Source organism: Mycobacterium sp. BK086 (genome assembly GCA_004362315.1).
Taxonomy (GTDB): Bacteria; Actinomycetota; Actinomycetes; order Mycobacteriales; family Mycobacteriaceae; genus Mycobacterium.
The window spans coordinates 168,395-1,081,037 of record SNWL01000004.1 but is presented as its reverse complement, the minus strand read 5'-3'; the positions used below and the strand labels follow the sequence as shown (position 1 = coordinate 1,081,037).

The window sequence follows — 912,643 nt, the reverse complement described above, 5'->3', positions numbered from 1 at the left end:
TTCGGCACACCGAGCATCTCGGAGATCGTCATCATCGGCAGCCGCGCGGAGCAGGCGGCGACGAAGTCCACCTCCCCGGCACCGACGAGTTCGTCGACCACGGTGGCGGCGTTCTTGCGGACCTGCTCGTCGATCTGGGCGACGTGACGCGGGGTGAACGCCGAGCTGATCAGCCTGCGATACCGCGTGTGCTGCGGCGGGTCCATCATCAGGAAGAACGTCGCGATTCGCTGGATGTCCGCAGGCATCGGGTCCAGCGCGATGCCTTCGGCCGAGCTGAACAGCTCCGGATGCAGGCTGGCGTGGACGATGTCGGCCCGGCGGGTCAGCGCCCAATAACCCGGCTCTTCCATCGGAAACAGCGAGGGAAACGGCTCGTGCCAGGTGAGGCCGTCGGTAGCTCGCAACGCGGCGAAGGTCTGGTCGCGGACGTCAAAGGGCTGGCCCCAGAATCGACGCGACGTGATGTCGTGAGGGCTGTACTCACGCTGGTCCCCGGACACGTGCCCAGCGTGACACTTTGCCTAGAATTTGTAAAGACAGTGTTTTGAGTCTCGGATGTGCGAACGGACGTGACACATAGGCTTCGACCTGTAATCCTGTACACGTGAGCCAGGCGCCGGCAGGTAGCACCGCGATACCCGACGAGGACGAGTCCTCCTCGCGGCGCCGCATCCTCAACGCCACCGCCGAAGTGATGGCCCGTAACGGCCAGACCAAGCTCAGCCTGTCCGAGGTGGCGCTGCAGGCCGGCGTCTCCCGGCCCACGCTCTACCGCTGGTTCGCCTCCAAGACCGACTTGCTGGACGCGTTCGGCGCCTACGAGCGCGAGATGTTCGACACCGGGATCAGCCGCGCCACGGCGGGGCTGCGCGGAACCGACAAGCTCGACGCGGCGCTGCAGTTCATCGTGTCCTACCAGCAGACCTACTCCGGGGTGCGGCTCATCGACATCGAGCCCGAGGTGGTCGTCGCCCAACTGTCCCGCATTCTGCCGCTCATGCGATCCCGGCTGGAGCGGTTGTTGACCGGCCCGAACGCCGAGATCAAAGCGGCCACCGCGATTCGTATCGCGGTCTCGCACTACGTGGTTCGCAGTGACGACGCCGAGCAGTTCCTGGCCCAGTTGCGCCACGCCGTCGGCATCAAACAGTGACCCTTCCGCTCGACGTCGGGATCTACGTCCCGCAGATGGGCTTCACCTTCGACGAGGTGCTCCATCGCGCGCAGCGCTGCGAGGAGCTCGGCATCGGTTCACTATGGCTCTATGACCACATGTACGGCCCCGGTGTCCCCGGTATCGACTCGCTTGAGGCGTGGACGCTCGCTACCGCGCTGCTGAGCCGAACCGAACGGCTGCGGGTCGGACATATGGTGCTGTGCAACCAATTCCGGCACCCCGCCGTGCTGGCCAAGATGGCGACCACACTGGATCAGATTTGCGGCGGCCGGCTGGAACTGGGCATCGGCAGCGGCTCGATCGAGGATGAACACACCCGGCTGGGGCTGGAGTGGGGATCGTTCGCCGAGCGCTCCGGGCGGCTGCGGGAAACGCTGGAGATCCTCACCCAGGCGTTCGCCGAGCAGCGGATCGACTTCGCCGGAACGCATTACACGGTTCGGGATATGCCCATCAAACCCGGACCCGCACGGCAGCCGCGGCCGCCCATCGTGGTCGGCGGTGTCGGCGAGAAGTACACCCTGCCGCTGGTGGCCCGCTACGCCGACGTGTGGAACGTGCCCACCTATGCCCTCGGTGAGATGGAACACAAGGTGGCTGTTCTGCGCTCGCTGTGCGAGGACATCGGGCGTGATCCGGCCACGATCGTGATGTCGGTGGAGGCCGTGATGGCCATCGCCCCCGACGATGCCACGCTGGTGGATGTCACCCGGCTCGCCGAAAAGCGGTTCGGCGGAGAGGGTTTCGGGCTGCACGACGGCGGGCTCATCGGCACCCCGCAGGCGATCGTCGACCGGCTCGGTCAGCTGCGCGAGATGGGCTTCGGCCAGGTGGTGCTGTTCACCCACGACCGCGCCTCCGACACAACGCTGGAACTGCTGGCCGGCGAGGTGCTCCCCCAGCTCTGAGCCCCACTCGCGCACAAAGCTTTTCGAATATTCGACGGTTGACACTGCTGATAGCGCGTCCTAGCGTGACCGTCATGAGCCACCCTCTGCAAGGACGCCGCGCAGTGGTCACCGGAGCGGCCAGCGGCCTGGGCGCGGCGGCGGTGCGGGCACTGTCCGACGCCGGCGCGCAGGTCGTTGCGACCTATCACCAGACCGAGCCGACCGGTGAGTCGGATGCCACCTGGGTGCAGTGCGACGCGCGGGACGCGGCGTCCGTCGACGCGCTGTTCGACACCGCGGTGGCGGCCATGGGCGGGGTGGACGTGCTGGTCAACGCCGCCGGGCTCTGGCAGCAGGGCGTCCCGGGAAGCATCAGCGCCGACGAGATCGACTTCCTACTGGCCACCAACATCAAGGCGACGATCCTGACCAACCAGGCCGCGCACGCGGCGATGCGCACGACGGGTGGCCGGATCATCAACTTCGGCTCCGCCGAGGCGGTGATGGGCAGTCCGATCTCCGCGGTCTACGCCGCGACCAAGGGTGCGGTGCAGGCCTGGACCCGGTCGGCGGCCAAGGCGTGGGCGTCGGACAACGTGACGGTGAACGCGCTGGCGCCCGCGATGCAGACCCGCGGCGCGGACCGGTTGCGCGAATTCCTCGGGCCCGAGGCGGCGCCGTTCATCGATCAGCAGATCAAGGCCACCATCCCGCTGGGCGGGGCGCTCGGCGATCCCGACCGCGACCTCGCCCCGGTGCTGGTCTTCCTGGCCGGGGAGGGCTCCCACTTCATCACCGGCCAGCTGCTCGCCGTGGACGGCGGGCTGGTCATGCTCGGCGGCTAGCGGGACGGCAGGACTGGTCCGTCGTCGAGCTTCTCCGCCACCCCGAGCTCGGCCAACCCGAGCTGCGTCAGCAGTGAGATGCCGTGCGCGTTCAACAAGAACCGCTCGTCGTCGCTGTCCCCGCTGTCGTAGAGCATCGAGCCGATCAGGCAGATCACCGCCATCTTGAAGGCGTTCAGCGCCCGGTACCACGGCCGGTTGCGCGGGGTGATGCCGCTGGCCGCCTGGTAGTGCGCCAGGAACTCGTCGAAGCCGATCGCCGCGGGGTGGCTGGTGATCCCGACCGGCTGCATCCACAGCAGTTCCATCCAGCCGAGGTCGGTCAGCGGGTCCCCGGTGCCGGTCAGTTCCCAGTCGAATACCGCGCTGACCTCGTCGCCGACGAATGCGAAGTTGCCGGGCTTCGCATCGCCGTGCACGAGAGTGACAGCCGGATACCGCTCGGGCGTGCTGACCCGTAGCTCCGCGAGCAGGCGTTCCAGCGCGGGCAGCGGACCGCGCTGCACCCGGCGCATCTCGTCGGCCCAGTGCGCGATCTCGCGGTCGAGGTGATCGCGACCATCGCCCAGCCAGTCCAGTCCGGTGGCCGTCAGATCGACGGTGTGCACGGCGGCGAGCTGCTCGGCCATGCCTTCGCACATCCGCCGGATCCCGGCGTCGCCGGCACCCTCGGGTGCCTGCATCTCGTAGACATCGCCTGCCACCCGCTCCATGACCAGAAAAGGCCGGCCCAGCACGTCGCCGGAGTCCTCCAGCCACAACACCTTTGGGGCGCGAACGGCGGTGTCGCTCAACGCGGAGAGAATCCGGAACTGGCGCGGCAGATCGTAGGGTTCCAGCAGCGCCGGCGGGCGGGGGCGTAGCCGCAGCACCACGTCGGTGCGCTCGGCCGCCACGATCGTGAACGTCAGCATCTCGGCCGAATGGCCGAAGTCGACCCGGTCGAGTCCCTCCACCCGAACGTCGTCGGCAATCTGTTTGCGCAGCCACGAGGTGAGACGCTGCGCCAGCTCCGGGATTTCGGTCATCAGTTGTAGGACACCTTGTGATCGGATTCCGCGGTCAGACCCAGCTCGGGCCACACCCCGCCGATGAGGCTCTCCATGATTCCGTAGCCGACGGCGTCACCGTCGCGGACCCGAATCGGGGTATCCCGGAATTGGCCGAGCGCGCGCAGGTTTTCATCGGACCAGCAGTCGGCGAGGTATTCGCCGTCAAGGTGCAGCGGCCCCTTCCACGACCCGTGCTTGTGGTCCTTCCACGGGCCGTATCCGCCGGTCTTCAGGAAGAAGCCCGACTCGCCGAGCGCCTCGACCTCGATGACGCGTTCCTCGCCGGATTCCATGGTCATCAGCAATTCGCCACCTTTGACGAAGCGAGTCCTGTTGTCGTAGTGGATTTTCGGAGTCACGCTACGCACCCGGGCCTGGGTGCCGTCGGCGTCGTTGAGATAGGCCGAGCTGTACTCCCACGGCCCTTCGACGATGAAAATCGCCGTCTCGTAGTAGGTTCCGTCGGGGCGTTGAAAGAAGGCCGGCGACCATTTCATCCCGCCCCGCACGCCGACGGGCGGCTTCGGTGCCGGGATCAGGTCGTCGGGCGGGGAACCGATGGCCTGTCGTACGCCCCAGGAGTGGTCCCGCATACCGAACCATTCGTCGGGCCGCATCTCATGGGTCACCCCGTCGACGGTGACGGTGCCCGTCGCCCACCCGCCCTGGTGGTAGCGGATCACGTCGACGTCGACACGGCCGGTGTTCCGGTTGCGCACCAGGTTGCGCTCCTCGAAGAACGGCGGTGTCACACCGGAGAGCACCACGTCGAAGGAGATCGGTTGCACGTCGTTGGGTTCGAGCCGGAACCGCATCTGGCGCAACGGCTCGACGATCTCCATCTGGATCGGGCCGACGCTGAGTGCCTCTGGTGCGGAGCGCAATTCGCGACTGCCCCGCACTGTCCACTGCTCACGTTCACGGGAGATCCCGGCGAAGCCGTCGATGATTCCCCGGTTCTGATACTTGCCGAGCCCGAAGTCCAGTTGCAGCGAACCGTCGGTGCGAGCGATCGACGCCCAGATCTTCTCGGTCCAGGCCAGGTCGGCCTGCGACAGCGTCGCAAAGGTGTCGACGATCTGGTGATTGAGTCCCTCGTCGGCTCCCAAGAGCGGGCCGATGTCCTTGATTGACACTGATTTACCTTCCTTGCGCCGGGCCGTACCATCTGCCGGATGGGGACAATGACTCGTCGGTGGGGCGACGACCGGGCGCTGCTCGACGACGCCGAGGCGCGGCATCGCCTCCTCGAGTCGGCGAGTCGCTGCATCGTGCGTCGTGGCAACACCCAGATCCGGATGGCCGAGGTCGCTGAAGAGGCCGGGGTGGTCCGCTCCACGGTTTACCGCTACTTCGCGTCGCGCGACGACCTTCTGCTGGCGCTGCTCCTGCAGCGGATCGACACTGCGCTATCCGACCACGTCGGTGCGCTGCAGCGCCCCGAAGACGCCACCGCGTCGATTCAAGAGTTGGTGCTCGCTCCGGTCCAGTCGGTGGTCGGTGATCCGCTGAACGAGGCGTTGATGTCCGGCGAGAGCACGGCCCTGACGACAGCTCTCGAGATCGGCTCGGAGCAGATCGTGGATGTGATCCTGCGGCACTACGGTCCGCTGTTCGAGCGGTGGCAGGGCGACGGGCAGCTGCACACCGATCTCGATACCCGCGAGACCGCTCGCTGGCTGCATACGACGGCGTTGTTCCTGGTCGCACCGGCTTGGCGGCACCGGCCCGCGGACGCCAAACGGCGATTCGTCGAGCAGTACCTGCTCCGCGCCCTCGTGCCACAGATCGGACAATAGTCGGGCATTGTCCGATCTGTGTCCGATGCGCTAACTTTCTCCCGATGAGCACCGGTGCCCTGAACATCCCCGCCGCCGTCGACGACCTGACCCCGTCCTGGTTCAGTCAGGCCCTCGGCGAAACGGTGACCGCGGTCGAGGTGCTCGATGCCCATTCCGGCACCACAGGCCGCGCCCGGGTTCGGATCCACAGCGACGCCCTGCCACCGACACTGTTCGTCAAATTGCAGCCCTTCACCCCCGAGCAGCAGACCTTCCTGCGCCAGGTCGGCCTGGGTGTCGCGGAAGCACGTCTGTACGCGAACCTCGGAAGCGAACTGCCGGTGCGGATTCCGCGAGTGTGGCATTCCGCGTACGAAACCGGCGGTTCGTTCGTGATGGTGCTCGAGGACCTTGAAGCTGCCGGCTGCCGGTTCCCTACTCTCGGCGACGACGGCATGCTCGATGTCGCGCGGTCGGCCATGACCGAGCTGGCCGTACTGCACGCCACCTACCGGGGACGCGAAATCCCTTGGCTGGCAACACCTGAAGGGATGCGGCGCAAGCCCGACGATCCCAAGACCGCGGCCCGGCGCACACATTTCATCCGGTTGGCACTCGACCAGTTCGGCGAGGAGATGGGACCGGCCTTCCGGCGGCTGGCGCAGCTCTACATCGAGCGCTCCGGTGACATCGTCGGACTGTTCGGCGGGGGCGAGCTGACGCTGATCCACGGCGACACCCACAGCGGCAATCTGTTCGTCGACGGCGAACGCACCGGCTTCTACGACTGGGCGGTGGTCGGCCGCGGTCCCGGCATGCGGGATGTCGCGTACTTCCTGTGCAATTCGCTGTCGACTTCAGCTCGCCGGGCCGAGCAGGACGCGCTCGTGGCACGCTATCGATCAGGGCTCGCCGAACGCGGAGTCGGCCTCGACGAGCGCACGGCCGCCGATCAGTACCGGCTGTTCTCGGTGTACTCCTGGATCGCCGCGGTATCCACTGCCGCGATGGGTTCGCAGTGGCAGCCGATCGAGATCGCGCGTGCGGCAATGATTCTCACGACGACCGCGATCGAAGATCTCGGTGCGGTCGACCTGCTGGAGGAGCGGCTCTAGTTTCCCGTCGACTGTGCACTGAGGGATTCGAGTGTGCGTCCAGGGCGAGGTTATGCCGATTTTTCCGCCCTGAGCGCACACTCGCCGCCGTGAGCGCACACTCGGCGGAATCACCTAGCGGCGGGCGCTGCGGCCGTTGCCCGCCTTGCGTTCGCTGGCAGCGCCGGCCTTCGCCGTCTTGGACGCGGGTGCGGCAGACCGCTTGGCGTCCTGCTTATTTCGTGCGCCGAAACCGGCCCTGGCCGGCGTCCGGTCTACCGCCTTGGCCGCGGGCTCCGCGGCAGGCAGGGGTCCGTCGATATTGCGTGGCGTGACCTTTGCACCCCACGGCGTGAAGAGGCCCGGCGGCGCGATCACGGTGCCCGCGCCGTCGAAGCCCTCCCCCAGTAGCGGGCCGAGGTCACCGTAACCGCCGTTCAGCAGCCCGTCGATGACATAGATGGGCGCCTTCACCACCGCGACGACGAAGCCGGGGATATCCCACGTGGTCATCGGGCGAAAGATCCCGGCGTGGGCCTCACCGGCTCCGGCGAACGCACTCAGCAGCGGTCCCACCACTCTGATGGCCGCGTACTGGACAGCCTCGAACAGCTGCCCGATTTCGTCGGCGTAGTCAGGGAATTGCTCGGTCAGCGCACCGGCCAGCGCCTGGGTGAACGGACCCGACACGAACGGCACTGCAGGGAGCAGAAACAACTCGGCGACGCGCCCGTAATTGCGTCCGGTCAGCCGCTCGTCGATCCAGTCGTCCTGCACCGTGCGCCACAGCTCGGGCACCTCGACAGTCAGCGCATGAACGCTAGCTTCGACGGTCTCCACCGCGGCGCCGGCGAGCAGCTGGGCATAGTTGGCCGTCGGTACGACATCGGCCGAAACGATCCGCGGTGTGGCTGGCGCGATCTGGTCGTCGATCAATGCCCGTACCGGACCCCACGCGAGCGCTCCGACAGCGGCCAGTGCCACCACGCCGTTGATGGACCGCCGGAATACGTTGTGCCCCATAGCGCGCTGACCGTAGTCGAAGCCCACCGAAAAGGGTGGCGCCCCTCCTCGACGAAATCTGTGCTAGCGGCGCGCGAAATCCGGCGCATGCTCAGGGCGGACGCCGACGCCGACGAGGTAGGCCGGGACCACCGACAGTGCCGGCAGTCGCTTGATTAATGCCGTCGCAATCGCGGGCGGATCGGCGACCTCGCCGCGCAGGATCGGTTCCACCAGTTGGCGGTGCAGTACTCGCTGAACCGCTTGGGTGATCGCTGCCGGCGGCAGTCTGCGCTTGCGCACCGCAGCGAGTTCCCGATCGGTGACGGCCCCGCGCCGCAACGGCCCGGCCAACAACGTCGCTGCGCCGACCGCGTCCTGCACGGCGACGTTGATACCCACCCCGCCGACCGGCGACATGGCGTGCGCGGCGTCGCCGATGCACAGCAGCCCGTCGGAGTGCCAGCGCTTGAGCCGGTTCAGCTTCACATCGAGGAACTTCACATCGTCGAACGAGGTGAGACTGCCGGTGTCAGCCTCCGGAATCAGCTCGGCGAGTTCGGCTTTCAGCGCATCGAGCCCGCGGTCTCGCAGCTGCTGGTCGACCCCCTTCGGAATCAGGTAGGCGATCTGGAAATAGCCCTCCCGAGGAATCATGATCAGCAACCGCCCCGCGCCGATCCGCGGGATCAGGGTGTACTGCCCGCCGGCGTCTCGTGGGAGCCGGAACCACCACACGTCGAACGGCACCGGGAACTCCCGCGCCGTCAGTCCTGCGCTCTGCCGCACGATCGAGGTGCGCCCGTCGCAGGCCACCGTCAGGTCGGCGCGCAGCTCGCCGTCCCCGTCTGGCGAGGTGTAGGTGACCCCGGTCGTCCGAGCGCCGCTGCGCAGCAGGCCGGTGACCTCGTGGCACATCCGCAGCGTGTACGTCGGCTCGGCCTGGCCGGCCTCGGCGAGCAGATTCAGCAGATCCCATTGCGGCACCATCGCCACATATGGATGCGGTTGACGCAGCCGGCGGAAGTCCACCATGGTCAGTGCCTTGCCCTCGACAGTCATCTCGGCGTGGTCGACCTTGCTTTGCGGCAGCGCGGCGAACCGCTGTCCCAGGCCGAGTTCGTCGAGCAACCGCAGTGTCGTGGGATGCACTGTGTCACCGCGGAAGTCGCGCAGGAAGTCGGCGTGCTTCTCCAACACGGTGACCTCGATGCCTGCCCTGGCCAACAGCAATCCGAGCACCATGCCGGCGGGGCCGCCGCCGACTATCGCACAGGTCGTGGAGTCGGTCATCGCCTCACTTTAAACCTGGATCCGCGATCCGATGAGTACCGTCTGATCACCCGGCAGCCCGAAATATCCCACCGAGTCAGCGGCCATGAACGACGTCGCGATGAAGATGCGCTTGCGCCACGGTGCCATCGTCGGCTGATCGCCGGGGATCAGCTCGATCTTGGACAGGAAGTACGACAAGGCAGCACAGTCGATCGGACCGCCGATCAGCTCCGGGTCCACCATCCGCAGCGCAGCCGGCACGTCCGGGCGTTCCATGTACCCGAATTGGGCGGCCACGTAATAGATGCCGTCGTCGGGGTCGCCGAGATCGTCGACGGTGATGCGCTCCTCGTCGGGCACCCGGGGCAGTGGCGGCACCACGATCGACAGGATGATCACCCGCTCGTGGACGACGTGGTTGTAGTCGACATTGGCGCGCATCGACAGCGGCGCGGTCTCGCTCTCCCGGTTGAGGAACACCGCGGTGCCAGGCACTCGGGCATACGGCGGCTTGTGCTCGGCGATCTCGGTGATGAACGGTTGCAACGGTCCCTCGGCCCGCTCCCTCGCCACCGACACGATGATGCTGCCCCGCTGCCAGGTGATCAGCACCGTGAAGGCCACCAGTCCGATCAACAGCGGCAACCACGCGCCGTGAACGAGCTTGGTCAGGTTCGCGGCCAGGAACATCAGGTCCACGGTCAGCAGCGCTCCGCCGCCGACGATCACCATCCACAGCGGCCACCGCCATCGGGTGTGCGCGATGTAGAGGAACAACAGGGTGGTGATGGTGATGGTCCCGGTGACCGCCATGCCGTAGGCATAACCCAGCGCCGCCGAGCTGCGGAAGGCGAACACCAGGATCAGCACGGCCACCATCAACATGCCGTTGATCCACGGCACGTAGATCTGCCCGATCGACGACGCCGAGGTGTGCGCAATCCGCAGGCGGGGCAGGTACCCGAGCTGGGCGGCCTGGGAGGCGACCGAGTACGCCCCGGTGATCACCGCCTGGGAGGCGATGACCGTCGCCGCCATGGCCAGGATCGCCATCGGCAGCTCCCAACCATCGGGCACCAGCAGGAAGAACGGCGCGTTGACCACGCTCTGGTCACCGAGCAGCAGGGCGCCCTGGCCGAGGTAGTTGAGCACCAGCGCGGGCAGCACCAGTCCGAGCCAGCCGACGGTGATCGCCTTGCGGCCGAAGTGACCCATATCCGCGTAGAGCGCCTCGGCACCGGTGACCGACAGGACGACGGCGGCAAGCGCGAAGAACGCGATGTGAAAGTGGCTGAAGATGAACTCCAGCGCATAGCTCGGGGACAGCGCCAGCAGGATCCGCGGGTGGCCGATGATGCCCCGTATCCCGCAGGCGCCGATCACCACGAACCAGACGATCATCACCGGGCCGAAGAATTTCCCGACCGCGGCGGTGCCCCTGCGCTGGACGGCGAACAACCCGACGATGATGACCGCGGTGATCGGCACCACCAATTCCGAGAGCTTCGGATCGACGACTTTCAGGCCTTCCACCGCGGAGAGCACCGAGATCGCCGGTGTGATCATGCTGTCCCCGAAAAACAGTGCGGCACCCAGGATTCCGAGTGCCGACAGCGCGCTGATGACCTCCGGGCTGGACCGGCGGCCGAGCCTGCGCACGAGGGTGATGAGCGCCATGACGCCGCCCTCACCTTCGTTGTCGGCACGCATGACCAGCGTGACGTAGGTGAGGGTGACGATGATCATCACCGACCAGAAGATCAGCGACACCACCCCGTAGACGTTGGCGCGACTGATCGGCACGGGGTGCGGATCGCCGGGGTTGAACAGTGTCTGCACGGTGTAGATCGGGCTGGTACCGATATCGCCGAACACCACTCCGAGCGCGCCCACGATGATCCCGGTCCGGGCCTTGGTCGCCGTGCTCACCGGTCACCCCCTTGTCGGTCCGCCCGGCGTCGTTCCCTGGCGACGTGCAGTGAATGGTAGCTGCCCGCACGATGTTCGGACGTACGGTAGACCGGATGCGTATTGCCCTGTTCGCGACCTGTCTGGCCGACGCGATGTTTCCCGCGGCCGCTATCGCGACCGTCGAACTGCTGGAGCGGTTGGGCCATCAGGTGGTCTTTCCGGACGGGCAGACCTGTTGCGGCCAGATGCACGTCAACACCGGCTATCTCGGGCAGGCCACCGATCTCGTACGCCACCACGTCGACGTCTTCGAAGGCAGCGGTTGCGATGCGGTGGTGGCGCCGTCGGGCTCGTGCGTGGGCTCAGTGCGGCACCAACATGCGATGGTGGCCCGCCGTGCCGGCGACAGCGCGCTCGCCACCCGCGCCGAGGCACTGGCGGCGCGCACTTACGAGCTGTCCGAACTGCTGGTGGACGTGCTCGGGGTGAGCGACGTAGGTGCCTACTATCCGCACCGCGTCACCTATCACCCCACCTGCCATTCGCTGCGTCTGCTGCGCGTCGGCGACAAGCCCCTGCACTTGTTGCGCCACGTGCGGGGCCTGACATTGGTGGAGTTGCCCGGGGCCGAAACCTGCTGCGGCTTCGGCGGCACCTTCGCGATCAAGAACGCCGACACCTCGACGGCGATGCTGGCCGACAAGATGTCGGCGGTCATCGCGTCGGCGGCCGAAGTGTGCACCGCCGGCGACAGTTCGTGCCTCATGCACATCGGCGGCGGCCTCAGCCGGATGCGTTCACCGGTGCGCACCGTGCATCTGGCCGAGATCCTCGCCTCGACCGAGGCTGGCTGATGGTATTCCTCGGCGTGCCCGGCATCGGCAATCTCCGTGGCACCCAACCGTTTCCGCAGGCCGCCAAGCGCGAACTGGCGAACACCCAGATGCGCCGCAACGTCGGGCATGCGACGGCAACCATCCGCACCAAACGTCTTGCGGCGGTGGCGGAATGCGCGGACTGGGAAGAGCTGCGTGCCGCGGGCAGCGCGCTCAAACAGGATGTGATGGCCCGGCTGCCCGAGTTGCTCGAAGAGCTGGAAGCCAATGTGATGGCCCACGGCGGGGTGGTGCACTGGGCGCGGGATGCCACCGAGGCCAACCGGATCGTGGCCCGCTTGATCCGGGACACCGGCGCCGACGAAGTCGTGAAGGTCAAGTCGATGGCCACCCAGGAGATCGGGCTCAACGAGCACCTCGAGGCCGAGGGCATCGCGGCGATCGAAACCGACCTGGCCGAGTTGATCGTCCAGCTTGGCCACGACAAACCCAGCCACATCCTCGTGCCCGCCATCCACCGCAACCGCGCCGAGATCCGCGAGATCTTCCTACGCGAGATGCCCGACGCCGGCGAGCTGACCGATGAGCCGCGGGTGCTGGCGATGGCGGCGCGGGCACACCTGCGCCGAAAGTTCCTCTCCGCCAAGGTCGCTGTCAGTGGCGCCAATTTCGGTATCGCCGAGACCGGCACCCTGGCCGTCGTCGAGTCCGAGGGCAACGGCCGGATGTGCGTGACCCTGCCGCAGACGCTGATCACCGTGATGGGTATCGAGAAGGTGGTGCCGCGGTTCACCGATCTCGAGGTGTTCATGCAGCTGCTGCCGCGCTCGTCGACGGCCGAGCGGATGAATCCGTACACCTCGATGTGGACCGGTGTGCACCCCGGTGATGGCCCGCAGGCGTTTCATCTGGTGCTGCTGGACAACGGGCGCACCGCGGTGCTCGGCGACGCGGTGGGCCGGGCTGCGCTGCACTGCATCCGCTGTAGCGCGTGCCTCAATGTCTGCCCGGTGTACGAACGCACCGGCGGCCACGCCTACGGCTCGACCTACCCGGGCCCGATCGGCGCGATCCTGAGCCCTCAGCTGACCGGGACGCACGGGCACGACGACCCCAACGCCTCACTGCCGTATGCCTCGTCGCTGTGCGGCGCATGCTTCGACGCGTGCCCGGTGCGCATCGACATCCCGTCGATCCTGGTGCATCTGCGCGCGGCCGAGGTCGACGCTCATCGGGCGCCCGGACAGGATCTGGCGATGCGGGCGGCCGCATGGGCGATGGCATCGCCTGGACGATTCGCCGCCGCGGAGAAACTGCTGTCGGCCGGACGGCTGGTGGCCGGCGCCGACCGGCGGATCACGGCGCTGCCCTGGCCTGCCTCCCGGTGGACCACCAGTCGCGACATCCCCGCCCCGCCCGCGGAGACTTTTCGGCAGTGGTGGGCGCGCACCCGCGGCGGGCGTCCCGATGACTGAGACCCGGCGGATCGTTCTGGACCGGATCCGCGGCGCCCTTGCGGCGGCGCCGCCTGAACCTGTCCAGATCCCCCGCGACTACGAACGGCAACCGGCACGCGGGCCCGGTGATCCCCAGCGGTTCGCCGAGACGGTGGCCGAATACCGGGCCCAGGTGTTGCGCCTCGACGACGTCGGCGCGATCGCCCCCACCATCGCCTCGCTCGTCGGCCCGGACGGACGAGTGGCGGTCCCGACCGACCTGCCACCCGAGTGGGTGATGGGAATCCGTACCGTCGCCGACGACCCCGAAAACCCGTTGCCGGTAACCGAACTCGACCAGGCCGACGCCGTCGTCACCGGCTGTGCACTGGGCATCGCGGTCACCGGAACGATCGTGCTCGATGCTGGGCCCGCGCAGGGCCGGCGGGCACTCACACTGATCCCCGACCACCACATCTGCGTGGTCTTCACCGACCAGATCGTCGACACCGTCCCGCAGGCCTTCGCCGCCCTGGACCCACGTCGCCCGCTGACCTTCATCTCCGGACCCAGCGCCACGAGCGACATCGAGCTGAACCGGGTCGAAGGTGTGCACGGCCCGCGGACACTCGACGTGCTGCTCGTCAGCGCAGCGACATTGCAGATTCCGCTCGATTCGGGTGACCACACCGCTTAGATTTTTACTCAGACCACAGACGAAGGGAGCCCCCGTGCGGACGTTGGCGATAGGCGTTGCGCTCACGGCAGTGGCGTCAGCATTGACACTGGCTCCGCCCGCTTCGGCTGAGCTCTGGCCGGGCAACTACAACTTCATCATCCCGGACCGGCGCGACTTCCACACCTGGGCCTGGGCCGCCAACCCGTGCCCAGGCGAGATCGTTTTCAACCCGACGTGCGTGCGTGTTTCGGCCAATCCGATGCCGATCGCCAAGGCCTATCCCTGGTACGGCATCGCGACGCTGAACAACGGGCAGTACACGATGACGGTCGACAATCCCGATGGACTGCGCTGCGGCGATATCTACTACGGCCCGGTCATCCCCACCCGCGACGTGTTCACCTGGGATGCCAAGACGCTGTCGGGCACGATGCAATCGTCATTCGACGCAGGTTGTGACGGAGCGCCCGGCGGGACGTTCACCTACCCGTTCTGGCTGACCCGGCTCTAACCGGTGATGAGCGCCCCGTACTGGGACACCAACTCGGCTGTGCGCCAATAGATCAGCCCGGCGAACACCACGAGCACGGCAGCACAGACCCCACCCTGCACCCAATTGCGGTGACGTTCGCGCGGCGTGTAGACGAACAGCGCGGCGATCGCCGCCCCGGTGACCAGGCCGCCGATGTGGCCCTGCCAACTGATCGTCGGCATGCTGAACGTCAGGACCAGGTTGATGACGATGATCGCGATCAACCACTTCATGTCGAGTCTGAGGTGCTTGGCCAACACAAACGTCGCCCCGAACAAGCCGAAGATCGCGCCCGAGGCACCGGCGGTGGCCGCACCGATCGGGGCCAGCAGGTACACCAGCACCGACCCGCCCAGCGCGCTGAGCCCGTAGAGCGCGCCGAATCGCAGCCGACCCAGCCAGGCCTCCAGCGGAGGTCCGATCACGTACAGCGCCCACATGTTGAACAGCAGATGCAGCACGCCGTAGTGCATGAAGGCCGACGTCACCAGGCGGTAGTACTCGCCGCCGGCGACGCCGGGAGCCCACAGCACGAGCCCGCGCTCGAAATCCTTCGACATCATCTGCAGCACGTACATCACCACGTTGATCGCGATCAGCCCGTAGGTGACCACCGGCTGCCCGGACCGGCTGATGCCGCCGGCGCCGGTGCGGATCGGCTTCACGCTCTGCGCGCCCTGGGCCACGCAGTCGACGCACTGATGGCCGACCGCCGCGCTGCGCATGCACTCGGGGCAGACGGGTCGCTGGCATCGAGCGCACGAGACGTACGTCGGGCGGTCGGGATGGCGGTAGCAGGTCGGCGTGCCGGCCGGAGTTTGCGGTGTATAGGGAATGCTCATAGTCCTGCCACCGAAGATACTGTGCCGCGCAAGCGGCACGGCGTTCAGCGCACGCCGCGCAGTACTTTGCCCGGCCGTGCCCCGGTGTCCGCGCCGTGGCGGCGGGTGACGACGCCGCTGACGACGGTCGCGTCGTACCCGCTCGCGCCCTGCATCAACCGGTTGCCGCCGGCCGGCAGGTCGTACGCCATCAGCGGCACGCCCAGCGTCAGCGCGTCCATGTCGATGACATTGACGTCGGCCTTCTTGCCAACCGTCAACACTCCCCGGTCGGTGAGCCCGAACAGGCTGGCGGTGTCGAGGGTCTGCTTACGCACCACGTATTCGATCGGGAACTTCGGACCGCGGTGGCGGTCACGGGCCCAGTGCGTCAGCATGAACGTCGGATACGACGCGTCGCAGATCAGCCCGCAGTGCGCGCCGCCGTCGGACAGCCCGGACACCGCGGCGCGGTGCGTCATCATCTCGTAGATCGCGTCGTGGTTGCCCTCGACGTAGTTGAAGAACGGCATCATCAGCATCGCCGTGCCGCTCGACTCCAGCATCAGGTCGTACATCGTCGACAGCGGATCCTCGCCACGGGCCCGGGCGATGGCGCCGACGGTCCTGTCCGGGGTCGGTTCGTAATCCGGCGGGTCGCCGATGGCGTAGATGCTGTCAGCGCTGTGCTGGATCATCGCGTAGAGCGCGTCGAACAACGGAAGCGGTTGCGGCGGGAGATCGGTGTCGGCCAGGATCGCGGCCCGCACACCTGGATCGGCCAGCCGGGCAAGCAGCTCCTGCGGATTCAGTTGCGCCTTCAACTTCCGGAAAGTCGGCCGGTGGGTGAAGGCGTGGTAGCCAGAAAACCCGAACAACATGCCGAATGGGCGGGCCGCGAATTGGGGGTGCACACGGATTCCGTCGTCGAGGGCATGGCCGGCGACATCGAGCTGCTTTTTCCACAGGTCCGGAGCGGACTGCGTCTGCACCATCGCGAACGACAGCGGCCGGTCGATCTCGGCCGCCAGCCGGACCATCCAGTCCAGCTCGCGCATCGGGCCGTCGAGGCTCTCGCCCGCGGTCCCGGCCGGGGCCACCTCGAAAACGGCTTGCCCGCCGCGGGCCATCGCCCGGCCGAGCGCGAACAGTTCATCCTCGGCGGCGTAGGTGCCCGGGACCGGTTCGCCGTCGATCGCCCGGTGGGCCTCGGTCCGTGACGTCGAGAAGCCCAGCGCCCCGGCTTCGATGGCCTCCTGGACGATGCGCGCCATGGCCTTGATGTCGTCCTCGGTAGCGGCCTCGTTGCGGGCGCCGCGCTCCCCCATCGCATATCCGCGAACGGCACCGTGGGCGATCTGGGTTCCGAAATCGACTGCGAGCGATTGCTTTTCGACCTCGTCCAGATACTGTGGGAAGCTCTCCCAACCCCACTTGATGCCTTCGGTCAAGGCCGTGCCGGGGATGTCCTCGACACCCTCCATCAGCTCGATGAGCCACTGCTCGCGGCCGGGCTGTACCGGGGCGAAACCGACGCCGCAGTTGCCGCTGACCACGGTGGTCACCCCATGCAGGCTGCTCGGTTCGAGCAGGCCGTCCCAGCTGATCTGGCCGTCGTAGTGGGTGTGGATGTCCACGAAACCGGGAGTGACGAACTTGCCCGTCGCATCGATGCTCTCGGCCGACTCACCCGAAAGCCCGCTGTCGTCGCCGTCGCGGCGACGGACTTCGACAACCTTGCCGTCCTTGATACCGAGATCGGCCCGGAAGGGCTTGTCGCCGGTGCCGTCCACGACGGTGCCACCAGTGATCGTCAGGTCATACATCTGTGCCTCCTCGACGGTTCGCCGATGGCCAGAGTAATCCTGGTCACAGGCGATGGGTAGACACAATTCAAAAACTGTCATCACGCTGTGCGAGGGCCTCGCCTACGGAATCAATTGTTCATGCCGTAAATATTTGCCAAATCTGCACGCCCGTGTCCCATTTCCGGGACAAATGAATCGGGTTTGAAGTGCGAATATAGGTCTTAGAAACATCTAATGGCTCGGCAACGAAATCCGTAGTACATTTCCACCAGGTTGAGTTCACAGCCGCCCGGAGATGCCAATGCGCGAGGGCCAACGAACTCTCGCAGCGAAGTCTCGACTCGAGCTTCAGCTTTGCACCCCGGCAGCATTGCGGAACACACAAATTTGGAGGCGTGATGTCTGTTGCCACCGCCGCGGCGCCCTTGGCGATTACCCGCCTGGGCCGTGACCGCGCAGATCAGGGGCTCTTCCGAGCCCGAGAGCTCAGTGCAACGACCGTGCTCATCGCCGCAGTCGGCGAGGTCGACGCAGCCAACTCCGGCGAGCTGCTCAGCTACGTCGAGAAGCTCCTGCCGAGCTACGACCAGCTGGTCCTGGACCTGTCGCGACTCAGCTTCTTCGGAACCGACGGCTACTCGGCCCTGCACACCATCGCTGCGCGCTGCTCACGACTCGGAATCGACTGGGTGCTGGTTCCCGGTCCGGAAGTTACCCGAGTGCTTCGGGTGTGCGATCCCGACGAGCAGTTCAAGACCGAGAGCAACATCGTCTCGGCGACGGCCGCACTCGCCCGCGGACCGCACACCCACCTGCAGCTCGCCCCGGCCCCGAAGTAGCCACAACGCCGCTTCCTAGACTGGCCGGTATCGGTCGGTTCAATCGGAAGCGGGCAGCCCATGGCGACACACGGTCGCAATCTGAACGATCTCGTGACGCGGTTCTGGACGATCGCCGCGCCGCTCTACGACCACCCCGGGCTTCAGCAGTGGGTCTACCGCCCCGCCCAGGACGAGGTGATCGACGAGCTGCGCGCGCACGGTGCCCGCAAGATCGCTGATATCGCCTGTGGCACAGGCATTCTCGCTGCACGTATCGCCGAAGAGTTGGAACCCGACGAAATCTATGGCGTCGACATGTCCGACGGCATGCTGCGGCAGGCCAAGGCGCGCTCAGCGCAGGTGCAGTGGCGCAAGGGCCCGGCCGAACAGCTGCCTTTCGACGACGACGCGCTGGATGCCGTCGTCTCGACGTCGGCCTTCCATTTCTTCGACCAGCCGGCGGCGATGCGCGAATTCCACCGGGTGCTGCGCCCGGGCGGCCTGGCGGCGGTCGCGACCATCAGCCCGCCGCAGCTTCCGCTGCTCGGACGGCTGACCAGCTCGCCATCCAGCGCCGCGCACAACCCGTCGCCGCAGGAGATGCGCACCCTGTTCGCCGACGCCGGGTTCACGCTGACCGACCAGCGCCGGGTCGACCGGCCGCTGTGGACCAAGGGCGTCTGGGACCTGATCACCATCGGGACAAAGCCCTAACCGGTCCGACGAGCGCCGATAGTCTTGGCCACCATGGCCATCGAGCTGCTCGCCCCAAGTGTCGAAATCGGTCTGGTCACCACCAACCTGGAACCGATGGTCGAGTTCTACGAGACGTTCCTCGGACTCCCGTTCCAGCTCGACCTCGACTTCCCCGGCGGCACGATGAAGCGCTACCTGATCGGAGACAACACCCTCAAGCTGGTCACTTACGACCAGCCCCCACCCGCGCAGCTGACCCCTGGCGGCGGGCGGGCGCAGACGGGGGTGCGGTATCTGTCCCTGGTGGTCGCGAACGTCACCGCCGCCGCCGCACAGGTGCAAGCCGCCGGCTATGAGATCACCGAACCGCTCGTCGAATTCGCCGCGATGCCGGGGATCGGCTACTTCTTCGTCGCCGACCCAGACGGCAACTGGGTGGAACTCGCCGGACCGATCTGACCGACTAGTCTTCGGTCGTCAGCCGAACTCAGCGTGGAGGAGCCCCATGGCCATCGATCTACTCGCCAAGAACATCGAAGTCGGGTTGGTCACCACCAACCTCGAGGCCATGGTCGAGTTCTACGAGAACTTCCTCGGCCTGCCCTATACCGGCGATCTCGATTTTCCCGGCGGCACGATGAAGCGCTACGCGATCGGTGACAACGTGCTCAAGCTGATCACCCTCGACCAGCCGCCGGCCGCGCCCGCGACACCCGGCGGCGGCCCTGCCGCGGCAGGCATCCGTTACTACACCGTGGTGGTGGCCAGCACGACAACGGCCGCCGAGAAGGTCAAGGCCGCCGGCTACGAAATCGCGCAGGAACTGGCCGAGTTCGCCCCGGTGCCCGGCATGGGGTGGATGTTCGTCGCCGACCCGGACGGCAACTGGGTCGAGCTCGTCGGGCCGCTCTGATCCCCGCGGGTCGTACGCTGGGCTAGTGCCCGAGCTTCATCCCGACGTCGCCGTCCTGGCTCCACTCCTGGGCACCTGGGTGGGGGCCGGCGCCGGCGAGTACCCCACGATCGACTCGTTCGGCTACCGCGAGGAGATCACGATCGGCCACGTCGGCAAGCCGTTCCTGACCTACTCCCAACGGACCCAGGCCAGCGACGACGGCCGTCCCCTGCACGCCGAAACCGGCTACTTCCGGGTGCCTTCGCCCGGCCGGATCGAACTGGTGGTGGTCCATCCCACCGGCGTCACCGAGATCGACGAGGGCACGGTGGCCGTCGAGCGCGACAGCCTGGCCATCGACGTGGCTTCGACGTCGATCGGGCTGACCGGATCAGCGAAAAGCGTTACAGCCCTGAGTCGTTCGATTCGCCTCGCCGGAGATCAGCTGACCTACCGGATCTCGATGGCCGCGGTCGGCGTACCCCTCACCCACCATCTGGCCGCGACACTGCGCAGGCAGCTCGGGTGAACTACGCCCCCGCCCGCGAAGGACGCATCCCCGTTCCGACCGACCTCGACGCCGTCACCGATGTCGGAACCGAGGACCACAGCGATTTCTCACCGGCCACCGCCGAGAAGATCTGGCAGTCGGTGCGGCACTGGTACGGCGCGGGCATGCACCCGGCCATCCAGCTGTGCCTGCGGCACAACGGAAAAGTGGTGCTCAACCGCGCGATCGGGCACGGCTGGGGCAACGGGCCCGACGATCCGCCCGACACCGAGAAAGTGCCGGTCAGTATCGCGACCCCGTTCTGCGTCTACTCGGCGGCCAAGGCGATCAGCACGACGGTGGTACACATGCTCGTCGAGCAGGGCCACTTCTCCCTCGACGACCGGGTGTGCGACTACCTGCCGAACTACACCAGCCACGGTAAGGGCCGCACCACCATCCGCCACGTGATCACCCACAGCGCCGGGGTGCCGTTTGCGACGGGCCCGCGCCCGAATCTCAAGCGGATGAACGAAAGTGATTACGCCCGCGAAAAGCTGGGTGAGCTCAAGCCCATCCACCGACCCGGGTTGATGCACATCTACCACGGCCTGACCTGGGGACCGCTGGTGCGCGAGATCGTCTCGGCGGCCACCGGGCGCAACATCCGCGACATCCTGGCTGACGAGATCCTGGACCCGCTGGGATTCCGGTGGACGAATTACGGTGTGGCCGAGGACGATGTCCCGCTGGTCGCGCCGAGCCACGTGACCGGCAAGCCGCTGCCGGGTCCGCTGGCGAAGGCCTTCAAGACCGCCGTCGGCGGCACCCCACAACAGATCATCCCGTTCTCCAACACCCCACTGTTCCTCACCGGCGTCATCCCCTCGTCCAGCACCATCTCGACCGCCGACGAGCTGTCCCGGTTCGCCGAAATCCTCCGCCGCGGTGGGGAACTCGACGGAGTGCGGGTCGTGCGGGAGGAGACCTTGCGGGCCGCGGTGGCACCGGCCCGGCGGCTGCGTCCCGACATCGCGACCGGCCTGGCACCGATCCGCTGGGGCACGGGTTACATGCTGGGCTCCACCAGGTTTGGGCCGTTCGGCCGCGACGCGCCGGGCGCATTCGGCCACACCGGGCTGACGAACGTGGCGGTCTGGGCGGACCCGGAGCGCGCGCTGTCGGTCGGATTGATCAGCAGCGGCAAGCCCGGACAGCACCGCGAAGCCGGCCGGTACACCGCGCTGCTCGACCGCATCAACGCCGAAATCCCCCGGGCCGGGTGAATTGTGCCCACCGGTGACGGCGGATAACGTACCGGCCATGGGTGACTCGCTGCTTCAGCAGCAGCTCGACGAGGTGCGCGCCCTGCTGGTGCGGGCGCGGGAACTGTTCGGCACCAATCCTGTTGCGCCACCGGAGGTCATCGCCCCCGACGCGCAATCTCCGCGAGACAGCTAGTTAGGCGCTCTCGGGCCGCAGCCGATGCTGCGCCAGCGCCTCGGTGGCGAGCGTGAGCTCGCGGCTGCCCGCGATGTCGTCGGACGGGGTATGACCGGCGGCCACGATTTCGGCGTGCACCTGCATCACCGCCTTCAGATAGGACACCTCAGCGGTCAGCAGGATCGCTTGCGCCAGCGTCTGCGCATCGGCGTCCATGGCCGGTTCGGCGAGCGTCACGCTGTGCAGGTATCCGCCCCGGCACGACCGGAACAGGATGTGCCCGCTGGGATGGACCGCGTCGAACTCTGGATTCGGTGTGGTCATGCACCGTCCTCGGTGATGCGGCCGAGCTCGGCGGCAGCCGCAGCGTCCTGGTGCTCCCATACGTCGGCGGCGTGCCGCAGGTTCGTGGCGAGCTCGGCGTGCGCGGCCGCCTGCTGTTCGTAGCAGGCTCGTCGCTGGTCCAGCAGCTCGCGGCCGGCGTCACGCAGCTCACCGAAGATCGGGCCGAGCGAGTCGAGGCTGGCCAGGATGTCCGCGTGCGCCGACGGCACCGTGCCGAGTTGCTCGGCGGTGTCCTGGTGGTCGCGGGCCGCCCGGCGCAGTTCGTCGGGTACCACGTGGATGCGCTCGGCCATGTCACTCTCCTATCGGCGGGTCGGCCGTTATCGCGGGCCGGGTCGGTGTCGGTTGGTCTGCATTCGGCAATGTGGTCGTGCTGCCCGGTTCCGGCGGATGCTCCCACCCTAGAAAGCTCGGCCCGGTGACGCTGGCAATGGGCTGGATCTGATTGTTGAACACGGCCTTCCCGTTGCCCAGGGCCAGTGCGTGCCGATCGGTCAGCATCCCGATATCGCCGGGGATGAGCCGTGCGGATTCGATCGGATGGGGCACGGCGGTGCCGGGCGCCGGAAGCGTGATGCCCTGCTGCCGGAAGGCTTCAGGGATAGGCGTGCCCGCGACGGCCGCGGTGATCGCGGCGGCCAGCTGAGGACTGGGCGCGGTCACGGTTTCGCCGTTCGGAAGTTGCACGACGGTCGCATCGTCCGGGGTCGGCGCGGGGGGCTCTTCCTCCCCCGCGTCGTCGTTTTCGGGCGCCGTCTCGTCCTGGACCTCGTCGAGCGGCTCATCGAGCGCCGGGTCGTCGAGCAGGTCGTCGTCAGCGGGTAGTCGCGGCGGTGGCAGGTTGTCGAGCGCGGTCGGCATCGGCGCCGGCCCCGTGAGCGGGCCGGCGCTCCCACCTGCAGGTGCGGGCATCGCCGCCATCGGCGGGATCATCGGTGCGGGCATCGGCTGGCCGCCCGCACTCGGGTCGGGCGGGATGAGATCGTCGGGCGGCAGCTCGTCGCCGAAGGGGTCGATCCCGACGTCGGCCGGGATGTCGGCGGCAGGCGGTGCCGCTGGGGCGGCCTGCGCCTGGGTCTTCTCCCCGGAGTCATCGGCGGCGGCACCACCGTAGAGCGACGCCAGAGCGGCGGCCAGCGACGCCTTGGAGGTGTCGTCGAGGCCCGCGGTTTCCACCACCGTCTTGATATCGCGCAGCTTGCCGATGAGATAGCGCTGGAACGCACGGGCACCCGCCGGGGTGTCGAGATCGGTGCGGGTGGCCACCGCTGTCTCAATATCGTCCTGCAGGCCGTCGAGTGCCTCGGCGCCGGCGGTGTGGGTGGCGTGTGCGTTGAGCACCGCCGTGATGACCTGCAGGTCGAGGTGTGCGCTCACCGAATTCTGCAGGGCCAGTGAGGTTTCCGCGGTCCGGATGGCCTCGGCTGCGCGACCCTCCCCCACCGGCGGAGGCGGGGTGGGCTCGAAGGCCTGGCTGTGTTGAGCGCGAATCTTGGCCACTACGTTGTCGATTGCACTCGTCGAGATCACGCTGACCGGACTGGTGACCAGGGCCAGATCCGCGTCCGACAGCCCCGCCATCCAGGCCCGGTTGTCGCCGGTAGCGGCGCCGACGCGCGCTATGACGTCGAGCAAGTCTTGATAGCTTGCCACCGGTACCCTCTCATGCCGGCGACTGTAACCAGCCTGCTGGAGGGTGACAATTCACCCGCTCACGCCGTTGTGGACGGAACCTGGTAGCGGTCTTGAAGTTGCTGAAGCACAGCCACTTTGGCGTCGGCATCGGCGCGAGCCGCGGTCAGAATGTCGCTGATCTCGTGTTGCTTGGCCAGCAGGAAGCGGGCGAACTCGCGGCCCTCCGACGGGGCTGTCACGGCACGCTGGGCGACAGCCGATTCGATCTCCGCGTGCACGGCGTCGAGCTTGCGGATCGCCTCCGCCGCGGCGGCGTGCGCGCTCGAGACGACCTCGGCCAGTTCGGCGTCGGCATCGGCCAGATCGCGGTCACGGGCAGCCAGCACGGTGCGGGCTGCCCCAAGGGCCTCCCCCGCCGCGCCCACGTGCTCTGCCATGCGTCGACGGTACTCAGCGGGAATTCGCTGAACAACTCACTACCCGGGGCGCCGGATGGCGACGTTCTCCCCCATCCGGCTGATCTGCACATTGGCCCCGGCGTGCGGGGCCTCCACGACCATGCCGTTACCGATCGCCATCTGGACGTGCCCGGCGTGCGGGAACACCAGATCGCCGGGCCGGACCTGCGAGCGGGACACCGGAACACCGTCGTTGATCTGGTCATAGGTGGTGCGATCCAGGTGCACGCCGGCCTGGGCGTAGGCCCACTGCACCAGGCCTGAGCAGTCGAAACGATCCGGTCCGGTCGCGCCCCACACGTAGGGGCGCCCCAGCCGGGACAGCGCCGCCCGCACGGCCAGCGCCGCACGCGAATTCGGCGCAGGCGACCGACGGCGGCGGCGGTGCCGATACCGCAGCGCCCGCATCAGTGCCGCCCGGCGCCGGGCTCGCCGGCGGGCGGCGAGGACGTGTGCGTGCTGCGCCCGCAACCGGGCGGCCCGGCGGCGCATCAGCTCGCGCTGCGCGATCGGATTGTCCGGAGTCGACGCGGCGTCGGCGCGGGCGGCCTCCAGCACCGCGCGGGTCTGCTCGTGCGCATCGCGGTGATCGCGCTGTGCGCGAACCAAGACGGCGGACAGTTCGGCATCGACGCTGCGCGCGGCCCCCAGATCGGCGCCGCGCCGCTCGGCGGCCCGGTGGTAGGCCACCGGCAGTCCGTCACGCAACACCTGTGGCTCGGAAGTTGGCTCAATAAGCGGTATTTCGCGCCCAACGGCGAACAGCGCATGGGCGCGGCTCAGGATGTCGAGGTCGGCGACGGTCACGAGTGCTCCTCGACGAAGGCCCGCACCCTCGGCAGCGCGCCCGGTGGGATGGCCCCCCGATTGCGGATATCCCACACCTGCTCGACGCCCACACCCAGCAGGGTCGCGATCACCGGTTCTGGAAGGTCCGAGCGGGTACACGCCTGGTCGAAGCGGGCGCTGATACTGCCGGGCATGCGGGCCAGCAGACCCGTCCGGATCGTTTCCAGGGACTTCAGGTGGGTCATCAGGCGCTCGGCGGATTGGGCGCCGGCGTTGACCGCCACGCGCCACGAGTTGGCGGCCAGCAGTTCCGCCTTCACGCATTGCTCGATCACGGATTGAATATACGTTTCATATTCGTTTGACGTCTCCGCTGGCAGACGGGCTATCAACGAGTTGAGCGAATCCAGGTGCGCCTCGGCGTGCGCTTCGAGGACGTCGGCGTCGCTGTGGCGGTTGACGACGATCCCCGTAGTGGCTCGCGGCCGGGCTGAATCGGCGGGCGAGGCGGCCAGGATTTGCGCGATCTCGGCGTCCGGATCGTCGGAGACGACGAGCCGCGAATACGTTCCCGGCGGCAGACCGAGTCCGTTCTCAACCTTCTGAACTGTGCCTTTGTGGGGTTTGCGGGCGCCGCGCTCCAAAAAGCTCAAACCCATGATGCTGACGCCGGTGGCCGCGGCCAGATCTGCCAGCGACCAGTCTCGAGCCTCGCGCAATGTCCGGATGGCCGCACCTGCTGCCTCTCGGCTCACCATCGGCCCCCAGCCATATACGGAGCGTACACAGCATCGTTGTTGTATACGTTTTTTTCTACGTTTCTCTTGCCATGTCGGTTCGTCGCATATACGCTTTCGTCATTGAATCCCGCCAAGGAGGCACCATGAACCACCGCCCGTGCTCGCTCGAGCCTGATCTCTGGTTCGGCTACGCAGACGACGACGCCAGTGACGGCGCGGCCAAGGCCCGCGTCTACGAGCAGTCCGCCACCCGCGCGAGAACGATCTGCCTGCGCCGGTGCCCGTTGGCCCAGCAGCGCGCCTGCGCTCGGGCCGCGGTCGAGGGCGGCGAGGAGTACGGCGTGTGGGCGGGAGTGAAACTGCCCGGCGGGCAGTACCGCAAGCGCCACCAACTGGCGCACGCCCACGATGTTCTCCAGCAGATAGCCGACGGCCGGCTCAACCCGCGTGAGCTACCCGAGAGCGCGGAGCTGCTGGCCCGCAGCGAGGAACTGCCGGCCCAGGTGGCAACCGTCGTCCACCTACCGCTGGGCCGGCCCAGGTCGACTGCGGCCTAAGTGCTTGCCGCAGCTCGTTTTTGGAGGTTCTCGTCCACCTCACGCTGCCAGATGTCGTAGGCGTGTGTGGTGTCGACCTCGAGCTCGAACCGGTTGGTCATATCCGGAGTGACATCGGCGACGTCGACATAGAACTGCTCGTACCACCGGCGGTACTGATAGAGCGCACCGTCTTCCTCGCACAGCAGCGGGTTTTCGATCCGCGTCTTGTGCTTCCAGATCTCGACGTCCTGCAGGAAGCCGACTTCGTAGATCTTCGAATAGGACCGGGCGAGCTTGGCCGCCTTCTCTTCCGACAGTCCCGGAATGTTCTGCACCGAGACGCCGAACTGCAGCATGAACGAGTTCTGGCTGATCGGGTAGTGGCAATTGATCAGCACCGACTCGACCGTGAAATCCGGTCCGAGGTCGTTGTGCAGCCAGTTGATCATGTACGACGGGCCGAAGTAGGTGGCCTCGGAGCGCAGCTTGGTGCCCTCCCAGAGTTTTTCGGGATTCTCGGTGAAGTCTTGGCGGCCTTTGGATTCCATGAACTGGCTGGCGGTGTGGCCTTCGAAGACGTTCTTGAAGTAGGTGGGGTAGGCGTAGTGGATGTAGAAGAAGTGCGCCATGTCGACGTTGTTGTCGACGATCTCGCGGCAGTTCGCCCCTTCGATGATCATCGAGTTCCACGCCCACTTGGACCACTGGCCCTCGTCATAGCCTTCGATCGTCGGCGGGGTGAGTTCCGGTGTCGGCTCGCCCCGTTCCGGATCGTGCCATACCAGCAGCTGCCCGTTGACCTCGATGGTCTGCCACTTGCGGGTGCGCGCCAGCTTGGGAACCCGTCGGGCATAGGGGATTTCGACGCAACGGCCGGTCGCGCCGTTCCAGCGCCAGTCGTGGAACGCACAGGCGAGGTTGTCGCCCTTGATGGTGCCCATCGCCAGGTCGGCGCCCAGGTGCCGGCAGTAGCCGTCGAGCACCTGGATGTCGCCGTTCGAATCGGCGTAGACGACGAGCTTGGTGTCGAACGCCTCGATACCGTGCGGCTTGCCGTCGCGGAAATCGTCGGCCAGACCCAGGCAATGCCAGCCGCGAGCGAACCGCGTCATCGGCGTGCCGGGGTCGATCTCCCGGATATCGGTCATCTGGCGCATCCTTTTCACTCTGGCTGAGGGGCACCCGGCTCTAATTTAAGCACGAGTGCTTAAATCTGCCTAGCATGCATTTAGACTGCTCGACGTGGACCGCGGCGCTCGTTCTCGAGAAGAGCTGCTCGATGCCGCCGAACGGCTGATCGCCGAACACGGCTTCGAGGTGCCGCTGCGCGAGATCGCCAAGGCCGCGGGGCAGCGCAACAACTCCGCCGTGAACTATTACTTCCGCACCCGCCAGGACCTCATCGATGCGGTGGTCGCCCGGCGCCTGGTCCCGATGGAAGTCGAGCGGCAGGCGCTGCTGGACCGCATGTCCGATGACGAGATGGCCGACGCGCACGCGGTGCTGCGGATCCTGGTCGAACCGTTCTTCCACAGCGAGGGCACCCACTACGCCCGGTTCCTCGAGGTGGTGCGAATCCGGCTGAACCGGGAGCCGCAGAGCCCCGAGGAGTCGGCCTGGCCGCGGATCCTCGACGCCCTGGCCAGGCTGGTTCCGCTCAAGGAGCGCAGTGCTCGGGAGAGCCGGGTCAGCGCCGTGGCCACCACGATGTTCGCGCTGCTGGCCGACCATGAGCGGCGGGTCGAGGCTGAGAGCGAGGGCTCGGACAGCCTCGAGGAGATCGTGACGATGCTGGCCGCGATGCTGACCGCCGCACCGGTGCCCGCCGTCGCGACTCGCTGACTGCGGCAATTGCCCTCGGGGGACCGGCTGCCGGGATAGAACTGTGTCCGTGAAGGTCGTCGTCGTGGTCGCCATTGCCGGGCTGATCACGCTCCTGGTGGCGATCCTGACCGACAACACCTTCGTGGCGGTCGGTGTCATCGTGCTGGCCGTCCTCGGCATCCTGTTACTGGCGCGGGACTGGCGTGCCGACCGCCGGCCAACCGAGGCGCCGGTAGAGCTGGTCGAGTCCGACGAGCCCGAGGCGGAGACGGTCGCCATCCCGATCGCTCCGGAGATGTTCGCCCCGGACATCTCCACCGACGGCCGCGGCCCATCCTCGGACGCGCGCGCGGACCAGCCCGAGGAGTAGCCCGCCCGCCGAACGTCACCTCAGTGTGACGCTGGGCGTCGAACGTGACTCTGGTGTGACGCTCGCGAGGCGTCGGGGGAGCCTGTCGTACCCCCGGCCTAGCGTGGGTCCATGACGACATATTGGATCAATACCGTCAGCGCCGATCACGTGCAGCGTGGCGTCGCCGGCGGTTTCACTCAGGCCAATCACGGTAAGCCGCACATGCTGCGCAAGATGGCCCGTGGCGACTGGATCATCTTCTATTCGCCGAAAACCGCACTGGAACAAGGGGAGTCGCTGCAGGCGTTCACCGCGATCGGGCGGGTCGCCGACGACGAGCCGTATCAGGAACAGGACTCCGCGCCGTGGCGGCGCAGGATGGAGTTCCTGCCCTGCACGGCGACACCCATCCGGCCGCTGCTGGATCGGCTGGAGTTCATCGTCGACCCGCAGCGGTGGGGCTACAAGTTCCGGTTCGGGGTGTTCAGGATCGAAGAGCCGGACTTCCTGCTCATCCGCACAGCGATGACTCAGCAGCTCGCAGCCTGAGCCACACGCGGGAGCGAGTATGCTCGGGGATGGTGAGTAACCTCGAAACCTCCCCACGTGAAGTTGCCTGTGGTGCAACGGGATTCGATGGTGTCGAAGTACTCTCGCCGCGGGAGGTGCCGCTGGGTGGCCCGCGGGCCCTTCCAGTCCGGCGTACCCTGCCGCAGCACCAACGTTCGCTGATCGGGGCCTGGTGCTTCGCCGATCACTACGGTCCGCAGGATGTGCGCGAGTCCGAGGGCATGGATGTGCCTCCGCACCCGCACACCGGTCTGCAAACCGTCAGCTGGCTGTTCCGTGGGCACATCGAGCATCGCGACAGCGCCGGCGTGCACCAGGTCGTCAACCCCGGTGAGCTGAACCTGATGACCGCCGGAGCGGGGATCTGCCACTCCGAGGTGTCGACGGCGTCAACCACGGTCTTGCACGGTGTGCAGCTGTGGGTCGCCTTGCCCGACGCCGACCGCAATGCGGCTCGCGACTTCGATCACTATGTGCCGGAGCCGATTTCGCATGGCCAAGCGTCCGTGCGGCTATTTCTCGGCGAGCTGGCCGGTGACCGGTCACCGGTGCACACCTTCTCCCCGCTGCTCGGGGCTCAGGTCGACCTGCCCGCCGGGTGCACGCTGGACCTCGACATCAACCCCGGCTTCGAGCACGGGGTGCTGCTGGACCTGGGCCACGTCGACGTGGCCGGCCGCACGCTGACGCCGGGGGAGTTGGCCTATCTGGGCCCCGGGTCGACGGCGGTGTGTCTACGCAACCCGACCGGGATGGCGGCACGGATGCTGCTGCTCGGCGGCGCTCCGTTCACCGAAGAATTGCTCATGTGGTGGAACTTCGTCGGCCGCAGTCACGACGAGATCGTCGCCTATCGCCAGTTTTGGCAAGACGGCGACGATCGGTTCGGGAGCGTCAGCGGGTACACCGGGTCCATCGCCCGACTGCCCGCCCCCGAAATGCCCGCCACCCGATTGCGGCCACGCCGCCGAACCTGAAGGAGTTCCATGACCACCGACAAGACCGGCGCACCCACCACCGTCGCAGCAAGCACCGATCAGTTCACCATCTCCGTCGACGACCAGCAGGTGGGCCTGATTGATTTCGTCGATCACGACGGCCAGCGGATTTTCCTGCACACCGAGGTCGACGACGCGTTCGGGGGGCGTGGGTTGGCCACCATTCTGGTGTCGGAAGCCCTGACGGCCACCCGGGCTGCCGGGCTGCGGATCGTGGCTGTCTGCGAGATGGTCGCCGGTTACCTCGACAAGCATCACGACTTCGACGACATCGTCGATCCGCTCACCACCGACACCAAGCGTTTCTTGCAACGGACGCAAAGCAGATAGCTCGACTAACGGCCGCTATCGTGTGAGCTCGTGACACGTCCGGCGTATCTCGTCCCCGACGGCGACGTGCTGTTGCCCAGCGCGACATGTAAAGGGCCGTGGGGCCAGACGATCAGCGGGCACGTCGTCGGCGGCATCCTCGCGCGCTCACTGGAACAGGCGGGCAGCGGCCCGGACCTGGTGCCCGCGCGGTTGACCGTCGACCTGCTGCGGCCCACCTTCATCGAACCGCTCTCGGTCCGCACCACCGTGCGCCGCGATGGCAAGCGCATCCGGCTGGTCGACGCCGACCTCGTCCAGAACGACGTCGTGGTGTCCCGGGCCAGCGCTGTGTTCCTGCGCCGCGGTGAGCACCCGGCAGGAGACATCTGGTCCTCACCGGTCACCATGCCCCCGCTGCCACCGGATCCCGGTCCGTTGCCCGACGACCTGATGATGTTCGTCTGGGGATACGGGGGAGACGGCCCATCCACCGGCGCGATGGCCTTCACCGAATGGGGTGACGCCACCGGCCCCAAGTACGCGTGGATCCGGCAGGTCCGCCCACTGGTCGAGGGCGAGGTCACCAGCCCGTTCGTCACCGTGGCGATGGCCGCGGACGCGGCCAGTGCGACATCCCATTGGGGCACAGGCGGTTTGCGTTACATCAACGCCGACTACACGCTCACGCTGGCCCGCGAACCGGTGGGGGAGTACATCGGTCTGGCGGCCACGTCGCACAACAGCACCCACGGCATCGCGTCCGGTGCGGTCGCGGTGTTCGACGTCGGAGGACAGATCGGCAACGCGGTCACGGTGGGCTTGGTCAACCCCGTGGAGTCGTTCCATCCCAGGGCGTAGAAAGATGCGATGAGAAGGTTCGTCGACATCTCCGTCCCGCTGCAGGCCGGCATCGCCTCAGACCCGCCCGGTCATCTGCCGGAGATCGACTACTACGACCACAAACAGACCGCCGCCGACGTGGTGTCGTTCTTCCCCGGCGCCACCGTGGACGACCTTCCGGACGGCGAAGGCTGGGCCATCGAGCGGGTGCGGATCACCACCCATAACGGAACGCATCTCGACGCCCCGTACCACTACGCGTCGACGATGGACGGCGGCAAGCGCGCGATCACCATCGACGAGGTTCCGCTGGAGTGGTGCCTGCAGCCCGCCGTCAAACTCGACTTCCGCCACTTTCCGGACGGTTACGTGGTGGCCGCGGCCGACGTCGAGGCCGAACTCGATCGCATCGGACATACGTTGTCCCCCTTGGAGATCGTGCTCGTCAACACCAGTGCGGGCGCGCGGTACGGGGAGCCCGACTACGTCGGGACCGGGTGCGGCATGGGCCGCGACGCGACGTTGTACCTGCTCGAGCGGGGTGTACGGCTCACCGGGACCGACGCCTGGAGCTGGGACGCGCCATTCTCGTACACCGCGCAGCGATACGCCGAGGACCACGACCCGTCGATCATCTGGGAAGGCCACCGCGCCGGCCGCACCATCGGCTACTCCCATATCGAGAAGCTGCACAATCTGGAGTCGTTGCCGCCCAACGGCTTTGAGGTGTCGTGCTTCCCGGTGAAGGTTCACGCCGCATCGGCGGGGTGGACCAGAGCCGTCGCGATCTTCGACGACTGATAATCGACATTGCCCAATAGTGACATTGACAAATGTCACTATTGGGCGTTGTATCCATCAAATGTTCAGCGGATCGATATCCGAGTGGCGAAGTCGAAGCGCGAACGTCGCGAGCAGCCTGACCCTGCGACAGCTCAGCGCCGTGCTGCCGCCCGACCAGGCGTGGGGTCTCTGGGCTTCGCGCCAGATCGTGGCTCGCATCATGGACACCTTCGGACCGACCTTGTCCGGGACCACGACCGTTCCGGTGGACACTCGGACGTCGGACGGGCGTCGGGTCGTCGGCGAATGGGTGTGCGGCCGAGGTGTCGCCCCGGACGTGACGGCTCGGCGGGGGATCTACTTCGTGCACGGCAGCGGATACGCGCTCTGCTCACCACGCACCCACCGCCGCCTTACCTCATGGTTGTCGCAGTTGACGGGTCTGCCCGTGTTCAGCATCGACTATCGGCTGGCACCGCGGCACCGGTTCCCGACCGCCGCGGACGATGTGCGCGCCGGCTGGGACTGGCTGACCGGCGACCGCGGGATGTCGCCCGAACACTTGGTGATCGCCGGCGACTCCGCGGGCGGCCATCTCGCGGTCGATCTGCTGCTGCAACCTGAGGTTTCGCATCCCGCCGCCCTCGTGCTGCTGTCACCGCTGCTTGACCTGACGTTCGGGCTCGCCCGAACGTGGGAGCGCACCGGCCGTGACCCCGCCATCCGCTCCCGGGACGCCGCACGGTTGGTCGAGTTGTACTGTGCCGGTGTCGATCCCGTGCACCCGAGACTAGCGCTCGACGTCGCCGGTGGGCGGCTGCTGCCGGCCACTCTGATCCATGCCGGTGGCGCGGAGATGCTCGCGGCCGACGCCGTCGCCCTCGCCGACGACCTGCGCCGTGCCGGCGGCGAATGCGATCTGCGCATCTGGCCCGACCAAGTGCACGTCTTCCAGGCCCTACCTCGCCTGACTCCCTCGGCCGCGCGGTCAATGCGTGAGATTACCGCGTTCATCACAAATGCGTTGTGCGACACCAGTGTCGGCCAGGTGGGTTAAGCATGGGCATTTTCGGTACAAAACGCAGTCACAACGCCGACGCCGTCATCACCGGTGCGGGCAGCGGTATCGGCGCCGCCTTCGCGACCGAGCTGGCCGCGCGGGGCGGGCGGGTGGTGTGCAGCGACATCGACGAGGGTGCCGCGCGCAAGACCGCCGGCGCGATCGGCGACCGCGCGCTGGCGGTCGCGTGTGATGTCACCCAGATCGACGACGTGTATCGCCTTGCCGAGCAGGCACAGTCGTGGTTCGGCGGCCCACCGACGCTGGTCGTCAACAACGCCGGTGTGGGTGCCGGCGGGAAGCCGATCGGCGACGTCGACCTCGCCGACTGGACGTGGGTACTCAACGTCAACCTGTGGGGACCGATCCACGGCTGCCACGTCTTCGCCCCGATCCTGCGCGACGCCGGCCGTCCGGCAGGGATCATCAACGTGGCCTCGGCCGCGGCGTTCGGCGCCGCACCCGGGATGGCCGCCTACAACGTCAGTAAGGCGGGCACCCTGTCGCTGTCGGAGACCCTTGCCGCCGAAATGTCCGGCACCGCGGTGAATGTCACGGTGCTGTGCCCCACCTTCGTCAAGACCAACATCCTCGAATCCGGCCGCATCCCGACCGAGACGACACACCGTGCCGAGCAGCTGATGCGGTGGACCGGATTCTCCGCCGACCGGGTCGCCCGCATGTGCCTGGACACCCTCGACCGCGGCGGTCTCTACTGCATGCCCCAGCCTGAAGCCCGAATCGGCTGGGGTATCAAACGTTTCACTCCGACGGTGTACACCCGCGCCGCCGGATTCGTCACCCGCGTCACCACCTAGGAGAATCGATGGCGATCGACATGGACGTCATGCTGGCCAAGATCAAGGACCGGCAGTGGGCGCTGGCCGACATCGACTGGAACGCGCCAGGTGCCGAACGCATCACCGACGAGCAACGCCCGAAGCTCAAGGCGTTCATGGCGGATCTGTGCTGGATCGAGAACATCGGCGCCCGCGGATTCGCCGCGCTGGCCAAGAAGGCACCCAACCCGACGATCGCCGAGATCTACCGCTATTTCCACGCCGAGGAACAGCGGCATGCCAATGCCGAACTCGCGCTGATGAAGCGCTGGGGCATGCTCGACGACGGCGAGATGCCCGAACCCAACGTCAACATCCGTCTGTCGATGGACTGGCTGGACACCTACGCCGACTCCATGTCGCTGTCGATCCTGGGCACCGTCATCCCGATGCTCGAGGTGGCGCTCGACGGTGCCCTGCTCAAGTTCCTGCTCGAGGAGGTCGACGACCCCGTCTGCCATCAGGTCTTCGAGAAGATCAACAACGACGAATCCCGGCACCTCGCCGTCGATTTCGAGGTGCTGAACATGATCGGACAGGCCGATCTGCGGCGGTTGGCGATCGAGTTCGTCGGCAGTGTCGCCACCCCCGGGCTGATCATCGGCGCGATCATGTACATTCCGCTGCTCAATCGGATCCGCAACGAGATCGTCGGGATGGGACTGGAGCCCGAGCGGCTCTACAACGCCGTCAAGCGGTTCCGCACCCTCGGCGAGCGCGGCGAGTACACACACCGCGTCCCGACCTATCAGATCCTCAAACTGCACGCCCGCATGGTGATCAAACCCAACAACCCCTACCACTGGGTCGCCAACCCGATGGTGTGGGCGTCCGACCGGATACCGCGCAGACTGCTCAGTCCGATTCCGAGCTGGTTCAAGGAACTGACCCACGAGCCGGCGGCCTGAAACATGGCCGCCGTCAAGCACATCCACGACACTCTCATCGTCGGCGCGGGCTTCACCGGACTGGGCACCGCCATCAAGCTCAGACAGGCCGGCGTCGACGACATCGTCATCGTCGAACGCAACGGCCGGGTCGGTGGCACCTGGCGGGACAACACCTACCCCGGGGTGGCCTGCGACATCCCGTCACTTCTGTACTCGTTCTCGTTCGTCAAGAACCCGAGCTGGTCGCGCGCCTACCCGTCGGGTGCCGAGATCTGCGGCCACATCGAGGATCTGACCGACCAGCACGGGCTGCGACCGCTGATCCGATTCGACACCGAGGTCACCGGGTTGAGCTTTGATGAGCAGGCCGGAGTTTGGACCGTGACGGCGAAGGGCCGCAAACAGATTCAGGCCCGTACCGTGATCCTGGCGTCCGGTCCGCTGGCCGACCACAAATTCCCCGACATCCGCGGTATCGACAGCTACCGCGGGCACAAGATCCACAGCGCGGCCTGGGATCACGACTACGATTTCGCCGGGAAACGGGTCGGGGTGATCGGAACCGGCGCCAGTGCGGTACAGATCGTTCCCGAACTGGTCAAGACCGCCGCGGCCGTCAAGGTTTTCCAGCGCACTCCCGGCTGGGTACTGCCCCGGCTGGACGTGTCGATGCCCGACGCCGTGCAGGAACTGTTCGCGAAAGTGCCTGCCGCCCAGGCATTTGCACGCCAGGCACTGTACTGGGGTCACGAGGCGAGCGCGGCGGCGCTGGTCTGGGACACCCCCGCCAGCCGGCTGGTCGCCCGGCTCGGAAAGGCGCATCTGCGACGCTCGGTGGCCGACCCGTGGCTGCGCCGCCAGCTCACCCCGGACTTCACCCCGGGCTGCAAACGCATGCTGGTCTCCAGTGACTACTACCCGGCGCTGCAGCGCGACAACTGCAAGCTGATCGACTGGCCCATCGCCACCCTGAGCCCGGTCGGCATCCGCACCAGTGATGGCATCGAGCATCACCTCGATGCCATTGTGTTCGCCACCGGATACGACGTGCACCTGTCGGGTCCGCCGTTCTCGATCACCGGGCTCGATGGCCGCTGCCTGCAACAGGAATGGGCCGAACATGCCGAGGCCTACAAGAGCTCCAGCGCACACGGCTACCCGAACCTGTTCTTCATGACCGGCCCGAATTCCGGGCCCGGCCACAATTCGCTGCTGGTCTACGTCGAGGGGCAGATCGACTACGCCGTCACCGGAGTCACCACGATCCTGCGCCAAAACCTGCGGTACCTCGACGTGCGTGCCGACGTGCAACGCCGCTACAACGACCGCATGCAGAGGCGCCTGACCAAGACCACGTGGATGTCGGGCTGCAACAGCTGGTATCTGACAGCCGACGGGTTCAACGCCTCGATGTATCCGGGCTTCGCGACACAGTATCTTCGACAGATGCGACAGTTCCGGTTCGAGGACTACGAGGCGGTGGCAGTGGATGCCGGGCCGCGTGTGGTCGTCTCGACGGCATGAGATGACGGGTCCGATCCCGAGCATTCTGCGGCGGCTGCGCCGCGGATCCCGCGACGTCGTGGAAGCAGCGGTGTCCCAGCTGTTCGACGCCGCTGTGCAGCCGCACGAGGTGGCGGCCTCGGGGGAGTACCGCATCGACGAGCTGGCCCGGCTCGCCGGGACCACGACTCGCAACATCCGCGTCTATCGCGACCGCGGGCTGCTGCACCCACCGCTGCGGGTCGGGCGGATCGCGCTGTTCAACGACACCCATCTGACCCGGCTGCGGATGATCACCTCCCTGCTGGACCGGGGCTACAACATCGCCCACGTCAACGAGATGCTGTCGGCCTGGGAGCAGGGCAAGAACGTCGGGGACATGCTGGGGCTGGAATCGGCGATCGCCGGAAGCTGGGCCACCGAGAAGCCCGAGCGGATGCCGGTCGCCGAGGCACGCAGACTCGTCGACGACGACGCCGGATTCGACCGGCTGGTCGGGCTCGGGGTGATCAAGCTCGAGGACGACGGACACGACGTGACTCTGGTGCGCCCCAAGCTGATCGAGGCGTTCAACGAGATCCGCCAGTACGGCGTGACCGTTGCAACGCTCATCGACATCTACGAGAAGACCACCCCGCTGGTCGACCAGATCAGTGGGATCCTGGTGCAGGCGGGTGTGGAGCACATCGGCGAACGGCTCAACCCGGGGTCGCCACTGCCGCCGGACACCGAAGTGGCCGAGATGATCACGATGCTGGTGCGCTTCCGCACTCAGGCGGTGTCCTCCGTCACGGCTTCCCTCGCGTTCTCGATCGAGTCGCGGGTCGAGTCGGTGGTGGCCAGCATTTTGGCGCAAGCCGTCGAGACAACCAGGGGCAACACCCCAGACGACCCGGCCTAGGGCCAGGGCCCGCCCACCGGCGGGCCGCCGCCGCGCGGCGACTGATTCTGCAGGATGCCCAGGCAGGTGCCCAGCGATTTGCCTGGGATACACGGGATTCCGCCGACGGTCGGCACACCGCTGTTGGCCACATAGCACTGACCGGTGATGGGGTCGGACAGATGCCCGATCGGGCAGGCGCCGGCGGGGGCGGCGACGACGACGGGCGCGGCCACGAAGAGCGCTCCGCACGCGGCAGCCAGCAGCGCCCGAGAGATCCCCACCCGTGAAACCATGCTGTGAGCTTACTGCGAGAGTCGTCCACCGGCGATCACGATCGGCCGTCCGAATCTGGTCCGCATGCCGGGGGAGTACAACGCCCGCAGCCGTTCACCCGCGGTGCGCACACCGCCTGCCGCCACCAGCTCGTCGTCGAGACCCAACAGATCCGCGGCCTGCAGCGGCCAGGGATCGTGCTCGTTGGGCACCCACCAGGTACGCCCGGCCTTGCGGGTGTGGGCGCCCCAGCGCGCGGTCAGCCAGATCTCCAACGGGGTCGCCACGACGGACTCACCGAGCCCGACCGTGACACGGCTACGCAATCCGCGCCGCGGCCAGCGCCGCACGCTGTCGTAGCGGATCACGTTCGCCGAGCGGGTCACCCGCATCCGCGCCCACGTGTAGGGCACCCCCATCGTCAGGCGGACGGCCGGCACCACCGCCAGGCGCGCGGTTTCCAGCGACCGGAACAGCACACCGTGCCGTCCCGCATCATCCACGGAGTACAGCCGCACGTTGGTTTCGGCGAAGGCGCCGAAATAGGGCACGGCGGGGCTCGCGCCCACCTTCGTGTAGCCCATCCGGAACGGGATCAGCCCGACGTAGGTCACGCCGTCGAACACATCCGGGCGGGTACCCGGCGGGTACAGGTGCGCCACGTCGTCGGGGCGAACCGGCCAGTGCAGGAACGTCAGGTCCAACCAGCTCTGGTCGAACCACACCGGGCCGTCCAGCGCAGGGGCGGCGACCGGATAGCCCTGCAGGCTCACTCGTAGTCCAGATCCAGCACCGGTGTGGGCCGGCTGAATCCCCGGGTGACGACCAGTAGCCACACGAATCCGATTGCCAGCCAGATCAATCCGATCGTCAACGCGGTGCCCGACAGGCTGGTCCACAACCAGGCGGTGAGCAGGAAGCCGATCACCGGCGCGATCAGGTTGAGCAGGATGTTTCGTTGCTTCATGTCGACGAAGTAGTGCTTGATGACCGACAGGTTCACCACCGAGAAGGCCACCAGCGCACCGAAACTGACGACCGACGCGAGAATCGCCAGATCGATCCAGATGGCGGCGAGCGAGATGACGCTGACCGTGAGGATGGCGTATACCGGTGTGCTGTATTTGGCGGACACGTGCCCGAACACCTTGCGGGGCAGGATGCCGTCGCGGCCCATCGCGTAGAGGATGCGGGCTACCGAGGCCTGGGAGGTCAGTGCCGAACCCAGCGCACCGGCCACGTAGGCCGCGGTGAAGAACGTGTTGACGAACGCCCCGCCCGTGGCCAGCATCACGTCGGTCGATCCGGTGTCCACGTCGGCGAACTTGTTGGACGGGAACACCAGCTGCGACGCGTAGGACAGCACGATGAAGATGATCCCCGAGACAATGGTCGCGATCATGATCGCCTGCGGCACTGTACGTTTGGCGTCGCGCGCCTCTTCGGACAGTGTGGAGACCGCGTCGAAGCCGAGGAAGGACAGACACAGGATGGCCGCGCCGGCCAGGATGGGGCTCATCCCGCCCGCGGTGCCGTCGCCGGTGAAGGGCGCCATCAGGTCGACGGTTCCGTAGCCGGTGGTCTTGGCGACTGCGAGGGCGACGAACACCACGATGAAGATCGCCTGGATGGCGATGATCAGGAAGTTGGCCCGCGCGACGGACACGATGCCGACGATGTTGAGCACCGTGACGATCGCTATCGAGACCAGGACGATGACCCACGCGGGGAGCGCGGGCAGCGCCGCGTTCAGGTAGAGCCCGATGACCAGATAGTTCAGCATCGGCAGGAACAGGTAGTCCAGCAGCAGCGACCACCCGGCGAGGAAGCCGACGGGTGCTCCGAAGGTGCGCTGTGTGTAGGTGTACGCCGATCCGGCAACCGGGATCGCCGCCGCCATCCGCGCGTAGGACAGCGCGGTGAACACCATGGTGATGAGCGTGACGATGTATGCCAATGGCAGTCGGCCACCGGAGGTTTCGGTGACGATGCCGTAGGTGGTGAACACGGTCAGCGGGACCATGTACACCAGCCCGAACAGCACCAGCGACGGCAGACCGAGCGCCCGTTTCAGGTGCCCCTCGTGGGGGCCGGTGATGTATTCAGCGGTCATGCTCGTACCTTTCCGTCGTCGGCCCGGTAGGCCTGCGCACCGCGCACGTAGGTGGCGCGGATGCCCACGCCGGGCAGATCCAGCGGCGGTGTGTTCCGCGGATCGTGGTCGAGCCACACCAGATCGGCGCTTGCTCCGGGAGTGATTACTCCCCAACTGTTTTCGGCGAACGCCTGGTAGGCGACGGCGTGGGTGTAGGCGGACAGTGCGCGCTCGATCGGCACGATCTCGTGTGGGGTCCACCCGCCGTCGGGCTGCCCCTCGGAGGTCCGGCGCGAGGTCGCGACCGCGATGCCGTCCAGGGGCGCGCCCGAGGACACCGGCCAGTCCGACCCGAACGCGAGCGCGGCGCCGGAGCGGTTGAGGGTTTGCATCTGGTACTGCCGGTCGGCGCGCTCGGCCCCGAGCCGGGGGATGGTCAGCACTGTCATGAGCGCATCCATCTGCGCCCACAGCGGTTGCATGTTGGGGATCACGTCGAGCGCGGCGAACCGACCGATGTCGGCCTCATCCACCAGCTGTACGTGGGCGATCACCGGCCTACGGTCACGACTCCCGTTGCGCTGCTGGGCATATGCGATCGCATCAAGCGCCTGGCGGACGGCGGCGTCACCGATGGCATGGATGTGGATCTGCAGCCCGAGCTCGTCGACACGACGGACCGCCTCGGCCAGTGAATCGCCTTCCCAGTTCGTCATGCCGTGGCTGTGCAGCCCGGAACAATAGGGCGCCAGCAGTGCCCCGGTCTCGTTCTCGACGACGCCGTCGGCGAAGAACTTCACCGTCTGCGCGGTGAGCAGGGGCGATCCCACGTCCTCGACTGCGCTGCGGGATGCGGCGAATTGTTCTATCTGCGAATCGAAATGGCGTGGATCGGCGTACAGCGCCAGATTGAACCGCATGCGCAGGGCGCCCTGACGAGCCGCCGCGATGTACGTGGCGACGTCGCCGGGCTCGACCCACGCATCCTGGACCCAGGTGACCCCGCGAGCCAGGTAGTAGTCAGCCGCCGTCCCGAGGGCGGCGATGCGCTGCCCCTCATCACGAGGGGGCATCACCGCCATCACCAAATCCGTTGCGCCCCATTCCCGCAATGTGCCCAACACGGACCCGTCGGCGCGGTGCGGGATCTCCCCGAGCACCGGATCGGGGGTCTCGGCGGTGATACCCGCGCGCTCGATGGCCGCGGTGTTGCACCAGATCGTGTGGTAATCCCAGGCCCGCAGCACCACGGGCCGATCCGGTACCGCGGCGTCCAGCCAACGGGCGTCGAACAGGCCGCCTTCAGCAAGACTGCCGTCGTAGGATGCGCCGACGATCCATTCCTCGTCGGCATGCTCCTCGGCGTAAACCTTGACCGCGGTGACGATTTCGTCGATCGTGCCGCAGCCCCGGACCGCGGGCCCAACGGCTTCGAGACCGCCGTACAGCGGGTGGGCGTGGCCGTCACCGAAGGAGGGCATCAGGAATCCGCCGTCGAGATCGACGTGTTCACAGTCGATTTCACCGGCGAGTTCGCGGGCTTGCGCACCTACAGCGCGGACCACCCCGTCGGTCACCAGAACCGCGTCCACGTCGCTGCCGGTCCCGGTCCACACCACCCCACCGGAGAACAGCGTCGAACTCACTTGACCACCGCCGTCGCCGCATGGCCTGCGCCGTAGGGCTCACTGGTGACGACCGGACGTGTCAGGCTCGCGTAGGTGTCGGGGCGGCGGGTGAGCAGGAACGGGAACAGCTCCAGCCAGTCCCGGCGCTGGTCGAGGTCGAGATCGGTGACCAGCACTGCCTCCTCGTCGCGGGGCGCCTGCACCAGGACGCGGCCGTAGGGGTCGGAGATGAACGAGGAACCGTAGAACGTCACCGCGCCCTCGTCGCCAACTCGGTTGGGCACCACCATGAACAGGCCGCTGTTGATGCCGTTGGCGACGATCACCTGTTGCCACAGCGGGCGAGTGTCGAAGTCGGGGAAGACCGGTTCGGACCCGATGGCGGTGGGGTAGACGACGACCTCCGCGCCCGCGAGGGAGTAATTGCGCGCGACTTCGGGGAACCACTCGTCCCAGCAGGTCGGCATGCCGAGACGGACGTCGAGACCGTCGGGGGCATAGACGGGGTACGGATCGGTGTCCGGCCCGGGCCGGAAGTAGGTGTCCTCGTAGTAACCCGCCGAGATCGGGATGTGCAGCTTGCGGGTTCGGCCCACCAGCTCGCCGCCGGGGGAGACCAGGATCGCCGTGTTGTAGCCCAGGCCGTCGGACTCGTCGGGTGTCTTCTCGTAGAGCGAGGCGTGCACGAAGATCCCGTTGTCCCGCGCGGCGCCGGCCGCCAGATCAAAGGTGGGGCCGTTCTCCAGATCCTCGGCCAGGGCGGCGGGATGAGCGCCCGCCGGGGTGTCGGCGGGGTAGCGCAGCAGGGTGATCTCGGGCAGGAACACCACCGACGCGCCCTCGCCGGCCGCGCTGTCGATCCCGGCCCGCACCGTGGCGACGAGTTCGTCGCGGTCGGGGCGCCACCGGTGCTGGACCAGTCCCACCCGCAGTGGCGGGCGATCCGACGGGCCCGAGCGAGACAGCGGCTCGGGCGCGGGCGCGGTGAGGGTGATCATCGAACTCCTAAAACGAATCTGTTTCGTTTTAGTGTGAACTGGCTCATACTTCTTCGCAAGAGGAGAGAGGGCCGAGAAAAGGGGATCGCGATGGGCCGGCCGCCTACACCGCTGCTGTCCACCGACCGGATCGCGTCTGCGGCCATGGACCTGGTCAGTGCCACCGGCGGTTTCACGATGCCGGATCTGGCGAAGAAATTGCAGGTCAGCCCGTCTTCGCTATACAACCACGTGACTGGGCGCGATCAGATCGTCGAGCTGCTGCGCGAGCGGGCGATGTCAGAAGTCGAGCTGCCCGACGACGAACCCGACCGCCCGTGGACCGATGTGGTCGCCGACATCCTGCGGTCCTACCGGCGCAGCTACGCCCGCTATCCCCGGCTGATCCCGCTGCTGACCGCCTACGCCGTCAACAGCAGTCATGCCATCCGGATGTACAACGTGCTGGCCGTGACGCTCCGCCGCGCCGGTTTCGATCCGGCCGACACCTTGCGGGCGATCACCCTGATGGACTGTTTCGTGCTGGGGTCGGCATTGGATCTGGCCGCGCCGGAGGAGCCGTGGGAGTCGGGCGCCGAAGTGGGACAAGAGCTTTCGGCGGCGCTGGCGACCGGCGGACCCAAGCCTAGACGCGCCGACGACCATTTCGAGTTCGGGCTGGCGGTGCTGCTGCGCGGCCTCAGCTAGGCCTTGCCGGTGCGCTCCCGGTGCTTGCATCCCGGCCAGCAGCACGGCCGACGCATGCCTTCCTCGAGTTCTTCCTGCGTACGGCGGATGCGGCGCTCGCGGGTCTTGTCCTGCTTGGCGTCCTCGACCCAGCAGATGAACTCGTTGCGGGCCAGGGGAGTGATGTCGCGCCAGGCCGCAAGTGCGGTGTCGTTGCCGAGCAGTGCCGTGCGCAGATCGGCGGGAAGCGTGTGCACCACCCCACCGGGAACCGATTGCGTGCTCATTTAGCCAGGTTAACCAAGCTTGTGCGCCGTGCCGCACTCCGATGCCCAATTTTCCGCCGACGTTGATGTTTCGCCTCGCTACCGATTTGCTCCCGCTACCGTGAACCGGGTGCGGGGAGGGACGGCACAGTGAGCGCGGAACGGGCGTCCGGGCTGGGCAACCAGGCCGGGGGACCGTTCGCGCGATGGTGGGGTCTGCCCGACCAGTTCGACTGGCTTTCCGGGTATCTGCGGGCACGGGGACTGGCGTGGCCCACCAAGATTCTGATGGCCCTGATCTCGGCGGCCTTGATCTTCATGGGTGCCGCGACGCCGACGATGCGCAACGTGCCACCGGTGTGGGCATGGACCTTCGGCATGGCGGCGGTGCTCACCGGCATCACCTACAGCACGCTGTGGCTGCGGGGCTGGCCGACTCGCGCGCGATCGTTGCGAATGGCCTTCCTCGGCAGCACCCTGATCGCCGTGGGCTGCGTGATGCAGACCTACCCGATGGTCGCGCTGATGGGCTGCACCGGTCTGGCCGTCGTCGGCGGCTACGCCGCGTTCTTCCACAACTCGAAGGCGATCACGTTCATCGTCGTTCTCGGGATCGCAGTCGGCGCGCTATGCGCAACCCGGGTAGTCCCGATCTACGGCTGGGCGGTGGCCGGTGCGGGTTGGTGGTTGGTGGTCGAGCTCAATGTCGCTGTCCCGCTGGCGATTCAAGCGGTGATGCGCACGATGGGCGCCGATGTCGTGCGCTCGGATCAGGACCCGCTCACCGGCGTGCTGAACCGACGCGCCTTTTACGAGCGGGCCACCACGCTGCTCACCTCGCCCGGCGAGGATCTGCACCTGGTAGTCGTGATGATCGATCTGGACGAGTTCAAGAAACTCAACGACGCCTATGGTCACCTCGCCGGCGACCAGGCGCTGACCGCGGTCGGCTGGGTGTTGCGCGAGACCAGCACCACCTCGGCCATCATCGGACGGTTCGGCGGCGAGGAGTTCATCGTGATCGACGCGGTGCCCGCCGAGGTCGCCGAACAGCTGCCGGCGCAACTGTGTGCAGCCATCGCCGCGCTGCCTCAGCCGGTGACCGCCAGCGTCGGAGCAGCCATCGTGCGCTGGGACGGCAGTTCCGCAATGGACGATTTGATCCAGTCGGCCGACGCCGCCATGTACGCGGCCAAGCGCGCCGGCGGCAACCAGACGCGGATCTGCCGGCCCGCCCGCGTCGAACGCTGATCTTGGGATCGGTAGTCGAGGATGACGACTGGACTTGGGCGCATGACAAAGATTTCGCGGCTCACAGGCTCGGCGGTGCTGGCCGGCGCGCTCACACTGGCCGGGTGGACGCTGGGTGCCGGCGCGGCACAGGCCGAAGGCCCCAGCTACCAGGGCGGCAACTGCCCACAGGGACTGACCTGCACACACTGGTGTCCCGGTGATCCCGCCATTCCCGGAAGCCAGGTCCTGAGCTGGGACTGGAACGTCTGCCACGACTGGTTCTGGAACTCGTACGGCATCGTCGATGTGAACAGCAGCACGCTCTACCCCTGGCGCGGCGCGCCGCTGCAGGTGGTGCTGCGCTGACACAGCGCGGTCGTGCTTGCCTTATCGTCAACCTGTGGCTGGTTCGGGGACACGGCGGCTCTCCCTGCGGACGCTGATTTTTTGTTGCGTCGGGATCATCGCCCTGGTTTTCGTCGTCACGATGGGCGCCTCGATCGCGGGCCGGGTTTCCGTCGCGAACGCCGTCCACACCCTCGGCGATCGACTCATTCCCATCCGGTCCCAGACCTCGGAGTTGAGTCGCGCCTATGTCGACCAAGAGACCGGGCAACGCGCATACATGTTGACCGGCAACCCGATTGCCCTCGAACTGTATGAAGCCGGCGTCGCCACCGCCAATCGCCTTGCACCCGAACTACATCGGGAGCTTGCCGGGATGACCTACGCCGACGAGCTCCTCACTCTCTACGAGCAGGAGCTGACCGCCGCCGCGACCTGGAACGGACAGGCGGCGGCGCCCCAGATCGCCGCGCTCCGCACCGGGCCGGTTCCGCGCGCCCAGCTCGACCAGATGGTGCTCGAGGGCAAGCTTCTGTTCGACAAACTGCGAGAACGGTTCCGCGCGCTCAATGCTCAGATCGACACGCTGATCGCCCAGGAGATCGAACACATCCGCTCGGTGCTGCGCCAGGCGAACATCAGCCAATACGTCGCGCTTGCGCTCTTGGTCGCCAGCGTCATCGGCTGCATCGCGACGGTGCGGCGGATGCTCACCCAACCGGTATCCCAGTTGGTGAGCACTGTCCGCGCGGTGGCTGACGGCGACTACGACCAACCCATCGGCCGCGGCGGGCCCCGCGAGATCGCCGAGATTTCGGCGGCCGTCGACGATATGCGTAACCGGCTGCGGGAACTGGCCCGGTTCGACAGCGTCACCGGCCTGGTCAACCGTGCCGAAACGATGGCCCGCTTGGACGCCGCGCTGAAGTGCCGTCGCTCCCCCGGGGCACTGGTTGGCCTGTTGTATTGCGATATCGATCACTTCAAACAGATCAACGACACCTGGGGCCATGCCGTCGGCGACGCCGTGCTGTCGACGATCGCCACCCGGATGCGCGAGTGCGTCCACCTGGACGACACGGTCGGCCGCATCGGCGGTGACGAGCTGCTCATCCTGTTGACGAACGTCGGCAGCGCAGAAGAGGTGGTGGAGATCGGCGAACGGATCCGCGCGCTGGCCGCCGAACCGATCCATCAGTTCGGTCTGACGATCCAGACGACGCTGAGCATCGGCGCCGCCTCGTCGCCCGATCCTGACGAGGATGCCGCCGCGGTCACGGCCCGGGCCGATGCCGCCATGTACCGCGCGAAGCAAGCCGGCCGGAACACCGTCGCCATCGACGCGTAGGCACAACGAAAAACCCCGGCCAGAAGCCGGGGTTTTTCTCCAATTGTGGGCGAAGGGGGACTTGAACCCCCACGTCCCGAAGGACACTGGCACCTGAAGCCAGCGCGTCTGCCATTCCGCCACTCGCCCAAAATGACCGGGGGAGCGTATCACGCTTGAGGGGGTGCACCTCAACTCGCGCCCACGGCTCCAGCCAGCCTACCGACGGCCGTCACACCCCGGCCCCCAAGGCCCTGACCAGGTGTAACGGGATTCTCAGAATTCTCATGGTGACGGGGCGTCGACCTGGGCCGATACCATCAGGGGAAGGCATGCGCCGCCGCGACACGCGGCGGTCTCGAGGTAGGCGGTGAGATGAGTAACCAGAGAGGTCTGGTTCAACGCATCGAGCGCAGACTCGAAAACACCGTCGGTGATGCCTTCGCCCGAGTATTCGGCGGATCAATTGCGCCAGCCGAGGTAGAAGCGGCGCTGCGGCGGGAAGCCTCCGCTGGTGTGCAGGAACTCTCGGGCGAACGCTTTTTGGCCCCCAATGAATACGTCATTACTCTCAGTGCATCCGACTTCGAGAAGGTCAGCGCCGATCGCGATCTCACCACGGACACTTTTGCCAAACACTTGGGCGGATACATCCGAGATCAGGGGTGGCAAACGTATGGTGATGTGGTTGTCAGGTTCGAGCAGTCGCCGGGCCTGCATACCGGCCAATACCGTGCGCGCGGCGTCGTCAATCCTGACGCCGACCCCCACCCGTCCAAAGCTAGTACCGCCCCACCACAATCGAACAAGGCGTACACCGCAGAACCAGGAGTACCAGCGATGAGCGACAACCCCACCTACCGCGGCGACCAGGGTCAGGGGCGGCCCGGCGACGACTATTACGACGACCGGTACCCGCGCCCCGACGAGCAGCGCCCCGCCGCCCCCGAGCAGCGCGGCCCGTACCCGCCCGAGCAGGGCGGCTACGCACCTCAGGGTGAGCAGGGCTACGGCCAGCGTCAGGGTTACCCCGACCAGGGGGGCTACGCCTACGGCGCCGGCTACGAACAGCGCCCGCCTGCCGACCGCGGATACGGCCAACCTCCCGGCGGCCAGGGTCAGGGCTATGACCAGGGTTACCGCCAGGGCCCGCCCCCCGGGTACGGCGGTCAGTCCTACGGCCCGCCGCAGGGCGGCGGGTACGGGCAGCAGGCTCCGCCCGCCAGTGACTACGACTACGGCCGCGGACCGGGCCGGCACGAGGACGCCGGTTACGGCCGTCCCGAGCCTCGCCCGGCCTACCCCGACCAGGGCGGCTACCCCGAGCAGGGCGGCTACGGCGGCGGCTACGGCCGTCAGGAATACGGCCAGCCGGACTACGGCCGCGGCTACGAGCAGGGCGGCTACGCCGAGCCCGCCGGGCGCGACTACGACTACGGCCAGCCCGCCGGCGGTGGCTACGGCGGTTACGCCCAGCCGCCCGCCCAGGGCGACTACCCCTCCACCGGGCACGCCGTCACCCTGCAGCTCGACGACGGCAGCGGACGCACCTACCAGCTGCGGGAGGGCGCCAACGTCATCGGCCGCGGGCAGGACGCCCAGTTCCGGCTGCCCGACACCGGAGTCTCCCGCCGGCATCTGGAAATCCGGTGGGACGGCCAGGTCGCGCTGCTGTCCGATCTGAATTCGACCAACGGAACCACGGTGAACAACGCACCCGTACAGGAGTGGCAGCTTGCCGATGGGGACGTCATCCGGCTCGGTCATTCCGAGATCATCGTCCGCGTTCACTGAGGTCGCCGGGGGCCGCAGCTTGGTTGACGCGGGAGTGGCTTCACCCGCGCACCCACCGGCGTCCAAGTATCGTGACGGTGCCGAAGTCGGCCCGGTGCCTGCTGGTATCGCGGGAACGGCAAGCGGGGCACGAGGACGGAGAGGACGCCGGATGCAGGGACTAGTACTGCAGCTGACGCGCGCCGGCTTCCTGCTGTTGCTGTGGCTGTTCATCTGGTCGGTGCTGCGCATTCTGCGCAACGACATCTATGCGCCCACCGGTGCGGTGATGGTGCGCCGGGGCCTGGCCCTGCGCGGCACGCTGCTGCCGTCGCGTCAGCAGCGCTCCGCCGCTCGCTATCTGGTGGTGACCGACGGAGCCCTGGCCGGCACCCGGATCACGCTGGGCACCCAGCCGGTGCTGATCGGCCGCGCGGATGACTCGACGCTGGTGCTGACCGACGATTACTCCTCCACCCGGCACGCCCGGCTGTCGCAGCGCGGTTCCGACTGGTACGTGGAAGACCTAGGATCGACCAACGGCACATACCTCGACAGGGCGAAGGTGACAACGGCAGTACGCGTTCCGATCGGCACGCCGATTCACATCGGCAAGACGGTAATCGAGCTGCGCCCGTGACCCTCGTCCTCCGCTATGCCGCCCGCAGCGACCGCGGCCTGGTGCGCGCCAACAACGAAGACTCCGTCTACGCCGGCGCGCGGCTGCTCGCTCTCGCCGACGGTATGGGCGGGCACGCCGCCGGTGAGGTGGCCTCCCAGCTCGTCATCGCCGCGCTGGCCCACCTCGATGACGACGAACCCGGCGGCGATCTGCTGAGCAAGCTCGACGGGGCGGTCCGCGAAGGCAACTCCGCGATCGCCGCGCACGTCGAACTCGAGCCCGAACTCGAGGGCATGGGCACCACCCTGACCGCAATCCTGTTCGCGGGCAACCGACTTGGGCTCGTCCATATCGGCGACTCCCGTGGCTACCTGTTGCGCGACGGGGAGCTGGCACAGATCACGAAGGACGACACCTTTGTGCAGACCCTCGTCGACGAGGGCCGCATCACCGCCGAGGAGGCGCACAGCCACCCGCAACGCTCGCTGATCATGCGGGCGCTGACCGGCCACGAGGTCGAGCCGACGCTGATCATGCGGGAAGCCAAAGAGGGCGACCGCTATCTGCTGTGCTCCGACGGTCTGTCCGATCCGGTCAGCCAGGAGACCATCCTGGAGGCCCTGCAGATCCCCGACGTCGCCGAGAGTGCCGACCGGCTGATCGAGCTGGCGCTGCGTGGCGGCGGTCCGGACAACGTGACCGTCGTGGTCGCCGACGTCGTGGACCACGATTACGGCGGGCAGACCCAGCCGATCCTCGCCGGTGCTGTCTCCGGGGACGACGACAACGCCGCGCCGCCGAACACCGCCGCCGGCCGCGCCTCGGCCATCACGGCACGCCCCCCGGCCGCCAAGCGGGTGGTGGCCGAACCCGAACCGCCGCCCAAGCCACGCTCGCGGCGGCGGATGATCATCGCCGCCGCGGTCATCCTGCTGCTGGCCTTGGCCGGCCTCGCCGTGGGCCGCCAGATCATCCGCAGTAACTATTACGTCAGCGCCCACGACGGCACGGTCGCGATCATGCGCGGTATCGAGGGGTCGATCCTGACCTTCCCGCTGCAGGAGCCCTATCTGTTGGGCTGTCTCAACGACCGCAACGAGCTGTCCCAGATCAGCTACGGCCAGCCCACCGATTCGCTGGGCTGCCAGCTCATGCGGCTGCAGGACCTGCGCCCCTCCGAGCGCGCGCAGGTCTCGGCCGGGCTTCCGGCAGGCAGCCTCGACGATGCGATCGGTCAGCTGCGCGAACTCGCGCACAGTTCACTGCTGCCGCCGTGCGCACCGCCGCCGACGAGCACACCCACCACCACCCCGGCACCCCCGCCAACCCCGACCCCGGCTCCGAGCGCATCTCCCGCGCCGGGGCCGTCGCCGACCTCGGCCCCAACGCCGGCCCCCATCTCATCCCCGCCGCCGGCGCCCACGTCGACCCCGCCGCTCGTGAGTGCCAGACCTTCACTGGGACCTGCCCCGACGCCGAGTGAAAGTGACACCGCCACAACCGGTTCCGTCGCACCGGCACCCCCGACGAGCCCCGCGCCGACGGTGACGCAATTGCCCGCAGCGCCGCAGAAGCCGGGCACCGACTGCCGGGCGGCGGCATGAGCACCCAACCGCAAGCTCCGGTCACGCTGGCTCCGGTCATGCCGACCCGCCGCAATTCCGAGCTGCTGTTGCTGTGCTTCGCCACGCTGATCACCGTCGTCGCGCTGCTGATCGTCGAGGCCAACCAAGAGCAGGGCATCAGCTGGGACCTGGCCAGCTCCACACTGGCGTACCTCACCTTGTTCGTCTGCGCGCACCTGGCCATCCGGCGCTTCGCGCCCTATGCCGACCCGGTGCTGCTGCCGGTCGTCGCGCTGCTGAACGGCCTTGGCCTGGTGATGATCCACCGCCTCGACCTGATCGGCGGCGCATTGACCACCCAGCGCGGTCCCAGCGAGGAACAGCAGATGCTGTGGACCCTCGTCGGTGTCGTCGGCTTCTCACTCGTGGTCGTGTTCCTCAAGGACCACCGCATCCTGGCCCGCTACGGATACACCTTCGGACTGATCGGCCTTGTGCTGCTTGCCATTCCGGCTGTCCTGCCCGCGCACTTCTCCGAGACCAACGGCGCCAAGATCTGGATTCGCTTCCCGGGCTTCAGTATTCAGCCCGCCGAGTTCTCCAAGATTCTGCTGCTGATCTTCTTCGCTGCCGTGCTGGTGGCCAAGCGCGATGTGTTCACCAGCGCGGGCAAGCACATCCTGGGCACCGATCTGCCGCGGCCGCGCGACCTGGCACCGCTGCTGGCCGCCTGGATCGTCTCGGTCGGCGTCATGGTCTTCGAGAAAGACCTGGGCACCTCGCTGCTGCTGTACGCCTCGTTCCTGGTGATGGTTTACATCGCCACCGAGCGGTTCAGCTGGGTGGTGATCGGTCTGAGCCTGTTCGCCGCCGGCAGCGTGGTGGCCTACTACTTGTTCGGCCATGTGCGGGTGCGGGTGCAGACCTGGCTCGACCCGTTCGGCGATCCCGAGGGTGCCGGCTATCAAATGGTCCAGTCGCAGTTCAGCTTTGCTACCGGCGGCATCTTCGGCACGGGTCTTGGCAACGGCCAGCCGGGCACCGTGCCCGCCGCCTCCACCGACTTCATCACCGCCGCGATCGGTGAGGAGCTGGGCCTGGTCGGGCTGGCCGGTGTGCTGATGCTGTACACGATCGTGATCGTGCGGGGGCTGCGCACCGCGATCGCGGTGCGGGACAGCTTCGGCAAGCTGCTGGCCGCCGGGCTGGCCTCGACGCTGGCGATCCAGCTGTTCATCGTCGTCGGCGGCGTCACCGGACTGATCCCGCTGACCGGGCTGACCACCCCGTGGATGTCCTACGGCGGCTCGTCACTGGTCGCCAACTATGTGCTGCTGGCCATCCTGGTCAAGATCTCGCATGCCGCCCGGCGCCCGATCATCACCAACCCGCACACGTCCATCGCGGCCTCCAGTACCGAGGTGATCGAGCGGGTATGAACACCTCACTGCGCCGCATATCGGTGATGATCATGGCGCTGATCGTGCTGCTGTTGCTCAATGCGACGGTCACCCAGGTCTTCAAGGCGGACGGCCTGCGCGCCGATCCGCGCAACCAGCGGGTGCTGCTCGACGAATACTCCCGCCAGCGCGGCCAGATCACCGCGGGCGGGCAGCTGCTTGCCTACTCGGTATCCACCAACGGGCACTACCGATTCCTGCGCGTGTACCCGAATCCCTATGTGTACGCACCGATTACGGGCTTCTACTCACTGCGCTACTCGAGCACCGGGCTGGAGCGTGCCGAGGACGGCATCCTCAACGGCTCGGATCAACGGCTCTTCGGGCGCCGGCTGGCCGACTTCTTCACCGGCCGCGACCCGCGCGGCGGCAACGTCGACACCACGATCGTCCCGCGCATTCAGCAGGCGGCCTGGGAGGCGATGCAGCAGGGCTGCACCGGCGGTTGCCGCGGCTCCGTGGTGGCGCTGGAACCGTCGACCGGCAAGGTCCTGGCGATGGTGTCCTCCCCGTCCTACGACCCCAACCTGCTGGCCACCCACGACACCGAGGAACAGGGCACGGCGTGGCAGCAGCTGCGCGACGACCCCGCCTCGCCACTGACCAACCGGGCGATCGCCGAGACGTTCCCGCCTGGGTCCACGTTCAAGGTGATCACCACCGCGGCGGCACTGCAGGCCGGGATGAGCGATACCGATCAGCTCACCAGCTCACCGCAGATCCAGCTGCCCAACAGCACGGCCACCTTGGAGAACTACGGCGGTACGCCGTGCGGCAGCGGCCCGACCGCCTCGCTGCGGGAGGCCTTCGCCCGATCCTGCAATACAGCTTTCGTCGAACTGGGTATCCGAGTGGGTGCCGACGCCCTGCGCAGCGCCGCGCAGGCGTTCGGGTTCGACAGCCCGCCAGCGCCGATTCCGCTGGAAGTGGCGGAGTCGACGATCGGCCCGATGTCCGACGCCGCCGCGCTGGGTATGTCGAGCATGGGTCAGAAAGACGTGGCGGTGACACCCTTGCAGAACGCGTTGGTAGCGGCGACGATCGCCAACTCCGGTGTGATGATGCAGCCGTATCTGGTGGACAGCCTCAAGGGACCGGACTTGTCCAACATCGCTACCGCGGCTCCGCAGGAGCAGCGCCGCGCCGTCTCGCAGCAGGTCGCGGCTAAGCTAACAGATTTGATGATCGGCGCCGAGCAGATGACCCAGCAGAAAGGGGCGATTCCCGGCGTGCAGATCGCATCCAAGACGGGTACCGCAGAGCACGGTACCGACCCACGAAACACTCCTCCACATGCCTGGTACATCGCATTCGCGCCCGCACAGAGCCCCAAGGTGGCGGTGTCGGTGCTGATCGAGAACGGCGGCGACCGGCTCTCGGCGACCGGCGGTGCGCTGGCCGCGCCAGTCGGGCGAGCAACCATCGCCGCTGCGCTACAGGGGGCCGCATGAGTCCCCGCGTAGGAGTGACGCTGTCGGGCCGCTATCGCCTGCAGCGCCTGATCGCCACCGGCGGTATGGGCCAGGTGTGGGAGGCCGTCGACAGCCGGCTGGGACGCCGGGTCGCGGTCAAGGTACTCAAGCAGGAATTCACGTCCGACCCCGAGTTCGTCGAACGGTTCCGGGCCGAGGCGCGCACGGTCGCCATGCTCAACCACCCCGGCATCGCCGCGGTGCACGACTACGGCGAGACCGACATGGACGGCGAGGGCCGCACTGCGTACCTGGTGATGGAACTCATCAACGGTGAACCGCTGAACTCGGTGATCAAACGCACCGGCCGACTGTCGCTGCGCCATGCGCTGGACATGCTGGAGCAGACCGGCCGCGCCCTTCAGGTCGCGCACGCCGCCGGCCTGGTGCACCGCGACGTCAAGCCCGGCAACATCCTCATCACGCCGACCGGCCAGGTGAAGCTCACCGACTTCGGTATCGCCAAGGCCGTCGACGCCGCCCCGGTCACCCAGACCGGCATGGTGATGGGCACCGCGCAGTACATCGCCCCCGAACAGGCCCTCGGCCACGATGCCACCGCGGCCAGTGACGTGTACTCGCTGGGAGTCGTTGGCTACGAAGCGGTTTCGGGCAAGCGCCCGTTCATCGGTGATGGCGCGCTGACGGTCGCGATGAAGCACATCAAGGAGACGCCGGCACCGCTGCCCGCCGATCTGCCGCCCAACGTGCGCGAGCTGATCGAGATCACCCTGGTGAAGAACCCGGGCATGCGCTACCGCAACGGCGGACAGTTCGCCGACGCCACGGCCGCGGTGCGCGCCGGACGCCGGCCCCCGCGGCCCAACTCGGCACCGACCATCCGCGCCACCCCGGCGTCGATTCCCGGCAGCTCGCCCCGCATGCCTGCCGCGCCCGCGACCGGCACGCGCCCTCGCGCCAACACCGGCAGCCACCGCCCACCGGCCCCGCGGCGCACGTTCTCCTCGGGTCAGCGGGCTCTGCTCTGGGCCGCGGGTGTGCTGGGTGCACTGGCGATCATCAGCGCCATCCTGATCGTGCTGGCCGACCGCGACCGCAAGGACAACAAGCCGGTGGAGCAGACCGTCACCGATACGGTCACCCCGACGGCCGCCCCGAGCGGTTGGACGGAAGGCCCGGTCACGGGTAATTCTGGAGGGCAGATCGGGCCAATCCGATTCACCGCTGCCAGTGTGGCTATAGCTGCTCTGTGCGAACCGGATCGACACGACGAGAAACCGCGATGACCACCCCACAGCATCTGTCGGACCGCTACGAGCTGGGCGAGATCCTCGGCTTCGGTGGCATGTCCGAGGTACATCTGGCGCGCGACACCCGGCTGCACCGGGACGTGGCGGTCAAGGTGCTGCGCGCCGACCTGGCCCGCGATCCCAGCTTCTATCTGCGGTTCCGCCGCGAAGCGCAGAACGCCGCCGCGCTGAACCATCCCGCGATTGTCGCGGTCTATGACACCGGTGAGGCCGAGACGCCGAACGGGCCGCTGCCCTACATCGTCATGGAGTACGTCGACGGCGTCACGCTGCGCGACATCGTGCACACCGATGGCCCGATGCCCTACAAGCGGGCCATCGAGGTGATCGCCGACGCCTGCCAGGCACTGAACTTTAGCCACCAGCACGGCATCATCCACCGCGATGTCAAACCGGCGAACATCATGATCTCCAAGGCCGGCGCGGTGAAGGTGATGGACTTCGGCATCGCCCGCGCCCTGGCCGACGCCAACAACGTCACACAGACCGCGGCCGTGATCGGCACCGCGCAATATCTTTCCCCTGAGCAGGCGCGCGGCGAGAAGGTCGACGCCCGCTCCGACGTCTACTCGCTGGGCTGCGTGCTCTACGAAATCCTGACCGGAGAGCCGCCGTTCGTCGGCGATTCGCCGGTGGCGGTGGCCTACCAGCATGTCCGCGAGGATCCGGTGGCACCGTCGCAGAAGCATTCGGGCATTTCTCCCGAGCTGGATGCCGTCGTGCTCAAGGCGCTGGCCAAGAATCCGGACAACCGCTACCAGACCGCCGCCGAGATGCGCACGGATCTGGTGCGCGTGCACAACGGGGAATCGCCCGAGGCGCCCAAGGTGTTCAGCGCCGCCGAGCGGACGTCCATGCTCAACGCGCCGGCGGTCCCCTCCCGGGGTGACGACACCGACGAGATCCCGCGGTCAGCGGCCTTTGTGGAGAACGATCGCGCCGCCGGGGGATCGATCGGGCGCTGGCTGATCGTGGTCGCGATCCTGGCCATCCTGACCGTCGTCGTGACGATCGGCATCAACATGGTCAGCGGAAGCCCCCGCGATGTTCAGATTCCCGACGTGCGCGGCCAGTCATCGGCCGACGCGATCGCGGCTTTGCAGAACAAGGGCTTCAAGATCCACACCGAGACCAAGCAGGACAACACCGTTCTGCCGGAAAAAGTCATTGACACCGATCCGCCGGCGGGCTCGATGGCCAGCGCCGGTGACGATATCGCGATCAACGTGTCGATCGGCCCGAAGCAGGTAGAGGTCCCCGACTGCACGACGATGTCTGCCGCTGACTGCACGCAGAAGCTCAAGGATGCCGGGTTCACCAAGTTCAAGCCGACTAACTCGCCGTCGACCCCGGACCAGAAGGACAAAGTTCTGTCCACTGTTCCACCGGCCAACCAGCTCTCGGCGATCACCAACGAGATCACGATCGTCGTCGGCAACGGTCCACAGAACGCCGAGGTTCCGGTGGTCGCCGGGCAGAACACCGACGTGGCCAAGCAGATTCTCACCGCGTCGGGCTTCCTGAACACCGTGCCGGTACCCACTGACAGCTCCGAGCCGGCCGGCAACGTGGTCGGGACCGATCCGGCCAACGGACAGACCGTGCCTCAGGACACCCCGATCCAGATCAAGGTGTCCAAGGGCAATCAGTTCGTCATGCCCAACCTCGTCGGGCAATTCTGGACCGACGCCCAGCAACGGCTGGCAGCACTGGGGTGGACCGGGATTCTCGACAAAGGCGCCGACGTCCAGAACAGCGGTCAGCGCTCCAACGCCGTCGTGACCCAAAGCCCCCCGGCGGGCACCGGGGTGAACTTCAACGCGACGATCACCCTCAGCTTCGCGTCGTAAGGGCGGGCTCACCGCCGCCGAGCGCGTGCCGCACGGTGTCGGCAACCTCCTGCTCGAGGCGGCGCACCAGCGTCTCCTCCGGGGCCTGCCCGCAGTAGCCGAGCCAGTTGGCCAACATCCGGTGGCCGCCCTCGGTCAGGATCGACTCGGGGTGGAACTGCACACCGTGGATGGGCAGCTCCACGTGGCGCACGGCCATGATCACGCCGCTCTTCGTCCGCCCGGTGACCTCCAGCTCGGCCGGGACGGTGTCGGGCAGGATGGTCAGCGAGTGGTACCGCGTCGCCGTGAAGGGATTCGAAAGTCCTTGCAGCACACCTTCATTGGTGTGATAGACGGTGCTGGTCTTGCCGTGCAGGAGCTCGGGCGCCCGATCGACCGTTCCCCCGAATGCCACGCCGATCGCCTGGTGTCCCAGGCACACGCCGAGCAGCGGGGTGGCCGCGGCAGCGCAGGCGCGCACCAGCGGGATCGACGCGCCGGCCCGTTCCGGGGTACCGGGCCCCGGGCTCAGCAGCACTCCGTCGAATTCGGCGGCGACGGCGGCCTCGTCAGCCAGGCGGGCGTCGTCGTTACGCCAGACCTGCGCGTCCACACCGAGCTGGCCCAAATACTGGACCAGGTTGAACACGAAGCTGTCGTAATTGTCGACGACCAAGACCTGCACCCGGCCAGATTACCTGGGCGGATCCACTCAATATCCGACTGGACCGATCGGCTGGGCGTAGCGCATCCGGACCGGTCCGGTATAGCCGGCGACCGTGATGTCGTCGCGGGTCTGCTCGCTGTAGCCCAGCCCGAATCGCACGACGTACTGCTTGTAAAGGGTCACCAGGGGAGCGGCGGCCAGGGCCGCCCGCATGGCATCGGCATCGCCGATCGCGGTGATGGTGTACGGCGGGCTGTAGGTGCGCCCGTTCAGCAGCAGAGTGTTGCCGACACAGCGCGGTGCCGAGGTGCCGATGATGCGTTGGTCCTGCATCTGGATCGCCTCGGCGCCTGCGCTCCACAGCGCGTTGAGCACCGCCTGGATGTCCTGCTGATGGACCACCAGATCGTCGGGGGACGCGTCGCGGGGGAAGCGCCCGTTGGCGTCGCGCTGGGCGTCGGACAGCGTGACGATCAGCCCGGCGCCATGCACCGGATCCAGTCCGGCCTCACCGGCCAGTTCGTCGGCACGCGCCAGCATGGCGGCCAGCGCGGTACCCGCCGATGCCCCGTGGGTCGAGTCGACCTGCGCGGCAAGCCCGTCGCGCTGGGCGTTCAGCCGGTCGACCGAGTTCTGCGCGTCGTGGACCAGGTCGACCAGTCGCGGTGAATCGGCCCGGCGGATCTCGCTACCACCGGAAACACCGTGGGTGGCGGCCAGCAGAACACCGGCGAGCAGGCACACGATCGGGACGCCGAACCGCCACGGCGAGCGCCTGGCACCCGTCGTCGCTGGTGCCGGAGTTGTCGGGTCGCGGCGCCGCTGCGTTAATCTCATAGTCGATCTGCGCACCATCGTCGCAGAAGATCCCGGCCCGAAGGTACCCATGCCCAAGTCCAAGGTTCGCAAGAAGACCGACTTCACCGTCAAACCGGTGAGCCGCACTCCGGTCAAGGTGAAGGCCGGGCCGTCGAGCGTGTGGTTCGTCGTGCTGTTCATCAGCCTGATGCTGATCGGGCTGGCCTGGTTGCTGGTGTTCCAGCTCGCGGCCTCCGGTCTGGACGTTCCGACCGCGCTCGAGTGGATGGCCAAACTCGGCCCGTGGAACTACGCGATCGCCTTCGCATTCATGATCACCGGATTGTTGCTGACAATGCGGTGGCGTTGATCGCGGCGTACACCTTAGAGGATTCGTGCTGTGCGTTCACCGTTTTGAGGCTGGCAACCTTCTGGTCACCCAATCACACGCGTGTGATTCATCCCCATTGTTGATAGCACTTGTGGATAACTGCATCACCCACGGTAGACGCACTCGAGAGCGCCATGCAGCAAACTAGTTGGGGCCCGAAAATCGGGGCCGTCGCAGGTCTTGGCATCGCGGGTATCGTGATGGCTATCGGTTGTGTGACCGTGGTCACAGATCCCCCCGGCCGGATCCTCACCGCGATTGCTGCGGTGGGGCTACTCGGGTTCGCATTCGGATCATGGCGAGCCAGACCCAAGCTGGCTATCACCGGTGACGCGCTGGTGTACCGCGGGTGGTTTCGCGAGCTGACGCTGCGGCGTCCCGACATCACCCTGATCCGGATCACGGAGTTCCGCCGCATCGGCCGCAAGACACGGCTGCTGGAGATCGAGACGACCGCCGACAGGCTGCTCGTGCTCAGCCGATGGGACCTCGGCACCGACCCGCTGAGCGTGCTGGACGCGCTGACCGACGCGGGCTTCGCGGGTCGCTAGCGCCCGTTGAGTCAGAACTGGGAGCGAGATTCCGGCGAGGAATTTCGCTCCCAGTTCTGACTTAACGCTAGGAGATGGTGACGGACTCGATCACGACGGCGTCGTTGGGCCGATCGTTGCGATCGGTGGCCGTCGTGGCGATCGCGTCGACGACCTTCTGCGACTCCGGGTCGACGACCTCACCGAAGATGGTGTGGCGACGGTTGAGGTGCGGGGTCTTGCCGACGGTGATGAAGAACTGGGAGCCGTTGGTGCCGGGCCCGGCGTTGGCCATCGCCAGCAGGTAAGGCTTGTCGAACTGCAGCTCGGGGTGGAACTCGTCGGCGAACTTGTAGCCGGGTCCACCGCGGCCGGTGCCGGTCGGGTCACCGCCCTGGATCATGAAGCCGTCGATGACGCGGTGGAAGACCGCGCCGTCGTAGAACGGCCCGGACGTGCTGCCCGATGCGTTCTGCGTCGAGTACTCCTTGGTGCCCTGAGCCAGTCCAACGAAGTTGGCGACGGTCTTGGGGGCGTGGTTACCGAACAGCGCGATCTTGATGTCGCCGCGGTTGGTGTGCAGGGTCGCGGTCGCGGTTGCAATGGAGCTAGTCACGGGATCTGAGTCTGCCACTACCGCCGAGTGCCCCAACTCGCGGCCACCCCCCGGGTGGCTGTGGCAGTGTTGAGACCACCAATCAGCTGCCAGTGTCGGGAGACTTCGATGGGCCGCAAGACTGAAGCCAAACTCACCTCGCGCGAGCGGCTCAACCGCGGACTGCACTACACCGCAGTCGGTCCGGTGGACATCACCCGCGGCGTGGTCGGTGTCAGCGCCCATGGCGTCGAATCGGCCGCGAGCGCCATCAAGCGACGGGCCCGGGAAGCGCGCGCCGTGCGCGACGAGGTCGCCGGCGAGGCCGAGGCCGTCAAGCAGGTCGTCGCGGAGTTGCCGCACCTGCTGCAGGAGGCCCGTAAGTCGCAGCACCGCAGGCGCCGGCGGCTGTTTCTGTTCGGGTTCCTGGGGCTCGCATTGGCCGGCGGCGGGGTGGCGTTCGCCATTGCGCGTCGCTCCGCGACACCAGAGCCATCGCCGCTGCCGCCGAGCGTGGACGTGGCGCCGAAAATCTGACGCGGTAGCCGGCGCGGACGGGCAGGTTCACAAAGCTGTGAACTCGCTGAGTTCAGTTGCGTGCCAAGAGCATCAGCGAACGGTCCTCCGCCCGTTTGCGGGCGAGTCAATTTCGCGTTTGCTGAATGTTCAAATATCTAGGAAGCGGAGCGCTCATTTGGTCATGGGACGCCCTGCGCGGGGTGCACAATTTCGTCATGGGTTGGGGGATCCTGTCTCGCAGGAAAGCCAGGTGCGGGATATGCAATTGCCCGCAGACGGTGTTCGTTGGCCGGGACACATTCACGTGCCGCCAATGCAAGAAGACGCTGCCGATACGGCTGGCGATCCCGGTGGACAAGCTCACACACGCCTGACCCTGTTTGATTGTGGAGCCTAGGAGATTCGAACTCCTGACATCTGCCTTGCAAAGGCGAATCACCCTGCAGTTCGGGGGGTTCCACGTTGGCCGACGTGCCGAAATACGCGACTGTAGTTAACAGCAGTTATCTGTAACTGTGGGCAGATTGTGGTCACCGTGTGGGCGTCACGCTCACATCAGGGTTAATTGTTCGAACGATTTACCCCTGTCGAGGTAATCGAGCGCGGCTTCGAGATGCTGCCGGCTACGAATGACCTTCGCGCCGTTGGCTATCAAGAGCTTGTTGCCGGGGGCTGCGTCGAACAGCTGCAGTGCTAGCACTAGCTGGTTCCGTTGCAACGCATATTCGCCGGCGGCCAGTGTGCCACCCTTCTCGCCTGCTTCTACGACGACGAGTGCCCGACTCAACTCCGAGATAACCGCATTACGAGTCATCGCACCCGATGCAAACCACTTTTGGTCTGGTGCGAACTGCGATACGACCAGCGCACGCGCGGGGTCCCACAAGTCACTGAACTCGCCGCGCCGGACTCTGAAGTGGTTGATCCCTTCGGCGAGCACGATGACAGTCGTGCCCCCGGCTGCGAGGGCAGCTGAATGTGCAGCGAGGTCGACCCCTTTCGCGTAGCCAGACACCACGCAGTAGCCGCGCCTGGCGGCTGCGTCAGAGCATGCATGCGCCGCACGCAGCCCCTCGGCACTCGCCTGACGTGAACCGCACACGCCTATTGCGCGCCGCCTAAGCAGCTCGATGGGACCTTTGGAGAAGACCGCTGCGGGGGCCTGCCTGGATGCAGCCAAGGCGTCCGGGTAGTTCTCCTGACCAAGGAGGACCGCGTCGACCCCGCTGTCGAAAAGTTCCTCAGCTTGATCCTCGACAAGCTGGCGCTCTGCGGGCTGTAGCACATCAACAACTTGTTCGAATGCGCGGAGGCCGCCAGTTCTAGCTTTCGCAGAGATAGTCCTTTGTCCCCCGCCGAACTTTGTGGCCGCAATCGCGTACTGAAGCCGCATAAGCGAGTCGGTGCCCATCGCTCACCTCCTTGGCACGCGGGCGAGAGTCTACGTCCTATTCGAACATACTTTCGAGTACCGACAAATCCGCGTGTCGGGACTGAGGTATGCCGGGCTCCCGAGCGACGATATAGGACGACAAACCCACCTAGCAGGCTTCATGGTCATCAGAGACTTATCCCAGAGCGGCCCCACCAACGGCGGTGGTGCATATGTCACCGAGTACCGCCACGAACCGGGATCAACCGGTGGACACGTACTGCACGTTGTCGGGCCGCAGGGCGCCATCGACCAGGTCAAGCTAACCGACTCCAGCTACACGCCTAGAAGGGCGTTTATCGATCACCATTCGCTAGACGGCGCTGGAGCTCAGCCGACCGCCGCCACATCCACCCTTCTGCAACTCCTGCAGGGCGTTGTCATTCTCCCCTGCAGGAATTCGGTCGATTACGCGATCGCACTTGATTGGTACAACAAGATCGTCGACGAACGCCTTGGCGGCCACACAGACCTTGCGGACTTGGTCCATCGTGGCAAGTACTGGTACAAGGCCGATGCCGAGAACCAGGGCAACGTCGGCAGAGCCGTCTCCGGCGAGTTAACTGAGTTCATCGCACAGCACCCTCTCCTGAAAGGCGTTGACGCGATTGGATCGGTTCCGGGTCACGACTCGCGTGTGCCGAGTTTTGGCGCGCGCGTTGCTGCGACTGTGGCCCGCGACCTCGGTAACGTTCCTGTCGTCCGCTGCGAATCGACACAGGTGTTCCGCGCGCCCGCGAAAAGTTTGGAACCTGCGCAACGCGCCGACGCGCTCCATGAGCAGTTTCATTGCCCCGTTGATGTTTCCGGTCAATACATATTGATCGTCGATGATGTGTACGGCAGCGGTGCCACGGCAGAGGAGACCGCGCGTGCTCTTCGCGCCGCCGGCGCCATCCGCGTGGCCGCCATAGCGGCCGTCAGGACAATGAAGTTTCGTTAGAACGCCCAGTCCTCGTCTTCAGGCCGAGGTACGCCGGGGGCGCGCACCTGTTCAAGCAATCTAGCCACGTTGTCTGCCGCTGTCCGGACTAGCGCGGTGTCGACGACGAGGGACGTGCCGGCAAGCTGCCCGGTGATGTTCGCGAGGTCAAGCAGGTCTTGGTCAGACCACGCCTGCGCCAGGTTTGAAATCCGGACTGCCGCCGACGTCAAGGTCGCCTGCCAGTCAGCCAGAAGGACGGCGTCCACTAGGAAAGATTCCAGTACGTCTCGGATATCCACGACGGGCTCGAACAACTGAGCTGACTCACGCATACTGATCCTAAGAATATTCTGGATACGTATTTGAAGACTACTGCCTAAATACATAGAGCCAACAAAGACGCGCCGGGATGGTGGTGGCAGTGACAGATGAGTCGGGGGTCAAACTCGACGCGAACTTGGTCGCGGCGAAGGCGATCAAAAAACCTGCCGCGCTGAGTTGGCCGCTACCGGTCGATCGACGGCTTGATCAGTTGGTCGAGATCGCCAACAGCGCAGGGGCAAACGTGCGGCGCAATGAGCTGGCCGCGGCGCTAGTCGTCGCGGCGTCAACCGACCCGGAGCAGCTGCTGCAGTTGGTTCTACAGTGGCGCAAGCGCCTGGTCCGGGACGTCGTCATCGGGGTCGACGCGGCCGCGCAAGTTCTCGATCTACCCCGGCACGGCCCGGGGCGCCGATCCGCAGCGGGCTGACGGGTAGCACCGGGCCAGATGCCGAACGAGTGTACGAAGACACCGGCCGCGACACGCCGAATGCTGTCGGTACCCACCGCTAAGCTGTCAGTTGGCGGGAAGACTGTCCCGCCCATGGAAATGCCGAGGCCCTGCCGAAGCGGACTCCAGCAGGGCTCGGGGATGTCTTGGTAGGACAATCACGAGTCTAAGCGAAACGCCGACAAATGGCAGCATCCCGGCGGAATCGTGGCTGTGGATCCGGGTCGCTCAGCGGCCTCGACACTTCCTTGTCCAACAACAGGAAGGTCGACAATTGAGCGACGCCGACGACAACAACCACAACCTGCCCACCGGGACGGGTGAGTTCATCGTGTACAAGACCACCGACGGTCACACGCAGATCCAACTGCGGGCGGTCGAGGGCACCGTCTGGCTGACGCAACGCGACATGTCCGAACTCTTCGACAAGAGTGTTTCGACGATCAGCGAACACATCAAGAACGTCTACGATGACGATGAGTGCAGGCCGGAGGCAACTTTTCGGAAATTCCGGACAGTTCAGAGCGAAGGTGGCCGTGAGGTCACGAGGTACATCGAGGCGTACAGTCTTGAGCTGATCCTGGCTGTCGGCTACCGGGTCCGTTCAGTGCGTGGTGTCCAATTCCGCCAGTGGGCGACCACGGTGTTGCGGGAATACCTCGTCAAGGGGTTCGCCATGAACGACGCCAAGCTCAAGGACCCCGCCGGCCTGGACTACTTCGACGAACTGCTCGAACGGATCCGCGACATCCGGGCATCCGAGAAGCGGTTCTACCAGAAGATCCGGGACATCTTCGCTCAAACCAGCGTGGACTACGACTCCACCAGCCCCGCCGCCACACGGTTCTTCGCGACGATCCAGAACAAGCTGCTGTATTCCGTCACCCGCCATACCGCAGCCGAACTGGTGTGTGCCCGGGCGAAGGTCGACGAGCCCAATATGGGGTTGACCACGTGGAAGGGGGCCGTTGTCCGCAAGAGCGACGTGACCATCGCGAAGAACTACCTCACAGAATCCGAGGTCGCCCAGCTCAACAGGATCACCACGATGTTCTTGGACTACGCAGATGAACGTGCTCGCCGGCGGCAGCAGGTCACGATGGACGAATGGGCCACCAAGACCGACGAGTTCCTCGCGTTCAACGAGCACGACGTGCTGACCAACAACGGCAAGATCTCGTCGGACAAGATGAAGGCCATCGCCGAGGACCGTTACGCCACTTTCGACAACAACCGCAAAGCCGCGGAACTGGAAGCGGCCGAGCGTGAGCACATCGAAGAACTGGAGTCCGTGATGAAAGACGTCGCACCGCTCAAGTAGGCAGAGTTCTTCGCCGCCAACAACGTAACTGCTGCTCAGGGTGGCGGGTGCCGCTAACAACGGTCCCGCTGCCCGTGGACAGGAGATCGCCCGCCGTCGATGTTCGCACTGGTGCTTTTGTCTCGACACCACGTTTCGCGGCCCGTTTACGGCTCGGTGCCGACGTCCTCGGCCATGCGGTGCTCGACCAACTTGAGGACCGCTCCACCGGAGGCGGCCGTGCCGCGCACCGGGCCCCCGCAGCCGGATTGATGAGACGACGGGTCACGGCGAATCCTTCAGCCAGACAGCGAAGCGGCAGACGTATCCGTTCTCGTTCCTGTTGCGCACGTGGTGCACTTCGGAAGCAGTGAGGACGTGCGGGTGCGGATCAGGAATTGCGGCCGTGCCAATCGTCGAGTTCGGCACGTTCCCGGCGCCGCTCCATCCGCGCTTCGATCTGCCGCTGATATTCAGGCTCGTCGTCCATCAACAGCCCACACAACCGAAGGCAGTCCGGGCAGGCGTCGTCTTCGTCGGTATCGAATTGCATCGAGAAGATGACGCGCACCCGCCGACCACACACGACTTCCGGTGCAGCCCAGGCGTATTCGATGAAGGCAGTTTCCTTGCTGTCTGGGTTGAATCTGATCAGCGGCAGGTGTTGCCGTTCCTGATCGGCCAGCAGCACCGCGTGCACCACGCCGTAATCGTCGGGAACCTCTGGGTATAGCCGGTGGTCCTCACTATCTCGCCGCATCTCGAACCGTTTCACCGCCGCGCGGGAATTCGGGACCTTCACAGGGGTCACCGTAAACCCCGAATCAGATATCGTCGTCGACGGCGCGGCCGAGATACCCGAACCTGAGGTAGATCCGCGCACTCACGCCGGCGGTTCGGTCGCTGACTCCGTGCCGGGTTCCAATGGTCCGCTGACGGTGTACTTGCCGAATTCGACATCGCGGCTCATCTGTCCATACTCCGCGACGGTCCTCCCCGTCCGCAGGAACGCCGGATTCACCTCGACGGCGAGCACCTCGTCCGCGGTGACTGGGTTTTCGGCGTAGTCCTTGGCCATTTCGGCGTATTCAGCGTCGGTAAATCGCTCGCGGGCCATATCGCCATGATTCCCGTCCATCGGCGGAATAGCCAAGGCATTTCGAGGCAAAGGAATCAGCTCTTCCAAGCCTGTCGGATATGCCGATGTGGGACGGTGCGCGACTATTGCCCGGGGAGGTGACCCCTTCACCTCTAGCCGCTACGTTGTCTAGGTGAGATCCCGCCGCGAGGTAGCAACGCCGTGGATGAACTCATCTGAAGCGGCCACCTACGCCCAATCCCGCGGATTCCCCACAGTCACGGCCGACACCATTCGACGCCACGCGGGAACCACAACACGCCTGCTGACCGCCTACACGGCCGGGAGGCACCGCATTCGCGTGCGCAGGGAAGACGTTGATCGCTGGCTGGAGACGCGTCCATGGAATCAGTACGGCCCGTACCGTGACGCGCCCCCGTGAGCTGAGCTGACTAGGTTTGGTTCCATGACGACATGGCTCACCAAACGGGAGGCCGGCGACTACGCCCGCGTGTCGGAGTCCACGATTACGCAAGCGGTAAAAAAGGGCGAGCTCCCCGCATACACGATGCGCTCGGGAACGCAGTACCGATTCCGGGCGGAAGACATAGACAAATGGCTGATGTCTAAACCGTGGCAACCGAAGTACTACGGTCCACACCTGCTCGACTGAGTGCGGTTCAGCTCAGGTCTTCGGGGCAGACGGATGCGAGTCTGGCGCGCGCCATCCGCTCAACGGCGGCAAAGGTCTGCGGATGAAGCGCCGGTATGACGGCCATCCCGTACCGCTTCTGCATGGCGACTTGGAGTCGTTGGTGGGTAGCCGGGATGCAAATAGTCATCGGAAAGTTGCGTTGGCAGCGGCGTAGGTCGGCGAAGGGATCGGCGTTCTTGACGATGTGGCCGTTAGCGATGCCGAACGTCGCGGCGAACGTCCACGACGGGTGCTCGACCATCAAGTTGGCCAAGACGTGGGTGCAGTAGAAGCCACTCGGGGTATAGGAAATGCCGCACATACAGGTTGGGTCGTCCGCGGTGTGAAAGCACTTGGCCTCGAACCACACTGCCCCCTTGGAGGTTCGGTTGTGTTCGATCGATCGGGCTGCCGCGATGGGATTGGAGAGCAGGCCGATGTCACCGCCGTACTTGTCGAGATGCCACACGCTCCAGCCGAACAGCTGGGGAAGCTGGTCCATGACGTGGCCGCCGTCAGGCAGTAACGGTTCTGCGCGTAGGTCGTCGAGGAACTGTGCGCTCGGGGTGTTCCGCAGATCGGTACGAATGACATCGTGGACGCCTTGCAGCGTCGCTTCGGTCACCTCCGACATCGTGACGTTGACGCCGTAGCGAGAACGCAGCTCGCCAGCGATCGAGGATCCCGGCATGACGACAATTGCCAAGATCGCGTATCTAGCTGCTCGCATGGCGGTGTCCGGCAAGATCGGATCGGGCGCGGCGTCGCCGACCGCGACTCCGAACGTCATCGCCATGCGCTCGGCCCCGAAATCATCCGTGCCCCAACGCCATCGCTCTACGGCCTCAGCAGGGTTCGAATCGAAATAGACACCGCAATCACAAATGTGCGAGAGCTCGAGCGCATCTTGGCGATGCGAGCACACCGATTCGACGATCCGGCCGCCACCTCGGACCGGGGTTCCCTTGTGGTACGGACTCAGAAGTCGCGTTGTCGCGTCGAGATGCCATAAGCGCCAGCCGAACCGCTTCGGATACTTGTCCATCACATGGCAGCGGCTCACGAGCGGGTTGACCTTCGCCCGTATGCATTCAGCCGCACGGTGTCGTCCGCCGACACGGTGACGAACGGTGCGACGCGCTCATCCCACGGCAGGCTGAATTCTGGCCCGGACCACCCGTCGGGGCCTCGCCAACGCCGGCCTGATGCGATCCAATGCGAGACGCGTACGGGCCAGCCCGCGGTGAGCGCCTCAAGCCGCAAGCGTTTGGAAGACTTCGGGTTTGGCGGCGGATCACCGTGGACGCAGTCAGCGTCACCTCGACACGTTCCGCCGGCGCCGTCGTCGTGAGAATACCGCCACCGCGGGTCACCACTCCTGGCGTACTCGGACTCGGCCCAGGGCAGCAACGACGCATAGATCCCGGGGACCGAGGCGACGAACTCGGCACCACCTTCGGCGTCGTCGACATATCGGGGCATCAGGCGTTCTCCCAGCGCACACTCGCTGCGGCCGCCGCCTTCGCTGACTTCCGCGACTGAACCGGAGGCATGTCGGTCTTCACCTGCTTGAGCAGTCGCGCGATCGACGCGTCCACCAGCCGTAGTTCGGCTGAGAACTTCAACGCCGTCTTGTCGTCGGAGCTGGTCTCATACCGGCGGCGCAAGTCGACCTTTCGGTCGATCGCCTCTGCGATCAATTCGCGCACCGCAACCTCTGCCGTCGACCACCGCAGCGGCTTGCCCAGCCTGCTAGCGTTCGACGCCAGCTCCTGATCGAGACCACTCAGGACCGCAAGCGCTTCCGCGCAGTGGCCGGCCTGAGTCGCGCGCTCGACCGTAACGTTACGGTCCGCGTTACTCTTCGCGCCCCGACGCCGATGCGCCTTCTGCTTGCACGCCGGCGTGCAGTACTTCGACCGCGGCGTCCCGAGAAACCCATCCCCGCAGGTGGAGCACTTCACGACATCGGTAGCCATCAAGACCGCCTCGAGGATTCCGGCGCGGGCGCACCGGCCGAAAAGCATCGACCCCGGGGCCCCGAAACTCTCCGATTATGCGTGCGGGGAGCATTTTTCACAGGGCGATGCGGCAGGGGCTGGGCACCCCCGGGGGGAGGGGGTGCCCCTGGCCTTGTTGCATGAAGATCGGCGCGGCGGCGGCCGCGGTGCCGTCGGCGGTGGCGGTCAGGATTGCGCCGTAGAGGCAGACGGGGCGCCAGAGTTTGCGCCAATCGGTCGCTGGTCCGATGACGGGATATAGCCCTGGCCGGCCAGGCCGAGGCGCACCAATCGCGTAGTCGCGGGCCGGAGCTCGGTCGAGGCCGATGAAGAACAGCGCGCTGACGATGAGCAGCACGATGGTGGTGGTGATGACTGCGTGTGTGTTCATGGTCGGGGACTGAATCAGAGGGGCGTGCAGACGCGGTTCGTGATGTTTGTCGGTTCCAGAGTCTGCACTGCCTCCGCGCGCGTTCACCTCTCACACCAACCCGTGTAGCAGTTGGGTGTACAATCTGTAATGCAAGCAGGAAAGCCTGCTTGTGGGCGCGCAGCCGATCTGCGTGGCCCATTGAAGTGCAGACGGGAACGTCCCGTCTGGCGCCGGCGGGATCGACCCGCCTGAAAGTGAAGGAAGTGACAAGTGTCATCACACCTGACCAGCGCGCCCGTGGCCATGGGCAGCGCCGCAAGCATTTGGCCAGATAGGAGGTGGTCGAACAAATGACCGTTTCGTCGCTCGAGTCCTTCCGGCACGGATACGAAAAGCGTGAAGAACGCCAATCCGAAGTCGTGCAGGTGAAGTTCACGCCAAGCGAGCTGGCCGAACTCGACCGCCTGCTGCACTGGATGAAGGCCAACGGGTCGAACCCGACGCGTTCCGGCATCGTCCGAGCTCTGGTCGTCGACGGTCTCACTGCTTTCCGGGAGGAAATCGGCGAGGCATAGGACCACACCGGGGCGGCCGCCCCCGATGGGATCGCGCAGCACTTCAGCTGATCGGTCTGCCGAAGCGGTTCAAGGAGGTAGCCGTGGACACGGCCGCCGAAAAAGTAAGCGATGAAGATCCACATCCGAAAGACGAGGTAGCGGAGAAGCCCGGGAACGACCGGGTGGATGGCGACACGGGTGACGTCGTCGAGCAGTTCTTCAGCAAGCACAAAGAACACAAGAAGTCTCTGTTCGGGCACGTGGGCCGCATGGCGGCCGGGGGCTTGGTTCTCGGATCGACCAAGGCGTTGGGTCAGGCAGTCACGGGCCGCGTCATCGAGAATCCACCCGATTGGGTCCAGCATTTCATCGACATGCTGCACTAGCGGTCGACCTCGGCAGAGACCTTCAGCACGTCTGGAGCCGCCCCGCGGAAGCGCGGGGCGGCTCAGTGTGTTGTCCGGAGAGTTCACTCGTCTGCATCCGAACCGTTTTCAAGATCGCTAGCGGGTGTGTCCCAGCGGCTCGAATGTGTCGTTACCGATCCGGCGAATGTTGGAGTCGGCGGTGCCGGGAGTGGCGACGGTGCCGCCTGTACCGGCACGCCTAGGCGGTGGCCGGAGTCGTCGACGTCGCGGTATCGGCCCCTCGGGTTGACCTTGCGCGAGACGGTGTTCCTGCCCGTGCCGGTGGTCGCCGGGGCTGGTTCCGGGCCTTCTGCGAGGAGCCTGTTGATTTGTGCCGTTGTGGGACACCACATTCCGGAGTCGTGCCGGATGAGCCACACAAGCCGCTCCGCGGGGTCGTTGGGCCACGGATATGTGGGCTGCGAGGAGCGCCAATCTGGCGCAACCAACTCGAGCCGACGGTGGAAGAACAGCCGCGCCTCGGCGTCCTTCACAACGTTATCGTCGCCACAACGCCGGCGGTCGAACTCCTGGCGCCGGTACAACACCAGCTGGACTTCACGGATCTCGTTGTATGCCTGCGCCGAGGCGTTGATGGACCGCCAGGCATCCGTGGTGCCTGCCTCGATCGCCTCTGCCGCCGTATTGACATCCGCGCCAAGCTGTTCGACATATGTCGTCAAGTGGAGAAGAAGCGTGGAGAGTCGGGATGCCAGCTCGGTTATCAAGTTCTCGGCTCGTTCGTCGACGAGCTCGATGATCTCGGTTCGGGCCCCGAACTCCAACTCCCGCAGCACCTGGATCCGCACTTCGTGATCAGACTTCCCGAGGCGGCGACTGACTTCGTTGTCCAGCCATTCGTCGGTGACGTCGCTCGGTGTCGACGGCCACGCCAGGACGGATTCGGCCTCGGCCCGGAGGTCGAGGGCGAGTTTCACGGCGCGGTCCGCGGTTGCTTCCAATGCGTCCCATTCTGGAATGACGGTGTCGATCAGATTTCGAAGCAGGACTGCGGATCCGACAAGTGCACCCGACGGCGGCATGGTCGCAGCACTGATGATCGGATGGCGCGGAGCCACCCACGCCGCGGTCATCGGGCATTTCCTTCGTCGTCGATGTACCCGCGCCGGTGCGCCTCCGCAAGGCCTTCGTTGGTGGCCGGTCCCGTGGCCTGAGGGAACCGCTTCTGCGGTGGCTGATCGTCGACGCGCTCGCCCGATATCGGCGGTGCCGGCGGTGACTTGGGTGGTCGAACGCGCGTCACCAAAGCGGCCCAGTCCTCGTCAGACAGGGCCTTGAGATGCTCCTCGAAGACTTCAGCTAGTTCGATCATTTTCCCGTTCCTTCACGTATCGGACCACTGCCGTGAGCCTGAAAAGGAGTCGTCCGCCTATCAATTCACCACCAAGGTCAGAGCGGTACCGACGCACGTTCCTCGGCGAGCACTCCAGGATCTCTGCCACCTCCCGGGTTCCGATCAGGATCCCGTCCCCCAATGATCCACTCTCAGCATGATTTTCATGTCCCCCCGGGGACAAAGTGCTGGCCAGGTCAAGTTTCCTAGCCAGCGGCTTCATCCAGAGCGGCACTCGCCAACCCACTCGATTGCGCAGGCTGATCGCGTCAATCACTGCGAATAGCGCCATTTCCACCTCGTCGTCCGAGAGTTTCATCAGTGCGTCTCGTGTCTGGTCATTTGTCTTGTTCGGTGAGGGGATTGGCGCACTTAGGTTCGGTGAAGTCGGCGTACACCGTCGTGTCGTCGATGATCTGGATCGCTCCGGGATGGATTCGCGCAACGCACGGAATGGCGCGTGTGACACGCGCTTTAGTGCGCTCGTCGATCCGGCAGCAAGGCTCACCGCTCCGGGCGCCGCACGTGGAGCAATGCTCGTCGAGAGCGCCGCCGGCGTACGCGGCCGCGACGGGTCGACGGCCGGTCATGACGCGACCCCGGTGGTCTGGCATTCGAGGCACTGGTCGACGTGGAGAGACTTGTTCCTGATCAGTGCCGCTCCGCATGCGCAGCGGCGATGGCTGCAGCGAGTGGCAGGTTCGATCGGCTTGCCGTCAGGCCCGACGACCCACCCCTCGTCGCACATCAAGCAGTCCTTGAGCGCGTTCGCTTCCGTCTCCGCCCTTAGCCTCTTGTCTTCGCGCTGTTCGGCGGCGAATGCCTTGCTAGCGTCGCGACAGCCACCGCACGGCGGCACGTCCTCGTCCCGGACGATGTGGCGGTGCCGGGGGCAACGTCGGCGGGATCTGTTGCTGTTTGCTGTTTCTGGCGAGATGGGCCGCGGTTCGGGCGGCCGGGGAACGCCGCCGCCTTCTCCCCCTTCTTCAGGATTCTTACCAAAAGGAACAGGCGCCATTTTCGGCGAGGTACCGTGCCCGTTCTGGCGAGGTACCTCGCCCGTTGCGGCGACTGATACGCCGATTTCGGCGAGTGGCAGGTCAGCGCGGTTCGAGACCTCGCCCGTATCGGCGACTGGCAGGTCAGTGCTGTTGTCGGTGTAGGCCGGTCGATAAGCCAGTGACTGGTCGGTCAGCGGCGGGAAATGCTTTGCTGCAACGGCTTCGCCCAATGTCCGCAGGGCGGTTCTGACACCCTTCACTGATAGGCCAACCTCACAGGCAATGCCGCTCTGCGATGTACGCCACCACCGCTGCCCATCTCGTGCTACGCGCCCCGGGCCGTCGGTCGAGCACCTGTATCGGATGTGAGCGAGCACGATCGCCGCGGCCGCACCGTGCTGCTTGACTTCATCCGGTACGACCCTGATGAACGTCAGAGACCCGGCGCGCTGCTGTTCCGGCGTCAACTTTTGTCACCACCGTCCTTGCCAACGAGGTCGGGAGAGGCTGCCGATGATTCGCGCCGGATGGGCCAGGGCACGCCGAAGCGGCTTACCGGTTACGAGGTTGCGGCACCGCTCGCCGGCGACGGCGCTGCAGTACGCGCAGGGCACCCCGAACGGGGTCAGTAGAGCGCCGGCCCGCGCGGGCAGGCCGGTCTCCTCCTCGTCTGCCGGCGTCACGTTAGCCAAGGATCTCGCTGCGCTGGTTGATGGCGATATCGAGCAGATCCCGCAGTGCCAGCGCTTGTTCAACCGTGAGAAACCCTCCTGCTTCCTGTCCGGTGAGGACCGATCGCGCGTGAACACAAATCTCATCGGGCATTCGGTCAGATGTGTCGACGACGACGTAACAGGTCAGCTCCGTCTGATCAGTCGCCATGATCGAGTGCTCGCAAGCGGTCGAGAAGTGCTCGGTCTCGCCAGCACTGTCGTGGCCCCGGCACCACGACGGGCATCCATCCTGCGGCGTTTCGACCGCGGTACAGGATGATGTCGCTTGGCTCATCGCGCCACCGCCTGGGCGTCGGCGAGGCAATCCAATGCGGCCTTCAAGTAATCGCCGGCGTTCCCTGGTGCTGTTCGGAACGCCGCATACGCCTCCCGCACAGCAGCTTCCGCGATTGCCAGCCAACTACTCGGAGTGGTTTTGCCGGCCCATTGATCGGCTAGATCGGCGGGAGTCAACAACGCTGTGGCGACCGTGCGGGCGTCATCGGAGCTGTACTCGTTGCCGTCGCCGAGGTGCACGAACGGGCCTTCGGCTGAATTCACGATGATGGCGCCGTCTGGCGACTGGCTGGCGACGACGACGCGAACGTCGTAGTCGATCTCCTCGGGGAGCGACATGAGTGTCGACCACACAAGCCGACACGCGCTCCCTTCGTAGGTTTCCCATTCCTCGAGGCGCGCCGGGTCTGCGCCGGGAGGCAGCGCCACGTCGGGGGTGTGGGTTATCGTCATGGTCGGGACTTCCTCTCAAATGCGGGTTGGGTGTTCTGCAAGCCCTCGGACGCGGTGGCAGCCGCGCCGGGGGCATTTTCTTGTCCGGGCCGAAGATCCGCGCGGTCACGGTCGGGCAACAGGCCTAAATCGGCGTGATCCCTCTGGGGAAGCATCAGGCCGCGTCACCACCAATCCTGTTGTCGGCCAGAAACTTCAGGACGTCGGCTCTGAGGTAGCGAACTCTGCCTCCAATCTTCACGTAGGGGATGCCGCGACGGCGGTATCGGTCCTGGGCCAGGGCGTCGGCTGTCGTTTGTACGACCCTGGCGACCTGGTTCGACGTGGCGATCGCCGGCAGGGTCTCCTCGTCTACGAGATTCACCATTGGATGTCCTTTCCATCTCAAATGAGATCCAAATGATCTCTCTAGAGTTAGAGATGCATCACAATTTATGGTGAGGTCAAGTGAATCGCGCAAGCGATCCAAATGATCGCTTATCGTTTGAAGCGTGGATCCTGAAGAATCGGAAGCGCCGAAGGCGCTCACTAAGAACCCGCTCGGCGCGACGGGCGACATTGTCGCGGCCAACGTCGATCGGCTACGCAACGAACAGAACCTCACGTTCGCTGCCCTCGCTGAACGACTCATCGACATCCAGCGCCCGATACCCACGCTTGGGCTGAGAAAGATTGTCGCGAAGACCCGGCGCGTAGATGCTGATGATCTGGTGGCTTTAGCTGTGGCTCTTGGTGTTTCGGTGCCAACACTGATGATGCCGGCCCATGTGGACGAGAGCACAAGGGTGTCCATCACGGGCTCCACGAGCCCCGTTACCGCGCGATCGGCATGGTATTGGTTGGCGGGTCATGACCCGCTGCCGTCAATGATGACCCCTGAGTGGGGTTTGCAGAAGTTTCGAGCATTCGCCTGGCCCACATTCGTGGAAGCTGACCACGACCGCGACATGCTGAGACAGACCGATCTAGAGTTGCGCGCTCAGGGGGTGCAGAACCTTGGCGACGATTGACAAGTACCAAACGGCCACTGGCACAACTCGTTACCGAGTTAGGTACCGGACCCCGGATCGCCGGCAGACTGACAAGCGGGGCTTTAAGACGAAACGGGACGCGGAGGCTTGGGCCAATCAGCTCGAGGTCGACAAGCGGCGCGGGGCGTACGTTGCGCCGGCGGCGGGCCGCGTGCAGCTGGGAGAGTACGCGCGTGAATGGCTGGGCTCGAAGCACAAGCTGAAGCCGTCGACCACGGCTCGGTATCAGGTGGTGCTGGACACGTTCATCGCCGACCACGCAGCGGTGGCGATCGCTGACGTCAGCCGGCAACTCGTGCGGGAATGGGCCGCCGATTTGAACCGCACCCACGCGCCAGCGTCGGTCCACAAGACGATCGGGGTGCTGCGCCAGGTGCTCGCGATGGCGGTAGCCGAGAACCGGTTGGTGGTGAATCCGGTTGATGGGGTGGAGCTGCCTGCGGTGGAGTCGGTCGAACAGCGGTTCCTGACTTTGGAGCAGCTGCACTCGCTAGCGGCGGCGGCCGAGGGGAATCGGCCGCTGGTATACGTGCTGGGGACGTGTGGACTGCGGTTCGGAGAAGTGGCGGAGCTTCGTTGGCGCGATGTTGATCTGGACCGGTTGGCGATCAGGGTGGCACGCTCGGTGACTCTTGTCGATGGCGTGTTCGAGGTCGGCACTCCGAAGAACGGGAAGGGTCGCACGGTGAGCCTGCCGGCGTTCGTCGCCGACCTCCTGGCGGCGGGGGAGGCCGACGCGTTGGTGTTTCCCGACAGCCTGGGTCGCCACATGCGCGGGACGAACGTGCGCCGGCGGTGGTGGTCAGACGCCGTCGCTGCGGCCCGGCTGTTTCCCCGCAGCGAGAAGAACGCGGCCGGGGAGCCCGTCACCGTGTACGACTTCAAGCTCCACGAGCTGCGGCACACCGCGGCGTCGCTGGCGATCCAGGCCGGGGCCAACATCAAGAGCCTGCAAAACATGCTCGGACACGAGTCCGCGGCCCTGACGCTGGACCGCTATGGCCACCTGTACGACTCGGACATCGAGGCGGTCGGCGTCGCCATGAATGCCCTTTTAACTCGAAAGTGTGGGCAAGATGTGGGCACAGACGCCGCCTAAATGCAGAACAGGCCAGACGATTGCCGCCTGACCCTGTTTGATTGTGGAGCCTAGGAGATTCGAACTCCTGACATCTGCCTTGCAAAGGCAGCGCTCTACCAACTGAGCTAAGGCCCCTCGAGTGCCTCAGTCGTCGAGGGTGTGCCACACCTCGCCGCGCCGGCGCTGAATGACCGCGGCGCCCGCGACCAACACCGCCAACAGCAGTGCAATCCGCACGGGCGCCCTTCCCGTCGACCAGGACATCGTGGGCCTAGGAGGACTCGAACCTCCGACCTCTTCGTTATCAGCGAAGCGCTCTAACCGCCTGAGCTATAGGCCCGTATTTCACATACGACCGAGCGACGAGATTACCGCACCACCAGCACTGCAACCAAAACCGGTGAACGGGGCTAGTCCCGGTCGGCCAGCGTGACCTCGATACCGCCGACGATGTCGGTGGACAGGTTGTAGATGAACGCACCGACCGTGGCCATCGCCGTCAGCAGCACGATGTTCACCAGACCGATCAGCGCCGCGCCGCCGAAGATCGTTCCGCTGGACACCAACTCGCCGCCGCCCCCGCTGGTAGCCGTCAGCAGGTCGCCCACATTGCTGTTGAGCTTGCTCCACACACCCATGCCGCCCAGCACGAGATACAGAAACGCCACGGCGATCATCCACACGAAGAACAGCGCCACCGACAGCAGCAGCGACACCTTCAGAGCGCTCCACGGATCGATGCGCCGGATCTGCATGCTGGCGCGCACCGGACCGCGAGATCGGTTGGCGGCCACCTGAACTCGGCCAGCCGGGGTGGCCGGACGAGCCGGCTGCTCGGGTGCCGGTTTGCGTGGCTGCTGCTGCGTCGCCGGCTTCGGCGGGGTCGACCCCGACAGGTCCGGCAGCTCGCTGGCGTAGGCCTCGGTGCGCTCACCCCGCGGTTCGGGCCGGGGTTCTGGACGCGGTTCGGGCCGGGGCTCAGGTCGATTCTGCGGAGCCTCGCTGTCCTGCCGCGGGGGCGGAGGCGGGCCGCTTACACCCGACATGTCCGGTGCGGCGGAACCGGTGATGAACCGGTTGACCCGTTGTTCGATGCTCGACGGCGGACCTGCGGGCGGGGCCGCCGGCCGGGGCTGGCCCTCGGCGGCCGGTCGCTGCTGCGGAGCACCGCCTTGTCGCGCCCGTGCCGCACCACGCTGCCAGGGTGGAACCTCGCCGGATCCACCGTTAGCACCCGGTCCGGGTTGGCCCGGCTCGTTCGGTGCGCTCACCGCCACTCCTTAACTGTCCGCGTCGCCGCTCGACTCGTCGGTCCCAGGCTCGAGCTCGGCCCCTTCGACCGCCTCGTCCGAGCTGTCCTGCTCCTCGGCATTGCGGGCAATGGCTAACAGTGTGTCGCCCTCACCCAGGTTCATCAAGCGAACGCCCTTTGTCTGGCGCCCGGCCTTGCGGACCTGTCGAGCTGCGGTGCGGATGACGCCGCCGCCCGAGGTGATGGCATACAACTCACTGTCTTCATCGACCACCAATGCGCCCACCAGACTGCCACGGCGCCGGTCGTATTGAATGGTCAGGATGCCTTTACCGCCGCGGCCCTGCACCGTGTACTCGTCGATGGCCGTCCGCTTGGCATAACCACCGGCGGTGGCGACCAGCAGGTACGTCCCCTCGACCACGACATTCAGCGATAGCAGCTGGTCATCCTCGTTGAACCGCATGCCCTGCACGCCGGAGGTGGCCCGACCCATCGGGCGAAGCGCCTCGTCGGTGGCCGAGAACCGGATCGACTGGCCGTTGGCACTCACCAGCAGCAGGTCGTCCTCGGCGGAGCACAGCACCGCACCGACGAGTTCGTCGCCTTCGCGCAGATTCACCGCCACGATGCCGCCGGAACGGTTGGAGTCGAAGTCCGTCAGTTTGGACTTCTTCACCAGACCCTTCTTGGTGGCCAGCACCAGATACGGCGCGTCCTCGTAGCTCTTGATCTGAATGACCTGGGCGATGCGCTCTTCGGGCTGGAACGCCAGCAGGTTGGCCACATGCTGACCGCGTGCGGTGCGCGATGCCTCCGGCAGTTCGTAGGCCTTGGCCCGGTACACCCGGCCCTGCGTGGTGAAGAACAGGATCCAGTCGTGGGTGGACGACACGAAGAAGTGCCGCACGATGTCGTCCTGTTTGAGGCCCGCGCCCTGCACGCCCTTGCCGCCGCGCTTCTGGCTGCGGTAGAGGTCGGTCTTGGTCCGCTTGGCGTAGCCGGTCTCGGTGATGGTGACGACGACGTCCTCGCGGGCGATCAGGTCCTCGTCGGACACCTCGCCATCGGAGGCGACGATCCGCGTGCGCCGGTCGTCGCCGTACTTCTCGGCGATCTCCGCGAGCTCGTCGCGCACGATCGCGCGCTGGCGCTCCGGCTTGGCCAGAATGTCTTCGAGGTCCGCGATCTCGGCCTCGATCTTGGCCAGATCGTCGACGATGCGCTGACGCTCCAGGGCCGCCAGACGGCGCAGCTGCATATCGAGGATGGCCTGGGCCTGAATCTCGTCGACGTCGAGCAGCTCCATCAAGCCGACCCGCGCCACGTCGGCGCTCTCCGACGCCCGGATCAACGCGATGACCTCATCGAGAGCATCGAGCGCTTTGACCAGACCGCGCAGGATGTGGGCCCGCTCGTTGGCCTTGCGCAACCGGTAGCGGGTGCGCCGGATGATCACGTCGAGTTGGTGGGCGACGTAGTAGCGGATCATCTGGTCCAGGCGCAATGTCCTTGGCACGCCGTCGACGATCGACAGCATGTTGGCGCCGAAGCTGGTCTGCAGCTGGGTGTGCTTGTAGAGGTTGTTCAGCACCACCTTGGCCACGGCGTCGCGCTTGATCTCGACGACGATCCGCAGACCGACCCGGTCACTGGACTGGTCTTCGATATTGGAGATGCCGCCGAGCTTGCCGTCGCGCACCTGCTCGGCGATCGAGGTGATGAAGTTGTCGTGATTCACCTGGTAGGGCAGCTCGGTGATGACGATCGAGGTGCGGCCGCGCGAATCCTCTTCGATCTCAACGACACCGCGCATCCGGATCGAGCCGCGGCCCGTGGTGTACGCGTCGTGGATGCCCGAGGATCCGACGATCAGGCCCGAGGTGGGGAAGTCCGGACCCTTGACCCGTTCGCAGACGGCGGCCAGCGTGGTCTCTTCGTCGGCCTCGTGGTTCTCCAGGCACCAGTAGACGGCCTCGGCCAGCTCCCGCAGGTTGTGCGGCGGGATGTTGGTGGCCATACCGACGGCGATACCGCCCGACCCATTGGCCAGCAGGTTGGGGAACCGGCTCGGCAGCACCGTCGGCTCTTGCACACGGCCGTCGTAGTTCGGGATGAAATCGACTGTTTCCTCGTCGATTTCACGCAGCATCTCCATGGCCAGCGGGGTCAGCCGCGCCTCGGTGTACCGCATGGCGGCTGCCGGGTCGTTACCCGGCGAGCCGAAGTTGCCCTGACCGTCGACCAGCGGGTAGCGCAGCGACCACGGCTGCGCCATGCGCACCAGGGTGTCGTAGATCGACGAATCGCCGTGCGGGTGATAGTTACCCATCGTCTCGGCAACGGAGCGCGCGGATTTCGCGTGGCCGCGGTCGGGCCGGAAGCCGGAGTCGAACATCGCGTAGAGCACGCGACGGTGCACCGGCTTGAGACCGTCGCGCACCTCGGGCAGTGCACGCCCGACGATGACGCTCATCGCGTAGTCGATGTAGCTGCGCTGCATCTCCTGCTGGATGTCGACCGGTTCGATGCGGTCGCCGGCTTCGTCGCCCGGGGGCAGCGTGGTATCAGTCATGTGATTTCAGTCCTAGTTAAACGTCAAGGAAGCGAACGTCTTTGGCATTACGCGTGATGAAGCTGCGACGAGCTTCGACGTCCTCGCCCATCAGGATCGAGAACAGTTCGTCGGCCGCGGCGGCGTCGTCGAGGGTGACCTGACGCAGCACCCGGACCGACGGATCCATCGTGGTCTCCCACAGCTCCTTGGCGTCCATCTCGCCAAGACCCTTGTAGCGCTGGATGCCGTCGTCGACGTTGATTCGCTTGCCCGCGGCCTTGCCCGCTTCGAGCAGACCGTCGCGCTCCCGATCGGAGTAAGCGAACTCCGGCTCGGAGCGCTGCCACTTCAGCTTGTACAGCGGTGGCTGCGCCAAGAAGATGTGCCCGTTCTCCACCAGCGGCTTCATGAACCGGAACAGCAGGGTCAGCAGCAACGTCGAAATGTGTTGTCCGTCAACGTCGGCGTCGGCCATCAGGACGATCTTGTGATAGCGCAGTTTCTCGATGTCGAACTCGTCGTGGATGCCGGTGCCCAGCGCGGTGATGATCGCCTGGACTTCGGTGTTCTTCAGCACCCGATCGATGCGGGCCTTCTCGACGTTGATGATCTTGCCGCGCAACGGAAGGATGGCCTGGAACATCGAGTCGCGACCACTCTTGGCCGAACCACCGGCCGAATCACCCTCCACCACATACAGTTCCGACAGTCGTGGATCCGTCGATCGGCAGTCGGCGAGCTTGCCGGGCAGGCCGCCGATATCGGTCGCGCTCTTGCGCCGCACGAGTTCGCGCGCCTTGCGCGCGGCGATGCGGGCCTGCGCCGAGGACACCGCCTTGTTGACGACGGTCTTGGCCTCGCTCGGATTCGCCTCGAACCAGTGTGTGAGCTGTTCGTTGCAGATCTTCTGTACGAACGACTTCACTTCGGTATTACCGAGTTTCGTCTTGGTCTGACCCTCGAACTGCGGCTGGGACACCTTCACCGAGATCACCGCCGCGAGACCCTCGCGGATGTCGTCACCGGTGAGGTTGGCGTCTTTTTCCTTGAGGAGCTTCTTGTCCTTGGCGTACTTGTTGACCACCGTGGTCAGCGCGGCACGGAAGCCTTCTTCGTGCGTACCGCCCTCGTGGGTGTTGATCGTGTTCGCGAAGGTGTGCACCGACTCCGAATAGCCGGCGTTCCACTGCATCGCGATCTCGACCTCATGGCCCTCGCCCTTGCCGTCGAAGTCGATGACGCTGGGCTGAATCGCGTTCTTCGTGCGGTTGATGTGCTTGACGAAATCGACCAGACCGCCGGGGTAGTGGAACACCCGGTGCTTGACCTTGTGGGGAGCCGAGGCCTCGGCGGCCTTCTCCTCCGCGGTCTTCGGCGCTTCGGCGGTATCACTGACCACCTCGTCGACCACCTGCTCGGCGGTGACGCGTTCGTCGGTCAGCTCGATCGTCAGGCCCTTGTTCAGGAAGGCCATCTCCTGCAGGCGCCGCGCAATGGTCTCGAAGTCATATGTCGTGGTCTCGAAGATGTCCGGGTCAGCCCAGAACCGAATGGTGGTGCCGGTCTGCTTCGTCTTCTCGCCCTGGCGCAGGGTGCCGGGCTCCGACCGGTCATAGGTCTGGAACCACTCGTAGCCGTCGGTGCGGACGTCCGCCTCCAGCCGGCTCGAGAGTGCGTTCACGACCGAAACACCGACGCCGTGCAGACCACCGGACACCTGGTAGGCGCCCTCTTCGAACTTGCCGCCGGCGTGCAGAACCGTCATGACGACGTCGATGGTCGGGATTCCGGTGGCGTGCATCGCGACCGGGATACCGCGGCCGTCGTCGGTGACCTCGACGCCGCCGTCTTCGAGGATGCGCACCGAGACCTTGCTGGCGAATCCCGCCATCGCCTCGTCGACGGAGTTGTCGACGACCTCCCAGACCAGGTGGTGGAGTCCTCGTTCACCGGTCGAGCCGATATACATACCCGGGCGTTTGCGAACCGCCTCCAGGCCTTCGAGGACTTTGATCGAGTCGGCACCGTACTGTTCGTTCGCAGCCACTAGCGGCACGCTCTCCTTGGGGTTCGCAAGCGCGCGATTCTCAGACCGCGCGCGGGGTTCGATTCAGTCTACCGGTTAGTGCCTTCCGGACTGATGCTGCGGCGGCGTTTCTACACAGCTAGTTGCGCCGTGCACGGAATTTTTCGGATCGACATAAGTCTCGACGCTTGACGCGCAATTCGGCGAGCGTCTCGTGGCTGTCAGCCGACTGTGGTAAAGAGCCTCAGCCGTAGGTGTCGCGCGGACCGCGCCCCGATATATGGAGCGGCCCCTTGCGCCATGACGGCGCCACCGGGCCGGTGATCTTCAGAGACTTCACCACACCATCGCCGACCGCCGCCGCGATCTTGGCCAGCAGCTGGGACTGCACCATCCGCAGCTGCGTCGCCCATGCCGTCGACTCTGCCGCCACACTGAGCACACCGTCGCGCAGCGCGGTCGGCTCGGCGTGCTCGGCGATCTGCTCGCCGACCACTGTCGCCCACTGCGCGAACACCGCGCCCTCGGCTACCTTGCCCGTCCAGCCGCGGGACTTCGCCAACTCGTTGGCCGCCGTCGCGAAGGTCTGCGGGTCACGACGATCCGGTCCCGGTCCCGACCAGGTCCGGCGGTTGCCGCGCTCGGCACCGCGGCGAGCGCCGGGGGAGCGGCCACCGCGGCCGACCTCTTTACCCTGACTGCGCGCCGCGCCGCGGGCTTCCTCCAAAGTGCGGCGCACCAAATCCATGCCGGCCAGCCCGGCCAGGTGCTCGGGCGGCCCGACCGGCTGGTCGTCGTCGTTGTCCTCGGGCTCGGTCACGCCGTCACCTCCGACATTCGTCCTCCGTCGTCGTCGCGCAACGTGATCCCGATCCGGGTGGCGTCCCAATCGGCCGGGATGTCCTCGCCGACCGCCGCGGTGATCAGTACCTGCTCGGCGTCAGCGGCCACGCCCGCCAACGCACGACGGCGGGCATTGTCCAATTCGGCGAACACGTCGTCGAGAATCAACACCGGTTCGCTGCCTTCGGTGCGCAGCAGTTCATAGGACGCGAGCCGCAATGCCAGTGCCATAGACCAGGATTCGCCATGACTGGCAAAACCCTTGGCGGGCTGATCGCCCAGCCGCAGCTCCAGATCGTCGCGGTGCGGGCCGACCAGGCACACCCCTCGTTCCAGTTCGGCACCGCGCTTCGCCGCGAGCCCGGCCAGCAGCGCGGCCTCCAGGTACTCGACGTCCTGGCCGGCATCATCGCTCAATTCCACACTGCTGCGATAGGCGATCGCCGCCGGCCGCGATGCCGGGGCCAGCAGCTGGTAGGCCTTCTCCACCTCCGGCGCCAGCAGGTTCGTGAGCTCGATCCGGGCCGCCATCAACTGCGCGCCGTGCGCGGCCAGGTGACCGTCCCACACGTCGAGTGTCTCGAGCGCGCCGACATCACCCCGAAACCGTGCTCCCGCAGCGGATTTCAGCAACGCGGTACGTTGTTTGAGCACCTTCTCGTAATCCGCCCGGATCCCCGCCACCCGCGGCCGACGTACCGAAGCGAGCTCGTCGAGATACCGTCGGCGTTCCCCTGGGTCGCCACGCACGAGCGCAAGATCCTCCGGCGCGAACAACACCGCGCGTACCGCGCCCAGGACCTCCCGAGTGCTGCGGACCGGAGAACGGTTCAGCCGTGCCTTGTTCGCCCGTCCCGCCGCGATCTCGATATCGACCGCGAGTTCCCGCCCCTCATTGACGACGATCGTGGAGACCACCGCACGTTCGGCGCCGGCGCGGATCAGCGGCGCATCCGTGGCCACCCGATGCGATCCGAGAGTTGCGCAATACCACAGTGCTTCAACGAGATTCGTCTTCCCGAACCCGTTGGGTCCGACGAATACGGTCCGGCCCGGCGCCAACTCGAGCTCGACGTTCTGCCACGACCGAAAGTCGCGTAGCGCCAGGTGCCGGACGTACATCGGGCCTCGTTATCCCGACACCGAGACCCGCTTGACCGCGTGTCCACCGAACTGGTTGCGCAATGCCGAGACTGCTTTCATGGTCGGTGAATCCTCTTGGCGCGAAGCGAACCTGGCGAACAGCGACGCCGCGATGACCGGCATGGGCACCCGGTGGCGGATCGCCTCTTCGACGGTCCAGCGGCCTTCGCCGGAGTCCTCGGTGTAGCCGGAAATCGCGTCGAACGACGGGTCTTCCGCGAGCGCCTTGGCCAGCAGCTGTTGCAGCCAGGACCGCACGACGGTGCCGTTGGTCCACGCCTGGATCACAGCTTGGGTGTCCTTGATCAACGGTTCGGCGGCCAGCAGCTCGTAACCTTCGGCATAGGCCATCATCAGCCCGTACTCGATGCCGTTGTGCACCATCTTGGCGTAATGACCGGCACCGACCGGGCCGGCGTGAACGAAACCGTCGGCAAGATCACCGGGCGGGCGCAGAGTTTCGAAGATCGGCATCACCCGCGCCACATCTTCGTCGCTACCGCCGACCATCAGGCCGTAGCCTTCGGCCAAACCCCAGATTCCGCCGGACACACCGGCGTCGACGAATGAAATCCCTTTGGTGGCAAGCAGTTCCGCATGCTTACCGTCTTCGGTGTATTTGGAGTTACCGCCGTCGACCACCAGATCGCCCGGGCTGAGCACCGCGGCGAGTTCGGTGATGGTGTCATCGGTGATCGGCCCGGACGGCACCATCACCCAGACCACGCGGGGAGCGCTGAGTGCTTCGGCCAGCCCAGCCAAGCTGGGCACATCCGTCACCTCTGGTCTGGGGTCGTATCCGACGACTTCGTGTCCGCCCTCGCGCAAGCGCTGACGCATGTTGAAGCCCATTTTCCCAAGACCGACCAAACCCAACTGCATGTGTGCCTCTCTAGGTCAGGGGTCCGGATTAACCGGGAAGCCGGACCGGCATCAACAGATATACGTAGTCGGTCTGAACGGCGGGGAACGGCCCGGTGCCTTCTACCTGTTCTTCACCATTCGCCGGCCGCAGCACCGCGGGCCGGCTCGGGGTGGTGAAGCCGAATGTCACCCGATCGGAATGCAACGAGCCCAGACCGTCGGTCAGATAGGTGGGGTTGAACGCGATCGTGAGGGGCTCGCCGGCGAATTCGACAGCCAGATCTTCCTCGGCACGGCCCACATCGTCGGCGCCGGCCGATAGATGCAGCACGCCGTCGCCGAATTCCATCCGCACCTGCGCGCCGCGATCGGCGACCAGCGCGACACGTTTGATCGCATCGGTCAGCTCGCCGACACCGATGGTGGCCACCGCGGTGTGCTCGGCGGGCAGCAGCTGGCGGAATTTCGGGAACTCCGCGTCGAGCAGCCGGGTCGTGCTGCGCTTACCGCCGCTGCGGATACCCAGCAGGCCCTCTTTACCCACGGTGGATCCGGCGCCGAGCGCTAGATGCACCTCGGCACCGGACGTTCCCGCCTTCGCCGCCTCGGACAATGTCTTGGCCGGCACCAGTACCGCGGCTTCCAGGCTCGGCGATGAGGTCGCCCACGTCAGCTCGCGCACGGCCAGCCGGAACCGGTCGGTGGCGGCCAAAACCACTGTCTCACCGGAAATCTCGACGCGGATACCGGTCAGCATCGGCAGCGTGTCGTCACGACCGGCCGCGACGGCGACCTGACCGATGGCCTCGGCGAACAGATCGGCCGAGATGACACCGGTTTCCTCGGGCAGCTCTGGCAACGCCGGGTAATCCTCGACCGCCATGGTCGGCAGCGAGAATCGCGCGCTTCCGCACGTCAGCGCCACCCGGGTGCCCTCGACGGTCACATCGACGGGCTTGGCAGGCAGTGCTCGGGTGATATCGGATAACAGCCGGCCGGAGACCAAAACACTTCCAGGAGAAGCGATTTCGGCGGGCACGCGCACTTCGGCCGAGACTTCGTAATCGAAGCCGGAGATGGTCAGACCCTCATCGGAGCCGGTGAGCAACACCCCGGCCAGCACCGGCACGGTCGGACGGGTGGGGAGATTACGTGCAACCCAGGCCACCGCATCGGCGAAGTCCTCCCGCACCAGGCGGAACTTCAAGTCGGAGCCAACCGTCGTAGTTGCCACGTGCACACAGTCCCTTCATCACCCAATAACCCCGACCAGCGTCCACCCATGCCGAAGCACTGGCGAGCGTGATCTGTGAGCGACAGCCGCAGAACGGCAGTCAGAAGAACAACCGTAGAGCGTCGGGCGCCATCTTGAAAGCTAATCGATCGGGGTGACAAGAGCACCACGGCACGGTGCGAGGCGCCCTGTGAACCGGCTGTTCCCCAACCCTGTCTTCAAAGAAGGAAATGGAAGAGAGATAACGGCAACAGTAATAGGGCCTGTGCAACCTGTGGACCAAGCGGTCGAGCGCCTGCTCCGATGCGGTGACGGCATGTGCATCAGTTGTGTATGACTGCCGGCGAATCACAGGGCGCGTGTGCACAGCCACGGGTTGTTCATTGTCATTCGGGTACTTCGACGGAGTTGTGAGGTGTTGTCCACAGCCGTGTGCACAAGGCAGGAGTGTGACCACTGGTACGACAGTGACCAAAGTTTTTATGACGAGATGACAGAAAAAGTGGGATTTCAGCGCTTGGAACGCTGACGAATCCGTGTGGTGAGTTCCTTGACGTGATCGAACACCTCACGCCGATGGGCCATTTCACCGCGAATCTTCTTCTCGGCGTACATGACTGTGGTGTGGTCACGGCCGAACGCCTGGCCGATCTTGGGCAGCGACAGATCGGTGAGTTCTCGGCACAGATACATCGCGATCTGCCGGGATTGCGCCAGTGCTCTGGTCTTGCCGGGGCCGCGCAATTCCTCGACGGTGGTGTCGAAGTACTCGGCGGTGGCCGCCATGATGGCCGCCGTGCTGATCTGCATGGTGCCGGCGTCGGCGATCAGATCCCGCAAGACGATCTCGGCCAGGGCCTTGTCGATCGGTGTCTTGTTCAGCGAGGCGAAGGCCGTGACCCGGATCAGCGCACCCTCGAGCTCCCGGATGTTGCGCTCGATGCTGCTGGCGATGAGTTCCAGGACGTCATCGGGCACATCGAGCCGCTCCATCTGAGCCTTCTTGCGAAGGATGGCGATGCGGGTTTCCAACTCGGGCGGCTGAACATCGGTGATCAGACCCCACTCGAACCTGGTGCGCAGCCGGTCTTCGAGAGTGGCCAGCTGTTTCGGCGGCCGGTCTGAGGAGATGACGATCTGTTTGTTGGCGTTGTGCAACGTGTTGAAGGTATGGAAGAACTCTTCCTGGATACCTTCCTTGCCTTCGATGAACTGGATGTCGTCGACCAGCAGCACGTCGATATCGCGGTAACTGCGCTTGAAGGCGACCTTGCGGTCGTCGCGCAGCGAGTTGATGAAGTCGTTGGTGAACTCTTCGGTCGAGACGTACTTCACCCGCATGCCGGGGAACAGCCGCTGGGCGTAGTTGCCTGCCGCATGCAGCAGGTGGGTCTTGCCCAGTCCGGACTCGCCCCAGATGAACAACGGGTTGTACGCGCGGGCCGGTGCTTCGGCGATCGCCAGTGCGGCGGCGTGCGCGAATCGATTCGACGCTCCGATGACGAACGTGTCGAAGGTGTAGCGCCGGTTGAGGCTGATGGCCGGAGTCTCCGCGGCGGTATTGCTGCGCGGGCGTTCGATGAAATAACTCGGCCAGGTTTCGTGGGCGCTGGCCAAGGCTTCGCGATCCTCGTCGACTTCGTCGAGTTCGGGATCGGCCGCCTGGACGTCCGGGGTAGCGGGGTCCTCGTCGGCTTCCAGATCCGGCGGGGCGATGCGCACGCCGAGCTCGACCCGCTGTCCGAGCCGGCGACTGAGGGCGTCGACGATCTGGGTCCGCAGATGACGCTCGATCTCGTTCTGGACGAAACTGCTCGGCACTGACAGGAGCGCGAACCCCTCGGCGATGGTCAGCGGCTGGACCAACTTGAGCCACGCCCGCTGTTGCGGGGTCAGCGGAGCGTCGCCGCCAGTGCCATTACTGAGGCGTGGGTCCGCAGTTCCGTCGCCGTTGAGCTCAGCAACGACCGAGCTCCACACTGTGGCGAACGCTGAACCGGGATCTTCGGTCAACGACAGATCCCCCTGGTCCGATCGGCAAATTCCATAGAACACACAAAAGCAAAGGAGACGACGACAAATCTGTCCACATAGTTATCCACAGGTGTGGACAGGACAGTCGTCCTCGTCTCGCAGCATATCGGCGCAGGAACTCGGGCCGGCAGTTAATCCGAGCAATTCGGTGTCGTCTGGACTTACGCCGGCCTGTGCCCCCGCTAGTTGATTGGCGCGCCGCCCCGTGCTGAAGCGGCTTTGGCAGAAGCTAACAGTTTTCGGGGCGGGTGCCAACCGTTCTGCAACATTCTGATCACGTTGGTATAACGGCGCGCGGGAGGCTCGTGACGGCTGTGACGGTTGTTCATCCCTGCGGCGATGAACGGTCCGACAAGGCGGTTTGACCAGGGGAAGCTCGGTCAGTACCCTCGAACAGTCGCCCGTACGTGGCGATACGGCTGCGACCGGGATTCGGGACCGCGCCGGTTTCGAGCGAGACCAGAGCTTATAACGAGCAGTGGCGTTCGTCTGGGTACACGCGTAAGCGTGTCCACCGGATAGCGACTGCCATACGACGAGGAGATATAGCCGTGGCCAAGGGCAAGCGGACCTTCCAGCCGAACAACCGGCGCCGGGCGCGGGTTCACGGCTTCCGTCTGCGTATGCGCACCCGTGCCGGGCGCGCCATCGTGACGGGCCGGCGCCGCAAGGGGCGTCGTTCACTGACTGCCTGATCCACGAGATCAGGCGGCGTGCTCCCGGCTCAGTTCCGGATGACACGGTCTGCGGAGTTCGGCGCCACCATCAAGCACGGGGTGCGAGCGGCGCAGCCGGACATCGTCGTGCACGCACGACGTGAGTCCCAGACCGACGGCGGACCCCGAATCGGTCTGGTGGTCGCCAAATCCGTGGGCAATGCCGTCCAGCGGCATCAAGTGTCCCGCCGGCTGCGGCATGTAGCCAGAGCGGTCCTCCCGGATCTCACGCCAGACGAGCGCATCGTGATCCGTGCGCTGCCCACCAGCCGCCACGCGATGTCGGCTCGGTTGGAACAGCAGCTGCGCACCGGCATCCGTCGCACCCACGATCTGATGGAGAAGGCGCGGTGACCCACCTTCCGGTCCGAGCGCTGGTCTTCCTCATCGAGCTGTACCGCCACACCATCTCGCCACTGCGCCTGCCGACATGCCGGTTCACGCCGACATGTAGTCAGTACGCCGTGGACGCGCTGACCGAATACGGGTTGATCCGGGGGAGTTGGCTCACCCTGATCCGGCTGGGGAAGTGCGGACCGTGGCATCGGGGAGGATGGGACCCAATACCCGAGCGGTGCCCGCAGGCGCCCGGGGCCGATGTCGACAGCGACAGCAGGAGCATGCATGTTTAATTGGTTCAGCCTGGACGTCATCTATTACCCGGTGTCGGGGATTATGTGGCTCTGGTACAAGCTGTTCGCCTCTTTCCTCGGGCCGGCCAACTTCTTCGCCTGGGCGCTGTCGGTGATGTTCCTGGTGTTCACCCTTCGCGCGCTGCTGTACAAGCCGTTCGTCCGCCAGATCCGTACCACCCGGCAGATGCAGGAGTTGCAGCCGCAGATCAAGGCGCTGCAGAAGAAGTACGGCAAGGACCGCCAGCGGATGGCGCTGGAGATGCAGAAGCTACAGCGGGAGCACGGGTTCAACCCGATCCTGGGCTGTCTGCCGATGCTGGCTCAGATCCCGGTGTTCCTCGGGCTGTATCACGTGCTGCGGTCGTTCAACCGGACGCAGCACGGCTTCGGCCAACTCGGCCTTTCGGTGGAGGAGAACCGCGCCACCGGTAACTACTTCTTCAGTGCCACCGACGTCGGGCACTTCCTCGACGCGAATCTGTTCGGAGCTCCGCTGAGCGCGAGCATGACCCAGACCTCGGGCCTGGAGGCCTTCAAGAACTTCGACTTCAGCCGACCGGCGGTCATCGCCGTCGGCATCCCGCTGATGCTGCTCGCCGGTATCGCCACCTACTTCAACAGCCGGGCCTCGGTCGCGCGCCAGAGTCCGGAGGCTGCGGCCAACCCGCAGACCGCGATGATGAACAAGCTCGCGCTGTACGTGTTCCCGCTCGGCGTCGTCGTCGGCGGACCCTTCCTGCCGATCGCCATCATCATCTACTGGGTGTCCAACAACATCTGGACGTTCGGTCAGCAGCACTACGTCTTCGGCAAGATCGAGAAGGAAGAAGAGGCGAAGAAGGAGGAGGCGCTGGCTCGCCGTTCGGCGAACGCGCCGGCGCCCGGCGCCAAGCCGACCAAGCCGAAGAAGGGCGTTGCGGCGACCAACGGTGCTGCCACTGAATCTGCCGATACCGAGGACGCGGCCGAAGCGGTTGAGATCGACACCGACACGGGCACCGAACTGGGATCGGACAAACCAGCGGCGGGTGGCGCGGCCAACCGCACACCGCGCCCGGGGACGCGGCCCAAGAAACGTAAGCGTTGACCGGAGATAGCTCCGGCTAAAGAGGGAGAGACACATGACTGAAGCGGAAATCACCGACGTGACCGAGACCGATGCAGCGGTGGATGAAGTCGCGGAGCAGGGTGCCGAAAAGGGCGAGGACTTGGAAGAGCGCCTCGTCGCCGAGGGCGAGATCGCGGGCGACTACTTGGAAGAGCTCCTCGACCTGTTGGACTTCGACGGCGACATTGATCTCGACGTCGAAGGCAACCGCGCGATCGTGAGCATCGACGGCGGCGAGGACCTGTCGAAGTTGGTCGGGCGCAAGGGCGAGGTTCTCGATGCATTGCAGGAGCTGACCCGGTTGGCCGTGCACCAGAAGACGGGGGAGCGCAGCCGGCTCATGCTGGACATCGCGAACTGGCGCCGTCGCCGCCGGGAAGAGCTGAGCGCCCTGGGCGATAAGGTGGCCCGCCGCGTGCTGGACAGTGGCGAGCGTGAAGAGTTGGCACCGATGACGCCGTTCGAGCGCAAGATCGTGCACGATGCCGTTGCGGGTGTCGATGGTGTGCACAGCGAGAGCGAGGGCGTGGAGCCGTCGCGCCGCGTCGTCGTCCTTAAGGGCTGAAGTTACATCGGTGTAGTTCTAGCTTCGGCGGCCGAGAAGACCGGAGGATGTTTCACGTGAAACATGGCGTTGCGCCCCCACCTCCGACGGCCGCCGAAGTCGTTTTCGGAGACCGGGTCGGCCTGGCCCATCGCTATGCAGATCTGCTCGCCGGGCCCGGTGTCGAGCGCGGGTTGATCGGTCCCCGGGAAGTCGAACGGCTGTGGGAACGGCACATCCTCAACAGCGCCGCGGTCGCCGAGTTGGTTCAACCGGGTGAGCGGGTTCTCGATATCGGCAGCGGCGCCGGCCTGCCCGGTCTGCCGATCGCTATCGCGCGGCCCGATGTTCACGTCGCTCTGATCGAGCCGATGTTGCGGCGGACGGAGTTTCTGGACGAGACCATCGCAGCGCTGGGTCTCCCGGTCGAGATCGTGCGCGGGCGAGCGGAGGAACCCGGCGTGCGCACTCGGGCCGGGGGAGCGGATGTCGTTGTCTCCCGGGCGGTCGCGTCTCTCGAGAAGCTGACCCGCTGGAGCCTGCCGTTGTTGCGCCCAGGCGGTCGCATGCTGGCGATGAAGGGCGAGCGCGCCGAGGAGGAAGTCGTCGAGGGACGGCGCGGAATGGCTTCGTTAGGCGCAACCGATGTGAGGGTGATGAGATGTGGCGAGAGCTATTCGGATCCACCCGTGACCGTGGTGATCGCGGTGCGGGGGGAGCGAGCGTCGGGCGGGAAGCGGCCAACACGATCGTCGGAAAGAAAGGGATCATGACTGTCCCATCCAACCCGAATCCAGCGGGGGCATCCGGTACCGATGTTTCACGTGAAACATGGAACCCGGCCGACAACTACGAGACGCCCATCGGCGCGGCTGCCGAGCGCGCGATGCAGGTTCTTCACACGGTGGCCGGCCAGCTGCCACGTCCTCGTCGGCGCCGTGTCTTCACCGTCGCCAATCAGAAGGGCGGCGTCGGCAAGACCACGACAGCGGTGAATCTGGCCGCCGCCCTCGCGGTCCAAGGACTCAAGACCCTGGTGATCGATCTCGACCCGCAGGGCAACGCGAGCACCGCGCTGGGGATCGCCGAACGGCAGTCCGGCACGCCGTCGTCGTACGAGGTGCTCCTTGGGGAGATCCCACTGCAGGCGGCGGTCCGGCAGAGCCCGCACAGCCCGCGACTGTTCTGTGTGCCGGCGACCATCGACCTGGCCGGTGCGGAAATCGAACTCGTCAGCATGGTCGCTCGCGAGAACCGGTTGCGCAACGCGCTGGCCGCACTCGACGATTCCGACTTCGATTACGTCTTCATCGACTGCCCGCCGTCGCTCGGGTTGCTGACCATCAACGCGCTCGTCGCGGCACCCGAGGTGCTGATCCCGATCCAGTGCGAGTACTACGCACTGGAAGGTGTCTCGCAGTTGATGCGGAACATCGAAATGGTCCGGGCGCACCTCAACCCGCAGCTGACCGTCTCCACTGTCGTCCTCACGATGTACGACGGCCGTACCAAGTTGGCCGACCAGGTCGCCTCCGAAGTCCGCAACTACTTCGGCGACAAGGTCCTGGGAACGGTGATCCCGCGAAGCGTCAAGGTGTCCGAGGCACCCGGATACAGCATGACGATCATCGATTATGACCCCGGCTCACGCGGTGCGATGAGTTACCTTGACGCCAGTAAAGAGCTCGCGCAACGGGCGACCCCGGCATAAGTGGAGGCACACATGTCATCGAAGAGCAAAGGCGGCCTGGGCCGTGGTCTCGCCTCGCTTATCCCGACCGGACCGGCCGACGGCGGTCCGCGCCTGGGCGCGGCGGCGGCCGATGTCGTGATCGGCGGCGGGGCCCCACTGAATGTGGACAGCGTCGGGGCGGTCTACCGCGAGATCGACCCTTCGGCCATCGAGCCCAATCCGCGCCAGCCGCGCCACGTCTTCGACGAGGAAGCGCTCGCCGAACTCGTCCACTCGATCCGCGAGTTCGGTCTCATGCAACCGATCGTGGTGCGCGCGGTTCCCGATGCCGCACCCGGAGCACCCAGTCGCTACCAATTGGTAATGGGGGAGCGGCGGTGGCGCGCGGCCCAAGAGGCCGGACTGGCGACCATTCCGGCGATCGTGCGGGAGACCGCCGAAGACAATCTGTTGCGCGACGCACTGCTCGAGAACATCCACCGCGTTCAGCTGAACCCGTTGGAAGAGGCGGCGGCCTACCAACAATTGCTCGAAGAGTTCGAAGTCACCCACGATGAACTCGCCGCCCGTATCGGCCGATCGCGTCCGGTCATCACCAACATGATCCGGTTGCTCCGGTTGCCGATCGCCGTCCAGCGACGGGTCGCCGCCGGCGTGCTCTCGGCCGGGCATGCGCGGGCGCTGCTGTCCCTGGAGGCCGGCCCGGAGGCTCAGGAAGAGCTCGCTGCCCGCATCATCGCCGAGGGTTTGTCGGTGCGGGCCACCGAGGAGGCGGTGACTCTGGCCAATCGGTCGGAGGCGAAGGCGCCGACCGCGCCCCGTCGCAAGCCGATCCAGATGCCGGGGCTCCAAGATGTCGCCGAGCGGCTGTCGAGTACCTTCGACACTCGGGTGACGGTGAGCCTGGGGAAGCGCAAGGGCAAGATCGTCGTCGAATTCGGCTCGGTGGACGATCTGCAGCGCATTGTCGACATGATGAACCGGCCCGGAGCCTGAAAAAACAGGTACGGCGATACCGGGTAGTTACGTCACTGTGACGCCAGCATCGGCCAGCGTTCGCTGCCTGCCCCGTGGATCGAGGAATCGTACAGTGCCCCAACATCTTTCGCCCCAAAGGAACTTTCGGCAGAGTTGCCGGGCCACTACTGGCACGTTCGGTATCGGCTCTCCTATTCTGAAGGGGCGCATGCGCGCATTTGCACCGCGTGAAAGCCGGGGAGGCTAGTGTCCGTTCGCATCATGCCGCTGCGACTCGAGGCGTTCGAGCAATTGCCGAAGCATGCCCGCCGGTGTGTGTTCTGGGAGCTCGACCCCGCGACCCTCAGCGCCGGTGACTATCTCCCCGACCCCGAGTTCGAGAAGGAAGCATGGCTGTCGATGGTCATGCTGGAGTGGGGGTCATGCGGTCAGGTCGCGACGAAGGCGCCGGCCGAGGGCTCGGAGTCCGACGATGAAGAACCGTGCCTGGGCTACGTCTTGTACGCGCCCCCGCGTGCGGTCCCGCGCGCGGCGCGATTCCCGAGCGGACCGGTGAGCGCCGATGCCGTCTTGCTGACGTCGATGGGAATCGAGCCCGGGCAGACCGACGGGCTGACGCACTCGTTGATCAGTCAGGTGGTCACCGAACTCGTCCGCCGCGGCGTGCGGGCACTGGAGGCGTTCGGTCGCACCGCCGACGCCGACGAACTGCTCGTCGATGCGGCGGATCCCGAGCTGCGCACGGCCATCGAAGCGTTGGGGGACTGCTCGTTCGACCAGTGCATGATCGGTGCCGATTTTCTGCTCGATGCCGGCTTCACCGTCGTCGCGCCGCACCGGTACTTCCCGCGGCTGCGGCTGGAACTCGACAAGGGGCTGGGCTGGAAGGCCGAAGTCGAGGCAGCGCTGGAGCGGTTGCTCACGAGTGCCCAACTGCAGCAGCCGGTCGGCGCCGGTGCGGAGATTCGCGGCTAGCGGTCTAGAGCGATCAGAGGGCGGGCCGGGCCTGCTCGACCGACAGCTCGTGGGCGAGAAGTTCGGCGAACGTGAAAGTGCCTGTGGGCCGGTCGTTCTTGCCCAACAGGTAGAGCCGCTTGACGGCGGCCAGGATGCCCTCGGCGATCGAATCGCGGGACTGGTTGGTCACCAGCATCGAGCGGTCACGCGGGTTGGTGATGTAGCCGACGTCGACCTGGACAGTAGGCATTCTGGTGAGCCGCAACAGATCCCAGGTCCGACCGTGGGTCCGGCAATCACGTAAACCGGTGCGCGCCACAACTTCTCGCTGAATGAAGTCGGCGAGGTTGCGGCCGATCGTCGAGACCGAGCCGTGCGAGCTGCCGAAGTAGAACGAGGCCACTCCATTGGCTGACGGGGTGGGCTGGGTCTCGCAGCGCAGGCTGATCATCAGGTCGGCCCCGACGGTATTGGCGGTAGCGGCCCGCTCGGCATCCAGCGGACTGCGGCTGGCCGGCCGGGAGATAAAGGTCTCCATGCCGATCGCCGTCATCCGGCCTTCGAGCCGACTTGCCAAGTCCCACAGGATGTCTGCTTCGCTGATCGGCCCGTCGGGACCGTTGGTGATCACTCCGTGGTCGTTACCGCCGCGGCCCGGATCGATGATGATCCGCTTGCCCGACAGCCTGGGTCCCGAGCGGCGGACCAGCTCCTCCTCACGGATGGCGTGCAGCGAACCACCGGTGACTCGCGAACCCAGAAAGTACAAGGAGCGCAACGTCTCCGGGCCGCAGATGCCGTCGGCGGCCATGCCGTACTCACGCTGGTAGGACATCAGCGCGTTGTGCGTCTGCAACCCGAAGTAGCCGTCCACCAGCGCGGTGTAGAAACCGAGTTCCTGCAGCTTGGACTGCAAGGTGGCGACGTCGTCGCCGTACATCGGGGCGCCGAACTGGTGCACCAGGGTGCGGGCGCCGAGCCGGTAGGAGGCTTCCTTGAGGGCGCGGTAGGTCGCTTCGCCGACGATGCCGTCGACGAGCAGGCCGCGCCGCTGCTGGAAATCGCGCACCGCGTGGTCGAGATCGGCGTCGAAGACGTCGGCGGCCACGTGCCGTCCGGTGGTGAGGTTCTCGTCGAGCCCGTCGACCAGACCCAGTGCCGCCAACGCCGTGCGGATCTCGACGACGGCGGCGCTGCGGTCACCGCGGCGCAAGACATCATCTCGGCCGCTCCGGTTCCAGGAGGCGTCGCCCCCAGAACCGTGGCGAAGACTCGACATACAGGGCCCCTCGGTCACCGTTGTCAGCTGGCTATTCAAGCCCTGACGATTGCACACAGGCTAGGAGGCATTCTCTCAGAAGCCTGCCGCATTCCGGAAAACGGCAGGCGAAGCCGCCTGTAACGGAATCGTCTCGGTCTTGAAGGTGATCTAGACGACGTCGGCGATCTCGCGCAGCAGGGCAGCCTTGCCCTTGGCGCCGACGATCCGCTTCACCGGCTCGCCGTCCTTGAACAGGATCAGCGTCGGGATCGAGACCACCTGGAAGTCGCGTGCGGTCGCCGGGTTGGCGTCGACATCGAGCTTGGCGACCTTCAGCGAACCGGCCTTCTCGGTGGCGATCTCCTCGAGCACCGGGGCGACCATGCGGCACGGGCCGCACCAGGTGGCCCAAAAGTCAACGAGCACAGGGGTATTGCTGGAAAGGACGTCCTGGCTGAAGGAGTCGTCGGAAACCGTTACGGTCGCGCCGCCGTCGCTCATTGGTGTGCTCCAATCATCTCGGTGTGTGCAGTGTCGTCGGCATCTGCCAGCCAGCGCTCGGCATCGATCGCGGCCGAACAGCCCATCCCCGCGGCGGTGATGGCCTGCCGGTAGGTGTGGTCGACCAGATCGCCGGCGGCGAACACGCCGTCCAGCGAGGTCGCGGTGGTCCGGTCGCGGACCAGCACGTAGCCCTCCTGGTCGAGGTCGACGGCGCCGCGCACCAGCTCGGAGCGGGGATCGTGGCCGATCGCCACAAACACGCCCGTCACCGGCAGGGTGGACTCCTCGCCGGTGAGCACGTTGTGCACGCGCAGGCCGGAGACCGTGGTGTCGCCCTCGACGGCATCCACCGCGGTGTTGGTCAGGAAGGTGATCTTCTCGTTCTCGCGGGCACGCTCGAGCATGATCCGGGAGGCCCGGAACTCGTCGCGCCGGTGCACCAGGGTGACGCTGCGGGCGAAGCGGGTGAGGAACGTGGCCTCTTCCATCGCCGAGTCGCCGCCGCCGATGACGGCGATGTCCTGGTCCTTGAAGAAGAACCCGTCACAGGTCGCACAGGCGCTGACGCCGCGGCCGAGCAGTTCCTGCTCGCCGGGCACGCCCAGATACCGGGCGGCCGCACCCATCGCGAGGATGACCGACCGGGCCAGGAAGGTCTCGCCTTCGCCGGTCACGACCTTCTTGACGGGTCCGTCCAGCTCGACGGATTCGACATCTTCCATCCGCAGGTCGGCACCGAAGCGCAGCGCCTGCTCGCGCATCTCGTCCATCAGCTCCGGACCTTGGATGCCCGAACGGAAGCCGGGAAAGTTCTCCACCTCGGTGGTGGTCATCAATGCGCCGCCGAAGGAGGTGCCTTCGAACACGACGGGCTGCAGCTGCGCACGGGCGGCGTAGATCGCCGCGGTGTAGCCGGCGGGGCCCGATCCGATCACGATGACGTCATGAACGTTGTTGGCGCTCATACCAGCCTTTCTGCCCGGTCCCGGGCTGCAGGCGAATCGCCTGCGCGTCGGGTGCCTTATGGGCACCTGGTCAAACAACAGGGTAGGCCGCGCTGTTCCCGGCCGTGCACTATGGGCGGCGCACGGTCGTGTCGGCGATGAGTCCGGTGTCGACCGCGCTGCAATTCGCCGAGACCGTCACCCCGATGATCACGTCCGGCTGGTCGCCCGGCAACACCAAGATGATCGCGGGGCGGCCGTCGACCTGCAGGGTCTTCGCGCCCAGGACCTGCACCGAACCGGAGTAGCCCAGTGCGCTCAGGCACGCCGCCCGGCGCTTGGGGTCGGCCAGCGGACCGAAGTCGGGGCTGCGGGCGATCAGTCCGTTCAGCTCACGACTGGAGATCGGCATCTTGGGCGTGACGGTGATCATGCTGGCACTGGTCACGGTGCTGGCGGTGGGACCGGTGGACTGAAGAAGCGCCGCGGTGCCGAGACCCACTGCGGCCAGCACGGCGACGACACCGGCACCGGCCGCGATCAACCGGCCGTTGCGGATGGCCGGTCGCCGGGCGTGGGCGGCCGGGCCGGTGGACGCCGGGGTGACGGTATGCGTTGGCTCCACCCGACCAGTGTGCCGGGTCGGATCCGGCGCACGGCCATGTCAGCCCAGCAGCCCGGTCAGTCGTGCCCGCGCGCGGGCACGACGGCTCTTCACGGTGCCCTCGGCCACCCCCAGCAGCGCCGCCGCATCGGCAACCGAATACCCATGCATATCGACCGCCAGTACGGCCGCCCGCTGGTCGGCAGGCAGGCGCATCAAAGCGCGACGCACCACCAGCACGGTGTCCAGCTCGGCTGTGCGGTCCATGCTCGGCCCGTCATCGGTCAGCGCGATCGTCGGGTGCGTGACGGCCCGGCGCAACCGGTCCAGACATGCATTGAGCACGATGCGGTGCAACCAGCTGCCGACGGCGGCGTCGTGACGAAATGAGGCAGCACCGCGGTGCGCGGCCAGCATGGCGTCCTGCATCGCATCCGCGGCGTCCTCGGGGCTGCGGGTGGTGCGGCGGGCGAGGTTGTACAGCCGGCGTTGGTGGCGACCCAGGAGCTCCTCGAATGCGTAGCGGTCGCCGGCCACGTGGGCGGCCAGCAGTTCGGCGTCGCTGCGAACGACGACCGGGCCGAGAGAGCTGAGCATGGCCGGACGGTATGTGCGCCGGCGCGGGCGGGCACTTCACCCAAGGCACAGCCTGTTAGGAACTAGGACGCGGCTTTGACCGTCAGCCCGGAGATCTCGGTCTTGTTCTTGCCGTCGGTGGTGCCCATCGTCGAGATCCACACCACGAGGTAGGTCGTCGGATCCTTGGCGTTGACCTGAATCGTGTTGGCGCCCGGCTGCAATGCAGTCGGCTGGCTCAGCACGGTGGTGTCGTCGAGGGTGGTCGGGTTGGCCGAGGAGGCCGCCCGGATCTGCACCTGGGTGCCGGTGCTGGGCACCGTCAACGACACGCTGCCGACGGTGGTCGCCTGCGGTAGCTGCAACAGCAGCCCGACGCCGTTCTTGAAGTTGGGGAACGGATTCGGATCGGTGTAGGTGTCGGTCGGCCAGCCCGGGCCGCTGGATAGAGCGAGGTCGGCCTTGTCCGGATTGTCGGCACCGCCGCCCGGTGAAAAGACGGTCACCTTGACGGGTTTGACGGTGCTGCCGCTGGCGGTCTCGCTCTGGCTCTGCGATGTCGAGGGGTTCAGGCCGAGCTGATCGCCCTTGAGCCCACCACCCACGTCACCGAAGATGCTGGACAGCACCGAAGCCAACACGATCAGGGCGATCACCAGGATCGCGGCGCCGACCCCGACCCCGATCAGCAGATTGCGCTTGCGCCGGGCCTGGGCCTCGGCGTCGGGTGCGGCATCGGGCCGCGAGGGTACCGGTCCGACGGGTTCGACCGGCTCGATCAGGTCGGTGCGATCGGCCAGCGCGGTGGCCTGTTGCAAGAGATTCAAAAGTGTTGGGGCTGAACGGATACCGCCACCGACCTGGACCGAGCGAGCTGCTGCCGCCGAGATCTGGAAGGGGATGGCACCGTCGATCGCCCGGGGCTCGAGGGCCTCACCGGCAGGGTCGGTCTCGGCGGGCTGCAAACCACTGGGCACGCCCTTCTCCGGCAGCGGCCAGCGATCGACCAGCAGGGCATACAGCGCGGCGCCGATCCCGCGGATGTCGTCCTCGGGGGTGGCGCCGGGCATCGTCGCGGGAAATGCCAGCGCGACATCGCCTTCGATGCTGACCCGGACCCGGCTGGGATGGTCGATGGACAGTGCCACACCTTGACCGTGGGCGGCATCTGCCGCGGCGGCCAGGGACTGCACGGCCCGTGCGCCGCCGATGGCCGACGGCGAGGTGTCGGCGACTTCCTTCAGCGAGCCGCCCCGGATCCATTCGGAAACCACCAGACCGCCGGTCCCGGTGTTGGCGACGTCGAGCACCCGGGCGATGCCAGGCCGTTCGACGCGGCTGAGTTTGAGTGTGCGGGAAAGGATTTCCTCGACCTGTGCGTCGGTCATCGTCCGGTCGGGGTCGACGAACGTCAGGGCCACCTGCCGGTCGAGGGCGGTGTCCAGCGCCTGCCAGAACTGCAAGCCCGGTGGGCCGCCGTGGGAGACCAGCAGGCGGTAGCGGCCGCCGGCAATGCTCGCCCCGGGAATGAGGTGGGACTCGTCATCGTCGGGCGTGGCGGTGGGTTCCATCGCGGGTTCGCGTGGCGGATCGAAGGCGAGCGGTTCGCGCGTGGGATCGCCGGCGAAGTCGGCGTTCGGCTGTTTCGGCGGCACCGACGGCGGCACCGTCCCGACCTGTACCTCGGCATCAGGTACGTCGGGCTGGAAGTCGTCGGCGGCCTGGCGCGGAATCTTCGTGGTCGCGTCGCCCGTGGAATCGGCGGGAGGCATACCCGAGGGTTGGTCGTTCACCTCCGGTCCTTTCCGCGTCGCGTCCGAGATTCCGGACGAATTGCTGTGCTCAGGGTACGTGACCGGGGTGCGGACCTGCGCCCGGTCGAGCGCAGCAAGGGGAGTCACCACGACCGGCGGGGTCCGGGTGATCCGCCGTTTGACCGCGCTCCAGGCGGCGACCGCGTCCGGAACCCGCGCGGCCAGCATCACCGCGCCGAGGATCGGCAGCATGATCAGACTGAGCACCACCAGCCGCAGCAGCGACCCGACGCCGCCGGCGTGCTCGGTGAGCGCCTGCAGGCCCAGCAGCCGGTCGATGACGTAGGCGATCAATCCGGCCAGCAGCGACGCGGCCGTGGTGACCAGGATCGTGCGGACCACATCGAGGTCCAGCAGCTTGCCGCGCGGCGGCTTGAGAGCGCGGTTCAGCAGCAGGTAGCCCAGGACGGCGCCGGCCAGGAAACCGATGCCGTTGGCCAGGCCCAGATAACCGGCGACCATCTCCTTGTCATTGGTCAGATGCGGAGCAACCACCGATGCCGCGATCTTGACCACGGTGATCGCAACGATGATCAGGATCGGCGTCCACGGTTGTTCGCGGGCGTAGAACACCCGCAGCTGCAGCAGCACCAGCGCGTAGGGAATGAGCGTGAACGCCGACAGGCTGATCGCCATGCCGAGGTAGTTCGCGTCGACTTCGCCGAACTTGCCGTAGGCGAACAGCGCGCTGCCCATCGCCGGGCCGCCGACGGTCATCAACGCCACGATCGGGATGAGGGTCACCATCGTCAGTCGGGTCGCCAGCGACAGGTCGGCCAGCACCGCGGTGGTGTTGTCGGCGGCGGCGTTGCGGCTGAGCCTCGGCATCACCACGGTCAGCACGGTGACGCCGATGATGCCGAACGGCAGCATCAGCACCAGCCAGGTGTAGTTGTAGATCGCCGGGCCCGATGCCGCGGCGGTGCTGGCGATCTGGTTGACGACCACCAGACCGACCTGGCTGATCAAGACGTAGAGCACCATGGCGCCGGCCATCGTGCCGAACCGCTTGAGCCGATCGTCGATTCCCCACAGCGGGCGCAGGCTGATCCGCTCGGCGCGGATCGCCAGCCACAGCACCATGGTCTGGGCCACCACGCCCAGCGTCGTGCCGATACCGAGCACCAGCAGCTTGGCGTTGCCCATCTCGACGGGATCGACCGACAGCGGGCCCGGCACAAGGAGATACAGGCCGAGGGTGGCGATCGCGACGACGTTGTTGACCACCGGAGCCCACGCCGGCGGCCCGAACACGTTGCGGTTGTTCAGGATCGCCATGAACACCGACGACAGTCCGTAGAAGATCACTTGCGGCAGAAGCAGATACGCGAACGCGGTGGTCAACGGCTGGTTGACCTGCGGGTCGTGGCCGAGCATCAGGCGCACCAGCAGCGGGGCCGCGGCCACCGACAGGATGGTGGCGACCAGCAGCAGTGTGGTGGCCAGCGTGACGAGCCGGCGGACGAAGGCCTCGCCACCGTCGGGGTCGTCGCGTTCGGCGCGCGCCAGCACGGGCACGAAAATCGCGGTGAACGTGGCCTCCAGCACCAGCGCGGCGATCAGGTTGGGAAGCTGATTGGCGACGGTGAACGCACTGGACAGCGCGGCGCCGAGGATGGCGGCCAGCAGCACGATGCGGATGAACCCGGTGATGCGGCTGATCAGGGTGGCCAGCGCCATCCCCCAGGAGCGCGATACCACCGCGGCGTCGGAGAGCTCGGCGCGTACCGCGCGGGTGCGGGGGCCGGGCCGCACGTAGGCGACCGGCCGGCGGGGCGGCGGCGTCATTCGCGGCCCTCGGCCGCGGCCCGCCGGGGGCGATCCAGGTCGGCGGGATCGGGTTCGCCGCGGAACCGGTGGTAGAGCCGGCGTCCGACGAGCAGCGCCAGCACCGTGCCACCGATCAACGTGATCGCGAACAGCACCTTGCCGTAGGCATTGGAATGCACCGAAAGGCGTACTGGCTCACCGAGTTGCAGCCCGTCGGGGGTACGTAGCGCGACGTCGACGGCGACCCGCTGGGTGAAGTGCACCTCGATCGGAACCCGCAGCGGGAGATAGCCGGGCGGCACTTCCTGCTCGCCGAGATCGGTGACGGTCATTCCCGGGGGTGCGTCGACCTGTAGGCGCACCCGGATCGGCACGGCCAGGTCGTTGCGCACCGCCAGCGGCAGCGGGCTGTGCTCGGTGGCCAGCGTGTACGACCCGCCGGGGTTGACGATCGTGACCGCGCCGAACAAGTCGTTGATCGTGGTGCCGACCGCGCCCAGCCGGCGCCGGGCCAGGTCGTTGCGCTCGTCGGCCGGCTCGGTCTGGCTCAGCGCGCGCAGCATGTCCTCGCGCAGTGGCGCGGTGTACTGCGGCCCGGTCAGCCCGGTCCGCGGATCGGTGGTCAGCGCGGCGGTCAGGCCCCACAGCCGGCCGACCTGGCCGGTGATCGTCGAGACGACGTCGTCGTCGAACTGGCCACGGCTGGCGCCCGGGAGCTCGGCGCCGGGGCTGGCGGCGTCGGCCAGCGTCGGCGACTGGGTGATCACCGCATCCAGCGGCCGGGCGACGGCCAGCCCCGAATGGATCGTGGTGGCCAGTGCGGTCAACATCGACTGGGCGTCGCTGGGCTGCGGGCTCCACTTCAACGGCGGCAGCAGGATCTGGGTGCGGGGTTCCGCCGCCGGCTGCAGCGACCGCCAGAGCATCGACGCGACGGCGTCCTGGCGCCGGGCGACCGTGGAGTCGTGGTCGAGTGGGACGTTCAGCGACGAGTCGAGGTAGGTAGGGAGATCGGGGTCGGTCCCGACGGCGGCCAACGCGGCGCCCACGGCCGGATCGAACGGCGCCATCACCACCTGAGGGGACAACCGGCGGGGGGTCACGTCGGCGATCATCGGTTCCCCGGTCGAGGAATCCTGGGCCGAGCAGTCCGCGGCGGCGATCGCGACCGTCGACCCCTGGCCGCTGAGCAGGTCGACCGCGGGCCGGGTCAGCGGACCGTCACCCAGGATCGTGGCGCCGCGCACGGAGGTCACGCCCAGGATCTGATCGATGATGTCGCCGGCCGCGCCGGTCGCCGCGGACTTGAGTCCCGCATCGCCGACGCGTTCCAGAGCGCCGAGATCGGCCTGCGCATACGGGGTGGGGGCGACGCACATCCGTTTGGCCAGTCCGCGCAGCTTGTCCAGCCAGGCCACCGCGGCGGCCTGCCCGGTGCCCGGATGGGCCGCGGCGCCGAGCCCGTCGGGCGCGTCGGCCACGACGTAGCCGGAGGTCATCGCGTTGACCGTCACCAACAGGTCGGGGTCGACAGCCAGGCAGAGCGCGCGGGCGGTGTCACCGCCGGGATCCACGGCCGGGCTGGTGGCGAACTCCACCGCGGACAGCAAGGTGTCCAGCCGGCCTCCTGCGGCCAAGGACACGGCCAGGTCGTCGTTCATCAGCCGTACCGGTGTGGTGCCGCCGGGCACCCCGGGCGCCAGCCGCGGCTTGTCGGCCAGCGGCCAGAACATCGTCACCGCGACGGGCTTGGTGGTGTCGGGGGGCACGACGTCGGCGACGGTGTCGGTTGCGGGGTCGGCCGCCTCGGGCGGAACGCCGAGGACCGGCAGCAGGAACCGGGCGTCGTCGAGCCGGGCCGCGTCGCCGTAGTCCGGTGTGCCGTTGATGTTCACCAGCAGCGGGTACACCCCGGGCTTGTCGATGCCTAGCGACGGCGCGGTGCGCGACCGGATCGGGTAACTGAAGGTGAACCCGACGGCCTGACCGCGCTGCATCTCGGGAGCGACGGTGGTGAATTCGCCGACCGGCTGGAACTGGTCGTTGGCGCCGTCGAGGTTGGTGCGCAGGCCGGCCGAGGAGGTCACTGCACCCGCGTGTTCCAGACGGGCGACGACGTCGCGTACGGGTCGGTCGCCCACGTTGGTGACGGTGCCGGTGACGGTGACCATCGGCTCACTGGTGGTGGTGATCAGATCCGGCGACACGCTGTCGATGCGAACCTGGAGGAACGGCGTCGATCCGGGTTCGCCTGCGGCGGCAGGCGCGGTCGTTGGCATCGCGAGCAAGGCAAGTACACCGAGGATCACCACGATCCGGGGCAGAATGCCGACCCGCCTCGGCGTGGTCACGTTCCCGGTCCGCAGCCGTTCGTCCGCGGGCCGGATTGACGCGGCCCGGCGTCGTCGGAGCGACGGTTGCGGGTGTGTGAATGCGTTTGGGGGCGTCGGCGCGGGCTGGTGCGCGGCAGCGGGGGCAGTGCGGCGACACCGTCGGACTGCAGCAGCTGGATCAGTTCGCCGGCGATCTCGGCGAGCTTGCGCTCATCGGCGTAGGCCAGCCGCTTGGGAAGTTCCCCGACGGGCACCCAGGCCACCTCGGTGACTTCGACGTCTTCGTCGCACAGTTCACCACCGGAGAACTGCATGAGGTAGTGGTGCACGGTCTTGTGGACGCGGCGGCCCTCGGTGACGAACCAGTAGTCGATGCTGCCGAGCGCGGCCAGCACCTGACCGCGGATCCCGGTTTCCTCGGCGACCTCGCGAATGGCGGTTTCTTCCGCGGTCTCGCCCTGTTCGATGTGGCCCTTGGGCAGTGACCACAACATCCGCCCGCGCCGGTCGACGCGGCCGATGAGTGCGGCGACCTGAGCTTCGGGTGGGCCGTCGATGCCGTCGATGACGAGTCCGCCCGCCGACGTCTCGTGGACGGTGCGCAGCCGGGCGGGCGCGCGTCGTGATGCGCGGGGCCGCCCCGGTTTGCCCGGCGGGGGCTGGCCGTTGCCGTTGTTGGGGGTGGGCGCGGGCACTGCGGCGCCGGAGGATTCAGTGGTGGCGGTGTCCGCTGCGGTGGGATTTGCCGGACCAGCCGCGCGACGGCCGCGGCGCCGACCCCGGCGCCGTCGTGGTTTGGCCTGTTCGCCGTCCGACACCCAAGCGATAGTAGCTGGCACGGCATGGCCGCCCGTCCGCACTCGCCGGTAGTGACTCACCCATCTGCCGCTGGGTCCGATGGTCGTCCTCCTCCTCAGGCGCCGGGGCGCCTGCATCGTCGGACGACTAGGCTCACGCCACGTGTCCGAAGCCACCCACGACGTCGAGCTGCTCGCCCGAGCCCTCGTCGCGCTCAACCAACACGGTGAGGTGCTGCGCGGAATCGGCGCGCGGTTCGCCGAGGCGGGACACGAGCTCTACCTCGTCGGCGGCAGTGTGCGCGACGCTTTTCTGGGCCGGCTGACCGCGGACCTGGATTTCACCACCGACGCGCGGCCCGATGTCATTCAGAAGATCGTCCGGCCGTGGGCCGACGCGCTGTGGGACACCGGCATCGAGTTCGGCACCGTCGGGGTGGGCAAGGGCCTGGGTCCGGACATGGACCGCCTCGAGATCACCACCTTCCGCGCTGACAGCTACGACCAGGTGTCGCGCAACCCCGAGGTGAAATTCGGCGACCGGCTCGAAGACGATCTGGTGCGCCGCGATTTCACCGTCAACGCGATGGCGGTGCGCATCACCGCCGACGGGCCCGGCGATTTCATCGACCCGCTCGGCGGCCTCAGCGCGTTGCGTCAGCGCGTCCTCGACACCCCGTCGGCCCCCGAGATCTCCTTCGGCGACGACCCGTTGCGGATGTTGCGCGCGGCGCGGTTCGTCTCGCAGCTGCGCTTCGACGTGTCCGACCGGGTGCGGCAGGCGATCGGGGAGATGGCACCGCAACTCGGCCGCATCACCGTCGAGCGGGTGGCCGTCGAACTGGACAAGCTGCTGCTGGGAGCCGACCCCGTCGCCGGGCTCGACCTCATGGTGCAGACCGGGATGGGCGATGTGGTGCTGCCCGAGATCGGCGGCATGCAGATGGCCATCGACGAACACCATCAGCACAAGGACGTCTATCAGCATTCACTGACGGTCTTGCGCCAAGCCATGGAGCTGGAGGAGCAGCCGGATCTGGTGTTGCGCTGGGCGGCGCTGCTGCACGACATCGGCAAGCCGGCGACGCGCCGCCACGAGGCCGACGGCGGCGTGAGCTTTCACCACCACGAGGTGGTCGGCGCGAAGATGGTCCGCAAGCGGATGCGGGCGCTGAAGTACTCCAAGCAGATGGTCGACGACGTCTCGCAGCTGGTCTATCTGCATCTGCGGTTCCACGGGTACGGCGACGGCAAGTGGACCGACTCGGCGGTGCGGCGCTACGTCGCCGATGCCGGACCGCTACTTCCCAAGCTGCACAAGCTCGTTCGGGCCGATTGCACCACCCGCAACAAGCGGCGCGCGGCCCGGCTTCAGGCCAATTACGACCAGCTCGAGACCCGCATCGCCGAGCTGGCCGCCAAGGAGGATCTGGCACGGGTGCGCCCGGATCTGGACGGCAACGAGATCATGCGGCTGCTCGACATTCCGGCCGGCCCACAGGTCGGGCAGGCGTGGAACTTCCTCAAGGAGCTCCGCCTGGACCGCGGCCCGCTGTCCCACGACGAGGCCGTCGCCGAGTTGCTCGCCTGGTGGAACGCGAAGGACGATCCCGGCGTCTAAGCCGGGTATGGATTACTGCCTGGGATCTGGCGACGGATCGGCGACGATGTTCAGCGGACAGCCCGCGGTGGATATCGACGGCGACGGTGAGCTCGACGGGGTGCGCCTCGATATCGACGGTGATGGGCTCTACGACGACGCACTCGCCGATTTGGACGATGACGGCCTGGCCGACCACGCCGCGTTCGACCTCGACGACGACGGCAGCAGCCAAACCCTGTACACCGACGACGGATCCGGCACCTGGGCACTGACTCCGGCGGGCCCGGGTGGTCCGCTGCGCTGGTTCGGCCTCGACGGTGTCGAGCACACCGCAAGTGGCACAGTCGATTTCGACGGTGATGGCCGGCCTGATCGGCTACTGGACGTCGATCGGGACGGGTTGGCCGATCGGGTGCTGAGGGCCGGCTCCGACGGCGGTTTCGATACCGGTTACGTCGACACCGACGGCGATGGCCGCTGGGATCTCACGTTGGTCGACACCGACGGTGACGGTGCGTCCGACGACGCCAGTCAGCTGTAGGCGCTCTCCGCGGGCACCGTGCAGATCCCACCCGACTCCAGGAGCTCACGCGCGGCATCCCATTGCAGCGGTTGGTGATAGAGGAAGCCCTGGCCCGTTCGCGCCCCCAGATCCAGCAGGGTGTCGCGCTCGGCGATCGTCTCGATTCCCTCCACCACGAGGTCGAGGGTCAGCGCGCTGGCCAATGACACCACCGACTGCACCACGGCCCGCTGCTTGGCGTCACCCTCGTCGAGGGCGGCCGCGAATGACCGGTCGAGCTTGATCTGATCCACCGGTAGCGTGCGCAGCTGGGTCAACGACGAATAGCCGGTGCCGAAGTCGTCGAGGGAGACGCTCACCCCGGCATCGCGTAACCGGGCAAGGGTGGGGTGAGCGACCCGCAGGTCGACCAGGGCGTGTTCGGTGAGCTCGATGATCAGCGATTCCGGTGGCAGCCCGGCGGTTTCGAGCAGGTGCAGGACCTCCTCGGCGAAGCCGGGCTCCCGGACCTGGCGGGGCGACACGTTGACGGCCATCGTCAGATCGAGCGCCAGTCCGTCGGCCCGCCACTGGGCCAGGGTGCGGATCGTCTCGCGTAGCACCCAGCGGCCGATCTCGACGATCATGCCGTTGTCCTCGGCCAGCGGAATGAACGCACCGGGGGTCAGCAGCGGCAGCCCGGGCCGGTGCCACTGCAACAGCATCTCGAAGCCGATCACGACACCGCTGTCGAGCATGACGATCGGCTGGGCGCGCAACCGCAGTTGGTCGCGTTCCACCGCGTGCCGCAGCGCGGAGTCGAGGTCGAGGCGTTGGGCGACTTCGGCTTCGAGAAGGGAATCGAAGACGTTGATGTGGCTGCCGTCGGTGAGCTTGGCCCGGTACATGGCGACGTCGGCTTCGCGCATCAGTTCGGCCCCCGACACCGTGGATTCGTCGGCGAAGGTGATCCCGATGCTGGCGTCGACGAACGCCTCCTTGCCGTCGATCGTGTACGGCGCGCTCAGCGTGGCGCGGATCCGCTCGGCCAGCGCGATGGCCTGGGCCCGGTCGGGCAGTTCCGGGCACAGCACGACGAATTCGTCGCCGCCGAGGCGAGCCACCGTGTCGGTGTCGCGGATCGTTCCGGACAGCCGTCGCGCGGCCTCGATCAGCAGCTCGTCACCGCCGGCGTGGCCGATGGAGTCGTTGACCATCTTGAAGCGGTCCAGGTCGCAGAACAGCAGTGCCAGTGGGGTTCCGCGGCGGCGGGCCAACAGCAGACTCTGCGACAGCCGGGCCAACAGCAGGCTGCGGTTGGCCAGCCCGGTCAGAGCGTCGTGGCTGGCCTGGTAGGACAGCCGCCGCGCCGACGCGTCGCGCTCGAGCGCCAGGGTGATGAGGTCGCGGCAGCGCACCAACGCGGTGTGGGCCAGGTCGTCCAGAGCTTGCGGGTCGCCGAACACCTCGAGCATCCCGGCGGCGTCGGCGGTGTCGTTGACCGCGCCGGTCCACGCCGGCGTCGCCGACACGTCCGCGCCGATCGGGTAGACCACCGAGCGCGGACCCATCGCGATGCGGACCGCCGGAGCCCCCGACACTTCGGCGGCCAACTGCACGATCTGGCGCAGCACCGACGGCACCGGGTCCGCGGTGGCGATCCGTTCGAGAATGCGCGCCTGTCCGCGTTCGAGTGCGGAGACCCGGTCGAGGCGGTCCTCGGTTTTGCGCAACGCCTCCCGCTCGTCGTCGAAAGCCCTTCGGGCCGAGCGGTACTGGCGCACCACGTTGGCGGCGACCCACCACAGCAGCGCCGCGGCGAGCACCAGAGCGGCGATCAGCATGGTCAGCTGGATCACCCCGCCGCGCAGCAGGCCCTGTTCGGCGAGCCGATCGACGCGGTGCAGGCCGGACGGGCTGCCGGCAGCCAGCGCATGGGTCGCCTCGGAGAGCACCTCGGCGCGGGGCAGGATGGTGTCGGCCCACTCGGCACGCTCGTCGGGCGGCAGCACCCCGGGCGGCGCCTCGGCGATCACACTGTCCAATGAGGTTAAGGCCCAACGGTATTCGGGCGTGGTCGACTCGGCAGCGCTCACCCCGTTGGCGGCGATCACGCCGAGCCGCTGGGCGAGGAGCGCCCGCGAGATCTGAACCTCACGCCGTGGCACGACGCCGAGCAGGTATTGCTGCGCTTGCTCGATGTAGGTGAGTGAGTCGCGCACGGTGAAGAAGGTGTTGGTGCTGACGGCTTCGCTGCGGGCGTTGTGGTTGGTGAAAGCGCGCTGCTGAGCCGAGGATTGGACGCCGACCACGACCAGCGCGATGAGCAGTAGCACCAGCACGCCCGCCACCACCTGCTGGCCGCGGTTGAGCGTGAGTCGTGGGCCCGGTGGGGTGAGCCAGTGATCGCTGATCATGAGCCGGGCCCGCTCGGCGTCTTGACGATGATCGCGGCCAGGCTCCAATTCCAGGCGTCGAGCACCGACGACAACGGGGTTCCGTCCGGGAAGACGATTCGGATCGGCCCGCCCTGGTCATACGGGATGGGCGTGCCGTCGCGATCGGTCGCGATCAGCGCGTCCGACTCGATCATGGGTTTGGCGGCGCTGATGTAGTGGTAGTCGTCGAGCCCGATCGTGTCGATCGTGGCCGAGTCGGGGATGCCGGCCTTGCCGAGGACCGCGGCCAGCGGAACGCCGCTGTAGGTTTCCCGCCGTTTGACGAAGGGTTCATCGAGGGTGACCGTCGTGTTGCCCAGGGCGTTGAGCTTGTCCAGGGTCAGCGACAGCGGCGCGCTACCGCCCTTGACGGTCAGTACGGGCTCGGTCGCGGCGGGCGCGTCGATCGTGCCGCCGCCGTAGGGGTTGGTCGTCGGCGCTGCTGCCGGAGTGGGGGAGGCCGCGGCGGTGTGTTGGGGAGTGGGGGTGGTGGTCGCGCAGGCGGCCGCTCCCATGATGCTGACCACCCCCGCCGCGACGGCGGCAGGGAGGCGGATACGCATGAACGGCGATGATACTGCCCCGGGCAACCTTTTTCCGTCTTCGTCAAAATGCGCTGGGCATGCGCAACGACGCAGAAAACAAACAGAGAGCAAATCGATAAGTAAATCTAGGCGTTCAGCCTGTGGTGCGTTATCTGCCCCTACCCGGTGGCCCGGCGAAAGCCTGGGCGATTTCCAGCCACTTCGTGGCGTCAGCGCCTTCGCCGACAACGTCGAGTTCAGCAAGGGGTCGGCGCTGGGTGACCAGGAAGCAGAAGTCGAGCGCGGAACCGGTGACCCGCTGGCCGGCGTCTTGCGGACCCCACGTCCAATGGCTGCCGTCGGGGGCGGCGAGGTCGACGTGGAACGGCTCGGCGGGCGGGGTCAGCTCGTGCACGGTGAACGCGAAGTCGCGGGTGCGCACACCGAGGTGGGCGATCGACTTCAGCCGTGCCGACGGCACCACCGGCGCACCGAGGGCGTCGGCCACATCGAGGCCGTGCGCCCAGGTCTCCATCAAGCGCGCGGTGGCCATGGACGCCGCACTCATCGGCGGCCCGAACCAGACCAGCTTGCGGCCTTCGGCCACTGCCCGAAGCGCGGTGTGCAGCTGCGTCCGGGTCTCGCGCCACTGCGCCAGCAGCTGGTCGGGCGGGGTGAGCGCTAACTCGTCGGCAGCCTTGTCGACGAAGCCCAGCGGATCGGCCGCCGCCGCGGTGAGCACCTCACCGAATGCGGGCTCGTCGGTGATCGATATCAGCGAGGCCCGGTCCGTCCACATCAGATGGGCGATCTGGTGGGCGATGGTCCAGCCGGGCGCCGGGGTGAGCTGGGCCCAGCCCGTGGGGTCCAGCGGTGCGACCAAGTTGTCGAGGGCATCGCTTTCGTCGCGCAGGTCGTCGACGATCGGGTCTGCGGCAGCCATGGTCTCAACCTAGAGCCCGAGTTGCCGCCGCCGTCCGACAATCGCGTGTACGGCCAGCCCGACCAGATAGATCGCCGAGCCGGCCAGCGCCAGCCCGGGTGAACGGCCATCGGCGGGAATCACTTCGGCCGCGAGCATGGTCGCCACGATGAACGACACCCAGAACACCGAATCCTGGACGGCGAAGACATGCCCGCGCAGGGCGTCGTCGACGTCGATCTGCATGGCGACGTCGGCGCAGAGCTTGACCATCTGGCCGGCCAGCCCCAGCAAGAAACCGCACACGATCATCACCACCAACTGCAGTGTGGCGCCTGCCAATTGGATGATCGCGGCGAAGACCAGTGCGCCATTGGCGGTCGTGTAGCGACCCCACCGTTTGATCGACATCGGAGTGAAGATATTCGCCAGGAAGGCCCCGGAGCCGGTGGCCGCGACGAAGATGACGGCGGTGCCCAGGCTGCCGACGGCCGGGGTGCCGCTGTGCCGCACGATCACCAGAACCAACAGCGTGTTGATCCCGAACACCATGCGGTGGCTGGCCAGACCCGACAACGTCGCCGCGACCGATGATGTGGTCAGGACGGTGCGAGCGCCGTACAGCCAGCCGGTGGCCACCGCGTAGACCACCGATCCGTGGACGGCGCGCGCGGTGTCGTCGGGCCCCAACTGGTGGCGGGGAAACCGCAACGACAGCACGAATGAGATCGCGACGGGCACGGCCACCAGCAGCATGACCGTGGCGGCGCCGGTGTCGCCGGAGCCGAACAGCCACCGGGGCAGCAGCATGAAGTTCGCGCCGAGGAAGGTGGCGGTGGCCCCGGTCGCGGTGGCGACCGAGTTCATCGTGACGACCTGGTGCCGTGGGACCACGTGGGGCAGTGCGGCCGACAGCCCGGAGGTGACGAACCGGCTGAAGCCGTTGACGATCAGCGCACCGCACAGCACGGTCAGGTCGGTCGCCCCGACGGCGAGCAGCACCGCGACTCCGATCACCAGCATCAGCCGCGCGAGGTTGGCCGCGACCAGTACCGCCCGGCGGTCCCAGCGGTCCAGCAGCGCGCCCGCGAACGGGCCGACGAGTGAGTACGGCAGGAACAGCACAGCGAACGACGCGGCCACGGCCCACGGGCTCGCCGCCCGCTCCGGATTGAACAACAACCCGCCGGCGAGGCCGGCCTGAAACAGCCCGTCACCGAACTGACTGGCGGTCCGCAGCTCCAGCAGCCGCCAGAACTCGGGCAGGCTGCGCACCGATCGCCATAGCGAACCGGATGCGCGCCTGTCGACCATCGGACCAACAGTACAAATATCCACACGCGCCCGTTACCGCAGCAATACCTCCGTGATGCCATGATGGTTGGGTGGCGCAGCCGGAAGACCCCGAAGACTTCGTCGCACCCGCGGCGAACCGGGTGCGGCCGGGGACGCTGCTGCTGGCCAACACCGACCTGCTGGAGCCGACGTTTCGGCGCAGCGTGATCTACGTCGTCGAGCACAACGACGGCGGCACGCTGGGTGTCGTGCTCAACCGCCCCAGCGAAACCGCCGTCTACAACGTGTTGCCGCAGTGGGCGAAGCTCGCGGCCAAGCCCAAGACCATGTTCATCGGCGGCCCGGTCAAGCGCGATGCCGCGCTGTGCCTGGGCACGCTGCGGGTCGGCACCGACCCCCAGGGCATGCCCGGCCTGCGTCATGTCGCGGGCCGGATGGTGATGGTGGACCTCGACGCCGATCCCGATCTGATCGCCCCTGCCGTCGAGGGTGTGCGGATCTTCGCCGGTTACTCGGGGTGGACCATCGGCCAGCTGGAGGGCGAGATCGAGCGCGACGACTGGATCGTCTTGTCCGCGTTACCTTCTGACGTACTGGTTGAGCAGCGAGTGGACCTGTGGTCGCGGGTGTTACGTCGCCAGCCGCTGCCGCTGTCTCTGCTCGCCACGCATCCGATCGACGTCAGCCGGAACTGACCGGCGGCGCGCTGCGCCCCAGCCGGCTGGCGATCACCGCGCACACGAACAGCTGGATCTGATGAAAGAGCATCAGCGGCAACATGATCAGGCCGACGGTGGCGGGCGGGAACAGCACCAGCGCCATCGGTAGCCCCGACGCCAGGCTCTTCTTCGACCCGCAGAACAGCAGCACGATCGCGTCACCGCGGTCCAGCCGGGCGACGCGCGCGGTGATCCAGGTCAGCGCCAGCACGATCGCCAGCAGCGCGGTGCTGACCAGCGCGACGGCCACCACCCGCCACGGCCGCACACTGCTCCAGATGTGCTCGGCCATCCCCTCGGAGAACGCGGCATAGACGACCAGCAGCACCGACCCGCGGTCGACGACTTTCGTCAGCACCGCGTGCCGGGTCACCACCGGTGCCAGCCACGGTCGCAACAGCTGCCCGACGGCGAAGGGCACCAACAGTTGCAGGACGATGTCGAGCACCGCCGACCCGTCGACGCGGGGCGCCCCGCCGATCGGCATGAGCACCAGGACGAGCAGCGGGGTCAGCAGCACGCCGACGATATTCGACAGCGAGGCGCTGACGATCGCGGCCGACACGTGCCCGCGCGCCATCGAGGTGAAGGCGATCGAGGACTGCACGGTCGATGGCACCAGGCACAGGAACAGCAGCCCGGCGTAGAGATCCTCGGTCAGGATCGACGGGACGAGCGCACGGGCGGCCAGCCCGAGCAGTGGGAACGCCACGAACGTGGTGGCCAGCACCAGCAGGTGCAGTTTCCATTGCCGAACGCCGTGCCACGCCTCTTGGGGCGACAACCGGGTGCCGTACAGCAGAAACAGCAGGGCGATGACGATCTTGGTGACCACCGAGAGAACGCCGGAGGCCGCGCCTTGGGCGGGCAGCACCGTGGCCAGCGCGACAACGGCGACGAGCAGCAGCAGGAAGGTGTCGACCGGAAGCCGTGAGAGCCAAGCCCTCATCGTGTGGTCGCGGGGCTTACTTGCAGGACAGCGTGCAGCTGGCGCAGCTGCCCGCGCAGCTGGCTTCGGCTTCGCGGCGCGCGGCGTAGCGAGCGCCCTGCCAGGAGCCGGCCGCGACGGTTCCCACCGCGCCGAGCACGCAGACGATCACCACGGTCAGTGCGGTCTGCGGCGGTGCCGCCAAGGCGGCCGACCCACCCGCGGCCAGCATCACGGCCGCGGCGAGTTGGGTCGGCGCGACCGCGCGAAGTACCTGTCCGGTGACGTCAGCAGCGGGCGGCCGGGTCAACGTCCAGACACCCGAGCCACCGATCAGGACGGCCATACAGAGGCACACCACGCCGACGACGAGCATGGGGCCACAATACGAGCCCCGGTTCAGCGCTGCTGACCGGGCACCACGCCCAGCGGGCTGACGGCGGGAACCGCGGCGGGCGCGGGCGCCGGTGGCGCCGCGGGCGGCGCGGTCGGCGACGTCACCTTGAAGCCGTTGACGATGGCATCGGTCGCGTCGGCGGTGGCGACCACCTGGTTGGCGGCGGTGGTCACGTACAGCGAGACCAAGTAGCGGTCGGGTCCGGACTGAACGATGACGTGGCGGCGCGAGGTGTTCAGCGTCATGTCGTTCTCGCGGTAGGTGCCTTCGATGATCGAGGACGGGAAACCGCCGAAGTCGGCCATCGAGGCGTCGGTCGCCTGCCAGTTGAAGAGCTCCTGGCTGTCCAGGTAGCCGTGCGTGATGGCTTCCTTCGGGTCGAATTCGCCGACCAGTTTGTAGACCTTCAGTTGGGCGTTGGAGGTGTACAGCCCGTCACCGCCGAGGCGGTCGGCCAGCACGGTGAAGGCGTCGGGGACGTTCGGGTCGGGGACGACGCTCCAGCCGCGCGGCATCGGCAGCACGAGGTTGAGCGCGGTGAAGCCGGCCGCTTTCTGCGGCTCCATCTTCACGCCCTTGTCCTTGAAGTAGTCGGCGAGCGTGCCGGATGCGGCGGGGACCAGGGTCTCCGGGGCGGCGACCGGGAGCGCGGGCGTGGCGGCCTGCGGCACGGCGGCAACCTGGCCGGGGACCGGTGCGGAGGCGGGCTGGGCGGCCGGGACGGCGTTGGCCGCGGCGGCATCGGGAGCGACGGTGACGGTCTGGGTGACGGTGACGGGAGCCGGCGGCAGCGGAACGACCGGGTCGGCGGACGCACTGGCGCCGGTCAGGCCGGTGAACCCGAGTACGGCCGCCGTACCTGCGGCCACACCACCAATTAGCACCCGCCAGTTACGGGCAATCGTCATCATCGCAGCTGTCCTTCTCCACACGGTCGGGCCAGGTGAGACCCCTCGTTAGGCGCCGACTGTATCCACGGGCCCGGGCGCCCGGATAGGTCTGGAACCGACCTGGAACCAACCTTCGACAGGACTGCAATCCAACCGAGATCGGGCCGTTGCCTGGGGTGCGACCGGGGTCACACAGCCCCATCGCCGGGGCGGTGCCGCGCGGCGCCCTTATACCCTGTGTGACGTGACCGAATCGCCGACCGCCGCAGCTGCGGGCCCCGACGGCTCCGACAGCGACGTGCCGCGGTACCGCTACACCGCCGAGCTGGCGGGGCGGATCGAGCGGGACTGGCAGGAGAACTGGCAGTCGTGGGGCACCTTCAACGTGCCCAACCCGGTCGGCTCGCTGGCGCCCACCGACGGCGCCACTCTTCCCGATGACAAGATGTTCGTCCAGGACATGTTCCCCTACCCCTCGGGTGAGGGCCTGCATGTCGGGCACCCGCTGGGCTACATCGCCACGGACGTCTACGCCCGCTACTTCCGGATGACCGGCCGCAATGTGCTGCACGCGTTGGGATTCGACGCCTTCGGCCTGCCCGCCGAGCAGTACGCCATCCAGACCGGCACGCATCCGCGCATCCGCACCGAAGCCAATATCGTCAACTTCCGCCGCCAGCTGGGCCGGCTGGGCCTCGGACACGACCAGCGGCGAAGCTTCTCGACCACCGACACCGACTTCTACAAGTGGACGCAGTGGATCTTCCTGCAGATCTACAACGCCTGGTTCGACACCGACCAGAACAAGGCGAGGCCGATCGTCGACCTGGTGGCCGAATTCGCCAGTGGCGCACGCAGTCTGGATGACGGCCGGGATTGGTCGGCACTGTCCGCGCAGGAGCGGGCCGACGTCGTCGACGGCTACCGGCTGGTGTACCTGTCCGATTCGCTGGTGAACTGGTGCCCGGGCCTGGGCACCGTGCTGGCCAACGAGGAGGTCACCTCCGAGGGCCGCAGCGAGCGCGGTAACTTCCCGGTGTTCCGGAAACGGTTGCGGCAGTGGATGATGCGCATCACCGCCTACTCCGATCGGCTGCTCGACGATCTCGAGGTGCTGGATTGGCCGGAGAAGGTCAAGGCCATGCAGCGCAACTGGATCGGCCGGTCCACCGGGGCGTCGGCGCTGTTCGGCGTGGACGGCACCGATATCGAGGTGTTCACCACCCGGCCCGACACTCTGTTCGGGGCCACCTATCTGGTGCTGGCCCCCGAGCACGAGCTGGTCGATTCCCTGGCCGCCGCGCAGTGGCCCGGCGCGGTGGATGACCGCTGGACCTACGGTGCCGCCGACCCGGCCGAGGCGGTGGCCGCCTACCGGCGAGCGATCGCGGCGAAGTCCGATCTGGAGCGCCAGGAGAACAAGACCAAGACCGGGGTGTTCCTGGGCGCCTACGCCACCAATCCGGCCAACGGCCAACAGGTTCCGATCTTCATCGCCGACTACGTCCTGGCCGGCTACGGCACCGGCGCGATCATGGCGGTGCCGGGTCACGACCAACGTGACTGGGAGTTTGCCTCGGCCTTCGGCCTGCCGATCCTGGAGGTGATCTCCGGTGGCGATGTCTCGGAGGCGGCCTATACCGGTGACGGCACCCTAGTGAATTCGGGCTACCTCGACGGGCTGAATGTGGCCGACGCCAAGGCCGCGATCACGCAGCGACTGGAGGCCGACGGCCGCGGCGCCGCGCGCGTCGAATACAAGCTTCGCGACTGGCTTTTCGCGCGGCAGCGGTACTGGGGCGAGCCGTTCCCGATTGTCTACGACGCCGACGGGCGCGCGCACCCACTGCCCGAATCCGCGCTGCCGGTGGAATTGCCCGATGTCGCCGACTACGCGCCGGTGATGTTCGACCCCGACGATGCCGACAGCGAGCCGTCGCCGCCGTTGAACAAGGCGACGGAGTGGGTGCATGTCGAGCTGGATCTGGGTGATGGCCTGCAGCCCTACAGCCGCGACACCAACGTGATGCCGCAGTGGGCGGGCAGCTCCTGGTACGAGCTGCGCTATGCCGATCCGCACAACTCAGAAGAGTTCTGCGCCAAGGAGAACGAGGCCTACTGGATGGGTCCGCGCCCGGCCGAGCATGGCGCGGCCGATCCCGGCGGAGTGGATCTCTACGTCGGTGGCGTCGAGCACGCGGTGCTGCACCTGCTGTACTGCCGGTTCTGGCACAAGGTTCTTCACGACCTGGGCCATGTCTCGTCGCGGGAACCGTACCGCCGCTTGGTGAATCAGGGCTATATCCAGGCGTTCGCCTACACCGATTCCCGTGGCGCCTACGTGCCTGCCGCCGATGTCGTCGAGCGCGGCGGGAAGTTCTTCCTGCCAGGGGACGACGGCGAGATAGAGGTCTTCCAGGAGTTCGGCAAGATCGGCAAGAGCCTGAAGAACTCGATATCCCCGGACGAGATCTGCGACGGCTACGGCGCCGACACGCTGCGGGTGTACGAGATGTCGATGGGCCCGCTGGATGCGTCGCGGCCATGGGCGACCAAGGACGTCGTCGGCGCGCATCGGTTCCTGCAGCGGGTATGGCGTCTCGTCGTCGACGAATCTACCGGCGAGGCAAGGGTTTCCGAGCACGAAGCGCTGGACGACGACACCCTGCGGTTGCTGCACCGCACGATCGCGGGAGTGTCGGAGGACTATGCGGGCCTGCGCAACAACACGGCCGCGGCCAAGCTGATCGAGTACACCAACCACCTGACCAAGGAAGGCATCAACGCCCGCGCGGCGCTGGAGCCGCTGGTGTTGATGGTGGCCCCGCTGTCGCCGCACCTGGCCGAGGAGCTGTGGCTACGGCTTGGTCACCCGAAGTCGTTGGCGCACGGCCCCTTCCCGGTGGCCGACCCGCAGTATCTGGTGACCGACACCGTCGAGTACCCGGTGCAGGTCAACGGCAAGGTGCGCGGCAAGATCACGGTCGCGGCCGACGCCGACAAGGCGACGCTGGAAGCGAGCGCGCTGGCCGACGAGAAGGTGCAGGCGTTCCTGGCCGGTGCCACCCCGAAGAAGGTCATCGTGGTGCCGGGCCGGCTGGTCAACCTCGTCGTCTAGCTCTGCCCGCGCGGCCGGACGATCACCTGATGGGTGTGTGCGTCCGGCGGAGTGGCGATCACGTCGGCGACGACCTGCGCCACGGTCGAGGCCTTGAGGTATTTCGACGGGTCGTACTCGCCGCCCTCGTAGGCGACCAGATCTTCCTGCATCTCGGTGGCGACCCGGCCGGGGTGCACGCTGGTGACCCGCAGGCTGGGCTCGTCGGCGCGCAGTGAGTCGGCGAAGGCCCGCTGGGCGAACTTGCTCGCCGAGTAGGCGGCCAGGCCGGGCGACGCGTTGAGCCCCGCCCCGGAGTTGATGAAGACGACGTGCCCGCGGGCCGCGCGCAGCGCCGGGAGCAACGCGAGGGTGAGCGCGACCGGACCGGTCACGTTCACCTCGAAGCAGGCCCGCCACTGCTCGGGGATGGACTCGTCGAACCGACCGGGGTGCGAGACGCCGGCGTTGTGGACCAGCACGTCCAGCTCGGCCAGCGGTTCGGCGGCGGCCTCGATGCTGTCCGGGTCGGCGAGATCCAATGGCCAGGTGGGAGCCCCGAGGCGGGCGGCGACGGCATCGAGGCGGGCGGACGGGCGGCCCGCCAACAGCAGGGTGTGGGTGGGTGCCAGCGCCTCGGCGATCGCCGAGCCGATCCCACCCCCGGCCCCGGTGATCAACGCAGTCGGCATAGACACCAACCCTACCGACCTGCGATTCCCGCCTCCGCGTCGCAGAATGAACGCGTGGCATTCGACCCGAGTTTCGGCCCGACGCAGCTGGCGGCCCGCGCGGCCTACCTGCTGCGCGGCAACGACCTGGGTGTGATGACCTCCGCGGCGCCGCTGCTCTACCCGCACATGTGGAGCTGGGACGCCGCGTTCGTGGCCGTCGGGTTGGCCCCGCTGAGCGTCGAGCGCGCTGTCGTCGAACTGGACACGCTGCTGTCGGCGCAGTGGGCCAACGGGATGATCCCGCACATCGTCTTCGCCAACGGGGTCGATGGGTATTTCCCCGGCCCGGCCCGCTGGGCCACCTCGGCGCTGGCGGCCAACGCCCCGCGCACTCGGCACACGTCGGGAATCACCCAGCCGCCGGTGCACGCGATCGCGGTGCAGCGCATCCTCGATCGCGCGCGCACCCGGGGCCGCTCGACAAGGGCTGTCGCCGAGGCGTTTCTGGATCGCCGGTGGGCCGATCTGGTGCGCTGGCACCGCTGGCTGGCCGAGGCCCGCGATCAGGACGAGCAGGGCCGCATCACGCTGTATCACGGCTGGGAGTCCGGAATGGACAACTCGCCGCGATGGGATTCGGCCTACGCCAACGTGATTCCCGGCAATGTGCCGGAGTACCAGCGCGAGGACAACAAGATCAACACCGACGCCAGCCAGCGTCCTTCCGACACCGAGTACGACCGCTACCTGTGGCTGCTCGAGGAGATGAAATCGGTTCGCTACGACGACGATCTGCTGCCCAAGGTGATGAGCTTCGCTGTCCAGGACGTCTTCGTCTCGGCGATCTTCTCGGTGGCATGTGATGTGCTGGCCAATATCGGCGAGGACTACAAGCGGCCGAATGCCGATGTGCGCGACCTGTATTCGTGGGCCGAGCGGTTCCGCACCGGTGTCGTCGAGACGGCGGACGGAAGGACCGGTGCGGCAAAGGATTTCGACGTCAGGTCGGGCAAGTGGATCGCGACGGAGACCGCCGCTCAGTTCGCCCCGCTGCTGTGCGGCGGGTTGCCGCACGACCGCGAGCGCGCGCTGCTGCGGATCCTGGAGGGTCCCCGGTTCTGCGGTCACCCCGACCTCAAGTACGCGGTGATTCCTTCGACCTCACCGGTTTCCAAGGACTTCCGGCCCCGTGAGTACTGGCGCGGTCCGGTGTGGCCGGTGCTGACGTGGTTGTTCTCCTGGGCGTTCGCCCGCCGCGGCTGGTCGGAACGGTCGCTGCTGCTGCGTCAAGAAGGCCTCCGGCAGGCCAGCGACGGCACGTTCGCCGAGTACTACGAACCGTTCACCGGGGAGCCGCTCGGCAGCATGCAGCAGTCCTGGACCGCGGCCGCGGTCCTCGACTGGTTGGGGTGATTACGTCTCGGCCTGCTCGGCCAACCGCTCCAGGGGACGCAGCGCCGTGGCCAGGGTCTCGCGCTCCTCGTCGGTCAACTTCGACAGCAGCGCCGCGAGATTCGCCCGCCGCACGGCCAGCGCTTCGCGATGCTGAACCAGCCCCTGCGGGGTGACCTCCACCAGAACCGCGCGCAGGTCCGAAGGGTCCCGGGAACGCTTGACGAGCCCCAGCTTTTCCAGGCGACGGATCGCCACGGTGGTGGTGGGCGTGCGTACCCGCTCACGGGCCGCCAGCTCGGTCATCCGGATGGGCCCCTGATCCAGCAGGGTCAGCAGGATGGACAGCTGAGCAAGGGTGAGGTCGGCGCCCTGGGTGCTGGACTTCGTATCGGCGCGACGCAAGACCGAAAACAGCTTCGAGAGAACCCGCTGCAGGTCACCGGACAGGTCGGCGACCTGCGACTCGGCCTCAATCATAGTTCGCTAGTCTAACCTGTGCGTGCCTGTCAACCGCGCGATACGCCGTTTTCGCACATGCAATTACAAAACTTGCGACAGGAACCGCTGCAGTCGGTCGGTTTCGGCGGCCGTGAAGATCTGCTCGGGCGGTCCGGATTCGACGACCTTGCCGTGGTCCATGAACACCACCGAGTCCGCCGTCGAGCGGGCGAAGCCCATCTCATGGGTCACAACCACCATCGTCATGCCGTCGGAACCGAGTTCGGCGATGAGGGCCAAGATCCCCTTGACCAGTTCGGGATCCAGCGCCGAGGTGGCCTCGTCGAAGAACATCACCTGCGGTGCCATGGCCAACGCCCGGGCGATTGCAACGCGCTGCTGCTGCCCGCCGGACAAGGTGGCAGGCCGCACGTCGGCCTTGTGCCGCAAGCCCACCCGCTCGAGCTGAGTCAGCGCCAGGTCCCGGGACTCGTCTGCGCCCAGTCCTTTGAGCTTGCGCGGGGCCAATGCCACGTTGTCCACCACACTGCGATGCGGAAAGAGGTTGAACTGCTGGAACACCATCCCGATGCGTTGGCGCAGCTTGTCAGGATCGTCGCGCAGCACCGACTGACCGTCGAGCAGGATGTCACCGCGGTCGGGCTCGTAGAGCCGATTCAGCGTGCGCAACAGTGTCGACTTGCCCGATCCCGACGGCCCGATCACCGCGGACGTACTGCCGGCGGGCACCTCAAGGTCCACCCCGCGCAGCACCGCATTGCCGCCGAGGGTGAGATGAATGTCGTTGGCCGCCAACGAAACCGGTTCTATTGCCGGTCTAGATCCGATGGCCATCACACCATCTCCTGGCTCGTGGTGGTCGGTTCCAGCGGATCCTCGTCGGCCACCACCCGCCCGCGACGCAGCCGGGCGTCGATGAAGTTGACCAGATGCGTCAGCGGAATCGTCAGCAGCAGGTAGAACAGGCCGGCCGCCACCAACGGCGACAGGTTTCCGGTCTGGGCGTTGAGATCCCGGCCCACCTGGAAGAGCTCACGCTGGCTGGCCACCAGGCCCAGGAAGTACACCAGCGACGAGGCTTTCAGCAGCGAGATGAATTGATTCACCAAGGCGGGCAGCACGCGTCGCACACCCTGCGGCACGATCACCAACCGCATCGAGGAGGTGTAGCTGAACCCCAGGGCGCGGGAGGCCTCCATCTGCCCGGCGTCGACACTCTGGATGCCGGAGCGGAAGATCTCGCCGATGTAGGCCGCGGCCATCAGCCCGAGCGCCGCGATGCCGAGCGGGTAGGGGTCATTGCCGGTCAGCTGGCCCACCACCGGCCCGATGCCGAGACCGATCAGCAGGATGATCACCACTTCCGGCAGGCCGCGGAAGATGTCGGTGTAGACCCGGGCCGGCCACCGCAGCCAGCGGGAACGCGAGATTCCGGCCACCGCAAGTCCCATGCCGAGCACCAGACCGATCACGGCGGCACTGACCGTGAGCAGCAGTGTGTTGGGCAGCCCCGTCGTCAACAGGTCCGGGATGGCCTTCTTGTAGAGGGCCCAATCCAGGAACGACTCGCGCAGTTGCGTCAGCACCGACTTCGGCGCACCGGCCGCTTCGGCCGGTTTCTCATGGGCGGCGGCGATCGCGGCGAAGTCGGGGAGCTGCGGCAGCGGCGCGGCCTTGGACCCCGGCTTCCAGCCAGGCGGCAACGCGCGCGGTACCCAGTCGGAGTACAGCTTGGACCAGGTGCCGTCGGCAATGACGGCGTCGAGCCCGGCGTTGAGCGCATTGATCAACGGCTTGTTCTCATTCGCCACCGCGTAAGCGACGAAATTGTCCAAGCTGAAAGTGTTTTCGACGATCTGGGCGGGATCACCCGGGCGCACGGTGCCCAGCGCCTGTTGCGACGGCGCCACCCACGCGTCGATCTGGCGCGTCTTCAAGCTGGCGTAGACGGTGTTGTAATCGGGGAACTTCACCGGCTGCAGGTGCAGGGTGTCGATCAGGTAGGCCTCTTGCACGGTGCCCTGCACGACGCCGATGCGCTGGCCGGGCCCGAGCTTCCCGAACCCGGTGATCGGGGAGCCCGACGGAACGACCAGTGAGAAGTAGCCGAAGTCATAGCCGTTCGTGAAGCCGACCGTCTTTCGGCGCGCATCGGTGGTGGTGATCGACGACGATCCGACATCGAAGCGACGGGAGGCCACCTGGGCGAGCAGTCCGGAGAATTCGGTCCCCACGAACGTGATCTTGAGTCCGAGCTTGTCGGCGATCGCGCGAAGGAGTTCGTTGTCGAATCCGGTGAATTGACCGTTGGAGTCGATGCAGATGCTCGGTGGCGCATCCGACAGCGTGCCCACGGTCAGCGTGCCCGGGGTGATCAGTCCGAGTGCGTCACGGTTGATCGCGCTCAGTGGCTCGGCGGTCGCGGTGGTGTACTTGTCCTCGCTCGGCCCCTTGGCGGCGGCCGCCAGGTTGGTCGGCAGGGCGCTGGCCGACTCCACACCCGGTGGTGCGCACTGGTCAGCACCCGCGGGCGCTGCACCCACCAGTCCCACGATCATCAGCAGCACCGTGAGCATGGCTGCCAGCCGGCTCGAATGAAAAGTCATCACTAGCAAGGTACTGCGGGCGGCAGCCCGAGCACGGCTTGCGATCAAACGGAATCCAAGTCGGCGAACACCCCGCGGCGGCACAACTCGACAGTCAGCACGTCAGCCATCAGGTCGGTGCGGTCCAGGCAGGATTGGCGCGCGGCGCCCGGATGGCCGCCGCGGATCGCCGCGAATTCGGTTTCGGCGAGCGGCATCAGTTGGGCCGGCGCGTCGGGGTGGGTGGCCCAGAACTCCTGCGGCATGAAGCTGCGCGACGCGCTGACCGCCGCTTTCAGGCGTGGGCCGGCGTATTCGTCGACGACGACGTCCCGAAACAGGTTGGCGGCGTCGAGGTACTCGCGGGGGTCGCCCGCATTGCGCATCAAGACCATCGCCCGGTCGAGCGCCTCGAGAGCGGGTCCGCGGGGATTGGTCGCGGCACGCGCGGACACGGCGCCGGTCAGCAGGCCGTGCACCTCGTGGTGTTCGCGCAGTACGTCGGCGTCGAAGCGGTGGACGAACGCGCCGCGGTGATAGCGCGTCTCCAGGATCCCGTCGTGTTCGAGCTGAACCAGGGCTTCCTGTACGGGCACCCGGCTCAGGCCGAGCGCCGCGGCGATCTCGTTGCGGTCCACTCGATCACCGGACCGCAGTCGGCCGGTGAGCAGGAGGTCGAGGACATGCGCGACGACCAGATCCTTCTCTTTGACCCCATAGCGTTTGGGCATCGTTCTCTCCGCGCCGTCTCGGACACGTACTTGGTCGTCATACTCCATGGTTTCCGGGCCGGATCTCGCCGAATCTCCCGTAACGAGACTGTGAGTCTCGTTACGCTCCGGAGATGACGACGACGGAACTGCCCGAGACGTACTACGCGGACACCCCGATGTTGAACGGGCGTACCGCGGCCGTGGAATATCTGCGCAGGCCCGGGCCGGTTTACCGGGCCGGCCGGATGTGGATCATCACCAGCTACGAGGGCGTCCGCTACGCCCAGAAGCATCCCGAGCTGTTCTCGTCGGCCAAGGCCTTCGACGGCATCGCGAACGCCATCAAGATGATCCCGATCGCCATCGACCCACCCAAGCACGCGGACTACCGCCGGGTGCTCGATCCGATGTTCGGGCCCAAACGTATGGCGGCGATGGACGCCGATCTGCGGGCACAGTTGCGCGGGCACATCGATGCCTTCGCGCCACTCGGCCGGTGCGATGTGGTCGCGGACCTGTCCTACAAGTTCCCGACCCAGGCGATCCTGACCCTGTTCGGGTTGCCGCTGGAACATCTGCCCAAGTTCCTGGAATGGGTGACCGGCATCATCAAGGGCGCCGACATCGCGTCGCTCGGGCAGGACCAGCCGCAGCACGTGATCGACTGTGCCATGGGCCTTTTCGGCTTCCTTGCCGAGCAGCTCGAGATCAAACGCACCCATCGCGGCGAAGACATGCTCAGCAGCATCCTGTCGCTCGAGGGTGACGACGCCTGGACCGACGCCGAGATTCTGGGCTTGTGCTTCCTGATCATCTTGGCCGGGCTCGACACCGTCACCGGCGCGATCGGCTTCTCGTTGCTCACCCTCGCCAACGATCCCGCGTTGCGCCACAGGCTGATCGACGATCAGGCGCTGATCGCACCGTTCGTCGAAGAGATGCTGCGCCTGGAAGGCCCGGTGCCCGGGGTGCCGCGTGTCACGACCGCCGATGTCGAGGTCGAGGGCGTGATGATCCCGGCCAACTCGTCAGTGATGCTGATGCTGTTCACGGCGAATCGCGAAGGCCCGCATGCCCACGAGATGGACTTGACCGCCAAGGCCACCCACCTCGGCTTCGGCGGCGGCATCCACCGATGCTTGGGCTCGCACCTGGCGCGGCGCGAATTGCGGCTGACCATCGAGGAATTCCACGCCCGCATCCCGGACTACCGGTTGGCCGGCGAGGCCACCGTGCTGTGGCCCGCCGGTACCTTCGGCCTGGAGTCGCTGCCGCTCGAATTCGACCCCTGTTAGCTCAGCGGTTGTCGCGCCAGCGGATCAGTGTCTCCGCCGCGCTGAGGTCGAAGTCGGGGCCGTCGGTGCCGACGGTCAGCAGCGTCACGCCGAGCCCGGCCAGCGCCTCGGCGTTGGCGGTGATGGTGTCGGCATCGCGCCCCTCCACACCTGACGAACGCTCGACGGTGGCCGGATCGCGGGCCACGTCGAAGCAGTGCCGCTCGAGCACCTCGGCCTTGACCGGGTAGGTCTCGGCGTTGGTGAACCCGTGCCAGATATCGCCGTGCTCGGCGACCAGGCGCAGGGTCTTTCGCTCACCCTGACCACCGATCAGGATCGGGATCTCCCGCGTCGGCGCGGGGTTCAGCTTGGCGAGGCGGGACTTGATGCTCGGCAACGCTCCGGCGAGGTCGTTGAGGCGGCTGCCCACGGTGCCGAAGTCGTAGCCGTACTCGTCGTAATCCTTCTGCTTCCAGCCCGAGCCGATGCCCAGGATCAGCCGGCCCCCCGAGATGTGGTCGACGGTGCGGGCCATATCGGCCAGCAGTTCGGGGTTGCGGTAGGAGTTACATGAGACCAGGGCGCCGATCTCGACCCGAGAAGTCTGCTCGGCCCAGGCGCCGAGCATCGTCCAGCACTCGTAGTGCGCACCCTCGGGATCGCCGTAGAGCGGAAAGAAGTGGTCCCAGTTGAAGACCACGTCGACGCCGATGTCCTCACAGCGGCGCACGGCATCGCGCATCTGGTTGTAGTCGGTGGAATGTTGCGGCTGCAGTTGCACGCCGATGCGAATCGGAAAGGTCACGCCTCAACCGTACGTTTGGTCAGAGCCCGATATTCCCGTTCGGCTTCCACACCGCCACGATCGACGGCTTCGCGGTCCCGTTGCCACCCGAAGGCCAGTTCGACAGCGGGTCGTCGATGCTGTTGTCGTCGTGCTCGCCGGGGTGCTGCACCGAGACGGTGACAAGGTCGTCGAGCACGATCGGCCCGCAGGTCTCCGCTCCGATCGGGACGGTCAGAAACTGCCGTGTCTCACCGCGATTCGGACCGTCCAGCGCGACGGCGAACAGTCCGTCGTTGGAACCCAGGGCATTGCCGTCGGTGGAGATCCACAGATTGCCGTGCTTGTCGAAGGCCAGGTTGTCCGGGCAGGAGATCGGACTGACCTTCGACTTGTCGAAGCCGCCGAAGTAGGTGTCGGCGGCGGCGGGATCCCCGCACACCAGCAACAGGTCCCAGGTGAAAGTGGTGCCGGCGTGGTCATCGGTGATCTCGAGGATCTGCCCGTTCTTGTTGTCGTTGCGGGGATTGGACGCATCGGCGGCGGGCTTGCCGGATGCTCCGCGCTCGTTGTTGTTGGTCAGCGCGACGTAGAGCTTGCCGCTGCGCGGGTTGGCTTCGAAGTCTTCGGGCCGGTCCATCTTGGTGGCGCCGGCCTTGTCGGCGGCGAACCGGGTGAACACCGCGACCTCCTGTGGCGTCATCCCGGCGACCAACGACTCCGCCGCCCCGCCCGGTCCCGAGCGCAGCAGTGGCAGCCAGGTGCCCGATCCCCGGAATCCGCCGTCGGGTAGCGTGCCGGAGCCGTCGATCGTGCCGGCCGGGATGTCGGTGGTGAGCTTGGCGACGTATAGCGTTCCCTCGTCGAGGATCGTCAGGTTGGCGGCCATCGCGGCGGTGTCACGGCCGGGCTGAATCTTCTTGGCCGACACGAATTTGTACATGTAGTCGAAGCGTTCGTCGTCACCGCTGTAGGCCACGACGGTGCCGTCGGGGGTGACGTGGATGTTGGCGGCCTCGTGTTTGAAGCGGCCCATCGCCGTGTGCTTCACGGGCGTCGATTGGGGATCCCACGGGTTGACTTCGACGACGTAGCCGAACCGGTTGACCTCGTTGGGGGACTTGGTGGGATCGAATCGGGGATCGAACGTTTCCCACAGTCGTTCGCTGGGCTTGGTTTTGATGCCGTAGCGCTTCCACCGGTCGGCGTCGATCGGGGTGGGCGGCTGCGCGCCCTCGGCTGAGCCGAAGTAGGAGTTGAAGTTCTCCTCCCCGGAAAGCACTGTGCCCCAAGGGGTGACACCGCCCGAGCAGTTGTTCATGGTGCCGCTGACGGTGCGGCCGCCCGCGTCGGCGGCGGTCTTGACGAACTCGCTGCCCGCTGCGGGGCCGACGAGGGTGAAGGGGGAGTCGGCGGTGAGCCTGCGGTTGTAGCGGCCCAGCACGGGTTTGAGTCCATCGGCGGTGCGCTCGACCTCGACGACGGTCAGGCCATGGGCGGCGACGGCGGTGTCGAATTGCTCACGGGTGGGCTTCTTTTCGTCGTAGCCGGGGAACATGAACCGCTCGGTGGTGTACTCGTGGTTGACGACGAGCAGATAGTGGTTCGGGGTGCCGTCGATCGGCAGCAGGCCGGCGAAGTCGTTGTTGAAGCCGAATTGTTGACGCTGTGCGGCGCCAGTTTGCTTGGCGAGGTCGAAGGCCGGCGCGCCAGGCAGCACCGGATCGCCCCAGCTGATCACCACGGCCTGCTGGTAGCCCTGCGGGATCACAACGGCGTCTTCGCTGTTGGGTGCCACCGCGGTGAAGTTCATCCCCGCGGGCGGTGCGGTCGGCGCCGGGGACGGTGCGGCGGGCTTGGGGTCACCGGCACATGCCGCCAGCGTGGAGCCCGCGCCGACTGCCAGCACCGCGACACCGGCGGCCTTGAGGGCTGAACGCCGCGTCACCGCTTCGCGCACGAGGTCGCCGAAGTATTCGTTGTCGCTGGTGTTGGGCGCTGGGTGCGCGCAGGCGTCGCCGCAGCGGTAGCGGCAGGTCACGCGTTGCCGCGCGGAGCGCCCGTCGTGATCGATCAGCAGGTTCAGCGGCACCAGAGCCATGTCGCGAAACTAGGGCACGGCTGTGAATCTGCTGGCAATGAACCGGTGAACAACAGGCAAACTCAGCCGAGCACGTCGCCCAGGATCTGGACCAGCGCCCGGGGCTGATCACCCTGAACCGAGTGGCCGGAGTCGGGCACCACGATCACGCGCTGGAAACCTGGTGCGGTACGGGCGAATTCGTCGGCGTCCTCGTCGTTGACGAAGAACGAGTTGGCCCCGCGGACCAGCGTGGTGGGCATGGTGATCGACGGGACGTCGTCCCACAGGCCGGCGAATGACTCGGGCAGCCCCCCGCCGGGGTTCGCACCCTTGCGGAACGAGTCGTAGCGCCAGGTCCAGGTGCCGTCGTCCAATTGCTTCGAGTTGTGAAAGACCCCACGGCGCAAGGATTCTCGGCTTCGTGTGGGGGAGGCAGCGATGGTGACGTCCAGCATCGCTGCGAAACTCGGGAATGAGCGTTCGCCTTGCGTCAGGGCGACCGCGCCCAACTGCGCCTGGCTCATCTGTTCATGACGTTCGGGCGCTGACGGGGTGACGTCGACGAGAACCAGCTCAGGAACGAGTTCCGGCTCGACGGTCGCGATACGCAGGGCGGTGAGCCCGCCCAGCGACATGCCGACCACGAGTCGCGGATTGGGCGCCCATTCGGGCAGCACGGCCCGCACCGTTTCGGCGTTCAACTTCGGGCCGTAGTCGCCGTCTTCGCGCCAGGCCGAGCGCCCGTGGCCGGGCAGGTCGATCGCCAAGGCGGGAACGCCAAGACCGAGGATCACGGTGTCCCAGGTGTGGGCGTTCTGCCCGCCGCCGTGCAGGAATACGACCTGCGGGGGCTCGGCGCCCCACTTGAGAGCGCTGATCGGCCCCGATTCGATCCTGGACACCGGCGGCAGCGGAGTGCTCACGCCCGCCTGCGCGGCGTTCTCGGACAGCAGGGCGAACTCGTCGAGTCCGATCAGCTGGTCATCGGAGATCTCGGTCATGTGACGACTGTAGGACTCGCCGATTCGAAACGACCAGGCCTGTCCCACCCACGCCGGCCATAAATAAAGTGGTTGATTTAACTCGGTGAGTCGGGTTCACTCGGGCAGGTGACCGACACACTGGGGGAACACGACGAGGTGTTCCACGCGCCGACCGACAACCCGCACTGGGGCGAAAGCGGCTGGTTCGGATTCAACATCCCCGAACGCAATCTCAACGGGTTCGTCTACTACTTCCACGACGCCCGAACCGGCACGTCCGGCGGCGGGCCCGCGCTCTGGGATCCCAGCGGCGAAGAGATCTACGACTGCCTGTTCTACGACTGGCGCTGGCACCAGCCGCCCACCGGACCATTGGAGTTCAGCGACTTCACCCTGCCCAACTCGTTGCGCCATGAGGTCGTGGAGCCGCTGCACCGCTACCGGTTGTCGTACTCCCAGCCCGGTCTGGAATTCGAGCTCGACTGGACGGGACTCATGCCGCCGCACGAGTTCGGCACCGTGCGGGACCCGGCGATTCCCACCCACTTCGACCAACCGGGCCACATGCAGGGCACCCTCGTGCTCAATGGTGAGCAGCTGACCGTCGACTGCCTGGCGATGCGCGACCGGACCTGGGGACCGCATGTCCACGAGCAGCCCCGATCCGGTGACTACCTATGGGCCATCGCCTCGCCCGAATCACATTGGCACTCAATCGCGATCAATGTGGGCGAGCCGGGTGTCGACATCGCGGTCGGTGGCTACCTCGCCCGCGACGGCAAGGTCGGTGAAATCGTCAAAGGCGAGCGGCGCGTGACGCAGCGCAGCGACGGCGCGCCGGTACGGGTGACGTTCGACGCGCAAGACGATCTGGGACGCGAACTGCACGCCGTCGGTCAGGTCCGCACCGCGCTGCGGTGGATGGGCTGGCCCGGCCGGCTGACCTACTGGACTCTCACCGAATGGACCTGGGACAACCAGACCGGGTTCGGTGAGAACCAGGAGTTCATCGCACGCGATGACGTGCGCGCGTTGCTCGCGACGTAACTACTCGCCGGCGATGAACTCTTCGAGCTGAATCCGGGCGATGTCGTCGGCCAGCTGCTTGGGCGGGCTCTTCATCAGGTAAGCCGACGCCGGGATGATCGGGCCGCCGATACCGCGGTCCTTGGCGATCTTCGCGGCGCGCACGGCATCGATGATGATGCCGGCCGAGTTCGGCGAATCCCACACCTCGAGCTTGTACTCCAGGTTCAGCGGCACGTCGCCGAAGGCGCGGCCTTCGAGGCGGACGTAGGCCCACTTGCGGTCGTCGAGCCACGCCACGTGATCCGACGGGCCGATGTGGACGTTCTTGTCCTCGACCTTGCCGGCCAGCGAGCCGGTGAGGTTGGAGGTGACGGCCTGGGTCTTGGAGACCTTCTTGGACTCCAGACGCTCGCGCTCGAGCATGTTCTTGAAGTCCATATTGCCGCCGACGTTGAGCTGGTAGGTGCGGTCCAGCGTGACGCCACGGTCCTCGAACAGCTTGGCCATCACGCGGTGGGTGATGGTCGCGCCGACCTGACTCTTGATGTCGTCGCCGACGATCGGCACACCGGCGTCCTCGAACTTCTTGGCCCAGACCGGATCCGAGGCGATGAACACCGGCAGCGCGTTGACGAACGCGACCTTGGCGTCGATGGCGCACTGCGCGTAGAACTTGTCGGCCTCGTCCGAGCCCACCGGCAGGTAGGACACGAGCACGTCGACCTTGTTGTCCTTGAGGACCTTGACCACGTCGACCGGCTGCTCGTCGGAGATCTCGATGGTCTCGGCGTAGTACTTGCCGATACCGTCCAGCGTCGGGCCGCGGTGCACGACGACGTCGGTCGGCGGCACGTCAGCGATCTTGATGGTGTTGTTCTCGGAGGCGAAGATCGCCTCGGAGAGGTCGAAGCCGACCTTCTTGGCGTCCACGTCGAACGCGGCGACGAACTTCACGTCGCGCACGTGGTACGGGCCCAGCTTGACGTGCATCAAGCCCGGGACGGTGGCGTTCGCGTCGGCGTCCTTGTAGTACTGCACGCCCTGGACCAGCGAGGATGCGCAGTTGCCGACGCCGACAATGGCGACCCGCACATCTGTCGACGCTCCGTTGTGCTCCGTCATGGACGTTCTCCTAACTCGGTACTTCTGCTGGCTGCTGTTCAGGTACTTCGATGGCCGCGTCAGGCCTGGTCTGGATGACTCTGGGCCACCCGCTCAGCGGCGATGAGCTCGTTGAGCCACTTGACTTCCCGCTCGCTGGACTCGAGGCCCAGCTGATGCAGTTGTTTGGTGTAGCGGTCGAACGAGTTGCTCGCTCGGGCGATGGCCTCCCGCAGACCCTCGCGACGTTCCTCGACCTGGCGGCGCCGGCCTTCCAGGATTCGCATCCGCGCCTCGGCCGGTGTGCGGTTGAAGAACGCAAGGTGCACACCGAAGCCGTCGTCGGTGTAGTTCTGCGGACCGGTGTCGGCGACCAGCTCAGCGAACCGCTGGCGTCCGGCGTCGGTCAGTTGGTACACCCGGCGGGCACGGCGCAACACCGTTGTTCCCGCCGGTGCGGTGTCCTCGACGATCAACCCGTCGGTCTGCATCCGGCGCAGGGCCGGGTACAGCGAGCCGTAAGAGAACGCCCGGAAGGCGCCCAACAGACCCGTCAGCCGTTTACGCAGTTCGTAGCCGTGCATGGGGGACTCGAGGAGAAGACCCAAGATGGCAAGCTCCAGCACCGGGTCACCTCCTTTGCTCGACCGTCACAGCGCTTCGACACCTCCGGCGATAGTATCGGAGCGATATATTTACCGCTACTTGGACGGCGTCGATCCAGGTGATTGCCGGGCAGTGTCGCGCCGTTGAACGAGCTACGGGTAGTTGATGTTCTTGATCGAGCCGTCTGGATAGAGCTGGATGTAGCCGCTGCCGTAGTCACTGGAGACGTAGATCGAGATCGAGACCGTGTCCGGCGCGGTGATGTCCCGGCTCGGTTCGACGATCAGGTAGGTGCTCTTGACGTCTCCCGGCTTCATGTTCAGCGACTCGGGCGCGCCGCGCAGGATTCCGACGACGGCCTTGGTGTCGAACTTGCCGAGGTCCACCACCTTGGCGTCATTGCCGGCCGCCGAACTGCTCGGGTCGCCCCAGCCGCCGCGGTAGGTGTAGTTCAGCTCGCGACGCTCGTCGCTGGGGTCGGGACGGGTCAGCGATGCGTAGTCGGGGTAGATCACCAGCCGGTTGCCGGTGGTGTCGCCGAACTTCTTCTTCATCTGCTCGAGCAATCCGGTCAGTCCGCCCAGTGACTGCAGCTGGCGCGGCGGGGTCAGCACGACGGGAGCGACGCCGTCGGGCTTCGCGCCGGGGTCGGACGTGAAGTTCAGCGGCGACGGAGTGTTGCCGTAGAGACCCCAGCCGATGCCGATCCCGAGCACGACCAGCACACCCATGATGGCCAGGCGGATGCCCCAGCTGCCGCCGGCGGCGGCCGACTGCAAGCGTGGCTTCTTCAATGTGGGCAGCTGCACCGGAGCGTTGGCGGTCTGCAGATCTCCCACCAGGGAGCGCAGATCTCCGAGGGTTGTGGCGTTGGTCGCGGCCTTCACCCGCTGCTGGTGCTCGCTCATCGACAGCTGCCCCTCGGACAGGGCGGTGTCCAGGATCTGGCAGGTGTCGTTGCGGTCAGTGTCCTTGGCTCGGGTACTGGCCGTTTGGGAAGTCGCCACGGGTGTGATCGTAAGAGTTCGCCGGCCAAGAGCGCAGACCAGGCGCACATTCCGGGCCACTCGCCAGGCGGTTGCATGTCGATGCCGAGATCCCCGACGTACTCTGGTGATCGTGCGATTGCAGCGACAGGTGGTGGACTACGCCCTTCGGCGACGCTCCCTGCTGGCCGAGGTGTACTCCGGCCGGACCGGCGTCAGCGAGGTCTGCGATGCCAATCCCTACCTGTTGCGCGCCGCGAAATTTCACGGCAAACCCAGCTCGGTGATGTGCCCGATCTGCCGCAAGGAACCACTGACGTTGGTGTCCTGGGTATTCGGCGATCACCTGGGCGCGGTGTCGGGGTCGGCCCGCACCGCAGAGGAGCTGGTGTTGCTCGCAACCAAATTCGACGAATTCTCGGTACACGTGGTGGAGGTATGTCGCACCTGCGAATGGAATCACCTGGTCAAGTCCTATGTGCTCGGAACGCCGCGCCCCGCCGACGGGACGCGTGGACGCCGGCGCACCCAGACGGCGCGTTCCGACGCGCGTACGGCCAGTGAATAGCGAAGGGCGTCACGACCGGTCTGGCACTGACAACCGCACGGGTTCAGGGTCCGATGATGCGTCCGGTCAGCACGAGTCGCCGACCACCAAGATCCCGGTAGCAGGCGCGGCCGATTCGCCCGGGCCGGCCCGCACCGCGCCGAGGCGCCAGGTGCCGCCCGATGACCGGTTGACGTCGATCATCCAACCGATCCGCGACGACACCGTGCCACTGCGCGATCCGATCGACGTCGTCAAGGCCGCCTTGGACGGCACACCGCCGCCGAAGCTACCCCCGCCGCCACCGCCGCGCAGCGGGGGTCCGGCAGGCCCGCCGCCGTCGAAACCACCGAGCTTCTCCCAGCAGATCAGCTGGAAGTGGGTGCGGCGCTCGCTGTACATCGCGGCCGGGCTGCTGGTCGTGTTGCCGATGATCACCTTCGGTATGGCCTACATGATCGTCAAGGTGCCGCAACCCGGTGACCTCCGGACCAGCCAGGTGTCGACGATCCTCGCGAGCGACGGCTCGGAGCTGGCGAAAATTGTTCCGCCGGAAGGCAACCGGGTGGACGTCAACATCGACCAGATTCCGGTGTCGGTGCGTAACTCGGTGATGGCCGCCGAAGACCGGGATTTCTACAGCAATCCGGGGTTTTCGCTCTCGGGCTTCGCTCGGGCGCTCAAGAACAATCTCACCGGGGGCGACCTGCAGGGCGCCTCGACGATCACCCAGCAGTACGTGAAGAACGCTTTGGTGGGCGATGCCCGCTCGGGTATCGGCGGCGTGGTGCGCAAGGCCAAGGAACTCGTCATCTCGACGAAGATGTCGAGCGAGTGGTCCAAAGACCAAGTGCTGCAGGCCTATCTGAACATCATCTATTTTGGCCGCGGTGCGTACGGCATCTCGGCGGCCTCGAAGGCCTACTTCGACAAACCGGTCGAACAGCTGACCGTCGCCGAGGGTGCCCTGCTGGCGGCGCTGATCCAGCGGCCGTCGACGCTGGATCCGGCGGTCGACCCCGACGGCGCGGCCCGGCGCTGGAACTGGGTGCTCGACGGCATGGTGTCGATGGGTGCGCTGTCCAAAGAGGAACGCGCCCAACAGGTCTTCCCGCCGACGGTGCCGCCGGATCAGGCTCGCGCCGCCAGCGTCACCACCGGCCCGAACGGCCTGATCGAACGCCAGGTCACCAAGGAACTTCTCGACCTGTTCAACATCGACGAGCAGACCCTGAACACGCAGGGACTGCAGATCACCACCACGATCGACCCGCAGGCGCAGCAGGCGGCCGAGAACGCGGTGACGAAGTATCTCGACGGGCAGATGCCCGACATGCGCTCGGCGGTCGTGTCGGTGGATCCGAAAACCGGTGGGGTGAAGGCCTATTACGGTGGCTCGGACGCCCAGGGCTTCGACTTCGCCCAGGCCGGGTTGCCGACGGGGTCGTCGTTCAAGGTGTTCGCCTTGGTGGCGGCCCTGGAGCAGGGCATCGGGCTGGGCTATCAGGTCGACAGCTCGCCGGTGACACTCAACGGCATCACGATCACCAACGTCGAGGGTGAGGGCTGCGGTGTCTGCAATATCGCCGAAGCGCTCAAGCGTTCGCTGAACACGTCGTACTACCGGCTGATGCTCAAGCTGAAGAACGGACCCAGCGACGTCGCCGACGCCGCGCACAGCGCCGGGGTCGCGGAGAGCTTCCCGGGTGTCGACCACACGCTGTCCGAGGACGGCAAGGGTGGACCGCCCAACAACGGTGTTGTGCTGGGGCAGTACCAGACTCGCGTGCTGGACATGGCGTCGGCGTACGCGACGCTGGCCGACTCCGGCGTCTACCACAAGCCGCACTTCGTGCAGAAGGTCGTCAACTCCCGCGGCGAGGTGCTCTTCGATGCCAGTACCGCCGACAACAATGGTGAGCAGCGCATCCCGAAAGCCGTGGCCGACAATGTGACCGCGGCCATGCAGCCGATCGCGGGCTGGTCCAACGGGCACAATCTGGCCGGCGGGCGCGCCTCTGCCGCCAAGACCGGAACCAATCAGCTCGGTGATACCGACGCCAACCGGGACGCGTGGATGGTCGGCTACACCCCGTCGCTGGCGACGGCGGTGTGGGTGGGCACCACCGACGGCACCCAGGCTTTGGTGAACAAGAACGGTGGCCAGGTCTACGGTTCGGGTATCCCGTCGGACATCTGGAAGGCGACGATGGACGGCGCCCTGAAGGGCACCGACAACGAGACGTTCCCGAAGCCGACCGAGATCGGCGGCTACGCCGGTGTCCCGGCCGCTCCGCCGCCGCCACCTCCGCCGCCGTCCATACAGGTCATCCAGCCGAGTATCGAAGTGGCGCCGGGCATCACGATCCCGCTCGGCCCGCCGACCACCATCACGGTGCCCGCCGGTCCGCCGGGTGCGCCGGTGCCGCCGGGCGTGCCCGGGGCGCCGGAGCCCGCGCCGGTCGGCGGCGGTGACCCGAACGTACCTCTGCCGCCTCCGCCGCCGTGATCGAGGGCGAGAGCCACGGCCGCGCCACGGTGTCGCCGCAACCGCTGGCGGCCGACCTGCGCAGTGCGGACGACCGCGACAAGCCCAGCCGCAATGACACCTTGGGCGCTGCGCTCTCGGAAGTGGTCGGCGGCCCGGTGGGTCGGCACGCCCTGATCGGCCGGACGCGGGTGTTCACCCCGCTGCGCGTGATGTTCATGATGGCGCTGGTGGTACTGGCCCTGGGCTGGTCCACCAAGTCGCCCTGTCTACAAACGGTCGGGACGGGGCCGCCCGATCAACGGGTGGCGAACTGGCAGAACCAGCGCGCCTATTTCGAGCTGTGCTACTCCGACACGGTGCCGCTCTACGGCGCGGAGTTGTTGAGCCAGGGGCGTTTTCCGTACAAGTCGAGCTGGATCGAGACGGACTCCAGCGGCCGGCCGCAGTTCCAATACGACGGCAAGGCCGCCGTGCGCTACATGGAGTATCCGGTGCTGACCGGGGTGTATCAGTACGTGTCGATGGCGTTGGCCAAGACCTACACCGCGGTGGCCAAGATGATCTCGCTGCCGGTGATCGCCGAAGTGGTGATGTTCTTCAACTTCGCGGCATTCGGCCTGGCGCTGGCGTGGTTGACGACGGTATGGGCGTCGTCGTGGCTGGCGGGCCGACGGGTCTGGGACGCCGCGCTGGTCGCGGCCTCACCGGTGCTGGTGTTCCAGGTGTTCACCAATTTCGATGCGCTGGCAACGGCTTTGGCGATCGGCGGGCTGCTGGCATGGGCCCGGCGAAGGCCGGTGCTGGCCGGGATCTTGATCGGGCTCGGGGTTGCCGCCAAGTTGTATCCGGCGCTGCTGTTGCTGCCGCTGGTGGTCCTGGCGATCCGCAGTGACCGGATGCCGGATGCCGCCAAGACGGTGGTGGCGGCGGTCGGCGCCTGGTTCGTCGTCAATCTGCCTGTGATGGTGCTGTTTCCGCGCGGCTGGTCGGAGTTCTTCCGGCTCAACTCGCGCCGCGGTGACGATATGGATTCGCTGTACAACGTGGTGAAGTCGTTCACCGACTGGGGTGGCTTCGATTCGAACCTCGGGTTCTGGGAGCCACCGGTGATCCTCAACACCGTTGTCGCGGTGTTGTTCCTGTTGTGTTGTGCGGCCATCGCCTACATCGGGCTGACCGCGCCACAGCGGCCGCGGGTGGCGCAGCTGGCGTTCCTGACGGTGGCGGCGTTCCTGTTGGTGAACAAGGTGTGGAGCCCGCAGTTCTCGCTGTGGCTGGTGCCGCTGGCGGTGTTGGCTCTGCCGCACCGGCGAATCCTGTTGGCGTGGATGACCATTGACATGCTGGTGTGGGTGCCGCGGATGTTCTACCTGTACGGCGAAGGTAACAAGGGCCTTCCTGAGCAATGGTTCACCGCGACGGTGCTGCTGCGCGATCTGGCGGTGATCGGGCTGATGGTGTTGGTGGTCCGCCAGATCTACCGGCCCGAGCTGGATCTGGTGCGCTGGAACGGCCGGGTCGACGATCCGGCCGGGGGAGTGTTCGACGGCGCCGAAGATGCGCTCCCGCAACGGTTTCCGCGGTGGCTGCGCCCGCGTGTGACGGCTGTGGATCCGCCCGAAGAGCAAGAAGAGGCACCGGATGCAAGTCGCGATAGCACTGTTCCCGCGTAATACCGCGCTGGACGCGATCGGCCCCTACGAGGTGCTGCAGCGGATCCCGTCGATCGACGTCGTCTTCGTCGGGCAGCAGCGCGGCGAGGTGCGCAGCGACAACGGCATGCTGGGGCTGACCTGCGATGCCACCTTCGACGAGGTCACCAAGCCCGACGTCCTGGTGTTCCCCGGCGGTATCGGCACCCGCACGCTGATCGAGGACGTCGCGGTGCTCGACTGGATCCGCGAGGTGCATCGGCACACGGTGTTGACCACCTCGGTGTGCACCGGCAGCCTCATGCTCGGCGCGGCCGGCCTGCTGACCGGGCTGACCGCGGCCACCCACTGGCGGGCCACCGAACTGCTGGAGTCGTTCGGGGCGATCTACACCCCGGAGCGCGTCGTCGAGCATCTGCCGGAGCGCATCGTCACCGCGGCGGGGGTGTCCAGTGGCATCGACATGGCGTTACGTCTGGTCGAACTGCTGGTCGGACCGGACGCCGCACGGGCCAGCCAGCTGATGATCGAGTACGACCCGCGGCCGCCGTTCGACGCCGGCTCGCTGGGCAAAGCGTCGGATGCCACGGTGCAGCTGGCCTTGGAGTACTACGGCCGGCGGAGCTGATTTCGCTGATCAGCCTGTGCTCCGGTAACCTGTCCAGGTTGCCGACGCAGGCGACCCTTCTGCCACGGATTCACCGTGGCCGCTACGACCATAGGAGGTGATGAGGTTCCCATGCGTCCATACGAAATCATGGTCATCCTTGACCCCACTCTCGACGAGCGCACCGTTGCCCCGTCTCTGGAGACGTTCCTGAACGTCATCCGCAGTGACGGCGGTTCGGTCGACAAGGTCGACATCTGGGGCCGGCGCCGCTTGGCCTACGAGATCGCCAAGCACGCCGAGGGCATTTATGCCGTCGTTGATGTAAAGGCCGAACCGGCCACCGTGTCCGAGCTCGACCGTCAGCTCAACCTGAACGAGTCGGTGCTGCGGACCAAGGTGATGCGGACCGACAAGCACTAGTCACTCAGTGGATAAAGCTCGCCGCGCGTCGGAGCTAGTAACTAGGCTCGCGGTGAATCCATCCGCCTATGCCAGGAGGACCTTGTGGCCGGTGACACGACCATCACCGTCGTCGGAAATCTGACCGCCGACCCCGAACTTCGGTTCACCCCGTCCGGTGCAGCCGTCGCCAACTTCACGGTGGCGTCCACACCGCGCACGTTCGACCGTCAGACCAACGAATGGAAAGACGGCGAGGCGCTGTTCCTGCGCTGCAATATCTGGCGTGAGGCGGCCGAGAACGTGGCGGAGAGCCTCACCCGCGGCTCGCGGGTGATCGTTCAGGGCCGGCTCAAGCAGCGGTCCTTCGAAACTCGTGAGGGTGAGAAGCGCACCGTCGTCGAGCTCGAGGTCGACGAGATCGGTCCGTCGCTGCGCTACGCCACCGCCAAGGTCAACAAGGCCTCGCGCAGTGGTGGCGGGGGCGGCGGCTTCGGCGGAGGCAGTGGCGGCGGCGGGGGATCCCGTCCGGCGGCGGCCAGCGAGTCCGGGAATGACGATCCGTGGGGCAGTGCCCCGGCGTCGGGTTCGTTCGCCGGCGGCGACGACGAACCGCCTTTCTGACACCTAGCGAAAACCTTTGCGCGCCACGGGCGCGCCACCTGAAGAACGAAAGAGATTGACCCATGGCCAAGACCAACAAGCGGCGTCCGGCACCGGAAAAGCCGGTCAAGACCCGCAAGTGCGTGTTCTGCTCGAAGAAGGGGCAGGACATCGACTACAAGGACACCCAGCTGCTGCGTACCTACATCAGCGAGCGCGGCAAGATCCGCGCCCGCCGGGTGACCGGTAACTGCGTGCAGCATCAGCGCGACATCGCGATCGCGGTCAAGAACGCGCGTGAGGTTGCCCTGCTGCCGTTCACGTCGGCGGCACGGTAAAGAACGGAAGTATCGAGATGAAGCTGATCCTGACCGCTGAGGTCGACCACCTCGGCGCTGCCGGTGACACCGTCGAGGTGAAGGACGGGTACGGCCGCAACTACCTGCTGCCGCGCGGCCTGGCCATCGTGGCCTCGCGTGGTGCGCAGAAGCAGGCCGACGAGATCCGTCGTGCCCGCGAGACCAAGACCGTTCGCGACCGCGAGCACGCCGATGAGATCAAGGCCGCGATCGCAGCCCTGGGCTCCGTCCAGCTGCCGGTGAAGTCCTCCGCGGAGGGCAAGCTGTTCGGCTCGGTGACCGCCAACGACATCGTCACGGCGATCAAGAAGGCCGGCGGCCCCAACTTGGACAAGCGCACCGTGCAGCTGCCCAAGGCTCACATCAAGGCGACTGGCGCCCACACCGTCGGTGTGCATCTGCACCCCGAGGTGAACGTCGATCTGACCGTCGACGTCGTCGCACAAAGTTAGCCATACACGTCAATTCCCCGGGTGGCGGCCGTTCGCGGTCGCTCTCGGGGAATTGCTGTATTTCTGGCGAACACATTCGGCCAAGGCTCGCTCAGCTAATCTAACCGGCCGTTAACCTTGTGCATAACCTCCGGCAACACAACACGCCCGAGATCGCAACCGGGGCCGACACGCCGGTCAACTTGCCATCCACAACGCCCACCAGGGCCTATCCTGCTCTCAGCTGGGCAAACAACCCGAAATTGGTCAGTGATCCACAGGTTCTCCCCAACCCCTCAACACGACTTTCCCCAGCTATCCACAAACCACTAACAGGTTGATGAACAGGCCCGGTTTGCGAGGGCTCCAGCAACGTCTAGCGTGAGCCGTCGGCGGTGCCGGTCATCATCGTCGCGACGCGTACTTGTCGGGGGTATGGGGTAGACCTCCGACTACGTATCGAACATGCGTTCGGTCGATCTAGGCGGAGGTGGGGATTACCTAATGGCGGTCGTTGACGATCTCGGGCAGCCCGGGATGGACAGTCCTCCTCCGTCGGAGGACTTCGGTCGCCAGCCTCCCCAAGACATTGCCGCCGAGCAGTCGGTGCTGGGCGGCATGCTGCTGTCCAAGGACGCGATCGCCGACGTGCTTGAGCGGCTCCGCCCGGGCGATTTCTACCGGCCCGCACACCAGAACGTCTACGACTCGATCCTGGACCTCTACGGGCGCGGTGAGCCCGCGGACGCGGTCACCGTGGCGGCCGAGCTGGATCGCCGGGGACTGCTGCGGCGCATCGGCGGGGCGCCCTATCTGCACACCCTGATCTCCACGGTGCCGACGGCCGCCAACGCCGGGTACTACGCGGGCATCGTGGCCGAGAAAGCGCTCCTGCGGCGCCTCGTGGAGGCCGGCACCCGGGTCGTGCAGTACGGCTATGCCGGCGCCGAGGGTGCCGACGTCAACGAGATCGTGGACCGCGCGCAGGCGGAGATCTACGACGTCACCGAGCGGCGGACCGCCGAGGACTTCCTCCCGCTGGAAGACCTGTTGCAGCCGACGATGGACGAGATCGACGCCATCGCCTCGCAGGGCGGTATCTCCAAGGGTGTGCCGACGGGCTTCACCGAACTCGACGAGCTGACCAACGGGCTGCATCCGGGCCAGATGATCGTGGTCGCGGCGCGGCCCGGTATGGGGAAATCGACTCTGGGACTGGATTTTATGAGGTCCTGCTCGATCAAGAACCGGCTGCCCAGCATCGTGTTCTCGCTGGAAATGAGCAAGTCCGAGATCGTCATGCGACTGCTCTCGGCCGAGGCGAAGATCAAACTTGCCGACATGCGATCGGGCCGGATGACCGACGACGACTGGACCCGTTTGGCGCGGCGCATGAGCGAAATCAGTGAAGCACCTTTGTATATCGACGATTCGCCGAACCTGACGATGATGGAGATCCGCGCGAAAGCCCGTCGGTTGCACCAGAAAGCCGGCCTGCGGCTGATCGTTCTCGACTACCTGCAGCTGATGACGTCCGGCAAGAAGGTCGAGTCGCGGCAGCAGGAAGTCTCGGAATTCTCAAGGCAGATCAAGCTTTTGGCGAAAGAGCTGGAAGTCCCGGTAGTCGCGATGAGCCAGCTGAACCGCGGTCCAGAGCAGCGGACCGACAAGAAACCAATGTTAGCTGATCTACGTGAATCGGGTAGTATTGAACAGGATGCGGACATGGTGATTTTGCTGCACCGTCCCGATGCCTTCGAAACTGACGACCCGCGCGGCGGTGAAGCCGACTTGATTGTCGCGAAACACCGTGCAGGACCGACCCGTACAGTCACCGTCGCGCATCAGCTGCATCTGTCGCGGTTCACAAACATGGCCAGGTAACCGACCGTGCCTTTCGCCGCCGAATCACGAATTCTACGTGCCGACAACGGCGGTCAGGTGTTGTTTGGCGAGCTATTGCAGAGCGGTGAGCACCCGTTGGTGTGGACTCTCGATCAGCGAAAGCGACTCGTGGCGCAACCGATGTCGGAGATGCTGCTGAGCGGTCGCAGAGAGGTGTTCCGCCTGCGACTCGCGTCGGGGCGTGAAATCGCGTCGACGAGCGCGCAGCAGTTCATGACGTTGGACGGTTGGTTGCCGTTGGGGGAGTTGGCCATTGGGGATCGGGCCGCTGTAGCGCGGCGGGCACCTGAACCACGCGGTGGGCCTCGAATGCCCGACGCAGAGGTAATTCTGCTTGCGCACATGATCGGTGACGGATCCTGCGTCAAGCGGCAACCTATCCGCTACGCGAGCATTGATGAGGAGAACCTGGCAGCGGTCGCTACGGCCGCGCGGCACTTCGGCATCACCGCGATTCGTGATGACTATCCAGCAGCTCGGGTGACCACGCTCCGCTTGCCTGCTCCTTTTCATTTGACGCACGGCAAGCGCAATCCCATCGCAGCGTGGCTGGATGAGCTCGGCCTGTTCGGAAAACGGAGCTACGAGAAGTTTGTTCCAACCGAGATATTCGCGCAATTTCACACCCAGATCGGCCTGTTCTTACGGCACCTCTGGGCGACAGACGGACACGTCAGCTGGGACGCGAGATCGAAGATCGGCCGGTTGTACTACGCCTCTACCAGTCGACGACTGATCGACGACGTTGCGCAACTGCTGCTTCGCGTGGGGGTGTTCTCGCGGATCAAGTGTGTGCAGAAGGCAGGCTATCGAGATTTATGGCACCTGCACGTCTATGGCGCGGAGAATCAGCTGCAATTTTTGCGTCATGTCGGTGTACATGGGGCGAAGGACGCGGCAGCCGAGGTATTAGCCGCCAAGCTCGAAGGTGTACGACGAAATACGAATTTGGATACCATCCCGAAATCGGTATGGACTGGCGTCCAGAGCAGGTTGGCTGACAAGCACCTGACCCACCGGGACTTCGCCGCCGCTGTGAATACCAAGTACTGCGGCTCGACGCTGTGGAAGCACGCGCCGAGTCGTGGTCGGCTGCACAACACCGCGATCGTCCTCGAAGACCGCCAACTCCACGACCTCGCCACCAGCGACGTGTTCTGGGATGAAATCGTGGAGATCACGAGCATCGGACACCAAGATGTCTACGACTTAGCAGTCGACGGCGCCGACAGCATCGTCGTCCAGGGCATCTTCGCGCGTTCTGGCTGAAGTCGGACGCGCGGATGAGGCTGCGCGAACCCTATGGGCCTCACTTGGGCGAAAAAGCGCGAAAAGCGTCGTACTCCGGGGCCATTATCGATTCTCCAGACCGCAGATGCAGCGACCGCGGGTAGCGATATTAAAGCATCATCGTGCAGCGCGGTTACGGTCTCCCAAGATCCGCTCCCGAGGGAATCTAGTGTGCCGCTGGGCGATCCAGCCCGACTACGCCTCACCCAAACTAGGCCGGTAATCAGCCGCCTCGGCCTCGGCAGCAAGCAATGCGCCCAGCTCACCCTCCTGCTGGGAAACAAACACGCCGATCACCTGCCGGCATACCTCCGGCACGCTCACCCCACGCATATCCGCAATACGTTTGAGCCCGAGCAGCATTGACGTAGACACGTGAAATTGCACAGCGAACTGACCGCACGAACCATCGTCGGGTGGCAACCCCGGTCCCACGACCACGGGTTCATCCACCCCGTACTCGTCTACCTCGGCACGCCGAGCTCGCTCAACAGCCCCACCACCACCAACGCCGTCGCCCGGATCCGGGAACTCCGCATGACTGAACAAACTCATTCCGCCCACGCTAGACCTCGCAGAATGCCAAGTTCGCCAACCAAGCGGCGCCGTTCGCATGACCAGAAAGAAACGGCGGGATCATCGGACCCGTGGGCAGTCGAGTTGAGGAATCTGCCGGCGCATAGCCTTTATCGATGCCACGCAAACTCAGTGACGAAGAAGTTGAGGCGTATCTGGATAGCCGCCCGGGCTGGGCGATACTGACCACCATCGAAAAGGATGGCTTCCCGCACTCCGTACCCCTCGGGTACTTCCGCCTCGGCCGCGACATCGTCTTGGGTGTGCGAGATGGCACGCGCAAAATCGCCAACATCGAACGCAACCCGAACGTGAGTATCTTGCTCGAAGATGGCTCCACCATGGCAGACATCCGCGGCGTGATGCTCCAGGGCCGGGCCCGCATCGTCCGCGAACCGGGCGAGGCACTCGAGCTCGCGAGAGAAGGTGCGCGGGCGCGCGGGGTGCCAGAGTCCGATTGGCCCGCCGCTGCAAGACCGGGCGCCGCCTACATCCGCATGACACCCGTTCGAACTGTGTCTTGGGATTATGGAGATTCGACGTCGGACCACGCTTCGTCCGGCGGCTGAATCGTCGACCAACCGGTCCGCCGAACTTGTCGGAGGGTGCGCGCATGCTGAGGGCATCCACGACGAAGGGGACCGCGATGTGCTGGCACTGCGACAATCCGCACGGCTCCATCGAGGAGTACCTGGAGGAGCTCCGAGCGACGATTCAGGACCACGGCTGGGCGGTTCAGTACGTGGAGAGCGACAAGCGACCGTTGGCGTACACCGTCGGCTTGCACCGTCGGGGTCTCCCCGAACTGTTGATGACCGGCCTGACTGCCGATGTCTCCTGTCGAGTGCTCAACTCGATCGCGCACATGATCGTCGACGACGGCGTCGAGCTTGCGCCGGCGATGCATATCGACTTCCAAGATCGGTTCGTCATGGAGGTGGCTGAGGTGGAGCACCCCGATGTCCACATGAGATTCGCCGTCGACCTCTTCGGACCGAAATTTGCTGCGCTGCAATTGGTATGGGCCGACGACCGGGGGCGCTTTCCGTGGGAGGCGGGGTGGGGCCATGGCCGTCGTCGTCAGCCCGTCTTGGGACCGCGTGCGGACTGGCCGAACTCAGCTGCCTGAACCATGGAGAGATCAGGTCTGTGGTTGTCCGCCGACATGTGGGAGCGCACGCCGGGCATTCTCGGACGTCACGCGACGCCAATCGGTACTGGGATCCGCGTCCAAAGCGGCGACCTGCTTGCCGACCCCGAATTCCGGCGTCCAACAGAAGTCGCTCCCGTAGAGGATGCGGTCACTGCCAACCACGTCCCGTAATACCGCCGCTTGCGTCGGCATCGGATTCCCGGCGAGGTCGAACCAGAAGCGGCGCAACTGGTCCTCAGTCCTCAAGGGCCCCGGCGGATCGCCGTTCGGCGCCGGCCACACGCTGCGGAACTGCTCGATGCGCGCCGCGAAGAGGGGTAGGGCGGCGCCGCAGTGGGGTATCAAGAACCTGATGTCGGGGTAGCGGTCGATAACGCCCGCAAAGATCAAATCGGTGATCGTGCGCGTGGTTTCGAACATGAACTCGATCATCGGACGCGGCCGGCCGAGCGAGACGGCATCGGCGTCAGGTGGCGACGTCGGATGAACGAAGACGATCGAACGGCGCTGGTTCAGACATTCCCACAGCGGGTCGAGCGCGGCATCGCCGAGGTATTGCCCGCTGTGATTGCTCATGAGGATGACCCCGGCCGCCGCATGAGAATCAATCACCCGGGCGGCCTCGACGATCGCAGCGTCAACGTCGGGTAGCGGGAGGGATGCGAAGAAGGAGAAGCGCTCGGGATGCCCGGCGACGGTCTTGGCGGCGAAGTCGTTGACGTGTCGCGCCAGTGCGGGTGCGTCCGCTTGGCCTGCGAAAGACACCCCCGGTGAGGACAGTGATAAGACTGCGTGGCGAATCCGGTTGTCGTGCATCACGGCCAGTTGCTTGTCGATACTCCAGGAGGGCCACAGGGGCATGCCGTCGGGATGCTCGATCCCCGACGTAATGGCGGCGGCGACATACTCGTCGGTCAGAAAGTGCGCGTGGACGTCAACCAGCTCAGAACTGCGCGATGCATTCACCATTTCTCCCAACCAGGATTTCGCAGCCGACCACGGATTCACGACGAACGTGGTGAAGGCCCCAGTATCGTCGCGCGAACCCAGGCCTATGACTACCACCTGGTGGAGGACCAATCCGCGCAAACTGACAACGGGCGTTGCCAGAAGGGCGCGCCCGCGATAGCGTCAATTTCATGACGGTGACTGGCGAGCGCCCGGAGATCCTCCTCGAGGACGTCGACTTCAACCGACGCGACCACCCTGACCGCCCGCTACGGCCCATCCCGCCCGGTCGTGACCACTTCGCCGATCAATGGCGTGACATGCGCCAGTTCATCTTCGGTGAGTGGATCGACATCGAAAAAGAACTCGAACCCAGCGACCTCACCCGCATCCGCGACGACTACTTCTGGCAGCGCGACGACCTCATGGACGGCGCCGTCGACGTCTTCGAGCGCGTCGGCTATGAGCAGGGCCGCGCATTGTTCGAGCAGGCGCTGACCAAGGGCATCGATACGCTCGACGATCCGCCACAGGAGTTGGTCGACCTCTTCGAGCATTTGGACAACCTGCCCGCCCAGTTCGATCTCGTCTCCGCCGAACGAGGCCGGATGCTCGCAATGTCGAGCACGTTCTCCGCCACGACGATCATTCGTGGATGGGCGTTCTACGAGACGGCGATGACCGGAGACATCTCCGCAGCCACCGGCGCCACCGGCCGATTCGCCGACGACGGTCCGCGCCGCTTCATCGAAACCGCAAGGGTATTCGCCGAATTCACGCTCCCGGACATCTTCGACCGCCAGTCGGAGGCGTTCCAGGACGTCGTGCGGGTGCGGTTGATGCACGCATTGGCCAGTAAGGGATTGCGCCAGAAGTGGGGTGACGACGTCTACCTCAAATTCGGCGAACCGATCCCCGTGACATCGCTGCTGGGGTTCGGCAGCGGCATGCTGCTCGGCCGCCTCGTCGACCACGCGTTCGGCCGCAAGCTCACCCCGCAGCAGCTCGAAGACCTCACCGAGTACTCGTCGTTCTCCGGCCGGCTCTGGGGCGCACCCGAAGCGCTCCACTCCAACAACGGCCTCGAACTGATCAAATCGCTGAATTACGTTCTCGCCCGGGGCGGTAACCCGTCACCGTGGCGGGCGCAGCTCGTCGATGCCATCGCCGGTCCTGTACATCTGACGACCTTGACGGATGCGCTTCCCGACCTCGTGAAGAAAGTCGTAGCCCGGCATGTCAACCAGATCACGGCGACCGTCGCGTTGGCGCCGGCAGGAGTCGTCTTCGGGTACAAGCAGATCGAGGCGATGGTGGCCGGCACCCTCTTCGAGCCTCTCGGCTACAACTTCGAACGACGGATCCGCTACCTGACGGCCTTCACCAGGCTCAACGTCGGCATCGCCATGGTGGCCGACCGAGTCCCGTGGTCGAACCCGATCCGTGAGGGCAGGAAGAAGAGCGGCGCGGCAGCCCGCGAGCGGATCGCCATGCTGAACAAGATCGCCCGCGGCAAGCACATCCCGCTGACCTTCAGCCACCATGACCGTTCGACCGCAGGTGAGGGCTTCACCGGCTAGTCCCCGGGACAGATGCGGGCCACGCCCGTACTACGATCGAAGTTCATGACGGAAGAAGCACCCCAACCTGGGCAGACGGGCGAGATCCCTCCGCTCGATCCCGTTGGCTCTGGAATTCTTCCCCCCGTCGAGGACCGGGTGCGTAAACGGTTTGGGCTCCTCGAACGGTTGGCACCTTGGGTGGGATCACGGTGGGCTGTCGAATTGTGGTGCACCCCACCGATTCTCGAGTCTGCACTGCGCATGCCTCCGGGTGTGCCCCCGGGTAAGCCAGTAGAAGCGTTCTGGGATGGTCATCGGGTCGTCGGTGAGGAGTGGGGCGACGGGCCGGCGATATACCTGGTGCACGGCTGGGGCGGACAGCGTCCGCATCTGGCCATGTTCGTCAAACCGCTGGTCGAGGCCGGGTATCGGGTCATTGCGTTCGACCTGCCCAGCCATAACGAATCCGATCCAGGTGCGCTCGCTCCCGGGCGCACCACAGCCACCGAGTGCGCCGACGCGATTGCGGCCATGATCGAGACTCACGGGCCCGCCCACGCGGTCGTCGCTCACTCGCTGGGCGCGAACGCGACCGCATTGGCGGCGGCCGACGGCGCTCCGGTCGGACGTCTGGTGTTCTTCGCCCCGATGGCTGATTTTCCGCTCTACCTCGACCTGTTCGCCGCACGCCATGGCTTCGGCCGCCGTATCCGCGCGGGCCTACACCGTCGGCTGGAAAAGCGCATCGACATGCAACTGCACGAAACGAACATGACGAACGTCGGTCGACGAGCCAACTATCCGCCGCTGCTGCTCATCCACGACCCCGACGACCCGGACAGCCCCTATGCCGCTACGGAGCGGCTGGCCGCGTCATGGCAGGGTGCGCGACTTCTGACGACCAAAGGACTCGGCCGACTGGCCCACTACCGAGTCCTGCGCCACCGCCCCGCGATCAACGCCGGCGTGGAGTTCATCGGCGACCGACCTGGCCAACTAGACAACCCAGGAGCCAGTTCGTAGCCTGTCGAAGGCCTGTATGGCCACAACAGACCCCGACAGCGAAGGATCGCGGTGCGCCCCACACCTCGGCGAGCAGCGGTCAGTGTGGCGGCTGGTGTCGCGGTGCTCGCTGCGTCGGTGGTGCAGAGCGTCCGGGCCGACCCGGCGACCGACGCGCTGGCCCAGCTCAACGAGCTGTCCCGTCAGGCGGTGCAGACGCGCGAGGCCGTCACCGCTGCGCAGCGAGAAGTCGACACAAGACTGGCCGAGCAGGCCGCGGCCGAGCAGCGACATGTCGCGGACCTGGTCGCCATCGGCACCGCGAACACGGAGCTCGTGTCGTATCAAGCCGCGGTTGATCGCCTCGCCGCGACGACGTACATGAGTGGAGGTACCGGCCAGTTCGTGGCAGTGCTGACCGCAACCTCCACCCAAGATCTGATCGACCGGCTGTCCATACAGAAAGGGATCGCCGGTATGACGGCCGATCAGATGAAGGCTCTCAACGCAGCAAGGGATCGTGCTGCTGCCGCCGCCGACGCTTCAGCGGCATCGGCTGCCGAGGCTCGTATCGCAGCCGCGCGGGCGGCATCGGTGCGCTCAGATCTGCAGACCAAGTGGAGCGACCTGCAGCGGCAGATCCTCGCCGCCGAGGCGCACTATGCGGCGCTGACACCACAGCAGCAGGCGATGGTCGATACCGCCGCGGCAGCCCCGCCGGCGGCGCAACCGCCCGCCGACGCAGCCCCCTCTCTTCTCGCCGCGATGCCCGTCGACATCCCGGAGGCTTTGCCGGTCGGAGTCGCGAATGAGGCTGGGCTGCAGGCCAATACCGTCACTGCGGCCCGCGCCATCAGTGCGCAGTTCCCCCAGATCGCCGAGATCGATGGAGTCCGGCCCGATCCGAAGCCATGGCATCCGCGCGGCTTGGCGATCGATGTGATGATCCCCAACTCCGGGACCCCCGAAGGCATCGCGCTCGGGGATGCGATTCTGGGGTTCGTTCTGAGCAACGCGGGCAGGTTCGGCTTGCAGGACGCGATCTGGCGCGGCACGTATTACACGCCGGGCGGACCCGCGGGATCGGGCTACGGTCACTTCGACCACGTTCACGTCACCACGACGCCACGCGGCTGACCGCCAACCGGCTACTCCGCCGGTGCCGGCGTCACGTCCGTCCCGGCCCCCTTGATCGAGGCCTTCGCGCGGTTCTCGGCGCGCACGCCCTTCTTGCCGCGCACATAGCCGGTGGCGGAGATCGCCGCCGACAGCAGCGCGTCCTCGCCCTTCACGAACGGATGGAAGCCGACTCCGGCGCCGCCCCGACCCTTGACCGGGATATCGGCGACTTCGGTTACCTTCCAAGCTTTTTCCGACGTCGACAGGATGGCCTCGCCGTTGCCGCACGATACCGGCAATGCGGCGATCACCTCATCGCCGTCACCAGCCAGTTTCACCCCTGCCACACCGTTGCCGGCAGCGCCCTGCGGGTTCACCGCGGCCGGATCGATCCGCAGAATCTTGCCGCGGCGCGTGACCAGCGCCAGGTGGTAGCCGAGCGGGAGCACCCCCGAGCTCAGCAATCCGGTGATGTCCGGCGCCACCGGGATGTCACGAGTCTTGTACGGCAGACCACTTCCGGTGGTGAACTTCACCCGCCCGTCGGTCCACACCGCCCACCCGAGACCCGAGGTGAGCAGCTCGCCGTGACTGTCGGAGAACACCCCGCGATCGTCCAGACGCCAGGACGCGTTGACCTTCTTTTCCCGCGGGCCGTCCTCGTCGGCACCTGACGTCACCGGGACACCCTCGGCATCCAGCACCGTCCGCCGGTCGAATTCCGGACCCTTGAACAGTTTCGCGGTCTCGACGAGCTCCTCGTCGATCACTTTGCGGCGCGCGTCGGGATTGGTCACCAGCTCGGTCAATGCGGCGAACTCGGCATCGAGTTTCTCCGCCTCGGCCTGCAGCTCAATGACGTCGAGCTTGGTGAGCCGCCGAAGCTGCAGTCCCAGCACGTAATCGGCCTGTTCGGCGTCGATATCGAACCGGTCCTGCAAGCCTTGACGCGCATCGTCGACGGTGTCGGATCCGCGGATCACCGCGACCGCTGCATCGATGTCCAGATGGATCGTCATCAGGCCGGCAACCAGGTGGCGCCGCGCGGTCACCTTCTCCAGCCGGTATTCGCTGCGGCGCAACACGACTGAATCGCGCAGGTGCAGGAAGGCGGCGATCAGCTCTCGCACCGACCACCAGCGTGGCACCCGGTCCTCGTCCAGAGCCACCAGGCTGGCGGCGAAGGTCGACTCCAGCGGCGTCAACGCGAGGAGCTGATCGCGGATGGCCTCGGCGCTGTGGCCGCGTTTGGCGGTGACGACGATGCGCAGCCCGTTGCGGCGGTCGGTGAGGTCGGACATGTCGGCCACACCGGACATCTCACCGGATTCGACCAGTGCCCGAATCCGTTCCTGCACAGTGTTACTCGCGACACCGGGCGGCAGCTCGGTGATGACGCAGTTCTTCCCGTCGATACTCACTGTTCCGCGCACGGTGAACGCACCGCGGCCGGTGGTGATGTACTCCCGCAGCCCGGCGGTGCCGACCACGGTCGCTCCGCTGCCCCAGTCGGGGCCGGGGATCATCTTCACCAACCGGTCGTCGGTCATGTTCGGGGTCTTCAGCAGCGCGCGACAGGCCGCCATGATCTCGCGGGGATTGTGCGCGGGCACCTTGGTGGCCCAGCCTTCGGCGATGCCGACGGCCCCGTTGCACAACAGCACCGGCCACTGGGCCGGGAGCACGGTCGGTTCGACCCATTCACCGTCGAAGGTCGCCACCATGGGCACCGCGTGGTCGGCGAGTTCGGCGGTCAGCGCCGCGCCGGGTGCGGACAATCGCATCTCGGTGTAGCGGTCCGCGGCCGGGATGTCACCCTGGATGCGCGGGAAAGCACCTTGTCCGTCAATGACTTTCACGCGCTGGAACTCGGCAGCCATCAGCGCCGCCGCACCGTACATCGACGCGCCGCCGTGCGGGTGCAGGTTGCCGGTGACGGCCGAACAGACCTTGGAGGATTTCTGCGGCTTGTTCCCGGGCAGAAGCCGCGAGTCATACATCTGGTAGAGCAGCCGCCGTTGGCCGGGCTTGAGCCCGTCGAACGCCGACGGGATCGCGCGGTCGCTGACGCTGTAGAGCGCGAAGGTCAGCTGGTAGTGGTTCCAGTAGTCGTCGGCGCTCTGTTCCAGGACCAGGTCGGGGTTCTGCTCCTGATGGTCCAAGGTCAAGGTCACAATGATTCCTTAGTCGAGGTCGAGAGCCGCGGTGTCGACGCGGGAGGCGACATCGGCCATCCACGTGCGCCGGCCCTCAGGCGGCCCGCCGAACAGAGTGTGGTGCAACTTCGGATCACCGTCGTCGAGGTGTACCCGAATCACGGTGCGGCGCTGCGGGTCCAGCACGGTGTTCCAGAAGTCGTCGGCGTCCATCTCGCCGAGACCCTTGTTGCGCTGCACCTCCACCTTGCGTTTCGAGGTGGCCTTCATCTGGGCCACGGCGGCATCGCGTTCGGATTCGTCTTGGCAGTAGATCCGCTGCTGACCGTCTTTGACCACGAACAGCGGCGGCAACGTCACGTACACCATGCCCGCCTTGACGAGCGGCCGGTAGAAGTCCAGGAACATCGAGATGAGGCTGGAGTTGATGTTGCCGCCGTCGGGGTCGGCGTCGGAGGCGAACAGGATCCTGTCGTACCGGCACGATTCCGGATCGCAGTTGTCCCGCACTCCGCACCCCAGGATGCGTTCGATCGAATCGAACTCGTCCTTGGCCCGGGCTTTGCTCACGGTGAAGCCATAGACGTTGGGCGGCTTGCCTTTCAGCGGGAAGGCCGCCTGGAAGGTGGCGTCGCGCGCCGCCTTGATGGTGCCGAGCGCCGAGTCGCCCTCGCACAGGAACAGCTCGGCGCCCGAGCCGCGACCACTCTCCCGGCTGGGCAGCAGCTTGGGCGGCAACGACAGGTTGGTGCCCAGCCCCTTGGCTTTGGACGCGGCACGCGAGCGCGCCTTGGCGCCCTCCGCGCTGCGCCGCGCCCTGGCGGCCTCGAGTGCCAGCGTGGTCCACAGCGACACCGCCTCGCTGTTGCCGGGATTGGCTGCCCAGATCGTGACGCTGCGGGCGACATCGGGAACCATTGCCACGTTCAACGAGCGCGATGACACGGCGGTCTTGGCCTGCGAGTCCCAGGCCACATCGGGTGCGCGGGTATCCACGGCGAGTGAGGTGACGGCGGCGAAATCCTGTGCCTCCGGGCCGTCTTCGCCCTTGGCCAGGCCCAAGTCCCGGATGCGGGAGGCTCGGTCGGCCAGTGCCTCGGACAGACCTTTGACCGCAGCGGTCAGATGGGATCCGCCGCCGGGGGTGCGCACCGTGTTGCAGAACGCGGCGACCGTGGCCGGTTCGGCGGGCCCGGCAGTCAACGACCACCGGAACGGTGTGGGACCGCGGCCGGTGGTGTACTCGCCGCGGCCCTCCACCACGGCACGCACGCCGGGCGCCGGGGTACCTGCGGCGGCGCACATGAGATCCAGCAGGGTATCGCTGCCCCACGGACCCTTGAACGGTTCGAGCAGTTCGGGCCGAACCTCGTCGCCCGGCCACCCCTCGTCAATGACGATCAGGTGGACGCCGGGGGACATCCGCGCAGCGGCATGTGCCCGCAGCAGCACCTCGTTGATGTCCACGCTGGAATCAGGCACCACGGCCGGGTCGAACAGGATGCGCACTTCTGTGCCGTGTGTGTCCTGTTTCCGGTTGCCAACGCCGCGCAGCTTCTGCGTGTCGTTCCTGGTGAACGCAGCGTCCGGGTCGAACTCCTTGCCGTCGAACGTGCCCGGATAGCCGCGGCCGAAACTCTGCAGGTAGGTCTTTCCGTCCCGGCGGACCGACACGTCGGTACGGGCGGAGATGAAGACCGCTGCGGCGGCGCCGATTCCGTTCAGGCCGGCACCCGTGCTGGTGGCGTCGGCGTGCGCGTCGAACTTGCCGCCTGCTCGCGCCGTACCCAGCGTCTTGACGATGCCGTTCTTCCCGGTCGTCGCATCGGTGTCGACGGGCAATCCGCGTCCGTCGTCCGCGACGCTGACCGATCCGTCGGCGTGCAGTGTGATCGTGACTGTCGACCCGCCGTGGCTGGGATCGGCCACTTCCTCCACCGCGTTGTCGATCAGCTCGCGCAATGCGGTGTTGAGCACGTCCAGGCCGAGGTTGACCGCCGGCCGCAGGCGTGTGTGCTGGACATCGTCGAGCTCGGTGATGTCAGCGGCGGTGTAACTCACGTCTGGTCCCTTTCCATCGGTGCCGTGCGGGGCGCCGATGGAATGGTAAACGGCTGGTGTGACTTTCTTGTGTACCTGCAGGTGGCGCTCGTTATACCTGAACGCCGTGTCGCGCTGGCGCGACACGATCTGAATGCTGTTTCCTGCCAATGGCTACGACCCGTGTCGTATCGCGTACCTCACCGGTAGCGCAGCGCGTATCGGAGTACTCGACTACGTGCGAACCCAGGCACCGTCGGATTTAGCCTCGAATCAGCCTGTCACGAACGGACAGCACCGTCGCCGTTCAGCAAAGCCGAAATCATCTCTGGCGCGCACCGTGCTGCCCCAAGCTTGTCGGCCTCAGACGTTGGTTGGAAAAGATATAACGCGCGCCACGCCGAATGACGTGATATTTCCCGTCCGCGAGACGTCGACGGAGGAAGACCGCAAACCCGAGCAGGGCATAGCGCTCTGTCTTTCGGGCGGTGGCTATCGAGCGATGATCCTCCACGTCGACGTGCTCTTGCGGCTCAACGAACTCGGGATGTGGGCCTGGCGGGACCGTGTCTCCGCCGTCTCCGGCGGGTCGATCACCGCGGGCGTGCTCGCGACGACCTGGAACAAGTTGACGTGGAAGGACAACATCACCACCAACTTCGACGAACTGATGGACAAACCGGTTCGACGCATGAGCAAGACCGGCGTCGATGTCAAAGCGGTTCTGTTGGGAAGCCTGCCTTTTGGCCCGTCGGTCTCAGATCGCGTCGCTGCCGCATACCGCAAACATCTCTTCGGTGACGCGATGCTGCAGCACCTGCCGCACAAACCGCGATTCATCTTCAACTCGACCAACCTGGAATCCGGCGTCCTGTTGCGGTTCAGCAAGCCCTATCTCGGCGACGACCGCGCGGGCCGCGTCATGAACCCCGACCTCCGGCTGGCGGTCGACACGGTCCGACCCAACGATCTTGACCGCGCTGACCCCTGTAACGGCTGGACTCTCGCAGCCCCGCTCTCGCACAGGACCGTTCAGCATCGCGAGTTCGCCGCCGCCGCAAGAGGGCAAGGTTCCGACCTCGCCAACTGGCAGGTCGAATCGGTACACGATGCGGTGCGCGCAGACCCGGCAGGCGCCTACTCGCAAGCGGTATCGGATGTGCTGGAGGCGTTCTGGGCCGACGGAAAGGATGACGCCCCGCTCGTACTGTCCGAGTTCGGTGGGAACGCCGTGTTCCCCGGATCGATCGGGATGGGCTTCCACTTCGTGGACTACGTCGTGCACCGGTGGGATGTCGATGCGTCCCGGGGCGTGGACTACGAACTGCCCGCCGACGTGCTCGCTGCCGCATTGCCGTTGGTGCTCGCGGTGCCCGACCGTGACGCCCGAAACCTGGACAGCGTGCTGTTCGACCGCAATCGAATCGACCGACGGTGCAAGTGATTTCGACCGACTCCTACGTTACTTGGGGCGACGACCCGAGTCCAAAGCTAGCGAAAGTCGAGGTGGTTCTACCGTAATGTGTTGCAGAGCAAGATAACTAGAGTTGAATGCGCGAGTGGCGTCACGGATGCGCTCGCAATATTGGCCCGGCGATAGATCGAGAAGTGGCCACGTCGATCTCGATCGGTGGCCGGGCTTTGTGTGCCTTGCACGTGCCTAGGCGCGGGACGGAGATGGATTGCCGATGCCATTTGAGCACGGGGTCACGGGGTGATATTTCGTGCGATTGAGCATTCTTGGACGCGAGCCGAGATGGCTGGGGATTGGGAGTAAGGCCCAGGCCGGTCCGTTGACTCGCGAGCAGAGGCGAAAGGCGCGCCGCAGGCTGTCGGGTGTGTAAGAATTCGGCGGAGCGTAAGGGGGACTGCTGTGGCAGTGGCATCGCGGTCCGCGCTCCAGCAGGGCGTTAAGCCCATGCGCCATCGAGGTTGCCAATGAGCGAACCCATCTCCGCATCTTCTTCATTTGAGTATCTGTCGGTGGCGCATGAGATGCTCGTCGTCGACGAGAGCTCGATGACGATTATCACGAACCACACAGTGCACGTACGTGCCTTGCGTGCGGAGCGGTTCTTTGAGCGCATCTATTGTTGGACCGGGTCCGGTGTTGAGAAGGACCCAAAGGTGCTCTCGAAGCTCGATGATCTTGGCCACGTACACAAGCTTCATGGTCCAGTGATCCGCAATGGGTCGGAGCGGATCTACCTGATCGACCTGGGTAGGCGGTTGGCGGAGGGAGAGGAGGAGATCATCGAGTTTGAACATACGTTCGTTGATGTGGGCAGGACTTTTGTCCCATTTCTGGGTCACCGCGCAAAGCCTGGGCTACGTGATCTGCAACTGCGGGTGCTGTTGCCTGACAAGGACCGCCGCTCGGTGCGTAAGGAGTGCTGGCGCGAAGGCAGCCAACACCCGTATCAGATCGAAATGGCGGATCCGTCGCCGTGCGAACGCAATGGCGTGACATACCACGCTTACGAGTTCCGCCGTGACCGGCCTGAGCCCGGCGACCGTTACCGCCTCACTTGGTTGTGACAGTGCCGTAATCAGATACTCGGCACGAATCGGGTATTCCCATGAAACTATTGCGCGACGAAAGGATGTTCTGATGGACAACGACACCCACTAGGACGGCACCTGCATGGCCGCAGCCTCCACCAATGCCGCTGTTGCGGACTTTGAGGACGCTCGTATCGATGCCTACTTCTATCACTTGTCTGCGAGGCTGGGCACACACCGGCCGGATGTCAAAGCGGTGTGCGTGGCACACATGGTGCCTAATTCACTCCACTTTCTGCCGGCGATCACCAACCTAGTCGATGTTGCTCTTGTGCTTGCCAAACCGAAGTCGTTTGATCGGGCCGAGACCGAGGCGCTAGTCAGCAAAGGTTTCGACGTAGTCCGTTTGCAGCGGGAGTGGTCGGAGAGTCCACAGCAGGTCGTCGAATTCCTTCGCAGTCGTGCGCTCGACCAGCAAAATCTCGTCATCGTCGACATCGGCGGATACTTTGCGGAATCATTAAATTCGATCGCGGCAGCACTGCCTGGCCGGATCTTGGGGGTTATGGAAGGCACGGAGAACGGTGCACGCCGCTATGAAGAGTGCGGCCCCCACGATGTGCCAGTGGTGACTGTGGCGAGGAGCCCACTTAAACTTCCTGAGGACTATTTGGTGGGTTCCAGCATCGTGTTTTCCGTCGAAGCGGTGCTGCGTGAGCAAGCGCAGATTCTGCAAACCCGCACGGCGTGTGTAATCGGGTACGGGAGGGTGGGGCGCAGTGTGGCCGATATCTTGCGGGGGCGCGGCATCGCCACCGTGGTCCACGATGTAGATCCTGTCGCGATGGCGGAGGCCGCCGCTCGTGGATTCCAGGTATTCCGGCGCCTCGACTCCGCACTGCTGCGTGCCACGCTGGTGATTTGTGCAACCGGCGACAAGGCGCTCGACAAGTTCGGTTTCGCTGCCCTCCAGTCTGGTACGGCCGTGGCGACCGTGACCTCTGGTGACGACGAGTTGGTAACCGTGGACTTGCAGAATGCGTATCAGCCGACGAAGGTCTCGGCGCACGTCACTCGCTATGACGAGATCGGAAGCTCGCACCGCTACTTCTGGTTGATTAATGATGGCAATGCCCCGAACTTCATCCACGGCGCTGTGATCGGCCCTGCAATCCAGTTAATAGAGGGCGAGAAGTTGGCGGCTGTTTATGGCCTGATCAGTGGTGCTTTCCCTTCCAACACCTCCAGTCTGTCGGAGGTAGCTGCGGGCGTACGCACGACAGTTGCTGAGGTTTGGAATGAGCACTTTCTGAATGATTGACGTGATCTGCGCAGAACTGGTCGCCGAGCCACAGATCGAACGATGTCAGCGAGCGTGAAGACGAGGCAAGGGTCGGCGGGTTTGTGTACGGCTACCCTCGAGTCGGTCCCGAAGAACACAAGCCTGCCGTAACCCGATGTTGGCACAGTGGGTGTGACACCCTCGTGAAATGGATTGGCCGGTCGCTATCGACAGGGCGTTGACGCCGCGCGATGTGAATTGTGGGCCGTGGGTAACGGTTCCATCGGGTGCGTATGCGGCAGGGCAGAGAGCTCAAGCGGTAGTGGCGTTTCATCACGATGAGATCGGCCGACGTGCTGCCGTGGGACTGGAAGCCGTCACCGACAAAGCACTTCTGCACGCGCTCGTGCAGTTGCCCTGGTGCATTGCCGTGCATACCTCAGAGATGCCGCCGGGCTTGCTTACAGTGGTCGACGCCGCACCCCCTGGTGTCGTCGACCGCGACGGCTCATGGCGCATCCGTCGACTGCGCCCACCGCTCACGGTCGATGCCGTGTTGGTTGGTGGCTCTGCATGGAGATCGGTGATGGGCCGCGTCGCGCACTTTGCTCCGTTTTGTCAGATGATCGCGGTGTTCCCGATCGCTCCGCCAGCGTTCCGTGATGTTGCTTGGGAAGCAGCCTTCGACGGAATCGGAGTATGGACTGGACTGCAGCCCGATTGGACCGAGGCGATCGCACCGAGGCCGTTTCGGCGCCGCGCCTGGAAAGCCGCCGGCTGGTCGTTCCATGAGTACGCCTACAAGGTTGCTACGTCCATGCGCCGCGTGGCGTCATCCGTCGGCCCCGTCGATCATCGAGCTCACATAACGCACGCAGTGTCGGGTCTACCGCTAGCGTGGCCGACAGCGGCGCCAAACTGAGGTGAGCCTCCACTCCGGACAGAAGGCGCTGGGATAGGTAGTGGCGCTGCGTGGCTGGCGGGCGAAGTAGGAGATCCCCGATGAAGTCGTGGGTCGCGTGGAGGTTGTGTGCAATCACCGCTTGGCGGTGGGCATCAACACCCACTAGTCCGTCGGGGTCAAGGCCGCACCGCGCGCAGGCGCCACTGTGGCTATTGGCATACCAATCCGCGTAGATGCGCGGGCTTCGGTGCTCGAGCAAGGTCGGCTCGAACATCCCTGGCAGCCAGCCAACCGAAAAGCCGCCTGCGCGCGAGTCCCCAGGTGCCGCAGGATGCCGTCGACTCGCGCTGCACCCCACACCCACAACCGCCGCGCCATGGGCGAGCGCGTCTGCAGCCGTTAGGGGATCGACCCCGAGGATCCAGCAGTCAGGCAGCGCGCCGACAAGCACGCGCAACCCGCGAAGACGGTCCTTGTGCGCCAAGGGAAGTCGGCTACCAGTGAACGTGAAGGCGACGCGGGTGAATCCGATTTCACGGATCGCGGTGATCAAGCTCTCAACATTGGGCGGATCGAGAAAGCTGGCATGGATTGGCAGCAGCGCGACGACGTGGGCCGGTAGGACGGCCGGATTGGCTCGAATGACGGCCGTGAGCACGTCCCATCGGCCCGCGTCGACATGCAGGCTTGGGGTCAGTACCGCTTGTGCCCCACAGGAGTCCCCGACAGCGTCGGCCCACTGTTCGACGTCCAGGATGGGCAAACCACCAGCGAGATCGGTTGGTTCCTGTGTGGTAGCCGACTGGGTCCGCCAGCAGCCAGCGTCGACGATGAGAACGTAGCCACTGGAATGTGGGAGCTTTGCGACACCGGTGCGCGGCGCGGCGACGACTGCGTCGCCGTGAGTTCCCGCAAAGCCGGCGATCATCGGCTCGATGTCCAAACCAGGGATCGCTGCAGACACGAAGGCCAGTCGAGGCATCGCGTTGTCTGTCGCCACCGTGTCTACTCCTCTGCCCGCTGACGAGGCCGTCTCTGGTGGTTTCAGTGTGAACTATCCCCATGACACACGATTTACTCGTGCATAACTCGGCGCGTTAACCTGCCCTCAACGCCACGAAATGCGCCTAAATAACCAGGTAATATGGTATTTTAGATCCAATTTTTATCCACGATTTATACGGATCACGATGAGCAGTCGGGTAGTGTCCTTTCCCGCGACGGGATCGCCCCGCCGCGGGAGGCCGCCGTCGCGTGCCGAAACCGTCACCGCGGTCTGTCTTCGCCCACAGTGCCGGGCAGAGTTCCAACGAAGGCTTGCGCGGGGCCGCCGGCAGGATTACTGCTCTCCCCAATGCCGTCAGCTCGCGGACTCCGAACGCCGGCGTTCCCGGGCGAGGCTGAAGCACTACGAACAGAACGCTCATCTTTTACGGACGGACGTCCTTGCACATCAAGCGGCAGGCGATGATCCCGAGAACGCTTCGGAAGCGGTGTCGACCGGCTGTTCTGACTTCGAGCTCGCAAGAGCGGTGGGTCGCGCCGAAGCCATCCTGTCGATTTGCGACCGGATTCCCGATGCCCGTGATGCACTCATCGACGAGTTGCAGGCACTTGTTGGGGCAGTAAATCAGCATCTCGATGTTGGTTCACCGCGCACCTAGATCTAGCCTGCCGACGCCCCATTTCGTCTGGTAGCAAGCACTTCATGGGCGCCGACGTAGATGCCTGTGGCCCATAGAGCCTCAACGGCGGACCATGTGTGATTGTGTCCATCTGTCGGCAGTGAAGCGACCCTAGTCCGGTCTCCTGTAGTGCTTCTTATCCGACCCCACGATCACCGGCACAGTGCCGTCGTCCGCGTCGTCAGTCGTACTGGTCACCGCGAAGGCAAACCCAATACCCGCTGCGCGATGATGTTCCGCTGAATCTCCGACGTCCCGCCGGCGATCGTCCCCGAGTAGCTGGTGATGTACCGCGCGAACCAGCTCGATGTGAAAAGCTCTGGGCCGTAAGCGTTATACGGCGCAGTCAGGGCGGGATCGACAAGGCCAGAAGAACCCGCCGCCTCAAGTGCATACCGCGCGGCGTTCTGCTCGGCCTCCGATCCCAGCACCTTGAGCGCCGACACCGCCGGCACGTCGCGTTCGCCGCGAGACGCCTGGCTCACCGCCGCCGAACCCAGCAGCCGCAGCGCGTAATAGTCCATCACCATCGACGCGTAGTGATCGCGATTCAGATCGCCCACCGGCCTGAAGTCCTCCAGCAGCTGTTCCAGCCGATTCGCGAACGCCATCCACATCATCGTCCGCTCGTGCCCCAGCGAGCCGTTCGCCACTTTCCAGCCCTCGTTCAACGGGCCCGCCAGATTCGATGCGGGTACTCGCGCATCGGTGAAGAACACCTCGTTGAAGTCCAGCACCGTCCGGTCGTGCACCGACGGGAACGGCCGGCACACCACACCGGGAGTCGACGTGGGAATCAACAGCGCGCTGATTCCCTTGTGCCGCGGCGCATCCGGATCCGTGCGAACGAACGTGAGGATCACGTCGGCGTCGTGCGCCCCGGAGGTCCACACCTTCTGCCCGTTCACCACGAAGTGATCGCCGTCCAGCGAAGCTCGCGTCGACAGCCCCGCCAGGTCCGAACCCGCACCCGGCTCGCTCATGCCGAGCGATGCGGTCATCTCCGCCCGCAGAATCGGTACCGCCCACCGCTGCTTCTGCTCGTCGGTGCCGAAGGACAGCAGCGACGCCGCGATGATTCCGACGCCCTGGGGGTTGAACACGTGATAGATCCGCCGCCGCGCCAACTCCTCGCGATGCACGAATTGCTGCAGCACGCTCGCGTTGCGTCCGCCGAACTTCGGCGGGTTGCCCGGCAACAACCAACCGTGGTCGAACTGCAGCTGCTGCCAGCGCCGTGCCCACTCCGGAACGTGCGACGTCGACCGGGACCGCTCGACGGTGTCGGCCTCCGCTGGCAGATTCCGGTCCACAAACTCGACGAACTCCGCGCGAAACGCCTCGACATCGGGGTCGAAGGTCAGCTGCACCGACCCAACATATCAAGTACTTAACATTCATGGCGCGGTGCGCTATGACTGAGGGGATGCTCGACGCAGAGAAGATCCTCATCACCGGCGCCACCGGCAAGATCGCCTTTCCGATCGCCCGTGCGCTGGCCCGCAACAACGAGGTGTGGGGTGCTGCCCGGCTGCGTGAGGACAAGGATCGTGACCGCCTGACCGCCGCAGGCATCACGCCGCTGGCCCTGGACATCAGCGCGGGCGACTTCGCGGGGCTGCCCGACGATTTCACCTATGTCTTCCACGCCGCCGTCGACCCGGGCACCGAGAGCTGGCCCAACGCCGTCGACACCAACGCCCAGAAATCTGGCGACCTGCTCTACCACTGCCGTACGGCCAAAGGTTTCGTCTTCTGCTCGACCGGCTCCATCTATGCCTACCAAGGCCAACGCCCACTCAGAGAAGACGACCCGCCCGGTGTGCCACTGCGGGCCAACTACAGCTTCTCCAAGGTCGCCGCCGAGCAGCTCTGCACCTGGATCGCCACGCACTACGGCATCCCGCTGACGATCATCCGGATCTGCTCCACCTACGGCCCCGAAGGTGGCGCTCCCGCCGATCGGCTGCAGATGATGCTGGCGGGCAAGCCCATCCGGCTGTATCCCGACAAGCCCAACAACTACAACCCGATCTACGAAGACGACTACGTCGAGCTCGGGATTCGGGCCATGGAGGTCGCCGGCACCCCGCCGGTCGTCGTCAACTGGGCCGGCAGCGAGACTGTTAGCGTCGAGGACTACTGCGCCTACCTGGGGGAGCTCGTGGGCGTCGAGCCCGTCTTCGAGTACACGACGGACGCCCACACCCCACTGTGGCCTGACGTCAGCTACATGCACCAAGTGCTGGGCGCGACGAAAGTGCCCTGGCGAGAAGGATTCCGGCGCATGATCGAAGCCCGCCACCCGGATCTGACGTTGGGAGCCGAATGACCCTGCCCGGCAATCCCTCCGATGAGACGCCCGGCGTCCTGAAAACCGGGAACGGAGACATCACCACGCTGTTCGTGTCGATGGCCCGTCGCCATCCCGATGGCGCTGACGCGGACTACCTGCGCTGGCACACCCTCGACCACCGCCCCGAACAACATCGGCTCCACGAGGTGCGCGCCTCACTGCGTCTGGTGTCCACACCGGAATGCCGTGCGGCGCGTGCGGCAAGCCACGAGAAATACGACGAGATCGACCACGTCATGACGTATTTCTTCAGTGCGCCAAGCGGACTCGACGGATTCCTCGAGCTCTCCCACGCGCTCGGCGACGCCGGCCGCAAGATGCCGCTGCTGCCGCCCGTCGAGCGCGGTGTCTACGACGTCGCGACCCGCTCCGCCGCCCGACGAGTCAAAGTCGGCGCCGACATCCTGCCGTGGTGGCCGATCAAGGGCGTGTACCTGCTACTCGAAAGAGACGAACCAATAGATCTGCGCGATGTCGACGGCGTCGCCGGCGTGTGGACCACCACGACACGGGACGTCGATCCGACGCTGGCCAATGCGCCGGTCGGTCACTACCTCACCTACTGCTTCCTCGACGACGACCCGGTCGCCGTCGGCCACCGCATGAAATCCCTACTGCACGAGAGGGAACCGTTGCTGGCTGCGCCGTTCCATCCCATCGTCCCGCACGAGTGGGACCGCTATGTGCCGTAAGGAAAGCATCTGATGCGCATCGGATTGATGGTCGGCTCGGACAAGGAACGTGCGCGAGCAGACCGGCTCGACGGCCTACTCGACGACGGAAAGACCGCTGAAGCACAGGGTTTCGCGTCCTTCTGGATTCCGCAGGTGCCCGGTTACCTCGACGCGATGACCGCCGTCGCACTGCTCGGCCACACCACCGACCGCATCGAGATCGGCACGGCGGTCGTCCCCATACAGACCCGCCACCCGCTCATCATGGCCCAGCAGGCACTCACCACCCAGGCGGCCTGCGGCGGACGGTTCACTCTCGGTCTGGGCCCGTCGCATCACTGGATCATCAGCGATCAGCTGGGGCTGCCCTACGACAAACCCGCCAAGCTCGTCCGCGACTACCTCGACGTCCTCGCCGCCGCCTTCCACGGCCCGGGCACAGTCGACACCGACAACGACTCCTACCGCGTCCACAGTCCGATCGACGTCAGCGATGAAACGGTGCCGGTCCTGGTGGCGGCCCTCGGACCCGCGATGCTCAAGATCGCCGGCGAACGCGCCGGCGGCACGATCTTGTGGATGGCCGACGAACGGGCCATCGGCGATTACGTCGCGCCCACGCTGGCCGCCGCCGCGGGAAACGAGACCGCCCGCGTCGTGGCCGGCGTCCCGGTCGCGTTGTGCAACGAACGCGACATCGACGACGCCAAGGCCTACGCCAGTGAGGTGCTCGGGCACGCCGACTTCTCACCCAACTACGTCCGCCTCCTCGAACACGGCGACGCCGAAGACGTCGGCGACACCATGGCCGCCGGCGACGAAGCGACGGTGCGGGCCCGGCTGCGGAGCTACCGCGATGCCGGGGTCACCGACCTCGCTGCCCGCGTGGTGCCCCTGGGCCGAGACTCCGAAGAACGCAGGAGGAGCAAGGAGCGGACTCAGGCCTTCGTCGCCTCGTTGGTCGACGACTTCGCGTCGTGACCCAACCGGTAGGTTGGTCGGGTGGCATTCGTGCACCGTGGCGCAACCCTTCGCCCGACAAAGCCGGAGATCGTCAGTCAGTGGCTCGCGGCGGCCGACTGGTTCGACGCCGATCCTGAGACGGGCTCGACGGCCCCGCTGTCCTACAGATTCGACGACCCCGCTGGAAAAGTCGGTATCGAGGCGCTGATCGTCCCGCATGCAGGCCGATGCATCCAACTGCCGCTGACCTACCGGGAAGCGCCGCTGGAGGGCGCCGAGGACTGGCTGCTCACCACGATGGACCACTCGGCGCTGGGCCGCCGGTGGGTCTACGACGGTGTGGGCGATCCGGTACTGGTCGCCGCGTTCGTCAGTGCAATCGTCGGCGGCACAGCGTCCGCAGCGCTGGAATTCGATGCCGACGACGAAAGGCACACCGCCGCGACATCCGTTCAGGCGCGGGGAACGGGATCCGGGCCGCTACCAACGCCTTTGGGCGTGGTCTCCGTCGAGCGGTCCGAATCCCTCTCGACGGTGCACACCACTGCGGGCGCTCTGCGCATCCCCCATCTTCTTGACCCAGCCGCGGGGGCATCGCCGCTGTCTCTCGTGGGAGAGGGCGACGCGGTGGGCAGCAACCTGCTGCTGGCTGAATTCGTTCCAGTCTGAGGAGACCGATGAACGCGACAACCCAGGTACGGCAGAAGCTGCAACGGGTCGGTGAGGCCGGCCGCGCGGTCAAGCGGCTGATGGAAACCGGGTTCCTCGATCTGACCGACCTGAAATCCACCGTCGAGGTCGCCAAGTACTCGCGGATCTACGGTCCCCAGGCCACCATGGCGATCCTGGGTGGTCGCCGGTATGCGGATCTGCCGGCGATCGTGGACGAGCGCGGAACGCTGAGCTACCAGCAGATCGACGACCAGTCGTGGGCGCTGGCGCACGGGCTGCAGAAGTTGGGTGTCTCCGAAGGCGCAGTGGTCGGTGTGCTGTGCCGTGACCACCGCGGCCTGGTCCTGGCGATGGCGGCCTGCGGCAAGCTCGGCGCGCGCATGGTGCTGATGAACACCGGCTTCGCCAAGCCGCAGTTCGCCGAGGTCTGCGAGCGCGAGAAGGTCACCGTCGTCCTCCACGACAGCGAGTTCCTCGGTCTGCTCGACGCCCTGCCCGCTGAGCTTCCCCGCGTGCTGACCTGGGTCGACGACAACGCCGAATTGCCCGCCCAGGCGCAAACCCTGGACGACATTCTGGCGGCGAATTCCTCTGAGCCGCTGCCGCCGCCGAGCAAATCGGGCGGATCGGTCATCCTGACCAGCGGGACCACCGGTCTGCCGAAGGGCGCTCCGCGCGACTCGGTGAAACCACTGGCGACGGCGCAGATTATCGATCGAATTCCGTTCCCGCGCAAGGGAACGATGGCCATCATGTCGCCGATCTTCCACAGCACCGGCTGGGCCACGTACACCGTCGGCGCCGCCCTGGGCAACCAGATCGTCACCACCCGCCGGTTCAACGCGGAGCGCACGCTGGCGCTGATCGCCGACTACCGGGCCGACATGCTCGTCGCCGTCCCGACGATGCTGCACCGCATCGTCGAACTCGGTGCCGATGTGATCGCCAAGTACGACACGTCCTCCCTCAAGGTGATCCTGGTCGCCGGGTCGGCGCTGAGCCCCGATCTCTCCGAAAAAGTGCAGGATCTGTTCGGCGACGTGCTCTACAACATGTACGGCTCCACCGAGTGCGCGATCGCCTCGGTGGCCACCCCACAGGAACTGAGGGCAGCCCCGGGCACCGCGGGCCGTGCCCCGGTGACCTGTGAGGTGGTGCTCTACGACGAACACGATCAACGGGTGATGGGCAGTAACCGGCGCGGGCGGATCTTCGTGCGCAACGGCGCACCGTTCTCCGGCTACACCGACGGCCGGCACAAGCAGGTCATCGACGGCTACATGTCGACCGGCGACATGGGCCATTTCACCGCCGAGGGGTTGTTGTTCGTCGACGGCCGCGACGACGACATGATCGTCTCCGGAGGCGAGAACGTGTTCCCCCAAGAAGTGGAGAACCTGCTCGAGTCGCGGGACGACGTCGCCGAGGTCGCGGTGGTCGGTGTCGACGACACCGAGTTCGGAAAACGACTGCGCGCCTTCATCGTTCCCGAGCCGGGGTTTGAGCTGGACACCGCGGAGATCAAGCAGTTCGTCAAGGACAACCTGGCTCGCCACAAGGTGCCTCGTGACGTGGTCTTCGTCGACGATCTGCCCCGCAATGCGACCGGCAAGCTGCTCCGGCGGGTGCTGGTGGAGATGAACGTCGAACCCTGAGCCACCGACAGTGGCAATGTGGTCCACATGAAATTCGGCATCTCCACCTTCGTCAACGACGACACGATCGATACGGTGTCGTTGGCTCGCGCCATTGAAGAACGCGGCTTGGGATCGCTGACGATCGCCGAGCACACCCATATCCCCGCCAGCCGGGAATCCCCATACCCGATGGGTGGGGAACTGCCGTCGATCTACTACCGCACCTTGGATCCGTTCGTCACGCTCGCCGCCGCCGCGGCCGTCACCACCAGCATCGAGTTGATCACCGGCATCGCGCTGCTGATTCAGCGTGACCCGATCATCACGGCCAAGGAGGCGGCCAGCATCGACCTGATCTCGGGCGGCCGGTTCGCGCTCGGGGTGGGTGCGGGCTGGAATCTCGAGGAGATGCGGGATCACGGCACCGATCCCAAGACGCGCGGCGCGTTGATGGATGAGCGCATCGAGGCCATCAAGGCGTTGTGGACCGACGAACCCGCCGAGTACCACGGCAAGTACGTCGACTTCGACGCGTCGTATGCGCGGCCCAAGCCAGTCCAGAATCCACTGCCGATATACATCGGCGGCGATTCCGATGCCACCGTCCGGCGGGTGATCCAGCACCAGGCCGGCTGGATCTCCAATCCGGCTCCGATCGAGCATCTGGGCCGGCGCATCGAGCAGATGCGCGAAGGCGCAACCCACGACGTGCGGCTGACGACCTTCGGCACACCGATCGACCTGGATTACTGGCGCGGACTCGACGGCCTGGGATACGGCCTGGTCAACCTGCTGCTGCCGACGAAGCCGCGCGACGAGACGCTGCGACTGCTCGACGACTACACCGCGAAGGTCGCTGACTACCAGGGCTAGATCGCGACGCAACGGGCCGCCCAGATCCGATTTCTGACGGTGTCGGGGGCGGTGATGCCCGCATTCCCAGTGTTGTGGAGTACGGTCCCGTGTCGTACTGTCAACTAAGTTGATTAGCCACCCTATAGAAGTTTCGTCGCCGTCAGCGCCTGTCGCCGCTCACGAAAGGGTCACGGATGCAGCGGGTTTCGATCGGACGCCGATTGAGCAGGCGCTGGATGGTGCTCGTGGCCGTTGTGGTTGTCGCGGTGGCGGGCTTCGCGGTCTATCGCCTGCACGGCATCTTCGGCTCCCACGACGTCACGTCCACGCCCAGCGGTGCGGGCAACGACATCGTCCCGTTCAACCCGAAGCACGTGGTCATGGAGGTTTTCGGGCCGCCGGGGACGGTTGCCACGATCACCTACACCGACGTCAACGCGCAGCCTCAGCGAGCCGACAACGTGACGCTGCCCTGGACCTACGACACCACCACCACCCAGCCCGCGGTCTTCGTCAACGTCTCCGCCCAGGGTGACAGCGATTCGCTGGGCTGCCGCATCAAGATCGACGACGTCGTGAAAGACGAAAGAACGGTCAACACCCTGAACGCCTTCACCTACTGCCTGGACAAGTCCGGATGACCCAGCGCGTAGCCGACTTCATCCGGCGGTTCTCGGTCCTCATCGCCATGTTCTGGCTGGCCCTGGCCGTCGTCACCAACGTCTTCGTGCCGCAGCTGGAGACCGTGGCCGAATCGCACAACGTGTCGTTGAGTCCCCAGGACTCGCCATCGCTGCAGGCGGCCAAACGTATCGGCAAGGTCTTCGGCGAGTTCGACTCCGACAGCTCGGCGATGATCGTGCTGGAAGGCGATCAGCCGCTGGGTGCCGAGGCGCACCACTACTACGACGGTCTGATCAAGAAGCTGCAGCAGGACACCAAACACGTCCAGCACATCCAGGACTTCTGGGGTGACCCGCTGACGGCGGCCGGGTCGCAGAGCGCCGACGGCAAGGCGGCCCTGGTGCAGCTGTACCTGGCCGGCAACCAAGGTGAATCGCTGGCGAACGAGTCCGTCGACTCGGTACGCAACATCGTCAACAACACCCCGCCACCGCCTGGCCTGAAGGCCTATGTCACCGGTGCCGCGCCCCTGGTCACCGACCAGTTCGAAGTCGGCCGCCACGGCACGCTGAAAACCACCCTGATCACCATCGGCGTGATCGCGGTCATGCTGTTCTTCCTCTACCGCCGCCTCACCACGGTGTTCTTCGTCATCTTCACGGTGATGATCGAACTGACCGCATCCCGCGGATCGGTTGCCGTGCTTGCCAATGCCGGCATCATCCAGCTGTCGACCTACTCGACAAATCTGTTGACGCTCTTGGTGATTGCCGCCGGAACCGACTATGCGATCTTCCTTCTTGGCCGCTTCCATGAAGCGCGCTATGCCGGTGAGGACCGGGTCACGGCCTACAACACGATGTATCACGGCACCTCGCACATCATCTTGGGTTCGGGCCTGACCATCGCCGGTGCGGTGCTGTGTCTGATGTTCACCCGGCTGCCGTACTTCAACAGCCTCGGCGTGCCCGCCGGCATCGGTGTCATGGTCGCGGTCATCGCCGCGCTGAGCCTCGCCCCGGCCCTGCTGATCATCGGCCGCCATTTCGGCCTGTTCGAGCCCGCCCGCCCGATGCGCACCCAGGGCTGGCGACGGATCGGCACCGCGATCGTCCGCTGGCCCGGGCCCATCCTGGTGGTGACTGTCGCGATCGCGCTGATCGGCCTGATCGCCCTGCCGAACTACAAGACCAGTTACGACGCACGCGGATACATGCCGGCCGATGCCCCGGCCAACGTCGGCTACACCGCCGCCGAACGGCACTTCACCCAGGCCCGCCTGAATCCCGAACTGCTGATGATCGAAGCCGACCACGATCTGCGCAATTCCACCGACATGATCCTGCTGGAGCGCGTCGCCAAGGCGGTCTTCCACAGTGACGGCATCGCGCAGGTCCAGGCGATCACCCGCCCGCTCGGCACGCCGCTGGACCACACGTCGATCCCGTTCCAGGTGAGCGCGGGCAGCCTCGGCCAGATCAACAACCTGCCCTTCCAACAGGCCAGGTCCGACGATCTGCTCAAACAGGTGGGTGTGATCAACAATTCGATCGACATTCTGCGCCAGCAGTATTCGCTGCAGCAGCAGTCGAAGGATGTCACCGACGAACAGACCAAGGCATTCCAGGACACCGTCACGACCGCCCAGGATCTCCGCAACAAGATCGCGAACTTCGACGACTTCTTCCGGCCCATGCGCAACTACTTCTATTGGGAACCGCACTGTTACGACATCCCGGTCTGCGCGGCGCTGCGCTCGCTGTTCGACGCACTCGACGGCATTGACGCGCTGACCGATCAACTGGGGAATGTTGCGGGCAGCATCGCGAAACTCGATGCGCTGCAACCGAAACTGCTGGCGCTGATCCCGCCGCAGATCGACAGCCAGCAGACCAATCGCGATCTGACCCTGACCAACTACGCCACCAACTCGGGTATCAACGCCCAGGCTCAGGCGGCGCTACAGAATTCCACAGCGCTGGGCCAGGCCTACGACGCGTCGAAAACCGACGACACGTTCTACCTTCCGCCCGAGGCGTTCACCAACCCCGAATTCCAGCGCGGCATGAAGCTGTTCATGTCCCCGGACGGCAAGGCCGCCCGGATGATCATCACCCACGACGGCGATCCCGCTACGCCTGAGGGTATTTCGCACATCGACACGATCCGGCACGCGGCCCAGGAAGCGGTCAAGGGCACGCCGCTGGCCGGATCCAAGATCTACCTTGCCGGCACCGCGGCCACCTACAAAGACATCCAGGACGGTGCGAAATACGACCTGATGATCGCCGGGATCGCGGCGCTGAGCCTGATCCTGCTGGTGATGATGTTCATCACCCGCAGCATCGTCGCGGCCTTCGTCATCGTGGGAACGGTGGCGCTGTCGCTGGGCGCGTCGTTCGGGCTGTCCGTCCTGATCTGGCAGGACATCTTCGGCATCCACCTGTTCTGGATCGTGTTGGCACTGGCCATCATCCTGCTGCTGGCGGTGGGCTCGGACTACAACCTGCTGTTGATATCCCGGTTCCAGGAAGAGATTCATGCCGGGTTGAACACCGGCATCATCCGGGCGATGGCGGGCTCCGGCGCGGTGGTGACGGCGGCCGGTCTGGTGTTCGCGGCGACGATGGCGTCGTTCATTTTCGCCGACTTGCGAATTCTCGGGCAGATCGGAACGACGATCGCCCTGGGCCTGCTGTTCGACACCCTGATCGTGCGGTCGTTCATGACCCCGGCCGTCGCGGCGCTGCTGGGCCGGTGGTTCTGGTGGCCGCTGAAGGTGCGGCCCCGCCCCGCCAGCTCGATGCTTCGCCCGTATGGAACACGCGAATCGGTTCGTCAGTTACTGCTCTGGGAAGACGATGACGGGATAGCCCGAACGCAGACGAGAGGAGAAAGCACGTGAACCTCGGCCCGTGGGGTGATCTGACCATTCTCGCCGCCGTCTTGGCGGTCGTCTTTGCCACGTGCGTCTTCGTCTACATCACCCGGTTGGAACGGCGGACCTCGCATCCGATGGGTGACCAGATAGGCGCCCACAAGGCGGTGCTGGCCAAAGTCCGTAAACGCGAACCACTTACGCGCGACGAATTCGACTACGCGTCCGAACTGGTCGCCGACGCTCGTTCGCCGCTGGCCTACGCGATCCCTGCCGCGCTGTTCACCATGGGCTTCTTCTACGTGGTGGGGTGCCTGTTCATGCTGCACCTCGACGGTGGCCATCCGTCGTTCCGGACCTTCATCGGCGGCATCCCGATGCTTACCTCGATGAACATGGCCGCTCAGCTGCGTCGTGTCGCGGGCATGAAGGGCAAGCTGCGGGATATCGCCGTGCTGGACGACGAGTCGACCGACGAGTTCACTGCCGTTGGCAGCAAATGACTTTGGTCGTCACCGCCGGTTAGCGCCCGCCGTTTCGGTGCTGCCGCTTCTCGTACATGGCGCGGTCAGCCAAATCGAGCACGGTGTCGATCGAGCGCCCGTCGCCCGCAACGTGGGCCGCGCTTCCGATCGTCACGCCAACCGGGATCTGCGTGCCGTCGCCGAGGGTGACCGGCATGCTGTCCAATTCGCCGGTGATCTGGTCGGCCATCCGGGCGAGCTCGTTTTCGTCGACGGTGTCGGTGATGACCAAGAATTCGTCGCCACCCCAACGGGCGACGATGTCGTTGTCACTGGCGGCATCGCGCAGGCGGCAGGCCACCTCCACCAGTAGCCGGTCACCGGCGCGGTGTCCGCACTGATCGTTCACTGCTTTGAACCGCTCGATATCGCAGAACAGAACGCCGTACCCCGCCCCACTGGCTTCGAGCTGTTCGAGGCGGTTCCAGCCGGCCGACCGGTTGGCGATCGCGGTGAGGGGGTCGGTGGCGGCCTGACGGGCCAGGTCCGCCTCGCGGATGCGGTCGGCTGTCACATCGACGATCTGAGATACGAAGTAACGCGGGCGATCTCGGGGCGCGTGCACGATGACGACGGTCAGTGCCCCCCACACGATGCTCCCGTCCGCCGCGATGTAGCGCTTGTCGATCCGGTAGGAGCGCCGACGGCCGTCCAGACATTCCTTGAGCAAGGTCACATCGGCATCGAGGTCATCGGGGTGGGTGATCTCCTGGAACGTGAGTTCGGCCAGCTCCCACTTGCTGTATCCGAGCATCGCGCGCAATGCACGATTGGTACGCAGGAACGTGCCGTCCAGCCCGACGACGGCCATGCCGATCGGTGAATGCGCAAGCGCCAGTTCGAATCGACGCTCGCCGAGCAGGTCGACTTCCGTGTGAAGCAGGTCGGCGGGCTCCGCGGTGACCTCGGCGGGCTCGAAGCCGTGCCCGAGCGGCCGTGGCCGGCTGAGGTAGAACCCCTGAACCGCCCCGATCCCGACCGCGGCCACGGTGTCGAGTTCGCCTTGGCTCTCAACACCTTCGGCGATCACGGTCGCGCCCATCTGCCCGGCGAGTTCGGCGATTGCGTGGGCGAGTCGCCGCCGGGCGTCGTCGACGTCGATATGTCGGGTGATCGACTGGTCGATCTTGACGAACTCCGGACTCAACTCCAGCACGTGCGAGAAGGAGGAGAACCCGGCGCCAACGTCGTCGACCGCGATCCGGACGCCCCGTGACCGGCACGGTTCGAGGGCTTCGTCCAGCGCACCGTAGTCCAGGACGGCGTCATGTTCGGTGAGTTCCAGCACAATTCGCGAGGGGTCGACGTCGGCGAGCATCTGTGCCCACGGAGCGACCAGCGCCGCTCCCGGCGAGAGGTTCATCGCGACGAAGATCTCTTCCGGCAGCCGCGGCACCAGGGAGATGACTCGCGCCAGAATGGCCGTCTCCAATTCGATTCCCAGACCCAGCAGTGCTGCCTGGGCCAGAAAGGCATCGGGGCGGAACGGTGCGCGTGGGAACCGGGCGAGCGCCTCGACACCCATCACCTTTCCCGACGTCACATCATGGACAGGTTGGAATACCACCTCGAAGTCTCGCTGGTACACCACTTTTCGGATGGCTGCGCGCTGCGCGGCGGTGGTATCCGGTCCCTTGTTCGGGGACTCGATCAGCGTCCCGATGAGCTCGGCGACCTGTCTGACGACGCGCAGGTCGATATCGGCAAGGTATGGCTTGGCGTGACGGCTGACCGCGCACACCATCCCGACCGTCGCGCCGGCAGGGCTGAGCACCGGCACACCCACGTAGGCGCCGAGATTCCAGTCGCCGGTGACCGGCAGTGCGGCGGTCGTCTGATTGGCGGCGGTGTCCGGAATGATCGCGGGCAACCGTCCGTCGATAACCCGCACGCAATACGAATCGGACAGTGACGCTCGGTCACCCGCCGAGAGATTCACCGCCGCGGTATCGCCGTCGAGCACCTCCATCGTTTGCATTCCGTCGCGAAAGGAGGAAAGCCAGGCGGTGTCAAGACCGAGCCGGCTCCGCAGCAGGCTCAACAGGGTACGGACAAGTTCGACGGGAATCTCTGGCCCGTCGTCTGAGAGAGGCTCGCCGTCCCCCTCGAACCGCATAGCCACTAGTAGACCGCACTGCCAGCTAATCTGCACCGGAATGCCAGGGTCGATACCGCTGTTGCGCGAGAAGCGACTTTCACGGACCTGGAGGCGGCGAACGATGGGGCAGGCACACGATCAGCCCGCGACACGGGAGCGTGCCGTCTTGCCTGCGGTGTTGGCGGTGCTGTTCGTCACGGGTTGGGCGGCGAACCACTTCACCGCATTGCTGCCGGTGCTGGCTCGCAGCGAGGGACTTGGCCGGGCAACGCTTGACGGCGCATTCGGCATTTATGCGGTCGGCTTGCTGCCCGGTTTGCTCGGTGGCGGAACACTGTCCGACCGGTGGGGCCGTAGGCCTCTGTTGCTGTCCGGTGCCGTCGTCGCAGGCCTGGGAAATCTCACGTTGCTCTGCTGGCACGACCAAACAGGAGTGTTCGTTGGCAGGCTCATCGTCGGCGTGGGTGTCGGGGTGGCGATGAGCGCAGGCACCGCGTGGAGCGCAGATCTCGGCGGCGGTGCGGGTTCGGTGCTCGCCGGTGTGTCGCTGAGCGCCGGATTCGGTTGCGGTCCCGTCATTTCCGCGCTGCTCGCCCAATTCACGACTGCGCCGGCCGATGTCCCGTTCGCGGTCTCGGTCGGTTTGTCTGTCAGTGCGGTGCTGGCCGGCGTCGTCCTGACGCACGCAGCCGAGGCGTCTGCCCCGTTCGTGTCCGGGCCGCATGTTCCCGCGGAGGCGGGTACCGGACAAGGGGTGGCGGCCGCACTCGGTGCGGCATTGCCGTTGGCGGTGTGGGTTTTCGCCAGCGCGACAGTGGCAATGGTGACAATGGTCGAGCGGATGCACTACCTCGTCAACGGTCCGTTGCTGCCAGGGATGGCCGCGGCGCTGACGCTGACGTCAGGTGTCGTCATCCAGATGATCGCCCGGCGCCGGGCCTGGGGTCCGCGGGCCGGGGCAGTCGGAGCGCTGGCCGCCGCAATCGGATTCGGCGCCGTCGCCGCGGCGGGACCAAGGCCGGCACTGGCCGTCTTCGTCGCCGTCGCGCTCGTGCTCGGCATCGCCTACGGCTTGTGCCTGCGGCAGGGCCTGGTCGATGTGGAAACCCGGTCACCACCGCGGCTGCGCGGAACGTTGACCGGCATCTTCTGGGCGGTCACCTACCTGGGCTTCGGTCTGCCGGTGCTGCTGGTCGCGATCGAGCCTGTCGTCGGGGCCACCGCTCCGATGATCGTGCTCAGCGCCGCTGCGGCCGTCGTCGCCGGCCTGCGCGGCATCCGGGGTCTATCCTCGAAACGTGTTGCCGTACCAGCTGTTTCGGATCATGCGGAGAGCAACACGTCAAACTTCTGAATAAAGTCCGGACTTCAGCTAATTTGACCCGGTGAGACTGCTCATCGGATACCTCGCCACCCCTGGCGGTGCCGACGCACTGGCACTTGGTGTGCGGCTGGCCAGATCGTTCGATGCCGAACTTGACATCTGCGCGGTGCTGCCGGTTCCCGTTCCCCTGAACATGGAATACCAGGGCGAGCTCGGCGACCAGGCCGAGCAATGGCTCGACGACGCATTGAAATCGGTGCCCGACGACATCACCGCGCACACCCACGTGAGCTTCCACGAATCCTTCGCCGAGGGCATCAGCCACGAAGCCGAGCGCCTGGGCGCGGCGGCGATCGTCGTCGGCGGATCGGGTGGCGGCCTGGCGGGGGGATTCTCCCTCGGCTCCGTCGTCAACGAACTCCTGCACTCGGCGCCGGTCCCCGTCGTCGTCGCACCGCGGGGCCTGCGGCACTCGGACGTCGAACGAATCCGCAGCGTCACCTGCGCGGTGGGCACGCGACCGGGCGCCGAGCATCTGCTCGATCTCGCCGTGCGCGTCAGTACCGCAGCGGGGACTCCGTTGCGGCTGGTCTCGCTTGTCCCGCAGGACCAGTACGGCTCGAGGAACGAGACCGGCCCGCAGGCGATTCGGCAACAGGCGATCGACCACGCGGCGGCAACGCTGGCCGCCGCCAGGTCCTCGCTGCCGCAGGGATTCCCGGTCTCGGTGGTGGTCGCCGATGGTGCCACGGTGGAGGCGGCGGTCGAGAAGCTCGACTGGCGCGACGGCGATCTCATCATGGTCGGCTCCAGCCGGCTGGCTCAACCCAGACGGCTGTTCCTCGGCTCGACGGCGGCGAAGATGCTGCGGGTCTTGCATGTCCCACTGGTCGTCGTCCCCCGTCAAGAAGGGTAAAAGCCTTGTCTGCGAGCATATCTGCGCCCAAGTCGCATCTGTCGAGGTCGCTCGGCTTGTGGGCCATCGTCGGCCTGGGCCTGGGCTACATGACGCCCATGACGGTCTTTGACACCTTCGGGATCGTCTCGGGTGAGACGAACGGGGTGGTGCCGCTGGCCTATATCGTCGCGCTGGTCGCGATGGTGTTCACCGCCATCAGCTACGGCCGGATGACCCGCGTCTATCCGTCGGCCGGCTCGGCCTACACCTACGCGTCGGAAACCATCCATCCGAACTTCGGATTCGTGGTCGGCTGGTCCTCGCTGCTGGACTACTTGTTGCTGCCGATGGTGAACGCGGTCATCGCGCGGATCTACTTCGAATCGTTCTTCCCGTCGGCTCCGTCATGGCTTTTCGTCATCGCCTACGTCGGCGGCATCACCGCACTGAACTACCTGAGCATGAAAGGCACGTCGCGGGTCAACGGCATCCTGGTGGTGTTCCAGGTGGTGCTCATCGGTGCCTTCCTCGTCTTGGCGTCGGTGGCGCTGAGCAAGGGGGTCGGCCACGGCACGATCTTCACCCTCGACCCGCTCGTGCATGAGGGCGTGGAGATGCAGGCGGTGATCGCCGGCGCGACCGTCGTGTGCTTCTCGTTCATCGGCTTCGACGCGATCACGATGTACGCCGAGGAAGCCAAGTCCCCGGATGTCGTGCCCAGGGCGATCGTGCTGGCGCTGCTCATCGGCGGTGCCATCTTCTTCGCGGCGGCGTGGTTCGCCCAGTCGGTGTTCCCGACGCTCGACGGCTTCGAGGTCACCGACGACACGCTGCCCGAAATGGCGTTGAAGGTCGGCGGCATGCTGTTCAAGGTCTTCTTCGTGTCAGCGGCCCTCGCTGCGGTGGTCGCCTCGAGCCTCGCCTCGCACGCGAGCGTCGCGCGGATGATCTACGTGATGGGCCGTAACGGCAAGGGTCGATTCGGCCGGTTCCTGTCCTACATCCACCCGAGCTTCCTCACGCCGACACACGCGGTGATCATCGTCGGGATCGTGTCATTGCTGGCGGTGAAGTTCACCCTCGAATTCGCCTCCTCGATGATCAACTTCGGGGCGCTCATCGCCTTCACCGTGGTGAACCTGACCATCATCGTGTTCTTCGCTTTCCGCATGAAGAAGCGGCGCACACCGAAGGAGATTTTCACCAATATCGTCCTGCCGGCGATCGGCATGTTGCTCACCGGGGCGCTGTGGATCAACCTGCATTTCGATGCGCTGCTGTACGGCGGGATCTGGCTGGCGATCGGGATCGTCGTACTGCTCGTCCTGACCAAGGGATTCACCGAGCAGCTGACGATGCGTATCGAAGAAGAGACGCTGGCCGAGGAGGGCACACCCGTCGAACACATCAAGCACGGGAAAGAATGACGCCGCTGTCTTCGATTTGCTGAATCACTGAACTTCGCAATCGGCGTCCTGGGAAGGGCTGACCGAGCGCACAATTGTGTACGAAACGTCGTGTAGAGGTCTTGGGGGAGGACGTCGGGGTGCTTGTTCCGGACGAGGCGCGGGAGGGATCACCGGTCCCCGTGCTGACGGATGGCGTCGCCCCCATGCCCGCGGCAATCGAGAGCAAACAAACAGTTTTGGTGGTCGACGACGACGCCCGACTGCGCGACCTGCTGTGCACAGTCCTGACCCCGCTGGATTGCGAGCTCGTACAAGCGGGTTCGGGTGAAGAGGCACTCACGGCGCTGCTGCAGCGCAAAGTCGCGGTCATCGTTCTGGACATCAACATGCCCGGTATGGGCGGATTCGAGACCGCCCAACTCATCCGGGAAGCCGACGAGCTGGCGTCGACGCCGATCATCTTTCTGACCGGTCAGGCCGACGACAAAGATCTGAACCGCGGCTACGACCTCGGAGCCGTCGACTATCTGCTCAAGCCGGTTTCCTCGGCGGTGCTGTACGCGAAGGTCAAGGCCCTCCTGGAGCTGGACCGGTCCTTCGCCCGGCTCCGGATCGAGGCCGCGCGGCTGCACGAACAGCAGCTGCAGATCGCCCGTGCTGCCGAGAGCAGGCAGCGGGAGGAATTGGCCCTGGCGCGACGCCGGGCGCGGCTGGCCACCATCTTCACCGAAGGCAGCCTGGATCTGGCCTCCCTGGAGAAGACCATCGTCATCGAGTTGAGCAGGATTTTCGGGGCCGAATGCCTCCTGCGCCTCCCGGTCCGAGACAACGAGTGGCACGACTCGTTCTCGGATCCGGACTCGGATCGGACGCCGGAAGCCGTGCAGGCGTGGCTTGCCGAGCAGGTGGCCGGTGTGGCCAAGGGCGTGACACCGCATGCGGCGGTGTTGGTCGAGGAGTTGATGGCCCGCGGTGAGCACGTGGGCTATGTCTGTGTCGGTCGAACCGATGGGCCCCCGTTCTCGGAGGTCGAAGCCGCGTTGTTCCGCGGCGTTTCGGCCGCCGCCGCATTGGCGATATCCAACGCGACCCTGTTTCGGGTGCAAGCCGAGTACGCCGCGGTCATGCAGGCAACCGCTGACGCGATCCTCGCCGTCGACGCCACCGGTGCCATTCGTAGCTGCAACAAGGCTGCCACCGCGCTGTTCGGTGGCAACTCCGACTCGTTGATCGGCCAGTCCATTGTGGAGCTCGCTGTCGATCATGATCGGGACCGGTTGCGTGAGCAGTTGGACCTCACCCTTGCGGCGCACCAAGAGATTTCGATGGAGATGACGTTTGCGCCCAACGCTCGGCGCCCCGTCGATGTCCTGATCACGCTGTCGCCCATCGGCGACTCGGTCGACCTGCACGTGGCGGTCGTGGTCCACGATCTGACCGAGATCAAGCAGGCGCAGCTGGTGATCAGCCATCTGGCAAGCCACGACCCCCTGACGGATCTGGCCAATCGCCGACAGCTGAATGAGCGACTTGCGGTGCTTGCCCGCCAGCGGGGCGAGGGAAAACTCGCGGCGCTGCTGTACATGGACGTGAACAGGTTCAAGGCGGTCAACGACACCTACGGTCACGACACGGGCGACGAGTTGCTTGTCGAGATCGCCGCGCGACTGCGGGCTGCGGCGCGCAGCGATGCCCTGGTCTGCCGAATCGGCGGCGACGAATTCATCGTTCTGTTCGAAGAGGTGCCATCGACCAGCGCGGCCGTGTCGGCGGGGAACCGCATCTTGCAACGGGTCCAGGAAGAGCCCGTGCGGTGTAAGAATGTGACTCTGAATCCCTCACTGAGCATGGGCATTTCGTGTCTCGGCGGGAGTGCGCACACGCCTGAGGAGCTGCTGTCCCAGGCCGACATGGCCATGTTCGAATCGAAGAAGAACCGGCTGGACGAATGTGTGCTTTACACCGACCTGATCGGGTCGCGGCACCAGGGAAAGGTAGACCTGCGAGCCGAGGTGGCCGGCGCCATCGCGCGGTCCGAGTTCCGGATGGCCTATCAGCCGATCATAAACTCGGCCACCGGAGCGCTTTTCGGGCTCGAGGCCCTGGTCCGCTGGCGGGTCGGCGACGAAGAGATGCCTGCTACGGACATCATCGCCTTGGCCGAGAGCGCGGGACAGATCCGTCCGTTGAGCCGCTGGATCGTCGCGCGTAGCTTCGCGGACTTTGCATCGCTAGGGCGAAGCGATTTGAAACTGCATGTCAACCTGTCGCCGGATCACGTTCTCGACGGCAGCCTCCTCGACGATCTGATCGCCGCGCAGCAAGACAACCGGATACCTCCGGATACGATCTGTCTGGAACTCACCGAGCGGACGTTCTACGGTGATCCCGCGCCAGCGCGTCTGGCCCTGCGGCGTGCCCGCAACGCCGGATTCAATTTGGCGATAGACGATTTCGGCATCGACCACGCGAGCATGACCAACCTGCTGCACATCCCCGTCGATTGGCTGAAGATCGATCGCACGTTCGTCGCGCAGCTCGATGACAACCCTGGCGTGCAACGGTTGGTGCGCAGTCAGATTGCGCTGGCCGCCTGTATGCAGGTCGATCTGATCGCCGAGGGTGTCGAGAATCAGAAGCAGGCCGACTGGCTTCGGGAGGCAGGATGTGTTCTGCAGCAAGGATTCTCGTATGCACATCCGATCGAGGCGGATGACCTTGCCACAGGGTTGAAGCACTGGGCAGTGGGACGGACAGATCAGAGTACCGGCGAAGGCTAGGGTGATATGAAGCTTGTGACGCGATTGGCGGCCGGGGGCGGGGTCGCGATCCTTGCAGTCATCTTGGCGAATACCCTCTACACAGTCCAGCTCGCGCGGATCACCTCGCTCTACGAAGAGCGTGCCGACGCGCGAAATGCGCAAGTCGCCGCACTGGACACCCAGCGGGATCTTCAGGCATTGCTGGTCGCACACGATCGGCTGCTGTTCTCCACCGATCCCTCTCAGCGGGCCGAGCTCAAAGCGGTACTGGACGAACGTGATAAAGCTGTCGATGCCGAACTTCGGGCCGGCGCCCAGGCCGACGGTGACAGCACCGTCCGCATGCAGTATCAGCAGGCGTTGGGGACGTGGACCACCTTCCAGTCGAACTATCGAGCTGAACTGCAGAACGTCCAGAACACCGCGCAGGCAGCAGCTTCCGCACGGGATCTCGGGGGCCAGGTGGCGGTGTTGGAGAACCAGCTGCGCCAGGTCGAGGAGCAGACAGTCAAGGCGGTCAACGTTGCCAACGAAAGAGCCGGGGCAGCAATTCGATTCACCCGTGGGATCCTCTGGATCTTCGCCAGCGCCATCGTCTTGATCCTGGGCATCGTGATGTTCTTCATGGCCCGCAACATCCACCGCGCCGTGACATCCGCGGCCGAACAGACGGAAAGGTCGCGTCGCTCCAAGGAAATTCAGGCGGACCTGATGACCGAAGTGCAGGTTGCCACTGATCTATCCACCGCCGGCGCGACGATCGTCACACGCACCGCGGAGGCCCTCGGTGCCAAACACGGCGCACTCTATCTACGCCAGCCCAACGACGACAGGTTCGCGCTGACCGCGTCGTATGCCTTCCACCGCCGCAAGGATCTGCCCAACTCCTTCGGACTGGGCGACGGTCTGGTCGGTCAATGTGCGTTGGAAGGCAACCGGATCGAGGTGAGCGCTCCGGGCGACTACGTCGAGATCGTCTCCGGACTGGGCAAGACCGTCCCGGTGTCGTTGATGCTGATCCCCATCAAATTCGAGTCCGAAGTGCATGGTGTGCTGGAGCTGGCCAGCCTCCGTGAGTTCACCGCAGATGACGTCGAGTTGCTGGAGAGCATCGCGATCGGCGCCGGGGTGGCCATCAGCGCCATCGAATCAGCCCAGAAGACCCGGGACCTGCTGCACCTGTCGCAGGCCCAGACCGAAGAACTTCAGGCGCAGGAAGAAGAGCTCAGGACGGCCAACGAACAGCTGCAGCGCCGCGAAGATCAATTGTCCTCGCAGAACGCCGAATTGGAAGAGACGACGGAGGAACTGCGCTCCCAGCAAGAGGAGCTCCGGGCGAGTTCGGAGCGGCTCGAGACCCAGGCCCACACGCTGGAGAGCAAGAACTCCGAACTGCATCGCCTCAGCCAGACGTTGGAAGCCAAGGCCGAGGAACTCGCGGTCTCGTCGCGGTACAAGTCGGAATTCCTGGCCAACATGTCGCACGAGCTGCGGACACCGCTGAACAGCATCTTGATCCTGGCGGGGCTGCTGGCCGATTCCGACGACCAGCTCACCCCCAAGCAGCAGGAATTCGCCGAGACGATCCAGCAATCCGGCAAGGATCTGCTCAATCTCATCGACGAAGTCCTTGACCTCGCGAAGGTGGAATCCGGCTCGCTTCGCCTTGAGCGCGAAGTGATCGACGTCGGCGAGCTGGTCGAATTCCTGGAGCGCACGTTCCGCCCCATCGCGGAGCACAAGGGCATCGGCTTTCACGTTGCGTTGGGAGACGACGCCCCACACCGACTCACCAGTGACTACACCCGGGTGAAGCAGATCGCGAAGAATCTGGTCGCCAACGCCATCAAGTTCACCGATTCGGGATCGGTGACCGTCGAGCTCTCCGCAGCGGGCGACGCGTACGGCGCTGCGGGCGACGGCTTTCTGTCACTGGCTGTTGTCGACACCGGAATCGGCATCGACCCTGAAGACCACCACCTGATCTTCGAGTCGTTCCAGCAGGCGGGCAAGGGCTCGGCCAGGCAGTATGGCGGCACCGGCCTGGGACTGGCGATCAGTCGTGAACTCGCGCGCAATCTCGGGGGTGAGATCACGCTTCGGAGTGCCCTTGGTGAGGGATCGACGTTCACCTGCTATCTCCCCGTCGATATCCCGCAGGCAGACGGAGCCGAGCAGCCCAAGCCGGAAGGCGCTCCAGTGGCGCCGGCCCGCGCGGTGTCGTCGAACGGCGAAAGGGTAAGCGCGGAGCGGTCTTCGGAGAACGCGGCCGCACTGGGCCGGATCGAGGACGTGGATACCTCCGCGGTCGACTGGCCACAGGGCACCAAGCCCGTGTTGTTGGTCGTCGAGGACGACCCGACCTTCGCGAGCATGCTGGCCGAGCTGGCCAAGGAGGCCGGATTCGATGCCGTCATCACGCCGAGCGGCCGGATGGCGTTGGCGTTGGCGAAGGAACGCAAACCCGCCGCCATCACCTTGGACATCGGGCTGCCCGATATGGCCGGCTGGGTTGTCCTCGACGTCCTCAAGCACGATCTCGCGACGCGCCACATCCCGGTCAACGTTGTTTCCGGGACGAACGACGACGGCCGTGGACGCCGGATGGGTGCCATCCAGACTCTGAACAAGCCCGCCGATATCGCCGCGCTCCGTTCGATGTTCGCGTCGGTGGCGGATTTTCTGAAGCCCGGACCACGGCACGTGCTGGTAGCCGAGGACGACGCCAGCCAGCGCCAGGTCGTCAAGCACATGATCGAAAGTGACGACATCGCGATCACCTGTGTCGGTACCGGGGCACAGGTGTTGGCGGAACTCGCCGGCGAAACTTCTTACGATTGCCTCGTGTTGGATCTCGGCCTGCCTGATATCGACGGGATCGACCTCATCGAGCGGATCAAGAGCCAGCTGCAGGAGAAGAGCCTGCCGGTGATCGTGCACACCGGGCGCGAGCTGACCGCAACGGAAACGCAGCGTCTGGAGGTCCTGGCATCGGCCATCGTGTTGAAGAACGCGAAATCGCCCGAGCGGCTGTTGGACGAGACTGCCCTGTTCCTGCATCGCGTCGCCAACGACATGCCCGACTCGGCACGTCAAATCCTGTCCAACCCGCGGCGTATCGACGAATCGCTCGAGGGCAACACGGTTCTTTTGGTCGACGACGATGTCCGCAACGTCTTTTCGCTCGGCAGCGCGTTGAAGCGCTACGGCATCACGGTGATACCCGCGAGCAACGGGCAAGAGGGGATCGACAGCCTGGCCGCCCATCCCGAGGTCGGATTGGTGCTGATGGACATCATGATGCCCGTCATGGACGGTTATGAAGCGATGCGCCGGATCCGGTCGGAGGTCCGGTGGCGAAGCTTGCCCATCGTCGCGCTCACCGCGAAGGCGATGAAGGGTGATCGCCAGAAGTGTCTGGACGCGGGCGCATCGGACTATGTCACCAAGCCTGTCGACATGGACCAACTCACGTCGGTGCTGCGGGTCTGGCTGGCCAGCCGGCCACGCGGAGAGCAGAAGTCACCAAGTGTCAGTGAGTAATTCGGCCGAGGCAGCCGACCCCGATCGATCCCGAGAGCTCACGGCGATCGAGGCCGAAGCGTTCTTCTACACGGTGTTCGAGCATCTCGGCTACGACTTCCGGCACTACAGCGATGCCTCGAGAAACCGACGGTTGCTGGCCTTCGTCGACAAGCACGCTTTGGGCACGATCTCCGAGGCGCAGGGTCGGATCCTGCGTGATCCCACACTGTTGGCCTCATTCCTTTCCACGATGACGGTCAACGTCACGGAGATGTTCCGGGATCCACTGGTGTTCGCCAAGATTCGGACGGAATTGCTGCCCAGGCTGGCAACCTATCCGAGCATCCGGATCTGGATCGCCGGCTGCGCGACGGGCGAAGAAGCGTATTCGATGGCGATCCTGCTCGACGAGGCCGGTCTGCTGGACCGGACGACCATCTACGCCACCGATATCGACAGTGACTCGTTGCGAATCGCCGCGTCGGCGATCTACCCGGCGGATGCGATGGTCGGTGCCACCCGCAACTACCAGGTCAGCGGTGGCGAAAGACCGTTCTCGGACTGGTACATCGCGAAATACGATCGGTGCATCCTGAGCCCGGCGCTGCGATCGCATCTTGAGTTCTTTTCGCATAATCTCGCCACCGACAGCGCATTTGGTGAGTTCCATTTGATCATGTGCCGAAATGTCTTCATCTATTTCGAAGAGGCGTTGCAGCAGAGGGTCGAGCGGATCTTCGCCGAAAGTCTCACGCCCTTCGGCAATCTCGCCATCGGCCCGCGTGAAGGTCTGACCGCTGACGGCGCACGCCTGTTCAAACCACTGGACCGCCGCCTGGGGATCTATGTGAAGAGCCAGAACCAGCATGCCCGGGTCTGATGTCGTCGTCATCGGCGGCAGCGCAGGCGGAATAACCGCCCTGCGTGGCATTTTCGAGACATTTCACGACATCCGCGACAGGTTCGTCTTCGTGGTCCTACATCGCGCACCGCAGTATGGCGGGCTTGCCGAAGTGCTACAGGGGTTCACCACCATTCCGATCCACGAGCCGAGCACCAGCCCGTGGAAATGCACCTCAGGCGAAGTGACCTTGGCTCCGGCCGGCTACCACTTGCTGGCGGGCAATGAGCGACGGCGTGCCAGGGAGCCGCACACTCCTATCGAGCAATACGACACCGGCCCGGGCGTGCGCGCACACCTGACCTTGGACGGGCCGGTCCTGTGCTCACGTCCGTCGCTGGACGTGTTGTTCGCAAGTGCGGCCCAGCTCGTCAATTCGGTTACGGCCGTGCTACTTTCCTGTGCAAGCGAGGACGGTGCCGACGGCTGCCAGATCGTGAAAGCGGCCGGCGGCCGGGTGGTTCTTCAAGATCCGGCGAGCTGCGAGGCCGCGATCGCCGTCAACGCGGCATTGCGCAAGGTGGAACCGGATCACGTCGCCGACCCGCAAGGGATCGGGCGCTGGCTCTCAGCGGAACCGGACGCTCATCGTCGCTAGGCCGAAGATCTTGCGGCCGTCGGACTTTGCCGCCACAAGGACGACACCGGAGCGGGACTCCGGATCCAGCGATTTGATCTTGCCGCTGAATTCGATGTCCGCGCCCTCCTTGGCCGACACCACCGCGGGCTGGGACAGCCGCACGGCGAAGCGGGTCACCGCTCCGGGGTCGCCGGACCAGGTGGAGTGAAAGCCGGCGCCCAATCCCATGGTCAGCATCCCGTGCGCGATCACGTCGGGCAGCCCCGCCAGCTTGGCGATGTCCTCGTCCCAGTGGATGGGATTGGCGTCACCAGCCACCCCGGCATAGTTCACCAGGTCGCCGCGCGAGAGCCGCGTGTGGTGCACTGCCAGTTCGTCGCCGGCCTTCACGTCGTCGAACGACGGCGTGCCCGGCGTACGGGTCAGCCCGCCCTGGGAGATCCGGATCTCACCGGCCGGACGGACCTCCTTCTCGTACGCCCCATCCGATCCGGGGATGTCGAGGATGTTCATGTCGTGCATCATGGCCTTCTGCACGGCTGCCTTGACTCCGGCGTCGATGTCCTCGCCGGTCACCCCGACGACGGTGGTGTGCAGGGTGTGCACCCGCTCGCCGTCGGTGTCGGTGAAGGTATTGGTGACGGTGATGAAGTCCCGGCCTGCCGTCCGGCGGACCGATGTCAGCTCGACGTCGATCACCAGTTCGTCGCCGGCGACGATCGGGCGGTGCTGCTCGAAAACCTCTTCGGTCTGTAGGTAGGTGTCGTAGCCGACGACGATCTCTTCGAACATGCGCCGATTGCACTGCATGCCCGGCGCCGAGGTGAACGTCAACGGTGCGATCACGTCCGAATAGCCCAGTTCGGCCGCGGCGGCGACGTCCCAGTGCGCCGGGTGGTAGTCCTGCACCGCCCGCGCGTATTCGCGCAGCTTCTCGCGGCCGACGAGGTAGGTGCCGTCCATCTGGTAGTAGTGGCCGACACGCGCCTCGAGCGGCGACGTTTCTGCTGGTGCGGTCATGAATTGCTCAACTTTTCTTTTCGCGAGTTCGCTGAAGCCGACCAAAGCACACTAACGCGCGCACACCGGGGCAATACACGCCGATACGATTCGGCTGTCTAGGAGATCCGAACGTACCGCGGTTGGGGTGAGCCATGACCGGAGCGCCGACGGCCTGCCCCTATTGCGGGGCTGACCTCGACGGCACTGGAACGTGCGCGCGCTGCGGAGGGGTGACGACACCGACCTCGCCGACCGGGTGGCGCCCCGACCCGACTGCCCGCCACGAGGGCCGCTACTACGTCGCGGGCCGGCCGACCCAGCGGGTGCGCAACGGCAGGGCCGAATCCACCGATCCCACCGGTGGTCGGATGCTGCCCGCCTACGTCGAGGTGCCCGCCGCGCGATCCAGTATCCGATCGACGTGGCTGGCGACCGGTGTGACGACCGCGGTCATCGTCATGGTCGGTGCGGTGATCGGTGCGCTGCTGTGGGCGCGCCACCGGCCTTCGCAGCCGCCGGAGATCGACTACGTCCAGGCGCTCGAGACCGCGGGATTGATGAACCAGTTCAATTCCGAGGCCAATGCCGTCGCGCATGGCCATGACGTCTGCACACAGCTGGAACACGGGGGTCCGCAACAGGGACTGCTGGCCGACAAGATCGCGGTCGACTCGTTCTGCCCGCAGTTCAACGAAGGTTTCCGCATCCTCGAATCTGCAAAGATCTCAGGGGTTTTCGTGCTCACCGACAGCCTGGGCACAGGATCGATCGAAGCCGACGGGCAGACCTGTCACGGCATAGACGGCTACGCCGACGTCGGCCGCAGCACGCCGGTGACCGTGAAGAACGGGAAGGGCGAAATCCTCACGTCGACATCGCTGGGTCCTGGGACGGGAAACAGTGCGACCTGCACTTTCTCGTTCACCTTCCCCATCACCGAGGGGCAGGACCGTTACGTCGTATCCGTCGGCCGCCGAGGCGAATTCAGCTACAGCTTCGACCAACTCCGCGGTCACGGCGTGCAGATCAAGCTCGGGCGCTGAGTTCATCGGAATATACTCAGCGCGCGCGGGTGTTGTGGACGACAAGACTTGGGAAAAGGAGAACGTCGATGACAGAGCAGATCACCGCACTGGTAACCGGTGCCAATCGCGGTTTGGGAAAGCAGCTGGCGGCCGAGCTGGTCTCGCGCGGGGCCAAGGTCTACGCCGCCGCGCGACGGCCGGAGACCGTCGACCTGCCCGGTGTGGTGCCGATCCAGCTCGACATCACCGACCCGGCATCGGTACGTGCGGCGGCCGCGATCGCCGGCGACGTCACCGTGTTGGTGAACAACGCCGGTGTCTCGACCCAGGCCGACCTACTCACCGGACCGATCGAGGACATCCGGTTGGAGATGGAGACGCACTACTTCGGCACGCTGAACGTCAGCCGTGAGTTCGTACCGGTCATCGAAAAGAACGGCGGGGGCGCCGTCCTCAACGTGCTGTCAGTCCTCGCCTGGTATCACCCGCCCACCTCGGGCGCCTACTCGGCGGCGAAGGCCGCCGCCTGGGCATTGACCGATGCGTTGCGAACTGAGCTCGCGCCGAAGGGAATTCACGTCTCCGCCCTGCATGTCGGTTATATGGACACCGACATGGTGAAGTACATCCCGGCCGAGCAGAAGATCGATCCCGCACTGGTCGCGAAGCAGGCCATCGACGGGCTGCTGGGCGGTCAGGCCGAGATCATCGCCGACGATCTGTCCCGGCAGGTGAAGGCCGGCTTGTCGACCGCGAACGCCTAGCGATTTCGGCGCGTTTTCGTTCGCTCAGCGGCGGTTTACGCGCCGAAACCGCGGATCAGTCGTCGCCGGCGGCGACCAGTGGACGAAGCCGCACGGCGGGGTTGTCCTCTTGGAAGCCCTGCAGCCGCCACTTGGTGGTGAACAACGCGAGCATCACGCCATCGGTCCGGGTGAGGACTTCCATCGACACTTGCTTTTCGGCGACCGCCGCGTCGTCGGGCTCGATGGCGCGGGCCACGGTGTACGGCAGCCCCTCGAGCGAGATCGGCGCATTGAATTCGGTGGCCATCCGGTGGCTGGCGACCTCGAACTGCAGCGGTCCGACGGCGGCGAGCACGGGTGACTGGTCGCCGCGCCGGTCGGATCGCAGAACCTGCACCACGCCTTCCTGCTCCAGCTGCTCGATACCTTTCCGGAATTGCTTGTGCTTACTCGGATCGGTGCCTCGGGCAACGGAGAAGTGCTCGGGGGAGAAGCTCGGGATCGGCGGGAACTGTACGGGCACGTCGCGGTAGAGGGTGTCGCCCGGCCGGAGCACGTTGGCGTTGGCCAGACCGATCACGTCGCCGGGCCAGGCGTCGTCCAGCGTGGAGCGCTGCTGGCCGAACACCGACTGTGCGTACTTGGTCACGAACGGCTTGCCGGTCGCGGCGTGGGTGAGCACGTCACCGCGCTCGAAGGTGCCCGAGCAGACCCGCGCGTAGGCGATGCGGTCGCGGTGCGCGGAGTCCATGCCCGCCTGAACTTTGAAGACGAACGCGCTGAACGGCGCGTCGACCGGTCGCACCATGCCGTCGACGTCGGCCTGGCCGCTGGGCGCGGGTGCGAGTCGGGTGAGGTTGTCCAGGAGCTGGTTGACGCCGAAGTTCAGTGCGGCCGAGGTGAACAGCACGGGCGTCGTGATGCCTTGCAGGAAGAGGTCCTGGTCGTGGTCGCCGTCGTCGGCCGACAGCAGTTCGCACTCCTCGACCGCGTTGTCCCAGTCGATCCCGGCGGAGTCGTGGGCCCGCTCGGGCGCGATGTGTTCCTCGGGCGCCGCGGTGGCACCGCCGGCGGTGCGGGTGAAGCGGATGAAGTTGCCGGTGCGACGGTCCAGAACGCCCTTGAAGTCGCCCGCGATGCCGACCGGCCATGTCAACGGGGTGGGCTTGAGCCCGATGCGCGCGTGGATCTCGTCGAGCAGCTCGAGTGCGTGGCGCCCGGGGCGGTCCCACTTGTTGATCACGGTGAGGATCGGCAGGCCGCGAGCCTTGCACACCTGAAACAGCTTGAGCGTCTGCGGTTCCAGGCCCTTGGCCGCGTCGATCAGCATGACGGCGCAGTCGACCGCGCTGAGCACCCGGTAGGTGTCTTCGGAGAAGTCGGCGTGCCCGGGGGTGTCGAGCAGGTTGATGACGCAGTCCTGCCCCTCGGGTGAGTGGTAGGGGAACTGCAGTGCCGTCGAGGTGATCGAGATACCTCTGGCCTGCTCCATCTCCATCCAGTCCGAGACCGTGGCACGTCGTCCGGCCTTGCCGTGGATGGCGCCGGCCTGGGTGATGATCCGCGCGTGGAGGACCAGCGCCTCGGTGAGCGTCGATTTACCGGCGTCGGGGTGGCTGATCACGGCGAAGGTCCGCCGCCGGGCGGCTTCGGTCGCCAGCCGGTTAGCCGCGGCCGCCCCGCCCGGGGTGCTCCGTATATCCAGGTCTTGATCGCTCATTGCGTGGTCGATGGTATTTGCCGACGACGCAAAACCTCTAATCGTGGCGGTGTGCTGCTCAGGCCGCGATCGTGGATTGCTGCGCCGGAGTGACGTAGGCGGTGATGGTCTGGTAATCGTTGGCCGCCCAGGAGCTCATGAACACGTCCATCTTCATGGCGATCCCCGGGTTGTTGAATGCGCTGTCGTTGACGTACACGATGTTCTTGATCGTGTCGATGCCCAGCACGGTGATCGCGTGATTGGCGGTGACGGCGTCGCCGGGTGCGGCTCGGCCCCAGGCGATACTGGCGTTGACCGTCACGATCACCGACTCGCCTGACGTCAGCGCGGCCTTCACGTTGTTGATCGCGTTGGTGCCCTGCCCCTTGGAGTACTGGGTCGATGTCGCGGTGATGCCGTGATTCTCCAGCAGTTGCAGAGCGTCGGCGTACGCGACGTACGTGTCCGCGACCGGGTCGTAGATGTACTTGTCGGGGTAGACGGTGCTCGGTGTGGTGGCGGCCTCGTCGGTGATCTGCTGTGCGGTGGGCATCTTGTCGGCACCGAGCAGTTGCCCGATCACCATGCCTGTCGACATCAGGACACACCTGTTGGTCTGGCCCTGGTAGAGGAACAGTCCTTCTTTGGCGGCCGGATTGCCGATCAGCCCCGGCGTATCGTCTGCCGGGATGTCCGGGGTCACCGGGGGCCGGTACGGGCCGACGATGGCCTCGAGGTCGTAGCGCAGCGTGGTCAGGTTGTCCCGGATGCCCTCGATCTGGTGCTTGACCAGAAGTTCGATATTCGTGCGCAGGGTGTCCAGATTGCGTCGGGCGGCGTCCAGACCGGCCACGATCGCCTGTTGGACCTCCGCCGGGGTGGGAAGGCGTTGGGCGCGTGACTGTTTGGCGGCCGTAGTGGGAGTGGCGGCGGCGCTGGACGGCGTGCTCACTGCGCTCACCGAGGCGGCGCTGACCGCGGTCGTCGTGCGCTTTGTGGGCAGCTGCATCACCGCCGCCGAGGCGGGCTTGGGCTTCGCCGATGTGCGGGCGGCGGCCGGCTTGTGCGTGCGGGCGCTCGAGGCCGAGGAACTACTCGTCGCGCTGTGCCCGGAGTCATCCGGGGCCGCCGCGGCAACCGCAGCGCCGGCACCCGACGCGATCAGCAAGCCCGCTCCGATCGCGAAGCCGAATGTCGCGATTCGCCCGGCTCGTTTCCTGGAAGTCATGCTCATGCTGCGATCGCCTCCCGGGTGGCTTGTGCTGTGGCGGGTGCCGGTTCGGCGAGGATCGCGGTGTAGCGGCTGGCCTGCCAGGCGTCCAGGAAGTCTTCGATCGACATCGTGAGGTTCTGGCCCTGCGGGTTCGCGCCGTCGTTGAGGTAGACCAGATTCTTCGTGATGTTGATGCCGAGAAGCACCGCCTGGTGTTCGGTCGTCCACTGTTCCTGACTGCTGGTGTTGCTCGAGACGACCGTGCCGTTGATGCTCACGATCACCGATTTGCCTTGTGAGAGTGCGGTTTCAACCGTGTTCAGGGCCCGCTGCTCCTGGGACTTGGTGTAGTAGACGGTGGTCACCTTGACACCGTGGTTCTCCATGAGCTGGACGGCGTCGGTCGCCCACACCCAGTCGTAGGTGTTGGTGCCCAGGTACATCGCTCGGCCGGGTCTCGCGACGCTGTCGGTGTTCATCGCTTCGTCGATGATGTTCTGCGCGGTGACGGTCTGACCGGTGATCGCGCTGATCACCATGGCCGCCGCCATCAGATTCGAGGTCTGGGCACCCCCGGCCGCCCAGTACTGGGCGTTGGCGAGGTTGCCGTAGATGATCTGCCTGTTGGGGTTGAAGACCCGCTCCAGGTCGATGCGCAGCGTGACCAGATTGTCCTGGAAGCCGATGATCTGATTCTGTACGAGCGTCTCGATCTTCTGGCGCAGGTCGTCGAGCCTGCGACGAGCCGAATCAAGCCCCGCGACGATGGTCTGCTGGACCTGGTCCGGAGTCGGTAGTGCGGCAGCGCGTTTGACAGTTGCTTGCTTGGTGGACGTGGCCGGTGTGGCGGTGATGTCGTCGGTCGCTGCCGACGTGCTGGCCGCGGGTTGCGAGTGCTTGGTGTGCAGGTGTATGACCGGTGCCGAGACGTCACTGCTGCTGACCGTGCGGGCCGGTTTCGGTTTGGCTGTCTTGCCGGTGGCGGGCCGAGCCGAGCGTGCCGATGACGATGCACTGTTCGATGCCGAGGCGCTGGTGGTCGACCCGTGGCTCGCGTCATCCGGCGCGGCCGCGGCTACCGCGGCGCCCGCACCCGAAGCAACCAGCAGGCCGGCGCCCACTGCGAAGCCGAATGTCGTAAGTCGTCCAGCACGCTTGATGGAAGTCATTCGGCCCCCGCTCCGTCCATTCTGGTTAACACCCTCAGGCTGCGAGTGTGGTTTGCGAGGATGCCGCGGCGACGGCGGTGATGGTCGTGTAGGAGTCCGCCGCCCAACCGCTCAGGAACACCTTCATCGGCAGTGCCATGCCCATACCCTTGCTCTGCTCCCAGGCGCTGTCGTTGACGTAGACGACGTTCTTGTTCATGTCGATTCCCAGCACGGTGATCAGATGGTCACCCGTGTATGCGGTGTCAGGCGCGTCGTTGCCCCAGATGATGTCGGCTTTGACCGACACGGCGATCGCGTCACCTCGAGTAAGCGCCGCCTTGAGATTGGTCAGCGCGAGATCTCCTTGGCCCCTGGTGTATTCGGTCGACTTCGGGGTGACCCCGTGGGTCTGCAACAGCTGGAGTACATCGGTGGTGCTCACGAAGGTGTCGTTCACGCGGTCGTAGATCGGCTGGCCCGGCTTCGTGTAGCTCGGCGTGGTCGCCGCCTCGTTGACGATCTGCTCCCAGGTCGGCATCGCGTCTCGACCATAGATCTGCCCGATGAGCATCGCGGCCGTGGACAGAGCGCACGTGTTGGTCTGCCCCTGATAGATGAAGTAGCCCTCCCGGCTGCGCGGTGTGCCGATGACGCCCGGCGTTTCATCCGCCGGGATGTCGGGGTTGGTCGGGCGCCGGGCCGGAGCGAAAATCGCGGCGAGATCGGACCGAAGAGCGGTCAGGTTTTGGCGCAAGTCGTCGATTTGGTGCCGGATCAACAGCTCGATATTGCGGCGCAGGGTGTTGAGATCCCTTGCGATGTCCAGGGCCGCCCGCGGCGCCCGGGCGGTGGTCGGAACCCGTTCCGCCGCTGCTTGTTTGACTACGGGAGCGGACGCCGAGGTGAGCTCGCCCGACGCCGGAGCCGGCTTCGTGCTCACCGCCGTGGCGGCCGACGCGGGCTTGGTCTGCAGCTTCACCACCGGTGCCGCCGTGTCGCTACCGGTTGTCACTATGCGCGTTGGCTTGGGCTTGCCGGCTGCGCCGGTCGCGGGCCGAGCTGATCGCGCCGAGGACGCTGAGCTACTCGACGCCGCGGAGCTGGTTGCGGTGTGCCCGGAGTCTTCGGGCGCCGCGCTGGCGACCGCGGCACCGGCACCCGCTGCGATCAGCAGACCTGCTCCGACCGCGAACCCGAATGTCGTGATCCGCCCGGCACGCTTGCTGGATTTCATGTTGACCCCCGCCAAATCACCTTCAATGAGAACTGTTGAGGCCGCCCGGTCGGTGATCATGCGGCGATGGCTTCGGTCGCAGGCGACACCGTCTGTGGCGTGACTGGTGCCGCCACCGCGAAGGTTGCGTTGTAGAACGAGGTGCGCCAGGTGTCGATGAACTTGTCGAGTGGCATCGTGCGTTGTTGGCCGCCCTGCGGCAGTGCGCCATCGTTGAAATAGACCACGTCGTTGGTGATGTCGATCGCGAGCACCACCACGGGATGCTCTCCGATCTCCTCTTGTCCGGGATCTGCGAGCGAGACGGCCGGACCGTTGACGGTCACGATGACCGACTTGCCCTCAGCCAACGCGGTTTCCAGGGCCGCGAGTGCGCGGCGCCCCTGGGTGCGGCTGTACGACGTCGTGGTCACGCTGACGCCGTGGTTCTCCATCAGCTGGTATGCGTCGGCCGGCCAAACATAGTCCGGTGTGGTCGGACCGAGGTACATCTTGCGGTTCGGCCGAGTGGTGCTGTTGGTCGCCATCGCCTCCGTCACGAGGGAATCCGCAGTCACCGTCGCACCGGTGAGCCGGTTGATCACCATTGCCGCGGCCATCAGATAGGCGGTCTCGTCCGCCTGCGCCACCCAATATTGGGAGTTGGCGGGGTTGCCGTAGATGAGCGGCTTGTTGCTGAAGACGCGCCGGAGGTCGATCTGAAGGTCCAGCAGGCTGTTCTGGAATCCGACGATCTGGTTCTGAACCAGCGTCTCGATCTTTCCGCGCAGGTCGTCGAGGCTCCGCCGCACGGAGCCGAGACCGTCGGTGATGGTCTGCTGGAACTCGGCCGGAGTCGGTAGTCCGGGAACACGTCGAGGCGCGGCCCGTTTGGCCGCCGCGGGAACAGAGATCGTGTTCTCAGTGGTCGGCGAAGCTGCGGCCGCATTGGCCGGAGCCGGTGAGCGCTTCGTCTGCAGCTGGACGACCGGTGCCGAAAAATCGGTGCGCGTGCTCGCGGTGCGCGGCGGTTTGGGCTTGCTCGCTGTGCTCGTCGACGTACGGGCCGAGCGGGCAGATGACGCCGAACTGCTCGACACCGAGGAAGCCCCGCTCGACGCGTGGCCCGAATCATCCGGTGCGGCGGCGGCCACCGCGGCACCAGCCCCAGAAGCGATCAGCAAACCACTGCCGATTGCGAATCCGAATGTCGTCAGTCGCCCAGCCCGCTTGATGGAAGTCACGTCGGCCCCCGCCCACATCACTGCGAATGAATTTATCGGCGCTGACAATAGCGGCATTCCTGGACGGCCGTCCAGGGTTTCGCCTTTGCTACCCACCCCGACTACCCGCCGCTAGTTAACATTTCAACGACGTCGACGTGTCCTGGCGTCAACGTGATGGTGGCAATGGAGTGGGGGCGCGACGCCGATCCCGCTACGCTGACGCGCGTGGACGGGCAGACCGGAATCGAGATCCAGGTCGGACTGACGCCGGGCCAGAAGGTCATCGGCAAGCTGCTGCATGCCGCCCACCTCGACGTGATCGGTGAGTGGGTCGCGCGGGGGAGTACCGCCGTCATCGAGGTCGATGGACAGCGCACCGAGGAACCGTTCTACGAAGCGCATTTCGTGGCCTGTGCACCTGGCGAACACGCAGTAGAGATGTTCATGCAGGGCAGGGGCCCCGCGTCGGACACCGTCGCGGACAAGATCTACGGCACAAGCCTTTCGACGAACGTCGAGGACGGCCGCGTCACCGTGCTGCTGTACACGCCCGAGGACGGAATGGGTGCGACGCTCACGTTTGTGGAGACCCGGCCTGCCTGATTCGTGGCCGCCGGAAAAGCGCACGGGCTCAAGACATCTCGGAGAGCACCGATAGCCGGGCTGTGACCGCCGACACGCTGACTCGACACTCGCCTCATTCCGCCGTCCAATGTAGGGAGCGGAATACGAGGAAAGTCGAGACGAAGTGCCGAATACGCGGCTGCTGGTGCCGGGCCAGACATGCTGGCGGAGCGCTGTCGCGACCAAGTTCGCCCCGGTCATCGACGGTGCGGATTACCTAGCCCACGTCAAAACCGCGATGCTGCAAGCCCGGCGGCGGGTGATGATCATCGGCTGGGATCTCGATTCCCGGATGACGTTCGAGGCCGGCGAATCGACCCTGCCAGGGCCCAATCACCTAGGGCTGTTCCTGCACTGGCTGTTATGGGGCCGTCCCGAGTTGAAGGTGTACCTGCTGAAGTCCAACCTGCGTCTCCTTCCGGCGTTCGACGGCTTCTGGTTCGGCGTCACGCCGGTCGAGCTGGTCAACCAAATAACCTCGCGGAGACTGCGTTTGGCCGTCGACGGGGCCCACCCGACCGGTGCGGTGCACCACCAGAAGATCGTGGTGGTCGACGATACGGTCGCCTTCTGCGGCGGCATCGATCTCACGCTCGGGCGCTGGGATACTCGCGCGCACCTTCCCGACGACGAGCGCAGGCAGGCGGCCGGACAGCCCTACGGACCGCGGCACGAGGTGGCCGCGGTGGTCGAGGGTGCGGCCGCGGAATTGCTTGCCGAGCAGGCGCGCGACCGATGGCATGCCGCGACCGGTGAAGCATTGCCCCCGCTCACGGGCGAGGAGCCGGCCTGGCCGCGGGAACTGCAACCCGCGCTGCGCCACGTCGAGGTGGGGGTCGCCCGTACGTTGCCGACGCTGCCCGACCGTCAAGAAGTCCGCGAGGTCGAGGCCCTGAACCTGGCCGCGATCGCGGCCGCCCGCGACGTCATCTACCTGGAGAACCAGTACCTAGCGGCCCGCAGTCTGGCAGAGGCGCTCGCGGCGCGGCTGCGAGAGCCGGACGGTCCCGAGGTGGTGATCGTGCTGCCGCGCAGCTCCGAAAGCCGCCTCGAACAGCAGTCGATGGACAGCGCCCGCGAGCGTCTCATCCGCGTGTTGTGGGACGCCGACGAGCACGGCAGGCTCGGCGTCTTCTGGCCCGCGGTCAAGGGCGGAACCTCGGTGTACGTGCATGCCAAGGTCATGGTCATCGACGACCGGTTACTGCGGATCGGTTCGTCCAACCTCAACAACCGGTCCCTGGGCTTTGACAGCGAGTGCGACATCGCCCTGGAAGCGGTCGGCACGGACCGCGACGACGTGCGGCAGCTCATCCTCGCGACCCGCGACGGCCTGGTTGCCGAGCACCTGGGTGTGCCAGTCGACACCTTTCAGCGGGAGATGTTGCGGCACAACTCATTCCTGCAAGCCACCAACTCGCTACGGGGAACCGGCCGGTCCTTGAGAAAATTCACCGAGTTCATGGTGTCGGCCGACGCGAGCCCGTTGGCCGAGAACGAACTGATGGACCCCGATCAGGTGCCACCGTCGATCGGTCAGAGTGTGTGGAATCTGGTCAGTGGTGTGGCCACGTGGCCATTGGAACGCGCTTCCACACTCTGGGGCCTCCGCAGAATTCCCGACGAGCCGACACCGACCCGCACAGAATGAACTGACTAGCCCTTGGCCGCGACCGCGACGCGGGGCTTGACCTGCGGTGCGGGAGCGGCTGGCGCACTGCGCAAATGACGTGCCAAACGACGATCGTGACGGGCAATCCTGCGGTCGAGCACCCGCAGTTCACGGTCGCTCAGTGAGCGATTCTTGCGGACCAGCAGGTCGAGCTGTTCCCAGCTCAGCCCGTCGAGGTCACCGTCGGCATCATGGGTGGCGACCACGATGGACCCCGGCAGCAGGGGTACCGACTTCGCGGTGAATTTCGTTGTTGCCAGGAGCAATTCAGTGGCGCGCGCGTTCACCCGGCTCTGGCAGCGGGCGGTAGACGGGCTGAACCAGAAGTCGAACTGGCGGTCGGTGCTGGTCAGGCAGTGAAGCTGATGGTTCTGAACGAGACGATCGATATCGGCCTTGGTGTAGGCGCGGGTTTCATAAACGGGGCCGCGGGTGCTGAAGTAAAGGACTGTATTCATAGCGGTAATCCATTCGGCTCTTTCTTCGCTGGTCAGGGCGGCGCCGAAGCATCGGCACCTGTGACTAAAGTTACCCATGTTGCATATGGGATAAACCGTGATATCGATATGGAAACGATGTGTTTTAGCTGACAGTTACTTGAGCCGGGCGTCGTCGTCTTCCCAGAGCAACAGTTGGCGCACGGATTCGCGGGTTCCATAGGGTCGCAGCATCGAGCTTGCCGGGCGTTGACGCACGCGCAGCGGCCACCAGAACCAGCGCCCCAACAGCGCGGCGATCGACGGGGTCATGAACGACCGCACGATCAGTGTGTCGAACAGCAGGCCCAGGCCGATCGTGGTGCCGATCTGGCCGAGCACGAGCAGGTCGCTGAAGACGAACGACGCCATCGTGAACGCGAACACCAGGCCCGCGGCGGTGACAACGCCACCGGTACTGGCCATCGCGCGGATGATGCCGGTGTTGAGCCCGGCGCCGATCTCCTCTTTGAACCGCGATATCAACAGCAGGTTGTAGTCCGATCCCACGGCCAGAAGCAGAATCACGGCCAACGCCAACACGACCCAGTACAGCGGCATGCCGAACAGGTACTGCCACACCAGAACTGAGAGCCCGAATGAGGCACCCAGGGACAGCGCCACCGTACCGACGATCACCAGCGCGGCGACGATGCTCCTGGTGATGAACATCATGATGAGCAGGATCAGGGACAGCGCGGCGATCCCGGCGATCACCAAGTCGTACTTGGCCATCTCGGAGATGTCTTTATAGGTCGCCGCGGTGCCGCCGATGTAGATGCTGGATCCGGCCAGCGGGGTCCCCTTGATCGCTTCCTGCGCGGAGTGCCTGATCGCTGCGATATGCGAAAGACCTTCCGGGGTGGCGGGATCCACGTCGTGGGTGACGATCATCCGGGCCGCTTTGCCGTCAGGAGAGAGGAACAGCTTGAGCCCACGCTGGAACTCGGCGTTGCCGAACGCTTCCGGCGGAATGTAGAAGGAGTCGTCGGTCTTGGCGGCGTCGAACGCCGCGCCCAGGGCGGTCGAGTTCTGCAGCGCCGCCGCGGCCTGGTCGTAGAGGCCGGACTGAGTAGCGTAGTTGGTCATCGTCAGGTCGCGGTTGGCCTGCTGGGTGTCGATGTTCTGCGGGATCAGGGCCAGCAATTTCGGTTGCAGCGCATTCAGCTTGTCCAAACTCGCTGTGACATTGGCCAATTGGTCAGTGAGCGCGTCGATGCCGTCCAGCGCGTCGAAGACCGACCGGAACGCGGCACAGATCGGGATGTCGAAACAGTGTGGTTCCCAATAGAAGTAGTTGCGAAGCGGCCGGAAGAAGTCGTCGAAGTTGGCGATCTTGTTGCGCAGATCCTGGGCCACTTCGACGGTCTTGTGGAACGCCTCCACCTGTTCGTTGGTGGCTTCGGAGCTCTGCTGCTGCAGGGTGTACTGCTGACGTAGGATGTTGATCGACGTGTCGATCTCGCTCACCTGCTTGACGAGGTCGGCGGCGCGCGCCTGCTGGAACGGCAGATTGTTGATCTGGCTGAGGCTGCCGGCGCTGATCTGGAATGCCAGTGAGGTGTGGTCCAGCGGCGTTCCCAGCGGCCGCGTGATGGACTGGACCATCGCGATACCGGGGGTATGGAAGACAGCCTTGGCGACCCTCTCCAACAGGATCATGTCGGTGGGGTTGCGCAGATCGTGATCGGTCTCGATCATCAGCAGCTCGGGGTTGAGCCGGGCTTTGGAGAAGTGCCGTTCGGCGGCCGTGTAGCCGACGTTGGATGGGGCATCGTCGGGCATGTAGGCGCCGACGTCGTAGCTGGTCTTGTAGCCGGGCAGCGCGAGCAGGCCGATCAGCGCGATGGCCAGGGAGACAACGAGAATCGGGCCGGGCCAGCGCACGATGGCCGTACCGATCCGCCGCCAGCCACGGGTCTTCGCCCGCCGCTTGGGGTCCATCAGCCCGAAGTGACTGCCAATGGTCAGTACGGCGGGGGCCAGGGTCACCGCGGCGATCAGCGCGATGAAGACACCGATGGCAGCGGGGATGCCGAGACTCTGGAAGTAGGGGTTTCGGGTGAAGTTCAAGCAGTAGACCGCACCGACGATCGTCAGGCCCGAGCCCACGATGACGTGCGAGGTGCCGCGGTAGGTGTCGTAGAAGGCGGTCTGCCGGTCAACACCCGCCGAGCGCTCTTCGTGGTAGCGGCCGACGAGGAAGATCGCATAGTCCGTGCCGGCGGCGATCACCAACAGCGTGAGAATGTTCGTCGAATACGTCGAGAGGCCGATGAATCCGGAGTTGGCCAGCCACGCCACTATCCCTCGGGCAGCGGACATTTCGATGAGGACGGTGATCAGCATCAGCAGCATGGTGACCACTGAGCGGTAGACGATCAGCAGCATGATCGCGATCACGCCGATGGTCAGCAGGGTCACCTTCGTCGTGCCCTTGTCACCGGTCTCGAATTGGTCGGCCACCTGTGCTGCCGCGCCGGTGACGTACGCCTTGACGCCGGGCGGCGCCGGCGTGTGGTCAACGATGTCGCGGACGGCGTCGACGGAGGCCAGCGACAGCGCTTCGCCCTGGTTGCCGGACAGGAACACCTGAACGTAGGCGGCCTTGCCGTCGGGGCTTTGCGCTCCCGCGGCTGTCAGCGGATCACCCCAGAAATCCTGGACGTGCTGGACATGCTTGTGGTCGGCCTCGACGCGCCGGACCAGCTCGTCGTAGTACGCGTGCGCGTCGGCCCCCAGCGGTTGGTCGCCCTCGAGCACGATCATTGCCGCGCTGTCGGAGTCGAACTCGCCGAACACTTTTCCGATTTGTTTGAACGCCTGCAGTGACGGTGCGTCAGCCGGGCTCAACGCCACGTTGTGCTCTTCGCCGACGACCTCGAGCTGCGGCACGAGCGCGTTGGACACCGCGGCGATGACGAGCCAGACCAAGAGGATCGGCGCGGCCAGCATCCGGCACGCGCGCGCCGCCCTGTGCGTGAACGAGCGATCGGCGACCTGCTGTTCGCTCATCCGGATTTGTCCAGGCAGTAGGTGAACGCGTTCAACGTGTTGACCGTTCTTTCGTCTTTCACTACGTCGTCGATCTTGATGCGGCAGCCGAGCGAGTCACCGTCGCCCTGGGCGGAGACGTTGACGAAGACCGCCGGCTGGGTGGTGGTGGTGTCGTACGACCACGGCAGCGACACCGAGTCGGCACGCTGTGGTTGCGCGTTGACGTCGGTGTAGGTGATGGTCGCGACGGTGCCCGGTGGACCGAAGACTTCCATGACCACGCGCTTGGGATTGAACGGCACGATGTCGTTGCCGGAACCGCTGGGGGTGGAGGTCACGTCGTGCGCACCGAAGAGTCCGTGCAGCCGAGAGACGGCGAATCCCGCCGTGACGACCACGGCTATCGCGACGAGCAGCATCCAGCTCCGCCGGGCCAGCGCTCCGATCGGAAACCTCTGCACCCGTAGGCCTTTCAATATCCGGTGACACGAACACTGGGCGGGGAGGCAACAGGTCCCGGGCCACCCAGGATCGATTGCTCTAGACGGTACGGTACGGTACTGGATCTAGTCGGGCAAGACTTCCCCTCATGCCAGTGGTCTGGTCAGGCTGGGGATCAGCACGTTGTCGACGAGGGTCTGCACGGTCTTCTGAGTCAGCGGACGATTCGGGACGATCGACCGGAAGATCAGGTAGCCGGGCAACAGATCCCAGAGTTCCTCGGTGATCGCGTCTGGGTCGATCTCGCCCCGGTCGACGGCATGCTGCAGCACTTCTTCGATCAGCGCCTTGCGGCCGTCGAGGAATTGGTGCTGCATCGCCTCGCGCAACGCCGGGTCGCGGGACACCTCGACCATCACCGCGCGAATGGTCGCGGAGTGCTCGGTGGCATGTGCGGTGATCGCTTCGCCGAGGAGCAGCAGGTCGCCGCGCAGGCTGCCGGTGTCGGGGAGGACCGCCCGCTGGCGGCAGCCTTCGATGAAGGCCGCGAGCACCAGTTCGCCTTTCGACGGCCAGCGCCGGTACACGGTCGCCTTGCTGGCCTTCGCCGTGGCCGCGACGGCATCCACGGTCAGGCGCTCGTACCCGTGCTGCTGCAACAGCTGCAGCGTGGCAGCCAGCAATTCGGCTTCACGCGGCGACCACGGAGAAGACTCCGTGATGCTGTCGGCGATCGGGCTCACAGGGCCACCATAAAGCCGAAGTGGCGGTACGGTCCAGGACAGTACCGATATGCGTGCCCGGTCACGCCCTGCGATCCGGTGGTCGACCGGTCTGGCCGCGCCGCAGGACGGCGAAGGCCTCCCTGATCAGATCGACCTCGCCGGCGCGACCGGCCGGGCTGTTGCCGAGTTGCCAGTACCTGATTCCCGCGCTGCGCAGAGCGGCAACCGCGCAGCGGGCCAGGACCTGGGTTGCGAACTGCTCGCCAGGATCGAGCTCCCCGGATCGCGCGATCCGATCGGTCAGTGCGTCGACGATCTCCTGCTCGAACTGCAACAACAGCCCGGGCGTCGACTTCGCCAGTTTGGGGCCCGGGGGGCCGTCGTGGAACAGCCACGAGAGGTTGGGGCGGGACTCGCGCATCCGGTCGAACAAGCTCACGAACGCGTTCTCGACCGCCTCCAGTGGATCTTCGGAGGCCGGGCGTTGCCTGATCGCTGCACCCAGAATCGGCAGCATTTCCTCGATGTCGCGCACCAGCAGGGCTTCCTTGCCGGAGAAGTAGCGGAAGAAGGTCCGCTCGGTCACGCCCGCGGCTTCGGTGATGTCCCTGATCGTGGTGTCCGCATAGCCGCGTGAGTCGAAGAGGGCATCGGCCGCGGATTGGATGGCGCGCCGGGTCGCGAGTTTGTGTTCCTCACGCTTGCCCAGGCCAGTCGTCATCCAAGAACTATGGCACCACCCGTCGGGAAAACTTGTCAGGACTGACACTTTTCTTTAATCTGTCAGTTATGACAGTTTGCGGTGTGCGGATTCCGCGGCACGCACTCATCCGCGGTGCGTACCTGGTGGTCGGTATCAAGTTCGGCGCGATCTGGCTCGCTCAGGGGGACAGCTCGCCATGGGAGCACGCGGTGAGGCTGATCGTGCTGATGGGCATCGTCATGACCGTGGCCTCGGTCGTACGGTGGTGGGCGGCGCGTCGGGGCCGACACGTCGCACACCATCCGATCGGCAGGTTCCTGATGGCGAAGGTGGCACTCGTGGCCATGGCCGTGGCGGCCGGCCTCGCACTGGAGAACTCTGTCTCGAACGCCGATCTCTGGGTCGGCCTAGGCATCGCCGCCGTGGTGGGACTGGCCGGCCCGGCCATCCACCCCTGGTTGACCAAAGCGAACCCAGCCCAACTCGAACCCACCAACGCCGCGGTCGCGGGCGTCTAGATCAGGAGAACATCGCCGTGGAATTCCAGGGGAAGATCGCCGAGGACATCCGAGATTCGATTCCGGATTGGCGGCCGTACCGGGGGGCGTCGGCGCCCGACGGCGCACCGAACGTCCTCTACCTGTTGTGGGACGACACCGGCATCGCGACCTGGGATTGCTTTGGCGGCCTGGTCGACATGCCCAACATGAAGCGCATTGCCGACCGCGGCATCCGGCTGACCCAATTTCATACGACGGCGCTGTGTTCGCCGACCCGGGCTGCCCTGCTGACCGGGCGCAATCCCACCACCGTCGGCGTGTCCTCCGTGGTGAACCTGGCCGAGGGGTATCCCGGCCAGAACGGTCGGATTCCGGCACAGACCGCACTGATGTCGGAAGTCCTCGCCGAAAAGGGATGGTCGACGTACGCCGTGGGCAAGTGGCATCTGGCTCCCCCCGAGGATTGCCATGCCGCGGGGTCGAGACGGTACTGGCCGCTGAGTCGGGGGTTCGACCGTTACTACGGATTCCTGGACGGGATGACCGACCAGTGGTACCCCAGTCTGGTCAGCGACAGCCGCCCGATCGACCCTCCTGCGACGCCGGAGCAGGGATATCACCTGTCAAAAGACCTCGCCGACAACGCAATCGAGTTTCTGCACGACCACCGGGCGTTTGCCCCTGACAAGCCGTGGTTCATGTACCTGTGCCCCGGCGCCGGCCACTCACCCCATCAGGTCGCCACCGAATGGGCCGACAGGTACCGGGGTCGGTTCGACATGGGATACGAGCGCTACCGCGAGATCGCCCTGGCCAACCAGAAGGCGCTCGGGCTGCTCCCGGAGGACACCGAATTGTCGCCGATGAACCCCTACGTCGAGTGCACCAGCGCCGACGGACTGCCCTGGCCCGAACACGACACCGTCACACCCTGGGATTCCCTGTCCGAGGAGCAAAGGCGGGTGTCCTGCCGGATGGCTGAGGTGTTCGCCGGATTCCTCAGCTACACCGACGCGCAAATCGGCCGGATTCTGGACTATCTGGAGGCCAGCGGGCAGCTGGACAACACGATCATCATCGCGATGTCCGACAACGGCGCCAGCGGTGAGGGCGGACCGTCGGGAACTCTCGACGAGTTCACTCCGATGCGCGGCGGCGTGGATGCTCCCCCGTCGGCGGACCGGTACGCCGAATTCGGCGGCCCGGGAACGAAGATGAATTATTCCAACGGCTGGGCGATGGCGTTCAACACGCCCTACAAACTGTTCAAGCGATACGCCTCCCACGAGGGCGGCATCGCCGACCCGTGCGTGCTGTCCTGGCCGCGGGGGCTGAGCTCGCGTGGCGAGGTGCGCGACCATTATGTTCACGTCAGCGATATCACGCCGACGGTTTACGACCTATTGGGCATCGACCCGCCCGAACTCGTCAAGGGTATCGCGCAGAAACCGCTAGACGGAACGAGTTGTGCTGCCGCCCTGCGGGATTCAGGAGCGCAGACGGCAAAGCGGACCCAGTTCTATACCATGATGGGCACCCGCGGCATCTGGCATGAGGGTTGGTTCGCCAGTGCCGTGCACCCCCCGACCTCGGCGTCGTTGGGCCGCCCGGGCTGGTCCAGGTTCGGTGAGGATCGGTGGGAGTTGTTCCGCATCGACGACGACCGCAGCCAGATCCGTGACCTTTCCGCTGACCATCCCGACAAGCTCGACGAACTCAAGGCCTTATGGCACGACCAGGCCCTGCGCTACAACGGTTATCCGCTCAACGATCTGAGTGTGGCCGAGCTTGTGACCCGGGGGCTGGCGAAGGCGGCGGATGCGCCGCAGCGCGTTCACCTCTACCCCGACACGCCCGCCGGTCGCACCCCGATGAGCGGACTGTTCGGCGGCCGCAGCTTCACGCTGCGCGCGCCGGTGACGATCGAGAGCGCCGCCGCCGAGGGGGTGATCTTCTCGCAGGGCGACCGATCGGGCGGGCATGCGCTCTACATCGCCGACGGCCGCCTTTGCTACGTGGGCAACATCGGGGGTGAGGAGCAGAACGTCCGATCGGGTCAACCGATCCCGCTGGGGCACAGTGTGTTCGGCGTCGATTTCACCACCACCGGGCCCGGGTCGGAACCGCTGCAAGTCGTCGGTGACGTCGTGTTGACGGTCGACGATCGTCCAATCGCACGGTATTCCGGAATGCGGATGCCAAGCCTCGACCCGCTCCAGGCGCTGTCGGCGGGGCGTGGTGTCTCACACTCGGTGTCTGCGGACTATGCCTCGCCCTACCCCCTGCGCGCCGCCGTCCTCGAGCAGGTGACGATCGACTTCTCCGATGCCGCCGCACACCATGGCGAAGCCATCGTCGAACTGGGCTACACGCACGATTGAGGCACTTTCGCTACCCGATCTGTCTGCTCGGTCCGGTTACCATGAACCTGCTTTCAGCCGAGTCCGACACCTGGGGTGCGCGTGAAATCGTTCAAGACACTGGCCGGCATCGGTGCGGTTCTGGTGAGCGTGCCGCTGGCCGCGCCGGCTGCCGCCGAGCCCGCGGTGGCGACCTCCCAGTGGATCGTCGTCGGCGTTCCCGCCGCCAACGCCACCACCGGTACCCTCACGGCCTTCCAGAAGGTGGGCCAAGACTGGAAGGTGGTGCTGGGCCCCGTACCGGCGAAGGTCGGTGAGCTCGGTGTCGGCGCACCCGCCGACGGGGTCTACCGCACGCCGGCCGGCACGTTCGGCTTCGACCAGGCCTTCGGCCGGGAACCCAATCCAGGCACCAAGATGCCGTACTTCCAGGCCACCGATCAGGATTGGTGGGACGAGGACGGTAAGTCGCCGACCTACAACACCCACGTGCGCAGCTCGGGACAGCCATCGGGGATCGCCGAGAACCTCTACGACTCCGGACCGGTCTACGACTACGCGGTGAACATCACGTCCAATCCCCAACGCATTCCGGGCAAGGTGGCCGGCATCTTCCTGCACGTGACGAACGGCAGCCCGACCTGGGGCTGTGTCGCGATCGGGCGCGAGGAGATGAAGTCGGTCCTGAATTGGCTTGACCCCGCGGCGAATCCACAGATCACCATCGGCGTCGGCGACCCGTCGCTGATCCCGTCGTGACACCGGCAGCGTCACGGCGCGACGTCTTCAAATTCGCCCTCGGCGCTGTCGCCGGCGCCGCGGTACTCGGAACCCCGAAAGCGTCCGCGGATGCATTGCAGCTCATCGACTTCGCCACGGTCCTGGTCTCACCGGAGCAGATCAAAGCCGCCGGTTACAACGGGGCGCTGGTGTACGTCTCGGAGTTGCGTCCCGGCGCCACTTTCGATTTCAAGCCGGTCACCCGCGAGTACACCGACGGACTGATCGCGGCGGGGCTGCACGTCGTCAGCTGCTATCAATACGGAAAACCCGGCTGGCCGAACGCACCGTCGGACTTCACTCGCGGGTACGACGGCGGGGTGGCCGACGCGCAGACCGCACTGCGGCTTCACGGCGCAGCAGGCGGCCCGGATTCCGCACCGATCTTCTTCAGCGTCGATGAGGACATCAACGCCGACACGTGGAAAAGCACTGCAATCCAGTGGTTTCGCGGCATCAACTCGGTGCTCGGCGTCGCGCGCACCGGCATGTATGGCGGTGCCCGTCAGCTCTCGTGGGCGATCGGCGACGGCGTCGTCGGGCATTCCACCACGCCGGGGTTCCGGTGGGCATGGCAGACCAGGGCGTGGTCGGGCGGTGCGCGAGAGCCCGCCGCTGTGCTGTTTCAGCGAGAAGTGGTCACCCCGTCGGACCCCGGCGCGATCATCGACGGCGTCAGCGTCGACGTCGACGACGTGCTCGCGCCCGACTTCGGCCAGTGGGACCTGGCCCGCTGATCAGCTCTCCTTGAAGACGACGTTGGCCTCGAGCGGATTACGCGGCACGGTCAACTGATTGCAGGCGAACTCGGGGTCGGGGTAGCCGATGGAGACACCGCAGAGTATGCGCATGTCCTCGCCGATGCCCAGGTGCTCGCGCAGCACGTCGGGATACCCGGCCACCGACACCTGCACGCAGCTGCCGAGCCCACGCGCGGTGAGCGCGAGCAAGAAGGTCTGCAGGAACATGCCCACGCCGACGGCGTCGACGTAGTCCAGGTCGCGGTGCATGCACACGATGCCGGTCAGTGGAGCGCGGAAGAACTCCCAGTTACGTAGCACCGCAAGGCGTCTGGCCTCGGCGTCGTCACGCGCGATACCCATCGTCCCGTACACCAGCGCACCGAGCTCGCGCCGCAGATGAGCGAACGACTTCGGCAGTTCGGGTACGTTCGGTGCGGCGATGTCGGCTTGTTCGAGCAGAGCCTCGGCCAACCGGTCGCGAGCGGGTCCGGATGCGAAGACCACATGCCACGGCTGCACGTTGGAGTTCGACGGGGCACGGATGGCCAATTGGAGCGACTCCGTCACCAGCTCCCTGGGGACGGGCCTGTCCCGCAGGAACAACCGGATGGACCGACGCCCGGTGATCGCCTCTTCGAGGTCGTGCACTGCTGCCTCCTGTCGTCAGAACCCCTTGCGCGCCAGCCACTCCAGGGCGACGTCGGCGACCTCACGCCAGCCGCTGTCGATGGTCAGCGAGTGACCCTTGCCCGCGAACTCGTGGAACTCGGTGTCCGAGCCGCCCTTTTCGTACATCCCGAACACCTCTTTGGTGACTTTCAGCGGCACCGTGTGGTCGTCGCTGCCCGACGTCAGCAGCAGCGGTCCCCGGTCGACAAGGTGGGTGTCGACCTTCGCCGGCGAGTTCTTGTGGAAGTTGGCGGTCGCGTCCTCGAACAGCGGCAGGCCTGGCCCGGGGATCGTCCACTTGTCATGCAGATCGGCGGATTCCTCCTCGGTCAACATGTTGCCGAAGGCGTACTTGAACTGCTTGTCGTTGAGTGAGACCGTCCGATGCTTGTTGGCGGGGTTACCCAGAACGGGGAACGCCGAACGTAATTGCGCAAGGGGAAGTGCTTTGACGCCCTTGATTGGGGCGGGGTCGATCGCGACCGCGGCGGCCGCGTGGCCACCGGCCAGGAGCTCCTGGGCGATGAGACCGCCGAACGAGTGCCCGATGACGACCGGCTTCACCTCGTGCTTGCCGCCCGCATCGATGATCCCGACGTAGTGGTCGACGATCTCGGCGATACCGATGTCGTTGAGCGCGTCGGCGTTCTCCCGGGTCGCCGTGACGGAGTCGGAGTCGCCCGGCCAGCCGGGAGCCGAGACCGCGTAGCCCTGTTCGGTGAACAGCTCCTCCCACGGCTGCCAGGCGCTGGCGTGGATCCATAGGCCGTGGATGAAGATGACGGGGTTGGGCTTGATGCTCAAATCGATCGTTCCCTTTCTAGAGAGTGGTGACGTAGCCGCCGTCGATGCGGATGTCCGAGCCGGTGATGTTGGCCGAGTGCGCGCCGGCGAGGAACAGCGCGAGGTCGGCGACCTCTTCGGGAGTGGTGAAGCGCCCCGTCGCCGAACCCGCGACGACGGAGTCCACCACCTGGTCGGCGGTGGCTCCGCTGGCGGCGGCGAACTGCTGGGCGATACCGTCTTCGGCCAGCCACAGCGGGGTGGCCACTGGACCGGGGCTGATCGTGTTGACGCGGATCCCCTTGCCGCCGAATTCCTTCGACACACTCTTGGCGAAGTTGGCCAGGGCGGCTTTGGTGGCGCTGTAGTCGACGATATTCCACTCCGGCAGGGCGGCGTTGACCGAACCGATCATCACGATCGATCCGCCGCCGCGGGTGAGCATCTGCGGAATGGCTTCGCGTGTGGTCCGCACGGCGGACAGGAAATTCACCGCGATCGATGCCAGCCACTCGTCGTCGGACACGGACAGGACGCCGTCGAAGCGAGGCGTCACCGATCCGGCGTTGTTCACCAGGATGTCGATGCCGCCCCGCTGCGCGGCGGCGGCGACTACGGCCTTGGGCCCGTCGGCGGTCGAGACATCGGCGGCGACGAAGGTGGCCGAGCCGGCCGCTTCCAGGGCCTCCACTTCGGCGCTGTTGTGTCGCGCGGCCGCGATCACGTGCGCGCCTGCGGCGGCCAAGGCCTGGCTGGTGGCCAGTCCGATTCCTTTGCTTGCGCCGGTGACGACGGCGATCTTTCCGGTGAGGTTGGTATCCACAACCGATACCTTGCCTCACCGTCCCGTGATCAGCGCTCCAATGTGTAGACCACGTCGTAAAGTCCCGGATGCGCCTGGCCGTACTGGGCGCCCCGATCCAAGAACCCCGCTGCCCGCAATCGTTCGATCACTCGCAGCGCCGCCTCGAGACTGTCGCTCTGTGCGTAGTTCACCACCCGGGTGCCGTCCTGGCTGCGATGCAGGCTGGCCGAGCGCCAGCCCGGCGTGGTGCTCGCGAATCGTGCTGCCTCCTCGAGCAATTCGATGAGCGGTTGCTGACCACCTTCCGGCACCGTGAAGGTGTTGATCTGCGTGACGATTCCGGCGTCGGTTCGGATGAACGGCATGGTGACCTCCTGGTGAGAGGCGCTGCTGAACCGGAGGGTCGACGCGACTTCGTGAACACCCGCGCCAAGCCGCCGACGCGTCAGCGCCAGTTGCTTGTCGGGGGTCCGCTGGGCGGTACGGAGCTTCCTGCCGGAAGTGAGCGGGCTTACCGGGTGCCGCTCCTGGTCCTTTTCGACGTGGTCGACGATACGCCCGATCAGACGGTGTGGCTCGGCGCCGGCGGCGCAGTGGCGATGGCGTTGACGACGAAGTCCGCCGCCTGGTCTGCCATGCCGTTGGTCTTATAGGCACTGTGCGCGGCGCGGTCCAGGCCGCCGGGGGAACACACCGGATCACCGGGGGCGCACAACTCGAGGGTCTTAGGCTCGTACAGCTGCCCGATGGTGATCGGTGGCGCACTGTGGTCGGCCAGACCGACGACCCAGTCCGATGGTGTACCGAACAACACCACCGCCGCGACGTGCGTGGCGACGGCCGGTGGCATCGGGCCGCTGATACCGGTCGGCAAGACGAAACCGGCAGGCACCGTCTCGGTGGTGGTGTAGCCCGCCACCGCAGCGCCCTGCGAATAGCCGCCCAGCACGATCTTGGTCGCGGGGCAACTCGCCGTCAGGGATTCGATCTCGGTGCTCGCATCGGCGACACCCGCGGCGGCCTGCGAGAAGTCCAGTGACGCAGGGTAGTTGACCGGATAGACGCCGATGGTGTCCGTGCCCTGCAGCCGAGCGGTCAGGGCGTCGACGAAGGCCTGGCCGGTGGCGCCGATCCCGGGTGCTTCGAAGGTCCCGCGGGCGAACACGACCTCGACATCCGGGCATGAATTGGCCGCGGCGGCAACAGCTGTCGCCTGCGGGCCCATGATCGCGGCGACGGAGATACCTGCGGCGGCCAGACTGGTGAGCTTCATGATCGGTCCTCCCGAGAGACGTCTTGTGGTGTTGTCACACAGAGTCCCGCGGCGCGGTGGGCCGGCACATCGACGCTGCCCGCCAATCGGTGTACCGGCTAGCCGGTAGTGCTCAGACGAACTGCTGTCCGCCGTCGATGTCATAGGTGGCGCCGGTGAGCGCGCCATTGACCATGAGATGCACGGCAAGAGCCGCGACGTCTTGCGGGCCGACGACCCGCCCGATCGGCAGCGTGCTGCGCAGCTCGTCGCGACGGTTCTCGAGTTGGTCGCCGAGCAGCGCGGCCGACAAGGGGGTGTCGACGAATCCTGCCGCGATCAGGTTGACGCGGATCGGGGCGAGTTCGAGCGCCAGGGCGGCGGTGAACGGTGGCAAGGCTGCCGTGGCGGCCGGGACGATACCCAGTCGATGGTCGATACGTCGTCCGCCGGTGCCACCCATCAGCACCAGTGAACCGCCCGCTCTCATCTTGGGTTGCGCGTTGCGCGCCACGTCGAGGCCGAGGACGACGTGGGAGCTGAGCGCATCGCGGATGTCATCGGCAGTCATCTCGAGCATCGGCCGGTAGCTGGGCCCGCCGGCGGTGACCAGCACGTGGTCGATCCGGCCGGGTAAGCCGCCGAAAAACTGTGCCAGCGAGTCGGAGTCGGTCGCGTCGAAGGCCGCGGTGCGTGTGGCGCCGACGTCGGCAGCTGCGGCCTGCAGGCGTTCCGGGTTGCGTCCGGTGAGGATGACGTCGGCGCCCTCGGCGCGCGCCTTGCGTGCCGTCTCCAGTCCGATGCCGGCGCTGCCACCGATGAGTACGACCGTTTGTCCGCGGAGCTCCATGGCTGTCAGCCTGCGCCGAGCGTGGGGGCCGGCGTCGAGAATCTTCGAAAATTCACCGTCAACACCCACCCTCGGCACGCCGGTCTAGTCGACCTAGGTGAGCCAGCGGTCGACCAGGTCGGCCCAGCGCCGCGAAATGGCTTTGTCCATCTCGTCGCGGCGACGTCGGGTGTTGACGTCCTCGGGTTCGATCGCGCCGATCGTCATCCGCGCCACCTCGTCGACCTGCTCGCGTTCCAGTCCGAACGTCAGCAGGACGTCGAGATCGGTGTCGGTGTCGAGTTCGTCGGCCAGGGTCGAGCGAGCGAGCAGGACGGCGGCGTTCTCCTCACCGGCCTCCAACAGCATGGCGACCAGGCTGGTCTTGGCGACTTTCACGAAGCGGAGCTACACCGGCCGGCGGACCGACAACTCAATACCGTTGTCACGCATGACCTTGCGGCACTGCTCGGGTGTGTAGTCGAAGTTCTCCAGGTCCTTGATGTAGGAGGCCGGCTCGGCAAGGCCCTCGACGTGCGGGTAGTCCGAACCCATGAGGATGTGATCGTCACCCATCAGTTTCAGCAGACTGGCCAGTTCGTCCTCGTAGAACGGCGAGACCCAGACGTGCCGCCGGAAGGTCTCGCGCGGATCTTCCTGGTAGATGAACGGGATCTGACCCCACGACTTGGTCAGCTTCTCGAACAGGTGGAACACCCACGTCGAACCGCTCTCGATGCACGCCATCCGCAGATTCGGGAATCGCAGGAACAGCCCGTTGTGCAGGTGGTTGGCGAAGGTGTCCTGGATCGCGTCACCGCTGAACAAGCTCCGGAAGCCCAGCAGCGCGTTGAACGACATCATGTAGTCCGACTCGCCCCAGGCCGGCATGAACTTCGAGTAGTAAGTCTCGCCTGAGTGATAGCACACGGTGATGCCGGAATCGTTGGCCAGCTGCCAGAATTCGTCGAACATCGGGTCGCCGGGCGGGCGCATGCCGACCTCGGTGGTGATCGGGCCCGGGATCATCACGATGAAGCGGGCGTCGTGCTCCAGCGCCCACTCCAGCTCGCGCACGGCGTTGTCTGGCCGGCACATCGTGATGTACGGAGCGGTGAAAATCCGCTCCTGATAGGCGAATCCCCAGTCGTCGTCCAGCCAGCGGTTGAACGCTTTGAACGTCGCGATCGTCGCGTCGAAGTCGGGCAGCAGTGCCTGCTCCATCCCGACCCCGAGCGTCGGCAGCATGATGCAGCCCTGCATGCCCTGGGCATCCATGGTCGCCAGCCGGGCATCTCTGTTGCGGTACTCGGCCCGGATCGGCTCCAGCTCGCCGAACAGCGAATTCAAGTCGGCACCATGGGGATTCCGGCCGCGGAAGTACTCGTCGAGCGCGCCGGGCTTGCCCACCGGGTCGAACGTCGGATTCGGAATGAACCGGTTGACCCGGCCGCCGACCATCAAGCGCTGGCGGCCGTCGAGCTGCGCCCACTGGATGGCACGCTTCTTGAACTGCGGTTCCATGTAGCGGGTGAAGGCGTCCTCGGCCTCGTAATAGTGGTTGTCACAGTCGAAGAACGTGAACGGGAGTTCGGTGCTTGTCATCGGTGCTGTGTCCTTTCCGGCTACTTCCGCGGCAGGCCCAGAATCATCGACGCGATGATCGTCAACTGGATCTCTGCCGTCCCACCGCCGATGAGCTCGGACGGCATGTCGAAATACGGTGCGATCACCGCGGGGTCCGAATCCTCCAGCATGGCAAGGCGTCCGGTGAGTCCCAGTGTCGCGGTCGAGGCACGGCGCAACAGCAGCACCATCGCGTACTTGGCGATGCTCGACGTCGGGCCGGGGCCTTGTCCCTGCACCAGGCGAAGGGTCTCGCGCAGCACCATCGCCTTGATGGCCGTGGTGTGCGCTTCGATCTCGCCGAGCGCCTGCAGGGTGGAGTCGTGATCGGGTCCGTCGACATCAGCCATGCGGCGAAGCGCCTCGGACCGATCGATGTTGACGTAGTTGCCGATCGCCGTCCGCTCGACGGCCATGGTCGCCACAGCCAGATCCCAGCCGTGTCCGGGCTCACCGACCAGCATCTCGTCCGGGACAAACACGTCGGTGAGGAAGACCTCGTTGAAATCGAAGTGGCCACTGGCCTGCTTGATCGGGCTGATCTCGATGCCCGGCGAGGACATGTCGACCAGAAAGTAGCTGATCCCACGGTGTTTCGGTGCGTCGGGGTCAGTACGTGCCAGCATGGCGCCGAACTGGGCGACGTGGGCCGACGACGTCCAGATCTTGTGACCGTTGACCAGCCAGCCGCCGTCCACCTTCTGGGCGCGGGTGACCAACGAGGCCAGATCCGAACCCGCGCCCGGCTCGCTGAACAACTGGCACCAGCGCTGCGTGCCGCGCATGATCGGTTCGGCGAAACGCTCACGCTGTTCGTCGGTTCCGCTGTTGAGGATCGTCGGCAGGATCCATTCGGCGATGCTGAGTGACGGCCGGATCATCCCGCGTTTGTCGAACTCCTCGGTGATGATCACCTGCTGCACCGGGGTGGCGTCCAGACCCCACGGCGCGGGTAGGTGCGGAGCGACCAGACCCGCGTCGGCCAACAGGTTGCGCCGCGACCCGAAGGCAAGACCGGGCGCGCGGACGTCGTCGGTGGGTGTCTCGTCCTGGAGTGCGGCCGCTTCGTCGAGCGTCTTCGCGATACCCGCCCGGAACTCCGATTCGATGTCACCGAGATTGACGGCGGTGGAACGCTTCAGCGTCCTGGCCAGCTCGCCGGCTTCTCGTGCCCACCGGGTGGTGGTGCCCAGGGACGCGGCCAGGCTGGTGGCGCGCCGCCAGTACAGGTGGGTGTCGTGTTCCCAGGTATAGCCGATCGCGCCGAACATCAGCAGCGCGTCGAGCATCAGATCGGGTCCGGCGCACACGGCCATCAGGGCGGCCGACGAGGCGGCAAGCCGATGCTGCTCGATGCTTTCGTCGATGGCGCGCACCGCATCCCAGGCTGTCGCCGATGCCAGCTCGGCGTTGACCAGAAGGATCGCGGCCTTGTGCTGCAACGCCTGGAAAGATCCGACCGGCTTGCCGAACTGCTCACGGGTACGGATGTAGTTCACCGCGGTCTCGACACCCTTGCGGACCGTGCCGGCCGAGGCACAGGCGGTCAGCCCTGCGACCACGCAGCGCGCCCGCTCGGTGTCGATCCCGGTCACCGGGGTGGCAGCGGGGTAATCGTCGAGGCCGAGGATGCCGACGTCGGTGCTCAGATCGGTGCCGCGCTGCTGCTCCACCGCGATATTCGAGCCGGCGTCCAGGGCGAACCACAGAACAGTGTCGCCCTCGTGTGCTGCCAGCAGGATCCGTTGTGCTGCAACCAAACCCAACGTGCTGCCGATCGATCCACTCAGCCGCCAACCCTCGTCGTCGCGCACTGCCCGCACCGTGGAGTCCTCGGGCAATACGACGGCCGCAGTGGCTCCACCCGCGAGGTCGGCGACCAACGCCGCAGCGGAATCATCGGCCAGGGCGGCAACGGCGCTGGCGGCCGCGGTGCTCAACAGCGGACCGGGCAGCAATGCCGCCGCGGCGGCTTCGATGACACAGGCCATATCGGCCAGGGTGCCGCCCTGACCGCCGGCCGCTTCGGGAAGGTGCACCGCGTGGAAGCCGTTGGCGGTGAATTCCTCCCACCAGGTGGGCAATTCGCCGGCGGCGATCGAGTCCAGAGCAGCCCGGGTTTTGTCGATCGGGGCGTGCCGAGCCGCGAACTGGGTCACAGCCTCAGCGAGCTGCTCCTGCTCGATCGTGATAGCTAACGCCATGGGGTGTTAGTTCTCCAGTCCTAGAATCCGGGCGGCATTGCCGTACAGGAACTTCGGCCACACCTCATCCCTGAACGGCACCTTGGGCATGTCGCTGAAGATGCGTTCCAATGACAGGCCCATCGGGAAATAGCCGGCGTAGATGATCTTGTCGGCGCCACGGGTGTTGGCGTAGTCGATGATTTCTTTGGGGTAGTACTTGGGCGCGAAGGCCGACGTCGAGTAGTACAGGTTGGGCCATTTGAGCATCAGCTTGACCGCGAGGTCCTGCCACGGCTCGCAGCCGTGCCGGGTGACGAACACCAGGTCGGGGAAGTCGAACATCACGATGTCGATCCGCGAAACCTCCTGCGGCGCCATCGGAATCCGCGGTCCGGGGACACCGGCGCAGCAGAAGATCGGGAGGCCGAGGTCGACACAGGTCGCGTATACCGGGTACATCTTCGGATCGTCGATCGGAACCTGCGGGAAGGTGCCCGACGGGAAGCATGACACCGCACGGATGCCGTAGGTCTCGTACTCGCGGCGAATGGCGTTGACCGTGCCCATCACGTCATTGGGGTCCGAGACGTTGCCCGACGGGATGAAGCGGTCGGGGAACATCTTGAGCGCCAGCTCCGCAGAGGAGCCCTCGCTGACGCCGATCATCGACTTCTCGATACCGAACCGATCCATCTGCTGCAGCAGCAGTGAGACCGGGTCGTCGGTGGGCAGGCCCTTGGGGACGTCCTTGAACATGTACTCGACCGGGAAGTCGAAGTCCTCTTTGGACTCGCGGTCCTTCGTCTGCTTGCGGATGAAGTCGTACTGAGCGGTGCCCTCGTGGGGAAATCCGATCATCGTGTCGATCACCGGCAGGCCAACCGGTCCGGCCATCGTGTCCTCCCATCGCTACGACGGACACCGTCGCGGACTCCATACTGAAACACGGTTCTACTTGATGTCAAGATTCGAAGGGCCTTCTAGCTGGTGTAACTACCCGGTAGTGGTGCAAGATGTCGTAACATCGCAGAAGATTGTTCTTGCTAGGGAGGTGGCACCGTCAACACGCCAGTCCCCGATCTGGCCTCGTCGGCCGGGCGCGTCTTCTCGCTGTCGGACATGACCAGCGGCCAATTGGCCCGTCGCGCCAAGATCATCGAAGAAGTGATCGGCCTGATCGGCGAGGTCGGCGCCGACGCCGTGCAGATGCGTGATGTGGCGCAGCGCTCGGAGGTGGCGCTGGCCACGCTCTACCGGTACTTCAGTTCGAAGGAGAACCTGCTGGCCGCCGCATTGGCCGATTGGCAGAAGCGGCTGACGCGACGGATCCTGGCCGGCGGCGGCGTGGCAGATGCTGACCCGTTGCCGGGGGTCTTGGACTACCTGAGGCGGGCGCAGCGTGCGTTCAATCGCAACCCCGAGATGACCGTGCTGATGCTGCAGATGATGGCGTCGACCGATCCCGAGGTGCGGTCGTCGATCGACCAGATGGAACGCACCAACGTCGAGCTGTTCAATCGCCTGCTGGCAGGTGTTGCGCCCGAGGTGATTCCACAGGTGACGTTCGGACTCAACGCCGCGCTCAGTGCCGCGCTCGCGGGTCTTCGGGCGGGACGGCTGACATTGGACGAATCGCTGAATCATGTTGAGTGGGTAGCCCGAATGCTGCTCGCCGAGGCGCAGCGGTGAGCCTGTCCGCCCACCTGTGGTCGGACAATGCCGATGTGGCCTCCGAGATACTGGCGCACCCGTTCGTGCGCGGCATCGCTGACGGCACCCTGCCCAGAGCGCGGTTCGCGACCTACATCGCCCAGGACGCCTTCTTCCTGGAATCCTTCGCTCGCGCATACGCATTGGCGTTGGCGCGGAGCCCGGATACCGCGACGCTGCTCGCGCTCGCCGACCTGATCACCGGTGTTCGGGAAGAGCTGGCGCTGCACGCCTCCTATGCCGAGTCGTGGGGTATCGACATGGCGGGTGTGGAACCACTCGACGCCACCTCGGCGTACACCGAGTTCCTCCTTGCGACCGCGGGCACCCAAGACGTCGGTGTGATCTACGCGGCCATGACACCGTGTATGCGGTTGTATGCGTGGCTCGGTCAATCGATCGACCCCGATCGGGCGGGGCCCTACGCGCAATGGGTGCAGACCTACGCCGATCCCGAATTCGAGAAGATCGCCCGGGTGTTGGAAGGACTGCTCGACGATCAGGCGGCCGCCAGCCCGGCCGTGCGCAGAGCCTATCGCCGCGCCATGCACCTCGAACTCGCCTTCTTCGACGCCGCCTAGAAGTCGGCGGTATCCGGCCGGACGATCGAGCGGGGATCGAGCCCCAAACCCCGGATATGCAGGGCGATTTCACGCAGCGGCGCTACCCAGACGTCCGAGCAGGACGCCACGTGTTCGACGAGTTCTTCCAGGGCGGCCGTCCGAGACGGCCGGCCCGAGAGGAACGGATGGTTCGTCAGCACGAAACAGCCGCCGACCGAACGCAATCCCTCGAACTCCAGTCGCCAGATCTCGGCGGCCTTGCGTGGGCTTTCGATCAGACCGCTGCCGGAAATCTCTGGGAGATAACAGTATTGCTCCCAGTCGTCCAGCGCCCACTGCACGGGGATCTCGACGATCTGGCCGCCGTCGGCTACCCCGAGTTCGTAGGGGTGATCGGCGTCCATCAGGCTGGTGTCGTAGAGGAATCCGCGATCGGCCAGCAGCGCGGGGGAGTGCCAGTTGAGTTCCCACATCGGTGCGCGGAAGCCGACGGGCGCCTCGCCGGTGAGCGCGGCCAGCACCTCGCTGCCCCGATCCAGGATCGCCGCCTCCTGCTCGGGCGACTTGCCGGTGAGAACCTCGTGCAGATAGCCGTGGTGGGCCACCTCATGTCCGCCGTCGACGATGGCTCGGACGACATCGGGATAGCGAACCGCGGTATAGCCGGGGACGAAGAACGTCGACCGGACGTCGTGGCGGGCCAGCATCGCCAACAACCGCGGCACGCCCACGAGTGGACCGTATGCCTGATGAGACATCACCGACATCCGATCAGCATGTGCCGCATCGACATTCAGGACCGCCGACTCGGCGTCGACGTCAAAGGTGAAGCTGGCGGCAGCCCGCTTGCCTGACGGCCAGGCGACCGGATCGGCCGGCCGCGTGTTCATACTCGGCACCGCGTTGTCCCTCCGTTGATCTGAATGGTCTGGCCGATGAGGGCTCCGACTCGCATCGACGCCAAAAATGCCACCGTGTCGGCGATTTCGTCAGGCCTGCCGATCCGTCCTACTGGGATGCCCTCGGCGTAGCGCCGGTGCATCTCGGTGAGGCTGATGCCCGCGTCCGCGGCGTCCACCTCGAGCTGAGGGGTGTCGATCACACCGGGGGCCACCGCGTTGACGATGATGTTGTCTCGGGCCAGTTCACGGCCGAGGGTCTTGGTCAGCGCGATCAGGCCCGCCTTGGACGCCGCATAGGCGGTTGCGCGCGACCATCCGGTGACACCCCATTCCGAGGCGATGATCACGATCCGGCCCCCGCCGATCCGTCGCATCCCGGGTAGGGCCGACTGGACGGTGTGAAACGTCCCACTGAGGTTGGTATCGACCACTTTCCACCAGTCGGCCTCGTCATGGTCGGTGAGCGTTGCCATCGACATGTAGGCGGCATTGCACACCAGGACGGAGATCGGGCCCCAGTGCGCTTCCACACCGGTAACCGCGGTGGCGATGGCCTCGGGATCCGAGATATCCGCCGGCACACCGAAGCCGTCGACCGCGTCAACCGCCTCAGCCATCTGCGTGTTCTCGGTCGGGCCGTTGACGCCGACGAGATACCCGTCGGCGGCCAGCCGCTCGGCGATCGCCCTGCCGATTCCCTGGGTGGCTCCGGTGACCAGCGCGATCTGGCGGGTACTCATCAGATCACCGCTCCGCTGTTGGGGGACAGAACTTCTCCCGTGCAATAGCCGGGCCCATCGATCAAAAAGTGCACCGTGTGGGCGACCTCTTCCGGACTGCACAGTCGGCCTGCGGGCAGCGTGGCCAGGTAGTCGGGATCGCGCCATGGCGAGTCCGCGGAGAGCAGGGGCGTGTCGGTGGGGCCGGGTGCCACCGAATTGACCCGTACCCCCTGGGCCGCGACCTCGACGGCCAGGCTGCGAACGAAGCCGATGATGGCGCCTTTCGCGGCGGCGTAGTGCGCGTCGCCGTCGCCACCACCGATCGCCAATTCCGAGGCGATCGCCACGATCGCACCACGCCGGCGCTCGATCATGTCGGGCAGCACCGCATGCACGGTGTTGCGCAGCCCGCCCAGGTGCACGCGCAGCATTCGTCTCCAGGCCTCGGTGCTGATCTGCGAGACCGGGGTCATCTCGTAGTGACCGGCGGCGTTCACCAGCGCGTCGATCGGCCCGAGTTGATCGCGGATGGAGCCGACGGCGTCATGGACCGCGCTGCTATCAGAGATGTCAACCGCTGCCGAGGCCGCCAGGTGTGGGACCGGCCGCAGATCCAGCCCGGCCACCTGCCAGCCGTGGCCGGCGAGCTCGGTACTGACGGCGGCGCCGATTCCGGAGGCCGCCCCCGTCACCAGCACAACTCGAGTCATGCACCAGATGATGAACCACGGGGAGCGCCGTCGCATGTCGGGAGCCGGCGGGAAAACGAACTCCCCGCCACTTTCAACATATAGCGGACAGGGGGGCTTGCGGCAAGCCCCCCGTCGTACCGCAAAATCGCTGCCCTGAACCAAAACTCACTGCACAGGGGGCATCTGGATGCGAGAACATGCCGTGGTCATTGCCGGGGGTGGGCCGACCGGTTTGATGCTGGCGGGCGAGCTGGCGTTGGCCGGAGTGGACGTCGCCATCGTCGAGCGCCGGTCCACCCAGGACGTGGTGGGGCAGCGGGCAGGCGGTCTGCACAGCAGGACCATCGAGGTCCTCGACCAGCGGGGGATCGCCGACCGCTTCCTGGCGGCCGGGCAAGCGTTGCAGGTCGCCGGGTTCGCTCAGATCCGGCTGGACATCAGCGACTTTCCCAGCCCGCATCCCTACGGTCTTGCGTTGTGGCAGAACGATATCGAACGCCTTCTGGCGGACTGGGTGGGCGAGCTCCAGGTGCCGATCCATCGCGGCCTCGAGGTGGTCGGCTTCACTCAGGACGACGACGGCGTCGACGCCGAGATTTCCGACGGGGGATCCGTAAGGGCCCGGTATCTGGTCGGCTGTGACGGTGGGCGCAGCCGAGTGCGCAAGGCCGCGGGCATCGACTTTCCCGGCTGGGACCCCACCACGAGCTACCTGATCGCCCAGGTCGAAGTGCGCGACGAGCCGCCCTTCGGCATCCACCGGGACGCGATCGGCATTCACGGGCTGGACCGGCAGAATGAGGGCGAACCGGTCCGGGTGATGGTCACCGAACGGGAGCTCGGGTCGTCCAGCGACCCCACGCTGGCGGATCTGAGCGCGGCCCTCGTCGAGGTGTATGGCACCGACTTCGGAATCCACAGTCCCACTTCGATTGCCAGGTTCACCGATGTGACCCGGCAGGCTGCGGCCTACCGCGACCGGCGGATCCTGCTGGCCGGCGACGCAGCCCACATCCACCATCCGGCCGGCGGGCAGGGTCTCAACACCGGTGTCCAGGATGCGGTGAATCTGGGATGGAAGCTGGCCCAGGTGGTCAATGGCACGGCTCCCGATACTGTGCTGGACACCTACCACGCCGAACGACACCCGGTAGCCGCCCGTGTTCTGCAGACCACGATGGCGCAGATCGCCCTACTACGCACCGACGTCCGCACCAAAGCATTGCACGACAACATCTCCGAGCTCCTGAGCCTGGATGAGCCGCGCAAACGATATGCCGCGCGCATGTCCGGCCTGGACATCCGCTACGACGTGGGCGACGGACATCCGATGCTCGGCAGGCGGATGCCCGATCTCGAATTGCGCACCGCCACCGGACCGGTCCGCGTCTTCACGCTCCTGCACGATGCCCGCCCGGTGCTGCTCGATCTGGGGCAGCCGGGCGGAGCCGACATCGGCGGCTGGTGGGATCGGGTCAACGTGGTGCGGGCCAGGTACGACGGCATGTGGGAGCTTCCGGTGATCGGTGCGGTGAGCGCCCCAACCGCGGTGTTGATCCGCCCCGACGGGCATGTCGTCTGGGTTGGTCAGGGCTCTTCTGCCGAACTCACCGCCGCGCTCACCACCTGGTTTGGGCCATAGCGGCTGAGCAGGAGGAACATGGCGCCGCCAACCAATGCCGAACCGCCCGCGAGTACCAGGAAACCGTTGAAACTCTGGGATTCTCGCAACATCCGGCTGAGGATGACGGCGCCGAGGGCCGACGAGACGCCGATGGCAGCCGACAGGATGCCCAGCACCGAGCTGTAGATGGAAAGGTCGAATCGTCGTGACACCAGGTAGGCGATCACATCGCCTTCGGCGCCCCATGCCGCTCCCAGGCAGCAGACCCCGGCGATCACCACCGCATAGCTGTCCCACGGCGAGGCGATGAGCAGGCAACCGATCCCAGGCAGTCCCATGGCGATCGCGGCGACGATGTGAGCTGGAAAGCGGTCCAGCGCAAGGCCACACGCGAAGCGCCCGGCGATGACCGCCACCGCGAAGATCGAAACGAGTGCGGCCACGGAATCCCCGGCTCCGACGGAATCCCCGAGCATCACACCGAGCTGTGACGTCGTCACCGAGTGGTAGACGTTGCACAACAGCACACCCGCCAGCAGCATCCAGAACACCGGGTTGCGGGCGATGCGGCGATAGTCGGTGCGGTTCTTGGCTTTTCCGGCCGGGCGCAGGGTGCCTGGCCGTTCGCGGGGGATCAGGATGAGCGCGACGACGCCGAGGACGGCGGTGGTGACAGCGATCGTCACGCAGCCCGCGCGCCACCCGTAGGCGGCATTGATCGCCGACAGCGCGGGCACCCCGATGGCTCCCAGCAGTGGCGGGCCGGAGATCGCGACGGCCAAGGCCAGACCGCGCGCCTTGTCGAACCACGTTGCGACAACCCGGCTGTAGATCGCCGGTGTCGTCGTCACCCCGAGGGCCACGAGTGCCACGCTGATCGCGAAGTACTGCCAGATCGGTCCCGACATCATCGCGAATGCGATCCAGCAGGCCGGAACGCCGATGACGCCGATGGTCGCGACGCGGCGCACGCCTGCGAGATCGGTGAGGCGGCCGTACACCGGCAGGAACACGAACGTGAGCAACGCGATCGCGCCGCCGAGGGCGAAGTCCGAGCGCGACCAGCCGAACGCCGCCAGGAAATGCGGTGCCATCGCGGCATTGGTGTAGGCACTCAGGCTCAGCCCGGCGCTCAGTCCCGCGGTCGCCGCGGCAAGCTGCCGCCAGTTGGCCCTGACCTCGCCGAAGTAGCTCATCGCGGGGCAGCTTAGCCATCCGGCGGTAACACATCGAGGCTCTCCGGACGATCAACGTCGTGACAAGCGTGAAGGGAAATCATTGTGATTGGGCGTCTGGGATCGGTCGTGCTCGCAGCGGGAATCGGGCTGGCCGGGCTGGCCACCGGCACCGCATCGGCCGCGTCTGAGTGCGCAGACTTTCACTGGATCGGCGCCGCCGGATCTGGTCAACGCGATGCGGCGGGCCTGACCGCGAACGGCGGTATGGGCTCGGTGGTGTATCAGTCCTACCAGCAGCTGAAGGCACAGCTGGCCGCCGACGGCCACACGATCGACGCCGAAGCCGTGCAGTACCCCGCGGCACCCGTGCCGTTGGACGGCGGGGTGGGCGGCTGGCTGGGCTTCCTCGGCAGTGTTGGTGACGGCACGGACGCGACCGCCGATCAGTACACGGCGTACACCGAGCGCTGCCCCGGCAGCAAGGTCGTCCTGGCCGGTTACTCGCAGGGTGCGATGGTCGTCCACCGCAATCTGTACAAGCTCGCCGACGATCCCAACTTCGCGGCGGCACTGCTGATCGCCGACGGCGACCGGCTGCCGATCGACACCACGATCAAGCTGGGGTCGACCGCCGTCAGCCAGGGCCGCGGCGAGGGCGTCGCCCAGGAGCACTCGTTCCTCGCGAAGACCAACACCTCAGCGCTCCCGCCGGTGATCGGGACGCGCACCATCAGCGTCTGCGACGTCGGCGATCCGGTCTGCGACTACGACCCCGACGCCAAGGTCACCGATTCGGCCATCGCCATCCACACCGCGTACGCCCCGGCCCTCGGTGGTCCGCACGCCTGGGGCACGCCGCTGTACAGCCTCGTGACTGCCGCCGAGACCGCACCGTCGACGGAGCTGACCGCCCACACCGCCTAATTCCGGGATGAGTTTCTGAGCACCCGTCCGTTCTGGCCGTCAGGGAGCTGTCCGGCCCCCGCAGACGCCAGAAGGGGCTCATCATGAAAATCGTCGTAATCGGTGGCACCGGCCTGATCGGGTCGAAACTGGTGCAGGCGTTGTCCAGTCGGGGTCACGACGCCATTCCCGCCGCACCCTCTACCGGAGTGAACACCCTCACCGGCGAAGGGCTGGCCGACGTGATGGCCGGCGCATCCGTCGTCGTCGACGTCTCCAACTCGCCGGCGCTCGACGACTCGGCGCTCGAGTTCTTCCGCACCGCCACCACCAACCTGCTCACCGCCGAGGCGAATGCCGGGGTCGGCCACCACGTCGCGCTGTCCGTGGTCGGCACCGCCGAACTGGCCCCCCACAGCGGCTATTTCCAGGCCAAGCTCCTGCAGGAGCAGCTGATCAGCGAGGGCCCGATTCCGTTTTCGATCGTGCATGCCACCCAGTTCTTCGAGTTCATGAACACCTTGGCTGATTCGGCGACCGTCGGTGACACCGTGACGTTTCCGCCGGCGTACTTCCAGCCGATGGCCGCCGCGGACGTGGCCGAGGGCGTCGCCATCGCCGCCGTCAATGCGCCGGTGAACGGCATCGTCGAAATCGGCGGTCCGGACATGGTGTTGCTTCCCGACCTCATCCGGACGGCCCTGACCGCGCGCGGCGATGCCCGTACCGTCGTCGCCGATCCCGCGGCCCAGTACTGGGGCATCGACATCGGCGAGCGCACCCTGGTCCCCGGCGCGGGCGCCACCCTGTTCGACACCCGGTTCGAGGATTGGCTGCTCGAGGCGGCCGCCAAGTCCTAGCCCCGGAACAGGGATTTCGGCGCGAAAACGTTCGCTCAGCGGCGGTTTTCGCGCCGAAATCGCTAGGGGGCTACGGGTCCGAGGACTACGGACTACGGGTTTTCCAGGGTCCGGTGGGGCGGCGTGACGGCAAGGCTGAATGCATGACCGCCGAACAATTCGCCCGCGACGCGCAACCCCTCTACGACGCCCTGCTTCGCCGGGCCCGCGGACTGACCAAGACCAACGCCGACGCCGAGGACCTGGTGCAGGACACGCTGCTGAACGCATTCGTCGGATATCACACCTTCCGCGAGGGCACCGACTTCAAGGCCTGGATGTTCCGGATTCTCTACAACCGCTGGGTGAGCACGTACCGCGCCAAGCAGCGTCGGCCCGCGGAGGTGCCTGTCGACGACGTCGCCGAGCGCGACCTCGCCCGCAGCGTGACCCACTCCGCCGAGGCTGAGGCGCTGACCCGGCTGCCCGACCACGAGATCCGCTCGGCGATGGCCACACTGCCCGCGGACTTCCGCACCGCGCTGTTCTACGCCGAGGTTCAGGGACACACCTTCGCCGAGACCGCCACGATCCTGAACATCCCGCGCGGGACCGTCATGTCGCGGGTCTCCCGGGGCAGGCAGCGGCTGCGGGTCGCCCTGGCCGATTCCGCCCACGCACCTGTCGCCCGGATCGCGTGATGGACACCGAACTGACTGGCCAGACGGCCTTGGTCACCGGCGGCACCGCCGGTATCGGACTGGCGTGCGCGCGCCTGCTCGCTGGTGCCGGCGCAGCCGTGACCGTCACCGGCCGAGACCGCCGGCGAGGTGGGGCCGCGATCGAACGGATTCCCGGCAGCCGGTTCATCCCGGCGGACCTTGCGGACCTGGCATCGGTGAGCTCGCTGATCGATCAGGCGGGCGACGTCGACATCCTGGTCAACAACGCCGCGAGCTTTCCCGGGGCGCTCACCGTCGACCAGGACGTCGCGACCTTCGAGACGACGTTCGACACCAACGTGCGGGGCACGTATTTCCTGACCGCCGGCCTGGTGCCGGGCATGCTGCGTCGGCGCCGGGGCAGCATTGTCAACGTCACGTCGATGGTCGCGTCCAAGGGTGTTGGCGGGGCGTCGACGTACGGCGCCTCCAAGGCCGCTGTCGAATCACTGACCCGCTCGTGGGCAGCCGAATTCGGCTCTCATGGGGTCCGCGTCAACAGTGTCGCGCCCGGACCCACCAAAACCGAAGGCGTTGAGGCGCAATGGGGCGACACCAACGACGAACTCGGTCGCGCACTGCCACTGGGCCGCACGGCAACGCCTGAGGAGATCGCCCAGGCGGTGCTCTTCCTCGCCTCACCACGTTCGAGCTTCATCACCGGCTCGACCCTGCACGCCGACGGCGGCGGAACCGCCGTCTGAATCCGAAGGAGAACCACAATGTCGAAAACCCATGACCCGCAGTGGGAGAACGCCCTGACCGTCGTGCAGGAAGTGCATCCGCCGTTCATCCCCGAGGGTGCCGACGTGATGACAGTCGTCATCGAATACCCGCCCGGCAGCGCCGGCGCCCCACCCCACCGCCACCCCAGCGGTCCCGCGTTCGGCTACATGCTGGAAGGCGAGATGCTCTTTGAACTCGAAGGGCAGCCACCTCGTGTCATCCGCGCGGGCGAAGCGTTCTGGGAGCCCGGTGGTGATGTCATCCATTACTCGGACGCCAACAACCGAGACGACGTCAAGAGCCGGTTTCTCGTCACGATGGTGTGCGTTCCGGGACGACCGATGCTCGAACTGGTCAACGACGACGAACTGGCCGCCCGCGCTCATCTGCGCGTGTCGGCTTCCGGAAGGGAGTGAAATCCGATGTCACGCATCCTGCTTCAGACGACGATCACCGCGAACCCCGATGATTGGGATATCGCCCGCTTCTCGCTGCTGGCCGCCGAACTGCGGGCAGCCGGCCACGATGTGATCGCCCGCAACCGTGCCCGCCGCGGCGACGATCCGGTGCTCAGCCACGTCGATGATTGGGGCTTCGACCTACTGTGGCTGATGGCCGTCGACACCGGTGACGGCCTGACCGACGCCGAAGCCGATGCCGTCACACGTTTTCGGCGCAACGGGTGTGGCGTGCTCACCGCTCGCGACCACCAGAACCTGGGCTGCTGCCTGGCCCGGTTGGGATCGCTGGGGCAGATCAACGAGTTTCAGGACATCACCGTCGACCAGAGCCACCTCTGCGACGACCAGGACACCCCGACGATCTCCTGGCCCAACTATCACTCCGGGGCCAATGGCGACTACCAGCCGGTGTCGGTTGACGAGCCGGTGCACCCACTGTTGCGCACCACCCGGACGGTGAGCGGGCGGATCGAATGGTTCCCGGCCCACCCCCACGAGGGGGCCGTGGTGGCCGACGGACCGTGCGCCACGGTGGTGGCCCGGGGCCGAAGCAGCGCCAGTGGCCGCCACTTCAACCTCGCGGTCGCGCTCGACGGTGAGACGCCAGACGGCATACCGATCGGGCGGGCGGTGGCCGAGTCGACCTTCCACCATTTCGCCGACTACAACTGGGATTTGGACTCCGGCGCGCCGTCATTCGTCAGCGAGTCACCCGGCACCCAGATCCGCGAGGACCCGACCCGGTTGGTGATCTTCAAGGATTACGTCCGCAACCTCGCCGACTGGTTGCATCCGAACACCGCAGCCGGCGCTGAGGTGGGCCGCGTGACCCAAGCCGCCTTGTCGTAGTCTGACGGCCGGGTGCGTGAAACACAGGAGGCAGCAGTGGCCGACCACGAAGTCAAGATGATCATCCTGTCGACCGACAATCTGGATGAGTCGATCACGTTCTACCGCGACACCCTGGGCATGGGCGTGAAATTCAGCGACGGCACCCATTTCGCCGCGCTCGACGGCGGTCCGATCACCCTCGCGCTGGCCACGGAGATCGACCACCCGATCCCCGGGCAGGTCGTGGTGGGGATCAAGACCGCCGACGTCGACGCCGCGGCCAAGGCCGTCGAGGCCGCCGGCGGGGGCATCGTCAAGGGCCCGTACGACGACGCGCACGAGCGGCGCGCGGTGGTCTACGACCCCAAGGGCAACGGACTGGTCTTCTACAGCCCGCTGGCACCCAAGTAATTCGCCACCTCGACGAGGCGCGTTCCCAACGCGGTGACGCGGCGCATGGGCAGCGGCACGAACGGGTGCACCGCCAGGATCAGCGCCACCCGCCCGCCGTCGCCGAACACGGGTGCGCAGATCGAGGCGATGGGTTGCGGCCTTGGCGCCGAGTCGTTTTCGGGTAGCAGGCCGATGGTGGCGCACTCGACCAGAAGTTGGTCGAGCATGGCCCCGACATGGGCGGGCACATCGTCGCGAAGGGCGCCGACCAGCTGGGTCATCTGACCGAGCGCCTGGGTGGTCCAGTCGACGTCGAATCCGCGTTCGCGGGTGCGGATCAAGACCCGTTCCAGCCGTTCGGCCAGCTCGGGATTCGCTGAGCCGGAGCGGGCGATCCATGCGGTTTGTTCCGCGGGGGTGTCCCAGGCCGCGAAGGCGACCCCGAACGGCGGGGCGTAAGCGATCCGCTCACCGGGCGGGGGATGAGAACCGGTGTCGCCCCCTTCGAACGCGGTGATCACCAGACTGTCACCCACGCGTTCGACAACCGAAGCTGCATAACCCAATTCAGCGGACAGCTCGACGACGGCGGCGTGTGCGGCGTGCGCCAGCGGCCGCACCGCATCGGTGCGCGCGGCCACGACGGCCAGGGCGGGACCGAGGCGAAACGCCTTACCCGCGGGATCGCGGGTGACCCACCCGCGGTCGCTGAGCGTCTTGAGAATCGAATGCGCGGTGGCCTGGGTCAGGTCGAGCTCGCGGACGATGTCCGAGAAGCGCAGCTGCTCGTTACCCGGCCTCGCGAGCAGCTCGACGACATCGAGGACACGTTCGGTGGGCGCGGACGTCGTGCCTTTCATCCTTGACTCCGGCGGTCGCTGTTCCTACTGTCATTTTGAATGGTCGAGATCCTATCTCGAATATACGAGAAAATGAAGTGAGGTGCGCGGTGCGCGCAGCGGTGTTGCGAGGCGGCAAGCTCGAGGTCCGGGAGACCGACGATCCGCAGCCCGGGCCCGGCGAACTGCTGCTGCGCACGTTGAGCACCGCGATCTGCGCATCAGACGTGCACTTCATGGACCACCCCCAACTCAGCGTGGACGACCCCACCGGGCGGTCGCTGTATGACGCCGAGCGGGACATCGTGCTCGGCCACGAGTTCGTCGGCGAGGTCATCGCCCGCGGGCCCGGATGTAGCGACCAGTTCCCGATCGGCGCGCGAGTGACATCGATCCCGATCCGGCTGGTGAACGGCGGAGCCGACGGCGCCCGCATCATCGGCCAGCACCCTGAGGCGCAGGGCAGCTTCGCCGAGCTCGTCGTAGTCGCCGAGGCGATCGCCCGGGTTGTGGATGGCGACGTGTCCAGTGACGCCGCCGCTCTGGTCGATGCCTTCGCGGTCGGCGAGTTCTATGTGCGGGCGGCACGGGTGGAGCCCGGTGAGATCCCGATCGTCATCGGGGCGGGTGCGATCGGCCTGTCGGCGGTAGCCGCGCTCGCTGCGCGTGGGATCGACCCGATCGTCGTGTCCGACTATCAGCAGGACCGCCGCGAGCTGGCTCGCGATGCTTTCGGTGCCCATGTCGTCGTCGACCCCGCGCAGACGTCCCCGTTCGACGTCTGGCGTGAGCTGCGCGCCGAACGCAACCTGTGGGGACCGGCCGTCGTCTTCGAATGCGTCGGCGCCGCCGGGCTGATCCAAAAGCTCGTGGAATCCTCGGACATGGGCACCCGGATCTACTGTGCCGGTGGCTGGTACACCGGCGACACCCTCGACATCACGTCCGCTACCCGGCAAGGCGTGACCATTCAATTCGGTGGCGGGCCCATGCCACAGGACTGGTACGGGACGCTGGATGCGATTGCCGCCAAGCGCCTCGACCCCCTGCCCAGCGTGGGTACGATCGTGACCCTCGACGAGGTACCCGACGCCATCGACCTGGCCCGGCGCTCTGAAGGTCCGCCGCGCATCATCGTGCACCCGAACGGAGAAACCGCATGAGCGAACTGCAAGACCGCCAGGACATCTCGGATCTGCTGATCCGTTACGCCACCGGGATCGACCGCCGCGACTGGGACTTGTTCCGGACGGTTTTCACCCCCGACTGCCAACTCGACTATGGCGTGATCGGGGTGTGGGACGGGGTCGAGGCGGTCACCGAATTCATGGACGTCGCTCACCGCGAGGCCGGATATCTCATGCATCGGATCAGCAACATCGTGATCGATGTGCAGGGCGATCGTGCGGCGACCCGCTGCTACGTCGATGCCTGGATCATGGCTGCTGACAACAATTCTGGTGTGAACGCCAAGGGCTTCTACGACGACGAGATTGTGCGTACCGATGCCGGCTGGCGCATCGCGCGACGTACGTTCACCACGGTGCAGGTGGTGTACTGATGACGGACTTCTCGGAGAAGTACGGACCTTGGGCGCTGGTCGCGGGAGCCTCCGACGGCGTGGGTGCGGCCTTCGCCGAGGAGTTGGCCGCGCGCGGGCTCAACGTGGTGCTGCTGGCCCGGCGACAGGCGGTGCTCGACGAGGTCGCCGCAGGTATCCGTGACCGGCACGGTGTCCAAACCAGAACGCTGGCAGTCGATCTCGCCGCCCCAGGGGCCGCGGCAACCGTCGCGGACGGCACCGGGGATCTCGACGTGGGGTTCCTGGTGTACTGCGCGGGCGCCGACCCGGACTTCCGGCATTTCCTGTCCAATTCGATCGAGGCGGCCGAAGCGATGGTCCAACGCAATTGCGTTGTACCCATGCAGCTTTGCCATCATTTCGCCGCCGGAATGGTGGAGCGGGGCCGGGGCGGCATCGTGGTATTCGGTTCCGGGGCGGGCTTCATCGGCGGCCCGAACATGGTGGCGTACGGGGCATCGAAGGCCTTCGACATGGTCTTCGCCGAAGCCCTGTGGAGTGAACTGCGCGACAAGGGCGTCGACGTGATCGGCCTGATCCTCGGCAAAACCGACACGCCCGCGCTGCGCAAGCTCGAACACCAACGGGGCACGCTCGCGTCCGAAGACGAGTCCCCGGCCGACGCGGTGCCCGTGAGCGATGTGGTCGAGGAAGCGTTCGCCAATCTGACGAACGGGCCGACAGTCCTTGTCGGCGAGCAGATGCGTGGTGTCGGGCAACTGTTGGCTTCGATGAACCGCAACGACGCCGCGCGAATGATGGCGGAGATGATCTCCACGGCAATGGGTGCGGACTGAGCCAGTCCCACCACGGGGATGTTTACCGATCGCGGATCTGGATAGCTAATAGCGGTACCAGGCACGTCGCTATCAACGCACGATTGGAGCACACGCCATGAGGTTGACCCATATTGTCGCCGGAGCCGCTGTGGCCGGTGGATTGGCTGCCAGCGCACTGGGATTGAGCGCCGCCACCGCAGGCGCCGACCCGGGATGGACGCCCCCGCCGGGGCCGGTTCAGCCCGCACTGCCGCCTGCTGGTCCGGATGCGGGTAGCCCGCCGGCCTGGGCGCCGCCGAAGCCAGTCGACCCCACTTGGGCCGCCGGAAACAAGCAGGTGTGGGACGAGGGCTGGAATCACTGGGGCGTGTGGGTGAACAACGTCTTCATTCCCACCTACTGATCTGCGCCTGACGCCGCGGGGTGCCATCTGATCGCCTGGATGGTGGCACCCCGCGGCGTCGTCGTGTGACTGCTGCTTATGGTGCAACGGTGACGATCACTTACGACGAGGCACTGCGGGATCAGGTTCGCGGTCATCTGGCCGGTCATGACCGCCGCGCGGCGACCGACCCCACCAAGCGGCATGCCGCCGTCGCGATCGTGCTCGTCGACTCCGATACCGGCGAAGACCGGGTGGATCCGGCGCCCGTCGACGATTGGATCGCGGGCAGGCCGATGGAGCCCGGTCTTGACGGGCGGATGGTCGGGGTATCCGGTGGCGCGGCATTCTTTCTGTGCCGCAGGGCATCTCGGCTCAATGCTCACGCAGCGCAGTGGGCGTTGCCCGGCGGCCGGCTGGATCCGGGTGAAACCGTCGTGGAGGCGGCGCTGCGGGAACTCGACGAAGAGGTCGGTGTGCGGCTGTCGGAATCGTCGGTGCTGGGGCTGCTCGACGACTATCCGACCCGGTCGGGCTACATCATCACGCCGGTGGTGATCTGGGGCGGTGGGCGACTGGATCCGCGGCCGGCGCCCGACGAGGTCGTCGCGGTCTACCGCGTGGGGCTGCACCAGCTGCAGCGGCCGGATTCGCCGCGTTTCATCACCATCCCCGAAAGCCCCCGTCCGGTGGTTCAGATGCCGCTGGGCAACGACCTCATTCACGCGCCGACCGGGGCGGTCCTGCTGCAACTGCGATGGCTGTGTCTGGAAGGCCGCCACGACCCGGTCGACGAGCTCGAGCAGCCGCTGTTCGCCTGGAAGTGACTTGCCCCTGAAACGCAAGTACCGCGCGGCCAGGGCGACCGCGCGGTACTTGGAAACGAGTTGTCAGGAGGGCGGGTAAACGCCCATGTCCTTGGCCTTTTCGGTCTTCCAGAAGATCTCTGAGATCTTGTCGATGGTCGCGAGCAGCTTCTCGGCCTCGGCGACGTCGGTCGACTTCTTGACCTCACCGGCACCGTGGATGCCGTCCCAGAACAGCTGGTGCAGCTCGGGGAATTCCTTGAAGTGAGCCGGACCGAAGAAGTCGGCCCACAGCACCATCAGGTGATGCTTGACCTCTTCGGCGCGCTGCTCCTTGATGATGATCGCGCGCGTGCGGAAGTGGTCGTCGTCGGAGTCGTTGTACTTCTTCAGCGTCTTGAGGCAGGACAGGGCCTCGATCTTGGCCTGAGCGGGGTCGTAGACGCCGCAATACAGGTCGCAGTGGGCATGGGCAGGGGTGGCGTTGGCGAAGAGTCTCTGCAGCATGGGCCCTAACTTACCCTTTCAAGATGGGCGAAAACCATGGGTACCGTCACTGGCCGCTGCGCCGGTTTCTGGTGGTCGAGGACTCGATGCGCCCGACGCTATCCCCAGGTGACGGTGTGTTGTCGGTTCGGGGCGGCACGCCCAGGCCGGGCCAGTTGCGGGTGTTCCCCGATCCGACGTCGACGCGGTGGCTCATCAAGCGCGTCGGTGAGGTGCAGGGGCGCGGCAGGGCGGCGACTTTCCAAGCGTGCTCGGACAACCCGCATGCCACCGATGTCGTCGACTCGCGCCAATTGGGCTGGGTGCCTGCCGCCGGTTCGTATCGGGTGGTGTGGACGGTGCGCGGTCGCGATCGCTGAGTGCGAGTTTCGCTGGCGCGCTTTGGAGGTACCCGTGCGCCATGGGTATCTCAGACAAGATCAGCAACAAGGTCGACGACGTCGCGGGTAAGGCCAAGGAAGGCCTCGGCAAGGCCGCCGGCGACAAGAGCACCGAGAACGAGGGCAAGATCGACCAGGCCAAGGCGAGCCTGAAGGACGCCGGCGAGAAGGTCAAAGACGCCTTCAAGAATTAAGCATGGAACTGCGCAACGAACCACCACCCACACCGGTCGACGCGACGAAGGCGACCGAGGAACAGCGCGTTCTGCAGGAACAGCTGGATCACCGGAACGACGATCCCGATGCACCGGGTCGGCACGAAAGCAGACACCAGGTCGCCGACGAGACGTAGTCCGTCGGCCAGACTGGACCAGTGCCCATTGGACTGATCTGCGCCATCCCCCAGGAACTCGACCACCTACGCGCGCTGCTGATTGAAGTGGTCCCTGTTCAGGTGGCCCATACCGAATTCATCAGCGGGACATTGGACGGGTGTGATGTCGTGCTGGCCGGCTCGGGTATGGGGAAGGTGAACAGCGCGCTCGTCGCGACCGTTCTCGCCGACCGGTTCGGTTGCGGCGCAATCGTTTTCTCGGGCGTCGCCGGTGGTCTCGATCCGCAGCTGCACGTCGGTGATGTGGTGATCGCCGACCAGGTGATCCAGCACGACGCCGGGCTGATCGAGGACGACGGGCTGCAGACCTACCAGGCCGGGCACGTGCCGTTCATCAACCCGACCGACCGGCTCGGCTACCGGGTCGACGAGAATCTGCTGGCACAACTTCGCGAGCGGCTCGCAGACTTCACGCTGCCGGCGGCGGCAATCTGGTTCGGCACCGTGCTCTCCGGTGATCAGTATCTGCACAGCGATGCGACCAGAGAACAGTTACAGCGCGATTTCGGCGGGCTTGCGGTGGAGATGGAAGGCGGCGCCGTCGCCCAGGTTGCCGAGGCGTTCGGGGTGCCCTGGCTGGTCATCCGGGCGCTGTCAGATCTCGCCGGGCATGACTCTCGCTTCGACTTCCTCGCGTTCGTCGACGAAGTCGCCGCCTCCTCCGTCGCCATTCTGCGGCACTTGTTGCCGGTGCTCAGTCCATTCGCCCGGCGTCGACCAGCCGGATAACCGCGACGCCCTCCTCGTCGGAGGCGTCCAGATCGACCTCGGCGTCGAAACCCCAGTCGTGATCGCCGGCCGGGTCGTCGAGAATCTGCCGTACCCGCCACACCCCGGGTTGCCGGTCGATGATCAGCAGGGCAGGACCGCGGGCGTCGGCACCGGTGCCGACATCGTCGTGCTCGGCGAAATAGTCGTCGACGACCTGTTCCCATCGCTCGCTCGTCCACCCGGAGGCGCGATCCAGCTCCCCGAGGTCATCTGCGCGCCGCCGCGCGAAGAGCTCCACCCGCCGGAACAGCGCATTGCGGACCATCGCGGTGAATGCCCGCTCGTTACCGGTCAGCGGACGCGGGCGGGTCGGCACCGCGACCGGAACGTCGTGCGGCTGGTCGGGGTTGGTGAGCTGCTCCCACTCGTCGAGCAGGCTCGAATCCACCTGGCGGACAAGCTCTCCGAGCCATTCGACGATATCGGTGACCTCATCGGTCCGGGCGGCGGCGGGCACACCTGACCGCAGCGCCTTGAAGGCGTCGGAAAGATAGCGCAGCACAGCGCCTTCGGATCGGGTCAGGCCGTACACGCTGACGAACTCGCGGAAGGTGAACGCGCGCTTCCACATCTCGCGTACGACGGCCTTCGGAGACGGCGTGGCGTCGGCGGCCCAGGGGTTGGTCTGCAAATACACCTCATAGGTGTGCCGCAGCAGGTCGTCGAGCGGCTTGGGGTAGGTGACGTCGTCGAGCAGTTCGATGCGTTCGTCGTACTCGATGCCCTCGGCCTTCATCGCGGCAACAGCCTCGCCCCTGGCCTTTTTCAGCTGTGCGGCCAGGATCGGACGCGGGTCCTCCAGGGTCGCCTCGATCACCGAAACAACATCCAGCGCATACGTTTCCGATGCCGCGTCGAGCACATCGACCGCAGCGAGGGCGAACGTCGACAGCGGTTGGTTGAGGGCGAAGTCGGGAGGGAGGTCGACGGTGAGCCGATACCGCCGCCCGTCGGGTTCGGGTTCGGGTAGCCGTTCCAGCACGCCGGCCTGCAGCAGGGAGCGTGCAATGCCGACCGCCTCGCGGATGTGCTGGAGCTGGCGCTTGCGTGGCTCGTGGTTGTCGGTGAGCAGCCGCCGCATCGCCAGAAACGGGTCACCGGGACGGTCGACGACGTCGAGGATCATCGCTGTCGACACCCGCATATTGCTCGTCAACGGCTCAGGGGCGGCGTCGATCAAGCGGGTCATCGTCGACTCGCTCCACGGCACCATGCCCTCAGGAGCTTTACGGCGCACCAGCTTTCGTCGCTTCTTCGGATCGTCGGCGACCTTGGCGAACTGTTTGAGGTTCTCCACCTCGTGGTCGGGTGCCTGCACGACGACGGTTCCGGCGGTGTCGTATCCCGCCCGGCCGGCTCGACCGGCGATCTGGTGGAACTCGCGGGCGTTGAGCAGCCGGGTCCGGGTGCCGTCGTACTTGGACAACGCCGAGAACACCACAGTTCGGATCGGCACGTTGATCCCGACACCCAGGGTGTCGGTGCCGCAGATGACCTTCAGCAGTCCCGCTTGCGCCAGCTGTTCCACCAGCCGCCGGTATTTGGGCAGCATGCCCGCGTGGTGGACGCCGATCCCGTGCCGGACCAGTCGCGACAACGTCGACCCGAACGTCGTGGAGAACCGGAAGCCACCGATGAGATCGGCGATCGCGGCCTTCTCCTCCTTCGCGCTCACGTTGACGCTCATCAACGCTTGCGCCCGTTCCAGTGCCGAGGCCTGGGTGAAGTGGACGACGTAGATCGGCGCCTGCTTGGTGTCGAGCAGGTCGCCGATCGTCTCGTGCATCGGTGTGGTCGCGTAGCTGTAGTACAGCGGGACCGGCCGCTCGGCATCGGCCACGAGCGCCGTCGGCCTGCCGGTGCGGCGGGTCAGATCCTCGCGCAGGAACGTGACGTCACCGAGCGTGGCCGACATCAGCAGGAACTGGGCGTGGGGGAGCTCGAGCAGCGGCACCTGCCAGGCCCAGCCGCGGTCGGGATCGCCGTAGAAATGGAACTCGTCCATCACCACCAGGCCGATATCCGCAGCGGCGCCCTCGCGCAGCGCGATGTTGGCCAGGATTTCGGCGGTGCAGGCGATGACCGGGGCATCGGAGTTCACCGCGGCGTCGCCGGTCAGCATGCCAACGTTCGCCGCGCCGAACACGTCGCAGAGCGCGAAGAACTTCTCGCTGACCAGTGCCTTGATCGGGGCGGTGTAGTAACTGCGATCGCTCGCTGCCAGCGCCGCGTAGATGGCACCGGTGGCCACCAGCGACTTGCCCGAGCCGGTCGGCGTCGCCAGCACCACATTCGCGCCGCTGACCAGTTCGATCAGTGCTTCCTCTTGCGCCGGGTACAGCGTGGTGCCGCGAGATTGCGCCCATGCGGCGAAGGAGGCGAACACCTCGTCGGGGTCGTCACGCAATGCGCGCAGTGCCGACAGATCGCTCGGGCTGATGGGCGTAGATATGCCCGTCAGGCTACCGGCGCGTCAGCGCCGGATTCCGGCGCACAGCCGTTCCCAGTTGCTCGACGCGATGCTGTCCCGGTCCTCATCGCTGAGGTCGGCGTGCTCCAGGAACAGCCGCGCACCCGAGTCGCCGGCGAATTGATACGGATAGTCGGTGGCGAACATGACCCGTTCGGCGCCCACGACGTCCACCGCCCAGCGCAGATAACGCTGACTGAACACCCCGCCCGGCGTGACGAACACATTGGTGCGGAAGTAGTCGGAAATGGGCCGGCTCAGTCTCGCGGCCGCCGAGAGGTTGTCGATCCGGTCGAGATAGAACAGCACCATCTCGCCCCAATGTCCAAGGATCACTTGAAGATTGGGGAAGCGGTCGAATACCCCGGCAAGGATCAGCCGCAGGATCTGAACCCCGGTGTCGAAATGCCAGCCAACACCAAACCTGGCGAAGGCGTCGTCGACGGTGTCGGTGAATCCGCTGTAGTACGCCGCGCGCACACCCGGTACGGGTTCCTGCGGGTGCAGGTAGAGCGGCGCGTTGAGGGCGGCGGCGGCCTCGAAGATCGGCCAGAAGCGGGACTCGTCCAGGGTGTGGTCGCCGCTGCGCGGAAACACCATCGCACCGTTGAGCCCGAGCTCGGTGACCGCACGTTCCAGCTCGCGGGCAGCCCGGGTCGGTGCCGATGCCGCCAGCGTGGCAAAACCCTGGAACCGGTCGGGGTGCTCACGAACCACCTCGGCGATCGTGTCGTTGGTGGTGCCCTGCAGCAGCGTGGCGGCATCGGGTTGCAGGTCTTGCACACCCGGTGTCGACAACGACAGCACCTGTACGTCGAGACCGGTCGCGTTCATCGCGTCGAGGCGGTGATCACCCAGTTCGGTGAGGTGGCGTTTCAGGTCGCTGGGTGTCGCGGCATCCCAGCGTTGCAGCACCTCCGTGGTGGCGAAGTGCTCCTCAAGTCCGATCGTTCTCATGGTTTCGGGTGTACGCCCGGTTTCTGGGAGGACTCCCAGCGAGGCCGAACGGTTCACAGATCGTCTTGGCCCAGCCCTACGCGCCCGTCGATGAGTTCCCGGGCCGCGTCCAGATGTCCGAGATGACGGGCGGTCTCCTCGATCATGTGGAGCACGATGAACCGCACGTCGACGATCAGTTCGTCGTGGTATCCGTGACGTCCGCGGGGCGGGGCCGACAGCGGCGTACTGCGCAGCGCCCGGTTGGCCGCGTCGACGGTTGTCCGATAGAAGGCCAGCACCGTACCGGCTGACCGGTCGCTGACGAACGGCCCTTGGGGCTCTTCACTTTCCGGCCACGGCAGTGGCTCGGCGGTTCCGAGCGCGACCTCCTGAAACCAATGCCGCTCGGCCCGCCCGAGGTGCTCGATCAGTCCGAGCGGAGTCCACCCCGATGGCAGCAGCGCGGTGCGCAACTGGTGGTCATCGAGATCGGCGACGACCTGGAGTACGCGGCGGCGTTGGTCGTCCAGGAAGGCCAGGAGCGACGCGTCGCCAGGTGTCATCGCCCAATCCTGGCGCTATTGCGGGTGTGTCGCCAGATACTCGCCGACGGGGATCGGCACGTCCGAGTCGTAGCCGATCGGCAGGACGACGTCACCGTCGACGGTCACGCAGTACACATCCCAGCGGTAGAAACCGGCGAAGGAGGCGGGATCGTTGGCGAGCACCGCCGCGTAGTCCTTGACGGCCGCCACGTACTGGTCGGCGTGGTTGTAGCGGTAGATCGCGTGATCGGGATCGGCGGCGAAATTGTTGGCAGCCAGATAGCGGCCGGCGGCCATGATGCTGTCGCGTGGCGAGCGGATGTCGCCGCCGTCGGCGTAGGCGGCGAAGGTCGACGGCAGGAATTGCATCGGGCCGTCCGCGCCGGCCGTGCTGAAACCCACGATGCTGCCGAACCGCGTTTCGATCAGGTTGATCGCCGCCAGGTAGTTCCAGCCGACGCCACTGGCCGATTCGGCTTCGCGGTAGTAACCCAGCAACTCGTCGGCCGGGGCAGGCGCCACAATGCGCCAGGCCGGCAGCGTGTCCCGCAGGTGGGCCATCGCGGCGAGTTGGCGGCGGGCGTCGACATTGCGGTCGTAGGCCTCGCCCAGTGCGGCCGGGATCTTGGGGCGGATGATGTCGTCCCACTCGGGGTGGCGCCCGATGGCGCGGTAGGCGACCTGCTGGCGCCGGGCCGCGGCCACCAGCGCGGCCTCGGGTGTCGACGGGTCGCGGATCGCCAACTCGTCGGCCACCAGGTCGTCGGCGATCTGAGCCGGTTCGGATGCCAGCCGGGGTTGGGCACCGGCCGGTGCGGCGTCGGGAGCCGTTGTCGAGTCCAGCGGCGCGGCGGGCACCGACGATGCGGGGGAGTGCGGCGCCGTCGAAGCCACCGGAGGCGCTGGCGACGGGGCGCAGGCACCGACTGTGAGCAGCACCGATACGGCCGCGAAGGTCTGCATTCGGGTGCGCACTGCTGCAGTCTGTCGTACCGCGTCCAGCAGCACCACAGAATCGGTCTGGGATGATGGGGTGATCATGCGGATAGATGTCACGTTCGTCGCGACCGGAGTGCTTGGCGTGGCCGCGACGGCGGCAATCGCGCTGGGAGCGGCCGGGATGACGGCCTCGACTCCGCGAATCACGTTGGCCGACAACACCGTCAGCGTCGACCCGCCGGCCGTTGCCGCCGGGGACGGGTCGCTGGCCGACGGTCAGATCCTGACCCCCTTCGACGTGCAGAACCCGGCCGTCGGACGCCTCGATCCGCTGCTGCTCACGGCGATCCAGCAGGCGGCCACCGCGGCGTCGGCCGAGGGCATCACCATAACCATCACGTCCGGTTGGCGCTCCCCGGAGTTCCAGCAACGTCTGCTGGAGGGCGCCATCGCCCAGTACGGCAGCTTCGCCGCGGCCCGCCAGTACGTGCAGACCGCGGATGCATCCAAACACGTCATCGGCGAGGCGGTCGATGTCGGCGGTGTGGGCGCTGACCAGTGGCTGATCGCCAACGGCGCGCGGTTCGGGCTGTGCCGGATCTATGCCAACGAGCTGTGGCATTTCGAGCTGGCCACCGACGCCGCGGGAAACTGCCCGGCGCTGCTGCCGAACGCCGCCGGCTGATTCCGCCCCCGTGCTCGGCCAGGCGTAGTTTGATCGGCTTATGAGGAGTCTGGACGAAATTCGCACCGCGCTGCAGGCCTGCTACACCGCTATCGAGGACCTGTGCGATGAGCTGACCGACGCCGAGTGGGAGGCACAGTCGCTGTGCCCGGACTGGGACATGCGCGGGGTGGTCCAGCACGTCGCGAGCATCGAAGCCGTCATGACCGGCTGGCTACCGGAGGACGTCGCCACTCCACCACCGTTCGAGAAGGCGGCGGAGTTCCTGGCCGGCACCGACGATCCGGCGGTTCTGGTCGAGAAGGTGCGCGCCGTCTTTGCCGCCAGGCGGCGCGACCTGAGCGCGCTGACCGATGCCGACCTCGACCGGCCGTCCTGGATGCCCGTCGGCCCCGGTACCTACGGCCGGTTCCTGGAGATCCGGGTCTTCGATTTCTGGGTGCACGTGCGCGACATCACGATTCCGTTGGGTCGTCTCACCGACGACGGCGGCCTGCCGGCAGAGCTGGCGTTGGCTCAGGTGGAGAGCTCGATCGGCTACATCGCCGGCAAGAAAGTGGGTGTCCCCGAGGGCAGCAGCCTCGCCTTCCAGCTGGTCGGGCCGGTCGTTCGGGAGATCGACGTCGCGGTCAACGGGCGCGCCAAACAGGTTGACCGCCTGGACAATCCGACCGCCACATTGACGACTGATTCCACGACGTTTGTCATGCTCGCCTGCGGGCGTATCGATCCGCAGGCCCAGATCGACTCCGGTGCCGTCAGCTGGTCCGGTGACGCCGAGCTCGGTGAGCGGGCCGCCCGCAATCTGCGGTTCACGATGTGACCGGGCCTCAGTTCGTCGACTTCCATTTCGACGTCATGTGCCCGTACGCCTACCAGACGTCGCGCTGGATCCGCGAGGTGCGCGACCGCACCGGGTTGGTGGTGAACTGGCGGTTCTTCAGTCTCGAAGAGATCAATCGCCAAGAGGGCAAGAAACATCCGTGGGAGCGGGAGTGGTCCTACGGCTGGTCGATGATGCGGATCGGCGCGCTGATGCGGCGCCGATCGATGGCCGACGTGGAGGCCTGGTACCAACGAGCCGGCCGAGCCCTGCACGTTGACGGGCTCAAGCCGCACGAACCGGCGGTGGCCCGCCATCTTCTCGACGAACTCGGTTTCGATCCGGGATTGGTCGATGCGGCGATCGCCGACCCCACGACCGGTGATGAGGTACTCGCCGATCACCAGCGCGTGGTGGCGGCTGACGGCTATGGCGTGCCGACGCTGTTCTTTCCCAATGGGCAGTGCCTTTTCGGGCCGGTGCTCATCGACCCGCCGACCGGGGACGCCGCGGTTCGGCTGTGGGATGCCGTCGTCGCATGGACGGAATTCCCGCACCTCTACGAGCTGCAGCGGCCCAAGACATCCGGTGACCTGCAGGCGATCGCCGAGACCTTCCAGCCGTATCTGCAGGCGCGCGACTGGGTTTCGATCAATCGGGGTGAAGTGATCAGCTTCGGCGACTAAAGCCGGGTGTCGTTGTCCGAGTCCTTGTCGTCGCGGTCACCTACCGCGGGGTCGGACAACGACAACCGGAAGATCAAGGACAACAACCACAGGATGATCACCGCGGAGATGACGTCGAACCATTGGAACGGATAGAACGCGCCATCGATCGAGAGCACCAAAATGACCTCGACCAACCCGAACACCACCAGAAACGCGCCGATACGCCAGCGGCTGAGGCCTCGATGTCGTTGTGTGCGGCGCAATTCCACCGCCAGGGTGAGCAGGAGAAGCGGCATCACCTGGGCCAGCGTGGCCGCGGTCTTACTGTCCACCAGGACGATGGTTGTGGGGTGCGCCATGCGTTGACCTCCTGTCAATGGCAGTGTGCCACGCATGCGTATCAACCAGATCATCGCCGACCTGGTGGTCACCGACCTCGAGGCGGCGAAAAGCTTCTACACCGACTACCTCGGGCTGACCACCGAGGAATTCAACCTCGGCTGGGTCGCCCGCTATACCTCACCCGAGACCGGGGCCAATGTTCAGTTGCTCACCAGGGACGAGACAGCAGCGGAGGCACCCGTCGTCTCGGTGCTGACCGAGGATGTCGACGAGGCCTACCACCAAGCCTGTGAGCGTGGCTATGAGATCGTTCACCCGCTGACGACGGAACCGTGGGGAGTGCGGCGATTCTTCGTGCGCGACCCCAGCGGGAATGTGCTCAATGTGGTGGGCCACCCACGCTAGTGGGATGCGAGCAGCACGATCAGCTCGGCCTGCACCTCACCGAACAGAAAACCCAGCGCGGCACCGAGGACGACGATGATCCACTCGTCGTCCTTGAAAGCCGGGCGCAGCAGATTCTCGTAGGCCTGCGAGTCGAGTTCACGCATCTTCTCGACCATCATGTCTTCGAGCCCGAGCCGCTCCTCGAAGTAGCCTTCGATATAGCTCGAGGTCTCGGGAAGCTTCTCGATGATGGACGCGGCGATCTGCTGCTTCATCTCCTGGTATTGGCGGCTGCCGACCGCATTGATCACCCGGACGGCCTTGCCGAGCTGGGCGTCGATGGTGTTGCTGATCTCGGTCTGAATGAGATCGAAGAACTTGTCCGACATCGGCCCGGTCAGCAGGCTCTCCATGATGGCCTTCGGGGTGAAGATCTCGCGCGCCATCAACGCCGCGTAGCCCTTGATCACGTCTTCGCGCTCGGCCTGAAAGACGCCCTGCCACTTGATGCCGGGGAATACGGTGCGCCGTTCCAGCGGCCGGAAAATCATCTGCAGCGCAACGAAATCGGTGAGGCCACCGGTCAGTAGACCGAAAGCCGGAAGTGTCCAGACCCACCCCGTCAGGCCGAACACCACAACTTGCACGAGGCCGATGATGAGGCCGAACCACAGGCCGGCTCTGATGAGGAACTTGAACGCCGACTTGCCGATGTCTTGAAAGACGCGGTTCAGCTTGACCTTATCGCGCACCAGGTTCGTCACGACCATGTGTTTGATGTCGAAGATCTGGTCGACCCGGCCCCGCAACTCGTCGAACATGCCGCGCGTGGCCGCCGGGATCCGGTTGGTCACGTTGGCGACGACGAGGTCCTTCACCTGATCTGGTGTGGCGCGCCATATTTGGGGTTGAAGCGACATCATCATCGTGTCGACGAGCTCGGTCGCCGCGCCCCGAAGCGGCTCGCCCAACTCCTTGACCAGCTCGTCGGGGTCGATCTTGTCGAACATCTCTTCGGGTTTGAGGATTCCCGACGTGAGCGAATCTACCGCTACCGCAGCCATTTTCGGGGCCCGCTTGGGGATCTGGCCCTGCCAGCCCAGGTAGGGCTTGATGCCCTTGAACTCGACCGGGTAGAACATCATCTTCAATGCGAGGATCTTGGTCGCCCACCCCACCAGTGCCGCGCCGAGGGGAATGGAGACGTAGACCCACCACGGGTAAGTGAAGGTGTTGGCCCAGTCGATGTTCACTTCGCGGCCTCCCACAGTTCCTGGCCGAGGTCCGATATCCGTAGCGTCCGGCGGATGACTCGCGCTGAACGGATACCGCGACGCGCCTTCGCGATCGCCAGGTTCACCGACGCGTCGGTGAGCAGCATCTCGTAGTCGTCGTACATTGCGCTCGACCCTTCGGGCCCGATGACGGCAAGCCCGGCGAGAACGAGGCGGCTGACATACAAGGGCGTGTGGTGGGGGAGCGTCACTCCGGCGGCGCGGCCCACTGTCGATGCATTGGTCAGCACGAGCGCCGTGCTCGTGCCCAGCAGCGGCTCGGCGATGTCGATGAGGGGATAGGAGGAACCGTCGGACAGCGCCGCGAGAATGCGCGCCTCGTCGGGAAGTAGCTCTGTCAGCAACGACAAGTACAGGGCCGTCCGGCTGTCGTCGGGCCTGCTGTACATCGACCTGTCGAGCAAGTCGCGCAAGACGTCGGTCGGAGTGAGCGGAGCGTCCGCCGTCTCGGCCGGTTCATCAGTGGGCGGGTCGATCTCCGCGAGATGTGCTTTTATCGCACGGATCACGGCTCGTTCGGCGTCGGCAAGCCGGGCGAGAATCTGTCCGACCAACGGGGTTTGGGCAACGGAGCGTTCGACAGACTGCAACGTGATCCCACCCATTCGTCGGATGGTATGCGACCCGGCTCCTGTGCAGGCCGATTCGCAGCTAAGCGGTCGGCGTCGCGCCGAGCACCCGCTGCAGATCGCCCTTCATGGCTTGCAACTGGGCACCCCAGTAGCCCCAGCTGTGGGTTCCGCTGGGCGGGAAGTTGAACACCGCGTTGCGGCCGCCGGCGGCCTGATACTTGCGCTGGAACTCCTTGTTGGTGTTCAGCGTGATGTTCTCGAGGTAGCCCGCGGTGAACAGTCCACCGAAGGTGGGGTCGTCGGTGTTGTCGAGCTCCGAGGGAGCGCCCGTGCCGCAGTAGATCCACACCGCGGTGCCGTTGGCCACCAGCCTGGGAATGTTGACCATCGGATCGTTGCGCTGCCAAGCCGGATCGTTGGTCGGGCCCCACATGTCCGTGGAGCGATACCCGCCGCCGTCCTTCATGGCCAGGCCGATCAACGTCGGCCACAGACCCAGCGACGGGTTCAGGAAACCCGATAGTGAACTGGCGAAGATGAACTGCTGCGGGTGCCAGATGGCGAGGGTCAGGGCCGCGCTTCCGGACATCGAGAGGCCGACGACCGCGTTGTTGATCGGGGTGATCGCCTTGTTGAGCGCCAGCCAGGTCGGCAGCTCCTGCGTCAGAAACGTTTCCCATTTGTAGGTCAGCGTCCCGTTGGACCCGGCCGCGGGTTGGTACCAGTCGCTGTAGAAGCTCGACTGTCCGCCGACCGGCATCACCAGTGAGAGACCCGATTGGTAGTACCACTCGAAGGCCGCGGTGTTGATGTCCCAGCCGCTCTCGTCGTCGCGCGCTCGAAGGCCGTCCAGCAGGTAGACCGCGTGCGCTCCGCCGCCCTGGAACTGGATGCGGATGTTGCGGCCCATCGCGGGGGACGGTACGTCGATGGCCTCTACCGGCAGCCCCGCCTTCGAGTACGCGGCAGCAGGCGCCGTCTGGCCGGTGAGGCCGCCGGCCAGCAGGACCGCCGTCGTGAGAACTGCGAGCCGCCGCGCCTGGCGGACCGCAGCGCGCAGCGAGGTCATCACGATCTGCAACCTAACAACGCAACGGGTTTCAGCCCGGCCTGGCGCACCTGCCGTAATGGCTTTGTGATCAACCGAATTCGTGATGCTGCGTCATGCGGCCCTGGCGCGAACCCCGAATACCGGTTGCCGGCTCTCGCGATCGCAGAAGTCGGCGGCCCAGGGCCAGCGGCCGTGGCCGTCGGCCCAGACCAACTGCAGCGCGCGAATCGGGCCGTACAACGCGACCGCGCACGTCATGTACGCATCGGGGTGGTCGACCTTGACGACCTCCATCATCGGACAGCCACACAGGGTGAACTGCTGGCCCGCGCTGAGTTCCGTCCCGCGAAGTAGGTGTTCTGCCGTCCCGTTGAGCACCCGAAGGGCACGTTGCGTCGACACGTTGGTGATCAGCAGTTCGGGTACGTCGTATTGGCTCAGCCCGACGGTGTAGGCGAACGGCATCCGCGGGCTCTCGACGTACTGCACCGTCCAGCCCCGGCGTGAGATCTTGCCGCGAACCTCGTCGAGATAGTCGGCGACAGTGCTGCCCGGGTGATCGCACATCCAGCACATGACGGTGGCCCCTTTCGTTGGTTATCGACACCATGCACCGGGGGTCCGACAAATTCTCGAACACACGTTCGCCGCGTCAGCGGGAAACCCACGCACCGCCGAGCAGCACGTCGGTCACTGCCAGGTCGGCATCGAGCGCGACCAGGTCGGCGCGCGCGCCGGCCGTCAGCTCGGGCGATGGAAGGCCAAGCGCGCGAGCGGGATTCAGCGACGACTGGCGCACCGCAGCCAGCAGGGCCTCGTCCCGGGGCAACCCGCTGCGGGTGACCGCGAACCGGAACACCCGGTCCATCGTCGCGGTGCTCCCCGCGATCGTGGCGGTGCCGGCCAGGCTCGCGACGCCACCGGCGACCTCGACGTCCATCCGCCCGATCTGATAGTGCCCGTCACTCGCGCCGGTCGCGGCCATCGCGTCGGTGATCAACGACAGCCGGTCGGATCCGGCGCTGCGGGCGACGTGCCGGTAGAGAGCGGCGTCCACATGGACTCCGTCGGCGATCAGCTCCACGGTCACCCGGGGGTCCTCCAACAGTGCGATCACCGGTCCGGGCTCGCGGTGATGGATCGGGCGCATCGCGTTGAACAGGTGAGTGCCCACTGTGGCGCCGGCGGCGATCGCGGTCCGTGTCTGCTCGTAGGTGGCTTCGGTGTGACCGACCGCGGCGACCACGCCCGCCTCGACGATCCGCTCGATCGCCGCGATACCGCCGAGCCGTTCCGGTGCCAGCGTCACCATCCGGATGGTCCCAGCGCCGGCCCGCAGCACCTCGTCGAGCTCACCGGGATCCGGATCGCGCAGCAGCACGGGATCGTGTGCCCCGCATCGCTGCACGGACAGCCATGGCCCTTCCAGATGGACACCGGCGATCAGGCCGTCGTGCACCAGGTCGCCCAACACCTCGACCTGGTGCAGCAGGTCTGCGGGCCCGGCCGAGACCAGCGACGCGACCAGTGTCGTCGTACCGTGCCTGCGATGCAGATTCACCGCCGCCGCCGTGGCATCGCGGGTCGCCTCCGAGAAATCCGCACCGCCACCACCGTGCACATGGGTGTCGACGAAACCGGGTGCCACCGTGTCCAGGTCGCGGTCGGCCGGGCGCGGTGGAACACCGGCGCCGAGGGCCCGCACCGTGGTACCCGACACGTCGATCCAGCCGGGCCGCAACAACTCTCGGCCAGTCAGCAACGCCCTCGCGGCGACAAGCACTCAGATGCCCTGCCACTTCGGCTTGGACAGGTAGGTCTCGCGGTAGTAGTCGGCCAGCTGCAGCCGTCGGGCCGCGCCGCCGTCCAGCAACACCGTGGCGTGGGGGTGGTGCTGCAGGATGGTGGCCGGCCACATGGCGCTCACCGGTCCTTCGATAAGCTGGTGTACCGCTTCGGCTTTCGTGCGACCGACTGCCACCAGGATCACGTGCCGGGCCGCCATGATGGTGCCCAGCCCCTGGGTCAGGCAGTGCGTGGGCACTCGGTCGACGTCGCCGTCGAAGAAGCGGGAATTGTCGATACGGGTCTGGCGCGTCAAGGTTTTGATCCGGGTGCGTGAAGCCAGCGACGAGCCGGGCTCGTTGAAACCGATGTGGCCGTCGGTGCCGATCCCGAGGATCTGCACGTCGACACCACCCGCCTGCTCGATCGCCTGCTCGTAGCCGGCGCACGCCGCGGGGATGTCGGCGGCGAGGCCGTCCGGCCCCGCCACCGCGCCCGGGGCGAAGTCCACGCGCGAGACGAATGCCGTATCAATCACGTTGCGGTACCGCTCAGGATGATCGGCGGGCAGCCCGACGTACTCGTCGAGGGTGAAGCCGCGCGCCGCGTTGAACGAGAGCCGCCCCGCCTGGTAACGCGCGGCGAGCTCGTCATAGATCGACAGCGGTGACGACCCGGTGGCCAGTCCCAGGACCGCCGCCGGCTTGCGGGTCAGCAGCGCCTCGATCGCATCGGCCGCGATGGTGCCGATTTGTTGGGCGTCCTCGAGAATGATGACTTCCATGGACGCAAGCCCTATTTGTTGGCCGTGAAAAGTGCTGAACCAGAGTCGATTCCGGCACCAGTGGCGACGGCTTCGCCGACCACCACATTGCCTGCCTCGCGCTCATCCATCACCACGACGGGAACGATGGGGTTCAGTCCGGCCGCCACCACCGATGGAACGTCGTAGGTGATCACCGCCTGCCCGACGGATACGGTGTCGCCCTCGGACACAAGGGCACTGAAGCCGGCGCCGTTGAGCGCCACCGTGTCGAGGCCGAGATGAACCAATACGCCGACGTTCTCACTCGTCGTGATGATGTAGGCGTGCGGCATGAGCTTGAGGATCCGCCCACTGACCGGTGCCACGGCGTCGATCACCTCGTGCGGCGGATCGACCGCGGCGCCGTAGCCCACCATGCCCTGGGAGAAAACGGGATCGGGCACATCGGCCAGGGCGACGGCACGTCCGGATACCGGGGCGTGAACGGGCGTAGTGCTCATACTGGTTGAGAATAGAGACTCGGCACCCGCGGGCGTGCCGAAACCGCGCCTCACGTGCGGTGGTTTGTCTAAGCTTCGCCTGTGCTGCGACAACGGGAGGCCGGTCGGTCATGAGTGAAAACACCAAAAACTCAGCCGCACAGCAAAAGTCGGGACTGCGGATACCGGGCTTCGCGCAGCTGCAGCGCCTCGGCAAGAGCCTGATGCTGCCGATCGCCGTTCTGCCCGCCGCGGGCATCCTGCTGCGGCTGGGTCAGGACGATCTGCTGGGCCGGATCAAGGCCCCGGTGATCGGGCCGTTCTTCCAGGCGATGAGCGCCGCGGGCGGTGCGCTGTTCACCAATCTGGCGCTGCTGTTCGCCGTCGGTGTCGCGATCGGGTTCGCCCGCAAGGCCGACGGCTCGACCGCGCTGTCGGCGGTCGTCGGATACCTGGTGATGCAGGCGGTGTTCAAGACGATGTCGCCGTTCGTGCTCGCCGGTCAGCTCGACAAGGCGGGTGAGCAGGCGCAGATCAACTACAGCGTATTCGGCGGGATCGTCGTCGGCCTGCTGACCGCGTGGTTGTTCGACCGGTACCACACCATCCAATTGCCCTCGTATCTCGGCTTCTTCGGTGGCAGGCGCTTCGTGCCGATCGTCGTGTCGTTGGCGACCCTGGTGGTCTCCTTCGCGATGAGCTACTTCTATCCGATCTTCGATGCGGGGCTGACCGGGCTGGGTCACTTCATCGGGGGTGCCGGCGCGCTCGGCGCATTCGTGTACGGCTTCGCCAACCGCATGCTGATTCCCTTGGGCCTGCACCACATCCTGAACTCCTACGTGTGGTTCATCTATGGCAGCTATCCGACCGCTGACGGCCACGTCGCCACCGGCGAACTGAGCCGGTTCGCCGCGGGCGATCCCACTGCCGGTCTGCTCACCTCGGGCTTCTACCCGATCTTGATGTTCGGTCTGCCCGCCGCGGCGCTGGCGATGATCCACGTCGCGAACAAGAAGCAGCGCAAGGTCGCGTTCGGCATCCTGTCGGCCGCGGCACTCACCGCGTTCCTCACCGGCGTGACCGAACCGCTGGAATTCGCCTTCATGTTCGTGGCGTTCCCGCTCTACATCGTGCACGCGGTGTTGACGGGGCTGTCGCTGGCGATCGCCTACCTGTTGGACATACATCTCGGGTTCTCGTTCTCGGCGGGCCTGATCGATCTCCTGCTGTACGGCACCGCGCCCGCCGCCAAGAACATCCCGCTGCTGATCGTGATGGGTGTGGTCTTCTTCGCGGTCTACTACCTGCTGTTCCGGTTCGCGATCACGAAGTGGAACATGCGCACCCCTGGCCGCGAGCCCGAGGCGGAGTTCGAGGCCGAGGAGCAGGCCAATCTGGGCGAGGGTGCGGAATCGACAACGGCCGTCGAGGCGGGCGGCGCCGTCACGACCGCACCCGCCGCCGTGGACAGCAAGGCCGAACAGCTCATCGCGGCTTTCGGTGGCCGGGAGAACCTGCGCAGTGTCGACGCCTGCATCACCCGGCTGCGGATGGAAGTGGTCGACACCGGCAAAGTCGACCAGGAGCGGCTGCGCAGTCTCGGCGCCGCCGGCGTGATCGAAGTCGGCAACAGCGTTCAGGCGGTCTTCGGTACGCAGGCCGAGGCGCTCAAAAACGAGATCACCGACGCTTTATGACGGCTAACACTGGTGGCCGCACCGCCGATATCGTGGTTAAGTAGTTGGACCGCGGACTTCTCTAGGCGGAATCAGGTGACTGTGAAAAGACTCCTCATCGGCGCGTCTGCTGTCGTGCTGACCTCGGGTGGGCTGGCCTTCGCCGCCCCCGCATCCGCCGATTGTCCGAGCGGGACGGTCCAGAGCCGGTTCCCCGGCGTGTGCGTCGCGGGCCAGTCCGGCGGGCAAATCCCGCAGGCGATCGGTCCGGACAACGTGACGACGAATATCCAGCCCAACCAGATCCCCACCATGAACGGCATCCCGTGCAACCTGTGGCACTCGGTGACCTGCTGGGGAATGGCGCAGAACGGCGGCTAGGCCGTCCGCAGCGCGTCGATGCCCTCGTCGAGGGCGGCTTCCAGATAGGTCAGGTCGCCGGTGGCGAGCATGATGCCGACGCCGCCCTGTATTCCGGCCAACAATGCCGCCGCCGCTCGCTCGACATTCACCGAACCACTCACCTTTCCCTGCGCCTGCATCGCTTCGATCCCGGTAGCGATGGCGCCGCGCCAGGTGGTGATCAGCTGCGCGGTGACGGCCTCGGCGCCCGGGGTGGTGCGTCCGATCTCTGACATCAGCACCGCGATCGGGCAGTTCTGCCCCTGCCTGCGATAGCGGTCGACCACCGAATCGCGCCAGCGCTGCCAGGCGGCCCACGAGGTCAGCGCACCGAGGTGCGGCTGCTGGTCGTCGAGCACCATCTGCGATTCGAGCTCCGCGACCGCCAGCAGTAGCTGATCCTTGCCGCCGGGGAAGTAGTGGAAGAGCTGGCTTTTGGATGTGCTGGTGTGGGCCATCACGTCATCGAGTGTGGTCAGCGCGACACCGCGGGCGCGGATCTCGGCAGCTGCGCCCTCGATGATCCGCTGCCGGGTGGCCAGTCCCTTGGCCGTCAACTTTTGGACTTGCAGGTCCAATTTTATCGGCGAAGCATGTGGACTCATGAGTCCAAAAGATACCCGGTTCGCCGGGCGCAGAGCACTTGTCACAGGTTCGACCGGCGGCCTCGGGGTGGCCATCGCCAACGCGCTGGCGGCCGATGGGGCGTTCGTCGTGGTGAGCGGGCGGGACAAGACCCGCGGTGACGCCGTCGTCGCCGGTATCCGCGCCACGGGCGGTGCCGCCGCCTTCGTCGCCGCCGATCTGAGCGCCGGAGGCGATGCGGCCGCACGGCTCGCCGATGCCGCGGCCGACGCGGCGGGCGGCCCCATCGACATCCTGGTGAACAATGCCGCCACCCTGCTGATGCCCACACCGACTGCGGACATCACCGAACAGGAACTGCGGGATGCGTTCGGTGTCAACGTATTCGCGCCATTCCTGCTGACCGGTGTGCTCGCACCACGGATGGCCGAGCAGGGCCACGGCGCGATCGTCAACATCGGATCGATCACCGGTCTGCGTGGATCCAGCGGGTCGGCGATCTACAGCGCCACCAAGGCGGCGATCCATTCGTTCACCAAGTCCTGGGCCGACGAGTACGGGCCTGCCGGTGTGCGCGTCAACGCCGTCGCGCCCGGCCCGATCGGCACCGAACGACAGGCCGAGTTCGCCGAGCACATCGCGCCGGTGCTCAACCGGCTGCCGTCGCGGCGGATGAGCACACCGGAGGAAGTGGCTGCCGCGGTGGCGTTCCTGGCCAGTGACGACGCCGCGAACATCCACGGTGCCATCCTCAGCGTCGACGGTGGTTGGGCCGCGACCTGATCGGCTACACGCCGACGAGCCCGGCCGCCTTTTCGAGTTCCTCGAGGGCGGGTAACAGCGCATCGGTGAATTCGTCTATGTCACGGCCGATTTCGGGAGTGGTCGACACTCCGAAATCGAGCGAGCCGCAATAGCTCAGGCAGGTGATGTTCAAACCGACGTCGAGCATGAGCGGTCCCATCGGTACCAGTGTCTCCACCCGGGCACCGGCCAGATACAGCGGGAAGTCCGGCCCGGGCACGTTGGAAACCACCAAGTTGATCGGCGCCACCCGATCACCGAGACTGGCTGCCGAATAGGCACGGACCGCCAGGCCCAACAATCCCGGTGGTGTGGTCTCGGTCAGGCCGACCAGCTGATGGTCGGACAGCGTCCTGGCCATCTCCTTTGCGCCCCGCGAACTTTCGAAGATCGCGGTGAGCCGTTCGACGGGATCGGCGATATCGGTGGCCAGACGCACGGTCGTCGACGTCATCTGGTTGCCCGCGGTGGACGCCTCGGTGTGGGTGGACACCGGCACCTGCGCGACCAGCGGACGGTCCGGGAGTTCGTCGCGGGTTTCCAGATAGTCCCGCAGTGCCGCTGAAATGATGGTCAGGACAACATCATTGACCTTCACGCCGAAGGCGTTCTTGACGGCCACCACGCGGTCGAGCGACAAGCTGGTGGACGCCACCCGGCGTTGCATGCTGAGCTGCGTGTTGAACCTGGTGGCTGGCGCGTCGAAGAAGTTCGGCGGCTTGTTCTCCACCGAGCGGGCGGCCAGCTGCTGAGTCACCGTCTGTTGCAAGACGCGCATCACCCGGTAGGGGGTCATCACCGTGATGTTGAACAGCGCGCCCAGGGCCCGGCGTTCCAGGCGCGGAAGCCGGGCGCCGGTATCGGGTACTTCAGACGGCGGTCGCGGTTCGGCGGTGACGTCGAGCAGGATCGACGACAGGCCCGCACCCGACACCCCGTCGACGACGGCGTGATGGATCTTGGTCAGGTAGGCGATGCGCCCGTCCTCGAGGCCCTCGATGAACCACATTTCCCACAGCGGGCGGTCGCGGTCCAGCGAATAGGACATCAGCCGTCCGACCAGCGCCTCGAGCTCGCGCTTCCCGCCGGGGCTGGGCAGCGCGACATGTCTGATGTGATAGTCGAGGTCCAGTTCGGTGTCCTCGACGAGCCACGGACGGTCCAGCCCATGTCGGGCACCGGCGACGCGGTGGCGAAGGATCGGCAGCTCAGGCAGGCGGGCCGCGATCAGCTCGCGGACCCTCTCGAAGCTGAAGCCGGGAACACCGGTGGGATCGCAGATTCCGAGTGCACCGATGTGCATGGGGCACGACTGGGTGTCCGCCCACCAGAACGCGGCGTCGAGACCGGAGAGGCGCTGCCCCGCGTGCGGGTTGAGCGACATGACCATAAAGAACCTTCTTCGCGGCTTCGTCTAAACCGAGAACTGACCCACTGCGGGTAACCACCGTCAACCTGTGGCAAACGTGCGACTGGTCACTCAATCCAGCAATCACACAGCATTGCTAAGCCGGGCGGGCGGTCGTCGCGCTGATACGCTCCCAAGGTCGCCGGTGCCGAGATCCCGGGGGACGTGGGGGTCGGGCCCGTCAGACTGGTGGCGTCGACAGGGTGGCCTCGCAAAGGTAAGCAAAGAGTCGGAAATGGGTGTCGTGCGAACCGGAGAAATCAAGGCTCTGACCGGTCTTCGCATCGTCGCCGCCATGTGGGTGGTGCTCTTCCATTTCCGCCCGCTGATCTGGGAGGCCTCTCCGCGCCTCAAGGACGACCTCGCGCCCCTGTTCAATGCCGGGGCCCAAGGTGTCGACCTGTTCTTCATCCTCAGCGGCTTCGTCCTGACCTGGAATTACCTCGACCGGATGGGTTCGCACTGGTCCGGCCGGGCGACCTTGCACTTCCTGTGGCTGCGGCTGTCCCGGGTGTGGCCGGTGTACCTGGTCACGATGCACATCGCGGCCGCGTGGATCATCTTCACGCTGCACGTCGGCACCGTGCCGTCCCCGGCCGTCGAGCGGCTCACCGCGATCAGCTACGTGCGTCAGCTGTTCATGGTGCAGCTCTGGTACGAACCCTTCTTCGACGACACAAGCTGGGACGGGCCCGCCTGGTCGATCAGCGCGGAATGGCTGGCCTACCTCCTGTTCGGCGGCATCATCCTGGTGATCTTCCGGATGGCGAGGGTGACCCGGGCGCGCACCCTGCTGATGCTGGCGTTCGCCGCCGCGCTGCCGCCGACCGTCCTGCTGCTGGCCAGTGGCCATTTCTACACGCCGTGGAGCTGGCTGCCGCGCATCGTCGCGCAGTTCCTGGCCGGCGCGCTGGCCTGTGCGGCGGTGCGCCGCCTGCAACTTGGCAAACGAGCACAGCACACCGCCGGGTTCGCCGCGATCCTGCTGACCGCCGCGATCGTCGGCATCCTCTACTACTACGACGCGAACCCGGTCGCCGGAATGGTTGATCCCGGCGGGGTGGTCGACCTGTTGTTCATGCCGCTGGTGGTCACGCTGGCGATCGGAGTTGGCAGCCTGCCGGCTCTGCTGTCCACCCGGCTGCTCGTCTACGGCGGCCAGATCTCGTTCAGCCTCTACATGGTTCACGAGATCGTGCACACCTCGTGGAACTGGGCCGTGCAGGAATACCAGATCGACCTACCCAAGTCGGTGCAGAAGTTCGTCGTCGTCGGCCTGATCGTCGCCGCGGTGGCCTTCGCGATGCTGCTGTTCCATGCCGTCGAGGAACCGGCGCGGCGCTGGATGCGCAGAATGGTCGATTTCCGGGACGTCAAGCACGATACGCACACCGGTCCGCCGGGGGCCGAAGGCGGCAAGCTGGCCGCCGTCGACAACGCCCGCGACCATCGTCCGCCGCCGTCGTCGGCACGTGCCGGATAGGGCCGGGCCCAGCCACGGTGTGCGACAACAGCTTCGGAGGCAGTACGCTGCCTGGGTCGGGCGCGAATTCAGTGAGGTGTCATTGACCCGCATGCAACGTCTTGTGCGCGTCACCACGGCGGGCCTGTCGGCCGGCGTGGTGCTTGCCGCAATTCTCGGCCACGCCCAGCCGTCCGTCGGCTACACGTTGGCCAGCCGTGGCTCGGATTTCAGCCGCATCGCGGTGATCGGTGACTCTTACACAACCGGCACCGACGAAGGCGGACAAGGCCCGCAGTCGTGGACCTCACGAGCCTGGCTGCTGCTGGCCAGCCAAGGGGCCAGGGTCGACGCGGACGTGGCCGCCGAAGGCGGCGCGGGCTACGGCATCCGCGGCAACCGGGGCAGCTTGTTCGAGGACCTCACTCTGCGGGCCGTCGACCGCGACGACGTTCTGGTGGTGTTCTTCGGGTCCCGCAACGACCAACCGGTCGACGTGCCGCGGTACACGGCCCTGGTCGGTGACACCTTTCAGGCCGCCCGACGGATGGCGCCCAAGGCCAAGTTCCTGGTGATCGGACCGCCCTGGCCGACCGCCGACCCGCCTGGCGAGGTGTTGGCGCTTCGGGACTCGTTGCGCGGACAGGCCAGGACGATCGGCGCGGTCTTCATCGACCCGCTGGCCGAGGGTTGGTTCGTCGGGCGTCCCGATCTGATCGGTCCCGACGGTGTGCACCCGACCGATGCGGGCCACGCCTACATGGCCGACAAGATCGCTCCGCTGATCCGCAGCCAGCTGGCCATTCCGCTCTAGCTCAGGGACCGATCCAGGGCTGGTTGTTGCCGAGGTTGTTGGAATCGACCTGGTAGCACTGCGGCGGAGTGTTGAACCCGAAGGCACCCCCGGTGTCGCAACGCTGGAAGAAGCCGTTGGCATCGATGGGGTCGTCGCAGCGCTGGCCGCCACCCCACGGTGTCCAGGTCCCCAAGCATCCCGCGCTCGCGGCGGGTGGGCTGATCAGGCCGATGCCGATGACGGTGGCCGTGCAGGCCACCAATGAGCTGAGTTTTTTCATCGTCCACCTCCTCCCAGTTCATCGGGGCGGCGGGCGCCGGCGTTATCGCATGTGCGGTTCGAGCAGCGCGGTCCAGCCCTTGACCAGCTGATCCCACTCGGCCTGGCAGCCGTCGGCCCGATCCTGCGGGAGCAGTCCGCTGCTGACGATGTCGGCGTTGGCTTCCGGGTCGGACCCGTAGACCCAGCAGTCGAAGTTGTAAGCCCGGGCCTGGTCCAGGGTGTGGACGTCGGCGAAGGCCTCTTGTTCGAGCGGGCCGCCCTCCTTGCTGAGCACCGAGTACTCGCGGGCGGTGTCCTTGGCCGCCTGTACGAAGTCTGGGTCGACATGTCCGTCGGCGTAGGGCGCCAGCAGTTCGTAGGCGGCCAGTTGGTCGGCGACGTCCTCTTCACGCCCGGTCACCGGCAGGTCGTAGATGTCGATCGCCATGTGGCCGACCTCGTGGAAGAACGCGCCGATGGCGATCCGCCGGGCGGTCTCCTCGGGTTTGGGGTCCTTGGCGAAGATCTTCAGGCTCTGGTCGACGTCCTCGTAGCAGAGGGTCAGCGTCTTGTCGCCGGAGCTCCAGTAGTCGTTGGCCTCGCCACACTCCGCGCCGCGGACCGAGACGTCGTATGGCAGGACGTACCAGTCGCTGACCGACTGTGCGATGCCGTCGACGAAATGGGTCTTCTCCATGAGGTCCCGCCCGGCAATGGCCTCGGGCGTGGTCGCGTCGTCGTAGGTGACGACCATCTTGCCGCCCTCGCCGGTCTTCGCTTTCGGTACCGGGTAGCCGTTGGTTTGGGTGGCCACGACCGGGGACGCCGTTGCCGCGGGCGTCTCGGCCGTCGTCGACGGCGAGGGAGCCGCGCTGGGTTTGGAGCTGCACCCCACGACCAACAGGCTGACGGCCACCACCACTGCACCTGAGCGCGCCATCGCGTCCTCCTCTGTGACCCCCGCATCAGTATGGGATCGTTTCGATGATGCGCAGACGCTTATGGCTACGGCGTCGCCGGAGAGTCCGGCCCACACCGCTGCTGGCGACGCTGGCGGTGGTCATGGTGGTATTCGCCGCGGACCGCCCCACGCCGCCGCAACCTTTCGATCTGATCGCGGGTCCGTTCGCGCGCCTACTGGCTCAGGCCGTCGATATGGGCCCGGCGCGGGGCGAACGCGTGCAACTGACCGCCGAACTGCAAGCGCCCACCGAGCCGGTGGCGTTGAGCAAGTGGGCCGGCTCGCACGGGCTGGCCGTGCACTGGCGTAGCGGTGATCCCTGGGCGGTCGTCGACGGCACGCCACGCGCGATGGCCCGTGCGCTCGATGTCGCGGTACACGACTACCGGCGCGCGCGCGGTCGCGTCTTCTACGCTTCCCCGCAGCAGCCCGCGGTTCCGCAACAGCTGAGCGGCGAAGTCGCCGAGATGGGCCGGATCCTCGGGTACACGCCGTATCACGAAGGCACCCCGCCGAGCCTGCCGCTGGACGTCCCCGACGGGGGGCTCGCGCCCACCGAGCTGCTGTCCGCCTACAACGTCAACTTGTTGGAAGCCGCCGGATACAACGGAAAGGACCAGACGGTCGTCGTCTTCGCTTTCGACGGCGTCGACCAACACGACCTGGACAAGTTCTCCGACTGGTTCTCGGTGCCGAAGTTCGGCGTGGACGTGATGGGCGGGATGCCCGTCGAGCGGCACGGTGAGGCAACGATGGACGTGCAGCTGATCCACGCGATCGCGCCGTCGGCCCGGATCGTTCTGGTCAACGCCCGGCCCACCGCCGAAGGAGACGGCGCCTACGTCAAACTCGGCAAGCTGATGGAGGACGTGGACCACGCCTATCCGGGCGCGGTGTGGAGTTTCTCGATCGGCTTCGGCTGCGACCGCCTGCTTGCCAGGGCGGATCTGGCGCCGGTGCGCTCGGCCCTGGCCCGCGCGCACCGCAACGGAACCACGGCCTTCGTCGCCAGTGGCGACCTGGCCGGGCTGGAATGCAAAGGCGGACATGACTGGTCGGATCCGCCCAGCCCCGACGACTACGGCGTCGATGTGCTGGCGTCGCTGCCGGAGGTGACCGGCGTCGGCGGCACGACGCTGTCCACCGACGCGCAGGGACAGTGGCTGGCCGAGCAAGGCTGGTACGACGTCCCGTTGACGCAGGGCAGTGGTGGCGGTGCATCGGTGTTGTTCGCCCGCCCGTCGTGGCAGGAAACCGAAGTGCATTCGGGTCCACGCGATAAGCGGCTCGTCCCCGATATCGCCGCGGTGGCCGATCCGTTCACCGGGGTCAAGTTCGTCAACAACGGGCAGATCCAGGTCGGCGGCGGCACCTCCCAGGCCGCGCCGATCTGGGCGGGGCTCGCCGCGGTGATGAACCAGTTCCTCACCGCCCGCCAGTTGCCTCCGCTCGGGGATTTCAATCCACTGCTCTACGAGATCGCCACCGCATCCGAAATCCCGGCCTTCCGCGACATCTACCTCGGCGCCAATGCCGTCACACCTGTCGTCCAGGGCTACGACATGATCACCGGATTGGGAACTCCCAACGTGGACAACCTGATCCGGGCCATCCTCGTGCTGAAGTCGTTGCACCAATGACCGATACGGCATCTGACCGCGACGACGACGGCTCGTTCGAGGGCTATGCGCTACCGGCCGGCAGCTACCGGGCGCGGTTGCAACGGGGCCCGGGTTACGTCGTGACGATCGGGATCTTCGTCGTCGTGTTGGTGGCGGCGATGATGTCGTTGAGTGTCTTGGCGACCCGAATCACCCCGCTGACAACCAAATATCACTGCCCGCCGGACTGCGGACGTCCCCCGACGGGCCTTCCGGTGTCGACCAATCCCCGCTTCTTCGCGCCCGACGGGTCGTTCTCGGTCTCGTATCCCGCACCCGGCACCGCCTACGCCGTCACCATGGAACCCAACGGGGTGCGCGCGGAATTGAACATCGGTGACGGTGGGACACTGCGGCTGTTCAGCCAGCCCGCACAGGGGCGCGACGCCCGCCGGGTGGCCGACGACCTGCTCGCCCAGATGTTCCCTGACGCCGTGAAGTCCTATGAATTGCCCAACGCCATCCTGGGATACGAACCCGGCTACGGCGAGGTCGCCGACGACTGGCCGAAGGGGACGGCGTCGGATTCACAACATCTGCGGGTCATCATCGTCGTCGCGATCAAGAACGATCTCGCACTCGTCGCCGGTGCGGTCGGGCCGTTCCATCAATTCGGGCCCGAGGATGGGCCGGGGCCGCCGTCACCGGCGAATCTCGACATCGCCAAGGACATGGGCAAGTACGTCAACAGTTTCATGTGGCGCGGCGACCCGCCGCGATAGTCGTTAATCCTGAACGGCTTTGGCAACCGCGATACAGGTCGTCAGCCAGCCCGGCTCGGTCCTTTCGCCGTCGTGGACAGCCCACATCGCATTGATCACCATCCGCACCACCACCCAGGCCCGCGCCCGGTCCTCGTCGAACCCGGCCGCGTCGACCAATGTGTAGAAACGCCTGCGGATTCCGCCGCGAACATCACCGGCCACGTCGTCCATGCGGTTCCACAACATCGGCGCGATCTCGTAGTGCGGGTCGCCGTTGACGGGTTTGGGGTCGATGACCAGCCAGGGCTGACGCTGGCCGGCCAGCGCGTTCCCGTAGTGCAGGTCGCAGTGGATGACCCGCGCGGTGGCCTCGCTGTCCGCGGTCAGGTCAGCGCTTTGGCTGAGTGCCTGTTCCACCAGCCGGTGCGGAATCGGTGCGCTGCGCGGCAGCTCGGCCAGTTCGGCGGTCCAGCGGTCGAGATAGAACGTCAGCGGTCGCAGTTGCGGCAGGGCCGGAACGTGGATCTGCCGGTACAGGCCGGCGACGACGTGGCAGGCCTCGAGGTCGGTGACCGAGGTCAGGTCGTCGGCACCGATGCGTTCCAGCAGAAGTGCGCGGCGATGTGGGTCAGCACTGAGCAGACGGACGGCCCCGGCGCCGCCCCAACGGCGCAACGCCAGGTGCTCGTGTTCGGATTCGTCGTCGGGGAAACTGAGCTTGAGCACGGCGTCGGCGCCGTCCGGCGTGCGGACCGGCACCACCAACGAGCAGTACCCGTGAGTGGCGGGCCCGTCGGGGCGAAGCTGCCACTGGGTGACGATGTCACGGGTCAGTTTGGGCAATGACTCGATCCACGCCGCCCACTGCGGCCCGCGCCCCGCCATCGCCCGCACCCCGGCAGGCAGGTCGGTCACGTCTCGGGTTCGTCGGGGTGCTCGCTGGGCGGCTCGCTCGGTGGGGGTGGCTTGTTCAACCAGTCCTTGAGCCGAAAGAGCTGGCTGGCCACGATTCCGAGGCCCACCAGCAACAGCCCGACGACGATCCAGATGGTCATCGCCATCGAGCCTACGCACGCGTGTGGCCGGGCAGCGCTTTTGCCGCCTAGTCTTGCGCGAGTGTCCGAAACGTCCGTCGACCAGGTGCGCCAACTGCGCGCCCGCCTCGACGGATTGACGATCCGCGACGCCGCCCGGCTGGGCCGCCGGTTGAAGTCGCTGCGCGGGGACGTCTCCGAGCAGACTCTGCGCCAGCTGTCCGAGCAATTCATCACCGCCGAGGCGCTGATCGCCACCCGCACCGCCGCCGTCCCGGCCATCACCTACCCCGATCTGCCGGTCAGCGACCGTCGCGCCGAGATCGCCAAGGCCATCACCGAGAACCAGGTTGTGGTCATCGCCGGCGAAACAGGCTCGGGTAAGACCACCCAGCTGCCGAAGATCTGCCTGGAACTGGGTCGCGGCATCCGGGGCACCATCGGTCACACCCAGCCACGCCGGTTGGCGGCGCGCACGGTGGCTCAGCGCATCGCCGACGAATTGGGCAGCCCATTGGGCGAGACGATCGGCTACACGGTGCGCTTCACCGATCAGGCCAGCGACCGCACGCTGGTCAAGTTGATGACCGACGGCATCCTGCTCGCCGAGATCCAGCGCGACCGGCGGCTGCTGCGCTACGACACCCTGATCCTCGACGAGGCCCACGAGCGCAGCCTGAACATCGACTTCCTGCTGGGCTACCTTCGCGAGTTGCTGCCCCGCCGACCGGATCTCAAGGTGATCGTCACCTCGGCCACGATCGAGCCGGGTCGATTCGCCGCCCACTTCAACGACGCCCCGATCGTCGAGGTGTCGGGGCGGACGTACCCGGTGGAGATCCGGTACCGGCCGCTGGAAGTGCCGGTGGCGGTGGATGATTCGGACGATCCCGACGATCCCGACCACGAGATCGTGCGCACCGAGATCCGCGACCAGACCGAGGCGATCGTCGACGCGGTTCGCGAACTGGAGTCTGAACCGCCCGGTGACGTCCTGGTGTTCCTGTCCGGGGAGCGTGAGATCCGGGACACGGCCGAGGCGTTGCGCGACCTGAAGAACACCGAAATCCTGCCCCTGTACGCGCGACTTCCGACGGCCGAGCAGCAGCGGGTGTTTCAGCAGTCGCGGACCGCGAGACGAATCGTGTTGGCCACCAACGTGGCCGAGACGTCGCTGACGGTGCCCGGTATCCGGTATGTCGTCGATCCCGGCACCGCCAGGATCTCGCGGTACAGCCGGCGGACCAAGGTGCAGCGCCTGCCGATCGAACCGATCTCGCAAGCCTCGGCGGCCCAGCGGGCCGGGCGGTCCGGTCGCACCGCACCCGGCGTGTGCATCCGGCTGTACTCCGAGGAGGACTTCGCGGCGCGGCCGCGCTACACCGATCCGGAGATCCTGCGCACCAACCTGGCCGCCGTGATCCTGCAGATGGCGGCGCTGCAACTCGGCGACATCGAGAGCTTCCCGTTCCTGGATCCACCCGAGCAGCGCAGCATCCGCGACGGTGTTCAGCTGCTGCAGGAATTGGGCGCCTTCGATTCCGCGGGCGCGATCACCGACATCGGCCGCCGGTTGGCGCAATTGCCCGTCGATCCGCGGCTGGCGCGGATGATCGTGCAGGCCGACGCAGAGGGTTGCGTACGCGAGGTGCTGGTCCTCGCCGCGGCCCTGTCGATTCCCGATCCCCGCGAGCGACCCGCCGACCGGGAGGAGGCGGCACGGCAGAAGCATGCCCGGTTCGCCGACGAGCATTCGGACTTCGTCTCCTTCCTCAACTTGTGGCAGTACCTGCGTGAGGAACGAAAAGCCCGATCCGGTAGTGCTTTCCGGCGCATGTGCCGCGAGGAGTTCCTGCACTACCTGCGAATCCGGGAGTGGCAGGATCTGACGGGTCAACTGCGCAGCATCGCCCGCGATATCGGGATACGGGAGTCCGACGACCCGGAGCCGGTCGATCCGGCCCGGGTGCACGCCGCCCTGGTCGCGGGCCTGTTGTCGCATATCGGTCTGCGGGAAGGGGATTCGCGGGACTACACCGGCGCCCGCAACCCGAAGTTCGTGCTCGCGCCGGGATCAGTGCTGACCAAGCGGCCACCGCGCTGGATCGTGGTGGCCGACCTGGTGGAAACCAGTCGGCTGTACGGACGCATCGCCGCGCGCGTCGACCCCGAGATGGTCGAGCGGGTCGCCGGTCATCTGGTGCAGCGCACCTACAGCGAGCCGCACTGGGACGCCAAGCGCGGCGCGGTGATGGCCTTCGAACGAGTGACGCTCTACGGGCTTGCGCTGGTGCCGCGCCGGCGGGTCGGCTACGCCAGCGTCGACCCGGTGGTGTCTCGCGAACTGTTCATCCGGCACGCCCTGGTACAGGGTGAGTGGCAGACTCGCCACCACTTCTTCGCCGACAACGCACGGCTGCGCGAGGAGCTGACCGAACTGGAGGAGCGGGCACGGCGCCGTGACCTACTGGTCGGCGACGACGAGGTCTATGCGCTCTACGACAACAGGATTCCGCCGCAGGTGGTCTCCGCGCGGCACTTCGACGGCTGGTGGAAGAAGCAGCGGCACCGCACACCGGAGTTGCTGACCTTCACCCGCGAGGATCTGCTGCGCGTCGACGACGAGAACGCCGAGCGTCCGGACAACTGGCAAGCCGGGGACCTGTCGCTACCGCTGACCTACCGGTTCGAGCCGGGCGCGTCCGATGACGGTGTGACCGTGCACATTCCGGTCGAAGTGCTGGCCCGGCTGGGCGGCGACCAGTTCGGTTGGCAGGTACCGGCGCTACGCGAGGAGTTGGTGACCGCGCTGATCCGGTCGCTGCCGAAAGACCTGCGGCGCAACTTCGTTCCGGCCCCCGACACCGCGCGGGCGGTGCTGTCCGACATCAACGCGGGTCAGGAGCCGCTGCTGGAGGCCCTACAGCGCGAATTACACCGGCGCACCGGCATTCTGGTGCCGATCAGCGCTTTCGACCTGGCGAAACTCCCACCTCATCTACGGGTGACCTTCGCTGTCGAGGCGGCCGACGGTACCGAGGTGGCTCGCGGCAAGGACCTCGACGTACTGCAGCGTCAGCTGGCCGGATCGGCCCGTCAAGCGGTGGCCGATGCCGTCGCCAGCGACCTGGAACGCAGTGGTCTGCGCGCGTGGCCCGACGATCTGGATCGCCTGCCGGACAGCGTCGAACGTACCGTCGGCGGCCATCTCGTGCGCGGCTACCCGGCTCTGGTGGACGCCGGTGCGGGGGTGGACGTGCGGGTGTTCGCCACCGCGGCCGAACGCGACGCCGCGATGAGAGCGGGCATCCGGCGACTGCTGCGCTTGACGGTGCCATCCCCGGTGAGATCGCTGGAGAAGGGCTTGGATCCGCGCACGCGACTGGTGTTGGGAGCCAACCCGGACGGCTCGCTGGCCGCCCTATTGGACGACTGTGCCGACGCCGCCATCGACGTCCTTGCGGCCCAGCCGGTCTGGACCAAGACCGAGTTCGCCGCGCTGCGGGACCGGGTGGCCGCGGCGCTGCCGTCGACCACACGGGACATCGTGGCCCGGGTGCAGAAGGTGCTGGCCGCCCTGCAGGAAGTGGAGCTCGCGCTGCCGGACAAGCCATCGGCGGCACTGGCCGACGCGGTCGCCGATATCCGGGATCAGTTGGGCGGATTGGTCGCCGGACACTTCGTCACCGTGACCGGCGCCACACGGCTGGCCGACCTGACCCGCTATCTCACCGCGATTTCACGCCGCCTCGACCGGCTGGCCCAGGCCCCGCAGGCCGACCGCGAGCGGATGCAGCGTGTACACGCCGTCGAGGATGCCTACACCGAATTGCTCAATGCCCTGTCGCCCAGCCGCGCTGCGGCAGCCGATGTGCGCGATATCGCATGGCAGATCGAAGAATTCCGGGTCAGCTTGTGGGCTCAGCAATTGGGCACCCCCAGACCGGTCAGTGAGCAGCGCATCTACCGCGCGATCGACTCTGTTCTGGCTTGAGCCGGAAAAGCAAGAGGGGCACCCGAATCGGGTGCCCCTCCGATGGAATCCGCTGGGGGATTAGCGGCTTCCATGCACTGTGGTGTCTACGTGCGGCGCGGTCGCCGACGGGCCGATGTTGTTGACCCAGTCGTTGTGACCGAGGTCGGCCTGCGCGGGCGCGGCAAGTCCGAGAACCGCGGCGGTCATGGCGCCGGCGATCGCAGTGGTGAGTGCGTACTTCTTCATGTCTGTTTCCCTCTTCCTCAACGGCCGGAGTGGATTTCCGTGCCGCTGACATGTCCCAACGCCACCGGGGGGCGCAGTAATTCCGCTGGCAGCAGATGATCGCCGGTTGGCAGGAATTGAGCCTTGTCCACCGATCGGGGGACACCGAATTCCACCTGGTCATCCACCGGCTGCCGGACATACATCGAGGCCTGGATGCGAGATCGTTTCACCACTGGCGAAGAACCAAGGCCCACACAGACAAGTCACAGACGACAAAGAGGAATGACCGACATGACCACCATGACCTGGATGAAGCGATTCGCCGCCGGTAGCGCCCTGGCCGCGGGCTCCGCACTGTTCGCCTTCGGTTCCGCCACCGACGCCATGGCTGAAACCAGCCCCTTCAGCGGCGGCCCCAACCTGAATCAGCCCGGCCACCATCAGACCTTCCCCGGCCAGCACAACTTCCCGGTGCCCGGCTCGATCGCCCACCACCATCACCAGTGGCACCGGGCGGGCTAGGCGCCCCAGACCCCCCAAAGAAAACCCGTCGGGCGGAGAAGCTCTCGCTTCCCCGCCCGACGGCTTTGTCAGGCAAGGCTCCTAGCATGGGGCGATGCCCACGCCTGCGACGAAACCGCTCGACCTGGTCCTTGCTGGTGGCGGCGTGAAAGGCATCGGGCTGGCCGGTGCCGTGGTCAGGTTGATGGAAGCGGGATACCGGGCCTACCGGGTGGCCGGCTCCTCGGCCGGCTCGATCGTCGGGTCGATCGTGGCCGCGGCCGCCAAGAACGACCAGCTGACCCCGCACGAGGTTCGCGACCTCGCCCTGAGCATCGACTACCGCAAGTTCTTGGATCCCGGCCCCGTCGAACGCCTGCCGTTGCTCGGGCCGTCGTGGGCGATCCTGCAGGGGACGGGCATCTACCAGGGTGATTACGCACACGATTTCATCGCCGATCAGCTGCGCGATCTCGGCGTCAGCACGTTCGGCGATCTCCGGATCGATGACGACGAGTTGCCGCCGGAGCAGCGTTACCGCCTCGTCGTGACCGCCGCCGATGTGACGACAGGGCAGCTGGTCCGGCTGCCGTGGGACTACCGCCGGGTCTACGGGCTGGATCCCGACGAGCAGCCGGTCGCCGACGCGGTGCGCGCCTCGATGTCGATCCCGTTCTTCTTCAAGCCCGTCACACTCACCAGCGCAGCGGGTCGGGAGTCGACGCTCGTCGACGGGGGCCTGCTGTCGAACTATCCGATCGACTCACTGGACCGCCCCGACGGCAAGAAGCCGCGCTGGCCGACCTTCGGTGTGACGCTGCTGCCCGACCTGCCCGAGCACAACGACAAGGTGATCCCCGCGCTTGCACCGTTGCGGCACTTCGGCGGACCGAGCCTGTTGGAGGACGTCATCACCACGATCCTGGTCGGCCGTGATCAGGCTTACCTGAACCTGCCGTGGGTGAACTGCCGCACCATCAGGGTGGACTCGACGAATGTCGGGGTGCTGGATTTCCACATCAAGCAGCGTGAGATCGACGCGCTCTACGCGCGGGGGTACGACGCCGCCACCAGGTTCCTGTCGACTTTCGACGAGCGGGAGTGCCTCGACCGATTCCGCTAGGCGCGCTCGGCGGCAGGAATCCGGCGGCAGGCGTCGAGCAGTGCGCCGAAGGCGTCGTCGTCCGTGGTATCGGCAGGCACCGGTAGGTTGATTCCGGTGCACAGCCCCGAATACCACCGGGACAAGATGACGGGAATCTCCTGATACGTGCCCTGTGGGACAAGCTGATTCATTACATCGTCGGTGAGAATGGTTGGTAGATCGTCCCATTCGGAGCGCTGGGCCATCGCACTGAGCGCCGCCCCGGCCTCGGCAAGGCCGAAGTCCTCCAGCTGCCGGCGGTAGGCCGGTGTGCTGTACAGGAACGCCAGCTCGGAGCGGCGCTGCTCGCGCAGTGCGGCGACGGCGTCGTCGGTGGCTGCCGTCATGACATTCGGGTTGGCGACGACGGCCAGTGGTCCGCGCCCGGCGCGCGCTGCGCCCTCGGCGAGGGCGGGCAGAGTGCGGGATTTCAGGACCACCGGGTGCGAGTTGGTCGGGTGGCAGACGAAGCCGTCGGCCAGCTCGCCGGCCATCGCGCACATCCGCGCATTCACCGCACCCGTCCAGATCTGCGGGGCAGGATGCTCGAGCGGGCCGGGGTTGAAATAGGGCTGGAGTCGCTCGAAACGGTAGTGCGGCCCAACATAATCCAGCTTCGCACCGGTCTGGAAGGACGCGAAGATCGCGCGCAGCGCCCTGATGTAATCGGCCAGGCGGGCCACCGGCTCGGACCACTGCGCCGAGAACCGGCCGACGATGTTGCCGCGCACTTGGGAGGCGATGCCGAGCTGAAACCGGCCGCCGGAGTAGCTCGCCAGATCCCACGCCGCGTAGGCGGTGATCATCGGGCTGCGCGGAAAGGCCAGCACCATGCTGGTGCGCACGGTCACCCGCTCGGTGTGCTGCAGCGCCAGCGCGGCGACCGTGAAGGGATCGTGGACGGTTTCAGAGATGTGGATGACGTCGAACCCCAGACGCTCGGCTCGCGTTGCCCACGAACCGATTTCGCCGGGGCCCATCTTCGCCGGGGCCGAGGTGACCAGTTCCATGGTGCTCATCGCGCCAGCCCGTCGACGATCAGTGAGGTCGTCTGCTCGACCCAGTGCTCGTCGAGCGCGCGCTCGTTGGCCAAGGCCATCATGACCGTGCCGCCGATCGTGTCCAGCAGGATGCGGGCGTCGACATCCTTGGCGGCGCGGTCCGCGGCGGCGGCTTCGTCGAGAAACTGTTGCAGCCGAACGTAAGTACTGCCCTGCAAGCGGCCGAGCAGGCGCGCCGACAGGCCTGGCTCGGCGGGTAGCTCGGCCATCAGGCCTGACATCGCCGTGTGGACGGCCGGGCTGCTGAACAGTTCGATGCTGGCCTGCAGGAGCCCGCGGATCGCCGACTCGACGTCTCCGGTCAATGGCAGTTCGGCGCCGGGCGGGGTCGGGAAGACCGCCTCGTAGACGAGTTCGAGTTTGGTGGGGAAGCGCCGGTACACCGCAGGCGGGGTGGCACCGGCTCGGGCTGCGACCAGCGGAATGGTCAGGCGCGCATAGCCGACTTCGCCGAGCAACTCGACGGTGGCGCGCAGAACCGCGTCGTCGATACGGCTGTCCCGGGGTCGTCCCTGCGGCCGCCGGGGAGCGCGCTGCTTCTTCGTTGACTCCATTACGTTAAGACCGTAACGTAATCCGACGTCCGGGGCTACCTGCCCCACCGCGCCGGGAGGTGGCTGCCATCGCCATCGAGACACCGCCGAGGCCACTGCCGATTCGGGTCATGAACGTGGCCTATCGCGGTGCACGCGGGATCGGGCGGCACCCGTTGATCTTGCGCAAATCCGTACTCGTGGACCGTGCGATACGTCGTGCAGGAGGCCTGACCGATTTCGGCGACCCGCGTTTCGAGGCCGGCCTCGATCGGCTGATCGCCTCGCTGGAAGACGAGGATCGACTCAGCGGATTCGGCCGGGTGCTGGCCGGCGCCCATCTGTCGAACCTGCTGCGGCAGCGGCTGTTGTTGACCGAACACATCCGCCGGAATCCCGAGATTCGTGAGGAGAAGATCGAACGCCCGATCTTCATCATCGGCGCACCTCGCACCGGCACCACGGTCACCCATCATCTACTCAGCCAGGACGGCGGCTTCCGCTACCCGCTCACCTGGGAATGCGACGAACTGCACCCACCGCTCGATCCGGCGACCATGGACCATGACCCGCGAATCAAGCGCAGCGAGAAGCAGATTCGTCGTGGCATGAAGATGGCGCCCAACCTCGACGCCGCCCACCCGGTCGGTGCGTGGGAGGCCCAGGAGTGTGCGCTGCTACACGCCTACGCCTTCCACAGCGACACCTTCCACGTGATGTTCAACTGCCAGGACTATGCGCGCTGGCTGACCGAGCAGGATCTGCGTTGGGTGTATGAGGAGCAGAAGCTGCTGCTGCAGTACATGCAGAGCGGCGGCCTGCGTCCGGCGACCAGCTGGCTGCTCAAGACGCCTCCGCACATGGAGAACATCCACAACATCCTTGCGGTGTTTCCCGACGCCCGGTTCGTCACCACCTATCGTGAGCCCACCGAGATCGTCGCCTCTGGTTGCAGCCTGGCCGGCACCGTGTTTCACATGGCCGTCGATGATCCTGACTGGCACGAGCATGGCCGCTTCATGCGCTGGCGCACCACCAGGATGCTCGAACGCAATGTCGAATTACGTAGGCAATACGTCGATCTCGCCGACCGCTTCGTCGACTTCCCGATGCGGCGCATGGTGAGCGATCCATTGGCCTGCGTGGAGGAGATCTACGACCGATTCGGGATCGATCTGGACGACCACAACCGCGCCACGATGCGGCGCTTCGTCGACGAACGCGGGCTGGCCAGGCGCAAGCCGCACGTATATCGCGCCGAGGACTACGGACTGGACATCGACGAGCTCTGGCCGCAATTGCAGTTCTACCGCGACTTCTACGGAATCGAGGACGCCCGATCGTGACCACCGACGAATTGCGCTCAGCATGGCGGGGATTCAACGACCTCAACTCCGAGCTCCTCGAACTCGCGCTGGCTGACGGCGATCTCGACGAGGGGTCGGCTGCCACGCTGCTGGTCCGACTTGTCGGCCACATCCAGTACATGGGGTTGCTGCTGCGCAGCGACCCGGCCCGACCCACGCTGATCAATGCTCAGTACTCGCCATGGAATTGGGGCCATTCAAATCCCGACACCCTCTACCTGTCGGCACGCATCGACGACGCCCACGACTATCGGGTATTCGGCACGCTGGGGTCGGTGTCGCAGACCACCTTCGGTGTGTACACCGGCAAGGGCGATCAGGGCACCGCGGTGAAAGTGCTCGCCGATGATCTCGATGTCGCCGATGATGGGACGTTCGAGATCATCTTCGGCCGAGAACGGCAGGGCAGCAATTGGTTTGAATTGCCACCGGGGGCAGACTCGTTCTGTGCTTACCAGACCTACGGGGACTGGAACCGGGAGGCCAAGGGCACGATCCGCATCGAATGCCTAGGCGAACCCGCAGGCGCGGATCCGCCGTCGCTCGCCGCGTCGACCGAGGCGTTCGGCGCGAACCTGACCGCGTCGCGCGAGCTGTTCACGATGTGGGTCAAGGACATTCCGGCACGGGTGTTCGGCGCGCTGCCGAAGAACGTCGCGATCCCGCCGATGCAACCGCCGACGGCGATGGCGGGCGCGTGGTTCGTGCCGATAGCCTGGGAGCTGGGCGAGGACCAGGCGCTGGTGATCGACTACCAGATTCCCGACGGCAGCCCGTATGTCGGGATCTGCCTGACCGACCGGTGGAGTGCGATGATCGACATCGAGAGCCGGCAGACGAGTCTGAACCTCGGGCAGTCCCAGATCGCCGATGGACACGTACGAATTCTCCTGTCCACTAGAGACTTCGGAGTGCCCAACTGGCTGGACGCCCGGGGCTATCGCGGCGGGGTCGTCACGTGGCGGGCCACCACTCCGACACAGCCGAGCCCGCCGGTCGTCACCGTCATCGGCACCGATGAGATCGATCGGTACTTCGATGCTGCCCAGCGCCTCACACCGGCCGAACGCGCCGCGGCCCTGGCCAGACGCCACGCGCACTTCGCCGACCGTAACCTCCCCTGAGGATCCGGTGTCCCCCGATCGGCGGACACCGGATTCATCCCGGCCATGGCCCGGTCGCCCGACAGACATCGGGGCTCTTGTGCGCGATTCTTTTGTTACCCGGCAAACCGGGTGAAGCACGAACAGAACGAGCACGACATCATGACCATCACGACCACCAACACCTCGACCACGATCTGGTTCAAGCGCATCGCCGCAGGCGCAATCCTGGCTACCGGCTCAGCGCTGGTCGCCCTGGGAGCCGCACCTGACAGCTTCGCGGACAGCACCGGCCCCAACATGAGCCATCCGACGACGCACCCGGCGTTCCCGCACCAGACGAATCAGCCCCAGCCGGGGACCTCGATCCATCATCACCACCAGTGGAATCGCCACCGTAACGGCTGACGAGCCGGGCGTACCACGGAAACCGTTCGGGTGCGAGAAGGTCTCAGCACTTCTCGCACCCGAACGTTTCTGTTTTCCGGTTCAGACAGGCAGGCCGTCGGCGACCCTCGTGCCACCTTCGGTGCTCGCGTCGTCCAGAACGAAATCGGCGACCCGGGACCGGTGCTGCTCGGCGCTGCCCAACAGAGCGGCGTCAGTGGCCGCACGCTTGAAGTACAAGTGCGCCTGGTGTTCCCACGTGAAACCGATACCGCCGTGCACCTGAATGGTGTCGGCGGCGATGTGGCTGAGCGCCGCGGAAGCCGTCGCCTGGGCGATGCTGACGGCGAGAGCCGGGTCGTCGGAGCCGTCGGACAGCGCCCATACCGCGTGATACGCGGTGGAGCGGGCGTGCTCGAGATCCACCAGCATGTCGGCCAGCTTGTGCTTGATCGCCTGGAACGAGCCGATCTGCCGGCCGAACTGCAACCGCGACTTGGCGTACTCGACAGCCAGGTCGAGCAGATGCTGTGCGGCGCCGACCTGTTCGACGGCCAGCAGCGCCGAACCCACCTGGAGTGCGTGCGTGATCACCCGTTCGGCTTCCTCGGGCCCGGCCAGCAGCCGGGCAGGAGAGTCGCTGAAGGTGATCGTGGCCTGCGGGCGGGTCAGGTCCAGCGTCATCAGCGAGGTGCGGTCGGTGTTCTTGGCATCCACCGCGTACAGCCCGATGCCGTCGGAACTCCGTGCCGCGACCAGGATTTCGTCGGCGGCGGCACCGTCGACCACACGCTGGACGGTGCCGGTGACCGTGTCGCCGCTGGCTGTCACCGTCACCGCGGCCGGATCGAACGCGCCAGCGCTGTCGGAGACGGCGAACGCCGCGGTACGGGTGCCTTCCACGAGTTGGGCCAGCAGTTCATCGCGGGCCGCGCCGGCCGGACTGGCCACCAGCGCAGGGACCGCGAGATACACCGTGCCGAACAGCGGGCCGCAGGCCAGAGTGGCGCCGAACTGCTCCACCGCAACGGCCTGGTCGACCAATGAGCCGCCCACGCCACCGTCGGCCTCGGGTACCGAGAGCCCGAGCACGCCGAGCTCGGCGCCGAGCCGGTTCCACACCTTGGTGTCGAACGGGACGTCGGCTTCCATCAGCCGGCGCACCGTTGCCTCGTCGAAGTTGTCGGCGCAGAACTTGCGCACGGCGGCGCGCAGATCCTGCTGCTCCTCGGAAAATGAAAACTCAGCCACGGGGGATCTCCTTCCAAGGCATGCCCGCATCGGCACGCAGATCGCCGGGTAGGCCCAGCACCCGCTCGCCGAGGATGTTGCGCATCACCTCGGTGGTGCCACCCTCGATCGTGTTGGCGCGGCTGCGCAGGTAGCGCTGCTGAATCGGCCCGCGCCAGTCGCCCGCGTCACCGGAGCCATCGGCCAACGCGTAGCTGTCGTACAGAATCCCTTCGGGCCCAAGCAGATCCATGCACCACTCGTAGATGTGCTGATTGAGCAAGGCGCCGACCAGCTTGCCGACCGAGGCCTCGGGACCCGGGCCGCCAGCGGTCGCCGACGCGCGGGATCGCTCCGACGTCAGCCGCTGGGCTTCAGAGCGCAACCACAACTGCGCCAACCGATCCCGTAGCACGGGGGTGTGCAGATCGGGGCGCGAGGCCCACAGCGCCGTGGCGTCCTTGATGGTGCCACTGCCGCGACGGCTGCCGCTGGCGCCCAGGGCGCTGCGCTCGTTCATCAGGGTGGTCATCGCGACGTTCCAGCCGTTGCCGACCGCGCCGAGGCGGTGGGTGTCGGGGATCCGGGCGTCGGTCATGTAGACCTCGTTGAACTCGGCCTGTCCGGTCATCTGGCGAAGCGGACGGGTCTCGACTCCCGGGGCGTGCATGTCGAGCACGAAGTAGGTCAAACCCTTGTGCTTGGCGATGTCGGGGTTGGTTCGTGCCAGCAGCAGACCCCAGCGGGCACGGTGCGCCAGGCTGGTCCAGACCTTCTGGCCGTTGATCACCCACTCGTCGCCGTCGGGCACCGCGGTCGTGGCCAACCCGGCGAGATCGGAGCCGGCGCCGGGCTCGGAGAACAGCTGACACCAGATGTCTTCGGTGGTGGCCAGCGGGCGCAGCAGCGCCTTCTTCAGGTCGTCGGACTGGGCGTGCTCCCGGACGGTCGGGGCGGCCATGCCGTAACCCATCGGGTTGAGGCCCAGCGGTACCGGACCACCGGCACCCTGCAGGATCCGATCGGCGACGGCCTGCACGCCTCGCGACAGGCCAAGCCCACCCAAGCCCTCGGGAAAGTGCACCCAGGACAGGCCGGCGTCGTAACAGGCGCCGAGGAATTCCGGAATCGGGACGTTCTTCGGATCGTGGTCTGCCACGACCCGCCGGGCCAGGTCTTCGACCCGCTCGGCATCAGCGACGGTGCTCATTCCGACACGATATGAAACCAGTTGTTGTCAGTTGTTGGCAGGTGTCAAGTTTTGGGCCGGCAGGCCTGATTCGGTGCCCTCCGGCGCCCGGTAGCCTGCAACTAGAACGTGTTACAGTTCGGCCGCGGTAGGAGGTTGCATGACAGTCACGCCGAACCGGGCCGGGTCTCTATATCTGGTGACCGTGGCCTACGTCCTCGCGGTGGGAGCCGGCGCGGCCTGGCTGCTGTACGGGCCGTCGGCGACCGGGCGATTGTGGCTAGACGCGTTCATCGCCGACGTCATCGCCACCCTGGTGGTCTTCGTCTTTTCCCGCGCCTATCGCAACTCCAGCTTCTACGACGCGTTCTGGAGTGTGATCCCACCGCTGCTGCTCGTCTACTGGTGGGCCGCGGGTCCCCTGGGTTGGGATTCGCTGCGCTGCTGGCTGGTCACGATCGTCGTCATGTACTGGGCGGTGCGCCTGACCGGCAACTGGGTGTACAGCTTCCCCGGCCTGCACCACGAGGATTGGCGCTACCCGCTGCTGCGCGAGAGCGCGGGACGGTGGGAGTTCTTGGCCGATCTGTTCGGCATCCATCTGGTTCCCACCGTGCAGGTGTTCCTCGGGATGCTGCCGGTCTACATCGCGGTGACCACGCCTGGCCCGGGCCTGGTCTGGCTGAGCTGGGTGGCGTTCGCGGTGGGGATCGCCGCGGTGACCCTCGAGCTGGTGGCCGACACCCAGATGCACCGGTTCGTGCGCGACAAGCAACCCGGTGCCGTGATGGATCGCGGGTTGTGGTCGTGGTCGCGGCATCCGAACTACTTCGGTGAGATCAGCTTCTGGTTCGCGCTCGCGCTGTTCGGCGTGGCCGCCGCCCCGGCGTCGGCCTGGTGGCTGTTCATCGGCGTGGTCGCGATGCTCGCGATGTTCCTGGGTGCCAGCATCCCGATGATGGAGAAGCGTTCTCTGGCGCGGCGCCCGCAGTATCAGGACGTCATCGACCGAGTGCCGATGCTCATTCCCCGCCCACCCCGCAAGGCCGCTGAAAGAGGAGAGGTATGAGCGCCAAGCCACGCGTCGTGATCGCCGGGTTCGGTGACAGCGGACTGCTCACCGCGATCAAGCTGGGTAAGCATGCCGACATCGTCGGCATCTCGGCCAAGCCCGCACTGCTCAGCGGTCAGGAGTTGGGCTTGCGGCTGGCTCGCCCGAAGGATTGGGCACGGGACAACTGGGTCTCGTTCGACAAGTACCGCGCGCTGGATCGGGTGCGCACCGTGCAGGCCACGCTCACCGGTCTGGATCTGGAGCACCGAACGGTCCACGGCACGGCGCCGGACGGAACGCCGGTCGCCGAAAGCTATGACGTGCTGGTCATTTCGACCGGGGTGCGCAACGGGTTCTGGCGCCAGCCCACCCTGCAGACCCCGGAGGAGATCGCCGCCGACCTGACCGCCACGCACGACCGGTTGGGTGCGGCCTCCTCGGTGATCATCATCGGCGGCGGTGCCGCGGCGGTCAGTGCCGCGGCCAATATCGCCACTGCCTGGCCGGGTAAGAAGGTCGACCTCTATTTCCCCGGCGAGCGGGCGCTGACCGGTCATCACGCGCGGGCGTGGGAGAAGTTGCAGGGCAAGCTCATTGGGCTCGGGGTCGGTTTGCACGCCGGGCATCGTGCCGTGCTGCCCGACGGTTTCGACGGCAACGAGATCACTGATGCGCCGGTGCAGTGGAGCACGGGGCAGCCGGCGGCGAAGGCCGATGCGGTGCTGTGGGCGATCGGGCGGGTCAAGCCGAATACCGAATGGCTGCCGCCCGAACTGCTCGACGAGGAGGGCTTCGTGAAGGTCACTCCGGAACTGCAGCTGTGCGGGCATCACCGCGTATTCGCAATCGGCGACGTGGCCGCGACCGATCCGCTGCGCGCCTCGGCGCGGGCCAGGGCGGACTCCCTACTGGCTCACAACATCAAGGCCACGCTGGCCGACCGCCCCCTGAAGCGCTACCGGGCGCCGGGGCGGCGGTGGGGGTCGATCGTCGGGATCCAGGCCGACGGTCTGGAAGTGTTCGCCCCCAACGGCAGCGCCTTCCGGTTCCCCGCCTGGTCGGTCGACCGGGTGGTGATGCCGTGGATCGTGCGCCGCGGCATGTACAAGGGTGTGCGAAAGAACCAGCCGCTGGCCTGAATGGGCAGGTGCGGGCGCCCCGCTGCCGAGTGGGCAGCGGGGCGATCGACGGTAGGCTCCTCCCGTGGCGATCTTCGGCCGGAACACGGCGCGTCAGCGTCTGAAGAGGGCAACCCAGCGTGCCCTCTCGGTGCCGACCTTCGACTCGCCGCCGGACTCCACGCCATGGGTGATCGGCGGGCTCTGGCCCTCCGAGTTGGCGACCGTCACTCCCGCGACCGCCGGTGTCGCCGACCACCTGAAGAACGATCTGCAGCGCATCGCGGATTCGGCCAACGAGCGCTTGCGCGCGCTGCGCCACGCCGATCTTCCCGACTTCGCGCGCCGCGCCGAGGAAGTCCGGATCATCGATGTGGCCAGGGCGTACGCGGTGCAGCGAGTCGAGTCGACGATCCGTCAGTTACGTTCCGCAGCAGACGAATTCGATACCGATCCGGCGATGCCCGCCGTCACGCCAGATGTCGAGCCGCCGGTCGTCACTGAGGAACCCGACGTCGTCGTCGAGGACGAGGTATCCCGGCCGGCCGAACCCGAACCCGAGCCCGAACCGGAGCCGGTTTCCGACGACCGCCGCCTGGAGGGGCTGCTGGAATTCGTGGCCCGCCAGGAGCCCGGATTGCGATGGATGGTCGGGGAACGCGGTGACGGCACGACACTGCTGGTGACCGATGTCGCGCACGGCTGGATCCCGCCGGGTGTCGCAGTGCCCGCCGGTGTCGAGCTGCTTGCGCCTGCCAGACGTGGCGGCCGGATCAGCGACCTGCTCGGCGATGTCGTGCGGTCGGCGTCCTACCACCCGGGCGACCCGTTCGGTGGGGGCCGCAACGAGGCGCCGAGGACATCGCAGACCGCCCGGGAACTGCCTCGCGTCGACGATCTCGGATGGAAGCTGGTCGAGGCCACCCACTGGCGCGACGGACTGCCGAGGATGGTGCACACCTTGGCCAAGGCCGGTGCGGCGCGCACCGGGGTGCTCGACGCCGAAGTGGATGTCCTGCGTGTGCATTCCGACACCGCGCGCTATCAGTTGATGGCCCAGTACCCCGATGTCGATTCAGCGCTGCTGAGCAACTGCCTGTTACTGGCTGCCACCGAGGCGATCGCGGTCGGAGACGAGCTGTCCGCCAATTATCACTTCGCCTGGTTCGAGGCGCTCAACGCCCCGTTGCCGAGCCAGTGGGGCAGCGCGCCGTAACTCGACCTATGGTCGGAGGTTGCTGGGGCAATTTCCGGTGCTGATGACGGTGGTCCGTACAAAGGTGAATTGACGCAGGTAGCGACGCTCGACATACTGGTCGAGTGGCGGGATCCGGCAGTGATCGCGAGCTTAGCGACAGGGATCTCGTCGATGCGGTCTTACGCGAACTGAGCGAAGCTGCGCAGCGTTGGGAGGCGCTCGTCGCGCAGGCCGAGACCATCACCTACAGCGTCGACCTGGGGGACATAACCGCGGTGGCAAACTCTGACGGCAAACTCATCGACCTCACGTTGCACCCCGCGGTCGTGACCGACTACAGCCATGGGGAGCTGAGCGATCGGCTGAACCTGGCGTTCACGGCGCTGCGCGAGGAGGCCGAGACCGACAATCAGGCCCGCTACGGCGGCGGGTTGAGGTGACCTGGTGCCGCTGAATCTGTCCAACCGGGACCAGAACTCCGGCCACCTCTTCTACAACCGGCGCCTTCGGGCAGCGATCACCCGCTTCTCCGTGCGGATGAAGCACGACGATCGCAAGCAGCAGGCCGCCGTCGCGTTGTCGATCGTGTTCGTCCTGATCGGCTGCGGGTGGATGGCCCTCCTGCATTTCATGAAGCCCGCCGGTCTGGTGGGCCAGTCGAACATCATCGGCAACCGCGACACCGGTGCGCTCTACGCGAAGATCGATGGCCGGCTGTACCCGGCCCTCAACCTGACGTCGGCGCGTCTGGCGACGGGCAGCGCGTCGACGCCCACCTGGGTCAATGCCGGTGAGATCGCGAAGTACCCGACCGGGCCGATGATCGGGATCCCCGGCGTACCCGACGACCTGACCGTCTCGGCCAATCCCGTTTCGGCGTGGTCGGTCTGCGACACCGCCCCGACCCGGGGCGGCGGACAGCTGCCGTTGGTGACGGCGATCGCCGGCCAGCTTTCCGCCGGCGGTCGCGCACAGCCGTTGCGCCCGACCCAGGCGGTCCTGGCCACCCACGGCACCGGCACCTACCTGATCTGGAACGGTCAGCGGACCCAGATCGACCCGGCCGATCGTTCGGTCACCTTCAACCTCGGCCTCGACCCGGGCGCGACCCGGCCCATCGACGTCTCGAACGCTCTGTTCGACGCCATGCCCGCCACGGAACCCCTTGTGGTACCGGTCATTCCGGAAGCGGGCACTCCGTCGCGCCTGCTGGCAGGCTCGGTGGTCGGCACCGTGCTGGAGACCAAGGACTCCAACGGCGTGGTCAGCGGCTTCTACGCGTTGCTGCCCAACGGCGTGCAGAAGATCACCGGCTTCGTCGCCGACCTGCTGCGCACTGCGAACAGCCAAGGTTCGACGACCCCGCAGCTGGTCTCACCGGACAAGCTCGTCGACATTCCCGAGGTGTCGGTGCTCAATGTCGACTTCTATCCCACCGGCAAGCTGGATTTCGTTGATACCGATGCCAATCCGGTGACATGCGTGGGCTGGCAGAAGCAGACCACCGACCGCCAGGCCGCGGTGACGTTCTTCACCGGTCGCGGACTGCCGACACCGGAGAGCATGGACTCACACATCGTGAAGCTGGTCCGCGATAGCCGCGACCCCGACTCCGTCGAGGCCAACCAGACCCTGATGTTGCCGGGTGCCGCGAACTTCGTCGCATCCACCAGCGGGGCGATCAGCTCGGACACCCGCGAATCGCTGTACTGGGTGTCGCCCCAAGGGGTTCGGTACGGCGTCGAATGGGACCAGAGCACCTTGCAGGCATTGGGTGTCGACCCGCGCCGGGCCGTGCAGGCGCCGTGGCCCATCTTGCGGACCTTCGCCGCGGGCCCCGCGATCAACCGGGCCACCGCGCTGTTGGCGCGCGACACCATCGATCCCGGCGGGGCGGTGGCCCAGGTGGCCGCCCCCGGCCAACAGAATGCGGGAGGGTAGCGGTGTCGAAAAGGGGATTCGTTCGTGGCGGACGCAAGCCTGCGCCGAGCGTGCCGCCGGCGCGGGTGGCGGTCGCACCGCCGCTGGCACTGCCTGAACGGGAGCCGCGCAACATCCTGCTGATGATCGCGCTGCCTGCGCTGCTGGTGGGGATCATCGGCACGCTCGTGGTGATGTACACCTCCGGCGTCCGGTCATTGCAGTCCGGGTTCTTCCCGATGATCGGCCTGGTCGGTTTCGCGGCACTGATGTTCAGCGGGCGCATGGGTCGCGGTCGTCGCATCAGCTGGGGTGAGCAGGAGAAGCAACGCCGAATCTACTTGCGCCAGCTTGACGACGACCGCGACGAGGTCCAGCGCGCCGCCCAGGACCAGCGTCACAGCCAGCTGTTCGTGCACGGCGACCCGCAAGAGCTCGACACGGTGATCGGTGGCCCCCGGATGTGGGAGCGCCGGCCCGCCGACGCCGACTTCCTCGATGTGCGCCTGGGCATCGGTGTGCAGTCGGCCGCCGACTCCGCGGTGTCCTTGCAGTGGCCGGAAGTGCCCGTCGGTGAAGAGCTGGAACCGGTGACCGGACGGGCGCTGCGGGATTTCATCTTGGAGCAGAGCAAGATTCGCGGGATCGGCAAGGTGCTGAGCCTGCGTTCGCGGCCGGGATTCAGCTTCGTCGGGGACGATGCCGACGAGCTGCACTCGTTCATGCGAGCGGTGCTGTCCTCGCTGGCCGTCTATCACAGCCCTAACGACATGAAGCTCATGGTGGTCACCCGGCACCCCGAATTGTGGTCGTGGCTGGTGTGGTTGCCGCACAACCAGCACGACGAGATGTTCGATGCCTGCGGGCTTCGGCGTCTGGTGTTCACCTCGCCGACCGAACTCGAGGACGCGCTGGATTCGGAGCTCCACCGCAAGGGGCGCGGTCCGTGGACCCCGCCGAGCGGATCCAGCCCCACCACCATGCTCTCTCCCATGGAGGCGGCGTCCGGTAGCGCGCTGGGCCCGCACTGGGTGATCGTCGACGACAACGTCGGCACCCCCGAACAGTGGGAAGGCATCACCGGTCAGAAAGGGATGGCCGGAATCACTGTGCTGCGCTTGGCGTCCCGCCCCGGTGTGGGGGTCGGTTTCTCCGACGAGGACGAGCGTTTCACGCTGCAGGAGGGCAGGCTCAGGCACCGCGGGGCCTTCTACGCTGTTGCCGACATGCTCGCCGAGAGCACCGCCGACCGCTATGCCCGGGCACTGGCCCGGTGGTCGCCGATGACCGCGGGCGAATTGTCCGAGACCGACAGCCAGGGCGGAGAGCTGCTGCGGGCGTTGGGAATCAACGATCCGCGCCAGCTTGACGTCGACCGGTTGTGGGCGGAGAGCCGAGGCCGGGGCGACCCGAAGTGGGCCGTGGTACCGGTCGGCATCAAGCCCGGCGGAGAGCTTCAGTACATCGTGTTGCGCGCCAAGGACTTCGGTGGCTTCGGTTTCCACTCGGTGGTGATCGGGACCTCGGGTTCGGGCAAGTCGGAGTACTTCCTTTCGCTGTGCAACGGGATCGCGCTGACCCATTCCCCGGAAACGTTCAACGTGATCTTCGTCGACATGAAGTTCGAGTCCGCCGCCCAGGATCTCGAGGGGTTGCCCCATGTGGCGGGCTCGCTGTCGAACCTCGGCAAGGACGACAGGCACCTCGCCGAGCGGATGCGCAAGGCCATCGATGGCGAGATCGCCAGGCGTTACCGGCTTTTCAAGGACGCGGGTGCTCGTGACGCGAACGAGTACGAAGAGATGCGGCTGGCCGGGCGTGATCTCGAGCCGGTTCCGATCCTGCTGGTCATCATCGACGAGTACCTCGAGCTGTTCCACAACCACCCGGAGTGGATCGACCTGGTCATTCACATCGGGCAGGAAGGCCGTGGCTGTAACGTCTTCTTCACCCTCGGCGGCCAGCGGCTGGACCTGTCGTCGCTGAGCAAGGCCAAGAGCAACATCGCCTTCCGGGTCGCGCTGCGTGCGGAGACCGCCGAGGACTCCCGCGATGTCATCGGCAGCGACGCCGCGCTGCACCTGCCCTCCAAAGAAGCCGGTTACGGCCTACTCAAGGTCGGCCCCCGCGAGCTCGAACAGTTCCGCTGCTTCTACGTCTCGGCGCCGTTCGTCGTGCCCAAGCGTGTGGTGAACACCGACACCACGGTGGACGTCAGCTTCACACAGCCGCGCCCGCTGACCTGGGAGTACCAACCGCTGTCCGTCGAGGACAACGCGGCGCTGGCTGCGGCTGACGCACCCGACGAGCCCGACGAATTCCTCTATCACGCAGACGGTTTCAAGAAGAAGAAGCTGCTCGACGTCATCCGGGAATCGCTGGTCTCACATCCGGCCCGGGCACCGCACCAGATCTGGCTGCCACCACTGGAAGTCGGCGAGACCGCCGATGCCCTGGTGCAACGCTGGCGGGGCAAGCCGTGGTGGGTGGATTACGGCCAGAACCCCGGGCTGGTCTTTCCTGTCGGGATCGAGGACTTCCCCGAGGATCACGCCCAGCGCGTGCACGTGATCGACGCCGAGATGGATGCTGCTGGTCGGCCCGCCTGGTACCGGTAAGACGACCACGGCGGAGGCGCTCGGCAAGATCTATGCCGGGTTGGGGATCGTGCGGCATCCGGAGATCATCGAGGTCAAACGCGCTGACTTCTGCGGTGAGCACATCGGGTCGTCAGGCCCGAAAACCAATGAGCTGATCAGTCGTTCGCTCGGTCGCATTCTTTTCATGGACGAGTTCTATTCTCTGGTCGAGCGTCATCACGACGGGCGCCCGGACATGATCGGCATGGAAGCCGTCAACCAGCTGCTGGTGGCGCTGGAAGTGCACCGGTTCGACTTCTGTTTCATCGGGGCGGGGTACGAGAAGGAAGTCGACGAATTCCTCACGGTGAACCCGGGTTTGGCGGGCCGATTCAACCGGAAGCTCCGGTTCGAGTCGTACAGCCCCGACGAGCTGGTCGAGATCGCGATCCGCTACGGCGGGCCGCGCGCCACCGTCATCGATCCGGCCGCGCAGGAAGCCTTGAATGCTGCGTGCCGCAAGCTGCGGGCCTACCTGGCACCGGACGGCAGCCACGGCATAGACGTGATGCAGAACGGCCGGTTCGCCCGCAATGTCGTCGAGCGCGCCGAGCGGCTGCGGGACTCCCGGGTGGCCGCCCAGAACCGCACCGACCGCGGGTCGGTGACGGTCGAGGACCTCGAGACGCTGCGCACCCAGGACCTTCTCGGCGCGGTGTCGGTCGCATGCGCAGAAAAGCATGTGCCGCTGGAGCTTTGAGCTCCTAACCCAGTGCTGACGCGGCCGCGTCGGCGAACGCCCGCGCACTCGGATAGCGCTGGCTCGGGTCCTTCGCCATGGCCGTGGCGATGACGTCGTCGATCGCGGCAGGCAGCCACGGCGCGAACCGGGAGACCGGAGGCGGTTCTCGGTGTAGCTGCGCCTGAACCACCTCGGCCTGGGATCCGGCGTCGAAGAACGGCGGCTTGCCCGTCAACAGCCGAAACAGCGAGCAGCCCAACGAATACACATCGGCCAGTCCGTCGATGTCCTTGCCCTGCAGCATCTCCGGTGATGCATAGGCCGCCGATACCAACACCTCTCCGTTCCGCGCGAACGGCGGAGCGCCGAAATCGGTCAGTAACGCGTGATCCCCCTCGCCCAGAAGGAAATTGGACGGCTTGACGTCGCCGTGCACCACGCCCTGAGCGTGGGCGAAGTCCAAGGCTTCGGCAATGCCGGCGATGATGTGCACCGCGCGCGCCGGCGACATCTGCCCGGCCCGCAGTGCACTGTCCGCGTCGCCACCGGGAACATATTGCATTGCCAGCCAATGTGTTCCGCGCTCGTACACCGGGACGATATGGGGATGAACCAGCAGTGGGGGACATTCGTCCGTCACCACCTTGAGCGCCACCGGCCCCGCAGCGCCATGGGCCAGATAGACCGTGCCCGTCCCGCCGGTGCCGAGCACCGATTGGATCGAATATCCGCCGATACTAGCGAGGTCCACGGGGCGGGATCGTCGCGAAGAACTGCGAAATGACGGCTGCCACTTCGACAAAGGCGCGCCGGGTCGGCCCCGACATCTCGCCGGTGTTGTTGATGACGCCGCCGGGACGAAGGCCCGGATCGAACGGCACCTCCACCACCGCCTGACGACGGGAGCGGAACTGGTCGGCGAGCACGCCGCGGGTCTTCTTGTCGGAGTGCCCGTCGGAGTCGTTGAGCACGATCACCGTTCGCTGCATCAGCCCGGTCTTGCCATGGGCGGCAAGCCATTCCATCGTCTGTGCGGCCGCCGAGGCGCCATCCGGCCACGGTGAGGACACCACGATCAGCGCGTCCATATCGCGCATCGCCTCCTGGGTGACCGGGGCGTCCATCGTGGATCCGCAGTCGACGATCGAAATTGTGAAGTGCCGGTCGAGGCGCATGGTGGCCTCGCGGTAGATCGCCGCGTCCAGAAGGCCCCGCCGGCTGCCGTTGTCCCCGGCCAGCACGAACAACCCCGATGAGTTGCTGCCCATCCGGGTCAAGACCTCGGCGAACGACCGCAGATTCTTGTTCTTGGCCAGCTCCCAGTAGGAACCGCCGGCCCGCGGGTCGATGCGGCTGCCCAGCCGGCCGAACGCGGTGTCGGCGTCGACCGCCACCACCCGGTCGCCGCGCCGCAGCTCGGCCAGCACGCATCCGACGCTGGCGGCGACGGTCGTCTTACCGACCCCGCCCTTGCCCAGCACCCCGATCTTGTAGTGGCCGCGCAGCGGGGCGGCCACCATGGCTTCCATCGCCGTCTGGCGCTGCTCCTGGCGCGAGGGACCCAGATTCACCAGGCCGAACGTCGCGGTATGAAGACCGCGGCGCCACCCGCGGGCCGGCTTTGGCTTCGGCGGGCGCGGCGGTGCGGACACGGCGGTCGGCAAGGGGGGATAGGGCGGCTGGACCGGCGCGGGCTGCGGCGGTATCGGCAGCTCGATACGGGGGATCCGCTCCGTGGGCGGACCGGCCGAATAGTCCGGCGGCGGCCGCCGGTCGCGGTCGCGCTGATAGTGGTCACGGTCGGTCATCGTGACCAGTATCGCTGCTTGCGCGAATTCCCTGGTCGCAGGCCGGTCGGCAGCGGGAAAGCTAAGAATCCGACCAGAGTTTGCGCAAAGTCCCGGACCGGCCTCCGGCCCAGGTCGCAGGGGCGCTGACACGTGCTGATGTGAGGTATCCCGCACCCAAGACACCGGTGCCGTACGCCCTCAGCAAACAGCCCAAAACAGCCCCGGCGGAGCACCCCGTCGGCGCAGGGCCGCCGAAGCGGGCGAACGCGCCACCAAAAAGGGGCGCTGACAACGGATTCCGCAGCTAAGACCCTTTGGTGGCTGCACCTCCGCGTAAGGCGGCAGGGCAACCGACTTAGCCTAGACTAAGTTGGCATGTCAGCGGGGGTTTGACATATCGTTTTACGACTTGTTGACACCACAGTGGAGCCCCGTTCAGTGACGCACGGAGGAATCCCTGGCGGGGCGCGGTGACGTCGATGAACCACCGCGCACAAAAGCTTGTGAAGGGTCAGGTGCGAATGCCCAGGAGTGTCGGGCTGTACAACCCCGCATTTGAGCACGATGCGTGTGGTGTCGCCATGGTCGCAGACATGTACGGCCGTCGCAGCCGCGACATCGTCGACAAGGCCATCACGGCACTGCTGAACATGGAGCACCGCGGTGCTCAGGGCGCCGAGCCGAACACCGGCGACGGCGCGGGCATCCTGCTGCAGGTTCCCGACGCCTTCCTGCGCGCCGTCGTCGACTTCGAATTGCCCGAGGAGGGCAGCTACGCCACCGGTATCGCCTTCCTGCCGCAGTCGTCCCGCGACGCCGCGACGGCGTGCGAGTCGGTCGCCAAGATTGTCGAGGCCGAGGGCCTGACGCTGCTCGGCTGGCGCGACGTGCCCACCGACGATTCGTCCCTCGGTGCGCTGGCCCGCGATGCGATGCCGACGTTCCGTCAGGTGTTCATCGGCGGCGCGTCCGGCATGGACCTGGAGCGCCGTGCCTACGTGGTGCGCAAGCGCGCCGAGCACGAGCTGGGCACCAAGGGCCCGGGCCAGGACGGTCCGGGACGCGAAACCGTTTATTTCCCAAGCCTTTCCGGTCAGACGTTCTGCTACAAGGGCATGCTGACCACCCCGCAGCTCAAGGCGTTCTACCTCGATCTGCAGGATGAGCGGCTCACCAGCGCGCTGGGCATCGTGCACTCGCGCTTCTCGACCAACACGTTCCCGTCGTGGCCGCTGGCGCACCCGTTCCGCCGCGTCGCCCACAACGGCGAGATCAACACCGTCACCGGCAACGAGAACTGGATGCGGGCCCGCGAGGCGCTCATCAATAGCGACGTGTTCGGTTCGACCCAGGACCTCGACAAGATCTTCCCGATCTGTACGCCGGGCGCCTCGGACACCGCGCGTTTCGACGAGGTTCTGGAGCTGCTCCACCTCGGCGGCCGCAGCCTGGCCCACTCGATGCTGATGATGATCCCCGAGGCCTGGGAGCGTCACGAGTCGATGGATCCGGCGCGCCGCGCCTTCTACGCCTACCACTCGTCGCTCATGGAGCCGTGGGACGGCCCCGCCTCGGTGTGCTTCACCGACGGCACCGTGATCGGCGCCGTCCTCGACCGCAACGGCCTGCGCCCGTCCCGGGTCTGGGTCACCGAAGACGGCCTCGTCGTCCTCGCGTCCGAGGCAGGCGTGCTGAACCTCGATCCGTCGACCGTGGTGCGCAAGATGCGCCTGCAGCCCGGCCGCATGTTCCTCGTGGACACCGCGCAGGGCCGCATCGTGTCCGACGAGGAGATCAAGGCCGAGCTCGCCGCCGCCGAGCCATATCAGGAGTGGCTCGACGCGGGGCAGTTCCACCTCGACGACCTGCCGCCCGGTGACTACGTCCGCATGCCGCACCACCGCGTGGTGCTGCGCCAGCAGGCTTTCGGCTTCACCTACGAGGAACTCAACATGCTGGTCGCGCCGATGGCGCGCACCGGAGCCGAAGCACTCGGCTCGATGGGCACCGACACCCCGGTCGCCGTGCTGTCGGCGCGTCCGCGGATGCTCTTCGACTACTTCCAGCAGTTGTTCGCCCAGGTGACCAACCCGCCGCTGGACGCCATCCGCGAGGAGGTCGTCACCAGCCTGCAGGGGACCGTCGGCCCGGAGAGCGACCTGCTCAACCCGACCGCCGACTCGTGCCGGCAGATCATTCTGCCTAACCCGATCCTGCGCAATGCCGACCTGTCGAAGCTGATGTGTGTCGACCCCGACCACGAGATCCGCGGCCACAAGCACGGCCTGCGCGCCGCCGTCATCCGCTGCCTCTACCCGGTCGCCCGCGGCGGCCAGGGGCTCAAGGAAGCGCTCGACGACGTCCGCGCCAAGGTCTCGCAGGCCATCCGCAACGGCGCGCGCATCATCGTGCTGTCCGACCGGGAGTCCAACGAGTCGCTGGCGCCGATCCCATCGCTGCTCAGCGTGTCTGCGGTGCACCACCACCTGGTGCGTGACCGCACCCGGACTCAGGTCGGCCTCGTCGTCGAGGCGGGCGATGCCCGCGAGGTGCACCACATGGCCGCGCTGGTCGGTTTCGGTGCCGCCGCGATCAACCCGTACATGGCGTTCGAGTCCATCGAGGACATGTGCGACCGCGGCGTGATCGCCGACATCAGCAGCGACAAGGCCAAGGCCAACTACGTCAAGGCCGCGGGCAAGGGCGTGCTGAAAGTCATGTCCAAGATGGGCATCTCGACGCTGGCGTCCTACACCGGCGCCCAGTTGTTCCAGGCGATCGGCGTCAGCCAGCAGGTCCTCGACGACTACTTCACCGGGCTGTCCTGTCCGGTGGGCGGCATCGACCTCGATGACATCGCCGCCGACGTCGCCGCCCGTCACGCGCTGGCCTACCTGGATCGCCCCGACGAGCGCGCGCACCGCGAGCTCGAGGTCGGTGGCGAGTACCAGTGGCGCCGGGAAGGCGAATACCACCTCTTCAATCCCGACACCGTCTTCAAGCTGCAGCACTCCACCCGCACCGGGCAGTACTCGATCTTCAAGGAGTACACGCAGCTGGTCGACGACCAGAGCGAGCGGTTGGCCTCACTGCGCGGTCTGCTGAAGTTCCGGGACGACTTCCGGCCACCTGTTCCCTTGGACGAGGTCGAGCCCGCCACCGAGATCGTGAAGCGATTCTCCACGGGCGCAATGAGTTACGGCTCGATCTCCGCTGAAGCTCACGAGACGCTGGCCATCGCGATGAACCGCCTCGGCGGCCGGTCCAACTCGGGCGAGGGCGGCGAGTCCGTCGAGCGCTTCGAGCATGACGCCAACGGCGACTGGCGCCGCAGCGCCATCAAGCAGGTGGCGTCGGGTCGTTTCGGTGTCACCAGTCATTACCTGACCAACTGCACCGACATCCAGATCAAGATGGCCCAAGGTGCGAAACCCGGTGAGGGCGGCCAGCTTCCGGGTAAGAAGGTGTACCCGTGGGTGGCCGAGGTGCGGCACTCCACGCCTGGCGTCGGCCTGATCTCGCCGCCGCCGCACCACGACATCTACTCGATCGAGGATCTGGCTCAGCTGATCCACGACCTGAAGAACGCCAACCCCAATGCGCGGGTTCACGTGAAGCTGGTGAGTGAGAACGGCGTCGGGACGGTCGCGGCCGGTGTGTCGAAGGCGCACGCGGACGTGGTGCTGATCTCCGGTCATGACGGCGGCACCGGAGCCACCCCGCTCACCTCGCAGAAGCACGCGGGCGCGCCGTGGGAGCTCGGCCTGGCCGAGACCCAACAGACGTTGCTGCTCAACGGACTTCGTGACCGGATCGTCGTGCAGGTCGACGGCCAGCTCAAGACGGGCCGCGACGTCGTCATCGCCGCGCTGCTCGGTGGTGAGGAGTTCGGTTTCGCCACGGCACCGCTGGTGGTGGCCGGCTGCATCATGATGCGCGTGTGCCACCTGGACACCTGCCCCGTCGGCGTCGCCACCCAGAATCCGCTGTTGCGCGAGCGATTCACCGGCAAGCCCGAATTCGTCGAGAACTTCTTCCTGTTCATCGCCGAAGAGGTGCGTGAGCTCATGGCGAAGTTGGGCTTCCGCACGGTCAACGAGATGGTCGGTCAGGTCGGGGCGCTCGATACCGCGCAGGCAGCAGAGCACTGGAAGGCTCACAAGCTGGACCTGTCCCCGGTGCTGCACGAGCCCGAATCGGCCTTCATGAACCAGGACCTGTACTGCAGCTCGCGTCAGGACCACGGTCTGGACAAGGCACTCGACCAGCAGCTGATCGCGCAGAGCCGCGAGGCGCTGGAGAGCGGTTCACCTGTTCGTTTTTCGACCGCAATCGCCAACGTCAACCGCACCGTCGGCACCATGCTCGGCCACGAGCTGACCAAGGCGCATGGGGGCCAAGGGCTTCCGGACGGCACCATCGACATCACGTTCGACGGGTCGGCGGGTAACAGCTTCGGTGCGTTCGTCCCCAAGGGCATCACGCTGCGGGTGTACGGAGATGCCAACGACTACGTCGGCAAGGGCCTGTCCGGCGGGCGCATCGTGGTGCGGCCGTCCGAGACCGCCCCGAGCGACTTCGTCGCCGAGGACAACATCATCGCGGGCAACGTGATCCTGTTCGGCGCGACCAGCGGGCAGGCGTTCCTGCGCGGTCAGGTCGGCGAGCGGTTCGCGGTCCGCAACTCGGGCGCCCACGCAGTGGTCGAGGGCGTTGGCGACCACGGTTGCGAGTACATGACCGGAGGCAAGGTGGCGATCCTCGGACCCACCGGCCGCAACTTCGCCGCAGGCATGTCCGGTGGCATCGCCTACGTCTACGACCAGCACGGCCATCTCGGCGACAATCTCAACGCCGAGATGGTGGAACTCGAGCGACTGGACGCCGACGATATCGAGTGGCTGCAGGGCATGCTCGTCGCCCACGTCGACGCCACTGATTCGGCTGTGGGACAACGTATTTTGTCGGACTGGGAGTCTCAACTGAAGCACTTCGTGAAGGTGATGCCGCGCGACTACCGGGCGGTCCTGACCGCTATCGCCGAGGCCGAGCGCAACGGCGAGGACGTCGATGCCGCGATCATGGCGGCGGCCAATGGCTGATCCGCGCGGTTTTCTGAACTACACCAAGCGTGAGACGCCGGTACGCCGGCCGGTCGATCTGCGGCTGAAGGACTGGAAGGAAGTCTACGAAGAAGACTTCTCCCACAAGACCCTCGAGGCGCAGGCGTCGCGATGCATGGACTGCGGTATCCCGTTCTGCCACAACGGTTGCCCGCTGGGGAATCTGATTCCCGAGTGGAACGACCTGGTCTACCGGGACCGCTGGCGCGACGCGATCGAGCGACTGCACGCCACCAACAACTTCCCGGAGTTCACCGGCCGGCTCTGCCCGGCGCCGTGTGAGGCGTCCTGCGTGCTGGGCATCAACCAGGATCCGGTGACCATCAAGCAGGTCGAGGTCGAGATCATCGACAACGCCTTCGACGAGGGCTGGGTCGTGCCGATGATGCCGGACAAGCTGACCGGCAAGAAGGTCGCGGTCGTCGGGTCGGGCCCCGCGGGCCTGGCCGCCGCGCAGCAGCTCACCAGGGCCGGGCACCAGGTGACGGTGTTCGAGCGCGCCGACCGCATCGGCGGCCTCCTGCGTTACGGCATCCCCGAGTTCAAGATGGAGAAGCGCCACATCGACCGGCGCCTCGAGCAGATGGCGGCTGAGGGCACGCAATTCCGCACCGGGGTGAACGTCGGCGTCGACCTCACCGTCGCGCAGCTGCGGCTGAACTACGACGCCGTGGTGCTCAGCGGTGGCGCGACCGACTGGCGCGACCTGCCGGTCCCGGGTCGCGAGCTCGACGGCATCCACCAGGCCATGGAGTACCTGCCCTGGGCCAACAAGGTTCAACAGGGTGACCCGGTGCTGGACGACGACGGTCAGCCGCCGATCACGGCCAAGGGCAAGAAGGTCGTCATCATCGGCGGCGGTGACACCGGCGCCGACTGCCTGGGCACCGCGCACCGGCAGGGTGCGGCCAGCGTCCACCAGTTCGAGATCATGCCGCGCCCGCCGGAGACTCGTGCGGACTCCACCCCGTGGCCGACCTACCCGCTGATGTTCCGGGTGGCCTCGGCCCACGAGGAGGGCGGCGAGCGCCTGTTCGCGGTCAACACCGAGAAGTTCGTCGGCCACGAGGGCAAGGTCACCGGGCTGCGGGCCCACGAAGTGGTGATGAAGGGCGGCAAGTTCGAGAAGGTGGAAGGCACCGACTTCGAGCTCGAGGCTGACCTGGTGCTGCTGGCGATGGGCTTCGTCGGACCGGAACGGCCAGGGCTGCTCACCGACCTGGGTGTGGAGCTCAACGAGCGCGGCAACGTCGCCCGTGACAAGGACTTCGCCACGTCGGTGAAGGGCGTCTTCGTCGCCGGCGACATGGGCCGCGGTCAGTCGCTGATCGTGTGGGCGATCGCCGAAGGCCGTGCCGCGGCCGCAGGCGTCGACCGCTACCTGATGGGCCACTCCGCGCTGCCGGCGCCGATCAAACCGACGGCCGCTCCCCAGCGCTAGCAGGTCCAACCCCACTAGTCACTACTGCATCACCCGAATCATCCGATTATTTACCGGCGCGCCTATTGCAGTTTGCGGTGTGATCTGTGTCTAATTGCTGGAGCGGGTACTGCGGTAAAGTAGCGACCCGTTAAGACCGAGATTCGACCACAGGAGTGATCCTTGTGTACCTCAACCCGATATCTCGCTCGCGGGTCGGGCGTATAGCCTGGTCTTTCTTCCGCCACCCTGTGAAGAGCCGCGAGTTTCCGGCCAAGCACGAACGCCTGGTCACCTCCGCCGAACTCCTGCAGTACGGGTTCTAGCAACCGATTCCCGGCGCCCACGGCGCCGGTTCACCTTTGCCCGTCGTTACCAAGCTGTTATCTACAGCCCCGAATCGCGAATGGCTTCCGCGAGCGGTTCCAGCACCGCCGGAGTGTGCGGCGGCGGCAGGTAAACGATCGCCAGATCCAGTCCTTCGGCCGCCAGCGCCGCGGCTTCGTCAATCGCCTTCGCGTAGTCGTGGTCCTCGCTGAGCCGGACGTGGGCCGACAGCATGATCTCGGCCGGGTCGCGCCCGATGTCGGCGCAATGGGAGGCCAGGACGTCGCGCTTGTGGGCGAACTCCTGGGGCGTACCGCCGGCGAAGTTCCAGTGCTGGGCGTACTTGGCGACGATGCGCAGCGTGCGCTTCTCCCCGCTGCCGCCGATGCAGATCGGCGGGTGCGGGCGCTGCGGACCCTTGGGCTCGTTGCGGGCATCTTTCAGCTGGTAGAACGTGCCGTCGAAGTTCGTCGTCTCCTGGCTGAGCAGGCTGATGAGGACCTGGGTGCCCTCTTCGAAGCGGTCGAGGCGCTCCTTGATGCTGCCCAGTTCGATGCCGTACGCGCCGGACTCTTCTTCGTTCCAGCCCGCGCCGATCCCCAGTTCCAGTCGGCCGCCGGAGATGATGTCGACCGCTGCCGCCATATTGGCCAGCACCGCGGGATGCCGGTAATGGATCCCGGTGACCAGGTTGCCCAGCCGCAGCCGGGTGGTTGCCTGGGCCAGCGCGGTCAGCGTGGTCCAACCCTCCAGACACGGCCCTGTCGAGTCGGAGAAGATCGGATAGAAGTGGTCGAACGTCCAGCCGGAGTGGAAGACGTCGATCTCGTCGGCGGCCTGCCAGACCGCGAGCATGTCAGCCCAGGTGGTGTTTTGCGGTGAGGTTTTGAAGGCGAATTGCACTGGACCGAGCGTAGTCCGGTCCGCTGTGAGCTTCCTCTAGCCTGCGTTGACCTTCGGCGGCCCGTAGTAGATGACCTCGCTGGTGCGGTCGGGTTGCTTGCGCAATGTAGTGGCCACAGCGTGCACGATCAGCCACTGGATCAGCCCGAGAACGAGGAGGGGCCATACCGCGCCTGCCAGCAAGGCGGGGCCGACGGTGATGTGCGGCGTCGACCGCTCGGTGTCGCGTGACCAGGCGGCGAATGCCACGGCCGCACCGGCAACCAGCGCCGCGATGCAGAGGTACATGATCACCCACTGGAAAGACGACATGGGATCTCTGATACCCGACCCCGGCTAGGGATAAACAGGACGGGACACGTGTGAGCGCGCGTGCGCGACCGCTTCCTCGAGCGAATCGAGCAGGTGGTTTTCATGGCGCAACGCATCGACGATGCCGATATTGGCGAGCAGGGTCATGTGTTCGGGCTGGACGCCCTTGATGATGACGGTGACGCCCTGGGATTCCAGATCTTCGGCGATCTGGACGAGCGTGTGCGCACCCGTCGCGTCGAGCATGCCGAGCTGCGACATGCGAATGATGACGACTGATACGTCGGGGTGTGTGGTGATTGCGTTGGAGAGCCGCTCGGCCGCTCCGAAGAACATGGCCCCGTCCAGTCGCAGTAGCGCGATTCGCTCGTCACCAGGCTGGTGCGGTCCGGGTAAGGGCTCACGGACGACGCTGCTGCGCCGTGCCACGGAGCGCAGCGCGAAGAACGCCGCGACGATGATCCCGATCTCCACCGCCTCGATCAGGTCGAAACACACGGTCACCACTGCGGTGAGTACGAAGGCGAGCGCGTCCGAGCGGGTCGAGCGCACGATCTTGCGGACCGTGGCGGGTGCGATCATGCGAAACGATGTCACCATCAGCACTCCGGCCAACGCGGACAACGGAATTGTCGCGACCGGGCCGGAAGCCAGGTACACGACGGCGAGCAGCAGCAGCGAGTGGACGATGGCCGATATCCGGGTGCGCGCTCCCGACCGGACGTTGACCGCAGTGCGGGCGATCGCGCCGGTGGCCGGCATGCCGCCGAAGAGTCCGGACGCCATGGACGCGAGGCCTTGGCCGACCAGTTCGCGGTCGGGGTCGTAGGGACCCGTCGGCGACATTGTGGCCGCTACTCGCGCCGACAGCAGGGATTCGATCGCGGCCAGTGCGGCGATGGCCAGCGCGGCTCCGATGAGCGTGCGCAATGCGCCGGGGTCGGCGTGCGGTAGGACTGGTGCCGGTAAGTGCGAGGGCAGCTGCCCGATTGTGGCTATCGGGAGGTGGGTCGCGACCGCGATGAGTGTGGCCGCGACGACCGCGGTCAGCGACTCGGGAATCCCGCGGTGCAGTCGGGGCAAACTGACCATGAGCAGTGCGACGAAGCCGACGACCGCTAGCGTCCGCCAGGCTGTGGTCCAGTCGGCGTGGGCGATGACCGCACCCGCTGCCGTGAGGGTGCGCTGCCCGGCGGGAGCGGCGACACCGAATGCGGCGGGCACTTGCTGCAGGAAAATGATGGCCGCGATCCCGAGCGTGAAGCCCTCGATCACCGGCCAGGGAATGAACGTCACCGCGCGGCCCAAACCGGTGACGCCGGCACCCAAGACGATCAGCCCGGCCAACACCGTGACCAATGCGATGCTGCCGATGCCGTGCTGCGCCACGATCGGTGCCAGGACCACCGCCATTGCGCCGGTCGGTCCGGACACCTGGACATGCGAACCGCCGAACACCGCGGCGACCAGGCCCGCGACAACGGCGGTGATCAATCCCGCGGCCGCGCCGACCCCCGAGCTGATCCCGAAGGCCAGCGCCAGCGGCAGAGCCACCACGCCTACCGTCACGCCGGCCAGGACGTCGCGGCGCCACGACCGGGGGAGGTCCTTGTAGTCGCTGAGGCGGGGCAACAGTCGGGACAGTTGACCGGCGGCCGAGGCGATCATCGCGGATTGCCCACCGGCGGCAGCGCGTCGAACGCCTCCAACTGTTCGCGCCGGGCTTTGAGGGTGTCGGCCAGAAAGCTGCGCGCGGTCACGAGCAGTTCGCGGATCGAGGGGTGGGCGAGTCGGTAGAAGACGGCATTGCCGACGCGCTCCGCCGTCACGACATTGTGGCGTTTGAGGACGGACAGGTGCTGGGACAGCAGCGTCGGCTCGATATCGGTGGCGGCCAAGATCTCGCTCACCGCGGTGGGTTCGTCGCCAGCGGACAGGATCTCGAGGACTCGGATTCGTGCGGGGTGAGCGAGGGCCTTGAACAGGTTCGCTTTGATCTCGTACAGCGGCCGATCGTCGCCGCCGGGGAAGTTGGTGGGCACCGCGATCCTCAGATTGAGCAATTGATGGATTGATGAAAATCGCAATCAATCTAGCTCGGATGGGCGTGCTCGGCCAAATCGCGCTGGCACGGCGGGGCACACTGGAGCCATGGATCCGGTGGTCGCACTACGCGAGATCGCGTACTACAAGGACCGTGCGCGCGAGGATTCGCGGCGGGTGATGGCCTACCGCAAGGCCGCCGATGTCGTCGAGGCGCTGGACGACGACGCCCGCGAACGCCACGGCCGTGCCAACAGCTGGCAGTCCCTGCCCGGTGTCGGGCCCAAGACGGCCAAGGTCATCGCTCAGGCGTGGGCGGGGCAAGAACCCGACACGCTGGTCGAATTACGCGGTGCTGCAGCCGATCTCGGTGGGGGTGAGGTTCGTGCGGCGTTGCGCGGTGACCTACACCTGCATTCGAACTGGTCGGACGGATCAGCTCCGATCCGCGAGATGCTGACCACCGCCGCCGCGCTGGGCCATGAGTACTGTGCGCTGACCGACCACTCGCCGCGGCTGACCATCGCGAACGGACTGTCCGCTGACCGGCTGCGCCAGCAGCTCGACGTGATCGACGAACTGCGCGAGGAGTTGGCGCCGTTTCGGATTCTCACCGGCATCGAGGTCGACATCCTCGACGACGGCACCCTGGACCAGGAGCCTGAGCTGCTGGAACGCCTCGACATCGTGGTCGCCAGCGTGCACTCCAAACTGGCGATGGACTCCCCCGCGATGACCCGGCGGATGGTGCGCGCCGTGTCCGACGCGCGGGTCACCGTCCTCGGCCATTGCACCGGCCGACTGGTCACCGGGAACCGCGGCATCCGGGCGGAGTCGACGTTCGACGCCGAGAAGGTGTTCACCGCATGCCGGGACAACAACACCGCCGTCGAGATCAACTCGCGCCCCGAGCGTCGTGACCCGCCGACCCGGTTACTCAAGCTGGCGCTGGAGATCGGGTGCGACTTCTCGATCGACACCGACGCCCACGCGCCCGGGCAGCTGGACTTCCTCGGCTACGGGGCGCAGCGGGCTCTCGACAACGGTGTTCCGATCGAGCGGATCATCACCACCTGGCCTGCCGAGAAGCTGCTGAGCTACGCCGGCTAGCTGCCTACCGGTGTCAGGACGCGGTCCCGGCTGGGCCAGGGCTGCGGTGCCGGTCGCGGGCGGACCAGTTGCGGCCACCAGAACCAGCGGCCGAGAAGTGCTGCCAGCGAAGGGGTTAGCAGCGATCGCACGACCAGCGTGTCGAACAGCAGGCCCAGGCCGATCGTCGTACCCACCTGGCCGATGACGATCATGTCGCTGACCGCCATCGAGATCATGGTGAATGCGAAGACCAGCCCGGCCGATGTGACCACCGATCCCGTGCCCGCCATCGACCGGATGATGCCGGTCTTGATTCCGGCGTGGAACTCCTCCTTCATCCGGGACACCAGCAGCAGGTTGTAGTCCGCGCCGACCGCGAGCAGCACTATGACCGACATCGGCAGCACCATCCAGTGCAGCGGGATCCCGATCACGTGTTGCCACAACAGAACCGAAAGGCCGAAGGCACTACCAAGACTCAGCACCACCGTGCCGACGATGACCGCCGCGGCCGCGACCGCGCGGGTCAGTACCACCATGATCAGGAAGATCAGGATCAACGATGCGACCGCCGCGATGAGCAGGTCGTAATCGGCGCCCAGCTGCATGTCCTTGTTCATCGACGCACTACCGCCGACGTAGACCGTCGACCCCTCCAACGGCGTCCCCTTGATGGCGTCGACGGCCGCGGTGCGCAGCGGTTCAATGTGCGAGGTGCCCGTCTCGCTGAGCGGGTCGCCCTGGTGATTCACCGTGAACCGCACCGCATGACCGTCTGGCGACATGAACAGCTTCATCCCGCGCTGGAAGTCGGCCGTTCCGAACGCTTCCGGCGGCAGATAGAACGTGTCGTCGTTGTGGGCGGCGTCGAACGCCTTGCCCATCGCGGTCGCGTTTTCCTGCTGGGCCATGTTCTGATCCTGCTGAGCCTTCTGCGCCTGATACTGGTTCAGCATCATCTGCTTCTGGTTCTTCATCGTCTGAATCTGCGCCGGCAGCACCGCGGCCATCTGGGGCGTCAGGTCGGCCATTCGCTCGATATCGGGCACCAGGTCCTGAAAGTCGTCCGACATCTTCCCGATACCGTCGAGGCTGTCGAAAACCGACCGCAGCGCCCAGCACATCGGAATGTCGAAACAGTGCGGTTCCCAATAGAAGTAGTTGCGTAGCGGGCGGAACTGGTCGTCGAAGTCGGCGAGGTGATCCCGAACGTCGGCGATGTCGGCAGACGTGCCCTTCATCTTGTCTGCCATCCGGCGCGTGACATCGGCGAGTTCCAGTGTGATGCTGTACATCTGGCTCATCGAGTCGATGGAGACCTGCATGTCGTTGGCCTGTTTGAGCGTGTTGTCCAGGATCGTCTGCTGATAGTCGTTGTTCAGCAGTTGACCGGTGCCGCTCTGGCTGATCGTGTATGCGAGGGAGGCGTGTTCGATCGGCTTGCCGTCGGGCCGGGTGATCGTGGTGACCTGTGCGATACCGTTCACCCGTGACATCGCCTTGGCGATCTTGTCAATCACCAAGAAGTCAGCGGGATTTCGCAGATCGTGGTCGGCCTCGATCATCACCAGCTCGGGGTTCATCTTGGCCTCGGAGAAGTGCCGATCCGCGGCTGCCTGGCCGACGTTGGCCGGAATATCGTCGGGCAGGTAGATGCGGTCGTTGTACGTGGTGTGGTACCCGGGCAGCGCGAGCAGCCCGACCAGGCACAGTACGACGGCGAAAACCAGTACCGCGCCCGGCCAGCGGACGGTCGCAGCGCCGACTCGGCGCCAGCCGCGAGCTCTCTTGTTGCCCTTGGGTTCTAGGACGCGCCCGAAGCGGGTGACGATCGAGATGACCGCGGGTCCCAGCGTCAGCGCGGCAGCGACCACGACGGTCATGCCGACCGCCAGCGGAATGCCCATGGTCTGGAAGTACGGCAACCGGGTGAAGTGCAGGCACAGCGTCGCACCGGCGATGGTCATGCCGGAGGCCAGCACCACGTGCGCTGTGCCGTGGTACATGTCGTAGTAGGCCGACTCGCGATCCTGGCCCTTACGGCGCGCCTCTTGATATCGGCCGATCAGGAATATCGCATAGTCGGTGGCTGCCGCAATAGCCAGTGTCACAACCATATTGCTGGCGAACGTGGTCAACCCGATCACGTCGTGGTAGCCGAGAAAAGCGACGGCCCCTGTCGACGAGAGCAGGCCGACCACCACCATGCCGAGCGTGATCACCGTCGTGATGAGGGAGCGGTAGATGAGCAACAACATGATCGTGATGACGCCGAACGTCAGCGCTTCGATCGTCTCCATGCTCGCGTCGCCCACGGCGCTCTGATCGGTCGTCGTCGCCGACGGGCCCGCCACGTAGGCCTTGACACCGGGTGGTGCCGGAGTGGTCGCGACGATGTGCCTGACGGCCTCCACCGATTCGTTGGCGAGCGTTTCGCCTTGGTCGCCGCTGATGTAGACCTGAACGTAAGAGGCTTTACCGTCGATACTTTGGGCGCCGGCGGCCGTCAGCGTGTCACCCCAGAAGTCCTGGACGTGCTGTACGTGCGTCGTGTCGGCGCGCAGGTCGCGAACAATCTTGTCGTAGAACGTGTGTGCGTCGGGGCCCAAGGGCTTGTCACCCTCGAGCACGATCATCACCGAACTGCTGGTTTTGTACTCCTGAAATACCTCGCCGACGCGTTTGATGGCGATGAGGGACGGCGCGTCGGAGGGGCTCATCGACACCGCGCGCAGCTTGCCCACCTCGGCAAGCGACGGCGCCGTCATGGTGAGGATTGCGATCAAAGCGACCCAAGCCAGCACGATCGGGATGGCGAAGATCCGGATAAAACGCGGCAGCGCAGGGCGTTTGACGGGTGGGACCGGCGGGATCGTGTCGGTCGGAACGTCGGTGACGGTACTCATGCCGCCTTCACCAGGCAGTAGGTCGCGGCGTTCACTCCGTGGGCCGTCCTCTCGTCTTTGACCTCGTCGTCGACGAGGACGCGACAGCCGATCGATTGACCGTCGCCTTGTACCAACAGATTTGGCATGACGGACGGCACCGTCGTCTCGAGTCGCAGCGACCAGGGCAGTGGCACCGTGCCGGTCCGTTGCGGCAACCCGTTGAGATCGGTGTAGTTGATCACTGCGCTGTCGGACGACCCGAACACCTCGTAAACCACGACCTTCGGGTTGAACTTGTCCGCGGTGTCCGAGCCCACCGGCGTGACGACCGCCCCGTCCGAGCCGAACACCGACCTCAGATGGGAAACGCTCATCACACCGACGGCGACGGCCACCACCATCAGCGTGGGCAGCCAGATGCGTTTAAGTACCGCAATCACATTCAGGCCTTTCCACGTTGGCGGGGGTGACCTAGCTAGGCAATCTAAGGGTATAAGTGGATAGAGTCAATCCGGTTCTTGGTTTTCGTAAGGAGGGTCACTAAACTCGGCCATGTGGTTGACAAACCGTGCCGCGGGCTGCGCAAAGACGCCGAGCGCAACCGGCAGCGGATCATCGAAGCCGCGCGGGAGCTGTTCGCCGTGCGCGGCTTGGAGGCGACGCTCAATGACGTCGCCCACCACGCCAATGTCGGAGTCGGCACGGTATACCGACGGTTCGCCACCAAAGAGGAACTGCTCGACGCGATCTTCGAAGACGGCATCGACCAGGTCGTCTGCCTCGCGGAATCAGCTTTGCGGCAAGAGAATTCGTGGGATGGATTCGTCTGGTTCGTCGAACAGCTCTGCGAACTGACCGCCAGGGACCGCGGCCTGCGAGAGATGGTCTACAGCTCCGCCTATGGCGGGTACGGCGTCGAATGTGCGCGGTTGCGCCTCACGCCCCCGATTTCGAAACTCGTCGAGCGCGCCCGCGATGACGGCTATCTGCGCCCGGACGCCGAGCCCACGGACATGCCGATCCTGGGCATGCTCGCGGGCACGGTCAGCGAGTGGGCCGGTCACGTCGACCCGGAACTCTGGCGGCGATACGTCGCGCTGCTGCTCGACGGCATGCGCCACCACGAAGGACGGCAGCCGTTGCCGGTCAGGGCGCTGTGCGACGACCGGATGGACGCGGCGATGCGCGGCTGGCACCCCGCCGGCTAGTCCGGCAGGTGCGGCATCTCCAGACCGGGATCCCGGCCGACCAGTACCCCACGGGTGAGCATCGCGTTGCCGTAGCGACGACGCACCTGATCGACTGCGGCATCGAGGTCCACCGTGTCGGGCCGTCCGCCGTCGAGTGGCAGCTCCAACTGCTGGGCGCCGCCGGTGTCGATATTGGACACCGCGAACCCGATCAGCGTGATGCCCCGCTCGACGATCAACGGTTGGGCCGCGGCGACCAGTCCCCGTGCGGCGGCCAGGATCGGTTCGGTCGACCCGGTGGCCCTGGCCATGGTGTGGGAGCGGGTGACGCGGGTGAAGTCCTCAAAACGTAAGCGCAGCACCACTGTTCGCCCGGTTCGTTGCGCCGTGCGCATTCGGCGGGTGATCCGGTCGACGAGGCCGATCACCACGGCATCGAGTTCCTCGGGCGTCCTGCGCTGACGGCCCAACGCCCGCTGGGCGCCCACCGAGCGGCGGCGGTGCGCGGTGGTGACCCGGCGCCGGTCGATATTGCGCGACAGGCAATACAGCTGGCGACCCATCGCCGGACCGACCATCGAGCCCAGCATCGATTCGCTGAGCTCGGCGACCTGGGCGACCGTGTGGATACCGTGCAACCCCAGCTTGTCCGCGGTCTTGGGGCCCACGCCCCACAGCCGCCGCACCGGCAGCGGATGCAGAAATGCCAGCTCGGCGTCCGGCGGCACCAGCAGCAGACCGTCCGGCTTGGCCTCCTGGCTGGCCACTTTGGCCAGGAATTTGGTGCGGGCAATGCCCACGGTGATCGGTAGCCCCACCCGCTCGCGCACCTGCTGGCGCAGGCGAGCTCCGATCGCGACCGGATCGCCCGACAGCCGCCGCAGTCCGGACACGTCGAGGAAAGCCTCGTCCACCGACACCGGCTCGACCAGCGGAGTGGTGTCGCGGAAGACCTCGAACACGTCGTCACTGGCGCGGCTGTAGGCCGACATCCGGGGCGGCACGACGACCGCCGCGGGGCACAACCGGCGCGCCTGGTGACCACCCATGGCGGTGCGCACGCCGTAGGCCTTGGCCTCGTAGCTGGCGGCCAGCACGACACCGCCACCCACGATCACCGGGCGACCGCGCAGCGTGGGGTCATCGCGCTGCTCGACCGACGCGTAGAACGAGTCGAGATCAGCGTGCAGGATGGTCGCCCCGCCGGACACGAACATATGTTCGCATGCCGGACCGACAGCTACGCCGGTGGCGGAGGTGCGTCCGGCGGCGGTGGTGGCGGCGGCTCAGGAGCCGGCGGCGGCGGGGGCGGCGGTGGTTCTGGCGCCGGTGGCGGCGGCGGTGGTGGCGGTGCCGGCGGTGGCCACATCGGCAGGGTGATCGGCGGCAGGCCGGGGATGTTGATGACGTTGACGTCGGGCGGGGGTGCGTCCGGCGGCGGGGGAGGAGGCGGGGGAACGGCATCCGGCGGCGGTGCGGGCGGGATTCCGTTGCTGGTGTTGATCGTGATGATCGAGCCCGGAATGGTCTTGCCCGTCGGGGTGGTACCGACGACCGCCCCCCGCGACGAGAAGCTGTTGATCGGGGTGGGCAGATCCGCCACCTGGAAACCGGCGTCCTTCAACCGTTTTCGCGCCGCATCGAAGCTCAGGCCGGTGATGCTGGGCACCGAGCTGCCGGGGCCGCCTTCGACGTAACGCTTGTCGGTGGGCGGCAGCGAGATCGGGCCGAAGTCGGTCGCGACCGGCTTCATCGCCAGGAACCAGGTCCGGGCCGGCTCGTTGCCGCCGTAGAGATTGCCGTACCCGCACTTGCGCAGCGGGTAGGAGCACAGGCCGCCCGGGTTGGTGGAGTCGTCGAAAATGTAGTTCGCGGCGGCATATTGATTCGTGAAGCCGAGGAACCCCGAAGAGCGGTGCGATTCGGTGGTGCCGGTCTTGCCCGACATCGGCAGGCTCCAGCCGGCCGAGCCCGCAGAACCCGCGGCAGTGCCACCGGTGGAGTCCTTGGACAGCGCATTGGCCAACGTGTTGGCCAGACCTTCGGGAACCACCTGCTCGCAGGCCTGCGTCTCGACGGCGACCTCGCGCCCGTTGCGGTCGAAGATCTTGTCGACCGGACTGGGCGGGCACCACATGCCGCCGGAGGCCAATGTTGCTGCGACATTGGACAATTCGAGGGCATTCAGTTCGAACGGGCCCAGCGTGAACGAGCCGAGGTTCTGGCGTTTGACGAAATCGGCCAGGCTCTCGTTGCTGTCCGGGTCATACGCCCGCGCAGTGCCCGGCTCCGCATAGGACCGAAGGCCCAACTTGACCGCCATGTCGACGGCACGCTGCACGCCGACCTGTCCGATCAACCGGGCGAACGCGGTGTTGGGCGACTGCGCCAGCGCATCCGTCACGCTCATCGGGCTGCGGTAGTTGCCGGCGTTCTTCACACACCAGGTCTCCTTGGGGCATCCCGGGCTGGAACTGGAACCCAGACCCTTGCCCTGGAACTGCGCCGGGACCTCGAGCTGGGCGTTGATGCCCATGCCCATATCCATGGCGGCAGCCGTGGTGAAGATCTTGAAGATCGAGCCTGCGCCGTCACCGGCCAGCGAGAACGGCTGGGGCTGCACGGTCTGTCCGGCATCGAGCTGCAGACCGTAGTTGCGGTTGTCGCCCATCGCGATGACCTTGTGGCTGGTCTTGCCGGGCTGGACGACACTCATCACGCTGGCGACGCCGTCGAGCGTCGGGCTGGCGACGGTGTCGATCGCCTTCTTGACGCTGTTCTGGACCTTCGGGTCCAACGTGGTCCGGATCAGGTAGCCGTTGCGCGCCACGTCGTCCTTGGACAGTCCAGCGCGAGCCAGATACTGCAGCACGTAATCGCAGAAGAACCCGCGATCGCCGGCCGCGATACAGCCCTGCGGAAGGCTGTTCGGCTGCGGCAGGATGCCCAGCGGCTCCTGGCGGGCGGCACGCAGCGCCTCGGCCTTGTCCGGAAGGTTCTCGATCATCGTGTCGAGCACCACGTTTCGCCGAGCCAGCGCTGCCTCGGGGTTCGTGTACGGATTCAGGGCGCTGGTCGACTGTACGATCCCGGCCAGCAGGGCGGCCTGCTGCCAGTTGAGCTCGGTGGCATTGATGCCGAAGTAGGTCTTGGCGGCGTCCTGAACCCCGTAGGCGCCGTTGCCGAAGTAGACCAGGTTGAGGTAGCGGGTGAGGATCTCCGGCTTCGAGATGGCCTTGTCGAGGGCCAGCGCCATCCGGATCTCGCGCAGCTTGCGCGCCGGCGTCGTCTCGATCGCCGCCCGCCGCTCGGCGTCGGTCTGTGCGTTGACCAACAGGTTGTAGTTCTTGATGTACTGCTGCTCGATCGTCGACCCGCCGCGGGTGTCGAGGTCACCCCTGAGATAGCCGACGAGGCCGGTCAGGGTGCCCTGAACGTCGACGCCGTTGTGGTCGGCGAAGCGTTTGTCCTCGATCGACACGATCGCCAACTTCATGGTGTCGGCGATCCGGTCGCTGGGCACCGGCCATCGGCGTTGGGCGTAGATCCAGGCGATCGGATTGCCCGCGGCGTCGACCATGGTGGAGACCGTGGGCACCTCGCCCGTCATCAGGTCCTCGGAATCCTGCGCGGCCACGTCCGAGGCGTGGTTGACGACGATGCCCGCACCGCCGGCGAGCGGAAAGAGCATGGCCGCCACCAGGACACCGGCCAGCACGCAGTACAAGGCGAGCTTGGCAACGGTGGCGCTCGTCGTTGGGCGTGGCTCCGGCACCCCGCCAGACTAGGGCCACCCGGTCAGGACGCGAATCCAATATGCGAAGCCGGAATCAAACCGAGGCCGCAGAGTCCCTGGCCCCGCCGTAGATGCTGGCAATCCAGATATGGGCGACGGCCTCGAGGGCGGCCGCTTCCGGGAGGGCCGGCTTCTGGCTGCCCTGTGCGGCGACCACCACACGCTCGTTCATCAGGTTCAGTGCGGTCGCGAGATCGTGAGCCGGGATCGTGTCGGGTGCCGCGCCGCGTTCGCGTTCGCGGGTGATCAACACGGCCGTGTAGTCGATCCAGCCGGTCATGAAGGCTGTCCACATTTCGCGCAGCTCCGAGTTGGTGGCCATGGCGGACAGCCCGGCCAGTACCACCGCGCGGTGCGGGCGCAGCGAATCGAAGAAGGCGTAAATGCCGTCACGCCAGGCTTGCTGGGGCTGGTCGGGGATGGCGTCGGTTTGTTGCTGTTGCTGCGCGCCGGAGGCGGTGATCGCCGTGGCGAACAGGCGCACCAGGACCGCATCCTTGGACGCGAAATAGAAGTAGAAGGTCGGGCGGGACAGGCCCGCACCCTTGGCGAGGTCGTCCACCGAGATCTCGGCGAACGGCCGTCGCTCGAGCATGTCCTCCAGGGTGCGCAGGATGGCCGCCTCGCGATCGTCCCCGGAGGGACGGGTGGCGCGACGGCCGCGAACGCGGGTCGGCGTGGCAGCTGGCACGGGCAATACTTTACAGGGTGTCGAATTTCTCAACACAGCGTTGACCTATTCAACACACTGTTGATAGCGTGGCCGGCATGACTGAACACGTCGATGTCGTGATCGTGGGGGCCGGGATCTCCGGAATCAGCGCTGCCTGGCACCTGCAGGACCGCTGCCCGTCGAAGAACTTCGTGATCCTGGAGCGCCGGGAGAATCTCGGCGGCACCTGGGACCTGTTCAAGTACCCGGGCATCCGCTCGGATTCCGACATGTTCACCCTGGGCTTCCGGTTCAAGCCCTGGACATCGCAGAAGGCGATCGCCGACGGGCCGTCGATCATGTCCTATCTCGAGGAGACGGTCCGCGAGTACGGCATCGACAAGCACATCCGCTACGGGCAGCGCGTGGTCGCCGCCGAATGGTCCAGCGCCGACAACCAGTGGACGGTGCGCGTCGAGTCCGGCGGCGAACAGCGAGACATCACCTGCTCGTTCCTGTTCGCCTGCAGCGGTTACTACAACTACGACCAGGGCTATTCGCCGGAGTTCCCCGGCGCCGAGGATTTCACCGGCGCTATCGTTCACCCCCAGCACTGGCCGGAGGATCTGGACTACACCGGCAAGCGGGTCGTGGTCATCGGCAGTGGCGCAACGGCTGTCACTCTCATTCCCGCCCTTGCCAATTCGGGTGCCGAGCACGTCACGATGCTGCAGCGGTCGCCGACCTACATCGGGTCGCTGCCCGACGTCGACCCGTTCGCGGTGCGGATGAACAAGCTGCTGCCCGCGAAACCCGCCTATATCGCCAACCGCTGGAAGAGCATCCTGTTCCAGTCCGCGCAGTACCGACTGGCCCGGCGATTCCCGAATTTCATGCGCAAACAGCTGATGACGATGGCGCAACGACGGCTGCCCGAGGGCTACGACGTGAACAAGCACTTCGGTCCGAGCTATCGCGTCTGGGACGAACGACTGTGCTTGGCGCCCAACGGAGATCTGTTCCGCACCATCCGCAAGGGCCAGGCCGAGGTGGTCACCGACACCATCGAGCGCTTCACCCCGACAGGGATCAAGCTGACGTCAGGCCGCGAACTGCCTGCCGACATCATCGTCACGGCAACGGGTTTGAACCTTCAGCTGTTCGGTGGCGCCGAGATCCGCAAGGACGGTGAGCCGCTCGACCTCACCACCACGATGGCCTACAAGGGCATGATGCTTTCCGGTGTACCGAACATGGCCTTCACCATCGGATACACCAATGCGTCGTGGACGTTGAAGGCCGACCTGGTCTCCGAATTCGTCTGCCGCGTCCTCAATTACATGGACGCTCGTGGGTACGACCGCGTCGCGCCCACTCAGCCGGCCGCCGATATCGAGGAACGTCCACTCATGGACTTCACCCCCGGGTACGTCCTGCGCGCGCTGGATCACCTGCCGAAGGCGGGCTCCCGGGCGCCGTGGCGGCTCAAGCAGAACTACCTGCTCGATCTGGGGCTGATCCGGCACGGCAAGGTCGACGACGAAGCGCTGAGCTTCGCCAAACACCGTGTCCCGGTGACGGTTTAGCCCGCTGAGGTGACGACGATCCCGTCGTCGTCGCTGTAGGCGACGTCGCCGGGGACGAAGTCGACGCCGCCGAAGCTGACGGTGACGTCGCGCTCGCCGGCACCAGTCTTGGTGCTCTTGCGGGGATTGGTCCCCAGCGCCTTGATGCCGATGCTGATGGTGCGCAAGGTCGACGCGTCCCGCACGGCGCCGTGCACGATGATCCCCGACCAGCCGTTGGAGCGGCCGAGCTCGGCGATCAGGTCACCGACCAATGCGGTGTGTACCGACGCGTCGCCGTCGATCACCAGAACGCGGCCCGCGCCCGGCTCGGACAGCACCGATTTCAGCAGCGCGTTGTCCTGGAAGCAGCGGACCGTGCTGATCGGCCCGGCGAATTCGGTGCGAGCGCCGAACTGACGGAACTGGACATCGCAGCTGCGGACGTCGGGGCCGATGTCGTCGACCAGGTCGGCGGTGGCCCGGAAGGTGACGGCCATGCTCACTCGTCGTGCCGGTGCCGCAGACGGCGCACCAGCAGCGCGATCAACACGGTGACCGCGAAGGCCACCGCGAACGGCAGCGGGGAGCGTGTGGGCTGCGGGGCGGGGACCGGGGCCGGTGGTGACACCGGGTTGGCGGCCTGCTCGACGGCCGACTTGGCCGTTGCCGCCGCGGCGCGGGCGCCCTCGGCAACCGGCGGGGAGCCATTGCTCTCCGCGAGTGCGGCAGGCGGTGGCGGTGCTTTCTTGGCCGGCGCCTTTCGGGGCGGGGCCTTCTTGGCGGGCGCTGGCGCCTTCTTGGCAGGCGCCTTCTTCACGGCCTTCTTGACCGGCGCCTTCTTGGCCGGCTGCTTTTTGGCAGCCGCCTTCTCAGGGGGTGGTGGCCCCGGCGGCGGCGTGGCGTCCTGACCCTCGTCGGGCCGGTCCTGCGCTTCTGCCATCTGGCTGCTCCTTTGCAATATCTAGTCGCGAACGCCAGCAGTGGCACCCATCATGCCAGGTGGGGATCTACCGTCCGGCCCAGCTCACGAGCGCCGTAGTCGAGACCACATGACGGCGCAGACGATCACCGCGACGGCGCCGACGACGAACGGCCAGACCGGCAGCCCCCGCTCGGGCGGATGTTCCGGCGCCGACGCCGACGGGCCTGGTGTCCCGGTTCCTGCCGCGGTCAACGTAAAAGACCAGGAGCCGGACACCACATGGCCGTCGGCCGAGGTGACCCGGTAGTTCACGGTGTAGAGCCCGGCAGGACCGAGTGGCCGCACCCCGACGCTGACCACCGCGCCCTGGACCTGCGGGGTGCCGTCGGACCAGAGATTCCCGTCGGGCCCGACCACGGTCATCGCGGCGAAGTCGGGGTGCAGCTGCTCGTTGAACGTGGCACTGACCCGCGCCGGCGCAGTGGTCACCGACGAATCGGGTGTCGGGTCGGCGGCGACCCGCACCGCGTGCGCCCAGGCCACTGCTGTCCCGGCCATCGCCATACCGGCGACCAGCAGGAGGGTGGCCAGGACGCGCCGGATGACGATCAAGTCCGTCGGCGGGCCACCGCCACACCGACGCCGATCGCGGCCACCAACAGAGCACCGCCGGCCAGGGCGCGGGCGGTGTTGTCGGGGCCGGCCTTGGGCTCGGCGTGCTCACCTGGTGTCGGGGCGGCACTGACCGCAGGAGCCGTGGTGGGCGCCGGCGCCGCGGGCGCTGGGGCCCCGGGCGCCGCGTGGCGTTCCTTGGCCGCGGGCGGGCCGGAGGTCAGCGCCAATACCGGCGCGGGAAACTCGGGCTCCTCGCCATTGGGCAGCGGCGGCTGGTCCCAGCGCACGACGGTGCCGTCGGCGTAGGTCTGTACTACCGGGAACGTCGCGGAATCGGTGTCCGGCAACGTGATCGAGATCGGGAACAGCTCGAACTGCCCGGCTCCGATACCGGCGTCGGGCGTCGCGGTGAACGTGACCGATCGGTACGTGCCGGTGGGCGCGTCCTGGTCCAGGGCGGCGGTCCAGCCCGCCATCACGTCGGTGCTCGCCGACGCGACGTTGGGCAGGGAGATCACGACTTTAGTTGTGGGAGAGCCCTTTTGGGACTCATTGGCGACCTGGAAGGTGACCAGCGTGGTGGTGCCGCGCACCGGGTGGTCGGAGTCGACGTGAACGTGGGCGCCGGCGGTCGCCGCAGTTAACCAGGAGCCGAGGATGAGGGAGGTGCCCAGCGCCGCTCCCTTGAGCGCACGCGTCGCCGGTCGATGTCGGGTCATCACACCACGCCGAGGCGCGCCATCAGGTCGGCGTCGATTCCGTCGAGCTGTCCGGCGATCGTGGCGTGGGCATCGCGTCGGCGCGGTCCTGGCATGTTCTCCGCGGCAGTGACGGCCGCCGACAGCGCGTTCAGCCGCTCGGTCATCGCGGCGACGAATTGTTTGGTCTCGGCATCTTTGGGCTTCTTCTCGGCGACCACCCGCAGTGAATTCTCTGCTCCCGCGATGCGCGCCGACAGCTGCCCGCCCACTCCGGAGAACTGCCCGAGCTGACTCAGCGGCACGCCGAGGCGATCGGCGCGGCGCTCGTCGATCATGCCTCGCGCGGCGATGGCGGCGCGGTAGGCGATGGGGACCACGACCGGGGCCAGCAGCCGGGACACCGTCAGCGCGCGCCGGATCCGGGTGGGGGACAGAAGTTTGCCCTCGCGGGCGGCTTTGAGTTGCGCGTCGGCAACCTTGAGCGCGGTGCGGTCGGCGTCGCGCGCGACCTTCAGCTGGGCCCTGATCGCCTTGTTCTCGGAGCGCTCGGCGGCCTTGATACGGCGGCGCTCGTTGCGGGCCGAATGCTTGGCGTCAGCCTTGGCGCGGGTCTTGATCGCCCGAGCCTCTGCGCGACGCGTCGCACGGCTTTTGCGCTTGGTGAACAGGCCCATTCCTGATGCCTCCCGAGTAAGTCGTCGGCGATCGGCGAGGCACGCTCGCGACCGGGTCAGCTAACCCTATCGCCCGGCCCAAGGGGTCCTATCACGACCTGCGGATATGCCACAATGATCTGCGAACCGTCCGATGCGGCGCCCTTCGGTGCCGCTAACTCGAGGAACGTCGTGAACCGCTCGCCGATGAAGGCCACAGCGATTAGCTGGGTAATCGCGTGCGGTTTGCTCTGTGGCGGTACCGGCATGTTCATGGCGGCGCCGGCCGCCGCCGAGCCCGGCACGGTTGATAACAGCCACGGCGGTCGGGGCGACCACGGCGGCTCCAACAGCAACGATCCGCGGCCCGGCGGCCACCGCCCCGGCGGACCCCGAAAGCCGCGCGGCACCGACGTCAGACCGGGCACGACCCGGCCGGACACCGGCATCTTCGGGGGACCACGCCGACACGCTGGGCTGCCGGGCGGCCACTGGCATCCGGGGATGCCGGGTCATCATCACGGGTTGCCGGGCGACCACGGTTGGCCGCACCACGGCTGGCCCGGTCACAGTTGGCCCGGCGATGACTGGCCGAATCCGGGGTGGCCGTTCCCGCACTTCCCGCCGATCGTGCTGCCGCCACTGCCGCCCCTTCCGCCGTTGCACTGGCCGCGGGCTGCGACCGGTGACGGTGTCGGGGTGGAGGGCGTCGCCCGGCCGCCGAGCCTGAGTATCGGCCGGCCTCCCGAGGCGGTCGGTGGCGGCGGTAACGGCGGTGGAATCGACTACCGGCCGCAGACAATTCCGCCGCCGGGCGAGCCGGGACAGCCTGGCGAGCCCCCGGTCGCCAGTGCCGAGAGCGGGACGGTCGGACCGTCGAGCCTGGAGCCGCCCCCCATCACGATGCCGCCGTTGATCGGATTGCCCGCCCCGGCGTTCCCGGCGCCGATGCGCCCGATCGGCCCGGGTGCCGAACCGGGCCCGCGCACCGGCCCCGGCCGGGAATCACCGATCGCTCGCGAACGACCGCCCGCCACGTCTGCAGGAGCGGGTACAGAAATGCCGCCGTCGACTAGGGTTGGCTATCCCAGGTACCTCCAAGAGGCCAAGATGGGCGAGGTTGCGGCGCTGGCCCTGCCGGGTTTCGCCGGAATCCTCGGCCTCACCGCGCTCGGAGGCGTCGTCGGGTATCGCCAAGCACGAGCCGGCCACGTCGTGCGGACTGCGGGGACCTCCCGGTTCATGCAGTGACGCGGACCGCGCGTCGACGCCAAGTCGCCGACGGGGAAGGGGGATGAGATGTCGGCCTCTCGCCGGGTCACCACGGCGGTCAACGAAGTCTTGGATCTCGCTCCCCGCCAGGGTGAAATCTCACTCATCCGACTGGTCGCCGCCGTCAGCGAGGACCGGGATCGACTCATCGAAGTCACCATGGCCGATCTGCCGGCCGGGGTGTGCGGCCAATGGCGTCAGTACAACGATCACGACGTCTTCCTGATTCAGCACGGCCTACCGACCTGGGACCGCACCCTGGCCCACGAATTGGGTCACCTCGTCCTCGGGCACTACGGCATCCCGGTCACCGAGGCCGCCCGCGATGTCGCCGAACTGGCCAGCGACGACCTCATCGGCTACATGCTCAATCAGCGCACCGGGTGTATGGGCCCCGGCGGCGAGGATGTCGAGCAAGAGGCCGAGGATTTCGCGGCGCTGCTCTTGTATCGGCTGGGCCGATCGCCGTCGGATCGGTCGTCGATCGTGCAAGTTCGCCTCGGAGAGGCGTTTGGTTGATCGTCTGGGTGATCGCCGGTCTGCTGGGGATGGCCACCGGCCTGCGCATCGGATGGGCGTTGGTCAACAAGCAGTCGGTGGTCAGCTCGGCGATGATCGTCGCGCTGGGCAGCCTGGCCTTTGTCGCGGCACTGAACTGGCCGCCGCTGACGCTGCTCATCGACAGCACCCTGCACTGGTCGAACATTTCGATCGGGCTGAGCCAGGTGGCGCTGATCTGGTGTGCGGCCGGCAGCTGCGTGATGATCACGAGCGTCGCCTCCACCCGGAGCCCTGCGGCCATCCGCCGGATCGCGGCCGCTCAGTACGCCGTTGCCGGCGTGATCAGTGTCGCCACCCTGGTGTTGTTCTTCCTGTCGGGGCAGCAGCCGGAGATGTCACCCGAGGAATACCTGCGACTCAATCTCGGGTCGGCCAACACGTCGCTGCCGTGGCTGTTGCCGTTGCTCTACGTCATGCTCGCGTTCACGCTGGTGCTGTGGGCGGGCATGCGGCACTCCAACCGGACCCGTCGCGGCCGGGCGCTGTTCGTCTTCACCATCGGCATCGCGCTGCTGGTGGCGGCCACCGCGTTCTTCTTGATCCGGGCGGTGGGCACCTCGCATCTGGTCGGGGTGGGCACCGCGGCGACCCTGCTGGGTGCGGCGATGGCGATCGTCGCGGCCGGATCACTGTTGCCGGCCATCGAGGACTGGTTCGGCGGGCGGCGTGAATTGCGTCTCATCGATCCCCTGCTGACCGAGCTGGAGCGGCGTCAGCCGGATGTCGGGATCGGCGAACGTCCCCGTGGCCCACTGGTTTTCCGGGTCGCCGAGCGCTTGTCGCTGATTTCCGATGCCCTGTATCTGGAGGCCACCATGGCCGAGCACCTGGCGCCCGGGAAGGCAGACGGTGCGGGCGTCGAGGTGCTGGCCGAGGTCGATCGCGAAGCGATCAGTCCCGACGAGCAGGCGATGGCGATCGCCAAATGGATCCATGCGGGCCGGCGGACGCCGCGGGTGGCCCGCCCCGCGGGGCAGGGGGAGTTCCCCGGAATGGGCTGTCTTGGGCAGCCGGAAACCTACTCGGATCGGGAATGGATCCTCGAGATCGCACGCCAGTACCGCGCGCTCGACACAGCGGCAGCGGCGCGCTGACTCCGAATCTAACGTTGCCGAAACTCCCGTGACAGGAGCGACGGGCTAATCGTCGAGGTGTTCCCGACGGCGCAGCTCATCGACCTTGGAGACGATGTCCTGCTGGGCCTCGGGGGACAGCCCGACGGTCCGTGCGGCAATGCGGCGCACGCCCTCGTCGCGCATGTTCGCCAACCAGGTGAGTTCCTTGTCGAGCTTCTCGTAGTACTCGTCGTCGGTGAAGTACGACGGCTTGATACGGAAGAAGTTGGCAAGCGCCGTCATGGTGGTGGACGACGGATTGGTCCGGTTGCCTGAACGCAGCTGCGACAGGTACGGGGCGGACATCGTGATGCCTTCAGACTTCAGCGCGGCGATCACTTCCGCGGAGGTATGAGGACCCCGGCCGGGGGGATACACCGTGTCGAACAGGCGATTCAGTCGGGCCGAGAACGTCGTGCTCATCTTGTTGACCTCCACATGCAGAAAAGCGGTCATTTCCGTTGGCTTATTTGCTGATCATCGTAGCGACACATCCGCTGACAACCAAGTGCAAACTACCGGATAATTGACGCACGCGGACATTTTCGGACTACTGGCAAACATTCGTGCGGGTATTTTCTCAGGTCAGCACCTGCTCAGAGCTTGCGGTGAGGCAAAGAAACGCATGGTGAGACGCATCCTGGCACAGGACCTGACCGATAATCGCTCACTCAAGAACCTGAGAGTACCCTGAGCAACCGAGGGTGTGGAGAGCGTTACCGGAAATCTACTTTGCTGTAAGTGCGCTTATGGCGACTCGTCAGCTTGCGCCGAACCGGCCTCGGTCCCGACCGTCGACGACACCTCGGGCGACTGCGCGGCGTCGGTGCGGAGCGCGGCGGGGCGTAGGCGTGGCGGCAAGGCGCGAAGCGTTCCGGCCGCCAGCGCGACAACGGCCAATGCGGCTCCGGCGATGACGAGGCCGGGTGCCGCGGGGAAGGCGCCCTCGATGAGCATGGACACGCCGAACAGCAGGAACAGGGCAGCCGCGGCGAGCTGGATGAACCGTTCCGGCAGATGCTTGCCGGCCAGGGCGCCGACCAGGATGGCCAGCGCGTCGGCGGCGACCATGCCGACCGTGGACCCGATCCACACGCCGACCCAGTCGTGGTCGGCGGCCAGGGTGATCGTGGCGAGCATCGTCTTGTCACCGAGCTCGGCCAGGAGAAACGCGGAGGTCACGGCGAAGAAGGCCGGTGCCGTCGTCCGTTGGGCCCGGGTGGCCTCGTCGTCGGAGAGCTTGTCTCCGCGCAGTGTCCACAGCCCGAACAGGATGAAGGCCACGCCCGCGAGGATGCCGAGGAGGTGGGTGGGCAGCGCGGCGCCGAGATAGTGACCGACGGCGACGGAGATCAGGTGCACGGCCGTCGTTGCGACGGTGATGCCACTGAGCACGACCCACCAGCGATGGCGTAGCGCGAACGTCATGGCCATCAGCTGTGACTTGTCGCCCAGTTCGGCGACGAAGATGACGGCGAAACTCAAGACCAATGCGGAGAGCACCCAGAACTCCTCATTCGGGTGGCTGTCGCCAGGGGCGGAACAGATGCCTCCGGCCGACAACCACTGATGGTGTACGGCCGAAGGTCTCGCCCACCGGCTTTACACCGGCCGGACAACCGGGCCCACAGCACGTGCTGGGCCAGTGTGTCGATTGCCCGATTGGGGGCTACTCCCCTTCGATGACGCCGACTCTACGGGCGCTTGCGCGGTGCGCGCAACTCGTGGCGATCGAAAAGCCAACCGCAGCAATTAATTTGGTGACCAAGTAAGAAAAGTTCGGGCACCCGCAACTGTCGGCTAGGCGGCCAGCAGCATCGCCAGGATTGCGGTGTCGGGATGGCTGATCGGGTCTACGCCGACCCGGCTCACCATGCTGGTGATCGTGCCGTCTGATTCCGCTTCCACCCACGCGGCACGGTGCTCCAGACCCAGGTGCGGAATACCTGGTAGCAGAACGCAACCCGATGCGGCTCCGGAACATTCCGGTAGCGAGGGCATGGTTTCGGACGGCGGGTGCAGCATCAACAGTGCCGGTGGTTGCCGATCGGCGAAATGACCTGGCGGAACAGCGGATTCACCGACCACGGTCCCTTCGGCGAGGACCAGTCCGACGGTGCCCGGCTGCGGCTTGTCGGGTAGCTCTTCTCGAACGCCGAAAATTGTTGTGGTGGAGAGCAATCCGGGCAGCGATGCGACGCGCACCGCGACGATCAGGAGTTGCGCCCACTCTTTCGTCGAATCCGGCCAGCGGCCCGATACGACGAAGCCCTTCAGGGCGCCACGAGAATGAAAGGGGGCGACTTCGACCGCACGCCCGGAACCAGTTTCCATCTCGCCTCCGCGACACTCTCCGATGTCAGTGCGACACGACAGCGGGTCGGTTCAATTCAGGATGCGGTACGTAGCGCATGGCACGCAAGACGACACGAGTGCTAACGGGCTGCGGGATCGGCGCACGGCCGGGAAAACGCCGGTGCGCTCAGAAAAGGACGATGACGGCGAGGATGCCGAGAAGGACCAGGGCGATGACGCCGGCGCGCAGGGCGGCCAGCATGTAGGCGCGGTTACAGGTCGCTGAGGAGACATGCCAATGCGACGGCTGAGACGCGGATTGCGCCCGGAATGACTGAGATGCCATCACACCGTCCTGACCTGCATGTTCAACTACCGCCCCCAGTGAAGTCAGTCACAGACTCTTCTGTGAGCGCGATCATAACCCCTTCTGTACCCCGACGAAAATCGGCTCAACCACCGGGTCTGAAGTCGGTTGGAAGTTTGTGTTTTGTTGATTCTGAAACTGGGTAATAGAGATCACAGTTGGCTCGAGGGCGTCGGCGTGTCGCGCGGCGCGTCGCGGCGTGGTTTTCGACCGTTAGCGATGCAAGCGATTTCGCTCGTTCGTTACCAACTTGTTGATCAGGGCGCCCTAAGCCCGTGGGGTTATCCACAGGTACGTCCTGTCTTTGGGGCGAGATGGTGCGCTCAATGCCCATTCACCGGCCCAGACCCCTGTGGATAAACCTGTGGAAACTGTGGATAGTCCAGTCATTGCTGCACGTCCTGGAACGTCGAAGATGCACTGCGTGCCACAATCGGCGGTCCCATCAGCCCCGCCACCGCACTCCGGACCACAGGTGTCCTCGCTAGGCTGGTCCGCGTGATTCAGGTGTGTTCCCAGTGCGGGACGCGGTGGAACGTGCGCGACCGCCAGCGCAGCTGGTGCCCCCGCTGCAACGGCGCCCTGATGGCACCGGTCAACCCGCCGGCCCCGCAGTGGAGCCCCGGCGCGACGAGCCACCCGCCGACCAAGGCTCCCGGACCGCAAACCGGCGGACCGCGGCTCCCGCAGGGCTTCCGTTGGATCGCGGTCCGGCCGGGACCGCCGCCCGCGCCGCGCCGCCGTCGTCGTCCCCTCGGGCCGACACCCCGTTACTCCTACATCCCCCGATGGGGTCTCGCCGACCACCTCGCGCCGGTGGCGCCCATCGATGCGGCCGCCGAGAAGAAGGGGCCCGCGCCGGTCACGGTCCGCGCGGCGCTGCTCTCGGCCATCACCGTCTTCGGGCTCGCCGCGGCCATCCACATCGTTCGCTACGTGCTGTTACTGATCAACCGCACGTCCCTGTTGCCGCCCTTGGTCGCCGGCGCGGCGCTCTGGCTCGGCGTGTTGGCCAGCCTGGCCGCGATTGTGGCGGTGATCCTGACCGCCGTCGTCACGACGTCCTGGTTGATCGCGCGCCGTGCGGCCGTCTATCACCACCTCGGGCAGGACGACCCGCGGCCCGCCTGGGCCCTGTGGGCCGGATGCCTGGTGCCAGTCGCCAACCTGGTGTGGGCGCCGGTCTATCTCATCGAGCTCGCCCATGCCGAGCAGACGCACGCTCGGCTGCGCGGCCCGATCACCGCGTGGTGGGTCGCCTGGACCCTGTCGACGGCCGTCTCGATCTTCTCGATCGCCACGAGCTTCACCACCAAGCCGCAGGGGATCGCCGACAACACCGTGTGGGTGATCGTCGCCTACCTGCTCGGCGCGGGTGTGCTGGTGTTGTTGTGGCAGGTGTTTGACGCCTTCGTGCGCAAGCCCGTCGAACGGCCGCTGCATCGGTGGGTGATGGTGGGCGTCGAACAGCCCGCCCAGCCCGCGGAGCCCGAATCGCCGCCAGCGGTTGAGCCGGACCAGCAGGAACCGGCAGCATAGGCGTATGCACTCGGCCGGCGAACCGCACGGCGGGCACCCCTTCGTGGTTGCCCACCGGGGCGCTTCGGCCGAGCGCCCCGAGCACACGCTGGCCGCCTATGAGCTGGCGCTGCAAGAAGGTGCCGACGGCGTCGAATGTGATGTCCGGCTGACCCGCGACGGCCACCTGGTGTGCGTGCACGACCGGCGGGTGGACCGCACGTCGACGGGCACCGGTCTGGTCAGCGAGATGACGTTGGCCGAACTGAAGCGGTTGGATTGGGGTGCGTGGCACGCCAGCGCAGACGCCGACGATCCGCCGACCGGAACCGGTCTGCTCACCCTCGATGACCTGGTGCGTTTGGTCCTGGACTGGAACCGGCCGGTGAAGATGTTCATCGAGACCAAACATCCGGTGCGCTATGGCGGTCTGGTGGAGAGCAAGGTGTTGGCCCTGCTGCACCGCTACGGCATCGCGGCGCCGGCCTCGGCGGATCTGTCCCGCGCGGTGGTGATGTCGTTCTCCGCCGCGGCGGTGTGGCGGATCCGCCGCGCGGCGCCGCTGCTGCCGACGGTGCTGCTCGGCGAGACGTCTCGCTACCTCGGTGGCAGCGCCGCCACCACAGTCGGAGCGACGGCCGTCGGCCCGTCGATCACGACGCTGCGCGAGCACCCCGAGCTCGTCGACCGGGCTGCTGCCCAGGGCCGCGCCATGTACTGCTGGACCGTCGACCACTACGAGGACGTCGGCTACTGCCGCGATCTGGGAGTCGGCTGGATCGCCACCAACCATCCGGGGCGGACCAAAGCCTGGCTGCAGAATCCGCTGGCCGTCCCCGGCGATTAGGGCTGCGCGTCGAGGACCTGCTGGGGGATCGCCGAGTCGGTGCGCAGCGCCGAGAACAACTGATCGGCCGCGTCGGAGTCCCACACCACCACCGACCCGGAGTCGTTTCCGGTGAACTCGCCGATCGGTACCGTGATCGCCGTGGTCGAGCCGTGCAGCGCCCAGCCCAGCACGGCCAGATCCCAGACGTGGTCACCCTCGTCGACGGTCAGCGACCCGACTCCGGCGTGAGGCACTGAATACCAGCGCCACGGATTGAGCCACACCGCGGGACTGCTGGCCTTGTGCATCACGGCGGCCATGAACTCGCGCTGGTGGACCATCCGGTCGAGGTCGGCGCGCGGGGTCGCCCGGGAGCGTACGTAGCCCAGTGCATTGCGCCCGTCGAGGGTCTGGCAGCCCGCCGGCAGGTTGATCCCGGCCAGCGGATCATCGATCGGATCGGCCGGGCAGACCTGGATCCCTCCGAGCGCGTCGACCACGACCGCGAAGCCGTCGAAACCGACCTCGGCGTAGTGGTCGAGGTGCAGACCCGTCGCCTGCTCGACGGTCTGGGCCAGCAGCGGCGCGCCGCCTTCGGAGAACGCGGCGTTGATCTTGTCCTTGCCGTAGCCCGGGATGTCCACATACGAGTCGCGGGGAATCGAGACCATCGTAGTGGGGGTGCTGGAGCCGAGCGCCGGGATGTGGACCACCAGGATCGTGTCGGTGCGGCCGTTGCCGAGGTCGCCGCCGGTGGTCAGGTCGGCCTGCTGGTCGGGCGTCAGGCCGGCCCTGCTGTCGGAACCGACGAGCAGCCAGGTGGTGCCCGCGCCCGCGGCCGGGCGGTCGGTGTAGTCGAACACCGCGACCCGCTTCAGGCTGGTGTCGATCCAGACGGCGCCGCCGATGAGTCCACCGGCGGCCAGCAGGATCACGACGACCAGCGTGACGAAAATCCTTCGGCCCCAACGCCGTTTGCGTTTCGGCCGGGCAGGTGCGGTCGGTGGGGGAGCGGGCGGGCGCGCCGACGGTGGCGGTGGCGGAGGCCGCCTCGGAGGCGGCGCCTGCCGCGGTGGCGGCGGAGGGGGTGCCTGCCGCGGTGGCGGCGGAGGAGGTGGCGGCGAGGGTCGTCGACCCGGGTCGCGGCGGATCACCTGGGAGGGCTCGACTCGCGGGATCCGCTCGGTCGGCGGCGCGGGACGCGGTATCCGCTCGGTCGGCGGATCCGGCGCGGGTCGCGGCGGCCAGTCCTCGCTCACCAGGTCAATTTACGTGCCCGGTTCATTTCAGCCAGCCAAGATGACCGGCGAGTGCGATGTAGCCGACGAAGGCGACGGTGTCGATGACGCCGTGCGCGATCACCAGCGGCCACAGCCGGCCGGTCCGGCACCACGCGTACCCGAAGACCATGCCCATCACCAGATTGCCCAGCCCGGCGCCGAAGCCCTGATAGAGGTGATACGTCCCGCGCAGCGCGCTGGAGATCAGGATCGCCCGGTTCTGGCTGAGGCCCAGCTGCTTGAGCCGGGTGATCAGGTAGCCGACGACCACGACCTCCTCGGCGAAACCGTTGGCGAATGCCGAGAGGATCAACACCGGGATGCGCCACCAGCTGTCGTGCAGCGCCGCCGGTTCGACCTCGGCGTTCATTCCCAGCCAGCGGCCTGCCAGATACAGCAGCAGGCCGGGGATGCCGATCAGTGCGGCCAGGCCGAGGCCGCCGAGCATGTCGATGCGCCAGCGCACCCGTCCCAGCCCGAGCTGGGTCGGCGTGATGCCGCTGCGCCACAACAGATAGAGCCCCAGCATGCCCCAGGCCACCAGCTGGGCGACCGACGTCAGATTCAGCCCGAGGTTGATCAGGTCATAGCGGGACAGGTTGGGGTTCAACCGAACTCGTTGTCCGGCCAGCCCGGAGAGCACCGCGTCGAACAACTTCAGCATCGCGATGACGGCGCTGACGCCAAAGGTGACGGCGAGCATGACGCCGATTTCGATCCGAAGCCCCCGCCGGTCGGTGGCGAGGAACTCGTCGCGGGGGGCGTTCACCCCGTCACGGTATCGGCCCTACATCTTGCGTGCGCGCAGCCCGTTGACGAAGGGGCAACCCATCAGCAACCGGATGGCGCGGCCCAGACCCGGGACGTCCTTCACGGGTTCGCCGAACGGCAGACGCACATCGTGGTCACCGTCGACACCTTCGACGCGCAGCCGCACGCCGTAGCGATCCAGACCCAGCGGACGCACCCGGCCGCGCCGCAGTGGCGCGGGCAGCTTGCCGGCCAGCCGCGCGAGAACCTCGGGATGATCGGCATCCAGGTGGCACAGCCAGGCCGACTCGAATTCGCAGAACGGGTCCGGCTGGGCAGCCATGAGCTCGTGGAGTCCGACGGTCTCGGCACCGGCGGCGTCGGCGACGACGACCGACTCCACCTCGAGCAGGAAGAGGATCTGACCCGACCCGATGTCCAGCAGGGCCGGGTTGGGATGGTCGGTGGCGATCATGTCGACCATGGTGCGGACCGCGTGCTCGGGCACGCTCTGCACCCGGCCGCGGATCCACACCAGCGAGCGCACGGGCTCGCGCAACGGCAGTGGGGCGAAGTCGGTGAGTTCCAGTACCGCCGCGACGCCGTCGGTGCCGGCGGCGCAGGCGCGCACGGCCAGCGGGGAATCACTCGGCAGGCTGACGGCGAAAGAACCGCCGGGCAGCAGGTGGTGAATCGGTGTGGTGGCGGGGGCGACATCGTCGGCGACCAGCATCGCTCCGGCTGCGCGCGCACAGGCGCTGCGGACGCGTTCGGCGGTGGACGGCGTAGTGAGCGTCGCTGAGGTCATCGCGCACCTTCCAGTTAGTGAGGTAAGCCTAAGTTAACTACGGCCGCGTGGTCGCGCAAGGCTTCCCTTCGCGGCCGACCCGATAGGGTTGGACCGTGGCCCGCATCGCCTACCTCGGTCCCGAGGGCACGTTCACCGAAGCGGCACTTCTCAAGATGTGCGCTGCCGGTGTGGTTCCAGGTGGCAGCGGTGCGCAACCCGAGCCCACTGACAGCACCCCGGCGGCGCTGACCGCTGTCCGGGACGGCACGGCGGATTTCGCCTGCGTGCCCATCGAGAATTCGATCGAGGGCACCGTGCTGCCCACCCTGGACAGCCTGGCCAACGGGTCGCCGCTGCAGGTGTATGCCGAGCTGACCCTGGACGTCGCCTTCAGCATCGTGGTGCGCGACGGGATCGACCCGGCCGCGGTGCGCACGATTGCGGCGTTTCCCATCGCAGCCGCGCAGGTCCGCCGCTGGCTGGCCGAACACCTGCCGGATGCCGAGCTGATCCCGGCCAATTCGAATGCCGCGGCCGCCCAAGAGGTGGCGGCCGGGCGCGCGGACGCCGCGGTGAGCACCGCGCTGGCGGCCCAGCGCTACGGGTTGTCCACCCTGGCCGACGGTGTTGTCGACGAACCCAATGCCCGGACCCGGTTCGTGCTCGTCGGCCGCCCTGGCCCCCCGCCGGCGCGCACCGGCGCCGACCGCACCTCGGTGGTGCTGCGGATCGCCAACACTCCCGGTGCGCTGGTGTCGGCGATGACCGAATTCGGCATCCGGGACATCGATCTGACCCGTATCGAATCCCGGCCCACGCGCGTCGAACTCGGTACCTATGTTTTCTTCCTCGACTGTGTAGGCCACATCGACGACACTGCGGTCGCCGAGGCGCTCAAGGCATTGCATCGACGATGTGCCGACGTTCGCTATCTCGGCTCCTGGCCGACCGAATCGGCGACCGGCGCAACGCCGCCGCAACTCGACGAAGCCGACCGGTGGTTGGCCCGACTTCGGGAGGGTGATCCGACATGAGTGGACGGCTGATCCTGCTGCGTCACGGGCAATCGCACGGCAACGTCGAGCGCCGTATCGACACCCGTCCTCCCGGGGCTGACCTCACCGACCTCGGCCGGGAACAAGCCCGCGATTTCGCCCTCGCCCGCAGCCGCCCGCCCGGGCTGCTGGTGCACTCGATCGCCCGACGGGCGGCCCAGACCGCAACCGAGATCGGCACCCAGCTGCGGCTGTCCGCCGAGGAGTTCGAGGGCATTCACGAGGTGCAGGCCGGCGAGCTGGAGAACCGCAACGACGACGACGCGATCGCCGAGTTCAATGCGATCTACCAGCGCTGGCACGAAGGGGAGCTGGCGGTCCCGATGCCCGGCGGGGAGAGCGCCAGTGACGTTCTGGATCGCTACCTCCCGGTGGTTACCGACCTGCGGCTGCGCTATCTCGACAATCACGCCTGGACCGAGGACATCGTGGTGGTGAGCCATGGCGCGGCGATCCGGTTGATCGCGGCGACACTGGCGGGGGTGGAGAGCAGCTTCGTGCTCGACCACCACTTGGCCAACACCGAATCGGTGGTGTTGGCGCCGATCACCGACGGCCGCTGGAGCTGCGTCCAGTGGGGCCCACTCAGCCCGCCGTTCTACCCGGAGGCCGACCTCCACCCGGTCGCGGATGCGCTCGAATCCGTCGATCCCATGGGCTGAAAGGAATTATCCAGCCAACCGATTCGCGGTTTGCTGAGAGCAGTCACATCCGACGGTGTCGCAATCAATGACGAAAGTGTGAACAACCAGCTCGGGTGCGTCGCAACCAACCTCGGTGCACTCCCCGCGATGCACGGCGTGAAGGATCAGCGTACCGTGACAATGTCGCAGGCCAGCGGCGCATTCTCGGCAGCTTTGTACCATGGTTCGTTCATAGCATTTCGGGCCGCGGAAGTGCTGTTGCCACGCGGGGTCTCAGGGAGCCATTTTCGCCCGTCGCGAAAGTTGCTATGCAATTGCTGGGGCGGTGAGTTATCTTGAGTGTCCTCGGCCCTTCGGGGGTGGGCTGGTTTACTGCCGGGCCAGCCAGCGACGCATTAATTAATCCCGGCTTGAGAAGTAAGGACTGATCATGATGTCAGGTCGTTTGACTCGACAGATTGCGCTTTGTGCTGGCGGGCTCGCGATCGTCGGCATGGGCACGCTGACCGCCTGCGGTAAGGACAAGGACAAGGCGCCGGAGAGCACCACGCCGACCACGACGACGAGCGCGCCTGCGCCGTCGCCCACGGAGAAGGCTGTGTCGCCTGGTGGCGCCAACTCCTTCACGCCCACTGTCAAGGCCCCGCCGGCGCCGACCGCGCTGCCCGGCAACGTCATCACCGGCGGCAACTAAGCCGCACGGTCCGCATCCGTCCATAGCCACCCTCCGCCGACAATGATCGGGGCACAGCGCCTTCGCACGTTGTCAGCGGTGGGGTTGGTGGGGATGCTGACCGCAGCCGCTGTACTGGTCGCTGATCTCCATCGGTCTTCGGCACCCGCCGATTCCGGGATGATCAGCGGCCCGTACGCGTCTCTCCTCGCCAGCTCCGTCGACCTTGGTCCGGCCCGTACCGACCACATTCAGTTGACCGCCGCACTGCGCGACGATTCTCGCCCTGACCTTCTGATGGGATGGGCTGACCGCCAAAACCTCTCTGTGCGTTGGCGCCCCGGAGACAGCTGGGCGATCCTCGAAGGCGCACCCGACGCGGTGTCCGGTGCCTTCGATGTCGACGTCCACGACTACCGCGGCAAGCGCGGCCAGGTCTTCTACGCCTCGCCCCAGCAGCCCTCCGTGCCGCAGTCGCTCAGCATCGAAGTGTCCGGACTCGGCCGCATCCTCGGCTACACGCCGCACCGTGAATCGAAGGTGTGGATGCTGCCGCTGGAGGTTCCCGATCAAGGCCTGAACCCCAGCGCCCTGCTGCGCACCTACAACGCGATGCCGTTGCACGAGAAGGGCTACACCGGCAAGGGCACGACCGTCGTCGTCTTCGCCTTCGACGGCGTCGACCAAGCCGACCTCGACACCTTCGCGACCAGTTTCAACTTGCCGAAGTTCACCCCTGAGGTCGTCGGCGGCATGCCCGAGGCACGCCGCGGCGAGGCGACCATGGATCTCGAGGCGATCCACGCGATCGCCCCGGACGCCAAGAAGGTGTTGGTGAACGCCCGGCCCACCGTGGAGGGCGACGGATCGTACGAGAAGATCGCCAAGCTGATGGAGGACACCGAAAAGAGCTATCCCGGTGCGGTGTGGAGCTTTTCCATCGGCTGGGGTTGCGACAAGCTCATCACCGCCGCCGATCTGGTGCCCGTGCGGGCGGCGCTGTCGGCCGCGCACCGCTCGGGCACGACGGCCTTCGACGCCAGCGGCGACCTGGCCGGGCTCGACTGCAAGGGCGGCGACGAATGGTCGTCGCCGCCGAGCAACAACGACGTCGGGCTCGATGCGGTGGCCTCGCTGCCGGAGATGACCGACGTGGGTGGCACCACGGTGTCCACCGATGACAAGGGCGACTGGCTGGCCGAGCAATCCTGGTTCGACCCGCCGCTGTCCCAGGGCACCGGTGGTGGGGTGTCCAATCTCTACGAGCGGCCGGATTGGCAACGGGCCCTGAATGTCCCGGGCGGTGAGGGTAAGCGCCTCACCCCGGACATCGCCGCGGTCGCCGACCCGTTCACCGGTGTGCAGATCGTCTTCAACCAGAATCTGATCATCGGCGGCGGCACGTCGCTGGCCGCGCCCATCTGGGCCGGGCTGACGGCATTGATGAATCAATACGTGGTCGACAAGGGAGGCTCGCTGATCGGCAATATCAACCCGATCCTCTACACCATCGCCGAAGGCACCCCGTTGCCCGCGTTCCGCGATGTCGTCCTCGGCGGCAACGCGGTGGCCAATGCCGGACCGGGCTATGACCTGGTGACCGGCCTGGGCACGCCCAATGTCGAAAATCTGGCGCAGAATATTCTCGTGACCCAGAAAGTGGTCGGATGACCGCCCCGGACGACGACGACGTCCCAGTGATGGAGTGCGGCGTCTGCCAGATGGACGTCCCGGCAGGGGCGTTCTGCGGCTACTGCGGCGGCCATCTCGCCTCCGAGGCCACGCGCGGACCGCGCTGGCTGCGCGCGTTGCGGGGCGACGTCTTCGGCGCATCGCCGGGCGAAAGCGTGCTCCGGCCCGCGATCACCAGCTCACTGTTCCCCCATCTGCCCCAGCGATCCCGGACCCCGTTCCGGGTGGGTGTCGCGCTGATCCTCGTCGGCCTGGTGCTGTTCGCGGTGGTCAAGATGCCGGCGGCGCTGATCACCGTCGCCGCTCTCGGACTGCCGCTGCTGTTCCTGCTCTACCTCAGCGAGTCGGCCGTCTACCGCGACATGTCGGTGTGGTCGATGGTGCTGGCCGGCACCCTGGGTGCGGCACTCGGGGTGGGCTGGGTGCTGTTGACAGGCCAGATGGTTGCGAAAGCCTACGGTGTCCCGATGGCCGCCGGCCTGGCCATCCATCACCTCATGCGTGAAGGAATCATGATCCCCGCCGGCGGGATGATCCTCATGCTCGTGCCGACCGTCTTGGTGCGCCTGTTACGGCCCACCTCGCGAGAGTCGTTGGACGGCTTCGTGATCGGCGCGCTGGCGGCACTGATGTTCGCCGCGGGGGCGACGCTGACCCGACTGGCTCCGCAGTTCGCCACCGGACTGCTCGTTCACAGCCGTCCCTTCCTGAGCCTGCTCGTCGAGGCGATCCTGTGCGGTGTGACGATCCCGCTGACCGCGGCGGTGGCCGGCGGCATGATCGGCATCGCCCTGTGGTTCAAGGGGCAGGACTCCAACCCGCACGAGCACCCCGGCCGGATCCGCGCGATGCTGTTCTTCCTGGCGATCGTGGTCGTGTTGATTCACACCGGCGCCGCGGTCACCGACATCATGGGCATGCCGCAACTGCAGATGCTTACCGTCCACGTCGTCCTGACTCTGGTCGTGCTGGTGTTGCTGCGCATTGCGGTTCAGCTCGCGCTGATGCACGAGGCGCACGATCCGATCGACCAGGACGAGCCGCTCCTGTGCATCCACTGCCAGCATGTCGTGCCGGATATGGCGTTCTGCCCGGCCTGCGGGGTGGCGACGCGCGCGTCGTCACGCGCGTCGCGGAACGAGCGTCGTGAGGCGCGGCCGGTGCGGGTCGCCGCGGAGGGGTCGTGACAAAACCCTCGGGCGCTTCCGAGGAGGAAGAGTTCCCGGGCTATGCGCTGCCCCGCGGAAACTACCTCGTCCCCGAAACTGGTCGTCGGGTCCGGTTCCGCCGCACCCTCGGGCTGTGGGCCGCCGGAATCGTCGTCGTCGCTCTGGTATTGGTCGGGGTGTCGCTCACGGTGACCAAGAAGGTGCCGCGCTACATGTGCCCGCCGGAATGTGGCGCCCCACCGATGGGCACACCCGTGACCGGGCTGCCCCGCTTCACCGCGGCTGACGGGTCGTTCTCGGTGTCCTACCCCGCGCCGGGCTCGGCGTACGAGATCGAGACCAAGGGCAACGGGGTGACCGCGAAGTTCACCGGCGGCGATACCGGTGTCCTGCAATTGTTCTCGGAGCCGGCCAGAGGGCGCAACGCTCAGACGATCGCCAGGGATCTGTTGAAGCAGAAGTTCCCCGATGCCAAGATCGCCTACGAGATCCCCAATGCGATGGTCGGCTATCAGCCCGGCTACGGGGAGGTGGCCGACTCGTGGCCACAAGGAACGAGCAACAGCTACATCCGCATTCGCACAGTGCTGCTGGTCTCGGTCAAGAACGACCTGGCGCTGGTGGCCGGCGCGGTGGGTCCCTATCACGCGTTCGGTCCGGATTTCGGTCCCGGGCTGCCGTCGGCGGCGAATGTGCAGATCGCTCAGGACATGGGCAAGTATGTCAACAGCTTCAGCTGGAACGGCGATCCGGCACGCTGAAAGTAGTTCAGCCCCAGCCTAATTCGTGAAGTCGATCGTCGTCGATCCCGAAATGGTGTGCGATCTCGTGGATTACGGTGATCGCGACCTCCTCGACCACGTCGGCCTCGGTATCGCACATGTCCAGCAACGGTTCCCGATAGATCGTGACGGTGTCAGGAAGTGATCCGGCGTAACTGGAATCGCGTTCGGTGAGCGCCACGCCCTCGTAGAGGCCGAGCAGGTCGGGATCCTCGGGGTTCGCGGGCTCGACCAGGATCACGACGTTGTCGATCGCCTTGGCAAGTCCGGGTGGAATGAGATCCAGTGCGTCGCCGACCAATTCCTCGAACCGCTGCGGGTCCATCCGGACGGACACTAAGCGGGCGGAGGAGGTACGTCCGCCGGACCGGGCGGCGGGCCCGCGGGCGGCGGCGGGCCGTCCATCGGAGGCGCGTCGACAGGCGGCGGCGCCGGCTGTGCGGGCACGAACTGGCCGTTGAGCACGTTGCCGTCCTGCGGTGGCGGGGCGCCGTCGGTCGTGGGAGCCGCCGTCGAGGTGGGGGCCTGCGTCTGCTGGGTGGACTGCTGCGGCAGATGCTGTGTCTGGGTGGATTGCGTCGACTGGCTGGACTGACTGCTGTCGCTGGTCGACGGTGAGTATTGCGTCGTCGGGACGCTGGGCAGCAACGGGATCGACGGGAGGCTCAGGCGCTCCTGAGGGATGTCGGGCGGCGGAATCGGGGGCATCCCGTTGATCAGCAGCGCGCCCTTGGCCGGGTTGATCAGCGTCGCCCAGCCGCCGTTGCCCAGGGTGGCGCCGATGCTGCAGGCCACCTGATGGCTGCCCGCGGTCCAGCTCGGCAGCGAGATCGTGCTGTAGATGAGCGTCAGGGTGGTGGAGCGCAACTGCAGCGGTGCCAGGTAGGCGTCGGTCATCCGGGTGCAGGCGTCCTTGATGAACGCGTCCTGGTCGGCATCCGAGGGCAGGCCGCCGGAGAACTTCTCCGCCAGGTTCACCGCACCGGTGACCTCCATGGCGTGCGGTGCGCCGCAGTCCACGGGAACGTCGGTCGGCTGGTTGGTGGGCGGGTCGATGCCGAGGCAGGTACCGGCCGGCCAGACCTTGGACTGGTCGACTTCGGCCACCCGGCCCTTGAATTGGAGCTGCTGCCCGTCGGCACCCGGCAGCTGCAGGCCGCACAGCATGCGCCGCTCGCCGTCCTCCTTCCAGCGCTTGTCGCCGGACCACAGCATGCTGATCGTGAACTTGCTGTTGGGATCGAACTTGTCGCCGAGGTAGCGCTCGACGGCGGGCTGGCACTGCTCGAGACTGATCTGCTGGATCCGCGCGGCCGTGGGCGGCGCGGCATCGGGCCCGTATTCGGTGCCGGGGTAGGTCCGCATATCGACCGATTCGGCGACCTCGAAGCGGTGATCGTTCTTGCAATCGACGATCGTGGCCGAGTCGGGATCCTTGCCGGGCCAGTTCAGGCAGCTGCCCGCCTTGGCGTTGGCGAACGCCTTTGTGCCTTTGACACCAGACAGGGGGTCGGAGCCGGCGTATCCGGCGAGGCGGTTGTTGAATCCGATGGGCAGGGCGGTGACGACACCGGCGATCAGCAGGCCGCCGAGCGCGGTCAGCAGCAGCGCACGGCGGGTCGAGGTGGCCGCAAATGTGCCCAGGAAGGAGCGCCGCGGCGCGCCCGGTTCGGGCAGCTCGGGCGACGCGTCCTCACGCTCGGATAACTGCAACATCGCCTCCATTGTGGCAGCCGCGCGCAGCCGTGTGACAAGTGATGCAGTTGTACTGTTATGGGGTTGTGCTGTGTGTTCGGCCGGAGGGGCCGACGCGGCGGCCGACGGCAATAGCTAGGGTTGCGGGCGTGATCGACCTGAAACTGCTGCGCGACGACCCCGATGCGGTACGGCGGTCCCAGCTCAGCCGTGGTGAGGACCCGGGCCTCGTCGACGCTCTTCTGGACGCCGACACCGCGCGCCGGGCGGCGATATCGACCGCCGATTCACTGCGGGCCGAGCAGAAGGCCGCCAGTAAGAAGGTCGGTTCGGCGTCCCCGGACGAGCGGCCCGCGCTGCTCGAGCAGGCCAAGGAACTGGCCGCCGCGGTCAAGTCCGCCGAAGCCGCGCAGAGCGAGGCCGAATCGGCCTTCACGAGCGCGCACATGGGCATTCAGAACGTCATCATCGACGGTGTCCCTGCCGGCGGTGAGGACGATTTCGTCGTGCTCGACGTCGTGGGCCGGCCCCGGGAGATCGAGAACCCGAAGGACCACCTCGAACTCGGCGAGGCGCTGGGGCTCATCGACATGGAGCGCGGCGCCAAGGTGTCGGGCTCTCGGTTCTACTTCCTGACCGGCCGCGGGGCGCTGCTCCAGCTCGGCCTGCTGCAGCTGGCGGTGCGGGTGGCCACCGAGAACGGCTTCACCCTGATGATCCCGCCGGTGCTGGTGCGTCCGGAAGTGATGGCCGGCACCGGATTCCTCGGAGCCCACGCCGACGAGATCTATCACCTCGAGGAGGACGACCTCTATCTGGTCGGCACCTCGGAGGTCCCGCTGGCGGGCTATCACTCCGGCGAGATCCTGGATCTGTCGGGCGGCCCGCTGCGGTATGCCGGGTGGTCGTCGTGCTTCCGGCGCGAGGCGGGTAGTTACGGCAAGGACACCCGCGGCATCATTCGGGTGCACCAGTTCGACAAGGTGGAGGGCTTCGTCTACTGCCGTCCCGGGGATGCCGAGGCCGAACACCAGCGGCTGCTGGGCTGGCAGCGTCAGATGCTCGAGCTCATCGACGTGCCTTACCGAGTGATCGACGTGGCCGCCGGCGATCTGGGTTCCTCGGCAGCGCGCAAATTCGACTGCGAGGCATGGGTTCCCACCCAGCAGGCCTATCGCGAGCTGACCTCGACGTCGAATTGCACGACGTTCCAAGCCCGCCGGCTGGCCACCCGCTACCGCGACGAGAACGGCAAGCCGCAGATCGCGGCGACGCTCAACGGCACGCTGGCCACCACGAGGTGGCTGGTCGCGATCCTGGAAAACCATCAGCAGCCGGACGGCAGCGTGCGGGTTCCCGCCGCCCTGGTGCCTTACGTTGGGACGGAGGTCCTGCAACCGTGATCGAACTCGACCTCGACGAGGTCAAGAGCTGGTTCGGCTTCGGCGTCGCCGGCAACTTCGCCGGCCACCTCGAACAAGCCGGTGAAGCAGTCGATTTCGTCAATGTCGCCAGTGAAGGCGTCGCACCCAAGGGCATCTTCCCGTGGTACGCGCCTGGTCACGACAGCTTCCTGGGGGAGTTCCCGCTCTCGCACGACGCGCTGATGGTGCCCGAGGCGAGCGAGGCCGACGGTCCGCTCAACCTGCAGATCGAGCCCGAGGTCGGGTTGGCGTGCGAGGTGGTGTGGGAGGGCGACACGGTCGTCACGCTGCGGCCCTTTGCGCTCGGCGCGTTCAACGACTGCTCGATTCGCCGCCCCAACGCGCCCAAGATCAGTTACAAGAAGAACTGGGGCCCGTCGTCCAAAGGTGTTGCGCACCAGTTCTTCGATATCAGTGACCTGACCCCGGACGGACCGACCGCGACGTTGCGGCTGTTGTGTCATCTGCGCACCGCCGACGGCGTGCACCACGAGTACGGAGTGGACAGCCCGCTGCTCGGTTACTCGTACTACGGCGAAGTGCTGCTGGACTGGATCGTCGAGCGGCTGGCCAACCAAAAGGGTTCGCCCGATACACCTTTGGAGGATGTCGGCGCGTTGATGGTGGCCTCCGGCCGGCCGCAGAAGGTGCTGATCGGTATCGGTGCGACGCGCTACACGGAGCTGGGGGAGTCCACGTACCTGCAGCCGGGTGACGAGGCGATCGTGCGGGTGTACGACACCGACAGCGACGCGGCATCCGAACTGCGCCAACTGGTCTGGCAGCCCTAACCCTTCTTTCTCTCGCCAAACCGACGATTCGCAGCGAAAGTGCGAGTAGATCGCCGCATTTCGTCGGTCTCGGCGTGCGTTCGTGGTGCCATCCGCCGATTGTCGCAACCCAACGAGCCCGCCGAAAGCTCCGCCTCTTGGTGGGCGAAATGGGCCCACGATGACGGCGTCGAACACGACCGCTAGATACTCAAGCCCGCCAGCCAGGTCTGGATCCGCTCGGCCACCAGCGGCCAGCCCGGCTCCAGCATCATGTTGTGCCCCATACCGGTGAAGATCTCGGCCGTGGTTCCGTAGTCTCGGGCCGTCGCGCGCACCGCGCGGACGCTCACAGCCCGGTCATGCTCGGCGCCGAGCACCAGCAGCGGCGATGTCACGAGACCCGGCGTGAACCGCATCCGCAAACCTCCGCCGTGATGACTCTCGGCTTGCAGACGTTGTGCACAATCGGCTACCACGGATTCCGGTGTGCTGTCACAGAAGAAGTGTTCGCGCGCCCGTTGCGGGGTGTTGACCAGATCGGCGACGGTCCCGACGCTGTAGGCGCGAAAAGACACCGCCGGATGACGGCGCATGATGCGTAACGCCACCGCGAGCCGATGCGCCGAGCGCGACGGCATCGAGGCCATCAGCACTCCCGCTGGGGCGCGGTACTTTTCGAGGTACTTCTGCACGACGAAGCCGCCCATCGAGTGCCCGACCACCACCGGGCTGGCACCGAGCTCGGTTGCCGCGGCCGCGACATCGTCGACGTAGTCGGCGACCGTACACGACTTCAGCGGTTTGGCCGACGCGCTGCCGGCGTGACCGCGCAGGCTCACCGCGGCGGCGAGGAAGCCCTGCCCGGCAAAGTAATCCAGGAAATTGTCAGCCCAGCACCACGCGCCGTGCCAGCCGCCATGGACGAAGAGCAGCGGCGTCGGGTGTGCCGGTGTGCTGGTGCCTTTGGTGAGCAGCTCTAGCATCCGCTGAGCTTAGGTGGCCGCGAGCAACTCCTCGAGCACCTTCAAGAACTCCCGCGGTTTGACCGGGGTGAACGCGGGACTCGGAGTTGTGCCCGGCACGTCGAGGGTGACGAGCGTGGACTTGATCGGCCGGTAGATGTCCAGCGGCAGCCAGCGTCGGGGATCCGAACTGCCCCAGAGCTGGAAGCGCTGCATCCAGAGTCCCAGTGGCTCGGCCTTGTACCCCTTGATCGCCTGCAGGGGAATCACTTTCGCAGTCCCCGACGGAAAGTGGTAGCGCCGCAACGTCAGTGCGAAGCGGTCCAGTTGAACCAGACCGTCGTCGTAGTACTGCTGCGGAGGCGCGCTCATGTCCGAGAGCACCGCAATTCATGGCCCTTGGTGGTCAGGCAGCGCCCGTTCTCCAGGTTCCATTGCCAGCCGTGCAGGTTGCAGGTCAGCGTCGAACCTTCCACCACACCGAATTTCGACAGATCCGCCTTCAGGTGCGGGCAGCGGCGCTGCATCGTGTACCCACCCAAAACCACGTCCGCGGTGTCGTCGTGTGTCTCGGCAAACCAGCCGTCGGCGTAGGCGATCCGCTCGTCGGTCAGGCACTTGAAGAAGGTGTACAGATACTCGTTGTACCCGCCGACCCGCCACGCCCGGAAGCGGGTGGACAGGAAGATCGTATTGACCCAGTCCGGTTCGTCATCGCGGAGCACCGTGCGCACCAGTTCCGGCGCGATCTCGAAGCCGTAGCGGAATCTCTCATCGGCAATCGGTTCGCGCACAGCACGTTTCGGGAAGTCCACCACGATTGTCTCCGGACCCACTCGCAGCTCCACCGCGTAGCCGATACCGTCGCAGATCTGATCGCTCTGCAACATGATCGGCTCGAACTTCGCCCGCAACGGCTCCAGCAGCGACTCGCCGGCCGCCGGCGCCCACGAGGCCTTCTCGGCGGCCAGCACAGGTGCCATCCGCTCGGCGTAGTCGGCGATGTAGTCGGCCTTACCGGTGGTGAAGATCGCCTCCACGTCGGCGACCGGAATCGGGTGGGTAAGTGAATCCAGTTGTTTACCAGTGAATTCAGCGACCGAGCCGGGGATCATCAACAGCCCGCCGTCATTGCCGTTGCGTCGCATCTGCTCCAGGAACACCATCTGGTCCGGGAAGATGTTCGCGGGATCGTCGTGGTCGTCGTTGAGATCGCGCAGCGCGGGATCCAGGAAGCACGGCGGCCCGGCCGACGGAATCACCCATGTCGCATCGACATCGGAGATGAACTGCCTGCACCGGTCCATCCCGCGCTGACGTTTCTGGGTGCCGAACGACTCCTTGGCGCGCGCGGGCATGTCGTAGACCATCGGGTACCAGATCGCCCCCGAGTACTGCAGCATGTGCACGTCGATGTGGCCGAACGCATCGGCCAGCACGTCGAGCGCCAGCGGCCGCGAGTCGTTCATGTTGAACACGGTGGTGGTGCCGTCGGAGACGATCAGTCCCGAGTCGCCGATGGGCCCGTCGGCAGGCGCGCGCAGCGCGACGATCATCACGTCCAGCTCGCCCTTGGGGCCGCTGAGCCGATGCTTGACGGAGTCGGTCGTTTCGTAGAACCGGTGGAAGCCCACCTTCTCCAGTTCGCGTCTGAGGTCGGGGACCGGAAAGTCCGGCAGCAAAACGACGGCGTCCTTGTTGACGTACTCGGCGAGCAGCTGCGGGTCGAAGTGATCCTTGTGCAGGTGCGAGACGTACAGGTAGTCGCAGTCGCCCAGAGCGGCCCAGTCCAGGCCGCTGTTGTCCGGGAAGACGAACCACGATGCGAAATACGCTGGGTTCAGCCACGGGTCGCAGAGGATGCTTCCCGCCTGGGTGTCGATTCGAAAACCGGCGTGGCCGATGCTGGTGACCTGCACGAATACCCTTTCCCCTGGTCGCTGCACCCCAACTGAGCTTAGCGGTCCCCGGGCGGGGCGGAATGCCAGCGAGCTAGGCTAACCGCTGTGGAACCGGTATACGGGACTGTCATCCAGCTCGCCCGCCTGACCTGGCGTGTGCAAGGAATCAAGTTCAACGTGACCGGTGTCGAGAACCTGCCCGTCACCGGCGGGGCGGTCGTGGCCATCAACCACACCAGCTACTTCGACTTCACCTTCGCCGGGTTGCCCGCCTACCTGCAACACCGCGGCCGCAAGGTGCGGTTCATGGCCAAGCGCGAGGTCTTCGACTCCAAGGCCACCGGGCCGATCATGCGCAGCCTGCGGCACATCCCGGTGGACCGGGATGCCGGCGCCGCCTCCTTCGACGCGGCGTGCCTGGCGCTGAAGGCCGGCGAGCTCGTGGGCGTGTACCCGGAAGCGACGATCAGCCGCAGCTTCGAGCTCAAGGAATTCAAGTCCGGAGCGGCACGCATGGCGATCGCCGCGGACGTGCCGATCGTCCCGCACATCGTGTGGGGCGCTCAACGCATCTGGACCAAGGGCCATCCCCGGAAGATGTGGCGGCCCAAGGTGCCGATCTCGATCGCGGTTGGCGAGCCCATCCCGCCGACCTTGCCGGCCAACGAGCTCACCGCGCTGCTGCACTCGAGAATGCAGCACCTGCTCGAACGTGTTCAGGACAGCTACGGCCAGCACCCTGCCGGAGAGTTCTGGGTCCCGCACCGGCTGGGCGGCGGCGCGCCGACCTTGGCCGAAGCGGCCGTGATGGAGCAGGCCGAAGCCGCGGAGAAAGCGGCCAAACGGGCCCAGCGGGCCGATCCGCCCGGGTCACCGGGGTAGGCATGGAGCCGGTTTTCCGCACCCTGGAGATCGTCGCCTCGATGGTGGTCAGGGCCGCGGGGACGACGATCACCTTCGAGGGTCTCGAGAACGTTCCCGCGCGCGGTGGCGCCGTGATCGCGATCAACCACACCAGCTACGTCGATTTCCTGCCCGCCGCGTTGGGCACCCGCGCGCGCAAGCGCCGCATCCGGTTCATGATCAAGGCCGAAATGCAGGACGTCCGGATCGTGAACTTTCTGATCAGGCACACCGGGACCATCCCGGTGAATCGGCAGGCCGGAGCGCGTGCCTACGCCGAAGCCGTCCACCAATTGCGATCCGGGGAGCTGGTCGGGGTCTACCCGGAGGCGACCATCAGCCGGGCGTTCGTCCTCAAGGACTTCAAGAGCGGCGCCTCGCGGATGGCGCTGGAGGCGCGGGTCCCGATCATCCCGTGCATCGTGTGGGGCGCCCATCGAGTGTGGACGAAGGACCATCCGAAGCAGTTGCGCCGCAAAAAGATTCCGTTCACCGTCCGGTTCGGCAGGCCGATATTGCCGGTGGGGACCGCCGCCGAGCTGGATGCCGCGCTCAAACATCAGATGAGCACGATCCTGCGCGAGGTCCAGGTGGCATATCCGCATCCGGCCGGCGAGTACTGGGTGCCCGAGGGCCTCGGCGGCGGAGCTCCGAGCCTGGACGAGGCCAAGAAACTCGACGAGGCCGAGTTGGCCGAACGCGCACGACGCGCCCGGGAGCATCACTGATGCTGCCCGCTCTGATCGCCACCGACGTGGACGGCACCCTGCTCGACGAGGACGAGCGCGTCACGCCGCGCACCCGGCAGGCGGTGCGTGCCGCGGTGGCGGCGGGTGCCCAATTCGTGTTGGCGACAGGCCGTCCGCCCCGGTGGGTGCCGCCGGTGGTCGAGGAGCTGGGTTTCGCCCCGATGGCGGTGTGCGCCAACGGCGCGGTGATCTACGACGCCGAGCACGACCGCATCATCTCCGCGCGCACCTTGGCTGTCGACGTGCTCACCGAGCTCGCCGAGATCGCCACCCGGGTGATTCCCGGGGCCGGCCTGGCTGTCGAACGTGTCGGCCGCAGTGCGCACGATTCGGCGACACCGCAGTTCGTCAGCTCACCCGGTTACGAGCACGCCTGGCTGAACCCGGACAACACCGAGGTGTCGATGGAGGATCTGTTGAGCGCGCCCGCGGTGAAGCTGCTGATCCGCAAGGCCGGTGCTCGCAGTTCGGACATGGCCGCTGAACTCGTCAAACACATTGGGATACAAGGGGATATCACCTATTCCACCAACAACGGCCTGATCGAGATCAATCCGCTCGGCACCAGCAAGGCGACCGGCGTGGACGAGGTGGCGCACCCACTTGGCATCACCGCAGAAGACGTGGTGGCGTTCGGCGACATGCCCAACGACATACCGATGCTGCGTTGGGCCGGCCACGGCGTGGCGATGGGCAATGCACACCCCGAGGCGGTTGCGGCCGCCAACGAGGTGACCGCATCGAACGCGGAGGACGGACTGGCCAGGGTTCTCGAACGTTGGTGGCTGTAAAGCCTTAGTTGGCAGGCGCTTCCAGCACCGGGTTCGCGGCGCGGCTGAACCGCTCCAGCTGCACCGGCGGTCCCTCAGCCGACGGCGGCGGCATGACCAGTGTCAACGCGTCCACCACCCGCAGGACGTTGTGGGTCTGCCGGTCGAAGTTCAGTGTGCCGTGCTGGAAGTTCTGCACGATCCACTCGGGTTCCTGGATCTCCCCGCTGGTGGGCAGGCCCAGCGCACCGCGCTCGTAACCCAGTGAGGCCCAGGCTTCGTAGATCGCTCCGGTCAGCGGCTGAGCCTCGGTGCTCGGCGACCAGTAGATGGCACCGCGCTCGAACGTCACGTACCGCGCGGCACCATCGGCCGAGGCCTCCGGAGAGGTCGGCTCGCCGAGCGGTCCGTCCTTGCCGCCCATGGCTTCCCATTTGGCGAAGATGGCGCCTCCGCGCAGCGACTCCATCAGGTCAGGCGGCCGGTTGAATCGTGCTGCGATGTCCCGGATCTGGCCGAGGGCGGCGTAACCCGCGTTGCCCGGGCATTCGGTGTTGCCGACGTCGCGGTGGGCGAAGATCGTCGGCAGCGTGGGGGTGGCGCCGGCGGAGAAGAAGGTGTATTCGCCTCCGGCGGACCGCAACATCGTGGTGCCCAACGGGTTGACGTGGTCCAGACCCATCCGCCAGCCGAGCAGCCTGCCTACCGTGCGGATCTGGACGTCGGTGGGCGGAACGTCCTCGAAGTCGCCGATCATCGCTACGCCCCACACATCGCTGTTGAATCCGCCTGTGTGAGAACCGAGTACGTCTTTGGTGATGCCACCGGCCCGGCCTTCGAAGACCTGACCGTATCTGTCGACCAAGGCGTTGTAGGCGATGTCGCACCAGCCCAACGTGCGGGTGTGGTAGGCGTAAATGGAGCGGACGATCTCTGCGGAGTCTTCCGGCGCGTAGTCGTTGCTGCCAGCTGTGTGGTGGACCACCGCCGCGCGAATCCCGGGGCCGTACTGGGCATTTCCGCAACGGATGTGCTCGTCGGCACCCCACTGGGCGCGGCTGATGATGTTCGGCGGCTGGCCCGGTCCCAGGGCAGCGGTCGGTGGCTGCCACTGCGAGTCGACGGGCGCCTTCGGCGGGGTGATCAGCACCGCGGAGATGTTCTGCGCGAACGGCTGTTCGGCGGTCGCCGGCACATAGCCCAGCTCCTTGCCGGCGTCGAGTCCGGTCTCGGGCGGTGCGCTGGTGATCGGGGCGTTCGCCGGGCGCGTGACCGCGATCTGCACCGAGGTCGTGGTCCCGACGAACACCGGATCGGTACCGCGCGGTCCGCCGTGCTGCGTGTCGTCGGCGTTCGACTCGAGGGTCTCCGCGTCGTACCACGGACCCCAGCTTCCATCCACCTTCTTGGCGCGCACCCGGGCCGATGTCCCGGTGAGGTCGGTACCCGTCAACGCCACCAGGGAGAACGGTGTCGACTGGCTGATTTCGCGGATGGTCTGCCCACCGCCCAGGCCGGTCAGCGGCTGCTGGGACAGCACCGTCTCAGCGGCGTTCGGTCCGTCCTTGTGCTCCGAGCCGGGCACACCGGTGACAGCCCACGGCAGGATGACGACGGTCGCCGCGATTGCGGTGAACACGATCGACGGCGCGGGTCGACGGGACAGCACAAGGCGATGTTACGTATGTGCCTTCTGATACCACTGTTTCGACACGGGCCAGTGTGAAGAAAGTGATACTTGTGACCTGCAACGGCACCGCAGGGGCCTCTCCGGGTTCACTGACCTAGCGGCCTGACCCACCCTGCGGTGCCGTTCCGACGCAGGTCTTCGTTAACCCGCCGGGGCCGGTGCTGCTGCCGGAGCAGCGGCGGCGGCCGCCGAGGCACCTTGCATTGCCTGGGTGATCGACGGCATGACCACACCCTTGAGCAAATCGATCGCTTGTCCGACGCCGAGCTGGTTGGCGGCGCTGCTCAGGTCGCTGATGATCCCGCCGGAGGCGGCCGGCGCGGCCGGCATGGCCAGCGAGGGATCCCCGAGGATCGGGTAGGTACCCGCCGCGGGCGCCGTGATCGGCATCTCATTGGGCAGCCCGAGACCGGTTGCCGACGGGCTGGTCAGCCCGGGGGTCGACAACGACGGGGTCGCGGCACCGAGCTGGGGAGTGGTCAGCGCGGGGTTGGTCAGCCCGGGATCGGTCAGCGACGCCGACGCCGGCGGCACCGTCAATCCAGGCGTGGAGACGCTCGGCGTGGTCAGACCGGGGGTGGTCAGACCAGGTGTCGTCAGACCGGGCGTGCTCAGGCTGGGTGTAGTGAGCCCGGGCGTGGTCAGGCCAGGAGTCGTCAGGCCCGGGGTGCTCAGGCTCGGCGTGGTCAAGCCCGGCGTGCTCAGGCTCGGCGTGGTGAGCCCTGGGGTGGTCAGACCAGGCGTGGTCAATCCCGGTGCGGTCAGGCTCGGCGTGGTGAGACCGGGCGTGCTCAGGCTCGGCGTCGTCAGCGTCGGCCCGGCCTGCGCCGGCTGGGCACCGGCCGGGCTCAGGCCCGTCGGCAGCGGCGGCAGGTTGATCCCGAACTGCGACAGACCCTGCTGCAGCGCGGACATGATCTCGTTCGGCAGGTCGGTCACCACCGCGGCGCGGACGAACTCGCGCTGCTCGGGTGCCTTCTGCGGGGTGGCGGTCAATTCGACCACGCCAATAGCGGCAATAGGACTTGCGACGGCCAATGCGGCGACTGCGCTCATGGCTGTCGAGAGCTTGCGTCGACGGCTGTTAGGCACGGAAGTCTCCTCAATATCTAGACAACGTTCGTGTCTGAACTACTTCGTAAGGTCCGGGAAACGGCCGTGCGCCGGATCCGAAGCCAACGTGATCGATGGTACGAGTGAGACTGTTGTGACTAAAGTGACGATGCTGAATCGTGAGCCAATTGCGACCTGGATTCGTTACGGGCCCTCTTGATTTCCGGTTGGCGCGTGGGCTTGCGATGCGGGTCACACCCTGGCCGTCGGATAACCTAGGGCCCGATGACCTCTTCAAAGGCTCCCGTCGATTCCCGCCCCTTCGACCTCTTCGTCGTCGGCTCCGGCTTCTTCGGCTTGACGATCGCCGAGCGGGTGGCGACCCAGCTCGGCAAGCGTGTGCTGGTCGTCGAGCGCCGGTCGCACATCGGCGGCAATGCCTACTCCGAGCCCGAGCCGCAGACCGGCATCGAGATCCACAAGTACGGCGCGCACCTGTTCCACACCTCCAATAAGAAGGTGTGGGATTACGTCCGCCAGTTCACCGACTTCACCGGATACCAGCACCGGGTATTCGCGATGCACGGCGGTCAGGCCTACCAGTTCCCGATGGGACTGGGCTTGGTGGCGCAGTTCTTCGGCAAGTACTTCACTCCCGACGAAGCCCGCCAGCTCATCGACGAGCAGGCCGCCGAGTTCAAGACCGACGAGGCCGCCAACCTCGAAGAGAAGGCCATCTCGTTGATCGGCCGCCCGCTCTACGAGGCGTTCGTCAAGGGCTATACGGCCAAGCAGTGGCAGACCGACCCCGCAGAGCTCCCGGCCGCCGTCATCAATCGCCTGCCGGTGCGCTACAACTTCGACAACCGCTACTTCAACGACACCTACGAGGGCCTGCCGGTCGATGGCTACACCCAGTGGCTGGAAAACATGGCCGCCGACGACCGCATCGAGGTCCGGCTCGATACCGACTGGTTCGACGTCCGTGACGAGTTGCGGGCGCAGAGCCCGGACGCGCCTGTCATCTACACCGGGCCGCTGGATCGTTACTTCGACTACGCGGAGGGCCGGTTAGGCTGGCGCACACTGGATTTCGAGCTGGAAGTGCTTCCGACCGGCGATTTTCAGGGCACCCCGGTGATGAACTACAACGACCTCGACGTGCCCTACACCCGCATCCACGAGTTCCGGCATTTCCACCCGGAGCGTGACTACCCGACCGACAAGACGGTGATCATGCGGGAGTTCAGCCGGTTCGCCGCCGACGAGGACGAGCCGTATTACCCGATCAACACCGAATCCGATCGCGCACTACTGGCCGCCTACCGCACCCGGGCCCGGCAGGAGACCTCCGCGGCGAAAGTCCTCTTCGGTGGCAGGCTGGGCACATACCAATACCTGGATATGCACATGGCGATCGCCAGCGCCTTGAGCATGTACGACAACGTCCTGGCGCCACACCTGCGCGACGGGGCGCCGCTGACTGAAAGCAGCACAGAATGAGCGAGATTCCGTCCGGCCCGATCGCAGCCGGCGAAACCAAGGCCGTCAGCCTGCTGGCACGGGTGATCCTCCCGCGTCCCGGTGAACCGCTCGACGTCCGCAAGCTGTACATCGAAGAGTCCGACACCAATGCGCGCCGGGCGCACGCGCCCACTCGCACCACGCTGGAGATCGGCGCGGAGTCCGAGGTGTCGTTCGCGACGTACTTCAATGCCTTCCCGGCGAGCTACTGGCGGCGCTGGTCGACACTGGAGTCGGTGGTGCTGCGTGTCGAACTGACCGGATCGGCACGCGTCGACGTCTACCGCTCCAAGGCGACTGGAGCCCGAATCACCGTCGGGGGCACCGAAGTCACCAGTCCGGACGCGGACACCCCGACTTCCGCGGAGTTCGAGATCGACCTCGCGCCTTTCGAAGACGGCGGCTGGATCTGGTTCGACATCACCACCGACAGCAGGACGACGGTGCACAGCGCGGGCTGGTACGCGCCCGTGCCCGCGCCGGGCCGGGCCAGCGTCGCGGTCGGCATCCCCACGTTCAACCGACCCGCCGACTGCGTCAACGCACTGACGGCATTGACGTCAGATCCGTTGGTGGACAACGTGATCACCGCTGTCATCGTGTCCGATCAAGGCACCCAGAAGGCCAAGGACCACCCCGGTTTCGACGCCGCGGCAACGGCACTGGGTACGCGCCTGACGATTCACAACCAGCCCAACCTCGGTGGTTCCGGTGGCTACAGCCGGGTGATGTACGAGGCGCTGAAGAACACCGACTGCGAACAGATCCTGTTCATGGACGACGACATTCGCGTCGAACCGGATTCAGTCTTGCGGGCGCTGGCCCTCAACCGGTTCGCCAAGACGCCGACCCTCGTCGGCGGCCAGATGCTCAACCTGCAGGAGCCGTCGCACCTGCACGTCATGGGCGAGATGGTGGCCGCCGAGAACTTCATGTGGACCAACGCGATCAACACCGAGTACGACCACAACTTCGCCAAGTACCCGCTGAATGACGAAGAGAGCGAGCGCAGCCGGATGCTGCACCGCCGCATCGACGTCGACTACAACGGCTGGTGGATGTGCATGATCCCGCGCCAGGTCGCCGAGGAACTCGGCCAGCCGCTGCCGTTGTTCATCAAGTGGGACGACGCCGATTACGGTCTGCGGGCCGGCGAGCACGGCTATCCCACCGTCACCCTGCCCGGTGCCGCGATCTGGCACATGGCATGGAGCGACAAGGACGACGCGATCGACTGGCAGGCCTATTTCCACCTGCGCAACCGGTTGGTGGTGGCCGCCATGCACTGGGACGGAAACGTCCGGGGGCTGATCGCGAGCCACATGAAGGCTACGCTCAAACACCTTCTCTGCCTTGAATATTCGACGGTCGCCATCCAAAACAAGGCGATGGACGACTTCCTCGAGGGGCCGGATCACATCTTCTCCATCCTGGAGTCGGCGCTGCCTGAGATCCGTCAGATGCGCTCGGAGTACCCCGATGCCGTCGTGCTGCCCAGTGCGACAACGCTGCCGACCCCTTCGGACAAGCGGTGGCGCAAGAAGGTGAGCATCCCCACCAACCCGGTGTCGATCTCCCTGCGGCTCGCCCGTGGAGTGGCCCATCAGCTCAAGGCGCACCATCCGGTGCACCACGAGCGCCCGCAGATCAATGTCGCGACCCAGGACGCCCGGTGGTTCTCGTTGTGCCGGGTCGATGGTGTCACGGTCACCACCGCCGATGGCCGTGGCGTGGTCTACCGGCAGCGCGACCGCGCGAAAATGTTTGCGCTGCTGCGTGCTTCGACGCGCCGTCAGCTGCGTCTGGCCCGCCAGTTCAACCGGATGCGCAAGGTCTACCGGCAGTCGCTGCCGGCGCTGACCAGCAAGGAGAAGTGGGAAACGGTGCTGCTCGAGAACTCCACCACCGATGCCTGACAGCAGCCTGCCGGAGCCGGTTGCGCCGCCCGCGAGCGGAGAAGTCGCGGTCCTGGTCGCCGTCCAGTCTGCGCTGGGCAAGCCCCCGGTCATCGAGGTGGCCCGGTCGATGTCGCACTTCGGTGAGCACGCCCAGGGCTGGATGGCGGTGTCGGCGCTCGGCGCGCTGGCCATGCCGAAGCGCCGCCGCGAGTGGGCGCTGGTGGGTATCGGCGCGGTGATCGCACATGCCGCCGCGATCGCGATCAAGTTGGTGGTGCGCCGCAAGCGGCCTCACCACCCGGCAGTCGCGGTGAACGTAGGCACGCCCAGCGCCCTGAGCTTTCCCTCTGCCCACGCCACCTCCACGACCGCCGCGGCTATGCTGCTGAGCCGGGCCACCCGGTCACGGCTGCCGCTGGTCGTGATCCCCGCGATGGCCCTGTCGCGACTGGTACTCGGCGTTCATTACCCGTCCGATGTCGTTGCCGGGGCAGCAGTCGGCGCGGTCGTCGCGCGGAGCGTCAGCTGTTTCGCCTCGCCGCAGAAGGAGACGCTGAACCGCCCATGAGTGAGGAAGCGAAGTCGGTCGCCGGTCCGCCGAGCAATCTGTTCAGCGGAATCATCAAGGCCATCCGCCCGCGCCAGTGGGTCAAGAACCTGCTCGTGCTGCTCGCCCCGATCGCCGCACTCGGCGGCAACGTGGAGTACGACTACAAAGAGGTCGCGATCAAGATCCTGATCGCGTTCGTCTCGTTCTCGCTAGCGGCCTCCTGCATCTATCTGGTGAACGACTCGCGTGACGTCGAGGCCGACCGTCAGCATCCGACCAAACGGTTCCGCCCGATCGCGGCCGGCGTGGTCCCCGAATCGCTGGCCTACTCACTGGCCGTCGTGCTGGGGATCGGTGCGTTGGCGCTCTCACTGCTGTCGTCGGTGAATCTGCTCATCGTGATCGCCGTCTACATCGCCATGCAGCTCGCCTACTGCTTCGGGCTCAAACACCAAGCGGTGCTGGACATCTGCATCGTGTCGTCGGCGTACCTGATCCGTGCCATCGCCGGCGGCGCCGCGGCAGGCATCCCGCTGTCGCAGTGGTTCCTGCTGGTGATGACCTTCGGCTCACTGTTCATGGTGGCCGGAAAGCGTTATGCCGAACTGCAACTCGCTGAGCGCACCGGCGCCAAGATCCGCAAGTCACTGGAGAGCTACACAGCCTCCTACCTTCGTTTCGTGTGGACCGTGGCGGCCACCGCGATGGTGGTCTGCTACAGCCTGTGGGCCTTCGAACGGGACGGAGCGAACGCGTCGTGGTACGCGATCACGATCATCCCCATCACCATCGCGATACTGCGGTACGCCGTCGATGTCGACGGTGGAATGGCCGGTGAACCCGAGGACATCGCGCTGAAGGATCGGGTACTCCAGCTGCTGTTGCTGGCGTGGATCGGGACCATCGGTGCAGCGATCGCCTTCAGTTGAGGTACTGACTCCCGAATCGAGCCCGGCCGAGGCCGGGCCGCTGAAATTGCCCTGGGCGCCCGCCTTCCCGCTGCGTCCGCTGGCCCGGGTCAGTCTGTGGCTCAGCGTCGTCGTGGTCGGCGCACTGTGGGCGTGGGGGGCGTGGCAACGACGCTGGATCGCCGACGACGGTCTGATCGTGTTGCGTACGGTGCGCAACCTACTGGCCGGCAACGGACCGGTGTTCAACGCCGGCGAGCGGGTGGAGTCGAACACCTCCACGCTGTGGACGTTCCTCAACTACTTCGGTGCTCTCGTCGGCGGTCCCGTGCGCCTGGAATACGTCGCGCTGGCGCTGGCGCTTGGCCTGTCCATCGCGGGCGTGGTGCTCGTAATGATCGGTACCGCACGACTGTTCGCGCCCGGACTCCAGGGCCGCCGGGCTCTGCTGCTGCCCGCAGGCGCACTGGTGTACATCGCGATCCCGCCCGCCCGTGACTTCGCCACCTCCGGTCTGGAGAACGGTCTGGTGCTCGCCTGGCTGGGTCTGCTCTGGTGGATGATGGTCGCCTGGTCGCAGGCGCCGCGACGCCATGGCAGCGGCCCCCTCTTCACCGCATCGCTGGCCTTCGTCGCCGGGCTGAGTGTTTTGGTTCGGCCCGAGCTCGCACTCGTCGGCGGGCTGGCCCTGGTGATGATGCTCGTCGCGGCCCGGGGCTGGCGGGACCGGGTGTTGATCGTGGTCGCAGGTGGGCTGTTCCCGGTGGGCTATCAGATCTTCCGAATGGGTTACTACGGATTGCTTTTCCCGCAGACCGCGCTGGCCAAGGACGCCTCCGGCGACAAGTGGGCCCAAGGCCTGATCTACCTGACCAATTTCAACCAGCCCTACGCGCTGTGGCTGGCCGCGGTGTTGGTGATCGCACTCGGCGTGGTACTGGTGGCCGCGCGCGGCACCGACGGCGCGGCGCCGATCGCCGGCAATGCGGGCCGCCTGGCCAGCCGGATCCAAACCCCCACCGCCGTCGTCATTTTCATGCTCGTCAGTGGTCTGGTGCAGGGGCTGTACTGGATCCGTCAGGGCGGCGACTTCATGCACGGCCGGGTGTTGCTGACGCCGGTGTTCTGCCTGCTGACGCCAATCGCGGTGATACCCATCGCATTACCGGCAAGCGTGGGGTCGGCGCGGGACCGCAGCGTCGTCCTGGCGGGCGCGAGCGCCGCTCTATGGCTTGGCATCGTCGGTTGGTCGCTGTGGGCGGCTAACTCGCCGGGCATGGGTCTGGACGCCACCCGGGTCACCTATTCCGGCATCGTCGACGAGCGGCGGTTCTACTCGCAGGCCACCGGTCACGCACACCCCCTGACTGCCGCCGACTACCTGGACTATCCGCGGATGCGTGCGGTCCTGACCGCGATCAACAACACGCCGGACGGTGCGCTGCTACTGCCGTCGGGAAACTACGACCAGTGGGATGTGGTGCCGGCGTACCCGCCACCACCCCCGCCGCCCGGCGTGTCGATGGATACCTGGCGCCGCGAAATAGCGCCCCACACAGTGTTTTTCACCAACCTCGGGATGCTCGGCATGAACGTCGGACTCAACGTGCGGGTGATCGATCAGATCGGCTTGGCCAACCCGATCGCCGCGCACACCGCGCGCCTGGAAGACGGCCGCATCGGACACGACAAGAACCTGTTCCCGGACTGGGCTGTCGCCGAGGGGCCGTGGCTCAAGGAACATCCCTATGTCCCGCCCTATCTCGACGAAGGGTGGATCACCGAGGCCGGCGTCGCACTGGGCTGCCCGGAGACCGACGCGATGCTGAATTCCATCCGGGGTCCACTGGGCATCCGCCGGTTCGTGTCCAACGTGATGCACGCACTCGAATTCACCCGCTATCGCATCGATCGGGTGCCGCAGTACGAGCTCGCTCGCTGCAATCTGCCGGAGCCGCCGCTGAAGGGGACGCCGTACACCGGCCTGCCGGCCACGGGGCCTTAGCGTCGTCTGTGTGGCCAATGTGGGCCGAGTGCAAGAAGTGTCGCGTAACCAAAGTTATTGCGATTCAACCGGACTGTGGCCCATATCTCACCGTGCTCGGGTTTGGTGCAGCAGGTTTCATGATTTCGGCGCGGAGACGGTAGCTTAGTTTGCCAGCCGGGCTCTAGCCGGTAACGCTGCGGTCAGATCGCGGCGATACACAGGTCAAGTGTGACAACGCTTGGCGAACCAACGTCAATGTCGACAGCGGTTGCGCCGTGCCGTGAATGAATGAGTTGAGCAACCGATGGTTCGTGCTGTGAGAGCCTCGCTGGCCGCCGCCCTGGTGCTGGCCGCGCTGGCGAGCGGCTTCGGCGTGACGCCCAAGGCGCACGCCTTTTCGCGGGACGGCCTGCCGGTGGAGTACCTCGACGTGTACTCGCCGTCGATGAGCCGAAATATCCGTGTGGAGTTCCAAGGCGGCGGAACCAAAGCTGTCTATCTGCTCGACGGTCTGCGGGCCCAGGACGACTACAGCGGTTGGGATATCAACACCGCGGCCTTCGAATGGTTCTTCGGCAGCGGAGTCTCGGTGGTCATGCCCGTCGGCGGGCAGTCCAGTTTCTACAGCGACTGGTACTCCCCGTCGAGTTTCAACAAGCAGCCCTACACGTACAAGTGGGAGACATTTCTCACCAGCGAGCTGCCGCAGTGGCTGGCCGCCAACAAGCAGGTCTCGGCAACCGGTAACGGTGTGGTCGGCTTGTCGATGTCCGGCGGCGCCGCGCTGATCCTGTCGGCCTACCATCCGCAGCAGTTCATCTACGCGGCATCGCTGTCGGGCTTCCTGAACCCCTCGTCGTTGCTCATGCAGCAGGCCATCCGGGTGGCCATGCTCGACGCCGGCGGCTACAACGTCGACAACATGTGGGGCGCCCCCTGGGATCCGGCGTGGAAACGCAACGATCCGCTGGTCCAGGCTGCCACCATCGCCCACAACGGCACTCGGCTGTGGATCTATTGCGCGCCCGGTGGACAGACCGACCTCGACGCCGGCGCCGACCCGAACCAGGCGCTGAGCGCCACCAGCCTGGAGTCGCTGGCGATCAAGAGCAACAAGGATTTCCAGGCCGCCTACACCGCGGCCGGAGGCACGAACGCCACCTTCGAATTCCCATCGTCCGGCAACCACTCGTGGCCGTATTGGGGATCGCAGCTGGCGGCACTAAAACCCGACCTCATCGCCACTATCAACCGGTGAGAGGGCGGTCACGACAACATCTCTGAAGAGGAACGATCACGTCACATGTGATTGACTGACAACGCACGGCTGCCCTGGATCGCATGCGGTGCGGCACACAAAAAAGGATGGAAATACATGAAGTTCGTTGAGAAGTTGCGTGGCGTTTGGGTGCGCCGGCTGACGGTCGCGGCTGCGGCCGCCGCTGTGCTGCCCGGTCTGATCGGCGTCGTCGGCGGCTCCGCAACGGCGGGAGCATTCTCCAAGCCCGGCCTCCCGGTCGAGTACCTCGATGTGCCGTCCGCTGGCATGGGCCGCGACATCCGCATCCAGTTCCAGAGCGGTGGCCCCAACTCTCCGGCGGTCTATCTGCTCGACGGTCTGCGGGCCCAGGACGACTTCAACGGCTGGGACATCAACACCCCGGCGTTCGAGTGGTACTACAACTCGGGCCTGTCGGTGATCATGCCCGTCGGTGGCCAGTCCAGCTTCTACTCCGATTGGTACAAGCCGGCGTGCGGCAAGAACGGCTGCCAGACCTACAAGTGGGAGACCTTCCTGACCCAGGAGTTGCCGGCATATCTGGCCGCCAACAAGGCGGTCAAGCCCACCGGTAGCGCTGCCGTCGGTCTGTCGATGGCCGGCTCGGCCGCGTTGACCCTGGCGATCTATCACCCCGAGCAGTTCCCGTACGCGGCCTCGCTGTCGGGCTTCCTGAACCTCTCCGAGGGTTGGTGGCCGATGCTGGTCAACCTGTCGATGGGCGACGCGGGCGGCTTCAAGGCCAACGACATGTGGGGCCCGACCGAAGATCCGAACAGCGCCTGGAAGCGCAACGACCCGATGGTCAACATCCAGCAGTTGATCAACAACAACACCCGGATCTGGATCTACTGCGGTAACGGTAAGCCGTCGGACCTGAGCTCGAACGTCAGTGCGGGCAACCTGTTCAACGCGAAGTTCCTTGAAAGCATGACGTTGCGCACCAACAAGACGTTCAAGGACACCTACCTCGCTGCCGGCGGCATGAACGGCGTCTTCAACTTCCCGGCCGACGGCGTGCACGACTGGCCGTACTGGGGCCAGCAGCTGCAGCAGATGAAGCCCGACATTCAGCGCGTGCTCGGCGCAACGCCGACCGCCTGATCGTCAGAACCACCACCAACGGCGGCGACCTTCGGGTCGTCGCCGTTGGCGTATCCAGACCATCTGACTAAGCGGTGTGATTCACTACGTGCAGGTGGGGCGAGGCTACATACGTAACTAGTCGACTTGAGGTGACCATGATGAGTGTGTCGGGCCTGTTCCGGGGATTCTGCGCCGCAGTTCTGGCGCTTGGCCTATGGAGCGCGACCGCGCCGGCTTCCCATGCCGCCGACGTCGAATACCTGATGGTGCCGTCACCGGCGATGGGGCGCGATATCCCGGTGGCCTTCATGGGTGGCGGCCCGCACGCCGTCGTGCTGCTCGATGCGTTCAACGCCGGAGACCCGGTGAGTAACTGGGTCACCGCGGGCAACGCGATGAACACCCTGGCCGGTAAGGGCATCTCGGTGGTCGCACCCGCCAGCGGCGCGTTCACGCTCTACACCAACTGGGAAGCCGACGGCACCCGGCAGTGGGAGACCTTCCTGTCCGACGAGCTGCCCAACTGGCTGGCGGCCAACAAGGGCCTGGCGCCCGGCGGGCACGCGATCGTCGGCGCCGCCCAGGGTGGCACCGGAGCGCTGATGGAGGCGACGTTCCACCCCGACCGCTACCGCTACGCGGGGTCGATGTCGGGCTTCCTGACCCCGTCGAACACCTTCCTCAACGGTGCGATCACGGCCGGGATGAACGAGTTCGGCGGAGTGAACACCCAGGCGATGTGGGGTGCCGCGCAGCTCGGCCGGTGGAAGTGGCATGACCCCGATGTGCATGCGCAGCTGCTGGTCGACAACAACACGCGGCTGTGGATCTTCAGCCCGCAGACGCTGACCTGCAGCGACGTCCCGGCGATGATCGGCTACTGCGATCAAGCCCAGGGCAGCAACCGCACCTTCTATGCGCACTACCGCTCGCTGGGTGGGCGCAACGGCCACTTCGACTTCCCGGCCGGCGGCAATCACGACTGGGGCAACTGGGCCGCTCAGCTGGCGGCCATGTCCGGTGACGTCGCGGCGGCCATCAAATAGGTCACAACTGCGGACGAACTGTTAACTATCCGCAATCTTTGCGAGCTCAAAGGGCCGTACTGCCAGCCGGTACCGTGGAGACGTGCAGCGCTCGCTCGTGATCGGCCTCGTGGGCTCTACGGCCTGGCTGATGGTGGCGTGCAGTTCGGGTGAGGATCTGGTGACCACCGCCGCCCCGCTCGCGACCCACGGCGCCGTGCACGGCCAGGGCGCGGTGCTGGGACCGGACGTCGATCTGCAGTCCACCAAGCTCGACGTCACGCCGTCACAGCGCGCCTTCCTCGACGCGCTCACGGCCGCGGGTGTGCACCCGTCCAGCGAGCTGGAAGCATTGAGCATCGGTTCCCACGTCTGCCAGGCCCATGCGGCCGGTCAAAGCGATCAGGCAGTCTGGGACTACATCACTCCCATGGTGCGTAGCGACGTCATCGACTCGGGGCCGTCGTCGCCGCCGCACACCGCCCCAGAGCCGCAGGTAACCCAAGCCACCGCCGACTACATTCGGATCGCTACCCAGCGGCTCTGCTGACAGGAAGACAACGCCCCTTCCCATGGCTCGAAACTCCCGGACCAATGCCCGGCGCAGACGTCATCGCATTCTCGCCCTCGTCGCCGCCGGCGCGATGGCTGTCGTCGTTGCGCTCGTCGTCGCCATCATCGTCATCGTCGTGCGGCGACCGGACTCGCCGCCGTCCGCTGTCCCGCCGACCGTGCTGCCGCCGACCAGCTCACCGGGCCAGCACAAGCCGCGCCCGGAATTCCAGGACGCCAGCTGCCCGGACGTCATGGCGGTCGTGGTTCCCGGCACCTGGGAATCGTGGCCGACCGACGATCCGCTGAACCCGACCCAATTCCCGCTCTCGCTGCTCGGCAATGTCAGCAGGCCGCTGTCCGGTCAGTTCGGTCGCGACCGGCTCGAGGTGTACACCGTCCCCTACACCGCGCAGTTCCATAACCCGCTGTCGTCGGACAAACAGATGTCCTACAACGACAGCCGCGCCGAGGGCACCAGGGGTGCCGTCCAGGCGATGACGGACATGAACAACCGCTGCCCGCTGACCAGCTACGTCCTGATCGGCTTCTCCCAGGGCGCGGTGATCGCCGGTGACGTCGCCAGCGATATCGGCAATGGGCGAGGTCCGGTCGACGAGGATCTGGTTCTCGGTGTGATGTTGATCGCCGACGGCCGCCGCCAGACGGGCGTCGGGCAGGACATCGGTCCCAACCCGCCCGGCCAGGGTGCCGAGATCACGCTGCACGAGCTGCCCGCGCTGTCCGCGATGGGCCTGACCATGACCGGCGAGCGTCCCGGCGGATTCGGTGCGCTGAACAACCGCACCAACGAGATCTGTGCCGCCGGCGACCTGATCTGCGCCGCACCGCAGGAGGCGTTCAACATCACCAACCTGCCGACCACGCTGGACGTGCTGGCCGGCGGCGCGGGACAGCCGGTCCACGCGCTGTACAACACACCGCAGTTCTGGAACCTCAACGGTCAAACGTCGACGCAATGGACCCTGGATTGGGCGCGCAACCTGATCGAGAACGCGCCGCACCCGAAACACGGATGACGTGGACGCGCCGGTGGCCGGGATTTGGCCGCTGCCGCGACTACGCCTAACATTAAGAAGAAAATAAGAGCTGCACGCGCCGACGGCGCCCCCGCCATCTTCGTCCCAGATAGGGCGAAGATGGCTCTGTACGATCTGTGAGGTTTGGGGCCCTAGACGCAGGGCGACCGGTGGCGCGATGTCATGCGCGGCCGCCGCAGGGCCCGACACAGATGTGTTCTGACAGGAGATTGGTATGCCGTTCCACAACCCGTTCATCAAGAACGGCCTGATCACCTTCCCCGAGGGCGCCAGTGTGGTCAAGCACGTGGAGCGCTGGGCCAAGGTCCGCGGCGACAAGCTCGCCTACCGGTTCCTCGACTTCTCCGTCGAGCGCGACGGTGTCGTGCGCGAATTGACCTGGGCCGACTTCGGTGCCCGCAACCGCGCCGTCGCGGCTCGCCTGCAGCAGGTGACGCAGCCCGGTGACCGGGTGGCCATCCTGTGCCCGCAGAACCTCGAGTACCTCGTCGCCTTCTTCGGCACGCTGTACTCCGGCCGCATCGCCGTCCCGCTGTTCGACCCGGCCGAGCCCGGCCACGTCGGCCGCCTGCACGCGGTGCTCGACGACTGCGGCGCCTCGGCGATCCTGACCACCACCGACTCCGCCGAGGGCGTGCGCAAGTTCTTCCGCAGCCGCCCGGCCAAGGAGCGTCCCCGCGTCATCGCGGTCGACGCCATCCCCAACGAGGTCGGCGCGACCTGGGAGCCGGTCGAGAGCGGTCGGGACGCCGTCGCCTACCTGCAATACACCTCCGGGTCCACCCGGGTCCCCAGCGGTGTAGAGATCAGCCACCTGAACCTGGCCACCAACGTGGTGCAGGTGATCGAGGCTCTCGAGGGCGAGGAAGGCGACCGGGGTGTGTCCTGGCTGCCGTTCTTCCATGACATGGGTCTGGTCACCGCACTGCTGCCGGCACTCATCGGCCACTACTTCACCTTCATGACACCGGCCGCGTTCGTCCGCCGCCCCGGCCGCTGGATCCGCGAGCTCGCATGGCGCGAGGGCGACACCGGCGGCACCATCTCGGTGGCCCCCAACTTCGCGTTCGACCATGCCGCCGCGCGCGGTGTTCCGAAGGATGACGAAGAGCCGCTGGATCTGTCCCACGTCAAGGCGGTACTCAACGGCAGCGAGCCGATCTCGGCCGCCACCGTGCAGCGCTTCAACGACGCGTTCGCACCGTTCGGATTCCAGCCCAAGGCCATCAAGCCGTCCTACGGTCTCGCCGAGGCCACGCTGTTCGTGTCGACCACCCCGGCGGGTGAAGAACCGACGATCTTGTCGGTGGACCGCGACGCGCTCAACAGCGGCACTTTCGTTGTGGTGCCGGATGATTCGCCGAAGGCCGTCGCGCAGGCGTCGGCCGGCAAGATCGGTGTGGCCGAGTGGGCGGTGATCGTCGACAACGACGCCGCCACCGAGCTGCCCGACGGCCAGATCGGCGAGATCTGGATCAGCGGCCAGAACATGGGCCTTGGCTACTGGAACAAGCCCGAAGCCAGCCGCGAGACGTTCCAGAACACCCTCAAGTCCCGGACCAGCCCGTCGCACGCCGAGGGCGCCGCCGACGACGCGACCTGGGTGCGCACCGGCGATCTCGGTGCCTTCCACGACGGCGAGCTCTACATCACCGGCCGGGTCAAGGACCTGGTGATCATCGACGGCCGCAACCACTATCCGCAGGACCTGGAGTACTCCGCGCAGGAGTCCACCAAGGCCGTGCGTACCGGGTTCGTCGCGGCGTTCTCGGTGCCGGCCAACCAGCTGCCCGATGAGGTCTTCGACAACGCCCACGCCGGGCTCAAGCGCGACGCCAGCGACAGCTCAGAGCAGCTGGTCATCGTCGCGGAGCGCGCTGCGGGTTCGCACAAGCTGGACCTGGGACCGGTCACCGACGACATCCGCGCCGCGATCGCGGTACGGCACGGTGTGACGGTGCGCGACGTGCTGCTGACGCCTGCGGGTGCCATCCCGCGTACCTCCAGCGGAAAGATCGGCCGGCGGGCATGCCGCTCGGCCTACCTCGACGGCAGCCTGCGTAGCGGGAAGGTGGCCAACGCCTTCCCCGACGACGAGGAATGACGACCCAAGGAAGTACTCAGAGGCCTCATGTCTGAATCAGAAACGCCCGAAACGCCTGAAACGCCAGGCACTCCCGTTACCCCGCCCCGCACCGACCTGACGGTGCCGGAGATGCGCGAGTGGCTGCGCAACTGGGTGGCCAACGCAACCGGGCAGGGCCCCGACGCGATCGACGAGTCGACGCCGATGGTCGAGCTCGGGCTGTCCTCGCGCGACGCGGTGGCGATGGCCAGCGATATCGAGGACCTCACCGGTGTCACGCTGACCGCCACGGTCGCCTTCCGTCATCCCACCATCGAGTCGCTGGCAACGGTGATCATCGAGGGCGAGCCGGAGCTGGAGTTCGACGAGGAGAGCGACGACTGGTCGCGCGCCGAAGGCGTCGAAGACATTGCGATCGTTGGGGTTTCGACCCGATTCCCGGGCGACATGAACACCCCCGACGAGATGTGGGCCGCACTTCTGGAAGGTCGCAGCGGCATCTCCGATCTGCCCGAGGGCCGCTGGTCGGAGTTCCTGGCCGAGCCGCGCATCGCCGACCGGGTGGCCAAGGCCGCGACCCGCGGCGGCTACCTCACCGACATCAAGGGCTTCGACGCCGAATTCTTCGCGCTCTCGAAGATGGAAGCCGACAACATGGATCCGCAGCAGCGGATGGCGCTGGAACTCACCTGGGAGGCGCTGGAGAACGCGCGCATCCCGGCGTCCAGCCTGCGCGGCACCGATGTCGCCGTGTATATCGGCGCGTCGAACAACGACTACCAATTCCTCGCGGTGGCCGATCCGACGACCGCCCACCCCTATGCGATCACCGGTACGACGAGTTCGATCATCGCCAACCGGGTGTCCTACTTCTACGACTTCCGCGGTCCGTCGGTCGCCGTCGACACCGCCTGCTCCAGCTCACTGGTTGCCGCGCATCACGGTGTGCAGGCGTTGCGCTCCGGTCAGGCCGACGTGGCCATGGTCGGCGGCGTCAATGCGATGATCACCCCGCTTGTGACGATCGGCTTCGACGAGGTCGGCGGCGTGCTCGCACCCGACGGCATGATCAAGTCGTTCTCGTCTGACGCCAACGGATATTCGCGTTCCGAGGGCGGCGGCATGCTGGTGCTCAAGCGCCTGTCCGACGCCCGCCGCGACGGCGACGAGATCCTGGCGGTCATCGCAGGCAGCGCGATCAACCATGACGGGCGTTCCAACGGGATGCTCGCGCCGAACCCCGACGCGCAGGAAGACGTGCTGCGCAAGGCGTACAAGGATGCCGGAATCAACCCGCGCACAGTCGATTACGTCGAGGCGCACGGTACCGGCACCATCCTCGGCGACCCGATCGAGGCCGACGCGCTGGGTCGTGTGATCGGCAGGGGACGCGCCGCCGACCGGCCCGCACTGCTGGGCGCAGTGAAATCCAATGTGGGGCACCTGGAGTCGGCCGCTGGTGCGGCGAGCCTGGCCAAGGTGGCGCTGTCACTGAGCCATGACAAGGTTCCGCCGTCGATCAACTACGCCGGGCCCAACCCCTACATCGACTTCGACGGAATTCACCTTCAGGTGGCCGACAAGGTCACCGACTGGCCCCGCTACAGCGGCCACGCGATCGCCGGTGTGTCCGGGTTCGGCTTCGGCGGCGCAAACGCCCACCTGGTGCTGCGTGAGGTGCTGCCGTCGGATCTGGTCGAGCCGGAGACGAATTCCGCTCCCGTCGAGGAGAAGACCACCTCCGATGCCAACGCCGTCTATGTCGGCGGGGTTCGGATGGACGAGTACGGCGAATTCATCGACGACGATGCTGATGACGACGAGTATGCCGCGGCGGCCAATGCGTTCGCCGACGACGCCGAGCCGGACCTGCCCGGCCTGACCGACGAGGCGCTGGAGCTGATCGAGGCCGCGCGCGCCGAGTGGGAGGCTTCGGAGAAGCCGGCACCCGTTGTGCCGCTGGCTGTTTCGGGATTCTTGACCTCGCGTAAGCGCGCCACCGCCGCCGAGCTGGCCGACTGGGTCGACAGCCCCGAGGGGCGGGCCACATCGCTGGAGGCCATCGGGCGCTCGCTGTCGCGCCGGAACCACGGCCGCTCGCGCGCGATCGTCCTGGCTCACGACCACGACGAGGCGGTCAAGGGTCTGCGTGCGATCGCCGAGGGCAAGCAGAGCCCGCTGGTGCACAGCGCCGACGGGCCGGTGACCAACGGACCCGTCTGGGTGCTCGCCGGATTCGGTGCGCAGCATCGCAAGATGGGCAAGAGCCTGTATCTGCGCGATCCGGTGTTCGCCGAGTGGATCAACAAGGTCGACGCGTACATCCAGGATGAGCGCGGCTACTCGGTGGTCGAGCTGATCCTCGACGATGGAAAAGACTACACCGACGAAACCTGCGAATACCCCATCGAAGTGGTCCAGACGGTGATCTTCGCCATCCAGATCGCGCTCGGTGAATTGCTCAAGCACCACGGCGCGAAACCCGCTGCGGTGATTGGCCAGTCGCTCGGTGAAGCGGCCGCCGCCTACTTCGCGGGCGGCTTGTCGCTGGCCGATGCGACCCGGACCATCTGCTCGCGTGCGCACCTCATGGGTGAGGGCGAAGCGATGCTGTTCGGTGAGTACATCAGGCTGATGGCGCTGGTGGAGTACTCCGCCGAGGAGATCAAGACCGTGTTCTCCGATTTCCCGGGGCTGGAGGTGTGCGTCTATGCCGCGCCGACCCAGACCGTGATCGGCGGCCCGCCCGAGCAGATCGACGCGATCATCGCCCGGGCCGAGTCCGAAGGCAAATTCGCCCGCAAGTTCCAGACCAAGGGCGCCAGCCACACCCAGCAGATGGACCCGCTGCTCGGTGAGCTCTCCGCCGAAATCCAGGGCATCGAGCCACATCCGCTGCAGATCGGCTACTTCTCTACCGTGCACGAGGGTAGCTACATCCGCCCGGGTGGCGAGCCGATCCACGATGTCGATTACTGGAAGAAGGGGCTGCGGCACAGCGTCTACTTCACCCACGGCATCCGGAACGCCGTCGACAGCGGCCACACCACTTTCTTGGAGCTGGCCCCGAATCCGGTGGCGCTCATGCAGGTTGGGTTGACCACCGCGTCGGCCGGTCTGCACGACGGTCAGCTGATCGCGACCCTGGCCCGTAAGCAGGACGAGGTCGAGTCCATGGTCGCGGCCATGGCCCAGCTCTACGTCTACGGTCACGACCTGGATCTGCGGACTCTGTTCGATGCGGGCGACTACGCCCACATCCCGCCGACCCGGTTCAAGCGCAAGCCGCACTGGCTGGATGTGCAGTTCACCGGCGACAGCGCGGTGATGATGCCGGGCAACCATGTGGCCACGCCCGACGGCCGCCACGTCTGGGAGTACCTGCCCAAGGGCCAGGCCGACCTGGCCGCTCTGGTGAAAGCCGCTGCGGCACAGGTTCTTCCGGACGCCAAGCTCACGGCATCCGAGCAGCGCGCGGTGGTCGGCGACGGCGCCCGGCTGGTGACGACGCTGACGCGGCACCCCGGTGGTGCCTCAGTACAGGTGCACGCGCGAATCGACGAATCGTTCACTCTGGTCTACGACGCCGTCGTCACCCGCGGCGGTGCGGTGTCGGCGTTGCCGTCGGCCGTAGCGACCGGTGTCGCGGTCACCACGGCCGCGGTGGAAACGCCGGCAGACGAGCCCGACGATGCGGAAATCTTGTCCGACAACCTGACTGCGGGCGCCGGCCTGGCAGCCGGGTTCGCCAAGTGGTCGCCGGATTCCGGTGAGACCATCGGCCAACGGCTGGGCGCGATCGTCGGCGGAGCCATGGGCTACGAGCCCGAGGACCTGCCGTGGGAGGTGCCGCTGATCGAGCTCGGCCTGGATTCGCTGATGGCAGTGCGCATCAAGAACCGCGTCGAGTACGACTTCGATATGCCGCCGATCCAGCTGACCGCGGTTCGCGACGCCAACTTGTACGCCGTCGAGAAGCTGATCGAATACGCGATCGAGCACCGCGACGAGGTCGAGGCATTGGCCGAGGCGCAGAAGGGCAAGACGGCAGAAGAGATCGCCGCCGAGCAGGCCGAGCTGCTGGGCGGGGCCAGCACGGTCGCCGAACTCGAGGCCAAACTTTCCGAGGCGGGCCACTCGATCGTGGCCGAGGCCGAGCCCGAACCGAACATCCCACCGCCGCCGACGGATCCGGCCGGACCCAGCAAGAAGTCGACGGCGGCCGCGGCGGCCGCCAAGGTGCTGACGCAGGAGGCCGTCACCGAGGCGCTCGGCGCCGATGTACCGCCGCGTGAGGCGGCCGAACGTGTCACGTTCGCGACGTGGGCGATCGTCACCGGCAAGTCGCCGGGCGGCATCTTCAACGAGCTGCCCGCGGTCGACGACGCCACCGCTACCAAGCTCGCCGAACGGCTCTCCGAGCGTGCCGACGGCACCATCACCGTCGAGGACGTCAAGTCTGCCAAGACCATTGAGCAGCTGGCGACCACGGTTCGTACGTTCCTCGAAGCCGGAGAGCTCGAAGGATTCGTGCGCACCATCCGGGCCAGGCCCGAGGGATCAACCCGCACACCGGTTTTCGTGTTCCACCCAGCCGGTGGGTCAACGGTTGTCTACGAACCGCTGCTCAAGCGGCTGCCGGAGGACACCCCGATGTACGGTCTCGAACGGGTCGAAGGCTCGATCGAGGAGCGGGCCGCCGAGTACCTGCCGAAGCTGATGGAGATCCAGGGCGACGGACCCTACATCCTGGTCGGCTGGTCGTTGGGTGGGGCATTGGCCTACGCCTGCGCAATCGGGCTCAAGCGTGCCGGTGCCGATGTCCAGTTCGTGGGCCTGATCGACATGGTGCGGCCCGGCGAGGAGATCCCGCAGACGCGGGAGGAGACGCGGGCGCGTTGGGATCGTTACGCCTTGTTCGCGCAGCGCACTTTCAACGTCGAGGTTCCCGAAATCCCGTACGAGGAACTCGAGAAGCTCGACGACGGCGGCCAGGTGCAATTCATTCTCGACGCCGTCAAAGACAGCGGCGTCGACATCCCTGGCGGTGTGATCGAGCACCAACGTACGTCGTACCTGGACAACCGGCTGCTCGAGACGGCGGAGATCCTGCCGTACGACGGGCACGTCACCCTGTACATGGCCGACCGCTATCACGACGACGCGATCTTCTTCGAGCCGCGCTACGCCATCCGTCAGCCCGACGGCGGGTGGGGCGAGTTCGTCGATGATCTTGAGGTCGTGCCGATCGGGGGCGAGCACATCCAGGCGATCGACGAGCCGTACATCGCCAAGGTCGGCGCTCACATGAGTGAAGCGATCAACCGCATCGACGCCGAGGAGAACGAGGCCAAGTGACCGCTGTGACGACTGCCGAGAAACTCGCCGAACTCCGCGAAAAGCTGGAGCTGGCCAAGGAACCGGGCGGTGAGGCGGTCGCGGCGAAGCGCGACAAACGCGGTATCCCGAGCCCTCGGGCCCGCATCAACGAGCTGCTCGATCCGGGCAGCTTCCTGGAGATCGGCGCGCTGGCCCGCACGCCGGGTGATCCGAACGCGTTGTTCGGCGACGGTGTGGTCACCGGGCACGGCACCATCAACGGCCGTCCCGTCGGTGTGTTCAGCCACGACTACACCGTGTTCGGCGGCTCGGTCGGAGAGATGTTCGGCCGCAAGGTTTCCCGGCTGATGGAGTGGGTGGCCATGGTCGGCTGCCCGATCGTCGGTATCAACGACTCCGGCGGTGCCCGCATCCAGGACCTGGCCACGTCGCTGGCGTGGTACGCCGAACTGGGTCGCAGGCATGAGCTGCTGAGCGGCCTGGTGCCGCAGATCTCGATCATCCTGGGCAAGTGCGCGGGCGGTGCGGTGTACTCGCCGATCCAGACCGACCTCATCGTCGCTGTGCGCGATCAGGGCTACATGTTCGTCACCGGCCCGGACGTCATCAAGGACGTCACCGGTGAGGAGGTCACCCTCGACGAGCTCGGCGGCGCCGACGCGCAGGCCAAGTACGGCAACGTCCACCAGGTCGTCGAGTCCGAGAAGGCCGCCTTCCAGTATGTGCGTGACTATCTGGAATTCCTGCCCGCCAACACCTTTGACGATGCGCCGATCATCAACCCGGGCCTCGAGCCCGAGATCACCCCGCACGACCTGGAACTCGACAGCATCGTTCCCGACGCCGACAACGTCGCCTACGACATGCACGAAATCCTGCTGCGGATCTTCGACGACGGCGATTTCCTCGACGTCGCCGCTCAGGCGGGCCAAGCCATCATCACGGGCTTCGCCCGGGTCGACGGCCGGCCGGTCGGCGTGATCGCCAACCAGCCGATGCACATGTCGGGCGCCATCGACAACGAGGCGTCCGACAAGGCCGCCCGGTTCGTCCGGTTCTGCGACTCGTTCAACGTGCCGCTGGTCTTCGTCGTCGACACCCCCGGCTTCCTGCCCGGCGTCGAGCAGGAGAAGAACGGCATCATCAAGCGCGGCGGCCGATTCCTCTACGCGGTCGTCGAAGCCGATGTGCCCAAGGTGACGATCACCATTCGTAAGTCCTACGGCGGCGCGTACGCGGTGATGGGATCCAAGCAGCTGACCTCCGACTTCAACTTCTTGTGGCCGACAGCCCGGATCGCCGTCATCGGCGCCGAGGGTGCCGCCCAGCTCATCGTCAAGCGATTCCCCGACCCGAACGCGCCGGAAGTGCAGGAGATCCGGCGTCAGTTCATCGAGGGCTACAACCGCGATATGGCGACGCCGTACGTGGCCGCCGAGCGCGGCTATGTCGACGCGGTCATCGAGCCGCACGAGACGCGGTTGAAGCTGCGCAGCGCGATGCGGATTCTGCGGGACAAGCAGATCAGCCGGGTTCAGCGCAAGCATGGCCTGATCCCGATCTAGGTCGTCGGCGGTTATCCCCAGGGTTTACTCACACCTGTGTAATTCGCTTGCGGGCTTTGGTCGAATGTCAAAGTTGACGAAACGCGGGCCGCGCGGGGCCTCGCCGAATTACCGTGGGTCGGGTGATCCGCGAGAACATCGACCTGGCTCCCGTCGGCCAGGACGGCCGCCATGTCTACACCTGCCCGCTGTGTGAGGCCATGTGCGGCTTGGAGATTCAGGTCTCCGAAGGCCGCGTAGCCAGTATCCGGGGCAACCCCGACGACGTCTGGAGCCGCGGACACCTGTGCCCCAAGGGCGCGTCGCTGGGCGCCATCCACGAGGACCCCGACCGGGTCCGGGCCCCGATGATCAAGGTCGACGGGCAGTGGCAGGAGGTCAGTTGGGATGCGGCGTTCCGGCGCTGCACCGAACTGCTGGCGCCGGTGATCGCCGAGCACGGTATCGGCGCGGTCACCTGCTATACCGGCAACCCGCTGGCGCACTCGTTCTCGCTGGGCCGCTACACCGGCGTGCTGCTGGGGATGTCAGGCATCCCGGTCAGCTACTCGCCAGGGACCGTCGACCAGTGGCCCAAGAACCTCTCGTCGCATCTGATGTACGGCAACTGGTGGGGCTTCCCGGTTCCCGACATCGAGCGCACCGATCTGCTGGTGGTGATGGGCGCCAACCCGGCCGCCTCGCAGGGCTCACTGCTGGCCGCCCCGGACGTGATGGGCATCATCGGGCGCGTCGACAACGTCATCGTCATCGACCCGGTGCGAACCGCGACCGCCGCCAAGGCCGACGAGTGGCTGCCGATCACGCCGGGCACCGACGCCGCCCTGCTGCTGGCCGTCGTGCACACCCTGTTCGACGAAGACCTGGTCCGGCTCGGCCGGCTGGCCGAGCACGTCGACGGCGTCGAGCGTCTGCGGGACGTGGCCCGCGACTGGTCACCCGAACGGGTCGCCCCGGTGACCGGTATCGACGCCGAGCGGATCAAGACGCTCGCCCGCCAGCTCGCCGAAACCGAGAAATCCGTGGTCTACGGGCGAATCGGGTTGTGCAATCAGGAGTTCGGCAGCCTGGCCAGCTGGCTGGTCGACGTCGTCAACATCCTCACCGGGCATTTCGACACCGAGGGCGGCGCGATGTTCCCGCGCCCCGCGGCGTGGACGGTCACCGCGCAGCCCCAGCCCGGTCTCGAGGGCGGGCTGCCCGAGTTCGGCCGCTGGCAGACCCGGGTGCGTGGCGCCAAGGAGGTGCTCGGCCAGGTGCCGGTGTCGTGTCTGGCCGAGGAGATCGAGACTCCGGGCGACGGCCAGATCCGGGCACTGATCACGGTGGCGGGCAATCCGGTGCTGTCCACCCCGCAGGGCCATCGCCTCGACGAGCTGCTGCCCGGCCTGGACGCGATGATCTCGGTTGACCTGTGGCTCAACGAAACAACGCGGCATGCCGATGTGATCCTGCCCGGGCTCTCGCCCCTGGAGCAGCCGCACCACGACGACCTGATCCTGATGTTCGCGATCAGCAGCATCGCGAATTACTCGGCGCCGGTGTTCACCCCGCCGGATCCCGATCGGCCCGAGGAGTGGGAGATCCTGGTCCGGCTCACCGGCCTGTGCGCGGGGATGCCTGCCGAGGACGTCGACGTCGCGGCCATCGACGATGGTTTCTTCGACTACCTGTGCTTCACCCAGGGCCTCGACGGCGCCGAAATCCGCAGCCACTATACGAGTGGCGGTCCGGAACGCATTCTCGATCTGACCTTGCGCACCGGACCATTCGGTGATCGCTACGGCGAGAACCCCGACGGGCTGAGCCTGGCCAAACTCAAGGAGCAGCCCAACGGTATCGATTTCGGGCCGATGGTGCCTCAGGTCCCGGAGATCCTCAACACGACCGAGAAGAAGATCCGGCTGGCCCCGGAGTATCTGCTCGACGACATTCCGCGGCTGGCCCACCGGCTGGACCGCGAGCCCGATGAACTGGTCCTGGTCAGCCGGCGCCACCTGCGGTCGAACAACTCGTGGCTGCACAATGTCTCGGCGCTGATGAAGGGCCGCGACCGCTGCACACTGCTCATGCACCCCAAGGACGCGGCCAGCCGCGGAGTGTCGAACGGCGATACCGTCACCGTGCGATCGTCGGCGGGCCATATCGAGGTGCCGGTCGAGATGACCGAGGCCATCAAACCAGGCGTGGTGTCGATGCCGCACGGCTGGGGGCACGGCAAGCCCGGCACCCGCATGTCGGTGGCCAACGGTTCACCGGGGGTCAACACCAACATCCTGTCGCCGCCGACGTTCCTCGACGAACCGTCGGGCAACGGTGCGCTCAACGGCATCCCGGTGACGGTTGCACCCTTAGCATGACCGTCGCGTGCGACGGAATCGCTTGAGCGGCAAGCGCGCTTGTCGTGGAGCTGTCGGCGTGCGTCCACAGGTCGCGCACGCGATAGCACGCGGCGGGGGACAGGCCGACGGCGCTCGCGCTGGTCGCGATCGAAGCCGGCTGCGAATCCGGGTTCTCCATGGCGACGGCCACCCCGCCGTCGGCCATCGGCTTGACCATGATGCGGTGATCCTGGGCCAGGGGGTGGCCGGCGGCGACGAGCGTGTCCTGGTCGACGGCGATGACGTCGCGGTTGGTGAGGATGTCGCGGGTCTGTGGCGACATGGTGCGAATATCGTTGCCGGCCAACAGGGGAGCGGCCAGCATCGCCCACAGTGTGATGTGGGTGCGCTGCTCGTCAGCCGTCATGCTGGGCCCGAGCTGGCCCGCCAACGTCTGTGACATGCCGGGATGGCTGGCCGCGAAGTCCGGCCAGGAGATCCCGGCGACCAGCATGTCGGGGTCGTTGAAGTAGCCAGGCCGGCTTCGCGGCGCCAGCGGGACGGCCGCGTCGAGCTGCTCCTGGATCCCGAACACCGGACCGTCCTTGCCGAACTGGCTGCGCCACAACGGAACCAGGTCGATGGTGTTGCGCGCCATGTCGGCGATGCCCGACCAGTCGTAGTCCGACCGGCTGGCCGGGTCGCCCGAGATATTGGGGTTGATGCTGTAGAAGATGTGTTTACCTGTGGCGCGCAGCGCATCCCGCATGGCGGTGAAGCTCTTGACCTGATGGGCGTGGTCGGTATCGGTACTGCACCAGTCGTACTTCAGGTAGTCGACGCCCCAGTGGGCGAAGGTGGCCGCGTCGGCCGTCTCGTGCCCCTCGCTCTCGAGGCCCGGTCCCAGACCGCAGAGTTCGTAGCTGGGGCTCGCGTACAGCCCTAGCAGCAGCCCGCGGGTATGAGCGTAGTTCGCGACCGCAGCGATGCCGCCAGGGAAACGGGCCGGATCCGCCTGCAGATTGCCGTCTGCATCGCGACGGGCTGCGGCCCAACCGTTGTCGAGATTGACAAACCGGTAGCCGGCGTCGCGCATTCCGGAGGACACCAGCGCGTCGATGGTCTGTTCGACGGTCCGTTCGGTCAGTGGCATACCGGAATTCCACGAGTTCCACCCCATCGGGGGTGTCAGTGCGGTGGGCGTCTCGCCGGCCGGCGGCGACCCGCAACCGGCAACCAGGATCAGGCAGCCGAGGATCGACGATAGTCGGCGCATAGCGCAAGCGTAGGGGGCACCTCGCCGAAGTGGGCGTGCGCACGAGCGATCACCTGTTCGGCTTGAGTAGCGTCGGCGGCAATCAACAGCACCTGATCGTGGCTGTAGCCGTGGCCAATTCGGACCAAGCGTGCGGCGTTCCGGTCGATGGCCACCACGCGATTGCCTGCCGCGAGCAGGGCCCGGGCCACGGTGTATCCGCGGTCGGATCCCGCGTCGGAGACCAGAACGAAGGGGGAGTTCCGTTGAGGGGTCATGCCATCAGTCAACGATCTCGACGTAAGCGGTCGCTATGTTGTGGCTGCGAATTCGCTACCGGGGTGGCAACGGCGTTCGGGGAATGCCCGGCGTGCCGAGTTGCCCGGCTATCCACGGCAACGCCTGGGCGAATGCGTTTTGTGCGTAGGCCCAGTCGTGGTTCCCGGTTCGGGTCACCACGGCGCAGGTGATGCCCGCCGAGGTACCGGCGGCACACAGCTGCCCCGCGGCCAACGGGCCCGTCATCCGGCTTTGGCCGGGCCTGATTTTCGCCGTTGACGAGACGTCGAACCATCCTGCGACATCGTGGTACGGGGCATGGGTGTGCATCGCTGTCAGCGTGTCGAAAGACGCCCATTGGTCTTCGTCACCGGAGTAGAGGCGTTGGACCGTCTGTTCCCTGGTGCCCGCGTTCGGGGTGAGGTCGCCGGCCAAGTCGACGAACGCGTGGAACAGGTCTGGGTGGGTGACCGTCAGATCCACGGCGCAGGTGCCGCCCATCGACCATCCGACAACGCCCCAGTTCTCGGGGTGAGAGCTCGTACCGAATTGCGAGATGACGTAGGGCATAAGCTCTTTCGTAATATGGTCGGCGACGTTTCCGCGAGGGCCGTTGACGCATTCGGTGTCGTTGTTGAACCGCCCGCCGGTGTCGGGGAAGAGCAGGATCGGCGCGACCCCGTCGTGAGCGGCCGCAAAGCTGTCCATCAACACGGCGGCATTGCCCTGACGTACCCAGTCCGCGGGAGTGGACCACGCACCCGAGATCATCACCACCACAGGAAGCGCGGCAGGCCCGGGCGCGGTGAACCATGCCGGCGGCAGATAGACGTACTCGGTTCGGTGATGAAAGCCCGAAACCTCCGATGAAATGTCGATGGGCACGACGCGCCCGGTTGCCGTGGTGCCCTTGCCTTTCAGTGCCTGTGCGGCGGCCAGGTCGGTTTCATCGGGCAAGGGGCCCGCGGTCACCGCCGCCCACGCCACCTGCACGGTGTCGTAATAGTCGACCCATTGATTGAGCACCACGGCCGCTGCGATCACACACAGCGGGATCGCCAGTACCGTCGTCGCGCGGCGTCGCCAGCGGGTTTTGGCCCAGCCGCCGATGGCCACGATGACAGCGGCCGCTGCCAGTCCGGTCCACACCCAGAGCATCAGTGGTGGCGGATTGTCCGCCAATCCCTGGGACGTCACGTACCCGCGAGCCAGCCAGCCCCCGGCCGCGCCGACGCCCGCCGCGGTGGGCAGCCAGGCCTTGTACCAGCTGAGTGGTCGGCGACCGGTGCCCGCACACAGCACGAGCGCGGCCACGATTTGAAGGGTGACCGGCAGCCATCCTTTGATCAGCCATATCCCAGACTGCGTCACGGCCCGATAGTGAACGCGTTGTCTGGCAATGAGGTGTAGGAAGTCTGACCAGATCCTGCAAATGGCGTTCATAGCTGACTCAAAAGATTTACCCAGCCGGGACCGTTGTTCGGCTGCCGTAATGGGTGATATGACCGCAACACTTCATGTTCCCGCCGTCGAGAGCGCCCGCGTAGGGTCGCGCCCTCGGTTTCGCCTGTCCAGTACGGCGTGGCGGCGCATCGCCCTCGGCGCGCTGCTGGTGGCCACCGCGATCACCTACCTGTGGAACATCACCGTCAACGGGATGGGCAATGGCTTCTATGCCGGTGCGGCACAGGCCGGCTCGAAGAACTGGGAGGCGTTGCTGTTCGGGTCGGTCGATCCGAACAACTTCATCACGGTGGACAAGCCGCCGGTGTCCCAGTGGGTGATGGGCTTGTCCGGTCAGATCTTCGGCTTCAGCAGCGCCAGCATGCTGATTCCGGAGGCGCTGATGGCGGTCGCCGCGGTCGCCCTTCTCTACGGGACGGTACGCCGGATCTCGGGGACGGGCGCCGCGCTACTGGCCGGCGCGGCCTTCGCGCTGACTCCGGTGGTGGCGTTGATGTTCCGCTACAACAATCCCGACGCGGTCATGGTCCTGCTGATGGTGTGCGCCGCCTACTGCACTGTCCGGGCAATCGAACGAGCCAGCCTCAAGTGGATCGTGCTTGCGGGTGCCGCCCTGGGCTTCGCCTTCCTCGCCAAGATGCTCGAGGGATTGATGGTCGCGCCGGCGATCGGCCTGGCCTATCTTTTGGTCGCACCGACATCATTGCGCCGCAGGCTCGTTCATCTCTCGGCTGCCGTTGGTGCCTGCCTGCTGTCGGCGGGTTGGTTCGTGGCCCTGACGCTGTTGTGGCCGGCCTCGTCCCGGCCGTACCTGGCCGGTTCGACCGACAACAATTTCATGAACCTGGTCATCGGCTATAACGGCCTGGCTCGGATACTCGGCCGCAACCACGCAAGCGGCCCAGGGCAGGGGGCTCCCGCCGCGCCCCGTGGTCACATCGGGCTGTCCGCCACCGACGGCCTCAGCCAGCACGGCTTCGGTGGGTTTGGTGGGTTCGGCAGGCAGACCCCGGGCATCACAAGGCTTTTCACCGGCGAGTTCGGGTTCGAGATGGGTTGGTTGCTGCCTGCCGCGCTGATCGGACTGGCGTTCGTCCTGGTGGTGCGGGCTCGCGCGCCGCGGACCGATCTGGTCCGTGGCGGGGCTGTGCTGTTCGGCGGGTGGCTGCTGGTCGACGGGCTCGTCCTGAGCTACATGAAGGGCATGGTGCACCCGTACTACTGCCTGTCCGTGGTTCCGGCGGTGGTGGTGCTCGCCGCGATCGGCGGCCGCGAGATGTGGCGCACCAGGGATCGGATGTACGGCCGAATCGTCTTGGCCGCAACGGTTCTGACGACAGGTGTCTGGAGCTGGTGGATTCTCGGGCGAAACGCCGAATGGATGCCCGCACTGCGGTGGGTGATCCTGGCGCTGGCGGTGGTCGCGACCGCCATCCTGCTGGTGGCGCTCAGTACCGACCGGCGCCGGCTTGCGGTGGCGGGTTTGACTCTCGGCGTGCTTGCCGGCGGAATGGGTTCGGCGGCTTACGCATTCGCCACGATCGGTCAGTCGCATGAGGGTGGCGGAGCCCAGGTGGGCCCCGGGCACGGCCGGCATGACCAAGACGGGGGCAACGCGGAACTCGACGGTCTGTTGAAGGCCACCACCACGAAGTGGTCGGCCGCGGTGAACGGGTCGTCGGCGGCAGCCGATCTGGAATTGTCGACGAACACCGCGGTGATGGCTATCGGCGGCTTCGGCGGAAGCGACCCGGTGCCTTCGCTCAGTGCGTTCCAGGCCGACGTCGCCAACCACGAGATCGGCTACTACATCGCTCCCGACAACCACGGTGGACCCGGTCGCGGCGGCCAGCACGCCGACATCACCGCGTGGGTGGCGGCCAATTTCACGCCACGGACCGTCGGATCCGACACCGTGTACGACCTCACCTCCGTACACTCCGGCGAATGAGCGATATCGACGTCGAATCGATCCGCACCGCGGGAGCGGCCATCGGCGAGGCCATCAGCGTGTTCATGCTGAACCCGGACACCTTTGAGAAGAGCTTGGCGGCGGGCTATCCCGACCCGTTCGCGGCTTACTTCGCCGGCCGCGGCGGGGTGCTCGGTGATGCCACCGGCACCACGGTCACCGCGGTGTTCGCCGTCTTCGAACCGAACCTGGCGCGGACCTGCTGGGAAACGGGCGTGGCCGTGCACGACGCGTCGGAGAGCTGCCGGCTGTACTGGGAACAGATCGCGAACTTCGGGCGCACCTACCTGGCCGGGGCCGAGGGGCTGGACCGGATCGCCGCGCTGGGCGAAAAGGTGATCGCGCAGGCACCGGAACCCGGCCTGCCGCTGTACGCGGGCTGGCGGGCGATGCCGCTGGCTGACGATGCCCCGGCGCGGGCGCTACAGGTGATGATGGTGCTGCGCGAACTGCGAGCCGCGGTGCACTTCAACGCCCTCACGGTTTCGGGCTTGAGTCCCGTCGAGGCGCACATCCTCAATCACGGCACGGATTACGCCGCGTTCATGGGCTGGCAGCCGCCGTTCGCCGACGCGGCTGGCAAGGAAGGCGTGTACGACGACGTCGAAGATGCCACCAACCGCCGGATGTCTCAGATCTACGAGGCGGCGCTGACGGCGGCCGAGGCCGACGAACTGGCCCGGCTGAGCGTGGCCGCCCTGGCCTCGCTCAAGGCGAGCGCACCGCCCCCGGTCGGCGCCTGACCACTACGATTCCCTCGTGTTCTGGGAACGGCTTCCGCTGATCGGCGACCCGTTGCGGGCGACCCGTCTGGAAGCGACCCGGATCGGTGTGGCGGGGCTGACCAGGATCGTCGAACTCGTCCTGGAGCAGATCGATATCACGGCTCTGGTCCGCGACAGCGTCGACATCGACGCGATCGTGACCGACGTCGACATCGAGGCGATCATCGCCCGAATCGACCTGATCGGGCTGGCCGATCAGATCATCGACGGGGTCGATCTGCCTGCGATCATCCGAGAGTCGACCGGCACCGTCACCGCTGAAATGATGACCGATGTGCGCAGCCAGACCGCGCGCGCCGACGACATGATCTCCGGCTTCGTCGACCGGATGCTGGGCCGGGAGCCGGGACCCCAGGACCGTCAGTGACCAACGCCGGCATCGTGTCCCGTGGGCTGGCGGCTGTCGTCGACATGATCGTCGTCCTTGTCACCATGGGCGCCAGCTACCTCGGATTGGCGCTGACGACGTTGATCCTGAATCCGGCGGCGTTCCGATTTCCCGCCCCGAATCTGATCTTCTCGACCACGGTGACGCTCGCGGTGTCGGTGCTGTACCTGACCGGGTGCTGGACGCTGTCGGGGCGCACGTTGGGAGCGGCCTTGCTGGGTGTGCGAGTGGTGGACCGGCGCGGCAAGCCCATGCGCATGGTCATCGCGATTCTGCGGGCGGTGGCTTGCGTACTGTTCCCGGTCGGGCTGCTCTGGGTTGCTGTCGACCGGCAGCGCCGGTCTGCGCAGGACATCGTGCTGGGCAGCCGGGTCATTTACGACCGTCCCGCCCCTGGCGCTTCGGTTCGGTAATCGTCACCGGTGACGCTTAAGATGCCCCAATGCCGTTAGCTGACGGCCAGGTTGTTGCTGGTTACACCATCCTGCGGACACTGGGGGCCGGAGGTATGGGTGAGGTTTACCTCGTCCAGCATCCCCGGCTGCCCCGGAACGATGCGCTCAAGGTGCTTGGCTCGGCGGTTAGCTCAGACGAGGAATACCGGCAGCGGTTCATCCTCGAGGCCGACATGGTGGCCACCCTGTCGAACCCCCACATCGTGACGATCTACGACCGCGGCGAGTTCGAGGACAAGCTGTGGATCGCGATGGAGTACGTCGACGGTACCGACGCCTCCCGTCTGCTCGCCGACCGCTATCCGTACGGAATGCCGCCCGCTGAGGTCGTGCGCATCATCACCGGAATCGCCGACGCGCTCGACTACGCGCACGGTCACGGTCTGCTGCACCGGGACGTCAAGCCCGCCAACATCCTGCTGGGGGTTCCCGGCAGTGGCGACCAGCGGGTCATGCTGGCCGACTTCGGCATCGCTCGCTGGATGGGCCAGGCCAGCCAGCTCACCGGGACGAACATGACGGTCGGCACCGTCGCCTACTCCGCTCCCGAGCAGCTCAAGGGTGAGGACATCGACGGTCACGCCGACCAATACGCACTGGCCGCGACCGCCTACCACCTGATGACCGGCATGCCGCCGTTCACGCACACCAATCCGGCGATCGTGATCAGTCAGTGCCTGAGTTCCGAGCCGCCGTCGATCGGTGCCAAGCGGCCCGAATTGGCTTGCCTGAGTCCGGTTTTCGCCAAGGCGCTGGCCAAAGATCCAAACAAGCGCTACAAGCGTTGCACGGACTTCGCGCGGGCGTTGCAGCAAGGCCTCGGGACCGCCGAACGGGATTTCCACGCAACCGACGTGACGAGTGCGGCGCTCGCGTCGTCCGGCAACGCTGCGCGCCGCGCTCGGCACGCCAAACCGGAAGCCACGTCGTCGCGGCGCCGGCTGCTGATCCCGGCCATCCTGGGTGCCGTCGTCATCGTCGCAGGCGCAGCCGCGGGGATATCCCTGTTGTTCGGCCACCGGGAAGTGAACAACACGACCTCGCAGGCGCCGCATACGGCCTCACCGCCACCGGCCGTGTCAGGCCGGATGGACCTGCCCGTCGTGGTGATCGGCGCGAACTGTGCCGTATTGGGTGCGGCGGCGGTCAGCGAGAAGGGTGCGCCCGCCTACTGTGCGCACGCCGGCGCCGGAGCCACGGCCACCGTGTGGTCGCTGCAGCCGGAGAAGATGGTGACCGGGTCCGGCTGACCGGCAGGCCCGTACTGCACTGCAATACGGGCCCGCTCAGTGTCTGGGTGGTTACAGCGGGATCCACTGGCCCAGGAACCAGAAGCCCCAGCCCACGCCGTTGCCGGCCGGCATCGGCTGCACCCACTGACCGTTCCAGTTGAACGGCTGGTGGTCCTGGCGGGCCTGGTTGACATCGCGATGCTGCCAGTCAGCCGGCCCGTTGTTCGGCCCGTTGTCGGGCCCGTTGTGCCAGTCGTTGTTGTTCGGCCCGTTGTTGGGACCGTTGTTGCACCAGCCGTTGTTCGGCCCGCCGCACGGTTGGCCCGGGTCGGCGCTTGCCGTGCCGAGTCCCAGCCCGAACAGTCCGGCGGCACCGATACCGGCCAGAGCGGTCGAGGTGACCACCATCCGTTTGAGGTTCATCGTCATCTCCGTTTCGTTGCTCGGTTGTTCTTCCGGTGATGACGTTATGGAGCCCGCATTTGTGCGAGCTGTGACGCGGATGGGCGGCGCCTGGGTGAGTGATAACGTATCGAAAACGGTTGTATATCAGCGATTTTGCTGGATCAACAGGTGTTGCGGAGTTTATTGACAGCGGACTGTACGCACCGCCATCGTTGTGGCACAGCGACTTTCCATGCGCGATCGGCTAACCATGGTGGGCGTGAATACGCGCTCTGTCATGTTGCTGGCGTCCCTGTCCGCTGTGGTCGTGATGGGCTCGGTCGCCTGTGGCTCCAAGGGATCGACGGGACCCACGACCGTCACCGTCACCTCGACGCCGACAACGACGACCACAACCACCGCCGCCCCGGCGACTCACCACCAGTACAACTCCGGCGGCGGCCAGCAGCCGCAGCAGACCGTCGTCGAGACACAGGCGCCGCAGACCATTGTTCAGACCCAGGACCCGCAGACCGTCACCAACACCGAAACCGCAACGCAGACCGAGACATCCGTGGCGACCTCGATCGCAACCGCCACTCAGACCGTCACCGTCGCGCCGAACAGGCAGTATGGTCCCAACGGTTTTGGCAACAATCGCAACGGCGGCTAGGTCCGTTCTTTCGGCAGGGTCTGGCCGCGGAAGAAGGCCGGGGCCTTGATGTTCCACAGGATCATCAGCACGACACCGAACGCCAGGCTCAGCACGCCGACGACGAACGCGGTGCCGATGCCCAGGATGGATCCGCCCGAACCGGTACTCGGGTCCGCCATCAGGTAGGCCTCGACGATGCCGACCGGGATGAGGATCAGCGCGCCGATACCGGGCAGGATCACCTGCCCCATCGCCGTACGCCACGATCGAAAAGCGGTGCGCCAGAAGTACACCACCGACGAGATCGCCACCACCGAGTAGTACGTCATGATCGCGATGCCCACGCTGTAGACCGAGTCAGACACGACGCTGTCGCTGATCACGTCGAGCACGCAATAGATCACCAGGCTGGTCAGGCCGATCACCCAGGTCGCGAACTTCGGCGTCGAGCTCACCTCGCTCACCGAGGCGAACCGATCCGGGATCGCCTTGTACGTCGCCATCGACAGCAGGCCGCGGGCCGTGGGCATGACGGTGGACATCGTCGCCGAGAACGCCGACAGCCCGACGACAAGTGCCGCGATCATCGCGCCGCGTTCGCCGATCGACTGGGTGGCCAACGTGGTGAACACGTCGTCGACATTGCCTTCGTGGGTCAGGCTCGTCGCGCTGTTCGGATCGATACCCGCGAACGACAGAGCCGCGACGCTGAAGATCACGTAGGTGGCAACGGTGATCAGGATCGCGGTGACGCCGCTGCGGCCGGCGTCCGCCGAGGTTCCCGACGTTTCCTCCGACATCGCCAGTGAGGCGTCGAAGCCCCAGAAGATGAAGATGGCGACCAGGAAGCCGCCGAGCAGGCTGCTGAAATCGTGGATTGCGAACGGGTTGAACCACTCCCACGAGAACGATTCCGCGTCCGGGCTCTGTTGTCCGCGGAAAACCGCGACGAGCATGATGATCGCGAAGAGCAGCAGCCCGCCGTACTGGATGATCGTCAGGATCAGGGTGGTGCGGGAGGATTCTTCGGCACCGCGGGCCACCAGCCACGTCGTCAGCAGGATGAAGATCGTGGCCACCACGATGTCGAACCACACCGGCGATTCGTCCATCCCGAGCCAGACGGCGGTGGCATTGGTCAGGATGCCTGCGGCGCCGACGCCGGCCAGGATCGACGACAACATCAGCGCGAAGCCGCCCATCCAGCCGATGTGCGGCGCAATGGCTTTGGAGCCCCAGGTGAACACGGTCCCGGCGTCCGGGGCCGCATCGGTGAGGTGCTTGTAGGCCAGCGCCACGAAGTACATCGGGATGACCGCGATGATGAAGACGATCGGCAGCTGATAGCCCGACTCTTCGGCGCCGTGTCCGAGTGCGCCGGTCAGCGAATAGGCCGGGGCGGTGGCCGCCAGACCGATCGCCACCGCGCCGACGATGGAGACCGACCCTTTCTTGAGGCCCTTGGATCGCAGGCCGTGCATCAAGGGGTCGACGATCGCCGCGTCTTCAGCCATGTGCGGGATTCTGTCACCGCGATCGTCGATTGGTCGGCGCTACGGCAAAAGCCGGGTTAGTGCCGAGCGGCTCGATTCGACGTGGTGGCGCGGTCGCGCGCTATGAGCTCGGGCCGGCTCTGAACTCTGTTTTGGCACTGAGGCTTTTCGCGCAGTCGGGGCCGACGATTTCGCGACCTGGCGGTTGGCTCGAGAGCCCGACCGGGCGGAGTCGCGCGGCGAGGTGACCGCGGCTTTCCTGCCGGCGGTAGGTATGCGGATCGGGAGAGGTGACAGGAGTGAGAGCGCGCCCACGACCGCGCCGATCGGGGCAGCCACTATCGCGAAAGTGAGAGCGACGACGGGGATGAGTGGTGCGAGAGCTGGTCCCACCGCTGGAATCTGGTAGATCACGTTGGAGACTGCCGCGGCAGCAATGAATCCGAGGAGGACGCCGTACCCGGCGCCCGCTGCCACGCGTCCCAGCGCGTTCTGCAGAATTTTCCCGCGGTCGATGTTGACGACCGCCGATGCTTCGGCCTCGGACGACGCAACCAGCTGGACTACCTGGGTCGAGACCCGGGGTGCCGCGGCCGCGACGGCCGGTTTCGGCGGTGCGACCGTGGTGGCCAGCATGACTAGGACTGCAGCGATCGCCGCCACCGTGGCGACCACAGGTCGACTCTTGAGCGTGTGGTCCATGCATCCACGTTGAGCGCACCGGGTCGGCGCGACGTCAGTACCGGGCTACTGCAGTTCCGGAGGGCAGGAGCAAAGCGACCCGGGAATACGTTATGGCTTGATCCGGATGGGTCCGGGTTTCCACAACCCGCTGCGGGTCGCGGTGCCCAGATCGATCTGCGCGGGTTGGGCCTCGACGATCGTCTCGAACTGCCGCAGCGAGCCCCAATCGCGGCCCCAGTCGTGTGACAGATACGTCGCCATGACATGTGCTCGCAGCAGAAGGTCGGAAATGCCGAGCAGGCCGCCGTTACGGCCGTCCTCCCACGTGTCGGTGTCCTGCTTCTTGGCCGTGTAGTCCGGCGTGATCCGGAACTTCGGCACTTCGGTGACACCGTTGGCGTGCAGCATCGGCTGTTGGCACGGGAAGGCCAGACCCACCGCCCAGTCCATCAGCACCGGCTGCGTGGACCCGACGAACTCCTGTACCGACCGCAGTTCGGGCACTCGCGGCGGCGTGACTGCAAGCCAATCGCCGGGCGTCAGGGACCGGTCGGCGGCCACGATCCGCACGGTGGTCGCATCGGCGGGGATCTCCGAGCGGGCGAAGCGCAGGTTGCGCCACGACGGAGCCGGGCCGAGATCGTAGGGGCTGACCCGGCCGGCCGGCACCGGGGCGCCGTTGGGTCCGGGCTTGCCGTACTCGAGTTCCACGGTCTGGCCGTCGGTGAAACCGTTGAGCACGCTGATGCCGGCGATGGTGCCCGCGGCTGTGACGACGACCAGCGGGTGGCCGCTGTCATTGGGCGGCAGCTGGTACCACGCCGAGTTCAGCGTGGCGTCCTGCTGCGGGCCGACGACGTAACTGCCTGCCATCGGGACCCGTGCCGGGTCGAGGCCGTAGGGCAGCGGCACCGTCGACCCGTTGATGCCCGGGGTGTCGAGCTTGATCGGCTGATCCCAGTCGTAGTCGGTGCCGGGCTGCGGGTTCGTCATCCGAATGGCTTCGGCGACAATGTGTTCGGGAACGCCGCTCGGGGTGAAGCCAACCGGGTTGGTTCCGCCCAAGGGGCCGAGTGGGCCCCAACCGGTCGGGTCACCGGGCAGCGGGGTCAGGAAGCCCGCATTGGCGTCGGGCTCCACCAGCACGTCATCGGCCAGCCCGCAGCCGCCCGAGAACGAGCGCAGATTGGCCCATGCGTTGGAGTAGGTCGGGTACTGGCGCACCACACCGGCCACCATCGACCCGATGAACACCAGCACCATGAAGCCGGCGGCCAGCGGGATCGGCGCGGTCGTCAGCGCCCGGGCAAAGCGGCCCTCGCCGTGGTCGCGGGTGTTGAAGTGAAGCCAGACGGTGTAGATCGCCGACAACGCGAACAGTGCGAAGAAGATTGTGCTGACGGTGATTCCGCCGAATTTCGGCATGGTGTTGTTGAACGGCACACCGTAGCTGGACACGTACCACCAGCCGTTGGTGGTGGCGAAGCACAGGGCGAGCAGGAAGAACACCGCGGTGACGACGGTCATCCGGTTGCGCGACCAGCGCAGCACCTTCGGCGCGGCGAGCACCGTGGCCAACGCCGCCATGGCCGCGCCGACCGCGGCGAACAGGCCGAAGTGGTGCACCCACTTGGTGGGGGTGAACATCAGGAAGAACACCGTCGCGAAGATGACGCCCATGAGGCGCCAGGCCGGTCCGCGGGCCACTCCGGCAACGCGCTTGCGGCGCAACATGATGAACATCGACACGAACAGCGACAGCGCGGTGATCAGGAACCCGAAGCGCCGCGACAGCGAGCCGTCCACCGTCGGCAGGATCAGGTAGTAGTAGCGCAGGTTCTCGGTGTACCAGGCCTGGCTGGGTCCGATGTCGGTGCGAATCCTGGTCGCTTCCAACACTGTTGCCAGGGTTTGGTCGGCGAACACGACGGTCAGGATGATCGTGCCCGCGGCCAGTAGCGGCAGTACCAGCGGCCAGGTGCCCACAACGGCGCGCCTGCGCACCAGGATTCGCAGGATCGGACGGCCACCGGCGATCAGCGCGGCGACGGCGATCAGGCCGGTCGGCTGGATGCCGAGGGTGAACGCGGCGCTGACGATGGCCAGCGCGGCCGGGGTCAGCCGGCCCGAGATGACCGCGCGCTCGATCAGCACGTAGGTGATCAGCGCACCGGTGGCGATCTGCCCTTCCGGGCGCAGGCCGTTGTTGAACGGCATCCACGCCGCCATCAGAACCAGCCCGGCCGCCCACAGGGCGGGCCTGCTGGCGATCACGGCGGGCCCCAACCGGGGCAGCACCTCACGGCTGAGCAGCAGCCAGCAGACCAGTGCACAGATCAAGTCCGGCAACCGCATCCAGATGCTGGCGTCGCTGACGTGGGTCATCAGCGCCAGCACGTTGTAGAACCAGCCGAAGGGATCTTCGGGGCTGCCGAACCAGCGGAAGTAGTTCGACATGTAGCCGGCGTGATCGGCGACCCGGGCCATCTGCAGGATGTAGCCGTCGTCGGAGGAGTTGGCGCCGATCACGTGCCAGATGAGGAAGCCGGCCACCACGGTTACGTCGACCGCGGTGAACGTTCGCCACCGCTGCGGGATCCACTTGTGCATGTGGCGGCCATCGAGGCGGTCCAGCCGCCACAGCGCGACCAGCGCGATGACGGTGGAGGCCATCGCCAAGATCATCGCGGCGAGCTTCAACACCGTTGGGGTGGTGGAGAACCGGGTGTCGATCGTGGCCGAGAAGCTCAACCCGGGCGGCGCGGGTCCGGTCAGATCGGTGAACACCCCGACGATCGCGGGCCGCAGGTTGGGATCGGCGAACCCGCTGCGCATCTCCTTGCCGGTGGTCGGATCGGTCAACCCGACGAAGGTGGCGAACGTGCCCTCGGTCGTCGAGGTGATCTCGATCCGTGAGCAGCCGTCGATCTTGCTGCGCTGCACGCTGGCCACCACGACGTTGCGATCGGTGATGTCGACGCGCTGGGCGGTGACGTTGACGAACAGCGAATTCAGCGCTGCCTCTTTGCCTTTCTGCGGCGCGAGTCCCAGCACGAGGCCGCCGGCCGGGGGCATGGACCGGATCACCTCACAGGGCACGGTGGCCGTCAGCGACACCGGCGCCTGTGAGATCAGCGGTGCGGTGACATTGCTCAGCTGACCGGCCTGTGGCCAGTTCAGGGTCGCGGTGGTCTGCTCCACCGGCAGCAGCGGGGTCAGTACCGAGAGCACGAAACCCACCAGCCCGGCGATCGTGGCCACCCAGCGGGTGATCGTCACGTCGCGGGCCGAGTCGCGGGCATTGGCGGCGAGAGTCTGTGTCATGGCAGTGCCCTGATGGGTCCGCTACGGCTCCAGCCGAATACGGTCTTGGCGCCCTGGTCGATCACGGCGTCCGGGGCCTGTGCCGAGGGCACCAGGCGGATGTAACGCTCGATGGAGCCCCAGTCGCGGTACCAGTCGTCGCGCAGATAAGTCGGGACGGTCGACGTGGTCAGCAGGCCCTGAATGAACAGGAACGGTCCGCCGGCGCGGGCAGAGAACCACATGTTGCTCGACACCACCACCTGCTTGAGGTTGGGCAGGATCCGGTACTCCGGGAGTTCGGCGACGCCGAGGTGTTCGGAGAACGGCCGCTGGCACGGGAAATTCGCCGCAGTGGCGATGTCCATCATCACCGGAGTCTTCGAGCCCAGGAATTGCTGGGCGGTCTCCAGCACCGGCACCCGCGGCGGGGTGAAGCCGAACCACTGGTCGGTGCTCAGGTTCGGGTCGTCGGCGACGATGCGCGCGACGTTGGCCTCCGGCGGTGCCCATGCCATCGGGAATCTCAGATTGCGCCATGCCTTTTGGGCGATCACGTCGATGGGCTGTACCGAGTTGAGCGCCTGGAAGCTGCCGTCGGGGCGCTGCACACCCCACTGCAGTTTCAGCGACTGCCCGTAGTTGAACTGGCCCTCTTCGTCGTAGAACCAGATCGCGCCCGCGGCCGCGACGGTCACCAGCGGGCGGTCCGGGCTACGCGGGGGCAGCTGGTACCACGCCGAAGTCGCCTTGGCCGCAACGGTGTTTTCGTTGTAACTGCCCATCACCGGTGTGGTTTTGGGATCGAGCCCGAACGGCAGGAACACGCGTGAGCCGTTGACGCCGACCGGTCCGTAGCCACCGCCGGTGCCTGCCGCGAAGGCGATGCCCGCGTTGGGCTTATTGGGCGAGCCGTCGGAGTTGACCGTGCCGGGGTTGGCCACGAACGGTTCGGCCGGCTCGAGGGTGTCGCTGATCCCGTTGGGGGTGAAGCCGATCGGGTTGTCACCGCCGAGCGGTCCGTACTGGCCCCACTTCTGGCCCGGAACCGGTTGCAACATACCGGCATTGGTGTTCGGCTCGACCAGGACGGCGTCGGCCATGGCGCAACTGTCCGGGGACAGACCCGACTTCAGCGCGGAGAGGTTGGCCGCGGCGGTGGTGTAGACCGGATAGCGCTGCGCGAAAGCCTTTGTCATCGAACCGACTTCGAGCAGCACCATGATGAGCGCGACCACAAGCATCGGGGTCGACGCCAATGCCCGGTTGCGTCCGGTGTTCTTCACCTCGGTGTGGCCGCTGTAGTCCATCCGGAAGTGCAACCATGCGGTGAGCAGGCCGGTGATGATCGCGAGCCCGAGGAACATGGTCGTCACGGGCTGGTGAGCGATGACCGGCTGGCGGTCGAACCACGGCACCCCGTAGCTGCCGACGTAGAACCAGCCATTGGTGCCCGAGGTGGCCCACGCCAGCACGAACAGCAGTGCGGTGATGTACAGCGCGAGGTTGCGTCGGCTGTGCAGGCCGACGCGGGCGAAGGTGAAGGCGGTGACCGCACCGAGCGCCCCGGCCAGCCCGGCGAACGCGCCGAACTGGACGGCCCACTTGGTGGGGGTGAAGGTCAGCAGCAGCAATCCGATCGCGGTGCTGCCGATCAGGCGCCACACCGGGCCCCGTGCGACGCCGGGGATGTGGCCGCGGCGCAGCAGGACGGCCAGCATGCCGAACAGGCACAGCATCATCAGCAGGACGGCGAAGCGACGGGTCAGCGAGCTCTCCACATTGTCTTCGACAGTGAGGAAGTAGTACCGCAGGAAGTCCTGGTACCAGGCGATCGTCGGGCCGACGACGTATTTGATGCGGGCGGATTCGGCGACCGCGGCCAGCGTCTGGTCGCGGAAGATCACGACGAAGACGACCGACAGCGAGGCGGCCAGCGCGGCCAGCGGCGCCAACATCCCGTCGCTCGCGCGGCGGGCCTTGATCACGCGGGCGATGGCGCGGGAACCGACCAGCAACGGGGCGATTGCGATCAGCCCCTGCGGTGCGAGCGTCACGCTGAACACCGCGACGACGATCGCGATCGCCGCCGGAACCAGCCGCCGCGTCGCGATGGCGTTCTCGACGAGGATCCACGTCGCGAGTGCGCCGAACGCGATCAGCGGCTCGGGTCGCAGCCCGTTGTTGAACGGCAACCAGGCGGCGAGGAACACCGCGCCTGCGGTCCACACCGTGACGCGGTTGAGGGACAGCCGCCTGCCCAGTCGCGGCAGCACACAGCGGCTCAGGATCAGCCAGGTGCCGATGCCCGCTGCGGTGGCGGGCAGGCGCATCCACACCCCGGCGGTGCTGATCGCGGCGAGGTGGGCGAGCACCGACTGGTACCAATCGAACGGCGCCTCGGTGGCTCCGAAGAAGCGAAAGTAGTTGGCGCTGTAGCCGGCCGATTGCGACACCCGCGCGATGGTGAGGTTGTAGCCGTCGTCGGAGGAGATGGCGCCGATCACATGCCAGAGCAGCAGTCCGCCGATCACCCCGATGTCGGCCAGCCAGGTGGCCACCCCGGCTCGGAGGAAACGCCGCCACGCACCGGGCACCCGCCGGCCTGCCCGCCGGTCCAGCACCCCCAGCGCGATGACCGACGCCAGCACGCAGACGATGCCGAGTGCCATCACGCCGATCTTGAGCGCGCCCGGGCTGGTGATGAACCGGGTGTCGATGTCGATACGGGCCGACAGGCCGGCGGCAGGCACCTTCAGATCCGTGAAGATCCCGTCGATCGCGGGCTTCTTCTCGGGGGCGAGCGTGCCGGTGGCGCCGGGGATGCCGACGAAATCGGCGCCGACCCCGCCGGGCCCGGCCCAGATGCGCAGATCACTGCAGGCGCCAGAGGCGACGGCCGGGCGTGGGGCCACCGCGGCCACCGTGTCGCGGAACGCGACGACGACGGTGGCGGCATTGGCCCGCACGAACAGGCCGTTGCGGCTGGCGTCGATACCGGCCGGCGGAATCGTCGAGAACACCAGGCCGCCGTCGGCGGGCAGCGTCGCGATGGCGCGGCAGGGAATCGTCACATCCAGGGACTGCGGCGCCCCCGAGACCAGCGGTGCGGTGATGTCGCTGACCATGCCGTCGGGGCCGGGAGCCTGTGGCCACGCAATGGTGGCCGTCGTCTGCGTGACCGGCAGCAATGGCGTGACACCGCACAGCAGTACACCCAGGATTCCTGCGACGACGGCGACGAGCCGGGCGATCCGGGGGGAGTCGGCTCTGTCGGCTGGCACGAGGCTCGATGGTAGGCGACGAAGTTGTGTCGGTTCGGAAGGCCTGCGGGGTCCCCGGTGATTCGAGACTGGATTGCTACGTCGGCCGCAGGGGCGCCGGGCTCCACAACCCGCTGCGGGTGGCGGTGCCCAGGTCCAGTCGGGCCGGCTGCGCGCCGGGGTAGAACGGATTGAGCCGCTGCAGCGCGCCCCAGTCGCGGAACCAGTCGTCGCGCAGGTAGGTCGGCACGCTGGTGGCGCGGTAGAGCAGCTCGCTGATACCGAGCGGGCCGCCGCCGATGTTGTCCATCACCGGTGAGTTCGCCTCCGCGCCGAACCGGTCCGGCAAGATCCGCCACTTCGGTGGTTCGATGACGCCGTACTGATGGCCGAAGGGTCGCTGGCACGGGAAGGCCAGTCCGACGAGCCAGTCCAGCAGCACCGGATCCTGCGAGCCCACGACATCCTGCAGGGTCCGCAACTTCGGGATGCGTGGGGGCGTCAGCGCGATCCAGTGCTGAGGCGACAGGTCGTCATCGTCGGCGACCAGCCGGATCATGGTGGCCTCACGCGGGATCGCGCCGAGTGGGGCGCGCAGGTTGCGCCATGCGGGTGCGGCCCCGACGTCGCCGAACAATATTGAGCCACCGGGCTTTCCGTCGGCGGCCTGCTGATCCGTCGCCCACTGCACCTGAACTTCGTCCGGGTCGAAACGGCCTGCGGCGGCCACCACCAGCAGCGGGGCGGACGCCCAGTCGGCAGGCAGCCGGTACCACGCCGAACGCAGCACCGCGGGCTGTTGCACGCCGGGTCGCCAGCTGCCCATCACCGGGGTGCGCGCCGCGTCGAGCCCGTACGGCAGGCGGGCCCGCGAACCGTTGACCCCACCGACCGCGTCGGTGCCGCCCTCGGTGCCGGCCTCGCTGCTGGTGACCACGCCGTCGGTGTCGGCGAAGTTGCCGCCCCCGGGCGGCTCCATCACGGGGTCGGCCGAGACGTCGGCCGGGATGCCACCGGAGGTGAAGCCCTCTGCGGTGGTGGCACCGAGCGCGTCGCCCACGGACACACCGGCTATCGGGGTGAGGATGCCGGCATTGGGGTCTTCCTCGACCAGCACGTCGTCGGCCAGCCCGCACGTCTTCCCGGTGAGCGCCTGCAGGTTCGACCGGCCGACCGACCACGCCGGCCACTGTTCGGTCATGCCCAGCGTCAGTGACGCCACCTCGAAGACCACCAGAAGCCATGCCACGACGGCCAGCGGCGACCCCACGATGCCGCGCCACCAGCTCGCCCGCCCGCTGCTGCCGTTGTCGCGGCCGGAGAAGTGGAACCACGCGGCCACCAACAACGCGATCACCGTCAGCGCGAGCAGGATCGTGGTGAAGCCAAAGTGCCACTCCGGCATCTGATTTGACCACGGCACGCCGAAGTTGGACACGTACCACCAGCCGTTGACGCTGGCGAACGACAGGCCCGTCATGAACAGGACGACCGCAGCGAAGATCGCCCGGTTCCGTCGTGATCTCAAGACGCGCGCGGTGACGGCGACGGCGGCCAGCGCACCCAGCGAGCCGGCGAGTCCGGCGAACACGCCGAAGTGGTGGGTCCACTTGGTCGGGGTGAACATCATCGCGATGAACGAGATGATCGTGATCCCGATGATGCGCCGGCTGGGACCCGCCGCGGTGCCCGGGATATGGCCGCGGCGCAGGATCATCGCCACGACCATGATCAGGGCGACCAGCAGGGCGAGCACCGCGAACCTGCGCGAGATGGACCCGTCGGGGCTGGCCATGAACAAGCGTTCGTAGCGGATGTGCTCGTCGAACCAGGCCAGGCTGGGCCCGACCGCCGACTTGAGCATGTTGGCCTGGACCTCGCCGACCAGGGTCTGGTCGCGGAAGATCAGGATGATCGTCACCGTGCACGCGGCCAGGATCGGGGCCAGTAGCGGCAACAGGCCGAACTGCCGGGATCGGCGGTGCAGGATCGTGCGCAGCGGGCCGATCGCCACCAGCAGCGCGCCGATCGAGGCGATACCGGTCGGGCCGGAGAACAACGTCAGCGCGCCGACGATGCAGGCGAACGCGACGGGCAGCAGACGGCTGGTGGCCACACCGCGTTCGACCGAGCACCAGGTGAGCAAGATGCCCAGCGCGATGATCGGTTCGGGTCGCAGGCCGTTGTCCAGCGGCAGCCAGAACACCAGGAACATGCCGGCGGCGGTCCAGATGGCGGCCCGGCTGGTCTTGACGGCGTGGCCCAACCGGGGGATCACCTCGCGGCTGATCAGCCACCAGCACACCAGCGCCATCGCCAGCGTCGGCAGTCGCATCCAGACGCTGGTGGTGGAGACGTGCGCCCAGATCGCGAGCAGGTCGTAGTACCAGCCGAACGGCGCCTCGGGAGTGCCGAACCAGCGGTAGTAGTTGGCCATGTAGCCGGCGTGCTCGGAGACCCGGGCCATCGTGAGGATGTAGCCGTCGTCGGAGGTGTTGGCGCCGACGAAGTGCCACCACACCAGGACGGCGAACACCACGCCATCGAGCGCGCTCAGCGACCACCAGCGGGCCGGCAGGAAGCGGCGCTGCCGCACACCGTCGGCGCGATCCATCAGGTGCAGGGCGATCAGGCTGATGAGCGTCATCGCGCCGCCGAGCACCATCGCGGCCATCTTCAGCGCCGTCGGTGCGCTGCTGTAGCGGGTGTCGATGGTCGCCGACAGGCTCAGGCCGGGCGGTGCCGGCCCGGCCAGGTCGGTGAAGACGCCGACGATCTGGGGCCGGAAGTCGTAGCCGCTGCGCTCGCCCTTGAGCGGGGCGCCGGGATTGTCGGTGTCGGCGCCCTGGGTGAGGCCGACGAACTCCGCGGTCACCCGGTCGGCGTGGGCAGTGAACGTCAGCTTCTGACAGGCCGGGCTGAGGACTTGTTTCAGCGGCGCGACGACGACGGGGGTGTTGCGGACCACGACGACGAGATCGTCATTGGCACGCTGGATCAGCAGGCCGCGGTCGACGGCCTTGGGTGCCTGCTTGGGCACCGTGGACAGCAGCACCGTCTTGTTGGGTCCGACCAGGCCGGCGGCCGCGCTGCAGGGCACGTCGATGGTGAGGTCGGTGGCCACATAGCTGATCAGCGGTGCGGTGACGCTGTTGAGCACGCCGTTCTGCGGCCAATTCAGCTGCGCGGTCGTCTGCTTGACCGGCAGTAACGGCGTCATGATCGCCAGCGCGGCGCCCAGTAGGCCGGCCACGACGGCGACGAGACGGGCGGTGCGATAGTCCACCCGCGTCTGCTCCACGGAGCTAGATGCTAATTGGCCGCTCGGGTCGCCCATCGCTATGGATTCCGGATGGCCAGGACGAACGGCCCGATGGTCTTCACCGTGAAGTGCGGCCCGCTGAACAACTTGCCGTCGAAATCGACGGTGTAGCGGCGCACGTTGGGCTGGTTGGGATAGACGTCCTGGGCCAGGCGCAGGGTGTAGGTGTCATTGGCGCCACGGCGCATGAGGAAGACCGTCGGCGGCGGCCAGGGCAGCGAGTCGAGCGCCTTGGCCAGCTGGTCGGCGTTCTTCAGCTCGGCCCACGACTCGATGGCCGCGGCCCGTTTGTCGAACTCGGCGAGCGGGTTGGCGTAGTGCGACGTCAGGCCTTGGAATCCGTAGTAGGGGTAGTACGACAGGAAGCTGTAGTCGGCGGTCAGCACGACGGTGTCCTCGGGGGGCCTGCCGGTGGCCTTCTGGATCGCGGTGTCGACCTCCGCGTAGTACTTCTCGGCCCCTGGCGGGCGGCGATCGCCGCGCTGGCCGTAGCCGTCGGTGTCGGTGTAGGCGACGGTGAGGTCGGGGCGCAGTACGTCGGGGATGTCCTGGCTGAAGCCGATCGCGCCGATGAGCCCGATCGCCGCCCCGACTCCGATCACCTTGCGGTTGGCCCGCGCCGCGATGGCCAGCGTCACCTCGATGAACCCGAACACCCCGGCGGCCGACAGCAGCACGGTCAGGGTGGACTGCAGCCGGAACGACAGCAGCGTGGTGCCCAGCAGGGTGGTCAGCATGGACAGTGCCGACCAGGCGTACACAGTCAGGACACCGATACCGAGCGCAGCCGCCCTTGTGGAGCTTCGCGCGCGCCAGACCAGCCAGAGCGTGCCGAGCATGCACAGCGCGCCGAGCAGTGAGAACTGCAGCATCGGGAAGGTCAGTACCGCGCCGTCGGCGGGCAGGTAGTGCTGGGCGCTGCCGGTGTCGCTCATCGGGTGGCGGACCGCCTGCAGCAGGAACGGCAGCCAGGTGATGGCGCCGATGGCGGCCGAGATGACGCCGATGACCAGCAGCCGGAGGATCGGTTCGAGGCTGCGCCGGGAGATCGCCACGATGACGCCCATGACCCCGACGGTGAACGCGGCGTAGCCGAACAGCAGGGTGTAGAAGGTGGCCGAGACGCCGATGAACAATCCGACGCCGGCGACGGCCGCCCAGCCGCCGTGCCGGGTCTTGCCGCGCAGTCCCGACCACGCCAGTACGAACACCGGCGGGATGAGGACGGTGATGACCGCGGCATAGGGCTCCGGCGAGCTGTAGGCCAGCGTCACCGCGGTGGTGGCCACGGTGACGATCAGGGCGTACTCGAAGCGCACCAGCGCCGACCACAGCGCCATCGCCAGCACCACGGCGATCGCGATGGAAACGATGGCCCACGGCTTGAACATCTCCCACGCCGGGGTTCCGGTCAGGGCGGCCGCGCGACCGCCGAGCCAGAACCAGCCGCCCGGGTAGAACGGCGGCAGACCGATGTAGGTCATGTCGTGCAACGCCGGGCTCTGGGTCAGGCGGGTGAGGTATTCGGTGCGGAACTGCTGGTCGACCGAGATGCCGAAGAGGTAGAGACGGCTTGCGCCCAGGGGCATGCCGAGAGTGACCACCGTGAACGCCGACAGGAACACCGCGGCCGCCAGGCGTGCGGCCCACTGATGCCCTCTGCGCCAGACGAATCCGGTTCCCAAGAGCAGGACCAGGCACCCGACCTGGCCGACGGTGGTCAGTGCGTGCAGCTGATTCGACGACGGGAAGGCCGGCCACTGGACCCGCGATATCGCGATCAGCGAGATGACCGAAACCACCACGGCCACAGCGACTGCCGCGATCATCTGGCCCGCAGTGGCCAGTGCGCTCCTGCCCACCGGCTTTTAGATCGGCAGCTTGCGGAAAATGGGGCGCGGGATGTGCCGCAGCACCGACATCAGGACGCGTACCTGGCCGGGCGCCCACACGAGGTCCTTGCCCTTGGCTGCCGATGTGACAGCCAGTTCTGCGACGTCGGTGGCGTTGACGGTGAACGGCGCCTCTTTGGCACCGGTCGCCTTCCAGTGCTCCAGGGTGGTGGTGGTGCGCACCTGGCCGGGCCGGATGACGAGGACGTGAACTCCGTGCTCGCGCAGGGCTTCTCCGAGTCCCAGGTAGAACCCGTCCAGGCCGGCCTTGGTGGAGCCGTACACGAAGTTGTTGCGGCGCACCCGCTCACCGGCCACCGACGACATCGCGATGATCTGGCCGAAGCCCTGGGCGCGCATCTTCTCGCCGATCAGCACACCCACCGAAACGGCGGCGGTGTAGTTGATCTGGGCGCTCAACACGGCCTTGGCCTGGTTCTGCCACAGCTCCTCGGCGTCGCCGAGAATGCCGAACGCGACAATGGCCACGTCGACATCACCTTTGGCCCAGGCGGATTCGATGACGCCGGGGTGGCTTGCGGTGTCGAGGGCGTCGAAGTCGAGGTACTCGACCTCCTTGGCGCCTGCGGCCTGTAGCTGGGCGATGGCGGCGTCACGCTTGGGTGCGTTCGGCAGGTCGGCCAGGATCACGCGGGCCTTGGCGTTGCGCAGATAGCGCTCGACGATGGCCAGGCCGATCTCGGAGGTCCCGCCAAGCAGCAGGATGGTCTGGGGATTGCCAGTGGCGTCGATCATGTTGTCGGGGGATGCCTTTCTACAGCAGTTCGAGCCGGCGGGCCATATCGGAGGCAAACACGCCATTGGGATCGGCCTTGCGGCGCACCGCAATCCATTCATCGACTCGCGGATACATCCGGTGGAAATTCTCGGCACTCACCCGAGAGTCCTTGGCGGTGTACACGCGGCCGCCGAACTTCATGACGCGCTCGTCGAGTTCGTTGAGGAACTCGTTGACCCCGGCATTGTTGGGGAAGTCCATGGCGACATTCCAGCCGGCCATCGGGAAGCTCAGCGGCGCACGGTTTCCCGGGCCGAACAGCTTGAAGACGTTCAGCGCTGAATAGTGGCCCTGCGTCTGGATCCACCGGATGATGTCCTTGAACTCGTCGAGGGCATTCGGCGGTACGAGGAACTGGTGCTGCGCGAAACCGTTTGGGCCATAGGCATATTGCCATCCGGTCGTGATGTCGAGCATGTGGTAGAACTGCGTCAGATTGACGATCTTGTTCTGATAGTTACCGCTCATCCGGTAGAACGCCTCGCCGACGAGGTTGAGCGAGAGCTTGTTCATCACGCTGACGGGGAACAGATTCGGTACCGCAGGCAGCTTGGGCGCGCTGAACTGCAACGGGTTCTTCGCGAGCTTGGCCGGCAGTTGGTCGAGCTTGGCCAGACTGCCACGGCTGACCGCGGCGCGGCCGAGTTTCGGCGGCGGGTTGATCAGGTCGAACCACGCGCTGGAGTAGGTGTAGTTGTCCTCGCTGCCGTCCTGGTGCACCGCGACGGTCTCGTCCAGATCGGCGGTGGCGATGCCGTCGGCGATGAAATACGCGGTCTCCGTGCGGGTCATCGCGATGCGGGCCCGGATCACGATGCCGGTCAACCCGTTTCCACCGACGGTGGCCCAGAACAGTTCGCTTTCGGGACCGTCCGGCGTCAGGGTGCGGACTTCGCCGTCGGCCATCAGCAGGTCCAGCGACAGCACGTGGTTGCCGAAGCTGCCTGCACTGTGGTGGTTCTTGCCGTGGATGTCGGAGCCGATGGCCCCGCCGACGGTCACCTGCCGGGTGCCGGGCAGAACGGGGACCCACAGGCCGAACGGAAGAGCGGCCTTCATCAGCTGGTCCAGGCTCACCCCGGCGTCCACGTCGGCCACCGCGGTTTCGGCGGAGATGGAGTGGATGCGGCCCAGCCGCGTCATGTCGACGACGATGCCGCCGCCGTTGCCGGCCTGGTCTCCATAGGAACGCCCCAGCCCCCGGGCCAGGATGCCCCGGCGCAGGTATGACGGGCTGTTCGCGTCGGCGTCGGCCACCTGCCGAACGGCAGCGGCGATCACCTCCACATCGGGGGTCGACAACACCTGCGCCACGCTCGGCGCGGTCCTGCCGAACCCGGTCAGGGAACGCTGGGTCAGGGGGAGTTCGGTAGCCATGTCAGTGCCAAAGGTTACCCGGCAGGGTTACTTCAACCGGAATATCACTGCTCGCTGGACCACGAAGTTGATGACGGTGGCGGTGCCCTGCGCGATGACGAAGGCCACCGGGACCTGCCACGGTTGGCCGGCGAACTTGAGGTAGAAGAGGTAATTGATACCGACCTGGACGGCGTAGGTCAGGGCGTAGAGCGCGACCACGGCGACGAACCGGGCCGTGCTGGGCGGCGCCTGGAACGTCCACCGCCGGTTGATCAGGTACGCGGTGGTGGTGCCTGCGATGAAGCTGAGTGTCTTGGCGACGTTGACCTGCAGCCCGAGCTTGAGGAACAGGACGTAGAGGCCGAAATCGACGCATGCCGACAGCCCGCCGGTGACGAGGAACCGCAGCACCTGGGTCTTGAGGCTCAGGGGTGTCGACGGGACTGATTCGGGCACGCCGGAAGCTTACTTATTGTCCCGCCTCGCTCCTGCCCGCCGGTCGGGTGCACCATGGTCGTGTGCAGGATCTGGTTGAGGCCTGGGCGACGCTGATGTCCCGGCACACGGACAACCCCGCGGCGGCTGCTGTCGGCGCTGACTTGATTGCCTCCTGGTCTGAGGCGCACCGGCACTACCACTCGGTCGAGCACCTGCGCGGCATCCTCGAGTACGTCGAGGAGCTCGTCGCGTTCGCCGACGATCCGGATGCCGTCCGCTTGGCGGCCTGGTACCACGATGCGGTGTACGGCGGCCTTCCCGACGATGAGGAACGCAGTGCCCGCCGCGCCGAGCAGGAGCTGTCTCGACTTGGGCTGGAGCCGCAGCTGGTCGACGAGGTGGCGCGCCTGGTGCGGATGACGATCACGCACGATCCAGCACCCGGCGACCACAATGGCGAAGTTCTCTCCGATGCCGACTTGGCGGCGCTGGCCGTGCCGAGGGAGCGCTACGAGCGCAATACCGCCGCGATCCGTGCCGAGTACGGTCACGTGTCCGACGATGTGTTCCGCCGCGGGCGCGTGCAGGTGTTGGTGGCACTGCTCGGCGGGCCCGGGGTGTTTCGCACCGAGTACGCGCGCCGCCAGTGGGAGGTGCCCGCGCAGGGCAATCTGCGGGCCGAGCTCGCGACGCTGACGGACTGAAAAGGCCTCGTCCGGGAGGCCGTTCGACCCTATCCGCGGCTACGTTGCAGAGGGAAGATCTGCCCATGACAGGCGAACAAGATCCGATCACCGTCCTCAGCGATAGCGAGTGCTGGGATCTGTTGAAAAGTGTCGCGCTGGGTCGGCTGGTGACGAACGTCGCCGCTGAGCCCGAGATCTTTCCGGTCAACTTTGTGACACAGGACCATACGATCCTGTTCCGAACTGCGGAGGGCACCAAGCTCTTCGGAACGGTGATGAATGACAAGGTGCTCTTCGAGGTCGACGACCACAACGTCGCCGAGGGGTGGAGCGTCGTCATCCGCGGGACCGCGCGGGTGCTGACCGCCTCAGACGACATCCACGAAGCCGAGCGTGCGCAGCTGTTGCCGTGGATCGCCACCGAGAAGCTGCGCTTCGTGCGTATCACTCCACATGAGTTGTCCGGCAGGCGTTTTGTCTTCGGTCCGGAGCCTGAGCACGGGTCGTACCCCGGCTAGAAGAACTGCTTGGCCACCTCGCTGAATGCGGCGTCGGTAGCGATCAGCACATTGTCGATATCGGCTGGGGTCAACGCCGTCGACATGAACCAATTGTGTTTGGGATGCACGAAGACTCCGCGAGCAGCGCACTCGGCCGCCCAGGCCAGCGTGACCTGATGTTGGGCTTCGCCGGCGAACGACAAGTAAGGCATGGTGACCGGGCCGGTAATGTTCACCGGAAGCGAGTACGACACCGCCTGTTCACGTAGGCCCGTGACGAGTTGATTGCCGCGGGCGAACATCTGGCTCACGCCGTCGAGTTCCTCGAGTAGTGCGATCGATGCGAGCGCGGCCACCATCGGGACCGCGGAGAACCAGAAAGTGCCTGTGACGAAGAAGGATCCGGCCGATTCTCGCAGTGGCTCGGATCCCATCACCGCCGCAACCGGGTAGCCGTTACCGATCGCCTTGCTCCACGACGAGAGATCGGGGCGCACGCCGTACTGCTCCCAACTCCCGCCGAATGACATCCTGAATCCGGTGCGAACTTCGTCGAGGATGAGAACTGCGCCCTGCTCGTCGCAGATCCGCCGCAAGCCTTGCGCGAACGCGGGATCCACCATCTCCTGGTCGAATCCCGCATCGTGACGGAACGGCGAGACGATGATCCCCGCCAGGTCGCCGGTGTGTTCGGTCACCAACTTCTCGACACTGTCCAGATCGTTGTACGTGTAGTACGCCAATCCCGCACGATCCGACGGCAGCACGCCGGTGGTGTCGGGATTACACCAGGGCAGCGCGCCGTGATAAGCGCCCTCTGCGACCAGGATGGTGGCTCGTCCGGTGTGGGCCCGCGCGATCGTCAGGCTCAGGGTTGTGACGTCGGATCCGTTCTTCGCGAACATCGCCCAGTCCGCGTGCTCGACCACGTGGACGAGCTTCTCGGCCAATGCCACGAAGTGTTCGGACGGTCCGTTGGCGGTGTCGCAGATCTGGCGTTGTTTGTCGACGGCTTCCTCGATTCGCGGGTGCTGGTAGCCGTGAATGATCGGCCCCCAGGAACAGAGCAGGTCGATGTACTCATGACCGTCGGCATCCCAGATCCGTGAACCTGCTGTGCGTGATACGAATTGCGGAGCGCCAGGCCATAATCCGCGAGCATCCTGATGGCCGTACATCGCGTTGGGGATGACCTTTTCGGCACGATGCAACAACGCATCCGACCGCGGGTGAGTGGGGGCGTTCACGGTCGACGTCATGGCAGGGCCTTCTTCAGGACGGTCGGGACGGCGCCGCTGTCGTCGATGCTCCTTCGAGGCTCGCAGAAGCAGGACGACGCGGCAACTCCAGACGCCGCCTCGTATCAGAACGGTGGCGGTTTGTTGCGCTCGGCGACGCGGGCGTCGTTGAGTTTGCGTTCTGCCGCGATGCGGTAGGCGCGTTGGGCGGCCCGGGTCTTTCGCCGAGTCGGCATCATGATGCCGATGGTCGATGGAGGTTGCCCGACTGGTGGGGGAAGGGTGGCGGTGGTGACATTCCACTGCGGCAGGAAGAATCGGCTGCCGGGCTGAGTGCGATAGGTTCTACCCGTTGGCGACGTCCAGGTGATGGCGCCGTCAGGATGCTGTTGATCGCCCCAGCCGGCCCAGAAGGTCTTGAGCAGGTGGTGCTTTCGACATTTGCAGGCCAGGTTCGAGGCATGAGTGGGGCCCCACGGCCACGGGATCGTATGGTCCACATCGCAATACTCGGCCGGCATATCGCAGTTCGGGAACCGGCACGTCATATCGCGCAGCCGGACGAACTCATCCAACGCCGTCGAGGGCCGATACTGCGGTTCAGGCTCCGCACCCGGGCGGCGGAGCGGCCGGACTTTGGCGCCGGCCTTGATGAGTTCGGCGAGCAGCGGGGCGGGCACGATCCCTCGGTTGCCGGTCGACACCCCACTCCCGGCAGACTTCTTTGGCTCCGTCTCGGGTTGCGGTTGCGGGTCGGGCTTTTCCCCGTGCATCGCCGGATCCGGTGCAGCGTCGAGAATATCGGCGTCAGCGACCACATGGACGACTACATTGGCTGCCCGTGCGTCCTCGCCGACGGCGGGGCAGTCAGAGTTCCCGCAGAGGCATGCCAGATGATCCGAGCCAGCGGCGATGGCTCCCATGGCGTCGGAGCGGCGTTGCCCGATCGTGCGCGGATCGTCCTCACACACCGAATGCGCCATCTGGGTGAGCTTTCGGTCCAGCACGGCGGCATCGGTGGCCTGCAACCGGCCCCAAATCTCGGCCACTCCGCCCACCGGGCTGCCGATACCGATCTCACGATCCCGGGCTCGGGACTGAGCCTGTCGCAGCGCACCCGGGTCATAACGATCGACCCAAAAATCAATGGCGCGCTGCAGTTTCAGAGCCGACATCGGACCCCACGAGACTGCGTGCTCGGCGATCGCAGCATCAACCAACGCCAATGTCGCCAGGTCACCGATGAGGTCGGTACGACTCACGATCGCCTCGCACACCCGGTAACTCAGCGATCCCGCCATCAACAACGCATTCACTCGAGGTAGCCGGTCGCATAGCGACAACGCCAGATTCATGTGCGCCGATGCCCGACCGTGCGTGACACCGAGAACGGCCGAGATTTCAGCGGCCGTCGCATCCCAGTCATCACAGGCCCACCACGCATGCTCCTCACCAGCACAGCGCAATCGCACCAAGTCCGCGATCCCCGCCAGCCGACGCCCCTCACCTTGGGCCGCCATGCGGGCGCCGCTCTCGATCTCGGCCACCGCGACCGCCGCCGCGTCGCTCATCTATCGCGTCCAGTCGTCGGTCCGTACGACGAGCACGCCGGCAGCGGAGTGCCTTGAATCTCAAGCGATATGTCGTTGAACCATCGCCGCACCAACTCTCCAAGTAGCACAAACTGCAGCGCCGCTGCTTCTTTTTCACGTCGGTCGAACTCAGTGATCGCGGCTAGCAGCTCGGCAGGGTTTGCGACACGATCTGATCATCGAACACATGTTCGAGTCTAGATTGTCCCACCGACAGGCGCGTTAGCGCTGGTCAGGCGGTATATCGACCGTGCCGCCCGGTCTCGGCATGCTCTAGGCCCATTCCAACGCGTGGTCGACGCGACCGATGAACGCCGTGGGGGACGTCACCGGCCAGACCTCAGACCCAGTACGGCACGCGGGCCCGGTACTGCCGCAGCGCAAATGCCGCGACCAGCCAGCCGACGATCGTCAGCCCGATCACCACTGCCCAGTGCCGCCAGTGCTGGTCGGCGCCCAGCAGCGGATCGCGCAGGATGTCCAGGTAGTGCAGCAGCGGGTTGAGCTCGATGATGTTCGCCCATTGGCCGGCACCCTGCTCCCGCAAGGTGTTGTCGTTCCAGATGATTGGCGTCATGAAGAACAGCAGCTGCACGATCGAGAACAGCAGCGGCCCGATATCGCGATAGCGGGTGGCCAGGATGCCGAAGCAGAACGACACCCACACGCAGTTGAGCATGATCAGCAGCAGTGCGGGGATCGCGGCCAAGTCCGGCCACGTCCAGTGTTTCGGAAAGATGATCGCGATGATCACGTAGATGACGATGTTGTGCCCGAACAGAATCATCTGCCGCCAGACCAGGCGGTAGACGTGCACGCTCAGCGGCGTCGGAAGCTGTTTGATCAGACCCTCGTTGGCGATGAACACGTCGGCGCCCTCGAGGATCGCGGCGTTGATCATGTTCCAGATGATCAGTCCCAGCGTCACGTAGGGCAGGTGCTCGGACAGCTCCAGGTGGAACAGCTGCGAATAGAGCCCACCCATTGCGACGGCGGTGGTGCCGGTGGCGATCGTGATCCAGAACGGGCCGAGCACCGAGCGGCGGTACTTCTGCTTGATGTCCTGCCATCCGAGGTGCAGCCACAGCTCACGCTTGCGGTACCCGTCCGCCAGGTCACCCCATGCCCGGCTGAACGTCTTGGACTGAGCCGCGGCGTCCACAAATGTCATCGTGTACCTTTCCCGTCGCTTCGCTCGCCCCGGAAGAACCTTTCCCGCCTACCCAAGCGGCGCAATCGAATCCATTCGGCGAAACCGGCGGGGTCACGGCGCTGTACCAAGAAGAACCACCCGAACCGCACCCACTCCTGCGGCACCAGCTTCCGCAGGCCGCGCTGTGCCTGCAGATAGCCGCGATTGCGGTAGGTGAAGTACCGCTTGGTCGGGTCGTCCGGATATTGGGTGTGCATGCGGCCGCCGAGGATCGGCTTGAACTCGTCACTGCCTTGCGGGTGGAGATACGTCGCGTCCAGACACGTCCCGAATGGCAAGCCCGACAACACCAGTCGCCGATGCATGTCCACCTCGTCGCCGCGGATGAACAGCCGAATATCCGGTATACCAACGGCTTCCACGGCCGCAGCGCTGAACAACGCACCGTTGAACAGTGACGCGATCCCGGGAAGCAGGTCACCGGAGCCGTCGACGCGCAATTCCGACACCCGTCGCCGCCACGCCAGACCCCGGCGAAGCGGGAAGGCCAGCCGGTCGGGGTCGTCGATATCGCACACCATCGGCGAGACCTCGGCCAGCTGGTGCCGTGCCGCGCACGCCAGCAGCGTCGCCAACACAGAAGCGTCCTTGGGGCGTCCGTCGTCGTCGGCCAGCCACACCCAGTCGGCTCCGAGCGTCAGAGCGTGCAGCATGCCCAACGCGAATCCGCCTGCCCCGCCGAGGTTTCGGCGGGAGCCGAGGTAGGTCGACGGCACCGGCTGGCCGGCGACCAGATCGCGCACCCGCTCGTCGGAATCGTTGTCGACGACGATCAGGTGGTCGACCATGCGGGTCTGTGTGCTCAGCGCGTCCAATGACTTGGCCAGGTCGTCGGGACGGCGATGCGTGACGACGACGGCGCACACCATCTCGGTCACGGGGTGGCGACCCCGTCCGACCAATCAGATCTGTGCTCCTCCAACACTTCCCGCACGTGGCGCGCGGCGTCTTCACCCTCGTAGGCCCGCACCACTTCTTCGATGCCGCCGGTCATCTTGACGGTGCCGTGGTCGATCCACATCGCGTTCTTGCACAGCCGCGCCAGGAACTCGTTGGAATGGCTGGCGAACACCAGGATTCCGGATCGCTCGACCAGGCTCTGCAACCGCGACTGGGCCTTCTTCAGGAACTCGGCATCCACCGCGCCGATGCCCTCGTCGAGCAACAGGATCTCCGGGTCGATGCTGGTGACAACGCCCATGGCCAGCCGCACCCGCATACCGGTGGAGTAGGTCCGCAGCGGCATCGACAAGTACTCGCCGAGTTCGGTGAAGTCGGCGATCTCGTCGACCTTGGCCAGCATCTGCTTGCGCGTCTGCCCCAGGAACAGGCCGCGGATGATGATGTTCTCGTAGCCGGAGATCTCCGGATCCATCCCGACGCCGAGATCGAACACCGGGGCCACCCGGCCGCGGACGGTGGCCGAACCGCGCGTCGGTTCGTAGATCCCGGACAGCAGCCGCAACAGCGTCGACTTGCCCGCGCCGTTGTGGCCGACCAGGCCCACCCGATCGCCCATCTTGAGCGACAGTGTGATGTCCCGCAGCGCCTCGATGACGACGACGTTCTCGGTGTTGCGTCCGATCGCGCCGCCGGCCGCGCCCAGGAACGTCTTCTTCAGCGAGCGCGTCTTGGCATCGAAGATCGGAAACTCGACCCAGGCGTCCCGGGTTTCGATGAAGGGATCGTCGGCAGACACCGCGCGTCTACAGGTACTGCCCGGTGCCGTGACCGGGGACTCCAGGAGGGCCGGGCTGTCCCATTCCGGGCGGCAGCGCGCCCTGGCGCATGTGCTCCAGCTGGGCTCGCGCGGCCATCTGCTGGGCGAACAGCGCGGTCTGGATTCCGTGGAACAGACCCTCGAGCCAGCCGACCAGCTGTGCCTGCGCAATCCGCAATTCGGAATCCGACGGAATGGTGTCCTCGGAGAACGGCAGGGCCAGGCGCTCCAGTTCGTCGCGCAACTCAGGGGCCAGGCCGTCCTCGAGCTCGCGGATGGACGTCTGGTGGATCTCACGCAACCGGCTGCGGCTCGCGTCGTCCAGCGGTGCCGCCCGCACTTCTTCGAGCAGCTGCTTGATCATGGTGCCGATGCGCATCACCTTGGCCGGTTGCTCGACCAGGTCGGTGATGGAGTGGCCGTCATCATCGCTCTCGGATCCGTCGCTGGGACCGGTGATGATCTCGATGTTGTCGTCGTCTGTGTTCGTCGTCATGGAGTGAGCGTTCCCTCTCCGCGCCATTCATAGATGCGGGCCTCGCCGTTGTCGTAGATCTTCACCCACGACTTGGACTTGTCTAGTGACACTAGTCCGTCGGGCATCACGAACCCGCGGACCACCGGCGTAGAAGTCAACACATAGCGGATGTTCAGCGCCTTCACGGCCTCGGCGATGCGGGGATCGTGGTCGGCGTCGTCGGCGTAGGCCCAGAAGATGAAGCGGTGATAGCCCGGTCCCTGCTGGACGGGATAGTCGTAGTGCGTCCACAGCGGGTGCAGGCCGGCCACCGCGTACATCCAGGCGGTGCCGTCGACATTGGCATCGCCGATCACGGTGTCGCGCGCTCCGGGCAGGGTGGCCAGGTAGGCCATCGCCTCCAAGTCCTTGTCGTCGATGATCACCCGGTCATACTTCTCACCGATCAGATAGCGATGCCGGGGGAAGTAGTGCCAGGCCGACCCGACGGTGACGGCCAGCAGCAGTACCGCGGTGGCGCCGATCCAGAAGCCGCGGTCGGGGTCCCGGTCGGCGGCCCAGCGCTGCGTCAGCCGCCGCGCGCCCGCCACCACCAGCAGTGCCGCGGAGAACAGCGCGATCCCGGCCATCGCGGTCAGCAGCAGCGTCACCACCGCCGACAACCGGCGCGGGTCGCTGTAGAACAGGTCGCTGTACCTGCCGACGATCGTCCCGACCGGGCCGCCGAACGGCGCACCCGAATGCACGATCGACACGATCAGTGCGAACCAGACCACCGCCGGCCACCAGATCCGCTTCGTCAGCAGCAGCACGAACCCCACGCCCGCCAAACCGATCAGGATGTTCTGGATCGGGAAGTCGTTGAGGTGGCGGGTGTGCTGGACGACGGCGTTGAACAACGTCCGCTTGCGCCCCTGATGGGTGACGAAGGCGTGCCCGGCGATGACCTCGGCCTGCTGCAGGACCCCCAGGAACTGCGGCAGCAGCACCGCCAGCGTCGGCACGGCGATCGCGGCCAGGGTGATGAAGTCCCGCAGCCGGCCCAGCACCGGTCGCCACAGCGCGTCGAACAGCCACCACGCCACCACGAACGTCACCACCACCACACCGCCGGTGATGTGGACCGAGAACACCCCGACCAGCGCGACCACCGCCAGCGGGATCCGGTCCCGGTGCCGCAGCGACGACGTGATCAGCACGAATGCCGGCACGGCAAGCCCGTAGGCCACCATGTTGGGCATCGAGGCGGTGTCGAATTCGACGTAGGGCACCGCGGTGAACGATGCCGACAGCGCGGCCGCGGTCGCCGCGGCACCCGCGGTGCGCCACTGCGACATGTGCGGTCGAACCAGCTGCCAGGTCAGCAGCGCACCGCTGAGCGGGAACAGCCACGCCGCCGCCGCCAGCGAGCTCAGCGTGTACGCAGTGGTCGGTGCGGCGCCGATCAACTGGGCGAGCACCGCGGCCAGCGCGTGAAACACCGATGGGTAGTAGAGCGGGTCGTGGGTTTCGACGTTGCGCAGTTCGCCCATGTGGGTCGAAGACGCCTGGCCGGTGTCGAGGATCCAGCGGATGGTGTTGGCGTGCCAGACGGAGTCCCAGTTGCTGGGGATGGACTGCCAGTGCGGCATGCCCTTGGCGGCCGCGATCGCGACGAAGAGTGCGCCGAGGATCACGCCCGCCGCCACCGTCAGGGCGGGCCACACCGAGGGTGCCCCGGCGGCCGGGTCGGCGGATCGGTACCGGGCGAGCAGAATCCGCAAACCGAACACCGCCGCCGTCGCGATGGCCAGGGCAAGGAGTGCGGTCCAGGTATTCCAGCGGATCCCGATCGCACCGAACGGGATGATGGCCAGGCCCACAACGCCGTAGGTCAGCACCGGTCCGAGCCCGAGTGCGACGAACCACCGCAGCCGGCCGGCCAGCGCTACTACCGCACCCGGCAGGATCAGCAACAAGACCGCGATCATCAGTCCGAACGCGAAGCTCACTGGACTAGTATGGCTGCCCAGGTGATCCTGCTTTCGGGGACCGCAGGCGCCCTCGCTGTCTCGATCGTGCAATCACCAACGCTTTAAGGTGGTCTCCATGGCATACGACGTCGCCCGGGTGCGTGGGCTGCACCCAGCGCTGGGCGACGGGTGGATGCGCTTCGATGCTCAGGCCGGGATGCTGATCCCCGAGTCGGTCGCGACGACGGTCTCCACCGCGTTCCGTGGTTCGGTACCCAATACGGCCAGTCCCCACCCTTCGGCACGGCGCAGCGTCGCGGTCCTGGAGGCGGCTCGGCAGGCGGTGGCCGACCTCGTCAACGGCGACCCCGGCGGAGTGGTGCTCGGCGCCGACCGGTCGGTGCTGCTGACGTCGCTGGCCGACGCTTCGTCCTCACGGGCCGGGATCGGCTACGAAGTGGTCGTCAGCCGGCTCGATGACGAAGCAAACATCGCGCCGTGGCTGCGCGCCGCCAACCGGTACGGGGCCAAGGTCAAATGGGCCGAGGTCGACATCGAAACCGGTGAGCTGCCGCCGTGGCAGTGGGAGGGTCTGATCACTCCGCCCACCAAGCTGGTGGCGATGACGTCGGCGTCGTCGACGCTGGGCACGATCACCGATGTCGGGGCGGTCACCAAACTGGTGCACGACGTCAGCGGGCTCGTCGTCGTGGACCATTCGGCCGCGGCGCCGTATCAGTTGATGGACATCGACGAGATCGAAGCCGACGTCGTCGCGCTCAATGCGCCGGCGTGGGGTGGTCCGCCGATCGGTGCGCTGGTGTTCCGCAATCCCTCGCTCATCGACAGCTTCGGATCGGTGTCGATGAACCCACATGCCACCGGCCCGGAGCGTCTCGAGTTGGGTGCACATCAGTACGGACTGCTGGCCGGTGTGGTCGCCAGCATCGAATACCTGGCCGGCCTTGACGAGTCGGCGCGCGGCACGCGCCGCGAAAGGCTCGCGCTGTCAATGCAATCCGCGGGTTCGTACCTCGCCGGGCTGTTCGACTATCTGATGGGGTCGCTGCGGTCGCTGCCCCTGGTGATGGTGATCGGGCGGCCCGAGGTACACATCCCGGTAGTCAGTTTCGCCGTCACCGGGGTGCCCGCCGAGCGGGTGGTGCAGCGGTTGGCCGACAACGGAATCCTGGCTGTTTCCAACGCGAGTTCGCGTGTTCTCGACCTGATCGGGGTCAACGACATCGGTGGCGCCGTCACCGTCGGGTTGGCCCATTACTCGACCATGGCCGAGGTCGATCAGCTGGTGCGGGCGCTGGCGTCGCTGGGCTGAAGCTCAGTCCCCGACACTCAACAAGATCTTGCCGGAGGTCTCACCGGAGGCCAGCACCCGATGCGCTTCGGTCGCTTCGGTGATGGGGAAGCGGGCACCGATGATCGGGCGCACCCGGCCGTCGCCGATCATCGGCCACACCGAATCGACGACCGCGTCGACGATGGCGCCCTTGCCGTTTGCGCCGTCGACGGGCCGCCCCCGCAACGATGTGGCGATCACGCTCAACCGCTTTGGGACCATTTTGGCAATGTTCAGTTCGGCTTTGATCCCGCCTTGCATGCCGATGATGACAAGCCGGCCGTCGGGCGCGAGCGCGTCGAGGTTCCGATCCAGGTAGGCCGCGCCCATGATGTCGAAGATGACGTCCGCGCCGCGACCATCGGTGGCATTATTGACGGACGCGACGAAATCCTCGTCGCGGTAGGAGATTTGCGTGTCTGCGCCCAGTTCGGCGCAGAGCTCGAGCTTGGATTTCGAGCCCGCGGTCACCGCGATCCGGTTGCCCAGAGCCTTGGCCACTTGGATCGCGTGCGTGCCGATACCGCTGGCGCCGCCGTGGATAAGGAGCGTTTCGCCGGGTGCCAAGTGTGCCGTCATGACGAGGTTCGACCACACCGTGCACGCGACTTCGGGCAGGGCGGCCGCGTCGTCCACACTCACTCCGGGCGGGAGGGGCATGACCTGCGGGGCGGGCACCGCGACGTACTCCGCGTAGCCGCCACCGGCCAACAGCGCGCAAACCTCTTGTCCGACAGCCCATTCCGACACGTCATCGCCCACGGCGGCGATGACACCGGAGACCTCGAGGCCCAGGATGTCGCTGGCTCCGGGCGGGGGAGGGTAGTGGCCCGCGGCCTGCAACAGGTCGGCGCGATTGACGCCCGCGGTGGTGACCTTGATCAACACCTCGCCGTTTCCTGGTGAAACATCTGGCACCTCGTGCCAATTGAGGCGGTCAGTGGATTCAGCGACGATGGCCAGCATCGGATCAGGTTACTCCCGAGTCATTTCGGCCTCGTACCGCGCTGTGTCGCTTACGATTGCGCTATGGGAGGGATGATTGCGGGGCGGACCGCCAGTGAGATGCCGGGGTTGGACATAGCCGAGCAGAGAGCTTGGCAGAACTTCCTCGACGCGGCACTGCGGCTGTACGGAACACTGAATCGCGGACTCGTCGACAAGCACAAATTGAGTTTGGTCGACGTCCGTCTATTGGAGATATTGGACAACTCGGAAACCGGTGCGGCGCGGATGGGGGATCTGGCCGAACAGCTCATGTCGCTGCCGAGCCGAGTGACACGTCAGATCCGTCGGCTGGAGACCGCGGGCCTGGTGCACCGGGAAGCCAGCCCCGACGACGGACGCGGAGTCTTGGCCGGGATCACCGAGCAAGGACGCGCGGTTGTCGAGGACGCGATGCTGACGTACGCGACGGGTGTCCGGGAGACCTTCCTGGGTCCGCTGTCGCGTCCGCAGATGGCGGCGATGGGGGAGAACTGCCGCCGCATCAGCGCCTCGCTCAAGGGCGGCGGCAACTCGGCCAAGGTCGGCCGCGTCTGAACCGCTACGCTTATCGGCGGTGGCGTGGCAGAGCGGCCTAATGCACTCGCCTTGAAAGCGAGAGACGGCTAACACCGTCCGGGGGTTCAAATCCCTCCGCCACCGCTCTACGGCGTAATCACGACGAAACCGGCACCGAACCTCGGCGACCCCGGGTCGTAGTCAACTAGCGCAATGCGGCTCCTCGACGAGATCGTTGGATGGGCGACGGATCGGGCCGTCGCGCAGCGCCTGCACGAGCTGAGCCATCGTCACGGCCTCGAGAGCATCCATCTCGACATCCACGACCTTCACCGCAGACGGCTGCGGGCGACCTCGGATGCGGGAACCGACTACGCGATCGTGCTGCCGAGGGACAGCGCGCTCGGTGACGGAGCGGTGTTGCTGCTGGAAGCCGACCACGCCGTCGTCGTGCGGGCCGGCGCTCCGCAAACGATGACAGTGCGGGCCAACGATGTCGCGGCCGCGCTGCGCCTCGGGTTTCTCGCCGGTCACCTGCACTGGAAAGTCGACCAGCGCGACGACACCTTCGTGGTCCATCTGGAAGGCCCGCGATCCGAGTACCGCGCACGGATCGCCGACCTGCTCGACAACGGACGGGTCGAGTCGCTTGATGAATGATCTCGATCAGCTACTGGCGGCGATCCGATTCGGTGACAGCGCATTTCCGTCGGGTGGGTTCGCGTTCTCCTCGGGGCTGGAGGGCTCCCACCGCGACGGGCTGGTTCAGGACGAGCACGATGTGTCGGCCTTCCTCGCCGAACAGCTCGAGGGGAACTGGCATCGGCGCGACAGGGTCCTGCTGCGCCGGGCGTGGGCCGCGCCGGATCCCTCGGCCGTGGATCTGTTCGCCGATGCCGTCACGACGATGTCCGTGCTGCGGGAGGCCTCCCGCCGGGCCGGTGCCGCCACCCTTGCCACCTTCGCCGCAGTGATCGACCCGGGGCTCGCCGACTATCGCAGACTGGTGCTCGCTGGAACCGTGCCGGGTCACCTGGCTGTCGTCCAGGCGATCTGCCTGCGCGCCGCAGGGCTGTCCCTCGAGACGGCCGAGGCGGTCGCCGGCTGGCAAGTGATCTCCGGAATCGCCAGCGCCGCAGTACGTCTCGACATCTGCGGCCATCTCGGCGCTCAGCGGGTTGTCGCGGCTGCCAGCCCGCTACTTGTCGAGTTGTTGCGGCGCAGGCCGCCCGAGGAACCCGCCGGGTTCACCGCCTACGCAGACGTCGCGGCTCAGCGCCACCGCGAGGGTGTGCGGTTGTTCGCCAGTTGAAGGAGATCGTGTGAATCTGACACCCACCGAGATGGAACGCCTGCTCGTTTTCAACGCCGCCGAGCTGGCCCGGCGCAACCTGCGCGAAGGTATCCGGCTGAGTCATCCCGAAGCCATCGCCCTGCTGACCGACGAGGTGATGCTCGCGGCGCGCAAGAACATGGCCTACGACGAGGTGATCGACCGCGCCGCAGCAATACTCACCGCCGACCTCTGTGAACCCGGTGTGCCCGACATGGTCCGCATCGTCGCGATCGACGCCCCATTCCCGGACGGAACCAAGCTGGTGACCTTGATCGACCCGATCATCCCCGGGGAGAACGACATCCGCCCCGGTGAGATCATCGTCGGCGATCAGCCGATCGAGTTGTTCCCTGGCGCACCGCGAGTGACGCTGACCGTCGTCAATCGTGGGGACCGGGACATCCAGGTGCGCAGTCAGGCGCACTTCTTCGAGACCAATCCCGCCCTCGAGTTCGACCGGCCCGCAGCGCTCGGCCACAAGCTGGATGTAGCCTCCGGCAGCGGGGTGAGGTTTGAGCCGGGTATCCCCGTCGAGGTCGACCTGGTCCCGATCAACGTGGTGGTGGCGCAATGACATTCATCGACCGGCAGTCTTACGCCCGCATGTTCGGCCCCACCACGGGCGACCGGATCCGCCTCGCCGATTCGGACCTTTTCGTCGAAGTCGAACGGGACTACCTGGTGCCCGGTTATGAGCTGCTCGCGGGTGCGGGCAAGTCGGTGCGCGACGGCGAGGGATACCGCCCGTCGTCGAAGCCGAGCGACGATGCCCTCGACTACGTCATCAGCAACGCTGTCATCGTCGATGCGGTAGCGGGAATCATCAAGGCCGACATCGGGATCCGTGATGGCCGGATCGTCGGGATCGGCAAGGCGGGGAACCCGGATACCATGCCCGGCGTCACGCCGGGAATGGTCGTGGGCACCAGCACCACACCGATCCCGGCCGAAGGCATGATCGTGACGGCCGGTGCCATCGAGACCCACGCTCACTTGATTTCGCCGCAGCAAGTCGAGCATGCACTGTCGACCGGGACGACGACCCTGATTGGCGGGTCACTGGGACCGACGTTCGAAGTCGCCACCGGAAGTCCGCGTAACCTTGGGCTTTTCCTGCAGGCAGGCGAATACACGCCGATGAACTTTGTCGCGTTCGGCCGCGGCTCTTCGGATCCGGCGGCGGTCCTGGAATCGGTGGCCGCGGGCGCCGGGGCGGTGAAGATCCACGAAGATCTGGGAGCGGCACCCGCGGTCATCGACAAGACGCTGCAGGCAGCCGATTCCGCGGACTTCGCGGTGCATCTGCACACCGACTCGATCAACGAGTTCGGGTTCTCGGAACGGACACTGTCGACGATCGATGGCCGGACGATTCACATGTACCACGTGGAAGGCGCGGGCGGCGGGCACGCACCAGACCTGATCCGCTGTGTTGGCTACGAGAACGTCATCCCCGGCACGACCAACCCGACGAATCCCTACACCGTCGCCGGGCTGGACGAAGGCGTGCCGATGACGATGATCGCGCATTTGATGAATTGGGAAGCGCCAGAGGATATTGCGTTCGCCGAAGCCCGGATCCGGCCGCAGACCATGGTGGCCGAGGACTTCCTGCACGATATGGGAGCCATCTCGATCTTCGGCAGCGATACCCAGGGGATGGGCCGCCTTGCCGAAAACATCACCAACTGCTGGCAGCTCGCCGACGTGATGAAGCAGCGCGTCGGCCGGTTGCCGGAGGAGACGACGGTTGCCGCGGACAACGAACGGGTCAAGCGCTATATCGCGAAACTCACCATCAATCCGGCGATTTCGATCGGCGCCGCCGCCCATATCGGTTCTGTCGAGGTGGGCAAGGTCGCCGACCTGGTGATCTGGCAGCCCGCGTTCTTCGGTGTCAAACCCAAAGCGGTACTGAAGAACGGGCTGATCGCCTGGGCGGCACTCGGTGACGCCGCGGGGTCCATCTCGTCGTCGGAGCCGATCATCGCCCGTCCCAACTGGGGAGCGCTTGGCAGCGCCGCCGCCGAACTCGGGTTCGTGTTCATGTCCTCGCTCGCGATCGACGCGGGGGTACCCGACAAGCTCGCTCTGCGGAAGAACGTGCTGCCGATCGCATCGGTACGTGGGTTGCGTAAGAAGGACATGGTGCGCAATGACACCCTTCCACATGTCGAGGTCGATCCCCGCACGTTCGAAGTCCGCGCCGACGGCGCACTACTCACCGCCGAACCGGCTGCCACCGTGGCCTTTTCGCGAAAGTACATGTTGCGATGAAAGCCGCGCGGATCGGTATCGGCGGGCCGGTCGGATCGGGCAAGACCGCCATCATCGAGGCCTTGCTCGTGGGATTCGCACGGCGCGGGCGTTCGATCTCGGTGATCACCAACGATCTGGTCACGGCCGAGGACGCCGAGCGGATCCGCCGCTCCGGGCTGATCGACCCGCTGCGAGTGCGGGCTGTCGAGGCGGGCGGCTGCCCGCACACCGTCATCCGCGAGGACCCGTCGTTGAACATCGCCGCCGCAGACGACCTGGAAGCGGCCTTCCCCGACACCGAGCTGATGCTGCTCGAGTCCGGTGGTGACAACCTCGCGTCGACGTTCTCCCGGGACTTGGTCGACTACTGGATGTTCGTGATCGACGTCGCGGGCGGGGACGACATACCGCGCAAGCGAGGACCCGGCGTCCTGCGGTGTGATCTATTGGTGGTCAACAAGATTGATCTCGCTCCCCATGTATGCGTCGATCTGCCGATGATGCTCGAGGAGGCCAGCGAGGTCCGCGGCGGTCGACCGGTTCTCACCACCAATGCGCGCAGCGGCGAGGGAATCGAAGCGCTGATCGAGATGCTCGAACACGAAGTGTTGTTTGTGTGAGCAGCGGGTGCGGTCATGCCCTGGACCTCAGGTTCGCCAACGTCGGTGCGGGCACCAACCTGATCCGGCGCCGCTACCGGTGGCCGCTGATGATCGGGCGTGTCTTCGCCGACCCGACGCGCACCGGCGTGGGGTCGGTGACGGTGCAGAACTGCGCGGGCACGATCATTCCCGGCGATGTCGTCAAACAGCGGATCGAGGTGGTCGACAACGGGTACGCGGTGGTGCGAGGCCAGGGCGCGACAGTTGTCAGCGGCGTTCCCGGCGGTGAGCCGGCGGTCGAGGACACCCGCCTGGTGGTCGACGCGAGCAGCCGGCTGCTGTTCGACCCGTCACCGCGGATCCTCACTGCGCACGCGCGGTACCGGCAGCGCACGGAGATCAGTGTCGCGCCGGGTGGTCGGGCGCTGGTCGTCGACGCCGTCGTGCTCCATCCCGACCTCACCGACGAGTCATTCGGCTGCTACGAGTCGACCGTCGCCGTCACTGCGCCGGACGGAACTCTTCTCACCAACGACGCTCAGATGCTCGAGACGATGCCCCGGGTCCGCAATGCCCCAACGGCTTTCGGCACCGTCTATCTTGCCGGCGAGTTCGACACTGTGACGGCGGCACTGCCGCGAGATCTTGAATCGCTGAATGTGCTCACCGGTGACAGCCGTGTCCACCTCGCGGTGAGCGACCTGCCCAATGGGGCGGGATGGGCGGTCCGCATGGCCGCTTCGGACGGGGGAACACTGCGGGCGACCATCGCCTCGGTGACCCAGCGCATCTGTCTATGAGCTGTGGACCGGGATCAGGACTTCTGTGGATCACCTTGGGACACGTGCTTTTCGGTGTGCTTCGGGCATACAAAGGATTGAAGGCGTTCGAATAGTTGCCTGGACCATGTGCGATTAGTGGTCCAGGTGGGTGTCGTTACGCGAAAAGATCCTGAAAGGTGCTGGTCAACATGTCCTCCCCCAAGAAGCTTCGGAAAAGCTTGGCTTTGGATAAAAGGTTGCTGGGTACCGTTGTGGGTGGCGGCGCGATCGCCGTACTCGGCCTGTTCGGGCTGACCCATCCGGCTCCGGCGTCGCTAACCCACACCGCGGACTCGGGCGACGAGACGAAATTCCCGGCCTACTCCTCGCCCGCCGTCGCCGGCATGAACATGGGCGCGACGACGACCACTCAGCCCGCTGACGAGCCCACAGCCCTGGCCGTCACGAAAGCTGTACCGGCGATCAAAGCCGGAAAGTAGCGGCTATTCGCCGGTGAATTCCGGCTTGCGCTTGCCGAACATCGCCGAGATGCCCTCGGACAGGTCCTTGGACGGCAGGAACGCCGAGTTCCACGCGGCAACGTAGCGCAGACTGGCCGCCACGTCTGCAGTGCGCTGCTCGTCGAGAACATCCTTGATGCCGCCCGTCACCAGAGGTGAATTCGCGGCGATCTCGGCAGCTGTCTCGTGTGCGGCGGCCAGTGTGGCCTCGGCGTCGGGGTAGACGTCATTGACCAGGCCGATCTTCTCGGCCCGAGCGGCGTCAATGTCCTTGCCGGTCAAGGCCAATTCGCGCAAATGCCCGTCGGACAGGATGTAGGGCAGCCGGGCAAGGCTGCCGACGTCGGCGACGATCGACAGTTTGACCTCGCGCACCGAGAACTTCGCGTCGGCACTGGCGTAGCGGATGTCGACTGCGCTGATCAGGTCGACGCCACCACCGATGCACCAGCCGTGGACCGCGGCAATGGTCGGGGTGCGGCAATCGGCCACCGCGGTGATCGACTGCTGCATTCCCTTGAGCTTGGTGTGGAAGTCCTTGCGCGGGCGGGCCGAGACCTCCGTGGACATCGCTCCGCCGATGGTGTCGCCCATGGCGACCAGGTCCAGGCCGTAGCTGAAGTTGCGGCCCGACCCGGTCAGCACGATCGCCCGCACATCCGGATCGGCGTCGAGGTCGGCGAAGACCACCGGCATTTCGGCCCAGAACTGCGGGCCCATCGCATTGCCCTTGCCCGGCCCGATCAGCGTGACCTGGGCGACGTGGTCCTTGACGTCGACGGTGACGGATTCATACGGCTCGCTCATGACCATGAAGGCTACGGCGCGAGACCGCGGGCGTCACTCGAGGGTCACGTCCGATCGCCGGGCCGCGATGCCGGCGCCCAGTGCGAAGAACGCGACCAGCAGCGCGACCACGCCGATGGCGATGGGTGTCGAGCCACCGACCAGGGTCGGCAGGTTCTGCAGGATCAGTCCGATGGAGATCAGCAGGCCGACCAGGCCGATACCGGGTGCGACGAACGCGCGCCAGGTCGACACCTCGAGCTGACCGGCCCGCTTGCGGCGGGCGAAGAAGGCCAGCACCGCGATCGACGTCGCGATCAGCAGCGTGGTGATGCCGACCGTGGAGATGCCCGCCAGCCAGGTATAGAACTGCGTCACCGGGTCGAGCTTGAACAGGACGCCGATCAGGAGCGCGACGGCGACCACCACCGCGTCGATACCGGAGGCCAGGTGGGGGGAGCCGTGCCGCTCGTGGGCGTCACCGAGCTGGGCCGGGAACACCTTGCGGGTCGACAGCGTGAACACGTAGCGGGCGACGATGTTGTGGAACGACAGGATGCAGGCGAACAGGCTGGTGACGAACAGCACCTGGACGATGTGCAGCCCGACCGCGCCGAGGTATTGCTCGGTGGCACCGGGCAACAGGCCGGAGGGGTCGGCCTGAGCCTGCTCGACGGCCTTGCTGTCGCCGACCGCGCTGATCAGCGCCCACGTCGACACGGTGTAGAAGATACCGATGAGGATGACGGCCAGATAGGTCGCCTTGGGGATGGTGCGCAGCGGGTCGCGAGCCTCGTCGCGGAAGACCGCGGTCGCCTCGAATCCGATGAAGCTCAGGATTGCGAACAGCAGTGCGAGACCCGGTGCACCCGAGACGATTTCGGACGGCGTCACGATGCCCGTCGACAGCCCTTCATGGCCACCGGAGAAGATGACGGCGGCGTCGAGGGCCAGCACGATCGCCACTTCACCGATCAGCAGAACCCCAAGAACGTTGCGGGACAAGTCGATATTGAAATGGCCCAGCGCGGTGACGATCAGGAACGCGATGAATGCCCATATGCCCCAATGGATATCCGGCAGGCCGTAGGAGCTGAACAGCGCCTGGGCGCCCTGGCCGATCAGGCCGTAGACGGCGATTTCCAGGGTCAGGTAGGAGATCAGCGCCACGAAGGCGAAGCCGAATCCCGTTACCCGGCCCAGCCCCTTGCCGATGTAGGAGTAGAACGCGCCCGCATCCGGGACGTAGGGCGTCAGTGCGGTGAACCCGACCGCGAACAGCAGGATGATCACCGTGCTGACGACGAAGATCGCCGGAAAGCCGGTGCCGTTGCCGATTCCGATCCCCAGTGGCACCGGACCGCCGATGACACCCAGTGGTGAGGCGGCGGCCACGACGACGAAGACGATGCCCCAGACACCAAGCGTGCCCCGGAGCTTGCGGTGCGGCCGATCGTCGGCCGTGGCCACTGCAGCCGGAGCGCTGCCGGATTGCTCGATTTGGTTCGACATGATGCCCTTTCGCTGGGATTGCGCCTGCAGACGCTAATCCCGGCCAGGGCCGGAGCAGACAGTTCGGATCAGCTGGATTCGATGGAGCGTCAGATGTACATCGCGGGATCGACGTAAGTCGTCGGATCCACCAACTGCTCCCGCTGCTTCTCGGTGCGGTGGCGCACCACGGCGGGAATGCCGGTGGCGATCGAGTCCGCTGGCACGTCGTGGGTGACGACGGCGTTGGCGCCGATGGCACTGTCGTCGCCAATGACCAAGGGGCCCAAAACTTTTGCGCCAGCGCCGACGACCACCCGGTTGCCGAGTGTGGGATGGCGCTTGCCGTGCTCCAGCGAGCGTCCGCCAAGGGTCACACCGTGGTAGAGCATCACGTCGTCGCCGATCTCGGTGGTCTCGCCGATCACCACGCCCATCCCGTGGTCGATGAAGAAGCGGCGGCCGATGGTGGCGCCGGGATGGATTTCGATGCCGGTGAGAAAGCGGGTCACCTGCGACAGCACTCGCGCGGGCCCGCGCAGCGCGGGCGTGGCCCACAGTCGGTGCGCAAGGCGGTACGACCAGATCGCGTGCAGGCCGGAGTAGACCAGGGCGTTCTCCAGATCGCCGCGCGCGGCCGGGTCATGGCCGCGCGCGTTGGTCAGGTCTTCGCGAACTGTCGACAGCAGCCCCATGAATTCAGTCCCTGATGTGTTCGTAGAGCACGGTGGAGATGTAGCGCTCGCCGAAGTCGCAGACCACCGCGACGATGAGCTTGCCCGCGTTCTCCGGACGCTTGGCGAGTTCCAGTGCCGCCCAGACGATCGCGCCCGACGAGATGCCGCCGAGGATGCCTTCCTGGGTGCCCAGATCCCTGGCCACCTGAACAGCGGCGTCGAGTTCGACGTCGATGATCTCGTCGTAGACCTCACGATCGAGTACCTCGGGAATGAAGTTGGCACCCATGCCCTGGATCTTGTGCGGTCCGGCGACGCCCTCGGTCAGCAGCGGGGAGTCCTTCGGCTCGACCCCGACGATCTGAACGCTAGGCTTGCGCTCCCGCAGGACGTGGCCCACCCCGGTGAGCGTGCCGCCGGTGCCGATACCGGCCACGAAGATGTCGATCTCGCCGTCGGTGTCGGCCCACACCTCTTCGGCCGTGGTCTTCTCGTGGATCGCCGGGTTGGCCGGGTTCGCGAACTGGTTCGCCGAGACCGCGTTGTCGGTCTCGGCGATGATCTGCTTGGCCCGTTCCACCGCGCCGGCCATGCCCTCCGAACCGGGGGTGAGGACGATCTCGGCGCCGTACGCGCGCAGCATGACCCGACGCTCGGTGGACATCGTCTCCGGCATGGTCAGGATCACCTTGTAGCCGCGCGCCGCGCCGACCATCGCCAGCGCGATACCGGTGTTGCCGCTGGTGGCCTCGACGATGGTGCCGCCTGGCTTCAGTTCCCCTGAGGCCTCGGCCGCGTCGATGATCGCAACACCGATCCGGTCCTTGACGCTGTTGGCCGGGTTGTAGAACTCGAGCTTGACCGCGACCTGGGCGTCGAGGCCCTCGGTCAATCGGTTGAGTCGGACCAGCGGCGTACGGCCGATCAGCTCGGTGACGTTGTCATAGATCTTGCCCATGCTGCGCGTCCCTTCTCGGTGTACTCCAACGAACACTATTCTGTCGGCGCCCAGTCGTACGGTTGGGGCATGGCTGACGAACTCACCCCGGGACCGGACGCTCCGCCTGCCGACGAACTAGCCAGTGCCGAGGCGACGCTTCAGGTTCTTCAACACGTCGTCCACGGTATTGCTTCCGATGATTTGAAAAGACAGACGCCGTGCCGTGAGTTCGACGTCGCAGGGCTCACCGATCATCTGCTGAACTCGATCACCCTGCTGGGTGGTGCCGCCGGCGCACAGCTTCCCGAGCGCAACCCCGACGACTCCGTGGAACGGCAGATTGTCGCCGCCGCCCGGCCCGCGCTGGATGCCTGGCACCGGCGCGGGCTGGACGGTACGGTGCCGTTCGGCGCGAATGAGGCGCCCGCGCAATTCATGGCCGCCATCCTGTCGCTTGAATTCCTGGTTCATGCGTGGGATTACGCGTCGGCAATCGGCCGGCAGGTCGACGCACCGGACGCTCTGACCGATTATGTGACGGAACTGGCCCAGCGGATCATCACCCCGGAGGGCAGGGTCAGGGCCGGCTTCGACGATCCGGTCGACGTCGCCGCGCATGCTTCCAAGCTGGACCGGCTTGTGGCATTCACCGGCCGGGTGCCCGTCAGCGGTTAGCGATCCACGCCCTCGCGAATGCCAGGAACGTGTCGTTCTCCTCGGGAGCGCCGATCGTCACCCGGACACCGTCGGTGCCGTAGGGCCGCACCAGTACCCGGGCGTCGGCGGCCTGCTCGACGAAGTCGGGCGTCTGTTCGGGGGACAGCGGCAGCCAGACGAAGTTGGCCTGCGACGGCGGGAAGCTGTAGCCCAGTTCGCTCAGCGCGGCGCAGACCCGGCGGCGCTCGTCGACAACGGCGTCGGTGCGGGCCAGTAGCTCGTCGGCGGCGTTGACCGAGGCGATCGCGGCGGCCTGCGAGACGGTGGTGGCGGTGAAGGGTACGTAGACCTTGCCCAGTGCGGTGATGATGTCGGGGTCGCCGACGGCATAGCCGATACGCAGGCCGGCCAGCCCGTAGGCCTTCGAAAAAGTGCGCAGCACAACGACATTGGGATGGCTGCGGGCCAGTCCGAGACTGTCGGGGAGCATGCCGTCGCGGATGTACTCGACGTAGGCCTCGTCGATGGCGATGAGGATGTCGGACGGTACGGCGGCGACGAAGCGAGCCAGCTCGTCGGGGTCGACGACCGTGGAGGTGGGGTTGTTCGGGTTGCAGACGAAGATCAGCCGGGTGCGGTCGGTGATCGCGGCCAGCATGGCGTCCAGGTCGAAGGTGTAGTCACGCAGTGGCACCTGGACGGCGGTGGCACCGGCGACGCGCACCTGCAGCGGGTAGATCTCGAAGCTGCGCCAGCCGAAGATCACCTCGTCGCCGACCGACGAGGTGATCTGGATGAGTTGCTGGCACAGGCTCACCGACCCGCAGCCCACCGCGATGTGCTCGGGGGCAAAATCGACGTGCTTGGCCAGGTGCTCCTTGAGCTCCACGTAACCGTTGTCGGGGTAGCGGTTGATGGTCTCGGCCGAGGCGGCGATGGCCGCGCGGACGCTGGGCAGCGGCCCGTGCACGGTCTCGTTGCTGGCGAGCTTGATGGCGCCCGGCACCGTCTTACCCGGGGTATAGGCCGGGAGATCGGCCAGCTCGGGGCGCAGACGGGCGGTCATTCGCCCAAGTCTAGGGGGCCACGGGTATCGCTTTGCCACGAGCCGTCGCCGCTGTGTACTCTCATCCATCGGCGGTCCCGGGGCTTGCACCACGCTCCGGTACGCTCAGGTAGTTCAGGAGGCGTGCCAGAGCGGCCGAATGGGACTCACTGCTAATGAGTTGTCCCCCTTACAGGGGACCGGAGGTTCAAATCCTCTCGCCTCCGCCGCGGCTGATTCGTCAGCCACGAACAACTGAATACAGACGGCGCCCGTAGCTCAACGGATAGAGCATCTGACTACGGATCAGAAGGTTAGGGGTTCGAATCCCTTCGGGCGCACTCATATCTCATAGCCACCTCCGCCAGGAGGATCAGTCGGCAGCAACCGTGCGTTCTCGGCAAGATCCGCCATCTGCGTGTGAAAATCCCGCCGAGAGGTATCGCTGGCTAAGCCGAAGGCGTTATTGTCAATTCAAATACATCACTGCGCCGTTTGACTTGAGAGCAACACCTTGCAGGCATCCCTGAGTAGTTTCGCCGGGTTCAGCAGTCATCTGCGCGACTGGTGGAGTGAGCCGGTCGACTACGCCGCGCAGGTGCAGTACTTCACCAAGCGGGCGAAATCGGGACCGATCCAGGTGCTGATCGGGATGGGCACCGGCTTCAACGGCGTGCTGTCGCTACTGATTTTGCTGCCGTCAGCGCGCACCCCGGCGTCGCAGATGGCTGTTGCGGTGTTTGCCTTGCTGCAGCTCTTCTGGGGCTGGGTGTGGTGTTATCGGCCCTGGCCGTCGCGGCAGGTATCGCTTGCGTTCGTAATCTCGGCCGACATCGCGATCGCCGCCGTGGCGGTGCTGGACACCAATTGGTTGTTGGGCTTGTTCGCGTTCAACGCCTTCGCGATGCTCTCGGTGCTGCTGATGTTTTTCGACGGCCCGAAAGTCCTTACTGGGCATATCGTCTGGATATTGCTCGTAACGGCATCGTTTGCCGCTCAAGTGAGTGTTGCGGCGAATGTGGATGCGCTGGGCGTCACCGCAAAGGCGCTCGCGCTGGTGACGCCGGTGGTCGCGACTCCGCTGGGGATTCAGCTCGGAATCTGGGCTCTGCGTAACGATGCCAACGAATCGGTCACCGATCCACTGACGGGCTTGTTGAACCGGCGCGGCCTACACCTGCACATCGGCGAGCTGTTGCGCGAGGCCACACCGATGGATAGCGAAGTGGCCGCGACGGTCGTCGACCTGGACCGCTTCAAAGCGATCAACGACACCTTCGGCCATCCCACCGGCGACGAGGTCTTGATCCGCTGCGCTCGTCGGATAACTTCGGCAGTTCGTAACGGTGCCTTGGTAGCCCGGATCGGCGGTGAGGAATTCGTCGTCGTCGATCTCGCAGGAGCCGGCCACGCGCGGCAGCGCGCGGACGGCATCAGGCATGCGATCGCGGCGCCGGCCGATCACCCGATTACCGCGAGCGTCGGTGTCACCAGTGTTGCCATTGTCAGCTTCGCCGCCGAGGGAGTCGACCCCATCGCGTTGCTCGATTCGATCGTGGAGCGTGCCGACCAAGCGATGTTCGATGCAAAACGTAACGGCGGCAACGCAACGGTCCACATCGCGCATTCAGTGTGAATGCAGCGACTCCGCAGTCGGTAACCACTGCGCCAGCACGTCGCGCCAGCCGTCGTCGGTCGAGGACCCCGTCCACGCGATGTAGCCGTCGGGGCGCACCAGCACCGCGGGGCCGTCGTCGGTGCGCTCGGCCTGCAGCACCCCCGAGACCTCGACGGGCGCGGCCTTGCGCTCGCGGATCAACACGAACCACGGGGTGCGCTGCAAGTCGGTCAGCCGGTCGTCGGTGAGTGGTATCTGAGTGGCCCTGGTGCCGACGAGCCCGCGCCGCCCGTAGCGCAGGCCGGTGCCCGCGAAGCTGCCCGCCACCGCGTCGCGCACGAACGGAACGCCAAGTAGTCTGGGCGCCAACAGGTTTCGCAGAGCTCGCGCGATCCGCGGATGCAGCGTGACCCCGCGCGCCATCAGACCCGACTGTCTCAGCACCCGTCGGCCGATCGGGTGCCGCTCCTGCTGGTACGTGTCGAGCAGACTGTCGTCGGCACCCCCGAGGACCGCACCGAGCTTCCAGGCGAGGTTGACCGCGTCCTGGATTCCGGTGTTCATGCCTTGCCCGCCCATCGGGGAATGCACATGCGCGGCGTCCCCGGCCAGGAACACCCGACCGTGCCGATACTGCTCGACTTGCCTTTCGTCGCAATGGAATCGGGACTTCCAGCTGATCTCGCGCACACCCATGTCCGTCTGCATCGCGCGGTTCAGGACATCGGTCACCTCGGCGGATTCCACCGGCTCGCTGTCGGGCACCTGATGGTCGCGGTCCCACACCATCGCGCGGTACCACGAGCCGTCGGCGTCGCCGCGACCGTAGGGCGCCAGGAACCCGAACACCTTCCTGGTGCTGCCCAGCTTCAGCCCACCGGCCGGCCCGTTGGCCAGCTTCACGTCGGCCAACACCAACGATGACAGCACCGTCTTGCCTGCGAACTCCGCACCGACGAGTGTGCGCACCGTGCTGCGCGAGCCGTCGGCGCCGATCACGTACTTGGCTCGCCAGCTGCTGACCAGGCCGTCACCGCCATGCGCCCGCGCGGCGACGGTCACCCCGTCTGCGTCCTGCACCAGATCCACGACCTCGAGCCCGCGACGGATATCGGCGCCGTGGGCTTCGGCATAGCTGGCCAACTCCGCGTCGACATTGGTCTGCGGCGTGATCAGCACGAACCGGTAGGGCGAATCCAGGTGGGTCAGATCGATTCGGGCGCCGCCGAAGATCGAGACCCGCGGCGCCTGCTGGCCCCTCCTCAGCAAGTCGTCTGCGAGCCCACGGGCATCGAGCACCTCCAACGTGCGGGCCATCACCGCGAACGCCCGGCTGGACGGGTTGGTGGTGGCCCAGCGCTCCAGCACGGTCACCGAGCGGCCGGCTCGGGCCAAATCGCCGGCGGCGATCAGCCCGGTCGGACCGGCCCCGACCACCAGAACGTCGACGTCGTGATCAGTCATCGGACCTCTCCTTCGGGATCGGGGTACCAGCGCCGGATGTCGTCGGGTGTGGCCTTGGCCGCCTGGTTGAACACGAACCGGCATCCCGGCTGGCTGACGTGGGCGGCATTGAGGATCGACTCGAAGAGCAGGGTGTTGTTCGCGACCAGACGCACCCCGGCGCCGATCAGCACCGCGTCGTAGCGCTTCGCGTCCAGCCACCGCCGGGCTTTCTCGGCGCCGGCCTCGCCGAATTCGATCAGGCAGTTGTCGACCTGGTAGCCGGCGGTCCGCAACGAGGCGACGTTCTCGTCGTTGGCGGCCCGCAATGCGTCTTTCGACAGCCCGCGGAACTGGGCGAAGTCTGGCGACGCGAAGTCGATGACGTCGGGATCGAGGCCGATCTGAATGGCGGTAACAGTCATGGCGGGCACCTCATCAACAGTTGTTGAATTCGACGCTAGGCCGGGGTGTTAGTGATGTCAACAGTTGTTGAATAGAATGGTCCCCATGGCAACGAAACCGCGCGACGGTGAGGCGACGCGGGCCCGGATTCTGGCCGAGGCCCGATCTCAATTCGGCGAGCGCGGTTTCGAGCGCACGACCATCCGCTCGATCGCGTCGGCGGCCGGCGTCGACCCGGCGCTGGTCATGCACTACTTCGGCAACAAGGCCGATCTGTTTGCCGCGGCCTCTCGGGCGGCCATCACGTTCCCCGATCTCACCGGGGTGGCGCCCGACAATGTCGTCGACAAAGTGTTGCCGCTGTTCGTCGAGGTCTGGGGGCCGAGCGGTCCGTTCCTGCCGCTGTTGCGTTCGGCGTCGACCAATCGCATGGCCGCCGAGGCGCTACTGAGTGTCTTCGTCGACCAGGTGGCCCCGGCGCTGGCCGCGGTGGTGCCCGATCAGCCCGCGCAGCGGGCGGCCTTGGTCGGCACCCAGATGCTCGGTCTCGCGGTCGGCCGCTACGTGCTCGGGATTCCGCCGCTGGTGACCATGGATGACGCAACGCTCACCGAATGGTTGCGCCCGGTCTTGGCGCACTACCTCGGCGATCCGGCACCGTGACGGACATCAAATTGACCGGGCTGCCTGGATGGCCCAGAGTAGAAGCGTGGGAAATGTAAGTGAAGTTATGTTGATCGAGCAGGTGGTGGACCGCTTGGCCGCGGCCTACTCCGACCACCCTCGTGATGACGTAGCTCGCACGGTTGCCGAGGCGCACGATCATTTCCACGACAGCACGGTTCGCGAATTCATCCCGCTACTGGTGGAGCGCCGCGCCCGCGCGGAGCTGGCCCGCACCAGCGGGCTGCTCGTGTGGTCGTCGTGACCCGAAGGGGCTAGACCGCCCCGGCGTTCTCGCCCTCATCGGTGTACTCGGGCTGGTTCGGCTGAGGAGCGTTGCCCGTGCCGCCGGCGTCCTGGCCCTCTTTCCAATACAGATCGTCGGTCGGAAGCGGCGCGGGGCCGGTGCCGCCGGCGTTCTCGTTGGCGTCCCAGTAGTACGGCTCGGTGGGATCCGGCCACAGCAGGCCGCTGCCCGAGTCGTCAGCCGTGGCCGTGGCGGCGGCCGAGAGCGTGATCGCCGTCATCGCCAGGGCGGCAAGGCCCGCCGATACCAGTTGTGCGCGCACCTTCACGAACGGATCTCCTCTTCGTCAGGCCGTCAATCATTGCCGATTCCGCTTGACGACTCAGGATTTCTGCCGCAGTTGGCGAGGAGGTGAACGGCGGGTGAAGCTCAGGAGCGCATGGCGACCAGTGGAGCCACATCGGGAGCCACGGCGTGAACGGGCCGAATCCGCTGTGCGACATAGCGGACCGCGTAGACCTGAGCGACCCCGACCGCAACGACGGGCCACAGCGCACCGGCGATGGCCGACCAGACGCCGCGGGCGATGTCACCGGGCGGGTCATAGGACTGGAAGTGGGGGCTGAGGAGCCAGGTGGCGGCAGCGACGAGCACCGCCACCACCGTGTACAGATCGACCCACATCACACGAGAGTCGCAGATCCTTCTTAGAGACAGATGTCGCCATCTTGTGAAGGCCCTGAGAAGCCCCGAATCGACGCGTGACCGTTATCACTACGTGATCGTGAGCCCGCCGTCGACGATAATTGTCTGGCCCGTAACATAACCCGCCGCCGGCGACGCCAGCCACACTGCGGTAGCGGCCAATTCGGCGGGATCGCCGAGTCGGCCCATCACGATCCGTGGCAGCTGCTGTTCGAGGTAACCCGGCTGGTATTCGTCGGTCATCTCGCTCTTGAAGAAGCCCGGCGCCAGCCCGTTGACGCGAATCCCCTTGCGGGATCCCCACTGTTGGGCCAGATCGCGGGTCAGTCCGATCACCCCGGCCTTCGATGCGCTGTACGCGGCTTGCGGAAGACCGCCGGTGGTGATGCCAAGAATGCTGGAAATGTTGATGATTGAGCTTCCGGCCGCCATCACCCGGCCGCAGGACTGCGCCATCCAGTACGAGCCGTTCAGGTTGACATCGATGACCTTGCGGAACTCGTCGGGAGTCTCGCGGGTCGCCGGTACCGCGGTGCCCACGCCGGCGTTGTTGACCAGCACGTCGACCCGGCCGAACTTCTCGATCGCCGCATCGACCAGCTGCTGGCATTGGTCGGGGTCCGCGACGTCGGTCTTCTTGGTGAGCACGTTGCGGCCGGCCTTTTCGACAAGGGCCGCCGTGCTTGCCATCTGCTCCACCCGCCGGGCACCGAGCACCAGGTCGGCGCCGGCTTCGGCGAAGGCTTGCGCGAATGACACGCCCAGCCCCGAGGATGCACCGGTGACGATGACGACCTTGTCGTCGAGACGAAACGAATCAAGGACGCTCATGACGGGTTCCTCAGGATCTGGCGGGCGATCGCGTACTTGTGCACTTCGGTCGGGCCGTCGTAGATGCGGAACGCGCGCATGTCCGAGAAGATCATACCGACCGGGGTTTCATCGGAAATGCCCATGCCGCCGAGGATTTGCACACAGCGGTCGGCGACCTTGAACAACTCCTCGGACACGTAGGCCTTCACCATCGAACTCTCGTGGCGGCCCTTGGCGCCGGTGTCCAGTGCCCAGCACGCCCACCAGATCGCCAGTCGGCACTGCTGCAAGGCGATCTCGTTGTCGGCCAACATGAAGCCCACGCCCTGATGCTCGCCGAGCGGCTTGCCGAAACCGGTGCGGGTGCGGGCGTGTTCGATCGCGATCGAGTGAGCCCGCGATGCGGCACCCAGCCAGCGCATACAGTGCGTCAATCGTGCTGGAGTCAAGCGCAATTGGGCGTAGCGCAGCGCCTGTCCGACCTCGCCGAGCACCGCCGACGCGGGCAGCCGCAGGTTGTTGAACTGGATCACGCCGTGGCCCTCGACGTAGTTGCGGTCCATCGTGTCCATCACGCGCTCGAGCTCGATGCCCGGGGTCTGCCCGTCGCACAGGAACAGCGTCGGGCCGTCCGCGCCATGGGAGTTCGGTGCGACGCGGGCCATGATGATCCAGGTCCGCGCCTTGTTGGCTCCGGTGATCAGCCACTTCCGGCCGTTGATCACGTAGTCGGTGCCGTCGAAAACCGCTTCCGTGGCAAGCTGATTCGGATCTGATCCGGCCCCGCCGGGTTCGGTCATCGCGAACACCGATCGCTGCCTGCCGTCGATCACCGGAACCAGGAACTTCTCGGCCTGCTCCTCGGTGGCGATCTTGGACAGCACGAACATGTTGCCCTCGTCGGGTGCCGCACAGTTCAGCGCGACCGGCCCGAGTGTGGACCAACCGGCGGCCTCGAACAGCACCGCCTGTTCGCGGTGGGACGGTTCGCGGCCGCCGAATCGGTTCGGCGCCTGGAAGGTGAGCAGTCCGGCATCGCGGGCCAGGCCGACGAGCTCGGTGCGCAGCTCCTCGTTGGGCCCGTGCCGGGTGATGCGCGGATCCCGTTCGTAGGGAACGATTTTGTCGACGACAAACGCGTGTATCTCGTCGCGTAGCGCCGCCAGGTCGCTGGGAATCTCGAAATCGATCATCGTTGTCCCTCCATCAGTGCCAAAGCTCGCTCGAACAGGCGCACCGTCGCGGTGTGCAGGTGGTCACCAATCTCCTTGGGCGCCAGCCCCGCAGCGGCGCGGGCATTGGATCCCTCCAGGATGATGCCGAGTTTGAAACAGGCCAGCACGGTGTACCAGTCGATATTGGACAGGTCGCGGGTGGTGTTCTGGGCGTAGCGCTCGATCAATTCGTCCGGGGTGGCCAGATCGCCGGCACCCATAAGCGCATTGCCCAGCATCGAGTCGCGGCCGGGCGCGTACCAGGTGGCCAGCATCCACGCGAGATCCAACAGCGGATCGCCGATGGTGCACATCTCCCAGTCGACGATGGCCACCACGTCGGGACCGGTGGGCGAGAACATCACGTTCGCGGCGTGGTAGTCGCCGTGCATGATGCCCGGCTGCCATTCGGTGGGTTGGTTCTTCTGCAGCCAGGTCGCGACGGCGTCGACATCGCCGATCTCGGGCCCCGGGTAGTTGTCGAACCCGCTGTAGGACTCAAGCTCCGAAAGCCACCGTGGCACTTGGCGTTCCAGGAATCCGTCCGCCTTGCCGAAGTCGGCCAAGCCGACCGCGACATGGTCGACGGCACCGAGCTTGGCCGCGGCGTCGACCATCGACAGACCCATCCCGTGACGGATCTCGGCGTCACCGGCATGCAGCGGCGGCAACATCGACCCGGCGTTGAAGCCGTCGACGGGTTCCATCAGATAGAACACCGCGTCACCGAGGACGGCGGTGTCCTCGCACACCGCGATCAGTCGCGGGTGCGGGACGTCGGTTCCGGCCAGCGCATGCAGTACCCGGGTCTCGCGCAGGATCACCTTGTTGCTGACCGGCCGCAGATGCAGCGGTCCTCGCCGGAACACATACTCACGGCCTGACCTGGTGAAACGGAGCATGACGTTCTGGGTGCCGCCGGTGATCTCGGAGACGTTTTCCAGCGGGCCGTCACCCAGGCCCTGCTCCGACATCCACGCGCTCACTGCGCTCAGGTCGTCCACCCCGGAGAACCTACCGTACGGTTGGTTGACCCAGTCCCTTCGGCCAGGGCAACCGGCTGTCGATGGTGCGGAACACGCTCCAGCCGATCACCGTGCCCAACGCGATCGACAGGATCGCCGCCGCGGTGACGCCGAGGCTGGCCACCCCGATGTTGCCGCCGGTGGCGGCCTGGCTCACCGACTCGAAACTCAGTGCGCCGGGGACCAGCGCCCAGAATGCGGCCAGCATCATCACGATCGCCGGGGGTGAGGTCTTGATGCGTGATGCCAGCATGGCGAACGGCACCGTCAGGAATGCGCCGATGAAGCCGGAATACGCTGCGGCGACGAACTTTCCGGCGATTGCCTGGCCCACCAGTGCGACGGCGATCGCGGCCACCAGCCACAGGAACGAGCCGCGCGGCGCGGACAGGTAGACATACAGCCCCAGCGCCACCACGAGGATCGCCACGTACAAGGACCAGGGCCCCATCTGTGTCGACGGTGTCTGCGGCAGCACCTCCCCGGCCACGTGCACACCCAATGCGACGCCGAACACCAGCAACGCCAGTTGGGCGATGCCGTACACCAGCCGGCTGGTGCCGCCGATCAGCTGATTACTGGCCAACTCCATGGCGCCGATGGTCAGCGACATCCCGGGCAGCATCGCCACCAACGCCGGGGCGATCACCCGGAGCAGGCCGTCGTTGGCGGTGTCGGCCACGAACCAGGTCGCCAGGATCGTCACGACCATCGCCGCCAGCGTGGGCAGGACCGGGTTGAGCGACGGGAACGGCCGCCCCAGCAGGGCGATCGCACCGACCACCAAGCCAAGGAATACGTAGCCGGGCAATGAAGCCCACGTGGGATTGATGATCATGCCGAAACCCACTGTCGTGACGGCATATCCGATCGTGGTGGCGATGGGGCCGAACCTCGGCCGCAGGGTGCGAGCCCGCTGCGTGGCCTCGATCGCATCGGCGGGCGTGATCGCACCGACGGCGGCCAGGCTGGCGATGTCATCGATGCGGCCGGCCATGTTCAGCTGCACCGAATACGTCGTCGAGGTGTCGACCTCGTAGCCGACGGTGCCCACCTGGATCATCAGGACAGTCGGCAGCACCACGATGCGCACCGGCGCAGTGGTGTACTGCGCGGCGATCTCCAGCAGCCGCCCGAATACCAGCTGGGTGGGCTGTTCGACTTCCAGCAGGGCGATGCCGATCTCCCGCAGCATCGCCGCGACCTCGCCCTGGTCGTGGGAATCGGGCGGCCCCAGCGGTTCCGGGGGCGTCTTGCGGATCGCGTCGAAGATTCGTGCACGCCGGGCCCGTCGCTTTTCGTCCACGTCCCCATCATGGCGAACCGGTAGCGTCGAGTCATGGGTGACCGCCCGGCGAAGGTCAGCGATGTCCACGAATTCGCGGCATCGATGCCTCACGTCAGCCGGATCGAAGGACCCAAGGGCAATCCGGTCTATCAAGTCGGCGCAAAGTCGTTCGTGTACTTCCGCACTCCGCGTCCCGACGCGGCCGACCCGGCAACCGGCGAGCGCTACACCGACATCATCATCCTATGGGTGGAATCCGAGGCCGACAAGCTGAGTCTTGTGCAGGACCCCGATTCACCGTTCTTCACCACCGAGCATTTCAACGGCCATCCGTCGGTGCTCGTGCGCGCCAGCAGGCTCGGCGAGATCGGGCGGGCTGAACTCCGCGAACTCATTGCGGATGCGTGGCTGTCCCGGGCGTCGGCGCGACGGGGTCAGGCGTGGCTGGCTTCTGGCGGTTTTTCTGCCACGGCCAGTAACCCGTGATCTCCAATTCGAGCGAGAAGCTCAGGAACGTTCGGATCAGCACGATGCCAGCCAGCACGGCGACACTGCGGGCGTCGGGCGTCACCGCCACGGTGCGAATGATGTCCGCGGCCACCAGCAGCTCCAGACCCAGCAGGATCGAGCGGCCGAGCTGTTGGCGAAACGCCAGGTAGGCCTGCCCGGTCTTGAGTCGAGGGATCACACCGGCCGCCGAAATCAGCGCGCCGATCGCGATCACGGCGACGCCGGCGGCGTCGATCCCCTTGCCGACCGTCTCGATGACCTCGTAGAAGCCCATCGAAAAATTATCTGGCGGGCATCACCGTCGTGGCTGTTGCCACGCCGCCCTGCTGGGTCGCCCGCACCGACACCTGCTCACCGGATTGCAGGGGCTGTGCGGGCTTTCGGGTGTCGGCGTCGAGTACATAGGTCTGGCTGAAACCGTCCTGACTGTGCACGGTGACCGAGGTGTCGGAGGCGGCGGTGACGTTGCCGGTCTGGGTCAGCTCGGTGCTGAAGCCGCCCTCACCGTCGGAGACAACGTTTTGGCCGTGCAGCGTCCGCTGGAAGCCGCCGGGACCACCGGGCCCGCCCCAGCCCGGCGGGCCGCCGGCGTGCCCTTGCCCTTCGCTACCGCCGGTGGCGGCATAGACCACCACGCCACCGACGGCGGCCAGCGCGGCGGCGATGCCGACGGCCGCCACCGTCGTGCGGGTTGACCACGTCTTCGGGTGGTCTGTGGGAGCACCCCACACGGGTTGCTGTTGGTCACTCATGCCACCACGGTGGGCACCGAACCTGGGTGTTCGCTGTGTGCGCGATCAGCGGGGTCTGTGCGCGACGTTTCACAGCTGGCGCATAGCAATGCCATAGGGATGGCTAATTCGCGCTCGCATACTGGAGTACATGACCTCTTCAGCGGCCGAACGTGTAGTGATGCGACGAGCCGACGGAAACCCGATCACCGTTCTTGTCGTCGACGACGAGACCGTGCTCGCCGAGATGGTGTCGATGGCGCTGCGCTACGAGGGCTGGAACATCGCCACCGCCGCCGATGGCGCGTCGGCGATTACGGCGGCACGCGGCTCGCGACCGGATGCGGTGGTGCTCGACGTGATGTTGCCCGATATGAGCGGTCTGGACGTCCTGCGCAAACTGCGTGAGCAGAACCCGCAGCTTCCCGTCCTCCTGCTGACCGCGAAGGACGCGTTGGAGGACCGCATCGCCGGCCTGACCGCGGGCGGCGACGACTACGTCACCAAACCCTTCTCGATCGAGGAGGTCGTGCTGCGGCTGCGGGCGCTGCTGCGCCGCACCGGTGTCACCGAAGAGGACAGCGGCGCGCAGATCGTGGTCGGTGACCTGGTGCTCGACGAGGACAGTCACGAGGTCACCCGCGGCGGCGAACCCATCGCGCTCACCTCGACCGAATTCGAACTGCTGCGGTTCCTGATGCGCAACCCCAAGCGAGTGTTGTCGAAAGCCCAGATCCTGGACCGGGTTTGGAGCTACGACTTCGGCGGTCGGTCCAACATCGTCGAGCTCTACATCTCCTACCTGCGCAAGAAAATCGACAGTGGACGCGATCCGATGATCCACACGCTGCGCGGCGCGGGCTATGTTCTCAAGCCTGCGAGCTAGCACCTGGTCGCTGAGCGCCAGGCTGCTGATCGGTCAGCTCTGCCTGTTGTTGGTGGTCTGTCTCGGCATCGGCGCGGTGACGATCCTGGCGCTGCACCACTATCTGGTCGGTCAGGTCGACAATCAGCTGCACGAGACCGCGCGCCGCTCGGCCATCATCTACGGCGAGCCGCCGCCTCCGCCGTTGCCACCGCCGATGCGGGGCAACCGGCCACCGTGGCCGCGGCCCGGGCCCGGCCCGGAATTCCTCGATGCACCGGGCCAGCCGATTGGGATGGTCGCGGCCGTCATCACCAACGGAACCATCAGTGACGCGGGATTGCTCGGCCCGGGTGGGGATCGCGCTGCGGTGCCGCCCGGTGCGGTGAGCCAGCTGGCACAGATCACCGGTACCCGAAAGATCGTGACGCGCGATCTCGACGGCCTGGGCACCTATCGGGTGACGGCGATTCGCAGCCGGCTGACCGGCGAGACCTTGGTCATCGGGCTGAGTATGGACAACGTCGAAGCGACGCTGTTGCGGGTGGCGCTGATCTTCGGCGTGGTGGCGGTGATCGCACTGGCGGTGGCCACCACCGTCGGCATCCTGATCAACCGTCGGGCGCTGGCGCCGCTGACCCGGGTGGTGGCGACCGCGGGTGAGGTGGCCAATCTTCCGTTGGATCGCGGCGAAGTTGCGCTCCCCGTACGGGTTTCCGAATCCGATGCCAATCCGCACACCGAGGTGGGCCGACTTGGCTTGGCGCTCAACCGCATGCTCGACCACATCGCGACCGCGCTGTCGACCCGGCAGGCCAGCGAGAGCCGGGTGCGCCAATTCGTCGCCGACGCCAGCCACGAGCTGCGCACCCCGCTCGCCGCGATCCGCGGCTATACCGAACTGGCGCAACGGAACCGGGACCAGGTGCCCGCTGACGTCGCGCACGCGATGAGCCGGGTCGAGTCGGAGGCCGAACGGATGACGCATCTGGTCGAGGACCTCTTGTTGTTGGCGCGGCTGGATTCGGGTCGTCCGCTGGAACGCGAACCGGTCGACCTGTCCCGACTGTCGGCCGACGTCGCCAGCGACGCCCACATCGCCGGACCGGACTACCAGTGGAACCTCGACGTGCCCCCCGACCCGGTCTATGTCACCGGCGACGACGCCCGGTTGCACCAGGTGGTGGCCAATCTTTTGGCCAACGTCCGCACCCACACCCCGCCGGGGACATCGGTGACGTTGTCGCTGCATGCCGAGCCAGACGTGGCGGTGCTGCGGGTGGCCGATGACGGGCCGGGTATTCCGGCCGAACTGCAGTCCGAGGTGTTCGAGCGTTTCGCCCGCGGTGACACCTCGCGGTCCCGCAAGGCCGGGTCGACCGGACTGGGCCTGGCCATCGCGTCGGCCGTGGTCCGCGCGCACGGCGGCAGCATCGAACTGCGCAGCAAGCCCGGCTTGACCGAGTTCACGGTGCGGTTACCCCGCTCGGCCGAATCATGATCCGCGCCCGGCATTATGGCGGGCTGGCGGTACTCCTGCTCGCGACGGCCGTGCTCTACATCTGGAACCTGGGCGCCAGCGGGTGGGCCAATGCGTTCTATTCGGCTGCCGCCCAAGCAGGTTCGGAGAGCTGGACGGCGTGGCTGTTCGGCTCCAGCGACGCGGCCAACGCGATCACCGTCGACAAGACGCCAGCGGCTCTCTGGGTGACGGGTCTGTCGGCCCGGCTGTTCGGCGTCAATTCGTGGAGCATCCTGCTGCCGCAGGCGGTGGCCGGGGTGGCTGCGGTGGCGGTGTTGTACGTCGCGGTGCGACGGGTCAGTGGCCCGTGGGCTGGACTGTTCGCCGGGGCGGTTCTGGCGTTGACGCCGGCGGCGGCGCTGATGTTCCGATTCAACAATCCCGATGCGCTGCTGGTGCTTTCGCTGGTCGTTGCCGCCTATTTCACTCAGCGATCACTCGACCGCGACGCGGCATGGTGGTGGCTGCCGTTGGCCGGAGTCGCGGTCGGGGTGGGATTCCTGGCCAAGATGCTGCAGGCCTTTCTGGTGCTGCCCGCGCTGGCGGGGGTCTTCCTGCTCGCGGCTGATGTGACCCTGCGGAGCAGGCTCGTGCGGCTGCTCGCGGCGGTGGGGGCCTTGGTGGTCTCGGCAGGCTGGTATCTGGCGCTGGTTGCGCTGTGGCCCGCCAGTGCGCGGCCCTACATCGGCGGTTCGCAACACAATTCGATCGTCGAATTGGCTCTGGGCTACAACGGTTTAGGCCGTCTCACCGGTGACGAGACGGGCGGGCTCGGCAACCTCAACCAGGAGGCCGGCTGGGCTCGGCTGTTCGGCGGCGAGATGGGGACCTACATCGCCTGGCTGGTGCCCGCCGCGATCATCGCGGTGATAGCCGGCCTGGTGATCACTCGGCGCGCGCCGCGTACCGATGTCACGAGGGCGGCGCTGCTGCTGTGGGGTGGCTGGCTGGTGGTCACTGCGGTGGTGTTCTCCTACGCCAACGGCATTCTGCATTCGTACTACACCGTGGCGCTGGCCCCGGCGATCGGCGGCGGCCTCGCGATCGGTACGACTCTGCTGTGGCGACGGCGCGCGGATATCCGGGCGGCAACCACATTGTCGGGGATGATCGCGATCACCGCGGTGCTGGCCTATGTTCTGCTGCAACGTGATTCGCAGTGGTTGCCCTGGCTTCGGGTCGCCATCGCGGTGGTTTCCATCGGCTGTGCGCTCCTGCTGCTCGTGGTGGGCAGATTGCCCCGGCGCGTCGGCGTCGCGGTGGGCACTGCGGCCCTGATCGCCGCTCTGGGTGGACCCGTGGCATTCACGCTGGCGACCGTCGCCGCTCCGCACAGTGGCGCGATGCCTTCTGTCGGGCCCGCGAACGGCCGCGGTGGGCCGCCGGGCGGGATGTTCGACGCACCGACGCCCGGTGCCGAACTGACCACGGCGCTGAAGCAAGACGCCGACCAATTCACCTGGGTCGCAGCGGCTGTCGGCTCGAGTAACGCCGCCGGATATCAGCTCGCCACCGGACTGCCGGTGATGGCCGTCGGCGGCTTCAATGGCACCGACCCCGCCCCGACCCTCGAGCAGTTCCAGTCCTATGTCGCGCAGCGGCGCGTCCACTGGTTCGTGCGCAGTGAAATGCCCGGATTCATGTTCGGCAACCGGTCGGGCAGCGATGCCGCCGAGCGGATTCAGAGCTGGGTGAGGGCCAATTTCACGTCCCGCGAGGTCGACGGCGTCACCGTCTACGACCTGTCGCAGGGATTCATAGCTGCCACATAGCAAGCACCAATTCGGCCCTCACCGGCACAGGTGACGATCGATTTATGACCATCACCGACGTCCGCGTGGCACGCCGACGTAACGCAGCTCTGATCGCCTCCGACCGCGGCGTGCCCGTGCTCGACGTCGTCGTACCGGTATACAACGAGCAGGCCGCGCTGGCCGACTCGATTCACCGGCTGTACCGCCACCTGCGGGAGGACTTCCCGTTCTCGTTCCGCATCACGATCGCCGACAACGCCAGCGTCGACGCCACTCCGGAGGTTGCCGCCGAGCTGGCCGCCGAACTGCCCGAGGTGCGCAGCGTGCGGCTGGAGCAGAAGGGTCGTGGCCGCGCACTGCACGCGGTGTGGTCGACCTCCGACGCGCCCGTGCTGGCCTACATGGACGTCGATCTGTCGACCGACCTGGCCGCGCTCGCTCCGCTGGTGGCCCCGCTGGTGTCCGGGCATTCCGATCTGGCCATCGGCACCCGGCTGGGCCGAGGCTCCCGCGTGGTGCGCGGAGCCAAGCGGGAGATCATCTCGCGCTGCTACAACCTGATCCTGCGCTCGACGCTGGCCGCGAAGTTCAGCGACGCGCAGTGCGGGTTCAAGGCGATCCGCGCCGACGTCGCCGCCGAGCTGCTGCCTTACGTCGAGGACACCGGCTGGTTCTTCGACACCGAACTGCTGGTGCTGGCCGAACGCAGCGGCCTGCGCATCCACGAGGTCCCCGTCGACTGGATCGACGATCCGGACAGCCGGGTCGACATCGTGTCCACCGCCGTCGCCGATCTGAAGGGAATCGCGCGCTTGCTCAAGGGTTTCGGGTCCGGACAGATTCCGGTGCAGGCAATCGGCGCCCAGTTCGGCAACCAGGCCGGCGCGCCGAAGTCTCTGCTGAACCAGGGTGTGCGGTTCGCCGCCATCGGCATCGCGTGCACGTTGGCCTACCTGTTGCTGTTCCTGCTGCTGCGCCCGATCGGCGCACAGGGCGCCAACCTGGTGGCCCTGCTGGTGACCGCGATCGCGAACACCGCGGCCAACCGGAGGTACACCTTCGGGGTGCGTGGCCGCACCGGCGTCGCGCGCCAGCAGTTCGAAGGGTTCTTCGTCTTCGGTATCGGACTGGCGTTGACCAGCGGCGCGCTGGCACTGCTGCACACCCTCGGGGAGCCGCCCCGAGTCATCGAATTGCTGGTGTTGATCGCGGCCAACCTGATGGCCACCGTGGTCCGCTTCGTGCTGCTGCGTGGCTGGGTGTTCCACCCCCGTCGCACCGGCCAGACTGTGGGAGACGCAGAATGACCACCTTGCAGGAAAGGCCGACATTGGTTACTCCGGCGGAGCCGGCGCCCGTAGTGCGGCCGCGGTGGGCGCGTCCCGCGCTGTTCGCGCTACTGGCGGTGACCGCCGCGCTCTACCTGTGGGGTCTCGATGCCGCTGGCTGGGCCAACGAGTACTACGCGGCGGCCGTGCAGGCCGGCACGCAGAGCTGGAAAGCCTTGCTGTTCGGGTCAATCGACGCCGGCAACGCGATCACCGTGGACAAGCCGCCCGCCGCCCTGTGGGTGATGGCGCTGTCCGGGCGGATCTTCGGCTTCGGCACGTTGTCGATGCTGGTGCCCCAAGCCCTGATGGGGGTCGGCTCCGTCGCACTGATCTACGGCGCGGTCCGCCGGGTCAGCGGGTACGGAGCCGGCCTGCTGGCCGGTGCGGTGCTGGCGCTGACGCCGGTGGCCGCGTTGATGTTCCGCTTCAACAACCCCGACGCACTGCTGGTGCTGCTGATGGTGATCGCCGGCTATTGCCTGATCCGCGCGCTGGACGGCAGATCCACCCGCTGGATCGCCCTGGCCGGTGTCGCCATCGGGTTCGCGTTCCTGGCCAAACTCCTGCAGGCCCTGCTGGTTACGCCGGCGCTGGCTCTGGTCGTGCTGGTCGCGGTGCCGGGCAGTGTGTGGCTGCGGCTGCGCGATCTGGCGGTCGGTCTGGTGGCGATCGTGGTGTCGGCCGGCTGGTATCTGGCCCTGGTCAGCGTGTGGCCCAGCGATTCTCGGCCCTATATCGGCGGCTCGACCAACAACAGCCTGCTGCAGCTCGCCCTGGGCTACAACGGCTTGGGTCGAGTGTTCGGGGGTGACGGGAATCCCGGCGGCAGCTCGGATTCCGGAGGCGGACCCGGTGGCATGGGTGGCTCACCGATGTTCGGCGGATCCACTGGGATCACCCGGATGTTCGGCGAGTCGATGGGCACCGAGATCTCCTGGCTGCTGCCCGCCGCGCTGATCGGTTTGATCGCCGGGCTGTGGTTCACCCGACGTGCACCGCGCACCGACCGGACTCGCGCCTCGCTGCTGCTGTGGGGCGGCTGGCTGGTGGTCACTGTCGTGGTGTTCAGCTTCATGAAGGGGATCATGCACCCCTACTACACGATTGCCCTGGCGCCGGCGATCGGCGCGGTACTCGGCATCAGTGTGCGAGAACTGTGGCGTGGCAAGCAGTTTGTGACGTCTCGGGTGGTGCTGGGCGTCATGCTCGTGGTGACCGGGGTGTGGAACTTCATCCTCCTCGACCGCACCCCCGACTGGCTGCCGTGGTTGCGCTGGGTGGTGTTGATCGGGTCGATCCTGGTGACCGCGGTGCTGCTGGCGGGGGCACATCGTCTCGGCCGGTGGACGGTCGCGCTCGCCGCGGCGGGCTTGCTGTTCGGTCTGGGCGCCACCGCGGCCTACACCGTGGAGACGATCGCCGGTAACCACGGCGGCGGTATCCCGACGTCCGGTCCGGCCCGCGCGGGCGGGGGCTTCGGATTCGGTGGTCCCGGCGGCCCGGGCGGGCAGCAGGCATCCGACAACACCGAGTTGAAAGGCATGCTCACAAAGGCTGATAATCGTTGGGCCGCAGCAACTGTCGGGTCACACGTCGCGGGCAGCCTGGAGCTGCGCACCGGCACGTCGATCATGTCGATCGGTGGATTCAGCGGCGGCGACAACTCGCCGACACTGGATCAGTTCCAGGCTTATGTCGCCAGTGGACAGGTCCGCTACTTCATCGCGGGCAGCGGTCCCGGCGGCGGACACGGTGGCGGACCGGGCGGTGACTCCGGCTCCGGCAGCCAGATCACGCAGTGGGTGCAGCAGCACTTCAGCGCCCAGGACATCGGCGGCACCGAGGTCTACGACCTGAGCGCGCCGAACTGAGCCGTCAATAACGGTCCGCGCAGGGCCCGTACTTCGTACCATCTGATGGATCGGGTGGCGGGAGTACGGGTCATGGGCAATGCAGCACACATCGGCAGGGTCGGGGCACTCGCGGTAGCCCTCGGAATCGGTTCCTGGTTGGCGAGCACGCCGTGCGTCGCGGATGCCCAGCCGTCGAACTCGTCGGCCGCTTCGGAGAGCACGGCGACTAAGCCAAAACCGGTGGCAGTGGGCAAGTCGCACCGAGCGACACCCAGTTTGGCGGCAGGGCCGTCGGCCGCGAAATTAGGCAAGCCTCAGCAACTTTCGGCTTCACAGCGACTTCCCAGCGTTCACCTGCGTGCGCTCCTCGGCGATGGCACGCCGCCTACGCCGGCGACCATCTCGTCGATGCTGGCCTATGCGGGCAACGAGTTGCGCCGCATCACGGGTATCGCGAAGGCGGGCGCGGTCACGACCGCCGCGCTCCCCGTCACAGGTCCCAACCTGCTGACGAATGCGGGCGCTGAACTCGGCGATACCGCCGGCTACGGAAACAGCGCGGTCAGCGTGCCCGGGTGGACGGCGACCGGTACCCCGACGGTGGTCAAGTATGGTGAGCTCCGCAACGCGTGGCCGGTGGGTTTGAGCTTCGCATGGCCGAATCTTCCTGCGATCGTGTCGTTCCCAGGTGTCAACGCTGCGCCGCCCGGTGGTGGTAACCAATTCTTCAGTGGCGGCGACGTAGCCACGTCCGCGCTCACCCAGACGGTGGACCTCAGCGCTTCCAGTGCTGACATCGACAGCGGCACAGTGCCATTCAATCTCAACGGATACCTTGGCGGCTACCTGCTCGACCCGTCCTTCGCTACGGTGAAAGTGACCTTCCTCGACCAGAACCAGCTTTACCTCGGTAGTTCGACCATCGGTCCGGTGTCGAACCTGGATCGGTTGGGACAGACCGGATTCCGCCAGCGCACCACGACCGGCACGGTCCCGGTGGGCACGCGTAGCGCAGTCGTCACGCTCACCATGCACGACCTGAATCCGGTCGTGATCGGTTTCACCGCCAGATTCAACAACGCCTACGCCGATAACCTGTCCTTCAGCATCGGGACCGCTCAGGCCGCCCCGCCAGACCCGTCACCGCCGGTGTCGGATGTTCAGCCGCTCGATCACGTGTTCCTGGTCTACATGGAGAACAAGGGCTACAGCGATATCGTCGGAAGCCCCAACGCGCCGTTCCTGAACAGCTTGATCAACGGCTACGGGCTCGCCAACAACTACTACGCCGTGACCCATCCCAGCCTGCCGAACTATTACGCGATCGCCGGCGGCCAGGTCTACGGCAAGACCTACAACTGCGATTCGGTGTGCATCAACGACCCGAACAACCTGGCCTTCACCATGGACAACGCCGGGGTGACGTGGGCGGCCTACGCGCAGGGCATGACGCCAGGCCAGCCGCTGCAGTCGACGGCGAACTATTCGACGGACCAAACCCCGTGGCCGGCGTTCGCCGGAATCGGCGACAACCAGGCCTACGCCGCCGCGCACGTGTTCCCGTTGACGCAGATGGCCACCGATCTCCAATCGGACGCCACCACACCGAATTTCGTGTGGTTCGCCGCTGACGAGGACTCCAACGGTGAAGGCCCCGTCGACACCCTGGCGGGCGTGGCGCACTTCGCGTTCTCGCAGATCGATCCGCGCCACCAGTACAACGTCCCAGCGCTCGACCAGTTCCTCGCGGAAAACGTGCCGACGATCATGAATTCTGACGTCTGGAAGACCACGAAGTCGGTGCTGATCATCACGTTCGACGAGGACAACAACAACATCACGCTTGGCTTCGGTAACGAGGGCAACCACGTCGTCACCGTCGTGATCCCATCGCCGCTGGCGGTCAGCGCTGGTGGCATGAAGGGCGGTGCGTTCGTCGTCACCGATCACTACGACCACTACAGCACGCTGCGCACGATCGAGGATGCGCTCGGTGTGCCGACGATGACCAACAACGACAAGTACGCCGAACCGCTCAACGGATTCTGGACCTGACCCCCGCGCTCTAGGCAAGGATGGCAGGTATGAAACCGAAGCCGCCGTCCGCCGTCATCGAAGCCGCTCACGCCGAGCACCTGACGTCCCTGCCGTTCGAGGACACCGCTGATTTCGCCGATGCCGACCGCGGCTTCATCGGTGCGCTGACCCCGTGTGTGGTCAAAGCCGCCGACGGTCGGGTGGTGTGGGACAACGACGCCTACGGATTCCTCGCCGGTGACGCTCCGACGTCGGTGCATCCGAGTCTGTGGCGACAGAGCACACTGGCTGCCAAACAGGGTCTCTACGAGGTTGTCGAAGGCATCTACCAGGTGCGCGGGCTGGACCTGTCCAACATCAGCTTCATCGAGGGCGACACCGGCATCATCGTCATCGATCCGCTGGTGTCCACCGAAACCGCCGCCGCCGCGCTGGCGCTCTACCGCGCGCACCGCGGTGATCGGCCCGTGGTCGCTGTCATCTACACCCACTCCCACGTCGACCACTTCGGCGGTGTCCTCGGGGTGACCACCCAGGCCGACGTGGACGCGGGCAAGGTCGCGATTCTGGCGCCGGAGGGGTTCACCGAGCACGCGGTCCAGGAGAACGTCTACGCCGGTACCGCGATGGCCCGCCGGGCCGGCTACATGTACGGGGCGGTCCTCGAGCGGGGGCCGCAGGGCCAGGTCGGCTGCGGGTTGGGGCAGACGCCGTCGACCGGCGAGGTCGCGATCATCGTGCCGACGATCGATATCACCACCACCGGTGAGAAGCACACCATCGACGGTATCGAGATCGAGTTCCAGATGGCCCCGGGCACCGAGGCGCCCGCCGAAATGCATTTCTACTTCCCGAAGTTCCGGGCCCTGTGCATGGCCGAGAACGCGACGCACAACCTGCACAATCTGCTGACGCTGCGCGGTGCCCTGGTCCGCGACCCGCACGGGTGGGCAGGCTATCTCACCGAGGCCATCGACACGTTCGCCGACCGCGCCGACGTGGTGTTCGCCTCGCATCACTGGCCGACCTGGGGACAGGACAACATCGTCCAATTCCTTTCCCTGCAACGTGATCTGTACGCCTATCTGCACGACCAGACGCTGCGCCAGCTCAACCAGGGTTTCACCGGCATCGAGATCGCCGAGGGCTTCCAAATGCCGCCCGCGTTGCACAAGGCGTGGCACGCCCACGGCTATTATGGATCGGTCAGCCACAACGTCAAAGCCGTGTACCAGCGCTACATGGGCTGGTTCGACGGCAACCCCGCCCGGTTGTGGGCGCATCCACCAGAGGCGATCGGGCCCCGCTACGTCGAGGCCATGGGCGGTATCGACCGGGTGGTCGAACTGGCCCGGACTGCCACCGAGTCAGGTGACTACCGTTGGGCGGTAACTCTTCTCGATCACGCGATCTTCACCGACGAGAATCATGCCGGTGCCAGGGAGCTCTACGCGGACACCCTCGAGCAGATGGCGTACGGCGCCGAGTGCGCGACGTGGCGCAATTTCTTCCTGTCCGGGTCCACCGAGCTGCGGGACGGGAACTTCGGCACACCGACGCAGGTGTCGCCGACCACGCTGCTGGCTCAGCTCACGCCGGAGCAGATGTTCGACGTGCTGGCGATCAGCGTAAACGGGCCGCGCGCATGGGATCTCGATATCGCACTCGACGTGACGTTCGCCGATCTCGGCACAAATTACCGGCTCACACTGCGCAACGGGGTGCTGGTCTACCGGCAGTGCCCGGCCGATGAGTCAACCGCGACCGCCACCATCGGGCTGGTCACCAAGTTGCGGCTATTAGCCGCCGCGGCAGGCGATTTCACCTCACCCGGCCTGGAGACCAGCGGTGATCCGCAAGCGTTGCAGTCGCTGCTCGGCGCGCTGGATCAGCCCGATCCGAGCTTCAACATCATCACGCCCTAGGCCTGCCTAGGCGACGTCGATGACGACCTTGCCGATTGCCTTGCGGTCGGCGACGTAGCGCAGCGCGGTCGCCGCCTGCTCCAGCGGGAACCGGGCGCCCAGGTAGGGGCGCAGCTTGCCGTCGGCGAACAGCTGCGCCAGCTCGGCGTCGTCGCGGGCGATCTCGTTCGGGTAGTCGGTCATAAAGGTCCGGATTTCCATGCCCTGCACGGTGATTCCCTTGAGTAGCACCAGGTTCAGCGGGATCTTGGGGATCTCGCCTGCCGCGTAGCCGAGCGTGACGAACTTTCCGCCGCGCCCCAGGCCGCGTAGCGCCGGTTCGGAGTATCGGCCACCGACGGGGTCGAGCACCACCTGGGCGCCGCGCTCTCCGGTGATCTCCTTGAGCCGGGCCTTGAGGTCCTCGGCCTCGTAGTCGATGACGGCTTCTGCCCCGCGCTGGCGGCACACCTCGAGCTTCTCGGGACCTGACGCCGCGGCAATCACCCTGGCGCCCATCAGAACTGCGATGTCCACCGCGGCCAGGCCCACTCCGCCGCCCGCGCCGAGTATGACGACCCAGTCGCCGGGCTGCACCGGTGCGACGGTGCGCAGCGTGTAGTAGGCGGTCCGGTTGGTGACGCCGAACGCGGCGGCATCGGCATAGTCGACGCCGTCGGGGATGCGCGTGAGGCCGCGGGCGTCGACCAGCGCCTGCTCGGCGAAGGAGCCGACGAACGTGGTGGCCGACACCCGGTCGCCGGGCTGGTAGTCGACGCCCTCACCGACGGCCAGTACCTCACCGGCCATCTCGCTGCCGGGGCTGAACGGCGGTGGCACCTTGATCTGGTATTTCCCGGCGATCATCAGCACGTCGGGGTAGTTGACGGCGGCCGCGCGGACCCGGACCACCGCCTGCCCGGGACCCGGTGTGGGGTCGGGCAGTTCGTCGACGACGAGGTCTTCGGGGGTGCCGTACTCGCGGCAGACGACGGCGCGCATCAGCGTTCTCCTTCTCCGACGCCGAGCCCGCGCAGGCAGAACCCGACGAGGTGGCTGATGTCCTTGCGACCCGGTTGGTCGGTGGAATCAACGTAGCGGCGCATCGTGCCGACGGTACACACGAACACCGCATCGGCATCACGCTGGGGATCGGCACTGCCCAGATCCCGGATCGGACCGACCAGCAGGTCGCGCATCGCGGCCATGGTCTCTTCCTCACCCATCCGCCGCTTATCCGAGGCCGACATCTGCCCGACCAGCGCCCGGCTCATGCCGATCAGTTCCGGATCGGCGACCTGCGCCAGCGATCCGCTGATCCACCGGGTGATCTTGCCGACGGGCGTGCTTTCCTTGGCCATCTGGTGCTCGAGATACGAGACCACAAGGCCCACACCGCGTTCCATGACGGCCAGCATCAGGTCGTCCTTGCCGGCGAAATACCGGTAGAACGCCTTGTTCGACACGCCGGCCGCGGCGACGATGTCACTGACCCGCGGCGCGTCGGGGGAGACCCGCTGCATCACCGTGATCGCGGCGGACAGGATGCGTTCCACCTCTTCGGTGGCTTCCCGCTGCCGGTCGTCCAGCGCCCGCACCACGGCGGCCGCGGCCCGGTCGGTCATGGCGAAACGGGAAGCGCGGGAATGCGATCGATCAGGTGCCCGTACTTCGCGCGGGCCCGCTCGATGCGATTGGGAAGGAACTCGCTGGGCCACACCGGGTCCTCGGCTTCGTACCCTTTGAGGATCTGGCGGGCCAGGTTCACCTTGTGCGCTTCGGTGGGCCCGTCCGCCAGTCCTAGCGTGATCCCACCCATCAGCACACTGGTCAGTGGCATCTGGTCGGTCAGGCCCAGCCCGCCGTGTACCTGGATCGCACGCAGGCCGATCGACTTCAGCACGTTCGCGGTCGCGATCTTGCACGCCGCGATCGCCTCGCGGGCCGCGCGCTCACCACCGGTGTCGACCAGCCACGCGGCGTGCAGCACCATCAGCCGGAACTGGGTCAGCTCCACGAAAGAGTCGGCGACCATCTCCTGGATGAGTTGCTTGTCGGCCAGCAGACTGCCTTGAGTGAAGCGGCTTTTCGCGCGCCGGGCCATCGCGTCGATGGCGCGCTGGGCCACCCCGATGGAGCGCATCGCGTGGTGCAGGCGGCCACCGGCGAGGCGGGACTGCGCGACGTGGAAGCCGCCGCCTTCCTCACCCAGCATCGCCGAGGCCGGCACCCGGACGTTGTCGTAGTGCACCAGTGAATGGCCGGGGTCATGCGAATAGGAGCCGACCAAGTGATGCGTCGCCTCGATGTTCACCCCGGGAGTGTCGGCAGGGATCAGGAAGGTCGAGGCGCCCTTGTGTACGGGCACATCGGGATCGGTGATCGCCACGACGATGAAGAACGAGGCCACCGAGGCATTGGACGACCAGTACTTGCGGCCGTTGATCACCCACTCGTCGCCGTCGCGCACCGCGCGGGTGGTGAACACTCGGGGATCCGAGCCGCCTTGGGGTTCGGTCATCGAGAACGTGGAGAAGATTTCCCCGGACAGCAGCCCGGTCAGGTAGCGATCCTTCTGTTCCTGCGTGCCGAACCGGGCCAGGATCTCGGCGTTGCCGGTATCCGGCGCCTGGGTGCCAAAGATGATCGACGACCATGTTGCGCGACCGAGGATTTCGTTGATCAGCGTGAGCTTGACCGCGCCGAAGCCCTGCCCGCCGAGCTCGGGCCCGAGGTGCGGGGCCCACAGGCCCTGGTCGCGGACCTTCTGCTTGAGCGGGTCGATGATCCGGCGGCGTTCCTCGTTCAGCGGGAGGAACTCGCAGCTCGGAAAGATCACTTCGAGCGGTTCGACCTCGTCGCGGACGAAGTTCCGGATCCACTCGAGCTTCTCCTCGAACTCCGGCTCGGTGGAAAAGTCCCATGCCATGTGTTGACTCCTTAGGGGATTCCGCCGTCGGCCCGAAGGATCGAGCCGGTGGTGAAGCTGGATGCGTCCGACATCAAGAACAGTGCGGCGCCGATGATTTCGTGGGGTTCGCCGGCGCGCTGCAACGCGTGTCGGCCGAACGGATTCTCCGATCCGAAGTCCCACGCCTTGCTGATGTCGGTGAGGAACGGCCCGGGCATCAGCGTGTTGACCCGCACGGTCGGCCCGAACGCCGCGGCCAGGCCTTCGGTCATCGCGTTCAAGCCGGCCTTGGATGCCGCGTACGGGATGAACGACGGATGCGGCCGCAGCGATCCGTGGGTGCTGACGTTGATGATCACCCCGCCGCCGCCGTCGACCATCCGCTCGCCGACAAGTGCCGAAAGCCGAAATGGCCCTTTGAGATTGAGATTCATCACCGCGTCGAACAGCTTCTCGCTGACATTGGACAGCTTGTCATAGGTCGGCGACATGCCCGCGTTGTTCACCAGCACGTCGAGCTTGCCGAACCGGTCATAGACCGCAGCCACCAGTCCGTCCAACTCGTCCCAGTGCCCGACGTGAACGCCGTACGGCATTGCGGTTCGGCCGGTTTCGTCCTCGATCTCCTTGGCCGTCGCCTCACATGCGTCGAACTTGCGACTGGCGATGATCACGTCGGCGCCGCAGCGCGCGGCCGCCATCGCCATCTCGCGTCCAAGACCCCGGCTACCTCCGGTGACCAGCACCACCTTGCCGGTCAGGTCGAAAAGGTCGTCTGCGTAACCCATTTAGGCCTCCCCGGCCTGGGCCAGGTCGGCGGCGGTGGCGATCAGGCCGGGCACCATCGCGCCGAAAGCCTCGACCACTTTCGGGTCGGCCTTGCCACCGTTGACCGCGCTGGCGTAGGTCTTCTCCAGCACGATGCCCAGCTTCCAGTTGGCCAGCACCAGGTAGTAGTGGATGTTCTCGGTCGACAGTCCGCTGACCTTCTCGTAGTGCGCCAGCAACTCGCTGCGCGAAGGCATACCCTCCATCGGCAGGTAGAAGCCGTCGTCCTTGGGGTTCTCGCCGTCGTAGCCGAGCAGCGCCCACGCGACGTCGAGTAGCGGGTCGCCGATCGTCGTCATCTCCCAGTCCACGATCGCGGCCAGCCGGCCCGGCGCCCCGTGGGCGAACATGACATTGGCGAACTGGTAGTCGCCGTGCATGATCCCGGGGGTGTAGTGCGCGGGCCGGTTGTCGCGCAACCACTGCGACGCGACGTCCAGGCCGGGCAGTTCGCGCACCTGGAATGCGGCGAGGAACGCCAGCCACCGGTCGACCTGGCGGTCATGGAAGCCGTCCGGTTTTCCGAAGCCCTCCAGGCCCTGGGCCTTCCAATCCACCCGGCCGAGCTTGGCCGCGCCTTCGATCAACTGGAAGGCGAGATCGCGGCGGGCGTCGAGGTCGGTGTCGAACGGGGTCTCCCAGCCACCCTCCATCGGGCTCCAGCCGTCCACCTCTTTCATCAGGTAGAACGGCTTGCCCAGCACCTCGCCGCTCTCGTCGGCGGCGATCAGCTCGGCGTGCGGCACGTCGGTGCCCTTGAGCGCGCGTTCCAGGCGGATCTCGCGGAGTAGTTCGTTCAGGCGGCGCTCGTCGGCGCGGGGGCCGGGCATTCGCAGGACCATGCCCTGACCACCGCGGTTGACCCGGTAGAGCATGTTCTGCGATCCGCCCTTGAGGACCTCGACGGCGGGTTCCTCACCGGCGCCGGGGGCGTCCTGGGTATCGAGCCACCGGCCGAGGGTCGCGGTGTCCAGGTCTGTGGGATTTTCCGTTCTCTTCATGGAACTCCTTAATCTCCTAGAGGAGAATAGCATTCTCCGCGCGCGGAACCACTAGCCTTTGGGCGCAGAGCGAAAGGGGCACCGATGGCGGGACCGCTGGAGGGCATCAAGGTTGTCGAGCTCGGCGTCTGGGTCGCCGGGCCGGCTGCCGGGGGAATCCTGGCGGATTGGGGCGCCGACGTCGTCAAAATCGAACCGCCGACTGGCGACCCCGCCCGGATGTTCGGCCGGATGCTCGGCCTCGACGACGGCGGCAACCCGCCGTTCGAGATGGACAACCGCTCCAAGCGCAGCATCGTGCTCGACCTGACCACCGATGGCGGTCTGGCGACGGCCCGCCAATTGCTGGCAAGCGCAGATGTTTTCATCACGAACGTGCGGCCCGACGCACTCGCCCGACTCGACCTCGACTATCCGAAGGTGGCCGCGCTCAACCCGGGGCTGGTGTACGGCTTGATCACCGGATACGGCGAGAAGGGGCCTGAAGCCAACCGCCCGGCCTACGACGTCGCGGCGTTCTGGGCCCGCTCCGGGGTGGCCGATCTGCTCACCCGGCCCGGTGACAGCCCGCCGTTCCAGCGCGGCGGGATGGGCGACCACATGACGGGGATGACGCTGGCCGGCGCCGTCAACGCCGCGCTGGTCGCCCGCGCCCGCACCGGTGAGGGGCAGCTGGTCACCACCTCGCTGTATCGCCAGGGCACCTATACCGTGAGCTTCGACCTCAACACGTTCTTGCTGAGCGGGCGGCCCATCGCGATCGGGCAGCGCGAGACGATGTTCAACCCCTGCATGAACAACTACCTGGCGGCCGACGGCAAGCGGTTCTGGATCGTCGGGCTGGAAGCCGATCGGCACTGGCCGTCGCTGTGCCGGGCGGTGGGTCATCCGGAATGGTTGAGCGACAACAGGTTCACCACCGCGCGCGACCGGGCGATCAACTCCCGTGAGCTCATCGCGACGCTCGACGAGATCTTCGCGACCAAGACTTTCGACGAGTGGGCGGCGGCCTTCGACACCGAGCCCGAGCTGTTCTGGTCGCCGGTGAATTCGATGGAAGACGTCCTCGGCGACGAGCAGTTCCACGCCGCGGGCGGGCTGGTCGACGTTCCCGACGACGGCGGCTCGCTGCCGATGGTCGCCACACCCGCGGATTTCCACGGCACCCCGTGGGCGCCCCGCTCGGTGGCGCCGAAGCTCGGTGAGCACACCGAGGAGATCCTGGCGGAGTTACAACAAGGCTGAGTAATGTAACGGCCATGGATTTCTCCCGGGTCGAGCTGTCGGCTGAGGACGAGGCGTTCCAGCGTCAGCTTCAGGCGGATCTGAGTCGCCTGGTGACTGAGGACGTCCACGCCCACGACCGGGAGACCGGCGAGAACTTCCACGAAGGTCTGCACCTCGCACTGGCCGAGCTGGGCTACCTGGCGCGGGATTTCAACACCGAGGCCGAGGGCGGTTTCAGCGCGGTGCAGCGCAGGATCTTCGAACTCGAGATCGGGCGTGCGCACGCCCCGTGGTTCCACTGGCCGACGACCATGATGGTGGCGCGCACACTGCTCAAGTTCGCCGACCCGGGTCTGCTGGCCGAGATCATGCCGTCGGTGCTCGCCGGTCGCACTCGACTGTGCCTTGGCTACACCGAGCCCGAGGGCGGATCGGACGTCGCGACCGTCAAGACCAAGTCCGTGCGGGACGGCGACGGCTGGATCATCAACGGGGCCAAGATGTTCACGTCGAACGCCCACAACGCCCAGTACGTGTTCCTGATCACTAACAGTGACCCCGATGGGCCCAAGCACAAGAACCTGACGATGTTCCTGGTGCCGATGGACGCCGCCGGCGTCGAAGTGCAGGGCATCCGCACTGTCGACGGGGACCGCACCAATATCACGTACTACAGCGATGTCCGCGTCGACGACAAGTACCGCATCGGTGAGGTCAACGGCGGCTGGACGGTCCTGCGCGATGCTCTCAACTCCGAACACGGCACCGTCGAGCGCAATACCGAGGGGCTGGACAAGCTCGCAACGATGACCGAGCACATCCTGCTGACGGCCGAGGCCGTCGACCGGGTGGCCGCGGTCGCGCCCGTCGACGACGATTCGGTGGCCTACCGACTCGGACGGGCAGCCGCTCGCCTGGAGGCCGCGTTGAGCGCACCGGCGATGTCGGGCCGGGTGCTGATCGCCCAGACCATGCGCGACATCTCACCCGATCTGATGGACATCCTCGGTACCGCGGCCACCCTGCCGGTCACCACCAAGGGTGCGGCCGACGACGGGGGAGCGGAGTACATCTTCCGATTGGCTTCTCCTGTCGGTATTTACGGCGGAACGCTGGAGATTTTCCGCAACATGATCGCCCAGCAGATCCTCGGCCTCGGCCGTCCGGCCTACGCGCCGCCGGCCAAACGCTGAGCGGACTCCCGGACCACCGTGTGGACGAAGCCGAGTTTGTCGGCCACCGGCGCACTGATGTCGAACGGGTACAGCGGGCCCCTACCCATCGCGGTGTTGACCCGATTGAAGAACAGCGAAATCCACTTCCAGTCGTCGAGCAACTGGTCGATCGGCACGCCGGCATAGGACTCCAGCGGGATCACGTCGCGGGGCGCGGCGAAGCGCACCCGGTCGGCGAGCAGCACCATGCCCGCCTCCCTGCCGGTGTCGATGGTGTCGGTGATGTGCAGATAGTGGGCGAAGCACTCGGCGAAGTCCTCCCACGGATGCATGGTGGCGTATTCGGAAATGAACGACGACTGCCAATCCGCCGGTGCGCCATGCTCGTAATGGCGGGTCAGGGCGTCGGTGTAACTCGCCCGCTCGTCGCCGAACAGCTCCCGGCAGTGCGCAAGGTAACGCTCTGCGCCCGAATCGGTTTCGACGAGAACGTTCTGGTAGTAGTGCCCGGCCTCGTGGCGGAAGTGGCCCAGCATCGTGCGGTACGGCTCGCCGAGCCGTACCCGCAGCGATTCTCGGTATGCGTCAAGGGATTCCACCAGATCGATGGTGATCACCCCGTTGGCGTGACCGATCGTGATCCGCTCGCCGCTGAAACTGGACAGCAGGTCGAAGGCCAGGCCGCCGTCGCGGCGCCAATACGGGTCGACCGGCAGGCCGAGGTCGTGAAGCTGGTAGACGAGACGACGCAACGCGAGCGTGGCCGACGGCAGCTTCTCCCTGGCGATGGTGTCGTCGGCGTCAGGCTCGCGCCGGATCAGCGAATGCGCCAGGCAACGCCCCCGCGCGTCGGCGTCGGTGGACTCCGCGGCCAGCCAGTTGCACGCCAGCGTCTCGGTCTGGGTGCAGCGGGTCCACTCGGCGCCGTCGATCTCAGCCGTGCCGTCACCCAGCGCCACCATCGACTTGCTCGGTAGGTGCAGGCCCACCGGACTGTCGCACGACGGGCACCGGCTGCGCTCGAAGGGAACGAAGTTGTGGCACACCGGACAGACGAAGGCCCGCATGGGCTTTATCGTTGCACGGGCGTCAGTAGGAGAAAGGGCCATCTCGATCATGCAGTTGTTGCTCGTCAGGCATGCCTTGCCGAACCGGACCGAGGCAGGCGAAGGGGCCGATCCCGAACTGTCCGAGGAAGGGTGGCGGCAGGCTGAACGGCTGCCCGAAGGGCTGGCCCGCTTTCCGATCACCCGGCTGGTCAGCAGCCCGCAGCGCCGCGCGATCCAGACGGGCGAGCCGGTCGCGAAGGCCCTCGACCTGGCCCTCGACATCGACGAGCGGCTTGCCGAGTACGACCGCGGCTTGTCCCACTACGTGCCGATCGAACAGGTGCGCAAGGAGAAGCCCGAGGAGTGGGCTCGGATGGCCGAAGGCCGGCTGCCCAGCAGTGTCGACGAGGGTGAGTTCCGCGGCCGGATTGCCGCCGCTCTCGCCGACATCGTCGACGCCGCCGGGCACGATGACACGGTCGCGGTCTTCAGCCACGGCGGGGTGATCAACGTGATCCTGCATGAGCTGTTGGGCACCAAGCGGTTGCTGTCCTTTCCGATCGACTACGTGTCGATCACCCGCCTGCTCTATGCCCGCAACGGGTTCGCCACGGTGGCCGCGGTGAACGGCACCGAGCACGTCTGGGACCTCTTGCCGCGTAATCAGCGCTATTAGCTATACATAGCTGGTGACTTCACTCGACGGCCTCGACCTGGAAGCGCTGGACCGGCATCTGCGCGCCGCAGGTATCCCGCGCACCGGTGAGCTTCAGGGCCAGTTCATCTCCGGTGGACGCTCCAATCTGACCTTCCTGGTGTTCGACGACGCGTCCAAGTGGGTGCTGCGCCGCCCGCCGCTGCACGGCCTCACCCCGTCCGCCCACGACATGGGGCGCGAATACCGGGTGGTGGCCGCGCTGGCCGACAGCCCGGTCCCGGTGGCGCGGGCGGTCACGATGCGCGACGACGACTCCGTGCTGGGTGCGCCGTTCCAGATGGTCGAATACGTTGCGGGCAACGTGGTTCGCAGCCGCGTCGAGCTCGACGCTCTCGGCGGCCCCGCCGTGGTGAGTGCGTGTGTGGACAGTCTGATCCGGGTGCTGGTCGACCTGCACGAGGTCGATCCAGACGCCGTGGGATTGAGCGACTTCGGTAAGCCGAGTGGCTATCTGGAACGCCAGGTCCGGCGCTGGGGGTCGCAGTGGGAGCACGTCCGGCTCGCCGACGACCCGCGCGACGGCGACGTCGAGCGGCTGCACGCCAAGCTGGCCGACTCGGTGCCCGAACAGAGCCGAACCTCGATCGTGCACGGTGACTACCGCATCGACAACACGATTCTGGACGCCGACAACCCGACTGTTGTTCGGGCCGTGCTGGATTGGGAGATGTCGACGCTCGGCGATCCGCTTTCGGATGCCGCGCTGATGTGCGTGCACCGGGACCCTGCGCTGAATCTGATCCTCAACGAGGAGACGGCCTGGACCGCCCCGCAGATGCCGTCGGCGGACGAGCTGGCCCACCGGTATTCGGAGGTGTCTGGAAACCCACTGGCGCACTGGGATTTTCAGATGGCGCTGGGGTACTTCAAGCTGGCGATCATCGCTGCCGGGATCGACTTCCGCAGGCGGATGGCGGCGGGAACCCCCAGCGACGACGATCGCGCAGGGCAAGCGGTCGCCGTCCTGATCGCTCGCGGCCTCGAGACGCTGGCTTAGCCGTTCCGCGCGGCTTTGAGATTCTTCTTGGCCGCGCGGCGTAGCTGGAAGATCCGCGCCGCGCCGGCCAAGACGGTCACCAGGCCGCCGGCCACCGCCGCCATGAGGATCGCGACGCCCAACGGCAGCGACCAGCGCCAGCCGAAGAACGCGAACGACGCCGACTCGGTGTTCTGGGCAATGAAGACCAGCAGGATTGTGAGGACCAGGAACCCGGCGATCACCGACGACCACAGCGCGGCCGCGCGGGTGAACTTGACCTCCGACACGTTCGCGGCGGTGCGTGGCGCGGGCGGCTCCGGCGGAGTCGGTACGGGCGGAACCGACGTCGGCTCGTTCGGCGGCCCCGGGAACTCACTGCTCATTCCGTCATCTTTGCCCGTTTCGGCGCATAAGGAAACAACCGGGGTTTAAACCTGGGCGGGTGGCGGTCACTGCCGTTACTGTCGGTGAAACGGGCCGGGGTGAAAGGACGCACATGAACGCGTCGCGGGGCGGAAAGCGACTGTGGTTGGTAGCAACGCTGTTCATGCTGGTCCTGCCCGTTGTTGCGGGATGTGGCAGTGCCAATCCGCTTGGCGGCGGCTCGGCGTCGGGTGATTTGAAGACCCTCGTCGTCGGCTCCGCGGACTTCCCGGAATCGAAGATCATCGCCGAGATCTACGCCCAGGCGTTGGAGGCGAACGGTTTCACGGTCGGACGGCAGTTCGGCATCGGCAGCCGCGAGACCTACATTCCCGCGGTGCGCGACCATTCGATCGACCTGGTGCCCGAGTACACCGGAAACCTGTTGCAGTACTTCGATCCCAAGACCACGGTGACCACACCCGACCAAGTGGAGCTGGCGTTGGTCCGGGCGCTGCCGGGTGACTTGTCGATTCTGACGCCCTCGCCCGCCAACGACACCGACACCGTCGCGGTCTCCGAATCCACCGCACAGAAGTGGAATCTCAAGACCATTGCCGATTTGGCCGCGCACTCCCCGGAGGTCAAGTTCGGAGCCCCCTCGGAATTTCTGAACCGCACCGAGGGTCTGCCCGGGCTGAAAGCCAAGTACGGTCTGGACATCAAGCCGGACAACTTCGTCGCGATCAGCGACGGGGGTGGCCCCGCGACGGTGCGTGCGCTGGTCGACGGCACCGTCACCGCCGCCGACATTTTCAGCACCTCCCCGGCGATCCCGCAGAACAAGCTCGTCGTCCTGGAGGATCCGAAGAACAACTTCCTGGCGGCCAACGTTGTGCCGCTGGTCAGTTCGCAGAAGAAATCCGATGAACTCAAGAAGGTGCTCGACGCCGTGTCGGCCAAGCTGAGCACCGAGGGCCTCATCGAACTCAATACCGCCGTGTCCGGGAACTCCGGGGTCGACCCCGACGAGGCGGCGCGAAAGTGGATCCGCGACAACGGTTTCGACAAGCCGATCGGGAAATAGATGATCACCTTCGAAGCGGTCACCAAGACGTACCCGGATGGCACCGTTGCCGTCGACGACCTGAGCATGGAGGTGCCCACCGGCACACTGACGGTCTTCGTCGGGCCGTCGGGCTGCGGCAAGACCACCTCGATGCGAATGATCAACCGGATGATCGAACCCAGCTCGGGGACGATCACCGTCGACGGGCGCGATATCGCCGGCGTCAACCCGGTGAAGCTGCGGCTCGGGATCGGCTACGTCATTCAGAGCGGCGGACTGATGCCGCACCAGCGGGTCATCGACAACGTCGCGACGGTGCCGGTGCTCAAGGGCGAATCGCGACGCACGGCGCGTAAGGCCGCCTACGAGGTGCTGGAGCGGGTGGGCCTGGATCCCAAACTGGGAGATCGTTATCCGGCGCAGTTGTCCGGCGGACAGCAGCAACGCGTCGGCGTCGCACGCGCCTTGGCGGCCGATCCGCCGGTGCTGCTGATGGACGAACCGTTCTCGGCGGTCGACCCGGTGGTACGCGATGAGTTGCAGGCCGAAATCCTGCGCCTGCAAGGCGAATTGCAGAAGACCATCGTCTTCGTCACGCATGACATCGACGAGGCGATCAAACTCGGCGACCGGGTCGCCGTGTTCGGCCCGGGTGGCACATTGCAGCAATACGATGCTCCGGCGCGCCTGTTGTCCAATCCGGCCAACGAATTCGTCTCCGGTTTCATCGGGGCCGACCGGGGTTACCGCGGTCTGCAATTCCGGCAGGCGGCCGGGTTGCCGCTGCACGACATTCAGACGGTCAAAGAGGGCGGGATCGACGATCTGTCGCTGCAGCCGGGTGAGTGGCGGCTGGTGACCAGAGACGACGGCCGGCCATACGCCTGGCTCAACGCCGACGGTGTGGAGCTGCACCGCGGCGGAAGTTCGTTGTACGACAGCACAATCGCGGGCGGATCGCTGTTCGGACCGGACGGTACGCTGCGGCTGGCCCTGGATGCGGCGCTGTCCTCGCCGGCCGGACTCGGGGTTGCCGTCGACGACGACGGGCAGGTGATCGGCGGGGTCAAGGCCGATGACGTTCTGGAAGCGCTTGAGGCCCAGCGTAAGTCATGAATTATCTGCTGACCCATCTCGACAAGGCGTGGGCGCTGACGGTTATCCACCTTCGGCTCTCGCTGGTTCCGGTGGTGATCGGTCTGGCGATCGCGGTTCCGTTGGGCGCGTATGTGTGGCGCACCACCGCACTGCGCAGGCTGACCACCGTGACGGCGAGCATCATCTTCACGATTCCTTCGCTGGCGCTGTTCGTGGTGCTGCCGCTGATCATCCCGACCCGCATCCTCGACGAGACCAACGTGATCGTCGCGCTCACCCTGTACACCACCGCGCTGCTGGTGCGGGCCGTGCCCGAGGCGCTGGATGCGGTGCCCGCCCAGGTGCGTGACGCCGCCACCGCCGTCGGCTACACCAGGGTGTCCAGGATGCTCAAAGTCGAACTGCCGCTGTCGATTCCGGTGCTCATCGCGGGCCTGCGCGTCGTCGCGGTGACCAACATCTCGATGGTGTCGGTGGGTTCGGTCATCGGGATCGGCGGCCTGGGAACCTGGTTCACCGAGGGTTACCAGGCTGACAAAAGCGACCAGATCGTCGCGGGCATCATCGCGATCTTTCTGCTGGCGATCGTCGTCGACGTGCTGATCCTGTTGGCCGGCCGGCTCATCACCCCGTGGGCGAGGGTGAAGGTGAGCCGATGAACTTCCTGCATCAGGCGCTCGCCTACATCTTCACCGCCGCGAACTGGGAGGGGAAGGCCGGTCTGGGGGTGCGGATCCTCGAGCACCTGCAGTACACCGCGGTGGCCGTCGTCTTCTCGGCGCTGATCGCGATCCCGATCGGAATGCTGATCGGGCATACCGGTCGCGGCACCTTCCTGGTCGTCACCGGGGTGAACGCGCTGCGTGCGCTGCCCACTCTGGGCGTGCTGCTGCTCGGCGTGCTGCTGTGGGGGCTGGGGTTGCTGCCACCCACCGTCGCGCTGATGTTGCTCGGCATCCCACCCCTGCTGGCCGGCACCTACGCCGGGATCGCCAACGTCGACCCCGCGGTGAAGGACGCCGCTCGCTCGATGGGCATGACGGAGACCCGGGTTTTGCTGCGGGTCGAGGTACCCAATGCCCTGCCGCTGATCCTGGGTGGGCTGCGCACCGCCACGCTGCAGGTGGTGGCGACCGCGACGGTGGCCGCCTACGCCAGCCTCGGCGGGCTTGGGCGCTATCTGATCGACGGCATCAAGGTCCGTCAGTTCTATCTGGCCCTAGTGGGTGCTCTGTTGGTGACGGTGCTGGCCTTGGTGCTCGACGGCCTGCTGGCGATGGCGGTGTGGGCCTCGGTGCCGGGCAGTGGGCGTTTCCGGCGGATGCCGCAACCCCTGCTCGACGACGAGGTGAGTTTCGATGCGCAGGCACCCACATCACGGAAGGGCCGCAGTTCGCCACCTGGTTACGAACGGGGTGGTCCGTCGCATACGGTAGACGGGTGAGTGCAGCCAACGACGCGACAGAAAGCGCCTGGCCGGCAATCCTGACCTGGCGCGCACATGATGATTCGCGGATGGAATCGGCCCGGGTCCAGCTATCGGGCAACCGGATCAAGGCCTACGGCCGCATCGTCGCCTCGGCTGCCGCGACGAACCCCGCCTTCAGCGCCTCCTATGACCTGGTGACCGACGAAACCGGCGCCACCAAGCGGCTGTCCATGAGCGTGACTCTCGCCGAACGGGATCGGCAGCTGTCGATCGCCCGAGACGAGGAGAACATGTGGCTGATCACCGATCATCAGGGGCAGACGCGGGCCTCGTATGAGGGCGCGCTCGATGTCGATGTCGTCTTCAGCCCGTTCTTCAACGCGCTGCCGATTCGGCGGACCGGGCTGTACCGGCGGGCCGACTCGGTGAGCCTGCCGGTTGTCTACGTGAGTTTGCCCGACCTGACCGTGAGCCAGGCGACGATCAGCTACAGCAGCGTCGGCCCCGACGGCCGCGACGGCATCAAGCTGCACTCGCCGGTCGCCCAGACCACGATCACTGTCGACGCCGACGGATTCATCACCGACTACCCAGGATTGGCAGCGCGGATCTGATCACCCCGCCGGCGCGACCGGCGGCGGCCAGTTCTTCACGCCAGTTCTCCTCGCCGATGGCGATGGTCACGATCTGCGGGCGCGAGAAGCTGTCGTAGCGGGTGCGCGCAGCGTGGCCGCCCTCGACCAGTTCGGCCACCGAACCCTTCTGCGCCAACGAATCACGGGCCTTGGTCAGCAGCTCCATCGCACGGTCCAGAGCCGGCAGCAGTTGGTCGGCGTTGGCCTCGCACATCGCCCGAACCAGGTCGGGGGCGGTGGCCGCGACCCGGGTGCCGTCGCGGAACGAGCCGGCGGCCAGCGCGAACGACAGCGGCACCTCGGCGGCCGTCACGGCCAGCGCTTCGGCCAGCAGATGCGGCAGATGCGAGATGCTCGCCGCGGCGGCGTCATGCTCGTCGGACTTGGCGGGGACCACGACGGCATGGCAATCCAGGGCCAGATCCATGGCCTGCGCCCACACCTTCGCGTCGACGTGTTCGTCGACCCCGAGGACCCACGCTGCGCCGGTGAACAGTCCCGCGTCGCCCGCGGACCAGCCCGAGTGTGCGGTGCCGGCCATCGGGTGGCCGCCGACGTAGCGGTCGAGCAGGCCGGCCTTGCGGACTTCGTCCAGGACAGCGCCCTTGACGCTGATGACGTCGGTCAGCGGACAGTCGGCAGCGACGTCCTTGATGTGGCCGAGTAGGAGGGAGACCGCGGGCATGGGGACGGCGAGCACGATCAGCGCGTCACGGTCGGCGGCCCACTGCAGGGCTTCGGTGAGGTCGGTGGTGGCGGCGAAGCCGTCGAATCGGGCACCCTGGGCGCCCTCGACGGACCGGTTGTAGCCGAACGCTTCGCGGCCGGCGGCGACCGCCGCGCGCAACAGCGACCCGCCGATCAGCCCAAGCCCGAGGACGCACACGGGTGTCTTCGTCACCTGTCCAGGTTGGCACATCTCCGCGGCACAACCGATGGGTACCTGGTCAAAAGGCCTGATCAGCGACTAGCGTATGCGCCCATGGAAGCACAGCGGGCGCAGAACAGCCCGGGGTCGGACACCCCGGACGGCTTCGCCGTGGCCGTGGTTCGCGAGGACGGCAAGTGGCGTTGCTCGGCCATGAGTACGAAGGTGCTGACCAGCCTGAGCGCTGCCGAGACGGAGTTGCGAGAACTGCGCAGCGCCGGTGCGGTATTCGGGCTCTTGGACATCGACGACGAGTTCTTCCTGATCGTTCGGCCCGCTCCGGCAGGTACCCGGCTGCTGCTGTCGGACGCGACGGCGGCGCTCGATTACGACATCGCGGCCGAGGCGCTGGAGACGTTGGACGCCGACATTTCCCCCGAAGACCTCGAGGATGCCGACCCCTTTGAAGAGGGTGATCTGGGCGTGCTGGCCGATATCGGACTGCCCGAGCCGGTGCTCAGCGTGATTCTCGACGAGACCGATCTGTATGCCGATGAACAGCTCGGCCGGATCGCCCGGGAGATGGGTTTTGCCGACGAACTGGCAGCAGTGCTCGACCGCCTCGATCGGTGAGCTCCTCTGATTCTGAGCTGATTCGCGCGGCGATTTCTGCTGCCGGACTGGCTGGCGACGAGGACGTGCCGATCGGTGCGGTGGTGTTCGGTCCCGATGGCACTGAGCTGGCCCGAGCGGCCAATGCCCGCGAACAGCTGGGTGACCCGACCGCGCACGCCGAGATCCTGGCCCTGCGGGCGGCGGCCCAGGTGTACGGCGACGGGTGGCGGCTGGAGGGGACGACGCTGGCGGTGACCGTCGAGCCGTGCACGATGTGCGCGGGTGCCTTGGTGATGGCGCGGGTGGCGCGGGTGGTGTTCGGGGCGTGGGAGCCCAAAACCGGTGCGGCAGGCTCACTGTGGGACGTGGTGCGTGACCGGCGGCTGACGCATCGGCCCGAGGTGCGCGGGGGAGTGCTGGCCGACGAGTGCGCCGCGCTGCTGGAGGGGTTTTTCGCCCGTCAGCGCGATTTGGGTTAGCCCGGCTGCGACCCGTAAGCTCTTCGACGGTGGCGTGTCCGAGCGGCCTAAGGAGCACGCCTCGAAAGCGTGTGACGGGTAACCCCCGTCCGAGGGTTCAAATCCCTCCGCCACCGCCATAAGCCCCTGGACCTGAATTGGGTTCAGGGCTTTTTCGTGGGAGAGTCCGACCGGTGAGGCCTCAGGAGTACGACGGCGTCCGGCTGCTCCGACCGCTGCCGGAACACGACCTTCCTGTGGGTGCCCAGGGCACGGTGGTGATGGTGTATCGCGATGCGGGTCTTCCCTCGGCGTACGAGGTGGAATTCGCCGATGCCGATGGTGTCACACAGGCGTTGGTCACCCTCGGCGGCGACGACATTGAGGTGACGTGGCGGGCCGGCGGCTCGTAGTTCGCCGAATCACGCGCGCATTTTGGCTCTCTCGGTGAGAGTTGTAGGCATGGTGGGGAAAAATAACCGGACTCTGGTAATTGCAGCGGCGTGGGGAATTGGTCTTACCGGATGGATCACCGGAGTGCCGCAGGCCGCGGCCGATGATTCGGTATGCACGACGGTGGGCCAATATTGCGGGTTCTATTCGCCGACGCACAACATCGATTGCGAGATCAATACCGGCGGCCGAGTTGGGCAGGATGGGGTGTACTGCAAGACCGGCGACCCGGCCCAATCGGTGCAGATGGACAACAAGGGCGCATTCCAGACATGTGCGGGCCCAACGTGTCTTGGCGATCCGCCGCTGGGCATTCCCGATCTTGCCTACGGTCAGACGATGGCGCTGGGACCGTTCAAGTGTCTGTCTGAAGAGAGCGGCGTCACCTGCACTGCCGCGGGCGGCCGCGGCTTCATGATCTCGACCAAGGGTGTCGCGACAGTCGGCTGATGTCTGGGTGACTTGTCCGTCGGAGGGCTGTACCTAGACTCGTAGTCGTGGGTTCGCTGGACACGAATTACGTCTGATGCCAACCAATCCGCTACGCACTGCGCTCTCCGCGGTCGTCGGGCTTGCACTCGGTTACCTGGTCTGGCTTGGTGGAACCGCGATCGTTCTCGCGACGACACCCGTTCGGTACTGGGCGATTTCGGTCGCCATCCTCTTGGCTGTCCTGACCGCGGCCTCATTTGTCTCGGCCGTGCAAAACAAGCAGCCTGCCAAGGCGATGGCGTTCTGGCTCGCACCTGTACTACCAATTCTCGTCAGCTTGTACATGCTCATTGTGTTTGTGACATGAGCGCCATCCGCGTGGACTACTCGGAAGCCAACGGCAAATCGAGGCTTCACCACCCGCGAAATCATCGAGCGTCATCAGTACGTAGACATGTTGAGCCCGGTGGTGACCGTTTGTTCTCTCGTGCGGTGAGTACGTAGCTTGGCGCGTCGCTAGATAGCTCGGAGCGCTGCAATGGGGGTGTGGGGAGCTCTAGAGCGACCCGCCGAACGGCCTTCACCATATGAAACGAAGATTTCACCTGACATTCTGGACATCGGTCTGGTAGAAACAGATGTTTGCTACGTCAGATTGCTCAATGAGTGGTGAGGACCCACGATGGCCGAGTTCGTGCCTACAGTCGATCGCGCACGCTTGCGACAGATGCCGTTCTGGGTGGGGGTCGCCTTCACGGTCGGGTTCGGTACCGCGCTCGTGACCGGGCAGGCAGTCGCGCACGCGGAACCGAGCGCCGACTCCTCGGCCGGGTCCAAGACCTCCGCATCAGCGGGGCCTGCGAAGGCGACGGCGAAGCCGCGATCAGCGGTCGCGGGGCCGCGCAATGCCGTCGCCAAGGTGCCGGCGGCCGCAACGGTCCAAACCGTCAGCGCTCGGACCGTCAAAATCCCTGTGGCAGAGGTGAGTTCGGCCCGCATCACTCTTCCCGCGCCGCCCCCTCAGGTCCGCGCTCTGCTCGACGGGTTCGTGACTGCGCTGCGTCGATTGGGGCAGACGCTGGCCGCCAACGATGGCCCTGATCCGCAGGGCGGCTCGCCGAGAACCGGTACTGGTGGGACGCCGTCCACCCCACCGGCCGTCATCGGCACCGTCGTGGTCTACAAGCCGGGTGATGTGGTGCTGAGTCCCGACGGCAAGACCGCCTACACCACCACCACCCCCGGCACGCACTACCTCAAGGACGGGTACGTCGCGGTGATCGACACCGCTACCAACACGATCACGAAAACCATCAAGATTCCCCGAGATTCCAACATCGGCGACGTGCTGCATGACGCGCAGCTGGCAATCAGCCCCGATGGCAAGCGCCTCTATGTTCTCAAGAATGGGGGCCGGGTCGCGGTGGTGGACACCACGACGGGCACCGTCACCGCCGAGCTGAAAGCTGGTGCGCAGGCCATCGACATCAGCCCAGACGGCAATTTCCTCTGGGTCAGTCGTCCATTCGAGGAACAAGGCGTCACTCTCTGGGACCTCGGCACCAACACACGGGTCAAGTCGTTCACCACCGGGTCCACCTTCGACAGAAACCTGATTACCGTCACCAATGACGGCTTCCACGCCTACGTCAACGGCACATACAACGTCCAACTCGTCACCCTCGACGTCATCCCGTACCCGGGCACCGTCGTACTACAGGGGGACAAGTTGAGCCTGACACTCAACCCTGACGGCACTCGCCTCTACGTCGGTGACAGAGAATCCGAATCCGAGATGGACCCCCCGTTTCGCACCAAGACGTGGGGAATGATCCGTGTCGTCGACACCGCGACAAACAAAGTCATTCAAAACATCAACGTGAAGCACATACCTACGGGCGTCGTCTTCAGCCCGGATGGAACGCGGGTCTACATAGGGTTCGCCAATAGTCCCGGAATCGCGGTCATGGACACCGCCACCAACACGATCATCGGAACGATCGATGCTGTCAACGTGCGGACGATGACACTCAGCCCCGACGGGTCCCGGCTGTACGTGAGCAGCGGGAACAGCATCGTCGTCGTGTCGACCGCGACGGTGACGCCGGTCGCCTAGCCTCTCCGACCAAAGTGCAGTAGTCGATTACTCATGGTGGCCGGACTACCGCTGCATACGTTCGTGACATGAATGCACATGTCATGAGTCGCAGTCTGTTCGCAGGATTGATGTCCATCTCGCTGGCCTCGGTGGGCGTGGGTGCCGCCGGGGACGCGCGCGCGGACTGCGTGTCGTTCAGCGGCCTGTTCAGTCTTGGGAAAGGGTGCACCACAACCCAATTCGGCGACCTGGCCATTGGCCTGGGTTCATACGTGTCGGCTACCGCGAGCGGCGGTTTGAACGTCGCGATAGCCGTCGGTAGCGGCAGGTCCGCAAGTGAACTGATCGCCTACGCGGTCGGGGTTGGAAACGTCGCCACGAGTATTGGCGTGGAGACCGGTGCGACGGCCCAGGGCTACTTCAACACCGCGGTCGCGGCCGGCATCCCCGGCTACAACTTGGGCGCGCCCACCTATGGCCTCGTAGCGGGTACCTGGGACACCGTTGCTGAAGCCGATGGAATCCTCAACGCGGCGTACTCCTTCGGCGCAGGCAACATCGCATTCGCCGGCAATGGCTACCCATTCAACTCGGAGCCGCTGGGAGTCAACCTGGCGATCACGGTAGGCAATGGCAGCAACTCGTACGCCGGATACGCTCCCACCATCCTCCAGTTCTCCGCGGCGTTGGGAAACAACAAAGTCGCCGACGGCGGCATCAACAACACCAACGGCGGCCGTCCTGCCGCGGCAAGTGGCCGATCGGTCGAACGACGAGTACGCACCGGCGCGGTAAGCACCAAGTCCGATAGCTCGGCGGCTCCTCATCAATCGACCGGCCATCGGCGCGCTCGCACGCGGTAGACGGGCTGCCGTCCTGCGTGACTGCTGTGAATCGGCGGCGGCGCGCCGCGATTCCCAGGAACCTCACCTACCCTGGCGCTTTGGAGACGCAGCGCCGTAGACCAGGGGGTACGTGATCATGACAACCGCTTCGACCGGTCGACGCCGGATGCTCTATGCCGCAATCGGATTGGTGATCGCGGCGGCCCCGGCGGCTGCGGCGTTCGGCGCCACCCCCGCGCCCCGGGTGAGTGCGCAGTGCCAGGACAGCGACACCGAGGACAGCTTCTCGATGAACTGCGCCCCGACCGTCATCCCCGACACCAGCGATCAGCTCACCGAGGCCGAGGTGGCCGAGCCGGGCTTCAACGGCGGCGGCACCCACAGCAGCGGGGGCGGCGGAGGCGGCGGCCACCGCTGATCCGGCGAGGACGCGTCGCGTCGTGTGACAACCGGGTGTAATGGGCACACGGGGTAAAACCGACGCGGAGGTCCTCGATGGAGCTGATTTCGCCCACCGACTCGATGTTCTTGCTCGCCGAGTCGCGCGAACATCCCATGCACGTCGGCGGCCTGCAACTGTTCGAGCTGCCCGAAGGTGCCGGCCCGGAATTCCTGGCCGAGATCTATGCCGAGATGCTCACCTATGGCGATGTGCAGCCGACGTTCCGCAAGCATCCCGGTGAGCTGCTCGGCGGCATCGCCAACCTTGCCTGGTCCTTCGACAACGACATCGACCTCGAGTACCACCTGCGCCGCTCGGCCCTGCCCTCGCCGGGGCGGGTGCGCGAACTGCTCGAGCTGACGTCGCGGTTGCACGGCACCCTGCTCGACCGGCACCGGCCGCTGTGGGAAACCCACCTGGTCGAAGGCCTCAACGACGGCCGGGTCGCGGTCTACACCAAGGTCCACCACGCCCTGCTCGACGGCGTCTCGGCGATGAAGCTGATGCGCCGATCGCTGTCGCTGGATCCGCAAGACACCGAGGTGCGGGCGCCGTACAGCCTCGGCCCACGCCAGCGCACGAAAGAAAGGCGCAGTCTGTCGCCGGTGAGCCAACTCAGGCAAGCGGCCGGAACCGTCGCCGGCTTGGCCCCCTCGGCGTTGACGGTGACCCGTGCCGCGCTGCTGGAACAGCAGCTGACATTGCCGTTCGGGGCGCCCAAGACGATGTTCAACGTCGCCATCGGCGGTGCCCGCCGCGTCGCGGCGCAATCCTGGCCGATCAAACGCTTCGTCGCGATCAAGGACGCCGCCGGCGTCACCCTCAACGACGTCGTCCTGGCGATGTGCGCGGGCGCCCTGCGCGCCTACTTGATCGAGCAGGATGCGTTGCCCGACCGGCCGCTGATCGCCATGGTCCCGGTCAACCTGCGCTCCGAGGACGACCACTCCAGCGGCAATCAGGTCGGCAGCATCCTGTGCAGTCTGGCCACCGATGTCAGTGATCCCGCCCAGCGCCTCGAGATCATCCACGACTCGATCACCGGCAACAAGGAAGTGTTCCAACAGCTCCCCAGGCTGCAGCAGCTGGCCCTGTCGGCGTTCAATGTCGCGCCGCTGGCCCTGACACTGATCCCCGCGCTCGCGGCCGCCGCGTCGCCGCCCTTCAACATCGTGATCTCCAACGTGCCGGGCGCCCGCGAACCGCTGTACTGGCGCGGCGCGCGCCTGGACGGCAACTATCCGCTGTCGATCGCGCTCGACGGTCAGGCCCTCAACATCACGCTGTCCAACAATGCCGACAACCTCGACTTCGGGCTGGTCGGCTGCCGGCGCAGCATCCCGCACCTGCAGCGGCTGCTGGGACAGCTCGAAGACTCGCTGGCCGCGCTCGAGAAGGCGGTCGGGGTCTGACAACACAAAGAAGCGGCGGCGACCCCTCAGGGCGCCGCCGCTCCGTTTGGCCCCCGACTACGGGCAGGTGACCTGGATTTCGAACGGCTTGGTCACGGGCTGCATCGGGTTGGCCATGTCCACACCCGTCGCAGTTCCGCTGATCGTGTAGGAGTTGCCATCCTTCTTGGCGGTGGCGCTCGCGCCGCCGGGCACGCCCTGCGTGTAGCCCAGCGTCACACCGTTGACGTTGCCCAGGCCGACGGACTGCACCGTCGAACCGTCGGCGGACAGCACCGCCGCGATACCGGTCATCGCCTCGCCGATCGCGATGTTGACGTTGCCGCCCGCGGTCGCGCAGACGACCTGGCCCTGGACGTTCTGAGCCTGTCCGTCGATCGTCACCTTTGCGGTGCCGGCACCGGCGGTCGCGCTGGGGGACCCTGCCGCCGCGCTCGTTGTTGCCGCTGCCGACGTCGTCGCCTTGGCGCTCGTCGTCGACTCAGTTTTCTTCTCGTCCTTGGAACAACCGGACAGCCCCGCCACCAAGACTGCGGCGCCGGCGACGGTCACCACCAATCCACGCTTCACCGATGTCTCCTTATGTAGGCGTGATCCGTCGCCATTGACGGATCATCGAGGGAAAGTATGGTGCGCGAAATCCCGCTGGTGGCAGGAATGGACGAAATATTTGCCTGACGGCCAGCTGTTGGAAATTGACCCCCGGTATCGGGCAAATCGCGGACGGCACAGGGAAAGTCGGTATCTTGACCGTTATGCAGACGGTGCGAACACCCGACGAACGATTTGCTGAAATCCCCAATTTCCCTTATTCCCCGCACTATTGCGAGCTCGATGATGACGACGGCGGTCGCATTCGGGTGGCGTGGATCGAGGACGGACCCGCCGATGCCGACCCGATCCTGCTACTGCATGGCGAACCGTCCTGGTCGTTTTTGTACCGCACGATGATTCCGGTGTTGGTCGCCGCCGGACACCGCGTCGTCTGCCCAGATCTGGTCGGGTTCGGCCGGTCTGACAAACCCACCCGTCGCGAGGACCACACCTATGCCCGGCATGTCGAGTGGATGCGCGCGCTGGCCTTCGACGTCCTCGATCTGCGGCGGGCGACGCTGTTCGGGCAGGACTGGGGCGGCTTGATCGGGCTGCGACTGGCGGCCGAGAATCCGGACCGGTTTGCCCGCATCGTCGTGGCCAACACCGGCCTGCCGACCGGCGACTTCAACATGCCCGAGATCTGGTGGCGATTCCGCGAAGCGATCCAGACCTCCCCGAGCATCGACGTGGGGCGGTTCGTCGAGTCGGGCTGCCTGCGGCCGATGGCCGACGTCGTGCGCGAGGCGTACAACGCGCCATTTCCCGATGACAGCTTCTGCGCTGGGCCGCGGGCCATGCCCGGGTTGGTGCCGACGAACCCGGACGATCCGGCCTCCGCGGCCAACCGCAGCGCGTGGGCGGTCTTGTCGGCCAGCTCGACCCCGATGCTGGTGGCGTTCAGCGACGGCGATCCGATCACCGGCGCGATGGCCCCGATTTTCCAGCAGATGCCCGGCGCTCAGGGCCGCGATCACCCGACCATCCACGATGCCGGGCACTTCCTGCAGGAGGACGCCGGTGAGGAGCTGGCCGGACACATGGTGCGCTTCCTGACGTAAGGCGCTGGTTAGATACCTTCGTGCCCCCGTTCTTCACCGTCGACGCCGACCTGCCCGGCCGTCGTGGACGCACCGGGGTGATACATACGCCGCACGGCGACATCCAGACGCCGGCGTTCATCGCGGTGGGCACCAAGGCGTCGGTCAAGGCGGTGCTGCCCGAGACGATGCGCGAACTGGGCGCACAAGCCGTGCTCGCCAACGCCTATCACCTCTATCTGCAGCCAGGACCCGACATCGTCGACGAAGCGGGGGGCTTGGGCGCGTTCATGAACTGGCCGGGGCCGACGTTCACCGACAGCGGCGGTTTCCAGGTGCTGTCGCTGGGGGCCGGGTTCCGCAAGGTGCTGTCGATGGACGCCAACCGGGTGCAGGCCGACGACGTGATCGCCGAGGGTAAACAGCGCCTGGCACACGTGGACGACGACGGGGTCACGTTCATCTCCCACCTGGACGGGTCGACCCACCGGTTCACCCCCGAGGTGTCGATGCAGATTCAGCACAAGATCGGCGCCGACATCATCTTCGCGTTCGACGAACTGACGACGTTGGTGAATACCCGTGGCTACCAAGAGGAATCGGTGGCGCGCACCCAGGCGTGGGCGGTGCGTTGCCTGACCGAGCATCGCCGGCTCACCGCTGATCGGCCGGAGCGGCCGTCGCAAGCCTTGTTCGGGGTGGTGCAGGGCGCGCAGTACGAGGACCTTCGTCGCCAGGCATCCCGGGACCTGGCCAGCATCGTCGATGCCGAAGGGCGCGGCTTCGACGGCTACGGCATCGGGGGAGCGCTGGAGAAGCAGAACCTGGCCACGATCGTCGGATGGTGCACCGACGAACTGCCCGACGACAAACCGCGGCACCTCCTCGGGATCAGTGAGCCCGACGACCTGTTCGCGGCCGTCGCCGCCGGTGCCGACACCTTCGACTGTGTGTCGCCATCACGGGTGGCGCGCAACGCGGCGGTGTATGCGCCGACCGGGCGGTTCAACATCACCGGCGCGCGCTATCGGCGGGACTTCACCCCGATCGACGCCGACTGCGACTGCTACACCTGCGCCAACTACACGCGGGCCTACCTCCACCACCTGTTCAAGGCCAAGGAGATCCTGTCCGCGACCCTGTGCACGATCCACAACGAGCGGTTCGTCATCCGGCTCGTCGACCAGATTCGAGCCTCGATCGGCGCCGGCGAATTCGACGATCTGCGCGATCACGTCCTCGGTCAGTACTACGGGCATTCGACGCGTGCACAATAGGTAGATGACTGCTCCCGCCGAGCCGCAGGCACTGCTGCTGAAACTGCTCGACCCCGGCATCCGAGCCAACCCGTACCCGGTCTACCGGCAGATCCTCGACGGCGGCCCGATGCACATGCCGGAGTCCACCCTGCACGTGTTGTCCAGCTTCGCCGATTGCGACGAGGTGCTGCGCCACCCCGATTCGTGCAGTGACCGAATGAAATCGACCGCGGCGCAGCAGGCCGTCGCCGCCGGGGAACAGGTTCGCCCCTTCGGCCCGCCCGGATTCCTGTTCCTCGACCCGCCGGATCACACCCGGCTACGCAAGCTGGTCAGCAAGGCGTTCTCGCCCAAAGTGGTCAAGGGTTTGGAGTCGGACATCACCGGCTTGGTCGACGGGCTGTTGGACAAGGTCGACGACACCGGTCAGTTCGATGTCATCGAGGCCCTGGCGCACCCGCTTCCGGTTGCGGTGATCTGTCGGCTGCTGGGCGTGCCGATGGAAGACGAGCCTCAATTCAGTTCGGCGTCAACAATTCTGGCGCAAGGTCTGGATCCGTTTGTCACGTTCTCGGGCGAGACGCAGGGTCTCGAGGAGCGGATGCAGGCCGGACTGTGGCTGCGGGGCTACCTGCGCGAGCTGCTCGAGCAGCGGCGCTCGAAGCCGGCCGATGACCTGATGTCGGCGCTGATCTCCGTCGAGGAATCCGGTGACCAGCTCACCGAAGAGGAGATCGTCGCGACCTGCAACCTGTTGCTGATCGCGGGCCACGAGACGACGGTGAACCTGATCGCTAACGGCATCCTGGCGATGCTGCGCAACCACGAGAACTGGACCGCGCTGAGTGCCGATCCGGGCCGAGCTCCGGCCATCATCGAGGAGACGTTGCGTTACGACCCACCGGTGCAGCTGGCCAGCCGGGTCGCGGGCGCCGACATGACGATCGGCACCAGCTCAATTCCCAAGGGCGACATCATGATGATCCTGCTGGCCGCGGCGCACCGCGATCCCGCCGTCACCGAGCGGCCCGACGAATTCGACCCCACCCGCGGTACGGTCCGCCACCTGGCGTTCGGGCACGGCCCGCACTTCTGCCTCGGCGCCCCGCTCGCGCGGATGGAAGCCGCGGTCGCTCTTTCTGCCGTGACCAAGCGCTTCCCGGATGCGCGGCTGGCGGAGGAACCGACTTACAAGCCGCATGTCACGCTGCGGGGCATGGCCCGCCTCGACGTCGCCGTGAGCTAGCCGAACAGCTGCGCCAACCGATTCCGGTCCACTGAGCCTTTCGCGGTCACCGGTAGCTCGTCCACCGGTGAAATACGCTCCGGGACTTCGAACTTGGCGAGCCGGGACGCGCAGAACGCCTGCAGCGCCGCGCTGTCGAACGCGGCTCCGGATCGCAAGACGACCACCGCGGCCACCTGCTCGCCGTACTTGTCGTCCGGAACCGGGAACACCGCCGCCTGCACCACATCGGGATGGGCGAGCAGCACGTCCTCGACTCGCTCCGGGGAGATCTTCTCCCCGCCCCGGTTGATGATGTTCTTGATGCGGCCCCGAAGCGTCAGCACCCCAGCATCATTCACCGAGCCGAGGTCGCCGGTACGCAACCAGCCGTCGCCGAATGTCGACGCAGTGGCCGCCGGGTCGTTGAGGTAACCACGCGCCACGGCCGGTCCGCGCAACCACACCTCACCGGTATCGGCGATGCGCAGTTCGGCGCCGACCGGCGCCCCGACCGTCTCCAGCCGCGTCTCGCTGTCGGCGCCGGCACTCACCGCGCAGGCTTGATGCGTCGCCTCGGTCATCCCGTACGCCGGCAGCACCGGCGCGCCGAACGCGTCTTCCAGCCGCTGAGCCACCGCGGGCGGCAGCGGGGCGCTGCAGCTGCGCAGAAAACGCAATCGCGCGGCCGCTGCGGCACCCTCCGGCCCGACGTCCAACAACACCTGGTAGATCGTCGGCACCGCAGTCACCCACGTGGCTCCCGTCGCGGACAGCTCGCCGAAGAACGTGTGCGGTGAAAAGCGCGCCTTCTCAGGCAAGCCCAGCGTGCCGCCGCTGGCCAGCGTCGCCAACAGGCCGGCCACCAGACCATGCCCGTGGAACATCGGCATCACCGCGACGGTGGCATCGTCGGCACGTAACCCGTAGGCGGACACCACGTTGTTCATCGCCGCGGCCAACGCATCATGGGTCCACGGCACCATCTTCGGCTTGCCGGTCGTTCCCGACGTGAACATCACCATCGCGTCATCGGGAGTGATGCCGATCGCCGACGGATCCCTGCCCTCGGTCGGGGCGCCGCTCACGGTGCAGTGCGATCCGTCGACGCCAAGCCTGATTTCCGGGGCACCGTCCAGCACCTCGGCAGGAGCGTTCGTCAGCACCGCCCGAGCACCCAGCCGTTGCATCCGGTCCTGTTGTTCGGCCACAGGCAGGGCCGGATCCAGTGGCGCCACCACGAGCCCGGCCCGTGCGGCACCGAGCAGACCGACGACGTAGTCGACGGTGTTGGGTGCCCGCAGCCCGACCACATCCCCGGCAGCCAACCCGGTGCCTCGCAGCGCAGTGGCAGCCTGCTCGATCAGATCGGCCAGCACCGAGTAACTGACGGAACGGTTCTCGGCGGTGACGACCAGCGCAATCGCCGCCGGGGTGGTCGCGGCGGTATGCGCAACCAGGTCGCCCAACAACATAATCGGCCTCCGGTCAGATGACGTGTGCGGTCTTCAGGCCCTCGATCTGGTCTGTGCTGTAGCCGAGGTCGCTGAGCACATCGATTGTGTGCTCTCCCAGCAGTGGTGCGCCGGTGATTGTCGGGGTGAAATCGGAGAACTTCACCGGGCTGCCCACGGTCAGATACTTTCCACGCTCCTCCTGCTCGACCTCGACGACCGTGCCGCTGGCCCGAAGCGCTGGGTCGTAGGCGATCTCCTTCATGCTCAGCACCGGTGCGCACGGCACGTCGTACTTGCGCAGGATGTCGACGGCCTCGTACTTCGTCTTGTCGGCCAGCCACTTCTCGATATCGGCGAAGATGTCGAAGATGTGCGGCTGGCGGGCCTCGGCGGTGCTGTAGGCGGGGTCGTCCGCCCACTCCGGCCTGCCGACCGCCTCGCACGTCCTCGCCCAGTTCTGCTCCTGGATGGTGAAGTAGATGTAGGCATTGGGATCGTCCTCCCAACCTTTGCATTTGAGCACCCAACCCGGTTGTCCACCGCCGCCGGCATTTCCGCCCCGCGGCACCGAATCGCCGAACGGGGTGTTGGGGTACTGCGGGTACTCCTCGAGGTAGCCGACCGCCTCCAGACGTTCCTGGTCGCGCAGCTTCACCCGGCACAGGTTCAGCACCGCGTCCTGCATGGACACCGAAACCTTCTGTCCCACACCGGTCTTCTCCCGCGCCAGCAGGGCGGTGAGGATGCCGATCAACAGGTGCATACCGGTGTTGCTGTCACCGAGCGCAGCCGAGCTCACAGTCGGCGGGCCGTCCCAGAACCCGGTGGTCGACAGGGCGCCGCCGGCGGCCTGCGCGACGTTCTCGTAGACCTTGAGGTCCTTCCACGGCGACTCGTCGTTGAAGCCCTTCACCGAGCCGAAGATCAGTCGTGGGTTCAATTCGTGGATGTGCTCCCAGGACAAGCCCATTCGATCGAGAGCGCCAGGGGCGAAGTTCTCCACCAGCACGTCGGCTTCGCGGATCAGCTTCTCCATCACCTCCAGGCCCTGCGGGGTCTTGGTGTTGATCGCCAGTGAGCGCTTGTTGCTGTTGAGCATCGTGAAGTACAGGGCGTCGTGGTTGGGGATGTCGCGCAGCTGGTGGCGGGTCACGTCACCGCCGTCGAGGCGCTCGACCTTCAGCACGTCTGCGCCGAACCAGGCCATCATCTGCGTGCAGGCCGGACCGGCCTGGACACCGGTGAAGTCGATCACCTTGATACCGGAAAGCGGTTGTGGGGCTTGCGTGTTCATTGGTCTTCCTTTCAGGCCTGGGTCGGCTGCAGCGCGCTGCGGGGGTTGAGGTTGGTCAGGTGGCCGCTTTCGGTGCCTGCGGACGGATCCAGTTGGCAGTCGATGAGTGCGGGTCGGCGCGAGGCCACGGCGGCGGCCAGCGCACTGGCCAGTGCGTCCGGGGTGTCCACGTGGTAGCCGGTGCCGCCGAAGGCTTCGATGAGCCGTTCGTGGTGGGCGCGCGGTGCCAGCACAGTTGGCTCGGGGTCGGTGCCGTAGGGGTCGACGCCGTCGCCGCGGTACACCCCGCCGTTGTTGAGGATCACGACAGTGATGGGAAGGCCATAGCGGCAGATGGTTTCGATCTCCATCCCGCTGAACCCGAACGCGCTGTCGCCTTCGACCGCGATGACCGGCTGGCCGCTCTCGACTGCCGCGGCGATCGCGTAGCCCATACCGATGCCCATCACACCCCAGGTGCCGCAGTCCAGGCGGTGTCGCGGCACCCGCATGTCGACGATGTTGCGCGTCATGTCCAGGGCGTTCGCGCCTTCGTTGACCAGATACACCTCGGGGTGATCGCGGATGAAGTCCCGGATCGGTCGCAGCGCGTTGTAGAAGCGCATCGGCTGCGGGTCCTCGGCCAGCCGGCGGGCCATGCTCGCAGTGTTGTGCTCACGCTTCTGCGCCAGCTCGGCCGGCCATGCGGAGGGACACGTGACCGGCTGCCGCTGCAGGCCGGCATCGAGTGCACCGATGACCGAGGTGATGTCGCCGGCCAGCGGGACGGTCGCCTGGTTGCTGTCGAATTCGGTCGGGTCGATGTCGATCTGGATGAACGTGGTGCCACCGGCCCAGTGCGGCGATTCGCCATGCTGCAGCAGCCAGTTCAGCCGTGCGCCGACGAGCAAGACCACATCGGCGCGTGACATCGCCAGTGAGCGTGCGGCGGCGGCTGAGAGTTCATGGTCGTCGGGGATCAGACCCTTGGCCATCGACATCGGCAGGAACGGGATACCGGTGGTTTCGACGAACGACCGGATCTGCTGGTCGGCCTGTGCGTAGGCGGCGCCCTTGCCCAGCACGATCAACGGCCGCTGCGCGCCGGCCAGCAACTCCAATGCCCGCAAAACAGCCTCGGGGGAAGGGGATTGGGCGGGCGCCGGATCGGTGATCTTCCACAACGTCGCGGCGCCGGCCGCTGCGCCGATCGTCTGAGCGAGAACGTCGCCGGGGATGTCGAGGTACACCCCGCCCGGGCGACCGGACACCGCGGTGCGGAACGCCCGCGCGATGCCGCGCCCGATGTCCTCGACCCGATCGACGCGAAAGCTGGCCTTGGCAAGGGGTTTCGCGATCGCCATCTGGTCGAGCTCTTCGTAGTCACCGCGCTGCAGATCGACGATGGCCCGGGTGCTGGACCCGGCGATGTGGACCATCGGGAAGCAATTCACGGTCGCGTTGGCCAGGGCGACCATGCCATTGAGAAAGCCGGGTCCCGAAACCGTCAGGCACACACCGGGTTTGCCGGTCAGGAAGCCCGCGGCGGCAGCAGCGTGGCCGGCATCGGATTCATGACGGAAGCCGATGTAGCGGATGCCCTCGGCTTGAGCCAGCCGGGCGAGATCGGTGATCGGAATGCCGACCACGCCATAGATGGTCGCGACATCGTTGAGCTTGAGCGCGTCGACCACGAGGTGGAACCCGTCGGTCAGTGGACCGTCTTGCACGTCAGGCGAAGTCATGGTTGAAGTGTGCTCGCCCGCACTCGCCTGGGCTAGAGCGCTAGCTGCACATTCGCGGGTAGGGCTAGCCCCCAGAGGGCAGCGGGATGTTCACGCTGATCGTCGTTCCGGCGCCGGTGGCACTGACGATGCCGAGGCGTCCGGACAATGCCTCGACGCGGTCCTTGAGCCCGATCAAGCCGGACCCACCGCCATGGCCGGCGCCCCCGATGCCGTCGTCGGCGATCCGCAGCGCCAGCTCGGTGTCGGTCACCCGTGCCCACACGGTCACCTCGTCGGCCTGCGCGTGTTTGGCGGCGTTGGTGAGGGCCTCGGCGACCACGTAGTAGGCGGCGACCTCGACGGATTCGGGCAGCCGCCGGTCGACATCGAGGTCGAGGGCGACCGGGACCGCCGAGCGCCGGGCCAGGGTCTTGATCGCCGGTCCGAGACCACCCCTGGACAGGATCGCGGGGTGAATGCCCCGCGAGAGCTCCTGCAGGTCGGTATGCAGCTGGGCCAGGCCCTCGATGATCGCGCCGAGCTGTGCGCGCAGCTCGGGCAGTTCCTCGGGGACCGAGGCCTCCAGCGCCCGCAGCTCCAGCCCGAGCGACACGATGCGCTGCTGTGCGCCGTCGTGCAGGTCGCGTTCGAATCCGCGACGGGCCTGGTCGGCGGCCGAGACGATGCGCGCCCGGGAGGCCTGCAGCTCGGCGCTGATGCGCATGGCCTCGGCCGCGCGGAGCCGGGCCTGGCCGACAAGCACGTTCGTCAGCACCGCCAGGGTCAGGAACACCACCACCGCCGGGATCAGGCTGCCCGTGCCCTCGTTGACGTGGAACCACACGTAGGCCATCGCGCTGGCCACCGAGGTGGCCACCGCCAGTCCGAAGCCCCACCCCGCCGAGACCACCAGGACCCCCAGCAGGAAGATCGCCCCGAAGGCGTTGTCGGGGGCCACCCTTTTCAGGAGATGCACGATCGCGGTCTCCGCGGCGATGAACGCGATGGCGGTGAGCACGCCCCACACCAGCGGCGGCGGGGTCGGGCGGATCAGCAACGCCAGCAGGCGATCACGTGTGGGTGTCATGGTTTGGGATCGATGGTAAGGGGCATCCGCCGATCGGGTACCTGCAAAGCGAGCTTTACCGCTAGCAGCAATGCCAAGCCCCGACCGGTTCTGCCATCCTGAAACACATGTTCGGCTTGGGAGGTTCGCATGCGCTGTTTGATCGTCGATGACAGCGCTCAGTTCCGCACCACCGCCAGCACGATCCTGCAGCGCGGCGGCATCGCCGTGGTCGGCATGGCCTCGAACACCGCTGACGCCCTGCGCAGCTATCAGGAACTTCGGCCGGATGTGACGCTCGTCGACGTCGATCTGGGAGCCGAAAGCGGATTCGACGTCGTGAAGGCGCTGCACGATGTGGGGGCGCCGGCGTCCGCCATGATCCTGATCTCCACGCATGCCGAAGCCGATCTCACCGACTTGATCGCCGTGAGCCCGGTATCCGGCTTCCTGCCGAAATTCGCCTTCTCCACCCAGGCGGTCCGGGAGTTGGTCGGACGCCCCTAACTGGTTGGGGCTCAGAGTGATTCGAGATAGACGATCACCGCGCGCACCCGGCGATGGTCGTCGTTGGTCTCCGGCAGGTCCAGTTTGGTCAAGATGCTGCGGACGTGCTTTTCCACCGTGCCCTCGGTGACGAAGATCCGTCTGCCGATTCCGCCGTTGGACAGCCCTTCGGCCATCAGCGCCAGCACTTCTCGTTCCCGACTGCTCAGCGCGGCAAGCGGGTCGTTGCGCCTGCTGGCCGACACCAGTTCGGTCACCAATGCCGGGTCGATCACCGACGCGCCGTTGACGATGCGGGCCAGTGTGTCGAGAAAGTCGTTGACGTCGGTGACCCGGCTTTTCAACAGATAGCCGATCGCGTGCCCGCCGGACAACAACTCCAGCGCATGGTCGACGTCGACGTGAGCCGACAGCACCAGGATCGCGGTGCCGGGCGCCTCGTCCTTGATGAGCCGGGCCGCGTCGAGGCCTTCGGTGCTGTGCGTGGGCGGCATCCGGATATCGGTGATCACAAGCTCAGGGCGCTCCCGGCGCACCAGCTCCAGCAGCTCGGTGCCGTCACCGGCCTGCCCGACGACCTCGAGGCCCGATCTGCTGAGCAGGCTGGCCAGCCCCTCCCTCAGCAGCACATCATCATCGGCCACGACCACGCGCGTGCCAGACATCCGTCCTCCTGCGGTATTACCGCTAGCCGGTAGTGGACATGGCGGTCAGCGATGACGACATTGCCATGTCGTTCCGCAAAGGTAACTCTAGGCATGGGTTTTCGTTCAGCGAAGGAGATCGGCAATGCAAATCTCGGGCAACACCATCCTCATCCCCGGATCCACCAGCGGTATCGGGCTGGCGCTTGCGCTCGCGCTGCAGGCCAAAGGCAATACCGTCATCGTGGGCGGCCGTCGCGCCGATCAACTCGAGGCCATCACCGCCGAACACCCCGGATTGGGTGCGGTGCGCATCGACATCAGCGATCCGGCCAGTATCGGGCAGGCCGCTGATCAGGTGCTGGCCGATTACCCCGACCTCAACGTGGTGATCGCGATGGCCGGCATCATGACGATCGAGGACTGGCATCATCCGGCCTCCTTCCTCGAGTCCGCTGAGGCCATCGTCACCACCAACGTGCTCGGACCGATCCGGCTGATCGCTGCGTTCGTCGAACATCTGCAAAGCCAACCGGATTCGACGATCGTCACGGTGTCTTCCGGGTTGGCGTTCGCGCCGCTGCGGGTGACGCCGAGCTACAACGCCTCGAAGGCGGCGATCCACATGCTCAGCGAGTCGGTGCGACTGCAACTGTCCGATACCAGTGTCAAGATCGTCGAACTGGTGCCGCCCGCGGTACGCACCGGACTGCTGCCCGGGCAGGAAAGCAGCGAATTCGCCATGCCGCTGCAGGAATTCGTCGACGAAGTCGTCGGATTGCTGGAAAGCCAGCCCGACGCGCACCAGATCCTGGTCGAGCGGGTGAAGTTCCTGCGCTACGGTGAAGCCCGCGGCGACTACGACCAGGTGGTGGCGACGTTGAATGCCGCTGACCCGCACGGGAATTGAATGACCATCAGCTCAATTCCTCGATGACCGCCTGAGCGGCGCGCTCGCCGGCGTCGACCGCCCCTTCCATGTAGGCGCTCCAGTACGTGGCGGTATCGGTTGAGGCCCAGTGGATCACGCCGATCGGCGCGCTCAGGGCCGGGCCGTATGCCGTCCACACATGCGGGCCGAGATTGGCGTTGTAGCAGCCACGCGTCCATTGCCGATCCGCCCATTCGCCGTCCACGTAGAACTCCGGCTTCGCGGCCTTACTGCCGTAGTGGCGCACCAGTTCCGCGGTCAGCGCCGACCGGCGCTCGTCCTCAGGCAGTCGCCCGAAGGTGCGGGCCTGCTCGCCTTCCAGGAACATCAGGATCACGCCGTGGTCGTCACCGGGCAGGCAGGTGTCGTTGGACATCCGGGCCGGGCCGACATCGGAAATGAGCTGGCCGTTCAAACCGTCGGCGCGCCAGAAGGGTTCGTCATAGACGAAGAACGCCTTCATCGACGAGCCGTTGGGCAGCCGCTGGGTGAGCTGATCCCGCATCCCGGAAAGCGGCGGGTCGTACATGATTCGGCCGGCAAGCGTTGGCGAGATGGCGACGATGACGCGGCGGCCGCGGGCCACCAGCCCACCGCGGCAGCTCACAGTGACGCTGTCCGCGGTGTGCTCGATGAGCTGAACCGGAACCTTGAGCACGATGTGATCGGTTATCAGCGCGGCCAACCGGCGCGGGATCTCGCTGGTGCCGCCGACGAAGCGGGTGGTCTGGGCGCCGCCCTCGGATTCGGCGAACAGTTCGGAGGTCACCCCGCAGGTCTGGATGGTGAACAGCAGATGCAGGAAGGACACCTCGGCGGTGGGCACGGCCAGGATCCCGACCGTGCAGATCTCCAGCAGGGTGCGGGCGACCGGTGTCAGGCCCTGGGCGTCGTACCACGCGCCCGCCGTGATCGAATCCCACTCCGCGGCCCGCGGGGCCAGCCAGGGCGCCTCCACCGGAACCTCGACGGCCAACTCGTCCAGGCGACGCAGCACGCGTTCGAGTTCGGCCAATTCACCGGCGAAGCGGGCGTGAAACTCGCTCTCCCGCAGTACCCCGGAGCCGACGAGGTCATAGGACGTCTCGCCGTCCTCGAACTGCGGAAAGGTCTCGACCCCCAGCTCGGCCGCCAGCGCGAACATCCGCTCGTGGGTGTCGCCGATCCACTGGGCACCGAGTTCGACGGGCAGACCCGGGGCGACCTCCTCGGTGAGGATGCGTCCGCCGACGCGCTCGTCGGCCTCCAGAACCACCGGTGTCAGTCCGGCCTCCAGAACCTTGCGCGCGGCGATCATGCCCGAAAGCCCCGCCCCGACAATCACGACGTCCGCGTCGATCTCCTGCTGCTTCGGCATGCAGGACACTGTGGCACAGGCCGAGTCGGGCTGCGATCAAACCGGTTGATATACCCACGGTTCGCGGGGGAGTTCGGCGGGGTCGAAACGCTCCAGCAGATCGGCCATGTCGGTGGCCGGCCAGCCCAGCGACTCGGTGATCATCCCAAACGCCCGCGGCACGCCGAGTTCGGCCAACGTCACCGCGCCGTCGCGCTTGGCCAGCCGCTTGCCCTCGGAGTTGAGGACCATCGGCACATGGGCGTATATCGGTCGTGGATAGCCCAACAAGTCGGCCAGGTACGCCTGTCGTGGCGAGGACGACAGCAGGTCGTCACCCCGCACCACCTGGTCGATGCCGGATAACGCGTCGTCGACGACGACGGCGAGGTTGTAGGCAGGCACCCCGTCGCCGCGACGCAAGACGAAATCGTCGACCACGCCGGTGTAGCTGCCGTGCACCAGATCGGTGACCGTGTACTCGGCCGTGTCGGCGCGCAGTCGCAGGGCGGGCGGGCGACCGGCCGCGCGCTTGGCGGCACGTTCGGCATCGGTCAATTCGCGACAGGTGCCGGGGTAGGCGCCTTCGGGGGCATGCGGTGCGCGCGGAGCACTGAGGATATCTTTTCTGCTGCAATAGCATTCGTACGCCAAGCCGCGGTCGGCCAACCCGTCGATCACCGTGTCGTAGCGCTCCCGCTGCCGGGATTGCCACTGTGGCTGGTCATCCCACGTGACACCGATGGCGGCCAGATCGGCCAGCTGCTGATGTGCCACGTCGTCGTGGGTACGGTCGTCGAGATCCTCCACCCGCACCAGGAAGCGCCGCCCCGTCGAGCGCGCGAACAGCCACGCCAGCACGGCCGTGCGTAGGTTGCCGATGTGCAGGTCAGCCGACGGGCTGGGGGCGAACCGGCCCGCGCCCGACGCCTCGCGGGTCACGCCCGCAATCTAACTCAGGTGTGCACCGTAACCGAAGTCTTGGGCTCGACTTTCGCCGAACGTGCCGGCCGGGGTCGGATCACGTTGATCGGCCACCAGAACCACCGCCCCAACAGGGCGGCGATCGCCGGTGTCATGAACGAACGCACCACAAGGGTGTCGAGCAGCAGCCCGAGACCGATCGTGGTGCCGATCTGGCCGATGATCCGCAGATCGCTGACCACCATCGACGACATGGTGGCGGCGAACACCAACCCGGCCACCGTCACGACGCTGCCGGTGCCACCCATCGCACGGATGATGCCGGTCTTGATGCCGCCGGGCAGCTCCTCCTTGAAGCGGGCGACCAGCAGGAGGTTGTAGTCCGAGCCGACCGCGAGCAGAGCGATCACGACCATCGCCTGCACCAGCCAATGTAGCTCGATGCCGAAGATGTACTGCCAGAGAATGATTGACAGCCCGAAGGCCGCGCCCAACGACACCAGGACTGTTCCGACGATCACCAGCGCCGCGACCAGGCTGCGCGTCATCACCACCATGATCATGAAGATCAGGCACAGCGCCGCGATCCCGGCGATCAGCAGGTCGTATTTCGAACCGTCGTCCATGTCCTTGAAGGTGGCCGCGGTACCCGCCAGCGAGATCGTGGCGTCCTCCAGCGGGGTGGCCTTGACGGCTTCGATCGCCGCGACCTTGATCGGTTCGACGTGTGAAATGCCTTCGGGCGAGGCGGCATCGCCGCGATGCGAGATGATGAACCGTACCGACTTACCGTCCGGCGACACGAAACTCTTCATCCCACGCTGGAAGTCGGGGTTGTCGAACACGTCCGGGGGCAGATAGAAGGAGTCGTCGTTCTTGGCGTCATCGAAGGCCTTGCCCATGGCCGTCGAGTTCTGACTCAGCTCTTCGAGCTGGTTCCACATGCCTGACATCGTGCTGGACGTCGTCAGCATCATCTGCTGCATGTTCTTCATGGTGGTGATCATCGGCGGGACCGTGGCGAGCATCTCCGGCAAGAGCCGGTCCAAGTTGCCCATGTTCGCGATGAGCTTGTCCGTTGTGGCGGTCATCGTGTCGACGCCGTCCATCGTGTCGAATATCGAACGCGTAGACCAACACAGCGGGATGTTGTAGCAGTGCGGTTCCCAGTACAGGTAGTTGCGGATCGGCCGGTAGAAATCGTCGAAATCGGCTATCCGGTCCCGTAATTCGTGGATGATTCCCTGTAGTTCGGTCGTCTGGCCGACCATATCGTGCGTCACGCCGGTCATTTGGGACATCAGGTCGTACATGCGCTGCATCGTCGCGACGGTGGTGCCCATCTCGTCGGCCTGCCGCTTCATATCGGCCATCCGGTCCTTCATCAGCTTCATGTTCTGGACCATGCCGACGTTCTGCATGCTGACCAGGAAAGGCAGAGATGTGTGGGCGATCGGCATACCGTCGGGGCGGGTGATCGTCTGCACCCGTGCGATACCCGGAACCCGGAAGACCGACTTGGCGATCTTGTCGATGACGAGGAAGTCGGCCGGATTGCGCAGATCGTGGTCGGCCTGGACCAGCAGGATTTCGGGAGTCATCCGGGCCTGGCTGAAGTGGCGGTCGGCGGCCTGAAAACCTTCGTTGGCGGGGATGTCCTTGGGGATGTATCGAGTGTCGTTGTAGCTGGTGCGGTATCCGGGAAGCGCGGCGAGCCCGAGAAGGACGATGGCCAGCGAGCCGACGAGGATCGGGCCGGGCCAGCGGACAGTCGCCGCGCCGATCTTGCGCCACATCCGGATCCGCATGGTGCGCTTGGGTTCCAGCAGCCCGAACCGGCTGCCGACCGTCACGACGGCGGGGCCCAGTGTCAGCGCGACGGCGACACCGGCGACGATGCCGGCCGCGCACGGGGGACCCAGCGACTGGAAGAAGGGCAGTCGGGTGAAGCTCAAGCAGTACGACGCGCCGGCAATGGTGAGGGCGGATCCCAGCACCACGGGGGCCGTGCCGTTGAACATCTCGTAGTAGGCGGCCTCGCGGTCCGCACCGGCCTGGCGCGCTTCCTGATAACGGCCGACCAAGAAGATCGCGTAGTCGGTACCCGCTGCGATCGCCAGCGAGACAAGCAGATTGACGGCGAACGTCGACAATCCGATGACCTCGGAATAGGCCAGTGCGGCCACGATACCGCGCGCCGCCGCCACCTGCACCAACACCGTCGCGATCAGTAACACCACCGTCACGATCGACCGGTAGAAGAACAGCAGGATCACGATGATCACGGCGAAGCTGACCAGCGCGATCTTGGCCATGCTGTGGGCGCCGGCGGACTCGATATCCGACTGCAGCGCAGCAGGTCCGGTCACATAGGGCTTGACTCCGGGTGGCGGCGGCGTGTCGGCGACCGCCTTACGCACCGCGGCCACCGACTCATTGGACTGGGTCGTCCCCATGTTGCCGGCCAGATTCAGCTGAACGTAAACCGCCTTGCCGTCGGCACTCTGCGCCGCCGCCTCGGTCAGCGGATCGCCCCAGAAGTCCTGGATGTTTGTGACATGGGTGGGGTCGTCACGCAGCTTCGCAATGATGGTGTCGTAGTAGTGGTGCGCGTCCGGGCCCAGCGGTTGATCGCCCTCCAACACGATCATCACGACGCTGTCCGACTCCGATTCCCCGAACGCCCGGCCCATCCGCTCCATCGCCTGCGCCGACGGCGCATCCGGCGTGCTCATCGGCACCGACCGCATCTTGGCGACGGTTTCCAGAGGCGGCACCGCGATGCTGGACACGACGACGATGCCCAGCCAGCCCAGGATGATCGGGATGGCCAGTCGCCGGATCCAGCGGGGCAGCGGCCGCGGATCCCGCAGCGATGGCGGTGATGTCATGCCGACTTCACAAAGCAATAGATGTAGGCACTCACCGCGTCCGCGGTCCGTTCCATCTCGACCTCTCCATCGGCGGTGATGCGGCACCCGATCGAATCGCTGTTGCCCTGCGCCAGAACATTTCCCGCCATCGCGGGCGCGTTGGTGACGATCTCCACCGACCACGGCAGCGTTGCGCCGTTGACCTGGTGCGGGGCCCCGGTGTCATCGAGATAGTTGATGTCGGCCACCGTCCCTGGCGGGCCGAAGACCTGGTAGACAACGCGTTTGGGATCCGACTTGCGCTTTTCGTCGGACATGCTGCCGGCATAGGTAGGAAGCTGATGGGAGCCGAAGATCCCGCGCACGCGCGACACCGCGAACACGCCGGCGGCGAGCACCACGACGAGCACAAGCGGAATCCACGCCCGCTTGGCGGCGGAAAGAATGCTCATACCCGACCAGGTGCGTCGGCGGCGATCTGCCAGCCGGCGCTGGTCTGCTGCTGACGCCAGAATTCGGCGAATCGCCCACCGAGCGTGGTGAGTTCGTCGATCGCTCCCTGCTCGACGATCACGCCGCCGTCGACGAACAACACCTGGTCGGCGTTGCGGATGGCGTCGAGGCGGTGGGCGATGATGACCCGGGTGCGTTGATGCGGGTCGTCGCTGATCGCTTGTGTGATCGAAGCCTCGTTCTCGGTGTCCAGCGCGCTGGTGGCCTCGTCGATCAGCAGCACTCCGGCGGGCTTCACCAAAGCCCTTGCGATGCTGACGCGTTGGCGTTCACCGCCGGACAGCGCGGTGCCCGCTTCGCCGACCTTGCTCAGCGCACCGTCGGGCAGGCGCTCCACGATGTCGTCGACGCGGGCCAGTGCCATCGCGCGGTGCATCGTGTCGTCGCCGGCGTCGGGATGCCCGACCCGGATGTTGTCGGCGATCGTTCCGTCGAACAGGTACGGGTGCTGGAACACCACGCTGACCAGTGCGCGTCGCGCCTCGGCGTCGAGTTCGGTGATGTCGGTGCCGTCGACGAGGATCTGCCCGCGCAGTGGGGTGTGCAACCCGGCGATCAGCGACAGGATCGTGCTCTTGCCGGAGCCGGACGGCCCGACGACGGCGGTGGTGGTGGCCGGTTCGAGGGTGAAGCTGACGTCTCTGAGCACCTCGGTGTCCCCGTAGCCGAACCCAACCGAGCGGAATTCGATTCGGGGCGCATGGGATTCGCCACCTGGTACCTTCCGGCCTGTGGCCGCCGTGTCAAGTGGCGCGGAGGTGACGATGTTGAGCCGGTCCAGCAGTCCGCGGGAGGACTCCATGGCGCCGGAGAGATCGGCCAGCACGGTGAACGGCTCGAGGAACCGCACCATCACGATCGTCAGTGCAACGGCCGCCGGTGCGCCGAGGTCACCGCGCAGGGTCAGCGTGGTGATGGTGCCCGCCAGCAGGATCAGCGCGATCTGGCTGGCCACGCTGAACAGAAGTTGGCCGGGGATCTGGAACAGCAACAGCCGCTGAGTCGCTCCGCGTACGGCGCCGATGGCTTCACCGGTCTGGCTGCGGGCCGCGGTAACGCGGCGGCTGGCCCGCAGCGCCTGCTGGGTGCGCGCGAACTCGACGAGGCGTTCGGTCAGCGCGCTGTGCGCGGCCGCGTCGGCGGCGTCGGCCGTGCGGACCAGCCGTTGACTCGCGGCGAGCGCACCGAGCATGAACGGCAGCGCGATCGCGGCGGCCACCCCTACCGGCCAGGAGACCAAGAAGAGTCCGACGGTGATCGCGGCGGGCAGCAGCAGGGCCCCGAGGAACGGGCTGAGCAGGTTGGCGACGAATCCGACGAGATCGGGCGCGCTGGCCGCGATGGCCTGGCGGGCCGTCGCAGTGTTGTCGGCGGTGAACCACCGAAGCGGAGTTTCGGTGAGCCGGTTGGCCATTGCGTGCTGGGTGGTGTCGGCAAGCGTGAAGCCGATGCCGAATCCGATCCGCGCGAGCGTCATGTCGATCACCCAGCCGCCGGCGGTGACGGCGGTCAGCGCGCCCACCCAGGGCCACGCGTCGGCCGGGTGCGGGCTGAACAGTGCGACCAGGAGCGGCACGAGCAGCAGCGCGCTCGCCGCGCGCACAATCACTGAAATGAGTGACAGCACAACGTAGGTGGTGAGGCGCCCGCGAGCGTCGGCGGGGACCAACCGGATCAGGCTGCGGATCATCGGGCGGCCTCGCTGGTGGCGGGCGTGCCGGCCAGTCGGCTGTCCCACAGCCGACGGTAGCGGCCGTCAGACGCGAGCAGCTCGGTGTGGGTGCCGATCTCCGCGATCCGGCCGTGGTCGAGCACGGCGATCTGGTCGGCACCGGTGATGGTGTGCAGCCGGTGTGCGATCACCAGCACGGTGCGATTCCGGATCAGTGAGCTCAGTGCCTGTTGCACAAGGTATTCCGATTCCGGGTCGGCGAACGCGGTGGCCTCGTCGAGGATGAGGATCGGGGTGTCGGCCAGCAGCGCGCGGGCGATCGTCAGGCGTTGCTTCTCGCCGCCGGACAGCTGGCTGTCGGCCCCGAGGATGGTGTCGTACCCCCTGGGCAGCCGCAGGATTCGGTCGTGGATCTGGGCGTTGCGCGCGGCATTCTCGATCTCATCGGTGCCGGCGTCGGGGCGCGCGAGCGCGATGTTGTCGCGGACGGTGCCCGCCACGAGCTGGACGTCCTGGAACACGAATCCGACTTGCGTGTAGAGCTCGTCTGGGGTCAGTGACCGGATGTCGCGACCGTTGATCCGGATCGCGCCGGTGTCCACGTCGTGGAACCGTGCGAGCAACGCTGCCAGCGTCGATTTGCCCGAACCGGACGGGCCCACCAGCGCGGTCACGGTGCCGGGACTCAGGGCGAGCGTGACGTCGTGGATGACCGGGACGCCGGGACGGTAGCCGAAGGTGACGGCGTCGAACGCCACCCCGACCGTGGCCGGCGACGCCGGCCCATCCTGCGTGCCCAGTTCGGTCTCGTCGAGCGCCACCGCAATGCGCTTGGCGGCCTGGGTGCCCTCCCTGATACCGCCCAAGCCGTAGGCGATGCCCAGTAGGCGGCTGCCGAACGTGGTGCCCAGCACCAGGAATGGCAGCAGCGTGGCCGGGGCCAGCCAGCCGGACACGACGAACCCGGTGCCCGCCGTGATGATCAGCCATAGGAACGTCGATGGCCGGGTGACTAGATCCATGAACGTCTTCTTGCCGATGAACGGCCGCTGCCATTCGTTGAGGAAGGTGATGTAGTCGTCCAGGCGCCTGCGGAATGACGACGCGGCCGCACCGCCGAAGACGCGGATGACCGGCTGGCCCTCCAGGAATGCCGCCGACTCACCGTTCATGCGCTCGGCCCACGCCGATGCCTCGGCGATCTTGGGCCCGCTCTGATACACCATCGTCCAGGTGGTCACGATGTAGACGAGGATCGGCAGGAACAGGATCAGCGCCATCGCCCAGTCCACGGAGAACAGGTAGATCAGCACCGCGATCGGGGCCACCACGGCGGCCACCGCATCGCACACCGCGTGCGTCACCAGGTAGTGCAGGGACAGGGTGTCGTCCTGGATGAGCTTCTTCACCGAGCCGGAGCCGCGATCGGTGAACCAGCCCAACGGCATTCGCGCGAGCTTGTCCAGCAGGCGTCGCCGCACCTCGGCGCTGAAGCGCATATCGACCACGTGCAGCCACAGGACCAGAACCGCGCCCAGCGTGGTGCCGGTGGTCAGCAGTATCACGAACACCGTGACGGTGCTCCATACCCGGGAGTGGTCCGCGCCGCTGAGCAACAGTTGCGCCAGCTCGACCAGCACCACGAACGGGGCCAGCTGCAACAGAGTGAGCAGCGCCTGCAGCACGCCCGCGACGATCAACTGCGACTTCACCGGCGCCAGAAGGTCTTTGCCCGCTTGCGAACGCCACTTGCCTTTGGCAACGGCGGGTGCCGGTACCGCCGCTGCGACCTCCGGCGCCGTGGCCTCGTCGTCGCGGGTGCTGCCCATCTCGCGACCCTGCGTCCAATACGCCTGGGCCTTCAGGTCGGTCTTCGGGAACCCGAAGGTGTCTTTCAGACGCTTGCGCAGATGCTTGAGCGCACCGGCCTCGGGCCCGGCCCAGGCGGTCCAGTTCGACCAATCCCGGTCCTCGATGGCCGCGGCCAGTGAGGTGTCGTCCGTTCGCGTCACCCAGTGCAGGCGGCGGCGCGGATGCTCGGTGAGCGGGATGAGTTCGTCGTCGTCGCAATGGCGCTCGAGGTACACCTCGACGTCCACGTCGGGAGGGAGCGTCGCCACGATGGAGTTGATCGCCGGAATCGACGCCGAATCACCGATCAGTAGGAAGCCCGCGGGCAGCTCGTCGGGGACTTCGAACCGAGTCGACCCCAGTGACACCACGGGGATGGTCATGCCCGGCTTGGCCGTCGATGCCCAGGCGCAGGCCGGTCCGGCGGGCTCGTGCAGCACGACGTCGACGGCGAATCGGCCCGCATCAGGGTCGGCCCACACCAGGGTGTAGGCGCGCTGGAACTCGGTCTTTCCGCCGTCGGGATCGGGGAACCAGAACCGCAGCCAGGCCGTCGGCCCGACACTGACGTCGGAGAACACGGTGGGTGACGACATCGTGATGCGGACGCAGTGCGGTGCGATGGAGGAGACCTGCTCCACGGTCGCGACGTGATCGCGCCCCCCGAAGCCGCGCAGCATCGCGCCTCCGATGCCTCGTCCCATGTCGGTGTCCTCTGCTCCCAGGCCTGCGGGTAGTTAGCTTAACCTAAGCTAACTACCCGCAGGCGGCCCCGGTCCTCCCACCCCGGGGAAATCGCAGCGGAATTGGCTTACCCGACGCGCGTGCAATTAAAGGACGCGAATAATTCTCAGCCGACCGCTTATTTCGGCCATTCGCTAAGGCAAGACTAACCGAATTCGACCGAAGTCAGCCTAGCCTTATCTTATTTGCCCACAACGGTTCACGTGTGCCAATGTTCAAGCAACACAACCCGTCTGACCACGATAGTCGGCGCATATCCGGCGAATATGTATTACGTTCTTCCAATACGGCATTGATTGCGGTTCAGCGATACTTGACAGGAGAAAGTCATGCAGGGCGACAGCGAGATTCTCACTCTCCTCAATCAGCAGTTGACGAGTGAACTGACCGCGATCAACCAGTACTTCCTGCACTCGAAGATGCAGGACAACTGGGGCTTCACGGAGCTGGCCAAGCACACCCGCGACGAATCGTTCGACGAGATGCGCCACGCCGAGCGCGTCACCGACCGCATCCTGATCCTCGACGGGCTGCCCAACTACCAGCGGATCGGCACGCTGAACATCGGCCAGACGATCCGCGAACAGTTCGAGAGCGACCTCGCCCTCGAGTACGAAGTGGTCAACCGCCTGAAGCCGGCCATCGTGCTGTGTCGCGAGAAGCAGGACTCCACGACCGCCAATCTCTTCGAGGACATCGTGGCCGACGAAGAGCACCACATCGACTACCTCGAGACCCAGCTCGAACTGATGAACAAGCTCGGCGTGGAGCTGTACTCGGCGCAGTGTGTCTCGCGCCCGCCGGGCTCACTCGACTAACGGGCCTCGAGCCCTGGGATGATCTCGCCGAGGCTGAACGTCAGCGGGCGTTCCAGCTGTTCGTAGGTGCAGGAGCGCGGGTCGCGATCCGGCCGCCAGCGGTTGAACTGCGCGGTGTGCCGGAAGCGCTCGCCCTCCATGTGGTCATAGCGCACCTCGACCACCCGCTCGGGCCGCAGCGGGACGAACGACAGGTCCTTGCCGGCGTTCCACCGTGAGCCGGCATTCTTCTGCGGTGTGCGTTCGCCGGCCTCGTGGGCGGCCCAGTTCCACGGGTGGCCCTCGAATTCGGTTACCAGAGGCTGTAATTCGGTGAACAGCCGGCGGCGCTCGGCCATCGGGAAGGCGCCGATAACACCCACCGACGCCAGCATGCCGTCGTCCTTGTAGAGACCGAGTAACAGCGAACCGATCGCGTCCTCGCCCGACTTGTGCACCCGGTACCCGGCGACCACGCAGTCGGCGGTGCGCTCGTGTTTGACCTTGAACATCACCCGCTTGTCGGGCTGGTAGGTGATCGTGAGCGGTTTGGCGATCACCCCGTCCAGACCGGCCCCCTCGAACTCGGAGAACCACCGCTGCGCGACCTCGGCGTCGGTGGTGGCCGGTGTGACGTGAAACGACGGACCGACGTCGGCCAAGGCCTGCTCGAGCGCGGCGCGCCGCTCACTGAACGGCCGTCCGGTGTAGTCGTCGTCGCCGAGCGCGAGCAGATCGAAGGCGACGAACGCCGCCGGTGTCTTCTCGGCGAGCATGCGCACGCGGGAGTCGGCGGGATGAATGCGTTGTTGCAGAGCCTCGAAGTCCAGGCCGGCCTCGGTGGCGATGACGATCTCGCCGTCGATCACGCATCGGGGCGGCAGCTCGGCCAACGCCGCGCTGACCAGCTCGGGGAAGTACCGCGTCAACGGCTTTTCGTTGCGGCTGCCGAGCACGACGTCGTCACCGTCGCGAAAGCACACCGATCGAAAGCCGTCCCACTTCGGCTCGTAAGAGGCGTCGGGCGGCATGGCGGAGACCGCCTTGGCGAGCATCGGCGACACCGGCGGATTGACGGGCAGCTGCATCGGTTCATTCTTACGCGTGCCGGGCGGTAGCTTCGGAAGGGTGGCGACCAAGGCTGAAGAGATCGACGTCGACGGTGTCGCCGTCCGGCTGACCAACCCGGACAAGGTGTACTTTCCCAAACTCGGGTCGAACGGCACCAAGGGGAAGCTGGTCGAGTACTACCGCACCGTCGGTTCCGGCCCGCTCTTGACGGCGCTGCGGGACCGCCCGGCGCATCTCCAGCGTTTCCCGGACGGCATCGAGGGCGAGGAGATCTACCAGAAGCGGGTCCCCGAGAAACATCCGGAATACCTGCAGACCTGTCGGGTCACGTTCCCGTCGGGGCGTACCGCCGACGCGCTGAAGGTGACCCACCCGTCGGCCATCCTGTGGGCCGCCCAGATGGGCACGGTCACGCTGCACCCGTGGCAAGTGCGCTGCCCCGACACCGAGCACCCCGACGAACTGCGGGTGGATCTCGACCCGCAACCGGGTACCGGTTTCGCCGAGGCGCGCACCATCGCCGTCGACATCCTCAAGCCGGTGCTCGACGAGCTAGGACTGGTCGGCTACCCGAAAACCTCGGGCGGGCGGGGCGTGCACATTTTCGTGCGCATCCGGCCGGACTGGGATTTCATCGCGGTGCGACGGGCCGGGATCGCCCTGGCGCGCGAATTAGAGCGCCGCGCACCGGATTTGGTGACCACCTCGTGGTGGAAAGAAGAGCGCGGCCAGCGGGTGTTCATCGACTACAACCAGAATGCCCGCGACCGCACGTTCGCCAGCGCCTACTCGGTGCGGGCCACGGCGATCGCCACTGTCTCGACGCCGCTCACCTGGGAGGAGCTGGCGAGCGCCGACCCCGACGACTACACCATGGCCACGGTGCCGGCGTTGATCGCCAAGCGCGGCGACCCGATGGCCGACATGGATTCGGTTGCGCAGTCGATCGATCCGCTGCTGGAGATGATGGCCGCTGATGAGGACAACGGTCTCGGGGACCTGCCCTACCCGCCGAACTATCCGAAGATGCCGGGGGAGCCGCCGCGGGTGCAGCCGAGCAAAAAAGTTGCTGCTAACTGGGATGATGCTGGCAATCCGAAATAGTCAACCACTAGCACAGCGTCAACTCACCCGATAACCTATTCGGGTGCCTGAGACGCTCGAATCCTTACGGAGTAGCTTCTATCGCTCCCTTCGCGTCGCGGGCAAGGCGGACCGCACGGTGGCGCTGTACGGGCAGAGCATCACGTACTTCAGCCGGTGGCTCGTCGAGGAGGGCCACCCAGTAGACGTCGTCAGCCTGAACCGGGACATGGTGCTGGAATGGTTCGACTACCTACGAGGTCGCGATCTGGCCGCTGGGACGATCCTCACTCGGTGGCGTGGGCTGCGACGCTTCGTCAACTGGCTACTCGCCGAGGACATCATCGACAGTGACCCCCTTGCCGGCATCAGTATCGACAAGCCGGAGCCACCTCCCGTTCCCGTATTCACGGACGACGACCTCGCCGCGTTGATCGCCGCCTGCAAGGGCAAGGGATTCATGGAACGTCGCGACGAGGCCATCATCCGTCTGTTGATGGATTGCGGGATCCGTGTCTCGGAGGCGACCGGGATCGAACTGCCCGACCTTGACCTGGACGGCGAAACTGTCCGCGTCACGGGGAAGGGTTCGCGCACCCGCAACGCGTACTTCGGCGCCAGGACGGGGCAGGCGCTGGACCGCTACCTCCGTGAACGCGCTAAGCACCGGCACGCATCCAGCTCCGCGCTGTTTCTCGGTGAGCGCGGACGACTCACGGCAGACGGCGTACGTGAGAGGCTCAAAGTCCGAGCTGCGGCGGCGGGTCTAGATCCGGAAGCTGTGTTCCCGCACCGATTCCGCCACACCAACGCTCACGACTTCCTTCTCGCGGGCGGCCAAGAGCGAGATCTTAAGCGGCTCATGGGCTGGCGGTCTGACACGATGCTGGAACGGTACGGCGCCAGCGCTGCCGACCAGCGAGCTCGGGAGGCGTCACGCCGCCTCAGGCGCGGGGACCGAGTCTAACTTGGCCGGTTTGGATCGAGTCAGTGCACTCATGTACAGTCTGCACCGGCTCCTTCGTTAGACACGTACAGCATTGAATTTTCCTCCTCGGAGGACGTGCCTAGACAGACCACCAATGAGCCTCAGGTGGTCTGGTTCAGCACGTCTTACACGAGGTGTATGTGTTCACCAGTTCAGAGCGGACGACCCGTTCTACGATTGCGGCCCACGAATCATGGGCAAAGACCGATGACCGGGCGGCTCGTACGTTGCCCGCACGCAGGGCGTTCTTCGACAGTTTCGAGCGCTTGGTAGACCCTAAAGGCGAACTGCCGCCGGAGGTTCGGGCACTTCGCGCAGAACATGCGCGTAAAGCGCACTATGCACGCTTGGCACTTCTTAGTGCACAGGCGCGCCGGCGACGACGAATGGCGCCACGACCACGACCAGAGGGCGGCACTGAGCGGACTGGTGCCGATGCGTCCGTCTCGCCGCCGGTCGGCGGTGCAGCGTGAAAAGTCGCTCGGGGACGGTCAAACGACCGAATCACGTTGCTGCGGAGACGATTCGCCAAGCTACCAGGTGGGACATCGTCAAGCACATCTATCTGTACGAGGGGTTGTGCGACCGCTGCGCGGCGCAGGCCGCGTGGGGGCATCAGCACAACGGCGGCGGCTGGACAGGACTGCGTCCACCGTGTGAAGCCTGTGTACTCGTCATCGCCGGATTTCCTGAGTCGACGGTTAACCCGCAGTGGCGGAAGTTCAAGCGCCCGCAGGGTCATACGCGGAACTCTGTCGCACCCTTAGCCCCTGGAAGGGCAGTGGAGGACATCCACGATCCGCACAGTGGGCCGGAAGGGGGTAACGCGTGATCGGCGAAGAGGTATTGGACGTCGGGTTCGTGCCGATCAACTGGTCACGTCTAGACGCGGTAGTAGCGGCTACGGCGGTGATCCCCGGTCTGCTCAACGAAGGGGAATCAGGCTCTCTCGTTGCGCAGGCGGCCGCCGGCAAGTCGCTGCTGATGCTGGAGATCGCGGTCGGGTTGGCTTCGGGAGCAACGGTGCTCGGGCAACCACCCCGCGAGCCGATCACCGTGCTGTACGTCGACATGGAAAATCCGGTAGCGGAGTTGGCCAACCGGCTGCGGCGAATGGGGCATAGTCCAGCAGACCTCGCGGGCCGACCGCTGCACTACTTCTCCTTCCCCGACCTGCCTCCGCTGGACACTGCCGCAGGCGGCCAACGAATAGCGCTCGCCGCCGAAGTGTACGAGCCGCAACTCATTGTGCTCGACACCATTTCGCGCCTTGTGGAGGGTAAAGAGGACAGTGCAGACACCTGGCGCAACCTGTACAACTTCACGATGATGCCGCTGCGTCGGCAGGGGCGGACCGTTCTGCGGCTCGATCATCAAGGGCACGATTCCAACAAGGGGGCGCGGGGTTCGTCGGCGAAGCGCGACGACGTTGATGTGGCCTGGATTATGAAGCGCGCCGGCGACGACATCGCGTTGAGCCGTGACAAAGGCCGGGGACTCGACCACCCTGAGAAGATCTATCTGCGCCGCCATGCAAACCCGACGCGCCACCTTCCAGCCACCGCCAACGACAAGCTGGCCGAATGCATTGAGGCGCTGGACAAGCTGCACGTCCCTCTCGAAGCAAGTCGCGACGTTGCCGGAACTGCACTGCGCACCAGCGGCTACTCATTCCGGAACGACGTGATCGGACCAGCACTCAAAGCGCGGCGGTCGTCCGCGTCCCCACCGGACGAACCGACGGAGGGACGAACATAACCGCAGCTAAAGCCCCCGTGCTCTCGTCCCCGCCCTACCTCCCCCTAGAGGGGAGGGGGCAGGGGCGTACCGGAGCAGACGACAGGGCCATGCCGTAGCAGGTTAGTGGCTTCCTGGCCTACACCGGGCATGGTGGGTTGTAGGACGAAGGGCCAGCGAGCGCTGCGTGCTGCAGCGGGTTCCGATGGATTGGCGGGTATCTTCTGCAGCTCGCCGGCCGGTTCCCGATGAAAGGTTCGACAGCACTGGGTGATCGCGCTGTCACCTTCGGTTGTTGCAAATTGCATTTTGGTGACGACGCAATCGGGGAGGGATTGACCCGACCTGGTCAGTGACCTCACAGTGAGGGTGAAGTTTCGACCCACCCCCGGTGGGACGGTGGAGGCGTCGGGAATCGACCCGCATTGTCAAGCGGTGCCGACCCGAACGGAGCGACTCTGGTCTAATGGTATTTCGATGCGAGAAATTGTGTGTGGCAAGTGGTTTCGCACCGCGCATCGCCGAAATAATACTTGCTCAGAATGCAAAAGGTGTTCTCTCTCGAAATATGTTCGAGTGCAGGACATTTGAAGGTGGCCTGTGGGGTGGGTCGGTCCAACGAATCGGCCCACCCTCTACCCGCCCGGCCAAGGCGGTCTGGCCCTGTTCCACGGACCGGCGTCTACCCCCGAATATTGCCGCCCGACCCGGTAGGTGATGACAGCTTCGGGGTCAAGCAGCAGCGTCGGTGCGCTGCCGAGGTCGTAGGGGTCGTGTACTTCGTTTGCGGCGGCTGGATCGTCAACTGTGGCGCAGTCTTCTCGGCCTAAGAAGAGCACATACGTGCTATTTCCGGTCTGGGCGCTCGGGAGTGCGATGCCGTCTAACTTCGGCTCGGGGACCCATCGCAGGTATTCGGTCAGTAGCTGAGTCGGCGCGTACTCAACGTGTTGTCGTTCGTCGGGGATGACCGGCGCCGTGATGTAGCTGACGAAGGAGGTCAGGAATCGGGCCATCCGGGCATGTTCACGCTTGTCTAGGCAGAACGGGGAAATAGCTCTGGGCGATCTGGTCAAATCAAGAATTCGGAGTTCCCGCGTGTTAGTGAACTTGCCGATTACTGCAAGCGGTTCGATACCGTGGCCGGCGATTTCGGCAAGCGCCGTTTGGGGGTCGCCCGACGCATAGAACAGTGCGACTCCTGCTGGCGACATTCGATTTGCTGACCTCGCCCGCCTTCGGGGAGCAGGTCCCAAGTCGTCACTGTGTCGCCTAAGACTACCGGCGTCCTCGCATAGCCGGCCACGGTAGAAGGCACTCCCCATGGGTAACTGCGTCACGAGGCCGAGGTCTGATTCGACGTAGAGGAGTACTGAGTTGAGGAAATTGGCCAGCTTGCCAGGTGGGTCGCCGGTGGCGCCCAACCCGACGATCATCCGAGACTCGTGCATGGCAATTTGCATAAATTGGGTCCATGCGAATTCGAGGCCGTCGACATCACCGTCTGCGAACCAGGATGTCCATGAGTCTTCGTAGCCGATGGCGTCGCTGATCAGCTCGTTGATGGCATCAACGTGATCGTCTTCGAATGCCCCAACGGTGATGTCGGCGACGACATCCCAAGTTTCATCCTGTGGTCCGACGAGCGAACCGTCCTCGCTGTCGCGTGGTAGCACTGCGCTCGCGGGAGTGTAAAAGTGGCGGACGGTTTCGGCTACTACGTGCATGAGTTCTTCCACCGGTACCGCGAACGGTGTCCCAGCGTCCGAGGCCTCTGCCCGGTCGCAGATTCTGCATTCGTAGTCGGCGACGCTCTCTTCGAGGCGGGACACAAGACAGGCATCGGTAATGTGAGCCAGGCAGATACCACCGTCGACCTCACCGAATCCACGCTCGCTCAGATCAATCTGTCGATTTTTCATCACGCCCATCAGGTCATCGAATCATCCAGTGGATGCGGTGTGGTGGAACATGGTGAGCGAGTTCGTCCGAACGACGCCCTTGGTTCGGAACTGCGGCCGCTGCTGAGAGCGGCCCACCCATTCGACGGCTTCTATTCCGATGCATCCGGCACACTAGTTGTCTCCGAAGTGGTGTCGGTTTGTCTAGCCGCCGTTGGGTTCTCGGATCTCCGCAGCCGAACTGTTGGTACCGGCACATCTCTGCGAGCCTGACTATGCCACGGGGTCGCTTTCGTTTCCATTATTTCTGATTGCCAGTACACCGCTCGCTCTGACGTGACACCGGGTCCAACTGGCCCTGGAGCGTACTTCAGATGATCAAGGCACTGGCGCAACCTCTCCGTCGCTTCGAAATACTTGGCGATGTTGCGGCTCTGATAAGCGATGTCTCCGAATGTGAGATGGCGCGGTGGGTCATCGACACTGAGAACCCACGACGGCCCGCCGTCCACGGAGAAGTCCTGCATGGGCAATAGGATCACCCAGTCTGTTGCATTCACTTCGGCTAACGCGACGAGTAGCTCATGGTCGGCGCCGGCGAGAAAGGACGACACAGCTTGCAGGCGCGAGTTTCGGATGTCCATCAGGCTGTTGATCAACTCAATGGGTTCAGTACCTAGAATGTAGTAGCCGTAAGGGATTTGGTTGCAGAGCTCCTGTACGTCGTATTCGCAGGGGTCCCTGACTGCGTCGGCATTCGCCATCCACGCGAGCTCCATGATGAGGTTGTGACCGCTCCACGCCGCGATACTGAGGGCCGGCCAAGCGATGCGGTATATGTCGCCTAAACGCCTCGCGCGAGGGCGTTCAATTATCACCCAGTTGAATACCCAAGCGCCCACGTAGGCAAAGGCGACTGCCGCGACGAAGACGCCAACCTCGTATCCGAACGGAATTATCTCGTGAATCCTCTGCAAGCAGGTCACTGCGATGGCAGTGATGCTTGCGGTCGCGAGCAAAGTACGGTCGTTCAGCACCCGATCCGCGAACCTGCGCAGTCTTGGCAGGTTCCGTTGGGTACTGCCAGACGATGCGGTGACGATCTGCGCTGTCGACATGACTTCGAAGGTTAGGTCTCTTCAGGGTGTCAGGTTCACCAAGTCGGCAAACGGAGGCTGCAGATTGGGCCCACTGGAAGATGGTGATCGGGGTTGAACTCCCCTGCAGCGGGCCGGGACGGTGCCAAACCAGCCTGCCGAATCCTCGTCGTCATGACGTGGCACGAGTCTCAAGTTTGTTTTTTATAAATGTTTAACGCTCTTAAATCGCTCAATGACTTACTTAGGCTCACCAGGCTTTTTGCGGCATTTTCCGACTCTTTAGAATACGCTTCGACGTTCTCTTTGATATCGCTGAGAGCCTCCCTCAGCTCAACGAGTTCGTCGATGAAATCTTCGGGGACCTCTGCGGATAGCCATTCGTGCCAGCAGGTTTGGCACTCCTGACCTCTCCGGAAATAATGGATATCGTCATGCTCTTTTCGATAGAAGCGCTGGCCAGATCTCGCACCGAGAGATGATGGACCTACGGATTTAACGACACGTATGGTTTCACATTTGGGGCACCATTTCTGGGTTCCGCCTTGGTAATTTCTCACTTCTCCTCCATATGTGTCTCAACCGAACGCGTTGGTGAAGCAGCACCGGGGTCTGCCGTCAGCGCACATCGTGAATGGCGCGTCAATTTTGTGCAAGGGGTCACAAGCGTTCAGTTCTGGAACTGATCGCCCTCGACGCCCCCGATACGGGCATGGCACCGCTCGGTGGACGTCAAAAGGGCGCCGGGCTGAACTTGGCAGGCGGAGTGTCTCAATTCTTTGGAATTGAGGCGGCCAGATGAGATCGTCGACAGCACATATAGCCCCATGTCAACTTGTCTCAAAAGATGGCTCAGAATGATTGTCTCATATTGAATGTTTCTGGAACTTTTGAGACGCTGGATGTATGGCAATCAGCACCGCTCCGACCACGACCGCAGCCGAACTCGGCTATGCCAGGGTTAGTACTGGCCATCAATCTTTGGATCAGCAGATTGACGCACTTACTGCGGCTGGAGTCGGTGCAGACCGCGTATACAGCGACAAGTTGTCGGGAACGTCGACGCGTGAGCAGCGTCCAGGTCTCGACGCGCTCCTAAACTACGCGCGCGCAGGAGATGCCATCGTCGTTGTCGGCATCGACCGGTTAGGCCGAAACGCAGCGGAAGTGATGACAACAATCCGCGATCTTGGGGAGCGCGGGATCGTGCTGCGTTCGCTTCGTGAAGGTATAGACACATCGAACGCCACGGGCCGCATGGTGGCCGGTGTGTTGGCCAGTCTCGCCGAGCTCGAGTTGGAGCTGGGTCGAGAACGTCGGTCAGCAGCGCGGGAAGCGCGTCGCGCCCGTGGGCAAGCCATCGGTCGTCCGAAGGCGCTTGATGTCACGAAAGCTGCTCTGGCTCAACGTATGCACGCGAGCGGCGAGCCAGCTAGCACGATTGCCGCTGCTCTGGGCGTTAGCCGGGCGACTGTCTATCGCTGTCTGAACGAGCGGTCTGGAACGAACTGACTGCCTGCGGGCTGAAGCGGTGAAGGTCAAATCTCTGGACCGTCAACGAGATTGCGACGTCATCAGGCTGATTTCCCCTCGACAAGACTTTGATAGCCAATTAGCTCAGGGCGCATCACAGGCGTGGCCGTGCTGCCTGTGTATGCGCCCGCGCGTGGTGGTAGTTGGCGAACTCGGGGGACGGTCAAAATCGCGTCCCGCGACGTTGATCGTGATGTCGCCGCTAAAGGCGTGTCGCGGAATGAAAGTGTGGCGCGCAGGCGATAATCCCAATGTGTCAGATGGGGTCAAAGGTGCAGGTGATACGCCTACGCCGATACGATTCCTTCTCGATACGAACGCATTTATCGCTCTTGAGCCCTTTGCAGGACAAATGGAACCTGGGATGGGTCCAGCGGCTATGTTCATGCGTCTGGCCATGAAGCAGCGCCATTACATCTTTGTTCACCCTGCCAGTCGCGACGAGCTTGCCGAGGGTAAGGATGCCGTTCGCGTAAAGCAACGGCTCGCTGAAATTGACAAGTTTGAAACCGTGGCTGAGACGCCAATTCATTCCTCTATCGACACTGAGCTTGGAAGCGTCGAGCCAAACACGAACGACCACCGCGACCGTCGCATCTTGGCGTCGCTGCATGCAAACTCAGTCAACTTCCTTGTCAGCGACGACAGCCGGCTGCGGAAGAGGGCTGGCCGAGTGGGTGTGGGGGAGCGAGTTCTGACGCTCGCCGACGCGGTGGCGATGCTTGAGGGCTTCGAGCCGACAGCTATACCTCCACCGCCCCAAGTCGACAGCGTGCCGTCTTACGCGCTCGACGTGGAGCAGGAGATTTTTGCAAGCATCCGTGCCGACTACGACGACTTTGATGCGTGGATAACGAAAGTGCAGGGAGACTCAGGCAACCGCGAGTGCTTTGTTGTCCAGGAGAACGGCAAGTATGCCGCGATAGCCATCGTGAAAGTGAGCGAACAGGACTGCCAATACGGGTTCACGCAGCCGGTCAGCAAGATATCAACCTTCAAGGTGGCGCAACAGTTCTCAGGAAACCGCTACGGCGAATTGCTGCTGAAGGCCGTTCTTCAATCACACCATGACCACCACGTTGGCAGTGCGTACGTGGAGGTCTGGGACCGTCATCAACCTCTGATCGAGTTCCTTGGCCAGTTTGGCTATGTCGCTGCAGGGCAGTCACCGAGGGGCGAGATCGCGCTGGCGAAGGTGTTCTGGCCGCGCGATGAGGCGTTGACTCCGCTGGACTATCACATCCGCTACGGTCCTCCTGCCGTTTCACCGCAAGCTTCCGCGTTTGTCGTACCCATCCGCAATCATTGGCACAATCAGCTTTTCCCAGAGTGCGCGATGTCGGGGCCAGGGGGCCAGCTAGTCTTTCCTGACCTTGCGGGAGAGAAGATTAGGCCGTGGGGGAACGCGCTTCGCAAGGCATACCTGTGCAATGCGTCGGCCAACAACATCGAGCCAGGTGACGTAATCCTGTTCTACCGGTCGGGCGGCTTCAAAACCGTGGAAGTTATTGGTGTCGCAGAAGAGACCCACCGGACAGCATCGGCCGAAGACGTCATGAATATGGTCGGTGGTCGGACCGTGTACACCGCCGAAGACGTTGAGAAGCTCGCACAGCACCCATCCCAGGTGCTCGTCATACTTTTCCGGCGAGATTGGGTTCTGGATCCGCCGTGGACCCTGCCCGAATTGCAGGCGAGCGGAGTATTGAAGGCACCACCACAAACCGTTCAACAGGTGAAAGGGGTGGGTATCCAATGGATTCACCAGCAACTGGTCGACAGGTAGTCATGTCGGTTCACCCCAAGTACGCCGATGCGATCATGGACGGGCGAAAGCGGGTTGAGTTCCGCAAGCGGCGACTGGCAGACGACGTCACGGTCGTCTGGGTCTACGCAACTGCGCCGGTGAAGCGGATCGTTGGTTACTTCGAAGTTGGTTCAACAGTGACTGGTTCGCCCAGAAGTCTCTGGAGACAATTCAAGACAGTAGGCTGCATCGACCGCACGGACTTCTACCGCTATTACGCCGCTACCTCGGTGGGTGCCGGAATACAAATTAAGCGGGCGACACGCCTCGCGACACCGATTCCGATAGCAGACCTTCTCCCCTCGGGAGTGCCACCTCAAAGTTTCGCTTACGTCGGTCGCGGTGGTACTGCGTTCGGAGTCGTGCTTTAGCGGCGGCCGACGAAGTGCTGCCAATTTAATGGTGTCGAATCGGGTTGTCGCGGACCCGTCGCACAGTAGGAGTGCATCACCCCATACCCTGCTGCCACCGGGAGCTAGATACGTTTACCACTGCGCGTTTAACCAGTGGTCCCGTTCTGCCTCTAGCTCACTAGGGGTGACCTCAATGAAACTCATCTCCAACATGTTTAGCGGGTGAATCCATCCTTCGACCGCTTGCTGTGCGTCGAGTTTGGTTTGTTCAGTAACGCCAGTACGGGTGAGGACCTCGATGTTCGCTTTTCGAACATCTTGCCAATGCATGTCCAGATCGGCTAAGTCGACATGTAGCCATACATCTGCAACATGGTTGAGGGCCTGTTCCTGAGAGATGCCGGCTCTGTGAAGGCTTCGAACTACGTCGACGATTTTGGGCACCATCCGGTAGGAATGGTCCCGGCTGAGGGGTGTCTCCCATTTGCCGCCTGTCTCGTATGCGATGTAGTCGACGTAGAGAGGCCCCTCGCGCTTTTCGAGAATGTCGTTCCGGAAAATCCAGTCGACGTCGTTTGGGCCATCTAGATAGTGAGAGCGCCGGTGGAATGTGAGGTATTCACGCAACTCTCGGAGCGTCGCCGGAAGGCCGCTGTACGCCTCGACGTATAGGCCTCGGGCAAGGTGATTCTGAAACCTCTTGATCTGTTCGTTCACTCGCAATTGGTCGGCGTCCCACCCCGCGCGTACCAAGTCCAGGAGGATCATGAAGGACGCAGCCTGTTCAGCGGTGAAGACATCGAGCACTGCGGCTGCTGGGGATCGGCCGTTGTCGTGCATGTCTTGAGCGTCCGCCTGCAGTTCTTCGACGTAGTCGCCGAGAAGCCGGAGCCCTTCAGCGACGACGGCATTCCGCTCGTTCTTCGGGAGATTGAGCAGCCGTTTGAGTGAGCGCGGCTCCATGGGGCACATCTTATTGGCGAGGTCAACTGAGTATTTGCAGTCGCCCGGCAGGCCGCATCGCTGCTACGGTCGGCGATGTCCGGATGCGTCAAACTCGCCCGATAACATCGCCCACAACGCTCCGACGTGTGCTGCATTGTTGCTGTACAGCACAATGCTGTAATGGGGGACACTCCGAAGATGCCGGGCGAGCCGCCGCGCGTGCAGCCGAGCAAGAAGGTTGCCGCGCACTGGGACGAGGACGGCAACCCGAAGACATGAAAGCCCTACGCGCACTGATCTTTGCGGCGTCGACGGCCTGCGTTCTCGGAGCGTGTACGACCGGCGGGCATTCCGTTGTGGCCACCGATTCGACCACCACCACCGCGGTTGCGCCGACGATTGTGGCGACGACACCGACGCGTCCGCATGATCTCGTAATGCCCGACCTGCGAGGCATGTACTGGGCCGACGCGGAACCAGCCCTTCGCACGATCGGCTGGACGGGTGTGCTGGAGAAGGCCGCTGATATCCCGGGCGCGCCGTATCGAAAGAATTCGATTGCCGCACAGGTCCCGGCTCCCGGCCAAGTCATCGCCAGCGACGCCGTGATCACGCTGCAGTTCGCCAGCTGATCGACGGCGCGGCTCAGCGGTAGTAGATGTCGAGACGCTCGATCAGCCCGGCTTCGATCTTGAAGACATCCGCGGCGTGGACGTAGTTTCCCGGCTCGCCGAGCGGGCTGGATGCCCTGATCTGCAGGATCTGGGTGTCGCCGTCGGCGAACGTCGCCTGGATCTCGGTGACCGCCTGCCCCGCGAACACGACGGACTCGTAGAAGTTGCGGATTGCGGCGGTGTCGGTGAATTCCCCTGCAGGGTGAAACAGTGACGCGCTAGGCGAGAACAAACTCATGAGCGCGTCGATGTCGGCCCGGTTGACGAATTCGATGTACTGCTCGGCAATGGACACGGGTCAGTCCTCACGAGGTTGGATGGTGACGGGCATATGCCGGACGCCGCTGTGCTTGTTGCTGCGAACGTACTCGATGGGTCCGGTCAGCGTCACAGACGCGACGCGGTCCAGCAGCACGTCGAACATCACCCGCATCTCCATGCGAGCCAGCGATGCGCCGAGGCAGAAGTGAACCCCGCGCCCGAAAGCCAGGTGGGGGTTGGGATTTCGCTCGATGTCGAAGGAATAGGGGTCCGTGAACACGGTCTCGTCGCGGTTGGCCGACGCCCACCACAGTGACACCTTGTCACCGGCCTTGATCCGCTGGCCGTGCATCTCGATGTCTCGGGTGGCGGTGCGCCGGTTGTACGGCGTCGACGACGCCCAGCGCAGCAGCTCCTCGACCGCCGACGGAAGCAGATCGCGGTTGTCGCGCAGCCGCTCCCACGTCTGCGGCCGCTCGCTCAGCGCGGCCATCCCGATGGCGATGGAGTTACGTGTCGTCTCGCTGCCCGCCGCGATGATGAGGCTCAGGAACAGGCGCTGCTCGTTCTCGCTGAGCGGCTCGCCATTGATCAGAGAGTGCGTCACGATCGACAGCAGATCGGCGGTCGGTGGTTCGGATCGCTTGCGCACCAACAGTTCTGTGCCGTAGGCGAACATCCGCGTCTGTGCTTGCGCCACGCGATCGTTGATCTCGCCGACTTCCCGGCTCTCGTAGTCGAGGGTGACGTTCGCCCAGTTCATCAACTCATGGCGATCGGACTGCGGCACGCCCGCCAGTTCGGCGACCGCCTGGAGCGGCAACTCGGCGGACACATCGATGAGGAAGTCGCACTCGCCCTTGGCAATTGCGGCATCCACGATGTCGATCGTCCGGCGCCGGAGATCATCTTCGATTGCGCGCAATGCGCGCGGCGTCGTGCTCGGTGTCAGCAAGCGGCGGAATTGGGCGTGCCTCGGGTCGTCCATCATGTTCAGCAGCGCGCCGACGGCGAACTCCATCGGCATGTCTTCCAGCGTGGTCCCGCCACCCGCGCGATCGCCACCGGTCTCCGACGAGAACGTCTCCGCGTCCGCTGCCGCGGCCACGATGTCGGCGTAGCGGCTGAGCACCCAGAAGCCTTCACCGCCCGGCGTGTGTGCGGTGGGCGGATGCCACCAGACCGGTGCGTCTTGGCGGAGTACGTCGAAGAAGCGGTAGGGGAACCCGGCGGTGAACTGATCCAGGTCGGCAAGGTCAATGTCGTCCAACGTCGCCATTCGCTGGACCATACACTTGATCACACAGTGTCTTGTCGAGTATTTCGGTGATTTGGCGAAGTTCCGCTCGATCGCGTCGATATCGTGAAACCGCGTCTTGGGGGAGGGGCACACGATGGCGGCGGCAGCGTATGTAGGACGTGTCGGCGGACTGGCGGTCGCGCTGGGTCTGGGAGTCGCGATAGTCACGTGGGGTTCCGGGACGGCATCGGCCGGACCGTCGGATTCGACAGGGCATGCGAACAAGGTTGCCGATAGGAAACCCGCTGCCAGCCAACGGGTTTCGTCGGCGCCTCGAGCGAAGGCGCCCCGGGTAGTCCCACGGCCGGCACCACCACCCGAGTCGCCGTTGACGTTGACGGCGCTGGCGGTGGCTCGCAGGCCGGAAGCCGCGGCTGGCGCGATCAACCAGGCCCCGGTGATCCAGAGTGTCGCGCTGAGTGCGTCGACGCCGGCCACCGGCGCGCTCACCGGGACTGTCATCGCCAACGACCCGAATGGCGACAAGATCACCTACCGGGCGAGCACGTCGGGCAAGGGCAGGGTGACCGTCACTACCGCAGGCGTTTTCACCTATACGCCGACCCCGGCCGCGCGGCACAACGCGGCCCTCACCAACGCTGACGCCCTGCTCACCTCCGACACGGTGAACATCGTCGTCGCCGACCCCGCCGGACTGACGGCCAGCACCGCGGTCACCGTGCCGATCTCGCCGAAGAACGCCGTGCCCACCGCCAAGACCACCGTCAACGCCCCCAACGGCAGCACCGGTGTGGTCTACGGCAAGGTCACCGGCACCGATGCGGACAAAGATCGCCTGGTCTTCAGCGTCGCCCCGACCAGTGCCAGGGGCGGCACCGTCACCGTCAACGGCGGTGGCGCGTTCACCTACACACCCACCCCCCAGGCTCGGCACATCGCCGCGGCCGGGGTCGACAAGACCGACACGTTCACCGTCACCATCGACGACGGCCATGGCGGAATCCTCGCGGTACCGGTCACCGTCACGATCAGTCCGAAGAACGCCGCACCCACCGGCAAGGCGGCCATCGGGCCGCGCGACGTCACCACCGGAGTGGTCACCGGCATGGTGGTCGGCACGGACACCGACGGCGACGGGATCACCTTCGCGGGCTCGGTCACCACGGCCAAGGGCTCGGTCGTCGTCAACGCCGACGGCACCTTCACCTACATACCCACCGCGGCCGCGCGCGGCAAGGCCGCCGTCTTCACCGGGCCCACCGCCGACAAGGTCGACACGTTCACGGTCACCCTGTCCGACGGACATGGTGGCACCACCAAGATCGCGGTCACCATGACCATCAGCCCCAGCAATACGATCGCCGGCAACGGGCTGACCACGTTCTGTGGCTGCACCCTGATGCCGGCCGACACGATCTTCCACGCCGACATCAGTGACCTTCCGGTGCAAGCGAAATCGGCCACGTGGCTCGACGTGCTGGGGGCGAGCCGGGGTGCCACGCTCAGCGCGGGCTGGGGCACCATGTGGATGAAGAGCACCGGTGGCATGCCGGTCAACGTCGTCGGCGCGACGCATCCCACCGAGTCGGTGGTCTTCAACCGGGGCTATTCGACCAGTGGTCCCAGCATCGACAACAGGCCGTATGCGATACCGAACCGGCCCCTCGTCGAGGGCATGCCATCGCTACCGGCCTGGGACCGCCACCTCCTGGTGTTCCAGGAGGGCACCTGCATCTCGCAGGAGCTCTACAACGTGGCCAACGGAGTCGAACTGCCGGCCAACAGCCCGCTCGACGGGGTCGGAAACGCGCTCTACCGAGCCCGGTACGGATCGAAGTGGATCGCCGAGGCGGGCGTGCACTACGACATGAGCTCGCCGCTCTACCCCGCCAGTGGTTGGGCCAACGCCTCGCACCTGCCGTATCTCCCGATGATCCTGAGACCCGACGATCTGGCCCGCGGCAGCATCGACCACATGCTCGGCATCGTCATCGCCAAGGACAAGGGCACCGGCTACACCTGGCCGGCCGGCGGCGGGGACGGGACCGGCGTCAACCCGGACGGGGTGCCGATGGGCAGCGTGTTGCGGCTGCGCTCCGATTTCGACATGTCCGGATACTCGGCCACCACCCAGGTGGTCCTGCGGGCGCTCCAAGAGCACGGCGCCGTCATCTTCGACTCGACGACGCCCGGCCAGGACGGCGCGAAGCTGCTCGCGATGAGCAACGGGTGGGCCGGTACCGAGCACCTCACCGCCCAGACCGAACTCAACACCGTGCCGATGAGCGCCTTCGAGGTCGTCGACGTGTCCGGCATCCTGGTCGACCCGGCCAGCGGCTGGCAGATTCACATCTAAATGTCGGGCGGGTTCACTATTGCCCCAGTGGCCTCGTGTGGTAGACACTCAGCAAACTCGCTTAGGAAAATCTCAGCTAGGCGATGCGGTCGGAGCACAGGGGGAGCCATGCAGCACAGCGCCAGCGCCAGGCGGCCGCGTCGCCAGCCGTACGCCTGGCTAGGGGCCGGTGCGGTTGCGCTGGGTATCGGTGCGGCGCTGGCCAGCGGTTCCGCGGTCGCCTCTGCCGACACCGGCGCCGGGTCGGGCTCTGGCAAGACATCGTCGTCCACCGCTCATTCGGCACGCAGCAGCGCGGCCACCTCGTCGAGTGCAAAGGCCAGCTCGCGCAAGGCTTCGGCCGCCGCGGCGAGCAACGTCACCGCGGCCGATGTCGTGGACACCGAGGCAACCGAGACCGCGGCGACAACCACTTCGGGTTCGACCGGTCATTCGGCCCGCGTGCGCGTCGCCGCCGCCCAGACCACCACCTCCAGCACCGACACCAGCTCGACCGCCGCCGCCGTGCCCGCCGCCGATCCGTCACCGAATATGAACGGCTACCTGCCGTCGGAGCCGATCGTCGCCGGTGTCGCGGTGAATCTGGCCCAGCAGCAGATCGCCGATGCGCGGGCGCTGCTGCAACAACAGACGTGGGGCAGCGGCAACATTCCTGCGGGCATCGTGGCGGTCATCCCCGAGATCCTGCTCGCGCAGGCCGCGCTGTCCCTGGACACCTGGGAAAACACCATCACGCCCGCCCAGTCGCTGTACGCCCAGACCTCCGGTGTCCCGTTCGTGCACGAGCTGGCCGGCGTGAGCCTGCTGGGCGCGCTGCTGCTCCCGACGCTTGCCACCACAGCACTGAACAGCGCTGGCCTCTTCCTGCCGTTGGTCGGTGCCTTCGAAGGAACCGGCGGCATCACGCCGGTGCAGAACCTCGTCAGCACGGCCGCCATGAACGGCCGCGTCTACGCGTTGGTCCCGGTGACCATGCGGGCCACCACCGAGCCGATCGTCTACATCTCGATCAACGGCGGACCCAGCACACCGGTGCTCGTCGACACCGGCTCGTCGGGCCTCGTGGTCACCATGGCCTCGGTGGGTGACTCCGCACCCCTGGGTTCGCCGACCGGCACCGGTTCGAGCGGCTACAGCGGCGGCCTGAGCTACGACTACACGACGTACACGACGACGGTGAATTTCGGGAACGGCATCGTCTCCGGGCCCACGAGCGTGAACATCGTCGACGCCGACGATGCGGCGACGGCGCTGTCCTTCTTCCACCAACTCGGTGGCGCCTCGGGCGTGCTCGGCATCGGCGCCAATGCCGCGGGCCCCGGGCCCAGCATTCCGACCACCGCGCTGCCCGGCGAGCTCAGCGACGGCGTGTTCCTCTATCAGGGCTTGTTCCTCGGAATCGCGGGCGTGATGGTCTTCGGCCCCAATCCGTTGCCCGTCCGGACGTCGGTGTCCGGCGCGCCCGACGCCTACCTGAACGTCAAGATCAACAGCGGGACGCCCACGCAGGTCGGCGCGATCATCGACTCCGGCGGCGTGTACGGCACCATCCTGTCCTCTCAGATCGGCGGCGCCGGCAGCGTGCCGGTGGGGACCAGAATCTCGGTGTACACCCCGGACGGTGTGCTGCTCTACTCCTACATCGTCACCTCGCAGAACCGGCCGACGGTGATCACGAGCGGGCTGATCAACACCGGGTACGCGCCGTTCCAGCACGGCCCGGTCTACATCAACTACACCGCGCCTGACGGCATCGGCTCCACCGATTTCGACTACGCCTGATTCTTTGGCACTCAAGGCGACTCGGTTGAGTACGCACGTTCAGCAAATACATAACTGACAGTTTCGGCAATTCGTGAACCCGTGCCGCTCGGCGGGTTTACCCTCCGCAAAGGCAGTGTGGCTTTGGTCGGGGAGGTAGACAATCATGGGTGCTTCGCGCTTTGTGGGCCGTGTTGGTGGACTGGCGGTGGCCCTCGGGGTCGGTGCCGCTCTGTTCTCCACGGGATACGGTGTTGCGTGGGCCGACGCGTCGACGGGATCGTCGGCGGCAGGCTCGAATTCCAGCTCGGCGGGTTCGAATTCGTCATCGGTAGGTTCGTCGGGTAAGGCGACCGCGACGTCGAAGCGGTCGGGCACCGCAGGCTCCGGTAAGGCCGTCGGTACCGGTGGTGCGAAGTCCGGATCGAAGCACTCGACAGCGGGGTCGGCGCAATCCCGCGCCGACTCGTCGGTGTCGGCGCAAACGAACAGTTCATCGGAAGCGACGGCAAACAACTCCGGATCGTCGTCGGCTCCGTCAAGCGGCGGTACTTCCACCACGCCGTCCGCGAATTCGACTGCCGCATCGGTGACTTCGGTCGCCGCACTGACTCCCCGGCTGCCCGCCCTGCCCACACCGGGGGCGATCTCCGCTGCGCTCACCACGGCACTTCACGATGCCCTCGGCCCGCTGACCGGTGGCCTGCCGGCGGCACCGTCTGATTCGCCGCTCGCCCTGGCCTTCGCGGCAGCGCAGCGCAGGGTGAACGCGGCGGCGCTGGCCAACCCGATCATCATCGCCCCGACACTGGACATCAACAACGGCATCATCGACGGCACCACGGGCGCGAATCTGACCGGGTTGACCTACACGCTGATCAGCGGACCCGACAAGGGCGGGAAGATCACGTTCTCCGCGTCCGGCGACGTCAACTACGTGCCGGGGAATTTCAGCTACCTGCCCAACCAATCGGCGCTCAGCGGAGCGGTGAACGAGCAGTTCAAGATCCTGGTCGCCCAAAAGACGCAGTTCGACCAGATCCTCGAGAGCATCCCGATTCTCGGTGGTCTCGCCGGGCAGGTGATCGTCGTCCTGCACCAGACCCCGATCCTCGGTGACCTGCTGGCACCGATCATCGGGTATTCACAAATCGCCACGTTCAACTCGACGGACGTCCTGCCCGCCACCGACCCGGTGGCCTACACCTACAAGGTGTCGTCGTTCGACGGCACGCTGATCAGTGTCAACTGGTTCCCGAAGCTCGGTCTCACCGGATCCGACACGGCGCCAACAATTCTCGACGGTCCCGGCCTGGCCACCCCCGGTCAGACCGACCCGTACACGCAGTACGGCATCGGCGGGCTCACCCCGGGTGTTGAACTGCTGCGAGACAACTACAACGTGGTCACCTGGGACCCGCGCGGCGAATTCGCCTCGGGCGGCGTGCTGCAACTCGACAACCCGTTCTTCGAGGGCCGCGATGTTTCGGCGATTCTGAATTGGGTGGCTGGACTGGATAATTCGCTGATCGACGGCCCGAACGATCCTCGGGTCGGCATGGTCGGCGGGTCCTACGGCGGGGGTATCCAGCTCACCAGCGCAGCGACCGATCCGCGGATCGATGCGATCGTGCCTGGTATTTCGTGGAATTCGCTGAACAACTCGCTCTACCCCGACGGTGCCTTCAAGACGTCGTACGCGTCGTTGCTGCTGTTGTCACTGGTCTTGTCGCAGGCCCGCATCAACAACCAAATCTATCTGGGCATCATCACCGGGGACCTGATCGGCCTCCTGAGCCAGACCGCCCAGGCGGTCCTGAGCAGCAGCGGTCCCACCTCGCTGCTGAATCAGTTGAAGGCGCCGACGCTGCTGATCCAGGGCACCGTCGACGTTCTGTTCACCCTGCAGCAGGCGATCGACAATGCGCAGACCATCATCGGCAACCCCTATGGCACACCGGTGAAGATGATCTGGTTCTGCGGCGGCCACGGCGTCTGCCTGACCAACGACGGCTACGCCAATCCGAACCTGGCTTCGACGTTCGCCTGGCTGGACTACTACGTGAAGGACGGCAACACCACCGGCACGCCGGACATCCCGAACTTCCAGTTCACCGATCAGTACGGGACCTGGTTCAAGTCCGACTACCTCCCGACCGCCGACAGCGACCTGTTCGGCACGCCGGTCCAGGTGGTCAGTGACGCCCCCGGCGGCACGCTGGGCATCGTGCCGATCATCGGTGGCTCGGGACCGGCGCCGCAGGCCTCGATCCCGTATTCGCTCGGCCTGGCGTCGAAGGCGAGCAACGCGATCAACGTCGACGTCCCGACGGACCCGGGCGCCGTTTACATCGGCGCGCCCACGCTCACCTTCAATTACCAAGGTCTGGGAACCAGCCGCTTCGTCTACGCGCAGCTGGTCGACAACCAAACGGGTCTGGTAGTGGGCAACCTGGTCACGCCCGTTGCGGTGACGTTGGACGGCGGCCAGCACAGCGCGACGATCAACATGGAGAACATCGTCTACAACGTGGCCAACCCGGGCGATGATCTGACCCTCCAGATCACCAGCTCGGCCACCGCATACGAGCGGTTCACCGCCTTCGGCGTCATCAACATCTCCGACATCAACCTCACGTTGCCGATTGCCAACCCGGCCAACATCACACCGGAGCCGTAGCAACAATCGGTGCGGACGGATCGGGCGTTGACGCTCACGTAAGTTGTTGGTGCGCGCGGAAATTCGACTAAAGTGCTTCGTGTTGCAGACGTGTGCGACGGGGTCGGGGTGCCCGAGGTCGTAAAGGATCAGCGCAATGACACTGACGAAGATCGCAGCAGCAGCAGCACTTTCCGCCGGGCTCGGCCTGGCTGGCCTCGGCTTTGGCGTCGGCCTCGCCTCGGCAGACCCAGGACATGGCCACGGCCACGGCGACGACTGGCGCTGGGACGATGACCATGGACCCCGTGACTGGCGCGGCCCGTACTACTTCGGGCAGCCGTCGGCGTGCGTCCAGGCCACCGGCCCGTTCGGTTACCTCAGCGGCAGCGCCTGCATCTAGCTTGTCGGCACGACGCCGCGAGCCTTGGGCAACGTCAGGTCGTTGTAGGTCGCGATTCCGGGCGGAGCCGCGACTACAGCGGGGATCGCGTGGATCGGCGGCATCGCCGTCATGATGTGGCCGAGTACGAAGAAGTCTTCGAGCGACTTGGCGTTCTCGATCATGTCCATCGGCGGCAGGAAGCCGACCTGCATGTTGACGGTCGGGCGTCCGTCGATGGTGATCTTCCAGCCGTCGGCGTCCAGCTGCCAATCGGGCTCCAGCGTGGTGCCCTTCTTCCATCGCACGTTGATGTCGATGACCGTCTTGCCATTCGCGATGCCCTGCCAGCTGGCGTAGACACCGGCCACGCGGCCGGCCTTGATGGTCCACGATGCCATCGGCAGGTCCTCGGTGGTCTGCGCGTATTCGGACACGCATTTGATCTCGTCGAGTTCGACGCCGAGCGAGTCGGCGACCAGCTGCACGGCCTCGGCGAACACCGCGGTGCCCTTGGCGGCCATCGGCTGCAGCTCCGGATCGTCGATCGCCATGTCGAACCCGACCGGGCGCTCGGTCTCGGGGGAGTCGTAGAGGGTGGTGTCGGCGGACTCGGCGATGGTGACCTTGTCGACGCGGTCGCACGCGGTGGCCGCGACGATCGCCAGCAGCTCGGCGAAGCCGGGGCTCACACCCGAGCCGAACATCGTCGCCCCGCCGCTCTTGCAGGCCTCTTCGATGCGGGCGCGGCCCTCGCCGAGATTCTGTCCGGTGATGAACGACGCCGAGGCGACCACGTTGACGCCGGCCGACAGGATCCGGACCAGCTCGTCGACGTCGATCCACATCGGGTTGTAGACCACGCAGTCCGGCTTCAGTGCCAGTAGGGCATCGACGTCGTTGGTCGCGGTGACCCCCAGCGGCTCTATACCGACCAGCTCCCCGACATCGCGGCCGGCCTTGTCCGCTGACCAGGCGTAACAGCCGACCAGCTCAAGGGTGGGGTTGGTGGAGATCGCCTGAACGGAGCTCTTGCCGACATTGCCGGTCGTCCACTGGACGACCCGATAGCGAGGAGTGTTGTGCACTCGCTCAGCATAGGGTCGCGTGCGTCACCCAAACAGGTATTTAGGTGAACTTTCTTTTACTCGTCGACCGCGACGCCGCCGCGGTCGCGACGGCGTAGGCGACGGTTCGTCTTGCCGGTCGGGCGCTTGTTGAGCAGGACGCCGGTCTCGGGCTCCGGCTCGGCTTCGGGCTCGGCTTCCGGCTCTGTCTCCGCCGACACGTCGGCAGGCTCGTCTTCGATCGCCGGTTCTTCGACGCCTGCCGAGTCTTCGATCTCGGGGTCGGCCGCCGACGTTTCTTCGGGCTCGTCGATGACGGCCTTCTTCGTCTTCTTTTCTTTCTTGGGTTTCGGCGCCTTGGCCGGCAATTCGGCCGTGTAGGCCAGGTGGAACGCCAGCAAGGCGAGGATCGCGATCGCGGCAGCCGCGCCGTAGATCCCGAACAACCACGGCCCGCCCTTGTCCAGGCTCACCCAGATCTCGGCAACCGCTGCGCCCACGATCAGCACACCGGCCAGCACGTGCAGGATCATCGACCACACCCGCAGGCGCTGCGCGAGTTGCGGGGTGCCGTGCTCCGGCTGGCGGGCGCGCAGCAGAGCGGCCAACACCGGCAGGGCGGCCAGGGCGAGCAGCACGCCGGTGATGATGCGCAGGACGGTGCCGAGCGTGTGGGACGTGTCGCCCATCAACTCCCACCACCGGGGAAGGACGAACAAGAAGTACAGGGCGGCGGCGAGGACCCACAACCCGAGGTGGACTGCAGTCGCGACGCCGCGCCTCATACCCCTCCTAGGAAGTAAAAAATCCGAGGTGCGACCAGGCGCTTTGATCCCCCGATCGCACCTCGGACAGGTGCGGAGGATAGGGGATTTGAACCCCTGAGGGCTGTTAACCCAACCCGCGTTCCAGGCGAGCGCCATAGGCCACTAGGCGAATCCTCCGTCGGCAATGGTAGCCGACTGCGGATGTGGCTCGCCCCGACTGCCTGACAGGCGGCCCCCCGGCGGGTATTACACTCGCGATGGACCCCGCGCGGCGTCTATCCTGTGAACTCCCCCAGGGCCGGAAGGCAGCAAGGGTCAATGGGCTCTGGCGGGTGCGCGGGGTCCCCCTCTTGAAAGGCGCATGGTGTCGTTCCTGTCCCTGGGCACCGATGAACTGCGAGCCCAGCACGAATTGCAGCGGCAGAACTATGCCGACCTGCAGGCCAAGAAGCTGTCCCTGGACCTCACCCGCGGCAAACCGTCGGCTCAGCAGCTCGACTTGTCGAACGCATTGCTGAGCCTGCCCGGCGAGCAGTACCGCGACGAGGACGGCACCGACACCCGCAACTACGGCGGCCTGCACGGCTTGCCCGGTCTGCGCTCGGTGTTCAGCGATCTGCTCGGCATCCCGGTCCCCAACCTGATCGCCGGCAACAACGCCAGCCTGGAGCTGATGCACGACATCGTCGTGTTCTCGCTGTTGCACGGCGGCGTGGACTCGCCTCGGCCGTGGAGTCAGGAACCGGTGGTGAAGTTCCTGTGCCCCGCGCCTGGGTATGACCGCCACTTCGCGATCACCGAGAGCTACGGCATCGAGATGATCGGTGTCCCGATGCTCGAGGACGGCCCTGACGTCGACCTCATCGAGGAACTCGTCACCGCCGACCCGGCGATCAAGGGCATGTGGTGCGTGCCGATGTTCTCCAACCCCACCGGCACCACGTACTCGTGGGAAACGGCCCGCAGGCTGGTGCAAATGCGCACCGCCGCACCGGATTTCCGGTTGTTCTGGGACAACGCCTACGCCGTGCACACCCTCACCCATGACTTCCCGCGTCAGGTCGACATCCTCGGACTGGCGGAGGCCGCCGGTCACCCCAACCGGCCCTACGTTTTCGCCTCGACGTCGAAGATCACCTTCGCCGGTGCCGGGGTGAGTTTCTTCGGTGGTTCGCTGGGCAACATCGCCTGGTATCTCCAGTACGCGGGCAAGAAGTCGATCGGGCCCGACAAGATCAACCAGCTGCGGCACCTGATGTTCTTCAAGGACGCCGATGGGGTGCGGCTGCACATGCTCCGGCACCAGCAGCTGCTCGCGCCCAAGTTCGCGCTGGCCCTGGACATCCTCGACAAGCGGCTCTCGGATTCCAAGATCGCCTCGTGGACCGAGCCCAAGGGCGGCTACTTCATCAGCCTCGATGTGCTGGCCGGCACGGCCAAACGCACCGTGGCCCTTGCCAAGGACGCGGGTATCGCGGTGACTGAGGCGGGCGCGTCCTTCCCGTACCGAAAAGATCCGGAAGACAAGAACATTCGTATCGCGCCGACGTTCCCGCCGGAATCGGATCTGACGGATGCGATCGACGGCCTGGCGACCTGTGCGCTGTTGGCGGCCACCGAGTCCCTCCTGGAGTCCGCAGCTGTCACCGACGGTCGGTAGCCTTCACCCGTGGCGCTCTACCGCAAGTACCGGCCGGCAACGTTCGCCGAGGTGGTGGGCCAGGAGCACGTCACCGAACCGCTGTCCACCGCGCTGGCGGCGCACCGGATCAACCACGCGTACCTGTTCTCCGGTCCGCGCGGCTGTGGCAAGACGTCCTCGGCTCGCATCCTCGCCCGCTCGCTGAACTGTGAGCAGGGCCCGACGCCGACGCCGTGCGGGGTGTGCGACTCCTGTGTGGCGCTGGCCCCGAACGGCCCGGGCAATGTCGACGTCGTCGAACTCGACGCCGCCAGCCACGGCGGTGTGGACGACACCCGCGAACTGCGGGACCGCGCGTTCTACGCGCCGGCGCAATCGCGCTACCGCATCTTCATCGTCGACGAAGCGCACATGGTCACCACGGCAGGCTTCAACGCGCTGCTCAAGATCGTCGAAGAGCCGCCCGAGCACCTGATTTTCGTGTTCGCCACCACCGAACCGGAGAAGGTGTTGCCGACGATCCGGTCGCGCACCCACCACTACCCGTTCCGGCTTTTGGCGCCGAAGACCATGCGCGCGCTGATCGAGAAGATCATCGCCTCGGAGAGCGTCGCCGTCGATGACGCGGTGTATCCGCTCGTCATCCGTGCCGGCGGTGGTTCGCCCCGTGACACGTTGAGCGTGCTCGACCAGCTGCTGGCCGGCGCGCAGGACAACCAGGTGCACTACCAGCGGGCGCTGGCGCTGCTGGGTGCCACCGACGTCGCGCTGATCGACGACGCCGTCGACGCTCTGGCCGCCGGTGACGCCGCCGCGCTGTTCGGTGCTGTGGAGTCGGTGATCGACGCCGGTCACGATCCGCGCCGCTTCGGCGTCGACCTTCTCGAGCGATTCCGGGATCTGATTGTGCTGCAAGCGGTTCCGGATGCCGCTGCCCGCGGTGTGGTCGACGCCCCGGACGATGTCCTGGACCGGATGCGCGATCAGGCCGCCCGGATCGGCCCCGCCACGCTGGCCCGCTACGCCGAGGTGGTGCACGCCGGCCTGGGGGAGATGCGCGGCGCGACGGCCCCGCGACTGCTGCTCGAGGTGGTGTGCGCGCGGCTGCTGCTGCCGTCGGCCAGCGACACCGAGGCGGCACTGCTGCAGCGCATCGAGCGCATCGAGACCCGGATGGACATCTCGATACCGGCCGGTGAGGCGGCGATGAGCTCGGGTACTCCGGCCGCCGCGCCCGCCAAGCAGTACGTGCGCAAGACCCAGGTTCAGGCCGCACCAGTCGCAGCCGCACCCGAGCCCGCACCGACGCCGGAGCCTGCGCCTGTTGTGGAAGCGCCCAAGCCCGAGCCGGTGGTGGAGGCGCCCAAGCCCGAACCTGTTGTCGAGGCGCCGAAGCCTGTTGTCGAGGCGCCCAAGCCGCCACCGCCGCCGGAGCCCAAGCCGACGGTGCCGCCGCCACCGGCGACCGAGCCCGCCGCGCCACCTGCGGCGGTTGCGGGCGAGCCCGGTGCGGCGGCCGTGCGCAGCATGTGGTCGACGGTGCGGGAGAAGGTCAAGCAGCGCAGCCGCACCACCGAGGTCATGCTCGCCGGTGCGATCGTGCGTGCGGTCGAGGACAACACCCTTGTCCTCGGCCACGAGTCGGCGCCGCTGGCCAAACGGTTGAGCGAGCAGCGCAATGCCGACGTCATCCGCGATGCCCTCAAGGACGCACTCGGGGTGAACTGGAAGGTGCGCTGCGAAGTCGGCGTCGGTCAGCCGGTGCAGGAGCCCGAGCCGTCGCTACCGCCGGAGCCCGCGCCGGACCCGGTCGAGGCGCAGCGTGCCGAAGAGGACAGCATGATCGCCGAGGTCGGTCGCGACGACGACGCCGCGCCGCGCCGCGATCCCGAGGAAGTGGCCCTCGAGCTGTTGCAGAGTGAGTTGGGCGCCCGCAAGATCGACGGCTAGCTTCGGCTGCCCGGCCGGTAGGCAGCCAGGAACACCTGCAGGCCCTGGTCTGCCAGACCGTCGACATCCGCATCGGCCAGCACGCCCCCGGCGCCGAGGAACAGCGCTTGGTCGACACAGCGGCCGATCACCAGAAATGCGAAATGCTCTGCAGCCAAAGCGGGTTGGTCAGTGGTCAGTAGACCACGATCGCGCAGGCGGCCAAACGCCTCGGTGAAGGCCGCCAGCGAGCGTCCCTGCGCCTGTTCGTAGTACAGCTGGGCCAATTCCGGGACCCGGTTGGCTTCGCCGATCACCAGTCGGCGCAATTGCACGACCGGCTCTTGCAGGACGGCCCGGACGTAGTCACGGGCCAGCCCGGTCAGGTCGGCGTCGATGTCGGTGGAATCGGCGAGGGTGGCGATCCGGTCCAGGAACGGAGTCACGGTGGCGCCCAGCGTCTCGCTCACCATGGCGAGCAGCAATTCGTGTTTGTCGCCGAAATGCTTGTAGACCGTTTGCTTCGACACTGCGGCGTCGGCGGCGATCTGATCCACGCTGGTGCCCTGGTAGCCGTTGGACAGAAACAGGGATTGGGCGGCCGACAGGATCGCCCGACGCTTGCGCGCCGATCGTCCCAGCACCTCGTCTGTCATGTCGCCTCCATTGCGTACTGGACTGTCCAGTTCTAGAGTACTGGACAGTCCAGTTCTGAAAGGGAGACGCGCCGTGACTTCGACCGACTGTCCGCCGCTAGCCGTCCGGGTGACCAAGTCGCTGCTGGGCTACGGCGTCATCGCCGGACCGTTCTACGTCGTCGTGGCCGCCGCGCAGGCGGCGACCCGCGACGGGTTCGACCCGACCCGGCATGCCGTCAGCCAACTCGCCAATGGTGCTCTGGGCTGGATCCAGATCGCCAACTTCGTCCTGTCCGGGGCGATGACGATCGCGGCGGCCGTGGGTCTGCGACGGGCGCTCGGCCCGGGGCGTGGAAATGCCTGGGCCGCGGGACTTCTCGGCGTCTATGGTGTTGCGCTCGTGCTCGCCGGGGTGTTCCGGGCTGATCCGTCTGACGGCTTCCCGCCGGGCACGCCGCCCGGGATGGGTGAGCCGAGCTGGCACGGGATCGCCCATTTCGGTGTTGCCGCAATCGGATTCGTCTGCCTGGTCGCCTCGTGCTTCGTCTTCGGCGCTGCGTTTCGTCGCGATGGTCAGCGCGGCTGGGCCTGGTTCTCGTGGGTCACCGGTGTTTTCTTCGCGGTCAGCTTTGTGGCGCTAGCGTCGGGGCAGGGTGGTGCAGCTGCGGTGCTGGCGTTCACCGCTGCCGTCGTCTTGGCGTGGGCGTGGCTCGCGGCGGTGTCGGTGAAGTTCTACCGGCAGGTGTGAAGCATCTCGTCGTCCGCTGTGGATTTCCTGTGCTGCCGAGCGGTCTTTCGGCGTGACCCCTACCGTCTATGAATGACCATCGACTCTCGTCGACTAGTGGCCACGCTGGTCGGATTCGGCGCGCTCAGCGCTGGGCTTTTGGGCCAGATCCCTTCTGCGGCTGCAGATCCCGATGCACCGCCACCGCCGCCGAACTGCACCGCCGCCGATATGGAAGGCGTGCGGATGGGTGTGCAAGCGGCGACGTCGGCGTACCTGTTCACCCATCCCGACGTGAATGCGTTCTTCACCAGCATGGCCGGCGTTCCCCGGGCGCAGGTGCTGCAGCGGGTGAAGGCCTATATGGCCGCCAATCCGCAGACGGCGTCTGACATCACCGGCATCCGACAGCCGTTGGTGGACATCAAGAATCGCTGCGGTCAGCTGCCGGGGTCGGCAGTCTGATTTCTAGGCGTTCCACCACGGGCGCAGCGGCAGTCCGCCGTCGCCACCCTTTTCGTCCAGCTTGACCGCCAGCACCTGGTGCAGCTGAATCACATTGGTGTCGAAGCCCAGTCGCGATCCGGCCATGTACACACCCCACACCTTGGCGGTCGCCAGGCCGACCTCTTCGACCGCTTCGTCCCAGTGCTCGACGAGGTTGCGGCACCAGTCGCGCAGCGTCATCGCGTAGTGGTGGCGCAGGTTCTCCTCGTGCAGCACCTCCAGCCCCGCGTCCTGCGCCTCGGTGATGATGCGGCCCGAGCCGGTCAGTTCCCCGTCGGGGAAGACGTAGCGGTCGATGAATCCACCGGTCGCCATCGCCCTGTTGTCCGGACGGGTGATGCAGTGATTGAGCAGCAGCCCGCCCACGCGCAGCTTGGTCTTCAGGAAGCCGAAATAGGCGGGGTAGTTGGCCAATCCGATGTGCTCGGTCAGTCCGATCGACGAGACCGCGTCGAAACCGCTCTCCAACACGTCGCGGTAATCGCTGTGCCGGACCTCGGCCAAGTCGGCCAGCCCCTGCTCGGCGATTGCCTTCTGCGCCCAGGCCGCCTGCTCGCGTGACAGCGTGACGCCGATGGCCTTGACCCCGTGGCGCGCCGCGTAGCGCACCATGCCGCCCCAGCCGCAGCCGACGTCGAGCAGCCGATCACCGGGCTTGAGGCGAAGCTTCTCGAACACCAGCCGGTACTTGTTCTCCTGTGCCTCCTCCAGCGTCGCCTCCGCGGTCGGATAGCAGGCGCAGGTGTAGGTCATCGACGGTCCGAGCACCCACTCGTAGAACGTGTTGGACACGTCGTAGTGGTGATGGATGGCGTCGGCGTCACGTTTCTTGCTGTGGCGCAAGCCTTCTGCGAAGCGGCGCCACCGCGGCAGCGCCTCCTGCGGAGGCGGGGCGATCGGCCGCAGGTGTTCGATGCCGATCGAGCGCACGATGTCGACCAGCATCCGCGCCGGCGGCCGCTTGAAGTCGAGATTGTGGGTGAGCGCTCGCAGCAGTTCGTACGGGTCGCCGGGATGCACGCCGTGCAGTTCGAGATCGCCTGCGACGTAGGCCCGGGCCAGGCCCAGATCGCCCGGGGCGGTGGCCAGGTAGGTGGTGCCGCGCGGAGTACGCAGATCCAGGCCCAGCTCGGCGTCCTCAGGCCCGGCCGTACTGCCGTCGTACGCGGTGAACTTCAGGGGCAGCTCGCCGCCGGCGGTGAAGAGCTCGAGGATCTCGGCCAGGTTGAATTTTCCTGGCGCATGCGCGTCGTTTTCACGGAAGGTAGTCATTGTCTTTGCACCGCCTTTGCGTAGAGGTCAAGCAGCCGCGAATCAGGGTCGTAGATCTTTTTTACGGTCTTATACGTTTCGCCACCGTAGAGGTCGTCAAACTCCTCACGGCTGTAAAACGCGTCGGAGTACAGCGACTTGTGGCCGTGCAGGTCGCTGATCTTCTCTTCGATCAGTCGGTTGGTGTGACCGGGCGTAGGTCCCTGTGGCACCGAGGACCAGAACCCCACGTTGACGTAGGTGTGCCCGGCCCGCAGCGGGTACAGCGGCCAGCCCGCCGGGTCGTGCAACCGCAGCGGGCACAGCCATACCGGTTCGATGGGCACGTTGGTCAGGAACCAGGACAGGAATTCCTCGCACCGCTCAATCGGCACCTCGACGTCCTGCACCACCCGCTCCAGCGGCGGACGGCCGTTGCGGGCCTCGATCCGGTCGGCGATGTTGAACCGCTGGTCGTAGCCGATCAGCTTCCAGTAGAAGCTGCTGCGCCGGTAGCGCCGCGGCCAAAGCCGGCGCAGCTTCGGGTTCTGCGCGCCGAACGCCCGCGAGCACCAGAACCAGTCGGTGTCCCAGCGCCACAGGTAGTCGTGGATGGTGAGACGGTCGTCCTTGACGCCCTCGGCGTGCTGGATCGACCGGTAGTAGATGTCCTGGCCGGTGTAGTCGCTGACCGGTCCTGCGGTGGCGGTCTGCATGCCCAGACACAGGTAGCTCTCGTCGGCGCTGAACACCACACCGTCGAGGTAGTCGACGCGCACGCCGTTGTAGCCGCCGGTCTCGATGATGCGGTCCATCGCCGCGACCAGGTCGGCGACTGTGTGAAACCTCAGGTGCTTGAGCGCCACGAATGGCTTCACCGGTTCCAGCTCGATCCGCAGTCGCACCGAATAGCCAAGGGTGCCATAGGAATTGGGAAAGCTGCGGAACAGATCCGGGTGCTGGTCGCGGCTAGCGGTGATCACTTCGCCGGAACCGGTGAGGATGTCCATCTCGATGACGGACTCGTGCGGTAGGCCGTTGCGGAACGACGCGGACTCGATGCCGAGCCCGGTCACCGCACCGCCCAGCGTGATCGTCTTGAGCTGCGGGACCACCAACGGGGACAGGCCGTAGGGCAGGGTCGCGGCGACCAGGTCTTGGTAGGTGCACATACCGGCGACATCGGCGGTCTTGGCGGCCTGGTCGACCGAGATCACGCCCGTGAGCCCGGAGGTGTCCAGGCCCGGGGCGGTGCGTTTGGCGCGGGCCCGGAACAGGTTGGACGTGGGTTTGGCCAGCCGAACGGAGGCGTCCGGAGGTATGGCGCGGTAACTGGCCAGGAGCCGGTCCACGCCGTTGGCGTGAGCTGTCAGTGCTGCGGAAACAGGCACACGACTACGCTAGTCCGCAGCCACAGCCCGTGCGACCGCATGGCTGCCGGATCACACTCAACAACCACCGTCACAAGGAGTATTGCCTGATGGGACAGGTCAGCGCCGCCAGCACGATCCTGATCGACGCCGAGCCGGCGACCGTTCTCGCCGCGATCGCCGACTACCAGGGCGTGCGCCCGAAAATCCTGTCCCCGCAGTACAGCGAGTACCAGGTGCTGCAGGGCGGCCAGGGCCCGGGCACCGTCGCCAAATGGAAGCTGCAGGCGACCAAGTCACGGGTCCGTGAGGTGCAGGTGACCGTCGACGTTGCCGGTCACACCGTGATCGAGAAGGACGCGAATTCCTCGATGATCATCAACTGGACCGTCTCGCCGGCCGGGCCGGGTTCCAGCGTCACCCTCAAGACCACCTGGAACGGCGCGGGCGGCATCGGCGGATTTTTCGAGAAGACGTTCGCGCCGCTGGGCCTGCGCAAGATTCAGGACGAGGTGCTGGCCAACCTGAAGAAGAACGTCGAGAGCTGATCAGCTGGTGCGCGGCGGCTGGGTGGCCAGGAACGCCGCGATGCCCTGCACCACGGCGGCCGCGATCTTCTGACGGCCCTCCGGGCTTTCCATCAGTGCCGAGTCGGCCGGGTTCTTCATGTTGCCGCATTCGACCAGCACCGACGGGTACTGCGCGAGGTTGAGCCCGGTGAGGTCGGCGCGGCCGTAGAGCCCGTCGGAGCCGATGTAGTTGGCGGCCGGCAGCCCGGAGGCGACCATCTGGTCGCGCATGATCCTGGCCAGCTGCACCGACGGCCCGGCCTGGGCCTGGTTCAGCGGCGGGTTGGAGTAGTTCACGTGGAAGCCGCGGCCGGTGGCCGGTCCGCCGTCGGCGTGGATCGACACGACCGCGTTGGGCGCCAGGGCGTTGGCCATCGCCGCGCGCTCATCGACGCAGGCGGCGACCTGGTTGTCGTTACCGCGGGACATCGCCGTGCGCACCCCGAGCTGGGTCAGCATCTGGCGGATCAGCAGCACCGTGTCCCAGTTGAAGGTGTGCTCGGTGAAGCCGTCGTTGGTGGCGGTGCCCGATGTCTGGCAGTCCTTGGTGCCGCCGCGGCCGGTCGGGACCTGCTTGGTCAGCGACGCGTCGTTGGCACCGTTGTGGCCGGGGTCGAGGAAGACGATCATTCCGGCGATATTGGGTGCGGCGTGGCTCAGCGGGGTGGTCAGCGATGACGCGACCACCAACACGGCGGCGCACGGCGCGGCCACGACACGCATGCGGGCGGACATAAGCACGCGCGTCACCGTAACTCTTTTGCCGTCTAGGCTTGAAGTCACTGACCGCCGAAATTCGCAGGCGCAACCAAGTCGAGACCGAGACGCAAGGAGACCGTCATGCAACCCGGTGAGCTGCCCAACCTCGAGGGTTTTCGCGAACGGGCCGAGGAGATGCGCGACCAGTTGATGCCGGGTCTGCAGGCCGCGCTCCAGCAAGCGCAGGAAATGCAGCAGAAGCTGATGGAAGCTCAGGCCGCGCTGGCCGCCTCCGAGGTACACGGACAGGCCGGCGGCGGACTGGTGCAGGTGACCATGAAGGGCAGCGGCGAGGTGTCCGGCGTCCGGATCGACCCGAAGGTCGTCGACCCCGCCGACGTCGAGACCCTGCAGGACTTGATCGTCGGCGCGATCGCCGACGCGGCCCGGCAGTTCGCGATCCTGGCGCAGACACATCTCGGCCCGCTGGCCGGCGGGGCTGCCCCCGGTCTGCCGGAGGCCTGACTTAGTTGTTTGAGGGTCCCGTCCAGGATTTGATCGACGAGCTCGGCAAGCTGCCGGGTGTCGGTCCCAAGAGCGCGCAGCGGATAGCGTTCCATCTGCTGTCGGTGGAGCCGCCGGATATCGACCGGCTGACCGCGGCGCTGGGCAGGGTTCGCGACGGGGTGCAGTTCTGCGAGGTGTGCGGCAACGTGTCCGACGCCGAGCGCTGCCGCATCTGCAGCGACGCCCGCCGCGACGGCACGCAGGTGTGCGTGGTCGAGGAGCCCAAGGACGTGCAGGCCGTCGAACGGACCCGCGAATTCCGCGGGCGCTATCACGTGCTGGGCGGTGCGCTGGATCCGCTGTCCGGAATCGGACCGGATCAACTTCGAATTCGTCAGCTGCTCAACAGAATTGGTGAACGCGTCGACGGTGTGGACATCACCGAGGTGATCATCGCGACCGACCCCAACACCGAAGGGGAGGCGACCGCCACCTACCTGGTGCGGATCCTGCGCGACATTCCCGGGCTCACCGTGTCGCGGATCGCGTCGGGTCTGCCGATGGGCGGTGACCTGGAGTTCGCCGACGAGCTGACGTTGGGCCGCGCCCTGTCCGGCCGCCGCCAAATGGTGTGAGCCCTCTCCGCCAAACCGACATTTCGCAGGGAAAGTTCGAGTAAATCCCTGCATTTCGTCGGTTTCGGCAACCTGTCAGACCCCGCAACGACGATGCCGACATGACTGAAGTATTTCTGGGCAGGGAAGCGCTCGGCGACGGGCTGTCGCGCCATGACCTTCAGCGCTGGTATCGGCGGATGTACCGGGGCGTCTACATCCCCAAGTACGCGACGCCGTCGTTGGGTGATCGCGCGATCGGTGCGTGGCTGACCACCAACCGAATTGGTGTCATCGCCGGGGTGGCGGCGTCGGCGCTGCACGGTGCGCAATGGGTTGACGACGACGAACCGATCGAAGTGCTGGTCGATGAACGACGGCGGCAGCCGGGTTTGTCACCCCGAATGGATCGGCACTCTGCCGATGAAGTCGTCATCGTCGAGGACCTGCCGGTGACGACGCCGTCGCGAACGGCCTTCGACATGGGTCGGTACCTCAAACGCGCAGCCGCGCTGGCTCGTCTGGATGCGTTGATGCGAGCAGCACCATTCGCTCCCGAACGCGTTGAGATGCTGATGCACAAGTATGGGCCTGTCCGCGGTGTTCGGCAGCTCCGCGACCTGCTGCCGCTGATCGACGCGGGTTCGGAATCGCCGAAGGAGAGTTGGTTGCGGCTCCTGTTGATAGACGGCGGACTTCCCGCGCCGGAGACTCAGATACCTGTCCTCGATGGCGGCGTGCCAATCGCCTACCTGGACATGGGCTACCGCGATATCCAGCTCGCGATTGAGTATGACGGCGATCAACACCGTAGCGATCGACGCCAGTACGTCAGAGATATTCGGCGCCTGCCCGCGGTGGAACGCCTGGGTTGGGAGGTGATCCGCGTCATCGCCGAAGACCGACCGGCCGAGGTGCTGTGGCGGGTCAAGGAGGCGTACCGCCGTCGCGGTGGCGCCGAGATCGACGAAATGCGGCGATCTACTCGCACTTTCGCTGCGTAATGTTGGTTTGGGCGCAAGTTAGGCGCGGCGGGGAGCGGCCAGTCGTTCACGGCGCAGCTGCTCGACCTCGGTCAGGTCCAGCGGCTCCAGCGGGCCGACGACCCGTGACAGCAGCAGGTCGGCCAGCTCCGGATTGCGTGCCAGGCACGGCCCGTGCAGATAGGTCGCCACGACGCTGCCCTGCACCGCGCCGTCGTAGCCGTCGCCTGCGCGGTTACCGGCGCCCTTGACCACCGCCGCCAGCGGGCGTGCGTCCGGACCCAAAACCGTGCCGCCTCGGTGGTTTTCAAAGCCGGTCAGCGGCGAGGAAATACCATCGAGCAACGGCGTGGACACCACCTCGCCGATCGTGCGGCTGGCCTGCGGCGACGTGGTCACGTCGAGCAGGCCCACGCCCTCGACCCGCTCGCCGGCCGATGTCTCATACCAGTGGCCGAGCACCTGGATGGCCGCGCAGATCGCCAGCACCGGAGCGCCGCGGGCGGCGGCCCGCTGCAAACCCTGATGTGTCAGAAGATGTTTGGTGGCCAGCCGCTGCGCGTAGTCCTCGGCGCCGCCAAGGGTGTACAGGTCCAGTGAGTCGGGCACCGGGTCGGCCAGCGTGATCTCGACGATCTCGGCCTCAAACCCGCGCAGCCGCAACCGCTGTCGCAGGACGACGGCATTACCGCCGTCGCCGTAGGTGCCCATGACGTCGGGCAGCACCAGCCCGATCTGAACCTTCTCAGCCACCCATCCTCCCCAGGGTGCGGGTCAACGAGAGGAATGCCGTGTAGTTCGCCACGACCTCGACGTGCCCCTTCGGGCACGAGGCGATCGCATCAATGGTGTTGTGCACCAATGTATGTGGGACACCGGCATACCCCAGGCGCACTGCCAGGTCGGTTCCGCGCTCACCGGCCGCCACCACGGGCACGCCTTCGAAGTGCTCGAAGTTGACGTCCCACAACCAGGACAGGTCCTCACCGTCGGGCACCTGGCCGTTGACGGAGATCACAACGCCCTCGGCGGTGGTGTCGACCATCGACAACGCCTCCTGCCAGCCGGCCGGGTTCTTGGCCAGCAGGATGCGCGCGGTGTGCTCGCCCATCGGCACGGTCTGGTAGCGGCCGGCGACCTCGTCCACCGCGGACACAGCGGCCACCGCGGCCACGGGGTCGGCCCCCAGTGCCACCGCGGCAGCCACCGCCTGAGTCGCGTTGCCCCGGTTGACCTTTCCCGGCAGTGACAGGCGCATCGGAAGCTCGAGTCCGTTCGGACCGTAGATCTTCGCGTCGTCGTACCACCACTGAGGGCTCGGTCGTTTGAAGTCCGTACCCGTTGAGTACCAGTGCGATTGGTCGCGAACGATGATCTCGCCACTGCGCGGGCAGCTGACCGAATCGTTGGCCCAGCCACCCCCGGCGGCCACCCATACGACGCGAGGGGAGTCGTAGGCCGCCGAGGTCATCAGCACGTCGTCGCAGTTGGCCACGACGATCGCCCCCGGATGACGCGCGAGTCCCGCCCGCAACGTGCGCTCGATGTGATTGATCTCGCCCACCCGGTCGAGCTGATCGCGCGAGAGATTCAGGAGCACGATCACCTCCGGGCTGACCGCGTCCGCGACGTGCGGGACGTGCATCTCGTCGACCTCGAGGGCGGCCAGCGACGCGTCGCGGGATCCGGCGAGCGCGGCCACCAGACCGGCGTCCATGTTGGCGCCCTCGGCGTTGGTGGCGACAGGCCCCAGAGTGCCGAGTGCGGCGGCGGTCATCCGGGTGGTCGTCGACTTGCCGTTGGTGCCTGTCACGACGACGGTGCGACGGCCGGTGCCGAGCTGGCCCAGGATCGAGCGATCCAGTGTCATCGCGACCAGACCGCCGATCATGGCGCCGGCACCGCGGCCGGTCGCCCGGGAGGCCCAGCGCGCGGCCGAACCAGCGGCCAGCGCAGCGCGGCCCCGCAGTGTCATCGTCGGCTTCGGCATTGGGACGCAAGTTTATGCGGACCAGACCCACCTGGCCGACACGGAATCGATGTCCCGGGCACTGTCGGACCTGCGTGCCATCCTGACTGTGTGAGCCACACCTGGGGTCGACCTGCCTGCGAGCCGGGCGACGGCTGGGTCGTCGTCGACGTCGAGACCTCGGGTTTTCGCCCTGGCCACGCCCGGATCATCAGCCTGGCGGCTCTGGCGCTGGACCCTGAGGGCCGGGTCGAACATTCCGTTGTGAGCTTGCTCAACCCCGGCGTCGATCCCGGTCCCACCCACATCCACGGCCTGACCGCCGAGATGCTGGAAGACCAGCCAACGTTCGCCGACATCGCGCCCGACGTCATCGACCTGCTGCACGGGCGCACCCTGGTCGCGCACAACGTGGCCTTCGATTATGCGTTCCTGGCCAGTGAGGCCGAGCTGGCCGAAACCGCGCTGCCGGTCGACACCGTGATGTGCACCGTCGAGCTGGCCCGCCGCCTTGACCTCGGGCTGGAGAACCTGCGGCTGGAAACACTGGCCCGGCATTGGGCGGTGCCCCAAACCCGCGCCCACGACGCATTCGACGACGCTCTGGTGTTGTCCAGGGTCCTCGCCCCGGCTCTGCAGCGGGCCCGCGAACACGAAGTGTGGCTGCCTGTGCGCCCGGCAACCCGTCGCCGCTGGCCCAACGGCCGGGTGACCCACGACGAGCTGCGGCCGCTGAAGATGCTCGCCTCCCGGATGCCGTGTCCGTACATGAATCCTGGGCCGTACCGGCGGGGCGGTCCGCTGGTCCAGGGCATGCGCGTCGCACTGTCGGCCGAGGTGAACCGCACGCACGAGGAACTCGTCGAACGCATCCTCCATGCCGGGCTGGCCTACTCCGACGCTGTGGACCCGCAGACGTCATTGGTGATCTGCAATGAGCGCACACCCGAGCAGGGCAAGGGCTATCTCGCGCGGGAGCTCGGTGTCCCGGTGGTGTCCGACCGGCAGTTCATGGACTCGATCGCGTCGGTGGCCAACGGCACCGGGATCGACGAGTTCGCACCTTCGGTCGACCAGGGGCAGCAGTTCGCGCTGTTCTGACGGCTCGCTTCGCTAGCATCGCCACCGGGGTGGTGATGTAAGTGGACGATCGCAGGGCCATGCTGCAATCGGCTTTGCCGATTCTGTCCTCGGTGATCAGCTGTGTACTTCTCGCCCTCGGGTTCGCTTTCAACTGGGGTGGCGACGGCACCGTCCTCGTCGTCGACGCCTTGGCGTTCGCCGCGTTCGGTCTGTATGCAGCCGTGTGTTCGACCATTGCGGCGCGCGCCGCGCAGGGACGCAACCGCAGCGCCTGGACCATCATGGCGATCGCGCTCTATGCCTGGGTACTGGGGGAGCTGACCAGGGCGCTGTACTCCCTCGTCCTGCACCGCTCGTTGTTCCCGTCGCCGTCGGACTTCCTGTACTTGATTTTCGTTGTGCTGATGTGCGTTGCATTCCTGCGTTTTCCGGCCGAACCGACGCACGGTTCTCGCACCCGCGTTCTTTTCGATGCGCTCATCGTCGCGATGTCGCTGTTCGTGGTGTTGTGGGTCGTGGTGCTGGGCAACGTATACGAGGCCACAGGGGTCGACAGCGTCATCCAAGGGCGCGCGATGCTCTACCCGCTGTTCCTCCTGTTCATGTTCGTGGCCGCCGTGGTGTGCGTCGCCCGGTCTGGTCCCGGAAACAGCATGGTGGCATGGCTCTTTCTCGGTGCCGTCACGCTCATGGCGTTCTCCGGGGTCGCCTTCGCGCTGCTTCAGGCGGGAAACCGCTATCACCCCGGCCACCTCACGAGTATTGGCTGGGTACTCGGAATGTCGTGCTTCGGAGCGGCCGCGCTGCTGAGCAGACACCCCAGACCGCCTCTGCCGCGGACGAACCCGGCACAATCTTCGACCGCACTGTGGTTGCCCTACATACCGCTGCTGATCGCCGGCACTCTCGGCCCGGCGATCGTGATGACAGGTGTCCTGCGGGTCGGGGTTCCCGTGTTGATGGCGTTCCTGTGCATCCGGCAGGTGCTCTCCGGCTGGGAGAATCGCCGATTGCTAACGGCCGCAGCCGATCAGGCATTGCGCGACCCGTTGACCGGGCTGGCCAACCGCACGTTGTTTCAAGACCGGCTGGCACACGCGATCGCGCTGCGCCGCCGCGACGGCCGCGTGGTGGCCGTCGTGTCACTGGACCTCGACGATTTCAAGCTGATCAACGACACTATGGGACATCCTGCTGCGGATAGCCTTTTGATTCGCGTGGGCGAGCGCATTGCCGAGTGCGTGCGGCCGGGCGATACCGTCGCACGCCTTGGCGGCGATGAGTTCGCACTCCTCCTCGAGAGCACCGCCGACGAGGCGCACCTGGTGTGCGAGCGGGTCATCGCATCGTTCGACATGCCCTTCATCGTCGACGGTCACGAAGTCCTTGTGCGGCCGAGCGCCGGGATGGCCGTCACAATGCTGGCCGAAACAGAGCTCGAGCCAGAGGAATTGGTGAAGCGGGCCGATATCGCGATGTACTTCGCCAAGCGATCGCGCAATGCGACGGTGCACACCTTCAGCTCCGAGATGACGCTGCTCGATCCGGGCGTCGAGGAAGTGACGAACACCGGCGAGAATCGTTCCGTCGGAAGCGGCGCGGCGCAAGTTCGGCTGCTCGGCGAACTACGACGCACCATCGACCGCGGTGGCCTCGAGATGGCCTACCAGCCCAAGCTGGACTTGCGCACCGGCCGTGTCGTGGGAGTGGAAGCGCTGTTGCGGTGGCCGCACCCGCGACTGAAAGTGCTTCGGCCAGCGGCATTCCTGCCGCTGATCCTGCGGCACGGCTTGATGCGCCCGGTGACGGATCTGGTGTTCAACAAGGTGCTCGACGACGCAGCGCGATGGGTGGCGATGGGACTGGACGTTCCCGTCGCGGTGAACCTGTTCGCGCCTCTGCTCCGCGATGTGCGGCTACCCGAGGCGGTGGGCGGCTTCCTGCAGGAACGGAACCTCCCGACCCGGCTGCTGACCATCGAGATCACCGAGGACCTCGTCCTCGACGAGGTCGGCCGGGTGACCGGAGTGCTCCAGCAGCTGCGGGATGACGGAATCCAGATCGCGATCGACGACTTCGGTAGTGGCTATTCAGCATTGAGCTATCTGCGTGACCTGCCGATCGACGAGGTCAAGTTCGATCGCCATTTCATCGCCTCGGTCGCCACCGACGAAAGGGCCGCCGCGGTGGTCAGCGCGGTGATCGATCTGAACCACAATCTCGGGATCACGGTGGTTGCCGAGGGCGTGGAAGACGCTGAGACCGCGACATGGTTGCGTGAGCACGGCTGCGATATCGGCCAGGGCTACTACTTCGGCAGGCCGGCCCCGGCAGCTGAGATCCCCGGCTTGGTGGCCGAGTTCGCGCAGCGGTCGCAAAGCGCACCCTCACAGCCTCCTGTGGGTCTGGACCTAACCCCCTGAAGCTTGCGGACATTCGAATTCTGTTGACGTAGCGTCGAGTTGGGCCCACCGACTACCCGTTTGGAGAAGGCAGTCCCGACATGACAAAAATACTCGCCGCCACCATTGGCGGAGCGTCGATTGCGCTGCTCGCCGTATTCGCGGCGACGACCGGCACGGGCAACTCCGTGACCACACACACGACGGCCGATTCCGGTCAGGAGTCGAAATTCCCGACGCCGACGCCGCCGTCGCCGGCCATGGTGTCAGGGGCGGTGACCACGACCGCCCCGTCGATCAAGTAGCTCCGCGTCCCGTCGACTCCAGAGCGCGCCACTGTCGCGGGGACAGACCGTGAACACGGAGAAACACCCGGCCGAAGTAGCCGGCGTCGGAAATCCCGACTCGGTGTGCGACCTCTGTGACACTGAGGCTGTTGTCGCGCAACAGGATCCGTGCCTGTGCCATGCGGCGCTCGAGGATCCACTCGCCGACGGTGCGGCCCGTACGCCTGCGGACGACCGTGGTGAGGTGCCCCGGGGTCAAGCCCAGTTCCTGGGCGACATCTCGTAGGGAGATCGGCTTTCCGAGCTGCCGGTCGATCACGGTGAACACATCGGCGATCAACGGTTCACCGGATCGCCGCAGGTCATGAACCAGGTCTTCGGTCATCCGGGCCAGGTCGATCAGCAGCAGGGTGAGTTGAGCCAGTACCGCCGGCCGGTAACCGTCTCGGCGAACGGTGAGTTCGGCTTCCATCGACTCGATCATGCTGTCCCAGAACGCTTTCCGACTGTCGGGGAGGCTGATCCGAAGCACCCCGCCGGGCCGTCCGTGCAGGAACGGGAACAGCAGTGGATGACGACGCCAGGCGGGCCACGGCGAATGCGTCCCGTCAGCCAGCGCCGAGGGATCGAAGAACACCGCGATACCGCGCGACGTGTCTTCTCCGATCGCGGGGTCGATGGTCTCGCCTGCCGCGACGATGCACACCGACGCGGTGTCCGGCAGGTACGTCATGATCGGGAAGCCGTGAATGTGCCGGGATTTCTCGGGCGGTCCGTCCGGGTGTAGGCGCAAGACGGTCACCGGCGGGGTAGCCGGATCGGTCGGGTATTCGTAGATGGGCACCCCGGCGCGGTGTCGTACCGGTCGCGGGGTCGGAAGCATCGACCAAATATAGTCCTGGTTTTGCCGAAGATCGCACGAGAAATGTTTTCTCAGTGCAACCACCATGGACAATATGACCGAAAATCGTCCACATTCGGTGGCCGGCAGCTGGGGTAATCGCCACGATTATCTGCCGGCCGCCGGCCACGACCGGTTTCTTCCTGCCTATGACCTCTTGACCTGGGTGCTGGGTTCGCGCCCCGTGTACGACCAGCTGATCGCACAGGCCGCGTTGTTCGACGGTGCGCAGGTGCTCGAAGTCGGTGCTGGAACGGGCAATGTCACGATCCGAGCGGCACGGGCCGTCCCGTCCGCCAGCGTGACCGCGCTGGATCCCGATCCACGGGCGTTGGAGCGGGCCCGGCGCAAAGCTGCTGGCCGACCGGGGATTCGATTCGAGCAGGGTTATGCCCAGCAGTTGCCGTTCGCCGACGACACCTTCGATCGCGTGTTGTCGTCGATGATGTTGCATCACCTGGACCACGAGGTGAAGGCCGCCGCCCTGTCTGAAGCGTTCCGCGTCCTCAAACCGGGCGGCGAGATGCACGTCGTTGACATCGTCCACGCACACGGGCCCGTGCAGACAACGGCCGATGAGGTGCCGGAACTCATGCGGCTGAGCGGATTCGACTGTTCCGTCACGGGCACTCGTCGGCTGCGCTTCTTCGGGCCAGTGCAGTACTGCCGCGGCCGTAAACCACTACGCGGGTAGTACGCTGGCGTTCCTGATGCCGCCAAATCCCGAACGTCGCACCGTGATCCTCGACGCCGCAATCGACATCGTCGTCGACGTGGGTATCGGGGGCCTCACTCATCGCCAGGTCGACGACCGCGCCGCTCTGCCGGCGGGGACCACGTCGAACTATTTCCGGACCCGGCTGGCGCTGCTGGAGGCCACCGCCGCCCATGTCGTGGACCTTCACTGGCGCAACGTCGAGCTGTTGCAGTCCGCGCTGCCGTCGCCGATGGACCGGGCGAGTGTGGCGGCGCTGCTGACGCGGATGGTTGCCGACCCCGACGAGGTCTCACGCCGGCGGACACTGGCTCGTTTCGAGTTCTTCATCGAGGCGATCCGGCGGCCCGAATTGCAGCCGTTCATCTACGAGTTGCAGCACGCAGCCATGAAAACGGCGGGTGTGATCCTGGCCTCGGCCGGCATCGATGCGTCACCTGAGCAGGTGGACCAGATGACCCGGCTGCTCAACGGATTGGCATTCAGCAATCTCACGATCGATCAACCCGCCGGGCACGACCCGGCCGGGCTGATCGATCGTGTGCTCGACGCGGTGTTCGGAACTAGCTGAGGGCCTTGGCCTTCAGCGCCTCGAACTCCTGCGGGGAGATGGTGCCGGCATCGAGAAGCTGTTTGGCGTGCTCGATCTCCTGTGCGGGAGAACGTCCGGCAGCTTCCCGGATGTAGGCATCGGTGTCTTGCTTTGCGGCCACGGCGGCTTCCCGTGCGCGTTCGGTCATGCCCCGACCGCGCGCGATCAGATAGATCAGCGCGGTCAGCCATGGAAACACGATCAGGAAGATCACCCAGACGGCCTTGATCCAGCCGGACGTCGTGTGATCACGCCAGAACAGGTCCACCAGGATCTGGAACAACACCAGCAGGTAGGCGATCCAGGCGAAGATGATCAGGAAGTGCCACAGGAAATCCCACGTCGAACCCCAGTCCATGACCTACTCCTTAAGTCGTCTCCGAGAACGTTAAGTCGTTGGAATGGCTCCGATTCGGGCGGCACGGTTGACCGCCGAGACCACGGCTCGCAGCGATGCCGTCGTGATCGACGTCGCGATGCCGACACCCCACACCGTGCGCCCGCCGATCGACGCCTCGACATAGGCGGCCGCGGCGGCCTCCTCGCCTGCCGACATCGCGTGCTCGGAGTAGTCCAGCACGCTGACGTCGAAACCGACCGTGCCCAGGGCGTCGACGAACGCGGCCAACGGGCCGTTGCCTGCGCCGGTGATCTCGGTTTCGACCCCGTCGATCTTCACCACGGCTTCGATGACGTCGGTGCCGCCGTCGACCTCCGCGCCGACCACCTTCTGGCGGATGCGCTCCAAAGGCCGAATCGGGGACAGGTATTCGTCGGCGAACGCGTCCCACATCTCCTTGGGCGACACTTCGCCGCCCTCGCCGTCGGTGATCGCCTGAATTGCTTGGGAGAACTCGATCTGCAGTCGCCGCGGCAACGCCAGCCCGTGATCGGCCTTCATGATGTAGGCCACCCCGCCCTTGCCGGACTGCGAGTTGACCCGGATGACGGCCTCGTAGGTGCGGCCGACGTCCTTGGGATCGATCGGCAGATACGGAACCTGCCACAGGATGTCGTCGACGTCCGAATCCGCTTCGTCGGCAGCGACTTTCATCGCATCCAGGCCCTTGTTGATGGCGTCCTGGTGGCTGCCCGAGAATGCGGTGTAGACCAGGTCGCCGCCGTAGGGGTGCCGTTCGTGCACGGGCAGCTGGTTGCAGTACTCGACGGTGCGACGAATCTCGTCGATGTTGGAGAAGTCGATCTGCGGGTCCACCCCGCGGGAGAACTGATTCAGGCCCAGCGTCACCAGACAGACGTTTCCGGTGCGCTCACCATTGCCGAACAGGCAGCCTTCGATGCGGTCGGCCCCGGCTTGATAACCCAATTCCGCTGCCGCAACGGCGGTTCCGCGGTCGTTGTGCGGGTGCAGGCTCAGGATGATCGAGTCGCGTGGGGTCAGGTGCCGGTGCATCCACTCGATCGAGTCGGCGTACACGTTGGGCGTAGCCATCTCGACGGTGGCGGGCAGGTTGACGATCAGCGGCACCTCGGGGGTGGGCTTCACGATGTCGGCGACGGCGTTGCACACCTCGACGGCGTACTCCAGTTCGGTTCCGGTGTAGGACTCCGGCGAGTACTCGAAGCGCCACTGGGTGTCGGGATACTTCGCCGCCTCCTCGACGCACATGCGGGCGCCTTCGGTGGCGATCTTCTTGACTTCCTCACGGCCGGCACGGAATACGACGCGACGCTGCAGGATCGAGGTCGAGTTGTAGAAGTGCACGATGGCGCGCGGCGCACCCTGGCAGGCCTCGAAGGTGCGGGTGATCAGCTCGGGACGGCATTGCGTCAGCACCTGGATGGTGACGTCGTCGGGGATGGCGCCCTGCTCGATGATCTCGCGGACGAAGTCGAAATCGGTCTGGCTGGCCGACGGGAAGCCGACCTCGATCTCCTTGTAGCCCATGTTGACCAGCAGCTCGAACATGCGGCGCTTGCGGGCCGGGCTCATCGGGTCGATCAGGGCCTGGTTGCCGTCGCGCAGGTCGACCGCGCACCACATCGGTGCGTGCTCGATGACCTTGTCCGGCCAGGTGCGGTCGGTCAGCGTGACCGGCTCTACTTCGGCGGCAAACGATCGATACCGGTCGACCGGCATCGAGGAGGCGCGCTGGGTGTTCCAGGACGGCTGGCCGTCGCGGCGCGGGCCGGCAGGGGTTTTGATGGTGCGGGCAGATACGTAGGCGTCTACAGATTCAAAAGACGGTTTTTGGCTGGTCACGATTGGCTCCGGGATGTCTTGGATTGGACTTCAGACCGGCGCATCGCGAAAACCCGCGACGGGAAGCCAGTCTGGATCAGACCCCGTCGCGGCGTCCGAGAAGGAGCACCCGCTGCACAAGTCCGTACTGTACTCCGAATGCCTCACCAGGCCAAAGTCGGTGTTCAATCGCGACCCAAGAATTCGCTGACACGGTAAATTGACGTGCTTGCAAGCCGTGATCGGGGGTTATTCGTGCAACTGAGCGTTCGCTCTATGCTCGCGGCCGGCGTCTCGACGACCGTCGCCGCCACCATCGCCCTGGCGCCGCTGCCCACCGAGTCGCTGCCGGCCACACAGACCGTGCCCGTCGCGCTCACCGGCGCCTGGCAGGACCTGCAGACCAATCTCCAGCAGGATCTGGGCAATCTGGCGTCGTTGATCGTGAACTATCCGCCCGCGCCGATCCTGACCCAGATCGCGAAGAACTTCACCACCTACTCGCGCTGGCTGGTCGGCGAGGACGGGGGTGATCCGCTGAAGATCGTGCAGACGATGAGCGACCACGCCGCGGCGGTCGCCGGCGTGATGGTCACCTTCGGACTGTTGATGCCGCTCAGCTTCGTCGGGCCGTTCATCGCGCCCGGCATCATGCTCGTCCAATTGGTCGCCGACACCTCCAGGTACCCGTCCACCCCGCAGACCGTGCTGCAGGCGTTCATCGACGCACCGGCCGTCTATCTCAACACCACGTTCAACTGCTGCTCCACGCCGCTCGTTCAGCTGGCATTCGGCCTGCTGAACCCCGGACCGCTCGGCTACTTCCTCTCGTTGGGGCCGGCGATCGCGACGGCGCTGCAGATCACGACACCCGAGTCTGAGGCCGCAGCGGGCGCGGCAACGGCGAGCGCTGTGTCAGCTGCGCAGGCCCGGTCCGGCGTCGCCCAGAGTCGGCGTTCCCAACCGGCGACCGCCGCACCGAAGGCCGTCGCCTCGCGCAGCGCCAAGCGGCCCCGTGCGACACACAAGAACGCCGATGCGCGGCAGACCACGCCGTCGTCGGGCAAGGGACAGTCGGCTAGACCTGCGAGTCCGGGAACGCGATAACCGACAGAAACCGGATCGGCACCTCGATCAGGTCCGCCGGGCCGTGTGCGCCCTCGCCGTCGATCTGCAGTGAATCGCCCGGGTGCAACCGGTACACCGACCGGCTGTGCGCGTAGTCCATGACGCCTTCGAGCACATAGATGAACTCGGTGCCCGGGTGCTGGAACAGCGGATAGGTCTTGCTCTTCCCCGAGAGTGTGACCAGAAGGCACTCGAGACGTTTGTGCTCGCCGCGCAGCGAGCCGAGCAGTTCGTACTCGTGGCCCTCCCGGGTGCCGGTGCGCACGATCCGCGCGCCGGTTCCGGCCTTCACGAAGGCGGCCGGACGTTCCACGTCGGCGCCGCGGAACAGCGTGGTCACCGGGACGTCGAAACCCTTGGCCAGCAGCGCCAGCGTGGACAGGCTCGGCGAGGTCTGGGCGTTCTCGATCTTGCTCATCATCGCCTTCGAGATGCCGACCCGCGCCGCCATATCGGCCACCGACAACCCCAGCTGTTGGCGTAGGAGGCGCACGTTGTGCGCGATCGCCGCCTCGAACTCCAGCTCGGCGACCGGCTCGTGCGGTTCGCGATCACGGGCCGTACCGGATTGGTTGCGCAGCAGATCGGTCACAGGGTTCAGTGTCTATCTCATCTGCCCGGCACCGACATAGGGATATGGGCTCTTCAACAGTTCGTCCTCGGCGAACCGGGACAACCGGAAGTCGGTCTCCGGTATCCGCGGATCGCTGCTGTGGCCGTCGACGACCAGATCGGCGACCAGGCGCCCGACAGCCGGGGCGATCTTGAACCCGTGACCGCTGAACCCGGCGGCCACGAACAGCCCATCCCGGCCGCTGGCCGAGATGACCGGGTTCCAGTCCGGCGTGACGTCGTAGCAGCCGGCGTAGCTGGTGGTGATCGCCGGCTCGGTGAAGCCGGGGAACCGGGTGCCCACTTTGTCGACGGTGAGGTCGATGAAGTCCTCGGTGGCCCGGTTCAGGTAGTCGTCGGGATCGGCGGTCGCCACATCGGAGAGATCGCTGTTGCCGAACAGCACGTCGCCGCCGACCTCGGGGCGCACGTATTGCAGCGAGACAAGATCGGAGAACACCGGCACCGGCCCCAGATCGACGCCGGGAGAGATCATCACGATCTGTTCGCGGACCACCCGGATCGGCACGTCGATGCCGTAGGGCGCGAGGAACGGTTGGGTCCATACCCCGGTGGCGACGACGACGCTGCCCGCGCTGATGCGGGTGCCGTCCGCCAGTTGCACACCGGTGACGGAGTCACCGTCGGTGAGCAAGCCGGTTACCGTGGCGCCCTGGCGGATTCGGACACCCGCCGCACGGGCGGCGACGGCGAACGCCTGGGCCGTCTGGTAGGCGTCGCCATAGCCGCCGCGGGCTTCCCAGCCGAACGCGGCGAACGGCGACAGGTCGGCAAACGGCCACAGCTTGGCCACATCGGCGGCGTCGATCTCCTCGGTCTGCACACCCACGGCGCGCTGCGCGGCCATGCTCTTGCGCAGGGAGTCGACGTTGGGTTCGCCGACGCCCACGACGTACCCGGTCTGTCGGAAGCCGATATCGGTAGCGTGATCTCCCAGAAACTGCTGAGGCTTCTCGAACACCTCGAGGCCGACGGTCGCCATCGCGGCCAGCGAGCTCACCCCGTAGTGGCAGCGGACGATCCCGCTGGACTTGCCGGTCATGCCGGAGGCGACGGTATTACGTTCGGCGACAACCACATCGGTGATGCCGCGCTGGCTCAGCGCCCAGGCGGCGGCGCACCCCTCGATTCCGCCGCCGACAATGACGACATCGGCGGTCTCGCTCACAGGCCTGCCCCGGGAATCCAGGAGGTACCGGCCAGCGGGACCCGGGCCATCGCCGCGGCTTCGATCGTGACCGCCACCAGATCCTCGGGCTCCAGGTGCAGCAGATGGGCCTTGCCGCAGGCACGCGCGATGGTCTGTGCCTCCATGGTCAGCACCCGCAGGTAGTTGGCCAGCCGCCGGCCGGCGTCCACCGGGTCCAGCCGGGCCGCCAGCTCCGGATCCTGAGTGCTGATGCCCGCCGGATCACGGCCGTCCTGGAAGTCGTCGTAGAAACCGGCTGCGCTGCCGAGCTTTTCGTATTCTGCGGCGTACTTCGGGTTGTTGTCGCCAAGGGCGATCAGCGCAGCGGTGCCGATCGCCACCGCGTCGGCGCCCAGGGCCATCGCCTTGGCGACATCGGCGCCGGTACGGATACCGCCCGAGACGATCAGCTGCACCTTGCGATGCACCCCGAGTTCGGACAGCGCCTGCACCGCTTGGGGAACCGCAGCCAGCGTCGGGATGCCGACGTGCTCGATGAAGACGTCCTGGGTGGCGGCGGTCCCGCCCTGCATGCCGTCGACGACGACGACGTCGGCACCGGCGGCCACCGCCAGCTTCACGTCGTAGTAAGTGCGAGTGGCACCGACCTTCACATAGATGGGCTTCTCCCAGTCGGTGAGCTCGCGCAGCTCGTTGATCTTGATGGTCAGATCGTCGGGGCCGGTCCAGTCCGGGTGCCGGCAGGCCGAGCGCTGATCGATCCCCTCGGGAAGGGTGCGCATGCCAGCGACCCGCTCGGAGATCTTCTGGCCCAGCAGCATTCCGCCGCCGCCGGGTTTGGCGCCCTGGCCCAGCACGACCTCGATCGCGTCGGCCTTACGCAGGTCGTCGGGATTCATCCCATAGCGTGACGGAAGGTATTGATAGACAAGGTATTTCGACTGCCCGCGTTCCTCCGTGGTCATACCGCCGTCGCCGGTGGTCGTCGAGGTGCCGACCTCGCTGGCTCCGCGGCCCAGCGCCTCCTTGGCCGGTCCCGAGAGCGCGCCGAACGACATGCCCGCGATCGTGACCGGGATATCCAGGTGCAGAGGGTGTTTGGCGTGCCGGTCGCCGAGCACGATGTCGGTACCGCAGCGTTCGCGGTAGCCCTCCAGTGGGTAACGCGACATCGACGCGCCCAGGAACAGCAGGTCGTCGAAGTGGGGGAGGGGGCGCTTGGCGCCCCAGCCCCGGATGTCATAGATGCCGGTTTCGGCAGCACGCTGGATGCCGGCGATGGTGGCGCGGTCGAAGGTGGCCGATTCGCGCAGGCCCAGACGGGCCCGATCGTCTTGGGAGTATGTCATTTAGTACACCGAGCTGTTGTCGACGTGGAAGTGGTAGAGCTGCCGGGCTGAGCCGTAGCGGGTGTAGGCGCTGGTGTCGTCGTCCTCGAAGCCCGCGGCCTTGAGTAGCCGGCCGAGTTCCTCGTGGTGTTCGGCGCGCATCTCTTTGGCGATGCAGTCGGCGCCCAGTGAGGCAACCTCGCCACGAACGTAGAGGCGCGCCTCGTAGATCGAATCACCCAGCGCCTCACCGGCATCCCCGCGGATCACCAACCGGCCAGCCTGGGCCATGAACGCGCTCATATGCCCGACGCTTCCGCCCACGACGATGTCGACACCTTTCATCGAGATGCCGCAGCGTGCCGCGGCGTTGCCCTCGATGACGAGCAGCCCGCCGTGTGCCGTGGCGCCGGCCGACTGGGAGGCGTTGCCCTTGACCCAGACCGTGCCGCTCATCATGTTCTCGGCCACCCCGGTGCCGGCATTGCCGTCGACGACGACCTCGGCTTGCTTGTTCATCCCCGCGGCGTAATAGCCGACGTGGCCGTCGATTCCGACCCGCACCGGGGCGTCGAGGCCAACGGCCACATTGTGGGCACCCGCGGGGTTGGTGATCTGGAATGCGCCCGAGAGGCCGGGTGTATGCAGGGCCGCGTTGACCTCGCGCAGCGGCGTGGTGCTCAAGTCGAAGGTCGTCATCGTGTCCATGCGTAGACCACCTCGGGTTCGGGCTCCCAGATGACCGCCTTCTCGACGCCGGGAAGTCCTGCCAGCGCACGGTATTCGCTGGCCATCGCGACCCAGTCGCCGGTTTCGGCGATCACGGCGGGCTTGCAGGCGATCGCGTCGCGCACTACGGCGAACGAGTCGTGGTTGGACACGAGCAGCGTGTAGAAACCGTCGAAAGTGGCACAGAGCTCCTTCAGCGCCGATTCCACGTCGCGGCCGTGGGCCAGCTGATCGGCGACGAAACGCGCACCGACCTCGGTGTCGTTCTCGCTGTCGAAGACCACTCCCTGAGCCCGCAGGTCGCGGCGGATGGTCGCGTGGTTGGCGAACGAACCGTTGTGCACCAGGCACTGATCCGGTCCCACCGCATACGGGTGGGCGCCTGCCGGGATGACCGCCGACTCGGTGGCCATCCGGGTGTGGCCCACTCCTTGCCAGCCCTGGGCATTCGCCAGCCCCCACGCCTCGGTGAGTGCCCGGGGATGCCCGACGCCCTTGAGCACGGCCACATTTGCGCCGAATCCGGCGATCAGCGCGTGCGGGTAGTGCGCGGTGATCGCCGCGTGCAGGGTCTCGGGGGCGACCTCGGCGGACACCAGCAGCGTCTCGTCGACGCGGTGCACCGACACGTCGCCGAGGGCTGCGTGCAGCGCGGCAGCCATCTGCTCGGGGCTGTCCTCGACGTCGAGCACCGACACGGTGCCCTTATCCCTTGGCGACCAGTGCGGATCGCCGTAGACCGCCACGCCGGCGGAATCGCTTCCCCGGTCCGACATTTCGCAGAGCATTCCGGTCAGCAGTTCGCCGAGCCGGGGGTAAAGCTCCGGGTTGCGCAGGTGCAAACCCACGATCCCGCACATAGTGTTCCTTTCCTGACGAAGTCAGAATGCGGTCAGGTACTGATCGACTTCCCACGGGCTGACAGCGCTGTGGTAGGCGAAGAATTCGTCGCGTTTGATCCCGGCGAAGTAGGCGGCCACCCCGTCCCCGACGGCGTCGAGAACACCGGTGATGACCGCGTCGCCTTCGAATTCGTCGACGGCGTGAAGCAGCGTGGGCGGCAGCGCGGTTCGGCCGTCGGTGCCGCCGATCCCCCCGGGATCCAGGCTGCGCTTGATGCCGTCGATACCGGCACCCAGCGCCGCGGCGATGGCCAGATACGGATTCGCCGACCCGTCACCGCCGCGCAGTTCCACCCGCTGAGAGTCCGGCACCCGGATGTAGTGGGTTCGGTCGTTGCCGCCGTAGGTCGGCAGCTTCGGTGCCCAGGACGCGCCGGAAGCGGTCGTCAGCGCACCGGTTCGCTTGTAGGAGTTGACGGTTGGGCCGACCACTGCCTGCAGCGCGCAGGCGTGATCGAGGATGCCGCCGATGAATGCGTACGCGGTGGCCGACAGGCCCAACCCGCGATCGTCGGCGTCCTCGGGGAACACCGGGGTGCCGCCACTGGTCAGCGACAGGTGCAGGTGCAGGCCACTGCCGGTCCGGTCGGAGAACGGCTTGGGCATGAAGGTGGCGACCATGCCGCGCTCGGCGGCGATCATCGACAGCAGATAGCGCAGGGTGATGACCCGGTCGGCGGTGGTCAGCGCGTCGGCGAATTGAAAGTTCTGCTCGAACTGGCCATTGCCGTCTTCATGGTCGTTGGCGTAGTTGGACCAGCCGAGGGTGTTCATCGCCGTCGAGATGGCGGTGAGGTGGTCGTACATCCGCGTGACGCCGCGCGCGTCGTAACACGGCTGGGCGGCGGTGTCGGCGGTGTCGGCGGTGGCCAGGCTGCCGTCGGCGGCGCGGGTGAGCAGGAAGTACTCGACTTCGGCACCGACCCAGGGTTCGAAGCCGGCGTCGGCGGCCCGCTGGATCAGCGACTTGAGGATGACTCGCGGTGCGTACGGCCAGGGCTGCCCCTCGACATACGGATCGCAGTGCACGATCGCCAGGCCCTCTTTGATGAACGGAACCGGGGTGAACGAGGCGGGATCGGGGATCGCCATGAGGTCCGGGTCTTTGGGCTCCTGGCCCATGGCACCGACGGCGTATCCGGCGAAGCCGACTCCCTCGGTGGCCAGCAGATCGACGGCCTCGACGGGAACCAGTTTGGCGCAGGGCTTTCCACGGAGATCGACGAACAGGGCAAGGATGAATTTGGTCGCGGACTTCTCAGCCAGCTCGGCGAGGGTGGCAGACATGTTCTCTTACAGACTCTTTCGTGGTGCTGGCGAGAGGATGCGGGGTCGGGCCGGGCGTGGGAAGGAGGCCACGCCCGGCCCGGGTCCCGTTAGGCGTACTCGAGTTCGTACGCCGAGTCGCGGTGCACGTGGGTATCGATACCCTTCTCCTCCTCCTCGGAGGAGATGCGGATACCCATGGTCTTCTTGATCGCGAACGCGATGACGAACGCGATCACGAACGAATAGACCATCACCGCACCGGCTGCGACTGCTTGTCGCCACAGCTGGTCGAAACCGCCGCCGTAGAACAAGCCGTTCACCTTGTTCGGCATGGTGTCGCTGGCCAGGAAGCCGATCAGCAGGGTGCCGATGACGCCACCGACGAGGTGCACGCCGACGACGTCGAGCGAATCGTCGTAGCCGAACTTCTCTTTGAGGCCAACGGCGTACGGGCAGATGGCCCCGGCGACCAGGCCGAGGATGATGGCGCCGACCGGCGTCACCGAACCACAGGCCGGGGTGATCGCGACCAGGCCGGTGATGGCACCGGCTGCCGCACCGACACCGGTGACGTGACCGTCCTTGATCTTCTCCACTGCCAGCCAGGCCAGCGTCGCAGCGCAGGTGGCGACGAACGTGGTGACCATGACGATGGCCGCCGAGTTGCCCGCGGCCAGCGCCGAGCCGCCGTTGAACGCATACCAGCCGGCCCACAGCAGACCAGCGCCGAGCAGGGTCAGCGGAACGTTGTGCGGCTTGCGCAGCTTGCCCCAGCTGGCACCCTTGCCGAGCACGATCGCCACCGCGAGGGCGGCCGCACCGGCGTTGATGTGCACCGCGGTACCACCGGCGAAGTCAATTGCCTTGAGGTTGTTGGCAATCCAGCCACCAACTGCGTCAGGAGTGACGACACCGTTGAAGGCGAAGACCCAGTGCGCGACGGGGAAGTAGACCAGAACCGCCCACACGGTCGCGAAGACCATCCAGGCCGCGAACTTCATCCGGTCGGCCGCCGCGCCGGAGATCAGCGCCACGGTGATCGCGGCAAAGAGCGCCTGGAACAGCGCGAACAAACTGACCGGCAGACCGGAGATCGTGGTCTGTGACTCCAAAAGGTTCTTCATACCGGCGAATTCGAGGAAATCACCCACGAAACCGCCGTAGGAGGTGCCGAATGTCATCGAGAAGCCGAACAGAATCCACAGCACGCCGACGATGGCAACTGCGCCGAACGTCATCATCATCATGTTGGTCGAGCTCTTGACCGAGACCATGCCGCCGTAGAACAGCGCAAGGCCCGGGATCATCATCGTCAGCCCGATGATGCAACACAGCATGAATGCTGTGGTCCCTGTATCCATCTAATCTCCTGCGAGGTGGGCGGCCCCTCCATGGTTGGGCCGTTCACCGGCAGTGAACTTTGTTTCTGTTACGTAGACAGCCGCCTGGTGTTGCCGCCGCGTTAATCGTTCACCCGCACGGCTACGCTGGCTGACCATGCACCGACGACCACGCTGGGTCCTCACCGCCACCGTGGTGGTCATCGCCCTCGGCGTCTGGATCTGGTCGACGTGGTTCGACGGCCCGCCGGAGAAGTGCAAGCCGGTGATCGAGGTCCTGGACTTCAGCCGGTCGCAGGCGGCGAAGATCGATTCGAAGGGCAACGAAGGCGTGCCGACGGTTGCCGAGGACGCCGCCTATCAGGAGTGGGCTGACGGACTGGCCGAGCGGTCCCAGAAGGTGACCGATCCCGCGCTGGCGGCTCAGACCACCGAAGTGGCCCAGCTGGCCAACCAGTTCGTCTCCGGGCTGCCGACGCTGCGTGCCCAAACCCAAGCGCGCGCCCCCGGTGCGCCCGCCCCGCCCCAGGTCTACGAGATGTCGCTACTCAACGACCGGATCGTCGCCAAGCTCGGGGAACTTCGGAAAACCTGCTCCTGACCAGTTGAGCACGATCTGGTCCAGCGGCAACCGCTCTCGCGGCCGGCCGTCGCGCTCGGCGATCTCGGGGGCCATCCCCGCGTAGTCGCCCAGGGAGCCGACCGCGACCACCGCAAGCGGGCGTACGCCGGCAGGCAGCGCGAACGCGGCGGACGCGCCGTCGAGGTCGAAGCCGGCCATCGGATGCGCGATCAGGCCCAGGGCCACGGCCTCGACCGACAGGTTCGCGATCGCCGCACCCGCGTCCACCGCGGAGTAGAGGGCGGTGCGCTCGTCTTCGCCCTGGTCAGCGCACACCAGAATCAGGGCGCCCGCGGCGTGGGCGTAGCTGTTGCCGCGGCGCAGCAGACCGGCGATGGTGGTGAAGGCCTCGTCTGCTCTGACCCCCACCACGTACCGCACCGGCTGCCGATGGCCCCAGGTCGCAGCCCAGCGAGCCGCCTCCAGCAGCGCGATCAGCTGCTCGGCGGTGACCGTCGCCTCGGGATCGAAGGCGCGCGGACTCCACCTGGCGGCGATCGGCGGGTGGATCGGCACCCGGGTCCGGGCGTGACGGTCGTCGGGTTGGCTGGGCACGGGCGCGACGTTACCGCCGATCGGGGCGGGAAAAGCAGGTGCTTCGACCCCTTATCCTTAGAGCCGACATTCGATCGAAAGGGAAGACAGTGGCGCTCGTCGTGCAGAAGTACGGCGGATCCTCGGTGTCCGACGCCGACCGGATCCGGCGCGTCGCCGAGCGCATCGTCGAAACCAAGAAGGCCGGCAACGACGTCGTCGTCGTCGTCTCGGCGATGGGTGACACCACCGACGAGCTGCTGGACCTGGCCAAGCAGGTCTGCCCGGCGCCGCCCGCTCGCGAGCTGGACATGCTGCTGACCGCCGGCGAGCGCATCTCCAACGCGCTGGTCGCGATGGCCATCGAATCGCTGGGCGCCGAAGCCCGCAGCTTCACCGGCTCGCAGGCCGGCGTCGTCACCACCGGCACCCACGGCAACGCCAAGATCATCGACGTCACCCCCACCCGGTTGCGGTCGGCGCTCGACGAGGGCCAGATCGTGCTTGTCGCCGGGTTCCAGGGCGTCAGCCAGGACACCAAGGACGTCACCACCCTGGGCCGTGGCGGATCGGACACCACCGCCGTCGCGCTGGCCGCCGCGCTGCACGCCGATGTCTGCGAGATCTACACCGACGTCGACGGCATCTTCACCGCCGACCCGCGCATCGTGCCCAACGCGCACCGACTGGACACCGTCAGCTTCGAGGAGATGCTCGAGATGGCGGCCTGCGGCGCCAAGGTGCTCATGCTCCGCTGCGTGGAATACGCCCGCCGCTACAACGTTCCGATTCACGTCCGGTCTTCGTACACCGACAAGCCCGGCACGATCGTCACTGGATCTATCGAGGACATCCCCATGGAAGACGCCATCCTGACCGGAGTTGCCCACGACCGCAGCGAGGCCAAGGTCACCGTTGTCGGTCTGCCCGACGTGCCCGGCTACGCCGCCAAGGTGTTCCGCGCCGTCGCCGATGCCGACATCAACATCGACATGGTGCTGCAGAACATCTCGAAGATCGAAGACGGCAAGACCGACATCACGTTCACCTGCCCGCGCGACATCGGCCCGACCGCGGTCGAGAAGCTCGCCGCGCTGCAGGGCGAGATCGGCTTCACCAAGGTGCTCTACGACGACCACATCGGCAAGGTGTCGCTGGTGGGTGCGGGCATGCGCAGCCACCCGGGCGTGACCGCCACGTTCTGTGAGGCGCTGGCCCATGCCGGGATCAACATCGAGCTGATCTCGACCTCCGAGATTCGAATCTCGGTGTTGGTCAAGGACACTGAACTGGACAAGGCTGTGGCCACCCTGCACGAGGCGTTCGGCCTCGGCGGTGAGGAAGAGGCCGTCGTGTACGCGGGAACGGGACGCTGATGGTTTCGATCGGTGTTGTGGGAGCCACCGGCCAGGTCGGCCAGGTGATGCGCACCCTGCTCGAAGAGCGCGACTTCCCGGTGACCAGCGTGCGGTTCTTCGCCTCCGCCCGGTCGGCGGGCAAGAAGCTGCCGTTCCGCGGTCAGGAGATCGAGGTCGAGGATTCCGAGACCGCCGATCCCTCGGGACTGGACATCGCGTTGTTCTCGGCCGGCGCGACGATGTCGCGGGTGCAGGCCCCGCGCTTCGCCGCGGCCGGTGTGGTCGTGATCGACAACTCGTCTGCCTGGCGCAAGGACCCCGAGGTGCCGTTGGTGGTCTCTGAGGTGAACTTCGCGCGCGACGCGGGCAATCGGCCGAAAGGCATTATCGCCAACCCGAATTGCACCACCATGGCCGCGATGCCGGTACTCAAGGTGCTGCACGACGAGGCGCAACTGGTGCGGATGATCGCCTCGACGTATCAGGCGGTGTCGGGCAGCGGCCTGGCCGGCGTCGACGAACTGGCCACCCAGGCCCGCGCGGTCATCGACGGTGCCGAGGAACTGGTGCACAACGGGTCCGCGCTGGACTACCCCGCGCCGGTGAAATACGTTGCGCCCATTGCCTTCAACGTGGTTCCGCTGGCCGGTTCACTGGTCGACGACGGCTCGGGAGAGACCGACGAGGACCAGAAGCTGCGCAACGAGAGCCGCAAGATCCTCGGTATCCCTGACCTGGCGGTGTCGGGGACGTGCGTGCGGGTGCCGGTGTTCACCGGACACTCGTTGTCGATCAACGCCGAATTCGCCCAGCCGATTTCGCCTGCTCGGGCCGCCGAGCTGCTCGCCGGTGCGCCCGGTGTGAAGTTGGTCGACGTGCCGACGCCGCTGGCCGCCGCCGGGGTGGACGACACGCTGGTCGGCCGGATCCGCCAGGATCCCGGTGTGCCGGACGGCCGCGGACTCGCACTCTTCCTGTCGGGTGACAACCTGCGAAAAGGTGCGGCACTCAACACCATTCAGATCGCCGAGCTGCTGGCTCAACAGCTTTAAGCTCTTGCGCCGAAACCGACGTTTGGGCGCGAAAGTGCGAGTGGTGTGCGCCATTTCGTCGATCTCGGCACTGATCCTCGCGTCAAATGCCTTCGCTGACCCGCCCAGCCCGGCGCCCGATCCGATCCTGGCACCGCTGGCCCCTGGCCAGGTGGTGCGGATCGGGCCGATCGCGGGCACCGGGACACCAACGCGCGACTACGGTATCGGCGCCACCGATCTGTGTGAATTCATGGAATTCCCAACCGAATTGCTGCAGATCTGCGGCGACAGCTTTGCCGGCCAGGGTGTCGGTTTCGGTGGCTGGTTCTCCCCGGTGGCCCTGCGCGTCGCCGGTGACTCGGTCGACGATCCCGACGGCGTGCGCTACACCGGGGTCACCGGTGTGGACAAGCCGCTGCTGGCCGACCCCACTCCCGCGGGCTCCTCGCAGCTGCCGGCCGGGGTGGTGTCGATCAACCGGCAGAACTATCTGTTGGTGACCACCACCAAGGACCTGCTGCCACACACCTCCCGGCTGGTGAAAGCGCAAGCCGGACAGGGTGGTTGGCCGACCGTTCCCGGATCGCAGCGACCCGCGACCTACGCGGGCGGGCGCCAGACGCAGATCAGTGGTTACTACAGCCCGATCCCCACGGCGGATTCACAGACCGGCTGGGTGTACATCGTGGCCAACAACTTCGACCGGTCGGGCCCGGTGGTGCTCTACCGCGCGACGCCGGAGACGTTCACCGATCGTTCGCGATGGCAGGGCTGGGCCGACGGTCCCGGTGGCGGCTGGAACAAGACGCCGACGCCGTTGTGGCCCGACAAGGTCGGCGAGATGAGCATGCGCGAAGTCGACGGCAAACCGGTGCTGTCCTATTTCAATGCCGGCACCGGAAACATGGAAATGCGGGTGGCCTACGACCCGACGGGTCTGGGCACCGCACCGGTGACGACGGTGGTGCAGGCCGGCAGTTGGCCCGACCCGGTGGAGAGCCTGCCGTCACCCGATGACAACCGGCTGGCCCAACCGTACGGCGGCTACATCTCGCCGGGTTCGACGCTCGACGAAGTGCGGGTGTTCATCAGCCAGTGGAATACCGCGCCGCGGGACCGCGCGCCCTACCGCGTGCTGCAGTTCGCGGTGAACCCGTTCAAACCGTGGGCGTGACCGGGTGGTCGAGCAGCTTCGCTCGCAGTCGCACTGCTTGAATTTGAGCAACTCCCACCAGCAACACCGGCCACAACAATCCCGACGCGATGATCAGTGGAAAGCGGACGCGATCACGAACTGTCTCACCTGCGTGAAAGGCCTCGGAGAACACCCACGCCAGGAATATGAACAACGGCATGCCGGTGACATAAAGCAGGACCAACAACCGTGCACGCTCCCTTATAAGCAACCCCTGAGACATGGTCGCAAAGTTCGCTGAAGCTGTCCAGTGCGCATACCCGAACGGGTGACTCGGCTCACAAGCCCGGCCGGCGGCACCATTCATAGCCAACTCATAGGCGCGACCTAGCCCGCACTGGGTAGCGGGCTCGCATCATCGATCTATGACCGAAACACCTGAGCAGGCCGAAGAGCCCGCAACCAGCCCCGTCGCCACTTTGCCGCCACCGGCCTACGTGGCACCCGTCCCCGTTGCCACCCGGCCCAACCGGCTCTACCAAGCCGTCGCATGGGTGGCCATTGTCGCCGGAACGGTGTTCATCGTCGGCGCCGTGTTCTTCACCGGTTTCGCCCTCGGACGCACGAGTGGCGGCGGAGGTTGGCATCACCATCACGGCGGTGACGGAAACTCACAGCAATTTCACCACCGCGGCGGACCTGGCATGGGGCCAGGGATGGGACCGTGGGGTCAGATGGGTCCTGGCGGACCCGGTGGTCCCAACGGTGGTCCCGGATTCGGCCCCGGTGGACCGGGTGGCCCGGGCCCCGGCAACACCGCCACGCCAACGCCCCGTCCCTGACGCCGTCACCGACGTCGTCACCGAGCCGCCCCGCGCCCTCACCCCCCGAAGGGCGCGGGGCTTTCGGCTGTGATGGGACAAAAATGCGCTTGGCGGGTACTCGCTCCTGGCACTGCGCCCACAGCCGCTAGAGAGGGGCACGAGAGATGACAGAGAAGTACGCGACGACAGATGCCGGCGCACCGGCTCCGAGTTTCGAGCACTCGCTCACCGTCGGGCCGGACGGCCCGATCCTGCTGCAGGACCACTTCCTGATCGAGCAGATGGCGAACTTCAATCGGGAGCGCATCCCGGAACGCCAGCCGCATGCCAAGGGCGGCGGTGCATTCGGCTCGTTCGAAGTGACCCACGACGTCAGCCAATACACCCGGGCGGCATTTCTGCAGCCCGGCACCAAGACCGACATGGTGGCCAGGTTCTCCACCGTCGCCGGCGAGCGCGGTAGCCCAGACACCTGGCGCGACCCGCGTGGATTCGCGCTCAAGTTCTATACCTCCGAAGGCAATTTCGACCTCGTCGGCAACAACACCCCGGTGTTCTTCATTCGGGACCCGATCAAATTCCAGAACTTCATCCGCTCGCAGAAGCGCCTTCAGGCCTCGAATCTTCGCGATCACCACATGCAGTGGGATTTCTGGACGTTGTCACCGGAATCGGCGCACCAGGTCACCTGGTTGATGGGGGATCGCGGAATCCCCAAGACCTGGCGCAATATGAACGGCTACTCCAGCCACACCTACAGCTGGGTCAACGCAGCCGGCGAATTGTTCTGGGTGAAGTACCACTTCAAGACCGACCAGGGCATCGAGTTCCTGACTCAGGAGGAAGGCGATCAGCTGGCCGGCAGCGACGGCGACTACCACCAGCGCGACCTCTACGAGGCGATCGAGGGTGGCAACTTCCCGAGCTGGACGCTGCACGTGCAGATCATGCCGTTCGACGACGCCAAGACCTACCGCTACAACCCGTTCGACCTCACCAAGGTGTGGCCGCACAGCGACTATCCGCTGCACGAAGTGGGCCGAATGACGTTGAACCGCAACGTCACCGACTATCACGCGGAAATCGAGCAAGCCGCTTTCGAGCCCAACAACGTGGTTCCGGGGACCGGCCTGAGTCCCGACAAGATGCTGCTGGCGCGCGGCTTCTCCTACAGCGACGCCCACCGGCACCGGCTCGGGGTCAACTACAAGCAGATCCCGGTGAACACACCGAAAGTCGAGGTGCACAGCTACTCGAAGGACGGTGCGATGCGCATCCGCAACGTCACCGATCCGGTGTACGTGCCGAACTCGATGGGCGGCCCGGAGGCCGACCCCGCACGGGCCGCGGAGGTGCACTGGGTATCCGATGGCGACATGGTCCGGCAGGCATACGCGCTGCGCGCCGACGACGACGATTGGGGTCAGGCCGGCACGATGGTCCGCGAGGTTCTCGACGATGACGCTCGAGATCGTCTGGCGCACAACATCATCGGTCACGTCTCCCAGGGTGTGAAGGAGCCGGTGCTGTCGCGGGTGTTCGAGTACTGGCGCAATGTCGATCCCGACCTCGGCAAGAAGGTCGAAGAAGGTGTGCGGAGTAAGACCGAGTAGCAGGCGCTGAAATCGACATGAGGGTTGTGATTGTTGAGTTTTCGCGACCTTCATGTCGATCTCGCCGCCTGGCATGATCGATTCCATGAGCATCGAGGTCATCTACACCGCGGAGTCGACGGCCAGCGGCGGGGGACGCGACGGGCATGTGAAGTCTTCGGACGACCGCATAGATCTGGAGACCAGGCCGCCGAAGGCGGCGGGCGGCAGCGGTGAGGGCACCAACCCCGAGCAGCTGTTCTCGGCGGGCTACGCGGCCTGTTTCCTGGGCGCGATCCAGGTGGTCGCCCGCACGGAGAAGATCGCGCTCGACGGCGCATCGGGCGTCACCGCGCAGGTCGGGTTCGGCAAGGACACCGATGGTGGCTACGGCATCAACGCCCGTCTCATCGGTTACCTGCCGGGCTTGGAGCAGGCGCAGGCGCAGGAGCTGATGGAGAAGGCACATCAGGTGTGCCCGTACTCGAAGGCCACCCGCGGCAACATCGACGTCACGCTGACCGCCAAGGTCTGAGGCGATGCGCATCATGCTTGCGACGCTCGCCGCGTTGGTCGCCGGCGTCGCGGCGGCGGTCCCGGCGCAGGCTCGCCCGTCCGATCCGGGCGTGGTGTCCTACGCGGTGCTGGCCAAGGGTTCGGTCGGCAATATCGTCGGCGCCCCGATGACCTGGGAAGCGGTGAATACCGATCCGGTTCAGACCTTCTGGGTCGACTTGCCGGACTGCAACAACTGGGCCGACGTCGGGCTGCCCGAGGTATACCTCGACCCCGACCTCGCGTCGTTCAACAGTGCGGTGACCCAGACCTCGGCCACCGACCAGAACCATCTGGTCAAACAGGCCATCGGGGTGTTCGCCACCGCCGACGCCGCCAATCGCGCGTTCCACCGCGTCACCGACCGCACCGTGGGATGCGCCGGTCAGACCACGGCCATGCACCTCGACGACGGAACCACCCAGGTGTGGTCATTCGGCGGCGCTACGCCGACAGCGAACGACGCGGTGTGGGTGAAGCAGGAGGCGGGCACCGACCGGCGCTGTTTCACGCAAACCCGGCTCCGCGAGAACGTGCTGTTGCAGGCCAAGGTCTGTCAGTCCGGCAACGGCGGGCCCGCGGTGAACGTTCTTGCCGGCGCCATGCAGAACACCTTGGGTCAATAACGCGATTCGGGTACACGTCACAGACGTGTCAGCGGGGGATCGAGGAAATTTGTCGGTGCTGTCTGGAAGATGGAGTTCATGACGTTCGTCGTCACGTCTGAGCCGGGTCGAGCTCGTAGCGGCCCGGCCGCCGGCGAGCGCGTTCTGACCAGTTCGTCGTCAGCCGCCTTGCACATCGCCGGCGCATCTCTGGAACACGGCCCGATCGGCCGGGTCGGCCTGGAACTCGAGGCGCACTGCTTCGACCTGCACGATCCGCGGCGTCGCCCGGGCTGGTCGGAGCTCAACGACGTCATCGCGGGCGTGGGACCGTTGCCCGGCGGCAGTGCCGTCACCGTGGAGCCCGGCGGCGCGGTCGAACTGTCCGGCCCGCCGGCGCAAGGGCCGGTCGCCGCGATCGCCGCACTGACTGCCGACCGGAAGGCCCTGCGCGCTGCGTTCGCCGACGCGGGCCTCGGCCTTGCTCTGCTGGGTGCCGACCCACTGCGCCCGCCGCACCGGGTCAATCCGGGTGCCCGGTATCAGGCCATGGAACGGTTCTTCACCGCATCGGACACCGGGCATGCGGGCGCGGCGATGATGACGTCGACGGCCTCGATCCAGGTCAATCTCGACGCCGGTCCCCGCGACGGCTGGGCCGACCGGGTGCGGCTCGCGCACGCACTGGGCCCGACGATGATCGCGATCGCCGCCAACTCGCCGCTGCTGGCCGGCGAGTTCACCGGGTGGGTTTCCACTCGCCAGCGGGTGTGGAGCCAGCTGGACTCGGCGCGCTGCGGGCCGATCCTCGGTGCCAGCGGGGACGACCCGTGTACCGATTGGGCCCGCTACGCGCTGAAGGCGCCGGTGATGCTGGTACACACGCCGGACGCGGTGGCGGTCACCGAGCATGTCCCGTTCGCCGACTGGGCCGACGGACTGGTGCTGCTGGGCGGCCGCAGGCCCACGACCACCGACCTCGATTACCACCTCACCACCCTGTTCCCGCCGGTGCGCCCGCGACGCTGGCTGGAGATCCGCTATCTCGACAGCGTGCCCGACGAGCTGTTGGCCGCGGTGGTGTTCGTGATGGTGACGCTGCTCGACGATCCGGTCGCCGCCGGGCTGGCTGCTGAGGCGGTCGAACCTGTCGCCACGGCGTGGGATCTGGCCGCGCGTGTCGGCCTGACCGACAACCGGCTCTACGAGGCGGCCAACCGCTGCGTGGCGGTGGCGGCCGAACGCGCGCCCGCGGAATTATCCGAGTCGATGCAGCGGTTGGTGCAGAGCGTGGAACGAGGCCGCTGCCCCGCCGACGATTTCGCCGACGAAGCCATTCGCAGTGGCATCGACGACGCCGTACTGCAGATGGCAAGGGCGACACGGTGATCGGGCGGGAGACGCTGGCCCGCGACCTCGACCGGGCTCGCCAGCGCACGCTGGCGCTCACCGATTTCGACGACGCTGAGTTGCATCGTCAGTACAACCCGCTGATGAGCCCGCTGGTGTGGGACCTCGCCCACATCGGTCAGCAGGAGGAGCTGTGGCTGCTGCGCGACGGTGATCCGCACCGGCCGGGCATGTTGCCTGCCAACATCGAAGGCCTCTACGACGCGTTCGTCCACAGCAGGGCCAGCCGCGTCGACCTGCCGCTGCTGTCACCCGAACAATCCCGCGCGTACTGCCGCAGCGTGCGGGCCGCTGCGCTCGACGTGCTGGACACCCTGCCCGACCGCGATGACGACGCCGACGTCGCGTTCCGCTTCGGCCTGGTGATCAGTCACGAGAACCAGCACGACGAGACCATGCTTCAGGCGCTCAATCTGCGCAGCGGTGCGCCGATCCTGGGGCAGCGGACCGCGCTGCCCGAGGGGCGGCCCGGTGTGGCCGGCACGTCGGTGCTGGTGCCCGGCGGTCCGTTCGTCCTCGGTGTCGACGCCGCGACCGAACCACTGTCGCTGGACAACGAGCGGCCCGCCCATGTGGTCGATGTGCCGGCGTTCCGGCTCGGCCGGGTGCCGGTGACCAACGCCGAATGGCGGCAGTTCGTCGACGACGGCGGCTACGCCCAACAGCGCTGGTGGTCGCCACGGGGGTGGGAGCACCGCGTCGCGGCCGACCTCAACGGGCCGGAATTCTGGAATCGGGACGGCAGCCGGACCCGGTTCGGCCACGTCGAAGAGATCCCCGGCGAGGAACCGGTGCAGCACGTCGGCTTCTTCGAAGCCGAGGCCTACGCGGCGTGGGCGGGTGCGCGACTGCCCACCGAGGTGGAGTGGGAGAAGGCCGCGGCCTGGGATCCCGGCGCCGGTGTGCGCAGGCGCTATCCGTGGGGTTCGGACGAGCCCGGCGCGCAGCGAGCCAATCTCGGCGGTGAGGCGCTGCGGCCCGCGCCGGTCGGTGCCTATCCTGCCGGCGCCTCGGCCTGCGGCGCCGAGCAGATGCTTGGTGACGTGTGGGAGTGGACCACCTCTGCGCTGCGGCCCTGGCCTGGCTTCACGCCGATGATCTATCAGCGGTATTCGGAGCCGTTCTTTGACGGCGACTACAAGGTGCTGCGCGGTGGTTCGTGGGCGGTGGCCGCCGACACGCTGCGTCCGAGCTTCCGCAACTGGGATCGCCCGATCCGGCGGCAGATCTTCTCCGGTGTGCGCCTGGCGTGGGACGTCTGATGTGCCGTCATCTCGGGTGGCTGGGTGAGCCGGTGTCGATCGCCTCGCTGGTGCTCGATCCCCCCTCCGGACTGAAGGTCCAGTCCTATGCGCCGCGCAGGCAGAAGCACGGGTTGATGAACGCCGATGGTTGGGGCGTGGGATTCGTTGACGGCGAACATGTTCGGCGGTGGCGCAGCGCATCCCCCCTGTGGGGTGACATGTCGTTCGCGTCGGTCGCGCCGGCGCTGCGCAGTGGATGCGTGGTGGCCGCGGTGCGCTCGGCGACGGTCGGGATGCCGCTGGAAGCCAGCGCGACAGCACCGTTCACCGACGGCAGCTGGCTGCTGTCGCACAATGGGGTCGTCGACCGTGGGGTGCTGCCTCTCAGCCGGGCGGCCGAGTCGACGGTCGACAGTGCGGTCCTGGCCGCGCTGATCTTCGACCGTGGCCTGGACAATCTCGCTGACACCATCGTCGAGGTCGGCGGAGCTGATCCGGGAGCACGGCTGAACATCTTGGCGGCCAATGGATCTCGCATGCTGGCCACGACCTGGGGCGACACCTTGTCGGTGCTGCGCCGAGCCGACGGCGTGGTGCTGGCCAGTGAACCCTATGACGACCACCCCGATTGGGACGACATTCCCGACCGCCACCTGGTCGAGGTGAGCGGGGGACAGGTGTCGTTGACACCGCTGAAAGGATCCTCGTGACGTTCACGCTGTCCAACTTTCTGGCCGCCGATGCCGCTGCCCAGGCGCTGCGCAGCGACGTGCGCAACGGGTTGACGCAGACGCCGAAATCGTTGCCGCCCAAATGGTTCTACGACGCTGTCGGTAGCGACCTGTTCGACCAGATCACCCGGCTGCCCGAGTATTACCCGACGCGCGCCGAGGCGGAGATCCTGCGTGTCCAATCTCCCGCGATCGCCGCGGCCAGTGGCGCCGACACGTTGGTCGAGCTCGGCAGCGGCACCTCGGAAAAGACCAGGCAGCTGCTGACCGCCCTGCGCGACAACGGATCGCTGCGGCGCTTCGTGCCTTTCGATGTCGACTCGAATGTGCTGCAGTCGGCGGGGGTGGCGCTGGGCCACGAGTATCCCGGTCTCGAGATCGAGGCCGTCTGCGGAGATTTCGAAGAACACCTGGCCAAGATTCCGACCGGTGGGCGACGGTTGTTCGTCTTCCTCGGTTCGACCATCGGCAACCTCACACCCGGTCCGCGTAAGCAATTCCTGGCCACGCTGGCCGATGTGCTCGATCCCGGTGACAGCCTGCTGCTGGGCACCGACCTGGTCAAGGACACCGGCCGACTGGTTCGCGCCTATGACGACAGTGCCGGTGTCACTGCGAAGTTCAACCTCAACGTGCTGGCAGTGGTCAACCGAGAACTGGGTGCGAACTTCGACATCGAGTCTTTCGAACATGTCGCGCGCTGGAATCCCGACGAGGAGCGCATCGAAATGTGGCTGCGCGCAACGACTCCGCAGCAGGTGCTCGTCGATGCGCTGGGCCTGACGGTCGACTTCGCGAACGGCGAGGAGATGCTCACCGAGGTGTCGTGCAAGTTCCGGCCGGAGGCCGTCACGCAGGAACTCGCGGAGGCCGGGCTGCAACGCACCCACTGGTGGACCGATCCGTCAGGGGACTTCGGCCTGTCGCTCGCGGTCAAGTGAGCACACCCGAAACCCTGGCGCAGGGCTGGCGCGACGCCCGGCTGCCGCCTGCCGGTGTGCATCTGGACAGCGCCGCGTGTTCGCGTCAGAGCCTGGCGGCGATCGAGGCCGGGGCGGCCCATGCCCGGCACGAGTCCGAGGTCGGAGGCTACGTCGCCGCGCAGGCGGCCGCACCCGCGCTCGACGCCGGCCGGGCAGGTGTCGCGGCACTCACCGGGATGGCGCCCGAGGACGTGGTTTTCACGACCGGCTCGGGTAACGCGCTGCAACTCTTGCTCGGTGTGTGGCCGATGGAGCGCACCGTGGCCTGCTTGCCCGGCGAATACGGCCCGAACCTGGCCGAGTTCGCCTCGCGCGGATTCATCCGCCGGCCGCTGCCGGTCGACGGCCTTGGCCGGGTCGATCCCGACGCGGCCCGCACGGTCCTGGGTGAGGATCCGCCGGCGATGGTCCACCTGACGGCGGTCGCCAGCCATCGCGGTGTCGTCCAACCCGTCGCCGCGGTCGGTGCGCTCTGTCGGGAGATCGGCGTGCCGCTGGTGGTCGACGCCGCCCAGGCCTTGGCGCATGTCGACTGCCTGGTCGACGCCGACGCCGTCTACTCGTCGTCGCGCAAATGGCTGGCGGGCCCGCGTGGGGTCGGAGTGTTGGCCGTGCGCCCGGCGCTGGCCGACCTTCTCCAGTCCCCGGAGTGGGCCGGTCCGCTGTCGGCGCTGCAGTGCCTGGAGTTCGGCGAGGCCAATATTGCTGCCCGGGTTGGCTTTTCGGTGGCAGTGGGTCAGCATCTGGCGGCGGGCCCGGAGTCGGTGCGCCGGCGTTTGGCGGAGCTGGGACGGCTCGTGCGCACTCTTCTGGCCGACGTTCCCGGCTGGCGGGTGGTGGAGCCGGTCGACGAGCCCACCGCGATCACGACCCTGGCGCCGACCGACGGCGCCGACCCGGTGCAGGTGCGGGCGCGGCTGATCGCGGAACACGGCATTGTGACGACCGCGGCCGGTATCGAGCGGGCACCGCTGGAGATGACGACGCCGGTGCTGCGGATATCCCCGCATGTCGACGCCTACACCGAAGACCTCGAGTCCTTTGTCACCGCGCTGCGCGCCGTAACCTGAAGCGGCTCAGCCCAAGAACTCTTCGAGGGCGGCACGCACTGCCTCCACCACAGAGCCGGCGGTCAGTTCGATCAGAGCGGCCTCGGCGGTCATCGCGGCGAACAGTTGGGCACTCTGCAGCGGATGCTGGCGCCCGAGGGCATCGAAATCCGCGGCAAATGTCTGCGCGACCTCTGCGTTTCGCCGGCTGATCTCCTGTGCCACAGCCGGTTCCGCGCGTGCCTCCAGCAGCAGCGCCCGAATTCCACGCTGCTGCAGACAGGTGTCGAGGTAGACGCGTGCTCCCGTCATCAATCGCTCACGCCCCGGCGGGACGTCACCCATCGCCTGATCGATCTGCTCGGCGATCCGGTCGTGAAACTCACGGTGCAGCGCAAGAAGGTAGCTCGCCCGATCGCCGAAGTGGTGGAAGAAGCTGCCCTTCGACACCCCGGCTTCGTCGACAAGAAGGTTCACGCTCAGACCGGTGAGCCCGGTGCGCTCGGCAAGGCGAAGCCCGGACTCGATCAGCTTGGTTCTGGTCGCCGCGGCTGCTGCCTTGCGGCTGACTGCCTGTTGTGGTGGCACGGTTCTGAGGCTAGCATCGATTTGACCGACCGGCCGGTCAATGAAAGGGAGGACGATGCCAACAATCGCAACCCGGGCAGGCGAGGTGGCTTACTCCGATGACGGCTCGGGACCCGTCATCGTCCTGCTGCACGCCGCGCTGCACAACCGCCACGATTTCGACGCGATCAAGCCCGACCTCGTCCGCCATTACCGGGTGATCGCTGTCGACTGGCCAGGTCACGGCGAAAGTCCCGCCCCGTCATCCACCCCGAGTGCGGCCCTGTACGCCGATGCCCTCGAAGATCTCGTTGCCGCACTGGACCTCCCGCCGGCGGTGTTCATCGGAAGCTCAGTGGGCGGCTACTGCGCATCGCGGCTGGCCATCACCAATCCGACGCGAGTGGCCGGCCTGGTCCTGGTCGACACCGGAGGATTTCTCGGCGGCCCGGTGGCTCGCGCCTACTGCCGATTCCTCGGGACGCCCGCGGTCATGCGCCGAGTGCTGCCGCGGTTCATCCGCAGCTACCTGAAGGCGCAGAGCGACAACGACGAGGCCGTCCTGCGCCGAGTCACCGACCGCGCCCGCACCGCCGGCGGTGTCGAGCTGACGGCTGCGTTGTGGCGCAGCTTCGCGGCGCCGGAGGCCGACCTGCGCGGGCAGGCCGCGCGCATCACCGCGCCGACGCTGATCGTCTGGGGCGCCAAAGACAGCGCGATACCACTGCGGTTCGGCAGGGCCACCCAGGACGCGATCGCGGGCTCGCGACTTGAAGTGCTCGACACCGGACATCTGCCGTTCTCGTCGAGGCCGCAGGAATTCCGTGCGGTCGTCGCGCCCTTCCTCGGCGAAGTTCAGCCGTGTAGCTCCCGATAGGCATCGATGGCCCCGGAATGCAGTGGGATGAAACCGGTTTGGATCATCGACGGGGTGTCCAGGTATTGCAGTCCGCGAATGTAGGGCGGGACAAGATGTTCGGCGTCGCTGGCGAGGGTGTCGACCATGGCGCTGACCAATTCGGTCGGAATCCCCTGCCGGCACAGCAGGAGGTTGGCCACTCCGATCGAGCGGATGCCGGGCGGTACATAACCGCATGTCGGCACGGGGCGCAGGACATACGGGTAGCCCGACACTTCACTCATCCGCCGGGCCAGCCCACCGATGTCGATGATCCGCAACGGTCGTACGGCATCCAATTCCGCGATCGCCGGGGTGGGAACGCCGCCGGACCACACCAGGGCAGCGATGCTGTTCTCGGCGAGGTGGGCCAGCGCGTCTCTGAGGCGGTAGGCCATCAGCTCCACCCGGCCATCGAGTCCGGCCGCCGTGATCAGCACGCGGCTGGTCGCCGACGCTCCGGACCCGTCGGGGCCGATCGAGATCTTGGTGCCTTGCAGATCTGAAACATGTTGTACGGGAGTGGCATCGGGCACGATGACCTGAAGGTAGTTCTCGTAGACTCGCGCGACGGCCGACGGGGCGGTCGGCAGCGCACCGATGGCGCGGTCGCGTTCGGCGACATCGGCCAGTGCCAGGCCCATGTCAACCTCACCCGACCGCAGCATGGCCAGGTTCTGCACGCTGCCAGCGGTGGGCACGACTTTGACGTCGATGCGCGGGTACCTGCGATGGATCTGTTCGGCGAGGATCTGGGAGAACGCCAGATACAAGCCGCCGGGATCGCCGGCAGCCAGCCGGATCTCGCCGCTGGGTTCGGTCCTCAGGCAGCCCGTCGTCAGCGCCGCCGTTCCGAGCAGGAAGACGCGGCGGCTCAGCATCGGCATGCTCATGACACGGCCTCGTCTGCGGCGGGCAGGTGAAAGCGAACCAGAAGGCCGCCCTCAGGGGCATTCTCCAGAGCGATGGCGCCGCCGTGACCGGCGGTGATCTCCGCGGCAATGGCCAGCCCGAGACCCGTTCCGGCGATGTCCTTTTGGCCTCGCCAGAACCGTGTCGCGGCCTTGGACAGGTCGGCCTCGGCCAGCCCCTGTCCGTCGTCGCTCACCAGCATTTCGATGTCGGTGTCGGTGCGCACCGCCGACAAAGAGACGGTGGTTCCCTCGCCCGCGTACCGCAGCGCGTTGTCGATCGCGATGTCGAGCAATTGCTCCACGTCGTGGCGGGCAAGTTGGACGGCCGGCCCGGGGAGCTGAGAATGGTTGTGCAGTTGTTGGTTTCGCCGGTCGGCGACGGGCTGCCAAAAGGTGATGCGCTCGGCGATCACGTCGGCGACGTCGGTCGACTCGGTCACCGCGCCGGCCAAGCCCGCTTTGCGTGTGCCGCTTATCTCCTCTGCCCGGGCCAGCCGCAGCAACTGGTGTAGCAGATTCTCCAACCGATCCAGTTCGGCGCTCATCGACTGATACGTCGCCTGGCCCGACTCCGTCACGTTCTCCTCGAGCGTATCGGCGCGTAACCGGACTGCGGCCAACGGATTTCGCAGCTGGTGTGATGCATCGGCGACCAGTCGACGTTGCCGCTCGAGGGAGGCCCGGACCACCTGTGACATCTTGTTGAAGGCGGCGGTGAAATGACGCAGTTCAGGTGGGCCGGCCACGTTGGCCGGCGGGCCCGCGACTCCTTCGGTCATTTCTGCGACGGCCTGCTCCAGGCCCGTCAGCGGTCGTAGCACCCATCGGGTGAGGCCGCGGGCGACCAGCACTGCCAGCGTCAGCAGTACCACCGAGCCGAGACCGACCCACATCCATGCGATCGCCACACCGCGCGCCGCGGCGGAGGTGTCGGCGGCGGCGACGACCGCACCGACCAATTGACCGTCGCGTCTGATCCCCGCCGTCACCAGAACGCGGCCCTGATCCCAGGGCCGGATTCTTGTCCACGGCGATGTCGGTGCATCGACGAGGGCATGGTCGGTTGCCGACCTCACACCGGGATCGGATTCGGCAAGGCCCTTGGCGGCAAGGGTTTTCCCGTCCGAGTCGACGACCAGTACACCTTCGCGGTACACCTCGTGATAACGGTCGACCACCTGCTGCAGTGGGGAGCCCGCGACGGCCGCCTCGTCGGCCAGCGCCATGATCTGGCGATCGCGTTCGGCGGCCAGTGCCGAGGTTCGGCGGTCGGCCACGCTCAGCCCCAGCGGTACGGCGAGAGCCGTCACCGCCAGCAGCAGCAGAACGACGAGGATCAGCCGGACGCGCACGCCCACGTCAGGTGTCCAATCGAAAACCGAAGCCGCGCACCGTGCGCAGCGGGAGCCCCGGGAGTTTGTTGCGGATCTGCCCGATGAAGAAATCCAGTGACCGCGACCGGCCGACGACCGCGGTGCCCCATACCTCGAGCATGAGTTCTTCGCGGCTGACCGCTTCCCCAAGGCGTCCAGCCAGATTCGCGACGATCTGGAACTCGGTGCGGGTCAGCGTCTGCTGCACCCCGGCGACCGTCACTTCCCGGCGTTCGCGGTCGATGGTGACCGGGCCGGCCTGGACCGGACCGGCTGGGTTGGCCGGGGCGTCACCGGTCACCCGCCGAAGCCGTCGCATGACCGCTTCGATACGGGCCAGCAGCACGGCCTTGCGTACCGGCTTGACCAGATAGTCGTCGGCACCGGCACGTAGTCCCAGTACCACCGCGCCGTCGCTGTCCCGCGCGGTCATGATGATGACCGGAACGGTGGACGCGCGCCGCAACGTGCGAAGCACGTCCAAACCGTCCATATCGGGGAGCCCGAGATCCAACAGGACCAGATCACAGCCCTTGACCCGATGCAGAGCATCGGCACCCCGACTGGTTCGGATCACCGATGAGCCGGCCTGGCCGAGGAGCTCGGCCAGGGCCGATGCGACCCCCTCGTCGTCTTCCACCAGTAGCACTTGCATGGCACTAGAACTCCTTGCCGGAAGGTACGGGCTGTTGCTGTCGAGCCGCCAATGCCCACTATCGTGTGGTGGACCTCACCCCCTGGGAAGCCATACTGTCGCATCGACGGGCATTCCTTGCACAAATCACAGATTCGCGACGGACTAGCCATACAACTGCCGAATGGCGTGCCGTTCGACCATCATTTTCAGTCGTGCGTTCATGGCGCGCAGGTCTTGCCAGCGATGGATCTGCCAGGCGGCCAGCACGATGAGGAGTGTGGCCACGATCCAGTGGTATCCCGGTGGGTGAGTCAGGACCGACCAGCCCGCGACGATCGCGAAGAAGGCCGCCCAGATCAGCGTCACCGCATCCGAGCGGCGATGCTCCTTGATCCAGCCCTGCCACTGATCGACATCGAACTGGGCCGGCAATTCCGCTGCGCGGAATGCCAAGTCGTACTGCAGGATCTCGTCGATCGTCTGTTGGGTGGCACGTAGTCGAGGGTCCTCGAATGCGGTGACGGTCAGGGTAACTCCCAGCACGATCGCGAATACCGCAGCCCACGTGAGATGTACATCCCTGGCCTCGCTGTGGACGACGGAATCCAAGTCGGCCACCAGCAGAACGAGAAACACCGTGGCCGTGGTCATCACGGACGTCGTGACGATCCGGCCAGCCATCGGAGTCTCGGCGTTGGAGCGCAGCTGTTTCTGAAAGCCCGACGCGGGTGGCGCGGGAAACGGGGATGTCAGGGGCTTCGGGGTCACCGACTGCACGTGTCTGATGCGCGCAAGTCGCTTGTGCGTCACCACGAACAACCAGATCGCGCCGAGCGCCAACATCCATAGCAACAGCACGCGGTGCTGGGACCGGCTCGAGTGGGCGGACAGCGCCCCGAACCCGAGGTAGGGAGCAGCCAACATCGGTGTCAGAATGGCGGCGAGCCGACTTCGGGAGAGCCGTGACCGCCACACTTCGGCCACCGCGCTGACGGCCAGCCCGACAGCGCATGCACCCCAGATGATTTCGGCGGTTCGACTGCCGTCATCCAGGACATTCAGATTCGACAGCAATGCGCCATAGGTGAACCAGGCGGCGACCAGTATCAGGACCCGTAGTGCGAGCGGTAGCCGATACCAGATGCCGATGGGTAGGCGACGAGGACGACGCATGTCCTTACCCGCCGCCGCATCCGCCACCACCGCCGCATCCACCGCCACCGCATCCACCGCTGCCGGCGCAACCGGTACCGGAACCGGTACTCCCTGTCCCGGTGGTGAATTCGGTGCCCGCCGCGATGATGCCCAGCGACCCTGCGCCCCACACCTGTCGGCGGTGACGATCGATGGCGAGGTCCAGGATCGCCCGCCGTCCTCGCTCCTCGGCACTGCTGTTGCGATGCCGTGCCGCGCGGACGGCCGCGCCCACCGCGATGCATGTGCCAACCGCGACGACCGCCAGGACGAGCGCCAACACGACTCCTGTGACAATTGCTTCGTTCATGATGCTGACTCCTTTCCGATCCTTGCGGCGACCGTTTCGATGGCCGCGACCCTGGTGAGACATACTCCCCAGGGATGTTCGACGCCGACTCGCTGATCGAGATCCCAAAGGACACAACGCTCGTCGGGCTTCTTCACCAAGGTCCACGCCACCACCGTCCGACCGAGCTGCTCAGCGATCGAGTCGGTCGCCCCGGGCAGGCCGCCAGGTGCGGCGCCTTCGGGATGGTGATGCAGATATCGGCCGTAGGCCTTGTCGCAGAACGTGAAATACTTTGCGGTACAGAGGATGAAGCCGTGCCAGGCCTCGTCGACGGCGCGTGAAGGCATCCCGATCACGCGGCGCTCCCCGAGCGCGGCGGCACAGCAGCGCAGCCATTGCCGTAGTCCTGTCTCGATCAGCTCCCGCGGCTCCCAGGGGCAGGTCTTGAACACGGCCTCGGGTAGCTCGAGTGTGGCCAGTGCGGCGTCCACTCGGGCCATCCGGCGGTCGTGCCGCCTAGCCACCGCAGCCTCCGCAACCTCCGCAGCCGCCACCGCACCCACCCCCGTCGGAGTGGTTGTGCGAGTGGTTCTTTGCGCGCAACTCGGCGTGGACCGCCTCGACGGCCTGGTACACGCCGACGACGGGGACAGCCGATGCGAGAGCGAGAATCCGCAGTTTGTCGCAATGCCGCCGCAGTTCACTCTTGCCCAGCAGCGGCAGTTCGCACAGCACGGTGAGCAGACCCAGCGTCAGCGCGCGGGGATCGGCGGGCCGGTCCCCGATGGCGTCGCGCAACGCCTGAGTCGCGCGGTCCGCGAGACCGGCGGCCGGAGCCTCGTCGGAAAGTCCGACGCAGCGAGTCGGGATGAAGCCGAATGTCGTCCGCCGTTGAGGACAGATCCAGCCGTAATGCTCCAGCTGTTGACGCACCAGCCCGCTGGTGTCCAGGTCGCTCCATCCGACCAGCAGGGACCAGGATTTCGGGTTGTCGTCGTCGATTGTCTCGACGATGGCCCGCAACACCGGATCGGCGGGTAACCGGCCCCGACCGCGGCGGGCACTGCCGTTGACGTCCTGGAGATGGCCAGCTTCAAGGAGTTCGGCCAGCATCGCGCCACGAAGGGCGTGGTCGAGCAGCCACAGCTTGCCGTAGTCGAAACGGCGCCGCCTACGGTCGTAGGCCAGCAGGTAGAGCTGTCCGTAGAGGGTGCGCGGTAGGTCCATGGCCGATCATGGGAACAACCCCGTCGGCTACGGAAGTGGCATGAGCCGGATTGCGCTATTCCCTAGCGCAATCCACAGATTCAGCCCTCTTTGTGTGCGCTGAGCAGGAAGGCGGGCATCTTCATCCGGCCCTTCTCGTCCACGTCGAAAGGCTTCTCGCCCGCGGGCATTCCGGGCATTTCCGGCATGTGGGCATGGATCTTGGCCGGACGGATGTCATCGATCACGAAGTACCGGGACACCGCGGCCCGCAGCTCGTCTTCGTCGACCTCGTTGGGCTTGGTATCCACATCGGGCGGGAAGGCGCCCTTGGCGAAGACCAGCACGAAGAGCTTCGCACCGGGCGCGGCGGCGCGGTGAATCGACTGAAGGTAGGCGTCGCGGCGGTCGACTGGCAGCGAATGGAACAGCGTGCTGTCGACGATCGTGGCGAATCGCTCGTCATAGCCGGTGAAGCTGGTGATATCGGCGGCCACGTACGTCGCGTTGCTCAGCCCGCGCTCGCGGGCAGCCTCGGTCGCCGCCGCGATCGCGGTGGGGGACAGGTCGATGCCGACAACGGTGATACCCGCAGCGGCGAGGGCCAGGGACAGTTCCGCGTGCCCACAACCGGCGTCGAGCACGTCACCGGTGACCTTTCCGTCCCGGATCAGGGCGGCCAGCTCGGGCTGCGGCTCACCGATATTCCATGGGGGCGGGCCGTCGAAGCCGCCTTCCTGCTTGTAGACGCTGTCCCAATCCATCACCTCAGAGTCCATGGCCCCCAACCTACTCCGCGATCACATCGTCCCAGGTGTGGACGGGTTCATTGCTGTGCATGAGGTCGCAGTACCGGCGCAGCATCTCGGCCAGCGCCTGCGGGCGCGCCATGCCCTGGCGCTGCAGCGCCTGCACTGTCGCGACCTGCCAGGCCGATCCGTTGCGCCCGGTCTTGGCGCGTCCCTCGATCACGCCCAGATAGCGGTCGCGTACTTCGGCGGCCACCCCCCAGCGGCGCAGGCCTTCGTCGGCCATCGGCAGCAGGGTTCGCAGCACCAGCTCGTCGGGAGTGATCTCGCCCAGACCCGGCCAATACAGCCGGGCCTCCATTCCGTGCCGGGCGGACTCGATGAAATTGTCATGTGCCGCTGTGAAACTCATCTTCGTCCAGAGCGGTCGGTCCTCTTCGGCCAGCACGCGCAGCGCGCCGTAGTAGAACGCCGAATTCGCCATCATGTCGACGACGGTGGGACCGGCGGGCAATACCCGGTTCTCCACCCGCAGATGTGGCCGTCCGTTCACGACGTCGTAGACCGGCCGGTTCCAGCGGTACACCGTGCCGTTGTGCAGGCGGAGTTCGGGCAGCTGCGGGGTACGCCCGGCGGCCAGCTCGGCGACCGGGTCCTCGTCGGACAGCTCGGGCAGCAGCGACGGGAAGTAGCGCACGTTCTCTTCGAAGAGGTCGAAAATCGAGGTGATCCAGCGCTCCCCGAACCACACTCGCGGACGCACGCCCTGGGCCTTCAGCTCGTCGGGGCGGGTGTCGGTGGCCTGTGCGAACAATTCGATGCGCGTCTCGGCCCACAACTGGTGGCCGAAGAAATACGGCGAATTCGCGCCGAGGGCCAATTGCGGGCCGGCCAGCACCTGTGCCGCGTTCCAGTTGGCGGCGAAGTCGGCGGGGGACACCTGAAGGTGCAATTGCATACTGGTGCAGGCAGATTCGGGGGCGATGGACTCGGCGTGCAGGCTCAGCCGCTCGGGTCCGGTGATGTCGATGAGGATGTCCTCGCCGCGGGCGGTGAAGATTGAGTCGTTGAGTGCTTGGTAGCGCAGCGATGGGCTCATCCAGCTGCCTGCCAGATGTTGCGGCATCAGCGTCGGCAGGATTCCGATCATCACGATGTGCGCGTCATCGGTGTTCGCCTTGGTCTCGGCGGCATTCAGACTGGCGCGGATCTCGGCTTCCAATTCGAGCGCGGTGCGGCCGGGCAGCGGACGCGGCGGCACATTGAATTCGATGTTGTAGGCACCTAATTCGGTCTGATACGCCGGGTCGGCGATCGCGGCCAGCACCTCCTGGTTGGACATCGCGGGCTGATAGTCATCGGTGACCAGGTTGCATTCGATCTCCATGCCGGTCAGCGGGCGGTCGAATTCGAAACTGGACTGCGCCAGCATCGTTTCGAACACGTCGAGGCACAGCTGTACTTTGCGCCGGTACTGCTGCCGCTGCGCCCGGTTGAAGGTGGTGTGCTTGACCTCTTCCCCCACGTCGTCGATGCAACCACATCTGAGTCAGCGTCGGCGGGCGATCACGACCTGCCGGTCGAACGGGTTGGTGCTGACCTCGACCTCGAGATCGGCGTAGGCACCCAGCGCACGCAGCGCCGACGGGCTGTACGAACGCAAGGAACTGATCAGCCCGTCGTGGGCGAACGGCCACCACACCAGCGGTGCCATCATCGCCAGTTTGGCGACGTGCAGCAGCGACGGCATGCGCGGCAGATCGATGACCAGCAGCCGGCTCGCCACCCGGGTGCCCTCGGCAAGGACCTGGGCGGCCTGGGCGGGCTCAAGGTGATGAAACGACAGCGCGAAGACGGCGAGGTCGTACTCGCCGTCCTCGGCGGCGATCGCGGTCGCGTCGACCAGGCCGATGGTTGCGCGAGCGTGGTCGCCCAGGTCGGAGGCGGCCATCGCGACCACTGAATCGGCATTGATGTCGGTGACGGTGACGACAGCGGTCGGATGTTGTTCGAGCACTGTGCGCGACAGCGCGCCGTGGCCCGCCCCGAGTTCGAGGATCTTCGGGTCGGCGATATCGGCGACCTCGCGCAGCACGAGTTCGGCGTTGCGCTCGTGCTCGTGGAAGAGCGCGCCGATCCGGTCCAGCGCCAGCACGATCCCACGCTTGACCTCGTCGTCGATGTCATCGCGGTCGAGGTATTCGGGGCGGTCGGTCTCCAGCAGGCGATCCAGCCAGGAGGCGTCCGGGCCGCCGCGGGGCATGTCGGCGATGTCGGTGATCTGCTCTGCCATGTAGGCCATCATGGACGAACGGCTGCCGCATGGGCAGCGCCGCACGTCAGAGGAGCACCGTTGGCCGACTTCGTCGCCGCGATCGACCAGGGCACCACCAGCACCCGCTGCATGATCTTCGATCACGAGGGTGCCGAGGTCGGCCGGCATCAGCTCGAACACGAGCAGATCCTGCCGCAGTCGGGGTGGGTGGAGCACAACCCGGTCGAGATCTGGGAGCGCACCCAGACGGTGGTGAAATCGGCGCTGAATACCACCAAGCTGGCCGCCGGTGACCTTGCCGCGTTGGGCATCACGAATCAGCGGGAGACCACCCTGGTGTGGAACCGTAAGACGGGACGGCCCTACTACAACGCCATCGTCTGGCAGGACACCCGCACCGACCGCATCGCGGCCGCACTCGATCGTGACGGGCGCGGTGACATCATCCGGCGCAAGGCCGGCCTGCCGCCTGCCACCTACTTCTCCGGCGGCAAGCTGCAGTGGATCCTGGAGAACGTCGACGGGGTGCGTACCGACGCCGAACGCGGAGACGCCCTGTTCGGGACCCCCGATACCTGGGTGCTGTGGAACCTGACCGGCGGCCCCAAGGGTGGGGTACACGTCACCGACGTGACCAACGCCAGCCGCACCATGCTTATGAATCTGGAGACCCTGGACTGGGACGAAGAACTGTTGGGGCTCTTCGGGATTCCGCGTGCGATGCTGCCCGAGATCCGGCCGTCGTCGTCGCCGGAGCCCTACGGGATGACCCATCCCGGCGGGCCGGCCGGCGGCGAGGTTCCGGTGACGGCAAGCCTCGGTGACCAGCAGGCCGCGATGGTCGGCCAGGTCTGCCTGGCCCCCGGCGAGGCCAAGAACACCTACGGCACCGGAAACTTCCTGTTGCTCAACACCGGCGAGAAGATCGTGCGCAGCGAGAACGGGCTGCTGACCACCGTGTGCTATCAGTTCGGTGACGCGAAACCCATTTACGCCCTTGAGGGTTCGATCGCGGTGACCGGATCGGCCGTGCAGTGGCTGCGCGATCAACTGGGCATCATCAGCGGTGCGTCACAGAGCGAGACGCTGGCCGCACAGGTCTCCGACAACGGCGGGGTGTACTTCGTGCCGGCCTTCTCGGGCCTGTTCGCGCCGTACTGGCGCTCGGACGCGCGCGGGGCGATCGTCGGACTGTCCCGCTACAACTCCAATGCGCACGTGGCGCGGGCGACGCTGGAGGCGATCTGCTACCAGAGCCGCGACGTCGTCGACGCGATGGAAGCCGATTCCGGTGTGCACCTTGAGGTTTTGAAGGTCGACGGCGGTGTCACCCAGAACGAGCTGTGCATGCAGATCCAGGCTGATGTGCTCGGGGTGGATGTGGTGCGCCCGGTTGTCGCTGAGACGACGGCGCTGGGCGCGGCCTACGCCGCCGGCCTGGCGGTCGGATTCTGGGCGGATCCCGATGACCTGCGGGCCAATTGGCAGGAGGATCGCCGATGGTCGCCGGCGTGGACTGACGAGCAGCGCGAGACCGGCTACGCCGGCTGGCGTAAGGCGGTGCAGCGCACGCTGGACTGGGTCGAGGTCTGAACCGCGAGCAGTCCCCCAGAGGGGGTGCCCCCAGCAAAAGGCCCCGACACGCCTAGGCGTGCGGGGCTTTTGCGTCTGCTCGCGCAGATGGGGTTACTCGGATTCGCCGAGGATCTGGTAGATCTCGCGGCGCGCGTTGTTGACGATGTCGACGATGCGCTGCTGCTGCTCGGCGTTGGCAGCGAAGGCCGCCTGCCGCACGGCACCGAACAACTGGCCGACGGCGGCACGAATGTTGATCTGGCCGGGGTCGGCACCTTCGGTGATCTCGTCCCACGGCGCGGTCTCGATCTTCTCGGCGGCGGCGCGGCCCTCGTCGGTCAGCTCGAAAAGCTTCTTGCTGCCTTCGGTTTCGCGTGCGACAAGCAGACCTTCGTCGACCAGCAGCTGCAGGGTGGGGTAGACCGAGCCGGGGCTCGGCTTCCACAGATCCTGGCTGCGCTCGGCGATCTCCTGGATCATCTCGTAGCCGTGCATCGGTCGCTCGGCGAGCAACTTGAGGATTGCGGCGCGTACGTCACCGCGGCGGCCGCGTCCGCGTCCACGGCCGTGTGCGCGGCGCCCGCCGCGTCCACCACCGGGTCCGAAGCCGGGCCCGAAACCCGGGCCAAAGCCGGGGCCGAAGCCCGGGCCGAATCCTTCGGGGCCGTCGTGGCGGCCGCCGTGCTCGCGGAACTGCTCGCGGAGCTGATCACGGAACTCGCGACGCCGGTCGTGACGGTCGTGGCGATCACCGCGGCGGCCTCGACCGCCCGGTGCGAAGCCGGCTCCGGGGCCGAAGCCCGGTCCGAAGCCTGGGCGACCCATGTCAGGGCCGCCGAACTGGGGAAATGGGGTGTTCATGAAAGTTCTCGTTTCTGGTCTGGATACGCCGAATGCGTTTCCGATACGTTGACGATATATCGGAAACTATCGCGATGCAACGTTCAATTCGATCGGCGGTCGATTTCGTTGATCACCCAGCGTGCCCACTCGGCCTCCATGGCCTCGATACGCAGGCCGAACTCCAGCGCCGCGCGCCCGTAGAACCCGGCGTCGCTGTCGCCCCAATCCATCGAGTCGCGCACCTGTTCGTAGCGGGTGAGCTCGGCCTCGGCATGCTCGGCGACCGACGCCATATAGGTCCTGGCCTGCTCGGGGGTCATCTCGCTGAGTAGGAACACCCGCAGCAGTTCGGCACTGCGATACGGCGGATCGTCCTGCGGATTGGTCATCCAGCGCAGCAGGTCCTGGCGGCCGGCGTCGGTGACGCGGTACTCCTTGCGGCCCCGGGGGCCGACATCGGTGACTTCGATCAGCCCCGCGTCGGCCAGCTTGTTCAGCTCGCCATAGAGCTGGCTCTGCGTCGCGGGCCAGACGTTGGCCATCGACACGTCGAACCGTTTGAGCAGGTCATACCCGCTTCCAGGCTGCTGGGCCAGTAGCCCGAGCGCCGCGTACCGAAGACTCACCCGACCATCGTAAAGCTCGACATGTCAGTTGTGGACTATCTGACACTTCACCATTGACATGTCATCAGTGGACTGTCAAAGTTGTCGGCATGACGGACATCACCACCGACTCAGCCAACTTGCCTACCGACGGCCAGTTCTTTCAGCGCGGCAACTACGCGCCGGTGCCCGACGAACTCTCCGAATTCGACCTGCCCGTCGAGGGCGCCATCCCGCCCGAGCTCGACGGGTGGTACCTGCGCAACGGTCCGAACCCGCGCGAGGCCACCGGCCACTGGTTCACCGGCGACGGCATGATCCACGGCGTGCGCATCGAGGGCGGTGCGGCCAAGTGGTACCGCAACCGCTGGGTGCGTACCGACAGCTTCATCGAGCCGTTTCCGCTCTACCGCGAGGACGGCACGCGCGACCTGCGGGCGGCGGTGGCCAACACCCACGTCGTCAACCATGCAGGCAAGACCCTCGCGCTGGTCGAATCCTCGCTGCCGTACGAGATCACCAACGAGCTGGAAACGGTGGGCTGCTACGACTTTGGCGGCAAGCTGGTCGATTCGATGACCGCTCATCCGAAGATCTGTCCGACGACCGGAGAGCTGCACTTCTTCGGCTATGGAAGCATTTTCGCCCCGCACGTCACCTACCATCGTGCCGATGCCAACGGCGAGTTGACGATCAATCGCCCGGTCGACGTCAAGGCGCTGACGATGATGCACGACTTCGCGTTGACCGCGCAGCACGTCATCTTCATGGACCTGCCGATCGTGTTCAACATCGACATCGCCCTGGCGGGCGAGGGGGATATGCCCTACCGGTGGGATGACGCCTACGGCGCACGGCTGGGTGTGCTGCGCCGCGACGATCCATTCGGCGAGATCCGCTGGTTCGAGATCGACCCCTGCTACGTCTTCCACGTCGCCAACGCCCATGAGAGCGCCGACGGGAAATCAATTGTCCTGCAGGCAGTTCGGTACCCCGAACTGTGGCGCGACAACGGTGGTTTCGATGCCAGCGCGGTGCTGTGGAGCTGGACCATCGACCTGCAGACCGGCACGGTCAGTGAGCGGCAGCTCGACGACCGGGCGGTGGAGTTCCCACGCATCGACGACCGGCTGGCCGGGCTGCCTGCCCGCTATTCGGTGTCGGTCGGCGACGCCAGCCTGGTGCGCCACGACCTGACGACCGGCGATGCGGTCGAGCACCACTTCGCCAGCGGCCTGGCGCCTGGCGGACCCGGGGAGGCGGTCTTCGTCCCGTCGGCGTCAGGGCCGGCCGACGAGAGCAACGGCTGGTACATGGCCTACGTCTACGACGCGGCGCGCGACGGCAGCGATCTGGTGATCCTGGATGCGGCCGATTTCGCAGGCAAGCCGGTCGCGCGGATCCGGCTGCCGCGACGGGTTCCCTATGGCTTCCACGGCAATTGGATTCCCGCATAGCCGACGGCGGGTCACTGAAGCTTGCGCCCGTCCCCGTCGGTGACCGCGCCGGCGAACATCATGATGGCGTCGACGAAGGTCCAGATCCACAGCGGAACCAGGATGACGACGCCGACGAAGCAGAACAGGGTGAAGAAAAGTCCGACCAGTCCCAGGACGAGTTGCGCCGTGGCCATCCCGGTGGTGCCGATGTAGAACCGCCCGATTCCGAACGTTCCGAAGAACAGCTGCAGCACTCCAGCGACGGCGGCGGACTTGTACGGCGGCTGCATGGGGCCGGGTGCGAACGGTGACGACGACGCGTTGAGCGGCGAGATCTGCTCGGCCCATTTCACACCGTCGAAGTACCGCATGCGCGGACCGCCGTTGGGGTCGGGATACCAACCCGGCGGAGGAGGTGGCGCGCCCATGGTGACTCCCGGTGTGTGACGACTCCCGTGGAGTCTAGGGGCAGGGCGGTCGCGATTCTCGAACAGCGGTACATCTTCGCCCGTGCCGCGCCCGCTGTTGGGACGATGTAGCGCGTGGGTGACTTCAGCACGCTGCCCGGCACGGCGATCGTCGTCGGCGGCACCGGCGGGATCGGGGCCGCGATCGTCGGGATGCTGACCGCGCGTGGATCGCGGGTCGGCTTCACCTACTACGGCAACGCAAGCAAGGCAGCTGAACTCGCGGGTGCCAACGTCAGCTCAGCGCAGCTCGACATCACCGACGCCGCGGCGGTTCGACGGGTCATCGACACGTTCGCCGGGAGCGGCGGCGTGCACACCCTCGTCCACGCTGCCGGCGCTCACATCCCGATGCGTCACCTCAGCACCGTGGAACCGGGCCGCTTCGATCAGCAGCTCGGCACCGACACCGGTGGCTTCTTCAATGTCGCCTCCGCCGCCTTGCCGCACCTGCGCAGCTCGAAGGGCAGCCTGGTGGCCGTGACCACCGCGGCCACCCGTCGCTTCGCCGTCCGGGACGGACTGTCGGTCGCTCCGAAGGCCGCCATCGAGGCGTTGATCCGGGGGATCGCGGCTGAAGAGGGTCGATTCGGAGTGCGCGCCAACTGCGTGGGTCCCGGCATGCTCGTCGACGGCAACGCGCAACGCCTGATCGCCGACGGCGACCTCGACGACAAGGCACTGGACGCCGCCCGGCGCAACACCCCGCTGGGGCGCTTCGGCTCGGCCACCGATGTCGCCGAGGCCGTCTGCTTCCTCGCCTCGCCTGGAGCGGGCTTCATCACCGGCCAAAAGCTCGATGTAGACGGAGGTTACGGTGTCTGATCGGCTGGCCGACATCCACGCGATCCGCGACGTGGTCGCCCTGTATTGCCGCGGAGTCGACCGCCTCGACCTCGACCTGGTGCGACAGGCCTATCACCCCGACGGCGTCGACCACCACACCGGCTTCGACGGGACCGTCGACGACTTCCTTCCGTGGCTGCGCAAAAACCTCGAGTTCATCGCGGGGACAATGCATTTCATCGGCAACCACTACGTCGACTTCGTCGGCGAGGATACCGCGATCAGCGAGACCTATCTGATGGCAACGCATTGGGGCCGGCCCGAACAGGATCAGCGCACCAACTTCACCACCGGTGCCCGATACGTCGACCACATGGAGCGCCGGGACGGCCGCTGGGCGATCGCCGAACGCTGGGCGGTGCGTGAGTGGACGCGCCCGGACACCTTCGTCGGCGCAGAAAGACCCGGCCCGCGGGGACGTCGCGACGCTGACGATCCGCTGTCCGTCCTCGCGAAACGCTTTGGCCTGTAGGCAGCGCGAGTACCCTCAGCACACCATGGCGGTGAAATGGCTGGACGAGCCTGAAGACCACGACTACGACGCGGCGGCCGACTATCTGAGCATGCTCGCCGAGGACGCCACCGTGGCCGCCACCGTGCGTGCTCTGGAATCGGCGAAGCCGGTGTACCGCAAGGCCAAAGACATCCTCCGCGCGGCGCGACTCGCCCTGCTGCCACCGAGCAATGCGCACGTCAAGGACGACCTGCAGAAGATCGACGCAGGCAAGAAGCTGTCGCCGATCCTGTTGGTCCGGGGCACCGCTGCCGATGCCCTCCAGATCGCCGACGGCTACCACCGCGTCTGCGCGAGCTTCATGACCGACGAGAACACCCCGATCCCGTGCCGGCTCGTCTCGTGGGTGCACACAGCGTGAATTTCGGCTTCTCCACGCTGGCGCTGGTGGCGGTCGTCGGAATGGCCGGCCCGTTACTGGCGTCGGTTCCCAGGCTGCGGATCCCGGTCGTCATCGGGGAGCTCGCGGTGGGATTGCTCATCGGCAGAACCGGATTCGGCCTCGTCGACGCGGCCGACCCGACGTTCACCTTCCTGGCCGACATCGGGTTCGCGTTGGTGATGTTCGTGGTGGGCACCCATGTCCCGATCCGCGATGTCACGCTGCGGTCGTCGATTCCGGGCGCGGTGCTGCGGGCCGTCCTCGTCGGCGCGGTGGCGACGGTGTTCGCGGTCGGGCTGGCCAGCGCCTTCCACACCGATCACGCCGCGGTGTACGCGGTGCTGATGGCGTCGTCGTCGGCGGCACTGGCCCTGCCCGTCATCCAGGCGCTCGGCATCGACGGCCCGTCGGTGCAGAGCGTCACCGCCCAGATCGCGATCGCCGACGCGACGTCGATCGTGTTGCTGCCCTTGGTGATCAACCCCGAGCGTGCGCTGACCGCCGCCATCGGGGCGGTGGTGATCGCGGTATGTGCCGCGCTGTTGTTCGTCGCCATCCGGGCGTTCGACCGACGCGGGCTGCGCAAGCGGCTGCACCGCTACTCGCAGCGGCACGGATTTGCCCTCGAATTACGGATCAGCCTGATCTCGTTGTTCACGCTCGCAACGGTGGCGGTTGCCTCGCACGTGTCGATCATGTTGGCGGGCTTCGCACTCGGCCTCGCGGTCGCGGCTGCGGGCGAACCGCGGCGGCTGGCGCGCCAGCTGTTCGGCATCACCGAAGGACTATTCGCCCCTCTGTTCTTCGTCTGGCTGGGCGCCTCACTGCAGGTCCGCGAACTCGGCGACCATCCCACCTACATCCTGCTGGGCGTCGGGCTCGGTGTCGGTGCGGTACTTGCCCATTGCGTCGGGCGGCTGACTGGTCAACCGCTGGCGCTGGCCGCGCTGTCCGCCGCGCAGCTCGGTGTTCCGGTGGCCGCGGCAACGCTGGGCACCCAGAAGCAGCTGATGACCCCGGGCGAGCCGTCGGCGCTCATGCTCGGTGCTCTGCTCACGATCGCGGTGACCTCGGTGGCCAGCGTGATCGCGGCCCGCAGGCGCGGGGAACAACCGGCCTGACGTAACACGTGTGCGGGCTGCCCGCGGCGGGTAGCCGTCGTCTATGACCGCATCGAATGCCACCGAGACTCACGAGAAAGCGCCTCGGAGTCGGCTGTGGATGAACTGGCTGCTGGCACTGTCGACGATCTTGGGCGCGGGGATCGTCCAGCTGTTCGCCATGGGTGCGGTGATGAGCACCTCGGCATGCAGTGCCCCCAACTGTCCCAAGCCCAGCGGGTTCGTCTACGGACTGCTCACCTACGGCGCGCCGGTGGTGGCGGTGGTCGCCATCGTGCTGACGTTCTTCACCGCGCGACTTCCGCGCGGCTGGTTGGTGCCCGCCGTCGCGTGGTTGTTGTTGATTCTGGATGTCGCGATCCTCGCGGTGACGTTCTCCTAGCCGGCGATGACCCGCCGGTTGCGGTAGGCGGCGGGGCTGATCCCGTTGGCTCGCTTGAAGGCGGTGCTGAGCGCGAACGGCGTGCTGTACCCGACGCGCCGCGCGACCGCCGCGATCGTGTTCTGCGAGGTGTCCAGCAGATCGGCGGCCAGTGCCAGCCGCCACGCGGTCAGGAATGCGATCGGCGGCTCGCCCACCAGTGCGGTGAACTGACGCGCGAAGGCTGCCCGTGAAATACCGGCTGCAGCAGCGAGATTCGCGACGGTCCACGGATGTTCGGGGTTGTTGTACATCAGCCGCAGCGTCGGCCCGATCGACGGGTCCGACTCGGCGATCCACCATGGTGGCGCGGCGCCGGGCCGGTCGAACCAGGTGCGCAGGAAATCGAGCAGCAGTAGATCCAGCAGCCGGTCCAGGAATGCCTCCTGGCCGGGTCCGTCGCGCAGCGCCTCCGTCGAAAGTGCTTGGGGCAGTGGGCTATCCCATTCGGCGGCGCGCAGCACCGCGACGTTCGGCAGCGCGCTGAGCAGTCGCACGCTGACGGCGCTGTGACCCTCGTAGGCGCCGACAACCGCCCGGGTGGCACCGGATTCACTGTTGCCCCAAGTGCGTACGCCCAGGGCCATCGCGAATTTCAGGTCCTCACCCGACAGCGTGGTGCATCGCTGGCCGGGGTGGATCACGACCTGGGGCGCGGTGCCGGCGCTGTCGGCGAGGACATAGTGCGTGGTGCCGCGAGTCAACGCCACATCGCCGGCGTCGAGATGGACGGGTGCGGCCCCGCCGTCGGGGGAGAGCACCGCGGTGCCCGCGGTCACGCAGACGAGGGTCAGCGGAGCCTCATCCTGGATCCGCATCGACCACGGCGGATCGAGGACCATGCGCAGTACGAAGGCGCCGTGTGCGCGAACCCCGTCGAGAAGGCCTACGAGCGCGTCCACAGGGCGAGTCTAATTGAGACGTACGCGTATGTAACCGCGACTATCAACCATGTAGTGTCTCACGATGCCAGTGTTCACTGGCGTCATGTCGAGCTCACCTGTCATGTATCTGGCGACTGTCGCCGCGGTCAGCGCCGCCGCCGTCGGTGGTCTGTTCTATGCCTTCTCCACGTTCGTGATGCGCGGTTTGGACCGGACCGGTCCGGTCCAGGCGGCCACCGCGATGCGCGGCATCAACGCCGAAGCCCAGGCCAACGCGCCTTTTCTGACGCTGTTCCTCGGGTCGGCGCTGATCGCTCTCGTGATGGGCGTTGCCGCGGTCACGCAACTGCGCGTTCCCGGTAGCGCGTGGCTTCTGGCTGGGGCACTGCTCGCGCTGGTCCCGCTGGTCGTCACCGTCGCCTGCAACGTCCCGCTCAACAACCGCTTCGACGCGGGACTGCCGTGGCAGGACTATTACCGGACATGGACCCTCTGGAACCATGTGCGCACCATCGCGCCGCTGGCCGGATCGGTCCTCATCGTGATCGGCGTGCGGCTGCGCTGACTAACTCGGTGGCACGAACCCGTCCGTGCTGGGCACGGGCGGCGGTGCGGCGGGCGCGGGTGGCGGGGCCGAATACGACGGCGGCGGTGCGCTCGGATATGACGGCGGTGGAGCCGAATACGTCGGTGGCGGCGGCGGTCCGGTCGGGCGCAGCCGATCCAGCTCGCGGCGGTGCCGTTCGGCCAGAACGGCCGCGAGAACGTATTGCGGGGGGACGCCGGGTGGCGGCGGCGGTGAGATCCGGCCGGCGACTTCGGCGGCGATCCGGTACGCCATCTCGTTGCGTATCTCTGGGGTCAATTGCGGTGCCCGGGCAAGGAATTGGCGCGCCAGCTCGGCCTGATCCGGTGTCAGTGCGGACAACTCGAGCGACGAAGCCCACCAGGCCAGGGCCGGCGGCATCACCGGTGGCGGAGGTAGCTTGGGTCCTCGTTCACTGATCACCACCGTGCCGGCGAAGACGTCGCCGATCCGCTTGCCGCGCGGCGAGATCATGCTGCAGATCACCGCGGGACCGCCCATGAACGTGAAGATCTCCACGAACCCGGCCAGACCGCGAAACAGTGCCTGCCGGAAGCGTTCCGGGCCGCCGTCGTCGGACACCACCCGCAGGCCCATCGCCATCTTGCCCAGTGACCTTCCACGGGTGGCGGTTTCGAAGACGACGGGATAGCCGACGATCACCAGCAGCGTGAAGATGATCAGGACCGCGGCGCTCAGCGCCTCGTCGAACTGGGTGATCGTGGCTGCCCACAGCAGTACACCGATGACGTAGCCGATCATCATGACGGTGAGGTCGATGAGCGCGCCGACGGCTCGCACCGGCAGCTGGGCGATCTGGACATCGAGGACGACCGCATCCCCGGTCACCACCGTCTCAGGCACCATGCCGACCAACGCTACTAGCATCGGCCGAGTGGACGTCGACGCTTTCGTGCTGGCCCACCAGGACACCTGGAAGCGGCTTGAGGAGCTGGTGAAGCGCCGCCGCCGGCTGTCCGGGGCCGAGGTGGACGAGCTCGTCGAGCTCTACCAGCGGGTCTCCACCCACCTGTCGATGGTCCGCTCGGCCTCGTCGGACTCCGTCCTGGTGGGGCGGCTGTCCAGCCTGGTGGCTCGCGCGCGTGCTGCCGTGACCGGCGCGCATGCCCCGATGTGGCACGAATTCGCCCGGTTCTGGACGGTGTCGTTCCCTGTGGTGGCTTATCGGGCGTGGCGATGGTGGCTGGCGACGGCCGTCCTGTTTTTCGTCGTGGCGGTGATCATCGGCGTCTGGGTCGGCGGCAGCCACGAAGTGCAGTCGGCACTGAGCACGCCCGAGGAAATCGAGCATCTGGTCAACCACGACTTCGCCTCGTACTACAGCGAGAACCCGGCCAGTTCGTTCGCGTTGCGGGTGTGGGTGAACAACTCGTGGGTGGCCGCGCAGTGCATCGCGTACGCGATCCTGCTCGGCATCCCCATCCCGTGGGTGCTGTTCCAGAACGCCGCCAATCTCGGCGTCATCGGCGGACTGATGGTCGACGCAGGCAAGGCGGACGTGCTGTTCGGCCTCCTCATTCCGCACGGCCTGCTCGAGCTGACCGCGGTGTTCCTGGCCGGCGCGGTCGGTATGCGGCTCGGCTGGACCGTGATCTCCCCGGGCGACCGGCCCCGTAGCCAGGTGCTGGCCGAGCAGGGCCGGGCGGTGGTGGCCGCGGCCGTCGGGCTTGCCGGCGTGCTGTTGGTGTCGGGGCTGCTCGAGGCGTTGGTGACGCCCTCACCGCTGCCGACCTTCCTTCGGATTGCGATCGGCGTGGCCGCCGAGGTGGCCTTCCTGTCCTATGTCGTCTACTTCGGCCGCAAGGCCACCCGTGCCGGTGAGACCGGGGATGTCGAGGACGCTCCCGACTTCGTCCCGACGGGCTGAGGCTTACAGCCGGCCGGTGGCCTTCATCGCCAGGTAGCGGTCGGCCAGGGCCGGCGCCAAATCCTCCGGCGGGGCGTCCACCACTTCGACGCCCTTGTGCCGCAACCGACTGGCGATGGTCCGGCGATCATTACGGGCGCGCTCGGCGGCCGCCGCGTCATAGACCTGCGCGGCATCCGCCCGGCCCGACGCGAGATCGTCGACCCGCGGATCCGACACCGCGGCCACGATCACCTTGTGCTTGGTCGACAGCTGCGGCAACACCGGCAACAGCCCCTCGTCCAGCGCCGAGGCGTTCAGGTCGGTCAACAACACCACCAGTGCCGTACGGCGCACCCGGCGCTGCACGGCGGCCACCATCGCGGTGGCATCCGATTCGATCAGCGCCGGCTCCAGCGGCGCCATCGCCTCGACCAGATGAGCGAGCAGCTCGGTGCGCGAGGCGCCGAATACCGCTGCGCGAGTGAGCCGGTCGTGGGCCAGGAAGTCGACGTGGTCACCTGCCCGGGCAGCCAGCGCCGCCAGCAGCAGCGCGGCGTCCATCGACCAGTCCAGCCGCGGCCAGCCGCTGGGGTCGCGGGCGGTGGGATCCACGCCCACCCGGCCTGCCGAGGTGCGGCCGGTGTCGAGCACGATCACCACTCGGCGGTCCCGTTCGGGACGCCAGGTCCGGACCACCACATCGGCCCGGCGGGCGGTGGCTCGCCAATCGATCGACCGGACATCGTCGCCCACGACATACTCACGTAGCGAATCGAATTCGGTGCCCTGGCCCCGGATCAGGACGGGCAGCAGACCGTCGATCTCGCGCAGCCGGGCCAACCGGGACGGCAGATGCTTACGCGACAGGAACGGCGGCAGAATGCGTACCTGCCCCGCGACGGGATGCGACCGCTGCCGCCCGGCCAGACCCAACGGCCCGATCGAGCGGACGGTCACCCCTTCGGAGCGCAGGTCGCCGCGGCGCACTGGCCGCAACTGCGTTGTGACGGTGACGGTCTCCGTTCCCCGGACCGCGAGTGGATGGGCGCGCGGGTCGGCGCAGGCGCTCGGTGGCCAGGCATCGCGCAGCGCACCGCTGATCCGGCGGGACCCGGCATTGTGGACATGCAGAACAGCGCCGACGGGCTGGCCCAACCGCGCCGACGTGTCGCCTGTCCGGGTCAGCTGCAGCGCGTGCGGGCTTCCCGCCAACGCCATGTCGAGGGCCACCGCCGCCGACAACACCAGCAGCACGACGACGAAAGTCGTTGCCGGCCAGGGTGACAGCGCGATCGGAAGAACGCCCAGCAGGGCGATCAGTCCGGTGCGCCCGGTGAGGACCACTAGCGCGGCACCGGCACCGCGGCCAGGATGCCGTCGAGCACGCCGTCGGGGGTGGCTCCTTCGAGTTCGGCTTCCGGACGCAACCCGATCCGGTGGCGCAGCGTGGGCCGGGCCATGGCCTTGACGTCGTCGGGGGTGACGTAACCGCGGCCCGACAGCCACGCCCATGACCGCGCGGTGCCCAGCAGCGCGGTGGCGCCACGCGGCGACACGCCGAGCTGCAGCGACGGCGAATTCCTTGTCGCGCCGACGATATCGACGATGTAGCCGAGCACCTCGTCGGCGACCAGCACCTGCTTCACCGCTGTGCGGCCTGCGGCCAACTCGGCGGGGCCGGCAACCGGTTTGATGGCACTCAGGTCACGAGGGTCGAACCCGCCGGCATGGCGGGACAGGATCGCGATCTCCTGATCACGTGGCGGCAGAGGAACATTCAACTTCAGAAGGAATCGGTCCAGCTGCGCCTCGGGCAGTTGATACGTGCCCTCGTATTCGATCGGGTTCTGGGTGGCCGCGACGATGAACGGATCGGGGAGCAGCCGGGGCTCGCCGTCGACACTGACCTGGCGCTCCTCCATCGCCTCGAGTAAGGCCGCCTGGGTTTTCGGTGGGGTGCGGTTGATCTCGTCGGCCAGCATGAGGTTGGTGAAGACAGGTCCCTCGCGGAAGACGAATGCCGCGGTCTTCGCGTCGTACACGAGCGAGCCGGTGACATCGCCGGGCATCAGGTCGGGCGTGAACTGCACTCGCTTGAATTCGAGTTGCAGCGCGGCGGCCATCGCTCGCACCAGCAGCGTCTTGGCCACACCCGGAACACCTTCCAGCAGAACATGTCCGCGGCACAGCAGGGCGATCACCAGCCCGCTGACGACGGCGTCCTGGCCGACGACGGCTTTGCCGATCTCGGCGCGCAGGGCCAGTAGCGCGGCGCGGGCCGCATCGCTCTCGGCGGTGGTGGGAGGTTTGGCGAAGTTAGTCACGACTTCGTGACCTGCCTTTCGATGTCGTCGAGTGCCTGGGCCAGATGGAGCAGATCGGAATCGGTGGACGGCGCCGGGCCGAACAGAACGTGCTGCACGGTGCTGGCGTCGCCGGTGTAGCGGGAAGCCACCGCGTCGAGCACAGCGGTGGGAGAAGCGTTGGGGCCCAGTCCCAGTCGGGGAGCGAGGCGTTGCAACGTCGCGGTGCGCAGCGCGTCGGCCGCTTGACCGCGGGCCCGGCGTGACCGGTAGAGCCGGGCGCGCCCCTCGACAGTCTCCGAGGCCCGCACCACAACCGGCAGCTTCTCGGCGACCAGCGGGCCCAGCCGGCGGCCCTGCCAGATCGCCAGCAGCAGGACGCCAAGGCACAGCTGCCAGACGATCCACGTCACCGCGTCGGGCATCAGGTCGGACAGCGATGTTCCCTCCGCATCGCTTTCACCCTCGGCCCGCTGCGGGGCGTACCAGATGAGGCGAGGCCGGCTTCCGGCCAGGTTCATCGCCAGCGCGGCGTTGCCCTCCTGCAGCAACCCGCCATTGGTCATGAAGTCCGCGCTCCCCACGACGGTGACCGTGCGACCCTCCGCCTGATAGCGCACCAGCGCCCCGCCGTAGCACCGGGTGACCTCGACGTCACGGGCTTTCTCGTACGTATCGGTCGAGCCCAGTTCCACGGTCCCGGCCCGCTTGGCTTCGGGCAGATCGCAATCGGGCTGCATGGTGAGCATGCTGGCGCCGCCCATCCGGATGTCAGGGGCCAGTGCCTGCCGCACCCGCGAGGTGGGTTCGACCACCAGGCGATCGCCCGGGACGTCGGCAAGGCGGCTCAGCAGATCAGATCCCCGGGTGTAGTAGGTCTCGGCCGCCAACAGCAGCGTGTCCGGCCCGGCTGCCCGCTCCACGTCGGCGACGCTGCCGGCGACAACGACGTCGATTCCCTGGTCTCTGAGCAGCGCCACCAGTGCGTGCGCGCCGTCGGGACCGGTGGACGCCGGATCCATCCGGCCACCGGGGCGTGGGGCGGTGAAGAAGGCGCTGATCGCCGCGATGGCGGCGATGGCGATCAGCGCCAGGGCAACCCAGCGTCCGGTGCGCCAGCGCTGGCCGATGGTCGTGCTCACCGCAGCGGAACCCAGGTGTCGGGGACGGCAGGAGCACCCGGGTCGCCGGTGCTCGGTGCGGCGTGGCGGCGCAGTGCGTCGTCGAGATCGGCCACCAGGCGGTAGTTGGGCTCGGTACCGGGCTGCTCTCCGTAAGTGACGTCGTTGAACACCGTTGCCGCGCGGCGCAACTCGCTGCTGAATGCGGGTAGCAACTCACCCGCATCCCGGGCGAGCTCGTTGGCGGTGCGGCCCGGGACCGGATTGAGCATTCCGGTTTCTTCGAGCTGACGACCGACCGCGCGAAGTCGGTGGCGGATCGCCGCGGCCCAGTTACCCTGAGCCGCATAGGCTTCGGCGGTCGCCCGGTGTTCGGCCGCGCTGAGTTCGTGGATGCCGAACAGCCCGATGTCCTTGCCGCGATTGGTCCGCATGGTGCGGCGTGCGATTCGGACCGCGACAATGAGCGCCACCACGACCACGATGGCCAGCACGGTGAGAGTCAGCCAGCCACCCGGGATCGACGATCCCTTGACCATGATCTTGTAGAGCAGCTCTTCGATCCACTCACCGATCCTGTCCATCAACGACGTCTTCGGATAGATGGGTTTGGCGAGCTCCCGCTGGGCCAACTCGTGGGCCGTCTCACGGTCGATATCGATGGTGGGCATGATGGTTGGGAGTTACCGCTTCGGGGTGAGCCACAGATTGTCGGCTGCCACGTTGTCTGCGGGGCTGTTGGCACCGGTCTGCAACACCAGATCGAACGCCTCGGAGCGGATGCGGATATCGGTGTAGAGCAGGACAACCACGCCCGCGGTGAACGGGGCGGTGATGATCTGTCCGATCACACCGCCGATCGCAATCACGGTGTAGGACAGGACTATCGATCCGGTCGACGTGTCGCTGATCTGCATCACCTGTCCGGCGATGCTGAACGGAACCGACACCGCTCCGGAGATCATCCCTGCGACGACGAAAGCAAGCAGCTGAATGCCGAGCACACGCCAGAAGTGGTTGCGCACCAAGCTGAACGAGCGGCGGATGGACTCCATGACCGGCTTTCGCTCGAGCACGATGGCCACCGGCGCGAACGAAAGGTTGACGTACACGTAGACCAGGCCGACGATCAGCCCGAGTACCAGCGGGATGCCGATGATCGCCGCCAGGACGCCGTTGCCCGCCACCGCCAGCCCGGCGATGACGGCGGTGACCAGACCGGTCACGATCAGTACTGCGACGAATTCCAGTGCGCTCAAACCGAGCAGGGCGAGCAGCCTGCCCTTTACCCGCTGCCAGGCTTCACCGACGGTGATCTTGGTGCCGAAGACGGCCCGGCCGACCACGACGGTGAGCATGCCCGACAACAGGATGCCGCCGAGGCCGCCGGTCACCGCGCCGGCGAGCACCGACAACCCGTACCCCACCAGCACCGGTGTGGACACTTCGTCGCCGGCTTCGGAGCCGACCTTTGCGCCCAGAGCGATCAACGGACCGAGTTGCAGCGCCAGCGCGATCATCTGGGTGATCACCACGACGACGGTCGTCAGGCCCAGCGTCGCCTTCGGGTTGGCGCGGATGTACCCGACACCGCCGTTGAAGATGTCGCTGAGCGACAGCGGCCGCAGGGGGATGATGCCCGGCTTCGGCGCCATGGGCATCGGGGGTGGATACCCGGGCGGCGGATATCCGGGTGGGCCGTAGCCCGGTGGCGGGTACCCGGGTGGGCCGTAACCCGGCGGCGGGTACCCGGGCGGGGCGTAGTCAGGTGGCGGGTAGCCAGGCGGGGGATACCCGGGTGGCGGATAACCCGGGGCCGGGAACGGCGGTTGACCAGGCCATCCGGGCGGCGGTCCAGGTGGTCCAGCGGGCGGTACCGTCACTGGAGCACGCCCCCGACGTCGTTGCTCATGAGCCCATCCTGTCGACAGGCGGATCATTTCTCAACGTCCTGCCCATCTTCGGCGCGTAGCGTTTGCGCCATGGCGGAGTTCAAGGATCGGCTGAGATCGGACCTCACCGAAGCGATGAAGGCTCAGGACAAGTTGCGTACTGCGACGCTGCGACTGCTGCTCGCCGCGATCCAGACCGAAGAGGTCTCGGGCAAGGCAGCGCGCGAACTCTCCGATGAGGAAGTGCTCAAGGTGCTCGCCAGGGAGTCCAAGAAGCGCAGCGAGTCCGCCGAGATCTACACCCAGAACGGACGCGGTGAACTGGCGGCCGAAGAACACGCCGAAGCCCGGATCATCGACGAATACCTGCCCACCCCGCTGACCGACGCCGAGGTGGCCGACGTCGCCGACACCGCGATCGCGCAGGTGGCCGAAGAACTCGGGGAGCGTCCGTCGACGAAGAACATGGGTCTGGTGATGAAGGCGGCCAGCGCGATCGCTGCGGGCAAGGCCGACGGGTCGCGGCTGTCGGCTGCAGTCAAGGCGCGCTTGTAAGCCTGCTCGTTTTACTCGGTTGCGCGCGGGTACCCGTGCCAGATGACGCGCTTCGGATACACCCTGATGACCGAGCAGAGCGGCCCCAAAGAGCTTGTCGGCTATGCCGTTTCGGCTGAGCTTGCCGGTTTCGACTTCGAAGTCTGCAGCGATCACTTCTCGCCATGGCTGACCACCCAGGGGCATGCGCCCAACGCCTGGACGCTGCTGGGGGCGGTGGCTCACGCCACCGATCAGGTCGACCTGTACACCTACGTCACCTGCCCGACCATGCGGTATCACCCCGCCGTCGTCGCGCAGCAGGCGGCCACGCTGCAGATCCTCGCCGACGGCCGGTTCACCCTGGGCCTCGGCGCCGGCGAGAACTTGAACGAGCACGTGGTCGGCAAGGGCTGGCCGACCGTCCTGCGCCGCCAGGACATGCTCAACGAGGCGATCGTGGTCATCCGGCAACTGCTCAGCGGTGAGCTTGTCGACCACAAGGGTGAGTATTTCCAAGTCGATTCGGCACGGATCTGGGACGTCCCGGACGTGCCGGTCACCATTGGCATCGCGGTGTCGGGCGAGCGTTCAATCGAGGCATTCGCGACAGCGGGCGATCACATGATCGCCGTCGAACCCGACGGCAAGCTCGTCGACGGCTGGCACGCCGCTCGCCAGGCGACGGGCTTGACCGGTGGCGGCCGGGTGATCGGGCAGATTCCGGTGTGCTGGGATCCCGACCGCGACGCCGCGGTCAAACGGGCCCACGAGCAGTTCCGCTGGTTCGGTGGCGGCTGGGACGTCAACGCCGACCTGCCGACTCCGGCAGGCTTCGCCGGCGCCACCCAATTCGTCACCCCGGAGGCGGTGGCGGACAACATTGCCTGCGGTCCCGACCTTGACGCCATCGTCGATGCGGTACGCCCCTATTGGGAGGCAGGCTTCACCGATATCGCGCTGGTTCAGATCGGTGACGAGGGTCAGGACGAATTCCTTGCCAAGGCAGCCGGACCGCTCTTGGAGAAGCTCCGCGAGGCGGCGAATTGACGGCGTGACGCCGACCACCGGCCCGGTTGAAACCGTCTGCACGGGGAAATCCCCGGGCCATGAGTAAACGGACTTCAGACGAAGACGACCACGCCGACTACACCGACGATCACCGCGAAGAACGTCGAATCGACCGTCCCGGCCCGAAAGACATGGGTGGCAAAGGCGGGATGGCCACCCGTGAAGTTGCACCCGACGTGGCCGAGCCCGACCACGAACCGCCGGACTAAGTCTCGGCGTCGCGCCCTTCACGGCTGCTGCGGTAGGCCCGTGACCGCACGTCCCGGAGCCACTCCGGCCAGACCCGCACGTCGGGCGCGGTGTGACGGACCGGGTCGAAGTTCACATCGTGGTCGCCCTCCTCGGCGAGCGGGACGACCGTGGTCAGCCTGAGCGCGGCCATCGGCTCGAAAGCCGATGTGCCGCAGGCTTGTTCGACCTCGAACTGCAGACCGCCACCGCTGATGTGCTGGCGCACTGCCTGTAGCGACAGCCCGAGTCCGTCGACCGGTGTGGTCAGACGGGCCCGGATCCACCACAGCTCGCCGTGGTAGTTCAACGGCAGGAGGCTGGAATACAGCGCGTCGGACCACGATGTGACTGCTCGCAACGCGACCCGGTTCGCGACGAAGTCGCTTGATCCAAGACCTGCGGAGACCAGCAGGACATCCCAGGGGGTGGCGGCGAATGCGGCGGCAGGCATGCGCCATGCCAGGCCGGCGGCGTCGGGAAGCGCGCCAGGGGTACCGACTGCCTTGGAGATTCGTCCCACGATGTCACCGGATTCCACCGGCAAGCCCTCTCCCGGAGGTGCCAGCCGCTCGATTGAGCCATTGGCCAACACGCCGTCAGGATGGAAAAAGCGACGGTGCCGCAGAGCTGCTCCCGCAGCGAAGGGCAGGGCTGCTAGATCGGAAGCTTTCATGCGGATCAGCTTCCCGCTCAACAACTCATACAAACCCACGCGTCGGGTTTAACGCGGCGGTAAACGGGCATTAAGTGCCCAGCGCCTTGACCCCAACAGTGCGCCATCGACTGTCGAAAGGCCAACGTTGACCATTCTCTATCCTGACGCCCGGGACGCGGTGAGTGTTGCAGCAGGTGTGTATGCCCCGCAACATGATTCGCAGCTTCTGATCGAGGCGATGACCCGTACCGGTGTGGTGACCGGACGGCGAGTGCTGGATATGTGCACCGGAAGCGGTGCTGTCGCGATCGCGGCCGCGCAGTTGGGTGCCAGGGCCGTCACCGCTCTCGATATCTGCTCGCAAGCGATCGGGTGCGCCCGCAGCAACGCCGTCGAGGCCGGGGTGCGCATCGATGCGCGTGTGGGTACCTACTTCGAGGCGTTGGTGGCCGGTCCTTTTGACGTCGTGGTGTCGAATCCCCCTTATGTCCCAACGCCCCCCGATGCGTACCTGGAAGACATCCCCACCGAGGTCGGTCCGCCGACGGCGTGGAACGCGGGTTGGGATGGCCGCCAAGTGCTCGACCCGTTGTGCGATGGCGCGCCCGAACTGTTGACTGACGGCGGTACGATGCTGATCGTGCAGTCGGAATTCGCCGACCCCGAACAGTCGCTGCGACGGCTTCGCAGCGCCGGATTGCGCGCTGAAGTCGTTCTCAGTCAGCCGATTCCGTTCGGCCCGGTGCTGACCGAACGGGCGAAGTGGATGGAGAGCATCGGTATGCTGCCGGTCGGCCGCCGCGAGGAGGAAATCGTGGTCATCCGCGCGGACAAGCGTTGAGCGACAACGAACCCCGGCAGATTCGGATCGTCGCTGGCGGGCCGATGATGGTGCAGGGCCCGGTGCGCATCGAGATGCCGGACGGCACCGTCGTCGAATCCGACCGGTTCATGGTCGCCATCTGTATGTGCCGGCGCAGCAAGACATATCCGTTGTGTGACACCAGCCACCGGCGGCGCGAGCGCACCGAGCCGTCAGCTCAGCGGCCGGCGTAGCGAGCTGCGCCCGTTGACCCAGTTCTTCATCAGCTGATAGGCCAGCCGGCCTTCCACGAGTTCGTGGGCTCGGATGCCGAAGACGACATCGCGGTCCAACGCCGGCTCTCGGCTCACCAGGTCACCGACCACGTCGGTACGCACCACCTGCTCGTGCACGGCATCGGCTTCGACGTGCTCGCGGTAGAAGCGCGAGCAGGTATCCGGAGCGCCCAACCGATCCAGGGCGTCGACCAGCCGGCGTGATCCCGGCGGTGAGGTGATCTCAGTGGAGGCGAAGTGTCCGATCGCTGCGCCGCGATGCTCGCGGTGCAGACCGAACAGCGACATCAAGTTCACCACCGCCAGGGATTCGGCCGGTACGGCGTCGATGTAGCCGAGGTAGGACGCGTCCAGACCGGCGGCCACCATGAGGTCGGCGAACAGCTGCTGGTGCACCTGATCGCCGTGCCCACCGCCGAACTCGTCGAACTCGACCGCCACGAAGGCGGCTTTGGACTGTCCGGTCAGCCGGGGGATGGCCCACGCGTGTGGGTCGCCCTCCTTGAGGTGGTAGAGCGAGCGGTGCACGAAGTACTCCTGCATCTGCTCCCAGGTGCCGGAGTCGCGCAGGTGGTAAGACGGCCCGGAGCCGTCGACCGGCTCGGTCGCCAGCCGTTCCATCTCAACCTCGGCGGTGTCCTCGGCGCCGATGACGCCGACCTCCCGCTGGACCGCGGACAAGAACACGTCCTCGAGGTGCGAGCGCAGATACAACAGGCCGGGGTTCCACTCCCAGCCCGGATCGACGCCAGCGAATCCGCGGTAGTGCAGTTCGTAGCAGACGTAGAGCGCGAGTTGCAGGTCGATGCCGTACGGGTCGGAATCACGAACGGGCGCGTCAATCCGATGCAGATAGTTGCGCGGCGCGCGCTCGGTCAGGAGTTCGAGAACAGCCATGGACAACGGTCCACGCGCCTCGGGAAGTTGGGGTTCGAGCGCGATGGGGGCCAGCGTCACCTAAGGCTTATCCCCGGCAAAGGGGGGAGCTAAACCCCGTGCGTCACTTTAGTTGCGGGTGCAAGCGGCGATGAGCGCCTCGGGATCGGTGACGCTGACCAGCAGAGTGCGCAGCGTTGTCGAAACGCCGACGATCTTGGCCTTCACCGGTGGGTCGATGGTCAGCTCGACAACCCCCTTCGAAGACCCGTTGACCAGCCAGCGTCCGCGAAAACCGTGCACGCCCCAGCCCAGGAACGGTCCCTTGGCCGGCTTGGCCTCGGTGATGGATGCCAGCGGGATGTCGGCGGAGAAGCCCCAGCCCATCGAAACATGCAAGGTGCCGTCGGCGACGGTCACGTCGCTTCGGCTCGGGCCGAGGCCCAGCGGTGTAGCCAGCGGTTTGTACCAGCTGTCGAAACGGATGTCCGTCATATGGCGACGATAGTGCTTTGACCAGCGGCGCGATAGGTAGATGTACCTGGTTGTACCGTGGGCCTGTCTCGACAGCGAAGGGCTCAGCAATGGACGCAGATGTCATCGTGGTCGGCGCCGGCCTGGCGGGTCTGGCCGCCACTCACGAGTTGACCAGTCGCGGTAAGAAGGTCGTTCTGATCGACCAGGAGAACGAGGCCAATCTCGGCGGGCAGGCGTTCTGGTCGTTTGGTGGCCTGTTCCTGGTCGACAGCCCCGAACAGCGGCGCCTGGGTGTCAAAGACAGCGTCGAACTGGCGTGGAACGACTGGTCGGGCAGCGCTCAGTTCGACCGGATTGACGACGAGGACAGCTGGGCGGTCCGCTGGGCCCGGGCCTACGTCGAGTTCGCCGCGGGGGAGAAGCGCTCCTGGCTGCTCGGGCACGGCATCACGTTCCTGCCGACGGTCGGCTGGGCCGAACGCGGCGACCTGCGCGCCACCGGGCACGGAAACTCCGTGCCGCGATTCCACGTCGCTTGGGGTACCGGGACCGGGGTGGTCGAACCGTTCGTGAAATCCGCGCTGGCCGCCGCCGACCGTGGGCTGGTGACGTTCCGGCACCGCCACCGCGTCGACGAGCTGGTCATCGCCGACGGTGCCGTCAGCGGCGTTCGCGGGACGGTGCTGGCTCCCGACGACGCGCCCCGCGGCGCACCGTCGAATCGGGATCGACTGCAAGACTTCGAATTTCAAGCTCAGGCCGTCATCGTCACGACCGGTGGTATCGGCGGGAACCACGAGATCGTGCGGCGGTACTGGCCGGAGCGGATGGGCACCCCGCCGCACACCATGATCACCGGTGTGCCCGCCTACGTCGACGGCCGGATGCTCGACATCGCCGCCGACGCCGGGGTCCGGACCGTCAACCGGGACCGGATGTGGCACTACACCGAAGGGGTGCAGAACTGGGCGCCGATCTGGCCGGGCCATGCCATCCGGATCCTGCCGGGCCCGTCGTCAATGTGGTTCGACGCGCTGGGCCGACGGCTACCCGAGCCGTATCTGCCCGGATACGACACCCTGGGCACCTTGCGCTATCTGCGGACCACCCCGGAGATCGCCGGCTACGACCACAGCTGGTTCATCCTCACCCAGAAGATCATCGAGCGGGAGTTCGCCCTCTCGGGGTCCGAACAGAACCCCGACATCACCAACAAGGACCGGGCCGGGTTCCTCAAGGAGCGGTTGCTGAGCAAGGGGGCGCCCGCGCCGGTGGAGGCCTTCAAGCGCCACGGTGCCGACTTCGTGGTCGCCGGGACCCTGGACGAACTGGTGGCGAAGATGAACGCGCTGACCGACGAGCCGCTGCTGGAGGCCTCCGGTATTCGAGCGCAGATCGAGGCCCGCGATCTTCAGATGGCCAACCCGTACGCCAAAGATGCTCAGGTGCAAGGGATTCGCAACTCGCGACGTTACATCGGCGACCGGATCGGCCGGACCGCCGCGCCGCACCGCATCCTGGACCCGGCGGCCGGACCGCTGATCGGGGTGAAGCTGCACATCCTGACCCGAAAGACCCTCGGTGGTATCCAGACCGATCTGTCGTCGCGGGCGATCGGCCTCGACGGCAATCCGATCGACGGCCTGTATGCCGCCGGCGAGGTGGCCGGATTCGGCGGCGGCGGTGTGCACGGTTACAACGCGTTGGAGGGAACGTTCCTCGGTGGCTGCCTGTTCTCGGGTCGCGCCGCGGGCAGGGCAGTCGCAATGACTTTGTGATAGCGAGGCGGCGATGGACGGATCTGGTTCGGCGCGTTGGCAATTGAGTCGACGGGCGTTCCTGGCGGCCTCTGCGGGTGCGACCCTTGCGGCGTGCGGACGCGGCAATGCCCCAGCCGCACCGCTGCAGACTCAACCCACCGCGGTGCCCGGGAGCCTGACCGCCGCCATCGATGCCGCCGAGGCGGCGCGGCCGCACACCGGTAAGACCGTCAGCGTCGCGCTGAACCCGGGACCGGTCACCGTCGACCTGGGTGGGCGCGTGGTCAACACCCGAGGCTATGCCGACACCGTTCCCGGCCCGCTGATCCGGGCGAACGTCGGCGACGAGATCAAGGCCACCGTGACCAACAAGCTGGACGGGCCGACGTCGGTGCACTGGCACGGAATCGCGTTGCGCAACAACATGGACGGCGTCGAACCCGCCACTGCGAACATTCCGCCCGGCGGCGCGTTCACCTATCAGTTCTCGGTTCCCGATGCGGGCACGTACTGGGCGCACCCGCACACCGGGGTCAACGCCGACACCGGGCTGTACCTGCCACTGATCATCGACGATCCGAAGGCGCCGGCCGATTACGACGCCGAGTGGATTGTGGTGCTTGATGATTGGACCGACGGTGTCGGGAAGTCACCCGAGCAGATCTACGCCGACCTTCGCAAGGGTGTCATGAACATGGGCGGGGGTGGCGGCAGCACGCTGCTCGGCGGCGATGCCGGCGACGTCATCTATCCCTACTATCTCGTCAACGGCAGAATCCCGGAAGCACCAACCACTTTCACCGCCAAACCGGGTCAACGAATCCGGCTGCGCATCATCAACGCCGGGGCGGACACCGCCTTCCGGATCGCGCTGGCGGGGCATCGGATGACGGTCACCCACACCGATGGGTTCCCGGTGGAGCCCGTCGAAGTCGATGGCCTGCTGTTGGGGATGGGGGAGCGCTACGACGCGGTCGTCACCGCCGGTGACGGGGTGTTCCCCCTCGTCGCGCTGGCCGAGGGAAAGAACGCGCTGGCGCGTGCCCTGCTCACCACCGGGGCGGGGTCGGCGCCCGAGCCGGGATTCCAGCCACCCGAGCTCAACGGGCGCATCGGCACCGTCGACATGTTCACCGCAGCGCCGGAAGCCCGGCTGGCGTTCAGCAAGGCCGATACCGAACTGGCGGCTGAGCTCAGTGGCGACATGATGTCGTACACCTGGGGCGTCAACGGGTCTTACCCGAATAACAAGCCCTTTGCGATCGAGCAGGGTCAGCAGGCCACGATGACGTTCGCGAACACGACGAGCATGTGGCATCCGATGCATTTGCACGGGCACACCTTCGCGGTGATGAACGCCAAGGGACAGCTGGGTGCGCGCAAAGACACCGTGATCGTGCTGCCCAAGCAGTCGGTCCGGATCGCCATCGTGGCCGATAACCCCGGGTATTGGCCGCTGCACTGCCACAACACCTACCACGCGGAAGCCGGAATGATGTCGACGTTCGACTACCTGAACTGAGGCTTTAGCGGTTGCTGGGCTCTATTGACGATGACGTCAATATGGAGGGATGTCTATCCGGGCTGCGGCCCGATACTATGGCTCCATCAGGAAGGGGGCCGAAATGAGCCTTCGACACACATCGCTTCGAGCGGTGGCCGCCACGTCGTTGTCGTTGGGGGCGTTGTTTGCGGCGGCTGGCACGGCGTCAGCTGCGCCTCAGCCGGCCGACCAGGGCGCCGATCTGCAGACGTACCTCGACAGCTTGACGACCACGTACAACAACACCATCGGCAAGTCGGTGGAGGACGCCCGTCAAACGGCCCAGGATCAGGCGGCCCAAAACGTGGGGCTGGCGATCGGGGTTCCGATCGCCAATGGAGCGATCGGTGGCACGACTGCGGTTGCCGGCAGCGTGGGCTCTGCGCTCGTGTTCTCCGCGTTCCAGAACGGGAACCCGTTCGCGGGCTTTAGCGCCGCGGGAGTTCCGGCGGCAGCCGCGGTTCCGGCGGCCGCTGCGCTGCCAGCAGCCCCGGTGTTGCCACCGCCACCCGCGGCGCCTGCACTGCCGGTCGCCGCCGCACTGCCGGCGGCTCCGGTGTTGCCTCCGCCCCCCGCGGTTGGTCCGCTGCCTCCGCCACCGGCGTTCGGCCCGTTGCCGCCACCGCCGGCGCTCGGCCCGCTGCCCCCGCCGCCCATGATCCTGCCGCCCCCGCTGCCCCCGCCGCCGGCTTTGCCGCCGCCGCCGTGGATTCCGTTCCTGCCGGGCTCACCGCCACTGCCGGGACCGCCTCCGCTGCCGCCGCCGCCGGCTTTGCCGCCGCCGCCAGGTTTCTGACGCGGAATTAGTTCACCCTCGGGCTCATTGGGTCCGGGGGTGAATTTTTTCTTAGATTCAGCAGGGTTGACGGCCGGTGAACGCGGTGCGAAATTTGATGCAAATGACAAGGGCGCTGGATGAATCCACGCAACTCGGGGAAGTCATTGAACGGCTGACACTGAGTTATCCGACGCTGTCGTCATCGACCATCGTCGAAGTCGTGGACGAGCTGCATGCTCGGTTCAACGGCGCGCGAATCCGCGAGTACGTTCCGCTCTTCGTCGAGCGTCGGGCCCATAGCGCGCTGACCGAGCTCGAGGTGTCTTACGAGTAATCCTGGGGCGCAACGATTCTCCGGATGAGCCGGTCGATCTCGTCGGGGTCGCTGATGCTGAAGTCGTTGATGGCGTAGCGGCCGAGCAGGCCGCTGATGAATGTCTGGGTGATGGCGCTGAGGTCGTCGACGGCGGATGGGGGAAGTTCGCTCGGCAGCAGCCGCAGCATCATGTCGCCGAACAGCTCGGCGAAGCCCTCGTTGGCGCGCTGGACGAGGTCGTGGATCGCAGGCTCGCGGGTCGCGAGCATGGTGAGCTCGTAGCGCGCCTTGGCCCGTGTGAGCCATGGCTCGTGTGCGGCCGCGGCCAGCACGTCGGCCAACCGCGGCAACTCCTGATCCTCGCCGGCGGCGGCGCTCGTGGCCGTCTGTAGTGCCATGCGGTCGAGTTCGATCACGCGCTCTGTCGTCGCGACCAGCAATGCCGACCGGGTCCGGAAGTAGGCCGACGTTGTTCCGTGCGCGACGCCGGCTTCCCGGTCGACCTTGATGTGACTCAGGCCCTTGGCGCCCTGCGCTGCCAGCACGGTGATCGCCGCATCGCAGAGGTCGCGGCGGCGCTGGTCTCCGTCGGGCTTTCGTCGCATCAGTAGGCAAATCTAGCCGAAGTTTCTATAAACGTAGAAAATGGCTGCTACGTTCACGCCATGGCTGCAGCAGCGTTGGTCGGACGGGTCGGGGGGCTTGCCGCCGCCCTGGGTGTGGGTGCGGGCATAGCCCTTGCCGCGACGGGTGTCGCATGGGCGGATACCGGTTCGGCGTCGAGTGGAACGGCGTCGTCGTCGGCCAGTAAGACGTCGACGGGAACGGGAGCCCGGCAGAAGCCGCGCACCGTGCAAGCGGTGAAATCGGTGTCGAAACCGGCGAGTGCCGCTGCCAACCAGATTCCCAAGGCGCCCAACGTCGTCGCGCTAGCTCTGTCGGCACTCGGCGCCACCCGTCGTGATGACGAGACCGCAACACCCAGTGCCGCAACGGTTTCCGTGAGCCGCGCGACCTCGGCGCGAGTGGTTCCCGCCGCCGATGCGGTATCCACTCCGCCGGTCGACGAGAGTCTGTACAGCGGCCCGCCGCCGACGATGGTGCAACGTGCGGTGGTCGCCGGGCTGCGCCTGATCAACTTCGTGACGACGACACTGCACCTGCCCTCCCCTCTCGCCGGTTCCAGCGCGCAGATCCCGCTCTTCACCGATGGGGTGCCGCCCGCCTTCCTGCTGCACGGGATCAAGGCGGAGAAGACCGAGTACGAGGGCATGGCGGTGTGGACGCTGACGCCGCGCGATCCGAGCGGCCAGTACGTGGTGGCCATTCACGGCGGCTCGTTCATCGGTCAGGTCAGCATCTTCCATTGGCTGACCTATACCGACATGGCGCGTGACACCGGCGCGACGGTCGTCGTCCCGCTGTATACCCTTGCCCCCGTTGGCAATGCGGCAACCGACATCCCGGTGATGGCCGACTTCATCAGCGCGCAGATCGCCGCGCACGGCACCGACAACGTCAGCGTGGAAGGGGACTCGGCCGGCGGGAACATCGCGCTGGCGGCTCTGCAGGAGATCGTCAAGCGCGGCGACGCCCAGCCCCATCGCCTTCTTCTACTGGCGCCGGCGCTCGATCTGAGCGACTCGTTCGACAACCCGGTGGACGACCCACTGTTGGGCAACGGGCGCAACAGCCAAATTCTGACGTGGGCGGGCGATCTCGATCCGGCCGATCCGCTCGTGAGCCCGATCTACGGCTCGCTGGCAGGACTGCCGCCGACCACGGTGTACACGAGCTCCCGGGATCTGCTCACCCAGCAGGCGCTGCGGCTGCGCGACAAGGCGATCACCGAGAACGTCGACTTCACGTTCGTGCTGCGGGAAGGCCAGTTCCACGACTGGACGATCTTCGCGCTGCCCGACTCCTACCGGGAGCGGCCCGGCATCTACCAGGCGCTCGGGCTCTGACCCTGCGCAGAAAAAAGGCCTCGACCGAAATGCTCGATCAAGGCCCTTCTGCGACATTGCGAGTCGGGGTGGCGGGATTCGAACCCACGACCTCTTCGTCCCGAACGAAGCGCGCTACCAAGCTGCGCCACACCCCGCGTGAAGCCACGACAGCGTATCGCACGTGACCCGTGAGAAGCCAAACGGCTTGTCTGCCCAGGTGGCCAAGTTCGTGGCGGGCCGCGGGATGGATCTGACTTGTCGGTGGCGTTATGAACACTGTCGGTGTAACAGTGACGCCGAGCAGCGAAAGGTGGAGCGGATGATGACCGCTTTGGGGGCCGTTGTGTACGGGGGTTTTTTCCTACTAGCTGCGCTCTGGCTGGTCGTGACCGGCGATTACGACGCCGTCGACGAGCCGGACCAAACCCAGCCGCAGGAGCGTTCGAACTCGCCCAAGGCCCCGGCGTACACGCTCGGGTCGAGGTCGTGAGCCGCCAGCCACTCGGGGTTGTAGTAGGTGTCGGCGTAGCGATCCCCGCTATCGGCGATCAGCGTGACCACCGAACCGCCGACTCCGGCAGCGACCATCTCAGCCAGTAGGCCGAACGCACCCCACACATTGGTTCCCGTCGACGGGCCGACCCGTCGCCCCAATACCCGCGAGACGTGCTGGGCCGCCGCGATCGACGCGGCATCGGGAACACTCACCATCCGGTCCACGATCTCGGGCAGAAACGACGGCTCCACCCGGGGGCGGCCGATGCCCTCGATCCGAGACGAGGATCCGGTGACGATGTCGCGCCGGCCTTGGGAATACGACGGGAAGAACGCGGAGTTCTCCGGGTCGACCACACACAACCTCGTCTCGTGGCGCCGATACCGGATGTAGCGCCCGATCGTGGCGCTGGTGCCGCCGGTGCCCGCACCGACCACGATCCACGCCGGTGTCGGGTGGCGTTCGGCGCTCATCTGTTCATAGATCGACTCGGCGATGTTGTTGTTGCCCCGCCAGTCGGTGGCGCGCTCGGCGTTGGTGAACTGGTCCAGGTAGTGGCCGCCGGTCTCGTCGGCGATCCGCTGAGCCTCGGTGTACACCTCGTCGGGCCGCTCGACGAAATGGCACCGCCCGCCCTGGGCCTCGATGAGTTTCACCTTCGAGACACTGGTCGAGGCGGTCATGACCGCGATGAACGGCAGGCCCAGCAGCGCGGCGAAATACGCCTCCGAGACTGCCGTCGACCCGGAGGACGCCTCGACGACCGTCGTGTGCTCGTCGATCCAGCCGTTGCACAAGCCGAAGAGAAACAGGGAGCGAGCCAGCCGGTGCTTGAGGCTGCCGGTGATGTGCGTGGACTCGTCCTTGAGATACAGCGCGATGTCCGCGTCGACGCACCACGCCGCAGGCAGTGGGTAGCGCAGTAGATGCGTGTCGGCGCTGCGCCGGCTGTCGGCCTCGATCAGCGCGATGGCGGCGTCCACCCAGCCACGCGGGCGGGTGTGAGCGGCGACGGTCATCGCCGGCTGGTACAGCAGGCGGGACTCACCGCACCGAGGCGGTAGGGCTGGAGCGCACCACATTTCGCGTCTCGTCGTGCCCGCCGATCGGTGCGCCCACCAGAGTCAGCAAGGTGGCCTCCGGACGGCAGCAGAACCGGAACGGCGCGAACGGGCCGGTGCCGATACCCGCCGACACGTGCAGCGCGGTGTCCGCACCCCACCGCGAGGCGCCCTTGGCGCGGGAACGGTCCAGATCGCAGTTAGTCACGAGCGCGCCGTAGAACGGCAGGCACAACTGCCCGCCGTGCGTATGCCCGGCCATGATCAGCTGATAGCCGTCGGCGGCGAAGCGGTCCAGCACCCGGGTGTAGGGCGCGTGCGTGACCCCCAGCGACAGGTTGGCAGTCGGGTTGGGCGGGCCGGCGATGGTGTCGTAGCGGTCCCGAGCCAGATGCGGGTCGTCGACGCCGGCCGCGGCGATCGTCAGCCCGGCGACCTCGAAGTCGCGCCGGTTGTGGGTCAGGTCCAGCCAGCCGCGCTCGGTGAACGCCGCGCGCAGGTCCTGCCACGGCAGGGGCTTGCCGTGCACCCGGCTGTCGCTGTCGTACAGGTATTTCGCCGGGTTCTTCAGCTTCGGGGCGAAGTAGTCGTTGCTGCCGAACACGAAGACGCCGGGCACCGACAACAGGTCACCGACCGCCTGCACCACCGCGGGCACAGCCTTGGGATGCGAGAGGTTGTCGCCGGTGTTGACCACCAGATCTGGCTCCCAGCGGGCCAGTTCGCGCAGCCAGGCCTGCTTGTGCCGCTGCGCGGGGCGCATGTGGATATCGCTGAGGTGCAGCACCCGAAGAGGGGTGGAGCCCGGCGAGAGCACCGGCATGGTCACTTCGCGTACGACGAACGCGTTGCGCTCGATCACCGTGGCGTAGCCGACCGCAAGCGCGGCCGAGCCGGCGGCCACGAGGGCGGACGACTTCACAGCGGACGGCACAGCCATACCGGCAAGAGTACTGCCACCCGACATCGTTCATCGGGTCGAGCGGATCTCGAAAATTGCGATTCAGTTACGGCGGCGGCGGAGGCGGGGCCAGCAGCGGGACCGTGATTGGCGGCAGCCCGGGGATCTCGACGACGGTCTGGCCGAACGGGGCGCCGTCGAGGCCCGGTATCGGCAGCGCGCCCGGCGGAGGCGGCGGCGGTGCCGGCGGGATGCCGTTGCTCACCTGGATCGTGACGATCGAGCCGGGGATCGTCTGCCCGCTGGGTGACGTGCCGACGACCTCGCCGGCCGGCGCCAGACTGTTGATCGGGCTGGCCTGGTCGGCGACCTGGAATCCGGCGTCCTTCAACCGGTCACGCGCGGAGCCCTGCGGCAGGCCGGAGACGCTGGGTACCCGCGAGCCGGGACCACCGTCGACGTAACGCGGATCAGTGGGCGGCAGCGCCACATCCCCGAAGGCCTGAGCGATCGGCTTCATCGCCGTGAACCAGGTCTTGGCGGGTTCGTTGCCGCCATAGAGATTGCCGTCGCCGCACTGCCGCAGCGGCCACGAGCACAGATCCGACGGGGTCGGCGAATCGTCGTAGATATAGGCAGCCGCCGCGTAGCGGTTGGTGTAGCCGAGGAAGCCCGAGGACCGGTGTGCCTCGGTGGTGCCGGTCTTGCCCGAGCTCGGCAGGTTCCAGCCGACCGAGCTGGCCGATCCCGCTGCCGTGCCGCTGACGTCGTCCTTGCTCAAGGCGTTGGACAGGGTGTTGGCCAGCCCCTCGGGCACCACCTGGTCGCAGGTCTCGGTGGTCACCGAGACCTCATTGCCGTTGCGGTCGAAGAGCTTGTCGATCGGGTTCGGCGGGCACCATGCGCCGCCGGAGGCCAGGGTGGCCGCCACGTTGGACAGCTCGAGTGCGTTGACCTCGATCGGGCCCAGCGTGAAGGAGCCGAGGTTCTGGCGCTTGATGAAGTCGGCGAGGCTCTCGTTGCTGTCCGGCTCGTAGGGCCGTGCGGTGCCCGGCTCGGCGTAGGAGCGCAGGCCCAGCTTGACCGCCATGTCGACCGTGCGCGGGACTCCCACCTGTGAGATGAGCTTGGCGAAGGCGGTGTTGGGGGAGGTGGCCAGCGCGTCGGTGACGCTCATCGAACCCTTGTAGTTGCCCGCGTTCTGCACACACCAGGTGTCGCGGGGGCAGCCCTTGGCTCCGCCGCTGCCCAGCCCCTTGGCCTCGAAGCGCACCGGAGCGTCGAGGTTGGCGTTGATCCCCATCCCCATGTCCAGTGCCGCGGCGGTGGTGAAGATCTTGAAGATCGACCCGGCACCGTCACCGGCAAGCGAAAAGGGTTGCGGCTGCATGGTTTCGCCGAGCGCGGAGTTCAACCCGTAGGTCCGGTTGCTGACCATCGCGACCACCGGATGGGCCGTCTTGCCCGGCAGCACCACGCTCATCACGCTGGCGATGCCCTGGATGTCGGGGGCGGCCAGCGAGTCGACGGCCGACTTGACCGAGTTCTGGACGTCGGGGTCCAGCGTGGTCTTGATCAGGTAGCCGCCCCGGGACAGCTGGTCCTTGCTGATGCCCGCCCTGGCCAGATACTCCTGCACGTAGTCGCAGAAGAACGCCCGGTCACCGGCGGCGATGCAGCCACGCGGCAATTCGTTGGGCTGCGGCAGGATGCCCAGCGGCTCCTGCTTGGCGGCGCGCAGCTCGTCGGCCTTGTCGGGGACGTTGTCGATCATCGTGTCGAGCACGAGATTGCGCCGGGCCAGCGCACCGTCGGGGTTGGTGTAGGGATTCAGCGTGCTGGTCGACTGCACCATCCCGGCCAGCAGCGCGGCCTGCTGCCAGTTCAGCTGGGACGCATCGATGCCGAAATAGGTCTGTGCGGCGTCCTGGATCCCGAAGGCGCCATTGCCAAAGCTGACCAGATTGAGATAGCGGGTCAGGATCTCCGGCTTGGTGAAGGTCTTGTCGAGCGTCAGCGCCATCCGGATCTCGCGCAGTTTGCGCGCGGGCGTGGTTTCCACTGCCGCGCGCTTCTCGGCGTCGGTCTGCGCGATCACCAGCAGCTGGTAGTTCTTGACGTACTGCTGCTCGATGGTCGATCCACCGCGAGTGTCGACGTCGCCCGAGGCGTAGCCCGCCAGGCCCGTCAGCGTGCCTTTCCAGTCGACACCGTTGTGTTCGGCAAACCGTTTGTCCTCGATCGAAACGATTGCCAGTTTCATCGTGTCGGCGATTTTGTCGCTCGGAACCTCGAACCGGCGCTGGGAGTACAGCCACGCGATCGGGTTGCCCTTGGCGTCGACCATGGTCGTCACCGCGGGCACCTCGCCCTCGACCAGTTGAGCAGAGCCATTGGCCACGACGTCGGACGCGCGGTTGGACATCAATCCCACGCCGCCGACCACCGGAAACAAGAGCGCCGCAAGTATCACGCTGGCCAATAGGCAGCACCAGGCCAGCTTGATGATTGTTGCGCCGGCCGGAGGGCGTTCCGACATGAGTAACAGAGTAACTAGGGCTCCTGGAGTCTTGCGGAGCGTCCCCTGCGGGGCAGATCATATCGAAAGCTATTTACGCCGTAGTCAGAAAACGCCAGTTCATGATCGGTCTGGACGGTCGTCCCAAAAAACCTGAGATCCAACTGTTGCGCAAAAGATACCTGACCACCTAACTTAAACAGACAGTGCGATTCAGGTAACACTCTGAGCCGCGATGTGGCGTAGATCGCATACGCGGCCTACACCTGAAGAATGTCAGCCGCGTGAGCGGCCGGACGAAGGGGATCCGTCGGTGTCAGGTATTCGGACCGCTGCCCGCAAGCCAAGCGCAGCGCTTTTGAACGGTTCCGTCCAAGGGATTGAGGCGGAAGCTCGGATTGCGTGGGTATCGAGGGCTTTGTGCCGATCAACCGACCCAGACGAGCTCTTTGTCCGCGGCGCCGCACAGCGCAAGGCCGCCGTGATCTGCCGTCACTGTCCGGTCATGGCCGAGTGTGGCGCAGATGCGTTGGACAACCGTGTCGAGTTTGGTGTGTGGGGCGGCATGACCGAGCGTCAGCGCCGCGCGTTGCTCAAGCAGCACCCCGAGGTGGTGTCGTGGGCGGAATTCTTCGCCGCGCAGCGCAAGCACCGCAGCGTTAGCTAATTTTCGCGATGAGTCCCGGCCGATCGGCCGGGACTCTTTTACGCGGTCTCCCCAGTGATCTGATCAGCGATCGCCTGCAGGGCGTCCAGATCGGACACGTCAAAGGGCAATGAGGGCACGCCGACCACCGGAACGTGGGGATTGGCGCCCGTGAATCGCGACAGCAGCCGGATTTCCCGCTTGGCGGTCTGCGCCCGGTCGGCGTGGATCTTCAGCACCGCCACCGTGAGCTGATCCCCGTTGTTGGCCGCGCCGGAAGCTTCCAATGCCTCGACGCCGTCGACAGCCCGCTCAGGAGTCAGTGCGGACAGCGTGGGATGCGTCCGGTTGAGAATCAGCCCGGCCAGCGGCATGCCCTCCGCGGACAGCCGGTCGACGAAGAACGACGCCTCTCGAAGCGCGTCGGGCTCGGCCGCCGACACCACCACGAACTGGGTGCCGCGGCGCTTGAGCAACTCGTAAGTGCGGTCGGCCTTTTCCCGGAACCCGCCGAACGTCGAATCCAGTGACTGCACGAACGCCGAGGCGTCCGAGAGCATCTGCGAGCCGAGAATGGTCGACATGGCCTTCATCGCCAGGCCGACCACACCGGTCACCAGGCGGCCGAAGCCTCGCCCTGGGGCCAGCAGCAGTCGCCAGAGCCGGCCGTCCATGAAACTGCCCAGGCGTTTGGGGGCGTCGAGGAAGTCCAGTGCGTTGCGCGACGGTGGGGTGTCCACCACCACCAGGTCCCAGCGGTCCTGCCCGAGCAGCTGGCCGAGCTTCTCCATGGCCATGTATTCCTGCGTGCCTGCCAGTGACGTGGCGACCGTCTGATAGAACTGATTGTCCAGAATCGCTTGTGCGCGTTCGGTTCCCGAGTACTCGATGACCATTTCGTCGAACGTGCGACGCATGTCGAGCATCATCGCGTGCAACTCGCCGGACACCTCGGGAGCCAGCGGTACCCGCTGCGGGGTGTTGCCGAGTTCCTTGATGCCCAGCGCCTGTGCCAGTCGTTTGGCGGGGTCGATCGTGAGCACCACGACGGCCCGGCCGTACTCGGCGGCCCGCAGTGCCATCGCCGCGGCGGTGGTGGTCTTACCGACTCCGCCTGCGCCGCAACACACGACGACCCGGTTGGACCTGTCTTCCAGAATCGACTTCATGTCGAGTGCTGGAGGTGTGCCGCTCATCTACCGACTTCCCCTCATGGTCGTCTTCTGTTCGTTCATCGGACGCCTTGCTGTGCAAGCGTTTCCGCCAATTCGTAAAGACTTCCCAGATCGACGCCGTCGGGGATCGTCGGCAGTTCCAGGCGCGGAACCTTCAACCGGTCCAGTTGTTCCGCGCTTTCGGCGCGGGCCCGGATGCGACTGGCGTGCTCGATCGACTCGGTCAGCAGTCCGGCGAAGTCGGCGTCGGACAGGGTGATTCCGACCCGCTCGAGCCCGGCCCGCACCGCGTCGGCGTCGATATCACCCTCGGCGGCTTTGGCGAGGTCGGCGGCAGGCAGGAACGGCGGGATGTTGCGGTTGACGATCACACTGCCGATCGGCAGGCCCAACTCCTTGAGTTCCTCGATGGCCTCGATGGTCTCCTGGATGGGCAGCGCCTCGAGCAGGGTGACCAGATGGATCGCGGTCTGATCGGAGTGCAGGAGCCTGACCACGCCGTCGGCCTGCGAATGCACCGGGCCGCCCTTGGCCAGATCCGAGACGGCCTTGGTGACATCGAGGAACCGGGCGATCCGTCCGGTCGGCGGAGAGTCGACGACGATGGCGTCGTAGGCCGGCTTCTTGCCGTCCTGGCGCACCACCGACTCCTTGATCTTGCCGGTGAGCAGCACGTCACGCAGACCGGGAGCGATCGTCGTCGCGAACTCGATGGCGCCGATCCGGCGCATCGCACGGCCGGCCAGACCGAGGTTGTAGAACATGTCGAGGTACTCCATGAACGCCGCCTCGATGTCGACGGCCAGCGCGTTCACGTGACCGCCGCCCTCGGCGGTGGCGATCTTCAGCTCCTCGTAGGGCAGCGGCGGCACGTCGAACAACTGCGCAATGCCTTGGCGCCCTTCCACTTCCACGAGAAGGACTCGGCGGCCACCGGCCGCCAGTGTCAGTGCCAGGGCGGCGGCAACTGTGGTCTTGCCGGTCCCGCCCTTGCCGGTCACAAAGTGCAAGCGCGCCTTCGACAGGCGGGAAGGCCAGGCTAGAGAGCTGCCATCGCTCGGTGTGGTCGCCATCAGTGCATGCTAGCCAAGCCCCTGTGGCCCACTGTGCCATTGGTACCGAGCGATAAGCTTCGGCCATGAGCCAACCGACGACATGGGAATACGCCACGGTGCCGCTGCTGACCCACGCGACCAAGCAAATCCTCGACCAGTGGGGCGCCGACGGCTGGGAACTCGTCGCGGTCCTGCCCGGGCCCACCGGAGAGCAGCACGTCGCGTACTTGAAGCGGCCCAAGTGAGCTTTTCAGCCAGGCTCGCCGAACTGGGGGTGACGCTGCCGACGCCTGCCAAGCCGCTGGCCGCCTACGTTCCGGCGGTGCGTACCGGCAATCTCGTCTACACCTCCGGGCAGTTGCCGATCGAGGCAGGCAATCTCATCCACACCGGCAAGGTCGATGCCGAGGTCACCGCCGAGCAAGCCAAGGCCGCGGCTCGCCTGTGCGCGCTGAACGCGCTGGCCGCCGTCGACGCCCTGGTGGGCCTCGACACCGTGACCAAGGTGGTCAAGGTCGTGGGGTTCGTGGCGTCGTCACCCGGCTTCGGCGGTCAGCCCGGCGTCATCAACGGGGCCTCGGAGTTCCTCGGTGAGGTATTCGGTGAGGCGGGTGCGCACGCCCGGTCGGCCGTCGGAGTTTCGGAGCTGCCGCTGAACGCGCCGGTGGAAGTCGAGCTCATCGTCGAGGTGCAGTGACCCATCCGGCGTACGGAGTCTTACGGCCGGTGACCGAATCGGCCTCCGTATTGCTGTGCAACAACCCGAACATCATGACGCTGGACGGCACCAACACCTGGGTGCTGCGCGGACCCGGCAGCGACGAGATGGTGATCGTCGACCCCGGTCCCGACGACGACGAGCACATCGGCCGGCTGGCCGAGCTCGGCAAGATCCCGCTGGTGCTGATCAGCCACAAACACGACGACCACACCGGCGGCATCGACAAGATCGTGGAGCTGACCGGCGCCGTGGTCCGCTCAGTGGGCAGCGGATTCCTGCGCGGCCTTGGCGGCCCGCTGACCGACGGTGAAGTCATCGACGCCGCCGGGCTGCGGATCACGGTGATGGCCACTCCAGGCCACACCGCGGACTCGCTGTCGTTTCTGGTCGACGATGCGGTGCTGACCGCCGACACCGTGCTCGGCCGCGGCACCACCGTGATCGACGACGAAGACGGCAGTCTGACCGAATACCTGGAGTCGCTGCGCCGGCTGCAGGGGCTGGGACGCCGGACGGTGCTGCCCGGTCACGGCCCCGACCTCGAGGATCTCGAGGCGGTCACCGCCATGTACCTGGCGCACCGCGAGGAACGGCTCGACCAGGTGCGTCAGGCCCTGCACGCGCTCGGCGACGACGCCACGGCACGACAGGTCGTCGAGCACGTCTACACCGACGTCGACGAGAAACTGTGGGACGCCGCCGAAAAGTCGGTGCGCGCCCAGTTGGACTACTTACGCGCCTAGCGCGCGCGCCTTGCGAGCCGCTCGCTGTCGCTGATCAGCACGCTCTTGCCCTCCAGGCGGATCCATCCGCGGTGGGCGAAGTCGGCCAGTGCCTTGTTGACCGTCTCGCGCGAGGCCCCGACCAGCTGAGCGATCTCCTCCTGCGTGAGATCGTGCGTGACCCGCAGCGCGCCGCCCTCCTGCGTGCCGAATCGCTGAGCCAGCTGCAGCAGCTGCTTGGCGACACGACCGGGGACGTCGGTGAAGATCAGGTCGGCGAGGTTGTTGTTGGTGCGCCGGAGCCGGCGTGCCAACACCCGCAGCAGCTGCTCGGCGATCTCGGGCCGATCGGCGATCCACGCCCGCAACGCGTCGCGATCCATCGACACAGCGCGCACCTCGGTGATGGTGGTGGCGCTGGAGGTCCGCGGGCCGGGGTCGAAGATCGACAGTTCACCGAACATGTCCGACGGGCCCATGATCGTCAGGAGGTTTTCCCGTCCGTCCGGGGAACGGCGGCCGATCTTCACCTTGCCGGAGATGATGATGTACAGCCGATCGCCAGGCTCGCCTTCGGCGAACACAGTGTGTCCCCGCGGGAAGTCCACCGGCTGCAGCTGTTTGGTCAGCGCGGAGACCGCGCTGGGTTCAACTCCCTGGAAGATTCCGGCCCTCGCCAGGATCTCGTCCACGTCGCCCCTCTTAAACTCTTCGATGATGTGAAATTCGCAGGCCAGCTGTATTGCTGGGCACGATCAGTCTAGTGGTAGCTGGGCTTGCGACGTGCCAACGCTACACACGATTGGCGTACTGAGTCCGGTGAAACTGCGTATTCGGCCGTGCATGGGCGTATGACCGCGTCGGCAAACCGGGCTCGTCGTCGCTCAGGCGGGAATGCGCCTCGGCCCGTCGAGGCGGGGTTTCGGCTCTGGGCGATGCCTGCGCGGGTGCCGCCGTCGCGGCGCGCTCCAGAAATTCGGTGACCTCGTCGGCCGGGGTGCGTTCGGTGTGCAGGGCCTCTTCCAGACGCTGTAACGCGAACGTCGAAAGCATCAACAGCCCGGGGACACACACCGCGAGCAACCAGGTCACGGGGGTTAGTAAACACGCGCAAGGTCTCAGCGGGATTACAAATTGTCACCGGTCAGTCCGCGGCTTGACGGACCCCGTCAGTACCCTTGCAACGTGACCACGGACAGTCCCCCGACCAGGCGCAAAACCGCGCGCGGTGCCGTCAAGACACCGGCCCCGACCAAGGCGGAGGCAACGAAGTGGGATTCGGAAACCCACGTGGGTCTGGTGCGGCGCGCCCGTCGGATGAACCGCACGCTGGCCGTCGCTTTCCCGCACGTGTACTGCGAGCTCGATTTCACCAACCCGCTCGAGCTGGCCGTCGCCACCATCCTGTCCGCGCAGTGCACGGATATCCGCGTCAACCAGACCACTCCGGCGCTGTTCGCCAAGTACCGCACCGCGCGGGACTACGCGCAGGCCGACCGGACCGAGCTCGAGGAGATGGTCCGCCCGACCGGCTTCTACCGGAACAAGACCAACTCGCTGATCGGCCTGGGCCAGGCGCTCGAGGAGCGCTTTGACGGCGAGGTACCTCATACGCTCGACGAGCTCGTCACCCTGCCCGGCATCGGCCGCAAGACCGCCAACGTCGTGCTCGGCAACGCCTTCGACATCCCCGGCATCACGGTGGACACCCATTTCGGTCGGCTCGTGCGCCGGTGGCGCTGGACCGAGGAAGAAGACCCGGTCAAGGTCGAGCACATCGTCGGCGACCTGATCGAACGCCGCGAGTGGACGTTGCTGAGCCATCGCGTCATCTTTCATGGCCGCCGGGTGTGCCACGCCCGCAAGCCCGCGTGCGGGGTGTGCGTGCTGGCCAAGGACTGCCCGTCGTTCGGGCTGGGACCCACTGACCCGCTGCTCGCCGCACCGTTGGTGAAGGGACCCGAGACCGAGCATCTGCTTGCGCTCGCCGGGCTCTGAGTTTTCGGCTCTGTACTGATGACGACGTCGACCCGCTGGACGCTGCTGGTGCTTGCCGTGATCGCGGCACTGATCACGGCGCTGGTCGTCTCGCTCGACGACACCCCGCCGGGTACCGGAAGCGCGCCCGGCGTGCAGAGCGCCAGAACTCACCGCGACGCCGACACGCCCGAGGCGCTCGCCGGACCGCGGCAGCGGGCCGACCTGCCGCCCTGCCCCGCCGCGGCCGACAATCCGGGTCCAAGGGAACTGCGCGGCATCGTCGTCGAGTGCGCCGCCGACGGAGCGAATGTGGATGTGGCCCGAGCCTTGGCCGGGCGGCCGGTGGTGCTCAACCTGTGGGCCTATTGGTGCGGGCCGTGCGCCGAGGAATTGCCCGCGATGGCGGACTACCAGCGGCGAGTAGGCCAGGACGTGTCCGTGGTGACAGTGCACCAGGACGAGAACGAGACGGCGGCGTTGCTGCGGCTGGCAGAACTGGGCGTGCGGCTGCCCACGTTGCAGGACGGTCAGCGCCGGATCGCCGCGGCCCTCGGGGTGCCCAACGTGATGCCCGCGACGGTTGTCCTGCGCGCGGACGGTAGCGTTGCCAAAATCCTCCCGCAAGCGTTCACCAGTGCCGACGAGATCGCCGCCGCGGTGAAGAATGCATTGCAGTGACGACAGACGAGAGAGAAGCGCCGGTGACGCAGGGTTCCTCCCGCCAGGTGGGACCGGTTGCGCTCAACCCGGAACTCCGGCCGCCCTGGCTGGCGCCGCTGGTCGACAACGTCGATCGCGTCCCACAGGCGTATCGGCGCAAGGTGCCTCCGGAGTTCCTGGCCGCGGTCACCAAAGCCCGCACCGAAGGCGCCGCCGGTCGTGATGCGGCAGTCCTCGTGCTGTTCTCGGGGCCGGGCAGCGATCTCCTGAACGGGCAGTTACCCGACGATGCCGACCTGCTGCTGACCGTGCGCGCCGGCACCCTGCGCAATCACGCCGGCCAGGCCGCGTTCCCCGGCGGGGCCGCTGATCCGGAGGATTCCGGTCCGGTCGCCACCGCGCTGCGAGAAGCACAGGAAGAGACCGGCATTGACCCGGGCCGCCTGCATCCGCTGGCCCTGTTGGAGCGAATGTTCATCCCGCCCTCTGGTTTTCACGTCGTACCGGTGCTGGCTTATTCACCGGATCCGGGGCCGGTGGCGGTGGTCGATCAGGCCGAGACCGCGATCGTGACGCGGGTTCCGGTGCGTGCCTTCGTCAATCCTGAGAACCGGCTGATGGTGTACCGCACCGGAACTGGTCCCGGCTTCGCCGGTCCGGCATTTCTGCTCAACCAGATGCTGGTGTGGGGATTCACCGGCCACGTAATCTCTGCGATGCTCGACGTGGCCGGCTGGTCACAACCGTGGAACACCGCGGACGTCCGGGAGTTGGACGAGGCGATGGCGCTCGTGGGTAGCAGTGAGGAGCCCCTGTGACGAGTTCACAATGGCTGGACATCGCCGTGCTGGCTGTGGCATTCGTCGCGGCCATCTCGGGCTGGCGGTCCGGCGCGTTGGGCTCGCTGATGTCGTTCGTGGGGGTGGTCCTCGGTGCGATCGCCGGCGTGATGCTGGCCCCGCATATCGTCAGCCACATCAGCTCGCCGCGCGGCAAGCTGTTTGCTGCACTGTTCTTGATCCTCGCCCTGGTCGTCGTCGGCGAGGTGGCCGGCGTGGTGCTGGGCCGGGCAGTGCGCGGCGCGATCCGTAATCGCGCGGTGCGCACCGTCGACTCGGTGATCGGCGTTGCTCTGCAGCTGATCGTGGTCATGGTCGCGGCCTGGCTGCTGGCCAGCCCGCTGACCTCCTCGGACCAGCCCAATCTGGCTGCCGCCACCCGCGGCTCGAAAGTGCTTGCCGAGGTGGACAAGTACGCGCCCGAGTGGCTCAAGACCGTGCCCAAGCGGATGTCGGCCCTGCTGCGCACCTCCGGACTGCCGGATGTTCTGCAGCCCTTCGGCCGCACCCCGATCCAGGCGGTCGACGCCCCCGACGCGTCACTGGCGGACAGTTTGGTGGTCGCCAACGCCAAGCCCAGCGTCGTGAAGATCCGCGGAGTCGCGCCCGGATGCCAAAAGGTGTTGGAGGGTACCGGTTTCGTGATCGCCCCGAACCGGGTGATGTCCAACGCGCACGTGGTGGCCGGCTCCGACAGCGTCACCGTGGAAGCCGAGGGGCAGACCTACGACGCGACCGTCGTCTCGTATGACCCCAACGAGGACATCTCCATCCTGGATGTGCCCAACCTGCCCCAGCGGCCGCTGGTGTTCGCCGATCAGCCGGCCAAATCCGGAACGGACGCCGTCGTATTGGGCTACCCCGGCGGCGGCGAGTTCGCGGCCACGCCCGCCCGGGTGCGAGAGACCATCGAACTCAACGGGCCCGACATCTATCGCACCACCACGGTCAACCGTGAGGTGTACACCATCAGAGGCACTGTGCGGCAAGGGAATTCCGGTGGTCCGATGATCAACCGGGCCGGCCAGGTGCTCGGCGTGGTGTTCGGTGCCGCAGTCGACGACAACGACACGGGCTTCGTGATGACCGCCAATGAGGTGTCGCGTCAGCTGGCCAAGATCGGCAACACCGCGAAGGTGCCCACCGGGGCCTGCGTCACCTGATCGGGCCGTACACCTGCTGCAGGAACCGCCGCAGGTGTTCGTTGACCTCGTCCGGAGCTTCCTCATGGGCGAAATGCCCGACGCCGGCAACGGATACGAAGCGCCCGCGCGGGGCGTAGTGCTGGGTGCGGTCCACCGGGTCGGCGAGCACATAGGGGTCGGCGTCCCCGCGCAGGTGCAGAAGCGGAACATCGAGCTGGCGGTCCATCGACTTCATGAATCGCCAACCCTCGCTGCGTAATTGGCTGCGCACCGCCCAACGCTGATATTCGAGTGCGGAGTGTGCCGCCGACGGAATCTGGATGGCCCGCCGCATGTGCGAGATGGTCTCGGAAAAGTCCTCGGAGGCAAGCCATTTACCCGATGCGCGGTTGCGCACCAGATGCTCGAGCGCCTCGGCGTTGTGCCGGGTGAGCGCCCGCTCCGGAAACGCAGGGAGCTGATAGCGCAGCAGTGTGGGCAGCAGTGCCCGGCCCTGGTCGCGCCGGGTCAGCGCCGAGCGTCGCAGTGCGGCCGGGTGCGGTGAGCTCACCAGTGCGATGGCTCGCACCATCCGGGAATGCAATACCGAGGTCGCCCAGCAGACCAGCCCGCCGTCGGCGTGGCCCACCAACGTGGCCGAGCCATGGCCGAGCGCGCGGATCAGGCCTGCGGTGTCCCCGGCCAGCGTCCAGCCGTCATAGCCGCGGGGCGGCTTGTCGCTGCCTCCGTAACCCCGCAGGTCCACGGCCACCACCCGGGCATCGGAGAGCCCACGCAGCTGGTGGCGCCAGGACCACCAGAACGAACCGAAGCCGTGCAGCAGGATCACCAGCGGTCGCGACGTGCCCGCCGCGGATTCGGACCCATTGAGGGCTTCGACGCAATGGAACCGAATTCCGTTGGCGTGGACGTCGAAATGACGCCACGGCCCCGCGATGCGGGTGACCGACGGATCCGGTTGGGTCATCACCAGCCCGACGGGTCCTTGGGCGGCGTGCCGCTCGCGGGGATGGCCTTGTCGGCCGCCTTGTCGTGGCCGGGTGTCAAGGCCTCGCGGAGTTCGCCGACCGATTCGATGGTCTGCTGCGGGCCCCGGATCCGGCGCACTTTGAGATAGCCCAGCAGCGCGAACACCGCGGTGGTGGCCACCATCAGGAGGAACACGATCAGGAAGGCCACCCAGCGCCACAGCCAGGTGTCGAGCAGCTCGGCGAGAAAGAAGAACAGGAAGAACGTCGAGTAGAACAGCACGACCAGCGCGAGGATGAAGAAGACGCTGCCGGTCAGGCCTTTCTTCACGTCGCGGGTGATCTCCGCCTTGGCCAGTTCGACCTCGGCGCGCACCAGGGTGGACACCTGCGCGGTGGCGTCCTTCACCAGGTCTCCGATGGAGGGATTGGCGGGAACCGCGTTCGGGTCCACCAGCGGGATCGAGGTAACGGTGGTGGGCACCCCGTTCGTGCGATCGCCATTGCTCACGGCTGTCCTCCAACTATTCGCTGTCGTCGCGGTTCATGTTGCCATGCCGGGCTCGCAGCCGGATACCCACTGACCTGTTACGCAAGTTACGGGTGTGACCACGCTAGACTCGCCCTGTCGGGGCGAGGGTGAATGGAGGTTGCTGGTGACGACCGCGCAGCGTGTTCGGCTCAAAGCGGGGGCCGTTGTACTGGCCCTTGGCGCGCTGGTCCTGGCGCAGGCGCCCGCCGCGATGGCCGACGGCAAGGTGCCGATGGGCGGTGGAGCGGGCATCGTCGTCAATGGCGACACCTACTGCACCCTGACGTCGATCGGCACCGACAACACCGGCGCGCTCATCGGATTCACCTCCGCGCACTGCGGCGGCCCGGGCGCCCAGGTGGGTTCCGAGGACCGGCCCGACGACGGCGTCATCGGCACGATGGTCGCAGGCAATGACAACCTCGACTACGCGGTGATCCGGTTCGATCCCGCCAAGGTGCAGCCGATCTCGAACTACAAGGGCTTCGTCATCGACGGCATCGGCCCTGACCCGACGTTCGGCGAGATCGCCTGCAAACTGGGCCGCACCACCGGGTACTCGTGCGGTGTCACGTGGGGTCCGGGACAGGACCCGGGCACCATCGTCAATCAGGTGTGTGGCCAACCGGGTGATTCCGGCGCCCCGGTGACGGTCAACAACAAGCTGGTCGGCATGATCCACGGCGCGTTCAGCGAAGACCTGCCCACGTGCGTCGTCAAGTTCATCCCGCTGCACACTCCCGCGGTGACGATGTCGATCAATGCGATCCTCGGCGACGTCGCGGGCAAGAATCGCCCCGGCACCGGGTTCGTCCCGACGACCGACGCGCTGCCCTCCTAGTTTTTGCTGGCCCGGATCGCTTCGAACACCGTCGGATCCACCAATGTGGAGGTGTCACCGAGCTCGCGTCCCTCCGCGACGTCACGCAACAGCCTGCGCATGATCTTGCCGCTGCGGGTCTTGGGAAGCTCTGGCACGACGTGGATTTCGCGCGGTTTGGCGATGGGGGAGATCTCCCGGGCCACCTCGGCGCGCAGCTCGTCGACCATCTGCTCGCTCGACATCTCCGCGTGATGAGCCTTGAGGATGACGAAGGCACAGATCGCCTGGCCCGTGGTGTCGTCGGATGCGCCGACGACGGCGGCCTCGGCGACCCCGGCGTGCCCGACGAGCGCGGACTCCACCTCGGCCGTCGAAATCCGGTGTCCGGAAATGTTCATCACGTCGTCGATGCGGCCGAGCACCCACACCTCGCCGTCGCTGCCATACCGCGCACCGTCACCGGCGAAGTACCAACCCTGTTCGGCGAACCGCGCCCAGTAGGTGTCCCGGAACCGTTCGGGATCGCCCCAGATGCCTCGCAGCATCGATGGCCACGGCTTGTCCAGCACGAGGTAGCCGGTGACGTGCTCGCCGTGATCGGTGCTGGGCTGCAACTCATTTCCGTCGTCATCGACGATCTTGGCTGAGATACCCGGCAGCGCGCGCATCGCCGAACCCGGCTTGCAGTCCGTCACACCCGGCAGCGGCGAGATCATGATCGCGCCGGTCTCGGTCTGCCACCAGGTATCCACGATCGGGGTGGCGTCGGCGCCGAACACCAGGCGGTACCAGCGCCACGCCTCCGGGTTGATCGGCTCACCGACCGACCCGAGCAGTCGCAGGCTGGACAGGTCATGGGCGAACGCGATCTCCCGGCCCCACTTCATGAACGTCCGGATCAGCGTCGGGGCGGTGTAATAGATTGTCACACCGTACTTTTCGATGACCTGAAAGTGCCGGTGCTCATCGGGGGAGGCGGGCGTGCCCTCGTAGACCACCTGGGTCGCGCCGTTGGACAGCGGTCCGTAGACGATGTAGGTGTGCCCGGTGACCCAGCCGATATCGGCTGTGCACCAATAGATGTCGCTCTCGGGCTTGATGTCGAAGACGTTGTGGTGGGTGTAGGACGCCTGAGTCAGGTAGCCACCGGAGGTGTGGATGATGCCCTTGGGCTTGCCCGTGGTTCCGGAGGTGTACAGCAGGAACAGTGGCTGCTCGGCGTCGAACGCCTCGGGCGTGTGCTCGGTGGACGCCGAATCGACCGTCTCGTCCCACCACCGGTCGCGACCTTCGGTCCAGTTGACGTCGATTCCGGTGCGGCGCACCACCAGAACGTGCTTCACACAATCTTGGCCCTTGACGGCCTCGTCCACAGCTTCCTTGAGCGACACCGCATTTCCGCGCCGGTACTGGCCGTCGGTGGTGATCACCAGCTTGGCCTCGGCATCTTCGATGCGGGCGCGAAGGGCGGCTGCCGAGAAGCCGGCGAAGACCACGCTGTGCATCACGCCAAGGCGGGCGCAGGCCAGCATCGCCACGATGGCCTCGGGAACCATCGGCATGTAGATCGCCACCCGGTCGCCTGCGGTCAGGCCGAGGTCGGTCAGTGCGTTGGCGGCCTTACAGACCTCGTCCTTGAGCTGGGCGTAGGTGAGCACACGCGAGTCGCCGAGCGGTTCACCCTCCCAGTGGATTGCGACCCGGTCGCCGTTGCCCGCCTCGACATGCCGGTCGACACAGTTGTAGGCGACGTTGAGCTTTCCGCCGACGAACCACTTCGCGAACGGCGCCTCGGACCAGTCGAGTACCTCGGTGAAGGGCGTCTCCCACGACAGGCGGTTGGCCTGCTGCGCCCAGAACGCCAACCGGTCTGCCTCGGCTTGGTCGTAGAGCTCGGCGGTGGCATTGGCTGCGGCGGCGAAATCCGCCGACGGTGCATAGGATGACGGAACTTCGGTGTGCGCCTCGGTCATGTCTGTGAGCGTAGTCACCGAACGTTGCATCGGCGTTGGCACGTCACATTCGTCGGCGGGCGGTTCCTATCGCGCGCCGAACGGTGCGCAACCATCCGATAGCGTGACCGAACGTGAGTGATCTCCTTGCTCCCCTCCTGGATCTGCCGGGGGTGGCCGCCGCCGCCGAGGCGGCTCGGGACGCCCTGGCCAAGGCCCACCGGCATCGCACGAATCTGCGTAACTGGCCCGTCACGGCGGCCGAGTCCGCTGTCCGCGGTGCGCGGTCGTCCTCGGCCATCGACGGCGGCGCCGTGCAGCTCGACGGCTCCGGCGTCGAGCCCAACGATCCGGTGCTGGCCGGTGCGCTGCGCGTCGGGCAGGCGCTGGAGGGCGGGACCACCAACATCCTCGGGGTGTGGCAGCGCGCGCCCTTGCAGGCGCTGGCCCGGTTGCATGCCCTGGCGGCAGCCGACCTGATGGACTCCGAGCTGCTGGGCAGACCGCGGCAGGATCCCGAGGTGGCCGCGCGGCTCGATCTGGTCACCCGGCTGGTGACGGGTGCCAGCACCGCCCCGGCCCCGGTGCTCGCCGCCGTCGCGCACGGAGAACTGCTGACGTTGGCGCCGTTCGGCACCGGCGATGGTGTCGTGGCCCGTGCGGTGTCGCGTCTGGTCACGATGTCGACCGGGCTGGATCCCCACGGGCTCGGGGTGCCCGAGGTCTACTGGATGCGTCGCGCCGACGAATACCGGACGAGTGCGGGCGCGTTCGCGACCGGAGCACCGGAATCGGTCGGCGCCTGGGTGGTGATGTGTTGTCAGGCGCTGGAAGACGGTGCGCGCGAGGCGATGTCGATCGCGGAGGCGGCGTCGAAATGAGCCGTAGACGGCGAAGCGGGCGACGATCCGAATCTCTTCAGCTCGCCGCCCGCTAGCACGGTTTCCTGGTTACCAAGCGTGCCAGGTGGGCTGCGTGGGTTGGCCTCGGCGCTTTTGCGATGCGCGTCGTTGACATCCCCACCCAAGGGGACGTTATTTCCGTTCGCTTTTCGCAATTACGCAGGCCCGCAACACTTCTGCCATTATCGCGGCGTGCTCCGCGTGGGTGCCGGGAACCGTGCTGGGCCGCTTGAGTCGGGAGATAGTGCCTTCTCTTCCGGCGCTATCTTGGCCTTCCCAGGCGTCCGTGCTTCCTTTGTACTCCGTGACCCCCATCACAGCAAGGGGTTCGTAGGCAACGGATTGATCGCGTTAGAAGGACAGCCGTCGTAACACGGAATACGTCAGAGCCCCGGCGGCGAGCGCACTGATTCCCAACGCGGCGGTGGTCGCAACCGCCGCCCCCGAGGGTGCTGGAATCCGGTCCCGCAACGGCACCGGCCGCAGGAACGTCAGCACCGGCCAGCCCTGAGCCGCGGCTTCTTTGCGTAGCGCGCGGTCGGGGTTGACCACGCTCGGGTGGCCGACCGACTGCAACATCGGCAGGTCGGTGATCGAGTCCGAGTAGGCGTAGCAATGTTCGAGGGAGTAGCCCTCCAGCGTCGCCAGCTCGCGGATTGCCGCGGCCTTGGCCTCGCCGTAGCAATAGAAGGCAACGTCGCCGGTGTACTTGCCGTCTTCGATGACCATCCGGGTTCCCATCGCGTGGGTGGCGCCCAGTGCGCGCGCGATCGGGGCGACGATCTCTTCCCCGGATGCCGAGACGATCACCACGTCCCGACCGCAGAGCCGGTGGTCGGCGATCAGCTCGGCAGCTTCCGCAAAGACCAGCGGGTCGACGATGTCGTGCAGCGTCTCGGTGACGATGGCCCGGACCTGTTCGACGTCCCAGCCGGCGCACATCGCGGTGACATAGGAGCGCATCCGGTCCATCTGGTCGTGGTCGGCGCCGGACATCAGCAAGAGGAACTGGGCGTAGCTGGACTTCAGCACCGAGCGGCGGTTGAGCAGCCCTTGGTCGAAGAAGGGTTTGCTGAAAGCGAGCGTGCTTGACTTGGCAATCACGGTCTTGTCCAGATCGAAGAACGCCGCGGTGCGCGATGAGGTGCCGGTGAGGGGCCTGGGCCGAGGATTGATTAGCTGGTCGGCGGCCGAGGCGGGGACGGTCACGCCACCCAGGATAGGGCCGCTGCCGGTACAGGACTTAGGGCGACCATAAAGTGGCAGGCCAAGCCACGTGTCGCACCCTGCATTTTCACAGCGAATACATGGTTTCGAAGTGGTAGCAACACTTGCGCGACTCCACATTGTCGTGTGTATAGTAAGTATTACTCGGCTTATGCCGGGTGTGCATCAGCCCGACCCCCCGGGGCTGATACACGACGACCTCCGCCTCCTCCCCCCCTGGCGGGGGTCGTCCCTTTTTTCCACCAAAAAATTTCGTCGATCCCGGCAAACTCGAGAAACGTTGCCGGGATCACTGTTGCGTCACCATTGTGTGCTGGCCGACCATCCCCAGACGGAACTTCATCCCCAGATCGGCCTGAGCCCCCTGGCGTCGTGGGGCCGGGCATTCGACGGTAGGTGGGTGAGCACCAACCCCGGCGTTGTCTTGATCCTCGTCACCGACCCCGAGCTGCGTGAGCAGGCCGACCGGGTGGCCGCGGCGACCGGGCTGCGACCATTGGCGGCCTCAGGGCCACCCACCCGAAGGGCGTGGTCAGCTGCCGCCGCGATCCTGCTCGACGAAGAAGCGGCCGGCCGGAGCGAATCCGTCGGGATGCCCCGGCGCGACGGCGTGATGCTGATCGTCTCGCGAGAGCCCGACGGGCCGACCTGGTCGGCCGCGATGGCCGTCGGCGCGCAGCATGTTTGTGCACTTCCAGCCGATGAGGGTGAGCTGATCAGGCACTTGGCCGACGCCGCCGACACCGTGCGGGACGGGCCACGCGCAGGTCGGGTGATCGCCGTGGCCGGTGGCCGCGGCGGCGCGGGTGCCTCGATCTTCGCGGTCGCGCTTGCGCAGACCGCCTCGGCATCGCTGCTGGTCGACCTCGATCCCTGGGGCGGTGGGATCGATCTGCTGCTGGGCAGCGAGTCCGTCCCAGGACTGCGCTGGCCCGATCTGAGCCTGCGCGGCGGCCGGCTCGCCTGGGCCGCGGTCCGCGACGCACTGCCCAACCACGGCGGGGTGAGCGTGCTGTCCGGCGCACGGCACGGTCCCGAGATCGATGCCGGGGCCGCCGAAGCCGTCGTCGACGCGGGCAGGCGGGGCGGAATGCTTGTGATCTGTGATCTCCCGCGGCGAATGACTTCTGCCGTCACGACCACTCTCGAATGCGCCGATCTGGTCGTCATGATCACGACCTGCGACGTCCGCGCCGTCGCGGCGGCCTCGGCGCTGGCGCCCGAGCTGCGCGCGGTCAATCCGAACGTCGGGCTGGTCGTGCGCGGGCCGAACCCGGGCGGGCTCCGCGCGACCGAGGCCGCGCGAGTTGTCGGGCTACCACTGCTGGCGGCCATGCGCCCCGAACCCATGCTCGCCGAACGCCTCGAGCGCGGGGGTTTGCGGCTGCGGCGGCGGTCCCCGTTGGGCGCGGCGGCGCGAGCGGTGCTCAGGGTGCTGCCGGCTGGTGCTCAGGTGCGCGCGGCATGAGCGCCTCACTGGTCGAGCGGGTTCGCGAACGGCTGGCCGCCGAGTCGTCGTCGTTGCGGCCCGCGGTGGTTGCCGCCGCGATCCGGGCCGAGTCCGGGGGAGTGCTCGGGGACACCGAGGTGCTGTCCAATCTGCGGGTGCTGCAGACCGAGCTGACCGGCGCCGGCCTCCTCGAGCCGTTGCTGCGCGCGCCGGGAACCACCGACGTTCTGGTCACCGGACCCGATGCGGTGTGGGTCGATGACGGCACCGGGCTGCGACCGACGACGGTCCGATTCGCCGACGAGGCGGCGGTGCGCCGCCTGGCGCAGCGGCTCGCGGTGGCCGCCGGCCGGCGGTTGGACGACGCCCAGCCATGGGTCGACGGACAGCTGACCGGGCTGGGAACCGGAGAGTTCTCGGTTCGTCTGCATGCGGTGCTGCCGCCGGTGGCGGTCGCCGGGACCTGCTTGTCGCTTCGGGTGCTTCGGCCGGCGACTCAGGACCTTGCGGCGTTGATCGCGTCCGGGGCGATCGTGCCCGAGGCGGCCCAGCTGCTCACCGGCATCATCGATGCTCGGCTGGCTTTCCTCGTCTCTGGCGGCACCGGCGCGGGAAAGACCACCCTGCTGGCGGCGACCCTCGGTGCAGTCTCCGGCAACGAGCGGATCGTCTGTGTGGAAGACGCACCCGAACTCGCGCCACCGCATCCGCACCTCGTCCGGTTGGTGGCGCGCGCCGCCAATGTCGAAGGCGCAGGCGAGGTTACGATGCGCCAGCTGGTCCGGCAGGCCTTGCGGATGCGACCCGACCGGATCGTTGTCGGTGAGGTGCGCGGCGCCGAGGTCGTCGATCTGCTGACGGCGCTGAACACCGGCCATGACGGCGGCGCCGGAACCGTGCACGCCAACAGTCCGGCCGAAGTGCCTGCGCGGTTGGAGGCGCTCGCCGCGCTGGGCGGGCTCGACCGTGCCGCGCTGCACAGTCAACTGGCCGCGGCCGTGCAGGTCGTGGTGCACGTGTGCCGTGGCCGTGACGGCGCACGCAGGCTCGGTGAGATCGCGGTGCTGTGCCGCGCGGACACCGGTGCGGTGCATGCGGTGAGCGCTTGGCACGCCGACGGAGGATGGCAGGACGGCCGACAGCAGCTGGAGACGTTGATCGAAGCGCGTCTGTCGTGAGTGGAATACCCTTGGCGGCAATGCTTTTAGCGGTCGCTGTGCTGGCAGCACCTCCATCGCCGAGTTGGCGGTTGGGTCTGGTGACGCGACGGATCGATGTGCGCGGGCCGGTACTGGTCGTCGGTGGCGTGGTGGCCGCGGTGACGCTGCCGCCTGCGGTGTTGCTCGCCTCGGTCGCCCTGGGCGCGACCTTGACCGCACGCCGGCACCGTCGCCGTCGTGATCGCGACCGCGCACGGGCAGGCCAGACACTGGCGGGGGCACTGGAGACCCTGGTCGGCGAGCTGCGGGTCGGTGCACACCCCGTGCGCGCCTTCGCCATTGCCGCCGACGAGTCGGACGGGACGGTCGGGACCGCGTTACGGGCGGTCGCCGCGCGCGCCGGTCTCGGTGCCGACGTCGGCGCCGGGCTGCGGGCGGTCGCCGGTTCGACATCGGTTCCCGCGCAGTGGGATCGGCTCGCGGTGTGCTGGCAACTCGCCGCCGACCACGGGCTGGCGATGGCGGCACTTATCCGCACGGCTCAGCGCGACATCGTCGAGCGGCAACGCTTCACCGCCCGCGTCGAGGCCGGCCTGGCCGGGGCCCGGGCCACTGCCGCGATCCTGGCGGGTCTGCCGCTGCTCGGTGTGCTGCTGGGGGAGTTGATCGGCGCGCATCCGGTGCGGTTCCTGCTCGGCGGCGGTGTCGGCGGCGGGCTGCTGATCGCGGGCACGGTCCTGGTGTGCGCGGGCTTGATCTGGGCCGACCGCATCACCGATCGGCTGCTGACATGAGTGCCGCTGCGGTGCTGCTCGCCGTAGCCCTGCTGATTGCGCCGGGCCCGTTCGCGATGCGCCGCCGGATCTCGGTGGGCCCGATTTCCGTTGCGCCGGTTCATCATCGGCGCCGCAGCGATCCGCTGGCCACCGCATCGGCGCTCGACGTGTTCGCCGTCTGCCTGTCCGCGGGGATGTCGGTGTCCGCGGCTGCGGCGGCGACAGCCCCCTCGGCCCCCGACCGGCTCGCCGCGCTATTGCGCCGGGCGGCAGACCTGCTGGCGCTCGGGGCCGACCCGGACACCGCCTGGTCCCGACCTGCCGGAGCGGACGAGGGTGATGACGGGCTGGCCCGGCTCGCACGCCGGTCGGCGTCGTCGGGCAGTGCGCTCGCTCAAGGGGTGGCCGAACTCGCCGAACAATCCCGCCAGGACGCCGGCCACCACGCATCGGCGGCCGCCGAGCGGGCGTCGGTGCTGATCGCCGGACCGCTCGGGCTGTGCTTCCTGCCCGCATTCGTCTGCCTGGGCATCGTGCCCGTGGTGGCCGGTTTAGCCAGCGATGTGTTCACATCAGGGATCCTGTGAAAGAGAGGAAAAATGTTGTTCAACAACATGATTCGTCAGCTGAAGGTGCGGATGGCGCTGGCGGCGGTCGACGATGCCGGGATGTCGACGGTCGAATACGCTATCGGGACCATTGCCGCCGCAGCGTTCGGGGCGATCCTGTACAGCGTGGTAACCGGCGACTCGATCGTCGGCGCGCTGACCAACATCATCAACCGCGCGCTCAATACGAAAACCTAACCGGTGAAGGCGGTTTCGCGACGGTCGAGGCCGCAATTGCTATCGCCGCGCTGGTTTTGGTGCTCGTGCTCTGTGCCGCCGGTCTCACCGCGGTGGCTATGCAGGTGCGCTGCATCGACGCGGCCAGGGAGGCGGCGCGGCTGGCCGCTCGGGGCGATCAGGCGGGTGCGGTTTCGGCGGCGCGCGGGGTCGGCCCGTCGGGTGCGAGCCTGCAACTGCGTCGTGACGGCGGCTTTGTGGTGGCGACCGTCAGCGGGCGCTCCCGGCTGCTCCCGGGAGTCGTCATCAGAGCCGACGCCGTCGCCGCGGCGGAGCCCGGTTCGTGACGACACCGGCGGCGCCACGGTATTGGCCGCGATCCTGATCGCCGCCCTGGTGGCGATCACCCTGGGCGGCGTCCAGGTCGGCAGCGCCGTGGTGGCACGGCACCGGGCGCAGGCCGGCGCGGACATGGCCGCGCTGGCCGCGGCCATGTGGCTGCCAAGTGGTGCCGACAGCGCGTGCCGGCACGCCGCCGCGGTGAGCCGCGCGATGGGCGCGGCGATGAGCGGATGCGATGTCGACGAGCTGGACGTCGTGGTCGCGGTCGATGTCGCGACGGGCAGGCTGTTGGGCGGCCGGGCGCACGCGGCGGCCCGCGCCGGGCCCGTCGGCTAGTCGCTCAGTCCGGCCTCGGCCAGCTCCGCGTCGGTGGGCAGTCGCAAGGTGATCAGCCCGGCGAAGTTGCCACCGTCGACCTCCATGCGGTTGACGGTGACGTGCATCGGCACCCACCCGCTGCCGACCCCGGGCAGCCGCACCACCCGGCTGGTGCTGCCTGCCTCGAACTCCTCGGCCATCGGGATCAGTTTGTCGTGGTCGTCGGGATGGAACTGCACGCTGTGGCGCCAGTCGTAATGCGGGCACGGCTCGTCGAGCCACTTCACCAGCTTCCACGTAGTCAGGTCCACGATCGCGCGGTGTACGCCCGTCTGCGACAGGCCATCGAGGATCCGCTGGGCCAGATCATCGGGCGGCAGACCGTCATCGTCCAGGTCGCAGCGCAGATTCATCGCGCGGGCGATCACATGCTCGGTGTTGTCCTCGACGAGCTCGACCGCGGTTCGTGCGGCGAAGCCGGCCCGGATGGTCTTCCCGCGCTTGTCCGTGAAAGTCCATGTGGTGCAATACGTTCGGCCTGGCGCCTCGTCTGTCGCCAGTGCCAGCACCTCGGTCTCGTCGTGGCTGAACTCGCGTGCGGGCAGGTCCTCGGTGAAGGGTCGGCCCTTGGTCGAGTCGATACCCGCGTTGAGCAGCGACTCGATGGTGTCGGTGGCGATCCCCAGCGTGATGTCCCACTTCAATGCGCCGGGTATCGGCCGGTCCGGCGGTTCGGCGTCGGCGGGCCCGATCCACATGTGCACGCCGTGCATCCGCCCGTCAGACATCTGGACGGGCTCGGTGCGGATCACCCGGTCGCTCTTCGGGGTGATGCTCGCCAGGCTGTTCCCGGTCGCCACGGTCTCGGCTATGGCGGTTTGGATCGCCGCGAGGTAGGGGCTGCGTCGCAAGTAGATCGCCAGCGGCACCAGGTTCTTCATCTGCCGGCCCTGTGCCACCACCACGGGTTCGGTGCCCAGTGTCTCCACGAGCAGCCAATCGTGGGTCATGGACGCAGTTTAACGACGCCACCTGGCACCCACCTCGGCATGCACACCAGGGGAAGCCGCAGGTGAAAACCGACAATTTGGTCCAGCAAATCGCCGTGCGGCCGATTTCCTTGCGCTCGCAGTTACCGTTCGGTATTTTCGCTACGCCTCCAGCAGTGCGGGGCGCTTCGCCAGTACGCGTGGCGTGCCCGCAGCGTGGGAGTCGACCGTTCGAGGGGTCCGGTCGGCACGACGATCAGGCATCGCCGCCGGCCAGTTGCGCCAGGACGAGTTTGAGGACTCGCACCGCGCCAGCCTTGTCCAGCGGGTCATTCCCGTTGCCGCACTTCGGTGACTGCACGCATGACGGGCAGCCCTGCGGGCATTCACACGCTTCGATCGCCGCCGCGGTCGCTCCCAGCCAGGTGCTGGCCAATCGATAACCGCGCTCGGCGAAACCCGCCCCACCGGGATGTCCGTCGTAGACGAACACCGTGGGCAACCCGTCGGCACCGATCGCGGTCGACAGGCCACCGATGTCCCCGCGATCGCAGCTGGCCACCAGCGGCAACAGGCCGATCGCGGCGTGCTCGGCCGCGTGGAGCGCCCCCGGTACCCGAAGGAGCTCAATTCCATTGTCCACCAGTGCTTCCGGGGTGATCGTATACATCACTGCAGTGGTGGGCAGGCAATGCTCGGGCATGTCGAGCTCGATGAAATCGATGACCTCCCCGGACAACCGGCGGCGCAGGTACCCGATCACCCGGTGGGTCACCGAAACCGGCACCAGGCCCATCGTCACCGCGCCGTAGTGGAGGCGCTCACCGGTTCCGGTGATCGCGATATCGGTGATCTCCCGCGCGAACGTGGTGTACCCGGGATCCTCGGCGTGCACGAATGCCACACCGTCTTCGAAGCTCAGCGAGTCGACCACATAACTCTCGCCCTGGTGCAGATACACCGCACCGGGATGAACCGCCGCCGGCGCCTGACCCGCGCCCGTGCTGCCCAGCATCCGGCCGGTGCCGGCCTCCACGATCGCGATGTGGCCCCCGGCCGAACCCCGGATGTCCACGGCGGGATGCGGATCCAGTCCGGCGGCGGGGAAATATTTGCCCCCGCGCCTGCGCAGCAACCCGTCGTCGACGAGCTCGGCGGCCACCGGCTCCGCCTCCCAGCGACGCACCTCTGCCTCGTCCAGCGGCAGTTCGGTCGCGGCGCAGAGCAGTTGGGGGCCCAGCACATAGGGGTTTGCCGGATCGATGACGACCCGCTCGACCGGCTTGTCCAGCAGCGCCTCCGGATGGTGCACCAGGTAGGTGTCCAACGGGTCGTCGCGGGCGATCAGGACCACCAGCGCGCTCTGGCCGCGCCGCCCCGACCGGCCGGCCTGCTGCCAGAACGAGGCGACAGTGCCCGGGAAGCCCGCCAGCAGTACCGCGTCCAACCCGGCGATGTCGATACCCAGCTCGAGCGCGTTCGTCGTCGCCAGCCCGCGCAGATCGCCGTCGGACAGCGCCCGTTCCAGCTCGCGCCGGTCCTCGGCAAGGTAGCCCGCCCGGTAGGACGCCACGGTGTCCTGCAGCTGCGGCGCGATGTCCTCGAGGCGTGCCCGCGCGCCCAGCGCCGTCAGCTCCGCACCGCGCCGGGACCGCACAAACGTCAACGTCCGTGCACCTTCAGCAACCAAATCGGCCATCATCCTCGCGGCTTCCGAACCCGCCGAATGTCGCACCGGCGCGCCGTTTTCGCCGAGCAGGTCGGTGCGTAATTCGGGCTCCCACAATGCCACCGTCCTGGCGCCGTGCGGGGACCCGTCCTCGGTCACCGCAGCCACCGTCTGCCCGATCAATTCCGCGGCCGTTTCCCCCGGTGCGGCGGTGGTCGCGCTGGCGAAGATCACCGTGGGACCAGGCGCCGAAGCTGGTGCATAGCGCTCGCACAGCCGCAGCAGCCTGCGCAACACCATCGCCACGTTCGAGCCGAAAATCCCGCGGTAGTAATGGCATTCGTCGACCACGATGTAGCGCAAGCCGCGCAGGAACACCGCCCAGCGGGCGTGGTTGCGCAGCAGCGACAGGTGGATCATGTCCGGGTTGGAGAACAACCAGCGCGAGCGTTCGCGGGCGAATCTGCGTATCTCGGTTGAGGTGTCACCGTCATAGGACGTGGGTGCGACATCGGCCAGCGCGGGCACCGCTGTGGTCAATGAATGGGCGGTACGTAATTGGTCGTGACCGAGCGCTTTCGTCGGGGACAAATAAAGTGCCCTGGCACGCGGATCACGCGCCAGCACATCCATGATCGGCAATTGAAACGCCACCGACTTACCCGATGCCGTACCGGTGCTAATCACGACATGATGTCCGGAGTGGGCGAGCTCGGCGGCGCGCACCTGATGCGACCAGGGACGCTCGATTCCGTGATCATGGAACGCGCGGAGGACATCTGGATCAGCCCAGGCAGGCCAGTCCGCGCCGAGGGCTTGGCGGGCGGGCAGCTCGGCCACGTGACGCAGTGCGTCCGGCGAGGATTCGGCGCCGGCGACGGCCGCGTTAAGCAGCTCGCTGCCGAAACTCACCATTTGAAATCAACCCTTTCGAAAAAATATCTACAGCCCCGTATCGAATTGTTCATCAGTTAGTAGCACCGAGACTGTCGCAGGAGCCTCGGACATGATTGGATAAGGGCGGTCGCAGCTTCTGTGTTCGTGTTCCAAACACTCGCAGGATCGACGTTGCGATCGCGGTTCCTGCGAGGGTCTGTAGGTCGGGTGAGTTCCGACGACTCCACGAAGGATGGCGGTCGGAACGGGCCCGGTTTGCCGAAAACTCGGTCGACCGCTCCCGGTTGGAAGAGAAGGAAAGTACGAAAGATGCCACAGGGAACTGTGAAGTGGTTCAACGCCGAGAAGGGTTTCGGGTTCATTGCACCCGAGGACGGCTCTGCCGACGTGTTCGTCCACTACACGGAAATTCAGGGGTCGGGCTTCCGCACCCTTGAGGAGAACCAACGGGTCGAGTTCGAGGTCGGTCAGAGCCCCAAGGGACCGCAGGCCACAGGCGTGCGCGCAGTCTGATCAACAACGACATCAGGAAACACCCCCGAGCGTCCCGGTGACGGGCATCGGGGGTGCTTTCGTTTGTGGTGGGCCCACGGGAGGCTTCCTTCTGGGGAACTCGCCACGCCCGTCGAGAGCCGGACGGCCGCTACCCGCTGACTGCCTTACTGTCGAATCGTGAGCCAGCTGTCGTTCTTCTCGGCTGAGTCGGTGCCCCCTGCGGTCGCCGACCTCACCGGGTTGCTCGCGGCGGCCGGACAGGTGGTGATGGTCGGCGGCGGAGCCCGGTTGTCCGTTGTGGTCGACGAGCAGTGGCGCGCGCAGGCGCTGGCCGAGATGATCACCGAGGCGGGGCTGGAAGCCGAGATCACCCGCACCGACGAGGACAACCCGCTGGTGCGCACGGCCGTCGACGTCCGGCTGGTGGGGATCGCCACCGACTGGACCAGGGGAGCGGTCAAGACCGTGCCGCCCCAGTGGCTGCCCGGGGCCCGTGAACTCCGGGCCTGGACGCTGGCCGCCGGCGTCCCCGAAGCCGACCGATATCTGCTCGGTTTGGACCCGCACGCCCCCGATACGCATTCGCCGCTGGCGTCGGCGTTGATGCGGGTGGGTATCGCACCGACCCTGATCGGCACCCGAGGGGCCCGTCCGGCCCTGAGAATAAGTGGTCGCCGACGGCTATCACGCCTGGTAGAAACGGTGGGGGAACCGCCTGATCTGATAGAGGCGTTGTCAGCGTGGCCAAGAATCTGAGAGATTCCCCTGCGAGGGTCGGTTTGCGTTGACCGGTTCGGAGTGCGAAATTGTCAGTTGCCCGCGGGTCGGGGGTACCTGTGGGCAAGACAGAAGTGGAGCGTAAGCGCAGTTGGCTGACGACGGAGGCCGCTCAAGCGGCGGTAACGGCAGCGTCCGGCGGCTCGTCATCGTCGAGTCGCCCACCAAAGCGCGCAAGATCGCCGGTTACCTGGGCGCCAACTACATCGTGGAATCGTCCCGCGGCCACATCCGTGACCTGCCCCGCAACGCCGCCGACGTGCCGGCCAAGTACAAATCCGAGCCCTGGGCCCGCCTCGGCGTCAACGTCGAGGACAACTTCGAGCCGCTCTACATCATCAGTCCGGATAAGAAGAGCACCGTCACCGAGCTCAAGGGCCTGCTGAAGGACGTCGACGAGCTCTATCTGGCCACGGACGGTGACCGGGAGGGTGAAGCCATCGCCTGGCACCTCCTGGAGACGCTCAAGCCTCGCGTGCCGGTCAAGCGGATGGTGTTCCACGAGATCACCGAGCCCGCGATCCGCGCGGCCGCCGACAATCCCCGCGACCTGGACAACGATCTGGTCGACGCGCAGGAGACCCGGCGCATCCTCGACCGGCTCTACGGCTATGAAGTCAGCCCCGTGCTGTGGAAGAAGGTCGCGCCCAAACTGTCGGCCGGCCGGGTGCAGTCCGTGGCCACCCGGATCATCGTCCAGCGCGAGCGCGACCGGATGGCGTTCCGTAGCGCCTCCTACTGGGACGTGATCGCCGAGCTGGACGCGAGCGTCTCAGACCCCAACGCCGCCCCGCCGCGGTTCACCGCCCGGCTGGTCAACGTCGACAGCAAGCGGGTGGCCACCGGCCGGGACTTCGATTCCCTGGGAGTGGTCCGCAAGCCCGACGAGGTCGTGGTGCTCGACGAGGCCGCTGCGGGCTCGCTGGCCACCGGTTTGCAGGCGGCAAGCCTGACCGTCGGCTCGGTGGAAGAGAAGCCCTACACCCGCAAGCCGTATCCGCCGTTCATGACCTCGACGTTGCAGCAGGAGGCCGGCCGCAAGTTGCGGTTCTCCGCCGAGCGCACGATGAGCATCGCGCAGCGGCTCTACGAGAACGGCTACATCACCTATATGCGTACCGACTCGACGACGCTGTCGGAGTCGGCCATCAATGCCGCGCGCAACCAGGCTCGTCAGCTCTACGGCGAGGAGTACGTCCATCCCTCGCCACGGCAGTACACCCGCAAGGTGAAGAACGCCCAGGAGGCGCACGAGGCCATCCGGCCCGCCGGCGACGTCTTCGCCACCCCGGGCGCGCTGCACCGCGAGCTCGACACCGACGAGTTCCGGCTCTACGAGCTGATCTGGCAGCGCACCGTGGCCTCCCAGATGGCCGACGCTCGCGGCACCACGCTGAGCCTGCGCATCAACGGCACCTCCACCGACGGCCGCGAGGTGACGTTCGCCGCGAGTGGGCGCACCATCACGTTCCCCGGCTTCCTCAAGGCCTACGTCGAGACCGTCGACGAACAGGCCGGTGGTGAGGCCGACGACGCCGAGAGCCGACTGCCGAACCTTCGGCAGGGCCAGCGCGTGGACGCCACCCGGCTGACCGCCGACGGGCACACCACCAACCCGCCGGCCCGCTACACCGAAGCCTCGCTGATCAAAGCGCTCGAGGAGCTCGGAATCGGCCGTCCCTCAACGTATTCCTCGATCATCAAGACGATCCAGGACCGCGGCTATGTGCACAAGAAGGGCAGCGCGCTGGTGCCCTCGTGGGTGGCGTTCGCGGTGACCGGATTGCTCGAGCAGCACTTCGGCCGGCTGGTCGACTACGACTTCACCGCCGCCATGGAAGACGAGCTCGACGAGATCGCCACCGGCCAGGAGGCACGCACCAACTGGCTGACGAACTTCTACTTCGGCGGCGAGCACGGGGTTGCGGACTCGATTGCCCGCGCCGGCGGCCTTAAGAAACTGGTTGGCGTCAATCTCGAGGGCATCGATGCTCGAGAAGTCAACTCCATCAAGCTTTTTGATGACGAAGAGGGCCGCGCGATCGTGGTGCGCGTCGGCAAGAACGGTCCGTATCTGGAGCGGATGATCGTCGATCCGGACAGTGCCGACGGCGAACTCAAACCGCAGCGGGCCAACCTGAACGACGAGATCACTCCCGATGAGCTGACCCTCGAACTCGCCGAAAACCTTTTTGCCACACCACAAGAGGGCCGCACGCTCGGCGTTGACCCGGAGACCGGTCACGAAATCGTGGCCAAGGACGGCAGATACGGGCCGTACGTCACCGAGGTGCTGCCCCCGCCGCCGGACGACGATCCCGGTGTAACCGCGAAGAAGGGCAAGAAGCCGACCGGCCCCAAGCCGCGTACCGGTTCACTGCTGCGGTCGATGGATCTGCAGACGGTGACCCTCGAGGACGCGCTCAAGCTGATCTCGCTGCCGCGGGTGGTTGGTGTCGATCCCGCCAATGGCGAGGAGATCACTGCGCAGAACGGTCGCTACGGGCCATACCTCAAGCGCGGCACCGACTCTCGCTCACTGGCCACCGAGGACCAGATCTTCGACATCACCCTCGAAGAGGCGCTGAAGATCTACGCCGAGCCCAAACGCCGTGGGCGCCAAGGCGCTGCGGCACCGCCACTGCGCGAGCTGGGTGTCGATCAGGCTTCGGGTAATCCGATGGTGATCAAGGACGGGCGATTCGGTCCGTACGTCACCGACGGTGAGACCAATGCCAGCCTGCGCAAGGGTGACGACGTCTTGAGCATCACCGACGAGCGGGCTTCGGAGCTGCTTGCCGACCGCCGGGCTCGTGGCCCGGTGAAGAAGAAGGCCCCCGCCAAGAAGGCCGCGAAGAAGGCGGCCAAGAAGGCCCCGGCCAAGAAGGCGTGACCGGGGTCTAGCCCGAGACGCTCTCGCTGGCTTCGCTGGGCAGCACCAGATTCACCGGACGGGCCAACTGAGTCGGCGCGCGTCGTCCGCGCAGCTCGACGATCTCACCGACGTTCCAGCACAACGCTTCTGCGTCCAGGGCGCCGCTGACCGCGATCGCCGAGGCCAGCACGTGGCCGCCCTCGATCTTGGCCAGCTCGGTCAGCCGGGCGGCCTCGTTGACCGGGTCACCGATCACGGTGTACTCGAAGCGGGCCTGCGCACCGATGTGCCCGGCGATCGCCCGGCCCGCCGAGACCCCGATGCCGAAGTCGGTCTGACCCAGCACACTGACCAGCTCGTCGTGCAGCTCGCGGGACGCCGCCAGTGCTGCACCGGATGCGTCGGGATGCTCGATCGGGGCGCCGAAGATGCACAGTGCCGCATCGCCCTGGAATTTGTTGACGAAGCCGCCGTGCTTCTTGACGGTCTCGACGACCACCCGGAAGAACTCGTTGAGCATGCTCACGACCTCGCCGGGCGGGCGCGTGGCCGCCAGCTGGGTCGAGCCGACCAGGTCGACGAACAGCACCGCGACATCGCGTTCCTGGCCGCCGAGCTCGGTGCCCCGTTCCAGTGCGCGCCGCGCAACGTCCTCGCCGACGTACCGGCCGAACAGGTCGCGCAGCCGCTGCCGTTCGCTCAGATCCCGAACCATGTCGTTGAAGCCGGCCTGCAGCAGGCCCAGCTCGCTGGCGTCGTAGATCTGCATGTGGGCGTTGTAGTTGCCGCGCTGAACCTCCCCGAGCGCCCAGCGCAGCTGGCGCAGCGGGTCGGCAATCGACATGGCGGCCAGCACGTTGCCTGCCATGCCGATCACCAGCGCGGCCACGGCCATCAGCAGGATCGGCGTGAACAGCGCGTCGGCCGAGGCTGCCAGCAGCGAGAACTTGCTGGCCACGATCGACAGGATGATGGCCAGCAGCGGCACCCCCGTGGACAGGATCCACGTCAGCACCAGCCGCTGGATCACGCCGGGGCGATGGAACTTCTCCGGCACCCCGCCGCGCAGCGCGGCGACCGCCACCGGGCGCAGCACGCGCTCGGACTGCAGGTAGCCGATGATCGAGGTGGCCGCGGCGCCGAGAAGCGTGGACACCGCCAGCACGGGTGCGGCATGGCTGGCCACCGGCCAGCTGGCCGCGATGAACACCACCGCACCGACCAGCCAGTTCGTCATGCTGATCACCGAGCGGTAGATCGGCATCCGCAGTGCCCGCAGCCGGGCCGCTTCGGTGATGGCCGGGTCGTCCTCGGCCAGCAGTGCGTCACGCCGTTGCCAGCGGAACACCGGGATGAGCAGCCGGAGGCTGACGAAGGCGCCCAGGGTGAATGAGATGAACAGATAGCTCAGGAAGATGACCAGGTTCAGCGTCGGCAGGTCCTGCAACATGACCCGGTCCGACGGCGGCAGACCGAACCGCAGGAAGCCCAGCACCAGCAGCGCACCGATGATGTCGGCCTGCAGCATGCCCAGGGTGAACACCGGCCACGGGGTGCGCGCCACCCACCGGACGAATCCACTGATTCGCCCCGTGCTGAGCTGCGCGGTGGTCACCAGCCCACCGTATCGGTACAGAGCGACCGATCAGTCCCTTCAGAACCCGGTGGACAGCGGATGTGTCGTTGCTGAGCACTAGTGTTTGAGGCGATGTCCGGAGTTTTCAGGCGGTTGGTGGGCCAAAGCGCCGTGGAAGAGGAGCTCGTCGGCGCCGCACGCGCGGCCCGGGGTGATTCCGCTCACGATGCGCTCGCCACCGGGACCATGACACATGCCTGGCTGATCACCGGCCCACCCGGATCAGGGCGTTCGGTGGCCGCGCAGTGCTTCGCGGCGGCCTTGCAGTGCACGGCCGAGGGCACACCTGGCTGCGGGGAGTGCCGGTCCTGCACGACGACGATGGCGGGCACCCACGGCGATGTCCGGCGCATCGTTCCCGAGGGGTTGTCGATCGGCGTCGACGAGATGCGCACGATCGTGCAGATCGCCTCGCGCCGGCCCAGTACCGGGCGCTGGCAGATCGTGGTGGTCGAAGACGCGGACCGGCTCACCGAGGGCGCGGCCAATGCGCTGCTGAAAGTCGTGGAGGAACCGCCGCCGTCGACGGTGTTCCTGCTGTGCGCGCCGTCGGTGGACCCCGAGGACATCGCGATCACCCTGCGGTCGCGGTGCCGGCATGTGGCGTTGGTGACGCCGCCGACGGCGGCAATCGCCCAGGTGCTCGTCGACAACGACGGCCTGTCCGAGGCGGACGCCCAGTGGGCGGCATCGGTCAGCGGGGGTCACGTCGGGCGGGCCCGGCGCCTGGCCACCGATCCCGATGCCCGCGACCGGCGGACCCGAGCGCTGGGGCTGGCTCGCGACGCGGCCACCCCGACGCGGGCGTATGCGGCCGCCGAGGAGCTGGTGGCCACCGCGGAGGCCGAGGCGAAGGCGCTCAATGTCGGCCGCGACGAGGCGGAGGCCGAAGAGTTGCGCACCGCGCTCGGTGCCGGCGGTACCGGCAAGGGCACCGCGGGGGCGTTGCGCGGGGCCGCCGGGGCGATCAAAGACCTGGAGCGACGGCAGAAATCCCGGCAGACCCGGGCCTCACGGGATGCCCTGGATCGCGCGCTGATCGACTTGGCGACGTACTTCCGGGATGCGCTGGTCGTGGCCAACGGTGCCGCGACGGTGGCGCCGAATCATCCCGATATGACCGAGCGGGTGGCCGCCCTGGCCGCACATGCATCTCCGGAGCGGTTGTTGCGCTGTATCGAGGCCGTCCTCGAGTGCCGCGAGGCACTGGCGACCAACGTCAAGCCCAAGTTCGCCGTCGATGCGCTGGTCGCGACCGTGGGTCAAGCACTGCGTTCGGACCTGTAGACTCACTGCTCGGCCCTCGCGGGCCGCGCCACCTTAGCTCAGTCGGTAGAGCGATTCACTCGTAATGAATAGGTCAGGAGTTCGATTCTCCTAGGTGGCTCTGTGCGGCGACGGCGTCTTGTCGGAGCCTGGTGCTTTAGTCAATTCGTGGGCTTCGAAGACGCTGAACCGGTATCCGGGGGCGATGCTCCCGGCCACCGCACGGTGGTTCGCGCATATCGTTTCGCCCTCGACCCCAACATTGAACAGCAGCGAATGCTGCAGTCGCACTGCGGAGCGCAACGATTCGCGTTCAACTGGGCGCTAGGCAGAATCCGTGCCAACTTGGACCAACGCGCTGCGGAGCGCTCCTACGGCGTCACCGAGGAGATGCTGACACCTTATGTCGACCGTTCCGCGTACGGTCTGCGTAAGTCCTGGAATGAAGCCAAAGAAGGCGTTGCGCCTTGGTGGCGAGAAAATTCCAAAGAAGCCTACGCATCAGGAATTGCGAATCTTGCTGCGGCGCTGGGTAACTGGGCGAATTCACACTCGGGTGCTCGGAAGGGGCGAGCTGTTGGCTTTCCGCGCTTCAAGTCGAAGAAATCACGATTGTCTTGTCGGTTCACCACCGGTGCGATTGGATTGCCCGACAGCGACAGGAGACACGTCCGGCTGCCGCGAATTGGCGTGATTCGAACTTTCGAGTCCACGCGGAAACTGGCGCGACGCATTGATGCGGGATCCGCTCGTATCAGATCAGCGACGATTACCAAGACCCGCGGACGATGGCATGTGGCCTTCTCTGTAGAGGTGTCCCAAACGAATGCACTACCGCGCAGGCAAACCCGTGTCGTGGGCGTGGATGTCGGGGTGAGGCATCTAGCTGTTTTGTCCGCGCCCGCCCCCGGGATATCTGATGAGAACGGCATGGTCGCGAATCCGAGGCAACTCGCAAAGGCCCAACGAGCACTCTCGAGAATTCAGCGGCAAGCCGCGCGACGACAGGGCCCCGACAGGGATCCGGCGGCCAGCCCTTCGAAACGCTGGCTGCGTAGCCAGAAGCGGATGTCAAAACTCCATGCGAGCGTCGCAAATAGCCGAGCCGACGGGCTCCACAAATTGACCACAAACTTGTCGAGGCGCTTCGGTGTAGTGGTGGTCGAGGATTTGAACGTTGCCGGAATGCTTCGCAATCGCTCCCTTTCGCGTCGGATCTCTGACGCCGCGTGGGGGGAGTTGCGCCGGCAACTCGCCTACAAGACCCAGTGGACTGGCGGACAGCTAATAGTCGCGAATCGGTTCTATGCGAGTTCAAAGACATGTTCGGCATGTGGTGCAGTGAAAGCCAAACTGCGCCTATCTGAACGCCTCTACTGTTGTGATTCGTGCGGTCTATGCATCGACCGTGACTACAACGCAGCCCGGAATCTGGCGTCATTGGCTACGACCAGCGGGCACGTCCTCCCCGAGTTGCGGGGCGACGATAAACGAGCCCGCTGGAAATCCGCATCAGACCGAGCTCCATCGGCAGAGGATATGGCCACGGGAAGCCCTCGACGGGGCAACGTCGCCTAGCAATGGGCGGCTGCTGTCGCGCACGAAGCCGGTGTGTGGGAGTAACGGTTCGATTCCCCCAGGCGGCTCTCCTTATGCCTTACCGAGTTCCTCGGCGGCGATATTGCGGGCCGTGGCGGCCGCCGGGAAGCCGGCGTAGCCGCTGGCGTGATAGATGACCTCGGCGATCTCGTCCTCGGACAACCCGTTCTGCTTGGCGATCCGGAAATGCGGACCCATTTCCTCGGTCGCCCGCAGCGCGATCAGGATGCCCAGCGTCACCAGGCTGCGATCCCGGCGGCTGAGCCCCTCGCGGGTCCACAGCTTGCCGAAAACGCTCTCGACGCCGATGTCCATCAGCTCCGGGGCGAACCCACCGAATTCGACGTCGCCGTCGGGCAGTGTGCCGGGCAGCATCTCCCGGAAAACGCGTAGACCATCCTCACGTAAGTTAGACATGCAAACTACTTTGGCACACCGCGCCGGTCAGTGCGGCGCCAAATACCCCACCGGGCCGGACGCCAGGCACAGCGACAGCGCCGCGGTGGTCGCCCGCACCGTGATCGCATCGCCCGCCCCGGGCAGCCTGACGAAGACCCGATTGAGCCCCGGATGCACCGGCACCTTGGTTTCCGGTCCCTCGTTCAGCGACATCTGCACCGAGCCCTCGCTGTTGGCCAGGTAGTTGATCTCGGCCGTCCAGTCCGCGGGCAACAGCGGCCCGTCCAGTGGCATCCGCACGGCGGCCTCGGGTTGCACGAAATAGCCGCACCCCGGCACCGGGCCGACCACGATCGTGCGCGTCCAGGTCACATTGGCGTCGACCACCTGGCCGCTCGAATTTAGTACGCGCAATTGTGTTGTGTACTTGGTGAATTCGGGTCGGTCGCGAATCAGCGCGAACATGTGACTGGCCAGGTTCTCCGGGTAGGCGACCCGTTGCAACACCAGTGGGTCGACCTCCTGGTCGAGCAGCGGGGCCGACGACGACGCCCGGGCCTGTGCCAGCCCGCGAATCGCGTTCTGCAGGTAGGGCTGTGCCGGGTTGTCCCGCCAGCTGGTCAGGAACGTCGACGTGGAGTAGAGGCTGCTGGCCGCGAAGGCCATCACCGCGGCCGTGACGACGACGGTGCGGGCGCGCGAGGCATCCAGCCAACCCGACCCCGCGCGGTTGGGTGCGCAGAATCCCACCGCGGCAAGCAGTGTCAGCACGATCACCAGATCGGGGAAGTACCGCAGCGTCTGGGCCAATTCCAAAGCGGTGAACTTCGACGAGCGCAGCAGGTAGATCGGGATCTGGCAGGCCACCGCGTACCCCGCCGCCACCAGCCACACCAAGCCGATGCGCTGCTTGCGCACCAGCGACACCGCCAGCACGGCGGCCAGTGCCAGCCAGCCCACGACCATCACCGACACCGGCGGAACCCCCCACGGGGAGGCGGGTGCCCACCGCTGCCATTCCCACGGACCGCCGGCCAGCCCGGGCGCGATCCCGTGAGTGAACGAGCGGCGCAACAGATCCCACGTCATCGCCAGATCGAAGCTCCACCGGCGGTGGTCGACGACGAGCAGGTACACCGCCACCCAGGCCGCCGTCAGGGTCAGCGCCGGCACCCACAGCCGCAGGCCGCGGCGCCAGACCGTGCGCACCGCGGCGGCATCGCCCTGCACGTGATGCAGCAGTGCGACCACCGCGAACGCGACGACCGGGATGACCGCGGCCTTTTCGAAGAACAGCAGCCCACCCAGGTACACCAGCACCCCGGTGACCGCATAGCGCCGATTCCCGGTGCGCACCAACAGAATTGCGTCGGCGCACACCCAGGCCATCGCGGCCAGCATGGGCAGCGAGTTCAGAGCCGCTGCCCACCAGGCGAATCCGGGCACACCCAGCGGGGTGAACAGGGCGAAGCACAACGGGATCAACAGCACCGGACGCCAGCCGAGGATCACGTGCAGGGCGCGTAGCACCGACAGCGACACCAGAAGCTGCAAGACCACCAAGCTGACGGCAGGCCAGGCCCACACCAGCGGCGCGAGCCGGGTGATGATGCCCGCCACCAGAAACGCGCCCGGCATCACATGCCCGTCGTGGTCGTCGAACAGGTACGACGGCGACAGCAGAGTCTGGGTGCCGGCCCGGCCCACCAGGATCAGGTCGTCCCAGTAGAAGTAGCCGCCGAAGGCCAGCACCGCGCGGACCACCAACTGGACCACGATGAGGAGGACGGCCGCGGCAGCGACCGGTGGCACGCGCGCCACACGGGTCGGAACTGCCATCGGCTCGACTGTACGGGCTGACTGTAGGGTGACCGCTATGCAGGTACTGGTCACGGGGGCGGCCGGCTTCATCGGCTCGACACTGGTCGATCGCTTACTCACCGATGGTCACACCGTCGTCGGGCTCGACGATCTGAGCCGGGGCCGGACCGAGAACCTCACCGGAGCCGAGGCCACCGGCCGGTTCGAGTTCGTGCAGGCCGATATCGCCAGCGCCGATCTCAACGGACTGTTGGAGAAGCACAAGCCCGAGGTCGTGCATCACCTGGCCGCGCAGATCGACGTTCGGCGTTCGGTGGAGGATCCCGAATTCGACGCCGCGGTCAACATCGTCGGCACGGTGCGGCTGGCCGAGGCGGCCCGGCGGTCCGGCGTGCGCAAGGTGGTCCACACCTCCTCGGGTGGCTCGATCTATGGCGTCCCGACGAATTACCCGACCAACGAGACCACCCCGGTCGACCCCGCCTCGCCGTATGCGGCCAGCAAGGTCGCCGGGGAGATCTACCTCAACACCTTCCGTCACCTCTATGGCTTGGACTGCTCGTTCATCGCGCCCGCCAACGTCTACGGCCCGCGACAGGATCCGCACGGCGAGGCCGGCGTGGTCGCGATCTTCGCCAACGCGATGCTGGCCGGCCGCCCCACCAAGGTCTACGGCGACGGGTCGAACACCCGCGACTATGTCTTCGTCGACGACGTGGTCGACGCGTTCGTCCGGGCATCGGGCGAGGGCGGGTGCGGGCAGCGGTTCAACGTCGGCACCGGGGTGGAGACCAGCGACCGGGAGCTGCACACCGTGGTCGCCAAAGTGGTCGGTGCGCCCGACGATCCGGAATTGGCACCCGCCCGGCTCGGCGATCTGAAGCGGTCGTGCCTGGACGTCCGCAAGGCGGAGATGGTGCTGGGCTGGCATCCGCAGGTGCGCCTCGAAGAAGGCATCGCCCGCACCGTCGACTACTTCCGCGCGAAGCCCGTCTAGCGCTCCGGGGTGCGCGCGCCCTCCAGCGCGACCGCGCGCGCCAGCCGGGCGTACTTCAGTTCGAGCTCCTTGAAGCGGAGATACGTGCTCATCGTGGTGAACACGAACGCGATGATCAGCGAGTAGGTGATCAGGTCGGCGCCCCGTCGCACACCGAGCCAGTTGGCCAGCACCGTGGTGTCGTCCGGCCGCAGGATGGCGTAGACCGCGAGGATCACGAACAGCACGTAGCCGACCTTGACCCAGGCCTTGGCCTTGGCGTTGGTGCGTGAGCGCAGCAGGTACACCAGCAGTGCCATCACCGCGGCGATCAGCAGCACCTGGATCCAGTTCATCGGCGCATCCTTCCGCGCAGGAACCCGTCGAAGACGATGTTCACCCCGTTCAGCAGCGGCTGGCCCTTGGACATCGAGTACTCGGTGTAGAGGATCTCGACGGGCTCTTCGGCTACCCGCCAATGGTTTTCGACGATCAGCGTGATGAATTCGGTCGCGTGGCTCATGCCGTTCATCGTGAGACTCAGGTTGTCGGCCACGGTCCTGTTGAACACCCGCAGCCCGTTGTGCGCGTCGGTGAGGTGCAACCGGTGACTGCTCGGGCTCAGCATGGCCGCAGTGCGCAGGATCAACCGCTTCAGCGGCGGGGTCTGGCTGACGGTGCTGCCCGCGAACCGGGTGCCGATCACCACATCGACGTCGCCCTTGGCCAGTCGGTCGATCATCACGACGACGTCCTTGACGCGGTGCTGGCCGTCGGCGTCGAACGTGACGAATACCGCGGCGCCGGGTTGGGCACGGGCGTATTCCACGCCGGTCTGGATGGCCGCGCCCTGCCCGAGATTCACCGGATGGCGTACCACGTGGGCGCCCGCGCGCAGCGCGATCTCGGAGGTGTCGTCTCGGCTGCCGTCGTCGACGCACACCACATGGTCGAAGACTCCGCGCAGGTCGGCGATGACGTCGCCGATGACCTTCGCTTCGTTGAACGCCGGCACGATGACCCAGGCGTCGGGATAGGGCGTGTCGATGCACCACAAGGTACACGCTGCGGAAAAAAGGTTCAGCGTGCGGCGCGGGCCAGCGCGGCCAGGTGTACGACAATCCCGACCAACGGCCCGCACAGCAGCGCCACCACGGTGCGATCGGTCAGGTTCATCGGCAGGCTCAGGAGCACCGCCGACGCCACCGTGGCTCCGACCCAGCCGATCGAATAGGCCCGGTGCAGCGCTGCCGCCACCGTCGCCGCACCGGTCACGGTCAGCAGCGCGATGGCCACCGCGCCCGCGGTCAGCCAGGCCAGCAGCGCCCCGCCGGGGCCGTACTCATCGCCGAACGCGACCCGGATCAACCACGGCCCGAGCAGTCCGGCGGCCAGCACGCCGACGGCACCCAGGCCGACGACGACGGCCGCAGGGGCGAGCAGCGCCTTGAGTCGATGCCCGCGATGGTCGACGAAGTGGGCGATCAGGTTGCCCTGCATCGCGGTGAGCGGAACCAGCAGTGGCGCTCTGGTCAGTGTCACCGCCAGGATCACCACGCCGCCCGCGGCGCCGAGGTCACCGCCGGAGGTCGCCTTGAGCAGCACCGGGAAGCCCATGACGAGGATCGCGCTGGCGCCGGCCGCCGCGATCGAATGCCCGGCACCGCGCAAGAAGGTCGCCGTACCGCCGGGCGTGCGCAGGCCTGCCGCCGTGCGAGCGCTCGGCGAGGCAGCCAGCAGCAGCAGCCAGCCCACCGCCCCGGCGACGGTGGCCCACAGGAATCCGTCGAGCCCCCATCCGAGTGCGAACGCCACCGCGGCGACCGCTACCCGCATCACGGCGTCGATGACCATCAGCACGCCGTATCCGCCCCACCGCCCGGTTCCGGCGAGTAGGCCCAAAAGTGTTGCGTGAAGACAGAATCCGGCCAATCCCACGCAGAGCAACACCACCGAAAGGGGAAGGGAGTCGCTGAACACATGCGGCGCCCACACCGGTGAGGTGGCCGCCATGACGACCGCGGCCACCAGACCTACACCTGTCGCGACACCCATCGGGTAGGTGCGCGGTCCGTCGGCGACCTCGACGTAGTTCGCGGACCGGACTTCCCGGGTGGCCTCCTGGAGCAGCCCGTACGCCGCACCGTTGACCAATCCGAACGCGCCCCAGAACACGCCGAAAACCGAGAAGCCGGCCGGGTTCAGGGCACGCGCGGCGAGATAGAGCACGGCGTATCCGCAGACCGCCGAGATCGCGGTGGCCGCGCCGACCCGGGCCACACTGCCGCGGGTGATGGCTCCGGTCCCGCCGATCTGGTCGGCACCGGTGGCGCTCAGCGCCTCGAAGGAGGCGCCCGCGTCGGTCACAGCCGCGGTACCCCGGTCGAGTCCAGCCAGGCGTCCCACAGCGGATGCAGTGACACCTCCGCGTAGTTGGCGGCGAGACCTTTGAAATCGTCGGTCACCACGGTGCTGTGCTTGTAGCGGTCGGTCCAATTGCGCAGCAGCGCAAAGAACTTGTCGTCGCCGATGGTGTTGCGCAACACGTGCAGGGTCAGTGCGCCCCGCTTGTAGACCCGGTCGTCGAACATGTCCCGCGGTCCGGGGTCGGACAGCAGCAGGTTGTGCGGCGATGCGGCCAGCTTGGCGTGGTAGTGGCGGGCCCACTGCTCGGCGCTCTGTCCGCCGGAGTTCTCCGACCACAACCATTCGGCGTAGCAGGCGAAGCCCTCGTGCAGCCAGATGTCGCGCCAGCGCCGCACCGTCACACTGTTGCCGAACCACTGGTGGGCCAGCTCGTGGGCGATCAGCCGCTCAGAGCCGCGCTTGCCGTCACAGTGATTGGCGCCGAAGATCGAAATTCCTTGGGCCTCAAGGGGTATTTCGAGATCGTCGTCGGTCACCACGACGGTGTAGCCATTGCTCAGAGGGTACGGACCGAAGAGTTTGATGAACAGCTTCATCATCTGCGGCTGACGGCTGAAATCGTGAGCGAAGTTGGTGCGCAAGCGATCTGGCAGCACAGCCTGCATAGGAACCTGTGCCTTGGGTAACTTCTCGGCGCCGTACATCCCGATCTGCAACGTCACCAGATACGTCGACGTCGGCTCGGGCTGTTCATAGGTCCACACCGTGTGCGCGGCGCGAACCCGGCGCGACACCAGCTCGCCGTTGGCCACCGCGCGATACGGGCTGTCGGTGCTGATCTGGATGCGGTAGCTGGCCTTCGCGCTGGGGTGGTCGTCGCAGGGAAACCACGATGCCGCGCCGTTCGGCTGCCCGGCGACCAGTGCCCCATTCGACAGTTCCTCGAAACCGACTTCGCCCCAATGGCTTCGAATGGGCCGCGGAGAGCCGCCGTAGCGCACCTGGATCGACATCGCCGCCCCGGCGGGCAGCGGCGCGGACAGCGTGATGTGCAGCTTGCCGCGCGCGGTTCCGAAATGGGATGGCCGGCGACCGTTGACCGTCACCTTCGTCACGGCCAACGCGTCGGACAGATCCAGGGTGAACGTCTGCAACGAGGCCAGCGTCGCGGCGGTGATCGTGGCTGTGCCGGTCAGCCGGTTGATCGCGACCTTGTACTCCAGCTCCAACTCGTAGCGCGACACCCGGTAGCCGAAGTTGCCGTTGGTCGGCAGGTACGGGTCGATGACGGGAGGACCGCCTTTTTTGGCGGCCTTCTTGGCTGGACGTTTCACGCGGCGCTGCCCTCGGGTTGGCGCGCGGGCTTCTCGCCTCGGGTCTTCTTCCGCGAATTCACCCAGGGCGCAATGGGGTTACCTTGCCAGCGGGTCGACGGCGGCACCTCGTCGCCGCGCATCACCAGCGAGGCCGGGCCGACGGTGGCGCCCGCGCCGAGTCTGGCGGCGGGCAACGCCACGCAGTGCGGTCCCAGCGTGGCGCCCTCGTCCAGCACGACGGTGTCCATCCGCATGATCCGATCATGGAACAGGTGAGTCTGCACCACGCAGCCGCGATTGACGGTGCTGGCGCGTTGCAGCGTCACCAGGTCGGCCTCGGGCAGCCAGTACGTTTCGCACCAGACGCCGCGGCCGATCTTGGCTCCCAGCGCGCGCAACCACAGATTCATCACCGGGGTGCCGCTGGCCGCGCGGGCGAACCACGGCCCCGCCACCGTCTCCACGAACGTGTCCGACACCTCGTTGCGCCAGACGAACGACGACCACAGTGGTTGTTCGCCGGACCGAATACGGCCCACCACAAGCCATTTGGCGGCAACGGCGATCCCGCCCGCCACCGCCCCCGCTATCAGCAGCACGATACCGCCGCCGAGTGCGGCCCAGCCGTACCCGAATTCGACGGCCAGAGCCTGCAGCGACGCCAGTACCGCGACCCCGATCGCGAAGGTGACGATCACCGGGAACAACCGGCAGGTTTCGACGGTCGCACGCATGATCTTGAGCCGCATCGGCGGGTTGTAGGTCAATGCGGCGTCGGCCTCGTCGGCGTGGCGCCGCAACCGGATCGGTGGGCTGCCCAACCACGACGACCCGGCCTTGGCCTTGTGTGGCGCGGCCGAAAGCACTGCGACCAGACCGTCGTCGGGTACCCGACGGCCGGGTTGGGTGATACCGGAATTGCCGAGGAATGCCCGCTTGCCGACGGTGGCTTTGGCGACGTGGATCCAGCCGCCGCCGAGCTCGTAGGAGGCGACCATGGTGTCGTCGGCCAGGAATGCACCGTCTTCGACGACGGTGAACTTGGGGGTCAGCAGCGCGGTCGAGATCTCGGTATTGCGACCGACTTTCGCGCCGAGGAGCCGTAACCACCACGGGGTGAGCAGGCTGGCGTAGAGCGGGAAGAGGTAGTTGCGGGCGGCATCCATCAGCCGTTCGGTGGCCCACAGCTGCCAGCCGACCCGGCTGCGCACCGGGTGGTAGCCCTCGCCGAGACCGATCGCCAGGACCCGCACGCCCACGACCGTGATGGCGGCATAGACGACGAGCGAGACCAGCGCGGCCACCGGGATCCAGGGGGCCGCCGCGCCGATCGCCGACAGCAGCGTCGCGCTGTGCCGCGCGGGCCACACCACCACCCCGAGCCCGATCCCCAGCGATACCAGCGGGACCGCGCCGAGCAGCATCGACGTCACGCCGTACATGACCACCCATTGGCCGGCCCGTGCCGGCCGGTCCTTGGGCCACGGGTGGCGCGCCTTACCGGATTTCACCGCCGGTGAACCCTTCCAGTACTGCCCGTTCTTCACCTTGCCGACGACGCCCGAGCCGGGGGCCACGTCGGCGTTCTTGCCGACGACGGCGCCGGGGAACAGCGTCGTGCGGGCCCCGATGGAGGCGTCGTTGCCGACGGTGATCGGGCCGACGTGGAAGAGGTCGCCGTCGATCCAATGCCCGGTCAGGTCGACCTCCGGTTCGATGGAAACCCGGTGGCCTAGCGTGAGCATGCCGGTCACCGGAGGCGCCGAGTGCAGATCCACGCCTTTGCCGACCTTGTTACCCAGCGCCCGCGCGTAGTACACCAGCCACGGCGCGCCCGCGAGGTTCTCGGCGCCACTGGCGTCGCCGAGCCGCTCGGCCAACCACACGCGCAGGTGTTCCGATCCGCCGCGTCGGTAGGTTCCCTGCTCCAGTCCGGACAACAACATCCGCGCCCCCAGCACGGCGATGCCCATGCGGCCGATCGGGCTGATGAACAGCACGAAGGCCACCGCCACCAACCACCAGTTGACGGTCACCAGCCACGGCAGTGGGTGCAGCGCGGCTGCCACATTGTTGACCAGCGCCAGCCAGGTCACCCACTGCAAACCGGTCAGGGTGGCCAGCGGCACCGACAGCAGCACCTGCGCGGCCTGTGTCGACACCGGGGTGGGCTTGACGTCGCGCGGGGTCACCGCGGGCGGCGGGGTGAGCTCGTCGAGGAATTCGGCCAGCGACCCCAGCCGGGGGTGGTCGTAGAGTTGGGCGACGGTCAGCTGCGGGAAACGCCCGCGCAGCGCGGCCACCAGCTGAGCGGCCGACAGCGAACCGCCGCCGAGGGCGAAGAAGTCCGCTTCCGGCCCGTCGACCACCGCCCCCAGCACGTCGCGCCAGAGCCCGGCCAGCCAGCCCATCGTGCCGCCGAGGTCCGGTTCCTGCTCCTGGTAGCCCGGTGGCGGCCAGGGCAACGCGTTGCGGTCGACCTTGCCGGATGTCCTGGTGGGCAGCTCGTCGAGCAGGACCAGGCGCGGGACGAGCGCGGCGGGCAGGTGATCGGTCAGGTGAGCGCGGGCGGCGGTGAGGTCGAAATTCGGGTCGGCGCTGGCGATATAGCCGACCAGCATCGGGGTGCCGCTGGCGGTGCGCCGGACCGCGGCCGCACCACCGCTGACGCCGGGCAGGTTGACCAGCGCGGTGTCGACCTCACCGAGCTCGATCCGGCGGCCACCGACCTTGACCTGGTCGTCGGCGCGGCCCTGGAAATACAGTCCGTCGGCTTCCAGCCGGACGAGGTCACCGCTGCGGTAAGCGCGCGACCACTCCAGCGTGGGCATGGCCGCGTACTTTTCGGCGTCCTTCTCCGGATCCAGGTAGCGAGCCAGCCCGACGCCGCCGATCACCAGCTCGCCGACCTCGCCCAAAGCGACTGGTACACCGGCTGAGTCGACGACGGCCAGATCCCAGCCCGGCAGCGGACGGCCGATGCTGACGGCACTGCCGTCCAGCTGCGCCGCGCTGGCCACCACCGTCGCCTCGGTCGGCCCGTAGGTGTTCCACACCTCGCGGCCCTCGACCGCCAGTCGCTCGGCAAGTTCGGGTGGGCAGGCTTCGCCGCCAAAGATCAACAGCCGCACCGCTTCCAGGGCCTCGGCCGGCCATAGGGAAGCCAGCGTCGGCACCGTGGACACCACGGTGATGTCCCGTGACACCAGCCACGGCCCGAGGTCCATGCCGCTGCGCACCAGCGCGCGCGGGGCGGGCACCAGGCAGGCGCCGTAGCGCCAGGCCAGCCACATCTCCTCGCAGGACGCGTCGAACGCCACAGACAGGCCGGCCAGTACTCGATCGCCGGGGCCGATCGGGTTGCTCTGCAAGAACATTCGCGCCTCGGCGTCGACGAACGCCGCGGCGTTGCGGTGGGTCACCGCGACACCCTTGGGGGTGCCGGTCGATCCGGACGTGAAGATGATCCAGGCGTCGTCGCGGCCCAGGGGCGCGGTGGCCCGCCAGCCCCGCGAGGAGCCCGGCCCGCGGGTCAGGCCCGCTTCGGTGATGATGGCGACCACACCGGCTTCGCCGAAGACCAACTCGGCCCGCTCGACGGGGTCGTCGGCATCCACCGGGACGTAGGCGGCGCCGGCCGCCAGCGTCGAGAGGATGGCGACGTACAGGGCATAGCTGCCCGACGGCATCCGGATGCCGATCCGGTCACCGCGGCCGATCCCACGCGCCGCCAGCCACTCGACGCTCTCCTCGATGTCGGCGATCAGCTCGGCATAGGTGAGCTGCACCGATCCGTCGTCAATCGCCGCCGCCTCCGGGAAGCGGTTGGCGGTGTCATAGAGGATGTCGATGAGGGTGCGCGGGGGCGGAGCCTGTTCTGACAACAGGTACTGCGGGGGAATCTCCGGCGTCGCCACGACCATGGATCCTAGGCCGCGCGGTTTACATCGGGGTGCGGGACGCGGCCAGGCGTCCGCCCGGTTTGCTGCAGCGCGCGCCGACCTGGAAGACTGCGTCGGAGAGGGGAGTATTCCTTTTGCCTCGGCGTCGTCACCACGGCGGCCATCGTCGGCCGCCCGGTACCGCGGGCCGCTTCTGCGGCGGAAGAGACCTCGGACGTTTGTCGACGCCCGGAGGTTATCGGCTGTGAATGTTTCCCCGCTCGAGTGGTTCATCACCATCGGTGTGACGGTGGCGGTGCTGCTCTTCGACATCATCGTGGTGGCTCGTCGCCCGCATGAACCGACGATGCGTGAGTGCGGCATCTATCTGTCGGTCTACGTCGGGCTGGCGCTGGCGTTCGGCCTCTGGGTGTGGAATTTCCACGGTGACCAGTTCGGCCTCGAGTTCTACGCCGGCTGGCTCACCGAATACAGCCTGTCGGTGGACAACCTGTTCATCTTCATCATCATCATGGCCAGCTTCAACGTGCCGAAGGTCTATCAGCAGGAGGCGCTGCTCGTCGGTATCGTGCTGGCGCTGATCTTCCGCGGAATTTTCATCGCGCTGGGTGCCGTTGCCATTGAGCAGTTTTCGTGGATCTTCTACGTCTTCGGAGCATTCCTGCTGTACACCGCGATCAGGCTGGTTCGCGACACCGATCACGACGACGACGCCGAGAACACCGTGGTCCGGCTGGCCAGGAAATACTTCCCGACCACCGACAAGTGGGACGGCCTGAAGCTCTATCTCAAAGTAGACGGCCGACGGCTGATGACCCCGATGTTCCTGGTCATCGTCGCGCTGGGCACCACCGACCTGCTGTTCGCACTGGATTCCATTCCGGCGATCTACGGACTGACCCGCGAACCCTATCTCGTGTTCACCGCAAACCTGTTTGCGCTCATGGGATTGCGTCAGTTGTACTTCCTGCTGGGCGATCTGCTCAACCGCCTCGTGTACCTGTCGCAGGGGCTGGCCTTCATCCTGTTCTTCATCGGGGTCAAGCTGGTGCTGCACGCCCTGCACGAGAACGAGCTGCCGTTCATCAATGGTGGCGAAGGTCTGCACGTCCCGGAGATCCCGACGCTGCTGAGCCTGGCCGTCATCGTGCTGACGCTGTTCCTGACGATGGTTGCCAGTCTGATCAAGACCCGGCTGAGCGAAAAACGCTGAGGATGGTGACTTCGTTCGTGTTCGCGTCCGCGTGAGTGGAATCCTGGTCAGCCTCGTTGCGTTTCCCTAGCGTGACCGACATGCCGGAGTTGCGGGTTTTCCTTGCCGAAACCGACGGTGCCTTGACGGAGTTGACCACCGGCGTGCGCCCGGTGGTACGGATCAGCGCGCCGGATCTGCAGGAGGCCGCGCGGCGCCGCCGCAGGCTGCCCGCCGATGTCGCCGTGGTCCTCGACCTGGCGGTCTCGGTGGCCGACGATCCCCGCACCGCGCTCGCGGCGATCTCCGATCACGACGGCGACGCGGGAGTGCGCTACGCAGGCACGGTCGACGGCCTCGCCGGACTGGTGGCCGACCTGTTCATCGCCAGGGTGGCCGACGGGGTCACCTTGATCCCGGTCGGTCCCGACGACCTGCGTCCGCGTGCGCACGCCGCCCTGAGCCGTATCCAGGATCGATTGCGGATCCGGGCCGCCTGAACGGACGCGGTTCTACCCTGGACCCATGATCGAAGTACTTGCAGACATGCCCGAGGGCGTGGCCGGTATCCGGGTATCGGGCACGGTGAGTGGCGACGACCTGAAGGCCTTCAAGCCGACGATGGACGACCTGCTGAAGGCCGGCGAGGAGATCAGGATCGTCGAGGTCATCACCTCCGATTACGAGGGATTCGGCCCTGGCGGCCTGGTCGAAGATCTCAAGCTCGGCCTGGGCACCCTGTTCACCCGCCACGCCGCGTTCAAGCGCACAGCGGTGGTCAGTGACAAGGAGTGGGTGGTCCACACCATCCACCTCGTGGGCTGGCTGGTCCCCGGTGAGCTCAAGGTGTTCGGGCTCGACGAGCTCGAGCAGGCCAAGCAGTGGGCGGCGAGCTAGCAATACCGCGGAAACAAACTGCGCCTACCGTGACCGGATGCTGCGACGACGTTCGGCGCTGGTCGACAGGCTGGTGGTGGATCAGCCGGGCCTCCCGCAGCAGGCGATCCTCGACGAACTGCGCAGGGTGATTGTCGACGGTTCGTCCTTACCGGGCACACCGATTCCATTGGCGGAAGTGGCAGATCTGTTCGGTGTCAGCCAGATCCCGGTCCGCGAATCGTTGAAGACCCTGATCGGTGAGGGGCTGGTCGCACACCGGTCCAATTCGGGCTACACCGTCGCTCAGCTCACGGTTGCCGAACTGCGCGAAATGTATATCGTGCGTGAGACTTTGGAGGCGGCCTCGCTGGCGTCGTCGGTGGCCAATGCCACCGACGAGGATCGGGCGGCGATCGTGGCGGCGAACGACCTTCTGCAGCAGGCGATCGACAACGACGATCCGCTGACCTATCACCGCCAGAGCAGGCACTTCCACCTGGCGCTCACCCGTCCGTCGCGGATGTTCCGGCTGCTGCACATGCTCGAATCAGCTTGGAACATGACCGAACCCGTGCAATCGATGGTGCACGTCGCGCCCTCGCACCGCGCCGCGCTGCATGGCGATCACCGCGAGATGGTCGAGGCATTCCTGGCCGGCGACGTCGAGCAGCTGCTCACGATCGCCGAACTGCACGCGCAACGCCTCAATTCGGTGATCGCCACCTTGCCCACCGACACCGGGTTGCTGGCCTGGGCGGATATATCTTCGACGCAATAGCCGGGTAGTCAGGGGGAAATACGGGAGAAACGCGCCGTCGATAGCGTCCCGCCATGACCGACATCGACACCACTGCGAGTGCGAAAGAATTGCCGCCTGGCGCCGTCATCGGCGCGGGTGACCTCGTCGAAGCCGCCGGTCACCCAGTCGGCGGCGGACTGATCAAGCCGGGTTACGACCCGCGTCTGACCAATGAAGACCTGGCTCCGCTGCGCAAGCAGAGCTGGAGTTCCTACAACATCTTCGCGTTCTGGATGTCCGATGTGCACAGCGTCGGCGGCTACGTCACCGCGGGCAGCCTGTTCGCGCTGGGCCTGGCGAGCTGGCAGGTGCTCGTCGCCCTGCTGATCGGCATCGTGATCGTGAACATCTTCTGCAACCTGGTGGCCAAGCCCAGCCAGGCCACCGGTGTGCCGTATCCGGTGATCTGTCGCAGCGTGTTCGGTGTTCTCGGTGCGAACATCCCCGCGATCATCCGCGGCCTGATCGCGGTGGCGTGGTACGGCATTCAGACCTACCTGGCTTCGGCGGCGCTGGATGTGGTGCTGCTCAAGCTGTTTCCGGGTCTCGCGCCGTACGCCGACGTGAATCAGTACGGATTCGCCGGCCTGCCGTTCCTCGGCTGGGGCAGCTTCCTGCTGCTGTGGGTGTTGCAGGCATGCGTCTTCTGGCGCGGTATGGAGTCGATCCGCAAATTCATCGACTTCTGCGGGCCCGCCGTCTACGTGGTGATGTTCCTGCTCTGCGGCTACCTGATCTACAAAGCCGGTTGGGGCGCCATCGATCTCAATCTCGGCGACGTGAAATACACCGGCTTCGATTCGGTTCCGGTGATGCTCGGGGCGATCGCACTGGTGGTCTCCTACTTCTCCGGGCCCATGCTGAACTTCGGCGACTTCGCCCGATACGGCAAGTCGTTCGACGCGGTGAAGCGGGGCAACTTCCTGGGCCTGCCGGTGAACTTCCTGGTGTTCTCGATCCTGGTGGTCGTCACCGCGTCCCTCACGGTGCCGGTGTTCGGCGAACTGATCACCGACCCGGTGGCGACGGTGGCCAAGATCGACTCGACCTTCGCGATCGTGTTGGGCGCGTTGACATTCACCATCGCCACGATCGGCATCAACATCGTCGCGAACTTCATCTCACCGGCATTCGACTTCTCCAACGTCAGCCCGCAGCGGATCAGCTGGCGCGCGGGCGGCATGATCGCCGCGGTGGGCTCGGTGCTGATCACGCCGTGGAACCTGTACAACAACCCTGAGGTCATCCACTACACGCTGGAGGTCCTCGGTGCCTTCATCGGCCCGCTGTTCGGTGTGCTGATCGGGCACTACTACCTCATCCACAAGCAGAAGGTGGTCGTCGACGATCTGTTCACCCTGGCCGAGGACGGAACCTATTGGTACAAGAAGGGTTACAACCCGGCGGCGGTCATCGCCACCGCGGTCTCGGCAGTCGTCGCGGTGATCCCGGTGCTGGCCGGTAGTGTTCCCGGCATGCACACCGCGGCGCAGTACAGCTGGTTCATCGGGTGCGGTCTGGGATTGGCGATCTATTACGTGCTCGCGACGCGGAGCAAGCTCGCCGTGGCCCCGATTCCGTGATGCGGATCTGGGTGATCAATCCCAACACCACCCAAACCATGACCGACACGATCGCGAAATGCGCTGCGGCGGTGGTGGGATCGGAGGTGACGGTCACCGGGGTCACCTCCGCGATCGGGCCGGAATCGATCGAGAGCTACTACGACGAGGCACTGTCAGTGCCGGGTGTGTTGCAGGCGGTGCAGCGAGGTGAACGAGAAGGTGTCGACGGCTACGTGATCGCCTGCTTCGGCGATCCGGGCCTCGACGCCGCTCGCGAGGTCGCGGCAGGCCCGGTCATCGGCATCGCCGAGGCTGCCATGCAGGCCGCCAGCCACCTGGGCACTGGCTTCAGCATCGTCACGACCCTGACGCGGACCATCGGGCAGTCGGCGCATCTCGCGGAACGCTATGGCATGCAACGGTTCTGTCGCGGGATCCACGCCTGCGAGATACCGGTGCTCGATCTGGAGACCGATCCGGACGCGCGCAAGATCATCACCGAAGCGTGCCGCGAGGCGATCGAGAACGATCGATCCGACGCCGTGGTGCTGGGCTGCGCCGGGATGGCCGATATGTGCAAGGAGATCTCGGCCGAATTGGGTGTGCCGGTGGTGGACGGGGTGACAGCTGCGACGCTGACGGTGCAGTCGCTGGTGACGATGGGTTTGCGTACCTCGAAACGAGGGGAGTACGCAACACCGCCGGCCAAGCACTACGCGACGGGAGCGGGGTGAACCTTGCGCCAGTGCTCGGCGATCTCGATGCGCCTGGCGATCCAGACCCCGTCATGGGACTGGACGTGGTCACAGAACCGCTCGAGCGCCGCCGTGCGTGCGGGCCTGCCGACGATCCGGCAGTGCAGGCCGACCGAAAGCATCTTCGGGGCACCTGCGCGGCCTTCCGCGTAGAGCACGTCGAACGCGTCGCGAAGGTGGGCGAAGAACTCCTCGCCGTTGGAAAAGCCTGCGGCAGAAGCGAATCGCATGTCGTTGGTGTCCAGTGTGTAGGGCACGACGAGATGGTCGCGATCGGCGACCCGCACCCAGTACGGCAGGTCGTCCGCGTAGGAGTCGGAGTCGTAGACGAAGCCGCCGTGTTCGACGACGAGTTCGCGGGTGTGGGGTGAATCGCGGCCGGTGTACCAGCCCAGTGGTACCGCCCCGGTGAGTTCTCGCAGGATCCGCACAGCCTCGCCCATGTGGGCGCGCTCGGTGTCGCGGTCGACGGTCTGGTAGGACTTCCACCGCAGGCCGTGGCAGGCGATCTCGTGGCCGAGTTCGCCGAATGCGGCCACCGCCTCGGGGTTTCGCTGCATGGCACGGGCCACTGCGAAAATGGTCAGCGGAATGCCCCGGCGTTCGAACACTCGAAGGATGCGCCAGAGCCCCGCACGTGAACCGTACTCGTAGAGCGACTCCATGCTCATGTGCCGGTCGGGGAAGGCCTCGGCTGGCGTCATCTCCGACAGGAACGTCTCCGATGCCGGATCGCCGTCCAGGACCGAATTCTCCGCGCCCTCTTCGTAATTCAGCACGAACTGCACCGCGATGGCCGCATCGCCAGGCCAGTGCGGGTGTGGCGGGGTTCGGCCGTAGCCGACCAGGTCTCTGGGATAGCTCATGGCGCCTCAGGCACTGGCCGCCCAGTTCTCGTGAACGCTGCGCAGTCCCTGCTCGGTCAGCCGGCCGAACAGCCGGAGCCGGGCCATGCCTCCGTCGGGATAGATGTCGAGGCGGGCATCGGTGACCGGTCGCTGATCGTCGAGCACGAATCGATGCCGGGTGTCGGGCTGCAGCGTGGTGGTTCCCAGCAGCTCGAACCACTCCCCGCCGTCGTCGCGCCCCATCAGCCGGGCAGCGCCGGGGGCATTGCCGACGAAGTACGACGTGTCCAATTCGACTGCGGTCAAGACACCTTGGCTGGCCAGCCGCACCTGCACCCAGTCGTTGCCCTCGTCGCGGCGGCGCGAGGTCTCCCACCCGTCGCCCATCGTGCGGGCCGTACCGGGCAGCAGCAGATTGTTGGGGGAGGAGTAGAACATGTTGGAACAGGCCGCAACCCGGGCACCGTTCTCCAGGGCGGCAAGGTCGATCGGCAGCCCGTCGGTCAGCCGCGGGTCGAGCAGCCCCACCCCATGTACGCGCAACCGCGCCACACCGCCGTCGGGGTAGATCGACAGTCGCACGTGGGTCCAGCGCCGGGTGGAGTCGACTTTGAACGGGTTGCGGGTATCCCCGTTGACGCCGGCCCGCTCGACGATGGTGGTCCAGTCGGTCTGGTGCGCAAGCTCTTCGGCCGACGGGTAGCCGTCGACGCAGGCGGCTTCGATCGAGATCTGCGGGGGGTAGTTGCCGGTGAACCATGCGGTGTCGACGACAACGCCACCCACGATGGCCGGCGCGCCCAGCCGCACGATCGCCCGGTCGCAGTCGCCGGGGCCGGTGCCGCGGCGCCGCCGGGTTTCCCAGCCGTCGTAGATCTGGCCCTTGTGCCCGAAGGTGGCCGGACGGAACTCCGCCGATTTCGGATTGATCAGGTTCTCCCGCTCGGCGAACAGATCGTCGTTAGCCCACACGACCGCCCCGCCCGCGGGTCGGGCCGCTAGGTCAGGCAGAGACAGGAAGTGAGGCTGCGCCTGCGTGGGGTTCTGCGCTCCGCCGATCACCTCACGAGCCTAAATGCGGGGCTCGGAGGTCACCACCCGACGGTCACGGCCGGCCGGCGAGCATCCCGTTGACGATGCCGTGCAGCGCCCTGCGCACCTCGTCGCCCATCACCGCGGGGTCGGCGGCATTCGCGATGGTCATGGCCGCCGCATCGAGCGCCCCGATCAGGATGTGCGCCAGCGGCCGCACCGGCTGACCCTCGAGCTCACCGGAGTCCATCGCGGCCTGCAGCAGTTGCTCGGTCATGCCCAGGCTGTAGCGCTCGGCGATGTCCCGAAAACCATCCCAGCCCAGCACATTTGGTGCGTCGAGCAGAATCAGCTGGCGAATCTCCCGCTCGGCGCTGATGTCCAGCCAGGCATCCACCGCCGCGTGCAGAGCCGCGGCGGGCGTCTCCGGTTGCCTGGCGAGGGTGGCTGCCGCGAGCCGGTTCATCACATCGGCCTCCACGGTTTCGACGACGTCGACGAACAGGGCCGCCTTGTCGGCGTACTGGTGGTACATCGCACCCCGGGTGACGCCGGCCCGCTGGGCGATCTCCGGCGTCCCGACCTCGGCGTACCCGCGTTCACCCCAGAGTTCGCGCGCGGCCGTGCGCAGCGCGTCCTGGGTGGTGGCCGATCGCTGGGCCTGGGTACGTCTTGTCGTCATCTCTTGTATTTCCGTACATCCTGTCGGTATCTTACATGCAGACTGTCTGTTTGTTTGTCACTATCAAGGGAGATTGTCATGGACACCGTAGAGCTCAAGAGCGGAACCATCCATTACGAAACGGCGGGACCGCCGACCGGACGGCCCGTCGTCTTCGTCCACGGCTACGCGATGGGCGGCTCGCTGTGGCGGCCGCTGAGCACGCGGCTGGCTCAGAAGGGGCTGCGGTGCATCATTCCGACCTGGCCGCTGGGCGCACACCTGGAGGCGATGCACGACAGCGCGGACATGACCATGCGCGGCGTCGCGGCCATGATCGCCGAGTTCTTGGCGAAGGCCGGCCTCGACGATGTCGTGCTCGTCGGCAACGACACCGGCGGAGCCGTCTGTCAGGTGGTCGCCACCGAGTTCCCCGATCGCCTCGGCGCGTTGGTTCTCACCAGTTGCGATGCGTTCGAACACTTTCCACCGCCGATCCTGGCACCCTTCATCGCCGCGGCCAAGGTGCCGCTGCTGTGGCGGATCGCAGTGCAGGGCATGCGTTTCCGTACGGTGCGCCGCAGGGCCTACGGTGCCCTGGCTCATACCAACCTCGATGCGTTCAGCGCTGAATGGACTCACAAGGCCGTCCGCGACCGCGCCATCTCCGAGAATCTGCGCCGCTTCACCGCAACGCTGAGTCGGCAGACCACTCTGGACGCCGCCGAGCGGCTGCCTGGATTCACCAAGCCGGCATTGGTCGCGTGGTCGGCCGACGACGCGTTCTTCCCCCAGTCCGACGGCCAGCGCCTCGCCGACACGCTGCCGCACTCGCGGTTGGAGTACATCGCGGGCGCGCGCACGTTCTCGATGCTCGACCAGCCGGATGTGCTGGCCGCATTGATCGCCGAGTTCGCCACGGCCACAAACCCTGTCGGTCGCGACGCCGACCGCTGCTAGATCGCGCGCAACCGGCGGATCCGGTCGGCAACCACCCGCGCCGACACGCCCGCCGTCGGTCCCAGGGCCTCGAAGGCGTGCGGGCAACCGGGATGCACATGCAGCTCGGTCGGCACGCCCGCGGCGGAAAGCTTTGCCGCATAGGCGATGTCCTCGTCGCGGAAGATGTCCAAGTCGCCGACGTCGATATAGGTCGGCGGCAGCCCGGCCAGATCCTGGGCGCGGGCCGGCGCGGCGTAGATCGACACGTCGTCACCCCCGGCGCGATCGCCCAGCAGGGCGCCCCAGCCGGTGATGTTGTCCTCGTAGTTCCAGGTCAGCAGTTCAGGTGCCAGTTGCGGATCCGGGGCGGTGGTGTGGTCGTCGAGCATCGGGTAGATCAGCAGCTGTGCGGCCAGCGTGGGGCCGCCGCGATCGCGGGCCAGTAGGCTGACCCCCGCGGCCAGTCCGCCGCCGGCGCTGTCACCGGCCACCGCCAGCCGGTCCGGATCGACGCCGAGCGCGGCGGTGTTCTCGGCCAGCCAGCACAGCGCGGCATAGCAGTCCTCGACCGGGATCGGGTCCGGAAACTCCGGTGCCACACGGTAATCCACCATCAGCATCGGTGTGCCGGTGGCCGCGACATAGGCGCGCAGAACCGCGTCGTAACCCGGCCGGGTCTCGGCGAGGCTGTAGATCATGCCGCCGCCGTGCAGGTAGAGGACGGCTGCACCGGAGGACTGCGACGTCGGGAAGTACCACGACAGATCGAGCGCGGTGCCGTCGGCAGTGGTCAGGGTGTGCGAGGTCATCTCGACGCCGGCGGCCTGACCCCGCATGGCGGCCAGTGCCTCGAAGAATGGGGTCGCACGTTCCCGGCGGGTGGCGACGTCCCCGATAGCGGGCGGCTCGAGTTCGGCGGCCGCGGCCATCAACGGCTGCAGCAGGGTGAGCAGTTCGGGATCCATCGGCAGGGTCACGGTTGCCAACCCTAGGGGCTGGGGTCAGCGCGAACGTGCCGAATCAGCCCCAGTTGTCGTAGCCGCCCTCGGGGCCCAACATTCGCTCGAGGCGGCTGCGGTTGATCTTGGCGAGTTCGTTGCAGACGACTTTGCGTTCGGTTTCAGGGTCGTGGTGCATCCGGTCGCGCACCGCGGCGATGACCGAGGCAGCGCAGACATCGGGAGCCAGGCCGCCGATGTGCATGACGAAGCTGAAGCCGAAGTGGTCGGCATAGTCGGTGACGGCCGTCGTGAGTTCACCCATCACCTCGGGACATTCGTCCCACACCGAGCACTGCTCGGCCTGCGACTTGGTGCTACGCGGCCGCCGCCCGACATGAGGGTAGGCCTGCAGGATGTCGTCGATCGACGACTCCGACAGCGAGAACAGCAGTGCGTCGGCCCGGCGGAACAGGGCGGTGTGGTCGGCGTACGGACGGCCGCGCGCGATATCGCGCGCCAGCGTCACGCTGTTGCAGCACTCGTAGAGCGCATGCACGGCCTTCTTGTCCGGCAGCTCGTTGAAGGCCTCTAGCCCGATGCCCTGATGCAGCAACACCAGGTCATCATCGAAAAGCCAAAGCACAACCGGGTTACCGATTGTTACGGCCAGGGAAATTTCTGCCTGGCGGCGCGGATGCCCTCAGTGGCCTTCGGCCGCGAACCGTTCCCGCGAGCGCTCCACCTCGGCCTCGGCCTCGGCCCGTCCGACCCAGTCGGAACCCTTGACGAACTTGCCCGGCTCCAGGTCCTTGTAGTGGGTGAAGAAGTGCTGGATCGAATCGAGTTCGTCCTTCGGCACGTCGCCGATGTCCTGGATGTGATCCCAGCGGTTGTCGCCGGCGGGCACGCACAGCACCTTGTCGTCGCCGCCGGCCTCGTCGACCATCTTGAACATGCCGACCGGGCGCACTTCGATCAGCACTCCGGGGAACACCGACAGCGGCAGCAGCACCAGCGCGTCCAGCGGGTCGCCGTCTTCGCCCAGCGTGTCCTCGATGAAGCCGTAGTCCGCGGGGTAGGCCATCGGGGTGTAGAGGTAACGATCCAGGCGCACACGTCCGGTCTCGTGATCGACCTCGTACTTGTTGCGCTGACCCTTGGGGATCTCGATGGTCACATCGAACTGCACCGTGCGACTCCTTTTCCGCTGCTTGTCATCGCCGGGCTGATCCCCGGGTCGCTTCGCTCCTGCCGGCCGAAGGCGACGCGCCCACCCTAACGCCACCGCTAGCCTGCGCTTCAGGGTGGTTCGGCACAATGGGACCACCAAGAACCTCAGGAGAGTGATGAGCCCGACTCGCGGGTGGCGCTGGGCCCATGCGGTCCTCGCGCTGGCAGTGATCGCGCTGGTCGCCGCCGTCGTGGCGCTGGCCGCTGTCCTGACCCACGGTGACACCAGCAGCGCGCAGGCACCGCCCGGGCATGCGCTGGTGACCGCCAATCCCGGTGTCGTCCCGGTGTCGGATTCAGCCGGGGTGCCCACCGCTGCGGGCATGACGGCGGCGCTGGCCGTCCCGGTCGCCGACCCGAACCTCGGCAACGTGAGCGGGCGGGTCACCGACGCGAAGACCGGCAAGCAGATCTGGGAGTTCCGCTCCGATGTGCCGCTGCTGCCGGCCTCGACCAACAAGACGCTCACCACCGGAGCCGCATTGCTGGCGCTGAACCGCGACGAGCGGGTCACCACGACCGTGGTGGCGGCCGACCAGACCACCCAGCCGGGAGTTGTCGTGCTCGTCGGCGGTGGCGACCCGGTCCTCTCGGCCGCTCCGGCCGGCCAGGAGACCTGGTATCGCGGTGCGGCCCGCATCAGCGATCTCGCCGACCAGATCCGCAAGAGCGGTATCACCGCGACCGCGGTACAGGTCGACGACTCTCTGTACAGCGGACCGGATTTCGCGCCCGGCTGGGATCCCGCCGATATCGACGGCGGTGACATCGCGCCGATGCAGTCGGTGATGATCGACGCCGGGCGTATCCAGCCGACCACGGTCGATTCAGCACGGTCGCGGACGCCGGCCTTGGATGCCGGAAAGGCATTGGCGATCGCTCTGCGTCTGGATCCGGCCAAGGTCACCATGGCCGCGTCCGCCCCGACCGGCCGCCAGCTCGCCTCGGTGCAATCGGCCCCCCTGATCGAGCGGCTGCGGCAGATGATGAACGCCTCCGACAACGTGATGGCCGAGGCGATCGGCAGGGAAGTGGCCAAGGCGGGCGGCCGGCCGGTGAGCTTCGCCGGGGCGGTCGATGCGGTCACGAACAAACTCTCCGGAGCGGGCGTCGACATGACGGGTGCCGCCCTCTTCGACTCCAGCGGCTTGTCGGTCCTGGACCGGCTGACGGCCAAGACCCTCGACGAGGTCGTCCAAGCCGCCGCCGGACCCGATCAGCCGGCGATGCGTCCGCTGCTCGACGTGCTGCCGATCGCCGGCGGAAGTGGAACCCTGTCGGACCGCTTTCTCGACGCCGATCCGAAGGTGTCCTCGGCGGGCTGGCTGCGCGCCAAGACCGGGTCGCTGACCGCCATCAACTCGCTGGCCGGCATCGTCACCGACGACAGCGGCCGCGTGCTGACCTTCGCGTTCATCTCCAACGACGCGGGGCCGATGGGCCGAGTCGCCCTCGACAATCTGGCCGGGGTGCTGCGGACCTGCGGGTGCGGCTCATGAGCGAGCTGACCGTCGGGCGCGCTGTCGACTGGGCGTTCGCAGGCAACGTCGGCGCCTGGCTGACCCGGCCCGGGCCGCCCGCCACCGACTACACCCGCAACCAGGTCATCGAGGAACTGTCGGTGGCCGCGCGCAAGGCCGAAGGCCCGGTTCGTGAGGTCACTCGAATGGGCGGCGACGCCCCGGTGCCCGACGCGCGGATCGTCGACCGGCAGGGCTGGGTGCGGGCCGCATCGGACTCGATGCGGGTGATGACGGGCGGCACCCAGACGCCCGCCAACGCCATCACCGGACGGGTCACCGGCGCGCAGACCGGAGCGGTGCTGGCGTTCATCTCCTCGGGCATCCTCGGCCAGTACGACCCGTTCGCCGAAGGCGAGGACGCCGGCTTGCTGCTGTTGGTCTATCCGAACGTCATCGCCGTCGAGCGTCAGCTGCGGGTCTCGCCCGCCGACTTCCGGCTGTGGGTGTGCCTGCACGAGGTGACCCATCGCGTGCAGTTCACCGCCAATCCGTGGCTGGCCCAACACATGTCGCAGGCGCTGGGAGTGCTGACCTCCGATGCGGCCGACGATGTGACGCAGGTGGTGGCGCGGCTGGCGGACTTCGCGAAGAAGCGGCGGTCCGGCGATCAGGGCCCCAACGACGCGGGCATCCTCGGGTTCATGCGGGCCGTGCAGTCCAAGCCACAGCAGCAGGCGCTCGACCAGCTGCTGGTGCTCGGCACCCTGCTCGAAGGCCATGCCGACCACGTCATGGACGCGGTCGGCCCGGCCGTCGTGCCGTCGGTGCATTCCATCCGCACCCGGTTCGACCAGCGCCGCCAGCGCAAGCAGCCGCCGCTGGCGCGGCTGCTGCGGGCGCTGCTCGGCGTGGACGCCAAGATCAGCCAGTACACCCGCGGCAAGAAGTTCGTCGACCACGTGGTGGACCGGGTCGGGATGGACCGGTTCAACACGGTGTGGACCAGTGCGGAAACCCTGCCGCTGCCCGACGAGATCGAAGACCCGCAGCGGTGGATCGACCGGGTGCTGTAGCCGCACTGCGGGCCTGCGTGGCCGGCTTCGCGACCGAGCACCTGCCCGGCGCCACGTCGTGGTGCGTGGCGCTGTCCGGCGGCCCGGATTCACTGGCGCTGACAGCGGCGGCCGCCGCGGCCCTGCCGACCACCGCGCTGATCGTCGACCACGGCCTGCAGACCGGCTCCGCCGACGTCGCCGAGCGGGCTCGTCGCCTGGCCCACGACCTCGGCTGTGTGGACGCGCAAGTGCTGCGGGTGCAGGTCGGTACCGACGGCGGCCCGGAGGCCGCCGCCCGCACCGCCCGCTACGCCGCGTTGGACACCGCTCGCGGCCAGGCGCCGGTGCTGCTGGCCCACACCCTCGACGACCAGGCCGAGACCGTGTTGCTGGGGCTGGGCCGAGGCTCGGGCGCTCGTTCGATCGCCGGGATGCGCACCTGCGACCCGCCCTGGTATCGCCCGTTGCTGGGGGTGCGCCGCGGCGTCACCCACGAGGCGTGCGCCGAGCTGGGCCTCGCCCCGTGGGACGACCCGCACAACCACGACCCCCGCTTCACCCGGGTGCGGCTGCGCACCGAGGTGCTGCCGCTGCTCGAGGATGTGCTCGGCGGCGGCGTCGCCGAGGCACTGGCCCGCACCGCCGCCGGGCTGCGCGAGGACACCGATGCCCTCGACCGCCTGGCCGAGGACGCGGCCGACGACATCGGCGAGACCGTCGCCGTCGCCGCACTGACCGAACTGCCCACCGCGGTGCGGCGCCGGGTGATCCGCCGCTGGCTCCTGCGCGGTGGCGCGGCGAACCTCACCGACAAGCAGATCCGTGCGGTGGACGCGCTGGTCACCGCATGGCACGGCCAGGGCGGCGTGGCGGTCGGCTCGGATCTTCGACAGCAAAGACTCTTCGCGGCCCGCAGGGACGGCAGGCTGACGATGTACACCCAACCGGTGTGAGATTGGTTGTTAGGCCCCGGTCATGGCACAGTGTGGGCGTGTCGGCGCACGAGCTGTACCCAGGGGATATCAAATCGGTCCTGTTGTCCGAAGAGCAGATTCACGCCCGCACCGCGGAGCTGGCGGCAAACGTCGCCATCGACTACGCCGACAATCTGGGCGGCGAGGATCTGCTCCTGGTCACCGTGCTCAAGGGTGCGGTGATGTTCGTCACCGACCTGGCCCGGGCAATCCCGCTGCCCACCCAGCTGGAGTTCATGGCGGTCAGCTCCTACGGGTCGTCGACATCGTCGTCGGGCGTGGTCCGCATCCTCAAGGACCTCGACCGCGATATCCACGACCGTGACGTGCTGATCGTCGAGGACATCGTGGACTCCGGCCTGACGCTGTCGTGGCTGCTGCGCAACCTGGCCACTCGCCACCCCAAATCGCTGCGGGTGTGCACGCTGCTGCGCAAGCCGGAGGCGGTGCGCGCCGATGTCGACATCAGCTACGTCGGCTTCGACATCCCCAACGAGTTCGTCGTCGGCTACGGGCTGGACTACGCCGAGCGCTACCGCGATCTGCCCTACATCGGCACGCTGGACCCGAAGGTCTACCAGATCTAGCGCGCACCTCGCCCAAACCGACGTTTGGCGGCGAAAGTGCAAGTAGATCAGGACATTTCGTCGATCTCGAACCAGTTGCTAGCTGAGCTCCCAGACCGCCGTCACCGAGAAGCTCACGGTCTGCTGGCCGGGCGAGAGCGGCACCGCACTGGCCATCGCACCGCGCGGCATCGGCATCGGCGGGGGAGGCGGCGGCGTGCCGCCGGGGGCCTCCGAGATCGAGATGACCTTGCCCAGCGACAATCCGGACAGGTCGGCGTACTGCGCAGCCCGCTGCTTGGCGTCGTTGAACGCCCGCGCCCTGGCGTCGGTGACCAGCTTGGAGTCGTCCTCGATGGAGTAGCTCACCGAGTTGATCCTGGTGGCGTCGCCGCCGGCGCTGACGACATTGGCCAGCACCTGCGATGCGGTGTCGAGCTTGCGGATTTTGATCTGCAGCGCGTTGCTGGCCCGGTAGCCGGTGATCACCGAGTTGTCGCTGTACTGCGGCTGCAGGCTGACCTGGGTGGTGCTGATGTCCTTGGGATCGATACCGCTGGCGTTCAGCGCGTTGAGCACCGAATTCTGGCGGTCGTTGGCCTGATTCATTGCGGTGGTGACGTCGTTGGCGGCCGCCTCGACGCTGACGTCGGCGGTCAGGGTGTCGGGCACGCCCTGCACCTCTCCGTTGCCGACGACGGTGACCTGTCGCGGATTGGCACCGACGGGCGCAGCGGGGGCGGCATCGCAGCCGGTGAGCACAGCGGCGGCCGTCCCCATCGCGGCCAGCGCAACAACGACACGACGTGCGGCGATCGGCATGCCTGACACCGTAGCGTGCAGCACTAGATTTTTGACATGTCGAACATTTTGCTCACCCATCTCGGCGGGCCCACCACATTGATCGAACTCGACGGGTGGCGGATCCTGACCGACCCGACGTTCGACGCTCCCGGCCGGCGCTACACGTTCGGCTGGGGCACCTCATCGGTTAAGGTCGCCGGTCCCGCACAACCGCCCGAGGTGGTCGGTCCGGTCGATGTGGTGCTGCTCAGTCACGACCAGCACGCCGACAATCTCGACGACGCCGGGCGCGCCCTGCTCGGGCAGGCCGGCACTGTCATCACCACTGTGCCCGCCGCGCGCCGGCTGTCCGCGCCCAACGTCCGGGGTCTGGCCGACTGGGAGTCGACGACCCTCGATGCGCCGGGGCGCACGCCACTGACCGTCACCGCCACCCCGGGCAGGCACGGACCGAAATTCAGCAGGCCGATCGCGGGCAAGGTCAATGGCTTTGCGCTGCACCGCAATCGGGAGGACACCGCGGCGCTGTGGATGTCGGGGGACACCGTGCTCTACGACGGTTTGCGCGAGGTCGCCAAGCGGATACCGGTCGACGTCGCACTACTGCATCTGGGCGGGGTCCGGTTCGGGTTCACCGGGCCGGTGCGGTTCACGATGACCGCACGCGACGGCGCCGAGCTGATCCGGCTGATGCGCCCGCGGGTCACCGTGCCCGTGCACTACGAGGGTTGGACTCACTTCCGTGATCCGGAAAGCGATGCACGCCAGACACTTTCGGCGTCCAACATTCGCTGGCTCGCGCCGGGGGAGCGCACCGAGCTTTAGGAATCCACCTCGCGCAGGAACTCCAGCAGAATCCGGTTCACCTCGTCGGGACGCTCCTGCTGCACCCAGTGCCCGGCACCCTCGATCCACATCTCGGTGTACGGGCCTGCGACCACCTCGCGGGCCCGGGCCGGGTTCATCGTCGGCGCGATCGGGTCGGCCGTCCCGCCGACGAACAACGACGGGACCGTGATGCGCGCCTCGGTCAGCTGGGGAGTCGACTCCCAGTTGCGGTCGTAGTTCCGGTACCAGTTGAGTGCGCCGGTGAAACCGGTCCTGCTGAATTCGGTCACGTAGTGGTCGAACTCGTCGTCGGTGATCCAGCCGGGCGGTGCGGCCGGCGTCAGATCGTTGAACATCCCGCGCATGGTGGTTGTCACGTCGGCGGCCATCTCGGCATCGGCCTTGCCGGGTTCTTGGAAGCGCAGCATGTAGAAGTCCTCACCGAACTTCTCCCGCCACCGCTGCGTGGGGCGGGTTCGGGCGCGGGGGATCGGCGGGACGGACAGGCCGGCGACGGCCCGGACCCGGTCCGGATGCAGCAGCGCGGTATGCCACACCACCATCGCACCCCAGTCGTGGCCGATGAACACCGCTTGTTCGGCACCGACGTGATCGAGCAGCGCGACCAGATCGCCGGTCAGCGCATGGATGTCATAGGCCTCGACGGCCTCGGGTGCCGACGATCCGCCGTAGCCGCGCTGATCGGGCGCGAGCACGTGATAGCCGGCCGCGGCCAGTGCCGGAATCTGATGTCGCCACGAATAGGCGAGTTCGGGAAAACCGTGCGCCAGGATCACCACCGGGGCGCCGGGATCGCCTGCTTGCAGCACCCGCAGCCGAACTCCGTCGCCGTCAACTAACTGTTCGGTTGGAGCGAGCACCGTGCCAGCCAAGCACAGCTTCATTCCGCCCGAAAGGGCCGATTCGGCGCACAGCGAACACCGATCAATGGTGGGCGGAAACCCTGGGGGCACTTGCCGACGTTGGTCTAGCGGTAGCCTGAACTATCCCAGCTGCGCATATCGGAAGGACCGGGCCGTAACGGCCGATGCTTGATGAACCGCAAAAACGTGATCCGCACACTCACGGTGATCGCCGTCGTGCTGCTGCTCGGCTGGTCGTTCTTCTATTTCAGTGACGACACCCGGGGCTACAAACCCATCGACACGTCGGTCGCGATGGCGCAGATCAACAAAGACAACGTCAACAGCGCGCAGATCGACGACCGGGAACAACAGCTGCGCCTCGAGCTCAAGAACGGCAACGGCGACACCGAGAACTCGAACAAGGTCATCACCAAGTACCCGACCGGGTACGCGGTCGACCTGTTCAACGCCCTGAGCGCCAAGAACATCAAGACCAACACCACCGTGAACCAGGGCAGCATCCTGGGCTCGCTGTTGGTCTACATGCTGCCGCTGCTGCTGCTCGTCGGTTTGTTCGTGCTGTTCTCCCGCATGCAGACCGGCGGCCGGATGGGCTTCGGCTTCGGCAAGTCGCGCGCCAAACAGCTCTCCAAGGACATGCCGAAGACCACCTTCGCCGACGTTGCCGGCGTCGACGAAGCGGTCGAAGAGCTGTACGAGATCAAGGACTTCCTGCAGAACCCGTCGCGGTATCAGGCGCTGGGCGCCAAGATCCCGAAGGGCGTTCTGCTCTACGGGCCGCCCGGCACCGGTAAGACGCTGCTGGCCCGTGCGGTCGCCGGTGAGGCCGGAGTTCCGTTCTTCACGATTTCGGGTTCAGACTTCGTCGAGATGTTCGTCGGCGTCGGTGCCTCCCGCGTGCGCGACCTGTTCGAGCAGGCCAAGCAGAACAGCCCGTGCATCATCTTCGTCGACGAGATCGACGCCGTCGGCCGCCAGCGCGGCGCCGGCCTCGGTGGTGGTCACGACGAGCGCGAGCAGACCCTGAACCAGTTGCTCGTCGAGATGGACGGCTTCGGCGACCGCCAGGGCGTCATCCTGATCGCGGCCACCAACCGGCCCGACATCCTCGACCCCGCGCTGCTGCGCCCCGGCCGCTTCGACCGCCAGATCCCGGTCACCAGCCCCGACCTCGCCGGCCGCAAGGCCGTGCTGCGGGTGCACTCCGCCGGTAAGCCGATGGCCCCCGACGCCGACCTCGACGGTCTGGCCAAGCGCACCGTCGGCATGTCCGGCGCCGACCTGGCCAACGTCATCAACGAGGCCGCGCTGCTGACCGCCCGCGAGAACGGCACCGTCATCACCGGCGCCGCGCTCGAAGAGGCGGTCGACCGGGTGATCGGCGGTCCCCGCCGCAAGGGCCGCGTGATCAGCGAGCTGGAGAAGAAGATCACCGCCTACCACGAGGGTGGCCACACCCTGGCGGCGTGGGCGATGCCCGACATCGAGCCGATCTACAAGGTGACGATCCTGGCCCGCGGCCGCACCGGCGGCCACGCCGTGTCGGTGCCCGAGGACGACAAGGGCCTGATGACCCGCTCGGAGATGATCGCCCGCCTGGTGTTCGCGATGGGCGGCCGCGCCGCCGAGGAATTGGTGTTCCGCGAGCCCACCACGGGCGCGGTGTCCGATATCGACCAGGCCACCAAGATCGCCCGCGCGATGGTCACCGAGTACGGCATGAGCGCCAAGCTGGGTGCGGTCAAGTACGGCACCGAGCACGGCGATCCGTTCCTGGGCCGCACGATGGGCACCCAGTCGGACTACAGCCACGAGGTTGCCCGCGATATCGACGACGAGGTCCGCAAGCTGATCGAGGCCGCCCACACCGAGGCGTGGGCGATCCTCACCGAGTACCGCGATGTGCTCGACACCCTGGCCGGTGAGCTCCTGGAGAAGGAGACACTGCACCGCAAGGAGCTCGAAGCCATCTTCGGCGACGTGAAGAAGCGGCCCCGCCTGACGGTGTTCGACGACTTCGGCGGGCGCATCCCCTCCGACAAGCCGCCGATCAAGACCCCGGGTGAGCTCGCCATCGAACGCGGTGAGCCGTGGCCCAAGCCGATGCCGGAACCGGCCTTCAAGAAGGCCATCGCCCAGGCCAGTGCGCAGGCACAGGCCGCCAACGGCGGCAACGGCAACGGCGCGCACACCAGCCCGCAGCCTGCCGCCCAGCCCGGCTCGACCCAGCCCGACTACGGGGCGCCCGCCGGCTGGCATGCTCCCGGCTGGCCGCCGCCGGGGCAACACCCGCAGGGTCCGCCGCCGCAGGGTGGTTACTGGTACCCGCCGCCGCAGGGGTGGGCACCGCCGGGCCCCCAGCAGGGCCAGCCCTATCCGCCCTATCAGCCGCAACCCGCACCGCGTCACGCGAGCCCTTCTCATGGGCCGCAACACGATTCGGGTGACGATAATGGCCGGTCGAAGGCACCGGACAACGGTTGATGACGAACGGAGCTTCGATGCCGCAGCCGAATTCGGTCACGTTGGACGCCCCGGTGTTCGATCAACCGCGGGCCGAAGCGGCCGTTCGTGAGTTGCTGATCGCGGTCGGAGAAGACCCCGACCGGCAAGGTCTGATGGACACCCCGGCGCGCGTCGCGCGGGCGTTCCAGGAGATGTTCGCCGGCCTGTACACCGATCCGGATGCGGTGCTGGAGACCACCTTTGACGAGCAGCACGATGAGCTCGTTCTGGTCAAGCAGATCCCGATGTATTCGACCTGCGAGCACCACCTCGTGGCGTTCCACGGCGTTGCGCACGTCGGTTACATCCCCGGCGAGGACGGCCGGGTGACCGGGCTGTCGAAGCTGGCCCGGGTGGTCGACCTGTACGCCAAGCGTCCGCAGGTGCAGGAGCGCCTGACGGGACAGATCGCCGACGCGATCATGCGCAAGCTCAAGCCGCGGGGCGTCATCGTCGTCGTGGAAGCCGAGCACCTGTGCATGGCGATGCGCGGTGTGCGCAAGCCTGGGGCCATCACCACGACGTCGGCGGTACGCGGACAGTTCAAGACCGACAAGGCATCCCGGGCTGAAGCACTGGAACTCATACTGCGCAAGTGAACGCCACTGGTGTGCAGGTGATGGGAGTCGTCAACGTCACCGATGACTCCTTCTCCGATGGCGGCCGCTATCTCGATCCGGCCCGCGCCGTGGAACAGGGACTGGCCCTGGCTGCCCAGGGTGCGGCCATCGTCGACGTGGGCGGTGAGTCCACTCGTCCGGGAGCGGTGCGCATCGACGCAGCGGTCGAGGCCGCACGCGTCGTCCCTGTCATCAAAGAGCTTGCGGCCCAAGGCATCACCGTGAGTATCGACACCATGCACGCGGCCGTCGCGGCCGCCGCGCTGGACAACGGCGCGAGCATCGTCAACGACGTCTCCGGCGGCAAGGCCGATCCGGACATGGCCCCGCTGATGGCCGAGGCCAAGGTGCCGTGGGTGCTGATGCACTGGCGCTCGGTGCGTGCCGAGCAGCCCCACGAGGTGCCGGACTACGTCGACGTGGTCGCCGAGGTGCGCGACGAGTTGCTGGCCGGTGTCGACTCCGCCATCGCCGCCGGCGTGGACCACGAGAACCTGATCATCGATCCGGGGCTCGGTTTCGCCAAGACCGCACAACACAATTGGGCCCTGCTGCACGCGTTGCCCGAATTCGTCGCGACCGGTATCCCGGTACTCGTCGGGGCGAGCCGCAAGCGATTCCTCGGTGCTCTGCTCGCGGACGCCGACGGGACCATTCGCCCGCCCGACGGTCGGGAGACCGCTACCGCCGTCATCTCGGCGCTGGCCGCCCGAGGCGGCGCCTGGGGTGTCCGGGTGCACGACGTGCAGGCCAGCGTGGACGCGCTGAAGGTCGTACAAGCCTGGGAGGCCACCGGTGGCTGATCGCATCGAACTGCGCGGGCTCACCGTCCGCGGCAATCACGGGGTGTTCGACCACGAGCGCCGCGACGGGCAGGACTTCGTCATCGACATCACGGTGTGGATCGACCTGGCCGCGGCCGCCGCCAGTGACGACCTCGCTGACACCTACGACTACGGCACGCTGGCCCAGCGCGCCGCCGCCATCGTCGGCGGGCCCGCGCGCAACCTGATCGAGGCGGTTGCCGCCGAGATCGCCGAGGACGTGATGACCGACCAGCGGGTGCATGCCGTCGAGGTGGTCGTACACAAGCCCGACGCGCCAATCCCGTTGGCGTTCAAAGATGTTGCGGTGGTCGCCCGCCGGTCCCGGCGGGGCGGACGGGGCCAGATCGTCCCACTCGGAGGTAGTGCATGACGCGCGTGGTGCTGTCCATCGGCTCCAATCTCGGTGACCGCATGGCCCGGCTGCAGGCCGCCGTCGATGGTCTGGGCGGTTCGGTTCGCGCGCTGTCGCCGGTGTACGAGACCGACGCGTGGGGCGGCGTCGAGCAGGGCCCGTTCCTCAACGCGATCGTGGTCGCCGACGACGACGGGGCCGACGGCCACGAATGGCTGCGCCGCGCGCAGGCTCTGGAGAACGCCAATGGCCGTGTCCGCGAGCAGAAGTGGGGACCGCGCACCCTCGACGTGGATCTCGTCACCTGCCATGACGGCGACACCGAGGTGTTCTCTCGCGATGAAGGTCTGACGCTGCCGCATCCGCTGGCCCACCTGCGTGCGTTCGTGATGGTGCCCTGGCTGGCCGTCGACCCCGACGCCGACATCACCGTGGCCGGCGAATCCCAGCGTGTCGACCGGCTGCTGACCGAACTCGATCCGGTCGACCGTGACGGTGTCCGGCTGACCGGCCTGGTGCTGCGGTTGGACGCCTGATGGGGCCGACCCGCAAACGCGACCTCACCGCCGCGGTCGTCGGCGTCGCGATCCTGGCCTACCTGCTGGTGCACATCCTGTACCACTACTTCCCGCCGATCACGGCGTGGACCGGGCTGTCCCTGCTGGCTGTCGCCGCGCTCGAGGCCGCCTGGGCGGTGTCGGTGCGGACCAAGATCCGCGAGGGCCAGATCGGCGTCGGCGGCGGACGGCTGCACCCGCTGACCGTCGCGCGCAGCGTGGTGGTCGCCAAGGCGTCGGCATGGGTCGGCGCGCTGATGCTGGGGTGGTGGATCGGCGTGCTGGTGTACCTGTTGCCGCGCCGCACCGAGCTGCGGGTGGCGGGGGCGGACACCCCGGGTGCGGTCATCGCCGCCGTGAGCGCTCTGGCGTTGGTGGCCGCGGGCCTGTGGCTGCAGCATTGCTGCAAGTCGCCCGGCGACCCGACCGACGACCCCGACGCCGGCTCCAACTAGCTCCAGCAGGCGAATCGCCGCAGCTCGACGACACGCGGACGGACATCGCGCGGGTACAGTCAGCCCATGACCGTTCTGTCCCGCGGCGCCAAGAATCGGCGCGGCGGCCGCAGGCCGGGTTGGCTGCTCTTGACGGTGTTGCTGGTCCTTGCCATTGCGGCCAGTTGCGCATTGGTCTTCACCAACCGCCCCGAGTTGCTGAAGCTGGCGGTCATTCTGTCTGTTTGGGCCGCGGTGATCGGGGCCTTCGTGTCCGTCATGTATCGCAGGCAGAGCGATATCGACGCCGCCCGAGCTCGCGACCTGAAACTGGTCTACGACCTGCAGCTCGACCGTGAGATCTCGGCCCGCCGTGAATACGAGCTGAGCGTCGAATCGCATCTGCGCCGTGAGCTGGCCAACGAGATTCGCGCACAGGCCGCCGACGAGGTGGCCGCCCTGCGCACGGAGTTGGCCGCGTTGCGGGCCAACCTGGAGGTCCTGTTCGACGCCGACCTCGGCGACCGGCCCGCTCTCGAGGGTGATCGCGCGGCCGACTGGACCCGCGACACGACGACCATGCCGCCGGTGCCCGGGCGTGTCGAGAGCAGCCGGATCACCCCGCCGCGGGCCGAGGACACCGGAAGCCGTCCGGTCACCGCGGAGAATCCGATCATCGACGTCCCCGAGGAACCGCTCGTCGCGTCGCCGCCGCCGCAGCCCGACGCCCCGCGCCGTCGTCGCCGTGCGGAGCCCGAGCCTGTGCCGGGAGGTACGCACCGGCGGCCTTCGGAAAACGGTGAACCGATCGCGCCACCGGCCGAACGGCCGTTCGCGCCACCACCACCGCAGCCACGTCCGGAACCGCAGTCCGACGTCGCGGCCGCTGCCGCCGCCCTGGCGGCGGAGCCGCCGGTGCAGCGCACCGCTTCCGAGGCGCCGGAATGGCGCCCGGTCCAGGCCGACGGTCATTGGCTGCCACCGGGCGCACCGGGCAGCAACTGGGTGGCGAACTCCGACAGCGGAATCGTCGTGCCTTCGGCCGCCACCGCGCCGGCCGCCGCCGAGGAGTCGCCGCGCGGCAGGCATTGGACCCCGCCGCAGGAGGCGCCGGCCCCCGAACCGGAACCGCAACCCGAGCCCCAGCCCGTCGCCCCGCGCGCCCGCCATTCGGTCGGGGGCACCGGCTACGGCCAACAGGCCGCGGAGACGCCACCACCGCCGGCCCGGCATCGCGATGCCGGTGAGGAAGAGCCGCGATCCAGGGCCGCCCGGGACGGCTCGCAGACCGGCGGCCAGTCCGTCGCCGACCTGCTGGCCCGGCTACAGGCCAACGGCAACAGCGGTGGCGGCGGTCGCCGCCGTCGGCGTGAGGACTGACACACCTGGTCAGAGCCCGGCTGCGGCCGGGTTAGTCTTGTCGGGACCGTCCGGTACCTGACTCAGGACTGGAACGAACACACTCATTGACGTCAGCGAGGTCGTCTACGGTGGGGACCCCCAGCGGCTTGCGCCCGGCCCGGCTCAAGGTCGGCATCGTCTCGGCCGGCCGCGTCGGCACCGCGCTCGGTGTCGCGCTTGAGCGCGCCGAGCATGTCGTGGTGGCCTGCAGCGCGATCTCGACGACCTCGCGGCGCCTGGCCGAGCGACGGCTGCCCGATACCGAGATCCTGCCGGTGCCCGACGTCGCCGACCGGGCCGAGCTGCTGCTGTTGACCGTGCCCGATTCCGAATTGCCCGGCTTGGTCAACGGCCTGGCGGCCACCGGTGCGGTGCACCGCGGAACGATCGTGGTGCACACCTCCGGCGCCAACGGGGTCGGCATCCTGACGCCGCTGGCCGAGCAGGGCTGCGTCCCGTTGGCCATTCACCCGGCGATGACGTTCACCGGCGCCGACGAGGACATCGTCCGGCTGGCCGACAGCTGTTTCGGGGTCACCGCGGCCGACGAGATCGGCTACGCGATTGCCCAGTCGCTGGTCCTGGAGATCGGCGGCGAGCCGTTCGGGGTGCGCGAAGATTCGCGAACGCTTTATCACGCGGCTTTGGCCCACGCGAGCAACCACCTCGTCACGGTGCTGGCCGACGCCCTGGACGCGTTGCGCGCCTCGCTGTCCGGGCAGGAGCTGCTCGGACAAGAACTCGTGGTCGACGCTCCCGGTGGTCTGGCCGAACGAATCATCGGTCCGTTGGCCCGTGCCGCGCTGGAGAACACCTTGCAGCGCGGCCAGGCGGCGCTGACCGGACCGGTGGCGCGTGGCGATGCCGCCGCCGTCGCCGGTCACCTCGCCGCCCTCGATCACGTGGATTCCGAACTAGCACAAGCCTATTGCGCGAACTCGCTGCGTACCGCCCAGCGTGCGCATGCTCCCGAGGAGGTTGTTGAGGTGTTGACCAACTGGTCAGGGCAAGGACCGCGACGATGACCCCGGGCCCGCAATTCACCGCCGGAACGCTCAATGTGTACTCGGCCCCCGCGGCGGTTTCCGACGTCACCCGCGCGCTGCGGCACACCGGGCGTCGGGTGATGCTGGTGCCGACGATGGGTGCATTGCACGACGGCCACCTGACGCTGGTGCGGTCCGCCAAGCGGGTGCCCGGCGCGGTGGTCGTGGTGTCGATCTTCGTGAATCCCTTGCAGTTCGGGCCCAGCGAGGATCTCGACGCCTACCCGCGCACGCTGGACTCCGATCTCGACCTGTTGCGCGCCGAAGGTGTCGAGGTGGTGTTCACACCCAACGTGTCGGCGATGTACCCCGACGGCCCGCGCACCACGGTGCACCCGGGACCGCTGGGAGCCCAGCTCGAAGGTGCTTCGCGGCCAGGGCATTTCGCCGGCATGTTGACCGTCGTCCTGAAGCTGCTGCAGATCGTGCGGCCGGACCGGGCGTTCTTCGGCGAAAAGGACTACCAGCAGCTGGCGCTGATCCGGCAGATGGTCGACGACCTCAACGTCGACGTACGTGTCGTCGGGGTGCCCATCGTGCGGGAATCCGACGGCCTGGCCATGTCGTCGCGCAACCGCTACCTCACGCCCGAGGAACGCGAACAGGCAGGCGCACTGTCGGCGGCGCTGCTGGCCGGAATGTACGGTGCGGCAGGCGGAGCCGACGCGGCGCTGGACGCGGCCCGTGCGGTCCTCGACGAGGTGCCCGCCTTCGAGGTCGACTATCTGGAAGTGCGCGGCCCGAAACTGGAGCCCGCCCCCGCCTACGGCCCGGCCCGGCTGCTGGTCGCCGCCCGGCTCGGCGCCACCAGGCTGCTGGACAACATCGCCATCGACCTGTCCACCGACACCGCCCCGCCCGGCGGCCGCAACGGTGAGCACAACGAAATCACTTGGAGGAACTGATGTTCCGAACGATGCTGAAGTCCAAGATCCACCGCGCCACGGTGACGCATGCCGACCTGCACTACGTGGGATCGGTGACCGTGGATGCCGACCTGATGGACGCCGCCGACCTGCTCGAGGGTGAGCAGGTGACGATCGTCGACATCGACAACGGTGCGCGGCTGGAAACCTACGTGATCACCGGGCAGCGTGGCACCGGAGTAATCGGAATCAACGGTGCGGCAGCCCATCTGGTCCATCCAGGCGATCTGGTCATCCTGATCGCCTACGGCGTGATGGAGGATGCCGAGGCGCGGGCCTATCGGCCGCGCGTGGTGTTCGTCGACGCCGACAACCGGCAGATCGACCTCGGTGACGACCCGGCGTATGTGCCCGATGACGTGACCGATCTGCTGTCGCCCCGGACGGTGGGTTAGCCGTGCTGCTGGCCATCGATGTCCGCAACACCCACACCGTCGTCGGGTTGATCTCCGGATCCGGAGATCATGCGAAAGTGACGCAGCAGTGGCGGATTCGCACGGAGCCCGAGGTGACTGCCGACGAGCTTGCGCTCACCATCGAGGGACTGATCGGCGACGACTCCGAGCGCCTCACCGGCGCTACCGGGCTGTCCACCGTCCCCTCGGTCATGCACGAGGTGCGGGTCATGCTCGACCAGTACTGGGCAGGGGTGCCGCACGTTCTCATCGAGCCCGGGGTGCGCACCGGGATCCCGCTGCTCGTCGACAATCCCAAAGAGGTCGGCGCCGACCGGATCGTCAACTGCTTGGCCGCCTACGCCAAGTTCTCCTCCGCCGCGATCGTGGTGGATTTCGGCTCGTCGATCTGCGTCGACGTGGTATCGGCCAAGGGTGAATTCCTCGGCGGGGCAATCGCTCCCGGCGTTCAGGTGTCCTCGGATGCGGCAGCCGCGCGATCGGCGGCCTTGCGGCGCGTCGAACTCACCAGGCCGCGGTCGGTGGTCGGCAAGAACACCGTGGAATGCATGCAGGCCGGGGCGCTGTTCGGATTCGCCGGCCTGGTGGACGGATTGGTGAATCGGATCCGCGAGGACGTCGACGGCTTCGCCGGTTCCGATGTCGCGGTGGTGGCCACCGGTCATTCAGCTCCGCTGATGCTGCCCGATCTGCACACCGTGCAGCACTACGACCAGCACCTCACCCTCGACGGGCTGCGAATGGTGTTCGAACGCAACCGGGACAACCAGCGCGGCCGGATCAAATCGGCGCGCTAGAAAAAGGTCCGCACCAATTCGGTCACCTGGCCGTGCTCCTCGAGCACCGGGATCAGCTGCCACTTGTCGAACACCGTGCACGGGTGCGACACCCCGAACGAAATCCAGCTGCCGACCTCCACGACCTCTTCGGCGGCCGGCGACAGCGACAGGAACGCGTGCTGGTCGTTGAGCTTGACCACCCGGCAGTCCGTCAGCGCGCCGTCCACCCAGCCTGATCCATCCCGAAGTCGTTGCGGGACAGGCAAATCCTGATCGAACGACACATCGCGGCGGCCCATCGTCAGCAATGCCAGACCGGGCTCGGGCCGCGAGCACACCTGCGCCCACACGGCCATCGCCGCGACGAACCCGCCGGGCGCAGCCCCCGGCCTGGTCAGCGGCGAGGTCCGCAGGTACAGCCCGTCGTCGTTGGTCAGATACGCACCGCTGCGCAGGATCGTGCGCCACGGTCCTGTCAGCACCTGTGCCACCAGATCGAAATGCGTACTGCCACCGGCTGTTACGATCACTTCGGGCGCCTCACAGCGCGGGGCGAGCCGGGCGGCGACCGCCCGCACCCACGTCAGGTACTCGCGCACCGGCGCCGCGCCGGCCTCCGAGACGTCGTGGCCGAGGGCGGCCTCATAGCCGGCCACCCCGACCAGCCGAAGCCGCGGACTGGCCAGCGCCGCCGTGGCGACCGCGTCGGCGGTGGCGTCGTCGCGGCAGCCGGTGCGCGTTCCCGTCGCGCCGAGCTCGACGCAGACGTCGACGGGCCGGCGGGCCGAGGCGGCCTGCAGCGCGGAAGTCATCAGCTCGACCCCGCGAACCGAGTCCACCCAGCAGATCAGCCGGAAATCGGCGTCGTCGTCGAGTTCGGCTGCCAGCCAGGCCAGCCCCGCGGCGTCGACCAGTTCGTTGGCCAGCACCACCTCGCGCACCCCGAATGCCCGGTACGTCCGCACCTGACTGATCGTGGCCGCCGTCACCGCGCACGCGCCGGCCTCGAACTGGCGGGCCAGTAACTGCGGAGACATATGCGTCTTGCCATGCGGTGCCAGCTCGACACCGTGCCGCGAGCACCAGTCGGCCATCGTGGCCAGGTTGTGGCTCAGCGCCTGCTCGGACAGGACACACACCGGTCCCAGCGGCCCGGCGTCGAACAGATCGGGCGCGGCGGCGCAGATTTCTGTGGCGGTCAGGCCCGCCCACGCGGCAGGCAACCCCTTGTATCGCAAGTCCACCCGCTCGTCGGCCAGGGCTGCCACCGCGGCCGCGTTTATGAGGGACTTCATGACCTCATTTAAGCTGGCACGTCGTGAGCTCTGCAGATACTCCGGATACCGACCACGCGGGCCCAGACGTCCCCGAACAGTTCCGGATCCGCCAGGGCAAGCGCGAGGCCCTGCTGGCCGACGGAAAAGATCCGTACCCCGTCTCGGTGCCGCGCACCCATTCGCTGGCGCAGATCCGCGCCGGCTACCCCGACCTGGCCGCCGACACCACCACCGGCGACCTCGTCGGCGTCGCTGGCCGGGTGGTCTTCGCCAGGAATTCGGGCAAGCTGTGCTTCGCCACGCTGCAGGAAGGCGACGGCACCCAGCTGCAGGCCATGATCAGCCTGGCCGGTGTGGGCGAAGAAGCGCTGGAAGCCTGGAAGGCCGAGGTCGACCTCGGCGACATCGTGTTCGTGCACGGCGAGGTGATCAGCTCACGCCGCGGCGAGCTCTCGGTTCTGGCCGACTCCTGGCAAATGGCCAGCAAGGCGTTGCGCCCGCTGCCCGTCGCCCATAAGGAGATGAGCGAGGAATCCCGGGTCCGGCAGCGCTACGTCGACCTCATCGTGCGTCCGCAGGCCCGTGAGGTGGCCCGCCAGCGCATCGCCGTCGTGCGCGCGGTTCGCCATGCGCTGGAGCGCCGCGACTTCCTCGAGGTCGAGACCCCGATGCTGCAGACGCTGGCCGGCGGGGCGGCGGCCCGGCCGTTCGTCACCCATTCCAATGCCCTCGACGCGGACCTGTACCTGCGGATCGCTCCGGAGTTGTTCCTCAAGCGCTGCGTCGTCGGCGGGCTGGAGAAGGTTTTCGAGCTGAATCGGAACTTCCGAAACGAAGGTGCGGATTCCACACATTCACCGGAATTCTCGATGCTCGAGACTTATCAGGCTTGGGGAACGTATGACGATTCGGCGATCGTCACGCGCGACGTTATTCAAGAAGTGGCGGATGAGGCTATCGGGACTCGGCAAGTGCCATTGCCGGACGGGACTATCTATGACATCGACGGTGAATGGCCGTCGATTCAAATGTACCCGTCGTTGTCCGAAGCTCTCGGTGAAGAGATCACCCCCGACACATCGTTGGAATACCTACTCGCTATTGCCGACCGTCTCGACATCGAGATCCCGCGGGATCGCGGCTACGGGCACGGCAAGCTCATCGAAGAACTGTGGGAGCACACCGTCGGCGACCACTTGTGGGCCCCGACATTTGTCAAGGATTTCCCGGTCGAGACCACACCGCTGACCCGGCAGCATCGCAGTATTCCTGGCGTGACCGAGAAGTGGGATCTGTACGCGCGCGGAATGGAGTTGGCGACGGGCTACTCCGAACTCGTCGATCCGATTGTTCAGCGCGAACGCTTCGAGGCCCAGGCCAGGGCGGCGGCCGCCGGCGATGACGAGGCGATGGCACTCGACGAGGATTTCCTGGCGGCGATGGAGTATGCGATGCCGCCGACCACCGGAACCGGAATGGGTATCGATCGCCTGTTGATGGTTCTCACCGGCTTGTCAATTAGGGAAACGGTTTTGTTCCCGATTGTTCGCCGGCATGGCTGAAGTGCACCGATCCAAAGCTTGTTGAATGCCGTGTGCCAATGTGGCAGATTGGTGGCACAGTGTTTGAAGACGCCCAACTAGCGGCTGTTGTGGCGCAGGATTAAGGATTCAGTGAGGCAATGGCCAAGAAAGTAACCGTCACTCTCGTCGATGATTTCGACGGGGCAGGCGCCGCCGATGAAACGGTCGAATTCGCGCTCGACGGTGTGAGCTATGAGATCGATCTTTCTTCGAAGAATGCTCAGAAACTCCGCAACGATCTCAAGCAGTGGGTCGAGGCCAGCCGCCGTGTCGGTGGCCGCCGCCGGGGCCGCTCGGGTCCGGCCGGCCGAGGTCGTGCTGCCATCGACCGGGAGCAGAGCGCCGCGATCCGCGACTGGGCTCGCCGCAACGGTCACAAGGTGTCGACCAGGGGACGCATCCCGGCCGACATCATCGACGCCTTCCACGCCGCCACCTAGATCCGGACGGGCCGCCAGCGCCCTCTCTCCGGCAAATCCGCCCATCGCGCCCATTTCGGGCGCCGGCGGAGTTCGCTTGCGGCGAAGTGGCCGTCGGCCATTACTGGAAACGTTTCGGCGCCTAGCTGCGTTGGTGTGCTAGGTCCGCACCGCTAGGGACGCGGTATGGGTGGGCAAGGGAGGACGCCTCCCGGGGCCTCCCATTAGAGTGGACGGCAGGTACGTGGTGACTACCGCTGTACCTAATCGTGATGGAGAGCAGGTAACCGACGATGTTCGAGAGATTTACCGACCGTGCCCGCAGGGTCGTCGTCCTGGCTCAAGAAGAAGCCCGGATGCTCAACCACAACTACATCGGGACCGAGCACATCCTGTTGGGCCTCATTCATGAGGGTGAAGGCGTAGCCGCCAAGTCGCTGGAGTCGCTGGGCATCTCACTCGAAGGTGTTCGCAGCCAGGTCGAGGAGATCATCGGCCAGGGCCAGCAGGCGCCGTCCGGGCACATCCCGTTCACCCCCCGCGCCAAGAAGGTGCTTGAGCTCAGCCTGCGCGAGGCGCTGCAGCTCGGCCACAACTACATCGGCACCGAGCACATTCTGCTCGGCCTGATCCGTGAGGGCGAGGGCGTGGCCGCCCAGGTGCTGGTGAAGCTCGGCGCCGAACTGACCCGGGTGCGGCAGCAGGTCATCCAGTTGCTGTCCGGCTATCAGGGCAAGGAGACCGCGGAAGCCGGCACCGGCGGCCGCGGCGGCGAGTCCGGCAACCCGTCCACGTCGCTGGTCCTCGACCAGTTCGGCCGCAACCTCACCGCGGCCGCCATGGAGGGCAAGCTCGACCCGGTCATCGGCCGCGAGAAGGAAATCGAGCGGGTGATGCAGGTGCTGAGCCGGCGCACCAAGAACAATCCCGTGCTGATCGGTGAGCCCGGCGTCGGTAAGACCGCCGTGGTGGAGGGCCTGGCCCAGGCGATCGTGCACGGCGAAGTTCCCGAGACGCTCAAGGACAAGCAGCTCTACACCCTCGACCTCGGGTCGCTGGTGGCCGGCAGCCGCTACCGCGGTGATTTCGAGGAACGCCTCAAGAAGGTGCTCAAGGAGATCAACACCCGCGGCGACATCATCCTGTTCATCGACGAGCTGCACACGCTCGTGGGTGCGGGTGCCGCCGAAGGCGCGATCGACGCCGCATCGATCCTCAAGCCCAAGCTGGCCCGTGGCGAGCTGCAGACGATCGGTGCCACCACCCTCGACGAGTACCGCAAGTACATCGAGAAGGACGCCGCCCTGGAGCGCCGGTTCCAGCCGGTCCAGGTCGGTGAGCCGACGGTGGCGCACACCATCGAGATCCTCAAGGGCCTGCGCGACCGCTACGAGGCCCACCACCGGGTCTCGATCACCGATGCCGCGATGGTCGCGGCGGCCACCCTGGCCGACCGCTACATCAACGACCGGTTCCTGCCGGACAAGGCGATCGACCTGATCGACGAGGCCGGGGCGCGGATGCGTATCCGCCGGATGACGGCTCCGCCAGACCTGCGCGAGTTCGACGAGAAGATCGCCGACGCCCGCCGGGAGAAGGAGTCCGCGATCGACGCGCAGGACTTCGAGAAGGCAGCCAATCTGCGGGACCGCGAGAAGCAGCTGGTCGCTCAGCGTGCCGAGCGTGAGAAGCAGTGGCGCTCAGGTGATCTCGACGTCGTGGCCGAGGTCGACGACGAGCAGATCGCCGAGGTCCTCGGCAACTGGACCGGTATCCCGGTGTTCAAGCTGACCGAGGAGGAGACCACTCGGCTGCTGCGCATGGAAGATGAGCTGCACAAGCGGATCATCGGCCAGGAGGATGCGGTCCGTGCCGTGTCCAAGGCCATCCGGCGTACCCGCGCCGGCCTGAAGGATCCCAAGCGGCCGTCCGGCTCGTTCATCTTCGCCGGCCCGTCCGGTGTCGGTAAGACCGAGCTGTCCAAGGCGCTGGCGGAATTCCTGTTCGGCGACGACGACGCGCTCATCCAGATCGACATGGGCGAGTTCCACGACCGCTTCACCGCGTCGCGGCTCTTCGGTGCCCCGCCCGGATATGTCGGTTACGAAGAGGGCGGCCAGCTCACCGAGAAGGTGCGGCGCAAGCCGTTCTCGGTCGTGTTGTTCGACGAGATCGAGAAGGCCCACCAGGAGATCTACAACACCCTGTTGCAGGTCCTCGAGGACGGCCGTCTCACCGACGGTCAGGGCCGCACGGTCGACTTCAAGAACACCGTGCTGATCTTCACCTCCAACCTCGGCACCTCGGATATCTCCAAGGCGGTTGGTCTCGGCTTCACCCAGGGTGGCGGCGAGAACAACTACGAGCGGATGAAGCAGAAGGTCAACGACGAGCTGAAGAAGCACTTCCGCCCGGAGTTCCTCAACCGCATCGACGACATCATCGTCTTCCACCAGCTCACCAAGGACGAGATCATCAAGATGGTCGATCTCATGGTGGGCCGGGTGTCCAAGCAGCTCAAGACCAAGGACATGGAGATGGAGCTGACGGACAACGCGAAGGCCTTGCTGGCCAAGCGTGGCTTCGACCCGGTGCTGGGTGCCCGGCCGCTGCGCCGGACCATCCAGCGCGAGATCGAGGACGCCCTCTCGGAGAAAATCCTCTTTGAAGAGGTCGGTCCCGGTCAGCTGGTCACGGTCGACGTGGACAACTGGGACGGCGAAGGCGCCGGCGAGGACGCGAAGTTCACCTTCGTCGGTGGACCCAAGCCTGCCGAGCCTGTCGAGCTGGCCAAGGCCGGCACCGGCACCGCCAGCGAGTAGACGAACGACGAAAAGACCCCCGACATATGTCGGGGGTCTTTTCGTATTCACGATGAATCTCTAGTCTCTGCTCATGCTTGTGGTTACCACCAACGACATTCCGGGCTGGGAGATCCAGCGGGTATGCGGCGAGGTCTTCGGTCTCACCGTGCGATCGCGCAATGCCTTCTCCCAGATGGGTGCCGGCTTCAAGAGCATGTTCGGCGGCGAGCTGCAGGGCATGACCAAGAACCTCGCCGAGAGCCGCAATGAGGCGATGAACCGGCTGATGAACGAGGCCCGCAACCGCGGCGGCAACGCGATCATCGGAATGCGGTTCGACACCACCGAACTCGGCGATGTCTGGACCGAGATCTGCGCCTACGGCACGGCCGTGCAGGCCGTCCCGGTCAGCGATGCCGCCAAGTACACCGCGCAGCAACTGGGTTACGGCGCCAGCTAAACCCGCTCGGGTATAACATCCTCGATGTAAGAGACGAGCCGAGGAATCTGGTGAAACTCCAGAACGGTCGCGCCACTGTTGACAGTCAGACCCGAAGCCCGTCAAGGTTCACATTTGGGACGCGCAGCTCCCTGAAAGGACTCCCATGACTACTCCGCAAACGCAGTCGGGCCGGTCTCGTGCCGTCGACCTGTCGGCCACCAAGGCCGTCGTCTGGCTCTCGCTGACCGCCTTCTTCGCGCTGCTGGTCCTCTACTTCGTCGGCGTCGATCAGGGCGCCACCTCGGTGTTCGGCGACAACATGTACATCCACGAATTCGTGCATGACGCCCGCCATCTGCTCGGCTTCCCCTGCCACTAGTCAGAGGAATCCAGCCAAACACATGGAAAAGTCAATAATCTGGCGCGGCATTCTGGCCGGCGCCCTTGCAGGCGTGCTCGGATTCATCTGGTCGAAGATCTTCATCGAACCGATCGTCGGCCGGGCCATCGATTTCGAGGACGGCACCGCCGCGGCACACGAGGCCATGGAGGCGTCGTCCGGCCACGGTCACGGTCACGGTCATGAAGAAGGCGGCGAGCTGTTCACCCGCGCCGTGCAATCCAACATCGGTATGGGGCTGGGCGTACTGCTCTTCAGCGTGGCGCTGGGCGCGTTGTTCGCCGTCGTCTTCTGCGTGGCGTACAGCCGGATCAGCAATGTGTCTGCTCGCAAGCTGGCGGTCCTGACTGCTGCCGCGATGCTCATCGCGCTGTGGGTGGTGCCCGCGCTCAAGTATCCGCCCAACCCGCCCGCGACAAGTCTCGAAGAAACCATCAAGCAGCGTGCACTGCTGTACATCCTGATGGTGGCGCTGTCCGCACTGTTGATGGTCGCCTCGGTCTACCTCGCCTTCCAGCTCACGCCCAAACTCGGTGCCTGGAACGCGACGCTGGCCGGCGGCGGCGCCTACATCGTCGCGGTGGCGATCGTCATGCTCATCCTGCCGACGATCAACGAGACGCCCGGCCCGATTGTCAACGACGCCGGGACGATCGTTTTTCCGGGATTCCCCGCGGCCGATCTGTACGAGTTCCGGCTGTATGCGTTGGGCACTCAGGTGATCGTCTGGGCGACGATCGGACTGTTCGGTGCGGCCATGCTGTCCAGGCTTCTCGACAGCAAGGAGCAGGAGCGCATCTCTGCGTGAGTGAGGTCGTCCGGCTGACCCTGGTGTCACACGCCATGACCGACGCCATGGCAGCCGGGCGATTTCCGGCCGACGAAGCGCTCAACGCGCTTGGCCGCAGCCAGCTTTCGGGACTCGACGTCGGTGCAGCCGACACGGTGCTGTGCGGGCCGGAGACCCGGACCCGTCAGACCGCCGACCTGCTCGGCTTGACCCCAATCGTGGATACCCGGCTGGCGGACCTGGATTGCGGTCAATGGCGCGGGCTGGGTCTCGACGAGGTGCAGCCCGTCCAGCTCACCCGCTGGCTCACCGAACCCGACAGCTGCCCGCATGACGGGGAGTCGATCGTCGAGCTGGTCGCCCGGGTACGCGGCTGGCTGGCCGATATCAGCCGGACGGCGGGCCGAACGGTGGCGACCACCCACCCCGCGGTGATTCGCGCGGTAATTCTCAATGCCCTGGATGCTCCACCGAAGTCGTTCTGGCGCATGGACATTGCGCCAGCCAGTCGCACCGCGCTGCATTTTCGCGGCGGGGCCTGGACGCTGCGATCAGCGGTAGCGGGGCAGTAGCCCGAAGACCTGCTTGATGATCGTCATCGCCCAGCCGCCGGCGGTGGCGCTGTGGAATCGGGGCCAGTTGAGTTGGAAGCTGACCACCCACGCCTGCCCGGTTCGGTCGACCGCATACCAGCTGAAGGTCATATCGCCGGGCAGGTTGCCGGCCTTGGCGGCGATGTAGGGCCATTCGGCGGGATCCAGGTCGATGCCGGAGGTTTCCGACATCACGTCCTTGACCGCAGCCGCGGGTCCGACAGCGTTGTGCTGTAGGGCGGCATGCACGCGGCAGATATCCTCGGCGCTGCCGTACCACTCCGCGCCGTAGGCCGACCCGGGCGCGTGTGAGCGATATGGATCTGGGTCATAGGGCCGGGAGTCGGCGTCGTGCAACAGTTTTGCGCGGTCGGCCGCCAGCGCGGCGGTCTTCCAGCTCTCCCGCACATCCGGATTTCCCCAGCCGATCGCGAACAGTTCCCGCATCGTTGGGAACGGGGTCATGCTCGCCGGGTCGTGATGGCCGGCGCCGGCCAGAGCTTCTTCGATGGCGTGGGTGCCCACGCGCCCGATCAGCAGATCGGTGGCCATGTTGTCGCTCGTGGAGATCATCTTGCCCGCCGCCTGGCGCACCGTGATCTGAGAACCGGGTGGCAGCTTGTCGAATCCGGACGTGCCGAGCTTCTTACCCTCCTCGGTGATGGTGAGCTTGTCATCCCACTTCAAAGTGCCTGCTGTGATCGCAGTTTCGACGGCAAAGAGCACGTAGGTCTTGAAAATCGAAGCCAGCGGCAGGGATTCAGCGGTGTTGGTGCCCGCCACCTTCTCGCAGCGGCCGTCGTCGACCTTCGACACCTGCCATGAGTAGCGGGCGCCGGTGCGGCTCAGCGCCGTGTCGACGTCCTGCCACGAATCGACCTTGGGTGTCTCGGTGTTGACGACGAAGCGGCTGACGAACGTGTCGTCGCCGATCCGCAGGTCGATGTCCTGGCGGGCGCCATAGGACGTCAGCAAGTGCAGGGTGGCGACGTTGGCGCCGATGTCGACGCCGGCCAGCGTGTAGGGCCGGTCCCACCACAGCGAGTCCATGCTGTGCGCGACCGGATCCACCATCTCGGGGGTGGCCAGGGTTTTGACGTTGTCGTTGCCGATCGGCCAGTCCGAGTTCAGCATGTCCATGACTTGCTTGGCCCGCACGCCGGTGGCGGTGTTGAGGTCGATGCGGACACCCGCGCCGGCGTTGGCCGGTGGCGTGGGTGCCGGTGCGCAGCTGGTTGCCAGGGCGGCGGCGGATGCGATGACGGTGGCCAGTGCCACCGCGCTGCGGCGCGCCCGGCGCGCGCTACGCCTTGGAGCCGGTCCCGGCAACGTCCAACACAACCTCGAACTCCAGCAGATGGGCACCCTTGGCCACCGGGTTGGCGCGTTCACCGGCGTGCGCGTGGATCGCGGGTCCGGTGGCCCACGCCTGGAAGGCCTCCTCGGACTCCCAGGTGGTGACCACGAAGTAGCGGTCCTCGCCCTTGACCGGCCGCAGCAGCTGGAACCCCAGGAATCCCGGCTGGTTGTCGACGGCGTGGGCGCGGTTGGCGAACCGCTTCTCCAGCTCGGGGCCGGCACCCGGTGGAATCTCGATTGCGTTGATCTTCACCACGGACATGGCGCAAGGCTACCGCGCCCACCGGGGCCGGTGAACGACCGCGCAAGATGAAGCGGTGAGCACCGAATCGCTGACGCATCGGGGTGGCAGCGGCCGCCCGCTGGTGTTGGTGCACGGCTTGATGGGCCGTGGCACCACGTGGTCGCGGCAGGTGCCGTGGCTGACCCGGTTCGGCGCGGTCTACACCTACGACGCGCCCTGGCATCGCGGCCGTGATGTCGAGGATCCGGAGCCCGTCAGCACCGAGCGTTTCGTCGCCGACCTCGAACATTCGGTGGCAGGCCTTGGTGATCCGGCGATCCTCGTCGGGCATTCGATGGGTGGTCTGCACTCATGGTGCCTGGCCGCGCAGCGGCCCGATCTGGTGCGCGCGCTCGTCGTGGAGGACATGGCGCCCGACTTCGTCGGCCGCACGACCGGCCCGTGGGAGCCGTGGGTGCATGCGCTGCCGATCGAATACTCCACTGCCGAACAGGTTTACGACGAGTACGGCCCGATCGCCGGACGCTATTTCCTCGAGGCGTTCGACCGAACCGCGACGGGCTGGCGGCTGCACGGGCTGCCCGCCCGCTGGATGGAGATCGCCGCGCAATGGGGGACCCGCGACTACTGGCAGCAGTGGCAGGCGGTGCGCGCGCCGGTGTTGCTCATCGAGGCTGGTGACTCGGTGGCACCGCCCGGGCAGATGCGCACGATGGCCGAACTCGCCGCCGATGCCCGCTATGTCCATGTGCCTGGGGCGGGTCACCTCGTGCACGACGACGCCCCGGACCGCTACCGGGAGGCCGTCGAGGGGTTCTTAGCGGCGCTCCCCGAGGGCGCCTGACGAGGGCCACACCGGATGCTGTTCGAACCGGGTTCGCATGGCGTCGAGATCGTGGCTGATCCGGCGCACGTCGGCGTCGTCGGCGAACAGGGGACCGACCATCGGCGCGCTCACCCGGAATTGATCGGCATGCAGCCGGAGTTTCTTCAAGAATGCGATCAATGTGGTCATGGCAGTAATGCTTCGTGAGAAAAGATCCCGCCAACAGTGGCAGTACTGACCCGGTGAGATAAAATCCTGCCATGCCTTTGAAGAGTGTCTCCGCGTTGGTTCTCGAGGGCCTCGCGGTCTTCGAGTTCGGGGTGATCTGCGAGGTCTTTGGCATTGACCGCTCTGGTGACGGCGTGCCCAACTTCGATTTCAAGGTGTGCGGTCCAGAACCGGGAAAGCCGCTGCGCACCAGCGTCGGCGCCACATTGGTGCCCGACCATGGCCTCGACGCACTGATGGGTGCCGACGTGGTCGCGGTATCGGCGGTCACCGGACCTGTCGAGGCCTACCCGCCCGAGGCGCTGGAGGCGCTGCGGGCAGCCCACGCCGCCGGGTCGACGATCCTGACCGTGTGTTCCGGCGCGTTCGTCGCGGGGGAGGCGGGGCTGCTCGACGGGCGCCGCTGCACCACGCACTGGATGCACGCCGAGGATCTCGCTCTTCGCTATCCGACCGCGATCATCGACCGCAACGTGCTGTTCGTCGACGACGGCGATCTGGTGACCAGCGCGGGTACCGCGGCGGGTATCGACGCCAGCCTGCACCTGGTGCGCCGTGAACTCGGCAGCACGATCACGAACAAGATCGCGCGACGGATGGTGGTGCCTCCCCAGCGCGACGGCGGCCAACGGCAGTACATCGATCAACCGATTCCGACGCGATGTTCGGAAGGCTTTGCCCCGCAACTAGATTGGATTCTGTCCAACCTCGACAAGCCGCATACGGTGGCCAGCATGGCGCGGCGGGCCAACATGTCGGCGCGCACCTTTGCCAGGCGCTTCGTCGAGGAGGCCGGCACCACCCCCATGCAGTGGGTCACCGATCAGCGGGTGCTCTACGCGCGCCGGATGCTCGAGGAAACGGATCTGGACGTCGACCGGATCGCCGAGCGGGCCGGCTTCGGAACCGCCACACTGCTGCGCCACCACTTCCGCCGGATCGTCGGCGTCACACCGTCGGACTACCGGCGCCGCTTCGCGCGTTCTGCCTAGTCACCTTCGCCGGCAAGGGCGAACCGGCCGTCGGCGGTCTGCTCTACCAGCCCGTCGACCAGCAGCGAATCCAGCGCGCGATCCCGCTGTGCGGTGTCGGTCAGCCAAGCGACATCCAGCTGCGGGCGCGTCACCGGCGACGAGCTGGCGCGCAGCACGTCCAGCAGCCGCCCGCGCACCTGACGGTCGGTGCCCGCGTACTTCTGCGTCGGCCGCGGCGCGGTGGTGGCCGGCGGATGACCGGCCGCCCGCCAGGCGCAGACGCTCAGCGGGCAGATCCCGCATTTGGGCGACCGGGCCGTGCACACCGTCGCGCCGAGTTCCATCAATGCGGCTGAAAACACCGGAGCCGTAGCATCTTTGGGCAGCATCGCGGCGACGTCGGCGAGATCGCGCGTCGCCGACGGGTTATCGGCGTCGGCCAGTCCGTGCACCGCGCGCGCGACCACCCGGCGCACATTGGTGTCCACCACCGGCACGCTCTGCTGATAGGCGAAACAGGCGACAGCCCGGGCGGTGTACGTGCCGATGCCGGGGAGGGTCAGCAGCACGTCGACATCGTCGGGCACCTGATCGTCGTGGTCGGTGGCGATCGCGATCGCGCATTCGTGCAGCCGCTTGGCCCGCCGTGGGTAACCCAGCTTGCCCCAGGCCCGCAGCACGTCGGCGGCGCTGGCAGCGGCCGTCGCCGACGGTGTCGGCCAGCGCGCCACCCAGTCCAGCCAGATCGGAGCCACCCGGGCGACCGGAGTCTGCTGCAGCATGAACTCGCTGACCAGGATCTGCCAGGCCGTCACGTCGGGCTCACGCCACGGAAGGTCGCGACGGGCGCGGGCGTACCAGTCGACCAGTTCAGTGGAATCGATGCTCATCGCATCGCGGCGAGGTCGACAGTGCAGAATATGGGCCATGCCGAACACCAGCCCCATAACCGCTTGGAAGGCACTCAAAGAGGGTAACGAGCGATTCGTCGCCGGCCAGCCACAGCATCCCAGCCAGAGCATCGAGGACCGGGCCCGGTTGGCCACGGGTCAGACCCCGACCGCGGTCCTCTTCGGCTGCGGTGACAGCCGCGTCGCCGCTGAGCTGATCTTTGACCAGGGCCTCGGTGACATGTTCGTGGTCCGCACCGCGGGCCACGTCATCGACTCCGCGGTACTGGGTTCCATCGAGTACGCGGTCGGGGTGCTCAACGTCCCGTTGATCGCCGTGCTCGGCCATGACAGCTGCGGAGCGGTGAAGGCGACCCTGAGTGCACTCGACGAGGGGGAGATCCCCGGGGGCTACATCCGCGACATCGTCGAGCGGGTGACGCCGTCGATCCTGCTGGGCCGCCGCGATGGTCTGACCCGCGTCGACGAGTTCGAGGCCCGCCATGTCATCGAGACCGGTTCGCAGCTGATGGCCCGGTCCGCCCTCATCGCCGAGCGGGTGGCGGCCGGGACGCTGGCCATCGTCGGGCTGACCTACCACCTCGCGGACGGCAAGGTTGTGCTGCGCGAACACCTCGGCGATATCGGCGAATAACCACTTTTTCAGCTAGCGAACAAGGCGACACGCCGAGCGGGGTCGGACAACTCGCGGTGACCTGGGCTTACCGTGGAAACGTGCTGGATCTAGAACCGCGCGGACCTCTTTCCTCGCAAATCTATTGGCGACGCCGTGGCCTGGCGATCGGCATCGTCGTGGTGGTCGTTGCGATCGTTGTCGGAGTGGCCTTCATGATCTTCAGCGGTGGTTCCGACACCACGACCACCGCCAAGACCACCGCCGCTGCGGGCCCGCAGACCCCGCAGCCGGAGAACAAGACTCCCGTCGTCGCGCCGCCACCGCCGGCCGCAGGCCCGTCTGGCCCAGTCTCGGCCTCGGTCGCGCCGACTCCGACCGCCGCCGTCGTGCCGCCACCGGTGTTGAAGGAAGGCGACGACTGCCCGGATTCCAACCTGGCGGTCAAGGGCATCACCAACCAGCCGCAGTACGCCATCGGTGATCAGCCGAAGTTCACCATGGTTGTCACCAACATCGGCCTGGTCGCCTGCAAGCGCGACGTGGGTGCGGCCGTGCTGGCAGCCTATGTGTACTCGCTCGACGGCAACCGGCTGTGGTCCAACCTGGATTGCGCGCCGTCCAACGAGACGTTGGTCAAGACATTCAACCCGGGTGAGCAGGTGACCACCGAGGTGACCTGGACGGGTATGGGGTCTGCACCGCAGTGCCCGCTGCCGCGCCAGCCGATCGGTCCCGGCACCTACAACCTGGTGGTCCAGCTGGGCAATCTGCGTTCGGCGACGGTGCCGTTCATTCTCGCCGACGCGCCACCACCGGGTGCTGTGCCGCCCGCTGGTGAGCAGCTGCCCGCCGGTGCCCCCGGCGAGGCACCGCCGCCCGCGCCGGCCGGCTGAACCTCTGGAGTCTTTGGCGCGCACCCTCGACGACCTGTGTCGATCGACGGGCGCGGTCGCGACCTTCCGTGCGGGTCTCAGCGGCCAGACACATCAGTGGGCGATGCGTTCGCCTACGGGAGACGTTCTCGCACAGACGTTTCGGGTGCACCGGGGCGGCCGGATACGGCGAACGCTGTGGACGTTGTGGAACATGGCGAACATGCACGTCGGTGACGACATCCACGTCGAACTCCGGGGTGCCGACGGTGTCGTGCTCGCGCGGGTGAGTTCGGACAACGACACCCCCGCGGTCGTCACGGTGCGCGACGAGTCCGGTGCGCAGGTGGCGAAAGTGGTGCGGGACAAGTCGACGCTGACGGTGTCCGGCCCCGACGATCAGCCGTTGGCCACGCTGGACATCAGCGACGACGGCCCGTGGCAGGCCGTGGATGCAGATGGCCGCGCCGTCGGGGAGCTGCTCGCCGGAAAGCCGGACCCGTCGCGCAAACCCAGCCTCGCGGAGTGGGCACTGTTCACCGACTTCGCACTCGACAAGGCCGCCCATCAGCAAGGCCAGCATCTGGGAATCCGGCGGGTGGTGCGGTATTCGTACGCGCCGCTGGTCGCGGGCCCGATGCCCGCCGGCCTGGCGCTGCTCCCGCTGGCGGCGGGGCTCGTCTACTAGACCAGCCGGTCGGCGATCGTCGACTCGGCCAGCTGCGACAGACCTTCGCGCACGTGCCGCGCCCACATCGCGCCGATGCCCTCGACCGACTGCAGGTCGGTGGCGCTGGCCGCCAACAGGCCCTGCAATGAGCCGAAGCGCCGAACCAGCAGATCGACGTGGGCGAACTGCAGACGCGGGATGCCCGCCATCGCCCGGTAGCCGCGCGCGCTGAGCGCGGAGTCCTGGGCCTCGGCCGTCGAGGGATATCCGAAGACCCGCGACAGCGCGGTGAAGTCCAGCAGCTCGGTATCCGACAGCGAGTCCAATTCGGCCAGCGTCGAGGCCACCTGTGCTTTGGACGGTGCGTCGGGGTTGGCGTGATAGTCGCGCATGATCAGCTCGCGCGCGGTGTCGTTGCCGCCGAGCAACTCCTCGAGCTGCAGCCGCAACTGCCGCCCGTCGGTTCCGAGTTCGACTGCGTCGTAATCGATTTCGAGACCGATTCGGCGGACCATCTCCAGCCGCTGAACAACGGTCATGACATCGCGCAGGGTGACGAAGTCCTCGATCTCGGCGGTGGACAGCTGCCGGGACACCTCGTCGAGACGGGCCTTGTAGCGTTCCAGCGTCGCGATGGCCTGGTTGGCCCGCGACAGGATGGTCGCCGAGTCGGCGACGACGTGCCGTTCGCCAGCGACGTAGACCGTCACGATGCTCATCGAGTGGCTCACCGAGATCACCGGATAGCCGGTCTGGATGGCGGCGCGTTCGGCCGAGCGGTGCCGGGTGCCGGACTCGTCGGTGGGGATCGTGGGATCGGGCACCAGCTGCACGTTGGCCCGCACGATCCGGCTGCCGTCGGTGGACAGCACCACGGCGCCGTCCATCTTGGAGAGCTCGCGCAGTCGGGTCGGGGCGTAGCGCACGTCCAGCGAGAACCCGCCGTCGCAGATCGTCTCGACCCGCTCGTCGTAGCCCAGCAGGATGAGTGCACCGGTGCGACCGCGCAGGATGCGCTCCAGACCGTCGCGCAGGGCCGTGCCGGGCGCCAGCCGCCCGATGGTCTCGCGCAGCGTGGCGGCCGACGACTGCGTCGAGCCGTTGGTGCGGTTGACGGTGCTCACAGCCACTTATTGTCCACGTCGTCCACGTCGTTACTCGACCCGTCCCGCCGAAGCTGCGTGACGACCTTGTCGTAGGGCCGTTTCGCGATCGTCAGCATGGTGCGCAACGCGTCCCCGATGGTGGCCGACTCGATGGCTTTGAAGCCCTTGGGCACCGTGCCGCAACCGACCGGCACCAGCGCCTCTTTGAAGCCCAGGCGGGCCGCTTCGGCCAGCCTGCGGTCCATCCCGGTGACCCGCCGCAGATCGCCGGCCAGGCCCACCTCGCCGATCACCACGGTCGAGGCGGGAAGCGGCAGGTCGGCGTAGGCCGACGCCATCGCCATCGCGACCGCGAGGTCCGATGACGGGTCCATCAACCGCATGCCGCCGACCGTGGACAGATAGATGTCGGTGGCGCTGACCTTGAGGTTGGCCCGGCGCTCGAGCACCGCGGCGATCATCGCTGCGCGTGAGCTGTCCACGCCGCTGACCGCGCGCCGCTGCGGCGCGTTCTCGGGGCGGTAGGCCAGCAGTGCCTGGATCTCGCCGATCAGCGGACGCTTACCGTCCAGTGCCACGGTGACCGCGGTACCGGGAACCGGGTTGGGACGCTCGTCGAGGAACAGGCCGGACGGATCGGAGACTCCCTGAATACCGTTGTCGTGCAACTGGAAACACCCGACCTCGTCGGAGGCGCCGAAGCGGTTCTTGACCCCGCGCACCATCCGCAGCGTCGAGTTGCGATCGCCCTCGAAGTGCAGGACCACATCCACCAGGTGTTCCAGCGACCGCGGGCCTGCGATCGCGCCGTCCTTGGTGACATGGCCGACGAGCACCAGAGCCACCCCGCTGGCCTTCGCGGCCGCGGTGAGTGCCGTCGTCACCGCGCGTACCTGGGTCACCCCGCCCACGACGCCGTCGGTATCACCGGCCGTCATCGTCTGAACGGAGTCGACCACTACCAGGCTGGGCTGCACGGCGTCGATGTGCCCCAGCACGGTGTGGACGTCGGTCTCGGCGGCCAGGAAGACCTCGTCGTGAGTGCAGCCGGTGCGTTCGGCACGCATCCGGATCTGGCCGGCCGACTCCTCGCCGGATACGTAGAGCGCGCGCCGCCCGGACGTCGCCCAGCGGTGCACCACCTCGAGTAGCAGGGTGGACTTGCCGACGCCGGGATCACCGGCCAGCAGGGCGACCGAACCGGGCACGACGCCGCCGCCCAGCACCCGGTCGAGTTCGCCAACTCCGGTGGGGAAGTGGCGGGTGCGATCGGGGTTGATGGAGCTGATCGGCACGGCCGGCGAGGACGGCACCACCGCGCGCTGCGCCGCGCCGCCGGTGGGCAGGCCCGCGACCTCGTCGACGGTGCCCCACGTCCCGCATTCCGGGCAGCGGCCGACCCATTTGGCCATCACATGGCGGCACTCTGAACAGCGGTATTGCGAACGCGCCTTGGCCACGCCGTGACGGTATCGGGTGGGTGTGACAGATCGGCGGATTAACCGACCGTGTCAGCTCCGCTAGTGGTGGCCGCCGACCGGATCGCCGTCCTGGCGCTCGGCGCCGCCCGCCGAGATCGGCACCGAGATGGTGGCCTGGCCGGACTTGTCGAAGTCGAACGTGAACTTGTAGGTCAGCCCGTTGGTGATCGGCTGGCTGAGCGTCACTTCGGCCTTGGTCGGCTGTGCGCTGCCCAGGGCGGCGGCCTCGGGCTGGCCGTCGGGGGTGCCGACGATCAGCGAGGTACCCGCAGGGATGGCGGTGGCGCCGGTGACGGCGACCGTTCCCACGTCGGTGCTGACGCTGACCAGCTTGTCGTTGGTGTCCGGGGACGTGTTTGCCGCCACGAAGACCAACTCGACGGTCTGGCCGGGCTTCAGGGCGTCACCAGACTGCACTGCCTGGATGTGGACGTTGCGCAGCGCCATGTTGCCGGCATTGCCGGTGGAGCCGTTGACGGCCGATTCCTGATCGGCGGTCTGCGAGATCTGTCCCGCGCCACAACCCGTCAGAATCAGGCCGCACGCAGCCAGGCCAGCGGATGCGGCCACGAGGCGATTCGTCAAGCGGTTCACAACAGTCTCCTGCTCGGCCTGTGCGGACGGCACCGTCGCGCCGCCTCGGTTCGACTATGCACAGTAGTAGGTAGTGCCGCGCGGCGGTAGCTGAGGGTTCATGGCGGTGTGACGGAAGTTCACAGAGCCGGTCCGGGCGGGGTGTGCTGGGGCCCCGAAAAGGCCCGCGTGTTGCACGCTTTCGTCACCCTGTCAACCCCCACTCTTCACCCGTGATGCCCCTGACCTGCATCGTTGTTCCACACGCTGTCGGCCCCCGTGCTAACATTGCAATGTGAAAGGGGCTCGAAACTGATGATTTTTAAGGTCGGAGACACCGTTGTCTATCCACACCACGGTGCTGCGTTGATCGAGGCCATTGAAACCCGGACCATCAAAGGCGAGCAGAAGGAATATCTCGTCTTGAAGGTTTCCCAGGGAGACCTCACCGTCCGAGTTCCCGCCGACAATGCCGAATACGTCGGTGTGCGTGATGTTGTCGGGCAGGAGGGCCTGGACAAGGTATTCCAGGTGCTGCGCGCCCCGCACACCGAAGAGCCGACCAACTGGTCGCGCCGCTACAAGGCCAATCTCGAGAAGCTGGCGTCCGGAGACGTCAACAAGGTCGCCGAGGTCGTGCGCGACCTGTGGCGCCGGGATCAGGAGCGCGGTCTGTCGGCTGGCGAGAAGCGCATGCTGGCCAAGGCTCGGCAGATCCTCGTGGGCGAGCTGGCCCTGGCCGAGAACACCGATGACGCCAAGGCCGAGACCATCCTCGACGAGGTTCTGGCCGCCGCGTCCTGACTGCCCTGAGGGGTTCAGTGACGGACACGGTCGCGGTCGTCACGGCCGCCGGTTCCGGTGAACGGCTGGGCGCGGGCATCCCGAAGGCATTCGTGGTTCTCGCTGGTAAAACCATGCTCGAACGCGCTGTCGACGGGTTACTCGCGTCCGGCGTCGTCGACCGTGTCGTGGTCGCCGCGCCATCCGATCGGGTCGAGGAGACCAAGCTGCTGCTCGACGGCCGCGCCGCCGTCGTCGAGGGCGGCCCGGAACGCCCCGAGACCGTCCGCCGTGCGTTGGACGCGATCGGCGAGCCGGAGTTCGTCCTCGTCCACGATGCCGCCCGGCCGCTGACGCCGGTCGAGCAGATCCAGCGAGTGGTCGCCGCCCTGCGGGAGGGCCAGCGAGCGGTCATCCCAGTACTCCCGGTCACCGACACCATCAAGGCCGTCGACTCCAACGGCGTCGTTCTCGGCACCCCGGAACGGTCCGGGCTGCGCGCCGTCCAGACCCCGCAGGGCTTCGAAACGGCGCTGATTCGCCGCGCCTACGAACGCGCGGGCGGCGCCACCGTCACCGACGACGCTTCGCTGGTCGAGTACCTGGGCACCCCGGTGTCCACCGTCGACGGCGACACCCTGGCCTTCAAGATCACCACGCCGCTGGATCTCCGGCTGGCGCTGGCCCTGCTGGACGCGTGATGATCCCGCGCGTCGGGCTGGGTACCGATGTTCATCCGATCGAGGCAGGCCGGCCGTGCTGGCTGCTCGGTCTGCTGTTCGACGGCGCCGACGGCTGCTCGGGCCACTCCGATGGCGACGTCGCCGTGCACGCGCTGTGCGACGCGCTGCTGTCGGCGGCCGGCCTCGGTGATCTGGGCACGGTCTTCGGCGTGGACCAGCCGCAGTGGCGCGGCGTCACCGGCGCCCAGATGCTGGCCCATCTCCGCGACCTGCTTGCCGCGGCGGACTTCACGGTGGGTAACGCGACCGTCCAGGTGATCGCCAACCGCCCGAAAGTGGGCCCGCGCCGGGAGGAGGCCCAACGGGTGCTCTCCGAGCTGCTGGGCGCGCCCGTGTCGGTGTCGGCAACCACCACGGACGGCCTCGGGCTGACCGGCCGCGGCGAGGGTATGGCCGCCATCGCCACCGCGCTGGTGGTGTCCGGATCAGCCTCGGTGCCAAATAACGCCGAATAGGCCGGTAAGCTGGCGCGTCGTGACCTCAACCGGCCTGCGGCTCCACGACACCTATACCGGTGCCGTCCGCGAATTCGTGCCGCTGCGTCCCGGCCACGCCTCGATCTATCTGTGCGGTGCGACCGTGCAGGGCTTACCGCATATCGGCCACGTCCGTAGCGGTGTCGCGTTCGACGTCCTGCGCCGCTGGCTCATGGCCAAGGGATTCGACGTCGCGTTCATCCGCAACGTCACCGACATCGACGACAAGATCCTCACCAAGGCCGCCGACGCCGGCCGGCCGTGGTGGGAGTGGGCGGCGACCCACGAGCGGGAGTTCAGCGCGGCCTATGACGCACTCGGTGTGCTGCCGCCGTCGGCCGAACCCCGCGCGACCGGTCACATCACCCAGATCGTCGACCTGATCGAGCGTCTGGTGGACACCGGCCACGCCTATACCGGCGACGGCGACGTCTACTTCGACGTCCTGAGCTTCCCGGACTACGGCAAGCTGTCCGGCCACAAGATCGACGACGTGCACCAGGGTGAGGGCGCGGGCACGGGCAAGCGCGACCAGCGTGACTTCACCCTGTGGAAGGGCGCAAAGCCGGGCGAGCCGTCCTGGCCGACGCCGTGGGGACGCGGCCGGCCGGGGTGGCACTCCGAGTGTGTGGCGATGGCCCATGAGTATCTCGGCGCCGCATTCGACATCCATTGCGGTGGTATGGATTTGGTGTTCCCGCACCACGAGAACGAGATCGCCCAGGCACGTGCCGCCGGTGACGGCTTCGCCCAGTACTGGCTGCACAACGGCTGGGTCACCATGGGCGGGGAGAAGATGAGCAAGTCGCTGGGCAACGTCCTGGCGATTCCGGCTGTGCTGCAACGGGTTCGGCCCGCCGAGCTGCGCTACTACCTGGGCAGTGCGCACTACCGGTCGATGCTGGAGTTCTCCGAGAACGCCCTGCAGGACGCGGTGAAGGCCTACACCGGTATCGAGGAATTCCTGCACCGCGTTCGCACCCGCGTCGGTGCGGTCGTGCCGGGCGCCTGGACCGAGAAGTTTGCGGCCGCACTCGACGACGACCTGGCGGTGCCCGCCGCACTGGCCGAGGTGCACGCCGCGCGCGCCGACGGCAACCGCGCGCTGGACTCCGGCGACCACGAGACCGCGTTGACCAAAGCAGGCGAGATCCGTTCCATGATGGGCATTCTCGGTTGCGACCCGCTCGACGAGCGCTGGGAGCTCCGCGATGAGACGTCGGCCGCACTGGGCGCGGTGGACGTCCTGGTGCGTGCTGAACTCAACCGCCGCGACGAGGCCCGCCAGACCCGGGACTGGGGCCTGGCCGACGAGATTCGCGACCGGCTCAAGGAAGCCGGCATCGAGGTCACCGACACCTCCGATGGACCGCAGTGGGCGCTACACGAAGGCAGTAAGTAGATGGCCGGAAACTCCAAGCGCCGTGGTGCAATCCGCAAGGAAGGCACCAAGAAGGGCCCGACCGTCGGCTCCGGCGGTCAGCGTCGGCGCGGTCTCGAGGGCCGTGGTGCCACCCCGCCCGCGAGCGCGCGCACCGGGCACCCGGCGGCCCGCCGTGCCGCTGCTGCCGCCAAGCAGACGCAACGTAGGACCACGAAACCGACCGACGAGACCGAAATGGTGCTCGGCCGCAACCCGGTGCTGGAGTGCCTGCGCGCCAACGCGCCGGCGACCGCGCTGTACGTGGCGCTGGGGGCCGAAGCCGATGAGCGGATGACGGAGTCGGTCACGCTTGCCGCCGACCGCGGGATCGCGATCCTCGAGGTGCCGCGCACCGACCTGGACCGGTTGAGCGCCAACGGTTTACATCAGGGTATCGCCCTGCAGGTCCCGCCGTACGACTACGCGCACCCCGATGATCTGCTGGCCTCGGCCACGTCCGACTACGAACCAGCACTGCTGGTGGCGTTGGACAACATCTCCGATCCGCGCAACCTGGGCGCGATCATCCGTTCGGTGGCGGCCTTCGCCGGTCACGGTGTGCTGATCCCGCAGCGGCGCTCAGCCTCGGTCACCGCGGTCGCATGGCGCACGAGTGCCGGTGCGGCCGCACGCGTTCGGGTCGCGCGGGCGACGAACCTCAACCGCACGCTCAAGGACTGGGCCGATGCCGGTTTGCAGGTGGTCGGGCTCGACGCCGAGGGTGACACGACGATCGACGAGTTCGACGCCTCCGGCCCGCTGGTGGTCGTCGTCGGCTCGGAGGGCAAGGGACTCTCGCGGTTGGTCCGGCAGAACTGCGATGCGGTGCTGTCGATCCCGATGGCGGGGCCGACCGAGTCGCTGAACGCGTCAGTCGCGGCCGGTGTGGTGCTGGCCGAGATCGCCCGCCAGCGCCGCCGCTAGACCCCGATCAGCTCGACCCCGGCCCATAGCGCCACCACCGCAACCACCAGACAGGCCGGCACCGTCAGCGCACCCAGCCAGGTGAACTCACGCGCACTCGTCGACTCACCTTCTTGGTGAAGGACTCTGCGCCACAACAGGTTCGCCAGCGATCCGGCGTAGGTCAGGTTGGGGCCGATGTTCACCCCGATCAGCACCGCCAGCACCGCGGCAGGTCCGCCGCCGGCCACCAGCGGAAGCAGCACCAGAACGGCGGGCAGATTGTTCACGACGTTGGACAGCAGTGCGGCCACCGCTGCGATCCCGAGCAGGGCCGCCAGCCCGCCACCGGTGGGCAGCACGTCTGCGGCGGCATGGTCCAGCCCGTTGACCATCACCGCCTTGACGACCACGGCCAACGCCAGCACGAACAGCAGGAACGGGATCTGCGCCGAGTGCACAACCCCGCCAATTGTGCTGCGTCGCTGCGCCAATGACCGCACCCCGAGCACCACCGCGCCGGCCAGCGCCGCCCACGCCGGCGACAATCCGGCGAACGAGGTCACCGCGAACCCGACCAGCGTCAGGCCGAGGACGACGAGAACGAACACCGGCTTCTCGGCGGGCGGTGGCGGGCTCTCGGCGGGCACGTCGGCGAGATCGCGCCGAAACACCAACCGCAGCAGAAAGTATTCGACCGCCACCGCCGCCACCCACGGAGCGGCCATCAACGCCGAGAACCGGGTGAACGACAGCCCGGCAGCGCTGAACGCCAGCAGATTTGTCAGATTGGACACCGGCAGCAGAAGCGAAGCCGAGTTGGACAGGTGCGCGGTGGCATACAGGTGCGGGCGCGCTGGCACCCGCATCGCCCGCACGGTGGCCAGCACCACCGGGGTCAACAACACCACCGTCGCATCCAGACTCAGGATCGCAGTCGTGGCCGCCGCGATCAGAAACACCTGTCCCAGTAGCCGTTTCGGCTTGCCGCTGCTACCGCGTGCCATCCACGTTCCCGCGGCGTGAAACAGACCCTCGTCGTCGCACAGCTTGGCCAGCACGAGTACCGCTGCCAGAAATCCGACGACCGGCAGCATCCGGTCCATCTCGGCGAGCGCGTCGGAGGTGGATACCGCGCCGACCGCGACGACCACCGCGGCGGCCGGGACCGCGACCCACGCCTCCGACCAGCCGCCCGGCCGGGCGATCGCGAAGACCAGCACGACCGCCAGCGCGACAAGGGCGACTATCAGCACGGGGTGATCAGGTCCACGGATCGGCGCGCTGCCACACCGTGGGCAGGTGCAGGCCGACCCCGTCGCGCTCGGCCAGTCTCGACAGCACCCGCATGGACACGTCGAGGTCGTCACCGGCATACGGCAGCGCAATCATCGGCTCGGTGAGTGGCCGGAAGAAGTCGTCCCAGTGGATGAGCAGCACCTGGCGCGCGCCGACGGCGGACACCGTCTGCTCCCAGTACTGCTCTATGTAGTCCTGCGGCTGCACGCCGAGCTGCCCGACACCGAGGTAGGCGACATCGGCGCGGCGGCCGTCGAGCGCGCCGGGCAGGAAGCCGGCACTGCCCTGGATCAGCAGCCGCCGGTCGCTGGGTGTGTGGTGGATCAGTGTGGACCAGGCCTCCCCGCAGCGGAATGCCGACGCCTTCGCGGGCGGTACGACCGGGGTGGTGATCGGGCCGGGGAAGCGGTCCGGCGGGCAGTGGTGCGATTCGATCAGCGTGACGTCGAACGGCCCGAGGGTCAGCTCCTCACCGGATCCGGCGACCACAATCTGATCGGACGGAAGACCATGTCCGCGAGCGATATTGGCGGCCGACTCACCGCCGATCAGTCGCGCTCCGGTTCGGGCGGCGACCAGAGCGGAATCCATCGCATGGTCGTAGTGGGTGTGCACGGGCAGCACCGCGGCCAGCCGGTTGATCTGGGCCCGGTTCAGGCAGTAGTCGATCCGCGAGTCCGACGGGGCCAGTCGGCGCAGCCCGACATCCAGCAGGCTCGGGCGGGAGAAGAAACCGTCGGTCAGGACCGCCGAGGTGCCGTCATCGACGAGAAGTGTCGAAACCCCGAGCCACGTGATCGACAGTGCGGCATCCACATCGGCGTCGGGCACGTCGAATCGATTGCGGTAGTTGCCGATATCGGGTCTGCCGAGTTTGAGCCGCATCAGACGAAGGCCACCAGGTCGACGCCGTCGCGCAGCAGTCGTTCGCGAACCGCGGTGGCGATGTTCACCGCGCCCGGTGAATCACCGTGTACGCAGACCGATTCCACGCGAACGTCAATCCGCGATCCGTCGACGGCCATGACCTGACCGTGCTGCACCATCTGCGCTACCCGATCGGCGATCTGCTCGGGGTCGTGCAACACCGCCCCTTCTTCGCGGCGGGAGACCAGCGTTCCGTCAGGGCGGTAGGCGCGGTCGGCGAATGCCTCCGTCACCGTGCGCAATCCGAGCCGCTGCGCCTCGGAGAGGAACACCGAACCGGGCAGGGTCAGCACCGGCAGCGATTGGTCGACGGCGTGCACCGCCTCGGCGACCGCGCGGGCCTGCTCGCGATGGGTGACGATCGTGTTGTACAGCGCGCCATGGGGTTTGACGTAGCTGACATCGGATCCGGCGGCACGGGCCAGCGCCTGCAGCGCGCCGATCTGGTAGATCACCTCGGCGGTCAGCTCGGCCTGTGCGACGTCGATGAAGCGGCGGCCGAATCCGGCCAGGTCGCGGTAGCTCACCTGGGCGCCGATCCGAACTCCGCGTTCGGCGGCGGCCCGCGTCACAACAGCCAGCCCGGCCGGATCGCCGGCATGGAACCCGCAGGCCACGTTGGCACTGGTGACGACGTCGAGCATCGCGGCGTCGTCACCGAGTTCCCAGACACCGAAGCCTTCGCCCAGGTCTGCGTTCAGGTCGACGGTCGTCACAAACGCCACTCTAGGCGGCGGCGGGGTCCACTTGCCGCCGGCTGATCGCCCAACACACCAGATAAATCACGAACGAGATCGTCGTGACGAACACCGACACCGGCACCCCCGGCGCCAGCGACAAAACGATGCCGAGCACCGCCGACAGTTCGGCGAACACCACCGACGCCGCGATCACCGCGGCCGGTGAGCTGAACACCCGCGCCGCCGCGGCCGCCGGCGTGATGAGCAGCGACATCACCAGCAGCGCACCGACGATCTGCACACCCTGCGCGGCCACCACACCGACCAGGGCCGCGAACACGATGCCCAACGCGCGTACCGGAACACCGCGCGCGGCAGCGACTTCCGGGTCCGCGGTGGCGAACAGCAGTGGCCGGTAGCTGAACGCCAGCACACCGGTCACCAACACCGTCACCGCCACCAGCAGCGCCAGCCCCGAATACCCGACGCCGACGATCTGACCCGTCAGCAGCGCGAAGCTGGTGCCCGCACGGCCCGGATACAGGTGGATGAACAAGACTGCCAGGCCCAGCCCGAACGCCAGCACCACGCCGATCGCCGAATCGCGCTCACGGGCCCGCTGGCCGAGGATGCCGAACAGGATCGCGGCCAGTGCGCTGCCGACCAGCGCGCCGAGCCCCACGTTGAATCCGGTCAGCAGCGCGAACGCCGCGCCGGTCAGCGACAGCTCACTGGAACCGTGGACGGCGAACGACATCTGGCGCATCACGATGAACGGCCCGATCAGTCCGGCCACCAACGCCAGGAGCGCCGCCGCGATCAGCGCCTGCTGCACGAACCCGCGGCCCAGCAGATCGGCGGTGATGTCGAAGGAAAACAGGTGGTCCAGCAGGTGGGAGAAGCGGTCATTCATGGGTGTGTCCATGGGTGTGGCCGGAGTGGTCCAGGTGTTCGCCGACCACGACGTAGCGATCGCCGACCTGCACCACCTGGATGTCGGCCTGATAGAGCTCCGAGAGGGTTTCCGAGGTCATCACCTCGGCGACCGTGCCGATCCGGAACCGCCCGTTGACCAGGTACAGCACCCGGTCGACGTAGGGCACCACCGGATTGATCTCGTGCGTCACGAACATCACCGCGGTGCCGGTCTGGCGGCGCCGGTCGATCAGCTGGGCCACCAGCCGGGCGCTGGCCGGGTCGAGATTGAGCAAGGGCTCGTCGCACAGCAGCAATGACGGATCGCTGGCCAGTGCCTGCGCGATGCGCACCCGCTGCAGTTCGCCGCCCGACATCACCCCGACCGGAACCTTCGCCAACTTGAGCGCGCGCACCTGTGCCAGCGCCCGCTCGACGACCTCGCGGCGGTGATGACGCTCTTTACGGGTGAACGGCGCGATACCCCAGTGGTGGCCATCCACCCCGAGGCGCACCAGGTCGCGGCCGCGCAGGCTCAGCCCCCGGTCGACCGACCGGTGCTGGGGCACATAGCCGATCCGCTCGCTGCCCGCTTCGATCGGGCGGCCCTCGATCGTGGCGGTACCCGCGCTCAGCGGCAGCTGCCCGAGCAGCACCTTGAACAAGGACGTCTTGCCGGTGCCGTTGGGCCCGAGGATGGCGATGAACTCACCAGGAGCCACCTTCAGATCGAGATGGTCCCAGAGCACGCGGTCCCCGAACGCCAGCCGGGCACCCGACAAGCAGACGATCTCGGCACCCACAAGCAGTGATTATCGGTTCTGCTGCAGGGCGGCGCTCAACCGGTCGGCGGTATCGCGTTGCCAGGCCAGGTAGTCCTTGCCCTCGGGCAGCGTCTCGGTGACGCTGACGACCGGGATTCCGGCGCTCTGAGCGGCGGCCTGGACCTGTTTGGTCACCTCGGTGATGGTCTGTTCGTTGAACACGACCGCGGCGACCTGGCGGCCCTTGATGAGGTCCAGCATGGCCGCCACGTCGACGGGGGCGGGGTCGGTGTCCTGTTCGACGGCGCTGGCGAAGCCGGCCGGTGTCTTGTCGGTCAGGCCGGCGGCCACCAGCAGGTAGTGGGCGACCGGCTCGGTGGCGACGACGGCTGCGCCCGGATGGCTGGTGCGGATGGCCTTCTCGGTCTGGGAGATCGCATCGACGTTGCGGTCGAAGGTCTCGGCGTTGGACTTGTAGTCGGCGGCGTGCGCCGGGTCGTCCGAGGCCAGCTTGTCGGCGATCTTCGCGGCGACGGCCTTGGCGGTGTCCAGGTCGTAGAAGACGTGCTCGTTGGCCGGCTGCGGCTCGCCGGGGGGAACCTGCAGCAGCGAGAAGGCGTCCACCGAGGCCACCCCGGGGTGGCTGGACAGGACGTCGTCGACCCAGTGGTCGTATCCGCCGCCGTTGTAGACGACCAGTGAGGCATCGGCGATGGCGGCGGCATTCGCCGGGCTGGCCTCGAACGAGTGCGGGTCGGCCGAGGCGCTGGTGATGATCGAGGTCACCTTGGCGTGGTCGCCGGCGACGGCCTGCGCGACGCTGCCCCAGACGTCGGTGGAGGCCACCACGGTCGGGGCTTTGCCCTGTGTGGTGCTCGGCGACTTGTCGCCACCGCATGCGGTGAGCCCCGCCGTCAGCGTCAACACCGACACACCGATGACCGCCCGGATCGCAGCAGCGCGCACGATCGCTCCTTTCAACTCAGGTAACCCTAATACAAATGAAAACCGTTTCCAATAACTCTAGGGCATTGGTACCGGTCGAACGCAAGTCCATGCATTAACCTCACGTTGCATGTCCCGAAGTCCCGCGCCGCGGCGGCGGGCGACTCTGGCTTCATTGGCCGCCGAGCTCAAGGTTTCGCGGACCACGATCTCCAACGCCTATAACCGGCCCGACCAGTTGTCGGCGGATTTGCGAGAGCGGGTGCTGGCCACCGCGAAGCGGCTGGGGTATGCCGGCCCGGATCCGGTGGCCCGTTCGTTGCGCACACGCAAGGCCGGCGCGGTAGGCCTGGTGATCACCGAGCCGCTGACCTACGCGTTCAGCGATCCGGCCGCGCTGAATTTCGTTGCCGGACTTGCCGAATCGTGTGAGGAGGTTGGTCAGGGCCTGCTGCTGGTGGCAGTCGGGCCGGACCGGAACCTCTCGGACGGCACCAGCTCGGTGCTGGGTGCCGGGGTGGACGGCTTCGTGGTGTACGCCGCGTCCGACGACGACCCGTATCTGCAGACCGTGCTGCAGCGCCACGTCCCGATCGTCGTGGTGGACCAACCCAGGGACGTGCCAGGCGCGTCACGGGTGTGCATCGACGACCGCGCGGCCACAAGGGAACTCGCCGACTACGTCATCAGTCTGGGCCATCACGAAATCGGCCTGCTGACCATGCGGCTGGGCACCGAACGGCGCGTCGACGATCAGACCGCCGGCCTGGTGACCGCAGAACGCTTGGAAAGTTCGAACTTTCACGTCCAGAACGAGCGGATCGGCGGCGTGCGGGACGCGATGGCCGCGGCGGGACTGGATCCCGAAACACTCACCATCGTCGAGAGTTACGAGCATCTGCCCGCCTCGGGTGCGGTGGCCGCCGAGCTGGCGCTGCAGACCAACCCGAGGATCACCGCGTTGATGTGTACCGCGGACGTGCTCGCCATAGCGGCGATGGATTACCTACGCGCCCATGGCATTTACGTGCCCGGGAAGATGACGGTCACCGGGTTCGACGGGATTCCGGAGGCGCTGAGCCGAGGCTTGACGACTGTCTCGCAGAACAGCCTGGAGAAGGGCAAGCGCGCCGGCCGGCTGCTGCACAGCCCACCACGCGACGGCCTGCCGGTGATCGACGTGCTGCCCACCGAATTGGTGCGCGGGCGAACGGCGGGCCCGCCGGCCTAACGTGAGCGAGCGTGCAGCAGCACGCTCAGCGCGGTCGCGACATCGTCGGGGGAGTCCACGCGGTAGCGGGCCAGGGTGTCACCAGGTCCCACCTTCACCCCGATGTCGTCGTCGGTCAGCCTGGCGAACGCCTTCTCGTCGGTGACATCGTCGCCGAAGAACACCACCGCATTCGCCTCGGCCGCCTGCCGCAGCTGGTCGAGCGCGGCGCCCTTGTCGGTGTCGATGACGGCGAACTCGCGGACCGCCTTGCCCTCGGTGATGTGAATATCCCAGTCCCGCACCGCATTCAGCGCATCGTCCAGCGCCTGCTGGGCGTGCCCGGGATCGGCGTTGCGGACGTGGAAGGCGACGCTGACTGGTTTGATCTCCACCGTCGCGCCGGGATAGCGCTGGGTCAAGGCGGTCATCGTCTGTTCGAGCTCGGCCAGTAGCGCCTTGGCCGAGTCGTCGATCGCATCCAGGAAGCCGGCGTCGAACTCCGAGCCGTGGCTGCCCACCAGGTGCACGACGTCGGGCGCCCCGGAGAGCACCCGCAGGTCGCGCAGTGCCCGTCCGGAAATCAGGGCGGCACTCGTCGACGGCAGTGTCGCGAGCGCCGCCAAAGCCTCGGCGGCGGCCGGGATGGGCCGGGCGTCGCCCGGGTTGGACACGATCGGCGCGACGGTGCCGTCGAAATCGGATGCCACCAACAACCGGGGCACGCGGGCGACGTCGATCAGCGCGCTATGCACATCGTCTGGGAGATCGGGCACGGGGTCCTAGGACTCGCCGTCGTCGCCGATCAGCAGGCGCACGGCGAGATCGAGTCGTTTGCTGACGTCGGTTGCCGAGGCCCGGCGGGTCAGCCAAGCCAGCAGGTTGGACAGCCACACATCGGAGATCACCCGGGCGATGTGGTACTGGTCCTCGGTCGGCTCGCCGTCGCTCATGGCGCGGGCGAACATGCTGTCGATGATCTTCTCGACGTGATCAACCTCACCGGCAGCCGAGGCATCGGCGAACACGTAGGCCCGCGTCATGGCCTCGGTCAGCAGCGGGTTGCGCTGCATCGCCCGGTTCAGCTTGCTGACCATGAAGCTCAGCCGATGGAACGGTGAACCGCCGGCCACCACCGACCGGTCGGTCTTGGAGTCGATGCGCTCGAACTCCCGGGCCAGAGCCGAAACCAGCAGGTGGACCTTCGACGGGAAGTAGCGGTACAGCGTGCCGACGGCCACGTCAGCCCGATCGGCCACCGCGCGCATCTGAACGGCCTCGTAGCCGCCTTTGGAGGCGATCGCCATGGTCGCGTCCAGGATGCGCTTGCGGCGCTCACGCTGGGCTTCTGACCCGAGTTCTGATTCGGCGAGAACTGACACCGGCATCACCTCGCGTGGCTGCGAACCCGCACCGCCTGCCGACGATTTCTGCGCTGGCGATGACATGGGTGCGGTCAGCTCCTTCCAAGGGCCGTTTCTGGAGGAAACGATACGCATCGCTACACTGCGTCGCGTACCTCTGCGTCCCCCTGGACGGCCGCGTGTCCTGCTGCGATGCCGGTCGACTTGACTGTTGATCGCTGGCACTATTAGAACACGTTCTAGTGGGCCGAGAAGATCTTTCAGCGCCCGTGCTTTGTGAACCCTAGGAGCCGACGGTGTCTGCGACCCTCACCGACGAACAGTTTGCCGCCCGCGAGTTGGTCCGCAGCTGGGCCGCCTCTTCCGGCGCCTATGCCGCGGTCCGCGAGGTCGAACACGGCACACCCGACGCCTGGCGTCCGGTGTATCGCGGCCTGGCTGAGCTGGGCCTGTTCGGTGTCGCGGTCTCCGAGGACGCCGGCGGTGCCGGCGGGTCCATCCAGGATGTCTGCGCCATGGTCGAGGAGGCCGCGCGGGCGCTGATCCCCGGTCCGGTCGCGACCACGGTGGTGGCCACGCTGGTGGTCGCCGACCCCGAACTGCTCGAAGCCCTGATGGCGGGGGAGTCCACCGCGGGCCTGGCCCTTGCCGCGGATCTCGCGCTCGACGGCGACCGCGTGTCGGGCACCGCCGAGTACGTGCTGGGGGCGGATCCGGCCGGTGTGCTGCTGTTGCCGGTGGGTGACGACGTCGTCGTGGTCGACGCCGGCGCCGACGGCGTGACCGTTGAGCTGCTCGCCGCCACCGATTTCTCCCGCCCGCTGGCCAAGGTGACGCTTCACGCCGCACCCGCGGCGACGCTGCCGGTATCGCGCCGCCGGTTCGAAGACCTCACCGCCACCGTGCTGGCCGCCGAGACGGCCGGCCTGGCGCGCTGGACGCTGGACACCGCGGTCGAGTACGCCAAGGTGCGCGAGCAGTTCGGCAAGCCGATCGGCAGCTTCCAGGCCATCAAGCACATGTGCGCCGAGATGCTGCTGCGCTCACAGCAGGCCGCCGTCGCCGCCGCGGACGCCGCGGTCGCCGCGTCCGGTAGCGACGACGAGCAGCTCGCCATCGCCGCCGCCATTGCCGCCGCGATCGGCATCGAGTCGGCCACGGTCAACGCCAAGGACTGCATCCAGGTGCTCGGCGGTATCGGAATCACCTGGGAGCACGACGCTCATCTGTACCTGCGCCGTGCCTACAGCATCAGCCAGATCATGGGTGGCCGCCCGAAATGGCTGCGCCGCGTTGCCGCACTGACGCTGGACGGTGCGCGCCGCGAGCTGCACATCGACTTGGAGTCGGTCGCGCATCTGCAGCCCGAAATTGCCGCTGCCGCAGCTGAAGTGGCGAAACTTCCGGCCGACAAGCGGCAGCCCGCGCTGGCCGAGACCGGCTTGCTCGCCCCGCACTGGCCCAAGCCGTACGGCCGCGAAGCCTCGCCGGCCGAGCAGCTGCTCATCGACTCCGAACTGGCCAAGGTCGACGTGCAACGCCCCGATCTGGTGATCGGCTGGTGGGCAGTGCCGACGATCCTCGAGGGCGGCACCCCCGAACAGATCGAACAGTTCGTGCCGGCCACCCTGCGCGGCGACATCATCTGGTGCCAGCTGTTCTCCGAGCCGGGTGCCGGGTCGGATCTGGCCGCACTGCGCACCAAAGCTGTTCGCGCCGAAGGTGGTTGGAAGCTCACCGGGCAGAAGGTGTGGACCTCGGCCGCGCAGAAGGCGCACTGGGGTGTGTGCCTGGCGCGCACCGATCCCGACGCCCCCAAACATAAGGGCATCACCTACTTCCTGATCGATATGCGCTCGCCGGGCCTCTTGGTCCGGCCGCTGCGCGAGATCACCGGCGACGAGCTGTTCAACGAGGTGTTCTTCGACGACGTCTTCGTGCCCGACGAGATGGTGGTCGGCACCGTGAACGACGGCTGGCGGCTGGCCCGCACCACCCTGGCCAACGAGCGGGTCGCGATGGCGCAGGGCACCGCACTGGGCAACCCGGTCGAGGAGATGCTGCGCACGGTCGCCGAGCGCGAGCTCGACACCGCCCTGGCCGACCAGACCGCCAAGCTGATCCTGTCCGCGCAGGCGGGCTCGCTGCTCGACCAGCGGATCGCACAGCTGGCCGTCGGCGGTCACGACACCAGCGCAGAAGCCAGCGCGCGCAAGCTGATTGGCGTGCGACACCGTCAAGCCCTCGCCGAATTCCGTCAGGAACTGTGCGAGTCGGGTGGCCTCCTCATCGACGGGTACGTGCACGACTTCCTCAACACCCGGTGCCTGACCATTGCCGGCGGCACCGAGCAGATCCTGCTCACGCTCGCCGGCGAACGACTACTGGGGCTGCCCCGCTAGGAGAACCGAGGCTGGGCGCAGGTGCTCGGCGAGGTGATGTTCACCCCGCTGTAGACCACCTGCACGTGCGCGCACACGATCACTGTGCCCTCGGTCCGCGGCTGACCCGTGGAATAGTCTGTGGGCCAAATGGTTCCGGTCGTCACGTACTTGTCCGGTGGCCCGCCGCCGAAGTACATCGTGGTGATGACGTCGGGCCCGCCCTCTTTGAACACCTTCGTGAACGGGCCGCCGTACGCCTTCACGTCGAGGTAGGTGGTCCGGTCCATCGAGCGGATCTCGGTGCTCTGCTTGGCCCACAGATCATCCGGAAACCCGGTGACCCCTTCGGGTGTACGGAGATTGGCCGATGTGGAGAACTCGCATGTCTTGGCCGCGATCGAACAGTCCACCCGGGCGTGCATCTCGAGCTGAGTGGTGTCGTTGACCGGGAACGAGGTGTCAGCGGTATCGACGGCCGCACCCGCCGGTGGCGCGAGCGTGATCGCCAGACCCGCCGTCACCAGTGTGCCCATCACGCGAGGAAGCCCCATGCTGTGGTGTCCCATCGTCATCGCCAGCTCCCCGACACCTGATGACAACCTAGCGCCGAGCTATTCGTCGTAGGTGACTTCCACCGAATCGGAGGTCGGCCTGGCCTGGCAGCTCAGGATCAGCCCCTCTTCGATATCGCTGGGCTCGAGGACATCGTTGACGTCCATCTCGACGTCGCCGCTGCGCTTGACCACCGCGCACGCGCCGCAATGCCCCTCGCGGCACGAGAACGGCACGTCGAGCCCCTTGTCGAGGAGCACGTCGAGCAGTTTGGCGCTGCGCGGCCACGACACGGTGTGGGTCTGCCCGTCGAGCTCGACGACGGCGGTGGCCGGCGGCTCGTCACCCTCGTCTTCGATCTTCACCGCGGCGAACGGATCGGTCTCCAGCGAGCGGAACACCTCGATGTGCACCTGCTTGGCCGGGACGGACAGCGCCGACAGGGCCTCCTCGGCGGCGTTCATGAACGGGCCGGGCCCGCAGATGAACGCCTGCCGGTCGGTGTACGGCGCCATCAGCTTGCTCAGCGCCGCGACGCTGGGCAGACCCTGGACCGATTCCAGCCAGTGCACGACGCTCAGGCGGTCGGGGTATTTGGCGGCCAGGTCGCGCAGCGTGCTGGCGAAGATCACCGACTTCTCGTCGCGGTTGGCGTAGAGCAAGGTGACCTGGCCACTGCCCTGGGAGAGCGCCGACTTGCAAATGGCCAGCATCGGGGTGATCCCGCTGCCCGCCGCGATGAGCAGGAAGTCGGCGTCCAGCGTCTTGGGCACGAACGTGCCCGACGGGGCCAGGACGTGCATCTTCATACCGCGGTACGCGTGATCGCACAGCCAGTTCGACGCGTAGCCGTCGACGGTGCGCTTGATGGTGACGGTCAGGGCGTCGTCGGTGAACGGCGAGCTGCACAGCGAATAGCAGCGGGCCACCGAACCGGTGCGGTCGCTGGGGACGCGCAGCGTCAGGAATTGGCCGGGTGCGTACTTGAGGCGATCGGCGGGAATGTCCGCGCCGGCGGGTACCCCGAACACCAGTGATCGCGAATCGTCGGTCTCCTCGACGACGTCGGTCACTTCCAACTCGAGCACATGGCTGCCCAGTGGCTCGTCCGGTGGAACCTGTGTCACGTTGCTTAGCCTTCCCTCCAGCCAACTAGAACAGGTTACAGAAATCGCTTTACATATCGCTACCAGCCGCAGGCTCGCGCTGCTCGACACAAAGAGTAACGTGTTCTAGTCTTGGTCCAGTAACGCACTTCTGGGAGGCATGCAGTGACGTCTATTCAACAGCGTGACGCCGAGTCGGTTCTCACCGGCATCGACGAACTGCTGCCAAAGCTGCGCGAGCGCGCTCAGGAAACCGAGGACCTGCGCCGCATCCCCGATGCCACGATCGCCGAACTCGACGAGGTCGGGTTCTTCAAACTGCTCCAGCCCGAGCAGTGGGGCGGCCTGCAGAGCGACCCGACGATGTTCTACGAGGCCGTCCGACGGCTCGCCAGCGCCTGCGGGTCGACCGGCTGGGTGGCCGGCATCCTCGGTGTGCACAACTGGCACTTGGCGCACTTCGACCAGCAGGCCCAGGAAGACGTCTGGAGTGCGGATCCGACTGTCCGCATCTCCTCGTCCTACGCTCCGATGGGCGCGGGCGTCGTCACCGACGGCGGCTACCTCGTGAACGGCGCCTGGCACTGGTCCTCGGGATGTGACCACGCCACCTGGACCTTCGTCGGTGGCCCGGTCATCAAGGACGGGCGCCCGGTGGACTTCGGCAGCTTCCTCGTCCCGATCAGCGATTACCGCATCGAGGACGACTGGCACGTGGTGGGCCTGAAGGGCACCGGCTCCAACACCCTGGTGATGAAGGACGTGTTCGTTCCGCGACACCGGTTCACGTCGTTCAAGGCGATGGGTGATCTGGCTTCGCCCGGGCTGCAGACCAACACCGCACCGGTGTACAAGATGCCGTGGGGCACCATGCATCCCACGACGATCTCGACGCCGATCGTCGGAATGGCCTACGGCGCCTACGACGCTCACGTCGAGCACCAGGGCAAGCGGGTCCGCGCCGCGTACGCCGGTGAGAAGGCCAAGGACGATCCGTTCGCCAAGGTCCGCATTGCCGAAGCGTCCAGCGATATCGACGCGGCCTGGACCCAGCTGTCGGGCAACCTGGCCGCCGAGTACAAGCTGCTGCTGGCCGGCGAGGACATTCCCTTGGAGCTGCGCGCCAAGGCCCGCCGCGACCAGGTTCGTGCCACCCAGCGGGCGATCGCATCCGTCGACCGGCTCTTCGAGTCTGCCGGCGCCACCGCGCTCGGCACTGACACTGCGCTGCAACGGTTCTGGCGAGACGCACACGCCGGCCGGGTGCACGCCGCCAACGACGCCGAGCGCGCCTACGTGATGTTCGGCAACCAGGCATTCGGGCTGCCGCTCGGCGACACGATGGTGTAACGGGATCACCCGATGTCGTCCTTCATCCAGGAAGTGGAGTCGCAGCGGGAGCTGACCTTCGAGTCCACCTCGCGCTACGCGCAGGTCCGCGACGATATGCGGCTGCACTTCCACGAGGCGGGTGTCGGCAATCCGCAGACCGTGGTGTTGCTCCACGGCGGCGGTCCCGGTGCCTCCAGCTGGTCGAACTTCTCGCGCAATATCGCGGTGCTGGCCAAGCACTTCCATGTGCTCGCCGTCGATCAGCCCGGCTACGGGCACTCCGACAAGCACGCCGAGCACGAGCAGTACAACCGTTACAGCGCAACGGCTTTGCTTAACCTGTTCGATCATCTGAAGATCGAGCGCGCCGACTTGGTCGGCAACTCGCTGGGCGGGGGGACCGCGGTGCGGTTCGCCCTGGACAACCCCAAGCGAGCCGGCCGGCTGGTGCTGATGGGGCCGGGCGGGCTGTCGGTCAACCTGTTCGCCCCCGATCCCACCGAGGGCGTCAAGCTGCTGGGAAGGTTCACCGCCGACCCCACGCGCGAGAACATGGAGAAGTTCTTGCGCATCATGGTCTACGACCAGAAGCTGATCACCCCGGAGCTCGTCGAGGAACGGTTCGCGATCGCCAGCACCCCGGAGTCGCTGGCAGCTGCCCGGGCGATGGGAAAGTCGTTCGCGGGAGCCGATTTCGAGCTCGGCATGATGTGGCGTGACGTATACAAGCTGCGTCAGCGGGTGCTGCTGATCTGGGGCCGCGAGGACCGGGTCAACCCGCTCGACGGCGCACTGGTGGCGTTGAAGCAGATTCCGCGTGTGCAGCTGCACGTTTTCGGGCAATGTGGACATTGGGCTCAGTTGGAGAAATTCGACGAGTTCAACAAGCTGACCGTTGATTTCCTCGGAGGTGGGGCATGACGCTAAAGGCGCTCGGCTATATGCGGATTGAGGCCACCGATGTGGCGGCCTGGCGAGAATTCGGGCTCAAGGTACTCGGCATGGTGGAGGGTGACGGGGCGATCCCCGATGCGCTCTATCTGCGGATGGACGATTTCGCCGCCCGCCTGGTGATCGTGCCGGGCGACCGCGACCGGCTGCTGATCTCCGGTTGGGAGGTGGCCGATGCGCCTGCGCTGCAGGGCCTTCGCGAAACCCTGGCCAAGGCGGGCGTCGACTTCGTCGAAGGCACCCGTGAGGAGAAGTCCGAGCGTCGGGTCGAAGGCCTGATCCGGTTCTCCGATCCGGCAGGCAATGTCCTCGAAGCGTTCCACGGTGCGCAGTACCTGGGCCGCCGCTTCGTCAGCCCGTACGGCCACAAGTTCGTCACCGCCGAACAAGGTCTGGGGCACGTCGTGCTCACGTGCGACGATGACGCTGCCGCACAGGCTTTCTACCAGGATGTGCTGGGCTTCCGGTTGCGGGATTCGATGAGCCTGCCCCCGCAGCTCGCCGGGCGGCCGGCCGACGGTGATCCGATCTGGCTGCGGTTCTACGGCTGCAACCCGCGCCACCATGCGCTGGCGTTCATGCCGATGCCGAACCCCACCGGCATCGTGCACCTGATGGTCGAGGTGGAGAACTCCGACGACGTCGGCCTGTGCCTGGACCGCGCCAACCGCCGCAAGGTCAAGATGTCGGCCACGCTCGGCCGGCACACCAACGACAAGATGCTGTCCTTCTACATGAAGACCCCCGGCGGCTTCGATATCGAGTTCGGTTGTGAGGGACTCGAAGTCGACGATGACGGGTGGATCGCCAGGGAGAGCACCGCGGTCAGTCTCTGGGGTCACGACTTCTCCGTCGGGTTCAAGTAGCCGATGTCCGCCGCGGATATCGACCCCCGCACGTTCCGCCACGTGCTGGGGCAGTTCTGCACCGGCATCACGATCATCACGACGGTCCACGACGACACGCCGGTCGGATTCGCCTGCCAGTCGTTCGCCGCCTTGTCGCTCGATCCGCCGCTGGTGCTGTTCTGCCCGACCAAGGTGTCGCGGTCCTGGGCCGCGATCGAGGCCAGCGGCAAGTTCTGCGTCAACATCCTGCACGAGAAGCAGCAGCACGTTTCGGCCCGGTTCGGGTCGAAGGAGCCGGACAAGTTCGGTGGAATCGACTGGACCCCAAGTAAACTCGGGTCTCCGGTGATCGACGGCACGCTGGCGCACATCGACTGCACCGTGCACTCGGTGACCGACGGCGGTGATCACTTCGTGGTGTTCGGTGCGGTGCACTCTCTGTCCGAGGTCCCTAAGAAGAAGCCGCGGCCGCTGCTCTTCTATCGCGGCGAGTACACCGGTATCGAGCCGGACAAGAACACCCCGGCGCAATGGCGCGACGACCTCGACGCCTTCCTCACCACCACCACACCCGACACCTGGCTGTAGCGCTCAGGCCTGCTCGCCGATGAACTCGAGGATCGCCGAGGCCACCTCGCGGTGCACGGTCTCGTTGAGGATGTCGTGATGGGCGCCGGGGAATTCCCGCAGCCGTAGCGGTTCGATCTGCTCGGCGTAGGCGCGCAGCGCGCTGACCGGGGCGATGGGATCGAGTTCGCCGTGGATGGCCAGGGTGGGCACGGTCAGCTTCGGCAATTCGGAGCCGAAGTGGTCCCAGGCGCGGTCGAGTTCACGGGCCAGCGGCACGCTGTCGGCCTCGACGAACGCCAGCGGATCGTTCTCCATCGCGTCGAGGTAGAACTCATCGTCGGACAGCCAATGCGGGTCGAGGTCCAATGAGGTGTCGGTGTCGAGCAGTTCGGGCACCGGGACCACCGGCGCGCCGGAGATGATCGCGGCCCGGTAGCGCTGGGGCTGGTCGAGGAGCCGGAACAGGGTCACCACCGCGCCGTACGAATGTCCTTGTGCGATAAGCGGAATGCCCGGCGTCGTCTGCTCGGCCAGTTTGGTGAGGCTCTCGCCGAGCGCGGAGCTGTCCTCGAGCCTGCCGAAGTCGCCGCGCGCGCCGGGGGACAGGCCGTGACCGAACTGGTCGACGGCCCACAGGTCGATCCCGGCGGCGTTGAGAGCGAAGCCCAGCCGGTGGTACACACCGGTGTGCTCGCCGAACCCGTGCAGGAAGATGACGGCCGCACGCGGCTCCAGCGCGGCCCAGTGCCGGTAGTAGGCGCGGCCGAGGTCGTGGTCGATGAAAGGCATGGGTCGAGCCCACCAGCTATCAGGGTGTGCCGCAACACTTGCGATCAGCCCGCGTCGGTGCCCAGCAACACGTCGCGCTGGTCGGTCATGCGGCCTTTGATCGCCTCGACCAGCGCGGCGACCTCGGGGCGGCGCAGTGTCTCGGTGCGGGCCACCAGCCAGTAGCCCAACCGTGGACCCAGCTGGTCGGGCAACACCCGCACGAGGTCCTCGTGGCGATCGGCCATGAAGCACGGCAGTAATCCCAGACCTGCGGCCGCTCGGGTCGCTTCGACGTGGACGAAGACGTTGGTCGAGGTCACCGATTCCCGCATGGCCGGAACGGAACTCGACGCCACATCAAGATCGTCGACCTGCAGCATCGAGTCGATGAAGTACACCAGCGGAAAGCGGGTCAACTCCGCAACTGTCCCCGGGCTGCCGTGGCGATCCAGGTAGCTGCGCGCTCCGTAGAGTCCCAGCCGGTAATCGCCGAGGTGCACGGCCGTGGCTCGGCGTACCTGCGGCTCGCCGACCACCACCTCGATGTCGAGGCCGGATCGCTGCTGGGATGCGCGTCGGGTCGCGGTGACGATCTCGACGGTCACGCGCGGGTGGTCAAGCTGCATCCGGGCGGCCGCCGGTGCCGCGATATAAGCGCTGAACCCGTCGGTCGCCGACACGCGCACCACGCCTTCCAACGGCGGGGTCCCGTCGGCGCTGGGAGCCAGTGAGCGCACCGCCGACTCGATGCTTTCGGCGGCGGACAGCGCGGCACGGCCGAGATCGGTCAGTTCCCACCCGCCGGCCGCCCGGGCCAGCACCCTGCCGCCGAGTGCCTGTTCCAGGCTGGTGATTCGCCGAGAGATCGTGGTGTGGTTGAGGCCCAGTTCCTCGGCGGCGGTCACGAACCGCCCAGAGCGGCCGACGGCCAACAGCACCAGCAGGTCGTCGGCGCTGGGGCGATGCGCGGGACGACCGGACATATCTGCATATTCGCAGATCCGTCTTGCGAATTTCGGCATTGCGTTGCATTCCAACGTGCGCCAATACTCATTACGGTGTGTCCGCCGTCACAAGCGGGAAACCCTGGGAACGGTCGACGGAGGAGGGGCTGGATGAGTGTGACCAATACGGTCAGCGGGCTGAAGAAGGTAGTCGCCGCCTCGATGGCAGGCACCGTCGTCGAGTGGTACGAGTTCTTCCTCTACGGCACCGCGGCCACGCTGGTCTTCAACAAGATCTTCTTTGCCAAGGGCACCAGCGACCTCGACGCCATCCTCGCCGCGTTCATCACCTACGCGGTCGGCTTCGCCGCGCGTCCGCTCGGCGGGATCGTGTTCGGCCACTTCGGTGACAAGTACGGCCGCAAGAAGCTGCTGCAATTCAGCCTGGTGCTGGTCGGTGCGTCGACGTTCTTGATGGGATGCCTGCCGACGTTCGGCCAGATCGGCTATTGGGCGCCGACGCTGCTGGTGATTCTGCGCTTCCTGCAGGGCTTCGCCGTGGGCGGGGAATGGGGCGGTGCGGTGCTCCTGGTCGCCGAACACAGTCCGAACCGGGAGCGCGGATTCTGGGCGAGTTGGCCGCAGGCCGGCGTGCCCGTGGGCAACATGTTGGCGACGGTGGTGCTGCTCACGCTGACCGCGACACTGTCGGAAGCCGCGTTCCTGTCCTGGGGCTGGCGGGTCGGGTTCTGGCTCTCGGCGGTGGTGGTGCTGATCGGCTATTACATCCGGACCAAGGTCACCGATGCGCCGATCTTCGTGGAGGCCCAGCAGGAGGCCGAGCGAATGAAGGCGAGCTCGTACGGCGTCGTCGAGGTGCTCAAGCGTTATCCCCGTGGGGTTTTCACCGCCATGGGCTTGCGTGTCGCCGAGAACATCATGTACTACCTGGTGGTCACATTCTCGATCACTTATCTCAAGGTGCAGGTGCACGCCGACACCAGCGACATTCTGTGGTGGTTATTGGTCGCGCACGCAGTCCATTTCGTCGTCATCCCCTATGCAGGGCGATTGTCGGACCGCTACGGGCGCAAGCCGGTGTACCTGGTCGGAGCGGTCGGTGCCGGTGCGTGGGGCTTCTTCGCCTTCCCGATGATGAACAGCGGTCAGTACCTGTTGATCATGGGTTCGATCGTTCTCGGTCTGGTCATCCACGCGCTGATGTATGCCCCGCAGCCGGCGCTGATGGCCGAGATGTTCCCGACCAGGATGCGGTATTCCGGTGTGTCCCTTGGCTATCAAGTCACTGCGATCTTCGCAGGCTCGTTGGCCCCCATCGTCGCGGTGAAGCTGTTGAGTGTCTACAAGTCCGCGGTGCCGATCGCGATCTACCTGGCCGCGGCCGCGGTGATCACCCTCATCGCGCTGGCATTCGCCCGTGAGACCAAGGGTATCGACCTTGCCGACATCGACGCGGCCGACACGCAGCGGCACGGTCCTTCGGCAACGGCGGTGGCATGAGGTCACTGTCTGGGCGCACTGCTCTGGTGACCGGCGCGGCCAGCGGCATCGGCGCGGCGTGTGCACGGGAGCTGTCCGCGCGTGGGGCGCGCGTGACCGTAGCCGACGTCGACGGTGCGGGAGCCAACGCGCTGGCCGGTGAGATCAGCGGAACATGTTGGGAAGTAGACCTTCTCGACGTCGCCGCGCTGGAAGACCTACGACTCGAGTTCGACATCGTGGTCAACAACGCGGGAATGCAGGTGATCGACGCGATCGTGGACTTTCCGCCGGAGAAGTTTCGGATGTTGCTCGCATTGATGGTGGAGGCCCCGTTCCTGCTGATCCGGGCGGCGTTACCTGCGATGTACAAACGAGGGTTCGGCCGGATCGTGAACATCTCATCGGTGCACGGCATCCGTGCCTCGGAGTACAAGGTCGCCTATGTCACGGCCAAGCACGCGCTGGAAGGGCTGTCCAAGGTCACCGCGCTGGAGGGTGGGCACCATGGCGTCACCAGCAATTGCGTCAACCCAGGTTACGTGCGAACTCCGTTGGTGACCAAGCAGATTGCCGATCAGGCCAGAACCCACGGCATCGACGAGCAGGAAGTGCTTGAAACGATCCTGCTCAGTGAAAGCGCAATCAAGCGATTGGTCGAGCCCGAGGAAGTCGCAGACCTGGTCGGCTGGCTGGCCTCACCCGCCGCGGCGATGGTGACCGGCGCGTCGTACACGATGGATGGCGGCTGGAGCGCCCGCTGACGAGCTAATGCGCCAGCCAGGGGCCGAGCCTGCGCAGCGCTTCGTCGATATCGGAGGACGGCCCGGCGAACGACAGCCGCACGAACGAACCGCCACGCACGGGATCGAAGTCGATACCGGGCGCGATCGCCAATCCGGTATCAGCCAACAGCTTTTCGCAGAACGTCAGCGAATCCGAGGTGAAGTCCGAGACGTCGGCATACACGTAGAACGCCCCGTCGGTGGGCGCCAGCCGGGTGACACCGATCTGGCGCAGGCCGGCCAGCAGCGTCTCCCGATTGGCAGCGTAGTGATGCAGATGGCCTTGCGCTTCGGCGATCGCCTCGGGCGTGAACGCCGCAACGCCCGCGAATTGCGGGAGCACCGGCGGGCAGATGGTGAAGTTTCCGGTCAGGCAATCCACGGCGCGGCGCAGTTCCTTGGGCACCAGCAGCCAGCCCAGCCGCCAGCCGGTCATCGCGAAGTACTTCGAAAAGCTGTTCACCACAATGGCATTGCGCGACGTCTGCCACGCGCACGACGTGTCCGGCGCCCCGGGGTAGACCAGCCCGTGATACACCTCGTCGCTGATCAGCCGGGTACCGGTCTCATCGCACCACGATGCGATGGCCGCGAGCTCATCCGGCGGGATCACCGTTCCGGTCGGATTGGCCGGGCTGGCCACGATCACGCCCTGCACCGGTGGGTCCAGCTCGGCCAGCATCTGCACGGTCGGCTGGAAGCGCGTTTCGGGCCCGCACGGGATTTCGACCACCTCACACCCCAATGCCGACAGGATGTTGCGGTAGCAGGGGTAGCCGGGGCTGGCGATTGCCACCCGGTCGCCGACGTCGAAACAGGCCAGGAACGCGAGTAGGAAACCGCCTGACGATCCGGTGGTGACGACGACGTCGTCGGCGCTGACGTCCAGCCCGTAGCGGTCGGCATACGACCCGGCGATCGCCTCACGCAGCTCCGGGATACCGAGCGCGACGGTGTACCCCAGCTGGTTGGCGTCGAGTGCCGCTGCTGCCGCCGCCCGCACCGGTTCGGGGGCGCCGACGCTGGGCTGGCCCGCCGAGAGGTTCACCAGGTCGCCATGGGTGCGCTGCCGTTCGGCGGCGGCCAGCCACACGTCCATCACATAGAACGGTGGGATCCCGGCTCGCAGAGCCACGCGGTTGTTCACCTGAGTCAGGCTAGAACACCTGGGATTCGAGCCGGCGGAGTTGATCGGAGGTCGTGCCCAGCAATTGGGCGCTGCCATGTGCGCGCTTGAAATACAGCTGGATGTCGTGCTCCCACGTGATCGCGATGCCGCCGTGCATCTGGATCGCCTCACCGGTCACTTTCGTGAACGCCTCGGTGGCGGCCAGCCGGGCGAGCGCGGCCGACACCGGCGTGGGCTGCGCGATCGCATCGCCGACGACGGCGCGCGCCGACTGCACCGCGACGTACAGGTCGGCCATCCGGTGCTTGAGCGCCTGGAAGCTGCCGATCGGCCTGCCGAATTGCACGCGTTCCTTGGTGTAGGAGACGGTCAGCTCCAGGCAGCGCGCGGCGGCACCGATCTGCTCGGCGGCCAACAGGATCGCCGCCGTGTCGGCCAGGCCCGGATCGGTGCCGATCGTCGCGGTGGAGCCGGCCGACAGGCGCGCCAGCCGGCGAGTCGGGTCCATGGTCGTCAGCGCCTCGGCGGTGACGTCACTCCAACGGGTCAGCGTGCCGTCCTCGACCCCGACCACCACGTCGGCGACATCGCCGTTGACCACGTACCCCGGGTCGAACACCACCGCACCGACGGCCTCCCCGGCGGCCAGCGCCTCGAGGGTGTCGGTGTCGGGCTCGTCGGCGGCCAGCAGCGCCAGCTCGGTCAGCGTGGTGCCGAGCAACGGGGTGGGCACCAGTCCGCGACCGAGCTCCTCGAGAACCGCTGCCGCATCGGCCAATTCACCACCGGCGCCGCCGAGCTCCTCAGGCACCACCAGAGCGGCGACGCCGACCTGCTCGCAGAGCTTCGCCCACAGCGACTCGTCGTAGCCGCGTTCGGATTCCATCGCTGCACGCACCGCCTCCGGTGAGGCGTGCTTCTCGATCAGTGCGGCGACCGTGTCGCGCAGCATCTGCCGTTCTTCACCTGATGTCATGCCAGCGCCTCCAGCACTCGACGTCGATGGCTGGTCGGATCGCCCCATGCCGAATGCAGCGCCTGCACCCGCAGCAGCCAGAGCGACAAATCGTGTTCGGAGGTGAACCCGATGGCGCCGTGCGTCTGCAGCGACGACCGAGCCGCCAGCAGTGCGGCGTCCGAGGCGGCGGCCTTGGCGGCGCTGACGTCGCGCGCGGTGTCGGGAGAGCCGTCGGCCAGCGACAGCGCCGCGCCGTAGACGAGCGGACGGGCCAGCTCGACGGCGATGTGGACGTCGGCGAGCTTGTGCTTGAGCGCCTGGTAGCTGCCGATGACGCGGCCGAATTGGCTGCGCTGCTTGGCGTATTCGACCGACATGTCCAGCATCGCCTGGCCCGCGCCGACCAGCTGGGCGGCGGTGGCCAGCGCACCGAACTCGTACGCGCGGGCCACATCGGCGTCACGAGCATCGCCGGTGGCGGTGACGTCGAAGAGTGTGCGGCTGGCATCGACCGACTCGTGCGAGTCCCCGAGGGTGGCATCGCTGACCGTGCCGTCCTGCGCCAGCAGCGTCAGCCCCGCGAAGTCGGCGTTCACCGCACGCGGCACCGCCGGGGGCAAGGCGACCGTGGCAATCAACTCACCGGCGGCCAAGGCGGCGGAACGGTCGTCGTCCGCGAGAAGAATCGGTGCCACCGCAATGGATTCGGTGACCGGACCGGGAACGTTCCAGCGGCCCAGCCGTTCCAGGGCCACCACCAGGTCGACAGGATGCGCGTCGATGCCGTCGTACTTCTCGGCGATCGCCAGGGCGGTGACGCCCAGGTCGGTCAGTGCCGACCACACCTTGCGGGCCGGGGTGGTGTCGCCCTCGGCCCAGGCTCGTACCGCCGCGGGCACGTCGGCGGCGCCCAGTGCGGCGTCGATACTTGCCGCGAAGTCACGCTGCTGTTCGTCGAGTGCGAATTTCATTTCTTCGCTCCTGCGCTCGCTGAGCTTTCTCGGGGCAGCCCGAGCAGCCGCTCGGCGATGATATTGCGCTGAATTTCGTTGGTACCGGCGTAGATCGGGCCGCCGAGAGCGAACAGCAGGCCGTCGGTCCAGCCGTCGGTCAGCTCGGCATCGGCACCGCGCAGCTCCAATGCGGTCTGGTGCAGTGCGACGTCGAGGTCGGACCAGAACACTTTGGTCACCGACGACTCCGCACCCAACTCACCACCGCCAGCGACGCGGGTCACCGTGCCGAAGGTATGCAGCCGGTAGGCCTGTGCCTTGATCCAGGCGTCGGCGACGCGGTCGGCGAACGCCGGATCGGATCCCCGCTCTCGCCACTCCGACACCAGCCGCTCGGCTGGCGCGAGGAAGCGGGCCGGGCTGCGCAGCGACATGCCGCGCTCGTTGCTCGACGTGCTCATCGCGGCGCGCCAGCCGTCATGCACACCGCCGATGACATCGTCATCCGGCACGAACACGTTGTCCAGGAACACTTCTCCGAAGCCGGTATCCCCGCCGAGCTGGGCGATCGGGCGCACGGTCACGCCGTCGGCCTTGAGGTCGAACATGAAGTAGGTCAGGCCCTTGTGACGCTCGGCGCTCGGGTCCGAGCGGAACAGCCCGAACGCCCGGTGACCGAACACCGCCCGGCTGCTCCAGATCTTCTGTCCGTTGAGCAGCCAGCCGCCGTCGGTCTGGGTGGCCGTCGAGCGCAGCGACGCCAGATCACTGCCGGACTCGGGCTCCGACCATGCCTGCGCCCAAATCTCTTCGCCGCTGGCCATCTTCGGCAGCACGCGGTCCAGCTGCTCCTCGGTGCCGTGCGCGAACAGAGTCGGCGCCAGCATCGAGGTGCCGTTGGCGCTGGCCCGGCCCGGAGCACCGGCGCGGAAGTACTCCTCTTCGTAGGCCACCCACTGCAGCAGCGTCGCGTCGCGGCCGCCGTACTTCTCGGGCCAGGTGACCACCGACAGGCCGGCGTCGAACAGGATGCGGTCCCAGACCCGATGCTGCTCGAAACCTTCGGCGCTGTCATAGGACTTCGTCGGGAACGAGTCCTTGTTGTCCGCCAGGAACGTGCGCACCTCGTTGCGGAACTCTTCGGTGGCGTCGTCGTAGCGCAGATCCATCAAACCATCTCTCGCAGTGTGGGTTTGACCACTTTGCCGCCGGGGTTTCGTGGCAGGGTCGCCACGAAGACCACCGAGCGCGGGGTCTTGAAATTGGCCAGGTGCTTCTTGGTGTAGTCGATGACGGCCTGCTCATCGAGGTCACTGCCCTCGCGGCGGACGACGAACGCCCGCCCGACTTCGCCGAGGCGCTCGTCGGGCACGCCGATCACGGCGGCATCGGCCACTCCCTCTAGACGAGCCAATACCTGCTCGATCTCGGCGGGGTAGACGTTGAAGCCGCCGCAGATGTACATGTCCTTGAGCCGGTCGGTGATGCGCAGATTCCCCGCCGCGTCGACGGTGCCGACATCGCCGGTGTGCAGCCAGCCGTCGCTGTCGATCGCCGCCGCTGTGGCTGCCGCATCGTCGAGGTAGCCGAGCATCACGTTGGGTCCGCGCAACAGCACTTCGCCCGCGCCCGTGTCATCGGGGGAGTCGATGCGCAACTCGAAGTCGGCGATCGGACGCCCACACGTGGTGGCGACGGTGACGGCGTCGTCGTCGGCGCGGCACATGGTGCCGAAGCCGTTGGCCTCGGTGAGTCCGTATGCGGTGAGCACGATGTCGAAGTCCAACTCGGCCTGCATACGTTCGATGAGGACGACGGGCACGGTGGCGGCACCGGTCACCGCGAAGCGCAGCGAGCTCAGGTCGTAGTTCTTGCGCGCCGGATGGTCCAGCAGCGTCTGGAAGATCGTCGGCGGCCCGGGCACCACGGTGATGCGCTTCTCGGCGATCACCCGCATGGCCTGTTCGGGATCGAAGGTGAGCTGCGGGATCAGCGTGGCGCCGGTCTGCAGGCAGGCCAGGATGCCGGCCTTGTAGCCGAAGTTGTGGAAGAACGGGTTGATGCACAGGTAGCGGTCGGCACTCGTGAGCTGGCCGCACTCCGCCCACGCGGCCGGGGCCGCCAGCGACTGCCGGTGCGCGCAGAGCACACCTTTGCTGCGCCCGGTGGTGCCGGAAGTGAACAGGACATCGGACGGGTCGTCGGGTCGCACGGCCGCCGCGCGGGCGTCGACCTCTGACGGCTCAGCCCGCGGTCCGGCGAGGAACTCGTCCCAGGTGCCGTCAGGCTCGTCGATGGGGATGCGCACGATGTGCCGCAGCGCAGGCAGTTCAGTGCGATTCAGCTCGGCGACGCGGTCGGCGCCGAGGAAGCGGCCCATCCCGAACAGCACCGGCGCCTCTGTGCGGGCCAGGATGTCGCTGGCCTCCGACGCGGTGTAGCGGGTGTTCAGCGGGACCATCACGCCGCCGGCGTACTGGATGGCCAGGCAGGCGATGGCCCAGTGCCAGGTGTTCGGCGACCAGATTGCGACCTTGTCTCCGGGCTGGACCCCAAGCCCGATGATGGCCGCCGCGGCGCGGCGCACCTCGTCCCGCAGTTCGGCGAAGGTGAAGCTGCGGTCATCGGTGACCAGGGCGTCGTGATCGGCGAACTCAATGGCCATCCGGTCCAGCACCCCAGGTGTGGTGCGCGGTTGGCTCGTCATCGAGACTCCTCAAAGGCTTGATACCCGGCGCATCGGCCCGGGCTAACAAAGCAAGTGCTTGGTAGGTTAGCCTACAAGGGTGATCACGGTCGAGGAGTTCCGGGCGGAGGTCCGCGCGTGGCTGGCCGACAATCTCGTCGGTGAATATGCCGCGCTCAAGGGCCTCGGCGGCCCGGGTCGCGAGCACGAAGCCTTCGAAGAGCGTCTCGCATGGAACCGGCATCTGGCCGCGGCGGGCCTGACCTGTCTGGGCTGGCCGGTCGAGCACGGCGGCCGCGGTTTGTCGGTTGCCCACCGGGTGGCGTTCTACGAGGAGTACGCGAAGGCCAACGCCCCCGACAAGGTCAACCACTTCGGTGAGGAACTGCTCGGGCCCACCCTGATCGCGTTCGGTACGCCCGAACAACAGCAGCGGTTCCTGCCCACGATCCTCGACGTCACCGAGCTGTGGTCGCAGGGGTACTCCGAGCCCGGCGCGGGCAGCGACCTGGCCAACGTCTCCACCGCGGCCACCCTCGACGGCGACCAGTGGGTGATCAATGGCCAGAAGGTGTGGACCTCGCTGGCGCACTGGGCGCAATGGTGCTTCGTGGTGGCCCGCACCGAGAAGGGCTCCAAGCGCCATGCCGGCCTGTCGTTCCTGCTCGTGCCACTTGATCAGCCCGGCGTGGAGATCCGCCCGATCATCCAGCTGACCGGCGACTCGGAATTCAACGAGGTCTTCTTCACCGACGCCCGTACCGACGCCGACCTGGTGGTCGGCGAGCCTGGCGACGGCTGGCGGGTCGCGATGGGATTGCTGACCTTTGAGCGTGGGGTGTCTACGCTCGGCCAGCAGATTCGTTATGCCCGTGAACTTTCCGGGATCGCCGAGCTGGCCAAGAGCACCGGCGCGATCGACGACCCACTGATCCGTGAGCGCCTCGCGCGGTCGTGGGCGGGTCTGCAGACCATGCGGTCGTATGCGCTGGCGACGATGGACGTCGAGCAGCCCGGTCAAGATAACGTCTCAAAGCTGTTGTGGGCCAACTGGCATCGTGATCTGGGCGAGCTGGCCATGGATATCAAGGGCCGCTCGGGCCTGCTGATCACCGACGGCGATTTCGACGAGTGGCAGCGGCTGTTCCTGTTCTCGCGCTCTGACACGATCTACGGCGGCTCCAACGAGATCCAGCGCAACATCATCGCCGAGCGGGTGCTCGGCCTACCCCGAGAGGTGAAGGGCTAGTGGCGTCATTGTCGGAGGTCCCCGCAGAGGTTGAGGGCCACGGTCTGCTGACTGGCAAGGTCGTGGTGATCACCGCGGCCGCGGGCACCGGCATCGGCTCGGCGACAGCGCGGCGCGCGCTGCTCGAAGGTGCCGACGTCGTCGTCTCCGATCACCACGAACGCCGGCTCGGCGAAACCCGGGACCAGTTGGCCGAATTGGGACTCGGCCGGGTTGAGGCCGTGGTGTGCGATGTCACCTCCACCGCTCAGGTCGATGCGCTGATCGCATCCACGACCGCCCGCATGGGCCGCCTGGACGTCCTGGTGAACAACGCCGGACTCGGTGGCGAGACCCCCGTCATCGACATGACCGACGAAGACTGGGACCGCGTTCTCAACGTGACGCTGACGTCGGTGATGCGGGCGACCCGCGCCGCGCTGCGCTACTTCCGCGACGCCGGCCACGGCGGCGTGATCGTCAACAACGCCAGCGTCCTGGGCTGGCGGGCGCAGCATTCCCAGTCCCATTACGCGGCGGCCAAGGCCGGCGTGATGGCGCTGACCCGTTGCAGTGCAATCGAAGCCGTCGAACAGGGGGTTCGCATCAACGCGGTCTCGCCGAGCATCGCGCGGCACAAATTCCTGGAGAAGGTCAGTTCCACCGACCTGCTCGACCGGCTGTCCGAGGGCGAGGCGTTCGGGCGCGCGGCTGAGCCGTGGGAGGTGGCGGCCACCATCGCCTTCCTGGCCAGTGATTACTCGAGTTACCTTACCGGCGAAGTCATTTCGGTATCGAGCCAGCGAGCGTGACAGAGCAGCCGGTCAGTCGCCGCGACGAGCTTCTCGTGCTCGCCGCGACGATGTTCGCCGAACGCGGTCTGCGCGCGACCACCGTGCGCGATATCGCCGACTCGGCGGGCATTCTGTCCGGCAGCCTGTATCACCACTTCAAGAGCAAGGAGCAGATGGTCGAGGAGGTCCTGCGGGATTTCCTGGACTGGCTGTTCGACCGCTATCAGCAGGTCATCGCCACCGAGCCCAACCCGCTCGAACGACTCAAGGGTTTGTTCATGGCGTCGTTCGACGCGATCGAGCACCGGCACGCGCAGGTGGTGATCTACCAGGACGAGGCCAAGCGGCTGTCGTCGCTGCCGCAGTTCGAATTCGTCGATGCTCGCAATAAAGAGCAACGCAAGATGTGGCTTGACCTGCTCAACGAGGGTGTCAAGCAGGGGTACTTCCGCCCCGATATCGACGTCGACGTGGTGTACCGGTTCATCCGGGATACGACGTGGGTGTCCGTGCGTTGGTATCAACCAGGTGGACCGCTGACAGCCGAGGAAGTCGGCAGGCAATACCTCGCCATAGTCCTGGGCGGCATAGCCGCGCCCAACAACTGACAAGGAGATCGACATGGCCCCCGCATCACAGGCATACGTCATCGACGCCGTACGCACCGCGGTCGGCAAGCGAAACGGATCGCTCGCCCCCGTCCACCCCATCGACCTCGGTGTGGCGGCGTACCGCGGCATCTTCGATCGGGTCGACGTCGACCCGGGCGCCGTCGATGACGTGGTGGCCGGATGCTTGGACACCATCGGGCCGCAGGCCGGCAACATCGCCCGCAACACCTGGCTGGCCGCCGGATTCCCCGAAGAGGTGCCCGGTGTCACCGTCGACCGCCAGTGCGGTTCGAGCCAGCAGGCGATTTCCTTTGGCGCACAGGCGATCATGTCCGGTACCGCCGACCTGATCCTGGCCGCCGGCATGCAGAACATGAGCCGCATCCCGATCTCGTCGGCGATGACCGTCGCCGAGCAGTTCGGCTTCACGTCGCCGACCAACGAATCGGAGAACTGGCTGCACCGCTACGGCGATCAGGAGGTCTCCCAGTTCCGTGGCGCCGAGATGATCGCCGAGAAGTGGGGTCTGTCCCGCGAGGAGATGGAGGAATTCTCCAAGGGCAGTCACGACAAGGCCTTCGCCGCCATCCGCGCCGGCAACTTCGAGAACGAGATCATCCCGGTCGGCGAGTTCCGCACCGATGAAGGACCACGTGAGTCGACCCTGGAGAAGCTGGCCAGCCTCAAGACGCTGCGTGAGGGTGGCCGGCTGACCGCCGCGATGGCCAGCCAGATCTCCGACGGCGCCAGCGCGGTGCTGCTCGCCAGCGAGCAGGCCGTCAAGGACCACAAGCTGACCCCGCGCGCCCGCATTCACCACATCAGCGCCCGCGGTGCCGACCCGGTGTTCATGCTCACCGGCCCGATCCCGGCGACGAAGTACGCACTCGACAAGGCCGGCCTCACGATCGACGACATCGACGTCGTCGAGATCAACGAGGCGTTCGCGCCGGTGGTGATGGCCTGGCTCAAGGAGACCAAGGCCGACCCGGAGAAGGTCAACCCCAACGGGGGCGCGATCGCGCTCGGCCACCCGCTCGGCGCCACCGGTGCCAAGCTGTTCGCCACCATGCTCAACGAGCTCGAGCGTCGCGGCGGCCGCTACGGCCTGCAGACGATGTGTGAGGGTGGCGGCACCGCCAACGTCACGATCATCGAACGGCTCTAACGACTTTCACCTGCTCGTCGGCCGCGCGTCAGTGCTCGTGGAGGACCACGCCACGGATGTTGCGGCCGGCGAGCATGTCGTCGTAGGCGTTGTTGATCTCGCCCAGCTTGTATTCGTGGGTGACGGTCTCGTCGAGCAGTAGCTTGCCCTCGCGGTAGAGGCTGAGCAGCTTGGGGATGTCGGCGCGCGGATTCGCCTGTCCGTAGAGGCTGCCGAGCAACCGCTTTTGGAAGAGCGTGAACATCGTCATCGGCAGCACCGGCGTCACGTCGGTCATCGCCGCCAATGCGGTCAGCACCACGGTGCCGCCCTTGCTGACCAGTTCGAGCGCCTGATTGATCATCTCGCCTTTGACGAGCCCGACGGTCAATAGTGCGGAGTCGGCCATCACGCCCTTGGTCAGCTCACGGACCAGCTCGGTCCCTTCCTCGATCGAGGTCGCGAAGTGCGTGGCGCCGAACAGAAATGCCTTGTCCCGCTTGCTCTCCACGATGTCGATCACGACGATCTTCTCCGCGCCGGCCAGCCGCGCGCCCTGGATGGCGCCACTACCGATACCACCACAGCCGATCACCACCACGGTGTCGCCGGGCCGCACGTCGGCGGTGTTGACCGCCGAGCCCCAGCCGGTGGTGACGCCACACCCGAGCAGGCACGCCCGGGTCAGCGGAATGTCCTCGTCGATCTTCACCAGCGACGCCTCCGGCACCGTGCCATACGGGGCGAAGGTGCCCAAACCGATTGCGGCGAAGATGTCTTGGCCGCGGGCGTGGCGCCGGAAGGTGCCATCGGGTTGCAGGCCAGTGAGGATCTCGGCACCCATATCGCACAGGTTCGACTTACCCGTCGCGCACCAGCGGCAGCGTCCGCAGGCGGGCAGGAACGCGGCCACGATGTGGTCACCGACTTTCAGGTCCCGAACCCCCGGGCCGACCTCGAGGACGACGCCCGCGCCTTCGTGGCCGCCGATCAACGGAATGGGTGCGACCAGATCGCCGTCACGGATGTGGTGATCGGAATGGCACAGCCCGGTGGCTTCGAACGAGACGAGCACCTCGCCGTCCTGCGGCGGATCGAGCTCGACTTCCTCGACGTTCCAGTCTTGCCCGTACTCCCACAGGATGGCGGCATTCATTTTCATGGTGCACAACGTTATGACTCGACGCCGTCCCGCGACGACGATTCGGGCAAGCTAGCCCGCGGCGGTCAGCGCGAGCCCGCCGAGCGCGACGATCCAACTCGCGAAGCTGCCCACCAAGAAGTACTCGGTGACGTCGTCGATCCCGATACCGCCGTTCTCCCGGGCTCTTTGGGCGTTGATCTCCGGGAACCGGATGATGCTCTTGGCCGCCACCACCGCGGTCGCCGCGGCCAGTTGCCCGGCCAGGGCCAGCCCTAGAATCAGCAGCCGCTCCATCGGGCCGAGCAGCCGCCCGCCCTTGAGGCGATCCGACGGCTGGGGCTCATCGGCCGGCCGGATCGAGCCCACCGATCCGAGCAGCAGCCTGACCAGCTGATTGCCCGTCATCAATTGCAACAGAATCACCCCGCCCACCAACATGATTCGGGTCGGATCGGCGGATTCGAGACCGGTCACCGAGGCCCAGCCCGCCCACGCCTTGACTGGCCCGGCCACCGGCGAACCGAATCCGGACAGCGCGATCAGCGCCGCAAGGACGGCGGCGAACAGCACCAAGGGCATGGCCTGCCTGCGACCGCCCACCCGCTCGGCGTGGTTGCATGACAGCTGCCACGCAACGCTGGCCACCACGGCGATACCGACCAGAAGCAGGTCGCCGAGATGCCACAGCCCGCACAGCGCGGCGACCGTCACCGCGACCAGCGGTCCGGTGAGGACGGCCGGCCAGCGACGAGTCGTCAACCGCCGAACGATGTCGGCGCAACCGATGGCGATCAGCAGCACGGCAACGCCACTCACTGAACTGCCCGCAACTGTTCGGACGCCAGCACCAGCAGATCCAGCCCGTCGCGCGCGGTCCGCTGCGACACCGCTGATGCGCTGATGCCTTCCATGGCTGCCAGTTCCTTCTTCGTCTTGTGCTCGACAAGCCCCCGCAGCAGTCGCAGGGACCGGGCATCTACCGATCCAAGCAGGTGGTCCCGACACAAAAGCGCGGCGTTGACGGCGTCGGGATCCGGCCCGGTGTCGCCGTGGCGGCGGTAGGCCGTGCGCACTGCGGCCAGTGCGGGCTGTTGTTGGGCCGTCGCCGTCCATTCGATGGCGTCGCGCGCCGACCACCAGCCTGGGCCGTCCTGGATACCGGTGCCCGCGTCGAGCACGGTCACCTCGCCCCAGCCGATCCCGAACCGCACATCGATATCGGGAGCCAGAGCCAATCGCACGGTGAGGGCGGCGTCGATCGCGGCGCCGACCGTCGGGTAGCTGCCCTGGAACTCGTCGCCGACGGTGAATGCCAGGGGAGTGCCGGCCAGTATCGCCGTGATCCGGCGATGCAGCCGACCGCGGTCGGACGCGTGCCGTGACCCGACAACGTCGCCGATCAGCGCCGCGCGTACCGATGAAGCGGTACGCTTCACTCCCGCCATTTGAAGAGTATAGCTTCATTTCTTAAAAATGAAGCAAATAGCTTTACTCGATGAACGCCGCGGCGGCCTGCAGATGTGTGACGGCGTCGGCAACGATCGCCGGGACCAGCTCGGCGCACGACGGCAGGCTCTCGATGATCCCGGCGACCTGCCCGGAGGCCAGCACACCCGCTTCAGTGTTGCCCTCGACCAATCCGGCCTTCAACAGCATCGGGGTATTGGCGGCCATCAGCACCTGCGACCAGGTGAGGTCCTTACCGTGGCGCATCGCCAAGCCGTCGCGGATCATCCCGGTCCAGGTCATCTGCGACATCTTCTTGAACTTGGCCGCGTTGCGCACCGCCGCGGTGAAACCACGGATCGGTGAGCCGCTTTCGAGCTTCTCCACCAGCTCAGTGCGCAGGACGCGGTGCGGCATGCCGTCCACGCGCGTGGACACCACGGTGCCGTCGAGAGCGGCCGTCAGGTACCGCTGCTTGACCTCTTCGGGCACAGTCGAATCCGACGTCAGCAGGAATCGGGTGCCCATCGCCACGCCCGCCGCGCCGTACGACAGTGCCGCGGCCAGGCCGCGTCCGTCGAAGAAGCCGCCGGCGGCGATCACCGGGATGTCCACCGCGTCGAGGACCGAGGGCAGCAGCAGCGTGGTGGCGACCGGACCGGTATGGCCGCCGCCCTCACCACCCTGCACGATCACGGCGTCGGCGCCCCAGCTCGCCACCTTGCGTGCATGCTTGGCCGCGCCGACCGACGGAATCACCACGGAGCCGGCCTCTTTGAGCTTCGCGATCAGCTCCTGCTTGGGAGCCAGCGCGAACGAGGCGACCTTGACCCCTTCGCGGATCATCAGGTCGACACGATCGGGAGCGTCGGCGCCGTCGGCTCTGATGTTGACCCCGAACGGCTTGTCCGTGGCGGCCTTGACCTTCTTGATGGCGGTCGCGAGCTCGTCGATCGTCATGGTCGCCGAAGCCAGGATGCCCAGGCCGCCCGCGTTGGACGTGGCCGACACCAGCCGCGCACCGGCGACCCAGCCCATCCCGGTCTGCACGACGGGATGCTCGATGCCGATCAGCTCGGTCAGCGGGGTCTTGATGTGACTCATCGAACCTCTTTGTCCCGCAGGTTCTTCGGATCGATGACCTCTTGTAGCAGCTTCTGCTCCTCGGCGGAGGGCAGGCGGCTGGTCTCGGCCTCCCCAAGGCCGTGCACCTCGAAGGAGGTGTTCTCGGCGACCTCGTCGGCGGTGACGCCCGGATGCAGCGAGACCGCGCGCATCTGGTGGTCGGGCCCGTTGAAGTCGAAGACGCCGAGGTTGCTCACCACGCGAAAGACATTGACGAAGCGGTAGGCCGGGTTGTTCGGATCGATTTTGTCCCAGCCGATTCCGGAGACGATGTCGACGGACTCGCCGAACACCCGCTTGGAGTGGTTGCCGACCCAGTAGCTGGTGGCGTGGTTGATGCTGTTGCCCGGTGCGCCGCGCACGCCGAACATCTGGCGCGTCGGGTGCTGTAGCGGGCCGAACGCCGACAGGTTCTGGTTGCCGTAGCGGTCGATCTGGTTGGCGCCCATCACCACGTGGCGTCGACCCCAGGACAGCGTCTCGAAGACGCGGCCGAACGGCATCCAGCCCTCGATCGCTCCGGTGGCGCCCATCGCCGGGGTGTCGGCGAGAATGCGGGCCTCGCCGTCGGTCAGCAGGATGTCGGGGGAGAAGGTCAGGCGGGCCAATCGGGCGCCGATCGACACCATGTTGGCCATCGGGCTGACCATGATTTCGCCTGCGTCGCGGAATAATTCGGCGCAGGCGACGGCGCACACCTCGGCGCGGGTTGCGGAGATCATGCTTGCTCCTCCTTGAACTTGCGCACGGCGGCTTGGTAGTCGGCTTCGCTGCCGGACAGGTAGGTCGAGACGAACTCGGCCCAGGTCTCGTCGGATGCGGCGGCCTCGGCGTAGTGCCGCTGGAACTTCTCGTCGCGGCGGTAGTCGGGCTCGGCGGTGGTGAAGTGCGCGCCGCCCGGTGCCTCGACGACCTTGTCGACCATCATCCGGTTGATCAGCAGGGCCTGGGGCGGAACAGATTTCACCAGTTCTTCGGTGGACACCACCTTCTCCACCGACAGTAGACGCTTCTGCGCCGACATCAGGAACAGGTCGTCGAAGTACGGGTCGATCCCGGTGTAGGCGGCATTGCCTTGTGCGTCACCGAGGTTCAGGTGTGCGAACGCGACGTCCAGGTTCAGCGCGGGCATGGCGACGAGCTCTTCGTAGCCGTCGCCGGTGGGATAGGGGGACTTGACGGTCTTGAGCTCGTCACCCCAGAACGCCCGCACGTCGCTGCCCAAGCCGGCTCGGATTGGCAGGAATGGCAGCCGCTGCGCTGCTGCCTGCAGCCCGCAGCGCAGCATGCCCTCGTCCATCTCGCGCGATTCGATCGCGCCGGTGGTGCGGGCCTTGGCGAACCACGGATCGTAGAACGGTGGCGAATCCAGCGACACGAAGCCGTAGTAGACGCGCTTGACCTTGCCCGCCGAGCACAGCAGGCCCAGATCGGGGCCGCCGTAGGTGACAACGGTCAGGTCGGTGACGTCGGTGCGCAGCAGCGCCCGGATGAAGGCCATCGGCTTGCGTCGGGAGCCCCAGCCGCCGATACCGATCGTCATGCCGCTCTCGACGACCGAGACGGCCTCATCGAGAGTCGTTCTCTTATCAGACATTATTTCGACCCCTTGTCGGTGCCGGCGAACGCGTCGCGGTGCTCATCGGAGACGCCGGCAAGGTTCAGTTCGAACGTGAAGCCCTGCTCCATTCGGTATCTCGCGTTGACCGGCTGGATGTCGATGAAGTTCAGCGCCTCCTTGGCGGCCCGGATCACCCGGGTGTCCTTGGATGCGATGTCGCGGGCGACGCGCAGTGCGGCCTCGTCGAGATCGGCGCGCGGTACCACCTCGTGCACCGAACCGAAGTGGTGCAGAGTCTCCGCACTCACGGTCGCGGCGGTGAAGAACAGCCGGCGCATCATGTGCTGGGGCACCAGTCGCGACAGGTGGGTGGCCGCGCCGAGGGCGCCGCGCTCTACCTCGGGCAGGCCGAACTTCGCATCGTCCGAGGCGACGATCACGTCGGCATTGCCGACCAGACCGATACCGCCGCCGACGCAGAATCCGTTGACCGCGGCCACGACGGGAACCTCGCACTCGTACACCGCGCGGAACGCGTGGAAGCACCCGCGGTTGGCGTCGATCAGGGCGGTGAAGCCCTCGGTGTTCTGCATCTCCTTGATGTCGACGCCGGCGTTGAAGCCGCGGCCCTCGGCGCGAAGGATCACCACGTGGGTGCTCATGTCGCGGCCCGCCGCGGTGATGGCGTCGCCGAGTTCGAACCAGCCGCGGGAGGGAATGGCATTGACGGGCGGATAGTCCACCGTGACGGCGACAATGCCCGGCTCGACGGTCTTGGACGTGATGGTCATCGGGATACCTGAGCCACTTCCTGGATGGGGTGGATACCTAAGCAAGCACTTGCTTGGTACGCTAGCACAGTGACCGACGCCGCTGACACGGGTATCAATCTGCAATTGAGTGGTCGGGTCGTCCTCGTGACCGGTGGTGTGCGAGGTGTCGGCGCGGGGATCAGCGCCGTCTTCGCGGCCCAGGGTGCGACCGTCATCACCTGCGCCCGGCGGCCGGTCGAAGGATCGCCGTACGAGTTCCGCGCCTGCGATATCCGCGACGACGAGGCCGTCAAGGCCCTCATCGACGGGATCGTCGCCGAGCACGGTCGCCTCGACGTCGTGGTGAACAACGCCGGCGGCTCACCTTATGTTCTGGCCGCCGATGCGTCGGCGAAGTTCAGCCTCAGGATCGTGGAGCTCAACCTGCTTGGTGCGCTGTCGGTTTCGCAACACGCCAACGCCGTGATGCAGAACCAGGACTCCGGTGGCTCGATCATCAACATCACCAGCGTCAGCGGCAGGCGGCCCACACCGGGCACCGTCGCGTACGGGGCGGCCAAGGCCGGCATGGAGAACATGACCACCACGCTCGCCGTGGAATGGGCACCCAAGGTGCGGGTCAACTCCGTCGTCGTCGGCATGGTCGAGACCGAGCAATCCGAACTCTTCTACGGTGACGCCGATTCGATCGCCGCGATTTCCAAGAACGTGCCGCTGGGCAGGCTGGCCAAACCCGAGGATATCGGTTGGGCCACAGCATTTCTCGCCTCTCCCGCGGCGTCCTACATCAGTGGTGCGTCACTCGAGGTGCACGGTGGCGGGGAACCGCCGCACTACCTGTCGACCACCACTGCCGACATCAAATAAGGAGACATCTTCAATGGCACTTCTCGACGGTCGCGTGGTCATCGTGACGGGCGCTGGCGGCGGCATCGGGCGGGCGCACGCGCTCGCCTTCGCGGCTGAGGGCGCGCGCGTGGTGGTCAACGACATCGGCGTCGGCCTGGACGGTTCGCCCGCCGGCGGCGGTAGCGCGGCCCAGGGTGTTGTCGACGAAATCGTCGCCGCCGGTGGGGAAGCCGTCGCCAATGGTTCCAACGTCGCGGACTGGGCGCAGGCCGAGGCGCTGATCCAGACCGCCGTCGATTCGTTCGGTGGGCTCGACGTTCTGGTGAACAACGCCGGCATCGTGCGGGACCGGATGTTCGTCAACGCCACCGAAGACGAGTTCGATGCCGTCACCGCGGTGCACCTCAAGGGACACTTCGCCACCATGAAGCACGCCGGAGCGTACTGGCGCGCGCAGTCCAAGGCGGGCAATGCCGTCGACGCCCGCATCATCAACACCAGCTCCGGTGCCGGCCTGCAGGGCAGCGTCGGGCAGGCGACCTACAGCGCGTCGAAGGCGGGTATCGCCGCGCTGACCCTGGTGGCCGCAGCTGAGATGGGCCGCTTCGGCGTCACCGTCAACGCGATCGCGCCGTCGGCCCGCACCCGGATGACCGAGACCGTGTTCGCGGACATGATGGCCACGCAGGACAGCGATTTCGACGCCATGGCGCCCGAGAACGTCTCGCCGCTGGTGGTGTGGCTGGGCAGCGTGCAGTCCAAGGATGTCACCGGTCAGGTGTTCGAGGTCGAGGGCGGCATCATCCGCGTCGCCGAGGGCTGGAACCGTGGCGGGACCATCGACAAGGGTGCCCGTTGGGATCCCGCCGAGCTCGGCCCGGTGGTCAGCGACCTGATCGCCAAGTCGCGCACCCCGCTTCCGGTCTTCGGCGCCTAGCTCAGATCGGCTCGCACACCACCAGCGGGATCCGGCGATCCGCCGCCTCTTGATACCCCTTGTACGGCGGGTAGATTCGCGTGAGCTTGCGCCAATAAAGCCGTCGCTCGTCGTCGGTGGCGTCGCGCGCGGTCATATCCCGCACGTTGTCGCGCACCTGAACCCGCACCTTCGGGTCGGCCTTCAGATTGAGATACCACGCGGGATTGCTACTGCGTCCGCCATAGGACGCCGGCAACACCACGCGCTCGCCGTCCTGCACATACAGCGTCGCGGTGATGCGCGGCTCGCCGGACTTGCGCCCCGTCGTCGTCACGAGTGCGGCGGGAAACCACAGGAGCTTGGCACCCCATCTGCCGTTCGTCCGGCGATACACCGCGATGTGCGCGCGAGCGAAGGCCTTCATTGCCTTCTTGAGGAAGACCGAATTGCGGATGGGGTGGGACCGTTGGCTCACGCCAATGAATTGCCCAGCTTTACGGATCGCAAATCACGATGGGGATGACCCGGTCGGTCCAGGCCTTGTAATCCTCGAAGCTCGAGTACATCTCGACCAGCTTCGGCCAGTACTCGGCGCGCTCCTCTTCGGTTGCGTCACGGGCGGTCAGGTACAGGATCTCGTCCTTGATCTGGACGGTGATCTTCGGGTCGGCCTTGAGGTTGAGGTACCACATCGGGTGCTTGGCGGCGCCGCCCTGCGAGGCGACCAGCACCACGCGGTCACCTTCGCGCAGGAACAGCAGCGGGCTCACCCGCGGCTCACCGGTCTTGCGACCGGTCGTGGTCAACAACGCCACCGGTGCGCCCTGCAGGAAACTGCCGGCGACCTTGCCGCCGCTGCGCTTGTACAAGAAGGTCTGCGCCCGCGACATCCACTTGATGATGAATTTGGTGGTCGGCGAGTTCAGCGACTTGGGGGCAGGCTTGGTGGACATGTCGGCACTCCTGGTGCGTGGCGTGAGTTAGCGCTTGATGAACGGGCGGACGCGCGCGTGGATGTGATGGATCTTGCCATCAGCGACCGGAATCAGGAACGTCTCGTCGATGCGCGCGGCGACTCGCCGTCCCGCCAGCCTCGGCTTGGTGACGAGCTCGAACTGGGCGCGGACCTCGTCGCCGTTCACGCTGAACTGCGGTTCGGTGATCTCCTTGATGACCTTGTACTGCGGAGCGCGATTGAGGTCGCGGCGCAACTGATCTCCGGAGAACCCGGTCTTGATCCCGAATTCGATGCGAGTGCAGCCCGGCGCGAACGGCACATCGTCGGCCTGATGACTGGCCAGCGCCTCGATATAGGCGCGCGCCGCCGCGATCCGCTCTTCGTCGGTTGCGGGCACTAGATCCGCTCGATGATCGTGCCGGTCGACAGCGCGCCGCCGGCACACATGGTGATCAGCGCGGTGCTCTGGTCGGTGCGCTCCAACTCGTGCAGCGCCGTGGTGATCAACCGGCTGCCGGTGCTACCGACCGGGTGGCCCAGGGCGATGGCGCCGCCGTTGACGTTGACCTTCTCCATATCGGCTTCGTGGACCTGGGCCCAGCTCAGCACGACCGACGCGAACGCCTCGTTGATCTCGACCAGGTCGATATCGCCCAGCTTCATGCCGGCCTTGTCCAGCACCCGTTGGGTGGACTGCACCGGGCCGTCGAGGTGGTAGTAGGTCTCGGAGCCGACGAGGGCTTGGCTGATGATGCGGGCGCGGGGCTTCAGTCCCAGCGCGCGGGCCTTGTCTTCGTCCATCCACAGCACCGCCGCGGCGCCGTCGGAGATCTGCGACGAGGTGCCCGCGGTATGGATGGCGCCTTCCATCACCGGCCGGAGCCCGGCCAGGCCCTCCATCGTGGTGTCGCGCAGTCCCTGGTCGCGGCTGACCATGTGGCGCTCCGCGGTGGGCTGCTTGTTCTCGTCGATCACCGGCGCCTCGATCGGCGAGATCTCGCGGTCGAAGCGGTTCTCGTCCCAGGCGCGCTTGGCTCGTTGCTGCGAGAGGAACCCGAGGTGGTCGAGATCTTCGCGAGTGAGGCCGCGGCGCTTGGCAATGCGCTCGGCGGCGGTGAACTGATCGGGCATGTCGATATCCCACGATGCGGCGCGGATCAGCGAACGGTCCGGCCCGGCGTTGGCGCCGAGACCCACGCGGCTCATCGCCTCGATGCCACAGGCGATGCCGACGTCGATGGCGCCGGAGGCAATGAGCCCGGCGATGAGGTGGTTGGCTTGCTGCGCGCTGCCGCACTGGCAGTCGACGGTGGTGGCACCGATCTGCTCGGGCAATCCCGCCGTCAGCCACGCCACCCGGGTGATGTTGTTGGACTGCTCGCCGTACTGCGTGACGCAACCGCCGATGACCTGCTCGACCTCTCCTGCGTCGACACCGGCCTTGTCGATCACGGCCTTCTGGACGGCGCCCAACAATTCGGTCGCGTGCAGACCGGACAGCCAACCGCCCCTCTTACCGATGGGGCTGCGGGTGGCTTCGACGATGACAGGATTACCCATGAGGTCAGGCTAGAACACGTTTCATTACTCTGACAAGCGAGGATGGCAGTGCTGACCTGGGCGTCCCTTTGATCTGCGAAGGAGCCGTGTTTCAATGGTCACAAAGCCGGTCAGAAACTGAACTAGACCACGTTGTAACCGGCGCCGTTCAGCGATATGCGAATCGGTGCGACACCTGTTGGAGGACATGACTATGGGCCGCTCGAATGTGCCTGACGATTTCGATTTCCTGGACGCCAACCTCAACCTCGAGCGGCTTCCTGTCGCCGAGCTTGCCGAGCTTCGCAAGGCGGAGCCGGTGCACTGGGTTGATGTGCCCGGCGGCACTGGGGGATTCGGCGACAAGGGCTATTGGATCGTCACGAAGCACGCCGACGTCAAGGATGTGTCGAAGCGCAGCGATGTCTTCGGCAGCTCGCCCGATGGCGCGATCCCGACCTGGCCGCAGGGCATGGAGCGAAGCGCGATCGATCTGCAGAAGGCCGTCCTGCTGAACATGGATGCGCCGCAACACACTCGGCTGCGCAAGATCATCTCGCGTGGTTTCACCCCGCGGGTGGTCGCTCGTCTGAAGGACGAGCTCGATCAGCGCGCGCAGAGCATCGTGAAGGAAGCCGCCGCGAACGGCAGCGGCGACTTCGTCGAGCAGGTCAGCTGCGAGTTGCCGCTGCAGGCGATCGCCGGGTTGCTGGGCGTGCCCCAGGAGGATCGCGACAAACTGTTCCGCTGGTCCAACGAGATGACCGCCGGTGAGGACCCGGAATACGCCGACGTCGACCCGGCGATGTCCTCGTTCGAGCTGATCACCTACGCCATGAAGATGGCCGAGGAGCGCGCGAAGAACCCCACCGAGGACATCGTCACGAAGTTGATCGAAGCGGATATCGACGGCGAGAAGCTTTCCGACGACGAGTTCGGCTTCTTCGTCGTGATGCTCGCGGTGGCCGGTAACGAGACCACGCGCAACTCGATCACCCACGGCATGATCGCGTTCGCCGCAAATCCCGATCAGTGGGAGCTGTACAAGAAGGAACGTCCCGAGACCGCAGCCGATGAGATCATCCGCTGGGCGACTCCGGTGTCAGCGTTCCAGCGCACCGCGCTCGAGGACACGGAGTTGGCGGGTGTGCCGATCAAGAAGGGCGAGCGAGTGGTGATGTCGTATCGCTCGGCCAACTTCGACGAGGAGGTCTTCGAAGACCCCTTCTCCTTCAACATCCTTCGGGACCCGAACCCGCACGTCGGGTTCGGCGGTACCGGAGCGCATTTCTGCATCGGCGCCAATCTCGCCCGCATGACGATTAACCTCATCTTCAATGCGGTCGCCGACAACATGCCCGATCTCAAACCACTTGGTGAACCCGAACGTCTGATGTCGGGTTGGCTCAACGGAATCAAGCACTGGCAGGTCGACTACACCGGCGCTTCCGCCTAAGCGCAATCGCTGAGAATCAAGGAGGATTCTTCGTGGACTTCAGTCCGGACGAAGGGCAGCAGGCAGTCACCGATGTGGTGACGTCCGCGCTCGAACGCGACAACAGTTGGGACGCGCTGGTCGCCGGCGGCATCGTGGCGTTCGGCGTCCCGGAGCGCCTCGGCGGAGACGGCCTCGGCCTGGCCGAGATCACATCAGCGCTGACCCAGATCGGTAGGTTCGGCAATGTCAGCCCGGCATTCGCGACCCTCGGCCTGGGTCTGCTTCCGCTGCTGGACTTGGCATCTGACGAACAGCAGGACCGCTATCTGGCCGGTGTGGCCAAGGGTGCGGTACTGACCGCCGCGCTCAACGAGCCGGGGCATTCACTGCCCGAGCTGCCTGCCACGAAGCTGTCTGGCGGCAAGCTCAACGGCACCAAGCTCGGCGTCCCCTACGCCGAGAAGGCGGAGTGGATCGTCGTCAGCACCGACAGCGGCATTGTCGTGGTGTCGCCCACCGCATCTGGTGTCTCGCTGACCCAGACGCCGACGGCGAATCACTCCGACGAATACGTCGTGACGTTCGCCGACACTCCGGTCGCCGACGCAGATGTGTTGGGCGGCAGCGATTCCGTGCACCGGGTCAATCAACTGGTGCTCGCCGCCGTCGGCGCCTATGCGGCCGGACTGGTGGCCGGTGCGCTGCGGCTGACCGCCGACTACGTCGCCACCCGCGAACAGTTCGGCAAGCCGCTCTCGACGTTCCAGACCGTCGCCGCCCAGCTGGCCGAGATCTACATCGCCTCGCGGACCATCACACTCGCATCGAACTCGGTGTCCTGGTTGCTGTCGGAGGGCCGGGACGCGACCACTGACCTTGACGTCCTTGGCTATTGGGTGACGTCGCAGGCGCCGCCGGTGATGCAGCTGTGCCATCACCTGCACGGCGGCATGGGGATGGACATCGACTACCCGATGGATCGGTACTACTCGTCGATCAAGGATCTGACCCGGCTGTTGGGTGGTAAACAACACCGGCTGGAACTGGTGGGAGCGTAATGTTTATCGAGCTGACGCCCGAGCAGAAGCAGCTGCAAGCCGAACTGCGCGAATACTTTTCGAACCTCATCTCGCCCGAAGAGCACAAGGCGATGGAGTCCGATCGGCACAACGAGGCCTACCGGGCGATCATCAAGCGAATGGGCTCCGACGGCAAGCTGGGTGCCGGCTGGCCCAAGGAGTACGGCGGCCTCGGCTACGGTCCGATCGAGCAGTCGATCTTCGTCAACGAGGCCCAGCGTGCCGACGTGCCGCTGCCCGCGGTGACGCTGCAGACCGTCGGGCCGACGCTGCAGCAGTACGGCACCGAAGCGCAGAAGAAGAAGTTCCTGCCCGCGATCCTGGCCGGCGAGGTGCACTTCGCGATCGGCTACACCGAGCCCGAGGCCGGCACCGACCTGGCGTCGCTGCGGACCACGGCGGTCAAGCAGGGTGACGAGTACATCGTCAATGGCCAGAAGGTCTTCACCACCGGTGGACATGACGCCGACTACGTCTGGCTGGCCTGCCGTACCGATCCGGAAGCCGTGAAGCACAAGGGCATTTCGATTCTGATCGTCGACACCAAGGATCCGGGTTATTCCTGGACGCCGATGATCCTGTCCGACGGTGCGCATCACACCAACGCGACGTACTACAGCGACGTGCGGGTGCCCGCCGACATGCTCGTCGGCGAGGAGAACGGCGGCTGGCGGCTGATCACCACGCAGCTCAACAACGAGCGCGTGATGCTCGGACCCGCCGGACGCTTTGCGGCGCTGTACGACCGTGTGCATGCCTGGGCGTCCAAGCCCGGCAGCAACGGGGACACTCCGCTGGATCACGACGACGTCAAGCGCTCGCTGGGCGAGCTCAAGGCGATGTGGCGCATCAACGAACTGCTCAACTGGCAGGTGGCGGCGTCCGGAGAGAACATCGACGTTGCCGACGCGGCGGCTACCAAGGTCTTCGGCACCGAGCGCATTCAGTACGCGGGCCGACTGGCCGAGGAAATCGTTGGAGCACACGGCAATCCGGCGGACCCGGATACCGCGGAAATACTCAAGTGGCTGGACAGCCAGACCAAGCGCAACTTGGTGATCACATTCGGTGGTGGAGTGAACGAGGTGATGCGGGAGATGATCGCGGCTTCTGGTCTGAAGGTCCCGAGGGTGCCCCGGTGAGCGCCGTCGACGACATCAAGGCCGCCGCCGAGCGGGTCAAGGCCGAAGGCAAGAGCAAGCCGCGGGTGGGCCGGCATCCGGTCAACCAGCCGATGATCGACCACTGGCTCGACGCGATCGGTGACAAGAACCCGATCTACGGCGACGAGGCAGCCGCGAAGGAGGCCGGCCATCCCGGTCTCGTCGCGCCGCCCGCGATGATCCAGGTTTGGACGATGATGGGGCTGGGCGGTGTCCGTCCCGATGACGATCCGCTGGGCAAGATCATCGAATTGTTCGACGACGCAGGCTATATCGGCGTCGTCGCAACCAACTGCGAGCAGAAATACCATCGGTATCTGCGCCAGGGCGAAGAGGTCAGTGTCGCGGCCGAACTGACCGATGTCGTCGGCCCGAAGCAGACCGCGCTCGGCGAGGCGTTCTTCATCACGCAGACCATCACCTGGTCGGTCGGTGACGAGGATGTCGCCGAAATGATGTGGCGCATCATGAAGTTCATCCCCTCAGATAAAGAGGCCAAGGCGTCGGGCTCATCTGTTCCCGATGACCTCGATGCGGATTCCGCCATGCGCCCGGCGTCGTCGAAGGACACCAAGTTCTTCTGGGACGGCGTCAACGCACACGAACTGCGCATCCAGAAGCGCGACGATGGAACGCTGGTCCACCCGCCGGTCCCCGCACTGTGGGCCGACAAGGAGGCGCCGACCGATTACGTCGTCGCCAGCGGCAAGGGCACCGTCTTCAGCTTCGTGGTGCACCACGCACCCAAGGTGCCAGGCCGCACACTGCCGTTCGTCATCGCCCTCGTCGAACTCGAGGAGGGTGTGAAGATGCTCGGCGAGCTGCGCAACGTCGATCCGTCGACGGTGAAGATCGGAATGCCGGTCAGCGCAATGTATATCGACTTCCCGGCCAACGATGTCGGGCCCGCCTGGACCAACTACGCGTGGGAGCCGGCCAAATGAGCGCACCTGTGATCGAGGTCGGCACCAAGCTGCCCGAGCTCAAGTTCTACGGTGACCCGACGTTCATCGTCTCGACGGCGATCGCCACCCGGGATTACCAGGACGTGCACCACGACCGGGACAAGGCGCAAGCCAAGGGTTCCAAGGACATCTTCGTCAACATCCTCACCGACACCGGTCTGGTGCAGCGGTTCATCACCGACTGGGCCGGGCCGACCGCTGTCATCAAGTCGATCGGTCTGCGCCTGGGTGTGCCCTGGTACGCCTACGACACGGTGACGTTCACCGGTGAGGTCACTGCAGTGGAGGACGGTTTGATTTCGCTGAAGATCGTGGGCAGCAACAGTCTTGGTGATCACGTGATCGCCAACGCGACGCTCACGATCGGTGCCGCGTAATGCCGGGCGGGTTGAGCGGCAAGGCCGCGATCGTCGGCATCGGCGCGACCGACTTCTCCAAGAACTCCGGACGCAGCGAGCTGAGGCTGGCCTCGGAGGCCGTGCTGGATGCCTTGGACGATGCGGGTCTCACGCCTGCCGACGTCGACGGTATGACGACGTTCACGATGGACTCGAACACCGAGGTGGCCATCGCACGGGCCACCGGCATCGGCGAGCTGAAGTTCTTCTCCAAGATCCACCACGGTGGCGGCGCGGCCTGCGCGACCGTTCAGCAGGCGGCCATCGCGGTGGCCACCGGTGTCGCGGATTGTGTTGTGGCATACCGGGCTTTCAACGAGCGCTCCGGGATGCGGTTCGGCCAGGTGCAGATGCGACTGGTCGAAAATGCCGACTCCACCGGCGTGGACAACTCGTTCTCCTACCCGCACGGGCTGTCGACGCCGGCGGCGCAGGTGGCGATGATCGCGCAGCGCTACATGCACCTCTCGGGTGCGACGAGCCGCGATTTCGGTGCGGTGTCGGTGGCGGACCGCAAGCACGCCGCCAACAACCCGAAGGCCTACTTCTACGAGAAGCCGATCACGATCGAGGACCATCAGGCCTCGCGGTGGATCGCCGAGCCGCTGCGGCTGCTGGATTGCTGCCAGGAGACCGATGGCGGTGTGGCACTGGTGATCACGTCGCCGGAGCGGGCCAAGGACTTGAAGCACCGGCCCGCGATCATCGAGGCGGCGTCGCAGGGTTCGAGCCCGAATCAATACTCGATGACGAGCTACTACCGGCCCGAGCTCGGACTGCCGGAGATGGGGCTCGTCGGCAGGCAGCTGTGGGAGCAGTCCGGTCTGACGCCCGCCGATATCCAGACCGCGATCCTCTACGACCACTTCACCCCCTTCACTCTGATTCAGTTGGAGGAGTTGGGGTTCTGCGCCCAGGGTGACGCCAAGGACTACATCAAGGACGGTGCGCTGGAGCTCGGCGGACGGTTGCCGATCAACACGCACGGCGGTCAGCTGGGCGAGGCATACATCCACGGCATGAACGGCATCGCGGAGGGCGTGCGCCAGCTTCGCGGCACGTCCGTCAACCCCGTGCCGAACGTCGAGCACGTGCTCGTCACCGCCGGCACGGGTGTGCCGACCTCCGGCCTGATCCTGGGCTAGCTTTTCGCCGAGCGTCACACCAGAGTCACCTTCGACACCGAGCGTGACTCTGGTGTGACGCTCGCGGCGGTTGTCGGTGGCTGGCGGCACACTGCCGCCATGAGTGAGCCGTTCATCGGGAGCGAGGCCGTCGCGGCCGGAGACATCACCAAGAGTTCTCTCCGTCGCCGCTTCACCCGCCTGTTCCCTGACGTCTACGTCCCGTCGGGGTTCGAGCCGACCGCGCGGGACCTCGCGCGCGCCGGCTGGCTATGGTCGGGGCGGAAGGCGGTGATTGCTGGTCGCTCGGCAGCAGCACTCCTCGGCGCGGAGTGGATCGACGGCAGCACACCCGTCGACCTGATCCACGAAAATCGGAATCGGTTGTCCGGCATTGCTGTACGAGGCGATCGCGTCGAAGGAGACGAGGTTCAGCTGATGCGCGGGATGCCGGTGACCACGCCGTTGCGCACCGCGCTCGACCTCGCTTGTTGGTATCCGCCCCGCACTGCGCTGATCTATTTGGACGCGCTCGCCCGCGCGACTTCCTTCGACCTCGGTGACGTCGGGATACTTGCGCAACGGTATCCGGGCCGTCGTGGCAGTCGTGTCGCCCGTGAGACTGTGCAACTCGTCGATGCGGGAGCCCAGTCTCCCAAAGAAACCTGGTTGCGGCTGCTCTTGATCGAGGCCGGCCTGCCAAGGCCGCAGACCCAGATCCCGGTCCATGACCAGTTCGGCGAACTGGTGGGCTACCTCGACATGGGTTGGGAGGACGTCAAGGTCGCGGCCGAGTACGACGGAGAGCAACACCGTACAGACCGCTGGCAGTACTCCCGCGATGTTCGTCGACACGCGATGCTGGAGGAGTTGGGCTGGATCGTGATTCGGGTGCTGGCCGGCGATCGTCCGGTCGACATCGTCCGGAAGGTCCGAGCCGCTATCGCTCGCCGAGCGTCACTCCAGAGTCACGTTGGGCGCTCAGCGTGACTCTGGAGTGACGCTCGGCGGAAAACGAACGCCGCGGCAGAAGTCCGAAGACTCCCACCGCGGCGTTACGTTCGAACGAATTAGGACAGGTTGTTCTTGATCTGGGTGTCCTGCATCTTGGCGATCGCCAGTGCCGTGTCCGGCTGCACCGGATCGTTCGGGTTGCTCGAGAACTCGATGTTCGCGAGCGCCTTGCCCTGGGTGAAGTAGACCTCGGTGATCGCCTTCGAGCCGTCAGGCGACTTGCCGGTGGCGATGAGGCCGTTGCCTGCGTCGCCGACATCAGCCGGCTGCGGTGCCCCGTCAACTTCCTTGGGCAGCTCGGCCTTGGACGACTCCAGAGCCTTGAGCGCCCCGGCGGCGTCCTCGCTCACGACGATGGCGAAGACGATGGTCTGGTTTGCGGTCGGGTTGGTCATCGACTGCACGATGCCGTTGATCCCGTTGGGATTGACCTGGGGCTCACCCGCGGTGAAGCTGGGGTCGATGTCGGAAGCCTTCAGCAGCAGTTTGCTGTAGTCGCCTCCCGCGGCCGCCGGGCTGGCAGGAGCACTCGTGGTCTCCGATGCGGCGGCCGACGTCGTTGCTGCAGCCGAGGTCGACGACGATGACGACGACGATGAGGATTCCTTGTCGTCTCCACCGCAGCCGACAGCTGCCGTGCCCACCAGCAATGCCACGCCGATCAAGCCGACAGTCTTGGCCTGCGCAATCTTCATGAGGTTCCTTCCGTAAGCGGCATCGATCTTTGCCTTGCCTAACTTAGTACAGCCAGGTCGGCCGCGTACGGGGACACTCGCCAAAGTTGACGCGCGCGTCACGGAGTGCGGGTTCCACCCGGTGCAGGCGAGCTAGACCGGGATGAACTCCACATCGGAGAGGATGACGGCGTCCTCGCGACTCGGTGCGGTGACGACGCCGACGTAGCGGCCGTCTTCCTTCCACGCGCTGACCTTGATGGTCTCGCCCGGATAGCAGACGCCGGCAAAACGTGCGCCGTAGGTCTTAACTGCCGACGCGTCCGAGTCGAGCAGCGTGTCCACAAGTGCCTTGCACGTCATTCCGTAGGTGCACAGACCGTGCAGGATCGGCTTGGGAAAGCCTGCCGCCGCGGCGAATTCAGGGTCCGAGTGCAGCGGGTTGCGGTCGCCGCACAGCCGGTACAGCAGCGCCTGCTGGGGGAGTACCGGCACCGAGATCTCGTAGTCCGGTGCACGGTCGGGGGCGGCGACCGACGTCGAAGGGCCGCGCTCGCCACCGAAACCACCCTCGCCGCGGGCGAAGATCGACCGCTTGGTGGTCCACAGCAGCTTGCCGTCGGGGTCGGTCACTGTCGTCTCGCTGACGATGACCGCCGCCTTGCCCTTGTCCCAGATCTCGGTGAACCGCTGCTTCGATGTCGCGGTGCCGCTCGGCGGGAGCGGAGCGGGCACGGTGACCGCCTCGCTGGCGTGCAGCACCTTGCTCAGCTCGATGTCGATGCCGGGGAACTTCACCTCGGGCGGCTCGGTCATGTGAAAGCTGGAAGCCACGTTGCCGAAGCTCGGCAGCACCTGGGGGGTGCCGTCGGTGAGGTAGCGCAATTCCTTGGGGTCCATCGGATCTGCGCCGGCTCCCAGGCCCAGCTGATAGAGCTGTATATCGCTACTCGTCCACGAGAACTCGATGGGTTCCAGATCGGCTGCGAGTGCGACGGACAGATCGATCGGCATGTCAGCCCTTCCCTGCGATGTGCAGTGCCGCCAGGTACCCGAACGCCATCGCGGGGCCGATGGTGCCGCCGGGGCCGGGATAGGTGTGACCCATCACCGGCGAGCTGACATTACCGGCCGCATACAGGCCCTCGATCACCGAACCGTCGTCGCGCAGCGCCCGCCCGTGCACATCGGTGCGGATACCGCCCTTGGTGCCGAGATCGCCAGGCACCATCTTGGCGGCATAGAACGGCCCATTCTTGATCTCGCCAAGGTTGGGGTTGGGCTTGTTGGTCGGATCGCCGTAGTAGCGGTCGTAGGCGCTCTCACCGCGGTGGAAGTCGTCGTCCTTACCCGAGCGGGCGAAGCCGTTGAACCGCTGCACGGTGGCCAGGAAGGCGTCGGCAGGCAGCCCGGTCACCTTGGCCAGCTCCTCGAGGGAGTCGGCCTTGACGATAACGCCGGATTCCATCCACTTTTTCGGAATACGTTGTCCCGGTTGTAATCCCGCGAAGATGTACCGGTCACGGTATTGCTGGTCGAACACCAGCCACGCCGGGACGTTCTCACCAGGGCCGGGGCCCTGGCCGTATTCGCCGCCGTACATGTGGTGGCAGGCCTCGACGTAGGGCATCGACTCGTTCATGAACCGCTTGCCGGCCAGGTTGACGATGATCGACCCGGGTGAGTTGCGCTCCGAGAGGGCAAACCACGGCGCCCCGACCAGTGGAACGGTCGGACCCCACCAGGCATCCTCCATCAATTCCAGTGCGGCACCGAGCTTCTCGGCTGCCACGATGCCGTCGCCGGTGTTGGCTTCGGCCCCCACCGTCCAGTCGGCGGTGATGGGCGCGCGCTGGTACTTGACGCGCATCTGCTCGTTGCGCTCGAAACCGCCGCTGCCCAGGATGACACCGCGTCGCGCGCGGATCAGTTGCGGGTCAGCGGATTCCGGGCCCGTCGTATCGCGTACATAGATACCGCGCACCACGCCGTCCTCGACGTACAGGTCGGTAAGCGCGGTGTTCAGCAGAACGGGAACGCCCGCCTGCTGCAAGCCGATTCGCAGCGGCGCGATCAGCGCGCGACCCATACCCACCAGGTTCTTCCCGCGGGCGCCGGCCCACATGGTGCGCACACCGACCTTCAGGCTGCGCAGTACGCCGCGGGGATGGCGCTTGAGCTGGTTGAGGCGCACGTAGTCCTGCTGCATCACAACCACATTGAGCGGCACCTTGCCGTAGGGCGGCTCCAGGAACTTCTCGTCGGGTCCGAGCTTCTTGGCGTTGAACGGCTTGGGCTCGATAGACCTGCCGCCGGCGCGTCCACCCGGGGTCTCCGGGTAGTAGTCGGAGTACTTGGGCACCCAGCACATCTTCAGCGGCGAGTGCTTGAGCACGAACGACAGCATCTCCGGACCGCGCTCGAGATAGGTGTCGATGCGCTCCGGCTCCACCACGTCGCCGATGATCTCGTGCAGATAGGTCCGCGCGGCTTCTTTGGTGTCGGTGACCCCGTCACGCTTGAGGATCTCGTTGTTTGGGATCCACACGCCGCCGCCCGATCGGGCGGTCGAGCCACCGAAGTGCGCGGCCTTTTCGACGACGACCGTCGATAGTCCCTGGTGAGCGGCGGTAAGTGCGGCGACCATGCCGGCAGCACCGCTTCCGACGACGACGACGTCGAACTCCTGAGCTGTCATACTAGAACACGTTATAGAATTGCCCCGTCCGGGCGCTACTGACCCCTCCCTTCCGATCAGCGGAACGCTTACCCCAAGGGCCCTCGGACCGCACTAGAATTGCCCGCACCGGGCGCCGTTCGCCCCGGTCACACCGACGATGGGACTCCCGGGAATGCTGAGCGTTTCGACGCGCGACGAGCTTGCCGCCGACCTTGCCGAAGCGGAGCGCAGTCGCGTTCCGATGACTCCGCTGACGTCCAATCACCCCGATATCGACGTTGTCGACGCCTACGAAATCCAGCTGATCAACATCCGGCAGCGGGTCGCCGAGGGCGCCAGGGTGGTCGGCCACAAAGTGGGCCTGTCCTCTGAGGCCATGCAGAAGATGATGGGCGTCGACGAGCCCGACTACGGCCACCTGCTGGCCGACATGGAGGTGTTCGAGGACCAGCCGGTGCCCGCGGGTCGCTTCCTGTTCCCGCGCGTCGAGGTCGAGGTCGGGTTCATCCTCGCCGACGACCTGCCCGGGGCCGGTTGCACCGAGGACGACGTGCTGGCCGCCACCGCCGCCTTCGCGCCGGCGATCGAGCTCATCGACACCCGGATCAAGGACTGGAAGATCGCGCTGTGCGACACGATCGCCGACAACGCGTCGTCGGCGGGCTACGTGCTCGGCAAGGAGCGGGTATCGCCCAAAGACGTTGACATCAGGGCCATCGACGCGGTGCTCACCCGCAACGGCGAGGTGGTGGCCGAGGGCCGCAGCGACGCCGTGCTGGGCAATCCGGTCACCGCGGTCGCGTGGCTGGCCCGCAAGGTCGAGAGCTTCGGAGTGCGGCTGAAGGCAGGCGACATCGTCCTGCCGGGGTCGTGCACCAGGGCCATCGACTGCCGCCCCGGCGATCAGTTCGTCGCCGACTTCGCCGGGCTGGGTTCAGTCCGGCTGTCATTCGAGTAAGAGGAGCATCCACATGGCGCAGAAGAGCTCAGTTGCCATCGTCGGGTCGGGAAATATCAGTACCGACCTGCTGTACAAGCTTCTTCGTTCGGAGTGGCTCGAGCCGCGCTGGATGATCGGCATCGACCCGGAGAGCGAAGGCCTGGCGCGAGCCCGCAAGCTCGGTCTGGAGACCAGCCACGAGGGCGTCGACTGGCTGCTGGCGCAGTCGGAGAAGCCGGATCTGGTGTTCGAGGCCACCAGCGCCTACGTGCACAAGGCTGCCGCTCCGCGGTATGAGGAAGCCGGTATCCGGGCCATCGATCTGACCCCGGCCGCTGTCGGCCCCGGCGTCATCCCGCCGGCCAACCTGCGGGCCCACCTCGACGCCCCCAACGTCAACATGGTGACCTGCGGTGGTCAGGCCACCATCCCGATGGTCTACGCCGTCAGCCGCGTCGTGGACGTGCCCTACGCCGAGATCGTCGCGTCGGTGTCCTCGGCCTCTGCCGGTCCGGGCACCCGGGCCAACATCGACGAGTTCACCAAGACCACCAGCGCCGGCGTGGAGGTCATCGGTGGAGCCAAGCGCGGTAAGGCGATCATCATCCTGAACCCGGCCGATCCGCCAATGATCATGCGCGACACCATCTTCTGCGCGATCCCCGAGGACGCCGACCGCGATGCGATCACCCAGTCCATCAAGGACGTGGTGGCCGAGGTGCAGACGTACGTGCCCGGCTACCGGCTGCTCAACGAGCCGCAGTTCGACGAGCCGTCGGTGGTCAACGGCGGCAACTTCGTGGTCACCACGTTCGTGGAAGTCGAGGGCGCCGGGGACTACCTGCCGCCCTATGCGGGAAACCTGGACATCATGACCGCCGCGGCCACCAAGGTCGGCGAAGAAATCGCGAAGGAACGTGCCTCCGCAGGAACAGGAGCGCAAGCATGAGCACTGACGTTTGGTTCGACGCCAGCTGGGACGTCCGGATGACGGATACCTCCCTGCGCGACGGCAGCCACCACAAGCGCCATCAATTCACCAAGGACGAGGTCGGTGCCATCGTCGCGGCACTCGACAACGCAGGCGTCCCCGTCATCGAGGTGACCCACGGTGACGGTCTCGGCGGATCGAGCTTCAACTACGGGTTCTCCAAGACTCCCGAGCAGGAGCTGATCAAGCTCGCGGCCGAAACCGTCAAGGAAGCCAAGATCGCGTTCCTGATGCTGCCCGGCGTGGGCACCAAGGAAGACATCAAGGAGGCGCAGAACAACGGCGGCTCGATCTGCCGGATCGCCACCCATTGCACCGAGGCCGACGTGTCGATACAGCACTTCGGGCTGGCCCGTGAACTGGGTCTGGAAACGGTCGGCTTCCTGATGATGAGCCACACCATCCCCCCGGAGAAGCTGGCCGCACAGGCCCGGATCATGGCCGACGCCGGCTGCCAGTGCGTCTATGTCGTGGACTCCGCGGGCGCGCTGGTGCTCGAAGGGGTCGCCGACCGGGTGGCCGCGCTGGTCGCCGAGCTCGGTGACGATGCTCAGGTCGGTTTTCACGGCCACGAGAACCTGGGCCTCGGCGTCGCCAATTCGGTCGAGGCGGTGCGGGCCGGTGCCAAGCAGATCGACGGTTCCTGCCGCCGCTTCGGCGCCGGGGCCGGCAACGCGCCCGTCGAGGCGTTGGTCGGGGTCTTCGACAAGATCGGCGTCAAGACCGGTATCGACTTCTTCGAGATCGCCGACGCCGCCGAAGAGGTCGTGGCTCCCACGATGCCGGCCGAGTGCCTGCTCGACCGCAACGCCCTCGTGATGGGCTACGCCGGGGTGTACTCCAGCTTCCTCAAGCACGCGGTTCGCCAGGGCGAACGGTACGGCGTGCCCGCACACGAGCTGCTGCTCCGGGTCGGGCAGCGCAAGCTGATCGGCGGCCAGGAAGATCAGCTGATCGATATCGCGCTGGAGATCAAGCGCGAGCAGGAAGCCGCAGCTGCCAAGTAGTCCGTCGGTGCCCGTTGGCACGATGGGCGCATGACCACGCGAGCCGACGCCCAGGCCATCCTCGAACAGCTGGCCGGGCCCACGGCGGTCCTGCGCGACGATCAGTGGACGGCCATCGAAGCATTGGTGGTGCAGCGCCGCCAGGCGCTGGTGGTGCAGCGCACCGGGTGGGGCAAGTCGGCGGTGTATTTCATTGCCGCCAAGCTGCTGCGGGAGCTCGGCAAGGGAGCCACGGTCATCGTGTCGCCCCTGTTGGCGTTGATGCGCAACCAGGTCGCCGCCGCGGAACGCGCAGGTGTTCGTGCTGCCACCATCAACTCCGGCAACGTCACCGAATGGGACGAGATACACCAGCGGGTCAACGGCGGTGACCTTGATGTCCTGCTGGTCAGCCCGGAACGGTTGAACAACCCGGAGTTTCGCGACACCGTCCTGCCGGCGCTGGCCGCCGACGCCGGACTGGTGGTGGTCGACGAGGCGCACTGCGTCTCGGACTGGGGTCACGACTTCCGGCCTGACTACCGGCGCATCCGAACCTTGATCGCCGAACTCGGTTCGGACGTACCGGTGTTGGCCACCACCGCCACCGCGAACAATCGTGTCGTGAACGATGTCGCGGCTCAGCTCGGGGTCGGCGGACGGGACACGCTGGTACTGCGCGGTGGGCTCGACCGAGAGTCGTTGCGGCTGTCGGTGGTTCAAGCCGGCGGAGGAGCGCAGCGCACGGCCTGGCTGGCCGAGAACCTGGCGTCGCTGCCGGGTTCCGGAATCGTCTACACGCTGACTGTCGCCCAGGCGCACGATGTGGCGGCGCTGCTGCGCGAGCGTGGCCACGAGGTGGCCGCCTACACCGGGTCGACGGAAACGGCTGAGCGAGAACAACTCGAGGCCGATCTGCTGGGCAACCGGGTGAAGGCGCTGATCGCCACCTCGGCTCTGGGCATGGGTTTCGACAAGCCGGATCTCGGATTCGTCGTGCATCTCGGTGCGCCCTCGTCACCCATCGCGTACTACCAGCAGGTCGGCCGTGCTGGCCGCTCGACTGACAGCGCCGAGGTGGTGCTGCTGCCGGGACGGGAAGACCAGGACGTCTGGCGGTATTTCGCCTCGGTGGCGTTTCCCTCGGAAGCGATGGTGCGCAACGTTATTCGTGAACTGGAGCCCGATCGTCCGCTGTCGACGCCCGCCCTGGAGCCGCTGGTGGATCTGGGCCGCACCCGACTGGAGATGGTACTCAAGGTGCTCGATGTCGACGGCGCGGTGCGGCGGGTCAAAGGCGGATGGCTGGCCACCGGTCAGCCATGGGAGTACGACGAGGCCCGCTACCGCCAACTCGACGAGGCCCGGGGTCGCGAGCAGCAGGCGATGCTCGACTACCAGAACACCACCGAGTGCCGGATGACGTTCCTGCGCAGGCAACTCGACGACCCCGACCTCAGCGACGGCGAACGGTGCGGCCGCTGCGACAACTGTGCGGGCGCCCACTTCGGAGCGACCGTGAACGACGATGCGGCGGCGCTCATCCGGGAGGCGCTGATGCGGCCGGGCGTCGAGATCACCCCGCGCAAACAATGGCCGTCGGGGCTGGCAAAGCTGGGCGTGAGCCTCAGCGGCCGCATCGGCGACGGTCCCGAGCCGGGCCGGGCGATCGGCAGGCTGACCGACCTGGGTTGGGGCCCGCGGCTGCGACGCCTGCTCGACGAGCCCGACGGCGAGGTACCGCCGGATGTGGTGCAGGCGGCGGTCAAGGTACTGGCCGCCTGGGATTGGGCGATCCGTCCGACTGCCGTGCTGGCGCTGGACTCCGCCACGCATCCGGTGCTGATCGCGTCCCTGGCCCGCGAACTGGCACGCCTGGGCAGACTGACCGACCTGGGCGTGCTGCGGTACGCCGTGGGGCACCGGCCGGTCAGCGCGGCCAACTCCGCCTACCGTGTGGCGGCCCTCAACGGAGCGTGGTCGGTCCCCGACCTGGCCGCCGCGGGTGGGCCGGTGTTGCTCGTCGACGATCTGACCGATACCGGCTGGACACTGACGATGGCCGCACGGGTGGTGAAGGAGGCGGGCGCGCCCGCGGTGCTACCCCTGGCGCTCGCGGCTACCAGCTGACCGGGCGGGTCACCACTGGGGTTTGGTGCCGCCGAGCTGCGCGGTGAGCGCGTCGGCGGTGGCGACCAAACCCTTGGCGTGCTTGGCGATCTCGGAGTCGGTGAGCGCCCGGCCGATCTGAAGCGACACCACCATCGCCTGCCGGTGGTGGTGGTCGTAGACCGGTGCGGAGATGACGCTGACGTCGTGGCGCTGACGGGCGCCCTCGGCCTCACTGCTCAGATAGACCCGCTCGCCGATGTCGGAGATCAGCTCGCCCAGCAGAGCGCGCAGCTCGTCGGGCAGCGTGCTCGACATGCCGGCCATCATCGCGTAGAGCCGCCGCCCGCCGGGGGTGAGACGCTCGACGAGAAATCCCGCGGTTCGGCACTCGGCGATGACGCGGTCCAGTCGCTGTGTTTCGGTCCGCAGCGGGATGGTCGGGGCCCGGCCCAGCCAGCTACGCAACGCCTCGTCGTCCCACAGCACGAACATCAGCCCGACCGGCGGCGCGAACGGGTAGCTCTGCCCGACACGCACTCCGACGTCGGAACCGGGTGGTCCGACCAGTTCGAGCAGCGTGATCCGGTCGTCGACGACGCCGGCCAGTGCCGCCGTGGTGTCGAAGCTCTTCGAGAGCCGGGTCAGTTCGGCGCGGGCGGCCGGATTGACCCGCAGCGACTCCTGTGCGAGGTGGCCCAATGCGATGAGGCTGGGGCCCAGCCGATAGGTCTTGTCGGCGGCGTCGCGGACCAGATAACCCGACTCGGTCAGGGTCGTCACGATGCCCAGGCAGGTGGGCTTGGCCAGGTTCAGCCGGCGAGACAGCTCGGAGAGGCCGAACCGGTCTTGCGGGTGTTTGGCCAGAAAGTCCAGAATCGCCACCACCCGCTGCGTGGGGGGAGATGATCGACCAGGAGGGTCGGCGTCTGGCATTGCAAAATCCTACCTCTATGTTCCAGATATGGACCGTTGGGTTTGTTGACTGAGACTAGAACACGTTCTAGTCTCAGTCGGAGAACGTACCATTGCGGTCCAATATTGAAACGCGAGGCGGTCGATGTACACACAGCCACTGGTGGACGCCATAGCCGAATCCGAACGTCTGGTCCGAGAGGCTCATTTCATCGAGTCCGAGGCCGACCTGCTGGAGGGGCTGCAGTATCTGGCCGGCTGCGTCGCGGCGTGCACCCACGTCGCCTTCGACTATGACCGCGACCACCCGTTCCTGCATTCGGGCACCGGACCGTTCACGAAGATGGGTCTCGACAACCCGGACACGATGTACTTCGGTACCCGCGTCGTGGCGGGCAACGAGTACGTCGTCACCGGTAAGCGCGGGACCACCACCGACGTCAGCTTCCAGCTGCTCGGTGGCGAGTACACCGACGAAGTGGTCCCCGACAGCGAGACGGCGTTCGACGATCGGCGCCTCGACATCGCCGCCGACGGCACCTTCGAATGGCGGTTCACCCCGGACACCAACGCGCAGTTGGTGATTCGCGAGGTCTACAACGACTGGGCCGCCGAGCGCGGCAACTTCGCGATCGCCCGCACCGATACCGCTGGCACCGCGCCGCCGCCGCTGACCAAGGAGCTGATCGAAAGACGCTGGGCGACAGCGGGTAAGCAGCTTGTGCAGCGGGTCAAGACCTGGCTGCAGTTCCCGAAGTGGTTCTACGACAACCTGCCGGTCAACACGCTGACGGCACCGCGGCTCACGCCGGGCGGACTGGCCACCCAGTACTCGTCGGTGGGGCACTACGACATCACGCCCGAGCAGGCGCTGATCCTCACCCTTCCGGTCACTGATGCTCCGTACCTCGGCTTCCAGCTCGGCAGCCTCTGGTACATCTCGCTGGACTACATCAACCACCAGACCTCTCTGAACGGCACTCAGGCACAGGCGGATCCGGACGGAAAGATCCGCATTGTCGTCGCCGATCAGAACCCTGGGGTGACGAACTGGGTCGAGACGCTCGGACACGCCAAGGGTTATCTGCAGTTCCGTTGGCAGCGGGTGTCCCGTGAGCTGACCGAGGCCGACGGCCCCACGCTGGAGCTGGTGGATCTCGACGCCGTTGCGGGCAAGCTGCCCTACTACGAGCACAACAAGATCTCCGATGACGATTGGCGCCAGCGAATCGCGCTGCGTCAGAAACTAATTGGCAACAGGATGGTGGGATAACACATGGCCGGCTTGCTCGAGAACAAGGTCGTCGTCATCAGTGGTGTCGGCCCGGCGCTGGGGACCACGCTGGCGCGCCGATGTGCCGAGGAAGGCGCCGATCTGGTGCTGGCGGCGCGGACGGTTGGACGCCTGGACGATGTAGCCAAGACGGTCGCCGACCTCGGTCGCCGCGCGGTAGCGGTGGGCACCGACATCACCGACGAGGGTCAGGTCGACAATCTGGTCAAGCAGACGATGGATGCGTACGGCAAGGTCGACGTGCTGATCAACAATGCGTTCAAGGTGCCGTCGATGAAGCCCTTCGGCAAGACCTCGTTCGACCACATTCGCGAGACGATCGAGCTCACGGTGCTCGGCGCGTTGCGCCTCATTCAGGGCTTCACCCCCGCACTGACAGAGGCCAAGGGTTCGGTGGTCAATGTGAACTCGATGGTGCTGCGGCATTCCGATCCCAAACAGGGCGCCTACAAGTTGGCCAAGGCGGCGCTGCTGTCGATGTCGCAGTCGCTGGCCAGTGAGCTCGGCGAGCAGCAGATCCGGGTGAATTCCGTTCTGCCCGGCTATATCTGGGGCGGGACCTTGCAGGGCTATTTCGAGCACCAGGCCGGCAAGTACGGAACGACCGTCGACGAGATCTACAAGGCTGCCGCGGTCAACAGCGATCTCAAGCGGCTGCCCACCGAGGACGAGGTGGCTTCGGCGATCCTGTTCATGGCCAGCGATCTGTCCAACGGCATCACCGGCCAGACCCTGGACGTGAACTGCGGGGAGTATCACAACTGATGAGTGACTTTCTCAGCGTCGAGAGTCTGCTCGCCTCGGCTGTCAAAGCCACCGGCATGGACGACTTCGGCGTCGACGACGACAACTACCAAGAAGCGCTGAGTGTCCTGCTCGAGTCGTTCCGCAACGATGCGGATCTGACCGAGCTCGGCAGCAAGATGCACCGGTTCTTCGTGCGAAATGCGTTGGTGGCCAGGCTGGTTTCCGAGGCCGCCTTCAAGCAGTACCCGCAGCATGTCGACGTCCCGATCGAACGACCGATTTTCGTCACCGGGCTGCCGCGTACCGGAACCACCGCGATTCACCGGCTGCTGACCGCCGATCCCCGGCATCAGGGGTTGGAACTGTGGCTGGCCGAGTTCCCGCAGCCCAGGCCGCCGCGGGAGTCCTGGAAGGACAACCCGGTCTTCCAGCAGATCGATGCGCAGTTCACAAAGGCCCACGAGGAGAACCCGGATTACACGGGCCTGCACTACATGACGGCCGACGAGGTCGAGGAGTGCTGGCAGCTGCTGCGGCAGTCATTGCATTCGGTGTCCTACGAGACGCTGGCCCATCTGCCTACCTATTCGCAGTGGCTGGCTCGGCAGGATTGGACCAAGTCGTACGCGCGGCATCGCAAGAATCTGCAGCTGATCGGGCTCAATGATCCCGAAAAGCGTTGGGTGCTCAAGAATCCCAGCCATCTGTTCGCGCTCGACGCGGTGTTCGCCGTCTACCCGGACGCGCTGATCGTGCAGTGCCACCGCCCGGCCGAGACGATCATGGCGTCGATGTGCTCGCTGTCGCAGCACACCACAGAGGGCTGGTCGGACACGTTCAAAGACGACGTGATCGGCGCCGATTCGTTGGAGACCTGGACCCGCGGCCTGCGGTTGTTCAACGCCGAACGCGCCAAGCAGAATCCGGCCCAGTTCTACGATCTGGACTACTTCGAACTCATCAAAGAACCGATCCGTGTGGTGGAGAAGATCTACGAGAAGTTCGGGATCGAGATGACCGACGATGCGCGGGCGGCGATCCAGCGCACCGACGAGGAGAGCAAGCAGGGTCCGCGGGCGCCCAAGCACACCTACTCGCTGGCCGACTACGGGCTGACCGAGGAACAGGTCAAAGAGAGCTTCCAGGGGCTCTAGCCGTCGCCGGGGGCCGGAGCGCTGGAGTACTCCTCCAAGCACCCTTCTGCCACAGCGTGTTTGATGCTGTCCGACAGCTTCGGGCAGGAGCGGGTGCGGGCACTGGATCCACCCGATTCGCGAACCTCGGCGAAGTAGGCGCAGCGCTGCTGAGCCTCGCTGCTCCACTGCACCGCGGTATGCGCGGCGCCGAGTTTCTTGACCTTCACCGCGATATGGCAATACCGGCAGTCGACGTCGGCCAAGCCGGATGACAGGTAGCGCTCCCGGTCCTGGCGGGTGGCCTCGTGCATGGCGGCAGCGCGCTGGGGATCGGAGGCGAAATCGGGTGCCTTCGACCAGGATCCGGGCACACTGTCGTCGTGCTCGTGCGACTCGTCGTGCTCGTGCACGCCGAGCAGCTCGAGCATGGACCGCGCCAAGTCGTCGACGTCGGGCGGTGGATCCTCGGGGGTCATATTCACACCTGAGTTGGCTGTCCTTCAGAATCGGCCTCGGCCTGCTTCTTGAGGTTCTCTTCGACCTCGACATGCCACTTCTCGTTGGCCGGCGCGGTATCCACCTCGAGCTCGAAGCGATCGACCATGTCGGGAGTCACGTCGGCGACGTCGACGTAGAACTGCTGATACCAGCGGCGCATCTGGTACACCGCGCCGTCTTCCTCGACGAGCAGCGGGTTGTCGATGCGGGTCTTGTGCTTCCAGATCTCGACGTCCTGCAAGAAGCCCTTGCTGACGCCGACCGTCATGGCGTCGGAGAGCTTGTCGCTCATGGAATCGTCCATGCCCTTGGGCTTCTCGACGATCACACCCCACTGGAGCATGAAGGAGTCCTGAGTCACCGGGTAGTGGCAGTTGATCAGGATCGACTCGGCCTTGAAACCGCCGTAGTTGTTGTGCAGCCAGTTGATCATGAACGACGGACCGAAGTACGAGGCTTCCGAATCGAGGTGTGATTCGGTGTAGGCCGAGCCGCCCAGCGTGACGTCGGGCCGGCCGACGTTGTGCAGGTACTGCGAGGCGATGTGACCCTCGAAGACGTTCTTGAAATACGTCGGCAAGCCGAAGTGGATGTAGAAGAAGTGCGCCATATCGGTGACGTTGTCGACGATCTCGCGGCAGTTGGAGCCCTCGATCAGCATCGAGTTCCACTTCCACTCGGTCCACTCACCGCTGGTGTACTCCGGGATCTCCGGAATTCGCACCTCGGGCTGCGGTGGGTTGCCCTCGTGGTCGTGCCAGACGAACAGCAGGCCGCTGCGCACGTCGGTCTCCCAGGACCGGGTGCGGGCCAGTCGCGGGGTGCGCTTGGCGTAGGGGACCAGCTTGCAGCGGCCGTCGCCACCCCAGCGCCAGTCGTGGAATGGGCAGGCCAGTGCGTCGTCCTTGACGGTGCCCTGTGACAGGTCACCGCCCAGGTGGCGGCAGTAGGCGTCCAGCACATGGACGTCGCCGCTCGAGTCGGCGAAAACCACCAGTTTTGTCCCGAACGCGTTGATCGGGTGCGGCTTGCCGTCGGTGTAGTCAGTCACCGGGCCCAGGCAGTGCCAGCCCCGGGCGTACCGGTCCGGCAGGGTTCCGGTGTCGATCTCGCGAATACCGCTGGTCACCTCGCGCCCTCCACTCATAGGTTCTAACTAGAACACGTTACAGTTTTGATGTCTGATCGCGCAATCAGAGCGCATTTACCTGGGGATTACCCACCTGAATTGCGGTATATGTGAACGATGCCGATGTATTCGTTCGAGGGCCGATCACCCCGGGTGGATCCCACCGCGTTCGTCGCACCGACTGCGGTGCTGATCGGAGACGTCACGGTCGAGGCCGGCGCTTCGGTGTGGTTCAACACGGTGCTGCGCGGGGACTACGCGCCGATCGTGATCCGGGAGGGCGCCAACGTGCAGGACGGATCGGTGCTGCACGCCCCGCCGGGTATCCCCGTCGACATCGGCCCGGGGGCCACGATTGCGCACATGTGCACGATCCACGGCGTCCACGTCGGCGCCGAGGCGCTGATCGCCAACCACTGCACGGTGCTTGACGGCGCAGTGATCGGCGCCCGCAGCATGATCGCCGCGCACTCGCTGGTGGTCGGCGGCACGCAGATCCCCGACGAGGTTCTCGTCACGGGGGCGCCGGCCAAGGTCAAGGGGCCGATCGCCGGAACCGGCGCCGAGGTGTGGGTGAACCTCAATCCGAAGGCTTACCAGGACCTGGCCCAGCGCTACCTGACGGGCTTCCACGAAATCAAGGAGATCTAGGTCGACTCGGTTTGGCCGGTAGGGGCACAGGGTATTTCCCCGCGACCAGACAAGGCCGTAACGCGTGGAGGAACGACGATGGCACTCGATATCTGCCCAGCGTGTGGCTATCCGACCATCGGCGCCAACATGTGTGCCGCCTGCTCGTTGGCGGCACCAGCGGACGCGCAATGGCCTGTCGTCTACGAAGAGGCGCCGGCGCCGGCCGCGTGACCTAGATCTTGGTCGCGCTCGCCGCCGCCTTATCGAGCTCCCAATAGGCGCGCAGCGCAACGATCTTGCCGTCGGCATTGACCCGGTAGGTGAAGACGCCCTCAGCGACCACGCGGTACCCGCTGGACTCGATCACGATGTGCCCGACGTTGGCTTCCTCGTCGCCGCACTGGTAGGTCTTCTCGAAATTGAACACCAGCTTGCTCGGCGCGATCGCCATGTCGTAGAACTTCGCGATCGCTTCCTTGCCGCGGTGGCCCGTGCCCTCGGGATCGAAATGCGAAGGGCCGATGGGATCTTCGACGATCGCGTCGTCGGCGAACACTGCCAGCCAGGCGTCCTTGTCGCGAGCCATCGCGGCCTCGCGGGAGCGCCGTCCCGCTTCGTGCGCCGGCGTCGCCCCGGCCATCAGTCCTGCCAGCCCGAGTGGATGTAGGTGTCGGCGAATCGCTTCATCGAATCGATCTTCTTGTCCACCGGTGCATCGAAGGCGAGACCCTCGAACACCCAAGGGATTCCGATGTAGTCGGTGACACCCGCCGCGACCAGGTCGCGGTGACCGTCGACACCGAACTTGTCGATGCACACGGCCTGGTACTCGAACGGGTCGTCGGCGCGCCCGGCGTCGGCCAGCAGCTTCTTGAGCTGGTTGATCGTCTCGGCCAACTGGTCACAGGTCATCATCGCGCTGGTCCAGCCGTCGGCGACCCGCACCGCACGCTTGAGTGCCACGTCGGTGTGTCCGCCGACGTAGAACGGGATGGGCTTCGAGGGCGCCGGACTCATCTGCAGCCGGTCGAAATCGTAGAACTCGCCGTGGTGTTCGACCATGCCGCCGCCGAGCACGAGCTTGATGACGTCGATCATCTCGTCGACGCGCTTGCCGCGCTTTGCGTAGGGCACCCCGCACCATTCGAATTCTTCGGGTGCCCAACCGATCCCGACGCCGAAGCCGAACCGGTTGTTGGTCAAGTTCGCCACCGACCCGACCTGTCGGGCCAGTAGTAGCGGATTACGCGAGCCGAGTTTCATCACGTTGGTGTAGAAGCGCAGCTTCGAGGTCACCGCGCCGAGTGCGCCCGCGAGGATCAGGGGATCGACCCATGGCGAGTTCTCGTCGAACATCCGCTTACCGTGCGCGGTGTACGGATAGTCGACGGACTGCTCCTCGAAATAGAAGATCGAGTCCGGCAGCGCGATGTTGTCGAAGCCGAGTTCCTCCGCCGCCTTGGCGATTTCGATGAGCTGGTCCAGCGGGCTGAACGCGATGCTTACCGTGTACTGCATGCGGGTCATTTGGCGGCTGGCTTATCCGAGCTGACCACCCACATCGAGTAGTACTGTGCGCCACCGCCGTACGCATGACCAAGCGCCTTGCGCGCACCTTCGACCTGGTGGTCGCCGCCCTTGCCCATCACCTGGATTGCCGACTCGGCGAACCGGATCATGCCGGACGCGCCAATCGGATTGGAACTCAGCACGCCGCCGGAGGGGTTGAACGGGATCTTTCCGCCGATGGCCGTCTCGCCGGCCTCGGTGAGCTTCCACCCGCCGCCTTCGGGAGCAAAGCCCAGGCTCTCCAGCCACATCGGCTCGTACCAGGAGAACGGCACGTACACCTCGGCCACGTCGATCTCGTCGATCGGGCTGGTGATCCCGGCGTCCTTCCACAGGGCGGCGGCCGCGTCGCGGCTGGCCTGCGGGTTGACCTGGTCGCGTCCGGCGTAGGCCAGCGGTTCGGTGCGCAGCGCGGTCGCATGGACCCAGGCGACCGGATGTCCTTCGGCGACACGGGCATCGGCGGCTTCCTCGTCGCCGATCACCATGGCCGCCGCACCGTCGGATGACGGGCAGGTCTCGTCGTAGCGGATCGGATCCCACAGCATCGGGGACTCCATCACCTTCTCGACGGTGATGTCGGGCTGGTGCAGATGCGCCAGCGGGTTCTTGGCGCCGTTGAGACGGTCCTTGACGGCCACGATCGCACCGATGTGGGTAGGTGCGCCGGAGCGGCGGATGTACGCGCGCACGTGCGGTGCGAAGTAACCACCGGCACCGGCGCCGACCGGCTTGGTGAACGGCACCGGAATGCTCAACGCCCACATGGCGTTCGATTCGGACTGCTTCTCCCAGGCCATCGTCAGGACGCGCTTGTATTTACCCGACTGCACCAGGCTGGCGGCCACGATCGCGGTCGACCCGCCGACCGAGCCCGCGGTATGGACGCGGATCAGTGGCTTGCCGGTCGCGCCGACGGCGTCGGCCATGAACAGCTCGGGCATCATCACGCCCTCGAAGAAGTCGGGCGCCTTGCCGACGACAACGGCGTCGATGTCGTCAAACGTCGAACCCGAATCCTCCAGCGCTCGGTCGATGGCCTCGCGGACGAGGCCGTTCATCGAGACGTCTTTGCGCTTGGCGACGTACTTCGTCTGTCCGGTACCGAGAACGGCAGCGAGCTTCTTGGCCATCAGTTCTTGCCCTCCAGGACCGCGACGAGATTCTGTTGCAGCGCTGGGCCGCTCGTGGCGTGCGCCAGCACGCGGCCCGCCGAACCGTTGAAGATGTGCTGGGCGGCGAACCCGATTCGCTCCAGGCCGGCCGAGAACATCGGGTTGGCCGCCAGCGCGCCACCCGAGGGGTTGATCTTCGTCGACGCCGGCAGGCCGATCGCCTCGGCAAGGATCAGCTGCTGATGGCTGAACGGTGCATAGAGCTCGGCGACCTCGATCGAGTTCGTATCGCCGCCGGTGGCCGCCTTGGCCGACGCCGCGGTGGACGGCGACGTGGTCAGGTCGCGGGCGCCCAACACCGGCGTCTCGATGCGATGCTCGAAACCGGTGATCCAAGCCGGGTTCTCCCGCAGCTCGCGGGCCTTGTCACCGGCTGCCAGCACGATCGCCGACGCACCATCGGTGATCGGCGCAATGTCGTGGCGCCGCAACGGATCTGCGAAGAACGGCCGGGACAGCAAGTCGTCAACGCTGCCAGTGACCTCTTCCTTGTCGGTGCGGCCACCGGCGGCGAACGAATCCAGCGCCACCTGGGCCATCTGCTCGGCGGTCCACTTGCCCGCGTCGAGGCCCATCCGAGCCTGCAGACCGGCCATCGATACCGAGTCGGGCCACAGCGGCGCGACCGTGTACGGGTCGGTCTGCAGCGCGAGCACCCGGCGCAGCGTGCCCGCGGACGGCTTGCCGAAGCCGTACACCAATGCGGTGTCGACCTGGCCGGTGAGGATCTTGATGTAGGCCTCGTAGAGGGCCCACGCCGCGTCCATCTCGACGTGCGACTCGTTGATCGGCGGAACGGCACCGATCGAGTCGATGGCTGAGATGAACGAAAAGGCGCGGCCGGCAAGGTAATCCGACGAGCCTGAGCACCAGAAGCCGATATCGGTCTGCTTGAGGCCTAGCTCGTCATAGAGCTTGTGGAAGCACGGCATCAGCATCTCGACGCCGTTGGTGGTGCCGTTGGTACGTCGGACATGCGGGGCATGCTCGAAGCCGACGACCGCTACATCGCGAAATGTCATGTGGCGAGTCCCTTTAGAGGTGGTGCTTGTAGGTGTCGTAGTCGGCGTCGGGTTCGCCGGTCGGTTTGAAGTACTCGATGTTGTCGATGCCGAGCCCCCATTCCTCCTGGGGCTTCCAGACCGCCTGCACTCGCATGCCCATCCGCACATCGGCGATGTCGATTTCCTGAATCAGATGCAGGAAGGGGATGTCGGCGCCGTCGAGCAACACGTACGCCGCGACATACGGCGGCTTGATGCGCTGGCCCGCGAACGGGATGTTGATGATGGCGAACGTCGTCACGGTGCCCTTGTCAGGCAGCTCGAGGAAGTTGTCCAGCTCGAGACCGGTGGCCGGATCGGCTTCCTTCGGCGGGAAGTACACCTTGCCGCCGGTGCCGGTGCGGGCTCCCAGCAGCTTGCCGTCTTCCAGCCCGCGCAGGAACGCGCTCTCGGGAAGTGAAGCGGTGTGCTGGATTTCGATGCTGCTCGGTGACACCAGGATGGTGACGGGCTCACGATCATCGGGCTCGTCGGACACGGGTTCAGCCTCATCGCCGAGCTCGAAGTACGCGATATCGGTGATCGCGCCGACCGGTTCGTCGACCCAGTGCGCGTGAACACGCGCGCCGGTGCTGATCGCGTCAGAGGACTCCGCGGCGACCGCATGTAGCAGGCCGGTGTCCGCGCCGTCGAGCTGGATCAGCGCCCACGCGAACGGCTTGTCCAGCGGCTGCCCCTCGAGCGGCTCAGACTGCCACGTCCACGACAGCACCGTCCCGACACTGGCGACCGGTACCACCTCTGTCAGAGGCGCGTAAGTCACGGGGTCATACTCAGCGGGCGGTACGAGAACCCGGCCGTCCGAGCCGCGGACGCCGAGAATGCGTCGCCCGCGCAGGGCGGTGAAGAACTGGCCGAGGAGTGGTCCGACTGAACGGGTGTAGTCGAATGACAGCTTCAGCGGTGCCGAAAGGGGCTTCTGATGCGCGTCGATCTGCACCGGGCTGCTTTGGCTGGTGGTCACAGCATCGAGTAGAACAGGTTCTAAGAATCGTCGCAAGGACCGTGTCCCGGACAGAAAGTTGGTACCGATGAAGCTGGGTCTGCAACTCGGATACTGGAGCGCTCAACCCCCGACCAACCATGCGGAGTTGGTGGCGGTGGCCGAAGAAGCCGGCTTCGACACGGTGTTCACCGCCGAGGCGTGGGGTTCGGATGCGTTCACCCCGTTGGCCTGGTGGGGGCGTGAAACCACCCGGATGCGGCTGGGCACCTCGGTGGTGCAACTCTCGGCGCGCACCCCCACGGCGTGTGCGATGGCCTCGCTGACCCTGGACCACCTCTCCGGTGGGCGCCACATCCTCGGACTGGGTGTCTCGGGCCCGCAGGTCGTCGAGGGCTGGTACGGGCAGAAGTTCCCCAAGCCGTTGGCGCGCACCCGGGAGTACATCGACATCATCCGGCAGGTCTGGGCGCGGGAGGCCCCGGTCACCAGCGCGGGCCCGCACTACCCGCTGCCCCTGGCCGGCGAGGGAACCACCGGACTGGGTAAGCCGCTCAAGCCGATCGTGCACCCGCTGCGCGCCGACATCCCGATCATGCTCGGCGCTGAAGGCCCCAAGAACGTCGCTTTGGCCGCCGAGATCTGTGACGGCTGGCTGCCGATCTTCTACTCACCGCGGCTGGCCCCGATGTACAACGAGTGGCTCGACGAAGGCTTCGCCCGCCCCGGGGCACGGCGCTCGCGCGAGGACTTCGAAATCTGCGCCACCGCCCAGGTCGTCATCACCGACGACCGGTCCTCGATCCTGGACCTCATCAAGCCGCACCTGGCGCTCTACATGGGCGGAATGGGCGCTGAGGACACCAACTTCCACGCCGACGTCTACCGCCGCATGGGCTACGCCGACGTCGTCGACGAAGTCACCCGACTGTTCCGCAGTGATCGGAAAGACGATGCGGCCAAGGCTGTTCCCGACGAACTGGTCGATGACTCCGCGATCGTCGGCGACATCGACTACGTGCGCAAACAGATCGTCGCCTGGGAAGCCGCCGGCGTCACCATGATGGTCATCGGCGCCCGCAGCCCCGAACAGATCACCGAAGCCGCAAGCCTGTTGTAGACACTTCTTGCGAGTTGTCTAGTCCGGGCTCTAGATTGACCGGATGACTCACGCGCGCTCAGCGCAGGATGTGGGCGTCGCCGAACGTCATTTCGACGTGGGCGACCGATCCCGACACCATCGCGCGCTTGGGCAGCCCCAGCGAGGCCAGCTCTTTGGCGTACGGGTGATCGCCCAGCTTCAAGGTCGCGCCGCCCGGCCGGAATCGAACCCCGGAGTTCTTCATCTCCCAGGGCACTTCCCGGGTGGTGCCGTCGGAGAACGTGTAGGTCTTGAGGACCTGGCTGCGCGGACGCAGCGACGGAATCGGCAGGCCCCGGTGGAATTCGATGCCGGCGATCAGCGAGCCGTTCTCGCTCACGTCGAAGGTGAACGGGCTGGCGTCGCGAACATTGAAGTCCGCCATGATCTTGGGGAAGCCCCAAATCGTGCGGCCGGCCTCGAGCGTGAACTCCTGGTCGACCGGCAGGTGATGGATGAAGGCCGCGGCGTCGCCGAGGGCCTTGAGACCGCTGGCGTTCGAGCCTGGGGGATTGACCATCACGCACGTGCCGAATTCGTGGTACTTGCCGAGGTCACCGTCGATGTAGCGGGCAAGCATCAGGTTCACCACCGCGCGACCCGGCCGGAACTGGCAGACCTTCAAACCGCTGTAGTCGATGAGTCGCTGCGCGGCGTCGGCCGGAACCGAGAACATCGCCGTGTGCACATCGGCCTTGCGAATTCGCACGGGCATGGTGAGCACTGTGCCGGCAATGGTGTGCTGCGAATCAGACATGCGGACACTGTAATCCGCTTGGAGACCTTGCGTGGACAGAAGTATGGAGGGAATTAGATGACAGGCACTCTGGCTCCAGCCAAGCCGAATGTTGATCTGACCGAAGGAAGTTTCTACGCCGACGGTAATGCGCGCGAGGCCTATCGCTGGATGCGGGCCAACGAGCCGGTGTTCCGCGATCGCAACGGGTTGGCCGCGGCGGCGAGCTATCAGGCCGTGATCGACGCCGAGCGCGACCCGGAGACGTTCTCCAACACCGGGGGTATCCGGCCGGACAACCCGGGCATGCCGTACATGATCGACATGGACGATCCCGGACATCTGTTGCGCCGCAAGCTCGTCAACGCCGGATTCACCCGCAAGCGGGTGATGGACAAGGTCGCCGGGATCGACGAGCTGTGCGACACGCTGATCGACGCGGTCTGCGAGAAAGGGGAGTGCGACTTCGTTCGCGATATCGCCGCGCCGCTGCCGATGGCTGTCATCGGCGACATGCTCGGCGTGGCCCCCGAAGAGCGGTCGACGCTGTTGAAGTGGTCCGATGACCTGGTGTGCGGCCTGAATTCGGCCGCCGACGCCGAGACCTTGCAGGCCGTCATGGACGCGTTCGCCGGGTACTCCGCCTACGCCATCGAGACCATCGCCAAGCGCCGGGCGGAGCCCACCGACGACCTGTTCTCGATTCTGGTCAACTCCGAGGTCGAAGGACAGCGGATGGATGACCAGGAGATCATCATGGAGACCCTGCTGATTCTCATCGGCGGGGACGAGACCACTCGGCACACACTGTCCGGTGGCACCGAACAGCTTGTGCGCCATCAGGATCAGTGGCAGAGCCTGCTTGCCGACCCAGGCCTGCTGCCGGGTGCGATCGAGGAGATGCTGCGCTGGACATCGCCGGTCAAGAATATGGCGCGCACGGCCATGCGTGACGTCGAGTTCCACGGGACGCAGCTGCGCGAGGGCGAGAAGATGCTGCTGATGTTCGAAGGCGCGAACTTCGACGAGTCGGTGTTCGGCGACCCGGAGAACTTCCGTATCGACCGGAACCCGAACAGCCACTTGGCGTTCGGCTTCGGAACCCACTTCTGCCTGGGCAATCAATTGGCTCGTCTCGAGTTGAGCACCATGGTGCGCAAGGTTCTCGAGCGGCTCCCGGATCTGCGACTCGCCGACGAGAATGCCCTGCCGCTGCGGCCGGCGAACTTCGTCAGCGGGCTGGAGGCGATGCCGGTGGTGTTCACCCCGTCGAAGCCCGTTCTGGCGTAGCCGCACGCTGGGCGCGCGGTCGAGAAGTTTGGGCTTCGCCGCTTACGGGAACGTAGAACCCATCTTCGCGAATGCACCGGGGCATCGCCCGTGCATCGCATGACGAGTTCTGTGGGGCAATATGAGTGGCAAGCTGTTTCTCGCCGGGATCCTGACCGTCACGGCATCGGTGATGTGGCCGATGGGCATTCCCGCCGCCTCGGCGGCGGATTGCCCCGACGTCGAAGTGGTGTTCGCCCGTGGCACATTCGAACCGCCCGGGGTGGGCGGGATCGGCCAGGCATTCGTCGATCAGCTGAAGGCAGAGCCCCTGCTCGGCGGCAAGTCCGTCGACGTCTACGCGGTGAATTATCCTGCCTCGCTGAATTTTCCGGCCGCTGCCGACGGTGTCATCGATGCCAGCAACCGGGTCCAGGACATGGCAGTCAGATGTCCCAGCACCAAGATCGTGCTCGGCGGCTATTCGCAGGGTGCCGCGGTTGCCGGCTACGTCACCGCGGACAAGATCCCTGACGGCTACGTCCCGCCGAACGGCATCAACGGGCCGATGCCCGCCGAGGTAGCCAGGCATGTCGCCGCCGTGGCGTTGTTCGGGAAGCCGTCGAACGGCTTCTTGAACAGCATCGACCGCAGCGCGCCTCCGATCACCGTGGGTGCACTCTACGGTCCCAAGACGATCGACCAGTGCATCGCCGAGGACCCGATCTGCTCACCGACAGGCGGCGACAACGGCGCGCATGGGGCATATGCGGACAACGGGATGACCGCTCAGGCGGCCACATTCGCCGCGCAGAAGGTCGTTACGGCCACCGCCGCGGCAGGCGCTGCAGCGCCGAATACGGCGAGCCGTTAGCGCAGCTGTCTCAGGGCTCTTTACCGGACCTTGACCGTGTGGTGAATTCACCCGCTGACGATTCCACCTGTGAGTACGCTTTCTTCGGTGGAGCTGGGGGTTCTGGGTCCTCTGCAGGTCCGGCAGTTCGGTCTTCCGGTCGCGATTCCGGGCGCGAAACCCCGCGCCATCCTGACGATGCTTGGGCTATATGGCGGCGCAGTGGTGCCCGGGGATGCGCTGGTCGAGTTGCTCTGGGGTACGGACCCGCCGCGTACCGCGGCCAAAGCGCTGCAGACCCACATCTCGGCTCTGCGTCGCGTCCTCGGCGATGGCTTCGTCCTGACCCAGGGCGCGGGCTGGACGCTGAGCACGGCCGAGATCGACGCCATCGGTTACACAACGCTCGCGGGACTGGGGCGCGAGGCCATGGCCGCGGGCGATGCACGGCTGGCGGCGACCCATTTCGACGCGGCCCTCAAACTGTGGCGTGGTGCGCCCGAACTTCCCGACGGCAGGCGTGGGGGAACCGAGCGGACCCGTTGGGTGGAGGGACACGCCGCGCTGGTGGAGGACCGCGCCGACGCGCTATTGGCCACCGGTCGGGCCGCTGAGCTCATCGGCGAGCTCGAAGCCGCAATCGCCGACGCGCCGTTGCGTGAGCGTCGCTGGGCTCAGCTGATGCTCGCCCTCTACCGCGCAGGCAGACAAGGCGAAGCCTTGGCGGCGTATCAACGGGTCCGTCGGCTCTTGGCCGAGGAGTTGGGGGTGGATCCGGGACCGGAGCTGCGCAGGCTCGACTCGAAGATCGTCGCCCAGGACATCTCACTGGAACTTCCTGCTGGTCAACACTTCTCGGCCGTCATGCGCGCGGTGACCTTTCTGCTGACCGACATAGAAGGCTCGACCGCAGCGTGGGAGGTCGATGCCGAGGCGATGGGTGCGGCACTGGCCCGCCACGACGAGATCGTCGAGCAGGTAGTCACGTTCGGCGGTGGGCGTCTGATCAAGACCCGCGGTGAAGGCGACGCGACGTTCTCGGTTTTCGACCGTCCGTCGTCGGCAGCCGCTGCCGCCGTAGAGCTACAAGAAGCAATTCGGCGGGAGCCCTGGCCGCTCGCCGAACCGATGCGAATCCGGATCGCCCTGCACACCGGCGAGGTCGAGTTTCGCGATGGCGACTACTTCGGTCGTGCGGTCAATCGGGCCGCACGGCTGCGATCGCTGGCAACCGGTGGCCAAACCCTGTGCTCCGGGGCGACGGCCGAGCTCGTCATCGATTCGCTGGCCGACGACGTCGTGCTCGCCGACCTCGGGATGCGTCAGCTGAAAAACCTGACCCGCCCGGAACACGTCTTCGAGCTGCGCCTGCAACACGGCGAGGATCCCGGCGTTCCCGCCGAGACCGCGCCGCTGGACCGGCCCGCTCTTCCGGCCGTGTTGACCGGGCCGGGTCCGTTCGTCGGCCGTACCAGTGAGCTCGAGGGGCTGCTCGCGGCATGGCAGGCCACCCTCACGGCGGGCACGCACGCCGTGCTGATCGCCGGTGAACCTGGTGTCGGCAAGACTCGGCTCGCAGGCGAATGGTCGTATCAAGCCCACAGCCAGGGTGCCGTTGTCGTGTATGGGCGCTGCGACGAGGATCTGGGGGCGCCGTATCAGCCGTTCGCGGAAGCAATGCGAACACTCGTGCCCTGCTTGGGCGCCGACCGGTTACGCGGATTGCGGGGCGTCGAGTCGCTACTTCCACTCGTCCCGGCCCTCACCGACGTGCTGCCCGATCTGGCCGCGGCGCCTCGCGCTGCTCCCGATGCCGAGCGCTACGCGCTGTTCGACGCGGTCGTCGCACTGCTGGGCGTTGCCTCTGCAAGCGCCCCTCTCGTCCTGGTTCTCGACGACCTGCACTGGGCGGCCAAGCCGACGCTCCTGCTGCTGCGGCATCTGCTCCGCTTCGGTGAGCAGGCCCGCGTCCAGATCGTCGGTACGTACCGCAGCACGGACCTCGATCGGTCGCATCCCTTGGCCGCCATGCTCGCCGATCTGCACCGCGACGGTTCGGCTACTCGTCTCGCGCTCGGTGGCCTCGATGAGAACGATGTCACCGCTTATGTCGCCGAAGCCGGCTACGCCGATGAGGAGCTGGCCCGTGCGCTGGCGTCGGTCACCGGCGGCAATCCCTTCTTCCTCATCGAAGCCTTGCATCACGTCGAGGAGAGCGGTGGCCGTTGGGATCCGAACAGCCTGCCGCAGGGCATTCGAGAAGCTGTGAGCCGCAGGCTTTCCCGGCTTCCTACGGAATCCAATACAGCTCTCGCCGCTGCCGCGGTGGTCGGCAGTCGATTCGCTGTCGATCTCGTAGAGAAGGTGGTCGAGCGGGACCTCGTCGATGCTTTCGACCAGGCGGGCAAGGCAGGCATCGTCATCGAGGAGCCCGGCGGCCGATACCGGTTCAACCACGCACTTGTGCGGCAGTCGCTACTCGCCGAGTTGCCGTCGGTGCGGCGTATGCGGCTGCATCAGAAGATCGGCGCAGCCTTGGAGTCCGAGCTGGGCGATGCCGACGATGATCGCTTGGACGAACTCGCCTATCACTACTTCGAATGCGCGTGGGCGGGAAATGCGGCCAAGGCCGTCGAATATTGCCGACGAGCCGCGGATCAGGCGATGGCGCGCCTCGGATACGAAGGTGCGGCCGACCTTTACGACAAGGCATTGCACGCCCTCGAGGAGCTCGACGACGAACGTCCCGATCGCGACGACCTGCAAGCCGAGCTCCTGGTGGCCCGGTGCGAAGCGCTGCTGGCGGCCGGTGATGTGGTGTCGGCAGGCGGCGCGGTCACCCAATTGCGCTCGACTGCAGGGAATTCCCCGCGGCTGTCGGCCTGGGGCACCTGTTTCGACGGGCAACTAGCGATGCTGACCGATCCTGGTCGGTTGGACGCGATGGAGTCAGCGGTGGGGGCCGCGGCCCTTGCACTGGCCGCGTTGCAGGACCCGGCAGGGGAGGCCAAAGCGCATACCGTCCGTGCCGGGTGTCTGGCTCGGCTCGGCCGAATCGGTGATTGCGAGACGGCGCTGGATCAGGCACTGACCGCAGCGCGCCGTGCGCGCGAACACCGGCGCGTCAATGCCGTGTTGGCCGGGGCGCCACTCGCAGCGTTATGGGGGCCGAACCCGGTTCCCCGAGCGGGCGGCCGCTGCCTCGACGTCGTGCGATTGCTGCGGATCACCACGGGATCCCCTGTCGTGGAGGCGACTTCGACCCGCTGCCAAGGTGTGTTGGACGCGCTGCGCGGCCGCGCAGCGGCAGGCCGACAGCTGATCGACTCGGCCCGACGCACCCTCAGCGAGTTGGGTATGCGGCACGCGGTGTTGGAAGTGGAGCAGTTCGCCGGCATCATCGAATTGGTCGCCGACGATGCAACCGCTGCTGAGCGGCATCTACGGAAGGCCTACAACGGCTTTCGTCGCATGGGGCTGGACGCGGACACAGCTGAGACCGCCGCCCTGTTGGCGCGGGCGTGCCTCGCGCTCGATCGGGATGTCGAAGCCGACGAACTCTGTACGGAGAGCGAGCGTCTCGCCGGTCACGCGTTCAAGGCCGCGATTGCCTGGCGGACGGTTCGGGCGCAGCTGCTGGCGCGGGCCGGTGAGCACGACGAGGCGCGACGGGTGGCCGGGGAGGCCGTCGCCATCGCCGAGCGCACCGACGCCCTGGTCGACCACGGCGATGCGTGTCTCGCGCTGGCATCGGTGCTGGGCGCGGCGGGAGACACGGTTGGAGCGCGAGCAGCGGCCGAACGTGCGCTGGCACTCTACGAACTCAAAGGGGCTGCGGCACTGTCGGAGAAGGCGCGCCGCCTGCTCGCAGGGCGACCTGCGCCAGCCGGCCACACGGCGACCGAGGTGGCGACCGCGGCACCGGACAACGAGTGCTTCCGGGTGGGACGTCGGCTCGTGGATGCCGTCGAACGCCAGGCGTGGGACGAGGTGGAACACCTTCTCGCCGATGAGATCGACTTCGAAAGTCGCCGGATGATCGTCGGCGTCGCGCCGCTCAAACGCTCGCGCGACCAATGGCGAGAGGAAATGGGTCACTATGTCGCGCTGGGGATCACCCGCTATCCGCAGACACTCGTCGCCGCACGAGGCGACCGACTCGCTCTCGTCAACCTGTCGACGAGAACCGACGATGCCAGCCTCGGCGCTCCGCAGGACGAGTTCCTCCAGCTCGCAGGCATCGACAGCGACGGCAGAATCTGTCTGCAATTGTGGTTCGACGTCGAAGACCTCGACGCGGCCATTATCGAACTCGATGCGCTGAACACACGGTTCGAGCAAGAATCTCGTTCGGCGCATCCCGTCCAGCCGGACACGGCGTGTGTGCGAGTTGGTGAACGTGCGCTAGATGCGATCGGCCGCGAGGCCTGGGACGAGTTCGAGCAGCTATTTGCGCGGATGGTCTTTGTTGAGAGTCGCCGAAAGATTGTCCGTTTCACGCAAAGGGATATCCCGTCAGGGGAATGGGGACAGGAGAACAGGCGCCTTGTCGAGGCAGGCAACGTCCACGCCTCCCAAGTCGTTGTCGCGGTGCGAGGTGAGCGCCTGGTCCTCACCCGATTCGCGCTTCGTCCCGACGATGTGAGCCCCGGGGCGCCACATGACGAGATGCTGCAGATCTATGGCCTTGACGACGAGGGGCACATCGCTCTCCAGATGTGGTTCGACATTGACGACCTCGACTCTGCTATCGCCGAATTGGACGCTCGATATCTCGCGGGTGAAGCGGCAGAGCATGCGGACACGTGGTCCGTTGTTGTGGGAGCCTTCGCCGCGTTCAATCAGCGCGCTTTTCCCGCGACGACGCCGGACTGGATCAACATCGATCACCGAGACCTGATGACGATCGAGGAAAGCGGTCTATCTTCGTACGCCGAAGGTATACGGGATCTCGCGCCTGATGTTCGTGTTCATATCGAATCGGTGCACCGGCTGACCGACCTCGGGGCGGTCGTGACCTATGCAGCGCGAGGAACGTCCAAACAGGGCTTCGACGCGGAGTGGCGAGAGGTGGCTCTGTCGACGGTGACGGGCGACCTGATCGATCGCTGTGAGATTTTCCGCCTCGACGACCTTGCTGCCGCCCTCGCGAAGTTCGACGAACTGAGCTGTCCGGCAACACAGTTGGCGAATGCAGCGTCCCGAACGTACGAGCGTTGGCTGCAGACGTACGGAACTCGCGACTGGGCCGCCATGGCCGATGTCGTTGCCGATGACATCGTCCACGACGATCGCCGTCGAGTAGTCAACGGTGGCATCCAGCGGGGCCCTGAGGCCGTCATCGGCAACATGCGGGCCATCGCTGAGGTTGGGGTGAGGAACATCGATCCGTTCGTCATTGCAACTCGGGGAGACCGCCTCGCACTCGCTCGCCAGCGTGTATCAGGTGACAAGAGGCCCGACGCGTTCGGCTCAGACGTGCTGATCGTCATCGAAGTCGACGCCGACAACCGATTTGCTTTCGGCGTGGCCTTCGACCCCGACGATCGCGATGCGGCCTTCGCCGAACTCGACGCTCGATTCGGTGCCGGCGAGGCGGCCGCCCATGCCGCGGCATGGTCTGTCGTCGCAGAAAACGTGGCCGCTGTCATCAGCCCCGAACTCCCCTCTGGGACAACGGACATGTCGATCTACATCGAGGCAGTGCATCGACTCGATGAGCGTGGAACGGTGTTCGCTTACGCCGCGACGGAGACCGCGGATCAAGCCTTCCGTGCCGAACGGCGGGGAATCTGCTTGTCGATCGTCGACGGCGATCTGATCAGCCGCAGCGAGCGGTTCGACGAGGCCGATCTCGACGCCGCTCTCGCGCGGTTCGAGGAACTCACGGTTCTCCGAACACCTCACGCCAACGCGGCAGCCCGAATCTTCCAGCGCTACAACGCGTGTTTCATGGTCCGCGACTGGGACGGGATGGCCGCATTGATTAGCGACGACATCTGCGCCGACGATCGGCGACGGGTGGTGAGCGGAGGTGTTCAGCGCGGTCGCCTCGCCCAGACGGCGAGTATGCGGGCCGCCGCCGATATGGGTGTGAGGAATGCCGAATCATGGGTCGTCGCGACCCGCGGCGACCGTCTTGCGTTGATGCGGACCAGGGTCTCGGGTCATCAGCGGAATGACGCTTTCGGTCTGGAGATGCTGAGCGTCTTCGAGATCGATACGAAAGGTCTCGGTGTCGCCGGTGTGCTGTTCGACCTCGATGACATCGACGCCGCGTTAGCCGAACTCGACGCCCGTTACCTCGCAGGAGAAGCCGCCCCATACGCGGACATGTGGTCACGTCATGTGCGCGCCTACGCCGCCGTGAACAGGCACGAACTGCCTGAAGAATCGCAGGACTGGCTGAATTCCGATCACCGGAAGTCGGTAACATTCGCCACCGACGACATGGCGGCCTATGTGCAGGCCACGTTCGACGAAGTGCCGAACCTGCGGCTCTATATCGAGGCTGTCCATCGGCTGAACAGCCTCGGCTCCGTCGTCACCCACGTGATGACAGGCACGTCGCGGCACGGGTTTGACGCGGAGTGGCGTGAGGTCGTCGTGGCGACCGTCGACGGTGAGCAGATCATTCACAGCGAGCTGTTCGACGAAGCCGATCTGGAGGCGGCGCTCGCTCGTTTCGAGAATCTCGGCGCACCAACGCATCTCGAGAATCAGGCAACCCGAGTGACCAAGCGCTTTCGGACCGCGTTCGCCGCACGCGACTGGGACGCCATGGCCGGGCTCGTGGCCGATGACTTGTACAACGAGGACCGAAGGCGAGTCGTGAATGCCGGGATCCGGCACGGTCGAGACTCCATGCTGGCAGACTTGCGCGCCGCCGCCGAGATTGGTGTCCGCTCTCTCGAGACGATCGATATCGCGACCCGTGGGCAACGGCTCGTCCTCGCTCGCGCGACCGCGCGCTACAGCGGGACACCAGGTGCCTTTCGCGTCGACAATCTCGTCATCGCTGAACTCGACACCGACGGACGAACAGCGACTCAACTGATCTTCGACCCCGATGACATCGACGCCGCGTTCGCCGAGCTCGACGCCCGGTATATGACCGGTGAAGCCGCCGCACACGCTCAGATATGGTCGCTCGTCACCCAGACCTACGCCGCTTTCAACCGCCACGAGCTGTCGAAGACGACGCCGGACTGGGTGAACATCGACCACCGGCTCGGTGTGGGTTCGGCACCCGGCCAAATGAATCCCTACGTGACCGCCATGTGGGCCGTCGCGCCTGACGTCACTACCCGGATCGAGGCCGTGCATCGGCTGAGCAATCTTGGTGCGGTGTTTACGCATACCGAGCGCGGCACTTCCGAAGGCGGCTTCGACGCGGAGTGGCGAGAGGTCGCGCTGCTGACATTCGACGGCGACGCGATCAACCGCTGCGAACTGTTCGACGAGGCCGACCTCGACGACGCACTCGCTCGGTTCGACGAACTCGACCGACGGCTGCCGCTCCCGGAGAATGCGGCCAGCCGGTTGGGCGCCCTGCTAGTGGCGCACTACGCGGCCCGTGACTGGGGAGCGGTTGCCGCGATGTTGGCCTGCAACACTCGCTTCGACGATCGGCGGAGCGTGGTGAACGCCGGGAGCGCGCGTGGCCGCGACATCGTCGTTGAGCAACTGCGGTTGACTGCGGATGCCGGAACTGCGAACGCCTTCGCGGCCTGCATAGCCACTCGCGGCGACCGGTTGGCTCTCGGCCGATTCCGTTACTCAAGCGGGGACAGCCAAGGGGAACCGTTCTTCAGCGAATTCCTCGCAATTGCGGAGACCGACTGCGACGACCTCATCGTGGCGCGGATAGTCTTCGATCTCGAGGACATCGACGCTGCATTCGCTGAGCTCGAATCGCGTTACCTCGCCGGTGAAGCGGCGCCGTACGAGAACACCTGGGCTGTGCTGGTCGAGAACAACCGCACGATCAACAGGCACGAACTGCCGGCGTGGACGCCGGATGTGGTGAATATCGACCACCGCCGAGTGACGCCGTTCGCTGCAGGTGACCTGCCGGCGTTTCTCCGCGCCAGCTGGGAGACGGCGCCGGATGTGCAGTTCTCGATCGAGGCGGTACATCGGCTCAGTCGCGGCGGCGCGGTCTTCACCCACACCGCCTGCGGCTCATCGCCAGCCGGCTTCCACAGCGAGTGGCGTGGAATCACCGTCGCGATGGTGGACGGTGACTGCGTCTGCCGCAGCGAGCATTTCGACGAGACCGACTTGGCCGCCGCGCTCGCCCGCTTCGATGAGCTCGATCCGGCGGACGGCGCTAGCGCATCTTGAACTGCGGGGCGCGCTTCTCCTTGAACGCCAGCGGACCTTCCTTGGCGTCATCGCTCAGGAACACCGGGATGCCGTTGGCGGTGTCGGGCTTGAACGCGTCGAGCTCGTGCATGCCCTCGGCTTCGCGAATGGTCTTGAGGATCGCCTGCACGGCCAGCGGGCCGTTGTTGTTGATCACCTCGGCGATCTCGAGGGCCTTCTCCAGCGCCGTGCCATCGGGCACCACGTACCCGATGAGGCCGTAGGACAGCGCCTCGGCGGCGGTGATGTGGCGCCCGGTCAGCAGCAGGTCGCAGGCGATCGTGTACGGGATCTGCCGCGGCAGTCGTACCGCGGAGCCGCCCATCGGGTAGAGGCTCCACTTGGCCTCAGAGATGCCGAACTTCGCGCTCTCACCGGCGACGCGGATGTCGGTGCCCTGCAGGATCTCGGTGCCGCCCGCGATGGCCGGGCCTTCCACGGCCGCGATGAGCGGCTTGGTGAGCCGGCGGCCCTTGAGCAGGCCCTCGATCTTCGTCGGGTCGAAGGCGCCGCTCTTGAACGAGTCGCCGGGAGGTGCCTTCGTCGCGGTCTTCAGGTCCATGCCTGCGCAGAAGTACCCGCCCGCGCCGGTCAGAATGCAGGTGCGGATCTCGGGATCCTCGTCGACGCGGTTCCAGGCGTCGACCATGATCGAGAGCATCTCAGTCGAAAGCGCATTGCGGGCCTCGGGCCGGTTCAGCGTGACGATGAGGGTGTGTCCGCGCTGCTCAATGAGGGCGTCGGCTTTCTTTTCGGGCTCGCTCACAGGTACCTGCCTTCCAGCATCTTTGCCACAGACTTGTGTCGAAATGTAACACGTTCTAGTTTGGGTCCGTGGCCCTGAACATAGCCGACCTAGCCGAACACGCCATCGATGCCGTGCCTGACCGCGTTGCCTTCATCTGCGGTGAGGACCGGATCACTTTCGCCGAGTTGGAGGACAAGGCGAATCGCTTCGCTCATTACCTCCTCGACCACGGCGTCAAGAAGGACGACAAGGTCGGGCTTTACTGCCGGAACCGCATCGAGATCGTCATCGCGATGCTGGGCACCATCAAGGCCGGCGCGATCCTGGTCAACGTCAACTTCCGCTACGTCGAGGGCGAACTGCGCTACCTGTTCGAGAACTCCGACATGGTGGCGCTGGTGCACGAGCGCCAGTACTCCGACCGCGTCGCCAACGTCCTGCCCGACACCCCCGACGTCAAGACGATCCTGGTGATCGAAGACGGCAGCGACAACGACTTCGGCCGCTACGGCGGCGTCGAGTTCTACTCGGCCCTCGCCGAGAGCTCGCCCGTGCGCGATTTCGGCGAGCGCAGCGAGGACGACATCTACCTGCTGTACACCGGCGGGACCACCGGCTTCCCCAAGGGCGTGATGTGGCGCCATGAGGACGTCTATCGGGTTCTGTTCGGCGGCACCGACTTCGCGACCGGTGAGTTCGTCAAGGACGAGTACGACCTGTCCCGGGCTGCGGTCACCAATCCGCCGATGGTCCGCTACGCGATCCCGCCGATGATTCACGGCGCCACCCAGTCGGCGACCTGGATGTCGATCTTCTCCGGCCAAACCACCGTCCTGGCACCGGAATTCGACGCCGACGAAGTCTGGCGCACCATTCACGAGCACAAGGTGAACCTGTTGTTCTTCACCGGTGACGCGATGGCGCGCCCGCTGCTCGATGCGCTGCAGGCGGCGATCGACAGCGGCAAGGAGTACGACCTCTCCTCGCTGTTCCTGCTGGCCAGCACCGCGGCGCTGTTCTCCACCAGCCTCAAGGAGAAGCTGCTGGAACTGCTCCCCAACCGGGTCATCACCGACTCGATCGGCTCCTCGGAGACCGGCTTCGGCGGTACCAGCATCGTGGCCAAGGGCGAGCACCACATGGGTGGCCCGCGAGTGTCGATCGACCACCGCACCGTCGTGCTCGATGAGGACGGCAACGAGGTCAAGCCCGGCTCCGGGGTCCGTGGCGTGATCGCCAAGAAGGGCAACATCCCGGTCGGCTACTACAAGGACGAGAAGAAGACCGCCGAGACGTTCCGCACCTACAACGGTGTGCGCTATGCGATCCCGGGCGACTACGCCGAGGTCGAGGCCGACGGCACTGTCACGATGTTGGGCCGCGGCTCGGTGTCGATCAACAGCGGCGGCGAGAAGATCTACCCCGAAGAGGTCGAGGCCGCGCTCAAGGGTCATCCGGATGTGTTCGACGCCTTGGTCGTCGGCGTGCCCGATCCCCGCTTCGGCAACCATGTCGCGGCCGTGGTCGCACCCCGTAAGGGCGCCCGCCCGACGCTGTCTGATCTGGATACGTTCGTGCGCAAGGAGATTGCCGGGTACAAGGTGCCGCGCAGCCTCTGGATCGTGGACGAGGTGAAGCGGTCGCCGGCCGGCAAGCCCGACTACAAGTGGGCCAAGGACCAGACCGAGGAGCGTCCCGCCGACGAGGTTCACGCCAAGCACGCGGGTGCCAGCAGCTGATGCGTACAGAGCTCTGCGATCGGTTCGGCATCAAGTACCCGATCTTCGTCTTCACCCCGTCGGAGAAGGTCGCCGCCGCGGTCAGTCGCGCAGGCGGTATGGGCGTGCTGGGTTGTGTGCGGTTCAACGACGCCGACGACCTCGAGGCCGTCTTGCAGTGGATGGACGAAAACACCGACGGCAAGCCGTACGGCGTCGACATCGTGATGCCGGCGAAGATCCCCACCGAGGGCACGGCCGTCGACATCAACAAGCTGATCCCGCAAGAGCATCGGGACTTCATCGCCAAGACGCTGGCCGACCTGGGCGTGCCCCCGCTGCCTGAGGACGAAGCGAAGAACGAGGGTGTGCTGGGCTGGCTGCATTCGGTGGCCCGCTCGCATGTGGAGGTTGCGCTCAAGCACCCGATCAAGCTGATCGCCAACGCGCTTGGTTCACCGCCCAAAGACGTCATCGACCAGGCGCACGAGCACGGGGTGCCGGTGGCCGCGCTCGCCGGGTCGGCCAAACATGCTCAGCGGCACGTCGAGAACGGTGTCGACATCGTGGTGGCCCAGGGTCACGAGGCCGGCGGGCACACGGGCGAGATCGGCTCCGTGGTCCTGTGGCCGGAAATCGTCGACGCGCTCGACGGCAAGGCTCCGGTACTGGCGGCAGGCGGCATCGGCACCGGCCGGCAGGTCGCTGCCGCACTGGCGCTCGGAGCCTCCGGCGTGTGGATGGGCTCGGCCTTCCTGACTTCCGCCGAATACGACCTCGGACACCGCGAACCGGGCGGCACGTCGACGATCCAGGACGCGCTGCTGCGGGCCAGCTCCAGTGACACCGTGCGCCGCAAAATCTACACCGGTAAGCCGGCGCGGCTGCTGAAGACGAAGTGGACGGACGCGTGGGACGCCGAGGGCGCCCCGGACCCGCTGCCCATGCCGCTGCAGAACATCCTCGTCAGCGAGGCGCATCAGCGGATGAACGAGTCCGACAATCCCGATACCGTCGCGATGCCGGTCGGTCAGATTGTGGGGCGGATGAACGAGATCCGACCCGTCGCCGACATCATCGCCGAACTGGTCGAGGGCTTCGAGGCCGCGAGCCGGAAACTGGACACGGTCCGCGACAGCTAGCGCTGGGTCTCGTCTCGTAGCGCCGCTTCGGCCCAGTAACCGCCCATTCCCGATGGGATCGCGATGACGCGGATGGTGCGTGGCGTCGGTGGTTGTCCGGGGCAGAGTTGCTGCAGCTTCATATCGAAGCCGCGGGCCTGGCTGGGGTGGTACCAAGGCACGTCGGCCGGATCTTGTTCACCTTTGTCTTCGACTCCGTTCAGGGCGTACTGACAGCCGTGCGGGGGAAGCATCGGCGTGATGTTTGCAGTGATCGCCTTGAGGTTGGCATCTGATTCAGGCTGCCCGTCAATGCGCATGAGATCGACGTTGTCGGGATTGTGGGTGTTGAGTCCTGCCAAAACGGCTTCGGCGGCTTTCTGTTGTGTTGCGGCGTTGTAGTCCTTCATCGGGTAGGGGTTCACGTCTTCTGTCGCGTACAGATACCAGAGCGCAGCGCCGCCCAGACAGAGGAGCGCGATTGCGAGAGTGACCACCACGATTGAGCGGGTGGGTTTCGCAGCCGGCATCCTTCTCACTCTCCGGGATAGGTCAGATGGACGAACTCGACAGATGCTGAACCGCCGTTGAAGCCGCCGTTGTCAGGCATCCAGTTATTGTGAAAGTTGTTGTCTCCGTTGGCATGTTGGTCGATAATGTCGACCAGGGCACCGTTCTCCATTTTTTGTCCTGGCCTGGGACAGGAATTCCCGCGCCTAGGACGGCAGGCATCTACCCGGGAACAGGTCCGTAGCCCAGCGCCGCGAGGCGCTGTGCGGAGTTGTCCTCCGTGTTCACGTACTGCGTTGCAGCAGAGATCAGCTTGTCGCCCGTGGCCTGTACGCGGGTGGCCATGGCCGCTGCCGCGGTCCCGACCGCCGTGTACACGCTGCCGACCGCAGCTGCTGTTGCCTGCGCTGGCGGTCCCACCCGTCCGGTGGGAACCTGGCTGGCTAAGCGCGCTGCGTCGACTGAGCACTGTCCAGCAAGTGCATGTAAGCCCTCGTCGCAAACGTCGAAAGCCAGCATCGGCTCAGTCTAGGACGAATACCCGGCACGTCTATTCACCCAGATCCGCGGCAGCTCGCCCGCCGCTGCAACCTGTCCGATTTGTTCACGACTTGCCGGGGAAGGGGCCATAACCTGCAGTCATGGACATCGCCATCACATCGACCGTCATCGAAATCGTGTCGAGCGACCTGCCCCGTTCGCTGTCCTTCTACCGGCTGCTCGGCCTGGCTGTGCCGGACCCGGACGGGCCGCATGTCGAAATAGAACTGCCGGGCGGCAACCGGTTGGCATTCGACACCGAGGAGATCATTGCGGGGATGCATCCGGGGTGGACGCCGCCGACCTCCGCGGGCCGGGTGGCGTTGGCCTTCGGGCTGCGCTCGGCGGCCGAGGTCGACGAGTTGTTCACCCGCGTCGTCCACGCCGGACATCCCGGCACGCTCGAGCCGTTCGATGCGCCGTGGGGCCAGCGCTACGCCAGCGTCACGGACCCGGACGGTACGACGGTCGATCTGTTTGCGGCGCTGGGATGACGACCGCCGCGACGGGCAAACCGGAGAGCGCCCGCACCTCTCGGTGTAGATGCGGCTGGTCGGCATATCCTGCTCGAGCGGAAGCTTCTGCGACGGAGGTGTCGGCACGCAGCATCGCGACCGCCCGTCTGAAGCGCAGGACCCGCCGCAGCGTGGCCGGGCCATAGCCGTACACGTTGGCGCACTGTCGCTGTAAATGTCTTGTCGACCAACCGATTTCACTGGCGACATCACTCATTGCGGCGCCGTGTCCCAGAGCGTGGGTCACTGCCGCGAGCTGCGGGAGGGACCAGGGAGCTGTTTCCTTCGTGGGTTCGCCGTTGAGTAGTTGTCCAGTGACGTCGGTGAGCGAGCCGCGTACGTCGGGGCGCAGCTCGGCCAACGGAACCCGAGCATTGAGCAGCTCGGCCGCGGGCACGCCGAGCAGACGGGGCAGGACACCAGGGTGGAACCGCATGCCGGTCACCTCGACCGAATCGGGGTTGCTGACGAACGACGCGGTGTCGGGACCGGCCACCACTATCGAGCCGTTCAGTTCGATCAGATCCATGCACCCGTCGGGCAGCACGTGAGTAGGTCTGTGAGCGTCGGACCGCCACACGCATTCGACCAGAGGCCGCAGCGGTCGCGCCGGCGCAACCTCGCGATAGCCCATGTATCCGACGGTAGCCAACCCCACCGACAACGGACTGGGCACAACAGCGGACACGATCTGCGACAGCTTGCCAGCCGACCTGATTAAGCTCGGTCGGGTGAATGGCGCACAGGCACTGATCACGACGTTGGTCGACGGCGGCGTGGACGTGTGCTTCGCCAATCCGGGCACCTCCGAGATGCACTTCGTCGCCGCGCTGGACACGGTGCCGCAGATGCGCGGTGTGCTCACGCTCTTCGAGGGGGTCGCCACCGGCGCCGCCGACGGCTACGCACGCATCGCGGGCAAGCCCGCTGCGGTGCTGCTGCACCTCGGTCCCGGGCTGGGCAACGGGCTCGCCAACCTGCACAATGCGCGACGCGCACATGTGCCGATGGTCGTCGTCGTCGGCGATCATGCGACCTATCACAAGAAGTACGACGCGCCGCTGGAGTCCGACATCGATTCGGTGGCTCAGACGGTCTCCGGCTGGCTGCGCCGCAGCATCACCGTGGCCGACGTCGCCGCCGATACTGCCGAGGCCATCGCGTCGGCGAGCAGTCACAAACACATCTCCACGTTGATCCTGCCCGCCGACGTGTCCTGGGACGAGGGCGCCGCGCCCTTCGAAAACTCTGCGGTACAGGTGAATCCGATCGATGTGAACCTGACCCAGGTCGAGGACGTCCTGAAGTTGGGCGAGCCGACGGTGATCATGGTCGGTGGCGACGCTACGGGTGTGGACGGCCTGTCCGCGGCGGTCCGACTCGCGCAGGTGTGCGGCGCGCGGGTCATGTGCGAGACGTTCCCGACCCGCCAGGCGCGCGGAGCCGGTGTACCGGCCGTGGAGCGGCTCGCCTACTTCGCCGAGGCCGCCGTCGCGCAGCTCGCCGGGGCACGACATCTCGTATTGGCAGGGGCGCCGCATCCGGTCTCGTTCTTCGCCTACCCAGGCAAGGCCAGTGATCTGGTGCCCGAGGGATGCGCCGTTCACACGCTGGCCGGGCCCGTCGGTGCCGCCGCCGCCCTGCAGGTACTTGCCGATCGGGTGGCACCGGACGAGATTGCCGCCACCGCGGTGTCGTCGCGACCGGCATTGCCCAGCGGCCCGCTCACCGTCGTGACCTCGGCCGAGGTGATCGGCGCACTTCTTCCCGACCAGGCCATCGTCGTCGACGAGTCCAACACGTCGGGAGTCCTTCTGCCGCAAGCGACCTCGGGTGCCCCGGCACATGACTGGCTGACCCTCACCGGCGGTGCGATCGGGTACGCCCTGCCGGTGTCGGTCGGGGCCGCGATCGCCGCACCGGAGCGTCCGGTGTTGTGCCTGGAGTCCGATGGCTCGGCGATGTACACGATTTCGGCGTTGTGGACTCAAGCGCGCGAGCAGCTCGACATCACCACCGTCGTCTACGCCAACCGCGCCTACGACATCCTGCGGATCGAACTGCAGCGGGTCGGCGCCGAGGCAGTGGGGGAGGGACCTGGGCCCAAAGCTGAGGCACTCCTCGATTTGACCGGTCCCACACTGGATTTCGTGCGGATCGCCAAGGGTATGGGGGTGCCCGCCCGCCGGGTCGGTACCGCCGAGGAGCTTGCCGACGCGCTGCAGTGGGCTTTCGGCGAGCCGGGGCCGCACCTGATCGAGGCGGCCATGCCCTCGATCGCGGGCTAGCGTGCGTTGAGTCAGTAATCAGAGCGCGATCTTGGCGCGAATCTTCGCTCTGAAGTCTGACTCAACGGGGAATCTGATACACCGGGTCCGCGCACTCCAGCGCCTCGGCCGAGAGCCTGCGCTTGATGATCTTGAACGTCTCGGTGCTCGGCAGGGCGGTGCTCACCCGGACATATGACGGCCATTGTTTGGGGCCGAGATCGTCCTGGGCGGCCAGGAATTCGCGGAACGCGGCCGGATCGAATTCCGCGTCCTGTGGGAGCACCAGCGCGGCCATCACCCGATCGCCGACGGCCGGGTCGGGGATGGGGTACACCACCGCCTCGGTGACGTCGGGATAGCGCATCAGCACCCGTTCGATCGGCGCGGTGCCCAGGTTCTCGCCGTCGACCCGCATCCAGTCGCCCAGGCGGCCGGCGAAGTGCACGTAGCCGGCGTCGTCCCGGTAGGCCAGATCTCCGCTGTGGTACATCCCACCGGTCATTCGTTCGGTCTCGGCCTCGGGTGCGTTGTAGTAACCGCGGAAATTGCCTGGGCCGGTGAGGTTTACCAGCTCGCCGATCACGCCGGGTGGGCAGGGCTGCCCGGTCTCGACGTCGATGATCTCGAGGCCTTCCGGCAGCGGCCCCAGCGCGCCTTCGGGGGTATCCGGGGTGCGGGCGATGTTCACCCCACCCTCGGTGGAGCCGAAGCCGTCGACGACGGTCACACCGAAGCGCTGTGCGAACCGGTCGATATCGCGCGGCGCGGCCTCGTTGCCGTAGACGATGCGCAGCGGGTTGTCGGCATCATCGGGCAGTGCCGGGGTGGCCAGGATGTAGGACATCGGCTTGCCGACGTAGTTGGCGTACGTGGCGTTGAACCGCCGTGCATCGGGGATGAACTGCGAGGCGGAGAACTTGCGCCGCAACGCAATCGACGCTCCCGCCGCCACCGCGACCGCCCAGCCGGCCATCACCGCGTTCGAGTGGAATAGCGGCATCGACAGATAGCAGGTATCGGCGGGCCCCAGCCCGAACCGCTCGGCCAGCATCACTCCGGGGAAGGCGACCTTCTCGTGAGTGCACCGCACCGCTTTCGGGTCACCGCTGGTGCCCGAGGTGAAGATCAGCATGAACAGATCGTCGAAACGGCTGGGCGCGAACGTGACCGGTGAGCCGCGGAACTGTGCGAGCTCGTCGGACCAGGCGCTAGTCCCGACATCGATGACGGCCACACCCTCGGGGACAAAACCGGCGCCGTAGGCCTCCGGCCCGACATTGTCGGCGTCGGCGAGCACCAGCTGGCAGTCCGCCTTCTCGATGTCACGCGCCAGTGCTTCGCCGCGGCGGGTGGGGTTCAGCCCGACCGGAACCAGCCCGGCCAAGGCCGCCGCCACCAGCAGCGACGAGAAGAACGGCGTATTGCCCAGCAGCACACCGATATGCGGCGGCTTGGCCGGATCCAGCCGGGCTTTCAGGGCAGCCGCCAGGTCGGCGGCATCCTGAACATGTTGGCGCCAGGTCGAATACGAGCCGTCGTCGGCGTAGATACCGCGATCGTCGACGTCGGCCAGCCGCACGAGCAGATCGGTGACGGTCTGCTCGTCGCTCACGGGTGCGGTCAAGCCGGCGTGTCGGCCAGCTCGCGGCCGATCTGCCGCAGCTGTGCGGTTGCGCCGCCGAGCGCGAATTCGATCTGCTTGGCGGTGATGAAGTAGCGGTGTACCTGGTGGTCGGTGTCGATGCCGACACCGCCGTGGACGTGCACGGTGGTGTGCGCCACCCGATGCCCGGCCTCAGCCGCCCAGAACGCCGCGGTGGCAACCTCGACGTCGGCAGGCAGATCCTCCGAGAGCCGCCACGACGCCTGCACGAGAGCCAACCCCAGACCCTTGATGTCGATGTAGTCGTCGGCAAGCCGAGCCGATACTGCCTGGAAGCTGCCGATCGGCCGCTCGAACTGCTCGCGGGTGCGCGCATATTCGGCCGTCAGCTCCAGCGCACGTTCCAGGACACCGAGCTGGAAGGCGGTGTGTCCCAACGTCTTGTGGGTGCTCAGCCAGGCCAGGACATCCGCATCGCCGACGATCCGGTCGGCCCCGACCTCGACACCGGCCAGATCGAGCTCACCGGCGCTGTTCTTGCCGGTGGTCAACAGCGGGGTCACCGAAACCCCGGCGTCACCGGCGGCGACCAGGAACACCTTTGTGCCGGAGTCGGTTTCGGCGGGGACCAGGAAGGCGTCGGCGACCGGTCCGAAGTCGACCTGGGTACGGGTACCGGTGAGCTTGAAACCGTCACCGGCGCTGGTGGCCTGCACGGGACCCTGGCCGAACTCTCCGTCGAGAGCCACAGTCAGGATCTTCTCCCCGGACACCGCCGGGGCCGCCCACGCCTCACGCAGCTCGGGCGTACCGAACCGGGCCAGCGCGCTGGCGCCCAGGACAACCGACTCCAGGTAGGGCACGGCGGCGAGCTGGCGGCCCAGCGCTGCCAGGATGGCCGTCTGCTCGAGGACGCCGTACCCGCCGCCGCCGATCGACTCCGGTGCGGCCGTCGACAGGATGTCGGCGTCGATCAGCTTGCGCCACAACTCGGTATCGAATCGTTGGTCGAGGCCGTCGAGCTCGCGCTGATGTTGCGGCGTGCACACGGCGTCGACGATGGTGCCGACCAGCCCCGAGAGATCCTGCGCGGCTTCTGTTCTGGTGAAATCCATGTCAGTCCTAATTCTTCCAGGTCTTCGGTGCTTTAGCGGTTGACTCGGGGCAGGCCCAGCGCGACCATGCCGATGATGTCGCGCTGGATCTCGTTGGTGCCGCCACCGAAGGTGAGGATCAGGGCCGAGCGATGCATCCGCTCGACACGACCGCGCAGCAGCGCGCCGTGGGAATCCTGGCGCAGCGTGGCCGACGGACCGAGGATCTCCATCAGCAGCCGGTAGGCCTCGGTGGCCAGCTCGGTGCCGAAGACCTTGGCTGCCGAGGCGTCCGCGGGATTCAGCGTTCCGCTCTTCGCCGACGCCAGCTCCCAGTTGATCAGCTTGAGGTACTCGGCCTTGGCCAGCACCCGCGCGAGATTGAGTTGCACCCACTCGGAGTCGATCAGGCGATTGCCGTGGACGTCCTTGGTGTTCTGCGCCCACTCGCGAACCTGGTTGAGCGCCAGGAAGATCGGCTGAGCGGACACCAGGGCGACGCGCTCGTGGTTCAGCTGGTTGGTGACCAGCTTCCAGCCGCCGTTCTCCTCGCCGACCCGGGTGGACACCGGAACCCGCACGTCCTGGTAGTAGGTGGCGCTGGTGCCGACGCCGGCCATCGTGTGAACCGGCGTCCACGAGAAGCCCTCGGAGGTGGTCGGCACGATCAGCACCGAGATGCCGCGGTGCTTCTTCGCGTCGGGGTTGGTGCGTACCGCCAGCCACACGTAGTCGGCGTACTGGATCAGGCTGGTCCACATCTTCTGGCCGTTGATCACATAGTCGTCGCCGTCGCGCACTGCCGTCGTCCGCAGGGCTGCCAGGTCGGTGCCGGCGCCGGGCTCGGAATAGCCGATCGCGAAATGCAGATCACCGGCGGCGATCTTGGGCAGATAGAAGGCCTTCTGCTCGTCGGTGCCGTACGCCATGATCGTCGGCGCGACGCTGTTGATGGTCAGGAAGGGCACCGGCGCTCCGGCGACGGCGGCCTCGTCGGTGAAGATCAGTGAATCCATGGGGTCGCGGTTCTGGCCGCCGTACTCCGTCGGCCAGTTCAGGGTGAGCCAGCCGTCCTTGCCCATCTGGGACACCGTGTCGCGATAGACGTTGCCGGTGCCGATCTCGCCACCGGTCGTCGACATCAGCGCTTCCTGGCGTTCCGGGGTCATCAGCTTGCCGAAGTAGGCCCGCAGTTCGCGGCGCAGCTCCTCTTGTTCAGGGGTGTAACTGATCCGCATCTGCTCGATCCTTCGTTGGAGTTCCCAGCTGCCGGCGACCCGCCGACACTCCTGGTTGTAACACGTTCTAGTCTTGTGGTCCAGCGCCCGTTAAGACCAGGTATCGATCGATCAGGTCGTATCGTGGTGCTGCGAACGCCCCGCCGTCGGGGTCTGTCAGCCAAGGAGGTTGTCGTGCGAGTCGAAGTCGATCGTGATCGTTGTGAAGGTAACGCCGTCTGCGTGGGAATCGCGCCGGACCTGTTCGAACTCGACGACGAGGACTACGTCATGGTGACCAAGGATCCGATCCCCGCGGACCGGGAGGATGTGGCCGAGCAGTCCATCGCCGAATGCCCCCGCGCCGCCCTGACCCGCAAAGACTAGAGGTATTCGTAAGTTGACTGCACAAGACGACGCGATTGATCTGTCCGGACGCGTAGCGGTGGTGACCGGTGCCGCCTCCGGCCTCGGCCGTGCCGAGGCCATCGGGTTGGCGAAATCCGGTGCGACGGTCGTCGTCAACGACATGGCCAAGGCGCTCGACGAATCCGACGTGCTCGACGAGATCAGCTCGGCCGGATCCAAGGGAGTCGCGGTTGCCGGCGATATCAGCCAGCGCTCGACGGCCGACGAACTGGTGTCCTGTGCCGACGGGCTCGGCGGGTTGAACATCGTCGTCAACAACGCCGGCATCACCCGTGATCGCATGTTGTTCAACATGACCGACGAGGATTGGGACGCGGTCATCGCGGTGCACCTGCGGGGGCACTTCCTGCTCACCCGCAACGCGGCGACCTACTGGCGCAACCAGGCCAAAGAGAACGACGGCACGGTCTATGGCCGGATCATCAACACGACGTCGGAAGCCGGCCTGTCCGGGCCGATCGGCCAGGCCAACTACGGTGCGGCCAAGGCCGGCATCACCGCGCTGACGCTGACGGCGTCGCGCGCACTGGGCCGCTATGGGGTGCGGGCCAATGCGATCGCCCCACGGGCACGCACCGCGATGACCGCCGACGTGTTCGGCGACGTTCCCGAACTCGCTGAGGGTGAGGTGGACCCGCTGTCGCCCGAACATGTCGTGACCCTGGTTCGCTTCCTGGCCTCGCCGGCCGCGGACAAGGTCAACGGACAGGTCTTCGTCGTCTACGGCCCGTCAGTCGCGTTGGTGGCGGCACCGACCACCGAGCACCAGTTCGATGCCGACGGCGCCGCGTGGAATCCGGCGACCCTGGGCGCATCGATGGGGGCCTACTTTGCTGACCGTGACCCGGAGCGCAGCTTCGGTGTGATGGGCCTACTGCGCGACTGATCGGTTGCACAGGCCGCGCCGGCGGCCATAGGGTAGAACACGTTCTAGGATGAGCTGGGTCACACAGCCGCTGAACTGGGCAGATCAGCGTAAGTGGGCTTATTTTTTGGGCTTTGACACCCCGAACTTGTTCTAGTTAAAATTCCACAGTCACGTTCACAAACTGTGACGCCCGGGTCGGGGGACGAACAGGACGACAGCCGTAGCGAGCCGGTGGGCTTCGCTAACGCTGCACGTCAGCGGTGAGCCTGGCGAGGAGGAATTCGATCGCAATCGATCAGCTCGCGGCTCCCGCACGGGCCGTGGGCGGGTTCTTCGAGATGTCACGCGAGACCCTGGCGGCGACGTTCCGGCGACCCTTTCAATTCCGCGAGTTCCTCGACCAGACGTGGATGATTGCCCGGGTTTCACTGATCCCGACACTCTTGGTGGCGATACCGTTCACCGTTCTCGTCGCCTTCACGCTCAACATCCTGCTGCGTGAGATCGGCGCTGCCGACCTCTCGGGCGCGGGCACCGCGTTCGGCACCATCACCCAGCTGGGTCCCGTCGTCACAGTGCTCGTCGTGGCCGGTGCCGGGGCGACGGCCATCTGTGCCGACCTCGGCGCACGCACGATCCGCGAAGAGATCGACGCGATGCGAGTTCTGGGCATCGACCCGATTCATCGTCTGGTCGTGCCGCGCGTGCTGGCGTCGACCTTCGTGGCACTCCTGCTTAACGGCTTGGTCTGTGCGATCGGCATTTCCGGCGGCTATGTCTTCTCGGTGTTGCTGCAGGGCGTGAACCCGGGCGCCTTCATCAACGGGCTGACGGTGCTGACCGGATTGCCCGAACTCGTCCTCGCCGAAATCAAGGCGCTACTTTTCGGCGTGACCGCCGGCCTGGTCGGCTGCTATCGAGGCCTGACGGTGAAGGGTGGCCCGAAGGGCGTCGGCGTGGCCGTCAACGAGACCGTGGTCTACGCGTTCATCTGCCTGTTCGTCATCAATGTGGTCACGACGGCCATCGGCGTGCGGGTGCTGACCAAATGAGTTACGACGCAACGGTCCGGTTCCGGCGACTCTTTCGCGGCCTGCCGCGGATCGTCGACACGTTCGGGGAACAAGCATTGTTCTACGGCCAGACCATGCGCTACGTCCCCAACGCGCTCACCCGGTATCGCAAGGAGACCATCCGGCTGATCGCCGAGATGACGTTGGGCACCGGCGCGCTGGTGATGATCGGTGGCACGGTCGGGGTGGCCGCCTTTCTGACCCTCGCCTCCGGTGGCGTCATCGCTGTCCAGGGTTATTCGTCGCTGGGCAACATCGGCATCGAGGCGCTGACCGGGTTCCTGTCGGCATTCCTCAACGTCCGCATCGTCGCTCCGGTGATCGCGGGTATCGCGCTGGCCGCCACCATCGGCGCGGGCACCACCGCGCAGCTGGGTGCCATGCGGGTGGCCGAGGAGATCGACGCCGTCGAATCGATGGCCGTGCATTCGATGTCGTATCTGGTGTCGACCCGGCTGATCGCCGGGCTGATCGCGATCATCCCGCTGTATTCACTGTCGGTGCTCGCGGCGTTCTTCGCGGCGCGGTTCACCACCGTCTACGTCAACGGCCAGTCCGCCGGGCTCTACGACCACTACTTCAATACGTTCCTGATCCCGACGGATCTGCTCTGGTCGTTCTTGCAGGCGATCGCCATGTCGGTGGCGGTGATGCTGGTTCACACCTACTACGGCTACACGGCGTCCGGCGGCCCGGTCGGCGTGGGAATCGCTGTGGGACAAGCGGTCCGCACCTCGCTGATCGTTGTCGTTGTGATCACCCTGTTCATCTCGCTCGCCGTCTATGGCGCGTCCGGCAACTTCAATCTCTCCGGGTAGCGCGATGGCCGACCTGTCGAGAACCGCCTACGTCCGGATCGCCGCCGCGATCCTGGCCACGGTGCTGGTCGTGTTCGTCGTGTTCACCTACCTGGCGTACACGGCGGCCTTCACCTCCACCGACAAGGTGATCGTCTTTTCGCCCCGCGCCGGACTGGTGATGGAGTCCGATGCCAAGGTCAAGTATCGGGGTATCCAGATCGGCAAGGTCAAAGACATTGCCTACGTAGGGGATCAGGCCAAGCTAACCCTCGCGATCGACAGCAACCAGCTGCGGTATGTCCCGGCCAACGCGGGCGTCCGGATCGCAGGCAACACGATCTTCGGCGCGAAGTCGGTCGAGTTCACCGCACCCGCGCAGCCGACTGGGATGTCACTGCGGCCCGGTGCAAGTGTGCAGGCCTCCTCGGTGCAGCTCGAGGTCAACACCTTGTTCCAGACGCTGACCGACGTGTTGCACAAGATCGACCCGGTGGATCTGAACGCCACCCTGAGCGCGCTCGGCGAAGGACTGCGTGGCCATGGCGAGGATCTCGGCGCGCTGCTGAGCGGTACCAATCAGCTTGCCGCCCAGCTGAATCCGAAGATGCCAACGGTGCAGTCGGATCTGCAAAAGGCGGCGGCCGTGGGCAATATCTATGCCGACGCCGCACCCGACCTGGTCACCGTTTTCACCAACACCCCGACGATCAGCAAGACAGTTGTGGACGAACAGGACAACCTCAATGCGTCGCTGATGTCGGCAATCGGCCTGGCCAACAACGGGTATGACACGTTCGCACCGGCGCAGGACGATTACATCGCGGCCATTCAGCGGCTGCGTGCCCCGCTGAAGGTGCTCGGCGACTACTCGCCCGAATACGGTTGCCTGCTCAAGGCTGTGACGAAGGCGATCCGCAACTTCGCCCCGGTGCTGGGTGGTACCAAGCCCGGTCTGTTCACGTCGTCGAACTTCATTCTCGGCGCGCCCAACTACACGTATCCGGAAAGCCTGCCGATGGTGAACGCCGGTGGCGGACCGAACTGCCGGGGCCTGCCGGATCTGCCCAGCAAGCAATTCGGCGGATCCTGGTACCGTGCACCGTTCCTCGTCACCGACAACGCCTACATCCCCTATGAGCCGTTCACCGAACTTCAGGTCGACGCGCCGTCCACACTGCAGTTCCTGTTCAACGGTGCCTTCGCCGAACGGGATGACTTCTGATGGATACGCATCGTTCGAATGTGATCAAGGTCGGGATCTTCTCGGTGGTGATGATTCTCGTCGCCGCCGGCCTGGTGGTTGTCTTCGGCCAATTCCGGTTCAGCAACACCAATGGTTTCCACGCCACGTTCGCCAACGCGTCGCGACTGAAATCCGGGAACGACGTGCGCATCGCCGGTGTCCCGGTCGGGTCGGTTTCCGCTGTCGCGTTGAATCCCGACAACACCGTCGACGTCAGCTTCAACGTCGACAAGCGCTACCAGCTGTATACCTCCACGCGCGCGGTGATCCGCTATCAGAATCTGGTCGGCGATCGCTTCCTCGAGATCGCCTCGGGCCCAGGGGATCTGCGCAAGCTCCCGGCGGGTGCCACCATTCCGCAAGTCAACACCCAGCCCGCGCTCGACCTGGATGCCCTGCTCGGTGGTTTGCGGCCGGTGCTGAAAGGCTTGGACGGCAACAAGATCAACGAGATCAGCAACGCCGTCATCCAGATGTTGCAGGGCCAGGGCGGAGCGCTGTCGGACCTGCTGGCCAACACCGGCACGTTCACCCAGAGCCTGTCCGCCCGCTACCAGGTGATCTCCGATGTGATCAACCACCTCAACACGGTGCTGTCCACCGTGGATGCCAAGAGCGCGGAGTTCAACGCCAGTGTCGACGAGTTGCAGAAGCTGATCACCGGGCTGGCCCAGAACAAGGATCCGATCGCGGGCGCGATCCCGCCGCTGGCATCGGCGGAGAACGACCTGACCGATATGTTGAAGAACTCCCGCCGGCCGCTGCAGGGCGTCATCGAGAACGTCCGGCCGCTGGCCACCGAATTCGACAACCGCAAGACCGAAGTCAACACGGTGATCGAACCGCTGGCCGAGAACTATCTGCGGCTCAACGCACTTGGTGCCTACGGAGCGTTCTTCAACATCTTCTACTGCTCGGTGCGCATCAAGATCAACGGTCCGGCCGGCAGCGACATCCTCATCCCGTTCGGTGGTCCGCCGGATCCGTCGAAGGGCAGGTGCTCGGAAAATGGCTAACGGCCGTCGCGAGAGCAACCCGGTTCGCACCGGCATCTTCGGTATCACGCTGGTCGTGTGCGTCGTGCTGGTGTCCTTCGGCTACAGCAAGTTGCCGTTCTGGCCGCAGGGCAAGCCGTACGAGGCCTTCTTCACCGACGCCGGCGGCATCACACCCGGCAATGACGTCAACGTGTCGGGTATCAACGTGGGCAAGGTGACGTCGGTGGCGCTCGCCGGTGCCTTGGCCAAGGTGACGTTCACCGTCGACCGCAAGATTCACGTCGGCAACCAGACTCTGGTGGCGATCAAGACCGACACGGTGCTCGGCCAGAAGTCCCTGGACGTCACCCCCGCCGGCGGCGGCGAGTCCACGTCCATCCCGGTGGGACGCACCACCGCGCCCTACACGCTCAACACCGCGCTGCAGGACCTGGGCCGCAATACCGCCGAGCTGGACAACGATCAGTTCACCAAGGCGCTCGGGGTGCTCACCGAATCGCTGCGCGATGCCACCCCCCAACTGCGCGGGGCCCTCGACGGCGTCGCCGCACTGTCCCGCAGCATCAACGCCAACGATCAGGCGCTGGCCGAACTTCTGGCCCATGCCCGCTCGGTCAGCCAGACCCTGGCCGACCGCGCCAGCCAGGTCAACCAGCTCGTGGTCGATGGCAACCAGCTGTTCGCCGCGCTCGACGAACGCCGCGCGGCGCTGAGCAATTTGATCGCCGGCATCCAGGGTCTGGCGCAACAGCTTTCGGGGTTCGTCGCCGACAATCGCCGTGAGTTCGGCCCGGCCCTGGAGAAGTTGAACCTGGTGCTGGACAACCTGTTGCAGCGCAAGGATCACATCAGCGCGGCCCTGCATCGACTTCCGCCGTATGCCACCGCGCTCGGTGAGGTGGTCGCATCGGGCCCGGGCTTCCACATCAACCTCTACGGTCTGCCGCCCGCGCCGATCGCCGAAGTCCTGTTCGATACCTACTTCCAACCCGGCAAGCTGCCGGACAGTCTTTCGGACTATCTGCGCGGTCTGATCTCGGAGCGCCTCATCTTCAGGCCGAAGTCGCCATGAGCACAGCACGTTTCGGAAGAGGCTGGCGCATCGGCGTGGTGGCGCTGCTGGTGGCGGCGCTGGTCGGTGGCATCTACCTGGTATGGCCGGGCGCGAAGTCCACCACGATCGTCGGGTACTTCAGCTCGGCGGTCGGGCTCTATCCCGGCGACGATATTCGCATCGTGGGTGTTCCGGTCGGCACCATCTCGGCGATCGAACCGCAGGCCGACGCCGTCAAGATCACCATGGCCCTGAACAACGGGATCAAGGTGCCCGCCGACGCCCACGCGATCATCGTCGCGCCGAACCTGGTGTCGGCCAGGTTCATTCAGCTGACCCCGGCATACACCGAAGGCCAGGCGATGGCCGACGGTGCGAGCATCGGACCCGACCGCACCGGCGTGCCGGTGGAATGGGACGAGGTCAAAGAGGAACTCACCAAGCTGAGCCGGACGCTGGGGCCGCAGGCCGGCACCCAGGGGCCGCTCGCCGACTTCGTCAACCAGGCCGCCGACACCTTCGACGGCAACGGCGACTCGTTCCGGCAGGCTCTGCGTGAACTATCCCAGACCGCAGGCAGATTGGGTGATTCGCGGACCGACCTGTTCGGCACGGTGCGCAATCTCCAGGTCCTCGTCAATGCGCTGTCGAACAGCAACGAGCAGATCGTGCAGTTCTCCGGTCACCTGGCTTCGGTCTCGCAGGTGCTGGCCGACAGTTCGCAAGATCTGGACGGCACGCTGGGCACCCTCAATCAGGCGCTGTCCGACGTGCGGGGATTCCTGCACGACAACAACGACGCCCTGATCGGCCAGGTCAGTAAGCTCGCCGACTTCACCAAGATCCTGTCCGACCAACACGATGACCTCGAACAGTTGCTGCACGTGACGCCCAATGGGCTGGCCAACTTCTACAACATCTACAACCCGGCCCAGGGCACGCTGGCGGGTCTGTTGTCGCTGCCCAACTTCCAGAACCCGGTGCAGTTCATCTGCGGCGGTTCCTTCGACGCCGGCGCGACCGTGGACAACTACAAGCGCGCCGAGGTGTGCCGCGAGCGGATGGGCCCGGTGCTGCGCCGGCTGACGATGAACTTCCCGCCGTTGCTGTTCCACCCGATCAACAGCATCACCGCTTACAAGGGCCAGATCATCTACGACACCCCCGAGACTCAGGCCAAGGCGCAGACGCCGATCCCAGATCTGCACTGGCAGCCCAACCCCGGTGTCATCCCGCCGCAGGCCCCGCAGAGCGGTGACCTCAGCGCGTTCATGGTCCCGCAGACACCGGCGGGCCCGTCGGCCGCGCCGTCGGCCGGTGATGCTCCGCTGCCCGCCGAGGCGCCGCCGGTACCGGCCGCGGGAGGTGGGGGATGAGCGAGCGTTCGTGGGTTCGCCGTGGATTCCGGTTCACTGCACTGGGTTCCGGTGTGGTGCTGCTGGCCGGCTGCCAGTTCGGCGGACTGAACTCGCTGGATATGCCGGGAACCGCGGGCCACGGCCGAGGCTCGTACACCGTATCGGTCGAACTGCCCGACGTCGCAACGCTTCCGCAGAACTCCCCGGTGATGGTCGACGATGTGACTGTCGGGAGTGTCTCGGGCCTGCAGGCCATGCAGCGGTCCGACGGTACGTTCTACGCGGCGGTCAAGCTGTCGCTGGACGCCGGGGTCGACCTGCCCGCCAACGCCACCGCCAAGGTCGCTCAGACCTCGCTGCTCGGCTCGCAGCATGTCGAATTGGCCGCTCCGGCAGACCAACCCGCCCAGGGCAGGCTCGGTGACGGCTCGGTGATCCCGATCGCCCACACGGGGCGCTACCCGACGACCGAAGAGGTGCTGTCCTCGCTCGGTGTGGTGGTCAACAAGGGCAATCTCGGAGCGATACAAGACATCTCCGATGCGGCGTACGCCGCGGTGGCCGGGCGTACCGATACGTTCGTCGACCTGATCCCGCGCCTGGCCGAGCTGACTTCGGCGCTCAACGCGCAGACCAACGACATCCTGGCCGCCGCGGACGGTCTTGACCGATTCGCCGCGATCCTGGCCCAGAACAAGGACAGCCTGGCGCGGACACTGGACGGTCTGCCTGCGGCGCTCAAGGTGCTCAACAACAACCGGGCCAATATCGTCAGCGCCTTCGCCGCTCTGCAAAAGTTCGGCACCGTCGCCGCCAGGATGCTCTCGGAGACCAAAGAGGACTTCGCCGCCGACCTCAAGGATCTCTACCCGGTCATCAAGGCGCTCAACGACAACCGATCCGATCTGGTGGGGTCACTGGATCTGCTGCCGACGTTCCCGTTCACCACGAAGTACCTGCGTCGCGCGGTGCGCGGTGACTATCTCAACGTGTTCGTCACCTTCGACCTGACCTTGCGCCGCCTCGGCGAGTCCATCTTCACCACGTCGCTCGGCCTCGACCCCAACATGCGGCATCTGGACGAGGTCGTCAATGCACCTGACTGGCTCGTCGGCCAGCAGGCCAACCTCTCCGGGCAGGCGGCGGATCCGTTCAAGATTCCGCCAGGGACGGCGTCGGGGCAGGAGGCGCCGAGGTAATGCTCGACCGGCTGACCAGAGTCCAACTCAGCATCTTCGCGATCGTCACCGTGATCACCGTGACCGCGATCGCGTTGTTCTACCTGCACCTGCCTGCCAAGCTCGGGCTCGGTTCCTACACCGTCACCGCCGATTTCGTCACCGGCGGAGGCCTCTACCAGAACGCCAACGTGACCTATCGCGGTGTCACGGTCGGTCGGGTGGAGTCGGTTCAGCTGACCGACAACGGGGTCGACGCCAACATGCGACTCAACACCGACGTCAAGATTCCGGCCAACGTCACCGCGACCGTCAAAAGCGTGTCGGCTGTCGGTGAGCAGTACATCGACCTCGTCCCGCCCGGGCACCCGTCGCGGGATGCGCTGCGCACCGGATCCCGTATCGGCCAGGATCGCACCGCCGTCGGCCAGGACATCGCCGACTTGCTGCACGAGGCCGACACTTTGGTCAGCAGCGTCGGGAACACGAAACTCCAACAGCTGCTGAAGGAGACATTCAAGGCGTTCAACGGGTCGGGCCCCGAACTGGCGCGGTTGATCCAGTCCTCCCGGCAGCTGGTCGACGAGGCCAACGCCAACTGGCCGCAGACCTCGGCACTGATCGACCAGACCGGACCGTTCCTGGACGCGCAGGTCCGCAGCGGCGACAACATCCGCACCCTTGCCGACGGGCTGGCCCGGTTCACCAGCCATGTCGCACAGGCGGATCCGCAGCTGCGCCAGACGCTGGCGACGGTGCCCGGAGCCACCGCGGAGGCTGATACCGCGTTCACCGGCATTCGCCCCTCGTTCCCGGTGCTGGCGGCGAACCTGGCGAACCTCGGCCGCGTCGGGGTGATCTACCACAAGTCGATCGAGCAGGCGCTGGTGATCCTGCCTGCATTGTTCGGCGCGCTGATCACCGTCGCGGGTGGCGAACCCCTCGACGAGGGCGGCAAGCTGGACTTCAAAGTCGACCTCGGCGATCCGCCGCCCTGCGTGACCGGGTTCATCCCGTCGCCGTTCATCCGATCGCCGTCGGACACCACGGTGCGTGATCTGCCGACCGATCTGTATTGCAAAGTGCCGCAGAACGACCCGAGTGCGGTACGCGGTGCGCGAAACTATCCGTGCCAGGAGTTCCCCGGCAAGCGCGCGCCGACCGTCCAACTGTGCCGGGATCCCAAGGGCTACATCCCGATCGGCAACAATCCCTGGCGCGGGCCGCCGGTTCCGGCCGGAACCCCGGTGACGGACGGCCGGAACATCCTGCCGCCCAACAAGTATCCCTACATCCCGCCGGAGAACGATCCCGATCCCGGACCGCCGGTGGTCGGGCCGTTGCCGCCGGGAGTGCCCGAGGGGCCCGGCCCGGCACCGCACCAGCCGTGGCCGGTGCAGCCGCCGCCCAACGATTCCGGCCCGCCGGTGCCGTTGCCCTACCTGCCGCCGGGGCCGTATCCGCCGCAGGATCCCATGCTTCCGTACCCGGCGACCATCCCACCGCCCCCGCCGCCGGTCGGTACCGGACCCGTGCCGCAGGCCAGTGCCCGGTACGGCACCTACGACCAACACAGCGGGACATTCGTCGATCCGGCAGGCGGCAGCGGCGTTTTCGCGCCGGGTGACCCCAATCTTCGTCCGGCCGAGAACTGGGTGGACTTGATGCTCGACCCGAGGCAGGTGTGATGACCACAGAGGCGACCACAACAGAGCGGCCCAGCCGGCGGCGCGCATCGCGGGCGGCAGGACCCACCGCCGATACCGCCGCGGCCGTCACCTCGATGGCCGTGGAGAGCGCGCCCAAACCGGAGCCCGCTCCGGCCAAGGCGCTTCGCCCACCGCCACGGCGGGCCGGCAACCGGCGCCGGGTTGCGATCATCGGGTTGGTGGCGGTGGCCTTGCTGGGATCCGTGGCCGGTGGCGCGGTCGCCTGGCTTGCGGTGCAGCACAAGGACATTACCGCCCAACAGGACCGCGATCAGCGTTTCATCGACACCGCCAAGCAGACCGTGGTCAACATGTTCAGCTTTACCCCGGACAACATCGACCAGAGCGTCAACAGATTCGTCGGCGACACCAGCGGACCCCTGCGCGACATGCTCAGCCAGAACAACAACGTCGAAAACCTCAAGGCGATGTTCCGCGACACGAACGCCAGCTCCGAAGCCGTGATCAACGGTGCCGCACTGGAAGCCGTCGACAATGTCAGCAACAACGCCTCGGTGCTGGTGGCGGTCCGGGTCACGGTCACCGATATGCAGGGGGTCAACAAGCCGTCGCAGCCGTACCGGATGCGGGTGATCGTCCACGAGGACGACAACGGCCGGATGACCGGTTATGACCTGAAGTATCCCGACGGGGGCAACTGATGCGTTGGGTTGTCACCGGATTGGCGGCCGTGCTGGCCGCGGTGTTCGTCGGTGCCGCAGGTGTCGGCGGTGCGCTCTATTGGGACCGCGTGCAGAGCAGGGCCGAGCAGTCGGTGCGGGCCGAGCTGCCCGGTATCGCCAAGCAGCAGATCCCGGCGGTCTTCGGCTACGACTACCAGACCGTCGAGCGCAGCCTCACCGACGCCTACACGCTGCTCACCCCGGCCTATCGCAAGGAATTCGAACAGCGGGCCAACGCCGACATCATCCCGCAGGCCCGGCAGCGGCAGGTCGTCAGCCAGGCCAACGTCGTCGGCGTGGGAGTGATGGACGCACATCGTGATTCGGCGTCAGTGCTGGTGTATCTGAACCGGACGGTGACGGACAAAAGTCGCCAGCCGCTCTATGACGGCAGTCGGCTTCGGGTGGACTACGAGAAGATCGACGGACGCTGGCTGATCAACTACATCACGCCGATCTAGGCAATCTAGTCGGGATCGCCTTGGCTGTTGGCGTTGGCCAGGACATCGAGAAATGACCGTGCCCAGCGGTCGACATCGTGGGCGAGCACCTGGCGTCGCAGTGCCCGCATCCGCCGTCGGCCTTCCTCGGGAGTCTGGTTCACAGCGGCCTCGATGGTGTCCTTGACACCTTCCAGGTCGTGCGGGTTGGTGAGATAGGCCTGACGGAGTTCGGCTGCGGCACCGGTGAATTCACTGAGCACCAGGGCGCCGCCCAGGTCGCTGCGGCAGGCTACGTACTCCTTGGCCACCAGGTTCATCCCGTCGCGAAGAGGTGTCACCAGCATGACGTCGGCAGCCACGAAGAAGGCGATCAGATCGTCGCGGGGGACCGGACGATGAATGTAGTGCACCACCGGGTGGCCGACTTCGCCGTACTCGCCGTTGATGTGGCCCACCTGCTGCTCGATCTCGTTGCGCAGCACGCGGTAGCTCTCCACCCGCTCGCGGCTCGGGGTGGCCAGTTGCACCAGGACCGTGTCGTCCCGCTTGGCGCGCCCCTCGGCGAGCAGTTCCGAAAACGCTTTGAGCCGAACGTCGATGCCCTTGGTGTAGTCCAACCGGTCGACGCCGAGCAGGATCTTGCGGGGGTTTCCGAGCTCGGCGCGAATCTCTTTGGCCCGCTTGCGGATATCGCGGTTGCGTGCCGTCCGATCCAGCTCCGCGGAATCGATGGAGATCGGAAAGGCGCCGACCTTGACTGTCCGCAATCCCAGCTGCACTTCGCCGAACCGCGACCGCACGCCGACCGAGGCTCGAGATGTGTTGGCGCCGACCAGGCGTCGCGACAGGAACAGGAAGTTCTGCGCGCCACCGGGCAGATGGAACCCCACCAGGTCCGCGCCCAGCAGGCCCTCGATGATCTCGGTTCGCCACGGCATCTGCATGAACAACTCGACCGGCGGGAACGGAATGTGCAGGAAGAAACCGATGGTCAGATCCGGTCGCAACGTCCGCAGCATCTTGGGCACCAGTTGCAGCTGGTAATCCTGGACCCACACGGTGGCGCCCTCGGCGGCGGCGCGCGACGTCGCTTCGGCGAATCGCCGGTTGACGTCGACATAGCGATCCCACCACTCGCGGTGGTAGCTCGGTTTGACGATCACGTCGTGATACAGCGGCCAGAGGGTCGCGTTGGAGAAACCCTCGTAGTACTCGGCGACGTCGTCGGCCGATAGGCGCACCGGGAAGAGTTGCAAGTCTTCCTCGACGATGGGGTCTTCCGGGCCGTCGATGATGCCGGGCCAGCCGATCCAGGCGCCGCGTTGCTTGCGCAGCAGCGGCTCCAGTGCGGTCACCAGACCGCCAGGGCTGCGTTTCCAGGTCAGGCTGCCGTCCGGCAGCCGCTCCATATCGATCGGCAGCCGGTTGGCCACCACCACGAATTCAGAATTTCCGGAGCGGGCTTTCCGGCTCCCTGCCACGGACTACGCCTCGAGCTTTGACGGCCCAATGCCGAGCATCGACAGGAAGACCCGACATTCGTCGGCGTCGTTTGCATAGGCCGCGACCACGCGCCGGGCCTGGCGCGCCGTGCTGTCGGCCAGCGGTTCCACGTCGTCGATGTCCGTGGGATCAGATTTTGCAGGCATCTCTCAACCTTAGCGAAGGGGTGATCAGCCGCTACGGGCTCGATGAAATCGTCGACTTGGGCTGGACCGGCACGTTGTCCTGGTCTTCCTCGTAGCAGACCGTGGACTGCCAGTAGCCCGTGCAGGAATCGCCGTTGATGTTGGGCACCAAGTCGGCTCCGATGCCGGTGTCGCTGGTCGTCGTTATGTCCTGGGTGGTGCGCGGCTGGATATCGTCGAACGCCTGATCACCGTTGGTGGTGGCAATCGAGGTCATGGTCGGCGTGCAGTTGCCGGTCGACGGGTCCAACGACTCGCCCGACTGGCAGCCACCCCCACCGCCCGGTTGCGATGCCACCGGCTGGGGGCCGCTCGGGCCCGGGTCGGGGATACCGCCTTCGGCGTGCGCCGCCGGCGCAGCGATGACCGCGAGCGCGCATGCGCTCGCGGTCAGCAGCTTGACTATCCAGGTGGACTGGACTGGCATCATTGCCCTCCTAATCCGCCCGCCCGCGTACTACGGGCTGGACGAAATGCTCGAATGCGGCGTGACCGCCGGCACCTGATTCTCCTGCAGGCCGATGCACTGGCCAGTGTTGGCGCCCGTGCAGGGAATGCCCTGGACCTCGGGCAGGCTGTTCGGGTCGCCCGGGGTCGAGAAGGTGGTGTTGCCACCACTCGACGGCGTGGGGTAATTGCCGCCCGGCTGGTTCGGCACCATCTCCGGGATGCACTGGTCGGTGTAGAGATCCTCGGACTCGCCTGCCGGGCACGCGATGGCGGGACCGGCCGGCGAACCCGACGGTGACGCTACGAAGGCAACGGCGGGCGCGGCCGCGATCGCGATGCTGAATCCACCCGCGAGGAGAATGCGGCGGCCGACTGAGGAGGAAATCGCCATACTTCACACTTCCTAGAGAAGTTGACGGAGTTCCGAAGCCGGCCCTCCGTTTCTACGGACTGGTCGAGACAGTGGAGCGGGGTTGTTGCGCGGGAGCCTGCTGCTCTTGCTGCAATCCTATGCACTGACCGGTGTTTGCGCCTGTGCAAGGTATCCCCTGAACCTGCGGCAGGCCGCCCTGCGGACCCGTGGGGGCCTGCACTTCGCACACCCCGGTCGCCGGATTGACCACCTGGCCGGCCGGGCACGCCGCCACGACACCGGTCGACGGAATGGTGAAAACGGCCAGAGCCGGCGCTGCCGCCACCGCGAGCGCGAAGCCGCCGGCCAGGGCCAGGCGCCGCGTCGAATTCTTCAGATTAGCCATGATCGTGCCTTCTACTAGGTTTGCTGAGTGGCCGTGTCAGGGCAGTGTATGGCTGCCTTCCCCGTCCCGTGGTTGTTCGGGCGATTTATCGAAAGCGCTCACCGATGCGTTACACCTGAGTCAATATTTTTGTCGTAAAAGTATCGGCCCCGCCTGACCACGTCTAACGACTGGCGATGCCGACCATTTGGTATGCCCGCGCCGGAATATCGATGGCTTCTATTCGGCACGGAAATTGCGGCGGCGATCCCTTCGGATAGCCCATTATCGTTATGCCGAGATGCGTTCCCAGAGCGGTGAATGGACGTCGGTTAGGGACTGTCGGATGTTCGCTGGCGGCCGTCGACAATCAGACAGGGCCGGCGCCGGCGCAGGACAGTGGGACGGGCGCTATGCCGCCACGCGGCGCCGTGGTTCGATACGTAGAACTTGTTCCAGTTTTGCGTGAGGAGTCGGCGTGCAGCTCTCGTTCGAGGATCGGACGTACCTGGTCACCGGTGGTGGCAGCGGTATCGGCAAGGGGATCGCGGAGGGCCTGGCCAAAGCCGGCGCCAACGTCATGATCATCGGCCGCGGCGCCGACCGGTTGGCCGCGACCGCCGACGAGATCAACGCCGCCGCGCCGTCGGGCAGCGTCAGGTACGAACCCGCCGACGTCACCAACGAGGATCAGATCGCCGCGGTCGTCGACGCCGCCACGGCCTGGAACGGGCGGTTGCACGGTGCGGTGCACTGCGCCGGCGGATCGCAGACCATCGGCCCGATCACCCAGATGGACTCCGAAGCCTGGCGCGCCACCGTCGATCTCAATATCAACGGCTCGATGTACGTGCTCAAGCACGCGGCGCGCCAGATGGTGCGCGGCGGCGGCGGTTCCTTCGTCGGCATCTCGTCGATCGCGTCGAGCAACACCCACCGCTGGTTCGGGCCGTACGGCGTCACCAAGTCGGGACTGGATCACCTCATCAAGCTGGCCGCCGACGAACTCGGGGCGTCGTGGGTGCGGGTCAACGGCATCCGGCCCGGACTGATCAAGACCGAGCTCGTGCAGATGGTGCTCGATTCACCCGAGATCAGCGGAGACTACGCCGAGTGCACACCGCTGCCGCGTCCCGGCGAGGTCGAGGACATCGCGAACGCGACGCTGTTCCTGCTCAGCGACGCCGCCGCGTGGATCACCGGACAGGTCATCGGCGTCGATGGCGGACAGAACCTGCGCCGGGGACCGGACTACTCGGCGATGCTGGAACCGGCCTTCGGCGCTGACGGCCTCCGCGGCGTGGTCTAAGCCCCCGCGTCAGCGGCGGCGAGCTTGCTGATCGCCGACCAATCCAGCTGCTCGCCGCCCTCGGCGAGCAGGCGCAGGAACCGGTCGCGCAGCAGGCTGGCAATCGGCAACGGCACCCGCAGTTCCTCGGCGGCCGACAGCACCAGCCCAATGTCTTTGTGGCCCAACGGCGCTGCGAAGCCGGCCGGCTCGAACCGCTCGTCGGCGATCAGGCCGCCGTAGGTCTTGTACACCGGGGCCGAGAACAGTGTCGAGGTCAGGATGTCCAGGTACTGATGCCGGTCCACGCCGCCCTTTACCGCCAATGCCATTGCCTCGCCCAAGGATTCGATCGCCGAGGCGATGAGGAAGTTGCCGCTGAGCTTGACCAGGTTGGCCGCCGACGGCTCCTCGGCCACCACGAAGGTCCGCCGGCCGATCGCGTCGAAGACCGGCGTCAGCGAGTCCACGGTCTGTGCGGGCCCCGCGGCCACGACGAACAACGCCGCCGCCGCGGCGGCTTCCGGCCTGCCGAAGACCGGGGCCGCGACGAATGCGTTACCTGCGGCGGCGTGCGCCTCGGTCAGCCGTTTGGACAACGCAACGCTGATCGTGCTGGACGAGATGTGCACGGTCTCTGGCGCAGCCGACGCGATGATGCCGTCGTCACCGAACGCCACCCCGGCCACGGCGTCGTCGTTGGCGAGCATCGTCAGCACCACATCGCCCCCGCATGCGTCGGCGACGCTCTCGGCAGGACGGGCGCCCTGCGCGACCAGCGCATCCACTTTCGGCCGGGACCGGTTGTAGACGGTCACATCGTGTCCGGCCTTGATCAGGTTCGCGGCGATGCCCGCGCCCATATTGCCCAGTCCGATGACTCCTACGCGCATGACTGCCACGCTAGTTGACGCAAGGGACCTTGCCGCCGTCGATCGGGGCGCCTTGGTCCGGGGTTGGGGTGATTGTCATTTCCGACCACTTCTTGGTTGTCGACGTCACGGAGACGTCCTGGGTCTCGGGCTGCTCGGTCGGAACGTCATAGCCCTGGCCGAGGACGACGCGCACATGGTCGGCGGCCAGCGCGCTGGTGGCCTGCGGCGCGTTCTCGACGCCGAGCAGGGTGGCAACCGACTGCGCGTCGGTCTGTCCGCCGGGGCCGTAGGTGATCACGGTGTCGATCGGCTCGCCCGACTCGCGGTCACGCACTTCGTCGACGGTGAAGTCGTGCTTACCCAGCAGCGAGGCCGCCTGCGACGCAAGACCCGAGGTGTCGCTGGCGTTGACGATGCTGATCACGGTTTGCGGGTTGGGCGGTGGAATCGGTTGGGGGGCAGCGGTAGTGGTGGCCGTCGCGGAGTCGCCGCCGATGGCCCTGGCGATCTCGGCGCGGATCTTGGACGGATCGACGATGTTGACGTCCTGGCCGTTGATGTTGTCGTAGCGCACCACCGGCAGCGTGCGGAACTCCACATTGCCGCCGGCCAGCGCGGCCATTCTGCGGAACTGATCCTCGCCCCAGCCCTGCGATAACACGATGTCCTGGCGGGCCACGTCCATCAGGCGCTTGAACTTGTCCAGATCGGTGAACGAACCCGATTGCTGCAGCTCGCGCGAAACCGACAGCAGGAACGCCTGCTGGCGATGGGTGCGGTCGAGGTCGCCGTTTTCCAGCCCGTGCCGCTGTCGCACGAATGCCAGCGCCTGTTCGGCGTTCAGCCGTTGAGGCCCGGCCGGGAAGTTGGCACCCGAGTAGTCGTCGTGGACGGCGTGGTTGAGGCAGACGTCGACGCCGCCGAGGCTGTCCGCCAGGTGATAGAAGCTGGCGAGGTTGACCTCTGCGAAGTAGTCGATGGGCTGGCCCGTCAGATTGCGCACCGCCCGGATGGTCGCCTTGCGCCCGGCTTCCCGGCCGGCTCGCTCCAGCTCGGCGCGGTCGCCGATGCCTTCATCGACGAGCTTCTGCTCGGTCTGGAACTTGGTCAGCCCGTAGGCCTCCTTGATCTTGATGTGGCTGTATCCCTTGATGCCGCTGACGGCGACGTAGTCGTCGCGCGGTATCGAGAACGCGACGACGTGGTCGTCGGCGCTGATGTGCACCAGGATCAGGGTGTTGGTGTTGTAACCGCCGGCTTCGGAATCACCGGCGTGCAGCTTGTCCAGGACCTCGTCGGGCAGCTCGTTGCCCTCCTGGTCTTTGCGGGAGTCCAGCCCGATCAGCAGGATGTTCATCGCGCCGCCGCTGGAACGCGGTTCGTCCGAGCCCAGCGCCTGGGACACGGTGATTCCGCTGAGCAATCCGTGCGCTTGTGAGTAGGCCAGACCGGTGAGCATCAGCACAACCACAGAGGCCAGCCCGACAACGGATCGGGTAAGGGCCTTCCAGGCGCGCCGGCCGGTTCCGCGCCGCTCGCGGTGGCGGCCGTGGCGGTTGCCCGCAGCGGCCGCTCGCGGGGGCGGCGACGGATCCATGATCGACAGTATGCGGGCAAATGCTGGCGAGGCCCCAGCTAGGCCAGGTCATCCTGGGCCGATGCCCCGCATACCCCACGGGAGCACAGGTCATCGTCTGTGCAGATCAAGGCTTTGCGACGCCGTGGACCGCCGCCCGCTATGCTGTGCACGTGCTTAGCATGATGCGCTGCGACGGCCGCCGATGAAGCCGGCCCCGTTCGACTATCACCGGCCAGACAGCGTCGCCGAGGCGGCCCAGATGCTGACCGAATTCGGTGACGACGGCAAGCTGCTGGGCGGCGGACAAAGCCTGGTGCCCATGCTGTCGATGCGCCTGGCGTTCTTCGACCACCTGATCGACATCTCGCGTCTTGAGGAGATGAAGGGCATCGAGGTGCGCGACGATTCGCTGCGGATCGGCGGTGGCACCACTCACGCCACCGTCGGCGCCGACGAGCAAGTGCGCTCGGCCGTGCCCCTGCTGACCAGGGCCGCCCCGCATATCGGCCACTTCCAGATCCGCAGCCGGGGCACCCTCGGCGGCTCCATCGCCCACGCCGACCCGGCCGCGGAGTTCCCGGCCGTCGCACTGGCGTTGGACGCGACGATGGAGACGGTGTCGACATCGGGCGGGCGTGAGATCGCGGCCAAGGACTTCTTCGCGGGGGTCTGGGAGACCGCGATGGAGCCCGACGAGATCCTGTTAGGTGTGCGGTTCCCGATCTGGTCGGGCCGGGTCGGGTTCGGGGTCGAGGAGTTCGCCCGCCGCCATGGCGATTTCGCGATCGCCGGCGCTGTGGTGGCCATCGAACTCGACGACGACGATCGGGTGCGGCGCAGCGGAATCGGACTGCTGGCACTGAGCGCCACCCCGCGGCGCGCATCGGCTGCCGAGGCGGCGATCGTCGGCCGTCCGATCGGTGATATCACCGCTGAGGAGATCGGTGAGCTCGCGATGAGCGAACTCGATGACATCCCGGCCGACCTTCAGGGTTCGGCCGACTATCGGCGACGGGTCGGCGCGGCGATGACCGCGCAGGCGTGGTTGGCCGCGGTCAAGGAGGCTTTCGATGCATGAGCGCGCGATCCAGTTGTCGGTCAACGGAATTCCCGTTGAGTCGACCGTCGAGCCGCGGCTGACGCTGGCCGATTTCCTGCGCGAGCGGTGCGGGCTGACCGGTACCCACCTGGGCTGCGAGCACGGCTCGTGCGGTGCCTGCACGGTTCTGCTCGACGGTGCGGCGGTGCGGTCCTGCCTGGTGTTCGCCGTGCAGGCCGAGGGCTCCGAGGTCTCGACCGTCGAGGGTGTCGCATCCTCCGACGGCGAGCTGTCGCCGGTGCAGGCCGCACTGCGGGACTGCCACGGCCTTCAATGTGGTTTCTGCACACCGGGTTTCGTCATGTCGATCACGGCACTGCTGCGCGACAACCCGCATCCCACCGACGAGGAGATCCGCGAGGGCCTGTCCGGCAACTTCTGCCGCTGCACCGGCTATCAGGGCATCATCAACGCGGTGCACCAGGCCGCCGAAAGCGGTGCGGCGCAGGCTTAGTCGCCTGCGGCCGCCTCGATCAGCGCCACGATCTGCGACGGGGTCGCGGGTAGCTTGGTGACCGTCACCCCGAGCGGGGCAAGGGCGTCGTTGATCGCATTGATCACCGCCGGGGTGGAGCCGATGGCCCCGCCCTCGCCGCAACCCTTGTAGCCGCCGACGCCGGGGCTCGGCACCTCGACGTGCCCGTACTCGATGGGCGGCACCTCGGTAGCGGTCGGCAGGAGATAGTCGACGAACGTGGTGGACAACGGGTTTCCGTCGTCGTCGTAGACCAGGTTCTCCAGCAGCGCGCCGCCAATGCCCTGCACGGTCCCGCCCGCGATCTGCCCCTCCACGATGTTCGGGTTGATCATCGGGCCGACATCCTCGCTGACGATGTAGCGGGTCAGCGTGACCCGGCCGGTGGTGACGTCCACCTCGCAGGTGCAGGCGTGAGTGGCGTTGGCCCAGTGGATCATCGTCTGCGAGGTGAAGCGGGCGGTGGCTTCCAGCGTGGCGGCCATGCCCGGGGCCAGCTGCTGAGGTTCGTAGTAGGAGCGGTAGGCCAGATCGGCGAAAGTGACGCTCTTGGAAGGGTCTTCGCGCGAAGTGGCTTTCGAGTTGGCCAGCTCGATGTCGTCTGCCTCGACGCCGAGCTGGTGGGCCGCCATCGCCACCAGCTGGTTGCGCAGGATCGTGCCCGCCTCGTTGACCGCCCCGGCCGTCATCGGGCCGCTGCGACTGCCCTGCGTGCCGGCTCCGTACGGGGTGACCGCGGTGTCGCCCTGGATCGTCGACACGTCGTTGATGTCGGCGCCGAGTGCGTCGGCGGTGAGCTGCACGACGGTGGTCTCGATGCTGTTGCCGCTCGATCCGCCGTTGACGTAGACGTTGATCTTGCCGGTGGGCTCCATGCGAATGGTGCAGCCCTCGGTGGCCAGGTGTCCGGTCGCGGCACCGGTCGGCTCGATATAGGCCGAGAAGCCGAGACCGAGGTAGCGGCCCTGGGCCAGCGCCTCGGCCTGCTCCTTGCGGAATCCTTCGTGGTCCAGGATTTTGACCGCCTGCTCGAAGGTCTCCATCGGGGCGACGTGGTCATACGGCATGCCGTTGGGGTTGAAGTACGGCATCTCGTCGCGGCGCAGCAGGTTCTTGCGGCGCAGCTCGACCGGGTCGATGCCCATTTTGCGGGCCGCGATGTCGAGAAGTATTTCCCGCGTGAGGGTTTCGTACTGCCACGGCCCGCGGTAGGCGGCCAGGCCGCTGGTGTTCGTGAACACGGTCTTGTAGTTGAAGCTCGACTTGGGCACCCGGTACGGGCCGGGGAAGAACATCCCGATGGCCGCCGTCGTCAGCACCGGATAGGGCGTGGGGTAGGCCCCGATGTCCTGCAAGAAGTCGATGGCGACAGCCGTGATGGCACCGTCGGCGTCGAACGCCATCCGCGCGCGGCCGTCGACGTGGCGTGCCTGCCCGGCCGACATCAGGTTCTCGCGGCGATCCTCGATCCACTTGAGCGGCGCGGGCACCTTCCGGGCGGCCAGCATGATGCACATGTCCTCGCGCATCGGGACGACCTTCTGGCCGAAGCCGCCGCCGGTGTCGCGGGTGATGACCCGGACTCCCTGCGCCGGGATGCCGAGTAGCCGCGCGGCGAACGCCCGTAGCTCGTGCGGGGTCTGGGTCGAGGCCCAGAGCGTGAGTTCCTGTGTGGCGGCGACCCATTCGACGACAAGGCCGCGGGTTTCGATGGGCACCGGCACGTGGGTCTGCTGATAGATCTGCTCGTCGGCGACGTAGGCCGCCGCGGCGAAGGCCTCTTCGTCGGGCGGTGCCCCGGCAAGCCCGCCGGCGACGTTGTCCGGGTAAGCCTCGTGGACCACCGCATCGGCGTTCACCGCCTTGGTGAAATCGGCGATCGCCGGCAGCGGGTCGTAGTCGACGTCGATCAGCTCGATGGCATCCTCGGCGACGTAGCGGTTTTCGGCGATGACGATGGCGACGGGGTCGCCGACGAACTTCACCTCGTTCTCGGCCAACGGGGGCCGAGGCGTGTCGGGGACGTCCTTGCCGGCCACCGCGTGCCAGGCCTCTTTCACGTCGGGATTCAGGTCGGCGGCGGTGAGCACCGCGTGCACACCGGGCAGCGCCAGAGCGGCCGAGACGTCGATGCTGTTGATCCGGGCGTGCGCGAACGGGCTGCGCACGAAGCAGGCGTGCAGCATGCCCGGCCGGACGATGTCGTCGACGTAGGTGCCGTGCCCGGTGAGCAGGCGGGTGTCCTCGACCCGAGGGACACGGGTTCCTGCGTAGCGGGTGACGGGTGCGGCCATACGTGAGCTCCAATGCATCATCGACATGCCGGGCTAAGCAGTCGCTCAGCAGAGCGTACCCAAGCGTCGCGGTGGCGTCACTCAGGGTTCGTGATGTCGTCGGCGTTCGTATCGTCGAGATATGGATCAGTGGCCTACACCCGAGAAACCCGGTCCCGGCCAGGAGTCGGTGTGGGATTACCCGCGTCCGCCACGCCTGGAGTCCTTCGCCGGCACGATCACCGTCGAACTCGGCGGCCGGGTCATCGCGTCGACCACACGGAGCTGGCGAGTGCTGGAGACCAGCCATCCGCCGACGTATTACCTGCCTCGCACGGCGTTCGAGGCCGGTGCGTTGCGCGGTGCGCCGGGAGCGTCGATGTGTGAATGGAAAGGGCAGGCGCGCTACTACGACCTGGTCGCCGGCGACGTGGTGGCGGTCGGGGCGGCGTGGACCTACCCCCGGCCGACACCCGCATTCGCCGAGATCACGGGCGCCATCGCGGTGATGGCCGGCTTGGTGGATCGGTGCACCGTCGACGGCGAGACGGTCGTACCCCAGCCCGGCGGGTTTTACGGCGGCTGGATCACGAGCGCAGTCACGGGCCCGTTCAAAGGCATCCCCGGCTCGATGGGGTGGTGACGGCGTGAGGCGTGCGAAACACGGCTGAAACACGATCGCCTCACCTTCGAAACTTCACGCCGACATTCTCGTCGGGACCGTCGAAGGAGCCGGACTTTGGATGCGATCGATCCCGCCGCCACCGCGTGGCTGCTGGCCAGCACAGCGCTCGTCTTGTTGATGACCCCCGGGTTGGCCATTTTCTACGGCGGCATGGTCCGCACCACCGGTGTGCTCAACATGATCATGATGAGCTTCATCGCGATCCCGCTCGTCACGGTCGCGTGGCTGCTGGTCGGTTACACCCTGGCGTTCTCGGGGACCAGCCTCGGCGGGTTCGTCGGCGACCTGTCGCATATCGGGATGGCGGGCATCGGCCCGAGTACGGTGCACGGCTCCGTGCCGGAGCTGCTCTTCTCCACCTTCCAGCTCAGTTTCGCGATCATCACCGCCGCACTGATCAGCGGCGCGATCGCCGACCGGGCGAAGTTCGCCGCGTGGATGATCTTCGTGCCCATCTGGTCGATCGTCGTGTATGCGGTTGTGGCGCACTGGGTCTGGGCACCCGAGGGCTGGCTGTTCAAGATGGGCGTGCTCGACTACGCGGGCGGGCTGGTCGTCGAGATCGTGTCCGGATCCTCCGCGCTGGCGCTGGCGCTCGTGCTGGGCCCGCGCATCGGTTTCAAGGTCGACGCGATGCGCCCGCACAACCTGCCCTTCGTCCTGCTGGGTGTCGGGCTGCTGTGGTTCGGCTGGTTCGGCTTCAACGCCGGCTCCGCGCTGGCGGCCAACGGCACGGCCGCGGCCATCTTCCTCAACACGCTGGTCGCCGGCTGCCTCGGCATGCTCGGCTGGCTGTCGGTCGAGCAGATCCGCGACGGCCGCCCGACCACGTTCGGTGCGGCATCCGGTGTGGTCGCCGGACTGGTCGCGATCACCCCGTCCTGTGGGACGGTGAATACCCTCGGTGCCGCGGTCGTCGGGCTGGCGGCCGGCATCGTCTGCTCGTTCGCGATCGGGCTGAAGTTCCGGTTCGGCTACGACGACTCGCTCGATGTGGTCGGCGTGCACTTCGTCGGCGGGGTGGTCGGCGTGCTGCTGATCGGTTTCCTGGCCACCGCGGTGATGACCGGCGGCCCGCAGGGTCTGTTCTACGGCGGCGGGCTGGCTCAGCTGGGCAAGCAGGCGCTCGCCATGGTGGTCGTGGCGGCCTATGCCTTCATCGTGTCGTTCGTCCTGGCCAAGCTGATCGATCGGACCGTCGGCTTTCGGCTCAGCCCCGAGGACGAGACCGCCGGCGTGGACTTCAGCCAGCATGCCGAGTCGGCGTACGCCGAGGGCGTGCATGGGCATCAGCCGTTGCGTCGGCCGTTGTTCGGCGATCAGCGTCCCCGCCCGGACACCGCCGACGAGGAGTAACCGCTGTCCGCCGAGCTGATTCCGCTGGCCTTGGTGGTGGCGCTGTCGCCGATATCGCTGCTGCCTGCTCTGCTGCTGGTGCTCTATTCGGCGCGACCGCGTGCGGCGGGCCTGGCGTTCGCCGCCGGCTGGATGGCAGGGCTGGCGGTCCTGACGGTGGTGTTCCTCAACGTCCCCAAGCTCCTGGGCAACTCGGCCGAGACGTCCTCGGTCTGGCAGTTGCGGTTGCGGCTCGTCGGTGGTGCCGTGCTGATGGTGACCGGCGTGGTGGTGTGGTTGCGCCGGAAGAAAGCCGTGCGATCGGCAGCCTGGCTCGATGCGATCGGCAGGTGGTCCCCGGCTCGCACCGGGGCGGTCGGGTTGGGGTTCGCCATCGTCAACCCGAAGATCATCGTGGCTTGTGCCGCAGCCGGATTGGCGATCAGTGCCGGCTCGCTCGGGTCCATCGGACAGAGTGTGGCCGTCGGGTACTTCGTCGTGGTGGCGGGTTCGGGAACACTGCTACCGGTCCTGGCGCACATCGTGGCGGCTCAGCGCTTCGACCGGGCACTGGAGCGCCTGCGCGCGTGGATTCAGCAGCGCCAAGCCGAGATCAGCGCGGTCGCGCTCGTCGCCATCGGTGCGGTCCTCGTTATCACCGGTCTCGGCGGTCGCTGACCGATCGGCTTTTCTGCGACCCGGCGCCGGATGTGCGGTCTACCATGACCCGCAATACGAGGGGGGTCTCATGAAGCCGGGCGACGCCGATCCACTCCGCGAATCGTTGCAGCCGTACTACAACCAAGGCCATCGCGACGGACCGATTGTCATCGACGACTGGGCCGGCGGAATCCCGCAGACCCGTGCCCAGCTGCCATCGGTGCGGATCGGGCGCCGGTGGTTTTCGAGTCTGTGGCTGCTCCCGCTCGGCGTCATCGGGCTGGTGCTCTCGATCGCGGTCGTGCGCGAAATGGCGCACTACGAGTGGTTCCACGAGTTCATCGCCCGGTATCCGGGCACCTCCACCCAATACGTCGAGCCCGTCGACTCCGGCTTCCCGTGGTGGCTGCGCTGGCAGCATTTCTTCAACCTGCTGTTCATGATGTTCATCATTCGCGCGGGATTGCAGATACTCGCCGATCATCCGCGGCTGTATCTGAACGCCGGTAGCAAGCCGGACACCGAGTGGATGCGGCTGCGCGAACCGGTGCCGGTGAACCGTCGCGACAGTGACGACGCCGAAACGATCTGGACGGCAAAGGAAGATTCGGTCGCGTTGCCGAAACAGTTGGGATTGCCCGGCTTTCGGCACTCGGTGGGTCTGGCACGGTGGTGGCATTTCAGTTTCGACCTGCTGTGGTTGATCAACGGGGTTCTGTTCATCGTGCTGTTGTTCTGCACCGATCAGTGGAAGCGTCTGATTCCGACGTCGCTGGACGTATTTCCCAACGCGTTATCGACTGCGCTGCAGTACTTGTCGCTGCAGCTTCCCGAGAACGCCGGGTTCAGCACCTACAACGCGCTGCAGCTGCTCGCGTACTTCATCACGATCTTCATCGCGGCGCCGCTCGCCTTCGTCACCGGTCTGCTGCAGGCTCCGTCGATCGCAGGCAGGTTCGGTACCGGTGCGGGATTGTTGAACCGCCAGGTTGCTCGCACCGTCCATTTCGGTGTGCTGGTGTGGATGCTGATCTTCATCGTCATGCACACGGTGATGATCTTCATCACCGGCTTCGTGGGCAACGTCAACCACATCACCCTTGGCACCAATACGAATTCGTGGTGGGGCGTGGCGCTGTACGGGGCGTGGATGGCGATTGTCATCGTGTTCTGGTTGGTCGCCTCGCCGCTGACGATCAGACACCCGCGGGCCATCCAGAACGCGGGCAAATTGGTGGTCGGCAGGCTCAAAGCTCTACTGGAGCAGACGAATCCGACGGCAACCTATTCGGAAGACGACATCTCGCCGTACTTCTGGACCAACGGCGAAAAGCCGGAGTCCGACGAATACCGGCAACTCGAGGCGGGGCGCTGGGAGAACTACCGGTTGCGGGTGGACGGCCTTGTGCAGAACCCGCTGGAGCTCTCCTACGCGCAGCTACTCGCCCTGCCCAGACAGGACCAGATCACCCAGCACTTCTGCATCCAGGGATGGTCGGGCATCGCCAAATGGTCCGGCGTGCCGATGAGCGTCATCTGCGAGATGGCCAAGCCGCACCCCAGCGCGCGATGGGTGGTCTTCTACTCCTTCGCCGACGGCCCCGAGGGCGGCCGCTACTACGACTGCCACCCCATCGCCAACATGCACCACCACCAGACGATCCTGGCCTACGAGATGAACGGCGAGCCGCTGAACGTGTCGCACGGAGCGCCGCTGCGTCTCCGCGACGAGGTCGAGCTCGGCTTCAAACAGGTCAAGTGGATCGTGGCGATCGAGTTCGTCGAGTCCTTCGAGCACCTCGGTGCCGGCCAGGGCGGATACAACGAGGACCAGGAGTTCTACGGCTACCGCATGCCGATCTGAATCGCCCAGTTTGCGACCTAGTCGCCGTCGCGCGGTCAGCGCGGTGGATCGCCGCGCCAGGCAAAGCTGTTGACGTACTTGTCCAGATCCATCGCGAGTTCGAGGTTGGCACCCGAGGGTCGGCCCGGGCCGAATTTCGGGCCGAACTCGCGGTAGGGCCCGATCGCGCCGGCGATCAGGGCAAGGTCGTGCTTGACTGCGACCAGGATGACCAGGCGCAGATGCCGGTAGCTGGCGTCACCGTCTTGCGGCCAGATGTCGGCGACCTCGCCATATCCGAACTGGTATCCGACCATCGCGTTCGGGATCTCATAGGCGGTGCGGGCATCGGGATAGCGCTCGGTGAGGAACGCTTCGGCGATTTCCCTGGCCGACTCTCCGCCGGCGGGCCGGCTCCACAGCTTCAACGTGCCGCCATCCCCGCCGGTGTAGCGAGCGGTCACGCCGTCGCTCGCGAAGGTGACGTCGTAGGCCGAACCGGGAGCAGGGTACGCCACCGAGAACCCGCCGTCGGGGGCGGTGAACCGTGGCAGCGCGGCCACCGGTGTGCCGGTGGGTGGGCGGCCGCAATCGGGCGGGCAGTTGTAGACGACAGCCGGCTCGGAGATGCTGGCTGACAGCGCGATCAGCGGTGCCGTCACCGCGACGATCACCGCCACCCACATGGCCAGGACGCGGGTGCTTGTCGTCCGCGACAGGGGCGGCGCCGTATAGGTTTGTGCCTCAAGCACATAGCCCGGCCAGGACGCGGGCCCGGCATCCTCCTCGGGAACCACCTCGCGGCGTTCGGCGCGCGACATGGCCGACGAGGCGCGCGTGGACGCACCGCAGGCGGGGCAGAATGCCATCTCGGGCACCACGTTTCGGCAATGCAGGCATAGCTGCGGTTGCCCGCCCATGGGATCTGGCTCCTCGTGCAGCAGCGCTAGCTGCAGACCGATCCGCAGTGCCAGCAGCGCCACGAGAGCCATCGCGATATGCCATGCCAGCATGGTCTCTTGCGGCAGGCCCGCGACATCGGTGATGCCCACGATCGCGTAGACCCCGAGCACGGCGACGCCGAACAACACCAGCGCCACGTTCACCAGTGAGTGGCGCAACCGGGCTTGGCCGGTCGGACGCCTGAACCAGAGTGCGGCACCGAGCAATCCGCCGGCGCAGGCCGCGGTCAGCGGTATCGTCACGCCGCGAATTGCGGCCTCGATGAGCAGCCACTCCACCGGTCGGTTCTTGGCCACTGTGGCGGCCGCGAACTGGGGCGCGAGTCTGGTGAAGGTCGCGGCGGCCGTGAAGCTGAGTGCCGACAGCACGCCGATCACGAAACCGTTCAAGGATTCTCGTGCGCCGGGCCGGATCAGCCGGACCACCAAGGCGGGAATCATCATCAGCAGTGCGCCGCCCTCGGCGACCCCGAGGCCGTCGCGCAATACGCGGTGACCTGCGATTCCGGCATCGAATGGCGCGCCGGTCTCCCGGATCACCAGATCGCCGGTGAGCACTACCCAGCCCACGCCGATGGCGATGCCGAGCACGACGGTGATCGCCAGCGAGCTGCGGGGGATATCCCGGTAGACACCGGATTGATGGCGGTAGATCACGAACAGCAGGGGCAGCCCGAGTGCCGCGACGGTCACCAACGCGCCGGGCAGACGCAGCTGCACGGCCACCGCCATCGCAACGACGACCAGCACCAGCCCGAGGTTGAAGGGTGTACGGGAGAACTGTGACTGGTGCGGAAACAGCGAGCTGGCGATCGCGGGGCGCAACACGTGCTCGTTCGGGGCGGCGCAGAAAGCCCTGGGCCGCAACCAGTGTGGGGCGTCTCCGGGTTGTGGATTGAGGTGAGCACCACACGCCCCGCAGAAGACTCCGGCAGGCACCTCGGTGTGGCAGGCCGGACAGATCGTCGTCATCCGCATCCGACACCACATCTCTGCAGCGCCAAGATGTCCTGGGCGAGATGGTCGACGTCAGGCGTGCCCAGACCGGTCACCAGGTCGTAGCCCGGTCCCGCGTCATCAACCGCGTTGCCGCCCAGGGACACATCGCGAAATGCCGGAAGCCTTGCCCCCTGGGCGATTTCGTAGAGCAGCGGATTGAGTTCACCGACGGGATTGCCGCCGTTGTGTGCGAGATAGTCGTTCATCACCGCGGTCAGACCCGCCCAGATCGGTGCGGCCAACGAGGTGCCGCCACCCACGACATGCTGGCGTCTGAAGACGATCCGGACACCGGTGTACGGATCGGCGACGGCCGCGATATCGGGGGTCAGCCGGCGGCCCGGTGGGGCGGCCACCCGCAAATCCGATTGCCACGGGGGGCGTTCGAAAAGATTGGACACCCCACCGCCGGTGCCCTGGGAGATCGCAGGGGCGAACCAGGATTGTTCGGCCAGCCAATGCCCCTGCGCGTCGGTCGACAACGTGGTGCCGCCGACATCGGTCATCTCCGGCAGCGACGCCACCGAGTCCAGGCCGACATCGTCGGGCGCGGGCGGCGACGACCAGTTGTGTCCGCCTTTGCATTCCAGGCCGGCGAGGTCACCGCTGGCGTCGAACGCGGTGGTGCCGTGCCGCAGCGCGATGCTCAGCGCCGAGCGCACCGGCAGCAGGTCGGCCGCCGTCGCGATCTTGTCGCAACCCCATCCGATCGAAAAGCTCCATACCGCACCGGGATAACGGCGGTCGGCCTCTTCCATCAGGGCGCCGATCTTCTGGTAGGTGGCATCGCCGGACACCGTGGCGCGCGCATTGACCAGAACCTTCTTGGCATCGGGGGCGACAGCGTGGATCGCTTCGAGGTCCATTGTTGCCTCGCCGGTCCGCTCGGAAGGCATGTCGCCCATCAATTCTGGGGTGAACTTGGGAAGATTGAAGGACGTGGTGAACATGTCCAGGTCTTCCTGATCGAACCCGTCGAATGAGAACACCAGCACGGTGGTGCCCTTGCCGGTGTGCCCGGCATCGCGCAACGGCGCGGCGTTGTAGGTGCGCAGCAGCCCGTCCGGGGACAGGCCCTGATCGGGTACGTCCAGCGGCACAATGAATGGCACCGACTCGTAATGCGGTATGTAGCCGAGGATTCGGCCGAGCTCGCGGACGTCGGCAGCGATCGCCGCGGGGATGGCCGGCTGCTGGGGTGAGGCGTAGAACTCTTGGCCCAGCCGGCCGCGGTAGTCATGCACGGCAACGTCGAACGCCGCACCGACCGCCGCCGGTGGCCCGGACACGCTCGCCCACCGATCACCGGAACGCCAGTGCGTCGACAACCCGTGCTGGCGGGCCCAGTCGGCCAGCGTCTCGGGCCGCGCATCGGTGTTCAAGCCCGCCACGAGCTGGACCCGATCGCCGTCGGCGGGACCCAAATCTGTGGAGGCGGCCAGCAGCGACGCATACGGCCCGGTGATCGTTCCGGCGGCGACGGTCGGCTGATCGGATTGTTCGGTGAGGAACATGATTCCGGTGGCCGCGATGACGGCGGTGCACAGCGACAACCACTTCGTGGCTGGCGTCGTCGTCGACATGCCCGACGATAGCAACGGCGTCGCCCCCGGAGGGTGATGTCCGCAAGGTTGCGCGCGGAAGAAATCTGTCTGAACCACCGTCAGAACGCATCGATCGGGTTTCACGACAGCGCGGGTGGAGGCTAGGTTGCGGATCATGGGTAACGGGCGCGTGGGTACGGACGGCACGAATCGATCGGTGACATTTTCTCGTCAGCTCGCGCTGGCGGCGGGTTTCGTGGCAATCGTTGGGGTGGTGGGTCTTTCGGCGGGCTGCGGGCAGTCCTCCAAGGAGAGCCCGTCGAGCACCACGTCTTCGACGAGTAGCAAGCCTGCGCCGTCGCCCACCGAGAAGGGCGTCATCCAGATGCCGCCGCGCGCGTTCAACCAGAACCAGAGCGCCGCCGACGGCATGCTGGCGCTGCAGAGCCAGGGCTATAACGTCCAGCTCAACTTCGCCGCCGGGAGCGGGACCGACCGGCCGCTGTCCCAATGCAAGATCACCAGTGTCGACGGGCTGCGCGGTGATAATCCGCCGGCCAACACCACGGTGTTTCTCACGGTTGACTGCCCGAGCAGCAACTAACGGGCTACCGCGGCCTTCCGGCGGCGGACGAACAGAATGCTGAGGAACAGCACCGCAGCACCGGTGGACTGAGACACCATCGTGTAGCCGAGATCCTTCATGATGCCGATCTCTGCGGCGCTCAGCACCCGCACGCCGAGTCCGGTGTCGGAGGCGGCGTTCATCAATTTCTCGAGCGAACCGACGAACGTGTCGTCGTCGAGATGTGACATGGAGCTGCCCGACTCCCAGGGATTCGGGGTGTACAGCGGCACCGGGCTGTTGTTGTAGGCCGCGACCGCATTGGGGCCGCCGAAGTACAGGCCGCCGTTGCCTCCGGTCAGGTTCGAGTTGTAGGCCGTGTTGAACACATTGCCGGTGAACACCGAGGTGCCGTTGGAGGTCGTGACGAACTTGTCGAAGGTGGTCCAGTTCGGCACGGTGTTGTTGCCCGCGCTGTCGATGACCGAGATGAAGCCGAACGTGTGCAGCAGCTCGTGCATCGCGGTCGACTGGAAGTCGTAGGCGCCGGCGGGGACGGTGTCCCCGTAGCCCCAGCCATAGCCGAAGTTCCAGGTGATCGTGCCGTCGGCGGCCGATCCGTTGGTATCCACGCCGGTCAGGATCTTGTGCTGCACCACGGTGTCGTAGAACCCGGGATCCTCACTGATCAGGTCACTGCCCGCCGAGGCAAGCGTCCCGCCCATCAGCGAGTACTCGCCGGTGACCTTGTACGTGATGTCGACGTCGTACTGGGGCTCGAAATAGCTCGACAGGTAGATGGCGGTCGACGCCAGCTGGGCCCGCGCCGCGCTCGACCAGAATTGCGACCCTGATCCGTAGACGAACGTGTACGTGATCCGGTGGGCGGTGGCGGGCTGTTCGTAGACACCGACGGCCGTGGAACTGCTGGAACTGCGGAACCAGTTGAGCAGATTGATATGCGGCCCGGTGTCGGTCACGGAGACGGTGAATGAGTCGATGCCGGTGAAGTCGGAATCCGGGGTGTAGGTGTAGGTGCCGTCCGCGGTGTTCAGGACGACGGTGCCCGAGCGGGGGTTGGAGGTCACCTTGTAGACGAGGTGGTCGCCTTCAGGGTCGGTCGCCACGACCGTGCCGTTGATCGGCCCGGTCGTCTCACTGCTGACCACCTGCACCCCCGAGACGGTCGGTGCGTCGTTGAAGAACGAGCGGCGGACCAACAGGGCCGCACCCGCGAACGAGTCCTGGATGGCGTTCAGCAGGGAGGTGATCGGATCGGCGTTGGCGGAGGCGGTCTTCTTGGCGGTCGTGCTCGCCGCCGTCATCTGGGCGGCGCCGCTGACGGTGTCGGACGTGCTGGTCGAGGATTGGGTGGTGGTCTGCTCGCTGGCGGCGGTCTCTGTTGTCGCGGTCGTCGTATCGGCAGCGGTGCTGTCCGTATTCGACGTCGTGGATGTGGTCGTTGTCGAGTTACTCGACGTGCGCCGCGACCCTGCCGTTGGCCGATTCGACGAGCCGGACGCCGTCGATGACGCGGTGGTCTTCTTGGCTGCGGGGGACGACGTGCTGTTGGTGCTGTCAGCTGCCGACGACGAGGTGGGGGCCTTGGGGCCGCGGGCGGTATGGCCCGTAGCCTTCTTCGCCGACCCGGAACTCGACGTTGCCGAATTTGCCGAATCCGAGGCGGAGCTGTGGTCGGTGTCGTCGGCGCTGGCAACGGCCACGATGGGGCTCGCCAGTGACAATCCCAGTGCCAGAGCAGCGATTCCTGCCCTTGCACCACGCTGAACGTTCGCCATGGACGCACCACCTTCACGCAGTTCTGACTTGCCCGTGAAGTTGGCGAACTTCAGGCAAACCCCCCGGTCAGGATGCCAAACCCAGTAAGGCGGCCAGGCACCCGTTTGCTGTCTCAGCGAATTCTAAGCTGATTTCGGGCCGGGATGGAATGTTTACGCCCGAAGTTTGCGGGTTGTTGCCCTCAGAAGCAACGATCCACGAGCTCGACGGAGAACTGGGCAGTGTGCTCGACGGTCTCCATGTTCATGACGCTGCCCACGTAGAAGGTGCCGTATTTGCCCTGCAGGGCGTTCATCGCGTCGTAGAACCCAGCGCGGATGTCCTCGGTGGAGACGTGTGGAAAGTAGTTCCACGTCTTGGCGGTGACCACTCGCGCGTCGCGTGCCCCCAGCGCTGCGATGTCGGAGAACATCAGCCTTGTCGCGGCCTCGGCGTCGACGACGTCCTCGAGTTGTTGATAGATCGTGAAGACGTCGGCGTCCCGATGCTGGCGCGCGATCAGGTTCACGTGCCCGGTCATCGTGCGCGGTACGTGGTCCACGACGGACGCATGCGGGAGCGACGTGGCTTCGATCAGGGTCACCTTGTATCGATGAGTCTTGATCTTGGCGAACAGTTCGCGTTCGTCGGGCCGTAGGTCCATGAACAGGTGACTGGTGTCCAGCGGTGAGGCCAGGATCAACCGGTCGTAGATCTCGGTTTCGTCGTCCGCGGTGATCACCGTCTTGGGGTGTCCGTTGTCGGTATGGCGGGTGATCCGCGTGATGGTGCTGGAGCAGCGGACGTCGAAGTCCTTGGCGACCGCTTTCCACAGCTCCTGCCAGCCGTTGTCGAAGATGTCGATGCGGGTCTGCTTGAGGCCGAGGACATCGACGACGAGGACGTCGATGAACAGGTGCATCATTTTCATCAGATAGATTGCGGGCACGCGGTCGTTCTGGAGATATCCACAGCCCGTGAAGAACGATGCGGACACATCGGCGAGTGCCCGGAAGCCTTCACGATCGGCGAATCGGTCGAAGTCCTCCGCGATGGCCGGCGGTAGGCCGGTCAGGTTCGACTTGCGAATCACCCTATACCGCAAGAATGTTCGTGCGAGCATCGCGAATGCCGTTGCGATATCGCGCAGCCGATAGTGGGTGCGCAGGTAGTGGGCGTAGCGGCTGGTGGATCCCTGATCCAGGACGGCGGGGAGCCGGTCCGCCCGCCGGGACGCACCCACCTGTGTCGCCAGTTCGCCGATGATCCGGTAGCGCGGTGACGACCACAGCGCGCCGAGTTCGTAGGCCTTGCCGTTGTGGATGTACGAGAACACCTTCCCGCCGACGCTGGCTTCGCGCTCGTACACCGTGATGTCGTGATACCCCTTGGCGCGCAGACGATGTGCCGCAGTCAGGCCTGCGACTCCGCCCCCGACGATGGCGATCTTCACCACTGAATGCTCGTCGCGAGTTCCCGCAACGGGGCGTACCTGTTGTCGGTCAAGCCGTCGTCGTAGGCGGTCAGTGCCGCGATGAAGTCTCGATTCGCCTGTTGCATGGTCGGTTCGGTGAACTCGTAGTCGACGTCGATCAGCTGCTTGAGTGGCCATGGCCGGACGTACATCTCGTGCCACATGTAGTGACGCAGGCGGTCGTCGATCTGGGTGAGGTCCTTCTCGTCGAAGGAGCATTCGCTCTTGCCGAACGGTGGTGGGATACGCAGCCGGGTCGGCTTGTGCTCCATGGGAATTGCGTAGAACTCCCGATGATCGGCGCTGTGGACGACCGAGCAGTTCCAGATGATGATCGCCAGCCGATCGGCGAGCTGTTCTTTGTCGAATGTTCCGTCCGGCGTGCCGAAACCGCGCGAGTAGTGGGCGCATTGGCGTGCCCAGTTCAGCACGACGTCGTCGATTTTCACGTCGGCGAGGACCTCGCGGACGAACCCGAGGATGACGTCGTAGTAGCCCCGCAGGTAGGCCAGGTAGTCGGTCTTTCTCGAGTCGAGAAGGTATCCGAAGGTGTAGGGCGGGAACGCCGCGTGGCCGGGGAGGCCGGCATACGAGTATTCGAAGAGTCGGTACTGAGAGGCTCCCTTACCGCTGAACGCGGTGTAGTAGAGCATCGGATCGTTGTATCCCGGACCGTTTTTGATGTGCAGGACGGAGTAGTCGAGCGGCAGCTGCAGGTACATGTGCGGCTCGAGGAGCTTGGCGATGGGGTGCTCGGTGGGCAGCATCGTCCTGGTCACCGCGATCACCGCGTCCATCGGGAAGTGACATTTGGGGTGGGTGACGAACAGCGACAGATAGGTCGCGCCCTGCAGAACATGCATTTTGGCGCGCAGCCAGCTGTTCCCGTCCGACGGCCGCAGCAGCTCGCCCAGGCGGAACTGTTTGTCCACCATCGCAATACCGACGATCTCGAACGTCTCGGCGCCGGTCTCCCGGAAATAGCAGACGGAACCGGTGCAGTACAGGCCGGGGAAGGTGTCGACCGTGCTCACCGGCGACAGGTCGGACTTGTGCACTGAATCGGTTGATATGCCGTTCTTTTCGAGGAGTTCCCGATCGGCATCGTCGAGGGTGTCGGTCAGAAAGTAGGTGTACACCGACTGCGTCAGGTAGCGGCTGAAGGTGGCATCGTCGGGGCAGTCGAGGTGCGGCCGCTTCGTCAGATACTGCACGGCGGAGAGCCAGGAGAACTTCACCTGGCGCTGGAATCGGGCGACGATGGTGGCCAGGAATTCCTTGAGTTCGTCGTTCGCCACGTGCAGGACGGCGTAGGGCATGTTTGTCGACGAGATCGGTGACGGCTGCGGCCATGGGTTGTCGAGCTTGAAGCGCACGGTGCCCGAGGTCTGCAGCGCGGGATACGGGACGCCCTTGTTCCGGTAGAGATTGACCCGGGCGGTGTGCACGAATCCATTCAGCACGTGTGAGCCGATCCGCAGACTGGTGCGCAGAGTTTGCCTCATGGGAGCAAAACGTACGTCGATCGACCGCGCCCGGCATCGGGTGAATGATGCGTTTGCACCCCTGCATGTGGTGTAAACGATGTAGACGGCGCCGTTGGGTCAGCTCAGCACGACCACGCATTTCCCCAGCGCCTTGCGTTCGGCGATGCGGGTCAGGGCGGCCGGCACGTCGTCGAAGGGCGCACGTTCCCGCACGGTGTCGCGGATGGCGCCCTTCTCGAGCAGCTGCGTGAGGTTGCCCAGCACTTTTTCGACGTGTTCGCGGGATTCGCCCGCTGCGAGGACGCCGACCAGCGACGTATTGGTGATGGCCATCATCGCGACGTCGACGGTGGGCCAGCGTCCACTGGCGAAGCCCACCGCGAGGTGCTGACCATCGCGGGCCAGCGCGCCCATCGCGTTGCTGCCCTGGAGGCCGCCGACGGGGTCGAAGACCATGTCGACACCTCGCCAGCCGGTGAGTTCGCGCAGCGCCTGGGCTAAAGGACGCCCGTCGGCGACCGCCTCGTTTCTGGCAACCAACGCGTGATCGGCGCCGAACGACCGGCAGAACTCGGCGCGGGATTCGTCGCCGACGACGGCCAGAACGGTCGCCCCGAGTGCCTTGCCGAGCTGGACGGCGGCGATCCCGCTGCCGCCGGCAGCACCGAGAACAACCAGCGTCTGGCGTGCCTGCAGATGGCCGCGGTCGACGAGCCCGGTCCACGCCGTGACGTTGGGGATCCAAAAGCCCGCGGCGGCGCTGTCGTCCAGGACATCCGGGACCCGCACGGTAGAGGTGGCCAATGCCAACGACTCCTCGGCGAATGAGCCGTTTCCGTTCATGAAGTCGCTGACGCCCATCACCCGGGTGCCGACGACCGAGGCGTCGACCCCGGGGCCGACGGCGGTCACAGTGCCCGCCAGCTCCTGTCCGGGGGTGAATGCGCCGGCCGGGGTGAGCGGGTAGGTGCCCCGACACATCAGCACGTCGGGCAGTCCGATCCCGGCCGCGGCGACCTTGATCCGGACCTGATCGGGACCGGGGTCAGGCAATTCCCGGTCGACCAGCCGCAAGACGTCCGCGGGCTCGCCCGCGCCATGAACCTGCCAGGCCCTCATCGGTATGCCCTCTCTTGCGAACCTCGATCACACCATGATTACACTGTGATTTGCACGAGCGGAAGGGTGGCCATGGCGTGGGATTTCGAGACTGACCCCGAATTCGCCGAACAGCTGGCGTGGATGCGCGAGTTCATCGACGGTGAGGTCATCCCGCTGGAGCCGATCCTCGGTGAGCTGCCCGCCGACGAGTGGCAGGCGGTGAAACGTCATCTGCAGCAGCGAGTCAAGGACCAGGGGCTGTGGGGGATGTTCCTCGATCCCAGCCTCGGCGGCCCGGGGGCGGGACAACTCAAGCTGGCGCTGATGTCGGAGATCATCGGGCGCTGCATGATGTCGATGGAGTTGTTCGGGGTGCAGGCCCCCGACAGCGGAAATATGGAGTTGCTCGCCCATGGCGCCGACGAGGCGCAGAAGCAACGCTGGCTTTTCCCGAATCTGCGGGGCGAGATTTCGAGCGCCTTCGCGCTGACCGAACCCTTCCTCGCCGGTGCCGATCCCACCGTCATCGCCACGACGGCGGTGCTCGACGGCGACAGCTGGATCATCAATGGGCACAAGTGGTTTACCACGAATGCGTCCTGTGCCGACATCATCCTGGTGGTCGCCGAGACCGATCCGGAGAAGCGGCCCCACCGGCACGCCTCGATCTTCGTGGTGCCGACTGGCACTCCCGGTTTGGAGATCATGCGGGAGATCCCCACGATGGCGCATTCCGATCCGGAGTACGGCCGCCGCGGTAACCATGCCGAGGTGCTGTTCCGGGATTGCCGGGTGCCGGCCGATCACCTGATCGGCGAGCGTGGCGGGGGGTTTCTGCTCGCCCAACAACGGCTCGGTGGCGGGCGAATACATCACGCCATGCGCTGGCTCGGGCAAGCGCAGCGTGCCCTGGACATCATGGGGGAGCGTGCCGTATCGCGGCCGTCGCACGGGCGGCTGCTCGGGGAGCATCAAATGGTGCAGGACTATATCGCTCTGTCGCACACGGAAATTCAGGCGGCGCGGCTGCTGACCTTCCACACCGCGTGGCAGATGGACCGACTTGGTGCCAGCGCGGTGCGCGCCGAACTGGGGATGGTCAAGGCGCACGTGTCCAAGGTCGTGCTCGCGGTGCTCGATCGCACCATCCAGGTCTGCGGGGCGTTGGGCTATTCCGGTGATCTGCCTGTCGAGCAGTGGTATCGGATCACCCGCTTCGGCTCGATCGGGGATGGTCCCGACGAGCTGCACAAGTCGGTGCTTGCCAGGCACGTCTTGAAGAAGTACCGGCCGGTCACGGGGTGGCCGACAGAGCATCTGCCGTCGCGTCGCCCTGCCGCGCAACGGAAATGGGAACAATTGCGTCAAGAAGCGGGTGTTGCGTGAGCACGAACGTGGCAATGGTGATGAAGGCTCAGGGGGTGGCGGTCGAGCCCGAGTCGCGGCCGGTGCCGGTGCCCGGTGCCGGTGACGTGCTGGTGAAAGTGGCTGCCTCGAGCGTCAACTACCACGACATGGTCAATCTGGCGGGCCTGATCTGGGGTGAATGGCCCCGGGTGCCCATGAGTGATGGCGCCGGCGAGGTCGTGGCCATCGGGCCGGATGTCACCGACTTCTCGGTGGGAGACCGGGTGATGGGGGCATTCCACCCGGATTGGCAGGACGGCCCGCCCACTCCCGCGCTGAAGGCGGAACTGCCCGGGGACAGCGGGGACGGCTGGCTCCAGCAGTATCGCGTCGCCCCGGTGACCGGGCTGGTCTCGACACCGCCGTACCTGTGCGATCTCGAAGCAGCCACGTTGCCCTGTGCCGCGGTGACAGCATGGAATGCCCTGGCGGAGGCCGAGATCGGTCCGGGAGATGTGGTCCTCACCCAGGGCACCGGCGGCGTCTCGTTGTTCGCCGTGCAACTCGCCCACGCGCTGGGAGCGTCGGTGATCCTGACATCGTCGTCAGACGAGAAGCTCGCGATCGGATCACAGCTGGGCGCAACGCATCTGATCAACTATCGGAGCACCCCGGACTGGGAGAACGAGGTCAAGCGGATCACCGGCGGACGCGGCGCCGACCTGGTGGTGGACCTCGGCGGGCCCGAGACGCTTGCGCAATCGGTGCGGGCCACCCGGATGGGCGGCACGGTCGCGGTGATCGGCGTGCTGACCGGGTTCGATGTCGCACCGGTTCCGGTTGCCGAGGTGATGCTCAACAACATTCGCATCATCGGGATCACGGTCGGTAGTGTGCTCAGCTTCGTCGAGATGTGTGAGCTCATCACGTCGGCGGGGATCAAGCCGCACATCAGTCATGTCTTCGACTGGACCGAGTTGACCGAGGCGGTCCGGGTGTTGCAGGCCGGTGAGCACGTCGGCAAGATCGCGCTGAGGATCACATGACGGCCGAAATCGATTTGCGCCCAGAGCAGATCGTGGCCGCCGCCGTCGAGATCCTGCGCGAGAGCGGTCTCGACGCGGTCAGCATGCGTAGCGTGGCCGGCCGCTTGGGGGTGACGCCACCGCCGGTGTATGCGCGGATCGGCAACAAGGACGCGCTGTTGAATGCCGTCGCCGATCACTTCCTGGCAGATCTGGCGCCGCCGATGGAACGCGACGAATTGTGGCCGGACTATGCCCGGCGGTGGACAGGTCAACTGCGGCAACGACTTACCGAAGCTGCCGATAGCCGGCTCTTCCTCCAGGTGAAGCGTCCGGCCTATCTGGAGGCTTCCCGCCCCTTGCTCAAGTGCATGCGACGCGACGGGATGGATCGCGACCGGGCGGTGCGGGCCTGCCGATTGCTGACGTGGGCGACGGTGGGCTTCGTCGCGATGGACCATCCGCCGCTGGATGCTCCCCGGCGGCGCGGCCGGCTGGCGGGCAGCGATCCAACGGGAGTGACGGCCGAAGAGGTCGACGAATTGTTCTGCGCCCATATCGATTACCTGATCGACGGGATTGTGCGCGATAGCTGACTATCCGGAGACGCCGCCGTCGATCGTCATCAGCGATCCGGTGGTGTAGCTGGACGCATCCGACAACAGGTAGACCACGGCGCCGACGATCTCCTCCGGGCGGCCGACGCGACCCAGGGCGATCGGCCTGACCACGCCGGGAAGAGTGTCGGGATTGCGCACGAATCCCGATGCGGCGTCGGTGTCGAACGTTCCGCAGATGATGCAGTTCACCCGGATATTCGCGTTGGCGTACTCGAGCGCGGTGGCCTTTGTGAGGGCGTTCAAGCCCGCCTTGGCCGCACCGTAGATCGGCGCGACCGGAGTCTGCTTGACCGAGGCCAGTGAGCTGATATTGACGATTGAGCCGCCGCCGGTCTGGGCCATGGCTGCGGCGGCGAGCGCGGTCAGGCGGGTTGGCCCTTTGAGGTTGACGCCGATCACTTTGTCGAACAACGCCTCTGACGTCTCCAGCAGTGACGGCGCGAGTGGGCTCATGCCCGCGTTGTTGACGAGTCCGTCGAGGCGGCCCCAGCGTTCGGTGGCCGCGTTCACGACCGCGTCGAGGGATTCCCAGTCGCCCACATGGCACTGCAGCGGGTGTGCTTGGCCGCCAGTGCCTTCGATCTGTGTGGCGAGTTCTTCGCAGGAGCCGAGTTTGCGGCTGGCGATGATCACCCGTGCGCCGCGCTCGGCGAGGCCTCTGCTCATCGCGGCACCGAGGCCGCGGCTGCCGCCGGTGATCAGTACGACCCGGTCGGTCAGGTCGAAAAGGGGATCGGTCATCGGGCGAACCTCCGAGCGCGGATGAGCAGATTGTCCACGATCGCGCCGAAGACCGCGTGGACCGGGTTGCGGGATTGGCCGAGAACGTGTTTGGCGTAGGAGCCCTCGAGCACGATGGCGAGCTTCCAGGCGCTGAAGACCTGATACCAGTCGAATTGTTCGAGGTCGCGGCCGGTCTGTTGTGCGTAGCGGTCCTGGAGTTGAGCGGGTGTCTGGCAGTGGTCGGGGTGGATGCCGTTCGGGGTGCCGGGGGCTGCGAGCGCGATCGGGTTGCCCTCTTCGGGCCAGAAGATCATCGCCCAGGCGAGGTCGATGAGCGGGTCGCCCACGGTGGTCATCTCGAAGTCCACGACGCAGGCGATGCGAGGCGGGGCGGTGGGTGCCCAGATGACGTTGTCCAGCTTGTAGTCACCGTGCATGACGGTGAGGTCGCCGTGCTTCGGCAGGTGTGTGCGTAACCAGGACGCCAGGTCGTCGATGCCGGGCAGATCGCGGACCCGGTAGCTGTCCAGCTGTTTCAACCAGCGGTCGACCTGTCGGTCGAGGAAGCCTTCGGGTCGGGACATGTCCGCCAATGCGGTTGATGCCCAATCGACTGCGTGCAACTGCGCGAGGGTGTCGATGAGTTGTTCGCCGATCTTGCCTTGCGAGTCCGGGTCATTGCTTAATGCCGGGGGCAGGCCGTCGCGGCGGATGACGTCGCCCTCGACGAAGGACATCACAAAGAACGGTGCACCGAGAATGTCGGGGTCGTCGGTGCGGGCGAGAATTTGCGGTACTGAAATACCCTGCGATGCCAAGGCTTCCATGATGCGCGCTTCGCGGATCACCTGGTGTGCGGTGTCGGAGACTGCGGCGAGAGGGGCGCGGCGGACCACCCACTTCTCGCCGAGGCGGTCGACGCGGAACATCTCGCAGCTACCGCCACCGCGGATCGGCGTCACCGTGATCTCGGTAGGCTCGCCGGTGACCTCGGCCAGCCACGCGGCGAAGCGGGGGACGTCGAAGTCAGTCACCACATAAGCGTTGTACACCTTGAGAACTCGCGGTGTCACTACGCGAGTCTCAGTGCGTGGTTAGTGCTGCGGGACCTCGATGTCAGAGAACAGAATGCGTACGCCGCCAGTTGCGAGCTGGCTCAGCGCTTGAATGAACGCGCCGAACTCCGCTGTGGTGACGGCGACGCTCGCGGCATCGTAATCGGGGTAGTACCAGTCGATCATCCGGTAGGCGGGCGTCGGGCTGCCGTCTTCTTTCGGCCACACCTTCGACGCCTCGAAGCGGATATAGCCGGGGAGGCGACGGGCGGCCTCGAGCTGTTCGGCACCGTATGCGGCCTCGAAGGCCGCCGGGTCGGTGGGGTTGTCGTAGATGACGGTGATCTTGGTTTCGGACACGCTTCCCGACACTAGTGGCTGGGCCACGACGCGGCTCGCTTTAATACGTTTGGCCGTTGGCGTACCGCTGGCGGCGGTAGTGGCGGCCGTTGCCGCGGTTTCGCCCCTTGTACGTCGGTAGCTGCGAGTCGCAGTTTGGACAGATCAGTCGCAGATTCTCCCGCCGATTGTTCGTCGGGTCGCCGTCGATGTGGTCCAGCACCAACGCGATGGGCAGCCCGAGCCACAGATTGGATCCGCCACAGATCGCACAACAGCCGGACTGAGCGGCGTTGAGGTAGGTCCGAATCTAGTGATTGCGGGTCGTGGCGACTGTTGCGTCACCGGAGTCAAGCCAGAGTTGTGTACTTGCTTGTTGCCGGGCCAACTGCTGACATGCGTTGCTGCAGAACAACTGCTGGCTGCGCTTGGTCAGCTCCGAACCGCAATGGCGACATTGCCTCATGAACTGAACCTATGACTGACCACCGACAAGAAGAGCTGCCGAACGTGTCAGTGTGGGGAATTAGCGTCACTTCATGTCGATCAAATGTATTGGGTGTGGAGTCGATGTTCAGAGCCGGCAGGCGAAGGTCTATTGCAGCAATGCATGTCAACAGTCGCACCGGCGGACGTTGCTCCTGAAATCCTGGCTCGAGACGGGCGTGTGTGGCCGTATGTCGTATCAAGGCCACTTCGTTCGGGACTACCTGCACACCCAGCAGAACGGGTGCTGCGCCATCTGTGGGATCGAGAGCAACTGGAATGGTCTGAAACTCGCTCTGATCATCGATCACATCGATGGGGACGCGACCAACAACCGCCGCATGAATCTCCGGCTCATCTGCCCCAACTGCGACAGTCAGCTGCCGACCTACAAGGCGAGGAACAGAGGGAACGGGCGCTTCTACCGGCGGCAGCGCTACGCGAACGGTCTTTCGTTTTAATGAGTGTTTGCTGGAGAGTCTGATAGAGACAGGTTATGGCGGAGTTGCGTGGAGCCTCCTATCGGATTTGAACCGATGACATTCGCTTTACAAGAGCGACGCTCTACCACTGAGCTAAGGAGGCATTGGTCGACACCAAACGACCCGAACCGACTAACAGACTAGCGAACTCACTGATCGTCGTCGTCGATGACCAACCGGTCGCTGCGCACGCGCTCGGAGCTGACCGGGCGCGGCGAGCTGTATCCGCGTCGGCGGCCCGGAATCGGAATCCGGTCGGCGATATTGCTCAGCGGATTGACCACCAGGCTCAGCGTGGTGACCGCTTCGCGCAGGGTCTCGATCGTCGGCGCCAGCGCTTCGAGTCCGGGCGCCAACCGGTTCAGGGTGTCGGCGACGTCGGCCAGCTGCTCGAGAGGCCCGTTGCGCGCGGTCAGCTTTTCGACCAGACCGCCCTCGGCCATCAACCGGTCGGCCAGGCCCTCTTCGCCGAGGATCCGCTCGACCAGGCCGTCTTCGTCGAGCAGCTGGTCCACCAGACCGCCCGGCGCCAGCGCCCGTTCCAGGCCGCCGCCCTCGGCGGTCAGCCGGTCCAGAACGCCATCGGGCGCGGTCACCCGGTCGATCAACCCACCCGGCCGCATCAGCCGATCCAGCGGACCGTCCGGTCCCAGTGCCCGCCCCAGCGGGGCGTCGTCATCGAGCAGCTGGGCGAGCTTGTTCGCCCGCGCGATGGTGTCCTCCAGGCCGAACATCTGCGCCACCGAGTTCGGCGACGCCGGCATTCCGGCCTCGCCCAGTGTTCGTTTGGTCAGGTCAAGGCCCGCTTTGGCGACATCGAGCCCGGCCTCGGCCGCAGCCAGGCCCACCCGCACCGGTGTGGTCGCCATCCCAACCAGGGTCTTCGCCAGATCCATCTCACAAGTGTAGGAGCGGGGGAAGTTTGTAACCGGCGGTATCGGTTATCCGGCGTAAACGACAACTCACAGGAACCTCACAGCGCCCAGGCAGCCCCAGTTCAACAATGTGAGAGGAAATTGTCAGCATGGCCGCACCTGTCACAACTGAATCAAAGCCCGAGGCACGAGTTCTTGTCGTCGACGACGAGACCAATATCGTGGAACTGCTGTCCGTCAGCCTGAAGTTCCAAGGATTTGAAGTCCACACCGCGTCCAGCGGTCCCGCCGCCCTGGATCGGGCCCGCGAGGTGAAACCGGATGCCGTGATTCTGGACGTGATGATGCCCGGCATGGACGGCTTCGGCGTCCTGCGCCGCCTGCGCGCCGACGGCATCGACGCCCCGGCGCTGTTCCTGACCGCACGTGACAGCCTGCAAGACAAGATCGCCGGTCTGACCCTCGGCGGCGACGACTACGTGACCAAACCCTTCAGCCTCGAAGAGGTCGTCGCCCGACTGCGCGTGATCCTGCGTCGAGCCGGCAAGGGGATCGAAGAACCGCGCAATTCGCGGCTGAGCTTCGCAGATATCGAGCTCGACGAGGACACCCACGAGGTGTGGAAGGCCGGCGAACCCGTCTCGCTGTCACCCACCGAATTCACGCTGCTTCGCTACTTCGTGATCAACGCCGGGACCGTGCTGAGCAAGCCCAAGATCCTCGACCACGTCTGGCGCTACGACTTCGGCGGTGACGTCAACGTCGTCGAGTCCTACGTCTCCTACCTGCGCCGCAAGATCGACACCGGCGAAAAGCGCCTCCTGCACACCCTGCGCGGCGTCGGATACGTGCTGCGGGAGCCGCGGTAATCCGGCGGGGCGCGCCGTTCGGCGCGAACAATAGGGAAATGCCCAGTCCGTACCACCGAGCGCTGCCGCTGAGAGTCACCCTGGTGGCCGCCATGCTGCTGCTCGTCGGCTGCGGACTGCTCGCCTCCGGGATCGCCGTCACCTCGACTCTTCAGCACGACCTCATCAACCGCGCGGACCAGACCCTGCTGGACGCCTCACGCGGCTGGGCGCAGGCCCCGCGCCGCATGCCGCCGCCCGACGAAGGCCCCAACCCGGCGCGCCCGCCGTCCAACTTCTACGTACGCGGCGTCGACGCCGACGGTCACATCTGGATGGCGGTCAACGACCGGGAGGCCGAGCCGGCTCTCCCCGACGACAACGACGTCGGCTCCTCGCCGGTGACCGTCGGCTCACTGGACCACTCCAACGTCCAATGGCGTGCGGTGTCGGTGCAAGGCCCCAACGGTGAACTGACCACCGTCGCCATCGACATGTCCGACATCCAGTCCACCGTGCGCAGCCTGGCCTGGTCTCAGGTCGCCATCGGCACCGCGGTCCTGGTGATCCTCGGCGTCGCCGGGTATTGGGTGGTGCATCGCAGCCTGCGACCCCTGGTCGAAGTCGAGAAGACCGCCGCAGCCATCGCCGCCGGGCAGCTCGATCGTCGTGTGCCGGAACGGGATCCGCGCACCGAGGTCGGTCGGCTCTCGCTGGCGCTCAACGGCATGCTCTCGCAGATCCAGACCGCGATGGCGTCGTCGGTGGATTCCGCCGAGCAGGCAAGGACGTCCGAGGAACGCATGCGGCGGTTCATCACCGACGCCAGCCACGAGCTGCGCACGCCGCTGACCACCATCCGCGGATTCGCCGAGCTCTACCGGCAGGGCGCCGCCCGCGACGTCGAGATGCTGATGTCGCGCATCGAAAGCGAATCGCGCCGGATGGGGCTGCTGGTCGACGATCTGCTCCTGCTGGCCCGCCTCGACGCGCAACGCCCACTCGAGCAGCGCCGCGTCGACCTGTTGTTGCTCGCCACCGACGCCGTGCACGACGCCCAGTCCATCGCCCCGAAGCGCACCATCACCATGGAAGTCTTCGACGGCCCCGGCACCCCCGAAGTCCTCGGCGACGAGGCTCGATTGCGTCAGGTGCTGGGGAACCTGATGGCCAACGCGCTGCAGCACACCCCGGAGACCGCGCGCATCTCCGTTCGGGTCGGCACCGACAACGACGATGCGGTGCTCGAGGTCGTCGACGAAGGCCCCGGCATGACCCACGAAGACGCCCAGCGGGTGTTCGAGCGGTTCTACCGCACCGACTCCTCGCGCGCTCGCACCAGCGGCGGCACCGGGCTGGGCCTGTCGATCGTCGACTCGCTGGTCTATGCCCACGGCGGGCGGGTCACGGTGCGAACCGCGCCGGGCCAGGGCTGCTGCTTCCGGGTCAGCCTGCCACGCATCGCCGACGTTCCGGCCCCGGTCGCGCCCGCGATCTAGTCCAGCTCGGCCAGTGCGGCCTTGATCCTGGCCTGCGCGTCATCCAACGACTCCGGGGACGGGTTGCGGTCGACATTCGCGAAACCGAAGTCCGACAGATTCCGCGCCGGGAACACGTGCACGTGCAGGTGCGGCACTTCCAGGCCGGCGATGATCAGTCCGGACCGTTCGGCGCCGAACGCCGCGCACACCGCCTTGCCGATTCGCTGCGACACTGCCATCACCTTGTTGAACAAGGCCGGGTCGACGTCCTGCCAGTTGTCCACCTCGGCGCGCGGAACCACCAGGGTGTGCCCGGGCGTCATCGGCTCGATCGTCAGGAACGCGACGACCTCGTCGTCCTCGTAGACGAATCGTCCCGGCAGGTCACGGTTGATGATCATGGTGAAGACGGAGGCCATGGCGCCAAGCATATGAGTAGCCGACGGCGGCAATTCACGAAGCTGGCTCACAGCAACTCATCAGATCCGGCCCAGTGTCACGGCAGCTTGAGCCGCGAGCATCTATCCCATGACCGACACCCTGCCGGCCGAGCAGCGCACTGCTCAGATCGGAGTCGGGGGTCGCTTTATTCTCGACATCGTCATCCCGGTGTACAACGAGGAGGACGACCTGCCGGCGTGCGTTCGGCGCCTCCACGAGTTCCTGCGCGACGAGGTGCCCTACCGGGCGCGAATCCTCGTGGCCGACAACGCAAGTACTGACAACACCCTGGCGGTCGCCCATGAGCTCAGCGAGGAACTGTCTGACGTCGAGGTGATCCACCTCGACGCCAAGGGCCGCGGCGGGGCGCTGGCCGCGGCGTGGGCGTCCTCGCCCGCCGACGTCGTCGCCTACATGGACGTCGACCTGTCCACCCATCTCTCGGCGCTGATGCCGCTGGTGGCTCCGCTGGTGTCCGGGCATTCCGACATCGCCATCGGGTCGCGACTGGCGGCGTCCTCGCGCGTGGTGCGCGGCATCAAACGTGAAGTGGTCTCGCGCGGGTACAACCTGCTGCTGCGCGGACTGCTCGGAGCCCGGTTCTCCGACGCCCAGTGCGGGTTCAAGGCTGTGCGCGCCGATGTCGCCCGCCAGCTGTTGCCCCTGATCGTCGACACCGGGTGGTTCTTCGACACCGAGCTGTTGGTGCTGGCCGAGAAGGCGGGCCTGCGTATCCACGAGGTACCGGTCGACTGGATCGACGACCCCGACTCCCGGGTCGACATCGTGGCCACCGCGATCGAGGACCTCAAAGGCTGCTGGCGAGTGGGCCGGGCACTCACCACCGGCACGCTGCCGTTGCGCGACCTGCAAGCCGCCCTCGGCCGAGAACCCCTGGTGCCCGGGGTGCCGCGCGGCATGGTCGGCCAGATGGTGCGGTTCGGGCTGATCGGCATCGCCAGCACCATCGCCTTTGCGCTGCTGTACCTTTCGCTGCATCCTGCGCTCGGCGCGCAGGCCGCCAACCTGACCGCACTGTTGTTGACCGCACTGGCCAACACCGCCGCCAACCGGGCCTTCACGTTCGGCATCCGCGGCCGTGCCGGTGCCGCCCGTCATCACATCCACGGCCTGCTGGTGTTCGGCTTCGGACTGGCCATCACCAGCGGTTCGCTCTACCTGCTGCACCGATTCGATCCGACCGTCGGCAAAGGTGTCGAACTCTCGGTTCTGGTCGTCGCCAATCTCGTCGCCACCCTCGTGCGCTTCGTCGCGCTGCGCAGGGTGTTCGGCGCCTCGACCCGCTGACGCGATGACCGTCGCGGTCGACTCGCCGAGAATCGGTGCAGCCCAGGACATTCCGCGACGGATGCGGCTAGGGCCGCACCGGTGGGCGCTGGTGGTGCTGCTGGCCGGGACGACCGTGCTCTATCTGTGGGGCCTGGACGGATCGGGCTGGGCCAACGCGTTCTACTCGGCCGCCGCACAGGCCGGCGCGCATTCCTGGAAGGCGTTCCTGTTCGGTTCGTCGGATGCCGCCAACTCGATCACCGTCGACAAACCCCCACTGTCGCTGTGGCTTCCGTCGCTGGCGATCCGCGTGTTCGGGCTGAACTCGTGGAGCATCCTGGTGCCGCAGGCCGTCATCGGCGTCGGTTCGGTGACGCTGCTGTGGGACGCCGTGCGCAGGTCGTTCGGCGAGACGGCCGGGCTGATCGCGGGCACGGTGTTGGCGCTGACGCCGGTGGCCGTCACGATCTTCCGGTTCAACAACCCCGACGCGCTGCTGGTGCTGCTGATGATCGCCGCGGTGTGGGCGCTGCTGCGTGCGGTCGAGGACGGGCGGCTGCGCTGGCTGCTGCTCTGCGGTGTGTTCCTGGGGCTGGGGTATCTGACCAAGCAGCTCGAGGTGGCCCTGGTGATGCCGGCACTGGCGCTTACCTATCTGGTGGCCGGGCCGCGGTCGCTGCTCGCCCGCGCCGGGCAGCTGGTGCTGGGACTGGGTGCAGTGATCGTGGCCGCCGGCTGGTGGGTGCTGCTTGTGCAGCTGTGGCCGGCCGGCAAGCGGCCGTGGATCGGTGGCACACAGACCAATTCGATTCTCGAACTGACACTGCGCTACAACGGCATCGGCCGGCTCAACGGTGACGAGCCGGGCAGCACCGGTTCACCGGGCTTCATCTCACCCGTCCACACCGGGGGCCGGACTTCGGCGCATCCGTGGGGGCAGACGGGCATCGGTCGGCTGTTCGAGCCGGAACAGATCGGCGGCATCGGCTGGCTGCTGCCCGCCGCGCTGATCTTCGCGGTCGCACTGCTCGCCTGGCGGGGCCGCGCCCCGCGGCTGGACCGGCAGCGGGCCGCCGTCATTGTCTGGGTGGTGTGGCTGTTGACCACCGCTACCGTCTTCAGCTTCATGGCCGGCATCTTTCACCCGTACTACACGGTGGCGCTGGCGCCGTCGATCGCAGCGGTCATCGGCATCGGCGTCGCCGTGTGCTGGCAGCGGCGTGAAAAAGGCTGGGCCAAAGGGGTATTGGCGGCCGCCATCGTCGTGACCGCTGCGACGTCGGTGCATGTCCTGTGGCGCGTGCCCGACTACTATCCGTGGCTGCGCTGGGCCATCCCGGCCGGTGCCATCGTGCTTTTGGCCGGGCTACTCCTCGCCGTCATCCCGACTCCCGTGGCTATCGCACTGACGGCCCTCGTCGCTCTGGGTGGTCCGGCGGTCTACAGCATCACGACCGTGGTGCGCGGTAACACCGGCGCGATGCCGATCGCCGGGCCCGTTCCCCGCATCGTCACCGCGATGACCAAGGGCATCGGGCCGGTGCAGCGGGCCGAGATCAACGTGGCCACCGGGCCCGGATTCTTGCTGCCGGCAGGCTCTCCCGGCGCGGGGATGCATCTCGTGGGATGCACCCTGCTGGACTCGGGTGTGCCCGACCGGCGGCTGGTCGACCTCCTCGATGCCAACGCCGAGCGCTACACCTGGGTGGCGGCGACCGTCGGATCGGTCTGTGCGGCAGGCTATCAACTGGCCAGCGGTTACCCGGTGATGCCGGTCGGCGGTTTCAACGGAACCGATCCTTCGCCGGCACCCGATGCGTTCCTGCGTCTCGCATTGTCCAAACGGATCCACTACTTCATCGTCACGAATCCGATTCACGAGGACAAGTGGGGTCACCTGGACACCAATGCTCTTATCCAGCAATGGGTTCAACGCAACTTCACGCCCCAGCGTGTGGGCAGGGTGCTGATCTACGACCTGACGGGATAACTCAGGTCAGCATCTCCGCGATCTCGTCGATCGTCCACGGCGGGCTGTCGTTGTGATCCCGGTAGCCGATCAGGCTGGGGGAGGGCCGGTCGAAGCGGCCCACGAAACCACCTGCGGCTATGAAGATCTGGCCGGTGATCTTCTTGGCGAGATCGCTGACCAGATAGGCGTACATCGGGGCGACGTAGTCCGGGGCGGGCGCGTCGAGCGCCCCTTGGGCGCTGACCTCGTCGAGCAGGCCGCGCCGCCGCAGCGAGGCGATCTGCTCCTCGTAGTCCGGTCCGGTGGACAGCCGGGTCTTCGCGCCCGGGCACACCACATTCGCCCGGACCCCGTGCTCGGCCAGCTCCGCCGCGATGGCCATCGTCAACCCGTTCACCGCGCCCTTGCCGGCCGGATAGCCGGTACCGCCGTAATCACCAAGGAACGCAAAGGAACTGGTGTTGACGATCGCGCCGCGCCCCCTGGCCACCATCTTGGGTGCAGCCGCGCGGCAGGTGGCGAACGTCGTGCCGACGTGCACGTCGAGCAGGTCGCGAAATTCGGCCGGTGTGACGCTCAGGATCGACGATCCGGGCGGTTCGGGTGCGCCCGCGCAGTTGACCAGTGCGTCGATGGCGCCGAATTCCTTCTCACACAGCGTGATCAGATCGTCGGCGACCGCCTCGTCGGCACCCGATCCGGCGTGGGGCACGGCCCGGCCGCCGGCCGCGACGATGGCGTCAACGGTCTCTTGTGCGGCCGCCCCGTCGCGGCCGTTGACCACCACTCCGGCGCCGTAGGCGGCCAGTAGCGCCGAGACAGCGGCCCCGATACCCCGGGAGCCGCCGACGACGACCGCGCCGAATCCGTCGAGCGGCCGGTCACTCACCTTCAGTGGATGCCTGGCCGAATTGCATGCCGTCCATGTTCCAGTAGCCGCGCATGTTGGCGATCAGGCCGGCGTCGTTCACGGAGTAGGTGAACACACCGCGCACTGTGCTGGTCAAGCCGCCCTCGAACTGGCTGCGCAGCACCAGGATATGAGCCACCTCGTTGGGCGAGCTGGACGGAAAGGTCTCTTCGCACGTGACGCGAAGGTTGTTGACCGAGATGTTCGCGTCATAGAAGTCCGCGACGGCCGCCTTGCCTCGCACACCGTTGCCGTCGGGATTGGTGATGGCCTGTCCGATCGGGTCCTCGATGACCACGTCGTCGGCCATCAGGGCCAGCCAGCCTTCGCGGTCGTGCGACATCACGCACTTCCATGACGACTGCGAGGCGGTCAGCGCCGGTGTCTGTTCGGTTGTGGTCATGATTCCTCTCCTTGTTGTCAGATACTGCAGGCGGCGCGAGCGCCATCTTCGGTGGCCTTGCGGATGAGTCCCAGTCCGGCGCAGTCGCCGACGGCATGCACCTTGGCGCCGGGCAGCCGGTCGGTGAGTGTGTCGAACAGCGTGGTATCGGCCTCGGGATGCCCGATGATGATCACGCTGTCGGCGGACAGTTCGCGACGGGTCCCGCCCCACGGGGTGAACGCCACGCCGTCGACGGAGATCTCGTGGACCTCCGTGCGAACGTGGATGGGAACGGCCAGCCGGTCGAGCCGGTCCATGTGCTCGGTCCGGCGTTTGAGGCCGACCTCAGGGGCGATCGCGCGATCGGTCGCCAGCACGGTGACGAATCTGTCTCGGGCTGCCAGGAATTCGGCGATCTGGATCGCCGCGAGCCCTCCGCCGACGATGATGACACGCCGCCCCGATGAGGGGGCGTCGGGGTTGCCCAGCAGTTCGTGCAGGCCTGGGGTGGTGTGCACACTCGCGCCGGTGGCCACGATCACCGCGTCGGGATCCAGCGCCGCGACCTCGTCGGCGCCGACCGTGTGCGAAAGTTCGACCGTCGCGGTGCTGCAGGCGATTTCATCGCGCAGGTAGTGCAGGAAGGGTTCGTTCTCCGGATGCACGATCGACGCCCAGACCAACGCGCCGCCCAGCTGTGCGGTGCGTTCGAACAGGGTGACCCGGTGCCCGCGTTCGGCGGCCACCCGGGCGGCCTCCAGTCCGCCGGGGCCGCCGCCGATGACGACGACGTGCTTGCCGTGGGTGACCGGGCGCAGCGCCAGTTCGCGCTCCTTGCCGGTGCGGGGGTTGACCGCGCAGTCGACCGAAAACCGTTGCTCCATGGCGTCGATGCAGTTCTCACACGAGATGCAGCGGCGCACCCGGGCGACGTGTCCGGACGCGATCTTGGCGGCCAGCTCGGCGTCGGCGAGCATCGGCCGCCCCATGGCGATGAAGTCCGCCCGGTCCTCGGCCAGGATCTGTTCGGCACGTACCGGGTCGTGGATGCGGCCCACGGCGATCACCGGCACGTCGACCACCTGCTTGACGGCTGCGGCGGCACCGATGTTGAGCGCGTCGCCGTCGTCGGCCGCGTTGACCATGCCGGTGACCAGACGGTCGATCACGCCACCGCTGACGTGGAAGGCGTCCACCCCGGCGGCCACCAGTTGCGGTGCCACCTGGGCGGTTTCGTAGCTCGGTCGGCCACCGGCCACGCGTTCGTAACCCGATATCCGCAGCGTGATCGGCAGCGCGTCGCCGATCTCGGACCGGATGGCCGCCAGCGTCTCCAGTACCACCCGGATACGGCCGTTGACCGAATCGCCGCGGTAGTCATCGGTACGCCGGTTACGTTGTGGGGCAAGGAAAGACCCCAGGAACATGTACCCGTGCGCGGCGTGCAGCTCGATACCGTCGTAACCTGCCTCGGCGGCGCGGCGCACCGCGGCCTTGAACAGGTCGATGATCTCGATCAACTGCACGCGGGTGACCTCGGCCGACGGGCGTCCGGTCAGATACGACGGGATCACCGACGGGCCAAGCGACTTCACGCCATGCATCTCCGGGCCCAGCCCGTCGGGGCCGGCATGCACGATCTGGGGCTGAATCTTGGCGCCGTGCTCGTGGACGGCGTCGACAAGGGCGCGGTGCGCGCTCACAGCCTCATCGGTGCCGAGGTGCAGGCCGCCAGGAGTCTCGGGGTGGAGATGGTCGATACCTGTGGCGCCCACGGTGATCAGTCCGACCCCACCCTTGGCGCGGGCGGCGAAGTAGTCGCGGGTGCGCTCCGACGGGAGGCCGTCGGGGGTGCCGTACATCGTCTCCATCGGAGACATCACGAGCCTGTTGCGCAGTTCCATCCCGCCGATTCGGCCGGGGCGCAACAGGTTCGGGAAGCCGCTCATGGTCTCGGCTCAATGAATTCCGGGCCGTGCCCGCGCCATTGGGCAAGGCGAGCACGGCCCGGAAGGTCCACACATGACACGCGAGGGTCAGCGGTCCTCGTCGGTGTAGCGGATGACGCCGCGAATGTTGCGGCCCTCGAGCATGTCCTTGTAGCCGTCGTTGATCTGCTCAAGGCGGTACTGGCGGGTGACCATGTCGTCGAGGTTGAGCTTGCCCGCCTTGTACATCCCCAGCAGCTGCGGGATGTCGTAGTGCGGGTTGCCGCCGCCGAAGATGGTGCCCTGCAGGTTCTTCTGCATCAGGGTCAGCATCGCCAGGTTCAAGGTGACCTGGTTGTCCATCAGGCTGCCCATCGCGGTCGCCACGCAGGTGCCGCCCTTGGCGGTGATGCCCAGGTAGCTGTCGATGTCCTGGCCGTGCAGCTCACCGACCGTGACGATGACCTTGCGGGCCATCAGACCCCAGGTGGCCTCGGCAATACCGGCCGCGGCCGATTCGATGTCGGGGTAGACGTGGGTGGCACCGAACTTGAGTGCCTGATCGCGCTTCCACTCGACCGGATCGATCGCGAAGATGTAGCGCGCACCGGCGTTGACAGCACCCTGCAGCGCGGACATGCCGACGCCACCGACGCCGACGATCGCAACGTCCTCACCGGGACGGACGTCGCCGCTCTTGGTGGCAGAGCCGTAGCCCGTCGTCACGCCGCAACCGACGAGGCAGGCCACCTCGAACGGGATGGACTTGTCGATCTTCACGACCGAGGTCTTGTGCACCACCATGTAGGGCGAGAACGTGCCCAGCAGCGTCATCGGAAAGACCGGCTGGCCCTTGGCGTGGATGCGGTGGGTGTTGTCGGAGACCGCGAGGCCACCGAGCAGGCCCGCGCCCAGATCGCAGAGGTTGCGCATGCCAGCCTGACAGGACGGGCACAGGCCGCAGGACGGGATGAACGAGAGCACGACGTGATCGCCGACCTCCAGGTTCTCCACACCGGGGCCTACCTCGGTGACAATGCCGGCGCCTTCGTGGCCGCCGAGCACCGGGAAACCGAACATCGGGATGCCACCGGTGACCAGATGATGGTCGGAGTGACACATGCCCGAAGCTTCCATCTGGATCTTGACTTCATCCTTGACGGGATCGCCGATTTCGATTTCCTCGATCGACCACGGCTGGTTGAACTCCCAGATGAGAGCACCTTTTGTCTTCACAGAAAACCTCCACTCGCGAAACCCGACCCCAGCTTTCTCCAGGGCGGCCGGCCGTGCCGGATGGTCAATCTAGGCCAAAATTAGAACGTGTTCCTGCTCTGCTGACCATTATGACCTCCGTCACCTTCAAAGTCACCGCCGGGGCCGGTTACTTGACAGGTGTCGAGTATTCACCAGATGGGAACGGGCGCCTCACCGAGGGGGTAGTAACCGGGCAACTTCTCGCCCGCGACGCTGCGCTCGATGCGCTTCTGCATGGTCGCGGTCAGGTCGCCGGAGGAGATGAGCTTGATGAACGCCTTCTGCACATGGCCGAAGTCGAAGAAGTCGCGCTGCCACTCGATGAGCAGATCGTCGTTCAGCCGGAACCAGCTGCCGCCGATGCCGTAGATCTCGTCGCGGCTGCCGTCGGACTTGTTGGCGATCTGCTTCCAGAAGCCGACGATCTCGTTCTGCTTTTCGTCGACGAGGACCTTCTGGTACTCGTAGACCCAGTTCTCCAGGCCTTCCATCTCCAGGCCGAGCGCGACGTCGCGGATCTGGTCCTTACCGACGCACATGACGTCTTCCTTGGGGCCGATGTTCCAGCCGTAGGTGGCGTCATCGGTGTAGAACTCCGCCAGGTTGGTCCAGTCGCCGGCCTTCTCGGAGTCCTTGTTGGCCTGAAGCCAGCGCTGGACCCAGTCGTCGAGTTGCTCGCGTGACGCCATTGTCAGTCTTCCTTCTCTGTTATGGACAGTGCTCGGGTGGGACACATCTCTACGGCGCGCTCGACATCGTCGCGCATCTCGTCGGGCGGTTCGCTGTCGAGAATCTCGACGGCGCCACGTTTGGGAACCCGGAATACATCGGGGGCCTCCAGTTCGCACATGGCGTGCCCCTGGCACAGGTCCTCATCGAGTTCGATGCGGTAGCAGCCCATCGGACTACGCCTTGACGCGCTTGCGGTAGCGGACCTTGGCCGGCCGGGCCAGTTGGACAACCATCTTGGAGTGATCGTTCTGGTAGCTCTCGGGCGGCTGCGCCATCTCGAACTCGTACTCCCGCAACAGAACTGAGAAGATCGCTTTGATCTGCATCTGGGCGAATGCAGCACCCACACAGCGGTGCCGCCCAGCGCCGAACGGAATCCAGGTCCAGCGATTGACGATGTCTTCCTGGCGGGGCTTCTCGTAGCGGTCCGGGTCGAAGGCGTCCGGGTTCGGGAAATCCTCGGGAATCCGGTTGGAGATCGCCGGCGAGGCGGCCACCATCTGTCCCTTATGGATCGGGTAGCCCTGCACTTCGAACTCGTCCTGAGCCACCCGCATCAGGATGATCAGCGGCGGGTGCAGGCGCAGCGTCTCCTTGAGCGCATTGTCGATGTTCGGAATCTGGCGCAGCGCATGGAAACTCACCTCCTGACCGTCGGCGTACAGGTCGTCGAGTTCCTGCTGCACCTTGGCGTAGAAGTCGGGGTTGCGCAGCAACTCGATCAATGTCCATGACGATGTGCCGGAGCTGGTGTGGTGCCCGGCGAACATCAGCGAAATGAACATGCCGGTGACCTCATTGGCCGAGAACCGCGGGTTGCCGTCCTCGTCTTTGATGGACACCAGTACGTCGAGCAGGTCACGGTCGCCCTTATCGGTGGGCGGATTGGCAATTCGGCCGTTCATGACCTCCTGCACCAGTTCCACCAGGCTCGCCCTGGCCTCGTCGCGAATGCGGAAACTCTCGATCGGCAGGTAGGGGTCGACGTAACAGAGCGGGTCGGTGCCGCGCTCGAGCAGGTGGTAGTAGTTCGCGAACCGCGAGTCAAGCTGATTGCGGAACTTCAGGCCGATCAGGCAGGCCGTCGAGGTGTAGATGGTGAGCTCGGCGAAGAACTCCAGCAGGTCGATTTCGCCTGAGTCGCCCCAGTTCTCGATCATCCGGCGGACTTCGTTCTCGATGGTCGCCGCGTGGCCCTTCATCTGCTCACCGCGCAGCGCCGTGTTGTGCAGCATCTCGGCCCGGCGCTCGGGGTCGGCGTCGAACACCACGCCCTCGCCGAAGATCGGCGTCATGAACGGGTAGGCCTCAGCCTGGTTGAGGTCGGCGTCGGGGGAGCGGAAGAAGAACTCGTTGGCCTCGGAGCCGGTCAGCAGGATGACCTGCTTGTCGGCCAGCTGGAACCAGCCGAGGTCACCGCATTCCTCGCGAATGCGCTGCATCAGGCCGATCGGGTCGGTGCGGAACTCCTCGAGGTGGCCGTGCTCCTCTTCGCCACCGGAAACCCGCTGCACTTCTTTGGTAATCGTCATGACGGCATTCCTTCCTCGCCGAGGGCGAGCTTCTGACGAGACGTGTTGTCGGCCAGCGGAGCTTCGGGCTGGAGCTCCATGTTCGCGATGAATCCGCCGCGCGGGGTCTCCGCGACGAACGTGATGGCACGGGCGAGGTCGGCCGCGCGCAGGAAGTAATCGTGGCGGGCCTGGCCCCACTTGGCCCAATCCTCAAGCGCGGGACCGATTTTCTCGGCAGGCAGGCTCCAACCCATCGACGTCTTGGTCGGGCCGGGGTGCACGATCGAGGCGCGCACGCCAGTGCCCTCGAGCTCCATCTGGAAGTTCGTCACCATGGCGACCAGCGCGGCCTTGGCCGCACCGTAGGCGCCCATGTGGGGACGCTGACGTAGCGAGACGTCCGACCCGACGAAGATGAGGTCACCCTGCTGGCGTTGCATCATCCCGGGCAGCACGGCGTTGGCCAGCCGGAAGGCGCCGACGAGGTGGATCTGCAGCTGGGAGTCGAATTCGTCGCTGGTGATCTCGTCGAGCTTGCCGAAATAGGTATCTCCGGCGCCGGCCACCAGCACCTCGATGTCGCCAAGTGCTTCAGTCGACTGTGCCACAAAGGATTTCACCGAGTTCGGGTCGGTGACGTCCAGATGGAAGCCGACGGCCTCACCGCCATCGGCGTTGATCTTGCCGACGATGTCCTCGAGCTTTTCGACGCGGCGCGCACCGAGGGCGACCGGGAATCCGTGGGCGGCGAGCTCGATCGCAGTGGCTTCGCCGATACCGGACGAGGCACCGGCGACGATGGCGGGCCTGCGGTCGGGAAGAGGAGCGAAACGTGGCATCAACGGGCCTTTACTGTCATGGGCAGGTGGGCGAAACCGCGGACATTGCTGGAGTGGACGCGGACCGAGTTGGCCTCGTCGACCTCGTAGCCGCGGATGCGTTTGAACAACTCCTCCAAGGCAACTCGTGCCTCCATCCGGGCCAGGTGGGCGCCGAGGCAGAAGTGCGCACCGCTGCCGAAGCTCTGGAGTTTGGCGCCGATATCGCGGCCGATGAGGTAGTCGTCGGGATTGTCGAACGCGCGCTCGTCGCGGTGGGCCGATCCCGGCAGGAGCAGGAGCACGTCGCCGTCGGGGATCACCGTGTCGTAGAGGGTCAGCTCGCCTGCGACGGTGCGGGCCAGGATCTGGCTCGAGGTGTCGTAGCGCAGTGTCTCCTCGACCCACAGCGGTACCCGGGACAGGTCGGTGTAGACGTCGGCCAACTGGTCAGGATTCTTGTGGCCCCAAAATGCCGCATTGGCAAGCAGTTTGGTGGTCGTCTCGTTACCCGCGATCACCATCAGGAACATGAACCCGAGGACCTCGTCGTCGGTGAGCCGGTCGCCGTCGATCTCGGCGTCCAGCAGCGCCGTCGTCAGGTCGTCGGTCGGGTTCTTGCGCCGCTCCTCGACCATCGCCTGGTAGTAAACGATGAGATTGAGCGACGCTTCGACGGCCTCCGGCGGTACGTCGGTGACGCCTTCCTCGCGGTGCATCACGCCGTCGGCCCAGGCCCGGACCTGGACCCGGTCGGCCTCGGGCACACCCATGAGTTCGGAGATGACGTCCATCGGCAGCTTGCCCGCAAACTCGTCGACATAGTCCACCGCTTCACCGGCGGCGGCCTTCTCGAGCATGGTGTCTAGGTGCTTGACCGCGATCTCGGTGACGCGGGGTTCCAGTTCGCGAATCCGCCTCGGAGTGAACCCCTTTGACACCAGGGTGCGCAGCCGCAGATGGGACGGGTCGTCCATGGCCAGGAACGACATCGTCTTCGACGCGTGCGGGCCGCGCGATGCGGGATCCAGTGAGACACCGTACTTGTTGGACAGCGTCGTGCTGTTGCGGAAACCCTGCAGAACGTCCTGGTGGCGGGACAGCGCCCAGAACTTCAATTCCTCGTTGTAGTACAGCGGGGCTTCGTCGCGCAGCCGCTTGTAGTACGGGTAGGGATCCTCGTGGAAGTCGTAGTTGTAGGGATCCAGCATCACGTCTGGACTCTGAACACTCATTGACTCTCTCCCAAAATAAGTCCCGCGACGTACGCGATGCGGTCGGCGACCTGGCGGTAGCTCATGGTGCCGCTGCCCGCATGCACGAGCGCGCCGTAATACGTCATCTCCAATGCGGACACGATCTGCGGATCGGCGTCGGGCCCCAGCGCCGACTTGATCCGCTTGTGAATTTCGGCGCCGATCCGGTCACGCGCCGGGATCACGCCGGCGTCATTGCTCAACACCGCCGTGGTGCACGCCGCGGCGAACTCGGGTTCGTCGGCAACCACCAGGGCCAGGCTGCGCAGCGACTGCTGGACGCGGTGCAGGCGGGTGTCGTTGACGTCGGTGAAGTAGGGCGCTTGACGCATCAGATCGAGGTAGACCTCGGCGATCAAGTGGTTCTTCGAGGAGAAGTAGGTATAGGCAGTGGCCGGTGCGACCTTGGCGCGCGCCGCGACAGCACGCACGGTCAGGTCGGCGTACGACGTTTCGCGCAGCATCTCCATGCCGGCCCGCAGCACCTTGCGGAAAGTTTCTTCCTGGCGGCGATTGCGCGGCGCGCCGTCACCATCTGGGGTGACGGCCAATATGGCATCGCTGGACACATGTCCAAGTTATCGGACGGGTGTGCGGCTAGGCAAGTGATCATCCAGAAATGCCAGTTCACGCCGGTATTGATGCCAGCTTCACGGAGGCCCTTGCACCGCGCAGGCGTCTGCGGCTATGGTGCGAATGACCAAATCTCGGACACGTGTCCAACGCAGCAGACGGGAGTCGGGATGGCGATTGCGGCCGACAAGAACAGCGATCTCTTCATCGACGGCAAGCTGGTGCCGGGTGGCAACGGCAGATACCCGACGATTAATCCGGCGACCGAGGAGATCCTCGGCACCGCCGCCGACGGCGACGCCGAGGACATGAGCCGGGCGATCGACGCCGCACGCCGTGCCTTCGACACCACCGATTGGTCCACCAACACCGAACTGCGGGTGCGTGGTATCCGCCAGCTGCGCGACGCGATGAAAGAACACGTCGAAGAGCTGCGCGACATGACGATCGCCGAGGTCGGTGCCCCGCGCATGCTGACCTCGGCCGCCCAGCTGGAAGGTCCCGTCGAGGACCTGTCTTTCTGCGCCGATACGGCCGAGAACTATTCCTGGCGTCAGGATCTCGGCGAGGCCGCCCCGATGGGCATCAAGACCCACCGCGCCATCGTTCGCGAGGCGGTCGGCGTCGTCGGCGCCATCACCCCGTGGAACTTCCCGCACCAGATCAACCTCGCCAAGCTGGGTCCGGCGCTTGCGGCGGGTAACACGATCGTGCTCAAGCCCGCCCCGGATACCCCTTGGTGTGCAGCGGTTCTCGGTGAGCTGATCGCCGAGCACACCGACATTCCGCCGGGTGTGGTCAACATCGTCACCTCCAACGACCACTCGGTCGGAGCCCTGCTGTCCAGTGACCCGCGCGTCGACATGGTGTCGTTCACCGGCTCGACGAATACCGGCCGCGCTGTGATGGCCGCCGGTGCGGCCACCATCAAGAAGGTCTTTCTAGAGCTCGGCGGCAAGTCGGCGTTCTTGGTGCTCGACGACGCCGACCTGGCCGGAGCCTGCTCGATGTCGGCGTTCACCGCCTCGATGCACGCCGGCCAGGGCTGCGCGATCACCACCCGACTGGTGGTGCCGCGAGCGCGCTACGACGAGGCGGTCGAAGCGGCCGCGGCCACCATGGCCGGCCTCAAGCCGGGCGACCCGACCAACCCCGGAACCATTTGCGGGCCGGTCATTTCCGAGCGGCAACGCGACCGGGTGCAGTCCTACCTCGACCTCGCGATCACCGAAGGCGGACGGTTCGCCTGTGGCGGTGGCCGTCCGGCCGATCGCGACACCGGGTACTTCATCGAGCCGACGGTGATCGCCGGCCTGGACAACAGTGCCCGAGTGGCCCGTGAGGAGATCTTCGGCCCGGTGCTGACGGTGATCGCCCACGACGGTGACGAGGACGCGATCCGCATCGCCAACGATTCGCCGTTTGGCTTGTCGGGCACCGTGTTCTCACCCGATCTCGACCGGGCCAACGCCGTCGCGGCCCGTCTGCGGGTCGGCACGGTCAACGTCAACGGTGGCGTCTGGTACTCCGCGGACGTGCCGTTCGGCGGTTACAAGCAGTCCGGCGTCGGCCGGGAGATGGGTCTGGCTGGCTTCGAGGAGTATCTCGAGCTGAAAGTCATTGCCACAGCGGTCTAATCGCGCCACAGACGTCTGAGAGAGGAACGCACATGGGACAGTTCGACGAGAAGGTTGCCATCGTCACCGGCGCGGGCGGCGGCATCGGCCAGGCCTATGCCGAGGCCCTTGCCCGTGAGGGCGCCGCGGTGGTGGTCGCCGATATCAACATCGAAGGCGCACAAAAGGTTGCCGACGGCATCAAGGGTGAAGGCGGCACCGCTCTCGCGCTGCCGGTCGACGTCAGTGACCTGGCATCGGCCAAGGCGATGGCCGATCAGACGCTCGCGGAGTTCGGCGGCATCGACTACCTGGTGAACAACGCCGCCATCTTCGGCGGGATGAAGCTGGACTTCCTGATCACCGTGGACTGGGACTACTACAAGAAGTTCATGAGCGTGAACCTCGACGGTGCGCTGGTGTGCACCCGGGCGGTGTACAAGAAGATGGCCAAGCGCGGTGGCGGAGCGATCATCAACCAATCGTCAACGGCGGCATGGCTGTACTCGAACTTCTACGGCCTGGCCAAGGCCGGGGTCAACAGTCTCACCCAGCAGCTGGCCACCGAACTGGGCGGCCAGAACATCCGCATCAACGCGATCGCACCCGGCCCGATCAACACCGAGGCCAACCGCACCACCACTCCACAGGAGATGGTCGCCGACATCGTCAAGGGAATCCCGTTGTCGCGCATGGGTGAGGTCGACGATCTGGTGGGCATGTGCCTGTTCCTGCTGTCCGATCAGGCCAAGTGGATCACCGGCCAGATCTTCAATGTCGACGGTGGACAGATCTTCCGCTCATGAGCGACATCAAGGTCGGCTATATCGGGTTGGGCAACCAGGGCGCACCGATGGCCAAGCGGCTGGCCGAGTGGCCGGGCGGGCTCATCGTCTTCGACGTGCGGACCGAGGCCATGACGCCGCTGGCCGAGCTGGGGGCCACGCTCGCCGATAGCGTCGCCGACGTCGCGGTGGCCGATGTCATCGAAGTGACCGTGCTCAACGACGAGCAGGTCCGCGATGTGGTGGCTCAACTCGCCGACCATGCCAAGCCGGGGACGATCATCGCGATCCACTCCACGATCGAGCCGAACACGGCCGGTGAGTTGGCTGAGCAATTGCGGCCCAAGGGTATTCACATCGTCGATGCTCCAGTGAGCGGTGGCGCCGGTGCGGCCGACAAGGGTGAGCTGGCCGTCATGGTGGGCGCGGACGACGAGGCGTACGAGGTCGTCAAGCCGGTGTTCAAGCAGTGGGCATCGATGGTGGTCCGCGCCGGCGAGCCGGGTGCCGGCACCCGGATGAAGATCGCCCGGAACATGCTGACCTTCATCGGTTTCACCGCGGCAACCGAGGCGTCCAGGCTGGCCGAGGCGGCCGGTATCGACCTGCAGAAGCTTGGGCGGGTGGTGCGGCACAGCGACGCCCAGAGCGGAGGCCCCGGCGCGATCATGGTCCGTGACGACACCAAACCGCTTGAGCCCGACCACTTCGTCTACAACATGTTCATGCATACCCGTGGCTTGGCCGAGAAGGATCTGAAGTTGGCTCTCGCTCTTGGTGAGTCCACTGGTGTGGAGCTGCCACTGGCCGAGATCGCGCTAAGGGACCTGGCCGCCGGTCTGGGTGTCCCGTACACGAAGGAGTGATGATGGACGAGCTGCGCCGCAAGGGCCTGGACAAGATGAACGAGGTCTACGGCTGGGAGATGCCGGACTCGCCGGGCGACTATTTCGCGCTCACCGCCGACCATCTGTTCGGCACGATCTGGACGCGACCGGGATTGTCCATGCGGGACAAGCGCATCATGACGCTGACCGTCGTCACCGCACTTGGTATTTCGGACCTGGCCGAGATCCAGGCGAACGCCGCCCTGCACAACGAGGAGCTCACGCCCGACGAGCTCAAGGAGATGGCGATCTTCTTGACGCACTACCTCGGCTTCCCGCTGGGATCCAAGCTCGATGGCGTTGTCACCAAGGTCACCGCCAAGCGTAAGAAGGCCGCCGAGGCGGGCAAGGGCGAAGACAAGAAGGCCAACGTCAACGACGCCCTCAAGATGCACAGCGGCAAGACGCTCGACGACTAGTTTCGCGTTGAGTCAGACGTCAGAGCGACGAAAACTCGGTGAACGTCGCTCTCACGTCTGACTCAACGGCTTGGTTGCGATCGCGAAGTAGCCGCGCGGTGCATCTCCGGTGGACACCGGCGCATACCAGCGATTCCACCGGTTGCCGGGTTCGGCGATATCGGTGACCTCCGCCGACCACCCGCGATCCCGCACCAATTCGGCGGGATCGTCGGTGCCGAACAGCCAGGGTGCGCCGTTGTCGGCCATCGACTTCAGCAGCTCGGCCATGAAAGGTGCCTGCAGCAACGACTTTCCGACGACGTCGTAGCAGAGCACCGATCCCGGCGCCGACAACGCGTCGATGCGCTCGAAGAGTCGCAACACCGCCGCTTCGTCGAGGTACTGCAACAGCCCTTCGGTCAGCCACACCGCGGGTGCGTCGTCGGAGAAGCCCGCCGCCGTTAACACCGCGGACCAGTCGTCGGCGAGATCGACGCCTATCGGCACCCGCGTGCACTGCGGAGTGTCGCCGGCCAGCAGGGCGTTCTTGGCGGCGATGACGGCCGGCTGGTCGAGTTCGAAGACGGTGGTGTCCGCAGGCCAGTCCAGCCGGTAGGCCCGGGCATCCATACCCGCGGCTACCAGAACCACCTGCCGGCAGCACGAGGCCGCCTCCAGCAGGGCGTCGTCCCAGAATTTGGTGCGCACGACGATCTGCATGGTGGTGCGGTCGCCCGAGGTGGCCAGCGCCGCGTCGAGGACTCGGTGGCCGGTATCGCCTGCGAGCTTGTCGGCGAACGGATCGGTGAAGAGCCGATCTTCACGGGTCGTTTCGCGGGCCCGGATTGCGGCCACCAACAGTCCGGTGTCGGCCACCGCGTCTCGTCTGGATTCCATACCTTGATCGTGTCAGCCGGCCACGTCCACACGCTTGTACATTTCGGCCACGTCCAGGTGACTGGGCAGGCTGGACCGGCGCCGCGGGTACTGACTCGGAGTGATCGACGTGAAGCTGCGGAAGTCGCGCACGAAATGCGCCTGGTCGAAGTAGCCGAGCTCGGCCGCGATATCCGTGCCGAGGTGTGTCCCGGCCTCCAGCCGGCGCAGGGCGGCCTGCAACCGCCGCACCCGCAGGTAGGTCTTCGGGGTCAGGCCGACCTCGGCGCCGAACAAGGCACTCAGCCGCTTGGGGGACAGTCCGGTGAGGGTGCAGACCTCGGCCACCGTGACGGACGGGTCGGTGTCGAGGTTGGTCAGCAGACCGGGAATTCTACTGTGCTGAATCTCCATGCGGCACAACAGAAATTCCTCCAAGAGGGCCACCCGGCTGGCGGCCGACCGCGTCTGGGTGAGCTGTTCGCGCAGTGCGCGTGCGGATTTGCCCCACACCTCGTCGATACCTACACAGCGATCCTGCAGGTCGCCGAGTGGCAGTCGGAGGAACGGCCGGGCGCCCGCCGGCCGGAAGTGCACCGTCATGACGGTCTGGCCCGGATCGATCCGCGTGACATACGACGTCGTGCCCGCACCGGTGATGAACGCCGATGGAACGGGCACCGGTCGTTGGCCGACGACGGCGAACTCGACATGGTCACGGTCACCCAGCTCGATGACCATCGTCAGTGCGCCGCGGGGCAGTGCCGTGCTGCGATGCGGGACACCGCCGTCGTGCTGCCAGTAGCCGATGTAGCTGATGTGCTGTGCGAGTGGCGGTCCCGGATGGTGCAGGAATGGCGACGAGGTCATGGCAGACGGTAACCGGCGCCGGTCTCGGTGTCGACGATCGGCGGCGGCCCGAGTTTCCGGCGCAGCATCATGATCGTGTACCGCACGGCGCCGGTGAACGGGTCTGCGTGCTCATCCCAGACCTTCTCCAAAAGGTGTTCAGCGGATACCACGGCGCCGTCGGCGCGCAGGAGTTCGGCAAGCACCGCGAACTCCTTGCGGGACAAGCTGACCGGTGCGCCGTCGCGGGTGACGGTCAGCATGTGGGGGTCCAACCTGATGCCGCTGCGCTCCAATATGGGCGGCACAGCTGCTTGTGATCGACGGCTCAGCGCCTGCACCCGCGCGACCAACTCGGTGAACGCGAACGGCTTGCTCAAGTAGTCGTCGGCGCCGAGCTGCAGACCGTTGACTCGGTCGGCCACCGCGCTGGCCGCGGTCAGCATCAGGATGCGTGCGAGACGACCGGTCGTGGACAGCTCGGCGCAGACGTCATCGCCGGACACCACGGGAAGACCTCGGTCGAGCACGATCACGTCGTAGTCGTTCACGGTCGCACGTTCGAGCCCGCTGGCTCCGTCATAGGCGATGTCGACCGCCATCGCGTGGCGGCGCAAGCCCGCGGCGATGGCGTCGGCCAGCACGATCTCATCCTCGACGACCAACACCCGCATGCCCAGAAGTATGCTCCCGGACCCGTTAGGTGGCTGTTTGGCGGCGGCCTAAGGGACGGGTGGCGGGCGTGCGGTGCGCCAGTCTGCTCGCACCGCACGCCCGCGTCCATCCGGTCAGATCAGGCCGGGTCCCGGAAGCCCGATACCCGCGCCGGGCAACACGCCGAGCCCCGAGAGCGGTCCGCCGAGGCCGCCCAGCCCGGGGCCGGGCAGTAGGCCTGCGCCTGGCGCGCCGAGACCCGCGCCCGGCAACACACCCAGCCCAGAAGCCGGGCCACCGATGCCGCCGAATCCGAGCCCCGGCAAGATGCCCGGTCCCGGTGCGCCCCAACCCAAGCCGGGATCGGCGCTGGCCACCCCGGACATTGCGCCCAATGGCACGGCGATAGCGGCTGCCGCGCCTGCCAGCACTAGTGCTGCGATCCTTCGCTTACTCATGGTGAGTTTTCCTTCCCTATCGGTGGATTCGTGCAATCGACAGTGTCGTTCGCGTCGTGTTCGATCACAGTGAGGAACTTCCTCACGCTGACCAAACAGCCGGGGCGGCACGATGATCCACGCGTCCGGCACGTGCCGGGACCATGAATCGACCGAAAGGAAGGCCGAACAATGGCTAGCCGACTCACCCTCATCACCGTCACCGCGGCGGCGCTCACCCTGGTGCCGGCGGCGCCCGCGGCTGCCGCCTCGGATTGCACCGCGAGCGGATTGGCCCGCACAGTCTCGGCGGTGGCAGCCGGCACGGCGGACTATCTCGACGCCCACCCCGACGTCAACGATGCGTTCACCAAACTCAAGGGCGAGCCGCGCCCACAGATGCGTGCCGACGCCCAGCAGTACCTGAACGCCAACCCGGCTGTACGCGCTGACCTGCAACAACTGCGCGCGCCGCTCAATGAGTTCGCCCAACGCTGCGGAATGTCGTTGCCGGCCGGACCGCTTGGCGGCTGACCTGGACTCTGGCAGAGCCGCGTCTCCTCACGGCGGCCAAACACCAGATCGGCGACGATGACTGAGTGCAGTCATCCAAGACACCGCAACTGCTGGGTTGGCCGCTGCGGGGCAGAACCATCAGGACCAGATTGACCGTGTTCTACGGCGGGGCGTTCTTTGTCGCGGGCGCGTTGCTGGTGGCCGTGATGTACTTCTACGTGCGGCAGTCCCTGGACAACAGCCCGGGAGTCAACGCGCTGGCGACCGCCCAGACATTCTTGGGGCAGCGTGGGATGGAGGCGCACCCACTGCTCCAAGACCTTGTCGTCGGACTGAGCAAGCAAGCGGAGGAGCAGCGTCGCGAGACATTGCGAGCGGTGCTCGTCTGGTCCCTGGCGTGCCTGGTCGTTGTCGGCTTGGCGGCGTTCGCATTCGGCTGGGTGCTTGCCGGGCGCGTCTTGCAGCCGCTCCAGGAGATCACCGCTACCGCGCGCCGGGTCGTCGACCGCAATCTTCACGAACGCATTTCGCTCAGTGGTCCATCCGACGAGATCAAGGAGCTGGCTGACACCTTCGACGCGATGCTCGAACGGCTTGACCGAGCATTCGACAGCCGATATCGATTCGTGGCCAATGCTTCTCACGAACTGCGCACACCTTTGGCGATCAACCGAACAGTCATCGAAGTCGCGCTGGAGGATCCCGGTCTGGCTGAGCCGACCCGCCGTCTCGCCGAGACGCTGATGGGTGTCAACAAGCGGCACGAGCGACTCATCGACGGTCTGCTCGTGCTGGCCAGTAGTGATCAGCGCATCGACCGGTTGGTGCACGTGGAGTTGGCTGAAGCGGCGAACCGAGCAATCGTGAATGCCCGTCAGCAGGCCGAACAGGCCGGGGTCCAGATCACCTCTGCGATCAATTCAGCTGGGGTGGTGGGTGATCCGGCCTTGCTGCAACGCCTCATCGACAATCTTGTCGACAACGCCGTCCGGTACAACCTTCCTACCGGGGGGTGGGTGCACATCACTGTCGCGTCCGACAGCCGAGCTGTCTGGGTGCGGGTGGAGAATGCCGGACCCGTTGTCGCGCCGGCCGATGTGGACGTCATGTTCGAGCCGTTCCGCCGACTTGCCAATGACGATCAGCAGTCAGACCCGGTGGTGTTCAGCGGTGCGGGCCTGGGGCTTTCGATCGTGCGTGCGGTGACACACGCACACGGCGGCCGGGTTCAAGCGACACCGGGCCCACGCGGTGGACTGACCGTCGAAGTGGTGTTTCCCCGCAGTCGCTAGTCGCTGTTTCTCCAATCGTGTTGCCTCCCAAACACTGAACCAACGTCGCGGTTGATCAACTGGTCCTGTGGCGCGCGGTGGGCGTCGACAACTCATGCACACGAAGGGAACAGCAATGATTACAATGAATCGGGCCCAGCGTTCGTCCAATGCGGCCGTTGCCGCGATGAGCGCCGTGGCCGCAATCGCGGTGACCACATTGGCCGCGGGACCGTTGGGCGCGAACATGGCAGTGCGGCTGTCCGCGCTGCCTGCAGAGGTAGCGTCGGCCATCCACGATGTCCTGGTCGAGGCGCATATCGCGGTGCAGGCCGACCGCACTGATATCGCGGCCGATCGGCAGTCGATTCACGCAACCCGTCACGACGCGGCCCGCGCCATCGGAGCCAGTGTCCTGGCCGGCACCGTCGGCGAGGGGCAGATCGTGACGATCGTCGACGGAGCCCGCGGCGCCATTCACGATGAGCGGCAGGCGATCAGCACATCCCGTGGCGACATCCATCAGACGCGGCAGGGCGCGGCGGCAGATATCCGCACCATCCTCGCCGGCAGCCATGACGGAAGCACCGTGCAAGACGTGAAGGCAATCCTGGACACGGCGAAGAAGGACAATGCCGAGAATCGCTCGGTGATCGTCGCCGACGCCCGGGAGAACACCTCGATCCGGCGGGCCGCGGTTAGTACGGATGCGGCGATCCGTCAGAGCGCTCGCGCCGGCGAAATCAGTAGGCAGGAAGCCGCACAACAGATCAGCGCACAGCGCAGCAGCACGCACACCGAGATTGCCGGTAATCACACGCAGATGGCCGACACCCACAAGGAGATCAAAGCGACCCGTCAGCAGGCCGCAAAAGACGCAGCCAAGACGGTGCATCAGGGGCGCACCGGCGAGTGACCGACCGCTGGGGCCCTTCCTCGACTCGGACGGGGAAGGGCTCCAACGTGCTCTCGACTTGGCACATAACAAAGAGGTCAGTAAGACAACGGTAAGGAAACGCCCAGATCTCAAACGGTTATTCGGCCGTGTCACAAATGTGACATTTGTGCACCAGTGTTACCGAAGTGAAATCGATGGCCGCGGGCCTCGATCGGATGGGCAGAATCGAGCGCCGTAGGCCTCGTTCGGATAGGTAGGGGTGCGATGACTTCGATGACCGCGTATCAATCGTGGACTGCCGACTCATGGACCGCGCCGACCATGCTCAGCCTGTGGACCGAAGCAGAGCCCAAGCAGGGCAAGGTGTCTCGTCAGGCGTCCAAGTGGGTGTCGGCCGTCGACACCACGGTGACCGTGCTCTGCCCGCCGGTGGTATCGGTCTGCGCCATCTTTGCGGCCATCATGTGGCCGACGCACGTCACGGGTGACCTCATCGGTCACGCCGCGACCTCGATGCCGATGAACGCTCAGGTGCAGGACGCCCCGCCGGCTCCCTGACGGCCAGTGCGCAGCGCCGCACCGACCCAGCGGCCGAGATACCGGCGCAGCTCGGCACCGTGTCGCGGCGGCCGGCCCGGGTCGACCATGAACGACTGAACGATCCGCAACAGGTGCTCGCCGAGTTCGTCGACCTCGCTGTCGCTGAATCCGTGTGCGGCCCAGTCGACATCGAAGCGGCGCAGAAGCGATCCCGCGAATGCCAGCGCGACATCCGAGGTGACCTCGGCGCTGAACGCGCCGGCCCGTTCCGGTCCGAGCAGCAGACCCATGTGCTTGTCGTGGGGCAGCGCTTCCACTGCTGCCGCAATACCTTCCGTGACCGCCTCGGCCGGGTCGGTGATGCCGGACAGGTGGGCGGCCATCCGGTCGAGGAAGCCGGCCGCGGATGCCATGGCCGCGGCCTGCAGCAGGGCGTCGGTACTGGGGAAGTAGCGGTACACGGTCTGACGGGTCACGCCCAGGGTGCGCGCCACGTCGGCGATGCTCAGGTCGGCGCCGCGGGCGTCGATGGCCTGGTTGGCGGCCGCCAGAATCCGGGCGACGGCTTCTTCGTCGGTGGCGGGGGCAGATCCCGACCAGCCATGGGTACGCATGATCAGCCGCCCACTGCCGCGACGTAGGCCACCCCGCCGACGAACAGCACGGCCACGCTCAGCACCAACGTGCCCGTCGCGAAAGGCCAGCCGGGCTTGCGCCGGGCCAGCTGCACGATGGTCACGATGATCCCGGCCAAGCCCACCAGCGCCGTGATGGCCAGCGCGGACAGCACCGATGTCACCGCCCCCTCGGCACTGCACGTCATGGGCGGGCAGTAATCGAGGAACGCGATGGAGAACAGGCCGAGAAAGGCTCCGCCGGCCCCGACCAACACCGTCACGACCATCAGGATGATCGAGATCGTCAGATCGGCCGCCGACCGCGGCGGATCGGCAGGCGGCGGCGGATAGCCGGGGTAGGGCGCATAACCCGGGTAACCCATGACCCGGGATGCTATCGGTGCCCCTGCGCTACGAATACGCGACAGGCAGGTGTTTGACCCCGTTGAGCCAGCCCGACCGCAGCCGCTGTGGTTCGCCGAGCTTGCTGATGTCGGGGATCTGATTGGCGATCTCATTGAAGATCAACTTGATCTCCATGCGTGCGAGGTTGGCGCCGATACAGAAGTGTGCGCCGTTGCCGCCGAACCCGAGGTGCGGATTGGGGTCGCGAAGGATGTTGAACTGGAACGGGTTGTCGAAGACTTCTTCGTCGTAGTTGGCCGAGCTGTAGAACAGGCCGGCCCGTTGTCCCTCGCGGATCGTGACGCCGCCGAGTTCGATGTCCCGCGTCGCGGTGCGCTGGAAGCAGTGCACCGGGGTGGCCCAGCGGACGATCTCGTCGGCCGTGGTCTCGGGCCGCTCGCGCTTGAAGATCTCCCACTGCTCGGGGTTCTCGAAGAACGCGTTCATCCCGTGGGTCATCGCATTGCGGGTGGTTTCGTTGCCGGCCACCGCCAGCAGGATCACGAAGAAGGCGAACTCGACCTCGTCGAGCGACTCACCGTCGATGTCGGCCTGCACGAGCTTGGTGATGATGTCATCGGCCGGGCACTTCCTGCGCTCCTCGGCCATCCCGTACGCATAACCCATGAGCTCGGCGTTGGCCTCGATCGGGTCGACGTCGTTGAATTCCGGGTCGTCGGTGTTCATGATGCTGTTGGTCCAGTGGAAGAGCTTCTGGCGATCGTCTTCCGGCACGCCGAGCAGGTCGGCGATCGCCAGCAGCGGCAGCTGCATCGCGATGTCGTCGACGAAATCGCCGGTGCCCTTCGTGGCGGCAGCGGCCACGATGTCGCGGGCGGCATCGGCCAGCTTCTCCTCGAGCTTGGCCACCGCGCGCGGGGTGAACAGCCGCGAGACCAGCTTGCGCAGCCGGGTGTGTTCGGGCGCGTCGTGATTGATCAGCAGCGCCTTGGTGATCTCGATCTGGTCTTTGGTCATGTCGTCGGCGAAGCGCATCACCACGCCTTGCCGGTTGGTGGACCACAGGTCGCCGTCACGGGAAATGTCGCGGATGTCGCCGTGCTTGCTGATCACCCAGTAGCCGCCGTCGTCGAAGACCGTGGCGCCGGGGGCCTGCTCGTTCCACCAGACCGGCGCGGTCTGGCGCAGCTGTGCGAACTGGGCGACCGGCATGCCCTCTTTGATGAGGTCAGGGTCGGTGAAGTCGAAGCCCGCTCCGAACGGGCACACGCTCGCGGTGGTCATATCTACCTCGCTGTTCATGTGATGTAGCGCACCTTGGATACGACCATACACTGTGATGCAGAGTGTATGCCCATTAAATTCGGTTGATGACTGATCGCCCCGACCTCGCTGAAGTGCTTCGCCGGCGTGCACTGACCGAGGATGCGGCGCGCCCCGACGCGGTGGAGCGCCGTCATGCCGCGGGCGGTCGCACCGCGCGGGAGAACATCGCTGACCTGGTCGATGCGGATTCCTTAGTCGAGTACGGGCGGTTCACAGTGGCCGCCCAGCGCCGCCGCCGCGATCTCGACGACCTGATCGCGCGCACCCCGGCCGATGGCCTGATCGCCGGGACGGCGTCGGTCAACGGTCACCCGTGTGCGGTGCTGTCGTACGACTACACCGTGCTGGCCGGCACCCAGGGTGTGTTCGGCCATCGCAAGAAGGACCGGCTCTTCGAGCTGATCGAACGGATGCGGCTGCCCACGATCTTCTTCGCCGAGGGCGGTGGCGGCCGGCCCGGTGACACCGATTTCCCCGCGGTGTCGCAGCTCGAGACGCGGGCGTTCAAGCTCTGGGCGGCGCTGTCGGGGGTGGTGCCGCGCATCGCGATCGTCAAGGGCCGCTGCTTCGCGGGTAACGCGGTGATCGCCGGCTGCTCGGATCTGATCGTCGCGACCGCCGACAGCTCGATCGGGATGGGCGGCCCCGCGATGATCGCCGGCGGCGGGCTGGGCGATGTCGCGCCCGATGACGTCGGCCCGATCTCGGTGCAGTCACCCAACGGGGTCGTCGACGTGGTCGTCGCCGACGAAGAAGAAGCCGTCGCGGTCACCAAGCGCCTGATCGGATACTTCCAGGGCAGCACACCGCCCGGGCAGGCCGCCGACCAAATCTCTTTGCGCACAGTCATTCCCGAGCGGGCACGGCGCGCGTACCCGATCAAGCCGATCATCGAGACGCTCGCCGACGTCGACTCCGTGACGTTCCTGCGGGAGAAGTTCGCACCAGAGATGGTCACCGCGCTGGCCCGGATCGAGGGCCGCCCCGTCGGGGTCATCGCCAACAACACGATGGTGATGGCCGGGGCGATCACCGCGGCGGCGGCCGACAAAGCGGCGCGCTTCCTGCAGCTGTGCGACACCTTCGGCCTGCCCGTCGTCTCGCTCATCGACTGTCCCGGCTACATGGTCGGACCGGCCGCCGAAGCCGAGGCGCTGGTACGGCGTGCATCGCGGATGCTGGTCGCCGGGGCGGCGATTCGGGTGCCGCTGGTGGCGGTGATCCTGCGCCGCGGCTACGGACTGGGCGCGCAGGCGATGACCGGCGGCAGTCTGCACGAACCGCTGCTCACGGTGGCGTGGTCGGGTGCGCACCTCGGCCCGATGGGCCTCGAGGGCGCGGTGCGGCTCGGCATGCGCAAGGAACTGGACGCCATCGAGGACGACGCCGAACGGGAACAGCGGGTCCGCGAGGCCACCGCGGCGATGGAGGAGAACGCCAAGGCGCTCAACGCCGCGGTGATGTTCGAGGTCGACGATGTCATCGACCCGGCGGAAACGCGCGGCCTGATCGCCGCGACGCTGACCACTGCGGCGGCGCGCGGCGAACTCCCGCCGCTAAGGCGGTTCGTCGACACCTGGTAGGGCGGCTGGGCGATAGGGTGTGAACCTGTGCGCGTCCTCGTGATCGGATCCGGTGCCCGCGAACATGCCCTGCTTCTGGGCCTGCGCAAAGACCCCACAGTCGACTTCCTGGCCGTCGCGCCCGGCAACGCCGGGACGGCGGCGGTCGCCGAGCAGCACGACGTCGACGTCACCTCTGCCGAGGCCGTCACCGCGCTGGCCCGCACGCTGGCTGTCGACCTGGTGATCATCGGGCCCGAGGTGCCATTGGTGCTCGGCGTGGCCGACGCCGTGCGCGCCGCGGGCATCGCCTGCTTCGGCCCGTCCAAGGAGGCCGCCCGCATCGAAGGCTCCAAGGCGTTCGCCAAGGACGTGATGGCCACCGCCGGCGTGCGGACCGCCGGCAGCGAGACCGTCGACAACCCCGCGCACCTCGATGCCGCGCTGGACCGCTTCGGTCCCGCCGCCGGCCAGCCCGCCTGGGTGGTCAAGGACGACGGGTTGGCCGCGGGTAAAGGTGTGGTGGTCAGCGCCGACCGTGACGCCGCCCGCGCGCATGCCGCCTCGTTGCTGGATTCCGGGCATCCGGTATTGCTGGAGTCCTTCCTGGACGGACCCGAGGTGTCGCTGTTCTGTCTGGTCGACGGGGCTACCGTCGTTCCGCTGCTGCCCGCCCAAGACTTCAAGCGCGTCGCTGACAACGACGCCGGGCCCAATACCGGTGGGATGGGCGCATATTCACCGCTGCCCTGGCTGTCTGCGGAGGCGACCGCTTCGATCGTCAGCGGCGTCGTGGAACCCGTTGCCGCCGAACTGGTTCGCCGAGGCTGCCCGTTCTCGGGCTTGCTGTATGCGGGGCTGGCGATGACGTCAGCCGGCCCGGCGGTGGTCGAATTCAACTGCCGTTTCGGTGATCCCGAGACCCAGGCCGTGCTGGCGCTGCTCGAATCCCCGCTGGGCCAGGTGCTGTACGCGACGGCCACTGGAACCCTGGCCGACTTCGGCCCGCTGCAGTGGCGTGACGGGTACGCCGTCACCGTCGTGGTGGCAGCCGAGAACTATCCCGGCCGACCCCGCGTCGGTGACGTCATCACCGGCTCGGAGGCCGACGGCGTGCTGCACGCGGGCACTACGCGCCGCGACGACGGTGCCGTCGTCTCCTCGGGTGGGCGGGTGCTGTCGATCGTCGGCGCGGGTGCCGACCTGGTGGCAGCACGCGAAGCCGCGTATCGAACCCTCGGATCGATTCGCTTGCCCGGCAGCCATTTCCGCACGGATATCGCGCTGGCGGCGGCCGAGGGGCGGATCACGCCAGTTTGACGGGCAACCGCTTCACGCCGTGAATGACGTTGCTGTGCAGGTATTCCGGTTCGCCTACCTCGACCTCGGGCAGCCGGGTGAGCAGCTGATGGAACAGGTGCCGAAGCTCGGTCCTGGCCAGGTTGGCGCCGAGGCAGAAGTGCGGCCCGCCGCCGCCGAACCCGAAGTGCGGGTTGGGTGCTCGGGTGATGTCGAACTCGCCGGGCCGGTCGAACACGGCCTCGTCGCGGTTGGCTGAACAGTAGAACAGCGCCACCTTCTCGCCGGCCTTGATCGCCGTGCCCGCAAGCTCGGTGTCCACCGTGGCATGGCGGGCGAAGTTGAGCACAGGGGTGGCCCAGCGGATGAACTCTTCGGCGGCCGGAGCGATCCGGGCATCGAAATCCTCGAGCAGCCAAGCCTTCTGGGCCGGATGATCGGCGAGAGCCTTGAACGCATGCGAGGTGGTCTGCTTGGTGGTGTCGTTACCCGCCGCGGCCAGCAGCACCATGAACGACCCGATCTGGATGTCGGTGAGCCGTTGCCCGTCGACCTCGCCGTTGACGATGCTGGTCATCAGGTCGTCGTGCGGCTCGCGGCGGCGCAGCTGGGCCAGCTCGATGCCTGAGCTCGTCAGGATGCCGATCTGGGTCAGGGCGTGCGTGGCCCGCTCTTCGAAGCTGGCGTAGTCGTCGTCGGTGGCGCTGAACAGGCTCTCGGCCGCATACGCCACCGCTTCCTGGTCGGCAGGCGCGATGCCGATCATGTCCGACACGGTCCGCATCGGCAGCTTGGCCGAGCATTCGGCGACGAAGTCGATTTCCTCGCCGTCGCGCAGCTTTTCGATCAGCCGGTCGACGATGTCGGCCGCGTTGGCCTGAATCTGGGCCTCGATACGGCGAACCTGCTTCGGAGTGAATGTCGCGCTGATCAACCGTCGATACAGTGTGTGCTCCGGTGCATCCATGGCCAGGAAGAAGCTGGTGGCCTGCTGCACTTCGGCGGGAAGGGGGTCGACGCTCATGCCCAGCGCCGAGCTGAAGGTCTCCGTGTGCTGGCTGACGTACTTGATGTCGGCGTGCCGGGTGATCGCCCAGTACCCGGTCTCATCATGCGGGAAGACCGACGACACCGGTGCGTGCCAGGACAGTCCGTCGGCGGCCCGCAGCTGCGCGAACGTGCGGTCGCGGGTGGCGAAATCGGCGGTCCAGAAGTCCGGTGCCGAGATGTCCAGCGGGTGGTACGGCCGCGGGGACAGCGGCGGGCTCTCGACGGTCATGATCTCCTCGGTGGCGCTTCCGAAAGGCTTATCGAATGGCTGACAGTAATACGGACTGTAGACAATTCCAGAACGGGAGACAATCATGGCCGACGTGACACCGGACCGCGGTGCGGCGTTCAAGGCCGAGCGCGCCGACATGCTGGCCTTCTGCGGCGGTCTCGAGCCGGCCGAATGGCGGATGGACAGCCGTGCGGAGGGCTGGCGCATCCACGACGTCGTCGCGCACATGGGCACCGGCTGCAGGGCGATGTTCAGCCCCGCCGCGGCAAAAATGATGCGCACCAACGATATCGAGGCGGCCAACGATCTGCTGGTCGATACTCGACGGGATCGGTCCGCGCCAGAGGTCCTTGCCGAGTACCGACGCTGGAGCGGGGTCGCCGCCGCGATCTTTCCGGTCATGGCCCGCCCGCCGCTCGGCGGCGTGCAGGTGCCGCTGGCCGAGCTGGGCCGGTTTCCGCTGCGGGTTCTCACCGGCGCGATGGTCTTCGATCACCACACCCACCTGCGTCACGACATGGCGCCGGCGTTGGGACGACCCGCCCCGGGTACCGATGCCAACCGGATGGCCGTCGTCCTGGAATGGATGATGGCGGTGCTCGCCAACCAGCTGCGGGCGTCGGCCGCGGCGTCGTTGGATCGTCCGCTGGCGATCACGCTGACCGGACCCGGCGGCGGAACCTGGCGTGTGGCGCCCGGCGGCCCGGTCACGGTGGGCTCAGCCGACGGTTCGGCCGCGCAGATCACCGGTGTGGCGTGCGAGTTTCCGGAGTGGGGAACCCGGCGCGCGAGCTGGCGCGACCGCGACGTGCGGATCAGTGGCGACGCCGACTACGCGAGGGCGTTCCTGGACACGGTCAACGTCGTCTAGGCCGTCAGAAGTGGTGCCATCCAAGCGATCTCGCCGGGCAGCTGCGAGCTCCAGTAGCCGCCGTCGTGTCCGCCGGGGGAGAAGCCGCCCGCGGGGGGATGGGGCAGCTGGGCGATGAACTGCTTGGTCGCCCCATAGAACGGATCGCTGTCGCCGCAGTCGATCCGGATCGGGATCTGGGCCAGAGCGGGCAGGCCGAACACATTGTTGGCGGCGAAGTCGTCGGGACCGTCGAACGCGCCGTCGGCCGCCGCGCCGGATGTCGTCCACAGCGCCGGGCTGACCGCGGTGATGGCCGCCGTGCGGGCCGGGCCGAGCCGGGCGCCCAGCAGCAGCGCGCCGTAGCCGCCCATCGACCAGCCGATGAAGGCGACTCGCGAGGTGTCCAGGCCCTGTCCGCCGAGCATCGGGATCAGCTCGTCGAGAACCATGGCTCCCGAGTCGTCGCCGGAGGCGCGCTTGTGCCAGTACCCGTCCCCGCCGTCGACGGCGACCACCGCGAACGGGGGAAGCCCGGCATTGACGGCCTGCGCCAAGCCCTGCTCGACCCCGCCCGCCATCACGCCGGCCGCATTCTGCCACCGGCCGTGCAGGGCGATGACCGGCCGCAGCGGCGCGGTCTGTCCGGGCGGGCGGGCGATCGCCCAGTTCGTGTTGATACCGCCGCGCGCGGCCGACACGAACGATCCGGTGACCATCGTGGGAGCGGGGGCACCTGCCGGCGCCGGCTCCAGCGGGGCCGGTGGCAGCAGGGGAGCGCCGACACCGGTCATCGCAATGTCGGGGCCAGCAAGTTGTGCGGCGGGTTCGAGGACGCGGCCGGCGGCGACGGCACCGGCGGCGCCTGCCACCACTCCGGCGCCGAGTCGCAGGACCGCGCGACGGCTCAGGTTCGCCATTCGGCACATCATGCCATCGCGGGCCATTCAGCCTAGTGCGAGGTCAAAGCGACGTTAATGATTCGGTGAAAGAGCGATGTGCCGTCGACGCTGCTGGCAGCATTGCTGAACATGACGGCAGCGATGACTCCCAAGGGGGAGCGACGACGGTATGCGCTGATCAGCGCTGCCGCCGAGCTGCTGCGCGAAGCCGGATTCGAGGCCGTGCGCCATCGGGCGGTGGCCCGTCGCGCGGGCCTGCCGCTGGCGTCGACCACCTATTACTTCTCCTCGCTCGACGATCTGGTGCACAAGGCCGTCGAGTACATCTGCGCGGTCGAGACCGCCCAACTGCGGGCACGGGTCGACGCATTGCCGCGCCGGCGCCGCGGTGCCGAAGCGATCGCCGACGTCCTGGTGGACCTGCTGGTCGGTGACGCGGACGGCGAGGCGAGCAGCGAAGAATTGATCTCCCGCTACGAGCGCTACATCGCCTGTGCCCGCCAGCCCGAACTGCGCGAAATCCAGCGCCGGCTGCTGCAACAGCGGGTCGATGCCGTGGTGGAAGCCATCACTCGCTCGGGACGCAACATGCGGGTCGACCTGGTGACCGCGCTGGTGAACGCCGTCGACGGTGCCGTGGTCTCGGCGCTGGTGAGCGACGGGGACGGCCCCCGCGAACTGGCCAGGACCACGCTGATGGATGTGATCGACGTCTTGGCGCCGATCGATGAGCGCACCATGCGGGTCTGAGCGGTTACGTTCGAAGACATGGATTTCTCCGGGCTGGCCCGGCCGGCGACGGAACTGCTCGATGGCGTGATGGACCGGGCGTTGTTCGGCTATACCAAGATCGGCTCGGGGTTGCGCAAGCAGTGGTGGGCGGCCGACGCCGGACCGCAGGCGCTGCTGGGCAAGCGGGTGCTGATCACCGGGGCGACTGCGGGTATCGGTCTGGCGATGGCACGGTCATTTGCCGAGCTCGGGGCTACCGTGCACCTGCTCGGCCGCAACCCCGCAAAGGTGGATCGCTGCGCGGCGGAGATCCGGGACTCGGTCGCCGATGCCCATGCTGTGGCGGAGGTCTGCGATGTCTCCGACCTGGACGCGGTGCGGCGCTGGACGGCCGACTTCGCCAACCGCGTGCCCGCCCTGAGCGGGCTGGTGCACAACGCCGGGCTGATGCCCAAGGAGCGTGTGCTCTCCCCGCAGGGCCACGAAGTACAGCTGGCCACCCACGTGCTCGGCCCGCATCTGATCACCGAACGCCTGCTGCCGCTGTTGCGGGCGGCGGGTGGCGCGTCGGTGGTGTTCGTGTCGTCCGGCGGTATGTACAGCTCGCCGCTGGTGGTCGACGATCTGGAGTCCCGGCGCGGGTACAGCGGCGTACGGGCTTACGCGCGCACCAAGAAGATGCAGGTGGTGCTCGCCGACTCGTGGTCGCGTCGGCTGGCGGGCACCGACATCCGGGTCGAGAGCATGCATCCCGGCTGGGTCGACACACCCGGGGTGGCCGAGTACCTGCCCCGCTTTCGTGCCGTCACCCGGCCACTGCTGCGTGATGTGGCCGACGGTGCCGACACCGCGGTGTGGCTGGTGGCCACGCGGCCAGAGTCCAAGGCGGGGCACTTCTGGCATGACCGCAGCCAGCGGCCGTCGACGTTCGGGTGGCAGCGCCACGAGAACCCGGTCAAGGTGCGCCGCTTCCTGGAGCAAGTCAGCCGACTGACCGGAACCTCGGAATCCTGGTCGGGCCTACGTGCCTGAAAGTAGCTATGCCGCAAGGCATTACGTTGATTTCGGCGTCCCGTTCAGTCGCTGGAGCCGGGTCTGCAGCAGCGCCTCCCGATGCGCGTTGCCCGCCAGCCCGACGTAGCGGTCGGCGAACGTGGCCAGCAGGGCGTCGTCCAAGCGACGCACCGCACCCGCGGGGAAGCGGTAGTCCATCTTCTCGTTGACGGCATCGGTGTCGAGATTGGTCAGCAGCTCCTCGAGGGCGTCGAGGGTGAGGATGCCCAGTTCGCCGAGCAGGTCGGAAATCCATGCGTAGTGCTCGGTTCGCGACCAGCCGGCTTCGGGAAAGCGGTGCCCCAGATAGGTGGCCAGCACCGGTGTCGCGATGCCAACGCCCGCGACGGTCGGGGTGCGGTCGTCGGCCATCGATGCCCGCAACCGATCGCGGATCTCGGTGAACTCGCGGTCGGCCAGCTCGAGCAGCCCCGCCGCGAGCGTGAAGCGGCGGTCGAGCTCGGCTGCATCCTGCTCGGGGACCGTGCCCTTGTACCGGATGTCGTGCTCGAACTCCGCCCACGCGTGCTGCAGGACGGTGCGGATCTGGACCGACGCCGGCTGGGACTCGCCCTCGATGGCGACCAGCATGTGCCTGCTGGCGTAGCCCCAGCGGCCCTCGCGGGCGGTCACCTGTCCCATGTCGAGGTCGGCCAGCACGTTCATCTCACCGGCCAGCACGGTGCCGACGGCGGTGACGTCCTCGCGCAGGTAGGTAATGACCCGCAGGCCGACCTGGTCGGTGATCTGCGTTGACGGGTCGGTGTAGAGCCGCTGCCCCTGACTGCTGCGATCGGCTTTGGCCGCGAACGACGCGACGCTCTTGGTGCGGGCCGTCACGCTGAGGTAGTTGATGCCCGCGTCGTCCAGCAGGCGCTTCACCAACGCCAGGTAGTGCTCGGTGGTTTCTTTCAGGGCAGGCCGCCGCTCGGCGTAGCGGGCCACGGCGTCGCTGACGACGCCGGGTGTCGGTTCCGGCGGAGCGGGCGTCAGGTCTGCCGGGAGGGTCGGCGTGACGATGTACCCGGTTGCGAAGTCACCGTAGACGGTCACCGCCGCCGGCCGGCGCGTCGCGAAAAGCCCGACGTAGGCGCACACCACGGCGTCGACCGGGTCCTCGGCGCGACGGAGATCGCTTTTGCGTTGCGCCGTCTCGACCGCGGCGCGCATGGCGATCCAGTCCGGGTGATCGCCGACCCGAAGCGGCACCGTGGCCTGGGCGAGCCGTTCGATCTCATCCATCAGACGCAGCAACTCGGTGCGCAGCTGCGTGAGGGTGCGGCCCGGCTTGTTCTTGTACTTCAGCGTGCGGCCGAGCCGGAACAGCACAACGGTGGCCGGATGCGGGTAGACCTCGATCGCCCGCCGGGTTGCCCGCGATTGCGGGTCCATGTCCAGCCCGAGCGCCTCGGCGATCCGGGCGCCCCGTGGCGTATCGGCGAATTCGGGCTTTCCCATGTTCGACGGGTGCGCGCCTGCCTCGAATTTCGCGAAGTCGCGGTTCAAGTCCGTCTCACAGCCCCGCTGGCCGGTCGGGTTGTTCACCACCAGTGGCGCATCGATGGCGACCAGACAGTCTCCGTCCACAAACGGTCGCACCTCGTCGAGGATGCTCGAATCGTCTTGCGCGCTAGCGATATGGACGAGCCGGCCGTCGCCGTCGAGTACCGCGACTCCGGTCGGCTTGCGTTCACCCCAGGCCAGATCCAGGCCGACAAAGTGCATGCGTCTACCTTGCCGTACCAGGGCCGTAAGCTGTTGGGTTGTGACAATCCCCAATGTTTTGGCCGGGCGGTACGCCAGCGCGGACATGGTCGCGATCTGGTCGCCGGAGGCCAAGATCGTCGCCGAGCGCAAGCTGTGGCTCGCGGTGCTGCGTGCGCAGTCCGAGCTCGGCGTTGCCGTGCCCGCTGGCGTGATCGAGGACTACGAACGCGTGCTCGAAGAGGTCGACCTGGCCTCGATCGCCGCGCGTGAACGCGTCACCCGCCACGACGTGAAGGCCCGCATCGAGGAGTTCAACGCGCTGGCCGGCCACGAACACGTGCACAAGGGCATGACCAGCCGCGACCTCACCGAGAACGTCGAGCAGCTGCAGATCCGCCGGTCGCTGCAACTGGTGCACGCCCACGGCGTGGCCGTCGTGGCGCGGCTGGCTGAGAGTGCGGTGCTGTATCGCGAGCTGGTGATGGCCGGCCGCAGCCACAATGTCGCCGCCCAGGCCACCACGCTGGGTAAGCGGTTCGCCTCGGCCGCCGAGGAGACGCTGATCGCGCTGCGCCGCGTCGAGGAACTGATCGAGCGCTACCCGCTGCGCGGCATCAAGGGGCCGATGGGTACCGCCCAGGACATGCTCGACCTGTTCGACGGCGACGCCGACCGACTGGCTGAGCTGGAACGCCGGGTCGCCGAATTCCTGGGTTTCAACGCCGTTTTCACCAGCGTCGGGCAGGTGTACCCGCGCTCACTCGACCACGACGTGGTGTCGGCGCTGGTTCAGCTGGGAGCCGGCCCGTCGTCGTTCGCGCACACCGTGCGCCTGATGGCCGGCCACGAGCTGGTGACCGAAGGCTTCGCGCCGGGGCAGGTCGGCTCGTCGGCGATGCCGCACAAGATGAACACCCGCAGCTGCGAGCGGGTCAACGGCCTGCAGGTGATCCTGCGTGGCTACGGCTCGATGGCCGCGGAATTGGCTGGCGCGCAATGGAATGAAGGCGACGTGTTCTGCTCCGTGGTGCGCCGGGTCGCGCTGCCGGACGCATTCTTCGCCATCGACGGGCAGATCGAGACGTTCCTGACGGTGCTCGACGAGTTCGGCGCCTATCCGGCGGTGATCCAGCGCGAGCTCGATCGCTACCTGCCGTTCCTGGCCACCACCAAAGTGCTGATCGCCGCCGTGCGGGCCGGTGTCGGCAGAGAGACCGCGCACGAGGTGATCAAGGAACATGCGGTTGCCGTGGCGCTGGCAATGCGCGAAAAGGGCGCCGAGCCAGACCTTTTGGATCGATTGGCCGCCGACGACCGGCTGCCGCTGGACCGGGCCGCACTCGATGCCGCGCTGGCGGACAAGCAGGCCTTCAGCGGAGCGGCGGCAAGCCAGGTCGACCAGGTGGTAGCCGCCGTCGAAGAACTGGTCAGTGCCTACCCGGACGCCGCCAAGTACGCTCCCGGCGCGATTCTGTAGACCGGTGTCACATCACGGCGTGCCCGGCATCGACCGGTAGTGCAACGCCGGTGATGTAGCGCGCCTTCGGGCTCGCCAGGAAGACGACGGCGTTCGTGACGTCTTCGGACTCGACGAACGGAACGGGCAGCAGATTCGCCGACAGCGCGGCGCCGTTGGGATTCTCCTGGAACGTGCGGAGGGTGTGGTCGTTGAGGATCATCGGGGTGCCTACGCCGCTGGGGTGCACGGTGTTCACCCGAATGTTGTGCTGGGCATAGGCATTGGCCGCCGAGCGCATCAGCCCGACCACGCCGTGTTTGGCCGCGGCGTAGGCGAACATCGCCGCGCTACCGTCGCCGCCCTTTCCGACCAGACCCTGTGCCGAGCTGGTCAGGATGATCGAGCCGCCGCGTCCCTTACGGATGATCGACGGCACGGTCGCCACGATCGTGTGCCAGACGCCACCCAGATTGGTGTCGACGATGTCGCGGTACAGCTGTTCGTCGGCCGGATCCTTGAGCCCGATCGCCACCACTCCGGCATTGGCCACGACGATGTCGATATCGCCGAGCGTGTCCACGCCGCTGTCTACTGCCGCGGTCAGGGCCGCGAGGTCGCGGACGTCGGCGACCACCGGCACAACCCGCCGGCCCTGCGCCTCGACCAGCCGGACGGTCTCGTCGAGATCCTCCTTGGTGGCCAGCGGATAGGGAATCGAGTCGATGTCTGCGCAACGGTCGATGGCGATGATGTCGGCGCCCTCGGCGGCCAGCGCCACGGCGTGGCTCCTGCCCTGACCGCGGGCTGCGCCGGTGACTACTGCGACGGTGTCGGTGAGGTCTGCCACGACGCGGACTCTAACCGATCCTTCGCCGACTGTGAGAAGCTTCGGAGAGCGATGGCGAAACCCAAAGGTGCAGCGTCGGCCAACTCCTCGTTCCTCGGTCGGCCGGTCGGCGCCAACAGTGAAGAGACGAGGCAGCGGATCCTCGAGGCGACCATGCGCTGCGTCGCGGAGGTGGGCTACTCCAAGACGACGATCCGCGAGATCGCCCGCCAGGCGAAGATGACCAGCGGCAGTCTCTACCACTACTTCCCGAACAAGGCCGAACTCGTGAAGGCCACCTTCGACGAGGTTGCGACCATCGCCGTTCCCCGGCTCGAACAGGCCGCCGAGCAGAACGCCACCACGCTCGACAAGCTGATGGCCGTGCTCGACGAGAGCGTGCGGGTGATGCGGGATTACCCGCTGGCGGTCGCCTTCGATCGCGCCATCCGCGCCGAAAGCCCGCAGCACCTCCACCTCGCCGAGACCAGCGACACCCGATTCGTCGCACTGCGCAACCTGATCCGCGACATTCTCGAGCAGGGTGTCCACGACAAGGAGCTGGGCAGCGGCGTCGACGTGGAGAGCGCCGCCAACGCCGTCTACATGGTGTTCCGGGGTCTGAACGAATACGCCGCCAGCGCACCGCCACCCGAGGAGTACCTCGCCACCGTTGCCGCGCTCAAACAGCTTCTGCGGGGCCAGCTTTTCGACTACAGCCGGTAGAACGCCCGGGCGTTCGCGTCGAGAACCGCGTCGGCGAGGTCGGCTCCGACGGCGCTGGCGACCCGGTCGATATCGCTGTCCTGGAACGGGACCGCTGCGCGGGTGGAGGGTAGATCGCTGCCGAAGATCAGCGCGGCGGGATTCACCCCGACGATCGCGCGCATGAGGGCGTCGGGATCGGTGACGCTGATGCGGCCGAAACCCGTTGCCTTGACCACGGTTCCGGCTTCGACCAAGCGCAGTAGCGGCCCCGCGTCATCCGACATCCCGAGGTGGTCGACGCTGACCCGGGGCAGGGCAGCCAGCATGGGCTCCAGTTCGGGCAGGTCGGCGGCGTCGAGATAGAACTCGGAATGCCACCCGGCGACCTCATGTACCCGGCGGGCCAGAGTGTCGACATCGTCCAGGGTTGCCGACCCGCCGCGATACAGATTGAAGCGCACCGCGCGAACACCGGCCCGGTCCAGCGCCACGATGTCGTCGTCTGCGGTGTCGACCGCGATCTGGGTGACGCCCACAAAGCCTGGGCCCAATTGCGCCAGAGCCTCTTTCAGATACTCCTGATCAAATGCCTGAAATGACCCGCTGACCACAGCACCGCCGGTGACCTGTAGTGCGTGGACACGATGCAGGTAGTCCGCGGCCGTGAACGGATCGGGCAGGTAGCCAATGTTGGGCACCAACGGGAATCGCGGGTCGATGATGTGGAAGTGCGCATCGAAAACGCTCACGTGCCCGACTCGATGAAATCGGCGCAGCGTTCGCCGACCATGATGGCCGGGGCGTTGGTGTTGGCCCGCGGGATACACGGGAACACCGACGCATCGGCGACCCGCAATCCTTCGACCCCGCGTACATTCAGCTTCTCGTCCAAGACGCTGTCGGCCTCGGTGCCCATGGCGGCCGAGCATGCTGGGTGGCCGGTGGTCGCCACCGAACTCCGCAACCAGGCCTCGATCTGGGCGTCGGTCACGACGTCGGGACCGGGATTCAGTTCGGCGGTGACGACCGAGCCGAACGGCTCGGTGGCGACGATCTCTCGCGTACGTCGCACCACCCGGATGAACGCCTGCACGTCATCGGGGTGAGCCAGGGTGTTCAGCCGGATCTCCGGTGCGGCATGGGGATCCGGCGACTGTGCCAGCACGGTGCCCCGGCTCTTCGGCGTCCAGTAGGACTGCAGCACCGACGATGCGCGGCGCAGTTCCTGCTCCATGGCCACCAGGTTCACGTAGCTGGGGGAGTGGATCAGCTGGAAGTCCGGAGCCGGAAGGTCCGGGTGCGACCGGACGTGTGCGAGCGCCTCCATCGCGTTGCTCGTCATCTTTCCCGTGCGGCGAAACAGCCAGCGCAGCAGCCACTGTGGCTTCTGGGCGTCGGATAGACCGACGAAACCGGGATGCACGTCCCAGCTCATCGCCGCCGCGGGGTGGTCGGTGAGATTGGTTCCCACCAAGGGGCTTTCGACGACCGGCGCGATACCGACGGCACGCAGATGCTCGGCCGCACCGATACCGGACAGCTGCAGCAATTGAGGTGTCCCGTAGGCGCCGGCGGCGAGGATCACCTCCCGGTCGGCCCCGGCAATGTGGCGCTGCCCCTTGCGTTCGTACTCCACGCCGACCGACCGCCCGTCACGCAGCACCACCCGGTGCACGAGCGCTCCGGTGACCACGGTGAAATTCGAACGGCGCCGTGCGGCAGGAAGATACGCCCGCGCGGTATTCCAGCGCTGGCCCTTCCAGACCGTCACCGGCGCGATGGACGTGCCGTCGAGATCCGGTCCACCGAGATCCTCGTTGGCCGACACGCCCGCGGCCCGGGCGGCGGCCACCCACCGGGTGGACGTCACGTCGGGCTCGGCCAAGCGGGTCACCCGGATCGGCCCGGAAGTCCCGTGCGCGGGCCCGCCGAGGTAGTGCGACTCGATGCGGCGGAACACCGGCTCGACGTCGGACCAGCCCCAGCCGGGCAGTTGCCAGCCGTCATAGTCGAGCTGGGTGCCCCGCACCCAGACCATCGCATTCATCGAACTCGTGCCGCCCAGCACCCGCCCTCTGGGCTGAGGGATGACGCGGCCGTCGCACGCGGGCTCGGGTACCGAGTGAAAGTCCCAGTCGGTCGGGCCACCCATCTGCGCGGCGAAGGCCAGTGGCGCACGGACGGTCAGCCGCCGATCCGATCCGCCCGCCTCCAGCAGCAGGACGCGGGAGGTGCCGGCGGCCAGACGCCCGGCCAGCGCGCAGCCCGCCGAACCCGCACCGACGACGATGTAGTCGTAGTCGGGCACTAGCCTTCCGCGCTGATTGCGTGCTCGGGGCAGTCCTGCACGGCCTTGACGACGAGATCTTTGTACTGGTCCGGGATCTCGTCGAGCACCACCTCGGCGTAGCCGTCAGCGGTCCAGGCGAACACGTCGGGGCACGTCGACACGCAGTCGCCGTGCCCGGCGCAGCGGTCGGAATCGACAGCGGCCTTCATCGGTTCCCCAATCGTCAGATCTCGACACCCTCGTAGCTGGCGAGCATATCGGGATCGGGCAGCGCCATTTGCAGATATACGTCGATACGAGTGATCTTTCCCGCCGCGTCGAATTCGTAGACCGACACCGAGTTGACCGAGTTGCTGAAATCGCCGATTCTGCTGCGCTCTTCGAGCTCCAGGAAGACCACGTTCCCGGCCTCGGTGACCCGCTTGAACTCCGACTCCCACTCCGATGACGTCGCCCAGTTGGTCAGGAAGCCGACGTACTCGGCCCAGTTCATCACCTCTTTGAAATTGCCGACCCGGACGAAGTTCTCGGTATCGATCAGCTCGGCCAGCGGCGCCCAGCTGTCCGCCGTGAACCCCGGTCGCTTGGCCTCGTCGACCAACCGTTTCATCAGCACGCTGTAGTCGAGCACGCTCTGGGACAACGTCATCAGACGGTCAATCCCTCTTCGGCCAGCCGGCGCTCCAGCGCGTCGGTGTACTCGTGGGTGCCGTGGAACGGTCCGTGTACACCGATCGCGACATCGAGGAAGTCGCTGTACTCGCTGTTGACGTGCGTCTCCCACCGCATGACTTCGCCGTCGTCGTTGGTGTCGACGAAACTGTATGAGTAGAAGCCCATTACGGTGCCGTCGGCCTTATTGGTGCCCTGCCAGCGGGTCTTCATCACGAAGCCGTTGTCGGCAGGCCAGTGCCGGAAGTCGACGGGCTTCCAGTCCGGGAACCGCAGCGAGTACACCTTGGCCTCCATGGTCGAGGCGCGGGCGGACTCCTCGGGGAATTCACTGAGCTTGAACGCCTCGTCGCCGGTGAAGTACGGCGACGCGTACATGCAGTCCGGATGGAATTTCCATACCTCCACGAACTTCTCGCCGTCCTGCACGCCCTGGCGCAGGTAGGCGTCGCCGTAGGCATGGGCCATCCGGGTGTGCAGGGCGATGCGGTCTTCGAGTTTCACGGGGTGCCTTTCTGCGACAGGTACCTGTCGACGACGGAGTGGAAGTGCGCGATCACGACTTCTTCTTTGACCAAAGTCATGTGGTCCAACTTGGTGTTGCGAAGCCCCAACTGCTGGCGTGGCATCTGCACGTAATCCTGGTGCAGCGCTTCGAAATACTTGTAGCTGCCGGGCTCGTCGACCTCGATCAGGTCGACCGTGAACTGGTCGCTGATCTCCGGCGGCAGATACATGAAGCTGGCGACGTGCCAGATGCACCGGTTGGGGTCGCCGTCGGGATGCGGGACGGCCATGATGACGTGGCATTCGCCGGCGCGGATGGTCATGAAGAAGTTCGGGAAGAGCGTCCAGCCGTGGTTGTCGCTCATTTGCTCGTCGGTCAATTCGCTGACATCGAGACCCATGCCGGTCAGGGTGTCTCTTGTGGCCTGCTGCAACAGTTTTCGCGCGGTGATGCCGTCAGGGAAATCGACCGAACCGTCCTCGGCGGCATACGGCTTGACGAGTTCTTGGAAGCGCGGGATCACCGCGGCGGTGCCGGGGAAGGTCTCGGGCAGCGCCATGATGCCCTCGACCTGCTTCTCGGCGGTGGCGCCCTGCACCTCGAACGGTGCCATCGCGACGCTGTGGGTCTCGAAGAACCGGTACCGACTGGTCGCCGGATCGATCGCGAGGACCGCCAGCAGCTGGGGGTGGATGCCGTTGATGTGGTAGCCCTCGTCGAAGGCGTCCATCACGACTTTCCAGTTGCAGTCCAGCGATTCGCGAACATTCATCACCGTGACCATCTGGTCGAGGTGATAGGGCGCCAGGATCGCCATGGCCTCGGCACCGATCCAGTCCGCCAGCGGCGCGGCGTCGGGATCGGGGTTGAGGAAAATGAATCCGCCGAACGTGTCGACCGGCACCTCGATGAGCGAATTGTCGTCCTTGTCGAGCGGTCCGGCGTCGGCCTCGCGCAGCAGCCCCTTGAGCTTGCCCTCGAGGTCGTACGACCACAGGTGGTACTGGCAGAGGAATCCGCGCTTGGCGTTGCCGGTGCCCTGGCACAGCACATTGCCGCGGTGCCGGCAGGCGTTGACGAAGCCGCGGAGCTTCTCATCCTTGCCGCGCACGATGACGAACGACTGGTCGTAGATCGTGTAGACCTTCCAGTCGCCGACGTTCGGAAGTTCGTCGACCCGGCCGACGAACTGCCACACCTTCATCCAGAGCAGTTCGCGTTCTCGCGCGGCGTAGCCGGGGGAGGTGTAGCGCTCGGTGCTGATCGTCATGTTGTAGGTCCCGGCGAAGTCGTCGGGACCGGGGGCGTGGTCGACCCAGTGCCCCGGCAGGGCGGTGGACGTCATCAATACCTCCGTGCTCGGATAGTAATCAATCAATTGATTAATTACTGTCCAGCCACGGCGCCCCGGTGTCAAGGTTGCACGCGATTTGGGCGTGATTTCGTTCGCTCAGCGGCGGTTTTCGCGCCGAAATCGCTAAGAGCGCCAGGCGCGGGGGACACCCACTCCGGCCGAGCGCAGTTCGAGTGCGGCCAGCCCGCGGATCGCATACGGGTCCTCCCGCCGCCACGCTCCGACCGGGTCGAAGCTCACCTCGGTGAGCCTGCGCAGCGGCCGGTTGGCCAGCGCCCGCAGTGCGAGCAGCTGCTCACCGGCGGGGGTTCTGGCCAGCATGATGACCGTCCACTTCCGGCGGAAGAACCGGATGCGCAGGAACAGCCAGGGCATGCCGATCGCCAGAATCGGCGGCGCGGCCACCGCGATGCCCAGCAGCACCGCCAGCCAGGAGGCCGTGGTGTCCAGGTTGTGGCCCGCCCCGGCCAGATCGAGCGCGTACTCGCTGGCCGCGCGCAGCGGCTTGGACACCGTGTCGCCGACGAGCGGGATCTTGTGCGCACTGTCGCCTGCCGAGTGCAGATTGTCCGAGATCCCGGTGGCGCCGTCCTTGACCTCCCGGCCCACCTCGGCGATCGTCGCGACCGCCGAATGTACGGCCAGCCCGACGAGCACCCACACGGTGATCCACGACCCGACCAGCAGGTCGCTGAACAACTGAACGAGCAGCCGGCCTGGAGTTGTGGCGTAGGGCAGGAACCGCGATCTCATGGCTCGATCCCAGCACAGTCCCGCCGGGTCAGAGGCCGTTAGGCTGACGCGATGCGCCCTGCTCTGAGCGACTATCCACATCTGGCCAGCGGTAAGGTCCGCGAGATCTATCGCATCGACGACGAGCACCTGTTGTTCGTCGCCAGCGACCGAATCTCGGCCTACGACTACATCCTGGACAGCCTGATCCCCGACAAAGGCCGCATCCTCACCGCGATGAGCGTGTTCTTCTTCGACTTCATCGACGCCCCCAACCACCTCGCCGGTCCGCCCGACGACCCCCGGATCCCCGACGAGGTGCTGGGCCGTGCGCTGGTGGTTCGCCAGCTGGAGATGGTGCCCATCGAGTGCGTGGCCCGCGGCTACCTGACCGGCTCGGGCCTGCTGGATTACCAGCGTGACGGCACGGTCTGTGGGATCGCGCTGCCCCCGGGCCTCGGTGAGGCCAGCAAGTTCGACGAGCCGCTGTTCACCCCGGCGACCAAGGCCGAGCTGGGCGACCACGACGAGAACATCTCGTTCGACCGAACCATCGAGCTGGTCGGGGCCGTGCGAGCCAACCAGATCCGCGAGCGCACCCTGCAGATCTACCTCCAGGCCGCCGACCATGCCCTGACCAAGGGCATCATCATCGCCGACACCAAGTTCGAGTTCGGCGTGGACGCCGACGACCGGGTGGTGCTGGCCGACGAGGTCTTCACCCCGGACTCGTCGCGGTACTGGCCGGCCGACACCTATCAACAAGGTGTCGTGCAGCCCAGCTTCGACAAGCAGTTCGTCCGCAACTGGCTCACTGGACCCGAATCGGGCTGGGACCGTAATGGTTCCGCCCCGCCACCGCCGTTGCCCGACGATATCGTCGAAGCCACTCGTGCCCGCTATATCGAAGCCTACGAACGCATTTCAGGATTGTCGTTCGCCGACTGGATCGGATCCAACCAGTGACTCCTCCCATCGCCAAGCGGGTCGACACCCAGCGCGTCTTCCACGACGATGTGTTCGTCGATCCCTACGAGTGGTTTCGCGAGAAGTCCGATCCGGAGGTCATCGCCCACCTCGAAGCGGAGAACGCCTACGCCGACGAGGCCACCGCCGACCTGGAGCCGTTGCGGCAGAAGATCTTCGACGAGATCAAGGCCCGCACCAAGGAAACCGACATGTCGGTTCCGACCCGGCGCGGCGACTGGTGGTACTACGGCCGCAGCTTCGAAGGCAAGCAGTATGGCGCGCATTGCCGCTGCCCGATCGCCGGTCCGGACGACTGGGATCCACCGGTGTTCGACGAGGGCACCGAGGTCCCTGGCGAGCAGGTGCTGCTCGATGAGAACGTGGAATCCGACGGCCACGAATTCTTCTCGCTCGGCGCATGCAGTGTGAGCCTCGACGGCAACCTGCTGGCCTATTCGGTGGACGTCGTCGGCGACGAGCGGTATACGCTGCGGTTCAAGGACTTACGTACCGGCGAGCTCTATCCCGACGAGATCAAAGGCATCTCATCGGGGGTGACGTGGGCGGCCGACAACGCGACCATCTACTACACGACCGTCGACGACGCGTGGCGGCCCGACACCGTGTGGCGCCACCGACTCGGCTCGAGCGAGCCTGACGAGCAGGTCTTCCATGAACCCGACGAACGGTTCTGGATCGGGATGGGCCGCAGCCGGAGCAACAAGTACGTGATCATCGCCGCCGGCTCGGCGATCACCTCGCAGGTCTGGTTCGGTGACGCGGCCGACCCGAATACCGAGTTCACCAGTGTGCTTCCGCGTCGCGACGGCGTCGAATACTCGGTGGACCACGCGGTCGTCGGCGGTGAGGACAAGTTCCTGATCCTGCACAACGACGGGGCGGTCAACTTCACCCTCGTGGAGGCGCCGGTCACCGATCCCACCGACCAGCGCACGCTGATCGCCGCGCGCGACGATGTGCGCCTGGACGGGGTCGATGTGTTTGCCGACCACCTCGTCGTCAGCTACCGCAGGGAGGCGTTGCCGCGAATCCAGTTGTGGCCCATCGGTGCTGACGGATACGGCACGCCCGAGGAGATCCATTTCGATTCGGAGCTGGCGTCGGCGGGCCTGGCAGGCAATCCCAACTGGTCCACGCCGAAGCTGCGGGTGGGCACCACGTCGTTCGTGACGCCGCTGCGCATCTACGACCTCGACCTGGCCACCGGCGAGCGCACGCTGCTGCGTGAACAGCCGGTGCTGGGCGGCTACCGTCGCGAGGACTATGTCGAGCGGCGGGACTGGGCTGTCGCCGAGGACGGCACCCGCGTGCCCATCTCTGTCATCTACAAGGCGGGTATCGAATTCCCCGCTCCCGCACTGCTATACGGCTACGGCGCGTACGAGTCCTCGGAGGATCCCCGCTTCTCGGTGGCGCGGCTGTCGCTGCTCGATCGGGGAATGGTGTTCGCCATCGCCCACGTCCGCGGCGGCGGTGAGATGGGGCGGCTCTGGTACGAGCACGGCAAGCTGCTGCAGAAGCGGAACACCTTCACCGACTTCATCGCGGCGGCACAGCATCTCGTCGACAGCGGCCTGACCCGGCCGCAGAATCTGGTGGCGCTCGGCGGCAGTGCCGGTGGACTGCTGATGGGAGCCGTCGCGAACCTGGCGCCGCACCTTTTCGCCGGCATCCTCGCGCAGGTGCCGTTCGTGGATCCGCTCACCACCATCCTGGATCCGTCGCTGCCGCTGACAGTGACCGAATGGGACGAGTGGGGAAACCCGTTGGAGAACAAGGACGTCTACTTCTACATGAAGTCCTATTCCCCGTACGAGAACGTCGAGGCCAAGGAGTATCCGGCGATCCTGGCGATGACATCGCTCAACGACACCCGGGTGCTTTACGTCGAGCCTGCGAAGTGGGTTGCCGCACTGCGGCATACCAAGACCGATGGGCATCCGGTGCTGCTGAAGACGCAGATGGCCGCCGGCCACGGCGGGATCAGCGGACGCTACGAACGCTGGAAGGAAGCCGCCTTCCAGTACTCGTGGCTGCTGGCCACCGCGGGTGCTTGCTAATGTCAGCCACATGAGTCTGACCGACATCCCGCTCACCACGCTCGCCGGCGCGCCCACCTCGCTGGCCGACTACGCCGACCGCGCGGTCCTCCTGGTCAACGTCGCTTCCAAGTGCGGCCTCACCCCGCAGTACGAGGCCATGGAGAAGCTGGCCCGCGACTACGCAGATCGCGGCCTGGCCGTGATCGGTGTGCCGTGCAACCAGTTCATGGGGCAGGAGCCGGGAACGCCGGAGGAGATTGCAACCTTCTGCTCGACCACCTATGGCGTGACGTTCCCGCTGCTGGCCAAGACCGACGTCAACGGCGCCGACCGGCACCCGCTGTATGCCGAGCTCACCGAGTTCGCCGACGGTGACGGCAAGGCCGGCGACATCCAGTGGAACTTCGAGAAGTTCGTGATCGCACCGGGTGGCACGGTGGTCAACCGATTCCGGCCGCAGACCGCACCCGACGCCCCCGAAGTGGTGGCCGCGATCGAGGCGGTCCTGCCGGGCTGAACCCGGATGGTCGCCTGACATCTTGCTGCCGGACACTGTCCGGACACCTGAAATTGCCACACTGCGAACGTGGCTGGCCAACTCATCGTGTCGATTTCCGGGATCAACGACCGGACGCTGCGCGACGTCAAGGAGTTCTGCGGCGCGCTCGACGGGCGAAAGGTCCCGGCCTCACTCCTCGTCGCGCCCCGGCAGAAGGACGGCTATCGCCTGGAGTCTGACCCCGGCACCATCGGCTGGCTGACCAGCCGGCGGGCCAAAGGTGACGCGGTGGTGCTGCACGGATTCGACGCGGCTGCCACCAAGAAGCGCCGCGGAGAATTCGCGACCCTGCCCGCGCACGAGGCGAACCTGCGGTTGATGGGCGCCGATCGCGTGCTCGAGCACGTCGGCCTGCGGACCCGGCTTTTCGCCGCCCCGGGTTGGACGGTCTCGTCAGGCACTGAGTTCGCGTTGCCGCGCAACGGCTTCCGACTACTCGTCGATCTGCACGGCATCACCGACCTGGTGTCCGGCGAAGCCACCCGCGCACGGGTCGTCGGTATCGGCGAGGGGTTCGTGACCGAACCGTGGTGGTGTCGCACCCTGGTGCTCTCCGCGGAGCGCACCGCCCGGCGCGGCGGCATCGTCCGATTGGCGGTCACCGCAAAGCAACTCGGCAAAGTCGGTCCACGTCAGGCCATGCTCGACGCGATCGATCTGGCCCTCATGCACGGCTGCGCGCCGACGATATACCGCTGGGACGCAGCGGTACCCAGCATCTCAGCGGCCTGAGCCGCTGGCCGTCGTCGCCATCCCGCCGTCGACCGGGATGATCGCCCCGTTCACGTACGAACCGGCGCGGCTGGCCAAGAAGATTGCGATTCCCGCCATGTCGTCGTCGCGGCCGATCCGCCGCATCGGCGAGGACGCGGCGATGGCGTCCCCGAACGCATCGAGCGTGGCAGCCATCATCTTCGACTGGAACGGGCCCGGCGCCACGGCGTTCACCGTGACATGTTGTGGCCCAAGCTCTTTAGCCAGAACACGGGTCAGCTGGTGCACGGCCGCCTTGCTGGCCGAATAGGAGTAGGTGTTCATCACCGGGACGTGGATTCCGTCGATGCTGCCGATGTTGATCACCCGTGCCGGATCGTCCTGCGTGCCGGCCTTACGCAACGCGCCCGCCAATTCCTGCACCATCCAGAACGGCGACTTCACGTTGAGGTCGAGCACCTTGTCCCACGCCGAGGCGGGAAACGTCTCCAGCGGTTCACCCCACGTCGCACCGGCATTGTTGACCAGGATGTGCAGTTCGTCGGTGTCAGCGAGCACTTCGGCGGCCAGCCGTTTGCATTCCTCCTGGCGCGACAGATCCGCCGGAATCGCGCTGATCGACCCGAACTCGGAGAGCTCCTCGACCACCTGCGCGCACTTGTCGGCCTTCCGAGAACTGATGATCACCCGGGCACCCGCCTGCAGCAGGCCGCGGGCGATCATCACCCCGATGCCGCTGCTGCCGCCGGTGACCAGCGCGGTCTTGCCGGACAGCCCGAACAGGTGATCCAAATCCGCAGAACTCATTCAATAGCCTTCCACAACAACAGTTTTCAGAACCGGAACGAATTCTCCTCCGGTAGCACCCGGAAGTCGGTGTCGGTCATCTCGGTGAGCCGACCGTAATAGATTCCGCGAGCCTCCGGAGCCACTATGCCCTGATGGATCGGGACGGCATGCGCCGGTGCCACCGCCCGCAGATAGTCGACTGCTTCGGAAATTCGCATCCACGGTGCGGCGGCCGGTGCGGCCAGCACGTCCACCGGCTCGTCGGGCACGAACAACGCATCGCCGGGATGCATGAGCCGCGCCGGATGGTCGGCATCGCCGACCAGATACGAGATGTTGTCGATCACCGGGATCTCCGGGTGGATGACGGCGTGCCTGCCGCCGACCCCGCGGATGGTAAGCCCCGCGACGTTCAGTGCGTCCCCGACGTGGACCGCGCGCCAGGGCTCACCGAGTTCGGCCGCCGTCGCGGGATCGGCATACAGCACGGCGTTCGGGTTGGCCTCGACCAGCGCGGGAAGGCGTTCACGGTCGGCGTGGTCGGGGTGCTGATGCGTGATCAGGATGGCCGACAACCCGGTCACACCCTCGAAACCATGGGAGAAGTTACCCGGGTCGAACAACAGCGTGGCCCCGTCGAACTCAGCGAGAAGGCATGAATGCCCGAAATGCGTCAGTTCCATGTTTACGATTGTGCGCGCATGGGGAGGCGGCAAAACGTGCGGTTGGCTATCGCGGTGGTGCTGGTGGCCTGCGGGCTTGCCGTCGCACCGCCCGCTGCCGCCGAACCCGACACCTGCCCGCCCAACTGCGACCGCATTCCCGACGCGGCCTGGATCGCGCCGTGGGCGATGCCGCTCAACGCCCGCTACACCTGGCCGCGTCTGTCCGGCGTGGCGGTGACCGCCACCGCGCCCCGATTCCGGTTCGAGGAACTGTGCGGCAGCCCGCCGATGCCACAGGATCCGCGCGTCTATGCCGTCGCGGAACGGGCCACCGTCGTCAATCCCGACGGCCAGTGGCAGCTGCAGGCGACCGTCATGCACTGGCGTGGCGAGACTTGGCGCGGTGGCCAGCTGGCCGACGATGTCTTTCACCACGCCGTGGCCGCCCTGCGATCCTGCCAGCGCACCAACCCGCTGGCCTCACCGTCGCTGACCATCGACCAGAACGACCGGATGGCCGCGGTGATCAGCGGGCCGGTGATCCTGCGCGAGTACGTGGTGGCCAATCCGGCGAACAGCACCGTGACCGAGCTGGCGATGTGGTCGACCGCGCCGCCGCAGACCGCGTGGCCGATGGCCGCCGACGAAACCGTGCTCGATGCCCTGGGCGCGCCGCTGTGCACGGCCTACATCGGGTCGTGCGGATGAGCCGCCGGTAGAGTTACACCGCAACATTCCCCGACGTCAGCAGGAGTGCCTGTGGCCCGTGTGGTGGTCAACGTGATGCCCAAAGCCGAGATTCTCGACCCCCAGGGTCAGGCGATCGTCGGCGCATTGGGCCGGCTGGGACACGCCGGCATCGCAGATGTCCGGCAGGGCAAGCGATTCGAACTCGAAGTCGACGACTCGATCAGCGACGAGGCGCTCGCCGAGATCGCCGAGTCGCTGCTGGCCAACACCGTCATCGAGGACTGGTCGGTCACTCGGGAGCAAGCGTGAGCGCACGGATCGGGGTCATCACCTTCCCCGGCACGCTCGACGATGTCGACGCCGCCCGCGCGGTGCGGCTGGCAGGCGCCGAAGCGGTTAGCCTCTGGCACGGTGACGCCGACCTAAAGGGCGTCGACGCCGTCGTCGTCCCCGGCGGTTTCTCCTACGGCGACTACCTGCGCTGCGGGGCGATCGCGAAGTTCGCACCCGTCATGGGTGAGGTCATCGCCGCCGCGAACAAGGGGATGCCGGTGCTCGGCATCTGCAACGGATTCCAGGTGCTGTGCGAGGCCGGGCTGCTGCCGGGCGCGCTGACCCGCAACGCCGGCCTGCACTTCATCTGTCGCGACGTGTGGCTGACGGTCGACTCGATCACCAGCGCGTGGACCTCGCGGTATGAATCGGGCGCCGAGCTGCTGGTGCCGCTGAAGTCCGGCGAGGGCCGCTACGTGGCCAGCGAAGCGGTGCTCGACGAACTCGAGGGCGAGGGCCGGGTGGCGTTCCGCTATGCCGACAACCCCAACGGCTCGATGCGCGACATCGCCGGCATCAGCTCGGCCAACGGCCGGGTCGTCGGCCTGATGCCGCACCCCGAGCACGCCACCGAGGCGCTGACCGGCCCGTCCGACGACGGGCTCGGCCTGTTCTACTCGGCGCTCGACGCGGTGCTGGCCGCGTCCTAGGCGGTCAGCGCGACCGACGCCTCGGCGGTGTAGCAGAGGAACGTCAGCGTCTCCTGCATGTACAGCTGCACGGAGTCGGCGTCGTGGCTCAGATACCCGATCGCGACATCGGTGCCCAGCTGCAGATCGAAATCCCCGCCGCGGGTGCTCAGCAGGAACGCGCCGTCGATCGCGGGCGCCCAGATGATCTCGCCGTCCACCAGCCGGTTGAGGTGCTCGCGGAGCGGATAGCCGTGCTCGGTGGTCTCGCTGACCTTGGTGTAGGCATCGGCCGACAGCAGCACCGAATACGGGCCGTCCACACCCGCCAACCGCAGCTCCGAGAGCGCCTGGGCGAACACGTCGGGGTACTCGCGGGGATCCTCGGGCAACGCCAGCGCGGGGTTGGAGCTGCAGCTGCGGATGCCGTCGATCGACGCCGCCGAATAGCCCTCGAAGATCGCCCGATCCTCGATGAACGCGAGCTTCTTGGCGGCGTCCTTGACCGGATCCCAGTCCGAATCCTGCGCGCCGCGCTCCACGTCGTCGATCGCGGTGCGCGACACGGTGAACGGGACCCGCAGCCGCACCAGCGGCTTGGACTCGCGAAGGTGCGCCACCACACCCTCGGCCGGCGCCGTCACGTCGCGCAGATGGCCGGTGCTGATCGCGGCCGTCACCGGACCACCCGGCTCGCTGACGTCGACGACGCGGCGACCGGCGATATGCCGCTTGAACGTCCGGGTCGCCTCCAATTCGATTTCGCTCCAAGCCGATTCGGTGATCGGAGCAAGCTCGCGGTAGAGGTTGTTCATCAGGGCTGTCCTTTCAGGCTGCCGATCGCCAATGAGCCGTCGGAGGTGGTGGCAGGTGCCGGGGGAGCTGCTTCGATCTCGCCGGAGCCCGGTCTCGGCGGCGGATCGTTCAGGAAATCGACGATGGGCGTGAAGAACATCGTGCCGGTCAGCGCGGTGGAGAAATCGAGGATCCGGTCGGTGTTGCCGGGCGGATCGCCGAGGAACATGTTCTCCAACATCTTCTCGGTGACCTCGGGCGAGCGCGAGTAGCCGATGTAATACGTGCCGTACTCGCCGGTGCCGATCTCGCCGAACGGCATGTTGGCCCGCACGATTTTGAGCTCGTTGCCGTCGGCGTCCTCGATCACGTTCAGCGCGATGTGGGAGTTGGCCGGTTTCACGTCGTCGGCCATCTCGATGTCCTCGAGCTTGCTGCGGCCGATCACGTTCTCCTGCTCGGTGACCGACAACGAATCCCACGACGACATGTCGTGGACGTACTTCTGTACATGGACATAGCAGCCGCCGGCGAAATCCGGGTCTTCGTCGCCGATCTCGGTGGCGCTCAAGGCCTGTGGGCCGTCCGGGTTCTCGGTGCCGTCGACGAAGCCGAGCAGGTCGCGATTGTCGAAGAACTTGAACCCGTGCACCTCGTCGACGATCGTGATCCCACCTGCCATCGCCTTGACCACCCGGCCGGCCAGTTCGAAGCAGACATCGAGCGTCTCGGCCCGGATGTGGAACAACAGATCACCGGGCGTGGCCGGGGCGTGGTGCCGCGAGCCGTGCAGCTCGACGAACGGGTGCAGATCTTTGGGCCGCGGCCCCGCGAACAACCGGTCCCACGCCTGCGATCCGATCGACGTCACCATCGACAGGTTCTTCGTCGGGTCCCGGAAACCGATCGCCTTGACGAGGCCACCCAGATCGGGCAAGGCGTCGTGCACGGCGGCCTCGCCGCCCTCATTGATCGTGGCCACCAAAAAGATCGCGGCGGGTGTCAGGGGAGCCAGTACCGGTTGAGGTAGCGGGGAGGGCACCATCTGACCCTAACGAAAATGATGTCGGCGATGATGGTGAACATGTCCACAGGCGCCAGTGCGCACGGGTTGTGCGAGTTCATCGACGCGTCGCCGTCACCGTTCCACGTCTGCCACACGGTTGCGCAGCGCCTGAGTGCCGCCGGCTACACCGAACTGACCGAGACCGACCGGTGGCCGGACGGCAGCGGTGGCCGGTACTTCACGGTGCGGGCCGGCTCGCTGGTGGCGTGGAACTCCACAGACCCGGAACTGCCTTTTCGTATCGTGGGCGGCCACACCGACAGCCCCAATCTGCGCGTCAAACAGCATCCGGACCGGGTGGTGGCCGGCTGGCAGGTCGTGGCGCTGGAACCGTACGGCGGGGCGTGGCTCAACTCCTGGCTGGACCGCGACCTCGGGATCAGTGGCCGGCTCTCGGTGCGCGACCCCGGGGCCGCGGGCGGTGTCTCGCACCGGCTGGTCCGCATCGACGACCCGATCCTGCGGGTGCCGCAACTGGCCATCCACCTTGCCGAGGACCGCGCGGCGGTCAAGCTCGATCCGCAGCGCCATGTCAACGCCGTCTGGGGGCTGGGCTCCGAACCTCGGTCCTTCCTGGGCTACGTCGCCGAGTGGGCCGGGGTGGAACCGGCCGACCTGCTGTCCGCCGATCTGATGACTCACGACCTGACCGGATCGGCGCTCATCGGTGTCGACGGTCAGTTCGTCAGCGCGCCCCGGCTGGACAATCAGGGCACCTGCTACGCCGGGTTGGAGGCGTTCCTGGCCGCCGAGCCGCGCGGTTATCTGCCGGTGCTGGCCCTGTTCGACCACGAGGAGGTGGGTTCGACGTCGGATCACGGTGCGCAGTCGGATCTGCTGCTGACCACACTCGAGCGCATCGTGCTGGCCGGGGGCGGCGACCGGGAGGATTTCCTGCGTCGGCTGACGGCGTCGATGGTGGCCTCCGGCGACATGGCGCATGCGACGCACCCCAACTATCCCGACCGTCACGAACCCGGGCACCTGATCGCCGTGGACGGCGGACCGGTGCTCAAGGTGCAGCCGAACCTGCGCTACGCCACCGACGGCCGGACCGCCGCCGCCTTCGAGCTGGCCTGCCGGCAGGCAGGGGTGCCGCTGCAGCGCTATGAGCATCGCGCCGATCTGCCGTGCGGTTCGACGATCGGGCCGATGACCTCGGCGCGCACCGGAATCCCCACCGTGGACGTCGGGGCGGCTCAGCTGGCCATGCACTCCGCGCGCGAGCTCATGGGCGCGGCCGACGTCGGCGCGTATTCGGCTGCGCTGCAGGCATTTCTGTCACCGATCTAGGGCTCTGTGTTCATCGGCTAGACGGTTTCTGGTCGGCCGGGACACGCCGGCGCCACCTACCATCCGCCGGTGTCGACGATCGCGTTGCCGCCCGCCCCGCCGATCCCGCGGGCCCTTCAGGCCGTGATCGCGGTGGCCGATCGCCGTGCGGCCCTGCACATCGTGCGGCGCCACTACGGCTCGGCGTTCACCCTCAACCTGCCCATCTGGGGGCGCGTCGTGGTGCTCAGCGACCCCGGCCAGATCCGCCAGCTGTTCAAGGCCGGCGCCGACGTCGCCGACACCACCGACACCAATCTCGGCCGGGTCATGGGGCCCAATTCGATGTTCGCGCTTGCGGGACCGCGTCATCGCGCGCACCGCAAACTGCTGACCCCGCCGTTCAACGGCCGGCGGCTGAGCGCCTACGAGACCATCGTCGAACAGGAGGCCGTCGCGGAATTCGGCACCTGGCCCGGCGACCGGTCCTTCGCGTCGTTGCCGTCGATGATGCGCATCACCCTGAACGTGATCCTGCGCGCGGTGTTCGGTGCGTCCGGCGAGGAGTTCGATCGCCTGCGTGACCTGCTGCCGCCGGCCATCCAGTTGGGCTCCAAACTCTCGCTCATCCCTGTGCCGCAATGGGATTGGGGACGCTGGAGCCCCTGGGGGCGCTTTGGCAGCTATCGTCGCGAATACGACCAGATCGTCGACCGGCTGATCGAGAAGGCGCTGGCCGATCCCGATCTGGAATCCCGCGACGACGTCCTGGCGCTGATGCTGCGCAGCCGCTATGACGACGGGTCGCCGATGTCGCGGGCCGAGATCGCCGACGAATTGATCACCCTGCTCGCGGCCGGCCACGAGACGACGGCCACCACGCTGGCCTGGGCCGTGGAGCGGCTGCAGCGGCATCCCGGGCTGCTGGCGCGCCTGGTCGCCGACCTCGACAGCGGATCCGAGGTGCTCCTGGGCGCCACCATCCTGGAGGTCCAGCGCACCCGTCCCGTCATCGACGTGACGTTCCGGCAGGTGACCGCGCCCGCCCTGACGCTGGGCCCGTGGACGATTCCGCAGGGGCTGACGATCGTGGCCGGCATCGGGCTGCTGCACGCCGACGACGCCGTGTTCCCCGATCCCGGCCGGTTCGATCCCCACCGCTTCCTGACCTCCTCGCCGGATCCGGCGGAGTGGATGCCCTACGGCGGCGGTATCCGTCGCTGCATCGGCGCCGCCTTCGCGAACATGGAGATGCGCGTGGTCTTACGAACGTTGCTGCGGGACCACACGATCACCCCGTCGTCTGCCCGCAGCGAACATCAGCAATCCCGCGGCGTGGCGATCGCACCGGCCAAGGGCGCGATGGTCGCCGCCACCCGTCGATAGCTACCCGACACGGCTGCCCAGGCGCGCGCCGAGCGGGTGTCTGGGGAATGATGCCTACCTGTGGTGCAGTCCCTGATCGCACTCTCGGTGGTGCTGACGATCTGGTCGCTGTTGGCCCGGCCGATGCAGCGGGGCCGGATCACCGCCCCGATCCTGCTGGTCGTGGTCGGGGCCGGCATCGAATACGGCACCTATCACGCGGTGGCCGACACCCTGAATTCCACGGTCGCCCAACATCTGGCGGAACTGATCCTGGCCGTGCTGGTGTTCGTCGACGCCACCGATGTGCGCGGCGGACTGCTGGGCCGCGACCCGCGCTCGGCGCTGCGACTGCTGGGCATCGCGCTGCCGCTGAGCATCGGGCTCGCCTACGCGCTGGGGTGGTTGCTGCTACCGGGAATGACCTGGCCGGTGCTCCTCGTCCTGGCCTGCATCGTGGTGCCCACCGACTTCGCGCCCGCATCCCGGATCCTGCGCGATGCGCGGATTCCCGAGCGGGTGCGCGAGCTGCTCAACGTCGAGGCGGGCTACAAAGACGGCATCATCGCCCCGGTGCTCGTCTTCGCGCTGGCACTGGCGTCGGGTCCCGACGATCAAGAACCGCCCATGCATGCGCTCGCCGAGGCGGTCCCCGAGGTCGGCATCGCGCTCATCGTCGGCCCCCTGGTCGGGGTCCTGCTCGGTTGGCTGGCCAATGTGGCCGAACGCCGCAACCTGATGACCGACCAGTCCAAGCGGATCATCTACGTGGCCGCACCGCTGCTGTCCTACTCGCTGAGCGTCGGGCTCGGCGGCAACGGCTTCGTGGCGGCGTTCCTGTGCGGCATGGCACTGAACTATGTGCGGCAGGTCCGGCGGGCAGGAGCGCAGCGACCCGGGGAATCGGTTGCAGACAAGCATCGGGAACTCGAGCTCATCGACGACGTGGCCGTGCTGCTCACCGCGTTCATGTGGTTCACCGTCGCCGGAATCGGCGTCATCGCCCTGATGTCGGGCGGTGTCACATGGGGCATCGTCGGTTACACGGTCGTCGCGGTGACCGTCGTCCGGCTCATTCCGGTGATGTTCGCGCTGCTCGGATCGGACATGGACTGGCGGGAGCGACTCCTGCTCGGCTGGCTGGGCCCGCGGGGGACGACCTCGATCGTGTTCGGTCTGCTGGCGTTCAACGTGCTCGAGGGCGGCATCGAGAAGCAGGTGCTGTTGATCATGGTGCTGGTGGTGCTGACCAGCGTGCTGGTCCACGGCCTGAGCGCCTCGGCCGTCGCGCACGTCTTCGCACGCTCACGCGTGCGACGGCGCGGCACCGCGGAGCTGCGCCACTAGACTGTCCTCGTGACATCTGGGCTCACTGGAGCTGTCGACACCGTCGACCACGCGACGACCACCCCCGAGCACCCGCAGCCGTATCGCGAACTCGGCCTCAAAGACGACGAGTATCAGCGGATCCGGGACATTCTCGGCCGCAGACCCACCGACGCCGAGCTGGCGATGTACTCGGTGATGTGGAGCGAGCACTGCTCCTACAAGTCCTCCAAGGTGCATCTGCGCTACTTCGGTGAGACCACCACCGACGAGATGCGCAAGGCGATGCTGGCCGGTATCGGCGAGAACGCCGGCGTCGTCGACATCGGCGACGGCTGGGCGGTGACGTTCAAGGTGGAATCGCACAACCACCCGTCCTACGTCGAGCCGTACCAGGGCGCGGCCACCGGTGTGGGCGGCATCGTGCGCGACATCATGGCGATGGGCGCGCGGCCGGTGGCCGTCATGGACCAGTTGCGCTTCGGTGCGGCCGACGCCCCCGACACCCGCCGGGTGCTCGACGGCGTGGTCCGCGGTATCGGCGGCTACGGCAACTCCCTGGGCCTGCCCAACATCGGGGGCGAGACCATCTTCGACCCGTCGTATGCCGGCAATCCTCTGGTCAACGCGCTGTGTGTGGGGGTGTTGCGCAAGGAGGATCTGCACCTGGCGTTCGCCTCCGGCACCGGCAACAAGATCATCCTGTTCGGCGCGCGCACCGGCCTGGACGGGATCGGCGGCGTCTCGGTGCTGGCGTCGGACACCTTCGGCGGCGACGAGGGATCGGGGCCGGGCCGCAAGAAGCTGCCCAGCGTTCAGGTCGGCGACCCGTTCATGGAGAAGGTGCTCATCGAGTGCTGTCTCGAGTTGTACGCCGCCGGGCTGGTGATCGGTATCCAAGACCTCGGTGGTGCCGGGTTGTCCTGTGCCACTTCGGAATTGGCATCGGCTGGCGACGGCGGCATGGCCATCGAACTGGACAAGGTGCCACAGCGGGCGGCCAATATGACCCCGGCCGAGATCCTGTCGAGTGAATCACAGGAACGCATGTGCGCGGTGGTCTCCCCGGACAACGTCGACGCCTTCATGGCGGTGTGCCGCAAGTGGGATGTGCTGGCGACGGTGATCGGCGAGGTCACTGACGGCGACCGGCTTCAGATCACCTGGCACGGCGAGACCGTCGTCGACGTGCCGCCGCGCACGGTCGCCCACGAAGGTCCCGTCTACCAGCGTCCGCTGGCCCGCCCGGACTCGCAGGACGCGCTGAACGCCGACACCTCGGCGTCCCTGCCCCGGCCGGCGACCGGTGACGAGCTGCGCGCGACTTTGCTTGCGCTGGTGGGCAGTCCGCACCTGTGCAGCCGGTCCTTCATCACCGAGCAGTACGACCGCTACGTGCGGGGCAACACCGTGCTGGCAGAGCATGCCGACGGCGGCGTGCTGCGCATCGACGAAGCCACCGGGCGTGGCATCGCGATCTCCACCGACGCCTCGGGCCGCTACACCCAGCTCGACCCGTACACCGGTGCGCAGCTGGCACTGGCCGAGGCCTACCGCAATGTCGCGGTCACCGGCGCGACGCCGATCGCGGTGACCAACTGCCTGAACTTCGGCTCTCCCGAGGATCCCGGCGTGATGTGGCAGTTCTCCCAGGCCGTCCGTGGACTGGCCGATGGCTGTGCGGCCCTTGGTATTCCGGTCACCGGCGGCAACGTGAGCTTCTACAACCAGACCGGCGCGACGGCCATCCTGCCGACGCCCGTGGTCGGCGTGCTCGGTGTCATCGACGATGTGAGCAGGCGACTGCCGACCGGACTCGGCAACGAGCCGGGGGAGACGCTGTTCGTGCTCGGCGACACCCGCGACGAGTTCGACGGCTCGATCTGGGCGCAGGTCACCGCCGACCACCTCGGCGGCCTGCCGCCGGCGGTGGACCTCGCCCGCGAGAAGTTGCTCTCTGAGGTGCTGGCGGCGTCGTCGCGCGACGGACTGGTCTCGGCCGCACACGATCTGAGCGAAGGCGGCCTCATCCAGGCTGTCGTCGAGTCGGCCCTGGCCGGCGAAACCGGTTGCCGCATCGTTCTTTCTGAAGGTGCTGATCCGTTCGTGGCGCTGTTCTCCGAATCGGCAGGCCGCGCCCTGGTGGCGGTGCCGCGCACCGAGGAGAGCAGGTTCGTGGCGATGTGTGAAGCCCGCGGACTGCCCGCGACGCGCATCGGGGTGTCCGACCCGGGGTCGGATTCCGTTGAGGTCCAAGGATTGTTCACGGTGACGCTCGACGAGCTGCGCACCACCTCGGAGAAAGTGCTGCCCGGGCTTTTCGGATGACCAGCGCGGTCGACGACGACGTCACCGGTGAGGCGCAGGCCCCGCCAGAGCGACGGCGTCACCGCGAATCGTTCATCGAGTGGGCGTGGAGCCTGGTCCGGCTGGACTTCGTCGGCGTCGCGTTCGGCGCGGTGTTCTTCTGCCTGTCGCTGACGCCGTCGCTGATGCCACGCGACTGGGTGCTGGCCGGGGTGATCGGTGGCATCAATGCCGTAATCGGCTATGGCTTCGGGGTTTTGGTCGGCTGGCTGGTCCGCCGGCTCTTTCTGGATCACCGAGCCTGGTGGCCACCTAGCCTGAAGGTTCTGAGGTGGATGCAGGCCGCGACCGTCGTGCTGTCGATCGGCGCCAGCGTGCTGATGCTGGTGCCTGCCGCCGCCTGGCAGCGCCAGATCGCGGCGGTCATGGGTATCGAAGGGCTATCCACCCTGGTGTACCTGCGCACCCTGGCCGTCGCGCTCGTCGTCGGCGGGCTGTTGATCAGCCTGGCGCGGGTCATCAAGGACGCCATCAAGTTCCTGGCCCGCATGATGATCCGACGCTTCAACATCAACGACGAGGTGGCGATGTTCATCGGCACCGCAATCGTGGTGGTGCTGATCATCACTCTGGTGAACGGCGTGCTCTACCGCGGCTTCATTTATGGCGCCAACGCGATGTTCCGGCCCGTCAACGACACCACCCGGCCCGGCATCGAGCAACCTTTTCAGCCCGAAAGATCAGGTAGTGCAGCATCATACGTGCCGTGGGATACGTTGGGGTTTCAAGGCCGCAACTTCGTGGCCACCGGCCCGCACGCCCCCGAGCTGACCGAGCTCAACAGGCGGCCTGCCAAGGAACCGATCCGCATCTATGCCGGCCTGGAAACGGCCGACACCACTGAGGGGCGAGTTGCGGTTTTGCTCTCGGAACTGCAGCGCACCAAGGCATTTGAGCGCAAGGTGCTGGTCATCATCCCCACCACCGGTACCGGTTGGGTCGACCCAGTCGCGGCGCGCGCGATCGAGTCGATGTACAACGGCGACACCGCACTGGTGGCCATGCAGTACTCGTATCTGCCGAGCTGGATTTCTTTCCTCGCCGACCAGGAGAAGTCGGTCGAGGCGGGCAAGGCGATGATCGATGCCATCCACCAGCGGTGGTTGCAGTGGCCCGAGGCGAGTCGGCCCAAGCTGGTGCTCTATGGCGAGAGCCTGGGCTCGATGGCCGGCCAGGGCGCGTTCGGCTACCTGCCCGATGTCGTCGACAAGGGATTCTCCTCGGTGCTCTGGGTGGGACCGCCCAATGCCAGCACCCTGCACCGGGCCCTGACTGTTCGGCGCGATCCGGGCAGCCCGGAAGTTCAGCCGGTCTACGACGGCGGGCGCACCGTTCGGTTCGCCCAGGCGGCCAGCCCGGCCGAGATCGCCGGTGTGGCCGCGTCCCCGCCGTGGAAGGGCACCAGGGTGCTGTATCTGCAACACCCGTCGGACCCTGTGGTGTGGTGGTCACCCGATTTGCGCTTCGACCGGCCGGACTGGCTGAAGGAGCCGCCGGGCTTCGACCGCACCCCGGCCATGCGCTGGTATCCGATCATCACGTTCTGGCAAGTCAGCGCCGACATGGCGGGCAACGTCACCAATTCGCAGGCGCTACCAAGGGGGCACGGCCACGACTACGGCGTCAGCCAGCTCGACGGGTGGGCCGCGGTCGCCGCCCCCGACGGCTGGACGCCCGCGGACACCGAACGGATCCGCCGCGCGCTCGAGAAGCTGATCGCCGCCGGCGGTCCCGAATTCCAATGATTACCAAGGATTCCGGCACGCCGGCTGTGCGGGCAGTGGTCAGCACCGCATTGGCTGTCGCGGTGCGCGCGCCGTTGGGCATACGGCCGCCCCGATTGTGGTCGGGGCTGCGGACCGGCGCCGTGACCGCGGGGCTGGTGGTGGCCGTCGTCGCGGCGTTGACAGCGGTGCCCCGGGTGCGTACCGGGATGAACGACCGCCGAATTCCGGCCGATCCCGTCCGGTGGATGGCGCTGGAGATTCCGGTCGCCACGGCCTGGACGGAGGAGATGCTGTTCCGGGGCGTGCTTCAGACCGTCGCTGTGCGCGCCCTGGGACCCACTGTCGGCCCGGTGGTGCAGGCCGCCGCCTTCGGCCTCTGGCATATCCCCGACGCCAGGCGGGTCGGCGATCCGGTGCTCGGCACAGTGGTGGTGACGGGCGTGGCCGGGTGGGTGTTCGGTTGGCTTGCCAAGCATTCGGGGAGCGTGGTGGCCTCCGTGCTCGCGCATGCCGCGTTCAACGAGTCCGCGGCGGTGGCCGCGTTGGTGGTGCAAGCCCGGCGTTAGTCCGCCGTCGTCGGTACGTCGCGGCTGTCCGGCACCAGGTCGTGCGGTTCGGTGTCGGTGTCGTCGATGCCGAAGCTGATGATCCGCTTGGGGGTGATCCGGATCAGGCCCGCGCCGTTCGGCGCCTCGGCCTGCTCGCCGGTGCCGCGGATCTCCAGGCAGCGCACCCGCCACGGGTCCCGCGAGGCGATGTCGTCGACGACGAACGCGACGGTGTTGTTGGTGGCGAGATTGCGGAACTTGCGGCTGGCCGCCATGTTGTAGCCGACGACGTCGATGGTGCCGAGCGTCTCGTTGAAGGTGAAGCCCACGGGGCTGTTCTGCAGGGTGCCGTCCGGCTGGACGGTGGCCAGCCTGCCGAGATCCGCCGAGTTCAGGTAAGCGATTTCGTGCGGTTTGAAGGACATCAACCCAACGTAGGACCTCAAGTTTGGTTGACGTCAAGGCAGGTTGAAATACTCGACCCCATGCCAGCCCGCGGCAACGCCGACCCCGAAGCGACCGTCGCCGCGGTGCACGCTGTCGCGCCCTGGCTACGCGACGAGAGCGCACCCACGCCCGAGCGGGCGGAGCTCGCGGCCGCGGTGCGGCTCACAGCCCGCACTCTGGCCACAGTGGCACCAGGCGCCAGCGTCGAGGTCCGCGTCCCACCTTTTGTTGCGGTGCAATGCATCTCCGGGCCCCGGCACACCCGGGGCACCCCGCCCAACGTGGTCGAAACCGATCCGCGGACCTGGCTTCGCCTGGTGACAGGCCTGCTCGGCGTTGACGAGGCCGCCGATCAGGGTGCGCTTCGGCTGTCCGGAGCGCGGGCCGGCGAGGTCGGGGCATGGCTTCCGTTGGTTTCGCTCGGCGAGTAAACGGGCCGACACTCGGCGTTCAATTCCGCGTTTCCTGCCGATGCCCGTAAACTGACTTACAGTCACCGACCTGCGCCAGGGAGCAGCCCATATCGTGACCGAAGAACTGGAAAACCCACCTGCTGAGGAATGCGGCGTCTTCGGAGTCTGGGCTCCGGGTGAAGATGTAGCCAAACTCACTTATTACGGCCTCTATGCCTTGCAACACAGAGGCCAGGAGGCAGCCGGTATCGCCGTCGCCGACGGGTCGCAGGTGCTGGTCTTCAAGGATCTCGGTCTGGTCAGCCAGGTATTCGACGAGCAGACGCTGGCCGCGATGGAAGGCCACGTCGCCATCGGGCACTGCCGCTACTCGACCACCGGCTCCACCACCTGGGAGAACGCCCAGCCGGTTTTCCGCAACACCGCGGCGGGCACCGGAGTCGCGTTGGGCCACAACGGAAATCTGGTCAACACCGCCGAACTGACGACCCGCGCGCGCGAGGCCGGATTGATCAACCCGCACATGCCGGGCGCGGCGACCACCGACTCCGACATCCTCGGGGCCCTGCTGGCGCACGGCGCGGCGGACTCCAGCCTGGAGCAGGCCGCGCTCGAGCTGCTGCCGACGGTGCGCGGCGCGTTCTGCCTGACGTTCATGGACGAGACCACGCTCTACGCCGCCCGCGACCCGTACGGGGTGCGGCCACTGTCGTTGGGCCGGCTGGATCGCGGCTGGGTGGTGGCCTCCGAGACCGCCGCGCTCGACATCGTCGGCGCGTCCTTCGTCCGGGACATCGAACCCGGTGAGCTGCTGGCCATCGACGCCGACGGGGTTCGCTCCACCCGGTTCGCCAACCCGACCCCCAAGGGCTGCATCTTCGAGTACGTCTACCTGGCCCGACCGGACAGCACGCTGGTCGGCCGCTCGGTGCACGCGACCCGCGTCGACATCGGCCGCCGACTGGCCCGGGAAAAGCCGGTCGAGGCAGACCTGGTCATCGGTGTTCCGGAATCCGGAACACCGGCCGCAGTCGGCTATGCCCAGGAATCCGGCATCCCGTTCGGCCAGGGGCTGATGAAGAACGCCTATGTCGGGCGCACATTCATCCAGCCGTCGCAGACGATCCGGCAGCTGGGTATTCGCCTCAAGCTCAATCCGCTCAAAGAGGTGATCCGCGGCAAGCGGCTGATCGTGGTCGACGACTCGATCGTGCGCGGCAACACCCAGCGGGCCCTGATCCGGATGCTGCGCGAAGCCGGTGCCCTCGAGGTACACGTACGCATCGCCTCACCGCCGGTGAAATGGCCGTGCTTCTACGGCATCGACTTCGCCACTCCCGCCGAGCTCATCGCCAACGCCGTGGAAGACCAGGGCGAGATGCTGGAAGCCGTGCGGCACGCGATCGGCGCCGACACCTTGGGCTACATCTCCCAGCAAGGCATGATCGCGGCCACCGAACAGCCGCCGACGCGGCTGTGCTGCGCCTGCTTCGACGGCAACTATCCGATCGAGCTGCCGGGCGAGACCGCACTCGGCAAGAACGTCGTCGAGCACATGCTGGCCACCGCCGCACGCACCGGCCTTCCGATTCAGCCGGTGCAGTCCGACAACGCCAACGTCTCGGCGCTCAGCCGGCCTTAGCCGGCCGCCGGTGCCGCGGCCCGGCCCAATCCGGATCGCTCGGCCATTGGGCGGCGGTCCCGGCTTCCCAGTCGGGCTGGTACTCAACGCGAGTCAACGCCGCCTTCACCGCGTCTCGGTACGGGGTCAGCCCCGCGGCGGGCCGCTCGATGATGGTGTCGACATCGTGGTTGTCCATCACGGCATCACAGTGCAGGGACTCGACCAGCGGCCGGGCCAACCCGGACGGAATGGGCGTGACCAGACCCACCCACAGCGACGCGAGCCGTGGGGTCAGCACCGGCAGCACGAGGATGCGCCGTCGCGCCAGACCGGCCACCTCGGCATAGATCTGCATCATGTCGCCGTACTCCAGGACGTCGGGTCCGCCGACATCCCAGGCGCGTGACGTCGGCACCGCGGCGGTGGCGGCCGCAGCGAGGTAGTGCAGGACGTCATCGATCGCGATCGGCTGGATCGTGTTGTGCACCCACTTCGGTGTCGTCATCACCGGCAGCCGATTGGTGAGGTGACGGACCATCTCGAAGGACGCCGAGCCCGCGCCCACCACCACGCCGGCCTGCAGCACGATCGTCTCGATACCCGAGCCGATCAGGATCTCGCCGACCGCAGTGCGCGATGCGAGATGTGTTGATAGATCGGCACCTTCGGGATGCAGACCGCTGAGGTACACAATGCGGCGGACCCCGGTTCGGCGAGCCGCGTCGACGACGTTCTGTGCGGCGCGCCGTTCCTCGTCGGAGAAGTTGTCCGACGAGCCCATTGAGTGCACGAGGTAGTAGACGACGTCGACGCCGGCGAAGGCCTCAGCAAGTGAGGAGGCGTCGGACAGATCGCCGCGGGCGACTTCGATCCTGTCCCGCCACGGCACGTCCGAGACCTTGTCGGGTGTGCGCGCCAGCGCGCGCACGGCGAAACCGTCGTCCAGCAGTCGCGGTACCAGACGGCCGCCGATGTATCCGGTGGCGCCGGTGACCAGGCATCGAGTTGGCTGCATACGGCAGGGATTGCCCCTTTATTCGAACGGGCAACCCGGATTGGGCATGTCAACTGCCAGCGGGCTGCCGGCAGGGTCGATGTAGAGCACCCACATCACCAACGGGGTGGCTCCCTCGTTGCGGCCCTCATGGACGTAGCCGCTCCCACTGCGTTCGGTGATGGCGTCGCCCGGGTTGTAGACGCCGTCGACCGAGCAGTCACTCTCGTAGTGGGTCAAGGTGCCCTGCTTGATCACGCCGAAGACCTGCCCGGGGTGGTAGTGCCAGCCCGTGGTCCCGCCCGGGGCGATCGTGATCTCCCGCGAGATGTAGTCCTTACCGTTGAGGGTCGCCTGCGACATGACGATGCCCTCGACGCCGGAGGCCGGCGTGGCCGCCGCCGACCCGGGTGCCAGCACCGTCAGACCTGTCGCGATCGCCGCAGCCGCCCACATCCGTGTCATGGACGGACACTGTGTCACACAATGTTCGTATGGCGTTTCGCGGCTGGCCGATCGAGGCCGTCGAGTTCTATGAGGGCCTGGAGGCCGACAACTCCAAGGTGTACTGGACCGAGCACCGCGCGGTCTACGACCGCAAGGTGAAGGCGCCGATGGAGGAACTGCTGGCCGAGCTGGCCGAGGAGTTCGGCGCGGGCAAGCTGTTTCGGCCCTACCGCGATGTGCGGTTCAGCGCCGACAAGTTGCCCTACAAGACCAACTGCGCGGCGATGATCGGCTCGGGATACGTGTCGTTCTCTGCCGACGGACTCTCGGTGGGCAGCGGCCTGTACATGCCGGACGCGGCCGCGCTGGCCCGCTACCGCGAGGCCGTCGACCACAAGAAGTCGGGTCCCGAGCTCGCCGGGATCGTCGCCGCGCTGCACGACGGCGGTTACGACACGATGGCCCACGACGTGCTCAAGACCGCGCCGCGCGGATATCCGAAGGACCATCCCCGCGTCGAGCTGCTCCGCCACAAGGGCATCGCGATGATGAAGACCTTTCCCGTGGGCGCCTGGCTGGGCACCGCGAAGGCCAAGGACCGGGTGGTCACCACGCTGCGGGCCGGAGCGCCGTTGCGCGCATGGCTGGCCCGCAACGTCGGCTGAACTATGGCCCGTGTCGGTGACGGTCGGGGACCGGTAGCCTTATGCGCGATGACGGATCGCGAGGAAGACAACCACATCTCCTACGCATCGGCCGGAGTGGACATCGAGGCCGGTGACCGCGCGGTCGAGCTGTTCAAGCCGCTGGCGAAGCGGGCCACCAGGCCCGAGGTGCGTGGCGGGCTTGGCGGCTTCGCCGGGCTGTTCGCCCTGCGTGGCGGGTATCGGGAGCCGCTGCTGGCTGCGTCGACCGACGGTGTCGGGACCAAGCTGGCCGTGGCGCAGGCGATGGACAAGCACGACACGGTCGGACTCGACCTGGTGGCGATGGTTGTCGACGACCTCGTGGTGTGCGGGGCCGAGCCGCTGTTCCTGCAGGACTACATCGCCGTCGGGCGCACCGTCCCGGAGCGGGTCGCGGCGATCGTCGCCGGTATCGCCGAGGGCTGCGTGGCAGCCGGTTGCGCGTTGCTGGGCGGGGAGACCGCAGAACACCCCGGCCTGATGGAGCCCGACCACTACGACATCTCCGCGACCGGTGTGGGTGTCGTCGAGGCCGACGACGTGCTGGGACCCGAGCGGGTCCGCCCCGGTGACGTGATCATCGCGATGGGGTCGTCGGGGCTGCACTCCAACGGCTATTCGCTGGCCCGCAAGGTTCTGCTCGAGATCGACCGGATGAACCTCGCCGGCCACGTCGAGGAGTTCGGCCGCACGCTCGGCGAGGAACTGCTCGAACCCACCCGCATCTACGCCAAGGACTGCCTGGCGCTGGCCGCCGAGACGCAGGTCCGCACCTTCTGCCATGTCACCGGGGGTGGGCTGGCCGGCAATCTGGAGCGCGTCGTCCCGCACGGGTTGGTCGCCGAACTGGACCGTGGAACCTGGACTCCCGCACCGGTATTCGCAATGATCCAGCAACGCGGCCGGATCGACCGCGTTGAGATGGAGAAGACGTTCAACATGGGTGTCGGCATGGTCGCCGTCGTCGCGCCGGAGGACACCGACCGCGCATTGGCGATTCTGACTGCGCGCCACCTGAACTGCTGGACGTTGGGCACTGTCACCAAGGGGAAGGACGGCCCACGAGCCAAGCTCGTCGGGCTGCATCCGCGCTTCTAAGAAGGGGAAGCGGCGCTCAGCGCCGCCAGCTGCCCTCGTCGGCCCACGGGTCCTCGTCGAACCCGTTGTCGACGGTGTCAGGCTCTCTCGACTCAGACTCCGACCCCGACAGCTCCTGTTGGAGCCTGCTGAAATCGGTCTGTGGGGAGCTGTATTTCAGCTCCCGAGCAACCTTGGTCTGCTTTGCCTTTGCCCGGCCGCGGCCCATGGGGGAACCCCCTCGCGCAATAACGGAGCGGCCCGGGATGCAGGCGGCTCCGATCTGTGTGTTCGTTATTGTCCTGCCAACACCTTACCGTGCCGCACTGCGATGTGCTGGCAGGCCCGTTCGGCCGAGGGTGAACGTCACACTGCGCCGCGGCGAAGGCGCTCCACCGCGAGCCGCCCGGCGCCCACCGCGTCGGTCGGTGGCAGCGAGTCCGGGTCGATCTCCGCGGCCACCTGATGCTCGCCGCCCGTGGTCAGCGCGGTATCGGCCGGGATGCCACGCTTCACCAGAGCCAGCGCGATCGGGCCGAGATCGACGTGATCGACGACGGTGCCGAGGCGGCCGACGACACGCCCGCCTGCGAGCAGCGGGTCGCCGGTGGCGGGCCGCTCCCCGGATCCGTCGAGGTGCACCAGGACCAGCATCCGGGGCGGCTTTCCCAGGTTGTGGACGCGTGCCACGGTTTCCTGGCCGCGATAGCAGCCCTTGTCGAGGTGCACAGCCCCTTGCCCGGGCGCACCGATCCAGCCCGCCTCGTGCGGGATGGTCCGCTCGTCGGTGTCCACGCCCAGTCGGGGCCGCTGCGCGGCGACCCGATGCGCCTCATAAGCCCAGACACCGGCGCGACGCACCCCGGCGGCCTCCAGCCGGGCCAGCCAGTCGGCGGCACTGTCGCGCGGAACCAGCAGGTCGAGCTCGATCTGGCCGGGTTCGGCCGGGTTTCGGCGCACGAAGCCGCCGTCAATCGGTACTGCGATCGACTCTGCGGGGAGTTCGGTGAGGCCCAGCGCCGCCAGCACGGCGGGCTCGGCCAGGCGCGGGCCGAGCAGCGAGAGCACGGCGAGGTCGGTCAGTTTCGGTGCCACGTCCGACCAGAACACCATCTTGGTCAGGTAGGCCAACAGCGGCTCGCCACGGGAGCCCTCGGTGTCGAGATAGGTGACCCCATCCAGCTCGGTCTGCACCCAGTGATCCTCGACGCGGCCCTGCCCGTCGAGGCTGAGGTTCTCGGTGGACGTGCCGTCGGGCTGCTCGCTGACGTGTTGGGTCGAGATCGAGTGCAGCCAGGTGCGCCGGTCGGCTCCGGTGAGGGCGAGGACGGCACGGTTGGACCGGTCCACCACGACGGCGTCATGGGCAGCGGAGCGCTGCTCGCCGAACGGATCGCCGTGGTGCCAGATCGCACCGGCGTCGGGGGAACTGTCAGGGGCGGGGACGGCTGACACACATCAACTCTACGGCGGGCTGCCAGTACGCTCATGCCTCATGTCCGGCCAGTTATCGGTGCTCGTCACGCTCGACGGCGAGGTGCGTGATCCGGGCCAGCCGCTGTTGTTCGCCGATGACTTGGCGGCCGTGCGCGGTGACGGCATCTTCGAGACGCTGCTGGTGCGCGACGGCCGCGCCTGCCTGGTGGAAGCGCACCTGTATCGACTGGTCCAGTCCGCCAGGATGATGGACCTGCCCGCGCCGGACCTGGACGCATGGCGGAGAGCCATCGCCATCGCGGTCGAGCAGTGGAAGTCGGCCGATGAGGCGGCCCTGCGGCTCGTCTACAGCCGCGGGCGCGAGGGTGGTTCGGCCCCGACCGCCTTCCTGACGGTGAATCCGCTCCCGGAGCGGGTTGCCGTCACCCGCCGCGACGGCATCGCCGCGGTGGTGCTGGATCGCGGGCTGCCCGCCAGCGGGGTGGATGCCATGCCCTGGCTGGTGGCAGGGGCCAAGACGTTGTCGTATGCGGTGAACATGGCCGCATTGCGGCACGCCGCCGACAAGGGCGCCGGCGACGTCATCTTCGTCAGCTCCGACGGGTTTCTACTCGAAGGACCGCGTTCCACGGTCGTGGTCGCCACCGACGACGGCTCCGGCGGCACCTGCTTTCTCACACCGCCGCCCTGGTATCCGATCCTGCGCGGCACCACCCAGCAGGCACTGTTCCAGGTCGCTCGTGACAAGGGCTACGACTGCGATTACCGCGCCCTGCGGCCGTCGGATTTGCTTGATGCCCAAGGTGTTTGGCTGGTATCGAGTATCACCCTCGGGGCGCGGGTGCACACCCTCGACGGCCGCGCCCTACCGCACAACCGGCTGGCCGCCGAGGTCACCGCCCTGGTCGACGCGGCCATCGTCAGCGATCGCTGATCGCGAAAACCTGTTGGCAGACCCGCGTGAGCGCGAGTACGGTCGGCCGTACACAGGGAAGGAGGTGGTCCGGAAAATTGATAGCTTCTTGGACATGTGAGGTGGCTGCCAGCTAGCAGCACCAGGTGCCAGGATTCACCTGCGCCCTGCGCGCGCTGGCGAATTCCCGGCAGCTACCCGGCCCCCGAGCTCCTGGTTTGTCCAACCAGGAAAAACGGCTCGGGGGCCGCCCCATTTCTGCGGACTTCTTGTGCGGCTTGGTCAGTGCTGCGGCGGCGGCGCGGGCGCCAGCGACGCGCACGCCTGTAGGCCCTTGTCCCACACCGATTGATCGACACCCGGCGGCGCCGGGGGCTGACCCTGAGGTGGCTGTCCGCCATGGCCGCCCGGCCCACCGGGGCCACCGGGGCCACCCTGCGGGGGCTGACCCTGAGGTGGTGCGGGCACGCCGTTCTCGGTCATGCATTGGGCGAAAGGATCATTGGGTCCCCCTGGATTGCCCGGTGCGGCCACGCTCGATGGCGAGCAGGCCACTACCGTCCCGATCAGCGCAACACCGAGGGCGGTCATCGCCCCGGCATGCAGCGGTCGCAAAACCATTCTCATCTCCTTCTCGAAAGTGAAACCCGACCGTATGTAGGCGCCGTAGGTGCGGATTAGCACCGAGCTGTGGGATGGCTGTGAGCACCCCGAACCGCCTTGAGCGGATTGCTGGCGCGGCGGTGCGACTGTGCGCGATGATGCCGCGCATGCGCAATGGGTTGATCGCGGTCGCCGCTTCCGCTGCGGTGCTGCTGACATTGGTGGGGTGCGCCCCGTCGAAAGAGACGACGGCGACCGGTGGTGGCACGTGCGAGAAGGGTGCGCTGCCGACCTTGAAATCCGGAGTGCTGACCTTCGGCACCGATCAGCCGGCCTACCCGCCGTGGTTCGTGGACGACAATCCGGCCAACGGCAAGGGTTTCGAGTCGGCGGTGGCGTATGCGGTCGCCGACAAGCTCGGTTACGACACCAAGAACGTTGCGTGGGTGCGGGTTCCGTTCAACGCGGCCATCGCACCGGGGCCGAAGACGTTCGACGCCAACCTCAACGAGTTCTCGATCACCGACGAGCGTAAGCAGGCCGTCGATTTCTCCTCGCCGTACTACGACGTCACGCAGGCTGTCGTGACCATCAAGTCGTCCCCGGCCGCGAAGGTAACCACCGTGGCGGGCCTGCGTGGTCTGCGGCTCGGCGCGCAGGTGGGCACCACCAGTTACGACGCCGCCAAGGCCGTCGGCTCCACGGTGCCGGTCAACGTCTACAACAACAACGACGACGCCAAAGCGGCACTGACCAGCGGCCAGATCGATGCGTTGGTGCTCGACCTGCCGACGGCCTTCCAGGTGCAGAGCGAGCTGACCGACGGTGTCATCGTAGGGCAATTGCCTTCCGGCACAACGAAACCCGAACAGTTCGGCATCGTCCTCGACAAGGGCAGCTCGCTGACGCCGTGCGTGTCGGGTGCGGTCGACGCCCTGCGGTCCGACGGCACCCTGGCGAAGTTGCAGCAGCAGTGGCTGGCGGAAGCCGGCAACGCGCCGGTACTCACGTGACGGCGCTGGCCGCCGAGCGCCTCGCCTACCGGCGGTCCAGGGCTCGGCGGTCCACGTTCGTCGCGCTGGTGTCGACGCTGGTCTTCGCGGCGGTCGCGGTGGTGGCCACGACGTCGTCACCGGGCTGGCCCCGGGTGCGGGACTCGTTCTTCAATCTGCGGGTGGGATGGCACAGCCTGCCCGCCGTGCTCGACGGGCTGTGGCTGAACGTGCGGGTCCTGGTCGTGTGCCAGGTGCTGATCCTGCTGTTCGGGTTGACGCTGGCCGCGGTGCGCACCCTGCGCGGCCCGGTCTGGTTTCCGGTGCGCACCCTGGCCACCGGCTACGTGGATTTCTTTCGAGGCCTGCCGCTGATCATCTGCCTGTACCTCGTCGGTTTCGGCCTGCCCGGTCTGCGGTTGTCCGGTATCCCGAACAACCCGGTGCTGCTGGGCGGGCTGGCGCTGGTGCTGATCTATTCGGCGTACGTCGCCGAGGTGTTCCGCGCCGGGATCGAGTCGGTGCACCCGTCCCAGCTGGCCGCGGCCAAATCCCTTGGGCTGAATTATCGGCGGACCATGCGCCTGGTCGTGCTGCCTCAGGCGGCTCGGCGCGTCACCCCGGCGTTGCTCAACGATTTCGTTGCGCTGCAAAAGGATTGCGGCCTCATTTCGGTTCTGGGTGCCGTCGACGCGGTGCGGGCGGCCCAGATCCAGGTGGCGAGCAGCTACAATTTCACGCCCTACGTGGTGGCCGGTCTGCTGTTCGTGGCGTTGGCCGTGCCGTCGGCACGGCTGGCCGACTGGGCGACGCGGCGAGCGGCAATCCGCCAGGGCGCGTTGTGAGCGCGGTCCTCTCGGTCCGCGGTCTGGTCAAAAACTACGGCGAGCGAACGGTTCTCGGTGGCGTCGACCTCGACGTCGCCGAACATCAGGTGGTGGTGCTCATCGGCGCGTCCGGTTCGGGTAAGTCGACGCTGCTGCGCTGTATCGATCTGCTCGAGGACATCGACGACGGGCAGATCTTCCTCGATGGCCGCGATATCAGCGATCCGCGCATCGATGCCGATTCCGCCCGGCGGGCGATGGGGATGGTGTTCCAGTCGTTCAACCTGTTCCCGCACATGAGCGTGCTGGCCAACATCACGCTGGCCCCGCGGGTGGTGCACCGCCGCGACCGGCTCGATGCCGACGAGCGCGGTCGCGAACTGCTGGCCCGAGTTGGCTTGGCCGACAAGGCCGATGCCTATCCCGACAAGCTGTCCGGCGGCCAGCAGCAGCGGGTGGCGATCGCGCGGGCACTGGCCTATGGCCCTCGGCTGCTGCTGCTCGACGAGATCACCAGCGCGCTGGATCCTGAGCTCGTGGGCGAGGTGCTCGAGCTGGTGGGTGAGCTAGCCGCGGCCGGGAGCACGATCGTGATGGCCACCCACGAGATGGGCTTTGCCCGTCAGGTCGCCGACACGGTGTGCTTCCTCGACGGCGGCCGGATCATCGAATCAGGTTCTGCGGAACAGGTTTTGACCGATCCACAGCAGGAACGGACCCAGCAGTTCCTGCGCCGGGTCACGGGAGCCTAGCCGGCCGGGCCGGGCTCCAGTGTCGAGCAGGCTTTCCGCGCCTGATCCCACACCCCGGGGTCGACCCCCGCGGGCGGACCCAGCACGGCGGCACCGGCCGAATCGGGCACGCCGTGCTGGTGCAGGCATTGCGCCAGGGATCCATGCTCGGCAGACGCCGGACTCGTGGTGCTGGTGGTCGTGGCCAGACCGGTGGTGCTCGGCGCGGGACTGATCACGGTGGGCTGGGACGGGGTCGGCGTCGGTGTGCAGCCGGCGAGGATCGCGGTGGCCGCCGTGGCGACCCCGATGGCCAGGCGGCGCATCAGCCGACGTATCGCGTCAGGCGTGCGGACAGATGGGGAACCAGGCCGCCGTCGGCGTCGACACGTTCCTCGACGTAGGCCAGATCACCGCCCTCGACGATCCCGTACAGCCGCTTGGCGCCGCCGACCAGCACGCCCGACTTGCTGCGCGCCAGCGCGTCGGTCACCAACTCCCATGACGACTGCGTGAGGGGCTGGCCGTAGAACAGCTCGACGTAACCGGCGGAGTGCGCCAGCAGCAGCTCGATGGCCTGGGATTCGCCGGCGTCGGCAGGGTCGGTGACGAACCGCCAGAAGCCGGTCTCTCGCAGGCCAGGGGAGTGGTAATCGCCGCCCTCGTCGAGGCGCCAGGATCGGGCGTCCCAGTTCAGATAGTCACCACCGTCGTGCGAGACGACGATCTGCTGTCCGAAGCGGTAATCGCCGTGCGGGCCGCGGCCCTCGCCCTCGCCGCGCCAGACGCCGACCAGCGGCAGCAAGGCCAGCAGTGCGTCGTGCAGATTGGCGCCCAAGCGCAGATTGGCGGTGTCGGCGGGCAACGGCAGGTCATCGAAAACGGGGATGTTTCGGCCGGCCGTCTCCTTGGCTCGCTCGGCCGCCGCGGCTACGGCGCGATCACCGCTACCGGAGATGTCCTCGGGACTCACGACTCGTCGGTGATCAGTCGGTAGAGCGCGTACAACGCGAACCAGGTGATCAGTACGACCGTTGCGACCAGGAGGATCTCGAAGAAAAGAACCACGCTGTCAGTCTATCCGGGGCTCGGGCGGACGCACCGCCCGAGCCACCCTCGATCAAGCGATCAAGCGACCTTGATGTCGACCTCGTGGATGCCGGCTCCCGACGGCGCCACGGTGACATCGCCGTTGCCGACCTTGGACAGTGCACGCACGGTCCAGGTACCCGGCGCGGCGAAGAACCGGAAATCGCCGGTCGCCGAGGCAACCACCTCGGCGGTGAACTCGTCGCTGGAGTCCAGCAGGCGCACGAACGCACCAGCCACCGTCTGACCCGAGTCGTCCACGACGCGACCGGTGATCACGGTTTCCTTCTCGAGGTCGACACCGGCAGGCAGGGTCTGTCCTTGTTTAGGTGCAGAGCACATGATCAACTTCCCAACTCGATCGGGGCCCCCACCAGGGAGCCGTATTCGGTCCAACTACCGTCGTAGTTCTTGACGTTCTTGTGCCCCAACAGTTCCTGCAGCACAAACCAGGTGTGCGACGAGCGCTCGCCGATGCGGCAGTAGGCGATGGTCTCCTTCTCGCCGTCCAAACCGGCCGCCGCGTAGAGCTTGGCCAAGTCCTCGTCGGACTTGAAGGTGCCGTCCTCATTGGCAGCCTTGCTCCACGGAACGCTGATCGCGGTGGGGATATGCCCAGCGCGCTGGCTCTGCTCCTGCGGCAGGTGCGCGGGCGCGAGGATCTTGCCGGAGAACTCATCGGGGGAGCGGACGTCCACCAGGTTCTTGGTGCCGATCGCGGCGATCACCTCGTCGCGGAACGCGCGAATGCTGGTGTCCGGGGCGGCGGCCGAGTACGACGTCGACGGCCGAGCCGGCACCTCTGTGACCAGGGGGCGTCCGTCGAGTTCCCACCTCTTGCGGCCACCGTCGAGCAGCTTGACGTTCTCGTGGCCGTACAGCTTGAAGTACCAGTAGGCATAGGCGGCGAACCAGTTGTTGTTGCCGCCGTACAGGATCACGGTGTCGTCGTTGCTGATTCCCTTGTCGGACAACAGCTTCGAAAACTGTTGCTGGTCGACGAAATCACGCTTGACCGGGTCTTGGAGCTCAGTCTTCCAGTCCAACCGCACCGCGCCGGCGATGTGGCCGTCGTCGTAGGCGCTGGTGTCCTCGTCGACCTCGACGAAGACGGTGTTCGGCGCGTCGAGATTGCTCTCGGCCCAGTCAGTGGAGACCAGGACGTCGGAGCGTGCCATGAAGTGGTTCCTTTCGGTTGCAGTCTTTGAAGTCTCAGGGTGCGGCCGGAGCGGGTCGCAGCCGGGTTACGAGTGGGTAGAGCTGGCAGCCCAGGCAGATGCCGAAGGCTGCGTTGAGGAAAGCGGCGAACAGGGCGAAGCCGGTGGCGATGACGCCGAGCAGCGGTGCACCGAACGCGAAGCCGGCGACGCCGACGACGGCGAACACCAGCCCCACCAACTGTGCGAACTTCAATGGCGGTACCGGTTCCCGTTCGGAGACGGGGCTAAGCCGGGGCGCCACCAGATTGGCGAAGATCAGTCCGTACGGATGCTGACGGGGTCCGCGCAGCGCACCGATCGCGAAGACGACGGCCTGCAGGGCCAGCAGGATCGCGGCGGCGACCGTGCTGAACCCCGAGATGGCCAGTGCGACGATCAGGACAGCGGTGGTGATCCAGGCCGCGAAGCGGGGCCCGCGCACGTCTACCTGTGCGGGTGCGGTGGTGGTGCTGGTCGACATCTATCTACTCCTGTTGCTCATCGGGCTGGACGGAGACGAGCCGCAAACGGCCGCTCCAGAGTGGCGGCGCGAAACTAGAGGCGCGGCTACTCAGCAGCTACAGCAACAACAGCAACAACCCGCGACGCGGCACAGATCAACTGCGCGACGCTTGGTGAGCGAGAGCTCGAGGCGGGCCGACACGCCAGACATGCTACCCAATAACAGGGGTCTCAGGCCAACAGAGGTTCGAGGGCCGAGCGCAGGTCAGCGGCCTTGGGAACCCCTGCCGTCCGGTATCGCTGCCGGCCCTGTGCGTCGAAGATGAACGTCGTCGGCAACGACATGACCGAAAGCTTGCGTGCGGCAGCCGGATTGGCGTCCATGTCGATCTCGACGTGAGCGACGTCACTCATCTTGGTGCAGACCTCGTTGACCACCCGGCGAACCCCCGCGCAGGGTCCGCACCACACTGCGCTGAAATGGACGATCGTCGGCCCAGTACGGGAAAGGCCCAGGTCGCTGACGTCGACGTCGACCGCTTCGGCTTCGCGTACGACGCCCGAGCGCCGGTTGTGCAGCACGCCGGCGACCCCGGCCACGCCGAGCGCGGCGACGATCGCGACGATCGCGGTGACGGTGGGGGTCATGACTGTGTGAACCCGTCGAGGCGCACAGTTACTCCCTCGGTGATGCCTTCGATGATGATGTCCGATCCGCGGGCGCCCTCGGTGGTGGGGCGCACCCCGAACGGCAGCTTCTGACCAGGCAGGCTGCCGCTGAACGCCGCCAGCACGGCGGCCTTCTTGTCCTCGGGGACCGCCTGGTCGGCCGTGCCCGGGCCGGTCTGCACATCGGTCGCGGTGAACACCAGCGTCGTCTGGTCCTCGCCGGCGGTCGACAGGTCGACCGCGACGCTCACCGGCTTGTCGAAGTCGGCCTTCGTGGGCGTTCCGGTGAACACCAGGCCCTTGTTGCCGGAGATTCCCGACTCCGTAGTGCCGCCGGTCGCGTCGTTGGTCTCCTTCGACGGCGCTTCCACCATCAGGTCCTTCATTCCCATGAACCGCCCGAGATGGCCGGAGTCGATGATGATGCGGCTTTCCAGCTTCCCGACGGGCAGATTCGCATCCGGCCTGATCAGCCACGATGACTGGGTGAGGTCGATGTCGTGCAGAGTCGCCTCCAGCGAAGCCCTGCCAACCACGGGGTGGTCAACGCCGTTCGCCTTGATCTCGATCTCGTGGAAATGGTGCTGCATGGCCTGCCGGATGAAGGGAAAGCCCAGGATGGCCACCGACGGATCGAACGAGAGGTTCGCGGCGGTCCGGACCGTGCGTGCCAGCCGGTATTCGGCGTAGATCGTCGCTCCGAAATCGGCGCCGACCGCCCCGACCAGCACGGCGAGCACCGCGGCTCCCAGGGTGATCAGCAGCTTTCGCACCTGCACATTCTGGCCCACGGCGCGCGCGCCACCACCGCCCCGCACCGCTGGGGTTGGCGGCCGAATCCGCCAAATCGGCTAAATAGCAGGTAGCGGGTTAAAGTTATGTGACCCATGGTCGGGTAACGGCCATATGTCGCCCATGAGTCTGGTGGGTCAACGTGACGGCGCTGTCGACGATGAGCATCCAGGGCATTGGAGAGTCGGTTGGACCTGCTACTTCTCACAGTCGACCCGCACCCGGAATCGGTGTTGCCGTCGCTGGCGCTTCTGGCGCATACCGTGCGGTCGGCGCCAACCGAGGTGTCGTCGCTGCTGGAAGCGGGCACCGCGGACGTGGCGATCGTCGATGCGCGCACTGACCTGGCCGCCGCGCGCGGCCTGTGCCGGCTGCTCGGAACCACCGGTACCTCGGTCCCGGTGGTGGCCGTCGTCAACGAGGGCGGCCTGGTCGCCGTCAATATGGACTGGGGTCTTGACGAGATCCTGCTGCCCAGCACCGGCCCGGCCGAGATCGATGCCCGGCTGCGCCTGCTCGTCGGCCGCCGCGGCGGCATGGCCACCCAGGAGAGTGCGGGCAAGGTCAGCCTCGGCGAGCTCGTCATCGATGAGGGCACCTACACCGCGCGGCTGCGTGGGCGGCCCCTCGACCTGACCTACAAGGAGTTCGAGCTCCTGAAATATCTCGCGCAGCATGCCGGCCGGGTGTTCACCCGCGCCCAGTTGCTGCAGGAGGTGTGGGGCTACGACTTCTTCGGCGGCACTCGCACGGTCGACGTGCACGTGCGGCGGCTGCGCGCCAAGCTCGGTCCGGAATACGAATCCCTCATCGGGACGGTCCGCAACGTGGGCTACAAGGCGGTCCGCCCGGCCCGCGGCCGCCCACCCGCGGCCGAGCCGGAATTCGCCGAGGATGACGACGAAGACGGTTTCGACGACGGCGAGGACGTGATCGCCGAGTCGGAGCGCAACACCGTGCGGTCGGGCTCGATGTCCCACCCGCTTCGCAGTCAGTGACGGCGCCGCTCTGGCGCACCGCCCTGACCCCGGTCGAACAGGAGCAGGTGCGTGCCCTGATCGAGACCGCCACCCGGTCCGACGGTGTTGCCCCGGTGGGTGAGCAGGTGCTGCGCGAGCTGCCACACGCCCGGACCCGGCATCTGATCGCCGTCGATGGCGACGCCGTGGTCGGCTATCTCAATCTGACGCCGGGCCGCGACGACGCCGACGGGATGGGCGAACTCGTCGTGGAACCGCGCGCCCGCCGCCGCGGGATCGGGACGGCGCTGCTGCGCGCGGCCGCTGAGGCCACCGACGGTGCGGTGCGGTTCTGGGCGCACGGCACGCTGCCCGCCGCACAAGCGGTCGCCGACGCGCTCGGGCTGACGGTGGTGCGGGAGCTCATGCAGATGCGCCGCTCATTGCACGATGTGCCCGATCTCGTTGAACCCGAGGGTATTACGCTGCGCACATATCAGGGCCCGACCGACGACGCCGAGCTGCTGCGGGTCAACAACGCCGCCTTCTCCTGGCATCCCGAGCAGGGCGGCTGGGAGCAATCCCAACTCGACGAGCGGCGCGGCGAATCCTGGTTCGACCCCGAGGGGCTGTTCCTTGCTGTCGACGACCAGACCGGCGCACTCCTCGGATTCCACTGGACCAAGGTGCACGCCGACGAACCCGGGCTCGGCGAGGTCTATGTGGTCGGGGTGGATCCCGCCGCGCAGGGCCGCGGCCTTGGCCGCACACTGACCCTGGTCGGCCTGCACCATCTCGCCCGGCGGCTCGCCTCCCATGACGAGCGCGAAGTCATGCTCTACGTCGAGGCCGACAACACCGCAGCGGTGAAAACCTATGAGCGACTGGGCTTTGCTGTCTCCAGCGTCGACACCGCGTACCGGCCACCGTCGTCAGCGAATATTGATGCCGGTGGGAGTCACAGCTAGTTAGCGGTCGCCCGCAATGCGCCGTTCACCAACCTGTTCACCTCTCGTTCATATTCCAGGTGGGTTCCGTCCACCACGAACGCCTAACTTCCCGGGTGGTGCATGCGCTCCTACCGGGGCGAACAGGGCAACACTGGAGAAAGTGGGATAGGTGAATCTGAACAGGTTTGGCAAGGCGTTCTTCGTGACCGTGTCAGCAACGGCCGTGACCGGCCTGACGCTCACCGCCTGCGGAAGCGACAACAATGCCGGAACGTCGTCCTCGACGGCAGCGTCCGGGTCGTCCAGTGCGTCGGCCGACTGTGGTGGCAAGAACGCCCTGACCGGCGAGGGCTCGACCGCGCAGCAGAACGCGATCGCGGTGTTCAACCAGGTGTGGGGCCAGAAGTGCCCGGGCAAGAACCTCTCGTACAACCCGACCGGTTCGGGTGCCGGTGTCACCCAATTCATCGCGGGCCAGGTCGATTTCGCAGGTTCCGACTCGGCGCTGTCGAAGGATCAGACCGACCCCGCCGCCAAGCGCTGCAATGGCAACCCGGCCTGGAACCTGCCGCTGGTCTTCGGGCCCGTCGCGCTGGGCTACAACCTCCCGGGCGTGGACAAGCTCGTCGTCAACGCCGACGTGCTGGCCAAGATCTTCAGCGGTGGCATCACCAACTGGAACGACCCGGCGATCGCCGCACTGAACAGCGGTGCCTCGCTGCCCGATCAGAAGATCACCCCGATCTACCGCTCGGATTCCTCGGGCACCACCGACAACTTCCAGAAGTACCTGGGCGCTGCCGCTCCGGAGAGCTGGACCAAGGGTGCCGGCAAGGAGTTCCAGGGCGGCGCCGGTGAAGGCGCGCAGAAGACCGCAGGCGTAGTGCAGGCCGTGCAGGCCACCCCGGGTGCGATCGGCTACGTCGAGAAGGGCTTTGCCGACCAGGCCAAGCTGACCGTCGCCCAGATCGACACCGGCAGCGGCCCCGTCGCGCTGACCGACGATTCGGCCAAGGCCGCCATCGACTCCGCCAAGATCTCGGGTGATGGCAACGACCTGGTGCTGGATCTGAAGTCGCTGTACTCCACCAAGGCCGCCGGCGCCTACCCGCTGATGCTGGCGACCTACGAGATCGTCTGCTCGAAGGGCTACGACGCCGACACCTCCGCGGCGGTCAAGTCGTTCCTGACCGTGGCGGCCAACGACGGCCAGGCGGGTCTGGCCGCGGCCGGCTACGTGCCGCTGCCCGACGCGTTCAAGCAGCGTCTGCTGACCGCCGTCAAAGCAATTCAGTAACAGCGCTGGCGAGGCAGGTCGATTGCGGTGACGATGGAGAGATCAGTGAGCGATGGGGTGGATGTGACCCAAGACGTACCCGGACCTAATCCAGCGGACGCTGGATCCGGTGAGGTCGTGGCCGCGCCCTTCCCGGAGAAGCCTTCGATCCCGACGAACCCGTCCGGACACGCGAAAGTCCGGATCGGTGACCGGATCTTCCGGGGGCTGTCCGAAGGCTCCGGCATTTTCGTCATCGCGCTGATCGCCGCGATCGGCCTGTTCCTCGTCTGGCGTGCGGTACCGGCGCTGGGGCGTAACGACGTCAACTTCTTCACCTACGGCGGTACCTGGCTCACCACCGATACCGCCCACATGAAGTTCGGCATCCTGGATCTGCTGCAGGTGACGGTGTTCGTCTCGCTGTTCGCACTGGTCCTGGCGATGCCGGTCGCGCTCGGTATCGCGATCTTCCTGACGCAATACGCCCCACGCCGGGTGTCCGGGCCGCTTGGCTACATGGTGGATCTGCTGGCCGCCGTGCCGTCGATCATCTACGGCGTCTGGGGCCTGTACGTGCTGGCGCCGGTGCTCAAGCCGTTCGCGATGTGGCTCAACGGCAATCTCAGCTGGATCTTCCTGTTCGACACCGGCAATGCCTCGGTGGCCGGCGGCGGAACGATCTTCACCGCCGGGATCGTGCTGGCGGTGATGATCCTGCCGATCATCACCGCCGTCAGCCGCGAGGTGTTCGTCCAGACGCCGCGCGGTCAGATCGAGGCGGCGCTGGCGCTGGGTGCGACGCGCTGGGAAGTGGTCAGGACCACGGTGCTGCCGTTCGGGCTGTCCGGCTACATCAGCGGGGCGATGCTCGGCCTGGGCCGCGCCCTCGGTGAGACGATCGCGCTGCTGATCATCCTGCGCGGCACGCAGAAGGCGTTCGGCTGGTCGCTGTTCGACGCCGGCTACACCTTCGCCAGCAAGATCGCCTCGGCCGCTTCAGAATTCAACGACCAGTACAAGGCAGGCGCCTATATCGCGGCGGGCCTGGTGCTGTTCATCCTGACGTTCGTGGTCAACTCGGCGGCCCGCGCCGCCGTGGCCGGGAGGGGAGCGCGATGACCTCGACTCTGGACAAGCCGGTCAAGGCGCCCACTTTCCAGGCGGTCAGCCTGCGGCGCAAGATCACCAACAACACCGCCACCGTCCTGGTGACGCTGTCGGTGGCTGTCGCAGTGGTGCCGCTGATCTGGGTGCTGTACTCGGTGATCACCAAGGGCATCGGCATCGTCCTCGACAGCACCTGGTGGACCAACTCGCAGGCCGGGATGACGGCCTTCATGGCCGGCGGCGGTGTCTACCACGCCCTGGTGGGCACTGTGCTGCAAGGACTTTTCTGCGCGATCATCTCGATTCCGATCGGCGTCTTCGTCGGGATCTACCTGGTGGAGTACGGCGGCGGCACCAAGCTGGGCAAGCTCACCACGTTCATGGTGGACATCCTCACCGGTGTGCCCTCGATCGTCGCCGCGCTGTTCATCTACGCCCTGTGGGTCGCGACCCTGGGTTTCCAGCGGTCCGGCTTCGCGGTGTCGCTGGCCCTGGTCCTGCTGATGATCCCGGTGATCGTGCGCTCCACCGAGGAGATGCTGCGGATCGTGCCGATGGATCTGCGCGAGGCCAGCTACGCGCTCGGTGTGCCGAAGTGGAAAACCATTGCCCGCATTGTCATTCCGACCGCTCTGTCGGGCATCGTCACCGGCATCATGCTGGCGCTGGCCCGCGTCATGGGAGAGACGGCACCGCTGCTGATCCTGGTCGGGTACTCCCAAGCGATGAACTTCGACATGTTCAACGGATTCATGGGCTCGCTGCCCGGCATGATGTACGACCAGACATCGGCCGGTGCGGGCGCCAATCCCGTTCCCACCGACCGGCTCTGGGGTGCGGCGCTGACGTTGATCGTGTTGATCGCGATTCTCAACATCGGCGCGCGCTTCGTCGCCAAATTCTTTGCCCCGAAGAAGGTTTAGGAGCTTTCGATGGCCAAGCGGCTTGATCTCAAAGACGTCAACATCTACTACGGCGCGTTCCACGCGGTCGCCGATGTGTCGCTCGCGGTGCCGCCGCGCAACGTGACCGCGTTCATCGGTCCGTCCGGTTGCGGGAAGTCCACCGTGCTGCGCACGCTCAACCGCATGCACGAGGTCATCCCCGGAGCGCGCGTCGAGGGTTCGGTTTTACTCGACGGTGAGGACATCTACGGCTCGGGTGTCGACCCGGTCGGTGTGCGCAAGACCATCGGTATGGTCTTCCAGCGGCCGAATCCGTTCCCCACCATGTCGATTCGCGACAACGTGGTGGCCGGACTCAAGCTGCAGGGCGTGCGCAACCGCAAGGTGCTCGACGAGACCTGCGAGCGTTCACTCAAGGGTGCCAACCTGTGGAACGAGGTCAAGGACCGCCTCGAGAAGCCCGGCGGCGGTCTGTCCGGCGGTCAGCAGCAGCGGTTGTGCATCGCCCGCGCCATCGCCGTGCAGCCCGACGTGCTGCTGATGGACGAGCCGTGTTCGGCACTGGACCCGATCTCCACGCTGGCCATCGAGGACCTGATCGGAGAACTCAAGCAGGAGTTCACGATCGTCATCGTCACGCACAACATGCAGCAGGCCGCGCGGGTCAGCGATCAGACCGCGTTCTTCAACTTGGAGGCCACCGGCAAGCCGGGCAAACTGGTCGAGATCGACGACACCGAGAAGATCTTCTCCAACCCCAGCCAGAAGGCCACGGAGGACTACATCTCCGGCCGGTTCGGCTAACCCGCCCGCTATACGAAAAGGCCGGTATCGCCAAGCGATACCGGCCTTTTCATTGAATCTCAGTAAGCCGGGGTTTCCTCTTCCTCGGGCAGTCGGCCGGTGACCTGGAAGATCACTCGCCGCGAGATCTCCACGGCATGGTCGGCGAAGCGCTCGTAGAACCGGCCCAGCAGCGTCACGTCGACCGCGGCGGCCACGCCGTGCTTCCACTCGCGATCCATCAGCACGGTGAACAGATGCCGGTGCAGGTCGTCCATCGCGTCGTCTTCCTCGCGGATGCGGCGAGCCTTCTCCGGATCCCGGGACAACAGAACCTCGCGGGCACTATTGCCCAATTCGACTGCAACACGGCCCATTTCGGCGAAGTAGCCGTTCACTTCCTCGGGCAGCGTGTGCTGCGGGTGTCGGCGGCGGGCGATCTTGGCGACATGCAGCGCCAGTGCCCCCATCCGGTCGACGTCGGCGACGATCTGAATCGAGCTGACGATGGCCCGAAGATCGCCGGCCACCGGCGCCTGCAGGGCCAGCAGCACGAAGGCCGCTTCCTCTGCGCGGGCACTGGCCGCGGAGATCTGATCGTGGTCGGTGATGACCTGTTCGGCGAGCACCAGGTCGGCCTGGAGCAGCGCCTGGGTCGCCCGTTCCATTGCGACCCCGGCCAACCGACACATGTCGGCCAGCTGGTTGGTCAGAGCATCGAGTTGCTCGTGGTACGCGGTCCGCATAGCACCCACCCTACTTTCTGCGTGAGCGCTGAGTATGCCCAGGCGGGGTGAACGAACGGTGAATGAAAGCAAACGACCGCCGTGCCCGGACCGGCTTACTCGCAGGTGACGTCCGCGGCGTTGGTGACGGTGAGGTCCTCGGGCAGCTGCGTGGGGGTGCTGTTGGTGTTGCGGCTGACGTGAACGCTGACCGTCGATCCGCTCGGCGGCGGCGCCCCGACGGCGCTGAAGTCAGGCCCGAGAACCACCTGGACGGTGTTCTTCAGGCCGTCGACCCGCTCCATCTGCGCGGCGGGGAACGCCGCGGCGACCGTGGCGGCGGCCTGCTCGTTGCCGGCAGAGAACATCACCGTCGTCGTGGTGACGGCGCTGCCGGTGTAGTCCTCGGGCTCCAGCACGCGGAAGCCGTGTTCGCGCAATGCTGCGGCCGCGGTCGCGCCCAACCCGTCCTGTCCGGTGGAATTCGAGACCTGCACGCTGATGTCACTCGGATCGGTGGTCACCGCGTTGACCAACTCGGTCTGGGTGGTGTCGGCCTGCGCCTCGGTCGGGTTCGGCTTGGCGGCCTGAAGTGTCTTCTGCGCGGCGGTCAGCGGGCTCGTCGTCGCGTTGGTGTCGTTCTCGCCAGGCAGCGGGTCGTCATTGATGATCGCGTCGAACAGGCTTCGGATGTCCTGGGTTCGCGGCTGCTCGTTCCCGTCGGCATCGGTGATTCCGGTGGTGGGGACGGTGACGAAGGTGATCCGGCCGGCGTTGACGCCCTGCAGCGACTGCCCGAGGTCGACGAGGTCCTTGGTCCGGACGTTGTCCACGTACGTGTCATCGATGAACATGTTGACCACGTTGTTGAGCTTGCTGAGGCTGAACAGCGTGTCCTTGGAGATGATCGAGCGCAGCAGTGAGGACAGGAACAGCTGCTGGCGCTTGATCCGCCCGTAGTCACCGTTGACCTCAGTGGTGACCTGCCGGGCGCGCACGTAGTTCAACGCGGTGTGCCCGTCGAGCGTCTGATGCCCGGCACTGGCCAGCACGGTCCCCAGCTCGTAGTCGTCCAGCGGGGTGGTGCTGCAGACGTCAACGCCGCCCAGGGCGTCGACCATCTTGGAGAAGCCGGCGAAGTCGACTGCCATGAACCGGTTGATCGACAGTCCCGACATCTTCTGGATGACCTTGACCAGGCACTTGGGGCCGCCGTATGAGTACGCCGAATTCAGCTTTGTTTCGGTGTAGCGGTAGTCGTCGCTCTTCTCACCGGTGTTCTTGTCGACGACGGGGCCGTAGTTGCCGGTATCGGGATCCCAGGCTTGGCAGTAAGCCGGGGTGATCGCCAGGTCGCGGGGAAAGGACACCACGACGACGCGCTTTCGGTCGGCGGGGATGTTGACCAGCATGACGGTGTCCGACCGGGCACCGCCGGCATCCTCGGTGGTACCGGCACCGATCTCGCCGTTCGCGCCGGTCCGGGTGTCAACACCGACGATCAGGAAGTTCTCGTCGCCGAACTGGGCGTTGGGGTCGACGATGTCGCGTGAGTTGGGATCAAGGGCCGCGACGTTGCGCAGCAGGTCGTTCTTGGTGGACTGCCACTGCCAGGCGCCGCCGGTCAGCACGAGCGCCGACACCGCGAACACAGCCGCTGCCGACCGGCCGGCCAACAGGACGGGCCGCAGCGCCTTGGTCTTCTTTTTCTTGCTGGCCTTCGGCGCCGCGGTGGTGGCCGGGTCGGGGTCGGCAACGAGCGGGCCTCTGGCCCGGTTGAGTGCCTCGAGGTCGGGCACCTCGTCGGCGTAGGCGGCGACCACGACCGGGATCGGCACGGTCAGATCGGTGGCCTCGTCCAGCTCTTCGAGCTCGGCCGGTTCGTCGTCGGGCGGGGCTTCCGAGCGATGACGGGTGGGCTCGGCCGGGACCGTGGAGCCGGACAGCTTCGCGATCAGGTCGGCGACCGTGACGCCCTCGGTATGGCTACCGCTGGACGGGCCGGCCTCGGCTGCGCGATGTGAAGCGGCCCTGGCGCGCTCCCACGGCGCGGCCGCAGCGCCCGATCGGGGTGCCGGGGTTACCCGCTCGCCCTCGTCGAGGGCGCGGTGCTGGCCGGGCGAGGCGTTGCCGCCATCACTCATGTTCCAGTCGCCTCCGACTCTGGTGCGGGTCTGGCGCGTCGAGGCGCCTGCAATCCCGGTTGCGGTTGTCTCGTCATGTCGGCCGGGCGCCGATGCGCGGCCGTGTCAACCGTTCTATGTCTTGTAGCAGCAGTGCGTGGGGGTCCGCCACTTCAGTGGCCAATTCAACAAGATCATCATCGTACTGAGACAACCCCGCCCGCCGCCAGCTCGCAGGGATGTCGAGACCGTCTCGGTTCAGCCTCCGGAGTGCATGACGTCGGCGCCCGCCGGGACCGTGCAGTCATCCGGGTCGTCGAGCCAGCCCTCGGGGAGGGTGACCGACGCTGCAGAGCCCTGGCGCCCGCGTGGCCCGGTGGCAGCATCGGGGAACGGAACGTCGCGATCGAGCCTGCCGAGCAGCTCGTCGAGCTCATCGAGCGTCTTGACCAGTGCCAATGCCCGTCTGATGTCCGCACCTGCCGGAAATCCGTGCAGGTACCAGGCGACGTGTTTGCGGATATCCCGCATGCCCTTGTCCTCGCCGAAGTGATCGGCGAGGAGCTTGCCGTGGCGGCGGACGATGTCGGTGACCTCACCCAGGGTCGGCGGAGTCGGGGTCGGTGCGCCGGTGAAGGCGGCCGACAGCTCGGCGAACAGCCATGGCCGGCCCAGGCAGCCGCGGCCGATGACGACTCCGTCACACCCGGTCGCCGCCATCATGGCCAGGGCGTCGTTGGCCTCGAAGATGTCGCCGTTGCCGAGCACCGGGATCGACGTCACCGCCTCCTTGAGGCGTCCGATCTGGTCCCAGTCGGCGGTACCCGAGTAGCGCTGGGCTGCGGTTCTGGCGTGCAGCGCCACCGCGGCGGCACCTTCCTGCTCGGCGATGCGGCCGGCATCCAGGTGGGTGCGATGGGCGTCGTCGATCCCGATCCGGAACTTGACCGTCACCGGGACCGAGGTGCCCTCGGTGGCGCGGACGGCGGCGGCCACGATTTGACCGAAGAGGCGCCGCTTGTAGGGCAGTGCCGCCCCGCCGCCGCGACGGGTGACCTTGGGTACCGGGCAGCCGAAGTTCATGTCGATGTGATCGGCGAGGTCTTCGGTGACGATCATCCGGGCGGCCTCGTACGTGGTGGCCGGGTCCACGGTGTAGAGCTGCAGCGAGCGCGGCGACTCCTGCGGGGCGAAGGTCGTCATGTGCATGGTGACGGGGTGGCGCTCGACGAGCGCGCGGGCCGTGACCATCTCGCATACGTAGAGCCCGCTGACGGTTCCGGCCCGCTCCTCTTCGAGCTCGCGGCACAGGGTGCGGAACGCGACGTTGGTGACACCGGCCATGGGCGCCAAGACAACCGGGCTGCGGAGGGCGAAGGGCCCGATCCGCAGCCCGGTAGCAGCCGGGGCGGTGTCGACTATGTCGCTGCCCCCGCCAGCGCCTTGGCGCTGCGCTTCTCGGCGAGGCGCGCGTCGCGCTCGAGCTTGCGCATCTTCGCCTCTTCGAACTTGTCGCAGGTTTCTTCGAGTTCCTTGATCAGCGCCGCCAGATCGTCGCGCATCTCAGCGGCCTCGCCGGTGAAGTCGTCACGTTCGAAGATGCGCCACTTCTTCAGCACCGGCATCACGACGTCGTCGAGGTGGATGCGCGGGTCGTAGACGCCGCCCATCGCGATGACGACGGCCTTACGCCGGAAGTCCGGCACGGTGTAACCGGGCATCTTGAAGTTCTTCAGCACCCGGTGCAGCGACTTCATTGCCTGGTTGGGGGCTACGTCGAAGCCAGCCTCGCTGACATCGCGGTAGAAGATCATGTGCAGGTTCTCGTCGTTGGAGATCCTGGCCAGCAACTGCTCGGCGACCGGGTCGTCGCAGGCCTTGCCGGTGTTGCGGTGCGACACCCGGGTGGCCAGCTCCTGGAAGCTGACGTACATCACCGAGTCGAAAAGGCTCTCGGCGAACAGATCACCCTGCTGGTTCTGGCCCGGCGAGAAGCCGCGGGTCATCTGCTCCACCCGCAGCTCCTCGAGCTCGACGGGATCGCAGTTGCGGCTGACGACCAGATAATCGCGGATCGAGATGCCGTGGCGGTTCTCCTCGGCGGTCCACCGGTTGACCCAGTAGCCCCAGGGCCCGTCCATGGAGAAGTTCATCGCGATCTCGCGGTGATACGCGGGCAGATTGTCTTCGGTCAGGAGGTTCTGGATCAACGCGGTGCGCGCGACTTCGGACAGCTTGGCCTGCTCGGGGCTCCAGTCCTGGCCGCCCAGGGCGTAGTAGTTCTTGCCGTCCGACCACGGGATGTAGTCGTGCGGATTCCAGTCCTTCATCATCGTCATGTGGCGGTTGATGAGCTTTTCCGCCACCGGTTCCAGCTCACGCAGGAGATCGAGGTCGGTCAGGTCTTTCGACATGGACCCTCCAGTTATCTGTTCCTTGTGGTTGCACTCAATATATCTGTGTATCCCGGTGACATTCAAGTTCCCCATCCCGGCATGTCGGCGCTGGCAGTTCGCTGAGGGTCGCTGTGTGTTCAGCCATCGGCCACTTGCATCAGGGCGCGCACAGGTATGGTCTACCCCGAGTCGGTTGGGGGGCGGCTGTGCGCCCATGTGGGTTCGGGGGATCAATGAACAAGAGGACTCTTCTAGGCGCGGGCGCCATCGTGAGCGCGGTTGTGGCCGTTGGAGTTGGTACCGGGATCGCCGGTGCGAGTGGCCCGAATCTGACCGGCCAGACGTATTCGCAGGCATCGGAGAAAATCGCGAGTTGGGGATCCAAGGCGGTGATCTCTTCGGTCGTGGGTGACCAGCTTGCGATGGACGATTGCATCGTGACCGGTTCCAGTCGCGCGGGCTTCTTGGATTCCAGTGGCAGAAAACAAGATTCGGCATTCCTCCTGAATTTGAATTGTGACGGTTCGCTCGCTGCGGCGGGTAAGCCGGGCGTCTCGGCTGCCAGCCCGCAGGGACGCAAGCAAGCAAAAGAACTCAAGTCCCTGGCGTGGTACGACAAGGATCCGACCCGATGTGACGGGGAGAGTCTCGAGTACTGCAAGCAGTTGTGCCAGAAGTACGCCGACAAGTGCTCCGCCGAGCTTCTGCAGGTGCTCGGCTGAGTCGTGAACGGTCGCGTGATCTGACGCCGACTGGCTGATCGCCTATGACTTGTCCGGTCCTGATCGTCGTTGTGACGAGCCGACCGTGACCGCGGGTTTTCGCGCGTAACGCTGACCCTGCATGCTCCGAATTACTGGAGTACCATTTGCGCACTGGTGACACCAGCATTTCGTACGCAAATGCACAGGCAACGCACATGTCCGGAGGTCGTGAGACGTGAAGAAGCAATTGGCCGTTGGAATCGGCGCTGTCGGTGCCGCCGCGGCGTCGTTCGCGATGTTCGGCACTGGCGTTGCCTCGGCGACCAACGAGTACGCGGGTCAGACCTATGCGGATGCCGCGCAAGCGATCAGCGACTCCGGTCAGTCCGCGACGATTGCCACCCGCGTCGGCAGCTTCCTGCCGACCGACCAGTGCATGGTCACCGGGTCGCGGAGCGCCAACTTCCTCGACTCCAGCGGCACGAACCCGGGCGGCCGAGTGCTGCTGTACCTGAACTGCAACAACACGTTCGCCACCGCCGGCGTCCCCGGCAACTCGATCGGCAGCCCGGAAGGCCGCGCGGCCCGCTCCGACTACGAAGAGAAGCTCGCCGAGGCGCAGGCCGAAGCCGAGCAGAGCGAGTCCTCTGAACTCGAGCAGACCGGCAACGTGCCGGGTGAAGCCGGTCAGGTCGCCGGCGGGTAACTCGCCGCGCGGGTGAGCAGCAGGTCGACGCAGTAGTCGATGAACTGCTCACGAGACGCCGCCAATCGGCCGTCCAAATAGGCGGTGAACAGCGCCGTCAACGCCCCGATCAGGCCGGTTGCCATCATTTTCTGCAGCACCGGATCGCTGATCGCGGTCAGCTTGCTCTGCAGCAGCTCGATGAAGCTCGGCATCCACTCCGCGCCGGAGTGGATCAGCACGGCCTCCACCTGCGGCGCCAACAACAGCACGCGGCCCCGCACCGGATCGTCGACCATGAGGGCCACGAATCTCTCGACGGCAGCCCGGGGGGTACCCGCCGACCTCAGCGTGGCCATGGCGCGATTGCACACATCGTCGTAGACCGCGCGGACGAACTCGTCCCGGTCGGAGAAGCTCTCGTAGAAGTACCGCTCGGTCAGACCGGCGTGCCGGCACACCGCCCGCACCGTCAGCGCAGGGCCGTCCGCGCTGCCGAGCAGGGTCACTCCCGCCGCGATCAACTCGTCGCGGCGTAGCGCCTGCCGGTCCGGCAGCGGGACGCCCGACCAGCGGCCCCGTCGTTGACCCGACGTCACATCGCTCCTAAGCTCATGGTGACAACGCGTGTAGTCAAAATGCCCCGCACGCCATTGGGAAGGTCATCAGTTGAGTCAAGATACGTCCGACGTGTGCCCGGCCACCAGCGACGGCGCGCCGGGGGCGTCTGGTTGCCCGGTGACCGGTGGGGCCTACGACGCCCCACCCGCCGTCCTCGGACCCGACTCGCTGACGTGGAAATACTTCGGTGATTGGCGTGGGCTGCTGCAAGGGCCGTGGGCCGGCTCGATGCAGAACATGCACCCTCAGCTCGGTGCCGCGGTCGAAGAGCACTCGATCTTCTTCATGGAGCGCCTGCCGCGTCTGCTGCGCTCGCTGTACCCGATCGGCGGGGTGGTTTTCGACGGCGACCGGGCGCCGATGACCGGTGCCGAGGTTCGCGACTACCACATCCCGATCAAAGGTGTTGACGCCCAAGGGCGTCGGTACAGCGCGCTGAACCCCGACGTGTTTTATTGGGCGCACTCAACGTTTTTCATGGGCACCGTGCTGACCGCCGAGCATTTCGGCGACGGCCTCACCGAGGATCAGAAGCGCCAACTGTTCGACGAGCACGTCACCTGGTACCGGATGTACGGCATGAGCATGCGCCCGGTGCCGGCCAGCTGGGAAGAGTTCCAGGTCTACTGGGACCACATGTGTCGCAACGTGCTGGAGAACAATTACGCCACCCGTGAAGTTCTCGACCTCTCCACGATGCCGAAACATCCTTCGCTGCAATGGATTCCGGACTTCCTGTGGTCGGCGTATCTCAAGGTTCTCGGACCGTTCGCGGTGTGGGTGACCGTCGGCCTCTACGACCAGCCGGTCCGGGACCTGATGGGCTACACGTGGTCCAAACGTGACGAGCGCCTGCACCGGCTGTTCGGCCGGTCGGTCAACCTCGCGTTCAAGCTGTTGCCCAAGCGGCGCCGGATGCACCCACGTGCCCGGTCCGGATGGGACCGCGCCAATGGCAGGATTCCGGTCGACGCCCCGCTGGTCCACACCCCGGCGCGCAACCTGCCGCCAGTGGGGGAGCGCGACAACGGAATTCATTACCTGGGTGCCTGCCCAGTCCAGAAAACGCAATCGGCGTAGCCGAAAAACGCACACACTCTGTTTGCCGGCTACCGAGTCGGCGGGCTCAGCAACCTCGGGGCCTGACCAAGCGATCCTTGCCAGCGCAAATTTTTGAGGCCGGGGCCGTGGCTATCGCACTAAGCGTGGAAGTCCGGGGCGCGCGAGCTTTCGACAGTGGGCGGGGGTCGCCGCCGCCCAGCCTTCGGAACTGACGTAGCCGTCAAATGCTTTCTGTGGCAGCGAAACCGAAGCACATCACCGCATACGACGCGGCAAAAGCGATGTCGTCGATGTCCGCCTCATTGCCGCCGATCCGCCGAACCTGCTCGGCGATCGCATGACGAATGACGTCTGTCGATGTGGTTAAGGGGTGACTCATGTCTACTCCTGTGGCGCGCGTGAAAGGGGACTTCTCGCACCCCGTTGCGTTAACTGTCCTTTACCCACTCCGGGTATTTCTCACACGCCAGCTAACCGCGTTGTTATCGAAGTTTTATTCGGCCCGTCGCAGGACAGCCGGGACGGTCAGCGCCAGGATCTTCAGGTCGAGAGCAAGAGACCAGTTCTCGATGTAGTAGTTGTCCCACTCGGCGCGATCGGCGATCGACGTCTGCCCGCGCAGCCCGTGCACCTGAGCCCAGCCGGTGACACCGGCTCGGACCCGGTGCCGCTCGCCGTACCGCTGGATCTGGGCTTCGAAGAGCTCCACGAATTCCGGGCGCTCCGGCCGCGGGCCCACGAGGCTCATCTCGCCCTTCAACACATTGATGAACTGGGGCAGCTCGTCCAGTGAGGTGGCGCGCAGGATCTTGCCGATCTTGGTGCGCCGGTCGACGCCCTCGACACCGCCCGGCGCGGCACCGGTCTTGAGCTGGAATGCGGCATCGGTGTCCTCGGCCGCGCGCATCGAGCGGAACTTGAGGCAGCCGAACGCGCGGCCGTCGCGGCCCACCCGTGGCTGGCTGAAGAAGACCGGCCCCGGCGAGCTCAATTTCACGAGCAGGACCAGCGTCAGGAACACCGGCGAGATCAGCAGCAGGAGGAAAGCGGCCATCACCCGGTCGAAGATGTGCTTGACCGCGAACTGCCAGCCCCGGGGGTCGGTGTGGGGCAGCGCGAGCAGCGGCGTGCCGCCCACGTGCTCGATCCGCGCCCGCTCACCGATCGTGTCGAACATGCGGGGCACGACCCAGACTCGCAGTCCGTTCTGATGTGCCGTTCGCACCACGTGGGTGAGCACCTGGTCCTGAGTTCGGGAGAAGGCGATGACGACGTTCTGCGCACCGGTCTGCCGGATCGCTTCGTCGATGTTCTCCGGCGATCCCAGCCAGGGCAGGTCGGGGCGCGGGTCACCGGGCTGACCGAACCAGGGTTCGGCGTCGACGATGCCGACCGGCGCCAGGCCGTACTGCGGAAACTCTTCCAAGCGGCTGATGATGTGCCCGGCGACGCGTCCGTTCCCCACGATGAGAGTTGGCGCCTGCAGATGGTCGTGTCGGCGCAGGCTCCGCTGGATGATCACCCGCACCAGCCGCCCGAACGGCATGAGTATCGCGGCACAGATCCATATCTTCAGCACCGCGGCGCCGGGACGGCCGGTTTCGTTCGTCAGCACCAAGCCACCGAGCAGGAACATGGTCGCGATGGCCACCGTCGCCTCGATGGGCCCGATCTCGTCGAGGAATTCCCGATTGAGGCGGCGCCGGTAGACACCTCGTGCGGCGAGCACGAGGATCACGACGGGCACGTACAGATAGGCCAGCCAGAGGTTGGGTGGATAGTCGTGGGTCGCCATCGCCCACCGCACGCCGATGATCGTCGCCACCGTCGCGGTGAGAACGTCGATCGAGACGGTGATGATCGTGCTCAATGGGTCGGAGCGCACCCGCTCGGCAAACGTCTTGCGTCGTGCGGGCAGCTTGCCGCTAGTTACCGGCGTCGCCGGCTCATTTTCAACGTGAAGCGTCCGTATTGCCATGATCCGCTCACATCACCTGCTGAACCACAGGGCGGACGCTACCCGATTTTGCTACCCGCCGAGCCATGTAGTCCCCCCGTGTGGCGAAAGATTGGCAAAGATCATTTACCGCGTGGATCGGCGAGGAGCCTCTGTCGCGCAACATCGGCGAGATCGTTGAGGATCTGAACCTGTCCGCTCGACCAGTGGCGCGGACGAGTGTCCCAGGTGCACAACGTTCCCGCCACATGACCGTTGCTGTCGATCAAGGGAATCCCGGCGTAGGCCAAGATCCCGTCGCGAACAGCCGGATGATCCGCCAGCAGGGGATGGGCCCTGGTGTCGTCGACGACCAACGGTTCCCGGCTGGCGACCGTGAACTTGCAGATCGACATCTCCAGCGGCGCGACGCGGGGCATCACCTCATCGCTGGCATTAGTTCCCGCGAGCACCTGCCGGTCGGGATAGACGATGGAAACCGCCGCCATCTGGGTGCCAAGGGCTTCGGCGACCAATACCGCGACACGATCGAGGGTCGGGTTTCGGACCTCGTCGTAGGTGCCGAGGCGCTCCAGTGATTCCAGCCGCTCGGGGTCGGATACCGCGTCGTTGATGATCTCGTCGACAGCGCTCTGCTCGCCGGAGAGCAGGTCCACGACCGCGCGCACGGTCTGGTCGTGTTCGGGCCCGGCCAGTCGCGCGATCACGTGCCGGCCGGTGACCCGGTCGACGCCGCGGCGCGGACCGTCCGCAGGCTGCGGCGCCGTGTCATTCATGTCGTTCACGATAGGTCACCCCCGACGGCGACGGGCCATCTCGCGGCGGACTGCTCCGCCGAAAGCTCTATCGGCCCAACGTTGTGCCCCCACCAGGGCTCGAACCTGGGACCTGCGGATTAAAAGTCCGTAGCTCTACCGACTGAGCTATAGGGGCGCGTCGCACACAATACTGCCTACGCGGCGGTTGCTCGTTTTGGGATTGTGCCCGCTGTGCCCTAAGCTAACGACGCTCTAACGTGCACTCGTTGTGAGTACCCCGGAGTGATTCGGTTCAGGCCCCCATCGTCTAGTGGCCTAGGACGCCGCCCTTTCACGGCGGTAGCACGGGTTCGAATCCCGTTGGGGGTACGCGTGACGGCGGTATCGTCGGAGCGAGCAGTACAAGCAAGGCCCTGTGGCGCAGTTGGTTAGCGCGCCGCCCTGTCACGGCGGAGGTCGCGGGTTCGAGTCCCGTCAGGGTCGCCATGTATGTGGTGAGGCACATGGGTTGGAGACAGTGCCTTCCGGCCAGGTAGCTCAGTTGGTACGAGCGTCCGCCTGAAAAGCGGAAGGTCGCCGGTTCGATCCCGGCCCTGGCCACCAAGCGTCACCGATGACCTACGCGGTCAATGTCTTTCACGAATCCCGACGGCAGTCGCACGCGAAACTCGGTGTGCGCCGGGCGGGATTCGACCTCGACCGTTCCGCCATGAGCCCTGACGATCGAGGCCACGATCGCCAGGCCCAGTCCCGAGCTGTTCAATTCGCGGGAGCGCGCCCGGTCGGCGCGCACGAACCTGCCGAACAGGTCCGGAAGGAGTTCGGGGTCGATACCCGGTCCGTCATCGAGGACTGTGAGCTCGACTGCGTCGGCTGCCTGCCTGATCGACGTCGTGACCGTGACGCCGTCGGGGGTATGGATGCGGGCGTTGGTCAGCAGGTTGCCGACAGCCTGATGCAGGCGGGCTCTATCCCCTTGGATCCACACCGGATCGGCGGGTAGTTCGGCTAGAAATCGGTGATCGGGGGCCGTCACCGCGATGTCGTTGACCGCGTCGGCGACGAGCGCGCACAGATCCAGGCGTTCGAGTTCGAGCCCCTGTCCCTCGTCGAGCCTGGACAGCAGCAGCATGTCGTCGACGAGCGCACTCATCCGGCGTGCTTCGGACTCGATCCGTGCCAGCGCGTATTCGCTGGTTTCCGGCAGCGATGCGGAGTCCTGCCGGGTGAGTTCGGCATACCCCTGGATCGTGGCCAACGGTGTGCGCAGTTCATGACTCACGTCGGTGAGGAAACGGCGCATCCGTCGGTCGGCCTCGGCCCGCGCGGCCAGGACGGAGTCCACGTTGGCCAGTAGGCGATTCAACGTCTCGCCGACGATGCCCACCTCGTTGTCGGGGTCGGTGTCGGCGTGCCGGACACGTGCGGTGATCCGGTGCTCGTCGTCGGCCAGCGGGATTCGTGCGGCTTTCGCAGCGGTGGCGGCGACTCGGCGCAACGGATGCAGGGCCCGGCGCACCAGTGTCACGGTTCCGACGGCCGCCGCGATGGCGGCCAGCAGGGTTATCGCGGCGACCGCGGCGGTTTTCTTGGCGATCGCGTCGCTGGCGCTGCGCAACGAGATGGCCGAGACCAGTCGCTGGCCGTCGCCGCTCTCGGTCGCTGCGACCCGGTAGCGGCCCAGGTCGCCGAAGTCGACGCTCTGCGGAGCGTCGCCGGTCCACCGGATCGTTTCGAGGGCCGTCACCGCCTCGGCAGGCGCCGGCCGAGCGCCCGCGTCGTCGAAGGTCGCGGCCTGCACAACCCGACCACCGTTCATCACCGCGATGACGGTGCCTGCCGATTGGCCGGTGAATTTGATGAGCTGCCTGCCTGCCGGGTCACCGGCGGGCGCCTCGGCGAACGAGTGCTTGAGCGCGGCGAGTGAGTGCATGACCTCGGAGTTGCTTGCCGCCGCGACGTACTCACGCAGCGTGTAGATCGACAGCGCACCGACCAGGAGCACCACGACTGAGACCAGGCTGGAGACGCCGATCATCAGTTGTCTGCTCACGGTGCGCGGCCGCCACCACTGGGTGGCCCGCGGCGCCATCAAGGTGACGGCCGGAGTTGGTAGCCCACTCCGCGAATGGTGTTGATCATCGGCTCTCGGCCGGCGTCGATCTTCTTGCGCAAATAGGAGATGTAGAGGTCGACGATGCTGGTCTTGCCGCCGAACGTGTAATTCCAGACCCGCTGCAGGATCTCCTCGCGGCTCAGCGCCCGGCGTGGGTTGCGCATCAGAAAGCGCAGGAGTTCGAACTCCGTGGCCGTCAGCTCGATGCGCTCACCGCCGCGGGTGACCTCACGACTGGCGCCATCCAATTCGAGATCGCCAACCCGCAGTGACTCGTCGTCGGCCGGCGTCGTCTCGCCGACCCGGCGCAACAGGCCGCGCATGCGGGCGACCAGCTCCTCCAGGCTGAACGGCTTGGTCATGTAGTCGTCGGCGCCGGCCGTGAGCCCGGTGACGCGGTCGCTGACCGAGTCGCGTGCGGTGAGGAACAGCACCGGGGTATAGGACGCCGCGGCACGGATGCGTTCCAGGATTCGTAGGCCGTCGAGGTCGGGCAGCATGATGTCGAGGACGATGACGTCGGGCTTGACCGAGTCGAGTTTCGCGATCGCGTCCCGGCCGTCGTGCGCCACTTCGACGGTCCAGCCTTCGTAGCGCAGAGCCATCGTCACCAGGTTGGTCAGTGCGCGTTCGTCGTCCACCAGAAGGACTCGAATCGGTGTGCCGTCGGTGCGCCGGATGGGTGGCAACTGTCCGAGCATCGCGCGTCGTGGCTGGTGGGATCGAGGGGGCACTGACATCGTCGTCATGACTCGATTCTCCGAATCTCATACCGTGTTGTCACGGGATTCATACCCGATTCTCAGAATGCGCATGGCGGACATCACTTCTCGTGTTTCGTTCCGAAGGTGACTGTGATGCTCGCAACATTTATTTGCGTCTTCTATGCATCGGCTCGCTGTCCTTGAAGGCGAAGTTTCGCGATAAATACTCTGGTACTTGGCAATTGGCCGATACAACGACGTATTCCATTGCTATTCAATGCTTTTCATGGCGTCGCCAGTATCAGGAGTTGACTTTGCTACCGACAAGACTGACCCAACGGCTGGGTCCACTCATGCGTTATGACCTGCCGGCATCGCTGGTGGTCTTCCTGGTCGCGCTCCCGCTGTCATTGGGCATCGCGATCGCATCCGACGCGCCTGCGCTCGCCGGTCTCATCGCCGCGGTGGTCGGCGGCATCGTTGCCGGAGCTCTCGGCGGGTCGCCACTCCAGGTCAGCGGACCCGCCGCTGGTCTGACGGTGATCGTCGCCGGGCTGGTCGATCAGTTCGGCTGGGCGGTGACGTGTGCGATCACGGTCGCCGCCGGCGTGCTTCAGGTGCTGTTCGGGCTGTCCCGGGTGGCCAGGGCGGCATTGGCCATCTCCCCGGTGGTCGTGCACGCGATGCTGGCCGGAATCGGCCTCACCATCGCGTTGCAGCAGATCCACATCGTCCTCGGCGGCGACGCGCGCAGTTCTGCATGGCAGAACCTGACCCAACTGCCCGGCCAAATCGTCGATGCGCACGGCGACGAGATGCTGATCGGCACGTTGGTGATCGCGATCCTCATCGCGTGGCGCTGGGTGCCCGGCGTTCTCGGAAAGGTTCCCGGCCCGCTGGTCGCCATCGTCGCCGCGACGGTGGCCTCGATCGTCTTGCGGCTCGACGTGGCCCGCGTTCAGCTCGACGGTTCGCTGCTGGATGCGATCGCGCTGCCCAGCCTGCCCAGTGGCAACTGGGGTGCCGTCGCGGTCGGAGTGCTGACCGTCGCGCTGATTGCCAGTGTGGAGAGCCTGCTGTCCGCGGTGTCGGTGGACAAGATGCGACCGGGCCATCGCACCAACTTCGACCGGGAACTGATCGGCCAGGGTGCGGCCAACATCGCGTCGGGAACCCTCGGTGGACTGCCCGTCACCGGAGTGATCGTGCGCAGCTCGACGAATGTGAATTCCGGAGCGCGCACGCGCGCATCGGCGATCCTGCACGGGGTTTGGGTGCTGGTGTTCGCGATTCCGTTCGCAGGTCTGGTGCAGATGATCCCGATGGCCGCGCTCGCGGGGCTTCTGGTCATGATCGGCATTCGGCTGGTCAATCGAGTTCACATCGAAACGGCAAGCAAGACAGGCGATATCGCCGTCTACGTTGTCACGGTCCTGTGCGTGCTCTTCCTCAATCTGCTCGAAGGTGTGCTCATCGGGCTGGCGCTGTCGATCGCGCTGACCGTATGGCGGGTGGTGCGGGTGCGCATCCACGCCGAACCCGATGGCGAGCATTCGTGGCATGTGGTGATCGAGGGGTCGTGCAGTTTCCTGTCGGTCCCGCGACTGACGGGAGTTCTCGGCTCGGTGCCGCCGCAGGCCGATGTGACGGTGGAACTTTCGGTCGATTTCATCGATCACGCGGCGCGGGAAGCCATCGAGGATTGGTGCCACCAGCATCGTGCCTCCGGTGGCGCGGTCGAGATTCGGCAACTCGGTTCGGTCGAGATGGACGCGACTCTGGCTGGCCCGCCGGTCCGCGACATCAATGGCATCGACATGCGGCCCAGGCTGATGCCGTGGAGCACCTGGCAGAACGCGGACGGCGACAGCCAGGCAGGGTCGGAGGGACCCGCGGTCGTGAAAGGCCTTGCGGTGTATCAACGCCGAACCGCACCGTATCTGAGACCCCATCTGGAAAAGCTCGCCGACACCCAAGAGCCCGAGACGTTGTTCGTCACGTGCGCCGATTCCCGGATTCTGCCCAACGTGATCACCAGTAGCGGGCCCGGTGACCTGTTCACCATGCGCAATGTCGGCAACCTGGTCCCGCCCGATCGACGTGATCTGTCGACGGAGGCTGCGATCGCCTTTGCCGTGGAGACGTTGCGGGTCACATCGATCGTGGTGTGCGGACACTCCTGCTGCGGTGCGATGAAAGCTCTGCTCGCCGAAGGGACCCCGGGGGATGGGCATCTGCACACATGGCTCGCGCACGGATTGCCGACACTGACCGCTTACGACGGCGGACGTCACCCCGTCGCTCAAGAGGCGGCGGCTGCCGGCTTCGATCCCGTCGACCAGCTCAGCATGGTCAACGTCGCCACACAGGTGGATGTCCTCACTCGGCACCCGCTTGTCGCAGATGCCCACCGTCGTGGTGACCTTGAAGTGATCGGGATGTTCTATGACATCTCCAGTGCCGCACCATTGCGCATCGGATCCGAGTCGATCGGCGGGTTCGAGGTCGCGCTGAGCATGAACGGCCATCGCGGCGACCGAAATCGTATGTACGGCATATGAATTCGTTGCGCCGCATCGTGAGGCTTCTTAATCTTGTTGTATCACTTACGAATACAGAAATGGAGAAGCTCATGAGATTCAACAAGATCGCCAAGGATGCGGCTGTCGGTGTGGTCGGAGCGGCGGCGTTGCTCGCCGTAGGGACGGGCGTGGCGGCAGCTGCCCCCGCCGGCCCGTCGGCCACCGAGACGATCGCCCGGCTACAGGCCGATGGCAATCGCGTCATCGTCAACAAGGTGGGGACAGGGCCGGCGGCCAACTGCACGGTGAAGTCGGTGAGCTCGGTCGTCAACCCGCCGCTGCCGACGGGTAATGCCCTGACGGGCGTCCCGAACCTGCAGCGGGTGACGACCGTCCACGTCAGTCTGCAGTGCTGATCGCAACTCTTGCCGTATGCCTTACAGTAGACACGACATGAGCGAACCCGCCTGAGCGTCCTGGGAGGCCAGATGCCGGAAAGTGCAGTGCAGCGAGCGGTTGTCATCGGCGGCGCGTCGGGGATCGGCTGGTCGGTGGCGAAGGGGCTTGCCGACGGCGGTCGGCAAGTCACCATCGCCGACCGCAACGCCGAGGGAGCGCACGAGCGGGCCGCCGAACTCGGGGCACCGCATGACGCCGCGGAGGTGGACGTCACCGACGAAGCCAGCGTCGCTGCGCTGTTCGAGCGGACCGGCGAAGTCGACATCGTGGTGAACACCGCCGGGTTCGGCGGCTTCGGCCGCATCACCGAACAACCCGTCGAGGATTTCCGGGCGATCGTCGACTGCTGCCTCACCGGCGGTTTCATCGTCATGAAGTACGCCGGCCGCCAGTTGCGTGCGGGCGGATCGCTGGTATCGATCACCTCGCTGAATGCGCGGCTCGCAGCGCCGGGCATGAGTGCGTACTGTTCGGCCAAAGCCGGTCTGGCGATGCTCACCCAGGTGGCCGCCCTGGAACTGGGCCCGCGCGGCATCCGGGTCAACGCCGTCTCGCCAGGCTTCGTCCACACCCCGCTGACCGAGCTGGTCACCCTGGCCGACGGAGTCCTGGAGGACTACATCGAGAACACGCCGCTCGGCCGGGTCGGTGTCCCCGAAGACGTCGCCGAGGCCGTGCTGTTCCTCTGCTCGGACCAAGCCTCCTGGCTCACCGGTGAGGTCCTCGACCTCAACGGCGGCGCCCATCTCAAGCGCTATCCCGACGTGCTCGCCCACGTCGACCGGATGGCGTCGGCGTGACCCGATTCGCCGGCAAGCAGGCGATCGTCACGGGTGCCGGCTCGGGCATCGGCGCGGCACTGTGCCGGGCCCTGGCCGGTGCCGGCGCCGACGTGGTGTGCACCGATATCGACGGCGACGCCGCCGAACGCACCGCGGCCTCACTGGCCAAGCGCGGCACGTCAGCACAACTCGACGTCACCGACGCGGCCGCCGTGCAGGCAGCGGTCGACGGCCTTGTCGAGCGCACCGGCCGAATCGACTTGCTGTTCAACAACGCCGGTATCACCTGGGGCGGCGACACCGAGCTGCTGACCCTCGATCAGTGGAACAGCATCATCGATGTGAACATCCGCGGCGTCGTCCACGGCGTGCATGCCGCCTACCCGCACATGGTTCGCCAGCGCAGCGGCCACATCGTCAACACCGCTTCCATGGCGGGCCTCGCCGCGGCAGGCCGGATCACCAGTTATGTGATGAGCAAGCACGCGATCGTCGGGCTGTCGCTGGCTCTGCGCACCGAGGCCGTCGGCCGGGGAGTCGGCGTGCTGGCCATCTGCCCGACCGCGGTGGACACCCCGATCCTGGACAAGGGCTGGCTCGGCGACTTCAACGGACGCGAGTTCTATCAGATGGGTCAGCGCAGTGAGACGTTCTATAGCCCGGACCGGCTGGCCGCCGATACGCTCCGGGCCATCGAACGCAACAAGGCCCTCCTGGTCGCACCCCGTCAGGCCCGCATGGCGTGGCTTTTCGCGCGTCTGGCACCCGGCTTGCTCAACCGGATGGCTGTGCGGTTCGTCGACCAGCAACGCACCGACAGAAGGCAACCGTCATCATGAGCGCCCCGACCGCGATTCCCCGTTACCCCTCGGACGTCACCGGCGGCTGGCTGGCCGGCATCCTCAGCCGCCCCGGTGCACCCGTCGAGGTCGAGAGCGTCGAGGTGAGTCCGGTGGGGACCGGCCAGACCGGCGCCACCTTCCGGGTCAAAGCCACCTATGGCGGCGACGCCGACCTGCCGACCAGCTTCATCCTGAAGTTGCCCGCCGGCGACGACGCCGTTCGGGACCGGGTGACGCTCGGCTATCGCAGCGAGTGCGCCTTCTATCAGTCGGTCGCCGAGCTTGTGACGATCCCGATTCCGCAGTGCTACCACGTCTCCATCGCCGACGAGGGCGCCAGTTACGCACTGCTGCTGGCCGATCAGGCGCCGGCCGTGCAGGGCGATCAGATCGCCGGCTGCGATCTGCC

The 912,643-nt window shown here is 66.5% G+C and carries 901 protein-coding genes, 16 tRNA genes, 1 other RNA gene and 4 pseudogenes (2 of these 922 cut by a window edge); 487 read left to right on the top strand and 435 right to left on the bottom strand.

Annotation, left to right across the window (positions count from 1 at the left end):
- Positions 1-503, bottom strand: the 5' end (the start) of a protein-coding gene (locus tag EV580_RS15990; RefSeq protein WP_133692123.1) for a cytochrome P450. 739 nt of this gene lie to the left of the window's left edge; only the first 503 of its 1,242 coding nucleotides appear in the window; the start codon lies at positions 501-503; the stop codon falls past the left edge of the window.
- A 104-nt stretch (positions 504-607) separates the two neighbouring features.
- Here EV580_RS15990 and EV580_RS15985 point away from each other — a divergent pair, with 104 nt between their 5' ends.
- From EV580_RS15985 to EV580_RS15975, 3 genes are all read left to right on the top strand, one after another.
- Complete coding sequence (locus tag EV580_RS15985; protein ID WP_133692122.1) at positions 608-1,156, top strand: TetR/AcrR family transcriptional regulator; 549 nt, start codon at positions 608-610, stop codon at positions 1,154-1,156.
- Positions 1,153-2,088 (top strand): LLM class flavin-dependent oxidoreductase, encoded by a 936-nt coding sequence (locus EV580_RS15980; RefSeq protein ID WP_133692121.1) that lies wholly within the window; start codon positions 1,153-1,155, stop codon positions 2,086-2,088. The genes EV580_RS15985 and EV580_RS15980 overlap by 4 nt, the downstream gene beginning before the upstream one ends.
- 74 nt (positions 2,089-2,162) lie before the next feature.
- Positions 2,163-2,915, top strand: a complete 753-nt coding sequence (locus EV580_RS15975; RefSeq protein WP_133692120.1) for an SDR family NAD(P)-dependent oxidoreductase — start codon at positions 2,163-2,165, stop codon at positions 2,913-2,915.
- Here the strand turns inward: EV580_RS15975 and EV580_RS15970 are convergent.
- Both EV580_RS15970 and EV580_RS15965 read right to left on the bottom strand, forming a co-directional pair.
- The gene (locus EV580_RS15970) at positions 2,912-3,943 is read right to left on the bottom strand and encodes a phosphotransferase family protein (protein WP_133692119.1); all 1,032 of its coding nucleotides are present in this window, start codon (positions 3,941-3,943) and stop codon (positions 2,912-2,914) included. The two genes, EV580_RS15975 and EV580_RS15970, sit on opposite strands and share 4 nt — an antisense overlap.
- The gene (locus EV580_RS15965; protein WP_133692118.1) at positions 3,943-5,103 is read right to left on the bottom strand and encodes an Rv3169 family protein; all 1,161 of its coding nucleotides are present in this window, start codon (positions 5,101-5,103) and stop codon (positions 3,943-3,945) included. The genes EV580_RS15970 and EV580_RS15965 overlap by 1 nt, the downstream gene beginning before the upstream one ends.
- Before the next feature lie 39 nt (positions 5,104-5,142).
- Here EV580_RS15965 and EV580_RS15960 point away from each other — a divergent pair, with 39 nt between their 5' ends.
- Together EV580_RS15960 and EV580_RS15955 are read left to right on the top strand one after the other, a co-directional pair.
- Positions 5,143-5,766, top strand: a complete 624-nt coding sequence (locus EV580_RS15960; RefSeq protein WP_255496737.1) for a TetR/AcrR family transcriptional regulator — start codon at positions 5,143-5,145, stop codon at positions 5,764-5,766.
- A 44-nt stretch (positions 5,767-5,810) separates the two neighbouring features.
- A complete protein-coding gene (locus EV580_RS15955) occupies positions 5,811-6,863 on the top strand; it encodes a phosphotransferase family protein (RefSeq protein WP_133692117.1) in 1,053 nt (350 codons plus the stop codon).
- Between the two features lie 114 nt (positions 6,864-6,977).
- Here EV580_RS15955 and EV580_RS15950 read toward each other — a convergent pair whose 3' ends face one another.
- The 3 genes from EV580_RS15950 to EV580_RS15940 form a co-directional block, all read right to left on the bottom strand.
- Positions 6,978-7,865 carry a hypothetical protein gene (locus EV580_RS15950; RefSeq protein ID WP_133692116.1) on the bottom strand — a complete coding sequence of 296 codons (888 nt, stop codon included), beginning with the start codon at positions 7,863-7,865 and terminating at the stop codon, positions 6,978-6,980.
- A 63-nt stretch (positions 7,866-7,928) separates the two neighbouring features.
- Positions 7,929-9,137 carry an FAD-dependent oxidoreductase gene (locus EV580_RS15945; protein WP_133692115.1) on the bottom strand — a complete coding sequence of 403 codons (1,209 nt, stop codon included), beginning with the start codon at positions 9,135-9,137 and terminating at the stop codon, positions 7,929-7,931.
- Positions 9,138-9,146: 9 nt separating this feature from the next.
- A complete protein-coding gene (locus tag EV580_RS15940; RefSeq protein ID WP_133692114.1) occupies positions 9,147-11,048 on the bottom strand; it encodes a potassium transporter Kup in 1,902 nt (633 codons plus the stop codon).
- 95 nt (positions 11,049-11,143) lie between these two features.
- Between EV580_RS15940 and EV580_RS15935 the strand changes: the two genes are divergently transcribed.
- The 4 genes from EV580_RS15935 to EV580_RS15920 are packed head-to-tail and all read left to right on the top strand — an operon-like array spanning position 11,144 to position 14,492.
- Positions 11,144-11,884, top strand: a complete 741-nt coding sequence (locus tag EV580_RS15935; protein WP_133692113.1) for a (Fe-S)-binding protein — start codon at positions 11,144-11,146, stop codon at positions 11,882-11,884.
- Positions 11,881-13,341 (top strand): lactate utilization protein B, encoded by a 1,461-nt coding sequence (locus tag EV580_RS15930; protein ID WP_208114629.1) that lies wholly within the window; start codon positions 11,881-11,883, stop codon positions 13,339-13,341. The genes EV580_RS15935 and EV580_RS15930 overlap by 4 nt, the downstream gene beginning before the upstream one ends.
- On the top strand, positions 13,334-13,999 hold the full coding sequence (locus EV580_RS15925) for a LutC/YkgG family protein (protein ID WP_133692111.1): 666 nt from the start codon (positions 13,334-13,336) through the stop codon (positions 13,997-13,999). The genes EV580_RS15930 and EV580_RS15925 overlap by 8 nt, the downstream gene beginning before the upstream one ends.
- A 34-nt stretch (positions 14,000-14,033) precedes the next feature.
- Complete coding sequence (locus EV580_RS15920; protein ID WP_133692110.1) at positions 14,034-14,492, top strand: hypothetical protein; 459 nt, start codon at positions 14,034-14,036, stop codon at positions 14,490-14,492.
- Here the strand turns inward: EV580_RS15920 and EV580_RS15915 are convergent.
- Both EV580_RS15915 and EV580_RS15910 read right to left on the bottom strand, forming a co-directional pair.
- Positions 14,489-15,355, bottom strand: coding sequence for a rhomboid family intramembrane serine protease (locus EV580_RS15915; RefSeq protein ID WP_133692109.1), 867 nt, complete (start codon positions 15,353-15,355; stop codon positions 14,489-14,491). The genes EV580_RS15920 and EV580_RS15915 overlap by 4 nt on opposite strands.
- Positions 15,356-15,399: 44 nt before the next feature.
- Positions 15,400-17,160 carry an N-acyl-D-amino-acid deacylase family protein gene (locus tag EV580_RS15910; RefSeq protein ID WP_133692108.1) on the bottom strand — a complete coding sequence of 587 codons (1,761 nt, stop codon included), beginning with the start codon at positions 17,158-17,160 and terminating at the stop codon, positions 15,400-15,402.
- Positions 17,161-17,540: 380 nt separating this feature from the next.
- Between EV580_RS15910 and EV580_RS15905 the strand changes: the two genes are divergently transcribed.
- The 7 genes from EV580_RS15905 to EV580_RS33760 are packed head-to-tail and all read left to right on the top strand — an operon-like array spanning position 17,541 to position 21,505.
- Positions 17,541-17,981 carry an STAS domain-containing protein gene (locus EV580_RS15905; protein ID WP_133692107.1) on the top strand — a complete coding sequence of 147 codons (441 nt, stop codon included), beginning with the start codon at positions 17,541-17,543 and terminating at the stop codon, positions 17,979-17,981.
- 60 nt (positions 17,982-18,041) lie between these two features.
- The gene (locus EV580_RS15900; RefSeq protein WP_133692106.1) at positions 18,042-18,677 is read left to right on the top strand and encodes a class I SAM-dependent methyltransferase; all 636 of its coding nucleotides are present in this window, start codon (positions 18,042-18,044) and stop codon (positions 18,675-18,677) included.
- Positions 18,678-18,710: 33 nt separating this feature from the next.
- Positions 18,711-19,118: a VOC family protein gene (locus EV580_RS15895; protein ID WP_133692105.1), complete on the top strand. Its 408-nt coding sequence runs from the start codon at positions 18,711-18,713 to the stop codon at positions 19,116-19,118.
- A gap of 46 nt (positions 19,119-19,164) precedes the next feature.
- Positions 19,165-19,572, top strand: coding sequence for a VOC family protein (locus tag EV580_RS15890; protein WP_133692104.1), 408 nt, complete (start codon positions 19,165-19,167; stop codon positions 19,570-19,572).
- Positions 19,573-19,597: 25 nt separating this feature from the next.
- Complete coding sequence (locus EV580_RS15885; RefSeq protein WP_133692103.1) at positions 19,598-20,083, top strand: peroxynitrite isomerase; 486 nt, start codon at positions 19,598-19,600, stop codon at positions 20,081-20,083.
- Positions 20,080-21,330, top strand: coding sequence for a lipase LipE (gene lipE, locus EV580_RS15880; protein ID WP_133692102.1), 1,251 nt, complete (start codon positions 20,080-20,082; stop codon positions 21,328-21,330). The genes EV580_RS15885 and lipE overlap by 4 nt, the downstream gene beginning before the upstream one ends.
- A gap of 37 nt (positions 21,331-21,367) precedes the next feature.
- A complete protein-coding gene (locus EV580_RS33760; RefSeq protein ID WP_166654717.1) occupies positions 21,368-21,505 on the top strand; it encodes a hypothetical protein in 138 nt (45 codons plus the stop codon).
- Here the strand turns inward: EV580_RS33760 and EV580_RS15875 are convergent, their stop codons facing one another.
- Genes EV580_RS15875 through EV580_RS15850 form a run of 6 tightly spaced genes read right to left on the bottom strand, consistent with a single transcriptional unit; the run spans position 21,506 to position 25,469 of the window.
- The gene (locus EV580_RS15875; RefSeq protein ID WP_133692101.1) at positions 21,506-21,811 is read right to left on the bottom strand and encodes a DUF2694 family protein; all 306 of its coding nucleotides are present in this window, start codon (positions 21,809-21,811) and stop codon (positions 21,506-21,508) included. It abuts the gene before it with no gap.
- Complete coding sequence (locus EV580_RS15870) at positions 21,808-22,125, bottom strand: ESX-1 secretion-associated protein (protein WP_133692100.1); 318 nt, start codon at positions 22,123-22,125, stop codon at positions 21,808-21,810. The genes EV580_RS15875 and EV580_RS15870 overlap by 4 nt, the downstream gene beginning before the upstream one ends.
- Position 22,126: 1 nt before the next feature.
- A complete protein-coding gene (locus tag EV580_RS15865) occupies positions 22,127-23,485 on the bottom strand; it encodes a DUF4226 domain-containing protein (RefSeq protein ID WP_133692099.1) in 1,359 nt (452 codons plus the stop codon).
- A 59-nt stretch (positions 23,486-23,544) separates the two neighbouring features.
- Positions 23,545-23,904, bottom strand: a complete 360-nt coding sequence (locus tag EV580_RS15860; RefSeq protein WP_133692098.1) for a DUF4226 domain-containing protein — start codon at positions 23,902-23,904, stop codon at positions 23,545-23,547.
- Positions 23,905-23,943: 39 nt separating this feature from the next.
- A complete protein-coding gene (locus EV580_RS15855) occupies positions 23,944-24,732 on the bottom strand; it encodes a C40 family peptidase (protein WP_133692097.1) in 789 nt (262 codons plus the stop codon).
- On the bottom strand, positions 24,729-25,469 hold the full coding sequence (locus EV580_RS15850) for a helix-turn-helix domain-containing protein (RefSeq protein ID WP_133692096.1): 741 nt from the start codon (positions 25,467-25,469) through the stop codon (positions 24,729-24,731). Before EV580_RS15850 ends, EV580_RS15855 begins: the two co-directional genes overlap by 4 nt.
- A 128-nt stretch (positions 25,470-25,597) precedes the next feature.
- Here EV580_RS15850 and EV580_RS15845 point away from each other — a divergent pair, with 128 nt between their 5' ends.
- Positions 25,598-26,011, top strand: a complete 414-nt coding sequence (locus EV580_RS15845; RefSeq protein WP_133692095.1) for a WhiB family transcriptional regulator — start codon at positions 25,598-25,600, stop codon at positions 26,009-26,011.
- Here the strand turns inward: EV580_RS15845 and EV580_RS15840 are convergent.
- On the bottom strand, positions 26,008-27,141 hold the full coding sequence (locus EV580_RS15840) for a 3-ketosteroid-9-alpha-monooxygenase, oxygenase component (protein ID WP_133692094.1): 1,134 nt from the start codon (positions 27,139-27,141) through the stop codon (positions 26,008-26,010). The two genes, EV580_RS15845 and EV580_RS15840, sit on opposite strands and share 4 nt — an antisense overlap.
- 94 nt (positions 27,142-27,235) lie before the next feature.
- Here EV580_RS15840 and EV580_RS15835 point away from each other — a divergent pair, with 94 nt between their 5' ends.
- The 12 genes from EV580_RS15835 (at position 27,236) to EV580_RS15780 (ending at position 36,865) form a co-directional block, all read left to right on the top strand.
- Complete coding sequence (locus tag EV580_RS15835; protein WP_133692093.1) at positions 27,236-27,835, top strand: TetR/AcrR family transcriptional regulator; 600 nt, start codon at positions 27,236-27,238, stop codon at positions 27,833-27,835.
- Between the two features lie 49 nt (positions 27,836-27,884).
- Positions 27,885-28,187, top strand: coding sequence for a hypothetical protein (locus EV580_RS15830; protein WP_133692092.1), 303 nt, complete (start codon positions 27,885-27,887; stop codon positions 28,185-28,187).
- Positions 28,188-28,298: 111 nt separating this feature from the next.
- On the top strand, positions 28,299-28,718 hold the full coding sequence (locus tag EV580_RS15825; protein WP_133692091.1) for an EVE domain-containing protein: 420 nt from the start codon (positions 28,299-28,301) through the stop codon (positions 28,716-28,718).
- A gap of 32 nt (positions 28,719-28,750) precedes the next feature.
- Positions 28,751-29,716, top strand: coding sequence for a pirin family protein (locus EV580_RS15820; protein WP_133692090.1), 966 nt, complete (start codon positions 28,751-28,753; stop codon positions 29,714-29,716).
- Positions 29,717-29,725: 9 nt separating this feature from the next.
- Entirely contained in the window at positions 29,726-30,067 is a 342-nt protein-coding gene (locus tag EV580_RS15815; protein ID WP_133692089.1) for a GNAT family N-acetyltransferase, read from the top strand.
- Between the two features lie 30 nt (positions 30,068-30,097).
- Entirely contained in the window at positions 30,098-30,907 is an 810-nt protein-coding gene (locus EV580_RS15810; protein WP_133692088.1) for an acyl-CoA thioesterase domain-containing protein, read from the top strand.
- Positions 30,908-30,916: 9 nt separating this feature from the next.
- On the top strand, positions 30,917-31,690 hold the full coding sequence (locus EV580_RS15805) for a cyclase family protein (RefSeq protein ID WP_133692087.1): 774 nt from the start codon (positions 30,917-30,919) through the stop codon (positions 31,688-31,690).
- A 61-nt stretch (positions 31,691-31,751) separates the two neighbouring features.
- Positions 31,752-32,729: an alpha/beta hydrolase gene (locus tag EV580_RS15800; protein WP_133692086.1), complete on the top strand. Its 978-nt coding sequence runs from the start codon at positions 31,752-31,754 to the stop codon at positions 32,727-32,729.
- A gap of 2 nt (positions 32,730-32,731) precedes the next feature.
- Positions 32,732-33,550 carry an SDR family NAD(P)-dependent oxidoreductase gene (locus EV580_RS15795; protein ID WP_133692085.1) on the top strand — a complete coding sequence of 273 codons (819 nt, stop codon included), beginning with the start codon at positions 32,732-32,734 and terminating at the stop codon, positions 33,548-33,550.
- A gap of 8 nt (positions 33,551-33,558) precedes the next feature.
- Positions 33,559-34,479 carry a ferritin-like domain-containing protein gene (locus EV580_RS15790; protein ID WP_133692084.1) on the top strand — a complete coding sequence of 307 codons (921 nt, stop codon included), beginning with the start codon at positions 33,559-33,561 and terminating at the stop codon, positions 34,477-34,479.
- A 3-nt stretch (positions 34,480-34,482) separates the two neighbouring features.
- Positions 34,483-35,985 (top strand): flavin-containing monooxygenase, encoded by a 1,503-nt coding sequence (locus EV580_RS15785; RefSeq protein WP_133692083.1) that lies wholly within the window; start codon positions 34,483-34,485, stop codon positions 35,983-35,985.
- 1 nt (position 35,986) lies between these two features.
- Positions 35,987-36,865 (top strand): MerR family transcriptional regulator, encoded by an 879-nt coding sequence (locus EV580_RS15780; RefSeq protein ID WP_133692082.1) that lies wholly within the window; start codon positions 35,987-35,989, stop codon positions 36,863-36,865.
- Here the strand turns inward: EV580_RS15780 and EV580_RS15775 are convergent.
- Genes EV580_RS15775 through EV580_RS15755 form a run of 5 tightly spaced genes read right to left on the bottom strand, consistent with a single transcriptional unit; the run spans position 36,862 to position 41,841 of the window.
- On the bottom strand, positions 36,862-37,140 hold the full coding sequence (locus tag EV580_RS15775; protein ID WP_133692081.1) for a hypothetical protein: 279 nt from the start codon (positions 37,138-37,140) through the stop codon (positions 36,862-36,864). The two genes, EV580_RS15780 and EV580_RS15775, sit on opposite strands and share 4 nt — an antisense overlap.
- Before the next feature lie 9 nt (positions 37,141-37,149).
- Positions 37,150-37,932: a YqjF family protein gene (locus tag EV580_RS15770; protein ID WP_133692264.1), complete on the bottom strand. Its 783-nt coding sequence runs from the start codon at positions 37,930-37,932 to the stop codon at positions 37,150-37,152.
- Positions 37,890-39,233, bottom strand: coding sequence for an APC family permease (locus EV580_RS15765; protein WP_133692080.1), 1,344 nt, complete (start codon positions 39,231-39,233; stop codon positions 37,890-37,892). The genes EV580_RS15770 and EV580_RS15765 overlap by 43 nt, the downstream gene beginning before the upstream one ends.
- Positions 39,230-40,861, bottom strand: coding sequence for an amidohydrolase (locus EV580_RS15760; RefSeq protein WP_133692079.1), 1,632 nt, complete (start codon positions 40,859-40,861; stop codon positions 39,230-39,232). The genes EV580_RS15765 and EV580_RS15760 overlap by 4 nt, the downstream gene beginning before the upstream one ends.
- Positions 40,858-41,841, bottom strand: a complete 984-nt coding sequence (locus EV580_RS15755) for a nitrilase-related carbon-nitrogen hydrolase (protein WP_133692078.1) — start codon at positions 41,839-41,841, stop codon at positions 40,858-40,860. Before EV580_RS15755 ends, EV580_RS15760 begins: the two co-directional genes overlap by 4 nt.
- A gap of 90 nt (positions 41,842-41,931) precedes the next feature.
- Between EV580_RS15755 and EV580_RS15750 the strand changes: the two genes are divergently transcribed.
- A complete protein-coding gene (locus EV580_RS15750) occupies positions 41,932-42,528 on the top strand; it encodes a TetR/AcrR family transcriptional regulator C-terminal domain-containing protein (RefSeq protein ID WP_133692077.1) in 597 nt (198 codons plus the stop codon).
- On the opposite strand, the gene EV580_RS15745 is transcribed toward EV580_RS15750, so the two are convergent.
- Entirely contained in the window at positions 42,525-42,794 is a 270-nt protein-coding gene (locus EV580_RS15745; protein ID WP_133692076.1) for a YdeI/OmpD-associated family protein, read from the bottom strand. The two genes, EV580_RS15750 and EV580_RS15745, sit on opposite strands and share 4 nt — an antisense overlap.
- Before the next feature lie 129 nt (positions 42,795-42,923).
- Here EV580_RS15745 and EV580_RS15740 point away from each other — a divergent pair, with 129 nt between their 5' ends.
- The 3 genes from EV580_RS15740 to EV580_RS34260 are packed head-to-tail and all read left to right on the top strand — an operon-like array spanning position 42,924 to position 45,699.
- A complete protein-coding gene (locus tag EV580_RS15740) occupies positions 42,924-44,024 on the top strand; it encodes a GGDEF domain-containing protein (protein WP_133692075.1) in 1,101 nt (366 codons plus the stop codon).
- Positions 44,025-44,066: 42 nt separating this feature from the next.
- The gene (locus EV580_RS15735; protein ID WP_208114615.1) at positions 44,067-44,372 is read left to right on the top strand and encodes a hypothetical protein; all 306 of its coding nucleotides are present in this window, start codon (positions 44,067-44,069) and stop codon (positions 44,370-44,372) included.
- 34 nt (positions 44,373-44,406) lie between these two features.
- A complete protein-coding gene (locus tag EV580_RS34260) occupies positions 44,407-45,699 on the top strand; it encodes a diguanylate cyclase domain-containing protein (RefSeq protein ID WP_286171571.1) in 1,293 nt (430 codons plus the stop codon).
- A gap of 46 nt (positions 45,700-45,745) precedes the next feature.
- On the opposite strand, the gene EV580_RS15725 is transcribed toward EV580_RS34260, so the two are convergent.
- Positions 45,746-45,828: transfer RNA gene (locus EV580_RS15725), tRNA-Leu, on the bottom strand.
- Between the two features lie 225 nt (positions 45,829-46,053).
- Here EV580_RS15725 and EV580_RS15720 point away from each other — a divergent pair.
- From EV580_RS15720 to pknB, 7 genes are all read left to right on the top strand, one after another.
- Positions 46,054-47,472: an FhaA domain-containing protein gene (locus EV580_RS15720; RefSeq protein ID WP_133692074.1), complete on the top strand. Its 1,419-nt coding sequence runs from the start codon at positions 46,054-46,056 to the stop codon at positions 47,470-47,472.
- A gap of 151 nt (positions 47,473-47,623) precedes the next feature.
- Positions 47,624-48,091 (top strand): FHA domain-containing protein FhaB/FipA, encoded by a 468-nt coding sequence (locus EV580_RS15715; protein ID WP_133692073.1) that lies wholly within the window; start codon positions 47,624-47,626, stop codon positions 48,089-48,091.
- The gene (locus EV580_RS15710) at positions 48,088-49,677 is read left to right on the top strand and encodes a PP2C family protein-serine/threonine phosphatase (RefSeq protein WP_133692072.1); all 1,590 of its coding nucleotides are present in this window, start codon (positions 48,088-48,090) and stop codon (positions 49,675-49,677) included. The genes EV580_RS15715 and EV580_RS15710 overlap by 4 nt, the downstream gene beginning before the upstream one ends.
- Positions 49,674-51,077: an FtsW/RodA/SpoVE family cell cycle protein gene (locus EV580_RS15705; protein ID WP_133692071.1), complete on the top strand. Its 1,404-nt coding sequence runs from the start codon at positions 49,674-49,676 to the stop codon at positions 51,075-51,077. Before EV580_RS15710 ends, EV580_RS15705 begins: the two co-directional genes overlap by 4 nt.
- Positions 51,074-52,549 (top strand): D,D-transpeptidase PbpA, encoded by a 1,476-nt coding sequence (gene pbpA / locus EV580_RS15700; RefSeq protein ID WP_133692070.1) that lies wholly within the window; start codon positions 51,074-51,076, stop codon positions 52,547-52,549. Before EV580_RS15705 ends, pbpA begins: the two co-directional genes overlap by 4 nt.
- A complete protein-coding gene (locus EV580_RS15695) occupies positions 52,546-53,817 on the top strand; it encodes a serine/threonine-protein kinase (RefSeq protein WP_133692069.1) in 1,272 nt (423 codons plus the stop codon). Before pbpA ends, EV580_RS15695 begins: the two co-directional genes overlap by 4 nt.
- The gene (gene pknB / locus EV580_RS15690) at positions 53,814-55,691 is read left to right on the top strand and encodes a Stk1 family PASTA domain-containing Ser/Thr kinase (protein ID WP_133692068.1); all 1,878 of its coding nucleotides are present in this window, start codon (positions 53,814-53,816) and stop codon (positions 55,689-55,691) included. The genes EV580_RS15695 and pknB overlap by 4 nt, the downstream gene beginning before the upstream one ends.
- Here pknB and EV580_RS15685 read toward each other — a convergent pair.
- A complete protein-coding gene (locus EV580_RS15685; protein ID WP_133692067.1) occupies positions 55,675-56,358 on the bottom strand; it encodes an aminodeoxychorismate/anthranilate synthase component II in 684 nt (227 codons plus the stop codon). The genes pknB and EV580_RS15685 overlap by 17 nt on opposite strands.
- Before the next feature lie 27 nt (positions 56,359-56,385).
- Complete coding sequence (locus EV580_RS15680; RefSeq protein WP_133692066.1) at positions 56,386-57,177, bottom strand: DUF881 domain-containing protein; 792 nt, start codon at positions 57,175-57,177, stop codon at positions 56,386-56,388.
- Positions 57,178-57,226: 49 nt separating this feature from the next.
- Here EV580_RS15680 and crgA point away from each other — a divergent pair, with 49 nt between their 5' ends.
- Together crgA and EV580_RS15670 are read left to right on the top strand one after the other, a co-directional pair.
- Entirely contained in the window at positions 57,227-57,508 is a 282-nt protein-coding gene (crgA, locus tag EV580_RS15675; protein WP_133692065.1) for a cell division protein CrgA, read from the top strand.
- A 155-nt stretch (positions 57,509-57,663) separates the two neighbouring features.
- Positions 57,664-58,080 carry a PH domain-containing protein gene (locus EV580_RS15670; protein ID WP_133692064.1) on the top strand — a complete coding sequence of 139 codons (417 nt, stop codon included), beginning with the start codon at positions 57,664-57,666 and terminating at the stop codon, positions 58,078-58,080.
- Positions 58,081-58,147: 67 nt separating this feature from the next.
- On the opposite strand, the gene EV580_RS15665 is transcribed toward EV580_RS15670, so the two are convergent.
- Positions 58,148-58,693, bottom strand: a complete 546-nt coding sequence (locus tag EV580_RS15665; protein WP_036421874.1) for a peptidylprolyl isomerase — start codon at positions 58,691-58,693, stop codon at positions 58,148-58,150.
- 90 nt (positions 58,694-58,783) lie between these two features.
- Here EV580_RS15665 and cwsA point away from each other — a divergent pair, with 90 nt between their 5' ends.
- Entirely contained in the window at positions 58,784-59,191 is a 408-nt protein-coding gene (cwsA, locus tag EV580_RS15660) for a cell wall synthesis protein CwsA (RefSeq protein ID WP_133692063.1), read from the top strand.
- A 369-nt stretch (positions 59,192-59,560) separates the two neighbouring features.
- Here the strand turns inward: cwsA and EV580_RS33755 are convergent.
- Positions 59,561-59,632: transfer RNA gene (locus EV580_RS33755), tRNA-Ala, on the bottom strand.
- A gap of 91 nt (positions 59,633-59,723) precedes the next feature.
- Positions 59,724-60,584, bottom strand: coding sequence for a DNA-processing protein DprA (locus tag EV580_RS15655; RefSeq protein WP_133692062.1), 861 nt, complete (start codon positions 60,582-60,584; stop codon positions 59,724-59,726).
- Between the two features lie 142 nt (positions 60,585-60,726).
- Between EV580_RS15655 and EV580_RS15650 the strand changes: the two genes are divergently transcribed.
- Positions 60,727-61,548: a ComF family protein gene (locus tag EV580_RS15650; protein ID WP_133692061.1), complete on the top strand. Its 822-nt coding sequence runs from the start codon at positions 60,727-60,729 to the stop codon at positions 61,546-61,548.
- Here EV580_RS15650 and EV580_RS15645 read toward each other — a convergent pair.
- Positions 61,545-61,796 (bottom strand): hypothetical protein, encoded by a 252-nt coding sequence (locus EV580_RS15645; protein WP_133692060.1) that lies wholly within the window; start codon positions 61,794-61,796, stop codon positions 61,545-61,547. The two genes, EV580_RS15650 and EV580_RS15645, sit on opposite strands and share 4 nt — an antisense overlap.
- 155 nt (positions 61,797-61,951) lie before the next feature.
- Here EV580_RS15645 and EV580_RS15640 point away from each other — a divergent pair, with 155 nt between their 5' ends.
- Together EV580_RS15640 and EV580_RS15635 are read left to right on the top strand one after the other, a co-directional pair.
- On the top strand, positions 61,952-62,281 hold the full coding sequence (locus tag EV580_RS15640) for a hypothetical protein (RefSeq protein ID WP_133692059.1): 330 nt from the start codon (positions 61,952-61,954) through the stop codon (positions 62,279-62,281).
- A gap of 295 nt (positions 62,282-62,576) precedes the next feature.
- A complete protein-coding gene (locus tag EV580_RS15635; protein ID WP_133692058.1) occupies positions 62,577-63,623 on the top strand; it encodes a virulence RhuM family protein in 1,047 nt (348 codons plus the stop codon).
- 370 nt (positions 63,624-63,993) lie between these two features.
- Here the strand turns inward: EV580_RS15635 and EV580_RS15630 are convergent, their stop codons facing one another.
- Together EV580_RS15630 and EV580_RS15625 are read right to left on the bottom strand one after the other, a co-directional pair.
- Positions 63,994-64,305: a hypothetical protein gene (locus tag EV580_RS15630; protein WP_133692057.1), complete on the bottom strand. Its 312-nt coding sequence runs from the start codon at positions 64,303-64,305 to the stop codon at positions 63,994-63,996.
- A gap of 180 nt (positions 64,306-64,485) precedes the next feature.
- Complete coding sequence (locus EV580_RS15625; RefSeq protein WP_133692056.1) at positions 64,486-64,788, bottom strand: hypothetical protein; 303 nt, start codon at positions 64,786-64,788, stop codon at positions 64,486-64,488.
- 358 nt (positions 64,789-65,146) lie between these two features.
- Between EV580_RS15625 and EV580_RS15620 the strand changes: the two genes are divergently transcribed.
- On the top strand, positions 65,147-65,353 hold the full coding sequence (locus tag EV580_RS15620; protein ID WP_133692055.1) for a helix-turn-helix domain-containing protein: 207 nt from the start codon (positions 65,147-65,149) through the stop codon (positions 65,351-65,353).
- Between the two features lie 7 nt (positions 65,354-65,360).
- Here the strand turns inward: EV580_RS15620 and EV580_RS15615 are convergent, their stop codons facing one another.
- From EV580_RS15615 to EV580_RS15605, 3 genes are all read right to left on the bottom strand, one after another.
- The gene (locus EV580_RS15615) at positions 65,361-66,437 is read right to left on the bottom strand and encodes a hypothetical protein (protein ID WP_133692054.1); all 1,077 of its coding nucleotides are present in this window, start codon (positions 66,435-66,437) and stop codon (positions 65,361-65,363) included.
- Positions 66,438-66,855: 418 nt separating this feature from the next.
- Positions 66,856-67,353, bottom strand: a complete 498-nt coding sequence (locus tag EV580_RS15610; protein WP_133692053.1) for a hypothetical protein — start codon at positions 67,351-67,353, stop codon at positions 66,856-66,858.
- 97 nt (positions 67,354-67,450) lie between these two features.
- Positions 67,451-67,765: a hypothetical protein gene (locus EV580_RS15605; protein ID WP_133692052.1), complete on the bottom strand. Its 315-nt coding sequence runs from the start codon at positions 67,763-67,765 to the stop codon at positions 67,451-67,453.
- 332 nt (positions 67,766-68,097) lie between these two features.
- Here EV580_RS15605 and EV580_RS15600 point away from each other — a divergent pair, with 332 nt between their 5' ends.
- Both EV580_RS15600 and EV580_RS15595 read left to right on the top strand, forming a co-directional pair.
- On the top strand, positions 68,098-68,322 hold the full coding sequence (locus tag EV580_RS15600) for a hypothetical protein (protein WP_133692051.1): 225 nt from the start codon (positions 68,098-68,100) through the stop codon (positions 68,320-68,322).
- An 83-nt stretch (positions 68,323-68,405) separates the two neighbouring features.
- Complete coding sequence (locus EV580_RS15595; protein WP_133692050.1) at positions 68,406-68,690, top strand: hypothetical protein; 285 nt, start codon at positions 68,406-68,408, stop codon at positions 68,688-68,690.
- Between the two features lie 83 nt (positions 68,691-68,773).
- Here the strand turns inward: EV580_RS15595 and EV580_RS15590 are convergent, their stop codons facing one another.
- The 7 genes from EV580_RS15590 to EV580_RS15560 all read right to left on the bottom strand — a co-directional run bounded on the left by EV580_RS15590 (position 68,774) and on the right by EV580_RS15560 (position 72,896).
- Positions 68,774-69,805, bottom strand: a complete 1,032-nt coding sequence (locus EV580_RS15590; protein ID WP_133692049.1) for a hypothetical protein — start codon at positions 69,803-69,805, stop codon at positions 68,774-68,776.
- Positions 69,802-70,044, bottom strand: a complete 243-nt coding sequence (locus tag EV580_RS15585; RefSeq protein ID WP_133692048.1) for a hypothetical protein — start codon at positions 70,042-70,044, stop codon at positions 69,802-69,804. Before EV580_RS15585 ends, EV580_RS15590 begins: the two co-directional genes overlap by 4 nt.
- 607 nt (positions 70,045-70,651) lie before the next feature.
- Positions 70,652-71,326 carry a hypothetical protein gene (locus EV580_RS15580; protein WP_133692047.1) on the bottom strand — a complete coding sequence of 225 codons (675 nt, stop codon included), beginning with the start codon at positions 71,324-71,326 and terminating at the stop codon, positions 70,652-70,654.
- A 213-nt stretch (positions 71,327-71,539) separates the two neighbouring features.
- Complete coding sequence (locus tag EV580_RS15575; RefSeq protein ID WP_133692046.1) at positions 71,540-71,749, bottom strand: zinc finger domain-containing protein; 210 nt, start codon at positions 71,747-71,749, stop codon at positions 71,540-71,542.
- A 1-nt stretch (position 71,750) separates the two neighbouring features.
- The gene (locus EV580_RS15570; protein WP_133692045.1) at positions 71,751-72,074 is read right to left on the bottom strand and encodes a hypothetical protein; all 324 of its coding nucleotides are present in this window, start codon (positions 72,072-72,074) and stop codon (positions 71,751-71,753) included.
- Complete coding sequence (locus tag EV580_RS15565; protein WP_133692044.1) at positions 72,071-72,529, bottom strand: hypothetical protein; 459 nt, start codon at positions 72,527-72,529, stop codon at positions 72,071-72,073. The genes EV580_RS15570 and EV580_RS15565 overlap by 4 nt, the downstream gene beginning before the upstream one ends.
- Before the next feature lie 154 nt (positions 72,530-72,683).
- Entirely contained in the window at positions 72,684-72,896 is a 213-nt protein-coding gene (locus EV580_RS15560; protein WP_133692043.1) for a helix-turn-helix domain-containing protein, read from the bottom strand.
- A 124-nt stretch (positions 72,897-73,020) separates the two neighbouring features.
- On the opposite strand from EV580_RS15560, the gene EV580_RS15555 reads away from it, so the two are divergent.
- Together EV580_RS15555 and EV580_RS15550 are read left to right on the top strand one after the other, a co-directional pair.
- Entirely contained in the window at positions 73,021-73,539 is a 519-nt protein-coding gene (locus tag EV580_RS15555; protein WP_133692042.1) for a helix-turn-helix domain-containing protein, read from the top strand.
- On the top strand, positions 73,526-74,659 hold the full coding sequence (locus EV580_RS15550; RefSeq protein WP_133692041.1) for a site-specific integrase: 1,134 nt from the start codon (positions 73,526-73,528) through the stop codon (positions 74,657-74,659). The genes EV580_RS15555 and EV580_RS15550 overlap by 14 nt, the downstream gene beginning before the upstream one ends.
- 44 nt (positions 74,660-74,703) lie before the next feature.
- On the opposite strand, the gene EV580_RS15545 is transcribed toward EV580_RS15550, so the two are convergent.
- The 10 genes from EV580_RS15545 to dnaA form a co-directional block, all read right to left on the bottom strand.
- A tRNA-Ala gene (locus EV580_RS15545) sits at positions 74,704-74,776 on the bottom strand.
- Between the two features lie 131 nt (positions 74,777-74,907).
- Positions 74,908-74,981 (bottom strand) — tRNA-Ile (locus EV580_RS15540).
- Positions 74,982-75,051: 70 nt separating this feature from the next.
- Positions 75,052-75,912, bottom strand: coding sequence for a DUF3566 domain-containing protein (locus EV580_RS15535; protein ID WP_133692040.1), 861 nt, complete (start codon positions 75,910-75,912; stop codon positions 75,052-75,054).
- A gap of 9 nt (positions 75,913-75,921) precedes the next feature.
- The gene (gene gyrA, locus EV580_RS15530) at positions 75,922-78,468 is read right to left on the bottom strand and encodes a DNA gyrase subunit A (protein WP_133692039.1); all 2,547 of its coding nucleotides are present in this window, start codon (positions 78,466-78,468) and stop codon (positions 75,922-75,924) included.
- Between the two features lie 16 nt (positions 78,469-78,484).
- Positions 78,485-80,506 (bottom strand): DNA topoisomerase (ATP-hydrolyzing) subunit B, encoded by a 2,022-nt coding sequence (gene gyrB, locus EV580_RS15525; protein WP_183504064.1) that lies wholly within the window; start codon positions 80,504-80,506, stop codon positions 78,485-78,487.
- A gap of 214 nt (positions 80,507-80,720) precedes the next feature.
- Positions 80,721-81,296, bottom strand: coding sequence for a DUF721 family protein (locus EV580_RS15520; protein WP_133692037.1), 576 nt, complete (start codon positions 81,294-81,296; stop codon positions 80,721-80,723).
- Positions 81,293-82,441 carry a DNA replication/repair protein RecF gene (recF, locus tag EV580_RS15515; RefSeq protein WP_133692036.1) on the bottom strand — a complete coding sequence of 383 codons (1,149 nt, stop codon included), beginning with the start codon at positions 82,439-82,441 and terminating at the stop codon, positions 81,293-81,295. Before recF ends, EV580_RS15520 begins: the two co-directional genes overlap by 4 nt.
- Positions 82,442-82,450: 9 nt before the next feature.
- The gene (gnd, locus tag EV580_RS15510; RefSeq protein WP_133692035.1) at positions 82,451-83,344 is read right to left on the bottom strand and encodes a phosphogluconate dehydrogenase (NAD(+)-dependent, decarboxylating); all 894 of its coding nucleotides are present in this window, start codon (positions 83,342-83,344) and stop codon (positions 82,451-82,453) included.
- Between the two features lie 28 nt (positions 83,345-83,372).
- Positions 83,373-84,566 (bottom strand): DNA polymerase III subunit beta, encoded by a 1,194-nt coding sequence (dnaN, locus tag EV580_RS15505; protein WP_133692034.1) that lies wholly within the window; start codon positions 84,564-84,566, stop codon positions 83,373-83,375.
- A 504-nt stretch (positions 84,567-85,070) separates the two neighbouring features.
- Positions 85,071-86,573 carry a chromosomal replication initiator protein DnaA gene (gene dnaA / locus EV580_RS15500; RefSeq protein ID WP_133692033.1) on the bottom strand — a complete coding sequence of 501 codons (1,503 nt, stop codon included), beginning with the start codon at positions 86,571-86,573 and terminating at the stop codon, positions 85,071-85,073.
- 572 nt (positions 86,574-87,145) lie between these two features.
- On the opposite strand from dnaA, the gene rpmH reads away from it, so the two are divergent.
- The 9 genes from rpmH to EV580_RS15455 all read left to right on the top strand — a co-directional run bounded on the left by rpmH (position 87,146) and on the right by EV580_RS15455 (position 93,243).
- Positions 87,146-87,289 carry a 50S ribosomal protein L34 gene (rpmH, locus tag EV580_RS15495; RefSeq protein ID WP_005142265.1) on the top strand — a complete coding sequence of 48 codons (144 nt, stop codon included), beginning with the start codon at positions 87,146-87,148 and terminating at the stop codon, positions 87,287-87,289.
- An 18-nt stretch (positions 87,290-87,307) separates the two neighbouring features.
- Positions 87,308-87,664: a ribonuclease P protein component gene (gene rnpA, locus EV580_RS15490; RefSeq protein ID WP_133692032.1), complete on the top strand. Its 357-nt coding sequence runs from the start codon at positions 87,308-87,310 to the stop codon at positions 87,662-87,664.
- Entirely contained in the window at positions 87,661-87,942 is a 282-nt protein-coding gene (gene yidD / locus EV580_RS15485; protein ID WP_133692031.1) for a membrane protein insertion efficiency factor YidD, read from the top strand. The genes rnpA and yidD overlap by 4 nt, the downstream gene beginning before the upstream one ends.
- Positions 87,935-89,032, top strand: coding sequence for a membrane protein insertase YidC (yidC, locus tag EV580_RS15480; RefSeq protein WP_133692030.1), 1,098 nt, complete (start codon positions 87,935-87,937; stop codon positions 89,030-89,032). The genes yidD and yidC overlap by 8 nt, the downstream gene beginning before the upstream one ends.
- A gap of 34 nt (positions 89,033-89,066) precedes the next feature.
- Positions 89,067-89,618: a Jag family protein gene (locus EV580_RS15475; RefSeq protein ID WP_166654715.1), complete on the top strand. Its 552-nt coding sequence runs from the start codon at positions 89,067-89,069 to the stop codon at positions 89,616-89,618.
- Positions 89,619-89,665: 47 nt separating this feature from the next.
- Positions 89,666-90,370: a 16S rRNA (guanine(527)-N(7))-methyltransferase RsmG gene (rsmG, locus tag EV580_RS15470; RefSeq protein WP_133692029.1), complete on the top strand. Its 705-nt coding sequence runs from the start codon at positions 89,666-89,668 to the stop codon at positions 90,368-90,370.
- On the top strand, positions 90,259-91,308 hold the full coding sequence (locus tag EV580_RS15465) for a ParA family protein (protein WP_133692028.1): 1,050 nt from the start codon (positions 90,259-90,261) through the stop codon (positions 91,306-91,308). Before rsmG ends, EV580_RS15465 begins: the two co-directional genes overlap by 112 nt.
- 12 nt (positions 91,309-91,320) lie before the next feature.
- Positions 91,321-92,286, top strand: coding sequence for a ParB/RepB/Spo0J family partition protein (locus EV580_RS15460; RefSeq protein ID WP_133692027.1), 966 nt, complete (start codon positions 91,321-91,323; stop codon positions 92,284-92,286).
- 228 nt (positions 92,287-92,514) lie between these two features.
- Positions 92,515-93,243, top strand: a complete 729-nt coding sequence (locus EV580_RS15455; protein WP_183504050.1) for an acetyltransferase — start codon at positions 92,515-92,517, stop codon at positions 93,241-93,243.
- 13 nt (positions 93,244-93,256) lie between these two features.
- Here the strand turns inward: EV580_RS15455 and EV580_RS15450 are convergent, their stop codons facing one another.
- The 8 genes from EV580_RS15450 to EV580_RS15415 all read right to left on the bottom strand — a co-directional run bounded on the left by EV580_RS15450 (position 93,257) and on the right by EV580_RS15415 (position 103,849).
- On the bottom strand, positions 93,257-94,504 hold the full coding sequence (locus EV580_RS15450) for an N-acetylmuramoyl-L-alanine amidase (RefSeq protein WP_166654714.1): 1,248 nt from the start codon (positions 94,502-94,504) through the stop codon (positions 93,257-93,259).
- 150 nt (positions 94,505-94,654) lie between these two features.
- Entirely contained in the window at positions 94,655-94,987 is a 333-nt protein-coding gene (gene trxA, locus EV580_RS15445; RefSeq protein WP_133692025.1) for a thioredoxin, read from the bottom strand.
- Positions 94,984-95,955 carry a thioredoxin-disulfide reductase gene (trxB, locus tag EV580_RS15440; RefSeq protein ID WP_133692024.1) on the bottom strand — a complete coding sequence of 324 codons (972 nt, stop codon included), beginning with the start codon at positions 95,953-95,955 and terminating at the stop codon, positions 94,984-94,986. Before trxB ends, trxA begins: the two co-directional genes overlap by 4 nt.
- Before the next feature lie 109 nt (positions 95,956-96,064).
- On the bottom strand, positions 96,065-96,559 hold the full coding sequence (locus EV580_RS15435; RefSeq protein WP_133692023.1) for an RsmA family anti-sigma factor: 495 nt from the start codon (positions 96,557-96,559) through the stop codon (positions 96,065-96,067).
- Between the two features lie 39 nt (positions 96,560-96,598).
- Positions 96,599-97,135, bottom strand: coding sequence for an RNA polymerase sigma factor SigM (gene sigM, locus EV580_RS15430; RefSeq protein ID WP_133692022.1), 537 nt, complete (start codon positions 97,133-97,135; stop codon positions 96,599-96,601).
- 62 nt (positions 97,136-97,197) lie between these two features.
- Positions 97,198-100,716, bottom strand: a complete 3,519-nt coding sequence (murJ, locus tag EV580_RS15425) for a murein biosynthesis integral membrane protein MurJ (RefSeq protein ID WP_133692021.1) — start codon at positions 100,714-100,716, stop codon at positions 97,198-97,200.
- On the bottom strand, positions 100,713-103,049 hold the full coding sequence (locus EV580_RS15420) for a DUF6049 family protein (RefSeq protein ID WP_133692020.1): 2,337 nt from the start codon (positions 103,047-103,049) through the stop codon (positions 100,713-100,715). The genes murJ and EV580_RS15420 overlap by 4 nt, the downstream gene beginning before the upstream one ends.
- Positions 103,046-103,849 carry an NUDIX hydrolase gene (locus EV580_RS15415; RefSeq protein ID WP_183504038.1) on the bottom strand — a complete coding sequence of 268 codons (804 nt, stop codon included), beginning with the start codon at positions 103,847-103,849 and terminating at the stop codon, positions 103,046-103,048. The genes EV580_RS15420 and EV580_RS15415 overlap by 4 nt, the downstream gene beginning before the upstream one ends.
- Positions 103,850-103,991: 142 nt before the next feature.
- On the opposite strand from EV580_RS15415, the gene EV580_RS15410 reads away from it, so the two are divergent.
- Both EV580_RS15410 and EV580_RS15405 read left to right on the top strand, forming a co-directional pair.
- On the top strand, positions 103,992-105,449 hold the full coding sequence (locus EV580_RS15410) for a CCA tRNA nucleotidyltransferase (protein WP_133692018.1): 1,458 nt from the start codon (positions 103,992-103,994) through the stop codon (positions 105,447-105,449).
- Positions 105,450-105,456: 7 nt separating this feature from the next.
- Positions 105,457-105,972: a pullulanase gene (locus EV580_RS15405; protein ID WP_133692017.1), complete on the top strand. Its 516-nt coding sequence runs from the start codon at positions 105,457-105,459 to the stop codon at positions 105,970-105,972.
- On the opposite strand, the gene EV580_RS15400 is transcribed toward EV580_RS15405, so the two are convergent.
- The 4 genes from EV580_RS15400 to EV580_RS15385 form a co-directional block, all read right to left on the bottom strand.
- Entirely contained in the window at positions 105,963-108,350 is a 2,388-nt protein-coding gene (locus EV580_RS15400) for a putative bifunctional diguanylate cyclase/phosphodiesterase (protein WP_133692016.1), read from the bottom strand. The two genes, EV580_RS15405 and EV580_RS15400, sit on opposite strands and share 10 nt — an antisense overlap.
- Positions 108,347-108,934: a molybdopterin-dependent oxidoreductase gene (locus EV580_RS15395; protein WP_133692015.1), complete on the bottom strand. Its 588-nt coding sequence runs from the start codon at positions 108,932-108,934 to the stop codon at positions 108,347-108,349. The genes EV580_RS15400 and EV580_RS15395 overlap by 4 nt, the downstream gene beginning before the upstream one ends.
- A gap of 130 nt (positions 108,935-109,064) precedes the next feature.
- Positions 109,065-109,838 (bottom strand): TIGR03084 family metal-binding protein, encoded by a 774-nt coding sequence (locus EV580_RS15390; RefSeq protein ID WP_133692014.1) that lies wholly within the window; start codon positions 109,836-109,838, stop codon positions 109,065-109,067.
- 9 nt (positions 109,839-109,847) lie between these two features.
- Positions 109,848-111,131 (bottom strand): MFS transporter, encoded by a 1,284-nt coding sequence (locus EV580_RS15385; RefSeq protein WP_133692013.1) that lies wholly within the window; start codon positions 111,129-111,131, stop codon positions 109,848-109,850.
- A gap of 71 nt (positions 111,132-111,202) precedes the next feature.
- Between EV580_RS15385 and EV580_RS15380 the strand changes: the two genes are divergently transcribed.
- On the top strand, positions 111,203-111,808 hold the full coding sequence (locus EV580_RS15380) for a YqgE/AlgH family protein (RefSeq protein ID WP_133692012.1): 606 nt from the start codon (positions 111,203-111,205) through the stop codon (positions 111,806-111,808).
- On the opposite strand, the gene EV580_RS15375 is transcribed toward EV580_RS15380, so the two are convergent.
- From EV580_RS15375 to EV580_RS15365, 3 genes are read right to left on the bottom strand one after another with little or no spacing between them, the layout of a single operon-like run.
- The gene (locus tag EV580_RS15375) at positions 111,795-112,781 is read right to left on the bottom strand and encodes a bile acid:sodium symporter family protein (protein ID WP_133692011.1); all 987 of its coding nucleotides are present in this window, start codon (positions 112,779-112,781) and stop codon (positions 111,795-111,797) included. The genes EV580_RS15380 and EV580_RS15375 overlap by 14 nt on opposite strands.
- 16 nt (positions 112,782-112,797) lie before the next feature.
- Positions 112,798-113,136 (bottom strand): hypothetical protein, encoded by a 339-nt coding sequence (locus EV580_RS15370; protein ID WP_133692010.1) that lies wholly within the window; start codon positions 113,134-113,136, stop codon positions 112,798-112,800.
- A 23-nt stretch (positions 113,137-113,159) separates the two neighbouring features.
- The gene (locus tag EV580_RS15365; RefSeq protein ID WP_133692009.1) at positions 113,160-114,068 is read right to left on the bottom strand and encodes an LpqN/LpqT family lipoprotein; all 909 of its coding nucleotides are present in this window, start codon (positions 114,066-114,068) and stop codon (positions 113,160-113,162) included.
- 223 nt (positions 114,069-114,291) lie between these two features.
- Here EV580_RS15365 and leuS point away from each other — a divergent pair, with 223 nt between their 5' ends.
- Positions 114,292-117,165 carry a leucine--tRNA ligase gene (gene leuS, locus EV580_RS15360; RefSeq protein ID WP_133692008.1) on the top strand — a complete coding sequence of 958 codons (2,874 nt, stop codon included), beginning with the start codon at positions 114,292-114,294 and terminating at the stop codon, positions 117,163-117,165.
- On the opposite strand, the gene EV580_RS15355 is transcribed toward leuS, so the two are convergent.
- On the bottom strand, positions 117,162-117,836 hold the full coding sequence (locus tag EV580_RS15355) for an SDR family oxidoreductase (protein WP_133692007.1): 675 nt from the start codon (positions 117,834-117,836) through the stop codon (positions 117,162-117,164). The two genes, leuS and EV580_RS15355, sit on opposite strands and share 4 nt — an antisense overlap.
- A 54-nt stretch (positions 117,837-117,890) precedes the next feature.
- Between EV580_RS15355 and ggh the strand changes: the two genes are divergently transcribed.
- Entirely contained in the window at positions 117,891-119,231 is a 1,341-nt protein-coding gene (gene ggh / locus EV580_RS15350) for a glucosylglycerate hydrolase (protein WP_133692006.1), read from the top strand.
- Here the strand turns inward: ggh and EV580_RS15345 are convergent, their stop codons facing one another.
- The 4 genes from EV580_RS15345 to EV580_RS15330 form a co-directional block, all read right to left on the bottom strand.
- Entirely contained in the window at positions 119,232-119,690 is a 459-nt protein-coding gene (locus tag EV580_RS15345; protein WP_133692005.1) for a MarR family winged helix-turn-helix transcriptional regulator, read from the bottom strand.
- 63 nt (positions 119,691-119,753) lie between these two features.
- Positions 119,754-120,506, bottom strand: coding sequence for an amino acid ABC transporter ATP-binding protein (locus tag EV580_RS15340; protein WP_133692004.1), 753 nt, complete (start codon positions 120,504-120,506; stop codon positions 119,754-119,756).
- The gene (locus tag EV580_RS15335) at positions 120,506-122,278 is read right to left on the bottom strand and encodes an ABC transporter substrate-binding protein/permease (RefSeq protein WP_133692003.1); all 1,773 of its coding nucleotides are present in this window, start codon (positions 122,276-122,278) and stop codon (positions 120,506-120,508) included. The genes EV580_RS15340 and EV580_RS15335 overlap by 1 nt, the downstream gene beginning before the upstream one ends.
- Before the next feature lie 44 nt (positions 122,279-122,322).
- The gene (locus EV580_RS15330; protein ID WP_133692002.1) at positions 122,323-122,988 is read right to left on the bottom strand and encodes a GntR family transcriptional regulator; all 666 of its coding nucleotides are present in this window, start codon (positions 122,986-122,988) and stop codon (positions 122,323-122,325) included.
- A gap of 113 nt (positions 122,989-123,101) precedes the next feature.
- On the opposite strand from EV580_RS15330, the gene EV580_RS15325 reads away from it, so the two are divergent.
- On the top strand, positions 123,102-124,265 hold the full coding sequence (locus EV580_RS15325) for a cytochrome P450 (protein WP_133692001.1): 1,164 nt from the start codon (positions 123,102-123,104) through the stop codon (positions 124,263-124,265).
- 1 nt (position 124,266) lies between these two features.
- Here EV580_RS15325 and EV580_RS15320 read toward each other — a convergent pair whose 3' ends face one another.
- From EV580_RS15320 to EV580_RS15310, 3 genes are all read right to left on the bottom strand, one after another.
- Positions 124,267-125,052, bottom strand: coding sequence for an LLM class F420-dependent oxidoreductase (locus EV580_RS15320; protein ID WP_133692000.1), 786 nt, complete (start codon positions 125,050-125,052; stop codon positions 124,267-124,269).
- Positions 125,053-125,071: 19 nt separating this feature from the next.
- Positions 125,072-127,132 carry a PhoX family protein gene (locus EV580_RS15315; RefSeq protein WP_133691999.1) on the bottom strand — a complete coding sequence of 687 codons (2,061 nt, stop codon included), beginning with the start codon at positions 127,130-127,132 and terminating at the stop codon, positions 125,072-125,074.
- A gap of 62 nt (positions 127,133-127,194) precedes the next feature.
- Positions 127,195-128,115, bottom strand: coding sequence for an Rv0045c family esterase (locus tag EV580_RS15310; protein WP_133691998.1), 921 nt, complete (start codon positions 128,113-128,115; stop codon positions 127,195-127,197).
- Between the two features lie 108 nt (positions 128,116-128,223).
- Here EV580_RS15310 and EV580_RS15305 point away from each other — a divergent pair, with 108 nt between their 5' ends.
- Positions 128,224-129,144, top strand: coding sequence for a DUF7064 domain-containing protein (locus EV580_RS15305; protein WP_208114614.1), 921 nt, complete (start codon positions 128,224-128,226; stop codon positions 129,142-129,144).
- On the opposite strand, the gene EV580_RS15300 is transcribed toward EV580_RS15305, so the two are convergent.
- The 3 genes from EV580_RS15300 to EV580_RS15290 all read right to left on the bottom strand — a co-directional run bounded on the left by EV580_RS15300 (position 129,145) and on the right by EV580_RS15290 (position 131,840).
- Complete coding sequence (locus EV580_RS15300; protein WP_133691997.1) at positions 129,145-130,248, bottom strand: inositol-3-phosphate synthase; 1,104 nt, start codon at positions 130,246-130,248, stop codon at positions 129,145-129,147.
- Between the two features lie 59 nt (positions 130,249-130,307).
- Positions 130,308-130,853 (bottom strand): PadR family transcriptional regulator, encoded by a 546-nt coding sequence (locus tag EV580_RS15295; protein WP_005142205.1) that lies wholly within the window; start codon positions 130,851-130,853, stop codon positions 130,308-130,310.
- 132 nt (positions 130,854-130,985) lie between these two features.
- On the bottom strand, positions 130,986-131,840 hold the full coding sequence (locus EV580_RS15290) for a DUF1707 SHOCT-like domain-containing protein (protein ID WP_133691996.1): 855 nt from the start codon (positions 131,838-131,840) through the stop codon (positions 130,986-130,988).
- Positions 131,841-131,952: 112 nt separating this feature from the next.
- Here EV580_RS15290 and EV580_RS15285 point away from each other — a divergent pair, with 112 nt between their 5' ends.
- The 10 genes and pseudogenes from EV580_RS15285 to EV580_RS34635 all read left to right on the top strand — a co-directional run.
- Entirely contained in the window at positions 131,953-132,387 is a 435-nt protein-coding gene (locus tag EV580_RS15285; RefSeq protein ID WP_133691995.1) for a DUF5318 domain-containing protein, read from the top strand.
- A gap of 91 nt (positions 132,388-132,478) precedes the next feature.
- Entirely contained in the window at positions 132,479-134,875 is a 2,397-nt protein-coding gene (locus EV580_RS15280; protein ID WP_166654743.1) for a transglycosylase domain-containing protein, read from the top strand.
- The gene (locus EV580_RS15275; protein ID WP_133692259.1) at positions 134,875-136,530 is read left to right on the top strand and encodes a glycosyltransferase family 87 protein; all 1,656 of its coding nucleotides are present in this window, start codon (positions 134,875-134,877) and stop codon (positions 136,528-136,530) included. The genes EV580_RS15280 and EV580_RS15275 overlap by 1 nt, the downstream gene beginning before the upstream one ends.
- Positions 136,499-137,137, top strand: a complete 639-nt coding sequence (locus EV580_RS15270; RefSeq protein ID WP_133691993.1) for a DJ-1/PfpI family protein — start codon at positions 136,499-136,501, stop codon at positions 137,135-137,137. Before EV580_RS15275 ends, EV580_RS15270 begins: the two co-directional genes overlap by 32 nt.
- A gap of 111 nt (positions 137,138-137,248) precedes the next feature.
- Positions 137,249-137,539: a 30S ribosomal protein S6 gene (gene rpsF, locus EV580_RS15265; RefSeq protein WP_036342207.1), complete on the top strand. Its 291-nt coding sequence runs from the start codon at positions 137,249-137,251 to the stop codon at positions 137,537-137,539.
- An 84-nt stretch (positions 137,540-137,623) separates the two neighbouring features.
- Complete coding sequence (locus EV580_RS15260; protein ID WP_133691992.1) at positions 137,624-138,142, top strand: single-stranded DNA-binding protein; 519 nt, start codon at positions 137,624-137,626, stop codon at positions 138,140-138,142.
- Between the two features lie 62 nt (positions 138,143-138,204).
- Positions 138,205-138,459 carry a 30S ribosomal protein S18 gene (gene rpsR / locus EV580_RS15255; RefSeq protein WP_005142196.1) on the top strand — a complete coding sequence of 85 codons (255 nt, stop codon included), beginning with the start codon at positions 138,205-138,207 and terminating at the stop codon, positions 138,457-138,459.
- Positions 138,460-138,476: 17 nt separating this feature from the next.
- Positions 138,477-138,932, top strand: a complete 456-nt coding sequence (rplI, locus tag EV580_RS15250; RefSeq protein ID WP_133691991.1) for a 50S ribosomal protein L9 — start codon at positions 138,477-138,479, stop codon at positions 138,930-138,932.
- A 483-nt stretch (positions 138,933-139,415) separates the two neighbouring features.
- Positions 139,416-140,795, top strand: a complete 1,380-nt coding sequence (gene dnaB / locus EV580_RS34640; RefSeq protein ID WP_133691990.1) for a replicative DNA helicase — start codon at positions 139,416-139,418, stop codon at positions 140,793-140,795.
- Between the two features lie 15 nt (positions 140,796-140,810).
- Positions 140,811-142,067: pseudogene (locus EV580_RS34635) on the top strand (LAGLIDADG family homing endonuclease); the annotation flags it as partial.
- 234 nt (positions 142,068-142,301) lie between these two features.
- On the opposite strand, the gene EV580_RS15235 reads toward EV580_RS34635, so the two are convergent.
- Positions 142,302-142,661 carry a hypothetical protein gene (locus tag EV580_RS15235; protein ID WP_133691988.1) on the bottom strand — a complete coding sequence of 120 codons (360 nt, stop codon included), beginning with the start codon at positions 142,659-142,661 and terminating at the stop codon, positions 142,302-142,304.
- Between the two features lie 137 nt (positions 142,662-142,798).
- Here EV580_RS15235 and EV580_RS15230 point away from each other — a divergent pair, with 137 nt between their 5' ends.
- Together EV580_RS15230 and EV580_RS15225 are read left to right on the top strand one after the other, a co-directional pair.
- Positions 142,799-143,251, top strand: a complete 453-nt coding sequence (locus EV580_RS15230; RefSeq protein WP_133691987.1) for a pyridoxamine 5'-phosphate oxidase family protein — start codon at positions 142,799-142,801, stop codon at positions 143,249-143,251.
- 44 nt (positions 143,252-143,295) lie between these two features.
- Positions 143,296-143,811 (top strand): DUF4262 domain-containing protein, encoded by a 516-nt coding sequence (locus EV580_RS15225; protein ID WP_133691986.1) that lies wholly within the window; start codon positions 143,296-143,298, stop codon positions 143,809-143,811.
- A gap of 12 nt (positions 143,812-143,823) precedes the next feature.
- On the opposite strand, the gene EV580_RS15220 is transcribed toward EV580_RS15225, so the two are convergent.
- The gene (locus EV580_RS15220; RefSeq protein WP_286171569.1) at positions 143,824-144,801 is read right to left on the bottom strand and encodes an amidohydrolase family protein; all 978 of its coding nucleotides are present in this window, start codon (positions 144,799-144,801) and stop codon (positions 143,824-143,826) included.
- Positions 144,802-144,974: 173 nt separating this feature from the next.
- Between EV580_RS15220 and EV580_RS15215 the strand changes: the two genes are divergently transcribed.
- From EV580_RS15215 to EV580_RS15205, 3 genes are read left to right on the top strand one after another with little or no spacing between them, the layout of a single operon-like run.
- The gene (locus tag EV580_RS15215) at positions 144,975-146,363 is read left to right on the top strand and encodes an oxygenase MpaB family protein (protein ID WP_133691985.1); all 1,389 of its coding nucleotides are present in this window, start codon (positions 144,975-144,977) and stop codon (positions 146,361-146,363) included.
- Positions 146,364-146,408: 45 nt separating this feature from the next.
- On the top strand, positions 146,409-147,368 hold the full coding sequence (locus EV580_RS15210) for an alpha/beta fold hydrolase (RefSeq protein ID WP_133691984.1): 960 nt from the start codon (positions 146,409-146,411) through the stop codon (positions 147,366-147,368).
- Between the two features lie 51 nt (positions 147,369-147,419).
- Positions 147,420-148,484, top strand: coding sequence for a coiled-coil domain-containing protein (locus EV580_RS15205; protein ID WP_133691983.1), 1,065 nt, complete (start codon positions 147,420-147,422; stop codon positions 148,482-148,484).
- Between the two features lie 11 nt (positions 148,485-148,495).
- Here the strand turns inward: EV580_RS15205 and EV580_RS15200 are convergent, their stop codons facing one another.
- Entirely contained in the window at positions 148,496-150,640 is a 2,145-nt protein-coding gene (locus EV580_RS15200) for a DNA gyrase subunit A (RefSeq protein WP_133691982.1), read from the bottom strand.
- 9 nt (positions 150,641-150,649) lie between these two features.
- Positions 150,650-152,683 (bottom strand): toprim domain-containing protein, encoded by a 2,034-nt coding sequence (locus tag EV580_RS15195; protein ID WP_133691981.1) that lies wholly within the window; start codon positions 152,681-152,683, stop codon positions 150,650-150,652.
- A 388-nt stretch (positions 152,684-153,071) separates the two neighbouring features.
- Between EV580_RS15195 and EV580_RS34250 the strand changes: the two genes are divergently transcribed.
- The 3 genes from EV580_RS34250 to EV580_RS15180 all read left to right on the top strand — a co-directional run bounded on the left by EV580_RS34250 (position 153,072) and on the right by EV580_RS15180 (position 156,485).
- Positions 153,072-154,106, top strand: a complete 1,035-nt coding sequence (locus EV580_RS34250; RefSeq protein WP_286171568.1) for a maleylpyruvate isomerase family mycothiol-dependent enzyme — start codon at positions 153,072-153,074, stop codon at positions 154,104-154,106.
- Between the two features lie 494 nt (positions 154,107-154,600).
- Positions 154,601-155,200: a hypothetical protein gene (locus EV580_RS15185; protein WP_133691980.1), complete on the top strand. Its 600-nt coding sequence runs from the start codon at positions 154,601-154,603 to the stop codon at positions 155,198-155,200.
- 106 nt (positions 155,201-155,306) lie between these two features.
- The gene (locus tag EV580_RS15180; RefSeq protein ID WP_133691979.1) at positions 155,307-156,485 is read left to right on the top strand and encodes an NAD(P)-dependent oxidoreductase; all 1,179 of its coding nucleotides are present in this window, start codon (positions 155,307-155,309) and stop codon (positions 156,483-156,485) included.
- 770 nt (positions 156,486-157,255) lie between these two features.
- On the opposite strand, the gene EV580_RS15175 is transcribed toward EV580_RS15180, so the two are convergent.
- On the bottom strand, positions 157,256-158,350 hold the full coding sequence (locus EV580_RS15175) for a hypothetical protein (RefSeq protein ID WP_133691978.1): 1,095 nt from the start codon (positions 158,348-158,350) through the stop codon (positions 157,256-157,258).
- A gap of 879 nt (positions 158,351-159,229) precedes the next feature.
- Complete coding sequence (locus EV580_RS15170) at positions 159,230-160,405, bottom strand: acyl-CoA dehydrogenase family protein (RefSeq protein WP_133691977.1); 1,176 nt, start codon at positions 160,403-160,405, stop codon at positions 159,230-159,232.
- Between the two features lie 56 nt (positions 160,406-160,461).
- Here EV580_RS15170 and EV580_RS15165 point away from each other — a divergent pair, with 56 nt between their 5' ends.
- From EV580_RS15165 to EV580_RS15125, 9 genes are all read left to right on the top strand, one after another.
- Positions 160,462-161,367 carry an NAD-dependent epimerase/dehydratase family protein gene (locus EV580_RS15165; protein WP_133692256.1) on the top strand — a complete coding sequence of 302 codons (906 nt, stop codon included), beginning with the start codon at positions 160,462-160,464 and terminating at the stop codon, positions 161,365-161,367.
- Positions 161,364-162,083 carry a hypothetical protein gene (locus EV580_RS15160; RefSeq protein WP_133691976.1) on the top strand — a complete coding sequence of 240 codons (720 nt, stop codon included), beginning with the start codon at positions 161,364-161,366 and terminating at the stop codon, positions 162,081-162,083. The genes EV580_RS15165 and EV580_RS15160 overlap by 4 nt, the downstream gene beginning before the upstream one ends.
- Positions 162,084-162,095: 12 nt before the next feature.
- Positions 162,096-163,046, top strand: a complete 951-nt coding sequence (locus EV580_RS15155) for a TIGR03564 family F420-dependent LLM class oxidoreductase (RefSeq protein ID WP_133691975.1) — start codon at positions 162,096-162,098, stop codon at positions 163,044-163,046.
- A gap of 21 nt (positions 163,047-163,067) precedes the next feature.
- Entirely contained in the window at positions 163,068-163,697 is a 630-nt protein-coding gene (locus EV580_RS15150) for a maltokinase N-terminal cap-like domain-containing protein (RefSeq protein WP_133691974.1), read from the top strand.
- Between the two features lie 8 nt (positions 163,698-163,705).
- Positions 163,706-165,355 (top strand): acyl-CoA synthetase, encoded by a 1,650-nt coding sequence (locus EV580_RS15145; RefSeq protein WP_133691973.1) that lies wholly within the window; start codon positions 163,706-163,708, stop codon positions 165,353-165,355.
- Positions 165,356-165,382: 27 nt separating this feature from the next.
- Positions 165,383-166,210, top strand: a complete 828-nt coding sequence (locus EV580_RS15140; protein ID WP_133691972.1) for an LLM class F420-dependent oxidoreductase — start codon at positions 165,383-165,385, stop codon at positions 166,208-166,210.
- Positions 166,211-166,386: 176 nt separating this feature from the next.
- Positions 166,387-166,833 (top strand): MmpS family transport accessory protein, encoded by a 447-nt coding sequence (locus EV580_RS15135; RefSeq protein WP_133691971.1) that lies wholly within the window; start codon positions 166,387-166,389, stop codon positions 166,831-166,833.
- Positions 166,830-169,721 carry an MMPL/RND family transporter gene (locus EV580_RS15130; RefSeq protein WP_133691970.1) on the top strand — a complete coding sequence of 964 codons (2,892 nt, stop codon included), beginning with the start codon at positions 166,830-166,832 and terminating at the stop codon, positions 169,719-169,721. The genes EV580_RS15135 and EV580_RS15130 overlap by 4 nt, the downstream gene beginning before the upstream one ends.
- Positions 169,718-170,197: a hypothetical protein gene (locus EV580_RS15125; RefSeq protein ID WP_133691969.1), complete on the top strand. Its 480-nt coding sequence runs from the start codon at positions 169,718-169,720 to the stop codon at positions 170,195-170,197. The genes EV580_RS15130 and EV580_RS15125 overlap by 4 nt, the downstream gene beginning before the upstream one ends.
- 19 nt (positions 170,198-170,216) lie before the next feature.
- Here the strand turns inward: EV580_RS15125 and EV580_RS15120 are convergent, their stop codons facing one another.
- The gene (locus EV580_RS15120) at positions 170,217-172,334 is read right to left on the bottom strand and encodes an EAL domain-containing protein (protein ID WP_133691968.1); all 2,118 of its coding nucleotides are present in this window, start codon (positions 172,332-172,334) and stop codon (positions 170,217-170,219) included.
- 103 nt (positions 172,335-172,437) lie between these two features.
- Here EV580_RS15120 and EV580_RS15115 point away from each other — a divergent pair, with 103 nt between their 5' ends.
- The 7 genes from EV580_RS15115 (at position 172,438) to EV580_RS15085 (ending at position 183,733) form a co-directional block, all read left to right on the top strand.
- Positions 172,438-173,670: an MFS transporter gene (locus tag EV580_RS15115; RefSeq protein WP_133691967.1), complete on the top strand. Its 1,233-nt coding sequence runs from the start codon at positions 172,438-172,440 to the stop codon at positions 173,668-173,670.
- Between the two features lie 31 nt (positions 173,671-173,701).
- Positions 173,702-174,556, top strand: coding sequence for a universal stress protein (locus tag EV580_RS15110; RefSeq protein ID WP_133691966.1), 855 nt, complete (start codon positions 173,702-173,704; stop codon positions 174,554-174,556).
- Positions 174,557-174,612: 56 nt separating this feature from the next.
- Positions 174,613-175,965, top strand: coding sequence for an APC family permease (locus EV580_RS15105; RefSeq protein WP_208114613.1), 1,353 nt, complete (start codon positions 174,613-174,615; stop codon positions 175,963-175,965).
- Positions 175,966-176,150: 185 nt separating this feature from the next.
- Complete coding sequence (locus EV580_RS15100) at positions 176,151-178,727, top strand: two-component system response regulator (RefSeq protein ID WP_133691965.1); 2,577 nt, start codon at positions 176,151-176,153, stop codon at positions 178,725-178,727.
- 6 nt (positions 178,728-178,733) lie between these two features.
- Complete coding sequence (locus tag EV580_RS15095; protein WP_133691964.1) at positions 178,734-182,252, top strand: response regulator; 3,519 nt, start codon at positions 178,734-178,736, stop codon at positions 182,250-182,252.
- Positions 182,245-183,114, top strand: coding sequence for a CheR family methyltransferase (locus EV580_RS15090; protein ID WP_133691963.1), 870 nt, complete (start codon positions 182,245-182,247; stop codon positions 183,112-183,114). The genes EV580_RS15095 and EV580_RS15090 overlap by 8 nt, the downstream gene beginning before the upstream one ends.
- Entirely contained in the window at positions 183,101-183,733 is a 633-nt protein-coding gene (locus EV580_RS15085; protein WP_133691962.1) for a chemotaxis protein CheB, read from the top strand. Before EV580_RS15090 ends, EV580_RS15085 begins: the two co-directional genes overlap by 14 nt.
- On the opposite strand, the gene EV580_RS15080 is transcribed toward EV580_RS15085, so the two are convergent.
- The gene (locus tag EV580_RS15080) at positions 183,704-184,735 is read right to left on the bottom strand and encodes a fused (3R)-hydroxyacyl-ACP dehydratase subunits HadA/HadB (protein WP_133691961.1); all 1,032 of its coding nucleotides are present in this window, start codon (positions 184,733-184,735) and stop codon (positions 183,704-183,706) included. The genes EV580_RS15085 and EV580_RS15080 overlap by 30 nt on opposite strands.
- 134 nt (positions 184,736-184,869) lie before the next feature.
- Between EV580_RS15080 and EV580_RS15075 the strand changes: the two genes are divergently transcribed.
- Together EV580_RS15075 and EV580_RS15070 are read left to right on the top strand one after the other, a co-directional pair.
- Positions 184,870-185,760, top strand: a complete 891-nt coding sequence (locus tag EV580_RS15075) for a DUF732 domain-containing protein (protein ID WP_133691960.1) — start codon at positions 184,870-184,872, stop codon at positions 185,758-185,760.
- 68 nt (positions 185,761-185,828) lie between these two features.
- Positions 185,829-186,506, top strand: a complete 678-nt coding sequence (locus tag EV580_RS15070) for an SDR family oxidoreductase (RefSeq protein WP_133691959.1) — start codon at positions 185,829-185,831, stop codon at positions 186,504-186,506.
- A gap of 55 nt (positions 186,507-186,561) precedes the next feature.
- Here the strand turns inward: EV580_RS15070 and EV580_RS15065 are convergent, their stop codons facing one another.
- Genes EV580_RS15065 through EV580_RS34245 form a run of 5 tightly spaced genes read right to left on the bottom strand, consistent with a single transcriptional unit; the run spans position 186,562 to position 192,579 of the window.
- Positions 186,562-188,208: a peptide chain release factor 3 gene (locus tag EV580_RS15065; protein ID WP_133691958.1), complete on the bottom strand. Its 1,647-nt coding sequence runs from the start codon at positions 188,206-188,208 to the stop codon at positions 186,562-186,564.
- 58 nt (positions 188,209-188,266) lie between these two features.
- Positions 188,267-189,424 carry a C39 family peptidase gene (locus EV580_RS15060; protein ID WP_286171567.1) on the bottom strand — a complete coding sequence of 386 codons (1,158 nt, stop codon included), beginning with the start codon at positions 189,422-189,424 and terminating at the stop codon, positions 188,267-188,269.
- Entirely contained in the window at positions 189,421-190,572 is a 1,152-nt protein-coding gene (locus tag EV580_RS15055) for a C39 family peptidase (RefSeq protein ID WP_133691957.1), read from the bottom strand. The genes EV580_RS15060 and EV580_RS15055 overlap by 4 nt, the downstream gene beginning before the upstream one ends.
- A 34-nt stretch (positions 190,573-190,606) precedes the next feature.
- On the bottom strand, positions 190,607-191,788 hold the full coding sequence (locus tag EV580_RS15050; RefSeq protein WP_255525240.1) for a C39 family peptidase: 1,182 nt from the start codon (positions 191,786-191,788) through the stop codon (positions 190,607-190,609).
- Positions 191,789-191,844: 56 nt separating this feature from the next.
- The gene (locus EV580_RS34245; protein ID WP_286171566.1) at positions 191,845-192,579 is read right to left on the bottom strand and encodes a C39 family peptidase; all 735 of its coding nucleotides are present in this window, start codon (positions 192,577-192,579) and stop codon (positions 191,845-191,847) included.
- Between the two features lie 79 nt (positions 192,580-192,658).
- Between EV580_RS34245 and EV580_RS34240 the strand changes: the two genes are divergently transcribed.
- The 3 genes from EV580_RS34240 (at position 192,659) to EV580_RS15035 (ending at position 195,268) form a co-directional block, all read left to right on the top strand.
- Positions 192,659-193,126 (top strand): hypothetical protein, encoded by a 468-nt coding sequence (locus EV580_RS34240; RefSeq protein WP_255525241.1) that lies wholly within the window; start codon positions 192,659-192,661, stop codon positions 193,124-193,126.
- 92 nt (positions 193,127-193,218) lie between these two features.
- Positions 193,219-193,596, top strand: coding sequence for a hypothetical protein (locus EV580_RS15040; protein WP_133691954.1), 378 nt, complete (start codon positions 193,219-193,221; stop codon positions 193,594-193,596).
- 145 nt (positions 193,597-193,741) lie between these two features.
- On the top strand, positions 193,742-195,268 hold the full coding sequence (locus EV580_RS15035) for a phospholipase D-like domain-containing protein (protein ID WP_133691953.1): 1,527 nt from the start codon (positions 193,742-193,744) through the stop codon (positions 195,266-195,268).
- 5 nt (positions 195,269-195,273) lie between these two features.
- Here the strand turns inward: EV580_RS15035 and EV580_RS15030 are convergent, their stop codons facing one another.
- The 5 genes from EV580_RS15030 to EV580_RS15010 form a co-directional block, all read right to left on the bottom strand.
- The gene (locus EV580_RS15030; protein ID WP_133691952.1) at positions 195,274-195,747 is read right to left on the bottom strand and encodes a hypothetical protein; all 474 of its coding nucleotides are present in this window, start codon (positions 195,745-195,747) and stop codon (positions 195,274-195,276) included.
- Positions 195,748-195,882: 135 nt separating this feature from the next.
- On the bottom strand, positions 195,883-198,720 hold the full coding sequence (locus EV580_RS15025; protein WP_166654741.1) for an MMPL family transporter: 2,838 nt from the start codon (positions 198,718-198,720) through the stop codon (positions 195,883-195,885).
- Positions 198,721-198,776: 56 nt separating this feature from the next.
- Positions 198,777-199,181 carry an MmpS family transport accessory protein gene (locus tag EV580_RS15020; RefSeq protein ID WP_133692253.1) on the bottom strand — a complete coding sequence of 135 codons (405 nt, stop codon included), beginning with the start codon at positions 199,179-199,181 and terminating at the stop codon, positions 198,777-198,779.
- 168 nt (positions 199,182-199,349) lie between these two features.
- Complete coding sequence (locus EV580_RS15015; RefSeq protein ID WP_133691950.1) at positions 199,350-199,946, bottom strand: TetR-like C-terminal domain-containing protein; 597 nt, start codon at positions 199,944-199,946, stop codon at positions 199,350-199,352.
- A 61-nt stretch (positions 199,947-200,007) separates the two neighbouring features.
- Entirely contained in the window at positions 200,008-200,649 is a 642-nt protein-coding gene (locus tag EV580_RS15010) for a TetR/AcrR family transcriptional regulator (RefSeq protein WP_133691949.1), read from the bottom strand.
- A gap of 68 nt (positions 200,650-200,717) precedes the next feature.
- Here EV580_RS15010 and EV580_RS15005 point away from each other — a divergent pair, with 68 nt between their 5' ends.
- The 4 genes from EV580_RS15005 to EV580_RS14990 all read left to right on the top strand — a co-directional run bounded on the left by EV580_RS15005 (position 200,718) and on the right by EV580_RS14990 (position 205,008).
- Positions 200,718-201,149: a hypothetical protein gene (locus EV580_RS15005; RefSeq protein WP_133691948.1), complete on the top strand. Its 432-nt coding sequence runs from the start codon at positions 200,718-200,720 to the stop codon at positions 201,147-201,149.
- Positions 201,150-201,160: 11 nt separating this feature from the next.
- A complete protein-coding gene (locus EV580_RS15000; protein ID WP_286171595.1) occupies positions 201,161-203,512 on the top strand; it encodes an arylsulfatase in 2,352 nt (783 codons plus the stop codon).
- Positions 203,513-203,593: 81 nt separating this feature from the next.
- A complete protein-coding gene (locus EV580_RS14995) occupies positions 203,594-204,250 on the top strand; it encodes a L,D-transpeptidase family protein (protein WP_133691946.1) in 657 nt (218 codons plus the stop codon).
- A complete protein-coding gene (locus EV580_RS14990) occupies positions 204,247-205,008 on the top strand; it encodes a DUF1906 domain-containing protein (RefSeq protein ID WP_133691945.1) in 762 nt (253 codons plus the stop codon). Before EV580_RS14995 ends, EV580_RS14990 begins: the two co-directional genes overlap by 4 nt.
- Here the strand turns inward: EV580_RS14990 and EV580_RS14985 are convergent, their stop codons facing one another.
- The 10 genes from EV580_RS14985 to EV580_RS14940 all read right to left on the bottom strand — a co-directional run bounded on the left by EV580_RS14985 (position 205,009) and on the right by EV580_RS14940 (position 214,058).
- Entirely contained in the window at positions 205,009-205,662 is a 654-nt protein-coding gene (locus EV580_RS14985; RefSeq protein WP_133691944.1) for a nitroreductase, read from the bottom strand.
- A 15-nt stretch (positions 205,663-205,677) separates the two neighbouring features.
- Positions 205,678-206,487 (bottom strand): alpha/beta hydrolase, encoded by an 810-nt coding sequence (locus tag EV580_RS14980; protein ID WP_208114612.1) that lies wholly within the window; start codon positions 206,485-206,487, stop codon positions 205,678-205,680.
- A 16-nt stretch (positions 206,488-206,503) separates the two neighbouring features.
- Entirely contained in the window at positions 206,504-207,289 is a 786-nt protein-coding gene (locus EV580_RS14975; protein ID WP_133691943.1) for an SDR family NAD(P)-dependent oxidoreductase, read from the bottom strand.
- A 29-nt stretch (positions 207,290-207,318) separates the two neighbouring features.
- Positions 207,319-207,636, bottom strand: coding sequence for an antibiotic biosynthesis monooxygenase family protein (locus tag EV580_RS14970; protein WP_133691942.1), 318 nt, complete (start codon positions 207,634-207,636; stop codon positions 207,319-207,321).
- 197 nt (positions 207,637-207,833) lie between these two features.
- Entirely contained in the window at positions 207,834-208,544 is a 711-nt protein-coding gene (locus EV580_RS14965) for a cutinase family protein (protein ID WP_133691941.1), read from the bottom strand.
- A 112-nt stretch (positions 208,545-208,656) separates the two neighbouring features.
- The gene (locus EV580_RS14960) at positions 208,657-209,373 is read right to left on the bottom strand and encodes an SDR family oxidoreductase (protein WP_133691940.1); all 717 of its coding nucleotides are present in this window, start codon (positions 209,371-209,373) and stop codon (positions 208,657-208,659) included.
- A 93-nt stretch (positions 209,374-209,466) separates the two neighbouring features.
- Complete coding sequence (locus EV580_RS14955; RefSeq protein ID WP_133691939.1) at positions 209,467-209,751, bottom strand: hypothetical protein; 285 nt, start codon at positions 209,749-209,751, stop codon at positions 209,467-209,469.
- Positions 209,752-209,760: 9 nt separating this feature from the next.
- Entirely contained in the window at positions 209,761-210,957 is a 1,197-nt protein-coding gene (locus EV580_RS14950) for an amidohydrolase family protein (protein WP_133691938.1), read from the bottom strand.
- A 20-nt stretch (positions 210,958-210,977) separates the two neighbouring features.
- Complete coding sequence (locus tag EV580_RS14945; RefSeq protein ID WP_133691937.1) at positions 210,978-213,182, bottom strand: acyl-CoA dehydrogenase family protein; 2,205 nt, start codon at positions 213,180-213,182, stop codon at positions 210,978-210,980.
- A 6-nt stretch (positions 213,183-213,188) separates the two neighbouring features.
- The gene (locus EV580_RS14940; protein ID WP_133691936.1) at positions 213,189-214,058 is read right to left on the bottom strand and encodes an amidohydrolase family protein; all 870 of its coding nucleotides are present in this window, start codon (positions 214,056-214,058) and stop codon (positions 213,189-213,191) included.
- A 225-nt stretch (positions 214,059-214,283) separates the two neighbouring features.
- On the opposite strand from EV580_RS14940, the gene EV580_RS14935 reads away from it, so the two are divergent.
- A complete protein-coding gene (locus tag EV580_RS14935) occupies positions 214,284-214,853 on the top strand; it encodes a TetR family transcriptional regulator (protein WP_133691935.1) in 570 nt (189 codons plus the stop codon).
- Positions 214,850-215,455, top strand: a complete 606-nt coding sequence (locus tag EV580_RS14930) for a TenA family protein (protein ID WP_133691934.1) — start codon at positions 214,850-214,852, stop codon at positions 215,453-215,455. The genes EV580_RS14935 and EV580_RS14930 overlap by 4 nt, the downstream gene beginning before the upstream one ends.
- Here the strand turns inward: EV580_RS14930 and EV580_RS14925 are convergent.
- Genes EV580_RS14925 through EV580_RS14915 form a run of 3 tightly spaced genes read right to left on the bottom strand, consistent with a single transcriptional unit; the run spans position 215,452 to position 217,771 of the window.
- Positions 215,452-216,327, bottom strand: coding sequence for a polysaccharide deacetylase family protein (locus EV580_RS14925; protein ID WP_133691933.1), 876 nt, complete (start codon positions 216,325-216,327; stop codon positions 215,452-215,454). The two genes, EV580_RS14930 and EV580_RS14925, sit on opposite strands and share 4 nt — an antisense overlap.
- A complete protein-coding gene (locus EV580_RS14920; protein ID WP_133691932.1) occupies positions 216,324-217,079 on the bottom strand; it encodes an SDR family NAD(P)-dependent oxidoreductase in 756 nt (251 codons plus the stop codon). The genes EV580_RS14925 and EV580_RS14920 overlap by 4 nt, the downstream gene beginning before the upstream one ends.
- The gene (locus EV580_RS14915; protein ID WP_133691931.1) at positions 217,079-217,771 is read right to left on the bottom strand and encodes an SDR family NAD(P)-dependent oxidoreductase; all 693 of its coding nucleotides are present in this window, start codon (positions 217,769-217,771) and stop codon (positions 217,079-217,081) included. The genes EV580_RS14920 and EV580_RS14915 overlap by 1 nt, the downstream gene beginning before the upstream one ends.
- A gap of 169 nt (positions 217,772-217,940) precedes the next feature.
- Between EV580_RS14915 and EV580_RS14910 the strand changes: the two genes are divergently transcribed.
- Entirely contained in the window at positions 217,941-219,395 is a 1,455-nt protein-coding gene (locus EV580_RS14910; protein ID WP_133691930.1) for an FAD-dependent monooxygenase, read from the top strand.
- Here the strand turns inward: EV580_RS14910 and EV580_RS14905 are convergent.
- Complete coding sequence (locus EV580_RS14905) at positions 219,341-220,573, bottom strand: MFS transporter (protein ID WP_133691929.1); 1,233 nt, start codon at positions 220,571-220,573, stop codon at positions 219,341-219,343. The genes EV580_RS14910 and EV580_RS14905 overlap by 55 nt on opposite strands.
- A 108-nt stretch (positions 220,574-220,681) precedes the next feature.
- Between EV580_RS14905 and EV580_RS14900 the strand changes: the two genes are divergently transcribed.
- The 7 genes from EV580_RS14900 to EV580_RS14870 all read left to right on the top strand — a co-directional run bounded on the left by EV580_RS14900 (position 220,682) and on the right by EV580_RS14870 (position 225,448).
- A complete protein-coding gene (locus tag EV580_RS14900) occupies positions 220,682-221,479 on the top strand; it encodes a cutinase family protein (RefSeq protein ID WP_286171564.1) in 798 nt (265 codons plus the stop codon).
- Positions 221,480-221,562: 83 nt separating this feature from the next.
- Entirely contained in the window at positions 221,563-222,318 is a 756-nt protein-coding gene (locus EV580_RS14895; protein WP_133691927.1) for an SDR family oxidoreductase, read from the top strand.
- 143 nt (positions 222,319-222,461) lie between these two features.
- A complete protein-coding gene (locus EV580_RS14890; protein ID WP_133691926.1) occupies positions 222,462-222,998 on the top strand; it encodes a sigma-70 family RNA polymerase sigma factor in 537 nt (178 codons plus the stop codon).
- A complete protein-coding gene (locus EV580_RS14885; RefSeq protein ID WP_133691925.1) occupies positions 222,998-223,723 on the top strand; it encodes an SDR family NAD(P)-dependent oxidoreductase in 726 nt (241 codons plus the stop codon). Before EV580_RS14890 ends, EV580_RS14885 begins: the two co-directional genes overlap by 1 nt.
- Before the next feature lie 18 nt (positions 223,724-223,741).
- Entirely contained in the window at positions 223,742-224,161 is a 420-nt protein-coding gene (locus tag EV580_RS14880) for a cupin domain-containing protein (protein ID WP_133691924.1), read from the top strand.
- Between the two features lie 6 nt (positions 224,162-224,167).
- Positions 224,168-225,055, top strand: a complete 888-nt coding sequence (locus EV580_RS14875) for a hypothetical protein (protein WP_133691923.1) — start codon at positions 224,168-224,170, stop codon at positions 225,053-225,055.
- Positions 225,056-225,091: 36 nt separating this feature from the next.
- Positions 225,092-225,448 carry a VOC family protein gene (locus EV580_RS14870; protein WP_133691922.1) on the top strand — a complete coding sequence of 119 codons (357 nt, stop codon included), beginning with the start codon at positions 225,092-225,094 and terminating at the stop codon, positions 225,446-225,448.
- Here EV580_RS14870 and EV580_RS14865 read toward each other — a convergent pair.
- Positions 225,424-226,290 (bottom strand): helix-turn-helix domain-containing protein, encoded by an 867-nt coding sequence (locus EV580_RS14865; protein WP_133691921.1) that lies wholly within the window; start codon positions 226,288-226,290, stop codon positions 225,424-225,426. The genes EV580_RS14870 and EV580_RS14865 overlap by 25 nt on opposite strands.
- Positions 226,291-226,379: 89 nt before the next feature.
- On the opposite strand from EV580_RS14865, the gene EV580_RS14860 reads away from it, so the two are divergent.
- From EV580_RS14860 to EV580_RS14840, 5 genes are all read left to right on the top strand, one after another.
- The gene (locus tag EV580_RS14860) at positions 226,380-227,432 is read left to right on the top strand and encodes a zinc-binding dehydrogenase (RefSeq protein ID WP_133691920.1); all 1,053 of its coding nucleotides are present in this window, start codon (positions 226,380-226,382) and stop codon (positions 227,430-227,432) included.
- The gene (locus EV580_RS14855) at positions 227,429-227,830 is read left to right on the top strand and encodes a nuclear transport factor 2 family protein (RefSeq protein ID WP_133691919.1); all 402 of its coding nucleotides are present in this window, start codon (positions 227,429-227,431) and stop codon (positions 227,828-227,830) included. The genes EV580_RS14860 and EV580_RS14855 overlap by 4 nt, the downstream gene beginning before the upstream one ends.
- Positions 227,830-228,648, top strand: a complete 819-nt coding sequence (locus EV580_RS14850) for an SDR family NAD(P)-dependent oxidoreductase (RefSeq protein ID WP_133691918.1) — start codon at positions 227,830-227,832, stop codon at positions 228,646-228,648. Before EV580_RS14855 ends, EV580_RS14850 begins: the two co-directional genes overlap by 1 nt.
- A gap of 97 nt (positions 228,649-228,745) precedes the next feature.
- Entirely contained in the window at positions 228,746-229,033 is a 288-nt protein-coding gene (locus tag EV580_RS14845; protein ID WP_133691917.1) for a hypothetical protein, read from the top strand.
- Positions 229,034-229,122: 89 nt separating this feature from the next.
- Entirely contained in the window at positions 229,123-229,839 is a 717-nt protein-coding gene (locus EV580_RS14840; RefSeq protein WP_133691916.1) for an NUDIX hydrolase, read from the top strand.
- Positions 229,840-229,902: 63 nt separating this feature from the next.
- On the opposite strand, the gene sodN is transcribed toward EV580_RS14840, so the two are convergent.
- Positions 229,903-230,325: a superoxide dismutase, Ni gene (gene sodN / locus EV580_RS14835; RefSeq protein ID WP_133691915.1), complete on the bottom strand. Its 423-nt coding sequence runs from the start codon at positions 230,323-230,325 to the stop codon at positions 229,903-229,905.
- Between the two features lie 86 nt (positions 230,326-230,411).
- Here sodN and EV580_RS14830 point away from each other — a divergent pair, with 86 nt between their 5' ends.
- The 4 genes from EV580_RS14830 to EV580_RS14820 are packed head-to-tail and all read left to right on the top strand — an operon-like array spanning position 230,412 to position 231,828.
- Positions 230,412-230,684 (top strand): S26 family signal peptidase, encoded by a 273-nt coding sequence (locus tag EV580_RS14830; protein WP_183504874.1) that lies wholly within the window; start codon positions 230,412-230,414, stop codon positions 230,682-230,684.
- A gap of 41 nt (positions 230,685-230,725) precedes the next feature.
- Positions 230,726-230,899: a CsbD family protein gene (locus EV580_RS14825; RefSeq protein WP_133691914.1), complete on the top strand. Its 174-nt coding sequence runs from the start codon at positions 230,726-230,728 to the stop codon at positions 230,897-230,899.
- Between the two features lie 2 nt (positions 230,900-230,901).
- A complete protein-coding gene (locus EV580_RS33750; protein ID WP_166654710.1) occupies positions 230,902-231,057 on the top strand; it encodes a hypothetical protein in 156 nt (51 codons plus the stop codon).
- Positions 231,058-231,078: 21 nt separating this feature from the next.
- Positions 231,079-231,828, top strand: a complete 750-nt coding sequence (locus tag EV580_RS14820; protein ID WP_133691913.1) for a 5'-methylthioadenosine/adenosylhomocysteine nucleosidase — start codon at positions 231,079-231,081, stop codon at positions 231,826-231,828.
- Here the strand turns inward: EV580_RS14820 and EV580_RS14815 are convergent.
- Genes EV580_RS14815 through EV580_RS14800 form a run of 4 tightly spaced genes read right to left on the bottom strand, consistent with a single transcriptional unit; the run spans position 231,794 to position 236,787 of the window.
- The gene (locus EV580_RS14815) at positions 231,794-234,322 is read right to left on the bottom strand and encodes a DEAD/DEAH box helicase (protein ID WP_133691912.1); all 2,529 of its coding nucleotides are present in this window, start codon (positions 234,320-234,322) and stop codon (positions 231,794-231,796) included. The two genes, EV580_RS14820 and EV580_RS14815, sit on opposite strands and share 35 nt — an antisense overlap.
- A gap of 21 nt (positions 234,323-234,343) precedes the next feature.
- Positions 234,344-235,297 carry an amidohydrolase family protein gene (locus EV580_RS14810; protein ID WP_133691911.1) on the bottom strand — a complete coding sequence of 318 codons (954 nt, stop codon included), beginning with the start codon at positions 235,295-235,297 and terminating at the stop codon, positions 234,344-234,346.
- 53 nt (positions 235,298-235,350) lie between these two features.
- Positions 235,351-235,842 carry a DinB family protein gene (locus EV580_RS14805; protein ID WP_133691910.1) on the bottom strand — a complete coding sequence of 164 codons (492 nt, stop codon included), beginning with the start codon at positions 235,840-235,842 and terminating at the stop codon, positions 235,351-235,353.
- A gap of 15 nt (positions 235,843-235,857) precedes the next feature.
- Positions 235,858-236,787 carry a lytic transglycosylase domain-containing protein gene (locus EV580_RS14800; protein ID WP_133692250.1) on the bottom strand — a complete coding sequence of 310 codons (930 nt, stop codon included), beginning with the start codon at positions 236,785-236,787 and terminating at the stop codon, positions 235,858-235,860.
- A 157-nt stretch (positions 236,788-236,944) separates the two neighbouring features.
- Between EV580_RS14800 and EV580_RS14795 the strand changes: the two genes are divergently transcribed.
- Genes EV580_RS14795 through EV580_RS14785 form a run of 3 tightly spaced genes read left to right on the top strand, consistent with a single transcriptional unit; the run spans position 236,945 to position 238,957 of the window.
- Entirely contained in the window at positions 236,945-237,448 is a 504-nt protein-coding gene (locus EV580_RS14795) for a M15 family metallopeptidase (protein ID WP_502703934.1), read from the top strand.
- 40 nt (positions 237,449-237,488) lie between these two features.
- Positions 237,489-238,271 carry a maleylpyruvate isomerase N-terminal domain-containing protein gene (locus tag EV580_RS14790; RefSeq protein ID WP_133691908.1) on the top strand — a complete coding sequence of 261 codons (783 nt, stop codon included), beginning with the start codon at positions 237,489-237,491 and terminating at the stop codon, positions 238,269-238,271.
- Positions 238,268-238,957, top strand: a complete 690-nt coding sequence (locus tag EV580_RS14785; RefSeq protein WP_133691907.1) for a mycothiol-dependent nitroreductase Rv2466c family protein — start codon at positions 238,268-238,270, stop codon at positions 238,955-238,957. Before EV580_RS14790 ends, EV580_RS14785 begins: the two co-directional genes overlap by 4 nt.
- Here the strand turns inward: EV580_RS14785 and EV580_RS14780 are convergent.
- Positions 238,954-239,298, bottom strand: coding sequence for a hypothetical protein (locus EV580_RS14780; protein ID WP_133691906.1), 345 nt, complete (start codon positions 239,296-239,298; stop codon positions 238,954-238,956). The genes EV580_RS14785 and EV580_RS14780 overlap by 4 nt on opposite strands.
- 34 nt (positions 239,299-239,332) lie before the next feature.
- On the opposite strand from EV580_RS14780, the gene EV580_RS14775 reads away from it, so the two are divergent.
- Positions 239,333-239,686 (top strand): VOC family protein, encoded by a 354-nt coding sequence (locus EV580_RS14775; RefSeq protein ID WP_133691905.1) that lies wholly within the window; start codon positions 239,333-239,335, stop codon positions 239,684-239,686.
- Here EV580_RS14775 and EV580_RS14770 read toward each other — a convergent pair.
- The 7 genes from EV580_RS14770 to EV580_RS14740 all read right to left on the bottom strand — a co-directional run bounded on the left by EV580_RS14770 (position 239,683) and on the right by EV580_RS14740 (position 245,637).
- Positions 239,683-240,921, bottom strand: a complete 1,239-nt coding sequence (locus EV580_RS14770) for a DUF445 domain-containing protein (protein WP_133691904.1) — start codon at positions 240,919-240,921, stop codon at positions 239,683-239,685. The two genes, EV580_RS14775 and EV580_RS14770, sit on opposite strands and share 4 nt — an antisense overlap.
- Complete coding sequence (locus EV580_RS14765; protein WP_133691903.1) at positions 240,918-241,568, bottom strand: Abi-alpha family protein; 651 nt, start codon at positions 241,566-241,568, stop codon at positions 240,918-240,920. The genes EV580_RS14770 and EV580_RS14765 overlap by 4 nt, the downstream gene beginning before the upstream one ends.
- A 46-nt stretch (positions 241,569-241,614) precedes the next feature.
- On the bottom strand, positions 241,615-242,604 hold the full coding sequence (locus tag EV580_RS14760) for an esterase family protein (protein WP_133692249.1): 990 nt from the start codon (positions 242,602-242,604) through the stop codon (positions 241,615-241,617).
- A gap of 93 nt (positions 242,605-242,697) precedes the next feature.
- Entirely contained in the window at positions 242,698-243,153 is a 456-nt protein-coding gene (locus EV580_RS14755) for a DUF4262 domain-containing protein (RefSeq protein ID WP_353619848.1), read from the bottom strand.
- 85 nt (positions 243,154-243,238) lie between these two features.
- On the bottom strand, positions 243,239-244,369 hold the full coding sequence (nagA, locus tag EV580_RS14750; protein WP_133691901.1) for an N-acetylglucosamine-6-phosphate deacetylase: 1,131 nt from the start codon (positions 244,367-244,369) through the stop codon (positions 243,239-243,241).
- Positions 244,370-245,155 (bottom strand): glucosamine-6-phosphate deaminase, encoded by a 786-nt coding sequence (nagB, locus tag EV580_RS14745; protein ID WP_133691900.1) that lies wholly within the window; start codon positions 245,153-245,155, stop codon positions 244,370-244,372.
- Between the two features lie 11 nt (positions 245,156-245,166).
- Positions 245,167-245,637 (bottom strand): PTS sugar transporter subunit IIA, encoded by a 471-nt coding sequence (locus EV580_RS14740; protein WP_133691899.1) that lies wholly within the window; start codon positions 245,635-245,637, stop codon positions 245,167-245,169.
- A 110-nt stretch (positions 245,638-245,747) separates the two neighbouring features.
- Between EV580_RS14740 and EV580_RS14735 the strand changes: the two genes are divergently transcribed.
- Both EV580_RS14735 and EV580_RS14730 read left to right on the top strand, forming a co-directional pair.
- Positions 245,748-247,316, top strand: a complete 1,569-nt coding sequence (locus EV580_RS14735) for a PTS transporter subunit EIIC (protein WP_133691898.1) — start codon at positions 245,748-245,750, stop codon at positions 247,314-247,316.
- Between the two features lie 81 nt (positions 247,317-247,397).
- Positions 247,398-247,676, top strand: coding sequence for a hypothetical protein (locus EV580_RS14730; RefSeq protein WP_286171563.1), 279 nt, complete (start codon positions 247,398-247,400; stop codon positions 247,674-247,676).
- Here EV580_RS14730 and EV580_RS14725 read toward each other — a convergent pair.
- Positions 247,673-248,302, bottom strand: a complete 630-nt coding sequence (locus EV580_RS14725; RefSeq protein WP_133691896.1) for a TetR/AcrR family transcriptional regulator — start codon at positions 248,300-248,302, stop codon at positions 247,673-247,675. The genes EV580_RS14730 and EV580_RS14725 overlap by 4 nt on opposite strands.
- Here EV580_RS14725 and EV580_RS14720 point away from each other — a divergent pair.
- Positions 248,301-249,065: an SDR family NAD(P)-dependent oxidoreductase gene (locus EV580_RS14720; RefSeq protein ID WP_133691895.1), complete on the top strand. Its 765-nt coding sequence runs from the start codon at positions 248,301-248,303 to the stop codon at positions 249,063-249,065. The two genes, EV580_RS14725 and EV580_RS14720, sit on opposite strands and share 2 nt — an antisense overlap.
- Before the next feature lie 4 nt (positions 249,066-249,069).
- On the opposite strand, the gene EV580_RS14715 is transcribed toward EV580_RS14720, so the two are convergent.
- On the bottom strand, positions 249,070-250,470 hold the full coding sequence (locus EV580_RS14715) for a WS/DGAT/MGAT family O-acyltransferase (protein ID WP_208114611.1): 1,401 nt from the start codon (positions 250,468-250,470) through the stop codon (positions 249,070-249,072).
- A gap of 259 nt (positions 250,471-250,729) precedes the next feature.
- On the opposite strand from EV580_RS14715, the gene EV580_RS14710 reads away from it, so the two are divergent.
- Positions 250,730-251,977 carry an acyltransferase family protein gene (locus EV580_RS14710; RefSeq protein WP_133691893.1) on the top strand — a complete coding sequence of 416 codons (1,248 nt, stop codon included), beginning with the start codon at positions 250,730-250,732 and terminating at the stop codon, positions 251,975-251,977.
- Positions 251,978-252,068: 91 nt separating this feature from the next.
- Positions 252,069-252,770 (top strand): Rv0518 family GDSL lipase, encoded by a 702-nt coding sequence (locus EV580_RS14705; protein ID WP_133691892.1) that lies wholly within the window; start codon positions 252,069-252,071, stop codon positions 252,768-252,770.
- A gap of 1 nt (position 252,771) precedes the next feature.
- Here the strand turns inward: EV580_RS14705 and EV580_RS14700 are convergent, their stop codons facing one another.
- Entirely contained in the window at positions 252,772-253,032 is a 261-nt protein-coding gene (locus EV580_RS14700; protein WP_133691891.1) for a hypothetical protein, read from the bottom strand.
- A 42-nt stretch (positions 253,033-253,074) separates the two neighbouring features.
- Positions 253,075-253,953, bottom strand: coding sequence for a DUF4344 domain-containing metallopeptidase (locus tag EV580_RS14695; RefSeq protein WP_133691890.1), 879 nt, complete (start codon positions 253,951-253,953; stop codon positions 253,075-253,077).
- A 47-nt stretch (positions 253,954-254,000) separates the two neighbouring features.
- On the opposite strand from EV580_RS14695, the gene EV580_RS14690 reads away from it, so the two are divergent.
- Positions 254,001-255,614, top strand: a complete 1,614-nt coding sequence (locus EV580_RS14690; RefSeq protein ID WP_502703933.1) for a S53 family peptidase — start codon at positions 254,001-254,003, stop codon at positions 255,612-255,614.
- Complete coding sequence (locus EV580_RS14685; RefSeq protein WP_133691888.1) at positions 255,611-256,357, top strand: hypothetical protein; 747 nt, start codon at positions 255,611-255,613, stop codon at positions 256,355-256,357. Before EV580_RS14690 ends, EV580_RS14685 begins: the two co-directional genes overlap by 4 nt.
- Before the next feature lie 3 nt (positions 256,358-256,360).
- Here EV580_RS14685 and EV580_RS14680 read toward each other — a convergent pair whose 3' ends face one another.
- Together EV580_RS14680 and EV580_RS33745 are read right to left on the bottom strand one after the other, a co-directional pair.
- Entirely contained in the window at positions 256,361-257,254 is an 894-nt protein-coding gene (locus EV580_RS14680) for an aminoglycoside phosphotransferase family protein (RefSeq protein WP_133691887.1), read from the bottom strand.
- The gene (locus EV580_RS33745; protein ID WP_166654709.1) at positions 257,251-257,394 is read right to left on the bottom strand and encodes a hypothetical protein; all 144 of its coding nucleotides are present in this window, start codon (positions 257,392-257,394) and stop codon (positions 257,251-257,253) included. The genes EV580_RS14680 and EV580_RS33745 overlap by 4 nt, the downstream gene beginning before the upstream one ends.
- Between EV580_RS33745 and hrpA the strand changes: the two genes are divergently transcribed.
- Positions 257,387-261,367, top strand: a complete 3,981-nt coding sequence (gene hrpA / locus EV580_RS14675; RefSeq protein ID WP_502703928.1) for an ATP-dependent RNA helicase HrpA — start codon at positions 257,387-257,389, stop codon at positions 261,365-261,367. The two genes, EV580_RS33745 and hrpA, sit on opposite strands and share 8 nt — an antisense overlap.
- Positions 261,368-261,427: 60 nt before the next feature.
- On the opposite strand, the gene EV580_RS33740 is transcribed toward hrpA, so the two are convergent.
- The gene (locus EV580_RS33740; protein ID WP_166654708.1) at positions 261,428-261,595 is read right to left on the bottom strand and encodes a hypothetical protein; all 168 of its coding nucleotides are present in this window, start codon (positions 261,593-261,595) and stop codon (positions 261,428-261,430) included.
- 273 nt (positions 261,596-261,868) lie between these two features.
- On the opposite strand from EV580_RS33740, the gene EV580_RS14670 reads away from it, so the two are divergent.
- Together EV580_RS14670 and EV580_RS14665 are read left to right on the top strand one after the other, a co-directional pair.
- Complete coding sequence (locus EV580_RS14670; RefSeq protein WP_133691885.1) at positions 261,869-262,099, top strand: hypothetical protein; 231 nt, start codon at positions 261,869-261,871, stop codon at positions 262,097-262,099.
- 94 nt (positions 262,100-262,193) lie between these two features.
- Complete coding sequence (locus EV580_RS14665; protein WP_133691884.1) at positions 262,194-263,201, top strand: patatin-like phospholipase family protein; 1,008 nt, start codon at positions 262,194-262,196, stop codon at positions 263,199-263,201.
- Here the strand turns inward: EV580_RS14665 and EV580_RS14660 are convergent.
- Both EV580_RS14660 and EV580_RS14655 read right to left on the bottom strand, forming a co-directional pair.
- Positions 263,198-264,232: a TIGR03617 family F420-dependent LLM class oxidoreductase gene (locus tag EV580_RS14660; RefSeq protein ID WP_133692248.1), complete on the bottom strand. Its 1,035-nt coding sequence runs from the start codon at positions 264,230-264,232 to the stop codon at positions 263,198-263,200. The two genes, EV580_RS14665 and EV580_RS14660, sit on opposite strands and share 4 nt — an antisense overlap.
- A 5-nt stretch (positions 264,233-264,237) precedes the next feature.
- Positions 264,238-264,837 (bottom strand): TetR/AcrR family transcriptional regulator, encoded by a 600-nt coding sequence (locus EV580_RS14655; protein ID WP_133691883.1) that lies wholly within the window; start codon positions 264,835-264,837, stop codon positions 264,238-264,240.
- Between the two features lie 59 nt (positions 264,838-264,896).
- Between EV580_RS14655 and EV580_RS14650 the strand changes: the two genes are divergently transcribed.
- The 3 genes from EV580_RS14650 to EV580_RS14640 all read left to right on the top strand — a co-directional run bounded on the left by EV580_RS14650 (position 264,897) and on the right by EV580_RS14640 (position 267,694).
- Positions 264,897-266,162, top strand: a complete 1,266-nt coding sequence (locus EV580_RS14650; RefSeq protein ID WP_286171562.1) for a sulfotransferase family protein — start codon at positions 264,897-264,899, stop codon at positions 266,160-266,162.
- Positions 266,159-267,307, top strand: a complete 1,149-nt coding sequence (locus EV580_RS14645; protein ID WP_133691882.1) for a hypothetical protein — start codon at positions 266,159-266,161, stop codon at positions 267,305-267,307. The genes EV580_RS14650 and EV580_RS14645 overlap by 4 nt, the downstream gene beginning before the upstream one ends.
- 141 nt (positions 267,308-267,448) lie before the next feature.
- A complete protein-coding gene (locus tag EV580_RS14640; protein ID WP_133691881.1) occupies positions 267,449-267,694 on the top strand; it encodes a hypothetical protein in 246 nt (81 codons plus the stop codon).
- Positions 267,695-267,775: 81 nt separating this feature from the next.
- On the opposite strand, the gene EV580_RS14635 is transcribed toward EV580_RS14640, so the two are convergent.
- Positions 267,776-268,954 (bottom strand): acyl-CoA dehydrogenase family protein, encoded by a 1,179-nt coding sequence (locus EV580_RS14635; protein WP_502703927.1) that lies wholly within the window; start codon positions 268,952-268,954, stop codon positions 267,776-267,778.
- Positions 268,917-270,113 (bottom strand): acyl-CoA dehydrogenase family protein, encoded by a 1,197-nt coding sequence (locus tag EV580_RS14630; RefSeq protein WP_133691879.1) that lies wholly within the window; start codon positions 270,111-270,113, stop codon positions 268,917-268,919. The genes EV580_RS14635 and EV580_RS14630 overlap by 38 nt, the downstream gene beginning before the upstream one ends.
- A gap of 139 nt (positions 270,114-270,252) precedes the next feature.
- Between EV580_RS14630 and EV580_RS14625 the strand changes: the two genes are divergently transcribed.
- The 6 genes and pseudogenes from EV580_RS14625 to eccCa all read left to right on the top strand — a co-directional run bounded on the left by EV580_RS14625 (position 270,253) and on the right by eccCa (position 278,721).
- A complete protein-coding gene (locus EV580_RS14625; protein ID WP_208114610.1) occupies positions 270,253-271,161 on the top strand; it encodes a DUF1295 domain-containing protein in 909 nt (302 codons plus the stop codon).
- A complete protein-coding gene (locus EV580_RS14620; RefSeq protein ID WP_133691878.1) occupies positions 271,158-272,285 on the top strand; it encodes an FAD-dependent oxidoreductase in 1,128 nt (375 codons plus the stop codon). Before EV580_RS14625 ends, EV580_RS14620 begins: the two co-directional genes overlap by 4 nt.
- A 64-nt stretch (positions 272,286-272,349) precedes the next feature.
- Positions 272,350-273,480, top strand: coding sequence for a DUF5631 domain-containing protein (locus EV580_RS14615; RefSeq protein WP_133691877.1), 1,131 nt, complete (start codon positions 272,350-272,352; stop codon positions 273,478-273,480).
- Between the two features lie 104 nt (positions 273,481-273,584).
- On the top strand, positions 273,585-273,902 hold the full coding sequence (locus EV580_RS14610; RefSeq protein ID WP_133691876.1) for a YbaB/EbfC family nucleoid-associated protein: 318 nt from the start codon (positions 273,585-273,587) through the stop codon (positions 273,900-273,902).
- A gap of 4 nt (positions 273,903-273,906) precedes the next feature.
- Positions 273,907-275,403 (top strand): type VII secretion protein EccB, encoded by a 1,497-nt coding sequence (eccB, locus tag EV580_RS14605; RefSeq protein WP_133691875.1) that lies wholly within the window; start codon positions 273,907-273,909, stop codon positions 275,401-275,403.
- Between the two features lie 2 nt (positions 275,404-275,405).
- Positions 275,406-278,721 (top strand): annotated as a pseudogene (gene eccCa, locus EV580_RS14600) (type VII secretion protein EccCa).
- Positions 278,722-278,725: 4 nt separating this feature from the next.
- Here the strand turns inward: eccCa and EV580_RS14595 are convergent.
- Positions 278,726-279,454, bottom strand: coding sequence for a serine/threonine-protein kinase (locus EV580_RS14595; RefSeq protein ID WP_166654707.1), 729 nt, complete (start codon positions 279,452-279,454; stop codon positions 278,726-278,728).
- Positions 279,441-280,511 (bottom strand): MinD/ParA family ATP-binding protein, encoded by a 1,071-nt coding sequence (locus EV580_RS14590; protein WP_133691873.1) that lies wholly within the window; start codon positions 280,509-280,511, stop codon positions 279,441-279,443. The genes EV580_RS14595 and EV580_RS14590 overlap by 14 nt, the downstream gene beginning before the upstream one ends.
- A gap of 503 nt (positions 280,512-281,014) precedes the next feature.
- Between EV580_RS14590 and gltB the strand changes: the two genes are divergently transcribed.
- Positions 281,015-285,595: a glutamate synthase large subunit gene (gene gltB, locus EV580_RS14585; RefSeq protein WP_166654706.1), complete on the top strand. Its 4,581-nt coding sequence runs from the start codon at positions 281,015-281,017 to the stop codon at positions 285,593-285,595.
- Positions 285,588-287,057 carry a glutamate synthase subunit beta gene (locus EV580_RS14580; RefSeq protein ID WP_133691871.1) on the top strand — a complete coding sequence of 490 codons (1,470 nt, stop codon included), beginning with the start codon at positions 285,588-285,590 and terminating at the stop codon, positions 287,055-287,057. Before gltB ends, EV580_RS14580 begins: the two co-directional genes overlap by 8 nt.
- Positions 287,058-287,423: 366 nt before the next feature.
- Here EV580_RS14580 and EV580_RS14570 read toward each other — a convergent pair whose 3' ends face one another.
- Genes EV580_RS14570 through EV580_RS14555 form a run of 4 tightly spaced genes read right to left on the bottom strand, consistent with a single transcriptional unit; the run spans position 287,424 to position 290,620 of the window.
- Positions 287,424-288,266, bottom strand: a complete 843-nt coding sequence (locus EV580_RS14570; RefSeq protein WP_133691870.1) for an LLM class F420-dependent oxidoreductase — start codon at positions 288,264-288,266, stop codon at positions 287,424-287,426.
- 36 nt (positions 288,267-288,302) lie between these two features.
- The gene (locus tag EV580_RS14565; protein WP_133691869.1) at positions 288,303-288,578 is read right to left on the bottom strand and encodes a hypothetical protein; all 276 of its coding nucleotides are present in this window, start codon (positions 288,576-288,578) and stop codon (positions 288,303-288,305) included.
- 24 nt (positions 288,579-288,602) lie between these two features.
- The gene (locus tag EV580_RS14560) at positions 288,603-290,246 is read right to left on the bottom strand and encodes a SulP family inorganic anion transporter (protein WP_133691868.1); all 1,644 of its coding nucleotides are present in this window, start codon (positions 290,244-290,246) and stop codon (positions 288,603-288,605) included.
- Positions 290,243-290,620, bottom strand: a complete 378-nt coding sequence (locus tag EV580_RS14555; RefSeq protein ID WP_133691867.1) for an ArsR/SmtB family transcription factor — start codon at positions 290,618-290,620, stop codon at positions 290,243-290,245. The genes EV580_RS14560 and EV580_RS14555 overlap by 4 nt, the downstream gene beginning before the upstream one ends.
- A 109-nt stretch (positions 290,621-290,729) precedes the next feature.
- Here EV580_RS14555 and EV580_RS14550 point away from each other — a divergent pair, with 109 nt between their 5' ends.
- Positions 290,730-291,731 carry a PHP domain-containing protein gene (locus tag EV580_RS14550; protein WP_133691866.1) on the top strand — a complete coding sequence of 334 codons (1,002 nt, stop codon included), beginning with the start codon at positions 290,730-290,732 and terminating at the stop codon, positions 291,729-291,731.
- Here the strand turns inward: EV580_RS14550 and EV580_RS14545 are convergent.
- Together EV580_RS14545 and EV580_RS14540 are read right to left on the bottom strand one after the other, a co-directional pair.
- Positions 291,728-294,619, bottom strand: a complete 2,892-nt coding sequence (locus tag EV580_RS14545) for an MMPL/RND family transporter (RefSeq protein WP_133691865.1) — start codon at positions 294,617-294,619, stop codon at positions 291,728-291,730. The genes EV580_RS14550 and EV580_RS14545 overlap by 4 nt on opposite strands.
- Positions 294,616-295,041, bottom strand: a complete 426-nt coding sequence (locus EV580_RS14540) for an MmpS family transport accessory protein (protein WP_133691864.1) — start codon at positions 295,039-295,041, stop codon at positions 294,616-294,618. The genes EV580_RS14545 and EV580_RS14540 overlap by 4 nt, the downstream gene beginning before the upstream one ends.
- Before the next feature lie 114 nt (positions 295,042-295,155).
- Between EV580_RS14540 and EV580_RS14535 the strand changes: the two genes are divergently transcribed.
- Positions 295,156-295,809: a TetR/AcrR family transcriptional regulator gene (locus EV580_RS14535; protein WP_166654705.1), complete on the top strand. Its 654-nt coding sequence runs from the start codon at positions 295,156-295,158 to the stop codon at positions 295,807-295,809.
- Here the strand turns inward: EV580_RS14535 and dinB are convergent.
- From dinB to EV580_RS14520, 3 genes are read right to left on the bottom strand one after another with little or no spacing between them, the layout of a single operon-like run.
- Positions 295,806-297,008: a DNA polymerase IV gene (gene dinB / locus EV580_RS14530; RefSeq protein ID WP_133691862.1), complete on the bottom strand. Its 1,203-nt coding sequence runs from the start codon at positions 297,006-297,008 to the stop codon at positions 295,806-295,808. The two genes, EV580_RS14535 and dinB, sit on opposite strands and share 4 nt — an antisense overlap.
- Positions 297,009-297,031: 23 nt before the next feature.
- A complete protein-coding gene (gene ponA2, locus EV580_RS14525) occupies positions 297,032-299,566 on the bottom strand; it encodes a transglycosylase/D,D-transpeptidase PonA2 (RefSeq protein ID WP_166654704.1) in 2,535 nt (844 codons plus the stop codon).
- 55 nt (positions 299,567-299,621) lie between these two features.
- A complete protein-coding gene (locus EV580_RS14520) occupies positions 299,622-300,278 on the bottom strand; it encodes a TetR/AcrR family transcriptional regulator (RefSeq protein ID WP_286171561.1) in 657 nt (218 codons plus the stop codon).
- Between the two features lie 77 nt (positions 300,279-300,355).
- Between EV580_RS14520 and EV580_RS14515 the strand changes: the two genes are divergently transcribed.
- On the top strand, positions 300,356-301,825 hold the full coding sequence (locus EV580_RS14515; protein WP_133691860.1) for a flavin-containing monooxygenase: 1,470 nt from the start codon (positions 300,356-300,358) through the stop codon (positions 301,823-301,825).
- Here EV580_RS14515 and rraA read toward each other — a convergent pair.
- From rraA to EV580_RS14490, 5 genes are all read right to left on the bottom strand, one after another.
- Entirely contained in the window at positions 301,822-302,304 is a 483-nt protein-coding gene (gene rraA, locus EV580_RS14510) for a ribonuclease E activity regulator RraA (protein ID WP_133691859.1), read from the bottom strand. The two genes, EV580_RS14515 and rraA, sit on opposite strands and share 4 nt — an antisense overlap.
- 2 nt (positions 302,305-302,306) lie before the next feature.
- The gene (locus EV580_RS14505) at positions 302,307-302,747 is read right to left on the bottom strand and encodes a hypothetical protein (RefSeq protein WP_133691858.1); all 441 of its coding nucleotides are present in this window, start codon (positions 302,745-302,747) and stop codon (positions 302,307-302,309) included.
- Between the two features lie 84 nt (positions 302,748-302,831).
- Positions 302,832-303,293 carry a copper resistance CopC family protein gene (locus tag EV580_RS14500; RefSeq protein ID WP_133692243.1) on the bottom strand — a complete coding sequence of 154 codons (462 nt, stop codon included), beginning with the start codon at positions 303,291-303,293 and terminating at the stop codon, positions 302,832-302,834.
- A 44-nt stretch (positions 303,294-303,337) separates the two neighbouring features.
- Positions 303,338-304,063, bottom strand: coding sequence for a YcnI family copper-binding membrane protein (locus EV580_RS14495; RefSeq protein WP_133691857.1), 726 nt, complete (start codon positions 304,061-304,063; stop codon positions 303,338-303,340).
- On the bottom strand, positions 304,063-304,719 hold the full coding sequence (locus EV580_RS14490; protein ID WP_133691856.1) for a DUF6474 family protein: 657 nt from the start codon (positions 304,717-304,719) through the stop codon (positions 304,063-304,065). Before EV580_RS14490 ends, EV580_RS14495 begins: the two co-directional genes overlap by 1 nt.
- A 252-nt stretch (positions 304,720-304,971) precedes the next feature.
- On the opposite strand from EV580_RS14490, the gene EV580_RS14485 reads away from it, so the two are divergent.
- Genes EV580_RS14485 through EV580_RS14475 form a run of 3 tightly spaced genes read left to right on the top strand, consistent with a single transcriptional unit; the run spans position 304,972 to position 307,625 of the window.
- Positions 304,972-305,949: a hypothetical protein gene (locus EV580_RS14485; RefSeq protein WP_133691855.1), complete on the top strand. Its 978-nt coding sequence runs from the start codon at positions 304,972-304,974 to the stop codon at positions 305,947-305,949.
- Between the two features lie 48 nt (positions 305,950-305,997).
- On the top strand, positions 305,998-306,489 hold the full coding sequence (locus EV580_RS14480; protein ID WP_133691854.1) for an ImmA/IrrE family metallo-endopeptidase: 492 nt from the start codon (positions 305,998-306,000) through the stop codon (positions 306,487-306,489).
- Positions 306,486-307,625, top strand: a complete 1,140-nt coding sequence (locus tag EV580_RS14475) for a hypothetical protein (RefSeq protein WP_133691853.1) — start codon at positions 306,486-306,488, stop codon at positions 307,623-307,625. Before EV580_RS14480 ends, EV580_RS14475 begins: the two co-directional genes overlap by 4 nt.
- A 45-nt stretch (positions 307,626-307,670) precedes the next feature.
- Here the strand turns inward: EV580_RS14475 and EV580_RS14470 are convergent, their stop codons facing one another.
- The 4 genes from EV580_RS14470 to EV580_RS33730 form a co-directional block, all read right to left on the bottom strand.
- The gene (locus EV580_RS14470) at positions 307,671-308,069 is read right to left on the bottom strand and encodes a transcriptional regulator (protein WP_133692242.1); all 399 of its coding nucleotides are present in this window, start codon (positions 308,067-308,069) and stop codon (positions 307,671-307,673) included.
- Between the two features lie 324 nt (positions 308,070-308,393).
- Entirely contained in the window at positions 308,394-309,149 is a 756-nt protein-coding gene (locus tag EV580_RS14465) for a TMEM165/GDT1 family protein (RefSeq protein WP_133691852.1), read from the bottom strand.
- Between the two features lie 297 nt (positions 309,150-309,446).
- Complete coding sequence (locus EV580_RS14460; RefSeq protein ID WP_133691851.1) at positions 309,447-309,980, bottom strand: peptidase; 534 nt, start codon at positions 309,978-309,980, stop codon at positions 309,447-309,449.
- 148 nt (positions 309,981-310,128) lie between these two features.
- Positions 310,129-310,287, bottom strand: coding sequence for a hypothetical protein (locus tag EV580_RS33730; RefSeq protein WP_166654702.1), 159 nt, complete (start codon positions 310,285-310,287; stop codon positions 310,129-310,131).
- Positions 310,288-310,806: 519 nt separating this feature from the next.
- Here EV580_RS33730 and EV580_RS14455 point away from each other — a divergent pair.
- Positions 310,807-311,847 (top strand): DUF4328 domain-containing protein, encoded by a 1,041-nt coding sequence (locus EV580_RS14455; protein ID WP_166654701.1) that lies wholly within the window; start codon positions 310,807-310,809, stop codon positions 311,845-311,847.
- A gap of 4 nt (positions 311,848-311,851) precedes the next feature.
- On the top strand, positions 311,852-312,673 hold the full coding sequence (locus tag EV580_RS14450; protein WP_133691850.1) for a glycerophosphodiester phosphodiesterase: 822 nt from the start codon (positions 311,852-311,854) through the stop codon (positions 312,671-312,673).
- On the opposite strand, the gene EV580_RS14445 is transcribed toward EV580_RS14450, so the two are convergent.
- Genes EV580_RS14445 through EV580_RS14435 form a run of 3 tightly spaced genes read right to left on the bottom strand, consistent with a single transcriptional unit; the run spans position 312,670 to position 315,493 of the window.
- Positions 312,670-313,914 carry an LCP family protein gene (locus tag EV580_RS14445; protein ID WP_502703926.1) on the bottom strand — a complete coding sequence of 415 codons (1,245 nt, stop codon included), beginning with the start codon at positions 313,912-313,914 and terminating at the stop codon, positions 312,670-312,672. The two genes, EV580_RS14450 and EV580_RS14445, sit on opposite strands and share 4 nt — an antisense overlap.
- A 22-nt stretch (positions 313,915-313,936) precedes the next feature.
- Entirely contained in the window at positions 313,937-314,704 is a 768-nt protein-coding gene (locus EV580_RS14440) for a CPBP family intramembrane glutamic endopeptidase (RefSeq protein ID WP_133691849.1), read from the bottom strand.
- An 18-nt stretch (positions 314,705-314,722) separates the two neighbouring features.
- Entirely contained in the window at positions 314,723-315,493 is a 771-nt protein-coding gene (locus tag EV580_RS14435) for a DUF2470 domain-containing protein (protein ID WP_133691848.1), read from the bottom strand.
- A gap of 95 nt (positions 315,494-315,588) precedes the next feature.
- Between EV580_RS14435 and pheA the strand changes: the two genes are divergently transcribed.
- The 6 genes from pheA (at position 315,589) to EV580_RS14400 (ending at position 321,469) form a co-directional block, all read left to right on the top strand.
- Positions 315,589-316,509 carry a prephenate dehydratase gene (gene pheA / locus EV580_RS14430; protein WP_133691847.1) on the top strand — a complete coding sequence of 307 codons (921 nt, stop codon included), beginning with the start codon at positions 315,589-315,591 and terminating at the stop codon, positions 316,507-316,509.
- Positions 316,506-317,192, top strand: coding sequence for a histidine phosphatase family protein (locus EV580_RS14425; RefSeq protein WP_133691846.1), 687 nt, complete (start codon positions 316,506-316,508; stop codon positions 317,190-317,192). The genes pheA and EV580_RS14425 overlap by 4 nt, the downstream gene beginning before the upstream one ends.
- Before the next feature lie 412 nt (positions 317,193-317,604).
- Positions 317,605-317,868 (top strand): hypothetical protein, encoded by a 264-nt coding sequence (locus EV580_RS14415; protein ID WP_108052722.1) that lies wholly within the window; start codon positions 317,605-317,607, stop codon positions 317,866-317,868.
- A 42-nt stretch (positions 317,869-317,910) separates the two neighbouring features.
- The gene (locus EV580_RS14410) at positions 317,911-319,518 is read left to right on the top strand and encodes a S53 family peptidase (RefSeq protein ID WP_133691844.1); all 1,608 of its coding nucleotides are present in this window, start codon (positions 317,911-317,913) and stop codon (positions 319,516-319,518) included.
- Positions 319,515-320,726: a zinc ribbon domain-containing protein gene (locus tag EV580_RS14405; protein WP_133691843.1), complete on the top strand. Its 1,212-nt coding sequence runs from the start codon at positions 319,515-319,517 to the stop codon at positions 320,724-320,726. Before EV580_RS14410 ends, EV580_RS14405 begins: the two co-directional genes overlap by 4 nt.
- A complete protein-coding gene (locus EV580_RS14400; RefSeq protein WP_133691842.1) occupies positions 320,723-321,469 on the top strand; it encodes a hypothetical protein in 747 nt (248 codons plus the stop codon). Before EV580_RS14405 ends, EV580_RS14400 begins: the two co-directional genes overlap by 4 nt.
- Before the next feature lie 7 nt (positions 321,470-321,476).
- Here EV580_RS14400 and EV580_RS14395 read toward each other — a convergent pair whose 3' ends face one another.
- Both EV580_RS14395 and EV580_RS14390 read right to left on the bottom strand, forming a co-directional pair.
- Positions 321,477-321,827: a metallopeptidase family protein gene (locus EV580_RS14395; RefSeq protein WP_166654700.1), complete on the bottom strand. Its 351-nt coding sequence runs from the start codon at positions 321,825-321,827 to the stop codon at positions 321,477-321,479.
- Positions 321,827-323,215 carry a septum formation family protein gene (locus tag EV580_RS14390; protein ID WP_133691840.1) on the bottom strand — a complete coding sequence of 463 codons (1,389 nt, stop codon included), beginning with the start codon at positions 323,213-323,215 and terminating at the stop codon, positions 321,827-321,829. Before EV580_RS14390 ends, EV580_RS14395 begins: the two co-directional genes overlap by 1 nt.
- Before the next feature lie 119 nt (positions 323,216-323,334).
- Here EV580_RS14390 and serS point away from each other — a divergent pair, with 119 nt between their 5' ends.
- The gene (gene serS / locus EV580_RS14385; protein WP_133691839.1) at positions 323,335-324,588 is read left to right on the top strand and encodes a serine--tRNA ligase; all 1,254 of its coding nucleotides are present in this window, start codon (positions 323,335-323,337) and stop codon (positions 324,586-324,588) included.
- Positions 324,585-325,400, top strand: coding sequence for a DUF5718 family protein (locus tag EV580_RS14380; RefSeq protein ID WP_133691838.1), 816 nt, complete (start codon positions 324,585-324,587; stop codon positions 325,398-325,400). Before serS ends, EV580_RS14380 begins: the two co-directional genes overlap by 4 nt.
- A 182-nt stretch (positions 325,401-325,582) precedes the next feature.
- On the opposite strand, the gene EV580_RS14375 is transcribed toward EV580_RS14380, so the two are convergent.
- Genes EV580_RS14375 through EV580_RS14365 form a run of 3 tightly spaced genes read right to left on the bottom strand, consistent with a single transcriptional unit; the run spans position 325,583 to position 328,263 of the window.
- On the bottom strand, positions 325,583-326,365 hold the full coding sequence (locus EV580_RS14375) for an alpha/beta hydrolase (protein ID WP_133691837.1): 783 nt from the start codon (positions 326,363-326,365) through the stop codon (positions 325,583-325,585).
- 9 nt (positions 326,366-326,374) lie between these two features.
- Positions 326,375-326,716, bottom strand: a complete 342-nt coding sequence (locus tag EV580_RS14370) for a hypothetical protein (protein WP_133691836.1) — start codon at positions 326,714-326,716, stop codon at positions 326,375-326,377.
- Complete coding sequence (locus EV580_RS14365) at positions 326,713-328,263, bottom strand: MBL fold metallo-hydrolase (protein ID WP_133691835.1); 1,551 nt, start codon at positions 328,261-328,263, stop codon at positions 326,713-326,715. Before EV580_RS14365 ends, EV580_RS14370 begins: the two co-directional genes overlap by 4 nt.
- Before the next feature lie 87 nt (positions 328,264-328,350).
- Here EV580_RS14365 and EV580_RS14360 point away from each other — a divergent pair, with 87 nt between their 5' ends.
- From EV580_RS14360 to EV580_RS14350, 3 genes are read left to right on the top strand one after another with little or no spacing between them, the layout of a single operon-like run.
- Positions 328,351-329,127 (top strand): lysophospholipid acyltransferase family protein, encoded by a 777-nt coding sequence (locus EV580_RS14360; protein ID WP_133691834.1) that lies wholly within the window; start codon positions 328,351-328,353, stop codon positions 329,125-329,127.
- Positions 329,128-329,129: 2 nt separating this feature from the next.
- Positions 329,130-329,876 carry a lysophospholipid acyltransferase family protein gene (locus tag EV580_RS14355; protein WP_133691833.1) on the top strand — a complete coding sequence of 249 codons (747 nt, stop codon included), beginning with the start codon at positions 329,130-329,132 and terminating at the stop codon, positions 329,874-329,876.
- A complete protein-coding gene (locus EV580_RS14350; protein WP_133691832.1) occupies positions 329,876-330,688 on the top strand; it encodes an HAD family hydrolase in 813 nt (270 codons plus the stop codon). The genes EV580_RS14355 and EV580_RS14350 overlap by 1 nt, the downstream gene beginning before the upstream one ends.
- 4 nt (positions 330,689-330,692) lie before the next feature.
- On the opposite strand, the gene EV580_RS14345 is transcribed toward EV580_RS14350, so the two are convergent.
- Together EV580_RS14345 and EV580_RS14340 are read right to left on the bottom strand one after the other, a co-directional pair.
- Complete coding sequence (locus EV580_RS14345; protein ID WP_133691831.1) at positions 330,693-332,336, bottom strand: N-acetylmuramoyl-L-alanine amidase; 1,644 nt, start codon at positions 332,334-332,336, stop codon at positions 330,693-330,695.
- A 162-nt stretch (positions 332,337-332,498) separates the two neighbouring features.
- Positions 332,499-333,449: a hypothetical protein gene (locus EV580_RS14340; RefSeq protein WP_133691830.1), complete on the bottom strand. Its 951-nt coding sequence runs from the start codon at positions 333,447-333,449 to the stop codon at positions 332,499-332,501.
- A 246-nt stretch (positions 333,450-333,695) separates the two neighbouring features.
- On the opposite strand from EV580_RS14340, the gene glf reads away from it, so the two are divergent.
- The 14 genes from glf to EV580_RS14270 all read left to right on the top strand — a co-directional run bounded on the left by glf (position 333,696) and on the right by EV580_RS14270 (position 356,631).
- Positions 333,696-334,913 (top strand): UDP-galactopyranose mutase, encoded by a 1,218-nt coding sequence (gene glf, locus EV580_RS14335; RefSeq protein WP_133691829.1) that lies wholly within the window; start codon positions 333,696-333,698, stop codon positions 334,911-334,913.
- The gene (locus tag EV580_RS14330) at positions 334,910-336,850 is read left to right on the top strand and encodes a glycosyltransferase (RefSeq protein WP_133691828.1); all 1,941 of its coding nucleotides are present in this window, start codon (positions 334,910-334,912) and stop codon (positions 336,848-336,850) included. The genes glf and EV580_RS14330 overlap by 4 nt, the downstream gene beginning before the upstream one ends.
- Entirely contained in the window at positions 336,843-337,400 is a 558-nt protein-coding gene (locus EV580_RS14325; protein ID WP_133691827.1) for a phosphatase PAP2 family protein, read from the top strand. The genes EV580_RS14330 and EV580_RS14325 overlap by 8 nt, the downstream gene beginning before the upstream one ends.
- Positions 337,397-338,311: a decaprenyl-phosphate phosphoribosyltransferase gene (locus EV580_RS14320; RefSeq protein ID WP_133691826.1), complete on the top strand. Its 915-nt coding sequence runs from the start codon at positions 337,397-337,399 to the stop codon at positions 338,309-338,311. Before EV580_RS14325 ends, EV580_RS14320 begins: the two co-directional genes overlap by 4 nt.
- Positions 338,312-338,315: 4 nt before the next feature.
- Positions 338,316-340,295: a terminal beta-(1->2)-arabinofuranosyltransferase gene (gene aftB / locus EV580_RS14315; protein WP_502703932.1), complete on the top strand. Its 1,980-nt coding sequence runs from the start codon at positions 338,316-338,318 to the stop codon at positions 340,293-340,295.
- 286 nt (positions 340,296-340,581) lie between these two features.
- Positions 340,582-341,535, top strand: a complete 954-nt coding sequence (locus EV580_RS14310) for an alpha/beta hydrolase (protein WP_133691824.1) — start codon at positions 340,582-340,584, stop codon at positions 341,533-341,535.
- A gap of 117 nt (positions 341,536-341,652) precedes the next feature.
- Positions 341,653-342,660: an esterase family protein gene (locus tag EV580_RS14305; protein ID WP_133691823.1), complete on the top strand. Its 1,008-nt coding sequence runs from the start codon at positions 341,653-341,655 to the stop codon at positions 342,658-342,660.
- Positions 342,661-342,797: 137 nt separating this feature from the next.
- Positions 342,798-343,688, top strand: a complete 891-nt coding sequence (locus EV580_RS14300) for an alpha/beta hydrolase-fold protein (protein ID WP_133692239.1) — start codon at positions 342,798-342,800, stop codon at positions 343,686-343,688.
- Between the two features lie 82 nt (positions 343,689-343,770).
- Positions 343,771-344,217 carry a DUF732 domain-containing protein gene (locus EV580_RS14295; RefSeq protein ID WP_286171560.1) on the top strand — a complete coding sequence of 149 codons (447 nt, stop codon included), beginning with the start codon at positions 343,771-343,773 and terminating at the stop codon, positions 344,215-344,217.
- Between the two features lie 22 nt (positions 344,218-344,239).
- Entirely contained in the window at positions 344,240-345,259 is a 1,020-nt protein-coding gene (gene culp6, locus EV580_RS14290) for a carboxylesterase Culp6 (protein WP_133691822.1), read from the top strand.
- 235 nt (positions 345,260-345,494) lie between these two features.
- Positions 345,495-347,384 carry a long-chain-fatty-acid--AMP ligase FadD32 gene (gene fadD32 / locus EV580_RS14285; RefSeq protein ID WP_133691821.1) on the top strand — a complete coding sequence of 630 codons (1,890 nt, stop codon included), beginning with the start codon at positions 345,495-345,497 and terminating at the stop codon, positions 347,382-347,384.
- A 27-nt stretch (positions 347,385-347,411) separates the two neighbouring features.
- Positions 347,412-352,724 (top strand): polyketide synthase Pks13, encoded by a 5,313-nt coding sequence (gene pks13 / locus EV580_RS14280; RefSeq protein ID WP_133691820.1) that lies wholly within the window; start codon positions 347,412-347,414, stop codon positions 352,722-352,724.
- A complete protein-coding gene (locus tag EV580_RS14275; RefSeq protein ID WP_133691819.1) occupies positions 352,721-354,271 on the top strand; it encodes an acyl-CoA carboxylase subunit beta in 1,551 nt (516 codons plus the stop codon). The genes pks13 and EV580_RS14275 overlap by 4 nt, the downstream gene beginning before the upstream one ends.
- Positions 354,272-354,471: 200 nt before the next feature.
- The gene (locus tag EV580_RS14270) at positions 354,472-356,631 is read left to right on the top strand and encodes a molybdopterin-dependent oxidoreductase (protein ID WP_502703931.1); all 2,160 of its coding nucleotides are present in this window, start codon (positions 354,472-354,474) and stop codon (positions 356,629-356,631) included.
- Here EV580_RS14270 and EV580_RS14265 read toward each other — a convergent pair.
- The 3 genes from EV580_RS14265 to EV580_RS14255 are packed head-to-tail and all read right to left on the bottom strand — an operon-like array spanning position 356,594 to position 359,497.
- A complete protein-coding gene (locus tag EV580_RS14265) occupies positions 356,594-357,868 on the bottom strand; it encodes a glycoside hydrolase family 27 protein (RefSeq protein WP_133691818.1) in 1,275 nt (424 codons plus the stop codon). The two genes, EV580_RS14270 and EV580_RS14265, sit on opposite strands and share 38 nt — an antisense overlap.
- Positions 357,835-358,125, bottom strand: coding sequence for an SDR family oxidoreductase (locus EV580_RS14260; protein WP_133691817.1), 291 nt, complete (start codon positions 358,123-358,125; stop codon positions 357,835-357,837). Before EV580_RS14260 ends, EV580_RS14265 begins: the two co-directional genes overlap by 34 nt.
- 55 nt (positions 358,126-358,180) lie before the next feature.
- Positions 358,181-359,497, bottom strand: a complete 1,317-nt coding sequence (locus EV580_RS14255) for an alpha/beta hydrolase (RefSeq protein ID WP_286171559.1) — start codon at positions 359,495-359,497, stop codon at positions 358,181-358,183.
- Between the two features lie 130 nt (positions 359,498-359,627).
- Between EV580_RS14255 and EV580_RS14250 the strand changes: the two genes are divergently transcribed.
- Genes EV580_RS14250 through EV580_RS14230 form a run of 5 tightly spaced genes read left to right on the top strand, consistent with a single transcriptional unit; the run spans position 359,628 to position 364,440 of the window.
- Complete coding sequence (locus EV580_RS14250; protein ID WP_133691815.1) at positions 359,628-361,541, top strand: ArnT family glycosyltransferase; 1,914 nt, start codon at positions 359,628-359,630, stop codon at positions 361,539-361,541.
- Entirely contained in the window at positions 361,538-362,305 is a 768-nt protein-coding gene (locus tag EV580_RS14245) for an SCO6745 family protein (protein WP_133691814.1), read from the top strand. Before EV580_RS14250 ends, EV580_RS14245 begins: the two co-directional genes overlap by 4 nt.
- A 16-nt stretch (positions 362,306-362,321) precedes the next feature.
- Positions 362,322-362,714: a hypothetical protein gene (locus tag EV580_RS14240; protein WP_133691813.1), complete on the top strand. Its 393-nt coding sequence runs from the start codon at positions 362,322-362,324 to the stop codon at positions 362,712-362,714.
- Positions 362,711-363,148, top strand: a complete 438-nt coding sequence (locus EV580_RS14235; RefSeq protein WP_183517446.1) for an RDD family protein — start codon at positions 362,711-362,713, stop codon at positions 363,146-363,148. The genes EV580_RS14240 and EV580_RS14235 overlap by 4 nt, the downstream gene beginning before the upstream one ends.
- A gap of 29 nt (positions 363,149-363,177) precedes the next feature.
- Positions 363,178-364,440 (top strand): serine/threonine-protein kinase, encoded by a 1,263-nt coding sequence (locus tag EV580_RS14230; RefSeq protein ID WP_133691812.1) that lies wholly within the window; start codon positions 363,178-363,180, stop codon positions 364,438-364,440.
- A 51-nt stretch (positions 364,441-364,491) separates the two neighbouring features.
- Here EV580_RS14230 and EV580_RS14225 read toward each other — a convergent pair whose 3' ends face one another.
- Positions 364,492-364,845 carry a hypothetical protein gene (locus EV580_RS14225; protein WP_133691811.1) on the bottom strand — a complete coding sequence of 118 codons (354 nt, stop codon included), beginning with the start codon at positions 364,843-364,845 and terminating at the stop codon, positions 364,492-364,494.
- 241 nt (positions 364,846-365,086) lie between these two features.
- On the opposite strand from EV580_RS14225, the gene EV580_RS14220 reads away from it, so the two are divergent.
- Positions 365,087-365,479 (top strand): hypothetical protein, encoded by a 393-nt coding sequence (locus EV580_RS14220; RefSeq protein ID WP_133691810.1) that lies wholly within the window; start codon positions 365,087-365,089, stop codon positions 365,477-365,479.
- Here the strand turns inward: EV580_RS14220 and EV580_RS14215 are convergent.
- The 8 genes from EV580_RS14215 to EV580_RS14180 form a co-directional block, all read right to left on the bottom strand.
- On the bottom strand, positions 365,476-366,975 hold the full coding sequence (locus tag EV580_RS14215) for an APC family permease (RefSeq protein ID WP_133691809.1): 1,500 nt from the start codon (positions 366,973-366,975) through the stop codon (positions 365,476-365,478). The two genes, EV580_RS14220 and EV580_RS14215, sit on opposite strands and share 4 nt — an antisense overlap.
- Before the next feature lie 771 nt (positions 366,976-367,746).
- Positions 367,747-370,962: an arabinosyltransferase domain-containing protein gene (locus tag EV580_RS14210; RefSeq protein WP_133691808.1), complete on the bottom strand. Its 3,216-nt coding sequence runs from the start codon at positions 370,960-370,962 to the stop codon at positions 367,747-367,749.
- On the bottom strand, positions 370,959-374,225 hold the full coding sequence (locus EV580_RS14205; RefSeq protein ID WP_133691807.1) for an arabinosyltransferase domain-containing protein: 3,267 nt from the start codon (positions 374,223-374,225) through the stop codon (positions 370,959-370,961). Before EV580_RS14205 ends, EV580_RS14210 begins: the two co-directional genes overlap by 4 nt.
- A 76-nt stretch (positions 374,226-374,301) precedes the next feature.
- A complete protein-coding gene (locus tag EV580_RS14200) occupies positions 374,302-377,541 on the bottom strand; it encodes an arabinosyltransferase domain-containing protein (protein WP_133691806.1) in 3,240 nt (1,079 codons plus the stop codon).
- A gap of 2 nt (positions 377,542-377,543) precedes the next feature.
- Positions 377,544-379,355, bottom strand: coding sequence for a galactan 5-O-arabinofuranosyltransferase (locus EV580_RS14195; RefSeq protein WP_133691805.1), 1,812 nt, complete (start codon positions 379,353-379,355; stop codon positions 377,544-377,546).
- A gap of 39 nt (positions 379,356-379,394) precedes the next feature.
- The gene (gene dprE2, locus EV580_RS14190; RefSeq protein WP_133691804.1) at positions 379,395-380,174 is read right to left on the bottom strand and encodes a decaprenylphospho-beta-D-erythro-pentofuranosid-2-ulose 2-reductase; all 780 of its coding nucleotides are present in this window, start codon (positions 380,172-380,174) and stop codon (positions 379,395-379,397) included.
- A 19-nt stretch (positions 380,175-380,193) separates the two neighbouring features.
- A complete protein-coding gene (gene dprE1, locus EV580_RS14185) occupies positions 380,194-381,594 on the bottom strand; it encodes a decaprenylphosphoryl-beta-D-ribose oxidase (protein ID WP_133691803.1) in 1,401 nt (466 codons plus the stop codon).
- A 27-nt stretch (positions 381,595-381,621) separates the two neighbouring features.
- Positions 381,622-382,032, bottom strand: a complete 411-nt coding sequence (locus EV580_RS14180) for a GtrA family protein (protein WP_133691802.1) — start codon at positions 382,030-382,032, stop codon at positions 381,622-381,624.
- Positions 382,033-382,094: 62 nt separating this feature from the next.
- Between EV580_RS14180 and EV580_RS14175 the strand changes: the two genes are divergently transcribed.
- On the top strand, positions 382,095-382,718 hold the full coding sequence (locus tag EV580_RS14175) for an HD domain-containing protein (protein WP_133691801.1): 624 nt from the start codon (positions 382,095-382,097) through the stop codon (positions 382,716-382,718).
- Between the two features lie 65 nt (positions 382,719-382,783).
- The gene (locus EV580_RS14170) at positions 382,784-383,218 is read left to right on the top strand and encodes a pyridoxamine 5'-phosphate oxidase family protein (RefSeq protein ID WP_133691800.1); all 435 of its coding nucleotides are present in this window, start codon (positions 382,784-382,786) and stop codon (positions 383,216-383,218) included.
- Here EV580_RS14170 and EV580_RS14165 read toward each other — a convergent pair.
- The 7 genes from EV580_RS14165 to EV580_RS14135 all read right to left on the bottom strand — a co-directional run bounded on the left by EV580_RS14165 (position 383,215) and on the right by EV580_RS14135 (position 391,432).
- Positions 383,215-384,459, bottom strand: a complete 1,245-nt coding sequence (locus tag EV580_RS14165; RefSeq protein ID WP_133691799.1) for an aminotransferase class III-fold pyridoxal phosphate-dependent enzyme — start codon at positions 384,457-384,459, stop codon at positions 383,215-383,217. The two genes, EV580_RS14170 and EV580_RS14165, sit on opposite strands and share 4 nt — an antisense overlap.
- A gap of 104 nt (positions 384,460-384,563) precedes the next feature.
- Positions 384,564-386,009 (bottom strand): HNH endonuclease signature motif containing protein, encoded by a 1,446-nt coding sequence (locus EV580_RS14160; protein ID WP_133691798.1) that lies wholly within the window; start codon positions 386,007-386,009, stop codon positions 384,564-384,566.
- 361 nt (positions 386,010-386,370) lie between these two features.
- Positions 386,371-387,201, bottom strand: coding sequence for a galactan export ABC transporter permease subunit Wzm/RfbD (wzm, locus tag EV580_RS14155; protein ID WP_133691797.1), 831 nt, complete (start codon positions 387,199-387,201; stop codon positions 386,371-386,373).
- Positions 387,198-388,121: a galactofuranosyltransferase GlfT1 gene (gene glfT1, locus EV580_RS14150; RefSeq protein WP_166654699.1), complete on the bottom strand. Its 924-nt coding sequence runs from the start codon at positions 388,119-388,121 to the stop codon at positions 387,198-387,200. Before glfT1 ends, wzm begins: the two co-directional genes overlap by 4 nt.
- Complete coding sequence (wzt, locus tag EV580_RS14145) at positions 388,118-388,942, bottom strand: galactan export ABC transporter ATP-binding subunit Wzt/RfbE (protein WP_133691796.1); 825 nt, start codon at positions 388,940-388,942, stop codon at positions 388,118-388,120. The genes glfT1 and wzt overlap by 4 nt, the downstream gene beginning before the upstream one ends.
- Before the next feature lie 7 nt (positions 388,943-388,949).
- Complete coding sequence (locus EV580_RS14140) at positions 388,950-389,459, bottom strand: bacterial proteasome activator family protein (protein WP_133691795.1); 510 nt, start codon at positions 389,457-389,459, stop codon at positions 388,950-388,952.
- Positions 389,456-391,432 carry a DUF6541 family protein gene (locus EV580_RS14135; RefSeq protein ID WP_133691794.1) on the bottom strand — a complete coding sequence of 659 codons (1,977 nt, stop codon included), beginning with the start codon at positions 391,430-391,432 and terminating at the stop codon, positions 389,456-389,458. Before EV580_RS14135 ends, EV580_RS14140 begins: the two co-directional genes overlap by 4 nt.
- A gap of 97 nt (positions 391,433-391,529) precedes the next feature.
- Here EV580_RS14135 and EV580_RS14130 point away from each other — a divergent pair, with 97 nt between their 5' ends.
- Positions 391,530-392,726: a cysteine desulfurase-like protein gene (locus tag EV580_RS14130; RefSeq protein WP_133691793.1), complete on the top strand. Its 1,197-nt coding sequence runs from the start codon at positions 391,530-391,532 to the stop codon at positions 392,724-392,726.
- 3 nt (positions 392,727-392,729) lie between these two features.
- Here the strand turns inward: EV580_RS14130 and EV580_RS14125 are convergent, their stop codons facing one another.
- Entirely contained in the window at positions 392,730-393,713 is a 984-nt protein-coding gene (locus tag EV580_RS14125; protein WP_133691792.1) for an NAD(P)H-quinone oxidoreductase, read from the bottom strand.
- A gap of 63 nt (positions 393,714-393,776) precedes the next feature.
- On the opposite strand from EV580_RS14125, the gene EV580_RS14120 reads away from it, so the two are divergent.
- The 9 genes from EV580_RS14120 (at position 393,777) to EV580_RS14080 (ending at position 399,708) form a co-directional block, all read left to right on the top strand.
- Positions 393,777-394,289 carry a MarR family winged helix-turn-helix transcriptional regulator gene (locus tag EV580_RS14120; protein ID WP_133691791.1) on the top strand — a complete coding sequence of 171 codons (513 nt, stop codon included), beginning with the start codon at positions 393,777-393,779 and terminating at the stop codon, positions 394,287-394,289.
- Between the two features lie 18 nt (positions 394,290-394,307).
- Positions 394,308-394,394: transfer RNA gene (locus EV580_RS14115), tRNA-Ser, on the top strand.
- A gap of 69 nt (positions 394,395-394,463) precedes the next feature.
- Entirely contained in the window at positions 394,464-394,910 is a 447-nt protein-coding gene (gene ureE, locus EV580_RS14110; RefSeq protein ID WP_133691790.1) for an urease accessory protein UreE, read from the top strand.
- Entirely contained in the window at positions 394,903-395,562 is a 660-nt protein-coding gene (locus EV580_RS14105) for an urease accessory protein UreF (RefSeq protein WP_133691789.1), read from the top strand. Before ureE ends, EV580_RS14105 begins: the two co-directional genes overlap by 8 nt.
- A 10-nt stretch (positions 395,563-395,572) precedes the next feature.
- Positions 395,573-396,160: an urease subunit gamma gene (gene ureA, locus EV580_RS14100; RefSeq protein ID WP_133691788.1), complete on the top strand. Its 588-nt coding sequence runs from the start codon at positions 395,573-395,575 to the stop codon at positions 396,158-396,160.
- Positions 396,157-397,863 (top strand): urease subunit alpha, encoded by a 1,707-nt coding sequence (gene ureC, locus EV580_RS14095; protein WP_133691787.1) that lies wholly within the window; start codon positions 396,157-396,159, stop codon positions 397,861-397,863. The genes ureA and ureC overlap by 4 nt, the downstream gene beginning before the upstream one ends.
- Complete coding sequence (gene ureG / locus EV580_RS14090; RefSeq protein ID WP_133691786.1) at positions 397,860-398,465, top strand: urease accessory protein UreG; 606 nt, start codon at positions 397,860-397,862, stop codon at positions 398,463-398,465. The genes ureC and ureG overlap by 4 nt, the downstream gene beginning before the upstream one ends.
- Positions 398,462-399,247, top strand: a complete 786-nt coding sequence (locus tag EV580_RS14085) for an urease accessory protein UreD (RefSeq protein ID WP_353619847.1) — start codon at positions 398,462-398,464, stop codon at positions 399,245-399,247. Before ureG ends, EV580_RS14085 begins: the two co-directional genes overlap by 4 nt.
- Before the next feature lie 170 nt (positions 399,248-399,417).
- On the top strand, positions 399,418-399,708 hold the full coding sequence (locus EV580_RS14080) for a hypothetical protein (protein WP_133691785.1): 291 nt from the start codon (positions 399,418-399,420) through the stop codon (positions 399,706-399,708).
- 3 nt (positions 399,709-399,711) lie between these two features.
- On the opposite strand, the gene EV580_RS14075 is transcribed toward EV580_RS14080, so the two are convergent.
- From EV580_RS14075 to cysK, 4 genes are all read right to left on the bottom strand, one after another.
- Positions 399,712-400,536, bottom strand: coding sequence for a crotonase/enoyl-CoA hydratase family protein (locus tag EV580_RS14075; RefSeq protein WP_133691784.1), 825 nt, complete (start codon positions 400,534-400,536; stop codon positions 399,712-399,714).
- A gap of 33 nt (positions 400,537-400,569) precedes the next feature.
- Positions 400,570-402,027 carry an APC family permease gene (locus EV580_RS14070; protein WP_133691783.1) on the bottom strand — a complete coding sequence of 486 codons (1,458 nt, stop codon included), beginning with the start codon at positions 402,025-402,027 and terminating at the stop codon, positions 400,570-400,572.
- Positions 402,028-402,116: 89 nt separating this feature from the next.
- Entirely contained in the window at positions 402,117-402,701 is a 585-nt protein-coding gene (gene epsC, locus EV580_RS14065) for a serine O-acetyltransferase EpsC (protein WP_133691782.1), read from the bottom strand.
- A 4-nt stretch (positions 402,702-402,705) separates the two neighbouring features.
- Positions 402,706-403,641 carry a cysteine synthase A gene (gene cysK / locus EV580_RS14060; RefSeq protein WP_133691781.1) on the bottom strand — a complete coding sequence of 312 codons (936 nt, stop codon included), beginning with the start codon at positions 403,639-403,641 and terminating at the stop codon, positions 402,706-402,708.
- Positions 403,642-403,710: 69 nt separating this feature from the next.
- Here cysK and EV580_RS14055 point away from each other — a divergent pair, with 69 nt between their 5' ends.
- Complete coding sequence (locus EV580_RS14055) at positions 403,711-404,298, top strand: TIGR03086 family metal-binding protein (RefSeq protein WP_133691780.1); 588 nt, start codon at positions 403,711-403,713, stop codon at positions 404,296-404,298.
- On the opposite strand, the gene hisC is transcribed toward EV580_RS14055, so the two are convergent.
- Positions 404,288-405,346 (bottom strand): histidinol-phosphate transaminase, encoded by a 1,059-nt coding sequence (gene hisC / locus EV580_RS14050; protein WP_133691779.1) that lies wholly within the window; start codon positions 405,344-405,346, stop codon positions 404,288-404,290. The genes EV580_RS14055 and hisC overlap by 11 nt on opposite strands.
- A gap of 117 nt (positions 405,347-405,463) precedes the next feature.
- Between hisC and EV580_RS14045 the strand changes: the two genes are divergently transcribed.
- The 3 genes from EV580_RS14045 (at position 405,464) to EV580_RS14035 (ending at position 406,961) form a co-directional block, all read left to right on the top strand.
- Positions 405,464-405,552, top strand: a tRNA-Ser gene (locus tag EV580_RS14045).
- 41 nt (positions 405,553-405,593) lie between these two features.
- Positions 405,594-405,666: transfer RNA gene (locus EV580_RS14040), tRNA-Arg, on the top strand.
- 311 nt (positions 405,667-405,977) lie between these two features.
- Positions 405,978-406,961 carry a GGDEF domain-containing protein gene (locus EV580_RS14035; RefSeq protein WP_133691778.1) on the top strand — a complete coding sequence of 328 codons (984 nt, stop codon included), beginning with the start codon at positions 405,978-405,980 and terminating at the stop codon, positions 406,959-406,961.
- On the opposite strand, the gene EV580_RS14030 is transcribed toward EV580_RS14035, so the two are convergent.
- Both EV580_RS14030 and EV580_RS14025 read right to left on the bottom strand, forming a co-directional pair.
- Positions 406,953-408,407: an FAD-dependent oxidoreductase gene (locus EV580_RS14030; protein WP_133691777.1), complete on the bottom strand. Its 1,455-nt coding sequence runs from the start codon at positions 408,405-408,407 to the stop codon at positions 406,953-406,955. The genes EV580_RS14035 and EV580_RS14030 overlap by 9 nt on opposite strands.
- Positions 408,404-408,811: a hypothetical protein gene (locus EV580_RS14025; RefSeq protein ID WP_133691776.1), complete on the bottom strand. Its 408-nt coding sequence runs from the start codon at positions 408,809-408,811 to the stop codon at positions 408,404-408,406. The genes EV580_RS14030 and EV580_RS14025 overlap by 4 nt, the downstream gene beginning before the upstream one ends.
- 85 nt (positions 408,812-408,896) lie before the next feature.
- Between EV580_RS14025 and EV580_RS14020 the strand changes: the two genes are divergently transcribed.
- On the top strand, positions 408,897-409,454 hold the full coding sequence (locus EV580_RS14020; RefSeq protein ID WP_133691775.1) for a TetR/AcrR family transcriptional regulator: 558 nt from the start codon (positions 408,897-408,899) through the stop codon (positions 409,452-409,454).
- A gap of 67 nt (positions 409,455-409,521) precedes the next feature.
- Positions 409,522-409,719, top strand: a complete 198-nt coding sequence (locus EV580_RS14015) for a three-helix bundle dimerization domain-containing protein (protein WP_133691774.1) — start codon at positions 409,522-409,524, stop codon at positions 409,717-409,719.
- Positions 409,720-409,729: 10 nt separating this feature from the next.
- On the opposite strand, the gene EV580_RS14010 is transcribed toward EV580_RS14015, so the two are convergent.
- The 6 genes from EV580_RS14010 to EV580_RS13985 form a co-directional block, all read right to left on the bottom strand.
- Positions 409,730-410,029 carry a hypothetical protein gene (locus EV580_RS14010; protein WP_133691773.1) on the bottom strand — a complete coding sequence of 100 codons (300 nt, stop codon included), beginning with the start codon at positions 410,027-410,029 and terminating at the stop codon, positions 409,730-409,732.
- Positions 410,030-410,130: 101 nt separating this feature from the next.
- Positions 410,131-410,385: a hypothetical protein gene (locus EV580_RS14005; RefSeq protein WP_133691772.1), complete on the bottom strand. Its 255-nt coding sequence runs from the start codon at positions 410,383-410,385 to the stop codon at positions 410,131-410,133.
- A gap of 90 nt (positions 410,386-410,475) precedes the next feature.
- Positions 410,476-411,237 (bottom strand): SDR family NAD(P)-dependent oxidoreductase, encoded by a 762-nt coding sequence (locus EV580_RS14000; protein ID WP_133691771.1) that lies wholly within the window; start codon positions 411,235-411,237, stop codon positions 410,476-410,478.
- Positions 411,234-412,412, bottom strand: coding sequence for an acyl-CoA dehydrogenase family protein (locus EV580_RS13995; RefSeq protein ID WP_133691770.1), 1,179 nt, complete (start codon positions 412,410-412,412; stop codon positions 411,234-411,236). Before EV580_RS13995 ends, EV580_RS14000 begins: the two co-directional genes overlap by 4 nt.
- The gene (locus EV580_RS13990; protein ID WP_286171593.1) at positions 412,409-413,407 is read right to left on the bottom strand and encodes a phosphotransferase family protein; all 999 of its coding nucleotides are present in this window, start codon (positions 413,405-413,407) and stop codon (positions 412,409-412,411) included. Before EV580_RS13990 ends, EV580_RS13995 begins: the two co-directional genes overlap by 4 nt.
- A gap of 40 nt (positions 413,408-413,447) precedes the next feature.
- Entirely contained in the window at positions 413,448-414,764 is a 1,317-nt protein-coding gene (locus EV580_RS13985; protein WP_133691768.1) for a threonine/serine exporter family protein, read from the bottom strand.
- 33 nt (positions 414,765-414,797) lie between these two features.
- Between EV580_RS13985 and EV580_RS13980 the strand changes: the two genes are divergently transcribed.
- Positions 414,798-415,232 (top strand): MmcQ/YjbR family DNA-binding protein, encoded by a 435-nt coding sequence (locus EV580_RS13980; protein ID WP_133691767.1) that lies wholly within the window; start codon positions 414,798-414,800, stop codon positions 415,230-415,232.
- Here the strand turns inward: EV580_RS13980 and EV580_RS13975 are convergent.
- Positions 415,138-415,530 carry a DUF1622 domain-containing protein gene (locus tag EV580_RS13975; protein WP_133691766.1) on the bottom strand — a complete coding sequence of 131 codons (393 nt, stop codon included), beginning with the start codon at positions 415,528-415,530 and terminating at the stop codon, positions 415,138-415,140. The genes EV580_RS13980 and EV580_RS13975 overlap by 95 nt on opposite strands.
- A gap of 7 nt (positions 415,531-415,537) precedes the next feature.
- The gene (locus EV580_RS13970) at positions 415,538-416,008 is read right to left on the bottom strand and encodes a DUF4249 domain-containing protein (protein ID WP_133691765.1); all 471 of its coding nucleotides are present in this window, start codon (positions 416,006-416,008) and stop codon (positions 415,538-415,540) included.
- Positions 416,009-416,168: 160 nt separating this feature from the next.
- Here EV580_RS13970 and EV580_RS13965 point away from each other — a divergent pair, with 160 nt between their 5' ends.
- The 7 genes from EV580_RS13965 to EV580_RS13935 all read left to right on the top strand — a co-directional run bounded on the left by EV580_RS13965 (position 416,169) and on the right by EV580_RS13935 (position 427,274).
- Positions 416,169-416,873 (top strand): response regulator transcription factor, encoded by a 705-nt coding sequence (locus EV580_RS13965; RefSeq protein WP_166654736.1) that lies wholly within the window; start codon positions 416,169-416,171, stop codon positions 416,871-416,873.
- The gene (locus EV580_RS13960; RefSeq protein WP_133691763.1) at positions 416,851-418,353 is read left to right on the top strand and encodes a sensor histidine kinase; all 1,503 of its coding nucleotides are present in this window, start codon (positions 416,851-416,853) and stop codon (positions 418,351-418,353) included. The genes EV580_RS13965 and EV580_RS13960 overlap by 23 nt, the downstream gene beginning before the upstream one ends.
- On the top strand, positions 418,350-420,146 hold the full coding sequence (locus EV580_RS13955) for a glycosyltransferase family 39 protein (RefSeq protein ID WP_133691762.1): 1,797 nt from the start codon (positions 418,350-418,352) through the stop codon (positions 420,144-420,146). Before EV580_RS13960 ends, EV580_RS13955 begins: the two co-directional genes overlap by 4 nt.
- A 44-nt stretch (positions 420,147-420,190) precedes the next feature.
- Complete coding sequence (locus EV580_RS13950) at positions 420,191-421,435, top strand: bifunctional glycosyltransferase family 2/GtrA family protein (protein WP_133691761.1); 1,245 nt, start codon at positions 420,191-420,193, stop codon at positions 421,433-421,435.
- Positions 421,432-423,330, top strand: coding sequence for an ArnT family glycosyltransferase (locus tag EV580_RS13945; RefSeq protein WP_133691760.1), 1,899 nt, complete (start codon positions 421,432-421,434; stop codon positions 423,328-423,330). The genes EV580_RS13950 and EV580_RS13945 overlap by 4 nt, the downstream gene beginning before the upstream one ends.
- Positions 423,331-423,720: 390 nt before the next feature.
- Complete coding sequence (locus EV580_RS13940; RefSeq protein ID WP_166654698.1) at positions 423,721-425,367, top strand: alkaline phosphatase family protein; 1,647 nt, start codon at positions 423,721-423,723, stop codon at positions 425,365-425,367.
- A 29-nt stretch (positions 425,368-425,396) separates the two neighbouring features.
- Positions 425,397-427,274 carry an alkyl/aryl-sulfatase gene (locus EV580_RS13935; RefSeq protein ID WP_133691758.1) on the top strand — a complete coding sequence of 626 codons (1,878 nt, stop codon included), beginning with the start codon at positions 425,397-425,399 and terminating at the stop codon, positions 427,272-427,274.
- A 6-nt stretch (positions 427,275-427,280) separates the two neighbouring features.
- Here the strand turns inward: EV580_RS13935 and EV580_RS13930 are convergent, their stop codons facing one another.
- The 5 genes from EV580_RS13930 to EV580_RS13910 are packed head-to-tail and all read right to left on the bottom strand — an operon-like array spanning position 427,281 to position 431,993.
- Positions 427,281-428,255, bottom strand: coding sequence for an NADPH:quinone oxidoreductase family protein (locus EV580_RS13930; protein WP_133691757.1), 975 nt, complete (start codon positions 428,253-428,255; stop codon positions 427,281-427,283).
- A complete protein-coding gene (locus tag EV580_RS13925; RefSeq protein WP_133691756.1) occupies positions 428,255-428,878 on the bottom strand; it encodes a TetR/AcrR family transcriptional regulator in 624 nt (207 codons plus the stop codon). Before EV580_RS13925 ends, EV580_RS13930 begins: the two co-directional genes overlap by 1 nt.
- Complete coding sequence (locus tag EV580_RS13920) at positions 428,875-430,182, bottom strand: acyl-CoA dehydrogenase family protein (protein WP_133691755.1); 1,308 nt, start codon at positions 430,180-430,182, stop codon at positions 428,875-428,877. Before EV580_RS13920 ends, EV580_RS13925 begins: the two co-directional genes overlap by 4 nt.
- An 11-nt stretch (positions 430,183-430,193) precedes the next feature.
- Positions 430,194-430,952, bottom strand: a complete 759-nt coding sequence (locus EV580_RS13915; RefSeq protein WP_133691754.1) for an SDR family NAD(P)-dependent oxidoreductase — start codon at positions 430,950-430,952, stop codon at positions 430,194-430,196.
- Complete coding sequence (locus EV580_RS13910; RefSeq protein ID WP_133691753.1) at positions 430,953-431,993, bottom strand: phosphotransferase family protein; 1,041 nt, start codon at positions 431,991-431,993, stop codon at positions 430,953-430,955.
- A gap of 84 nt (positions 431,994-432,077) precedes the next feature.
- Between EV580_RS13910 and EV580_RS13905 the strand changes: the two genes are divergently transcribed.
- Entirely contained in the window at positions 432,078-433,238 is a 1,161-nt protein-coding gene (locus tag EV580_RS13905; protein ID WP_133691752.1) for a CaiB/BaiF CoA transferase family protein, read from the top strand.
- Between the two features lie 14 nt (positions 433,239-433,252).
- Positions 433,253-434,413 (top strand): acyl-CoA dehydrogenase family protein, encoded by a 1,161-nt coding sequence (locus EV580_RS13900; RefSeq protein ID WP_133691751.1) that lies wholly within the window; start codon positions 433,253-433,255, stop codon positions 434,411-434,413.
- On the opposite strand, the gene EV580_RS13895 is transcribed toward EV580_RS13900, so the two are convergent.
- The gene (locus EV580_RS13895; RefSeq protein WP_133691750.1) at positions 434,389-435,462 is read right to left on the bottom strand and encodes a zinc-binding metallopeptidase family protein; all 1,074 of its coding nucleotides are present in this window, start codon (positions 435,460-435,462) and stop codon (positions 434,389-434,391) included. The genes EV580_RS13900 and EV580_RS13895 overlap by 25 nt on opposite strands.
- A 49-nt stretch (positions 435,463-435,511) precedes the next feature.
- Between EV580_RS13895 and EV580_RS13890 the strand changes: the two genes are divergently transcribed.
- Together EV580_RS13890 and EV580_RS13885 are read left to right on the top strand one after the other, a co-directional pair.
- Positions 435,512-436,120 carry a histidine phosphatase family protein gene (locus EV580_RS13890; RefSeq protein ID WP_133691749.1) on the top strand — a complete coding sequence of 203 codons (609 nt, stop codon included), beginning with the start codon at positions 435,512-435,514 and terminating at the stop codon, positions 436,118-436,120.
- A 13-nt stretch (positions 436,121-436,133) separates the two neighbouring features.
- Positions 436,134-437,159 carry a phosphotransferase family protein gene (locus EV580_RS13885; protein WP_133691748.1) on the top strand — a complete coding sequence of 342 codons (1,026 nt, stop codon included), beginning with the start codon at positions 436,134-436,136 and terminating at the stop codon, positions 437,157-437,159.
- On the opposite strand, the gene EV580_RS13880 is transcribed toward EV580_RS13885, so the two are convergent.
- Entirely contained in the window at positions 437,156-437,524 is a 369-nt protein-coding gene (locus EV580_RS13880; RefSeq protein ID WP_133691747.1) for a LapA family protein, read from the bottom strand. The genes EV580_RS13885 and EV580_RS13880 overlap by 4 nt on opposite strands.
- A 164-nt stretch (positions 437,525-437,688) precedes the next feature.
- Between EV580_RS13880 and EV580_RS13875 the strand changes: the two genes are divergently transcribed.
- Genes EV580_RS13875 through EV580_RS13855 form a run of 5 tightly spaced genes read left to right on the top strand, consistent with a single transcriptional unit; the run spans position 437,689 to position 441,714 of the window.
- Entirely contained in the window at positions 437,689-438,591 is a 903-nt protein-coding gene (locus tag EV580_RS13875; RefSeq protein WP_286171591.1) for an ABC transporter substrate-binding protein, read from the top strand.
- A complete protein-coding gene (locus EV580_RS13870) occupies positions 438,592-439,689 on the top strand; it encodes an ABC transporter ATP-binding protein (RefSeq protein ID WP_133691745.1) in 1,098 nt (365 codons plus the stop codon).
- The gene (locus tag EV580_RS13865) at positions 439,686-440,330 is read left to right on the top strand and encodes an ABC transporter permease (protein WP_133691744.1); all 645 of its coding nucleotides are present in this window, start codon (positions 439,686-439,688) and stop codon (positions 440,328-440,330) included. Before EV580_RS13870 ends, EV580_RS13865 begins: the two co-directional genes overlap by 4 nt.
- Positions 440,327-441,115: an ABC transporter permease gene (locus tag EV580_RS13860; RefSeq protein WP_133691743.1), complete on the top strand. Its 789-nt coding sequence runs from the start codon at positions 440,327-440,329 to the stop codon at positions 441,113-441,115. The genes EV580_RS13865 and EV580_RS13860 overlap by 4 nt, the downstream gene beginning before the upstream one ends.
- Positions 441,112-441,714 (top strand): putative glycolipid-binding domain-containing protein, encoded by a 603-nt coding sequence (locus EV580_RS13855; RefSeq protein ID WP_133691742.1) that lies wholly within the window; start codon positions 441,112-441,114, stop codon positions 441,712-441,714. Before EV580_RS13860 ends, EV580_RS13855 begins: the two co-directional genes overlap by 4 nt.
- Here the strand turns inward: EV580_RS13855 and EV580_RS13850 are convergent.
- The gene (locus EV580_RS13850) at positions 441,680-442,621 is read right to left on the bottom strand and encodes a prephenate dehydrogenase (protein WP_286171590.1); all 942 of its coding nucleotides are present in this window, start codon (positions 442,619-442,621) and stop codon (positions 441,680-441,682) included. The two genes, EV580_RS13855 and EV580_RS13850, sit on opposite strands and share 35 nt — an antisense overlap.
- A 96-nt stretch (positions 442,622-442,717) precedes the next feature.
- On the opposite strand from EV580_RS13850, the gene EV580_RS13845 reads away from it, so the two are divergent.
- The 10 genes from EV580_RS13845 (at position 442,718) to EV580_RS13800 (ending at position 449,358) form a co-directional block, all read left to right on the top strand.
- Complete coding sequence (locus EV580_RS13845) at positions 442,718-443,236, top strand: tRNA adenosine deaminase-associated protein (RefSeq protein ID WP_133691740.1); 519 nt, start codon at positions 442,718-442,720, stop codon at positions 443,234-443,236.
- Positions 443,233-443,697 carry a nucleoside deaminase gene (locus EV580_RS13840; RefSeq protein WP_133691739.1) on the top strand — a complete coding sequence of 155 codons (465 nt, stop codon included), beginning with the start codon at positions 443,233-443,235 and terminating at the stop codon, positions 443,695-443,697. The genes EV580_RS13845 and EV580_RS13840 overlap by 4 nt, the downstream gene beginning before the upstream one ends.
- Positions 443,698-443,725: 28 nt before the next feature.
- Positions 443,726-443,816: transfer RNA gene (locus EV580_RS13835), tRNA-Ser, on the top strand.
- A 54-nt stretch (positions 443,817-443,870) separates the two neighbouring features.
- Positions 443,871-444,089 carry a DUF4926 domain-containing protein gene (locus tag EV580_RS13830; RefSeq protein ID WP_133691738.1) on the top strand — a complete coding sequence of 73 codons (219 nt, stop codon included), beginning with the start codon at positions 443,871-443,873 and terminating at the stop codon, positions 444,087-444,089.
- A gap of 124 nt (positions 444,090-444,213) precedes the next feature.
- Positions 444,214-444,579 carry a hypothetical protein gene (locus tag EV580_RS13825; protein ID WP_133691737.1) on the top strand — a complete coding sequence of 122 codons (366 nt, stop codon included), beginning with the start codon at positions 444,214-444,216 and terminating at the stop codon, positions 444,577-444,579.
- A gap of 76 nt (positions 444,580-444,655) precedes the next feature.
- Positions 444,656-444,928: a hypothetical protein gene (locus EV580_RS13820; RefSeq protein ID WP_133691736.1), complete on the top strand. Its 273-nt coding sequence runs from the start codon at positions 444,656-444,658 to the stop codon at positions 444,926-444,928.
- Between the two features lie 360 nt (positions 444,929-445,288).
- Positions 445,289-446,677: a hypothetical protein gene (locus EV580_RS13815; RefSeq protein WP_133691735.1), complete on the top strand. Its 1,389-nt coding sequence runs from the start codon at positions 445,289-445,291 to the stop codon at positions 446,675-446,677.
- A gap of 68 nt (positions 446,678-446,745) precedes the next feature.
- Positions 446,746-447,522: a hypothetical protein gene (locus EV580_RS13810; protein WP_133691734.1), complete on the top strand. Its 777-nt coding sequence runs from the start codon at positions 446,746-446,748 to the stop codon at positions 447,520-447,522.
- 118 nt (positions 447,523-447,640) lie between these two features.
- A complete protein-coding gene (locus EV580_RS13805) occupies positions 447,641-447,922 on the top strand; it encodes a hypothetical protein (protein WP_133691733.1) in 282 nt (93 codons plus the stop codon).
- Positions 447,923-447,999: 77 nt separating this feature from the next.
- Entirely contained in the window at positions 448,000-449,358 is a 1,359-nt protein-coding gene (locus EV580_RS13800; RefSeq protein WP_133691732.1) for a WS/DGAT/MGAT family O-acyltransferase, read from the top strand.
- A gap of 57 nt (positions 449,359-449,415) precedes the next feature.
- Here the strand turns inward: EV580_RS13800 and EV580_RS13795 are convergent, their stop codons facing one another.
- Positions 449,416-449,928, bottom strand: a complete 513-nt coding sequence (locus EV580_RS13795; protein WP_133691731.1) for a lipoprotein LpqH — start codon at positions 449,926-449,928, stop codon at positions 449,416-449,418.
- A gap of 185 nt (positions 449,929-450,113) precedes the next feature.
- Between EV580_RS13795 and EV580_RS13790 the strand changes: the two genes are divergently transcribed.
- The 3 genes from EV580_RS13790 to EV580_RS13780 are packed head-to-tail and all read left to right on the top strand — an operon-like array spanning position 450,114 to position 453,497.
- Positions 450,114-451,013, top strand: a complete 900-nt coding sequence (locus EV580_RS13790; protein ID WP_133691730.1) for a haloalkane dehalogenase — start codon at positions 450,114-450,116, stop codon at positions 451,011-451,013.
- 20 nt (positions 451,014-451,033) lie between these two features.
- Positions 451,034-452,269 carry a tRNA guanosine(34) transglycosylase Tgt gene (tgt, locus tag EV580_RS13785; protein WP_133691729.1) on the top strand — a complete coding sequence of 412 codons (1,236 nt, stop codon included), beginning with the start codon at positions 451,034-451,036 and terminating at the stop codon, positions 452,267-452,269.
- Positions 452,270-452,273: 4 nt separating this feature from the next.
- On the top strand, positions 452,274-453,497 hold the full coding sequence (locus EV580_RS13780; protein ID WP_133691728.1) for a cytochrome P450: 1,224 nt from the start codon (positions 452,274-452,276) through the stop codon (positions 453,495-453,497).
- On the opposite strand, the gene EV580_RS13775 is transcribed toward EV580_RS13780, so the two are convergent.
- The 4 genes from EV580_RS13775 to EV580_RS13760 form a co-directional block, all read right to left on the bottom strand.
- Entirely contained in the window at positions 453,494-454,951 is a 1,458-nt protein-coding gene (locus EV580_RS13775; protein WP_133691727.1) for a FadD7 family fatty acid--CoA ligase, read from the bottom strand. The genes EV580_RS13780 and EV580_RS13775 overlap by 4 nt on opposite strands.
- 13 nt (positions 454,952-454,964) lie before the next feature.
- On the bottom strand, positions 454,965-456,227 hold the full coding sequence (gene frc / locus EV580_RS13770; RefSeq protein ID WP_133691726.1) for a formyl-CoA transferase: 1,263 nt from the start codon (positions 456,225-456,227) through the stop codon (positions 454,965-454,967).
- Between the two features lie 11 nt (positions 456,228-456,238).
- Positions 456,239-457,951: an oxalyl-CoA decarboxylase gene (gene oxc, locus EV580_RS13765; protein WP_133691725.1), complete on the bottom strand. Its 1,713-nt coding sequence runs from the start codon at positions 457,949-457,951 to the stop codon at positions 456,239-456,241.
- A gap of 64 nt (positions 457,952-458,015) precedes the next feature.
- Positions 458,016-459,020 carry an ATP-binding protein gene (locus EV580_RS13760; RefSeq protein ID WP_133691724.1) on the bottom strand — a complete coding sequence of 335 codons (1,005 nt, stop codon included), beginning with the start codon at positions 459,018-459,020 and terminating at the stop codon, positions 458,016-458,018.
- Between the two features lie 129 nt (positions 459,021-459,149).
- Here EV580_RS13760 and EV580_RS13755 point away from each other — a divergent pair, with 129 nt between their 5' ends.
- Positions 459,150-459,506, top strand: coding sequence for a response regulator transcription factor (locus EV580_RS13755; protein WP_133691723.1), 357 nt, complete (start codon positions 459,150-459,152; stop codon positions 459,504-459,506).
- An 11-nt stretch (positions 459,507-459,517) separates the two neighbouring features.
- Here the strand turns inward: EV580_RS13755 and EV580_RS13750 are convergent, their stop codons facing one another.
- Positions 459,518-460,171, bottom strand: coding sequence for a response regulator (locus EV580_RS13750; protein ID WP_133691722.1), 654 nt, complete (start codon positions 460,169-460,171; stop codon positions 459,518-459,520).
- A 124-nt stretch (positions 460,172-460,295) separates the two neighbouring features.
- On the opposite strand from EV580_RS13750, the gene EV580_RS13745 reads away from it, so the two are divergent.
- Positions 460,296-461,060, top strand: coding sequence for an SDR family oxidoreductase (locus tag EV580_RS13745; protein ID WP_133691721.1), 765 nt, complete (start codon positions 460,296-460,298; stop codon positions 461,058-461,060).
- Positions 461,061-461,067: 7 nt separating this feature from the next.
- Here EV580_RS13745 and EV580_RS13740 read toward each other — a convergent pair whose 3' ends face one another.
- The 6 genes from EV580_RS13740 to EV580_RS13715 are packed head-to-tail and all read right to left on the bottom strand — an operon-like array spanning position 461,068 to position 470,954.
- On the bottom strand, positions 461,068-462,438 hold the full coding sequence (locus EV580_RS13740; protein ID WP_133691720.1) for a flavin monoamine oxidase family protein: 1,371 nt from the start codon (positions 462,436-462,438) through the stop codon (positions 461,068-461,070).
- A 36-nt stretch (positions 462,439-462,474) separates the two neighbouring features.
- Positions 462,475-463,359 (bottom strand): tRNA glutamyl-Q(34) synthetase GluQRS, encoded by an 885-nt coding sequence (gene gluQRS / locus EV580_RS13735; protein ID WP_133691719.1) that lies wholly within the window; start codon positions 463,357-463,359, stop codon positions 462,475-462,477.
- A gap of 14 nt (positions 463,360-463,373) precedes the next feature.
- Positions 463,374-466,232, bottom strand: a complete 2,859-nt coding sequence (locus EV580_RS13730; protein WP_133691718.1) for an MMPL/RND family transporter — start codon at positions 466,230-466,232, stop codon at positions 463,374-463,376.
- Positions 466,229-466,666 carry an MmpS family transport accessory protein gene (locus EV580_RS13725; protein WP_133691717.1) on the bottom strand — a complete coding sequence of 146 codons (438 nt, stop codon included), beginning with the start codon at positions 466,664-466,666 and terminating at the stop codon, positions 466,229-466,231. Before EV580_RS13725 ends, EV580_RS13730 begins: the two co-directional genes overlap by 4 nt.
- Entirely contained in the window at positions 466,663-468,417 is a 1,755-nt protein-coding gene (locus EV580_RS13720; RefSeq protein WP_133691716.1) for an ABC transporter ATP-binding protein, read from the bottom strand. The genes EV580_RS13725 and EV580_RS13720 overlap by 4 nt, the downstream gene beginning before the upstream one ends.
- Positions 468,414-470,954 carry an ABC transporter ATP-binding protein/permease gene (locus EV580_RS13715; RefSeq protein WP_133691715.1) on the bottom strand — a complete coding sequence of 847 codons (2,541 nt, stop codon included), beginning with the start codon at positions 470,952-470,954 and terminating at the stop codon, positions 468,414-468,416. Before EV580_RS13715 ends, EV580_RS13720 begins: the two co-directional genes overlap by 4 nt.
- Before the next feature lie 369 nt (positions 470,955-471,323).
- On the opposite strand from EV580_RS13715, the gene bfr reads away from it, so the two are divergent.
- A complete protein-coding gene (gene bfr, locus EV580_RS13710) occupies positions 471,324-471,812 on the top strand; it encodes a bacterioferritin (protein ID WP_071948782.1) in 489 nt (162 codons plus the stop codon).
- Here the strand turns inward: bfr and EV580_RS13705 are convergent.
- Complete coding sequence (locus tag EV580_RS13705) at positions 471,809-472,879, bottom strand: ATP-dependent DNA ligase (protein WP_133691714.1); 1,071 nt, start codon at positions 472,877-472,879, stop codon at positions 471,809-471,811. The genes bfr and EV580_RS13705 overlap by 4 nt on opposite strands.
- Before the next feature lie 40 nt (positions 472,880-472,919).
- Here EV580_RS13705 and ligD point away from each other — a divergent pair, with 40 nt between their 5' ends.
- From ligD to EV580_RS13685, 3 genes are all read left to right on the top strand, one after another.
- Positions 472,920-473,966 (top strand): non-homologous end-joining DNA ligase, encoded by a 1,047-nt coding sequence (ligD, locus tag EV580_RS13700; RefSeq protein WP_133691713.1) that lies wholly within the window; start codon positions 472,920-472,922, stop codon positions 473,964-473,966.
- Positions 473,967-474,009: 43 nt separating this feature from the next.
- Entirely contained in the window at positions 474,010-474,912 is a 903-nt protein-coding gene (locus tag EV580_RS13695) for a tyrosine-type recombinase/integrase (RefSeq protein ID WP_133691712.1), read from the top strand.
- Positions 474,913-475,761: 849 nt separating this feature from the next.
- Positions 475,762-476,691, top strand: a complete 930-nt coding sequence (locus tag EV580_RS13685; RefSeq protein ID WP_133691711.1) for an AAA family ATPase — start codon at positions 475,762-475,764, stop codon at positions 476,689-476,691.
- A 614-nt stretch (positions 476,692-477,305) separates the two neighbouring features.
- Here EV580_RS13685 and EV580_RS13680 read toward each other — a convergent pair.
- The 3 genes from EV580_RS13680 to EV580_RS13670 all read right to left on the bottom strand — a co-directional run bounded on the left by EV580_RS13680 (position 477,306) and on the right by EV580_RS13670 (position 480,228).
- On the bottom strand, positions 477,306-478,601 hold the full coding sequence (locus tag EV580_RS13680) for an RES family NAD+ phosphorylase (protein WP_133691710.1): 1,296 nt from the start codon (positions 478,599-478,601) through the stop codon (positions 477,306-477,308).
- Positions 478,602-478,723: 122 nt separating this feature from the next.
- Positions 478,724-479,689: a hypothetical protein gene (locus tag EV580_RS13675; RefSeq protein WP_133691709.1), complete on the bottom strand. Its 966-nt coding sequence runs from the start codon at positions 479,687-479,689 to the stop codon at positions 478,724-478,726.
- A 170-nt stretch (positions 479,690-479,859) separates the two neighbouring features.
- A complete protein-coding gene (locus EV580_RS13670) occupies positions 479,860-480,228 on the bottom strand; it encodes a hypothetical protein (RefSeq protein WP_133691708.1) in 369 nt (122 codons plus the stop codon).
- Positions 480,229-480,574: 346 nt separating this feature from the next.
- Here EV580_RS13670 and EV580_RS13665 point away from each other — a divergent pair, with 346 nt between their 5' ends.
- From EV580_RS13665 to EV580_RS13655, 3 genes are read left to right on the top strand one after another with little or no spacing between them, the layout of a single operon-like run.
- Positions 480,575-481,180, top strand: coding sequence for a recombinase family protein (locus EV580_RS13665; RefSeq protein WP_133691707.1), 606 nt, complete (start codon positions 480,575-480,577; stop codon positions 481,178-481,180).
- Between the two features lie 19 nt (positions 481,181-481,199).
- Positions 481,200-482,987, top strand: a complete 1,788-nt coding sequence (locus EV580_RS13660) for a GNAT family N-acetyltransferase (RefSeq protein WP_286171558.1) — start codon at positions 481,200-481,202, stop codon at positions 482,985-482,987.
- Positions 482,957-483,379, top strand: a complete 423-nt coding sequence (locus tag EV580_RS13655; protein ID WP_133691706.1) for an ASCH domain-containing protein — start codon at positions 482,957-482,959, stop codon at positions 483,377-483,379. The genes EV580_RS13660 and EV580_RS13655 overlap by 31 nt, the downstream gene beginning before the upstream one ends.
- A gap of 114 nt (positions 483,380-483,493) precedes the next feature.
- Here EV580_RS13655 and EV580_RS13650 read toward each other — a convergent pair whose 3' ends face one another.
- The gene (locus tag EV580_RS13650) at positions 483,494-484,324 is read right to left on the bottom strand and encodes a hypothetical protein (protein ID WP_133691705.1); all 831 of its coding nucleotides are present in this window, start codon (positions 484,322-484,324) and stop codon (positions 483,494-483,496) included.
- A 257-nt stretch (positions 484,325-484,581) separates the two neighbouring features.
- On the opposite strand from EV580_RS13650, the gene EV580_RS34630 reads away from it, so the two are divergent.
- Positions 484,582-484,938 carry a PASTA domain-containing protein gene (locus EV580_RS34630; protein WP_133691704.1) on the top strand — a complete coding sequence of 119 codons (357 nt, stop codon included), beginning with the start codon at positions 484,582-484,584 and terminating at the stop codon, positions 484,936-484,938.
- A 13-nt stretch (positions 484,939-484,951) separates the two neighbouring features.
- On the opposite strand, the gene EV580_RS13640 is transcribed toward EV580_RS34630, so the two are convergent.
- Both EV580_RS13640 and EV580_RS13635 read right to left on the bottom strand, forming a co-directional pair.
- Entirely contained in the window at positions 484,952-485,275 is a 324-nt protein-coding gene (locus EV580_RS13640; protein WP_133691703.1) for a nuclear transport factor 2 family protein, read from the bottom strand.
- Between the two features lie 3 nt (positions 485,276-485,278).
- Positions 485,279-486,520 carry a cytochrome P450 gene (locus EV580_RS13635; RefSeq protein ID WP_133691702.1) on the bottom strand — a complete coding sequence of 414 codons (1,242 nt, stop codon included), beginning with the start codon at positions 486,518-486,520 and terminating at the stop codon, positions 485,279-485,281.
- Positions 486,521-486,869: 349 nt separating this feature from the next.
- On the opposite strand from EV580_RS13635, the gene EV580_RS13630 reads away from it, so the two are divergent.
- From EV580_RS13630 to EV580_RS13615, 4 genes are all read left to right on the top strand, one after another.
- Positions 486,870-488,858: a cadherin-like domain-containing protein gene (locus EV580_RS13630; protein ID WP_166654697.1), complete on the top strand. Its 1,989-nt coding sequence runs from the start codon at positions 486,870-486,872 to the stop codon at positions 488,856-488,858.
- A 108-nt stretch (positions 488,859-488,966) separates the two neighbouring features.
- The gene (locus EV580_RS13625) at positions 488,967-490,640 is read left to right on the top strand and encodes a PecA family PE domain-processing aspartic protease (RefSeq protein ID WP_166654696.1); all 1,674 of its coding nucleotides are present in this window, start codon (positions 488,967-488,969) and stop codon (positions 490,638-490,640) included.
- A 145-nt stretch (positions 490,641-490,785) separates the two neighbouring features.
- A complete protein-coding gene (locus EV580_RS13620) occupies positions 490,786-493,299 on the top strand; it encodes a CocE/NonD family hydrolase (protein WP_133691699.1) in 2,514 nt (837 codons plus the stop codon).
- Between the two features lie 136 nt (positions 493,300-493,435).
- Positions 493,436-493,681 (top strand): hypothetical protein, encoded by a 246-nt coding sequence (locus EV580_RS13615; RefSeq protein WP_133691698.1) that lies wholly within the window; start codon positions 493,436-493,438, stop codon positions 493,679-493,681.
- Here the strand turns inward: EV580_RS13615 and EV580_RS13610 are convergent.
- The 3 genes from EV580_RS13610 to EV580_RS13600 form a co-directional block, all read right to left on the bottom strand.
- Positions 493,678-494,748 (bottom strand): NAD(P)H-dependent amine dehydrogenase family protein, encoded by a 1,071-nt coding sequence (locus tag EV580_RS13610; RefSeq protein WP_133691697.1) that lies wholly within the window; start codon positions 494,746-494,748, stop codon positions 493,678-493,680. The two genes, EV580_RS13615 and EV580_RS13610, sit on opposite strands and share 4 nt — an antisense overlap.
- A gap of 56 nt (positions 494,749-494,804) precedes the next feature.
- A complete protein-coding gene (gene lucA, locus EV580_RS13605; protein ID WP_133691696.1) occupies positions 494,805-495,512 on the bottom strand; it encodes a lipid uptake coordinator LucA in 708 nt (235 codons plus the stop codon).
- 73 nt (positions 495,513-495,585) lie between these two features.
- A tRNA-Ser gene (locus EV580_RS13600) sits at positions 495,586-495,671 on the bottom strand.
- Positions 495,672-495,750: 79 nt separating this feature from the next.
- On the opposite strand from EV580_RS13600, the gene ffs reads away from it, so the two are divergent.
- The 3 genes from ffs to EV580_RS13585 all read left to right on the top strand — a co-directional run bounded on the left by ffs (position 495,751) and on the right by EV580_RS13585 (position 499,086).
- Positions 495,751-495,845, top strand: an RNA gene (gene ffs / locus EV580_RS13595) — signal recognition particle sRNA small type.
- A 13-nt stretch (positions 495,846-495,858) separates the two neighbouring features.
- Positions 495,859-497,154: an aspartate aminotransferase type Ic gene (locus EV580_RS13590; RefSeq protein ID WP_166654695.1), complete on the top strand. Its 1,296-nt coding sequence runs from the start codon at positions 495,859-495,861 to the stop codon at positions 497,152-497,154.
- A gap of 9 nt (positions 497,155-497,163) precedes the next feature.
- The gene (locus EV580_RS13585; protein ID WP_133691694.1) at positions 497,164-499,086 is read left to right on the top strand and encodes a DNA polymerase III subunits gamma/tau; all 1,923 of its coding nucleotides are present in this window, start codon (positions 497,164-497,166) and stop codon (positions 499,084-499,086) included.
- On the opposite strand, the gene EV580_RS13580 is transcribed toward EV580_RS13585, so the two are convergent.
- Entirely contained in the window at positions 499,083-499,721 is a 639-nt protein-coding gene (locus EV580_RS13580) for a TetR/AcrR family transcriptional regulator (protein WP_133691693.1), read from the bottom strand. The genes EV580_RS13585 and EV580_RS13580 overlap by 4 nt on opposite strands.
- A gap of 73 nt (positions 499,722-499,794) precedes the next feature.
- Between EV580_RS13580 and EV580_RS13575 the strand changes: the two genes are divergently transcribed.
- Together EV580_RS13575 and EV580_RS13570 are read left to right on the top strand one after the other, a co-directional pair.
- On the top strand, positions 499,795-500,451 hold the full coding sequence (locus EV580_RS13575; RefSeq protein ID WP_133691692.1) for a DUF998 domain-containing protein: 657 nt from the start codon (positions 499,795-499,797) through the stop codon (positions 500,449-500,451).
- A gap of 72 nt (positions 500,452-500,523) precedes the next feature.
- A complete protein-coding gene (locus EV580_RS13570; RefSeq protein ID WP_133691691.1) occupies positions 500,524-500,895 on the top strand; it encodes a heme-binding protein in 372 nt (123 codons plus the stop codon).
- Between the two features lie 3 nt (positions 500,896-500,898).
- On the opposite strand, the gene EV580_RS13565 is transcribed toward EV580_RS13570, so the two are convergent.
- Together EV580_RS13565 and EV580_RS13560 are read right to left on the bottom strand one after the other, a co-directional pair.
- Positions 500,899-502,209, bottom strand: a complete 1,311-nt coding sequence (locus EV580_RS13565) for a class I SAM-dependent methyltransferase (RefSeq protein ID WP_133691690.1) — start codon at positions 502,207-502,209, stop codon at positions 500,899-500,901.
- On the bottom strand, positions 502,206-503,579 hold the full coding sequence (locus EV580_RS13560) for an FAD-binding oxidoreductase (protein ID WP_133691689.1): 1,374 nt from the start codon (positions 503,577-503,579) through the stop codon (positions 502,206-502,208). Before EV580_RS13560 ends, EV580_RS13565 begins: the two co-directional genes overlap by 4 nt.
- Positions 503,580-503,668: 89 nt before the next feature.
- Here EV580_RS13560 and EV580_RS13555 point away from each other — a divergent pair, with 89 nt between their 5' ends.
- A complete protein-coding gene (locus tag EV580_RS13555) occupies positions 503,669-504,106 on the top strand; it encodes an SRPBCC family protein (RefSeq protein WP_133691688.1) in 438 nt (145 codons plus the stop codon).
- On the opposite strand, the gene EV580_RS13550 is transcribed toward EV580_RS13555, so the two are convergent.
- A complete protein-coding gene (locus tag EV580_RS13550) occupies positions 504,107-504,862 on the bottom strand; it encodes an Rv3717 family N-acetylmuramoyl-L-alanine amidase (RefSeq protein ID WP_133692232.1) in 756 nt (251 codons plus the stop codon).
- Positions 504,863-505,021: 159 nt separating this feature from the next.
- On the opposite strand from EV580_RS13550, the gene EV580_RS13545 reads away from it, so the two are divergent.
- The 3 genes from EV580_RS13545 to EV580_RS13535 all read left to right on the top strand — a co-directional run bounded on the left by EV580_RS13545 (position 505,022) and on the right by EV580_RS13535 (position 506,951).
- Entirely contained in the window at positions 505,022-505,351 is a 330-nt protein-coding gene (locus EV580_RS13545; protein WP_133692231.1) for a YbaB/EbfC family nucleoid-associated protein, read from the top strand.
- A 5-nt stretch (positions 505,352-505,356) separates the two neighbouring features.
- Positions 505,357-505,968 (top strand): recombination mediator RecR, encoded by a 612-nt coding sequence (gene recR / locus EV580_RS13540; RefSeq protein WP_133691687.1) that lies wholly within the window; start codon positions 505,357-505,359, stop codon positions 505,966-505,968.
- A 101-nt stretch (positions 505,969-506,069) separates the two neighbouring features.
- Positions 506,070-506,951, top strand: a complete 882-nt coding sequence (locus EV580_RS13535; RefSeq protein ID WP_133691686.1) for a type IV toxin-antitoxin system AbiEi family antitoxin — start codon at positions 506,070-506,072, stop codon at positions 506,949-506,951.
- 18 nt (positions 506,952-506,969) lie between these two features.
- Here the strand turns inward: EV580_RS13535 and EV580_RS13530 are convergent, their stop codons facing one another.
- Together EV580_RS13530 and EV580_RS13525 are read right to left on the bottom strand one after the other, a co-directional pair.
- Positions 506,970-507,683: a type 1 glutamine amidotransferase gene (locus EV580_RS13530; protein WP_286171557.1), complete on the bottom strand. Its 714-nt coding sequence runs from the start codon at positions 507,681-507,683 to the stop codon at positions 506,970-506,972.
- The gene (locus EV580_RS13525; protein ID WP_133692230.1) at positions 507,676-508,905 is read right to left on the bottom strand and encodes a Mur ligase family protein; all 1,230 of its coding nucleotides are present in this window, start codon (positions 508,903-508,905) and stop codon (positions 507,676-507,678) included. Before EV580_RS13525 ends, EV580_RS13530 begins: the two co-directional genes overlap by 8 nt.
- Positions 508,906-509,010: 105 nt before the next feature.
- Here EV580_RS13525 and EV580_RS13520 point away from each other — a divergent pair, with 105 nt between their 5' ends.
- The 3 genes from EV580_RS13520 to EV580_RS13510 all read left to right on the top strand — a co-directional run bounded on the left by EV580_RS13520 (position 509,011) and on the right by EV580_RS13510 (position 512,689).
- The gene (locus tag EV580_RS13520) at positions 509,011-510,000 is read left to right on the top strand and encodes a DEDDh family exonuclease (protein WP_133691685.1); all 990 of its coding nucleotides are present in this window, start codon (positions 509,011-509,013) and stop codon (positions 509,998-510,000) included.
- Between the two features lie 41 nt (positions 510,001-510,041).
- Positions 510,042-512,405, top strand: coding sequence for a putative bifunctional diguanylate cyclase/phosphodiesterase (locus EV580_RS13515; protein WP_286171556.1), 2,364 nt, complete (start codon positions 510,042-510,044; stop codon positions 512,403-512,405).
- A gap of 80 nt (positions 512,406-512,485) precedes the next feature.
- Positions 512,486-512,689 carry a hypothetical protein gene (locus tag EV580_RS13510; protein WP_133691684.1) on the top strand — a complete coding sequence of 68 codons (204 nt, stop codon included), beginning with the start codon at positions 512,486-512,488 and terminating at the stop codon, positions 512,687-512,689.
- On the opposite strand, the gene EV580_RS13505 is transcribed toward EV580_RS13510, so the two are convergent.
- Positions 512,682-513,554 carry a helix-turn-helix transcriptional regulator gene (locus EV580_RS13505; RefSeq protein WP_133691682.1) on the bottom strand — a complete coding sequence of 291 codons (873 nt, stop codon included), beginning with the start codon at positions 513,552-513,554 and terminating at the stop codon, positions 512,682-512,684. The two genes, EV580_RS13510 and EV580_RS13505, sit on opposite strands and share 8 nt — an antisense overlap.
- A 73-nt stretch (positions 513,555-513,627) precedes the next feature.
- Between EV580_RS13505 and EV580_RS13500 the strand changes: the two genes are divergently transcribed.
- The gene (locus EV580_RS13500; protein WP_133691680.1) at positions 513,628-514,266 is read left to right on the top strand and encodes a class I SAM-dependent methyltransferase; all 639 of its coding nucleotides are present in this window, start codon (positions 513,628-513,630) and stop codon (positions 514,264-514,266) included.
- 16 nt (positions 514,267-514,282) lie between these two features.
- On the top strand, positions 514,283-514,858 hold the full coding sequence (locus EV580_RS13495; protein ID WP_133691678.1) for a TetR/AcrR family transcriptional regulator: 576 nt from the start codon (positions 514,283-514,285) through the stop codon (positions 514,856-514,858).
- On the opposite strand, the gene EV580_RS13490 is transcribed toward EV580_RS13495, so the two are convergent.
- The gene (locus EV580_RS13490) at positions 514,851-515,237 is read right to left on the bottom strand and encodes an SHOCT domain-containing protein (RefSeq protein ID WP_133691676.1); all 387 of its coding nucleotides are present in this window, start codon (positions 515,235-515,237) and stop codon (positions 514,851-514,853) included. The two genes, EV580_RS13495 and EV580_RS13490, sit on opposite strands and share 8 nt — an antisense overlap.
- A 30-nt stretch (positions 515,238-515,267) precedes the next feature.
- Positions 515,268-517,103, bottom strand: coding sequence for a 2-isopropylmalate synthase (gene leuA, locus EV580_RS13485; RefSeq protein WP_166654693.1), 1,836 nt, complete (start codon positions 517,101-517,103; stop codon positions 515,268-515,270).
- 255 nt (positions 517,104-517,358) lie between these two features.
- Here leuA and EV580_RS13480 point away from each other — a divergent pair, with 255 nt between their 5' ends.
- Positions 517,359-518,189: a hypothetical protein gene (locus tag EV580_RS13480; protein WP_133691673.1), complete on the top strand. Its 831-nt coding sequence runs from the start codon at positions 517,359-517,361 to the stop codon at positions 518,187-518,189.
- Here EV580_RS13480 and EV580_RS13475 read toward each other — a convergent pair.
- The 7 genes from EV580_RS13475 to EV580_RS13445 form a co-directional block, all read right to left on the bottom strand.
- On the bottom strand, positions 518,161-518,802 hold the full coding sequence (locus tag EV580_RS13475; protein WP_166654692.1) for a helix-turn-helix domain-containing protein: 642 nt from the start codon (positions 518,800-518,802) through the stop codon (positions 518,161-518,163). The genes EV580_RS13480 and EV580_RS13475 overlap by 29 nt on opposite strands.
- Before the next feature lie 12 nt (positions 518,803-518,814).
- The gene (locus EV580_RS13470; protein ID WP_133691669.1) at positions 518,815-520,011 is read right to left on the bottom strand and encodes an NAD(P)/FAD-dependent oxidoreductase; all 1,197 of its coding nucleotides are present in this window, start codon (positions 520,009-520,011) and stop codon (positions 518,815-518,817) included.
- Positions 520,008-521,342 (bottom strand): FMN-binding glutamate synthase family protein, encoded by a 1,335-nt coding sequence (locus EV580_RS13465; protein ID WP_133691667.1) that lies wholly within the window; start codon positions 521,340-521,342, stop codon positions 520,008-520,010. The genes EV580_RS13470 and EV580_RS13465 overlap by 4 nt, the downstream gene beginning before the upstream one ends.
- Positions 521,343-522,029 (bottom strand): protein glxC, encoded by a 687-nt coding sequence (locus EV580_RS13460; protein WP_133691666.1) that lies wholly within the window; start codon positions 522,027-522,029, stop codon positions 521,343-521,345. It abuts the gene before it with no gap.
- Positions 522,017-522,910: a class II glutamine amidotransferase domain-containing protein gene (locus tag EV580_RS13455; protein WP_133691664.1), complete on the bottom strand. Its 894-nt coding sequence runs from the start codon at positions 522,908-522,910 to the stop codon at positions 522,017-522,019. The genes EV580_RS13460 and EV580_RS13455 overlap by 13 nt, the downstream gene beginning before the upstream one ends.
- Before the next feature lie 21 nt (positions 522,911-522,931).
- A complete protein-coding gene (gene glnT, locus EV580_RS13450) occupies positions 522,932-524,239 on the bottom strand; it encodes a type III glutamate--ammonia ligase (RefSeq protein ID WP_133691662.1) in 1,308 nt (435 codons plus the stop codon).
- Positions 524,240-524,328: 89 nt separating this feature from the next.
- On the bottom strand, positions 524,329-525,582 hold the full coding sequence (locus EV580_RS13445; protein WP_133691661.1) for an ammonium transporter: 1,254 nt from the start codon (positions 525,580-525,582) through the stop codon (positions 524,329-524,331).
- A gap of 136 nt (positions 525,583-525,718) precedes the next feature.
- Here EV580_RS13445 and EV580_RS13440 point away from each other — a divergent pair, with 136 nt between their 5' ends.
- Entirely contained in the window at positions 525,719-526,162 is a 444-nt protein-coding gene (locus tag EV580_RS13440; protein WP_133691659.1) for a hypothetical protein, read from the top strand.
- Here EV580_RS13440 and EV580_RS13435 read toward each other — a convergent pair.
- Positions 526,106-526,738 (bottom strand): nitroreductase family protein, encoded by a 633-nt coding sequence (locus EV580_RS13435; protein WP_133691658.1) that lies wholly within the window; start codon positions 526,736-526,738, stop codon positions 526,106-526,108. The two genes, EV580_RS13440 and EV580_RS13435, sit on opposite strands and share 57 nt — an antisense overlap.
- An 89-nt stretch (positions 526,739-526,827) precedes the next feature.
- Here EV580_RS13435 and EV580_RS13430 point away from each other — a divergent pair, with 89 nt between their 5' ends.
- From EV580_RS13430 to EV580_RS13420, 3 genes are read left to right on the top strand one after another with little or no spacing between them, the layout of a single operon-like run.
- Positions 526,828-528,093, top strand: coding sequence for an aspartate kinase (locus EV580_RS13430; protein ID WP_133691657.1), 1,266 nt, complete (start codon positions 526,828-526,830; stop codon positions 528,091-528,093).
- Complete coding sequence (locus EV580_RS13425; protein ID WP_208114626.1) at positions 528,090-529,127, top strand: aspartate-semialdehyde dehydrogenase; 1,038 nt, start codon at positions 528,090-528,092, stop codon at positions 529,125-529,127. Before EV580_RS13430 ends, EV580_RS13425 begins: the two co-directional genes overlap by 4 nt.
- 43 nt (positions 529,128-529,170) lie before the next feature.
- Complete coding sequence (locus EV580_RS13420) at positions 529,171-530,283, top strand: DUF4185 domain-containing protein (protein WP_133691654.1); 1,113 nt, start codon at positions 529,171-529,173, stop codon at positions 530,281-530,283.
- On the opposite strand, the gene EV580_RS13415 is transcribed toward EV580_RS13420, so the two are convergent.
- Complete coding sequence (locus EV580_RS13415) at positions 530,267-530,611, bottom strand: hypothetical protein (protein ID WP_133691653.1); 345 nt, start codon at positions 530,609-530,611, stop codon at positions 530,267-530,269. The genes EV580_RS13420 and EV580_RS13415 overlap by 17 nt on opposite strands.
- A 58-nt stretch (positions 530,612-530,669) precedes the next feature.
- On the opposite strand from EV580_RS13415, the gene EV580_RS33725 reads away from it, so the two are divergent.
- From EV580_RS33725 to egtE, 9 genes are all read left to right on the top strand, one after another.
- Complete coding sequence (locus EV580_RS33725; RefSeq protein WP_166654690.1) at positions 530,670-531,086, top strand: hypothetical protein; 417 nt, start codon at positions 530,670-530,672, stop codon at positions 531,084-531,086.
- Positions 531,087-531,232: 146 nt separating this feature from the next.
- Entirely contained in the window at positions 531,233-532,681 is a 1,449-nt protein-coding gene (locus EV580_RS13410) for a catalase (RefSeq protein WP_133691651.1), read from the top strand.
- A gap of 85 nt (positions 532,682-532,766) precedes the next feature.
- Positions 532,767-533,195, top strand: a complete 429-nt coding sequence (locus EV580_RS13405; RefSeq protein ID WP_208114609.1) for an organic hydroperoxide resistance protein — start codon at positions 532,767-532,769, stop codon at positions 533,193-533,195.
- 4 nt (positions 533,196-533,199) lie between these two features.
- Positions 533,200-533,841, top strand: a complete 642-nt coding sequence (locus EV580_RS13400) for a sensor domain-containing protein (protein ID WP_133691650.1) — start codon at positions 533,200-533,202, stop codon at positions 533,839-533,841.
- A 78-nt stretch (positions 533,842-533,919) separates the two neighbouring features.
- Positions 533,920-535,209, top strand: coding sequence for an ergothioneine biosynthesis glutamate--cysteine ligase EgtA (gene egtA, locus EV580_RS13395; RefSeq protein ID WP_133691648.1), 1,290 nt, complete (start codon positions 533,920-533,922; stop codon positions 535,207-535,209).
- Entirely contained in the window at positions 535,206-536,492 is a 1,287-nt protein-coding gene (egtB, locus tag EV580_RS13390; RefSeq protein WP_133691647.1) for an ergothioneine biosynthesis protein EgtB, read from the top strand. Before egtA ends, egtB begins: the two co-directional genes overlap by 4 nt.
- Entirely contained in the window at positions 536,492-537,184 is a 693-nt protein-coding gene (gene egtC, locus EV580_RS13385) for an ergothioneine biosynthesis protein EgtC (protein ID WP_133691646.1), read from the top strand. The genes egtB and egtC overlap by 1 nt, the downstream gene beginning before the upstream one ends.
- A complete protein-coding gene (egtD, locus tag EV580_RS13380; RefSeq protein WP_133691645.1) occupies positions 537,181-538,146 on the top strand; it encodes an L-histidine N(alpha)-methyltransferase in 966 nt (321 codons plus the stop codon). The genes egtC and egtD overlap by 4 nt, the downstream gene beginning before the upstream one ends.
- Positions 538,143-539,258, top strand: coding sequence for an ergothioneine biosynthesis PLP-dependent enzyme EgtE (gene egtE, locus EV580_RS13375; RefSeq protein ID WP_133691644.1), 1,116 nt, complete (start codon positions 538,143-538,145; stop codon positions 539,256-539,258). The genes egtD and egtE overlap by 4 nt, the downstream gene beginning before the upstream one ends.
- A 6-nt stretch (positions 539,259-539,264) precedes the next feature.
- Here the strand turns inward: egtE and EV580_RS13370 are convergent, their stop codons facing one another.
- Positions 539,265-539,825, bottom strand: a complete 561-nt coding sequence (locus EV580_RS13370) for a TetR/AcrR family transcriptional regulator (protein ID WP_133691643.1) — start codon at positions 539,823-539,825, stop codon at positions 539,265-539,267.
- Positions 539,826-539,880: 55 nt separating this feature from the next.
- On the opposite strand from EV580_RS13370, the gene EV580_RS13365 reads away from it, so the two are divergent.
- Positions 539,881-540,681 carry an alpha/beta fold hydrolase gene (locus EV580_RS13365; protein ID WP_133691642.1) on the top strand — a complete coding sequence of 267 codons (801 nt, stop codon included), beginning with the start codon at positions 539,881-539,883 and terminating at the stop codon, positions 540,679-540,681.
- On the opposite strand, the gene EV580_RS13360 is transcribed toward EV580_RS13365, so the two are convergent.
- From EV580_RS13360 to EV580_RS13315, 10 genes are all read right to left on the bottom strand, one after another.
- Entirely contained in the window at positions 540,660-541,595 is a 936-nt protein-coding gene (locus EV580_RS13360) for a TAXI family TRAP transporter solute-binding subunit (RefSeq protein WP_133691641.1), read from the bottom strand. The two genes, EV580_RS13365 and EV580_RS13360, sit on opposite strands and share 22 nt — an antisense overlap.
- The gene (locus EV580_RS13355; protein WP_133691640.1) at positions 541,592-542,974 is read right to left on the bottom strand and encodes a HAMP domain-containing sensor histidine kinase; all 1,383 of its coding nucleotides are present in this window, start codon (positions 542,972-542,974) and stop codon (positions 541,592-541,594) included. The genes EV580_RS13360 and EV580_RS13355 overlap by 4 nt, the downstream gene beginning before the upstream one ends.
- A gap of 1 nt (position 542,975) precedes the next feature.
- Entirely contained in the window at positions 542,976-543,644 is a 669-nt protein-coding gene (locus EV580_RS13350; RefSeq protein WP_133691639.1) for a response regulator transcription factor, read from the bottom strand.
- A gap of 144 nt (positions 543,645-543,788) precedes the next feature.
- Positions 543,789-544,847 carry a hypothetical protein gene (locus EV580_RS13345; protein WP_133691638.1) on the bottom strand — a complete coding sequence of 353 codons (1,059 nt, stop codon included), beginning with the start codon at positions 544,845-544,847 and terminating at the stop codon, positions 543,789-543,791.
- Entirely contained in the window at positions 544,804-545,130 is a 327-nt protein-coding gene (locus EV580_RS13340; protein WP_133691637.1) for a hypothetical protein, read from the bottom strand. Before EV580_RS13340 ends, EV580_RS13345 begins: the two co-directional genes overlap by 44 nt.
- The gene (locus EV580_RS13335) at positions 545,127-545,612 is read right to left on the bottom strand and encodes a UCP032817 domain-containing protein (RefSeq protein ID WP_133692226.1); all 486 of its coding nucleotides are present in this window, start codon (positions 545,610-545,612) and stop codon (positions 545,127-545,129) included. The genes EV580_RS13340 and EV580_RS13335 overlap by 4 nt, the downstream gene beginning before the upstream one ends.
- Positions 545,613-545,628: 16 nt before the next feature.
- Positions 545,629-546,339 (bottom strand): GOLPH3/VPS74 family protein, encoded by a 711-nt coding sequence (locus EV580_RS13330; RefSeq protein ID WP_133691636.1) that lies wholly within the window; start codon positions 546,337-546,339, stop codon positions 545,629-545,631.
- 80 nt (positions 546,340-546,419) lie between these two features.
- Positions 546,420-547,097 (bottom strand): class I SAM-dependent methyltransferase, encoded by a 678-nt coding sequence (locus EV580_RS13325; RefSeq protein ID WP_133691635.1) that lies wholly within the window; start codon positions 547,095-547,097, stop codon positions 546,420-546,422.
- 10 nt (positions 547,098-547,107) lie between these two features.
- The gene (locus EV580_RS13320; RefSeq protein ID WP_133691634.1) at positions 547,108-548,592 is read right to left on the bottom strand and encodes a glutamate-cysteine ligase family protein; all 1,485 of its coding nucleotides are present in this window, start codon (positions 548,590-548,592) and stop codon (positions 547,108-547,110) included.
- Positions 548,593-548,616: 24 nt separating this feature from the next.
- Positions 548,617-549,369 (bottom strand): class I SAM-dependent methyltransferase, encoded by a 753-nt coding sequence (locus EV580_RS13315; protein ID WP_166654734.1) that lies wholly within the window; start codon positions 549,367-549,369, stop codon positions 548,617-548,619.
- 51 nt (positions 549,370-549,420) lie between these two features.
- Between EV580_RS13315 and glpK the strand changes: the two genes are divergently transcribed.
- Positions 549,421-550,935, top strand: coding sequence for a glycerol kinase GlpK (gene glpK / locus EV580_RS13310; protein WP_133691632.1), 1,515 nt, complete (start codon positions 549,421-549,423; stop codon positions 550,933-550,935).
- Positions 550,936-551,028: 93 nt separating this feature from the next.
- On the opposite strand, the gene EV580_RS13305 is transcribed toward glpK, so the two are convergent.
- Both EV580_RS13305 and EV580_RS13300 read right to left on the bottom strand, forming a co-directional pair.
- Positions 551,029-551,778 carry a PadR family transcriptional regulator gene (locus EV580_RS13305; protein ID WP_133691631.1) on the bottom strand — a complete coding sequence of 250 codons (750 nt, stop codon included), beginning with the start codon at positions 551,776-551,778 and terminating at the stop codon, positions 551,029-551,031.
- An 83-nt stretch (positions 551,779-551,861) separates the two neighbouring features.
- Positions 551,862-552,386, bottom strand: a complete 525-nt coding sequence (locus tag EV580_RS13300) for a PadR family transcriptional regulator (RefSeq protein ID WP_133691630.1) — start codon at positions 552,384-552,386, stop codon at positions 551,862-551,864.
- Positions 552,387-552,475: 89 nt separating this feature from the next.
- Between EV580_RS13300 and EV580_RS13295 the strand changes: the two genes are divergently transcribed.
- The gene (locus EV580_RS13295) at positions 552,476-553,822 is read left to right on the top strand and encodes a carotenoid oxygenase family protein (RefSeq protein WP_133691629.1); all 1,347 of its coding nucleotides are present in this window, start codon (positions 552,476-552,478) and stop codon (positions 553,820-553,822) included.
- Between the two features lie 11 nt (positions 553,823-553,833).
- On the opposite strand, the gene EV580_RS13290 is transcribed toward EV580_RS13295, so the two are convergent.
- Entirely contained in the window at positions 553,834-554,232 is a 399-nt protein-coding gene (locus tag EV580_RS13290) for a TM2 domain-containing protein (protein ID WP_133691628.1), read from the bottom strand.
- A 114-nt stretch (positions 554,233-554,346) separates the two neighbouring features.
- Between EV580_RS13290 and EV580_RS13285 the strand changes: the two genes are divergently transcribed.
- The 5 genes from EV580_RS13285 to EV580_RS13265 are packed head-to-tail and all read left to right on the top strand — an operon-like array spanning position 554,347 to position 557,516.
- A complete protein-coding gene (locus EV580_RS13285; RefSeq protein ID WP_133691627.1) occupies positions 554,347-555,096 on the top strand; it encodes an SDR family NAD(P)-dependent oxidoreductase in 750 nt (249 codons plus the stop codon).
- Complete coding sequence (locus EV580_RS13280) at positions 555,089-555,589, top strand: nuclear transport factor 2 family protein (RefSeq protein WP_133691626.1); 501 nt, start codon at positions 555,089-555,091, stop codon at positions 555,587-555,589. The genes EV580_RS13285 and EV580_RS13280 overlap by 8 nt, the downstream gene beginning before the upstream one ends.
- A 25-nt stretch (positions 555,590-555,614) precedes the next feature.
- Complete coding sequence (locus EV580_RS13275) at positions 555,615-555,992, top strand: hypothetical protein (RefSeq protein WP_133691625.1); 378 nt, start codon at positions 555,615-555,617, stop codon at positions 555,990-555,992.
- A 41-nt stretch (positions 555,993-556,033) separates the two neighbouring features.
- Positions 556,034-557,134, top strand: coding sequence for a cation:proton antiporter (locus tag EV580_RS13270; protein WP_286171588.1), 1,101 nt, complete (start codon positions 556,034-556,036; stop codon positions 557,132-557,134).
- Positions 557,135-557,177: 43 nt separating this feature from the next.
- Positions 557,178-557,516, top strand: a complete 339-nt coding sequence (locus tag EV580_RS13265; RefSeq protein WP_255525246.1) for a hypothetical protein — start codon at positions 557,178-557,180, stop codon at positions 557,514-557,516.
- Here the strand turns inward: EV580_RS13265 and EV580_RS13260 are convergent.
- The gene (locus EV580_RS13260) at positions 557,513-558,457 is read right to left on the bottom strand and encodes an AraC family transcriptional regulator (protein ID WP_133691623.1); all 945 of its coding nucleotides are present in this window, start codon (positions 558,455-558,457) and stop codon (positions 557,513-557,515) included. The two genes, EV580_RS13265 and EV580_RS13260, sit on opposite strands and share 4 nt — an antisense overlap.
- A gap of 64 nt (positions 558,458-558,521) precedes the next feature.
- Between EV580_RS13260 and EV580_RS13255 the strand changes: the two genes are divergently transcribed.
- Positions 558,522-559,004 (top strand): anthrone oxygenase family protein, encoded by a 483-nt coding sequence (locus EV580_RS13255; RefSeq protein ID WP_286171555.1) that lies wholly within the window; start codon positions 558,522-558,524, stop codon positions 559,002-559,004.
- Here EV580_RS13255 and EV580_RS13250 read toward each other — a convergent pair whose 3' ends face one another.
- Positions 559,005-559,913, bottom strand: coding sequence for an RDD family protein (locus EV580_RS13250; RefSeq protein ID WP_133691622.1), 909 nt, complete (start codon positions 559,911-559,913; stop codon positions 559,005-559,007).
- A gap of 7 nt (positions 559,914-559,920) precedes the next feature.
- On the opposite strand from EV580_RS13250, the gene EV580_RS13245 reads away from it, so the two are divergent.
- On the top strand, positions 559,921-560,913 hold the full coding sequence (locus EV580_RS13245) for a stage II sporulation protein M (protein WP_133691621.1): 993 nt from the start codon (positions 559,921-559,923) through the stop codon (positions 560,911-560,913).
- 3 nt (positions 560,914-560,916) lie between these two features.
- On the opposite strand, the gene EV580_RS13240 is transcribed toward EV580_RS13245, so the two are convergent.
- The 5 genes from EV580_RS13240 to EV580_RS13220 are packed head-to-tail and all read right to left on the bottom strand — an operon-like array spanning position 560,917 to position 566,259.
- Positions 560,917-562,239 carry a DUF58 domain-containing protein gene (locus tag EV580_RS13240; protein WP_133691620.1) on the bottom strand — a complete coding sequence of 441 codons (1,323 nt, stop codon included), beginning with the start codon at positions 562,237-562,239 and terminating at the stop codon, positions 560,917-560,919.
- Complete coding sequence (locus EV580_RS13235; protein WP_133691619.1) at positions 562,239-563,219, bottom strand: AAA family ATPase; 981 nt, start codon at positions 563,217-563,219, stop codon at positions 562,239-562,241. The genes EV580_RS13240 and EV580_RS13235 overlap by 1 nt, the downstream gene beginning before the upstream one ends.
- The gene (locus EV580_RS13230) at positions 563,216-564,340 is read right to left on the bottom strand and encodes a DUF4350 domain-containing protein (RefSeq protein ID WP_133691618.1); all 1,125 of its coding nucleotides are present in this window, start codon (positions 564,338-564,340) and stop codon (positions 563,216-563,218) included. Before EV580_RS13230 ends, EV580_RS13235 begins: the two co-directional genes overlap by 4 nt.
- On the bottom strand, positions 564,337-564,990 hold the full coding sequence (locus tag EV580_RS13225) for a DUF4129 domain-containing protein (RefSeq protein WP_133691617.1): 654 nt from the start codon (positions 564,988-564,990) through the stop codon (positions 564,337-564,339). The genes EV580_RS13230 and EV580_RS13225 overlap by 4 nt, the downstream gene beginning before the upstream one ends.
- A 12-nt stretch (positions 564,991-565,002) precedes the next feature.
- A complete protein-coding gene (locus EV580_RS13220) occupies positions 565,003-566,259 on the bottom strand; it encodes a DUF7847 domain-containing protein (RefSeq protein ID WP_133691616.1) in 1,257 nt (418 codons plus the stop codon).
- Between the two features lie 42 nt (positions 566,260-566,301).
- Here EV580_RS13220 and EV580_RS13215 point away from each other — a divergent pair, with 42 nt between their 5' ends.
- From EV580_RS13215 to EV580_RS33715, 3 genes are read left to right on the top strand one after another with little or no spacing between them, the layout of a single operon-like run.
- Positions 566,302-566,766 carry a GatB/YqeY domain-containing protein gene (locus EV580_RS13215; RefSeq protein ID WP_133691615.1) on the top strand — a complete coding sequence of 155 codons (465 nt, stop codon included), beginning with the start codon at positions 566,302-566,304 and terminating at the stop codon, positions 566,764-566,766.
- A gap of 42 nt (positions 566,767-566,808) precedes the next feature.
- Positions 566,809-567,795, top strand: a complete 987-nt coding sequence (locus tag EV580_RS13210) for an LLM class F420-dependent oxidoreductase (protein ID WP_133691614.1) — start codon at positions 566,809-566,811, stop codon at positions 567,793-567,795.
- Positions 567,796-567,854: 59 nt separating this feature from the next.
- Positions 567,855-568,025 (top strand): hypothetical protein, encoded by a 171-nt coding sequence (locus EV580_RS33715; RefSeq protein WP_166654688.1) that lies wholly within the window; start codon positions 567,855-567,857, stop codon positions 568,023-568,025.
- Here EV580_RS33715 and EV580_RS13205 read toward each other — a convergent pair.
- The gene (locus EV580_RS13205) at positions 568,022-568,720 is read right to left on the bottom strand and encodes a phosphodiesterase (RefSeq protein WP_133691613.1); all 699 of its coding nucleotides are present in this window, start codon (positions 568,718-568,720) and stop codon (positions 568,022-568,024) included. The genes EV580_RS33715 and EV580_RS13205 overlap by 4 nt on opposite strands.
- Positions 568,721-568,847: 127 nt before the next feature.
- On the opposite strand from EV580_RS13205, the gene EV580_RS13200 reads away from it, so the two are divergent.
- Positions 568,848-569,543 carry a HemK2/MTQ2 family protein methyltransferase gene (locus EV580_RS13200; protein ID WP_133691612.1) on the top strand — a complete coding sequence of 232 codons (696 nt, stop codon included), beginning with the start codon at positions 568,848-568,850 and terminating at the stop codon, positions 569,541-569,543.
- Positions 569,540-569,758 (top strand): CDGSH iron-sulfur domain-containing protein, encoded by a 219-nt coding sequence (locus tag EV580_RS13195; RefSeq protein ID WP_183503606.1) that lies wholly within the window; start codon positions 569,540-569,542, stop codon positions 569,756-569,758. Before EV580_RS13200 ends, EV580_RS13195 begins: the two co-directional genes overlap by 4 nt.
- Here the strand turns inward: EV580_RS13195 and EV580_RS13190 are convergent.
- Both EV580_RS13190 and EV580_RS13185 read right to left on the bottom strand, forming a co-directional pair.
- Positions 569,738-570,757 carry an iron-containing redox enzyme family protein gene (locus EV580_RS13190; RefSeq protein WP_133691611.1) on the bottom strand — a complete coding sequence of 340 codons (1,020 nt, stop codon included), beginning with the start codon at positions 570,755-570,757 and terminating at the stop codon, positions 569,738-569,740. The two genes, EV580_RS13195 and EV580_RS13190, sit on opposite strands and share 21 nt — an antisense overlap.
- A gap of 48 nt (positions 570,758-570,805) precedes the next feature.
- Complete coding sequence (locus EV580_RS13185) at positions 570,806-571,171, bottom strand: hypothetical protein (RefSeq protein ID WP_133691610.1); 366 nt, start codon at positions 571,169-571,171, stop codon at positions 570,806-570,808.
- An 89-nt stretch (positions 571,172-571,260) separates the two neighbouring features.
- Between EV580_RS13185 and EV580_RS13180 the strand changes: the two genes are divergently transcribed.
- From EV580_RS13180 to EV580_RS13165, 4 genes are all read left to right on the top strand, one after another.
- The gene (locus EV580_RS13180; protein WP_133691609.1) at positions 571,261-572,931 is read left to right on the top strand and encodes an FAD-binding dehydrogenase; all 1,671 of its coding nucleotides are present in this window, start codon (positions 571,261-571,263) and stop codon (positions 572,929-572,931) included.
- Between the two features lie 13 nt (positions 572,932-572,944).
- Positions 572,945-574,435 (top strand): multicopper oxidase family protein, encoded by a 1,491-nt coding sequence (locus tag EV580_RS13175; RefSeq protein WP_133691608.1) that lies wholly within the window; start codon positions 572,945-572,947, stop codon positions 574,433-574,435.
- Positions 574,436-574,538: 103 nt separating this feature from the next.
- Positions 574,539-575,252: a hypothetical protein gene (locus tag EV580_RS34060; RefSeq protein ID WP_183503596.1), complete on the top strand. Its 714-nt coding sequence runs from the start codon at positions 574,539-574,541 to the stop codon at positions 575,250-575,252.
- Positions 575,253-575,355: 103 nt separating this feature from the next.
- Entirely contained in the window at positions 575,356-575,568 is a 213-nt protein-coding gene (locus tag EV580_RS13165) for a three-helix bundle dimerization domain-containing protein (RefSeq protein WP_133691607.1), read from the top strand.
- On the opposite strand, the gene EV580_RS13160 is transcribed toward EV580_RS13165, so the two are convergent.
- Positions 575,559-576,155, bottom strand: a complete 597-nt coding sequence (locus EV580_RS13160) for a TetR/AcrR family transcriptional regulator (RefSeq protein ID WP_133691606.1) — start codon at positions 576,153-576,155, stop codon at positions 575,559-575,561. The two genes, EV580_RS13165 and EV580_RS13160, sit on opposite strands and share 10 nt — an antisense overlap.
- Positions 576,156-576,215: 60 nt before the next feature.
- On the opposite strand from EV580_RS13160, the gene EV580_RS13155 reads away from it, so the two are divergent.
- Positions 576,216-577,517, top strand: coding sequence for an alpha/beta hydrolase fold domain-containing protein (locus tag EV580_RS13155; RefSeq protein WP_133691605.1), 1,302 nt, complete (start codon positions 576,216-576,218; stop codon positions 577,515-577,517).
- A 63-nt stretch (positions 577,518-577,580) separates the two neighbouring features.
- Here the strand turns inward: EV580_RS13155 and EV580_RS13150 are convergent.
- The 4 genes from EV580_RS13150 to ponA2 (EV580_RS13130) form a co-directional block, all read right to left on the bottom strand.
- Positions 577,581-577,654 (bottom strand) — tRNA-Pro (locus tag EV580_RS13150).
- A gap of 241 nt (positions 577,655-577,895) precedes the next feature.
- Complete coding sequence (gene cds1, locus EV580_RS13140; RefSeq protein ID WP_133691603.1) at positions 577,896-579,014, bottom strand: L-cysteine desulfhydrase Cds1; 1,119 nt, start codon at positions 579,012-579,014, stop codon at positions 577,896-577,898.
- Positions 579,015-579,039: 25 nt separating this feature from the next.
- Positions 579,040-579,996: a metallophosphoesterase gene (locus tag EV580_RS13135; protein ID WP_133691602.1), complete on the bottom strand. Its 957-nt coding sequence runs from the start codon at positions 579,994-579,996 to the stop codon at positions 579,040-579,042.
- Positions 579,997-580,063: 67 nt separating this feature from the next.
- Positions 580,064-582,496, bottom strand: coding sequence for a transglycosylase/D,D-transpeptidase PonA2 (ponA2, locus tag EV580_RS13130; protein WP_133691601.1), 2,433 nt, complete (start codon positions 582,494-582,496; stop codon positions 580,064-580,066).
- Between the two features lie 292 nt (positions 582,497-582,788).
- Here ponA2 (EV580_RS13130) and EV580_RS13125 point away from each other — a divergent pair, with 292 nt between their 5' ends.
- Complete coding sequence (locus EV580_RS13125; protein ID WP_133691600.1) at positions 582,789-583,142, top strand: WhiB family transcriptional regulator; 354 nt, start codon at positions 582,789-582,791, stop codon at positions 583,140-583,142.
- A 38-nt stretch (positions 583,143-583,180) separates the two neighbouring features.
- Here the strand turns inward: EV580_RS13125 and bagB are convergent, their stop codons facing one another.
- On the bottom strand, positions 583,181-584,317 hold the full coding sequence (gene bagB, locus EV580_RS13120) for an ATPase BagB (RefSeq protein ID WP_133691599.1): 1,137 nt from the start codon (positions 584,315-584,317) through the stop codon (positions 583,181-583,183).
- A 35-nt stretch (positions 584,318-584,352) separates the two neighbouring features.
- A complete protein-coding gene (gene bagA, locus EV580_RS13115; RefSeq protein ID WP_208114624.1) occupies positions 584,353-585,372 on the bottom strand; it encodes an ATPase BagA in 1,020 nt (339 codons plus the stop codon).
- A 62-nt stretch (positions 585,373-585,434) separates the two neighbouring features.
- Here bagA and sp36 point away from each other — a divergent pair, with 62 nt between their 5' ends.
- Genes sp36 through EV580_RS13100 form a run of 3 tightly spaced genes read left to right on the top strand, consistent with a single transcriptional unit; the run spans position 585,435 to position 586,815 of the window.
- The gene (gene sp36, locus EV580_RS13110; protein WP_005138621.1) at positions 585,435-585,596 is read left to right on the top strand and encodes a Sp36 family protein; all 162 of its coding nucleotides are present in this window, start codon (positions 585,435-585,437) and stop codon (positions 585,594-585,596) included.
- Positions 585,593-586,048, top strand: a complete 456-nt coding sequence (locus EV580_RS13105) for a RidA family protein (RefSeq protein WP_133691597.1) — start codon at positions 585,593-585,595, stop codon at positions 586,046-586,048. Before sp36 ends, EV580_RS13105 begins: the two co-directional genes overlap by 4 nt.
- A complete protein-coding gene (locus tag EV580_RS13100) occupies positions 586,045-586,815 on the top strand; it encodes an MBL fold metallo-hydrolase (RefSeq protein WP_133691596.1) in 771 nt (256 codons plus the stop codon). Before EV580_RS13105 ends, EV580_RS13100 begins: the two co-directional genes overlap by 4 nt.
- On the opposite strand, the gene crp is transcribed toward EV580_RS13100, so the two are convergent.
- Positions 586,812-587,486, bottom strand: coding sequence for a cAMP-activated global transcriptional regulator CRP (gene crp / locus EV580_RS13095; RefSeq protein WP_005138643.1), 675 nt, complete (start codon positions 587,484-587,486; stop codon positions 586,812-586,814). The genes EV580_RS13100 and crp overlap by 4 nt on opposite strands.
- A gap of 100 nt (positions 587,487-587,586) precedes the next feature.
- Entirely contained in the window at positions 587,587-587,886 is a 300-nt protein-coding gene (locus EV580_RS13090; RefSeq protein WP_133691595.1) for a hypothetical protein, read from the bottom strand.
- A 225-nt stretch (positions 587,887-588,111) separates the two neighbouring features.
- On the opposite strand from EV580_RS13090, the gene nth reads away from it, so the two are divergent.
- Genes nth through marP form a run of 4 tightly spaced genes read left to right on the top strand, consistent with a single transcriptional unit; the run spans position 588,112 to position 591,436 of the window.
- Entirely contained in the window at positions 588,112-588,792 is a 681-nt protein-coding gene (nth, locus tag EV580_RS13085; protein ID WP_166654730.1) for an endonuclease III, read from the top strand.
- Between the two features lie 18 nt (positions 588,793-588,810).
- On the top strand, positions 588,811-589,452 hold the full coding sequence (locus EV580_RS13080; protein ID WP_133691593.1) for a TlpA family protein disulfide reductase: 642 nt from the start codon (positions 588,811-588,813) through the stop codon (positions 589,450-589,452).
- A gap of 47 nt (positions 589,453-589,499) precedes the next feature.
- Positions 589,500-590,252 (top strand): NUDIX hydrolase, encoded by a 753-nt coding sequence (locus EV580_RS13075; protein ID WP_133692222.1) that lies wholly within the window; start codon positions 589,500-589,502, stop codon positions 590,250-590,252.
- A complete protein-coding gene (marP, locus tag EV580_RS13070; protein WP_133691592.1) occupies positions 590,249-591,436 on the top strand; it encodes an acid resistance serine protease MarP in 1,188 nt (395 codons plus the stop codon). The genes EV580_RS13075 and marP overlap by 4 nt, the downstream gene beginning before the upstream one ends.
- Here marP and EV580_RS13065 read toward each other — a convergent pair.
- Positions 591,429-592,385 carry an alpha/beta fold hydrolase gene (locus EV580_RS13065; protein ID WP_133692221.1) on the bottom strand — a complete coding sequence of 319 codons (957 nt, stop codon included), beginning with the start codon at positions 592,383-592,385 and terminating at the stop codon, positions 591,429-591,431. The genes marP and EV580_RS13065 overlap by 8 nt on opposite strands.
- Positions 592,385-592,897, bottom strand: coding sequence for a phage holin family protein (locus EV580_RS13060; protein ID WP_133691591.1), 513 nt, complete (start codon positions 592,895-592,897; stop codon positions 592,385-592,387). Before EV580_RS13060 ends, EV580_RS13065 begins: the two co-directional genes overlap by 1 nt.
- A 145-nt stretch (positions 592,898-593,042) precedes the next feature.
- On the opposite strand from EV580_RS13060, the gene EV580_RS13055 reads away from it, so the two are divergent.
- On the top strand, positions 593,043-593,759 hold the full coding sequence (locus EV580_RS13055; RefSeq protein ID WP_133691590.1) for a S1 family peptidase: 717 nt from the start codon (positions 593,043-593,045) through the stop codon (positions 593,757-593,759).
- Here EV580_RS13055 and acs read toward each other — a convergent pair.
- Positions 593,756-595,714: an acetate--CoA ligase gene (gene acs / locus EV580_RS13050; RefSeq protein ID WP_133691589.1), complete on the bottom strand. Its 1,959-nt coding sequence runs from the start codon at positions 595,712-595,714 to the stop codon at positions 593,756-593,758. The genes EV580_RS13055 and acs overlap by 4 nt on opposite strands.
- A 113-nt stretch (positions 595,715-595,827) precedes the next feature.
- Here acs and EV580_RS13045 point away from each other — a divergent pair, with 113 nt between their 5' ends.
- Complete coding sequence (locus EV580_RS13045) at positions 595,828-596,574, top strand: Fic family protein (protein WP_133691588.1); 747 nt, start codon at positions 595,828-595,830, stop codon at positions 596,572-596,574.
- Between the two features lie 372 nt (positions 596,575-596,946).
- Here EV580_RS13045 and EV580_RS13040 read toward each other — a convergent pair whose 3' ends face one another.
- Positions 596,947-597,771, bottom strand: a complete 825-nt coding sequence (locus EV580_RS13040) for an HAD-IB family hydrolase (RefSeq protein WP_133692220.1) — start codon at positions 597,769-597,771, stop codon at positions 596,947-596,949.
- Positions 597,772-598,222: 451 nt separating this feature from the next.
- Between EV580_RS13040 and ssd the strand changes: the two genes are divergently transcribed.
- Genes ssd through EV580_RS13005 form a run of 7 tightly spaced genes read left to right on the top strand, consistent with a single transcriptional unit; the run spans position 598,223 to position 602,671 of the window.
- The gene (ssd, locus tag EV580_RS13035) at positions 598,223-599,290 is read left to right on the top strand and encodes a septum site-determining protein Ssd (RefSeq protein ID WP_183511360.1); all 1,068 of its coding nucleotides are present in this window, start codon (positions 598,223-598,225) and stop codon (positions 599,288-599,290) included.
- Positions 599,287-600,450, top strand: coding sequence for a TadA family conjugal transfer-associated ATPase (locus EV580_RS13030; RefSeq protein WP_133691586.1), 1,164 nt, complete (start codon positions 599,287-599,289; stop codon positions 600,448-600,450). The genes ssd and EV580_RS13030 overlap by 4 nt, the downstream gene beginning before the upstream one ends.
- On the top strand, positions 600,447-601,226 hold the full coding sequence (locus tag EV580_RS13025) for a type II secretion system F family protein (RefSeq protein ID WP_286171553.1): 780 nt from the start codon (positions 600,447-600,449) through the stop codon (positions 601,224-601,226). Before EV580_RS13030 ends, EV580_RS13025 begins: the two co-directional genes overlap by 4 nt.
- Positions 601,223-601,795, top strand: coding sequence for a type II secretion system F family protein (locus EV580_RS13020; protein WP_183503581.1), 573 nt, complete (start codon positions 601,223-601,225; stop codon positions 601,793-601,795). Before EV580_RS13025 ends, EV580_RS13020 begins: the two co-directional genes overlap by 4 nt.
- Positions 601,796-601,807: 12 nt before the next feature.
- Positions 601,808-602,014, top strand: coding sequence for a DUF4244 domain-containing protein (locus tag EV580_RS13015; RefSeq protein WP_133691584.1), 207 nt, complete (start codon positions 601,808-601,810; stop codon positions 602,012-602,014).
- Between the two features lie 35 nt (positions 602,015-602,049).
- On the top strand, positions 602,050-602,340 hold the full coding sequence (locus tag EV580_RS13010; RefSeq protein WP_133692218.1) for a TadE family type IV pilus minor pilin: 291 nt from the start codon (positions 602,050-602,052) through the stop codon (positions 602,338-602,340).
- Between the two features lie 22 nt (positions 602,341-602,362).
- Positions 602,363-602,671, top strand: a complete 309-nt coding sequence (locus EV580_RS13005; protein WP_133692217.1) for an Rv3654c family TadE-like protein — start codon at positions 602,363-602,365, stop codon at positions 602,669-602,671.
- On the opposite strand, the gene EV580_RS13000 is transcribed toward EV580_RS13005, so the two are convergent.
- A complete protein-coding gene (locus EV580_RS13000; protein WP_133691583.1) occupies positions 602,668-603,663 on the bottom strand; it encodes a PAS domain-containing protein in 996 nt (331 codons plus the stop codon). The two genes, EV580_RS13005 and EV580_RS13000, sit on opposite strands and share 4 nt — an antisense overlap.
- Positions 603,664-603,898: 235 nt before the next feature.
- Complete coding sequence (locus tag EV580_RS12995) at positions 603,899-606,226, bottom strand: DEAD/DEAH box helicase (RefSeq protein WP_133691582.1); 2,328 nt, start codon at positions 606,224-606,226, stop codon at positions 603,899-603,901.
- A gap of 291 nt (positions 606,227-606,517) precedes the next feature.
- On the opposite strand from EV580_RS12995, the gene EV580_RS12990 reads away from it, so the two are divergent.
- The 3 genes from EV580_RS12990 to topA all read left to right on the top strand — a co-directional run bounded on the left by EV580_RS12990 (position 606,518) and on the right by topA (position 610,373).
- On the top strand, positions 606,518-606,721 hold the full coding sequence (locus EV580_RS12990; RefSeq protein ID WP_005138711.1) for a cold-shock protein: 204 nt from the start codon (positions 606,518-606,520) through the stop codon (positions 606,719-606,721).
- A gap of 159 nt (positions 606,722-606,880) precedes the next feature.
- On the top strand, positions 606,881-607,459 hold the full coding sequence (locus EV580_RS12985) for a hypothetical protein (protein ID WP_133691581.1): 579 nt from the start codon (positions 606,881-606,883) through the stop codon (positions 607,457-607,459).
- A 112-nt stretch (positions 607,460-607,571) separates the two neighbouring features.
- Positions 607,572-610,373: a type I DNA topoisomerase gene (topA, locus tag EV580_RS12980; RefSeq protein ID WP_133691580.1), complete on the top strand. Its 2,802-nt coding sequence runs from the start codon at positions 607,572-607,574 to the stop codon at positions 610,371-610,373.
- A 7-nt stretch (positions 610,374-610,380) separates the two neighbouring features.
- On the opposite strand, the gene EV580_RS12975 is transcribed toward topA, so the two are convergent.
- Positions 610,381-611,991: an adenylate/guanylate cyclase domain-containing protein gene (locus EV580_RS12975; RefSeq protein WP_208114623.1), complete on the bottom strand. Its 1,611-nt coding sequence runs from the start codon at positions 611,989-611,991 to the stop codon at positions 610,381-610,383.
- Between the two features lie 72 nt (positions 611,992-612,063).
- On the opposite strand from EV580_RS12975, the gene EV580_RS12970 reads away from it, so the two are divergent.
- From EV580_RS12970 to tnpB, 3 genes are all read left to right on the top strand, one after another.
- Positions 612,064-613,278, top strand: a complete 1,215-nt coding sequence (locus EV580_RS12970) for a DNA polymerase III subunit delta' (protein WP_133691578.1) — start codon at positions 612,064-612,066, stop codon at positions 613,276-613,278.
- 27 nt (positions 613,279-613,305) lie between these two features.
- Positions 613,306-613,378, top strand: a tRNA-Thr gene (locus EV580_RS12965).
- A 155-nt stretch (positions 613,379-613,533) separates the two neighbouring features.
- A complete protein-coding gene (gene tnpB / locus EV580_RS12960; protein ID WP_255496864.1) occupies positions 613,534-614,835 on the top strand; it encodes an IS607 family element RNA-guided endonuclease TnpB in 1,302 nt (433 codons plus the stop codon).
- Between the two features lie 72 nt (positions 614,836-614,907).
- On the opposite strand, the gene EV580_RS12955 is transcribed toward tnpB, so the two are convergent.
- A complete protein-coding gene (locus EV580_RS12955; RefSeq protein ID WP_133691576.1) occupies positions 614,908-615,273 on the bottom strand; it encodes a carboxymuconolactone decarboxylase family protein in 366 nt (121 codons plus the stop codon).
- Positions 615,274-615,300: 27 nt separating this feature from the next.
- Positions 615,301-617,094 (bottom strand): hypothetical protein, encoded by a 1,794-nt coding sequence (locus EV580_RS12950; RefSeq protein ID WP_133691575.1) that lies wholly within the window; start codon positions 617,092-617,094, stop codon positions 615,301-615,303.
- 37 nt (positions 617,095-617,131) lie between these two features.
- Here EV580_RS12950 and EV580_RS12945 point away from each other — a divergent pair, with 37 nt between their 5' ends.
- Positions 617,132-618,073: an NAD-dependent epimerase/dehydratase family protein gene (locus EV580_RS12945; RefSeq protein WP_133691574.1), complete on the top strand. Its 942-nt coding sequence runs from the start codon at positions 617,132-617,134 to the stop codon at positions 618,071-618,073.
- Here EV580_RS12945 and EV580_RS12940 read toward each other — a convergent pair.
- The 5 genes from EV580_RS12940 to EV580_RS12920 are packed head-to-tail and all read right to left on the bottom strand — an operon-like array spanning position 618,070 to position 625,658.
- Entirely contained in the window at positions 618,070-618,408 is a 339-nt protein-coding gene (locus EV580_RS12940; protein WP_133691573.1) for a DUF2304 domain-containing protein, read from the bottom strand. The two genes, EV580_RS12945 and EV580_RS12940, sit on opposite strands and share 4 nt — an antisense overlap.
- A complete protein-coding gene (ppgS, locus tag EV580_RS12935; RefSeq protein ID WP_370581573.1) occupies positions 618,405-619,100 on the bottom strand; it encodes a polyprenyl-phospho-N-acetylgalactosaminyl synthase PpgS in 696 nt (231 codons plus the stop codon). Before ppgS ends, EV580_RS12940 begins: the two co-directional genes overlap by 4 nt.
- Positions 619,101-619,132: 32 nt before the next feature.
- Positions 619,133-620,389, bottom strand: a complete 1,257-nt coding sequence (locus EV580_RS12930) for an MATE family efflux transporter (RefSeq protein WP_133692216.1) — start codon at positions 620,387-620,389, stop codon at positions 619,133-619,135.
- 26 nt (positions 620,390-620,415) lie between these two features.
- Positions 620,416-621,753 (bottom strand): M1 family metallopeptidase, encoded by a 1,338-nt coding sequence (locus EV580_RS12925; RefSeq protein WP_133691571.1) that lies wholly within the window; start codon positions 621,751-621,753, stop codon positions 620,416-620,418.
- Positions 621,750-625,658 carry a Pls/PosA family non-ribosomal peptide synthetase gene (locus EV580_RS12920; RefSeq protein ID WP_133691570.1) on the bottom strand — a complete coding sequence of 1,303 codons (3,909 nt, stop codon included), beginning with the start codon at positions 625,656-625,658 and terminating at the stop codon, positions 621,750-621,752. Before EV580_RS12920 ends, EV580_RS12925 begins: the two co-directional genes overlap by 4 nt.
- Before the next feature lie 223 nt (positions 625,659-625,881).
- Here EV580_RS12920 and EV580_RS12915 point away from each other — a divergent pair, with 223 nt between their 5' ends.
- From EV580_RS12915 to EV580_RS12890, 6 genes are all read left to right on the top strand, one after another.
- Positions 625,882-626,850 carry a TerC family protein gene (locus EV580_RS12915; RefSeq protein WP_133691569.1) on the top strand — a complete coding sequence of 323 codons (969 nt, stop codon included), beginning with the start codon at positions 625,882-625,884 and terminating at the stop codon, positions 626,848-626,850.
- Between the two features lie 80 nt (positions 626,851-626,930).
- Positions 626,931-627,329: a hypothetical protein gene (locus tag EV580_RS12910; protein ID WP_133691568.1), complete on the top strand. Its 399-nt coding sequence runs from the start codon at positions 626,931-626,933 to the stop codon at positions 627,327-627,329.
- 25 nt (positions 627,330-627,354) lie between these two features.
- Entirely contained in the window at positions 627,355-627,726 is a 372-nt protein-coding gene (locus EV580_RS12905) for a SpoIIAA family protein (protein WP_133691567.1), read from the top strand.
- 37 nt (positions 627,727-627,763) lie between these two features.
- Positions 627,764-628,486, top strand: a complete 723-nt coding sequence (locus EV580_RS12900) for a GntR family transcriptional regulator (RefSeq protein WP_133691566.1) — start codon at positions 627,764-627,766, stop codon at positions 628,484-628,486.
- 53 nt (positions 628,487-628,539) lie between these two features.
- Complete coding sequence (locus EV580_RS12895) at positions 628,540-630,090, top strand: NCS1 family nucleobase:cation symporter-1 (RefSeq protein ID WP_133691565.1); 1,551 nt, start codon at positions 628,540-628,542, stop codon at positions 630,088-630,090.
- Positions 630,090-630,806, top strand: a complete 717-nt coding sequence (locus EV580_RS12890; protein ID WP_183503574.1) for an aspartate/glutamate racemase family protein — start codon at positions 630,090-630,092, stop codon at positions 630,804-630,806. Before EV580_RS12895 ends, EV580_RS12890 begins: the two co-directional genes overlap by 1 nt.
- Here the strand turns inward: EV580_RS12890 and puuE are convergent.
- From puuE to EV580_RS12875, 3 genes are read right to left on the bottom strand one after another with little or no spacing between them, the layout of a single operon-like run.
- Positions 630,785-631,693, bottom strand: coding sequence for an allantoinase PuuE (puuE, locus tag EV580_RS12885; protein ID WP_133691563.1), 909 nt, complete (start codon positions 631,691-631,693; stop codon positions 630,785-630,787). The genes EV580_RS12890 and puuE overlap by 22 nt on opposite strands.
- Before the next feature lie 6 nt (positions 631,694-631,699).
- Positions 631,700-632,737 carry an allantoicase gene (alc, locus tag EV580_RS12880; RefSeq protein WP_133691562.1) on the bottom strand — a complete coding sequence of 346 codons (1,038 nt, stop codon included), beginning with the start codon at positions 632,735-632,737 and terminating at the stop codon, positions 631,700-631,702.
- Positions 632,738-632,780: 43 nt separating this feature from the next.
- Entirely contained in the window at positions 632,781-633,389 is a 609-nt protein-coding gene (locus tag EV580_RS12875) for a TetR/AcrR family transcriptional regulator (RefSeq protein ID WP_133691561.1), read from the bottom strand.
- A gap of 78 nt (positions 633,390-633,467) precedes the next feature.
- Here EV580_RS12875 and EV580_RS12870 point away from each other — a divergent pair, with 78 nt between their 5' ends.
- Complete coding sequence (locus tag EV580_RS12870) at positions 633,468-634,328, top strand: alpha/beta fold hydrolase (RefSeq protein WP_133691560.1); 861 nt, start codon at positions 633,468-633,470, stop codon at positions 634,326-634,328.
- Here EV580_RS12870 and EV580_RS12865 read toward each other — a convergent pair.
- The 3 genes from EV580_RS12865 to EV580_RS12855 all read right to left on the bottom strand — a co-directional run bounded on the left by EV580_RS12865 (position 634,325) and on the right by EV580_RS12855 (position 636,440).
- Positions 634,325-635,287 (bottom strand): alpha/beta hydrolase, encoded by a 963-nt coding sequence (locus EV580_RS12865; RefSeq protein WP_166654687.1) that lies wholly within the window; start codon positions 635,285-635,287, stop codon positions 634,325-634,327. The genes EV580_RS12870 and EV580_RS12865 overlap by 4 nt on opposite strands.
- A 43-nt stretch (positions 635,288-635,330) precedes the next feature.
- Positions 635,331-635,867, bottom strand: a complete 537-nt coding sequence (locus tag EV580_RS12860) for a 2-oxo-4-hydroxy-4-carboxy-5-ureidoimidazoline decarboxylase (RefSeq protein WP_133691559.1) — start codon at positions 635,865-635,867, stop codon at positions 635,331-635,333.
- 84 nt (positions 635,868-635,951) lie between these two features.
- Entirely contained in the window at positions 635,952-636,440 is a 489-nt protein-coding gene (locus EV580_RS12855; protein WP_133691558.1) for an inorganic diphosphatase, read from the bottom strand.
- A 157-nt stretch (positions 636,441-636,597) separates the two neighbouring features.
- Between EV580_RS12855 and dacB the strand changes: the two genes are divergently transcribed.
- From dacB to hpt, 4 genes are read left to right on the top strand one after another with little or no spacing between them, the layout of a single operon-like run.
- Positions 636,598-637,980 carry a D-alanyl-D-alanine carboxypeptidase/D-alanyl-D-alanine endopeptidase gene (dacB, locus tag EV580_RS12850; protein WP_133691557.1) on the top strand — a complete coding sequence of 461 codons (1,383 nt, stop codon included), beginning with the start codon at positions 636,598-636,600 and terminating at the stop codon, positions 637,978-637,980.
- Positions 637,977-639,017 (top strand): Rv3626c family coenzyme F420 biosynthesis-associated protein, encoded by a 1,041-nt coding sequence (locus tag EV580_RS12845; RefSeq protein ID WP_133691556.1) that lies wholly within the window; start codon positions 637,977-637,979, stop codon positions 639,015-639,017. Before dacB ends, EV580_RS12845 begins: the two co-directional genes overlap by 4 nt.
- Positions 638,996-639,952 carry a tRNA lysidine(34) synthetase TilS gene (gene tilS / locus EV580_RS12840; protein WP_133691555.1) on the top strand — a complete coding sequence of 319 codons (957 nt, stop codon included), beginning with the start codon at positions 638,996-638,998 and terminating at the stop codon, positions 639,950-639,952. Before EV580_RS12845 ends, tilS begins: the two co-directional genes overlap by 22 nt.
- The gene (gene hpt / locus EV580_RS12835) at positions 639,949-640,560 is read left to right on the top strand and encodes a hypoxanthine phosphoribosyltransferase (RefSeq protein WP_166654686.1); all 612 of its coding nucleotides are present in this window, start codon (positions 639,949-639,951) and stop codon (positions 640,558-640,560) included. Before tilS ends, hpt begins: the two co-directional genes overlap by 4 nt.
- Before the next feature lie 78 nt (positions 640,561-640,638).
- On the opposite strand, the gene EV580_RS12830 is transcribed toward hpt, so the two are convergent.
- On the bottom strand, positions 640,639-641,361 hold the full coding sequence (locus EV580_RS12830) for an SIMPL domain-containing protein (protein ID WP_133691553.1): 723 nt from the start codon (positions 641,359-641,361) through the stop codon (positions 640,639-640,641).
- 36 nt (positions 641,362-641,397) lie between these two features.
- Here EV580_RS12830 and EV580_RS12825 point away from each other — a divergent pair, with 36 nt between their 5' ends.
- On the top strand, positions 641,398-642,168 hold the full coding sequence (locus tag EV580_RS12825; RefSeq protein ID WP_133691552.1) for an MBL fold metallo-hydrolase: 771 nt from the start codon (positions 641,398-641,400) through the stop codon (positions 642,166-642,168).
- Here EV580_RS12825 and EV580_RS12820 read toward each other — a convergent pair.
- Positions 642,165-643,052, bottom strand: a complete 888-nt coding sequence (locus tag EV580_RS12820; RefSeq protein WP_166654685.1) for an alpha/beta fold hydrolase — start codon at positions 643,050-643,052, stop codon at positions 642,165-642,167. The genes EV580_RS12825 and EV580_RS12820 overlap by 4 nt on opposite strands.
- A 174-nt stretch (positions 643,053-643,226) precedes the next feature.
- On the opposite strand from EV580_RS12820, the gene ftsH reads away from it, so the two are divergent.
- The 11 genes from ftsH to EV580_RS12765 all read left to right on the top strand — a co-directional run bounded on the left by ftsH (position 643,227) and on the right by EV580_RS12765 (position 652,939).
- A complete protein-coding gene (ftsH, locus tag EV580_RS12815) occupies positions 643,227-645,542 on the top strand; it encodes an ATP-dependent zinc metalloprotease FtsH (RefSeq protein WP_133691551.1) in 2,316 nt (771 codons plus the stop codon).
- Positions 645,543-645,559: 17 nt separating this feature from the next.
- Positions 645,560-646,162, top strand: coding sequence for a GTP cyclohydrolase I FolE (gene folE, locus EV580_RS12810; RefSeq protein WP_133691550.1), 603 nt, complete (start codon positions 645,560-645,562; stop codon positions 646,160-646,162).
- A gap of 20 nt (positions 646,163-646,182) precedes the next feature.
- Positions 646,183-646,986 (top strand): dihydropteroate synthase, encoded by an 804-nt coding sequence (gene folP / locus EV580_RS12805; RefSeq protein ID WP_221217693.1) that lies wholly within the window; start codon positions 646,183-646,185, stop codon positions 646,984-646,986.
- The gene (gene folB, locus EV580_RS12800) at positions 646,979-647,380 is read left to right on the top strand and encodes a dihydroneopterin aldolase (protein WP_133691548.1); all 402 of its coding nucleotides are present in this window, start codon (positions 646,979-646,981) and stop codon (positions 647,378-647,380) included. Before folP ends, folB begins: the two co-directional genes overlap by 8 nt.
- On the top strand, positions 647,377-647,898 hold the full coding sequence (folK, locus tag EV580_RS12795; protein WP_133691547.1) for a 2-amino-4-hydroxy-6-hydroxymethyldihydropteridine diphosphokinase: 522 nt from the start codon (positions 647,377-647,379) through the stop codon (positions 647,896-647,898). Before folB ends, folK begins: the two co-directional genes overlap by 4 nt.
- Positions 647,898-648,374: a DUF3180 domain-containing protein gene (locus tag EV580_RS12790; protein ID WP_133691546.1), complete on the top strand. Its 477-nt coding sequence runs from the start codon at positions 647,898-647,900 to the stop codon at positions 648,372-648,374. The genes folK and EV580_RS12790 overlap by 1 nt, the downstream gene beginning before the upstream one ends.
- A 66-nt stretch (positions 648,375-648,440) precedes the next feature.
- Positions 648,441-649,733 carry a DUF6779 domain-containing protein gene (locus tag EV580_RS12785; RefSeq protein ID WP_133691545.1) on the top strand — a complete coding sequence of 431 codons (1,293 nt, stop codon included), beginning with the start codon at positions 648,441-648,443 and terminating at the stop codon, positions 649,731-649,733.
- A gap of 110 nt (positions 649,734-649,843) precedes the next feature.
- Positions 649,844-650,779, top strand: coding sequence for a Rossmann-like and DUF2520 domain-containing protein (locus tag EV580_RS12780; protein WP_166654684.1), 936 nt, complete (start codon positions 649,844-649,846; stop codon positions 650,777-650,779).
- Positions 650,776-651,705: a pantoate--beta-alanine ligase gene (gene panC / locus EV580_RS12775; protein ID WP_133691543.1), complete on the top strand. Its 930-nt coding sequence runs from the start codon at positions 650,776-650,778 to the stop codon at positions 651,703-651,705. The genes EV580_RS12780 and panC overlap by 4 nt, the downstream gene beginning before the upstream one ends.
- The gene (gene panD, locus EV580_RS12770) at positions 651,705-652,121 is read left to right on the top strand and encodes an aspartate 1-decarboxylase (RefSeq protein WP_133691542.1); all 417 of its coding nucleotides are present in this window, start codon (positions 651,705-651,707) and stop codon (positions 652,119-652,121) included. Before panC ends, panD begins: the two co-directional genes overlap by 1 nt.
- 2 nt (positions 652,122-652,123) lie before the next feature.
- On the top strand, positions 652,124-652,939 hold the full coding sequence (locus tag EV580_RS12765) for a type III pantothenate kinase (protein WP_133691541.1): 816 nt from the start codon (positions 652,124-652,126) through the stop codon (positions 652,937-652,939).
- Here the strand turns inward: EV580_RS12765 and EV580_RS12760 are convergent.
- On the bottom strand, positions 652,936-654,216 hold the full coding sequence (locus tag EV580_RS12760) for an alanine racemase (protein ID WP_133691540.1): 1,281 nt from the start codon (positions 654,214-654,216) through the stop codon (positions 652,936-652,938). The genes EV580_RS12765 and EV580_RS12760 overlap by 4 nt on opposite strands.
- Before the next feature lie 23 nt (positions 654,217-654,239).
- On the opposite strand from EV580_RS12760, the gene lysS reads away from it, so the two are divergent.
- The 7 genes from lysS to EV580_RS12725 all read left to right on the top strand — a co-directional run bounded on the left by lysS (position 654,240) and on the right by EV580_RS12725 (position 661,208).
- On the top strand, positions 654,240-655,760 hold the full coding sequence (gene lysS, locus EV580_RS12755) for a lysine--tRNA ligase (RefSeq protein WP_133691539.1): 1,521 nt from the start codon (positions 654,240-654,242) through the stop codon (positions 655,758-655,760).
- Positions 655,761-655,879: 119 nt separating this feature from the next.
- Positions 655,880-656,221, top strand: a complete 342-nt coding sequence (lsr2, locus tag EV580_RS12750) for a histone-like nucleoid-structuring protein Lsr2 (RefSeq protein WP_005138822.1) — start codon at positions 655,880-655,882, stop codon at positions 656,219-656,221.
- Between the two features lie 272 nt (positions 656,222-656,493).
- Positions 656,494-659,022, top strand: a complete 2,529-nt coding sequence (gene clpC1, locus EV580_RS12745) for an ATP-dependent protease ATP-binding subunit ClpC (RefSeq protein WP_133691538.1) — start codon at positions 656,494-656,496, stop codon at positions 659,020-659,022.
- 73 nt (positions 659,023-659,095) lie between these two features.
- On the top strand, positions 659,096-659,464 hold the full coding sequence (locus EV580_RS12740; protein ID WP_005138826.1) for a YbjQ family protein: 369 nt from the start codon (positions 659,096-659,098) through the stop codon (positions 659,462-659,464).
- 145 nt (positions 659,465-659,609) lie between these two features.
- Positions 659,610-659,825 carry a CbtB domain-containing protein gene (locus EV580_RS12735; RefSeq protein WP_133691537.1) on the top strand — a complete coding sequence of 72 codons (216 nt, stop codon included), beginning with the start codon at positions 659,610-659,612 and terminating at the stop codon, positions 659,823-659,825.
- Positions 659,826-659,847: 22 nt separating this feature from the next.
- The gene (locus EV580_RS12730; protein ID WP_133691536.1) at positions 659,848-660,654 is read left to right on the top strand and encodes a CbtA family protein; all 807 of its coding nucleotides are present in this window, start codon (positions 659,848-659,850) and stop codon (positions 660,652-660,654) included.
- On the top strand, positions 660,651-661,208 hold the full coding sequence (locus EV580_RS12725; protein ID WP_133691535.1) for a histidine phosphatase family protein: 558 nt from the start codon (positions 660,651-660,653) through the stop codon (positions 661,206-661,208). Before EV580_RS12730 ends, EV580_RS12725 begins: the two co-directional genes overlap by 4 nt.
- Here EV580_RS12725 and EV580_RS12720 read toward each other — a convergent pair.
- Together EV580_RS12720 and mhuD are read right to left on the bottom strand one after the other, a co-directional pair.
- Positions 661,188-662,558, bottom strand: coding sequence for a serine hydrolase (locus EV580_RS12720; protein WP_166654683.1), 1,371 nt, complete (start codon positions 662,556-662,558; stop codon positions 661,188-661,190). The genes EV580_RS12725 and EV580_RS12720 overlap by 21 nt on opposite strands.
- Positions 662,533-662,850 carry a mycobilin-forming heme oxygenase MhuD gene (gene mhuD / locus EV580_RS12715; RefSeq protein WP_047332484.1) on the bottom strand — a complete coding sequence of 106 codons (318 nt, stop codon included), beginning with the start codon at positions 662,848-662,850 and terminating at the stop codon, positions 662,533-662,535. The genes EV580_RS12720 and mhuD overlap by 26 nt, the downstream gene beginning before the upstream one ends.
- A 121-nt stretch (positions 662,851-662,971) precedes the next feature.
- Here mhuD and EV580_RS12710 point away from each other — a divergent pair, with 121 nt between their 5' ends.
- Positions 662,972-663,676, top strand: a complete 705-nt coding sequence (locus tag EV580_RS12710) for an alpha/beta fold hydrolase (RefSeq protein WP_502703930.1) — start codon at positions 662,972-662,974, stop codon at positions 663,674-663,676.
- Here EV580_RS12710 and EV580_RS12705 read toward each other — a convergent pair.
- On the bottom strand, positions 663,650-663,847 hold the full coding sequence (locus tag EV580_RS12705; protein ID WP_133691532.1) for a hypothetical protein: 198 nt from the start codon (positions 663,845-663,847) through the stop codon (positions 663,650-663,652). The genes EV580_RS12710 and EV580_RS12705 overlap by 27 nt on opposite strands.
- A 71-nt stretch (positions 663,848-663,918) precedes the next feature.
- Here EV580_RS12705 and EV580_RS12700 point away from each other — a divergent pair, with 71 nt between their 5' ends.
- Positions 663,919-664,878 (top strand): GlxA family transcriptional regulator, encoded by a 960-nt coding sequence (locus EV580_RS12700; protein WP_133691531.1) that lies wholly within the window; start codon positions 663,919-663,921, stop codon positions 664,876-664,878.
- On the opposite strand, the gene EV580_RS12695 is transcribed toward EV580_RS12700, so the two are convergent.
- A complete protein-coding gene (locus EV580_RS12695) occupies positions 664,875-665,750 on the bottom strand; it encodes an iron-sulfur binding domain-containing protein (protein WP_133691530.1) in 876 nt (291 codons plus the stop codon). The two genes, EV580_RS12700 and EV580_RS12695, sit on opposite strands and share 4 nt — an antisense overlap.
- A gap of 37 nt (positions 665,751-665,787) precedes the next feature.
- Between EV580_RS12695 and EV580_RS12690 the strand changes: the two genes are divergently transcribed.
- The 3 genes from EV580_RS12690 to EV580_RS12680 all read left to right on the top strand — a co-directional run bounded on the left by EV580_RS12690 (position 665,788) and on the right by EV580_RS12680 (position 667,947).
- Positions 665,788-666,405: a carbonic anhydrase gene (locus tag EV580_RS12690; RefSeq protein ID WP_133691529.1), complete on the top strand. Its 618-nt coding sequence runs from the start codon at positions 665,788-665,790 to the stop codon at positions 666,403-666,405.
- 80 nt (positions 666,406-666,485) lie between these two features.
- Positions 666,486-667,280: a hypothetical protein gene (locus EV580_RS12685; protein WP_183503554.1), complete on the top strand. Its 795-nt coding sequence runs from the start codon at positions 666,486-666,488 to the stop codon at positions 667,278-667,280.
- Positions 667,281-667,473: 193 nt separating this feature from the next.
- On the top strand, positions 667,474-667,947 hold the full coding sequence (locus EV580_RS12680; protein ID WP_133691527.1) for a hypothetical protein: 474 nt from the start codon (positions 667,474-667,476) through the stop codon (positions 667,945-667,947).
- Here the strand turns inward: EV580_RS12680 and disA are convergent.
- Genes disA through EV580_RS12665 form a run of 3 tightly spaced genes read right to left on the bottom strand, consistent with a single transcriptional unit; the run spans position 667,944 to position 671,110 of the window.
- Positions 667,944-669,053: a DNA integrity scanning diadenylate cyclase DisA gene (gene disA / locus EV580_RS12675; protein ID WP_208114608.1), complete on the bottom strand. Its 1,110-nt coding sequence runs from the start codon at positions 669,051-669,053 to the stop codon at positions 667,944-667,946. The two genes, EV580_RS12680 and disA, sit on opposite strands and share 4 nt — an antisense overlap.
- Positions 669,050-670,495, bottom strand: a complete 1,446-nt coding sequence (radA, locus tag EV580_RS12670) for a DNA repair protein RadA (protein WP_133691525.1) — start codon at positions 670,493-670,495, stop codon at positions 669,050-669,052. The genes disA and radA overlap by 4 nt, the downstream gene beginning before the upstream one ends.
- Before the next feature lie 60 nt (positions 670,496-670,555).
- On the bottom strand, positions 670,556-671,110 hold the full coding sequence (locus EV580_RS12665) for a copper chaperone PCu(A)C domain-containing protein (RefSeq protein WP_133691524.1): 555 nt from the start codon (positions 671,108-671,110) through the stop codon (positions 670,556-670,558).
- A gap of 294 nt (positions 671,111-671,404) precedes the next feature.
- Between EV580_RS12665 and carD the strand changes: the two genes are divergently transcribed.
- Genes carD through rlmB form a run of 5 tightly spaced genes read left to right on the top strand, consistent with a single transcriptional unit; the run spans position 671,405 to position 675,438 of the window.
- On the top strand, positions 671,405-671,893 hold the full coding sequence (gene carD / locus EV580_RS12660; RefSeq protein WP_003882506.1) for an RNA polymerase-binding transcription factor CarD: 489 nt from the start codon (positions 671,405-671,407) through the stop codon (positions 671,891-671,893).
- A 17-nt stretch (positions 671,894-671,910) separates the two neighbouring features.
- Positions 671,911-672,573, top strand: coding sequence for a 2-C-methyl-D-erythritol 4-phosphate cytidylyltransferase (ispD, locus tag EV580_RS12655; protein ID WP_133691523.1), 663 nt, complete (start codon positions 671,911-671,913; stop codon positions 672,571-672,573).
- Positions 672,573-673,070 carry a 2-C-methyl-D-erythritol 2,4-cyclodiphosphate synthase gene (gene ispF, locus EV580_RS12650; protein ID WP_166654682.1) on the top strand — a complete coding sequence of 166 codons (498 nt, stop codon included), beginning with the start codon at positions 672,573-672,575 and terminating at the stop codon, positions 673,068-673,070. The genes ispD and ispF overlap by 1 nt, the downstream gene beginning before the upstream one ends.
- A 19-nt stretch (positions 673,071-673,089) precedes the next feature.
- Positions 673,090-674,493, top strand: a complete 1,404-nt coding sequence (gene cysS / locus EV580_RS12645) for a cysteine--tRNA ligase (protein WP_133691521.1) — start codon at positions 673,090-673,092, stop codon at positions 674,491-674,493.
- Entirely contained in the window at positions 674,494-675,438 is a 945-nt protein-coding gene (rlmB, locus tag EV580_RS12640) for a 23S rRNA (guanosine(2251)-2'-O)-methyltransferase RlmB (protein WP_133691520.1), read from the top strand.
- On the opposite strand, the gene EV580_RS12635 is transcribed toward rlmB, so the two are convergent.
- The 6 genes from EV580_RS12635 to EV580_RS12610 are packed head-to-tail and all read right to left on the bottom strand — an operon-like array spanning position 675,435 to position 680,968.
- The gene (locus EV580_RS12635; protein WP_166654728.1) at positions 675,435-676,670 is read right to left on the bottom strand and encodes an SLC13 family permease; all 1,236 of its coding nucleotides are present in this window, start codon (positions 676,668-676,670) and stop codon (positions 675,435-675,437) included. The genes rlmB and EV580_RS12635 overlap by 4 nt on opposite strands.
- Before the next feature lie 10 nt (positions 676,671-676,680).
- On the bottom strand, positions 676,681-677,601 hold the full coding sequence (locus EV580_RS12630; protein ID WP_133691518.1) for an MBL fold metallo-hydrolase: 921 nt from the start codon (positions 677,599-677,601) through the stop codon (positions 676,681-676,683).
- Positions 677,601-678,359 carry a LamB/YcsF family protein gene (locus tag EV580_RS12625; protein ID WP_133691517.1) on the bottom strand — a complete coding sequence of 253 codons (759 nt, stop codon included), beginning with the start codon at positions 678,357-678,359 and terminating at the stop codon, positions 677,601-677,603. The genes EV580_RS12630 and EV580_RS12625 overlap by 1 nt, the downstream gene beginning before the upstream one ends.
- A 10-nt stretch (positions 678,360-678,369) precedes the next feature.
- Positions 678,370-679,236, bottom strand: coding sequence for a metal ABC transporter permease (locus tag EV580_RS12620; protein WP_133691516.1), 867 nt, complete (start codon positions 679,234-679,236; stop codon positions 678,370-678,372).
- The gene (locus EV580_RS12615) at positions 679,229-680,041 is read right to left on the bottom strand and encodes a metal ABC transporter ATP-binding protein (RefSeq protein ID WP_133691515.1); all 813 of its coding nucleotides are present in this window, start codon (positions 680,039-680,041) and stop codon (positions 679,229-679,231) included. Before EV580_RS12615 ends, EV580_RS12620 begins: the two co-directional genes overlap by 8 nt.
- Positions 680,042-680,050: 9 nt before the next feature.
- Positions 680,051-680,968, bottom strand: a complete 918-nt coding sequence (locus EV580_RS12610; protein ID WP_133691514.1) for a metal ABC transporter solute-binding protein, Zn/Mn family — start codon at positions 680,966-680,968, stop codon at positions 680,051-680,053.
- A gap of 109 nt (positions 680,969-681,077) precedes the next feature.
- Here EV580_RS12610 and EV580_RS12605 point away from each other — a divergent pair, with 109 nt between their 5' ends.
- Positions 681,078-682,178 carry an Rv3575c family transcriptional regulator gene (locus EV580_RS12605; protein WP_133691513.1) on the top strand — a complete coding sequence of 367 codons (1,101 nt, stop codon included), beginning with the start codon at positions 681,078-681,080 and terminating at the stop codon, positions 682,176-682,178.
- Here the strand turns inward: EV580_RS12605 and otsB are convergent.
- Positions 682,175-682,933 carry a trehalose-phosphatase gene (gene otsB, locus EV580_RS12600; RefSeq protein WP_133691512.1) on the bottom strand — a complete coding sequence of 253 codons (759 nt, stop codon included), beginning with the start codon at positions 682,931-682,933 and terminating at the stop codon, positions 682,175-682,177. The two genes, EV580_RS12605 and otsB, sit on opposite strands and share 4 nt — an antisense overlap.
- 6 nt (positions 682,934-682,939) lie before the next feature.
- Complete coding sequence (kstR, locus tag EV580_RS12595) at positions 682,940-683,539, bottom strand: cholesterol catabolism transcriptional regulator KstR (protein ID WP_165934444.1); 600 nt, start codon at positions 683,537-683,539, stop codon at positions 682,940-682,942.
- Between the two features lie 278 nt (positions 683,540-683,817).
- Here kstR and EV580_RS12590 point away from each other — a divergent pair, with 278 nt between their 5' ends.
- Positions 683,818-685,923 carry an acyl-CoA dehydrogenase family protein gene (locus EV580_RS12590; protein ID WP_133691510.1) on the top strand — a complete coding sequence of 702 codons (2,106 nt, stop codon included), beginning with the start codon at positions 683,818-683,820 and terminating at the stop codon, positions 685,921-685,923.
- Here the strand turns inward: EV580_RS12590 and EV580_RS12585 are convergent.
- Entirely contained in the window at positions 685,920-686,471 is a 552-nt protein-coding gene (locus EV580_RS12585) for a hypothetical protein (RefSeq protein ID WP_370629522.1), read from the bottom strand. The two genes, EV580_RS12590 and EV580_RS12585, sit on opposite strands and share 4 nt — an antisense overlap.
- A gap of 45 nt (positions 686,472-686,516) precedes the next feature.
- The gene (locus EV580_RS12580; RefSeq protein WP_133691509.1) at positions 686,517-687,584 is read right to left on the bottom strand and encodes a ferredoxin--NADP reductase; all 1,068 of its coding nucleotides are present in this window, start codon (positions 687,582-687,584) and stop codon (positions 686,517-686,519) included.
- A 144-nt stretch (positions 687,585-687,728) separates the two neighbouring features.
- Here EV580_RS12580 and hsaA point away from each other — a divergent pair, with 144 nt between their 5' ends.
- The 4 genes from hsaA to hsaB are packed head-to-tail and all read left to right on the top strand — an operon-like array spanning position 687,729 to position 691,282.
- Complete coding sequence (gene hsaA, locus EV580_RS12575; RefSeq protein WP_133691508.1) at positions 687,729-688,913, top strand: 3-hydroxy-9,10-secoandrosta-1,3,5(10)-triene-9,17-dione monooxygenase oxygenase subunit; 1,185 nt, start codon at positions 687,729-687,731, stop codon at positions 688,911-688,913.
- A 12-nt stretch (positions 688,914-688,925) separates the two neighbouring features.
- On the top strand, positions 688,926-689,816 hold the full coding sequence (hsaD, locus tag EV580_RS12570; RefSeq protein WP_133691507.1) for a 4,5:9,10-diseco-3-hydroxy-5,9,17-trioxoandrosta-1(10),2-diene-4-oate hydrolase: 891 nt from the start codon (positions 688,926-688,928) through the stop codon (positions 689,814-689,816).
- Positions 689,813-690,712: an iron-dependent extradiol dioxygenase HsaC gene (hsaC, locus tag EV580_RS12565; RefSeq protein WP_133691506.1), complete on the top strand. Its 900-nt coding sequence runs from the start codon at positions 689,813-689,815 to the stop codon at positions 690,710-690,712. Before hsaD ends, hsaC begins: the two co-directional genes overlap by 4 nt.
- 3 nt (positions 690,713-690,715) lie before the next feature.
- Positions 690,716-691,282: a 3-hydroxy-9,10-secoandrosta-1,3,5(10)-triene-9,17-dione monooxygenase reductase subunit gene (hsaB, locus tag EV580_RS12560; RefSeq protein WP_133691505.1), complete on the top strand. Its 567-nt coding sequence runs from the start codon at positions 690,716-690,718 to the stop codon at positions 691,280-691,282.
- 3 nt (positions 691,283-691,285) lie between these two features.
- Here the strand turns inward: hsaB and EV580_RS12555 are convergent, their stop codons facing one another.
- Both EV580_RS12555 and EV580_RS12550 read right to left on the bottom strand, forming a co-directional pair.
- Complete coding sequence (locus tag EV580_RS12555) at positions 691,286-692,053, bottom strand: alpha/beta fold hydrolase (RefSeq protein ID WP_133691504.1); 768 nt, start codon at positions 692,051-692,053, stop codon at positions 691,286-691,288.
- Between the two features lie 44 nt (positions 692,054-692,097).
- Positions 692,098-693,018 carry a LysR family transcriptional regulator gene (locus tag EV580_RS12550; RefSeq protein ID WP_286171552.1) on the bottom strand — a complete coding sequence of 307 codons (921 nt, stop codon included), beginning with the start codon at positions 693,016-693,018 and terminating at the stop codon, positions 692,098-692,100.
- 132 nt (positions 693,019-693,150) lie between these two features.
- Between EV580_RS12550 and EV580_RS12545 the strand changes: the two genes are divergently transcribed.
- Positions 693,151-694,500, top strand: coding sequence for an MFS transporter (locus EV580_RS12545; RefSeq protein WP_133691502.1), 1,350 nt, complete (start codon positions 693,151-693,153; stop codon positions 694,498-694,500).
- Complete coding sequence (locus tag EV580_RS12540; RefSeq protein WP_133691501.1) at positions 694,497-695,243, top strand: 3-hydroxybutyrate dehydrogenase; 747 nt, start codon at positions 694,497-694,499, stop codon at positions 695,241-695,243. Before EV580_RS12545 ends, EV580_RS12540 begins: the two co-directional genes overlap by 4 nt.
- A 4-nt stretch (positions 695,244-695,247) precedes the next feature.
- Here the strand turns inward: EV580_RS12540 and EV580_RS12535 are convergent, their stop codons facing one another.
- The 5 genes from EV580_RS12535 to fadD3 are packed head-to-tail and all read right to left on the bottom strand — an operon-like array spanning position 695,248 to position 701,011.
- Positions 695,248-696,411, bottom strand: a complete 1,164-nt coding sequence (locus EV580_RS12535) for a pyridoxal phosphate-dependent aminotransferase (protein ID WP_133691500.1) — start codon at positions 696,409-696,411, stop codon at positions 695,248-695,250.
- A gap of 10 nt (positions 696,412-696,421) precedes the next feature.
- Positions 696,422-697,369 carry an acyl-CoA dehydrogenase IpdE2 gene (gene ipdE2, locus EV580_RS12530; RefSeq protein ID WP_133691499.1) on the bottom strand — a complete coding sequence of 316 codons (948 nt, stop codon included), beginning with the start codon at positions 697,367-697,369 and terminating at the stop codon, positions 696,422-696,424.
- Positions 697,366-698,322, bottom strand: coding sequence for an acyl-CoA dehydrogenase family protein (locus tag EV580_RS12525; RefSeq protein ID WP_133691498.1), 957 nt, complete (start codon positions 698,320-698,322; stop codon positions 697,366-697,368). Before EV580_RS12525 ends, ipdE2 begins: the two co-directional genes overlap by 4 nt.
- The gene (locus EV580_RS12520; protein ID WP_133691497.1) at positions 698,319-699,473 is read right to left on the bottom strand and encodes an acyl-CoA dehydrogenase family protein; all 1,155 of its coding nucleotides are present in this window, start codon (positions 699,471-699,473) and stop codon (positions 698,319-698,321) included. Before EV580_RS12520 ends, EV580_RS12525 begins: the two co-directional genes overlap by 4 nt.
- On the bottom strand, positions 699,473-701,011 hold the full coding sequence (fadD3, locus tag EV580_RS12515; RefSeq protein ID WP_133691496.1) for a 3-((3aS,4S,7aS)-7a-methyl-1,5-dioxo-octahydro-1H-inden-4-yl)propanoate--CoA ligase FadD3: 1,539 nt from the start codon (positions 701,009-701,011) through the stop codon (positions 699,473-699,475). Before fadD3 ends, EV580_RS12520 begins: the two co-directional genes overlap by 1 nt.
- 79 nt (positions 701,012-701,090) lie before the next feature.
- Here fadD3 and ipdE1 point away from each other — a divergent pair, with 79 nt between their 5' ends.
- Genes ipdE1 through fadA6 form a run of 4 tightly spaced genes read left to right on the top strand, consistent with a single transcriptional unit; the run spans position 701,091 to position 704,791 of the window.
- The gene (gene ipdE1, locus EV580_RS12510; RefSeq protein WP_133691495.1) at positions 701,091-702,239 is read left to right on the top strand and encodes an acyl-CoA dehydrogenase IpdE1; all 1,149 of its coding nucleotides are present in this window, start codon (positions 701,091-701,093) and stop codon (positions 702,237-702,239) included.
- Positions 702,239-703,030: a (5R,7aS)-5-hydroxy-7a-methyl-1-oxo-2,3,5,6,7,7a-hexahydro-1H-indene-carboxyl-CoA reductase gene (gene ipdF / locus EV580_RS12505; protein WP_133691494.1), complete on the top strand. Its 792-nt coding sequence runs from the start codon at positions 702,239-702,241 to the stop codon at positions 703,028-703,030. Before ipdE1 ends, ipdF begins: the two co-directional genes overlap by 1 nt.
- The gene (gene kstR2, locus EV580_RS12500; protein ID WP_133691493.1) at positions 703,027-703,620 is read left to right on the top strand and encodes a TetR family transcriptional regulator KstR2; all 594 of its coding nucleotides are present in this window, start codon (positions 703,027-703,029) and stop codon (positions 703,618-703,620) included. Before ipdF ends, kstR2 begins: the two co-directional genes overlap by 4 nt.
- 13 nt (positions 703,621-703,633) lie before the next feature.
- Positions 703,634-704,791: a steroid 3-ketoacyl-CoA thiolase FadA6 gene (fadA6, locus tag EV580_RS12495; RefSeq protein WP_133691492.1), complete on the top strand. Its 1,158-nt coding sequence runs from the start codon at positions 703,634-703,636 to the stop codon at positions 704,789-704,791.
- Between the two features lie 28 nt (positions 704,792-704,819).
- Here the strand turns inward: fadA6 and EV580_RS12490 are convergent, their stop codons facing one another.
- From EV580_RS12490 to echA20, 7 genes are read right to left on the bottom strand one after another with little or no spacing between them, the layout of a single operon-like run.
- Complete coding sequence (locus EV580_RS12490) at positions 704,820-705,932, bottom strand: NDMA-dependent alcohol dehydrogenase (RefSeq protein WP_133691491.1); 1,113 nt, start codon at positions 705,930-705,932, stop codon at positions 704,820-704,822.
- A 51-nt stretch (positions 705,933-705,983) separates the two neighbouring features.
- A complete protein-coding gene (locus tag EV580_RS12485) occupies positions 705,984-706,730 on the bottom strand; it encodes a hypothetical protein (protein WP_133691490.1) in 747 nt (248 codons plus the stop codon).
- Entirely contained in the window at positions 706,727-707,359 is a 633-nt protein-coding gene (locus EV580_RS12480; protein WP_133691489.1) for a SatD family protein, read from the bottom strand. Before EV580_RS12480 ends, EV580_RS12485 begins: the two co-directional genes overlap by 4 nt.
- 43 nt (positions 707,360-707,402) lie before the next feature.
- Positions 707,403-708,464, bottom strand: a complete 1,062-nt coding sequence (gene ipdC, locus EV580_RS12475; RefSeq protein WP_133691488.1) for a (3aS,4S,5R,7aS)-5-hydroxy-7a-methyl-1-oxo-octahydro-1H-indene-4-carboxyl-CoA dehydrogenase — start codon at positions 708,462-708,464, stop codon at positions 707,403-707,405.
- Positions 708,461-709,207: a cholesterol ring-cleaving hydrolase subunit IpdB gene (gene ipdB, locus EV580_RS12470; protein WP_133691487.1), complete on the bottom strand. Its 747-nt coding sequence runs from the start codon at positions 709,205-709,207 to the stop codon at positions 708,461-708,463. Before ipdB ends, ipdC begins: the two co-directional genes overlap by 4 nt.
- Complete coding sequence (ipdA, locus tag EV580_RS12465; RefSeq protein ID WP_133691486.1) at positions 709,204-710,082, bottom strand: cholesterol ring-cleaving hydrolase subunit IpdA; 879 nt, start codon at positions 710,080-710,082, stop codon at positions 709,204-709,206. Before ipdA ends, ipdB begins: the two co-directional genes overlap by 4 nt.
- Positions 710,082-710,837, bottom strand: a complete 756-nt coding sequence (gene echA20 / locus EV580_RS12460; protein ID WP_133691485.1) for a (7aS)-7a-methyl-1,5-dioxo-2,3,5,6,7,7a-hexahydro-1H-indene-carboxyl-CoA hydrolase — start codon at positions 710,835-710,837, stop codon at positions 710,082-710,084. Before echA20 ends, ipdA begins: the two co-directional genes overlap by 1 nt.
- Positions 710,838-710,906: 69 nt before the next feature.
- On the opposite strand from echA20, the gene EV580_RS12450 reads away from it, so the two are divergent.
- Positions 710,907-711,686 carry an SDR family oxidoreductase gene (locus EV580_RS12450; RefSeq protein ID WP_133691483.1) on the top strand — a complete coding sequence of 260 codons (780 nt, stop codon included), beginning with the start codon at positions 710,907-710,909 and terminating at the stop codon, positions 711,684-711,686.
- A 13-nt stretch (positions 711,687-711,699) separates the two neighbouring features.
- Positions 711,700-712,605, top strand: coding sequence for an SDR family oxidoreductase (locus EV580_RS12445; RefSeq protein WP_133691482.1), 906 nt, complete (start codon positions 711,700-711,702; stop codon positions 712,603-712,605).
- Position 712,606: 1 nt separating this feature from the next.
- Here EV580_RS12445 and EV580_RS12440 read toward each other — a convergent pair whose 3' ends face one another.
- From EV580_RS12440 to EV580_RS12425, 4 genes are all read right to left on the bottom strand, one after another.
- Positions 712,607-713,011 carry a nitroreductase family deazaflavin-dependent oxidoreductase gene (locus EV580_RS12440; protein ID WP_133692212.1) on the bottom strand — a complete coding sequence of 135 codons (405 nt, stop codon included), beginning with the start codon at positions 713,009-713,011 and terminating at the stop codon, positions 712,607-712,609.
- A gap of 70 nt (positions 713,012-713,081) precedes the next feature.
- Entirely contained in the window at positions 713,082-713,540 is a 459-nt protein-coding gene (locus EV580_RS12435) for a nitroreductase family deazaflavin-dependent oxidoreductase (protein ID WP_133691481.1), read from the bottom strand.
- Positions 713,541-713,567: 27 nt separating this feature from the next.
- Complete coding sequence (locus EV580_RS12430; RefSeq protein WP_133691480.1) at positions 713,568-713,942, bottom strand: DUF8021 domain-containing protein; 375 nt, start codon at positions 713,940-713,942, stop codon at positions 713,568-713,570.
- Complete coding sequence (locus EV580_RS12425; protein WP_133691479.1) at positions 713,942-715,105, bottom strand: steroid 3-ketoacyl-CoA thiolase; 1,164 nt, start codon at positions 715,103-715,105, stop codon at positions 713,942-713,944. The genes EV580_RS12430 and EV580_RS12425 overlap by 1 nt, the downstream gene beginning before the upstream one ends.
- Positions 715,106-715,298: 193 nt before the next feature.
- Between EV580_RS12425 and EV580_RS12420 the strand changes: the two genes are divergently transcribed.
- The 7 genes from EV580_RS12420 to EV580_RS12390 all read left to right on the top strand — a co-directional run bounded on the left by EV580_RS12420 (position 715,299) and on the right by EV580_RS12390 (position 722,241).
- A complete protein-coding gene (locus tag EV580_RS12420; RefSeq protein ID WP_133691478.1) occupies positions 715,299-716,540 on the top strand; it encodes a cytochrome P450 in 1,242 nt (413 codons plus the stop codon).
- 32 nt (positions 716,541-716,572) lie between these two features.
- Positions 716,573-717,580 (top strand): acyl-CoA dehydrogenase family protein, encoded by a 1,008-nt coding sequence (locus EV580_RS12415; protein WP_133691477.1) that lies wholly within the window; start codon positions 716,573-716,575, stop codon positions 717,578-717,580.
- On the top strand, positions 717,580-718,743 hold the full coding sequence (gene fadE29, locus EV580_RS12410) for an acyl-CoA dehydrogenase FadE29 (RefSeq protein WP_133691476.1): 1,164 nt from the start codon (positions 717,580-717,582) through the stop codon (positions 718,741-718,743). Before EV580_RS12415 ends, fadE29 begins: the two co-directional genes overlap by 1 nt.
- Positions 718,740-719,708, top strand: coding sequence for a bifunctional MaoC family dehydratase N-terminal/OB-fold nucleic acid binding domain-containing protein (locus EV580_RS12405; protein ID WP_133691475.1), 969 nt, complete (start codon positions 718,740-718,742; stop codon positions 719,706-719,708). Before fadE29 ends, EV580_RS12405 begins: the two co-directional genes overlap by 4 nt.
- On the top strand, positions 719,705-720,106 hold the full coding sequence (locus EV580_RS12400; protein ID WP_133691474.1) for a MaoC family dehydratase: 402 nt from the start codon (positions 719,705-719,707) through the stop codon (positions 720,104-720,106). Before EV580_RS12405 ends, EV580_RS12400 begins: the two co-directional genes overlap by 4 nt.
- Positions 720,106-721,272 carry a 17-hydroxy-3-oxo-4-pregnene-20-carboxyl-CoA lyase gene (gene ltp2 / locus EV580_RS12395; protein ID WP_133691473.1) on the top strand — a complete coding sequence of 389 codons (1,167 nt, stop codon included), beginning with the start codon at positions 720,106-720,108 and terminating at the stop codon, positions 721,270-721,272. The genes EV580_RS12400 and ltp2 overlap by 1 nt, the downstream gene beginning before the upstream one ends.
- Before the next feature lie 99 nt (positions 721,273-721,371).
- Positions 721,372-722,241, top strand: coding sequence for an endonuclease domain-containing protein (locus EV580_RS12390; RefSeq protein ID WP_133691472.1), 870 nt, complete (start codon positions 721,372-721,374; stop codon positions 722,239-722,241).
- A gap of 80 nt (positions 722,242-722,321) precedes the next feature.
- Here EV580_RS12390 and EV580_RS12385 read toward each other — a convergent pair whose 3' ends face one another.
- The 3 genes from EV580_RS12385 to kstD all read right to left on the bottom strand — a co-directional run bounded on the left by EV580_RS12385 (position 722,322) and on the right by kstD (position 725,637).
- Positions 722,322-722,960, bottom strand: coding sequence for a hypothetical protein (locus tag EV580_RS12385; protein WP_133691471.1), 639 nt, complete (start codon positions 722,958-722,960; stop codon positions 722,322-722,324).
- Positions 722,961-723,092: 132 nt separating this feature from the next.
- On the bottom strand, positions 723,093-723,953 hold the full coding sequence (gene chsH3, locus EV580_RS12380) for an enoyl-CoA hydratase ChsH3 (protein ID WP_133691470.1): 861 nt from the start codon (positions 723,951-723,953) through the stop codon (positions 723,093-723,095).
- 1 nt (position 723,954) lies between these two features.
- Positions 723,955-725,637 carry a 3-oxosteroid 1-dehydrogenase gene (gene kstD, locus EV580_RS12375; protein WP_133691469.1) on the bottom strand — a complete coding sequence of 561 codons (1,683 nt, stop codon included), beginning with the start codon at positions 725,635-725,637 and terminating at the stop codon, positions 723,955-723,957.
- A gap of 154 nt (positions 725,638-725,791) precedes the next feature.
- Here kstD and EV580_RS12370 point away from each other — a divergent pair, with 154 nt between their 5' ends.
- Genes EV580_RS12370 through EV580_RS12355 form a run of 4 tightly spaced genes read left to right on the top strand, consistent with a single transcriptional unit; the run spans position 725,792 to position 730,666 of the window.
- The gene (locus EV580_RS12370; protein WP_133691468.1) at positions 725,792-726,577 is read left to right on the top strand and encodes a 2-keto-4-pentenoate hydratase; all 786 of its coding nucleotides are present in this window, start codon (positions 725,792-725,794) and stop codon (positions 726,575-726,577) included.
- A gap of 13 nt (positions 726,578-726,590) precedes the next feature.
- Positions 726,591-727,508 carry an acetaldehyde dehydrogenase (acetylating) gene (locus EV580_RS12365; protein WP_133691467.1) on the top strand — a complete coding sequence of 306 codons (918 nt, stop codon included), beginning with the start codon at positions 726,591-726,593 and terminating at the stop codon, positions 727,506-727,508.
- Positions 727,505-728,557 (top strand): 4-hydroxy-2-oxovalerate aldolase, encoded by a 1,053-nt coding sequence (gene dmpG / locus EV580_RS12360; protein WP_133691466.1) that lies wholly within the window; start codon positions 727,505-727,507, stop codon positions 728,555-728,557. Before EV580_RS12365 ends, dmpG begins: the two co-directional genes overlap by 4 nt.
- A gap of 30 nt (positions 728,558-728,587) precedes the next feature.
- Positions 728,588-730,666: a RecQ family ATP-dependent DNA helicase gene (locus EV580_RS12355; protein WP_133691465.1), complete on the top strand. Its 2,079-nt coding sequence runs from the start codon at positions 728,588-728,590 to the stop codon at positions 730,664-730,666.
- Between the two features lie 9 nt (positions 730,667-730,675).
- Here the strand turns inward: EV580_RS12355 and EV580_RS12350 are convergent, their stop codons facing one another.
- On the bottom strand, positions 730,676-731,581 hold the full coding sequence (locus EV580_RS12350; RefSeq protein WP_133691464.1) for an IclR family transcriptional regulator: 906 nt from the start codon (positions 731,579-731,581) through the stop codon (positions 730,676-730,678).
- Between the two features lie 124 nt (positions 731,582-731,705).
- On the opposite strand from EV580_RS12350, the gene EV580_RS12345 reads away from it, so the two are divergent.
- Genes EV580_RS12345 through EV580_RS12335 form a run of 3 tightly spaced genes read left to right on the top strand, consistent with a single transcriptional unit; the run spans position 731,706 to position 734,755 of the window.
- Positions 731,706-732,833: a hypothetical protein gene (locus EV580_RS12345; protein ID WP_133691463.1), complete on the top strand. Its 1,128-nt coding sequence runs from the start codon at positions 731,706-731,708 to the stop codon at positions 732,831-732,833.
- 3 nt (positions 732,834-732,836) lie between these two features.
- Positions 732,837-733,619: an SDR family oxidoreductase gene (locus EV580_RS12340; protein ID WP_133691462.1), complete on the top strand. Its 783-nt coding sequence runs from the start codon at positions 732,837-732,839 to the stop codon at positions 733,617-733,619.
- Positions 733,619-734,755 (top strand): sulfotransferase family protein, encoded by a 1,137-nt coding sequence (locus EV580_RS12335; RefSeq protein WP_133691461.1) that lies wholly within the window; start codon positions 733,619-733,621, stop codon positions 734,753-734,755. The genes EV580_RS12340 and EV580_RS12335 overlap by 1 nt, the downstream gene beginning before the upstream one ends.
- Here the strand turns inward: EV580_RS12335 and EV580_RS12330 are convergent.
- Both EV580_RS12330 and EV580_RS12325 read right to left on the bottom strand, forming a co-directional pair.
- Positions 734,752-735,213 (bottom strand): hypothetical protein, encoded by a 462-nt coding sequence (locus EV580_RS12330; RefSeq protein ID WP_133691460.1) that lies wholly within the window; start codon positions 735,211-735,213, stop codon positions 734,752-734,754. The genes EV580_RS12335 and EV580_RS12330 overlap by 4 nt on opposite strands.
- 2 nt (positions 735,214-735,215) lie before the next feature.
- Entirely contained in the window at positions 735,216-736,382 is a 1,167-nt protein-coding gene (locus EV580_RS12325) for a 3-ketosteroid-9-alpha-monooxygenase, oxygenase component (RefSeq protein WP_133691459.1), read from the bottom strand.
- A gap of 99 nt (positions 736,383-736,481) precedes the next feature.
- Here EV580_RS12325 and EV580_RS12320 point away from each other — a divergent pair, with 99 nt between their 5' ends.
- Together EV580_RS12320 and EV580_RS34220 are read left to right on the top strand one after the other, a co-directional pair.
- The gene (locus tag EV580_RS12320) at positions 736,482-737,015 is read left to right on the top strand and encodes a gamma carbonic anhydrase family protein (protein ID WP_133691458.1); all 534 of its coding nucleotides are present in this window, start codon (positions 736,482-736,484) and stop codon (positions 737,013-737,015) included.
- A 78-nt stretch (positions 737,016-737,093) separates the two neighbouring features.
- Positions 737,094-737,228, top strand: a complete 135-nt coding sequence (locus EV580_RS34220) for a hypothetical protein (protein WP_255496752.1) — start codon at positions 737,094-737,096, stop codon at positions 737,226-737,228.
- Between the two features lies 1 nt (position 737,229).
- On the opposite strand, the gene EV580_RS12315 is transcribed toward EV580_RS34220, so the two are convergent.
- The 5 genes from EV580_RS12315 to EV580_RS12295 are packed head-to-tail and all read right to left on the bottom strand — an operon-like array spanning position 737,230 to position 741,769.
- Positions 737,230-737,637, bottom strand: a complete 408-nt coding sequence (locus EV580_RS12315) for a nuclear transport factor 2 family protein (protein ID WP_133691457.1) — start codon at positions 737,635-737,637, stop codon at positions 737,230-737,232.
- A complete protein-coding gene (locus EV580_RS12310; RefSeq protein ID WP_208114607.1) occupies positions 737,637-738,524 on the bottom strand; it encodes a TIGR03619 family F420-dependent LLM class oxidoreductase in 888 nt (295 codons plus the stop codon). The genes EV580_RS12315 and EV580_RS12310 overlap by 1 nt, the downstream gene beginning before the upstream one ends.
- Positions 738,521-739,699 carry a thiolase family protein gene (locus EV580_RS12305; RefSeq protein WP_133691455.1) on the bottom strand — a complete coding sequence of 393 codons (1,179 nt, stop codon included), beginning with the start codon at positions 739,697-739,699 and terminating at the stop codon, positions 738,521-738,523. Before EV580_RS12305 ends, EV580_RS12310 begins: the two co-directional genes overlap by 4 nt.
- The gene (locus EV580_RS12300; protein ID WP_133691454.1) at positions 739,699-740,763 is read right to left on the bottom strand and encodes a thiolase family protein; all 1,065 of its coding nucleotides are present in this window, start codon (positions 740,761-740,763) and stop codon (positions 739,699-739,701) included. Before EV580_RS12300 ends, EV580_RS12305 begins: the two co-directional genes overlap by 1 nt.
- Positions 740,764-740,776: 13 nt before the next feature.
- A complete protein-coding gene (locus EV580_RS12295) occupies positions 740,777-741,769 on the bottom strand; it encodes a Zn-ribbon domain-containing OB-fold protein (RefSeq protein ID WP_286171550.1) in 993 nt (330 codons plus the stop codon).
- 67 nt (positions 741,770-741,836) lie between these two features.
- Here EV580_RS12295 and EV580_RS12290 point away from each other — a divergent pair, with 67 nt between their 5' ends.
- Positions 741,837-742,868: an LLM class F420-dependent oxidoreductase gene (locus tag EV580_RS12290; protein ID WP_133691453.1), complete on the top strand. Its 1,032-nt coding sequence runs from the start codon at positions 741,837-741,839 to the stop codon at positions 742,866-742,868.
- Positions 742,869-742,926: 58 nt separating this feature from the next.
- On the opposite strand, the gene EV580_RS12285 is transcribed toward EV580_RS12290, so the two are convergent.
- Positions 742,927-743,646: an acetoacetate decarboxylase family protein gene (locus EV580_RS12285; RefSeq protein ID WP_183503489.1), complete on the bottom strand. Its 720-nt coding sequence runs from the start codon at positions 743,644-743,646 to the stop codon at positions 742,927-742,929.
- Positions 743,647-743,703: 57 nt separating this feature from the next.
- Here EV580_RS12285 and EV580_RS12280 point away from each other — a divergent pair, with 57 nt between their 5' ends.
- The 3 genes from EV580_RS12280 (at position 743,704) to EV580_RS12270 (ending at position 754,093) form a co-directional block, all read left to right on the top strand.
- Positions 743,704-744,915 (top strand): cytochrome P450, encoded by a 1,212-nt coding sequence (locus tag EV580_RS12280; RefSeq protein ID WP_133691452.1) that lies wholly within the window; start codon positions 743,704-743,706, stop codon positions 744,913-744,915.
- A gap of 121 nt (positions 744,916-745,036) precedes the next feature.
- Positions 745,037-745,768, top strand: coding sequence for a cutinase family protein (locus tag EV580_RS12275; RefSeq protein WP_133691451.1), 732 nt, complete (start codon positions 745,037-745,039; stop codon positions 745,766-745,768).
- 87 nt (positions 745,769-745,855) lie between these two features.
- Complete coding sequence (locus tag EV580_RS12270) at positions 745,856-754,093, top strand: BTAD domain-containing putative transcriptional regulator (RefSeq protein ID WP_133692209.1); 8,238 nt, start codon at positions 745,856-745,858, stop codon at positions 754,091-754,093.
- Here EV580_RS12270 and EV580_RS12265 read toward each other — a convergent pair.
- Positions 754,080-754,880 carry a crotonase/enoyl-CoA hydratase family protein gene (locus tag EV580_RS12265; protein WP_133691450.1) on the bottom strand — a complete coding sequence of 267 codons (801 nt, stop codon included), beginning with the start codon at positions 754,878-754,880 and terminating at the stop codon, positions 754,080-754,082. The two genes, EV580_RS12270 and EV580_RS12265, sit on opposite strands and share 14 nt — an antisense overlap.
- A 68-nt stretch (positions 754,881-754,948) precedes the next feature.
- Between EV580_RS12265 and EV580_RS12260 the strand changes: the two genes are divergently transcribed.
- Entirely contained in the window at positions 754,949-756,601 is a 1,653-nt protein-coding gene (locus EV580_RS12260; protein WP_133691449.1) for an acyl-CoA synthetase, read from the top strand.
- On the top strand, positions 756,601-757,722 hold the full coding sequence (locus EV580_RS12255; RefSeq protein WP_133691448.1) for an NAD(P)H-dependent flavin oxidoreductase: 1,122 nt from the start codon (positions 756,601-756,603) through the stop codon (positions 757,720-757,722). The genes EV580_RS12260 and EV580_RS12255 overlap by 1 nt, the downstream gene beginning before the upstream one ends.
- Here EV580_RS12255 and EV580_RS12250 read toward each other — a convergent pair.
- The 3 genes from EV580_RS12250 to EV580_RS34625 are packed head-to-tail and all read right to left on the bottom strand — an operon-like array spanning position 757,719 to position 758,589.
- The gene (locus EV580_RS12250) at positions 757,719-758,231 is read right to left on the bottom strand and encodes a hypothetical protein (protein ID WP_133691447.1); all 513 of its coding nucleotides are present in this window, start codon (positions 758,229-758,231) and stop codon (positions 757,719-757,721) included. The two genes, EV580_RS12255 and EV580_RS12250, sit on opposite strands and share 4 nt — an antisense overlap.
- 5 nt (positions 758,232-758,236) lie before the next feature.
- Positions 758,237-758,383, bottom strand: a complete 147-nt coding sequence (locus EV580_RS33710; RefSeq protein ID WP_166654681.1) for a hypothetical protein — start codon at positions 758,381-758,383, stop codon at positions 758,237-758,239.
- Positions 758,384-758,433: 50 nt separating this feature from the next.
- Positions 758,434-758,589, bottom strand: coding sequence for a hypothetical protein (locus tag EV580_RS34625; RefSeq protein WP_502703925.1), 156 nt, complete (start codon positions 758,587-758,589; stop codon positions 758,434-758,436).
- A gap of 263 nt (positions 758,590-758,852) precedes the next feature.
- Between EV580_RS34625 and EV580_RS12240 the strand changes: the two genes are divergently transcribed.
- Positions 758,853-759,245, top strand: coding sequence for a VOC family protein (locus tag EV580_RS12240; protein ID WP_133691445.1), 393 nt, complete (start codon positions 758,853-758,855; stop codon positions 759,243-759,245).
- Here the strand turns inward: EV580_RS12240 and EV580_RS12235 are convergent.
- On the bottom strand, positions 759,196-759,954 hold the full coding sequence (locus EV580_RS12235; protein ID WP_286171549.1) for a helix-turn-helix transcriptional regulator: 759 nt from the start codon (positions 759,952-759,954) through the stop codon (positions 759,196-759,198). The two genes, EV580_RS12240 and EV580_RS12235, sit on opposite strands and share 50 nt — an antisense overlap.
- A 43-nt stretch (positions 759,955-759,997) precedes the next feature.
- Between EV580_RS12235 and EV580_RS12230 the strand changes: the two genes are divergently transcribed.
- A complete protein-coding gene (locus EV580_RS12230) occupies positions 759,998-761,554 on the top strand; it encodes an acetolactate synthase large subunit (RefSeq protein WP_133691444.1) in 1,557 nt (518 codons plus the stop codon).
- Between the two features lie 61 nt (positions 761,555-761,615).
- On the opposite strand, the gene fadD17 is transcribed toward EV580_RS12230, so the two are convergent.
- The 3 genes from fadD17 to EV580_RS12215 are packed head-to-tail and all read right to left on the bottom strand — an operon-like array spanning position 761,616 to position 765,471.
- Positions 761,616-763,160 (bottom strand): long-chain-fatty-acid--CoA ligase FadD17, encoded by a 1,545-nt coding sequence (gene fadD17 / locus EV580_RS12225; protein ID WP_166654679.1) that lies wholly within the window; start codon positions 763,158-763,160, stop codon positions 761,616-761,618.
- Positions 763,157-764,254 carry an acyl-CoA dehydrogenase family protein gene (locus tag EV580_RS12220; RefSeq protein ID WP_133691443.1) on the bottom strand — a complete coding sequence of 366 codons (1,098 nt, stop codon included), beginning with the start codon at positions 764,252-764,254 and terminating at the stop codon, positions 763,157-763,159. The genes fadD17 and EV580_RS12220 overlap by 4 nt, the downstream gene beginning before the upstream one ends.
- A gap of 32 nt (positions 764,255-764,286) precedes the next feature.
- On the bottom strand, positions 764,287-765,471 hold the full coding sequence (locus tag EV580_RS12215) for an acyl-CoA dehydrogenase (RefSeq protein ID WP_133691442.1): 1,185 nt from the start codon (positions 765,469-765,471) through the stop codon (positions 764,287-764,289).
- A 174-nt stretch (positions 765,472-765,645) separates the two neighbouring features.
- Between EV580_RS12215 and EV580_RS12210 the strand changes: the two genes are divergently transcribed.
- From EV580_RS12210 to EV580_RS12155, 12 genes are all read left to right on the top strand, one after another.
- Complete coding sequence (locus EV580_RS12210) at positions 765,646-765,837, top strand: ferredoxin (RefSeq protein ID WP_133691441.1); 192 nt, start codon at positions 765,646-765,648, stop codon at positions 765,835-765,837.
- Between the two features lie 13 nt (positions 765,838-765,850).
- The gene (locus tag EV580_RS12205) at positions 765,851-766,765 is read left to right on the top strand and encodes a 3-oxoacyl-ACP reductase (RefSeq protein ID WP_133691440.1); all 915 of its coding nucleotides are present in this window, start codon (positions 765,851-765,853) and stop codon (positions 766,763-766,765) included.
- A 320-nt stretch (positions 766,766-767,085) separates the two neighbouring features.
- The gene (locus tag EV580_RS12200) at positions 767,086-767,799 is read left to right on the top strand and encodes an MlaE family ABC transporter permease (protein WP_133691439.1); all 714 of its coding nucleotides are present in this window, start codon (positions 767,086-767,088) and stop codon (positions 767,797-767,799) included.
- Positions 767,796-768,638: an MlaE family ABC transporter permease gene (locus EV580_RS12195; RefSeq protein WP_133691438.1), complete on the top strand. Its 843-nt coding sequence runs from the start codon at positions 767,796-767,798 to the stop codon at positions 768,636-768,638. The genes EV580_RS12200 and EV580_RS12195 overlap by 4 nt, the downstream gene beginning before the upstream one ends.
- A gap of 4 nt (positions 768,639-768,642) precedes the next feature.
- Positions 768,643-769,842: an MCE family protein gene (locus EV580_RS12190; RefSeq protein ID WP_133691437.1), complete on the top strand. Its 1,200-nt coding sequence runs from the start codon at positions 768,643-768,645 to the stop codon at positions 769,840-769,842.
- The gene (locus tag EV580_RS12185) at positions 769,842-770,879 is read left to right on the top strand and encodes an MCE family protein (RefSeq protein ID WP_133691436.1); all 1,038 of its coding nucleotides are present in this window, start codon (positions 769,842-769,844) and stop codon (positions 770,877-770,879) included. Before EV580_RS12190 ends, EV580_RS12185 begins: the two co-directional genes overlap by 1 nt.
- Entirely contained in the window at positions 770,872-771,933 is a 1,062-nt protein-coding gene (locus EV580_RS12180; RefSeq protein WP_133691435.1) for an MCE family protein, read from the top strand. Before EV580_RS12185 ends, EV580_RS12180 begins: the two co-directional genes overlap by 8 nt.
- Entirely contained in the window at positions 771,930-773,291 is a 1,362-nt protein-coding gene (locus tag EV580_RS12175; RefSeq protein ID WP_133691434.1) for an MCE family protein, read from the top strand. Before EV580_RS12180 ends, EV580_RS12175 begins: the two co-directional genes overlap by 4 nt.
- On the top strand, positions 773,288-774,472 hold the full coding sequence (locus EV580_RS12170; RefSeq protein ID WP_133691433.1) for an MCE family protein: 1,185 nt from the start codon (positions 773,288-773,290) through the stop codon (positions 774,470-774,472). Before EV580_RS12175 ends, EV580_RS12170 begins: the two co-directional genes overlap by 4 nt.
- The gene (locus EV580_RS12165) at positions 774,472-776,139 is read left to right on the top strand and encodes a virulence factor Mce family protein (protein ID WP_133691432.1); all 1,668 of its coding nucleotides are present in this window, start codon (positions 774,472-774,474) and stop codon (positions 776,137-776,139) included. The genes EV580_RS12170 and EV580_RS12165 overlap by 1 nt, the downstream gene beginning before the upstream one ends.
- Positions 776,139-776,822, top strand: coding sequence for an Rv1363c family protein (locus EV580_RS12160; protein WP_133691431.1), 684 nt, complete (start codon positions 776,139-776,141; stop codon positions 776,820-776,822). The genes EV580_RS12165 and EV580_RS12160 overlap by 1 nt, the downstream gene beginning before the upstream one ends.
- The gene (locus tag EV580_RS12155; protein ID WP_133691430.1) at positions 776,822-777,304 is read left to right on the top strand and encodes an Rv1363c family protein; all 483 of its coding nucleotides are present in this window, start codon (positions 776,822-776,824) and stop codon (positions 777,302-777,304) included. Before EV580_RS12160 ends, EV580_RS12155 begins: the two co-directional genes overlap by 1 nt.
- Before the next feature lie 5 nt (positions 777,305-777,309).
- Here the strand turns inward: EV580_RS12155 and EV580_RS12150 are convergent, their stop codons facing one another.
- From EV580_RS12150 to EV580_RS12135, 5 genes are read right to left on the bottom strand one after another with little or no spacing between them, the layout of a single operon-like run.
- On the bottom strand, positions 777,310-778,767 hold the full coding sequence (locus tag EV580_RS12150) for an alpha,alpha-trehalose-phosphate synthase (UDP-forming) (protein WP_133691429.1): 1,458 nt from the start codon (positions 778,765-778,767) through the stop codon (positions 777,310-777,312).
- A gap of 3 nt (positions 778,768-778,770) precedes the next feature.
- Positions 778,771-778,935 carry a hypothetical protein gene (locus EV580_RS33705; protein ID WP_005139050.1) on the bottom strand — a complete coding sequence of 55 codons (165 nt, stop codon included), beginning with the start codon at positions 778,933-778,935 and terminating at the stop codon, positions 778,771-778,773.
- A 31-nt stretch (positions 778,936-778,966) separates the two neighbouring features.
- On the bottom strand, positions 778,967-779,401 hold the full coding sequence (locus tag EV580_RS12145) for a hypothetical protein (protein WP_133691428.1): 435 nt from the start codon (positions 779,399-779,401) through the stop codon (positions 778,967-778,969).
- A gap of 30 nt (positions 779,402-779,431) precedes the next feature.
- Positions 779,432-779,815 (bottom strand): intersectin-EH binding protein Ibp1, encoded by a 384-nt coding sequence (locus tag EV580_RS12140; protein ID WP_133691427.1) that lies wholly within the window; start codon positions 779,813-779,815, stop codon positions 779,432-779,434.
- Between the two features lie 52 nt (positions 779,816-779,867).
- Positions 779,868-780,182 (bottom strand): intersectin-EH binding protein Ibp1, encoded by a 315-nt coding sequence (locus tag EV580_RS12135; protein WP_133691426.1) that lies wholly within the window; start codon positions 780,180-780,182, stop codon positions 779,868-779,870.
- Positions 780,183-780,639: 457 nt separating this feature from the next.
- Between EV580_RS12135 and EV580_RS12130 the strand changes: the two genes are divergently transcribed.
- Positions 780,640-781,470 carry an SDR family oxidoreductase gene (locus EV580_RS12130; RefSeq protein ID WP_133691425.1) on the top strand — a complete coding sequence of 277 codons (831 nt, stop codon included), beginning with the start codon at positions 780,640-780,642 and terminating at the stop codon, positions 781,468-781,470.
- Here the strand turns inward: EV580_RS12130 and EV580_RS12125 are convergent.
- Positions 781,467-782,342, bottom strand: coding sequence for an NAD(P)-dependent oxidoreductase (locus tag EV580_RS12125; protein WP_133691424.1), 876 nt, complete (start codon positions 782,340-782,342; stop codon positions 781,467-781,469). The two genes, EV580_RS12130 and EV580_RS12125, sit on opposite strands and share 4 nt — an antisense overlap.
- A gap of 10 nt (positions 782,343-782,352) precedes the next feature.
- Positions 782,353-783,921, bottom strand: coding sequence for an LCP family protein (locus EV580_RS12120; RefSeq protein WP_133691423.1), 1,569 nt, complete (start codon positions 783,919-783,921; stop codon positions 782,353-782,355).
- A gap of 184 nt (positions 783,922-784,105) precedes the next feature.
- On the opposite strand from EV580_RS12120, the gene EV580_RS12115 reads away from it, so the two are divergent.
- Entirely contained in the window at positions 784,106-784,981 is an 876-nt protein-coding gene (locus EV580_RS12115; RefSeq protein ID WP_133691422.1) for an FAD binding domain-containing protein, read from the top strand.
- Positions 784,974-785,456: a (2Fe-2S)-binding protein gene (locus tag EV580_RS12110; protein ID WP_133691421.1), complete on the top strand. Its 483-nt coding sequence runs from the start codon at positions 784,974-784,976 to the stop codon at positions 785,454-785,456. The genes EV580_RS12115 and EV580_RS12110 overlap by 8 nt, the downstream gene beginning before the upstream one ends.
- Here EV580_RS12110 and EV580_RS12105 read toward each other — a convergent pair.
- A complete protein-coding gene (locus EV580_RS12105; RefSeq protein ID WP_133691420.1) occupies positions 785,453-787,771 on the bottom strand; it encodes a xanthine dehydrogenase family protein molybdopterin-binding subunit in 2,319 nt (772 codons plus the stop codon). The genes EV580_RS12110 and EV580_RS12105 overlap by 4 nt on opposite strands.
- A 121-nt stretch (positions 787,772-787,892) precedes the next feature.
- On the opposite strand from EV580_RS12105, the gene EV580_RS12100 reads away from it, so the two are divergent.
- The 4 genes from EV580_RS12100 (at position 787,893) to EV580_RS12085 (ending at position 792,294) form a co-directional block, all read left to right on the top strand.
- The gene (locus tag EV580_RS12100) at positions 787,893-788,393 is read left to right on the top strand and encodes a DUF427 domain-containing protein (RefSeq protein WP_133691419.1); all 501 of its coding nucleotides are present in this window, start codon (positions 787,893-787,895) and stop codon (positions 788,391-788,393) included.
- A gap of 96 nt (positions 788,394-788,489) precedes the next feature.
- Positions 788,490-789,791 (top strand): ammonium transporter, encoded by a 1,302-nt coding sequence (locus EV580_RS12095; RefSeq protein WP_133691418.1) that lies wholly within the window; start codon positions 788,490-788,492, stop codon positions 789,789-789,791.
- 3 nt (positions 789,792-789,794) lie between these two features.
- Positions 789,795-790,448, top strand: a complete 654-nt coding sequence (locus EV580_RS12090; RefSeq protein ID WP_133691417.1) for a GAP family protein — start codon at positions 789,795-789,797, stop codon at positions 790,446-790,448.
- Between the two features lie 70 nt (positions 790,449-790,518).
- Positions 790,519-792,294, top strand: a complete 1,776-nt coding sequence (locus EV580_RS12085) for a molybdopterin-dependent oxidoreductase (RefSeq protein ID WP_133691416.1) — start codon at positions 790,519-790,521, stop codon at positions 792,292-792,294.
- 35 nt (positions 792,295-792,329) lie between these two features.
- Here EV580_RS12085 and EV580_RS12080 read toward each other — a convergent pair whose 3' ends face one another.
- Positions 792,330-794,207, bottom strand: coding sequence for a zinc ribbon domain-containing protein (locus tag EV580_RS12080; RefSeq protein WP_353619846.1), 1,878 nt, complete (start codon positions 794,205-794,207; stop codon positions 792,330-792,332).
- Positions 794,204-795,817: a S53 family peptidase gene (locus tag EV580_RS12075; RefSeq protein WP_133691414.1), complete on the bottom strand. Its 1,614-nt coding sequence runs from the start codon at positions 795,815-795,817 to the stop codon at positions 794,204-794,206. Before EV580_RS12075 ends, EV580_RS12080 begins: the two co-directional genes overlap by 4 nt.
- 136 nt (positions 795,818-795,953) lie before the next feature.
- Between EV580_RS12075 and EV580_RS12070 the strand changes: the two genes are divergently transcribed.
- A complete protein-coding gene (locus tag EV580_RS12070) occupies positions 795,954-796,382 on the top strand; it encodes a hypothetical protein (RefSeq protein WP_133691413.1) in 429 nt (142 codons plus the stop codon).
- Here the strand turns inward: EV580_RS12070 and EV580_RS12065 are convergent.
- Positions 796,379-797,668: an Ig-like domain-containing protein gene (locus tag EV580_RS12065; protein WP_133691412.1), complete on the bottom strand. Its 1,290-nt coding sequence runs from the start codon at positions 797,666-797,668 to the stop codon at positions 796,379-796,381. The two genes, EV580_RS12070 and EV580_RS12065, sit on opposite strands and share 4 nt — an antisense overlap.
- On the opposite strand from EV580_RS12065, the gene EV580_RS12060 reads away from it, so the two are divergent.
- Entirely contained in the window at positions 797,643-798,131 is a 489-nt protein-coding gene (locus tag EV580_RS12060; protein ID WP_133691411.1) for a hypothetical protein, read from the top strand. The genes EV580_RS12065 and EV580_RS12060 overlap by 26 nt on opposite strands.
- Positions 798,132-798,324: 193 nt before the next feature.
- Here EV580_RS12060 and EV580_RS12055 read toward each other — a convergent pair whose 3' ends face one another.
- The 3 genes from EV580_RS12055 to EV580_RS12050 all read right to left on the bottom strand — a co-directional run bounded on the left by EV580_RS12055 (position 798,325) and on the right by EV580_RS12050 (position 802,202).
- Entirely contained in the window at positions 798,325-799,575 is a 1,251-nt protein-coding gene (locus tag EV580_RS12055) for an FAD-dependent oxidoreductase (RefSeq protein ID WP_166654676.1), read from the bottom strand.
- Entirely contained in the window at positions 799,572-801,101 is a 1,530-nt protein-coding gene (locus EV580_RS33700; protein WP_166654675.1) for a hypothetical protein, read from the bottom strand. Before EV580_RS33700 ends, EV580_RS12055 begins: the two co-directional genes overlap by 4 nt.
- Before the next feature lie 99 nt (positions 801,102-801,200).
- Positions 801,201-802,202: an NADPH:quinone oxidoreductase family protein gene (locus EV580_RS12050; protein ID WP_133691409.1), complete on the bottom strand. Its 1,002-nt coding sequence runs from the start codon at positions 802,200-802,202 to the stop codon at positions 801,201-801,203.
- A gap of 72 nt (positions 802,203-802,274) precedes the next feature.
- On the opposite strand from EV580_RS12050, the gene EV580_RS12045 reads away from it, so the two are divergent.
- The 3 genes from EV580_RS12045 to EV580_RS12035 are packed head-to-tail and all read left to right on the top strand — an operon-like array spanning position 802,275 to position 805,152.
- Positions 802,275-803,570: an acyl-CoA dehydrogenase family protein gene (locus tag EV580_RS12045; RefSeq protein WP_133692207.1), complete on the top strand. Its 1,296-nt coding sequence runs from the start codon at positions 802,275-802,277 to the stop codon at positions 803,568-803,570.
- Positions 803,567-804,577 (top strand): zinc-dependent alcohol dehydrogenase family protein, encoded by a 1,011-nt coding sequence (locus EV580_RS12040; protein ID WP_208114606.1) that lies wholly within the window; start codon positions 803,567-803,569, stop codon positions 804,575-804,577. The genes EV580_RS12045 and EV580_RS12040 overlap by 4 nt, the downstream gene beginning before the upstream one ends.
- Positions 804,574-805,152, top strand: a complete 579-nt coding sequence (locus EV580_RS12035) for a TetR/AcrR family transcriptional regulator (protein ID WP_133691408.1) — start codon at positions 804,574-804,576, stop codon at positions 805,150-805,152. The genes EV580_RS12040 and EV580_RS12035 overlap by 4 nt, the downstream gene beginning before the upstream one ends.
- Here the strand turns inward: EV580_RS12035 and EV580_RS12030 are convergent, their stop codons facing one another.
- The 4 genes and pseudogenes from EV580_RS12030 to EV580_RS12015 form a co-directional block, all read right to left on the bottom strand.
- Positions 805,153-805,917: an SDR family NAD(P)-dependent oxidoreductase gene (locus tag EV580_RS12030; protein WP_133691407.1), complete on the bottom strand. Its 765-nt coding sequence runs from the start codon at positions 805,915-805,917 to the stop codon at positions 805,153-805,155.
- Complete coding sequence (locus EV580_RS12025; RefSeq protein WP_133691406.1) at positions 805,914-806,933, bottom strand: phosphotransferase family protein; 1,020 nt, start codon at positions 806,931-806,933, stop codon at positions 805,914-805,916. Before EV580_RS12025 ends, EV580_RS12030 begins: the two co-directional genes overlap by 4 nt.
- A gap of 60 nt (positions 806,934-806,993) precedes the next feature.
- Positions 806,994-807,314 (bottom strand): EthD family reductase, encoded by a 321-nt coding sequence (locus EV580_RS12020; RefSeq protein ID WP_133691405.1) that lies wholly within the window; start codon positions 807,312-807,314, stop codon positions 806,994-806,996.
- 40 nt (positions 807,315-807,354) lie between these two features.
- Positions 807,355-807,759 (bottom strand): annotated as a pseudogene (locus EV580_RS12015) (HNH endonuclease).
- Between the two features lie 73 nt (positions 807,760-807,832).
- On the opposite strand from EV580_RS12015, the gene EV580_RS12010 reads away from it, so the two are divergent.
- Positions 807,833-808,240 (top strand): HNH endonuclease family protein, encoded by a 408-nt coding sequence (locus tag EV580_RS12010; protein WP_133691404.1) that lies wholly within the window; start codon positions 807,833-807,835, stop codon positions 808,238-808,240.
- Positions 808,241-808,289: 49 nt separating this feature from the next.
- Here EV580_RS12010 and EV580_RS12005 read toward each other — a convergent pair.
- Both EV580_RS12005 and EV580_RS12000 read right to left on the bottom strand, forming a co-directional pair.
- A tRNA-Thr gene (locus tag EV580_RS12005) sits at positions 808,290-808,364 on the bottom strand.
- A gap of 46 nt (positions 808,365-808,410) precedes the next feature.
- The gene (locus EV580_RS12000; RefSeq protein ID WP_133691403.1) at positions 808,411-809,157 is read right to left on the bottom strand and encodes a hypothetical protein; all 747 of its coding nucleotides are present in this window, start codon (positions 809,155-809,157) and stop codon (positions 808,411-808,413) included.
- A 128-nt stretch (positions 809,158-809,285) separates the two neighbouring features.
- Between EV580_RS12000 and EV580_RS11995 the strand changes: the two genes are divergently transcribed.
- Together EV580_RS11995 and EV580_RS11990 are read left to right on the top strand one after the other, a co-directional pair.
- Positions 809,286-810,005, top strand: coding sequence for a response regulator transcription factor (locus EV580_RS11995; RefSeq protein WP_133691402.1), 720 nt, complete (start codon positions 809,286-809,288; stop codon positions 810,003-810,005).
- 38 nt (positions 810,006-810,043) lie between these two features.
- A complete protein-coding gene (locus EV580_RS11990) occupies positions 810,044-811,483 on the top strand; it encodes a sensor histidine kinase (RefSeq protein ID WP_133691401.1) in 1,440 nt (479 codons plus the stop codon).
- Here the strand turns inward: EV580_RS11990 and EV580_RS11985 are convergent.
- Positions 811,480-811,884 carry an HIT family protein gene (locus tag EV580_RS11985; protein WP_166654674.1) on the bottom strand — a complete coding sequence of 135 codons (405 nt, stop codon included), beginning with the start codon at positions 811,882-811,884 and terminating at the stop codon, positions 811,480-811,482. The two genes, EV580_RS11990 and EV580_RS11985, sit on opposite strands and share 4 nt — an antisense overlap.
- Before the next feature lie 109 nt (positions 811,885-811,993).
- Here EV580_RS11985 and EV580_RS11980 point away from each other — a divergent pair, with 109 nt between their 5' ends.
- Both EV580_RS11980 and EV580_RS11975 read left to right on the top strand, forming a co-directional pair.
- On the top strand, positions 811,994-813,214 hold the full coding sequence (locus tag EV580_RS11980; RefSeq protein ID WP_133691400.1) for a bifunctional glycosyltransferase family 2/GtrA family protein: 1,221 nt from the start codon (positions 811,994-811,996) through the stop codon (positions 813,212-813,214).
- Between the two features lie 4 nt (positions 813,215-813,218).
- Positions 813,219-815,186 carry an ArnT family glycosyltransferase gene (locus tag EV580_RS11975; protein WP_133691399.1) on the top strand — a complete coding sequence of 656 codons (1,968 nt, stop codon included), beginning with the start codon at positions 813,219-813,221 and terminating at the stop codon, positions 815,184-815,186.
- A gap of 1 nt (position 815,187) precedes the next feature.
- Here the strand turns inward: EV580_RS11975 and EV580_RS11970 are convergent, their stop codons facing one another.
- The 10 genes from EV580_RS11970 to EV580_RS11925 all read right to left on the bottom strand — a co-directional run bounded on the left by EV580_RS11970 (position 815,188) and on the right by EV580_RS11925 (position 824,537).
- Positions 815,188-816,057: an SDR family NAD(P)-dependent oxidoreductase gene (locus tag EV580_RS11970; protein WP_133691398.1), complete on the bottom strand. Its 870-nt coding sequence runs from the start codon at positions 816,055-816,057 to the stop codon at positions 815,188-815,190.
- The gene (locus tag EV580_RS11965) at positions 816,050-816,481 is read right to left on the bottom strand and encodes a nuclear transport factor 2 family protein (RefSeq protein ID WP_133691397.1); all 432 of its coding nucleotides are present in this window, start codon (positions 816,479-816,481) and stop codon (positions 816,050-816,052) included. The genes EV580_RS11970 and EV580_RS11965 overlap by 8 nt, the downstream gene beginning before the upstream one ends.
- Before the next feature lie 17 nt (positions 816,482-816,498).
- On the bottom strand, positions 816,499-818,412 hold the full coding sequence (locus EV580_RS11960) for an oxidoreductase (RefSeq protein ID WP_133691396.1): 1,914 nt from the start codon (positions 818,410-818,412) through the stop codon (positions 816,499-816,501).
- 87 nt (positions 818,413-818,499) lie between these two features.
- Positions 818,500-819,627: an NDMA-dependent alcohol dehydrogenase gene (locus tag EV580_RS11955; protein ID WP_133691395.1), complete on the bottom strand. Its 1,128-nt coding sequence runs from the start codon at positions 819,625-819,627 to the stop codon at positions 818,500-818,502.
- 170 nt (positions 819,628-819,797) lie between these two features.
- The gene (locus EV580_RS11950; RefSeq protein WP_133691394.1) at positions 819,798-820,337 is read right to left on the bottom strand and encodes a nuclear transport factor 2 family protein; all 540 of its coding nucleotides are present in this window, start codon (positions 820,335-820,337) and stop codon (positions 819,798-819,800) included.
- A 2-nt stretch (positions 820,338-820,339) separates the two neighbouring features.
- Positions 820,340-820,549 carry a ferredoxin Fdx gene (gene fdx, locus EV580_RS11945; protein WP_133691393.1) on the bottom strand — a complete coding sequence of 70 codons (210 nt, stop codon included), beginning with the start codon at positions 820,547-820,549 and terminating at the stop codon, positions 820,340-820,342.
- A 4-nt stretch (positions 820,550-820,553) separates the two neighbouring features.
- Entirely contained in the window at positions 820,554-821,912 is a 1,359-nt protein-coding gene (cyp51, locus tag EV580_RS11940) for a lanosterol 14-alpha demethylase (RefSeq protein ID WP_133691392.1), read from the bottom strand.
- Positions 821,909-822,733: an SDR family oxidoreductase gene (locus EV580_RS11935; RefSeq protein WP_133691391.1), complete on the bottom strand. Its 825-nt coding sequence runs from the start codon at positions 822,731-822,733 to the stop codon at positions 821,909-821,911. Before EV580_RS11935 ends, cyp51 begins: the two co-directional genes overlap by 4 nt.
- Entirely contained in the window at positions 822,733-823,947 is a 1,215-nt protein-coding gene (locus EV580_RS11930; RefSeq protein WP_133691390.1) for a cytochrome P450, read from the bottom strand. The genes EV580_RS11935 and EV580_RS11930 overlap by 1 nt, the downstream gene beginning before the upstream one ends.
- Positions 823,944-824,537 carry a TetR family transcriptional regulator gene (locus tag EV580_RS11925; protein WP_133691389.1) on the bottom strand — a complete coding sequence of 198 codons (594 nt, stop codon included), beginning with the start codon at positions 824,535-824,537 and terminating at the stop codon, positions 823,944-823,946. The genes EV580_RS11930 and EV580_RS11925 overlap by 4 nt, the downstream gene beginning before the upstream one ends.
- Before the next feature lie 174 nt (positions 824,538-824,711).
- Between EV580_RS11925 and EV580_RS11920 the strand changes: the two genes are divergently transcribed.
- The 4 genes from EV580_RS11920 to EV580_RS11905 are packed head-to-tail and all read left to right on the top strand — an operon-like array spanning position 824,712 to position 828,248.
- On the top strand, positions 824,712-826,178 hold the full coding sequence (locus EV580_RS11920) for an aldehyde dehydrogenase (RefSeq protein WP_133691388.1): 1,467 nt from the start codon (positions 824,712-824,714) through the stop codon (positions 826,176-826,178).
- A 32-nt stretch (positions 826,179-826,210) separates the two neighbouring features.
- On the top strand, positions 826,211-826,963 hold the full coding sequence (locus tag EV580_RS11915) for an SDR family oxidoreductase (protein ID WP_133691387.1): 753 nt from the start codon (positions 826,211-826,213) through the stop codon (positions 826,961-826,963).
- Positions 826,960-827,808, top strand: a complete 849-nt coding sequence (locus EV580_RS11910; RefSeq protein ID WP_133691386.1) for an NAD(P)-dependent oxidoreductase — start codon at positions 826,960-826,962, stop codon at positions 827,806-827,808. Before EV580_RS11915 ends, EV580_RS11910 begins: the two co-directional genes overlap by 4 nt.
- Before the next feature lie 2 nt (positions 827,809-827,810).
- Complete coding sequence (locus EV580_RS11905; protein WP_133691385.1) at positions 827,811-828,248, top strand: carboxymuconolactone decarboxylase family protein; 438 nt, start codon at positions 827,811-827,813, stop codon at positions 828,246-828,248.
- Between the two features lie 51 nt (positions 828,249-828,299).
- Here the strand turns inward: EV580_RS11905 and EV580_RS11900 are convergent, their stop codons facing one another.
- The 4 genes from EV580_RS11900 to EV580_RS11885 form a co-directional block, all read right to left on the bottom strand.
- On the bottom strand, positions 828,300-829,127 hold the full coding sequence (locus EV580_RS11900; RefSeq protein ID WP_133691384.1) for an SAM-dependent methyltransferase: 828 nt from the start codon (positions 829,125-829,127) through the stop codon (positions 828,300-828,302).
- A 12-nt stretch (positions 829,128-829,139) separates the two neighbouring features.
- The gene (locus tag EV580_RS11895; protein ID WP_133691383.1) at positions 829,140-829,976 is read right to left on the bottom strand and encodes an AraC family transcriptional regulator; all 837 of its coding nucleotides are present in this window, start codon (positions 829,974-829,976) and stop codon (positions 829,140-829,142) included.
- Complete coding sequence (locus tag EV580_RS11890; RefSeq protein WP_133691382.1) at positions 829,973-830,629, bottom strand: response regulator transcription factor; 657 nt, start codon at positions 830,627-830,629, stop codon at positions 829,973-829,975. Before EV580_RS11890 ends, EV580_RS11895 begins: the two co-directional genes overlap by 4 nt.
- Before the next feature lie 114 nt (positions 830,630-830,743).
- On the bottom strand, positions 830,744-831,067 hold the full coding sequence (locus EV580_RS11885; protein ID WP_133691381.1) for a hypothetical protein: 324 nt from the start codon (positions 831,065-831,067) through the stop codon (positions 830,744-830,746).
- 171 nt (positions 831,068-831,238) lie between these two features.
- On the opposite strand from EV580_RS11885, the gene EV580_RS11880 reads away from it, so the two are divergent.
- The 4 genes from EV580_RS11880 to EV580_RS11860 all read left to right on the top strand — a co-directional run bounded on the left by EV580_RS11880 (position 831,239) and on the right by EV580_RS11860 (position 834,289).
- Positions 831,239-831,580, top strand: coding sequence for a heme-binding protein (locus EV580_RS11880; protein WP_133691380.1), 342 nt, complete (start codon positions 831,239-831,241; stop codon positions 831,578-831,580).
- 65 nt (positions 831,581-831,645) lie between these two features.
- Positions 831,646-832,854, top strand: coding sequence for a sensor histidine kinase (locus EV580_RS11875; protein ID WP_286171548.1), 1,209 nt, complete (start codon positions 831,646-831,648; stop codon positions 832,852-832,854).
- Positions 832,855-832,948: 94 nt separating this feature from the next.
- Positions 832,949-833,749 carry a hypothetical protein gene (locus tag EV580_RS11870; RefSeq protein WP_133691379.1) on the top strand — a complete coding sequence of 267 codons (801 nt, stop codon included), beginning with the start codon at positions 832,949-832,951 and terminating at the stop codon, positions 833,747-833,749.
- Positions 833,750-834,004: 255 nt separating this feature from the next.
- A complete protein-coding gene (locus EV580_RS11860) occupies positions 834,005-834,289 on the top strand; it encodes a hypothetical protein (RefSeq protein WP_133691378.1) in 285 nt (94 codons plus the stop codon).
- Here the strand turns inward: EV580_RS11860 and EV580_RS11855 are convergent.
- The 3 genes from EV580_RS11855 to EV580_RS11845 are packed head-to-tail and all read right to left on the bottom strand — an operon-like array spanning position 834,259 to position 836,556.
- On the bottom strand, positions 834,259-834,885 hold the full coding sequence (locus EV580_RS11855) for a TetR/AcrR family transcriptional regulator (RefSeq protein WP_133691377.1): 627 nt from the start codon (positions 834,883-834,885) through the stop codon (positions 834,259-834,261). The genes EV580_RS11860 and EV580_RS11855 overlap by 31 nt on opposite strands.
- Positions 834,886-834,887: 2 nt before the next feature.
- Positions 834,888-835,271: a hypothetical protein gene (locus tag EV580_RS11850; RefSeq protein WP_133691376.1), complete on the bottom strand. Its 384-nt coding sequence runs from the start codon at positions 835,269-835,271 to the stop codon at positions 834,888-834,890.
- A 28-nt stretch (positions 835,272-835,299) separates the two neighbouring features.
- Positions 835,300-836,556 carry a cytochrome P450 gene (locus EV580_RS11845; protein WP_502703924.1) on the bottom strand — a complete coding sequence of 419 codons (1,257 nt, stop codon included), beginning with the start codon at positions 836,554-836,556 and terminating at the stop codon, positions 835,300-835,302.
- Between the two features lie 68 nt (positions 836,557-836,624).
- Here EV580_RS11845 and EV580_RS11840 point away from each other — a divergent pair, with 68 nt between their 5' ends.
- Both EV580_RS11840 and purD read left to right on the top strand, forming a co-directional pair.
- Positions 836,625-838,163, top strand: a complete 1,539-nt coding sequence (locus tag EV580_RS11840) for an acyl-CoA carboxylase subunit beta (protein ID WP_133691375.1) — start codon at positions 836,625-836,627, stop codon at positions 838,161-838,163.
- 27 nt (positions 838,164-838,190) lie between these two features.
- Positions 838,191-839,462, top strand: coding sequence for a phosphoribosylamine--glycine ligase (gene purD, locus EV580_RS11835; RefSeq protein ID WP_133691374.1), 1,272 nt, complete (start codon positions 838,191-838,193; stop codon positions 839,460-839,462).
- Here purD and EV580_RS11830 read toward each other — a convergent pair.
- Positions 839,449-840,720, bottom strand: a complete 1,272-nt coding sequence (locus EV580_RS11830) for a cytochrome P450 (protein ID WP_133691373.1) — start codon at positions 840,718-840,720, stop codon at positions 839,449-839,451. The genes purD and EV580_RS11830 overlap by 14 nt on opposite strands.
- Before the next feature lie 85 nt (positions 840,721-840,805).
- Here EV580_RS11830 and EV580_RS11825 point away from each other — a divergent pair, with 85 nt between their 5' ends.
- Entirely contained in the window at positions 840,806-841,594 is a 789-nt protein-coding gene (locus EV580_RS11825; RefSeq protein WP_133691372.1) for a maleylpyruvate isomerase family mycothiol-dependent enzyme, read from the top strand.
- Here the strand turns inward: EV580_RS11825 and EV580_RS11820 are convergent.
- Positions 841,591-842,505: an alpha/beta hydrolase gene (locus EV580_RS11820; protein WP_133692201.1), complete on the bottom strand. Its 915-nt coding sequence runs from the start codon at positions 842,503-842,505 to the stop codon at positions 841,591-841,593. The genes EV580_RS11825 and EV580_RS11820 overlap by 4 nt on opposite strands.
- 90 nt (positions 842,506-842,595) lie before the next feature.
- Here EV580_RS11820 and EV580_RS11815 point away from each other — a divergent pair, with 90 nt between their 5' ends.
- Positions 842,596-843,225, top strand: coding sequence for a TetR/AcrR family transcriptional regulator (locus EV580_RS11815; protein WP_183504822.1), 630 nt, complete (start codon positions 842,596-842,598; stop codon positions 843,223-843,225).
- A gap of 18 nt (positions 843,226-843,243) precedes the next feature.
- Positions 843,244-844,239, top strand: coding sequence for an SDR family NAD(P)-dependent oxidoreductase (locus EV580_RS11810; protein WP_133691371.1), 996 nt, complete (start codon positions 843,244-843,246; stop codon positions 844,237-844,239).
- 21 nt (positions 844,240-844,260) lie between these two features.
- Here the strand turns inward: EV580_RS11810 and relZ are convergent, their stop codons facing one another.
- Positions 844,261-845,985 (bottom strand): bifunctional ribonuclease/(p)ppGpp synthase, encoded by a 1,725-nt coding sequence (gene relZ / locus EV580_RS11805; protein ID WP_133691370.1) that lies wholly within the window; start codon positions 845,983-845,985, stop codon positions 844,261-844,263.
- A gap of 40 nt (positions 845,986-846,025) precedes the next feature.
- On the opposite strand from relZ, the gene purB reads away from it, so the two are divergent.
- Positions 846,026-847,444: an adenylosuccinate lyase gene (gene purB, locus EV580_RS11800; protein ID WP_133691369.1), complete on the top strand. Its 1,419-nt coding sequence runs from the start codon at positions 846,026-846,028 to the stop codon at positions 847,442-847,444.
- Between the two features lie 7 nt (positions 847,445-847,451).
- On the opposite strand, the gene EV580_RS11795 is transcribed toward purB, so the two are convergent.
- Positions 847,452-848,273 carry a mycofactocin-coupled SDR family oxidoreductase gene (locus EV580_RS11795; RefSeq protein ID WP_133691368.1) on the bottom strand — a complete coding sequence of 274 codons (822 nt, stop codon included), beginning with the start codon at positions 848,271-848,273 and terminating at the stop codon, positions 847,452-847,454.
- A 51-nt stretch (positions 848,274-848,324) separates the two neighbouring features.
- On the opposite strand from EV580_RS11795, the gene EV580_RS11790 reads away from it, so the two are divergent.
- Positions 848,325-848,978 (top strand): TetR/AcrR family transcriptional regulator, encoded by a 654-nt coding sequence (locus EV580_RS11790; RefSeq protein ID WP_133691367.1) that lies wholly within the window; start codon positions 848,325-848,327, stop codon positions 848,976-848,978.
- Here the strand turns inward: EV580_RS11790 and EV580_RS11785 are convergent.
- From EV580_RS11785 to EV580_RS11755, 7 genes are all read right to left on the bottom strand, one after another.
- On the bottom strand, positions 848,966-849,709 hold the full coding sequence (locus EV580_RS11785; RefSeq protein ID WP_133691366.1) for an amidohydrolase family protein: 744 nt from the start codon (positions 849,707-849,709) through the stop codon (positions 848,966-848,968). The genes EV580_RS11790 and EV580_RS11785 overlap by 13 nt on opposite strands.
- Complete coding sequence (locus EV580_RS11780) at positions 849,706-851,268, bottom strand: GMC family oxidoreductase (RefSeq protein WP_133691365.1); 1,563 nt, start codon at positions 851,266-851,268, stop codon at positions 849,706-849,708. The genes EV580_RS11785 and EV580_RS11780 overlap by 4 nt, the downstream gene beginning before the upstream one ends.
- Positions 851,268-851,459 (bottom strand): ferredoxin, encoded by a 192-nt coding sequence (locus EV580_RS11775; RefSeq protein ID WP_133691364.1) that lies wholly within the window; start codon positions 851,457-851,459, stop codon positions 851,268-851,270. The genes EV580_RS11780 and EV580_RS11775 overlap by 1 nt, the downstream gene beginning before the upstream one ends.
- A gap of 14 nt (positions 851,460-851,473) precedes the next feature.
- The gene (locus EV580_RS11770; protein WP_133691363.1) at positions 851,474-851,899 is read right to left on the bottom strand and encodes a hypothetical protein; all 426 of its coding nucleotides are present in this window, start codon (positions 851,897-851,899) and stop codon (positions 851,474-851,476) included.
- Positions 851,899-852,426, bottom strand: coding sequence for a hypothetical protein (locus tag EV580_RS11765; protein ID WP_133691362.1), 528 nt, complete (start codon positions 852,424-852,426; stop codon positions 851,899-851,901). Before EV580_RS11765 ends, EV580_RS11770 begins: the two co-directional genes overlap by 1 nt.
- A complete protein-coding gene (locus tag EV580_RS11760; protein WP_133691361.1) occupies positions 852,423-853,775 on the bottom strand; it encodes an aromatic ring-hydroxylating oxygenase subunit alpha in 1,353 nt (450 codons plus the stop codon). The genes EV580_RS11765 and EV580_RS11760 overlap by 4 nt, the downstream gene beginning before the upstream one ends.
- Positions 853,776-853,907: 132 nt before the next feature.
- Positions 853,908-854,537, bottom strand: a complete 630-nt coding sequence (locus EV580_RS11755) for a hypothetical protein (RefSeq protein ID WP_133691360.1) — start codon at positions 854,535-854,537, stop codon at positions 853,908-853,910.
- Positions 854,538-854,588: 51 nt separating this feature from the next.
- Between EV580_RS11755 and EV580_RS11750 the strand changes: the two genes are divergently transcribed.
- The 4 genes from EV580_RS11750 to EV580_RS11735 all read left to right on the top strand — a co-directional run bounded on the left by EV580_RS11750 (position 854,589) and on the right by EV580_RS11735 (position 858,839).
- Entirely contained in the window at positions 854,589-855,482 is an 894-nt protein-coding gene (locus tag EV580_RS11750) for a phosphoribosylaminoimidazolesuccinocarboxamide synthase (RefSeq protein WP_133691359.1), read from the top strand.
- Entirely contained in the window at positions 855,479-857,566 is a 2,088-nt protein-coding gene (locus tag EV580_RS11745) for a S9 family peptidase (RefSeq protein ID WP_208114605.1), read from the top strand. Before EV580_RS11750 ends, EV580_RS11745 begins: the two co-directional genes overlap by 4 nt.
- 10 nt (positions 857,567-857,576) lie before the next feature.
- A complete protein-coding gene (locus EV580_RS11740; protein ID WP_133691357.1) occupies positions 857,577-858,065 on the top strand; it encodes a glutathione peroxidase in 489 nt (162 codons plus the stop codon).
- Positions 858,066-858,134: 69 nt separating this feature from the next.
- Positions 858,135-858,839 carry a DUF2334 domain-containing protein gene (locus tag EV580_RS11735; RefSeq protein ID WP_133691356.1) on the top strand — a complete coding sequence of 235 codons (705 nt, stop codon included), beginning with the start codon at positions 858,135-858,137 and terminating at the stop codon, positions 858,837-858,839.
- Here the strand turns inward: EV580_RS11735 and EV580_RS11730 are convergent.
- Positions 858,828-859,628: an SDR family oxidoreductase gene (locus tag EV580_RS11730; protein WP_133691355.1), complete on the bottom strand. Its 801-nt coding sequence runs from the start codon at positions 859,626-859,628 to the stop codon at positions 858,828-858,830. The genes EV580_RS11735 and EV580_RS11730 overlap by 12 nt on opposite strands.
- 26 nt (positions 859,629-859,654) lie before the next feature.
- Positions 859,655-860,293, bottom strand: coding sequence for an MBL fold metallo-hydrolase (locus EV580_RS11725; RefSeq protein WP_133691354.1), 639 nt, complete (start codon positions 860,291-860,293; stop codon positions 859,655-859,657).
- Between EV580_RS11725 and EV580_RS11720 the strand changes: the two genes are divergently transcribed.
- The 3 genes from EV580_RS11720 to purQ are packed head-to-tail and all read left to right on the top strand — an operon-like array spanning position 860,270 to position 861,948.
- Entirely contained in the window at positions 860,270-860,983 is a 714-nt protein-coding gene (locus EV580_RS11720) for an ATPase (RefSeq protein WP_133691353.1), read from the top strand. The genes EV580_RS11725 and EV580_RS11720 overlap by 24 nt on opposite strands.
- A gap of 51 nt (positions 860,984-861,034) precedes the next feature.
- Positions 861,035-861,274: a phosphoribosylformylglycinamidine synthase subunit PurS gene (purS, locus tag EV580_RS11715; RefSeq protein WP_133691352.1), complete on the top strand. Its 240-nt coding sequence runs from the start codon at positions 861,035-861,037 to the stop codon at positions 861,272-861,274.
- Positions 861,271-861,948 (top strand): phosphoribosylformylglycinamidine synthase subunit PurQ, encoded by a 678-nt coding sequence (purQ, locus tag EV580_RS11710; RefSeq protein WP_133691351.1) that lies wholly within the window; start codon positions 861,271-861,273, stop codon positions 861,946-861,948. The genes purS and purQ overlap by 4 nt, the downstream gene beginning before the upstream one ends.
- On the opposite strand, the gene EV580_RS11705 is transcribed toward purQ, so the two are convergent.
- Together EV580_RS11705 and EV580_RS11700 are read right to left on the bottom strand one after the other, a co-directional pair.
- Positions 861,945-862,742 carry a family 1 encapsulin nanocompartment shell protein gene (locus EV580_RS11705; protein WP_133691350.1) on the bottom strand — a complete coding sequence of 266 codons (798 nt, stop codon included), beginning with the start codon at positions 862,740-862,742 and terminating at the stop codon, positions 861,945-861,947. The genes purQ and EV580_RS11705 overlap by 4 nt on opposite strands.
- A complete protein-coding gene (locus tag EV580_RS11700; protein WP_166654673.1) occupies positions 862,742-863,767 on the bottom strand; it encodes a Dyp-type peroxidase in 1,026 nt (341 codons plus the stop codon). The genes EV580_RS11705 and EV580_RS11700 overlap by 1 nt, the downstream gene beginning before the upstream one ends.
- Before the next feature lie 39 nt (positions 863,768-863,806).
- On the opposite strand from EV580_RS11700, the gene EV580_RS11695 reads away from it, so the two are divergent.
- The 6 genes from EV580_RS11695 (at position 863,807) to EV580_RS11670 (ending at position 872,411) form a co-directional block, all read left to right on the top strand.
- On the top strand, positions 863,807-865,081 hold the full coding sequence (locus EV580_RS11695; RefSeq protein WP_133691348.1) for a M18 family aminopeptidase: 1,275 nt from the start codon (positions 863,807-863,809) through the stop codon (positions 865,079-865,081).
- A gap of 69 nt (positions 865,082-865,150) precedes the next feature.
- Positions 865,151-866,446: a cytochrome P450 gene (locus tag EV580_RS11690; RefSeq protein WP_133691347.1), complete on the top strand. Its 1,296-nt coding sequence runs from the start codon at positions 865,151-865,153 to the stop codon at positions 866,444-866,446.
- A gap of 63 nt (positions 866,447-866,509) precedes the next feature.
- The gene (locus tag EV580_RS11685; protein WP_353619845.1) at positions 866,510-867,772 is read left to right on the top strand and encodes a cation:proton antiporter; all 1,263 of its coding nucleotides are present in this window, start codon (positions 866,510-866,512) and stop codon (positions 867,770-867,772) included.
- Positions 867,773-867,781: 9 nt separating this feature from the next.
- Positions 867,782-870,079 carry a phosphoribosylformylglycinamidine synthase subunit PurL gene (gene purL / locus EV580_RS11680; protein WP_133691345.1) on the top strand — a complete coding sequence of 766 codons (2,298 nt, stop codon included), beginning with the start codon at positions 867,782-867,784 and terminating at the stop codon, positions 870,077-870,079.
- Positions 870,076-871,863 (top strand): alpha/beta hydrolase, encoded by a 1,788-nt coding sequence (locus EV580_RS11675; protein WP_133691344.1) that lies wholly within the window; start codon positions 870,076-870,078, stop codon positions 871,861-871,863. The genes purL and EV580_RS11675 overlap by 4 nt, the downstream gene beginning before the upstream one ends.
- Positions 871,860-872,411 (top strand): Rv0804 family intramembrane glutamic endopeptidase, encoded by a 552-nt coding sequence (locus EV580_RS11670; protein ID WP_133691343.1) that lies wholly within the window; start codon positions 871,860-871,862, stop codon positions 872,409-872,411. The genes EV580_RS11675 and EV580_RS11670 overlap by 4 nt, the downstream gene beginning before the upstream one ends.
- Here the strand turns inward: EV580_RS11670 and EV580_RS11665 are convergent.
- Positions 872,408-872,818 (bottom strand): PPOX class F420-dependent oxidoreductase, encoded by a 411-nt coding sequence (locus tag EV580_RS11665; protein WP_133691342.1) that lies wholly within the window; start codon positions 872,816-872,818, stop codon positions 872,408-872,410. The genes EV580_RS11670 and EV580_RS11665 overlap by 4 nt on opposite strands.
- 60 nt (positions 872,819-872,878) lie before the next feature.
- On the opposite strand from EV580_RS11665, the gene EV580_RS11660 reads away from it, so the two are divergent.
- Both EV580_RS11660 and purF read left to right on the top strand, forming a co-directional pair.
- The gene (locus EV580_RS11660) at positions 872,879-873,271 is read left to right on the top strand and encodes a sterol carrier family protein (protein WP_133691341.1); all 393 of its coding nucleotides are present in this window, start codon (positions 872,879-872,881) and stop codon (positions 873,269-873,271) included.
- Between the two features lie 91 nt (positions 873,272-873,362).
- Positions 873,363-874,895, top strand: a complete 1,533-nt coding sequence (gene purF / locus EV580_RS11655; RefSeq protein ID WP_133691340.1) for an amidophosphoribosyltransferase — start codon at positions 873,363-873,365, stop codon at positions 874,893-874,895.
- Positions 874,896-874,914: 19 nt separating this feature from the next.
- Here purF and EV580_RS11650 read toward each other — a convergent pair.
- Together EV580_RS11650 and EV580_RS11645 are read right to left on the bottom strand one after the other, a co-directional pair.
- Positions 874,915-875,892, bottom strand: a pseudogene (locus EV580_RS11650) (NAD(P)H-binding protein); the annotation flags it as partial.
- 18 nt (positions 875,893-875,910) lie between these two features.
- Positions 875,911-876,327 (bottom strand): cupin domain-containing protein, encoded by a 417-nt coding sequence (locus EV580_RS11645; protein WP_370581575.1) that lies wholly within the window; start codon positions 876,325-876,327, stop codon positions 875,911-875,913.
- A 38-nt stretch (positions 876,328-876,365) separates the two neighbouring features.
- Here EV580_RS11645 and EV580_RS11640 point away from each other — a divergent pair, with 38 nt between their 5' ends.
- Both EV580_RS11640 and purM read left to right on the top strand, forming a co-directional pair.
- On the top strand, positions 876,366-876,983 hold the full coding sequence (locus EV580_RS11640) for a DUF2461 domain-containing protein (RefSeq protein WP_133691337.1): 618 nt from the start codon (positions 876,366-876,368) through the stop codon (positions 876,981-876,983).
- Positions 876,984-877,031: 48 nt separating this feature from the next.
- Complete coding sequence (purM, locus tag EV580_RS11635; RefSeq protein WP_133691336.1) at positions 877,032-878,102, top strand: phosphoribosylformylglycinamidine cyclo-ligase; 1,071 nt, start codon at positions 877,032-877,034, stop codon at positions 878,100-878,102.
- 16 nt (positions 878,103-878,118) lie between these two features.
- Here the strand turns inward: purM and EV580_RS11630 are convergent, their stop codons facing one another.
- Both EV580_RS11630 and ygfZ read right to left on the bottom strand, forming a co-directional pair.
- Positions 878,119-878,310: a DUF3073 domain-containing protein gene (locus EV580_RS11630; protein ID WP_133691335.1), complete on the bottom strand. Its 192-nt coding sequence runs from the start codon at positions 878,308-878,310 to the stop codon at positions 878,119-878,121.
- 137 nt (positions 878,311-878,447) lie between these two features.
- A complete protein-coding gene (ygfZ, locus tag EV580_RS11625; protein ID WP_133691334.1) occupies positions 878,448-879,536 on the bottom strand; it encodes a CAF17-like 4Fe-4S cluster assembly/insertion protein YgfZ in 1,089 nt (362 codons plus the stop codon).
- A gap of 40 nt (positions 879,537-879,576) precedes the next feature.
- On the opposite strand from ygfZ, the gene EV580_RS11620 reads away from it, so the two are divergent.
- On the top strand, positions 879,577-880,452 hold the full coding sequence (locus tag EV580_RS11620; RefSeq protein WP_133691333.1) for an aminodeoxychorismate lyase: 876 nt from the start codon (positions 879,577-879,579) through the stop codon (positions 880,450-880,452).
- 261 nt (positions 880,453-880,713) lie between these two features.
- Here EV580_RS11620 and EV580_RS11615 read toward each other — a convergent pair whose 3' ends face one another.
- A complete protein-coding gene (locus EV580_RS11615; protein WP_166654672.1) occupies positions 880,714-881,052 on the bottom strand; it encodes a hypothetical protein in 339 nt (112 codons plus the stop codon).
- A gap of 80 nt (positions 881,053-881,132) precedes the next feature.
- Between EV580_RS11615 and EV580_RS11610 the strand changes: the two genes are divergently transcribed.
- From EV580_RS11610 to EV580_RS11600, 3 genes are read left to right on the top strand one after another with little or no spacing between them, the layout of a single operon-like run.
- Positions 881,133-882,047 (top strand): ABC transporter substrate-binding protein, encoded by a 915-nt coding sequence (locus tag EV580_RS11610; protein ID WP_286171546.1) that lies wholly within the window; start codon positions 881,133-881,135, stop codon positions 882,045-882,047.
- Positions 882,044-882,871, top strand: a complete 828-nt coding sequence (locus EV580_RS11605; protein ID WP_208114603.1) for an amino acid ABC transporter permease — start codon at positions 882,044-882,046, stop codon at positions 882,869-882,871. Before EV580_RS11610 ends, EV580_RS11605 begins: the two co-directional genes overlap by 4 nt.
- On the top strand, positions 882,868-883,605 hold the full coding sequence (locus tag EV580_RS11600; protein WP_208114602.1) for an amino acid ABC transporter ATP-binding protein: 738 nt from the start codon (positions 882,868-882,870) through the stop codon (positions 883,603-883,605). The genes EV580_RS11605 and EV580_RS11600 overlap by 4 nt, the downstream gene beginning before the upstream one ends.
- On the opposite strand, the gene EV580_RS11595 is transcribed toward EV580_RS11600, so the two are convergent.
- The 8 genes from EV580_RS11595 to lmeA all read right to left on the bottom strand — a co-directional run bounded on the left by EV580_RS11595 (position 883,602) and on the right by lmeA (position 887,794).
- Positions 883,602-883,910 carry a hypothetical protein gene (locus EV580_RS11595; RefSeq protein ID WP_133691330.1) on the bottom strand — a complete coding sequence of 103 codons (309 nt, stop codon included), beginning with the start codon at positions 883,908-883,910 and terminating at the stop codon, positions 883,602-883,604. The genes EV580_RS11600 and EV580_RS11595 overlap by 4 nt on opposite strands.
- Positions 883,910-884,557 carry a heme-binding beta-barrel domain-containing protein gene (locus tag EV580_RS11590; RefSeq protein WP_133691329.1) on the bottom strand — a complete coding sequence of 216 codons (648 nt, stop codon included), beginning with the start codon at positions 884,555-884,557 and terminating at the stop codon, positions 883,910-883,912. The genes EV580_RS11595 and EV580_RS11590 overlap by 1 nt, the downstream gene beginning before the upstream one ends.
- A gap of 155 nt (positions 884,558-884,712) precedes the next feature.
- Positions 884,713-885,015: a DUF1416 domain-containing protein gene (locus EV580_RS11580; protein WP_133691327.1), complete on the bottom strand. Its 303-nt coding sequence runs from the start codon at positions 885,013-885,015 to the stop codon at positions 884,713-884,715.
- Positions 885,016-885,017: 2 nt separating this feature from the next.
- Positions 885,018-885,851, bottom strand: a complete 834-nt coding sequence (locus tag EV580_RS11575; protein WP_133691326.1) for a sulfurtransferase — start codon at positions 885,849-885,851, stop codon at positions 885,018-885,020.
- 34 nt (positions 885,852-885,885) lie between these two features.
- Positions 885,886-886,353 (bottom strand): DUF4395 domain-containing protein, encoded by a 468-nt coding sequence (locus tag EV580_RS11570; protein WP_133691325.1) that lies wholly within the window; start codon positions 886,351-886,353, stop codon positions 885,886-885,888.
- 90 nt (positions 886,354-886,443) lie between these two features.
- Positions 886,444-886,545: an Ms5788A family Cys-rich leader peptide gene (locus EV580_RS34490; protein ID WP_353619844.1), complete on the bottom strand. Its 102-nt coding sequence runs from the start codon at positions 886,543-886,545 to the stop codon at positions 886,444-886,446.
- 20 nt (positions 886,546-886,565) lie between these two features.
- Positions 886,566-886,982, bottom strand: coding sequence for a TlpA family protein disulfide reductase (locus EV580_RS11565; RefSeq protein WP_133691324.1), 417 nt, complete (start codon positions 886,980-886,982; stop codon positions 886,566-886,568).
- Positions 886,979-887,794, bottom strand: coding sequence for a mannan chain length control protein LmeA (gene lmeA / locus EV580_RS11560; protein ID WP_133691323.1), 816 nt, complete (start codon positions 887,792-887,794; stop codon positions 886,979-886,981). Before lmeA ends, EV580_RS11565 begins: the two co-directional genes overlap by 4 nt.
- A gap of 189 nt (positions 887,795-887,983) precedes the next feature.
- On the opposite strand from lmeA, the gene EV580_RS11555 reads away from it, so the two are divergent.
- From EV580_RS11555 to pstB, 6 genes are all read left to right on the top strand, one after another.
- Positions 887,984-888,793, top strand: a complete 810-nt coding sequence (locus tag EV580_RS11555) for a winged helix-turn-helix transcriptional regulator (RefSeq protein ID WP_133692197.1) — start codon at positions 887,984-887,986, stop codon at positions 888,791-888,793.
- Positions 888,790-889,722, top strand: coding sequence for a mycothiol synthase (gene mshD / locus EV580_RS11550; protein WP_133691322.1), 933 nt, complete (start codon positions 888,790-888,792; stop codon positions 889,720-889,722). The genes EV580_RS11555 and mshD overlap by 4 nt, the downstream gene beginning before the upstream one ends.
- Positions 889,723-889,873: 151 nt before the next feature.
- Positions 889,874-891,001, top strand: coding sequence for a phosphate ABC transporter substrate-binding protein PstS (gene pstS, locus EV580_RS11545; RefSeq protein WP_133691321.1), 1,128 nt, complete (start codon positions 889,874-889,876; stop codon positions 890,999-891,001).
- Between the two features lie 45 nt (positions 891,002-891,046).
- Positions 891,047-892,102 carry a phosphate ABC transporter permease subunit PstC gene (gene pstC, locus EV580_RS11540; protein WP_286171545.1) on the top strand — a complete coding sequence of 352 codons (1,056 nt, stop codon included), beginning with the start codon at positions 891,047-891,049 and terminating at the stop codon, positions 892,100-892,102.
- On the top strand, positions 892,099-893,013 hold the full coding sequence (gene pstA, locus EV580_RS11535) for a phosphate ABC transporter permease PstA (RefSeq protein ID WP_133691319.1): 915 nt from the start codon (positions 892,099-892,101) through the stop codon (positions 893,011-893,013). The genes pstC and pstA overlap by 4 nt, the downstream gene beginning before the upstream one ends.
- Positions 893,014-893,022: 9 nt before the next feature.
- On the top strand, positions 893,023-893,799 hold the full coding sequence (pstB, locus tag EV580_RS11530; protein ID WP_133691318.1) for a phosphate ABC transporter ATP-binding protein PstB: 777 nt from the start codon (positions 893,023-893,025) through the stop codon (positions 893,797-893,799).
- 59 nt (positions 893,800-893,858) lie between these two features.
- Here pstB and phoU read toward each other — a convergent pair whose 3' ends face one another.
- From phoU to EV580_RS11510, 4 genes are all read right to left on the bottom strand, one after another.
- Entirely contained in the window at positions 893,859-894,524 is a 666-nt protein-coding gene (gene phoU, locus EV580_RS11525; protein ID WP_133691317.1) for a phosphate signaling complex protein PhoU, read from the bottom strand.
- Between the two features lie 95 nt (positions 894,525-894,619).
- Positions 894,620-896,647, bottom strand: a complete 2,028-nt coding sequence (locus tag EV580_RS11520) for an LCP family protein (protein WP_133691316.1) — start codon at positions 896,645-896,647, stop codon at positions 894,620-894,622.
- Positions 896,648-896,884: 237 nt separating this feature from the next.
- Entirely contained in the window at positions 896,885-898,018 is a 1,134-nt protein-coding gene (gene dusB, locus EV580_RS11515) for a tRNA dihydrouridine synthase DusB (RefSeq protein ID WP_133691315.1), read from the bottom strand.
- 26 nt (positions 898,019-898,044) lie between these two features.
- Positions 898,045-899,040, bottom strand: coding sequence for an acyl-ACP desaturase (locus tag EV580_RS11510; protein ID WP_133691314.1), 996 nt, complete (start codon positions 899,038-899,040; stop codon positions 898,045-898,047).
- Positions 899,041-899,291: 251 nt separating this feature from the next.
- Between EV580_RS11510 and EV580_RS11505 the strand changes: the two genes are divergently transcribed.
- Together EV580_RS11505 and EV580_RS11500 are read left to right on the top strand one after the other, a co-directional pair.
- Positions 899,292-899,744, top strand: a complete 453-nt coding sequence (locus EV580_RS11505; protein WP_133691313.1) for a hypothetical protein — start codon at positions 899,292-899,294, stop codon at positions 899,742-899,744.
- Positions 899,745-899,961: 217 nt separating this feature from the next.
- Entirely contained in the window at positions 899,962-900,432 is a 471-nt protein-coding gene (locus EV580_RS11500) for a hypothetical protein (protein WP_133691312.1), read from the top strand.
- On the opposite strand, the gene EV580_RS11495 is transcribed toward EV580_RS11500, so the two are convergent.
- Positions 900,414-901,010, bottom strand: a complete 597-nt coding sequence (locus EV580_RS11495) for a TetR/AcrR family transcriptional regulator (RefSeq protein WP_133691311.1) — start codon at positions 901,008-901,010, stop codon at positions 900,414-900,416. The two genes, EV580_RS11500 and EV580_RS11495, sit on opposite strands and share 19 nt — an antisense overlap.
- A 70-nt stretch (positions 901,011-901,080) precedes the next feature.
- Between EV580_RS11495 and EV580_RS11490 the strand changes: the two genes are divergently transcribed.
- The gene (locus EV580_RS11490; RefSeq protein ID WP_133691310.1) at positions 901,081-902,112 is read left to right on the top strand and encodes an oxygenase MpaB family protein; all 1,032 of its coding nucleotides are present in this window, start codon (positions 901,081-901,083) and stop codon (positions 902,110-902,112) included.
- A gap of 202 nt (positions 902,113-902,314) precedes the next feature.
- Here the strand turns inward: EV580_RS11490 and EV580_RS33695 are convergent, their stop codons facing one another.
- The 4 genes from EV580_RS33695 to EV580_RS11475 all read right to left on the bottom strand — a co-directional run bounded on the left by EV580_RS33695 (position 902,315) and on the right by EV580_RS11475 (position 904,984).
- Positions 902,315-902,473, bottom strand: a complete 159-nt coding sequence (locus tag EV580_RS33695; RefSeq protein WP_166654671.1) for a hypothetical protein — start codon at positions 902,471-902,473, stop codon at positions 902,315-902,317.
- 114 nt (positions 902,474-902,587) lie between these two features.
- Positions 902,588-904,072 carry a sugar transferase gene (locus EV580_RS11485; protein WP_133691309.1) on the bottom strand — a complete coding sequence of 495 codons (1,485 nt, stop codon included), beginning with the start codon at positions 904,070-904,072 and terminating at the stop codon, positions 902,588-902,590.
- 101 nt (positions 904,073-904,173) lie between these two features.
- On the bottom strand, positions 904,174-904,827 hold the full coding sequence (locus tag EV580_RS11480) for a GAF domain-containing protein (protein WP_133691308.1): 654 nt from the start codon (positions 904,825-904,827) through the stop codon (positions 904,174-904,176).
- Between the two features lie 84 nt (positions 904,828-904,911).
- Positions 904,912-904,984: transfer RNA gene (locus EV580_RS11475), tRNA-Lys, on the bottom strand.
- Positions 904,985-905,105: 121 nt separating this feature from the next.
- On the opposite strand from EV580_RS11475, the gene EV580_RS11470 reads away from it, so the two are divergent.
- From EV580_RS11470 to EV580_RS11460, 3 genes are all read left to right on the top strand, one after another.
- A tRNA-Glu gene (locus EV580_RS11470) sits at positions 905,106-905,178 on the top strand.
- A gap of 40 nt (positions 905,179-905,218) precedes the next feature.
- Positions 905,219-905,295: transfer RNA gene (locus EV580_RS11465), tRNA-Asp, on the top strand.
- A gap of 40 nt (positions 905,296-905,335) precedes the next feature.
- Positions 905,336-905,412 (top strand) — tRNA-Phe (locus EV580_RS11460).
- Positions 905,413-905,416: 4 nt separating this feature from the next.
- Here EV580_RS11460 and EV580_RS11455 read toward each other — a convergent pair.
- Together EV580_RS11455 and EV580_RS11450 are read right to left on the bottom strand one after the other, a co-directional pair.
- Complete coding sequence (locus EV580_RS11455) at positions 905,417-906,901, bottom strand: sensor histidine kinase (RefSeq protein ID WP_286171543.1); 1,485 nt, start codon at positions 906,899-906,901, stop codon at positions 905,417-905,419.
- Entirely contained in the window at positions 906,901-907,674 is a 774-nt protein-coding gene (locus tag EV580_RS11450; RefSeq protein WP_133691307.1) for a response regulator transcription factor, read from the bottom strand. The genes EV580_RS11455 and EV580_RS11450 overlap by 1 nt, the downstream gene beginning before the upstream one ends.
- 308 nt (positions 907,675-907,982) lie before the next feature.
- Between EV580_RS11450 and EV580_RS11445 the strand changes: the two genes are divergently transcribed.
- From EV580_RS11445 to EV580_RS11425, 5 genes are all read left to right on the top strand, one after another.
- A complete protein-coding gene (locus EV580_RS11445; protein ID WP_133691306.1) occupies positions 907,983-910,190 on the top strand; it encodes a SulP family inorganic anion transporter in 2,208 nt (735 codons plus the stop codon).
- Positions 910,191-910,261: 71 nt separating this feature from the next.
- On the top strand, positions 910,262-910,567 hold the full coding sequence (locus tag EV580_RS11440) for a hypothetical protein (protein WP_133691305.1): 306 nt from the start codon (positions 910,262-910,264) through the stop codon (positions 910,565-910,567).
- 72 nt (positions 910,568-910,639) lie between these two features.
- Complete coding sequence (locus EV580_RS11435; RefSeq protein WP_133691304.1) at positions 910,640-911,410, top strand: SDR family NAD(P)-dependent oxidoreductase; 771 nt, start codon at positions 910,640-910,642, stop codon at positions 911,408-911,410.
- Complete coding sequence (locus tag EV580_RS11430) at positions 911,407-912,231, top strand: SDR family NAD(P)-dependent oxidoreductase (RefSeq protein WP_133691303.1); 825 nt, start codon at positions 911,407-911,409, stop codon at positions 912,229-912,231. The genes EV580_RS11435 and EV580_RS11430 overlap by 4 nt, the downstream gene beginning before the upstream one ends.
- On the top strand, positions 912,228-912,643 hold the beginning of the coding sequence (locus EV580_RS11425; protein ID WP_133691302.1) for a phosphotransferase family protein. The gene runs 655 nt beyond the window's last position; only the first 416 of its 1,071 coding nucleotides appear in the window; the start codon lies at positions 912,228-912,230; its stop codon lies beyond the right edge, outside the window. The genes EV580_RS11430 and EV580_RS11425 overlap by 4 nt, the downstream gene beginning before the upstream one ends.

Coding starts and splice junctions, on each gene's coding strand:
- EV580_RS15050 (WP_255525240.1), bottom strand. CDS start 191,788: ATGAAATCCAGCAAGCGTGCCGGGCGGATCACGACATTCGGGTTCGCG.
- EV580_RS12425 (WP_133691479.1), bottom strand. CDS start 715,105: ATGGGTAATCCTGTCATCGTCGAAGCCACCCGCAGCCCCATCGGTAAG.
- EV580_RS14350 (WP_133691832.1), top strand. CDS start 329,876: ATGCTGCCCGCTCTGATCGCCACCGACGTGGACGGCACCCTGCTCGAC.
- folE (WP_133691550.1), top strand. CDS start 645,560: ATGCCGCAGCCGAATTCGGTCACGTTGGACGCCCCGGTGTTCGATCAA.
- EV580_RS13725 (WP_133691717.1), bottom strand. CDS start 466,666: ATGAGCATTCTTTCCGCCGCCAAGCGGGCGTGGATTCCGCTTGTGCTC.
- EV580_RS15905 (WP_133692107.1), top strand. CDS start 17,541: ATGTCTGTTGCCACCGCCGCGGCGCCCTTGGCGATTACCCGCCTGGGC.
- EV580_RS15695 (WP_133692069.1), top strand. CDS start 52,546: ATGAGTCCCCGCGTAGGAGTGACGCTGTCGGGCCGCTATCGCCTGCAG.
- EV580_RS11700 (WP_166654673.1), bottom strand. CDS start 863,767: ATGGTGCCCTCCCCGCTACCTCAACCGGTACTGGCTCCCCTGACACCC.
- EV580_RS13805 (WP_133691733.1), top strand. CDS start 447,641: ATGACAACCGCTTCGACCGGTCGACGCCGGATGCTCTATGCCGCAATC.
- EV580_RS11855 (WP_133691377.1), bottom strand. CDS start 834,885: ATGCGTACCCATGGCTGGTCGGGATCTGCCCCCGCCACCGACGAAGAA.
- EV580_RS12945 (WP_133691574.1), top strand. CDS start 617,132: ATGCAGGTACTGGTCACGGGGGCGGCCGGCTTCATCGGCTCGACACTG.
- EV580_RS13180 (WP_133691609.1), top strand. CDS start 571,261: ATGGACGCAGATGTCATCGTGGTCGGCGCCGGCCTGGCGGGTCTGGCC.
- EV580_RS12900 (WP_133691566.1), top strand. CDS start 627,764: ATGCTGCGACGACGTTCGGCGCTGGTCGACAGGCTGGTGGTGGATCAG.
- EV580_RS13365 (WP_133691642.1), top strand. CDS start 539,881: ATGCCAACAATCGCAACCCGGGCAGGCGAGGTGGCTTACTCCGATGAC.
- acs (WP_133691589.1), bottom strand. CDS start 595,714: ATGACCGAGGCGCACACCGAAGTTCCGTCATCCTATGCACCGTCGGCG.
- EV580_RS12445 (WP_133691482.1), top strand. CDS start 711,700: ATGGCACTTCTCGACGGTCGCGTGGTCATCGTGACGGGCGCTGGCGGC.
- EV580_RS14550 (WP_133691866.1), top strand. CDS start 290,730: ATGGATCCGGTGGTCGCACTACGCGAGATCGCGTACTACAAGGACCGT.
- folP (WP_221217693.1), top strand. CDS start 646,183: ATGGGAGTCGTCAACGTCACCGATGACTCCTTCTCCGATGGCGGCCGC.
- ponA2 (WP_133691601.1), bottom strand. CDS start 582,496: ATGTCGGAACGCCCTCCGGCCGGCGCAACAATCATCAAGCTGGCCTGG.
- murJ (WP_133692021.1), bottom strand. CDS start 100,716: ATGACGCCGCCGCCCCGCCGGCCGGTCGCCTACGTGCGGCCCGGCCCC.
- EV580_RS13510 (WP_133691684.1), top strand. CDS start 512,486: ATGACAAAAATACTCGCCGCCACCATTGGCGGAGCGTCGATTGCGCTG.
- EV580_RS12365 (WP_133691467.1), top strand. CDS start 726,591: ATGGCGCAGAAGAGCTCAGTTGCCATCGTCGGGTCGGGAAATATCAGT.
- rpsR (WP_005142196.1), top strand. CDS start 138,205: ATGGCCAAGACCAACAAGCGGCGTCCGGCACCGGAAAAGCCGGTCAAG.
- EV580_RS15650 (WP_133692061.1), top strand. CDS start 60,727: ATGGTCATCAGAGACTTATCCCAGAGCGGCCCCACCAACGGCGGTGGT.
- EV580_RS14775 (WP_133691905.1), top strand. CDS start 239,333: ATGCGTATCAACCAGATCATCGCCGACCTGGTGGTCACCGACCTCGAG.
- EV580_RS13720 (WP_133691716.1), bottom strand. CDS start 468,417: ATGATCCGCAGCCTGATCCGGTTGGTCCCCGCCGACGCTCGCGGGCGC.
- EV580_RS14635 (WP_502703927.1), bottom strand. CDS start 268,954: ATGCGGGCATGCCTTGGAAGGAGATCCCCCGTGGCTGAGTTTTCATTT.
- EV580_RS13705 (WP_133691714.1), bottom strand. CDS start 472,879: ATGCAGCTGCCCGTCAATCCGCCGGTGTCGCCGATGCTCGCCAAGGCG.
- EV580_RS15600 (WP_133692051.1), top strand. CDS start 68,098: ATGACCGTTTCGTCGCTCGAGTCCTTCCGGCACGGATACGAAAAGCGT.
- EV580_RS13015 (WP_133691584.1), top strand. CDS start 601,808: ATGTTGTTCAACAACATGATTCGTCAGCTGAAGGTGCGGATGGCGCTG.
- trxB (WP_133692024.1), bottom strand. CDS start 95,955: ATGAGCGCCAACAACGTTCATGACGTCATCGTGATCGGATCGGGCCCC.
- trxA (WP_133692025.1), bottom strand. CDS start 94,987: ATGAGCGACGGCGGCGCGACCGTAACGGTTTCCGACGACTCCTTCAGC.
- EV580_RS11760 (WP_133691361.1), bottom strand. CDS start 853,775: ATGACGTCCACCGCCCTGCCGGGGCACTGGGTCGACCACGCCCCCGGT.
- EV580_RS34630 (WP_133691704.1), top strand. CDS start 484,582: ATGAAAGCCCTACGCGCACTGATCTTTGCGGCGTCGACGGCCTGCGTT.
- EV580_RS13900 (WP_133691751.1), top strand. CDS start 433,253: ATGGATTTCTCCCGGGTCGAGCTGTCGGCTGAGGACGAGGCGTTCCAG.
- EV580_RS15890 (WP_133692104.1), top strand. CDS start 19,165: ATGGCCATCGATCTACTCGCCAAGAACATCGAAGTCGGGTTGGTCACC.
- EV580_RS13205 (WP_133691613.1), bottom strand. CDS start 568,720: ATGAAAGCTTCCGATCTAGCAGCCCTGCCCTTCGCTGCGGGAGCAGCT.
- EV580_RS14580 (WP_133691871.1), top strand. CDS start 285,588: ATGGCTGATCCGCGCGGTTTTCTGAACTACACCAAGCGTGAGACGCCG.
- EV580_RS15585 (WP_133692048.1), bottom strand. CDS start 70,044: ATGATCGAACTAGCTGAAGTCTTCGAGGAGCATCTCAAGGCCCTGTCT.
- EV580_RS12540 (WP_133691501.1), top strand. CDS start 694,497: ATGAGGTCACTGTCTGGGCGCACTGCTCTGGTGACCGGCGCGGCCAGC.
- EV580_RS13995 (WP_133691770.1), bottom strand. CDS start 412,412: ATGATCGATTTCGAGATTCCCAGCGACCTGGCGGCGCTACGCGACGAG.
- EV580_RS12305 (WP_133691455.1), bottom strand. CDS start 739,699: ATGGCCAAGAAGCTCGCTGCCGTTCTCGGTACCGGACAGACGAAGTAC.
- EV580_RS15605 (WP_133692052.1), bottom strand. CDS start 67,765: ATGAACACACACGCAGTCATCACCACCACCATCGTGCTGCTCATCGTC.
- EV580_RS12200 (WP_133691439.1), top strand. CDS start 767,086: ATGTCACGCGAGACCCTGGCGGCGACGTTCCGGCGACCCTTTCAATTC.
- EV580_RS12125 (WP_133691424.1), bottom strand. CDS start 782,342: ATGCGCGTAGGAGTCATCGGACTGGGCAATATGGGCGCGGGCATCGCC.
- EV580_RS11565 (WP_133691324.1), bottom strand. CDS start 886,982: ATGACCCCCACCGTCACCGCGATCGTCGCGATCGTCGCCGCGCTCGGC.
- hisC (WP_133691779.1), bottom strand. CDS start 405,346: ATGACCGCCCGTCTGCGCCCCGAGCTGGCCGATCTCCCGGCCTATACC.
- EV580_RS11755 (WP_133691360.1), bottom strand. CDS start 854,537: ATGAGATCGCGGTTCCTGCCCTACGCCACAACTCCAGGCCGGCTGCTC.
- panD (WP_133691542.1), top strand. CDS start 651,705: ATGTTCCGAACGATGCTGAAGTCCAAGATCCACCGCGCCACGGTGACG.
- EV580_RS33745 (WP_166654709.1), bottom strand. CDS start 257,394: ATGACCATCTGGATCGTCGTCGGGCTGTTGCTGGTGGGCCTCGGAATC.
- glf (WP_133691829.1), top strand. CDS start 333,696: ATGACCTCTTCAAAGGCTCCCGTCGATTCCCGCCCCTTCGACCTCTTC.
- EV580_RS14725 (WP_133691896.1), bottom strand. CDS start 248,302: ATGAGTCCACATGCTTCGCCGATAAAATTGGACCTGCAAGTCCAAAAG.
- cyp51 (WP_133691392.1), bottom strand. CDS start 821,912: ATGACGATTACCAAAGAAGTGCAGCGGGTTTCCGGTGGCGAAGAGGAG.
- fadA6 (WP_133691492.1), top strand. CDS start 703,634: ATGGCCCCCGCATCACAGGCATACGTCATCGACGCCGTACGCACCGCG.
- EV580_RS14355 (WP_133691833.1), top strand. CDS start 329,130: ATGGAGCCGGTTTTCCGCACCCTGGAGATCGTCGCCTCGATGGTGGTC.
- EV580_RS15870 (WP_133692100.1), bottom strand. CDS start 22,125: ATGGCCGAGCGCATCCACGTGGTACCCGACGAACTGCGCCGGGCGGCC.
- EV580_RS12875 (WP_133691561.1), bottom strand. CDS start 633,389: ATGACGACAAGACGTACCCAGGCCCAGCGATCGGCCACCACCCAGGAC.
- EV580_RS14970 (WP_133691942.1), bottom strand. CDS start 207,636: ATGCCGTTCATCCGAACCGACGCCGGAATCGTCACGCAGATCAACACC.
- EV580_RS33715 (WP_166654688.1), top strand. CDS start 567,855: ATGAGTAAACGGACTTCAGACGAAGACGACCACGCCGACTACACCGAC.
- EV580_RS11890 (WP_133691382.1), bottom strand. CDS start 830,629: ATGCGGGTGTTGGTCGTCGAGGATGAGATCGTGCTGGCCGACGCCATC.
- EV580_RS13535 (WP_133691686.1), top strand. CDS start 506,070: ATGACTGAAGTATTTCTGGGCAGGGAAGCGCTCGGCGACGGGCTGTCG.
- dmpG (WP_133691466.1), top strand. CDS start 727,505: ATGAGCACTGACGTTTGGTTCGACGCCAGCTGGGACGTCCGGATGACG.
- EV580_RS13780 (WP_133691728.1), top strand. CDS start 452,274: ATGACTGCTCCCGCCGAGCCGCAGGCACTGCTGCTGAAACTGCTCGAC.
- EV580_RS12970 (WP_133691578.1), top strand. CDS start 612,064: ATGTCCGGAGTTTTCAGGCGGTTGGTGGGCCAAAGCGCCGTGGAAGAG.
- recF (WP_133692036.1), bottom strand. CDS start 82,441: ATGTACGTCCGGCACCTGGCGCTACGCGACTTTCGGTCGTGGCAGAAC.
- EV580_RS11975 (WP_133691399.1), top strand. CDS start 813,219: ATGACCGTCGCGGTCGACTCGCCGAGAATCGGTGCAGCCCAGGACATT.
- EV580_RS14685 (WP_133691888.1), top strand. CDS start 255,611: ATGACCGATACGGCATCTGACCGCGACGACGACGGCTCGTTCGAGGGC.
- EV580_RS15805 (WP_133692087.1), top strand. CDS start 30,917: ATGAGAAGGTTCGTCGACATCTCCGTCCCGCTGCAGGCCGGCATCGCC.
- EV580_RS13360 (WP_133691641.1), bottom strand. CDS start 541,595: ATGAGCATGCCGATGCTGAGCCGCCGCGTCTTCCTGCTCGGAACGGCG.
- EV580_RS13455 (WP_133691664.1), bottom strand. CDS start 522,910: ATGTGCGGGATCGTGGGTTTGCACCTGCGCAACCCGGAGCTTTACCCC.
- EV580_RS13410 (WP_133691651.1), top strand. CDS start 531,233: ATGACAGAGAAGTACGCGACGACAGATGCCGGCGCACCGGCTCCGAGT.
- EV580_RS12555 (WP_133691504.1), bottom strand. CDS start 692,053: ATGCCTTTCATCGACCACGACCTCGGCCGCGCCTACTACCGGCACTGG.
- EV580_RS12075 (WP_133691414.1), bottom strand. CDS start 795,817: ATGTCGACGACGACGCCAGCCACGAAGTGGTTGTCGCTGTGCACCGCC.
- EV580_RS15215 (WP_133691985.1), top strand. CDS start 144,975: ATGACGGTGACTGGCGAGCGCCCGGAGATCCTCCTCGAGGACGTCGAC.
- EV580_RS12320 (WP_133691458.1), top strand. CDS start 736,482: ATGCCGATGTATTCGTTCGAGGGCCGATCACCCCGGGTGGATCCCACC.
- EV580_RS13880 (WP_133691747.1), bottom strand. CDS start 437,524: ATGAGCAGTGAGTTCCCGGGGCCGCCGAACGAGCCGACGTCGGTTCCG.
- EV580_RS15340 (WP_133692004.1), bottom strand. CDS start 120,506: ATGGCCATCGGATCTAGACCGGCAATAGAACCGGTTTCGTTGGCGGCC.
- EV580_RS11910 (WP_133691386.1), top strand. CDS start 826,960: ATGAGCGACATCAAGGTCGGCTATATCGGGTTGGGCAACCAGGGCGCA.
- EV580_RS12030 (WP_133691407.1), bottom strand. CDS start 805,917: ATGACCGATCCCCTTTTCGACCTGACCGACCGGGTCGTACTGATCACC.
- EV580_RS11845 (WP_502703924.1), bottom strand. CDS start 836,556: ATGAACAGCGAGGTAGATATGACCACCGCGAGCGTGTGCCCGTTCGGA.
- EV580_RS14895 (WP_133691927.1), top strand. CDS start 221,563: ATGAAAATCGTCGTAATCGGTGGCACCGGCCTGATCGGGTCGAAACTG.
- EV580_RS12550 (WP_286171552.1), bottom strand. CDS start 693,018: ATGTCCGGTCGTCCCGCGCATCGCCCCAGCGCCGACGACCTGCTGGTG.
- EV580_RS13135 (WP_133691602.1), bottom strand. CDS start 579,996: ATGGCTGTGCCGTCCGCTGTGAAGTCGTCCGCCCTCGTGGCCGCCGGC.
- EV580_RS12100 (WP_133691419.1), top strand. CDS start 787,893: ATGGATCAGTGGCCTACACCCGAGAAACCCGGTCCCGGCCAGGAGTCG.
- EV580_RS12140 (WP_133691427.1), bottom strand. CDS start 779,815: ATGGCGATTTCCTCCTCAGTCGGCCGCCGCATTCTCCTCGCGGGTGGA.
- EV580_RS11615 (WP_166654672.1), bottom strand. CDS start 881,052: ATGGTTTTGCGACCGCTGCATGCCGGGGCGATGACCGCCCTCGGTGTT.
- EV580_RS14545 (WP_133691865.1), bottom strand. CDS start 294,619: ATGAGTACCGTCACCGACGTTCCGACCGACACGATCCCGCCGGTCCCA.
- EV580_RS13220 (WP_133691616.1), bottom strand. CDS start 566,259: ATGATCCGCCTGTCGACAGGATGGGCTCATGAGCAACGACGTCGGGGG.
- EV580_RS12420 (WP_133691478.1), top strand. CDS start 715,299: ATGGGCCGCTCGAATGTGCCTGACGATTTCGATTTCCTGGACGCCAAC.
- EV580_RS15815 (WP_133692089.1), top strand. CDS start 29,726: ATGACCACCGACAAGACCGGCGCACCCACCACCGTCGCAGCAAGCACC.
- EV580_RS15720 (WP_133692074.1), top strand. CDS start 46,054: ATGAGTAACCAGAGAGGTCTGGTTCAACGCATCGAGCGCAGACTCGAA.
- EV580_RS12315 (WP_133691457.1), bottom strand. CDS start 737,637: ATGGCCGGGGCGACGCCGGCGCACGAAGCGGGACGGCGCTCCCGCGAG.
- EV580_RS12435 (WP_133691481.1), bottom strand. CDS start 713,540: ATGTCCACCAAGCCTGCCCCCAAGTCGCTGAACTCGCCGACCACCAAA.
- EV580_RS12010 (WP_133691404.1), top strand. CDS start 807,833: ATGTCGATCAAATGTATTGGGTGTGGAGTCGATGTTCAGAGCCGGCAG.
- EV580_RS15845 (WP_133692095.1), top strand. CDS start 25,598: ATGAACCACCGCCCGTGCTCGCTCGAGCCTGATCTCTGGTTCGGCTAC.
- EV580_RS15960 (WP_255496737.1), top strand. CDS start 5,143: ATGGGGACAATGACTCGTCGGTGGGGCGACGACCGGGCGCTGCTCGAC.
- EV580_RS15875 (WP_133692101.1), bottom strand. CDS start 21,811: ATGACCACACCGAATCCAGAGTTCGACGCGGTCCATCCCAGCGGGCAC.
- EV580_RS13160 (WP_133691606.1), bottom strand. CDS start 576,155: ATGCGACGAAAGCCCGACGGAGACCAGCGCCGCCGCGACCTCTGCGAT.
- EV580_RS11630 (WP_133691335.1), bottom strand. CDS start 878,310: ATGGGCCGCGGCCGGGCAAAGGCAAAGCAGACCAAGGTTGCTCGGGAG.
- EV580_RS13650 (WP_133691705.1), bottom strand. CDS start 484,324: ATGGAGCCGCGCTCACTCAAACGGCTGCTCAATCTCCCGAAGAACGAG.
- EV580_RS11440 (WP_133691305.1), top strand. CDS start 910,262: ATGAGATTCAACAAGATCGCCAAGGATGCGGCTGTCGGTGTGGTCGGA.
- EV580_RS12255 (WP_133691448.1), top strand. CDS start 756,601: ATGCGTACAGAGCTCTGCGATCGGTTCGGCATCAAGTACCCGATCTTC.
- EV580_RS11985 (WP_166654674.1), bottom strand. CDS start 811,884: ATGGCCTCCGTCTTCACCATGATCATCAACCGTGACCTGCCGGGACGA.
- EV580_RS13265 (WP_255525246.1), top strand. CDS start 557,178: ATGACCGCATCGAATGCCACCGAGACTCACGAGAAAGCGCCTCGGAGT.
- EV580_RS15370 (WP_133692010.1), bottom strand. CDS start 113,136: ATGCTCGTCGTCGGCGTGGTGTGCCTCTGTATGGCCGTCCTGATCGGT.
- fadD32 (WP_133691821.1), top strand. CDS start 345,495: ATGCCGTTCCACAACCCGTTCATCAAGAACGGCCTGATCACCTTCCCC.
- EV580_RS12035 (WP_133691408.1), top strand. CDS start 804,574: ATGACGGCCGAAATCGATTTGCGCCCAGAGCAGATCGTGGCCGCCGCC.
- EV580_RS14890 (WP_133691926.1), top strand. CDS start 222,462: ATGACCGCCGAACAATTCGCCCGCGACGCGCAACCCCTCTACGACGCC.
- EV580_RS12215 (WP_133691442.1), bottom strand. CDS start 765,471: ATGCGGATCAGTTACACCCCTGAACAAGAGGAGCTGCGCCGCGAACTG.
- EV580_RS13315 (WP_166654734.1), bottom strand. CDS start 549,369: ATGGCCTACATGGCAGAGCAGATCACCGACATCGCCGACATGCCCCGC.
- EV580_RS13020 (WP_183503581.1), top strand. CDS start 601,223: ATGAGTGCCGCTGCGGTGCTGCTCGCCGTAGCCCTGCTGATTGCGCCG.
- bfr (WP_071948782.1), top strand. CDS start 471,324: ATGCAGGGCGACAGCGAGATTCTCACTCTCCTCAATCAGCAGTTGACG.
- EV580_RS14880 (WP_133691924.1), top strand. CDS start 223,742: ATGTCGAAAACCCATGACCCGCAGTGGGAGAACGCCCTGACCGTCGTG.
- EV580_RS11480 (WP_133691308.1), bottom strand. CDS start 904,827: ATGAATGACACGGCGCCGCAGCCTGCGGACGGTCCGCGCCGCGGCGTC.
- EV580_RS12175 (WP_133691434.1), top strand. CDS start 771,930: ATGAGCACAGCACGTTTCGGAAGAGGCTGGCGCATCGGCGTGGTGGCG.
- EV580_RS14125 (WP_133691792.1), bottom strand. CDS start 393,713: ATGCTGGCCATCGTCGCTGAATCCACTGACCGCCTCAATTGGCACGAG.
- EV580_RS14720 (WP_133691895.1), top strand. CDS start 248,301: ATGAGTCCAAAAGATACCCGGTTCGCCGGGCGCAGAGCACTTGTCACA.
- EV580_RS14590 (WP_133691873.1), bottom strand. CDS start 280,511: ATGACCGACCGTGACCACTATCAGCGCGACCGCGACCGGCGGCCGCCG.
- EV580_RS12185 (WP_133691436.1), top strand. CDS start 769,842: ATGGATACGCATCGTTCGAATGTGATCAAGGTCGGGATCTTCTCGGTG.
- EV580_RS14105 (WP_133691789.1), top strand. CDS start 394,903: ATGAATGATCTCGATCAGCTACTGGCGGCGATCCGATTCGGTGACAGC.
- fdx (WP_133691393.1), bottom strand. CDS start 820,549: ATGGGCTGCTACCGCATCGAACTCGATGAGGACCTGTGCCAGGGGCAC.
- EV580_RS15145 (WP_133691973.1), top strand. CDS start 163,706: ATGAACGCGACAACCCAGGTACGGCAGAAGCTGCAACGGGTCGGTGAG.
- EV580_RS13970 (WP_133691765.1), bottom strand. CDS start 416,008: ATGAGTGACCAACAGCAACCCGTGTGGGGTGCTCCCACAGACCACCCG.
- EV580_RS14565 (WP_133691869.1), bottom strand. CDS start 288,578: ATGTCGTCTTTCCAGTGGGTGATCATGTACCTCTGCATCGCGGCGCTG.
- EV580_RS13215 (WP_133691615.1), top strand. CDS start 566,302: ATGGCGGAGTTCAAGGATCGGCTGAGATCGGACCTCACCGAAGCGATG.
- EV580_RS15005 (WP_133691948.1), top strand. CDS start 200,718: ATGACAGTTTGCGGTGTGCGGATTCCGCGGCACGCACTCATCCGCGGT.
- kstD (WP_133691469.1), bottom strand. CDS start 725,637: ATGACAGCTCAGGAGTTCGACGTCGTCGTCGTCGGAAGCGGTGCTGCC.
- EV580_RS15610 (WP_133692053.1), bottom strand. CDS start 67,353: ATGGCTACCGATGTCGTGAAGTGCTCCACCTGCGGGGATGGGTTTCTC.
- EV580_RS11725 (WP_133691354.1), bottom strand. CDS start 860,293: ATGGAACTGACGCATTTCGGGCATTCATGCCTTCTCGCTGAGTTCGAC.
- EV580_RS13500 (WP_133691680.1), top strand. CDS start 513,628: ATGACCGAAAATCGTCCACATTCGGTGGCCGGCAGCTGGGGTAATCGC.
- EV580_RS11670 (WP_133691343.1), top strand. CDS start 871,860: ATGATTACCAAGGATTCCGGCACGCCGGCTGTGCGGGCAGTGGTCAGC.
- EV580_RS15915 (WP_133692109.1), bottom strand. CDS start 15,355: ATGAGCATTCCCTATACACCGCAAACTCCGGCCGGCACGCCGACCTGC.
- EV580_RS14830 (WP_183504874.1), top strand. CDS start 230,412: ATGCGCCCGACGCTATCCCCAGGTGACGGTGTGTTGTCGGTTCGGGGC.
- EV580_RS15235 (WP_133691988.1), bottom strand. CDS start 142,661: ATGAGTTTGTTCAGTCATGCGGAGTTCCCGGATCCGGGCGACGGCGTT.
- EV580_RS14305 (WP_133691823.1), top strand. CDS start 341,653: ATGAAGTTCGTTGAGAAGTTGCGTGGCGTTTGGGTGCGCCGGCTGACG.
- EV580_RS15785 (WP_133692083.1), top strand. CDS start 34,483: ATGGCCGCCGTCAAGCACATCCACGACACTCTCATCGTCGGCGCGGGC.
- fadD3 (WP_133691496.1), bottom strand. CDS start 701,011: ATGACGAGCCAACCGCGCACCACACCTGGGGTGCTGGACCGGATGGCC.
- EV580_RS13505 (WP_133691682.1), bottom strand. CDS start 513,554: ATGCTTCCGACCCCGCGACCGGTACGACACCGCGCCGGGGTGCCCATC.
- EV580_RS11820 (WP_133692201.1), bottom strand. CDS start 842,505: ATGATGTGCCGAATGGCGAACCTGAGCCGTCGCGCGGTCCTGCGACTC.
- EV580_RS14015 (WP_133691774.1), top strand. CDS start 409,522: ATGTTGATCGAGCAGGTGGTGGACCGCTTGGCCGCGGCCTACTCCGAC.
- pstA (WP_133691319.1), top strand. CDS start 892,099: ATGACCTCGACTCTGGACAAGCCGGTCAAGGCGCCCACTTTCCAGGCG.
- EV580_RS12785 (WP_133691545.1), top strand. CDS start 648,441: ATGACCGTTCTGTCCCGCGGCGCCAAGAATCGGCGCGGCGGCCGCAGG.
- EV580_RS13665 (WP_133691707.1), top strand. CDS start 480,575: ATGGCAATCAGCACCGCTCCGACCACGACCGCAGCCGAACTCGGCTAT.
- EV580_RS13740 (WP_133691720.1), bottom strand. CDS start 462,438: ATGCCGAAGCAGCAGGAGATCGACGCGGACGTCGTGATTGTCGGGGCG.
- EV580_RS14735 (WP_133691898.1), top strand. CDS start 245,748: ATGAGTGAAAACACCAAAAACTCAGCCGCACAGCAAAAGTCGGGACTG.
- EV580_RS12630 (WP_133691518.1), bottom strand. CDS start 677,601: ATGCGGCTCAAACTCGGCAGACCCGATATCGGCAACTACCGCAATCGA.
- EV580_RS11950 (WP_133691394.1), bottom strand. CDS start 820,337: ATGGCGTCACGCGAGCAACTCGACGACTGGGTCCAGCGCTGGCTTCAG.
- EV580_RS13080 (WP_133691593.1), top strand. CDS start 588,811: ATGACGACGTCGACCCGCTGGACGCTGCTGGTGCTTGCCGTGATCGCG.
- EV580_RS14705 (WP_133691892.1), top strand. CDS start 252,069: ATGCAACGTCTTGTGCGCGTCACCACGGCGGGCCTGTCGGCCGGCGTG.
- ltp2 (WP_133691473.1), top strand. CDS start 720,106: ATGCCGGGCGGGTTGAGCGGCAAGGCCGCGATCGTCGGCATCGGCGCG.
- EV580_RS15030 (WP_133691952.1), bottom strand. CDS start 195,747: ATGAATACAGTCCTTTACTTCAGCACCCGCGGCCCCGTTTATGAAACC.
- EV580_RS15900 (WP_133692106.1), top strand. CDS start 18,042: ATGGCGACACACGGTCGCAATCTGAACGATCTCGTGACGCGGTTCTGG.
- EV580_RS12370 (WP_133691468.1), top strand. CDS start 725,792: ATGCTGAGCGTTTCGACGCGCGACGAGCTTGCCGCCGACCTTGCCGAA.
- EV580_RS33740 (WP_166654708.1), bottom strand. CDS start 261,595: ATGAAGAAGTACGCACTCACCACTGCGATCGCCGGCGCCATGACCGCC.
- EV580_RS13335 (WP_133692226.1), bottom strand. CDS start 545,612: ATGGCCCGAGTGGACGCCGCACTGGCCACACTCGAGCTACCCGAGGCC.
- EV580_RS12350 (WP_133691464.1), bottom strand. CDS start 731,581: ATGCCAGACGCCGACCCTCCTGGTCGATCATCTCCCCCCACGCAGCGG.
- EV580_RS11960 (WP_133691396.1), bottom strand. CDS start 818,412: ATGAGCGGCTTCCCGAACCTGTTGCGCCCCGGCCGAATCGGCGGGATG.
- EV580_RS11520 (WP_133691316.1), bottom strand. CDS start 896,647: ATGAGTGATGGCGGCAACGCCTCGCCCGGCCAGCACCGCGCCCTCGAC.
- EV580_RS14260 (WP_133691817.1), bottom strand. CDS start 358,125: ATGACCCCTCAACGGAACTCCCCCTTCGTTCTGGTCTCCGACGCGGGA.
- EV580_RS15345 (WP_133692005.1), bottom strand. CDS start 119,690: ATGATTGAGGCCGAGTCGCAGGTCGCCGACCTGTCCGGTGACCTGCAG.
- EV580_RS15060 (WP_286171567.1), bottom strand. CDS start 189,424: ATGAGCATGACTTCCAGGAAACGAGCCGGGCGAATCGCGACATTCGGC.
- EV580_RS12700 (WP_133691531.1), top strand. CDS start 663,919: ATGCCTTTGAAGAGTGTCTCCGCGTTGGTTCTCGAGGGCCTCGCGGTC.
- EV580_RS33760 (WP_166654717.1), top strand. CDS start 21,368: ATGGGTGACTCGCTGCTTCAGCAGCAGCTCGACGAGGTGCGCGCCCTG.
- EV580_RS15310 (WP_133691998.1), bottom strand. CDS start 128,115: ATGACCGAGATCTCCGATGACCAGCTGATCGGACTCGACGAGTTCGCC.
- EV580_RS12105 (WP_133691420.1), bottom strand. CDS start 787,771: ATGGCCGCACCCGTCACCCGCTACGCAGGAACCCGTGTCCCTCGGGTC.
- EV580_RS13980 (WP_133691767.1), top strand. CDS start 414,798: ATGGGTGACCGCCCGGCGAAGGTCAGCGATGTCCACGAATTCGCGGCA.
- EV580_RS12190 (WP_133691437.1), top strand. CDS start 768,643: ATGGCCGACCTGTCGAGAACCGCCTACGTCCGGATCGCCGCCGCGATC.
- cwsA (WP_133692063.1), top strand. CDS start 58,784: ATGGGCCGCAAGACTGAAGCCAAACTCACCTCGCGCGAGCGGCTCAAC.
- EV580_RS15840 (WP_133692094.1), bottom strand. CDS start 27,141: ATGACCGATATCCGGGAGATCGACCCCGGCACGCCGATGACGCGGTTC.
- EV580_RS14170 (WP_133691800.1), top strand. CDS start 382,784: ATGACAGGCGAACAAGATCCGATCACCGTCCTCAGCGATAGCGAGTGC.
- EV580_RS14850 (WP_133691918.1), top strand. CDS start 227,830: ATGACGGACTTCTCGGAGAAGTACGGACCTTGGGCGCTGGTCGCGGGA.
- EV580_RS15895 (WP_133692105.1), top strand. CDS start 18,711: ATGGCCATCGAGCTGCTCGCCCCAAGTGTCGAAATCGGTCTGGTCACC.
- EV580_RS13920 (WP_133691755.1), bottom strand. CDS start 430,182: ATGGCATGGGACTTTTCCACCGAGCCGGAGTTCGAGGAGAAGCTCGAG.
- EV580_RS14670 (WP_133691885.1), top strand. CDS start 261,869: ATGACCACCATGACCTGGATGAAGCGATTCGCCGCCGGTAGCGCCCTG.
- EV580_RS33710 (WP_166654681.1), bottom strand. CDS start 758,383: ATGGAGAACGGTGCCCTGGTCGACATTATCGACCAACATGCCAACGGA.
- EV580_RS12490 (WP_133691491.1), bottom strand. CDS start 705,932: ATGAAAATGAATGCCGCCATCCTGTGGGAGTACGGGCAAGACTGGAAC.
- frc (WP_133691726.1), bottom strand. CDS start 456,227: ATGAACACGCAAGCCCCACAACCGCTTTCCGGTATCAAGGTGATCGAC.
- EV580_RS11905 (WP_133691385.1), top strand. CDS start 827,811: ATGGACGAGCTGCGCCGCAAGGGCCTGGACAAGATGAACGAGGTCTAC.
- EV580_RS15355 (WP_133692007.1), bottom strand. CDS start 117,836: ATGCCGACTGCGTTGATCACCGGGGCCGGGGGTGGGATCGGCTCGGCG.
- dnaB (WP_133691990.1), top strand. CDS start 139,416: ATGGCGGTCGTTGACGATCTCGGGCAGCCCGGGATGGACAGTCCTCCT.
- EV580_RS15750 (WP_133692077.1), top strand. CDS start 41,932: ATGGGCCGGCCGCCTACACCGCTGCTGTCCACCGACCGGATCGCGTCT.
- EV580_RS11895 (WP_133691383.1), bottom strand. CDS start 829,976: ATGACCTCGTCGCCATTCCTGCACCATCCGGGACCGCCACTCGCACAG.
- EV580_RS12440 (WP_133692212.1), bottom strand. CDS start 713,011: ATGAAGGCCTTCGCTCGCGCGCACATCGCGGTGTATCGCCGGACGAAC.
- mhuD (WP_047332484.1), bottom strand. CDS start 662,850: ATGTCCGTGGTGAAGATCAACGCAATCGAGATTCCACCGGGTGCCGGC.
- EV580_RS11640 (WP_133691337.1), top strand. CDS start 876,366: ATGGCGTTTCGCGGCTGGCCGATCGAGGCCGTCGAGTTCTATGAGGGC.
- EV580_RS13715 (WP_133691715.1), bottom strand. CDS start 470,954: ATGGGACGAGGCATCGGAGGCGCGATGCTGCGCGGCTTCGGGGGGCGC.
- EV580_RS13405 (WP_208114609.1), top strand. CDS start 532,767: ATGAGCATCGAGGTCATCTACACCGCGGAGTCGACGGCCAGCGGCGGG.
- EV580_RS13910 (WP_133691753.1), bottom strand. CDS start 431,993: ATGAAGAGAACGGAAAATCCCACAGACCTGGACACCGCGACCCTCGGC.
- phoU (WP_133691317.1), bottom strand. CDS start 894,524: ATGCGGACCGCGTACCACGAGCAACTCGATGCTCTGACCAACCAGCTG.
- EV580_RS13065 (WP_133692221.1), bottom strand. CDS start 592,385: ATGACCCAACCGGATCCGTCGGTCACCCGCATCGCGGGGCCGTGGCGT.
- EV580_RS15075 (WP_133691960.1), top strand. CDS start 184,870: ATGACCGGAGCGCCGACGGCCTGCCCCTATTGCGGGGCTGACCTCGAC.
- EV580_RS13350 (WP_133691639.1), bottom strand. CDS start 543,644: ATGCAAGTGCTACTGGTGGAAGACGACGAGGGGGTCGCATCGGCCCTG.
- EV580_RS14310 (WP_133691824.1), top strand. CDS start 340,582: ATGGTTCGTGCTGTGAGAGCCTCGCTGGCCGCCGCCCTGGTGCTGGCC.
- EV580_RS11750 (WP_133691359.1), top strand. CDS start 854,589: ATGCGCCCTGCTCTGAGCGACTATCCACATCTGGCCAGCGGTAAGGTC.
- EV580_RS14765 (WP_133691903.1), bottom strand. CDS start 241,568: ATGGGTGGGATCACGTTGCAGTCTGTCGAACGCTCCGTTGCCCAAACC.
- EV580_RS15085 (WP_133691962.1), top strand. CDS start 183,101: ATGCCCGGGTCTGATGTCGTCGTCATCGGCGGCAGCGCAGGCGGAATA.
- EV580_RS11770 (WP_133691363.1), bottom strand. CDS start 851,899: ATGACGTTGTCCCAGAGCGTGCTCGACTACAGCGTGCTGATGAAACGG.
- EV580_RS15670 (WP_133692064.1), top strand. CDS start 57,664: ATGCAGCAAACTAGTTGGGGCCCGAAAATCGGGGCCGTCGCAGGTCTT.
- EV580_RS13565 (WP_133691690.1), bottom strand. CDS start 502,209: ATGACTACCTTCCGTGAAAACGACGCGCATGCGCCAGGAAAATTCAAC.
- EV580_RS15010 (WP_133691949.1), bottom strand. CDS start 200,649: ATGACGACTGGCCTGGGCAAGCGTGAGGAACACAAACTCGCGACCCGG.
- EV580_RS11990 (WP_133691401.1), top strand. CDS start 810,044: ATGCCCAGTCCGTACCACCGAGCGCTGCCGCTGAGAGTCACCCTGGTG.
- EV580_RS13480 (WP_133691673.1), top strand. CDS start 517,359: ATGCTCGCGGCCGGCGTCTCGACGACCGTCGCCGCCACCATCGCCCTG.
- EV580_RS11860 (WP_133691378.1), top strand. CDS start 834,005: ATGACCGCGTATCAATCGTGGACTGCCGACTCATGGACCGCGCCGACC.
- EV580_RS12910 (WP_133691568.1), top strand. CDS start 626,931: ATGCCGGAGTTGCGGGTTTTCCTTGCCGAAACCGACGGTGCCTTGACG.
- EV580_RS14620 (WP_133691878.1), top strand. CDS start 271,158: ATGAGCGCCAAGCCACGCGTCGTGATCGCCGGGTTCGGTGACAGCGGA.
- EV580_RS12340 (WP_133691462.1), top strand. CDS start 732,837: ATGGCCGGCTTGCTCGAGAACAAGGTCGTCGTCATCAGTGGTGTCGGC.
- EV580_RS13820 (WP_133691736.1), top strand. CDS start 444,656: ATGCCAACCAATCCGCTACGCACTGCGCTCTCCGCGGTCGTCGGGCTT.
- EV580_RS14480 (WP_133691854.1), top strand. CDS start 305,998: ATGTCGGCCTCTCGCCGGGTCACCACGGCGGTCAACGAAGTCTTGGAT.
- EV580_RS12480 (WP_133691489.1), bottom strand. CDS start 707,359: ATGGCGGGAGTGAAGCGTACCGCTTCATCGGTACGCGCGGCGCTGATC.
- EV580_RS15755 (WP_133692078.1), bottom strand. CDS start 41,841: ATGATCACCCTCACCGCGCCCGCGCCCGAGCCGCTGTCTCGCTCGGGC.
- EV580_RS14865 (WP_133691921.1), bottom strand. CDS start 226,290: ATGAAAGGCACGACGTCCGCGCCCACCGAACGTGTCCTCGATGTCGTC.
- lucA (WP_133691696.1), bottom strand. CDS start 495,512: ATGAGGCGCGGCGTCGCGACTGCAGTCCACCTCGGGTTGTGGGTCCTC.
- EV580_RS12345 (WP_133691463.1), top strand. CDS start 731,706: ATGTACACACAGCCACTGGTGGACGCCATAGCCGAATCCGAACGTCTG.
- EV580_RS12995 (WP_133691582.1), bottom strand. CDS start 606,226: ATGGTGAGTTTCGGCAGCGAGCTGCTTAACGCGGCCGTCGCCGGCGCC.
- egtA (WP_133691648.1), top strand. CDS start 533,920: ATGACGTTCGTCGTCACGTCTGAGCCGGGTCGAGCTCGTAGCGGCCCG.
- EV580_RS14515 (WP_133691860.1), top strand. CDS start 300,356: ATGACTGAACACGTCGATGTCGTGATCGTGGGGGCCGGGATCTCCGGA.
- EV580_RS12180 (WP_133691435.1), top strand. CDS start 770,872: ATGGCTAACGGCCGTCGCGAGAGCAACCCGGTTCGCACCGGCATCTTC.
- EV580_RS15095 (WP_133691964.1), top strand. CDS start 178,734: ATGAAGCTTGTGACGCGATTGGCGGCCGGGGGCGGGGTCGCGATCCTT.
- EV580_RS14210 (WP_133691808.1), bottom strand. CDS start 370,962: ATGACACAGACTCTCGCCGCCAATGCCCGCGACTCGGCCCGCGACGTG.
- EV580_RS15070 (WP_133691959.1), top strand. CDS start 185,829: ATGACAGAGCAGATCACCGCACTGGTAACCGGTGCCAATCGCGGTTTG.
- EV580_RS15765 (WP_133692080.1), bottom strand. CDS start 39,233: ATGACCGCTGAATACATCACCGGCCCCCACGAGGGGCACCTGAAACGG.
- nagB (WP_133691900.1), bottom strand. CDS start 245,155: ATGGAAGTCATCATTCTCGAGGACGCCCAACAAATCGGCACCATCGCG.
- EV580_RS14025 (WP_133691776.1), bottom strand. CDS start 408,811: ATGACTGTTACCGCCATTCAGATCGGCCTCGATCCCGACGTCATCGAC.
- EV580_RS15185 (WP_133691980.1), top strand. CDS start 154,601: ATGAGCGAACCCATCTCCGCATCTTCTTCATTTGAGTATCTGTCGGTG.
- EV580_RS13210 (WP_133691614.1), top strand. CDS start 566,809: ATGACGCGCTTCGGATACACCCTGATGACCGAGCAGAGCGGCCCCAAA.
- EV580_RS12115 (WP_133691422.1), top strand. CDS start 784,106: ATGAAGCCGGCCCCGTTCGACTATCACCGGCCAGACAGCGTCGCCGAG.
- EV580_RS15775 (WP_133692081.1), bottom strand. CDS start 37,140: ATGGTTTCACGGGTGGGGATCTCTCGGGCGCTGCTGGCTGCCGCGTGC.
- EV580_RS15935 (WP_133692113.1), top strand. CDS start 11,144: ATGCGTATTGCCCTGTTCGCGACCTGTCTGGCCGACGCGATGTTTCCC.
- EV580_RS15230 (WP_133691987.1), top strand. CDS start 142,799: ATGCCACGCAAACTCAGTGACGAAGAAGTTGAGGCGTATCTGGATAGC.
- EV580_RS14410 (WP_133691844.1), top strand. CDS start 317,911: ATGATCGGGGCACAGCGCCTTCGCACGTTGTCAGCGGTGGGGTTGGTG.
- EV580_RS12195 (WP_133691438.1), top strand. CDS start 767,796: ATGAGTTACGACGCAACGGTCCGGTTCCGGCGACTCTTTCGCGGCCTG.
- EV580_RS14665 (WP_133691884.1), top strand. CDS start 262,194: ATGCCCACGCCTGCGACGAAACCGCTCGACCTGGTCCTTGCTGGTGGC.
- EV580_RS33725 (WP_166654690.1), top strand. CDS start 530,670: ATGACCGAAACACCTGAGCAGGCCGAAGAGCCCGCAACCAGCCCCGTC.
- EV580_RS13550 (WP_133692232.1), bottom strand. CDS start 504,862: ATGTCCGCCCGCATGCGTGTCGTGGCCGCGCCGTGCGCCGCCGTGTTG.
- fadE29 (WP_133691476.1), top strand. CDS start 717,580: ATGTTTATCGAGCTGACGCCCGAGCAGAAGCAGCTGCAAGCCGAACTG.
- EV580_RS33705 (WP_005139050.1), bottom strand. CDS start 778,935: ATGCCTGCAAAATCTGATCCCACGGACATCGACGACGTGGAACCGCTG.
- EV580_RS11810 (WP_133691371.1), top strand. CDS start 843,244: ATGGATTTCTCCGGGCTGGCCCGGCCGGCGACGGAACTGCTCGATGGC.
- EV580_RS15405 (WP_133692017.1), top strand. CDS start 105,457: ATGGATTACTGCCTGGGATCTGGCGACGGATCGGCGACGATGTTCAGC.
- EV580_RS12330 (WP_133691460.1), bottom strand. CDS start 735,213: ATGACCCCCGAGGATCCACCGCCCGACGTCGACGACTTGGCGCGGTCC.
- EV580_RS14905 (WP_133691929.1), bottom strand. CDS start 220,573: ATGAGCTACTTCGGCGAGGTCAGGGCCAACTGGCGGCAGCTTGCCGCG.
- EV580_RS14740 (WP_133691899.1), bottom strand. CDS start 245,637: ATGAGCACTACGCCCGTTCACGCCCCGGTATCCGGACGTGCCGTCGCC.
- EV580_RS12825 (WP_133691552.1), top strand. CDS start 641,398: ATGTCGAACATTTTGCTCACCCATCTCGGCGGGCCCACCACATTGATC.
- EV580_RS14330 (WP_133691828.1), top strand. CDS start 334,910: ATGAGCGAGATTCCGTCCGGCCCGATCGCAGCCGGCGAAACCAAGGCC.
- EV580_RS14030 (WP_133691777.1), bottom strand. CDS start 408,407: ATGACTGATCACGACGTCGACGTTCTGGTGGTCGGGGCCGGTCCGACC.
- bagB (WP_133691599.1), bottom strand. CDS start 584,317: ATGAGCGGCACACCTCCAGCACTCGACATGAAGTCGATTCTGGAAGAC.
- EV580_RS14325 (WP_133691827.1), top strand. CDS start 336,843: ATGCCTGACAGCAGCCTGCCGGAGCCGGTTGCGCCGCCCGCGAGCGGA.
- EV580_RS34220 (WP_255496752.1), top strand. CDS start 737,094: ATGGCACTCGATATCTGCCCAGCGTGTGGCTATCCGACCATCGGCGCC.
- EV580_RS13250 (WP_133691622.1), bottom strand. CDS start 559,913: ATGCTAGTAGCGTTGGTCGGCATGGTGCCTGAGACGGTGGTGACCGGG.
- EV580_RS14225 (WP_133691811.1), bottom strand. CDS start 364,845: ATGAACCTCAAACGGATGGTGGTCACCTCGACCGCTCTGGCCGGTATC.
- EV580_RS14120 (WP_133691791.1), top strand. CDS start 393,777: ATGGGAGGGATGATTGCGGGGCGGACCGCCAGTGAGATGCCGGGGTTG.
- EV580_RS11455 (WP_286171543.1), bottom strand. CDS start 906,901: ATGGCGCCGCGGGCCACCCAGTGGTGGCGGCCGCGCACCGTGAGCAGA.
- EV580_RS11580 (WP_133691327.1), bottom strand. CDS start 885,015: ATGTGCTCTGCACCTAAACAAGGACAGACCCTGCCTGCCGGTGTCGAC.
- EV580_RS15705 (WP_133692071.1), top strand. CDS start 49,674: ATGAGCACCCAACCGCAAGCTCCGGTCACGCTGGCTCCGGTCATGCCG.
- EV580_RS13440 (WP_133691659.1), top strand. CDS start 525,719: ATGCACCGACGACCACGCTGGGTCCTCACCGCCACCGTGGTGGTCATC.
- EV580_RS11740 (WP_133691357.1), top strand. CDS start 857,577: ATGAGTCTGACCGACATCCCGCTCACCACGCTCGCCGGCGCGCCCACC.
- EV580_RS13760 (WP_133691724.1), bottom strand. CDS start 459,020: ATGACACCCACACGTGATCGCCTGCTGGCGTTGCTGATCCGCCCGACC.
- EV580_RS11870 (WP_133691379.1), top strand. CDS start 832,949: ATGCACACGAAGGGAACAGCAATGATTACAATGAATCGGGCCCAGCGT.
- EV580_RS14640 (WP_133691881.1), top strand. CDS start 267,449: ATGACCATCACGACCACCAACACCTCGACCACGATCTGGTTCAAGCGC.
- EV580_RS12300 (WP_133691454.1), bottom strand. CDS start 740,763: ATGACATTTCGCGATGTAGCGGTCGTCGGCTTCGAGCATGCCCCGCAT.
- EV580_RS12890 (WP_183503574.1), top strand. CDS start 630,090: ATGCGGATCTGGGTGATCAATCCCAACACCACCCAAACCATGACCGAC.
- culp6 (WP_133691822.1), top strand. CDS start 344,240: ATGGCTCGAAACTCCCGGACCAATGCCCGGCGCAGACGTCATCGCATT.
- EV580_RS14485 (WP_133691855.1), top strand. CDS start 304,972: ATGGCGGCGCCGGCCGCCGCCGAGCCCGGCACGGTTGATAACAGCCAC.
- rraA (WP_133691859.1), bottom strand. CDS start 302,304: ATGGCCGTCACCTTCCGGGCCACCGCCGACCTGGTCGACGACATCGGC.
- EV580_RS13270 (WP_286171588.1), top strand. CDS start 556,034: ATGGCCGGCCCGTTACTGGCGTCGGTTCCCAGGCTGCGGATCCCGGTC.
- EV580_RS33695 (WP_166654671.1), bottom strand. CDS start 902,473: ATGAGTCACCCCTTAACCACATCGACAGACGTCATTCGTCATGCGATC.
- EV580_RS14080 (WP_133691785.1), top strand. CDS start 399,418: ATGTCCTCCCCCAAGAAGCTTCGGAAAAGCTTGGCTTTGGATAAAAGG.
- EV580_RS13400 (WP_133691650.1), top strand. CDS start 533,200: ATGCGCATCATGCTTGCGACGCTCGCCGCGTTGGTCGCCGGCGTCGCG.
- EV580_RS15950 (WP_133692116.1), bottom strand. CDS start 7,865: ATGGGGCACAACGTATTCCGGCGGTCCATCAACGGCGTGGTGGCACTG.
- EV580_RS14690 (WP_502703933.1), top strand. CDS start 254,001: ATGCGCAGACGCTTATGGCTACGGCGTCGCCGGAGAGTCCGGCCCACA.
- EV580_RS15975 (WP_133692120.1), top strand. CDS start 2,163: ATGAGCCACCCTCTGCAAGGACGCCGCGCAGTGGTCACCGGAGCGGCC.
- chsH3 (WP_133691470.1), bottom strand. CDS start 723,953: ATGCCGATCGATCTGTCCGTCGCACTCGCAGCCGATCTGGAACCCATC.
- ipdA (WP_133691486.1), bottom strand. CDS start 710,082: ATGTCTGATAAGAGAACGACTCTCGATGAGGCCGTCTCGGTCGTCGAG.
- gyrA (WP_133692039.1), bottom strand. CDS start 78,468: ATGACTGATACCACGCTGCCCCCGGGCGACGAAGCCGGCGACCGCATC.
- EV580_RS13895 (WP_133691750.1), bottom strand. CDS start 435,462: ATGCGGGCCTTCGTCTGTCCGGTGTGCCACAACTTCGTTCCCTTCGAG.
- EV580_RS12905 (WP_133691567.1), top strand. CDS start 627,355: ATGATCGAAGTACTTGCAGACATGCCCGAGGGCGTGGCCGGTATCCGG.
- rpsF (WP_036342207.1), top strand. CDS start 137,249: ATGCGTCCATACGAAATCATGGTCATCCTTGACCCCACTCTCGACGAG.
- EV580_RS13330 (WP_133691636.1), bottom strand. CDS start 546,339: ATGGACCTACCGCGCACCCTCTACGGACAGCTCTACCTGCTGGCCTAC.
- EV580_RS13465 (WP_133691667.1), bottom strand. CDS start 521,342: ATGACATACTCCCAAGACGATCGGGCCCGTCTGGGCCTGCGCGAATCG.
- EV580_RS13680 (WP_133691710.1), bottom strand. CDS start 478,601: ATGGGCGTGATGAAAAATCGACAGATTGATCTGAGCGAGCGTGGATTC.
- EV580_RS15210 (WP_133691984.1), top strand. CDS start 146,409: ATGACGGAAGAAGCACCCCAACCTGGGCAGACGGGCGAGATCCCTCCG.
- EV580_RS13030 (WP_133691586.1), top strand. CDS start 599,287: ATGAGCGCCTCACTGGTCGAGCGGGTTCGCGAACGGCTGGCCGCCGAG.
- EV580_RS11720 (WP_133691353.1), top strand. CDS start 860,270: ATGCCCGAAATGCGTCAGTTCCATGTTTACGATTGTGCGCGCATGGGG.
- EV580_RS11995 (WP_133691402.1), top strand. CDS start 809,286: ATGGCCGCACCTGTCACAACTGAATCAAAGCCCGAGGCACGAGTTCTT.
- EV580_RS12160 (WP_133691431.1), top strand. CDS start 776,139: ATGACCACAGAGGCGACCACAACAGAGCGGCCCAGCCGGCGGCGCGCA.
- EV580_RS15860 (WP_133692098.1), bottom strand. CDS start 23,904: ATGGCAGAGCACGTGGGCGCGGCGGGGGAGGCCCTTGGGGCAGCCCGC.
- EV580_RS13890 (WP_133691749.1), top strand. CDS start 435,512: ATGCAGTTGTTGCTCGTCAGGCATGCCTTGCCGAACCGGACCGAGGCA.
- EV580_RS13790 (WP_133691730.1), top strand. CDS start 450,114: ATGCAGACGGTGCGAACACCCGACGAACGATTTGCTGAAATCCCCAAT.
- rsmG (WP_133692029.1), top strand. CDS start 89,666: ATGTTTCACGTGAAACATGGCGTTGCGCCCCCACCTCCGACGGCCGCC.
- EV580_RS14660 (WP_133692248.1), bottom strand. CDS start 264,232: ATGGAACTGGTCACCTCGGCCCCGGCGAAGATGGGCCCCGGCGAAATC.
- EV580_RS13615 (WP_133691698.1), top strand. CDS start 493,436: ATGACACTGACGAAGATCGCAGCAGCAGCAGCACTTTCCGCCGGGCTC.
- EV580_RS15300 (WP_133691997.1), bottom strand. CDS start 130,248: ATGACGGAGCACAACGGAGCGTCGACAGATGTGCGGGTCGCCATTGTC.
- EV580_RS15165 (WP_133692256.1), top strand. CDS start 160,462: ATGCTCGACGCAGAGAAGATCCTCATCACCGGCGCCACCGGCAAGATC.
- EV580_RS13635 (WP_133691702.1), bottom strand. CDS start 486,520: ATGGCGACGTTGGACGACATTGACCTTGCCGACCTGGATCAGTTCACC.
- pstB (WP_133691318.1), top strand. CDS start 893,023: ATGGCCAAGCGGCTTGATCTCAAAGACGTCAACATCTACTACGGCGCG.
- EV580_RS11445 (WP_133691306.1), top strand. CDS start 907,983: ATGCGTTATGACCTGCCGGCATCGCTGGTGGTCTTCCTGGTCGCGCTC.
- EV580_RS11645 (WP_370581575.1), bottom strand. CDS start 876,327: ATGTGGGCGGCTGCGGCGATCGCGACAGGTCTGACGGTGCTGGCACCC.
- hrpA (WP_502703928.1), top strand. CDS start 257,387: ATGGTCATCGCCATCGAGCCTACGCACGCGTGTGGCCGGGCAGCGCTT.
- EV580_RS11705 (WP_133691350.1), bottom strand. CDS start 862,742: ATGAACAACCTCTACCGCGAGCTTGCTCCGATCACCGAATCGGCTTGG.
- dprE1 (WP_133691803.1), bottom strand. CDS start 381,594: ATGGCTACCGAACTCCCCCTGACCCAGCGTTCCCTGACCGGGTTCGGC.
- EV580_RS15130 (WP_133691970.1), top strand. CDS start 166,830: ATGACCCAGCGCGTAGCCGACTTCATCCGGCGGTTCTCGGTCCTCATC.
- oxc (WP_133691725.1), bottom strand. CDS start 457,951: ATGACTTCGCCTGACGTGCAAGACGGTCCACTGACCGACGGGTTCCAC.
- EV580_RS12940 (WP_133691573.1), bottom strand. CDS start 618,408: ATGAACTGGATCCAGGTGCTGCTGATCGCCGCGGTGATGGCACTGCTG.
- EV580_RS12585 (WP_370629522.1), bottom strand. CDS start 686,471: ATGGGACACCACAGCATGGGGCTTCCTCGCGTGATGGGCACACTGGTG.
- EV580_RS15135 (WP_133691971.1), top strand. CDS start 166,387: ATGCAGCGGGTTTCGATCGGACGCCGATTGAGCAGGCGCTGGATGGTG.
- EV580_RS15315 (WP_133691999.1), bottom strand. CDS start 127,132: ATGGCTCTGGTGCCGCTGAACCTGCTGATCGATCACGACGGGCGCTCC.
- EV580_RS12895 (WP_133691565.1), top strand. CDS start 628,540: ATGACCGACATCGACACCACTGCGAGTGCGAAAGAATTGCCGCCTGGC.
- ftsH (WP_133691551.1), top strand. CDS start 643,227: ATGAACCGCAAAAACGTGATCCGCACACTCACGGTGATCGCCGTCGTG.
- EV580_RS14250 (WP_133691815.1), top strand. CDS start 359,628: ATGACCGCAACACTTCATGTTCCCGCCGTCGAGAGCGCCCGCGTAGGG.
- pknB (WP_133692068.1), top strand. CDS start 53,814: ATGACCACCCCACAGCATCTGTCGGACCGCTACGAGCTGGGCGAGATC.
- EV580_RS12955 (WP_133691576.1), bottom strand. CDS start 615,273: ATGTCTAACTTACGTGAGGATGGTCTACGCGTTTTCCGGGAGATGCTG.
- gltB (WP_166654706.1), top strand. CDS start 281,015: ATGCCCAGGAGTGTCGGGCTGTACAACCCCGCATTTGAGCACGATGCG.
- panC (WP_133691543.1), top strand. CDS start 650,776: ATGACCCCGGGCCCGCAATTCACCGCCGGAACGCTCAATGTGTACTCG.
- EV580_RS14500 (WP_133692243.1), bottom strand. CDS start 303,293: ATGGCGATGGCCGGGACAGCAGTGGCCTGGGCGCACGCGGTGCGGGTC.
- EV580_RS13675 (WP_133691709.1), bottom strand. CDS start 479,689: ATGTCGACAGCGCAGATCGTCACCGCATCGTCTGGCAGTACCCAACGG.
- EV580_RS14230 (WP_133691812.1), top strand. CDS start 363,178: ATGCCGTTAGCTGACGGCCAGGTTGTTGCTGGTTACACCATCCTGCGG.
- EV580_RS14055 (WP_133691780.1), top strand. CDS start 403,711: ATGGCTGACGAACTCACCCCGGGACCGGACGCTCCGCCTGCCGACGAA.
- relZ (WP_133691370.1), bottom strand. CDS start 845,985: ATGCACTTTGTCGGCCTGGATCTGGCCTGGGGTGAACGCAAGCCGACC.
- EV580_RS14370 (WP_133691836.1), bottom strand. CDS start 326,716: ATGAGCGCGCCTCCGCAGCAGTACTACGACGACGGTCTGGTTCAACTG.
- EV580_RS13750 (WP_133691722.1), bottom strand. CDS start 460,171: ATGTCTGGCACGCGCGTGGTCGTGGCCGATGATGATGTGCTGCTGAGG.
- EV580_RS12135 (WP_133691426.1), bottom strand. CDS start 780,182: ATGGCTAATCTGAAGAATTCGACGCGGCGCCTGGCCCTGGCCGGCGGC.
- EV580_RS13340 (WP_133691637.1), bottom strand. CDS start 545,130: ATGAACGAAGCAATTGTCACAGGAGTCGTGTTGGCGCTCGTCCTGGCG.
- EV580_RS11840 (WP_133691375.1), top strand. CDS start 836,625: ATGACTGATCGCCCCGACCTCGCTGAAGTGCTTCGCCGGCGTGCACTG.
- EV580_RS11665 (WP_133691342.1), bottom strand. CDS start 872,818: ATGTCCTTCAAACCGCACGAAATCGCTTACCTGAACTCGGCGGATCTC.
- EV580_RS12285 (WP_183503489.1), bottom strand. CDS start 743,646: ATGTCTGATTCGCAGCACACCATTGCCGGCACAGTGCTCACCATGCCC.
- EV580_RS11730 (WP_133691355.1), bottom strand. CDS start 859,628: ATGAGTTCTGCGGATTTGGATCACCTGTTCGGGCTGTCCGGCAAGACC.
- EV580_RS15590 (WP_133692049.1), bottom strand. CDS start 69,805: ATGACCGCGGCGTGGGTGGCTCCGCGCCATCCGATCATCAGTGCTGCG.
- EV580_RS12695 (WP_133691530.1), bottom strand. CDS start 665,750: ATGAGCATCGATTCCACTGAACTGGTCGACTGGTACGCCCGCGCCCGT.
- EV580_RS13175 (WP_133691608.1), top strand. CDS start 572,945: ATGGACGGATCTGGTTCGGCGCGTTGGCAATTGAGTCGACGGGCGTTC.
- EV580_RS11675 (WP_133691344.1), top strand. CDS start 870,076: ATGACCAGCGCGGTCGACGACGACGTCACCGGTGAGGCGCAGGCCCCG.
- EV580_RS13000 (WP_133691583.1), bottom strand. CDS start 603,663: ATGACCCACGATTGGCTGCTCGTGGAGACACTGGGCACCGAACCCGTG.
- hsaD (WP_133691507.1), top strand. CDS start 688,926: ATGTCGTCCTTCATCCAGGAAGTGGAGTCGCAGCGGGAGCTGACCTTC.
- EV580_RS14390 (WP_133691840.1), bottom strand. CDS start 323,215: ATGGAGGCGATGTTGCAGTTATCCGAGCGTGAGGACGCGTCGCCCGAG.
- EV580_RS15465 (WP_133692028.1), top strand. CDS start 90,259: ATGTGGCGAGAGCTATTCGGATCCACCCGTGACCGTGGTGATCGCGGT.
- EV580_RS11900 (WP_133691384.1), bottom strand. CDS start 829,127: ATGGAATCCAGACGAGACGCGGTGGCCGACACCGGACTGTTGGTGGCC.
- EV580_RS12400 (WP_133691474.1), top strand. CDS start 719,705: ATGAGCGCACCTGTGATCGAGGTCGGCACCAAGCTGCCCGAGCTCAAG.
- EV580_RS12605 (WP_133691513.1), top strand. CDS start 681,078: ATGTCCCGAAGTCCCGCGCCGCGGCGGCGGGCGACTCTGGCTTCATTG.
- EV580_RS14945 (WP_133691937.1), bottom strand. CDS start 213,182: ATGGCGTTAGCTATCACGATCGAGCAGGAGCAGCTCGCTGAGGCTGTG.
- EV580_RS14875 (WP_133691923.1), top strand. CDS start 224,168: ATGTCACGCATCCTGCTTCAGACGACGATCACCGCGAACCCCGATGAT.
- nth (WP_166654730.1), top strand. CDS start 588,112: ATGAACCGCACGCTGGCCGTCGCTTTCCCGCACGTGTACTGCGAGCTC.
- EV580_RS15020 (WP_133692253.1), bottom strand. CDS start 199,181: ATGCTGCTCGTCGCGATAGCCGTGGTCGTCACGGCGGGATTCGCCGTC.
- EV580_RS14950 (WP_133691938.1), bottom strand. CDS start 210,957: ATGACAAGCACCGAACTCCCGTTCACGTTCTTCGACTGTGACAACCAC.
- EV580_RS15065 (WP_133691958.1), bottom strand. CDS start 188,208: ATGAGCGATCAAGACCTGGATATACGGAGCACCCCGGGCGGGGCGGCC.
- yidC (WP_133692030.1), top strand. CDS start 87,935: ATGTTTAATTGGTTCAGCCTGGACGTCATCTATTACCCGGTGTCGGGG.
- EV580_RS13940 (WP_166654698.1), top strand. CDS start 423,721: ATGCTGGCCTATGCGGGCAACGAGTTGCGCCGCATCACGGGTATCGCG.
- EV580_RS13580 (WP_133691693.1), bottom strand. CDS start 499,721: ATGACAGACGAGGTGCTGGGACGATCGGCGCGCAAGCGTCGGGCGATC.
- EV580_RS14810 (WP_133691911.1), bottom strand. CDS start 235,297: ATGAGAACGATCGGACTTGAGGAGCACTTCGCCACCACGGAGGTGCTG.
- EV580_RS12240 (WP_133691445.1), top strand. CDS start 758,853: ATGGACATCGCCATCACATCGACCGTCATCGAAATCGTGTCGAGCGAC.
- EV580_RS12390 (WP_133691472.1), top strand. CDS start 721,372: ATGAGTGAGCCGTTCATCGGGAGCGAGGCCGTCGCGGCCGGAGACATC.
- EV580_RS14140 (WP_133691795.1), bottom strand. CDS start 389,459: ATGACGACGAACACAGACGACGACAACATCGAGATCATCACCGGTCCC.
- EV580_RS13950 (WP_133691761.1), top strand. CDS start 420,191: ATGACCATCACCGACGTCCGCGTGGCACGCCGACGTAACGCAGCTCTG.
- EV580_RS14130 (WP_133691793.1), top strand. CDS start 391,530: ATGGCATACGACGTCGCCCGGGTGCGTGGGCTGCACCCAGCGCTGGGC.
- EV580_RS15780 (WP_133692082.1), top strand. CDS start 35,987: ATGACGGGTCCGATCCCGAGCATTCTGCGGCGGCTGCGCCGCGGATCC.
- EV580_RS12385 (WP_133691471.1), bottom strand. CDS start 722,960: ATGAAGATTGCGCAGGCCAAGACTGTCGGCTTGATCGGCGTGGCATTG.
- EV580_RS15400 (WP_133692016.1), bottom strand. CDS start 108,350: ATGATCAGCGATCACTGGCTCACCCCACCGGGCCCACGACTCACGCTC.
- EV580_RS12545 (WP_133691502.1), top strand. CDS start 693,151: ATGAGTGTGACCAATACGGTCAGCGGGCTGAAGAAGGTAGTCGCCGCC.
- EV580_RS14035 (WP_133691778.1), top strand. CDS start 405,978: ATGGGCACCGGCTTCAACGGCGTGCTGTCGCTACTGATTTTGCTGCCG.
- EV580_RS14070 (WP_133691783.1), bottom strand. CDS start 402,027: ATGTCGAACCAAATCGAGCAATCCGGCAGCGCTCCGGCTGCAGTGGCC.
- EV580_RS12085 (WP_133691416.1), top strand. CDS start 790,519: ATGAAGCCGGGCGACGCCGATCCACTCCGCGAATCGTTGCAGCCGTAC.
- dinB (WP_133691862.1), bottom strand. CDS start 297,008: ATGTTCGTGTCCGGCGGGGCGACCATCCTGCACGCTGATCTCGACTCG.
- EV580_RS14965 (WP_133691941.1), bottom strand. CDS start 208,544: ATGAAGCTCACCAGTCTGGCCGCCGCAGGTATCTCCGTCGCCGCGATC.
- EV580_RS15365 (WP_133692009.1), bottom strand. CDS start 114,068: ATGATGACGATTGCCCGTAACTGGCGGGTGCTAATTGGTGGTGTGGCC.
- EV580_RS13775 (WP_133691727.1), bottom strand. CDS start 454,951: ATGTTGTTGGGCGACCTGGTTGCGCATACCGCCGCGACCACCCCGGCG.
- EV580_RS14195 (WP_133691805.1), bottom strand. CDS start 379,355: ATGATCGCGGCAGTCGCTGTGGCCGTGGTGGTTTCGGTCATCTCGCTG.
- EV580_RS11825 (WP_133691372.1), top strand. CDS start 840,806: ATGGCCGACGTGACACCGGACCGCGGTGCGGCGTTCAAGGCCGAGCGC.
- EV580_RS11570 (WP_133691325.1), bottom strand. CDS start 886,353: ATGTCGACCAGCACCACCACCGCACCCGCACAGGTAGACGTGCGCGGG.
- ureG (WP_133691786.1), top strand. CDS start 397,860: ATGAAAGCCGCGCGGATCGGTATCGGCGGGCCGGTCGGATCGGGCAAG.
- EV580_RS14695 (WP_133691890.1), bottom strand. CDS start 253,953: ATGGCGCGCTCAGGTGCAGTGGTGGTGGCCGTCAGCCTGTTGGTCGTG.
- EV580_RS13965 (WP_166654736.1), top strand. CDS start 416,169: ATGCGACGAGCCGACGGAAACCCGATCACCGTTCTTGTCGTCGACGAC.
- EV580_RS14885 (WP_133691925.1), top strand. CDS start 222,998: ATGGACACCGAACTGACTGGCCAGACGGCCTTGGTCACCGGCGGCACC.
- EV580_RS12735 (WP_133691537.1), top strand. CDS start 659,610: ATGACTACTCCGCAAACGCAGTCGGGCCGGTCTCGTGCCGTCGACCTG.
- EV580_RS12760 (WP_133691540.1), bottom strand. CDS start 654,216: ATGAAGTCCCTCATAAACGCGGCCGCGGTGGCAGCCCTGGCCGACGAG.
- pks13 (WP_133691820.1), top strand. CDS start 347,412: ATGTCTGAATCAGAAACGCCCGAAACGCCTGAAACGCCAGGCACTCCC.
- EV580_RS15680 (WP_133692066.1), bottom strand. CDS start 57,177: ATGAGATTAACGCAGCGGCGCCGCGACCCGACAACTCCGGCACCAGCG.
- EV580_RS11850 (WP_133691376.1), bottom strand. CDS start 835,271: ATGGGTTACCCGGGTTATGCGCCCTACCCCGGCTATCCGCCGCCGCCT.
- EV580_RS14415 (WP_108052722.1), top strand. CDS start 317,605: ATGATGTCAGGTCGTTTGACTCGACAGATTGCGCTTTGTGCTGGCGGG.
- EV580_RS11595 (WP_133691330.1), bottom strand. CDS start 883,910: ATGCGCCGCCTGGCCATCGGGGTCGCCACGGCGGCCACCGCGATCCTC.
- EV580_RS13295 (WP_133691629.1), top strand. CDS start 552,476: ATGACGGACATCACCACCGACTCAGCCAACTTGCCTACCGACGGCCAG.
- EV580_RS11935 (WP_133691391.1), bottom strand. CDS start 822,733: ATGCCACGTTTCGCTCCTCTTCCCGACCGCAGGCCCGCCATCGTCGCC.
- EV580_RS12045 (WP_133692207.1), top strand. CDS start 802,275: ATGGCGTGGGATTTCGAGACTGACCCCGAATTCGCCGAACAGCTGGCG.
- EV580_RS15560 (WP_133692043.1), bottom strand. CDS start 72,896: ATGGTGAATCTCGTAGACGAGGAGACCCTGCCGGCGATCGCCACGTCG.
- EV580_RS13955 (WP_133691762.1), top strand. CDS start 418,350: ATGATCCGCGCCCGGCATTATGGCGGGCTGGCGGTACTCCTGCTCGCG.
- EV580_RS12050 (WP_133691409.1), bottom strand. CDS start 802,202: ATGAGGGCCTGGCAGGTTCATGGCGCGGGCGAGCCCGCGGACGTCTTG.
- echA20 (WP_133691485.1), bottom strand. CDS start 710,837: ATGACCATCACGTCCAAGACCGTCGAGCCGGGCATTGTCGCCGTCACG.
- EV580_RS15565 (WP_133692044.1), bottom strand. CDS start 72,529: ATGACGATAACCCACACCCCCGACGTGGCGCTGCCTCCCGGCGCAGAC.
- EV580_RS13960 (WP_133691763.1), top strand. CDS start 416,851: ATGTTCTCAAGCCTGCGAGCTAGCACCTGGTCGCTGAGCGCCAGGCTG.
- EV580_RS11435 (WP_133691304.1), top strand. CDS start 910,640: ATGCCGGAAAGTGCAGTGCAGCGAGCGGTTGTCATCGGCGGCGCGTCG.
- EV580_RS12310 (WP_208114607.1), bottom strand. CDS start 738,524: ATGACCCGCATGCAGTACACGGTAAGCATCGCGTTCAGCCCGCTGGAC.
- EV580_RS13810 (WP_133691734.1), top strand. CDS start 446,746: ATGAATGCACATGTCATGAGTCGCAGTCTGTTCGCAGGATTGATGTCC.
- EV580_RS14165 (WP_133691799.1), bottom strand. CDS start 384,459: ATGACGTCGACCGTGAACGCCCCCACTCACCCGCGGTCGGATGCGTTG.
- EV580_RS14800 (WP_133692250.1), bottom strand. CDS start 236,787: ATGCAGACCTTCGCGGCCGTATCGGTGCTGCTCACAGTCGGTGCCTGC.
- tnpB (WP_255496864.1), top strand. CDS start 613,534: ATGCTGCAGTCGCACTGCGGAGCGCAACGATTCGCGTTCAACTGGGCG.
- EV580_RS15925 (WP_133692111.1), top strand. CDS start 13,334: ATGACTGAGACCCGGCGGATCGTTCTGGACCGGATCCGCGGCGCCCTT.
- EV580_RS12920 (WP_133691570.1), bottom strand. CDS start 625,658: ATGGTCGTGGCGACGCCGGAGATTCCCCCGCAGTACCTGTTGTCAGAA.
- EV580_RS15450 (WP_166654714.1), bottom strand. CDS start 94,504: ATGTCGAGTCTTCGCCACGGTTCTGGGGGCGACGCCTCCTGGAACCGG.
- EV580_RS13460 (WP_133691666.1), bottom strand. CDS start 522,029: ATGGACACGATGACGACCTTCGACTTGAGCACCACGCCGCTGCGCGAG.
- EV580_RS13445 (WP_133691661.1), bottom strand. CDS start 525,582: ATGGATACAGGGACCACAGCATTCATGCTGTGTTGCATCATCGGGCTG.
- EV580_RS15155 (WP_133691975.1), top strand. CDS start 162,096: ATGCGCATCGGATTGATGGTCGGCTCGGACAAGGAACGTGCGCGAGCA.
- EV580_RS13935 (WP_133691758.1), top strand. CDS start 425,397: ATGAAACCGAAGCCGCCGTCCGCCGTCATCGAAGCCGCTCACGCCGAG.
- EV580_RS14700 (WP_133691891.1), bottom strand. CDS start 253,032: ATGAAAAAACTCAGCTCATTGGTGGCCTGCACGGCCACCGTCATCGGC.
- EV580_RS14320 (WP_133691826.1), top strand. CDS start 337,397: ATGAGTGAGGAAGCGAAGTCGGTCGCCGGTCCGCCGAGCAATCTGTTC.
- EV580_RS13305 (WP_133691631.1), bottom strand. CDS start 551,778: ATGAACACCCCATTTCCCCAGTTCGGCGGCCCTGACATGGGTCGCCCA.
- EV580_RS14020 (WP_133691775.1), top strand. CDS start 408,897: ATGGCAACGAAACCGCGCGACGGTGAGGCGACGCGGGCCCGGATTCTG.
- EV580_RS14425 (WP_133691846.1), top strand. CDS start 316,506: ATGAGTGGACGGCTGATCCTGCTGCGTCACGGGCAATCGCACGGCAAC.
- EV580_RS14265 (WP_133691818.1), bottom strand. CDS start 357,868: ATGCGCCGACTATCGTCGATCCTCGGCTGCCTGATCCTGGTTGCCGGT.
- EV580_RS15335 (WP_133692003.1), bottom strand. CDS start 122,278: ATGACTTTTCATTCGAGCCGGCTGGCAGCCATGCTCACGGTGCTGCTG.
- hsaC (WP_133691506.1), top strand. CDS start 689,813: ATGACGCTAAAGGCGCTCGGCTATATGCGGATTGAGGCCACCGATGTG.
- EV580_RS12845 (WP_133691556.1), top strand. CDS start 637,977: ATGAGCGAGCTGACCGTCGGGCGCGCTGTCGACTGGGCGTTCGCAGGC.
- EV580_RS11980 (WP_133691400.1), top strand. CDS start 811,994: ATGACCGACACCCTGCCGGCCGAGCAGCGCACTGCTCAGATCGGAGTC.
- EV580_RS12290 (WP_133691453.1), top strand. CDS start 741,837: ATGAAGCTGGGTCTGCAACTCGGATACTGGAGCGCTCAACCCCCGACC.
- EV580_RS14460 (WP_133691851.1), bottom strand. CDS start 309,980: ATGGAAACTGGTTCCGGGCGTGCGGTCGAAGTCGCCCCCTTTCATTCT.
- EV580_RS12730 (WP_133691536.1), top strand. CDS start 659,848: ATGGAAAAGTCAATAATCTGGCGCGGCATTCTGGCCGGCGCCCTTGCA.
- ureE (WP_133691790.1), top strand. CDS start 394,464: ATGCGGCTCCTCGACGAGATCGTTGGATGGGCGACGGATCGGGCCGTC.
- EV580_RS13915 (WP_133691754.1), bottom strand. CDS start 430,952: ATGGGTTACGCAGACGACCTTTTCGACCTGACCGGCAAGGTGGTGCTG.
- EV580_RS12335 (WP_133691461.1), top strand. CDS start 733,619: ATGAGTGACTTTCTCAGCGTCGAGAGTCTGCTCGCCTCGGCTGTCAAA.
- EV580_RS14940 (WP_133691936.1), bottom strand. CDS start 214,058: ATGGCCGGACCGGTTGGCCTGCCGGTGATCGACACGATGATCGGATTT.
- EV580_RS12250 (WP_133691447.1), bottom strand. CDS start 758,231: ATGCCGGCTGCGAAACCCACCCGCTCAATCGTGGTGGTCACTCTCGCA.
- EV580_RS13495 (WP_133691678.1), top strand. CDS start 514,283: ATGCCGCCAAATCCCGAACGTCGCACCGTGATCCTCGACGCCGCAATC.
- EV580_RS15460 (WP_133692027.1), top strand. CDS start 91,321: ATGTCATCGAAGAGCAAAGGCGGCCTGGGCCGTGGTCTCGCCTCGCTT.
- EV580_RS11920 (WP_133691388.1), top strand. CDS start 824,712: ATGGCGATTGCGGCCGACAAGAACAGCGATCTCTTCATCGACGGCAAG.
- EV580_RS34060 (WP_183503596.1), top strand. CDS start 574,539: ATGAGCCTTCGACACACATCGCTTCGAGCGGTGGCCGCCACGTCGTTG.
- EV580_RS13165 (WP_133691607.1), top strand. CDS start 575,356: ATGACAAGGGCGCTGGATGAATCCACGCAACTCGGGGAAGTCATTGAA.
- EV580_RS15655 (WP_133692062.1), bottom strand. CDS start 60,584: ATGGGCACCGACTCGCTTATGCGGCTTCAGTACGCGATTGCGGCCACA.
- EV580_RS13975 (WP_133691766.1), bottom strand. CDS start 415,530: ATGGGCTTCTACGAGGTCATCGAGACGGTCGGCAAGGGGATCGACGCC.
- EV580_RS12950 (WP_133691575.1), bottom strand. CDS start 617,094: ATGGCAGTTCCGACCCGTGTGGCGCGCGTGCCACCGGTCGCTGCCGCG.
- EV580_RS14405 (WP_133691843.1), top strand. CDS start 319,515: ATGACCGCCCCGGACGACGACGACGTCCCAGTGATGGAGTGCGGCGTC.
- EV580_RS14755 (WP_353619848.1), bottom strand. CDS start 243,153: ATGTGCGATCACCCGGGCAGCACTGTCGCCGACTATCTCGACGAGGTT.
- EV580_RS13625 (WP_166654696.1), top strand. CDS start 488,967: ATGCAGCACAGCGCCAGCGCCAGGCGGCCGCGTCGCCAGCCGTACGCC.
- EV580_RS14910 (WP_133691930.1), top strand. CDS start 217,941: ATGCGAGAACATGCCGTGGTCATTGCCGGGGGTGGGCCGACCGGTTTG.
- EV580_RS15715 (WP_133692073.1), top strand. CDS start 47,624: ATGCAGGGACTAGTACTGCAGCTGACGCGCGCCGGCTTCCTGCTGTTG.
- EV580_RS14495 (WP_133691857.1), bottom strand. CDS start 304,063: ATGACCCGACATCGACCGGCGACGCGTGCGCTCAAGGGAGCGGCGCTG.
- EV580_RS13815 (WP_133691735.1), top strand. CDS start 445,289: ATGCCGTTCTGGGTGGGGGTCGCCTTCACGGTCGGGTTCGGTACCGCG.
- EV580_RS13925 (WP_133691756.1), bottom strand. CDS start 428,878: ATGACCGACCGGGCCGCGGCCGCCGTGGTGCGGGCGCTGGACGACCGG.
- epsC (WP_133691782.1), bottom strand. CDS start 402,701: ATGGGGCTGCTGTCGACAGTTCGCGAAGACCTGACCAACGCGCGCGGC.
- EV580_RS12680 (WP_133691527.1), top strand. CDS start 667,474: ATGGCGAACATGCACGTCGGTGACGACATCCACGTCGAACTCCGGGGT.
- EV580_RS14805 (WP_133691910.1), bottom strand. CDS start 235,842: ATGACACCTGGCGACGCGTCGCTCCTGGCCTTCCTGGACGACCAACGC.
- EV580_RS14005 (WP_133691772.1), bottom strand. CDS start 410,385: ATGTGGGTCGATCTGTACACGGTGGTGGCGGTGCTCGTCGCTGCCGCC.
- EV580_RS15970 (WP_133692119.1), bottom strand. CDS start 3,943: ATGACCGAAATCCCGGAGCTGGCGCAGCGTCTCACCTCGTGGCTGCGC.
- EV580_RS14780 (WP_133691906.1), bottom strand. CDS start 239,298: ATGGCGCACCCCACAACCATCGTCCTGGTGGACAGTAAGACCGCGGCC.
- rplI (WP_133691991.1), top strand. CDS start 138,477: ATGAAGCTGATCCTGACCGCTGAGGTCGACCACCTCGGCGCTGCCGGT.
- cds1 (WP_133691603.1), bottom strand. CDS start 579,014: ATGACCGTCGCCGCTCACACCCGCCCGCGTGGCTGGGTGGACGCCGCC.
- EV580_RS12790 (WP_133691546.1), top strand. CDS start 647,898: ATGGGGCCGACCCGCAAACGCGACCTCACCGCCGCGGTCGTCGGCGTC.
- EV580_RS14935 (WP_133691935.1), top strand. CDS start 214,284: ATGACCAGCGGCCAATTGGCCCGTCGCGCCAAGATCATCGAAGAAGTG.
- EV580_RS14470 (WP_133692242.1), bottom strand. CDS start 308,069: ATGAGCACGACGTTCTCGGCCCGACTGAATCGCCTGTTCGACACGGTG.
- sp36 (WP_005138621.1), top strand. CDS start 585,435: ATGAGCCAACCGACGACATGGGAATACGCCACGGTGCCGCTGCTGACC.
- EV580_RS14795 (WP_502703934.1), top strand. CDS start 236,945: ATGACGGCCTCGACTCCGCGAATCACGTTGGCCGACAACACCGTCAGC.
- EV580_RS14655 (WP_133691883.1), bottom strand. CDS start 264,837: ATGGAGTCAACGAAGAAGCAGCGCGCTCCCCGGCGGCCGCAGGGACGA.
- EV580_RS12705 (WP_133691532.1), bottom strand. CDS start 663,847: ATGACCACATTGATCGCATTCTTGAAGAAACTCCGGCTGCATGCCGAT.
- EV580_RS13545 (WP_133692231.1), top strand. CDS start 505,022: ATGCGCGACCAGTTGATGCCGGGTCTGCAGGCCGCGCTCCAGCAAGCG.
- EV580_RS14710 (WP_133691893.1), top strand. CDS start 250,730: ATGGGTGTCGTGCGAACCGGAGAAATCAAGGCTCTGACCGGTCTTCGC.
- EV580_RS13225 (WP_133691617.1), bottom strand. CDS start 564,990: ATGCCCACCATCGATATCGACCGTGAGACGGCCCACGAGTTGGCCCAG.
- EV580_RS12070 (WP_133691413.1), top strand. CDS start 795,954: ATGGGTAACGGGCGCGTGGGTACGGACGGCACGAATCGATCGGTGACA.
- EV580_RS15475 (WP_166654715.1), top strand. CDS start 89,067: ATGACTGAAGCGGAAATCACCGACGTGACCGAGACCGATGCAGCGGTG.
- EV580_RS14925 (WP_133691933.1), bottom strand. CDS start 216,327: ATGAACACGCGGCCGGCCGATCCGGTCGCCTGGCCGTCAGGCAAGCGG.
- EV580_RS14450 (WP_133691850.1), top strand. CDS start 311,852: ATGCACTCGGCCGGCGAACCGCACGGCGGGCACCCCTTCGTGGTTGCC.
- cysK (WP_133691781.1), bottom strand. CDS start 403,641: ATGGGCAAGATCTATGACAACGTCACCGAGCTGATCGGCCGTACGCCG.
- EV580_RS11965 (WP_133691397.1), bottom strand. CDS start 816,481: ATGACCACAACCGAACAGACACCGGCGCTGACCGCCTCGCAGTCGTCA.
- EV580_RS33750 (WP_166654710.1), top strand. CDS start 230,902: ATGGAACTGCGCAACGAACCACCACCCACACCGGTCGACGCGACGAAG.
- EV580_RS13860 (WP_133691743.1), top strand. CDS start 440,327: ATGAACTTCCTGCATCAGGCGCTCGCCTACATCTTCACCGCCGCGAAC.
- EV580_RS11575 (WP_133691326.1), bottom strand. CDS start 885,851: ATGGCACGCTCCGACGTCCTGGTCTCCACTGACTGGGCCGAGAGCAAT.
- EV580_RS14490 (WP_133691856.1), bottom strand. CDS start 304,719: ATGGGCCTGTTCACCAAGCGCAAAAGCCGTGCGACGCGTCGCGCAGAG.
- EV580_RS12520 (WP_133691497.1), bottom strand. CDS start 699,473: ATGGATCTGCGCTACGACGACGCCACCGAAGAGTTCCGCAACGAGGTG.
- EV580_RS12690 (WP_133691529.1), top strand. CDS start 665,788: ATGCCGAACACCAGCCCCATAACCGCTTGGAAGGCACTCAAAGAGGGT.
- EV580_RS15745 (WP_133692076.1), bottom strand. CDS start 42,794: ATGAGCACGCAATCGGTTCCCGGTGGGGTGGTGCACACGCTTCCCGCC.
- EV580_RS12080 (WP_353619846.1), bottom strand. CDS start 794,207: ATGACGACGATCTGTCCGGCCTGCCACACCGAGGTGCCTGCCGGAGTC.
- EV580_RS12110 (WP_133691421.1), top strand. CDS start 784,974: ATGCATGAGCGCGCGATCCAGTTGTCGGTCAACGGAATTCCCGTTGAG.
- EV580_RS15325 (WP_133692001.1), top strand. CDS start 123,102: ATGACGACGACGGAACTGCCCGAGACGTACTACGCGGACACCCCGATG.
- EV580_RS12525 (WP_133691498.1), bottom strand. CDS start 698,322: ATGAAATTCGCACTCGACGAACAGCAGCGTGACTTCGCGGCAAGTATC.
- EV580_RS13870 (WP_133691745.1), top strand. CDS start 438,592: ATGATCACCTTCGAAGCGGTCACCAAGACGTACCCGGATGGCACCGTT.
- purM (WP_133691336.1), top strand. CDS start 877,032: ATGACGGATCGCGAGGAAGACAACCACATCTCCTACGCATCGGCCGGA.
- EV580_RS13865 (WP_133691744.1), top strand. CDS start 439,686: ATGAATTATCTGCTGACCCATCTCGACAAGGCGTGGGCGCTGACGGTT.
- EV580_RS12275 (WP_133691451.1), top strand. CDS start 745,037: ATGAGTGGCAAGCTGTTTCTCGCCGGGATCCTGACCGTCACGGCATCG.
- hsaB (WP_133691505.1), top strand. CDS start 690,716: ATGTCCGCCGCGGATATCGACCCCCGCACGTTCCGCCACGTGCTGGGG.
- EV580_RS15735 (WP_208114615.1), top strand. CDS start 44,067: ATGACAAAGATTTCGCGGCTCACAGGCTCGGCGGTGCTGGCCGGCGCG.
- EV580_RS15910 (WP_133692108.1), bottom strand. CDS start 17,160: ATGTATGACCTGACGATCACTGGTGGCACCGTCGTGGACGGCACCGGC.
- EV580_RS15390 (WP_133692014.1), bottom strand. CDS start 109,838: ATGGCTGCCGCAGACCCGATCGTCGACGACCTGCGCGACGAAAGCGAT.
- EV580_RS13185 (WP_133691610.1), bottom strand. CDS start 571,171: ATGACGGACATCCGTTTCGACAGCTGGTACAAACCGCTGGCTACACCG.
- wzm (WP_133691797.1), bottom strand. CDS start 387,201: ATGACATTTGTGGACGCCGCGGCTCAGTCCAAGACGTTCAGCCGGGCA.
- EV580_RS15270 (WP_133691993.1), top strand. CDS start 136,499: ATGCAAGTCGCGATAGCACTGTTCCCGCGTAATACCGCGCTGGACGCG.
- gnd (WP_133692035.1), bottom strand. CDS start 83,344: ATGCAGTTGGGTTTGGTCGGTCTTGGGAAAATGGGCTTCAACATGCGT.
- EV580_RS15620 (WP_133692055.1), top strand. CDS start 65,147: ATGACGACATGGCTCACCAAACGGGAGGCCGGCGACTACGCCCGCGTG.
- EV580_RS12620 (WP_133691516.1), bottom strand. CDS start 679,236: ATGAATGACCGCTTCTCCCACCTGCTGGACCACCTGTTTTCCTTCGAC.
- EV580_RS34490 (WP_353619844.1), bottom strand. CDS start 886,545: ATGTCTGGCGTGTCGGCCCGCCTCGAGCTCTCGCTCACCAAGCGTCGC.
- EV580_RS14920 (WP_133691932.1), bottom strand. CDS start 217,079: ATGAGTACCCGCCAGATCGCGCTGGTCACCGGAGCCACCCAGGGAATC.
- EV580_RS11880 (WP_133691380.1), top strand. CDS start 831,239: ATGGCTAGCCGACTCACCCTCATCACCGTCACCGCGGCGGCGCTCACC.
- EV580_RS11775 (WP_133691364.1), bottom strand. CDS start 851,459: ATGAAGGCCGCTGTCGATTCCGACCGCTGCGCCGGGCACGGCGACTGC.
- EV580_RS14215 (WP_133691809.1), bottom strand. CDS start 366,975: ATGGCTGAAGACGCGGCGATCGTCGACCCCTTGATGCACGGCCTGCGA.
- EV580_RS11660 (WP_133691341.1), top strand. CDS start 872,879: ATGCCAGCCCGCGGCAACGCCGACCCCGAAGCGACCGTCGCCGCGGTG.
- EV580_RS13490 (WP_133691676.1), bottom strand. CDS start 515,237: ATGGACTGGGGTTCGACGTGGGATTTCCTGTGGCACTTCCTGATCATC.
- EV580_RS12355 (WP_133691465.1), top strand. CDS start 728,588: ATGACCACGCGAGCCGACGCCCAGGCCATCCTCGAACAGCTGGCCGGG.
- EV580_RS13155 (WP_133691605.1), top strand. CDS start 576,216: ATGGCTGCAGCAGCGTTGGTCGGACGGGTCGGGGGGCTTGCCGCCGCC.
- sodN (WP_133691915.1), bottom strand. CDS start 230,325: ATGCTGCAGAGACTCTTCGCCAACGCCACCCCTGCCCATGCCCACTGC.
- crgA (WP_133692065.1), top strand. CDS start 57,227: ATGCCCAAGTCCAAGGTTCGCAAGAAGACCGACTTCACCGTCAAACCG.
- EV580_RS15160 (WP_133691976.1), top strand. CDS start 161,364: ATGACCCTGCCCGGCAATCCCTCCGATGAGACGCCCGGCGTCCTGAAA.
- EV580_RS12280 (WP_133691452.1), top strand. CDS start 743,704: ATGACAGGCACTCTGGCTCCAGCCAAGCCGAATGTTGATCTGACCGAA.
- EV580_RS13255 (WP_286171555.1), top strand. CDS start 558,522: ATGCCAGTGTTCACTGGCGTCATGTCGAGCTCACCTGTCATGTATCTG.
- EV580_RS15120 (WP_133691968.1), bottom strand. CDS start 172,334: ATGCGGTTCGAGGGGGACGGCGAGCCTCTCTCAGACGACGGGCCAGAG.
- sigM (WP_133692022.1), bottom strand. CDS start 97,135: ATGCTCAGCTCTCTCGGCCCGGTCGTCGTTCGCAGCGACGCCGAACTG.
- clpC1 (WP_133691538.1), top strand. CDS start 656,494: ATGTTCGAGAGATTTACCGACCGTGCCCGCAGGGTCGTCGTCCTGGCT.
- EV580_RS14630 (WP_133691879.1), bottom strand. CDS start 270,113: ATGAGCACCGTCGCTGATGCCGAGCGGGTCGAAGACCTGGCCCGGCGG.
- EV580_RS13655 (WP_133691706.1), top strand. CDS start 482,957: ATGGATTCACCAGCAACTGGTCGACAGGTAGTCATGTCGGTTCACCCC.
- EV580_RS13275 (WP_133691625.1), top strand. CDS start 555,615: ATGGCGGTGAAATGGCTGGACGAGCCTGAAGACCACGACTACGACGCG.
- EV580_RS15225 (WP_133691986.1), top strand. CDS start 143,296: ATGCTGAGGGCATCCACGACGAAGGGGACCGCGATGTGCTGGCACTGC.
- folK (WP_133691547.1), top strand. CDS start 647,377: ATGACGCGCGTGGTGCTGTCCATCGGCTCCAATCTCGGTGACCGCATG.
- EV580_RS12000 (WP_133691403.1), bottom strand. CDS start 809,157: ATGGATCTGGCGAAGACCCTGGTTGGGATGGCGACCACACCGGTGCGG.
- EV580_RS14790 (WP_133691908.1), top strand. CDS start 237,489: ATGAGGAGTCTGGACGAAATTCGCACCGCGCTGCAGGCCTGCTACACC.
- EV580_RS15790 (WP_133692084.1), top strand. CDS start 33,559: ATGGCGATCGACATGGACGTCATGCTGGCCAAGATCAAGGACCGGCAG.
- EV580_RS13845 (WP_133691740.1), top strand. CDS start 442,718: ATGGAAGCACAGCGGGCGCAGAACAGCCCGGGGTCGGACACCCCGGAC.
- EV580_RS11790 (WP_133691367.1), top strand. CDS start 848,325: ATGGCGAAACCCAAAGGTGCAGCGTCGGCCAACTCCTCGTTCCTCGGT.
- EV580_RS12220 (WP_133691443.1), bottom strand. CDS start 764,254: ATGGATTTCACCAGAACAGAAGCCGCGCAGGATCTCTCGGGGCTGGTC.
- EV580_RS13800 (WP_133691732.1), top strand. CDS start 448,000: ATGGAGCTGATTTCGCCCACCGACTCGATGTTCTTGCTCGCCGAGTCG.
- ipdB (WP_133691487.1), bottom strand. CDS start 709,207: ATGATCTCCGCAACCCGCGCCGAGGTGTGCGCCGTCGCCTGCGCCGAA.
- EV580_RS13290 (WP_133691628.1), bottom strand. CDS start 554,232: ATGGGCGCGCCACCTCCTCCGCCGGGTTGGTATCCCGACCCCAACGGC.
- carD (WP_003882506.1), top strand. CDS start 671,405: ATGATTTTTAAGGTCGGAGACACCGTTGTCTATCCACACCACGGTGCT.
- EV580_RS11885 (WP_133691381.1), bottom strand. CDS start 831,067: ATGAGTAAGCGAAGGATCGCAGCACTAGTGCTGGCAGGCGCGGCAGCC.
- EV580_RS33700 (WP_166654675.1), bottom strand. CDS start 801,101: ATGAGGCAAACTCTGCGCACCAGTCTGCGGATCGGCTCACACGTGCTG.
- EV580_RS12710 (WP_502703930.1), top strand. CDS start 662,972: ATGGGCCGTGGCACCACGTGGTCGCGGCAGGTGCCGTGGCTGACCCGG.
- EV580_RS13525 (WP_133692230.1), bottom strand. CDS start 508,905: ATGACACTGCGGGGCCGCGCTGCGCTGGCCGCTGGTTCGGCCGCGCGC.
- egtC (WP_133691646.1), top strand. CDS start 536,492: ATGTGCCGTCATCTCGGGTGGCTGGGTGAGCCGGTGTCGATCGCCTCG.
- rlmB (WP_133691520.1), top strand. CDS start 674,494: ATGGCCGGAAACTCCAAGCGCCGTGGTGCAATCCGCAAGGAAGGCACC.
- EV580_RS15100 (WP_133691965.1), top strand. CDS start 176,151: ATGCCCGCGGCAATCGAGAGCAAACAAACAGTTTTGGTGGTCGACGAC.
- EV580_RS14505 (WP_133691858.1), bottom strand. CDS start 302,747: ATGGCAGAAGCGCAGGACCGGCCCGACGAGGGTCAGGACGCCACGCCG.
- EV580_RS15945 (WP_133692115.1), bottom strand. CDS start 9,137: ATGACCGACTCCACGACCTGTGCGATAGTCGGCGGCGGCCCCGCCGGC.
- EV580_RS11915 (WP_133691387.1), top strand. CDS start 826,211: ATGGGACAGTTCGACGAGAAGGTTGCCATCGTCACCGGCGCGGGCGGC.
- EV580_RS14915 (WP_133691931.1), bottom strand. CDS start 217,771: ATGACTCGAGTTGTGCTGGTGACGGGGGCGGCCTCCGGAATCGGCGCC.
- EV580_RS13730 (WP_133691718.1), bottom strand. CDS start 466,232: ATGACATCACCGCCATCGCTGCGGGATCCGCGGCCGCTGCCCCGCTGG.
- EV580_RS13570 (WP_133691691.1), top strand. CDS start 500,524: ATGACCATCGACTCTCGTCGACTAGTGGCCACGCTGGTCGGATTCGGC.
- EV580_RS15955 (WP_133692117.1), top strand. CDS start 5,811: ATGAGCACCGGTGCCCTGAACATCCCCGCCGCCGTCGACGACCTGACC.
- EV580_RS13620 (WP_133691699.1), top strand. CDS start 490,786: ATGGGTGCTTCGCGCTTTGTGGGCCGTGTTGGTGGACTGGCGGTGGCC.
- EV580_RS13930 (WP_133691757.1), bottom strand. CDS start 428,255: ATGCGCGCCGTCGTCTGCCGCGAGTACGGCACCCCCGAAGACCTCGTC.
- EV580_RS14825 (WP_133691914.1), top strand. CDS start 230,726: ATGGGTATCTCAGACAAGATCAGCAACAAGGTCGACGACGTCGCGGGT.
- EV580_RS14200 (WP_133691806.1), bottom strand. CDS start 377,541: ATGGGCGACCCGAGCGGCCAATTAGCATCTAGCTCCGTGGAGCAGACG.
- EV580_RS13990 (WP_286171593.1), bottom strand. CDS start 413,407: ATGTCGGAGCAGGGCCTGGGTGACGGCCCGCTGGAAAACGTCTCCGAG.
- EV580_RS15385 (WP_133692013.1), bottom strand. CDS start 111,131: ATGGTCGACAGGCGCGCATCCGGTTCGCTATGGCGATCGGTGCGCAGC.
- EV580_RS11695 (WP_133691348.1), top strand. CDS start 863,807: ATGTCCACAGGCGCCAGTGCGCACGGGTTGTGCGAGTTCATCGACGCG.
- EV580_RS12145 (WP_133691428.1), bottom strand. CDS start 779,401: ATGCCAGTCCAGTCCACCTGGATAGTCAAGCTGCTGACCGCGAGCGCA.
- EV580_RS13325 (WP_133691635.1), bottom strand. CDS start 547,097: ATGGACTCTGAGGTGATGGATTGGGACAGCGTCTACAAGCAGGAAGGC.
- puuE (WP_133691563.1), bottom strand. CDS start 631,693: ATGAGCTATCCCAGAGACCTGGTCGGCTACGGCCGAACCCCGCCACAC.
- EV580_RS14245 (WP_133691814.1), top strand. CDS start 361,538: ATGAGCGATATCGACGTCGAATCGATCCGCACCGCGGGAGCGGCCATC.
- EV580_RS12065 (WP_133691412.1), bottom strand. CDS start 797,668: ATGACGGCGGCGAGCACGACCGCCAAGAAGACCGCCTCCGCCAACGCC.
- EV580_RS14075 (WP_133691784.1), bottom strand. CDS start 400,536: ATGAGCGAGCCGTATGAATCCGTCACCGTCGACGTCAAGGACCACGTC.
- EV580_RS15055 (WP_133691957.1), bottom strand. CDS start 190,572: ATGACTTCCATCAAGCGTGCTGGACGACTTACGACATTCGGCTTCGCA.
- EV580_RS14435 (WP_133691848.1), bottom strand. CDS start 315,493: ATGACCTCAGCGACGCTCACTACGCCGTCCACCGCCGAACGCGTCCGC.
- EV580_RS12120 (WP_133691423.1), bottom strand. CDS start 783,921: ATGGATCCGTCGCCGCCCCCGCGAGCGGCCGCTGCGGGCAACCGCCAC.
- EV580_RS15375 (WP_133692011.1), bottom strand. CDS start 112,781: ATGAGGGCTTGGCTCTCACGGCTTCCGGTCGACACCTTCCTGCTGCTG.
- EV580_RS14855 (WP_133691919.1), top strand. CDS start 227,429: ATGAGCGAACTGCAAGACCGCCAGGACATCTCGGATCTGCTGATCCGT.
- EV580_RS13945 (WP_133691760.1), top strand. CDS start 421,432: ATGACCACCTTGCAGGAAAGGCCGACATTGGTTACTCCGGCGGAGCCG.
- EV580_RS14270 (WP_502703931.1), top strand. CDS start 354,472: ATGTGCGGCTTGGAGATTCAGGTCTCCGAAGGCCGCGTAGCCAGTATC.
- EV580_RS15825 (WP_133692091.1), top strand. CDS start 28,299: ATGACGACATATTGGATCAATACCGTCAGCGCCGATCACGTGCAGCGT.
- EV580_RS11510 (WP_133691314.1), bottom strand. CDS start 899,040: ATGTCGAAAGACCTGACCGACCTCGATCTCCTGCGTGAGCTGGAACCG.
- EV580_RS15140 (WP_133691972.1), top strand. CDS start 165,383: ATGAAATTCGGCATCTCCACCTTCGTCAACGACGACACGATCGATACG.
- EV580_RS12990 (WP_005138711.1), top strand. CDS start 606,518: ATGCCACAGGGAACTGTGAAGTGGTTCAACGCCGAGAAGGGTTTCGGG.
- EV580_RS14300 (WP_133692239.1), top strand. CDS start 342,798: ATGATGAGTGTGTCGGGCCTGTTCCGGGGATTCTGCGCCGCAGTTCTG.
- EV580_RS15115 (WP_133691967.1), top strand. CDS start 172,438: ATGGGGCAGGCACACGATCAGCCCGCGACACGGGAGCGTGCCGTCTTG.
- EV580_RS13415 (WP_133691653.1), bottom strand. CDS start 530,611: ATGAATGGTGCCGCCGGCCGGGCTTGTGAGCCGAGTCACCCGTTCGGG.
- EV580_RS12740 (WP_005138826.1), top strand. CDS start 659,096: ATGCTTGTGGTTACCACCAACGACATTCCGGGCTGGGAGATCCAGCGG.
- EV580_RS15395 (WP_133692015.1), bottom strand. CDS start 108,934: ATGCGTATCCGCCTCCCTGCCGCCGTCGCGGCGGGGGTGGTCAGCATC.
- ispF (WP_166654682.1), top strand. CDS start 672,573: ATGATCCCGCGCGTCGGGCTGGGTACCGATGTTCATCCGATCGAGGCA.
- EV580_RS14715 (WP_208114611.1), bottom strand. CDS start 250,470: ATGTCGCTCAACCCGCACGCGGGGCAGCGCCTCTCCGGTCTCGACGCC.
- EV580_RS14160 (WP_133691798.1), bottom strand. CDS start 386,009: ATGAGCGACGCGGCGGCGGTCGCGGTGGCCGAGATCGAGAGCGGCGCC.
- EV580_RS14000 (WP_133691771.1), bottom strand. CDS start 411,237: ATGAGCGTCCTTGATTCGTTTCGTCTCGACGACAAGGTCGTCATCGTC.
- pbpA (WP_133692070.1), top strand. CDS start 51,074: ATGAACACCTCACTGCGCCGCATATCGGTGATGATCATGGCGCTGATC.
- glnT (WP_133691662.1), bottom strand. CDS start 524,239: ATGTCTGCCACCCTCGCCGAGCTGGCTGAGAAGTCCGCGACCAAATTC.
- EV580_RS15025 (WP_166654741.1), bottom strand. CDS start 198,720: ATGCTGGCCGCGCCGATCCTCTTGGTCTGGCTCGTCATCGCCGCGGTG.
- EV580_RS14960 (WP_133691940.1), bottom strand. CDS start 209,373: ATGGAGCTCCGCGGACAAACGGTCGTACTCATCGGTGGCAGCGCCGGC.
- EV580_RS11450 (WP_133691307.1), bottom strand. CDS start 907,674: ATGACGACGATGTCAGTGCCCCCTCGATCCCACCAGCCACGACGCGCG.
- dacB (WP_133691557.1), top strand. CDS start 636,598: ATGAGCCCGACTCGCGGGTGGCGCTGGGCCCATGCGGTCCTCGCGCTG.
- EV580_RS13555 (WP_133691688.1), top strand. CDS start 503,669: ATGGGACAGGTCAGCGCCGCCAGCACGATCCTGATCGACGCCGAGCCG.
- lsr2 (WP_005138822.1), top strand. CDS start 655,880: ATGGCCAAGAAAGTAACCGTCACTCTCGTCGATGATTTCGACGGGGCA.
- EV580_RS13905 (WP_133691752.1), top strand. CDS start 432,078: ATGGCGGGACCGCTGGAGGGCATCAAGGTTGTCGAGCTCGGCGTCTGG.
- EV580_RS11620 (WP_133691333.1), top strand. CDS start 879,577: ATGTCCGGCCAGTTATCGGTGCTCGTCACGCTCGACGGCGAGGTGCGT.
- EV580_RS11930 (WP_133691390.1), bottom strand. CDS start 823,947: ATGAGTGTTCAGAGTCCAGACGTGATGCTGGATCCCTACAACTACGAC.
- EV580_RS12325 (WP_133691459.1), bottom strand. CDS start 736,382: ATGAGTGGAGGGCGCGAGGTGACCAGCGGTATTCGCGAGATCGACACC.
- EV580_RS14625 (WP_208114610.1), top strand. CDS start 270,253: ATGACAGTCACGCCGAACCGGGCCGGGTCTCTATATCTGGTGACCGTG.
- ipdC (WP_133691488.1), bottom strand. CDS start 708,464: ATGAGTCACATCAAGACCCCGCTGACCGAGCTGATCGGCATCGAGCAT.
- EV580_RS33730 (WP_166654702.1), bottom strand. CDS start 310,287: ATGGCATCTCAGTCATTCCGGGCGCAATCCGCGTCTCAGCCGTCGCAT.
- EV580_RS15795 (WP_133692085.1), top strand. CDS start 32,732: ATGGGCATTTTCGGTACAAAACGCAGTCACAACGCCGACGCCGTCATC.
- EV580_RS14375 (WP_133691837.1), bottom strand. CDS start 326,365: ATGCTAGAGCTGCTCACCAAAGGCACCAGCACACCGGCACACCCGACG.
- EV580_RS14560 (WP_133691868.1), bottom strand. CDS start 290,246: ATGATCGCCTCGGCCGCCGGTCAACTGTCCCGACTGTTGCCCCGCCTC.
- EV580_RS12870 (WP_133691560.1), top strand. CDS start 633,468: ATGGACACCGTAGAGCTCAAGAGCGGAACCATCCATTACGAAACGGCG.
- EV580_RS13745 (WP_133691721.1), top strand. CDS start 460,296: ATGCAAATCTCGGGCAACACCATCCTCATCCCCGGATCCACCAGCGGT.
- dprE2 (WP_133691804.1), bottom strand. CDS start 380,174: ATGATCGACGCCACTGGCAATCCCCAGACCATCCTGCTGCTTGGCGGG.
- EV580_RS15330 (WP_133692002.1), bottom strand. CDS start 122,988: ATGCCCAAACGCTATGGGGTCAAAGAGAAGGATCTGGTCGTCGCGCAT.
- EV580_RS15180 (WP_133691979.1), top strand. CDS start 155,307: ATGGCCGCAGCCTCCACCAATGCCGCTGTTGCGGACTTTGAGGACGCT.
- EV580_RS15570 (WP_133692045.1), bottom strand. CDS start 72,074: ATGAGCCAAGCGACATCATCCTGTACCGCGGTCGAAACGCCGCAGGAT.
- EV580_RS11830 (WP_133691373.1), bottom strand. CDS start 840,720: ATGACCGTCGAGAGCCCGCCGCTGTCCCCGCGGCCGTACCACCCGCTG.
- EV580_RS13755 (WP_133691723.1), top strand. CDS start 459,150: ATGCGCTGTTTGATCGTCGATGACAGCGCTCAGTTCCGCACCACCGCC.
- EV580_RS12170 (WP_133691433.1), top strand. CDS start 773,288: ATGAGCGAGCGTTCGTGGGTTCGCCGTGGATTCCGGTTCACTGCACTG.
- EV580_RS15800 (WP_133692086.1), top strand. CDS start 31,752: ATGTTCAGCGGATCGATATCCGAGTGGCGAAGTCGAAGCGCGAACGTC.
- EV580_RS11485 (WP_133691309.1), bottom strand. CDS start 904,072: ATGGCAATACGGACGCTTCACGTTGAAAATGAGCCGGCGACGCCGGTA.
- EV580_RS12830 (WP_133691553.1), bottom strand. CDS start 641,361: ATGCCGATCGCCGCACGTCGTGTCGTTGTTGCGCTGGCCGCGATGGGG.
- EV580_RS12155 (WP_133691430.1), top strand. CDS start 776,822: ATGCGTTGGGTTGTCACCGGATTGGCGGCCGTGCTGGCCGCGGTGTTC.
- EV580_RS14845 (WP_133691917.1), top strand. CDS start 228,746: ATGAGGTTGACCCATATTGTCGCCGGAGCCGCTGTGGCCGGTGGATTG.
- ipdE2 (WP_133691499.1), bottom strand. CDS start 697,369: ATGACATCAGGTGAAGAACGGCAGATGCTGCGCGACACGGTCGCCGCA.
- ureC (WP_133691787.1), top strand. CDS start 396,157: ATGACATTCATCGACCGGCAGTCTTACGCCCGCATGTTCGGCCCCACC.
- EV580_RS14760 (WP_133692249.1), bottom strand. CDS start 242,604: ATGACCTCGCTGCGCGCTGCGGTCCGCCAGGCGCGGCGGCTCGCAGTT.
- EV580_RS15080 (WP_133691961.1), bottom strand. CDS start 184,735: ATGACCGCACCAGCAGAAACGTCGCCGCTCGAGGCGCGTGTCGGCCAC.
- EV580_RS13875 (WP_286171591.1), top strand. CDS start 437,689: ATGCTGGTCCTGCCCGTTGTTGCGGGATGTGGCAGTGCCAATCCGCTT.
- EV580_RS12165 (WP_133691432.1), top strand. CDS start 774,472: ATGCTCGACCGGCTGACCAGAGTCCAACTCAGCATCTTCGCGATCGTC.